General features: G+C 71.1%; 805 protein-coding genes, 8 tRNA genes, 6 rRNA genes, 15 pseudogenes and 3 riboswitches (2 of these 837 only partly in view). Of the genes and pseudogenes, 512 read left to right on the top strand and 322 right to left on the bottom strand.

The genetic code is table 11. The features are described from left to right. Both GTY58_RS32415 and GTY58_RS32420 read right to left on the bottom strand, forming a co-directional pair. On the bottom strand, positions 1–2,129 hold the 5' portion of the coding sequence (locus GTY58_RS32415) for an ATP-dependent helicase C-terminal domain-containing protein (RefSeq protein WP_010987632.1). The gene continues 505 nt to the left of window position 1, outside the view; 2,129 of the gene's 2,634 nt are visible here — the first part of the coding sequence; its start codon is at positions 2,127–2,129; its stop codon lies beyond the left edge, outside the window. 4 nt (positions 2,130–2,133) lie between these two features. Next, a complete protein-coding gene (locus GTY58_RS32420; protein WP_010987633.1) occupies positions 2,134–3,003 on the bottom strand; it encodes a class I SAM-dependent methyltransferase in 870 nt (289 codons plus the stop codon). Positions 3,004–3,319: 316 nt separating this feature from the next. Here GTY58_RS32420 and rpsA point away from each other — a divergent pair, with 316 nt between their 5' ends. The 4 genes from rpsA (at position 3,320) to GTY58_RS32440 (ending at position 7,192) form a co-directional block, all read left to right on the top strand. Then, positions 3,320–4,825 carry a 30S ribosomal protein S1 gene (gene rpsA / locus GTY58_RS32425; RefSeq protein ID WP_010987634.1) on the top strand — a complete coding sequence of 502 codons (1,506 nt, stop codon included), beginning with the start codon at positions 3,320–3,322 and terminating at the stop codon, positions 4,823–4,825. A 324-nt stretch (positions 4,826–5,149) separates the two neighbouring features. Then, entirely contained in the window at positions 5,150–6,088 is a 939-nt protein-coding gene (locus tag GTY58_RS32430) for a PAC2 family protein (RefSeq protein ID WP_010987635.1), read from the top strand. Positions 6,089–6,143: 55 nt separating this feature from the next. Beyond that, a complete protein-coding gene (gene coaE / locus GTY58_RS32435; protein WP_037646939.1) occupies positions 6,144–6,761 on the top strand; it encodes a dephospho-CoA kinase in 618 nt (205 codons plus the stop codon). A gap of 50 nt (positions 6,762–6,811) precedes the next feature. Beyond that, positions 6,812–7,192 carry a tetratricopeptide repeat protein gene (locus GTY58_RS32440; RefSeq protein WP_010987637.1) on the top strand — a complete coding sequence of 127 codons (381 nt, stop codon included), beginning with the start codon at positions 6,812–6,814 and terminating at the stop codon, positions 7,190–7,192. Between the two features lie 45 nt (positions 7,193–7,237). Here GTY58_RS32440 and GTY58_RS32445 read toward each other — a convergent pair whose 3' ends face one another. After that, complete coding sequence (locus tag GTY58_RS32445) at positions 7,238–7,504, bottom strand: DUF6343 family protein (RefSeq protein ID WP_037646803.1); 267 nt, start codon at positions 7,502–7,504, stop codon at positions 7,238–7,240. Between the two features lie 86 nt (positions 7,505–7,590). On the opposite strand from GTY58_RS32445, the gene GTY58_RS32450 reads away from it, so the two are divergent. From GTY58_RS32450 to GTY58_RS32460, 3 genes are all read left to right on the top strand, one after another. Beyond that, positions 7,591–8,577: an acyltransferase domain-containing protein gene (locus GTY58_RS32450; RefSeq protein ID WP_037646804.1), complete on the top strand. Its 987-nt coding sequence runs from the start codon at positions 7,591–7,593 to the stop codon at positions 8,575–8,577. Positions 8,578–8,652: 75 nt separating this feature from the next. Further along, entirely contained in the window at positions 8,653–9,336 is a 684-nt protein-coding gene (locus GTY58_RS32455; protein ID WP_010987640.1) for a class I SAM-dependent methyltransferase, read from the top strand. 141 nt (positions 9,337–9,477) lie between these two features. After that, positions 9,478–9,939: a DoxX family protein gene (locus GTY58_RS32460; protein WP_037646806.1), complete on the top strand. Its 462-nt coding sequence runs from the start codon at positions 9,478–9,480 to the stop codon at positions 9,937–9,939. Positions 9,940–10,198: 259 nt separating this feature from the next. Here the strand turns inward: GTY58_RS32460 and GTY58_RS32465 are convergent, their stop codons facing one another. Further along, complete coding sequence (locus GTY58_RS32465; RefSeq protein WP_010987642.1) at positions 10,199–10,837, bottom strand: RNA-binding S4 domain-containing protein; 639 nt, start codon at positions 10,835–10,837, stop codon at positions 10,199–10,201. A gap of 120 nt (positions 10,838–10,957) precedes the next feature. Between GTY58_RS32465 and GTY58_RS32470 the strand changes: the two genes are divergently transcribed. After that, positions 10,958–11,752, top strand: a complete 795-nt coding sequence (locus tag GTY58_RS32470; protein WP_010987643.1) for a uracil-DNA glycosylase — start codon at positions 10,958–10,960, stop codon at positions 11,750–11,752. On the opposite strand, the gene GTY58_RS32475 is transcribed toward GTY58_RS32470, so the two are convergent. Next, positions 11,749–12,156 (bottom strand): hypothetical protein, encoded by a 408-nt coding sequence (locus GTY58_RS32475; RefSeq protein ID WP_010987644.1) that lies wholly within the window; start codon positions 12,154–12,156, stop codon positions 11,749–11,751. The two genes, GTY58_RS32470 and GTY58_RS32475, sit on opposite strands and share 4 nt — an antisense overlap. Before the next feature lie 148 nt (positions 12,157–12,304). Further along, a complete protein-coding gene (locus GTY58_RS32480; protein WP_042493816.1) occupies positions 12,305–12,766 on the bottom strand; it encodes a RidA family protein in 462 nt (153 codons plus the stop codon). 227 nt (positions 12,767–12,993) lie between these two features. On the opposite strand from GTY58_RS32480, the gene GTY58_RS32485 reads away from it, so the two are divergent. The 3 genes from GTY58_RS32485 to GTY58_RS32495 all read left to right on the top strand — a co-directional run bounded on the left by GTY58_RS32485 (position 12,994) and on the right by GTY58_RS32495 (position 15,556). After that, entirely contained in the window at positions 12,994–13,371 is a 378-nt protein-coding gene (locus tag GTY58_RS32485; RefSeq protein WP_010987646.1) for a hypothetical protein, read from the top strand. Positions 13,372–13,859: 488 nt separating this feature from the next. Then, positions 13,860–15,050, top strand: a complete 1,191-nt coding sequence (locus GTY58_RS32490; protein ID WP_010987647.1) for an amidase domain-containing protein — start codon at positions 13,860–13,862, stop codon at positions 15,048–15,050. Between the two features lie 50 nt (positions 15,051–15,100). Continuing rightward, positions 15,101–15,556, top strand: coding sequence for a hypothetical protein (locus GTY58_RS32495; protein ID WP_137865163.1), 456 nt, complete (start codon positions 15,101–15,103; stop codon positions 15,554–15,556). Positions 15,557–15,649: 93 nt separating this feature from the next. On the opposite strand, the pseudogene GTY58_RS41035 reads toward GTY58_RS32495, so the two are convergent. Continuing rightward, a pseudogene (locus GTY58_RS41035) lies at positions 15,650–15,836 on the bottom strand (ATP-binding protein); the annotation flags it as partial. 585 nt (positions 15,837–16,421) lie between these two features. On the opposite strand from GTY58_RS41035, the gene GTY58_RS32500 reads away from it, so the two are divergent. The 3 genes from GTY58_RS32500 (at position 16,422) to GTY58_RS39875 (ending at position 20,129) form a co-directional block, all read left to right on the top strand. Next, positions 16,422–18,284, top strand: coding sequence for an FUSC family protein (locus tag GTY58_RS32500; protein WP_010987649.1), 1,863 nt, complete (start codon positions 16,422–16,424; stop codon positions 18,282–18,284). A 247-nt stretch (positions 18,285–18,531) separates the two neighbouring features. Continuing rightward, positions 18,532–19,698 carry a cytochrome P450 gene (locus GTY58_RS32505; RefSeq protein ID WP_010987650.1) on the top strand — a complete coding sequence of 389 codons (1,167 nt, stop codon included), beginning with the start codon at positions 18,532–18,534 and terminating at the stop codon, positions 19,696–19,698. A 257-nt stretch (positions 19,699–19,955) separates the two neighbouring features. Continuing rightward, entirely contained in the window at positions 19,956–20,129 is a 174-nt protein-coding gene (locus tag GTY58_RS39875) for a hypothetical protein (RefSeq protein WP_010987651.1), read from the top strand. Between the two features lie 62 nt (positions 20,130–20,191). Here GTY58_RS39875 and GTY58_RS32510 read toward each other — a convergent pair whose 3' ends face one another. Beyond that, positions 20,192–20,647, bottom strand: a complete 456-nt coding sequence (locus GTY58_RS32510) for a hypothetical protein (RefSeq protein ID WP_010987652.1) — start codon at positions 20,645–20,647, stop codon at positions 20,192–20,194. Next, entirely contained in the window at positions 20,638–21,342 is a 705-nt protein-coding gene (locus tag GTY58_RS32515; protein ID WP_010987653.1) for an ATP-binding protein, read from the bottom strand. The genes GTY58_RS32510 and GTY58_RS32515 overlap by 10 nt, the downstream gene beginning before the upstream one ends. Before the next feature lie 178 nt (positions 21,343–21,520). Between GTY58_RS32515 and GTY58_RS32520 the strand changes: the two genes are divergently transcribed. The 3 genes from GTY58_RS32520 (at position 21,521) to GTY58_RS32530 (ending at position 23,730) form a co-directional block, all read left to right on the top strand. Beyond that, positions 21,521–22,381 (top strand): helix-turn-helix transcriptional regulator, encoded by an 861-nt coding sequence (locus GTY58_RS32520; protein WP_010987654.1) that lies wholly within the window; start codon positions 21,521–21,523, stop codon positions 22,379–22,381. A gap of 78 nt (positions 22,382–22,459) precedes the next feature. Beyond that, positions 22,460–22,675, top strand: a complete 216-nt coding sequence (locus GTY58_RS32525) for a DUF397 domain-containing protein (protein ID WP_237529654.1) — start codon at positions 22,460–22,462, stop codon at positions 22,673–22,675. Positions 22,676–22,914: 239 nt separating this feature from the next. Continuing rightward, a complete protein-coding gene (locus tag GTY58_RS32530) occupies positions 22,915–23,730 on the top strand; it encodes an SAM-dependent methyltransferase (protein ID WP_010987656.1) in 816 nt (271 codons plus the stop codon). Between the two features lie 258 nt (positions 23,731–23,988). Here the strand turns inward: GTY58_RS32530 and GTY58_RS32535 are convergent, their stop codons facing one another. Beyond that, the gene (locus tag GTY58_RS32535; RefSeq protein WP_010987657.1) at positions 23,989–25,401 is read right to left on the bottom strand and encodes a PLP-dependent aminotransferase family protein; all 1,413 of its coding nucleotides are present in this window, start codon (positions 25,399–25,401) and stop codon (positions 23,989–23,991) included. A gap of 41 nt (positions 25,402–25,442) precedes the next feature. On the opposite strand from GTY58_RS32535, the gene GTY58_RS32540 reads away from it, so the two are divergent. After that, entirely contained in the window at positions 25,443–25,958 is a 516-nt protein-coding gene (locus tag GTY58_RS32540; RefSeq protein ID WP_010987658.1) for a carboxymuconolactone decarboxylase family protein, read from the top strand. A 72-nt stretch (positions 25,959–26,030) separates the two neighbouring features. Here the strand turns inward: GTY58_RS32540 and GTY58_RS32545 are convergent, their stop codons facing one another. The 3 genes from GTY58_RS32545 to GTY58_RS32555 form a co-directional block, all read right to left on the bottom strand. After that, entirely contained in the window at positions 26,031–27,521 is a 1,491-nt protein-coding gene (locus tag GTY58_RS32545) for a glutamate synthase subunit beta (protein ID WP_010987659.1), read from the bottom strand. 187 nt (positions 27,522–27,708) lie between these two features. Beyond that, on the bottom strand, positions 27,709–28,188 hold the full coding sequence (locus GTY58_RS32550) for an anthrone oxygenase family protein (protein ID WP_010987660.1): 480 nt from the start codon (positions 28,186–28,188) through the stop codon (positions 27,709–27,711). A gap of 298 nt (positions 28,189–28,486) precedes the next feature. Next, positions 28,487–29,158, bottom strand: a complete 672-nt coding sequence (locus GTY58_RS32555) for a DUF2293 domain-containing protein (RefSeq protein WP_237529656.1) — start codon at positions 29,156–29,158, stop codon at positions 28,487–28,489. Positions 29,159–29,367: 209 nt separating this feature from the next. On the opposite strand from GTY58_RS32555, the gene GTY58_RS32560 reads away from it, so the two are divergent. The 3 genes from GTY58_RS32560 (at position 29,368) to GTY58_RS32570 (ending at position 31,051) form a co-directional block, all read left to right on the top strand. Beyond that, entirely contained in the window at positions 29,368–30,009 is a 642-nt protein-coding gene (locus GTY58_RS32560; protein ID WP_171033214.1) for a uridine kinase, read from the top strand. 80 nt (positions 30,010–30,089) lie between these two features. Beyond that, complete coding sequence (locus tag GTY58_RS32565) at positions 30,090–30,485, top strand: PPOX class F420-dependent oxidoreductase (RefSeq protein ID WP_037646815.1); 396 nt, start codon at positions 30,090–30,092, stop codon at positions 30,483–30,485. A 137-nt stretch (positions 30,486–30,622) separates the two neighbouring features. Further along, positions 30,623–31,051 (top strand): CBS domain-containing protein, encoded by a 429-nt coding sequence (locus GTY58_RS32570; protein ID WP_037646817.1) that lies wholly within the window; start codon positions 30,623–30,625, stop codon positions 31,049–31,051. Between the two features lie 44 nt (positions 31,052–31,095). On the opposite strand, the gene corA (GTY58_RS32575) is transcribed toward GTY58_RS32570, so the two are convergent. Next, positions 31,096–32,223 carry a magnesium/cobalt transporter CorA gene (gene corA, locus GTY58_RS32575; RefSeq protein WP_037646819.1) on the bottom strand — a complete coding sequence of 376 codons (1,128 nt, stop codon included), beginning with the start codon at positions 32,221–32,223 and terminating at the stop codon, positions 31,096–31,098. 211 nt (positions 32,224–32,434) lie between these two features. Between corA (GTY58_RS32575) and GTY58_RS32580 the strand changes: the two genes are divergently transcribed. Beyond that, positions 32,435–33,229 (top strand): methyltransferase domain-containing protein, encoded by a 795-nt coding sequence (locus GTY58_RS32580; protein WP_010987666.1) that lies wholly within the window; start codon positions 32,435–32,437, stop codon positions 33,227–33,229. 42 nt (positions 33,230–33,271) lie between these two features. Here GTY58_RS32580 and GTY58_RS32585 read toward each other — a convergent pair whose 3' ends face one another. Together GTY58_RS32585 and GTY58_RS32590 are read right to left on the bottom strand one after the other, a co-directional pair. After that, positions 33,272–34,216 carry a sugar kinase gene (locus GTY58_RS32585; RefSeq protein WP_010987667.1) on the bottom strand — a complete coding sequence of 315 codons (945 nt, stop codon included), beginning with the start codon at positions 34,214–34,216 and terminating at the stop codon, positions 33,272–33,274. Next, positions 34,213–35,118: a pseudouridine-5'-phosphate glycosidase gene (locus GTY58_RS32590; protein WP_010987668.1), complete on the bottom strand. Its 906-nt coding sequence runs from the start codon at positions 35,116–35,118 to the stop codon at positions 34,213–34,215. Before GTY58_RS32590 ends, GTY58_RS32585 begins: the two co-directional genes overlap by 4 nt. Positions 35,119–35,215: 97 nt before the next feature. Between GTY58_RS32590 and GTY58_RS32595 the strand changes: the two genes are divergently transcribed. After that, positions 35,216–35,644, top strand: coding sequence for a VOC family protein (locus tag GTY58_RS32595; RefSeq protein WP_037646822.1), 429 nt, complete (start codon positions 35,216–35,218; stop codon positions 35,642–35,644). A 102-nt stretch (positions 35,645–35,746) separates the two neighbouring features. Further along, complete coding sequence (locus GTY58_RS32600) at positions 35,747–36,109, top strand: cupin domain-containing protein (protein ID WP_010987670.1); 363 nt, start codon at positions 35,747–35,749, stop codon at positions 36,107–36,109. 21 nt (positions 36,110–36,130) lie between these two features. Here the strand turns inward: GTY58_RS32600 and GTY58_RS32605 are convergent, their stop codons facing one another. Both GTY58_RS32605 and GTY58_RS32610 read right to left on the bottom strand, forming a co-directional pair. Then, a complete protein-coding gene (locus GTY58_RS32605) occupies positions 36,131–36,685 on the bottom strand; it encodes a methylated-DNA--[protein]-cysteine S-methyltransferase (protein ID WP_010987671.1) in 555 nt (184 codons plus the stop codon). Positions 36,686–36,791: 106 nt separating this feature from the next. Continuing rightward, positions 36,792–37,664 (bottom strand): glycerophosphodiester phosphodiesterase family protein, encoded by an 873-nt coding sequence (locus GTY58_RS32610; RefSeq protein WP_010987672.1) that lies wholly within the window; start codon positions 37,662–37,664, stop codon positions 36,792–36,794. Positions 37,665–37,944: 280 nt separating this feature from the next. On the opposite strand from GTY58_RS32610, the gene GTY58_RS32615 reads away from it, so the two are divergent. From GTY58_RS32615 to GTY58_RS32640, 6 genes are all read left to right on the top strand, one after another. Then, the gene (locus GTY58_RS32615) at positions 37,945–38,811 is read left to right on the top strand and encodes an MHYT domain-containing protein (RefSeq protein ID WP_010987673.1); all 867 of its coding nucleotides are present in this window, start codon (positions 37,945–37,947) and stop codon (positions 38,809–38,811) included. A gap of 40 nt (positions 38,812–38,851) precedes the next feature. After that, positions 38,852–40,993 carry an excinuclease ABC subunit UvrB gene (uvrB, locus tag GTY58_RS32620; RefSeq protein ID WP_010987674.1) on the top strand — a complete coding sequence of 714 codons (2,142 nt, stop codon included), beginning with the start codon at positions 38,852–38,854 and terminating at the stop codon, positions 40,991–40,993. A 255-nt stretch (positions 40,994–41,248) separates the two neighbouring features. Beyond that, a complete protein-coding gene (locus tag GTY58_RS32625) occupies positions 41,249–41,827 on the top strand; it encodes a TerD family protein (RefSeq protein WP_010987675.1) in 579 nt (192 codons plus the stop codon). Between the two features lie 80 nt (positions 41,828–41,907). Then, positions 41,908–43,995, top strand: a complete 2,088-nt coding sequence (locus tag GTY58_RS32630; protein ID WP_010987676.1) for a TerD family protein — start codon at positions 41,908–41,910, stop codon at positions 43,993–43,995. Positions 43,996–44,320: 325 nt separating this feature from the next. Next, positions 44,321–45,310, top strand: a complete 990-nt coding sequence (locus tag GTY58_RS32635; protein WP_010987677.1) for a TerC family protein — start codon at positions 44,321–44,323, stop codon at positions 45,308–45,310. Between the two features lie 207 nt (positions 45,311–45,517). Continuing rightward, positions 45,518–46,618: an ionic transporter y4hA gene (locus tag GTY58_RS32640; protein WP_010987678.1), complete on the top strand. Its 1,101-nt coding sequence runs from the start codon at positions 45,518–45,520 to the stop codon at positions 46,616–46,618. A gap of 59 nt (positions 46,619–46,677) precedes the next feature. On the opposite strand, the gene GTY58_RS32645 is transcribed toward GTY58_RS32640, so the two are convergent. After that, positions 46,678–47,982, bottom strand: a complete 1,305-nt coding sequence (locus GTY58_RS32645; RefSeq protein ID WP_010987679.1) for an MFS transporter — start codon at positions 47,980–47,982, stop codon at positions 46,678–46,680. An 81-nt stretch (positions 47,983–48,063) separates the two neighbouring features. Next, positions 48,064–49,110 carry a S66 peptidase family protein gene (locus GTY58_RS32650; protein WP_037646825.1) on the bottom strand — a complete coding sequence of 349 codons (1,047 nt, stop codon included), beginning with the start codon at positions 49,108–49,110 and terminating at the stop codon, positions 48,064–48,066. 137 nt (positions 49,111–49,247) lie between these two features. Here GTY58_RS32650 and aroQ point away from each other — a divergent pair, with 137 nt between their 5' ends. Continuing rightward, a complete protein-coding gene (gene aroQ / locus GTY58_RS32655; protein WP_037646950.1) occupies positions 49,248–49,691 on the top strand; it encodes a type II 3-dehydroquinate dehydratase in 444 nt (147 codons plus the stop codon). Between the two features lie 45 nt (positions 49,692–49,736). Here aroQ and GTY58_RS32660 read toward each other — a convergent pair whose 3' ends face one another. The 5 genes from GTY58_RS32660 to GTY58_RS32680 form a co-directional block, all read right to left on the bottom strand. Next, positions 49,737–50,513 (bottom strand): amino acid ABC transporter ATP-binding protein, encoded by a 777-nt coding sequence (locus GTY58_RS32660; RefSeq protein ID WP_010987682.1) that lies wholly within the window; start codon positions 50,511–50,513, stop codon positions 49,737–49,739. Beyond that, positions 50,510–51,427, bottom strand: a complete 918-nt coding sequence (locus tag GTY58_RS32665) for an amino acid ABC transporter permease (protein ID WP_037646827.1) — start codon at positions 51,425–51,427, stop codon at positions 50,510–50,512. The genes GTY58_RS32660 and GTY58_RS32665 overlap by 4 nt, the downstream gene beginning before the upstream one ends. Next, positions 51,424–52,302 (bottom strand): ABC transporter substrate-binding protein, encoded by an 879-nt coding sequence (locus GTY58_RS32670; RefSeq protein WP_037646829.1) that lies wholly within the window; start codon positions 52,300–52,302, stop codon positions 51,424–51,426. Before GTY58_RS32670 ends, GTY58_RS32665 begins: the two co-directional genes overlap by 4 nt. Positions 52,303–52,658: 356 nt before the next feature. Further along, positions 52,659–53,315 (bottom strand): MBL fold metallo-hydrolase, encoded by a 657-nt coding sequence (locus GTY58_RS32675; protein ID WP_010987685.1) that lies wholly within the window; start codon positions 53,313–53,315, stop codon positions 52,659–52,661. A gap of 10 nt (positions 53,316–53,325) precedes the next feature. Continuing rightward, a complete protein-coding gene (locus tag GTY58_RS32680; RefSeq protein WP_037646831.1) occupies positions 53,326–54,012 on the bottom strand; it encodes a maleylpyruvate isomerase family mycothiol-dependent enzyme in 687 nt (228 codons plus the stop codon). Positions 54,013–54,236: 224 nt separating this feature from the next. On the opposite strand from GTY58_RS32680, the gene uvrA reads away from it, so the two are divergent. After that, the gene (gene uvrA / locus GTY58_RS32685; RefSeq protein ID WP_010987687.1) at positions 54,237–57,266 is read left to right on the top strand and encodes an excinuclease ABC subunit UvrA; all 3,030 of its coding nucleotides are present in this window, start codon (positions 54,237–54,239) and stop codon (positions 57,264–57,266) included. A gap of 396 nt (positions 57,267–57,662) precedes the next feature. On the opposite strand, the gene GTY58_RS32690 is transcribed toward uvrA, so the two are convergent. Then, positions 57,663–58,574, bottom strand: coding sequence for a carbohydrate kinase (locus GTY58_RS32690; protein WP_010987688.1), 912 nt, complete (start codon positions 58,572–58,574; stop codon positions 57,663–57,665). After that, on the bottom strand, positions 58,571–59,620 hold the full coding sequence (locus GTY58_RS32695; protein WP_010987689.1) for a LacI family DNA-binding transcriptional regulator: 1,050 nt from the start codon (positions 59,618–59,620) through the stop codon (positions 58,571–58,573). The genes GTY58_RS32690 and GTY58_RS32695 overlap by 4 nt, the downstream gene beginning before the upstream one ends. A gap of 217 nt (positions 59,621–59,837) precedes the next feature. On the opposite strand from GTY58_RS32695, the gene GTY58_RS32700 reads away from it, so the two are divergent. After that, positions 59,838–60,263: a Rieske (2Fe-2S) protein gene (locus tag GTY58_RS32700; RefSeq protein ID WP_010987690.1), complete on the top strand. Its 426-nt coding sequence runs from the start codon at positions 59,838–59,840 to the stop codon at positions 60,261–60,263. A gap of 57 nt (positions 60,264–60,320) precedes the next feature. Here GTY58_RS32700 and GTY58_RS32705 read toward each other — a convergent pair whose 3' ends face one another. Then, on the bottom strand, positions 60,321–61,268 hold the full coding sequence (locus tag GTY58_RS32705; protein ID WP_010987691.1) for a hypothetical protein: 948 nt from the start codon (positions 61,266–61,268) through the stop codon (positions 60,321–60,323). A 414-nt stretch (positions 61,269–61,682) separates the two neighbouring features. Here GTY58_RS32705 and uvrC point away from each other — a divergent pair, with 414 nt between their 5' ends. From uvrC to pgi, 12 genes are all read left to right on the top strand, one after another. Next, positions 61,683–63,728 (top strand): excinuclease ABC subunit UvrC, encoded by a 2,046-nt coding sequence (gene uvrC / locus GTY58_RS32710; protein ID WP_010987692.1) that lies wholly within the window; start codon positions 61,683–61,685, stop codon positions 63,726–63,728. Next, positions 63,725–64,738, top strand: a complete 1,014-nt coding sequence (gene rapZ / locus GTY58_RS32715) for an RNase adapter RapZ (protein ID WP_010987693.1) — start codon at positions 63,725–63,727, stop codon at positions 64,736–64,738. Before uvrC ends, rapZ begins: the two co-directional genes overlap by 4 nt. Beyond that, positions 64,735–65,802 (top strand): uridine diphosphate-N-acetylglucosamine-binding protein YvcK, encoded by a 1,068-nt coding sequence (gene yvcK / locus GTY58_RS32720; protein ID WP_010987694.1) that lies wholly within the window; start codon positions 64,735–64,737, stop codon positions 65,800–65,802. Before rapZ ends, yvcK begins: the two co-directional genes overlap by 4 nt. After that, the gene (gene whiA, locus GTY58_RS32725) at positions 65,793–66,782 is read left to right on the top strand and encodes a DNA-binding protein WhiA (protein ID WP_010987695.1); all 990 of its coding nucleotides are present in this window, start codon (positions 65,793–65,795) and stop codon (positions 66,780–66,782) included. The genes yvcK and whiA overlap by 10 nt, the downstream gene beginning before the upstream one ends. 167 nt (positions 66,783–66,949) lie before the next feature. Then, a complete protein-coding gene (locus GTY58_RS32730) occupies positions 66,950–69,904 on the top strand; it encodes a M14 family metallopeptidase (RefSeq protein ID WP_010987696.1) in 2,955 nt (984 codons plus the stop codon). A 227-nt stretch (positions 69,905–70,131) separates the two neighbouring features. Beyond that, the gene (gene gap / locus GTY58_RS32735) at positions 70,132–71,139 is read left to right on the top strand and encodes a type I glyceraldehyde-3-phosphate dehydrogenase (protein WP_010987697.1); all 1,008 of its coding nucleotides are present in this window, start codon (positions 70,132–70,134) and stop codon (positions 71,137–71,139) included. A 127-nt stretch (positions 71,140–71,266) separates the two neighbouring features. Continuing rightward, on the top strand, positions 71,267–72,478 hold the full coding sequence (locus GTY58_RS32740; RefSeq protein WP_010987698.1) for a phosphoglycerate kinase: 1,212 nt from the start codon (positions 71,267–71,269) through the stop codon (positions 72,476–72,478). 5 nt (positions 72,479–72,483) lie between these two features. Further along, positions 72,484–73,260: a triose-phosphate isomerase gene (gene tpiA / locus GTY58_RS32745; protein ID WP_010987699.1), complete on the top strand. Its 777-nt coding sequence runs from the start codon at positions 72,484–72,486 to the stop codon at positions 73,258–73,260. A gap of 131 nt (positions 73,261–73,391) precedes the next feature. Continuing rightward, a complete protein-coding gene (gene secG, locus GTY58_RS32750; protein ID WP_078234928.1) occupies positions 73,392–73,628 on the top strand; it encodes a preprotein translocase subunit SecG in 237 nt (78 codons plus the stop codon). Between the two features lie 219 nt (positions 73,629–73,847). Then, positions 73,848–74,183: an RNA polymerase-binding protein RbpA gene (locus tag GTY58_RS32755; protein ID WP_006349936.1), complete on the top strand. Its 336-nt coding sequence runs from the start codon at positions 73,848–73,850 to the stop codon at positions 74,181–74,183. Between the two features lie 154 nt (positions 74,184–74,337). Next, the gene (locus tag GTY58_RS32760) at positions 74,338–75,582 is read left to right on the top strand and encodes an MFS transporter (RefSeq protein ID WP_242432299.1); all 1,245 of its coding nucleotides are present in this window, start codon (positions 74,338–74,340) and stop codon (positions 75,580–75,582) included. 72 nt (positions 75,583–75,654) lie between these two features. Continuing rightward, the gene (pgi, locus tag GTY58_RS32765; protein ID WP_010987702.1) at positions 75,655–77,307 is read left to right on the top strand and encodes a glucose-6-phosphate isomerase; all 1,653 of its coding nucleotides are present in this window, start codon (positions 75,655–75,657) and stop codon (positions 77,305–77,307) included. Positions 77,308–77,485: 178 nt separating this feature from the next. Here the strand turns inward: pgi and GTY58_RS32770 are convergent, their stop codons facing one another. From GTY58_RS32770 to GTY58_RS32780, 3 genes are all read right to left on the bottom strand, one after another. Next, a complete protein-coding gene (locus GTY58_RS32770; RefSeq protein WP_010987703.1) occupies positions 77,486–79,792 on the bottom strand; it encodes an ABC transporter permease in 2,307 nt (768 codons plus the stop codon). A 270-nt stretch (positions 79,793–80,062) separates the two neighbouring features. Next, positions 80,063–80,809, bottom strand: a complete 747-nt coding sequence (locus tag GTY58_RS32775) for an ABC transporter ATP-binding protein (protein WP_010987704.1) — start codon at positions 80,807–80,809, stop codon at positions 80,063–80,065. Continuing rightward, a complete protein-coding gene (locus GTY58_RS32780) occupies positions 80,806–81,321 on the bottom strand; it encodes a PadR family transcriptional regulator (RefSeq protein ID WP_010987705.1) in 516 nt (171 codons plus the stop codon). The genes GTY58_RS32775 and GTY58_RS32780 overlap by 4 nt, the downstream gene beginning before the upstream one ends. A gap of 154 nt (positions 81,322–81,475) precedes the next feature. On the opposite strand from GTY58_RS32780, the gene GTY58_RS32785 reads away from it, so the two are divergent. The 5 genes from GTY58_RS32785 to GTY58_RS32805 all read left to right on the top strand — a co-directional run bounded on the left by GTY58_RS32785 (position 81,476) and on the right by GTY58_RS32805 (position 88,170). Then, a complete protein-coding gene (locus GTY58_RS32785; RefSeq protein ID WP_037646843.1) occupies positions 81,476–82,750 on the top strand; it encodes an ABC transporter substrate-binding protein in 1,275 nt (424 codons plus the stop codon). Positions 82,751–82,947: 197 nt separating this feature from the next. Further along, a complete protein-coding gene (locus tag GTY58_RS32790) occupies positions 82,948–84,585 on the top strand; it encodes a glycoside hydrolase family 13 protein (RefSeq protein ID WP_037646844.1) in 1,638 nt (545 codons plus the stop codon). 59 nt (positions 84,586–84,644) lie between these two features. Beyond that, positions 84,645–85,970, top strand: a complete 1,326-nt coding sequence (locus GTY58_RS32795) for an ABC transporter substrate-binding protein (protein WP_037646845.1) — start codon at positions 84,645–84,647, stop codon at positions 85,968–85,970. 5 nt (positions 85,971–85,975) lie between these two features. Beyond that, entirely contained in the window at positions 85,976–87,334 is a 1,359-nt protein-coding gene (locus GTY58_RS32800) for a sugar ABC transporter permease (protein WP_010987709.1), read from the top strand. After that, positions 87,331–88,170, top strand: coding sequence for a carbohydrate ABC transporter permease (locus tag GTY58_RS32805; protein ID WP_010987710.1), 840 nt, complete (start codon positions 87,331–87,333; stop codon positions 88,168–88,170). The genes GTY58_RS32800 and GTY58_RS32805 overlap by 4 nt, the downstream gene beginning before the upstream one ends. 75 nt (positions 88,171–88,245) lie before the next feature. Here the strand turns inward: GTY58_RS32805 and pgl are convergent, their stop codons facing one another. Genes pgl through tkt form a run of 5 tightly spaced genes read right to left on the bottom strand, consistent with a single transcriptional unit; the run spans position 88,246 to position 94,911 of the window. Beyond that, complete coding sequence (gene pgl / locus GTY58_RS32810; RefSeq protein ID WP_010987711.1) at positions 88,246–89,028, bottom strand: 6-phosphogluconolactonase; 783 nt, start codon at positions 89,026–89,028, stop codon at positions 88,246–88,248. Continuing rightward, the gene (gene opcA, locus GTY58_RS32815) at positions 89,025–90,146 is read right to left on the bottom strand and encodes a glucose-6-phosphate dehydrogenase assembly protein OpcA (protein ID WP_010987712.1); all 1,122 of its coding nucleotides are present in this window, start codon (positions 90,144–90,146) and stop codon (positions 89,025–89,027) included. Before opcA ends, pgl begins: the two co-directional genes overlap by 4 nt. Beyond that, on the bottom strand, positions 90,143–91,666 hold the full coding sequence (zwf, locus tag GTY58_RS32820) for a glucose-6-phosphate dehydrogenase (RefSeq protein WP_010987713.1): 1,524 nt from the start codon (positions 91,664–91,666) through the stop codon (positions 90,143–90,145). Before zwf ends, opcA begins: the two co-directional genes overlap by 4 nt. A 4-nt stretch (positions 91,667–91,670) precedes the next feature. Continuing rightward, positions 91,671–92,789 carry a transaldolase gene (tal, locus tag GTY58_RS32825; RefSeq protein ID WP_010987714.1) on the bottom strand — a complete coding sequence of 373 codons (1,119 nt, stop codon included), beginning with the start codon at positions 92,787–92,789 and terminating at the stop codon, positions 91,671–91,673. A 34-nt stretch (positions 92,790–92,823) separates the two neighbouring features. Then, entirely contained in the window at positions 92,824–94,911 is a 2,088-nt protein-coding gene (tkt, locus tag GTY58_RS32830; RefSeq protein WP_010987715.1) for a transketolase, read from the bottom strand. A 412-nt stretch (positions 94,912–95,323) separates the two neighbouring features. Here tkt and GTY58_RS32835 point away from each other — a divergent pair, with 412 nt between their 5' ends. The 4 genes from GTY58_RS32835 (at position 95,324) to GTY58_RS32850 (ending at position 98,817) form a co-directional block, all read left to right on the top strand. After that, positions 95,324–96,277, top strand: coding sequence for a heme o synthase (locus tag GTY58_RS32835; RefSeq protein ID WP_037646846.1), 954 nt, complete (start codon positions 95,324–95,326; stop codon positions 96,275–96,277). A gap of 98 nt (positions 96,278–96,375) precedes the next feature. After that, positions 96,376–96,732 (top strand): hypothetical protein, encoded by a 357-nt coding sequence (locus GTY58_RS32840; protein WP_010987717.1) that lies wholly within the window; start codon positions 96,376–96,378, stop codon positions 96,730–96,732. 172 nt (positions 96,733–96,904) lie between these two features. Continuing rightward, complete coding sequence (locus GTY58_RS32845; RefSeq protein ID WP_010987718.1) at positions 96,905–98,011, top strand: amidohydrolase family protein; 1,107 nt, start codon at positions 96,905–96,907, stop codon at positions 98,009–98,011. A 41-nt stretch (positions 98,012–98,052) separates the two neighbouring features. Further along, positions 98,053–98,817: a nucleotidyltransferase domain-containing protein gene (locus GTY58_RS32850; protein WP_037646847.1), complete on the top strand. Its 765-nt coding sequence runs from the start codon at positions 98,053–98,055 to the stop codon at positions 98,815–98,817. Here the strand turns inward: GTY58_RS32850 and GTY58_RS32855 are convergent. The 4 genes and pseudogenes from GTY58_RS32855 to GTY58_RS32870 form a co-directional block, all read right to left on the bottom strand. Continuing rightward, positions 98,804–99,811 carry a COX15/CtaA family protein gene (locus tag GTY58_RS32855; protein ID WP_037646848.1) on the bottom strand — a complete coding sequence of 336 codons (1,008 nt, stop codon included), beginning with the start codon at positions 99,809–99,811 and terminating at the stop codon, positions 98,804–98,806. The two genes, GTY58_RS32850 and GTY58_RS32855, sit on opposite strands and share 14 nt — an antisense overlap. 67 nt (positions 99,812–99,878) lie before the next feature. Further along, a complete protein-coding gene (locus GTY58_RS32860; protein WP_042494602.1) occupies positions 99,879–100,595 on the bottom strand; it encodes an ABC transporter permease in 717 nt (238 codons plus the stop codon). Positions 100,596–100,645: 50 nt separating this feature from the next. Beyond that, positions 100,646–101,569, bottom strand: a complete 924-nt coding sequence (locus tag GTY58_RS32865) for an ABC transporter ATP-binding protein (protein ID WP_037646954.1) — start codon at positions 101,567–101,569, stop codon at positions 100,646–100,648. Between the two features lie 11 nt (positions 101,570–101,580). Beyond that, positions 101,581–101,892: pseudogene (locus GTY58_RS32870) on the bottom strand (AAC(3) family N-acetyltransferase); the annotation flags it as partial. A 189-nt stretch (positions 101,893–102,081) separates the two neighbouring features. On the opposite strand from GTY58_RS32870, the gene GTY58_RS32875 reads away from it, so the two are divergent. From GTY58_RS32875 to GTY58_RS32910, 8 genes are all read left to right on the top strand, one after another. After that, positions 102,082–102,831 (top strand): ArsR family transcriptional regulator, encoded by a 750-nt coding sequence (locus GTY58_RS32875; protein WP_010987724.1) that lies wholly within the window; start codon positions 102,082–102,084, stop codon positions 102,829–102,831. Beyond that, the gene (sufB, locus tag GTY58_RS32880) at positions 102,828–104,252 is read left to right on the top strand and encodes a Fe-S cluster assembly protein SufB (RefSeq protein ID WP_010987725.1); all 1,425 of its coding nucleotides are present in this window, start codon (positions 102,828–102,830) and stop codon (positions 104,250–104,252) included. The genes GTY58_RS32875 and sufB overlap by 4 nt, the downstream gene beginning before the upstream one ends. Positions 104,253–104,339: 87 nt before the next feature. Further along, entirely contained in the window at positions 104,340–105,521 is a 1,182-nt protein-coding gene (gene sufD, locus GTY58_RS32885; protein WP_010987726.1) for a Fe-S cluster assembly protein SufD, read from the top strand. Continuing rightward, positions 105,521–105,841: a bifunctional 3-phenylpropionate/cinnamic acid dioxygenase ferredoxin subunit gene (locus GTY58_RS32890; RefSeq protein WP_010987727.1), complete on the top strand. Its 321-nt coding sequence runs from the start codon at positions 105,521–105,523 to the stop codon at positions 105,839–105,841. Before sufD ends, GTY58_RS32890 begins: the two co-directional genes overlap by 1 nt. Before the next feature lie 7 nt (positions 105,842–105,848). After that, entirely contained in the window at positions 105,849–106,631 is a 783-nt protein-coding gene (sufC, locus tag GTY58_RS32895; protein ID WP_010987728.1) for a Fe-S cluster assembly ATPase SufC, read from the top strand. Then, positions 106,628–107,884 (top strand): cysteine desulfurase, encoded by a 1,257-nt coding sequence (locus GTY58_RS32900; protein WP_010987729.1) that lies wholly within the window; start codon positions 106,628–106,630, stop codon positions 107,882–107,884. Before sufC ends, GTY58_RS32900 begins: the two co-directional genes overlap by 4 nt. A gap of 16 nt (positions 107,885–107,900) precedes the next feature. Continuing rightward, entirely contained in the window at positions 107,901–108,368 is a 468-nt protein-coding gene (gene sufU / locus GTY58_RS32905) for a Fe-S cluster assembly sulfur transfer protein SufU (protein WP_010987730.1), read from the top strand. Continuing rightward, positions 108,365–108,697 (top strand): metal-sulfur cluster assembly factor, encoded by a 333-nt coding sequence (locus tag GTY58_RS32910; protein ID WP_010987731.1) that lies wholly within the window; start codon positions 108,365–108,367, stop codon positions 108,695–108,697. The genes sufU and GTY58_RS32910 overlap by 4 nt, the downstream gene beginning before the upstream one ends. Before the next feature lie 100 nt (positions 108,698–108,797). Here the strand turns inward: GTY58_RS32910 and GTY58_RS32915 are convergent, their stop codons facing one another. After that, positions 108,798–109,748, bottom strand: a complete 951-nt coding sequence (locus GTY58_RS32915; protein ID WP_010987732.1) for an AbfB domain-containing protein — start codon at positions 109,746–109,748, stop codon at positions 108,798–108,800. 387 nt (positions 109,749–110,135) lie between these two features. On the opposite strand from GTY58_RS32915, the pseudogene GTY58_RS32920 reads away from it, so the two are divergent. Then, a pseudogene (locus GTY58_RS32920) lies at positions 110,136–110,441 on the top strand (VOC family protein); the annotation flags it as partial. Positions 110,442–110,507: 66 nt separating this feature from the next. Here the strand turns inward: GTY58_RS32920 and GTY58_RS32925 are convergent. Further along, entirely contained in the window at positions 110,508–111,584 is a 1,077-nt protein-coding gene (locus GTY58_RS32925; protein ID WP_010987734.1) for a hypothetical protein, read from the bottom strand. A 205-nt stretch (positions 111,585–111,789) separates the two neighbouring features. On the opposite strand from GTY58_RS32925, the gene GTY58_RS32930 reads away from it, so the two are divergent. The 7 genes and pseudogenes from GTY58_RS32930 to GTY58_RS41040 all read left to right on the top strand — a co-directional run. Next, the gene (locus GTY58_RS32930; protein WP_010987735.1) at positions 111,790–112,110 is read left to right on the top strand and encodes a multidrug efflux SMR transporter; all 321 of its coding nucleotides are present in this window, start codon (positions 111,790–111,792) and stop codon (positions 112,108–112,110) included. Between the two features lie 22 nt (positions 112,111–112,132). Further along, complete coding sequence (locus tag GTY58_RS32935; protein ID WP_010987736.1) at positions 112,133–112,669, top strand: TetR family transcriptional regulator; 537 nt, start codon at positions 112,133–112,135, stop codon at positions 112,667–112,669. 247 nt (positions 112,670–112,916) lie between these two features. Next, the gene (locus GTY58_RS32940; RefSeq protein ID WP_010987737.1) at positions 112,917–113,510 is read left to right on the top strand and encodes a sigma-70 family RNA polymerase sigma factor; all 594 of its coding nucleotides are present in this window, start codon (positions 112,917–112,919) and stop codon (positions 113,508–113,510) included. A gap of 2 nt (positions 113,511–113,512) precedes the next feature. Further along, positions 113,513–114,505, top strand: coding sequence for a CU044_5270 family protein (locus GTY58_RS32945; protein WP_010987738.1), 993 nt, complete (start codon positions 113,513–113,515; stop codon positions 114,503–114,505). Between the two features lie 120 nt (positions 114,506–114,625). Continuing rightward, on the top strand, positions 114,626–115,615 hold the full coding sequence (dapD, locus tag GTY58_RS32950) for a 2,3,4,5-tetrahydropyridine-2,6-dicarboxylate N-succinyltransferase (protein WP_010987739.1): 990 nt from the start codon (positions 114,626–114,628) through the stop codon (positions 115,613–115,615). 362 nt (positions 115,616–115,977) lie between these two features. After that, entirely contained in the window at positions 115,978–116,523 is a 546-nt protein-coding gene (locus GTY58_RS32955; RefSeq protein WP_137951731.1) for a hypothetical protein, read from the top strand. 91 nt (positions 116,524–116,614) lie between these two features. Then, positions 116,615–116,779 (top strand): annotated as a pseudogene (locus GTY58_RS41040) (site-specific integrase); the annotation flags it as partial. A 147-nt stretch (positions 116,780–116,926) separates the two neighbouring features. Here GTY58_RS41040 and GTY58_RS32960 read toward each other — a convergent pair. Next, entirely contained in the window at positions 116,927–117,430 is a 504-nt protein-coding gene (locus GTY58_RS32960; RefSeq protein WP_037646851.1) for a hypothetical protein, read from the bottom strand. A 135-nt stretch (positions 117,431–117,565) separates the two neighbouring features. Here GTY58_RS32960 and GTY58_RS32965 point away from each other — a divergent pair, with 135 nt between their 5' ends. Both GTY58_RS32965 and GTY58_RS32970 read left to right on the top strand, forming a co-directional pair. Then, positions 117,566–118,123, top strand: a complete 558-nt coding sequence (locus GTY58_RS32965; RefSeq protein WP_037646960.1) for a SigE family RNA polymerase sigma factor — start codon at positions 117,566–117,568, stop codon at positions 118,121–118,123. Beyond that, positions 118,120–119,340, top strand: a complete 1,221-nt coding sequence (locus GTY58_RS32970; RefSeq protein WP_010987742.1) for a hypothetical protein — start codon at positions 118,120–118,122, stop codon at positions 119,338–119,340. The genes GTY58_RS32965 and GTY58_RS32970 overlap by 4 nt, the downstream gene beginning before the upstream one ends. Here the strand turns inward: GTY58_RS32970 and dapA are convergent. Next, positions 119,327–120,238 (bottom strand): 4-hydroxy-tetrahydrodipicolinate synthase, encoded by a 912-nt coding sequence (dapA, locus tag GTY58_RS32975; RefSeq protein ID WP_042493831.1) that lies wholly within the window; start codon positions 120,236–120,238, stop codon positions 119,327–119,329. The two genes, GTY58_RS32970 and dapA, sit on opposite strands and share 14 nt — an antisense overlap. Positions 120,239–120,460: 222 nt before the next feature. Between dapA and GTY58_RS39880 the strand changes: the two genes are divergently transcribed. From GTY58_RS39880 to GTY58_RS39885, 4 genes are all read left to right on the top strand, one after another. Continuing rightward, the gene (locus tag GTY58_RS39880) at positions 120,461–120,601 is read left to right on the top strand and encodes a hypothetical protein (RefSeq protein WP_167544205.1); all 141 of its coding nucleotides are present in this window, start codon (positions 120,461–120,463) and stop codon (positions 120,599–120,601) included. After that, positions 120,598–121,260, top strand: a complete 663-nt coding sequence (locus GTY58_RS32980; protein WP_037646852.1) for a hypothetical protein — start codon at positions 120,598–120,600, stop codon at positions 121,258–121,260. Before GTY58_RS39880 ends, GTY58_RS32980 begins: the two co-directional genes overlap by 4 nt. A gap of 53 nt (positions 121,261–121,313) precedes the next feature. After that, positions 121,314–121,736, top strand: coding sequence for a phage holin family protein (locus tag GTY58_RS32985; RefSeq protein WP_037646854.1), 423 nt, complete (start codon positions 121,314–121,316; stop codon positions 121,734–121,736). Positions 121,737–122,086: 350 nt separating this feature from the next. Further along, complete coding sequence (locus GTY58_RS39885) at positions 122,087–122,479, top strand: DUF3618 domain-containing protein (protein WP_202498571.1); 393 nt, start codon at positions 122,087–122,089, stop codon at positions 122,477–122,479. 217 nt (positions 122,480–122,696) lie between these two features. Here GTY58_RS39885 and GTY58_RS32995 read toward each other — a convergent pair whose 3' ends face one another. Beyond that, the gene (locus tag GTY58_RS32995; RefSeq protein WP_010987747.1) at positions 122,697–124,523 is read right to left on the bottom strand and encodes an endonuclease/exonuclease/phosphatase family protein; all 1,827 of its coding nucleotides are present in this window, start codon (positions 124,521–124,523) and stop codon (positions 122,697–122,699) included. 358 nt (positions 124,524–124,881) lie between these two features. Between GTY58_RS32995 and GTY58_RS33000 the strand changes: the two genes are divergently transcribed. From GTY58_RS33000 to GTY58_RS33010, 3 genes are all read left to right on the top strand, one after another. Continuing rightward, on the top strand, positions 124,882–126,327 hold the full coding sequence (locus GTY58_RS33000) for a hypothetical protein (RefSeq protein ID WP_010987748.1): 1,446 nt from the start codon (positions 124,882–124,884) through the stop codon (positions 126,325–126,327). Positions 126,328–126,898: 571 nt separating this feature from the next. After that, a complete protein-coding gene (locus GTY58_RS33005; protein ID WP_010987749.1) occupies positions 126,899–128,368 on the top strand; it encodes an alkaline phosphatase PhoX in 1,470 nt (489 codons plus the stop codon). A 495-nt stretch (positions 128,369–128,863) separates the two neighbouring features. Next, on the top strand, positions 128,864–130,447 hold the full coding sequence (locus tag GTY58_RS33010; protein WP_010987750.1) for a TROVE domain-containing protein: 1,584 nt from the start codon (positions 128,864–128,866) through the stop codon (positions 130,445–130,447). An 81-nt stretch (positions 130,448–130,528) separates the two neighbouring features. Here the strand turns inward: GTY58_RS33010 and GTY58_RS33015 are convergent, their stop codons facing one another. Continuing rightward, the gene (locus GTY58_RS33015) at positions 130,529–131,983 is read right to left on the bottom strand and encodes an MFS transporter (RefSeq protein WP_010987751.1); all 1,455 of its coding nucleotides are present in this window, start codon (positions 131,981–131,983) and stop codon (positions 130,529–130,531) included. Positions 131,984–132,120: 137 nt separating this feature from the next. On the opposite strand from GTY58_RS33015, the gene GTY58_RS33020 reads away from it, so the two are divergent. Then, a complete protein-coding gene (locus GTY58_RS33020; protein ID WP_010987752.1) occupies positions 132,121–132,726 on the top strand; it encodes a TetR/AcrR family transcriptional regulator in 606 nt (201 codons plus the stop codon). 62 nt (positions 132,727–132,788) lie between these two features. On the opposite strand, the gene GTY58_RS33025 is transcribed toward GTY58_RS33020, so the two are convergent. The 7 genes from GTY58_RS33025 to GTY58_RS33055 form a co-directional block, all read right to left on the bottom strand. Continuing rightward, a complete protein-coding gene (locus tag GTY58_RS33025) occupies positions 132,789–133,988 on the bottom strand; it encodes a TerD family protein (RefSeq protein WP_174514638.1) in 1,200 nt (399 codons plus the stop codon). 158 nt (positions 133,989–134,146) lie between these two features. After that, positions 134,147–135,136: a zinc-dependent alcohol dehydrogenase family protein gene (locus GTY58_RS33030; RefSeq protein ID WP_010987754.1), complete on the bottom strand. Its 990-nt coding sequence runs from the start codon at positions 135,134–135,136 to the stop codon at positions 134,147–134,149. Continuing rightward, the gene (locus GTY58_RS33035; protein ID WP_010987755.1) at positions 135,133–136,002 is read right to left on the bottom strand and encodes a carbohydrate ABC transporter permease; all 870 of its coding nucleotides are present in this window, start codon (positions 136,000–136,002) and stop codon (positions 135,133–135,135) included. The genes GTY58_RS33030 and GTY58_RS33035 overlap by 4 nt, the downstream gene beginning before the upstream one ends. Continuing rightward, complete coding sequence (locus tag GTY58_RS33040; protein WP_010987756.1) at positions 135,999–136,937, bottom strand: sugar ABC transporter permease; 939 nt, start codon at positions 136,935–136,937, stop codon at positions 135,999–136,001. The genes GTY58_RS33035 and GTY58_RS33040 overlap by 4 nt, the downstream gene beginning before the upstream one ends. Continuing rightward, a complete protein-coding gene (locus tag GTY58_RS33045; RefSeq protein ID WP_010987757.1) occupies positions 136,934–138,304 on the bottom strand; it encodes a sugar ABC transporter substrate-binding protein in 1,371 nt (456 codons plus the stop codon). The genes GTY58_RS33040 and GTY58_RS33045 overlap by 4 nt, the downstream gene beginning before the upstream one ends. 110 nt (positions 138,305–138,414) lie before the next feature. Continuing rightward, on the bottom strand, positions 138,415–139,194 hold the full coding sequence (locus tag GTY58_RS33050) for a DeoR/GlpR family DNA-binding transcription regulator (protein ID WP_037646858.1): 780 nt from the start codon (positions 139,192–139,194) through the stop codon (positions 138,415–138,417). Between the two features lie 266 nt (positions 139,195–139,460). Then, complete coding sequence (locus GTY58_RS33055; RefSeq protein WP_010987759.1) at positions 139,461–140,270, bottom strand: NAD(P)-dependent oxidoreductase; 810 nt, start codon at positions 140,268–140,270, stop codon at positions 139,461–139,463. A 275-nt stretch (positions 140,271–140,545) separates the two neighbouring features. Between GTY58_RS33055 and GTY58_RS33060 the strand changes: the two genes are divergently transcribed. Both GTY58_RS33060 and GTY58_RS33065 read left to right on the top strand, forming a co-directional pair. Further along, positions 140,546–141,487, top strand: a complete 942-nt coding sequence (locus GTY58_RS33060; RefSeq protein WP_010987760.1) for a 5-dehydro-4-deoxyglucarate dehydratase — start codon at positions 140,546–140,548, stop codon at positions 141,485–141,487. After that, complete coding sequence (locus GTY58_RS33065) at positions 141,484–142,716, top strand: hypothetical protein (protein WP_010987761.1); 1,233 nt, start codon at positions 141,484–141,486, stop codon at positions 142,714–142,716. The genes GTY58_RS33060 and GTY58_RS33065 overlap by 4 nt, the downstream gene beginning before the upstream one ends. On the opposite strand, the gene GTY58_RS33070 is transcribed toward GTY58_RS33065, so the two are convergent. Beyond that, entirely contained in the window at positions 142,620–143,810 is a 1,191-nt protein-coding gene (locus GTY58_RS33070) for an MFS transporter (RefSeq protein ID WP_237528931.1), read from the bottom strand. The genes GTY58_RS33065 and GTY58_RS33070 overlap by 97 nt on opposite strands. Positions 143,811–143,987: 177 nt before the next feature. On the opposite strand from GTY58_RS33070, the gene GTY58_RS33075 reads away from it, so the two are divergent. The 16 genes from GTY58_RS33075 to GTY58_RS33150 all read left to right on the top strand — a co-directional run bounded on the left by GTY58_RS33075 (position 143,988) and on the right by GTY58_RS33150 (position 161,456). Then, the gene (locus GTY58_RS33075; RefSeq protein WP_010987763.1) at positions 143,988–144,578 is read left to right on the top strand and encodes a TIGR03086 family metal-binding protein; all 591 of its coding nucleotides are present in this window, start codon (positions 143,988–143,990) and stop codon (positions 144,576–144,578) included. 114 nt (positions 144,579–144,692) lie between these two features. Continuing rightward, positions 144,693–145,445 (top strand): MBL fold metallo-hydrolase, encoded by a 753-nt coding sequence (locus GTY58_RS33080; RefSeq protein WP_010987764.1) that lies wholly within the window; start codon positions 144,693–144,695, stop codon positions 145,443–145,445. 119 nt (positions 145,446–145,564) lie between these two features. Then, positions 145,565–146,221 (top strand): GntR family transcriptional regulator, encoded by a 657-nt coding sequence (locus GTY58_RS33085; RefSeq protein WP_010987765.1) that lies wholly within the window; start codon positions 145,565–145,567, stop codon positions 146,219–146,221. After that, positions 146,218–147,126 carry a dihydrodipicolinate synthase family protein gene (locus GTY58_RS33090; RefSeq protein WP_010987766.1) on the top strand — a complete coding sequence of 303 codons (909 nt, stop codon included), beginning with the start codon at positions 146,218–146,220 and terminating at the stop codon, positions 147,124–147,126. The genes GTY58_RS33085 and GTY58_RS33090 overlap by 4 nt, the downstream gene beginning before the upstream one ends. Further along, positions 147,114–148,853 carry an L-arabinonate dehydratase gene (gene araD / locus GTY58_RS33095; protein ID WP_010987767.1) on the top strand — a complete coding sequence of 580 codons (1,740 nt, stop codon included), beginning with the start codon at positions 147,114–147,116 and terminating at the stop codon, positions 148,851–148,853. Before GTY58_RS33090 ends, araD begins: the two co-directional genes overlap by 13 nt. A gap of 148 nt (positions 148,854–149,001) precedes the next feature. Then, positions 149,002–149,946, top strand: coding sequence for a sugar ABC transporter permease (locus GTY58_RS33100; protein ID WP_010987768.1), 945 nt, complete (start codon positions 149,002–149,004; stop codon positions 149,944–149,946). Next, complete coding sequence (locus GTY58_RS33105; RefSeq protein WP_010987769.1) at positions 149,943–150,845, top strand: carbohydrate ABC transporter permease; 903 nt, start codon at positions 149,943–149,945, stop codon at positions 150,843–150,845. The genes GTY58_RS33100 and GTY58_RS33105 overlap by 4 nt, the downstream gene beginning before the upstream one ends. A gap of 95 nt (positions 150,846–150,940) precedes the next feature. After that, positions 150,941–152,125: a Gfo/Idh/MocA family oxidoreductase gene (locus GTY58_RS33110; RefSeq protein WP_010987770.1), complete on the top strand. Its 1,185-nt coding sequence runs from the start codon at positions 150,941–150,943 to the stop codon at positions 152,123–152,125. Continuing rightward, complete coding sequence (locus GTY58_RS33115; protein WP_010987771.1) at positions 152,122–152,988, top strand: PmoA family protein; 867 nt, start codon at positions 152,122–152,124, stop codon at positions 152,986–152,988. Before GTY58_RS33110 ends, GTY58_RS33115 begins: the two co-directional genes overlap by 4 nt. A 14-nt stretch (positions 152,989–153,002) precedes the next feature. Further along, complete coding sequence (locus tag GTY58_RS33120) at positions 153,003–154,295, top strand: family 43 glycosylhydrolase (protein ID WP_107083257.1); 1,293 nt, start codon at positions 153,003–153,005, stop codon at positions 154,293–154,295. A 108-nt stretch (positions 154,296–154,403) separates the two neighbouring features. Continuing rightward, positions 154,404–155,741 carry a sugar ABC transporter substrate-binding protein gene (locus tag GTY58_RS33125; RefSeq protein ID WP_010987773.1) on the top strand — a complete coding sequence of 446 codons (1,338 nt, stop codon included), beginning with the start codon at positions 154,404–154,406 and terminating at the stop codon, positions 155,739–155,741. Between the two features lie 164 nt (positions 155,742–155,905). Further along, entirely contained in the window at positions 155,906–156,706 is an 801-nt protein-coding gene (locus GTY58_RS33130; protein ID WP_010987774.1) for a rhamnogalacturonan acetylesterase, read from the top strand. A 74-nt stretch (positions 156,707–156,780) separates the two neighbouring features. After that, the gene (locus tag GTY58_RS33135) at positions 156,781–158,112 is read left to right on the top strand and encodes a pectate lyase (protein ID WP_010987775.1); all 1,332 of its coding nucleotides are present in this window, start codon (positions 156,781–156,783) and stop codon (positions 158,110–158,112) included. Between the two features lie 2 nt (positions 158,113–158,114). After that, entirely contained in the window at positions 158,115–159,254 is a 1,140-nt protein-coding gene (locus GTY58_RS33140) for a pectinesterase family protein (protein ID WP_010987776.1), read from the top strand. Between the two features lies 1 nt (position 159,255). Beyond that, positions 159,256–160,281: a pectinesterase family protein gene (locus GTY58_RS33145; RefSeq protein ID WP_037646860.1), complete on the top strand. Its 1,026-nt coding sequence runs from the start codon at positions 159,256–159,258 to the stop codon at positions 160,279–160,281. A 62-nt stretch (positions 160,282–160,343) separates the two neighbouring features. After that, on the top strand, positions 160,344–161,456 hold the full coding sequence (locus GTY58_RS33150; protein WP_010987778.1) for a chondroitinase-B domain-containing protein: 1,113 nt from the start codon (positions 160,344–160,346) through the stop codon (positions 161,454–161,456). A 91-nt stretch (positions 161,457–161,547) separates the two neighbouring features. Here the strand turns inward: GTY58_RS33150 and GTY58_RS33155 are convergent, their stop codons facing one another. Beyond that, complete coding sequence (locus GTY58_RS33155; RefSeq protein WP_107083256.1) at positions 161,548–161,859, bottom strand: hypothetical protein; 312 nt, start codon at positions 161,857–161,859, stop codon at positions 161,548–161,550. 284 nt (positions 161,860–162,143) lie between these two features. Between GTY58_RS33155 and GTY58_RS33160 the strand changes: the two genes are divergently transcribed. After that, on the top strand, positions 162,144–162,938 hold the full coding sequence (locus GTY58_RS33160; RefSeq protein ID WP_010987780.1) for an HAD family acid phosphatase: 795 nt from the start codon (positions 162,144–162,146) through the stop codon (positions 162,936–162,938). A gap of 203 nt (positions 162,939–163,141) precedes the next feature. Here GTY58_RS33160 and GTY58_RS33165 read toward each other — a convergent pair whose 3' ends face one another. Then, complete coding sequence (locus GTY58_RS33165; RefSeq protein WP_010987781.1) at positions 163,142–165,349, bottom strand: family 43 glycosylhydrolase; 2,208 nt, start codon at positions 165,347–165,349, stop codon at positions 163,142–163,144. 241 nt (positions 165,350–165,590) lie between these two features. Here GTY58_RS33165 and GTY58_RS33170 point away from each other — a divergent pair, with 241 nt between their 5' ends. Further along, positions 165,591–166,748, top strand: a complete 1,158-nt coding sequence (locus tag GTY58_RS33170) for a right-handed parallel beta-helix repeat-containing protein (protein ID WP_010987782.1) — start codon at positions 165,591–165,593, stop codon at positions 166,746–166,748. Positions 166,749–166,916: 168 nt separating this feature from the next. On the opposite strand, the gene GTY58_RS33175 is transcribed toward GTY58_RS33170, so the two are convergent. The 3 genes from GTY58_RS33175 to GTY58_RS33185 form a co-directional block, all read right to left on the bottom strand. Then, positions 166,917–167,747, bottom strand: coding sequence for a pectate lyase (locus tag GTY58_RS33175; protein ID WP_010987783.1), 831 nt, complete (start codon positions 167,745–167,747; stop codon positions 166,917–166,919). Positions 167,748–167,846: 99 nt separating this feature from the next. Then, complete coding sequence (locus GTY58_RS33180; protein ID WP_010987784.1) at positions 167,847–168,713, bottom strand: hypothetical protein; 867 nt, start codon at positions 168,711–168,713, stop codon at positions 167,847–167,849. After that, positions 168,710–169,276, bottom strand: coding sequence for a SigE family RNA polymerase sigma factor (locus tag GTY58_RS33185; protein ID WP_010987785.1), 567 nt, complete (start codon positions 169,274–169,276; stop codon positions 168,710–168,712). Before GTY58_RS33185 ends, GTY58_RS33180 begins: the two co-directional genes overlap by 4 nt. Positions 169,277–169,533: 257 nt before the next feature. Between GTY58_RS33185 and GTY58_RS33190 the strand changes: the two genes are divergently transcribed. After that, positions 169,534–170,985: an NCS2 family permease gene (locus GTY58_RS33190; protein ID WP_010987786.1), complete on the top strand. Its 1,452-nt coding sequence runs from the start codon at positions 169,534–169,536 to the stop codon at positions 170,983–170,985. Positions 170,986–171,052: 67 nt separating this feature from the next. On the opposite strand, the gene GTY58_RS33195 is transcribed toward GTY58_RS33190, so the two are convergent. Beyond that, positions 171,053–172,504, bottom strand: a complete 1,452-nt coding sequence (locus GTY58_RS33195) for a penicillin-binding transpeptidase domain-containing protein (protein WP_010987787.1) — start codon at positions 172,502–172,504, stop codon at positions 171,053–171,055. Positions 172,505–172,625: 121 nt separating this feature from the next. After that, positions 172,626–173,399: an IclR family transcriptional regulator gene (locus GTY58_RS33200; protein WP_010987788.1), complete on the bottom strand. Its 774-nt coding sequence runs from the start codon at positions 173,397–173,399 to the stop codon at positions 172,626–172,628. A gap of 130 nt (positions 173,400–173,529) precedes the next feature. On the opposite strand from GTY58_RS33200, the gene GTY58_RS33205 reads away from it, so the two are divergent. After that, positions 173,530–175,059 (top strand): aldehyde dehydrogenase (NADP(+)), encoded by a 1,530-nt coding sequence (locus GTY58_RS33205; protein WP_010987789.1) that lies wholly within the window; start codon positions 173,530–173,532, stop codon positions 175,057–175,059. Between the two features lie 146 nt (positions 175,060–175,205). Continuing rightward, positions 175,206–175,814 carry a DUF1349 domain-containing protein gene (locus tag GTY58_RS33210; RefSeq protein ID WP_010987790.1) on the top strand — a complete coding sequence of 203 codons (609 nt, stop codon included), beginning with the start codon at positions 175,206–175,208 and terminating at the stop codon, positions 175,812–175,814. Here GTY58_RS33210 and GTY58_RS33215 read toward each other — a convergent pair. Further along, positions 175,797–177,191, bottom strand: a complete 1,395-nt coding sequence (locus GTY58_RS33215; protein ID WP_037646966.1) for an MFS transporter — start codon at positions 177,189–177,191, stop codon at positions 175,797–175,799. The genes GTY58_RS33210 and GTY58_RS33215 overlap by 18 nt on opposite strands. A 71-nt stretch (positions 177,192–177,262) precedes the next feature. Here GTY58_RS33215 and GTY58_RS33220 point away from each other — a divergent pair, with 71 nt between their 5' ends. The 4 genes and pseudogenes from GTY58_RS33220 to GTY58_RS33235 form a co-directional block, all read left to right on the top strand. Next, positions 177,263–178,270, top strand: a complete 1,008-nt coding sequence (locus GTY58_RS33220; RefSeq protein ID WP_010987792.1) for a helix-turn-helix domain-containing protein — start codon at positions 177,263–177,265, stop codon at positions 178,268–178,270. Between the two features lie 62 nt (positions 178,271–178,332). Further along, a complete protein-coding gene (locus GTY58_RS33225) occupies positions 178,333–179,049 on the top strand; it encodes a DsbA family oxidoreductase (protein WP_010987793.1) in 717 nt (238 codons plus the stop codon). Between the two features lie 106 nt (positions 179,050–179,155). Then, positions 179,156–180,226, top strand: a complete 1,071-nt coding sequence (locus GTY58_RS33230) for an aminotransferase class V-fold PLP-dependent enzyme (protein WP_037646865.1) — start codon at positions 179,156–179,158, stop codon at positions 180,224–180,226. A gap of 44 nt (positions 180,227–180,270) precedes the next feature. Then, positions 180,271–180,522 (top strand): annotated as a pseudogene (locus GTY58_RS33235) (sigma factor); the annotation flags it as partial. Between the two features lie 134 nt (positions 180,523–180,656). On the opposite strand, the gene thpD reads toward GTY58_RS33235, so the two are convergent. From thpD to GTY58_RS33260, 5 genes are all read right to left on the bottom strand, one after another. Continuing rightward, positions 180,657–181,544 (bottom strand): ectoine hydroxylase, encoded by an 888-nt coding sequence (thpD, locus tag GTY58_RS33240; RefSeq protein WP_037646868.1) that lies wholly within the window; start codon positions 181,542–181,544, stop codon positions 180,657–180,659. Between the two features lie 5 nt (positions 181,545–181,549). Then, positions 181,550–181,954 carry an ectoine synthase gene (locus GTY58_RS33245; RefSeq protein WP_010987796.1) on the bottom strand — a complete coding sequence of 135 codons (405 nt, stop codon included), beginning with the start codon at positions 181,952–181,954 and terminating at the stop codon, positions 181,550–181,552. A 57-nt stretch (positions 181,955–182,011) separates the two neighbouring features. Beyond that, complete coding sequence (gene ectB, locus GTY58_RS33250; RefSeq protein WP_010987797.1) at positions 182,012–183,283, bottom strand: diaminobutyrate--2-oxoglutarate transaminase; 1,272 nt, start codon at positions 183,281–183,283, stop codon at positions 182,012–182,014. Between the two features lie 29 nt (positions 183,284–183,312). Then, entirely contained in the window at positions 183,313–183,852 is a 540-nt protein-coding gene (gene ectA / locus GTY58_RS33255) for a diaminobutyrate acetyltransferase (RefSeq protein WP_010987798.1), read from the bottom strand. Between the two features lie 365 nt (positions 183,853–184,217). Beyond that, positions 184,218–185,339 (bottom strand): aminotransferase class V-fold PLP-dependent enzyme, encoded by a 1,122-nt coding sequence (locus tag GTY58_RS33260; protein WP_242432298.1) that lies wholly within the window; start codon positions 185,337–185,339, stop codon positions 184,218–184,220. Between the two features lie 198 nt (positions 185,340–185,537). Between GTY58_RS33260 and GTY58_RS33265 the strand changes: the two genes are divergently transcribed. The 4 genes from GTY58_RS33265 to GTY58_RS33280 are packed head-to-tail and all read left to right on the top strand — an operon-like array spanning position 185,538 to position 189,118. Then, positions 185,538–186,386, top strand: a complete 849-nt coding sequence (locus GTY58_RS33265) for a transporter substrate-binding domain-containing protein (RefSeq protein ID WP_010987800.1) — start codon at positions 185,538–185,540, stop codon at positions 186,384–186,386. Next, complete coding sequence (locus tag GTY58_RS33270; protein WP_010987801.1) at positions 186,383–187,216, top strand: amino acid ABC transporter permease; 834 nt, start codon at positions 186,383–186,385, stop codon at positions 187,214–187,216. Before GTY58_RS33265 ends, GTY58_RS33270 begins: the two co-directional genes overlap by 4 nt. Further along, positions 187,213–188,016, top strand: coding sequence for an amino acid ABC transporter ATP-binding protein (locus GTY58_RS33275; RefSeq protein ID WP_010987802.1), 804 nt, complete (start codon positions 187,213–187,215; stop codon positions 188,014–188,016). The genes GTY58_RS33270 and GTY58_RS33275 overlap by 4 nt, the downstream gene beginning before the upstream one ends. Before the next feature lie 10 nt (positions 188,017–188,026). Next, positions 188,027–189,118, top strand: coding sequence for an amidohydrolase family protein (locus GTY58_RS33280; RefSeq protein WP_010987803.1), 1,092 nt, complete (start codon positions 188,027–188,029; stop codon positions 189,116–189,118). A gap of 96 nt (positions 189,119–189,214) precedes the next feature. On the opposite strand, the gene cobC is transcribed toward GTY58_RS33280, so the two are convergent. From cobC to cobM, 6 genes are read right to left on the bottom strand one after another with little or no spacing between them, the layout of a single operon-like run. Next, entirely contained in the window at positions 189,215–190,297 is a 1,083-nt protein-coding gene (gene cobC / locus GTY58_RS33285; RefSeq protein ID WP_037646872.1) for an Rv2231c family pyridoxal phosphate-dependent protein CobC, read from the bottom strand. Then, complete coding sequence (locus GTY58_RS33290; RefSeq protein WP_010987805.1) at positions 190,275–191,213, bottom strand: sirohydrochlorin chelatase; 939 nt, start codon at positions 191,211–191,213, stop codon at positions 190,275–190,277. The genes cobC and GTY58_RS33290 overlap by 23 nt, the downstream gene beginning before the upstream one ends. Next, the gene (locus GTY58_RS33295) at positions 191,210–191,824 is read right to left on the bottom strand and encodes a precorrin-8X methylmutase (protein ID WP_010987806.1); all 615 of its coding nucleotides are present in this window, start codon (positions 191,822–191,824) and stop codon (positions 191,210–191,212) included. Before GTY58_RS33295 ends, GTY58_RS33290 begins: the two co-directional genes overlap by 4 nt. Next, positions 191,821–193,503, bottom strand: a complete 1,683-nt coding sequence (gene cobJ / locus GTY58_RS33300; RefSeq protein WP_037646874.1) for a precorrin-3B C(17)-methyltransferase — start codon at positions 193,501–193,503, stop codon at positions 191,821–191,823. Before cobJ ends, GTY58_RS33295 begins: the two co-directional genes overlap by 4 nt. Further along, positions 193,500–194,750, bottom strand: coding sequence for a bifunctional cobalt-precorrin-7 (C(5))-methyltransferase/cobalt-precorrin-6B (C(15))-methyltransferase (locus GTY58_RS33305; protein WP_010987808.1), 1,251 nt, complete (start codon positions 194,748–194,750; stop codon positions 193,500–193,502). The genes cobJ and GTY58_RS33305 overlap by 4 nt, the downstream gene beginning before the upstream one ends. After that, positions 194,747–195,571, bottom strand: a complete 825-nt coding sequence (cobM, locus tag GTY58_RS33310; protein WP_010987809.1) for a precorrin-4 C(11)-methyltransferase — start codon at positions 195,569–195,571, stop codon at positions 194,747–194,749. Before cobM ends, GTY58_RS33305 begins: the two co-directional genes overlap by 4 nt. Positions 195,572–195,675: 104 nt before the next feature. On the opposite strand from cobM, the gene GTY58_RS33315 reads away from it, so the two are divergent. Continuing rightward, positions 195,676–196,404 (top strand): ZIP family metal transporter, encoded by a 729-nt coding sequence (locus GTY58_RS33315; RefSeq protein ID WP_010987810.1) that lies wholly within the window; start codon positions 195,676–195,678, stop codon positions 196,402–196,404. A gap of 23 nt (positions 196,405–196,427) precedes the next feature. Here GTY58_RS33315 and cobI read toward each other — a convergent pair whose 3' ends face one another. The 10 genes from cobI to GTY58_RS33365 form a co-directional block, all read right to left on the bottom strand. Continuing rightward, entirely contained in the window at positions 196,428–197,177 is a 750-nt protein-coding gene (gene cobI / locus GTY58_RS33320) for a precorrin-2 C(20)-methyltransferase (protein ID WP_010987811.1), read from the bottom strand. Further along, positions 197,174–198,532, bottom strand: a complete 1,359-nt coding sequence (locus tag GTY58_RS33325) for a cobyrinate a,c-diamide synthase (protein ID WP_171033151.1) — start codon at positions 198,530–198,532, stop codon at positions 197,174–197,176. Before GTY58_RS33325 ends, cobI begins: the two co-directional genes overlap by 4 nt. Continuing rightward, positions 198,532–199,131, bottom strand: coding sequence for a cob(I)yrinic acid a,c-diamide adenosyltransferase (gene cobO, locus GTY58_RS33330; protein ID WP_010987813.1), 600 nt, complete (start codon positions 199,129–199,131; stop codon positions 198,532–198,534). The genes GTY58_RS33325 and cobO overlap by 1 nt, the downstream gene beginning before the upstream one ends. Further along, complete coding sequence (locus GTY58_RS33335) at positions 199,131–201,200, bottom strand: putative cobaltochelatase (RefSeq protein WP_010987814.1); 2,070 nt, start codon at positions 201,198–201,200, stop codon at positions 199,131–199,133. Before GTY58_RS33335 ends, cobO begins: the two co-directional genes overlap by 1 nt. Then, entirely contained in the window at positions 201,197–204,850 is a 3,654-nt protein-coding gene (cobN, locus tag GTY58_RS33340) for a cobaltochelatase subunit CobN (protein WP_010987815.1), read from the bottom strand. Before cobN ends, GTY58_RS33335 begins: the two co-directional genes overlap by 4 nt. After that, positions 204,847–206,355, bottom strand: coding sequence for a cobyric acid synthase (locus GTY58_RS33345; protein WP_010987816.1), 1,509 nt, complete (start codon positions 206,353–206,355; stop codon positions 204,847–204,849). The genes cobN and GTY58_RS33345 overlap by 4 nt, the downstream gene beginning before the upstream one ends. Beyond that, a complete protein-coding gene (locus GTY58_RS33350) occupies positions 206,352–207,293 on the bottom strand; it encodes a cobalamin biosynthesis protein (RefSeq protein WP_010987817.1) in 942 nt (313 codons plus the stop codon). The genes GTY58_RS33345 and GTY58_RS33350 overlap by 4 nt, the downstream gene beginning before the upstream one ends. A gap of 117 nt (positions 207,294–207,410) precedes the next feature. Continuing rightward, positions 207,411–207,554: riboswitch (cobalamin riboswitch) on the bottom strand. Between the two features lie 197 nt (positions 207,555–207,751). Beyond that, positions 207,752–207,967, bottom strand: a complete 216-nt coding sequence (locus tag GTY58_RS33355) for a hypothetical protein (protein ID WP_010987818.1) — start codon at positions 207,965–207,967, stop codon at positions 207,752–207,754. Between the two features lie 12 nt (positions 207,968–207,979). Continuing rightward, positions 207,980–209,233, bottom strand: a complete 1,254-nt coding sequence (locus GTY58_RS33360; RefSeq protein ID WP_010987819.1) for an inorganic phosphate transporter — start codon at positions 209,231–209,233, stop codon at positions 207,980–207,982. Positions 209,234–209,423: 190 nt separating this feature from the next. Further along, positions 209,424–210,167, bottom strand: coding sequence for a lysozyme (locus GTY58_RS33365; RefSeq protein ID WP_010987820.1), 744 nt, complete (start codon positions 210,165–210,167; stop codon positions 209,424–209,426). 196 nt (positions 210,168–210,363) lie between these two features. On the opposite strand from GTY58_RS33365, the gene GTY58_RS33370 reads away from it, so the two are divergent. The 3 genes from GTY58_RS33370 to GTY58_RS33380 all read left to right on the top strand — a co-directional run bounded on the left by GTY58_RS33370 (position 210,364) and on the right by GTY58_RS33380 (position 214,028). Continuing rightward, entirely contained in the window at positions 210,364–211,089 is a 726-nt protein-coding gene (locus tag GTY58_RS33370; protein ID WP_010987821.1) for a class II aldolase/adducin family protein, read from the top strand. A gap of 196 nt (positions 211,090–211,285) precedes the next feature. Next, complete coding sequence (locus tag GTY58_RS33375; protein ID WP_010987822.1) at positions 211,286–212,413, top strand: alpha/beta fold hydrolase; 1,128 nt, start codon at positions 211,286–211,288, stop codon at positions 212,411–212,413. 172 nt (positions 212,414–212,585) lie between these two features. Then, entirely contained in the window at positions 212,586–214,028 is a 1,443-nt protein-coding gene (locus tag GTY58_RS33380) for a hypothetical protein (protein ID WP_078234931.1), read from the top strand. A 51-nt stretch (positions 214,029–214,079) separates the two neighbouring features. Here GTY58_RS33380 and GTY58_RS33385 read toward each other — a convergent pair whose 3' ends face one another. Further along, complete coding sequence (locus GTY58_RS33385) at positions 214,080–214,493, bottom strand: VOC family protein (RefSeq protein WP_037646969.1); 414 nt, start codon at positions 214,491–214,493, stop codon at positions 214,080–214,082. Positions 214,494–214,949: 456 nt separating this feature from the next. Here GTY58_RS33385 and GTY58_RS33390 point away from each other — a divergent pair, with 456 nt between their 5' ends. The 4 genes from GTY58_RS33390 (at position 214,950) to GTY58_RS33405 (ending at position 218,988) form a co-directional block, all read left to right on the top strand. Further along, the gene (locus GTY58_RS33390; RefSeq protein ID WP_174514637.1) at positions 214,950–215,723 is read left to right on the top strand and encodes a hypothetical protein; all 774 of its coding nucleotides are present in this window, start codon (positions 214,950–214,952) and stop codon (positions 215,721–215,723) included. Positions 215,724–215,814: 91 nt separating this feature from the next. Then, entirely contained in the window at positions 215,815–217,413 is a 1,599-nt protein-coding gene (locus GTY58_RS33395) for an ABC-F family ATP-binding cassette domain-containing protein (protein ID WP_010987826.1), read from the top strand. A gap of 376 nt (positions 217,414–217,789) precedes the next feature. Then, positions 217,790–218,011: a helix-turn-helix domain-containing protein gene (locus GTY58_RS33400; RefSeq protein ID WP_010987827.1), complete on the top strand. Its 222-nt coding sequence runs from the start codon at positions 217,790–217,792 to the stop codon at positions 218,009–218,011. Between the two features lie 143 nt (positions 218,012–218,154). After that, positions 218,155–218,988: an enoyl-CoA hydratase/isomerase family protein gene (locus tag GTY58_RS33405; RefSeq protein ID WP_010987828.1), complete on the top strand. Its 834-nt coding sequence runs from the start codon at positions 218,155–218,157 to the stop codon at positions 218,986–218,988. On the opposite strand, the gene GTY58_RS33410 is transcribed toward GTY58_RS33405, so the two are convergent. Beyond that, positions 218,985–219,725: a hypothetical protein gene (locus GTY58_RS33410; RefSeq protein ID WP_010987829.1), complete on the bottom strand. Its 741-nt coding sequence runs from the start codon at positions 219,723–219,725 to the stop codon at positions 218,985–218,987. The two genes, GTY58_RS33405 and GTY58_RS33410, sit on opposite strands and share 4 nt — an antisense overlap. A gap of 85 nt (positions 219,726–219,810) precedes the next feature. On the opposite strand from GTY58_RS33410, the gene GTY58_RS33415 reads away from it, so the two are divergent. The 5 genes from GTY58_RS33415 to amaP are packed head-to-tail and all read left to right on the top strand — an operon-like array spanning position 219,811 to position 222,184. After that, positions 219,811–220,293, top strand: a complete 483-nt coding sequence (locus GTY58_RS33415; RefSeq protein ID WP_010987830.1) for an Asp23/Gls24 family envelope stress response protein — start codon at positions 219,811–219,813, stop codon at positions 220,291–220,293. Between the two features lie 33 nt (positions 220,294–220,326). Further along, the gene (locus GTY58_RS33420) at positions 220,327–220,512 is read left to right on the top strand and encodes a hypothetical protein (protein ID WP_010987831.1); all 186 of its coding nucleotides are present in this window, start codon (positions 220,327–220,329) and stop codon (positions 220,510–220,512) included. A 3-nt stretch (positions 220,513–220,515) separates the two neighbouring features. Then, on the top strand, positions 220,516–220,917 hold the full coding sequence (locus GTY58_RS33425; protein WP_010987832.1) for an Asp23/Gls24 family envelope stress response protein: 402 nt from the start codon (positions 220,516–220,518) through the stop codon (positions 220,915–220,917). Further along, on the top strand, positions 220,914–221,600 hold the full coding sequence (locus GTY58_RS33430) for a DUF6286 domain-containing protein (RefSeq protein ID WP_010987833.1): 687 nt from the start codon (positions 220,914–220,916) through the stop codon (positions 221,598–221,600). Before GTY58_RS33425 ends, GTY58_RS33430 begins: the two co-directional genes overlap by 4 nt. Further along, positions 221,597–222,184, top strand: coding sequence for an alkaline shock response membrane anchor protein AmaP (amaP, locus tag GTY58_RS33435; protein ID WP_010987834.1), 588 nt, complete (start codon positions 221,597–221,599; stop codon positions 222,182–222,184). The genes GTY58_RS33430 and amaP overlap by 4 nt, the downstream gene beginning before the upstream one ends. 66 nt (positions 222,185–222,250) lie before the next feature. Here amaP and GTY58_RS33440 read toward each other — a convergent pair whose 3' ends face one another. The 6 genes from GTY58_RS33440 to GTY58_RS33465 form a co-directional block, all read right to left on the bottom strand. Further along, positions 222,251–223,006: an SDR family oxidoreductase gene (locus tag GTY58_RS33440; RefSeq protein ID WP_010987835.1), complete on the bottom strand. Its 756-nt coding sequence runs from the start codon at positions 223,004–223,006 to the stop codon at positions 222,251–222,253. A 5-nt stretch (positions 223,007–223,011) separates the two neighbouring features. Continuing rightward, entirely contained in the window at positions 223,012–224,823 is a 1,812-nt protein-coding gene (locus GTY58_RS33445) for a glycoside hydrolase family 15 protein (RefSeq protein ID WP_010987836.1), read from the bottom strand. A 172-nt stretch (positions 224,824–224,995) separates the two neighbouring features. Continuing rightward, positions 224,996–225,793, bottom strand: a complete 798-nt coding sequence (locus GTY58_RS33450; protein WP_010987837.1) for an SURF1 family protein — start codon at positions 225,791–225,793, stop codon at positions 224,996–224,998. A gap of 68 nt (positions 225,794–225,861) precedes the next feature. Continuing rightward, positions 225,862–226,095, bottom strand: coding sequence for a hypothetical protein (locus GTY58_RS33455; protein WP_010987838.1), 234 nt, complete (start codon positions 226,093–226,095; stop codon positions 225,862–225,864). A 105-nt stretch (positions 226,096–226,200) separates the two neighbouring features. After that, entirely contained in the window at positions 226,201–227,178 is a 978-nt protein-coding gene (locus GTY58_RS33460) for a DEDDh family exonuclease (protein ID WP_010987839.1), read from the bottom strand. 54 nt (positions 227,179–227,232) lie between these two features. Continuing rightward, positions 227,233–227,883 carry a TetR/AcrR family transcriptional regulator gene (locus GTY58_RS33465; RefSeq protein ID WP_037646881.1) on the bottom strand — a complete coding sequence of 217 codons (651 nt, stop codon included), beginning with the start codon at positions 227,881–227,883 and terminating at the stop codon, positions 227,233–227,235. Between the two features lie 99 nt (positions 227,884–227,982). Between GTY58_RS33465 and GTY58_RS33470 the strand changes: the two genes are divergently transcribed. The 8 genes from GTY58_RS33470 (at position 227,983) to GTY58_RS33505 (ending at position 235,719) form a co-directional block, all read left to right on the top strand. Beyond that, on the top strand, positions 227,983–228,780 hold the full coding sequence (locus GTY58_RS33470; RefSeq protein WP_010987841.1) for an acetoacetate decarboxylase family protein: 798 nt from the start codon (positions 227,983–227,985) through the stop codon (positions 228,778–228,780). Then, positions 228,780–229,664: an SDR family oxidoreductase gene (locus GTY58_RS33475; RefSeq protein WP_010987842.1), complete on the top strand. Its 885-nt coding sequence runs from the start codon at positions 228,780–228,782 to the stop codon at positions 229,662–229,664. The genes GTY58_RS33470 and GTY58_RS33475 overlap by 1 nt, the downstream gene beginning before the upstream one ends. A 40-nt stretch (positions 229,665–229,704) precedes the next feature. Next, complete coding sequence (locus tag GTY58_RS33480; RefSeq protein ID WP_037646973.1) at positions 229,705–230,988, top strand: amidohydrolase family protein; 1,284 nt, start codon at positions 229,705–229,707, stop codon at positions 230,986–230,988. Continuing rightward, on the top strand, positions 230,985–232,214 hold the full coding sequence (locus GTY58_RS33485) for an amidohydrolase family protein (protein ID WP_010987844.1): 1,230 nt from the start codon (positions 230,985–230,987) through the stop codon (positions 232,212–232,214). Before GTY58_RS33480 ends, GTY58_RS33485 begins: the two co-directional genes overlap by 4 nt. 24 nt (positions 232,215–232,238) lie before the next feature. After that, positions 232,239–232,949, top strand: a complete 711-nt coding sequence (locus GTY58_RS33490; RefSeq protein WP_010987845.1) for a VIT family protein — start codon at positions 232,239–232,241, stop codon at positions 232,947–232,949. Between the two features lie 143 nt (positions 232,950–233,092). Beyond that, positions 233,093–233,962, top strand: a complete 870-nt coding sequence (locus GTY58_RS33495; protein ID WP_010987846.1) for a sterol desaturase family protein — start codon at positions 233,093–233,095, stop codon at positions 233,960–233,962. Further along, positions 233,959–234,636: a lysoplasmalogenase gene (locus tag GTY58_RS33500; protein WP_010987847.1), complete on the top strand. Its 678-nt coding sequence runs from the start codon at positions 233,959–233,961 to the stop codon at positions 234,634–234,636. The genes GTY58_RS33495 and GTY58_RS33500 overlap by 4 nt, the downstream gene beginning before the upstream one ends. 39 nt (positions 234,637–234,675) lie before the next feature. Further along, positions 234,676–235,719 (top strand): zinc-dependent alcohol dehydrogenase family protein, encoded by a 1,044-nt coding sequence (locus GTY58_RS33505; protein ID WP_010987848.1) that lies wholly within the window; start codon positions 234,676–234,678, stop codon positions 235,717–235,719. A 3-nt stretch (positions 235,720–235,722) separates the two neighbouring features. On the opposite strand, the pseudogene GTY58_RS33510 reads toward GTY58_RS33505, so the two are convergent. The 4 genes and pseudogenes from GTY58_RS33510 to GTY58_RS33525 all read right to left on the bottom strand — a co-directional run bounded on the left by GTY58_RS33510 (position 235,723) and on the right by GTY58_RS33525 (position 241,718). Beyond that, positions 235,723–236,691, bottom strand: a pseudogene (locus GTY58_RS33510) (CopD family protein). A 227-nt stretch (positions 236,692–236,918) separates the two neighbouring features. Then, the gene (locus GTY58_RS33515; RefSeq protein WP_037646885.1) at positions 236,919–238,361 is read right to left on the bottom strand and encodes a CoA transferase; all 1,443 of its coding nucleotides are present in this window, start codon (positions 238,359–238,361) and stop codon (positions 236,919–236,921) included. 171 nt (positions 238,362–238,532) lie between these two features. After that, on the bottom strand, positions 238,533–240,056 hold the full coding sequence (locus GTY58_RS33520; RefSeq protein ID WP_010987851.1) for a S8 family serine peptidase: 1,524 nt from the start codon (positions 240,054–240,056) through the stop codon (positions 238,533–238,535). Positions 240,057–240,182: 126 nt separating this feature from the next. Beyond that, positions 240,183–241,718, bottom strand: a complete 1,536-nt coding sequence (locus tag GTY58_RS33525; RefSeq protein WP_010987852.1) for a S8 family serine peptidase — start codon at positions 241,716–241,718, stop codon at positions 240,183–240,185. 377 nt (positions 241,719–242,095) lie between these two features. Between GTY58_RS33525 and GTY58_RS33530 the strand changes: the two genes are divergently transcribed. The 3 genes from GTY58_RS33530 to moaA all read left to right on the top strand — a co-directional run bounded on the left by GTY58_RS33530 (position 242,096) and on the right by moaA (position 245,234). Further along, entirely contained in the window at positions 242,096–242,452 is a 357-nt protein-coding gene (locus tag GTY58_RS33530) for a DUF485 domain-containing protein (protein ID WP_010987853.1), read from the top strand. Then, positions 242,449–244,098 carry a cation acetate symporter gene (locus GTY58_RS33535; RefSeq protein ID WP_010987854.1) on the top strand — a complete coding sequence of 550 codons (1,650 nt, stop codon included), beginning with the start codon at positions 242,449–242,451 and terminating at the stop codon, positions 244,096–244,098. Before GTY58_RS33530 ends, GTY58_RS33535 begins: the two co-directional genes overlap by 4 nt. Positions 244,099–244,244: 146 nt before the next feature. Then, complete coding sequence (gene moaA, locus GTY58_RS33540) at positions 244,245–245,234, top strand: GTP 3',8-cyclase MoaA (RefSeq protein ID WP_037646886.1); 990 nt, start codon at positions 244,245–244,247, stop codon at positions 245,232–245,234. Between the two features lie 27 nt (positions 245,235–245,261). Here the strand turns inward: moaA and GTY58_RS33545 are convergent, their stop codons facing one another. Then, a complete protein-coding gene (locus GTY58_RS33545; protein WP_042494607.1) occupies positions 245,262–245,459 on the bottom strand; it encodes a hypothetical protein in 198 nt (65 codons plus the stop codon). Between the two features lie 329 nt (positions 245,460–245,788). Next, the gene (locus tag GTY58_RS33550) at positions 245,789–246,184 is read right to left on the bottom strand and encodes a DUF3099 domain-containing protein (protein ID WP_161271978.1); all 396 of its coding nucleotides are present in this window, start codon (positions 246,182–246,184) and stop codon (positions 245,789–245,791) included. A gap of 246 nt (positions 246,185–246,430) precedes the next feature. On the opposite strand from GTY58_RS33550, the gene GTY58_RS33555 reads away from it, so the two are divergent. After that, positions 246,431–246,706: a GlsB/YeaQ/YmgE family stress response membrane protein gene (locus GTY58_RS33555; protein ID WP_010987858.1), complete on the top strand. Its 276-nt coding sequence runs from the start codon at positions 246,431–246,433 to the stop codon at positions 246,704–246,706. 75 nt (positions 246,707–246,781) lie between these two features. Here GTY58_RS33555 and tyrS read toward each other — a convergent pair whose 3' ends face one another. The 3 genes from tyrS to GTY58_RS33570 are packed head-to-tail and all read right to left on the bottom strand — an operon-like array spanning position 246,782 to position 251,009. After that, positions 246,782–248,050 carry a tyrosine--tRNA ligase gene (tyrS, locus tag GTY58_RS33560; protein WP_010987859.1) on the bottom strand — a complete coding sequence of 423 codons (1,269 nt, stop codon included), beginning with the start codon at positions 248,048–248,050 and terminating at the stop codon, positions 246,782–246,784. Between the two features lie 44 nt (positions 248,051–248,094). Next, positions 248,095–249,489 carry a metallopeptidase TldD-related protein gene (locus GTY58_RS33565; protein WP_010987860.1) on the bottom strand — a complete coding sequence of 465 codons (1,395 nt, stop codon included), beginning with the start codon at positions 249,487–249,489 and terminating at the stop codon, positions 248,095–248,097. Beyond that, positions 249,486–251,009, bottom strand: coding sequence for a TldD/PmbA family protein (locus GTY58_RS33570; protein ID WP_010987861.1), 1,524 nt, complete (start codon positions 251,007–251,009; stop codon positions 249,486–249,488). Before GTY58_RS33570 ends, GTY58_RS33565 begins: the two co-directional genes overlap by 4 nt. A gap of 270 nt (positions 251,010–251,279) precedes the next feature. Between GTY58_RS33570 and fabG (GTY58_RS33575) the strand changes: the two genes are divergently transcribed. From fabG (GTY58_RS33575) to GTY58_RS33585, 3 genes are all read left to right on the top strand, one after another. Then, on the top strand, positions 251,280–251,999 hold the full coding sequence (gene fabG, locus GTY58_RS33575; RefSeq protein WP_010987862.1) for a 3-oxoacyl-[acyl-carrier-protein] reductase: 720 nt from the start codon (positions 251,280–251,282) through the stop codon (positions 251,997–251,999). A gap of 5 nt (positions 252,000–252,004) precedes the next feature. Then, positions 252,005–252,772 carry an enoyl-ACP reductase FabI gene (fabI, locus tag GTY58_RS33580; RefSeq protein ID WP_010987863.1) on the top strand — a complete coding sequence of 256 codons (768 nt, stop codon included), beginning with the start codon at positions 252,005–252,007 and terminating at the stop codon, positions 252,770–252,772. 187 nt (positions 252,773–252,959) lie between these two features. Continuing rightward, positions 252,960–253,304, top strand: a complete 345-nt coding sequence (locus tag GTY58_RS33585) for a hypothetical protein (RefSeq protein ID WP_037646887.1) — start codon at positions 252,960–252,962, stop codon at positions 253,302–253,304. A 9-nt stretch (positions 253,305–253,313) separates the two neighbouring features. Here the strand turns inward: GTY58_RS33585 and GTY58_RS33590 are convergent, their stop codons facing one another. Then, positions 253,314–254,009: a FadR/GntR family transcriptional regulator gene (locus tag GTY58_RS33590; protein WP_010987865.1), complete on the bottom strand. Its 696-nt coding sequence runs from the start codon at positions 254,007–254,009 to the stop codon at positions 253,314–253,316. 100 nt (positions 254,010–254,109) lie between these two features. Here GTY58_RS33590 and GTY58_RS33595 point away from each other — a divergent pair, with 100 nt between their 5' ends. The 4 genes from GTY58_RS33595 to GTY58_RS33605 all read left to right on the top strand — a co-directional run bounded on the left by GTY58_RS33595 (position 254,110) and on the right by GTY58_RS33605 (position 256,779). Beyond that, positions 254,110–255,462, top strand: a complete 1,353-nt coding sequence (locus GTY58_RS33595) for a CynX/NimT family MFS transporter (protein ID WP_037646889.1) — start codon at positions 254,110–254,112, stop codon at positions 255,460–255,462. Between the two features lie 115 nt (positions 255,463–255,577). Further along, a complete protein-coding gene (locus GTY58_RS41410; protein WP_107083244.1) occupies positions 255,578–255,694 on the top strand; it encodes an SGM_5486 family transporter-associated protein in 117 nt (38 codons plus the stop codon). A gap of 265 nt (positions 255,695–255,959) precedes the next feature. Further along, complete coding sequence (locus GTY58_RS33600) at positions 255,960–256,172, top strand: hypothetical protein (RefSeq protein WP_010987868.1); 213 nt, start codon at positions 255,960–255,962, stop codon at positions 256,170–256,172. A gap of 88 nt (positions 256,173–256,260) precedes the next feature. After that, a complete protein-coding gene (locus GTY58_RS33605) occupies positions 256,261–256,779 on the top strand; it encodes a histidine phosphatase family protein (RefSeq protein ID WP_010987869.1) in 519 nt (172 codons plus the stop codon). Between the two features lie 94 nt (positions 256,780–256,873). On the opposite strand, the gene serB is transcribed toward GTY58_RS33605, so the two are convergent. Together serB and GTY58_RS33615 are read right to left on the bottom strand one after the other, a co-directional pair. Next, a complete protein-coding gene (gene serB / locus GTY58_RS33610) occupies positions 256,874–258,088 on the bottom strand; it encodes a phosphoserine phosphatase SerB (RefSeq protein WP_010987870.1) in 1,215 nt (404 codons plus the stop codon). Between the two features lie 400 nt (positions 258,089–258,488). Further along, entirely contained in the window at positions 258,489–260,504 is a 2,016-nt protein-coding gene (locus tag GTY58_RS33615) for a streptophobe family protein (RefSeq protein ID WP_010987871.1), read from the bottom strand. A gap of 239 nt (positions 260,505–260,743) precedes the next feature. Between GTY58_RS33615 and GTY58_RS33620 the strand changes: the two genes are divergently transcribed. Then, a complete protein-coding gene (locus GTY58_RS33620) occupies positions 260,744–263,275 on the top strand; it encodes an FHA domain-containing protein (RefSeq protein ID WP_010987872.1) in 2,532 nt (843 codons plus the stop codon). A gap of 97 nt (positions 263,276–263,372) precedes the next feature. Here GTY58_RS33620 and GTY58_RS33625 read toward each other — a convergent pair whose 3' ends face one another. The 3 genes from GTY58_RS33625 to GTY58_RS33635 form a co-directional block, all read right to left on the bottom strand. Then, positions 263,373–264,116: a transglycosylase SLT domain-containing protein gene (locus GTY58_RS33625; RefSeq protein WP_010987873.1), complete on the bottom strand. Its 744-nt coding sequence runs from the start codon at positions 264,114–264,116 to the stop codon at positions 263,373–263,375. Positions 264,117–264,353: 237 nt separating this feature from the next. Then, a complete protein-coding gene (locus GTY58_RS33630) occupies positions 264,354–265,586 on the bottom strand; it encodes an S-adenosylmethionine:tRNA ribosyltransferase-isomerase (RefSeq protein WP_010987874.1) in 1,233 nt (410 codons plus the stop codon). 8 nt (positions 265,587–265,594) lie between these two features. Then, positions 265,595–266,299, bottom strand: coding sequence for an SDR family NAD(P)-dependent oxidoreductase (locus GTY58_RS33635; RefSeq protein WP_010987875.1), 705 nt, complete (start codon positions 266,297–266,299; stop codon positions 265,595–265,597). A 188-nt stretch (positions 266,300–266,487) separates the two neighbouring features. Between GTY58_RS33635 and GTY58_RS33640 the strand changes: the two genes are divergently transcribed. The 3 genes from GTY58_RS33640 (at position 266,488) to chpE (ending at position 268,740) form a co-directional block, all read left to right on the top strand. Next, positions 266,488–267,633 (top strand): GAF domain-containing sensor histidine kinase, encoded by a 1,146-nt coding sequence (locus tag GTY58_RS33640; RefSeq protein WP_010987876.1) that lies wholly within the window; start codon positions 266,488–266,490, stop codon positions 267,631–267,633. Next, positions 267,626–268,267 carry a response regulator transcription factor gene (locus tag GTY58_RS33645; protein WP_010987877.1) on the top strand — a complete coding sequence of 214 codons (642 nt, stop codon included), beginning with the start codon at positions 267,626–267,628 and terminating at the stop codon, positions 268,265–268,267. The genes GTY58_RS33640 and GTY58_RS33645 overlap by 8 nt, the downstream gene beginning before the upstream one ends. A 227-nt stretch (positions 268,268–268,494) precedes the next feature. After that, a complete protein-coding gene (chpE, locus tag GTY58_RS33650) occupies positions 268,495–268,740 on the top strand; it encodes a chaplin ChpE (RefSeq protein ID WP_010987878.1) in 246 nt (81 codons plus the stop codon). A 256-nt stretch (positions 268,741–268,996) separates the two neighbouring features. Here chpE and GTY58_RS33655 read toward each other — a convergent pair whose 3' ends face one another. Then, the gene (locus GTY58_RS33655) at positions 268,997–269,785 is read right to left on the bottom strand and encodes a hypothetical protein (RefSeq protein WP_010987879.1); all 789 of its coding nucleotides are present in this window, start codon (positions 269,783–269,785) and stop codon (positions 268,997–268,999) included. Between the two features lie 130 nt (positions 269,786–269,915). Here GTY58_RS33655 and GTY58_RS33660 point away from each other — a divergent pair, with 130 nt between their 5' ends. The 3 genes from GTY58_RS33660 to GTY58_RS33670 all read left to right on the top strand — a co-directional run bounded on the left by GTY58_RS33660 (position 269,916) and on the right by GTY58_RS33670 (position 272,313). After that, complete coding sequence (locus GTY58_RS33660; RefSeq protein WP_010987880.1) at positions 269,916–270,707, top strand: ABC transporter ATP-binding protein; 792 nt, start codon at positions 269,916–269,918, stop codon at positions 270,705–270,707. Positions 270,708–270,800: 93 nt separating this feature from the next. Beyond that, on the top strand, positions 270,801–271,232 hold the full coding sequence (locus tag GTY58_RS33665) for an NfeD family protein (RefSeq protein ID WP_010987881.1): 432 nt from the start codon (positions 270,801–270,803) through the stop codon (positions 271,230–271,232). A 130-nt stretch (positions 271,233–271,362) separates the two neighbouring features. Beyond that, entirely contained in the window at positions 271,363–272,313 is a 951-nt protein-coding gene (locus GTY58_RS33670) for an SPFH domain-containing protein (RefSeq protein WP_010987882.1), read from the top strand. A gap of 106 nt (positions 272,314–272,419) precedes the next feature. On the opposite strand, the gene GTY58_RS33675 is transcribed toward GTY58_RS33670, so the two are convergent. From GTY58_RS33675 to GTY58_RS33685, 3 genes are all read right to left on the bottom strand, one after another. Continuing rightward, the gene (locus GTY58_RS33675; protein ID WP_010987883.1) at positions 272,420–272,926 is read right to left on the bottom strand and encodes an HNH endonuclease; all 507 of its coding nucleotides are present in this window, start codon (positions 272,924–272,926) and stop codon (positions 272,420–272,422) included. A 144-nt stretch (positions 272,927–273,070) separates the two neighbouring features. After that, the gene (locus GTY58_RS33680) at positions 273,071–273,610 is read right to left on the bottom strand and encodes a YbhB/YbcL family Raf kinase inhibitor-like protein (protein ID WP_010987884.1); all 540 of its coding nucleotides are present in this window, start codon (positions 273,608–273,610) and stop codon (positions 273,071–273,073) included. 60 nt (positions 273,611–273,670) lie between these two features. Further along, complete coding sequence (locus GTY58_RS33685) at positions 273,671–274,456, bottom strand: sporulation protein (protein WP_010987885.1); 786 nt, start codon at positions 274,454–274,456, stop codon at positions 273,671–273,673. Positions 274,457–274,652: 196 nt separating this feature from the next. Here GTY58_RS33685 and GTY58_RS33690 point away from each other — a divergent pair, with 196 nt between their 5' ends. The 6 genes from GTY58_RS33690 to GTY58_RS33710 all read left to right on the top strand — a co-directional run bounded on the left by GTY58_RS33690 (position 274,653) and on the right by GTY58_RS33710 (position 283,505). Then, complete coding sequence (locus GTY58_RS33690) at positions 274,653–275,294, top strand: DNA-3-methyladenine glycosylase (protein ID WP_010987886.1); 642 nt, start codon at positions 274,653–274,655, stop codon at positions 275,292–275,294. A 641-nt stretch (positions 275,295–275,935) separates the two neighbouring features. Continuing rightward, positions 275,936–277,461 (top strand): 16S ribosomal RNA (locus GTY58_RS33695). 308 nt (positions 277,462–277,769) lie between these two features. Then, positions 277,770–280,893 (top strand): 23S ribosomal RNA (locus GTY58_RS33700). 138 nt (positions 280,894–281,031) lie between these two features. Then, a 5S ribosomal RNA gene (gene rrf, locus GTY58_RS33705) occupies positions 281,032–281,148 on the top strand. Together the 16S, 23S and 5S rRNA genes form the textbook arrangement of a ribosomal RNA operon. 144 nt (positions 281,149–281,292) lie before the next feature. Beyond that, positions 281,293–282,684 (top strand): hypothetical protein, encoded by a 1,392-nt coding sequence (locus GTY58_RS39890; RefSeq protein WP_010987887.1) that lies wholly within the window; start codon positions 281,293–281,295, stop codon positions 282,682–282,684. After that, positions 282,621–283,505, top strand: coding sequence for a tetratricopeptide repeat protein (locus tag GTY58_RS33710; protein WP_237529698.1), 885 nt, complete (start codon positions 282,621–282,623; stop codon positions 283,503–283,505). The genes GTY58_RS39890 and GTY58_RS33710 overlap by 64 nt, the downstream gene beginning before the upstream one ends. Before the next feature lie 64 nt (positions 283,506–283,569). Here GTY58_RS33710 and GTY58_RS33715 read toward each other — a convergent pair whose 3' ends face one another. Beyond that, a complete protein-coding gene (locus GTY58_RS33715) occupies positions 283,570–284,862 on the bottom strand; it encodes a DUF1015 domain-containing protein (protein WP_010987889.1) in 1,293 nt (430 codons plus the stop codon). 80 nt (positions 284,863–284,942) lie between these two features. On the opposite strand from GTY58_RS33715, the gene GTY58_RS33720 reads away from it, so the two are divergent. From GTY58_RS33720 to GTY58_RS33735, 4 genes are all read left to right on the top strand, one after another. After that, entirely contained in the window at positions 284,943–285,971 is a 1,029-nt protein-coding gene (locus tag GTY58_RS33720; protein ID WP_010987890.1) for an HAD hydrolase-like protein, read from the top strand. Positions 285,972–286,140: 169 nt separating this feature from the next. Continuing rightward, on the top strand, positions 286,141–287,184 hold the full coding sequence (locus GTY58_RS33725; protein ID WP_010987891.1) for an iron chelate uptake ABC transporter family permease subunit: 1,044 nt from the start codon (positions 286,141–286,143) through the stop codon (positions 287,182–287,184). Beyond that, positions 287,181–288,239 (top strand): iron chelate uptake ABC transporter family permease subunit, encoded by a 1,059-nt coding sequence (locus tag GTY58_RS33730; RefSeq protein WP_010987892.1) that lies wholly within the window; start codon positions 287,181–287,183, stop codon positions 288,237–288,239. The genes GTY58_RS33725 and GTY58_RS33730 overlap by 4 nt, the downstream gene beginning before the upstream one ends. Continuing rightward, positions 288,236–289,123, top strand: a complete 888-nt coding sequence (locus tag GTY58_RS33735) for an ABC transporter ATP-binding protein (protein WP_010987893.1) — start codon at positions 288,236–288,238, stop codon at positions 289,121–289,123. Before GTY58_RS33730 ends, GTY58_RS33735 begins: the two co-directional genes overlap by 4 nt. Before the next feature lie 209 nt (positions 289,124–289,332). Here the strand turns inward: GTY58_RS33735 and GTY58_RS33740 are convergent, their stop codons facing one another. Next, positions 289,333–289,680, bottom strand: a complete 348-nt coding sequence (locus tag GTY58_RS33740) for an SCP2 sterol-binding domain-containing protein (protein ID WP_010987894.1) — start codon at positions 289,678–289,680, stop codon at positions 289,333–289,335. Positions 289,681–289,722: 42 nt separating this feature from the next. Here GTY58_RS33740 and GTY58_RS33745 point away from each other — a divergent pair, with 42 nt between their 5' ends. The 3 genes from GTY58_RS33745 to GTY58_RS33755 are packed head-to-tail and all read left to right on the top strand — an operon-like array spanning position 289,723 to position 291,753. After that, entirely contained in the window at positions 289,723–290,028 is a 306-nt protein-coding gene (locus GTY58_RS33745; protein WP_010987895.1) for a hypothetical protein, read from the top strand. 7 nt (positions 290,029–290,035) lie between these two features. Next, positions 290,036–290,851, top strand: coding sequence for a TlyA family RNA methyltransferase (locus tag GTY58_RS33750; RefSeq protein ID WP_010987896.1), 816 nt, complete (start codon positions 290,036–290,038; stop codon positions 290,849–290,851). Continuing rightward, positions 290,848–291,753, top strand: a complete 906-nt coding sequence (locus GTY58_RS33755; protein ID WP_010987897.1) for an NAD kinase — start codon at positions 290,848–290,850, stop codon at positions 291,751–291,753. Before GTY58_RS33750 ends, GTY58_RS33755 begins: the two co-directional genes overlap by 4 nt. Before the next feature lie 88 nt (positions 291,754–291,841). Here the strand turns inward: GTY58_RS33755 and GTY58_RS33760 are convergent, their stop codons facing one another. Next, entirely contained in the window at positions 291,842–293,191 is a 1,350-nt protein-coding gene (locus tag GTY58_RS33760) for an FtsX-like permease family protein (RefSeq protein WP_107083119.1), read from the bottom strand. Positions 293,192–293,431: 240 nt separating this feature from the next. Here GTY58_RS33760 and recN point away from each other — a divergent pair, with 240 nt between their 5' ends. From recN to GTY58_RS33775, 3 genes are all read left to right on the top strand, one after another. Continuing rightward, positions 293,432–295,150, top strand: coding sequence for a DNA repair protein RecN (recN, locus tag GTY58_RS33765; protein ID WP_037646353.1), 1,719 nt, complete (start codon positions 293,432–293,434; stop codon positions 295,148–295,150). Between the two features lie 213 nt (positions 295,151–295,363). Then, positions 295,364–296,125: a hypothetical protein gene (locus tag GTY58_RS33770; RefSeq protein WP_037646354.1), complete on the top strand. Its 762-nt coding sequence runs from the start codon at positions 295,364–295,366 to the stop codon at positions 296,123–296,125. 307 nt (positions 296,126–296,432) lie between these two features. Then, a complete protein-coding gene (locus GTY58_RS33775; RefSeq protein ID WP_037646356.1) occupies positions 296,433–297,569 on the top strand; it encodes a glycosyltransferase family 4 protein in 1,137 nt (378 codons plus the stop codon). Between the two features lie 21 nt (positions 297,570–297,590). Here GTY58_RS33775 and GTY58_RS33780 read toward each other — a convergent pair whose 3' ends face one another. Together GTY58_RS33780 and GTY58_RS33785 are read right to left on the bottom strand one after the other, a co-directional pair. Beyond that, complete coding sequence (locus tag GTY58_RS33780) at positions 297,591–299,240, bottom strand: PucR family transcriptional regulator (protein WP_010987902.1); 1,650 nt, start codon at positions 299,238–299,240, stop codon at positions 297,591–297,593. A 76-nt stretch (positions 299,241–299,316) separates the two neighbouring features. Then, positions 299,317–301,119, bottom strand: coding sequence for a glycoside hydrolase family 15 protein (locus GTY58_RS33785; protein WP_042493852.1), 1,803 nt, complete (start codon positions 301,117–301,119; stop codon positions 299,317–299,319). A 499-nt stretch (positions 301,120–301,618) separates the two neighbouring features. Between GTY58_RS33785 and GTY58_RS33790 the strand changes: the two genes are divergently transcribed. The 12 genes from GTY58_RS33790 (at position 301,619) to GTY58_RS33845 (ending at position 315,398) form a co-directional block, all read left to right on the top strand. Then, positions 301,619–303,268 (top strand): CTP synthase, encoded by a 1,650-nt coding sequence (locus tag GTY58_RS33790; RefSeq protein WP_010987904.1) that lies wholly within the window; start codon positions 301,619–301,621, stop codon positions 303,266–303,268. 84 nt (positions 303,269–303,352) lie between these two features. After that, the gene (locus GTY58_RS33795; RefSeq protein WP_037646361.1) at positions 303,353–303,979 is read left to right on the top strand and encodes an NUDIX hydrolase; all 627 of its coding nucleotides are present in this window, start codon (positions 303,353–303,355) and stop codon (positions 303,977–303,979) included. Positions 303,980–304,139: 160 nt separating this feature from the next. Next, the gene (locus GTY58_RS33800) at positions 304,140–306,221 is read left to right on the top strand and encodes a tetratricopeptide repeat protein (RefSeq protein WP_010987906.1); all 2,082 of its coding nucleotides are present in this window, start codon (positions 304,140–304,142) and stop codon (positions 306,219–306,221) included. A gap of 144 nt (positions 306,222–306,365) precedes the next feature. Then, positions 306,366–307,481 carry an alanine dehydrogenase gene (gene ald, locus GTY58_RS33805; protein WP_010987907.1) on the top strand — a complete coding sequence of 372 codons (1,116 nt, stop codon included), beginning with the start codon at positions 306,366–306,368 and terminating at the stop codon, positions 307,479–307,481. 443 nt (positions 307,482–307,924) lie between these two features. Beyond that, a complete protein-coding gene (locus GTY58_RS33810; protein WP_078234541.1) occupies positions 307,925–309,052 on the top strand; it encodes a ParA family protein in 1,128 nt (375 codons plus the stop codon). Further along, positions 309,037–309,621 (top strand): hypothetical protein, encoded by a 585-nt coding sequence (locus GTY58_RS33815; RefSeq protein WP_010987909.1) that lies wholly within the window; start codon positions 309,037–309,039, stop codon positions 309,619–309,621. Before GTY58_RS33810 ends, GTY58_RS33815 begins: the two co-directional genes overlap by 16 nt. Before the next feature lie 19 nt (positions 309,622–309,640). Further along, the gene (locus tag GTY58_RS33820; protein WP_078936611.1) at positions 309,641–310,975 is read left to right on the top strand and encodes a segregation/condensation protein A; all 1,335 of its coding nucleotides are present in this window, start codon (positions 309,641–309,643) and stop codon (positions 310,973–310,975) included. After that, complete coding sequence (scpB, locus tag GTY58_RS33825; protein WP_010987911.1) at positions 310,972–311,622, top strand: SMC-Scp complex subunit ScpB; 651 nt, start codon at positions 310,972–310,974, stop codon at positions 311,620–311,622. Before GTY58_RS33820 ends, scpB begins: the two co-directional genes overlap by 4 nt. Continuing rightward, positions 311,622–312,692, top strand: a complete 1,071-nt coding sequence (locus GTY58_RS33830) for a pseudouridine synthase (RefSeq protein WP_010987912.1) — start codon at positions 311,622–311,624, stop codon at positions 312,690–312,692. Before scpB ends, GTY58_RS33830 begins: the two co-directional genes overlap by 1 nt. A 169-nt stretch (positions 312,693–312,861) precedes the next feature. After that, positions 312,862–313,623, top strand: a complete 762-nt coding sequence (locus GTY58_RS33835) for an NUDIX domain-containing protein (RefSeq protein ID WP_010987913.1) — start codon at positions 312,862–312,864, stop codon at positions 313,621–313,623. Beyond that, a complete protein-coding gene (locus GTY58_RS33840; RefSeq protein WP_010987914.1) occupies positions 313,623–314,645 on the top strand; it encodes an ADP-ribosylglycohydrolase family protein in 1,023 nt (340 codons plus the stop codon). Before GTY58_RS33835 ends, GTY58_RS33840 begins: the two co-directional genes overlap by 1 nt. A 3-nt stretch (positions 314,646–314,648) precedes the next feature. Then, positions 314,649–315,398 (top strand): nucleotidyltransferase domain-containing protein, encoded by a 750-nt coding sequence (locus GTY58_RS33845; protein ID WP_010987915.1) that lies wholly within the window; start codon positions 314,649–314,651, stop codon positions 315,396–315,398. Here GTY58_RS33845 and GTY58_RS33850 read toward each other — a convergent pair. The 4 genes from GTY58_RS33850 to GTY58_RS33865 are packed head-to-tail and all read right to left on the bottom strand — an operon-like array spanning position 315,324 to position 317,853. Next, a complete protein-coding gene (locus GTY58_RS33850) occupies positions 315,324–316,085 on the bottom strand; it encodes a nucleotidyltransferase domain-containing protein (RefSeq protein WP_010987916.1) in 762 nt (253 codons plus the stop codon). The two genes, GTY58_RS33845 and GTY58_RS33850, sit on opposite strands and share 75 nt — an antisense overlap. 21 nt (positions 316,086–316,106) lie before the next feature. After that, positions 316,107–316,571, bottom strand: a complete 465-nt coding sequence (locus GTY58_RS33855; protein ID WP_010987917.1) for a Rieske (2Fe-2S) protein — start codon at positions 316,569–316,571, stop codon at positions 316,107–316,109. Continuing rightward, entirely contained in the window at positions 316,568–317,152 is a 585-nt protein-coding gene (locus GTY58_RS33860; protein ID WP_010987918.1) for a DUF6529 family protein, read from the bottom strand. Before GTY58_RS33860 ends, GTY58_RS33855 begins: the two co-directional genes overlap by 4 nt. Positions 317,153–317,190: 38 nt before the next feature. Further along, positions 317,191–317,853, bottom strand: a complete 663-nt coding sequence (locus tag GTY58_RS33865) for a hypothetical protein (protein ID WP_037646368.1) — start codon at positions 317,851–317,853, stop codon at positions 317,191–317,193. A 243-nt stretch (positions 317,854–318,096) separates the two neighbouring features. On the opposite strand from GTY58_RS33865, the gene aroH reads away from it, so the two are divergent. From aroH to der, 5 genes are all read left to right on the top strand, one after another. Further along, on the top strand, positions 318,097–318,459 hold the full coding sequence (aroH, locus tag GTY58_RS33870; RefSeq protein WP_010987920.1) for a chorismate mutase: 363 nt from the start codon (positions 318,097–318,099) through the stop codon (positions 318,457–318,459). Further along, a complete protein-coding gene (locus GTY58_RS33875) occupies positions 318,456–319,550 on the top strand; it encodes a prephenate dehydrogenase (RefSeq protein WP_010987921.1) in 1,095 nt (364 codons plus the stop codon). The genes aroH and GTY58_RS33875 overlap by 4 nt, the downstream gene beginning before the upstream one ends. Before the next feature lie 125 nt (positions 319,551–319,675). Then, complete coding sequence (gene cmk, locus GTY58_RS33880) at positions 319,676–320,371, top strand: (d)CMP kinase (RefSeq protein ID WP_010987922.1); 696 nt, start codon at positions 319,676–319,678, stop codon at positions 320,369–320,371. Next, the gene (locus tag GTY58_RS33885; protein ID WP_037646370.1) at positions 320,368–321,045 is read left to right on the top strand and encodes a lysophospholipid acyltransferase family protein; all 678 of its coding nucleotides are present in this window, start codon (positions 320,368–320,370) and stop codon (positions 321,043–321,045) included. The genes cmk and GTY58_RS33885 overlap by 4 nt, the downstream gene beginning before the upstream one ends. A gap of 78 nt (positions 321,046–321,123) precedes the next feature. Beyond that, on the top strand, positions 321,124–322,599 hold the full coding sequence (der, locus tag GTY58_RS33890; protein ID WP_010987924.1) for a ribosome biogenesis GTPase Der: 1,476 nt from the start codon (positions 321,124–321,126) through the stop codon (positions 322,597–322,599). A 70-nt stretch (positions 322,600–322,669) separates the two neighbouring features. Here the strand turns inward: der and GTY58_RS33895 are convergent, their stop codons facing one another. Both GTY58_RS33895 and GTY58_RS33900 read right to left on the bottom strand, forming a co-directional pair. Further along, the gene (locus GTY58_RS33895; protein WP_010987925.1) at positions 322,670–323,059 is read right to left on the bottom strand and encodes a hypothetical protein; all 390 of its coding nucleotides are present in this window, start codon (positions 323,057–323,059) and stop codon (positions 322,670–322,672) included. A 170-nt stretch (positions 323,060–323,229) separates the two neighbouring features. Then, a complete protein-coding gene (locus GTY58_RS33900) occupies positions 323,230–324,003 on the bottom strand; it encodes a hypothetical protein (protein WP_037646372.1) in 774 nt (257 codons plus the stop codon). Positions 324,004–324,541: 538 nt separating this feature from the next. Here GTY58_RS33900 and GTY58_RS33905 point away from each other — a divergent pair. Beyond that, a complete protein-coding gene (locus tag GTY58_RS33905; RefSeq protein ID WP_010987927.1) occupies positions 324,542–325,216 on the top strand; it encodes a transglycosylase family protein in 675 nt (224 codons plus the stop codon). A gap of 138 nt (positions 325,217–325,354) precedes the next feature. Then, positions 325,355–325,945, top strand: a complete 591-nt coding sequence (locus GTY58_RS33910) for a transglycosylase family protein (RefSeq protein ID WP_010987928.1) — start codon at positions 325,355–325,357, stop codon at positions 325,943–325,945. Positions 325,946–326,023: 78 nt separating this feature from the next. On the opposite strand, the gene GTY58_RS33915 is transcribed toward GTY58_RS33910, so the two are convergent. The 3 genes and pseudogenes from GTY58_RS33915 to GTY58_RS33925 all read right to left on the bottom strand — a co-directional run bounded on the left by GTY58_RS33915 (position 326,024) and on the right by GTY58_RS33925 (position 330,089). Continuing rightward, positions 326,024–326,674 (bottom strand): ATP-binding cassette domain-containing protein, encoded by a 651-nt coding sequence (locus tag GTY58_RS33915; protein ID WP_010987929.1) that lies wholly within the window; start codon positions 326,672–326,674, stop codon positions 326,024–326,026. After that, positions 326,671–329,607 (bottom strand): annotated as a pseudogene (locus GTY58_RS33920) (ATP-binding cassette domain-containing protein). Before GTY58_RS33920 ends, GTY58_RS33915 begins: the two are co-directional and overlap by 4 nt. Beyond that, complete coding sequence (locus GTY58_RS33925) at positions 329,607–330,089, bottom strand: hypothetical protein (RefSeq protein WP_010987932.1); 483 nt, start codon at positions 330,087–330,089, stop codon at positions 329,607–329,609. Before GTY58_RS33925 ends, GTY58_RS33920 begins: the two are co-directional and overlap by 1 nt. A 152-nt stretch (positions 330,090–330,241) precedes the next feature. Here GTY58_RS33925 and GTY58_RS33930 point away from each other — a divergent pair, with 152 nt between their 5' ends. From GTY58_RS33930 to GTY58_RS33950, 5 genes are all read left to right on the top strand, one after another. Further along, entirely contained in the window at positions 330,242–330,811 is a 570-nt protein-coding gene (locus GTY58_RS33930) for a hypothetical protein (protein WP_010987933.1), read from the top strand. Continuing rightward, entirely contained in the window at positions 330,780–332,069 is a 1,290-nt protein-coding gene (locus GTY58_RS33935) for an ABC transporter substrate-binding protein (RefSeq protein ID WP_010987934.1), read from the top strand. The genes GTY58_RS33930 and GTY58_RS33935 overlap by 32 nt, the downstream gene beginning before the upstream one ends. Before the next feature lie 153 nt (positions 332,070–332,222). After that, entirely contained in the window at positions 332,223–333,485 is a 1,263-nt protein-coding gene (locus GTY58_RS33940) for a glycosyltransferase family 4 protein (protein ID WP_010987935.1), read from the top strand. Then, positions 333,485–334,318, top strand: coding sequence for a hypothetical protein (locus GTY58_RS33945; protein ID WP_042493856.1), 834 nt, complete (start codon positions 333,485–333,487; stop codon positions 334,316–334,318). Before GTY58_RS33940 ends, GTY58_RS33945 begins: the two co-directional genes overlap by 1 nt. Before the next feature lie 66 nt (positions 334,319–334,384). Then, positions 334,385–335,422, top strand: coding sequence for a YafY family protein (locus tag GTY58_RS33950; protein WP_078936614.1), 1,038 nt, complete (start codon positions 334,385–334,387; stop codon positions 335,420–335,422). Here the strand turns inward: GTY58_RS33950 and ctaD are convergent. Next, the gene (gene ctaD, locus GTY58_RS33955) at positions 335,304–336,995 is read right to left on the bottom strand and encodes a cytochrome c oxidase subunit I (protein ID WP_010987938.1); all 1,692 of its coding nucleotides are present in this window, start codon (positions 336,993–336,995) and stop codon (positions 335,304–335,306) included. The genes GTY58_RS33950 and ctaD overlap by 119 nt on opposite strands. A 433-nt stretch (positions 336,996–337,428) precedes the next feature. On the opposite strand from ctaD, the gene GTY58_RS33960 reads away from it, so the two are divergent. Further along, the gene (locus tag GTY58_RS33960) at positions 337,429–337,644 is read left to right on the top strand and encodes an I78 family peptidase inhibitor (RefSeq protein WP_010987939.1); all 216 of its coding nucleotides are present in this window, start codon (positions 337,429–337,431) and stop codon (positions 337,642–337,644) included. A gap of 122 nt (positions 337,645–337,766) precedes the next feature. On the opposite strand, the gene GTY58_RS33965 is transcribed toward GTY58_RS33960, so the two are convergent. Together GTY58_RS33965 and GTY58_RS33970 are read right to left on the bottom strand one after the other, a co-directional pair. After that, positions 337,767–338,783: a phosphatase PAP2 family protein gene (locus tag GTY58_RS33965; protein ID WP_010987940.1), complete on the bottom strand. Its 1,017-nt coding sequence runs from the start codon at positions 338,781–338,783 to the stop codon at positions 337,767–337,769. A 238-nt stretch (positions 338,784–339,021) separates the two neighbouring features. Then, a complete protein-coding gene (locus GTY58_RS33970) occupies positions 339,022–340,188 on the bottom strand; it encodes a glycosyltransferase family 39 protein (protein WP_010987941.1) in 1,167 nt (388 codons plus the stop codon). A 261-nt stretch (positions 340,189–340,449) separates the two neighbouring features. Between GTY58_RS33970 and GTY58_RS33975 the strand changes: the two genes are divergently transcribed. Beyond that, entirely contained in the window at positions 340,450–342,057 is a 1,608-nt protein-coding gene (locus tag GTY58_RS33975) for an MFS transporter (protein ID WP_010987942.1), read from the top strand. Between the two features lie 126 nt (positions 342,058–342,183). Then, positions 342,184–343,359 (top strand): acyl-CoA dehydrogenase family protein, encoded by a 1,176-nt coding sequence (locus tag GTY58_RS33980; RefSeq protein WP_010987943.1) that lies wholly within the window; start codon positions 342,184–342,186, stop codon positions 343,357–343,359. 33 nt (positions 343,360–343,392) lie between these two features. Here the strand turns inward: GTY58_RS33980 and sepF are convergent, their stop codons facing one another. Continuing rightward, positions 343,393–343,830 (bottom strand): cell division protein SepF, encoded by a 438-nt coding sequence (gene sepF / locus GTY58_RS33985; RefSeq protein ID WP_010987944.1) that lies wholly within the window; start codon positions 343,828–343,830, stop codon positions 343,393–343,395. 292 nt (positions 343,831–344,122) lie between these two features. Between sepF and GTY58_RS33990 the strand changes: the two genes are divergently transcribed. Further along, positions 344,123–345,331, top strand: coding sequence for a DUF5685 family protein (locus tag GTY58_RS33990; protein ID WP_037646378.1), 1,209 nt, complete (start codon positions 344,123–344,125; stop codon positions 345,329–345,331). A gap of 88 nt (positions 345,332–345,419) precedes the next feature. Here GTY58_RS33990 and GTY58_RS33995 read toward each other — a convergent pair whose 3' ends face one another. After that, entirely contained in the window at positions 345,420–346,376 is a 957-nt protein-coding gene (locus GTY58_RS33995) for an ABC transporter substrate-binding protein (RefSeq protein WP_010987946.1), read from the bottom strand. A gap of 441 nt (positions 346,377–346,817) precedes the next feature. Between GTY58_RS33995 and GTY58_RS34000 the strand changes: the two genes are divergently transcribed. The 11 genes and pseudogenes from GTY58_RS34000 (at position 346,818) to GTY58_RS34050 (ending at position 361,917) form a co-directional block, all read left to right on the top strand. Further along, positions 346,818–347,663 (top strand): amino acid ABC transporter permease, encoded by an 846-nt coding sequence (locus GTY58_RS34000; RefSeq protein ID WP_010987947.1) that lies wholly within the window; start codon positions 346,818–346,820, stop codon positions 347,661–347,663. Continuing rightward, the gene (locus GTY58_RS34005) at positions 347,660–349,420 is read left to right on the top strand and encodes an FAD/NAD(P)-binding protein (protein ID WP_010987948.1); all 1,761 of its coding nucleotides are present in this window, start codon (positions 347,660–347,662) and stop codon (positions 349,418–349,420) included. The genes GTY58_RS34000 and GTY58_RS34005 overlap by 4 nt, the downstream gene beginning before the upstream one ends. After that, positions 349,417–350,205, top strand: a complete 789-nt coding sequence (locus tag GTY58_RS34010; RefSeq protein ID WP_010987949.1) for an amino acid ABC transporter ATP-binding protein — start codon at positions 349,417–349,419, stop codon at positions 350,203–350,205. The genes GTY58_RS34005 and GTY58_RS34010 overlap by 4 nt, the downstream gene beginning before the upstream one ends. 15 nt (positions 350,206–350,220) lie before the next feature. Continuing rightward, positions 350,221–351,339 (top strand): LLM class flavin-dependent oxidoreductase, encoded by a 1,119-nt coding sequence (locus tag GTY58_RS34015; RefSeq protein WP_010987950.1) that lies wholly within the window; start codon positions 350,221–350,223, stop codon positions 351,337–351,339. Beyond that, the gene (locus tag GTY58_RS34020; protein WP_010987951.1) at positions 351,336–352,721 is read left to right on the top strand and encodes an NtaA/DmoA family FMN-dependent monooxygenase; all 1,386 of its coding nucleotides are present in this window, start codon (positions 351,336–351,338) and stop codon (positions 352,719–352,721) included. The genes GTY58_RS34015 and GTY58_RS34020 overlap by 4 nt, the downstream gene beginning before the upstream one ends. Continuing rightward, positions 352,718–353,334: pseudogene (locus GTY58_RS41045) on the top strand (DUF1684 domain-containing protein); the annotation flags it as partial. The gene GTY58_RS34020 and the pseudogene GTY58_RS41045, both read left to right, overlap by 4 nt. A 216-nt stretch (positions 353,335–353,550) precedes the next feature. Beyond that, the gene (locus tag GTY58_RS34030; RefSeq protein WP_037646629.1) at positions 353,551–354,450 is read left to right on the top strand and encodes a S1 family peptidase; all 900 of its coding nucleotides are present in this window, start codon (positions 353,551–353,553) and stop codon (positions 354,448–354,450) included. A 502-nt stretch (positions 354,451–354,952) separates the two neighbouring features. Then, positions 354,953–356,035 carry a S1 family peptidase gene (locus GTY58_RS34035; RefSeq protein ID WP_078234562.1) on the top strand — a complete coding sequence of 361 codons (1,083 nt, stop codon included), beginning with the start codon at positions 354,953–354,955 and terminating at the stop codon, positions 356,033–356,035. A gap of 682 nt (positions 356,036–356,717) precedes the next feature. Beyond that, positions 356,718–357,248, top strand: coding sequence for a hypothetical protein (locus GTY58_RS41050; protein ID WP_010987955.1), 531 nt, complete (start codon positions 356,718–356,720; stop codon positions 357,246–357,248). Positions 357,249–357,460: 212 nt separating this feature from the next. Continuing rightward, a complete protein-coding gene (dnaE, locus tag GTY58_RS34045; protein WP_010987956.1) occupies positions 357,461–360,946 on the top strand; it encodes a DNA polymerase III subunit alpha in 3,486 nt (1,161 codons plus the stop codon). Next, entirely contained in the window at positions 360,943–361,917 is a 975-nt protein-coding gene (locus GTY58_RS34050) for a hypothetical protein (RefSeq protein WP_010987957.1), read from the top strand. Before dnaE ends, GTY58_RS34050 begins: the two co-directional genes overlap by 4 nt. A gap of 28 nt (positions 361,918–361,945) precedes the next feature. On the opposite strand, the gene GTY58_RS34055 is transcribed toward GTY58_RS34050, so the two are convergent. Further along, positions 361,946–362,320 carry a cupin domain-containing protein gene (locus GTY58_RS34055; protein WP_037646631.1) on the bottom strand — a complete coding sequence of 125 codons (375 nt, stop codon included), beginning with the start codon at positions 362,318–362,320 and terminating at the stop codon, positions 361,946–361,948. Positions 362,321–362,402: 82 nt separating this feature from the next. Between GTY58_RS34055 and GTY58_RS34060 the strand changes: the two genes are divergently transcribed. Next, positions 362,403–362,849: a MarR family transcriptional regulator gene (locus GTY58_RS34060; RefSeq protein ID WP_010987959.1), complete on the top strand. Its 447-nt coding sequence runs from the start codon at positions 362,403–362,405 to the stop codon at positions 362,847–362,849. A gap of 162 nt (positions 362,850–363,011) precedes the next feature. Next, positions 363,012–363,872: an alpha/beta fold hydrolase gene (locus GTY58_RS34065; RefSeq protein ID WP_010987960.1), complete on the top strand. Its 861-nt coding sequence runs from the start codon at positions 363,012–363,014 to the stop codon at positions 363,870–363,872. 87 nt (positions 363,873–363,959) lie between these two features. Here the strand turns inward: GTY58_RS34065 and GTY58_RS34070 are convergent, their stop codons facing one another. Next, a complete protein-coding gene (locus GTY58_RS34070) occupies positions 363,960–364,991 on the bottom strand; it encodes a lytic polysaccharide monooxygenase (RefSeq protein WP_010987961.1) in 1,032 nt (343 codons plus the stop codon). A 167-nt stretch (positions 364,992–365,158) separates the two neighbouring features. Between GTY58_RS34070 and GTY58_RS34075 the strand changes: the two genes are divergently transcribed. Further along, complete coding sequence (locus GTY58_RS34075) at positions 365,159–365,620, top strand: GNAT family N-acetyltransferase (RefSeq protein WP_037646381.1); 462 nt, start codon at positions 365,159–365,161, stop codon at positions 365,618–365,620. A 41-nt stretch (positions 365,621–365,661) separates the two neighbouring features. Here the strand turns inward: GTY58_RS34075 and GTY58_RS41415 are convergent, their stop codons facing one another. Next, positions 365,662–365,796, bottom strand: coding sequence for a hypothetical protein (locus GTY58_RS41415; RefSeq protein WP_255222049.1), 135 nt, complete (start codon positions 365,794–365,796; stop codon positions 365,662–365,664). Positions 365,797–365,933: 137 nt separating this feature from the next. Here GTY58_RS41415 and GTY58_RS34080 point away from each other — a divergent pair, with 137 nt between their 5' ends. Then, complete coding sequence (locus tag GTY58_RS34080; protein WP_037646382.1) at positions 365,934–366,557, top strand: class I SAM-dependent methyltransferase; 624 nt, start codon at positions 365,934–365,936, stop codon at positions 366,555–366,557. Between the two features lie 10 nt (positions 366,558–366,567). On the opposite strand, the gene GTY58_RS34085 is transcribed toward GTY58_RS34080, so the two are convergent. Both GTY58_RS34085 and GTY58_RS34090 read right to left on the bottom strand, forming a co-directional pair. Beyond that, complete coding sequence (locus GTY58_RS34085) at positions 366,568–367,068, bottom strand: DUF402 domain-containing protein (RefSeq protein ID WP_037646384.1); 501 nt, start codon at positions 367,066–367,068, stop codon at positions 366,568–366,570. After that, the gene (locus GTY58_RS34090; RefSeq protein ID WP_037646385.1) at positions 367,049–367,978 is read right to left on the bottom strand and encodes a GNAT family N-acetyltransferase; all 930 of its coding nucleotides are present in this window, start codon (positions 367,976–367,978) and stop codon (positions 367,049–367,051) included. The genes GTY58_RS34085 and GTY58_RS34090 overlap by 20 nt, the downstream gene beginning before the upstream one ends. A gap of 102 nt (positions 367,979–368,080) precedes the next feature. Between GTY58_RS34090 and GTY58_RS34095 the strand changes: the two genes are divergently transcribed. Further along, on the top strand, positions 368,081–368,449 hold the full coding sequence (locus GTY58_RS34095) for a GntR family transcriptional regulator (RefSeq protein ID WP_037646632.1): 369 nt from the start codon (positions 368,081–368,083) through the stop codon (positions 368,447–368,449). Between the two features lie 36 nt (positions 368,450–368,485). Here the strand turns inward: GTY58_RS34095 and GTY58_RS34100 are convergent, their stop codons facing one another. Beyond that, positions 368,486–369,250, bottom strand: a complete 765-nt coding sequence (locus GTY58_RS34100; protein WP_010987968.1) for a DUF72 domain-containing protein — start codon at positions 369,248–369,250, stop codon at positions 368,486–368,488. Between the two features lie 36 nt (positions 369,251–369,286). Then, the gene (locus tag GTY58_RS34105; protein ID WP_010987969.1) at positions 369,287–370,381 is read right to left on the bottom strand and encodes a DUF5925 domain-containing protein; all 1,095 of its coding nucleotides are present in this window, start codon (positions 370,379–370,381) and stop codon (positions 369,287–369,289) included. Positions 370,382–370,567: 186 nt separating this feature from the next. On the opposite strand from GTY58_RS34105, the gene GTY58_RS34110 reads away from it, so the two are divergent. Beyond that, complete coding sequence (locus GTY58_RS34110; protein ID WP_037646633.1) at positions 370,568–371,989, top strand: xylan 1,4-beta-xylosidase; 1,422 nt, start codon at positions 370,568–370,570, stop codon at positions 371,987–371,989. Positions 371,990–372,057: 68 nt separating this feature from the next. On the opposite strand, the gene GTY58_RS34115 is transcribed toward GTY58_RS34110, so the two are convergent. The 7 genes from GTY58_RS34115 to GTY58_RS34145 form a co-directional block, all read right to left on the bottom strand. Beyond that, entirely contained in the window at positions 372,058–375,891 is a 3,834-nt protein-coding gene (locus GTY58_RS34115) for a membrane protein (RefSeq protein ID WP_037646388.1), read from the bottom strand. Next, positions 375,884–376,684, bottom strand: a complete 801-nt coding sequence (locus GTY58_RS34120) for a polysaccharide deacetylase family protein (RefSeq protein ID WP_010987972.1) — start codon at positions 376,682–376,684, stop codon at positions 375,884–375,886. The genes GTY58_RS34115 and GTY58_RS34120 overlap by 8 nt, the downstream gene beginning before the upstream one ends. Further along, positions 376,681–377,676, bottom strand: coding sequence for a glycosyltransferase family 2 protein (locus GTY58_RS34125; protein ID WP_037646390.1), 996 nt, complete (start codon positions 377,674–377,676; stop codon positions 376,681–376,683). The genes GTY58_RS34120 and GTY58_RS34125 overlap by 4 nt, the downstream gene beginning before the upstream one ends. After that, complete coding sequence (locus tag GTY58_RS34130; protein ID WP_010987974.1) at positions 377,673–378,491, bottom strand: glycosyltransferase family 2 protein; 819 nt, start codon at positions 378,489–378,491, stop codon at positions 377,673–377,675. The genes GTY58_RS34125 and GTY58_RS34130 overlap by 4 nt, the downstream gene beginning before the upstream one ends. Before the next feature lie 375 nt (positions 378,492–378,866). Next, on the bottom strand, positions 378,867–379,961 hold the full coding sequence (locus tag GTY58_RS34135; RefSeq protein WP_010987975.1) for a GNAT family N-acetyltransferase: 1,095 nt from the start codon (positions 379,959–379,961) through the stop codon (positions 378,867–378,869). A 4-nt stretch (positions 379,962–379,965) separates the two neighbouring features. Beyond that, positions 379,966–380,388: a hypothetical protein gene (locus GTY58_RS34140; RefSeq protein ID WP_202497554.1), complete on the bottom strand. Its 423-nt coding sequence runs from the start codon at positions 380,386–380,388 to the stop codon at positions 379,966–379,968. 175 nt (positions 380,389–380,563) lie between these two features. Beyond that, a complete protein-coding gene (locus GTY58_RS34145; protein WP_037646393.1) occupies positions 380,564–381,772 on the bottom strand; it encodes a S8 family peptidase in 1,209 nt (402 codons plus the stop codon). Positions 381,773–382,086: 314 nt separating this feature from the next. Here GTY58_RS34145 and GTY58_RS34150 point away from each other — a divergent pair, with 314 nt between their 5' ends. After that, positions 382,087–382,896 carry an SGNH/GDSL hydrolase family protein gene (locus GTY58_RS34150; protein ID WP_010987978.1) on the top strand — a complete coding sequence of 270 codons (810 nt, stop codon included), beginning with the start codon at positions 382,087–382,089 and terminating at the stop codon, positions 382,894–382,896. A gap of 34 nt (positions 382,897–382,930) precedes the next feature. On the opposite strand, the gene GTY58_RS34155 is transcribed toward GTY58_RS34150, so the two are convergent. The 4 genes from GTY58_RS34155 to GTY58_RS34170 all read right to left on the bottom strand — a co-directional run bounded on the left by GTY58_RS34155 (position 382,931) and on the right by GTY58_RS34170 (position 389,912). Further along, entirely contained in the window at positions 382,931–384,547 is a 1,617-nt protein-coding gene (locus GTY58_RS34155) for a serine/threonine-protein kinase (RefSeq protein ID WP_037646397.1), read from the bottom strand. 63 nt (positions 384,548–384,610) lie between these two features. Beyond that, positions 384,611–386,335 carry a sulfite exporter TauE/SafE family protein gene (locus GTY58_RS34160; RefSeq protein WP_010987980.1) on the bottom strand — a complete coding sequence of 575 codons (1,725 nt, stop codon included), beginning with the start codon at positions 386,333–386,335 and terminating at the stop codon, positions 384,611–384,613. Continuing rightward, entirely contained in the window at positions 386,332–388,281 is a 1,950-nt protein-coding gene (locus GTY58_RS34165; protein WP_037646399.1) for a tetratricopeptide repeat protein, read from the bottom strand. The genes GTY58_RS34160 and GTY58_RS34165 overlap by 4 nt, the downstream gene beginning before the upstream one ends. 110 nt (positions 388,282–388,391) lie before the next feature. Further along, positions 388,392–389,912, bottom strand: a complete 1,521-nt coding sequence (locus GTY58_RS34170; RefSeq protein ID WP_010987982.1) for a DUF4331 domain-containing protein — start codon at positions 389,910–389,912, stop codon at positions 388,392–388,394. Positions 389,913–390,150: 238 nt separating this feature from the next. Between GTY58_RS34170 and GTY58_RS34175 the strand changes: the two genes are divergently transcribed. From GTY58_RS34175 to GTY58_RS34185, 3 genes are all read left to right on the top strand, one after another. Continuing rightward, positions 390,151–390,693 (top strand): sigma-70 family RNA polymerase sigma factor, encoded by a 543-nt coding sequence (locus GTY58_RS34175; protein WP_037646638.1) that lies wholly within the window; start codon positions 390,151–390,153, stop codon positions 390,691–390,693. After that, positions 390,690–391,505 carry an anti-sigma factor gene (locus tag GTY58_RS34180; protein ID WP_010987984.1) on the top strand — a complete coding sequence of 272 codons (816 nt, stop codon included), beginning with the start codon at positions 390,690–390,692 and terminating at the stop codon, positions 391,503–391,505. The genes GTY58_RS34175 and GTY58_RS34180 overlap by 4 nt, the downstream gene beginning before the upstream one ends. Positions 391,506–391,620: 115 nt before the next feature. Then, entirely contained in the window at positions 391,621–391,890 is a 270-nt protein-coding gene (locus GTY58_RS34185) for a hypothetical protein (protein ID WP_010987985.1), read from the top strand. Positions 391,891–392,077: 187 nt separating this feature from the next. On the opposite strand, the gene GTY58_RS34190 is transcribed toward GTY58_RS34185, so the two are convergent. From GTY58_RS34190 to hmgA, 3 genes are read right to left on the bottom strand one after another with little or no spacing between them, the layout of a single operon-like run. After that, positions 392,078–393,265, bottom strand: a complete 1,188-nt coding sequence (locus GTY58_RS34190) for a type ISP restriction/modification enzyme (protein ID WP_010987986.1) — start codon at positions 393,263–393,265, stop codon at positions 392,078–392,080. A 48-nt stretch (positions 393,266–393,313) separates the two neighbouring features. Then, a complete protein-coding gene (locus tag GTY58_RS34195) occupies positions 393,314–394,063 on the bottom strand; it encodes a GntR family transcriptional regulator (RefSeq protein WP_010987987.1) in 750 nt (249 codons plus the stop codon). A 50-nt stretch (positions 394,064–394,113) separates the two neighbouring features. Further along, positions 394,114–395,430 (bottom strand): homogentisate 1,2-dioxygenase, encoded by a 1,317-nt coding sequence (gene hmgA, locus GTY58_RS34200; RefSeq protein ID WP_010987988.1) that lies wholly within the window; start codon positions 395,428–395,430, stop codon positions 394,114–394,116. 166 nt (positions 395,431–395,596) lie between these two features. Here hmgA and GTY58_RS34205 point away from each other — a divergent pair, with 166 nt between their 5' ends. The 9 genes from GTY58_RS34205 to GTY58_RS34245 all read left to right on the top strand — a co-directional run bounded on the left by GTY58_RS34205 (position 395,597) and on the right by GTY58_RS34245 (position 406,356). Next, positions 395,597–396,262 carry a hypothetical protein gene (locus GTY58_RS34205; RefSeq protein WP_010987989.1) on the top strand — a complete coding sequence of 222 codons (666 nt, stop codon included), beginning with the start codon at positions 395,597–395,599 and terminating at the stop codon, positions 396,260–396,262. Continuing rightward, positions 396,259–396,879 carry a TetR/AcrR family transcriptional regulator gene (locus GTY58_RS34210; RefSeq protein ID WP_010987990.1) on the top strand — a complete coding sequence of 207 codons (621 nt, stop codon included), beginning with the start codon at positions 396,259–396,261 and terminating at the stop codon, positions 396,877–396,879. Before GTY58_RS34205 ends, GTY58_RS34210 begins: the two co-directional genes overlap by 4 nt. A 189-nt stretch (positions 396,880–397,068) precedes the next feature. Further along, positions 397,069–399,300, top strand: coding sequence for a molybdopterin oxidoreductase family protein (locus GTY58_RS34215; protein WP_010987991.1), 2,232 nt, complete (start codon positions 397,069–397,071; stop codon positions 399,298–399,300). A gap of 122 nt (positions 399,301–399,422) precedes the next feature. Next, positions 399,423–400,829 (top strand): citrate:proton symporter, encoded by a 1,407-nt coding sequence (locus GTY58_RS34220; protein WP_010987992.1) that lies wholly within the window; start codon positions 399,423–399,425, stop codon positions 400,827–400,829. Next, positions 400,829–402,079, top strand: coding sequence for an MFS transporter (locus GTY58_RS34225; RefSeq protein ID WP_037646401.1), 1,251 nt, complete (start codon positions 400,829–400,831; stop codon positions 402,077–402,079). Before GTY58_RS34220 ends, GTY58_RS34225 begins: the two co-directional genes overlap by 1 nt. Before the next feature lie 103 nt (positions 402,080–402,182). Next, complete coding sequence (locus GTY58_RS34230; protein ID WP_010987994.1) at positions 402,183–402,944, top strand: hypothetical protein; 762 nt, start codon at positions 402,183–402,185, stop codon at positions 402,942–402,944. Next, positions 402,931–403,662 carry a class F sortase gene (locus tag GTY58_RS34235; protein ID WP_010987995.1) on the top strand — a complete coding sequence of 244 codons (732 nt, stop codon included), beginning with the start codon at positions 402,931–402,933 and terminating at the stop codon, positions 403,660–403,662. Before GTY58_RS34230 ends, GTY58_RS34235 begins: the two co-directional genes overlap by 14 nt. Before the next feature lie 211 nt (positions 403,663–403,873). Beyond that, positions 403,874–405,262 (top strand): aldehyde dehydrogenase family protein, encoded by a 1,389-nt coding sequence (locus GTY58_RS34240; protein ID WP_010987996.1) that lies wholly within the window; start codon positions 403,874–403,876, stop codon positions 405,260–405,262. A 14-nt stretch (positions 405,263–405,276) separates the two neighbouring features. Continuing rightward, positions 405,277–406,356, top strand: a complete 1,080-nt coding sequence (locus GTY58_RS34245; RefSeq protein WP_010987997.1) for a Zn-dependent alcohol dehydrogenase — start codon at positions 405,277–405,279, stop codon at positions 406,354–406,356. Between the two features lie 6 nt (positions 406,357–406,362). Here GTY58_RS34245 and GTY58_RS34250 read toward each other — a convergent pair whose 3' ends face one another. The 3 genes from GTY58_RS34250 to GTY58_RS34260 form a co-directional block, all read right to left on the bottom strand. Then, positions 406,363–407,376 (bottom strand): DMT family transporter, encoded by a 1,014-nt coding sequence (locus GTY58_RS34250; RefSeq protein WP_042493865.1) that lies wholly within the window; start codon positions 407,374–407,376, stop codon positions 406,363–406,365. A 148-nt stretch (positions 407,377–407,524) separates the two neighbouring features. Continuing rightward, the gene (locus GTY58_RS34255; RefSeq protein ID WP_161271983.1) at positions 407,525–408,259 is read right to left on the bottom strand and encodes a winged helix-turn-helix domain-containing protein; all 735 of its coding nucleotides are present in this window, start codon (positions 408,257–408,259) and stop codon (positions 407,525–407,527) included. A gap of 114 nt (positions 408,260–408,373) precedes the next feature. Continuing rightward, complete coding sequence (locus tag GTY58_RS34260) at positions 408,374–409,015, bottom strand: TetR/AcrR family transcriptional regulator (RefSeq protein WP_010988000.1); 642 nt, start codon at positions 409,013–409,015, stop codon at positions 408,374–408,376. Between the two features lie 77 nt (positions 409,016–409,092). Between GTY58_RS34260 and GTY58_RS34265 the strand changes: the two genes are divergently transcribed. The 3 genes from GTY58_RS34265 (at position 409,093) to GTY58_RS34275 (ending at position 411,360) form a co-directional block, all read left to right on the top strand. Then, on the top strand, positions 409,093–410,244 hold the full coding sequence (locus GTY58_RS34265; RefSeq protein WP_010988001.1) for an acyl-CoA dehydrogenase family protein: 1,152 nt from the start codon (positions 409,093–409,095) through the stop codon (positions 410,242–410,244). A 110-nt stretch (positions 410,245–410,354) separates the two neighbouring features. Beyond that, positions 410,355–410,609 (top strand): YiaA/YiaB family inner membrane protein, encoded by a 255-nt coding sequence (locus tag GTY58_RS34270; protein ID WP_037646403.1) that lies wholly within the window; start codon positions 410,355–410,357, stop codon positions 410,607–410,609. A 124-nt stretch (positions 410,610–410,733) separates the two neighbouring features. After that, positions 410,734–411,360, top strand: a complete 627-nt coding sequence (locus GTY58_RS34275) for a TetR/AcrR family transcriptional regulator (protein WP_037646404.1) — start codon at positions 410,734–410,736, stop codon at positions 411,358–411,360. A gap of 46 nt (positions 411,361–411,406) precedes the next feature. Here the strand turns inward: GTY58_RS34275 and GTY58_RS34280 are convergent, their stop codons facing one another. After that, a complete protein-coding gene (locus GTY58_RS34280; protein WP_010988004.1) occupies positions 411,407–411,868 on the bottom strand; it encodes a MaoC family dehydratase in 462 nt (153 codons plus the stop codon). Positions 411,869–411,930: 62 nt separating this feature from the next. Between GTY58_RS34280 and soxR the strand changes: the two genes are divergently transcribed. Next, a complete protein-coding gene (soxR, locus tag GTY58_RS34285; RefSeq protein WP_078234563.1) occupies positions 411,931–412,485 on the top strand; it encodes a redox-sensitive transcriptional activator SoxR in 555 nt (184 codons plus the stop codon). 40 nt (positions 412,486–412,525) lie between these two features. Here soxR and GTY58_RS34290 read toward each other — a convergent pair whose 3' ends face one another. Both GTY58_RS34290 and GTY58_RS41055 read right to left on the bottom strand, forming a co-directional pair. Further along, complete coding sequence (locus GTY58_RS34290; protein ID WP_010988006.1) at positions 412,526–413,593, bottom strand: RNA ligase (ATP); 1,068 nt, start codon at positions 413,591–413,593, stop codon at positions 412,526–412,528. Between the two features lie 173 nt (positions 413,594–413,766). Continuing rightward, positions 413,767–414,033, bottom strand: a pseudogene (locus GTY58_RS41055) (hypothetical protein); the annotation flags it as partial. 94 nt (positions 414,034–414,127) lie between these two features. Here GTY58_RS41055 and GTY58_RS34295 point away from each other — a divergent pair. Next, positions 414,128–414,649: a hypothetical protein gene (locus GTY58_RS34295; protein WP_010988007.1), complete on the top strand. Its 522-nt coding sequence runs from the start codon at positions 414,128–414,130 to the stop codon at positions 414,647–414,649. Between the two features lie 85 nt (positions 414,650–414,734). Here GTY58_RS34295 and GTY58_RS34300 read toward each other — a convergent pair whose 3' ends face one another. Further along, the gene (locus GTY58_RS34300) at positions 414,735–415,337 is read right to left on the bottom strand and encodes a hypothetical protein (protein WP_010988008.1); all 603 of its coding nucleotides are present in this window, start codon (positions 415,335–415,337) and stop codon (positions 414,735–414,737) included. Positions 415,338–415,621: 284 nt separating this feature from the next. On the opposite strand from GTY58_RS34300, the gene GTY58_RS34305 reads away from it, so the two are divergent. Next, positions 415,622–418,411 (top strand): penicillin acylase family protein, encoded by a 2,790-nt coding sequence (locus GTY58_RS34305; RefSeq protein ID WP_010988009.1) that lies wholly within the window; start codon positions 415,622–415,624, stop codon positions 418,409–418,411. A 36-nt stretch (positions 418,412–418,447) separates the two neighbouring features. Here the strand turns inward: GTY58_RS34305 and GTY58_RS34310 are convergent, their stop codons facing one another. Next, a complete protein-coding gene (locus GTY58_RS34310; RefSeq protein ID WP_010988010.1) occupies positions 418,448–419,809 on the bottom strand; it encodes a hypothetical protein in 1,362 nt (453 codons plus the stop codon). A 125-nt stretch (positions 419,810–419,934) separates the two neighbouring features. Next, positions 419,935–421,200: a DUF1343 domain-containing protein gene (locus tag GTY58_RS34315; protein WP_037646408.1), complete on the bottom strand. Its 1,266-nt coding sequence runs from the start codon at positions 421,198–421,200 to the stop codon at positions 419,935–419,937. A gap of 187 nt (positions 421,201–421,387) precedes the next feature. Here GTY58_RS34315 and GTY58_RS34320 point away from each other — a divergent pair, with 187 nt between their 5' ends. From GTY58_RS34320 to GTY58_RS34330, 3 genes are read left to right on the top strand one after another with little or no spacing between them, the layout of a single operon-like run. Further along, complete coding sequence (locus tag GTY58_RS34320; RefSeq protein ID WP_010988012.1) at positions 421,388–422,152, top strand: SDR family oxidoreductase; 765 nt, start codon at positions 421,388–421,390, stop codon at positions 422,150–422,152. Further along, positions 422,149–423,816 (top strand): AMP-binding protein, encoded by a 1,668-nt coding sequence (locus GTY58_RS34325; protein WP_010988013.1) that lies wholly within the window; start codon positions 422,149–422,151, stop codon positions 423,814–423,816. Before GTY58_RS34320 ends, GTY58_RS34325 begins: the two co-directional genes overlap by 4 nt. 27 nt (positions 423,817–423,843) lie before the next feature. Then, positions 423,844–424,437 carry a TetR/AcrR family transcriptional regulator gene (locus GTY58_RS34330; RefSeq protein ID WP_037646409.1) on the top strand — a complete coding sequence of 198 codons (594 nt, stop codon included), beginning with the start codon at positions 423,844–423,846 and terminating at the stop codon, positions 424,435–424,437. A gap of 86 nt (positions 424,438–424,523) precedes the next feature. On the opposite strand, the gene GTY58_RS34335 is transcribed toward GTY58_RS34330, so the two are convergent. The 7 genes from GTY58_RS34335 to GTY58_RS34365 all read right to left on the bottom strand — a co-directional run bounded on the left by GTY58_RS34335 (position 424,524) and on the right by GTY58_RS34365 (position 430,397). Beyond that, positions 424,524–425,747, bottom strand: a complete 1,224-nt coding sequence (locus tag GTY58_RS34335) for an acyl-CoA dehydrogenase family protein (protein ID WP_010988015.1) — start codon at positions 425,745–425,747, stop codon at positions 424,524–424,526. Positions 425,748–425,753: 6 nt separating this feature from the next. Then, positions 425,754–426,776, bottom strand: a complete 1,023-nt coding sequence (locus GTY58_RS34340; RefSeq protein ID WP_010988016.1) for a phosphotransferase family protein — start codon at positions 426,774–426,776, stop codon at positions 425,754–425,756. 181 nt (positions 426,777–426,957) lie between these two features. Continuing rightward, a complete protein-coding gene (locus GTY58_RS34345; RefSeq protein ID WP_010988017.1) occupies positions 426,958–427,869 on the bottom strand; it encodes an MBL fold metallo-hydrolase in 912 nt (303 codons plus the stop codon). A gap of 184 nt (positions 427,870–428,053) precedes the next feature. Then, a complete protein-coding gene (locus GTY58_RS34350) occupies positions 428,054–428,377 on the bottom strand; it encodes a DUF202 domain-containing protein (RefSeq protein ID WP_010988018.1) in 324 nt (107 codons plus the stop codon). Continuing rightward, complete coding sequence (locus GTY58_RS34355) at positions 428,374–428,766, bottom strand: DUF202 domain-containing protein (protein ID WP_010988019.1); 393 nt, start codon at positions 428,764–428,766, stop codon at positions 428,374–428,376. Before GTY58_RS34355 ends, GTY58_RS34350 begins: the two co-directional genes overlap by 4 nt. A gap of 98 nt (positions 428,767–428,864) precedes the next feature. Beyond that, positions 428,865–429,455: an NUDIX domain-containing protein gene (locus GTY58_RS34360; protein ID WP_078234564.1), complete on the bottom strand. Its 591-nt coding sequence runs from the start codon at positions 429,453–429,455 to the stop codon at positions 428,865–428,867. 48 nt (positions 429,456–429,503) lie between these two features. Beyond that, entirely contained in the window at positions 429,504–430,397 is an 894-nt protein-coding gene (locus tag GTY58_RS34365; RefSeq protein WP_037646648.1) for a DMT family transporter, read from the bottom strand. Positions 430,398–430,608: 211 nt separating this feature from the next. On the opposite strand from GTY58_RS34365, the gene GTY58_RS34370 reads away from it, so the two are divergent. The 5 genes from GTY58_RS34370 to GTY58_RS34390 all read left to right on the top strand — a co-directional run bounded on the left by GTY58_RS34370 (position 430,609) and on the right by GTY58_RS34390 (position 436,911). Next, positions 430,609–432,264, top strand: a complete 1,656-nt coding sequence (locus GTY58_RS34370) for an FAD-binding dehydrogenase (protein WP_010988022.1) — start codon at positions 430,609–430,611, stop codon at positions 432,262–432,264. A 469-nt stretch (positions 432,265–432,733) separates the two neighbouring features. Next, positions 432,734–433,684: a hypothetical protein gene (locus GTY58_RS34375; protein ID WP_010988023.1), complete on the top strand. Its 951-nt coding sequence runs from the start codon at positions 432,734–432,736 to the stop codon at positions 433,682–433,684. Between the two features lie 114 nt (positions 433,685–433,798). After that, on the top strand, positions 433,799–435,361 hold the full coding sequence (locus GTY58_RS34380; RefSeq protein WP_010988024.1) for an APC family permease: 1,563 nt from the start codon (positions 433,799–433,801) through the stop codon (positions 435,359–435,361). Between the two features lie 136 nt (positions 435,362–435,497). Continuing rightward, complete coding sequence (locus GTY58_RS34385; protein ID WP_037646419.1) at positions 435,498–436,271, top strand: molybdopterin-dependent oxidoreductase; 774 nt, start codon at positions 435,498–435,500, stop codon at positions 436,269–436,271. Then, entirely contained in the window at positions 436,255–436,911 is a 657-nt protein-coding gene (locus GTY58_RS34390) for a cytochrome b/b6 domain-containing protein (protein ID WP_010988026.1), read from the top strand. Before GTY58_RS34385 ends, GTY58_RS34390 begins: the two co-directional genes overlap by 17 nt. Positions 436,912–437,183: 272 nt before the next feature. Here the strand turns inward: GTY58_RS34390 and GTY58_RS34395 are convergent, their stop codons facing one another. The 4 genes from GTY58_RS34395 to GTY58_RS34410 all read right to left on the bottom strand — a co-directional run bounded on the left by GTY58_RS34395 (position 437,184) and on the right by GTY58_RS34410 (position 441,026). Beyond that, positions 437,184–438,209: an L-idonate 5-dehydrogenase gene (locus GTY58_RS34395; RefSeq protein ID WP_010988027.1), complete on the bottom strand. Its 1,026-nt coding sequence runs from the start codon at positions 438,207–438,209 to the stop codon at positions 437,184–437,186. A 12-nt stretch (positions 438,210–438,221) separates the two neighbouring features. Further along, a complete protein-coding gene (locus tag GTY58_RS34400; RefSeq protein WP_010988028.1) occupies positions 438,222–438,980 on the bottom strand; it encodes an SDR family oxidoreductase in 759 nt (252 codons plus the stop codon). 10 nt (positions 438,981–438,990) lie between these two features. After that, a complete protein-coding gene (locus tag GTY58_RS34405) occupies positions 438,991–440,388 on the bottom strand; it encodes a gluconate:H+ symporter (RefSeq protein ID WP_010988029.1) in 1,398 nt (465 codons plus the stop codon). A gap of 101 nt (positions 440,389–440,489) precedes the next feature. Next, a complete protein-coding gene (locus GTY58_RS34410; protein WP_010988030.1) occupies positions 440,490–441,026 on the bottom strand; it encodes a gluconokinase in 537 nt (178 codons plus the stop codon). Positions 441,027–441,157: 131 nt separating this feature from the next. Here GTY58_RS34410 and GTY58_RS34415 point away from each other — a divergent pair, with 131 nt between their 5' ends. Next, positions 441,158–441,859, top strand: a complete 702-nt coding sequence (locus GTY58_RS34415) for an FCD domain-containing protein (protein ID WP_010988031.1) — start codon at positions 441,158–441,160, stop codon at positions 441,857–441,859. Between the two features lie 11 nt (positions 441,860–441,870). Here GTY58_RS34415 and GTY58_RS34420 read toward each other — a convergent pair whose 3' ends face one another. The 4 genes from GTY58_RS34420 to GTY58_RS34435 form a co-directional block, all read right to left on the bottom strand. After that, positions 441,871–442,293: a YchJ family metal-binding protein gene (locus tag GTY58_RS34420; protein WP_010988032.1), complete on the bottom strand. Its 423-nt coding sequence runs from the start codon at positions 442,291–442,293 to the stop codon at positions 441,871–441,873. Then, positions 442,290–443,669: a M1 family metallopeptidase gene (locus tag GTY58_RS34425; RefSeq protein WP_037646421.1), complete on the bottom strand. Its 1,380-nt coding sequence runs from the start codon at positions 443,667–443,669 to the stop codon at positions 442,290–442,292. The genes GTY58_RS34420 and GTY58_RS34425 overlap by 4 nt, the downstream gene beginning before the upstream one ends. A 77-nt stretch (positions 443,670–443,746) precedes the next feature. Further along, positions 443,747–447,622 carry a Pls/PosA family non-ribosomal peptide synthetase gene (locus GTY58_RS34430; protein WP_010988034.1) on the bottom strand — a complete coding sequence of 1,292 codons (3,876 nt, stop codon included), beginning with the start codon at positions 447,620–447,622 and terminating at the stop codon, positions 443,747–443,749. A gap of 261 nt (positions 447,623–447,883) precedes the next feature. Beyond that, positions 447,884–447,971 (bottom strand) — tRNA-Leu (locus GTY58_RS34435). A gap of 187 nt (positions 447,972–448,158) precedes the next feature. On the opposite strand from GTY58_RS34435, the gene GTY58_RS34440 reads away from it, so the two are divergent. The 3 genes from GTY58_RS34440 to GTY58_RS41420 all read left to right on the top strand — a co-directional run bounded on the left by GTY58_RS34440 (position 448,159) and on the right by GTY58_RS41420 (position 450,891). Then, the gene (locus GTY58_RS34440) at positions 448,159–449,484 is read left to right on the top strand and encodes a M20/M25/M40 family metallo-hydrolase (protein WP_010988035.1); all 1,326 of its coding nucleotides are present in this window, start codon (positions 448,159–448,161) and stop codon (positions 449,482–449,484) included. Positions 449,485–449,650: 166 nt separating this feature from the next. Then, entirely contained in the window at positions 449,651–449,884 is a 234-nt protein-coding gene (gene chpH / locus GTY58_RS34445) for a chaplin ChpH (RefSeq protein WP_010988036.1), read from the top strand. Positions 449,885–449,979: 95 nt separating this feature from the next. Then, entirely contained in the window at positions 449,980–450,891 is a 912-nt protein-coding gene (locus GTY58_RS41420; RefSeq protein WP_010988037.1) for a chaplin, read from the top strand. Positions 450,892–450,996: 105 nt separating this feature from the next. Here the strand turns inward: GTY58_RS41420 and GTY58_RS34455 are convergent, their stop codons facing one another. After that, a complete protein-coding gene (locus GTY58_RS34455) occupies positions 450,997–451,185 on the bottom strand; it encodes a DUF5703 family protein (RefSeq protein WP_005319466.1) in 189 nt (62 codons plus the stop codon). 47 nt (positions 451,186–451,232) lie between these two features. Here GTY58_RS34455 and GTY58_RS34460 point away from each other — a divergent pair, with 47 nt between their 5' ends. Next, on the top strand, positions 451,233–451,943 hold the full coding sequence (locus GTY58_RS34460) for a hypothetical protein (protein WP_010988038.1): 711 nt from the start codon (positions 451,233–451,235) through the stop codon (positions 451,941–451,943). 132 nt (positions 451,944–452,075) lie between these two features. Here GTY58_RS34460 and GTY58_RS34465 read toward each other — a convergent pair whose 3' ends face one another. Further along, positions 452,076–454,376: a helix-hairpin-helix domain-containing protein gene (locus tag GTY58_RS34465; protein WP_042493873.1), complete on the bottom strand. Its 2,301-nt coding sequence runs from the start codon at positions 454,374–454,376 to the stop codon at positions 452,076–452,078. Further along, entirely contained in the window at positions 454,373–455,356 is a 984-nt protein-coding gene (locus GTY58_RS34470; RefSeq protein ID WP_010988040.1) for an aldo/keto reductase, read from the bottom strand. The genes GTY58_RS34465 and GTY58_RS34470 overlap by 4 nt, the downstream gene beginning before the upstream one ends. A gap of 153 nt (positions 455,357–455,509) precedes the next feature. On the opposite strand from GTY58_RS34470, the gene GTY58_RS34475 reads away from it, so the two are divergent. Both GTY58_RS34475 and GTY58_RS34480 read left to right on the top strand, forming a co-directional pair. Beyond that, positions 455,510–456,565 carry an LLM class F420-dependent oxidoreductase gene (locus GTY58_RS34475; protein WP_010988041.1) on the top strand — a complete coding sequence of 352 codons (1,056 nt, stop codon included), beginning with the start codon at positions 455,510–455,512 and terminating at the stop codon, positions 456,563–456,565. 225 nt (positions 456,566–456,790) lie between these two features. Then, positions 456,791–457,579 carry a ferritin-like domain-containing protein gene (locus GTY58_RS34480; protein WP_010988042.1) on the top strand — a complete coding sequence of 263 codons (789 nt, stop codon included), beginning with the start codon at positions 456,791–456,793 and terminating at the stop codon, positions 457,577–457,579. A gap of 187 nt (positions 457,580–457,766) precedes the next feature. Here the strand turns inward: GTY58_RS34480 and corA (GTY58_RS34485) are convergent, their stop codons facing one another. Next, positions 457,767–458,762 carry a magnesium/cobalt transporter CorA gene (gene corA / locus GTY58_RS34485; protein WP_037646435.1) on the bottom strand — a complete coding sequence of 332 codons (996 nt, stop codon included), beginning with the start codon at positions 458,760–458,762 and terminating at the stop codon, positions 457,767–457,769. Between the two features lie 98 nt (positions 458,763–458,860). Here corA (GTY58_RS34485) and GTY58_RS34490 point away from each other — a divergent pair, with 98 nt between their 5' ends. The 4 genes from GTY58_RS34490 to mshC all read left to right on the top strand — a co-directional run bounded on the left by GTY58_RS34490 (position 458,861) and on the right by mshC (position 462,412). Continuing rightward, positions 458,861–459,547, top strand: coding sequence for a histidine phosphatase family protein (locus tag GTY58_RS34490; protein ID WP_037646439.1), 687 nt, complete (start codon positions 458,861–458,863; stop codon positions 459,545–459,547). A 110-nt stretch (positions 459,548–459,657) separates the two neighbouring features. Then, a complete protein-coding gene (locus GTY58_RS34495) occupies positions 459,658–460,248 on the top strand; it encodes a DUF3090 domain-containing protein (protein ID WP_010988045.1) in 591 nt (196 codons plus the stop codon). Then, on the top strand, positions 460,212–461,030 hold the full coding sequence (locus GTY58_RS34500; RefSeq protein WP_171033150.1) for an SCO1664 family protein: 819 nt from the start codon (positions 460,212–460,214) through the stop codon (positions 461,028–461,030). The genes GTY58_RS34495 and GTY58_RS34500 overlap by 37 nt, the downstream gene beginning before the upstream one ends. A gap of 152 nt (positions 461,031–461,182) precedes the next feature. Beyond that, the gene (gene mshC, locus GTY58_RS34505; RefSeq protein WP_010988047.1) at positions 461,183–462,412 is read left to right on the top strand and encodes a cysteine--1-D-myo-inosityl 2-amino-2-deoxy-alpha-D-glucopyranoside ligase; all 1,230 of its coding nucleotides are present in this window, start codon (positions 461,183–461,185) and stop codon (positions 462,410–462,412) included. A gap of 102 nt (positions 462,413–462,514) precedes the next feature. On the opposite strand, the gene GTY58_RS34510 is transcribed toward mshC, so the two are convergent. From GTY58_RS34510 to GTY58_RS34555, 10 genes are all read right to left on the bottom strand, one after another. Further along, positions 462,515–463,177, bottom strand: coding sequence for a hypothetical protein (locus GTY58_RS34510; protein ID WP_107083122.1), 663 nt, complete (start codon positions 463,175–463,177; stop codon positions 462,515–462,517). Positions 463,178–463,237: 60 nt separating this feature from the next. Continuing rightward, on the bottom strand, positions 463,238–464,986 hold the full coding sequence (locus GTY58_RS34515; protein WP_037646441.1) for a S8 family peptidase: 1,749 nt from the start codon (positions 464,984–464,986) through the stop codon (positions 463,238–463,240). Positions 464,987–465,421: 435 nt separating this feature from the next. Continuing rightward, a complete protein-coding gene (locus tag GTY58_RS34520; RefSeq protein ID WP_010988050.1) occupies positions 465,422–466,426 on the bottom strand; it encodes a PAC2 family protein in 1,005 nt (334 codons plus the stop codon). A 337-nt stretch (positions 466,427–466,763) separates the two neighbouring features. Continuing rightward, positions 466,764–467,435: a FadR/GntR family transcriptional regulator gene (locus GTY58_RS34525; protein ID WP_037646442.1), complete on the bottom strand. Its 672-nt coding sequence runs from the start codon at positions 467,433–467,435 to the stop codon at positions 466,764–466,766. 86 nt (positions 467,436–467,521) lie between these two features. After that, positions 467,522–468,820: an amidohydrolase gene (locus GTY58_RS34530; protein WP_010988052.1), complete on the bottom strand. Its 1,299-nt coding sequence runs from the start codon at positions 468,818–468,820 to the stop codon at positions 467,522–467,524. Beyond that, the gene (locus tag GTY58_RS34535; RefSeq protein ID WP_010988053.1) at positions 468,817–469,605 is read right to left on the bottom strand and encodes a nucleoside phosphorylase; all 789 of its coding nucleotides are present in this window, start codon (positions 469,603–469,605) and stop codon (positions 468,817–468,819) included. Before GTY58_RS34535 ends, GTY58_RS34530 begins: the two co-directional genes overlap by 4 nt. Further along, positions 469,602–470,468, bottom strand: coding sequence for an ABC transporter permease (locus GTY58_RS34540; protein WP_010988054.1), 867 nt, complete (start codon positions 470,466–470,468; stop codon positions 469,602–469,604). Before GTY58_RS34540 ends, GTY58_RS34535 begins: the two co-directional genes overlap by 4 nt. After that, positions 470,468–471,529, bottom strand: coding sequence for an ABC transporter permease (locus GTY58_RS34545; RefSeq protein ID WP_010988055.1), 1,062 nt, complete (start codon positions 471,527–471,529; stop codon positions 470,468–470,470). Before GTY58_RS34545 ends, GTY58_RS34540 begins: the two co-directional genes overlap by 1 nt. Before the next feature lies 1 nt (position 471,530). After that, on the bottom strand, positions 471,531–473,060 hold the full coding sequence (locus tag GTY58_RS34550) for an ABC transporter ATP-binding protein (RefSeq protein WP_010988056.1): 1,530 nt from the start codon (positions 473,058–473,060) through the stop codon (positions 471,531–471,533). Beyond that, positions 473,041–474,090, bottom strand: a complete 1,050-nt coding sequence (locus tag GTY58_RS34555; RefSeq protein WP_010988057.1) for a BMP family ABC transporter substrate-binding protein — start codon at positions 474,088–474,090, stop codon at positions 473,041–473,043. The genes GTY58_RS34550 and GTY58_RS34555 overlap by 20 nt, the downstream gene beginning before the upstream one ends. A 307-nt stretch (positions 474,091–474,397) precedes the next feature. On the opposite strand from GTY58_RS34555, the gene mtnA reads away from it, so the two are divergent. Continuing rightward, positions 474,398–475,429, top strand: a complete 1,032-nt coding sequence (gene mtnA / locus GTY58_RS34560) for an S-methyl-5-thioribose-1-phosphate isomerase (RefSeq protein WP_037646444.1) — start codon at positions 474,398–474,400, stop codon at positions 475,427–475,429. Between the two features lie 84 nt (positions 475,430–475,513). Here the strand turns inward: mtnA and mtnB are convergent, their stop codons facing one another. Genes mtnB through GTY58_RS34575 form a run of 3 tightly spaced genes read right to left on the bottom strand, consistent with a single transcriptional unit; the run spans position 475,514 to position 477,428 of the window. After that, the gene (mtnB, locus tag GTY58_RS34565; RefSeq protein ID WP_010988059.1) at positions 475,514–476,122 is read right to left on the bottom strand and encodes a methylthioribulose 1-phosphate dehydratase; all 609 of its coding nucleotides are present in this window, start codon (positions 476,120–476,122) and stop codon (positions 475,514–475,516) included. Further along, complete coding sequence (mtnC, locus tag GTY58_RS34570) at positions 476,119–476,838, bottom strand: acireductone synthase (protein ID WP_010988060.1); 720 nt, start codon at positions 476,836–476,838, stop codon at positions 476,119–476,121. Before mtnC ends, mtnB begins: the two co-directional genes overlap by 4 nt. Further along, a complete protein-coding gene (locus GTY58_RS34575) occupies positions 476,835–477,428 on the bottom strand; it encodes a cupin domain-containing protein (RefSeq protein WP_010988061.1) in 594 nt (197 codons plus the stop codon). Before GTY58_RS34575 ends, mtnC begins: the two co-directional genes overlap by 4 nt. A 626-nt stretch (positions 477,429–478,054) precedes the next feature. On the opposite strand from GTY58_RS34575, the pseudogene mtnK reads away from it, so the two are divergent. Further along, positions 478,055–479,065: pseudogene (mtnK, locus tag GTY58_RS34580) on the top strand (S-methyl-5-thioribose kinase); the annotation flags it as partial. 89 nt (positions 479,066–479,154) lie between these two features. On the opposite strand, the gene GTY58_RS34585 reads toward mtnK, so the two are convergent. The 4 genes from GTY58_RS34585 to GTY58_RS34600 all read right to left on the bottom strand — a co-directional run bounded on the left by GTY58_RS34585 (position 479,155) and on the right by GTY58_RS34600 (position 484,336). Beyond that, positions 479,155–480,771 (bottom strand): glycerol-3-phosphate dehydrogenase/oxidase, encoded by a 1,617-nt coding sequence (locus GTY58_RS34585; RefSeq protein WP_010988063.1) that lies wholly within the window; start codon positions 480,769–480,771, stop codon positions 479,155–479,157. Between the two features lie 8 nt (positions 480,772–480,779). Continuing rightward, the gene (gene glpK, locus GTY58_RS34590) at positions 480,780–482,318 is read right to left on the bottom strand and encodes a glycerol kinase GlpK (RefSeq protein WP_010988064.1); all 1,539 of its coding nucleotides are present in this window, start codon (positions 482,316–482,318) and stop codon (positions 480,780–480,782) included. A gap of 107 nt (positions 482,319–482,425) precedes the next feature. Further along, positions 482,426–483,220: an MIP/aquaporin family protein gene (locus GTY58_RS34595; protein WP_010988065.1), complete on the bottom strand. Its 795-nt coding sequence runs from the start codon at positions 483,218–483,220 to the stop codon at positions 482,426–482,428. 351 nt (positions 483,221–483,571) lie between these two features. Then, positions 483,572–484,336, bottom strand: coding sequence for an IclR family transcriptional regulator (locus GTY58_RS34600; RefSeq protein WP_010988066.1), 765 nt, complete (start codon positions 484,334–484,336; stop codon positions 483,572–483,574). A 272-nt stretch (positions 484,337–484,608) separates the two neighbouring features. Between GTY58_RS34600 and metH the strand changes: the two genes are divergently transcribed. The 4 genes from metH (at position 484,609) to GTY58_RS34620 (ending at position 492,744) form a co-directional block, all read left to right on the top strand. Then, positions 484,609–488,133, top strand: coding sequence for a methionine synthase (gene metH / locus GTY58_RS34605; RefSeq protein ID WP_037646447.1), 3,525 nt, complete (start codon positions 484,609–484,611; stop codon positions 488,131–488,133). A gap of 215 nt (positions 488,134–488,348) precedes the next feature. Then, positions 488,349–489,050 carry an HAD family phosphatase gene (locus GTY58_RS34610; RefSeq protein ID WP_037646449.1) on the top strand — a complete coding sequence of 234 codons (702 nt, stop codon included), beginning with the start codon at positions 488,349–488,351 and terminating at the stop codon, positions 489,048–489,050. Positions 489,051–489,470: 420 nt separating this feature from the next. Further along, positions 489,471–491,075, top strand: coding sequence for an ABC transporter substrate-binding protein (locus GTY58_RS34615; RefSeq protein WP_010988069.1), 1,605 nt, complete (start codon positions 489,471–489,473; stop codon positions 491,073–491,075). Positions 491,076–491,160: 85 nt separating this feature from the next. Beyond that, a complete protein-coding gene (locus tag GTY58_RS34620; protein ID WP_010988070.1) occupies positions 491,161–492,744 on the top strand; it encodes an ABC transporter substrate-binding protein in 1,584 nt (527 codons plus the stop codon). Positions 492,745–492,833: 89 nt separating this feature from the next. Here GTY58_RS34620 and GTY58_RS34625 read toward each other — a convergent pair whose 3' ends face one another. Together GTY58_RS34625 and GTY58_RS34630 are read right to left on the bottom strand one after the other, a co-directional pair. Next, positions 492,834–493,505 (bottom strand): response regulator transcription factor, encoded by a 672-nt coding sequence (locus tag GTY58_RS34625; RefSeq protein ID WP_010988071.1) that lies wholly within the window; start codon positions 493,503–493,505, stop codon positions 492,834–492,836. Between the two features lie 16 nt (positions 493,506–493,521). Beyond that, entirely contained in the window at positions 493,522–494,604 is a 1,083-nt protein-coding gene (locus tag GTY58_RS34630) for a RecB family exonuclease (RefSeq protein WP_078234565.1), read from the bottom strand. A gap of 247 nt (positions 494,605–494,851) precedes the next feature. On the opposite strand from GTY58_RS34630, the gene GTY58_RS34635 reads away from it, so the two are divergent. The 3 genes from GTY58_RS34635 to GTY58_RS34645 all read left to right on the top strand — a co-directional run bounded on the left by GTY58_RS34635 (position 494,852) and on the right by GTY58_RS34645 (position 498,209). Beyond that, positions 494,852–496,501: a site-2 protease family protein gene (locus GTY58_RS34635; RefSeq protein ID WP_079121374.1), complete on the top strand. Its 1,650-nt coding sequence runs from the start codon at positions 494,852–494,854 to the stop codon at positions 496,499–496,501. Between the two features lie 40 nt (positions 496,502–496,541). Continuing rightward, positions 496,542–497,444 (top strand): tRNA (adenine-N1)-methyltransferase, encoded by a 903-nt coding sequence (locus GTY58_RS34640; RefSeq protein WP_010988074.1) that lies wholly within the window; start codon positions 496,542–496,544, stop codon positions 497,442–497,444. 189 nt (positions 497,445–497,633) lie between these two features. Beyond that, positions 497,634–498,209 carry a hypothetical protein gene (locus GTY58_RS34645; RefSeq protein ID WP_010988075.1) on the top strand — a complete coding sequence of 192 codons (576 nt, stop codon included), beginning with the start codon at positions 497,634–497,636 and terminating at the stop codon, positions 498,207–498,209. A gap of 79 nt (positions 498,210–498,288) precedes the next feature. Here GTY58_RS34645 and GTY58_RS34650 read toward each other — a convergent pair whose 3' ends face one another. Next, a complete protein-coding gene (locus tag GTY58_RS34650; RefSeq protein ID WP_010988076.1) occupies positions 498,289–498,594 on the bottom strand; it encodes a ferredoxin in 306 nt (101 codons plus the stop codon). 254 nt (positions 498,595–498,848) lie between these two features. On the opposite strand from GTY58_RS34650, the gene arc reads away from it, so the two are divergent. The 6 genes from arc (at position 498,849) to prcA (ending at position 504,989) form a co-directional block, all read left to right on the top strand. Continuing rightward, positions 498,849–500,615, top strand: a complete 1,767-nt coding sequence (gene arc / locus GTY58_RS34660) for a proteasome ATPase (protein WP_010988077.1) — start codon at positions 498,849–498,851, stop codon at positions 500,613–500,615. Between the two features lie 235 nt (positions 500,616–500,850). Next, positions 500,851–502,362, top strand: coding sequence for a depupylase/deamidase Dop (gene dop, locus GTY58_RS34665; RefSeq protein WP_010988078.1), 1,512 nt, complete (start codon positions 500,851–500,853; stop codon positions 502,360–502,362). A gap of 155 nt (positions 502,363–502,517) precedes the next feature. Next, entirely contained in the window at positions 502,518–502,736 is a 219-nt protein-coding gene (locus tag GTY58_RS34670; protein ID WP_010988079.1) for a ubiquitin-like protein Pup, read from the top strand. Positions 502,737–502,769: 33 nt separating this feature from the next. Then, positions 502,770–503,363: an endonuclease VII domain-containing protein gene (locus GTY58_RS34675; RefSeq protein WP_107083127.1), complete on the top strand. Its 594-nt coding sequence runs from the start codon at positions 502,770–502,772 to the stop codon at positions 503,361–503,363. Beyond that, positions 503,315–504,160 carry a proteasome subunit beta gene (prcB, locus tag GTY58_RS34680; RefSeq protein ID WP_010988081.1) on the top strand — a complete coding sequence of 282 codons (846 nt, stop codon included), beginning with the start codon at positions 503,315–503,317 and terminating at the stop codon, positions 504,158–504,160. The genes GTY58_RS34675 and prcB overlap by 49 nt, the downstream gene beginning before the upstream one ends. 67 nt (positions 504,161–504,227) lie before the next feature. Beyond that, complete coding sequence (prcA, locus tag GTY58_RS34685) at positions 504,228–504,989, top strand: proteasome subunit alpha (RefSeq protein WP_010988082.1); 762 nt, start codon at positions 504,228–504,230, stop codon at positions 504,987–504,989. 56 nt (positions 504,990–505,045) lie between these two features. Here prcA and GTY58_RS34690 read toward each other — a convergent pair whose 3' ends face one another. After that, complete coding sequence (locus tag GTY58_RS34690) at positions 505,046–506,062, bottom strand: LacI family DNA-binding transcriptional regulator (RefSeq protein ID WP_010988083.1); 1,017 nt, start codon at positions 506,060–506,062, stop codon at positions 505,046–505,048. Positions 506,063–506,183: 121 nt separating this feature from the next. On the opposite strand from GTY58_RS34690, the gene GTY58_RS34695 reads away from it, so the two are divergent. The 12 genes from GTY58_RS34695 to GTY58_RS34750 all read left to right on the top strand — a co-directional run bounded on the left by GTY58_RS34695 (position 506,184) and on the right by GTY58_RS34750 (position 518,665). Further along, positions 506,184–507,443, top strand: coding sequence for an MFS transporter (locus GTY58_RS34695; RefSeq protein WP_010988084.1), 1,260 nt, complete (start codon positions 506,184–506,186; stop codon positions 507,441–507,443). A gap of 9 nt (positions 507,444–507,452) precedes the next feature. Continuing rightward, a complete protein-coding gene (pafA, locus tag GTY58_RS34700; protein ID WP_010988085.1) occupies positions 507,453–508,814 on the top strand; it encodes a Pup--protein ligase in 1,362 nt (453 codons plus the stop codon). Between the two features lie 129 nt (positions 508,815–508,943). Beyond that, a complete protein-coding gene (locus GTY58_RS34705) occupies positions 508,944–509,948 on the top strand; it encodes an FKBP-type peptidyl-prolyl cis-trans isomerase (protein WP_010988086.1) in 1,005 nt (334 codons plus the stop codon). A 71-nt stretch (positions 509,949–510,019) separates the two neighbouring features. Beyond that, entirely contained in the window at positions 510,020–510,394 is a 375-nt protein-coding gene (locus tag GTY58_RS34710) for an FKBP-type peptidyl-prolyl cis-trans isomerase (RefSeq protein WP_010988087.1), read from the top strand. 219 nt (positions 510,395–510,613) lie between these two features. Beyond that, positions 510,614–511,591 carry a WYL domain-containing protein gene (locus GTY58_RS34715; RefSeq protein ID WP_010988088.1) on the top strand — a complete coding sequence of 326 codons (978 nt, stop codon included), beginning with the start codon at positions 510,614–510,616 and terminating at the stop codon, positions 511,589–511,591. Positions 511,592–511,607: 16 nt separating this feature from the next. Beyond that, entirely contained in the window at positions 511,608–512,648 is a 1,041-nt protein-coding gene (locus tag GTY58_RS34720) for a WYL domain-containing protein (protein ID WP_010988089.1), read from the top strand. Between the two features lie 116 nt (positions 512,649–512,764). Further along, positions 512,765–513,025, top strand: coding sequence for a hypothetical protein (locus GTY58_RS34725; RefSeq protein WP_037646654.1), 261 nt, complete (start codon positions 512,765–512,767; stop codon positions 513,023–513,025). Between the two features lie 10 nt (positions 513,026–513,035). Beyond that, the gene (locus tag GTY58_RS34730; protein WP_010988091.1) at positions 513,036–513,230 is read left to right on the top strand and encodes a hypothetical protein; all 195 of its coding nucleotides are present in this window, start codon (positions 513,036–513,038) and stop codon (positions 513,228–513,230) included. Positions 513,231–513,564: 334 nt separating this feature from the next. After that, a complete protein-coding gene (gene tatA, locus GTY58_RS34735) occupies positions 513,565–513,849 on the top strand; it encodes a Sec-independent protein translocase subunit TatA (RefSeq protein ID WP_010988092.1) in 285 nt (94 codons plus the stop codon). A gap of 47 nt (positions 513,850–513,896) precedes the next feature. Then, on the top strand, positions 513,897–514,844 hold the full coding sequence (tatC, locus tag GTY58_RS34740) for a twin-arginine translocase subunit TatC (protein ID WP_010988093.1): 948 nt from the start codon (positions 513,897–513,899) through the stop codon (positions 514,842–514,844). Positions 514,845–514,875: 31 nt separating this feature from the next. After that, a complete protein-coding gene (locus tag GTY58_RS34745; RefSeq protein WP_010988094.1) occupies positions 514,876–515,766 on the top strand; it encodes a diacylglycerol kinase in 891 nt (296 codons plus the stop codon). 40 nt (positions 515,767–515,806) lie between these two features. Continuing rightward, positions 515,807–518,665 (top strand): DEAD/DEAH box helicase, encoded by a 2,859-nt coding sequence (locus tag GTY58_RS34750; protein ID WP_037646460.1) that lies wholly within the window; start codon positions 515,807–515,809, stop codon positions 518,663–518,665. An 88-nt stretch (positions 518,666–518,753) separates the two neighbouring features. On the opposite strand, the gene GTY58_RS34755 is transcribed toward GTY58_RS34750, so the two are convergent. From GTY58_RS34755 to GTY58_RS34775, 5 genes are all read right to left on the bottom strand, one after another. Continuing rightward, the gene (locus GTY58_RS34755; RefSeq protein WP_010988096.1) at positions 518,754–519,854 is read right to left on the bottom strand and encodes an LLM class flavin-dependent oxidoreductase; all 1,101 of its coding nucleotides are present in this window, start codon (positions 519,852–519,854) and stop codon (positions 518,754–518,756) included. 191 nt (positions 519,855–520,045) lie between these two features. Continuing rightward, positions 520,046–521,698 carry an allophanate hydrolase gene (atzF, locus tag GTY58_RS34760; protein ID WP_010988097.1) on the bottom strand — a complete coding sequence of 551 codons (1,653 nt, stop codon included), beginning with the start codon at positions 521,696–521,698 and terminating at the stop codon, positions 520,046–520,048. 16 nt (positions 521,699–521,714) lie between these two features. Continuing rightward, positions 521,715–525,230 carry a 5-oxoprolinase/urea amidolyase family protein gene (locus GTY58_RS34765; protein WP_010988098.1) on the bottom strand — a complete coding sequence of 1,172 codons (3,516 nt, stop codon included), beginning with the start codon at positions 525,228–525,230 and terminating at the stop codon, positions 521,715–521,717. Continuing rightward, positions 525,227–525,862 (bottom strand): urea amidolyase associated protein UAAP2, encoded by a 636-nt coding sequence (locus tag GTY58_RS34770; protein ID WP_010988099.1) that lies wholly within the window; start codon positions 525,860–525,862, stop codon positions 525,227–525,229. The genes GTY58_RS34765 and GTY58_RS34770 overlap by 4 nt, the downstream gene beginning before the upstream one ends. Beyond that, complete coding sequence (locus GTY58_RS34775) at positions 525,859–526,683, bottom strand: urea amidolyase associated protein UAAP1 (protein ID WP_010988100.1); 825 nt, start codon at positions 526,681–526,683, stop codon at positions 525,859–525,861. The genes GTY58_RS34770 and GTY58_RS34775 overlap by 4 nt, the downstream gene beginning before the upstream one ends. A 185-nt stretch (positions 526,684–526,868) precedes the next feature. Between GTY58_RS34775 and GTY58_RS34780 the strand changes: the two genes are divergently transcribed. The 6 genes from GTY58_RS34780 to GTY58_RS34805 all read left to right on the top strand — a co-directional run bounded on the left by GTY58_RS34780 (position 526,869) and on the right by GTY58_RS34805 (position 532,354). Continuing rightward, complete coding sequence (locus tag GTY58_RS34780) at positions 526,869–527,492, top strand: TetR/AcrR family transcriptional regulator (protein WP_010988101.1); 624 nt, start codon at positions 526,869–526,871, stop codon at positions 527,490–527,492. A gap of 323 nt (positions 527,493–527,815) precedes the next feature. Next, a complete protein-coding gene (locus GTY58_RS34785) occupies positions 527,816–529,399 on the top strand; it encodes an ATP-binding protein (protein ID WP_010988102.1) in 1,584 nt (527 codons plus the stop codon). Beyond that, positions 529,396–529,803: a roadblock/LC7 domain-containing protein gene (locus GTY58_RS34790; protein ID WP_010988103.1), complete on the top strand. Its 408-nt coding sequence runs from the start codon at positions 529,396–529,398 to the stop codon at positions 529,801–529,803. Before GTY58_RS34785 ends, GTY58_RS34790 begins: the two co-directional genes overlap by 4 nt. Next, the gene (locus tag GTY58_RS34795; RefSeq protein WP_010988104.1) at positions 529,800–530,225 is read left to right on the top strand and encodes a DUF742 domain-containing protein; all 426 of its coding nucleotides are present in this window, start codon (positions 529,800–529,802) and stop codon (positions 530,223–530,225) included. Before GTY58_RS34790 ends, GTY58_RS34795 begins: the two co-directional genes overlap by 4 nt. Beyond that, positions 530,206–530,826: an ATP/GTP-binding protein gene (locus GTY58_RS34800; RefSeq protein WP_010988105.1), complete on the top strand. Its 621-nt coding sequence runs from the start codon at positions 530,206–530,208 to the stop codon at positions 530,824–530,826. Before GTY58_RS34795 ends, GTY58_RS34800 begins: the two co-directional genes overlap by 20 nt. Positions 530,827–530,893: 67 nt before the next feature. Next, positions 530,894–532,354, top strand: coding sequence for a cytochrome P450 (locus GTY58_RS34805; protein ID WP_010988106.1), 1,461 nt, complete (start codon positions 530,894–530,896; stop codon positions 532,352–532,354). 70 nt (positions 532,355–532,424) lie between these two features. Here the strand turns inward: GTY58_RS34805 and GTY58_RS34810 are convergent, their stop codons facing one another. Beyond that, on the bottom strand, positions 532,425–533,366 hold the full coding sequence (locus GTY58_RS34810; RefSeq protein WP_042493887.1) for an RluA family pseudouridine synthase: 942 nt from the start codon (positions 533,364–533,366) through the stop codon (positions 532,425–532,427). A gap of 158 nt (positions 533,367–533,524) precedes the next feature. Here GTY58_RS34810 and GTY58_RS34815 point away from each other — a divergent pair, with 158 nt between their 5' ends. Beyond that, entirely contained in the window at positions 533,525–534,127 is a 603-nt protein-coding gene (locus GTY58_RS34815; protein WP_010988108.1) for a GNAT family N-acetyltransferase, read from the top strand. A gap of 15 nt (positions 534,128–534,142) precedes the next feature. On the opposite strand, the gene GTY58_RS34820 is transcribed toward GTY58_RS34815, so the two are convergent. Next, positions 534,143–535,702, bottom strand: a complete 1,560-nt coding sequence (locus GTY58_RS34820; protein ID WP_037646465.1) for an amino acid permease — start codon at positions 535,700–535,702, stop codon at positions 534,143–534,145. A gap of 307 nt (positions 535,703–536,009) precedes the next feature. On the opposite strand from GTY58_RS34820, the gene GTY58_RS34825 reads away from it, so the two are divergent. The 3 genes from GTY58_RS34825 to GTY58_RS34835 all read left to right on the top strand — a co-directional run bounded on the left by GTY58_RS34825 (position 536,010) and on the right by GTY58_RS34835 (position 538,711). Continuing rightward, positions 536,010–536,657, top strand: a complete 648-nt coding sequence (locus GTY58_RS34825) for a PadR family transcriptional regulator (RefSeq protein WP_010988110.1) — start codon at positions 536,010–536,012, stop codon at positions 536,655–536,657. A 249-nt stretch (positions 536,658–536,906) separates the two neighbouring features. Beyond that, positions 536,907–537,938, top strand: coding sequence for a daunorubicin resistance protein DrrA family ABC transporter ATP-binding protein (locus GTY58_RS34830; RefSeq protein ID WP_010988111.1), 1,032 nt, complete (start codon positions 536,907–536,909; stop codon positions 537,936–537,938). Beyond that, on the top strand, positions 537,935–538,711 hold the full coding sequence (locus GTY58_RS34835) for an ABC transporter permease (RefSeq protein ID WP_010988112.1): 777 nt from the start codon (positions 537,935–537,937) through the stop codon (positions 538,709–538,711). The genes GTY58_RS34830 and GTY58_RS34835 overlap by 4 nt, the downstream gene beginning before the upstream one ends. Positions 538,712–538,731: 20 nt before the next feature. On the opposite strand, the gene GTY58_RS34840 is transcribed toward GTY58_RS34835, so the two are convergent. Next, the gene (locus tag GTY58_RS34840) at positions 538,732–539,580 is read right to left on the bottom strand and encodes a siderophore-interacting protein (protein WP_010988113.1); all 849 of its coding nucleotides are present in this window, start codon (positions 539,578–539,580) and stop codon (positions 538,732–538,734) included. A gap of 62 nt (positions 539,581–539,642) precedes the next feature. Continuing rightward, entirely contained in the window at positions 539,643–540,581 is a 939-nt protein-coding gene (locus GTY58_RS34845) for a 5'-3' exonuclease (protein WP_037646657.1), read from the bottom strand. A 204-nt stretch (positions 540,582–540,785) separates the two neighbouring features. Here GTY58_RS34845 and GTY58_RS34850 point away from each other — a divergent pair, with 204 nt between their 5' ends. The 6 genes from GTY58_RS34850 (at position 540,786) to GTY58_RS34875 (ending at position 547,666) form a co-directional block, all read left to right on the top strand. Further along, positions 540,786–541,865: a glycine betaine/L-proline ABC transporter ATP-binding protein gene (locus GTY58_RS34850; protein ID WP_010988115.1), complete on the top strand. Its 1,080-nt coding sequence runs from the start codon at positions 540,786–540,788 to the stop codon at positions 541,863–541,865. Next, positions 541,858–544,473: an ABC transporter permease/substrate binding protein gene (locus GTY58_RS34855; RefSeq protein ID WP_010988116.1), complete on the top strand. Its 2,616-nt coding sequence runs from the start codon at positions 541,858–541,860 to the stop codon at positions 544,471–544,473. The genes GTY58_RS34850 and GTY58_RS34855 overlap by 8 nt, the downstream gene beginning before the upstream one ends. 102 nt (positions 544,474–544,575) lie before the next feature. Beyond that, entirely contained in the window at positions 544,576–545,256 is a 681-nt protein-coding gene (locus tag GTY58_RS34860; RefSeq protein ID WP_010988117.1) for a hypothetical protein, read from the top strand. Between the two features lie 179 nt (positions 545,257–545,435). Beyond that, positions 545,436–546,011 (top strand): XRE family transcriptional regulator, encoded by a 576-nt coding sequence (locus GTY58_RS34865; protein ID WP_010988118.1) that lies wholly within the window; start codon positions 545,436–545,438, stop codon positions 546,009–546,011. A gap of 94 nt (positions 546,012–546,105) precedes the next feature. Next, positions 546,106–546,903, top strand: a complete 798-nt coding sequence (locus GTY58_RS34870; protein ID WP_010988119.1) for a class I SAM-dependent methyltransferase — start codon at positions 546,106–546,108, stop codon at positions 546,901–546,903. 31 nt (positions 546,904–546,934) lie between these two features. Beyond that, on the top strand, positions 546,935–547,666 hold the full coding sequence (locus tag GTY58_RS34875) for a helical backbone metal receptor (RefSeq protein WP_037646470.1): 732 nt from the start codon (positions 546,935–546,937) through the stop codon (positions 547,664–547,666). On the opposite strand, the gene GTY58_RS34880 is transcribed toward GTY58_RS34875, so the two are convergent. Then, positions 547,632–548,792: a TDT family transporter gene (locus tag GTY58_RS34880; RefSeq protein WP_010988121.1), complete on the bottom strand. Its 1,161-nt coding sequence runs from the start codon at positions 548,790–548,792 to the stop codon at positions 547,632–547,634. The genes GTY58_RS34875 and GTY58_RS34880 overlap by 35 nt on opposite strands. A 70-nt stretch (positions 548,793–548,862) precedes the next feature. On the opposite strand from GTY58_RS34880, the gene GTY58_RS34885 reads away from it, so the two are divergent. Continuing rightward, positions 548,863–549,783: a LysR family transcriptional regulator gene (locus tag GTY58_RS34885; RefSeq protein ID WP_010988122.1), complete on the top strand. Its 921-nt coding sequence runs from the start codon at positions 548,863–548,865 to the stop codon at positions 549,781–549,783. 31 nt (positions 549,784–549,814) lie between these two features. Here GTY58_RS34885 and GTY58_RS34890 read toward each other — a convergent pair whose 3' ends face one another. After that, the gene (locus tag GTY58_RS34890) at positions 549,815–550,498 is read right to left on the bottom strand and encodes a gamma-glutamyl-gamma-aminobutyrate hydrolase family protein (protein WP_037646474.1); all 684 of its coding nucleotides are present in this window, start codon (positions 550,496–550,498) and stop codon (positions 549,815–549,817) included. A 127-nt stretch (positions 550,499–550,625) separates the two neighbouring features. After that, a complete protein-coding gene (locus GTY58_RS34895; protein WP_037646477.1) occupies positions 550,626–551,381 on the bottom strand; it encodes an FCD domain-containing protein in 756 nt (251 codons plus the stop codon). A 75-nt stretch (positions 551,382–551,456) separates the two neighbouring features. On the opposite strand from GTY58_RS34895, the gene GTY58_RS34900 reads away from it, so the two are divergent. The 5 genes from GTY58_RS34900 to GTY58_RS34920 are packed head-to-tail and all read left to right on the top strand — an operon-like array spanning position 551,457 to position 557,254. Further along, positions 551,457–552,821, top strand: a complete 1,365-nt coding sequence (locus GTY58_RS34900) for a glutamine synthetase family protein (protein WP_010988125.1) — start codon at positions 551,457–551,459, stop codon at positions 552,819–552,821. Positions 552,822–552,829: 8 nt separating this feature from the next. Next, positions 552,830–554,209 (top strand): aldehyde dehydrogenase family protein, encoded by a 1,380-nt coding sequence (locus tag GTY58_RS34905; protein WP_037646481.1) that lies wholly within the window; start codon positions 552,830–552,832, stop codon positions 554,207–554,209. Further along, positions 554,206–554,997 (top strand): 3-oxoacyl-ACP reductase, encoded by a 792-nt coding sequence (locus GTY58_RS34910; RefSeq protein ID WP_010988127.1) that lies wholly within the window; start codon positions 554,206–554,208, stop codon positions 554,995–554,997. Before GTY58_RS34905 ends, GTY58_RS34910 begins: the two co-directional genes overlap by 4 nt. Positions 554,998–555,021: 24 nt before the next feature. Next, entirely contained in the window at positions 555,022–556,287 is a 1,266-nt protein-coding gene (locus GTY58_RS34915) for a lipoprotein (RefSeq protein WP_037646484.1), read from the top strand. A gap of 34 nt (positions 556,288–556,321) precedes the next feature. Next, positions 556,322–557,254 (top strand): DUF2510 domain-containing protein, encoded by a 933-nt coding sequence (locus GTY58_RS34920; RefSeq protein WP_010988129.1) that lies wholly within the window; start codon positions 556,322–556,324, stop codon positions 557,252–557,254. 115 nt (positions 557,255–557,369) lie between these two features. On the opposite strand, the gene GTY58_RS34925 is transcribed toward GTY58_RS34920, so the two are convergent. After that, the gene (locus GTY58_RS34925) at positions 557,370–558,572 is read right to left on the bottom strand and encodes an amino acid deaminase/aldolase (protein WP_010988130.1); all 1,203 of its coding nucleotides are present in this window, start codon (positions 558,570–558,572) and stop codon (positions 557,370–557,372) included. Between the two features lie 989 nt (positions 558,573–559,561). Here GTY58_RS34925 and GTY58_RS34930 point away from each other — a divergent pair. Next, entirely contained in the window at positions 559,562–560,662 is a 1,101-nt protein-coding gene (locus GTY58_RS34930) for a hypothetical protein (RefSeq protein ID WP_107083129.1), read from the top strand. After that, the gene (gene mycP, locus GTY58_RS34935; RefSeq protein WP_010988133.1) at positions 560,659–561,879 is read left to right on the top strand and encodes a type VII secretion-associated serine protease mycosin; all 1,221 of its coding nucleotides are present in this window, start codon (positions 560,659–560,661) and stop codon (positions 561,877–561,879) included. Before GTY58_RS34930 ends, mycP begins: the two co-directional genes overlap by 4 nt. 45 nt (positions 561,880–561,924) lie before the next feature. Here the strand turns inward: mycP and GTY58_RS34940 are convergent, their stop codons facing one another. Further along, complete coding sequence (locus GTY58_RS34940; RefSeq protein ID WP_010988134.1) at positions 561,925–562,875, bottom strand: serine hydrolase; 951 nt, start codon at positions 562,873–562,875, stop codon at positions 561,925–561,927. Between the two features lie 150 nt (positions 562,876–563,025). Here GTY58_RS34940 and GTY58_RS34945 point away from each other — a divergent pair, with 150 nt between their 5' ends. After that, on the top strand, positions 563,026–563,757 hold the full coding sequence (locus GTY58_RS34945; protein ID WP_010988135.1) for an SseB family protein: 732 nt from the start codon (positions 563,026–563,028) through the stop codon (positions 563,755–563,757). Positions 563,758–563,909: 152 nt separating this feature from the next. On the opposite strand, the gene GTY58_RS34950 is transcribed toward GTY58_RS34945, so the two are convergent. Then, positions 563,910–564,266, bottom strand: coding sequence for a DUF1844 domain-containing protein (locus GTY58_RS34950; RefSeq protein ID WP_010988136.1), 357 nt, complete (start codon positions 564,264–564,266; stop codon positions 563,910–563,912). 387 nt (positions 564,267–564,653) lie between these two features. On the opposite strand from GTY58_RS34950, the gene infC reads away from it, so the two are divergent. The 10 genes from infC (at position 564,654) to GTY58_RS35005 (ending at position 576,050) form a co-directional block, all read left to right on the top strand. Continuing rightward, positions 564,654–565,379 carry a translation initiation factor IF-3 gene (gene infC / locus GTY58_RS34960; protein WP_010988137.1) on the top strand — a complete coding sequence of 242 codons (726 nt, stop codon included), beginning with the start codon at positions 564,654–564,656 and terminating at the stop codon, positions 565,377–565,379. A 106-nt stretch (positions 565,380–565,485) separates the two neighbouring features. Further along, positions 565,486–565,680, top strand: a complete 195-nt coding sequence (gene rpmI / locus GTY58_RS34965) for a 50S ribosomal protein L35 (protein ID WP_007829094.1) — start codon at positions 565,486–565,488, stop codon at positions 565,678–565,680. A gap of 95 nt (positions 565,681–565,775) precedes the next feature. Beyond that, complete coding sequence (gene rplT / locus GTY58_RS34970; RefSeq protein ID WP_010988138.1) at positions 565,776–566,159, top strand: 50S ribosomal protein L20; 384 nt, start codon at positions 565,776–565,778, stop codon at positions 566,157–566,159. Positions 566,160–566,285: 126 nt separating this feature from the next. After that, on the top strand, positions 566,286–567,143 hold the full coding sequence (locus GTY58_RS34975) for an RNA methyltransferase (RefSeq protein WP_037646493.1): 858 nt from the start codon (positions 566,286–566,288) through the stop codon (positions 567,141–567,143). A 93-nt stretch (positions 567,144–567,236) separates the two neighbouring features. Further along, positions 567,237–568,400: an ATP-binding protein gene (locus GTY58_RS34980; RefSeq protein WP_010988140.1), complete on the top strand. Its 1,164-nt coding sequence runs from the start codon at positions 567,237–567,239 to the stop codon at positions 568,398–568,400. 181 nt (positions 568,401–568,581) lie between these two features. After that, positions 568,582–569,709, top strand: a complete 1,128-nt coding sequence (pheS, locus tag GTY58_RS34985) for a phenylalanine--tRNA ligase subunit alpha (protein WP_037646496.1) — start codon at positions 568,582–568,584, stop codon at positions 569,707–569,709. Next, a complete protein-coding gene (gene pheT, locus GTY58_RS34990; RefSeq protein ID WP_010988142.1) occupies positions 569,709–572,210 on the top strand; it encodes a phenylalanine--tRNA ligase subunit beta in 2,502 nt (833 codons plus the stop codon). The genes pheS and pheT overlap by 1 nt, the downstream gene beginning before the upstream one ends. Before the next feature lie 410 nt (positions 572,211–572,620). Beyond that, positions 572,621–573,673 (top strand): PP2C family protein-serine/threonine phosphatase, encoded by a 1,053-nt coding sequence (locus GTY58_RS34995; protein ID WP_042493899.1) that lies wholly within the window; start codon positions 572,621–572,623, stop codon positions 573,671–573,673. Positions 573,674–574,009: 336 nt separating this feature from the next. Further along, positions 574,010–575,350, top strand: coding sequence for a hypothetical protein (locus tag GTY58_RS35000; protein WP_010988144.1), 1,341 nt, complete (start codon positions 574,010–574,012; stop codon positions 575,348–575,350). Positions 575,351–575,504: 154 nt separating this feature from the next. After that, a complete protein-coding gene (locus GTY58_RS35005) occupies positions 575,505–576,050 on the top strand; it encodes an NUDIX hydrolase (protein WP_010988145.1) in 546 nt (181 codons plus the stop codon). A 20-nt stretch (positions 576,051–576,070) separates the two neighbouring features. On the opposite strand, the gene GTY58_RS35010 is transcribed toward GTY58_RS35005, so the two are convergent. Together GTY58_RS35010 and GTY58_RS35015 are read right to left on the bottom strand one after the other, a co-directional pair. Then, entirely contained in the window at positions 576,071–576,328 is a 258-nt protein-coding gene (locus GTY58_RS35010) for a hypothetical protein (protein WP_037646499.1), read from the bottom strand. Between the two features lie 221 nt (positions 576,329–576,549). Then, positions 576,550–577,410: a 3-hydroxybutyryl-CoA dehydrogenase gene (locus tag GTY58_RS35015; RefSeq protein WP_037646663.1), complete on the bottom strand. Its 861-nt coding sequence runs from the start codon at positions 577,408–577,410 to the stop codon at positions 576,550–576,552. A gap of 186 nt (positions 577,411–577,596) precedes the next feature. Here GTY58_RS35015 and GTY58_RS35020 point away from each other — a divergent pair, with 186 nt between their 5' ends. After that, positions 577,597–578,844: a family 10 glycosylhydrolase gene (locus tag GTY58_RS35020; RefSeq protein WP_037646501.1), complete on the top strand. Its 1,248-nt coding sequence runs from the start codon at positions 577,597–577,599 to the stop codon at positions 578,842–578,844. A gap of 1 nt (position 578,845) precedes the next feature. Here GTY58_RS35020 and GTY58_RS35025 read toward each other — a convergent pair whose 3' ends face one another. Next, positions 578,846–579,046, bottom strand: a complete 201-nt coding sequence (locus GTY58_RS35025; RefSeq protein ID WP_010988149.1) for a DUF1918 domain-containing protein — start codon at positions 579,044–579,046, stop codon at positions 578,846–578,848. Between the two features lie 104 nt (positions 579,047–579,150). After that, positions 579,151–580,170, bottom strand: a complete 1,020-nt coding sequence (locus GTY58_RS35030) for a DMT family transporter (RefSeq protein WP_010988150.1) — start codon at positions 580,168–580,170, stop codon at positions 579,151–579,153. Between GTY58_RS35030 and GTY58_RS35035 the strand changes: the two genes are divergently transcribed. From GTY58_RS35035 to GTY58_RS35045, 3 genes are all read left to right on the top strand, one after another. Continuing rightward, positions 580,169–581,602 (top strand): PLP-dependent aminotransferase family protein, encoded by a 1,434-nt coding sequence (locus GTY58_RS35035; protein WP_037646504.1) that lies wholly within the window; start codon positions 580,169–580,171, stop codon positions 581,600–581,602. The two genes, GTY58_RS35030 and GTY58_RS35035, sit on opposite strands and share 2 nt — an antisense overlap. A gap of 104 nt (positions 581,603–581,706) precedes the next feature. Further along, entirely contained in the window at positions 581,707–582,147 is a 441-nt protein-coding gene (locus GTY58_RS35040) for a GNAT family N-acetyltransferase (protein ID WP_010988152.1), read from the top strand. A gap of 91 nt (positions 582,148–582,238) precedes the next feature. Next, a complete protein-coding gene (locus GTY58_RS35045) occupies positions 582,239–582,823 on the top strand; it encodes a histidine phosphatase family protein (RefSeq protein WP_010988153.1) in 585 nt (194 codons plus the stop codon). Here GTY58_RS35045 and GTY58_RS35050 read toward each other — a convergent pair. Beyond that, on the bottom strand, positions 582,820–583,290 hold the full coding sequence (locus GTY58_RS35050; RefSeq protein ID WP_010988154.1) for a DUF6314 family protein: 471 nt from the start codon (positions 583,288–583,290) through the stop codon (positions 582,820–582,822). The two genes, GTY58_RS35045 and GTY58_RS35050, sit on opposite strands and share 4 nt — an antisense overlap. 317 nt (positions 583,291–583,607) lie before the next feature. Here GTY58_RS35050 and GTY58_RS35055 point away from each other — a divergent pair, with 317 nt between their 5' ends. Beyond that, positions 583,608–585,740: an alpha-L-arabinofuranosidase C-terminal domain-containing protein gene (locus GTY58_RS35055; RefSeq protein WP_010988155.1), complete on the top strand. Its 2,133-nt coding sequence runs from the start codon at positions 583,608–583,610 to the stop codon at positions 585,738–585,740. On the opposite strand, the gene GTY58_RS35060 is transcribed toward GTY58_RS35055, so the two are convergent. From GTY58_RS35060 to GTY58_RS35085, 6 genes and pseudogenes are all read right to left on the bottom strand, one after another. After that, positions 585,727–586,164, bottom strand: coding sequence for a carboxymuconolactone decarboxylase family protein (locus tag GTY58_RS35060; RefSeq protein ID WP_010988156.1), 438 nt, complete (start codon positions 586,162–586,164; stop codon positions 585,727–585,729). The genes GTY58_RS35055 and GTY58_RS35060 overlap by 14 nt on opposite strands. Next, on the bottom strand, positions 586,161–586,580 hold the full coding sequence (locus GTY58_RS35065; protein WP_010988157.1) for a MerR family transcriptional regulator: 420 nt from the start codon (positions 586,578–586,580) through the stop codon (positions 586,161–586,163). Before GTY58_RS35065 ends, GTY58_RS35060 begins: the two co-directional genes overlap by 4 nt. A 190-nt stretch (positions 586,581–586,770) precedes the next feature. After that, positions 586,771–587,409 carry a hypothetical protein gene (locus tag GTY58_RS35070; protein WP_010988158.1) on the bottom strand — a complete coding sequence of 213 codons (639 nt, stop codon included), beginning with the start codon at positions 587,407–587,409 and terminating at the stop codon, positions 586,771–586,773. Between the two features lie 62 nt (positions 587,410–587,471). Next, positions 587,472–588,671 (bottom strand): SMI1/KNR4 family protein, encoded by a 1,200-nt coding sequence (locus GTY58_RS35075; RefSeq protein WP_010988159.1) that lies wholly within the window; start codon positions 588,669–588,671, stop codon positions 587,472–587,474. 179 nt (positions 588,672–588,850) lie between these two features. Next, a pseudogene (locus tag GTY58_RS35080) lies at positions 588,851–589,060 on the bottom strand (SAM-dependent methyltransferase); the annotation flags it as partial. A 114-nt stretch (positions 589,061–589,174) separates the two neighbouring features. Continuing rightward, positions 589,175–590,170 (bottom strand): NAD(P)H-binding protein, encoded by a 996-nt coding sequence (locus tag GTY58_RS35085; RefSeq protein WP_248844751.1) that lies wholly within the window; start codon positions 590,168–590,170, stop codon positions 589,175–589,177. A gap of 125 nt (positions 590,171–590,295) precedes the next feature. Here GTY58_RS35085 and argC point away from each other — a divergent pair, with 125 nt between their 5' ends. Genes argC through GTY58_RS35110 form a run of 5 tightly spaced genes read left to right on the top strand, consistent with a single transcriptional unit; the run spans position 590,296 to position 595,135 of the window. Next, complete coding sequence (gene argC / locus GTY58_RS35090) at positions 590,296–591,324, top strand: N-acetyl-gamma-glutamyl-phosphate reductase (RefSeq protein ID WP_010988162.1); 1,029 nt, start codon at positions 590,296–590,298, stop codon at positions 591,322–591,324. Then, positions 591,321–592,472: a bifunctional glutamate N-acetyltransferase/amino-acid acetyltransferase ArgJ gene (gene argJ / locus GTY58_RS35095; RefSeq protein WP_010988163.1), complete on the top strand. Its 1,152-nt coding sequence runs from the start codon at positions 591,321–591,323 to the stop codon at positions 592,470–592,472. The genes argC and argJ overlap by 4 nt, the downstream gene beginning before the upstream one ends. Continuing rightward, positions 592,469–593,383 (top strand): acetylglutamate kinase, encoded by a 915-nt coding sequence (gene argB / locus GTY58_RS35100; RefSeq protein ID WP_010988164.1) that lies wholly within the window; start codon positions 592,469–592,471, stop codon positions 593,381–593,383. Before argJ ends, argB begins: the two co-directional genes overlap by 4 nt. Then, positions 593,380–594,591: an acetylornithine transaminase gene (locus tag GTY58_RS35105; RefSeq protein WP_010988165.1), complete on the top strand. Its 1,212-nt coding sequence runs from the start codon at positions 593,380–593,382 to the stop codon at positions 594,589–594,591. The genes argB and GTY58_RS35105 overlap by 4 nt, the downstream gene beginning before the upstream one ends. A 7-nt stretch (positions 594,592–594,598) precedes the next feature. Continuing rightward, positions 594,599–595,135 carry an arginine repressor gene (locus GTY58_RS35110; RefSeq protein WP_010988166.1) on the top strand — a complete coding sequence of 179 codons (537 nt, stop codon included), beginning with the start codon at positions 594,599–594,601 and terminating at the stop codon, positions 595,133–595,135. Between the two features lie 126 nt (positions 595,136–595,261). Here the strand turns inward: GTY58_RS35110 and GTY58_RS35115 are convergent, their stop codons facing one another. The 5 genes from GTY58_RS35115 to GTY58_RS35135 form a co-directional block, all read right to left on the bottom strand. Continuing rightward, a complete protein-coding gene (locus GTY58_RS35115; protein WP_010988167.1) occupies positions 595,262–595,999 on the bottom strand; it encodes an FAD:protein FMN transferase in 738 nt (245 codons plus the stop codon). A 55-nt stretch (positions 596,000–596,054) separates the two neighbouring features. Next, the gene (locus tag GTY58_RS35120) at positions 596,055–596,843 is read right to left on the bottom strand and encodes an FMN-binding protein (RefSeq protein WP_010988168.1); all 789 of its coding nucleotides are present in this window, start codon (positions 596,841–596,843) and stop codon (positions 596,055–596,057) included. A 19-nt stretch (positions 596,844–596,862) separates the two neighbouring features. Next, the gene (locus GTY58_RS35125) at positions 596,863–598,200 is read right to left on the bottom strand and encodes a ferredoxin reductase family protein (protein ID WP_042494615.1); all 1,338 of its coding nucleotides are present in this window, start codon (positions 598,198–598,200) and stop codon (positions 596,863–596,865) included. 125 nt (positions 598,201–598,325) lie between these two features. Further along, the gene (locus GTY58_RS35130; protein WP_010988170.1) at positions 598,326–598,823 is read right to left on the bottom strand and encodes an FMN-binding protein; all 498 of its coding nucleotides are present in this window, start codon (positions 598,821–598,823) and stop codon (positions 598,326–598,328) included. A 7-nt stretch (positions 598,824–598,830) separates the two neighbouring features. After that, positions 598,831–600,192 (bottom strand): ferredoxin reductase family protein, encoded by a 1,362-nt coding sequence (locus GTY58_RS35135; protein ID WP_010988171.1) that lies wholly within the window; start codon positions 600,190–600,192, stop codon positions 598,831–598,833. A 184-nt stretch (positions 600,193–600,376) separates the two neighbouring features. Here GTY58_RS35135 and GTY58_RS35140 point away from each other — a divergent pair, with 184 nt between their 5' ends. After that, positions 600,377–601,129 (top strand): response regulator transcription factor, encoded by a 753-nt coding sequence (locus GTY58_RS35140; protein WP_037646669.1) that lies wholly within the window; start codon positions 600,377–600,379, stop codon positions 601,127–601,129. A 77-nt stretch (positions 601,130–601,206) separates the two neighbouring features. After that, complete coding sequence (locus GTY58_RS35145; RefSeq protein WP_237529736.1) at positions 601,207–602,640, top strand: HAMP domain-containing sensor histidine kinase; 1,434 nt, start codon at positions 601,207–601,209, stop codon at positions 602,638–602,640. A 52-nt stretch (positions 602,641–602,692) separates the two neighbouring features. Here the strand turns inward: GTY58_RS35145 and GTY58_RS35150 are convergent, their stop codons facing one another. The 3 genes from GTY58_RS35150 to GTY58_RS35160 form a co-directional block, all read right to left on the bottom strand. Further along, positions 602,693–603,394 (bottom strand): L,D-transpeptidase family protein, encoded by a 702-nt coding sequence (locus tag GTY58_RS35150; RefSeq protein WP_010988174.1) that lies wholly within the window; start codon positions 603,392–603,394, stop codon positions 602,693–602,695. Between the two features lie 3 nt (positions 603,395–603,397). Next, complete coding sequence (locus tag GTY58_RS35155) at positions 603,398–603,985, bottom strand: pyridoxamine 5'-phosphate oxidase family protein (protein WP_010988175.1); 588 nt, start codon at positions 603,983–603,985, stop codon at positions 603,398–603,400. A gap of 238 nt (positions 603,986–604,223) precedes the next feature. Then, positions 604,224–605,129, bottom strand: a complete 906-nt coding sequence (locus tag GTY58_RS35160; protein WP_010988176.1) for a hypothetical protein — start codon at positions 605,127–605,129, stop codon at positions 604,224–604,226. Between the two features lie 191 nt (positions 605,130–605,320). Between GTY58_RS35160 and GTY58_RS35165 the strand changes: the two genes are divergently transcribed. The 5 genes from GTY58_RS35165 (at position 605,321) to GTY58_RS35185 (ending at position 611,247) form a co-directional block, all read left to right on the top strand. After that, positions 605,321–606,514 (top strand): argininosuccinate synthase, encoded by a 1,194-nt coding sequence (locus GTY58_RS35165; protein WP_037646511.1) that lies wholly within the window; start codon positions 605,321–605,323, stop codon positions 606,512–606,514. Between the two features lie 100 nt (positions 606,515–606,614). Further along, on the top strand, positions 606,615–608,048 hold the full coding sequence (gene argH / locus GTY58_RS35170) for an argininosuccinate lyase (RefSeq protein ID WP_010988178.1): 1,434 nt from the start codon (positions 606,615–606,617) through the stop codon (positions 608,046–608,048). A 76-nt stretch (positions 608,049–608,124) separates the two neighbouring features. Then, positions 608,125–609,096, top strand: coding sequence for an aldo/keto reductase (locus GTY58_RS35175; RefSeq protein ID WP_037646512.1), 972 nt, complete (start codon positions 608,125–608,127; stop codon positions 609,094–609,096). Positions 609,097–609,181: 85 nt separating this feature from the next. Continuing rightward, positions 609,182–609,733 carry a TetR/AcrR family transcriptional regulator gene (locus tag GTY58_RS35180; RefSeq protein ID WP_037646515.1) on the top strand — a complete coding sequence of 184 codons (552 nt, stop codon included), beginning with the start codon at positions 609,182–609,184 and terminating at the stop codon, positions 609,731–609,733. After that, positions 609,730–611,247 (top strand): MFS transporter, encoded by a 1,518-nt coding sequence (locus tag GTY58_RS35185; RefSeq protein ID WP_010988181.1) that lies wholly within the window; start codon positions 609,730–609,732, stop codon positions 611,245–611,247. The genes GTY58_RS35180 and GTY58_RS35185 overlap by 4 nt, the downstream gene beginning before the upstream one ends. Before the next feature lie 68 nt (positions 611,248–611,315). On the opposite strand, the gene GTY58_RS35190 is transcribed toward GTY58_RS35185, so the two are convergent. Then, complete coding sequence (locus tag GTY58_RS35190; RefSeq protein ID WP_078234579.1) at positions 611,316–612,065, bottom strand: lysophospholipid acyltransferase family protein; 750 nt, start codon at positions 612,063–612,065, stop codon at positions 611,316–611,318. A 308-nt stretch (positions 612,066–612,373) separates the two neighbouring features. On the opposite strand from GTY58_RS35190, the gene GTY58_RS35195 reads away from it, so the two are divergent. The 3 genes from GTY58_RS35195 to GTY58_RS35205 all read left to right on the top strand — a co-directional run bounded on the left by GTY58_RS35195 (position 612,374) and on the right by GTY58_RS35205 (position 614,724). Then, on the top strand, positions 612,374–613,555 hold the full coding sequence (locus GTY58_RS35195; RefSeq protein ID WP_010988183.1) for a glycerophosphodiester phosphodiesterase: 1,182 nt from the start codon (positions 612,374–612,376) through the stop codon (positions 613,553–613,555). 119 nt (positions 613,556–613,674) lie between these two features. Continuing rightward, positions 613,675–614,181: a sigma-70 family RNA polymerase sigma factor gene (locus GTY58_RS35200; RefSeq protein ID WP_010988184.1), complete on the top strand. Its 507-nt coding sequence runs from the start codon at positions 613,675–613,677 to the stop codon at positions 614,179–614,181. A 45-nt stretch (positions 614,182–614,226) separates the two neighbouring features. Beyond that, positions 614,227–614,724 carry a GNAT family N-acetyltransferase gene (locus tag GTY58_RS35205; RefSeq protein WP_037646517.1) on the top strand — a complete coding sequence of 166 codons (498 nt, stop codon included), beginning with the start codon at positions 614,227–614,229 and terminating at the stop codon, positions 614,722–614,724. Between the two features lie 225 nt (positions 614,725–614,949). On the opposite strand, the gene GTY58_RS35210 is transcribed toward GTY58_RS35205, so the two are convergent. Together GTY58_RS35210 and GTY58_RS35215 are read right to left on the bottom strand one after the other, a co-directional pair. Beyond that, positions 614,950–615,381: a hypothetical protein gene (locus GTY58_RS35210; RefSeq protein WP_037646520.1), complete on the bottom strand. Its 432-nt coding sequence runs from the start codon at positions 615,379–615,381 to the stop codon at positions 614,950–614,952. Between the two features lies 1 nt (position 615,382). After that, the gene (locus tag GTY58_RS35215) at positions 615,383–615,742 is read right to left on the bottom strand and encodes a hypothetical protein (protein WP_010988187.1); all 360 of its coding nucleotides are present in this window, start codon (positions 615,740–615,742) and stop codon (positions 615,383–615,385) included. 617 nt (positions 615,743–616,359) lie between these two features. Here GTY58_RS35215 and GTY58_RS35220 point away from each other — a divergent pair. From GTY58_RS35220 to GTY58_RS35265, 10 genes are all read left to right on the top strand, one after another. Then, a complete protein-coding gene (locus GTY58_RS35220; RefSeq protein ID WP_037646523.1) occupies positions 616,360–617,403 on the top strand; it encodes an ATP-binding cassette domain-containing protein in 1,044 nt (347 codons plus the stop codon). Next, the gene (locus GTY58_RS35225) at positions 617,400–618,179 is read left to right on the top strand and encodes a methionine ABC transporter permease (protein WP_010988189.1); all 780 of its coding nucleotides are present in this window, start codon (positions 617,400–617,402) and stop codon (positions 618,177–618,179) included. The genes GTY58_RS35220 and GTY58_RS35225 overlap by 4 nt, the downstream gene beginning before the upstream one ends. 71 nt (positions 618,180–618,250) lie before the next feature. Beyond that, entirely contained in the window at positions 618,251–619,078 is an 828-nt protein-coding gene (locus GTY58_RS35230) for a MetQ/NlpA family ABC transporter substrate-binding protein (protein ID WP_010988190.1), read from the top strand. A gap of 13 nt (positions 619,079–619,091) precedes the next feature. Further along, positions 619,092–619,931, top strand: coding sequence for a MetQ/NlpA family ABC transporter substrate-binding protein (locus GTY58_RS35235; protein WP_010988191.1), 840 nt, complete (start codon positions 619,092–619,094; stop codon positions 619,929–619,931). Positions 619,932–620,063: 132 nt separating this feature from the next. Beyond that, positions 620,064–620,702, top strand: a complete 639-nt coding sequence (locus GTY58_RS35240) for a GNAT family N-acetyltransferase (protein ID WP_010988192.1) — start codon at positions 620,064–620,066, stop codon at positions 620,700–620,702. A 130-nt stretch (positions 620,703–620,832) separates the two neighbouring features. Further along, positions 620,833–622,044, top strand: a complete 1,212-nt coding sequence (gene cbiE, locus GTY58_RS35245) for a precorrin-6y C5,15-methyltransferase (decarboxylating) subunit CbiE (RefSeq protein WP_010988193.1) — start codon at positions 620,833–620,835, stop codon at positions 622,042–622,044. A gap of 345 nt (positions 622,045–622,389) precedes the next feature. Beyond that, positions 622,390–626,250: a nicotinate-nucleotide--dimethylbenzimidazole phosphoribosyltransferase gene (cobT, locus tag GTY58_RS35250; RefSeq protein ID WP_010988194.1), complete on the top strand. Its 3,861-nt coding sequence runs from the start codon at positions 622,390–622,392 to the stop codon at positions 626,248–626,250. Positions 626,251–626,397: 147 nt separating this feature from the next. Next, positions 626,398–627,630 carry a uroporphyrinogen-III C-methyltransferase gene (gene cobA / locus GTY58_RS35255; RefSeq protein WP_010988195.1) on the top strand — a complete coding sequence of 411 codons (1,233 nt, stop codon included), beginning with the start codon at positions 626,398–626,400 and terminating at the stop codon, positions 627,628–627,630. A gap of 64 nt (positions 627,631–627,694) precedes the next feature. Then, positions 627,695–628,513 carry an RNA methyltransferase gene (locus tag GTY58_RS35260; RefSeq protein WP_010988196.1) on the top strand — a complete coding sequence of 273 codons (819 nt, stop codon included), beginning with the start codon at positions 627,695–627,697 and terminating at the stop codon, positions 628,511–628,513. A gap of 15 nt (positions 628,514–628,528) precedes the next feature. Beyond that, positions 628,529–628,924, top strand: a complete 396-nt coding sequence (locus GTY58_RS35265; protein WP_010988197.1) for an NUDIX domain-containing protein — start codon at positions 628,529–628,531, stop codon at positions 628,922–628,924. Positions 628,925–629,007: 83 nt separating this feature from the next. Here the strand turns inward: GTY58_RS35265 and GTY58_RS35270 are convergent, their stop codons facing one another. Then, entirely contained in the window at positions 629,008–630,279 is a 1,272-nt protein-coding gene (locus tag GTY58_RS35270) for a serine/threonine-protein kinase (protein WP_042493905.1), read from the bottom strand. A gap of 196 nt (positions 630,280–630,475) precedes the next feature. Here GTY58_RS35270 and GTY58_RS35275 point away from each other — a divergent pair, with 196 nt between their 5' ends. The 4 genes from GTY58_RS35275 to GTY58_RS35290 all read left to right on the top strand — a co-directional run bounded on the left by GTY58_RS35275 (position 630,476) and on the right by GTY58_RS35290 (position 632,645). Further along, on the top strand, positions 630,476–630,709 hold the full coding sequence (locus GTY58_RS35275) for a hypothetical protein (RefSeq protein WP_037646528.1): 234 nt from the start codon (positions 630,476–630,478) through the stop codon (positions 630,707–630,709). A gap of 241 nt (positions 630,710–630,950) precedes the next feature. Continuing rightward, complete coding sequence (locus GTY58_RS35280; RefSeq protein ID WP_010988199.1) at positions 630,951–631,160, top strand: hypothetical protein; 210 nt, start codon at positions 630,951–630,953, stop codon at positions 631,158–631,160. Positions 631,161–631,341: 181 nt separating this feature from the next. Beyond that, the gene (locus GTY58_RS35285; RefSeq protein WP_010988200.1) at positions 631,342–632,277 is read left to right on the top strand and encodes an aminoglycoside phosphotransferase family protein; all 936 of its coding nucleotides are present in this window, start codon (positions 631,342–631,344) and stop codon (positions 632,275–632,277) included. A 74-nt stretch (positions 632,278–632,351) separates the two neighbouring features. Beyond that, positions 632,352–632,645, top strand: a complete 294-nt coding sequence (locus GTY58_RS35290; RefSeq protein ID WP_078234571.1) for a zf-TFIIB domain-containing protein — start codon at positions 632,352–632,354, stop codon at positions 632,643–632,645. A 127-nt stretch (positions 632,646–632,772) separates the two neighbouring features. Here GTY58_RS35290 and GTY58_RS35295 read toward each other — a convergent pair. The 5 genes from GTY58_RS35295 to GTY58_RS35315 all read right to left on the bottom strand — a co-directional run bounded on the left by GTY58_RS35295 (position 632,773) and on the right by GTY58_RS35315 (position 633,236). Then, positions 632,773–632,847 (bottom strand) — tRNA-Val (locus GTY58_RS35295). Positions 632,848–632,887: 40 nt separating this feature from the next. Continuing rightward, positions 632,888–632,959 (bottom strand) — tRNA-Val (locus GTY58_RS35300). A 19-nt stretch (positions 632,960–632,978) separates the two neighbouring features. Continuing rightward, positions 632,979–633,050: transfer RNA gene (locus GTY58_RS35305), tRNA-Val, on the bottom strand. 1 nt (position 633,051) lies between these two features. After that, positions 633,052–633,125: transfer RNA gene (locus GTY58_RS35310), tRNA-Cys, on the bottom strand. 38 nt (positions 633,126–633,163) lie between these two features. Continuing rightward, positions 633,164–633,236, bottom strand: a tRNA-Gly gene (locus GTY58_RS35315). Between the two features lie 155 nt (positions 633,237–633,391). On the opposite strand from GTY58_RS35315, the gene GTY58_RS35320 reads away from it, so the two are divergent. The 3 genes from GTY58_RS35320 (at position 633,392) to GTY58_RS35330 (ending at position 636,134) form a co-directional block, all read left to right on the top strand. After that, positions 633,392–634,435, top strand: coding sequence for a chorismate-binding protein (locus GTY58_RS35320; protein ID WP_037646532.1), 1,044 nt, complete (start codon positions 633,392–633,394; stop codon positions 634,433–634,435). Continuing rightward, positions 634,432–635,253: an aminodeoxychorismate lyase gene (locus GTY58_RS35325; protein WP_010988203.1), complete on the top strand. Its 822-nt coding sequence runs from the start codon at positions 634,432–634,434 to the stop codon at positions 635,251–635,253. Before GTY58_RS35320 ends, GTY58_RS35325 begins: the two co-directional genes overlap by 4 nt. Before the next feature lie 62 nt (positions 635,254–635,315). Then, a complete protein-coding gene (locus tag GTY58_RS35330) occupies positions 635,316–636,134 on the top strand; it encodes a GNAT family N-acetyltransferase (protein ID WP_037646534.1) in 819 nt (272 codons plus the stop codon). A 106-nt stretch (positions 636,135–636,240) separates the two neighbouring features. On the opposite strand, the gene GTY58_RS35335 is transcribed toward GTY58_RS35330, so the two are convergent. After that, entirely contained in the window at positions 636,241–636,771 is a 531-nt protein-coding gene (locus GTY58_RS35335) for a DsbA family protein (protein ID WP_010988205.1), read from the bottom strand. Positions 636,772–636,976: 205 nt separating this feature from the next. Here GTY58_RS35335 and GTY58_RS35340 point away from each other — a divergent pair, with 205 nt between their 5' ends. Together GTY58_RS35340 and GTY58_RS39905 are read left to right on the top strand one after the other, a co-directional pair. After that, positions 636,977–637,420 (top strand): hypothetical protein, encoded by a 444-nt coding sequence (locus tag GTY58_RS35340; protein ID WP_010988206.1) that lies wholly within the window; start codon positions 636,977–636,979, stop codon positions 637,418–637,420. Between the two features lie 180 nt (positions 637,421–637,600). Further along, on the top strand, positions 637,601–637,753 hold the full coding sequence (locus GTY58_RS39905; protein ID WP_010988207.1) for a hypothetical protein: 153 nt from the start codon (positions 637,601–637,603) through the stop codon (positions 637,751–637,753). 215 nt (positions 637,754–637,968) lie between these two features. Here GTY58_RS39905 and GTY58_RS35345 read toward each other — a convergent pair whose 3' ends face one another. Both GTY58_RS35345 and GTY58_RS35350 read right to left on the bottom strand, forming a co-directional pair. Beyond that, positions 637,969–638,529: a CGNR zinc finger domain-containing protein gene (locus GTY58_RS35345; protein ID WP_010988208.1), complete on the bottom strand. Its 561-nt coding sequence runs from the start codon at positions 638,527–638,529 to the stop codon at positions 637,969–637,971. 311 nt (positions 638,530–638,840) lie between these two features. After that, positions 638,841–639,254: an SsgA family sporulation/cell division regulator gene (locus tag GTY58_RS35350; protein WP_003959770.1), complete on the bottom strand. Its 414-nt coding sequence runs from the start codon at positions 639,252–639,254 to the stop codon at positions 638,841–638,843. A 190-nt stretch (positions 639,255–639,444) separates the two neighbouring features. On the opposite strand from GTY58_RS35350, the gene GTY58_RS35355 reads away from it, so the two are divergent. The 7 genes from GTY58_RS35355 to GTY58_RS35385 all read left to right on the top strand — a co-directional run bounded on the left by GTY58_RS35355 (position 639,445) and on the right by GTY58_RS35385 (position 647,349). Next, complete coding sequence (locus tag GTY58_RS35355; protein WP_010988209.1) at positions 639,445–639,879, top strand: TIGR02611 family protein; 435 nt, start codon at positions 639,445–639,447, stop codon at positions 639,877–639,879. A 105-nt stretch (positions 639,880–639,984) separates the two neighbouring features. After that, positions 639,985–640,056: transfer RNA gene (locus tag GTY58_RS35360), tRNA-Val, on the top strand. Positions 640,057–640,600: 544 nt separating this feature from the next. After that, the gene (locus GTY58_RS35365) at positions 640,601–641,887 is read left to right on the top strand and encodes a sugar ABC transporter substrate-binding protein (RefSeq protein WP_010988210.1); all 1,287 of its coding nucleotides are present in this window, start codon (positions 640,601–640,603) and stop codon (positions 641,885–641,887) included. 11 nt (positions 641,888–641,898) lie between these two features. Then, positions 641,899–642,855 (top strand): sugar ABC transporter permease, encoded by a 957-nt coding sequence (locus GTY58_RS35370; RefSeq protein ID WP_037646539.1) that lies wholly within the window; start codon positions 641,899–641,901, stop codon positions 642,853–642,855. Then, positions 642,852–643,733 carry a carbohydrate ABC transporter permease gene (locus tag GTY58_RS35375; RefSeq protein ID WP_037646541.1) on the top strand — a complete coding sequence of 294 codons (882 nt, stop codon included), beginning with the start codon at positions 642,852–642,854 and terminating at the stop codon, positions 643,731–643,733. Before GTY58_RS35370 ends, GTY58_RS35375 begins: the two co-directional genes overlap by 4 nt. A 7-nt stretch (positions 643,734–643,740) precedes the next feature. Then, positions 643,741–644,382: a hypothetical protein gene (locus GTY58_RS35380; protein WP_042494616.1), complete on the top strand. Its 642-nt coding sequence runs from the start codon at positions 643,741–643,743 to the stop codon at positions 644,380–644,382. A gap of 228 nt (positions 644,383–644,610) precedes the next feature. Then, on the top strand, positions 644,611–647,349 hold the full coding sequence (locus tag GTY58_RS35385) for a hypothetical protein (protein ID WP_037646545.1): 2,739 nt from the start codon (positions 644,611–644,613) through the stop codon (positions 647,347–647,349). A gap of 18 nt (positions 647,350–647,367) precedes the next feature. Here the strand turns inward: GTY58_RS35385 and GTY58_RS35390 are convergent, their stop codons facing one another. Next, on the bottom strand, positions 647,368–649,794 hold the full coding sequence (locus GTY58_RS35390) for a hypothetical protein (RefSeq protein WP_037646548.1): 2,427 nt from the start codon (positions 649,792–649,794) through the stop codon (positions 647,368–647,370). Between the two features lie 66 nt (positions 649,795–649,860). Between GTY58_RS35390 and GTY58_RS35395 the strand changes: the two genes are divergently transcribed. Both GTY58_RS35395 and GTY58_RS35400 read left to right on the top strand, forming a co-directional pair. Next, positions 649,861–650,319, top strand: coding sequence for an SRPBCC family protein (locus GTY58_RS35395; protein WP_010988216.1), 459 nt, complete (start codon positions 649,861–649,863; stop codon positions 650,317–650,319). 39 nt (positions 650,320–650,358) lie between these two features. Further along, a tRNA-Val gene (locus GTY58_RS35400) sits at positions 650,359–650,430 on the top strand. 76 nt (positions 650,431–650,506) lie between these two features. Here the strand turns inward: GTY58_RS35400 and GTY58_RS35405 are convergent. After that, on the bottom strand, positions 650,507–651,232 hold the full coding sequence (locus GTY58_RS35405; protein ID WP_010988217.1) for a 3'-5' exonuclease: 726 nt from the start codon (positions 651,230–651,232) through the stop codon (positions 650,507–650,509). A gap of 168 nt (positions 651,233–651,400) precedes the next feature. Between GTY58_RS35405 and GTY58_RS35410 the strand changes: the two genes are divergently transcribed. The 4 genes from GTY58_RS35410 to GTY58_RS35425 all read left to right on the top strand — a co-directional run bounded on the left by GTY58_RS35410 (position 651,401) and on the right by GTY58_RS35425 (position 656,183). Beyond that, positions 651,401–651,967, top strand: coding sequence for a DUF4365 domain-containing protein (locus GTY58_RS35410; RefSeq protein ID WP_010988218.1), 567 nt, complete (start codon positions 651,401–651,403; stop codon positions 651,965–651,967). After that, the gene (locus GTY58_RS35415) at positions 651,964–653,184 is read left to right on the top strand and encodes a hypothetical protein (protein WP_010988219.1); all 1,221 of its coding nucleotides are present in this window, start codon (positions 651,964–651,966) and stop codon (positions 653,182–653,184) included. Before GTY58_RS35410 ends, GTY58_RS35415 begins: the two co-directional genes overlap by 4 nt. 100 nt (positions 653,185–653,284) lie before the next feature. Beyond that, positions 653,285–655,261 (top strand): threonine--tRNA ligase, encoded by a 1,977-nt coding sequence (thrS, locus tag GTY58_RS35420; RefSeq protein ID WP_010988220.1) that lies wholly within the window; start codon positions 653,285–653,287, stop codon positions 655,259–655,261. 358 nt (positions 655,262–655,619) lie between these two features. After that, the gene (locus GTY58_RS35425; RefSeq protein ID WP_010988221.1) at positions 655,620–656,183 is read left to right on the top strand and encodes an HIT domain-containing protein; all 564 of its coding nucleotides are present in this window, start codon (positions 655,620–655,622) and stop codon (positions 656,181–656,183) included. Between the two features lie 119 nt (positions 656,184–656,302). Here GTY58_RS35425 and GTY58_RS35430 read toward each other — a convergent pair whose 3' ends face one another. Together GTY58_RS35430 and GTY58_RS35435 are read right to left on the bottom strand one after the other, a co-directional pair. Then, a complete protein-coding gene (locus GTY58_RS35430; protein WP_042493912.1) occupies positions 656,303–657,976 on the bottom strand; it encodes a hypothetical protein in 1,674 nt (557 codons plus the stop codon). Positions 657,977–658,192: 216 nt separating this feature from the next. Beyond that, positions 658,193–660,391, bottom strand: coding sequence for an elongation factor G-like protein EF-G2 (locus GTY58_RS35435; RefSeq protein WP_010988223.1), 2,199 nt, complete (start codon positions 660,389–660,391; stop codon positions 658,193–658,195). A gap of 218 nt (positions 660,392–660,609) precedes the next feature. On the opposite strand from GTY58_RS35435, the gene pgsA reads away from it, so the two are divergent. The 16 genes and pseudogenes from pgsA to GTY58_RS35515 all read left to right on the top strand — a co-directional run bounded on the left by pgsA (position 660,610) and on the right by GTY58_RS35515 (position 676,963). Then, a complete protein-coding gene (gene pgsA, locus GTY58_RS35440; protein WP_010988224.1) occupies positions 660,610–661,344 on the top strand; it encodes a phosphatidylinositol phosphate synthase in 735 nt (244 codons plus the stop codon). Continuing rightward, complete coding sequence (locus tag GTY58_RS35445) at positions 661,341–662,267, top strand: phosphatidylinositol mannoside acyltransferase (RefSeq protein WP_010988225.1); 927 nt, start codon at positions 661,341–661,343, stop codon at positions 662,265–662,267. The genes pgsA and GTY58_RS35445 overlap by 4 nt, the downstream gene beginning before the upstream one ends. Then, the gene (locus GTY58_RS35450; protein WP_010988226.1) at positions 662,264–663,424 is read left to right on the top strand and encodes a glycosyltransferase family 4 protein; all 1,161 of its coding nucleotides are present in this window, start codon (positions 662,264–662,266) and stop codon (positions 663,422–663,424) included. Before GTY58_RS35445 ends, GTY58_RS35450 begins: the two co-directional genes overlap by 4 nt. Positions 663,425–663,656: 232 nt before the next feature. Next, positions 663,657–663,767: pseudogene (locus GTY58_RS35455) on the top strand (formylglycine-generating enzyme family protein); the annotation flags it as partial. 60 nt (positions 663,768–663,827) lie between these two features. Beyond that, on the top strand, positions 663,828–664,373 hold the full coding sequence (locus GTY58_RS35460; protein WP_037646559.1) for a hypothetical protein: 546 nt from the start codon (positions 663,828–663,830) through the stop codon (positions 664,371–664,373). Positions 664,374–664,507: 134 nt separating this feature from the next. Beyond that, complete coding sequence (gene pdxS / locus GTY58_RS35465) at positions 664,508–665,422, top strand: pyridoxal 5'-phosphate synthase lyase subunit PdxS (protein ID WP_010988228.1); 915 nt, start codon at positions 664,508–664,510, stop codon at positions 665,420–665,422. Between the two features lie 13 nt (positions 665,423–665,435). Continuing rightward, positions 665,436–666,041 carry a pyridoxal 5'-phosphate synthase glutaminase subunit PdxT gene (gene pdxT, locus GTY58_RS35470; RefSeq protein ID WP_010988229.1) on the top strand — a complete coding sequence of 202 codons (606 nt, stop codon included), beginning with the start codon at positions 665,436–665,438 and terminating at the stop codon, positions 666,039–666,041. Positions 666,042–666,118: 77 nt separating this feature from the next. Then, a complete protein-coding gene (locus tag GTY58_RS35475; protein WP_010988230.1) occupies positions 666,119–666,871 on the top strand; it encodes a YebC/PmpR family DNA-binding transcriptional regulator in 753 nt (250 codons plus the stop codon). 198 nt (positions 666,872–667,069) lie between these two features. Then, positions 667,070–667,600, top strand: a complete 531-nt coding sequence (gene ruvC / locus GTY58_RS35480) for a crossover junction endodeoxyribonuclease RuvC (protein ID WP_010988231.1) — start codon at positions 667,070–667,072, stop codon at positions 667,598–667,600. Continuing rightward, positions 667,597–668,208 carry a Holliday junction branch migration protein RuvA gene (gene ruvA, locus GTY58_RS35485; protein WP_010988232.1) on the top strand — a complete coding sequence of 204 codons (612 nt, stop codon included), beginning with the start codon at positions 667,597–667,599 and terminating at the stop codon, positions 668,206–668,208. The genes ruvC and ruvA overlap by 4 nt, the downstream gene beginning before the upstream one ends. 171 nt (positions 668,209–668,379) lie before the next feature. Continuing rightward, complete coding sequence (gene ruvB, locus GTY58_RS35490) at positions 668,380–669,450, top strand: Holliday junction branch migration DNA helicase RuvB (RefSeq protein ID WP_010988233.1); 1,071 nt, start codon at positions 668,380–668,382, stop codon at positions 669,448–669,450. 163 nt (positions 669,451–669,613) lie between these two features. Continuing rightward, positions 669,614–670,117 (top strand): preprotein translocase subunit YajC, encoded by a 504-nt coding sequence (gene yajC, locus GTY58_RS35495; RefSeq protein ID WP_010988234.1) that lies wholly within the window; start codon positions 669,614–669,616, stop codon positions 670,115–670,117. 142 nt (positions 670,118–670,259) lie between these two features. Continuing rightward, positions 670,260–672,014 (top strand): protein translocase subunit SecD, encoded by a 1,755-nt coding sequence (secD, locus tag GTY58_RS35500; protein WP_010988235.1) that lies wholly within the window; start codon positions 670,260–670,262, stop codon positions 672,012–672,014. Position 672,015: 1 nt separating this feature from the next. Then, positions 672,016–673,122, top strand: coding sequence for a protein translocase subunit SecF (gene secF / locus GTY58_RS35505; RefSeq protein WP_010988236.1), 1,107 nt, complete (start codon positions 672,016–672,018; stop codon positions 673,120–673,122). Beyond that, entirely contained in the window at positions 673,119–673,667 is a 549-nt protein-coding gene (locus tag GTY58_RS35510; RefSeq protein ID WP_010988237.1) for an adenine phosphoribosyltransferase, read from the top strand. The genes secF and GTY58_RS35510 overlap by 4 nt, the downstream gene beginning before the upstream one ends. A gap of 758 nt (positions 673,668–674,425) precedes the next feature. Continuing rightward, entirely contained in the window at positions 674,426–676,963 is a 2,538-nt protein-coding gene (locus GTY58_RS35515; RefSeq protein WP_010988238.1) for a bifunctional (p)ppGpp synthetase/guanosine-3',5'-bis(diphosphate) 3'-pyrophosphohydrolase, read from the top strand. A gap of 134 nt (positions 676,964–677,097) precedes the next feature. Here the strand turns inward: GTY58_RS35515 and GTY58_RS35520 are convergent, their stop codons facing one another. Together GTY58_RS35520 and GTY58_RS35525 are read right to left on the bottom strand one after the other, a co-directional pair. Continuing rightward, positions 677,098–678,327, bottom strand: coding sequence for a DUF349 domain-containing protein (locus tag GTY58_RS35520; RefSeq protein WP_010988239.1), 1,230 nt, complete (start codon positions 678,325–678,327; stop codon positions 677,098–677,100). Between the two features lie 135 nt (positions 678,328–678,462). Further along, positions 678,463–679,281, bottom strand: coding sequence for a peptidylprolyl isomerase (locus tag GTY58_RS35525; RefSeq protein WP_037646565.1), 819 nt, complete (start codon positions 679,279–679,281; stop codon positions 678,463–678,465). 181 nt (positions 679,282–679,462) lie between these two features. Here GTY58_RS35525 and GTY58_RS35530 point away from each other — a divergent pair, with 181 nt between their 5' ends. From GTY58_RS35530 to nusB, 18 genes are all read left to right on the top strand, one after another. Then, positions 679,463–680,170: an MBL fold metallo-hydrolase gene (locus GTY58_RS35530; protein WP_010988241.1), complete on the top strand. Its 708-nt coding sequence runs from the start codon at positions 679,463–679,465 to the stop codon at positions 680,168–680,170. A gap of 13 nt (positions 680,171–680,183) precedes the next feature. Continuing rightward, the gene (gene hisS, locus GTY58_RS35535; RefSeq protein WP_010988242.1) at positions 680,184–681,446 is read left to right on the top strand and encodes a histidine--tRNA ligase; all 1,263 of its coding nucleotides are present in this window, start codon (positions 680,184–680,186) and stop codon (positions 681,444–681,446) included. 570 nt (positions 681,447–682,016) lie between these two features. After that, positions 682,017–682,652, top strand: a complete 636-nt coding sequence (locus GTY58_RS35540; RefSeq protein WP_037646568.1) for a vitamin K epoxide reductase family protein — start codon at positions 682,017–682,019, stop codon at positions 682,650–682,652. 69 nt (positions 682,653–682,721) lie between these two features. Next, the gene (locus GTY58_RS35545; RefSeq protein ID WP_037646572.1) at positions 682,722–684,077 is read left to right on the top strand and encodes a replication-associated recombination protein A; all 1,356 of its coding nucleotides are present in this window, start codon (positions 682,722–682,724) and stop codon (positions 684,075–684,077) included. Between the two features lie 314 nt (positions 684,078–684,391). Further along, positions 684,392–685,006, top strand: a complete 615-nt coding sequence (gene rpsD / locus GTY58_RS35550) for a 30S ribosomal protein S4 (RefSeq protein ID WP_010988245.1) — start codon at positions 684,392–684,394, stop codon at positions 685,004–685,006. Between the two features lie 184 nt (positions 685,007–685,190). Further along, the gene (locus GTY58_RS35555) at positions 685,191–685,637 is read left to right on the top strand and encodes a DUF948 domain-containing protein (protein WP_037646574.1); all 447 of its coding nucleotides are present in this window, start codon (positions 685,191–685,193) and stop codon (positions 685,635–685,637) included. A 7-nt stretch (positions 685,638–685,644) separates the two neighbouring features. Beyond that, the gene (locus GTY58_RS35560; protein WP_010988247.1) at positions 685,645–685,995 is read left to right on the top strand and encodes a DUF6167 family protein; all 351 of its coding nucleotides are present in this window, start codon (positions 685,645–685,647) and stop codon (positions 685,993–685,995) included. Further along, entirely contained in the window at positions 685,995–688,667 is a 2,673-nt protein-coding gene (gene alaS, locus GTY58_RS35565; RefSeq protein ID WP_010988248.1) for an alanine--tRNA ligase, read from the top strand. The genes GTY58_RS35560 and alaS overlap by 1 nt, the downstream gene beginning before the upstream one ends. A gap of 15 nt (positions 688,668–688,682) precedes the next feature. Further along, positions 688,683–689,147 (top strand): Holliday junction resolvase RuvX, encoded by a 465-nt coding sequence (gene ruvX / locus GTY58_RS35570; protein ID WP_037646577.1) that lies wholly within the window; start codon positions 688,683–688,685, stop codon positions 689,145–689,147. A 125-nt stretch (positions 689,148–689,272) separates the two neighbouring features. Then, positions 689,273–691,090, top strand: a complete 1,818-nt coding sequence (mltG, locus tag GTY58_RS35575; RefSeq protein ID WP_010988250.1) for an endolytic transglycosylase MltG — start codon at positions 689,273–689,275, stop codon at positions 691,088–691,090. Further along, positions 691,087–691,923, top strand: a complete 837-nt coding sequence (locus GTY58_RS35580; RefSeq protein ID WP_010988251.1) for a shikimate dehydrogenase — start codon at positions 691,087–691,089, stop codon at positions 691,921–691,923. Before mltG ends, GTY58_RS35580 begins: the two co-directional genes overlap by 4 nt. A 389-nt stretch (positions 691,924–692,312) precedes the next feature. Continuing rightward, positions 692,313–693,497, top strand: coding sequence for a chorismate synthase (aroC, locus tag GTY58_RS35585; protein ID WP_010988252.1), 1,185 nt, complete (start codon positions 692,313–692,315; stop codon positions 693,495–693,497). Next, a complete protein-coding gene (locus GTY58_RS35590) occupies positions 693,494–694,009 on the top strand; it encodes a shikimate kinase (protein WP_010988253.1) in 516 nt (171 codons plus the stop codon). The genes aroC and GTY58_RS35590 overlap by 4 nt, the downstream gene beginning before the upstream one ends. Further along, positions 694,006–695,097, top strand: coding sequence for a 3-dehydroquinate synthase (gene aroB / locus GTY58_RS35595; RefSeq protein ID WP_010988254.1), 1,092 nt, complete (start codon positions 694,006–694,008; stop codon positions 695,095–695,097). Before GTY58_RS35590 ends, aroB begins: the two co-directional genes overlap by 4 nt. A gap of 166 nt (positions 695,098–695,263) precedes the next feature. Then, the gene (locus GTY58_RS35600; RefSeq protein ID WP_010988255.1) at positions 695,264–696,154 is read left to right on the top strand and encodes a Pro-rich N-terminal domain-containing protein; all 891 of its coding nucleotides are present in this window, start codon (positions 695,264–695,266) and stop codon (positions 696,152–696,154) included. Between the two features lie 135 nt (positions 696,155–696,289). Continuing rightward, positions 696,290–697,396: an aminopeptidase P family protein gene (locus GTY58_RS35605; RefSeq protein WP_010988256.1), complete on the top strand. Its 1,107-nt coding sequence runs from the start codon at positions 696,290–696,292 to the stop codon at positions 697,394–697,396. A gap of 59 nt (positions 697,397–697,455) precedes the next feature. Then, positions 697,456–698,022, top strand: coding sequence for an elongation factor P (gene efp, locus GTY58_RS35610; RefSeq protein WP_010988257.1), 567 nt, complete (start codon positions 697,456–697,458; stop codon positions 698,020–698,022). 2 nt (positions 698,023–698,024) lie between these two features. Continuing rightward, a complete protein-coding gene (gene nusB / locus GTY58_RS35615; protein WP_010988258.1) occupies positions 698,025–698,459 on the top strand; it encodes a transcription antitermination factor NusB in 435 nt (144 codons plus the stop codon). 769 nt (positions 698,460–699,228) lie between these two features. Here the strand turns inward: nusB and bldD are convergent. Then, positions 699,229–699,729: a transcriptional regulator BldD gene (gene bldD, locus GTY58_RS35620; RefSeq protein ID WP_006379429.1), complete on the bottom strand. Its 501-nt coding sequence runs from the start codon at positions 699,727–699,729 to the stop codon at positions 699,229–699,231. Positions 699,730–699,994: 265 nt separating this feature from the next. Here bldD and pyrR point away from each other — a divergent pair, with 265 nt between their 5' ends. The 14 genes from pyrR (at position 699,995) to GTY58_RS35690 (ending at position 716,911) form a co-directional block, all read left to right on the top strand. Beyond that, positions 699,995–700,573 carry a bifunctional pyr operon transcriptional regulator/uracil phosphoribosyltransferase PyrR gene (pyrR, locus tag GTY58_RS35625; RefSeq protein WP_010988260.1) on the top strand — a complete coding sequence of 193 codons (579 nt, stop codon included), beginning with the start codon at positions 699,995–699,997 and terminating at the stop codon, positions 700,571–700,573. Between the two features lie 86 nt (positions 700,574–700,659). Next, a complete protein-coding gene (locus GTY58_RS35630; RefSeq protein WP_010988261.1) occupies positions 700,660–701,637 on the top strand; it encodes an aspartate carbamoyltransferase catalytic subunit in 978 nt (325 codons plus the stop codon). 5 nt (positions 701,638–701,642) lie between these two features. Next, complete coding sequence (locus GTY58_RS35635) at positions 701,643–702,929, top strand: dihydroorotase (protein WP_010988262.1); 1,287 nt, start codon at positions 701,643–701,645, stop codon at positions 702,927–702,929. Beyond that, entirely contained in the window at positions 702,926–703,546 is a 621-nt protein-coding gene (locus GTY58_RS35640; RefSeq protein WP_010988263.1) for a hypothetical protein, read from the top strand. The genes GTY58_RS35635 and GTY58_RS35640 overlap by 4 nt, the downstream gene beginning before the upstream one ends. Beyond that, entirely contained in the window at positions 703,543–704,685 is a 1,143-nt protein-coding gene (gene carA / locus GTY58_RS35645) for a glutamine-hydrolyzing carbamoyl-phosphate synthase small subunit (protein ID WP_010988264.1), read from the top strand. The genes GTY58_RS35640 and carA overlap by 4 nt, the downstream gene beginning before the upstream one ends. Beyond that, positions 704,678–707,986 (top strand): carbamoyl-phosphate synthase large subunit, encoded by a 3,309-nt coding sequence (gene carB / locus GTY58_RS35650; RefSeq protein WP_010988265.1) that lies wholly within the window; start codon positions 704,678–704,680, stop codon positions 707,984–707,986. The genes carA and carB overlap by 8 nt, the downstream gene beginning before the upstream one ends. A 75-nt stretch (positions 707,987–708,061) precedes the next feature. Beyond that, entirely contained in the window at positions 708,062–709,168 is a 1,107-nt protein-coding gene (locus GTY58_RS35655; RefSeq protein ID WP_010988266.1) for a quinone-dependent dihydroorotate dehydrogenase, read from the top strand. Beyond that, the gene (gene pyrF, locus GTY58_RS35660; protein ID WP_010988267.1) at positions 709,165–710,007 is read left to right on the top strand and encodes an orotidine-5'-phosphate decarboxylase; all 843 of its coding nucleotides are present in this window, start codon (positions 709,165–709,167) and stop codon (positions 710,005–710,007) included. Before GTY58_RS35655 ends, pyrF begins: the two co-directional genes overlap by 4 nt. Positions 710,008–710,262: 255 nt before the next feature. After that, positions 710,263–710,586 (top strand): integration host factor, encoded by a 324-nt coding sequence (locus GTY58_RS35665; RefSeq protein ID WP_010988268.1) that lies wholly within the window; start codon positions 710,263–710,265, stop codon positions 710,584–710,586. Between the two features lie 37 nt (positions 710,587–710,623). Continuing rightward, a complete protein-coding gene (gmk, locus tag GTY58_RS35670) occupies positions 710,624–711,217 on the top strand; it encodes a guanylate kinase (RefSeq protein ID WP_010988269.1) in 594 nt (197 codons plus the stop codon). A gap of 40 nt (positions 711,218–711,257) precedes the next feature. Then, entirely contained in the window at positions 711,258–711,530 is a 273-nt protein-coding gene (gene rpoZ, locus GTY58_RS35675; RefSeq protein ID WP_010988270.1) for a DNA-directed RNA polymerase subunit omega, read from the top strand. A 138-nt stretch (positions 711,531–711,668) separates the two neighbouring features. Then, on the top strand, positions 711,669–712,871 hold the full coding sequence (gene coaBC, locus GTY58_RS35680) for a bifunctional phosphopantothenoylcysteine decarboxylase/phosphopantothenate--cysteine ligase CoaBC (RefSeq protein ID WP_037646585.1): 1,203 nt from the start codon (positions 711,669–711,671) through the stop codon (positions 712,869–712,871). A gap of 240 nt (positions 712,872–713,111) precedes the next feature. Next, entirely contained in the window at positions 713,112–714,320 is a 1,209-nt protein-coding gene (gene metK, locus GTY58_RS35685; protein ID WP_010988272.1) for a methionine adenosyltransferase, read from the top strand. 428 nt (positions 714,321–714,748) lie between these two features. Continuing rightward, complete coding sequence (locus GTY58_RS35690; RefSeq protein WP_010988273.1) at positions 714,749–716,911, top strand: primosomal protein N'; 2,163 nt, start codon at positions 714,749–714,751, stop codon at positions 716,909–716,911. A 192-nt stretch (positions 716,912–717,103) separates the two neighbouring features. Here the strand turns inward: GTY58_RS35690 and GTY58_RS35695 are convergent, their stop codons facing one another. Next, on the bottom strand, positions 717,104–717,646 hold the full coding sequence (locus GTY58_RS35695) for a hypothetical protein (protein ID WP_010988274.1): 543 nt from the start codon (positions 717,644–717,646) through the stop codon (positions 717,104–717,106). A gap of 359 nt (positions 717,647–718,005) precedes the next feature. On the opposite strand from GTY58_RS35695, the gene fmt reads away from it, so the two are divergent. Continuing rightward, a complete protein-coding gene (gene fmt, locus GTY58_RS35700; protein WP_010988275.1) occupies positions 718,006–718,938 on the top strand; it encodes a methionyl-tRNA formyltransferase in 933 nt (310 codons plus the stop codon). A gap of 842 nt (positions 718,939–719,780) precedes the next feature. Next, positions 719,781–721,211 carry a transcription antitermination factor NusB gene (locus GTY58_RS35705; RefSeq protein WP_010988276.1) on the top strand — a complete coding sequence of 477 codons (1,431 nt, stop codon included), beginning with the start codon at positions 719,781–719,783 and terminating at the stop codon, positions 721,209–721,211. On the opposite strand, the gene GTY58_RS35710 is transcribed toward GTY58_RS35705, so the two are convergent. Beyond that, positions 721,192–723,396 carry an MMPL family transporter gene (locus tag GTY58_RS35710; RefSeq protein WP_042493930.1) on the bottom strand — a complete coding sequence of 735 codons (2,205 nt, stop codon included), beginning with the start codon at positions 723,394–723,396 and terminating at the stop codon, positions 721,192–721,194. The two genes, GTY58_RS35705 and GTY58_RS35710, sit on opposite strands and share 20 nt — an antisense overlap. A gap of 135 nt (positions 723,397–723,531) precedes the next feature. On the opposite strand from GTY58_RS35710, the gene rpe reads away from it, so the two are divergent. From rpe to GTY58_RS35750, 8 genes are all read left to right on the top strand, one after another. After that, a complete protein-coding gene (gene rpe, locus GTY58_RS35715; protein ID WP_010988278.1) occupies positions 723,532–724,218 on the top strand; it encodes a ribulose-phosphate 3-epimerase in 687 nt (228 codons plus the stop codon). 78 nt (positions 724,219–724,296) lie between these two features. Further along, positions 724,297–725,340: a sugar-binding domain-containing protein gene (locus GTY58_RS35720; protein ID WP_010988279.1), complete on the top strand. Its 1,044-nt coding sequence runs from the start codon at positions 724,297–724,299 to the stop codon at positions 725,338–725,340. Positions 725,341–725,381: 41 nt separating this feature from the next. Then, on the top strand, positions 725,382–725,789 hold the full coding sequence (locus tag GTY58_RS35725; protein ID WP_010988280.1) for a ribonuclease domain-containing protein: 408 nt from the start codon (positions 725,382–725,384) through the stop codon (positions 725,787–725,789). Further along, a complete protein-coding gene (locus GTY58_RS35730; RefSeq protein WP_010988281.1) occupies positions 725,786–726,163 on the top strand; it encodes a barstar family protein in 378 nt (125 codons plus the stop codon). The genes GTY58_RS35725 and GTY58_RS35730 overlap by 4 nt, the downstream gene beginning before the upstream one ends. A gap of 107 nt (positions 726,164–726,270) precedes the next feature. Then, positions 726,271–727,713 carry a GuaB1 family IMP dehydrogenase-related protein gene (locus GTY58_RS35735; protein ID WP_042494618.1) on the top strand — a complete coding sequence of 481 codons (1,443 nt, stop codon included), beginning with the start codon at positions 726,271–726,273 and terminating at the stop codon, positions 727,711–727,713. 86 nt (positions 727,714–727,799) lie between these two features. Continuing rightward, positions 727,800–728,300 (top strand): GNAT family N-acetyltransferase, encoded by a 501-nt coding sequence (locus tag GTY58_RS35740; protein ID WP_010988283.1) that lies wholly within the window; start codon positions 727,800–727,802, stop codon positions 728,298–728,300. A 251-nt stretch (positions 728,301–728,551) separates the two neighbouring features. Continuing rightward, positions 728,552–730,030 carry an amino acid permease gene (locus tag GTY58_RS35745; RefSeq protein WP_010988284.1) on the top strand — a complete coding sequence of 493 codons (1,479 nt, stop codon included), beginning with the start codon at positions 728,552–728,554 and terminating at the stop codon, positions 730,028–730,030. Positions 730,031–730,040: 10 nt separating this feature from the next. After that, entirely contained in the window at positions 730,041–730,493 is a 453-nt protein-coding gene (locus GTY58_RS35750) for an Lrp/AsnC family transcriptional regulator (protein ID WP_010988285.1), read from the top strand. On the opposite strand, the pseudogene GTY58_RS35755 reads toward GTY58_RS35750, so the two are convergent. Then, a pseudogene (locus GTY58_RS35755) lies at positions 730,490–730,699 on the bottom strand (UTRA domain-containing protein); the annotation flags it as partial. The gene GTY58_RS35750 and the pseudogene GTY58_RS35755 sit on opposite strands and share 4 nt — an antisense overlap. Positions 730,700–730,948: 249 nt before the next feature. Here GTY58_RS35755 and GTY58_RS35760 point away from each other — a divergent pair. The 5 genes from GTY58_RS35760 (at position 730,949) to GTY58_RS35780 (ending at position 737,242) form a co-directional block, all read left to right on the top strand. Next, positions 730,949–733,360: a nitrate- and nitrite sensing domain-containing protein gene (locus GTY58_RS35760; protein ID WP_037646587.1), complete on the top strand. Its 2,412-nt coding sequence runs from the start codon at positions 730,949–730,951 to the stop codon at positions 733,358–733,360. Beyond that, on the top strand, positions 733,350–733,889 hold the full coding sequence (locus GTY58_RS35765; RefSeq protein WP_010988288.1) for a roadblock/LC7 domain-containing protein: 540 nt from the start codon (positions 733,350–733,352) through the stop codon (positions 733,887–733,889). Before GTY58_RS35760 ends, GTY58_RS35765 begins: the two co-directional genes overlap by 11 nt. Before the next feature lie 7 nt (positions 733,890–733,896). Further along, positions 733,897–734,274: a DUF742 domain-containing protein gene (locus GTY58_RS35770; RefSeq protein ID WP_010988289.1), complete on the top strand. Its 378-nt coding sequence runs from the start codon at positions 733,897–733,899 to the stop codon at positions 734,272–734,274. A gap of 434 nt (positions 734,275–734,708) precedes the next feature. Next, positions 734,709–735,497, top strand: coding sequence for a carbon-nitrogen hydrolase family protein (locus tag GTY58_RS35775; protein ID WP_010988290.1), 789 nt, complete (start codon positions 734,709–734,711; stop codon positions 735,495–735,497). Between the two features lie 47 nt (positions 735,498–735,544). Further along, the gene (locus tag GTY58_RS35780; protein WP_010988291.1) at positions 735,545–737,242 is read left to right on the top strand and encodes an NAD(P)/FAD-dependent oxidoreductase; all 1,698 of its coding nucleotides are present in this window, start codon (positions 735,545–735,547) and stop codon (positions 737,240–737,242) included. A gap of 15 nt (positions 737,243–737,257) precedes the next feature. Here the strand turns inward: GTY58_RS35780 and GTY58_RS35785 are convergent, their stop codons facing one another. Beyond that, positions 737,258–738,187 carry an LLM class F420-dependent oxidoreductase gene (locus tag GTY58_RS35785; RefSeq protein WP_010988292.1) on the bottom strand — a complete coding sequence of 310 codons (930 nt, stop codon included), beginning with the start codon at positions 738,185–738,187 and terminating at the stop codon, positions 737,258–737,260. Positions 738,188–738,290: 103 nt separating this feature from the next. Continuing rightward, a complete protein-coding gene (locus GTY58_RS35790) occupies positions 738,291–738,965 on the bottom strand; it encodes a DUF5995 family protein (RefSeq protein WP_010988293.1) in 675 nt (224 codons plus the stop codon). A gap of 172 nt (positions 738,966–739,137) precedes the next feature. Here GTY58_RS35790 and GTY58_RS35795 point away from each other — a divergent pair, with 172 nt between their 5' ends. Next, positions 739,138–740,250: a glycoside hydrolase family 6 protein gene (locus tag GTY58_RS35795; RefSeq protein ID WP_010988294.1), complete on the top strand. Its 1,113-nt coding sequence runs from the start codon at positions 739,138–739,140 to the stop codon at positions 740,248–740,250. Here GTY58_RS35795 and GTY58_RS35800 read toward each other — a convergent pair. Next, positions 740,232–741,671 carry a solute carrier family 23 protein gene (locus GTY58_RS35800; RefSeq protein ID WP_010988295.1) on the bottom strand — a complete coding sequence of 480 codons (1,440 nt, stop codon included), beginning with the start codon at positions 741,669–741,671 and terminating at the stop codon, positions 740,232–740,234. The two genes, GTY58_RS35795 and GTY58_RS35800, sit on opposite strands and share 19 nt — an antisense overlap. A gap of 121 nt (positions 741,672–741,792) precedes the next feature. On the opposite strand from GTY58_RS35800, the gene GTY58_RS35805 reads away from it, so the two are divergent. Beyond that, positions 741,793–743,058, top strand: a complete 1,266-nt coding sequence (locus GTY58_RS35805) for an alginate lyase family protein (protein ID WP_010988296.1) — start codon at positions 741,793–741,795, stop codon at positions 743,056–743,058. 97 nt (positions 743,059–743,155) lie between these two features. Then, positions 743,156–743,626 (top strand): thioesterase family protein, encoded by a 471-nt coding sequence (locus tag GTY58_RS35810; RefSeq protein ID WP_010988297.1) that lies wholly within the window; start codon positions 743,156–743,158, stop codon positions 743,624–743,626. Here GTY58_RS35810 and GTY58_RS35815 read toward each other — a convergent pair. Beyond that, on the bottom strand, positions 743,586–744,797 hold the full coding sequence (locus tag GTY58_RS35815; protein ID WP_010988298.1) for an MFS transporter: 1,212 nt from the start codon (positions 744,795–744,797) through the stop codon (positions 743,586–743,588). The genes GTY58_RS35810 and GTY58_RS35815 overlap by 41 nt on opposite strands. Before the next feature lie 125 nt (positions 744,798–744,922). On the opposite strand from GTY58_RS35815, the gene GTY58_RS35820 reads away from it, so the two are divergent. The 10 genes from GTY58_RS35820 to GTY58_RS35865 all read left to right on the top strand — a co-directional run bounded on the left by GTY58_RS35820 (position 744,923) and on the right by GTY58_RS35865 (position 754,379). Then, the gene (locus GTY58_RS35820; RefSeq protein ID WP_010988299.1) at positions 744,923–746,110 is read left to right on the top strand and encodes an ROK family transcriptional regulator; all 1,188 of its coding nucleotides are present in this window, start codon (positions 744,923–744,925) and stop codon (positions 746,108–746,110) included. A gap of 516 nt (positions 746,111–746,626) precedes the next feature. Beyond that, a riboswitch (FMN riboswitch) is annotated at positions 746,627–746,756 on the top strand. Between the two features lie 150 nt (positions 746,757–746,906). Next, the gene (locus GTY58_RS35825; RefSeq protein ID WP_010988300.1) at positions 746,907–747,515 is read left to right on the top strand and encodes a riboflavin synthase; all 609 of its coding nucleotides are present in this window, start codon (positions 746,907–746,909) and stop codon (positions 747,513–747,515) included. A 56-nt stretch (positions 747,516–747,571) separates the two neighbouring features. Continuing rightward, positions 747,572–748,156 (top strand): nicotinamide mononucleotide transporter family protein, encoded by a 585-nt coding sequence (locus tag GTY58_RS35830; protein WP_078234580.1) that lies wholly within the window; start codon positions 747,572–747,574, stop codon positions 748,154–748,156. Further along, a complete protein-coding gene (locus GTY58_RS35835) occupies positions 748,153–749,442 on the top strand; it encodes a bifunctional 3,4-dihydroxy-2-butanone-4-phosphate synthase/GTP cyclohydrolase II (RefSeq protein WP_010988302.1) in 1,290 nt (429 codons plus the stop codon). The genes GTY58_RS35830 and GTY58_RS35835 overlap by 4 nt, the downstream gene beginning before the upstream one ends. 19 nt (positions 749,443–749,461) lie before the next feature. Next, positions 749,462–749,947: a 6,7-dimethyl-8-ribityllumazine synthase gene (ribH, locus tag GTY58_RS35840; RefSeq protein ID WP_010988303.1), complete on the top strand. Its 486-nt coding sequence runs from the start codon at positions 749,462–749,464 to the stop codon at positions 749,945–749,947. Positions 749,948–749,981: 34 nt separating this feature from the next. Continuing rightward, complete coding sequence (locus GTY58_RS35845; RefSeq protein WP_010988304.1) at positions 749,982–750,254, top strand: phosphoribosyl-ATP diphosphatase; 273 nt, start codon at positions 749,982–749,984, stop codon at positions 750,252–750,254. A gap of 49 nt (positions 750,255–750,303) precedes the next feature. Then, positions 750,304–751,161, top strand: a complete 858-nt coding sequence (hisG, locus tag GTY58_RS35850; RefSeq protein ID WP_010988305.1) for an ATP phosphoribosyltransferase — start codon at positions 750,304–750,306, stop codon at positions 751,159–751,161. Positions 751,162–751,175: 14 nt separating this feature from the next. Continuing rightward, positions 751,176–751,640, top strand: a complete 465-nt coding sequence (locus GTY58_RS35855) for a PH domain-containing protein (RefSeq protein ID WP_010988306.1) — start codon at positions 751,176–751,178, stop codon at positions 751,638–751,640. A gap of 226 nt (positions 751,641–751,866) precedes the next feature. Then, complete coding sequence (locus tag GTY58_RS35860; protein ID WP_010988307.1) at positions 751,867–753,288, top strand: hemolysin family protein; 1,422 nt, start codon at positions 751,867–751,869, stop codon at positions 753,286–753,288. After that, positions 753,285–754,379 (top strand): hemolysin family protein, encoded by a 1,095-nt coding sequence (locus tag GTY58_RS35865; protein WP_010988308.1) that lies wholly within the window; start codon positions 753,285–753,287, stop codon positions 754,377–754,379. The genes GTY58_RS35860 and GTY58_RS35865 overlap by 4 nt, the downstream gene beginning before the upstream one ends. A 46-nt stretch (positions 754,380–754,425) precedes the next feature. On the opposite strand, the gene GTY58_RS35870 is transcribed toward GTY58_RS35865, so the two are convergent. Beyond that, the gene (locus GTY58_RS35870; RefSeq protein ID WP_010988309.1) at positions 754,426–756,288 is read right to left on the bottom strand and encodes an AAA family ATPase; all 1,863 of its coding nucleotides are present in this window, start codon (positions 756,286–756,288) and stop codon (positions 754,426–754,428) included. Between the two features lie 431 nt (positions 756,289–756,719). Next, positions 756,720–757,373 carry a hypothetical protein gene (locus GTY58_RS35875; protein WP_010988310.1) on the bottom strand — a complete coding sequence of 218 codons (654 nt, stop codon included), beginning with the start codon at positions 757,371–757,373 and terminating at the stop codon, positions 756,720–756,722. A gap of 255 nt (positions 757,374–757,628) precedes the next feature. Here GTY58_RS35875 and GTY58_RS35880 point away from each other — a divergent pair, with 255 nt between their 5' ends. The 5 genes from GTY58_RS35880 to GTY58_RS35900 all read left to right on the top strand — a co-directional run bounded on the left by GTY58_RS35880 (position 757,629) and on the right by GTY58_RS35900 (position 762,801). Further along, the gene (locus GTY58_RS35880) at positions 757,629–758,585 is read left to right on the top strand and encodes a hypothetical protein (RefSeq protein WP_037646592.1); all 957 of its coding nucleotides are present in this window, start codon (positions 757,629–757,631) and stop codon (positions 758,583–758,585) included. Positions 758,586–758,729: 144 nt separating this feature from the next. Beyond that, positions 758,730–760,184 (top strand): amino acid permease, encoded by a 1,455-nt coding sequence (locus tag GTY58_RS35885; protein ID WP_037646595.1) that lies wholly within the window; start codon positions 758,730–758,732, stop codon positions 760,182–760,184. A 198-nt stretch (positions 760,185–760,382) separates the two neighbouring features. Then, on the top strand, positions 760,383–761,735 hold the full coding sequence (locus GTY58_RS35890) for a peptidase C39 family protein (protein WP_010988313.1): 1,353 nt from the start codon (positions 760,383–760,385) through the stop codon (positions 761,733–761,735). A gap of 138 nt (positions 761,736–761,873) precedes the next feature. After that, on the top strand, positions 761,874–762,014 hold the full coding sequence (locus GTY58_RS35895; RefSeq protein ID WP_010988314.1) for an SCO1431 family membrane protein: 141 nt from the start codon (positions 761,874–761,876) through the stop codon (positions 762,012–762,014). 127 nt (positions 762,015–762,141) lie between these two features. Beyond that, on the top strand, positions 762,142–762,801 hold the full coding sequence (locus GTY58_RS35900) for a TetR/AcrR family transcriptional regulator (RefSeq protein WP_010988315.1): 660 nt from the start codon (positions 762,142–762,144) through the stop codon (positions 762,799–762,801). 52 nt (positions 762,802–762,853) lie between these two features. Here the strand turns inward: GTY58_RS35900 and GTY58_RS35905 are convergent, their stop codons facing one another. After that, positions 762,854–764,137: a glycoside hydrolase family 18 protein gene (locus GTY58_RS35905; protein ID WP_010988316.1), complete on the bottom strand. Its 1,284-nt coding sequence runs from the start codon at positions 764,135–764,137 to the stop codon at positions 762,854–762,856. Between the two features lie 355 nt (positions 764,138–764,492). Here GTY58_RS35905 and GTY58_RS35910 point away from each other — a divergent pair, with 355 nt between their 5' ends. Beyond that, the gene (locus tag GTY58_RS35910; protein ID WP_010988317.1) at positions 764,493–765,665 is read left to right on the top strand and encodes an acyl-CoA dehydrogenase family protein; all 1,173 of its coding nucleotides are present in this window, start codon (positions 764,493–764,495) and stop codon (positions 765,663–765,665) included. 1,075 nt (positions 765,666–766,740) lie between these two features. On the opposite strand, the gene GTY58_RS35920 is transcribed toward GTY58_RS35910, so the two are convergent. Next, the gene (locus GTY58_RS35920) at positions 766,741–767,169 is read right to left on the bottom strand and encodes a hypothetical protein (RefSeq protein ID WP_010988318.1); all 429 of its coding nucleotides are present in this window, start codon (positions 767,167–767,169) and stop codon (positions 766,741–766,743) included. 268 nt (positions 767,170–767,437) lie between these two features. On the opposite strand from GTY58_RS35920, the gene GTY58_RS35925 reads away from it, so the two are divergent. The 4 genes from GTY58_RS35925 to fxsA all read left to right on the top strand — a co-directional run bounded on the left by GTY58_RS35925 (position 767,438) and on the right by fxsA (position 771,615). Further along, positions 767,438–767,878 carry an Lrp/AsnC family transcriptional regulator gene (locus tag GTY58_RS35925; RefSeq protein WP_037646600.1) on the top strand — a complete coding sequence of 147 codons (441 nt, stop codon included), beginning with the start codon at positions 767,438–767,440 and terminating at the stop codon, positions 767,876–767,878. Between the two features lie 47 nt (positions 767,879–767,925). Further along, positions 767,926–769,548 carry an amidohydrolase gene (locus GTY58_RS35930; RefSeq protein WP_010988320.1) on the top strand — a complete coding sequence of 541 codons (1,623 nt, stop codon included), beginning with the start codon at positions 767,926–767,928 and terminating at the stop codon, positions 769,546–769,548. Positions 769,549–770,157: 609 nt separating this feature from the next. Next, positions 770,158–770,955: a polyprenol monophosphomannose synthase gene (locus tag GTY58_RS35935; RefSeq protein ID WP_010988321.1), complete on the top strand. Its 798-nt coding sequence runs from the start codon at positions 770,158–770,160 to the stop codon at positions 770,953–770,955. A gap of 87 nt (positions 770,956–771,042) precedes the next feature. Next, a complete protein-coding gene (gene fxsA, locus GTY58_RS35940) occupies positions 771,043–771,615 on the top strand; it encodes an FxsA family membrane protein (protein WP_010988322.1) in 573 nt (190 codons plus the stop codon). A 177-nt stretch (positions 771,616–771,792) separates the two neighbouring features. On the opposite strand, the gene GTY58_RS35945 is transcribed toward fxsA, so the two are convergent. The 4 genes from GTY58_RS35945 to GTY58_RS35960 all read right to left on the bottom strand — a co-directional run bounded on the left by GTY58_RS35945 (position 771,793) and on the right by GTY58_RS35960 (position 775,239). Continuing rightward, entirely contained in the window at positions 771,793–772,167 is a 375-nt protein-coding gene (locus GTY58_RS35945; protein ID WP_003977404.1) for an RNA polymerase-binding protein RbpA, read from the bottom strand. Positions 772,168–772,434: 267 nt separating this feature from the next. Continuing rightward, positions 772,435–773,781 (bottom strand): MFS transporter, encoded by a 1,347-nt coding sequence (locus GTY58_RS35950; protein WP_010988323.1) that lies wholly within the window; start codon positions 773,779–773,781, stop codon positions 772,435–772,437. Between the two features lie 40 nt (positions 773,782–773,821). Then, positions 773,822–774,589 carry a glycerophosphodiester phosphodiesterase gene (locus tag GTY58_RS35955; RefSeq protein WP_010988324.1) on the bottom strand — a complete coding sequence of 256 codons (768 nt, stop codon included), beginning with the start codon at positions 774,587–774,589 and terminating at the stop codon, positions 773,822–773,824. Continuing rightward, positions 774,586–775,239 carry a membrane protein gene (locus tag GTY58_RS35960; protein ID WP_037646682.1) on the bottom strand — a complete coding sequence of 218 codons (654 nt, stop codon included), beginning with the start codon at positions 775,237–775,239 and terminating at the stop codon, positions 774,586–774,588. The genes GTY58_RS35955 and GTY58_RS35960 overlap by 4 nt, the downstream gene beginning before the upstream one ends. 112 nt (positions 775,240–775,351) lie before the next feature. Here GTY58_RS35960 and GTY58_RS35965 point away from each other — a divergent pair, with 112 nt between their 5' ends. Continuing rightward, on the top strand, positions 775,352–776,851 hold the full coding sequence (locus GTY58_RS35965) for a PLP-dependent aminotransferase family protein (RefSeq protein ID WP_010988326.1): 1,500 nt from the start codon (positions 775,352–775,354) through the stop codon (positions 776,849–776,851). A gap of 17 nt (positions 776,852–776,868) precedes the next feature. Here the strand turns inward: GTY58_RS35965 and GTY58_RS35970 are convergent, their stop codons facing one another. After that, positions 776,869–778,536 carry an ATP-binding protein gene (locus tag GTY58_RS35970; protein WP_010988327.1) on the bottom strand — a complete coding sequence of 556 codons (1,668 nt, stop codon included), beginning with the start codon at positions 778,534–778,536 and terminating at the stop codon, positions 776,869–776,871. A gap of 37 nt (positions 778,537–778,573) precedes the next feature. Continuing rightward, entirely contained in the window at positions 778,574–778,768 is a 195-nt protein-coding gene (locus GTY58_RS35975; RefSeq protein WP_010988328.1) for a hypothetical protein, read from the bottom strand. A gap of 304 nt (positions 778,769–779,072) precedes the next feature. On the opposite strand from GTY58_RS35975, the gene GTY58_RS35980 reads away from it, so the two are divergent. The 5 genes from GTY58_RS35980 to GTY58_RS36000 all read left to right on the top strand — a co-directional run bounded on the left by GTY58_RS35980 (position 779,073) and on the right by GTY58_RS36000 (position 784,584). Continuing rightward, on the top strand, positions 779,073–779,465 hold the full coding sequence (locus GTY58_RS35980) for an ankyrin repeat domain-containing protein (RefSeq protein ID WP_037646603.1): 393 nt from the start codon (positions 779,073–779,075) through the stop codon (positions 779,463–779,465). A 301-nt stretch (positions 779,466–779,766) separates the two neighbouring features. After that, entirely contained in the window at positions 779,767–781,185 is a 1,419-nt protein-coding gene (locus GTY58_RS35985) for a hypothetical protein (RefSeq protein ID WP_010988330.1), read from the top strand. Between the two features lie 179 nt (positions 781,186–781,364). Then, complete coding sequence (locus GTY58_RS35990) at positions 781,365–782,528, top strand: glycosyltransferase family 1 protein (RefSeq protein WP_010988331.1); 1,164 nt, start codon at positions 781,365–781,367, stop codon at positions 782,526–782,528. Next, the gene (locus tag GTY58_RS35995) at positions 782,525–783,733 is read left to right on the top strand and encodes a glycosyltransferase (protein WP_010988332.1); all 1,209 of its coding nucleotides are present in this window, start codon (positions 782,525–782,527) and stop codon (positions 783,731–783,733) included. Before GTY58_RS35990 ends, GTY58_RS35995 begins: the two co-directional genes overlap by 4 nt. Then, positions 783,730–784,584 (top strand): SGNH/GDSL hydrolase family protein, encoded by an 855-nt coding sequence (locus tag GTY58_RS36000; RefSeq protein ID WP_010988333.1) that lies wholly within the window; start codon positions 783,730–783,732, stop codon positions 784,582–784,584. Before GTY58_RS35995 ends, GTY58_RS36000 begins: the two co-directional genes overlap by 4 nt. Positions 784,585–784,588: 4 nt before the next feature. Here GTY58_RS36000 and GTY58_RS36005 read toward each other — a convergent pair whose 3' ends face one another. From GTY58_RS36005 to GTY58_RS36025, 5 genes are read right to left on the bottom strand one after another with little or no spacing between them, the layout of a single operon-like run. Next, positions 784,589–785,458 carry a biotin-dependent carboxyltransferase family protein gene (locus GTY58_RS36005; protein WP_010988334.1) on the bottom strand — a complete coding sequence of 290 codons (870 nt, stop codon included), beginning with the start codon at positions 785,456–785,458 and terminating at the stop codon, positions 784,589–784,591. Next, on the bottom strand, positions 785,455–786,072 hold the full coding sequence (locus GTY58_RS36010) for an allophanate hydrolase subunit 1 (RefSeq protein ID WP_010988335.1): 618 nt from the start codon (positions 786,070–786,072) through the stop codon (positions 785,455–785,457). Before GTY58_RS36010 ends, GTY58_RS36005 begins: the two co-directional genes overlap by 4 nt. After that, positions 786,069–786,821 (bottom strand): 5-oxoprolinase subunit PxpA, encoded by a 753-nt coding sequence (locus tag GTY58_RS36015; protein ID WP_010988336.1) that lies wholly within the window; start codon positions 786,819–786,821, stop codon positions 786,069–786,071. Before GTY58_RS36015 ends, GTY58_RS36010 begins: the two co-directional genes overlap by 4 nt. A gap of 12 nt (positions 786,822–786,833) precedes the next feature. Next, positions 786,834–787,658 carry a putative hydro-lyase gene (locus GTY58_RS36020; RefSeq protein WP_010988337.1) on the bottom strand — a complete coding sequence of 275 codons (825 nt, stop codon included), beginning with the start codon at positions 787,656–787,658 and terminating at the stop codon, positions 786,834–786,836. Beyond that, complete coding sequence (locus GTY58_RS36025; RefSeq protein ID WP_010988338.1) at positions 787,655–788,974, bottom strand: MFS transporter; 1,320 nt, start codon at positions 788,972–788,974, stop codon at positions 787,655–787,657. The genes GTY58_RS36020 and GTY58_RS36025 overlap by 4 nt, the downstream gene beginning before the upstream one ends. 255 nt (positions 788,975–789,229) lie before the next feature. On the opposite strand from GTY58_RS36025, the gene GTY58_RS36030 reads away from it, so the two are divergent. The 4 genes from GTY58_RS36030 to GTY58_RS36045 all read left to right on the top strand — a co-directional run bounded on the left by GTY58_RS36030 (position 789,230) and on the right by GTY58_RS36045 (position 797,324). Continuing rightward, on the top strand, positions 789,230–789,931 hold the full coding sequence (locus GTY58_RS36030; protein ID WP_010988339.1) for a GntR family transcriptional regulator: 702 nt from the start codon (positions 789,230–789,232) through the stop codon (positions 789,929–789,931). Positions 789,932–790,063: 132 nt separating this feature from the next. Further along, positions 790,064–791,581 (top strand): hypothetical protein, encoded by a 1,518-nt coding sequence (locus GTY58_RS36035; protein WP_010988340.1) that lies wholly within the window; start codon positions 790,064–790,066, stop codon positions 791,579–791,581. A 94-nt stretch (positions 791,582–791,675) separates the two neighbouring features. After that, positions 791,676–792,554, top strand: coding sequence for a hypothetical protein (locus GTY58_RS36040; RefSeq protein ID WP_010988341.1), 879 nt, complete (start codon positions 791,676–791,678; stop codon positions 792,552–792,554). Between the two features lie 69 nt (positions 792,555–792,623). Continuing rightward, positions 792,624–797,324 carry a hypothetical protein gene (locus GTY58_RS36045; protein ID WP_010988342.1) on the top strand — a complete coding sequence of 1,567 codons (4,701 nt, stop codon included), beginning with the start codon at positions 792,624–792,626 and terminating at the stop codon, positions 797,322–797,324. A gap of 86 nt (positions 797,325–797,410) precedes the next feature. Here the strand turns inward: GTY58_RS36045 and GTY58_RS36050 are convergent, their stop codons facing one another. The 9 genes from GTY58_RS36050 to GTY58_RS36090 all read right to left on the bottom strand — a co-directional run bounded on the left by GTY58_RS36050 (position 797,411) and on the right by GTY58_RS36090 (position 809,869). Then, positions 797,411–798,961 carry a GMC family oxidoreductase N-terminal domain-containing protein gene (locus tag GTY58_RS36050; RefSeq protein WP_010988343.1) on the bottom strand — a complete coding sequence of 517 codons (1,551 nt, stop codon included), beginning with the start codon at positions 798,959–798,961 and terminating at the stop codon, positions 797,411–797,413. A 103-nt stretch (positions 798,962–799,064) separates the two neighbouring features. Next, positions 799,065–800,633, bottom strand: a complete 1,569-nt coding sequence (locus GTY58_RS36055) for an amino acid permease (protein ID WP_010988344.1) — start codon at positions 800,631–800,633, stop codon at positions 799,065–799,067. A 96-nt stretch (positions 800,634–800,729) separates the two neighbouring features. Next, positions 800,730–802,190 carry an aldehyde dehydrogenase family protein gene (locus GTY58_RS36060; RefSeq protein WP_037646607.1) on the bottom strand — a complete coding sequence of 487 codons (1,461 nt, stop codon included), beginning with the start codon at positions 802,188–802,190 and terminating at the stop codon, positions 800,730–800,732. A 26-nt stretch (positions 802,191–802,216) separates the two neighbouring features. Next, positions 802,217–803,365, bottom strand: a complete 1,149-nt coding sequence (locus GTY58_RS36065; RefSeq protein ID WP_010988346.1) for an aromatic ring-hydroxylating dioxygenase subunit alpha — start codon at positions 803,363–803,365, stop codon at positions 802,217–802,219. 11 nt (positions 803,366–803,376) lie between these two features. Beyond that, complete coding sequence (gene solA / locus GTY58_RS36070; protein ID WP_010988347.1) at positions 803,377–804,531, bottom strand: N-methyl-L-tryptophan oxidase; 1,155 nt, start codon at positions 804,529–804,531, stop codon at positions 803,377–803,379. A 9-nt stretch (positions 804,532–804,540) separates the two neighbouring features. Next, the gene (locus GTY58_RS36075; protein WP_010988348.1) at positions 804,541–806,997 is read right to left on the bottom strand and encodes an FAD-dependent oxidoreductase; all 2,457 of its coding nucleotides are present in this window, start codon (positions 806,995–806,997) and stop codon (positions 804,541–804,543) included. A 46-nt stretch (positions 806,998–807,043) separates the two neighbouring features. Beyond that, positions 807,044–807,670, bottom strand: a complete 627-nt coding sequence (locus tag GTY58_RS36080; protein WP_010988349.1) for an MBL fold metallo-hydrolase — start codon at positions 807,668–807,670, stop codon at positions 807,044–807,046. Next, the gene (locus GTY58_RS36085) at positions 807,667–808,752 is read right to left on the bottom strand and encodes an S-(hydroxymethyl)mycothiol dehydrogenase (RefSeq protein ID WP_037646610.1); all 1,086 of its coding nucleotides are present in this window, start codon (positions 808,750–808,752) and stop codon (positions 807,667–807,669) included. The genes GTY58_RS36080 and GTY58_RS36085 overlap by 4 nt, the downstream gene beginning before the upstream one ends. Before the next feature lie 286 nt (positions 808,753–809,038). After that, positions 809,039–809,869, bottom strand: coding sequence for an IclR family transcriptional regulator (locus GTY58_RS36090; protein ID WP_010988351.1), 831 nt, complete (start codon positions 809,867–809,869; stop codon positions 809,039–809,041). A 263-nt stretch (positions 809,870–810,132) separates the two neighbouring features. Here GTY58_RS36090 and GTY58_RS36095 point away from each other — a divergent pair, with 263 nt between their 5' ends. From GTY58_RS36095 to GTY58_RS36105, 3 genes are read left to right on the top strand one after another with little or no spacing between them, the layout of a single operon-like run. After that, positions 810,133–810,453, top strand: a complete 321-nt coding sequence (locus tag GTY58_RS36095; protein WP_010988352.1) for a bifunctional 3-phenylpropionate/cinnamic acid dioxygenase ferredoxin subunit — start codon at positions 810,133–810,135, stop codon at positions 810,451–810,453. Between the two features lie 8 nt (positions 810,454–810,461). Then, on the top strand, positions 810,462–810,608 hold the full coding sequence (locus tag GTY58_RS36100) for a hypothetical protein (RefSeq protein ID WP_154696741.1): 147 nt from the start codon (positions 810,462–810,464) through the stop codon (positions 810,606–810,608). Beyond that, positions 810,605–811,846: an FAD-dependent oxidoreductase gene (locus GTY58_RS36105; RefSeq protein WP_010988353.1), complete on the top strand. Its 1,242-nt coding sequence runs from the start codon at positions 810,605–810,607 to the stop codon at positions 811,844–811,846. The genes GTY58_RS36100 and GTY58_RS36105 overlap by 4 nt, the downstream gene beginning before the upstream one ends. A gap of 145 nt (positions 811,847–811,991) precedes the next feature. Here the strand turns inward: GTY58_RS36105 and GTY58_RS36110 are convergent, their stop codons facing one another. Beyond that, positions 811,992–812,609, bottom strand: a complete 618-nt coding sequence (locus GTY58_RS36110) for a hypothetical protein (protein WP_010988354.1) — start codon at positions 812,607–812,609, stop codon at positions 811,992–811,994. A gap of 420 nt (positions 812,610–813,029) precedes the next feature. Here GTY58_RS36110 and GTY58_RS36115 point away from each other — a divergent pair, with 420 nt between their 5' ends. The 5 genes from GTY58_RS36115 to GTY58_RS36135 are packed head-to-tail and all read left to right on the top strand — an operon-like array spanning position 813,030 to position 820,937. After that, positions 813,030–815,870 (top strand): nitrate- and nitrite sensing domain-containing protein, encoded by a 2,841-nt coding sequence (locus GTY58_RS36115; RefSeq protein ID WP_010988355.1) that lies wholly within the window; start codon positions 813,030–813,032, stop codon positions 815,868–815,870. Further along, positions 815,867–816,307, top strand: coding sequence for a roadblock/LC7 domain-containing protein (locus GTY58_RS36120; protein ID WP_010988356.1), 441 nt, complete (start codon positions 815,867–815,869; stop codon positions 816,305–816,307). The genes GTY58_RS36115 and GTY58_RS36120 overlap by 4 nt, the downstream gene beginning before the upstream one ends. 9 nt (positions 816,308–816,316) lie before the next feature. Continuing rightward, on the top strand, positions 816,317–816,712 hold the full coding sequence (locus tag GTY58_RS36125) for a DUF742 domain-containing protein (protein WP_010988357.1): 396 nt from the start codon (positions 816,317–816,319) through the stop codon (positions 816,710–816,712). Positions 816,713–816,736: 24 nt separating this feature from the next. Further along, entirely contained in the window at positions 816,737–820,351 is a 3,615-nt protein-coding gene (locus tag GTY58_RS36130; RefSeq protein ID WP_010988358.1) for a hydantoinase B/oxoprolinase family protein, read from the top strand. Continuing rightward, on the top strand, positions 820,332–820,937 hold the full coding sequence (locus GTY58_RS36135; RefSeq protein ID WP_010988359.1) for an ATP/GTP-binding protein: 606 nt from the start codon (positions 820,332–820,334) through the stop codon (positions 820,935–820,937). Before GTY58_RS36130 ends, GTY58_RS36135 begins: the two co-directional genes overlap by 20 nt. 129 nt (positions 820,938–821,066) lie before the next feature. Here GTY58_RS36135 and glpK (GTY58_RS36140) read toward each other — a convergent pair whose 3' ends face one another. The 5 genes from glpK (GTY58_RS36140) to GTY58_RS36160 all read right to left on the bottom strand — a co-directional run bounded on the left by glpK (GTY58_RS36140) (position 821,067) and on the right by GTY58_RS36160 (position 827,129). Next, positions 821,067–822,590 (bottom strand): glycerol kinase GlpK, encoded by a 1,524-nt coding sequence (gene glpK, locus GTY58_RS36140; protein WP_010988360.1) that lies wholly within the window; start codon positions 822,588–822,590, stop codon positions 821,067–821,069. Positions 822,591–822,608: 18 nt separating this feature from the next. Next, the gene (locus GTY58_RS36145; protein WP_010988361.1) at positions 822,609–823,358 is read right to left on the bottom strand and encodes an MIP/aquaporin family protein; all 750 of its coding nucleotides are present in this window, start codon (positions 823,356–823,358) and stop codon (positions 822,609–822,611) included. A gap of 406 nt (positions 823,359–823,764) precedes the next feature. Next, on the bottom strand, positions 823,765–825,390 hold the full coding sequence (locus tag GTY58_RS36150) for a GGDEF domain-containing protein (protein ID WP_010988362.1): 1,626 nt from the start codon (positions 825,388–825,390) through the stop codon (positions 823,765–823,767). Positions 825,391–825,516: 126 nt separating this feature from the next. Further along, positions 825,517–826,707: a lipid-transfer protein gene (locus GTY58_RS36155; RefSeq protein WP_010988363.1), complete on the bottom strand. Its 1,191-nt coding sequence runs from the start codon at positions 826,705–826,707 to the stop codon at positions 825,517–825,519. Then, a complete protein-coding gene (locus GTY58_RS36160; RefSeq protein ID WP_037646615.1) occupies positions 826,704–827,129 on the bottom strand; it encodes a zinc ribbon domain-containing protein in 426 nt (141 codons plus the stop codon). The genes GTY58_RS36155 and GTY58_RS36160 overlap by 4 nt, the downstream gene beginning before the upstream one ends. A 250-nt stretch (positions 827,130–827,379) precedes the next feature. On the opposite strand from GTY58_RS36160, the gene GTY58_RS36165 reads away from it, so the two are divergent. Beyond that, complete coding sequence (locus tag GTY58_RS36165; protein WP_010988365.1) at positions 827,380–827,916, top strand: NUDIX domain-containing protein; 537 nt, start codon at positions 827,380–827,382, stop codon at positions 827,914–827,916. 39 nt (positions 827,917–827,955) lie between these two features. On the opposite strand, the gene GTY58_RS36170 is transcribed toward GTY58_RS36165, so the two are convergent. Continuing rightward, entirely contained in the window at positions 827,956–830,322 is a 2,367-nt protein-coding gene (locus GTY58_RS36170; protein ID WP_010988366.1) for a TIM-barrel domain-containing protein, read from the bottom strand. Between the two features lie 213 nt (positions 830,323–830,535). On the opposite strand from GTY58_RS36170, the gene GTY58_RS36175 reads away from it, so the two are divergent. After that, on the top strand, positions 830,536–832,503 hold the full coding sequence (locus GTY58_RS36175; RefSeq protein ID WP_010988367.1) for an acetoacetate--CoA ligase: 1,968 nt from the start codon (positions 830,536–830,538) through the stop codon (positions 832,501–832,503). Here the strand turns inward: GTY58_RS36175 and GTY58_RS36180 are convergent, their stop codons facing one another. Then, the gene (locus tag GTY58_RS36180; protein ID WP_010988368.1) at positions 832,504–833,823 is read right to left on the bottom strand and encodes an aminotransferase class I/II-fold pyridoxal phosphate-dependent enzyme; all 1,320 of its coding nucleotides are present in this window, start codon (positions 833,821–833,823) and stop codon (positions 832,504–832,506) included. A 111-nt stretch (positions 833,824–833,934) separates the two neighbouring features. On the opposite strand from GTY58_RS36180, the gene GTY58_RS36185 reads away from it, so the two are divergent. Both GTY58_RS36185 and GTY58_RS36190 read left to right on the top strand, forming a co-directional pair. Continuing rightward, positions 833,935–835,143, top strand: a complete 1,209-nt coding sequence (locus GTY58_RS36185) for an MFS transporter (protein ID WP_037646617.1) — start codon at positions 833,935–833,937, stop codon at positions 835,141–835,143. 22 nt (positions 835,144–835,165) lie between these two features. Then, positions 835,166–836,059, top strand: a complete 894-nt coding sequence (locus GTY58_RS36190; protein WP_010988370.1) for a hypothetical protein — start codon at positions 835,166–835,168, stop codon at positions 836,057–836,059. Between the two features lie 87 nt (positions 836,060–836,146). Here GTY58_RS36190 and ptsP read toward each other — a convergent pair whose 3' ends face one another. Both ptsP and GTY58_RS36200 read right to left on the bottom strand, forming a co-directional pair. Next, positions 836,147–837,817 (bottom strand): phosphoenolpyruvate--protein phosphotransferase, encoded by a 1,671-nt coding sequence (gene ptsP / locus GTY58_RS36195; protein ID WP_010988371.1) that lies wholly within the window; start codon positions 837,815–837,817, stop codon positions 836,147–836,149. Positions 837,818–837,893: 76 nt separating this feature from the next. Then, on the bottom strand, positions 837,894–838,343 hold the full coding sequence (locus tag GTY58_RS36200; protein WP_010988372.1) for a PTS glucose transporter subunit IIA: 450 nt from the start codon (positions 838,341–838,343) through the stop codon (positions 837,894–837,896). Positions 838,344–839,018: 675 nt separating this feature from the next. Here GTY58_RS36200 and GTY58_RS36205 point away from each other — a divergent pair. The 13 genes and pseudogenes from GTY58_RS36205 to GTY58_RS36265 all read left to right on the top strand — a co-directional run. Then, positions 839,019–840,544: ribosomal RNA gene (locus tag GTY58_RS36205) — 16S ribosomal RNA — on the top strand. Between the two features lie 312 nt (positions 840,545–840,856). Beyond that, a 23S ribosomal RNA gene (locus GTY58_RS36210) occupies positions 840,857–843,979 on the top strand. 89 nt (positions 843,980–844,068) lie between these two features. After that, a 5S ribosomal RNA gene (gene rrf, locus GTY58_RS36215) occupies positions 844,069–844,185 on the top strand. Positions 844,186–844,335: 150 nt separating this feature from the next. After that, positions 844,336–844,944, top strand: coding sequence for a CDP-alcohol phosphatidyltransferase family protein (locus GTY58_RS36220; protein WP_010988373.1), 609 nt, complete (start codon positions 844,336–844,338; stop codon positions 844,942–844,944). A 115-nt stretch (positions 844,945–845,059) separates the two neighbouring features. Next, positions 845,060–847,555: a mannose-1-phosphate guanyltransferase gene (locus GTY58_RS36225; RefSeq protein ID WP_010988374.1), complete on the top strand. Its 2,496-nt coding sequence runs from the start codon at positions 845,060–845,062 to the stop codon at positions 847,553–847,555. A 159-nt stretch (positions 847,556–847,714) separates the two neighbouring features. Next, a complete protein-coding gene (locus GTY58_RS36230; RefSeq protein WP_037646985.1) occupies positions 847,715–848,551 on the top strand; it encodes a DUF881 domain-containing protein in 837 nt (278 codons plus the stop codon). Then, positions 848,548–848,880, top strand: coding sequence for a small basic family protein (locus tag GTY58_RS36235; protein ID WP_003988855.1), 333 nt, complete (start codon positions 848,548–848,550; stop codon positions 848,878–848,880). Before GTY58_RS36230 ends, GTY58_RS36235 begins: the two co-directional genes overlap by 4 nt. A 5-nt stretch (positions 848,881–848,885) precedes the next feature. Next, a complete protein-coding gene (locus GTY58_RS36240; RefSeq protein ID WP_037646987.1) occupies positions 848,886–849,752 on the top strand; it encodes a DUF881 domain-containing protein in 867 nt (288 codons plus the stop codon). A 61-nt stretch (positions 849,753–849,813) separates the two neighbouring features. Then, positions 849,814–850,788, top strand: a complete 975-nt coding sequence (locus GTY58_RS36245) for an FHA domain-containing protein (RefSeq protein ID WP_010988377.1) — start codon at positions 849,814–849,816, stop codon at positions 850,786–850,788. A gap of 18 nt (positions 850,789–850,806) precedes the next feature. Further along, complete coding sequence (locus GTY58_RS36250) at positions 850,807–851,562, top strand: MerR family transcriptional regulator (RefSeq protein WP_010988378.1); 756 nt, start codon at positions 850,807–850,809, stop codon at positions 851,560–851,562. An 86-nt stretch (positions 851,563–851,648) separates the two neighbouring features. Next, on the top strand, positions 851,649–852,122 hold the full coding sequence (locus GTY58_RS36255) for a bifunctional nuclease family protein (protein WP_006123076.1): 474 nt from the start codon (positions 851,649–851,651) through the stop codon (positions 852,120–852,122). A 284-nt stretch (positions 852,123–852,406) separates the two neighbouring features. Next, positions 852,407–853,042, top strand: a complete 636-nt coding sequence (locus GTY58_RS36260; RefSeq protein WP_010988379.1) for a MerR family transcriptional regulator — start codon at positions 852,407–852,409, stop codon at positions 853,040–853,042. 220 nt (positions 853,043–853,262) lie between these two features. Then, a pseudogene (locus GTY58_RS36265) lies at positions 853,263–854,612 on the top strand (DNA polymerase IV); the annotation flags it as partial. Positions 854,613–854,893: 281 nt separating this feature from the next. On the opposite strand, the gene GTY58_RS36270 reads toward GTY58_RS36265, so the two are convergent. Further along, positions 854,894–855,265 carry a PRC-barrel domain-containing protein gene (locus GTY58_RS36270; protein ID WP_037646991.1) on the bottom strand — a complete coding sequence of 124 codons (372 nt, stop codon included), beginning with the start codon at positions 855,263–855,265 and terminating at the stop codon, positions 854,894–854,896. Between the two features lie 114 nt (positions 855,266–855,379). Further along, positions 855,380–855,475: riboswitch (glycine riboswitch) on the top strand. Positions 855,476–855,652: 177 nt separating this feature from the next. On the opposite strand from GTY58_RS36270, the gene gcvP reads away from it, so the two are divergent. Further along, a complete protein-coding gene (gene gcvP, locus GTY58_RS36275) occupies positions 855,653–858,538 on the top strand; it encodes an aminomethyl-transferring glycine dehydrogenase (protein WP_037646993.1) in 2,886 nt (961 codons plus the stop codon). A gap of 170 nt (positions 858,539–858,708) precedes the next feature. Here gcvP and GTY58_RS36280 read toward each other — a convergent pair whose 3' ends face one another. Together GTY58_RS36280 and GTY58_RS36285 are read right to left on the bottom strand one after the other, a co-directional pair. After that, positions 858,709–858,915, bottom strand: coding sequence for a DUF5999 family protein (locus GTY58_RS36280; protein WP_010988383.1), 207 nt, complete (start codon positions 858,913–858,915; stop codon positions 858,709–858,711). 387 nt (positions 858,916–859,302) lie between these two features. After that, positions 859,303–859,887, bottom strand: coding sequence for a hypothetical protein (locus GTY58_RS36285; protein ID WP_010988384.1), 585 nt, complete (start codon positions 859,885–859,887; stop codon positions 859,303–859,305). A 538-nt stretch (positions 859,888–860,425) separates the two neighbouring features. Here GTY58_RS36285 and GTY58_RS36290 point away from each other — a divergent pair. Further along, positions 860,426–861,943: a glutamate--cysteine ligase gene (locus GTY58_RS36290; protein WP_037646995.1), complete on the top strand. Its 1,518-nt coding sequence runs from the start codon at positions 860,426–860,428 to the stop codon at positions 861,941–861,943. Between the two features lie 107 nt (positions 861,944–862,050). Here the strand turns inward: GTY58_RS36290 and GTY58_RS36295 are convergent, their stop codons facing one another. Further along, the gene (locus GTY58_RS36295) at positions 862,051–863,814 is read right to left on the bottom strand and encodes a VWA domain-containing protein (protein WP_037646997.1); all 1,764 of its coding nucleotides are present in this window, start codon (positions 863,812–863,814) and stop codon (positions 862,051–862,053) included. 205 nt (positions 863,815–864,019) lie between these two features. Here GTY58_RS36295 and GTY58_RS36300 point away from each other — a divergent pair, with 205 nt between their 5' ends. Beyond that, positions 864,020–864,799 (top strand): type II CAAX endopeptidase family protein, encoded by a 780-nt coding sequence (locus GTY58_RS36300; protein ID WP_107083159.1) that lies wholly within the window; start codon positions 864,020–864,022, stop codon positions 864,797–864,799. On the opposite strand, the gene GTY58_RS36305 is transcribed toward GTY58_RS36300, so the two are convergent. Further along, on the bottom strand, positions 864,789–865,607 hold the full coding sequence (locus GTY58_RS36305; RefSeq protein ID WP_010988388.1) for a PhzF family phenazine biosynthesis protein: 819 nt from the start codon (positions 865,605–865,607) through the stop codon (positions 864,789–864,791). The two genes, GTY58_RS36300 and GTY58_RS36305, sit on opposite strands and share 11 nt — an antisense overlap. A gap of 416 nt (positions 865,608–866,023) precedes the next feature. Between GTY58_RS36305 and GTY58_RS36310 the strand changes: the two genes are divergently transcribed. Continuing rightward, positions 866,024–866,668 (top strand): PadR family transcriptional regulator, encoded by a 645-nt coding sequence (locus tag GTY58_RS36310; RefSeq protein ID WP_078234942.1) that lies wholly within the window; start codon positions 866,024–866,026, stop codon positions 866,666–866,668. 75 nt (positions 866,669–866,743) lie between these two features. Here the strand turns inward: GTY58_RS36310 and GTY58_RS36315 are convergent, their stop codons facing one another. After that, entirely contained in the window at positions 866,744–867,172 is a 429-nt protein-coding gene (locus tag GTY58_RS36315; protein WP_037647000.1) for an SRPBCC family protein, read from the bottom strand. 349 nt (positions 867,173–867,521) lie between these two features. On the opposite strand from GTY58_RS36315, the gene GTY58_RS36320 reads away from it, so the two are divergent. The 3 genes from GTY58_RS36320 (at position 867,522) to GTY58_RS36330 (ending at position 870,417) form a co-directional block, all read left to right on the top strand. Beyond that, complete coding sequence (locus GTY58_RS36320; protein ID WP_037647136.1) at positions 867,522–868,079, top strand: Clp protease N-terminal domain-containing protein; 558 nt, start codon at positions 867,522–867,524, stop codon at positions 868,077–868,079. 116 nt (positions 868,080–868,195) lie between these two features. Beyond that, positions 868,196–869,203, top strand: coding sequence for an EamA family transporter (locus GTY58_RS36325; protein WP_010988392.1), 1,008 nt, complete (start codon positions 868,196–868,198; stop codon positions 869,201–869,203). Between the two features lie 221 nt (positions 869,204–869,424). Beyond that, entirely contained in the window at positions 869,425–870,417 is a 993-nt protein-coding gene (locus GTY58_RS36330) for an EamA family transporter (protein ID WP_010988393.1), read from the top strand. Positions 870,418–870,576: 159 nt separating this feature from the next. Here GTY58_RS36330 and GTY58_RS36335 read toward each other — a convergent pair whose 3' ends face one another. Further along, positions 870,577–870,717: a hypothetical protein gene (locus GTY58_RS36335; RefSeq protein WP_154696742.1), complete on the bottom strand. Its 141-nt coding sequence runs from the start codon at positions 870,715–870,717 to the stop codon at positions 870,577–870,579. Positions 870,718–870,808: 91 nt separating this feature from the next. Then, the gene (locus tag GTY58_RS36340) at positions 870,809–871,498 is read right to left on the bottom strand and encodes a pyridoxamine 5'-phosphate oxidase family protein (protein WP_037647001.1); all 690 of its coding nucleotides are present in this window, start codon (positions 871,496–871,498) and stop codon (positions 870,809–870,811) included. Positions 871,499–871,533: 35 nt separating this feature from the next. On the opposite strand from GTY58_RS36340, the gene GTY58_RS36345 reads away from it, so the two are divergent. Further along, positions 871,534–872,865, top strand: coding sequence for an aminotransferase class I/II-fold pyridoxal phosphate-dependent enzyme (locus GTY58_RS36345; protein WP_010988395.1), 1,332 nt, complete (start codon positions 871,534–871,536; stop codon positions 872,863–872,865). 1 nt (position 872,866) lies between these two features. Here the strand turns inward: GTY58_RS36345 and GTY58_RS36350 are convergent, their stop codons facing one another. After that, positions 872,867–873,802: a DMT family transporter gene (locus GTY58_RS36350; RefSeq protein WP_010988396.1), complete on the bottom strand. Its 936-nt coding sequence runs from the start codon at positions 873,800–873,802 to the stop codon at positions 872,867–872,869. Between the two features lie 75 nt (positions 873,803–873,877). On the opposite strand from GTY58_RS36350, the gene GTY58_RS36355 reads away from it, so the two are divergent. Beyond that, on the top strand, positions 873,878–874,780 hold the full coding sequence (locus tag GTY58_RS36355) for a LysR family transcriptional regulator (protein WP_037647002.1): 903 nt from the start codon (positions 873,878–873,880) through the stop codon (positions 874,778–874,780). Positions 874,781–874,926: 146 nt separating this feature from the next. Here GTY58_RS36355 and GTY58_RS36360 read toward each other — a convergent pair whose 3' ends face one another. After that, the gene (locus GTY58_RS36360) at positions 874,927–875,394 is read right to left on the bottom strand and encodes a pyridoxamine 5'-phosphate oxidase family protein (RefSeq protein WP_010988398.1); all 468 of its coding nucleotides are present in this window, start codon (positions 875,392–875,394) and stop codon (positions 874,927–874,929) included. Positions 875,395–875,522: 128 nt separating this feature from the next. Here GTY58_RS36360 and GTY58_RS36365 point away from each other — a divergent pair, with 128 nt between their 5' ends. Next, a complete protein-coding gene (locus tag GTY58_RS36365) occupies positions 875,523–876,173 on the top strand; it encodes a cysteine hydrolase (RefSeq protein WP_037647003.1) in 651 nt (216 codons plus the stop codon). Between the two features lie 80 nt (positions 876,174–876,253). On the opposite strand, the gene GTY58_RS36370 is transcribed toward GTY58_RS36365, so the two are convergent. Then, complete coding sequence (locus tag GTY58_RS36370; RefSeq protein WP_010988400.1) at positions 876,254–876,745, bottom strand: Rieske (2Fe-2S) protein; 492 nt, start codon at positions 876,743–876,745, stop codon at positions 876,254–876,256. 163 nt (positions 876,746–876,908) lie between these two features. Between GTY58_RS36370 and GTY58_RS36375 the strand changes: the two genes are divergently transcribed. The 7 genes from GTY58_RS36375 to GTY58_RS36405 all read left to right on the top strand — a co-directional run bounded on the left by GTY58_RS36375 (position 876,909) and on the right by GTY58_RS36405 (position 883,051). Continuing rightward, complete coding sequence (locus GTY58_RS36375) at positions 876,909–877,664, top strand: HipA family kinase (protein ID WP_010988401.1); 756 nt, start codon at positions 876,909–876,911, stop codon at positions 877,662–877,664. Continuing rightward, positions 877,661–878,044 (top strand): DUF3037 domain-containing protein, encoded by a 384-nt coding sequence (locus GTY58_RS36380; RefSeq protein ID WP_010988402.1) that lies wholly within the window; start codon positions 877,661–877,663, stop codon positions 878,042–878,044. Before GTY58_RS36375 ends, GTY58_RS36380 begins: the two co-directional genes overlap by 4 nt. Positions 878,045–878,194: 150 nt before the next feature. Continuing rightward, the gene (fabG, locus tag GTY58_RS36385) at positions 878,195–878,956 is read left to right on the top strand and encodes a 3-oxoacyl-ACP reductase FabG (RefSeq protein WP_010988403.1); all 762 of its coding nucleotides are present in this window, start codon (positions 878,195–878,197) and stop codon (positions 878,954–878,956) included. Between the two features lie 17 nt (positions 878,957–878,973). Then, entirely contained in the window at positions 878,974–879,735 is a 762-nt protein-coding gene (locus GTY58_RS36390) for an SDR family oxidoreductase (RefSeq protein ID WP_010988404.1), read from the top strand. A gap of 189 nt (positions 879,736–879,924) precedes the next feature. Further along, complete coding sequence (locus GTY58_RS36395; protein ID WP_037647004.1) at positions 879,925–881,505, top strand: ABC transporter substrate-binding protein; 1,581 nt, start codon at positions 879,925–879,927, stop codon at positions 881,503–881,505. A gap of 80 nt (positions 881,506–881,585) precedes the next feature. Next, on the top strand, positions 881,586–882,269 hold the full coding sequence (locus tag GTY58_RS36400) for a uracil-DNA glycosylase (protein ID WP_010988406.1): 684 nt from the start codon (positions 881,586–881,588) through the stop codon (positions 882,267–882,269). A gap of 188 nt (positions 882,270–882,457) precedes the next feature. Continuing rightward, on the top strand, positions 882,458–883,051 hold the full coding sequence (locus tag GTY58_RS36405; RefSeq protein WP_078234937.1) for a tetratricopeptide repeat protein: 594 nt from the start codon (positions 882,458–882,460) through the stop codon (positions 883,049–883,051). A gap of 370 nt (positions 883,052–883,421) precedes the next feature. Here the strand turns inward: GTY58_RS36405 and GTY58_RS36410 are convergent, their stop codons facing one another. After that, entirely contained in the window at positions 883,422–883,886 is a 465-nt protein-coding gene (locus GTY58_RS36410; RefSeq protein ID WP_010988408.1) for a hypothetical protein, read from the bottom strand. A gap of 122 nt (positions 883,887–884,008) precedes the next feature. Continuing rightward, on the bottom strand, positions 884,009–884,521 hold the full coding sequence (locus tag GTY58_RS36415; RefSeq protein ID WP_010988409.1) for a DinB family protein: 513 nt from the start codon (positions 884,519–884,521) through the stop codon (positions 884,009–884,011). Between the two features lie 109 nt (positions 884,522–884,630). Between GTY58_RS36415 and GTY58_RS36420 the strand changes: the two genes are divergently transcribed. Next, positions 884,631–885,536 carry a Gfo/Idh/MocA family oxidoreductase gene (locus GTY58_RS36420; protein ID WP_010988410.1) on the top strand — a complete coding sequence of 302 codons (906 nt, stop codon included), beginning with the start codon at positions 884,631–884,633 and terminating at the stop codon, positions 885,534–885,536. Here GTY58_RS36420 and lnt read toward each other — a convergent pair. Together lnt and GTY58_RS36430 are read right to left on the bottom strand one after the other, a co-directional pair. Beyond that, a complete protein-coding gene (gene lnt, locus GTY58_RS36425; RefSeq protein WP_010988411.1) occupies positions 885,460–887,034 on the bottom strand; it encodes an apolipoprotein N-acyltransferase in 1,575 nt (524 codons plus the stop codon). The genes GTY58_RS36420 and lnt overlap by 77 nt on opposite strands. A gap of 88 nt (positions 887,035–887,122) precedes the next feature. Continuing rightward, positions 887,123–887,620 carry a nuclear transport factor 2 family protein gene (locus GTY58_RS36430; RefSeq protein ID WP_037647005.1) on the bottom strand — a complete coding sequence of 166 codons (498 nt, stop codon included), beginning with the start codon at positions 887,618–887,620 and terminating at the stop codon, positions 887,123–887,125. Positions 887,621–887,788: 168 nt separating this feature from the next. Here GTY58_RS36430 and GTY58_RS36435 point away from each other — a divergent pair, with 168 nt between their 5' ends. Next, positions 887,789–888,781, top strand: a complete 993-nt coding sequence (locus GTY58_RS36435) for an LLM class flavin-dependent oxidoreductase (protein WP_037647006.1) — start codon at positions 887,789–887,791, stop codon at positions 888,779–888,781. A 70-nt stretch (positions 888,782–888,851) separates the two neighbouring features. On the opposite strand, the gene GTY58_RS36440 is transcribed toward GTY58_RS36435, so the two are convergent. The 4 genes and pseudogenes from GTY58_RS36440 to GTY58_RS36455 all read right to left on the bottom strand — a co-directional run bounded on the left by GTY58_RS36440 (position 888,852) and on the right by GTY58_RS36455 (position 891,869). Next, positions 888,852–889,694 carry a hypothetical protein gene (locus GTY58_RS36440; protein ID WP_063774022.1) on the bottom strand — a complete coding sequence of 281 codons (843 nt, stop codon included), beginning with the start codon at positions 889,692–889,694 and terminating at the stop codon, positions 888,852–888,854. A 469-nt stretch (positions 889,695–890,163) separates the two neighbouring features. Beyond that, a pseudogene (locus GTY58_RS36445) lies at positions 890,164–890,466 on the bottom strand (DUF5829 family protein); the annotation flags it as partial. A 188-nt stretch (positions 890,467–890,654) separates the two neighbouring features. After that, positions 890,655–890,834, bottom strand: coding sequence for a hypothetical protein (locus tag GTY58_RS36450; RefSeq protein ID WP_048894395.1), 180 nt, complete (start codon positions 890,832–890,834; stop codon positions 890,655–890,657). Positions 890,835–890,993: 159 nt separating this feature from the next. Further along, a complete protein-coding gene (locus GTY58_RS36455; protein WP_010988416.1) occupies positions 890,994–891,869 on the bottom strand; it encodes an undecaprenyl-diphosphate phosphatase in 876 nt (291 codons plus the stop codon). Positions 891,870–892,203: 334 nt separating this feature from the next. Here GTY58_RS36455 and GTY58_RS36460 point away from each other — a divergent pair, with 334 nt between their 5' ends. The 3 genes from GTY58_RS36460 (at position 892,204) to GTY58_RS36470 (ending at position 895,321) form a co-directional block, all read left to right on the top strand. After that, the gene (locus GTY58_RS36460; RefSeq protein ID WP_202497563.1) at positions 892,204–893,631 is read left to right on the top strand and encodes a Gfo/Idh/MocA family oxidoreductase; all 1,428 of its coding nucleotides are present in this window, start codon (positions 892,204–892,206) and stop codon (positions 893,629–893,631) included. Further along, a complete protein-coding gene (locus GTY58_RS36465; protein WP_010988418.1) occupies positions 893,628–894,563 on the top strand; it encodes a PmoA family protein in 936 nt (311 codons plus the stop codon). The genes GTY58_RS36460 and GTY58_RS36465 overlap by 4 nt, the downstream gene beginning before the upstream one ends. 143 nt (positions 894,564–894,706) lie before the next feature. Then, positions 894,707–895,321, top strand: coding sequence for a cupin (locus tag GTY58_RS36470; RefSeq protein ID WP_237529769.1), 615 nt, complete (start codon positions 894,707–894,709; stop codon positions 895,319–895,321). Between the two features lie 76 nt (positions 895,322–895,397). On the opposite strand, the gene GTY58_RS36475 is transcribed toward GTY58_RS36470, so the two are convergent. Then, positions 895,398–895,868, bottom strand: coding sequence for a helix-turn-helix domain-containing protein (locus tag GTY58_RS36475; RefSeq protein WP_010988420.1), 471 nt, complete (start codon positions 895,866–895,868; stop codon positions 895,398–895,400). Positions 895,869–896,058: 190 nt separating this feature from the next. On the opposite strand from GTY58_RS36475, the gene GTY58_RS36480 reads away from it, so the two are divergent. Next, on the top strand, positions 896,059–897,228 hold the full coding sequence (locus GTY58_RS36480; protein ID WP_010988421.1) for a thiolase family protein: 1,170 nt from the start codon (positions 896,059–896,061) through the stop codon (positions 897,226–897,228). 4 nt (positions 897,229–897,232) lie between these two features. On the opposite strand, the gene GTY58_RS36485 is transcribed toward GTY58_RS36480, so the two are convergent. Then, positions 897,233–898,042, bottom strand: a complete 810-nt coding sequence (locus GTY58_RS36485; RefSeq protein ID WP_010988422.1) for a VTT domain-containing protein — start codon at positions 898,040–898,042, stop codon at positions 897,233–897,235. A gap of 484 nt (positions 898,043–898,526) precedes the next feature. On the opposite strand from GTY58_RS36485, the gene tuf reads away from it, so the two are divergent. Continuing rightward, positions 898,527–899,699: an elongation factor Tu gene (gene tuf, locus GTY58_RS36490; protein ID WP_010988423.1), complete on the top strand. Its 1,173-nt coding sequence runs from the start codon at positions 898,527–898,529 to the stop codon at positions 899,697–899,699. 157 nt (positions 899,700–899,856) lie between these two features. Next, positions 899,857–900,702 carry a fused MFS/spermidine synthase gene (locus tag GTY58_RS36495; RefSeq protein WP_010988424.1) on the top strand — a complete coding sequence of 282 codons (846 nt, stop codon included), beginning with the start codon at positions 899,857–899,859 and terminating at the stop codon, positions 900,700–900,702. On the opposite strand, the gene GTY58_RS36500 is transcribed toward GTY58_RS36495, so the two are convergent. The 3 genes from GTY58_RS36500 to GTY58_RS36510 all read right to left on the bottom strand — a co-directional run bounded on the left by GTY58_RS36500 (position 900,664) and on the right by GTY58_RS36510 (position 904,264). Then, positions 900,664–902,007 (bottom strand): MFS transporter, encoded by a 1,344-nt coding sequence (locus GTY58_RS36500; protein WP_010988425.1) that lies wholly within the window; start codon positions 902,005–902,007, stop codon positions 900,664–900,666. The genes GTY58_RS36495 and GTY58_RS36500 overlap by 39 nt on opposite strands. Before the next feature lie 181 nt (positions 902,008–902,188). After that, entirely contained in the window at positions 902,189–903,229 is a 1,041-nt protein-coding gene (locus tag GTY58_RS36505) for a membrane protein (protein ID WP_010988426.1), read from the bottom strand. Between the two features lie 66 nt (positions 903,230–903,295). After that, positions 903,296–904,264, bottom strand: coding sequence for a hypothetical protein (locus GTY58_RS36510; RefSeq protein ID WP_010988427.1), 969 nt, complete (start codon positions 904,262–904,264; stop codon positions 903,296–903,298). Between the two features lie 86 nt (positions 904,265–904,350). Between GTY58_RS36510 and GTY58_RS36515 the strand changes: the two genes are divergently transcribed. Continuing rightward, positions 904,351–904,788, top strand: a complete 438-nt coding sequence (locus GTY58_RS36515) for a DUF4442 domain-containing protein (protein ID WP_010988428.1) — start codon at positions 904,351–904,353, stop codon at positions 904,786–904,788. An 81-nt stretch (positions 904,789–904,869) separates the two neighbouring features. Here the strand turns inward: GTY58_RS36515 and GTY58_RS36520 are convergent, their stop codons facing one another. The 3 genes from GTY58_RS36520 to GTY58_RS36530 are packed head-to-tail and all read right to left on the bottom strand — an operon-like array spanning position 904,870 to position 907,487. Next, positions 904,870–905,415, bottom strand: coding sequence for a CHAP domain-containing protein (locus GTY58_RS36520; protein WP_010988429.1), 546 nt, complete (start codon positions 905,413–905,415; stop codon positions 904,870–904,872). 33 nt (positions 905,416–905,448) lie between these two features. Then, positions 905,449–907,083, bottom strand: a complete 1,635-nt coding sequence (locus GTY58_RS36525; protein WP_179121686.1) for a cation acetate symporter — start codon at positions 907,081–907,083, stop codon at positions 905,449–905,451. Beyond that, a complete protein-coding gene (locus GTY58_RS36530; protein WP_010988431.1) occupies positions 907,077–907,487 on the bottom strand; it encodes a DUF485 domain-containing protein in 411 nt (136 codons plus the stop codon). The genes GTY58_RS36525 and GTY58_RS36530 overlap by 7 nt, the downstream gene beginning before the upstream one ends. 632 nt (positions 907,488–908,119) lie before the next feature. Here GTY58_RS36530 and GTY58_RS36535 point away from each other — a divergent pair. After that, positions 908,120–908,770: a DedA family protein gene (locus GTY58_RS36535; protein WP_010988432.1), complete on the top strand. Its 651-nt coding sequence runs from the start codon at positions 908,120–908,122 to the stop codon at positions 908,768–908,770. A 3-nt stretch (positions 908,771–908,773) separates the two neighbouring features. Here GTY58_RS36535 and GTY58_RS41430 read toward each other — a convergent pair whose 3' ends face one another. Beyond that, positions 908,774–909,310: a gamma carbonic anhydrase family protein gene (locus GTY58_RS41430; RefSeq protein ID WP_010988433.1), complete on the bottom strand. Its 537-nt coding sequence runs from the start codon at positions 909,308–909,310 to the stop codon at positions 908,774–908,776. A gap of 166 nt (positions 909,311–909,476) precedes the next feature. Between GTY58_RS41430 and GTY58_RS36545 the strand changes: the two genes are divergently transcribed. Then, on the top strand, positions 909,477–910,241 hold the full coding sequence (locus GTY58_RS36545; RefSeq protein ID WP_010988434.1) for an acyltransferase: 765 nt from the start codon (positions 909,477–909,479) through the stop codon (positions 910,239–910,241). Between the two features lie 13 nt (positions 910,242–910,254). On the opposite strand, the gene GTY58_RS36550 is transcribed toward GTY58_RS36545, so the two are convergent. Then, a protein-coding gene (locus GTY58_RS36550) for a DMT family transporter (protein ID WP_037647145.1) crosses the window boundary here: on the bottom strand, positions 910,255–910,923 show its 3' portion. It continues 189 nt past the right edge of the window; only the last 669 of its 858 coding nucleotides appear in the window; the start codon falls outside the window, past its right edge — the gene reads right to left on this strand; the stop codon is at positions 910,255–910,257.

Below are 910,923 nucleotides of genomic sequence, written 5' to 3' on the forward strand. Positions count from 1 at the left end.
TGCAGGTGCAGAAAGGCGAGCCGCCGCCGCAGCACCTCGGCGTCAGCGGACCACCGCACCAGGCCGAGCCCTTCCTCCCGCAGCCCTTCGAGGAGCGCGTCCCGTACGAGACCGGGGTCGGCGTCACGCAGCGGCCGCACCGCCAACTCCACGGCCCCCAGTCGCTCGACCCGCCGCGCGACGACATCCCCGTCGGCCCAGTGGACCTCGGCGCCCGCGGAACGCAGGGGCGCCGCGGCCCGCCGCGCCGTGTCCTCGTCGACCACGGCGGCGAGCCGCACGCGCGCGTGCCCCGCGCCGACGGGACGGTCGGCGACCGCCACGGCGAGCCAGGGGGCGCCGCGCAGCGCGGAGCCGTCGCCGATGTCGGCGCGGGTCCCGCTGACCATGAGGCAGGAGCCGCCCTGTGCCCGCGCGAGCCGCTCCGGGAAGGCGAGGGCGGCCACGAGCCCGGCGATCCGATCGTCCCCCGAGCCCGCTCGCCCGGCCGCCCCGGATCCGGTGGGCTCGGACCCGGTGGGGCCGGGCGCCGAGCCCTGCCCACCCGTCCCGGCCGGAGCCCCGGCGTCCCGCTCTCGCGGAGCGGAGTCACGGTCACGGGCGGGCGGGCGCGCACGATCTGTCGCCCCGGCCCGCAGCCGCCGCGCCTCCGCACGCCAGCGCCCCGCGTACGCGTCGCCCCCACGCCGGGCAGCCCGCCAGGCCGCCGCCAGGTCGTCGCCGTACTCCCGCGGCGGCTCCTCGCTCAGCAGCGCGACCACCTCCGCGGCCCGGTCCGCGCCGACCTCCGGCGCCGCGTCCAGCAGAGCCCGCGCCAGTCGCGGGTGCAGGCCGAGCCGGGACATGCGCACCCCTCGCTCCGTGGCCCGCCCCGCGGAATCCACCGCACCGATCGCGGCGAGAACGGACCGCGCCGCCGCCATCGCCCCGCCCGGCGGCGCGTCCAGCAGGGCGAGCCCGGACGCCTCCGGATCGCCCCAGCACGCCGCCTGCAACGCGAACGCCGTCAGGTCGGCCACCTTGATCTCGGGGGAGGGGAAGCGCGGCAGACGGGCGTCCTCCGCCTCCGCCCAGCAGCGGTACACCGTCCCCGGCGCCTCGCGCCCGGCCCGGCCCGCCCGCTGCCGCCCCGCCGCCTGCGAGGCCCGTACCGTCGTCAGGGCGCTCAGCCCGCGCGCGTGATCCACACGTGGCTCCCGCGCCAGTCCGCAGTCCACGACGACCCGCACACCCGGCACCGTCAGCGAGGACTCGGCCACGGACGTCGCGAGGACCACCCGGCGCCCCGCACCGGGAGACAGCACCGCGTCCTGTACCGCCGCCGGCGCCCGCCCGTGCACCTGGAGCACCTCGACCCCGTCCAGGTCCCCCAGCTGCCCCGCCACGCGCGCGATCTCCCCGACCCCGGGAAGGAAGCAGAGGACATCCCCCTCGCGTTCCGCGAGCGCCCGCCGCACCACCGATGCCACATGCGTCAGCAGTACGGGGTCCACCCGCATCCCGTGCGGCGGCCGGACGGGCCGCACCGGAGGCGTCCACACGACCTCCACCGGGTACGACACACCCGCCGCCTCGACCACCGGCGCCCCGCCGAGCAGCCGGGCCCACCCCGCGGCGTCGGTCGTCGCCGAGGCCGCCACCAGCCGCAGCTCGGGCCGCAGCGCCTCCCGCACGTCCAGGAGGAAGGCCGCCGCCGTGTCCGCGTCCAGATGACGCTCGTGGCACTCGTCGAGCACCACCACGTCGACGCCCGCCAACTCCTGATCCCGCTGAAGTCGTTGCAGCAGCACACCGGTCGTGACGACCTCCACGCGCGTGTGGCGCCCCACCACGCGCTCCCCGCGCACGGTGTAGCCGACGCTGTCGCCGGCCTTCTCGCCGAGCAGCCACGCCATCCGGCGCGCCGCGGCCCGGGCGGCGATGCGCCGCGGCTCCGCGACGACGACACGGCGTACCGGCCCCTTCGCGGCCCCCTCCCCGAGCAGACCGGCCAGGGCCAGCGGCACGAGCGTGGTCTTGCCCGTCCCGGGCGGCGCCACGAGGACCGCGGCGCCTCCCGCGTCCAGGGCGTCGTTCAGGCCGGGCAGCGCGCTGCGTACCGGCAGGTCCAGGGCGTCGTAGCGGATCACCCGCTCAGTCTCGTACGCACACGAAGATCGCCGTGCCCGGGATCAGGTTCCCGCGCAGCGGGGACCAGCCGCCCCACTCCTGGGTGTTCCAGGCGGGCCACTCCGGCTCGACCACATCGAGCAGCCGGAAGCCGCCCGCCACCACGTCGCGCACCCGGTCGCCGATCGTCCGGTGGTGCTCGACGTAGACCGCCCCGCCCTCCTCGTCCTGCTCCACGTACGGCGTGCGGTCGAAGTAGGAGGCGGAGACCGACAGGCCCTCGGGCCCGGGCTCGTCGGGGAAGGCCCAGCGGATCGGGTGCGTCACGGAGAAGACGAAGCGGCCGCCCGGGCGCAGCACCCGGTGGACCTCGCGCAGGACGCGCACCGGGTCGGCGACGAAGGGCAGCGCGCCGTACGCCGAGCAGGCGAGGTCGAAGGAAGCGTCCGCGAACGGCAGGGCGCCCGCGTCGGCCTCCACCAGAGGCACGTCCCCGCCGATGCGCAGCGCGTGCTGGAGCTGGCGGTGGGAGAGGTCCAGGGCCACCGGGCGCGCGCCCTGGCCGGCCAGCCAGCGCGAGCACTGGGCCGCGCCGGCGCCGATCTCCAGGACGTCCTTGCCCTTGAGGTCCTCCGCCGGGCCGAGCAGCTCGGCCTCCACTTCGTCGAGCCCCTCGGGGCACCACACGAACCGGTCGTCGCCGAGGAACGTGCCGTGCTCGACCTGGTAGTCGTCCGCGTTCCGGTCCCACCAGCCACGGTTGGCGCGGGAACTCTCCGTGGCGCCGGCGTCACGTCGGGTGGCTTCGGGTTCGAACGTATCGGGCTCTTGGATGATCGGCTCCCTCGTATTAGTCTGCGGGCACTTCCGTCGAACCCGTTCCGGTGGTGTCACGGAAGGGGTCCTGCGGCCCTGTGTGGCCTCGGAAGACAGTTCTTGTGCCGGGTATGCGGTGTTCTGCCCCGGGTGTGCGGCTTCGCGCATTGACCCTGCCCGGCTGCCCCCGTATGCTACAAGTTGCGCTGCGGGCCTGCGCTCCTCAGACGTAGCAGGCTGCGCTCGCATCTGTATGTATGTCCCCTCGGTTGTCGAGGCGCTCACCGGAACACTGGTGGCGCTTCCTTGGCTGTCCGGCCTTCTGCAGAGCGAAACGGGCTCCCGGCGTAAGCAGTACCTACGACTCACTGTCCGTACCGGAGCCCTTTCCCACATGACGAGCAGCACCGAGACCACCTCTACCACTCCGCAGGTAGCGGTCAACGATATCGGTAACGAGGAAGCCTTCCTCGCCGCGATCGACGAGACGATCAAGTACTTCAACGACGGCGACATCGTCGACGGCGTCATCGTGAAGGTCGACCGGGACGAGGTCCTGCTCGACATCGGTTACAAGACCGAAGGTGTCATCCCGAGCCGCGAGCTCTCGATCAAGCACGACGTCGACCCGAACGAGGTCGTCAAGGTCGGCGACGAGATCGAAGCCCTTGTTCTCCAGAAGGAGGACAAGGAAGGCCGCCTGATCCTCTCGAAGAAGCGCGCCCAGTACGAGCGCGCCTGGGGCACCATCGAGAAGATCAAGGAAGAGGACGGCATCGTCACCGGCACCGTCATCGAGGTGGTCAAGGGTGGTCTCATCCTCGACATCGGCCTCCGTGGCTTCCTGCCGGCTTCCCTCGTCGAGATGCGCCGCGTCCGCGACCTCCAGCCCTACGTGGGCAAGGAGCTCGAGGCGAAGATCATCGAGCTGGACAAGAACCGCAACAACGTGGTCCTGTCCCGCCGCGCCTGGCTCGAGCAGACCCAGTCCGAGGTTCGCCAGACGTTCCTCACGACCCTCCAGAAGGGTCAGGTCCGCTCCGGCGTCGTCTCCTCGATCGTCAACTTCGGTGCCTTCGTGGACCTGGGTGGCGTCGACGGTCTGGTCCACGTCTCCGAGCTTTCCTGGAAGCACATCGACCACCCGTCCGAGGTTGTCGAGGTCGGCCAGGAAGTCACCGTCGAGGTCCTCGACGTCGACATGGACCGCGAGCGTGTCTCCCTGTCGCTGAAGGCGACGCAGGAAGACCCGTGGCAGCAGTTCGCCCGCACGCACCAGATCGGTCAGGTCGTGCCCGGCAAGGTCACGAAGCTGGTTCCGTTCGGTGCGTTCGTCCGCGTGGACGAGGGCATCGAGGGTCTGGTCCACATCTCCGAGCTGGCCGAGCGCCACGTGGAGATCCCGGAGCAGGTCGTCCAGGTCAACGACGAGATCTTCGTCAAGGTCATCGACATCGACCTCGAGCGCCGTCGCATCAGCCTCTCGCTGAAGCAGGCCAACGAGGCCTTCGGTGGCGACCCGGCTTCGGTCGAGTTCGACCCGACCCTGTACGGCATGGCCGCGTCGTACGACGACCAGGGCAACTACATCTACCCCGAGGGCTTCGACCCCGAGACCAACGACTGGCTCGAGGGCTTCGAGTCCCAGCGTGAGGTGTGGGAGACCCAGTACGCCGAGGCGCAGCAGCGCTTCGAGCAGCACCAGGCGCAGGTCATCAAGTCCCGCGAGGCCGACGCTCAGGCCGAGGCCGAGGGTGCTGCCGCTCCCGCCGCCGGCGGTTCCGGCGCGGGTGTCTCGGGTGGTTCGTACTCCTCGGAGTCGGACGACAACTCCGGCGCCCTGGCGTCGGACGAGGCCCTGGCTGCCCTCCGCGAGAAGCTCGCCGGCGGCCAGAGCTGATCACAGCTCACCGCTAGGCAGTAGTTCGTGACTGCGGGCCCGCACCCATCTGGGTGCGGGCCCGCAGTGCGTTTTCCGAGGCCCGGGCAGCCCGGCGCGAACAGCCCTTCCGTGCCCTCGGAGCAGGCGACTTCACGCTCACCGGACACGGCGCCGCCAAGGGCCCGCCCGCGTTCCGCAGTGGATGGCCACCCTCGACCACTTCCGTGAACTCGGCGTTCCCGTCGAGGTGTTCACCAAAGAGGCGCCGGTGCGGGGCGGGAGCGGGAATGCCCGCGCCCCGGACGGCGTTGTGGCCTAGGAACACGAGGAGGAGCGGTCACTGTGCTTGATCCGCAGGGTTTGTACGCCTGGGAGCCGAAGGGCCTGGCAGTCGTCGACATGGCGCTGGCCCAGGAGTCGGCCGGTCTTGTCATGCTCTACCACTTCGACGGATACATCGACGCGGGCGAGACCGGCGACCAGATCGTCGACCGGCTTCTCGACTCGCTGCCCCACCAGGTCGTGGCCCGTTTCGACCACGACCGGCTGGTGGACTACCGTGCCCGGCGTCCGCTGCTCACCTTCAAGCGTGACCGCTGGACCGAATACGAGGAGCCCACGCTCGACGTACGGCTGGTCCAGGACACCACCGGTGCCCCCTTCCTGCTGCTGTCCGGTCCCGAGCCGGATGTCGAGTGGGAGCGCTTCGCGGCGGCCGTCCAGCAGATCGTGGAGCGGCTCGGCGTCCGCCTGTCCGTGAACTTCCACGGCATTCCGATGGGCGTCCCGCACACCCGCCCCGTCGGCCTCACCCCGCACGGCAACCGCAACGACCTGGTGCCCGGCCACCGCAGCCCCTTCGAGGAGGCGCAGGTCCCCGGCAGCGCCGAGTCCCTCGTCGAGTACCGCCTCATGGAGGCCGGACACGACGTCCTGGGAGTCGCCGCGCACGTGCCGCACTACATCGCCCGTTCTCCGTATCCGGACGCCGCGCTGACCGTCCTGGAGGCCATCACGGCCGCTACGGGACTGGTCCTGCCGGGCCTCGCGCACTCCCTGCGCACGGAGGCGCACCGCACGCAGACGGAGATCGACCGGCAGATCCAGGAGGGCGACGAGGAACTGGTCGCCCTCGTGCAGGGTCTCGAGCACCAGTACGACGCGGCGGCGGGCGCCGAGACCCGGGGGAACATGCTGGCCGAGCCCGTCGAGATCCCGTCCGCGGACGAGATCGGGCAGGAGTTCGAGCGGTTCCTGGCGGAGCGGGAAGGCGAGGGCTGAGCGAGCCTCGGGCCTGCCGAGGGGCCTGTCAGTGGCAAGCCCTAGGCTGGTGGGCATGCTGAAGGTGGGCCTGACCGGCGGTATCGGCGCCGGCAAGAGCGAGGTGTCGCGGCTGCTCGTCGAGCACGGAGCCGTGCTGATCGACGCGGACCGCATCGCGCGTGAGGTCGTCGCGCCCGGAACTCCCGGGCTCGCCGCGGTCGTCGAGGCCTTCGGGACGGACGTACTCGCGCCGGACGGCAGTCTGGACCGCCCGAAGCTGGGCTCCATCGTCTTCGCCGACCCGGACAAGCTCGCCGTGCTGAACGCGATCGTGCACCCCTTGGTGGGCGCCCGCTCCCGCGAACTGGAAACGGCCGCCGCCGCGGATGCCGTAGTGATCCACGACGTCCCGCTCCTCGCCGAGAACGGCCTCGCGCCGCTGTACGACCTCGTGGTCGTCGTCGACGCGAGCCCCGAGACCCAGCTCGACCGGCTCGTCCGGCTGCGCGGCATGACCGAGCAGGACGCACGCGCGCGCATGGCCGCCCAGGCGACGCGCGAGAAGCGCCTGGCCATCGCCGACATCGTCATGGACAACGACGTACCCCTGGAGGAGCTGGAGCGGCGCGTGGGGGACGTATGGGCAGATCTCGTGCACAGGGCGCACCAGCCAGGGGAGTCACAGGAATAGCGGTCGCCGCCGGGGGCGTTGAACCGGTGCAGTGAGGGAAGGACTCAGCCGTGCCCGAGACCAGCGGTTGGACCGGACGTACTCCGGAGACGCATGTCATCGACTTCCGCGCCGCCGAGCAGTTGCTCGCCGCGCGCGACCCGCGGGGCGCGGTGAAGCTGCTCGATCCGGTGATAGCCGCGCACCCCGAGAACACGGCCGCACGGCTGCTGCGCGCGCGTGCCTTCTTCGCCGCCGCGCAACTGCGTCCCGCCGAGCTCGAGTTCACCATCGTGCTGGAGCGCGAGCCGGACAACGCGTTCGCGCACTTCGCGCTCGCCCGCACCTATGAGCGCCAGCTGCGGCCGGATCAGGCCAAGAGGCACTTCCGCCTCGCGGCGGCGCTCGACCCGAACCCGCAGTACTTGAAGGCGGCACGCTTCGACTCGTAGGCGGCCGGGGTTCCTGGGGACTGGGGCTGTCCGGCGGGTCAGGGCCTAGGGGTGGCGGTGTTCCGGCGGTCGGTACGGTGGGACGTCGCGGCCCGGCTGCCAGTGCGGCCCCTGGTGGATGTGCCGCAGGATCATGGTCATGTCCGCGGTGACGATCAGCCACAGGACACCGCAGGCGGCCGCCCATCCGGGCCTCCCGGCGAGGGCGAACGCGGCCGTTCCGGCGATCGCCCAGATCAGGCCCCACACGCTCAGCCAGAAGCGCAGCCGCAGGGCACTGCGCGCTGTCGTCGGTTCACTGCCTGTACGCATCGGGACCACCGCTCCTCCTACGAAAAGTACTCTTCGTGGTGCACGTTCACCATGGGACGGTGGACGGATCCACGGGGGAGGCGACGATGCTGCTGGATGCGCTGCGGGCGGACGCGAGGCTCGCCGAGTGGCTGCGGGACCTGGAGAGCGAGGGCGATCCGCGGGTGGAGGTCGCGCTGCCCGGCGCGGACGAACTCCCGGACGTACTGCTGGACCTGTCCGTGCCGCACGAGGACATCAACGAGTTCGTCGCGCTGCGCGCCCGGCTGGCGGACGACGCGGAGGCGATGACCCTCCTCGCCCGGTGTGTCGCCCGCTTCGTACGGGACATGGGGGAGATCGGGAAGGGCTGGGAGCCGCCGCCGTTCCCGACGTCGACGGGGGACCTCGGACGCTGCTTCCCTCTGTACGTCTTCGTCGGCGCGCTGCCGCACGTACGCGCGTACCACCACCGGCGCGGGGTCCCGGCCGAGGTGTCCCGGCGCACGCTCGCCGATCTGGGGCGGCATGTGGCGGTGCACCGTCGGCGGCTCGGCACGGGCGGGCTGCTGTTCCCGTGGTGGATCGCGCTCCCCTTCCACGGGGAGTTGTTCCAGCTGGGCCGGCTGCAGTTCCAGCGCGCGCGGCTGGGGCAGCGCACGGGGCGGGCCGTCGCGGGGGCCGGCCTGGGCCTGGGGCCGGGCGACCCCTGTCTGAGCCTGCACATACCCGACTTCCGCGGACCGCTGTCGCCGTCCGCCTGTGAGCGGTCGCTGGCGCTGGCACGGGAGTTCTTCGCCCGCCACTATCCCGACGAGCGGTACGAGGTGGCCGTGTGCCACTCCTGGCTCCTCGACCCGCAGCTGAAGCGGTACCTGTCGGCGGAGTCCAACATCGTCCGCTTCCAGGAGCGCTTCGAGATCGCGTACGCGCAGACGGCGCCGGAGGACGGGGTGCCGGTCGGGTTCGTCTTCGGCGATCCGGAGCTGCCGGTGGCGGACCTGCCGCGGCGGAACAGCGTGGAGCGGGCGATCGGGGACCACTTGCGGGCGGGCGGCCACTGGTACGGCGGGCATGGGTGGGCTCCGCTGTAGCTGTCACCCTATCGAGTGACCCGGTCGGGGAACGGGCGTGCGGGCGCGGTCCGTTGGACGGGTATGAGGCTGGAAATGCGTGAGGGATACGAGGGAACGGGACCCGGGGCGATCACCCCGGACGGCTGCGCGGTCGAGCTCTACTCGCGGCTGCCCGTCGGGGAGGAACCGGACATCATCGCCGCGGCAGTGCCCACGGGGGCCCGCATTCTGGAACTGGGCAGCGGGGTGGGCCGCATGACCCATCCGCTCCTGGATCGCGGGTTCGAGGTCACGGCCGTGGACGAGTCGTCGGAGATGCTGGCGCGCGTCCGTGGGGCGCGCACGATATGCAGCCCGATCGAGGGACTCGACCTGGGTGAGACGTTCGACGTGGTGATGCTCGCGTCGTTCCTCGTCCACGCGGGCGACGTCGAGGTGCGGCGGGGGATGCTGCGGGCGTGCGCGCGGCATGTCGCGGAGGGCGGGTGCGTGCTGATCCAGCGCGAAGGGGAGGACTATCACTCGAATGTGCCCCGTGAGCGGGTCGATCCCAGCGGCTTCACGCTACGGATCCTGTCGGCGGAGCCGGCGGGTGACGGGGTCAACTCGGTCAGCGCGGAGTACGTGTTCCCGGACGCGACGTGGACCCATACGTTCCTGGCGCGGCCGCTGACCAAGGAGCAGTTCGAGGAGGCGCTCGCCGAGGCGGGGCTGAGGGTGGACCGGTATCTGACGGAGGACGGCGTGTGGGTGAGGGCGGTGCCGGCTGAGGAGTAAACCGCACCCGTGGAGGAGAAGACCGCACCCGTGGAGGAGGAAACCGCATAGGAAAGTGCGGTGCGCGGCGATGAGTTGCGGGCGTCGGCCCGGTCTACCTCTGTGACAGCGATACGGAACTGCTTCACAGAGGAGACCCCCATGTCCCAGACCACCGCTCCCGTCACCCGCGCCGCCTCGGCTGCCTCCGCCTCCGGTGGCACCCGCAGTCGTCGTGCCGAGATTTCCCTGCGTGCGCTTCAGATCGTGCTCGCGCTCTTCTACGGGGTGGCGAGCGCGCTGCCGAAGCTGATCGCGCACCCCTCGGCCGTCGAGTCCTTCGACAAGATCGGCTGGGGCAGCGCGGGGATGTACACCATCGGCGCGCTCGAACTGGCCGGAGCTGTCGCACTGTTGATACCGGCGCTCATGTCGGTGGCGGCGGTGGCACTCAGTGCGCTGATGGTGGGTGCGTTCATCACGCAGCTCACCGTCTTCGACGGGCAGTACGCAGCGACACCGCTGATCCTGATCGTGCCGCTCGCCCTGATCGCGTGGGCGCGCCGGAAGGGGACGGCGGACGGGCTGGGGCGGCTGGTGCGGCTGGTGCGACGAGGGGCGTGACCTTGGGCGACGGACGGCGCGGAAGGCTCCCCGCTGCTGGTGGGGAGCCCTCGACCTGTGAGGGCTTGCTTCGGGTTTGCTTGCGTTGGGTTTGCCTGCGGCGGGATTGGTTGCGCCGGGTTTGCTGCTCAGCGCTCGCGAGGGTGCCCGGGTGCACCTCGGCTTCCCGGGGCAGCCTGGATTTCGGGTCAGTCCGGCCTTCCGGGGCCACCCGGTCTTCGGGTCTGCCCTGCATTCAGGGTCAGCCGCGTGTCCCGGGTCAGCCTCGTGTCCTGGGTCCGCTCTGCTTTCCGGAGCTGCTCCGCTTTCCAGAGCTGCTCTGCTTTTCGGAGCTGCTCTGCTTTCCGGGCCTGTTCTGCTTTCCGGGATCGTCCGGGGCCGCGGTCCCGCCGTGTTCCCCGTCCGGCGGGTCGCCGAAGCCCCTGAGGCGTTCCAGTTCGCGGCGGTCCCGTTTGGTGGGGCGGCCCGTGCCGCGGTCGCGGATGCCGATCGGGGCGACGGCCTCGCGGGGCGGGGGCGGCGGGCTGTTGTCGACGTAGCACTCGACCGCGACCGGCGCGCCGACCCGTTTGCGGATCACGCGCTTCACGACGAGGATCCGCTCCCGGCCCGCGTGCCGCAGCCGTACCTCGTCGCCGACCCGTACCGCGTACGCGGGCTTGACGCGTTCGCCGTTCACCCGGACGTGCCCGCCCCGGCAGGCGGTGGCGCCCATCGAGCGGGTCTTGACGAGACGGACGGACCAGATCCAACTGTCGATGCGCACGGTCTCGCCGTTCGCCGGCCCGGCCGCGTCGGCGGCCACCGTTGCGTCCGTGTCCAACTCGTCCGTGGCCGCCGCGCCCGTGTCCACCGCGTCCGCGCCCACCGTCTCCTCATCCGCACTCTCGGAAGCCATGCCTCGACTTTAGGCCCTGCCGTCAGGCGAGGGCGGTCGCCCGGAAACTCCGTCGCACGGTTCACCCCGGACGCGGCCGCCCCCGAGAGGGCGGCGATCAGCTGGTCGTACCGTGGGGGTATGGAGGGCACGGAGGGCAGGGACAGCAGCTTGGCGGAGGGCGGCCGCCTGGCGGAGGGCAGCAGCCTGAGTGACCTGGACGAGCACATCACGGGGTGCCGTGCCTGCCCGCGGCTGGTCGAGTGGCGCGAAGAGGTGGCCCGTACCAAGCGCGCCGCTTTCGCCGACTGGACGTACTGGGGACGTCCGGTCCCGGGTTTCGGGCCCGTGGACGCCTCGCTCCTCGTCGTCGGGCTCGCACCCGCCGCGCACGGGGCCAACCGGACCGGGCGGATGTTCACCGGGGACAGGTCGGGGGACGTTCTGTACGCGGCACTGCACGACGTGGGTCTCGCCTCGCGGGCCACCGCCGTGTCCGCCGATGACGGCCTTGAGCTGTACGGGGTGCGGATCACCTCGCCCGTGCACTGCGCGCCGCCCGCCAACAAGCCGACGCCGGAGGAGCGGGACACCTGTCGGCCCTGGCTGGTGCGTGAACTCGAGCTGCTGCGGCCGACGTTGCGGGCCGTCGTGGTGCTCGGCGCCTTCGGCTGGCAGGCCGCGCTGCCCGCCCTCGCCGAGGCGGGGTGGGCGGTGCCACGGCCCCGGCCGGCCTTCGCGCACGGGGTGCGGGTGACGCTCCGGCCCTCAGCAGGGCCGCCCGCCAAGTCGCTCGACGTCCTCGGGTGTTTCCACGTCAGCCAGCGCAACACCTTCACCGGACGGCTGACGCCCGCCATGCTGCGGGACGTGCTGCGTACGGCGGCGGAGGCGGCGGGGCTGCCGACACTGCCGGATGCGGGGCAGTACGCCTAACGGCGGGCCCGGGACCGTTCTCCCGCCGACGATACGAACTGGAGTTCCAGCGTGGCTGGGGGAGGGGCGATGCCCGGGCCCCCCGCCTCGGCCCAGCGCACTATCTCGTCCGTGCAGTCGTCGCCCATCGACCAGCCGATCCAGGTTGCCCGGCCGCCGCGTCTGCGGCCCTCCCCGGAGGGCTGTACGACGATGATGTTCGCCTGGTCGCAGGGCCCGAGGCAGTCCGTCGTGCGGACCGTGATCCGCCCGCCGGAGGCCGCGGCCGCCGCCCGCAGGCGCTCCAGTTGCCAGTCGTGGTCGTAGCCGGGGTACTTGCGCGGGTCACCGCAGCAGCAGCCGCGGCAGACGACGAGCGTGCAGGGACGGGTCCGGGCGGCGCCGATTGCCGTACGGGTGGTCACAGTTCTCCCTTGTTGCCGGCCGCACCGAAGAGGTGACGGACCGTCGAGCGGTGGTTGGCCCGGACGTGGGACAGGGCGTGCGCGGGCGCGATCCGGGTCGCATGAAGTCATCTTCGCCGACTCGGGTCCGGGTCCGGGCCGGCGCTGGTTACGCCGACTCGGGTCCGGGTCCGGGTCCGGGCTCGGAGGCAGACGCGGACTCTGCTCCGGGCTCCGGAACCACCGCGGTCGCCGTGATCTCCACGAGCTGGCCCGTGTACCCAAGACAGGCCACGCCGATCAGGGTCGAGGAGTGCGGCCCGATACTGAGCCCCGATGCCTCGACGACGTCCCAGACCGCGGAGAGCACGGCAGGCTCGCCGCTGACGACATACACGTCCGTCGAAACGACATGCGCCAGGTCGCTGCCGACCGCGCGCAGTTGCTCGGCGAGGTTGGCGAGCACCTGCGCGGCCTGGCGTACGGGGTCGCCCTCGCCGACGATCTTGCCGTCGGCGTCGAGCGGCACGGACCCGGCGAGGAAGGCCAGGCGGGTCCCCGCCTCGACGACGGAGGCGTGGGAGTAGACGGGGGGCGGGCAGAGGGTGGGGACGGTGACGCGGTTGATCACGGGGTCTCCAGGGATTCGGGCGGGCCGACGGTTGAGGGACAACCTGCCGGCGGAGGGACAACCTGCCGAGCATGCGCGACGTGGGGAGGCGGGCGCATTCGAATTTGCGGAGCGAAGTGCCACCACGCCATCCTCATCCCATGCGCACCACGTACCTGGGACGTTTCACCGGGGCGGACTTCTAGCGGGCCACGCCGGAAGTCCCGGCGGGCCCTCGGAGGTCTGCCATGTCACGCACCGTCCATCACGTCCCCACGAGACACCGCACCCGCCCCGCCTACTGGCCCACCGGTACGGCGGGCCCGTGCACCGCGCACGCCCTCACCGACCACCGCTACAGCCGCCAGGAGCTGGCCCGAGCCCGCCGCGCGGGCCGTCGCCCCGTACCGACGCGTGTCGACCGTTCCTTCGCCGCCTACGTGTTTCCGCGTGCCCTGGGTGCCCACTTCTGGAGCCCGTACGAGTCCGCCGCCCGTGCTGACCTGCGCACTTTCCGCACGGCCGCCTGCAAGCTCCTCCGTGCCGCACCGCCGGGCGCCCTCCTCGCGGCGGCCGAGGACCTGGACCATCCGCCGACCCGCCACCGCCACCGCGACCTGTGGTGACTGACGTACCGCCCCCGCGGGCCACGGCAGGCGCCCGCAACGCGACGAGGGAGCCCGGCGGACGCGGCCGCCCGGCCTGGGCTGGAACCGCGCATAGAGGCTGAACGGCTGCTTGGTGCCGTCCAGGTCCGTGAAGTCGCAGAGTCCGAGCTGGTGCGGGTGCCGCTCTCGGGTACGGCCCGGCCCTCACGGCCCGGGCCGGCTCCGGGGCGCCAGGAGTCGGCTGCGGCGTTGAGGTGCAGGAGCTCTTCGCGTACAGAAGGTACGGCCATGCTCCGTACCCCCGCTTTCGATTCTGCCTGATCAGGGCGCGAGGGCCGGACACGCGCCACTCGATGCCCATCCGGAACCTCGGACCGTGGAGGTGCGGCTACGAGGAACCGGACATTCCGGGATCAAGAACCCGCCACACGGGAACGCCACGTTCGCATCGGATCTCTTGCTTCGCAGGCTGAACACGACCACTCAGCTCGTAATCAGGGGGTTCCATGCGCATCGCGCACCACAGATACGTCGTCGTCGCGGCCACAGCCGCGGCGATTCTCGCACTCGCCGACATACCGGCCGAGGCCCAGACCGGTCCGGCCGCCGCTGCCCTGCCGTCCTCGGTGAGTGCCGACACCACGGGACTTGCCGGGCTCGCCGAGAGCTACCTGCAGCAGCGGGCCGACATGCTGACGACATCTCCTCCCACGGCGAAAGCCGCCATCGCCCATGTCCGGGCCACGCGTTCCATGGCCGCCCAGACGCAGGACGACCTTGCCGCGCTCGCGGAGAAGGGCAAGCGGTACAAGGAGGTCGACGGCGGCTATACGCGGGCGCAGGTCGACGTGAAAGTCGACGACACGACCGTCGACGGCGGGACGGCGACGCTTCAGCTGACCGAACACACCCGCCTCCGGCTGCCGTTCACGCCGCAGGAGGTCGAGGAAGGCGCGCCGGAGTTCGAGGAACTCTCGCTCCCGCACACCGTGAAGTTCACCCAGGGATCCGACAGCGCGTGGCTGCTGTCGTCGGACAAGGCCGACACCGCGGGCGGGCCGACCCCGACGACACAGGTGTCCGACACGGACGCCGAGGCCACCACCGACGATGGGGGCGGCGCACCGGACGAGGACGAGGGCGGCAAGGACGACGCGGCCGACACCACCCCGCTGCCCGACAGCGGCGCGTCCGACACCGTCAAGCCGGGGGTCTCGGCCGCCTACAGCTACAACAAGATGGTGGCCTACGCCGACAGGTACTGGGACCACCACAACGGCGCGTACCGGACCTACGGCAACGACTGCACCAACTTCATCTCCCAGGCGATGCTGGCCGGCGGTTGGGGTCCCAAGGGCGGCGCCCTCATCCAGCGGACCAGCAACAAGTACTGGTTCTACGGGCCGACGAAGTGGACCACGAGCTACACCTGGGCGGGCGCCGAGAACTGGTACTGGTTCGCGAAGAAGCACGCGAAGAGGACCAAGATCCTGGGCAACGTGTGGCAACTGGCCAAGTCGGACGTGCTCCAGGCGGACTGGACCCGCAACAACAACATCGACCACTCGATGATCGTCACGAAGAAGTACCGGGGCACGCCATACCTGACCTACCACACCGGCGACACCCACAACAAAAGCCTCAGCAAGCTCCTGTCCGACCACCCTCGTGCCTGGTGGTACGCGCACCGCACCTGACAGGCTGCCACCCCCCACAGGAGAACCCGCAGATGAACAAGGAGCGCGCTGTGGAACGTCGACGTCTCTTGGCCGTGCTGGCCGCCCTGGCCGTCGCCACCGGCTGCTCGACCCATGATGACAAGGCCGAGCCCTCCCGTTCGGCATCCTCCGACGGGGCACGCCACGCCGTCGAGGCCTACGTGGACGCCCTCAACTCCCGCAGTGCCACCGGCCTGATCAAGGTCGGCGGCGTCAAGGACGAGAGCTGGTCGCGACAGGAGGCCGCGCGGATGCTGGCGGACAGGGGCGGGCGGGAGTGGAAGATCAAGGATGTCCGGATCGACCACGACATGGGTCCTGACACCGGATCGGCCCGCCTCCTCGCCAAGGACAAGGCGGGCAAGTCCCTGCGTGACACCTTCACCGTGACACGCGAGAAGGGGGTGTGGCATCTGGCCGTCTTCACCCACCAGCCGGACGGGAAGGGGAAGGAGTCCTCCTCGACCGACAAGCCCGCTTCCTGACACCACGGAAGCAGCCTCCCCGCGCCGCGTTCAGGGCGCGCCCGCAGGCGTAGGGAGGCGTAGCTCGGCCCATACGGTCTTGCCGGGTGTGGCGAGGCGGAGGTGGAAGTCGCGGCCGGGGACGTGGCCGTGCCGGACGGCGTTCGCGGTGAGCCCTGCCGCGATCAGGGTGACGGTCTCGTTGGCGGCTGACGTGTACGGGGTGGCCCCACTCGTTCAGGCGGTGCGAGATGAGACGACGGGCGAGTCGTGCGCCGCACGGGGTCGAAGTGAACCGCATGGCGAACTCGTCTACGACCACTGGGCGTTGCGGCATATGCCTGTGTGTGGGGGGGAATTACCGGCTTCATGGGGAGAACGGCCCCGGCCCGTCCGTAGCTTTGAACAGGCGTGACGCGCTGACCGGTGCCGGTTGTACGCGGCTGGAGTGCGGTGTACACGCGGTGAGGCGTGACCGGCCTTCCGTGCGGCGTGTTGGTCGCGGGAGCGGTGGATGTTGCGGTTGCGGGGTGTTCGGTGGCGGCGGTGGAACGTACGGGACGTTCGTGACTCGAAGGATGAGCGGGCCTCATAGTGAGCCTTACGGCGAACGCCCGGACCGACTTCGTCGGGTTTGCCGCCCGGCGACGGCGACCCGCGTAAGCCAGGCGCGACTTTGCCGTGCCCCGTGACCTTCCGCGAGCGGTTACGGGGCACTGGTACGGGGCCTCGATTGCGTTCATAAAGAAACCGGCATCCCGGCCAACCGTCACTTCCCCGAAATCCCCGCGCCCCACTCTCGCTGGATCTCCCCTCTACCGTGGGCACCACATCCCGGCCGACGTCGCCCGAGAGCACACCCCCGCCCTCGCCCGTCAGGAGCCCTGTGACCCGCCTCAGTGCCGCCGTACCGCCCTGGCTCGCTCATGCCCTGCGTGCCCAGCGGGGGCCGATCCCCTGGAGTGCGGTCCTGCGTGGGGCGCTGGCCGGCGGGCCCCTCCTGCTCGCGGCCGTGCTGAGCGGGCGCAGCTCCATAGGTGTCGTCGCAGCGCTCGGCGCCATGCTCGCCGGGATCAACGACCGCCCCGGCAGCCGGCGGACCTCCGTCAAACGGCTCGGTGTGCCCGCCCTCGCAGGTGCCGCCGGACTGCTCGTCGGCTCGTACGCCGGTCAGCACGCCTCGGCCGCCCCGCTGACCCTCCTCCTCACCTGCCTCGGGTTCTTCGCCGGCGCCGTCAGCGCCATCGGGCCCGTCGCCTCCGGGGCCGGGACGCAGCTCCTCGTCGCCTCCGCCATCGGGGCCGGCATGCCGCTGCCCGAGCCCGGCTGGCAGCGCGCCCTCTTCTTCCTCGCCGGGGCCGGGTGGCTGCTCGCCCTGCGGCTCGTGCTGCCCACGCCCGGGGCCACCTCCGGCGACTACCGCTTCGACGGGGAACGGACCGCCGTCGCCGCCGTCTACGACGCTGTCGCACAGTTGCTCGACGCCGTGGGCGCGGTCGACGCGGGCACCCGTCGCGCCGGGCTCACCGCCGCCCTCGACCACGCGGAGGACGCCCTCGCCGGGCCCCGGCTGCGCCGCCGCGCCGGCTCCGCGACCGAGCGGCGCCTGCACGCCCAGTACGCCGTCGCACTGCCCCTCGCCGAAGCCGCGACCGCGCTCGCCTGGGCGGGGGACGCGGTGCCCGCGCGGGCCGCCGAAGGGCCGCGCCGGCTCGCCGCCGCCGTGCGCGACAGCACCCACACCGGACCGCTGCCGGCACCCGCCCGCTCCGCACCCGCGCTGCGCGCCCTCGACGACGCCCTCCTGCACGCCGCCGAGGCCTTCGACCGGGGCGCCGGAGGCAACCTGCACACCCGGCGCCGTACCGCCGCATCCCTGGTCCGCACCGCACTCGACTCCGGCGGGCGCGAGTACGGCCTCCGGGTCGCCCTCTCCTTCGGCGCCGGCGTCGCCGTCGCGCAGGCCCTGAACCACGCGCGCTGGTACGGGCTCCACACCCACTGGTACTGGCTGCCCGCCACCGCCGTCTTCCTGGTCAAGCCCGACCTGGGACCGCTCGCGTCGCGCGTACTGTGCCGGGCGGCGGGGACCGTCCTGGGCGCCGTCCTCTTCGCCGGACTGGCCGCCCTGCTGCCGCGGCCCGAGGGCCTGGTCGCCCTGGTGGTGATCAGCGGTGCGCTCATCCCCGTGGCCACCCGGCACTTCGCCGCGCAGACCGCCGTCGTCACCGTTCTCGTCCTCGCCCTCGTCATGGTGGGCGGGGAGCCGCAGGCCTCCTGGAACCGGATCGGTGAGACCGCGCTGGCCTGCGCGATCGTGCTGCTCGTGGGGCATCTGCCCACGCCGGGGCAGCGTGGCGGTGGCGTACGGGCCCGGCTCGCGCGCGCCCACGACGCCGCGCACGCGTACCTCGCCCACGTCCTGAGCGGCTCCGGCGACCGCACCGGCCGCTGGGTGCTGCGCCGCGAGGCCTATCGGGCGCTCGCCGAGGCCCGCGCCGCCATCGACCTCGCCGCGGCCGAACTCCCGGCCCTGGCGCGGCACACGGAGGGCACGGAGGAGGTCGCGGCCGTCCTCGAACGGCTGGTGGACACGACGACCGCCTGCGCCGTGCACCTCGACGACGCGGGGCGGCTGCCCGCCCGGCACCGTGAGCGGATCGCCGAGTTGCTCGCCGAACTCACGGACGCCCACGAACACGCGGGCCTAGACACACCCGAGGCGCCCCGCCTGCCCGTCGCCGTCTGAGTCTCGAGGACGGCGCGGACAGCGGACGGCGGTCGGCGCTCGGAGGACGCCCTCGGGGCGGGGCGACTCCTTCTGCCGTGGCGCGCCCGGCGGTCCGCGGACCGGACGGCGCACGAGGACGACCCGCGGCGACTGACGGCACGTCAAGTTTCGGACCACCGGCTCAGCTTGTGACCGAGCACGCCGGAGTCACGGCACGCGGATCCGGGAGTACGGCACCTGATCCCCTCTGCATAGGCTGAATCCCATGGATCCCGCCGAAGGCCTCCTCGCCGACCCCTACGCCGTCTACGACCGGCTGCGCGACACCGCCCCCGTACACCGCATCGCCGGCACCGACGGCAAGCCCGCCTGGCTGGTCACGCGGTACGACGACGTACGTGAAGGACTCGCGAACCCGCTGCTCTCGCTCGACAAGAAGCACGCGCTGCCCGGGAATTACCGCGGACTCGCGCTCCCGCCCGCCCTGGACGCGAACCTGCTCAACATGGACGCGCCGGACCACACCCGCATCCGGCGCCTGGTCGGCCGGGCCTTCACCCTGCGTCGCGTCGAACAACTCCGCGAGCCCGTACGGGAGACCGCCCACCGGCTTCTCGACGCACTCGGGACGCACGGCAGCACCGACCTCATCGCCTCGTACGCCGCGCCCCTGCCGATCACCGTCATCTGCGACCTGCTCGGCGTGCCGGACGAACACCGGCGGGACTTCCGGGCCTGGACCGACCCGCTCGTCACCCCGGACCCGGCCCGCCCGGACGTCGCCAGGGAATCCGTCGTCTCGTTGCTCGGCTTCTTCACCGGGCTCCTCGCCGACAAGCGCAAGAACCCCGCGGACGACCTGCTCTCCGACCTCATCGCCGTGCAGGAAGAGGGGGACCGGCTCACCGAGGACGAGCTGATGTCCCTCGCCTTCCTCATCCTCTTCGCCGGCTACGAGAACACCGTGCACCTCATCGGGAACGCCGTACTGGCGCTGCTGCGCCATCCGGAGCAGCTCGCCGCGCTCCGCGAGGACCCGGCACGGCTGCCGGACGCCGTCGGGGAGTTCGCCCGCTACGAAGGGCCCGCCCTGCTCGCCATCCGCCGCTTCCCGGTGCGGGACGTGACGATCGGCGGGGTCACCGTGCCCGCGGGGGAGACCGTGCTGCTGTCGCTGTCCGCCGCCAACCGTGACCCGAGCCGGTTCCCCGACCCCGACCGCCTCGATCTCGGCCGCGACGCCGCAGGCCACCTCGCGCTCGGCCACGGCGTCCACTACTGCCTGGGCGCGCCGCTGGCCCGGCTGGAGACGGAGGTCGCCCTCGCCGCGCTCCTCGAACGGTTCCCGGACCTCGCCCTCGCGGAAACCGAACCGCGCCGACGGCCCTCGCTGCGCGCCCGCGGCCTGCTCGCGCTTCCGGTGACGTACTGACTCCGTGGCTCCGTGGCTCCGTGGCTCCGTGGCTCCGTGGCTCCGTAGCTCCGTGATCCCGTGACTCTGGGGCTCCGTGATCCCGTGACCTGGTGAAGGGCCAGGGCTGGTGACATGGAGCGGGAGAGGGGCGAGAGACCCCTCACAGTGAATCCGTGAAGAAGTGTCGGCTACGTCTCAGTACGGTCACTCAGCGAGCCGTTCACGCCATGTCGGGCGTTTAACTCTACGAGTACAGCGCGACATGGAGGTGCAGGGTGAACGGGCGAACGGTGCTGGAGCGCTTTCCCGCCGGTGGACCCCGCGGGTCGTGGCCCGCGGAGGAGTTCGCACAGGCGTGCCGCCTGGAGGGCCAGGCCGCGGAGGTCGTCATGGACCTCTCCACGGACGCGTTTCTGGTGATCGTCAGGGGCGCGGACCGCATCGAGTGAGGTCGACCCCGGCTTTCCCCCTCAGCCCGCCGCCACGAGCCGGGCAGGGGCCACTTACGGGTTCACGCGCTGATCGGCCGCGACCACGCCGGAATCGTGTCCATGACCCGGCACAAGGCCAGGTAGAGGGGGATCGGCGGGGTGTAAGGAAGGATGCCGTCCGGCCGGTGGACGAGCGCGGGGACGCAAGGCGTGACCGGGACCACCGCACCGGTGGCGTAGTGCGCGGGCGCCGGCCATTCCAGCGCGACGTCGGAGTCGGCGGGCACGATCCACCACCAGTACGCGCTGTCGGCGTACACACAGCCCACCCGCGGCAGGCGCGGCATCAGCAGCGGTCCCAGGTGCGCGGGCACGGCCACCGCGTCGCAGCCCAGCGGCAGCGTCATGCCCTCGGGTATGGGGAGTCGACCGGACGACGCGGGGCCCTGCTGTCCGCGCCTGAGGCGGACCAAGGTGTCCAGGTTCAGGACCTGGGCGGCCCCTGACCCACTCGCCGACGTGTCCCTCACACCCATCCGGCCTCCGCTCCCCAGGACGCCTCCGCCCCGGTTCCCCGGCTTTCGGCCGGCGTCTTCTTCGCACTCCACCCCAGGTCCGACCTGGCCTCGGTGTTCTCCGCCGGGGAGCGGGAGGCGTCGTCGGAATCGGCCGCGAGACAGTACGAAGCGGCCGTCGTAGAGCGGGACCTGTCGCCGGAACGCGACAGGTCCCGTGGAGCCGGGGGTGCCGCCCGGCGGGGCAGATCCGCCCAGACCAGCAGCCCCGGCCCCGTCTCCAGGGCACCCCATGCCCTGCACAGAGACGCGATGAGGAGCAACCCCCTCCCGTGCTCCTCCTCGGGTCGCTGTGGCGAGGGATGCGGCTCCCCCGGCGCACACCCCTCGTCGCGTACGGCTATGCGCACGAGCTCGTCACCGTCGTGCAGCTCGCACACGACGTGTTCGCTCGCGGTGTGGACGATCGCGTTGGTGACCAGCTCGGAGACGACCAGGGCGGCCGAGTCACAGGTGTCCTCGCAGACTTGCCAGCGGGTCAGCCGAGCACGCGTCAGACGCCGGGCCTGGGCCACGGATCCCGGGTGTGCGGCCAGCTCGAAGCGGAACCGGCGCTCGGCGGCCGCGTGGGGGCGCACCCCAGCGGCGTCGCGGAGACCGGATCGGTCTTCGGCGGCGTCTGTTCCTAACGGCGCGGACGGAGTCACGCTTGCCACTATCGCCCCCGCCGCGAACACTTGGCAAGAGTCACTCTGAAAATTGCAGAGTGCAGTGTGACTCCGAGAAGGGGCGTGGCACACTGCTCGCAACAGCACGCCGAGTTGCGCCAGTTGGGACTGGAAAGGGCTTTCGGGTAAAGCCGCCCGGGCTGTCAGGACTAGGTGGAGGTGCTAGGTGAGCGAACCGCGGTCCGCGCCGACGGTCGGCCAGGTCGTCCTCGGCCGGCGCCTGCTGGACCTGCGGGAACGCGCGGGTCTCAAGCGCGAGGAGGCCGCGCGCATCCTGCGTGTCGCGCCCGCCACCGTCCGCCGGATGGAGATGGCCGAGGTCTCCCTCAAGATCCCGTACCTCCAACTGCTCCTGAAGGCGTACGGAGTGGGCGAGGAGGAGGCCGAGGCCTTCGTACTGCTGGCCGAAGAGGCCAACAAACCCGGCTGGTGGCAGCGGTTCCACGACATCCTGCCCGGCTGGTTCTCGATGCACGTCAGCCTGGAGGGCGCGGCGGCCCTGATCCGCTCGTACGAACCCCACTTCGTGCCCGGACTGATGCAGACCGAGGAATACGCCCGTGTCGTTCTGAAATCGGGGGCCATCGGCCAGACCAGGCCCGAGGACGTCGACCGCTATGTGGCGCTGCGCATGCAGCGCCAGGAGCTGCTGACACGTGAGGACGCGCCCCGGATCTGGGCCGTGATGGACGAGACCGCCCTGCGTCGCCCCGTCGGCGGCCCCGAGGTGATGCGGGCCCAGATCGACAAGCTGCTCGAGGTCACGAAGCTGGCCCATGTGACGCTCCAGGTGATCCCGTTCTCCTCGGGACCGCACCCCGGCACGTACGGGCCCTTCGTACTGTTCCGATTTGCCATGCCGGAACTGCCGGACATGGTCTACAGCGAGTACCTGACCGGTGCCGTCTACCTGGACGCGCGAGCCGAGGTGGCAACCCACCTCGAGGTCATGGACCGCATGGCGGCGCAGGCCGCTACGGCACATCGCACGAAGGAGATCCTGATGGATCTCCGCAAGGAGCTGTGAATGGAACGCGCCAAGCCGCGCATACGCAACGAGCGCCCGTACAGCGAGCGCATCTCCAGCGAGCGGATCTACAACGGCATGCCCGCCCGTGAGCTGGGAAGCGAGGGCTGGCACAAGCCGTGGAGCGGAGGCAACGGCGGCAACTGCCTGGAGGCGATGAAGCTCGCCGACGGCCGGATCGCCGTACGCCAGTCCACCGACCCGGACGGGCCCGCCCTGATCTACACCCCGGACGAGATGACGGCGTTCATCCAGGGGGCGAAGGCGGGTGAGGCGGACTTCCTTCTCTCGTAAGGCTCTTGAGACCGCTCACCGGGTCTCCGAGACTTGTTGCTCAGCGCACTTCGCTACTTTTCAGTCCACTGCTTCAGTCCGCCGCTTCACTCCACGGCTTCACTCCACGGCTTCACTCCACGGCTTCATCCATTGCTTCACTTCACCGCTTCACTTCACTGGTTCAGTTCGCTGCGTCCACTTCATCACCTTGGCGTTCAGTTGATCACTAACTGTCTTAGACACTTACGGAGTTCGTCATGACCGGGCAGAACCCCGCACCGGACGAGATCGTCATCGACACCGGCAATCCGCACCCCGCACGCATGTACGACTGGTTCCTCGGCGGCAAGGACAACTACCCCGTCGACGAGGAGATGGGCCGACAACTGCTCGCCCTGGACCCCCGGGTCCCGGTGATGGCAAAGGTCAACCGCGCGTTCATGCACCGCGCCACGCGCTGGCTGGCCATGAACGGCGTACGCCAGTTCCTGGACATCGGCACCGGGATACCCACCGAGCCCAACCTCCACCAGATCGCGCAGCAGGTCGCGCCCGAGTCGCGCGTCGTCTACTGCGACAACGACCCGATCGTGCTGGCACACGCGGCAGCCCTGCTGCGCAGCACGCCCGAGGGGGTGACCGAGTACGTACAGGCCGACGTGCGGGACCCCGACACCATCGTCGAGCAGGCCGGCAAGGTCCTGGACTTCAGCAAGCCGGTGGCACTCTCGCTCGTCGCGCTGCTGCACTTCGTCTCCGACGAGGACGGCGCGTACGAACTCGTCGACCGCCTGCTGGCCGAGGTGCCCTCCGGCAGCTACCTGATGCTGTCCCACGCGACGGCGGACTTCACCCCGAAGAAGTCCGAGGAGGCGGGGGAGCTGTACAAGGCCCGCAGTCTGACGCTGGCACTGCGCAGCCGCGACGAGGTGGCCCGCTTCTTCCGCGACCTCGAACTCGTCGAGCCCGGTGTCGAGGTGCCCGACAAGTGGCGTCCCGAACTGGGCGAACCGGTGCCCGGCCAGGACGACGAGCCGATCCCCGGCTACGCGGCGGTGGGGCGTAAGCCGTGACGCTCGTACGTGGTGGTGGGGCGTAAGCCGTGACGCTCGTACGTGGTGGTGGGGCGCAAGCCGTGACGCTCGTACGTGGTGGTGGGGCGCAAGCCGTGAGGCTCGTACGTGGTGGTGGGCTGTAAGCCGTGACGCTGAGGGCGGTCCCGTGCCGGCCGTCCCGGCCGCCCGCAGGCGGACCGCCTTCGGTGAACTGCACCCCCGCTTCCCGGCAGGGCAGCGGGGGTGCAGCCACGAACGGCATCGCACAGCCGCCGCTCACCCCGGCGGCAGCGCCCCGCACAACGCCTCGACCGCCGCCCCGTACGCATGCTCCGCCGGTGTCGCGTACCCCACGACCAGCCCGTCCGTCACCGCCATCGTCGCCTCCGGGTGCCGGAACTCCGCGAGCCCGTCCAGCGCGACGCCCTGCCATGTCGCCGCCTTCACCGCGGACCGCTCCGTCCCCGGCGGCAGCCGCAGCACCGCGTGCAGCCCCGCCGCGATCCCCGTCACCTCGATGTGCGGCGCCCGCTCGGCGAGCGCGGCGACGAGCCGGTCGCGCCGCCCCCGGTACCGCTGCCGCATACGCCGCACATGACGGTCGTACGACCCGGAGACGACGAAGTCCGCGAGCGCCAGCTGGTCCAGGACGCTCACCCACGCCTCCCGCTCGCCCTTGACCGCGAGCACCGCGTCGACGTACCGCTCCGGAAGGACCATCCACCCCAGCCGCAGCGCGGGCGACAGGCTCTTGCTGACCGAGCCGATGTGGATCACCCGTTCGGGGTCGAGCCCCTGAACGGCGCCGACCGGCTTGCGGTCGTAACGGAACTCACCGTCGTAGTCGTCCTCCAGAATCACCCCGCCACGCGCGCGTGCCCAGTCGACGACCGCGGCCCGCCGCGCCGGATGCAGCGGTCCGCCGGTCGGGAACTGGTGTGCGGGCGTGAGCAGTACGGCCCGTTCCCGGCCCAACCCGCCCACCCGCGCGCCGTCTTCGTCCAACGGCAGCGGCACGGTCCGTACGGACGCGGCGGCCAGCAGCTCACGGTGGAAGCCGAGGCCGTACGACTCGACCGCCAGCGGGCCCTTGAGCACGCCGGGGAAGAGCAGCCGCAGTGCGTGCGCGAAGCCGGAGCAGATCACGATCCGGTCAGGCTCCGTCCGCACCCCACGCGCGCGTGCCAGGTACGCGGCGAGCGCCTGCCGCAGCTCGATCCGGCCCGCGGGATCGCCCGGCCCGAAGACCTCGTTGGGGGCCTGCTGGAGCGCCCGCCGGTACGACGCGAGCCACGCCGCGCGCGGGAACGACGACGCGTCCGGCGTGCCCTGCCGCAGATCGTGCCGTGGCCCACGCGCGCGCGGCGGCAGCTTTTTCGGTACGCGCGCGTGGGCACCGCCGAGCGGCGCGGCGCGGTCGGCGACACGCGTGCCCGAGCCCTGACGTGCGGTCAGCCAGCCCTCGGCGACGAGTTCGGCGTACGCGTCGGCGACCGTGTTGCGGGCCACGCCCAGGTCGGCGGCGAGCGAACGGTAGGGCGGCAGGCGAGTGCCCGGCGCGAGCCTCCCGCTGCGCACCGCCTCACGCAGCGCCCGAATCAGCGAAGCCCGGCGCCCGCCCGCCGCCGACAGCTCAAGATGCAGGTCGGCGCCGATGCGCTCCGCCGAATTGACCCATGATTCCGCCATAGAAATGAACCATACGGCAGGTCTTTGGCCGCCGTAGATTCATGGTCATGACGACGAACACGACCCACACGACCCACACGACGAACACGACCGACACGGTGGACACGACCGGCTCTCGCCTCAACTTCGCGAAGGCCGCCCCGAAGGTCTTCCGCGCGCTCATCGGCTTCGACGCGGCGGCCCGCGAGGGAATCGACCCGGCCCTCGTCGAACTCATCCAGATCCGCGCCTCGCACCTCAACCACTGCGCGTACTGCCTCCACATGCACACCAACGACGCACGCAAGGCCGGGGAGAGCGAGGATCGGCTGCACATGGTGGCGGTGTGGCGCGAGGCCCGCCACTTCTTCACCCCGAAGGAGCAGGCGGCCCTCGCCCTGACGGAGGCGGTGACCCTGGTCGCCGACGCGGGCGTCCCCGCCGACGTCTACGCCGAAGCCGCCGCCCACTTCCCCGAGGAGGAACTGGCCCACGTCCTCGCCCTGATCCTCACGATCAACACATGGAACCGGGTCGCCCTGTCGACGGGAAAGGTGGCCGGCACGGACGAACGCTGACGGACGAACGCTGACGGAGAACGCCGACGGACGAACGCCGATGGCTGTGGCGAGGTGGGTGGCCGACGTGGGCTACGCCCTCATCGGCCGGTCGTACGGCCCTATCGGCGCCGGCAGCTTCGACGCGGCGCCCGTCAGCCGGCGGTCCACCGCCGCCGCCACCGCTCGCCCCTCCGCGATCGCCCACACGATCAGCGACTGTCCGCGCGCCGCGTCCCCGGCCGCGAACACCCCGGGGACATTGGTCGCGAAGTCCGCGTCCCGAGTGATCGTGCCGCGCGGGTCGAGTGCGAGACCGAGCTGGTCGACCAGCCCGTCGTCCCGGTCGGGACCGGAGAAACCGAGAGCGAGCAGAACGAGGTCGGCGGGCAGCGTACGCCCGGAGCCGGGCAGCGGCCGACGCCGCGCGTCGACCTCGACCAGGTGCAAGGCCCGCACATGCCCCGCCGCGTCCCCGGCGAAGCGGAGCGTGGACGCCGCGAACAGTCGTGCGTCCGCGTCCGCCGCGGGCGCCGTCTTCAGGTCACGGGCTTCCTCGTGCGCGGGCGACATCCGGTAGATCTTCGGATACACCGGCCACGGCTCGATGTCCTCGTCCCGCTCCGCCTCGGGCAGCGGATAGATGTCGAGCTGGGTCACGGACGCCGCGCCCTCGCGCACCGCGGTTCCCAGGCAGTCCGCGCCGGTGTCGCCTCCGCCCACGATGATGACGTGCTTGCCGGCCGCAGACAGCGGCGAGACCTCCAGATCCCCCTCGCACACCCGGTCGGCCAGCGGCAGATACTCCATCGCCTGATGAATGCCGGCCAACTCCCGTCCGGGTACGTCCAGTTCCCTCCAGGCCGTCGCGCCCACGGCAAGGACCACGGCGTCGTACCGCGCCCGCAGCTCCTCCGCCCCGATGTCCCGCCCGATCGCCGTCGACGTGCGGAACTTCGTTCCCTCGTCCCGCATTTGTTCGAGCCGTTGGTTCAGATGCCGCTTCTCCATCTTGAAGGCCGGTATCCCGTACCGCAGCAGCCCGCCGATCCGGTCGGCCCGCTCGAACACCGCGACCGTGTGCCCGGCCCGCGTCAACTGCTGCGCCGCGGCAAGGCCAGTGGGGCCCGAGCCGACGACCGCGACCGTCCTCCCGGACAGCCGCTCCGGCGGACACGGCGGCGTGAACCCGTCCGCCCACGCCCGATCCGCGATGGCGACCTCGACGTTCTTGATGGTGACCGCGGGCTGGTTGATGGCCAGCACACACCCCGCCTCGCACGGCGCGGGACACAACCGCCCGGTGAACTCGGGAAAGTTGTTCGTGGCATGCAGCCGGTCGCTCGCGGCACGCCAGTCCTCCCGCGAGACCAGGTCGTTCCACTCGGGAATCAGATTGCCCAGCGGACAGGCCTCATGACAGAAGGGGACCCCGCAGTCCATGCAGCGGTCGGCCTGCCGACTGATGATCGGCAGCAGCGCGCCGGGGACGTACACCTCGTCCCAGTCCCGCACCCGTTCCTCGACGGGCCGGCGGGGCCATTCCTCGCGCGGTGTGGTGAGAAAACCCTTGGGATCGGCCATGGCCGTCTCCCTTGTGCACACATAAAGGGGCGTTTCGTATGGCCACGATACGACTCCGCCGCCCGGCCCGCCGCTCGGCACCGACCGGGAACCGTGCCAGGCGGCACCGGCCGAGAACCTGGTGAGACCTGGTGGGCCCTGGTGAGACGCACCCGGCCGAGAGCCTCGTGGCGCGGTGCCGGCCGGCTCAGGTGAGCGCGAGGACGTACGACACGGCGGCGCCGGCCGACGCGACCGCACGGATGTGGTTCCAGATCGTCCACTCGCGCACGTACGAACGCCAGTACGTGGCGGTCTCCGGGGCGCCCGGATCCATCTTGAGGAGCGCGTCATTGCGGGGCACATTCGCGACGGCCGTCACTCCGAACGTACCGAACAGATACAGCCCGCTGCCCACCAGCAGTTCCACCGTGCCCGCGTCGGGCCACAGCACGAACGTGACCACGGCGAGCACGGCACACAGCACCGCCGAGCCGACGAACACGATCATGAAGGCGGGGGTCAGCGCGGCGACGTTGATCGCGTTCATCGCGGCGACGCCCTGCGCGGGCGGCAGCGAGGCAAGCCCCTTCATCACGAACGTCGAGAACCCGCAGAACACCCCGGCCACCAGCCCGGTCCCGAGCACCCCGAGCACCGTCAGTACGAAGTACGGCCCGTCGATCATGTCAACTCCCGCATAGTTCCCCCGAGCCCCAAGATCCTGCCCACCCGACCGCCCGGTCACTGCCGGCGAATCCACCGCTGGCGAATCCACTGCCGGCGAATCCACTGCCGGCGAATCCGCTGCAGGCGCATCCATCACCAGTGAATCTCCGCAGGAGCCTCACCGACCATGGCCGTATCTCGCGAAGCCATACGCGAGCGTCCAGGGAGGAGGACATGGGGGGAGAGGGGGGCGCGGGGGAGGAGGGGGGCACGGGGGAAAGGAGGGGACGCGGGGAGAAGTACGCCGGGGAACGGGCTCAAGGTGGCGCCCCGCCCCACTCCCGTAACGTCGCCTCCACCACCCCCGCGATCCGTCGCCGCGCCTCATGCCGCGGCACCCCGCTCATCAGCAGCCGGTCGTACGGCGTCTCCTTGTGCCGCACGGACGCCCGCACCGCCGAGGCCACCGCCGTCCCCGACAACGCACGCCCCGCAGCGCTGCGCCCGACCCGCCCACTTCCCCGCAGTGACGCATGCGCGGCGATCGCCAACGCCCGCTCGGCCGGACAGCGGGGATACAGCCGCCGGATCTCCCGCGCGAAGGCGTCCGTGAACCGTACGTCCTCCGCTGCCCGCCGCCGAGCGTCCCGCACCCGGCGCCGCCGCCGCGCCTCCGCGTCGGCCAGACACCGCTCCTCGGCCAGCGCCAGCGCCGCCTCCTCGACTAGCACCCCCTGCCGCTCGTACCGACTCTTTCGCCGGTTGAACCGAACCACCACCGCCGACAGCCCACTCTCCTCCCGCGACCGCCGAGTCAGCGCGGAGTGCCCCCGCGGCAGAAACACCAGATGCCCGAGGTCGGCACAGTCCAGACACCGAGGTGCGCCCTCCTCCCACACCAACAGCGAACGCGGCCCGCTCCGACACTCGGCACAGAGGCGTCGCGTGATCGGCTGAATGACCAGAAGTACCGGCGCGGAACGGCGCAGCCCGCCGTCCCCCCACCCCTCCGCCCCCCACCCCGCCCCCGCCCTCTGTCCCCTCGTCTCGTCGGCCGTCATGCCCGCGGCCGGGCCGTCATGTCCGCAACCGGACCGGACCGTCATACCCGCGACCGGGCCGCTCCCCCCGCCCACGGACGCACTCCGCGCCGGGCTCAGCGCAACGGTCGGCCGGCTCCCTGTCGGCGCGCGGCATGATGGGCGGTGTGCGACTCGAAGCGATCACCTGGGAACGGCTCGGCGACCTCCTCGCCGACCGTCTGCTCGACCTGAAACCGGACGACGGCAGCCCCTGGCCGCGCATCGCCTTCGACGGAGCCCCGGCCGCCCGCCCCGGCGACCTCGCTCAGCGGGTGTCCGAGGCGCTGCGCATACGCGGCCGTCCTTCGCTCGTCGTCGGCGCGGCCGACTTCCTGCGCCCCGCCTCGCTGCGGTTCGAGTACGGCCACCGGGACATCGAGGCCTACTACGACGGCTGGCTCGACACCGGCGCCCTGTGGCGTGAGGTGTTCGGTCCCCTGGAAGCCGGCGGCAGCGGCCGCGTCCTGCCCGACCTCTGGGACCCGCTCACCGACCGCGCCACCCGCAGCCCCTACGCCCAACTACCGCCCGGCGGTGCCCTGTTGCTGCACGGCCCCCTCCTTCTCCGGCACTGGTTCCCCTTCGATCTGACCGTCCACCTACTCCTTTCCCCGGGTGCCCTGCGCCGCCGTACCCCCGAATCCGAGCACTGGACCCTCCCCGCCTACGAGCGCTACGAGGCCGAGGTGGACCCGGTCGCCGCGGTCGACATCCTGGTACGCGCGGACGACCCCCGGCACCCGGCGTGGCGCGGCTGACCGAGCGGATATGGCGTGGTCGGCCGAGCCTGTACCCCCAAGACCTTTTGCATGCATGTGCATGTAGTTACTCTGGTCCCATGACACTCTCCTTCGACGACTCGGTCCGCACCCTCCTCGACGGCAAGAACTTCGCCGGCGTCGCCACCCTCGGTCCCGACGGCGCTCCCCAGAACTCGGTGGTCTGGATCAAGCGCGAGGGCGACACCGTCCTCTTCTCCTCGACCGCAGGCCGCCAGAAAGTGCGCAACCTGCGACGGGATCCCCGCATCAGCCTCTCGGTCTTCGACCTCGCCAACCCCTATACCTCGGTCGAGATCCGCGGCACCGCCGAGATCCTTCCCGACGAGAACAAGCGCCTCCCGTACGAGCTCTCGCACAAATACCTCGGCATCGATCCGCCGGCGGAGAAGGACGACGAGGTGCGTGTGATCATCCGCGTCGTCCCGCAGAAGATCGTGGGCTTCTCGGCGTAGGGCCCGGCCCCACCGACGGCCACCCGGAACCACGAACCTCCGGGTGCGTACCGCTGCGGACACGGCGAGAATGAAAGGCGCCGGGACTAGCGGTGTGTCCCGCGCCGCGCCGGCCGTCCGGCACCGGGAGGTACTTCATGACCACCGCCGGAGAAATCATGCACCGTGGTGCCCAGTGGATTCCCGCCCACGAAACCCTGGACCGCGCCGCCCAGCTGATGCGCGAGCTCAACGTCGGAGCCCTGCCCATCAGCGACGAGAACGAACGGCTCTGCGGCATCCTCACCGACCGCGACATCGTCGTCGGCTGCGTGGCCATGGGGCGCGACCCGGCACGGGTGACCGCGGGCGAGATGGCCCAGGGCACCCCGCGCTGGATCGATGCGAGTGCCGACGTCACTGAAGTGCTCGACGAGATGCAGGGGCACCAGATCCGCCGGCTTCCCGTCATCGAGGACAAGCGCCTCGTCGGCATGATCAGCGAGGCCGACCTGGCCCAGCATCTGACGGACGACCAGATCGCCGTGTGGGTCGAGAGCGTCTACGCGAGGAGCGTGACGCACTGACCCGGCTGGTCTTCCGGTCCCCAGCCGCCCACTGCCTCGCCGCGTCACAGCCAGTCGTTGCGCTTGAAGCCCCGGTACAGAGTGACGCAGCCCACGGCTATGACGGCCATGACCATCGGGTAGCCGAACCTCCAGTGCAGCTCGGGCATGAACTCGAAGTTCATGCCGTACACACCGCACACCATCGTCGGCACCGCGATGAGCGAGGCCCACGCGGTGATCTTCCGCATGTCCTCGTTCTGCGCGACGCTGACCTGCGCGAGATGCGCTTGCAGGATCGAGTTGAGCAGTTCGTCGAACGCGGCGATCTGCTCGGACACCCGCAGCAGGTGGTCGGAGACGTCCCGGAAGTACGCCTGTATCTCCTGGTCGATCACTCGGATCGGCCGGGTGGCCAGCTCCTGTACGGGGCGGCTGAGTGGCATCACCGCTCGCTTCAGTTCCAGGAGTTCGCGCTTGAGCTGGTAGATGCGTCCCGCGTCGACCCGCGCACCGCTCGCCGCGAACACATCCGTCTCGACCTGGTCGATGTCCTCCTGCACCGCGTCCGTGACGCTCAGATAGTCGTCGACGACATGGTCCGCGATCGCATGCAGCACCGCGGCCGGCCCCTTGGCGAGCTGCTGCGGTGTGGCCTCCAGCTCCTCGCGCAGGGGGCCGAGAGAACCATGCCGGCCGTGCCGCACCGTGATCACGAAGGCGGGGCCGATGAACACCATGATCTCGCCCGTGTTCACCACCTCACTCGTCGCGGTCAGCTCCGTGTGCTCGACGTAGCAGACCGTCTTGAAGACCGCGAACAGCGTCTCCCCGTACCGCTCCAGCTTCGGGCGCTGATGAGCCTCCACCGCGTCCTCGACCGCCAGCGGATGCAGGTCGAACAGCTCGGCGATGCCCGCGAACTCCTGGTCCGTCGGCTCGTGCAGCCCGAGCCAGACGAAGCCGTCGTCCTTCTTGCGGACCCGCTCCACGGCCTCGACCAGATCGTGACCGCCCGGCATCCGTACGCCGTCCTGATACATCACGCAGTTCACCACCGCGGAGCCCAGGGGCGACCTGGCGGGGTGACTCAGGTCGACCCGCGCACGGCGTTGCGCCAGCCGTGCCACCTTGCGAAGGCCCCCGACCCTGTCGAGGCCTGTGACCTTCCGCAGATTCCCTGCCATGGACATCCGGATCTCCTTGCGTGGATCTCTCCGCGCCGCACCTTGCGCCTTCGCGGGCCAGTCTGCCAGTCCGGTTCGAGCGCCGGAAAAGCCTGTGGGAACGGAATGTTCCGCTTCGGTATGGCGGTTGTGAGACGACCGTGTGCCGCGATTGTGCGCAGAAGGGCGCGGAGCGTCGCCCCGCACGGACAAGTCGGTCAACTGGGATGATCTCGTCATGACGCGAACCGACGGGTATCTCCTCGACAACCGGCAGCCCGAGGCGGGGCAGAGTTACGACGCCGTCGCCGCCGTCTTCGACCCCACGACGTTCCGGCACATCGAGGGCTTCGGCATCGGGTCCGGCTGGCGCTGCTGGGAAGTCGGCGCAAGCGGCACGTCCGTGATCTCCTGGCTGGCCAAGAAGGTCGGACCGACGGGGAAGGTTGTCGCGACGGACACCGACACCTCGTGCGCGGCGTCGGCCGCGCGCCATCCGGTCGAGGTGCGCACGCACGACGTGGGGGTGGAGGAGCCGCCGGGGGAGGGCTTCGACCTCGTGCACGCCCGCCTCGTACTGGTCCATGTTCCGGACCAGGAGCGGGCGTTGCGGTCGATGGTCAAGGCGCTCCGGCCGGGCGGACGGCTGCTGCTCGAGGACGCCGACCCGGCGCTCCAGCCGCTGCTGTGCCCCGACGAGCACGGCCCCGAGCAGCAGCTGGCGAACCGCCTGCGCGACGGATTCCGCTTGCTGCTGGCCGAGCGCGGCGTCGACCTCTCGTACGGTCGTAAGCTCCCTCGCCTGCTCCGTGCGGCAGGTCTGCGCCGAGTGGAGGCCGACGCGCACTTCCCCGTCACCTCGCCCGCCTGCGCCACCCTCGAGGCCGCGACGATCCGTCAGATCCGGGACCAGCTGGTCTCCTCAGGCCATGCCACGAACGCGGACATCGACCTCCACCTGGCCAATGTGGCGGCCGGCGCCATGGACCTGGCCACGGCCCCGATGATCTCGGCGTGGGGCCGCAAGGCGTGAGGGGCGGGGGGAAGCGTTCCCGGTTCTTCGTCATGCCGCACCTCAATCGAGTTTGACCGCACCCCTGTTCTGGCGCGTGCCGCTCGGCGGTCTCCCGCCCACCCCTGCCACCGCGGCAGCACCCGCCCGGCACCCTTCCGCCGCGGCCTGGGCGGGTTCCACGCCGACCAGGAGGGCCGCGAGGAAGGCGCCCGTGAAGGCGTCGCCCGCGCCTGTCGTGTCCCGAGGCGTCGCGGGCGTTGCCGGTACCCGCGCCCGGACGGCGCCCGCCTCTGCCACCAGCGCTCCCTCCGCGCCCTGCTTGGCGACCACCAGGGGAACGTGGCGGCTCAACTTGGCCGCCGCGTCCGCCGGATCGGGCAACCCGGTCAGCAGACAGGCCTCGTCGCGGCTGGGCAGCAGGACGTCCACCCCCTCGATGAGGGCCAGGAAGCGGTCCACTCCAAGCTCCGCCAGGAACCCCGCCGACGCCGGATCAAGACTCACCGGCACCCCACGCGCGCGTGCCGATTCCAACGCCGCCGCCACCAGCGCCCGACTCTGCTCCGAGAACAGCAGATAACCCGACAGATGCAGTCGTACGACACCGTCGAGCAGCGCGTTCGACCAGTCCCCGGGCGCCAGCCGCAGCGAGGCCCCGCTGTCCGTCAGGAAGGTGCGCTCGGCCGAAGCGCCCGTGTCCACCAGACAGATCACCGTTCCTGTCGGCACGTCGGGATCGACGACCAGACGAGGACGTACCCCCGAAGCCGTCAGCTCCCGCTCGTGCCAGGCGGCCCCGTCGGCCCCCACCCGCCCGAGCAGCCGTACGTCCGCCCAGCCCCAATGAGCCGCCCAGCAGGCAACGTTGGCGCCCGCGCCACCCGGCACCGTCCGGATGGCGGCGGCCGTGTCGGTGCCCGACGCGAGCGGCCCCCGGTGCCGCGCGACGACATCAGTGACGACGTCACCGACGACGAGCAGCGCCCCGGCGCCGGGAGCGTTCATGCCCCGGCCCAGGCCGCCGCGATCCGCCCCGCGAGGCGTACGTTGCCCCGTACCGCCGCCAGGTTGGCGCTCAGCGAGGCACCCTCGGTGTGGCGTACCAGGTAGTCGAGGAGGAACGGGGTGACCGCCTGGCCCGTGACGCCCTCCGCCTCGCACGCGTGCAGCGCGTCGGCGAGTACGCGCGCGTGGAGCTCGGGATCGAGCTGTTCGTCCTCGGGGACGGGATGGGCGACGATGAGCGCCGACTCCGGGCCGTCGAGCGCGTCCTGCGCGCGCATGACATCCGCGACCTGCCGCGGCGACCGAAGCGTCCAGTCCACCGGATACCCGGAGTCGGACAGATAGAAGCCGGGAAAGCGCGCCGTGCCGTACCCGGCCACCGCGACTCCCAGGGTCTCCAGCCGCTGCAGCGTCGCGGGCACGTCCAGGATGGACTTCACGCCCGCGCACACCACCGTGATCCGGGTGCGTGCCAGCAGTCCCAGGTCGGCCGACTCGTCCTGCGTCACCGTCCACTCGCGGTGCACCCCGCCGAGACCGCCCGTCGCGAACACCCGTACGCCCGCGAGGGCCGCCAGCAGAGCAGTCGCCGACACCGTGGTCGCGCCGCTCGCGCCCGCCGCCACCGCGAGCGGCAGATCGCGATGCCCCAGCTTGCGGATCCCGTCCTCGTTGGCGACCCGCTCCAGCTGTTCCTTGTCCAGGCCGACACGGGGATGCCCGTCGAGCACGGCGATCGTCGCGGGCACGGCACCCTCCTGCCGTACGACGTCCTCCAGCTCCAGAGCGACCTGGAGATTGCGCGGACGCGGCAGCCCGTGCGCGATGATCGTGGACTCCAGAGCCACCACCGGCCGGTGCGCGGCGAGCGCCTCCCGTACCTCTTCGGACACCACCAGCACGCGCGCCTCCTGTCTGTCGGTCTTTCCTCATCTCTGGCGGGCGGCGCGCCCGGCCAAACCCTTGCGAGCTGTGGGGGACGGCACCAGCCTGAGGGGTATGACGGACAACTCGCCACGTCTCGACCATGTCGTCCTCTGGGTACGGGACCCGGTGGCCGCGGCCGACTTCTACGAGAAGACGGTCGGCCTCGAACCCCTTCGGGTCCCCGGTTTCGCCGCGGGGAAGGACCCGTTCCCCTCGGTGCGCCTCAACGAGGAGACGATCTTCGACCTCGCCCCGCTCTCCCTGGTGGAGCACATGAACATGCTCCCTGGGGCCGCCGACAGCGCCGGGCACCCCGTCAACCATGTGTGCCTGTCCCTTCAGAGGGACGATTTCGACGCCCTACGGGCGCGCCTGGAGGATCGGACGGTCCCGGTCTCGGACTTCTCGTACGACTCCTTCGGCGCCCGGGGAAAGGCCAAGCGCAGCTTCTACTTCCGTGACCCGGACGGCAACGTCTTCGAGGCACGACACTACGAGTAGGCGCCGGGGGCACCGCATCACCGGGGCCGCCCCGACGCACGGGCAGGGCATGGGTGCGGCCGGTCGCCGGAGGCAGCGGCCGTCCGGCTAGGGTGACCGGCCATGACCACGAACGCCCAGTCCACCCCGTCCTTCGCCGTCCACATCCCCGACGCGGAACTCGAAGCGGAGCCGCTCGACCCGGCCCAGATCGTCTCCGGCGCCCCGGTCGTGACGGGCAAGGTGCTGTGGGAATCCGCCGACGGCAAGCAGGTGCGGGGCATCTGGCAGATCACGCCGGGCGTGGTGACCGACACCGAGGCGAACGAACTCTTCGTGGTCGTGAGCGGCCGCGCCACGATCGAGGTCGAGGGCGGCGCCGTCATCGAGGTCGGACCGGGCGACGCGGCGGTCCTGCGCGAGGGTGACCGGACGACCTGGACCGTGCACGAGACGCTCCGCAAGGCGTACCACATCAGCCTCTGACGCCCTTCCCCGTAGAGCTCCTCAGAACAGCGGTTCCGGCAGCACCCCTTCGAGCGCCAGCAGCTTCCGCTTGGCCTCCAGCCCGCCGCCGAACCCCCCGATGCCACCGTCGCTCTCGACCACCCGGTGACACGGGACGACCACCGGCAGCGGATTCGAGCCCATGGCCATGCCCACTGCCTGCGCCGCGCCCGGCTGACCGACCCGCCGGGCCAGGTCGCCGTACCCCACGACCGCGCCGTACGGCACGCCGGACGCCAGCTCGCGCAGCACCTGGCGGTTGAAGCCGGAGATCAGGGACCAGTCCAAGGGCAGCTCGAAGTCGCGCCGCTCACCCGCGAAGTACGCCGTCACCTGGCGTATCGCCTCGGCCAGGAACGGGGAGCCGGGATCCTCGACGGGCTCTGAACCGAGCCGGGACGCGAGCCGCTCCAGCGCCTTGTCGCGCACCGCGTCCGTCGCGTGGAACACCACGTTCACCAGGCCGTCGCCGGTCGCGGCGAGCAGCAGCGGACCGATGTCCGTGCCGACGACGGCCCACACGACCTGCTGCTCGCTGCGCTCAACACTCTTCATGCGCCCACCGTACGGCGCGCCACTGACAACCCCCGGGGGTGCGGACACGGCCCATGTCCGCACCCCCGGGTGAAGGAACGGTTCCACAGGAGGGTGGACGGCCGGTTCAGTACGCGGTCACCGCCCGCCGGACCACGTCGGGAGTGTTCGTGATGATGCCGTCCACGCCGTAGCGGGTGACACGGCGCGCCGTGTCACCGCTGTTCACGGTCCAGGTGAGGATCTCCAGCGGCTTGCCGTGCGGTCCGTCGAACGAGTGGAGCGCGGAGACGTAACCGGCCGAGATCGAGGTGTACGAGGCGTTGATCTGGTCGGCGAACTCCGCGTACGCGGGCAGGGCCGCGATCGACGGCGTGCCCAGGTAACCGGTCTTGATGCCGGGGCGCAGCCGGTGGACCGTGCGCAGGCTCCCGATGCTGAAGCTCTGCACGATCAGCCGCCTCTTGAGGCGACCGGGCTTGAGCCACCCCTCGTTGCCGAGCAGCCTGAGGGTCTGACGCTCGATGCCCGGATAGAGCTCCGGGTTCTTGATCTCCAAAACGAGTTTTTGATGGTTGCGCGAGACGCGGTTCATGTACTGCTTCAGCGTCGGCACGCGTGTGCCCTTGTACCGGGAGCCGAACCAACTGCCCGCATCGAGACGCGAGATCTCCTCGGCGGTGAAGTCCTTCACCTTCCAGGGTGCCCGGTTCGGATACACCTGTTCGACGTCGGTTGTGCGCGCAAGAGTGTCGTCGTGGATGACGACGAGTTCACCGTCCCTGGTGCGCTGTACGTCGTTCTCGACCCAGCTGAAGCCCATGGCGGCCGCTTTGTCGATCGAGGCCAGGGTGTTCTCGGGCGCGTACGCGGAGGCCCCGCGGTGGGAGACGATCACCGGGCCGTCGCCGGCCGCGGCCCCGGCGTGAGGCGTGGGGAGTATGGCGACGGTGGCCCCGATAAGCGCGGTGGTCGTGGCGGCGGCAACGCGCGCGTGCATGCGTACTCCTCGCGTCGAGCAATCACGGACAGCACAAGAGTGACAGCAGACGGTCATCGGAAGCGGAGTGCAGGATGGGCACAGATTGAATGGTGTTGCCCAAATCCGTTCACAGGCGCCACACAACCGGGGTAGGCGCGTGTTTCTTTGCCGGAAAATCGTTCGACCATTCCGGTGGGGGTCATACTCTCTGCGTCAACCCTGGCCGTTGTGGCGGTACTGGGGGCGGAGGTATTCACCGGGATTTCAGGACGCGACAGGGTGGGGAGGACGGCCGCGCATGCAGGGCACCGTCGACGGCTTCAGCTACGGACTCGTCACACCGCTGGTGGCGTACCTCATGGCCTTCCTGGGCGGTGCGCTCGGGCTGCGCTGCACCACCCGGTCGATGCTGGTCGCCCGGTCCTGGCGGGCCGGCTGGCTCGCCCTAGGGTCGGCCGCGATCGGCTCCGGCATATGGACGATGCACTTCATCGCGATGATGGGGTTCAGCGTCAAGGAAACCCCCATCCACTACGACCAGGCGACCACGTTCGCGAGCCTGGGCGTCGCCATCCTCATGGTCGGCGTAGGGATCTTCATAGTCGGATACCGGGGGGCTTCCGGAGCGGCTCTTTTCACCGGGGGCACGATCACCGGTCTGGGAGTCGCCTCGATGCACTACCTGGGCATGGCCGGGATGCGCCTCAACGGAAAGCTCGAGTACAACACCCTCACCGTCTCCGCCTCCGTGGTGATAGCGGTCGTGGCCGCGATCGCCGCGCTCTGGGCGGCCGGACAGGTGCGCGGCTTCATGTGGAGTGTGGGCGCCAGTCTCGTCATGGGGCTCGCCGTCAGCGGTATGCACTACACCGGCATGGCCGCCCTCAGCGTCCATCTGCACGGCTCGGCCGGCGCACCGGCGGGCGACTCGCCCGCCGCCCTGCTCGCCCCATTGATGATCGGTCCGCTCGTCTTCCTGTGTCTGGCCGGCGTCGTCGTACTGTTCGACCCGATGATGGTCATGGGCAAGCCCGACTGGACCCCCACCGAGAACAGGCCGGGCGTCCCCGCCCACCCCACCGTCACCCACACCGGCCGGCGCCCCGCGTCCCGCCCCGGCGAGCGCCATGGACACCGCGGCCCCCGCACCCCGCAGCGCTGGTGATCGGACCCCGTTGTCAGTGCGGGGTCGTACGGTGGATTGCATGCGGCCCGTTTCCAAGATCGAACGCACGGTGGCGCCCTTCGAGGTCGTCAGTCCCTACCAGCCCAGCGGCGACCAGCCGGCGGCCATCGCTGAGCTCGACCGACGTATCCGTGCAGGTGAGAAGGACGTCGTCCTGCTCGGCGCGACCGGCACCGGCAAGTCCGCCACCACCGCGTGGATGATCGAGAAGCTCCAGCGCCCCACCCTCGTGATGGCGCCGAACAAGACACTGGCCGCCCAGCTGGCCAACGAGTTCCGCGAGCTGCTGCCGAACAACGCCGTCGAATACTTCGTCTCGTACTACGACTACTACCAGCCCGAGGCGTACGTCCCGCAGTCGGACACCTACATCGAGAAGGACTCCTCGATCAACGAGGAGGTCGAGCGCCTGCGCCACTCCGCGACCAACTCGCTGCTCACCCGCCGCGATGTCGTCGTGGTCGCCTCGGTCTCCTGCATCTACGGCCTGGGTACTCCGCAGGAGTACGTGGACCGGATGGTCCCGCTCAGGGTCGGCGACGAGGTCGACCGCGACGACCTGCTGCGCCGCTTCGTCGACATCCAGTACACGCGCAACGACCTGGCCTTCACCCGGGGCACCTTCCGGGTCCGCGGCGACACCATCGAGATCTTCCCGGTCTACGAGGAGCTGGCCGTCCGCATCGAGATGTTCGGCGACGAGATCGAGGCGCTCTCCACCCTGCACCCGCTCACCGGCGAGATCATCAGCGACGACCAGCATCTGTACGTCTTCCCGGCCTCCCACTACGTCGCGGGCCCCGAACGCCTGGAGCGGGCCGCCAACGACATCGAGAAGGAGCTGGGGGAGCGCCTCACCGAGCTGGAGAAGCAGGGCAAGCTCCTGGAGGCCCAGCGCTTGAGGATGCGGACGACGTACGACCTCGAGATGCTCCGCCAGATCGGGTCCTGCTCCGGCGTCGAGAACTACTCGATGCACTTCGACGGCCGCGAGCCCGGCTCCCCGCCGAACACGCTGCTCGACTACTTCCCGGACGACTTCCTGCTCGTCATCGACGAGTCGCACGTCACCGTGCCGCAGATCGGCGCCATGTACGAAGGAGACGCCTCCCGCAAGCGCACCCTCGTCGACCACGGCTTCCGCCTGCCTTCCGCCCTGGACAACCGCCCCCTGAAGTGGGAGGAGTTCCAGGAGCGCATCGGCCAGGCCGTCTATCTGTCGGCGACGCCGGGCAAGTACGAGCTCTCGCGCGGGGACGGTTTCGTCGAGCAGATCATCCGCCCCACCGGCCTCATCGACCCCGAGGTCGTGGTCAAGCCCACCGAGGGCCAGATCGACGATCTGGTGCACGAGATCCGCAAGCGCACCGAGAAGGACGAGCGCGTCCTGGTCACCACGCTCACCAAGAAGATGGCCGAGGACCTCACCGACTACTTCCTCGAACTGGGCATTCAGGTCCGCTACCTGCACAGCGACGTCGACACCCTGCGCCGCGTCGAGCTGCTGCGCGAACTGCGCGCCGGTGAGTACGACGTACTGGTCGGCATCAACCTGCTGCGTGAGGGCCTCGACCTGCCCGAGGTCTCCCTGGTGGCGATCCTCGACGCCGACAAGGAGGGCTTCCTGCGCTCCGGAACGTCGCTGATCCAGACCATCGGCCGCGCGGCGCGCAATGTGTCCGGCCAGGTCCACATGTACGCCGACAAGATCACCCCGGCGATGGAGAAGGCGATCGACGAGACCAATCGCCGCCGGGAGAAGCAGGTCGCGTACAACAAGGAGAAGGGCATCGACCCGCAGCCACTCCGCAAGAAGATCAACGACATCGTGGCGCAGATCGCCCGCGAGGACATCGACACGGAGCAACTGCTCGGCTCGGGCTATCGCCAGGCGAAGGACGGCAAGGGCGCGAAGGCACCGGTGCCGTCACTCGGCGGAAAGGCGGCGGCCAAGGGCGCCAAGTCCGCCAAGGGCAAGGCCAAGGAGACGGTGCCGACCGACCGTCCGGCGGCGAAACTCGCCGAGGAGATCGAGGAACTGACCAACCGCATGCGCGCCGCCGCGGCCGACCTTCAGTTCGAGATCGCGGCCCGGCTGCGTGACGAGGTCTCCGAGATGAAGAAGGAGCTGCGGCAGATGAAGGAGGCGGGCCTGGCCTGACGGGCACGCACGGGTGCCGGCCACGCCCGGGCCGGCACCCCGAACCGCCCCGTCCGACCGCCCCCCGATCCGCTGCCCTGCACCGTTCCCCGTCGTACCGCGGCTCCGCTGTCCGCGGTGCTCGCGCACACCGCTGTGTTGCAAGACCGACACAAACGGCGGCCCGGGGTTCGGCACTGTCAGTGGCGCTGCGTAGGGTTTTGGTTATCCGCGGGCTCCGCGGCAACAGGGGACAGTTCGAGAGGGGATCAGCGCGTGACGGTCAACATGACCAAGGGTCAGGCCATCAGTCTGCAGAAGAATGACGGGGGCACCCTGACCGCGGTGCGCATGGGGCTCGGCTGGCAGGCGGCCCCCCGGCGCGGCCTGTTCGGCTCGCGCACCCGGGAGATCGACCTCGACGCGTCCGCCGTGCTGTTCGCGGACAAGCAGCCGGTCGACGTGGTGTTCTTCCGCCACCTCGTCAGCGACGACGGCTCCGTGCGACACACCGGCGACAACCTGGTCGGTGGTGTCGGCCAGGGCGGCGACGACGAGGCGATCCTCGTCGACCTGCAGCGCCTCCCGGTCCACATCGACCAGATCGTCTTCACCGTGAACTCGTTCACCGGCCAGACCTTCCAGGAGGTGCAGAACGCGTTCTGCCGTCTGGTCGACGAAACCAACGGCGAGGAGCTCGCGCGGTACACGCTGGCGGGCGGCGGCCAGTACACGGCCCAGATCATGGCGAAGGTGCACCGGGCGGGTGCGGGCTGGCAGATGACCGCCCTGGGCACGCCCAGCAACGGCCGTACTTTCCAGGACCTGATGCCGGCGATCCTGCCGCACCTGTAAGGGGTTCGGCGCGGCAGACGGACACGACGAGCAGCGGCGCGGCGCGCAGCGGACGCGGTGACAGCAGGGGGACGAAGGCGATGACGGCCGAGCTGGTCCGGGGGCAGAACCATCCGCTCCCCCAGGCCCGACTTGAGGTCCGGGTATCTGCCGGCACACCGATCGTGGCCGGGGCCACGCTCGGCGACGAGCAGGGCAAGGTCCGCGGCGTCGAGTGGGTGGCCCATCCGGGTGCGCCCACGCTGCCCGGCCTCGAGGTCTCCAAGCAGGCGGCGGCCGACCACCGCCTCGCCTTCGACCTGGACGCCCTGCCAGGGACCGTGCACCGCGTGCATGTACTGCTCGCCCTGCCGACGGGAGGCGGTGGCCCGGCCCGGTTCGGCGCCGTCGCGGCCCCCTTCGTCGCGGTCACCGGACTCGACGGCGCCGAGATCGCCAGCTACACGATCACCGGACTGAATGCCGAGTCGGCGGTGGTGGCTCTGGAGCTCTACCGCAGACAGGACGCCTGGAAGGTGCGCGCGGTCGGTCAGGGATACGCGGGCGGTCTCGCCGAGCTCTTCGCCGACCAGGGACTGCCGCAGGCACAGCAGCTCGCGGCCGGCATCAACGAAGCAGTGGCCCAAGGTCTGGCGCGTTCGGTGGCGGCACCGCCACGCCTGCCGGACGGGGAGCGCACGCCCCCCGCCGCCTCCGCCCCGGGCTCGGACCAGACGCACGCCCGACCGGTATCGCAGGGCGCAGCGCAGGTCGCCGCCGACCACGTACAGCCGCACCAGGGGACCCCCGGCAGGCCCCAGCCCGGCTCGCCGTACGACGGCGCGGGCCCGCAGAGCGGTGCGGCACCGCAGCCAGATCACGCCGCCGGCCGTTCGGTGCCGCAGGAAGGGCACCCCGGCGCTCCCGTCCGGCCGGACTCCGCCGCCGCCCGGCCCGCAACGCCCGGCGCGGGCGGCCCGATCGACTACAGCCACCCCGCCCGGCAGAACGTCGCGCCCCCGCCGCCCCCGCCGCCGGCCGCGCCGGGGCATTCCGCACAGCCCGTCGCGGGAGACGCGACCGGCTGGACCATGGAGGAGCGGCTCTACAACCAGGTGTGGGGCATGTTCGAGGACCTGGCGCGCGCCACGGCCGCGTACCGCAGCGCCGTCGACTTCGCGGACTCCCGCAGGGAACAGGAGCTCGACAAGGCCCTGTCGGATCCGCGCAGCCGCATCGGCGGGCAGGGCGACGCCGTGCGGGAGGCGGCCCAGGCCAAGCACGCCCAACTCGTCGACCAGGCCCGCGCGGCACTCGACCGCGACCTCGCCCAGCTCATGGCCGAGTCGGACGTCGTCGAGCCCGCGCTGCCCCCGGCTTACGCGCGCTGGGACAATCCGGTCTGGCACGGCTACCGGGTGCCGATGGAGACCCCCATGGCCGTGCGCCTGGGCGATCTCCACCTCCCGGAGAGCGAAGGACTGCGCATCCCCATGCTGGTCAGGCTGCCGTTGGAGCGCGGTCTGTGGATCGACAGCGGCCGCGCCGGATCCCGTGACGGCTCGCTCGCCGACGCCGACGAGCTGCGCCGCCTCGCCATGGACACGGCGGTGGCGCATGCCGCGCGGCTGCTCGCCGTCCATCCGGCGGGCGAGTTCACCGTGCACGTCATCGACCCGGCCGGCTCGGGCGCCTCCGCGCTCGCGCCCCTGACACAGTCCGGGGTGCTCGCCGACCCGCCCGCTGTCGGTGCCGCGGGCGTGGCGGACATGCTGGCCCGGCTCATCCAGCGCGTCGACCTGGTGCAGATGGCGGTGCGCGGCGGCGCGGCCGACTCGCTGCCCCCCGACCTGGACACGGCCGAACAGCTACTGATCGTCAACGACTTTCCGCACGGCTTCGACGACCGTGCCGTGACCCAGCTGCGCTATCTCGCGGACGAGGGCCCGGCCGTCGGCGTCCATCTGATGATGGTCGCCGACCGGGAGGACGCCGCCGCCTACGGGCCGCTGCTCGACCCGCTCTGGCGCTCGCTGCTACGCCTCACTCCCGTCCCCGACGAACACCTCGCCGACCCGTGGGTGGGCCATGCCTGGACGTACGAGCCTGTGACGGTGCCGCCGGGCAGCCAGGTACTGCACCAGGTGCTCGCGCACATCGCGGCGGCTCGCCGCGCATGGAACCGCTGACGACAGGCTGGACGCGTCGAGCACTGGCCGAGGCTCCCTCCTCCAAGACCCAAGCCCCAAGAGCGGGTAAAGATGCCCTGACCAGGCAACTTGGGATTTTCTTTGCTAATTCCTTTACCTTTCCTTGGTGATTCGGGTACTGTCTTTCGTACGGAGGGGAGTACTCCCTACCTGCTGCGGCGTACCCGTCAATACGGATCAGGCCAGATCCCGGGGCGTCGGCCCGCAGGCGCTGGGCGCATCAAGCGTCCCGGCCGTCTCGGGTGGAAGAGACCTCCGGTAGCGACGACGCTGAAATCTGCCGTTACGTACTGCCGGAGGCGCAGTGGATGTTTCCCTGACCCTGTGGGTCCTGACAATCGTGGGCCTTGGCGCCCTCATCGCGGTCGACTTCTTCATCGGCCGTAAACCGCACGACGTGTCGATCAAGGAAGCCGGCACCTGGACCATCGTCTGGATCGTCCTCGCCGGACTCTTCGGCCTGGGACTGCTCGTCTTCTCCGGCGGTCAGCCGGCCGGAGAGTTCTTCGCCGGCTTCATCACCGAGAAGTCTCTGAGCGTCGACAACCTCTTCGTCTTCGTCCTGATCATGGCGAAGTTCGCGGTGCCCTCGCAGTACCAGCAGCGAGTGCTTCTCATCGGTGTCCTCATAGCCCTCGTCCTGCGGGCGATCTTCATCGCCGCGGGTGCCGCGATCATCTCCAGCTTCGCGTGGGTCTTCTACATATTCGGCGCGTTCCTGATCTACACCGCCTGGAAGCTCATCCAGGAGGCCAGGGCTGACGAGCCGGAGGAGGAGTTCGAGGAGAACAGGCTGCTCAAGGCCGCGGAGAAGCGCTTCGGCGTGGCCGACCGCTATCACGGCACGAAGCTGTGGATCGAGCAGAACGGCAAGCGGGTCATGACACCGATGCTGGTCGTCGTGCTCGCGATCGGCACCACGGACGTGCTCTTCGCGCTCGACTCGATCCCCGCGATCTTCGGCCTGACGCAGGATCCGTACATCGTGTTCACCGCCAACGCGTTCGCGCTGATGGGCCTGAGGCAGCTGTACTTCCTGATCGGCGGGCTGCTCAGGAAGCTGGTCCACCTCTCCTACGGTCTGTCCGTCATCCTCGGCTTCATCGGCATCAAACTGGTGCTGCACGCGCTGCACGAGTCCGGCGTCCACGTACCCGAGATCTCCGTCCCGGCCTCCCTCGGTGTGATCTGCTCGGTCCTCGTCATCACCACGATCACCAGCCTGATCGCCTCCAGGAAGCAGGCGGCGCAGAAGCAGACCGAAGGCGCTCCGAAGGACAGCATCGACGTCTGACCGCGTCGAGGACAGGAACACCAGGGCGGCCGGGCAGTCGGCCTCTCAGTGGACGAGGCCGCCGTTCATCGACGGCGACGTGCGTGAGATGACCGACCCGAAGAAGTGCCCGGCCCGCTGCCCTCAACCCGGCCCGGGCCCCGCGCGGTCGGCGTGCGGGGCCCGGGCCGGAGTGCGGGGTCCGGGCGGGCCTGGGACGATCGCCGCATGATCGTTCGGCTCCGGTCCCTTGTGATGCAGTGGACGGCCGTCGTGCCCGTGGCCGCGATCGTCCTGCTTGCCCTCACCTGGGGCCGCGACCTGCCCGGCGCGGTCGTCGCACTGGTGACGCTGGTACTGGCCGGAGCCGTGCTGGCCGCCGTGCATCACGCCGAGGTCGTCGCGCACCGGGTCGGTGAACCCTTCGGCTCACTCGTCCTCGCCGTCGCCGTGACGATCATCGAGGTCGCGCTGATCGTCACCCTGATGGCGGACGGCGGCGGCAAGAGCGCGACCCTGGCGCGCGACACGGTGTTCGCCGCCGTGATGATCACCTGCAACGGCATCGTGGGGATCTGCCTGCTGGTCGCCTCGCTGCGCCACGGGCTCGCGGTCTTCAACGCGGAGGGCACCGGAGCCGCCCTGGCGACGGTCGCGACGCTGGCCACGCTCAGCCTGGTGTTCCCGACCTTCACGACCAGCAAGCCGGGCCCGGAGTTCTCCACGACCCAGCTCACCTTCGCCGCGCTCGCCTCACTGATCCTGTACGGACTGTTCGTGACGACGCAGACCGTGCGCCACCGCGACTACTTCCTGCCGATCACCCGGCACGGCGAGGTGATCGACGCGGAGACCCACGCCGACGCGCCCACCGCCCGAACCGCAGGCATCAGCCTCGGACTGCTCGGCCTCGCCCTGGTAGGTGTCGTCGGCCTCGCCAAGGGGGTGTCGCCCACCATCGAATCCGGCGTGGAGGCGGCCGGAATGCCGCAGTCCGTGGTCGGCGTGATCATCGCGCTGCTCGTGCTGCTCCCCGAGACCATCGCTGCGCTGAGGTCCGCCCGCCGCGACCGGGTACAGACCAGCCTGAACCTCGCCCTCGGCTCGGCGATGGCCAGCATCGGCCTGACGATCCCCGCCGTCGCCCTCGCATCCGTCTGGCTCTCCGGCCCCCTGGTGCTCGGCCTCGGCTCCACGCACATGGTGCTGCTCCTGCTGACCGTGGTAGTGAGCTCCCTGACCGTGGTACCGGGCCGCGCCACACCGCTCCAGGGCGGTGTGCACCTGGTGGTGTTCGCCGCGTACTTGGAGCTGGCGGTCAATCCGTAGGCCGCGCTCGGGCGAGATGCGGCGGGCGCCCCCGGGTCCCGGCGTTCGGGTCCCGGCGTTCACTCCGTCGCCTGCACCGCCGTCATGCGCGGCACCGGCCGCGTCTCCGGAAGCAGCGCGAAGCAGCCCAGGCTGAGCAGCGCGATGGCCGTCAGATAGGCGCCGACGCCCCAGGGCACCCGCCCCTCGTGTTGCGCCAGCGCCGTGGCGACGATCGGCGTGAGCGCGCCGCCGAGCACTCCGCCCAGGTTGTAGCCCACGGCGGCGCCCGTGCAGCGCACCCGGGGCTCGTACAACTCCGGCAGATACGCGGCGATCACGGCGAACATCGTGATGAAGGCGATCAACGCCCCCAGGATGCCGAGGAACATCAGCACAGGCTCGCCGGTCGACAGCAGCGCGACCATCGGGAACATCCACAGCACGGCGCCCGCACAACCCGCGAGGCACAACGGCCGCCGCCCGTAACGGTCGCTCAGGTGGGCGGCCAGCGGCGTCAGGGAGCCCTTCACCACGACCGCGGCCATGATGCAGGCCAGCATGACGGTACGACTCACCCCCAGATGCTCGGTCGCGTAGGAGAGGGACCAGGTCGTCACCGCGTAGAACACCGCGTACCCGACTGCCAGCGCGCCGGCCGTCAGCAGCACCAGCCGCCAGTGTCCACGGACGACCTCGGCGAACGGCACGCGCGCGTGGTCGTCGATTTCGAGGAATCGAGGACTCTCCACCAGCGAACCGCGCAGCCACAGCCCGGCCGCCGCGAGCACCCCCGCCGCCCAGAACGGCACCCGCCACCCCCATGCCGCGAACTGGTCCTCGGACAGCGTCGCCGACAGGATCAGCAGACCGCCGTTGGCCAGCACGAACCCCAGGGACGGCCCGATCTGAGGGAAGCTCGACCACAGCCCACGCCGCCCCGCGGGCGCGTGCTCCGCGGTCAGCAGCACCGCCCCGCCCCACTCCCCGCCGAGCCCGAGGCCCTGGAGGAAACGCAGCACGAGGAGGAGCACGGGAGCTGCCGTACCGATCCTGTCGTACGTCGGTACGCAGCCGACAGCGACGGTGGCCGCGCCGGTCAGCAGCAGGGAGCCGACGAGGACCGGCCGCCGCCCGCGCCGGTCCCCGATGTGCCCGAACAGCACCGAACCGAGCGGCCGTGCCACGAAGCCGGCCCCGAACGTGACGAACGCCGCGAGCGTCCCCGCCACCGGTGAGAACGTCGGGAAGAACAGCGGCCCCAGTACCAGGGCGGCAGCGGTCCCGTAGACGAAGAAGTCGTAGAACTCGATGGCCGTCCCGGCGAGCGAGGCGGCCGCGAGCCGGAGCATGGAGGGCGCCTTCACGGTGCGTACGTCGTGCATGCCGCGTCAACTACCCACGGTGACGGACGGTTACGGGGGCGCGCGGGAGCGCCCTCAGCGTCAGCGGGAGCGCCCGCGGCGTCAGTACGTCACGGTGATGCGCCGGGCGGGCCCGTCGACCCGTACGACACCGCCGTACGGGATGACCACCTGGGGATCCGTGTGTCCGAGATCCACATCGAAGACGGCCATGGTGTCGGGGGCATATATCTTCAGGGCGCGCAGTACGCTCTCGCGCTGCTCGGCGGCGTAACGTGCGCCTTCCTCCGGGCTGTTGGGGCGTTCGAAGGACCACGTCCTGGCGCGGCCCATCAGCAACGCCGGGAAGCGTCGCAGCAGTCCGCGCTCGCCCATGTTCCGGAGGATGATGAAGACCTCCTCCCCGCTGGGCATGTCCTCCGAGGTCTCCAGGAAGAGCACTCCGCCGTCGTACACAGCGAGGTCCCGCGAGATCTCACGGTCGGCCATCAGCAGCCAGGAGACGATCTCCAGACAGCCGCCCCAACTGCGTCCCTCGACCACACGGTCGGCGTTCACCCAGGACCAGCCGTACCCGGGCCGGGTCTCCGGCTCCGACTCGAAGGTCGCCGGATCCGCCCAGTCCCGGCTGACGTCGCCCCACCGAGGGGCGGGCTTCAGCTCGTACTCGCCGGAGGTGAAGAGGGCGGCCCGCAGGGAGTCGGCGGAGATCGAGGCCATCGCGCCGGGCCGGCCGAACTCGACCATCACCGTGCCGCCGTGATAGCTCACGATCCCCGTGTTCCACAGGAACGCGTGCAGGTTGGTGTTGTCGCTGTACCCGAAGAACGGCTTCGGGTTCGCGCGGATCAACTCCCGGTCCAACAGCGGCAGCACGGTGATCTGGTCCTCGCCGCCGATCGACGCGATGACCGCCTTGACGGTCGGGTCGGCGAACGCCGCGTGGATGTCGTCCGCCCTCTCCCGCGGGGTGGAGCCCATCCTGCGGGTCGCCGGATACTCGACGGGCACCAGCCCGAACTCCTCGCGCAGCCGCTTCAGGCCCAGTTCGTGGGGGAGCGGGAGAAGCCCCGGCAGCCCCGAGGACGGCGAGATCACGGCTATGCGGTCGCCCCGTACGGGCTTGGGAGGGTACGACGGTGCGGTCATGGGGGGAGGGTACGGGCGGTCAGCTGTTTGACGCACCGTGATAAACCGGGACCGAGCAGCGGTCCTCAAGGGCCGGCAGACCCGAACGGACCGGAGGAACCGTGCCCCGCACCCGAACCCTCGCCAACGCCCCGATCATGATCCTCAACGGGCCCAACCTGAACCTCCTCGGGCAGCGCCAGCCGGAGATCTACGGCTCCGACACGCTGGCCGACGTGGAGGCCCTGTGCGCCAAGGCGGCGGCCGCGCACGGCGGTACGGTGGACTTCCGGCAGTCCAACCACGAGGGCGAGCTGGTGGACTGGATCCACGAGGCACGGCTGCACCACGTCGGGATCGTGATCAACCCGGCCGCCTACTCGCACACCTCCGTGGCGATCCTGGATGCGCTCAACACCTGTGACGGGCTGCCGGTGGTGGAGGTCCACATCTCCAACATCCACCAGCGCGAGGAGTTCCGGCACCACTCGTACGTCTCCCTGCGCGCCGACGGGGTGATCGCGGGCTGCGGGGTGCAGGGCTACGCGTTCGCCGTGGAGCGGGTCGCGGCGCTGGCGGAGACGGGCCGGGCGGACGCCTAGAGCGGGGGCCGCGGGCGGGAGCCGGCGCTGTTGCCCGTCATGGCCCTAGCCCTCCTGAAGCCGCCCCGCCTCCACGATCCGGTGCAGAAAGCGCCGCGTGCGCTCCTGCTGCGGGTCGCCGAACACCTGCTCGGCCGTGCCGCGCTCCAGCACCACACCGCCGTCCAGGAAGCACACCTGGTCGGCGACCTCGCGGGCGAAGCCCATCTCGTGCGTGGCCAGCACCATGGTCATCCCGTCGTCCTTCAGGTCCCGGACGACGGCCAGGACCTCTCCCACGAGCTCCGGGTCGAGCGCGGCGGTGATCTCGTCGAGGAGCAGCAGCCGGGGTCGTACGGCCAGGGCCCGGACGATCGCGGCGCGCTGCTGCTGGCCGCCGCTGAGCCGGTCCGGGTACTCGGTCGCCTTGGCGCCCAGCCCGAGCCGGTCGAGCAGCTCGCGCGCGTGCTCCTCGGCCGCCGCGCGCCCCACGCCGTGCACCCGGCGCGGCGCGAGGGTGATGTTCTCCAGCACGGTCATGTGCGGAAAGAGGTTGTACGCCTGGAAGACCACGCCGATCCGGCGGCGCACCGCGTCCTGGTCGGCACGCGGATCGGTGATCTCCTCGTCGTCCAGCCAGATCGCGCCGTCGTCGATCTCCTCCAGCAGATTGGCGCAGCGCAGCAGCGTCGACTTGCCGGACCCCGACGCGCCGATCAGAGCGGTCACCGTGTGCGGGGCGACCTCCAGATCGACGTCCCGCAGCACGACGGAACCGCCGAAGGTCTTGCGGACGGACTCCATGCGCAGGACCGGGGACCCGTCCGTGGACGTGGTGCTCATAGGGTTCCTCCCTGCGCCCGCTGCCGGTCCATCCGGGCCGTGACCCAGTCCGTGAAGCGGGTCATCGGAATGGTCAGCGCGACGAAGAGCAGTCCCGCGACGATGTACGGCGTGTAGTTGAGGCTGCGGCCCACGATGATGTCGGCGGCCCGCACCGCGTCCACCGCGCCACCGATCGAGACGAGCCCGGTGTCCTTCTGGAGGGACACCAGGTCGTTGAGCAGCGGCGGCACCTGGCGGCGTACGGCCTGGGGGAGCACCACGTGGCGCAGCGCCTGCCGGTTGGTGAGCCCGAGCGAGCGGGCCGCGGCGCGCTGCGAGGGGTGGACGGACTCGATGCCGGCGCGGAACACCTCGGCGACGTACGCCGAGTACGTCAGCGTGAGCGCCGTACCGCCGAGGAGCACCGGGTCCACGGTGACCCCTTGCAGCCGCAGTGCGGGGACGCCCAGGACCACGATCATCAGGTTGATGATCAGTGGGAGCCCGCGGAAGAAGTCGGTGTACGCGGCGGCGAGCGCCCGCAGCGGGAAGAACACCGGGCCGCGCAGGGTGCGGGCGATGGCGATGAGCATGCCCAGGACGAGCACGGCGGCGCCGCACACCAGCAGCAGCCGGACGTTGAGCCACAGCCCTTCGAGGACCTTGGGGAGCGCCTCGCGCGCGTACTGCGCGTCGAAGAAGGTTTCCTTGGTGCGTGGCCAGCCGGGTGCGCCGACAACGACGAAGTAGAGGACGACGCCGGTGATCAGGGTCGAGAGCGCGGCGATCGCGGTGGCGCGGCGGGCGCGGGTGCGCTTGTAGCGCTCGCGTTCGATGCGCCGTGGCGAGGGGACGTACGCGTCGCCCCCGCCGGACATGTCACCCCTGTCGTCCGCGTCCTCCTGGCCGGACTCCTCCTTGGTGACGGTCACTTGAGCACCGGGGCGTCGACGGCCTCGGAGAGCCACTGCTTCTCGATCTTCGCCAGCGTGCCGTCCTTGCGCAGGGCGTCCACCGCGGAGGTCACGCACGAGGTGAGGGCGCTGCCCTTGTCGAGGACGAGTCCGAACTGCTCGGGCGTGCCGCCCTGGTTCTCGAACTGCCCGACGATCTTCGCGTCGGTCACCTCGGCGGCGGTGATGTAGAACGCCGTCGGCAGGTCGACCACGATGGCGTCGACCTGACCGTTCTTCAGCGCGGACTTGGCCTGGTCGTTCTTGGCGTACGCGGCCGGCTCCTGGGTCGGCTTCACGACGTCGTTGATGTAGTCGAGGCTCGTGGTGCCGACCTGAGCGCCCAGCTTCAGGCCCTTCAGGTCCGCGACGCTCTTCGCCTTGGCGGCCTTGGAGCTCTTCAGTGCGATGACGGCCTGGCGCACGTCGTAGTAGCCGGAGGAGAAGTCCACGGCCTTCTTGCGCTCGGTGCTGATCGAGACCTGGTTGATGTCGAAGTCGAACGTCTTCTCACCGGGTGCGAAGGCCTTGTTGAAGGGGACGCTCTGCCACACCACGTTCCCCTTGGCGTAGCCGAGCTGCTTCGCCACGGCGTACGCGACCGCAGACTCGAAGCCCTTGCCGCTGGCGGGCTTGTCGTCCTTGAACCAGGGCTCGTACGCGGGCTCGTCGGTCGCGATCGTCAGCTTGCCGGAGGTCTTGGTCTGCAACGTGCTCTTCGCGCAGCTCTCCGCGCTCGTTCCGGAGGCCGTGGCTTTGTCCTCCGGCTGCGGGGCACAGCCCACGGCGACGGCGAGCAGGGCGACAGTGGCGGCGGACGCGGTGCGACGCAGGGCGCGTTGGGCGAGATGCATGGCGGGAGAGTGGCAGTGCGGCGTCCTGTTTGTCGAGGTCACGGGGGCAACTGTCCGCATAGTGGGAACGCGTGTTGCATTTTTGTGAACGCTCGTGGGATCGGGACCGGGGGCGGACGCGCACGCCGGGGCCGCCGGCCGAGGGCGGGGGTCGAAAGGCCGGCGGCCCGTTCCGCGCAGGAGCCGTCATCCTGTGCGGGGCTGTCTCCAGTGGACTACGCCAGTGTGCGCGCCGGGAGCGCGCGCGTGACACCGGCGCGTGCGCTCGGTTCACACGGGGCGCGTGACGGCGTGCGCGGTGGCGAGCCCTCGCGCGAGGCCGAGGGCTCGTCGACTCCTGCTGGGCGGCGGGTGGTTCACCAGCCCCGCGCGTGCCACTCCGGCAGGTGCGGCCGCTCCGCGCCCAGCGTGGTGTCGTTGCCGTGGCCGGGGTAGACCCACGACTCGTCCGGGAGCACGTCGAAGATCTTCGTCTCGACGTCGCGGATGAGGCTGGCGAAGGCCTTCGGGTCCTTACGTGTGTTGCCCACACCGCCCGGGAAGAGACAGTCCCCGGTGAACACATGAGGGTGCCCGTGCGGGTCGTCGTAGACGAGGGCGATCGAGCCCGGTGTGTGGCCCACCAGATGGCGTGCGGTCAGCTCCACGCGCCCCACTCGGATGGTGTCGCCGTCGTCGACCGGGACGTCCGTCGGGACGGGGATGCCTTCGGCGTCGTCCCGGCCCGCGTACGTACGCGCGCGCGTGACCGCCACGACCTCGGCGAGCGCCTGCCAGTGGTCGCCGTGCTGATGGGTGGTGACGACGGACGCGATGCCGTCGTCACCGATCATCCCGAGCAGCGTCCCGGCCTCGTTGGCCGCGTCGATCAGCAACTGCTCGTCGGTGGCCCGGCAGCGCAGCAGATAGGCGTTGTTGTCCATCGGACCCACCGCGATCTTCGTGATCATCAGGTCCTGCAGCTCGTGCACATCGGCAGGGCCGCCGACCTTCACCGCTCCGCTGTACGTCATGACGATCAGCCTATAGCGGGGGGAGGGCGGGGAGTGGTCCGCCGTCGACGGTCAGTGCCGATCCGTCGCGACGACCGGCGAGCCAGCCGAGCAGATCGGCCTGACGGCCGGTGACGACGAGCGGTTCTCCCTCGCGGCGGCCGGAGGAGATCATGCGGCCGTCGTCCTGCTTGACCAGGAGGGCGGGTACGTCGGGGTGCCCCCGGAACCGTTCGGCGAGGAAGTTGATCTCGCGCTGGGTGAACCCCTCCGGAAGATCTTCGAGCTCGTACCCGATGCCCAGGTCCACATGGTGCAGCTCGACCTCCACCCACCGCCGGAACGGCACCCGGGACGCGGAATCGGTGACCCCGTTCCGCAGCTCCACCGTGCGGGACCAGTCCGCGGGTACGGCCGCCTCGTCCTGGAAGCGGGCCCCGCTCTCGCGTACATCGGTGACCTGGACGTCCAGGGGGCGCGGTGCGTCCCGCTCGATGTCGGCGTCCCGGACATCGGCGGAGGCGTACATCGGACGTCCGGCGAGGACGTTCGTGAGCGCGTCCGCGTTGCGGGCGAGATGGGCGAGGACGTGACCGCGGCTCCAGCCGGGCAGCCGTGACGGCTCGGTCACACGGGCGTTGTCCAGTTTGGTGGCTGCGGTGAGCAGCCGTTCGGTCGCGTCACGTACAGACGCCAGGTCGCGCACATGATCGTTCATGGGGCCGACGATAGCGGCGCCACACGTTTGGGTGAAGGTGGCTGAGCGGACCCGTAAATCGAATGCGCGTGCTATATGGTCGAGAGTGGCGTCGGGCATGCTGGAAGGTCCGGGATTGTTACCAACCAGGTAAACCGAACCGGCGCTGTCAGTGGCTCCCCCTAGTCTGAGAAAGACGGGGGCCTCGGCCCCTGTCACTTCTCTCAAGAAAGGTGCGGACCGGCGTGGCCGACCGTCTCATCGTCCGTGGCGCGCGCGAGCACAACCTCAAGAATGTCTCGCTCGACCTGCCACGCGACTCGCTCATCGTCTTCACGGGCCTGTCTGGGTCGGGCAAGTCCTCGCTGGCCTTCGACACGATCTTCGCCGAGGGGCAGCGCCGCTACGTCGAGTCGCTCTCGTCGTACGCCCGGCAGTTCCTCGGCCAGATGGACAAGCCGGACGTGGACTTCATCGAGGGCCTCTCCCCGGCGGTCTCCATCGACCAGAAGTCGACCTCGCGCAACCCGCGCTCGACGGTCGGCACCATCACAGAGGTTTACGACTATCTGCGTCTGCTGTTCGCGCGCATCGGCAAGCCGCACTGCCCCGAGTGCGGCCGCCCGATCTCGCGCCAGTCGCCGCAGGCCATCGTCGACAAGGTCCTGGAGCTGCCGGAGGGCAGCCGCTTCCAGGTCCTGTCGCCCCTGGTGCGCGAACGCAAGGGAGAGTTCGTCGACCTGTTCGCCGATCTCCAGACCAAGGGATACAGCCGTGCCCGGGTCGACGGCCAGACGATCCAGCTCAGCGACCCGCCCACGCTGAAGAAGCAGGAGAAGCACACCATCGAGGTGGTCATCGACCGCCTCACGGTGAAGGAAGGCGCCAAGCGCCGCCTCACGGACTCCGTGGAGACCGCCCTCGGCCTGGCCGGTGGCATGGTCGTGCTCGACTTCGTCGACCTCCCCGAGGACGACCCCGAGCGCGAGCGCATGTACTCGGAGCACCTGTACTGCCCGTACGACGACCTGTCCTTCGAGGAGCTGGAGCCCCGCTCCTTCTCCTTCAACTCGCCGTTCGGCGCCTGCCCCGACTGCTCCGGCATCGGTACGCGCATGGAGGTCGACGCCGAGCTGATCGTCCCGGACGAGGAGAAGTCCCTCGACGAGGGCGCCATCCACCCCTGGTCGCACGGACACACCAAGGACTACTTCGGCCGGCTGATCGGGGCCCTCGCGGACGCGTTGGGATTCCGGACCGACATCCCCTTCGCCGGTCTCCCGCAGCGCGCCAAGAAGGCACTGCTTTACGGCCACAAGACCCAGATCGAGGTCCGCTACCGCAACCGGTACGGGCGCGAGCGTGTGTACACCACGCCCTTCGAAGGGGCCGTCCCCTTCGTCAAGCGGCGGCACAGCGAGGCCGAGAGCGACGCGAGCCGCGAGCGCTTCGAGGGCTATATGCGCGAGGTCCCCTGTCCCACCTGCCAGGGCACGCGTCTGAAGCCGCTCGTCCTCGCGGTCACGGTCATGGAGAAGTCGATCGCCGAGGTCGCGGCGATGTCCATCAGCGACTGCGCGGACTTCCTGGGCAAGCTGAAGCTCAACGCCCGCGACAAGAAGATCGCCGAACGCGTCCTGAAGGAGGTCAACGAGCGGCTGCGCTTCCTGGTCGACGTCGGCCTCGACTACCTGTCGCTGAACCGCGCGGCCGGCACCCTGTCCGGCGGCGAGGCCCAGCGCATCCGCCTGGCCACGCAGATCGGCTCCGGCCTCGTCGGCGTCCTGTACGTCCTCGACGAGCCGTCCATCGGTCTGCACCAGCGCGACAACCACCGGCTGATCGAGACCCTGGTCCGGCTGCGCGACATGGGCAACACGCTCATCGTCGTGGAGCACGACGAGGACACCATCAAGGTCGCCGACTGGATCGTCGACATCGGCCCCGGTGCGGGCGAGCACGGCGGCAAGGTCGTGCACAGTGGCTCCCTGAAGGAGCTGCTGGCCAACGCCGAGTCGCAGACCGGCCAGTACCTGTCCGGCAAGAAGTCCATCCCCCTGCCCGACATCCGACGCCCGCGCGACCCGTCCCGGCAGCTCACGGTGCACGGCGCCCGTGAGAACAACCTCCAGGACATCGACGTGTCGTTCCCGCTGGGCGTCCTCACTGCCGTCACGGGCGTGTCCGGCTCCGGCAAGTCGACGCTGGTCAACGACATCCTGTACACACACCTGGCCCGCGAGCTGAACGGCGCGAGGAGCGTCCCCGGCCGACACACGCGCGTGGACGGCGACGACCTCGTCGACAAGGTGGTGCACGTCGACCAGTCGCCCATCGGCCGCACCCCCCGGTCCAACCCGGCCACGTACACCGGAGTCTTCGACCACGTCCGCAAGCTGTTCGCGGAGACGACCGAGGCGAAGGTGCGCGGCTATCTGCCCGGACGCTTCTCCTTCAACGTCAAGGGCGGTCGCTGTGAGAACTGCTCCGGTGACGGCACCATCAAGATCGAGATGAACTTCCTGCCGGACGTGTACGTCCCGTGCGAGGTCTGCCACGGAGCGCGCTACAACCGGGAGACCCTGGAGGTCCACTACAAGGGCAAGTCCATCGCCGACGTCCTGAACATGCCGATCGAGGAGGCCATGCACTTCTTCGAGGCCGTCCCGGCGATCGCCCGCCATCTGAACACGCTGAACGACGTCGGCCTCGGCTACGTCCGCCTCGGCCAGTCCGCGACGACCCTGTCCGGCGGCGAGGCGCAGCGCGTGAAGCTGGCCAGCGAGCTCCAGCGGAGGTCCACCGGAAGAACGGTGTACGTCCTCGACGAGCCGACCACCGGTCTCCACTTCGAGGACATCAGCAAGCTCCTCGTCGTGCTCTCCGGGCTGGTCGACAAGGGCAACACGGTCATCGTCATCGAGCACAACCTCGACGTCATCAAGACCGCGGACTGGGTCGTCGACATGGGCCCCGAGGGCGGCGCCGGCGGCGGTCTCGTCGTCGCCGAGGGCACGCCGGAGGAGGTCGCCGGGGTGCCGACGAGCCACACCGGCAAGTTCCTGCGCGAGATTCTCGACGCCGATCGCATCAGCGACGCGGCGTCCGTGAAGGCCCCGCGCAAGACGGCCGCCAGGAAGACGGCAGCGGCCAAGTCGACGACGAAGAAGACGGCGACGGTCAGGACCACCAACAACACGGCCACCAAGAAGGCGGCCGCCGTGACGAAGAAGACCGCCCCCGCGAAGAAGACCACGCGGGCGCGCAAGGCCTGAGGCACACTGGCGAACAAGGCCTGACAAGTCCGGAAAACGCGGCGCCCCACGGGAACTCCCCGTGGGGCGCCGTGCGTTGTACGGTCAGCCGCCCTGACCCTGGGCTCGACGAACCGCATGTCCGACTGGACCCTGCACCCTGCAGCTTGACAACATCACCTAGCGGCCCGGCCTCGAAGTCAAGACTGAAGTGACCGCGCCGGATCTCACCCGTCGCCTCGAACCCGGCGAGCCTCCGCCCGTCCGCCAAGAAGGATCTGCGCGTCGCCAGGATGCCCACGTCACCAGGGACTGTTCCGGAGTGCCGTGCTCCCGCCGGCCCGGCCTGACCCGGTCTGGCCCGGATCCGCGGACCGCCCCGCCGATCCGGCCCACCGACCCGCCGCCGGACCGGCTCTAGAACGCGCCCAGTTCAGAGGCGTACGGAGGTTCCGCACCCGCCCGTGAGCAGGTGATCGCCGCCGCCCGGGCGGCGAACCGGAGCAGTTCGGTCCAGCCCTCCGCGTCCAAGCCCGCGAGCCCTTCCGGAGACAGGGCGTCGCGGGCGGCCAGGCCGTGCAGCAGGGCCGCGTTGACGGTGTCGCCGGCACCGATCGTGTCCACCACGTCGACCGGTTCACCCGGCACGGAGTGCTCCGCGCCGTCCCGGGTGAAGACGGTCAGTCCGTCGCCGCCCCGGGTGAGCACCACGGCCGAGGGGCCCGAGGCCAGCCACTCGCGCGGGCTGCCGCCCAGCCACGTGGCGTCGTCCTCGGAGAGCTTGAGCAGCGTCACCGACGCCAGCCAGCTCTTGAAACGCGCCCGATAGGCGTCCGGGTCGGGGATCAGTCCCGCCCGGATGTTCGGATCGAGCGTGGTGAACAGGCCCTGCGCGGCGGCGCTCCGCAGCAGTTCCTCGTAGGCGCTCGCGCCCGGCTCCAGGACCAGTGAGCAGGTACCGAAGGACACCGCCCGCGTGGCGCCCGGCAGCCGGTCCGGTGCCGCGAACTGCCGGTCCGCCGTGCCGTCGACGTAGAAGGAGTACGCGGCCGAGCCGTGCTCGTCGATCGTGGCGACCGCGAGGGTGGTCGGCTCGGCCCCGCGCTGCACCGCCGACACATCGACGCCCGCTGTGCGCAGCCCGTCGAGCAGGGCCTCACCGAAGGCGTCCCGCGAGGTGCGGGAGCAGAAGGCCGTGGGGGAGCCGAGCCGGCCGAGGGCGACGGCCGTGTTGTAGGGGCCGCCGCCGAGTGCCGGCTTGAGGCCGGCGAGCGCGCCCGCGCCCTGCGGTACCAGGTCGATCAGGGCCTCACCGGCGACGACGATCACGAGACGGGTCCCTTCTCGGAGCTGTGGGGGTGGTCGGGGCAGCCGCACGAGGTGCGGTGGACGAACGTGCTGGGCAACCGCAGGGTGCGGGAGGGCCGGTCCGGCGCGGCCAGCCGGTCCAGGAGCAGGCGTACGGCCTGTGCCCCGATCTCCTTGCTGGGCTGGGAGATCACGGTGAGCCGGGGTGCGAACAGGTCCGCCCAGGCGAAGTCGTCGAAGCAGCACAGCGCCAGATCGTCCGGCACCGACAGGCCGCGCCCGCGCAGCGCGCGCAGGGCGCCGATGGTCATCGCGTTGTTGGCGGTGACGAGCGCCGTGGGGGGAGCCGCGAGCGACAGCAGGGCGGTGGTGGCGCGCTCGGCGCCCGCCGCCTCGGAGTCGCCCCGCGCCACGAGCCGCTCGTCGTGGGGGAGCCCGGCGGCCGCCAGGCCGTGCCGGTAACCGGAGAGCCGCTCGTTCGTGGTGCTCAGCCCGGGCAGCCCGGCGACCAGACCGATGCGCCGGTGGCCGAGGTCGGCGAGATGCGTGACCAGCCGGGCCATCGGCTCGGCGTTCTCGGCGCCGACCTGGTCGAAGCGGGCGGTGCCGTCCGAGGGGACGTCGACCAGCCGGTCGAGGAACACGGTCGGTACGTCGTGCCGCCCGAGGTAGGCGACGAGGTCGCCCGGGTCCGCCGACGGCGCGACGATCATGCCGTCCACGCGTCGTTCGTGCAGGAGCCGGACGACCCGCTGCTCGTGCTTCGGGTCGTCGTGCGGATCGGCGATGAGCAGGCTGTACCCGTGCTCCAGCGCACCTGCCTCGACGCCCTGGAGGATCTCCGTGAAGTACGGGTTGCTGATCGCCGACACCGCGAGTCCGATCGACCTGGTGCGCGAGGTGACGAGGGAGCGGGCGAGGGTGTTCGGCGTGTAGCCCAGTTCGTCGACGGCGTCCAGGACCGCCTGCCGGGTGTGGGGCAGTACCGGGCGGGTGTCGTTCAGCACGTGCGAGACGGTGGCCACGGACACCCCCGCGCTTCGCGCCACGTCGGCCATGGTCGCCATCGTGTCCCCCTCCCTGGGCCCTGCGGCAAGGCTCCTCGGGCCTCATGGCCGGGAACGTATCTCATTCGGCGGCCGGGCGTAAACGCTTGCGCAAGCGTTTACGCCGACTCTGGCCGGCCCGGGGCGCAGTGATCCATGCCGGTATCGTCGACGGCACGTGCCGACCCCTGGTCACCCCCGGTCGGCATGCACCGCCCCCTGACCAGTGGAGATCCTCATGCCCGGCCGTCCCGCCGCGAGCCGTCGTACCGTCCTTCGAGGAGCGGCGCTCACCCCGGTCGCCGGGCTCGGCCTCGCGGCCTGTTCGTCGGGAGCGGACGGCGGTTGGCCGGCCACGCCCACCGCGCCGGTCGAGCTGGGCGCGGAGAGCGAGATCCCCAAGGGCGCCGCGAAGCTGTACCGGGACGCGAACGTCGTGGTGAGCCGGGCCGGGGACGGGTCCCTGAAGGCGTACAGCACGATCTGCACGCACGCGGGGTGCGCCATCAACAAGCTGGCGGGGACGACCCTCACCTGCCCCTGTCACGGCAGCGAGTTCGATGCCACGAACGGCAAGGTGCTGCAGGCCCCGGCGACCGAGCCGCTGCACGAGCTGTCCGTCGAGGCCAGGAACGGCAAGATCGTCGCGGGCTCGGGCGCCTAGGTCATTCCGCCGAGGGCCCCCGGCCCTGGGACGGAGACCCCGCGGACACGCCTCAGCTCACTCCCAGTCCCACCCGATCCCCACGATCCCCGACCGCACCCTCGGCTCGACCAGGTGGACCGAGCGGTGTTGTCCGCTCAGCGACAGCTCCTGGCGGCCGCTGCGCGGGGCGGCGGCCGAGTGCTGGGTGAACCGGTGGCAGCGCACCGGCAGCGCCGCTTCGTCGAACCGCACCTGAAGCGCGTACTGCCCGCCGGGGAAGCCGAACCCGCGAACGTACTCGCTGGACGGGCCGGCCGTGCCGTCGTCGAAGCCGTAGCGGAAGAGGAACGTATCTCCTGAGCGCAGCCGGGTGTCGAAGAGCAGCTCGGCCACCAGCACCCCCGTCTCGGGGTGCCGGCGCACCCGCCCCGTACGGCAGTTCTCCAGCGCGCGCACCGCCATCCGCTCCGGAGCGCACCCCGGGTCACCGTGGTGGACGGCCACATAGCGGTCCACGCCATCCTTGTGCGCACGCACTATGTGGTGCGAATCGCGGCCCAGCAGCTCGCGGTGGGCCCCGATCCGTACGCGTTCGTGGTGGCCGAGGGTGTGCAGTCCGCCGTCGAGCGGCGACCCCAACTCGGCGAACAGTCGCTCCAGCACCCCCGAAGCCTCCACCAGGGAGCGGTACGAACGGCTCCCGGGACGGTCGGCGCCGGGTTGCTCGTCGGCCGTGGCGAGCAGCCGGATCAGCGACTCGTCCGGCAGCTGGAGGATCTCCTCCAGCGCGCGTACGGCCCGCAGCGACTCGGGGCGCTGCGGCCGCCGGGCGCCCTGCTGCCAGTAGCTCAGGCTCGTCACGCCGACCTTGACCCCGTACCGCGACAGATGGTGCTGCACGCGCTGCAAGGGCAGCCCGCGGGCGGCGATCGCGGTGCGCAGCGCCACATGGAAGGGTCCGCCGCGCAGCGCCGTCTCCAACTCGTCCGTGGCGAGGTCCGCGTGCTGTGTGCCGTGCCGCATGCAGGGGGCCTTTCTGTGAGTGTTCACGACGGCTGGTCGGGCCGTTCGCGTACGGGGTCGTCGGGGCCGCCCGGTGGGCGTGCGGGGCGTGCTCGCAGGTGGGCGCGGTGTGCGGACCCCGAGTTCCACCGCATTGAAGCGTGTTGCCCAAGCTCCGACAACACCTGATGCGCAACCTGCTGAACTGCGGCGTCCGGATGCGCTCCCTCCTTCGCCGGCGCCCTCGTGGCCGTCACCTCGCACGTCTTTCACCTCGACGACGTCCTCGCATCGTTGCCCAGCACCTCCCGAATGGCCCGAGCCGACCCCGGCATCGGCCGCCGCCCGTGGGCCACGGCGACGGTCCGCCGGGCAGGCCCCGGCCTTGTCCACAGGGTCGCCGCGCTGTCAGCCCCCGCCAGTAGGGTGTGAGACATGGCCGACCCCTCCAGCTACCGCCCCAAGCCGGGAGAGATCCCGGACTCACCCGGGGTCTACAAATTCCGCGACGAGCACCACCGGGTGATCTACGTCGGGAAGGCGAAGAGCCTGCGCCAGCGCCTGGCGAGCTACTTCCAGGACCTGGCGGGCCTCCACCCGCGCACCCGCACCATGGTCACCACAGCGGCGTCCGTGGAGTGGACGGTGGTGTCCACGGAGGTCGAGGCGCTGCAGCTGGAGTACTCCTGGATCAAGGAGTACGACCCCCGGTTCAACGTCAAGTACCGCGACGACAAGAGCTACCCGTACCTCGCCGTGACGATGAACGAGGAGTTCCCGCGGGTGCAGGTGATGCGCGGCCACAAGCGCAAGGGCGTGCGGTACTTCGGGCCGTACGGGCACGCGTGGGCGATCCGCGACACCGTCGACCTGCTGCTGCGCGTCTTCCCCGTCCGTACCTGCTCGGCCGGCGTCTTCAAGAACGCCGCCCGCACCGGCCGCCCCTGCCTCCTCGGCTACATCGGCAAGTGCTCGGCGCCCTGCGTGGAGCGCGTCTCCGCCGAGGAGCACCGTGAACTCGCCGAGGAGTTCTGCGACTTCATGGCAGGCCGCACGGGTACGTACATCCGCCGCCTGGAGCGGCAGATGACGGACGCGGCCGAGGAGATGGAGTACGAGAAGGCCGCTCGGCTGCGCGACGACATCGGGGCCCTGAAGAAGGCCATGGAGAAGAACGCGGTCGTGCTCGCCGACGCGACCGACGCGGACCTGATAGCGGTCGCCGAGGACGAGCTGGAAGCGGCCGTGCAGATCTTCCACGTACGCGGCGGACGCGTACGCGGCCAGCGCGGCTGGGTCACCGACAAGGTCGAGGCCGTCACCACCGCGGATCTCGTCGAGCACGCCCTCCAGCAGCTCTACGGCGAGGAGACCGGCGACTCCGTGCCCAAGGAGGTTCTCGTCCCCGCGCTGCCCGACCCCGTGGAGCCCGTCCAGGAATGGCTCACCGGGCGCCGCGGATCGATCGTGTCGCTGCGCATTCCGCAGCGCGGCGACAAGAAGTCCCTGATGGAGACCGTGCAGCGCAACGCCCAGCAGTCGCTCGCGCTGCACAAGACCAAGCGCGCCTCCGACCTGACCACCCGCTCGCGCGCCCTGGAGGAGATCGCCGAGGCGCTCGACCTGGACAGCGCGCCCCTCAGGATCGAGTGCTACGACATCTCGCATCTCCAGGGCGACGACGTCGTGGCCTCCATGGTGGTCTTCGAGGACGGACTCCAGCGCAAGAGCGAGTACCGGCGCTTCCAGATCAAGAGCTTCGAAGGCCAGGACGACGTCCGCTCCATGCACGAGGTGATCACCCGCCGCTTCAGGCGCTACCTCTCCGAGAAGGAGAGGACCGGCGAGTGGGCCGACGGTGACCTGAAGGACGGTGAGCTGAAGGACGACGAGGGCCGCCCCAAGCGCTTCGCCTACCCGCCGCAGCTGGTCGTCGTCGACGGCGGCCAGCCCCAGGTCGCGGCCGCCAAGAGGGCGCTCGACGAGCTCGGCATCGACGACATCGCCGTCTGCGGCCTCGCCAAGCGTCTGGAGGAGGTCTGGCTGCCGGACGACGGCGACCCGGTCGTCCTGCCCCGCACCAGCGAGGGCCTCTACCTGCTCCAGCGCGTCCGTGACGAGGCGCACCGCTTCGCGATCACCTACCAGCGCACCAAACGCGCCAAGCGTTTCCGGGCGAGCCCCCTGGATGACGTGGCGGGTCTCGGCGAGACTCGCAAACAGGCGCTGATCAAGCATTTCGGCTCAGTGAAGAAGCTGCGATCCGCGACCATCGACCAGATCTGTGAGGTTCCGGGCATCGGCCGCAAGACGGCCGAGACGATCGCCGTGGCCTTCGCCCAGGCGGCCCCGGCCGTCCCCGCCGTGAACACGGCGACTGGAGAGATCATGGAAGACGAGGAACCCGGGACGACGGCGGGTTCCTCCCAGGAGCCCGTGTCCGCGGGCACCTCGGACGAGCGACGGGGGCAGGAGACATGACCGAGCACGAAGAGCGCCAAGAAGAACGCTCAGCGCAGGGCCAGGAAGCGCACAAGGAATCAGGCGAGGATCAGGCCCCGCAGCAAGCGGCACAGGAAAACGGAGCACAGGTGAGTACGGGCATCGAAACAGCCGGGGTCCCCGACGCGGTCATCCCCGAGCTGGTGATCATCTCCGGCATGTCCGGAGCCGGCCGGTCGACGGCCGCCAAGTGTCTCGAGGACCTCGGCTGGTTCGTCGTCGACAACCTCCCGCCCGCGCTGATCCCCACCATGGTGGAGCTCGGCGCCCGCTCCCAGGGCAACGTGGCCAGGATCGCGGTCGTCGTCGACGTACGCGGCCGACGCTTCTTCGACAACCTCCGCGAGTCCCTCGCCGACCTGGAGTCGAAGAACGTCACCCGGCGGATCGTCTTCCTGGAGTCCTCCGACGAGGCCCTGGTCCGCCGCTTCGAGTCCGTGCGCCGCCCGCACCCCCTTCAGGGCGACGGCCGCATCGTCGACGGCATCGACGCCGAGCGCGAGCTCCTGCGCGAGCTGCGCGGCGACGCCGACCTGGTGATCGACACCTCCAGCCTGAACGTGCACGAGCTGCGCGCCAAGATGGACGCCCAGTTCGCGGGAGACGAGGAGCCCGAGCTGCGGGCCACCGTCATGTCCTTCGGCTTCAAGTACGGCCTCCCGGTCGACGCCGACCTGGTCGTGGACATGCGGTTCCTGCCCAACCCGCACTGGGTCCCGGAGCTGCGCCCCTTCACCGGCCTCAACGAGGAGGTCTCGGCGTACGTCTTCAACCAGCCCGGCGCCAAGGAGTTCCTCGACCGCTACGCCGAGCTGCTCCGGCTCATCGCCGCCGGCTACCGGCGCGAGGGCAAGCGCTATGTGACCATCGCCGTCGGCTGCACCGGTGGCAAGCACCGCTCGGTCGCCACGTCCGAGAAGCTCGCCGCCCGGCTGGCCGCCGAGGGAGTGGAGACGGTCGTCGTCCACCGGGACATGGGCCGAGAATGACCGGACGTGCTCTGCGGCTGAGCAGGCTGCGCCGCATGGCCCCCGAGGAGCGCGGCGGCAAGGCCCCCGAGGCGCGCGGCGGCAAGCCGCGCCGCCGGGGCGCCCAGCCCAAGGTCGTCGCCCTCGGCGGCGGCATGGGCCTGTCCGCCTCGCTCGCCGCCCTGCGCCGGATCACCGGCGACCTCACCGCCGTCGTCACGGTGGCCGACGACGGCGGCTCCAGCGGGCGCCTGCGCGACGAGCTGGGCGTGCTCCCGCCCGGCGACCTGCGCAAGGCCCTCGCGGCGCTGTGCGGCGACGACGACTGGGGCCAGACCTGGGCCCGCGTCATCCAGCACCGCTTCCAGTCCCAGGGAGACCTGCACGAGCACGCCGTCGGCAATCTGCTGATCGTCGCCCTGTGGGAGCAGCTCGGGGATCACGTCCAGGCCCTCGACCTGGTCGGCAAGCTGCTGGGCGCGCACGGCCGGGTGCTGCCCATGTCCGCCGTGCCCCTGGAGCTCCAGGCGCTGGTCAAGGGACATGACCCGGACCGGCCCGAGGACATCGACACCGTCCGGGGCCAGGCGACCGTCGCGCTCACGCCCGGCGAGGTGCAGTCCGTGCACGTCGTGCCGCACGACCCGCCGGCCGTGCCCGAGGCCGTCGCGGCGGTCCTCGACGCGGACTGGGTGGTGCTCGGACCCGGCTCCTGGTTCTCCTCGGTGATCCCGCACCTCCTGGTGCCCGAACTCCTGGACGCCCTCTCGCAGACGAAGGCGCGCCGGGTACTCTCGCTGAACCTCGCCCCGCAGCCCGGAGAAACCGATGGCTTCTCCCCGCAGCGTCATTTGGAGGTTTTGGGACGACACGCCCCTAAACTCGCCCTGGACGTGGTGCTGGCCGACGAGGCCGCCGTGCCCGACCGAGAGTCGCTCACCGATGCCGCCAAGCGGTTCGGGGCAGCGGTCGAGCTGGCGCCGGTGGCCCGGACCGACGGTTCTCCTCGGCACGACCCGGAGCTGTTGGCCGCCGCGTACGACCGTATTTTTCGGATGCATGGAAGGATCGGCCCATGGCGATGACGGCAGCGGTGAAGGACGAGATTTCCCGGCTTCCCGTCACCCGGACCTGCTGCAGAAAGGCAGAGGTCTCGGCGATCCTGCGGTTTGCGGGCGGCCTGCACCTGGTGAGCGGCCGGATCGTGATCGAGGCGGAGCTGGACACCGCGATGGCGGCCCGCCGCCTCAAACGGGACATCCTGGAGATCTTCGGCCACAGCTCCGAACTGATCGTGATGGCGCCCGGCGGACTGCGCCGCGGCTCCCGCTATGTCGTCCGCGTGGTCGCGGGCGGCGACCAGCTGGCCCGCCAGACCGGCCTCGTCGACGGCCGTGGCCGTCCGATCCGCGGGCTGCCCCCGCAGGTGGTCTCGGGGGCCACCTGCGACGCCGAGGCGGCCTGGCGCGGCGCGTTCCTGGCCCACGGCTCGCTGACCGAGCCCGGCCGCTCCTCCTCCCTGGAGGTGACCTGCCCGGGCCCGGAGGCCGCCCTCGCCCTCGTCGGCGCCGCCCGCCGCCTGTCGATCGCGGCGAAGGCCCGCGAGGTGCGGGGCGTGGACCGCGTGGTCGTACGGGACGGTGACGCCATCGGCGCCCTCCTCACCCGCCTCGGCGCGCACGAGTCCGTGCTGGCCTGGGAGGAGCGGCGGATGCGCCGCGAGGTCCGCGCCACGGCGAACCGTCTCGCCAACTTCGACGACGCCAACCTGCGCCGCTCGGCCCGCGCCGCCGTCGCCGCCGGTGCCCGGGTGCAGCGCGCGCTGGAGATCCTCGCCGACGAGGTGCCGGAGCACCTCGCGGCCGCAGGGCGGCTGCGCATGGAGCACAAACAGGCCTCCCTGGAGGAGCTGGGCGCGCTCGCCGACCCGCCGTTGACCAAGGACGCCGTCGCCGGCCGTATCCGCCGTCTGCTGGCCATGGCCGACAAGCGCGCGCAGGACCTCGGCATCCCGGGCACGGAGTCCAACCTCACCGAGGAGATGGCAGACAACCTCGCAGGCTGACGCGCGAGGAACGACGCAGGCCGAGAGTCCAACACGCCGGTGCCGACACCCACTTGGGTGGTCGGCACCGGCGTTTCGCTGTCTTTGAGGCGCCCTTGACTCGATCATGGAGTGTCATGAGCCTGGCATCTGTTCGCTGCTGTGGCGAACCACTGCAAGGGGGGCTCATGAGACGAAGAGCGAGATCGATCCTCGCTGCCGGCGCGCTGCTGCTCGGGGGAGCGGGCATGGCGCCCATCGCCCAGGCGGACAGCGGCAGTTCGCCCAAGCCGGATGCGGACGCCGTGAAGGTGTTCCGCGCCGAGGTCACGAAGCAGCAGGTACCCCTGCTGCTCGCGGCCGGGCAGGACGGCCATGAACTCGGTGCACAGGCGCCGGAGAAGGGCACGGCCACGGTCGAGGTCTACCTCACCGACAAGCAGGCCCGGAAGCTGGAGAAGCAGGGTGTGGAGCTCACCGAGCACACACTTTCGGCCAAGGCCGAGGCGCGTGTCGAGGACGCGGCGCAGGGCGTGTTCCGCCCGTACAGCGGAAAGGGCGGTCTCGAGGAGGAGATCGTCAGGACGGGCGCGGCCCACCCCGACCTCACCAAGGTCGTCTCCATCGGCAAGACCCTGAACGGCCAGGACATCCTCGCGCTCAAACTGACCAAGGGCGCGAAGAAGACCAAGGACGGCGCCAAGCCCTCCGCGCTGTACATGTCCAACCAGCACGCGCGCGAGTGGATCACGCCCGAGATGACCCGGCGGCTGATGCACTACTACTTGGACAACTACTCCAAGGACAAGCGCATCAAGAAGATCGTCGACTCGACGGAACTGTGGTTCGTCCTCTCGGCCAACCCCGACGGCTACGACTACACGTTCCAGAACTCCGACACGCGTCTGTGGCGCAAGAACCTGCGGGACGTCAACGGCGACGGCACGATCAGCACCGGCGACGGCGTCGACCTCAACCGCAACTTCTCCTACAAGTGGGGCTACGACGACGAGGGTTCGTCCCCCAACCCCACCAGCCAGACCTACCGCGGCGCGAGCCCCGGCTCCGAGCCCGAGACCAAGGCCCTGGACGCCTTCGAGAAGCGCATCGGCTTCACGTACGGCATCAACTACCACTCCGCCGCCGAACTGCTCCTCTACGGAGTGGACTGGCAGGTGGCGACGCCGAGCCCGGACGACATCGCCTACAAGTCCCTCGCCGGTACGCCGGACAACTCCGCGGTCCCGGGCTACCGCCCGCAGGTTTCCTCGGAGCTGTACACCACCAACGGCGAGGCGGACGGCCACGCCTCGAACGTCAACGGCATGGCGATGTTCACGCCCGAGATGTCGACGTGCCAGACCGCGTCGGACATCGACCCGAACGACACCTGGAACGCGGCCGACTGCCAGTCGGTCTTCAACTTCCCGGACGACGAGAAGCTGATCAAGCAGGAGTTCGAGAAGAACATCCCGTTCGCGCTCTCCGTCGCCGAGACCGCCGCCCATCCCGACAAGCCGTCCTCCACGGTGGGCATCGACGCGCCCGACTTCACCCCGGCGACGTTCTCCACGTCGTACTCCCGCGGCGCCGACCAGGAGGTCTCCGTCGTCGTACGCAAGTCCGTGCGCGACAAGGAGCTCAAGTACCGCGTCAACGCCGGCCGCACCGAGGACATGGCGCTCAAGGCCTGGAAGGGCGGCGAGACGTACGGGGGCGACGACAACCTGTACTTCGACGAGTACCGCACCAAGGTCCAGGACGGCGAGCCGGGCGACAAGGTCGAGGTCTGGTTCACCGGCGAGACCAGGAGCGGCAAGAAGACGTCCAGTGCGCACTTCACGTACACCGTGGCCGAGCGGCCGAAGGCGGACACCCTCGTGGTCGCCGAGGAGGGCGCGACCGCCACACAGGCCCAGAAGTACGTCGACGCCCTGAAGGCCAACGGCCACAAGGCGCTCGTCTGGGACGTCGCCACCCAGGGCGCGCCCGACGCGCTCGGCGTGCTCGACCACTTCAAGACCGTCGTCCACTACACGGGCGCGGCCCGGCCGGGCAACCCCACCCAGCTCCAGCTGCGCGCCTTCCTCAACGAGGGCGGCAAGCTGATCGAGGCGGGCGAGCTGGCGGGCGGCAGCGTCGACCTCGGCGACGGCACCCTGTCGAACGACTTCAGCCAGTACTACCTGGGCGCCTATTCGCGTACGTCGACTCCGGGGGCCAACGGCTTCACCGGCTCCGGCAAGCTCGACGGGTCCACGGGCGCCCTGGGCGACGCGCCGGGCAACCCGCTGAACGCGGCGGGCACCTACGGCGTCACCTCGGACGAGCTGTCCGTCGCCACGTATCCGCAGTTCGCGAGCGCCGGTGCGGGCCAGTTCGCCGGGACCGTCAACCCGTACGGACCGCACGGGGGCTCCTCCATGGCGGCCGCCGTCCACACCGACGACGCCTACAAGCGACTCACCCGCACCATCGATCTCACCGGGGTGGGCGCGGCCGACAAGCCGACCCTGCGCACCCAGCTCCTGTGGGACACGGAGCCCGGCTACGACCACGCGGTGCTGGAGATCCACACCACCGGCGCCGACGACTGGACGACCCTCCCCGAGGCGGGCGGCGCCACCGGAGCCACCGTCCCGGCGGACTGTGAGGCAGGGTTCCTCGTCGCCGAGCACCCCTGGCTCAAGCACTACCTGACCGTGGCGGCCGGCGGCTGCACCGCGACCGGCACCAGCGGCTCCTGGAACAGCTTCACCGGCGCCTCCACCGGATGGCAGCAGGTCGGCTTCGACCTGAGCGCGTACGCCGGCAAGTCGGTCGAGGTCTCGCTGAGCTACATCACCGACCCGAGCTCCGGCGGTCACGGTGTCCTCGCCGACGACGCCTCCCTCGTCGTCGGTGGCACCGCCACCCAGGCGGAGGGCTTCGAGACCTCGCTCGGGGCCTGGAGCGTGCCCGGACCGCCCGCGGGCAGCCCGGCCGTCCTCAAGGACTGGGCGCGCTCCGGAGCGCTCTTCAAGACCTACGGAGCGGTCACCACGCGTGACACCGTGCTGTTCGGCTTCGGCCTGGAGCACGTCACCGCGGCGGCCGACCGTACGGCGCTGATCGGGAAGGCGCTGACGGCGCTGGGTGGCTGACTCCGGTCGGTCAACGGCAGTTGGTGTCGTGTAACCGAAACGAGTGGTCAGGCCTCAAGGACGGGGCGGTCCGTACCCCTACTGGTGGGTACGGACCGCCTCGCCGTGTATGGGGCATCTCGATGTCACCACAGGGGCTTCAGGGAGGTAGGGTCGTAGGCGGTCGGGGACATCCCATACAACTCGCCGGCGTCGAATGCCGGCGTACCTAACGAGGAGATCGGTTCGTGACGATCCGCGTAGGCATCAACGGCTTTGGCCGCATCGGTCGTAACTACTTCCGCGCGCTGCTGGAGCAGGGTGCAGACATCGAGATCGTGGCTGTCAACGACCTGGGTGACACCGCGACCACCGCTCACCTGCTGAAGTACGACACGATTCTGGGCCGTCTCAAGGCCGAGGTGACGCACACCGCCGACACGATCACCGTGGACGGCAAGACCATCAAGGTGTTCTCCGAGCGCAACCCCGCCGACATCCCGTGGGGCGAGCTGAACGTCGACATCGTCATCGAGTCGACCGGCATCTTCACCAAGAAGGCCGACGCCGAGAAGCACATCGCCGGCGGCGCCAAGAAGGTCCTCATCTCGGCTCCGGCCTCCGACGAGGACATCACCATCGTCCTCGGCGTCAACGAGGACAAGTACGACCCGGCGAAGCACAACGTCATCTCGAACGCGTCCTGCACCACCAACTGTGTGGCGCCGATGGCCAAGGTTCTCGACGAGAACTTCGGCATCGTCAAGGGCCTGATGACCACCATCCACGCGTACACGAACGACCAGCGCATCCTTGACTTCCCGCACAAGGACCTGCGCCGCGCCCGTGCCGCCGCCGAGAACATCATCCCGACCACCACGGGTGCCGCCAAGGCCACCGCGCTGGTCCTCCCGCAGCTCAAGGGCAAGATGGACGGCATCTCCATGCGCGTCCCGGTCCCCACGGGCTCGGCCACCGACCTGGTCGTCGAGGTCTCCCGTGAGGTCACCAAGGACGAGGTCAACGCCGCGTTCAAGAAGGCCGCCGAGGGCGAGCTGCAGGGCTACCTGTCGTACACCGAGGACCCGATCGTCTCCTCGGACATCGTCGGCGACCCGTCGTCCTGCACCTTCGACTCGGCCATGACCATGGTCATGGAGGGCACCTCGGTGAAGATCCTCGGCTGGTACGACAACGAGTGGGGCTACTCCAACCGCCTCGTCGACCTCACGGTCTTCGTCGGCAACCAGCTCTAAGTCCCGGAGCAGGCACCTCGATGTAGAGCAGGGCTCGGGCAGCGCAAAGCCGCGCTGTCCGAGCCCTGTCTCACGTACTGATCGATCAGCCCTCCCGGATCACCAGAGCCTTCCTAGGAGTCCCTTCATGAAGACGATCGACGAACTTCTCGCCGAAGGCGTGGACGGCAAGCGGGTCTTCGTCCGCGCCGACCTGAACGTGCCGCTGGCCGACGGCCTCATCACCGACGACGGCCGCATCCGCGCCGTCCTGCCGACGGTCAAGGCGCTGGCCGAGGCCGGTGCCAAGGTGGTCGTCGCCTCGCACCTGGGCCGCCCCAAGGGCGCCCCGGACCCGGCCTTCTCCCTGCTGCCCGCGGCGGAGCGGCTCGGTGAACTCCTCGGCGCGCCCGTCGCGTTCGCCCAGGACACCGTGGGCCCCGCCGCCCACGACGCCGTGAACGGCCTCCAGCCCGGCCAGGTAGCGGTCATCGAGAACCTGCGCTTCAACGCGGGCGAGACGTCCAAGGACGACGCCGAGCGCGGCGCGTTCGCCGACCGGCTGGCGGCCCTGGCCGACATCTACGTGGGCGACGGTTTCGGCGCCGTGCACCGCAAGCACGCCTCCGTGTACGACCTCCCGGCACGCCTGCCGCACTACGCGGGCTACCTCATCGCCACCGAGGTCAACGTCCTGAAGAAGCTCACCGAGGACGTCAAGCGCCCCTACGTGGTCGCACTCGGCGGCGCCAAGGTCTCCGACAAGCTCGCCGTCATCGACCAGCTGCTCGGCAAGGCCGACCGCCTGCTGATCGGCGGCGGCATGGCCTACACCTTCCTCAAGGCCAAGGGCTACGAGGTCGGCATCTCCCTCCTCCAGGAGGACCAGATCCCGACCGTCAAGGAGTACATGGAGCGCGCGGAGAAGAACGGCGTCGAGCTGGTCCTCCCCGTCGACGTGCTGGTCTCCACGGAGTTCCCGGACCTCAAGACGAAGGCCCCGGCCAACCCCACCACCGTCGCCGCGGACGCCATCCCGGCCGACCAGGAGGGTCTCGACATCGGTCCTGAGACCCGCAAGCTGTACGCATCGAAGCTCGCCGACGCGGCCACCGTCTTCTGGAACGGCCCCATGGGCGTCTTCGAGCACCCCGACTACGCCGAGGGCACCAAGGCGGTCGCCCAGGCCCTCGTCGACTCCCAGGCCTTCACGGTCGTCGGCGGTGGCGACTCCGCCGCGGCCGTCCGCATCCTGGGCTTCGACGAGACGGCATTCGGCCACATCTCGACCGGCGGCGGCGCCTCCCTCGAATACCTCGAGGGCAAGACGCTCCCCGGCCTTGCCGCACTGGAGGACTGAACACCGTGACTTCGCGCATGCCGCTGATGGCGGGCAACTGGAAGATGAACCTCAACCACCTCGAGGCCATCGCCCACGTCCAGAAGCTCGCCTTCGCCCTGGCCGACAAGGACTACGAGGCCTGCGAGGTCGCCGTCCTGCCGCCCTACACCGACCTGCGCTCCGTGCAGACCCTGGTCGACGGCGACAAGCTCAAGATCAAGTACGGCGCCCAGGACGTCTCGGCGCACGACTCCGGCGCCTACACCGGCGAGATCTCCGGCTCGATGCTGGCCAAGCTCAAGTGCACGTACGTGGCGGTCGGCCACTCCGAGCGCCGGCAGTACCACCACGAGACCGACGAGATCGTCAACGCCAAGGTCAAGGCCTCCTTCAGGCACGGCCTGATCCCGATCCTGTGCGTCGGCGAGGAGCTGGAGGTGCGCGAGGCGGGCAACCACGTCACGCACACGCTCACCCAGGTCGAGGGCGGCCTCAAGGACGTCCCGGCCGAGCAGGCCGAGACCATCGTGATCGCGTACGAGCCCGTCTGGGCCATCGGCACCGGCAAGGTCTGCGGCGCCGACGACGCCCAGGAAGTCTGCGCGGCCATCCGCGCCAAGCTCGCCGAGCTGTACTCCCAGGAGCTGGCCGACCAGGTCCGCATCCAGTACGGCGGCTCCGTGAAGTCCGGGAACGTCGCGGAGATCATGGCGAAGCCCGACATCGACGGCGCCCTGGTCGGCGGTGCCTCGCTCGACGCCGACGAGTTCGTCAAGATCGCGCGCTTCCGCGACCAGTGAGTATGCGGTAGCGGCGATCCGTCGTACCCTTGCGGGGGCCGAGGGCTCTGAAAGTGAGCACGCACAGAGCTCACCGGAAAAGCTTCGGCCCCCGTTGTCGTCCATCCAGTTCCGAGGAAGTTGGTCCAGCCGTGGTTTTGGGGTTCTCGATCGCCCTGATCGTCTTCAGCCTGCTGCTGATGCTGCTGGTGCTGATGCACAAGGGGAAGGGCGGCGGCCTCTCCGACATGTTCGGTGGCGGCATGCAGTCGTCCGTCGGCGGCTCCTCGGTCGCCGAGCGCAACCTCGACCGGATCACCGTGGTGATCGGTCTGTTGTGGTTCGCGTCCATTGTCGTGCTCGGCATCCTGATGAAGGTCAACAGGTAGGTAGTCGTGGGCTGACGCCGGCACGACCACGCATATCGCACGTAACGCCCCATGTTCGGTACGAGTCTTCGGACGCGGCCTATCATGGGGCTTGCGTCTGGAGGGCGGGGTGTAACTCCAATCACTGGACGCGCGTTGGGCCTTACGTAGACTGAGGCGCTCGCAGCGAAGCGTCACGCCGACTCGCTTCGCGGCACCATCACGCAGGGAGTTACGACCGTGGCAAGTGGCAACGCGATCCGAGGAAGCCGGGTCGGGGCGGGGCCGATGGGCGAGGCCGAGCGCGGCGAGTCCGCGCCGCGGCTGCGCATCTCCTTCTGGTGCTCCAACGGGCACGAGACGCAGCCCAGCTTCGCCAGCGACGCGCAGGTTCCCGATACCTGGGACTGCCCGCGCTGCGGCTTTCCCGCCGGACAGGACCAGGACAACCCGCCGGACCCGCCGCGCACCGAGCCGTACAAGACGCACCTCGCGTATGTACGGGAGCGGCGCAGTGACGCGGACGGCGAGGCGATCCTCGCCGAGGCGCTCGCCAAACTGCGGGGCGAAATCTAGGAATTGAGAACCGGCCGGGCACTGAGGAGTGCCTGGCCGGACGTGTTTCGCACGGCCTCGCCGCTCGCTGCGCGGTCGACTGTCAGTGGTGCCCGTTACGGTTCGCAGGAGTGGACCGGGAGGGGGCGCTGTGACGACGGCCGAGGCGAGTGGTGTGGCAGCACCCGCATGGCGCGGGGGCTTCGGGCGGCTGTGGAGCGCGGCAGTGGTGTCGCGGTTCGGAGACGCGCTGCGGACCGCCGCGTTACCCCTGATTGCCGTGCGGCTCACCGACGATCCCCTCGTCATCGCCTCCGTGACCGCCTGCGGCTACGTTCCGTGGCTGCTCTTCGGTCTGCTCGGCGGCGCCGTCGCGGACCGGGTGGACCAGCGCCGGGCCATGTGGGCCGTGGACACGGTACGCGGGGCACTGGTGGCGTCCTTCGCGCTCGCCGTCGGGCTCGGACACGCGTCGATCCCGCTGCTGTTCGTGCTCGCCTTCTCGCTGACCACCCTCCAGACGCTCTTCGACAACGCCTCCACGGCCCTGCTGCCGTCCCTCGTGGATCCCGAGGCCCTGGGCAGCGCCAACGCGAGGCTGATGACGGGCCAGCAGCTCGCGGGCGGCCTGCTCGCGAGCCCCTTCGTGCCGCTGTTGCTGGCCGCCGGGGCCGCCGTGCCGTTCGCCGCGGACGCGGTCACCTATCTGCTGGCCGCCGCCCTCGTGGCCTTCCTGCGGATCCGGGCGCCCGAGCGGGCGCCACGCCCGGCCGGCAGCACCCTGCGGGCGGAGATGGCCGACGGCCTGCGCGCACTCCGGCGTGACCGGCCGCTGCGCGCGATCTGCGCGGCCACCCTGCTGTGCAACATCGGCATGGGCGCCCTGATCGCCACCGTGGTGCTGCACGTGACGCGCTGGCTGCACACGGGGAACGCGGGATACGCGGCCGTGATGACGGCGTACTCGGCCGGAAGCCTCGCCGGTGGCTTCGTCGCCCAGCGGATCGCGAACCGCGTGGGGAGAGTCCGCGCCCTGCTCCTGTGCGTCGGCGTCCAGACCTCGTCCTTGGTGCTCATCGGCACCGTCCGCCAGCTCGCCGCCCTGATCGTCGGCATGGCGCTGCTCGGCGCCATGGGCATGGTGTGGAACGTCAACCAGGTCACGCTGATGCAGCAGCGCAGCGAGCCGTCCATGGTCGGCCGCATCGCCGCGGCCTTCCGCACGGCCTCGACGTCCGGCGCCCCGCTCGGCGCCCTGCTGGGCGGCGCCGTGGCACAGGTGTACGGGCTGAACGGGCCCGCGCTGTTCGCGGCCGTCCTGTTCGCGCTGGCCGGCACCGCGTTGATACCCGCGCTCACGCCGGACGTACCTGTTGTCGAGCCGGACGACGGCGCGACGACAGCTCACGTCACGCCCTGATCAATTAGGTTGGGACCGGCAGCGGGGCAAGGGACGCAGCAGCACACGCAGGAAAGAAGGCGGAAGTCCGAGATGAACGCAGACAGCCGTACCAGGCTCAACCAGAGGCCTGAGTGGACCGCTCTGGCCAAGCACCGCGAAGAACTCGCGGGCACCCATCTGCGGGACCTGTTCGCGGCCGACCCCGGGCGCGGTGCCGGATACACCCTCGAGGTCGGCGATCTGCACGTCGACTACTCCAAGCACCTCGTCACCGACGAGACGCTGCGGCTGCTGCGCGAGCTGGCCGCCGCGACCGATGTGTTCGGGCTGCGGGACGCCATGTTCCGCGGCGAGAAGATCAACGTCACCGAGGACCGCGCCGTCCTGCACACGGCGCTGCGCGCCCCGCGGGACGCGGTCGTCGAGGTCGACGGCGAGAACGTGGTGCCGGCCGTGCACGCCGTGCTCGACAAGATGAGCACCTTCGCGGAGCGCGTCCGTACGGGGGAGTGGACCGGGCACACCGGAAAGCCCATCAAGAACATCGTCAACGTCGGCATCGGCGGCTCGGACCTCGGCCCGGCCATGGCGTACGAGGTGCTGCGCTCCTTCACCGACCGTTCGCTGACCGTCCGGTTCGTGTCGAACGTGGACGGTGCCGACCTGCACGAGGCCGTCCGCGACCTGGACCCGGCCGAGACGCTGTTCGTGATCGCCTCGAAGACGTTCACCACGATCGAGACGATCACCAATGCCACCTCGGCCCGCGACTGGCTGCTGACCGAGCTGAAGGCCGGTCAGGAAGCCGTCGCCAAGCACTTCGTGGCGCTGTCGACGAATGCCGAGAAGGTGTCGGAGTTCGGCATCGACACGGCGAACATGTTCGAGTTCTGGGACTGGGTCGGCGGCCGCTACTCGTTCGACTCGGCGATCGGCCTGTCGCTGATGATCGCGATCGGGCCGGAGCGGTTCCGCGAGATGCTCGACGGGTTCAGGATCGTCGACGAGCACTTCGAGAGCGCCCCCGCCGAGGACAATGTGCCGCTGCTGCTGGGCCTGTTGGGCATCTGGTACGGCAACTTCCACGATGCCCAGTCGCACGCGGTGCTGCCCTACAGCCACTACCTGTCCAAGTTCACCGCCTACTTGCAGCAGCTCGACATGGAGTCGAACGGCAAGTCGGTACAGCGGGACGGCAACCCGGTGGAGTGGGAGACCGGGCCCGTCGTGTGGGGCACTCCGGGCACCAACGGGCAGCACGCCTACTACCAGCTCATCCACCAGGGCACGAAGCTGATCCCGGCCGACTTCATCGGCTTCGCCGAGCCGGTCGCCGATCTGCTGCCCGGCCTGGTCGCCCAGCACGACCTGCTGATGGCCAACTTCTTCGCCCAGACGCAGGCGCTGGCCTTCGGCAAGACGCCGGACGAGGTGCGGGCCGAGGGCGTGCCCGAGCAGCTGGTGCCGCACAAGACGTTCAAGGGCAACCACCCGACGACCACGATCCTCGCGAAGGAACTGACTCCGTCGGTGCTCGGCCAGCTGATCGCGCTCTACGAGCACAAGGTGTTCGTCCAGGGCGCGGTCTGGAACATCGACTCCTTCGACCAGTGGGGCGTCGAACTCGGCAAGGTCCTCGCCAAGCGCGTCGAACCGGCACTGACCGAGGGCGCGGACGTGCCGGGTCTGGACGAGTCGACGAAGGCGCTGGTCGCCAAGTACCGGCAGCTGCGGGGCCGGTAGGCGGGCGGGGAGCGGGCGGCAGGAGGCCGCCCGCTCCCGGAGACCCCTCTGCGGCCACCCGCCCCACCCGCTCCACCGGCTCCACCCCCCCCCACGCGCACCACCTGCACCACGCGCGCACCACCTGCACCACTCGCCCCCTCGTGCTCCGGACAACGGGCGAGGTGCCGTGTGGTGGTCAGGCCACCGCGCTCAACGTGTCCGCCAGCCTGCGGCGGCCCGACCGTGCCGCGGGCAGTGCGGCGAGCGCGGCGGCACCCAGCACCGCGGCCGTGCCGAAGAGCAGCAGGAGCACCGGGGACGGCCCCTGGGCGACCCCGGCGCCGATGCCGCTCGACCTCCCCTGGACATCGATCAGCCAGTGCGCGAGGGGCATTCCGAGCGTGCTGCCGACGAGGACCGCGGCCAAGGCGGTGCAGCCTGTGGCGGTGACGGTGACCGCGGTGATCTGCCGCGGGGACAGCCCGATCGCCTTCAACGCCAGCAGATCCCGCTCGCCCTCGCGTATGGTGCCGCCGATCGCGGTGAGCAGTTCGATGAGCCCGATCAGGGCCAGTACGGCGATCAGCCCGACCACGACGCCGCGCAGGGGAGAGAGCCCGTCGGCCGGATTCGTCACGGGGTGGACGTCGAAGCGCCCGTGCGCGGACGCGGTCAGCTCGGCGGCGACCCGGTGCGGGTCGGCGTGGGGGCGCAGCTGGAGCTGGTAGAGGGTCGGCCGGAGCCCCGGGTCGTTCTCGCGGAGCGTGTCGAGCGAGGTGGAGATGACCCGTCCGCCGTTCTCCGGCTCGATGCTGCGTCCCACGATGTGCAGGATCTGCGGCTGCGCCCCCACGGTCATCCGGACCCAGTCCCCGATGCGCACGTCCAGCAGGTCGAGCAGCCCCTGACCGGCCACCGCCTCGTCGGGGCCGCGGGCGGGGCGGCCCTCGGCCAGTGAGAACGGGTACGGGTCCCGGCGCGTGCCGAGCCCGCGCAGCGCGATCGTGCCGGTCTGCCCCGGGACCAGGGCCGCGACCTCGACGCCCGGATGGACGGCGGCGACCCGCGGGTTCTGGGCCAGCAGGGTCCGCGCGTCCGGGTCGCTCAGACTCTCGTCCGCCCGGACGGTGAGCGCGGCGGCGAGACCGATCTGTTCGGGCCTGCTGTGGAAGCGGTCGATGGTGGTCCACGCGCTCAGCGCCACCACGATCAGCAGCAGCGGCAGGGCGAGCCGGGAGACGGTCGCCAGCGAACGCGGCCGCCGCGTGAACGCCTTGTGCCAGCCCAGGACCAGCGCGGGCGGCAGCCGCAGCCCCAGCACCCGGAGCCCGAGCGCCCCGCGCGCGACACCCGACAGGCGCCCGCCGAGCGGAGCCGCGGCCCGCAGTACCGGCACCGGAGGGACCCGGCCGGCCCGCCATGCCGCGAGGCCGGTCGTCGCACCGATGAAGAGGACCGCCGCCACGGGCACCGCGAAGAGCGCCGCGGTATGTCCCGGCAGCCCCTGCCACACGCCCACGGCGTCTCCGAGCCGGCCCGGGATCAGCCGGCCCAGCGCCTGGGTGAGTGCCGCGGCGACCACCGCGCCGAGCAACGCGAACGCCAGGTGCTGGAGCAGGAAGATGCGCACCACCTGGCCCGGCGTGAAACCGATCGCCTTCAGCACGGAGATGTCGCGCAGATGACCGCGGATACGGGTACCGATCGCGCCGTGGACGGCCAGGGCGGCGGCGACCAGCGCGCCGAGCCCGAACAGGCCGAGCACCTGCCCGAGCAGCCGGTTGTCGCCCTGGGCCGCGGCGCGTGCCTGGCGCCAGTCGGACACCTCGCTGACGGCTCCGGAACCGAGGACGGTGACGGCCCGCTGGACGGCGTAGTCCGTGTCCTCGGGATCGTCCAGGCGCAGGCCGATGACCTGGCCGCCGCGCCCGTCGGCGCGCCGCACGGTGGACGGCAGCGACCATACGAGGCCCGGCTGCTCCCCGGGGCGGTAACGAGGCTCGGCGCTGTCGGCGACGCCCAGCACGGTCAGCGTGCGGACGGTGCCCGGCAGCGTGAGGATGTCTCCCGGCTCGGCCCACAGCGACCGGGCGAGGCTGCTCTCCAGGACGACGCCGTCCGGCTCGGCGGGGTCCAGCCAGCGGCCGGCGGTGAGCAGCGGGCGGCCGCTGCCGGGCGGCTCGACCGTGCCCCGCAGCTCGACGGTGGCGCGGGTACCGCGCGACTCGACGGTCGTGGCGGCGGTGGGATACGGGCCCGACACCGCCGCGACGCCGTCCAGCTCGGCGAGCCGCGCGGCGTCGGCCGACGGGCCGGTGTGGATCCACACATGGGCACCGTGCGACTGCGTGAACACCCGCTGCCAGGGGTTGGTGGCGTAGCCGAACAGCGCCGCGGCAAGCAGCAGCGAGGCGACGATGCCGGCGGTGGCGAGCACGATGAACAGCGCCTCGCCGCGATGCGTGCGCAGATCGGCTTGCGCCCAGCGCAGAGTGGCCCGCACGCCGCCTCAGCCTCTCGGCCCGGGCCGGTGCCGCGGCGCGTGCACGCCGGGCCGGCTCAGCGGACCGGGTGTGGTGGGGCGGTGCGATCCGGCCACGCCGGGCCGGTGCATCAGTCCGCCCGCGCCACGGCGGCCGTACCGACCGGGCACCGGCCACGGGCTCGGCTCGTGTGCGCTCGGCCGGTGTGCGCTCGGCCCGTGTGCGCTCGGCTCGCCCCAGGGCTCACGTACGACGGAGCGGTCCCGCTGCGGATGGTCGTGCACGGCTGATCAGTCCCTCAGTTCCAGCACGCCGGATATCCCGGCGCCGCGCGACGGGGTGCCGTCGAGTTCCGCGTCGTCGGCGATGCGCCCGTCGAAGAAGCTGATCACCCGGTCCGCGGCGCTCGCGAGCCGGGCGTCATGGGTGACGAGCACGATGGTCTGGCCGCGCTGGTGGAAGCGGGTCAGCAGCCGCATGACCTCGCGCGTGCCCTTGCTGTCGAGGCTGCCCGCCGGCTCGTCGGCCAGCAGCAGGGGCGGGTGGTTGACCAGGGCCCGGGCCAGCGCCACCCGCTGCTGCTCGCCACCGGACAGCTCGCCCGGCATGCTGCGCTCCTTGCCCTCGAGGCCCAGCTCGGCGAGGAGCTGCTCGCGCTCGGCGCGCGCCCGCTTGGGAGAGACCCCGGCGAGCAGGGCCGGCAGCTCGACGTTGTCGGCGACCGACAGGTTCGACACCAGGTTGAAGAACTGGAAGACGATGCCGATACGGCGCCTGCGCTCCACCGCCCAGCGGGCCTCGCCGTACGCGTCGGTGCACTCGCCGTCCAGCCAGAGGGAGCCGCTGTCCGGCCGCTGGAGCCCGCCGAGCAGATGCAGCAAGGTCGACTTCCCGGCACCGGACGGGCCGGTGACGGCCACGAACTCGCCCTGCCGCACGGCGAGGTCCACCCCGCGCACGGCGTACGCGGGCGCACCCTCGCCGAAGTGGGTCTTGACCAGACCCTCGGCGCGCACCAAAGGAGCGGTGTGGCTCACTCCAGCTCCTCCAACTCCTCCTGGCAGCGCTCCAGCCAGTCGAGGTCGGCCTGGAGATGCAGCATGGCGCCCTCGACGAGCAACTGGGCGATGCGGTTGTCCCGGTTCTCGGCCGCGGCGAGCTTCGACAGACTGCGCATGGTGTTCAGGTATTGGCGCCGCTGTTTGTTGATCAGGGCGATCCGGTCGGCGAGACCGGTCGTCGGGGCGAGCGCGAGTTTCATGAAGAACTCGTCCCGCACCCGCGGCTCGTCCGCCGTCTCCTCGTACCAGGCGCGCAGCGCCTCCCGCCCGGCATCGGTGAGGTGGTAGATCTTCTTGTTGGGCCGGCTCGACTGCTCGACTTCCTCGCCCTCGATCAGCCCGGACTTCTCCAGGCGGCCGAGCGTCACATATATCTGGCCGACGTTCGGCTGAGGGTACGCGGCACCCAGCATCTGCTCAAGGTCCTGCTTGAGCTCGTAGCCATGGGCCGGGCCACGCGCAAGCAGCGCCAGGAGGGGCAGCCGCACTCCCGCTCTCCTCCTCGCGTTCTTGTTCTGTGCCGCAGGCCGGTGTGCCGGGGGCCAATGTGTCGCAGGCCCTAGTATCGCCCATACCTAACAGGTATACATGGCCTCTGACTCCGGGCGACGGTGCCCGGCGCCGGTGTACAGGGAGGAACCTATGCGGTGGATACACGCCGCCGGTAGGGGCCTCCTGGTCGCGGCGGTGATCCTGACCGGTTACGTGGCCTCGGGCACGCAGTCCGACGGGCCCCGCGAAGGCGGTCGCGGCCCGCTCACACTGGCCACCGCGGGCGACCTCACCAACTATCTGGGACCCCTGCTCGACGGCTGGAACCGCACCCACCCCGGCGAGCGGGTCACCCTCGTCGAACTGCCGGACTCCGCCGACGAGACCCACGCGCAGATGACGACCGACCTGCGCGGCGGCGACCGGAGCCGCTTCGACGTCCTCAACATCGACGTCGCCTGGACCTCGGAGTTCGCCGCCGCCGGCTGGATCGCGCCGCTGGAGCGGTCGCGTTTCCCGCTCGGGAGTTTCCTGCCGCCGGTCGTGGACACGGCGACGTACGACGGAAGGCTGTACGCCGTCCCGTACGTCACCAACGCCGGGCTCCTCCTGTACCGCAAGGACGTCCTCGCCAAGGAGGGTGTCCCGCCGCCGCGCACCTGGGCCGAGCTGGAGCGGCAGGCCAGGGACATCGCCCCCAAGTACGGGCTCGACGGCTACGCCGGCCAGTTCCTGCCGTACGAGGGGCTCACCGTGAACGCCGCCGAGGCGGTCTACTCGGCGGGCGGCACGATCCTCGGTGACGAGGGCGAACGCGTCACCGTGAACTCCGCCGCGGCCCGTGAGGGCATCGGGTTCCTCGCCCGCGGCGTGCGCGACGGCTGGATCCCGAAGACGGCGCTCGCGTACAAGGAAGAAGAGTCCAAGCAGGCCTTCCAGGACGGACATCTGCTCTTCCTGCGCAACTGGCCGTACGCCTACGTCGGCGCGTCGGGCAAGGGCTCCGCGGTCGCCGGGAAGATCGGTGCGGTGCCGCTGCCCGGACCCGACGGCCCGGGCGCGAGTGTGCTCGGCGGCTCCAATCTCGCGGTCAACGCGCATGCCCGGCATCCCGGGTCGGCCGCCCGCCTGATCGCGTACCTCACCAGCGAGCCGGTGCAGCGGCAGGTCCTCACCAGGGGTGCGCTGCCGCCCGTACGGGCGGCGCTCTACCGGGACCCGGCGCTGATCCGGAAGTTCCCCTATCTGCCGACGCTGCGCGCGAGCGTGCTCGCCGCCGCCCCGCGTCCCAAGAGTCCCCGTTACGACCAGGTCAGCCTGGCCGTGCAGGCCGTGGTGCGCGACGCGATGACGGGGCACGAGACGCCGACAACGGCGGTACGGCGACTGGCGCGGGAGCTGGCGGACATCTCGCACCGCGGCTGACCCTTCACGCGGTCGTCTCAGCTCTTCTTAGTTACATGTTAGGTATCGCGCTGATCTCGCTGCGGCCTCAAAGGCGTCCATAAAATGGGGCGTAAGGGACCAACTTTCCGCTGTTTCCTGCCTACTCGTTGACACCTCTTCGACATGCCTACTTAACATGCATGCATAACCGCTGGCACGAACAGACAGGTCGACGGGTGTCCCTCAACACGCACCACTGGTGGCGCGACGCAGTGATCTACCAGGTGTACGTCCGCAGCTTCCTGGACAGCACCGGGGACGGGATCGGCGATCTCGCCGGGGTCCGGGCCGGACTGCCGTACCTGAAGAAGCTCGGCGTCGACGGCATCTGGCTGAGCCCCTTCTACCCCTCCCCGCAGCACGACCACGGCTACGACGTGGCCGACTACTGCGACGTGGACCCGCTCTTCGGCGATCTCGCGGAGTTCGACCTGCTGATGACGGACGCCCGGCGGCTCGGCATCAAGGTGCTCCTCGACATCGTCCCCAACCACTGCTCCAGCGAGCACCCGTGGTTCTCCCAGGCGCTGGACTCGGCGCCCGGCAGCGCGGCCCGCGCCCGCTTCCACATCGCCGACGGCCGCGGCCCGGACGGGGCCGAGCCGCCCAACAACTGGCACGCCATGTTCGGCGGCCCCGCATGGTCCCGCATCACCGAGCCGGACGGCACGCCCGGCCAGTGGTACCTGCACATGTTCACGCCCGAGCAGCCCGATCTGAACTGGCGCAACCCCGAGGTCGGCGCCCACTTCGACCACGCGCTGCGCTTCTGGCTGGACCGGGGCGTCGACGGCTTCCGCATCGATGTCGCGGCCGGCCTCTTCAAGCACCCCGACCTGCCCGACTCGCCCGACCCCGAGGCCGACGCCCGCACCCGCGACTCGGTCAACCCGCTGGCCTGGAACCAGCCCGAGGTGCACGACGTCTGGCGGCACTGGCGCACGGTCTGCGAGGAGTACACCGCCCGCGACGGCCGCGAGCGGCTGCTCGTCGGCGAGGTCTCCGTGCCCACCGCGCGCGAACACGCCCAGTACGTACGCCACGACGAACTCCACCAGGCATTCTTCTTCGACCTGCTGAGCGCGCCCTGGAACGACGACGCCTTCCGCAAGGTCATCTCCGAGGCCATGCAGGACATCGCCGGCACCGGCTCCACCGTCACCTGGGTGCTCAACAACCACGACCAGGTCCGCACGGTCACCCGCTACGGCGAACTCGGCACCGAGGGCAGCGGTCTGGGCGCCGCCCGGGCCCGCGCCGCCGCACTGCTGATGCTGGCGCTGCCCGGAGCCGCGTACATCTACCAGGGCGAGGAGCTCGGCCTTCCCGAGGTCGTCGACCTGCCCGATGACGTGCTGACCGACCCGATCTTCCACCGGACCGGCAGCCGTGCCCGGATCCGCGACGGCTGCCGGGTGCCGCTGCCGTGGTCGGGGCACGCCTCGCCGTTCGGCTTCACCCCCGGCGTCGAGAGCGCCAAGCCGTGGCTGCCGCAGCCCGCCTACTTCGCCGAGTACGCCACCGACCGCGCCCTCGCCGACACCCGCTCCTTCTGGCACCTCTACCGCGACGGGCTCCACCTGCGCGCCGGACTGCCCCAGCTGGGCGAAGGGACGCTGCGCTGGCTGGACACCCCGCCCGGCGTCCTCGGCTTCGTCCGCGGCGACGGCCTGGTGTGCGCCGTCAACTTCGGTACGGCCCCCACGCCCGCGCCCGTCTCCGGCACCCCCCTGCTGTCCAGCGGCCCCTGCGCGCCCGGCGTCCTGCCCGGCTCGACGGCCGCCTGGTGGATCAGCGACTCCACCAACCCCTGAGTGACTCCCGGGCCCTCCGGATCTCCGTCAGTTCTTCACCCCTCGAAGGGACATCAACGATGATGCGACGACGTACGACCCTGCTCGCCAGCTGCACCGCCCTCGCCCTGGCCCTGGGCGCCACCGCCTGCGGAGGCGGCCCCGTCGCCGCGGGTGGCGGCGGCAAGTCGCTCAGCGGGCAGACGATCACCGTGGCCGGTGTCTGGTCCGGGAGCGAGCAGAAGAACTTCCAGAAGGTCCTGGACGCCTTCACCGAGAAGACCGGCGCGTCGGCCCGGTTCACCTCTACCGGCGACAACGTCTCCACGGTCGTCGGCAGCAAGATCGAGGGCGGCAACGCTCCCGACGTGGTGATGGTCCCGCAGGTCGGCGTGCTCCAGCAGTTCGCGAAGAAGGGCTGGCTCAAGCCGCTCTCCCGGACCGCCCAGCAGTCCGTCGACGCCAACTACGCGAGTGTCTGGAAGAAGTACGGCAGCGTCGACGGCACCCTGTACGGCCTGTACTTCAAGGCCGCCCACAAGTCGACCGTCTGGTACAGCCCCGACGCCCTCGACCAGGCGGGCGTCAAGCCGCCGAAGACGTACGACGCGATGCTGAAGGCCGGGCACACCGTGTCCGACTCCGGCCTCGCGGCCTTCTCCGTCGCCGGACAGGACGGCTGGACCCTCACCGACTGGTTCGAGAACATCTACCTCTCCCAGGCCGGACCCGAGAAGTACGACGCCCTGGCCGCCCACAAGATCAAGTGGACCGACCCGAGCGTGGTCGAGGCCCTCACCACCCTCGGCAGGCTCTTCAAGGACAAGCAGCTGATAGCCGGCGGCCAGAAGGGCGCCCTGAACACCGACTTCCCCGGCTCCGTCGAGAAGGTCTTCGGACCCGAGGCACAGGCGGGCATGGTCTACGAGGGCGACTTCGTCGCCGGCGTCGCCAAGGACCAGTTCGACAAGAAGATCGGCCAGGACGCCGACTTCTTCCCCTTCCCCGCGGTGGACGGCGGCAAGGCACCCGTGGTCAGCGGCGGCGACGCGGCGGTCGTCCTGAAGGACGGCAAGAACCAGAAGGCCGCCACCCGGTTCCTGGAGTACCTCGCCACCCCCGAGGCGTCCGCCGTCTGGGCCGGGGCCGGCGGCTTCCTCTCCCCGAACAAGAAGGTCGACCTCGCCTCCTACGGCGACGACGTCACCCGCGAGACGGCCAAGTCCCTGATCGCCGCCGGGGACTCGGTCCGCTTCGACATGTCCGACCAGGCCCCGGCCGCGTTCGGCGGCACCAAGGGCACCGGCGAGTGGAAGCTCCTCCAGGACTTCCTGCGCGACCCGTCCGACCCCAAGGCGACCGCCGCCGAGCTGGAGCGCGCGGCGGCCAAGGCCTACCAGGACTGATCGCCATGACCGCCACCCTCGTGAAAGAGACGAGCCCCCCGGCCGCCCCCCGGGCCGACGGCAGGCGCCGGGCCAGGCGCCGCGGCCGGATCATCGCCCTCGTCTTCGTCTTCCCCGCCCTGCTCCTGCTCGGCGCGCTCGTCGTCTATCCCGTGCTGTTCACCGTCGGGCGCAGCTTCTTCGACGCCTCCGGCACCCGGTTCGTGGGCGGCGACAACTACGCCGAGATGTTCCGCGACCCCGCCACGCTCAAGGCCATCCGCAACACCACCATCTGGGTGGTCGTCGCCCCGACCCTGCTCACCGGGCTCGGCCTGGTCCTCGCCGTGCTCGTCGAGAAGATCCGCTGGGCGACGGCGTTCAAGCTGCTGCTGTTCATGCCGATGGCGGTCTCCTTCCTCGCCGCGGGCATCATCTTCCGGCTCGCCTACGACGAGGACCCCGACAAGGGCGTGCTGAACGCCGCCGTGGTCGGCGTCCACGACGCCTTCGCGGGCACGTCCTCCTACCCGACCGCCCGTGCCCGCGACGGCCAGGGCCTGACCAGGGCAGGCGACGGCTCGTACGGTACGGCCGACGGCGTGTCCCCCGGCCGCACCGTCAGCCTCGGACTGGTCGGTGTACGCCCCGACGACCTGCCCAAGGACGCGAGGCCGGCGTACACGGCCGCCGGGCGCACGTCCGCCCCGGACGAACTGCGCGGTGTCGTCTACCTGGACTTCACCCCCGGCGGGGGAGGCCGGCAGGGCAAGGCCGACAAGGCGGAGAGCGGGCTGCCGGGGATGCGGGTCGAGGCGGTGCGCGACGGGAAGACGGCCGCGCGCGCCACGACCGCCGCCGACGGCTCCTTCCGCTTCGGGGACCTGGGCTCCGGCTCGTACACGCTCCGGCTGCCCGCGTCGAACTTCGCGCCGCCCTACGAAGGCGTCTCCTGGCTCGGCCCGGCGCTCGTCACGCCGGCCGTCATCGGGGCGTACCTGTGGATCTGGACCGGCTTCGCCATGGTCCTGATCGGTGCCGGACTGGCCGCGCTGCCCCGGGACGCGCTGGAGGCGGCCCGGATGGACGGGGCGGGGGAGTGGCAGATCTTCCGCCGGATCACCGTGCCGCTGCTGGGACCCGTACTCACGGTGGTCTTCGTGACCCTGGTGATCAACGTGATGAAGGTCTTCGACCTCGTCTACATCATCGCGCCGGGACCGGTGCAGGAGGACGCCACCGTGCTCGCCACCCAGATGTGGCTCGTGTCCTTCGGCGGCGGCAACAACCAGGGCCTGGGCAGCGCGCTCGGAGTGCTGCTCCTGCTGCTGGTCATCCCGGCCATGGTCTTCAACGTCCGCCGTTTCCGAGGGAGTCAGCGATGAACGCGCTCAGGCGAGGGCTCGGCAACAGCCTGATACAGGCCTTCCTCGTGCTGGTCGGGCTGATCTGGCTCACCCCGCTCGCCGGACTGTTCCTGTCGTCGTTGCGGTCCGCGCAGGACCAGGCGCGCGGCGGCTGGTGGACGGCTCTGACCAGTCCCGCACAGCTGTCCTTCGACAACTACTCGGCGCTGCTGGGCAATGCGGGGATGACGCAGGCGTTCTGGAACACCGTGCTGATCTCCGTCCCGGCGACCACACTCGTCGTCGTCATCGCGGCGCTCGCCGGATACGCGTTCGCCTGGCTGGAGTTCCCCGGCCGGGAGGCGCTCTTCCTGCTCGTCGTGGCCCTGTTGGTGGTGCCCGTCCAGATCGGGCTGCTGCCGGTGGCCAAACTCTTCGGCCAGCTGGGCCTGTTCGGCACGATCCCGGGCGTCGTGCTCTTCCACGTCTCCTACGGGCTGCCCTTCGCGATCTTCCTGCTGCGCAACTACTTCGCCGAGATGCCGCGGGAGATGCTGGAGGCCGCCCGCATGGACGGCGGCAGCGAGTGGCGCATCTTCACCCGGCTCGTCCTTCCGGTCGGCCGCCCGGCCATCGCGAGCCTCGCGATCTTCCAGTTCCTCTGGGTCTGGAACGACATGCTCGTCGCCCTGCTCTTCGCCGACAGCTCCGCACAGCCGCTGACGGTGGAACTCCAGTCGCAGATACGGCAGTTCGGCAGCAACATCGACGTACTCGCGCCGGGGGCGTTCCTGTCCCTGGTGGTGCCGGTGGTCGTCTTCTTCGCCTTCCAGCGGCACTTTGTGCAGGGGGTGATGGCGGGCTCCGTCAAGTAGCGCGGGACGAAGACGAAGGGGGCGGCGAGGCGGAAGAACCGCCCCACCGCCCCCTCGTCGTGCCGCAGCCAGCCGTCAGGCCAGAGCCGGCGGATACAGCGAGCGCGGCAGCTGCGAGGCCGCCGCCGCGTCCAGCAGCCACAGGGTGCGGGAGCGGCCGTGGGCGCCGGCCGCCGGGGCCTGGAGCTCGCCCGCGCCCGACAGGGCGATGGCCGCCGCCTCCGCCTTGTCCTCGCCCGCCGCCAGCAGCCACACCTCACGCGCGGCCCGGATCGCCGGCAGCGTGAGCGTGATCCGGGTCGGCGGGGGCTTCGGCGCTCCGTGCACACCGACCACCGTCCGCTCCGTCTCCCGCACCGCCGGGTGCTCCGGGAAGAGCGACGCGACATGCGTGTCCGGGCCGACGCCCAGCATCAGGACGTCGAAGGTCGGGACCGCGCCATGGTTCTCGGGCCCGGCCGCCCTGGCCAGCTCCTCCGCGTACGCGGCCGCCGCCGCGTCCGCGTCGGAGCCGTGCGGGCCGTCCGACGCGGGCATGGCGTGCACCCGCTTGGGGTCCAGCGGCACCGCGTTCAGCAGCGCCTCACGGGCCTGGGTGTCATTGCGTTCCGGGTCGCCCTCGGGCAGGAACCGCTCGTCGCCCCACCACAGGTCGAGCCGGCCCCAGTCGATGGCGTCCCGGGCGGGCTCGGCGGCCAGCGCGGCCAGCAGGCCGTTGCCGTTGCGGCCGCCCGTGAGCACGACCGAGGCGTAGCCGCGGGAGGCCTGCGCGTCCACGATCTTCGTGATCAGCCGGGCCGCGGCGGCCTGCGCCATCAGCTCCTTGTCGCGATGCACGACCAGTTGGGGAGTACTCACTGCGGGTCTGCCTTCTTGACCGGGGGCATCTGGGCCGGAGACGGACGGCCGACCTCGCTGTCGCCCGCCGGGGAGGCCGGCGCGGGAGCCGACGCGGCCGTCCGGCTGGGCTCAGCCGATTCCTGCACCGGCCGGACCGGGAGTGGCGTCGTGGCCTGTGCGGGAGCCTCGGACCTTCGCGAGGCCGAGTGGGTCCCGCCGAGCCGGTCCACCCCGAACCGGAGCGCCGACGCGTAGGTGTCGTCCGGATCGAGCCTGCGCAGCTCCTCCGCGAGCAACCCGGACGTTTCGCGGCGCTTGAGCGCCACCGCGCGGTCCGGCTGCCCCGGCAGCGCCAGCGTGGCCATCGTTCCGTCCGACCGGTGCAGCGTGATGGGGCCACCGGTCGTTTCCATCCGGACCTGGGTCAGGCCGGGACCGGCGGAGATCACGCGCCGGACGTGCACATGGAGCCGGTCGGCGAGCCACATGGCCAGCAGTTCGACGCTCGGGTTGAACTCCTCGCCCGCCACCTCGGCGGAGATGACCTCGCAGTTGATCTGGTCGAGGGCGGCGGCCAGCATCGAGCGCCACGGGGTGATCCGGGCCCACGCCAGGTCGGTGTCCCCCGGCTCGTAGCTCTCGGCGCGGGCCCGCAGCTCGTCGACGGGCTTCTCCGCCGCGTAGCTGTCGGTGACCCGGCGCTGGCCCAGGGCGCCGAGGGGGTCGCTGGCCGGGTCACGCGGGGCGTCCACCGACCACCAGACCACCACGGGCGCGTCCGGCAGCAGCAGCGGCAGGACGACGGACTGGGCGTGGTTCGCGACCTCGCCGTACAGGCGAAGGACGACCGTCTCGCCGGTGCCGGCGTCCGCGCCGACCCGTACCTCGGCGTCCAGACGCGACTTCGTGCGGTCCCGGGGCGAGCGCGAGACCCGCTTGACGACCACGAGCGTGCGCGAGGGGTGCGCGCGCGAGGCGTCGTTGGCGGCCTTCAGGGCGTCGTAGGCGTTCTCCTCGTCGGTGACGATGACCAGGGTGAGCACCATGCCGACGGCGGGCGTGCCGATGGCGCGGCGGGCCTGCACGAGCCCCTTGTTGATCTTGCTGGCAGTGGTGTCCGTGAGGTCGATCTTCATGGGCGACGCCAGCTCCGTCCGTCTCGTTCGAGCATTTCGTCCGCCTCGACGGGACCCCACGTGCCCGCGGGGTACTGCGCGGGCTTGCCGTGCTTGTCCCAGTGCTCCTCGATCGGGTCGAGGATCTTCCAGGACAGCTCGACCTCCTCGGTGCGCGGGAAGAGGTTCGAGTCGCCGAGCAGCACGTCCAGAATCAGCCGCTCGTACGCCTCCGGGCTGGACTCGGTGAACGACTCGCCGTACGCGAAGTCCATCGAGACGTCCCGGATCTCCATCGAGGTGCCGGGCACCTTGGAGCCGAAGCGGACGGTGATGCCCTCGTCGGGCTGGACGCGGATGACGATCGCGTTCTGGCCGAGCTCCTCCGTCGCCGTGTGGTCGAAGGGGGAGTGCGGGGCGCGCTGGAAGACGACCGCGATCTCGGTGACGCGGCGGCCCAGGCGCTTGCCGGTACGGAGATAGAAGGGGACGCCCGCCCAGCGGCGGTTGTCCACCTCGAGCTTGACGGCCGCGTAGGTGTCGGTCTTCGACTTGGGGTCGATGCCGTCTTCCTGGAGATAGCCGACGACCTTCTCGCCGCCCTGCCAGCCGGCCGCGTACTGTCCGCGGACGGTGTTCTTGCTCAGGTCCTTCGGCAGCTTGGCGGCGCCGAGCACCTTGGTCTTCTCGGCGGCGAGCGCGTCCGCGTCGAAGGAGGCGGGCTCCTCCATGGCGGTCAGTGCCATCAGCTGGAGCAGGTGGTTCTGGATGACGTCACGGGCGGCGCCGATGCCGTCGTAGTAGCCGGCGCGGCCGCCGATACCGATGTCCTCGGCCATGGTGATCTGCACATGGTCCACGAAGGACCGGTTCCAGATCGGCTCGAACATCGTGTTGGCGAAGCGCAGCGCCAGGATGTTCTGGACGGTCTCCTTGCCCAGGTAGTGGTCGATGCGGAAGACCTGGTCCGAGCCGAAGACCTCGTGGACGATCGCGTTGAGCTCCTCGGCCGACTTGAGGTCGTGTCCGAAGGGCTTCTCGATGACCGCGCGGCGCCAGGAGCCGTCCGACTGGTCGGCCAGGCCGTGCTTCTTGAGCTGCTGGATGACCACCGGGAAGGCGGACGGCGGCACGGACAGGTAGAAGGCGAAGTTGCCGCCCGTGCCCTGTGCCTTGTCCAGTTCCCCGATGGTGTCGCGCAGCCGCTCGAAGGCGTCGTCGTCGTCGAAGGTGCCCTGGACGAAGCGCATCCCCTGGATGAGCTGCTGCCAGACCTCCTCGCGGAACTCCGTACGGGCGTGTTCCTTGACGGCGTCGTGGACGACCTGGGCGAAGTCCTCGTGCTCCCAGTCGCGGCGGGCGAAGCCGACGAGCGAGAAGCCCGGCGGCAGCAGCCCGCGGTTGGCGAGATCGTACACGGCTGGCATCAGCTTTTTACGTGACAAATCGCCCGTGACGCCGAAGATGACCAGGCCCGACGGCCCCGCGATACGCGGGAGCCGTCGGTCTGCGGGGTCACGCAGCGGGTTGCTGCTCGACAAGGTTTCAGCCCTCCGAGGGGGCGAGGCGCTGGAGCTCCGCCTCGGTCGACTTGAGCAGGTCGTTCCAGGACGCCTCGAACTTGTCGACGCCCTCTTCCTCCAGGAGCTGGACCACGTCGTCGTACGCGATCCCGAGCTTCTCGACGGCGTCGAGGTCGGCGCGGGCCTGCTCGTACGTGCCGGCGATGGTGTTGCCCCGGATCTCGCCGTGGTCCGCGGTGGCCTCCAAAGTGGCCTCCGGCATGGTGTTCACGGTGTTCGGCGCGACCAGTTCCTCGACGTACATGGTGTCCTTGTACGCCGGGTCCTTGACGCCGGTGGAGGCCCACAGCGGGCGCTGCTTGTTGGCCTGCGCCTTGTCGAGGGCGAGCCAGCGGTCGGTGGAGAAGACCGCCTCGTACGCCTCGTAGGCGAGCCGGGCGTTGGCGAGGCCCGCCTTGCCGCGCGCGGCCTTGGCCTCCGGCGTGCCGAGGGCGTCGATCCGCTTGTCGATCTCGGTGTCCACGCGGGACACGAAGAAGGACGCCACCGAGTGGATCTTCGACAGGTCCAGGCCGCGCTCCTTGGCCTTCTCCAGGCCGGCGAGGTAGGCGTCCATGACCATGCGGTAGCGCTCGAGCGAGAAGATCAGCGTCACGTTGACGCTGATGCCGAGGCCGATGACCTCCGTGATCGCCGGGATGCCCGCCTTGGTGGCCGGGATCTTGATGAGCGTGTTGGGGCGGTCGACCAGCCAGGCCAGCTGCTTGGCCTCGGCGACCGTCGCCTTGGTGTTGTGGGCCAGGCGCGGGTCGACCTCGATCGAGACCCGGCCGTCCTGGCCGTCGGTGGCGTCGAAGACCGGGCGCAGGATGTCGGCGGCGTCGCGGACGTCCGCCGTGGTGATCATGCGGATGGCTTCTTCGACGGTGACCCGGCGGGCGGCGAGGTCGGAGACCTGCTGGTCGTAACCGTCGCCCTGAGAGATGGCCTTCTGGAAGATCGACGGGTTGGTGGTGACGCCCACGACGTGCTGCTGGTCGATCAGTTCGGCGAGGTTGCCGGACGTGATCCGCTTGCGCGACAGGTCGTCCAGCCAGATCGCGACGCCTTCCTTGGAGAGGCGCTTGAGTGCGTCTGTCATGGAAAATGCATCTCCTACGTGTCGTATATCAGCGTCAGCGCTGGGCTGCGGCGATCGATTCCCGGGCGGCGTCGGCGACGTTCTCGGGAGTGAAACCGAACTCCCGGAAGAGCACCTTGCCATCGGCCGAAGCACCGAAGTGCTCCAGCGAAACAATGCGTCCGGCGTCTCCGACGAACCGGTGCCAGGTAAGACCGATACCTGCCTCGACCGCGACCCGCGCCCTCACCGACGGCGGCAGGACGCTGTCCCGGTACCCCTGGTCCTGCTCCTCGAACCACTCCACGGACGGCATGGACACCACCCGGGTCGGCACGCCCGCGGCCTGGAGCTGCTCGCGCGCCTCGACGGCGACGTGCACCTCGGAGCCGGTGCCGATGAGAATGACCTCGGGAGCGCCGCCCTCGGCCTCGAAGAGCACGTAACCGCCCTTGGCCGCGTCCTCGTTGGGCTCGTACGTCGGTACGCCCTGACGGGTCAGCGCGAGGCCGTGCGGGGCGCCCTTGCCGAACACCTTGGTGTAGCGCTTGAGGATCTCGCGCCAGGCGATCGCCGTCTCGTTGGCGTCCGCGGGACGCACGACGTTGAGGCCGGGGATGGCGCGCAGCGAGGCGAGGTGCTCGACGGGCTGGTGGGTGGGGCCGTCCTCGCCGAGACCGATGGAGTCGTGGGTCCACACGTACGTCACCGGCAGGTGCATCAGCGCGGAGAGGCGGACGGCGTTGCGCATGTAGTCGGAGAACACCAGGAAGGTGCCGCCGTAGATACGGGTGTTGCCGTGCAGCGCGATGCCGTTCATCTCCGCGGCCATGGAGTGCTCGCGGATGCCGAAGTGGATCGTGCGGCCGTACGGGTCGGCCTCCGGCAGCGGGTTGTCCGCCGGCAGGAACGAGGAGTTCTTGTCGATCGTGGTGTTGTTCGAGCCGGCCAGGTCGGCGGAGCCGCCCCACAGCTCGGGGATGACCGCGCCGAGTGCCTGGAGGACCTTGCCGGACGCGGCACGCGTCGCGATGCCCTTGCCCACCTCGAAGACCGGGAGCTTCTCCTCCCAGCCGGCCGGCAGCTCGGTCGCGGCGATGCGCTCGTACTCGGCGGCGCGCTCCGGCTGGGCGGTGCGCCAGGCGGCGAAGCCCTTCTCCCACTCGGCCTTGGCCTCGCGGCCGCGGTCGAGGGCCTCACGGGTGTGGGCGAGGACCTCCTCGGCGACCTCGAAGCTCTTCTCCGGGTCGAAGCCGAGGACGCGCTTGGTGGCCGCGACCTCGTCCTCGCCGAGCGCCGAGCCGTGCGCGGCCTCGGTGTTCTGCGCGTGCGGCGCGGGCCAGGCGATGATCGAGCGCATCGCGATGAACGACGGCTTGTCCGTGACCGCCTTGGCGGCCTGGATCGCGTCGTAGAGGGCGTGCGGGTCGAGGTCGCCGTCCGGCTTCGGGGCCACGCGCTGCACATGCCAGCCGTACGCCTCGTAGCGCTTCACCGTGTCTTCGGAGACGGCCGTCTCGGTGTCGCCCTCGATCGAGATGTGGTTGTCGTCCCACAGCAGGACCAGGTTGCCGAGCTTCTGGTGGCCGGCCAGCGAGGACGCCTCGTGGGAGATGCCCTCCTGGAGGCAGCCGTCACCGGCGATCGCGTAGATGAAGTGGTCGAACGGGGAGGTGCCGGGTGCGGCGTCCGGGTCGAACAGACCGCGCTCGTAGCGGGAGGCCATGGCCATGCCCACCGCGTTGGCGACACCCTGGCCCAGCGGGCCGGTCGTCGTCTCCACGCCGGGCGTGTGCCCGTACTCGGGGTGGCCGGGAGTCCGGCTGCCCCAGGTCCTGAAGGACTTGAGGTCGTCCAGCTCCAGGCCGAACCCGGCCAGGTAGAGCTCGGTGTAGAGGGTCAGGGACGAGTGGCCCGCGGAAAGGACGAAACGATCGCGCCCGACCCAGTCGGGATCCGCCGGGTCGTGCCGCATCACCTTCTGGAAGAGGGTGTACGCGGCAGGCGCGAGGCTCATCGCCGTACCGGGATGGCCGTTGCCGACCTTCTGTACGGCATCGGCGGCCAGGACGCGGGCGGTGTCCACGGCCCGCTGGTCCAACTCGGTCCACTCGAGGTCTGTGGTGGTCGGCTTGGTGCTCACCCTGAGTCAGGGCTCCTCTCCACATGTTCCACATGTCATGCCGATGTGCTTGGCGCCCACCGGCCGCTGTCGAGCCTACCCCCGTAAGTACGTGCGTTTTTTCGAGTCATTCCAGACTGCCGGGACTCTCCGGGATCCGCCTCCCGACCGGTCCATTCCGCATTCGGCAGGTGAATACGGAGCCGCTCGTCCGAGTGCTCAATTGAGTGGTGATCGGCTCTTCGGAAGATGTCGTACCGAGCGGCCTCGGACGCCTCGGCCGACCTCCGGATCAGCCCTCCGCGCGGTGCCTCCCAACACGAGCCCACCCCCGCGAAGGCCGGGGTCTGGGCAACGTCTACAGTGGCGTGGTACGCGCGAGCCTTTACCGGGAGTTCACACCCGGAGGCTTGCTGGGATGTCTCTGTCAGGGGTGTACGTGACGGCCGTCGAATCCCGTCCACCGGGAGTGCTCACCACGAGCAGCAGCCGGGGCCAGCGGCCGTTTGGGGCCCGTGTAAAGGCGTTCGTGGCGCTGACCAAGCCGCGGATCATCGAGCTGTTGCTGATCACCACCGTTCCGGTGATGTTCCTGGCGGAGCAAGGGGTTCCGAGCCTGCGCCTCGTCCTGCTGACCTGCCTCGGCGGCTACCTCTCCGCGGGCGGCGCCAACGCGCTGAACATGTACATCGACCGTGACATCGACGCCCTCATGGAGCGCACCTCGCAGCGGCCGCTGGTGACCGGCATGGTCAGCCCGCGTGAGTGCCTGGCCTTCGGCATCACGCTGGCGGTCGTCTCCACGCTGCTGTTCGGTCTGACCGTCAACTGGCTGTCCGCCTGGCTGTCGCTCGGAGCGCTCCTCTTCTACGTCGTCGTCTACACGATGATCCTCAAACGGCGTACGTCGCAGAACATCGTGTGGGGCGGCATCGCGGGCTGCCTCCCGGTGCTCATCGGCTGGTCCTCGGTCACCGACTCGATGTCCTGGGCGCCGGTCATCCTCTTCCTCGTCATGTTCTTCTGGACGCCGCCGCACTACTGGCCGCTGTCCATGAAGGTGAAGGACGACTACGCGCGCGTGGGCGTGCCGATGCTGCCGGTCGTCGCCTCCAACAAGGTGGTCGCCCGCCAGATCGTGATCTACAGCTGGGTGATGGTCGGCGTCTCGCTGCTGCTCACCCCGCTCGGCTACACGGGCTGGTTCTACACCCTGGTCGCCCTGCTGGCCGGCGGTTTCTGGCTGTGGGAGGCGCACGGGCTGCAGAACCGCGCCAAGGCCGAGGTGACGGGCGGCAAGCTCAAGGAGATGCGCCTGTTCCACTGGTCCATCACCTATGTGTCGATCCTCTTCGTCGCCGTCGCGGTGGACCCCTTCCTCCGCTAGGACCCCTTCCTCCGCTAGGACACCTTCTGAGGGAGCGTGGTCAAGGCCACGCACCCCTCCCGTCGCCGTTCGATCTACCCGTCGGTAGCATCCTGGCCATGGCAGACACGCAGCAGGTTGACGAGGGCACCGACGCCAAGCAGGCCGCCAGGGCCGAGCGCAAGGCGGCCAAGCTCGCCAAGGAGATCAACGCCTTCGCCAAGACGCACGGCGGGGCCGAGGCGCATGTGGCGTACATCGGGCAGGCCGGCACCCGGATCGTGCTCGTCGGCGAGGACGACGCCTGGGGCGACCTCGTCGCACCCACGTACGCCGTCGCCGAGCAGGCGGTGGAGAAGGCCGGCGTCACGGTTCACGAGGCGTTCGACGGCGAATTCGCGGCCAAGGTGAAGACCGGGCCGTACGAGTGGACGCGCATGGCGGGGATCCAGGTGGGCGGCCCGAGCAACGGCTGACACCGCGACCGCCGCACGGTCGCGGCCGCACGGCCGGCACGCGTCGGCCGGACCCCGCGGTGTCCGGCCGACAACCATCGGACGTTCGCACGGGGTGTGCATGACCAACACCTGACGCCCGGTTCACCCGTTAGGACCTGAAGAGGCACGGTCCAGTCGCGGGGGAGTTGGGATGATCGAAACGCCGTCCCTGGTGGACCAGTACTGCCACGGCGTACTGCGTACGGAGCTGGGTCTCGGCACCTTCGAGGCCCACCTCGCCCGTACCGAGGGCCCGCCCGCCCCCGGCACCACCCTGTTCGACACCCAGACGGGTTTCGCGGTACGCCGCTGGTGTCCGCCGCTGCTCGGTCTGGAGCCGCACTGCCCGCCGGCCCGCTATCTGGCCCGACGCCGTGAACTCGGCGTTCTGGAATCGGGCCGCAGGCTGCTGCGCGGCAGCGGCATCACCACGTATCTCGTCGACACCGGGCTGCCCGGCGATCTCACCGGACCCGGCGAGATGGCCTCGGCCGGGGCCGCCGACGCGCACGAGATCGTCCGCCTCGAACTGCTCGCCGAACAGGTCGCCGACACCTCCGGCACCGTCGAGTCGTTTCTCGCCAATCTCGCCGAGTCCGTCCACGGGACCGCCGCCGACGCCGTGGCGTTCACCTCGGTCGCGGGCGTACGGCACGGACTGGCGCTCGCGCCCGAGCCGCCGGGGCCGGGGGAGGTGCGGGGCGCGGCGGGGCGCTGGCTCGCGGGCCGGAGGGTCGGCGGCCCGCTGTCGGACCCGGTCCTGCTGAGGCATCTGCTGTGGATCGCGGTGGCCTCGGGCCGGCCCCTGCAACTGCACTCCGGGCTCGGCGAACCAGGGCTGCGCATCGACCGCACCGACCCGGTCCTGCTCACCGACTTCGTCCGGGCCACCGCCGGGCTCGGCACGGACCTCGTCCTGCTGCACGGCTATCCGTACCACCGGCACGCGGCACATCTGGCCGGCGTCTTCCCGCATGTGTACGCGGACCTGGGCGCGGCGCTGGTGCGGACGGGGGCGGGGGCGGCGGCCGTGCTCTCGGAGATCCTGGAGCTGGCGCCCTTCGGCAAGATTCTCTTCTCCAGCGGGGCACATGGTCTGCCGGAACTCCATGTGGTGGGCGCACATCTCTTCCGTGCGGCGCTCGCACGGGTGCTCGGCGCCTGGGTCGCCGAGGGGGCCTGGTCGCTGGCGGACGCACAGCGGGTGGCAGGGCTCATCGCGGCGGGAAACGCGCGGCGGGTCTACGGGGTGGAGTGAACCCTCTTCACCGGAACACCAGCTGACTTCAGACTGTGCGGATGACCGATGACGCCACGGCTCGTCTCCTCGACCGCTTCCTCGCCGATCTGCGCGCCCTCGCCCCGGTCGCCGTGTGGGCGCACGGTTCGCTCGCCGGCGGCGACTACCAGGAGGGCCGCAGCGACCTCGACCTGATCGCAGTCCTGGAGGGTCCGGTCCCGCTCGGCACCGTGCGCGAGGTGGCGCGGCTGCACCGGCGGCTGCGCGCCGACGAGGCGCTCGCCGAGAAGCTGCACTGCAGCTATCTGACGCCGGACACCGTGGCCGGCGCGGAGCGGTCGCATCTCACCTGGGCGCACGACCGCCTGATGAAGCGCCCGGTCACTCCGGTCACCCGCCGGGAACTGCACGCCTTCGGCCTGGTCCTGCACGGCGAACCGCCGAAGGACCTGCTCCCGCCCACCCCGGACCGCGAACTCGACGCCTTCGTCGTACGGGACCAGAAGGAGTTCTGGCGGCCCGCGGTGCGCAAGGCCCGGCTGTGGAAGCAGTCCGTCTGGGTCGACCTGGGGATGGTCACCTTCGCCCGTGCGACCGTCACCCTGCGGGAGGGCCGCCTGATCTCCAAGAAGGAGGCCTTGGCGGCACTTCCCGGACTGGGGGCGCCCGCCGACGTGGTCGAGGACATCGGGCGGCGGAGATACGCGGACCCCGCGCCGCCCACGGAGGAGTGGACGGCACGCCGGGCCGAGCTCACGAGGGCCTACCTGGGCCCCGCCATCGACGGCCTTGTCGCCACCTACGAACCGCTCACGCGCGCGTGAGCGCCGACTCCGTCGAAGGACCCGGCAGGTCCGCCACGGCCTCGGGACGTTCGCGCAGCGACAGCAGCACCCGGAGCACGCCGATCCAGACCAGGCAGGAGCCGAGCATGTGCAGGGCGACCAGGGCCTCGGGGAGGTCCGTGAAGTACTGGACGTAACCGATGACGCCCTGCGCGAGGAGGATCAGGAACAGGTCGCGGGTGCGGTGCAGCGGGCCCTTGGGGGCGTCGACCGCCTTGAGCACGAACCACAGGGCGAAGGTCAGCGTCACCACGATCCAGGCCAGGACGGCGTGCAGCTTGCTGACGGTCTCCCAGTCCAGCGGCATGCGCTCGACGTCGCTCGAGTCACCCGCGTGCGGACCCGCACCGGTGACCACCGTGCCGACCGCGATCAGCAGCACGGAGGCGGTGACCAGGAACCACACCAGCTGCTGGACGGCCTTGCCGACCAGCGGGCGCGGTGCCCCGTCGCCCTCGCAGGCGCGCTGCCACATGAGCGTGGCGACGGCGATGAGCGCCGTGGAGAGCAGGAAGTGGGCCGCGACCGTGTAGGGGTTGAGGCCGACCAGGACCACGATGCCGCCGAGGATCGCGTTGCTCATGACGATCCAGAACTGCGCCCAGCCAAGCCGGGTGAGAGAGCGCCGCCACGGCTTCTGCGAGCGCGCCGCGATGATCGCCCAGCCGACCGCCGCGCACAGCACGTACGTCAGCATGCGGTTGCCGAACTCGATGACGCCGTGGAAGCCCATCGCGCTGGTGGTGGTCAGCGAGTCGTCGGTGCACTTGGGCCAGGTCGGGCAGCCGAGCCCGGACCCGGTCAGCCGCACGGCACCGCCGGTGACCACGATGACCACCGCCATGACGAGCGCGGCGAGGGCCGCGCGCCGAACCGTCCGGGGGGCCGGAGTCCAGCGTTCGGCGATGAGGGCGAGGGGGTTGCGCGCGGCGGCGAGGGCATCGGCACGGGTCACGTTTGGCACGCGCACCATCGTAGGCGGGACGCTTGTGCACGGTTTCACGAGGGTCCGCTCCGCCACGCCGGGTGCTCCTGGGGAGCTACTCCCAGCGGAAGAACTTCCCGGCCGCCGCCAGCCCCACGACTCCCCACACGGCGAGGATCCCCAGATCCCCCCACGGCATCCCCGCCCCGTGTTGCAGCACGTCCCGCAGCCCGTCCGAAAGGGCCGAGATCGGCAGCAGGCCGAGGACGTCCTGCGCCGCGTCCGGGAACTTGTCCAGCGGGACGATCACACCGCCGCCCACCAGAAGGAGCAGAAAGACCAGGTTCGCCGCCGCGAGTGTCGCCTCCGCCTTCAGCGTGCCCGCCATCAGCAGACCGAGGCCCGAGAAGGCGGCTGTGCCGAGGATCAGCAGCAGCAGGACGGCCAGCGGGTTGCCGTGCGGTGACCAGCCCAGGGAGAAGGCGATCGCCGTCAGCAGGATCACCTGGAGGAGCTCTGTGACGAGCACCGACGCCGTCTTCGCGGCCATCAGGCCCCAGCGGGGGAGGGGGGAGGCGGCGAGGCGCTTGAGGACCCCGTAGCGGCGCTCGAAGCCCGTCGCGATCGCCTGGCCCGTGAACGCCGTCGACATCACGGCGAGGGCGAGGATGCCAGGGGCGAGGAAGTCGACGGACCTGCCCTTGCCGGTGTCGACGATGTCCACCGAGCTGAAGAGGACCAGCAGCAGCGTCGGGATGACCACCGTCAGCAGCAGCTGCTCGCCGTTGCGCAGCAGCATCTTCGTCTCCAGCGCCGCCTGCGCCGCGATCATGCGGGGCAGCGGGGCGGCGCCGGGCTTCGGCGTGTACGTACCGGCGATGGTCACGAACGCAGCTCCTTGCCGGTCAGTTCGAGGAAGACGTCTTCGAGAGTGTGCCGCTCCACCGAGATCTTCTCCGGCATCACCCCGTGCTGCGCGCACCAGGAGGTGACGGTAGCCAGGAGCTGGGGGTCGACCTTGCCGCCCACCCGGTACGCGCCCGGTGTCAGCTCCGCGGCCGTGCAGTCCGCCGGGAGCGCCTTGAGCAGCGAGCCGACGTCGAGCCCGGGGCGGCCCATGAAGCGCAGCGTGTTCTCGGCGCCACCGCGGCACAGCTCCTCGGGAGAGCCCTGGGCGACGACCCGGCCCCCGTCGATGATCGCCACGTCGTCGGCGAGCTGCTCCGCCTCGTCCATGTGGTGGGTCGTGAGGACGACCGAGACGCCGTCCGCACGCAGGTCGCGTACGAGGTCCCAGGTCGCCCGGCGCGCCTGCGGGTCCAGGCCCGCCGTCGGCTCGTCCAGGAAGACCAGTTCCGGACGCCCCACCACGGCCATCGCCAGCGCGAGCCGCTGCTGCTGGCCGCCCGACAGACGCCGGTACGCCGTCCGGCCGCAGCTGCCGAGGCCGAGACGCTCGATCAGCGCGTCCACGTCCAGGGGGCGGGCGTGCAGCTTGGCGACATGGCGCAGCATCTCGTCCGCCCGCGCGCCGGAGTAGACCCCGCCGGACTGGAGCATCACCCCGATGCGCGGCCGCAGCGCGGAGGCTTCGCGCACCGGGTCCAGGCCCAGGACGCGCACCGTGCCGGAGTCCGGCCTCCGGTACCCCTCGCAGGTCTCGACCGTGGTGGTCTTGCCCGCACCGTTGGGGCCGAGCACGGCGGTGACACCGGCCCCGGCCACCAGGTCGAGGCTGTTCACCGCGGTCTTGTCGCCGTACCGCTTCACCAGGGCCTGGACCTGGACGACGGGGTCACTCTGCATGAGCGCCAAGTCTAGGGACGCGGCCGACGGCCTCGGTGGGCGGGGCCCCGCAGCCCCTCGTCACCCGGACGGTGCAGTGCCGGCCACCGTTTCGCGTCCGCCACGGGGAACAGGCGTACGTCCGCCGCGCCGCGTACGACGGAACGGTCCCGTTCGACGTCATGGCCCAGCCAGATGGAAGCTCGCGCACGTGTCGTAGCCCGCGCCGAGGAGCAGCACCCGGGCCCCCAACTTCGCCAGTCCGGCCGACGGGCTGCGCTCGCCGAGCCGGCAGTCGGGCGCGTGGCCGTCGAGCTGGGTGGCGACCGTGTTCCGAGTGACGAGTGGGCCGGTCGGAGGGGGTGCGGACATGGCCGGGGAGTCTTCCCGACAGCCTCCTCCGCCGCCGCCGGATTGATCGATCAGAGATCGTTTTCGCAGGTCAGTTTAGGTATGCCTAAGTGACGCAGCGCACCGCCCGGCCGGACGGGCGCGGGTTGTCAGGCCCTGAGGAATTACGCAACAATGGCGTTGTGAAAAACGTCGGCGAGGCACGGGAGACCCCCACGGGGGCCCCTCAGGAGGAACTCGCGACCGGTGAGCGCTCCACGCGCAACCGTGTCGTGCGCTCCATCCTGGACCACGGGCCGTCGACCGTCGCCGAGCTGGCCGGACGTCTCGGTCTCACCCAGGCCGCCGTCCGCCGCCATCTCGACGCACTGGTCACCGACGACATCGTGCAGCCGCGCGAGCAGCGGGTCTACGGGGCGCGTACGCGCGGCCGTCCGGCCAAGGTCTTCGCCCTGACCGACTGCGGCCGGGACGCCTTCGACCAGTCCTACGACAAGCTCGCCGCGGACGCCCTGCGCTGGATCGCCGAGCGCGAGGGCGGGGAGGAGGCGGTCGCCGCCTTCGCCCGCGCCCGGATCGCCGCCCAGGCCGCCGCGTACCGCGCGGCCGTCGAGGCCGCCGCGCCCGAGGAGCGCACCGAAGCGCTGGCCAAGGCCTTGAGCGCGGACGGGTACGCTGCTACGGCGCGCAGCGCACCGGTCGGTGAGCAGCTCTGCCAGCACCACTGCCCGGTCGCGCATGTGGCCGAGCAGTTCCCGCAGCTGTGCGAGGCGGAGACCGAGATCTTCTCCCAGCTGCTCGGTACACATGTCCAGCGGCTGGCGACCATCGCGCACGGTGACGGCGTCTGCACGACGTTCATCCCCAAGATTTCCAAGACCGATCACGGCCACAACGCATCCGCAAGCACCGCCGGGAGGAACCCCGCATGACGCTCCCCATCGAGGAGACCGCCCACCCCGAGCTCGAGGGTCTGGGCACGTACGAATACGGCTGGGCCGACTCCGACGTGGCCGGTGCCTCTGCCAAGCGCGGCATCAACGAGGACGTCGTCCGCGACATCTCCGCGAAGAAGAACGAGCCGGAGTGGATGACCAAGCTCCGCCTCAAGGGCCTGCGCCTGTTCGAGAAGAAGCCCATGCCGAACTGGGGCTCGGACCTCTCGGGCATCGACTTCGACAACATCAAGTACTTCGTGCGTTCCACGGAGAAGCAGGCGGAGTCCTGGGAGGACCTGCCCGAGGACATCAAGAACACGTACGACAAGCTCGGCATCCCGGAGGCGGAGAAGCAGCGCCTCGTCGCCGGTGTCGCGGCCCAGTACGAGTCCGAGGTCGTCTACCACCAGATCCGCGAGGACCTGGAGGAGCAGGGCGTCATCTTCCTCGACACCGACACCGCCCTGAAGGAGCACCCGGAGCTCTTCAAGGAGTACTTCGGCACGGTCATCCCGGTCGGCGACAACAAGTTCGCGTCGCTGAACACCGCGGTGTGGTCCGGCGGCTCCTTCATCTACGTGCCGAAGGGCGTGCACGTCGAGATCCCGCTCCAGGCCTACTTCCGTATCAACACGGAGAACATGGGCCAGTTCGAGCGGACCCTGATCATCGTCGACGAGGACGCCTACGTCCACTACGTCGAAGGTTGTACGGCGCCGATCTACAAGTCGGACTCCCTGCACTCCGCGGTGGTCGAGATCATCGTGAAGAAGGGCGCCCGCTGCCGTTACACGACCATCCAGAACTGGTCGAACAACGTCTACAACCTGGTCACCAAGCGCGCCGTGGCGTACGAGGGCGCGACCATGGAGTGGATCGACGGCAACATCGGCTCCAAGGTCACCATGAAGTACCCGGCCGTCTACCTGATGGGCGAGCACGCCAAGGGCGAGACCCTGTCCATCGCCTTCGCGGGCGAGGGGCAGCACCAGGACGCCGGCTCCAAGATGGTCCACATGGCGCCGAACACCTCCTCCAACATCGTCTCCAAGTCGGTGGCGCGCGGCGGTGGCCGTACCTCGTACCGCGGTCTGGTGGAGATCGGCGAGGGCGCGGCCGGATCGAAGTCCAACGTGCTGTGCGACGCGCTGCTCGTCGACACGATCTCCCGCTCCGACACGTACCCCTACGTGGACGTCCGTGAGGACGACGTGTCCATGGGCCACGAGGCGACCGTCTCCAAGGTCAGCGACGACCAGCTCTTCTACCTGATGAGCCGGGGCATGACCGAGTTCGAGGCGATGGCGATGATCGTCCGCGGCTTTGTCGAGCCGATCGCCAAGGAGCTGCCCATGGAGTACGCGCTGGAGCTCAACCGGCTGATCGAGCTGCAGATGGAAGGCGCGGTCGGTTAGGACCCGCAGTCCCCGGCAGCTTACGGCCCGCCTCTTTCGGCGGGCCGAGGATCGCAACTGACGTAGGAAGAGAGCAGACCGACAGCCATGGCTGAGGCTCAGAACATCCCCGTGGGCTCCACCACCGCGGGCCAGATCGCGGTGGCCGCCGAGTCGACCGTCGCCACGCGCATGAGCGCGCCCCCGTCCTTCGACGTGGCGGACTTCCCGGTCCCCCACGGCCGCGAGGAGGAGTGGCGGTTCACCCCGCTGGAGCGCCTGCGCGGGCTGCACGACGGCACCGCGGTCGCCACCGGCGACGGCGTGAAGGTCGACGTGAGCGCCCCCGAGGGCGTCACCGTCGAGACCGTCGGCCGTGACGACGCCCGGATCGGCAGGGCGGGCACCCCGGTGGACCGCGTCGCCGCCCAGGCGTACTCCGCGTTCGAGAAGGCCGGTGTCGTCACCGTCCCCAAGGAGACGGTGCTCACCGAGCCGATCCGCATCGCCGTGCACGGCGAGGGCGGGGTCGCCTACGGCCATCAGGTCATCGAGCTGGGAGCCTTCGCCGAGGCTGTCGTCGTCATCGACCACACCGGTGACGCCGTCCTCGCCGCCAACGTCGACTACATCCTGGGCGACGGCGCCAAGCTCACCGTCGTCTCCGTCCAGGACTGGGACGACAAGGCCGTGCACGTGGGCCAGCACAACGCGCTGATCGGCCGGGACGCCACGTTCAAGTCGTTCGTGGTCACCTTCGGCGGCGACCTCGTACGCCTGCACCCGCGCGTCGCGTACGCCGGCACGGGCGGCGAGGCCGAGCTCTTCGGTCTGTACTTCACGGACGCCGGTCAGCACCAGGAGCACCGCCTCCTGGTCGACCACAACACCCCGCACTGCAAGTCGAACGTCGCCTACAAGGGCGCGCTCCAGGGCGACGGCGCGCACGCGGTGTGGATCGGCGACGTCCTCATCGAGGCCAAGGCCGAGGGCACGGACACGTACGAGATGAACCGCAACCTGGTTCTGACCGACGGCGCCCGCGTCGACTCCGTGCCGAACCTGGAGATCGAGACCGGCGAGATCGTCGGCGCGGGCCACGCCTCGGCGACCGGCCGCTTCGACGACGAGCAGCTCTTCTACCTGATGGCCCGCGGCATCCCCGCCGACGAGGCCCGCCGACTGGTGGTCCGCGGCTTCTTCGCCGAGCTGGTCCAGCAGATCGGTGTCGCCGACATCCAGGAGCGCCTCCTCGTCAGGATCGACGAGGAGCTGGAGGCGTCGGTCTGATGACGACCTTCGTACGCGCCTGCGGGCTGAGCGAGCTGGAGGAGGACACCCCGAAGCGGGTGGAACTCGACGGCACGCCGGTCTCGGTCGTGAAGACCGAGGGGGAGGTGTTCGCGATCAACGACATCTGCTCGCACGCGAACGTCTCGCTCTCCGAGGGCGAGGTGGAGGACTGTCAGATCGAGTGCTGGCTGCACGGCTCCGCGTTCGACCTCCGCACCGGCAAGCCGTCCGGTCTTCCCGCGACGCGCCCCGTCCCCGTATATCCCGTAAAGATCGAAGGGGACGATGTGCTCGTCTCCCTCACCCAGGAGTCCTGAGGAACCCATGGCAACGCTTGAAATCCACGACCTGCACGTCACCGTCGAGGCCGACAACGCCACGAAGGAGATCCTCAAGGGCGTCGACCTCACCGTGAAGCAGGGCGAGACGCACGCCATCATGGGCCCCAACGGCTCGGGCAAGTCGACCCTCGCCTACTCGCTCGCGGGACACCCCAAGTACACGATCACCGGCGGCACCGTCACCCTCGACGGCGAGGACGTCCTGGAGATGTCCGTCGACGAGCGCGCCCGCGCGGGCCTGTTCCTGGCGATGCAGTACCCGGTCGAGGTCCCCGGCGTCTCGGTCTCCAACTTCCTCCGTACGTCCGCCACGGCCATCCGCGGCGAGGCCCCCAAGCTGCGCACCTGGGTGAAGGAGGTCAAGGAGGCCATGGAGCGCCTCAACATGGACCCGGCCTTCGCCGAGCGCAACGTGAACGAGGGCTTCTCCGGCGGTGAGAAGAAGCGCCACGAGATCCTCCAGCTCGAGCTGCTCAAGCCGAAGATCGCGATCCTCGACGAGACCGACTCCGGCCTGGACGTCGACGCCCTGCGCATCGTCTCCGAGGGCGTCAACCGAGTCCGCGAGACCGGCGAGGTGGGCACCCTCCTCATCACGCACTACACGCGCATCCTGCGCTACATCAAGCCCGACTTCGTCCACGTCTTCTCCGGCGGCCGCATCGTGGAGTCCGGCGGCGCCGAGCTCGCCGACAAGCTGGAGAACGAGGGCTACGAGGCTTACGCGAAGCACGAAGTCGACACGAAGGGTGGCGTATCCGCGTGACGCAGCTGCCGGGCCTCCTCGACACCGAGGCGATCCGCAAGGACTTCCCCATCCTGGACCGTCAGGTCCACGACGGTAAGAAGCTCGTGTACCTGGACAACGCGGCGACGTCGCAGAAGCCCCGCCAGGTGCTGGACGCTCTCAGTGGCTACTACGAGCGCTACAACGCCAACGTCCACCGCGGTGTGCATGTGCTCGCCGAGGAGGCCACGGCGCTGTACGAGGGCGCGCGCGACAAGGTCGCCGCGTTCATCAACGCGCCGAGCCGCGACGAGGTGATCTTCACCAAGAACGCCTCCGAGTCGCTCAACCTCGTGGCCAACATGCTGGGCTGGGCCGACGAGCCCTACCGCGTGGACCACGAGACCGAGATCGTCATCACCGAGATGGAGCACCACTCCAACATCGTTCCGTGGCAGCTGCTGGCGCAGCGCACGGGCGCGAAGCTGAAGTGGTTCGGCCTCACGGACGACGGCCGGCTCGACCTGTCGAACATCGACGAGATCATCACGGAGAAGACGAAGATCGTCTCCTTCGTGCTGGTGTCGAACATCCTGGGCACCGTGAACCCGGTCGAGGCGATAGTGCGCCGCGCCCAGGAGGTCGGCGCTCTGGTCTGCATCGACGCCTCGCAGGCCGCCCCGCACATGCCGATGGACGTCCAGGCCCTCCAGGCCGACTTCGTGGCCTTCACCGGCCACAAGATGTGCGGTCCGACGGGCATCGGTGTCCTCTGGGGCCGCCAGGAGCTGCTGGAGGACCTCCCGCCGTTCCTCGGCGGCGGCGAGATGATCGAGACCGTGTCGATGCACTCGTCGACGTACGCTCCCGCCCCGCACAAGTTCGAGGCGGGCACGCCTCCGATCGCGCAGGCGGTCGGTCTGGGCGCGGCGATCGACTACCTCGACTCCATCGGCATGGACAAGATCCTCGCCCATGAGCACGCGCTCACCGAGTACGCGGTCAAGCGCCTCATGGAGGTCCCGGACCTCAGGATCATCGGCCCGACGACGGCCGAGGACCGCGGCGCGGCGATCTCGTTCACGCTGGGTGACATCCACCCGCACGACGTGGGCCAGGTCCTGGACGAGCAGGGCATCGCGGTCCGGGTCGGCCACCACTGCGCCCGCCCGGTCTGCCTGCGCTACGGAATTCCTGCGACCACGCGAGCGTCGTTCTATCTGTACTCCACGCCGACCGAGATCGACGCACTGGTCGACGGCCTGGAGCACGTACGGAACTTCTTCGGCTGAGGGGCTGGCTGAGAACGTGAAGCTGGATTCGATGTACCAGGAAGTCATCCTGGACCACTACAAGCACCCGCACGGGCGCGGTCTTCGGGATGGCGACGCCGAGGTGCACCACGTCAACCCGACGTGCGGCGACGAGATCACGCTGCGCGTGAAGTACGACGGCGAAACGATCAGCGACATCTCGTACGAGGGTCAGGGCTGCTCGATCAGCCAGGCCTCCGCCTCCGTGCTGAACGAACTCCTCGTCGGCAAGGAGCTGGCCGAGGCGCAGAAGGTCCAGGAGACCTTCCTGGAGCTGATGCAGTCCAAGGGCCGGATCGAGCCGGACGACGCAATGGAGGAGGTGCTGGAGGACGCGGTCGCGTTCGCCGGTGTCTCCAAGTATCCGGCGCGGGTGAAGTGCGCCCTCCTGAGCTGGATGGCGTGGAAGGACGCGACGGCCCAGGCGCTGGGCGAGGCCGACGCCGAAAGGAAGACGGCATGAGCGAGACCATTGAGACGAAGCCGGCCTCGGAGGAAGAAGTCCGTGAGGCGCTGTACGACGTCGTCGACCCCGAGCTGGGCATCGACGTCGTCAATCTCGGCCTGATCTACGGCATTCACGTCGACGACGCGAACATCGCGACGATCGACATGACCCTGACGTCGGCGGCCTGCCCGCTCACCGACGTCATCGAGGACCAGGCCAAGTCCGCCACGGACGGCATCGTCAACGAGCTGCGTATCAACTGGGTCTGGATGCCGCCGTGGGGCCCGGACAAGATCACGGACGATGGCCGCGATCAGCTTCGGGCGCTCGGGTTCAACGTCTGACCCCGTGTGCTGACGCGCGAGGCCCCGGTGCTGATGCACCGGGGCCTCGCGCGTTTGCCGCCGCCCCCCTCGCGCGCGGGTCCGTACGGTCCGAAGAGCCTCAGTCCCAGCCCTTCACCAGCTGGAACGCGGAGTCGGCCCGGTACTGGCCGGTGTTCTCGTACGGGTCGAGGCGGAGCAGGAAGTCCTTGTGGCGCAGATAGCGGCCGGGGTAGTTCACCGACTCCAGCATGACGGCGCCGGAGTACGACGACGTGCGGGGGCAGAAGGTGGCGTCCTTCTTGAAGAGCGCGGTGCCGTCGTTGCGGTCGGCGCGCAGGCGGAACCGGGAGTGGCGCAGGTAGGTGCCGTCCGCGGTGGCGAACGAGTAGCAGGACGCGTCGGCGAGCCCCTTGACCAGTTTGAAGGTGGCGTCCTGCCTGGTCGTGGCCGAGCTGCCGGAGCTCACGGGGTCGAGCCGGCCGGTGTCACCGCCGAGATGCCAGTAGCGGTCGGGGTAGTTGACCGACCGGACGGACTTCCACACGGCGGAGGGCTTCGAGCCCGAGGACGTGCCGGTGGACGAGGCCGGCTTCGACCGCTCGGCCGCGGGCTTCGACGCGGAGCCGTGCCGGGCGGGGTCGGCCGAGGCGGAGCCGTCGGGAGTGGTCTGCGCGGCTCGCTCGCTCGACCGGCCGCTCTTGGCGCCGGGGTAGGTACTCGGCCCCGCGGAGGGGGAGGCGAACGTGAGGAGACCGGGGTCGGCCGAGTCCAGCTTGGTGTCGGCTTCCTTCGCGGCCGAGGTGTCGGCCGCGTGGTCCGTCGTGGTGAGCGCGGTCACGCAGGCGACGACGGTGGCCAGGGCGAGGGCGCCGGCCAGCCAGAGCCGTCGGGTCCCGGGTACGCGGGAGGTGTCCGGCGTACCGCCCGGCTGCCACGGCGTCGGCGGCTCCTCCGTCGGCAGCGGCAGATGCCCGGGGTGGGACGGTTCGGACGCCGGCGAACTCGCGAAGGGGCTCCACGGGCGGGGGGCGGACTCGTCCGGAGTGGGCTCGGACTGCCTTTCTGGCATGCGCTGTTCCTCCGGCGTCGCTCAGGGCGAACGCACACTTGTCGGCTGTCTTCGGCATAAGAGGAATACGAAGTCGCGGGTCCACGGAGCGGGAGGGGCTGTGAAGACCGGGTGGGCGACTGGTTGAAACAGTAACGGAAGTGGGGCTTCCGGGGCAGCCGTTTCCTTCGGTCATCTGCAGGCGGTCCGCGGGAACCGGCCGTCCCGTGACCGCTACGCGGTGATCCGTACGATCTGTGCGTCGGGGCCGCTCGCTGCCCTCCAACGCCCCTGCCGCGATGGAGAATTGAGGGACACTCAGATGGCCTGGCCTGATCACGCGAGCGTCCGAAGCGGGTGCCCGGTGACGAGGGGTGGCGAGGGGCGCACGCGGGTGCACGCGGGGGCGAGGTCGAAATCACCATCGGCGCCGACGAACACGCGCTGCCGGGACTGTGCTTCGTGTCCGTCGGCGAGTGAAAGGCCGTCAAGAACCGGCTCCACCTCGACCTCGCGCCCGACGACCAGGACGCTGAGGTCGAGCGGATCCTTGCGCTCGGGGCGCGCCGCGTCGACGCCGGGAAGGGCGAGGACGTCACCTGGGTCGCCCTCGCCGACCCCGAGGGCAACGAGTTCTGCGTGCTGCGGCCGAAGACTTCACTGCCGGGTCGATCGAGTCACCGGTCGGCTGGGCCGGTCACTGCGGGGCTGTGAGCGAGTCACCGGTCGGCTGGGCGAGTCATCGCGGGGCTGTGAGCGGTCCACGGTCGGCCGGGCGGGTCACTGTTGAGCCGAGGCCGCCCGTAGCAGTGTGTCGGCCAGGCCCTCCCTGCGGATGCGCTGGTCGATGTAGAGGAGTGACGTGATCAGCGGCACGAACACCGCGGCGAACAGCTGGACCAGGAGAGTGCCGGCCGCCGATATCGCCAGGGAGACGCCCAGGTCGGGCAGCATCTGCTCGAACACGGCCCGGGCGCTCTCGGGCTGCCCGGACGACGTGTCGTACGGCTGCATGGTCGGCGTGAAGAACATGAGCGGAAGCCGGACCATGTACGACATGGCGGCCGCCATCAGGCTGGCGAGCAGCGTGATCCCGAAGACCCGCCACCAGGCGCCGCGGACCAGCCGCGCAGAGCGGCGCAGCGCCGTCACCGGGGCCGCCGCCTCCAGTACGGCGGCCGCCGGCGCGAAGGAGAACAGGGTGTAGAGCCAGACCGCCACCGGCGCCGCGCCCAGGAGGAGCAGGAAGGCGATCCCGGCCGGCAGCGCCGACCAGGAGCTCAGCGCCAGGAGGGTGAGCGACACGAACACCGCCGCCACCAGCAGCATCGGCACCACCGCCACCAGGCCCTGCAACAGGGCCACACCGATGACCGAGGGAGTGCGGGGCCAGGCCCGCCGCCACACCGAACGGAACGTGGCGCGCCGGCCGAGTACCGCGTCGTGCACCGTCGCCACACAGGACGCCTGGACGAGGGCGGAGGCGACCATCAGGGCCAGCATGGCGAACACCCATACGGCGAGGAACGCGAACACCAGTGGCTGGACGTCGGCCCAGTGCACATCGCGGTGGTGGTCGATGAGCGCTTCCAGCCGGTCCCGTACGGCCGCGTAGGCGATGACTGCCGCGCCGGCGACCAGGGCGCCCAGCACGGCGTACGCGAGAGCGGCGAGGCCGAAGAGCGGCGCGGCGTAGCGGCGCATGGTGGCGAAGGCGCCGCCGAGGATGGACTCCACGCCGAGCGGCGCCAGGGGTATCACGCCCGGCTTGGGCGGGGGCGGCGGCGGTGCCCAGCCCCAGCCGCCCGGAGAGCCCCCGTACGGGCCCGATGGTCCCCACCCCGCTGTGTTCGACATCGCTTCCGCGCTCCGATGCTCCGGGAGTCCCAGGACTCCGCGCCCCCACTGTGATCGCGAACGATATCCCGTGCCGGGGCTTCGTCGCGCGGGGGTTCTCCGCACGGATGTGCGCGGTGCCGCGCACGGTGGCAGGACGTGTGCGGCGCACGACGGCGGGCCGTGATGTGTACGACCGTACGCATCGCTGTGTACACTCGTACGCATGGGATATGTCCTGCTGGCCGGCGCCATCACCGCGGAAGTGGCCGCCACGACGGCCATGAAGTACAGCGACGGCTTCAGCAGGCTGTGGCCCTCGCTGCTCACCGCCCTCGGTTACCTCGTCGCCTTCGCGCTGCTCGCCCAGACCCTGAAGACCGTCTCCGTCGGCACGGCGTACGCGATCTGGGCCGGGGCCGGCACCGCCGCCATCGCAGCGATCGGGATGGTGTTCCTGGGTGAGGGCATGAACCCCGCTAAGCTCGCCGGGATCGCGCTGATCATCTGCGGGGTCGTGGTGCTGAACATGGGCGGTGCGCACTGATGGCTGCGGGAGGCGGACGCTGATGCCTCGTCGTTACGACCCCGACCGGCGGCAGCGGATCATCGACGCGGCGATCCGCGTCGTGGGCGACAAGGGCATCGCCGGGCTCAGCCACCGTTCCGTCGCGGCCGAGGCCGATGTGCCGCTCGGCTCCACCACGTACCACTTCAAGACCCTCGACGACCTGATGGTCGCCGCGCTGCGCCAGGCCAACGAGGGCTTCGCCAAGGTGGTGGCCGCCCGCGGTCATCTGGAGGACCCGCGGGCCGACCTCGCCGGGGACATCGCCGCACTCATCGGCGACTGGCTGGCCGGGGACCGCACGGGGGTGGAGCTGGAGTACGAGCTCTACCTCGCCGCCCTGCGCCGCCCCGCTCTGCGCCCCGTCGCGGCCGAGTGCATCGACGGTTTCGCGGAAGCCGTCGCCCGCCGCACCGACCCGGTCACCGCGCGGGCGCTCGTCGCGCTCGTCGACGGGATCTGTCTACAGGTGCTGTTGACGGGGGCGCCGTACGACGAGGCGTACGCGCGCGAGCTGCTGGCGCGGCTCATTCCCTGAGCCGGATGTCCGGGGCGGGCCGTTGAGCCGGATGTCCGGGGCGGGCCCCTGAGCCGGATGTCCGGGTCCGGAGCGGCTGTTGGTGCCCCGTGCCTCCTTGCCGCCGTCGATCCGTTCCACGCCGCTGGTCCGTCCTGCGCCGTCGATCCGTCTAGTTGCCGTCGATCCGTGGAAACCGTGAACTCTTCGCCGCGCAGCGGGGAATAGGGGGTGACACGCTCGGCACGACACAACAGGGGGAGGCCTTGTGAGCGGACCACCGCCGTCCACGGCACGAGTGGACGACGATGCGGAGGTCGTCGCCCAGTCGCTGGAGCAACCGGAGCTGTTCGCCCGGCTCTACGACAGGTACGCACCCGACATCCACCGGTACGCGGCCCGGCGCCTGGGTGACGGCGCGGCGGACGACATCACCGCCGACACCTTCCTGACCGCCTTCCGCATCCGCTCCCGTTACGACCTGACGCGCACCAACGCGCGCCCCTGGCTGTACGGCATCGCGGGCAACCTCATCGGCAAGCAGCGGCGCGCCGAGGTGCGCGCGCTCAAGGCGCTGGCCCGCACCGGGCACGACCCCGTCGCCGCGTCCTGGGTCGAGGACACCGAGAGCAGGATCGCCGCACAGGGCCCGCTCGCCGGCGCCCTCGCCGCCCTGCCCGCCGGTGACCGGCATGTGCTGCTGCTCGTCGCCTGGGCCGACCTCACCTATCAGGAGGTCGCCCAGGCGCTGGACATCCCGGTGGGAACCGTCCGCTCCCGGCTCAACAGGGCGCGGCGCAAGGTACGTACGGCGCTGGGCGCGGACCCGGCGTTCGTGAGCGACGCGGCGGAGGTGGCATAGCCATGGACGAGATGACCCGGGTGCGCGAGCTGCGCGCCGACGCACCCACACCCGATCGCGGCCGGCTCGCGCCGGGGCGCATGCGGCTGGTCGAGGCGGCACGGACGGGGGAGAGGCGGCGCGCGGTCTGGGCACGGCGGGAGTTCGTGATCGCGGGAGTGGTCGCCGCGGTGACCGCCGTCGCCGTCACCGCGTCCGTGCTGGCCGACGGGGGCGACCAGGGGCGGAAGGCGTCGCCCGCGGTCTCCCCGAACCTGAACCTGAAGGGGCTGAGCGCCAGGGAGCTGCTGGAACGGGCGGCGACGGTGCTGGAGACACAACCGCCGGTGACCGTGCCGAAGGCCAAGCAGTGGATCTACACGAAGTCGATGTCCGAGGGGCAGGACCCCAAGCTCCTGAAGGAGATGGGCGAGGAGGCGTTCGTCCAGGAGAGCTGGATCCGGTACGACGGCAGCGCCTCCGCCCACCAGTTGCCCGGCAGGCACTCCGAGCTTCAGATCACCAAGATGCACTTGGAGAACGGCGGCGAGGGCGACGACCGCTCGCCGCGGGAGATGTACCGCTTCCTGTCCACCCTGCCGACCGACGGAGAGGGGGCGCTGAAGACCCTGCGGGAGAAGAACGCCATCGCCGACGGGAAGGAGTCCCAGGCGGCGGCGGACCGTACTGAGATCTTCGTGCTGCTCAGCGCCGACGTCATGCCGCCCAAGGGGCTGGCAGGGCTCTATCGCGCGCTGGCGACGCTGCCGGGCGGGAAGGTGACCGACCATCTCGTGAAGAACGCGGCCGGGCGCCGGGTGATCGCTCTGCACTACGGCGGGGACGGCATCGGGAGCGACGGCCAGGACTGGCTGCTCGACCCGCAGACGTTCCAGGTCGTCGGCCAGCGGCTGTACGCCCCCAAGGGCGGGGCGGACGGCGGCAAGGGCGAGGTGGCCGGCGGCAACTCGCTGATCACCAAGGCCGTGGTGGACAAGGCGGGCCGGCGCGGCTGACCCGCCGAGCACGGGCGGCCCGCGTCACGGGGGTGCGTGGGCCGCCCGGGTACGCCCGTTCCCTGAGACGCCCCGCGGACGAGTTCGCCCGCACGCCCCCCGGCCGGTTAGGTTTCCCTCATGACCGACACGACTGCTCCTCGTACCACCGGTGCCGCGGCCGCCGGGCTCGCCACCCTCGCCGCCGACGGAACCGTCCTCGACACCTGGTTCCCCGCTCCCGAACTCACCGCAGAGCCCGGCCCGGCCGGCACCGAACGGCTGTCCGCCGAGCGTGCCGTGGAGCTGCTCGGCGAGGGCGCCGCCAAGGCGCTCGGCCCGGACGCCCGCCGGGGCGTCGAGGTGGTCGCGGTCCGCACGGTCATCGCCTCGCTCGACGAGAAGCCGATCGACGCGCACGACGTCTACCTGCGTCTGCACCTGCTTTCCCACCGTCTGGTGCAGCCGCACGGCCAGAGCCTGGACGGCATGTTCGGCTTCCTCGCCAACGTCGCCTGGACCTCGCTCGGCCCGGTCGCCGTCGACGACGTCGAGAAGGTCCGCCTGAACGCGCGCGCCGAGGGCCTGCACCTCCAGGTGACGTCGATCGACAAGTTCCCGCGCATGACGGACTACGTCGCGCCGAAGGGCGTACGCATCGCGGACGCGGACCGGGTCCGCCTCGGCGCGCACCTCGCCGAGGGCACGACCGTCATGCACGAGGGCTTCGTGAACTTCAACGCGGGCACGCTCGGCACGTCGATGGTCGAGGGCCGTATCTCGGCCGGTGTCGTGGTCGGCGACGGCTCGGACATCGGCGGCGGCGCCTCCACCATGGGCACGCTCTCCGGCGGCGGAAACGTGCGCATCACGATCGGCGAGCGCTGCCTGGTCGGCGCCGAGGCCGGCGTCGGCATCGCGCTCGGCGACGAGTGCGTCGTCGAAGCCGGCCTGTACGTCACCGCGGGCACCCGCGTCACCATGCCCGACGGCCAGATCGTCAAGGCCCGCGAACTCTCCGGCGCCTCGAACATCCTCTTCCGCCGCAACTCGGTCACGGGCGCGGTCGAGGCCCGCCCGAACAACGCGGTCTGGGGCGGCCTGAACGAGATCCTGCACAGCCACAACTGATCACCGGCGGCCGTGACCCGCGGCCGCCTGATTGATCAACGCTCTGACCTGCTGCTGAGCTGTCGGCAGTGGTCGACGTTGGTCATCGTTGAGCGCCCTTCCACGGCCCTAGGACGGCCAGGGAGGGCGCTCGTGCGTTGGGGAGAGGCTCCTGCCTTGTAAGGGCGGGTGTGCGAGGTGGCGATGGAGCGCAGGCCACTCCGGGTTCGGCAAGCCCCCAGCTCGGCGGAGTCTCTGGACTGCCGCGAACCGTCGTTGACCGTGGTTGACCGCCCGATGTGGCACGGCTGTGGCACGCGCCGCCTCGGTCTTGGAGCCCAAGTAAGGTCTCCCCTGGAACGACCTGAACGGCAGGGGGGGCTATGTCGGGACAACTGTTCACCTTGGTAGGTGTGCTTGTCGGCGCGGCAGCGTCTTACGCAGGCGGAGCTCTGATGGAGAGATTGCGATGGCACCGCCAGCTCTCGACGCGATGGGACGAACGCCGTCTGGAGTCCTATCTTCGGTACGCCGACGCGATCAAGAGATTCACCTCCTTGGCAGGGCGTCTGGCGGCAGGCAAGGGGCTGTTCGATCTCCCTCAGCCACTCGCACAGGAAACTGGGTTGGAGATGCTGGCGGACGCCGAACTTGAACGCGGTTACGCGTTCGAGGCTGTTCTTCTCATGGGAGACTCCGGAACCATTGCGGCGGCCAGGGCACTACAGCGCCAGGCTTGGGTGCTGGAGCACTTCGCTCGTGACCAGCGCTCGGGAACATCAGAGGACTGGGCGCAGGCACTCAGGCAATTTCAGGAGAAGCGTGATGCGTTCTACCTCGCCGCGCGCAAGAGCTTGGGCGTATCCGCAGAGTTTCGACTGCGGACTGAGGACCCAGCCATCCTGGGGCCAGACCCGCGGCAAATGTAGAGGTCGGCGGAGCGGCTTTGGGCGGGAGCTGCCATGGGGCGAGTGATCATGGTCCCTTGAGCTTCCGGCGAGGCGGGCAGTCTGTGGACCTGCCCTGAGCGAGTACCTCGGCCACCATGGCCCGGCCTTCACGCTCCGCACCTACACGCGTCTGATGCCGTCGAGCGAGGCTCGGACTCGGGTCGCCGTGGATCGCGTGTTCCGCGGGCAGGACGTAACCTACGACGGCCCCGCGACGGCCCAGGGCGCAGGCTGACGGCCTGACCTGCTGCGACATCAGAACAGCCACAACTGAACCGGCGTACCGGCACGAGCGACGCCGGCGTATCGAGCGCCCTCCCGCGGCATTCCGTCCGCGGGAGGGCGTTTCGCTGTGCGCTTCCGGTCGCGCGCCGGTGTGCGGTCAGCGGCGGATCGTCGCCGCGAACTCCGCCAGTACCGTGAAGTCGGGCTCGCGCAGCCCGAGCCGCGGGCTGACGTGGCGCAGCAGCGCGGGGCCGGGATGGTGCGCGGCCACATACGCCTCGTCCGCCGGGCTGTGTTCGTCGTCCACCCAGGCGAAGGGCCGCTCGCCGGCGTGGGCGACCAGCGCCTCGGTCTTCCAGTGGACCCCGTCGGGGCGCTGCGAGAAGAGGCCGGTGCCGAAGTCGACGTAGGGCAGGTCGGGAAGGCCGATGACCGGCCCGATCCAGCGGTTCGCGGCGTCCATCCACGTGGTGGCCCAGCACAGTTCGTAGTCGAGGGCGAGCAGTGCCCGGCCGTGGTCGGGATGGAGCCAGACCCGTAGCGGGCGCCCGGGGGTCAGGGCCACCCGGATCGTCGTGTAGCCGTCGGGCCGGCGTTCCGGCTGGGCCGCGTACGGGTTGAGGGGGCCGTCGACGTCCAGGTACAGCAGCGGTCGGCTCACCTCGCCAACGTACGCCAGGAGCGGGCGGGGCCGGGGGGAATTTCTGCGGGTGAGAGGCATAGCGGCAGGCCTGTGCACGCGTCACAAGGAGCACAGGGGCCGGGCACAGAGTCCGCCGGGGAAGAGAAGGTGACGATGGATGCCGCAGGGCAGGAGAGTTTCCGGGAGTTCGTGGCGAACCGGTCGTCCGCGCTGCTGAAGACGGCCGTGCTCCTCAGCGGCGGGGACCGGCACGCCGCCGAGGACCTGCTGCAGAACGCGCTGATCAAGGCGGCCGACCGGTGGAGCCGGATCGACGAACCGGAGGCGTACGTCCGGCAGGTCCTCTACCGGCAGCAGGTCAGCCGCTGGCGGCTGAAGTGGCGGCGCAGGGAGCTGAGCGTCGCCGAGCCGCCGGAGGCGAGTACGGGCCCGGACGCCGCCTCCGCCGCCGAGCTGCGGCTCGTGATGCGCGGCGCGCTCGCCCGGCTGACCGCCCGGCAGCGCACCGTGCTCGTCCTGCGCTACTTCGAGGATTTGCCGGAGGCCGACGTGGCCCGGATCCTGGGGTGCTCCGTGGGGACCGTACGGTCCACGACGCACCGCTCGCTGGCCCGGCTGCGCACCCTCGCGCCCGAACTGGCGGCACTGGGCCCGGCCGACGCCGAGCAGGAGCCGTCCCGTGACTACTCGCCCGTGGAGGTGCGTCCGTGAACGTCGATGAACTGGTGCGGGACGCCTTCCGTGAGCAGGCCGCGGACCACATGCCCGCGCCCCCCTACTTCGCCGAACGGGTGCTGGCCGTCCGGCGCCGCCGCCGCACCCGCAGGCTCGCGTCCGTCGCCGTGGCCACCGCCGCCGCGGTCGCCGTCGGAGTGGCCGTCCCCCTCCTGGGCGGCGGCGGGGACGATGTGCGGCCCGCGAGCGAGATCAACCAGAGCGACATCATCGGGCACCCGGACCAGTCCCCGCCGAAGGGCATGATCGCGGCGGGTGACACGGTGCTGGCCGCGTTCTACGTCTACAAGAACGTCAAGCAGCCGAACGGCGACAGCGTCACCACGCGGGTGTACGGACTCCTCGACCAGAACACGGGCACGTACCGGAAGACCAAGTGGGCCTTCCTGGATGTCGCGCCCGGCACCCGTACCGCCGCCGTGCTGGAGGGCGAGTTGCCCGCGAAGCGCATCGGGCTGCTCGACATGATCACCGGCAAGGTGGACCGCTGGATTCCGATGGACCGGGGCGTCGGGGGTGTCTCCTTCTCGCCGGACGGCAAGAAGCTCGTCGCCACGACGTACAGCAAGAACCCCGACCGCAACTTCGCCGACCACAAGCAGAACGTCAACGGCAAGGAGGTACCGGGGCCCGTGCAGAGCCGGACCGGGTTCGCCGTCGTGGACGTGGCCTCGGGCAAGTCCGACTGGCACAAGGCATCGGACAAGCCGGACGAGATGGGCTGGTTCGGCAACTCCCGCGAGGACTTCGACTGGAGCCATGACGGCACGCTGGTCTACGCGAACAGGGCGATGAAGCCGTACCGCGAGTACTACGGTCTGGACGGGGCCGAGGCCAAGTGGCCGGCCGACGAGAAGTACCTCACCTACGTCGAGGCGGGCCTCTCGCCCGACGGGAAACTGGCGGCGGGGGATTTCGCCGGCGACGGCAAGGAGATCGCCGCCGCGATCGACGACCCGAAGACCGGCAAGCGCGTCGCCAAGGTTCCGGGGCAGCAGCTCCTCGCCTGGGCCGACAACAAGCGCCTCATCGCCTGGGGCTGCGACCCCAAGAAGTGCTCCGGCAAGGGCGAGTTCCGCAACCAGCTGCTCCTGGTGACCATCGGCACCGACAAGGTCGTACCGCTGAGCGACTTCCGCAAGGCGAGCGACGACTACCCCGGCCGGTGGACCCCGCTGTTCAGCTCACGCTGACCAACTCCTCGTACAGCGCCAGCAGCCCGTCGGCCGTCTCCCGGCCGGCGGGCCGCAGCGGTGCCCGGACCGGGCCCGAGGGCAGGCCGAGCCGGCCGAGCAGGGCCTTCGACGTGACCGTGCCCGGCAGGCCGGCCGCCATCATCGACTCGATGAGCGGAACGGCCCGTTGCTGGAGACGGGCCGCGAGAGCCGGGTCGCCCGCGTCGAACGCGTCGAGAATCGACCGGAAGTGGCCGGGCGCCACATTCGCCACCGTGCTCACATATCCGGCCCCGCCGCTCGCGTACAGCGCGAGGACGTACTCGTCGCAGCCCGTGTAGTACGCCAACTCCGTGCGGGCCAGCACCTTCTGGGTGCCGAGGAGGTCGTACGCGCAGTCCTTGACCGCCACGATCCGGGGATGTTCCGCGAGCCGGATCATCGTGGCCGGCTCGATGCGTGTGCCGGTGCGGCCGGGGATGTCGTACAGGACGAGCGGCAGCCCGGAGGCGTCGGCGATGTCCCGGAAGTGTGCCTCGACCGCCTCCTGCGGGGGCCGGCTGTAGTACGGGGTGACCACCAGCAGGCCGTCCGCGCCCGCCTTCTCGGCCTCCAGGGCCAGCTCCACGGTGTGCCGTGTGTCGGCCGTGCCGACGCCCGCCACGATCGACGCCCGGTCGCCGACCGCCTCGCGCACCGCCCGCACCAGCGCGGACTTCTCGGCGTCCGTCGTGGTCGGCGACTCGCCCGTGGTGCCGGACAGGACCAGCCCGTCACAGCCCTCGGAGACCAGCCGGTCGGCGAGCCGCCGCGCGCCGTCGAGGTCGAGCGTGCCCGCCGCGGTGAAGGGCGTGATCATCGCGCAGAGCGCACGGCCGAAGGGAGCGGTTCCCTGTGCGGTTCCTTGTGTGGTCATACGGTCAGTCTCGGCAGCCCGACCGTGAAGCTCCACTTAATTCTGCTACGGGATAGGGGAGAGGAACGCTACGAGAACCTCCGGGAACCCACGGGAACCTACGGGGACCTACGGGAACCTCAGCGGGAGTCCGGGACCACGGTCCCGCGAGGAATGCCCTAGTGCCAAACGGGACTTCATGGGTCACCATGGCCGGGACGGTCACCAACAGCGGGAGGCGTCATGAAGTTGGGCAAGGCAGTCGCGACCGGGGTCGCCCAGGAGCGGCCGGGCGCGCACGAAGAGGAGACGGAACTCCAAGTCGCCGAAGCCGTCGAGGAGTTGGAGGCATCCGCTCCCGAAGAGGTCCCGGTCGCGCGATGAGACTGCGGCTCCCCGAGGAACGCCCGACGGAGCCGCCGACCGGATACAAGATCGCCCACCCGGTGCTGTCCCAGGACGGCACCCGGGTCGGGTTCACCGGCGTCTCGCTGGGCGGCGCACTGCCGTACGGGGTCCTCGACGAGGCCCGCTGCGTCTACGGGCTGCGGCACCGGGCGCCGCACCGCCGCTGTGACTGCGGCTTCCACTGCGTTCACGACCGCACGGAGGCCGAGGCACTGCTGTGCACCGCCGAGCACCGGGCGGCCGTCCTGCTCGAGGTCTCCGTGCTCGGCGCCTACATCCGCTTCGAACGCGGCTTCCGGTACGCCCGCCAGCGGGTGCGCACCGCGACCCTCGGGCCCTGCGGCTGCGGGGCGGTGGCGGCGGCACTGGCCGACGCCGGCTGGGGGCGGCCGGGCTGGCGCGCACTGACCGCCGCGTGCGCGGGGTGCGTACGCGGTCGTACGTCCCTGTCGCCCGCCGCCTTCGCCCGACTGGCCGGAGAGGGGCTGCGGGTGCGGGCCGGCAGCGGTGTCGCCGAGCAGCCCGCCGGCCTCGGAGTCTCCGAACTCGTCGCCGAGGCCGCGCTGCTCCAGGCGCGACTCGACTGGTTCCAGACCCAGTTGGCGCAGCTCGACGAACGGGGTTCGCAGGGGTAGGCGGCGCCGGTCCGGGTACCCGGGTGTCCCGAAGAGAGAGGAGGCGGGACACCGTGACCGGGACCATGGACACCAGGCCGCCCGTGTCCGGCGAGCACCACTCCGTGGGCGAACTCGTCGGACAGGCCGCGGAACAGCTCTCCCTGCTGGTACGGCAGGAAGTGAGCCTGGCCAAGGAGGAGCTGGCCGAGAAGGGGCGCCGGGCCGGGCGCGGCGGCGGGCTGCTCGGCGCGGCGGGTGCCGTCGCGTACGTCGGGGTGATGGCCCTGGCCGCCACGGGCGTCGCCGCGCTCTCACTGACGCTGCCGGTCTGGGCCGCGGCGCTCATCGTCACGGCGGTGCTCTTCGCCGTCGCGAGCGTCCTGGCCGCGGTCGGCCGCGGCCAGTTGCGCCGCGCCGCGCCGCCCACTCCCGAGCAGACGCTCGACAGCGTCAGGGCCGACGTCGACGAGATCAAGGAAAGGGCGCACCGATGACGGACGACAGCACGGGAGCGGAGACCGCGAAGGCGACGGGCGCGGAGACGACGCCCGGAGCGGGCGCTGCGGGCGTGGCGGGCGAGAAGGCCGCGAACGCCAAGAAGGCGGGAGCCGGGGCGGCGCAGACCGGGACGAGCGCGGGCGCCGCGAAGGTGCCGGGCGCGGCTGCGGCCGGTGAGAAGGCCGTGGGGCGGAAGAAGGCGGCAGCCGGGGACGCCGGGGCGGCCGCGGCCGAGAAGGCCGCGGACACCGTGAGCGGTGCCGGCGCGGCGCGCGCCGGGGCCGGGCCGGGCGCTGGTGACGGTGCCGATGCCGCACGGGCCGCCGGGGCCGAGGGGCCGCAGGAGCTGCGGCGGCAGATCGCCGAGACGCGGAGCCAACTCGGCGACACCGTCGAGGAACTGGCGGCGAAGGCGGATGTGAAGGGCCGGGCCCGGGCGCGCGCCGCGGACCTCAGGGACCGGGCGGGCGCGCTGACGGTCCAGTTGCGCAGTACGGCCGCGCACGCCGGTCACATCGCCCAGGACAGGGCGGTCCGGGCCGGGCACACCGTGCAGGGCACCGCGGGCCGGGCCGGGGGTGCCGTACGGGACACCGTGCCGGGGCCCGTGAAGACGGCCGCCACCGCGGTCGTCCAGGCCGGTCTGCGCCATCGCCGGCCGGTGCTGATCGCCGGCGCCGGCGCGGGCGCGCTGGTCGCGGCCGGCCTGCTGCGACGGCGGCAGGGCGGACGCCACTGACCCGACAGGGCGCCCGGCGGGGCGGACACCCGAACGCGCCGTCGGTGGCGGGACCGGAAACCGGTTCCGCCACCGACGGCGTCCGCGCTCGGTGGACGAAGAGCCCGGCCCCCCGGACGACGGGGCCGGGCTCTTCCGCGTGCAGTCCGCGTGGTGTCCGTCTGGTGTCCGCCTGGGGTCCGTGTCGGGCGACTACGGACCCGGGGCGACTACGCGGCTACGGACGGAACCGCAGGACCTGCGGGTCGTGGTCGCTGACCTGGTCGGAGAACTCCGAGTTGAGGTGGACGCTGTCGTAGTCGACGTCGCAGCCACGCCGGATCGACGGGCTGACCAGGATCTGGTCGAGGACCTGGCTGTTGCCCTGGTAGTCGTACGTGTAACGCTCGCTCTTCGGCAGCGACTTGATCGCCGACCAGAGCTCGCCGTCGCCCTCGAGGATCTTCGCCGTGTCGGAGAACTCGAAGTCGTTCATGTCGCCGAGGGCTATGACGTCCGCGTTCTTCTGCGTGTCGAGGACGTCCTTGACGAACGCGTTCACCGCGGTCGCCTGCAAGTGGCGCTGCGTCTCCGAGCTGCGCGCCGGCGGCTGGTACTGCGCGGCCAGCCCCTGGTCGCCGCCCTTCGAGGCGAAGTGGTTGGCGATCACGAAGACCGTCCTGCCGCGGAAGACGAACTCGCCCGCGAGCGGCTTGCGGCTGCTGTTCCAGGCCGCGTCGGACGGGTCGATCCGGCCCGGGGACACGGTCAGCTGCGCCTTGCCGCGCACCTTCGTCACGCCGACGGCGGTCGTCGAGTCGCCGCCCGCGCGGTCGGTGAAGGACACCCGGTCCGGGTTGAAGAGGAAGACCTGGCGGATGTTGCCGCCCGGCTCGCCGCCGTCCTTGTCGTTGACCGGGTCTATGGAGCGCCATTCGTACGCCGGGCCGCCCGCCGCCACGATCGCGTCGATCAGCTTCCGCACCGTCTGGTCGGCGGCGACCGTGCCGTCGTCCGTCGCGCCGTTGTTGTCCTGGATCTCCTCCAGGGACACGATGTCGGGCGACTGGAGGTTGTTCACGATCGCGGCGGCGTGGTCCGCGAAGGTGGCGTCGGACGGGTCCAGGTTCTCCACGTTGTACGTCGCCACGGCCAGCTCGCCGCGCGACTGCTTACGGGTCGTCTCCCGGGCCAGGCCGCCCTTCTCCAGGGTGCCGAGCTGGTTGGCGACGAGCGTGTAGCCGCCGTACTGGTTGAAGTCCAGCGGGCCCGCGGTGGTGCCCTTGAGCTCGTCACCCACGTTCGCGGTCGGGAAGTCCGCGGTCGAGCCCAGCGACTGGATCTGGAGCCGGCCGGTGTTCTGCGACTCGTACGAGCCGTAGACCGTGCCCCCGCGGCGGTTGGCGTGCTCGCGCGGCTTCACCGTGACCCACAGCTCGGAGTACGGGTCGGTGGCCGTGACCACGCGGGCGTCGGCGACCTGGACGTTCATGCCCTCAAGGGACTCGTAGTAGTCCAGGGCGTACTTGGCCGGCTCCAGGGTGAGGCCGTTGATCGAGCCGCCCGCGGCCGTGTCACCGGCGGCGGTGTACCGGCTCGGCACCGACCCCGCGTCGACGACGGCGGGGGCCGGAACGGTGTTGCCGCCGGAGAGCACCGTCACCGTCGGCTTCGTGATCTCCGTCAGCGACTGGTTGCCGCTCGCGGCGCCGCCCGGGACGTACTCCGAGACCGTGCCCGACACCGTGACCGAGTCGCCGACGGCGACCTTCGGGGCGGAACTGGTGAAGACCAGGACGCCCTCACTGGTGGCCGGGTCGGCGTCCGGGGCCGGGTCCTGGATCCAGAACCCCTTCGAGGAACCGTAGGTCCGCACACCCGTGACGATGCCCGCCACGTCGGTGACCTTCTGCCCGGCGAGCGGGGAAAGCCGGGTGGTGCCCTGGATGTCGTGGATGTGCACACTGTCCGCCTGGGCGGGCGATGTGAGAACCACCGCGGAGACCGTGGAACAGACGGCTGCGACGGTGAGCGCGGCGAGGCGCGCGGAAGACTTGCTCGGCAACGGGATCCCTCCGGGGACATGCGTGGGTGCCGGGACGAGGGTGGGTGGTGCGGTGGGGGGAGCGCGACCGGTGGGGCGGTCGGTGACGCGCGTAGAAGAACAGGTGCACGACTGTCCACTCGTTTCTACGCGCGTCAATCTCGTGTGTGGGAAGGCCACTTGTCAAGGTTTCAGCCAGGTGCGGCCTCCGGGGGAGAGAGGAACCGGGCGGCATGGGTGGAAATCCGTCTAGGCTGAGACCGCGTTCTCCGGGGCACCCCCTTGGCCCCGCGGGCACGCCCGGGGCGTCCCCCCGGTCCGCAGGTATGTCCGGGGATGTCCCCTCGGCCCACAGGTACGTCCCAAGGAGATCCCCCCGATGTCAGACAGCTCCTCCTTGCCGCCGGTTCGGCTGCACTCCGAAGCGGAGCTCGCGCGGGACGCGCTCGCCACCCCGTTGTTCTCCCGCGCCGCGCGCCTGGCCCGCTGGGCCGGTCCGGACACCCGCGTCGGCGTCGGCGGTGAACTCGAGGAGGAGCAGCTTCCCGGGGCGGCCGAAGCGCTCGGGCTCGCGGGCGACGACGCGGCGGCCCTCGCGAGCGAGGCCTGGCGGGTCGCTGTCGACACGGGGCTCGTCGTGATCGTGGACGAGGAGGAGGGCACGGTCGCCGCGGCACCGGACCTCGCGCTGCTCACCTCCGGAAGCCCGCACGACGTGCTCGGGTTGTGGCTCGGGGCGCTGGAGACGGTGCTGGCCGACGCGAGCGTGCCCGATCTCGACGACCTCGGCGACGCGATGGACGAGGACGGCACGATCGACTTCTCCGAACTCGACTGGGATCTCGAGGCGGAGGCGGAGTTCCTCGACGGAGTGCTGGGGAACCTCTATCTGCTGACGGTCGGCGAGGAGGGCCCCGGCGACCATCCCGTGCCGCTGCCGGCCCTCGCCGCGTCGATGATCGTGCCCGACGACATGGGGGAGCCCACCAACGACGTCCTGGAGCAGGTCTCGGACGCGATGATGCGGCTCGACGACCAGTTCCGGCTGCTGGAGCCGATCGGGCTCGTCGAGTTCCGGCCGGTCGACGAGGCGCTGATGGCGGACGCCGAGGACGGCGAGGACGCCGCGGACGAGCCGGCCGCGCCGGTCGACGACACGGACGTCAGCCGGTACGGGATGGTGCGGCTGACACCGCTCGGGCTGTACGGGCTGCGGGCACGGCTGCTCGAGGCCGGGATCAGCGCGCCCGCGGTGGGGGATCTGGTCGACAAGGGTGCGGACGCGCTGCTCGACGGCACGTCCACGTTCCCGCCGATGGCGGCGCAGGCGGAGACCGAGCAGTGGCTGGCGCGGCGCGAACCGCTCACGGCGGCACGGGAGTTGCTGGCGGCGGCGCGGGGCGGGGACACGGGTGCGCCACTGCGCCGGCTGCGCTGCCAGCAGGCGCTGTCACTGGTCGGTACGGAGGCGGAGCCGGCGCTTCGGGAGGTGCTGGACGACGCGGAGCTGGGCGGCCTCGCCCGGGTCTGGCTCGCGGAGCGGGGAGCGGCCGACGTGCCCGCGCCCCCGGAGTCGATGGTGTTCTGGCTGACCATCGACACGGTGGCCGCGCAGCTGGCGGCCGAGGGGAACTCGACGGAACTCCAGGCGCTGGTGGAGGGGCTGGCCCAGCAGCACAGCGGCTTCTTCGCGACGGCGTGGCGAGTGGACCACCCGGCCACGCCGGACGTCTTGGAGGCGATGGGCCGACTGCACCCGGACAAGAAGGTGGCGAAGGCGGCCCGGAAGGCGGCGTTCAAGGCGCGGTCGCAGCAAGGGGGTTGAGGCTGCGGGGTCGGTGCGGGCCGGGGTTGGTGCGGGCCGGGGTCGGGGCTGGTGCTTGCCGGGGCTGACCCTTTCCGTGCGACGGTGCCCCCACCGCGACCGCGGTGTTCATCGGCGTCGGCACGGTGATTCGCCACGTCCGCGGTGTTTTTTCCCCCCGGGCCTCCGGCCCCGCGCACGCTGCGCGGGGATCGCGGCCGGTCCGACGCCGTCACGCACGGCTGCCGTGTACCGCCGTCGGGCGGCTCGCGTCACGCACCGCCGTCGCACACCGCCGTCGGGCCGTTCGCCGTCACGGCGGGGAGGCTGGTGGGGGCTTTGCCCGGCGGCGGGGAGGCCGGGGGTGCCCGGTGTGGCGGGGAAGCCGGTGGGGGCTTGTCCGGTGTGGGGGAGGGGGCTGCGGGACCTCGCCGGCGGCGTCGGTCGCGTGGGCGCTCAGGTGGATTCACGGAACGCGGTCCCCTTACGTCGGCCCGTGTTCAACTGCCGTTCAGGCGCGGGCGGGACGGTGTGGCCGCAACGAGGTGCGCCACCCCCTTCGACGTCCCACTCCACCGTCACAGGAGACAGCATGTCGCTCACCCGCAGGGACTTCGCCAGACGATCCGCGCTCACCGGCGCCGGCGTCGCCCTGGCCGGCAGCGTCGGCGCCCTCGCCACCGCGCCGAACGCCCTCGCGTCCACCGACACCGAGAGCGCGGGCGAGGAATCCGCGGACCGGCACGGCAGCGTCGGTTACGGCCCGCTGATCCCCGACCCGAAGGGCATCCTCGCGCTGCCCGCCGGGTTCTCGTACCGCGTCATCACCTACAGCGGAAAGACCAAGCTGGAGTCGGGCGAGTTCACCCCGTCCAACCACGACGGCACGGCCACCTTCGACGGCCCCCGGGGCGCCACCCTCCTCGTCAACAACCACGAGCTCAAGGGCCCCCGCGCCAACTGGAAGTACCCGGTCCCCCTCACCGAGGGCCTCGTCTACGACCCGGCCGCGGCCGGCGGCTGCACGGTCGTCGAGGTCCGCCGCGACAAGGTCGCCGAGTGGGTCGGCATCGCCGGCACCTCCACCAACTGCGCGGGCGGCAGCACCCCCTGGGGCACCTGGCTCACCGGCGAGGAGACCGAGGACAGGGCCGGCCAGAACGGCATGACCAAGGACCACGGCTACATCTTCGAGGTGGATCCGGAAGACCGCCGCCGCAACCGGGACCCCAAGCCCGTCAAGGCTCTCGGCCGTTACGCCCACGAGGCCGTCGTCGTCGACCCCAAGCGCGGCCGGCTGTACCTGACGGAGGACGCGTCCACTCCCAACGGCCTCCTGTACCGCTGGACCCCGCCGCAGGGCTTCGAGCACGGCCACGGCCGGCTGCGCACCCTCGCCGACGACGCGGGCGCCCTCCAGGCCTTCAAGTGCTTCGACTCCGGCGGCCGGTTCGTCGACGACCTCTCCCGTGCCACCAGGATCGGCACCGTGTACGGCGTCGACTGGGTGGACGTACCGGACCGGGACGCCAAGACGGTGTCCGTCCGCAAGCAGTTCGCCGCCGGAGAGGTCACCCGCGCCCGCAAACTCGAAGGCATGTGGTGGGGCGACGGCGGCGTGTACATCGTCTCCTCGTACGCCCGCGAGGAGAGCCCCGTCCAGCACGACGGCCAGGTCTGGTTCTACGACCCCAAGCGCCGCACGCTCACCCTGAAGGTGCTCCTCGGGGTGAACCGGGACCCGTCCGCCGACGGCGCCTTCGACGGGCCCGACAACATCACCGTCTCCCCCTACGGCGGCCTCGTCATCGCCGAGGACGGCGAGGGCGTCCAGCACCTGTTCGGCGCCACCGACAGCGGCCGTACGTACCCGATCGCCCGCAACGACCTCGCATTGACACCAGCCGCTGCCGCAGCGGGCGGCACCGAAGCGGAGCCGTCGTACAGCGAGTTCACCGGCGTCACCTTCTCGCCCGACGGCAGGACCCTGTTCGCCAACATCCAGGATCCGGGCATCATGCTCGCCATCACCGGCCCCTGGAAGCGCCAGAAGCGCGGGTAGTTAATTCACTGGCTCACCCCGCGGCCCGCCTCCTAGAGTGATGAACGTCCAGGTGCGAAGGCAGGACCTACTTCCACTGATAATGGGGCGGCCGCGGGTTCGAGTCCCGCCACCGGTACAACGCGCCGGTGTAGCTCAGGGGTTAGAGCACCTAATGTCGGTTCCGCCGACCTGAACTCTGGACAGCACAATTTCATGCACCTCCCGGTGCGCAGGCTGCGGCTACTTCTTTGCAACAGAATCCGATGCCGCCGCCGTTTTTGATCTCGGGAGGCGCAGCACATGGTGTGTGCCCGGTGCGCAGGCAACGGTTACTTCATTGGATCGGACGGTTGCGGGTTCAAGTCCCGTCATCGACTTCGGGTCGGTGTAGCTCAATCGGTAGAGCATCTGGCTAGTCCGTCGCCGACTCCTGATCTCGGGCACGCTCCATTTGCTGCGCCTCCCCTCGAAAGCACGGCCCAGAAGCCGTAAAGGAATTCGGGGGAATTCACCATGGCGCGATTCAACAAGAAGACGGCGAAGGCGCAGCCCACCTCGCGCGTGACGTCGACGGGGCAGGTGCTCCGTACCCACCAGGGCGGCCGCGGCCAGGAGCGCGACGTGCGCTCGGAGCTGTTCCTGCTCGCCCTCGCCAACTTCGTCTCGCAGCAGACCTTCTACGAGACCGGCGCGGCCCGCGACGACCGGTTCGCCGCACTCGTGCGCGAGCTGGCCGTGGCCGACCCGTCGTGGACGGCCGCGCTGCTCGGCTGGCTGCGCGGCGAGGGCAACCTCCGTACGGCCTCCCTCGTCGGCGCCGCCGAGTACGTCAAGGCGCGCCTCGACGCGGGCGTGACCGACGGCCCGTCGAACCGCGAGGTCGTCGCCTCCGTACTGCGACGCCCGGACGAGCCCGGCGAACTGCTCGGGTACTGGACCTCGCAGTACGGCCGCGCGGTTCCCAAGCCCGTGAAGCGGGGCATCGCCGACGCCGTACGGCGTCTGTACCACGCGAAGTCGCTGCTCAAGTACGACACCGCGTCCAAGGGCTACCGCTTCGGCGACGTCCTCAACCTGGTGCACGCGGCGCCGGACCCGGACAAGCCGTGGCAGGGCGACCTGTTCCAGTACGCCCTCGACCGGCGGCACCACCCGGACACGGCCGTGGTCCCGAAGACGCTGCCCGTGCTCGTCGCCCACCGTGACCTGATGGAGCTGCGGCCCGCCAAGCGGCGCAAGGTCGTGACCGGAGCGCACGGCGCGCAGCGCCTGGCGGACGCCGGCATGACCTGGGAGGCGCTGGCCGGCTGGTTGCAGGGCCCGATGGACAAGGCGGCCTGGGAGGCGGTCATCCCGTCCATGGGCGCGATGGCGCTGGTCCGGAACCTGCGCAACTTCGACGAGGCGGGCGTCTCGGACGAGGTGGCGGCCCAGGTCGCCGCGAAGATCAGCGACCCGGCGGAGGTGGCGCGCTCGCGGCAGTTCCCCTTCCGGTACCTCGCCGCGTACCAGCACGCGCCGTCGCTGCGCTGGTCGTACCCGCTGGAGCAGGCGCTCGCCCACTCGCTGGGCAACGTGCCCGCGCTGCCGGGCCGGACGCTGGTGCTCGTGGACCGTTCGGGTTCGATGTTCTACTCGCGTCTTTCGGACCGTTCGGAGCTCAACCGGGCCGACGCCGCGGCGATCTTCGGTACGGCGCTCGCGCTGCGGGCGGCGGACGCGGATCTGGTGGAGTTCGGCACGAGCAGCAACGCCGTGAAGTTCCGCAAGGGCGAGTCGGTGCTCAAGGTGCTCGACCGCTTCGGCGACCTCGGCGGGACGAACACCAGCGAGGCCGTGCGCCGGCACTACCGGAAGCACGACCGGGTGCTCATCGTCACCGACGAGCAGGCGGCGTACAGCCATCACGGCGACCCGACCGAGCAGGTACCGGCCGACGTCCCGGTCTACACCTGGAACCTGGCGGGCCACCGCGCGGGCCACGGCCCGTCCGGGACGGCGAACCGGCACACCTTCGGAGGGCTCTCGGACGCGGCCTTCCGGATGGTGCCGCTGCTCGAGGGAGCGCGGGACGCCGACTGGCCGTGGGCGGCCTGAGCCGAACCCCGGGTGGGCGCGGGCTCGCCGCCGAGGTGCTGTACGCCCACCTCGGCGGCGAGCCCGCGCGCCTGTCGACCCCTACCGGGCGCCGTGCTGATCCTTCGGCCGGCGTCCGGTGATGACCACCGCCACGACCAGCAGCGCGGTCACCGCTACCAGCGAGCCCACCCCGAACGCCCGGGACGCACCCTCGGTGAGGATCGCCGACGGGGAGCCGGTCGCGTGCCGGGTCGCCGTGCCGTACACCGTGACCAGGACGGACAGGCCGAGGGTGCCGCCGAGCCATTGCAGGGTCTGCAACAGGCCGGAGGCCGCGCCCGCGTCGCGTGGTTCGATGCCCGCGAGGATCGTGGCGTTGAGCGGCATGAAACTCATGCCGACGCCCATGCCCATCAGGATCAGCGGCCCGAGCAGCCCGGTGACATAGCCGTCGCCGGGCTCGAGCCGCCACAGCCAGCCGGCCGCGGCCACGAGCAGCGTCGTGCCGATGAGCAGCAGCGGCTTGGCGCCGTGGCGCTGGAGGAGACGCGGCACGAAGCGCACGGTGGCGAACAGTGCGAGCGTCATCGGCAGGAACGCGAACCCCGCGCGCAACGGGCCGTATCCCAGGACCTGTTGGGTGAACAGCGTGAGGAAGTAGAAGGCGCCGAACATGCCGGCCGGCAGCAGCAGTACGCCCGCGTAGCCGCCCGCGCGGTTGCGGTCGCGGAAGAGACGCAGCGGCATGATCGGCTGGCCGGCGCGGGATTCGACCCGTGCGAAGCCCGCGAGCAGCGCGGCCGCGGTCGTGAAGCCGAGCAGGGCCCGGGTGTCGCTCCAGCCCCGCTCCGAGACCCGGATGAACGCGTAGACCAGCGAGGTCGTGCCCGCCGTGCCGGTCAGTGCGCCCGCCGCGTCGAAGCGGCCCGCGTGGCGCGGGGTCTCGGCGACGAAGCGGGGGAGGGCGAGGGCCACTCCGATGCCGATCGGTACGTTGATCAGCAGGGCCCAGCGCCAGGAGGCCCAGGAGGTGAGCATGCCGCCCAGGATCAGCCCGATGGAGGCGCCGATGCTCGCCATCGAGGTGTAGACGCCGAGGGCGTGGTGGCGGCGCGGGCCGTCGGGGAAGTTGGTGGTGATCAGGGCGAGGGTGCTGGGGGCGGTGAGGGCGGCGCCGATGCCCTGGAGGGCGCGGGCCGCGAGCAGCCAGCCGCTCTCGCCCGCGAGACCGCCGAGCAGCGAGGAGAGGGCGAAGAGCAGGACACCGCAGGTGAGGGTGCGGCGGCGGCCCGCGATGTCGCCGATCCGGCCGCCGAGCAGCAGGAGGCCGCCGAAGGCGAGCGTGTAGGCGTTCAGGACCCAGGACAGACCGGTGGGCGAGAAGCGCAGGTCCCGCTGGATGTCGGGCAGCGCGACGTTGACGACGGTGGAGTCGACGCCGACCATCAAGTAGGCGGTGACGATGACGAAGAGGACGGCACCGAGCCTGGCGGGGTGCGGGTCCGCCCGCGGTGGGCCGGTGGTGGACGCGGGCGGGGTGGACGGGGTGGACATGGGATGCTCCCTGTCTGATGTCCCCGGTCGACATGGGTACGGGCAGCACGGACTGCCCGCAGAGATAAGCGGGGACTGTCTCCGTTTAATGCTCGATAAGATACGGAGACGGTCCCCGGTTCGCAAGGAGTATCTGGATGGCGCAGGTCAAGCCCATGCGTGCCGATGCGCGGCGCAACTATGAGCGGCTGATCGAGGAAGCGGCGGTCGCCTTCGCCGAGCATGGGGAAGGGGCGTCGCTCGACGACATCGCCAAGCGGGCCGGGGTCGGCTCGGGCACGCTGTACCGGCACTTCCCGAACCGGCAGGCGCTGCTGGAGGCCGTGTACGTCGACGCCATCGAGGCGATCGCGATGCGGGCGGACGAGATCGCGGCCCGGCTGCCCCCGGGTGAAGCGCTGGTGGAGTGGCTGAACGAGCTGAGCGAGCGGATGATCCAGGTCCGGGGGCTCAAGACGCTGCTGGGCTCGGCCGTGACGGACGGGAGTTCCGCCGTGCTCACCGCCTGCGGCAGCTCCGTGAAGGGCGCCGCGACCCGGCTGGTCGAGGCGGCCCAGCGGGAGGGGACCGTCCGGCCGGACGTCGAGCCGATCGAGATTCTGCGGCTGGCGCACGGAGTGGCCACGGCGTCGGAACTGGCGAACGGGGAGGGGAAGCACATCCGGCGGTATCTGTCGCTGCTCACGGAGGGGCTGCGGCCGGAACGCCGACGGGCGGACGGCGGGCCGGGGCCGGAGAACTGACGGCGGGGCGCCCTCTTCCGAAGAGGGCGCCCCGGACTGCGTACGGGCTGTTGTCCGGCCCCTTACAGCGCCTGCGCCGAAGGCTTCACCATGCCGCGGACCGTGCGGGACTTCACGAAGTCGCCCAGGGCCGTCATCTCCCACTCGCCGGAGAACTGCTTGATCAGCTTGGCCATCATGACGCCGGTCTGCGGCTCGGCGCTGGTGAGGTCGAAGCGGACCAGCTCCTCGTCCGTGGCGGCGTCCACGAGGCGGCAGTAGGCCTTGGCGACCTCGGTGAACTTCTGGCCGGAGAAGGAGTTCACCGTGAAGACCAGGCCGGTGACCTCCTGGGGGAGACGGCCGAGGTCGACGACGATGACCTCGTCGTCGCCTCCGCCCTCACCCGTGAGGTTGTCCCCGGAGTGCTTGATCGCGCCGTTCACGATCGACAGCTTGCCGAAGTAGCAGCTGTCGATGTGGTTGCGCTGCGGGCCGTACGCGATGACCGACGCGTCCAGGTCGATGTCCTTGCCGCGGTACGCGGGCTCCCAGCCGAGGCCCATCTTGACCTGGGTGAGCAAGGGACGGCCGCCCTTGACCAGGGAGACGGTCTGGTTCTTCTGGAGGCTGACCCGGCCCTTGTCCAGGTTGATCTTGCCGGCGCCGGGGGCGGGCGCGGGGGGTGCCGGCGGGGCGGCCGGGACCGGGGGTGCGGAGACGCGCGGGTCCAGGGGCGGGGCCGGCGCAGTCACCGGGGGCTGGACGGCGGGCGCCGGCGCGGCGGCCGGTTCCTCCACGGTGACGCCGAAGTCCGTGGCGATGCCCGCCAAGCCGTTCGCATACCCCTGGCCCACCGCGCGGGCCTTCCACGCTCCGTTGCGCTGGTAGATCTCCACGACCACCAGTGCCGTCTCCGTGCCGAGCTGCGGGGGCGTGAACGTGGCCAGTACGGAGTTGTCGTCCGCGTTGCGGAGCGTGGCCGTGGGTTCGATGCCCTGGAAGGTCTGGCCGGCGGCGTCCGGGCTCGCGGTCACGACGATCTTCTCGATGCCCGGGGGGACGGCGGTGGTGTCGACCGTGATCGCGTCCGGGGAGGTGCCGCCACCCGAGCGGTAGGTCACGCCCGGGCCGGTGGGCTGGTTGTAGAAGATGAAGTCGTCGTCGGAGCGCACCTTGCCGTCGGCGGTGAGCAGCAGGCCCGAAACGTCGAGCCGCACGGGGGCGGCGACGTCCACCGTCACGCGGGTGACGGGGAGAGGGATGTTCGAGCCGGGGGTCATAGCTGTCATGACTGGGGTAACGAGCGAGGGCGCTTTGCCGTTCCCTTACCTACGGGTTTTGCTGCCCGGAGGATTCCGCCCCCGCCGCCCCGCTCATTTCCGTCGCGAGGGATGGGAATGAGCAGGGGGCGCCGGGGGCGGAAACCCGCGCCGCGGTGCTACGGCACCACCACGATCTTCCTCCCCACCCCCGACGCGAACTGCTCCAGCGCCTGGGGATACCGCGCCAGCGGGATGCGGTCGCTGATGAAGACGTCCGGATCGAGGACGCCTCCGGCGAACAGCTCCGCCGCCCGTTCGAAGCTGTGCAGCACGGCCATCGAACCGGTGATCGTGATCTCCTGGTTGTAGATGCGGTACGGGTCGATCGTCACGCGCGTCGCGTAGTCCGCGACCCCGAACTGGAGGAACGTACCCGCCTTCGCCACCCGGCCGAGGCCGTCCTGGATCGCCGCCGCGTTGCCCGTCGCGTCCACCACGACGTCCCACCCCTGCGGCCGGTCCAGTTCGTCGGCGTTCGCGGCGGAGCCGGAGACACCCAGCTGCCGGGCCGTCGTCAGGCGTGCCGGGTTCACGTCCACCACGTCCACGCTCGCCGCGCCCGTCCGCTTGGCCAGCTCCAGCATCATCAGCCCCATCGTTCCGGAGCCGTAGACCAGGACGTGCGCGCCGAGCCGGGACCGCAGGACGTCGTAGCCGCGGACCGCGCAGGACAGCGGCTCGATCAGGGCCGCGTCCTGGGTGCGGACGTGTTCGGGGAGCTTGACGCAGTTGGCGACCGGAGCCACCGCGTACCGCGCCGCGCCGCCCGCCGTCGTCACCCCGATCGCCGCCCAGCGCTCGCAGAGGTTGTTGTGGCCCGTACGGCAGTACCGGCACTCGTAGCAGTAGAGGGACGGGTCCACCGCCACCCGGTCGCCGACCGACACCTCGGTGACCTGGGTGCCCAGCCCGACCACCTCGCCCGCGAACTCGTGCCCCGGCACGATCGGCAGCTTGGGCGCGAACTCGCCCTGGAGGATGTGCAGATCGGTGCCGCACAGCCCGCAGGCCGCGACCTCGACGACGACCTCCCGGGGCCCTGGCGTCGGGTCCGGGACCTCGGCGACGACGGCCTTGCCCACGGACTCGATGACGGCGGCCTTCATTTCACGGCTCCCAGTGACAGGCCCTGGACCAGTTTGTCCTGGGCGGCGAACCCCGCGGCGAGCACCGGCAGGGAGATGACGAGCGACGCGGCGCACACCTTGGCCAGGAACAGGCCCTGGCTGGTGATGAAGCCGGTCAGGAAGACCGGGGCGGTCTCGGCGACCACACCGGTGAGCACCCGGGCGAACAGCAGCTCGTTCCAGCTGAAGATGAAGCAGATCAGGGCCGTGGCGGCGATGCCGGGGAGGGCTATGGGGGCTACGACCCGGGCCAGGATCGTCGGCAGTTTCGCGCCGTCGATCTGCGCCGCCTCGATCACCGCCACCGGCACCTCGGCGAGGAACGACTGCATCATCCACACCGCGATCGGCAGGTTCATGGAGGTGTAGAGGATGACCAGGAGCCAGATGTTGTCCAGCATTCCGGTGTTCTTCGCGAACAGGTAGATCGGGAGCAGGCCCGCCACGACCGGCAGCATCTTCGTCGACAGGAAGAAGAACAGGACGTCCGTCCACTTCTTCACCGGGCGGATCGAGAGCGCGTACGCCGCCGGGAAGGCCAGCAGCAGCACGCAGAGCGTCGAGACCAGCGACGCCACCAGGGAGTTGACCAGCGCCGGCCAGGGGCTCGCGCCGCCTCCCGTGCCGAAGAAGTCGCGGTAGCCGTCGAGGGTGAGGGCGGCGCCGAACGAGGGGGGATTGGTCGCCGCGTCCGACTCCGAGTGGAAGGACGTCAGCGCCATCCAGGCGATGGGCAGGAAGAACAGCAGACCGAGCAGCCAGGCCACCAGGCCCAGGCCCGCTCCCCGGGTGAGACGGGTGCGTACGGGGCGTACGGGTCGTACGCGTGGCGCGGTGGCACTCATGCGCGGGACACCTCCTCGCGGAACAGGGACGACACCACGCGCAGCGCGAAGGTGGCGATGATGATCGAGCCGATGACGACCAGGACGCCGGCGGCCGAGGCGAGGCCGTTCTCGTGGGCCTGGTAGAAGCTCTGGTAGACGGTGTAGGGCAGGTTCGCGGTGCCCAGGCCGCCCGAGGTGATGGTGAAGACCGCGTCGAAGTTCTGCACGATGTAGATCGAGCCGAGCAGCGCGCCCAGTTCGAGGTAGCGGCGCAGATGCGGGAGCGTCAGGTGGCGGAAGATCTGCCAGTCGCTCGCCCCGTCGACCCGCGCCGCCTCGATCTGCTGCTGGTCGCGGCTCTGCAGACCCGCCAGCAGGATCAGCATCATGAAGGGCGTCCACTGCCACACCAGGGAGGCCTCGACCGCGAGCAGCGGGGTGTTGGAGATCCAGTCCGGCTGGGGACCGCCCACGTAGTGCAGCAGGCCGTTGAGAAGGCCGTACTCGGGGTTGTAGAGCACGTGCTTCCACAGGAGGGCCGCCGCCACCGGGACCACCAGGAAGGGCGCGATCAGGAGCGTACGGACGACGCCCCGGCCCCGGAACCTGCGGTCCAGGAGGAGGGCGAGGCCCAGGCCCAGGACCAGGCAGGCGAGCACCACGGTGACCGTCAGCAGGATCGTCGTCCACACCGAGTGGCGCAGGTCCGGGTCGGCCAGGACCTGGTGGTAGTTGTCGACGCCCGTGAAGTGGCGGGCCTTCGGGTAGAGCGCGTTCCAGTCGAAGAAGGAGATCACCAGCGTGGCCACGAACGGCAGCTGGGTCACGGCGATCATGAAGATCAGGGCGGGCAGGAGCGGGGCCCGGGTGGCCCAGGCGCGCAGCCGGGTGGAGGGCTGCCGCGTCGTGCGGACGGGAGCGGCGGCCACGGGGGCCGTTGTCGTGGCGGTCATCGTCCCTCGTACTCCTTCGAGATCTGCTCGGCGAGCTTCTGGGACTTCTTCAGGGCCGAGTCGACGGACTGGCGTCCGGCGATGGCCGCGCTGATCTCCTGGGAGACCTTGGTGCCGAGGTCGGTGAACTCGGGGATGCCGACGAACTGGATGCCGGGCGCGGGGCGGGGCTGCACACCGGGGTCGGTGGGCCGGGCGCCCTCGATGGCCTCGCGGGTCATCTCCTGGAAGGCGCCGGCCTCCTTGCGGTAGTCGGGGTTCGTGTACGTCGACGCCCGCTTGCCCGCGGGGACGTCCGACCAGCCGACCGTGTCGCCGACGAGCTGCTCGTACTCCTTGCTCGACGCCCAGGAGACGAACTTCCAGGCCTTGTCCGGGTTGCGGGACGCCTTCTGCATGCCCCAGGCCCAGGTGTAGAGCCAGCCGGACGACCTGGTCTTCTCGACCGGTGCGGGTACGTAGCCGATCTTGCCCTTGACCGGTGACTTGGCCGACTCCAGGGAACCCGCCGCGGACGTGGCGTCGTACCACATGGCGACCTTGCCCTGCGTCATGTTGTTGAGGCACTCGGCGAAGCCGGACTGGGCCGCGCCGGACTCGCCGTGGGCGCGGACGAGGTCCACGTAGAACCGCGTCGCCTTCTCGAACTCGGGGGAGTCCAGGCGCGCCTTCCAGTTCTTGTCGAACCAGGTGCCGCCGAAGGTGTTCACGACCGTGGTCAGCGGTGCCATGACCTCGCCCCAGCCGGGCAGTCCGCGCAGACAGATGCCCTTCATGCCGGACTGGGCGCCGTCCACGTCCGTGGCCAGCTTGTTCACCTGCTCCCAGGTCGGGTGCGCGGGCATTTTCAGCCCCTTCTCGGCGAACACGTCCTTGCGGTACATCAGGAAGGACGACTCGCCGTAGAAGGGCTGCCCGTAGAGCCGGCCGTCGTCGCCGGTCAGCGACTGGCGCATCGGCTTGAGGATGTCCTGCTGGTCGAACGCGGTGTCGCCCCGGACGTAGCCGTCCATGGAGTGCAGCCAGCCGTTCCTGGCGTAGATCGGGATCTCGTAGTTGCTGAGGGTGGCGACGTCGTACTGGCCCGCCTGGTTGGCGAAATCCTGGCTGATCTTGTCGCGGACGTCGTTCTCCGGCAGGACGGTGAAGTTCACCCTGATGCCGGTCTTCTTGGTGAAGTTCGTGGCGGTGAGCTTTTGCAGCTCCACCATCTGCGGGTTGTTGACCATCAACACGTTGATGGAGTCACCGCCGGAACCGGACCCGCCTGCTCCGACCCAACAGCCGGAAAGCAGCGGGGCGAGCAGCGTCCCTGCGGCGGCCATGGCGAGCGTGGCTCGCGGCCTCCGTCGGCTCTGGGTTCGCATGGATCGCTCCTGGACGTATGGGGAGTTATGGGGTGCTTGCCGGCATGGGGGTGCCCTGAAGACCGAGTGAGTCGGGTTTTCGTACGCGCTCGTGCGGGTCGGTGGGAATGTCAGACGCGGATGACCTGGGGTCCCCGCAGTGAGTAGCGGTGTGCCTCGGACGTCGGCAGCAGGGTGCTCGTGACGATCGCCTCCAGGTCGCCGACCTCCGCGAACCGGCAGAAGCTGACCGCCCCGAACTTGGTGTGCACGCCCGCGAAGACCGTACGCCGGGACGCCCGGATCGCCTGGGCCTTCACCTCGCTGACCGCCGGGTCGGGGGTGGTCAGTCCGTGTTCGCGCGAGATGCCGTTCGCGCCGATGTACGCCAGATCGATGACGAACCCGGCCAGCATTTTCGTCGTCCAGTGGTCGACGGTCGCGAGCGTGCCCGGCCTGACCCGGCCGCCCAGCAGCAGCACGCTGGTGTTCTCGGCCTCCGCGAGCGCTCCCGCGGTGGCCAGTGACGCGGTGACCACGGTCAGCGGCCGGTCCCTGGGCAGCGCCTCGGCGATCAGCTGGGGGGTGAAGCCCTCGTCGACGAAGACGGTCTCGGCGTCCCCGAGGAGCTCGGCCGCGGCGGCCGCGATCCGGCGCTTCTCGGGTACGTGACTGGTGGCGCGGAAGGCGAGCGTCGTCTCGAAGCCGGCGCTCTCGACGGGGTAGGCGCCGCCGTGGGTGCGGCGGAGCAGGCCGTGGTCCTCCAGTGCGCGCAGATCCCGGCGTACGGTCTCCTTGGCCACGCCCAGTTCGGCGGCGAGCGCGGTGACGTCGACCGAACCCGTGACCCGGGCGGCCCGGACGATCTCGCGCTGCCGTTCCTCCGCGGTCCGCGTCGTCTTCGCCGCCATGGCCGCCACCTGCTCCCTGTGCGCACTGCCCGTTCGGGCCCGGTGGGGCCCATGGGGGAAGTTCTACAGCGGGTGCGCGGCACTGACCAGGCCTGTTGCAGGTCCGACCGCGCCCGAATGTGCCTGCTTGGCGAAACCGCCGCCCGTCGCGGACCTGGGGTGGAGCCGGGTGGGGAGTGGGATCGGGCAGCTTCCGTGCCCGAACAGCACGGCGGGCGGGCCCGTTCGGTGCCCGCCCGCCTCTGTGTGCCCGTGTTCCGGCCGCGTCAGTACGGCCAGACCGGCGGGTCGGTGGTGAAGTGGCCGCCCAGGTGGTCGTGGGCCGGGTTGTCCGGGTCCAGCTCGCCCTGTTCGGCGATGAGCTTCTCGGCGTACGGCTCGGAGTCGTCCTGCGGCTGGTAGCCGAGCGCGCGGGCGGTCGAGAGGTCCCACCACAGGCGGGTGTTCGCGGACGAGCCGTGGACGACGGTGTGCCGTACGTCCTCGGCGGTCAGGGCCGCGTGGAAGAGGCGGGCGCCGTCCTCGGGGCTCATCCAGACCGAGAGCATGCGCACGCTCGTGGGCTCGGCGAAGCAGGAGCCGATGCGCACGGAGACCGTCTCCAGGCCGTGCTTGTCCCAGTAGAACTGGGCCAGGTCCTCGCCGAACGACTTGGACAGGCCGTAGAACGTGTCCGGGCGGCGCGGGGTGTCGACCGGGATCAGGGGGTCGTCGCCCCGGGGCCGGGGAGTGAAGCCGATCGCGTGGTTGGAGGAGGCGAAGACGATCCGGCGTACGCCTTCCTCGCGCGCGGCCTCGTACAGGTTGTACGTGCCCTCGATGTTCGCCTTCAGGATCTTGTCGAAGGAGGACTCCAGGGAGATGCCCGCGAGGTGGATGACCGCGTCGACGCCCCGTACGGCCTCGCGCAGCGCCTCCTTGTCCCCGAGGTCCGCGGTGATCGCGTCCGGCTCGCCCTCGATCGGCAGCAGGTCGAGGAGACGCAGTTCGTAGCCGTACCGCGGCAGCAGTCCCCGCATCAGGGTGCCGAGTCCGCCGGCGGCGCCGGTGAGCAGAACGGTGCGGGGAGCGGGCATCCTCGGGTCTCCTTGGATCGGCAGCCGTATGTCCAGCCACATGGTCAGCCGTATGTATGTACGAAATTCACATGCGTGGACACGCTATGGAGGGGTGACAGGTGCCGTCAAGTGTCGCGCGGACGTGGGCAATCCGCTCCCGTGACCCGGGCGTGTGTGCTTGACCGCCCCTGAGGGAGCGCTTTAGCGTAGGCGCGTTCAGAAATATAGACATGGATCAGAAACGTGCACCGGTGTGGGTGCCGGCCTGAGCGCCTGTTTCAAGGGAGAGCCCCGTGACGTCAGCACCTCTCGCCGCTCGACTCAGCATCCCCAGTGGCCCGCTGTTCTTCCCCGTCACCGCCTACCGTCCGGACGGCGCGCTGAACCTCGACGTCTACCGCGAGCACGTGCGCCGGGGTGTCGAGGCGGGCGCCGCCGCCGTCTTCGCGTGCTGCGGCACCGGGGAGTTCCACGCGCTGGCGCCCGAGGAGTTCGAGCGATGCGTCGGCGCGGCCGTCGAGGAGACCGCGGGACGCGTACCCGTGGTGGCGGGCGCGGGCTACGGGACGGCCCTCGCCGTGCGGTTCGCGCGGCTCGCCCAGGACGCCGGGGCCGACGGGCTGCTCGCCATGCCGCCCTATCTCGTCGTCGCGGGGCAGGAGGGGCTGCTGCGGCACTACCGGGAGCTGGCCGCGGCGACCTCCCTGGAGACGATCGTCTACCAGCGCGACAACGCCGTCTTCACCCCCGAGGCCGTGGTCGAGCTGGCCCGCACGGACGGGATCATCGGCTTCAAGGACGGGCTCGGCGACCTGGACCTGATGCAGCGCGTCGTGAGTGCCGTGCGCACCGAAGTCCCGGGCGACTTCCTGTACTTCAACGGGCTGCCGACCGCCGAGCTGACCGGCCTGGCCTATCGGGGCATCGGCATCACGCTCTACTCTTCTGCCGTGTTCTGCTTCGCGCCGGAGATCGCCCTGGCCTTCCACAAGGCGCTGAACTCCGGTGACGACGCCACCGTCAACCGGCTGCTCGACGGCTTCTACCGGCCCTTCGTCGATCTGCGCGCGCAGGGCCGCGGCTATGCCGTCTCGCTGGTCAAGGCGGGGGTACGGCTGCGCGGCCTCGACGTCGGCGAGGTGCGCCCGCCGCTGCACGAGCCGACCGAGGACCACGTCAAACAGCTGGCGCAGCTCGTCGACCGCGGGTACGCGCTGCTTCAGGAGGGCATGTGAAGGCATCCGCATTCGTCTATCCCTGGGATGTCAACGGGGATCCGGCGGCGGCCGAGCGGATCGCCGGGCTCGGCGTACCCCAGGTGACGCTCGCGTCCGCGTACCACTCCACGCGCGCGCTGACCCCCCGCCACCCCCGCCACCGGATCGTCACCGCCGAACACGCCGCCGTGCTCTACCCGCCGGGCAAGCGGTGGAAGGGCCGGACTCTGCGGCCGTACGCCGCCGGGGACTGGGCGCTGGGCGACGCGTACGGGGAGGCCGCCGAGGCGCTGGCCGGGGCCGGACTCGACGTGCACACCTGGGTCGTGCTCGCGCACAACTCCCGTCTGGGCGAGGAGTTTCCGTGCACCAACGTGGTCAACGCCTACGGGGACCGTTATCCCTGGGCGCCCTGCATCGCACAGCCCACCACGCGCGCGTACCTGGTCGACCTCGCGGCGGAGGCGGCGGTACGGCCCGGTGCGCGCGGTACGGAACTGGAGTCGCTCGGCTGGTACGGACTGGCGCATCTGCACGCCCACGACAAGATCGGCGGGACGGGGCTCGGGGACGCCGGGCAGTACCTCATGTCGCTCTGCTTCTGCTCGGCCTGCCGGCAGGGGTACGCGGGTCGGGAACTCGACGCGGGCGCGCTCGCGGTGGCCGTACGGGCGGCCCTGGAGCCCGTGTGGCGCGGCGCCCCGTCCGACGGGGGCTGGACGACGGTCGAGAAGCTCCTGGGCAGTGAACTCGCGACGGCCACGCGCGCGTGGCGCGAGGAAACGGCGCGCACGCTCCAGGAGGCGGCCGTCACGGCGGTCCGCGCGGCCGCCCCGGACGGCTTCCAGGTCCTGCTGCACGCGGACCCGGTGGCGTACCACTGCGGGGCGAACGCCGGGGTCGACCCGGCGCACATCCTGTCCGTCGCGGACGGTGTGGTCGTGCCGTGCACGGGCGGCGCGGCCCTGCTCACCCCGTTCGCCGAGCAGGGCACCGGCGCCGTGCTCGCGGCCAACCTCACCGTCGTCTCGGGGATGGGCGGCAGCCCGGGCACACTGGCCGAGGACGCGGACCGGGCCGCTCGTCTGGGCGCCACGGAACTGCGGCTCTACCACGCGGGGCTCGCCTCGGACGCCGACCTGGCCACGGTTCAGGAGGCGCTGGCACGGCTCGGCCGGGCACCCGCGCGCAGCGGCACCGACGCTGTCGCCAGCAGGGCGAGACCCAGCAGCACCAACAGCGTCTGACGGTCGACGAGTCCGACCAGACCTGCCCCGACGGCGAGTCCCACCGCGTTCGGCGCGAACATCAGCGTGTGGGCGGTGGCCGTGACCCGGCCGAGCAGGGCGCCGGGCGTCTCGCGCTGCACGGCGGTGAACGCGGCGATCAGCACACAGGGAAGGCCGGCGCCCACCGCCGCCGCGGACGTCAGGGCGGCCGCGTCGGACGGGACCGCGCGCAGCGCCAGGGCCGCCGCGGTGAGCGCGATCCCGGACGAGGCGAAGCGGCGTTCGCCGAGCCGGCGCAGGAGGGGACCCGCGGCCAGGCCGGTCGTCACCGAGCCGGCGCCCTGGACGACGTACAGCAGGCCGACGTACGCGGGGGAGCGCCCCAGGCCGTCGACGACCGCGTAGATCAGGGCGCCGTTGACACCCGCGAAGAGCATCGTCGCGCCGCCCGCCAGGACGAGCGGGCGCAACTCCCCCCGGCCCCACAGATGGCGCACGCCCTCGGCGACCCGCGCCCGCAGGCCGTCGGGCGGCGGCTCCGGCCCGTCCTCGCGCACCCGCAGCAGCGCGTACAGGCCGGCCGCCAGCACGAAGGTGACCGCGTCCAGAAGGGCGACCATCGCGCCGCCGTACGCCGCGTACAGGCCCGCCCCGGCGAGCGGTGCCACGAGCTTCATGCCCTCGTTGGCCGTCATCCGCAGGCCGTTGAAGTCGCCCAGCAGGGAGCTGTCGACGGCGGCGGCCACCAGGGCCGACTCCGCCGCGTCGTGGACCACGCCGGCCGCGCCGTACACCAGCAGGACCGCGAACAGCAGCCACAGACTGCCCGGCGAGTCCACGGTGAAGAGGGCGAGCAGCAGGGCCGCCACGCCCAGGTTCGTGCCGATCAGGAGCGGGCGGCGGCGGGTGCGGTCGGCGAGTGTGCCCAGCACGGGGCCGACGAGTGTGGGTGCCCAGAGGGCGAAGACGCACAGTGCGGCCAGGCCGTTCGAACCGGTCAGGTCCTTGACCCAGATGCCCGAGGCCAGCCACATCGCCGACGATCCGAAGCCGGAGACCACCACCCCGGCCAGGTACAACCCCGCGTTGCGGTCCCTCAGGACACGCGTCATCGTCCATGTCATGCCTGGTCATGCTGGCTCTGAGGCCCCACCGTGCGGATCGGGCAGATGCCCTATGACCAGGACGTGTGGTGGGCGGGCGATGAGTTCCGCCTACGCCGCCGGTCTACCCCTGGAGTGGAACAGAACTCAGAGCAGACCCCAGAGCAGACCCCGGAGGAGAAGCGGATGACTGACCACACGACCCTCGACCTCGGCCCGCAGGCCCGCATCGTGGCGCGTCTCGCGGAGGCGGTGCGTGAGGAGCAGCTCACGGCCGTCACTCCGTGTCCCGGCTACGCGGTGCACCACATGCTGGGCCATCTGCTCGGCCTCACCGTCGCCTTCCGGGACGCCGGCCGCAAGGACCTGGGCGCCACGACGGACACCAGCCCTGAAGCCGCCGTGCCGGACATCGGACCGGGCTGGCGCGAGGAGCTGCCCAAAGTGCTCGACGAACTCGCCGAGACCTGGCGCGACCCGGCCGCCTGGACCGGTGAGACCCGGGCCGGCGGCGTGACCCTGCCGGGCGCGGTCGCCGGGGCGGTGGTGGCCGACGAACTGGTGATCCACGGCTGGGACCTGGCGCGGGCCACCGGCCAGGAGTACACGCCGGACCAGGGCGCGCTGCGGGCCGCGTACGGCTTCCTGGTCGCCGCGGCCGAGGACCCGAGCCGCGGCGGCGGCATCTTCGGCCCCGTCGTGCCCGTACCGCGGGACGCGCCGCTGCTGGACCGCGCGATCGGCCTGAGCGGCCGGGACCCCGGCTGGAAGCCCTAGCCCTAGCCCTTGCCCCAGCCGGAGCGAGAGCGCGGCGCGGCTGGAGGGTCGGGCCTGCCTGCCAACACACGCAAACCGGCGGATCGCGTGGCCGGAGAACCGTACGCTCCGGGCATGCCCCTCGCCCTCACCGTCCTCGGCACCGCTTCCCCGCACCCGGCGCCGGGCCGCCCCTCCTCCGGTTATCTGTTGCGCGGCGGGGGCGCCGAGGTGTGGGTGGACGCCGGGTTCGGAACCTTCGCGGAGTTGCAGCGGCACACGGATCCCGCGCGGCTCACGGCCATCTGGATCTCCCATCTGCACGCGGACCACAGCGCCGATCTGCTGGCGGCGGTGTACGGACTCGCGTACGGAGGGCTCACCCCGCCGGCGCCGATTCCCCTCTACGCGCCGCGCGCCTGCGGGCAGCGGCTCGCCGGGTTCTTCGGGCGGCCCAACGAGCGGTTCCTCAGCGGGGTCTTCGACTTCCGTCCCTTGTACGACGGGCACACCGTCCGGCACTGGAACCTCCGTCTCACCGCCCGCGCCGTCGCGCACGACATCGAGGCGTACGGGCTGCGCGCCGAGTGCCAGGGGCGCGTCCTCGCGTACTCGGGGGACAGCGGCCCGTGCGGGACGCTCACCGAACTCGCCCGCGGTGCCGATGTGTTCCTCTGTGAGGCCGACATCGACCGGCATCGCGAAGGCGAACAGGTCCATCTGACCCCCGAGGACGCGGGGGCGGCGGCCCGGGAGGCACGGGTGGGTGAGCTGCTCGTGACCCACGTGGGACCCACGCTCACCCCGGAGGCGGCGGCCGGACGCGCCGCCGCGGTCTTCGGCCGTCCTGCCGTCACCGCCCGCGAAGGCACCACCACAATCGTCTGACGTCATCGCGACCTCCTTTGTCAGAAGCGTTGACGAACCGCCTGCGCGCTCCTACCTTCAACGCGTCGTACTTCGTACGTCATATATGAGACGCGATATGTGAGATCCGAGAGGCGCGCATGACCTCTGTGCCCACCCCGATCCCGTCCCGCACGCAGTACGTGCTGGAGGGGATCAAACACCGCATCCTCACCGGGCAGCTGACGCCCGGCCAGGCCCTGGTCGAGACCGAACTGGCCGCACAGTTCGGGGTGTCCAAGACGCCTGTGCGGGAGGCGCTCAAGACCCTGGCCGGGACCGGGCTCGTCGTGATGAACCAGTACAAGGGCGTCACGGTGCGCATGGTGGACGCGGACATGGCGCGCGAGGTGTACGACGTGCGGCTGCTCCTGGAGCCCGAGGCGCTGCGGCGCGCGGTGCGGCGCGGCGCCTCCCTGGCCGCGGCCCGTGACGCGCTCACCCGCTCCGACCGGGCCGCCGACACCGCCGAACGCTCCCTCGCCAACCGGGAGTTCCACCGCGCCCTCTATGTGTGCTGCGGCAACCCGCTGCTCGGCCGGATGCTCGACGAGGTCCGCGACCAGGCCGCGCTCGTCTCCGCCGTGGCCTGGGCCGCCGACCCCTCCTGGGAGCGCGAGGCCGACGAGCACCGGGAGATCCTGCGGCTCGCCCTGGACGGGGACGCCGACGGCGCGGCGAGCGCCCTCCACGCGCACATCGCGTCGTTCGTGCAACGGGCCTTTCCCGAGGCCCAGGGAGAGGACGGTCAGGAATGACAGCGACGTACGAGGCCCAGCGGACGGCGCTCGCCGAGGTCGTGGCGATCCCCGTGACCCCGTTCGCCGAGGACGGGTCGGTCGACCGCGACACCCACCGGGCTCTGCTGCGTCGACTGCTCGACGGTGGCGTCAAGACCCTCACCCCGAACGGCAACACCGGTGAGTTCTACGCCCTCACCCCCGAAGAGCGGCAGCTCGTCACCGAGTTGACCATCGAGGAGACGGGGGACCGGGGGGCCGTTCTGGTCGGCGTCGGGCACGACGTGCCGACCGCCGTGGCCTCGGCCCGGCACGCCCGGGCGCACGGAGCGCAGATGGTGATGATCCATCAGCCCGTGCATCCGTACGTCTCGGACGCCGGCTGGGTCGACTACCACCGGGCCGTCGCCGAGGCCGTGCCCGAGCTGGGCGTCGTGCCCTACCTCCGCAATCCGCTGCTGCCCGGTGCCCGGCTGGCCGAACTCGCCGACCACTGCCCCAATGTCGTCGGCGTGAAGTACGCGGTGCCGGACGCCGCCCGCTTCGCCGCCTTCGCACGGGACGCCGGCCTCGAACGGTTCGTATGGGTGGCCGGACTGGCCGAGCCGTACGCCCCCTCGTACTTCTCGGCCGGTGCCACCGGCTTCACCTCGGGGCTGGTGAACGTCGCCCCGTCCGTCTCGCTGAACATGATCGAAGCGCTTCGATCGGGCGACTACCAGGCCGCGATGAAGGTCTGGGAGCAGATCCGCCGCTTCGAGGAACTGCGCGCCGCGGGCGGCTCCGCGAACAACGTGAGCGTCGTCAAGGAGGCCCTCGCCTCACTCGGCCTGTGCCGCCGTGACGTCCGCGCCCCCAGCAAGCCGCTGCCCGAGGACGAGCGGGCGGAAGTCGCCGCCATCGCGGCGGGGTGGTCCCTGTGAAGCGCCCGGAGGAGTTCAGAAGCCACCAGTGGTACGGGAGCGGCGTCTCGTCGGGTCTGCGCTCCTTCAGCCACCGGGCGCGCACCCGCCAACTCGGCTACCTGCCCGAGGAGCACCTGGGCAAGCCGGTCATCGCGATCCTCAACACCTGGAGCGACATCAACCCGTGCCATGTGCATCTGCGGGACCGTGCGCAGGCGGTCAAGCGGGGTGTGTGGCAGGCGGGCGGCTTCCCGCTGGAGTTCCCGGTGTCGACGCTGAGCGAGACCTTCCAGAAGCCGACCCCGATGCTCTACCGCAACCTGCTCGCGATGGAGACCGAGGAGCTGCTGCGCTCGTACCCGGTCGACGGCGCCGTGCTCATGGGCGGCTGCGACAAGTCCACGCCGGCCCTGCTGATGGGCGCCGCCTCCGTCGACCTGCCGGCCGTGTTCGTGCCCGCCGGGCCGATGCTGCCGGGCCACTGGCGCAACGAGGTCCTCGGCTCCGGCACCGACATGTGGAAGTACTGGGACGACAAGCGGGCCGGCCTCATCGGCGACTGCGAGATGTCCGAACTGGAGAGCGGCCTCGCCCGTTCGCCCGGCCACTGCATGACCATGGGTACGGCGTCCACGCTGACGGCCGCGGCCGAGGCCCTCGGGGTGACGGTGCCGGGCGCCTCCAGCATCCCCGCCGTCGACTCCGGGCACGACCGGATGGCCGCGGCCGCGGGGCTCAGGATCGTCGAACTGGTCCGCGGCGACCGGAAACTGTCCGACATCCTCACCGAGGAGGCCTTCGCGGACGCCGTGACGACCGTCCTCGGCCTCGGCGGCTCGACCAACGCCGTCATCCATCTGATCGCGATGGCCGGACGGGCCGGGGTCTCCCTCACGCTCGACGACTTCGACCGCATCGCCCGGACCGTGCCGGTGCTCGCCAACGTCCGGCCGGGCGGCGGCCCGTACCTCATGGAGGACTTCCACTTCGCGGGCGGACTGCCCGGATTCCTCTCCCGGATCACCGATCTGCTGCATCTGGACCGGCCGACCGTCTCGTACGACACCCTGCGCGAGCAGCTCGCCTCCGCCCAGGTGCACGACGACGACGTCATCCGCACCCGCGCGAACCCGGTCGCGGACGAAGGCGGAGTCGCCGTCCTGCGCGGCAACCTCTGTCCCGACGGCGCCGTCATCAAGCACATCGCCGCCGAGCCGCGGCTGCTCAAGCACACCGGGCCCGCGGTCGTCTTCGACGACTACCGGACGATGCAGCGGACCATCAACGACCCCGGGTTGGGCATCACCGCCGACAGCGTGCTGGTGCTGCGAGGCGCCGGCCCCAAGGGCGGCCCCGGCATGCCCGAGTACGGCATGCTGCCGATCCCGGACCACCTGCTGAAGCAGGGCGTACGGGACATGGTGCGGATCTCCGACGCCCGGATGAGCGGCACGAGTTACGGCACCTGTGTGCTGCACGTGGCGCCCGAGTCGTACGTCGGCGGGCCGCTCGCCCTGGTGCGGACCGGGGACACGATCACCCTCGACGTCGAGGCGCGGAGTCTGCGGCTCCACGTGGACGACGCGGAGCTGGAGCGGCGCGGGGCCCGGTGGACGCCGCCGCCCGAGCGGTACGAGCGCGGCTACGGCGCGCTCTACAACGAACAGATCACCCAGGCGGACACCGGCTGCGACTTCGCGTTCCTGGCCCGGCCGGGCAAGGTGCAGGACCCGTACGCGGGCTGAGGAGAGGCCGTACCGGCCGCACTCCGCATGACCGACATACCGAACGCCGTACGCGAAGCGCTTCACCACAAGACCGCGCACCACAAGACCGCGCACCGCAAGCGCAGCGCTTCCCCGCACAGGACATGCACAAGAACGGAGACCAGTCATGGCCCAAGCCGCAGCCGTGGCGAAACAGCCCGCGCCACCCCGGCGGCGCCGTGGCTCGGCGACGCCCCGCACACTGCCGTATTTGCCGTATCTGCTGATCGCGCCGGCGGGCCTGCTGATGCTGGGCTTCATCGCCTACCCGGTGCTCAGCGTCTTCTACTACAGCCTGCGGAACTTCAACCCGACCAAGCCGTGGCGCAACGGCTACGCGGGCTTCGACAACTTCGTCCAGATCTTCACCAAGGACACCCAGTTCTGGGACACGCTGACCTTCAGCGCCAAGTGGGTCGTCGTGGAGGTCGGACTGCAACTGCTGTTCGGCCTGGCGCTGGCGCTCATCGTCAACCAGACCTTCGTGGGCCGGGCGCTGGGCCGCGCGCTCGTCTTCTCGCCGTGGGCCGTCTCCGGTGTGCTGACCTCCGCGATCTGGGTGCTGCTCTACAACTCCCAGACCGGCATCACCCGTTACCTCGCCGACATGGGTGTCGGTGAGTACGGCACCAGCTGGCTGTCGGACACCTCGACCGTCTTCCCGGCGGCGGTGATCGCCGACCTGTGGCGGGGCGTCCCCTTCTTCGCGATCCTCATCCTCGCCGACCTCCAGTCCGTCTCGAAGGACCTGTACGAGGCCGCCGAGGTCGACGGCGCCGGCCGGCTGCGCCAGTTCTTCCACATCACGCTGCCGCACCTGAAGGACGCGATCGTCCTGTCCACGCTGCTGCGCGCGGTCTGGGAGTTCAACAACGTCGATCTGCTCTACACGCTCACCGGCGGTGGCCCCGCGGGCGAGACGACCACGCTGCCGCTCTACATCGCCAACACCAGTGTCGACGCGCACAACTTCGGTTACGCGTCCGCCCTGACCACGGTCGCGTTCACGATCCTGCTCTTCTTCTCGATCGTCTATCTGCGGCTGAGCAAGTTCGGAGGTGGAGACAAGTGATCACCAAGGACGCCGAGATCAGCGCCCCGGTGGTGCCCGCGCCCGAGCCCGCGGCGCCGCAGCAGTGGCCGCGGAAGACCCGGCGCGCCTGGGACGAGGCCCCTCGCTGGCAGATCTACCTCCCCCTCGGCAGCTACCTGCTCTTCACCCTGATCCCCTTCTACTGGATCCTGCTCTTCGCCCTGCGCCCGGCCGGCTCCACGTCGCTCGTGCCGTGGCCGATGACCTTCGAGCACTTCGAGAAGGTGTGGACCGAGCGCAGCTTCGGCACGTACTTCCAGAACAGCGTCCTCATCGGCGTCGCCACGCTCGTCATGACCACCGTCATCGCGCTCGCCGGCGGCTACGCCCTCGCCCGCTTCGACTTCAGGGTCAAGCGGGGTTTCCTGCTGGCCCTGCTCTGTTCCCAGTTCGTGCCCGGCGCGCTGCTGCTCGTCCCCCTCTTCCAGATCTTCGCCAAGCTCCAGATGATCAACTCGCTCGGCAGCGTCGTCATCGCCGAGACCGTCTTCCAGCTGCCGCTGTCGATGATCCTGATCAGCGGCTTCATCAGGAATGTGCCGTACTCCCTGGAAGAGGCCGCCTGGGTCGACGGCTGCAACCGGTTCACGGCCTTCCGGATCGTCGTCCTCCCGCTGCTGCGGCCCGGACTGATAGCCGTCGGCTCCTTCGCCTTCGTGCACGCCTGGAACCACTTCCTGTTCGCCCTGATGTTCCTCAGCAACCAGGACAAGCAGACCATCCCCGTCGGCCTCAACACCCTGATGAGCGCGGACAGCGTCGACCTCGGCGCGCTCGCCGCGGGCGGCATCATCGCCGCCGTACCCGTGGTCGTCGTCTTCGCGTTCATCCAGAAGTGGCTGATCACCGGCTTCAGCGCGGGGGCGGTGAAGGGGTGAGGCGGATTCCGCGACCGACCTCCGTGGCCGACCCGGTGGGCGCGCTGCTCAGCACTCCGGCCGACCCCGACGACACTGCTCCTGGGGCCGCTTCCATGACTGCTTCCGTGACCGCTTCCGTGACTGCTCCTGAGACCGCTCCTGTGCCGATCGTTCTCGCGGGCGCCCGTGGCCACGGCCGCTGGCATCTGGACAACATCCGCCGGCTCCAGGACCGGGGGCTCGTCCGGCTCGCGGGCATCTGCGAGCTGACCCCGCTGGCCGAGGAGGAGCTGGACGGGCTCGGCGTGCCCGAGCAGTCCGCCGACTTCGGCTCTCTCCTCGACGCCACCGGCGCCGCGATCGCCGTGATCTGCACCCCGATCCCCACCCACACCGACCTGGCGCTGACAGCCGCGGAGCGGGGTGTGCATCTCCTCCTGGAGAAGCCGCCCGCCCCCTCGTTCGCCGAGTTCCGGCGGATGGCCGACGGGGTCGCCGCGGCCGGAGTCGTCTGCCAGATCGGCTTCCAGTCGCTGGGCTCGGGCGCCGTGCCCGGCATCCGGAAGCTGATCGCCGAGGGCGCGCTCGGCACGGTGGCCGGCATCGGGGCGGCCGGGGCCTGGGCCCGCGACGAGGCGTACTACCGGCGTGCGCCCTGGGCGGGCAAGCGCCGGCTGAACGGCGTCGACGTGATCGACGGCGTCCTCACCAATCCGCTCGCGCACGCCGTCGCCACCGCCCTCGCGCTCGACGGCTCCACCCGCGCCGAGGACGTCACCGACATCGAGACCGAGCTGCTGCGGGCCAACGACATCGAGTCCGACGACACCTCCTGTGTGCGGGTGACGACGAAGTCCGGCGGCCGGATCACCGTCGCCGCCACCCTGTGCGCCGAGGAGCCCGACGAGCCGTACGTCCTGGTGCACGGCGACCGCGGCCGGATCACCTTCTGGTACAAGCAGGACCGGGTGCTGGTGCAGCGCTCGGGACACGGCCCGCAGGAGATCGAGTACGACCGCACCGACCTGCTGGAGAACCTCGTCGGGCATCTGACGCACGGGGCCGAGCTGCTGGTCACGCCCGAGTCGACGGGCGCCTTCATGAAGGTCGTCGAGGCGATCCGGCAGGCACCCGATCCCGTCGCGCTGCCGGGCGATGCCTGGGAGCTGATTCCCGGTGAGAACCGCCGGGTCGTCCGCGGCGTCGACGGGCTGGTCGCCGCCGCCGCCGACACCCTCGCCCTCTACTCCGAACTGGGCGCCTCCTGGGCCCTTCCGAACGAGGTGAGCAGCCGATGACCCCTTTGACGAACAGGACGAACAGCGGCGACTGTCCGGTCCTGCGGATCGCGGGCCGCCCCGTCGGCCGCTACATCACGCGGCCCGAACTGCCCGGCCGGATGTCCCCGCGCCCCTATCTGCACCCGGTCACCACCCTGGCCGGCACGGCTGTCACCGAACGCGGCCCCGCCGACCACACACACCACCTCGGCGTCGGTGTCGCCGTTCCCGACGTCGAGGGGTTCAACTTCTGGGGCGGCCGCACCTTCGTCCGCGACCAGGGCCCCACCGAGCTGGACAACCACGGCGCCCAGCGCCACGCCGGCTTCCAGCTGCGCGACCCCGACGGGTTCGTCGAGGAGTTGCGCTGGGTGGCCGCGGGCAACGAACTGCTGCGGGAGCGCCGTACCGTCGCCGCCACCGCGCTCACCGACTCCGCCTGGGCCCTGGACTTCACCTTCTCGCTCACCAACATCACCCCCGGCCCGCTCTCGATCGGCAGCCCCGCCACCAACGGGCGCCCCGGCGCGGCCTACGGCGGCTTCTTCTGGCGGGCCCGCAAGGAGGCCGGCGCGCCCCGCGTCTTCACCGCCGCTGCCGAGGGCGAGGAAGAGATCCACGGCACCCGCGCCGACTGGCTCGCCCTGGCCGGCGCCACCTGGACGCTGGTCTTCGCCGGGGCGACCGAGCGGACCCGCCGGGATCCGTGGTTCGTGCGCGCCGCCGAGTACCCGGGCGTGGGCTCGTCCCTGGCGCACGAGGAACGGCTGCCCGTCGCGGCCGGGGAGACCGTCGTACGCCGCATCGTCACGGTCGTCGCCGACGGCAGCCTGGGCCGGGGCGAGGCCGCCGCCCTCGCCCGGACGGCGGTGAGCCCGTGATCCTCACCTCCGACCTGGGCGACGGCACCTACCGCACCCCCGTCCTGAACGCCGACTGGTCCGACCCCGACCTTCTCCGCGTCGGTGACGACTTCTACCTCACCGCCTCCAGCTTCGGCCGGGCCCCGGGCCTGCCCCTGCCGCACTCCCGCGACCTCGTCAACTGGAGGCTCGTCGGCCATGCGCTCCCGCGCCTCGAACCGGCGCACGAGTTCCGGACCCCGCGTCACGACTGCGGAGTGTGGGCGCCCTCCCTGCGCCACCACTACGGCTGGCTCTGGATCTCCGCGCCCGCCGGGGGAGTGCAGACCGGCTGGCAGGGCGCCTTCCGCTCGCCCGGCTTCTTCGGGCCGTACGAGGAGCGGATCGTGCTGGAGCAGGGCGACACCGACGTCGACGGACCGCACCAGGGCGGCTGGGTGCGCACCCCGGCCGGCGAGGACTGGTTCGCGCACTTCCAGGCGCGGGGCGCGTACGGGCGGGTCGTCCACCTCCAGCTGATGCGCCGGGGCTCGGACGGCTGGCCGGTGATCGGGAATGAGGGCGTCCCCGTGGCCGTACACAGGAAGCCGGACCTGCCGCGGCAGCCGCCCTCCGCGCCCGCCACCGACGACGACTTCCCCGGCGGCCGGTTCGGGCGTCAGTGGCAGTGGACCGCCAACCCTCTCCCCAGCTCTCGGCTGCGCTCGAGCAGGGGTGACCCCCATGACGGCTGGGCCACCCAGCTCTCCGGCGACGGGCTGCGACTGACCTGCGTGCGCACCGCCGACGCGCACGACCTGCGCAAGCTCCCGAACGTGCTCACCCAGCGGCTGCCCGGCGCGCCCGCCACCGTCGAGGTGGAGCTGCGGCTGGACAGCGAGGAACCCGGGGCCCGGGCCGGACTGGCGGTGCTGGGCGACGCGTTCAGCTGGATCGGGCTCCAACGCGGCAGGGACGGCTCGGTCCAGCTGGTGCACCGGTTCGACGAATCCGTCGCCATGGGGGCACCCCCCACACCTTCGGGGCAGTGGGGGAAGGAGCGGGACGCCGCGCACGCGCGGCTCGCGCCCGGCGGGCGGGCCCGGCTGTGGATCGAGATCGGCAGGGGAGCGCGCTGCCGCTTCTCGTACGACACCGGGGACGGCCGTCGGCCCTCCGGCCCGGTCTTCGCCGCCACCCCCTGGCGCTGGGTCGGCGCCCTGATCGGGCTCGTCGCGCTCGCGCCCGTCGGCGCGGGCCACGCCGGCGCGGCCACGTTCACCCGGTTCCGCGGCACCGCCGCCGGCTCCGCCTCCCTCTCTGCCCCCGCCTCCACCTCGGCCTGAAGTCGCCCCACCGTTCGCCTGTTGGGAGCCGCAATGTCGCACCTCCGTAGCAAGCGCTTGCCGCAAGACCCCGCAACCCCGTTGGATCCAGAAGAAGAGAGCCGGCCAATGAAGATCAGCATCCACAGAAGCAGGCGCGCCGCCACGGCCGTCGCCCTGGGCTCCGTGCTCGCGCTCACCGCCACCGCCTGCGGCGACGACGGCAGCGGCGCCGCGGGCGACAAGGGCACCGAGGGCTCCGGCAAGGGCGAGATCACCTTCTGGGACAACAACGGCGGTGTCCGCACCGACATCTGGAAGCAGATCATCGCCGACTTCGAGAAGAAGTACCCGGACATCAAGGTCAACTACGTCGGGATACCCGCCGCGAGCGCCCAGTCCAAGTACGACACCGCCATCCAGGGCGGTGGCCTGCCCGATGTCGGCGGTGTGGGGACCGCGATGCTCGCCGAGGTCGCGGTCCAGGGGGCACTGGAGCCGCTGGACAGCCGGCTCAAGAAGAGCTCGCTGAACGGCGAGCTGAGCCAGAACCTGCTCGACAGCAGCCGGGCCGCGGGCGGCGGGGACACGCTGTACCAGGTGCCGACCTCCGCCAACAACGGCACGCTGTGGTACCGCACCGACCTGTTCAAGAGCGCGGGCCTGGACGCGCCGACCACCTGGTCGACGTTCTACGAGGCCGCCGACAAGCTCACCGACAAGGGCAAGAACAAGTTCGGCTTCACCATCCGGGGCGGCGAAGGGTCCATCGCGCCGGCCCTGGACGCGGTGTACGGGCAGACCGGCATCACCGAGTTCTGGAACGGCGAGAAGACCACCGTCAACGACCCGAAGAACGTCGCCGCCCTCGAGAAGTACATCGCCCTGTACAAGAAGGACACCCCGTCCGCGGACGTCAACAACGACTTCACCAAGATGGTCGCCCAGTGGGACAGCGGCACCATCGGCATGCTGAGCCACAACCTCGGTTCCTACCAGGACCACCTGAAGGCACTGGGCGCGGGCAAGTTCAAGGGCATCCCCAACCCGACGCGGGACGACGGCACACGCGTGCAGATCTCCAACCCGGTCGACGGGATGAGCGTGTTCAAGTCCAGCAAGAACAAGGCGGCCGCCTGGAAGTTCATCGAGTTCGCCGTCTCCTCCGCGGAGAACTCCAAGTTCAACGAGTCCGCGGGCCAGGTCCCGGCGAACACCGAGGCCGCCAAGGACACCTGGGTCCAGCAGGCCGAGCCCACCAAGCTGGCCGCGGAGGCGCTCAACGGCGCCGACACCAAGATCGTGCAGCTGCCGTACTACCTGCCGGACTGGAACACGATCTCCAAGGCCGACAACGAGCCGAACTTCCAGAAGCTGCTGCTCGGGAAGATGTCGGCGAAGGAGTTCCTGGACACGTTGGCCGATCAGCTGAACAAGGCGCAGGCGGACTGGAAGGCGAACCACTAACTCCGTTGGTCGGGCCGGGTGCGGTCGGTTCGGGGTCGTTCGGTTCGATGTGCGACCTCGGGCCGGTCGTGGCTGGTCGCGCCCACGCGGCGGAGCCGCGCATTGTCACAGCCCCGCGCCCCTTCGGGGCGCGTCACCTCACCCCTGCTGAAAGGCACATCCCTGTGTCGCTCACCCGCAGACAAGTCGCCTCGGTGGCCCTCGCCGCCTTACCCGTCGCCGTCGTCGCGACGGGGCCCGCGTCCGCCCATACGAACCGTCGGGCACGCACCCTCTACATCGCCGGTGACTCCACCGCCGCCCAGAAGTACGCCGACGCCGCTCCCGAGACCGGGTGGGGCATGGCGCTTCCGTTCTTTCTCCGGGAGGACCTGACGGTCTCCAACCACGCGGTGAACGGGCGCAGTTCGAAGAGTTTCATCGACGAGGGGCGTCTCGACGCGATCCTTGAAGTGATCGCACCCGGCGACTTCCTCCTCATCCAGTTCGGTCACAACGACGAGAAGAGCGCCGACCCGACGCGCTACACCGAGCCCTGGACGACCTACCAGGACTGTCTCCGTCAGTACGTGGACGGGGCGCGGGCCCGGGGTGCGCGGCCGGTGCTCGCCACCCCGGTCGAGCGCAGAAAGTTCGACGCGGACGGCAACGCCGTGCCGACCCACGGCGACTACCCGGCGGCGATGCGCGCCCTCGCCGAGGACGAGCTCGTGGCGCTGCTCGACATCCAGGCCCTGTCGATCGCCCTGTGGCAGAAGCTCGGCGTCGAGGAGACGAAGAAGTACTTCAACTGGACCGCGACCGAGCAGGACAACACGCACTTCGACCCGCCGGGCGCGATCGCCGTGGCCCGGCTCGTCGCGGCCGGGCTGCTGCACCGCCGGGTGCTGGCGCCCCGGGACGTGCGCCGGCTCGACGCGGAAGTCCCCGAGTCCTGGATCACCTGGCCACAGGCCACCGCGTAACCCCTCCCGAATCGCTCCCACAGCCTTTCCCACAGCCTCTCCCGCAGCCTCTTCCGAAGAATGCGAGCCGCACAATGAACGCACAGACATGGCATGGGCACGTCACCACGACGGTGCTGGTCGGCTGCACCGCCCTGGCCCTCGCCGTCACCGGTACCACCGCCACGGCCACCGCCCAGGCCCAGGCGCAGCCCCGTGACCTGGGCCGCCAGACCCTCGCCGCCGGTGACGGCTGGGCCTCCGACGGCACCGGCACCACCGGGGGCGCGGCCGCCGACGCCGCGCACGTCTACACCGTCACCACCTGGGCCGGGTTCAAGGCCGCGCTGAAGGACGGCGGCACCGCGCCGAAGATCATCAAGGTGAAGGGCACGATCGACGCCAACGCCGAGGGCTGCGACTCCTTCGCCGCCGCCGGCTACGACTTCGACGCCTATCTGCGGAAGTATTCGCCGGAGAACTGGGGTTACGGCGCCAACCTGGACGCCGAGCCGGACGACAGCCCCGAGGGTCTGCGGCGCGTCTCCGCCGACACCCAGGCCAAGGCCATCAAGGCGAGCGTCCCCGCCAACACCACGATCGTCGGCCTCGGCAAGAACGCCGGCTTCGAGGGAGCCAGCCTCCAGATCACGGCCGTCGACAACGTGATCATCCGCAACGTCGCCTTCGAGAGCCCCCTCGACTGCTTCCCGCAGTGGGACCCGACCGACACCTCCGTCGGCAACTGGAACTCCGAGTACGACAGCGCGGTGGTCTACGGGGCCACGCACATCTGGCTGGACCACAACACGTTCACCGACGGGGAGCACCCCGACAGCTCGCTGCCCACCTACTTCGGGCGGATCTACCAGCAGCACGACGGCGAGCTGGACATCGTCAAGGGCGCGGACCACGTGACCGCCTCCTGGAACGTCTTCACCGACCACGACAAGACGATCCTGATCGGCAACAGCGACAGCGCGTCCACCGCGGCGGTCGACCGCGGGCACCTGAGGGTCACCTTCCACCACAACCTGTTCTCGGGCCTCGTCGAGCGCGCGCCCCGCGTCCGCTTCGGGCAGGTCGACTCGTACAACAACCACTTCGTGGCCGGCTCCGCCTACTCCTACAGCTTCGGCATCGGCATGGAGTCACAACTCGTCGCCGAGCACAACGCGTTCACGCTGCCCGAGGGGATCAGCGCGGCGACGGTCCTGAAGAAGTGGAAGGAGGCGCCGGTCACCGCCGCCGACAACTACGTCAACGGGGCGCCGACGGACCTGATCGCCGTGCACAACGCGGAGATCCCCGCGGAGACCCTTCAGTCCGGCGCCGGATGGACGCCGACCCTGCGCACGAAGGTCGACCCGCCGAGGGCGGTGCCGGGGATCGTGGATCACCGCGCGGGCGCCGGCAAGGTCTGCTGACCATGGCCGGACTCCCGCTCAGCAGACGGGCGTTCGTCGCCGCGTGCACCGGAGCCGCGCTGGCTCCGGTACTCGCGGCCCCCGCCCATGCGACCACGAGGGCGCCTTTCGGACGCTACGGTTCGCCCGCCGCCCGCCTCACCGAGCAGACCCTGTACGTCCATCCCGGCGGGCTCGGCGACCACACCACCGTCCAGGCCGCGGTGACCGCGGCTGGGGGTACCTCCCAGGCGTTCAGCACTGGGGGAGGCAGCGGCCGCACGCTCGTCCTCGCGCCCGGCATCTACCGCGAGACGGTCGCCGTCGGCGTCGCCCGTACGGAGATGACCTGGATCGGCGCCTCCGGAGACCCGCGTGACGTCGTCGTCGTGTACGACAACGCGGCCGGCACGCCCAGGCCCGGCGGCGGCACCTACGGCACGACCGGCTCGGCCACCACCACCGTGCAGGCCGACGGCTTCACCGCCCGCTCGATCACCTTCGCCAACGACTTCCTGCGCGCCGACCACCCCGAGATCACCGGCACCCAGGCCGTCGCGATCAAGGTCCAGGGCGACCGGTCGGCCTTCCTGGGGTGCCGGTTCCTCGGCCACCAGGACACGCTGTACGCCGACTCGATCGCGCTCGGCACGTTCGCCCGCCAGTACTACCGCGACTGCTACGTCGAGGGTGATGTGGACTTCGTCTTCGGCCGGGCGACGGCCGTGTACGAGCGCTGCCACTTCCACACCCTGAACCGCACGGACCTGGCCGGGGCCCCGTACGGCTTCGTGTTCGCGCCGTCCACCGCCGCCGCCGACCCGCGCGGCTACCTGGTCACCCGCGGCCGTGTCACGAGCGGGGCCCCGGACGCGTACTACAAGCTCGCCCGCCCCTGGGTGCCCAGCTCGGACCCCACCGCCCGGCCGATGCTGACGGTCCGTGACACCCGCCTCGCCGCCGGGATCGACGCGGTCGCGCCCTACACCAACATGTCGGACAGCTATCCGTGGCAGAGCCAGCGCTTCGCCGAGTACCGGAACTCCGGTCCGGGCGCCGAGGTCACGGTCCCCGGGAACCGGCCCCAGCTCACCCGCGGGGAAGCCGGGTCGGCGACCCGCGAGGCGTATCTGGGTGACTGGACGCCATGGAGGGGGTGTTGAGATGCGCCGACGTGCGTTCCTCGCCAGTGCGGCCGGGGCGGCCGGTGCGCTGACGGCCCTCGGTTCGACGCCCGCCCCGGCTTCCTCGTGCCGGACGCTGCACGTCCGCCCCGGCGACTCCGTCCAGGCCGCGGTCGACGCGGTGACCGGGCCCGGCCGGACGATCGTCGTGCACCCGGGCACGTACCGCGAAGTCGTCACGATCCCCGCCGACAAAGCCGGCCTGACGCTGAGGGGTGCCACACGCGACCCGCGCGACACCGTCATCGTCCACGACAACGCCAACGGGACGGTGAAGCCCGACGGGACCACCTACGGCACCGCGGGCTCGGCCACCTTCACCTCGGCGGCGCCCGGGCTGACCGTCCACGGGCTGACGCTCGCCAACGACTGGCTGCGCGCGGACCACCCGGAGATCACGGGGACGCAGGCGGTGGCGGCGTACGTCACGGGAGACCGTTCGTCCTTCTCGCGCGTGCGGCTGCTGGCGCACCAGGACACCCTGTTCGCGGACACCACCGCGCTCACCGCCTTCGACCGCCACCACTACCGCGACTGCTACATCGAGGGCGACGTCGACTTCGTCTTCGGGCGGGCCACCGCCGTCTTCGAGCGCTGCCACTTCCACACCCTCGACCGGGACGTCGCCTTCAAGCCCGAGGGGATGGTCTTCGCACCGTCCACGGCCCGCGCGAATCCGCACGGCTTCCTGGCGGTACGCAGCCGGGTCACCTCCGGCGCCGAGGACGGGGCGTACAAGATCGCGCGGCCGTGGGTGCCCACGTACGAGACGACGGCCTGGCCGTCCCTGGTCGTACGGGAGACGGAGCTGGGCCCCGGCATCGACGCGGTGGCGCCGTACACCGACATGCGCGAGGCCTACCCCTGGCAGTCCATGCGCTTTCGCGAGTACCGCAACACGGGCCCCGGCGCGGAGATCACCGCGCCGGAGAACCGTCCCCAGCTCACGGACGCGGAAGCCGCGTCGCACACGCGTGCGGCGTATCTCGGCGACTGGCGCCCGTGATGTCCCCGCACCGACCACCGCTGTAGCTCCACCAACCCGCATCGACGAAAGGACCGCACTCCATGTCTCGTCGAACCGCTCTCGCCCTGGGCGCCACCCTGGCGCTCGGCGCCGGACTCGCCGTCCTCCCCACCCAGGCCCAGGCGGCGACCGTCGTCGTCAGCACCACGGCTGATCTCACCAGCGCCATCAAGAACGCCACCGCCGGTACCGTCATCCAGGTGCGCGGCGGCACGTACTACCCGACGGCGACCCTCCAGTCGACCGCCAACGGCACCTCGTCGAGCCCGGTCACCCTCCAGGCGTACGGCTCGGAGACGGTGAAGATCGACGGGTCGTCGCTGCCCGCCGGCGACTGGATCTTCAAGCTGACCGCCGACTACTGGAACGTCTCCAACATCACCTTCCAGAACTCCCCGGACAGCGCCGTCGTCTGCCAGTCCTGCACCGGCACGAACTGGAACAACATCAAGACCATCAACGGCGGCGACTCCGGCTTCACCCTCACCGGCGACGGCACCGTCAACAACACGGTCAGGAACATCGACTCGTACGGCCACTACGACGCCGCCACCCATGGCGAGAACGCGGACGGCGTGGCCGTGAAGTTCGGCTCCGGCACCGGCAACCTGATCACCGGCGCCCGCCTGTACAACAACTCGGACGACGGCATCGACTTCTGGTCCTTCTCCTCGACCGTCACCATCGAGCACACCTGGTCCTTCGGCAACGGCAAGAACCGCTGGGGCGACTCGGCCTTCGCGGGCGACGGCAACGGCTACAAGCTGGGCGGCGACGGCGAGGTCGTCGCGCATGTCGTCAACAACTCCGCCGCCTGGGACGACGCCGGCAGCGGCTTCACCGAGAACTCCAACACCGGCGCGATCGTCATCAACCGCACCACCGCCTACGCCAACGGCAAGTACGGCTACTACTTCGCCACCAGCTCCGCGAAGCTCGGCAAGAACCTGGCGGTGAGCAACGGGTCCGCGGCGGTCTCCAAGGGCTCCTCGGTCACGTCCTCCGGCAACAACTGGGACTCGGGCATCGCCACGCCGTCCTTCATCTCCACGGACGCGACGACGACGTACAACTCCCGCCAGTCGAACGGCGCGCTGCCGACGACGACGTTCCTGACGACGGGGAGCACGACGATCGGGGCGACGATGAACTAGGTGAACTAGGTGAACTAGGTGAACTGGTCGTCAGCAACCGCTCCGTGCGGGAAGCGGCACGGCCGGCCGCTTCCCGCACGCCGACGGACGCTCAGCCCAAGTGCCACAGGGCGTACGCCACCACGCACAGGATCACACCCGCGAACGCCATCAGCGCGCCCAGGAACCGGAGATAGCCGGGAGTCGCGAAAACAGTGGGCGACCCGCCCAGGCGACCCATCGCCGCCCAGCTCTCCTCATTCCTACGGCGAATCCGCTCGGCGCGCCGGGTGGTGATCCCGCGCACGTCGAACGCCCAACTCACCCCGCACCAGAAGGCGACCAGGCCGCCCGACAGGAAGACGGCGAGGACGACCGGCGAGGGGCCGTTCGATCCCGCGGCGAGGTGGAGTCCCTCAGTCAATTTTCCGTTCCCTTCGTGCAGGACCATGCCGTCGCCGAGGTCATCGCCCCTGCGGTGCAACCCGCCTGACGCATCGTTCGCATGTGCGTTCCGACCCTAGGAGAACCGGTTCAAGAGAAGGTCAAGACGGCGTCAGTCGCGGGCAATGCGTCCCAGGAGGTGCTTCCTGTGCGTGAGATATCGATCGGATAAAGCCTCTCGCGCCGCGTGCGTGATGCGCGTAGACAGTCTCTGACCTGGTGCGGAATGACCTGGTTACCAACCCTCCCAGATCCGGAGAACCCATGCGGAAGTCCCTCAGAGCGGCTGCCATCGGCGCCGCTTGTGCCGTCGCCGGTGCCGCCCTGTACGGCACCGGCGTCGCCACCGCCGGCCAGTCGACGGCGAACTCGACCCATGAGCCCTACAACATCGGGCTCCTGGTCAAGGACATCGACACCTACTACGGCGCCACGCTCGACAGCAACGGCGTGTACCAGGCGTCCAAGGACAGCCAGTACGCCAAGGACCTGGCGCGCCTGGAGTCGGGCGCCAAGCGCTACATCGACAAGGCGGCGCACAAGGCGAAGCGCCACGGAGACAAGCCCGCGGTCGTCTTCGACATCGACGACACGCTGCTGCTCTCCCTCGACTACGAGAAGAAGACCAACTACACGTACAACTCGACCACGTGGGCCGACTACGTGGCCAAGGCCGACCGCCCGGCCGTCTTCGGCACCCCCGAACTCGTCGCGTACGCCAAGTCCAAGGGCGTCGAGGTCTTCTACAACTCGGGCCTGAAGGAGTCGCAGCGCGTCTCCGCGGTCGCGAACCTGAAGAAGGTCGGCGCCGACATCAACCTCGACGCCGACCACATGTTCCTCAAGGACGCGGCCAACCCGCCGGCGTACCTGAGCGCCTGCGCCACCGCCGCCGCCTGGAACTGCACGACCGTGCAGTACAAGTCCGGCACCCGCAAGCACATCGAGTCCCTCGGGTACGACATCGTCGCCAACTTCGGCGACCAGTACTCGGACCTCGAGGGCGGCTACGCCGACAAGACGTACAAGCTCCCGAACCCGACGTACTTCGTGAGCTGAGGTCCGTCTCCGGACCGGTCCTGCTCACAGGAACGACGCCAGGCCGACCGCCGCTTCGCAGGAAGCGGCGGTCTTGTCGTACCTGGGCTCTCATGATCACCTTCGATGGGACACATGTTCTAATGGACCGGTTTTCGGCATGAACGCACCGGCCCGGCGCAGGAGTCGCTCGCTCCGCTCCTGCCCCGGGCCGTGACCGGCCGCTAGTTTGCGCGCACGGGCCTGACCGACTCCAGCGTCGGTGTCACCGGCTCGATCGTTCCGTCGGCCGCGAAGGTCATCCGGTCGATGGTCGTCTCCCGGTGCGTGCCGTCCCCGCCCGCCTTCCCGGGACCGCTCAGGGCGAACCGGTGGTAGACGATGTACCAGTCGTCCGTGCCGGGCACGTTCACCACCGAGTGGTGACCGGTCCCCTTGATGCCGTACTCGGGGCGCTTGGACAGGATCGTGCCCCGCTTGGTCCACGGGCCGAGCGGGGACGGTCCGGTCGCGTAGGAGACGTGGTAGTTCTCGCTGCCGGTGTCGTCCTCGGACCACATGAAGTAGTACGTCCCCTGCCGCTCGACCACGAAGGATCCCTCGCGGAAGTCCGGCTGGGTGATGTCCTTCACCTTCGTCGCGTCGTACGACACCATGTCGTCGTTCAGCGGCACGACGTACCCGTGTCCGTTGCCCCAGTAGAGATACGACGTGCCGTCGTCGTCCGTGAACACCGCCGGGTCGATCATCTGGCCCGCCAACTTCCCCTTGGCGACCAGGGGCTTGCCCAGTGCGTCCTTGAAGGGGCCCGCCGGGGAGTCGGCCACCGCCACGCCGATCTGCTGCTCCGCGCAGAAGTAGAAGTAGTACTTCCCGTCGCGCTCGGCGATCGCCGGGGCCCAGGCGTTCTTGTCCGCCCACGTCACATCAGGCCCCAGGTCGAGGATCACGCCGTGGTCCTTCCAGTGGACCAGGTCCTTCGACGAGAACGCCTTGAACCGTGTGCCGCTCCAGCCGGGGAAGCCGTCCGTGGTCGGGTAGATCCAGTAACGGCCGTCCAGGTACTGGATGTCGGGGTCCGCGTACAGCCCGGGCAGGACCGGGCTGCGGGTCGGTACCGCCTCGACGGTCCAGGTGCGCCTCGTGCCGTCCGCCGCCGTCACCGTGTACGTCTGCGGCCTGCGGAAATCGCGCCGCGTACCGGAGCGCGGGCTCAGGGTCGCGCCCGCGCCGACGGCCAGGGCCGGGGCCAGTCTCCGCAGGTCCGCGTCCGGCTTCATCGGCAGCACGACCTTCGCGGTGTCCTCGGAGACGACCGCGTACCCCTTCTGCCCCTTCGCCGTCGCGTCCACCACCGAGGTGCCGCTCACCGGGTACGCGGCCAGGAGCCGGTCGTACTCGGCCCGCGTCACGGGCATGACCGTCCCGTGCCGCGGGCTCGCGGGCAGCTGGTAGTCCGTCGACATGGTCCACTCGCCCGAGTCGAGGTCGGTCGTCTCGAAGGGGACGTAACCGCGGCCGCCGTACTCGTCGATGAACAGGTACCACTTGTTCTCGGTGTTGGACTTGAAGACCGTGGGGCCCTCACCCCGGTCGATCGAACCGCTGCCGATGCAGTCGGAGACGAAGTCGTACGTCGGGTCCGTGAGCGACGTCGACTTCTCGCCGGTGATGAACTTCGAACAGGGGCTGGACGAGCTCGGGTCGCGCTCGTCCTTGGTGTAGCGGTAGTAACTGCCCTTGTGCTTGATGACGGTCGAGTCGATCACCGAGTAGCCCGGGTCGTCCCAGACCTTCGGCTCGCTGAAGGTGCGGAAGTCCTTCGTGGTCGCGTACAGCATCTTGTTGTACGTCGAGCCCGTGTGGTCGGGGTCGTCGTCCGCGTAGAGCTTCGACGCCCAGAAGACGACGTACGCGCCCAGCGTGTCGTCCCAATAGGCCTCCGGCGCCCAGGTGTTGCCCGCGTTGCCGGGGGCGACCCGCACCAGCCGCTGGTCGGTCCAGTGGACCAGATCGGTGGACTCCCAGATCATGATGGACCTGCTGCCGTGCCGCTGGACCTGGTCCCAGCTGCCGCTGCTGTTCCGGTACATCTTCAGGTCGGTCGCGATCAGGAAGAACTTGTCACCCTTGGGGGAGCGGATCACGAACGGGTCGCGCAGCCCCTTCTCGCCCAGGTCCGAGGTGAGGACGGGCTTTCCCGCGTTCAACTCCCGCCAGTGCAACGGGTCGTTGCCGCGGCTGAGGGCGTAGCGGATCTGCTCGCCGTCGGCGGTGCCCTCCCCGGTGAAGTAGGCGAAGAGATAGCCGGCGTACTTGGCGGCGTTCACGTGGGGTGCTCCGGACTGTGCGGCGGGGCTGGGCGGCGCGGCGAGCAGGCCCAGCAGCAGAGCGAGGAGAGGCACCAGGAGTGTGCGGGCGGTGCGGCGCATGAAACATCCTGTGGGGGTCTGGTGGATTCTGTTGGATGAGCTGTCCTCGGAGTGTCACCAGTGGGGGACGGTGCGTCAATCGGTGTGCGTGGGGCGCCCCGGAGCGAAAATTTCGATCGCTTTCGTCCGGACCACGGCAACCCTTTCCGGCAGTGGCGGCGACCAGGAGTCAGAAGCGGGCCGGGGCGGCCCCTCCGGCCCGTTTCGCTTCCCCTGTCTCCCCCGGAAAGGAACCACCCCTGTGCGCCAGAGCACCGGACGCCACCGCAGAACCCGCACGCTCTCGATCGCCGCCGCGGTGGCCGTCGCCGCGGGGGCGGGTGGCGTCTGCCTCGGCCTGTCGGACAACGGATCGGCGCAGGCCGCCTCCACCACGGTCACGGTCTCCACCACCGCCCAGCTCCAGTCGGCCGTCGCGAACGCCGCCGCAGGCACCGTCATCCAGGTGCGCGCCGGCACCTACTACCCGACGGCCACCCTCAAGTCCACGGCCGACGGCACCAGTTCGGCGCGGATCACCCTCCAGGCGTACGGCAGTGAGAAGGTGAAGATCGACGGCTCCAAGCTCCCCGCCGGCTCCTGGCTCGCCGGTGTCTACGGCGACTACTGGACCGTCCAGAACATCACCTGGCAGAACTCGCCCGCCCAGGGCTTCGTCGTCACCTCGTCGGCCGGCGGCGTCTTCAAGAACCTCGTCACCGCGAACAACGGCGACTCCGGCTTCACCCTCCGCGGCGACGGCACGACGAACAACCTCGTGCAGAACCTGGACAGTTACGGCAACTACGATGCCGCCGGGCACGGACAGAACGCCGACGGCATCGCCATCAAGTTCGGCTCCGGCACCGGCAACAAGGTCACCGGGGCGCGCCTGTACAACAACTCGGACGACGGCCTCGACCTCTGGCAGTTCTCCTCGCCCGTCACCATCGAGCACTCCTGGTCCTACGGCAACGGCAAGAACCGCTGGAGCGACTCGGCCTTCGAGGGCAACGGCAACGGCTTCAAGCTGGGCGGCGGAGGCGTCACCGTCGCCCACGTCGTGAACAACAACGCGGCCTGGGACAACACCCTGAACGGCTTCACCGAGAACTCCAACACCGGTGCCGTCCTGCTCAACCGCAACACCGCGTACGCCAACACCGAGGTCGGCTTCTACTTCGCCACCGGCAAGGCGCGGCTCGCCAAGAACCTCGCGGTGAGCAACAAGGGCGGCCTGGACAAGCTCGGCTCGTCCACGGTGTCCGCGGGCAACAACTGGGACAGCGGCGTCTCCACGCCGTCCCTCAAGTCCACGGACGCGTCGACGGCGTACGGGGCCCGCTCGTCGAGCGGCTCGCTGCCCTCGACGACGTTTCTCACGACCGGCTCCACGACGATCGGCTCCACGATGAACTAGCCCGGCCGAAGAGCGCGAACGCCCCCGCCGGTCGTCACCGGCGGGGGCGTTCCTCTGACTGGCCGAGGGGGGCTCAGGCCAGCAGATCCATGGTGTCCGTCTTCCGCACACTGGAAGGGACGTCGAAAACGAACATGTGGTTGTTTCCCCGGTACGAATCCGTCGGTGTCACTCGTAGCTGACGTCGGACGTCTTGAACTTGCAGCTGGTGCCGTCCGGGCCGCTGCCCAGCTCGGTCGGCTCCTTGCCGGTGTTGTTGCCCTTGAAGCGGACGCACGGCTTGATCTTCTTCTTGGTGTCGCCGTGGATGCGGATCCTGGACAGCGTCGCCGTGTCCCCGTAGTTGGAGTTGATGCCGACGAGCGCCTTGCCCGGCGCGGTCGCGTCGATGTCGCTGAGCACGACCGTGCGCTTGTACTGCGTCTTGCAGTTGCCGCAGGAGCGCACCAGCTTGCCGAAGTTCTCCACCTGGAAGCCGGTCACGGTCAGCGTGCCGGCCCCGTTGAACTGGAGCACCTTGTCGGAGGCCGACTTCGCGCCGCCGCCGATCACCTTGTACGTCGCCGACGAGGACTTGCTCTTGAAGCTCGCCGCGTCCTCGCCGACGTCCAGCCACCACACGTTCTGCAGCGTGCAACTGCCCAGGCAGTGGACGCCGTCCGCGGCCGGGGTACCGATGATCACGTTCTTCAGGACCGCACCGTCCTCGAGCTCGAAGAGCGGGCCCTGGTCCTCGGACTGGTCGGCCGTCCCGAGGTCCCCGCTCCCGGAGAACTTCTTCAGCTTGCCGTCGTACGTGCCCGACACCTCGATCGTCGACGACACGGCCTTGCTGCCCGTGGCCTCGGGCCAGGACGTCGCGGCGCCCGCGGAGGACAGCAGCGACGTCGTGACGAGCGCCCCCGCGGTGAGGCCGAGGGCGGCGGCCGAACCGATCACCGCCCGCCGCTTGGTGACCCGGCGGCGGTGGCGGACGCGCTGTTCAGATGGTGCAGTCATGTACCGATTCCTTGTGTGGCAGGACGTTCTTGCGTCTTCTGGTCGCCACTGGTGAGGAAAGGGTTGCCGGGTCCGCGGATCTTTCTTCACGGACGTTCGCTACGAGTCGCCGTCGTCGGTGACCCGGGCCGCGAAGTCACCACGCACGGCGGACCGTCCGCCGTCCTTGGCGGTGGCCGTCGCCGAGTAGCTGTCGTCCTTCGCGTCCCGGCCGCCGCGGTCGTGGTCGTACTGGCCCGCGAACACCCACTCGCCCGGCCAGACCGTGTGGTCCGGCTTGAGCACCCAGGTGTAGACGAGGAAGCCGCCCTTCTCGACGACCGTCGTCGTGAAGTCGTCCTCGGGCAGCGAACGCCAGGCACCCGCGTCGGTGACCCCGCCGGACTGCCTGATCTTCAACCGGACGGTGAGCGACGTGAGTTGCTCGCTCGTCTTCAGGGTCACATTGCTCTGTGCCCAGAAGTCGTTGCTGTGCGGGTCGACCGAGCCGTCGGACCAGACAGGGCCGTCCGTGTCGCCCTTGGCGGGCGGCCGGTCGGTGGCGGCGGAGCTCTCGGACGTCGGGGTCCCCGAGGGCGGCGAACTCGGCTTCCCGGACGGCTTCGACGTACCGGATCGGTGGGTGGGGTCCGGGGCGAGAGGCGCCCGGCTCGTCGCGTCCGGCGTCGGATCGGGGGTCGGCGAGACCGCGACGGTCTGCTGCGGCGGGGTGTCGTCCTTCACCGCCGAGGCGACCGCGTAGCCGCCCACCGCGAGAACACCCGCGACCGCGGCGGTGGCACCCACGACCCGTGCCCAGCCGAGCAGGGGCGGGCGCGCCGCGCGCGGCGCGGGCCGCCGCTCGCCGGCTCCCGCCATCCCGCGCTCCACCCGGGCCAGGATGCGTGCGCGGTCGGGCTCGTGCGCCTCGGCCGCCTCACGCAGCCCGGCGCGCAGCTCGTCGTGCACGTCCTGCCCCTTCCTCATCGGTCCCTTCCTCCGGCTCCACCCGTGGGCAGCACTCCCGCGTGCACCCGGATCGGGGCCTCGTCGGTGCCGAGAAGCCGCTTCAACTCCGCCATGCCCTTCGACGTCTGGCTCTTCACCGTACCCACGGAAACACCGAGGGCGAGAGCCGTGTCCTTCTCCGAGAGGTCGAAAGCATGCCGCAGAACCACACACGCGCGCTTGCGGAACGGCAGTCTGCGCAGCGCCTCCTGGACATCGACCGTGCCCGGTATATCGGGGTTCTCGGTCTTGTCCTCGCGCTGCGACCAGAAGAGCGTGATCCGCCGGCGCTCGCGCACCGCGCTGCGGATCCGGGTGCGGGCGAGATTGGCGACCACGCCGCGCGCGTACGCCACCGGGTGGTCCGCCGCGCGCACCCGGTCCCAGCGGTGCCACAGGGCGAGCAGCGCATCGGCCGCCAGATCGTCGGCGGCGTCCGGTTCGCCTGTCAACAGGGCTGCCAGACGCGCCAGTTCGGCATAGTGCCGTTCGAAGAAGGCGTGGAATTCCACGGAGGCGGCGTCGTCGACGACCGTGCCCACGGGCGACCTCTCCTCGCTGCGACTCCAGGCACCGGTACAGGTGCCCGCGTATACGGCCCCCGTGTGTCACCCGTGAAGAAACGGTGTCCCCGCGGGGCGAGATCGGGAAGCGTACCAGCGTTCGTACGGGGTCTCGAACGCCGTATGGCCTGCCGAACTCGATTCCGTAACACGGGGAAAACCTGAAAGCGGTTCAACGCGGGAACAATCCAGCCAGCATCCGCACACCAGCACCGCCGGGTACGAGGAGTCTCGCCATGTCCGAAACGCAGCAGGTGACCGACCTGCCAAGTGCCGTGCCCCCAGGGGGGAACGGCATCGACCGGTTCTTCAAGATCTCGGCCCGGGGCTCCACCTTCGGCCGGGAGATACGCGGCGGCTTCGCCACGTTCTTCACCATGGCCTACATCCTTGTCCTGAACCCCATCATCCTGGGCAGCGCCAAGGACAAGTTCGGGCACCAGCTCGACCACGTCCAACTCACCACCGCCACCGCGCTGGTGGCCGCGGTGATGACGGTCGTCATGGGCGTCGGCGGCAACCTCCCGCTCGCGCTCGCCGCGGGCCTCGGCCTCAACGCGGTCGTCGCCTTCCAGATCGCCCCGCTGATGAGCTGGGACGACGCGATGGGCCTGGTCGTCCTCGAAGGTCTGCTGATCTGTGTGCTGGTGGTGACGGGTCTGCGCGAGGCCGTCATGCACGCGATCCCGCAGCCGCTCAAGCAGGCCATCAGCGTCGGTATCGGCCTGTTCATCGCGTTCATCGGCTTCGTCGACGCCGGCTTCGTCAGCCGTGTCCCGGACGTCGCGGGCACCACCGTGCCGGTGCAGCTGGGCGGCACCGGCACGCTGACCGGCTGGCCGGTCCTGGTCTTCTGCCTCGGCGTCCTGCTCACCATCGGGCTGCTCGCGCGCAGGGTCAGGGGCGCCATCCTGATCAGCATCGTGACGATGACGATCGTGGCGATCGTCATCAACTCCGTCGCCGACGTCAAGAACTGGGGACTGACCGTACCGAAGGTCCCCGACGACGTCGTGGCCTCCCCGGACTTCGGCCTGCTCGGCCACTTCAGCCTGTTCGGCGCCTTCGGCGAGACCGGCGCGATCACCGTCGTCCTGCTGGTCTTCACCCTCGTCCTGTCGGACTTCTTCGACACCATGGGCACGGTCGTCGGCATCAGCGCCGAGGCGGGCCTGCTCGACGAGGAGGGCAAGGTGCCGGATCTCGGCCGCGTGCTGCTCATCGACGGCGCGGCGGCGGTCGCGGGCGGCGCCGCCTCCGCCTCCTCCGCGACCTCGTACATCGAGTCGGCGGCGGGCGTCGGCGAGGGCTCACGCACCGGCTTCTCGAACCTGGTCACGGGCGGGCTGTTCGCGTTCGCCCTCTTCCTGACCCCGCTGCTGACGATCGTGCCGATGCAGGCGGCGGCCCCGGCCCTCGTCGCGGTCGGCTTCCTGATGATGACCCAGGTCAAGCACATCGACTGGGACAGGTACGAGATCGCCATCCCCGCGTTCCTGACGATCGCCGTGATGCCGTTCACCTACTCCATCACCAACGGCATCGGCGCCGGCTTCCTCGCCTATGTGCTGATCAAGGCGGTGCTCGGCAAGGCGAAGGAGATCCACTGGCTGCTGTGGGCGACCTCCGCGCTGTTCCTGGTGTACTTCGCGATCGACCCGGTCGAGCAGATCCTCGGCGTGAAGTAGTCCGAGGTGTGCGAAGGGCCGCCCTCCAGGGGAGCGAGGGCGGCCCTTCCGTCTGTGCGCGGCGGTGTCAGTTCTTCAGTGCCGCCCGCATCATCGCCTTCGCGACCGGCGCCGCCAGCCCGTTGCCGCTGACCTCGGAGCGGGCCGCGCCGGACTGCTCCACCATGACCGCGACGGCGACCTCCTTGCTGCTGGAGTCGGACTTCGCGTACGAGGTGAACCAGGCGTACGGCGTCTTGCTGTTGTTCTCGCCGTGCTGGGCCGTGCCCGTCTTGCCGCCCACGGTCGCGCCGGGGATCCGCGCGTTGGTGCCGGTGCCTTCCTCGACGACGGTCTGCATCGCGGACCGCAACTGCTCGGCGGTCGACGAGCCGACGATCTCCTTGGTCTCCGTGCTGTCGTCGTAGTCCTTCAGCACCGTGCCGTCGGCGTCGCTGGTCTGCGACACCATGTGCGGTGAGACCAGCTTGCCGTCGTTCGCTATCGCCGCGGACACCATGGCCATCTGGAGCGGGGTCGCGGTCACATCGAACTGGCCGATGCCCGACAGACCGGTCTGCGCCTTGTCCATGTCCGAGGGATAGACACTCGGGTACGCCCGCACCGGCACGTCCTGCGACGTGTCGTTGAAGCCGAACTTCTCCGCCATCGCCCTGACCTTGTCCTGGCCCAGGTCGACGGCCATCTTCGCGAAGACGTTGTTGCACGAGTACTGGAGCGCGACACGGATCGAGGCGTTCTCGCAGGGCGCCGAGGCGTTCTCGTTCGCCAGGACCTGGGTCGTGCCCGGCAGCGTGTACGGGTTCGGACTGTCCGTGTCCTTGTCCACCGACGAGTAGAGCCCGTCCTCCAGGGCGGCGGCCGCGACGACCAGCTTGAAGGTCGAACCCGGCGGCAGCGGCTGGCGCAGTGCCCGGTTCGTCATCGGCTTGTCGGCGTCCTCGGTCAGCTTCTTCCACGCGGCGGAGTTGCCGGCGCTGAACGTCGAGGGGTCGTACGACGGGGTGGAGACGGCCGCGAGGATCTTGCCGGTCTTCGGATCGATCGCGACGGCGGCACCCTTGTTGTCACCGAGTGCCCGATATGCGGCCTTCTGTACGTCCGGGTCGATCGTGGTGACCACGTCGCCCGGGTCGGCGCGCTTGTTGGTGATCGTGTCGAGCGGGTTCTTCAGCTGGTTGTCCGTGCCGTCGAGCAGGTTCTGGTAGATGCCTTCGAGCTGGGTCGCCCCGAACACCTGCGAGCTGTAGCCCGTCACGGCCGCGTACAGACTGCCGTCCGTGTACGTCCGCTTGTACGCGAGGTCGCTGCCCTTCGTCCGTGCGGAACCGGTGATCGCGTCGCCGGCCACGATGATGTTCCCGAGCGGGTTCGCGTACAGCTCGATCGCGTTCCGCCGGTTGTCCTTGTTGTCCGCGAGTGCCTTGCCGTCGTAGAACTGCACCCAGGTGGCCCTGACCAGCAGGGCCAGCACGAGCAGCAGTGTGAAGACGGCGGCACGCCTGATCGTCTTGTTCATCCCGCTCAGAAGGACGAGCGGGACGGGGTCGATCGTTCCCTTCCGCCCGGTTTTCTCATGTGCCGTTCATGAAGCCGGGCGCACGCGCGTGTGCCGTTCGTGAAGCCGGGCGCACGCGCGGTCACAGCCTGCGCGTCGCCAGTGTCAGCCGGTCCCGCGCGTCGAACAGCGCGTCCTTCACCATCTGCTCGTGCGCCGGGGTCAGCCGCGCCACCGGCACCGAGCAGCTGATCGCGTCGCGGGCCGGGGTGCGGTACGGGATCGCCACGCCGAAGCAGCGCAGGCCCAGCGTGTTCTCCTCGCGGTCCACCGCGAAGCCCTGGTCGCGGACCTGGCGCAGCTCCTCGATGAGCTTCTCGCGGTCCGTGATCGTGTGCTCGGTGAGGGCCGGGAGCGTCTCCGGGAGCATCTTGCGGACCTGCTCGTCGGTGTGCGTGGCCAGCAGCGCCTTGCCGAGCGAGGTGGAGTGCGCGGGCAGGCGGCGGCCCACCCGGGTGAACGGGCGCAGATAGTGCTGCGACTGGCGCGTGGCCAGGTAGACGACGTTCGTGCCGTCCAGGCGCGCCAGGTGGATCGTCTCCGTCGTGTCGTCGGAGAGGCGGTCCAGCGTCGGACGCGCCGCCGCGACGACCTCGTCGCCGTCGATGTACGACGTGCCGACCAGCAGCGCCCGTACGCCGATGCCGTACCGCGTGCCCGTCGCGTCCGTCTCCACCCAGCCCAGCTCCACGAGCGTGCGCAGCAGCATGTACAGGCTCGACTTGGGGTAGCCCACCGCCTCCTGCACGGCGGCCAGGGAGTGCATGCCGGGGCGTCCGGCGAAGTACTCGAGCAACTCAACCGTCCGTACCGCGGACTTGACCTGCGCCCCGCCGCCCGTCTCGCCTGCCGACATCGCCCTTGACCCCTTCGTTGGACGGGAAATAGTCTCGCATCAATTCATCATCCGAGACAGCGTTCAGTATATCGAACGTCTCCGCTGGATGACGTAAGAACTGCGGCATGAACATCTGGAGGGACCCGCGGTGGCAGCAGCACCAGTCTGGAGTGTCGACCCCCGAACCGGGAAGCAGCGTGAACAGGTTGCGGTGGAGGCCACGGCCCAGGAGGTGGACCAGGTGGTCCGCGCCGCACACGCCGCGCGCCCGTCCCTCGCCGACCGCACCGTCCGCGCCGCGTTCCTGCGCACCGCCGCGGACCAGCTGGAGGCCGCCAAGGACCAGCTCGTCGAGGCCGCCGACGCGGAGACCGCGCTCGGCCCGGTCCGGCTCACCGGTGAACTCGCCCGCACCTGCTACCAGCTGCGCGCGTTCGCGGACATCGTCGACGAGGGCGCCTTCCTCGACATCGTGATCAACCACCCGGACGACACCGCGACCCCGCCGATCCCCGACCTGCGCCGCTACAAGGTGCCGCTCGGCGTCGTCGCCGTCTACGCCGCCTCCAACTTCCCCTTCGCCTTCTCGGTCCCCGGCGGCGACACGGCGAGCGCGCTCGCGGCCGGCTGCCCGGTCGTCGTCAAGGCCCACCCCGACCACCCGGGGCTGTCCGAGCTGGTCGCGTCCGTCCTGCGCCGGGCCGCCGCCGAGCACGGCATCCCGGCCGGTGTCCTCGGCCTCCTGCACGGCTTCGAGGCGGGCGTCGAGCTGGTCAAGCACCCGCTGGTCGCCGCGGCCGGCTTCACCGGTTCCGTACGCGGCGGCCGGGCCCTCTTCGACGCGGCGGCGGCGCGCCCCACGCCGATCCCCTTCCACGGCGAGCTCGGCTCCCTGAACCCGGTGGTGATCACCGAGGCGGCGGCGGCCGAGCGGGCCGAGGCGATCGGCGCGGGGCTCGCGGGTTCGATGACGCTGGGCGTCGGCCAGTTCTGCGTCAAGCCGGGCCTGGTCCTCGCGCCCGCGGGAGCGGCGGGCGACCGCCTGGTGAAGTCCCTCACGGACGCCGTCAGCGACACCGACGCCGGGGTCCTCCTGGACCACCGCATGCGCGACAACTTCATCGCCGGTGTCGCCGAGCGCGCCGGACTCCCCGGCGTGGAGGCCCCCGTGACGCCGGGCTCGGGCGGCGAGCACTCGGTGAGCCCGGGCTTCCTGACGGTGCCGGCCGAGAAGCTGGCGGCACCGGGCGCGCACGACCTGCTCCTGGAGGAGTGCTTCGGTCCGCTGACGGTCGTCGTCCGCTACGAGGACGACGCCGAGGCGGGCGCGGTGCTGTCCCGGCTGCCGGGCAACCTCACGGCGACGGTCCATCTCTCCGAAGAGGAGTCGGCGGGCGAGGGCCGCGGCGCGGAGATCCTGGCGGAACTGACGCCGCTCGCGGGGCGCGTGCTGGTCAACGGCTGGCCGACGGGGGTCGCGGTGGCCCCGGCCCAGCACCACGGCGGTCCGTACCCGGCGACGACGTCCACGTCGACTTCGGTGGGCGGGACGGCGATCGAGCGGTGGCTGCGGCCGGTGGCGTACCAGGGGGTGCCGGAGGCGCTGCTGCCGGTGGAGCTCCGCGACGGGAATCAGCTGGGGTTGCCGCGACGCATTGACGGCCGTCCGGAACGCTGAGAGCTCTTCGCGAAGCGCCGTTGGGCGTGGGGGCGTTCGCGGACTGCGGGTCCGTTGTGGCTGGTCGCGCCCACGCGGCGGAGCCGCACGAGCACAGCCCCGCGCCCCTTTCAGGGGCGCTTCAGTGGGCCTGGGACAATCATCGGATGGACGTGGAACTTCCCGAACTCCCTTTCCCCCTGCGCACTTACGGGCCGGACGGTAACTGGTCCTACGAGGACGGTGTGCTCACCGGCTGGGCGGGCGCACGTCAGGACCGTTTCGTGCCGCCCACCGGTGAGGCACTCGACCCCGCCGCCGACGCGCCCCGGCTGCTGGGGGCGCCGGAGGGCGACTTCCAGCTGATCGCCCGGGTCACGGTGGGCTTCGCCGCCTCCTTCGACGCGGGAGTGCTCTACGTGCACGTGGGCGAGCGGGCCTGGGCGAAGCTCTGCCTGGAGTACTCCCCGGACGTGCCCACGGTCTGCACGGTCGTCACCCGTGGACACTCCGACGACGCGAACTCCTTCACCGTGGAGGGCAGTTCGGTCTGGCTGCGGATCAGCCGCACGGGCCGGGCCTTCGCCTTCCACGCCTCCCGCGACGGCGAGCACTGGACGTTCGTCCGCCTCTTCACGCTCGCCGACGAGGGACCGGCCTCGGCGGCACTGGTCGGCTTCATGGCGCAGTCCCCGGTCGGCGAGGGCTGCGTGGTCACCTTCGACCACCTCGCCTACCGGGACTCCTGGCCGCAGGGGCTAAGAGACGGCAGCTGAGCCGCGCAGCCGGAAGGTCGCCGTCGCGGTCAGGGCGAGCAGGGCGGCGGCGAGCGCGAGACTCACCCGGAGGCCCGAGCCGAAGCCGCCGGAGACCAGGGAGCCGAACGCCGCGATGGCCAGGCCGCCGGCCACCTGGCGGGCCGAGTTGAGGACGCCGGCCGCCAGCCCCGCCCGGTCCGCGGGCACCGCGTCCATCATCGTCGCCGTCAGCGGCGGGATGGTGAGCGCGCAGCCCAGGGCCATCGGGACGAGCAGTACGGCCACCAGCGCCGGGGGAGTCGACGCGTCGACGAACAGCAGGACCAGCAGGCCCGCTGCCGCCAGCGACTGCCCCAGCAGCATCGGCAGCCGGGCTCCGTAGCGGCCCGACAGCTTCCCCGCCGCGATGTTCGTCACCGCGATCAGCCCCGTCATCGGCAGGAACATCAGCCCCGCGGACAGCGCGGACCGCCCCTGCGCCTGCTGGAAGAAGAGCGAGAACAGGAACACCACCCCGTAGAAGGCCACGCTGCACGCCGCGCCGGCGGCGACCGCCACCGACACCGTCCGGCTGCGGAACAGACCGAGCGGGACGACCGGGTACGCCTGCCGGGCCTCGATCCGGACGAAGAGGACGGCCGCCGTCACCGCCACGGCCAGCGCGATCAGCCCCCCGGCGCCGCCCTCGATCACCGCGAACGTCAGCGCCGTGAGCGCCACGACCGCCGTCAGCTGGCCCGGCAGATCCAACGGCGCGGGCCGGCGCTCCGAGCGCGGCGCCCGCAGCAGGAGGACGAGCGCCAGCGCACCCAGGGGCAGGTTGATGAAGAAGATGCCCCGCCAGTCCCACGCCGTCGTCAGCGCGCCGCCCGCCACCGGACCCAGCGCCACCGCCACCGAGCCGCCCGCCGCCCACAGCGCCACCGCTCGCGCCCGGCGTGCCGCGTCCGGGTACGCCTGCCGCACCAGCGCCAGCGAGGCCGGCAGCACCACGGCCGCCGCCACCCCCTGCGCCACCCGGGCGCCGATCAGCACCGGCAGGCCGGGCGCGAGCCCGCACGCCGCCGAGGCCAGGGTGAACACGGCGATCCCGATCCCGTAGGCCCGGCTCGCCCCGGCCCGGTCCGCGAACGCTCCGGTGGACAGCATCAGCGCCGCGAAGGCGAGGGTGTACGCGTCCACGACCCACTGGAGCCCGGACATCCCGCCCCCGAACGCCGAGCCGATCGACGGAAGGGCCACGTTCACGACGGACGCGTCGAGGGTGATCAGCGCGAAGCCGAGGAGTGCGGCGGCGAGGGTGAGCGAGGGAGAGGTGTGGTGCTCCAACTCGCTTGTGGCAGAGGTGAGTCGGGGGTCCGTCGGGGGAGTTTCCGTGGTCGGGTTCGTAGCCATGCCCTCCATGCTGCTGATCTCCGGCGGCGTACAGTAGTGGCCGGAATGACATATGACCGGAGGTTCTGGCCATGGCCCGATCCACGTCCCCGGCCCGGGGTGTCCGCCGGATCGCCGTCGTCGCGGCGTCCCCCGTCTCGATGTTCAACCTCGCCATCCCCGAGCTGCTGTTCGAGAAGGTCGAGATCGACGGCGCTCCGGGCTACGAGGTGACCATCTGCGCCCCGGAGCCGGGCCCGGTGCCCACCACCGGCGGCCTCGACCTGTACGTCCGGCACGGGCTCGACGCCGTACGGGACGCGGACACGGTGCTCGTCGCGGGCACCGGGCTGCGCTACACGCCCGACCCGCGCACGGTGGACGCCGTCCGCGAGGCCGCCGCCGACGGCAAGCGGATCGCGTCCATCTGCAGCGGCGCCTTCGCACTCGCCGAGGCGGGGCTGCTCGCGGGCCGCCGGGCCACCACCTACTGGGGACAGGCCGAGGAACTGCGCAAGCGGTACCCGTCCGTCGACCTCAAGGGCGATGTCCTGTACGTGCAGGACGGCCCGATCATGACCTCCTCCGGGTACGCCGCCGGAATCGACCTGTGCCTCCACATCATCCGCACCGACTACGGCGCCGCCGCCGCGAACCGGGTGGCCCGGCTCGCCCTCGTCGCGCCCGTGCGCCCCGGCGGCCAGACCCAGTTCACCCAGACCCCGCTGCCGCCCGAGCGCGGCACCGCCTGCGCCGACACCCGCGGCTGGGCCATGCGTCACCTCGACAGTCCGCTCACGCTCACCGACCTGGCCCGGCACGCGGGCGTCAGCGTGCGTACCCTCACCCGGCGCTTCCACGCGGAGAGCGGGGTCAGCCCCCTTCAGTGGCTGCTCCACCAGCGCATCGAGCGGGCCAAGGAACTCCTGGAGACGACCACGCTCCCGATGGACCAGGTGGCCCGCGCCTCGGGCCTGGGCACCGCCGACTCGCTCCGCGGCCATCTGGTGCGCCGCACGGGACTGACCCCGAGCGCCTACCGCACCCAGTTCAGCCGCCTGGGAAGCGGACCGGGACCGGGAATGGAACAAGCCGCTTGAACGTTCACGCAAGCGGCGGAGGGAGGCTCCGTCACCCTTCCGACCTGGAGAGAAGCCGAAGAATGCGCGTCGAGATCTGGAGCGACATCGCCTGCCCCTGGTGCTACGTGGGCAAGGCCCGCTTCGAGAAGGCGCTCGAAGCCTTTCCGCACCGCGACGACGTCGAGGTGGTGCACCGCTCCTTCGAGCTCGACCCGAACCGCGCCAAGGGCGACATCCAGCCCGTCCTCACGATGCTGACCAAGAAGTACGGCATGAGCGAGGCGCAGGCCCAGGCCGGCGAGGACAACCTGGGCGCGCAGGCCGCCGCCGAGGGACTGGACTACCGCACCCGGGACCGCGACCACGGCAACACCTTCGACATGCACCGCCTGCTGCACTTCGCCAAGGAGCAGGGCAGGCAGGACGAGCTGATCGGGCTCCTGTACCGGGCGAACTTCGCCGAGGAGCGCTCCGTCTTCGACGACGACGAGCGGCTCGTCGAGCTGGCCGTCGCCGCCGGTCTCGACGCGGAGGCCGCCCGCACGGTCCTCGCCGACCCGGCCGCGTACGCCGACGAGGTCCGCGCCGACGAGCGGGAGGCCGCGGAGCTGGGGGCGAGCGGTGTCCCCTTCTTCGTCCTCGACCGCGCCTACGGTGTCTCCGGCGCCCAGCCCGCAGAGGTCTTCGCCCAGGCCCTGAAGCAGGCGTGGGGGGACCGGCCGCCGCTCACGCTCATCCAGGACAGTGGTGACGCCCAGGCGTGCGGTCCCGACGGCTGCGCCGTGCCGCAGGGCTGAGGACCCCGGGAAACCGCAGGTCGGAGCGGACCTGTAAGCGATCCTTGGGGGAACCACGTAAAACTCCGCAATGGACGGGGGGTTCGCGGGGCCGCAGAGTGGTCCCATGGAGACCTTCGAGCCCCTCGTCCGTGCCGAGTTCGCCCCGAAGAACACCTACCTGAACACCGCGAGCACCGGCCTCGTACCGGCCCGCACAGTGGCGGCCATGCGCGTCGCCGTGGAGTCGGCCGCCGCCGGGCAGCCGACCGACATGTTCGCGGACGTCGAGGCGGCACGCGCCTCCTTCGCCCGGCTGACCGGGGTACCCGTCCGCCGGGTGGCGGCCGGGGCCTCGGTCGCGGTCTACAGCGGGCTGATCGCCGCCTCGCTGCCGGAGGGCGCCGAAGTCCTCACCGCCGAGGCCGACTTCAGCTCCGTCGTGAACCCCTTCCACATCCGCCGCGACCTCAAGGTGCGCGCCGTCCCGCTGGAGGGCCTCGCCGAGTCGGTGCGCCCCGGCACGGCGCTCGTCGCGGTCAGCGCCGCCCAGTCCGCCGACGGCCGGGTCGCCGACCTGCCGGCCGTCCGCGCGGCCGCCCGCGCGCACGGCGCCCGTACGTACATCGACGCATCCCAGGCCACCGGCTGGCTGCAGATCGACGCGGACGCCTACGACTACGTCTCCTCCGTCGCCTTCAAGTGGCTCGTCTGTCCGCGCGGCGTGGCCTTCCTGGTCGTCCCGGAGGACCTCGGCGGCCTCACCCCGCTGTTCGCCGGCTGGGTCGCGGGACAGGCGCCGTGGGACAGCTGTTACGGGCCCGTCGAGGAACTCGCCCACTCCGCACGGCGGTTCGACGAGAGCCCCGCCCTCTTCTCGTACGCGGGCGCCCGCCACTCCCTCGCGCTGATCGAGGAACTGGGCGTGGAGAACGTACGGGCCCATGACCTCGCACTCGCCGACCGCTTCCGTACCGGCCTCGCGTCCCTCGGCCACGAACCGGTCCCCGCACCACACGCGCCGATCGTGTCCGTGCCCGGCCTCGGCGACCGGCAGCCGGCCCTCAGCCGCGCCGGAGTCGAAGTCTCCGACCGCGCGGGCAACCTGAGGGCGGCCTTCCACCTCTACAACACGCCCGCCGACGTCGACCGGCTCCTTGATGTCCTGTCGGGCCTGTCCGGCCGCCCCCTGGCGTAGCGCCCCCGGGGACGCCAGGAAGGCACCACGAGGCGGTGGTGCCCGTGGAGTCGACGGCCGACACAGCCGCAGGACCGCCCGCCGACGCGGAACTGCGTCGGCGGCTGGTGTACGGGGACGAGTCCGCGCTGGGCGAGGCGTACGCCGCGTACGGGGCGCTCGTCCGGCGGGTGGCCCGGCGCGTCACCCGCAGCCCGGCCGCCGCCGAGGACGTGGCGCAGGAGGTCTTCGCCCAGCTGTGGAGCAGGCCGTACGCGTTCGACGCGCGCCGCGGCTCGCTGCGCACCTGGCTGTCCGGGGGACACGGGAGCCGCGGCCGGCGTACTGGCGCGGGCGGCTTCGCTGGGCTGGCTGTAGAGCCTGGCTGCAGACACAGCACGGCCCGGGTTCTCCCGCCCCATGGGAGAACCCGGGCCGTGCCGGGCGGCGGTCACCGCACCGGCGTGAAGTCCCGCGCCCCGATGAACTCCGGACGCCGTACCGGCGCCGAGAACGGCTCCACCGCCGTGTTCTCCACGCTGTTGAACACGATGAACACATTGCTGCGCGGGAAGGGTGTGATGTTGTCCCCGGAGCCGTGCAGGCAGTTGCAGTCGAACCAGGTCGCCGAACCGGCCCGGCCCGTGAAGAGCCGGATGCCGTGCCGGTCCGCGAACTTGGTCAGCGCCTCGTCGGAGGGCGTGCCCGCGTCCTGCATCTGGAGCGACTTCTTGTAGTTGTCCTTCGGGGTGGCCCCGGCACACCCGAGGAACGTCTTGTGCGACCCCGGCATGATCATGAGGCCGCCGTTGGTGTCGTAGTTCTCGGTCAGCGCGATCGAGACGGACACCGTGCGCATGTTGGGCAGGCCGTCCTCGGCGTGCCAGGTCTCGAAGTCCGAGTGCCAGTAGAAGCCGCTGGCCCCGAAGCCGGGCTTGACGTTGATCCGGGACTGGTGGACGTACACGTCCGAGCCGAGGATCTGCCGTGCCCGCCCCACCACGCGCTCGTCGCGCACGAGCTGGGCGAAGATCTCGCTGATCTTGTGCACCTCGAAGACCGACCGGATCTCCTGCGACTGCGGTTCCACGATGGAGCGCTCGTCGGCGCGCACCGCGGGGTCGTGGATCAGGCGTTCCAACTCGGCGTGGTAGAGCGCGACTTCGTCATCACCGATGAGCTGCGGGACGGCGAGGAAGCCGTCGTGCTCGTACGACTGGAGGTCGGCCGCCGTGATGGGGCCCGGTGTGTCCGGCGTGCCCCACAGGACCGGGTCCTGGCGGGGGACCGACACCTCGGCGGCGCCGCGGCTCGGGTACAGGTCGGTGATCGTGGTCATGGGGCTCAGACCTCCTCGGGTTCGGTCAGCAGCGGGTAGACGCCGTTCTCGTCGTGGTCCTCCCGTCCGGTGACGGGAGGGTTGAAGACGCAGACGCACCGGAAGTCGGTCTTGGGGCGCATGGTGTGGCGCTCGTGGCCGTCCAGCAGGTACATCGTCCCCGGCGTGATCCAGTGCTTCTCGCCGGTCTCGTCATCGGTCAGTTCGGCCTCGCCCTCCACGCAGAGCACGGCCTCGATGTGGTTCGCGTACCACATCGACGTCTCGGTACCCGCGTACAGGACGGTCTCGTGCAGCGAGAAGCCGACCTTCTCCTTGGCGAGGACGATGCGCTTGCTCTCCCAGGTGCCGGACGCGGCCTTCACATGCCGGTCGGTGCCTTCGATGTCCTTGAACGAACGGACTATCACGGTGGTGCGATGCCTCTCTCTCGTGCTCTCGGGTGTGGTGCGGGTCTCTGGTGCCGGTCAGGCGGTTTCCCGTACGGCGCGGGCGAGGGTACGCAGCCCCTCGTCGAGCTCCTCGGGCGTGATCGTCAGGGCCGGAAGCAGCTTGACGACCTCGCTCTCCGGGCCCGACGTCTCGATGAGCAGCCCGAGCTCGAAGGCGCGCTGTGCGATGCGCCCGGCGCGGTCCTTGTCCTTGAACTCGATGCCCCAGACGAGGCCCCGCCCGCGGTACTCCTTGACGTCGGCGAGGTTCTCCTCGGTGATGGAGATCAGCGCCTGCTCGACCTGCTCACCGCGGGCGAGGGTCTGCTTCTCCATGGCGGATCCGTCGGCCCAGTACGTCTGGAGGGCCGCGGCGGCCGTGACGAACGCGGGGTTGTTGCCGCGGAACGTGCCGTTGTGCTCGCCCGGCTCCCAGATGTCCAGCTCGGGCTTGAACAGGCACAGGGACATGGGGAGCCCGTACCCGCTGATGGACTTGGAAACCGTGACGATGTCCGGTGTGACGCCCGCCTCCTCGAAGGAGAAGAACGCGCCCGTACGGCCGCAGCCCATCTGGATGTCGTCGACGATGAGCAGCATGTCCTGCCGCTTGCACAGCTCGGCCAGGGCGCGCAGCCACTCGGGACGCGCGACGTTGATGCCGCCCTCGCCCTGCACGGTCTCGACGATCACGGCCGCGGGCTTGTTGAGGCCGGAGCCCTGGTCCTCCAGGAGCCGCTCGAACCAGAGGAAGTCCGGGACCTTGCCGTCGAAGTAGTTGTCGAACGGCATGGGCGTGCCGTGCACGAGGGGTATCCCGGCGCCGGCGCGCTTGAAGGCGTTGCCGGTCACGGCGAGCGAGCCCAGCGACATGCCGTGGAAGGCGTTGGTGAAGGACACGATGGCCTCGCGCCCCTTCACCTTCCGCGCCAGCTTGAGCGCGGACTCCACGGCGTTGGTGCCCGTCGGGCCCGGGAACATGACCTTGTACGGCAGGTCACGCGGGCGCAGGATCAGGTTCTGGAAGGACTCCAGGAAGGCGCGCTTGGCGGCCGTCGACATGTCGAGCCCGTGCGTGACGCCGTCCCGCTCCAGATAGTCGATCAACGCCCGTTTGAGTACGGGGTTGTTGTGGCCGTAGTTGAGTGAGCCGGCGCCGGCGAAGAAGTCCAGGTACGCGTGGCCGTCCTCGTCGTACATGCGGCTGCCCTGCGCCCGGTCGAAGACGGTGGGCCAGCCGCGGCAGTAGCTGCGCACCTCCGACTCGACGGTCTCGAAGACGCTCAGGTCGGGCTGGGTGATGGTCACGGCGAAATCGCTCCTCGGTGCGTGGGGGGTCAGTGGGAGAGGGGGCCGATGCGGTACAGGACCTCGGGGTCGTGCGGGGCGTCGGGGAACAGCCCTGCCTCGAACAGGACCTCACGCTCGAGGTCCGCGCCGTGGCGCTGCGCATACGAGGTGAACAGGCGTTCGGAGGCGGTGTTGCCGGGGGAGATCGTCGTCTCGATGCCGGTCACCCCGTACTCGTCCGTGACGCGTGCGGTCAGTCCGTCGAGCATGCGCGCGGCCAGCCCGCGCCCGCGGTACGCCGCGTCGACGGCCACCTGCCAGACGAGGAGGGTGTGCGGGCGCTCGGGCCGCACGTACGCGGTGATGAAGCCGACGGGCGTCCCGTCGGCGGCTCGTGCCACCGCCGTGGTGCCGGCGAAGTCACGGCACCACAGCAGATAGCTGTACGAGGAGTTCAGGTCGAGGGTCTTGGAGTCCTTGGCGATGCGCCAGAGTGCGGACCCGTCCGCCACGTCCGGGCGGTCGATCCGCAGTCCCTCGGGCATTTCCAGGAATTCCGCTTGCAGGTCTGCGTGTGCGGCGGTCATGCCGACTGAATTTACCGAGGGAAATTCGAAATTGCATCGTCGGATGGGGTTACGAAATGAGCCGTCATGTGTTATCACGCGGGCGCGGGTGATCGCGCAAGACGGCGTCGATAACCCCCATTTTGTCCGGAAAATACGGGAGGAAAGGGGTGCGATGTGGAGTCGATCACAAGTGGACGACCCGTGCGGGACCTGCCCGAATTAAGCCGGTTGGTGTTCGCGAAATCTTTGCGTTTAGCACGAAAGAAAGCGGGCAGAAGAATGCGGGAAGCTGTTCTGAATTAATAACGGGATAAGTGTGTGGGGAATCTCTGCAATTCACGGCGAGAAGCGATGGAAAGTGCCGGGGGAAGTGGCGGGAGGGGTCAGGCCCAGGCCTCGGCCACCGCGCGCCGGGCCCCCTCCAGGTCCACCGGCACGCCGAACTCGGCCAGCGCGGCCCCCAGCGCACCCAGGCAGGACTGCACCACACCCCGCGTCGCGCCGGGTCCGTAGTGGTTGACCCGGACCATCTCGCGGGCGAGCGCGCCCCCGCCCGCGACGAGCGGCAGCACCGGATCCGAGGCCAGCGCCTTGGCGACCAGCTCCGAGGCGTCGATCCCGGCCGGCGTCCGCAGCGTCGTGGCGACGGGCGCCGCGTCCGCGGCCTCGTGCACATACGGTTCGAGCCCGCCACCCAGGGCGACCGCCCCGGCCCGCGTGGCCGCCGCGGCCGAGGCGTGCCGGGCCATCACGGCCTCCAGCCCCTCGGCCTCGATCCGCTCCACGCACGCCTCGAGCGCCAGCATCTCCAGCTGCGCCGGCGCGTGCAGCAGCGCCTTGCGGCCGCCGTCGACCCACCGCTCCTTCCAGTCCAGGAGCGACAGGTACGACCGCCGGGGCGCCGCCGGGTTGGCCGCCATCCGCGCCCACGCCCGCTCGCTCACCGACACCGCCGACACCCCGGCCGGCCCGCCCATCGCCTTCTGCGCCCCGATCACGCACAGGTCGACGCCCCACGCGTCCGGCAGCACCGGCTCGGCGCCGATCGACGCGACGGCGTCCAGATAGAACAGCGCACCGTGCTCCCGTACGGCCGCGCCGATCTCCGCGACCGGATTCGTGTTGCCCGTGGCCGCCTCCGCGTGCACCAGCGACACGAAGTCGATCTCCGGGTGCGCCGCGAACGCCTCCCGGATCCGCGCGGCCGTCACCGCCGTGTGGAACGGCACGGCCAGATCGATCACCGTCGCGCCGCAGTCCCGCAGCCAGTTCCCGAAGGTCTGGCCGTAGGGGCCGGTGATGACGTTGAGCGCGGTCGTGCCGGGGCCCGCGGCCGCGCGAATGGCACCCTCCAGCGGGAGCAGCGCCTCGCCCTGCATGATCACGACGTCCTGCTCGGTGGCGAGCAGCCGGGCCACCCGGTCCTCGATCGAGGCGAAGTGCGCGGCGCTCAGGGGTGCCAGGTCCAGGAAGGGGTGGGTCACGGCGATGCTCTCTTCGCTCACGGGTTCCATTACGCGAGATCGAGGGTATCCGCCGGGTGCTCCGCCGATCCCGCCGCCGCGGCCTCGGTCATACGGTCCGGATGCCCTGCCGAGGCAGGACATCTGAGGCCATACGGCCCAACAGCCATGGGATTGATTTGAGTGAGTCAAACCTTTCCTTATAATCGGAACCCACAGTTCCCTCATAGGAGGTCCCCCGTGAAGACGGTCCTCGGACGCCGGTCCCGCATTCTGGCCGCCACCACCGCGACGGCCGGGCTGCTGCTCGTGGCCGGCTGCTCCTCGGACAACGGGGGAGGCAAGACCACCGTGAAGGGCGTCCCGCTCGTCAAGGCGGGGCAGATCACCACCTGTACCCACCTCCCGTACCCGCCGTTCCAGTCGGAGATCGACGGCAAGGTGCAGGGCTTCGACGTGTCGCTCATCGACCTGGTCGCCAAGGACCTCGGCGTGAAGCAGGCCATCGTCGACACGCCCTTCGAGAACTTCAAGACGGGCGCCTTCCTCAACTCCGGCCAGTGCGACGTCGCCGCGGCCGGCATGACCATCACCGAGGAGCGCAAGAAGAACGTCGACTTCTCCGACCCGTACTTCGAGGCCACCCAGGCCGTGCTGGTCGACAAGAAGAGCGGCGTCGACTCCCTCGCCGACGTGAAGGCCAAGGGCAAGAAGCTCGGCGCCCAGGCGCAGACCACCGGCGAGGAGTACGCGAAGAGCAAGGGCTTCGACGCGGTCTCCTTCGAGTCCTCCGACGCGGTCCTCAACGGCCTGCGCACCGGCCAGGTCCAGGCCGTCATCATCGACTACCCGGTGGTCCAGGGCTGGCTGAAGGACAAGGCCAACGCCGACGCCTTCAAGGTCGTCGACAACCTCAACACCGGTGAGGAGTACGGCTTCACGGTGAAGAAGGGCAACACCAAGCTCCTCGCCGAGATCAACAAAACAATCAAGCAGGCGAAGGCCGACGGCACGTACAAGAAGATCTACGAGAAGTGGATCGGCCCGTACACCGCGTCCGCGGCCACCGCCTCCCCGTCCGCCTCATGAGTGATGCCGACGCACAGCTCCAGCCCCGCAGGTCCGGTCTGAGCAGACGGCAGAAGCGTGCCGTCTCGCGCGGCGTGCAGTACGTCGTCTTCGTCGCGGCCGTCATCGCCTTCGCGGTGCTGGCCGACTGGGGACAGCTGAAGAACCAGTTCGCGCAGTGGGACCTGGTCAAGCAGATGTTCCCGGACGTCATCACACTGGCGCTGAAGAACACCGTGCTCTACACGATGTCCGGCTTCGTCGTCGGACTCGTACTCGGCATGGTCATCGCCCTGATGCGGCTGTCCTCGGTGGGCCCCTACCGCTGGCTCGCCGGCATCTACATCGAGATCTTCCGCGGCCTGCCCGCCCTGCTGATCTTCGTCTTCGTGGGCGTCGCCGTGCCGCTGGCGTTCCCGGGTACGGAGATCCCCGGCGGCACCTACGGCAAGGTGGCACTCGCGCTCGGCCTGGTCTCGGCCGCCTACATGGCCGAGACGATCCGCGCGGGCATCCAGGCGGTGCCCAAGGGACAGATGGAGGCCGCCCGTTCACTGGGCTTCTCGCACGCGCGGGCCATGGTCTCGATCATCATCCCGCAGGCGTTCCGCATCGTGATCCCGCCGCTCACCAACGAACTCGTCCTGCTCTTCAAGGACTCCTCGCTGGTGCTGTTCCTCGGCGTCACCCTGGAGGAGCGCGAACTGACGAAGTTCGGCCGCGACCTGGCGAGCCAGACCGCCAACTCCACGCCGATCCTGGTCGCGGGCCTGTGCTATCTGCTGGTCACCGTGCCGCTCGGATTCGTCGTTCGCCGCCTGGAGGCCAAGGCCGGGGAGGCCACCAAGTGAGTACGCCAGAGATCGACGTCCGGGGCCTGCACAAGTCCTTCGGCGACAACGAGGTGCTGCGCGGCATCGACCTGGAGATCGGCTCCGGAGAGGTCGTCTGCGTCATCGGCCCGTCCGGCTCCGGCAAGTCCACCCTGCTGCGCTGCGTGAACCTCCTGGAGGAGCCCACCAAGGGGCAGGTCTTCGTCGCCGGTGCGGAGGTCACGGACCCCGACGTCGACATCGACGCCGTACGCCGCCGTATCGGCATGGTCTTCCAGCAGTTCAACCTCTTCCCGCATCTGTCGGTGACCGACAACCTCACGCTGCCGCAGCGCCGCGTCCTCGGGCGCGACAAGGCGCAGGCGGCCGAGGTGGCCGCCGACAACCTCAGGCGCGTGGGCCTGTCGGAGAAGGCGGAGGCGTACCCCGCCTCCCTCTCCGGCGGCCAGCAGCAGCGCGTGGCGATCGCCCGCGCGCTCGCCATGGGTCCCCAGGTGATGCTGTTCGACGAGCCGACCTCGGCGCTGGACCCCGAGCTCGTCGGCGATGTGCTCGCGGTGATGCGCAGGCTCGCCGACGAGGGCATGACGATGATGGTCGTCACCCACGAGATGACGTTCGCACGCGAGGTCGCCGACCGGGTCGTCTTCATGGACGGCGGCGTGATCGTCGAGGACGGCACGCCCGAGCAGGTCATCGGCAACCCGCGACACGAACGGACCCGGCACTTCCTGTCCCGGCTCCTCGACCCCGCGATGGCGGACGTGGAGGAGGAGATCTCGGACCAGGTGGGGAAGAGCGAGCAGCCGCCGAACTAGGGTGCCGTCCATGAGCGATCACGCGGTGCTGCACGTGAAGGGGCGGGTGCTCGTCGGACCCGACGACGTCCGCGACGAACTCTGGGTGGTCGGCGGGAGAATCGCCTACGCGCCTCCCGCCGGCGCCCGGGACATCCGTACCGTCGAGGGCTGGGCGCTGCCCGGTCTGGTGGACGCGCACTGCCATGTCGGGCTCGACCGGCACGGGCCGGTCCCCGACGACGTCTCCGAGAAGCAGGCGCTCGCCGACCGCGAGGCCGGCACCCTCCTCGTCCGCGACGCGGGCTCCCCGTCCGACACCCGCTGGATCGACGGCCGCGACGACCTCCCGAAGATCATCCGGGCGGGCCGCCACATCGCCCGCACACGGCGCTACATCCGTAACTACGCCCACGAGATCGAGCCCGAGGACCTGGTCGCGTACGTCGCGCAGGAGGCCCGGCGCGGCGACGGCTGGGTGAAGCTGGTGGGCGACTGGATCGACCGCGGCACGGGCGACCTGAGCGCCTGCTGGCCGCCGGACGCCGTCCGGGCCGCGATCGCGGAGGCCCACCGCCTGGGGGCGCGCGTCACCGCGCACTGCTTCGCCGAGGATTCCCTGCGGGACCTGGTCGAGGCGGGCATCGACTGCGTGGAGCACGCGACCGGGCTGACCGAGGACACCATCCCGCTGTTCGCCGAGCGGGGCGTCGCCATCGTACCGACGCTCGTGAACATCGCGCTGTTCCCGCAGTTCGCGGCCGACGGCGAGGCCAAGTTCCCGCGCTGGTCCGCGCATATGCGGCGACTGCACGAGCGGCGCTACGACACCGTGCGCGCGGCGTACGACGCGGGGGTCCCGGTGTACGTCGGGACCGACGCGGGCGGTTCGCTGGCGCACGGACTCGTGGCGGGCGAAGTGGCCGAGCTGGTGACCGCGGGCATCCCGCCCCTCGATGCGCTGTCGGCCACGACGTGGGGTGCGCGGCGGTGGCTGGGGCGCCCCGGACTCGACGAAGGGGCGCCAGCGGACCTCGTCGTGTACGAGGGTGACCCGCGCGCGGACGTCCGTGTGCTCGCGGCGCCGCGGCGGGTCGTGCTGAACGGGCGGGTCATCGGCTAGCCGGGGTCGGGGCTGGGGCCGGGGTCGTGGCCGTGGCCGGACAGGGTCGTGGTGGGCGAGATCCCCTCGCCCACCACGACCCGCCCCCGCCTCACCTCAGCGGTCCGCCAACGTGACCGCCCGGTCCAACGCCTGGAGAAACCGGTTCACCGTCGCCCGGTCCCGCACCGCCAGCCGCAGCCACTCCTCGCCCAGCCCCGGAAACGTGTCCCCCCGACGCACGGCGAAGCCCAGCCCGCGCAAGTGACCCCGCACCGCGGCCGCCCGCGGAAGCCGCACCAGGACGAAAGGACCCTCGGCCGGCTCCGCCACGCACAGCCCGTCGGAGGCGAACTCCCGCAGCCCCGCGACCAGATGCGCCCGGTCCGCCGCGATACGGTGCGCCGCGTGCGCGGCCTCCGCCAGTGCCCGCGGCGACACGCACACCTCCGCCGCCGCCAGCGCGGGCGTGGACACCGGCCACAGCGGCTGCGCCCGCTCCAGCTCGGCGACCGTCTCGGGCGCGGCGAGCACGTAGCCGATGCGCAGCCCCGCCAGCCCCCATGTCTTGGTGAGACTGCGCAGCACCACCAGACCGGGGACGTCCGTCCGCCCGGAGAGCGCCTCCCGCTCACCCGGCACCGCGTCCATGAACGCCTCGTCCACCACCAACGTCCGCCCGGGCCGGGCCAGTTCGGCGATCGACGCGGCCGGGTGCAGTACCGACGTCGGGTTGGTCGGATTGCCGATCACGACCAGATCCGCGTCCTCGGGCACGGCCCCCGCGTCCAGCCGGAAGCCGTCCTCCTCCCGCAGCAGCACCCGGTCCACCGTGTGCCCCGCGTCCCGCAGAGCCGCCTCCGGCTCCGTGAACTGCGGGTGCACGACCACCGGCCGGCGCACCTTCAGAGCCCGCGCGAGCAGCACGAACGCCTCGGCGGCGCCCGCCGTGAGCAGCACCCGCTCCACGGGCAGCGCGTGCCGCTGTGCCACCGCGGCCCGCGCCGCACGCCCGTCCGGGTATGCCGCGAGCCCGCCCAGCGACTCGGCGATCCGCTCGCGCAGCCAGGCCGGGGGCGTGTCGGCCCGCACGTTCACGGCGAGATCGGTGAGCGCCGACCCCTCGTCACGGACCTCGGCGTCACCGTGATGACGAAGGTCGTGCGGGCCGTCGCCCTCAGTGGGCGTGTGAAGGCGCATGACCGTGGTGTCCGTGTCCGTGTGGCCCGTGGTGGTGGTGACCGTCGTCGTCCGGGTGGAAGTGCGGCTGCTGCGGCAGCCCCACCTTGTCCTCGAAGCCGGGCAGCGCGATGCGGTACACGCACGAGTCGCAGTTCATCCGCAGATCGCCCTGCACCGCCTCCCGGTACCGCTCCATCACCAGATCGAGCAACTCCGGCTCCGGACCGATGACATCGGCGGACCGCACCTCGACCTCGGGGTGCGCGGCCGCCCAGCCCTCGGTCTGCTGCCGCACCCGGTCCGGGAGGATGCCGGTGAACAGGAAGTAGGGCAGGACCACGATCCGGCGGGCGCCCAGCTTCACGCACCGGTCGAGACCCGAGGGCACGTCCGGCGCCGCCAGCGACACGAACGCCGTCTCCACGCCCGCGTAACCCCGCCCCTCCCACAGCAGCCGCGCCGCCTTGTGCACCTCGGCGTTGGCATCCGGGTCCGTCGAGCCCCGCCCGACGAGCAGCACGGTCACATCGGCCCGGTCCTGCGGCGTACGGGGGCCGCCGCCGAGCGCGTCGTCGAGCCGCCGCTCCAGGACGTTCAGCAGCGACGGGTGCGGGCCGAGCGGACGGCCGTACGTGTACGAGATCCCCGGGTGCCGCTCCTTCTCGCGGGCCAGAGCCGCCGGGATGTCCCCCTTGGCGTGTCCGGCGGACACCAGCATCAGCGGAACGGCGGCGAACCGGCGCACCCCCCGCTCCACCAGCTCGCCCACCGCCTCGGTGAGCGGGGGCGGGGACAGCTCGATGAAGCCGCCCGCGACGGGCAGTTCGGGGTGGCGGCGGCCCAGTTCGCGGACGAAGTCGCGGAACGCCTCGGCTCCGGCCTCGTCCCGGGTGCCGTGACCGGCGATGAGCAGGGCAGGGGCAGGGGTGGTCACGATTTCTCCTTCGAAGCGGGTGCGGCGAGGTGGTACAGCAGGGCGTTGAGCGCGGCCGCGGCGACCGCCGAACCGCCCTTCATGGACACGTTGCTGACAGCGGGCAGCCCGCTCTCGCGCAACGCGGCCTTCGACTCGGCCGCGCCGACGAACCCGACGGGCAGACCGATGACGAGCGCCGGGGAGGCGTCCAGGGTGAGCAGTTCCTCCAGCGCGGTCGGGGCGCAGCCGATCACCCACAGCGCGCCGGGGCCGACCTCCTCGTACGCGAGCCGGACCGCGTGCGCCGAACGGGTCAGCCCCGGACCGGACCTGGCGTCCTTGAGACGGCAGACCGTCCCGCGCCGGGTGATGCCGGCCGCGACCATCTCCACGTCCACCACCACCGGCGCCCCCGCGTGCAGCGCGGCGTGTGCCCGCTCCAGCGTGCCCTCGTCCATGACGAGGTCCTCGGCGTAGTCGAGATCGGCCGCGGAGTGGATGACCCGCTCCACGACCGCCCGGGTCAGCGGCGGGAAGTGCGAGGTGTCCAGACGGGCGCGCAGCCGCCGGAACGACTCCTGCTCGATGGGGTGGACGACACGGTCCTCGGGTACGAACGCCCGGTTCACTCGGACTCCTCCTGCCAGCGGTAGCCGCGCGGCGTCACCATGCGCCCGGCGATCTCACGGGTCGCCGTGTTCCCCACGGTCACGACCGTCATCATGTCCACCGTCGCCGGATCCAGTCCCGCGAGCGTGGTGAGGCGGCTGGACTCGTCCGTCCGCGAGGCGTTGCGTACGACACCGACGGGCGTCGTCGGCTCCCGGTGTCCGGCGAGGATCGCGAGCGCCTCGGGCAGCTGCCAGCCCCGGCCCCGGCTGCGCGGGTTGTAGAACGTCACCACGATGTCCGCCTCGGCGGCGGCCCGTACCCGCCGCTCGATGACCTCCCACGGCGTGTGCAGGTCGGAAAGGCTGATCGACACATGGTCGTGGCCCAGCGGCGCCCCGAGGATCGCCCCGGCCGCCAGCGCCGCCGTGACGCCCGGCACGCCGACCACGTCGATGTCGTCGGACGCCTCGGCCAGCGCGGGCGACGCCATCGCGTACACACCGGCGTCCCCGCTGCCGATCAGCGCGACGGCGTGCCCGCGCCGGGCCTCGGCCACCGCCGTGCGGGCCCGCTCCTCCTCGGCGCCGAGCCCCGACTCCAGGACCCGGGTACCGGGGCGCAGCAGGTCGCGGATCTGGTCGACGTACTGGTCGAGCCCCACGAGCACGGAGGCGCGGCGGAGTTCGTCCCTGGCGCGGGGCGTGAGCAGATCCCGGGCGCCGGGTCCCAGTCCCACGACGGCGAGGCGCCCGCGGGCCGGCCGCCGTACGACGGCACAGGTCGCCATCGCCGGCTGTGCGGCCGACTTGCGCTTCGGCACGAGGAGTTCACCCCCGCGTACGAGGGCGGCGGCCTCCGCGACGGAGGGCGTACCGACGGCGGCGAGCGGCGCGTCGGACGGGTTCGGCACCTCGACCGCCGCCAGTTCCCCGGCGGAGTACGTCACCAGGGGCACCCCGAGCCGCGCGGCCGCCTCGACGATGCCGGGCTCGTCGGCCTTGGCGTCGACGGTGGCGAGCTCGGCGAGGGACTTCACGGACAGCCCCGCGTCACGCAGGGCGCCTTGGACCAGGCCGAGGACCTCCTCGACGGGTGCGTTCCTGGAGGCCCCGACGCCGACGACGAGGGAGGGCGGCCGGAGCACGACCTCGCGTTCGCCGGGCTCGACGAGACGATCGGTGAGCCGGATCGCGTACCGGCCCTCGGCGGCGACCGGGAGCGGCGGCAGCGGCCAGCTCACCTCCGCGTCCAGCGCCACGGCCTCGCCGTCCAGCAGGGCCCGGGAGACCCCGGAGACATCGCCCTCCACGGGGAAGCCGAGCGTGTCGAGGCCGGGCAGCCCCACGGCGTCCGTCGCCGTCGTCACGACGGGCTCGGCCCCCAGCAACTCGCCCACCTCACGGGCGAGTTCATTGGCGCCGCCGCCATGGCCGCCGACCAGGGACACGGCGAACCGGCCGGCCTCGTCGACGCACACGACGCCCGGGTCGGACGTCTTGTCGCCGAGGAGCGGCGCCACCAGACGCACCACCGCGCCCGTCGCCAGGAAACACACGAGCTGCTCGCACTCCGCGAAGGCCCGCCGCACGGCCTCGCCGACGGGCCCGTCGTACACACGCGTCCGCGCGGGCCAGGCCGCGACCAACCGGTCGCGGGCCGCGGCGCCCGCCGCCGTCGCGGAAATCAGGCCGATCACTGGAGTGCTCCTTCGGTACGGGCCGGAGGCCGGGCGCCCCACAGCAGAAAAACGGGATTGGTCGCCGCGAGCCGGGTGACGTCCCCGGGCAGCGGGGCGAGCCGGGACGACTGCAACAGCACACCGTCGCAGCCGAACCCGGCCCCGGTGAGCGCCTCGCGCACGGCCGGCACCCGGTCGAGCGCGGCCATCGCCACGACGACCGTCCGCCGGGCGCGCCGCGCGCACGCGGTGACGAGGGCGGGCAGTTCGCGCCCGCCGCCGCCGATGAACACGGCGTCCGGGTCGGGGAGAGCGGTCAGCGCGTCCGGCGCGGCCCCGTGCACGACGTGGACGTCCACGCCGTGCGCCCGCGCGTTGGCGTGGATCCGCTCCACCCCGTCGAGCGTCTTCTCGACCGCCGTGACGGCGGCACCGAGGCGCGCGCACTCGACGGCCACCGACCCGGAGCCCGCGCCGACGTCCCAGACGAGGTCCCCGAGCCGCGGGCCGAGCCGGGCCAGCGCCAGGGCGCGCACCTCGAACTTGGTGATCATCGAATCGCGGTGGGCGAAGTCGCCCTCTTCCAGGGCCCAGCGGGCGGGACCGGCCGGCGGGCCCGCGACCGTGCGCACGGGAGCGAGGGCCCGGGAGGCGTCCAGGCACAGCACCACGCTGACCGCCGTACCCCAGTCGCGGGCCGCGGCCTCGGCCGGCGTCACCCGCTCCACGCGTTCGTGCTCGGGGTCGCCGAGCGCGCTCGCCACCACGAGGACCCGCGCGCCGAACCCGTGGGCGAGCGCGGCCCCCAGCTCGGCGGGCCCGGCGCCGGGCCCGGTCAGCACCGCCACCTTGGGACGCGACCGGCAGACGTTCAGGGCGGTGCGCAGATCACGTCCGTGCGCGCTCACCACCACCGCGTCGTCCCAGGGCAGCCCGAGCCGCGCGAAGGCGGTCGCCACGGACGAGACACCCGGACGCACATCCAGCCGCTCGGCGCCGAACCGCTCGGCCAGTGCCCGTACGATCCCGAAGAACCCCGGGTCGCCGGAGGCCAGCACCACCACCCGCCGTTGCTTCTCCAGAGCCGCCTCGATCGCGTCGAGAGCGGGCGCCAGCGGCCCCAGGACGATCCGCTCGGCCCCGTCCGGCAGCGCGGCCGCCGCCAGATGCCGTCGGCCGCCCACCACGAGCCCCGCCCCGGCCAGGGCGCGCGCGGCGTCCGCGGACAGGGGCGCCCCCGTTCCCGTACCGACGACGGTGATCACGACGGACTTCCCTTGCGGGCCGCCCGCAGCTCCGCCCGCGCCTGCGGGTCGGCCTTGCGGAACCCGTGGAAGTGGCCCGGGTGGTAGAGGTGCGAGCGGGTGCCGTGCGCGCCGAGGGCCGGGCCGACCAGGAAGAGCGTGTGCTTCCAGAGCTTGTGCTCCTTGACCGTCTCCTCCAGCGTCTCGATCGTGCACGTCACGATCAGCTCCTCCGGCCAGGTCGCCTGGTACGCGACCACGACCGGCGTGGACGTCGGGTAGCCGCCCTCCAGCAGCTCCCGTACCAGCTGACCGCTGCGGGCGGCCGACAGGAACAGGGCCATCGTCGTACCGTGGCGGGCGAACTCGCGGACCTCCTCCCCGGGCGGCATCGGCGTCTTGCCGCCGCCGAGCCGGGTGAGGATCACGGACTGCGCGACCTCGGGGATGGTCAGCTCGCGCCCGGCGAGCGCCGCGACCGCGGAGAAGGAGGAGACGCCGGGCACGATCTCGGTCTCGATGCCGATCTCCGCACACCGGTCGGCCTGTTCCTGCGTACCGCCCCACAGGGCCGGGTCGCCGGAGTGGATGCGGGCCACCTTCAGGCCCTCCGCGTGCGCCCGCCGGTACACGGCGACGACGTCCTCCAGGGACATCGTCGCGGAATCCAGGATGTCCGCGCCCGCGCGCGCGTGGTCGAGCACCTCGGCCTGGACCAGGCTGGCCGCCCAGATCACGACGTCGGCCTCGGCGATGGCGCGCGCGGCACGGAACGTCAGCAGGTCGGCGGCGCCGGGGCCGGCCCCGACGAAGGTCACCTTGCCGGTGGGGGCATCGGCCATGGGAATCGGTCCTCTCCTACAAAAAACTCGGGTCGTGCGAAAAGTCAGTGCGTACGTGGCCGTCGGGCATGCGCGAACGGGGGTCGATCGGATAGCAAGGGCGTATGGCGGTCTTCGTCGCGCTCGGCGCGTTCCTGATGACGCTGGCCGGCGGCTGGACGGCACAGCGGGTGACCGACCGTCGCCACCTGGTGCTGGGCCTGGCCGGCGGGCTGATGCTCGGCGTGGTCGGTATGGACCTGCTGCCGGAGGCGCTCGACGCGGCGGGCGGCAAGGTGTTCGGCGTACCGGCCGCACTGCTGCTGTTCGTGGCCGGCTTCCTGCTGGCCCACCTGGTGGAACGCCTGCTGGCGCACCGGCAGGCCGCCCACGGCGGCGCGGAGAGCAACGGCCGGGCGCCCGAGGTGGGCCTGACGGCCGCCGCCGCGATGGTCGGACACAGCGCCATGGACGGCGTCGCGATCGGCGCCGCCTTCCAGGTGGGCGGCGGCATGGGCCTGGCGGTGGCCGTCGCGGTCATCGCGCACGACTTCGCGGACGGCTTCAACACGTACACGCTCACGGCCCTGTACGGCAACGCGCGCCGCAAGGCGGTCATCATGCTCGTCGCGGACGCGGTGGCCCCCGTGCTGGGCGCGGCGTCCACCCTGGCGTTCACCATCCCGGAGCGCCTGCTCGGCGGCTACCTCGCCCTCTTCGGCGGCGCGCTGCTCTATCTCGCCGCCGCCGAGATCCTCCCGGAGGCACACCACGAGCACCCCGCCCGCTCCACCCTGCTGTGCACCGTGGCGGGCGTGGGCTTCATCTGGCTGGTGGTGGGCCTCGCGGGCTGATCTCCCGCCGTCTCTTCCGTCGGTCACAGCTTCCCGCCGCGTCCGCCCTCGCGCCGCGCGGGGGCGATCAGCGTGGAGAGGTAGGGCAGCGGCCCGCCGTCGAGGTCCGCGGCGGGCCGGATGGACTCCTCCGCCAGCCCCAGCGCCGAGCCCCACACGGCGTCGTCGATCCGGCCGGTCTCGCGCAGCGCCTCGGCCACCTCGTGCGCCTGCCGCCCGAACTTGTACGCGACGACCGTGCCGGGCCCGTTCAGCGCCTCCTTGAGCACGGCCGCCCCGGCGGTCACCGGGACGAGGGTCAGGGGTTCGGTCCCCTCGGTGAGGACGGCCCCCGACCGGGCGGCGAGGTCCTGCATGGCGGTGATGCCGGGCACGGTCTCGACGACGGTCCCCGGGACCAGGTCCTGGATCGTGTGCGCGAGATAGGTGAAGGTCGAGTACACGTTGGGGTCGCCGATCGTGGCGAAGGCGACGGTGCCGTGCGCCGTGAGCAGCTCGGCCACCCGCCCGCCCGCGGCGTCCCAGGCGGCCTCGCGCCGGCCGCGGTCGGCACGCTCGTTGAGCGCGAACACGACCCGCAGGACCTTCTCCTCGGGCACGTAGTGCAGGACGGTCGCCTCGGCGCGCCCCCGCTCGCCGCCGTCCGTCCCGTCCGGTGCGGCCATCACCGGTACGACCACGACGTCGGCGGCCCGCAGAGCGTTGACGCCCTTGACGGTCACCAGCTCGGGGTCGCCGGGTCCGACCCCGACTCCGATCAGCTTGCTGCTCATGACGTCCGGCACCTCTCGACGAACCTGTGGGCGACACCGGGCGCGGCGGCCCAGTGCGTGTGCAGATAACTCGCGTGCACACCGTGTTGTACGAAACCTTCGACCCGCCGAACCGGGGCGCGTACCCCCCAGGCGGGAGCCGCCCCCGCGCCCGGCTCGACGACGGTCCGGTGGAACTCGTGGCCGCGCATCCGGGTCCCGGCCGCGGCGAGCACGCTGTCGCCGACGGCGACGGCGTCGCGGTAGCCGAGCGTGAGCCTGCCGGACATCCGCGCCTCGGCGTCGAGCACACCGCACATGGGCTGCCCGTCGAGTTCACGGCAGAGATACAGCAGCCCGGCGCACTCCGCGGCGACGGGCGCGCCCGCGAGCGCCAGCTCCGCGACGGCCTTCCGCAGCGGCTCGTTGGCGGACAGCTCCGGCGCGTACACCTCGGGGAAGCCGCCCCCGATCACCAACCCGGCACTCCCGTCGGGCAGTCGCTCGTCGCGGAGGGGGTCGAAGGTGACGACCTCGGCCCCGGCGGCGGCCAGCAGCTCGGCGTGTTCGGCGTAGGAGAAGGTGAAGGCGGGGCCGCCGGCGACGGCGACGACCGGACGTTCCGTCGGACGTTCCGTCGCGGAGAGCACCGGTGGCTCCCACGGGTCATCCGACAGTGCACCCGCACCGCGCGCCAGCGCGAACAGCGCGTCGAGGTCGCAGCCCTCGCGCACCTGCGCGGCCATCGCGGCCACCGCCGCCACGGCCGCCGCCAGCCGCTCGGCGACCGGCACCAGCCCGAGATGCCGCGACGGCGTGTCCACCTGCTCGGCCCGCCGCAGCACCCCGAGAACCGGTACTCCCGCCGAGTCCAGCGCCTCCCGCAACAGCTCCTCGTGCCGATCCGAAGCGACCTTGTTCAGGATCACGCCCCCGACCCGCACCCGCGGATCCCAGGAGGCGAACCCGTGCACCAGCGCCGCCACCGACCGCGACTGCGACGACGCGTCGACGACCAGCACCACCGGCGCCCGCAGCAGCTTCGCCACGTGGGCGGTGGAGGCCAGCTCGCCCTCCCCGGCGGCCCCGTCGAACATCCCCATCACACCCTCGACGACGGCGAGATCGCAGCCCCGCGCCCCGTGCGCGAACAGCGGCGCGATCAGCTCCGCCCCGCACAGATACGCGTCGAGGTTCCGTCCCACCCGCCCGGTGGCGAGCGCGTGATACCCGGGGTCGATGTAGTCGGGCCCCACCTTGTGCGGGGACACGGCGAGCCCCCGCGCGGTGAACGCGGCCATCAACCCCGTGGCAACGGTGGTCTTGCCGCTGCCCGAGGAGGGCGCGGCAATGACCAGCCGAGGGACGGACGACATCACCACTCGATGCCCCTCTGCCCCTTCTGACCGGCGTCCATCGGGTGCTTCACCTTGGACATGTCGGTCACGAGGTCGGCGAGGCCGACGAGCTTCTCGGGCGCGTTGCGGCCGGTGATGACGACGTGCTGGGTACCGGGCCGCTCCCGCAGCACGGAGACCACCTCGTCGGTGTCGACCCACCCCCAGTGCATCGGGTAGGCGAACTCGTCGAGCACGTACAGCTTGTACGTCTCGGCCGCCAGGTCCCGCTTGACCTGCTCCCAGCCCTCGCGGGCCTTCTCCTCGTTGTCCATCTGGGCATCCCGCTGGACCCAGGACCAGCCCTCGCCCATCTTGTGCCAGTCGACGGACCCGCCCTCACCGCTGGCGCCGAGCACCCGCAGCGCGTTCTCCTCGCCGACCTTCCACTTCGCCGACTTCACGAACTGGAACACGCCGATCGGCCAGCCCTGATTCCAGGCGCGCAGCGCCAGCCCGAAGGCGGCGGTCGACTTGCCCTTCCCGATGCCCGTGTGCACGATCACGAGCGGCCGGTTGCGGCGCTGGCGGGTGGTCAGTCCATCGTCCGGTACGACACTCGGCTGCCCCTGCGGCATTACGCGGCCCTCCTGTTGCTTGACTGAACGTCTCGTACGAGCCCGGCGATCGAGTCGGCCCGCAACTCGTCCAGCGTGACGGGCGTCCCGCCCAGCTCCCCGGCGAGCTGCCCGGCCAGCCCGAGCCGCACCGGCCCCGACTCGCAGTCGACGACCACGGACGCGACCCCGTCGGCCGCGAACAGCCGCGCCGCCCGGCCCGCGAGCGCCACCGGCTCGGGGCCGCCCGTCGCCCGCCCGTCCGTCACCACGACGACCAGCGGCCGGCGTGCCGCATCCCGCAGCCGCTCCACCCGCAGCACGTCGTGCGCCTTGAGCAACCCCGTGGCCAGCGGCGTCCGCCCGCCCGTGGGCAGCGACTCCAGCCGCACCGCGGCCGCGTCCACCGAAGAGGTGGGCGGCAGCGCCACCTCGGCCGCGGACCCGCGGAAGGTCACCAGCCCCACCTTGTCCCGCCGCTGATACGCGTCGAGCAGCAGCGACAGCACCGCGCCCTTGACGGCGCTCATCCGCTGCCGGGCCGCCATCGACCCGGAGGCGTCGACCACGAAGAGCACGAGGTTGCCCTCACGCCCCTCACGGGTGGCCTGCCGCAGATCGTCCCGCCGTACGACGAGCCCACGCCCCGACCGGCCGCGCGCCCGCTGATGGGGTGCCGCGGCCTGCACGGTCGCCGCCAGGTGCAGCTTGGTGAGCGTCCCCCGGGGCCGCCGGGCCCCGGTCGTGCGCCCGTGCTCGGTCCGCGCGCGCGAACGCCGGCCCGCCGCGCCCTCGCCGAGACCGGGCACGCTCAGCACCTTCGTACGGAACGGCTCACCGGCCCGCACGGCCTGCTGCTCACCGGCACCGGACGCCCCCGGCTGCCCCGACTCACCGGCCTGAGGCCGCGCGGCCTCGTCACCACCCGGTTCCGAGCTGTCGGCCCCGTCCTGAGGCCCTTCCTGAGATCCGTCCTGAGGGCCGTCCTGAGGTCCGCCCTCGGGGCCGTTCTCCGGTGGCTGCCCGCCACCGCCCGGCCCGTCCGGATCCGGATCGTCGTCGCCTTCGTCCTCGTTTTGGCCGCCGAACTCCTCCAGCGTCTCGTCGAGCTTGTTCTCGTCGAGCCCCGGCGCGTCGAACGGATTCCGGCGCCGCCGGTGCGGCAGCGCGAGCAGCGCCGCCTGCCGTACGTCCTCGGCGAGCACATCGGAGCGCCCGTCCCACGCGGCCAGCGCGGTCGCCGTCCGCGCCATCACGATGTCGGCCCGCATCCCGTCGACCTCGAAGGCCGCGCAGGTCGCCGCGATCTGCCGCAGCGCCCCGTCGCCGAGCCGCACGGACGGCAACAGCTCCCGCGCGGCCACGATCCGGGCCCGCACGGCGGACTCCTCGTCGGCCCAGCGCGCGGCGAAGGCCTCCGGATCGTCGTCGTACGCGAGCCTGCGCCGGACGACCTCGACCCGCTGATCGGGCTCCCGCGAGGCCGCGACCTCGACGGTGAGCCCGAACCGGTCGAGCAACTGCGGCCGCAGCTCGCCCTCTTCGGGATTCATGGTCCCGACGAGCAGGAAGCGGGCGGCATGCCGTACGGAGACGCCCTCGCGTTCCACGTACGAGGCACCCATCGCGGCCGCGTCCAGGAGCAGGTCGACCAGGTGGTCGTGGAGGAGGTTGACCTCGTCGACGTACAGGATCCCGCGGTGCGCGTCGGCCAGCAGGCCGGGCTCGAAGGCCTTCACACCCTCCGCGAGCGCCCGCTCGATGTCGAGCGCGCCCACGAGCCGGTCCTCGGAGGCGCCGACGGGCAGTTCGACCATGCGCGCGGGACGCCGAACGCCCGGCCCGACCTCGTGCGGTCCGTCCGGGCACGCCGGGTCGGGGGAGCCGGGCGCACACGAGAAGCGGCAGCCCGCGACGACGTCCACCTCGGGCATGAGGGCCGAAAGCGCGCGTACGGCCGTGGACTTGGCCGTGCCCTTCTCGCCGCGGACCAGCACGCCGCCCACCGCGGGCGACACGGCGTTCAGCAGCAGCGCGAGCCGCAGATCGTCCTGGCCGACCACGGCCGTGAACGGAAACGGGGTACTCACTGGTCGTCGCCCTCCAAATCGCCTTCGAGCTCCAGATAGGTGGCGCGCAGCCGCTCCAGCGTCTGTGCGTCCGGCTCGGCCCACAGCCCGCGCTCGGCCGCTTCGAGCAGCCGTTCCGTGATCCCGCGCAGCGCCCACGGGTTGGACTTCTTCATGAAGTCCCGGTTCTCCGCGTCGAAGACGTACTCCGCGCTGAGCTTCTCGTACATCCAGTCGTCGACCACGCCGGCCGTGGCGTCGTACCCGAAGAGGTAGTCGACGGTCGCCGCCATCTCGAAGGCGCCCTTGTAGCCGTGGCGCCGCATCGCCGCCATCCAGCGCGGGTTGACGACCCGCGCGCGGAACACGCGGTGCGTCTCCTCGCCGAGGGTCCGGGTCTTCACCTGGTCCGGTACGGCGCTGTCACCGACGTAGGCCTCCGGACTCGCGCCCGTCAGATGCCGGACCATGGCGACCATGCCGCCGTGGTACTGGAAGTAGTCGTCTGCGTCGACGAGGTCGTGCTCGCGGGTGTCGACGTTCTTCGCGGCGACGGCGATGCGCTTGAACGCCGTCTCCATGTCCCCGCGCGCCGCCCGCCCGTCCAGCCCGCGCCCGTACGCGTATCCGCCCCACACCGCGTACACCTCGGCGAGGTCCGCGTCGGAGCGCCAGTTGCGCGCGTCGATGAGCGGGAGCAGACCGGCGCCGTACGCACCCGGCTTGGAGCCGAAGACACGGGCCGTGGCGCGTCGCCGGTCACCGTGCTCGGCGGTGTCCTCGTCGGCGTGCTTGCGGACGTAGTTCAGGTCCACGGGCTCGTCCAGTTCGGCCACCGCCCGCACCGCGTCGTCGATCAGCCCGACCACGTGCGGGAACGCGTCCCGGAAGAAGCCGGAGATCCGGACCGTGACGTCGATGCGGGGGCGCCCGAGTTCGTCCAGGGGCACGACCTCGAAGCCGGTCACCCGGCGCGAGGCGTCGTCCCAGACGGGACGGCAGCCCAGCAGCGCGAGGATCTCGGCGATGTCGTCGCCCTGCGTACGCATGGCGGACGTGCCCCAGACCGTGAGGCCCACCGACTTCGGGTACTCGCCGGTGTCCTGGAGATACCGCTGGATCAGCGAGTCCGCGAGCGACTGCCCGACCTCCCAGCTCAGCCTGGACGGGATGGCCTTGGGGTCGACGGAGTAGAAGTTGCGGCCGGTCGGCAGGACGTTGACGAGTCCGCGCGTCGGCGAACCCGAGGGGCCCGCCGGGACATAACCGCCGTTCAGCGCGCGGAGGATGTGGTCGATCTCGTCCGTGGTCCGGGCGAGCCGCGGCACGACCTCACGGCACGCGAACTCCAGCACCGCCACGGCGTCCGGGAGTTCGCTGCCCAGGACCTCGCGGACGAGTGCGGGGACGGCGGCGACGTCCCAGCCGCGCTCCTCCATGCCCTCGGCGGCCCGTCGGCACAGCTGCTCCAGCAGGTCGATCGCGTCGGCCGCCGACCGGGACGGCCCCTCGACGAGGTCGCTCAGCTCGGCCGGCACCTTCACCGGCGCACCCGGCTCGCCCAGCAACTCCTTCTCGACCAGGCCGAAATGGGCCGCCAGCGCCGCCCTCAGGCCCGGCAGGGCGTTGGCCTGACCGCCCCACACCTGCGAGGCCCGCAGCACGGCCAGCACGAGGTTCACGCGCGGCTCGGCCTCCGGCCCGCCGCCGAGAATGTGCAGGCCATCCCTGATCTGCACATCCTTGATCTCGCACAGATAGCCGTCGATGTGCATGACGAACTCGTCGAACGCGTCGTCGTCCGGCTGATCGTCCACGTGCAGGTCGTGGTGCAGCTCGGCCGCCTTGACCAGCGTCCAGATCTGGGCGCGCACGGCCGGTGCCTTCGTCGGGTCCAGGTCGGACACGAGCGCGTACTCGTCGAGGAGCTGCTCCAGCTTGGCGAGGTCGCCGTACGTGTCCGCGCGCGCCATCGGCGGTACGAGGTGGTCGACGACGGTGGCGTGCCCGCGGCGCTTGGCCTGGGTGCCCTCGCCGGGGTCGTTGACGATGAACGGGTAGACCAGGGGGAGTTCGCCGAGTACGGCGTCGGGGGCGCAGCCACCGCTGAGCCCGAGCCCCTTGCCCGGCAGCCATTCCATCGTGCCGTGCTTGCCCATGTGTACGACGGCGTCGGCGCCGAAACTGTTCTCCAGCCACCGGTAGGCCGCCATGTAGTGGTGCGACGGAGGCATGTCCGGGTCGTGGTAGATCGCGATCGGGTTCTCGCCGAAGCCGCGCGGCGGCTGGATCATCACGACGACGTTCCCGAACTGGAGGCAGGCCAGCACGATGTCGTCGCCGTCGACGTAGAGGGAGCCCGGCGGCTCGCCCCAGGCCTCCAGCATGCCCTCGCGCAGAGCGGGGTCGAGCGTCTCGAACCACGCCCGGTAGTCCGCGAGCGGCACGCGCGCCGGAGCGGCGGCGAGCTGCTCCTCGGTCAGCCACTCGACGTCGTGGCCGCCGGCCGCGATGAGCCGGTGGATCAACTCGTCGCCGTTGTCGGGGTATTCGGTGAGGCCGTAGCCCGCGTCCCGGAGCGCGTCGAGGACCCGTACCGCGGAGGCGGGCGTGTCGAGACCGACCGCGTTGCCGACCCGCGAGTGCTTGGTCGGATAGGCGGTGAAGACGATCCCGAGCTTTTTCTCCGCGTTCGGCTTGTGCTTCAACAGGGCGTGCCGCAGGGCGATTCCGGCGACCCGCGCGGCCCGCTCGGGGTCGGCGACATACACCGGGACGTCGTCGGGGCCCTGCTCCTTGAAGGAGAAGGGGACCGTGATGAGGCGGCCGTCGAACTCCGGGATCGCGACCTGCATCGCCGCGTCCATGGGGGACAGGGCGGCGTCCGACCCCTCCCAGGCGGCGTGCGAGGAGGTGAGACAGAGGCCTTGCAGCACCGGGATGTCGAGATCGGTGAGCGCGCCGATGTCCCACGCCTCCTCGTCGCCGCCGGCGGATGCCTGGGAGGCGTGGGTGCCGCCCGCGGCGAGGACGGTGGCGACGAGCGCGTCGGCCTTGCCGAGGATCTCGTACAGCCCGGTGTCCGCGCCGCGCAGCGAACCGCAGTACACGGGCAGGGCGTTGGCGCCCCGCGCCTCGACGGCATCGCACAGCGTGTCCACGAAGGCGGTGTTGCCGCTCAGCTCGTGGGCCCGGTAGAAGAGCACGCCGACGGTCGGACGGCCCTGCGTGTACGGACGCTCGCCGTGGACGCCGTACTCCGGCATCTGCTGCGGCTCGACGAAGCCCTCGCCGGTCAGCAGCACGGTGTCCGACAGGAAGCGGGCCAGCTCGACGAGGTTGGCGGAACCGCCCTCGACCAGATACCGCAGCGCCTCGGCGACCACCCCGGCGGGCACGGACGACTCGGCCATCAGCTCCGCGTCCGGGACGGTCTCGCCGCCGAGGAGCACGGTCGGAATCCCGGACGCCTTGAGCGCCGCCAGCCCGTCCTCCCAGGCGCGCTTGCCGCCGAGGAGCCGTACGACGGCGATGTCCGAGCCCGCGACGAGCGCGGGCAGCTCTTCGGACACGTCGACCCGGGTCGGATTGCCGATCCGGTACGGGGCGCCGGAGGCGCGGGCCGCCAGCAGATCGGTGTCGGCGGTCGACAACAACAACACTGTGCTCATGCGGGCGCTCCCGGTGGAATGAAAGGCAGTCCTGACGGTGCGCCCGACTCGATGAGCCGCCACAGCGCGTCCGTGTCCGCGTGTTCCTCGATCAGATCGCCGAGCCGGTCCAGCTGCTCCTCGCGCAGCCCGGCGAACGACGTGCCGGCGGCCGGTACGAAGCGGCGGCCCGCGGCGGCCGCCACCTCGCGCAGGAAGGCCCGGCGGAAACCGTCCGACTCCAGCGAGCCGTGCCAGTGCGTACCCCACACGGCGCCGACCCGGCAGCCGTCCAGGAAGGGGTCGCCGCCCGTGACGTCGGCGACGCCGTGGTGGATCTCGTACCCCTCGACGTGCTCGCCGAGGGCCTCGCCGACGGGCCGGGTGAGGGTCTTCTCCCGGGCGAACCGGACGCGCACGGGGAGGAGTCCGAGCCCCTCCACATGGCCCCGACGGCTCTCGACGTCGTCCTCGATGTGCTCGCCGAGGACCTGGAAACCGCCGCAGATCCCGAGCACGGGCCGTCCGGCCGCGGCTCTGCGCCGCAGCGCTTCGGCAAGTCCCCGCTCCCGCAGCCACTCCAGCGCCTTGACCGTCCCGCGGGTCCCCGGAATCACCACGAGGTCGGCGTCCGCCAGCTCCTCGGGCCGGTCCACGAACCGCACGACGACGCCCGGTTCGGCGGCCAGCGCGTCCACGTCCGTGAAGTTGGACATGAGGGGGATCGCGCAGACGGCGACGCGGAGGATGTCCTCGCCGACGGGGGAGGACACCGCCGACTCCCGTACGGATCCCCGCAACGACACCCGCAGTCCGTCCTCCTCGTCGATGCCGAGGCCGTGCTGGAAGGGGAGGACGCCGTACGAGGGCCGCCCGGTGAGGTTCCGGAGCATGTCGAGGCCCGGCTCCAGCAGGGACACGTCCCCGCGGAACTTGTTGACGAGGAACCCGGCGACGAGTTCCTGGTCCTCGCGCGACAGCAGGGCGACGGTTCCGAAGAAGGAGGCGAAGACGCCGCCGCGGTCGATGTCGCCGACGACGAGCACGGGCAGCCGCGCGTTGCGTGCGATCCCCATGTTCACGATGTCGGTCCGCCGCAGATTGATCTCGGCAGGACTGCCGGCCCCCTCACAGATCACCGCGTCATACGTGCCCCGCAACTCGGCGAGACAGTCCAGGACGGTCCCGAGCAGCGCCTCCTGCCGCCCGCCGTGGTAGCCGCGCGCGCTCATCTCGCCCACGGGCCTGCCCATCAGGACGACCTGGCTGCTTCTGTCGCTCCCGGGCTTGAGCAGCACGGGGTTCATCAGCGCGGTGGGCTCGACCCGGGCGGCCTGTGCCTGCATGGCCTGCGCGCGCCCGATCTCGGCACCTTCGCGCGTGACGAAGGAGTTCAGGGACATGTTCTGCGCCTTGAAGGGCGCGACCTTGACGCCCTGGCGCACCAGCCACCGGCAGATCCCGGCGGTCACGACGCTCTTGCCCGCGTCGGAGGTGGTACCGGCGATCAGCAGTCCGCCGCTCATGACGTCCCTCCCCGTTTCCACAGCCGCCCGGCGGCGGCCACGCCCAGGGCGAGCCAGCCCACCCGCCGCGACAGGCGTACGGCCCGCTCGATGTCCTTGCTGTCCACGGCCCGTCCGCCGCCGTTGAGCACGGGCCGGTGTTCGACCCTGCCCCCGTACGAGAGCGTTCCGCCCAGCCGTACCCCGAGAGCCCCCGCGAAGGAGGCCTCCACCGGGCCGGCGTTGGGGCTCGGATGCCGGGCGGCGTCCGAGCGCCAGGCGCGCAGGGCGCCGCGCGGATCGTGTCCGGCGAGGGCGGCGAGTACGGCCGTCAGCCGGGCGCCCGGCCACCCCATGACGTCGTCGAGCCGGGCCGAGGCCCACCCGTACCGCAGATACCGGGGAGACCGGTGCCCGACCATGGCGTCGAGCGTGTTGACGGCCCGGAAACCGACGAGCCCCGGCACGCCGCCGACAGCCCCCCACACCAGCGCCCCCACGACCGCGTCGGAGGTGTTCTCGGCGACGGACTCGACGACGGCGCGGGCGATCCCGTCGGCGTCGAGGGCCCCCGGGTCGCGCCCGCACAGATGGGGGAGCCGCTCCCGGGCCCCCTCGATGTCCCCCGCGTCCAGGGCCTGCCCGATGGCCCGCGCCTCGCGCCCGAGGGAGGTCCCGCCGACCACGGCCCAGGTGGCGGCGGCGGTCAGCGCGACGGAAGCGGTACGGGAGGTGCGTACGGAACGGGCGGCGACGGCGGCGAGGCCCACGGCCCCACCGGCACAGACGACGGTGTGCAGCGCGCCCCACCCGCGGTGGTCCCGCCACAGCACCCGCTCCACGACGCCCGCGGCCCGCCCGAACGCGGCGACCGGATGCCCGCGGCGGGGATCGCCCAGGAGCAGGTCGCCGATGAGCCCGGCGGCGGCGCCGTACGCGAAGACGCGATCGGCACGCATGGGGTCAGCCCGCCGTCGGGGGGAGGAGAGGCCGCGTGCTGAACGTACTGGTGAGCAAGACCCGCAACGGGCAGCCGCGCATGGCGATATGTCCTCACTCAGGGTGTCCACGCCCTGGTTCGACGAGACCGGCGGTGAGAGTTCCTGGCTCCCGGGGACTTACTTCCCCGGTGACAGTGGCGGGACCGCGCCGGACTCACACCGGCTTCCTCTTCTGCCGCCGTACTTGGCTCCGGCAGTCCACCATGGCTCCCGAACACCCGTCAACTTGCTGTTGACCTGGGACGGAGGAGTGTGCTGAGGCCCACACGCACACGGCGTGCGGGGCGCGTTCGGGCGTGGGGCGGGGCGCACGCGCATGGAGCACGGGGTGCTTATGCGTGGGGTGCGGGACGCATACGCGTGGGGTGCGGGACGGATGGTCCGTCCCGCACCCCAGGTGCGTGTACCGCCGTGCGTCAGGCGACGATCAGATAGATCCCGTACGCCACCGCCGCCGCGCACGCCGCGAAGCAGGCGTAGGCGCCGGTGGTCGCCAGTGCGGCCGACCCGCCCTCGGCCGACTCCTTCTTGGTGAGGCCGACGATGCCCAGGGTGAAGAGGCCCACCAGGCCGACGGTGACCACGAGGCTGACTCCGAAGACGGAGCCCAGTGCTGCCCAGTCGATGCTCATGCTGTTCGTTCCTTACACCGTGGCCGGACGGGTGGGCTCCGCGCCCGGGGACGGGGCCGGGATGGTGGTCTTCAGGTCGGCGGTGGCGTCGACCACGGAGACCGGGCCCGCCGGCGGCGGGGTGACCGCGGCGATCGCGGTGGTGACGACACCCGCGGGCTCGGCCGCGATGTCGTTGACGTTGTCGACGGTCACCGGCTGGCGGCGGGACAGGGCCCAGATGGCACCCGCACCGGCGACCAGCAGCACGCCGGTGGCGATGGTGCCCCAGGTGCCCTGCTTGGTGAGGAGTTCGGCGCCCGCGCCGACCAGGCCGGCGGCCGGCAGGGTCAGACCCCAGGCGGCGAACATCCGGGTCGCGGTGGACCAGCGGACCACCCCGCCCTTGCGGCCGATGCCCGCACCGAGGACGGAGCCGGAGCAGACCTGGGTGGTGGAGAGCGAGAAGCCGATGTGCGAGGAGGCCAGGATGGCCGTCGCGGCGCTGGTCTGGGCGGCGAAGCCCTGCGGCGGGGCCAGGTCGGTCAGGCCCTTGCCCATGGTGCGGATGATCCGCCAGCCGCCGAGGTAGGTGCCCAGCGCGATGGCCGTGCCGGCCGAGACGATGACCCACATCGGGGGGTTCGAGCCGGGGGCGACGACACCGCCGGTCACCAGCGCGAGGGTGATGATGCCCATCGTCTTCTGCGCGTCGTTCGTGCCGTGGGCGAGGGAGACCAGGCCGGCCGAGGCGATCTGCCCGGCGCGGTAGCCCTTCTTGGTCGCCTTCTCGTCGGCGCGGGCGCCGATCCGGTAGGTGAGGCGGGTCGCCAGCATCGCGGCGATTCCGGCCACGACCGGCGCGGCGACGGCGGGGATCAGGATCTTGGTGACGATGGTCGGGCCGTTCACCGACGACCAGCCGGCCGACATGACCGCGGCGCCTATCAGGCCGCCGAACAGTGCGTGGGAGGAGCTGGAGGGCAGACCCAGGAGCCAGGTCAGCAGATTCCAGAGGATGGCGCCGACGAGCGCCGCGAAGATCACTTCGACGCGGATGCCCTCTTCGTTGATGATGCCGCCGGAGATCGTCTTGGCGACCTCCACGGAGAGGAAAGCGCCGACGAGATTCAGCACGGCGGACATGGCCACCGCCGTCTTGGGTTTCAGAGCGCCGGTCGAGATGGTCGTCGCCATCGCGTTGGCAGTGTCGTGGAAACCGTTCGTGAAATCGAACACGAGAGCGGTAACGATCACGATCCCGAGGAGAAGCGTGATGTGTTCCATTTACCCAGGCTTCTGTTGGACGTCAGTGGCAGGTGGACCGTAAGCAACCTGGGTGAACGGAAGATGAACTGAGGCGGGCTGTGGGGTGTCTCTATCGGAGTCCCGTCGCTCCGCTTGTGACGAAGCGACGGTATCTCCCTTTCGAACGGAGGCGGAATTCCGGCCTCCGGAGGCTTGTGGCGGGGTCGGGTCAGCCCTTGGCGAAGCGCTTCAGTCCGGTCATGGACCCGTTGAAGAGATTCTGGTCACCCGGCAGGCTGCCGCTGTTGTCGTACTGCCAGAACGTCCAGAACGACCAGCCCGCCGGAAGCGCCCCCGCGTTCGCGGAGTCGTAGCGGGCCAGCCACAGCGCGTGGTCGGCGGCGAAGGCGGCGCTGCCGCCGGTGCACTTGTTCCACCAGTGCGTGGTCGTGTAGATCACCGGGCGGCGGCCGGTCTGCCGTTTCACCTCGTCGCTGAACGACTGGATCCAGCCGACCATCCTGGCCTTGCTCAGGCCGTAGCACTTCTTCTTGCTGTACGGGTTGTACTCGATGTCGAGTGCGGGCGGCAGCGTCCAGCCGTCGGCGCGCCAGCCGCCGCCGTTGCGCACGAAGTACGCGGCCTGGGCGGCGCCGGACGACTTGTCCGGCAGTGCGAAGTGGTACGCGCCACGGAGCAGGCCGGCGTTGCGCGAACCGTTGTACTGCCGGCCGAAGAAGGGGTTGCGGTAGTCGGTGGACTCGGTCGCCTTGATGTAGACGAACCTGGCGCCCTTCGCCTGCGCGCCCGACCAGTTGACATCCTTTTGGTGGGACGAGACGTCGTGGCCCAGCGGCTTGCCCGCCGCCGAGGCGGGAAGCCCGGCGAAGACGGTCCCCCCGATGGCGAACACCGCCGCGGACGCGGCGAGGACGCGGGCGCGGCGACGGGACGGTTTGTGATCACGGGCCATATTTCCCCCCGGAATGGCGACGTGTGCGGCAAATCTCCCAGAGGTTACTGGGAGATCGGCCCAAGTCCGTCGACCACCGGCCAATCATCGCGAGCAGGCGATATGTATCGGTATGCGCCCTTACGGACGTATGGCTTCCGCCCTAAAGTGCCCAGGTCCACCGGCGGCCCCGGCCCTCGCCTGGCAGGATCGCGGCATGGCTGAGCAGCGGCGCGACGGGCGGGATGCGGGGGGCGTGCGGGAGCACCCCCAGGAGCGGCGCGAGGAGGGGCAGCGGGACGAGGTGGCCCGGGCCTGGGACGACCTCGTGGCCACCGCCCGCCGCACGGTGTCCGACGGTCTGGTCGTCGGCACGTCGGGCAATGTCTCCGTGCGCGTGGGGGACACCGTCCTGGTCACACCCACGGGAGTGCCCTACGAGCGGCTGACGCCCGCCGATGTCGTGGGCGTCGGCCTCGACGGCCGGCAGGTGCTCGGTTCGCTGGTCCCGACGAGCGAACTGCCCATGCATCTGGCGGTCTACCGCACCACCGACGCGCGCGCCGTCGTCCACACGCACGCCGTGCACGCCACGGCCGTGTCGACGCTCGTACCGGAGCTGCCGCTGATCCACTACATGGCGGGCGCGCTCGGCGGGCCGGTCCGGGTCGCCCCCTACGCGACGTACGGCACGCCACAGTTGGCCGAAAACATGCGACGGGCCCTCGAGGACCGCACGGCCTGCCTCCTCCAGAACCACGGCACGATCGCCTACGGCGCGACCCTGCCCCAGGCGTACGACCGCACGGCCCAACTCGAGTGGATGTGCCGCGTATGGCTGACGGCGTCCTCGATACCGGGCCTGACCCCGACGCTCCTCACGGAGGAACAGGTGGCGGAGGCGGGGGAGCGCCTGCGGGGGTACGGGCAGCCGGGGCGGTAGCGCGGGCGCCGGGATCGCACCGCGGGGACGGCGCGGTCCTGGCCGGGCGGCGCCGCGGACCCCGCCGGCGCATGCCGGTTCGGTGGCGGGGTACCCGGCGCGGCACGGGAAACAACACCTCCGAACCCGGCAGGGAGCCTCGCCCCGAGCCGTCCTCCGGCTGGCCGGTGGCGGACTCCGCAAGGAGACTGAATCCGTGCGCACAGTCAAAGCGACGGCCGCCGCCGTCACCGTAGCCATAGCAGCCGGCGCGGCCGGTGTCGCCGCCGGCCGGTTCGCCAGCGACGCCGCGCTCAAGGCGCCGCCGGGCAGACCGCTGCCCACCGAACCCCGCCTCACCGTGCACTCCACGGCCGCGGGCCAGATCACGCTCACCCGCGCCCTGGCCTCCCAACGGCCCGGCACCTACGGCATCTCCGGCGACGGCTCCCACGCGGTCGTCGGTCCGGTCCTCGCCGCCGCTCCCCACTCCGCCGACACGGTCGTACGCCGCCTGGAACGCGTCACCCACGGCACCCTGGAGCCCGGCGACAAGGTCTGGCTGACACCGAACGTGCACATCGGCAACCCCAGCTCCGCCCTCGGCCTCGAGCACGCCGACGTCGACATCCCCGGCGAGCTCGGCCCCTTGCCCGCCTGGTTCGTACCCGGCGTCCGCGACACCTGGGTGATCACCGTGCACGGCCTCGGCGCCACCCGCGAACACCCCATGAACGTCATGGGGTTCCTGAACCGCCACCACTTCCCGGTGCTCGACCTCGCCTACCGCGGCGACCTCGGCGCGCCCCGCCCCCAGGACGGCCTGAACCACCTCGGCGAGACCGAGTGGCGCGACCTGGACGCGGCCATCCGCTACGCCGTGCGCTACGGCGCCGAGCGGGTCGTCCTGCACGGCTGGTCCACCGGCGCCACCATGGCCCTGCGCGCCGCCGCGCACTCCGGGCTGCGCGAGCGGATCTCCGGGCTCATGCTGGACTCGCCCGTACTCAGCTGGGAGACCACCGTGCGCACCCTCGCCGCGGCCCGTCGCACCCCCGGCGCGCTGCTGCCGCTCGCCGTCCGCGCCGCCCAGGGCCGCACCGGGCTGCACGGCGACCGCATCCAGGTGGCCGCCGACCCCCAGCACCTCCAGGCGCCGGTGCTGATCTTCCACGGTCCGGGCGACACCGTCGCCCCCTGGGGCCTCTCGCGCCGTCTGGCCGACAGCCGCCCCAATCTGGTCACCCTCCACACGGTCACCAACGCCCCGCACGGAGCCATGTGGAACGCCGACCCCGGAGTGTACGAAGAGGCCATGCGCCGCTTCCTCACCCCCTTGATGTAGGCACACCTCCGACAGCCCCTCGCAAAGGGGCAAAGCCGCTTCCGGTTCGGGTTTCACCAAGTGCTCCCTCACCCGTCTCGAGCGCCTGCCCAGACCTGTCCATTGGCCACCCCTGTCGCCCCCCGTGACATTCCGTTTGGGTTTTCGGACCGTCAACCGGAAGACTGCACCCGTGACGTCCCGTAACCCGCGCGACTCCAGGCTCCGACTCGTCCGCCCGCGGCCCCTGGCCGCAGCCTCCCGAGCGGTGACCCAGCGCCGCACGCGCCGCCCGGCACCCCGGCCGCCGGAGGGCACCCCTCCGCCCGCGGAACTGGCCCGCATGGCACGCACCGGCCTCGCCGACGCGGCCCGTGTCGCCCGCTGGGCCGACGCCGCGCTCCGCCCGGGGCACGGCGTAGGGCCCTCCGACGGCAGGGGCACCCTCTCCGACACCACCGCCGAACGGGCCGCCGCCGATCTGGGCCTGACCCCGGCTCAGGTCCGTGCCGACTGGGACACCGCACGCCTCGCGGGCCTCGTCGAGGTGCACGGCGACAGTGCCCGCCCCGGCTGGCGGCTGCGCGCGTGGAACCGCGACGACAGCGCCGTACTGCGCGGCTGGGTCGCCCTTTTCGACGCCTGGTCGCTCGCCTACCCGGAACCCGAGGAGCACGAGCACGCCGCCGTCGCCGAGGTCGTCTCCGCGATGCCGCAGGTGCTCTCCTTCCTCCAGCTGTCGGCGGGCCCCGTCCCCTTCGAGCAACTCCTCGACCTGCTCGACCAGCGGGTCACCGAGCTGCGCACGGAACGCTGCGAGGTCCCGTACGGCCCCCAGGCGGAGCCCGTCGAGGTCCCCGCGGGGCGTTCCGGCGGTGTCTTCGGCATCCCCGGTGAGCGCCTCGCCGAGGACACCCCGCTCTCCCCCCTCCTCGACTGGGCCCTGCACGCCCTCGCCTCCGTGGGCGCGCTCACCTGCGCCGACGGGCAGGCCACGCTCACCCCGCTCGGCAGTTGGGCGGTGTGGGTCAAGCTGGAGCAGATCTGCGTGGCCGCGCAGAGCCCCGCCGGGAACATCGAGCAGAACGCGGAGGACATGCTCCGCGGCTGTGCCCAGCTGCGCCCGAACGCCGCCCGTGCCGAGTACCGCGCCTGGCTCGCCGCCCGCACCGTCGGCAGCGCCGTCACCGAGCTCCTCGACGCGGCCCGCGGCGACGACGCCCTCCTGCGCGGCCTCGCCTTCGAGGCGCTGCGCGTGGTCGGCGCTCCCGCCGAGCCCGATGTGCGCGCCGTGGCCGAGGCCACCCCGCTGCGCCCGTACGCCCTGCTGTGGCTCGCGGAGCACGACGGTCACGACCCCGAGGACGCCCACGAGGTGCTCACCCGCGAGGAGTCCACCTGGCTGTGGGTGGACACCGCGGCGGCCGTCGCCGACCACGGCGAAGCCCCGCTCCTCGTGCGCCACCTGGAGTCCGCGGTACAGCCCACCGTGCCGGCGCTCCTCGACGAGGTACGCGCGGTCGGGCACCCCCGCACCGTGCAGGTCCTGGTCGCGCTCGCCGCCGCCCACCCCGATCCGGCACTCGCCAGGGCAGTCCGCCGTGCGGCCTTCCAGGTGCACACGGGCGGGAGCTAGCCCAGGATCCGGCCTGGTCCCCAAGACGCGCCCTGGTCGCCCGGGGGAGCGTCAGCCCTGTATCTCGGGGGCGTACGTGCCGAAGCTCCAGATGTTGCCCTCGGCGTCCCGGGCCATGTAGTCCCGCGAGCCGTAGTCCTGGTCCGTCGGGGGCATCAGGATCTCCGCGCCGTGGTCCACGGCGCGCCGGTGGTGGGCGTCGACGTCGTCCACCACGACGTACACCCCGCAGGGGCCCGCGTTCTTCATCGCCTCGTCGAAGCGGCCGCCGCGGCCCTTCGAGCCGAGCATGACCGCGCCGTTGCCCTGCACCAGCTCGGCGTGCATCACCGAGCCGTCCTCGCCCTCGTACACCGACAGCTCCGTGAAGCCGAAGGCCTCCGTGAGCTGCTTGATCGCCGCCTTCGCGTCCGCGTACAGCAACGACGGACAGATACTCGGACGCCCGCTGTCCATGCCTGCCATGCCGATCACCCCTTATCGCCTCGTCGCCGGAATGTGACCCGCCACACAGTGTGGCATCGGGCACTGACAACGCGGCCCCGGGCGAAGGACCGAAGGACCGAAGGACCGAAGGGTCGAAGGACCGAACGGCCGAACGGAGGACGCACCCGGGCCCGCCCGCCGTGTCACGGCAGCCGTCCGCCGTACCCGCGCCTACGCTCCGCCTGGTCCGTGGGCAGCGCTTTGAGGGGGCGAGGTGGTCGCTTTGCCGACCGGGACGACGGGGGAGGGCCCCGGCGACCAGCGCTACGCGGCCCTCACCGACGGCCGGCCCGCAGCGTCCCGCGCCGACAGCCGGCCCACCGCCCCCACCGCCCACGCGCGCACGCCGGCCCCGCGCGCCCCGCGAACCCGCAGGCCGAGCACCCCGCGACCCGCACAGCCGAGCGCCCCGCGAACACCGAAGCCGCGTGGACTGTGAACGCCTCTCCCCGCCCCCGCCTCCCCACCGACCCCCTGCCCCCGCCCCACTTCCGCCGTCTCCACCGCCTCCTGCCCACCGCCCTCGCGCTCCTGCTCGGCGCCTCCCTCCTCGCCGCGGTCCACCACGCCCGCCCCGCCCCCTACGGAGATCGCCTCACCGTCCACGCGCGCGTGGCGCCCGCCGTGGAGCCCAGGTTGCGTATGCGAGGGGCCGCCGTCGAGGCGTACGGCGGCCGCGGCGGCTCGGTTCACTGGACCTACGCGCGGGCGGGGCGTCGACCGCTCGCCGTGCTCCCCGCGCGCGGGGACGCCATCGCACTGTGGGACGACGGCCTGGTGACCGCCACCGACGCCACCGGCGTCCGCTGGCACCGCGCCCTGCCCGCGGCCGCGGACTGGCTGGCGGCCCACGGCGGAGCCGGGGTCCTGCGGATGCTCGATCCGGGCACCCGCATGCTCGCCGTCGTCACCCCGCACCGCATCGCCGCGTACCGTCTCGCCGACGGCGATCTGCGCTGGGTGCTGCCCGCCCGCCAGGGCTGCGCCTTCGCCCCCGCGCGCGCGGTGCACCGCGGCGGCGCCATCCTGATCGCGCAGCCCTGCCTCGCGGCAGACTCCTGGAGCGGCGAGATCGTCGCCGTGGACGACCTCGGCCCGATCGCCCCGCGCCGCACACCGCTGGGCAACGAATGGCAGGGCGAACGGCGGGGCGAGCATCACAGTGCCGAACACCCGCACACAGGAAATCTGGTTGCACGGCCCCGTTAGACTTGGCCCATGGCCATTCTCCTCGCGCATTAGACGGCGGGAACGCCCTCAGCTGCCCACCCCGCCAATACTTCCGCCCTGGAGTCTGTCCGTGATCTCCGCCTCCGGTATCGAGCTGCGCGCCGGCGCCCGCATCCTCATCGAGTCCGCCACCTTCCGCATCGCCAAGGGCGACCGCATCGGCCTGGTCGGCCGCAACGGCGCGGGCAAGACCACCCTCACCAAGGTCCTCGCCGGCGAGGGAGTCCCCGCCGGCGGCAACGTCACCCGCTCCGGCGAGGTCGGCTACCTCCCGCAGGACCCGCGCACCGGCGACCTGGACGTACTCGCCCGCGACCGCATCCTCTCCGCACGCGGCCTGGACACCCTGATCCGCAAGATGCGCGAGAACGAGCAGCGCATCGCGAACGGCTCGGGTGCCACGCGGGAGAAGGCGCTGCGGCAGTACGAGCGCCAGGAGACGGAGTTCCTCACCAAGGGCGGGTACTCCGCCGAGGCGGAGGCCGCCACCATCGCCGCCGCGCTCAACCTGCCCGACCGCGTGCTCGGCCAGCCCCTGCACACGCTCTCCGGTGGTCAGCGCCGCCGTGTCGAGCTGGCCCGCATTCTTTTCTCCGACGCGGACACGCTCCTCCTGGACGAGCCGACGAACCACCTCGACGCCGACTCGATCGTCTGGCTGCGCGACTACCTGAAGACCTACCGTGGCGGCTTCATCGTGATCTCCCACGACGTCGACCTCGTCGAGACGGTCGTCAACAAGGTCTTCTACCTGGACGCCAACCGCTCCCAGATCGACGTCTACAACATGGGCTGGAAGCTCTACCAGCAGCAGCGCGAGGCCGACGAGAAGCGCCGCAAGCGCGAGCGGCAGAACGCCGAGAAGAAGGCCGCCGCACTCCACTCCCAGGCCGACAAGATGCGCGCCAAGGCCACCAAGACGGTCGCCGCGCAGAACATGGCCCGCCGCGCGGACAAGCTCCTCGCGGGCCTCGAGGCGGTGCGCCAGCAGGACAAGGTCGCCAAGCTCCGCTTCCCCGAGCCGTCGCCGTGCGGCAAGACCCCGCTCACGGCGGAGGGTCTGTCGAAGTCGTACGGATCGCTGGAGATCTTCACCGACGTCGACCTGGCCATCGACAAGGGCTCCCGCGTCGTCATCCTCGGCCTCAACGGCGCCGGAAAGACGACGTTGCTCCGGCTCCTCGGCGGCGTGGAGACGCCCGACACCGGCGAGGTGGTCGAGGGACACGGCCTCAAGCTCGGCTACTACGCGCAGGAGCACGAGACCCTCGACCCCGAGCGCACGGTCCTCGAGAACATGCGCTCCGCCGCCCCCGACCTCGACCTGGTCGAGGTCCGCAAGACGCTCGGCTCGTTCCTCTTCTCCGGCGACGACGTCGACAAGCCGGCCGGCGTGCTGTCCGGCGGCGAGAAGACCCGCCTCGCACTCGCGACCCTGGTCGTCTCCTCGGCGAACGTCCTGCTCCTCGACGAGCCGACCAACAACCTCGACCCGGCCAGCCGCGAGGAGATCCTCGGCGCGCTGCGCACCTACAAGGGCGCGGTCGTCCTCGTCACCCACGACGAGGGCGCCGTCGAGGCGCTCCAACCCGAGCGCATCATCCTGCTGCCCGACGGCGTCGAGGACCTCTGGGGCGCCGACTACGCCGACCTCGTGGCCCTCGCCTGACCGACCTGTAAGGGGTCACCCCACGGGTCACCCCCGCTTGATCGAATGAGTGATCCACTGCGTATGGATCATTCGGCCGATCCGTGATCCATCATCTGTGTGAGATCTCCTCGTACCGAGGTGTGCCCTACATCGATTTCGCGGCCGAGTCCTTTCATCCCGAGGGCTCGGCCGTCGCGCGTCGCTGACCTGGTGATTCACGGATGAACCCGTTCGGCCGTACGGATGCCACCGGGCGGAACACCGGATTCCGCTCGTGGGGATGTGCTCCTGTCGTCAAAACCTTGTCTTACGGACCTTGCCGAATGGGTGGCCATGAAGCCCCCGAGGGGTGATCATGAGGAGACCAGAGCGCACTTCCCTTGAGGAGGCACGGGTGGCCGAGACTCTGAAGAAGGGCAGCCGGGTGACCGGCGCCGCGCGCGACAAGCTCGCGGCAGACCTGAAGAAGAAGTACGACTCCGGTGCGAGCATCCGAGCGCTGGCCGAAGAAACCGGCCGCTCGTATGGCTTCGTGCACCGGATGCTCAGCGAGTCGGGCGTCACGCTTCGTGGGCGTGGCGGTGCGACGCGGGGCAAGAAGGCCACTACGGCCTGAGGCCGGCGCGGTCCATCGGCTTCGGTGGTGCCACCCGGTCGGTCGAGTGATCGACCGGGTGGTTACTGTGCAGTCACTTACGGATGCGTGCTACTTCTCCGTGGCACCGCATCCACGATGACCGCACCCATCGGAGGCGCCCCATGGCTTCGCATGAGCACGAGACGGACGTCGACAAGGACCCCGGCAAGGTCCTCGATCCCGTACTCGACAAGGACGGCGTACGGCTCACCGTCGACGAGGCTGTCGCCACGGTGACGCTGACCAACCCGGCCAAGCGCAACGCCCAGAGTCCCGCGCTGTGGCGGGCGTTGGCAGAGGCCGGGCGGGTACTGCCGGGCTCCGTCCGTGTCGTTGTGCTGCGCGCCGAGGGCCCGTCGTTCTCGGCGGGGCTCGACCGGCAGGCGTTCACGCCCGAGGGGTTCGACGGCGAGCCGTCGTTCATCGAGCTCGCGCGCAGTTCGGACGCCGAGCTGGACGGAACCATCGCCGAGTACCAGGAGGGTTTCACCTGGTGGCGGCGGAGCGACATCGTGTCCATCGCCGCGGTGCAGGGGCACGCCGTCGGCGCGGGTTTCCAGCTGGCCCTCGCCTGTGACCTGCGCGTCGTCGCGGACGACGTGCAGTTCGCCATGCGCGAGACCAGCCTGGGCCTCGTCCCCGACCTCACGGGTACGCATCCGCTGGTGAGCCTGGTGGGTTACGCCCGCGCGCTCGAAATCTGCGCGACGGGCCGTTTTGTGCTGGCCGAAGAGGCCGAACGCACCGGCCTCGCCAACCTCGCCGTGCCCGCCGAGCAGCTCGACGGCGCGGTACGGGATCTCGCCGGCGCGCTGCTCGCCGCTCCGCGTGACGCCGTCATCGAGACGAAGGCGTTGCTGCGTGGGGCGCAGGAGCGGACGTACGAGGACCAGCGCGCAGCCGAGCGTGCCGCCCAGGCTCGCCGCCTGCGGGATCTGGCCGGGGTCGGCGACTAGGGCCGGCCCACCGCCGTGACCACCACGGCGACCGACGGGTGGTCCGGCAGGGCCTCCGTCACCGCCGAGCGGACCGCCCTGGCCACATCGGCGGTCCGCCGTTCCGCCGTCACCGCCAGTTCGACGCGAACGTGACGGTGCGGCAGGGTGGTCTTCCCGCCGACGTCCTCGATGTGGACCGGGCGGCCCAGGGCGTCCGTCAGACGGGCGACGCCCGGGACGGACAGCGCGGCCGAGGCCGCCCGGAGCTCGTCGGCACCGGTCGGCTGGGCAGTCGGCCGCTCGTCGTCAGGGCGTACGGCGACGGGCGCCTCGTCCGCCCCGTTCGACAACTCTGTCACCAGCAGATCCACCTCCGTGACCGTCAGACCGAGCCGCTCCTCCGCGGCCGCGGCCAGGGCCAGGCGCAGGCGGTCGGCCGTCGTGGGGAGCGGGTCGACGCCCGGCGCCGTGGGGTCCGCCGAGACGGTGAACTCCGCGATGATGCGGAGGGGGCCGGGCGGCAGCGCGCTCGGCGGGGGCGGCACGACCGGCTCGTGCACCTGCTGCTCCGGGTCGGCGAGGGAGATCCGGAGCGTGCCGAGGCGGACCTCGCGCACGGGATCCGCCGCGCGCCGCAGCACCGAGCCGGCCGCGCTCTCCGTGATCCACGAGCCGTCGTGGGGGAGGCCGAGGGGCAGCAGCCTGCCGAGCCTGAGCAGATGCCGTACTTCCTGAGTCCACCGGTCTGCCGTCATTGTTCCAGCCTGCCGCACCCCAGGCGCGAGAGGCCGCAACCCGGCCTACTGTGGGTTGGGGGACGACCGAAAGGGAGGTGCGGCGATGACCGACATGACGGAGCGGAACCGGCCGGAGACCCCCGAGGGCGCGGTGGAGTCGCCGCAGGCACGCAGGGCCACCAAGCGAGGCGGCGGCGACCCCGCGACCCGAGGCCGCACCACCATCGCCGACGGCGTGGTGGAGAAGATCGCCGGGCTGGCCGCCCGTGACGTACTCGGCGTGAACGCCATGGGCAGCGGACTCAGCCGTTCCTTCGGGGCCATGCGCGACCGGGTGCCCGGCGGCACCAAGTCCGTCGCCCGCGGGGTGAAGGCGGAGGTGGGCGAGCTCCAGACCGCGCTCGACCTGGAGATCGTCGTCGACTACGGCGTGTCCATCACCGATGTCGCCCGCGCCGTGCGCGAGAACGTCATCGCGGCCGTCGAGCGCATGACCGGACTCGAGGTCGTCGAGGTCAACATCGCCGTCAGCGATGTGAAGCTGCCGGACGAAGAGGAAGAGGAGCCGGAGACACGGCTTCAGTAGTCACGGGGTGACCGCACAGCTGAGGAGCGCACCATGAGCTTGGCCGTGATCGGCATGATTGCCGGAATGGCGCTGGGCTTCGCCGGGTACTTCGGCGGATTCGGCGCGTTTCTGCTGGTGGCCGCCCTGGGCGCCGTCGGCCTCGTCGTCGGCCGGGTCATCGAGGGGGACCTGGAGTTCGGCGACTTCTTCCGCCCCCGCGACGACCGGCGGCGATGACGGGTGCCCGGCCAGGCCGGTGAGCTCGAACAGCGCTACGGGCCCCAGGCGGTCCGGCGGCCCCCGACGGCCGTGGCGCCGGCCGAGCGCGGGGCCACCAGGATCGCCGACCGGGTCGTCGCGAAGATCGCCGCGCAGGCGGCGCGCGAGGCAGTGCTGCCGCTGACCAGGGGCGCCGAGTCGCCGCACGCCACGGTCGTCGTGCACCACGGCACCGCCCGCGTCCGCATCAGTCTCGAACTCGACTATCCCTCCGACATCGGTGGCCGGTGCCGTGCGGTGCGTCGTCAGGTCGCCGAGCGGGTAGGCGCTTTGACGGGGATGGAGGTGCACGAGGTGGCCGTCCAGGTGGAGCGGCTGCACCGGGCACCGGCACCCGGCGCGGCACACGGGAGGACGCAGTGAGCGAGCCCCAGGGACACGAGGGACACGAGAGCACGCAGCGGCTGCCGGTCATCGAGAAGACCGACGACACGGACCCCGGCCGGTCCGCCTCCCCGGAGGCCTACGAACCGGGCCCGGTCCCGGCCGCCGACGAGGGCGCCCGCGACGGCCGCTTCTGGTCGGCCCGCCGTGTCCCGGCGGGCCTCCTCGCCCTGATCGTCCTCCTCGGCGCCGGCCTCCTCCTGTACGACGTCGTGGCCGTACGCGCCCACCGGCCCGCCATGCACTGGCGCAGATTCCTGGCCCGTCAGCTCGCCGAGCGGCCCCTCGACGACACCTGGGTGCTCGTCGGCGCGGGTCTCGCCGCCGCCCTCGGCGTCTGGCTGCTCGTGCTCGCCACGACTCCCGGTCTGCGCGGCTTCCTGCCGATGCGCCGCGCACACCCCGACGTACGGGCCGGACTGCACCGGAAAGCCGCCGCGCTGGCGCTGCGCGACCGGGCCATGGAGGTGTCCGGCGTGCAGTCCGTGCGCGTCCGTGTGCGGCGCAGGAAGGCGGACGTCCGCGCGGTGTCGCACTTCCGTGAACTCGACGACGTACGCGCCGACCTGGACGCCACGCTCGCCGACGGCGTCCGGGGGCTGGGGCTGGTCCGGCCGCCCGCGCTGTCGGTGCGCGTGGGGCGTCCCCGGCGGAAGGGGTGAGGACGGTGCTGAGGACCGTCAACCGTGTGCTGCTCGGACTCGCCGGGCTGATCCTGGTCGCCCTCGGCGGCTCCGTGCTGGCCGTCGGACTCGGCGTCCGGCCACCCTCGTGGTGGATCCACGACGGACGGCGCGACGTGCTCCTCAGCTACGCCGAGCGGACGCGGTGGCGGGACGAGGGCTGGTGGTGGCCGACCGTCATCGCCGTGCTAGCCGTTCTCGTCCTGCTCGCCCTGTGGTGGCTGTCCGCCGTACTGCGCAGGCGGCGGCTCGCGGAGGTGCTCGTCGACACCGGCGACGGCGAGGGCGCGATGCTGCGCGGACGGGCCCTGGAGGACGTACTCGCCGCTGACGCGGAGCAGTTGGACGGCGTCGGGCGCGCACACGTCCTGCTGACCGGCCGGCGCGCCGCCCCCGAGGCCCGGGTGCGGCTCCTGCTGGAACCGCACGTGGATCCGGGGACCGCGCTGCACGGCCTGACCACTCGGTCGCTCGCCCACGCCCGGGACTCCGCGGCCCTCGCGGCACTGCCCGCGGAGGTCCGGCTGCGCGCGGTCAAACACCGGGCGGAGCGGGTGAGTTGAGGGACACCGCGGACAACGGCGGGCGGGTTCCGCTGCTTCCCGCGGCCCCGGTCCACCGGACCGGCCCTAGAACCCGTGCCGCATCCCGCCGTCCACCGGCAGCATGATGCCCGTCAGATACGACGCCGCCGGCGACAGCAGGAACGCGGCCGCGCGGCCGAACTCCTCCGGTGTGCCGTAGCGGCGCAGCGGGATGCGGGACTCGTTGGCCACGCGGGTGGCCTCCGGGTCGGCGGAGAGCCCGTCGAGTTCACGGACACGGTCCGTGTCGATGCGGGACGGGAGCAGGCCGACGACGCGGATGCCGCGCGGGCCCAGCTCGTCCGCGAGGGACTTGGCGAAGCCGGCGAGGCCCGGGCGCAGCCCGTTGGAGATGGTCAGGCCCGGGATGGGCTCGTGCACCGAGCCGGACAGCACGAAGCCGATGACCCCGCCCTCGGCCAGCTCGGCCGCCGCCGCACGGGCCAGCCGGACCGCACCGAGGAACACCGACTCGAACGCGGCCGTCCACTGCTCGTCCGTGTTGTCGGCGACGAACCCGGGCGGTGGTCCGCCGACGCTGATGAGGATGCCGTCGAAGCCGCCGAAGTGCGCACGCGCGGCCGCGACGAGGCGGGCCGGCGCCTCGGGGTCCGCGTTGTCCACGGCCACCCCGACCGCGTTCGGGCCGAGCGCGGACGCGGCGTCGGCGACACTCTTGTCGTCCCGGCCCGTGACGACCACCTTCGCCCCGTCGGCGACGAGTTCCCGCGCCGCCGCGTTGCCGAGCCCACGGGTCGCCCCGGTGACGACGTACACACGATCCTCAAGTCCAAGATCCATGCCCCCTATCCTGCCTCCTGGTCACCGAAGAGGGCGAGGGCGGTGCTCACCAGGCCGAGGTGGCTGAAGGCCTGGGGGTAGTTGCCGAGGAAGCGGTCCGACGCCGGGTCGTACTCCTCGGCGAGCAGACCCACGTCGTTGCAGAGCCCGACCAGCCGTTCGAACAGGGCGCGGGCCTCCTCGGTGCGGCCCAGCCGGTGCAGGGCGTCCGCGAGCCAGAACGAACAGACCAGGAACGTGCCCTCGTCGCCGGGCAGCCCGTCCACCTCTGCCACGTCGGTGCTGTAACGGCGTACGAAGCCGTCTCGGCCCAGCTCCTCGCGCACCGCGTCGACCGTGCCGATCACCCGCGGATCGTCGGGCGGCAGAAAACCGACCCGGGGGATGAGCAGCAGCGAGGCGTCGAGTCCACGTGAGCCGTAGAACTGTGTGAAGGTGTTCCGCTCGGCGTCGTAGCCGCGCTCGCACACCTCGCGGTGCACCTCGTCGCGCATGGCCCGCCAGCCCGCCAGATCGCCGCCGAGCTGCGGCTCGTTCTCCAGGGTGCGTACGGCGCGGTCGGCGGCCACCCAGGCCATCACCTTCGAGTACACGAAATGGCGACGCCCGCCGCGCACCTCCCACAGCCCCTCGTCCGGCTGCCGCCAGGCCGAGCACAGGAAATCCATCAGGGCGCGCTGCACCTGCCACATGTGCGGTTTGGCCGGCAGACCCGAACACCGGGCCAGCGACAGCGAGTCGATGACCTCGCCGTAGACGTCCAGTTGCAACTGCTTCGCGGCGTCGTTGCCGATCCGGACCGGGACCGAGTCCCCGAATCCCGGCAGCCAGGGCAGCTCGAACTCGGGCAGCCGCCGCTCTCCCGACAGCCCGTACATGATCTGCAGATCCGCCGGATCGCCCGCGACCGCGCGCAGCAGCCAGTCGCGCCAGTCCGCGGCCTCCTCGTGGTACCCGGCCGACAGCAGCGCGTCCAGGGTGAGCGTGGAGTCGCGCAGCCAGCAGTAGCGGTAGTCCCAGTTGCGGATGCCGCCGAGCTGTTCGGGCAGTGAGGTGGTGGGGGCGGCCACGATGCCGCCGGTCGGGGCGTAGGTGAGGGCCTTGAGAGTGATCAGGGAACGCACCACGGCATCCCGGAACGGTCCGTCGTAACGGCACTGCGACACCCACTCCCGCCACTGCGCGAGACTGCCGTGCAGCGACTCGTACGGGTCCACGAGCGGCGGGCGCGGCTGGTGCGAGGGATGCCAGGTGAGGACGAAGGCGACCTTCTCGCCCTCCCCGACGGTGAACTCGGAGTGCGTGCAGAAGTCCTCGCCCCAGGTGTGCACCGCGGGCTCGCTGCGCAGCCACACGGCGTCGGGGCCGGCCACCGCCACGCGATGCCCCTCGGCCCTGCGCATCCACGGCACGATCGAGCCGTAGTCGAAGCGCAGCCGGATCGCGCTGCGTACGGTGACGCGGCCGCGCAGCCCCTCCACGATGCGTACGAGGTCGGGGGCGCTGTCGCGCTGGGGCATCAGGTCGGTGACGCGCAGCGTGCCCTCGGGGGTGTCCCACTCGGAGTCGAGGACGAGGGAGTCGGTGCGGTAGGCGCGACGGGTGCAGGGGCCCGCGCCCTTGGGGGCGATACGCCACTTGCCGTTGTGCTCGTCGCCGAGCAGCGCGGCGAAGCAGGCCGGCGAGTCGAAGCGGGGGAGGCAGAGCCAGTCGATGGATCCGTCGCGGGCGACAAGGGCGGCGCTCTGCTGGTCCCCGATGAGGGCGTAGTCCTCAATGGATGCGCTGAATGCTGGGGACTCGACAGATTTGTGCACAATTGCCGGGTTCCCGCTGGGGGGTGGGGGCAATCCGGGGGTGGGCCCGGGCGGGTGATGCGCGGGCGGAAGGGCGGCCGGTGGGGTGCGGTGGGGGCCGGACCGTCGTGGGGGCGCTGGGGCGCTGGGGCGCGGGACTGCCGGGCTCCGTGCGGCGGGTCGGGCCCTGGCTCTAGACGGCCGCCGGGGCCGTCTCCTTGGTCTCCGTCTCCTTCGCCGCTGCCGCCTCCGCGCGGTCGCGGCGTTCGCGCCGGGCCAGGACGACCCAGCCGACGGGGACGCCCGCCGCGAACAGCCACCACTGGACGGCGTACGCCATGTGGGGGCCGATGTCGCTGTGGTCGGGGGCCGGAATCAGCTCGGGGCTGTCCCCCTTGGGCCGGGGCGAGGTCAGCTCGACATAGCCGCCGAGGACCTGCTTGCCGAGGGCCTTCGCCTGCTGTCCGCTGCTGATCAGCATGATCTGGCGGGCCGGCAGCCCCTGGACGTTCTTGATGCCGCTCTCGGCGGTCGTCTCGTCGGGCATCAGCCGCCCGGTGACGGTGATCTCACCGTTCGCGGGGGCGGGGATCTTCGGGAACTCGGTCTGCACGCCGTTCGCCGGGATCCAGCCCCGGTTGACCAGGATCACCTTGCCGTCGTCCAGCACGAACGGGGTCAGGACGTGGAAACCGACCTCGCCGTCCACGTTCGTACGGCGGCGTGCGACGACCTCGTGCGCGGTGTCGAAGGTGCCCTTCGCGGTCACCCGGTGGTACAGGTCGTCGTGCTTGACGGTCGCGCCGGGCGAGGTGAGCGACTCCGCCGGCACCGGCGTGGCGGCCAGCGAGTTGCCGATCACCGTGTTGAGCGCGACGCGGTGCTCGTGGCGGTGCAGCTGCCAGAAGCCCAGCTCAATCATCGTCGGGATGAGCGCGAGCGTCACAAGGGTGAGGATCACCCACTGCCGGGACAACAGGAAGCGGTACACCCCACGACCGTACAACTCGGTCGTGGGGCGTTGGGAGGGGGGTGGGCGGTGGACGGCGGGCAGGGGGCTCAGACCTTGTCGACGATTCCCGCCCTCCCCTCCGCGCGAGAGCAGTGCGCACCGCAGAACCAGCGGCCCCCGACCTCGACTCCCTGGCCGATGATCTGGACGCGACAGTGCTCGCAGATCGGTGCCATGCGGTGGATCGCGCAGGAGAAGCAGTCGAAGACGTGCACCGCGCCCTGCGCGTGCACCTCGAACGTCATGCCGTAGTCGTTTCCACAGACTTCGCAACGTGCCATGCGCCACAGGGTGCGGCGCCGACCCGGGACGGGCGAGCGGCCGCCGGGCGAGTCGTCCGCCAATCACCCGTCTGACGCCTCACCACCGGTTCGAGCCGCCGCGGGTCACCCCTGCGAGGCCGGCTCCACGTCCCGCAGCAGCTGGCCGAACGCCGCCTCGTCGATCACCGGTGTCCCGTACTGCCGCGCCTTGGCCGTCTTGGACGTACCCGAGCCGGGGTCGTTGGTGACGAGCAGGCTGGTGAGCCGGGACAGGCTCGTCGCCACATGCAGGCCCGCCTCGACGGCGCGGTCCTCGAGGAGCTCGCGGTCGACCGAGGTGTCCCCGGAGAACGCCACCCGCATGCCTTGCTTGAGCGGTTTGCCCTCTTCGTAGCGACCCGGGTTGGGATAGGGGCATACGGGGCGTTTGCGGGAGGGGCGCCAACTGCCGGACGGATAGCCGCCGGAGGGCTGCCGGCCGATCCGCGGGGTGGCGTTCCACTCGGTGAGCGGCAGGCACTCCAGCAGCGGCAGCCGGACGCCGTCCCGCGCCGCCGCGTGCAGACTCGGCCGGAACGCCTCGGCCAGCACGCGCGCGTCGTCCAGGGCGTGGTGGGCCCGCTGCTGTACGACGCCGAAGTGCGCGGCCAGCGACTCCAGCTTGTGGTTGGGCAGCGGCAGGCCCAGCTCCTTGGAGAGCGCGATGGTGCACAGCCGCTGCCGCACCGGCGCCTGGCTCTTCGCGCGCGCGTACTCCCGGGCGATCATCGACCAGTCGAAGACCGCGTTGTGCGCGACGAGCACGCGGTCGGCGAGCCGGGACGCGAACTCCGCCGCGATGTCCTCGAAGAGCGGTGCCCCTTCGAGGACATCGCTCGTCAGCCCGTGGATCCACACCGGGCCCGGGTCCCGCTCCGGGTTGACCATCGTGTACCAGTGGTCCTCGACCTCGCCGCGCGCGTCCAGCCGGTAGACGGCGGCCGAGATGATCCGGTCGTCCCGGGCCAGGCCGGTGGTCTCCACGTCGACGACCGCGTACCCCTGTGGATACGCGGCCGGCCAGGGGGCTGGGGTCGCTGCGGTCGTACGGTCTTCGAGCATGGTCAATGAGGATAAGGGCCGCCACTGACAGCTCTGTCCCCGGACTCCGCCCTCTCAGGACGGGCCCGGGCCGCGGGCGGTCTCAGGCGCCGCCTCCAACAGCCCGGCGACCAGGGCCTTCACGGATGCCGTGAACACCTTCTCCGGATCGACGGGCCAGGCGAGTGTTCGTGCGAGCGCCGGGTCCCCGTCCGCCGTACGTGCCCCCCACAGCTCCTGCTCGCCGGGGCGCTGCGCCGGGGCACGCTCGCGGTTGCGCTCGACCAGGACGTGCCCGACGACCAGGAACTGCACGGCCCGTACGACCTCGGCGGCCCGCGCGCCGCGCAGTCCCGCCGCGTGCGCCTCACGCACCAGCGCCTGCTGTGCGGGCAGGAACATGCGTTCTGTCAGACCGCGTTCGTGCACCATCGCGACGAGATGTGGATGGTCGCGCAACTGCCGGCGCAGGGCGCGGGCGACGGAGGCGATGCGGCGCGCGGGCGTGCGCCCCACCGGGCGGATCTCGCCGAGATCGGCGACGGTCCGCTCGACCAGCGCGTCGAGCAGGGACTCGCGGTTGCCGACATGCCAGTAGATCGAGGTGACCGCGGTGCCCAGCTCGGCGGCGAGCCCCCGCATCGTCAGCGCCGCCGGGCCGTGCCGCTTCACCAGATCCGCCGCGGAGTCCAGGACCTCGTCGCGGGTGAGTGCCGGTCTCGCCATCCCGCCCCCGTCCATGTTCGTGCACACGTATTTACCCGGCACGAGGTCTGCTGTAACTGTGTTACAGGTGACGGCCCATCAGAAGAAGGGCGGTACGACATGGCACGAGTGCGCTATGGCGCGCGGACCGACGCGGAGATCGCGGCCGCGCGCTCCGCGAGCTCCCGGCTCCCCGACATCTGGTCCACCGGTGTGGTGGCCGTCTGGGAGACCGACCCGGACGCGGTCGCGGCGGTGCTGCCGCCCCCGCTCAAACCCACCGGGCGGCCCCTGGCCCGGGTCAACATCAGCAAGGTCGACCTGCCCGGATACCGGCTGGGCGCGGGCTCGTTCGCGGTCGCCGCCGCGCACGACGGCGTCGAGGGCTGGTACCCGCTCGTCATGCCGATGACCCATGAGCGGGCCCTCATCGGCGGCCGTGAGGTGTTCGGGGAGCCGAAGAAGCTGGGCGAGGTCACGGTCGAACGGGACGGCCTCGTCGTACGCGCGGCGCTGGCCCGGCACGGCATCGCGTTCGTGGAGGTGCGCGGAGCGGTCAGCGGTGATCTGCCGCTTCCGGAGCCCGTCCGGAAGACCGACTTCTACTTCAAGTTCCTGCCCTCGGTGGACGGTCCGGGTTTCGACACCGCCCCGGTCCTGGTGCACTGCCTGCGCAACGAGAAGGTGCGCAGGCTGGAGCGGATCACCGGTGACGTCGTCCTGCGCGAGTCGATGTACGACCCGGTCGCCGACCTGCCCGTACGCCGGCTCGTCGAGATCACCATCGGTGAGAAGACCACCGACCAGAAGGGCAAGGTCGTCGAACAGGTCAGTGCCCAGGCCCTGTTGCCGTACATCCACCAGCGCTACGACGATCCGCAGCAGTTGCTCGACGGTCCGCCGCAGGGGAGTGTCTGATGGATCTCCGGGCGGGACAGGTCGCCGTCGTCACCGGCGCGGCGAGCGGCATCGGGCTCGCGATGGCACGGCGGTTCGCGGCCGAGGGACTGAAGGTGGTCCTCGCGGATGTCGAGGAGGGGGCCCTGGAGAAGGCCGCTTCCGCGCTGCGGGAGGACGGGGCCGAGGTGCACGCGCGCGTGGTCGACGTCGGGGAGCGTGATCAGGTCGAGGCGCTGGCGGCCGGGACGTGGGAGAGGTTCGGCGCCGTGCACGTGCTGTGCAACAACGCGGGCGTCGGCTCCGGAGCCGAGGGCCGGATGTGGGAGCACGACCCGAACGACTGGAAGTGGGCCTTCGCGGTCAACGTGTGGGGCGTCTTCCACGGCGTCCAGGCCTTCGTGCCCCGGATGATCGCGGGGGGTGAGCCCGGCCATGTGGTCAACACCTCGTCGGGGGACGGCGGCATCGCGCCCCTGCCCACCGCCTCCGTGTACGCCGTCACCAAGGCGGCCGTCGTGACGATGACGGAGTCCCTGTACGCGCACTTGAGGGCGGAGCACGCGCGCGTGGGCGCCTCCGTGCTGTTCCCGGGGCCGCACATGCTCCGTACCGGCCTGTGGGAGTCGCACCGCAACCGGCCCTCGCGCTACGCGAAGCACAAGCCGAGGAAGACCCCCTACCGCAGCCTCGACCAGTGGGAGGCCGCGATGCGGGAGGCGGGCCGGGAAGTGCGCTTCACGCCGGTCGAGGAGGTCGCCGAGCTGGTGGTGGACGGCATCCGGGCGGACCGCTTCTGGCTGCTGCCCGAGAGCGAGCACAGCGACCGGCAGATCAGGGCGAGGTCGCGGTCGATGCTCGAGCGGACCGACCCGTCGTACTTGGAAAGCTTCATCCTCGACTGAGGAGACCGTGGTGACCGACAAGGACGCGACCGGCAGGGACGTGACGGACCAGGATCCCTACCTGATCATCTCCTCCGACTGCCACGCCGGGCTGCCCACCGAGGAGTACCGGCCCTACCTGGACTCCCGTTTCCACCGGGACTTCGACGAATTCCTCGCCGGGCGCGACCGGCGCCGCGAGGAGATGACGCGGCTCGGCATCCGCAACGAGGCGTTCGCGGACAAGTGGTTCCAGGACAACGAGGAGGGCCTGCGCGGCGGCTGGGACACCGCCCAGCGTCTCAAGGAGCTGGACGGCGACGGGGTGGCCGCCGAGGTCGTCTTCCCGGACGCCGACGCCGTGGACAGCCGGACCGCCGCCCCCTTCGGCGTGGGCCTCGGCCTCTCCGGCGACCAGGATCCGGAGCTGGGCATGGCGGGCGCGCAGGCGCACAACCGCTGGCTCGCGGACTTCGTCTCCGGACACCCCGAACGGCACTGCGGGGTGGCCCTGTTGCCCGTCACGGCCGAGCCCGGCCGCGTGGTCGCGGAGGTGTACCGGGCCAAGGAGTCGGGCCTCGGCGCGCTGATGATCCCCTCCATGTGGGTCGACAAGGAGCCCTACCACGACCGCCGTTACGACCCGGTGTGGACCGCGGCGGCCGAGTGCGGCATGCCGGTCCTCACGCACTCGGGGGCGGCGCCCCGGCACGAGTACGGCGACCATCTGGGCATCTATGTGAGCGAGGTGACCTGGTGGCCGGCCCGGCCGCTCTGGTTCCTGCTGTGGTCGGGCGTCTTCGAGCGGCACCCGGGGCTGCGGTTCGGCGTGGCGGAGTCGGGCTGCTGGTGGCTCCCCAATCTCCTCTGGTTCATGGACCGCCTCTACCTCGGCGCGCACGGCGGCAAGAAGCTGTCGCCCTTCGCCGAACTGACGCGCCCGCCACACGCGTACCTGGACCGGCAGGTCTTCATCTGCGCGACGAACACCAAGCGCCGCGAACTGGCCCAGCGGTACGAGATCGGCGTCGACAACATCCTCTGGGGCAGCGATTTCCCGCACCCCGAGGGCACCTGGCCCGACACGCGCGCGTGGCTGTCGAAAACCTTCCATGACATCCCGGTCGGGGAGACGCGCCGGATGCTCGGCCTGGCGGCCGCGGAGGTCTTCGGCTTCGACGTCGAGAAGCTGGCCCCCCTCGCCCGGCGGATCGGGCCGACCCCGGCCGACCTCGGCCAGTCCGACGACCGGGCGGCCGTCGAGGCGTCCTGGGCGCGCTCGCGCGAGGTGGGCCGCCACTGGCTGACCGGCCACGACTTCCCGGCCCTGGGGACGACCCCATGACCGACGACCGGTACACGGTGATCTCCGCCGACTGCCACGCGGGCGCCGATCTCCTCGACTACAGGCCGTACTTGGCGAAGCGGCACCACGACGCGTTCGACGCGTGGGCGGCCACCTACGTCAATCCGTACGAGGACCTGCTCGCCGACACCGCGGACCGGAACTGGAACTCCGAGCGGCGCCTGGCGGAGCTGGCGGCGGACGGGATCGTCGCGGAGGTGGTGTTCCCGAACACGATCCCGCCGTTCTTCCCGTCGGCGTCGCTGATGGCGCCCGCGCCGACGGCGGCGGAGTTCGAGCAGCGGTGGGCCGGCCTGCGGGCCCACAACCGCTGGCTGGCGGACTTCTGCGCGGCGGCACCCGGCCGCCGGGCGGGCGTCTTCCAGATCCTCCTGAACGACGTGGAGGAGGCGGTGAAGGAGATCAGCTGGGCGGCCGGCGCGGGCCTGCGGGGCGGCCTCCTGCTCCCCGGCACCCCACCGGGCTCGGGCCTGCCGGAGCTGTACTCGAAAGCGTACGACCCGATCTGGGCGGTGTGCGAGGAGCTGGACGTGCCCGTGAACCACCACGCGGGCTCGGCGTCCCCGCCGCTGGGCGACGAACCGGCCGCGCGGGCGGTCTTCATGGTGGAGACGACGTGGTTCTCGCACCGGGCGCTGTGGCACCTGGTGTTCGGCGGAGCGTTCCGCCGTCACCCGGGCCTGCGGCTGGTGCTCACGGAACAGGGTTCGGGCTGGATCCCCGGGGTCCTGGACATGCTGGACTACTACCACGGCCGTCTGGTCGCGGCCGGCCCGAAGTCGGCGACGGCGGAGGCCAAGTTCGGCGCCGGCCTGGACCGGGCCATGGGCAAGGGGCCGTCGGAGGTCTGGCGGGACAACTGTTTCGTCGGCGCGAGCTTCATGCGCCCGCACGAGGTGCCGCTGCGGGACCGCATCGGCCTCGACAAGATCATGTGGGGCAGCGACTACCCGCACGACGAGGGGACGTACCCGTACTCGCGCGAAGGCCTGCGGATCGCCTACGCGGGGCTGCCGCGCACGGAGATCGCGGCGATGGCCGGCGGCAACGCGGCACGGGTGTACGGCTTCGACCTCTCCCTGCTCGACCCGATCGCGGCGAAGGTGGGACCGACGGTGGCGGAGCTGGCGCGGCCGCTGGAAGAGCCACCGGCGGACGCGACGAGTCCCGTCTTCGCGCGGGGAGGGTCGGTACGCGTCTGGTGACACCGTGGGTGGCATCCTCCCCTCGTGACGGAACCCACGCACGACGAGGCACACGGGGGCGCGCTCGGCTCCCGCCTGAACTGGCTGCGGGCGGCGGTCCTCGGCGCGAACGACGGCATCGTCTCCACCGCGGGCCTCGTCGTCGGCGTGGCGGGCGCGACGGGCGCCCGCTCCGCACTGCTGACGGCGGGTCTGGCGGGGCTGCTGGCCGGTTCGATGTCGATGGCGGCGGGGGAGTACGTGTCCGTCTCCACGCAGCGGGACTCCGAGAAGGCGGCACTGGCGCTGGAGAAACGGGAACTGACGGAGCAGCCCGAGGCGGAGCTGGAGGAGCTGACGGAGCTGCTGGAGGAGCGGGGGCTGTCCCGGGACGTGGCGAGGGAGGCGGCGCAGCAGCTGACGGAGCGGGACGCGCTGCGCGCCCACGCGCGCGTGGAGCTCGGCATCGACCCGGACGAGCTGGCGAACCCGTGGCACGCGGCGTGGGCGAGCTTCCTGGCGTTCACGGTGGGGGCGCTGCTGCCCCTGCTGGCGATCGTGCTGCCACCGGCCGACTGGCGCCTGCCCGTCACCGTGCTCTCCGTCCTCGCCGCGCTGGTCGTCACCGGGTGGGTGAGCGCGCGGCTGGGGGCGGCGCGGCCGGGGCGGGCGGTGCTGCGCAACGTGGGCGGCGGCGCGCTGGCGATGGGGGTCACCTATGCGGCGGGCGCGCTGCTGGGGGCGGCCGGGGTGTGAGCCGGGGACAGGACGCGTGGGCCGGGAGACCGACCGTGCGCGCCCCCTTGGTGGAGATCACCAAGAAGCAAGCGCATACCGCCGGTAATACTTGTCAGTAACAACGTCTGGCGGCAGCGCGCGGACAGTCCTACGGTGCACCCATGCCGAACCTGCCCGATGTCGTGCTGTGGTCGATACCCGCCTTTGTGCTGCTCACCGTGATCGAGATCGTGAGCGTACGGATCCATCCCGAGGAGGACGCGGAAGGGTACGAGACGAAGGACGCGGCGACGAGCGTCGGCATGGGCCTCGGCAGTCTCGTCTTCGACCTCCTGTGGAAGATCCCGATCGTCGCGGTCTACACGGCGATCTACGAACTCACGCCCCTGCGCGTCCCCGTCCTGTGGTGGACCGTCCCGCTGATGCTGCTCGCGCAGGACTTCTTCTACTACTGGTCCCACCGCGGCCACCACGTCATCCGCATCCTCTGGGCCTGCCACGTCGTCCACCACTCCAGCCGGAAGTTCAACCTCACCACCGCCCTGCGCCAGCCCTGGACCTCGCTCACCGTCTGGCCCTTCTACGTTCCGCTCATCGCCCTCGGCGTCCATCCGGCCGCGCTCGCGTTCTGTTCCTCCGTGAACCTCGTGTACCAGTTCTGGATCCACACCGAGCGCATCGACAAGCTGCCCCGGGCGTTCGAGTTCGTCTTCAACACGCCCTCGCACCACCGGGTGCACCACGCCTCCCAAGGCGGGTACCTCGACCGCAACTTCGGCGGGATCCTCATCGTCTGGGACCGGATCTTCGGCTCCTTCGTCCCCGAGACCGAGCGGCCCGTCTACGGACTCACCAAGAACATCGCCACCTACAACCCCCTGCGCGTCGCCACCCATGAGTACGTCGCCATCGCCAAGGACCTGCGGGCGGCGCGCGGTTGGCGTGAGCGGGCGGGCAGGGTGTTCCGCGGGCCCGGCTGGCAGCCCGTGCGGCCGGCGGCTGAGCAGCCGGTCACGGAGCCCGTCGCGTGAGGCCGGCCGCCGCGCGCGTGCTGCTCGGGGCCTTCGCCTTCGCCGTCGTCGCCGACCTCGCCTCCCAGGCCCTCGGGTCCGACACCGGACACCTGCTCGCCAAGCCCCTCCTGATGCCGCTGCTCGCCGCCTACGCGGCCGTACGCGGCGGACCCCGCCTCCTCGTCGTCGCGCTGCTCCTCGGCTGGGCGGGCGACGTCCTCCTGCTGTCCGACGCCGACCCGGCCTTCCTCGCCGGGATGAGTTCCTTCGCCGCCGGGCACGTCTGCTATCTCGTGCTCTTCGCGCGGCACGGCCGGACGCGCGCGCGTGGCGCCCTGCTCGCCGGCGGTTACGGGCTCGTCCTCGTCACCACCGTCGCCCTCCTGTGGCCCGGCCTTCCCGCCGGGCTGCGCGTCCCCGTCGTCGGCTACAGCCTGCTGCTGACCGCGATGGCGTACGGGGCCACCCGGCTCGGGCCCGTCGCAGGGCTCGGCGGTGCCCTCTTCCTGCTCTCCGACACGCTCATCGCCACCGGCGTCGCCGACTGGCCACAGCTCCCACGACCCGACTTCTGGATCATGCTCACCTATGCGGCGGGCCAGTATCTGCTGGTCCGCGGCGTGACGGACACCCTCGGCGCGCCAACCGCGCCGGCGGCGGCGTACGGTGAGGTGCGCTCGACCACCCCCTGAGCGCACGCACCGGAACATCGCACGAGAAGGACCCTCGCCATGCGCGCCACCACCATCCACGCCCCGTACGACATGCGCGTGGAGGACGTGCCCGAACCCGTGGTGCGGCAGCCCACCGACGCGGTCGTACGGGTGCTGCGCGCCTGCATCTGCGGCAGCGACCTGTGGGCGTACCGCGGCGAGGCGGCCCGGCAGCCGGGGCAGCGCATCGGGCACGAGTTCCTCGGCATCGTCGAGGAGACCGGCTCCGAGGTGACCGGCGTCCGGCGCGGCGACCTCGTCGTGGCGCCCTTCATGTGGTCCGACGGCGTGTGCGACTACTGCCGCGAGGGTCTCACCACGTCGTGCGAGCACGGCGGATTCTGGGGCTCCGTGGGCCACGACGGCGGCCAGGGCGAGGCCGTGCGCGTGCCCTACGCCGATGGCACCCTCGTCCAGCTGCCCAAGGACGCGGCCTCCGACGAACACCTGCTGTCCGCGCTGCTGACGCTCTCCGACGTCATGGGCACCGGGCACCACGCCGCCCTCGGCGCCGGAGCCCGTCCCGGGGCGACCGTCGCCGTCGTCGGGGACGGCGCCGTCGGGCTGTGCGCGGTACTCGCCGCCAAGCGGCTCGGCGCCGAGCGGATCATCGCGCTCGGACGCCACGAGGTGCGTACGGACATCGCGCGCCGCTTCGGTGCCACGGACGTCGTCGCCGAGCGCGGGGAGGCGGCCGTCGAGGCCGTCCGCGAGCTCACCCGGGGGCAGGGCGCGCACTGTGTCGTGGAGGCGGTCGGCACCGAGCAGTCGATGCGGACGGCCGTGGACATCACCCGGGACGGCGGCGCCATCGGCTTCGTCGGCGTGCCGCACGGCAGCGGGACCGGGCTCGACCTGGGGGTCATGTTCGACCGGAACATCGCCCTGCGCGGCGGGGTCGCCCCCGTACGCGCCTACATTCCGGAGCTGCTCCCCGACATCCTCGCCGGCAGGATCGACCCCTCGCCCGTCTTCGACAGGACCGTCGACCTGGAAGGCGTGCCCGAGGGCTACAAGGCGATGGACGAGCGCACCGCCCTCAAGGTGCTCGTCACCAACTGACGCTCACCAGCGGATCGGCAGCGGCAGCGCCGTCAGCAGCGCCGACACCGCCACGACCACGCCCAGCGCCACCACCTCCGCACGCGCGGGCACACAGGCGCCGAGCGGGTCGTCGGCACGGCGCAGCCGACGGCGGGCCCACAGGGCGAGCACGGCGACGGCGGCCACGAGGAACACCTTGGCGACCAGGGTGCGCCCGTACGCCGTCGCCGTCAGCTGGTGCGGGATCGTGCCCGCAGGCATGCGGCGCAGCGAGCTCCACACCCCCGTCGCGGTGATCGCGGCCAGCAGGACGGCCGCCACGCGCGCGTAGAGGCCCAGCAGAGCCGCGCCGGGTCCAGGGGCGCGCCACCGCCGCACCGTGCGCAGCACATGCGGCAGCCCGCCCGCCCACAGGACCGCGCACGTCAGGTGAACGAGCGTCAGGCCCGAGCCGACCGACGGGCTGTGCTCCGTGGTGGGGTGGACGCGCAGTGCCTCGGCGACCACCACCGCGGCCGACGGCCACACCCGGCCGGCCGGGCGGCGCGACAGCGCGCACAGGCCGGCCACGGCGAACGCGTTGACCTCCAGCAGGGCGAGGGCGCCGTCCCGGGTCCGGTACAGCCCGCCGACGTCGATCTCGGCGAGGCGAATCCGGTACGAGTTTCCCGGTGGCCACGACCGAGGGGGAGCCCCAGGCGCGGCGACGGAAACCGGCGCCGGCCGCGAACCAGGCGCCCAGCCGCGCGGCGCGTCCGACGCGTCTGCCAAGGGCGCGCCCGGCACGCGGCGGGCCAGGCGGCCCGCGAACCACTCGCCCGCGGGCATGCACACCGCCGCGAACAGGACCGTACGCAGGAGGGCGATGCCACCGGCTCCGGGCGCGGCCGCCTCGCCGGTGCCGTGCAGCGCGGCGGCGGGGCCGAGGAGCGGGATCAGCGCGGCGACCGCCACCAGGGCGAGCACGGCGACGGCCCGGCCGGGGGACAGGCGCCGGGCCGGAGCGGCGGCGGGGACGGGCGAAGGGGCCGCGTCACCGCCGTTCGGGCCGGCCGGCGGTCGTATCAGGCTCACCCCAAGACCTTCACCAGTCGGCACAGACCGGGGCAAGCGCATCAGAAGAACTGGGGGAACGGCATTCCGCCCATAGGTATGTTTTCGGCAGGTACGGCTCGGCAGGTACGTTTCGGCAGTACGCGTCCGGCCCGACGGGCGACTCAGGCCCAGCGCGCGCCATCCGTCCCCCAAGGGCTCGGCGGCCGGGCCCAGTCGACCGGTCCGCCGGCGAAGGAGACGGGCGGCAGGGCGTACCGCAGCCGCCCCAGCTCACTGTCCCGCTCGGCGAGCCAGGCATCCGGCCCGTCGTAGGCGGCAGCCCCCGCGCCGGCGTACGCAGCCCCCGCCTCGGCGTACGCGGCAGCCCCCGCGCCGGCGTGTACGGCGTTCCCCGCCTCGCCCGCGGCGCGCCCCTCCAGCAGCCAGCCCGCGGTCCGCGCCAGCGCCAGTCGTACGAACCGGGCCCCGCCGTCCGTCAGTTGCTCGGTGAGCGAGCGCAGCACGGCCGCCGCCAGCAGATACCCCGTGCCGTGATCGAGAGCCTGGGCGGGCAGCGCGCCCGGCTCCTGCCGCCCGGACCCCTCGACCGCCGCGATGCCCGTGGCGACCTGCACCAGGCTGTCGAAGCCACGCCGCTCGGCCCACGGCCCGTACGCGCCCCACGCCGAGAGCTGCGCCACCACCAGCCCGGGCCGGCGCTCGGCCAGCGCCTCGGGCGAGAGCCCGAACCGGTCGAGGGCGCCCGGCCGGTAGCCGGTGACGACGACGTCCGCCGCCGCGAGCAGCTCCTCGAAGGTGCGCCTGTCCGTGCCGAGGCCGACCTTGGCGGACCGTTTGCCGAAGCCCGTGTCGGCGTGCTGGTCCACGAGTTCGGGCAGCTGCGGGGAGTCGACGCGCAGCACGTCCGCGCCGAGCAGGGCGAGCGTACGGGTGGCGACCGGGCCCGCGATGACCCTGGTCAGGTCGAGCACCCGCAGCCCGGCGGCGGGCAGCAGCGGACTGCCGAAGAGCGCCGCCGGCCGACGGGCCCGGCCCCCGCCCGGCCGCCGCCGTTCGACCAGGGGGCGGGCGGCGACCTCGACGGCCTGCTCGTGCCGCGCCCACTCCTCGGGGGTGCGCAGCGCGACGGCGAGGCCTCCGGCCCCGTACACGGCGTCCTCGATCTCCCTGGAGGAGCGCTCGGCGAGGGCCGCGGCGACGGACGCGGGGTCCTCCGGAAGTTTCAGTGCGGAGAGCAGCCGCTCCCGGTGATGCGGATAGTTCGCGTGCGTCCGCACCCATCCGTCCGCCGTGCGCCAGAAGCGGGACAGCGGCGCGAAGGTGACCGGCGCCCGCCCGTCGACGCGCAGCTGCCGCTCGCTCACGAACGCCGTGGCCACCGCCCCGTCGTCGACCCGCACCCCGGGCACGTCCGCGCGTCCGGCCCGCCGCGCGCCCAGTTCGGCGGCGGCCAGCGCGCAGGTCGCCACGCAGGCCCGCGCGAGCTCCCGTACCGGCAGCCGCGCCTTCAGCGCCCCGTCCCGTACGACGGTCGAGACCCGCTCGGTCAGTGCGGGATCGCCGCCCAGCGCGGCCCAGGCGAACTCCGTGTTCACAGCAGTCATGACGGCACTATGCAGGGTGTACTGAATCAACATGTGGACCAGGGGCGGGGATACGGCACCGCACGGCACGGCACAGGGGCCGGCCGGCAGACGCCGACCGGCCCGACCACCCGCGCGGGAGCCCTGCTTCGCGGAAGCCCCGCTTCGCGTGGGTCCTGCTCGGCGTGGGTCCTACTTCGTGACCGCGGCCAGCGCGTTCACGGTGCCCCAGCCGTAGAAGCCGTTGCGGTTCTTCGTGCCCTCGCACACCGCGTCGATCTTGCCGTCGGAGTCGATGTCGTACGGGTCCGTGCACGGCGTGGCGTCGGCCTCGGCGTACAGCAGCGCCTTCACCAGGGCGGCGGGGGCGTGCGGATGCGTCGACTTGATGAGCGCGGCGACGCCGGCGACGTGCGGGGTCGCCATCGACGTACCGGCCATGTAGCCCCACGTGCCGCCGGGCAGCGGGCCGAGGATCAGACCGCTGGTGGCCGGCGGGGCCGGGGTCTGGTAGCGGGTCGAGTCGCCGCCGGGCGCGGCCACGTCGATGACACCGAGTCCGTAGTTGGAGAAGGAGGACTTGATGCCCTTCGCGCCGGTCGACGCGACGGTCACCACCCCCGGCAACTGGGTCGGGATGTCATAGCACTTGGACGGGTCGATCACCCGGTCCGACGGCGTGCCGTCGTTCGGGGAGACCGGGTCGGTGATCGAGTCGGCGGCGAGGTCGTAGCTCTCGTTGCCCGCCGCCGCGACATTGACCGTGCCCTTCTTCTCCGCGTACCGCGAGGCCCGGGTGATGGCGTCGACGAGCGCCTTCTGGTCCGGGTCGTCGGCGCAGTTGAAGTACCAGGGGTCGGTGTAATAGCTGTTGTTGGTGATGTCGACGTGGTGCTCGGCCGCCCACACGAACCCGCAGACGACGGACTCGGTGTAGAAGTAGCCGCCCGTGGTCGACACCTTGATGCCGGCGACCTTCACGCCCGGCGCGACACCGGTGATGCCGACGCCGTTCTTGGCGCCCGCGATCTCACCCGCGACATGGGTGCCGTGCGGGCTTTCCGCGGCGCTCGGGCGCCAGGCCCCGTCGGTCGTGTCGGGCTTGCCGGTCACACAGTTGACCGAGGCGTCGCGGTCGAAGTTCGGCGCGATGTCGGGGTGGGTGTCGTCGACGCCGGTGTCGATCACGGCGACCGTGACCTTCGAGCTGCCGAGCGTCTTCTCGTGCGCCTTGTCCGCCTGGATGGCCGGCAGATCCCACTGCAGCGGCTCCAACGGGTCCTGCCCGTCGACCGCCTGAGCGCTCGCCACCTCCTCGGAGGTGAGCGCCTTCGGCGTCCCCACGTCGGTCGTCGACTGGGCGGGCAGCGGCGCGTTGCGGGTGGCACCCGCCGAGTCCACCCCGCGCACACGGCGGACGGTCTTGGCGAAGTCGGCGTTCGACGAGTGGACGACGATCACGCCGATCTGGTCGTACGACGTCACGATCGTGCCGCCGGCCTGGGCGATGGCCTTCTTCACGACGGACGAAGTGCCGTGGCCGGGACGGACGTTGACGACGTAGCTCAGCGAGGTCGCGTCCGCCGTCACGGTCCCCGGGGCGGCCGTCTCGGCCGCCGAGGCGCTGACATTGGGCAGAAAGGCGAGAGCCGTGACCGTGGCCATTCCCAGCGGAATGGCCACGGCCCGACGGGAGCGCTTACGGGGCGCTGTCATGGTGTCTCCAGTTCGTTCGCGATATCCAGTTCGTTTTCGCGATACCAGCCGTGCGAGCTGTATGAGCCGTACGGGCCGTATGAGCCGTACGGGCTGTGCGGATGCTCGAGCGACCTACAGGCGGGGTCACTTCACCGCGCGCAGCGCGTTGACGATGCCGAAGCCGTAGAAGCCGTTCACCCGCTTGCCGCCCACGCAGGTCGCGTCCACGACACCGTCGCCGTCCCCGTCGTACGGGTCCGTCGGGCAGCCAGGGTTGTCCGCCTGCGCCTTGAGCAGCGCCTGGAGCTTTGCCGGGGTCGCCGACGGGTGGGCCGACTTCAGCAGTGCGGCCACGCCCGCGGCGTGCGGCGACGCCATCGACGTGCCCTGGAGGAACGCGTACTCGTTGTTCGGCATCGTGGAGAGGATGCGGCCGTTCTTCGACGGCGTGTCCGGGAGCTGGAACTTGTCACCGCCCGGGGCCGCGATGTCGATGACGCCGTCGCCGTAGCTGGAGTAGTACGACTTGGTGCTCGCGACACCGGTCGCGCTGACCGTGACCACGCCCGGCAGCTGGGTCGGCACGTCGAAGCACTTGTGGGGGTCGACCGTGCGGGGCACCGCGGTCGAGTCGTCGGGACTGGAGTCGTCGACGAGGGCGTGCGAGTCGAGGTCGTCGTTGGAGTTGCCCGCCGAGGCGAGGTTGAGGGTGCCCTTGTGCTGGGCGTACAGCTGGGCCCGGTTGACCGCGTCGACGATCGCCCGCTGGTCGGGGTCGTCCATGCAGTTGTACAGCCACGGGTCCACGTAGTAGCTGTTGTTCGTGACCTCCACACCGTGGTCGGCGGCGAACACGAAGGCGCAGACGACACTCTCGGGGTAGAAGAGCTCGCTGACCGGGTCGGCCACCTTGATGCCGGCGACCTTGACGTTCGGGGCGACCCCGGCGACACCGATGCCGTTGCGGGCGGCGGCGATCTCGCCGGCCACATGCGTGCCGTGGTAGTGGTCGGCGTTGGCCGGGCGCCAGGCGCCGTACGACGTGTCCGCCTTGCCGCCGACGCAGTTGGCGGACTGCGCGGCGGAGAAGTTCGGGGCGAGGTCCGGGTGGGTGTCGTCGACGCCGGTGTCGATCACGGCGACCGTCACGTTCCTGCTGCCCGGGTTGATCTTCGCGGCCTTGTCGGCGCCGATCGCCCGCAGGTCCCACTGGTCGGCCTCGAGGGGCTCCTCACCCGAAGCCGTGCTCCGCGCGGCGATCTTCGCGGCCTGAGTCTTCGTCAGGTACTGCGCGGCGCCCTCGTCGGTCGTCCCGGCGGCGGTCAGCGGCGCGGTCCGGGTCGCGCCCGCGGACTGCACCCCGCGCACCGCCCGGAGCTGCTTGCCGAAGTCGGGGTTGGCCGAGTGGGCGACGATCACACCGATCTTGTCGTACGTCACGACGACGGTGCCGTCGGCCCGGGCGATGGCCCGCTTCACCGACTCGATCGTGTGACGGTCCGTCTTGGTGTTGACGACGTAGGCCAGTTCGGTGCCGTCGGCGGGGGAGGCGGAGGCCGAGGCGGGCGTGCTGAGCGGGGCCGCGGCCGCCGCGCCCGGCAGGAAGCCCAGGGACGCGGTGAGGGACAGGGCGACGGGCACGGCGAGGGCGAGCCGGCGTCTGGAACGCAGATGAGCCATGGGATCTCCACATCATCCGGAAACGCAGTCGGCCCGAGACACAGGTGGTGCTCGGGCAGGTACATGGCGGGTGGTGCAGGCTGAAGTTATCTCCCGTCCTCGCTGGCCAGCAATGACTTCCGGCGACGACTTCGGAAAGAACCCGACCGAGTTGAACCGCCCCACGCGTGGCGCCGTGACCTTGGACAGGGAGCGCTAGGACGATCGTGCCCCCTTTCGGATCACACCCCGGGGGCCTACCATCACCACCCGGTTTCTGTGATCCACATCACTGTGAGGTCAGAGCCGCCATGTCCGTGCCCAGCCCGTCCCCGTCGGCGAACCCCCACTCGCCCCCGTCCACCGTCGTCACCGCATCCGCAACGCGAGGAGACTCCGTGGCTACCGACGCACCGCCCCCCTCGAAGGTCCATCCCCGATACCCCTCCACGGAGGAGTTCGTCGCGGAGCAGGAGAGCGCCGAGTTCGGTGAACTGCGCCGCTCCTACCGCTCGTTCGCCTTTCCCCTGACCATCGCGTTCATCGCCTGGTACCTGCTCTACGTCCTGCTGTCGAACTACGCCGGCGGCTTCATGGGCACCAAGCTCTTCGGCAATGTCAACGTCGCCCTGGTGCTCGGTCTCGCCCAGTTCCTGACCACGTTCCTCATTGCCTGGTGGTACTCGCGGCACGCCGCCGCCGAGCTCGATCCCAAGGCCGAGGCGATCAAGTCCCGGATGGAGGGCGGCGCATGAGCCCCGCGATCACCCTGGCCGCCGACGCGGCCGGCCCACGTCTTCTCGCCGCCGGTGAGGCGAGCGAGCACCGGCCGCTGATCATCACCCTGTTCGCGGTGTTCGTCGCCGCGACCCTCGTCATCACCGTCTGGGCGGGCCGGCAGACCAAGGACGCCGCCGACTTCTACGCGGGCGGCCGCCAGTTCACCGCCTTCCAGAACGGCCTCGCGGTCTCCGGTGACTACATGTCCGCCGCGTCCTTCCTCGGCATCGCGGGCGCCATCGCCCTCTTCGGGTACGACGGCTTCCTGTACTCCATCGGATTCCTCGTCGCCTGGCTGGTCGCCCTGCTCCTGGTCGCCGAGCCGCTGCGCAACTCCGGCCGCTACACCATGGGCGACGTCCTCGCGTTCCGCATGCGCCAGCGCCCCGTCCGCACGGCCGCCGGCACCTCCACGATCGTCGTCTCGATCTTCTACCTGCTGGCCCAGATGGCGGGCGCGGGCGTCCTCGTCTCGCTGCTGCTCGGTATCACCAGCGACGGCGGCAAGATCGGCATCGTCGCCCTGGTCGGCGTGCTGATGATCGTGTACGTCACCATCGGCGGCATGAAGGGCACCACCTGGGTCCAGATGGTCAAGGCCGTGCTGCTGATCGCCGGCGCCCTGCTGCTCACCTTCCTGGTGCTGCTGAAGTTCAACTTCAACATCTCCGACCTGCTCGGCAAGGCCGCCTCCAACAGCGGCAAGGGCAGCGCCTTCCTCGAGCCCGGCCTCAAGTACGGCGCCACCTCGACGACCAAGCTGGACTTCATCTCCCTGGGCATCGCCCTGGTCCTGGGCACCGCGGGCCTGCCGCACATCCTGATCCGCTTCTACACGGTGCCCACCGCCAAGGCCGCGCGGAAGTCAGTGAACTGGGCTATCGGCCTCATCGGCGGCTTCTACCTGATGACCCTCGCGCTCGGCTTCGGCGCGGCCGCGCTCATCAAGCCGGACGAGATCATCGCCTCCAACAAGGCGGGCAACACGGCCGCACCCCTGCTCGCCCTGCACCTGGGAGGCGTCGACTCCAACTGGGGTGCCATCCTGCTCGCCACCATCTCGGCGGTCGCCTTCGCCACGATCCTCGCGGTCGTCGCGGGCCTGACCCTGGCCTCCTCCTCGTCGTTCGCGCACGACATCTACGCGAACGTCATCAAGAAGGGGCAGGCCAGCGAGAAGGACGAGGTACGGGCCGCCCGGTACGCGACGATCGCCATCGGCGTCGTGTCCATCGGCCTCGGCGCCCTCGCCCGCGACTTGAACGTCGCAGGCCTCGTCGCCCTCGCCTTCGCCGTCGCCGCCTCCGCCAACCTGCCGACGATCCTCTACAGCCTCTTCTGGAAGCGGTTCACCACCCCGGGAGCGCTCTGGTCGATCTACGGCGGCCTGATCACGGCGGTCGGCCTGGTGCTGTTCTCGCCGGTGGTCTCGGGCAAGCCCACGTCGATGTTCCCGGGCGTCGACTTCCACTGGTTCCCGCTGGAGAACCCCGGCATCGTCTCCATCCCGGTCGGCTTCCTGCTGGGCTGGCTCGGCACGATCCTGTCGAAGGAGGAGCCGGACACCGCCAAGTACGCGGAGCTGGAGGTGCGGTCCCTGTCGGGCACCGGAGCGCACTGAGGTCCCACGCCCACGGCCGCGTCGTAGATCCCTACGACGCGGCCGCGTCGTACCTCGTGGGATCGGGCCGCTCTCGATGTCAGTCCTGTCACGTAGGCTCACAGGTGTCCGAGGAATGTGATCCGCATCGAGGGGAGGGGGCCCGCGTGCTCATCGACACCTACGGCCGGGTGGCAACCGACCTGCGCGTCTCACTGACCGACCGCTGCAATCTGCGGTGCACGTACTGCATGCCCGAAGAAGGCCTGCAGTGGCTGGCCAAGCCCGATCTGCTCACGGACGACGAGATCGTCCGTCTGATAGACATCGCCGTCACCCGGCTCGGCATCACCGAGGTCCGCTTCACCGGCGGCGAGCCCCTGCTGCGCCCCGGCCTGGTCGGCATCGTGGAGCGGGTCGCCGCCCTCGCCTCACGCCCCCAGACGTCCCTGACCACCAACGGCATCGGCCTCAGCCGCACCGCGACCGCCCTGAAGGCGGCGGGCCTGGACCGCGTCAATGTCTCCCTCGACACCCTCCGCCCCGACGTCTTCAAGACCCTCACCCGCCGTGACCGTCACAAGGACGTCATCGCGGGCCTCGAAGCGGCCCGCGACGCCGGCCTGACCCCCGTCAAGGTCAACACGGTCCTGATGCCGGGACTGAACGCGGACGAGGCCCCCGACCTGCTGGCCTGGGCCGTGGCGCACGACTACGAGCTGCGTTTCATCGAGCAGATGCCCCTGGACGCCCAGCACGGCTGGAAGCGCGAGGGCATGGTCACCGCGGGCGACATCCTCGCCTCGCTGCGTACGCGTTTCGAGCTCTCGGAGGAGGGCGCCGACGAGCGCGGCTCCGCCCCGGCCGAGCGCTGGCTCGTCGACGGCGGCCCGCACCGCGTGGGCGTGATCGCCTCGGTCACCCGCCCGTTCTGCGCGGCCTGCGACCGTACGCGCCTGACGGCCGACGGCCAGATACGCACATGTCTGTTCGCCACCGAGGAGACCGACCTGCGCGCGGCCCTGCGCTCGGACGCCCCCGACGAGGAGATCGCCCGTATCTGGCGGCTCGCGATGTGGGGCAAGAAGGCGGGCTCGGGCCTGGACGATCCCTCGTTCCTCCAGCCGGAGCGGCCGATGTCGGCGATCGGCGGCTGATCGGCGGCCGCACCCGCGGCGGCTTCGTCAGTTCTGCGCGGCTTCCCAGTCCTCGAGCCTGACGACGTCCTTGAGGAATCCACGGACGCCGAGGAACTGGGAGAGGTGCTCGCGGTGTTCCTCGCACGCGAGCCAAGTCTTGCGGCGCTCGGGAGTGTGCAGCTTCGGGTTGTTCCAGGCGAGCACCCACACGGCTTCGGCGCGACAGCCCTTTGCGGAGCACATCGGGGAGGACGGATCGGAGCCGGCGCCGGGGGCGTTGAAAATCACGCTCCGACCCTAACCCGCGCACGGGGCCGCGATCCCGGCACCCCGTAGCAACCGGTCGACACGAACAGGCGACACGTGACAACGCGACACATCACAAAAGGCGACGCCGAGCAGCCACGGGGGGAGCTGCCCGGCGTCGGTCTGTCGCTCCGACGGGGGATGCGGAGCGCGTACGAAGTATGTCACGCGTGACCCGGTGCCCGGCACCGGAACAACATGATTGATCTGAGCTTTTCTTGAGCTTGATGCGGAGTGCGATTCCGGTTTTGGCGCATCCGCCGTGGTCAGGCCCGCTCGTGCGGCTCGCTGCGCACCTGGGCTCCGGGCTCGGCCGACACGCCCTCGGGGTCGGGTTCCGCGGAGTCGTCCGCCCGTGGCGGCGCGATCATCGGACGCATCGGGGTGGTGACGAACGTCGAGGGGAGCGAGGGCGCGTTCTCCCGGCCCGCGTTGGCGATCACCACGGCGATGTAGGGGAGAAGGGCGCCGAGCACCAGCGCAACCACGGCGACGTGCCGTTCCACGTTCCAGAGGGTGGCCGCGAGGATCACCGAGACCGTGCGCACGGCCATCGAGATGACATAGCGCCGCTGCCGCCCGCGTACGTCGTCGGCGAGACCCTGCCGGGCGCCGGTGATCCGGAACACCTCAGCGTTGCCGCCGTTGCCCTGCTTCCGCATCACGTTCCACCATCCGCCTTGTATCGGACTCGCCCCCGCCCCGTACCCGGCTCGAACCCGGTCAGGGACCAGGCCCGAACACATCCCACGTTACGCCGCCTCTGCGCCGCCTACGAGACCGGGGCACCCCCTGCCTGGGCGGACCGGCTGCGCCGTACCGCGTACGGCTCTGCCCGACATGCGCCGTATGGCACACCGGCCGAAACTGGGCGTAATGCTCACGTCGAGCCGTACGAGGAGGCAGCCATGGGCTGGTTGTGGGCGATCATCGTCGGATTTGTGCTGGGTCTGCTCGCCAAACTGATCCTGCCGGGCAAGCAGCACAGCCCGCTCTGGCTGACCACCATCATGGGCATCATCGGCGCCATCGTCGGCAACGCGATCGCACAGGGCCTCGGCATCGCGGAGACCAAGGGCATCGACTGGGGCCGACACGGCCTCCAGCTGGCGGCAGCGGTCGTCCTGGTGTTCCTCGGCGACATGCTGTACATGGCGATGCGGGGCAGCAAACAGCGGGCCTGACGGCATGGCGAAGGGGGCGGTCCGTGACGGGACCGCCCCCTTCGTACGTCCTCGGCCCGGGCCGAGCCAGGATGCTCAGCCGCCCGTGACCTCCACCGCCGCCAGGTTCTTCTTGCCGCGGCGCAGCACCAGCCAGCGCCCGTGCAGCAGGTCCTCCTTGGCGGGGACGGCGTCCTCGGCGGCGACCTTGACGTTGTTCACGTACGCGCCGCCCTCCTTGATCGTGCGCCGCGCGGCCGACTTGCTGGCCACCAGAGCGACCTCGGCGAAGAGGTCCACGACCGGGGCCGGCTCGGCGACCTTGACGTGCGGCAGCTCGGAGAGCGCCGCGGCCAGCGTCGCCTCGTCCAGCTCGGTCAGCTCGCCCTGGCCGAAGAGGGCCTTGGACGCGGCGATCACGGCGGCCGTCTGGTCCGCGCCGTGCACCAGCGTCGTCAGCTCCTCGGCGAGCGCGCGCTGCGCGGCGCGGGCCTGGGGGCGCTCCTCGGTCTGCTTCTCCAGCTCCTCGATCTCCTCATGGGACTTGAAGCTGAAGATGCGCAGGAACTTGGAGACGTCACGGTCGTCCGCGTTCAGCCAGAACTGGTAGAAGGCGTACGGCGTGGTCATCTCGGGATCGAGCCAGATCGTGCCGGACTCCGTCTTGCCGAACTTGGTGCCGTCCGCCTTGGTGATCAGCGGGGTGCCCAGCGCGTGCACCACGGCGTCCGGTTCGGCCCGGTGGATCAGGTCGGTGCCCGAGGTGAGGTTGCCCCACTGGTCGCTACCGCCGGTCTGCAGCGTGCAGCCGTACCTGCGGTACAGCTCCAGGAAGTCCATGCCCTGGAGGATCTGGTAGCTGAACTCGGTGTAGCTGATGCCCGCGTCGGAGTTGAGCCGCCGGGAGACGGCCTCCTTCGCGATCATCTTGTTGACCCGGAAGTACTTGCCGACGTCGCGCAGGAACTCGATGGCCGACAGTCCCTGGGTCCAGTCCAGGTTGTTGACCATGATCGCGGCGTTCGGACCCTCGAAGTCGAGCAGCGGCGCGATCTGCGCGCGCAGCCGCTCCACCCACTCGGCGACGACCTCGCGGGAGTTCAGCGTGCGCTCGGAGTTCGGCTTCGGGTCACCGATCAGACCGGTGGCACCGCCGACCAGGCCCAGCGGACGGTTGCCCGCCTGCTGGATCCTGCGCATCGTCAGGATCTGCACGAGGTTGCCGAGGTGCAGACTGGGCGCCGTCGGGTCGAATCCGCAATAGAACGTGACGGGACCGTCCGCGAACGCCTTGCGCAATGCGTCCTCGTCGGTGGAGAGGGCGACCAGCCCCCGCCACTTCAGCTCATCGACGATGTCCGTCACGGTTCTCGTATCTCCTTGAGTGGTCTCGTAATGCAGGTACGAGGTTATACGCCCTGGCTGACCGAGCTCATATTGAAGTCCGGGATGCGCAGAGCGGGCATCGCGGCCCGAGTGAACCAATCGCTCCACTCACGCGGCAAAGTCTTCTCCGTGCGCCCCGCCTCCGTCGCCCGGCCCAGCAGACCGACCGGCGACTCGTTGAACCGGAAGTTGTTCACCTCGCCGACGACCGCCCCGTTCTCCACCAGGTAGACGCCGTCCCGGGTCAGCCCGGTCAGCAGCAGCGTCGCCGGGTCGACCTCGCGGATGTACCAGAGGCAGGTCAGCAGCAGCCCGCGCTCGGTGGCGGCGACCATCTCCTCCAGGGAACGGTCCTCACCGCCTTCCAGGATCAGGTTCCCGATGGCCGGCGCGACCGGCAGCCCGGTCAGGGCCGCGCTGTGCCGGGTGGTCGTCAGATGCCTCAGCTCGCCCTCGCTCACCCACTCGGTGGCCTTGAGCGGCAGCCCGTTGTCGAACACCGAGGCGTCGTCGCCCGAGGAGTGCGCGAGCACGAAGGGCGCGGATTCCAGCCCCGGCTCGTTCGGATCGCTGCGCAGCGTCAGGGGCAGCTCGGAGAGTTTGTCGCCGATGCGCGTGCCCCCGCCGGGCTTGCTGAACACCGTCCGGCCCTCGGCCGCGTCCCGGGCCGCCGCCGACCACATCTGGTAGATCAGCAGGTCCGCGACCGCGGTCGGCGGCAGCAGCGTCTCGTAGCGTCCGGCGGGCAGCTCGATACGCCGCTCCGCCCACGCCAGGCGCTGCGCCAGCTCCGCGTCCAGCGCCGCCGGGTCGACGTCCTTGAAGTCGCGCGTCGAGCGCCCGGCCCACGCCGAGCGCGTCCGGTCCGGCGACTTGGCGTTGAGCTCCAGGGTGCCGTTGGGCTGGTCGTGGCGCAGCCGCAGACCCGTCGACGTACCGAGATAGCTGGAGACGAGTTCGTGGTTGGCGAAGCCGTACAGCTCCCGGCCACCCGCACGCGCGCGTGCGAACGATTCACCGAGCGCCGGCGCGAAGTCCGTGAAGACGGCGGACGAGGTCTCGGCCGGCGCGTCCGTGAAGTCGGGTGCCTGGGGGACGCCCGTGACCAGCGGCTGGGCGTCCTCGGCGGGAGCGGCACCGCGCGCCGCGGCCTCGGCCGCCCGCACCAGGGGCTCCAGTTCCTGTGCCGTCACGGCCGAGCGCGAGACGACACCGGAGGCGGTGCCCTCACGGCCGTCGACGGTCGCGATGACGGTGAGCGTACGTCCGCGCGTGACGCCGTTCGTCGTCAGCGCGTTGCCCGCCCAGCGCAGGTTGGCGGTGGAGTGCTCGTCGGCGATCACGACGCAGCCGTCGGCCCGGGACAGTTCGAGGGCGCGCTCGACGATCTCGTGCGGCTTGTTCGTACGAGCGGTCATCGGCCGGCCTCCTGCGTGGTGTTCAGAATGTTGACGCCCTTGAAGAGGGCCGACGGGCAGCCGTGCGAGACGGCCGCGACCTGACCCGGCTGGGCCTTGCCGCAGTTGAAGGCGCCGCCCAGGACATACGTCTGCGGACCGCCGACGGCCGCCATGGAGCCCCAGAAGTCGGTGGTCGTCGCCTGGTACGCGACATCGCGCAGCTGGCCCGTGATCCGCCCGTTCTCGATCTTGAAGAAGCGCTGCCCGGTGAACTGGAAGTTGTAGCGCTGCATGTCGATGGACCAGGAGCGGTCACCGACGACGTAGATCCCGCGGTCGACGCCGCCGATCAGTCCCTCGGTCGACAGACCGGCCGGATCCGGCTGGAGCGACACGTTCGCCATGCGCTGCACCGGCACATGCCCGGGGGAGTCGGCGTACGCGCAGCCGTTGGACCGCTCGAAGCCGGTCAGCTTCGCGATGCGCCGGTCGAGCTGGTAGCCGACGAGCGTCCCGTCCTTCACGAGGTCCCAGGACTGGCCCTCGACACCCTCGTCGTCGTACCCGATGGTCGCGAGCCCGTGCTCGGCGGTGCGGTCACCCGTCACGTTCATCAGCTCGGAGCCGTACTTCAGCTTGCCGAGCTGGTCGAAGGTGGCGAAGGAGGTGCCCGCGTACGCGGCCTCGTAGCCCAGCGCGCGGTCCAGCTCGGTGGCGTGGCCGATGGACTCGTGGATGGTCAGCCACAGATTGGACGGATCGACGACGAGGTCGTAGATGCCCGCCTCGACGCTCGGCGCGCGCATCTTCTCGGCGAGCAGCTCGGGGATCTGCCCGAGTTCGGACTCCCAGTCCCAGCCGGTGCCCGTCAGATACTCCCAGCCGCGCCCGGCCGGCGGAGCGATGGTCCGCATCGAGTCGAACTCGCCCGTGGACTCGTCGACCGCGACCGCGGTGAGCTGCGGATGCAGCCGCACCCGCTGCTGTGTGGTCACCGTGCCGGCCGTGTCCGCATAGAACTTGTTCTCGTGCACGGTGAGCAGCGAGGCGTCGACGTGACTGACCCCGTCCGCCGCGAGCAGCCGCCCGCTCCAGTCGGCCAGCAGCCCCGACTTCTCCTCGTCGGGCACGGTGAAGGGATCGATCTCGTACGACGAGATCCAGGTCCGCTCGGCGTGCACCGGCTCGTCCGCCAGCTCCACGCGCTCGTCGGAACCCGCCGCCTTGATCACCTGCGCCGACAGCTTCGCCATCGCCACCGCCTGCGACGCGACACGCGCGGCGGCGTCCATCGTGAGATCCACCCCCGAGGCGAAGCCCCAGGTGCCGCCGTGCACCACCCGCACCGCGTACCCGAGGTCGGTCGTGTCCGACGACCCGGCGGGCTTGGCGTCCCGCAGCCGCCAGGCGGCACTGCGCACCCGCTCGAAGCGGAAGTCCGCGTGCTCGGCCCCCAGCGCACGGGCTCGCGCGAGCGCCGCGTCGGCCAGGGCCCGCAGCGGCAGTGCCGTGAAGGCTTCGTCGATGGAATGAGGCACGGAGGTCTCCCTGCTGTCGTGGCCTGTCGGGTCCGATCATGTCGCGCGAGCCGGGGCGGCCACCACATCTTTCCGCCCGACGACCGCACCGATGTGCCCGGGGCCCTCCTCGGCGCACGGCTTTCTGTAGGGATCCGACAGGGAGTCCCCCGCGCCACTGTCGGTGCCCGATTGCCCGTGGGCCGGACCGGACCGATAGGTTTTCGACTACGGCGCCTGTCTTGCAGGGGCTTGCAGGGGGTTCAGACCGCTAATCGAAAGGGTGATCCGTTGAGCCGCTCGGTTCTCGTCACCGGAGGCAACCGGGGCATCGGCCTCGCCATCGCCCGCGCGTTCGCCGAGGCCGGCGACAAGGTCGCGATCACATACCGGTCGGGTGAGCCGCCGGCCACCCTCACGGACTTGGGCTGTCTCGCCGTCAAGTGCGACATCACGGACACCGAGCAGGTGGAGCAGGCCTACAAGGAGATCGAGGACCAGCACGGCCCCGTCGAGGTCCTCGTCGCCAACGCCGGCGTCACCAAGGACCAGCTCCTGATGCGCATGTCCGAGGAGGACTTCACGTCCGTCCTCGACACCAACCTCACCGGCACCTTCCGCGTGGTCAAGCGTGCCAACCGCGGCATGCTGCGCGCCAAGAAGGGCCGCGTCGTGCTCATCTCGTCGGTCGTCGGCCTCCTCGGCTCCGCGGGCCAGGCGAACTACGCCGCGTCCAAGGCCGGCCTGGTCGGCTTCGCGCGCTCCCTCGCCCGCGAGCTGGGCTCACGCAACATCACCTTCAACGTCGTCGCGCCCGGTTTCGTCGACACCGACATGACCAAGGTGCTCACCGAGGAGCAGCGCAAGGGCATCGTCGGCCAGGTGCCGCTCGGCCGGTACGCGCAGCCCGAGGAGATCGCCGCGGCGGTGCGGTTCCTCGCCTCCGACGACGCCTCGTACATCACTGGAGCCGTCATTCCCGTTGACGGCGGACTGGGAATGGGTCACTGATCACCATGAGCGGAATTCTCGAGGGCAAGCGCGTCCTGATCACCGGTGTGCTGATGGAGTCCTCCATCGCCTTCCACACCGCGAAGCTGGCCCAGGAGCAGGGCGCCGAGATCATCCTGACCGCCTTCCCGCGGCCCACGCTGACCGAGCGCATCGCCCGGAAGCTCCCCAAGCCCACCAAGGTCATCGAGCTCGACGTCACCAACGACGAGCACCTCGGCCGCCTGGCCGACATCGTCGGTGAGGAGCTGGGCGGCCTGGACGGCGTCGTGCACTCCATCGGTTTCGCGCCCCAGGACGCCCTCGGCGGCAACTTCCTGAACACGCCGTTCGAGTCGGTCGCCACGGCCATGCACGTCTCGGCGTTCTCCCTGAAGTCGCTGACCATGGCCTGTCTGCCGCTGATGCAAAGCGGCGGCTCGGTCGTCGGTCTCACCTTCGACGCGCAGTACGCCTGGCCGCAGTACGACTGGATGGGCCCGGCCAAGGCCGCCCTGGAGGCCACCAACCGCTATCTCGCCCGCGACCTGGGCAAGCAGAACGTGCGCTCCAACCTCATCTCGGCCGGCCCGATCGGCTCCATGGCCGCCAAGTCCATCCCGGGCTTCAGCGAGCTGGCAGCCGTCTGGGACTCCCGCGCCCCCCTGGAGTGGGACCTCAAGGACCCGGAGCCGGCCGGTCGCGGTGTCGTCGCCCTGCTGAGCGACTGGTTCCCGAAGACCACGGGCGAGATCATCCACGTGGACGGCGGTCTGCACGCGATCGGCGCGTAAGCGTTTGCGCAATCGCTTACGCGCGACCGCCCGGTCGCTTTCGTACGAGGCCGACGCCCCGTTTCCCGCACCGCGGGGAGCGGGGCGTCGCCCGTTCGGCCCAACTGGCCGGGCAGCCGGGACCGGGCAGCACGCACGCTGGGACTACGCACCGCCCCGCAGCCGAACGGCCGAGGAGGTCCCCCTTGTGCGCCTGTCCCGCCGCTTCGCCCCGGTGATCCTCGCCGTCACTCTGGTGATGGTCCTGCCGTCCGACGCCATGCCCCACGCGCGCGTGGCGGACCGAAAACCCGCTGACCCGCAGCCTTTCGGCGCCGAGTGCCGTACCAGCGTCACCGGCTCCCACGCGGTCGCGTACTGCCACAACCCCTACGTGGACACGGATCGCGTACGCCTGCACATCGAATGCGACCGCTGGTGGGATCTCGACACCGACAGCGCGCCGGTCGACACCGGACCGGCGATGACCGTCCGGCTGAGCGGGCGGTGCTGGGAGGAGATCCGCTCGGTGTGGGTCAGCCACGAGAAGTGACGGCTCTCGTCAGCCGTCCGCGGGGGCGGACTTCCGCCGCCCGGGCCGGCACAGGAACGGATACCCGGCGGCCTCCGTCGCCGCCGCCTCCGCGTCGCCCGTACGGATCGCGTCGACCAGGCGGGCGTGGTCCATGTACGTCTCCGGAGTCAGCTCCTCGCCGACGTCCTCGCGCAGCCAGTCGCGCAGCACCTCGCCCAGGTCCGCGTACATCGCCGTCATGACGTCGTTGTGGGACGCGGCCACCACCGCCATGTGGAAGGTCGCGTCGGCCGTCACGAAGGCCTCGGCGTTGCCCGACTCCCAGGCCTCCTCGCGGCGTACGAGGAGCGTGTCCAGCTGCTTCAGATCGCGCTCGGTGCGCCGCCTCGCGGCCAGCTTCGCGGCACCCGACTCCAGCGTGGAACGCAGCTCGGCGATGTGCCGGGGGTCCGCGTCCGCGAAACGGCGGTGCATCACACCCGCCAGCTCACTGGTCGCCGCGACGTAGGTGCCGGAACCCTGGCGGATGTCGAGCAGACCGTTGTGCGCGAGGGCCCGGACGGCCTCGCGGACCGTGTTCCGGGCGACGCCCAGCTGCTCGACCAGCTCGGGCTCGGTGGGGATGCGCGAACCGACCGGCCACTCGCCCGAGGTGATCTGATTCCGCAGCTCGGCGATGACCTGCTCGGACAGTGCCGAACGGCGGGGGTGGCTCAGCGGCATGACGGTCCTTCGTACGGGCCCGTGTGCGGTTCTGCGCGCGTGGCCGGGGGCTCCGGAGCGTAGCGCAAGAGGATTGGACAGCCATTCATCCCATGATTCTATGATGGGCGACATGGCAAGCGAGGAGATCCGGACGGCGACGTCCACACCGATACGCAGCTCCGCAGGTACGGGGGCCGACAGCGAAACGCCGTCCACGCGCGCGTGGAGGACGCGTCTGGTGGTCGTGGGCATCGTCCTCACCGCGCTCAATCTGCGTCCGGCCATCACCAGCCTCGGCGCCCTCCTCGAAGAGGTGCGCGACGGGCTCGGCATGAGCGGCAGCGTCGCCGGACTGCTCACCTCGGTGCCGCCGCTCTGCTTCGCGGTCTTCGGCGTGATGGCACCGCGGCTGGCCCGCCGCTTCGGGGCCGCCGCCGTCGTGGGCGCCGGAATGGTCGCGATCACCGCGGGCCTGGTGATCCGGCCGTACGCCGGGGGCACGGCGGGATTCCTCGCCGCCAGCGCGCTGGCACTCATGGGCATCGCCGTGAGCAACGTCCTGATGCCGGTGATCGTCAAGCGCTGGTTCCCGGACCGGGTCGGCTCCATGACCGGCCTGTACTCGATGGCGCTCGCGCTGGGCACCTCCGCCGCGGCCGCCGTGACGGTGCCCCTGACCGACGCACTGGGCGGCAGCTGGCAGTCCGGGCTGGCCGTCTGGGCGGGACTCGCGGCGGCGGCCGTCCTGCCCTGGATTCCGCTGGTACGCGCGCGGGGAGGGGCCGGAGGCTCGCACGGGTTCGGCTCGTCGGAAGCGGCCGGAGGGTCGCACGGGCTCGGCTCGTCGGAAGCGGCGGCCGCCGCGGCCCCTCAGGAGGCCGACGGGCTGCGGATCACCCGGAGCCGTACGGCCTGGGCGCTGGCCGTCTTCTTCGGACTCCAGGCCACCGCCGCGTACATCACGATGGGGTGGATGGCGCAGATCTTCCGCGACGCAGGTGTCGCCGCGGGCACGGCCGGACTCCTGCTGGCCGTCACCATGGTGATGGGCGTCCCGCTGGCCTTCGTCATCCCCCGGCTGGCCACGCGCCTGCCGCACCAGGGGCCGATCGCGGTGGTTCTCGGGGCGTGCGGACTCGCCGGGTACGCGGGCCTCTACTTCGCCCCTGCGGCCGGCGCCTGGGCCTGGGCGCTGCTGCTCGGCGTCTCCAACTGCGCCTTCCCCCTCGCTCTGACGATGGTGGGCATGCGGGCCCGGACGGGTGCGGGCGTGGCCAAGCTGTCCGCCTTCGCGCAGAGCACGGGCTATCTGATCTCCATCCCCGGCCCGCTCCTGGTGGGGGTGCTGTACCAGCACAGCGGCGGCTGGGGGCTGCCGATCGCGCTGATGGCGGGGCTGATGATCCCGCAGATCGTGGTGGGGATCGTCGCCGGGCGCAATCGGACGGTGGAGGAGGAGGCGGCTCGCTGAGCCGGGCCGACGCGCACACGGGAAGGCGTTTGTGCCGCGAGTACCTCCGTGTCACGACGCGGCCGGTCGCGACCCCGGGGGAGTCCGGGCGGGCGATGGGTGCGAGACTGGCCGTATGCCCGTGCTCGACCCGAATCCCCAGAACGGCCAGAAGAAGATGCTGCTCGTCTTCGGCGCGTTCCTCGCCATCTTCGTGATCATCGGCATCATCGCGTCGATCGCGTCCCCCTGACCAACGCGCGTCGGTCGCCTTCCCGTGACCATCGCGTCGGTGGTCTTCCCGTGACCATCGCGTCGGTCACCTCCCCGTGACGACCGGCCCGAGGGCCGACCGGGCCCACCGCCGAGGGTGGGGTTAGCCCCCCATCCCCTAGGGGGTGAGTGTCAGGGTCAAGTGGGTGGACCACCGGATGGGTTGACGGCTCCGGACTCCGTAACTTCGAAGTGTGACCGCGAGGGCGCGGACCACGGACCACCCGAAGACCCACGGAGGCATCATGTCGGCCTGCACCCCCACCCGGCCCCACCCGGCGACCTCGGGCGGCGTCGACATCCGGCTGCCCTGGTGGGCGCTCGCCCTGCCCGCCCTCGCCTTCGTCGCCCTCCTCGCGCTGATCATCAACCCGTCGGACGCGAGTGCGGCCGCCGGGGAGCCCGCGATCACGCATCTTCTCGAGCGCGTCCGGACGGTGCTGGGCCAGGCCCTTTAGCAGCCCCGGCGGAGGCCGCACAGCCGGACGCGGATGCGGCTGCCAACTCCCTGCGCCCGTTGGCGTGTTTCATGCGAAGCTGGGACTCATGAGCGTCGCAGAACCCCGCAGGATTGTCCTCTTCCGGCATGCGAAGGCCGACTGGCCGCAGGTGTCCGACCACGAGCGGCCGCTCGCCGACCGGGGGCGCACGGACGCCGCCGTCGCCGGACGCAAGCTGGCCGACACCGGCATCCCCGTCGATCTGGCCCTCTGCTCCACCGCGACCCGGACCCGCGAGACCTGGAAGCTCGCCGTCCACGAGCTCCCGCACCGGCCGAAAACCGTCTATGAGGAGCGGCTCTACGAGGCCTCGCCCGGGGAGATCATCGCCGTGCTCAACGAGACCCCGGACGACGTGCAGAACGTGGTCCTGATCGGTCACAACCCCGGTGTGCAGGGCCTGGCCGACATCCTCGCCGGCTCGGCCGAGGGCGATACCCGCACCCGGATGGCCGACCGCGACTTCCCGACCGCCGCCTTCGCCGTGCTCTCCTTCGACGGCCCCTGGAAGTCCCTGGAGCCGGGTGTGGCCACACTGCTCGACTACTGGGCCCCGACCGAGTAACCCACCGCCGCCATGGAAGGGGCCCGGCACCTGCGCGGTGCCGGGCCCCTCGACGTATGTCCCCGCGCGCCGCGCGGGCGCCCTGACGCGGTGGTCAGCCGGCGTCGTCGTCGTGCGTGTCCGCCGCCTCGACCTCTTCCCGGGTGACACCGAGCAGATACAGGACCGTGTCCAGGAAGGGGAAGTTCACCGCGGTGTGCGCGGCCTCGCGGACGACGGGCTTGGCGTTGAAGGCGACACCCAGCCCCGCCGCGTTGAGCATGTCGAGGTCGTTCGCGCCGTCACCGATCGCCACGGTCTGGGCCAGCGGCACCCCGGCCTCCGCCGCGAACCGGCGCAGCAGCCGAGCCTTGCCCGCGCGGTCCACGATCTCCCCGGTGACCTTGCCCGTCAGCTTCCCGTCGACGATCTCCAGGGTGTTGGCCTGAGCGAAGTCGAGGCCGAGCCGCTCCTTCAGATCGTCGGTGACCTGGGTGAACCCGCCGGACACGACACCGACTTGGAAGCCGAGCCGCTTCAGCGTACGGATCAGGGTGCGCGCGCCGGGAGTGAGCCGGACCTCGCTGCGCACCTTGTCGATCACCGAGGCGTCCAGCCCCTTCAGCAGCGCCACGCGCGCGTGCAGCGACTGTTCGAAGTCCAGCTCGCCGCGCATCGCGGCCGCCGTCACCTCGGCGACCTGCTCCTCGCAGCCGGCATGCGCGGCGAAGAGCTCGATCACCTCGTCCTGGATGAGCGTCGAGTCCACGTCCATGACGACCAGCCGCTGGGCCCGTCGGTGCAGCCCGGCCGCGACGACGGCGACATCGACACCGAGTGCCGCCGCCTCGGTCGCCAGGGCGGTGCGCAGCGTCTCGGTCTCCGTGCCGGACACGGCGAACTCGACCGCCGTCACCGGGTACTTGGCGAGCCGGAAAATACGGTCGATGTTGCCGCCGGTCGAGGTGATCCGCGCGGCGATGGCGGCCGTGGACTCCGCGGTGAGGGGGTGGCCGAGCACGGTGACCAGCGAGCGGCCGAGTCCGCGCGGCCGGTTGTCGCCCAGGCCGGAGATGATCTCCGCCTGCATCTTCATGGACTCCGCCCAGCTGTGGACGGTGGACCGCAGATCACCCTCGAGCCCGGCCGGCGGCTCGGTCACGAGCGCGCACAGCACCATCCGGCCACGGGTGACGACCTGCTCGATGTCGACCACGTCGACGGAGAAGGCGGCGAGGGTGTCGAACAGGCCGGCGGTCAGGCCTGGCCGGTCCTTGCCGAAGATCTTGACGAGAAGGGTGCGGGCGTCGGAGGTCTGCGAAGCACTCATGGTGTTCCCACCGTATCCGGCACCCAGTGCCTTTCGCGCCTGAGGTCCGTCTGGCGGACAGGGAACAGTGGATGGCGGACTGATGGCGCACGCCTTGATCACAGGCGAAGCGACGACGCCGCGCCCGCCGCGCCAGCCGGGTCGGCCCTCGGCGGGGACGGCAGGTCAGCCGCGCCCGCGGACCGGGCCGGCCCCCACCGGCGAGGACGGCACGTCAGCCGTGCCCGCCGGGTCGGCCCCCAGCGGCGGCGCCGCGTCAGCCGCGCCCGCGAGCCGGATCGGCCTCCGGCGACCTCCGGCGAGGTACGTGCGTCAGTCGCGCCCGCCGGGTGGGCCCTCTGCCGAGGACCGTGCGTCAGCCGCGCCCCCGGACCGGATCGGCCCCGGCGACGACCTCGCGTCAGCCCCGCCCGCCGCGCCCACCGCCCCCCTGAGGCCTCCCAGGCGGCGGAGGCGGCGGAGGCGGGGGAGGTGGCGGGGGAGGCGGCGGCCCCTCCTCCGGCGAAGCCCCAGGCGCAGCCGGCCTGGACCGTCGCCCCGGCGACCGGGGCGGTGGCGTGATCGGCCCGATCACGGTGGGCGCCCCGTACACGTCGTCGGGCGGCCTCACGCCCTGCGAGGGCGCGGCCCCCTCCGGCCTCCGCACATCCCTGTCTCCCGGCCGCACATCCCTGTCTCCCGGCGCCGCACCTCCCGCCGGCCGCCGGGCCTCCGGGGCCCGCCCGTCCTCCGGGGCCCGCCGCCCCTCCGCCGCCCGCAGTTCCTCCGGCACCCTCAGATAGGGGTTCGTGTCAGGATTCGCAGGCCGGTACGGCCTGCTCGGCGCGTACGGTCCCGCATGCTTCGGACTCTCCGTCCGCTGCGGCACATCCGTCCGCTGCGGCACATCCGTCCCCAGCGACACATCCGTCCGCTGCGGCCCGACCGGCCCCGGTGCCCCCACGTCACCCAGTGCCAGCGGCGCCGCCCGCCGCCCGGCCGCTCCGCTCACGTACGCGAGCAACGCCCCGGCCGCCCCCGCGCCCGCACCCCACACCGCGCCCAGCACCAGCGCCATCCCCAGGTGCCCGTGCAGTCGGATCCCCGCGCCGAACGCGTCGAAGCCGAGCACCGACAGCGACGCGTCCACGGACACATCCGTCAGCCAGACCAGCAACGGCAGTGCCAGCGCGGTCACCACGCCGAGCCGAAGAGCGCAGTGCCCCGCGAAGCCGAGGGCACCCCCACCTCGTACAGCCGCAGTGCCCGGCACCGGTCCGGAAGCCGCACTCCCGCCTCGTACGTCCGCACGGCCCTTCCTCGGCCGCGAGGCGGCACCCGGCCCCCGTACAAAAGGCGTACGCGCTGCCGTCAGCACCCCCGCGAACAGCATCATGAGCGCGGCCGCGACCCCCAACAGCCAGACTCTGCCGTCCAGTTCGGCCAGGCGCCCCAGCGTGACGGGCTGGTCGGACCGCACGCTCAGCAGCTCGTCCAGGGGGTGGGGCAGCAGCGTGGCCAGTGCGCCCGAGGCCTTGCCGTCCCATGGCACGAACAGGCCGACCGGGATGCCCAGCCACACCCCGTTGGGCGCGCCGAGCAGGGCCGCGCCGGCGATCCGCCGGGGATGGTCGTCGCCGATCGCCGCGTACGCCGCCGCCGAGAGTCCTGCCACGACCGCCACCAGCAGTACGGTCACCAGCGCGGACACGGCCGGCCGCACCACCCGGTGCACCGCCTCCCAGCCGCGCGGCAGGGGCGTACGGCGCGACGCCAGCAGCGCGATCACCAGCACTCCGACCGCCCAGACCGCGCCGCCGAGCAGCGTGGGCACCGTGTCGACCGAGAAGCCGACCGCCGCCTTCGCCTTCACCAGATCGCCGATCCGGTCCGGCAGCAGCCCGCCGATGTCCCCGAGCCCGGGAATGTCGATCTTGCCGCTCCCGCCGCCTCCGGGCAGTCTGCCGAGCCCGAGCCGTTCGCCGTCGATGGTGATGACGTCGTGACCGGCCCAGGCGAGCCCGCCCAGCATCGCCACGAACAGGACGACCACCGCTGCCGCGCGCGCGAGGAGTTCGGACGGCGCGACCACAACTCCCGCCGCGCGCAGGGACCGTAAGAAGAACCAGCACAGCAGCAGCGCGCCCACCAGCCCCACGCCAAGTGGCGTGATCTGGATGGCGGTCGTCGCCTCCGCTCCCTTCAGGCCGAACGCCGACACATCGCCGGACGGCGTCACCGAACCACCCGCCCCAAGCGCCACAACGGCGGCGGTCATCGGGCCGAGCGAGCCCTCCGCGTCCGCGTCCAGCAGATGCAGCCCGAGCGCGGCCGTCCCCGCCATCCCGATCAACGCCCAGCTCACGGAGGCGATCGCGGACAGCAGGACGTCTCCCCACGGCACCCTCCTGCCGTGGTCCGCGGTCTCGATGCTCATCGTCAGCCCCCCGATCCGCGCCGCGGCGATCCACCGCGGATGTCCCCCTCGCGTGGGATTACCCCTCTCCGGGCCGGTTTCAACCCCGTCAACGGAAACGGACAAGCCGCCCGTACTTGGTCTTCACAAGGTCCGACTTTCGGTCAGGGGGCTCCTACTGAAATAGTTCCCCACGATGTTCGACATCCCTAGACTCCCTGTGATGGGGGTAGCTCGGGGGACAACTCAGTGGGGCTGGAGTGCCGGAACTCGTACTGGAATTGAATGGACGGACCTGGACGCTCGACGCGTCCCGGCCCTACACCCTCGGACGTGATCCGCAGGGAGACATCACGCTCGACGACGCCAGGGTGTCCTGGCGGCACGCCACGATCAGCTGGAACGGCCGCAGTTGGGTCATCGAGGACCACGGCAGCACCAACGGCACGTTCGTGCAGGGCCAGCGGATCCATCAGATGGAGATCGGCCCGGGTTCGGCCGTGCATCTGGGCAACGCGACCGACGGACCGCGTCTGAACCTGTCCGGCGCGGCGGCGGCCGTCGCCGCGCCGCAGCAAGCGCAGCCCCAGCAGCAGCCGTACGTGGCCAAGGGCGCGAGCCCCGGCTGGGCCCAGCAGGCCCCGCCGCAGCAGCAGGCCCCGCAGCAGCAGGCACCCCAGCAGGGCTGGCAGCAGCCTCAGCAGAGTGCGGCCGTTCCGCAGCAGCAGGGACCCGGTGGTGGCGCGGGGGCGCCACCGGTCTACGGCGACCGCAGCCCGACCACGTTCCACCAGTTCTCGCTCGGCCGCGTGATGCGCATCGGTCGTGCCCTGGAGAACGAGCTGGTCGTCTCCGACCTTCAGGTCTCGCGGAACCACGCCGAGTTCCACGCGACGCCCGACGGCCGCTTCGAGATCCGCGACCTCGGCTCGCACAACGGCACGTACGTCAACGGTATGCCGATCGCCAAGGGCGGCTCGGCGCTCCTCGGCCCGAACGACATCGTCGGTGTCGGCCACTCGACGTTCCGCCTCATCGGCGACCGCCTCGAGGAGTTCGTCGACACCGGTGAGGTCTCCTTCTCGGCCCGCCATCTGACCGTCACGGTCGACGGCGGCAAGCAGATCCTCAAGGACGTCTCCTTCGGCGTCCCGGAGAAGTCGCTCATCGCGGTCATCGGCCCGTCGGGCTCCGGCAAGTCGACGCTGCTCAAGGCGCTCACGGGCTACCGCCCGGCCAACCAGGGCGATGTCCTCTACGACAACCGGAACCTGTACAAGCAGTTCGCCGAGCTGCGTCAGCGCATCGGTCTGGTCCCGCAGGACGACATCCTGCACAAGGAGCTGACCGTCAAGAAGGCCCTCAAGTACGCGGCCAAGCTGCGCTTCCCCGCGGACACCACGGGGCAGGAGCGCGAGGCCCGCATCGACGAGGTGCTGCGCGAGCTGAAGCTGGACATCCACAAGGAGAAGAAGGTCACCTCCCTCTCCGGTGGCCAGCGCAAGCGGGTCTCCGTGGCCCTGGAGCTGCTGACCAAGCCGTCGCTGATCTTCCTGGACGAGCCGACCTCCGGCCTCGACCCGGGCATGGACCGTGACGTCATGCAGCTGCTGCGCGGTCTCGCCGACGACGGCCGTACGGTCCTCGTCGTCACGCACTCCGTGGCCGAGCTGGCGATCTGCGACAAGCTCCTGGTCATGGCGCCCGGCGGTTCGGTGGCCTACTTCGGCCCGCCGGAGGAGGCGCTGAACTTCTTCGGCTACGACACCTGGGCCGACGTCTTCTCCGCCTTCGAGAACTACCGCGACTACGACTGGGCGGGCCGCTGGAAGGGCTCGCAGCACTACCAGATGTACGCCGCGGACATCGACGCCGTCGCTCCGCAATCCGTACACATGCCTCCGCCGCAGCAGATGCGCCCGCCCAAGCCACAGGGCTGGGGCTCGCAGTTGATGACCCTGATCCGCCGCTATGTGTCGGTGATCGTGTCCGACAAGGGCTTCCTGGCGCTGACGGTGATCCTGCCGGCGGTACTCGGCGCGGTGAGCCTGCTCATCGACTCGGACAAGGGTCTGCTGGTCAACCCGGCGAACCCGAAGACCGGGGTGCACATCCCGAACGGCACGGCCACCACGGTCCTGCTGATCCTCGCGGTCGGCGCGTGCTTCGCGGGCGCCGCGAACTCCGTGCGCGAGCTGATCAAGGAACGGGTCATCTACGAGCGGGAGCGGGCGACCGGCCTGTCACGCTCCGCGTATCTGATGTCGAAGGTGATCGTCCTCGGCACCATCACCGTGCTCCAGGGCGCGATGGTCGGCGCGATCGGCTTCTCCAGCCGCGAGATCCCCGACAAGGGCCTCGTCCTGGGCAACGCGGTGCTGCTCGAGCTGTCCATCCCGATCATGGCGCTCGGTTTCACCTCGATGATGTTCGGCCTGATCATTTCCTCGCTGGTGAAGACCGCCGAGAAGACCATGCCGCTGCTGGTGATGTTCGCGATCATCCAGGTCGTGTTCACGGGCTGCCTGTTCACGCTGCACGGCGCGGTCGGCGTCAACGAGTTCTCGTACCTGATGCCCTCGCGCTGGGCCGTCGCCGCCGCCGGTACGACGCTCGACTTCAACAACATCGCCCCGAACACCGACGACCCGACCAGCACGGACCCGCTGTGGGACCACGCGGCGGGCGCCTGGACCATGGACATGGCCGCACTGATCGTCCTCGGTGTCATCTGCGGCTTCTTCGTGGCCCGCTTCCTGCGCCGCCACGAGCCGGAGGTCATGCGGAAGTAGGCGCTTTCGGCAACCACCTTCGTACGATGCCGAAGGGCGGCACCCCCGTATCGGGGTGCCGCCCTTCGGCGTACGTAGAAGAGGTCCGCGCCAGGCCTCAGTACGCGCTGTTGACGTTGTCCATCGAGCCGTACTTGTCGGCCGCGTAGTTGGCGGCGGCCGTGATGTTGGCGACCGGGTCGTAGATGTTCCACGAGGTGCCGGGCACGTGGTACGCGTTGAAGGTCGGCGGGATGACCTGGAGCAGGCCCTTCGACGGGATGCCGTTGATCGCGTTGACGTCCCAGCCGTTGATGGCCTTCGGGTTGCCGGACGACTCCCGCATGATGTTGCGGTACAGGCCGTTGTACGAGCCGGGGATCTTGTGCTTCGCCATGATGTCGAGCGACTCGTGGATCCAGCCGTCGAGGTTGTTGGCGTACGTCTTCGCGGCGACCGGCTTGACCTCGACGCGCTGGGCGGACCGGCTCGCGGCCGCCTTCGCCTTGCGCACCTGCGCGGCCTTCGCCACGGCCTGCTTCTTGGCGGCGGCCACGGCGGCCAGCTTCTTGGCGGCGGCCGCGTCGGCGGCCTGCTTCTTCGCCGCGATCGCCTCGGCCTTGACGGTGGCGCCGGCCAGCTGGTCGGTGATGCTGGCCTTGACGTCCTTGATCTGCTCCTGGCTGTACACCACCGGAGCGGACGACACGGCGGCGGTCTCCTGCGTCGGGGTCTGTGCGCTGCTCGGCACCGCGGAGAACGCGAGGGCGGCGGCGCCGAGGGCGGCCACACCGGCGACCGAGAGCTTGTGGGTCTTGGTCAGCTTCGGACGATGACCAGGAGTGTTGATGTTCTTGGGCATGACTGATGGACCTCTTCGAATAGCGCGGAGGTCGCTCTCGAGCCGGATGGGGACTCAGGGTTTCCAGCACAAGCGCCGTGGGTACAGGACCCCGGTGCCGAGCGACGAGAGCCATTGTTAGCGGCCGCAAAATCGCCTGGCAAAGGTGTGACGTACGATCCGGGGTAGTGGACACAGGAAGGGCAAAACGGGACAGACTGGCACGTCTGTCCCGCTCATAACGGACTTACTTATCTCCTATCCTTCTTCGTACGTGATGTGCGCCCTATGTGCGGGGTCACATCGACCGAGCGGCAGTCTCACATTAGGTTGCGGAAGCAATGCACTGTGTGAGGACTCTCCGTCCGGAAGGATGAGATGTAGATCCCCGAACTCGTGCCACAGGTAGAGCCCGGCCAGCGCCTCCTCATAACTGCGGTCGATCGCGGTCCGTCCCGCCAGCGCCTCCAGCATCAGCAGATGCGAGGCCTCCGGCTCGTGCAGCCCGGTCAGCAGCCCGTCGACCGCCCGCACCCCGCGCTCCGGGGTCACCACGAGGTCGGTCCAGCCCTCCGCCGGCCGGACCACTCCGTCGGTGCCGGTCGCCGACTCGACGGCCCGCACGGCCGTCGTACCGACCGCGATCACCCGGCCGCCCTCCCGGCTCCCGTCCCCACCCCTCGAAGAGGACGCCTCGCGTGGTGTCCGATGCGCCCGCGCCGCGTTGATCAGCCGCGCCGACGCCTCCGGAACCGCGAAGCGCTCCGGATACGGCGGCTCGTGCGCCTCCGCCGACGCCACCCCCGTGTGCAGCGTGATCGGTGCGAACTGCACACCACGGCTCACCAGCTCCGCCACCAGCCGCGCGGTGAAGGGCCGCGCGGCACTCGGCATCTCCGCACTGCCCGCTCCGTCGGCGGACGGCAGGGCGAACACCGTCTGATAGACGGAGAGGGGCTGATCCCTTTCTGTATAGGAGTAACGGATGGGGCGCCCGTGCCCGCGCAGCAGCACCGTCACGTCCGCGTCCCCGGGGGCCGACACCCGCGCCCACCACAGGCGCTCGCTCCGCCCGGCCAGCGGCTCCTCGAGTACGAGGCGTACGCCGTCCGGGAGACGCACCTCTGTGCCCGCGGGCCCGCCCGTACGCGCGCGTGTAGTGCCCCTTCCGTCGGGATCCCGCAGCTCGACGGCCCATCGTCCGTCCTCGCCCCGCGTGGAGAAATGCACCACCACGCGCGCGTGCCCGATCCGCCCGTCCACGGCGGCGGCCAGCGTGGGGGACGTGTTGACGACGAGCAGATCCCCGGCCCGCAGCTGCCGCGGCAGCTCCACGAAGTCGTGGTGCGACACCTCGGTCCCGCGCGAGACCAGCAGCCGTACGGAATCCCGGTCGAGGCCGGGCCCGCGCTGCTCGGCCGGCACCCGCGCCGACAACTCCTCCGGCACCTTCCCCCACGCGCGACCGCGCCCGACCGGGGGGACCCCCATCGCGGTCGTCATCGCCCCGCCGGCAGCGCCGACAGCGCCGACGCGCCGTAGCGGCCGCTCGCCGGGCGCTCGTCCAGCAGTCCGATGAAGGCGGGCACCACACTCGCCGGAGCCGGGCGCGGATCGTCGTCGTCCGGTACGGCCGCCGTGTACAGGTCCGTGCCCATGTCCCCGGGGTCCACGGCCCACACCCGCAACCCGGGCTCCTCCTCGCCGAGCACCGCCGACAGATGGTCGAGCGCCGCCTTGGACGCCCCGTAGCCACCCCACGTCTCGTACGCCTCGGCCGCCGCGTCCGAGCTGATGTCGATCACCGTGCCCGCCCGCGACGCCCGCAGTAGCGGCAGCGCCTCCTGGATCAGGCCCAGCGCGGCGACCACGTTGACCTCCAGGGCGTGCCGCAGCCCCTCCAGCGTCAGCGCTTCCAGTCGTACGAGCGGCTCGGCACCCAGAGCGCTCGCGTTGTTCACCAGGAGGTCGAGCCCGCCCAGTTCCCGGGCCGCCGTCACCAGCCCGGCCCGGTGCCCGGCATCCGTGACGTCCCCGGGCAGCGCCCGCACCCGCGTTCCGTACGCGGACAGGGCCGCCGCCGTCTCCTCCAGCACCTCACCGGTTCTGGCGTCGAGCACCAGATCCCAGCCGCGCTCCGCCAGGGCCGCGCCGAGTGCCCGCCCCAGCCCCTTCGAAGCCCCCGTGATGATCGCTACCGGCATGACAACCGTCCCCTCGTTCCACCACCGCCGCTCCGGGCGGCTGTCCTCAACCTAGGAACCGGGCCGACCCCGCCGCCTCGTGCGCGAGCCGCAAAGAACCAGGGCCCTTCGGCCTAGGCCCACCGGCCCGGGCCGGGACCGCCACAGGTCGGATACGCCCTGTCACACCTCGCCGGTACGGTGAGGTCATGAGTCATGGACCCCGGTCCGGCCTGTCCGCGGTGAGTTCCGCGCTGCTGGCCATGAGCAGGCATCTCGAGGTGCGCGACGTCCTCAAGACGATCGTCGCCTCGGCCCGCGAGCTGCTCGACGCCGAGTACGCGGCGCTCGGGGTCCCCGACGACCACGGAGGCTTCGCCCAGTTCGTCGTCGACGGCGTCAGCGACGCCCAGTGGAAGGCCATCGGCCCGCTCCCACGCCAGCACGGCATCCTCGCCGCGATGCTGCACGAGGCGAAGCCCGAGCGCCTCGCCGACGTGCGCGAGGACCCCCGCTTCGAGGGCTGGCCCGCGGCCCACCCCGACATGTCCGACTTCCTGGGCCTGCCGATCCGTGACGGCGACGAGATCATCGGCGCGCTGTTCCTCGCCAACAAGAGGTGCCCCAAACCGGAGGGCGGCTGCGGCTTCACCCCTGAGGACGAGGAACTCCTGACGATCCTCGCCCAGCACGCGGCGATCGCCCTCACCAACGCCCGCCTCTACGAGCGCAGCCGCGAACTCACCATCGCCGAGGAGCGCTCCCGGCTCGCCCACGAACTGCACGACGCCGTCAGCCAGAAGCTCTTCTCGCTGCGCCTCACCGCGCAGGCCGCCGCCGCCCTCGTCGACCGCGACCCCTCGCGCGCGAAGGGCGAACTCCAGCAGGTGGCCGCGCTCGCCGCCGAGGCCGCCGACGAACTGCGCGCCGCCGTCGTCGAGTTGCGTCCCGCGGCCCTCGACGAGGACGGTCTGGTCGCCACCCTGCGCACCCACATACAGGTCCTCGACCGAGCCCACACCGCGCGCGTGACCTTCGACAGCCGCGGTGTGCGCGCGCTGCCCGCCGCCCAGGAGGAGGCCATGCTGCGCGTCGCCCAGGAGGCCCTGCACAACGCCCTGCGCCACTCGGGAGGGTCGCGTGTCGACGTGACCCTCGTGAAGCGCGGACCGGGCGTCGTCCTGCGCGTCACGGACGACGGCAGCGGCTTCGACCCCGCCTCGACCCGCCGTGCGGGACGCCACCTCGGGCTGGTCTCCATGCGGGACCGGACGAGCGGGGTCGGCGGCACACTGACCGTGGATTCGGCGCCCGGCAAGGGCACCACGATCGATATGGAGGTCCCTGGTGGCTGATGCAATCAAGGTGCTGCTCGTCGACGACCACCAGGTGGTCCGCCGCGGCCTGCGCACCTTCCTCGAAGTGCAGGACGACATCGAGGTGGTGGGAGAGGCGTCCGACGGCGCCGAAGGGGTCGCCCGCGCCGAGGAGTTGAAGCCCGACGTCGTCCTCATGGACGTCAAGATGCCGGGCATGGACGGCATCGACGCGCTGCGCAGACTCCGCGAACTCGCCAACCCCGCACGCGTGCTGATCGTCACCAGCTTCACCGAGCAGCGCACGGTGGTCCCGGCCCTGCGCGCGGGCGCCGCCGGGTACGTGTACAAGGACGTGGACCCCGACGCCCTCGCCGGCGCCATCCGCTCCGTGCACGCCGGACACATCCTGCTCCAGCCCGAGGTCGCGGGCGCGCTCCTGTCCCAGGAGGAGGCCAACTCGGGCCAGGGCAGGGGAGGTTCACTCACCGAGCGGGAGCGCGAGGTGCTCGGCCTGATCGCGGACGGCCGCTCCAACAGGGAGATCGCACGCGCGCTCGTACTCTCCGAGAAGACCGTCAAGACACACGTCTCGAACATCCTGATGAAACTGGACCTCGCCGACCGCACCCAGGCCGCACTGTGGGCCGTACGCCATGGAGCGGCGGGCTGACCGCGGCACGAGAACGGTGCTCCACCCCAGGGGTGCTCCGGCGCCCGCCCGGGCGACCGGCCGACGCTGATACTGCCGACCGACAGTAATACGGACGGATCCACTCCAGTCTGAGATTCATACCGTCGTGTGTATGTCCCCCGGACGGCGCATCCTCGGCGGCTCCCGGCCGTTCTCCAGTGCGTGCTGCGGCGCCTGCCGCAGTGATCGCCAGGGAGGGCTCAGAAGTGAAGAACCTGAAGAAGGTAGCCGCTGTCACGATGGTCGCCGGTGGGCTTGTCGCCGCGGGCGCCGGTATGGCCTCGGCCACCGACGGCGCGTGGGCGGGCGGCAAGGCCGTGGGCTCCCCGGGTGTCGGCTCGGGCAACGTGGTCCAGGCCCCGGTCCACATCCCCGTGAACGCGGTCGGCAACACCGTGAACGTCATCGGCGCCCTGAACCCGGCCTTCGGGAACCTGGGAGTCAACCACTGAGATTCCGCTCCGGAACCCTCGTGACCACCGGCCTCCCAGGCGCTCCTGGGGGGCCGGTCAGGCGTCCGGGGGCGAGGCGGGGAGACCGTCGCCAAGAAGGCTGTCCGGCGGGCGTCGCGGGCGGCGGCGTCGACAGCAACGGCGCCCTGAACCGGCCGCCGTCAACCAGGGCGTCAGCGCAGGCCGATCGCGGGGCCCCGGGTGCGGCAGCCCCCAGGGACGCCCGCACCCACACCGGCCACCAGAAGGCCGACGGTCACCGCACCCCCCGCTCCCGCTCCTCCACAAACGCGTTGTAGGCGGCCACCTGCGCCCGACGGGCAGTTCGCTCGACCGGCCTGAGCGCCAGCGACCTCGCCGCGATCTCCGACGCGCTCACCGCCCCGCCGTGCCCGTTCTCGTACGCCACCGAAATCAGCAGCCCCACCCGCTGGGCCAGCTCCAACACGCGAACCGCACGCGGCGGATACCCCGGCGCCAGCACCTCGCGCCCCCGCTCGGCCCGGGCCCGATACGCGTCGACGGCCGCCTCCGCCACCGGCCCGGAGCCCGCCACATCGAGCCGCGACAACACCTCGGTGGCCTCGCGCAGCGCCTCCGCCAGCTCCCGCTCGGCCTCCCCGAGGGAAGGCACATCGGCGGGCGGCGCCTCCCGCACGGCAAGGCAGTGCCACACGACCTCCACATGCACATCGCCGTCGGGCCCGGCCTCGTACACCTCGGGGACCAGCCCGAGCGCGGCCCCGAAACAGATCGCGGCCTCCTCGGCGTCCAGCGCCCGCGCATTGAATTCCGGCGGCCCGCTCAGCCCGAGCGGATGCCCCGGCGCGGGCAGGGCGACCCGCAGCCCGGTCACCCCCAGCGCGCGCATCCGGCCAAGGGCGAGCGTGAGGCCGACGGGCCCGGACTCACCGGGCAGCCCCTCGACCCGGTGCACCGCGTCCTCCCCGACGATGGCGAGCACGGCGTCGTCCGGTGAAACAAATCCGGCCAAAAGGGCATTTCCCCATGCGGCCAGCCGTCCTGAGCGTGGTTCCGAGAGCATGCCTCCACCCTAAGGACCGACCGATGGATGGGACCGCCCGACCGGTGGCGTAGATTTCTTCGGGGGCTGCGCCCACAGGCGTACGCGACTGCCGAGACTGGTCGACACTGCAATGGGAGACAACGCGCTCATGAGCGATGTTCTGGAGCTGGAGGACGTATCCGTGGTCCGCGAGGGCCGGGCTCTGGTGGACCAGGTCTCCTGGTCGGTCAAGGAGGGCGAGCGCTGGGTCATCCTCGGCCCCAACGGCGCCGGGAAGACGACCCTCCTGAACCTCGCTTCCAGCTACCTGTTCCCCAGCAGCGGCACCGCCACCATCCTCGGCGAGACCCTCGGCCAGGTCGACGTCTTCGAACTGCGCCCGCGCATCGGCGTGGCGGGCATCGCCATGGCCGAGAAGCTCCCCAAGCGCCAGACCGTCCTCCAGACCGTGCTCACCGCCGCGTACGGCATGACGGCCGGCTGGCAGGAGGAGTACGAGGACATCGACGAGCAGCGCGCCCGCGCCTTCCTCGACCGCCTCGGCATGAGCGACTACCTGGACCGCAGGTTCGGCACGCTCTCCGAGGGCGAGCGCAAGCGCACCCTCATCGCCCGCGCCCTGATGACCGACCCCGAGCTGCTGCTCCTCGACGAGCCCGCCGCCGGCCTCGACCTCGGCGGCCGTGAGGACCTCGTACGCCGCCTCGGCCGCCTCGCCCGCGACCCGGTCGCCCCTTCGATGATCATGGTCACGCACCACGTCGAGGAGATCGCGCCGGGCTTCACGCACGTGCTGATGATCCGCCAGGGCAAGGTGCTCGCCGCCGGCCCGCTGGAGCTCGAACTCACCTCACGCAACCTGTCCCTCTGCTTCGGCCTCCCACTCGTCGTGGAACAGATCGGCGACCGCTGGACCGCCCAGGGCCTGCCCCTGTCCTGACCGGGCACCGGCACTCGCGAGAATCACCGGCCGGCCACTTCGACCGGATCGGCGCCCTGTCCGAGGCAGGACCCGCGGACCTACCATGACCATGTGAACGACATCGAGGCATGGGTGTGGTGGCTCGTCGGCGCGGTCGCGCTGGGAATTCCGCTCGTGGTGACCGCCATGCCGGAGTTCGGCATGCTCGCGCTGGGAGCAGCCGCCGCCGCGGTCACGGCGGGTGTCGGCGGCGGCGTCGTCCTCCAGGTCCTCGTCTTCGCCGTCGTCTCGGTCGCCCTTCTCGCCGTCGTACGCCCCATCGCGGCCCGGCACCGGGCCCAGCGGCCCCAACTCGCCACGGGTATAGACGCGTTGAAGGGCAAGCAGGCCGTCGTACTGGAACGGGTCGACGGCGCGGGCGGCCGGATCAAGCTCGCCGGGGAAGTCTGGTCCGCGCGATCCCTCGACTCCGGACGCGCCTACGAGGTAGGCCAGGAAGTGGACGTCGTGGACATCGAAGGGGCCACGGCGATCGTCATATGACCTCGTAAGACGCAAGTGAACCGAACGCCCCACGGGACAGCCGACGGTCTGTCAGACTCGTCCAGCAAGATCTTCAACAAGCATAAGATCTTCCGGAAAACCGAGGCGGAGAAGGGTACGGGGAGCAACGATGGAACCGATCATCATCGTCCTGATCATTCTGGTGGTGTTGGTCTTCATCGCCCTGATCAAGACCATCCAGGTCATCCCGCAAGCGAGCGCGGCCATCGTCGAGCGCTTCGGCCGCTACACGCGGACACTCAACGCGGGCCTGAACATCGTGGTTCCGTTCATCGACTCGATCCGCAACCGCATCGACCTGCGTGAACAGGTCGTTCCGTTCCCCCCGCAGCCGGTGATCACCCAGGACAACCTGGTCGTGAACATCGACACCGTCATCTATTACCAGGTGACCGACGCGCGTGCGGCCACGTACGAGGTCGCCAGCTACATCCAGGCCATCGAGCAGCTCACCGTCACCACGCTCCGCAACATCATCGGCGGCATGGACCTGGAGCGCACCCTCACCTCCCGCGAGGAGATCAACGCGGCCCTGCGCGGTGTCCTCGACGAGGCCACCGGCAAGTGGGGCATCCGCGTCAACCGCGTCGAGCTCAAGGCGATCGAGCCGCCGACCTCCATCCAGGACTCGATGGAGAAGCAGATGCGCGCCGACCGTGACAAGCGCGCCGCGATCCTCACCGCCGAGGGCACGCGCCAGGCCGCCATCCTCACCGCCGAAGGTGAGAAGCAGTCCCAGATCCTGCGCGCCGAAGGTGAGGCCAAGGCCGCGGCCCTGCGCGCCGAGGGCGAAGCGCAGGCGATCCGTACGGTCTTCGAGTCCATCCACGCCGGCGACGCGGACCAGAAGCTCCTCGCCTACCAGTACCTCCAGATGCTCCCCAAGATCGCCGAGGGCGACGCCAACAAGCTCTGGATCGTGCCCAGTGAGATCGGCGACGCCCTCAAGGGGCTGAGCGGCGCCATGGGCAACTTCGGCCCGATGGGCGGCGGTTCGGGCAGCGGGAACTCAGGCGGCTCCGGCTCGGAGCGCCGCGAGAAGCCGCCGATCACGGACTGACGCAAAACCCGCGCCCCGAAAAGGGGCGCGGGGAACCGCGCGACCGGCCAGGATCTCCCCGCGGCTCACGAACCGCCCACGGTCTTCCGGCTCACTGGGGGAGCGTCTAGGCGGCCGGCTGTGCCAGCCACTCCGGCAGCGACTCGAAGTCGTCCTGCCCCAGCGCCAGCAGCATCGCGTCCGCCGGTGTCGGCTCGAACGGCTGCCGCAGCAGCGGCATCCCCGCCTGCTCCGGCGTACGGGCCGCCTTGCGGTGATTGTCCTCCGCGCACGACGCCACCGTGTTCAGCCAGGAGTCCTGGCCCCCCTGCGCCCTCGGCACCACGTGGTCCACGGTCGTCGCACGCCTGCCGCAGTACGCGCACCTGTGCCTGTCCCGTACCAGGACACCTCGCCTCGACCATGGCGCTTGTCTTCGGAAAGGCACCCGGACATAGCGGCAGAGCCTGATCACCCGGGGCACCGGTATGTCCAGCGCGGCTCCGCGCATACGGAGTTCGGGGTGGGCCTGCTCGACGACGGCCTTGTCCTGCAGCACCAGAATGACGGCTCGGTTCAACGTCACCGTCGACAGCGGCTCAAAGCTCGCGTTCAGCACCAGCGTGTCCCGCATCCAGCCCACCTCCCGTGTGCACCGGCCCACCCCCTGGCGGGCTTGGATCAACTCTGGCCGGGCGCGCCGAGATGGACAACGCAATAAAAACTGCCCGCCTCTGATCACTTCCAAGACCAGAGACGGGCAAACGTTCAATGAACGTCAGTCTTCAGCGGGAACCTCGTACTCACCGATGAGCTGGGCGCGCGCCAACGCGTGGAACCGCAGGTTGAAGCCCACCACGGCGGGCGATGCGTCCGCGTCCGGACCGAGCTTCTCCTGGTCCACGGCGTAGACCGTGAACACGTACCGGTGCGGCCCGTCCCCGGGCGGCGGCGCGGCACCACCGAAGTCCTTCGACCCGTAGTCGTTGCGCACCTGGATCGCGCTGTCGGGCAGGCCCTCGAACTTGCCGCTCCCCGCACCCGTGGGCAGCTCGGTCACCGAGGCCGGGATGTCGAACGCGACCCAGTGCCAGAACCCGCTCCCCGTGGGTGCGTCCGGGTCGTAGCAGGTCACGGCGAAGCTCTTGGTCTCCGGCGGGAAGCCTTCCCAGCGCAGCTGCGGCGAGGTGTTCCCCGCCGCGTAGACCTGAGCGTCCTTGAGCGTCGCACCCGGCTCGACATCCTCACTCGTGACCGTGAAGGACGGCACGGGCGGATGGAAGTCGTGGGGGAGCGGCGGCCTCTTGAGCTCGGTCACCTCGGTACCTCCTGATGGGTTTCCGGAAAGCCGGAAAGACGGAATCTCTCGGTCCCGAGCCTAGAACCAGCTGCGCTTGCTGCCGACCTCCGACAGCCACTGGTGGAGATACGCGGTCCAGTCGGTGCCCTGGAAGTCGTTGAGACCGACCTGGAAGGAGCGGTACGAGTCGCTGCCCTCGCTGAACAGACCCGGCTTCTTGTCCATCTCCAGGATCACGTCCATCTCCCGGTCGTCCGCGACGAAGCTCAGCTCGACCTGGTTGAGACCGCGGTACTGCGACGGCGGGAAGAACTCGATCTCCTGGTAGAACGGCAGCCGCTGGCGGGTCCCCCGGATGTGGCCGCGCTCCATGTCCGCGTTCTTGAAGCGGAAGCCCAGCTGGACGAAGGCGTCCAGAATCGCCTTCTGCGCCGGCAGCGGGTGCACGTTGACCGGGTCCAGGTCACCGGAGTCCACGGCGCGCGCGATCTCCAGCTCGGTCGTCACACCGATGTTCATGCCGCGCAGGGCCTGCCCGTCGATCATCGTGATCGGCGTCTCCCACGGGATCTCGAGCCCGAACGGCACCGCGTGCACCGCTCCGGCCTGGAGCTCGAAGGCACCACCGAGGCTCAGCTTGGCGAACTCGATGTCCTGCTTGTACTCCTGGTCGTCGTGGCCCTCGACCTCGACCTTGGCCTGGAGGCCGACGCTCAGCCCCTCGATCGCCTGGTTCACGGACCCGCCCTGGATCCGTACCTCACCCTGGACCACACCGCCCGGAACGACGTTGACCTCGGTCAGTACCGTCTCGACCGAAGCCCCACCGGCCCCCAGGCTCGCAAGCAGCCGCTTGAACCCCATGTCTCCACCCTCCCAGGCAATGCCTGTTCCGTGTCCGCGCCCGGACCCCCGTCGGGTCCCGTGTATGACGACGACTATTCCTTGATCTCTATCAACGCGATCCGGCGACGGCCGGTTCCGCGCCCTCACCCTTCCAAGGGGAACGCCTCCTGGCCACCCCGATGGCACACACCTGAGTGGACTACGCTCGTACGCCATGATCGCGGCCCCTGACCGTACGCCCCTCACCCGGGAGTTCTTCGCCCGACCCGTCCTTGACGTCGCCCCGGACCTCCTCGGACGCGTCCTCGTCCGCACGACCCCGGACGGTCCGATCGAACTGCGCGTAACCGAGGTCGAGGCATACGACGGCCCGAGCGATCCCGGCTCCCACGCATATCGCGGCCGCACGGCCCGCAACGGCGTGATGTTCGGTCCGCCCGGCCATGTGTACGTCTACTTCACCTACGGCATGTGGCACTGCATGAACCTGGTGTGCGGTCCGGAGGGCCGAGCGAGCGCGGTCCTGCTGCGGGCCGGCGAGATCATCGAGGGCGCGGAGCTCGCGCGCACACGTCGACTCTCGGCCCGCAACGACAAGGAACTGGCCAAAGGACCGGCACGTCTGGCCACGGCGCTGGAGGTGGACCGCGCACTCGACGGCACCGACGCATGCGCCCCGGAGGGCGGGCCGCTGACCCTGCTGTCGGGCACGCCCGTGCCCCCCGACCAGGTGCGCAACGGTCCGCGCACCGGAGTGTCCGGTGACGGAGGGGTCCACCCGTGGCGCTTCTGGATCGACAACGACCCCACGGTGAGCCCCTATCGGGCCCATACGCCCCGACGCCGACGAACTTGACGCGTCCCTGGGGGCTCCGTAATGTAGTCCGAGCCGCTTGAACCGGGTACTGCGTTCAGCCAGCAGCCGGGAGCGGCCAACCCACTACCTACGACTCCCCTCAGCGGGGGCCAATTCGGCGTGCCTGCATGCCTGAATTCGAGCTTGCGGAACTCGATTATGAGTTGCAGCGGGAATCGGCTAGCGTAGTGAATGTCGAAAGGCACGGGACGGAAAGTCCCAGACCCAAGGCAAAACCCCCCGACAGGGAATCGGACACGAAAGAGTCTGATAGAGTCGGAATCGCCGGAAAGGGAAACGCGAAAGCGGAAACCTGGAAAGCACCGAGGAAATCGGATCGGAAAACGGTCTGATAGAGTCGGAAACGCAAGACCGAAGGGAAGCGCCCGGAGGAAAGCCTGAGAGAGTCTCTCGGGTGAGTACAAAGGAAGCGTCCGTTCCTTGAGAACTCAACAGCGTGCCAAAAATCAACGCCAGATATGTTGATACCCCGTCTCCGGCCGATCGGCTGGGACGAGGTTCCTTTGAAAAAGTCCTGCCGACGTTGTTCGGTAGGCGCACAGCGAGGACGCTGTGAACGGCTGGGCTTATTCCGCCCGGCTGTTCCGCTCTCGTGGTGTCGTCCCGATTACGGGAAAACATTCACGGAGAGTTTGATCCTGGCTCAGGACGAACGCTGGCGGCGTGCTTAACACATGCAAGTCGAACGATGAAGCCCTTCGGGGTGGATTAGTGGCGAACGGGTGAGTAACACGTGGGCAATCTGCCCTGCACTCTGGGACAAGCCCTGGAAACGGGGTCTAATACCGGATAATACTCTCGCAGGCATCTGTGAGGGTTAAAAGCTCCGGCGGTGCAGGATGAGCCCGCGGCCTATCAGCTTGTTGGTGAGGTAGTGGCTCACCAAGGCGACGACGGGTAGCCGGCCTGAGAGGGCGACCGGCCACACTGGGACTGAGACACGGCCCAGACTCCTACGGGAGGCAGCAGTGGGGAATATTGCACAATGGGCGAAAGCCTGATGCAGCGACGCCGCGTGAGGGATGACGGCCTTCGGGTTGTAAACCTCTTTCAGCAGGGAAGAAGCGAAAGTGACGGTACCTGCAGAAGAAGCGCCGGCTAACTACGTGCCAGCAGCCGCGGTAATACGTAGGGCGCAAGCGTTGTCCGGAATTATTGGGCGTAAAGAGCTCGTAGGCGGCTTGTCACGTCGGGTGTGAAAGCCCGGGGCTTAACCCCGGGTCTGCATTCGATACGGGCTAGCTAGAGTGTGGTAGGGGAGATCGGAATTCCTGGTGTAGCGGTGAAATGCGCAGATATCAGGAGGAACACCGGTGGCGAAGGCGGATCTCTGGGCCATTACTGACGCTGAGGAGCGAAAGCGTGGGGAGCGAACAGGATTAGATACCCTGGTAGTCCACGCCGTAAACGGTGGGAACTAGGTGTTGGCGACATTCCACGTCGTCGGTGCCGCAGCTAACGCATTAAGTTCCCCGCCTGGGGAGTACGGCCGCAAGGCTAAAACTCAAAGGAATTGACGGGGGCCCGCACAAGCAGCGGAGCATGTGGCTTAATTCGACGCAACGCGAAGAACCTTACCAAGGCTTGACATACACCGGAAAGCATTAGAGATAGTGCCCCCCTTGTGGTCGGTGTACAGGTGGTGCATGGCTGTCGTCAGCTCGTGTCGTGAGATGTTGGGTTAAGTCCCGCAACGAGCGCAACCCTTGTTCTGTGTTGCCAGCATGCCCTTCGGGGTGATGGGGACTCACAGGAGACCGCCGGGGTCAACTCGGAGGAAGGTGGGGACGACGTCAAGTCATCATGCCCCTTATGTCTTGGGCTGCACACGTGCTACAATGGCCGATACAATGAGCTGCGATACCGCAAGGTGGAGCGAATCTCAAAAAGTCGGTCTCAGTTCGGATTGGGGTCTGCAACTCGACCCCATGAAGTTGGAGTTGCTAGTAATCGCAGATCAGCATTGCTGCGGTGAATACGTTCCCGGGCCTTGTACACACCGCCCGTCACGTCACGAAAGTCGGTAACACCCGAAGCCGGTGGCCCAACCCCTTGTGGGAGGGAGCTGTCGAAGGTGGGACTGGCGATTGGGACGAAGTCGTAACAAGGTAGCCGTACCGGAAGGTGCGGCTGGATCACCTCCTTTCTAAGGAGCACTTCTAAGCCGGGCTTGCCCGGTTCAGAGGCCAGTACATCAGCGACTGTCTGATGCTGGTTGCTCAAGGGTGGAACGTTGATTATTCGGCACACTCGACCTGCTCAGGTTGGCAAGTACTGCTTCGGCGTGGAAAGCGAACATGGGAGGGCGAGGGTGTCGGGCACGCTGTTGGGTGTCTGAGGGTACGGCCGATCATGGCTGCCTTCAGTGCCGGCCCCGGTAAAGATCTGCTTCGGCGGGTTGTGACGGGTGGTTGGTCGTTGTTTGAGAACTGCACAGTGGACGCGAGCATCTGTGGCCAAGTTTTTAAGGGCGCACGGTGGATGCCTTGGCACCAGGAACCGATGAAGGACGTGGGAGGCCACGATAGTCCCCGGGGAGCCGTCAACCAGGCTTTGATCCGGGGGTTTCCGAATGGGGAAACCCGGCAGTCGTCATGGGCTGTCACCCATACCTGAACACATAGGGTATGTGGAGGGAACGCGGGGAAGTGAAACATCTCAGTACCCGCAGGAAGAGAAAACAACCGTGATTCCGGGAGTAGTGGCGAGCGAAACTGGATGAGGCCAAACCGTATGCGTGTGAGACCCGGCAGGGGTTGCGTATACGGGGTTGTGGGATCTCTCTTTTACGGTCTGCCGGCCGTGAGACGAGTCAGAAACCGTTGATGTAGGCGAAGGACATGCGAAAGGTCCGGCGTAGAGGGTAAGACCCCCGTAGTCGAAACATCAGCGGCTCGTTTGAGAGACACCCAAGTAGCACGGGGCCCGAGAAATCCCGTGTGAATCTGGCGGGACCACCCGCTAAGCCTAAATATTCCCTGGTGACCGATAGCGGATAGTACCGTGAGGGAATGGTGAAAAGTACCGCGGGAGCGGAGTGAAATAGTACCTGAAACCGTGTGCCTACAAGCCGTGGGAGCGTCGCGTTGCATGCTTGCATGCAACGTCGTGACTGCGTGCCTTTTGAAGAATGAGCCTGCGAGTTTGCGGTGTGTTGCGAGGTTAACCCGTGTGGGGAAGCCGTAGCGAAAGCGAGTCCGAATAGGGCGATTTAGTAGCGCGCTCAAGACCCGAAGCGGAGTGATCTAGCCATGGGCAGGTTGAAGCGGAGGTAAGACTTCGTGGAGGACCGAACCCACCAGGGTTGAAAACCTGGGGGATGACCTGTGGTTAGGGGTGAAAGGCCAATCAAACTCCGTGATAGCTGGTTCTCCCCGAAATGCATTTAGGTGCAGCGTCGTGTGTTTCTTGCCGGAGGTAGAGCACTGGATAGGCGATGGGCCCTACCGGGTTACTGACCTTAGCCAAACTCCGAATGCCGGTAAGTGAGAGCGCGGCAGTGAGACTGTGGGGGATAAGCTCCATGGTCGAGAGGGAAACAGCCCAGAGCATCGACTAAGGCCCCTAAGCGTACGCTAAGTGGGAAAGGATGTGGAGTCGCACAGACAACCAGGAGGTTGGCTTAGAAGCAGCCACCCTTGAAAGAGTGCGTAATAGCTCACTGGTCTAGTGATTCCGCGCCGACAATGTAGCGGGGCTCAAGCGTACCGCCGAAGTCGTGTCATTGCAGCGTATAGCCCCAACGGGTGCTGTGATGGGTAGGGGAGCGTCGTGTGCCGGGTGAAGCCGCGCCGGAAGGCAGTGGTGGACGGTTCACGAGTGAGAATGCAGGCATGAGTAGCGATACACACGTGAGAAACGTGTGCGCCGATTGACTAAGGGTTCCTGGGTCAAGCTGATCTGCCCAGGGTAAGTCGGGACCTAAGGCGAGGCCGACAGGCGTAGTCGATGGATAACCGGTTGATATTCCGGTACCCGCTGTGAAGCGTCAAACATCGAGCCCATTAATGCTAAGGCCGTGAAGCCGCCCTGGAGCCTTCGGGCAAAGGGGAGTGGTGGAGCCGCTGACCCAAGGTGGTAGTAGGTGAGTGATGGGGTGACGCAGGAAGGTAGTCCATCCCGGGCGGTGGTTGTCCCGGGGTAAGGGTGTAGGCCGTGCGATAGGTAAATCCGTCGCGCATTAAGGCTGAGACCTGATGCCGAGCCGATTGTGGTGAAGTGGATGATCCTATGCTGTCGAGAAAAGCCTCTAGCGAGTTTCATGGCGGCCCGTACCCTAAACCGACTCAGGTGGTCAGGTAGAGAATACCGAGGCGTTCGGGTGAACTATGGTTAAGGAACTCGGCAAAATGCCCCCGTAACTTCGGGAGAAGGGGGGCCATCACTGGTGATCCAATTTACTTGGTGAGCTGGGGGTGGCCGCAGAGACCAGCGAGAAGCGACTGTTTACTAAAAACACAGGTCCGTGCGAAGCCGTAAGGCGATGTATACGGACTGACGCCTGCCCGGTGCTGGAACGTTAAGGGGACCGGTTAGTCAAACTTCGGTTTGGCGAAGCTGAGAACTTAAGCGCCAGTAAACGGCGGTGGTAACTATAACCATCCTAAGGTAGCGAAATTCCTTGTCGGGTAAGTTCCGACCTGCACGAATGGCGTAACGACTTCTCGACTGTCTCAACCATAGGCCCGGTGAAATTGCACTACGAGTAAAGATGCTCGTTTCGCGCAGCAGGACGGAAAGACCCCGGGACCTTTACTACAGTTTGATATTGGTGTTCGGTTCGGCTTGTGTAGGATAGCTGGGAGACTTTGAAGCCCGCACGCCAGTGTGGGTGGAGTCGTCGTTGAAATACCAGTCTGGTCGTGCTGGATGTCTAACCTGGGTCCGTGATCCGGATCAGGGACAGTGTCTGATGGGTAGTTTAACTGGGGCGGTTGCCTCCTAAAGAGTAACGGAGGCGCCCAAAGGTTCCCTCAGCCTGGTTGGCAATCAGGTGTTGAGTGTAAGTGCACAAGGGAGCTTGACTGTGAGACCGACGGGTCGAGCAGGGACGAAAGTCGGGACTAGTGATCCGGCGGTGGCTTGTGGAAGCGCCGTCGCTCAACGGATAAAAGGTACCCCGGGGATAACAGGCTGATCTTCCCCAAGAGTCCATATCGACGGGATGGTTTGGCACCTCGATGTCGGCTCGTCGCATCCTGGGGCTGGAGTCGGTCCCAAGGGTTGGGCTGTTCGCCCATTAAAGCGGTACGCGAGCTGGGTTTAGAACGTCGTGAGACAGTTCGGTCCCTATCCGCTGCGCGCGCAGGAATATTGAGAAGGGCTGTCCCTAGTACGAGAGGACCGGGACGGACGAACCTCTGGTGTGCCAGTTGTCCTGCCAAGGGCATGGCTGGTTGGCTACGTTCGGGAGGGATAACCGCTGAAAGCATCTAAGCGGGAAGCCTGCTTCGAGATGAGTATTCCCACCTCCTTGAGAGGGTAAGGCTCCCAGTAGACGACTGGGTTGATAGGCCAGATCTGGAAGGCGGGTAACCGCTGGAGGTGACTGGTACTAATAGGCCGAGGGCTTGTCCTCAGTTGCTCGCGTCCACTGTGTAGTTCCCAGACAACGAACGGTTGTGCTGGCTGAACAGTTCCACTTACTTAATTGAAAAGTGTGCTTGTTCGCTGCCCTGTTCATGGCCTCGTACATATACGAGGTGTCTGAAAGGGTTTCGGTGATCATAGCGTGAGGGAAACGCCCGGTTACATTCCGAACCCGGAAGCTAAGCCTTACAGCGCCGATGGTACTGCAGGGGGGACCCTGTGGGAGAGTAGGACGTCGCCGAACAATCTTTGGAGGACCTTTGGTCCCAGCGACTCGCTGGGACCAAAGGTCCTTTTTTTGTTTTCCCAAAGCGCGCCGGGTACTCGGCTGCGCGAGAATGACTTGCGGTACCGAAGACAGGAGTCACCATGTCCACCAACTCTCCCGATGAGCGACCGGAGCGCGACGAGCGCCGCCGGGACAGTGGTGACCGCGGCGGCTACCGCGGGGGCCCGCGCCGGGACAACGACCGCGCTGGCTCCGGCGACCGCGGTGGTTACGGCCGGCGTGACGACCGCCGTGATGGTGACCGGGGCGGAGATCGCGGTAGTGACCGCGGCGGAGACCGGGGTGGTTTCCGCCGTGACGATCGCCGCGATGACCGTCGTGGGGATGACCGCGGCGGCCGACCCGGCGGCTTCCGGGGCCGGGACGACCGGCGCGATGACCGGCGTGACGACCGCGGTGGCGACCGTGGCGGAGACCGTGGTGGCTTCCGTCGCGACGACAACCGTGGTGGCGGCGGCTTCCGCGGAGGGGACGACCGCGACCGTGGTGGACGCCCGGCGTTCCGCCGCGACGACCGCGCCGCCGGACCGCGCCGCGATGACCGGGGTGCTGGACCGCGTCGCGACGACCGCGCTGCTGGACCGCGTCGCGACGACCGCGCTGCTGGACCGCGCCGCGACGACCGCGACCGTGATCGTGGGTTCCGCCGCGACGGTGATCGCCCCGCGGTCCGTCGCGATGACGACCGTGGTGGCTTCCGTCGCGATGACCGACGTGATGGCGACCGTGGCGGCTTCGCCCGTCGCGATGACCGTCGTGGGGATGACCGTGGCGGCCGACCCGGCGGCTTCCGGGGCCGGGACGACCGGCGCGATGACCGGCGTGACGACCGCGGTGGCGACCGAGGCGGAGACCGTGGTGGCTTCCGTCGCGACGACAACCGTGGTGGTGGCGACCGGGACCGTGGATTCCGTCGCGACGGTGACCGTCCGGCCTTCCGTCGCGATGACGACCGTGGCGGCTTCCGCCGTGACGATCGTCGTGGCGACGACCGTGGCGATCGTGGCGGCTTCCGCCGCGATGACCGGCGTGACGACCGTGGCGGCGACCGTGGTGGCTTCCGTCGCGATGACCGCGGTGACGACCGTGGCGGAGACCGTGGTGGCTTCCGTCGCGACGACAACCGCGGTGGCGATCGCGGTGGTGACCGTGGTGGGTTCCGTCGTGATGACCGGCGTGATGACCGCGGCGGCGACCGTGGCGGAGACCGTGGTGGGTTCCGGCGTGATGACCGGCGTGATGACCGTGGCGGCGATCGTGGGGGCTTCCGTGGGCGTGATGACCGCGGTTCGCGTGGCCCGCGTAGTGATGACCGTGGCGGCCGCCCCGGCGGCTTCCGGGGCCGGGACGACCGGCAGGGCGACGACCGGCGCGGTGGCGGCCGGTTCCGCGACGAGCGGGACCGCGACCGTGAGCCGATCAAGCGGCTGCCGATCCCGGACGACGTCACGGGCGAGGAGATCGACAAGGACGTACGGCAGGAGCTGCTGAGCCTGCCCAAGGGGCTTGCCGAGGACGTCGCCAGGAACCTGGTGATGGTCGCGCGGCTCATCGACGAGGACCCGGAGAGCGCCTACGGGTACTCCAAGGTGGCCCTGAGGCTGGCGTCCCGCGTCGCCGCCGTGCGCGAGGCGGCCGGCTTCGCCGCGTACGCGAACCAGAAGTACAGCGAGGCCCTCGGCGAGTTCCGTGCGGCCCGCCGTATGACCGGCGGCGTCGAGCTGTGGCCCGTCATGGCGGACTGCGAGCGCGGTCTCGGCCGGCCCGAGAAGGCGCTGGAGATGGCCGGTGCGCCCGAGGTGCACAAGCTCGACAAGGCCGATCAGGTCGAGATGCGGCTCGTCGCCGCCGGAGCGCGTCGTGACATGGGGCAGCTCGATGCCGCCATCGTGACGCTGCAGAGCCCCGAGCTGGCCTCCAACTCGGTGCAGCCCTGGACCGCGCGACTGCGGTACGCGTACGCCGACGCGCTCCTCGCCGCGGGCCGCGAGAGCGAGGCGCGCGAGTGGTTCGCCAAGGCCGCCGAGTCCGACAAGGACGGCAGCACGGACGCCTCGGACCGCCTTGCCGAGATGGACGGTGTCGAGTTCGTCGACGCGCTCGTCGAGGACGAGGAGAGCGACGAGGGCACGCGGGGCGAGACCGAGGCCCCAGTGGCAGCCGCCGAGGGCGACGCGGACGCGGACGTGGACGAGGAGCAGGTCGACGTCGTACGCGAGGTCGTAGAAGCCGGCGTTGAAGACGGCGACGGACACGGTGACGACAAGAGCGACAACAACGACAACAACGACGGCGACGGCGACAAGAGCTGACGTCATCTCATGATTGGGCGGGACTCCGGAAGGAGGCCCGCCCTTCGTGTTTGAGGGGCGGTTCTCAGACCGTCAGCGCGCGCAGCACCAGCCCCGACGCGGGTTTCGGGCCGAACGACGTCGACTTGCGGGGCATCGTCACGCCCTGGCGGGCGAGGTCCCGTACGACCTCCTCGCGGACCGGGTGCAACAGCACGGCCGTACCGCCGTCGCGCTCCGCCTTCTCGACCGTGGCGGCCGTGTCGTGGATGTAGGCGATGTCCGTGGGGGAGTCCTCGGGGATGTTCCAGACGTGGTCCAGGAGCGTGGCGTGCAGGACCGTCGCGTCGAGAGTGCGCCAGGCTTCCGGGTGGTCCGCCGGGATCGTACGCGCCAGGAGGTCCGGGGACGGGTGGTCAACCAGATGGAAGGCGCCATCACCCGCGAGGAGGAAGGCGTTGCCCGCGCAGGCGGAGTCGGCCAGCGCGGCCAGGGCGTCCGCGAGCGGCAGGTCGAGGCGGCGGACGCGGAACAGGCCCGTGAGAGCGGCCAGGGCGTCCGCCACCGGCAGCCGGTGCAGCAGACGGTGGATGGCGCGTACGCGCAGCGGATAGCGGGCCGTGTCGACCAGCAGGACGAGCCCGTAGTCCCAGGGGCTCGGCGAAGGGTGCTCCGCGCGTAGACGCAGATACGTCGCCCAGCGGTGGTGGCCATCGGCGATGAGTGCCTGGTGGCTGCCCAGATCGGTCTGGATCTCGGCCAGCTCGGCGGGGTCCGTCACCGCCCACAGCCGATGGCTGAAACCGTCCTCCGTGGTCGTCGAGAGCAGCGGAGTGCTCTCGACGGTACGTTCGATGACGGCCGTCGTGCCGGCCTCGGAGCCGTTGCCGCGGTAGGTCAGCAGCAGGGGTTCGAGGTTGGCGGAGGTCGCGCGCATCAGGGCCGCGCGGTCCGCGATGACGTGCGGCATGACGTCCTCGTGGGGGAGGACCACGCCGTCCGACGGCTCCGACAGGCGCAGGGCGCCGATGATGCCGCGTTGCAGCATGCTGCCGTCGCTTTGTTCGTAGACGTACAGACCCGGCTCGCTGTCGGTGGTGAGGACGCCCTTGGTGAGCCAGTGCTCCAGGGTGTCCGCCGCCTGTTCGTTGCGGGCGGTGGGCGTGACGGCCTGGGGGAGGATCAGCCGGACGATGTTGTACGGGTCCGCCGATTCGAGGTGGAGCAGCCCGTCCGGCCGGACGACGACGTCGTACGGCGGCGATGTCACGGCGGCCAGGCTGCCGACCCGGTCGGGGTCGTAGCGCAGGCCCCGGAACGGTGTCAGGTCGAGGCCACTGCGCGCCGGGGTTTCCTCCGCGGGACCTGCATAGTTCATTGAGGCATCCTAAGTGTGTCGGTGTGTCGGTGGCATGCGCGATGATCAGGGGAAAGGGATCGAACGAGGAGCGATGTGCAATGAGCCAGACCGTCAGGACGCGGCCCGAGGGCAGTACGCAGGCCCTGAGTGAGGCGTACGACACGGCGCTGCTCGACCTCGACGGGGTGGTGTACGCGGGGGGAAACGCGATCGCTCATGCCGTTGAGTCGCTCGGCACGGCCCGCGCGGGCGGGATGCACCTCGCATACGTTACGAACAACGCGCTGCGGACGCCCGACGCCGTGGCCGATCACCTCACGGAACTGGGGATACCGACCGGGCCCTCCGACGTCATCACGTCGGCGCAGGCCGTCGCCCGGCTGATCAGCGAGCAGGTGCCCGCGGGCGCGCGTGTGCTGGTGATCGGTGGCGAGGGACTGCGGGTGGCGCTGCGGGAGCGCGGGCTGGAGCCGGTCGATTCGGCCGAGGACGACCCGGCGGCCGTCGTACAGGGCTACGGCGGTCCCGAGCTGCCCTGGGGACGTTTCGCGGAGGCGTCCTACGCCATCGCGCGCGGGGTGCCGTGGTTCGCGTCCAACACCGATCTGACGATTCCGAGTGCGCGTGGGATCGCTCCGGGCAACGGGGCGGCGGTGGAGGTCGTACGGATAGCGACCGGCGCCGAGCCGCAGGTGGCGGGCAAGCCGCTGCCCCCGATGCACCGCGAGACGATTCTGCGCACCGGCGCCGAGCGGCCGCTGGTGGTCGGGGACCGGCTGGACACGGACATCGAGGGCGCGTTCAACGGCGAGGTGGACTCGCTGCTCGTCCTGACCGGCGTGACCGACGGCGCCCAGCTCCTGGCGGCGCCGCCGCGGCACCGGCCGACGTATGTCGACGCGGACCTGCGCGGACTGCTGACCGGGCAGCCGGAGGTCGTCGAGGCCGGCGACGGGTTTCGCTGCGGTGGCTGGACCGCGACAGCCGGAAGTGAACGGCTGGAGCTCGCGGGCGAGGGAGAGGCCATGGACGGGCTGCGGGCGCTGTGCGCGGCGGCCTGGACGGCTGCGGGCGAGGGCTCGTGCGAGCTGGACGGGGGGAAGGCGCTGGCGCGGCTGGGGCTTTGAGGCCGCCGTGAGCGCGTGGAAGAGGACACGGCTCCCGGGGGAGAGCTCCAGTCGCACGGGCGCGACGCCGGCAGGCGGCTTCACCGGGTCCGGCGCGGAGGGACTCCACGGATGCGGCGTGGTCCGGCGGGATCGAGTTCCGCAGCGAGGGTAGGCTAACCTAACCCCCGTGTTGGTCGACAGTCCCCCCGAACAGCGCGCGGAGACCGCCCCCGCGCCCCCAACCCGCCGGGCGATACGTGCCGTTGGGCTCCTTGTGTCCGTTGTGATCCTGGTGCTCGTCGCCCTGGCGAGCATCGCGATCGGCGCGAAAGAGCTGCCCCTGGACCAGGTCTGGCACGGCCTGTTCCACGACTCGGGGACGTATGCCGACGTCGTGGTCGGTGAGCGGCGGTCGCGCACCGTTCTCGGACTGCTCGTCGGCGCCGCGCTCGGGCTCTCCGGAGCCGTCCTCCAGGCGCTCACCCGCAATCCGCTGGCCGACCCGGGACTGCTCGGGATCAACGCGGGTGCGTCCGCGGCCGTCGTCACCGCCATCACCTATTTCGGCGTCACGACGCTGAGCGGCTATGTGTGGTTCGCCTTCTTCGGAGCCGCCGCGGTGGGGGCCCTGGTGTGGTTCCTCGGTGGCAGCCGGGGCGCCACCCCCGTGCGGCTCGCCCTCGCGGGCACCGCGATCAGCGCCGCGCTCTACGGCTACCTCCAGGCCGTGATGATCATGGATGACGCCGCGCTCGGCAAGATGCGCTTCTGGACGGTCGGTTCGCTGGCCTCGGCGACGGACTCGATGATCATGCAGGTCCTGCCGTTCCTGGTGATCGGCACGGTCCTCGCGCTGGCCCTCGCCCGGCCGCTGAACGCCATGGCCATGGGCGACGACACCGCCCGTGCGCTCGGCGCCAACCTCAACCGCACCCGTGCCCTGTCCATGGCCGCCGCCACCGTCCTGTGCGGCGCCGCGACCGCCGCCTGCGGGCCGATCGTCTTCGTCGGGCTGATGGTCCCGCACGTCGTACGGTCCTTCACCGGGCCCGACCTGCGCTGGATCCTGCCGTACGCGACCGTCCTGTCGCCCGTCCTGCTGCTCGGCGCCGACGTCGTCGGGCGGATCGTGGCGCGGCCCGCGGAACTCCAGGTCGGCATCGTCACCGCGATCATCGGCGGCCCGGTCTTCATCTATCTCGTACGACGGCGGAGGACGGCTCAGCTGTGAAGACCACCCGTAAGCCGGCGCTGCCCACGCGGACCGTGCGCACGCCCGGCGGTCTGTCCCTACGGCTCGACGTCCGCGCCGTCACCGTCGTCGTCCTGCTCCTGGTCGCCGCGCTCGCCGCGAGTGTCGTGCTGATCGGCACCGGCGACTTCCCGATTCCGGCCGCCGACGTCCTGAGGACGCTGGTCGGCAACGGCAACGCCGGCCAGGAGTTCATCGTCAACGAGCTGCGGCTGCCGCGGGTTCTCGTCGGGCTCCTGGTCGGTGCCTCGCTCGGGCTCGGCGGCGCGCTGTTCCAGTCCATCTCCCGCAATCCGCTGGGCAGCCCGGACGTCCTCGGCGTCGGCCAGGGCTCGACGGCCGGTGCGCTCGTCATGATCGTGCTGTTCTCGGGCAGCGCCGCCCAGGTCGCCCTCGGCGCGCTCGTCGGCGGACTCGCGACCGGACTGGCCATCTATCTGCTCGCCTGGAAGCGGGGTGTGCACGGTTATCGACTGGTCCTGGTCGGTATCGGCATCTCGGCGATGGTCACGGCGGTCAACGGCTACCTGATGACCAAGGCCGACATCGTCGACGCGGCCCGTGCGGTGGTGTGGATGACCGGATCGCTCAACGGCCGTGGGTGGGAGCAGGTCTGGCCGCTGGTCTGGCTGTGCGCCGTCCTCGTACCGCTCGTCCTGGCGAACGCGCGCGGCCTGCGGATGACCGAGATGGGCGACGACGTGTCGTACGCCCTCGGAGTGCGCGTCGAGCGCGTACGGCTGCTGCTGTTGCTGTCCGCCGTGCTGCTCACCGCCGGGGCCACCGCCGCCGCCGGCCCGGTCGGCTTCGTGGCGCTCACCGCGCCGCAGCTGGCCCGGCGACTGACCCGCTCGCCGGGCCCGAACCTGATTCCCTCCATGTGCATGGGCGCGACCCTGCTGATCGTCGCGGACTGGGCCTCGCAGCGGGCCTTCGGCGCCGACCAGCTGCCGGTCGGCGTCGTGACCGGAGTGCTCGGCGGGGTCTACCTGCTGTGGCTGCTCGTCACCGAGCGCAAGGCGGGCCGGATATGAGCGGCCGAGCGAACAAGAACACCCGAAGGAGCACTGTGAACCGCCTGTCCGCCGACAACGTCACCCTCGCCTACGACCAGCGCGTCATCGCCGAGCAGCTGTCGGTGGAGATTCCCGACAACTCCTTCACGGTGATCGTCGGCCCCAACGCGTGCGGCAAGTCCACGTTGCTGCGTGCCCTTTCGCGGATGCTCAAGCCGGCCGAGGGGCGCGTCCTGCTCGACGGACAGGTCATCCAGTCGATGCCCGCGAAGAAGGTCGCGCGGACGCTCGGGCTGCTCCCGCAGTCGTCGATCGCGCCCGACGGCATCACCGTCGGCGACCTCGTGGGGCGCGGCCGCTATCCGCACCAGGGACTTCTGCGGCAGTGGTCGTCCGAGGACGAGCGGGTCGTGCGGGAGTCCATGGAGTCGACCGGGGTCGCCGAGCTGGCCGACCGCTATGTCGACGAGCTCTCCGGCGGCCAGCGCCAGCGCGTGTGGATCGCCATGGCGCTCGCGCAGCAGACGCCGCTGCTGCTGCTCGACGAGCCGACGACCTACCTCGACATCCAGCACCAGATCGACGTGCTCGACCTGTGCGCCGAACTCCACGAGGAGCAGGGCCGCACGCTCGTCGCCGTACTGCACGACCTCAACCACGCGGCCCGGTACGCCACCCATCTGATCGCCCTGCGCGACGGCCGGGCCGTCGCCGAGGGGGCGCCGAACGACATCGTCACGGCCGAGCTGGTCGAGGAGGTCTTCGGCCTGCGCTGCCAGGTCATCGACGACCCGGAGACGGGCACACCGCTGGTGGTGCCGGCGGCCCGCAGGGCGCGGGTGGCAGCCGCGGCGGCCGGACCGGCCGCGGAGGCCGCAACGGTGGCTACGGGGGGCTCCTGAGACGGACGCGGGGCTGCGGGCTGCAGAAGAGGCTCCAAAGAGGCTCCTGAGCCGGTCGCGGGGCTGCGGCGGCCACAGAAAGGCCGCTGTGGCCACCGCGGCCCGTGGCGGTCACGGAAGGCGCCGCGGCCCGTGGCGGTCACGGAAGGCGCCGCGGCCCGTGGCGGTCACGGAACACCGCACCCCGCGGCGGCCACAGCACAGACCGGCTACAGAAGACTTCTGAGCCGGAGGAGATCGCGCAGGCCCGCTTCCAGCTTCACCCGGCCGGAACCCCAGGCCTTCGCGAAGTTCAGCTCGCCGTCGACCATCGCGACCAGGTCGTCGCCGGTCATCGTGAGCCGTATCTGGGCCTTCTCGCGGGGCGGACCCTCATACGTGTCCACCACTTCGATCCGGCCGTCCTTGAGCCGGCCGGCGAAGGTGATGTCCAGGTCGGTGATACGGCAGCTCAGCGAGCGGTCCAGGGCCGCCGCGCCGCGTACTTCCCCTTCGGAGGCCGCCATGTTGTCCGAGAGCTTGTCGAGTGCCGCACGGCACTCCTCGATCGTCGCCATCGTGATCGACGGTACCCCAGTGCTTCGGGGTAGCGTCGAGGCATGAGCGACTCAGTGTCAGAGGCCGAGGTCCCGCCACAGGCGTCGGCCACAGAGCCTGCGCGGGAGGCGGCGGCACCCGAGGACGACCCGGCCGCGCCCGCGCCCCTGTACGTGGCCCGCACCTCCACCGGCAACGCCGAGGTCGACGCCCAGCTCGACCGGCTGGCCGACGCCGACCACCTCGCCACGGACGGACACGTCGAGGTGTACGAGGATGTACACCGGGGGCTGCGTGACGCGCTCACCGCGCTCGACGCCCGCCCGGGACCTCCGGCGCCCCCCACCTCGTACGACCGCAGGAGCTGAACCGAACGTGGCAGGAGTGGCACGCCGACGCCTCGACGCCGAGCTGGTCCGTCGGAAGCTGGCGCGCTCGCGCGAGCATGCCGGCCAGCTGATCGCCGCGGGCCGGGTCACCGTCGGTAAGACCCTCGCGACCAAATCCGCCACCCAGGTGGAGACCGCGGCCGCGATCCTGGTCACCCAGGACGACAGCGACCCCGACTACGTCTCGCGCGGCGGGCACAAGCTCGCCGGCGCGCTCGCCGCCTTCGTACCGCAGGGGCTGACGGTCGAGGGACGGCGGGCGCTGGACGCCGGCGCGTCCACGGGCGGCTTCACCGACGTACTGCTGCGGGCGGGGGTCGCGCACGTCGTCGCCGTCGACGTCGGTTACGGACAACTCGCGTGGTCTCTGCAGAGCGATGAACGCGTCACCGTCAAGGACCGTACGAACGTACGCGAGTTGACGTTGGAGGCGATCGATGGGGAGCCCGTGGATCTTGTTGTCGGGGATCTGTCCTTTATCCCACTGGGCCTGGTGCTGCCCGCCCTCGTGCGGTGCACGGCCCCCGGGGCCGATCTGGTGATGATGGTCAAGCCGCAGTTCGAGGTGGGGAAGGAGCGGCTGGGCAGTGGTGGTGTCGTGCGCAGCCCCGAGTTGCGCGCCGAGGCCGTGCGCGGTGTGGCCGGGCGCGCCTGGGAACTGGGCCTCGGGGTGAAGGGCGTGACGGCCAGCCCGCTGCCCGGACCCTCGGGCAATGTCGAGTACTTTCTGTGGCTGCGGGCCGGAGCAGCCGAACTGGACCCGGCCGACGTTGACCGTGCAGTGGCGGAGGGGCCGCGTTGACTCAGACCCGAGCTCGTACTGTTTTCCTGCTCGCCCACACCGGGCGGCCCGCTGCGATCCGCAGCGCCGAACTCGTCGTACAGGGGCTGCTGAGATCAGGCCTCGGTGTACGCGTCCTCGAGGCGGAGGCGGCCGACCTGCCGCTGCCGGACGAGGTGGAGCTGGTCAAGGAGGCGACTCCGCAGTGCCTCGACGGCTGTGAACTGCTCATCGTTCTCGGCGGTGACGGCACGCTGCTGCGCGGCGCCGAGTTCGCCCGCGCCTCCGGCGTGCCGATGCTCGGCGTCAACCTCGGCCGCGTCGGTTTCCTCGCGGAGGCCGAGCGCGACGATCTCGACAAGGTTGTCGACCGGGTGGTGACGAAGGCGTACGAGGTCGAGGAGCGCATGACCGTCGACGTCGTCGTGCACAAGAACGGCGACATCGTGCACACCGACTGGGCGCTCAACGAGGCCGCCGTGCAGAAGGTCTCCGCCGAGCGGCTCCTCGAAGTCGTGCTGGAGATCGACGGGCGGCCGGTGACCGGGTTCGGCTGCGATGGCATCGTCTGCGCGACCCCGACCGGGTCGACGGCGTACGCCTTCTCCGCGGGCGGACCCGTGGTGTGGCCGGAGGTCGAGGCGCTGCTCATGGTGCCGATCAGCGCGCACGCCCTGTTCGCCAAGCCGCTGGTGACCTCGCCGAACTCGGTCCTCGCGGTCGAGGTCCAGCCGGACACGCCGCACGGGGTGCTGTGGTGCGACGGGCGGCGGACGGTCGAACTGCCGCAGGGCGCGCGGGTCGAGGTGCGCCGGGGCGCCGTGCCGGTACGGCTGGCGCGGCTGCACCATGCGTCGTTCACCGACCGGCTGGTGGCCAAGTTCGCGCTGCCGGTGGCGGGGTGGCGGGGGGCGCCGCACTAAGGCCGGTCCGGCGGATCAGGCCGGCCCTGCCGTACGAGGCCTCCCGCGAGGCCTCTCACGACGCCTCTCACGAGGTCTCATGCGGCTCTCACGCGGCGCCGACGACCGTGATCGCTCGGCGCCGCATCACCGCACGTACCGGCAGTCCGGTGGCCGACAGGGTGAGCAGCAGCGTGCCCGCGCCGATCCCGGCCAGGACGGTCCACGGGACGTACGGGACCGGGGAGCCGAAGGCCGTGTCGAGGATCGGTGCGAGGGTGCCGAGGGCGATCGCGGCGCCCAGCAGCAGGGCCGTACCGGCGACCACGACCGCCTCCCAGGCCGCCATGGCGCGTATCTGGCGGGTCTGCGTGCCGATGACGCGCAGGAGGGCGATGTCACGGCGGCGCTCGAAGGAGATCATGCAGAGGGTGTTCGCGGCGGCGATCGCGGCGAACCCCGCGTACAGCGCCGTCCCCGCGTAGTCGAGCCAGACCTCGCCCGGGCTGCCCGGCGAACCCGTGCGGTGCTCGGCGGTGGTGTGCAGCGCGATCTTCGTCAGGCCGAAGCCGACGACGAGGACGAGCGGCACGACCGCGGCCGAGAAACGCCTCGGCTGGGACCGGACGTTGAGCATCGCGAGCCGGGCGCTCGGGCCGAGGCGGCCGACGAGCGCGGAGACCAGGCGGGCCGCGGGACCCACGATGCGCGGGCCCAGCAGGCCCACCCCGGCGCAGCAGAGGATGAGGACCAGGAACGCGCCCTGCCCGGCCTTCTCCGCGGGCTGGTGGGAGAGCAGGACGGAGAGGGCGCACGCGCCCGCGAGCGCCGTGAGGCCGAGCGGAGCCCGGAGGACGCCCAGGTGCCGGCGGCCGGCCGCGGCCTCGGCCAGGGCCCTGGCCGGGCGCAGCAGCGAGAAGCGCAGGGAGGACAGCAGGGCCGCGAGCGTCGAGGTCACCACCGCCACCCCCAGGCACACCGGCAGGGCGAGCCACGCGGGGTGGAAGACGACCTCCCGGGGCAGCAGACCGTGCTCCTTCATGCCCGCGCACCACGCCCGGGCCAGGAAGCCGCCCAGGAGGCATCCGAGCAGTGCGGCCGGGACCGAGGCGGCCAGTGCCTGTCCGGCGACGGCGCGGCGCACCTGGCGGGGCCTCGCGCCGATCGCGCGGACCATGGCCAGCTCGCGGTACTGCTGCGCCACGGCCGTGCCCATCGTCGAGGCGATCACGAAAATCGACATGTAGATCGAGCCGATCAGCAGGACGGCCGCCATGCCGCCGACCTCGCTCTCGGCGAGCTGTGCGCGGGCCCGTGCGGGCAGCCCGTCGGCGCTCGTCGCCAGGAGTACCGACGTGGCCGCGCTCACCACGGTCGACGCGAACAGCGCCGCGACCGCCGTCCCGGCGAAGGCGGGTCGGTGCGCACGAAGGGCCGCTCGGGCCAGGCCGGTGGTCATGGGTCCAGGCTGGCGCGACGAGTGGATCTTGCGCCATGGGGAGCGCCCCAGGGCCGACAGGGGGGCCGCGCCAGCACCGGGCTGGGGAAAACCCCACCTCCGCGGCCTTTCCGCGGGCCACCCCCGCGGGTGACACGGCTCCGGATCGTGCTCCCGCCACCTGCGCCTTCGCACCAGCGGGGCGGGGCCCGTCGCACTTCCGCTCCCTGACCTCGTAAGGTCGTGTCCGTGTTGGAGGAGATGCGGATACGGTCGCTCGGAGTCATCGACGACGCAGTCGTCGAGCTGTCGCCCGGCTTCACCGCCGTGACCGGTGAGACCGGTGCGGGCAAGACGATGGTGGTCACCAGCCTCGGGCTGCTGCTCGGCGGCCGCGCGGACCCGGCCCTCGTGCGGATCGGCGCGAAGAACGCGGTCGTGGAGGGGCGGATCACCGTACCCACGGGCGGGTCGGCGGTCGTACGGGCCGAGGAGGCGGGCGCCGAACTCGACGACGGTGCGCTGCTCATCAGCCGTACCGTTTCCGCCGAGGGGCGCTCCCGGGCGCACCTGGGCGGGCGGTCCGTGCCGGTGGGCGTGCTCGCGGAGCTCGCCGACGAACTCGTCGCCGTGCACGGGCAGACCGACCAGCAGGGGCTGCTCAAGCTGTCCCGGCAGCGGCAGGCGCTCGACCGGTACGCGGGCGACGCGGTCGCCGCGCCGCTCGCCAAGTACGCGGGGGCGTACCGGAGGCTGCGCGCGATCTCGGCGGAGCTGGAGGAGATCACCACGCGCGCGCGAGAGCGCGCCCAGGAAGCCGACATGCTGCGCTTCGGGCTCGACGAGATCGCGGCCGTCGAACCGCGCGCGGGCGAGGACGTGGAGCTGGCCGCGGAGGCCGAGCGGCTCGGCCACGCGGAGGCGCTGGCGTCGGCCGCCACGGCCGCGCATGCCGCGCTCGCGGGCAATCCGGAGGACCCCGAGGGCATCGACGCGGCGACGCTCGTCGCGGGCGCGCACCGGGCGCTGGACGCCGTACGGTCCCATGACGCGGCCCTTGGCGCGCTCGCCGGGCGGATCGGCGAGATCGGGATCCTGCTGGGCGATGTGGCGGGGGAGCTCGCGGGCTACGCCGACGACCTGGACGCCGATCCGCTGCGGCTGGCGGCCGTCGAGGAGCGCCGGGCCGCCCTCACCCAGCTGACCCGCAAGTACGGCCAGGACATCGACGGCGTGCTGGACTGGGCCGAGCAGAGCGCCGCGCGGCTCACCGAACTCGACGGCGACGACGAGCGGATCGGGGAGCTGACCGCCGAGCGGGACGCGCTGCGGACCGAACTGGGCGGGCTCGCACAGGCGTTGACGGACGCGCGGACGGAGGCCGCCGAACGGTTCGCCGCCGCCGTGACCGCGGAGCTGGCGTCGCTCGCCATGCCGCACGCGCGCGTGTCGTTCGACATCCGGCAGACCGAGGACCCGGAGGGCGCGGAGGTGGGCGGGCGCACGGTCGCCTACGGCCCGGCGGGTGTCGACGAGGTCGAACTGCTGCTGGCCCCGCACCCCGGAGCGCCGCCGCGGCCCATCGCCAAGGGGGCGTCCGGTGGTGAGCTGTCGCGGGTGATGCTCGCGGTGGAGGTCGTCTTCGCGGGCACGGATCCCGTGCCGACGTATCTGTTCGACGAGGTCGACGCGGGGGTCGGCGGCAAGGCCGCGGTCGAGATCGGCCGGCGTCTCGCCCGGCTCGCGAAGAGCGCGCAGGTCGTGGTCGTCACACACCTTCCCCAGGTGGCGGCCTTCGCCGACCGGCAGTTGCTGGTCGAGAAGACGAACGACGGGACCGTCACCCGCTCCGGCGTGAAGGTCCTGGAGGGCGAGGACCGCATCCGCGAACTCTCCCGCATGCTCGCGGGCCAGGAGGACTCCCAGACGGCCCGGGCCCACGCGGAGGAACTGCTGGCGACGGCCCGGGCGGACGGATAGCGGTCCGGGCGGACGGATAGCCGCCCGGCTGACGGCCGGGGCGGACGCCCGGGGCGGACGGATAGCGGGTCCGCGGTGACGGCCGGGGCGGACGGTTACCGGGCTGCCTGTCAGCTGGGGCGGACGGGGGAGCGGTCTGCCCGACGGCTCGGGCGGCGGACGGGTGGCGGGCCCCGGGAGGGCCCGCGGATTTCGGTCCCTAGGGTGGTTCATATGATCACACGAAGAGGCGGCTCGTTCGGGCTCGCCGCGGCGGCCACGCGCGCGGGAATCGCCGCCCTGCGCGCCAACGCGCCCGGCGGACGGGGGCGTTGGGAGCGGCAGAACTACGCCGGGCGGACCGTCGAGTTGTACGCCGGGCCCGCCGCCGTCGCCGGTGCCGCGCTCGGGGCCGGGCGGGTCCGGCCGGCCGCGGGGTTCGTGGTCCTTGCCGCCGGGGCGTGCGGTGCGTACGACGACGTCGCGGGGGCCGGGGATCCGCGGCGCGGGTTCCGGGAGCATCTCGCCGCGCTGCGGAAGGGCGAAGTCACCAGCGGTGCGGTGAAGTTGTTCGGGATCTCCGCCGCCGGGCTCGTCGCGGGGGCGCTCCTCGAGGAGCGGCTCCCGGACAAGGCGCTGGCGGGAGTCGTCATCGCCGGGACCGCGCACTTCGTCAACCTCGTGGACGTACGCCCCGGGCGGGCCGCCGGGGCCGTACTGGCCCTGGGAGCCCCCGGGTTGCTACGGCAGGGAGCCGCGGGTGAGCTGGCCGCGGCCGCCATGGGCGCAGCTGCCGCCGTCCTGCCCGACGACCTCGGCGAGCGCGCGATGATCGGCGACAGCGGGGCGCACGCCCTCGGTGCCGCGCTGGGCGCCGCGATCGTCGCGGGCAACGGACGGGCCGGACTCCTCGCCCACGCCGCCGCGTTGGTGGCCGCGACGGTGTACGGGGAGAGGGTGAGCGAGCTGGCACGCTCGATCGGCGCGCGGAAGTGAGCGTGCGCCCCTCTGAGTGGGTGCGCACCGCGTGTACGCGCCTTGGAGACCCGGCAGGGGTGGGGCCTGGCGTCCCACCCCGCGCGCAGCGCTCGCACTCGGTACGCTTCTCACTCATGTGAGTGACCGCGTCCGCCCTGAGGTGCCCGGACCACCGTCGCAGCGCGCGCCCGCCGGTCCCGCAACACCCCCGCGCCCTGGCATCCTTGACGGGAACCGGAGCACTTCGCGCGGTCCACCCCTGCCGCACGATCCTTCTGTACGTTTCTTCGTGACCGTCCGACGCCGAACCAGGAGCCCCGGCCACGTGAGCCTCGTGAGCAGCCACTCACCGCACGGCCAGTCGCCGCTGCGCACCGTGCAGGTGCTCGGCGGCGGCAGCGCGGGCAGCAGCGCGCATGTGCGATCGCTGGCCTCGGGCCTGGTCGCCCGCGGTGTGCGGGTCACCGTGTGCGCTCCCGCCGAGGCCGATCGCACCTATGACTTCGCAGGCGTCGGTGCCGAACACGTCCCCGTGCCCCGCAGCGGCGACCCCGCCTCCGTCGCCGCGCTCCGGGCCGCCTGCGCGGACGCCGACCTGGTGCACGCGCACGGACTGCACGCCTCCTTGCGCGCCGCCCTCGCGCTCAGCGGGCGCCGCACTCCGCTCGTCGTCACCTGGCACACCCGCGCGGAGGCCGAGGGCACCCGGGCCCATCTGCTGCGGCTGCTCGAACGGCGGGTCGCCAAGGCCGCCGCGGTCGTGCTCGGCACCTCCTCCGACCTGGTCGACCGGGCCCGCAGCCGGGGCGCCCGGGACGCACGGCTCGCCGCGGTCGCCCTCCCGGTGCTCCGCAAGCCCGTCGACCGGGACGACCCCGACCGGCTGCGCCCCAAGGCCCGTGCCGAACTCGGCGCCACGGGACGGCCGTTGCTCATGTCCGTCGGCTCCCTGGACCGGCAGCGCGGATACGAGGTCCTGCTCGACGCGGCGCGCGCATGGCGTCGGCTCGAACCGGTGCCGCTGCTGGTGATCGCGGGGGAGGGGCCGCTGCGTACGGTCCTGCAACGGCGGATCGAGGACGAGGAGCTGCCGGTGCGGCTCGTCGGGCGGCGCGACGACGTGGGCGAGCTGCTCGCGGCCGCCGATCTCGCCCTCCTGACCAGCAGTTGGGAGTCCCGCTCCGTCCTGGCCCAGGAGGCCCTCCACGCGCGCGTGCCACTCGTCGCGACGGCGGTCGGCGGCATCCCCGAACTGGTCGGCGACGCCGCCGAACTCGTGCCGTACGGCGATGCCGAAGCGCTCGCCGTGGCCGTCGTACGCCTGCTGGACGATCCCGGCCGCCGCGAGCTGCTCGGCGAGAAGGGCGTACGGCAGGCGGCCGGCTGGCCCACGGAGGACGAGACGGTCACCCAAGTGCTCAGTGTGTACGACGAGTTGACCCAGCCGACACCGCTCCCCTGAGCTGCCCCGATCCCTAGGGGACTAGGGGACGTGTCTGCGGGCCCGCAGCGCCAGGCTCAACGCCAGGACCGTCTGCGGGTCGTCCAGGTCCGTGCCCAGCAACTCGCCGATCCGGGCGAGGCGGTTGTAGAGCGTCTGCCGGTTGAGGTGGAGTTCGCGGGCCGTCTCCGCCTTGCGGCCCGCGTGCGCCAGATACGTCTGCAGGGTCGGCAGCAGCGGCGGTTTGGAACGGTTGTCGTGGTCGCGCAGGGGCCCGATCGCGCGGTCCACGAACGCCGCCAGGTCCGGATCGTCGCGCAGCCGCCACAGCAGCAGGTCGATGTCGAGACGCCGGGCGTCGTACCAGGGGCGGTCGGACAGCCCCTGGGCCGCCGTCGCCGTCTGCGCGGCGTGCCGCAGCCCCGCCGACGCGGCCGCCCAGCCGCCCGCGACCCCGACCACCACGACCGGCGGCTGCGCCCCCGGCCGCTGCATACCGGCCCGCTCGACACCCGCCCGCAGGGCCGCCGCGACGCGGTCCGCCACGGCCGACCGCTCGGACTCCGAGCGCAGCCCGAGCAGCAGCGGGACACGGCCCTCGACGGGACGTACGCCGAGCAGCACCGGTACCCCGATCGACGCGAGCTCCTCCGCGACCGCGCGCGCCAGCACCGCCCAGCCGCCGCCCGGGGAGAGCCCGTCGGCGAGCCGCATGACCACCGGCAGGAGCGGACCGGCGCCCGGCTTGAAGCCGAGGACCCGGGCCTGCGCGGGGGCGTCCGCGGCGTCGATACGGCCCTCCGCGAGGTCGGTGAGGAAGTCGCCGCGTCCGCGTGCCGCCAGCTCCTCCTCCTGGCGGGCCTGCATCAGGACCACGGCAAGGCTGCCCGCGGCCCGCTCGGCCGCGATCCGGTGCACCGGCGCCACCGGGTTGCCGACCGGCAGCAGGACCAGCCGGGCCCGGACCGAGCCGGCGCCAGGTCCGCCGCCGGGCACGTCCACGATCGTCGTCCCGGCCGGCGGCGCGTCCTTGTGCTGCCCGCGCAGCCCCTCCCACACCTGGAGCGGATCCGTGTCCGCGGGTCCGGCCCCGGCGGCGTACAGGAGCCGGCCGTCCGCGGTCTCCAGGAAGACGGGGTTGCCGCTGAAGTCCGCCAGGATGCGAAGCACCTGGGGCACTCCGCCGCCGCCAAGCAGGGCCTCCGTGCAGCGGCGGTGGACCTCCTCGGCACGCTGGAGCAGCGCGTAGTGGCCGTTGACGATCTCGGTGTGCACCTCCTCCGTGACCGTCACGAAGGGCACCTCCCGGTGCAGCTGGACCAGCGGGAGCCCGGCGGTCCTGGCCGTCTCCACGAGGGCCGCGGGCAGCCGGGTGAAGCGGGGGCCCAGTTCGACCACGAGGGCCGCGATACCGCGCTCGGCCAGGGTGCGGACGAACGCGCGCTGGTCGGCGGGGCGGGTGCCCAGGCCGTAGCCGGTGGTCAGGAGCAGCTCGCCGCCCTTGAGGAGCGAGGCGATGTTCGGCACCTCGCCCGCGTGCACCCAGCGCACCGTGCGGTGCAGCCGGTCGGCCCCCGCGAGCACCTCCGGCAGGCCGCTGCGCAGCCCGGGCAGCTCCAGGGCCCGCTGCACGGTGATCCCGGCGCCCTGGGTGTTCTGGCTGTCGAAACGGCTGTCGGAACGGCTGTCCATGCGGTGACGCTACCCCGACGGGCGGGCCCCGGCCGGGCCCCGCCCGTCGGCAGTCCCCGGGGGGCCCGGCCGAGCCTCAGCCGCCGTACGCGCCCGAAGCCGTCAGCCGGAGAGCCGTGTCGATCAGCGGCACGTGGCTGAACGCCTGCGGGAAGTTGCCCACCTGGCGCTGGAGGGTCGGGTCCCACTCCTCGGCGAGCAGCCCCAGATCGTTGCGCAGGGCCAGCAGCTTCTCGAAGAGCTTGCGGGCCTCGTCCACGCGGCCGATCATCGCCAGGTCGTCCGCCATCCAGAACGAGCAGGCCAGGAAGGCGCCCTCGTCGCCCGGCAGCCCGTCCACGCCCTCTTCCTCGCCCGAGGTCGGGTAGCGCAGGATGAAGCCGTCCGGCGTCGACAGCTCCCGCTGGATCGCCTCGATCGTGCCGATCACGCGCTTGTCGTCGGGCGGCAGGAAGCCCATCTGCGGGATGAGCAGCAGCGAGGCGTCCAGCTCCTTGGAGCCGTACGACTGCGTGAACGTGTTGCGCTCCTTGTCGTAGCCCCGCTCGCACACGTCCCGGTGGATGTCGTCGCGCAGCTCGCGCCACTTCTCCAGCGGGCCGTCCGCGTCACCGGACTCGATCAGCTTGATCGTGCGGTCGACCGCGACCCAGGCCATCACCTTGGAGTGCACGAAGTGGCGGCGCGGACCGCGCACCTCCCAGATGCCCTCGTCCGGCTCGTCCCAGTGCTTCTCCAGGTAGCGGATCAGCTTCAGCTGGAGGAGCGAGGCGTAGTCGTTGCGCGCCAGGCCCGTCATGTGGGCCAGGTGCAGGGCTTCGATGACCTCGCCGTACACATCGAGCTGGAGCTGGTGCGCCGCGCCGTTGCCGACGCGCACCGGCGCCGAGCTTTCGTATCCCGGCAGCCAGTCCAACTCGGCCTCGCCCAGCTCCCGTTCGCCCGCGATGCCGTACATGATCTGGAGGTTCTCCGGATCGCCGGCGACCGCGCGCAGCAGCCACTCGCGCCAGGCGCGGGCCTCCTCGCGGTAGCCGGTGCGCAGCAGCGAGGAGAGGGTGATGGCCGCGTCGCGCAGCCAGGTGTAGCGGTAGTCCCAGTTGCGTACGCCGCCGACGTGCTCCGGCAGGGAGGTCGTCGGGGCGGCGACGATGCCGCCCGTGGGCGCGTACGTCAGGGCCTTCAGCGTGATCAGCGAGCGGACCACTGCCTCACGGTAGGGGCCGTGGTACGTACAGTGCTCGACCCACTCCCGCCAGAACTCCTCGGTCGCCTCCAGCGCCTGCTCCGGCTCCGGCAGCGCGGGCGGCTGCTTGTGCGAGGGCTCCCACGAGATGGCGAACGCGATCCGGTCGCCCGGGGCCACCGTGAAGTCCGCGTACGTGGTCAGACCCTTGCCGTAGGTCTCGCAGGCGGTGTCGAACCACACCGAGTCGGGGCCGGCGACGGCCACCGTGCGCCCCTCGTGCCTGTGCACCCAGGGCACCACACGCCCGTACGAGAAACGCATCCGCAGGGCCGAGCGCATCGGCACCCGGCCGGTGACGCCCTCGACGATCCGGATCAGCTGCGGGGCGCCGTCACGCGGCGGCATGAAATCGGTCACCCGGACCGTGCCGCGCGGGGTGTCCCACTCGGACTCCAGGATCAGCGAGTCGCCGCGGTAGGTGCGCCGGGACGCTCTGGGCGGCTCGGCGTCGGAGGCGTGGGCCGGACCGAGGCGCCAGAAACCGTGCTCCTCCGTGCCGAGGAGTCCCGCGAAGACGGCATGGGAGTCGAATCGGGGCAGGCACAGCCAGTCCACTGTGCCGTCCTGGCAGACCAGTGCGGCGATCTGCATGTCTCCAATGAGTGCGTAGTCTTCGATGCGCCCGGCCACGTGCAACTCCAGTCGAACGGCCACGTCGCCCCTCAAAAAGGGGCGGTCGCTCTTTGCGGTCAAGGGGTCGGTGTGAAAAGTCGTCGTTCACCGACCCAACGGAAATGGTGCAGTCGATGTTCAACGAACTGACGAGCTCTTGTTGTTCCGGAGACGGGCGGGGGTGTTGCCGTTTCCCGGGGTGCTCGGCAGCGAGTGTCCGAGCAGGATACGTCGCACCTCGATGATCCGCGTGCCGCTCCCGGCAACGCGACTGCGCCGAACGAGTGAGCAACGGGTGAGTGTCACGTGACGGTCGTACGTCCGTGTCGACGTATGTGCAGAGCGTGGCCGGAAGCAGCCTCCCCGCGTCGCTGATACCCTGGTAGCCCGTGGACCGGTGGGCGCCCCAACGAGAATAAGGGTCCCCCGTACCGCAGCGACGGCACCTCCGGAAACCTCCGGTTCTGGCAGCCGCACCGCACCTCAAGACCGCGACCACGGGAGCCCCCTCTTGGCCATGCCGCCCAAATCCACGACGACCAAGCACATCTTCGTCACCGGGGGTGTCGCCTCCTCGCTCGGCAAGGGCCTCACCGCCTCCAGCCTGGGCATGCTGCTCAAAGCGCGGGGGCTGCGGGTCGTGATGCAGAAGCTCGACCCCTACCTGAACGTCGACCCGGGCACGATGAACCCGTTCCAGCACGGTGAGGTGTTCGTCACCAACGACGGCGCCGAGACCGACCTGGACATCGGCCACTACGAGCGCTTCCTCGACCGTGACCTGGACGGTTCGGCCAACGTGACCACCGGGCAGGTGTACTCGACGGTCATCGCCAAGGAGCGGCGCGGCGAGTACCTGGGCGACACCGTGCAGGTCATCCCGCACATCACCAACGAGATCAAGCACCGCATCCGCCGCATGGCGACGGACGAGGTGGATGTCGTCATCACCGAGGTCGGCGGCACGGTCGGCGACATCGAGTCGCTGCCGTTCCTGGAGACCGTCCGCCAGGTCCGTCACGAGGTCGGCCGGGACAACGTCTTCGTGGTCCACATCTCGCTCCTCCCGTACATCGGCCCCTCGGGTGAGCTGAAGACGAAGCCGACCCAGCACTCGGTCGCCGCCCTCAGGAACATCGGTATTCAGCCAGACGCGATCGTTCTGCGCTGCGACCGCGAGGTCCCCACCGCGATCAAGCGCAAGATCTCGCTGATGTGCGACGTCGACGAGGCCGCCGTGGTCGCCTGCCCCGACGCCCGCTCGATCTACGACATTCCGAAGACCGTGCACGGCGAGGGCCTGGACGCCTATGTCGTCCGCAAGCTGGACCTCCCGTTCCGCGACGTGGACTGGACCACCTGGGACGACCTGCTCGACCGCGTCCACAAGCCGGACCACGAGATCAACCTCGCGCTGGTCGGCAAGTACATCGACCTGCCCGACGCCTACCTCTCGGTCACCGAGGCGCTGCGCGCGGGCGGCTTCGCCAATCGCGCCCGCGTGAAGATCAAGTGGGTCACCTCGGACGACTGCAAGACCCCGGCCGGCGCCGCGGGGCAGCTCGGTGACGTCGACGCGATCTGCATCCCGGGCGGCTTCGGCGACCGCGGTGTGTCCGGCAAGGTGGGCGCGATCCAGTACGCCCGCGAGCACCGGATTCCGCTGCTCGGCCTCTGCCTGGGCCTGCAGTGCATCGTGATCGAGGCGGCCCGGAACCTGGCCGACATCCCCGACGCGAACTCGACGGAGTTCGACTCCGCCACCGGCCACCCCGTCATCTCCACCATGGCCGAGCAGCTCGACATCGTGGCGGGCGAGGGCGACATGGGCGGGACGATGCGCCTGGGCATGTACCCGGCCAAGCTCGCCGAGGGCTCCATCGTGCGCGAGGTGTACGACGGCAAGGAGTACGTCGAGGAGCGCCACCGCCACCGCTACGAGGTGAACAACGCCTACCGCGCGGAGCTGGAGAAGAAGGCCGGTCTGCAGTTCTCCGGCACGTCCCCGGACGGCAAGCTCGTCGAGTACGTCGAGTACCCGCGCGAGGTGCACCCCTACCTGGTGGCGACGCAGGCGCACCCGGAGCTGCGCTCGCGCCCGACCCGCCCGCATCCGCTCTTCGCGGGCCTGGTGAAGGCCGCTGTGGAGCGCAAGACGGGCAAGTAGCACAAGGTTGTACGGTTGCCGGGGTGCGTGTCTTTCGGGACGCGTGCCCCGGCTTTCGTACGTGCGTGGGAGGAACAGGGCGACATGACCATCAAGGACACCCCCGAGGAGTGGGAGGTCAGGGCGACCGAGACCCCCTTCAAGGGCAACAAGACCTCCGTCCGCACCGATGACGTGGTCATGCCCGACGGCTCGGTCGCCCGCCGGGACTACCAGGTCCACCCCGGCTCGGTGGCCGTGGTCGCCGTCGACGACGAGGGCCGCGTGCTGGTCATCCGCCAGTACCGCCACCCGGTGCGCCACAAGCTCTGGGAGATCCCGGCGGGCCTGCTCGACATCCCCGGCGAGAACCCGCTGCACGCGGCCCAGCGCGAGCTCTACGAGGAGGCGCACGTCAAGGCCGAGGACTGGCGCGTTCTCGTCGACCTCTACACGACGCCCGGCGGCTGCGACGAGGCCGTGCGCATCTTCCTCGCCCGCGATCTGTCCGAGGCCGAGGGGCGGCGCTTCGAGGTCGAGGACGAGGAGGCCGACATGGAGCTGTCGCGCGTCCCGGTCGACGAGCTGCTGCGCGGTGTGCTCGCCGGCGACCTGCACAACAACTGCCTCGTGACGGGCGTCCTGTCACTGATCGCGGCCCAGAACGGCGAGGGACTCGACGCGCTGCGCCCGGCCGACGCGCCGTGGCCCGCGCGCCCCTTCGAGGCCTGACCCCCCGCCGACGGCATTCGTCCTACGATCGCCTGATCCGATCGGGGGACGTGCCCGCCGTGCTCCGCCGGAATCGTCGCAGAGCGTGAACTAGGCTCTGAAAACGACCCGACCGGAGTCCCGGCGGGCCCGTGTGCGCAGTGGGACGGGAGCGTGACCCGTGACGGATCAGGCGGTGGACACAGGCGGCTCTCAGCTGCCGGGAAACGAGCAGCGGCCCGCTGCCGCCCCCGCTCCCACGGTCAGTCAGTTCCTCGGCCGCACAAGAGAGTTGAAGGAACTCCGCGCCGACATCGAGCGCGCGGGTCTCGACACCCTCTCCGGCCGCAAGGCCCCCCGCGCGCGGGTGCTGCTCATCGCGGGCCGGCCCGGCTCCGGCCGCACCGCGCTCGCCGAGGAGCTCGTACGACAGGTTGCGGACCGTTACCGGGACGGGGTGCTGCGCGCCCGGCTCACCGAGCCCGACGGCACGCCCGTCCCGACCGAGCGCACGGCGCGCGAGCTGCTGGCGGCCCTGGAGGTGGCCACGCCCCCCGGCGCCGCCGAGGACGACCTCACCGAGGCGCTGCGCGAGGCCCTCGCCGACCGCCGGACGCTGCTCCTGCTCGACGACGTGGCCGCCGCCGAGCAGGTCGACGCCTTGCTGCCCGGCACCCCCGACTGCCTGGTCGTGGCCGTCTCCGAGGGCCCCCTGACCGGCATCGCGGACGTCCGGCCGTGCACCCTGGGCGGCCTCGACACGAAGTCCGCGCTGGAGCTGCTGGGCCGCCTCACCGGGGCGGTGCGCATCACCGTCGACCCGCGAGCCGCCGAAGGGCTCGTCGAGGAGTGCGCCGGCCAGCCCCTCGCCCTGGTCCTCGCGGGGAGCTGGCTGGCCGCCCGCCCCCAGGCCGCCGTCGCCGACCTCGCCAAGCAGCTGCGCTCCGAGGGCGACGAGGGCCCGCCGACGGCACGCCTCTTCCGGCTCGCCTACGCCGGGCTGCCGGCCACCGCCCAGCGGATACTGCGCCTGCTCTCCCTCGCCCCCGCGGGCCTCGTCGACCCGCACACCGCCTCCGCGCTCGCCGGCTGCTCGGTGAGCGCGGCCCACACGACCCTCGACGACTTCGCCGCGCTCGGCCTCGTGCGGCTGCTGGAATCCCCCCTGCCACAGTACGAGGTGCCCGGCTCCCTGCTGCCGCTGCTGCGCGCCCTCGCCGAGTCACGGGAGCGTCCCGCCGAGCTTCAGCTGGCCCGCGCCCGGATGCTCGAGCGGACCGTGCGGCTGCTGCAGTCCTGCCGGGCCATCACCGAGACGGACAGCATCGAGGCGCGCGAGAAGCTCCTCGGGATGCCCCGCACGCTGCGCTTCCCGAACCCCCGGGCGGCCGCCGACTGGCTGCGCGTGCGGCAGCCCGCGCTGTTGGCCGCCGCTCGCAGCGCGGTCGCCGACGGGGAGCTGGACACCCTGGCCCGGCGGCTCATGTCCCAGCTGGTGCGCGCGATGGTCGCCCACTTCGGCACGCAGGCGTCGGCGCCGGAGCTGTACGGCATCCACCGCCTGGTCCTCGACGTCGCCGAGCGCCGGAACCTGCCCCGTGAGCAGGCCGCGGCCCTGCTGAACCTCGCCGACCTGGACACGCGGACCGGCCGCACGACCGAGGCCCTCGCCCGCTACCGGGCCGCGCTGGACGCCGGCCGCGAGGCGAACGATCCGTATGCGACCGGCCGCGCGATGGAATCCGTAGGCGGCGCCCACCAGGAACTCGGGGACTACGACCGGGCCGCCGACTGGTACGGCCGGGCGCTGGCCCAGCGGCTGGCGCGCGACGAGCGCGTGGACGCGGCGCGGCTGTACGGCCGTATCGCCACCGCGCACACCTATGCGGGCCGCTACGGCGAGGCGCTGCGCAACTGGCGCTCGGCGGTCGCCGGGCACCGCAAGAACGGCGATGTGGCGGCCCAGGCGCGGGCGTTGAGCGAGCTGGCCCGGGTCCAGGAGTACGCGGGCCGCCCCGAGGAGTCGCTGCGCACCTGCCAGGAGGCCGTGGAGTGGGCGCGCCGGGCCGACGACGTACGTCTGCAGGCCGCGCTCCAGCTCCGGCTGGCCGACACCCTGGAGCACCTCGGCGACCCCGCGGCGGCCAAGCTGCACCGCGGCGCGGCCGAGCGGATGCTGGGAGAAGAGCTCCTGGAGAGCGACTCAGGTGCGGAACAAGCCCCTAACGCCTGCGAAATCCGCAGTGCATCCAGCAAAGATTGATGCATTGAAAGGCTAGACAGCGGGAACACCTTCATTAGACTGGCTCTGCCGCACCTTCTCCTGCGGTGTCTCCCGGTGTGCCCCCATGCATCCGGGTATGTCATGCAATACCCCACACCCCCTGAGCCAAGGACCGTGATCGACGTGAAGGTCGGCATCCCCCGCGAGGTCAAGAACAACGAGTTCCGGGTGGCCATCACCCCCGCAGGCGTGCACGAGCTGGTGCGCTACGGCCACCAGGTCTTCATCGAGCAGAACGCCGGCGTCGGCTCCTCGATCACGGACGACGAGTACGTCTCCGCCGGCGCGCAGATCCTTCCGACCGCCGACGAGGTCTGGGCCATCGCCGACCTGCTGCTCAAGGTCAAGGAGCCCATCGCCGAGGAGTACCACCGCCTCCGCAAGGACCAGACGCTCTTCACCTACCTGCACCTGGCCGCCTCCCAGGAGTGCACGGACGCCCTCCTGGAGTCCGGCACCACGGCGATCGCGTACGAGACCGTCGAGCTGCCCAGCCGCGCCCTGCCGCTGCTGGCCCCGATGTCCGAGGTCGCGGGCCGGCTCGCCCCGCAGGTCGGCGCCTACCACCTGATGCGCGCCAACGGCGGCCGTGGTGTCCTGCCGGGCGGTGTCCCGGGTGTGCTCCCCGCCAAGGCGGTCGTCATCGGCGGCGGCGTCTCCGGCTGGAACGCCGCGCAGATCGCCATCGGCATGGGCTTCCAGGTGACCCTGCTCGACCGTGACATCAACAAGCTCAAGGAGGCGGACAAGATCTTCGGTACGAAGATCCAGACCGTCGTCTCCAACGCCTTCGAGCTGGAGAAGGCCTGCCTCGAGGCCGACCTCGTCATCGGCGCGGTGCTGATCCCGGGTGCGAAGGCCCCGAAGCTGGTCACCAACGAGCTGGTCTCGCGGATGAAGCCCGGAAGTGTCCTTGTCGACATCGCGATCGACCAGGGCGGCTGCTTCGAGGACTCCCGTCCGACCACGCACGCCGAGCCGACCTTCCGGGTCCACAACTCGGTCTTCTACTGCGTCGCCAACATGCCCGGCGCCGTCCCCAACACCTCGACGTACGCGCTGACCAACGCCACGCTGCCGTACATCCTGGAACTGGCGAACCGCGGCTGGGCCGAGGCGCTGCGCCGTGACCCCGCGCTCGCCAAGGGCCTCAACACCCATGACGGCAAGGTCGTTTACCGCGAGGTCGCGGAGTCGCTCGGCCTGGAGTACGTCGAGATCGAGTCCCTGCTCGGCTGAGTCCCGGCGTGGCGAGGAGTCGACTTCTCGGCTCCTGAGTCGACCTGGGAGTCGACTTCCGAGCTGACAAAAGGCGATACGTCAACACAGGTCGTCAACACCGCGCACCCGGCCGGACCTTGCTCGACAAGGCCCGGCCGGGTGTGTGTCGGGTCACTTTGCGACACTCGATCAACTCGCCGCGAACGTAACTCTTCGACCGATTCGCACACCCGTGAAACCTGCCGTGCGACGCCCTTACGCCCTTGACAGAGGGATGTTCGGTCGCCGACACATCGGGTCGGGTCCGGCGGATTGTGTTGCTGCGGACCGGTGACACGCCATAGAGTCGCCAATCGTCGGCATGGTGCCACGCTGACCTATCTAGAAGTTTCCTGGTCACCAAGGAGGTAAGACGACTTGTGAATGAGTCGACATTTACTCCCGGGGGTGGTCAACCAGGAATGCCGGCGCGGGGCCAGGGCCCCACGGGGCTCGAGGCTGTCGGCTCCGTCGCTGTCCGAACCTTCGCAGCCCACAAGAGTCCCCGGATGACTCAGACAGCACACCCGAGCATGGATGGCCATCACGTGAACGCCATGGCCGGCAACGGAAGTGGCGAGAACCGCACCCACTTCGCCGACTACGACGAACTGCCCGAGGGGCACTTCTACGACCCCGACGCCGAGTACGAGCCCGACCCCGAGTACGCGGCCACGCTCGCGCCCGACGCTGCCCGCCAGCGCCGTGAGCGCGTCGGCCCGACCGGCCGCCCGCTGCCGTACTTCCCGATCCCGGGCCCGCTGACCGACCACGGTCCCGCGAAGATCATCGCGATGTGCAACCAGAAGGGCGGCGTCGGCAAGACGACGTCGACCATCAACCTGGGTGCCGCCCTCGCGGAGTACGGCCGCCGGGTCCTGCTCGTCGACTTCGACCCGCAGGGCGCGCTGTCCGTGGGTCTCGGCGTCAACCCGATGGAGCTCGACCTCACCGTCTACAACCTGCTCATGGAGCGGGGTATGGCGGCCGACGAGGTGCTCCTGAAGACAGCGGTCCCGAACATGGACCTGCTGCCCAGCAACATCGACCTGTCCGCCGCCGAAGTGCAGCTCGTCTCCGAGGTCGCGCGCGAGTCCACGCTCCAGCGTGCGCTCAAGCCCCTGATGGCCGACTACGACTACATCGTGATCGACTGTCAGCCCTCGCTCGGTCTGCTCACCGTCAACGCCCTGACGGCCGCTCACAAGGTGATAGTGCCGCTCGAGTGCGAGTTCTTCGCGCTGCGCGGTGTCGCGCTGCTCACCGAGACCATCGAGAAGGTCCAGGAGCGGCTCAACCCCGAGCTGGAGCTCGACGGCATCCTCGCCACGATGTACGACTCCCGGACCGTGCACAGCCGTGAGGTCCTCGCGCGCGTGGTCGAGGCGTTCGACGATCACGTCTACCACACGGTGATCGGCCGGACCGTGCGCTTCCCGGAGACCACGGTCGCCGGTGAGCCGATCACGACGTACGCCTCCAACTCCGTCGGCGCCGCCGCCTATCGCCAGCTTGCCAGGGAGGTGCTCGCCCGGTGTCACGCCGAGTGAGTCTGCCGGGGGCCGACGAACTGTTCCGTACCACCGGGGGAATGGGGCTCCAGGCGTCCACCCCCAGGCGCCAGGCCAACGGCGAGGCCCGAGTGCCGGCTCCGGCGGGCGAGAGCGACGCCGCCGCCGCCGCGGAGAACACGCCGGTCTCGGTGCCCGTGCAGGGCGGCGACGGCGAGGGTGACGAACACGTCGCGGCGGACACCGCCGAGGCGGAGGCGGGGGAGTCCCGTACGCGGTCCGGCGGCGCGGAGCGCTCCGGGCGGCGTCAGCCGCCGCAGGAAGGTTCTGCCTCGCCCTCGTCGCAGCCGCAGGCCCAGCCGCGCAAGCGCGGGCGGTCCGGCGGACGGCGGCCCAGCGGACGGGAGCGGCACGACGAGAAGATCACGGTGTACGTGTCCGCCGAGGAACTGATGGATCTCGAGCACGCACGTCTGGTGCTCCGGGGTGAGCACGGGCTCGCGGTCGACCGCGGGCGGATCGTCCGCGAGGCGGTCGCCGTGGTGCTCGCGGATCTGGAGTCCCGCGGGGACGCGAGCATTCTGGTACGCCGGCTGCGTGGGCGGTAGGCGGTAGCCTGCGAGGGCTATGACCTCGTACGACCCCTCGGTCCCCGCTTCCGGCCCTGCCGGTCGTCGGCGTGTGCTGGGACGGGGGCCCGGGGCCGTCGAACGGCCCGCGGAACCGCCCGTGGCGCCGTCCGCGGAACCACCCGTGGAGGCGCCGCCCGCGCCTGCGCCGACGGTGGAGCAGATCGAACCGGAGGCGGAGCCTGCGGAGGCGGCCCCGCCTCCGGCTCCACCCGAGCCCCAAGCCGATCCCCCCGCGCCGCCGGCCCCTCGGGGGCCTGAGGCCGGTCGTCCCGCGTCGTCGGCGCTCCGGGAGCCCGAGGCCGAGCAACCCGCGCCGTCGGCCCCTCGGGAGTCTGAGGCCGAGCAACCCGCGCCGTCGGCTCCTCGGGAGTCTGAGGCCGGTCGTCCCGCGTCGTCGGCGCTCCGGGAGCCCGAGGCCGAGCACCCCGCGTCGTCGGCTCCGCGCGAGCCCCAAGCCGAGCACCCCGCGTCTCCCGCCCTCCCGGCGTCCCCGCCGGGGTCGGGCGGGCCCGAGGAGGCCGGTGACGGTGTCTTCAAGGTGCGGCTCGCGAACTTCGAGGGCCCCTTCGATCTGCTGCTCCAGCTGATCTCGAAGCACAAGCTCGACGTCACCGAGGTCGCGCTCTCCAAGGTGACCGACGAGTTCATGGCGCACATCCGGGCCATGGGACCGGACTGGGACCTCGATCAGACGACCGAGTTCCTGGTCGTCGCCGCCACGCTGCTCGACCTCAAGGCCGCCCGCCTCCTGCCCACGGCCGAGGTCGAGGACGAGGCCGACCTCGCGCTGCTCGAAGCGCGGGACCTGCTGTTCGCGCGACTGCTCCAGTACCGCGCGTACAAACAGATCGCCGACATCTTCAACCGCAGGGTGGAGGAGGAGGCCCGCCGGTATCCACGTACCGTCGGACTCGAACCGCACCACGCCGAGCTCCTGCCCGAGGTCGTCATCAGCATCGGGGCGGAAGGCTTCGCCAAGCTCGCCGTGAAGGCGATGCAGCCGAAGCCCAGGCCGCAGGTGTACGTCGACCACATCCACGCCCCGCTGGTCAGCGTGCAGGAGCAGGCCGGGATCGTGGTGGCCCGGTTGCGGGAGCTGGGCGAGGCCAGTTTCCGCACACTCGTCGAGGACACGGACGACACGCTCACCGTCGTCGCCCGGTTCCTCGCGCTGCTGGAGCTGTACCGCGAGAAGGCCGTCGCCCTCGACCAGGAGACCGCGCTCGGCGACCTGATGGTGCGCTGGACCGGCGGCGAGGACGGCGAGCAGCCGAAAGTCACCGACGAGTTCGACCGACCGCCCCAGGAAGCCAAGGAGGACCAGGCGTGAGCGAGGAGATCACCGAAGTCGCGGCGGACCTCGACAGCGTCGCGGGGCTCGATCTGAAGCCCGCGCTGGAGGCCGTCCTCATGGTCGTGGACGAGCCCGCCACCGTGGAGCACCTCGCGAAGATCCTGGAGCGGCCCAAGCGGCAGATCGCGGATGCGCTGCGCGAGCTGGCCGACGAATACACCGGGCAGGGGCGCGGCTTCGAGCTGCGGCTGATCGCGGGTGGGTGGCGGTTCTACACCAGGCCAAAGTACGCGACGGCCGTGGAGCGCTTCGTGCTGGACGGCCAGCAGGCCCGGCTCACCCAGGCGGCGCTGGAGACGCTCGCCGTGGTCGCGTACCGTCAACCGGTCAGCCGTTCGAGGGTCTCCGCCGTGCGTGGAGTGAACTGTGACGGGGTGATGCGCACCCTCCTGCAACGCGGTCTGGTCGAGGAGGCGGGCGCGGAACCCGAAACAGGTGCGATCCTGTACAGGACGACGAACTACTTCCTGGAGCGAATGGGCCTGCGTGGCCTGGACGAGCTCCCGGAGCTCGCGCCCTTCCTCCCCGAGGCGGACGCGATCGAGGCCGAGACGCAGGAAGGTGTGCCGTCGTTCGATCCGGACGCACCGGAGACAGACGACCCGACGACGACGGAACTTTGATGCGAAGCAGTGGCAGCGGCAAGAGCGGCGGACGCGGTAACTACCGTGGCGCCGGCAACGACAGGGACCAGAAGCAGGGGCAGGGGCAGGGTCGCCCCAGCAAGCCCCGCCCCGAGGAGCGCCGCTACGACGTGGGCCCCGGCGCCACCCAGGACGGCCCGAAGGCCGGGCGCGGCAACGCGGCGCGTGGCGGTGCCAAGGGCGGCCCCAAGCAGAGCCGGCAGCGCGGCGGCCGTACGGAGCCCGCGCGCTCCCGTGAGTACGAGACGCGGGCCGAGGAGCGCAACCGGGACCGGTACGCGGGCAAGCCGGAGGTCAAGACGCCCAAGACCTTCCCGGGCGCCGAGCAGGAGGGTGAGCGCCTGCAGAAGGTGCTCGCGCGCGCGGGCTACGGTTCGCGGCGTTCCTGTGAGGAGCTGATCGAGCAGGCCCGGGTCGAGGTCAACGGCGAGATCGTCCTGGAGCAGGGGCTGCGCGTCGACCCGGAGAAGGACGAGATCAAGGTCGACGGGCTGACCGTGGCCACGCAGTCGTACCAGTTCTTCTCGCTGAACAAGCCCGCCGGTGTCGTCTCGACCATGGAGGACACGGAGGGCCGGCAGTGCCTCGGTGACTATGTGACGAACCGCGAGACGCGGCTCTTCCACGTGGGGCGGCTCGACACCGAGACCGAGGGCGTCATCCTGCTCACCAACCACGGCGAGCTGGCGCACCGGCTGACCCACCCCAAGTACGGCGTGAAGAAGGTCTACCTCGCGCACATCGTGGGCCCGATCCCGCGCGACCTGGGCAAGCGGCTCAAGGACGGCATCCAGCTGGAGGACGGGTACGCGAAGGCGGACCACTTCCGGGTCGTCGAGCAGACCGGCAAGAACTACCTCGTGGAGGTCACCCTGCACGAGGGGCGCAAGCACATCGTGCGCCGCATGCTCGCCGAGGCCGGCTTCCCCGTCGACAAGCTGGTGCGCGTCGCCTTCGGGCCGATCACCCTGGGCGACCAGAAGTCGGGCTGGCTGCGCCGTCTGTCCAACACCGAGGTCGGCATGCTGATGGGCGAGGTCGACCTGTAGCCCCGCTGTTCTCATCACGTCTGCCGAGCCGCGGGCGTCCGGATTTTCCGGGCGCCCGCGGCTTGTCATATCCCGCCCGGCCTCTTTATAGTCGAGATGACTATTGGTCGAAGTGACTATTAAGCCGTGGCTGTCAAGGCGCGGCTGTCAACGGGGGCGGGGGGCGGGCATGTGCGCATCGGAGAACACTCCACGCGCACCCGGCGGCCGTGCCCCCGAGGGCTACGACAAGCACGCGTTCGAGCCCTTCGCTGTCACCGTCGACCTGGCCGTCCTCACGATCCGCGCGGGCGTGCTCCAGGTGCTGCTCGTGGAACGGGGACAGGAGCCGTACGCGGGCCGCTGGGCGCTGCCCGGCGGGTTCGTGCTGCCGCACGAGTCCGCGGAGGCCGCGGCCCGGCGCGAGCTGGCCGAGGAGACGGGCCTGGCGGATCTGACCGGGCTCCATCTGGAGCAGCTGCGGACCTACAGCGAACCGGACCGGGACCCGAGGATGCGGGTCGTCTCCGTCGCGTACACCGCGCTGCTCCCGGACCCTCCCGAGCCGCACGGCGGAGGGGACGCGGCGCAGGCCCAGTGGCTGCGCTACAACGCCCTCGGCCCGCTCGCCTTCGACCACGACCGGATCCTCGCCGACGCCCACGAACGCGTCGGCGCCAAGCTCGAGTACACGTGTCTCGCCACGTCCTTCTGTCCGCCCGAGTTCACGCTCGGCGAGTTGCAGCAGGTCTACGAGACCGTGTGGGGCACCGCGCTCGACCGGCCCAACTTCCGGCGCAAGGTCCTTGCCACGCCGGGCTTCGTCGAACAGATCCCGGGCGCCGCCCGCCTGACCGGCGGCCGCGGAAAGCCCGCCGCGCTCTATCGCGCAGGCGGTGCGACCACCCTGCACCCGCCCCTGCTGCGACCCACTTCGGAAGGACGGCCCTGATGACCACCACGACCCTCACGAAACGCGCCGCCACCGGTTCCCTGCTGGGGCTCGCCCTCGGAGACGCGCTCGGCTTCCCGACCGAGTTCAACGACGTGCCGTCGATCCTCGCCAAGTGCGGCCCGTGGCGGGAGATGGAGCTGCCGAGCCCGGCGATCGTCACGGACGACACACAGATGACGCTGGCGCTGGGGCGGGGACTGCGGTCGGCGATGGACCGCGGGCTGCTCGAGCCGCAGCGGATGGAACGGCCGGTGCGCGAGGAGTTCGTGGCCTGGTACGAGTCGCCCGAGAACAACCGCGCCCCGGGCCGCACCTGCCTGGTCGCCTGCAACCTGCTGAAGACCGAGGGGCGTCCCTGGCAGCTGGCCAGCCAGATCGGTTCCAAGGGGTGCGGGGCCAACATGCGCGTGGCGCCCGTCGGTCTCGTCCGCGGCCTGAGCGACGAACAGCGGGCCGGTGCCGCGCAGTTGCAGGCCGCGCTCACCCACGGCCATCCCACGGCGCTCGCCGCGTCGGACCTGACCGCCCACGCGGTCCGCCTGCTCGTCCAGGGAGTCGAGCCGACCGGACTGGTGGGGCTGCTGCGCTCGTACGCGTACGAGAACCGCACCCGCTACCACCGGCGCTGGCTCGGCGACCTGTGGACCTTCAGCCAGGACCCCACGCCGGAGCACTTCATCGCGCGTGGCTGGGACGAGTGCCTGGAGATACTCGGCCGACTCCAGCAGGCCGTGTGCACCGTGTCGCCCGAGGTCGACCCCTGCCTGGCCACCGGGGAGGGCTGGATCGCGGAGGAGGCCCTGGCCACCGGTCTGCTGTGCTTCCTCCTCTTCCCCGAGGAGCCGCTGACCGCCCTGCGCCGGGCCGCCTGCACCTCCGGCGACTCGGACTCCATCGCCTGCCTCACGGGCGCGTTCGCCGGCGCCCACCTCGGCGTCGACGCCTGGCCGACCGAATGGGCCGACCGCATCGAGTACCGGGGTGATCTGCAGACGCTCGGAGCGCTCTGGGACGCTTGACGGATGCTTGACGCCCTCGACATCGACCTGGCGCCCGTGGTGGCGGCGCAGCCCGACCCGGTGCTGTTCGCCACCGTCTCCGGAGCGCACCTGTACGGTTTCCCCTCGCGCGACTCGGACATCGATCTGCGCGGCGCCCATCTGCTGCCGGCGGCCGAGCTGGTCGGGCTGCGGGAGCCGACGGAGACCCGGTCGCGCATGTGGGACCGGGACGGCGTCGAGATGGACCTGGTGACGCACGATCTGCGCAAGTTCGTCCGGTTGATGCTGCGGCGCAACGGCTATGTGCTGGAGCAGCTGCTGTCGCCGCTCGTCGTGCACACCAGCGACGCGCATCGGGAGCTGGCCGAGCTGGCTCCCGGGGTGCTGACCCGTCACCACGCCCACCACTACCGGGGCTTCGCGACGACGCAGTGGCGGCTGTTCAAGAAGACCGGTGAACTCAAGCCGCTGCTCTACACCTTCCGCGTGCTGCTCACCGGCATCCACCTCATGCGCAGCGGTGAGGTGCAGGCCCACCTGCCCACGCTCGTCGGGCAGGTCGACGCTCCCGGCTGGCTGCCGGAGCTCATCGCGGCCAAGGCGGAACGGGAGCACGGCGCCGCCGATGTCGACCAGGCGCGCGTACGGCTCGATGTGGAGCGGTTGCACGGGCTGCTGGACGAGGCGGAGGGCGCCTCACGGCTGCCCGACGCCCCGACCGCGTACGACGCCCTGCACGACCTCGTCGTCCGGGTGCGCCTGGAGGGCTGAGGCGTGGCGGGTGCGGATCAGGAAGTCCTCGACGCGGCGTCGGTCCGGTTCCGCGGGCAGCGGGGTGTGCCGGGCCGCCTCGTCCGTCTCCGCCGCCAGGCGGGTCATCCGGGACTCGACCTCGGGCCACGGGACCTCGCCCCGCTTCACCGCGAGGAGGGGCTCGCGCCGGTCGCCCACGTCGATCGTCAGCGAGCCCGTGCGCAGCAGGTCCCGGCAGCTCGTCAGGAGGCGCAGCAGGTGCATGGCGTGCTTCCAGCGCGGGGCGCCGTGGGCACGCACGTCGGCCTCCAGCTTCTTGCGCTGGCTCAGGGCGTAGCGCGCGAACGTCTCGTGCGTCTGGCGGGAGAGGAACGCCTCGCGCAGGGCGAGGAGTTCACGGCCCGTCGCGTCGGCCTGCTCCACCAGCGGTGAGTGCAGGCACTCCAGGATGTTCGGGTTCGCCCGCAGCGCCAGCTCGCAGAAGCGCTCCAGCTCCCAGCTGAACTGTTCCTCCGCCGGGCCCTCGACGTGCGAGGGCGGCTTGGCGAAGCTCCAGAACAGGGGAGTGGGGGCGAGGAACACGCCTCGGCGGTCCGTGTCGCTGCCGTCCGTCGCCAGACCGAAGGCGCGCGAGCCCATCACGCAGGAGTAGATCGTGTGGTGGCGGACCAGGCGCGCGCCCAGGTCCGGGTCTGTCTCGGGCATGGACGGAGCGTACGTGTCCGTTCACGTCAGGCGGATCGAATTTCCCTCCACCGTGATCTTCTCGGCAGGCAGCGGACGCGGCGCGGGGCCGGCCGCCACGGAGGCGTCGGTGATGCGGAACTTGCTGCCGTGACAGGGACAGTTGATGGTGCCGTCCGAGACGGTGCTCACCGTGCAGCCCTGGTGCGTGCAGACCGCCGAGAAGGCCTTGAACTCGCCCTGCTCGGGCTGGGTCACCACGACCTTCTCGTCCTTGAAGATCGTGCCGCCGCCGACCGGGATGTCGGAGGTCTTGGCCAGTTCCGGCCCGGCGGCCGCGCCGCCGGACGCCGTGGCGGACGCCGTGCCGGACGGGCTGCCGGACGGGGTACCGGACGTCGACTGGCTGGAGCTGTTGTTGCTGTCGCCGTACTTGCTGCACCCGGCGAGAAGCGCGACCGCGCCGCCCGTCCCGAGAAGGGTGCGCCGTGTCGGGCGGATCGTCATGTCGTCACTCCGAACGTACGGAAGAACCAGAGGGCGGAGGTCAGCCAGATGCCTGTGAGCACCGCGAAGACGAGTCCGCCGACGATCGGCAGCAGCCAGCCAGGCAGTCGCTCCGCACGAAGCAAGAGCATTTTGGCACTAAATGCACCAAAGAAGAAGCAACCCAGGAGCGAGTGCCACAGCACGCGCGGTTCGTACGTCTGATAGCCCAGCGCGTACAGGCAGTGCACCGCGACCGGCACCGCCACCAGGAACGCCACCCGCCCCGACCAGCGGTGCAGCACCGGCGCCCAGCTCGGGCCCGGCAGCTTGCCGTACATCATGAGTGCGGAGACGAGCTGCACGAGTGCGAAGAAGAACGCCGTGGTCGCCAGCCACGACTTCACCGCGCCCGTACTGCTGAAGCCCGCCAGGTTGAAGGCGGTCCCGGCCGGGTCGTGCACCTTTCCGTACGCTCCGAGGCCCACCGCGACCACGGCCGCGACCAGTGCGGGGACGAGGAAGCGGGCGGCGCCCGGGCCGCGGTGGGCGGGCTGGGACGGAGGGAAGCTCTGAGTGGCGGCGTTCGGATCCACGGGCATGTCCGGCTCCCTGGGCAGGGGGATGTCGAAGGACGGGGTCAGGGGGTGACGGGGCGGGCCGTGAGCTGCTGGCCGTCGACCGTCACCGCACCGGTTTCCGGGTCGATCCGGGGGGCGGCCTGCGGCTTGCCGTCCCGGTTGAGGATGCCGACCTGCTTGCCGCCCGGCAGCACGATCCAGCCGCCGTCGATCTTGGCGCCGCGCACGCTGGCCGTCGCGCGGTACAGCCCGGACGGCTTGAGCGCCTTGTCGGCGGTGAAGCCGTAGCGGGTGCCGCCCAGGTCGACGGTGCCGCGGATCCGCTTGCCCTCCTTGAGCTTGCCGTTCAGCTCGGCGCCCTGCTTGCCGGTGAGCTTCATCGTGCCGTCGTCCTTGACGTCACCCTTGAGCCACGACTCCTTGTTCCGGCCGTCGCAGAAGTACGCGATCGCCTTGCCGTCGCGCAGGGACACGGCGACCGCCGAGGAGTTGTCGTCGGTACGGCCCGCGTAGTCGGCGTTCGGCAGGGGGCTGGTGGACGGCGACGGGCTGGGTGGCGGAGTCGACCGCTCGGGCCGCGGGCTCGGTGAGACCGTGGCGGCGGGCGGCTCCTCCTGGTAGGACGACGTGCTCTTCGTCCCCGTCATCGCGTTCAACGACAGCATGAACACGGCGAGCAGCAGTCCCGCGAGAAGGGTGAAAAGGGGTCCGGAGCGCTTCATTACGGGCCTCCCCCGAGGCGAGTTTCCTGCCATGAGAGCGGACTCGCGGCCCCCGCGTCCAGAGGCGCACCGGGGCGTTCTCGTCCGAACTGGTGGAACAGGGCGAATCGGGTGACACGGGAAGGGTGAGGCCGGGCCCGGTGACGGCGTCTCGGCAGACGGGCGCCACGCACCCGTGCGTGGCGGGCTGACTAGGCTTGTGGTGAAAGAGCCGTAGTACGTACATCAGCGAGGAGCAGCACTGTGGCGGTACGAGCGGTCCGGGGCGCCGTCCAACTGGAGCGGGACGCGGCCGATCACATGGACGAGCAGGTCAGCGAGCTGCTCACCGCCATTTTGGAGCGGAACGGGCTGACCGCGGACGACCTGATCAGCATCTGGTTCACCGCGACGCCCGATCTGCACAGCGACTTCCCGGCGGCCGCCGCCCGCAAGCTCGGCATCGTCGACGTGCCGCTGATCTGCGCGCAGGAGCTGGACATCAAGGGCGCGATGCCGCGTGTCGTGCGGGTCCTCGCGCACATCGAGTCCGACAAGCCGCGGGCCGAGATCGCCCACGTCTACCTGGGTGCCGCGGGCGCACTCCGCAAGGACATCGCCCAGTGAGGACCGCACTCGTCATCGGGACCGGGCTGATCGGTACGTCGGCGGCCCTGGCGCTGGCCGGGCGCGGCGTCGTCGTGCACCTCGCCGACCACGACCCGGAACAGGCGCGTACGGCGGCGGCGCTCGGCGCCGGCACGGACGAGGCGCCCGAAAAGCCCGTCGACCTCGTCATCGTGGCGGCCCCGCCCGCGCACGTGGCGGCCACCCTCGCCGACGCCATGCGGCGTGGCCTGGGGCGCGGCTACCTCGACGTGGCCAGTGTCAAGGGCGGTCCGCGCCGCGAGCTGGAGGCGCTCGGCCTCGACCGGTCCGTCATGTCGACGTACATCGGTTCGCACCCCATGTCGGGCCGCGAGAAGTCGGGCCCCCTCGCCGCGACCGGCGACCTCTTCGAGGGGCGCCCCTGGGTCCTGACGCCGACCCGGGACACGGACACCGAGGTGCTGAACCTGGCCCTGGAGCTGGTGTCGCACTGCCGTGCCGTGCCGGTCGTCATGGACGCCGACGCCCACGACCGGGCCGTGGCGCTCGTCTCGCACATGCCGCACCTGGTGTCCAGCATGGTCGCCGCCCGGCTGGAGAACGCCGAGGAGACGGCCGTACGCCTGTGCGGCCAGGGCATCCGGGACGTGACCCGCATCGCCGCGTCCGACCCCCGGATGTGGATCGACATCCTGTCCGCGAACCCGGGCCCGGTCGCCGACCTGCTCACCGACGTGTCCGCCGACCTCGACGAGACGGTGCGGGCCCTGCGCTCCCTCCAGTCCTCCGACGAGGCGAAGCGGCGTGCGGGCGCCACCGGCATCGAGGACGTCCTGCGCCGGGGCAACGCGGGGCAGGTCCGGGTGCCCGGCAAGCACGGCAGCGCGCCGCGGACCTACGAGACCGTGGCCGTCCTCATCGACGACCAGCCGGGCCAGCTGGCCCGTATCTTCGCGGACGCGGGGCTGGCCGGGGTCAACATCGAGGACGTACGCATCGAGCACGCGACCGGGCAGCAGGCGGGTCTGGTCCAGCTGATGGTGGAGCCGAAGGAGGCGCCGGTACTGAGCGCGGCGCTGCGGGAACGAGGCTGGGCGTTGCGGCAGTAGGGGCCGCCGCGCGACGGGCCCGGGAAGGGCCAGTAATACGGGGTCCGTGGAGCCAGTAACCTTGTGCGGGGCGCGCTCGCGTCCCGCACACATCCACCACCCCGCACCAGGAAGGTGTCCCCACCGTGGAAAACGGCGCCGCCCGGACCGTACCGGCAGTGATTGTCGCCATCGACGGCCCCTCCGGCACGGGCAAGTCGAGCACCTCGAAGGCCGTGGCCGCGAAGCTCGGGCTGAGCTACCTGGACACCGGTGCCCAGTACCGGGCGATCACGTGGTGGATGGTGAGCAACGGCATAGACATCACGGACCCGACCGCGATCGCCGCCGTGGCCGGGAAGCCGGAGATCATCTCCGGCACCGACCCGTCCGCGCCGACCATCACCGTCGACGGGACCGACGTCGCCGCCCCGATCCGCACGCAGGAGGTCACCTCCAAGGTGAGCGCGGTCAGCGCGGTGCCCGAGGTACGCACCCGGATCACCGAGCTGCAGCGCTCGCTCGCCACGTCCGCCGAGAACGGCATAGTGGTGGAGGGCCGTGACATCGGCACCACCGTGCTGCCCGACGCCGACCTGAAGATCTTCCTCACCGCCTCCCCGGAGGCGCGTGCCGCCCGCCGCAGCGGTGAGCTGAAGGGCGCCGACGTCAACAGCACGCGCGAGGCCCTGCTCAAGCGGGACGCGGCCGACTCCAGCCGCAAGACCTCCCCGCTCGCGAAGGCGGACGACGCGGTCGAGGTGGACACCTCCGACCTCACGCTCCAGCAGGTCATCGAGTGCGTCGTCACCCTCGTCGAGGAGAAGCGGGCCGCGAAGTGACCGAGGCACCATCGGTACGCGGCGCCGAGGTCGGGCGGCGCATCGGCGTCGGCCTGATGTACGGGCTGTTCAAGCCGCGCGTCCTCGGGGCCTGGAAGGTCCCCGCGACCGGCCCGGTGATCCTCGCCGTGAACCACTCGCACAACATCGACGGCCCGATGGTCATGGGCGTGGCACCCCGGCCGACCCACTTCCTGATCAAGAAGGAAGCGTTCGTCGGCCCGCTCGACCCCTTCCTGCTCGGCATCGGCCAGCTGAAGGTGGACCGCGAGACCACCGACCGCTCGGCGGTCACCCGCGCTGTCGGCGTCCTCGACAACGGCGGCGTCCTCGGCATCTTCCCGGAGGGCACCCGGGGCGAGGGCGACTTCGCCTCGCTGCGCGCCGGGCTCGCCTACTTCGCGGTCCGTGGCGGCGCCCCGATCGTCCCGGTCGCCGTCCTGGGAAGCACCGAGCGGCGCGGACGGTTGATCAAGGCGCTGCCCCCGCTGCGCAGCCGGGTGGACGTCGTCTTCGGCGACCCCTTCGAGGCGGGCGACGGCAGCGGGCGACGTACGCGCAAGGCGCTCGACGAGGCGACCGTGCGCATCCAGAAGCAGCTGAGCGCACACCTGGAAAACGCCAGGCGTCTGACCGGACGCCGGGAAAACGCCGGGCGCCCCACCGGGCACTAGGCGACACTTGAGTAGTGGATCTCCCGATCTGCGGGCGGTCCACCGATCACCACGAATGAACGACGAGGTACGGACTTCATGAACGACCACATCCAGCCCGAGGGCTCGGCCGAGCACGAGCACGGGGCGCTTGGCGATGCCGAGTACGCGGAGTTCATGGAGCTCGCCGCGGAAGAGGGCTTCGACATCGAGGACGTCGAGGGCGCGATCGACGAGGCCGGTCACGGCCCGCTCCCGGTCCTCGCCGTCGTCGGCCGCCCGAACGTCGGCAAGTCGACCCTGGTGAACCGCATCATCGGCCGCCGTGAGGCCGTCGTCGAGGACAAGCCGGGCGTCACCCGCGACCGCGTCACCTACGAGGCCGAGTGGGCGGGCCGCCGCTTCAAGCTCGTCGACACCGGCGGCTGGGAGCAGGACGTCCTCGGCATCGACGCCTCCGTGGCCGCGCAGGCCGAGTACGCGATCGAGGCGGCCGACGCGGTCGTCTTCGTCGTCGACGCCAAGGTCGGCGCCACCGACACCGACGAGGCGGTCGTACGGCTGCTGCGCAAGGCCGGCAAGCCCGTGGTCCTGTGCGCCAACAAGGTCGACGGCCAGAGCGGCGAGGCCGACGCCTCGTACCTCTGGGCCCTCGGCCTCGGTGAGCCGCACCCCGTCTCCGCGCTGCACGGCCGCGGCACCGGCGACATGCTGGACGCCGTGCTGGAGGCGCTGCCCGAGGCCCCGGCGCAGAGCTTCGGCGCCGCGATCGGCGGCCCCCGCCGCATCGCCCTCATCGGCCGCCCGAACGTCGGGAAGTCGTCGCTGCTGAACAAGGTGGCGGGCGAGGACCGCGTGGTCGTCAACGAGATCGCGGGCACCACCCGTGACCCGGTCGACGAGCTGATCGAGCTCGGCGGCGTCACCTGGAAGTTCGTCGACACGGCGGGCATCCGTAAGCGCGTCCACCTCCAGCAGGGCGCCGACTACTACGCCTCGCTGCGCACCGCGGCCGCCGTCGAGAAGGCCGAGGTCGCCGTCATCCTCATCGACGCGTCCGAGTCCATCTCCGTCCAGGACCAGCGCATCGTCACGATGGCCGTCGACGCGGGCCGCGCGATCGTCCTGGCGTTCAACAAGTGGGACACCCTCGACGAGGAGCGCCGCTACTACCTGGAGCGGGAGATCGAGACCGAGCTCCTCCAGGTGGCGTGGGCGCCGCGGGTGAATGTCTCGGCGCGTACCGGACGTCACATGGAGAAGCTCGTCCCGGCGATCGAGACGGCCCTGGACGGCTGGGAGACCCGGGTCCCGACCGGCCGCCTGAACGCCTTCCTGGGCGAGCTGGTCGCCGCCCACCCGCACCCGGTCCGCGGCGGCAAGCAGCCCCGCATCCTCTTCGGTACGCAGGCGGGCACCAAGCCCCCGCGCTTCGTGCTCTTCGCCTCCGGCTTCATCGAGCACGGCTACCGGCGCTTCATCGAGCGCCGGCTCCGCGAGGAGTTCGGCTTCGAGGGCACGCCGATCCACATCTCGGTACGGGTGCGCGAGAAGCGCGGCAACAAGAAGAAGTAGCGGCTACGGCGGCACGCAGAAGGGGCGGTCCCTCCCGGGGCCGCCCCTTGTTCGGTATGGGGGTCATCGGTCACATGCCCCTGCGCGGGGCGGGCGGCAGCGCCGCCGGGACGTGATGCATCCCCGTGGCGTGCTGGCGCGTGCCCGGCTGCCAGATGGCGGTCGTGGCGAGATGCCCGGTCGCGTGCTGGGGGGTGCCGTGGCGCGCGCCGTACCCGACCGCGCCGTACGAGCCCGTGGTGTACGAGCCAGTGCCCCTCGGAGTGTTGGCGAAGGCGGTGAAGCCCAGATCCTCCTCGCCGCTGCGGTCTCCGGGCAGCGATCGGAACGATCTGACGTACTCGGCGTAGAGCGCGTCGTAGATCGGGGTGGCCGAGGAACCGTTCGCCAGGTCCTGGGCCGGTCGCGCGGCCGGAACCGGCTGGAACGACGGGCGGCGGGGGGGATCGTATGCGTGCACGTATGTGCCAACGACCCCACCGCCCAACAGATGCGGCCACCGCGCCGATTGAGCAGGTCACCCGGAGTGGGGCACGCTCCGACGGGGGCGCGGGGAACTGCGTGACCTGCCACGGCGGACCCGCGGCCGACGGACCGCCCCTGGTTCCCCGGCCTCGTCCGGCGCAGCGCTCAGGTGCCGGCGAGCGGCAGCGCCGCCGCCACCAGCTTGCCGCCTGCCGCCGCCTTGTCGAGCGCGTCGCGCAGCAGGTCCTCGCGGGGCTGGCGGCCGATCGAGCCGACCGGGGCCGCGAACATGATCACCTGCTGGTGCTTGTTGGCGGCTGCGCGCCAGTTCTCGGCGACCTGGAGCGCCTGGTGCGCCTGCCACCAGGCGACCGGTGAGCCGCCGCCGGTGCCCGGCTGGAGCACGGCGTGCAGCTGGCCCATGGCGAGCAGCACGGACCAGCCGTGCAGCACGGACGGCACCGACTCGATCCGGGTCAGCGGCATGAAGCCCTGCTCGATGAGCAGCGGCAGGAAGTCGTCGCCGGCGGCGGTCGAGCCCGGGCGCACGATGGGTCCGGTCGGCTCGACGACGAGCGCCGGGTGCAACTCGCCGCTGATCAGGACCAGTCCGCTGGTGACACCGAGCACGGCCTGCTCGGGCACCGGAGTGCCGGGCCCTTCCTCGGCGGCGATGGAGCGGACTGCGCCCTGGAGCTGCTCCTCGGTGACCTGGACGACCTGCGAGGGCAGGCAGGTGGCGTGGGCGAAGGCGAGGACGGCGGTCTCGTCGCCGATGAACAGGACGGTGCTGGTGTGCTCCTGCTCGGAGTCGCCCGGGGTACGGCAGGACGTGCAGTCGTAACTGCCCGGGGCGTTCTCTCCGGCGAGCAGCCGGTCGGCTTCTTCGTCGCCGATCTCGGCGCGTACGTCGTCGCTGACGTCGAGCATGCGCGGCACGGGTGGCTCCCTCGGGATGCGGTGCGTGGCGATGCCGGGTGGCTCCCGGCTCACGGGCTCGGGGGGTCCCCGGGCTCACGAAGAAGACAACGGGCGATCTGTGGCCGGAGTCACGCCCGGAAGCGAACGGAATCGAACCAACCGGCGCGCAGCGTGAAGCCGTGTGCGGAATGCGTTACTCCACGCCAACTTCCCGGGGCCTCAAGGAAGTTGGGTCGGTGAGGTGGGTCACAGATCATCAGACCGGCAGGTCGACAAATCCGGAAATCGGCGAATGAAGTGGGTGGCTGAAAGTCGCCGATACCTCGGGTAACGGCGAACTGGCCTGGAGTGACGAGGAGTTGGTTGATATCGCGTCACCGCCCTCTCTAGATTGCTCCGCCGTGTGCAACGAGCACCGCTCGGGTACGTCCGCCGGCCGCACGACAGCCAGTCCAGCACCACCTCCGGCGGACGGGGCGAGCACGGCGACCGCGTCCTACGCGCAGGGAGCCGTGCCCCGCCTTGGGGGATCCCGGGTGATTCGAGAGGGAAATACATGTCCGAATGTGCCGATAGCACTCGTAAGGTTCGTACGACTCGTACGACGGCGGTCCTCGCCGGGGCAGCGCTCCTCGCCCCGCTCGGACTGCTCGCCGCGACCGGCGAAGCCGCCGCGGCCGACAGCGGAGTGTGGGACCGCATCGCACAGTGCGAGAGCGGCGGAAACTGGCACATCAACACCGGCAACGGCTACTACGGGGGACTGCAGTTCTCCGCCGGCACCTGGCGCGCGTACGGCGGCACGGCCTACGCGGCGACCGCCGACCAGGCGTCCAGGGGCCAGCAGATCGCCGTCGCCACCAAGGTCCAGCGTGCGCAGGGCTGGGGTGCCTGGCCCACCTGCTCGGCACGCGCCGGAGCAGGCGGAAGCGCGCCCGCCGCATCGGGCACCGGGGCGAGCGGCGGGTCGTCCTCCGCCGGTTCGGCCACCACCGAGTCGGCCGCATCGGCCAAGCAGGCCCCGTCGAAGCAGTCGAAGGCGCCGACGCGCGCGCCGGAACACACCAACCGCAACTCCTCCCGCGGCGACTACACCGTCCGCGACGGTGACACGCTCAGCGGCATCGCGTCCCGGCACGGGACCACCTGGCAGAAGCTGTACGCCGCCAACAAGACGGTGCTCGGCGGTGACCCCGACCTGATCATGCCCGGACAGCGGCTCGCGCTCTGAGCGGCGCTCCCCCTTCGGTCCCGGACGGCCCCTGCGACGGCACGGGCGTCCGGGCACGGGTCCCACCCGGTCGGCCGACCGGGTGGGACCCCGGCGCGGCTCAAGGGGCGGGCCGGGGCAGCTGCTTAGCGTGACGCGATGCGCCCCGTGTCCCGCCGCCGCGACCGTGACCGCCTTTCTGTGCGGGTGCGTGCCCGCGTCGGCTTCCCGTACCTGGTGGTGGCCGCGCTGGCCGTCGTACTCGCCCCCGCGGGGGCGGTCGCCGCGCCACCGCCCCCGCTTCCCGGCCCCCAGGCGGCACCGGTGTCGTACGAGTGCGCCAAGGACGAGTGGCCCTGGGACTGCCTCGCCGACTGCGAGAGCAGCGGGCGCTGGGACGCGAACACCGGGAACGACTTCTACGGGGGGCTGCAGTTCCGGCAGCCCACGTGGGAGGAGTTCGGCGGACTGACGTACGCCCCGCGCGCTGACCTGGCCACGCGCAAGCAGCAGATCGCGGTCGCGGAGCGGGTGCTGGCCACCCAGGGGTGGCAGGCGTGGCCCGCCTGCGCCAAGAGGTACGGGCTCGAGGGCCGCGCGCACGTGGTGAAGGCCGGCGAGACGCTCGCCTCGATCGCCCGCGCGTACGACGTCAAGGGCGGCTGGACGGCGCTCTACCAGGCCAACAAGGAAGTGGTCGGGGCACGGCCGGACCGGCTGAAGACCGGGACGGTGCTGCTGATCCCGTAGCGTTCCGGCCGCGCGCGGCCCCTCGGGCGGGGTGCTGTGCGGGCCGCCTCCGCCGTCCGGGGGTGTCCGCCTCGTCCGTCACGGCCGGGCGAGTTCGGCCGCCTCTCCGCTGAAGGCGACGGCGCCGCGCCGCAGTTCGTGGACGAGGACGGTACGGCCCGCCGGTCCGGCCAGACCGTGCGGCAGGCGCTGCTCGGCGACGATCACACAGGCGTCGAGGCCGCTCAGCAGCCGGTAGGTACGGGCCGCGACCTCCGGTGACATGCCCTGTGCCGGTTCGTCGACGAGCACCACGCGCGCGGGTGCCGCCAGCGCCCGGGAGAGGGCGAGCATGCGCTGCTCGCCGCCGGAGAGGGTGCCGGCGCGGTGCGGGAGCAGCGGCTCGAGCTGCGGGTAGGCGTCGAGGGCGGGCGCGAGGTCCCCGGCCGTCAGCTCCAGGTTCTCCCGGACCGTGAGGGAGGCGAACACGGCCCGCCGCTCCGGGACGAGGCACAGCCCGCGCCGGGCCCGCTCGTACGCGGGCAGGCGGGTCACGTCGGCGCCGTCCCAGACCACCGCGCCGCCGGACAGCGGGACGCCGCCGGCGAGGGCGCGCAGTACGGTCGTACGGCCCGAGCCGTTGCGGCCGAGCAGCACGGTGAGGCCCGGGCCCGGCGCGACCAGGGACACGCCGTGCAAGGCCTCCAGGGGGCCGTAGCGCACGCGCGCGTGGCGCAGGGCGATGCTCATGCTCCGCCTCCGCCCCCGCCTTCGGCTCCGCCGTCCAGGACACGGTCGGCGGGCCCTGAGGCGACGATCCGGCCGGCGGTCATCACATGCACGATGTCGGCGAGGTCGGCGACCAGGTCGAGATCGTGTTCGACGACGAGCAGGGCGGTGCCGTCCGCGGCGAGGGCCCGCAGCACGCGGGCCAGCGCGGTCACCTCGGCGGTGTCGAGACCTGCGGCGGGTTCGTCGAGCAGCAGGACGCGCGGGCTGCCGGCCAGGGCCCGCGCCAGTTCGACCCGTCTGAGGGTTCCGGTCGGCAGCCCGGCGGTGGGCAGCGCACGTACGGGCCCGTCGAGTCCGAGCAGCCGCAGGGACCGTGCCACGGCCGCCGGATCGGGGAGGCGTCCCTGCTCGGCGCCGATCCGCACGTTCTCGGCCACGGTCAACGAGGGGAAGACGGCCAACTGCTGAAAGGTCCGCGCGATACCGAGCCGGGTCCGGGCGTGCGCGGCCAGCCGGGTGACGTCGCGGTCGCCGAACAGCACCTGCCCGCGCGCGGGGCGCAGGGTCCCGGCGAGGCAGTGGAACAGGGTGCTCTTTCCGGCGCCGTTGGGGCCCACGACGGCGGTGACACGGCCGGGCGGCAGCTCGAGGTCGACGCCGTCGAGGGCGGTGCAGTCACCGTAGGCGGCGTGCAGCCGGCGGGCCCGCAGGGTGTGCGGGGCGACGGGGGAGGGGCGGGGAGCCGCGGCGCGAGGCGCGTTCCGGGAGCGTGACCGCGGGCCATGGGACGCACCGGGGCCCTGGCCGGCTGCCGGGCGGGACACGGCCCCCGGCACACCGGCGGCCCCGTCGGCGTCCGGCCGGGACGCGGGCCCCGGCCGCTCCACCGGACTGCTTCCCGTCGGGCGTTCGGCCGGACTGCCTGCCGTCGGGCGTCCGGCCGGACTGCCTGCCGTCGGGCGTCCGGCCGGACTGCCTGCCGTCGGGCGTCCGGCCGGACTGCTTCCCGTCGGGCGTTCCGCCGGAGCGCCTCCCGTCGGGCGTTCCGCGGTCCTCTAGCCCGCCGCCGCCGTGGCCTCCGGGAGCACGGGCCCCCCGGCCGGCCGCACCCTCCGCCGTATCCGCGCCCCCAGCGGTGTCAGGCTCGGCCGGCGGTGCGGCGGACGTCGTGCGGCCGTGGCGCGCAGGGCCTCGTACGGGCCGCCGGGGAAGCGGCCGACGAGGACCGCCAGGACGCCGATCAGGGCCGCCGCCACCCCGCCCCGCGCCCCCGCGTCGAGGCCCACCAGCAGGGCCGCGGCAGCCAGTGCGCCCAGCACGCTGTCCGCGCCGAGGACCACGACGGCCGCGAACCACAGCAGCCCGCGCACCGGGTCGTACGCCGTCGCGTCGAAGGCCCGCAGACCCATGCCGAGCATCCCGCCGCCCAGCGCGGCCAGGGCGGCGCCCGCCACGAACGCCGTCAGTTTCAGGGCCGCGACGTGGACGCCCGCGGCGGCCGCGCCCGGCTCGTGGTCGCGCATCGCCGCGAGGGCCCGGCCCGTGCGGCCCCGGCGCAGGGCGCTCGCCGCCCACAACGCGCCCGCCAGGAGCACGAGTTCGAGTACGTAGTAGGCGCGGTCCCCCGCGAAGCCCGCCGGGCGGTCCAGGGACAGGCCCGACGTCGCGTACGGCTGGGTGAAGACGAAGCGGCTCACCCCGACGCCCACCGCGAAGGTCGCGAGCGCGAGCGCGAGGCCGTGGCGGCCGATCGCGGGCCGGCCGGTGAGCAGGCCGAGCGGGGCCACCAGGAGGACGGCCAGGGCGAGGGCCGCCAGTTCGGGCACCCGGGGCAGGCCCGGGAAGCGGCCCGCCGCCAGCAGCGCGGTGAACAGGGCGCCCAGACCCGCGTACGCCGCCTGCCCGAGCGAGATCTGGCCGCCGCGGCCCGTCACCACGACCAGGGACAGCAGCACCACGCCCAGCGCGGGCACCTGGACCGAGGTGTGCAGGTCCGAGCCCGCGAAACCGAGGGGCAGGAGGAAGAGGACCACGGCCACGATCCACGCGCCCGGCGGGGTCGGCACCCGGGCCGTCGCCGTGCGGGGGAGCGCGTCGCGGCCGCCGACGCCGGGCAGGACGAGCGCCGCGACCAGCAGCGCCACGACGAACAGGTTCGCGCCGACCGCCTGGAGCAACGGCTCCGCCCAGCCCGACGGATGCAGCCGCGTCAACTGGCTCTGGGCCACGCCGATGCCGAGCGCCACCACCACGGCCACCGGCAGGCTCCGCATCCGCGCGGCGACCGCGACCGCGACCACCTCCATGACGAGGAGCGGCATCCCGTACGGGTCGAGGCGCACCACGGGAGCCAGGAGTACGCCCGTCAGACCCGCCGTGAAGGAGCCGAACGCCCAGCCCGCCGCCGCCACCCGGTCGGCGTCGATGCCGCCGAGCACGGCCAGCGCACGGTCGTCGACCACCGCCCGCAGCTCCCGGCCGAAGCGCGTCCGGCGCGTCACCGCCCCCACCCCGGCGGCCAGCACCAGCGCCACCGCCAACTGCCCCCAGGGGTCGGCCGACACGAGCGTCGGCGCGTCCGCGCGGGCCCCGGAACCCCATACCAGCGTGGCCCCGCCGACCAGCAGCACGAACACCCCGATGGACGCGACCAGCGTCCGTACCGGATCACCGCCCGGCACGGACAGCGGACGGAAGACGAAGCGCTCCAGGACGATGCCGATCCCCGGAGCCACCACCAGCAGGGTGACCGCCGCACCGGCCGCGAGGGGCCAGCCCCACTCGACCGTGAACTGCCGCAGCAGATACGCGCACACCATCGCGACCGCCCCGTGCGCGAAGTTGAGCACGCCGGTCGCCCGGTGGGTGACGACCAGCCCGACGCCGGTGAGAGCGGCGGCGCTGCCGACCGAGAGCCCGGCGAGGGCCAGGTCGTACGTGAGCGAGGCCATCAGCCGACCGGACCGGGGGGCGGCGGCTCACAGATCGGGCACGGGCCGAGTTCCCCGCTCGCCCACAGCCGTGAATCCGCCGGTACCGCCTCGGACTTGCCGGCGACCAGCGGGCAGTCGGCCCGGTGCCACAGCGTGCCGCCCGGCACCCTCAGCAGCTCCCCGCTGGTGGCGACGGGGGCGGCCGCCGCCTGCCCCGGCTCCGCCACGCCGGCGGGCTCGGCCGCGACCAGCAGCCCGTACAGCTCCTCCACACGCGCCGCCGCCGACGCGGGCCCGCCGTGCGTGAGCAGCACCGCTCCCGCGATGATCAGCGCGGCGCCGGGCACCGTGCAGGACGCCAGATACGGCAACTGCCGCTCCGCGTACCGCTCGCCGGAGACGCCGTACCAGCCGAGGACGCAGAACACCGCGCCGGCGGCGAGCGCGGCCCAGCCGGCCCAGAGGACGAGGTGCGCGGTCCGCAGTCGCCGTGTCCGCATCCGGGCTCCCACACGTCGTGTGTCCGTCGGTGTCTGTCCGCGCCTGCCTGCGTCTGTCCAAGTGAGCCGATGGCTTGCACTATGCCTTCTGGAAGCTGACCCTGAAAGCTCCGGGCGCACCCCGCCCGGACCGACACCCGGTGGTGAGCCAGATGGTTCTCGGGAGCGACCTCAGGCGGGCAGACACACAGCGGGGGCGCGGCCCCGGACGGGCGACGGCCTGGGCGGCCGTCGCCGTTCTGCTACTCGGCCCGGCTCTCGCCGCGTGCAGCGACGAAAGCGGCGGCGAGAACACCACTCCGCCGACCCCCTCGGTCGAGAAGCCGACCGGCGCGCAGCCGAGTCCGACGGCCCCGGCGGACCCCGCCGCGGCCAAGAAGGAGATCAAGAAGAACTGGGAGAAGTTCTTCGACCCGGCCGTCCCCACCAAGGACAAGCAGGCCGTCCTGGAGAACGGCGACAGGATGACCGCGGTCCTGCGGAGCTTCAACGGCGACAAACGCGGCGGGCAGGTCGCGGCACACGTCGAGAAGGTCGCGTTCACCTCGCCGACCGAGGCGGACGTGACGTACTCGCTGACCCTGAAAGGCCAGACCGTCCTGCCCGGTGCCGCCGGGACCGCGGTGGAGCAGCACGGCACCTGGAAGGTGTCCGTGAACACCCTCTGCGCGCTCGTCCAGTTGAGCGGCGATGCGTCGGCGAGCCCGGCTCAGGGCTGCTGAGACGGCCGCCGCGGTCCTGCTGCTCCTGGTGGGCGCGGGCTGCGGCAGCCGCCTGCCGGAGAGCGACTTCGCACACCGGTCCGCGCCGCCCGCGTCGCGGCGCACCGAGCCGGTCCGTGTCGGCATCCTCACCAGCGCCACCAGCCCGGTCGGCGGCTCCGCCTTCACCGGCCCGCGCGACGGCGCACGCGCCTACTTCGACCGCCTCAACGCGCGCGGGGGCATCGACGGGCGGAAGGTCGACGTGCGGACCTGCGACGACGGCGGCAGCGGCGTCGGCAACAACGAGTGCGTGCACAGGCTGATCGACGAGGACAAGGTCGTCGCGCTCGTCGCCACCACCGCCCTCACCTACGCGGGCGCCTCCCGGGTGTCCGCCGCGGGCGTGCCCGACATCGGCGGCCAGCCCATCGGGGCCGCGTACGACACCTATCCGCACCTGTACGGGATCTACGGCAGCCTCGCGCCCCGCACCGGCACACCCGGCTGGGGCGGGAAGGTGTACGGCGGCACCGAGGTCTACCGCTACTTCAAGCGGGAGCACGGCGCCCGTACGGCCGCCGTCGTCTCGTACAACCAGTCCGCGTCGGCCGCGTACGCCTCACTCGTCGCGCGGGGCCTGAAAGCCGAGGGCTACAAGGTGGTCACCGAGCAGGTCGACTTCGCGCTGCCCAACTTCCGTGCCGCGGCGGCCGACCTGAAGGACCAGGGCGCCGATCTGGTCTTCGACGCCATCGACACGCACGGCAACGCCCAGCTGTGCAGGGCGATGGACGAGGTCGGCGCCGACGTCATCGCCAAGGTCACCAACGTGCAGAACTGGACGTCGTCGGTCCCCGAGGACTACAAGGACTCCCCGCGATGCCGCAACGTCCTGTGGGCGACCGGGTCGAGCCGCAACGCCGACGACACGGCCGACCCGGCCGTACAGGAGTTCCGCGCCGCGACCAGGGGGCTGAAGACGCACTCCCAGTGGCAGTTGGAGGGGTGGGCGGCCGCGATGTGGTTCACGGACGCCGCCAGGTCCTGCGCGACGGACCTCACGCGCGCGTGCGTCGACCGCTTCATGAGCCGCGGCACGCCGTATACGGCCGACGGGCTGCTGATCCCCGTCGGCTACGAGCGGCTGGCCGAGCCGCCCAGGACCCGCAGGACCTGCCTCTCGGTCGCACGCTGGAAGGACGCCGAGGGGTGGGTCGCCCAGGGGGACATGAACGCCACCTGCTTCGTCGTACCGCAACTCCCTTACCAGCCCTGATGCATTACACGACGGAAAGGTTCCTGAAACCGGTTACCGATGGGGCAACTGTTCGGGAACGAAATGATGAGGGAACCCAACCAACCTCCAACCTCCCCGGTCTAACCATCCGGTAGGCGGACGAGACAGGGAAACACGGGGATTCGGGGACGCATGCATATCTCTTTCTTAATACACAATGCGTACGGAATCGGAGGGACGATTCGGACCACGTACAACCTGGCGAACACCCTGGCCGAGCAGCACGACGTGGAGATCGTCTCGGTCTTCCGCCACCGCGAGCAGCCCGTCTTCGCGCCCGACCCGCGCGTGCGGGTGCGGCACCTCGTCGACCTGCGCGAGGGCGCCCCTGACGCGGGCCACCCCGACCTGGGCCGTCCGGCCAGGGTCTTCCCGCGCGCGGAGGGCCGCTACCAGCAGTACAGCGCCCTCAGCGACCGGCGCATCGCCGGCCACCTCGCCTCCGTCGAGGCCGATGTCGTGGTCGGCACCCGCCCCGGCCTGAACGTGCACCTCGCCCGCGAGACCCGGCGCGGCCCGCTGCGCGTCGGCCAGGAGCACCTGACGCTCGACAGCCACTCCAGGGCCCTGCGTGCCACCCTGCGCGGCGCCTACCCCCGCCTCGACGCGCTGACCACGACCACCGAGGCCGACGCCCACGCCTACCGCGGCACGATGCGGCTGCCCGGCGTCCAGGTGCACGCGGTGCCCAACCCGGTGCCCGCGCCGGGCATCGAGCCCGCGGACGGCACCGGCAAGTGGGTCGTCGCGGCCGGGCGGCTCGCGCCGGTCAAGCGCTACGACCTCCTCATCAAGGCCTTCGCGCGGGTGCGCGCCCAGCGGCCCGACTGGCGTCTGAGGATCTACGGCGGCGGCAAGCAGAAGGACACGCTGCGCGCCCTCATCGACGAGCTCGGCCTCTACAACCACGTGTATCTGATGGGCCCCGCCAACCCCATCGAGCCCGAGTGGGCCAAGGGCTCCATCGCCGCCGTGACCTCCAGCCTGGAGTCCTTCGGCATGACGATCGTCGAGGCCATGCGCTGTGGCCTCCCGGTGGTCTCCACCGACTGCCCGCACGGGCCGGGCGAGATCATCGACAACGGCGTCGACGGCCGGCTCGTCGAGGTCGGCAACGTCGAGGCCATCGCCGAGGGACTGCTCGAACTGATCAACGACGACGCGCTGAGACAGCGGATGTCCGTCGCCGCCCTCAAGGACTCCGAGCGCTTCGACCCGTCCCGGATCGCCGAACGCTACGAAAGCCTGTTCACCGGCCTGGCCCCGCGCGGCGGCGCCACGCTCGGCGGGAAGGTGCGCGGCTCCCTGCACCGCACCCGCGGAGCGCTGCTCGGTGGGGCGTACGCGGTTCGCGATGTCGGACGTACCGCACTCAAGAAAGGGCGCGCCGCGTGATGACGCTGGCTGAGCGGACCACCGGCCGGCACCCCGACGAGGAGACCGCCCCGCCCCCGCGCGCCGACTGCATCGCCGACTCCGCGGGCGGACTGACCTTCGACATCGGCGGGAGCGACGAAGCGGGCCTCGCCCACCTGGTGCTGCGCCGCCGCGAGGACGACGCGGAGGTCCGGCTCCCGCTGACCCCGAGCGCCGAGGGCCGGCTGCGCGCCGCCCTGCCCAGCAGCGTCGAACTGCCCGAGGGCCGCTGGGACGCGTACGCCCAGACCGCGGACGGCGAGCCACAGCGGCTGGTGCCCGGCGTCAGCGACCTGCGCTCCCTCGTGGACCGTGGGCCGGGCGCGGCGGGCCACGTCGCCGTCCGCATCCCGTACGCCACCAAGCACGGCAACCTCACCGTCCGCAGCTGGCTGCGCGCCCCGCACGCCGAGGCGGGCGAACTGCGCATCGGCGACGGCGGGCTACAGGTGAGCGGCCGGGTGCACGGGGCCGCGCTCGCGCCGGGCGCGCACGCCGAGCTGTGCCGCCGCGGCGAGCCCGCGTCGGTCCTGACCGCCGAAGTCGCCCCGCGGCAGGGTGAGTTCCGGTTCACGGTGGACTACGGCGCCATGGCGGAAGGTGTCTGGGACCTGTGGCTTCGCCCGGCGGGGGAGGACGGACCGCGGGTGCGGATCGCCCGGCTCCTCGACGACATCGCGGACAAGAAGCCGATCTTCACCTACCCGAAGCTCACGCTGGAGACGAAGCACGGGCCGGTGCAGGCCGGGCCGTACTACACGGCGGACAACGAGCTGTCCGTGACGGTCACTTCAGCACCGCCACCCCAGTGAATCGAAGGCGCTCACTTCCGCGCTCGCGGACAGCCGCTGTCCGCAAGCGCTGGCAGACTCGGAACCATGTTGGAGACATCGGCACGACTGCTGCGCCTGCTCTCACTGCTCCAGGCCCACCGTGAATGGTCCGGTGCCGGCCTGGCCGAACGCCTCGGTGTCACCCCGCGCACCGTCCGCCGGGACGTGGACCGGCTGCGCGAGCTGGGCTACCCCGTCAACGCCAGCCCCGGTACCGGCGGCGGCTATCAGCTCGGCGCGGGGGCGGAGCTGCCGCCGCTGCTCCTGGACGACGACGAGGCGATCGCCGTCGCGGTCGGGCTGCGCACGGCCGCGGGGCAGGGCATCGAGGGCATCGGCGAGAGCTCCGTACGCGCCCTCGCGAAGCTCGAACAGGTGCTGCCGAACCGGCTGCGCCGCCGCGTGAGCGCCCTCAACGCCTTCACCGTGCCGATGCTGCGCGGCCCCCAGCCCTCCGCCGTCGACCCCGCCGTCCTCACCGAACTCGCCCACCTCTGCCGGGACGCGGAACGCCTGCGCTTCAGGTATCGCGGCAACGACGGCGCCTCCACCCGCCGCACCGTCGAACCGCACCGGCTGGTGTGCTCCGAGCGCCGCTGGTACCTGGTCGCCTGGGACGTCGACCGTGACGACTGGCGTACGTTCCGCGTCGACCGCATCACGCCCAGGCCGCCGCACGGCCCGCGCTTCGCGCCCCGCACGCCACCGGCCGACGACCTGGCCGCCTACGTCTCCAGAGGGGTCTCCACGCGCGCGTACGCCGCGCAAGCCGTCGTCCGGCTGCTCGTGCCGATCGAGGAAGCGGCCGCACGCGTCTCGCCGTCCGCCGGGACGCTGGAGGCCGAGACCCCCGGAAGCTGCGTCCTGCGCACCGGGGCCGCGAGCCTCGACGTGATGGTGATCCACGTGATGATGATGGGCTTCGAGTTCGAGGTGCTGGAGCCCGCCGAACTCACCGAGGCGGTCAGGACGGCTCGCGATCGGCTTGCTCGTGCTTCGGCTCGGGCTGCGGAGCCTCCCCGGCGTGCGCCGGATGGTGCAGGTCGAACGCCGGGGACTCCGAGCGGACCCGGGGCAGCGTGACGAAGTTGTGCCGCGGCGGCGGGCACGAGGTCGTCCACTCCAGGGAGCGGCCGAAGCCCCACGGGTCGTCGACCTCGACCTTCCGGCCGTACCTGGCGGTCTTCCAGACGTTGTAGAGGAACGGCAGCGTCGACATGCCCAGCAGGAACGCGCCGATCGTCGAGAGGGTGTTGAGCGCGGTGAAACCGTCGGCGGCCAGATAGTCCGCGTACCGGCGTGGCATGCCCTCGGCGCCGAGCCAGTGCTGCACCAGGAACGTGGTGTGGAAGCCGACGAACAGCGTCCAGAAATGGATCTTGCCGAGCCGTTCGTCGAGCATCTTGCCGGTGAACTTGGGCCACCAGAAGTAGAAGCCGCCGAAGGTCGCGAAGACGACGGTGCCGAAGACCACGTAGTGGAAGTGGGCGACCACGAAGTACGAGTCGGTGACGTGGAAGTCGAGGGGCGGCGAGGCCAGGATGACGCCGGTGAGGCCGCCGAACAGGAACGACACCAGGAATCCGGTCGCCCACAGCATCGGTGTCTCGAAGGACAGCGACCCCTTGAGCATCGTGCCGGTCCAGTTGAAGAACTTCACGCCCGTCGGCACCGCGATCAGGAACGACATGAACGAGAAGAACGGCAGCAGCACCGCGCCGGTCGCGAACATGTGGTGCGCCCACACGACCACCGACAGACCGGTGATCGCCGCCGTGGCGCCGATCAGCGTCAGATAGCCGAAGATCGGCTTCCGGCTGAAGACCGGGATGATCTCCGTGATGATCCCGAAGAACGGCAGCGCGATGATGTAGACCTCGGGATGCCCGAAGAACCAGAACAGGTGCTGCCACAGCAGCGCCCCGCCGTTGGCCGCGTCGAACACCTGCGAGCCGAACCGCCGGTCCGCCTCCAGGACCAGCAGGGCCGCCGCGAGCACCGGGAACGCCATCAGCACGAGAATCGACGTGAACAGGGTGTTCCAGGTGAAGATCGGCATCCGGAACATCGTCATGCCGGGCGCGCGCATCCCGATGATGGTCGTCAGGAAGTTCACCGAGCCGAGGATCGTGCCGAAGCCGGCCAGCGCGAGGCCCATGATCCACATGTCGGCGCCGATCCCCGGCGAGCGCTCCAGGCTGTTGAGCGGCGCGTACGCGAACCAGCCGAAGGCGGCGGGCCCCGACGGCACCGCGAGCGAGCCGAGGACGATCAGGCCGCCGAAGAGGAACAGCCAGTACGACAGCATGTTCAGGCGCGGGAAGGCCACGTCCGGGGAGCCGATCTGGAGCGGCATGATCTCGTTGGCGAAGCCCGCGAAGGTCGGAGTCGCGAACAGCAGCAGCATGATCGTGCCGTGCAGGGTGAACAGCTGGTTGAACTGGTTGTTGTCCACGATCTGCATGCCGGGCCGCGCGAGTTCCGCCCGCATCACCAGCGCCATGACGCCGCCGATCAGGAAGAACGCGAACGACGTGATCAGATAGAGGTGGCCGATCTTCTTGTGGTCGGTGGTGGTCAGCCAGTCGACGATCAGCCGCCCCGGCTGCTGTGTCCGTACGGGTCGCGCCGTCGCCTGCGCGGTGTCCGTCCCCATCGCCTGCCCCTTCGCCGATCGGGTCCTGGGCTTGCAGCCCGCGCCACGGGTGTCCGCGAGCTCACGCCATGATGCTCGCGCCGCCCCGGGCTCCGACAGGGGGCGTGCGGGGGATCTGTGCCGGAACCGTGCATTTCTTATGCGGTGTCTGCTTCGGCGGAGCATCTCGGAATCGGAATGGAAAACGTCGGCAGCGCACTGCGCGCCGTGCTTTCCCGCGGTTATTCACGACCGCTTCCGACGGCCGCCAAGGTAGTCCCGAATTTCGTTCGAAGGTGGGCGCAACGCATACGGAACCGCTCGTACGTGTGACGGCATTGGGCCGAAACGCATGTCGTGGTCCTGTGACAGAAGTGTGACGGGGGAGGTACGGGTGACGCGGGGTGGCGGCCCCGGGCTTCCCCGGCCCCGGCTCGCGGCCTAACGTGGCGGCATGGCACCGACTCCCGCTCCGCCCGCAGAACCCGAGGACTCCCCCCAGGCATACGTCGGCCTGCCGGCCCGGCGTGCCGAGCAACTGGCCGGTGAACGCGGCTGGAGTTCGGTGCGCTCGCTGCCGCCGGGCGCGATCATCACCATGGAGTACCGGGTGGGACGGCTGAACTTCGAGGTCGCCGACGGCACGGTCGTCCGCTGCTGGAAGGGCTGACGAAGGGCCCCTGGATGCCCGCGAGGTCTCGGGCACACACGAAGGCCCCCGGTTCCGCTGGAGCCGGGGGCCTTCGTGGTGCGGCGGGGAGGGGTGTGCGTACCGGACCCGCCGCCGGTGTCTCAGCCGCCCGCCACCGGGCGGGCCGAAGTGGTGGTGGTGCGCGCGACTCGGTCCGAGTGCGGCGGACGACGGCTGCCGACCGGTGTCACCGGGGTGCGCTCCGAGCGGGCGGTGTGCGGCCCGGGGGCCAGGTAGAGGGGCGGACGGGAGGTCCGGGCTGGGCCGGCCGGCTCGCGGACGGGAGTCTCCTCGTCCGGGGCCGAGCGGGCGATCGGCACGGGCGCGCCGACCGGGGCCGGAGCGGGCGCCGTGCGTCCGGGGCGGGACCGCAAGGAGTCGCGCAGCCTGAAGATCCCGGCTTCGGCGAGGGCGATCAGCGGCTCGAACCAGGGCAGCGCCAGCAGGATCAGCAGCCCCGCGGCCCAGCCGAGCACGACATCGCTCAGCCAGTGCGTGCCGAGGTAGACGGTGGTGAGACCGACGCCGAGCGAGGTCACCGCGGACAGCGCCGACAGCCAGCGCCTGGCCCTCGGGGTCGAGGCCAGATAGGCCAGGATGCCCCAGGTCACCACCGCGTTCGCGGTGTGGCCGGAGGGAAATATATCGCCGCCGCCCCACATCTCGTTCGACCCGATCGTGACCGCGTAGTGCGGTCCGAGGCGGCCCATGCCGTACTTGGCGGCACCGACCGTGATGTTGAGCAGCAGCAGCGCGGCGCCCAGGGTCAGCAGCGGGCGCAGGGTGTGCTGCCGCCAGGAGCGCCAGCCCAGCCAGGACGCGACCATCACGGCGGTGGGGCCGCGCTGGCCCAGCACCACGTAGTAGTCGAGGAACGCGTGGATCTCGGGCCACTGCTGGTACGGCCGGAAGAACATGACCTGCCAGTCGAGCCGGACCAGCCACGAGGTGACGACCACGGCCCACACGATGGCCAGGTAGAAGGCAAGGGTCGCCGAGAAGAGGACCACCCGGTGCCGGCTCATCCTGGGCACGTCGATATGGGCCGGTCGTTCCGGCTCACGGTCCAGCCGGGCGAAGACCCGGTCCAGACGAGTCAGCTTTAGTTCGGTACGCACGTCGATCGACGTTACAGCGAGTGAGCTGTACTCCCGCCCGAAACACTGGCTTTGTGATGACGATGTGATGTGGGATTCCTCTCAGGGCGAGGTTTATCTCTGTGGATTCCCTAATCACGGACGCATCCGGCCTTCAATTCCATTGATCGCTCCGGGTGCCGGTTATATGGCCCTTATAAATTCGTTCACCGAATGCTGGGGCGGAATTGTCCGGCCGCTCACCCGGCCCCGAAGTGGATCATGGCGGACCCGAGCCGTTCAGCCAGAACGCCCCGTACACGGCCGACGCCACCGCGACACCGCCGAGAACCGCCGCCGACCTGGGGGTACGCAGCCGGGCCAGGGCCCGCGCGAGGGGCAGCAGCAGGGGGAACGCGGGCAGCAGGAGGCGCGGTTTCGAGCCGAAGTAACTCGACGCGCACAGGGCGAGCGCGGTCACCACACCCGCGTACACCAGGAGCGGCAGCGGCTGCCCCTGCCGTACGCACACCACGTACAGCCAGACGACCAGCGCCACCCCGACGATCAGCCCGACGCCGGCCAGGGCCGAGGGGAACGACGTGAACTTGTCGCCGACGAAGCGCGCGAAGGCGTAGCCGCCGTCGAAGCCGTTGCGCCAGCCCGCCTGGACGTCGAGATAGCCCAGCGGGCCCTTCCCGGTGCGGTGGCCGACCCACAGGACGTAGCCGGCGGCGCCGAGCGGCGCGAGGAGCATGCCGAGGGCGCGCCGCCACGCCGACGCGCCGTCCGCCGCCGGCGCGCGTCGGTCGTGCACGAACGAGGCGATCGCCGCCACCCACACGGCAGCGACCACCGCCGCGCCCACCGGACGGGTCAGCCCCGCCAGCGAGGCGAGGGCGCCCGCCGTCACCCAGCGGCCGGTCAGGACCGCGTACAGCGACCAGGCGGCGAGCGCCGTGAACAGGGACTCGCTGTACGCCATCGACTGCACGATCCCGACCGGCAGCACGGCCCACACGAGTACGGCGCACACGCCCGCCCGGCGCCCGTGGACGTGCTCCGTGACGGCGAAGATCCCCCAGGCCGCGGCGAGCGAGGCGAGCGTGGCGACGACCAGACCCGCATCCGCGTACGACAGCGGCGTCACCGCTGCCCCCAGCCGCTCCAGCCAGGGCAGCAGGGGGAAGAACGCGAGGTTCGAGTGCACGTCCCCGTTGGGCAGGCGCACCTCGTAGCCGTATCCGAGGCCGGCGACCCGGGTGTACCAGAGCGCGTCCCAGCGGGCGGTGAGCAGGGTGTGCGCGCTCGAGCCGCGCGCCGCGCTCCACAGTGCGAGCGCGACGAGGCCCAGGGCGCGTACGGCCGCGAACCCGAGGAGGGCGGGCGCGGCCCGGCGCAGAGCGCCCGCGTGGGGCGGCGCCGGGCGCGTTTCAAGATCGGTCACGCGCTCGATTATCGACGGGGCACGGAACCGGGTGTCCCTTTTGGGCGTGATGGACCAGGAAGAGCGTGGCGTACACCACACGTTCCCTGAGAGAAAGGTGAGAGGTCCGCCACGTGCCATCGACGGGAACTCGCGTACGCTGGCCGCTCACTCGCATCGTTGCGTGGGTCCGGGAGCACCGCTCCTCCCAGGGCCACCACCGCGGGGAAGTCCCCACCCCGTGGATCCGCCGAAGCGAGGGATCATCTGGGAGGTACATACATGTCCGGCACGACCACGGCCGCTGCGCGATGCCGTCGGGAGACCGGGCCCGGTGCCAACCGCTGGGTCGTACTCGTCGTCCTCTGCGTCAGTCTGCTGCTCGTCGCGCTCGACGCCACCGTGCTGCACGTCGCGGTGCCCGCCGTCACCGAGGACCTCAAGCCCGGCGCGATAGAGCTGCTCTGGATCGTCGACATCTATCCGCTCGTCTGCGCCTCACTGCTCATCCTCTTCGGCACGCTGGGCGACCGCGTCGGCCGCAGACGGATCCTTCTTCTCGGATACGGCCTCTTCGGCGTCGCCTCGGGGATCGCCGCCCTTGCCGACAGCGCACAGGTCCTGATCGGCGCCCGCGCCCTGCTCGGCGTCGGCGGCGCGATGATCATGCCCGCGACGCTGTCCATCCTGCGGCAGGTCTTCCCCGACCGGCGCGAGCGGGCGCTCGCGATCGGCATCTGGAGCGCCGTGGCCGCCGTCGGCGCGGCGGTGGGGCCGCTGCTGGGCGGGTTCCTCCTCGAGCACTTCTGGTGGGGTTCGGTCTTCCTGATCAACATCCCGCTGATGCTGATCAGCCTGCCGGTGGGACGGCTGCTGCTCCCGGAGTCGAAGGGGGACCGCGACGGCCCCTGGGACGTCGTCGGAGCGCTGATGGCCGCCGCCGGCCTCTTCGGCGCCGTCCTCGGCGTGAAGCGGCTCGGGGGCGGGGAGCCGCCGCTCAGCCCGTTCACCGTGGTGCCGTTGGTGGTGGGCGCGGCGCTGCTGGTCGCTTTCGTACGGCGGCAGCGGCGGCGGGCCCACCCGCTCGTCGATCTCCGGATGTTCGCGCGGCCCGCGTTCAGTACGTCGGTGGGATGCATCGTCCTGGCGATGCTCGCGCTGGTCGGCCTCGAGCTGATCGCCGCGCAGTACTTGCAGCTGGTCCTCGGTCTGTCGCCGCTGGAGACGGGACTGCGGCTGCTGCCGCTCACGATCGCGGCGATGGCGGCGGGACTCGTCGGGTCGAACATGCTGCACCGGTTCGGGCCGCGGCGCATGGTCGTCTTCGGCTTCTGTCTCACCGCGGGCTCGGTCGTCACGCTCACCGCGATGGGCGCGGAGGACAACACCGGGCTGCTGCTCTTCGGGTTCCTCCTGCTGGGGTTCGGCCTGGAGACCACGCTCTTCGGGGCGTACGAGTCGATGCTGAGCGAGGCGCCGCAGGAACAGGCGGGCGGGGCGGCCGCGATAGGGGAAACGTCGTACCAGCTGGGGGCCGGTATCGGCATCGCCCTGCTGGGCAGCGTGATGAACGCTGCGTACGCGCCCGGACTGTCGTCGGTGCCGGGGGTTCCGGCGTCGGCTTCGGGGGCGGCGGGGCATTCGCTGGGGGAGGCGTACGAGGTCGCCGCGCGCCTCGGCGGGGCGCCCGGCGCTGCCCTGCGGCACGCCGCGCGGGACTCCTTCGTGCACGGGCTCCATGTGACGCTGCTGGTCAGCGCGGGGTTGTTGATGCTGGGGGCGGTGATGGCGCTGCGTCTGCCGCGGGTGATGGAGTGCGAGGAGCCCGCGACGGGCTTCGCGGAGGTGCCGGCGCCGCGGGAGGCCGCGGAGTCGCGCGTCTCGGCTTAGCCACCGCTGTCCCGCCCACTGGACGTGCACGACTGTCCGGCCCACTGGACGTGCGCGACACTGCGTCGTAACGTCGGCGTCCCCGTCGTAATTAGCGTTGCTAGTTTTAGCGTGCCGGAGGCTGCCATGACCGCGTTCGATCCCGCCGACTTCCTTGGCATCGACGACCTCCTGGACGCCGAGGACCTCGCGATCCGCGACACCGTGCGGACCTGGGCGGCGCAGCGCGTGCTGCCGTACGTCGCCGAGTGGTACGAGAACGGCGAGCTGCCCGGAATCCGGGATCTGGCGCGGGAGTTGGGGGCCATCGGCGCCCTCGGGATGTCGCTCACCGGCTACGGCTGCGCCGGCGCCTCCGCCGTGCAGTACGGACTCGCCTGCCTGGAACTCGAAGCCGCCGACTCCGGCATTCGCTCCCTCGTCTCCGTCCAGGGCTCGCTGGCCATGTACGCCCTGCACCGCTTCGGGTCCGAGGAGCAGAAGCAGGAGTGGCTGCCCCGGATGGCCTCCGGCGACGTCATCGGATGCTTCGGACTCACCGAGCCCGACCACGGCTCCGACCCGGCGTCGATGCGCACGTACGCCAAGCGCGAGAGCGGCGGTGACTGGGTCCTCAACGGGCGCAAGATGTGGATCACCAACGGGTCCGTCGCCGGTGTGGCCGTCGTGTGGGCGCAGTCCGACGACGGGATCCGCGGCTTCGTCGTGCCCACGGACGCCCCCGGATTCTCCGCGCCCGAGATCAAGCACAAGTGGTCCCTGCGCGCCTCGGTCACCAGCGAACTCGTTCTCGACGACGTACGGCTGCCCGCGGCCGCCGTCCTGCCCGAGGTCACCGGACTGAAGGGCCCCCTCAGCTGTCTCTCCCACGCGCGCTACGGCATCGTGTGGGGCGCGATGGGGGCCGCGCGCGCCAGCTTCGAGGCCGCCGTCGAGTACGCGAAGACGCGGGAGCAGTTCGGCAGGCCCATCGGCGGGTTCCAGCTCACCCAGGCCAAGCTCGCCGACATGGCGGTCGAGCTGCACAAGGGGATCCTGCTCGCCCATCACCTGGGGCGGCGCATGGACGCGGGACGGCTGCGTCCCGAACAGGTCAGCTTCGGCAAGCTCAACAACGTACGGGAGGCCATCGAGATCTGCCGGACCGCTCGCACCATCCTCGGCGCCAACGGGATCTCCCTCGAGTACCCCGTGATGCGGCACGCGACCAACCTGGAGTCCGTGCTCACCTACGAAGGCACCGTCGAGATGCATCAACTCGTGCTGGGCAAGGCGCTCACCGGTCTCGACGCCTTCCGGTGACCCGCTCGGGCGGGGCCGGTGAGCGGCCTTGCCTCAGCTCTGGTTGAAGAAACCGTCCGTCGGCCGGCCGGCCGCCTCGCCGCTGACGATCTCCGTGTTGGCGGGGGTCAGCAGGAAGACCCGGGTCGCGACCCGCTCGATCGTGCCGCGCAGACCGAAGGTCAGGCCGGCCGCGAAGTCCACCACGCGCTTGGCGTCGGTGGGCTCCATGGCCGTGAGGTTGATGATGACCGGGACCCCGTCCCGGAAGAGCTCGCCGATGCCGCGGGCGTCCCGGAAGCTGTCCGGGGTGACCGTGCCGATCCGGCGGCCCTTCTCCTCGGCCGTCTCCGAAGCGACCTTCACGCGCGGGTCGGTGACCCAGGCCTCGCCGGATTCCTGTCCTTCGGCGTAGTCGTCGTCGTAGTAACGCTCGTCATCGTTGTCGTCGACGAGGCCAAGCCAGGCACTCGCCTTGCGCACCGATCCCATGGACGCCTCCTCTCACAGCGGTCTTGTCTTGCTTTCCGCATTCCCCATGGTCGTCCATGATGCGGATGTCGCGCCAAGTGGATAGACGCCGCGCGGGGGTTTCGTGACGGTACTGGTGCACAGCGAATCCGTCGAGAGCCCGCGTGCCCCAAGGGTCTTGCTCTATGCGGCTGCTGACTGAGAGTGAAATATGATTTCTCCCGGCGTTCGGGTGATGGGCGGTGCGTACGGGTGAACGGCGCGGTCGATACGATGCCGCAGCTCAACAACGTACGAGGCACGGGGGAGTGTCGTGTTCGGGATGGTCCGGCCCTGCCGTCATCGGCTCAGTGAGGGACTCAAGGCCCAGTGGATGGCGCATTTGTGCGGGCTGTGCCTCGCACTGCGCAAAGACCACGGGCAGTTCGCCAGACTGGTCACGAATTATGACGGTCTGCTGATATCGGTTTTGACGGAGGCTCAGGCAGAGCGGACGACGGGCGGACGCCGGACCGCCGGTCCCTGCCCGCTGCGTGGCATGCGGACCGCCTCCGTCGCGCAGGGCGAGGGCGCGCGCCTCGCCGCCGCCGTCTCGCTGGTGCTCGCCGCCGCCAAGGTGCGCGACCACATGGCCGACGGTGACGGGCTGTTGGCCCGCAGGCCGGTGGCGCTCGCGGCGCGCAGGGTCGCCGCGAGCTGGGGCAGGGCCGGCGCCCGTAGCGGCTCCGGCGTCGGCTTCGACACCGCCGTGCTCGTCGACGCCGTGGACCGGCAGGTGGGCCTCGAGGCGCTCGCCGGACCCGGCACCCCGATCCTGACGGTCACCGAGCCGACCGAGACCGCCACCGCCGCGGCGTTCGCGCACACCGCGATACTCGCCGGGCGGCCCGGCAACGCCGAGCCGCTCGCCGAGGCCGGCCGGCTCTTCGGCCGGCTCGCCCACCTCCTGGACGCCGTGGAGGACCGGGAAACTGACGCCGCGTCGGGTGCGTGGAACCCCCTGACAGCCACCGGAACACCCCTGGCCGAGGCCCGGCGCCTCGCCGACGACGCGCTGCACGGGATACGGCTCGCGCTGCGCGAGGCGGACTTCGTGGACGCCGGGCTGACGCACGTCCTGCTCGCCCACGAGCTGCGCAACTCGGTCGACCGCGCCTTCGGCGGCACCGCCTGCTCGCACCGGCCCGAACTGCACGGGCCGTCGGCCTCCGGTCCGTACGCGCCCGGTCCGGGGCCGTACGCACCCGGTGGTCCGGGTGGGCCCGGGGGTCCGCCGCTGCCGCCCGAGCCGCCGCGGGGCAACCGCCGGGGTCTGCTCGCGGGGTGTGCCGTGTGGGCGGGGCTGGCCTGCACCTGCCAGCTGTGCTGCGGCACGTACGACGATCCCTGGACCCGGGAGCGCAAGGACGGGCTCTGCCACGACTGCGACTGCGGCGACTGCGGGGAGTGCTGCGACTGCTGTCAGTGCTGCGGGAGTTGCTGCGACGGCTGCGACGGGTGTGACTGCGGCTGCGACTGCTGACGCGCGCCGGCCGACGGGTCGGGTGTGGAGCCGCAGGACGGCACGGCCCCGCGCTCCGGTCAGGGGCGCGGGGAACGCACCGGATATCTCAGTCCTTCAGTTCCGGCGGCGAGACCTGGGACTTCTCGATCGCCGAGCCCGTCGTGCCCCACTTCTTCAGGATCTTCTCGTAGGTGCCGTCGGCGATCAGCTCGTTCACCGCGGCCTGGAAGGCCGGTGCCAGCTTCGTGCCCTTCTTGAAGGCGAAGCCGACATCGAGGCGGTGGAACTCGTTGAGGAACTTCAGGCCCTGCTGCTGGGCCACGGCGTAGCGCAGGCCGTTGATCGTGGACATCACGATGTCGCTGCGGCCCTGCTGGAGCGAGGACCAGATCGCGCCGGACTCGTTGTACGTCTGCACCTCGTACGCCTTCTTGCCGGCGTCCGTGCAGACCTTCTTGTTCTCCTCCAGCGTCGCCTCGAAGGTCGTGCCCGCGCCGGTCGCCACGTTCAGGCCGCACAGCTGCTTCAGGTCGGTGATCTTCTGCAGCTTGCTGTCCTCGCGGGTGGCGAAGCCCTGGCCGTCGTTGATGTAGGTGACGAAGTCGATGGTCTTGCGCCGCTCGTCGGTCACGCCGAAGTTGCTGGCCCCGAAGTCGTACTTGCCGCTGTCGAGGGCCGGCAGGATCGCCTCGAAACTGGCCGACTCGGTCTTGAGTTTGATGCCCAGCACCTTGCCGACCGCGTTCGCGAAGTCGACGTCCTGCCCGGCCAGCGTCTTGCCGTCGTCCAGATAGCTGGTGCCGGGCGGAGTGCCGCCGACGCTGATCGCGACCGTGAGGCTCCGGGTGCCCGAGGGCAGCAGCTTGGCCGCGGCCTCGTTCTTCCGGACGGCCGAGACCACGTCCGCCGTCGGGATGCCGCCGGTCTTCGCCGCGGCCTGGGCGTCGCTTTTGCCCGCGCCCTCCGAGTCGCCGGAGCCGCAGGCCGTCAGCAGCACCGCGGCGGACGTGATCAGGGCAAAGGGGATGAAAATGCGGCGACGGGGCCGCGAGGACGTACTCATGGCGTACGAATCTCCTGGGCAGGCGGAGTGAGCTGAAAAGGGTCCTGGGCAAGGCGAATGCGAGGGGAGGGGGGAACGCGGCGTGGCGTGTGAAGGCCTGGGTGACGGCGGGCGAGGCCGGAGAACGCAAAGAAAGGCGCCCCGAAGAGGGCGCGCAGGGGGTCAGCTCAACAGGACGACGACCACACTCGACCGAAGTCGATGTGGGAGCGCGTGACCAGCCACTGCTGCGAATGCATGGGCACAAGTGGAACAGGCATCCGTTTCCCCGTCAACTGACTTGAGACGTACGGCTCACAGTGTGGACACCCTTGACAGTGAGGGGAAACACGAACGTACTCTCGACGTACGGCCCTGCTGAGGGGCTCGGCCGTACAGCGCCCGCGCGGCGCCCCGTGTGAAGGCACCCGTGTTCGATCCGACGCATCACGGAGCCTTCGCATGTCCTCCGACACCCTCGCCAAACCCGCCGCGGCAGCAGAAGCCGCACCCGTGCGCATCGTCGCCCAGCGCCGGCTCGGCCAGTGGACCGCGGCCGCCGTCGTTCTGGTCCTGCTCGGGCTCGCCGTCAACTCCGTCGTGCGCAACGACGCGTTCCAGTGGGACGTCGTCGCCGACTACTTCACCTCGGCCTCCGTGCTGCGGGGCCTGTGGCTCACGCTCTGGCTGACCGCGGTCGTGATGGTGTTGGGCTTCGCGCTCGGCACCCTGCTCGCCGCGGGCCGGCTGTCCGCCAACCCGGTTCTCAGATCGGTGAGTTGGGGATACGTCTGGCTGTTCAGGTCGATGCCGATCCTGGTGCAGCTGCTGCTCTGGTTCAACATCGGGGCGCTGTATCCGCAGATCCTCGGCGTGAAGACGGTGAACCTGCTCGGCCCGGTCACCGTCGCCATCGTCGGACTGACGCTCCACGAGGCCGCGTACGCCGCCGAGGTCGTGCGCGGGGGCATCCTCTCCGTCGACCGCGGCCAGATCGAGGCCGCTCAGGCACTCGGCCTGAGCCGGTGGCGCCGCTGGTGGAGGATCGTGCTGCCGCAGGCGATGCGGTCCATCGTGCCGCCGGCCGGCAACATGCTGATCGGCACCCTCAAGGGCACCTCCATCGTCAGCGTCATCGCCGTACAGGACCTGCTCTACTCGGTGCAGCTCGTCTACCACCGCACCTACCAGGTCATCCCGCTGCTGATGGTGGCCACCGTCTGGTACGTCGTGGTCACCTCGGTGCTCAGCGTCGGCCAGTACTACGTCGAGAAGTACTACGCGCGTGGTTCGGAGCGGACCCGATGACGCCCACTCTGGTGATCGTGGGGGCGGGGCCGCGGGGCACCGGACTCCTGGAACGGATCGCCGCCAACGCGCCCGAGCTGTACGCCGGTTCGGAGCTGGACGTGCACCTGGTGGACCCCTACCCGCCCGGTGGCGGGCGCATCTGGCGTGAGGCCCAGTCGCCGCTGCTGTGGATGAACTCCGAGGCACAGGACGTCACCATGTTCACCGACGAGACGGTGGCCATGGCGGGGCCCGTACGAAAAGGCCCCACCCTGCACGAGTGGGCGGCCCTCGACGGCCGCGCCTTCACCGGCCGGCGGCGCCAGGGCGCATATCTGCGCTGGGTGTACGAGAGCACGGTGGCCGCGCTGCCGCCGGGCATCCGCGTCCACCACCACGCCCGCCGCGCCCTGCGCGTCAGCGGACCGCCCGAGGGGCGCCAGCAGGTGTGGCTGGAAGGGCGGCCCGAGCCGCTCCTGGCCGACCTCGTCGTCCTCACACTCGGCCATCTCGACGCCGAACTCGACGACGAGCAGCGGAGGCTGGCCGCCCATGCCCGCGCGCACGGCCTCGTCCATCTGCCGCCGGACTTCACCGCCGACACCGACCTGGCCGCCCTCGCCCCCGGTGAACCGGTCCTCGTGCGCGGCTTCGGGCTCGCCTTCGTCGACCTGATGGTCCTGCTGACCGAGGGGCGCGGCGGGCGCTACGAGGGAGCGGAGTACGTGCCGTCCGGTCGCGAGCCGGTCCTCCATGTCGGCTCCCGGCGCGGCGTTCCCTACCATTCCAAGATCGGCTACGACTGGACGGGCGACCGGCCGCCGCTGCCCCGGTTCTTCGGGCCCGCCGAGGTCGACGAACTGCTCGCACGCCCCGAGGGGATCGACTTCCGACGGGACGTCTGGCCGCTGGTGGAGAAGGAGCTGGGGTTCGCGCACTACCACCGCCTGTTCACGGCGCACCCCGAACGCACCACCGTCGCCTGGGCGGACTTCGAGGAGAAGTACGCGGCGGGAGTCGGACCCGAGCTCCGGGCGCTGGCCGCCTCGGCCGTCCCCGACCCCGCGGACCGGCTCGACCTCGACGCCCTCGACCGACCGCTGGAGGGGGTGAGCCACACCTCGTACGAGGAACTCCAGGACGGTCTGCGCGCGTACATACAGGACGACCTGACGCGCCGTCATGACCCCTCGTTCAGCCCGGACTCGGCGGTGTTCTTCGGGCTGCTCTCCGTCTACGGGCAGCTCGTGCGGCTCGGGGACATCGGCTCGTGGTGGCACGGCTTCTTCAGCTATCTGGCGTCCGGGCCGCCGGGGCCGCGGCTGCGGCAGATGCTCGCGCTGTCCCGGGCGGGCGTACTGAAGTTCCTGGGCGCCGACATGACCGTCAGTGCCGGGGACGGCGTCTTCCGGGCGGCGAGCGCCACCGTTCCCGGAACCTTCGTCGAGGCCCGTGCCCTCGTCGAGGCGCGGTTGCCGCATCCCACGGTCGAGCGCACCCGCGACGCGCTGCTGCGCGGGCTGTACGCCGACGGGGCCGCCGCGACCCCCGAGGGGCTGCTCGCCGTGGACCCCGCCGACGGCCGGGTCCTGGACGGCTCCGGCACCCCGCATCCGCGGCGCTTCGCGCTCGGCCCGCACACCGACGCCCGGGGCTCCGGCGCGTTCACCCGGCCGCGCACCGGCGGGCCGGCCTTCCGGCAGAACGACGCGACGGCACGCGCCGCGCTGACGTTCCTGCACGCACACCACCACGCCGAGGGAGCAGTGCGATGAGCACCACCACCCCCGCGACCCCCGCCCCCGCGATGGTCGACATCAGGTCCGTCCACAAGAGCTTCGGCCCGCTGGACGTGCTCAAGGGCATCGACCTCGAAGTGCGCGCCGGGGAGGTCACCGTCGTCCTCGGCCCCTCCGGCTCCGGCAAGTCGACGCTGCTGCGCACCATCAACCACCTGGAGAAGGTCGACCAGGGCACGATCAGTGTCGACGGCCGGCTGGTGGGCTACCGGCGCTCCGGCGACAAGCTGTACGAGCTGCCCGAGCGCGAGATCCTCAAGCAGCGCACCCGTATCGGGTTCGTCTTCCAGAACTTCAACCTCTTCCCGCACCTCACCGTCCTCGACAACCTCGTCGAGGCCCCGGTCTCCGTGCTGAAGCGGCCCCGCAAGGCCGCCGTGGAGAGCGCGCGCCGGCTGCTCGGCCGGGTCGGGCTCGCCGACAAGGCGGACGCCTACCCGGGGCAGCTCTCCGGTGGCCAGCAGCAGCGTGTCGCCATCGCCCGCGCGCTCGCCCTGGAGCCGGCGCTGCTGCTCTTCGACGAACCGACGTCCGCGCTCGACCCCGAGCTGGTGGGCGAAGTCCTCGATGTCATCAGGGATCTGGCGCACCAGGGCACCACGATGATCGTCGTCACGCACGAGATCGGCTTCGCCCGCGAGGTCGCCGACACGGTCGTGTTCATGGACGACGGCCGCATCGTCGAGCAGGGCACCCCGGGTGAGGTACTCGACCGTCCTCGGCATGAACGTACGCGGGCGTTCCTCTCCAAAGTCCTCTGAGAAGGGTTCATCCACATGACCTCATCGACCGGCCGGGGGTTGCTGCACCTGGCCGCCGCCGTCGATCAGCCGACGGTGTTCGACGCCGGCTCGTACGTCGAGCTGGTGCGGCTCGCGGAGCGTGGCGTACTCGACTTCGTCACCCTCGGCGACACCTTCGCGCGTCCCGGACCCGACGCGCTCGCCGTGCTCTCGCGGGTGGCGCCCGCCACCCGGCGGATCGGTCTGGTGCCGACCGTGACCACCACGCACACCGAGCCCTTCCATGTGCAGGCGGCCGTCGCGACCCTCGACTGGGTCAGCCGCGGCCGCGCCGGCTGGCACCTCGACGTGTCCACCACCGAGGGCGAGGCCCGCCTCTTCGGCCGCCGCCATGCCGCGCCCGCCGACACCCTGTGGCAGGAGGCGGGCGAAGTCGCCGACGTGGCCGCCCGGTTGTGGGACAGCTGGGAGGACGGCGCCGAGATACGCGACGTGGCGACCGGCCGCTTCGTCGACCGGGACAAGCTGCACCACACCGATTTCGAGGGGGCCGCCTTCTCCGTGAAGGGACCCTCGATCGTGCCGCGGCCCCCGCAGGGACACCCCGTACGGGTCGTCGACGCCACCGAGGGACAGGCGAGGAGAACAGCCGCCCGGTACGCCGACGTGGCGCTCCTCCGTGTCACCTCTCCCGCCCAGGCCGCCGCCGTACGGACCGAACTGCGGGGCACGGCGGAGGAGTTCGGGCGCGATCCCGACACCCTGCGGATCCTCGCGTGTCTGGTCGTCGACCTCGGGGACGGCGAGCACGCGGCCGAGCCCGGATGGGGGTCCCCGCTGTTCGGGCGAAGACGAGAACTCGGGGGAGGCGGGGGCGGACCCCTGGGGACCGCGCAGGGCCCGCGGTATCGCGGCGGCCCCGTCGACCTGGCCGACCTGATCGCCGTCTGGCACCAGGCCGGCGCCGTCGACGGCTTCCACCTCACCCCGGTCGAGCCGCGCCGTGACCTGGAGCGGCTCGTCAACGGCACAGTGGCGCTGCTCCAGCACCGCGGCCTGTTCCGCACCTTCTATCCGGGCAGCACGCTCAGGGAGCACCTGGGGCTGGGCCGGCCCGCCAACCAGTACGCCGTGACCGGGGGAACGTCATGACCGTACGCAAGCCCGCCGTCAAACAGATCCACCTGGCCGCCCTCCCCCACTCCCACTCCCACTCCCGATCTCGCTCGAGCGGGGAGAGCCCCGTCCCAGGGGTCGACAACACGACCGTCTGGGCCGACCCGCGCGCGAAGTCGCAGATCGAGTTCGCCTCCTTCGAGCATCTGGCGCGCACCGCCGAACGCGGTCTGTTCGACTTCTTCCTCCTCGCCGGAGGGCTGCGGCTGCGCGAACACAAGGGACGCATCCATGACCTGGACGTCGTGGGGCACCCCGAGGCGATCACCGTGCTCAACGCGCTGGCCGCCGTCACCGAGCGGCTCGGGCTCGCCGCCACGGTCGACGCGACCTTCAACGAGCCGTACGAAACCGCCCGCAGGCTCGCCACGCTGGACCACCTCAGCGGGGGCCGGGCCGCCTGGAACGTGGTGACCTCCGCCGACGCGTTCACCGGGGCGAACTTCCGGCGCGGCGGCTTCCTCGACCGGGCCGACCGGCATGCCCGTACCGCCGAATTCGTGGCGGCGGCAAGGGAGTTGTGGGACTCCTGGACGCCCGAGGGGGTGTCGCGGCCGTTCGCCCACCGTGGGCGGCACTTCGACATCGCGGGTGAGTTCACCGTGCCGCGCTCGCCGCAGGGGCACCCCGTCGTCATCCAGGCCGGCGACTCGGCCGAGGCCCGGGAGTTCGCCGCATCCTCGGCGGACGTGGTCTTCGCCAGGCACGGGACGCTGGAGGCGGGGCGCGCGTTCTACGCTGATGTGAAGAGACGGCTCGCGGCGTACGGACGCGAGCCCGAGGACCTGAAGATCATGCCCGGGGTCACCTTCGTGCTCGGCGACACCGCCGCCGAGGCGCAGGAACGGGCCGCCGAGATCCGGTGGCAGCAGATCTCGCCGCAGAACGCGATCCTCACGCTGGAGCAGATCTGGGGCGTCGACCTGTCCGACCACGACCCCGACGGTCCGCTGCCCGCCTTCGACCCGGACCCGGACCCCCACCCGGACCCGGAGCCGGGCCTGATGCAGGGCGGGGTGGAGGTCGCCGATCCGCGGGCGATCGCCGAGAAATGGCGCGCCCTGTCCCACGAGAAGGGGCTGTCCATCCGGCAGACCGTGATCGAGGCGACCGGACGGCAGTCCTTCGTCGGTACGCCGGAGGCGGTCGCCGCCGAACTCGAGGAGTTCGTACGGACCGACGCCGCCGACGGCTTCATCCTCGCACCGCATCTCACCCCGGGCGGGCTCGACGAGTTCGTGGACCGGGTGGTGCCGCTGCTCCAGGAGCGCGGCGCCTACCGCACGCACTACCCGGGAACCACACTGCGCTCGCATCTCGGGTTGGCGGATCCCCCTACGGAAGCGCTGATCCCATGACGACGGACGCATCCGAGGACCGGAAGCGCCGGGACGAGCACCGCACCGAGACGGTGTCGGCGCCCTACGGGCCGCTCGCGCTGACCGGCACGCACCGGCTGGAGGACTATCCGGAGGGTCGACTTCCGGACATCCCCGGGTGCTGGACCCGGGAGGGGGTACGACCGTCCTGACCACGGTGGCCGAAGACGGGCTGACCGTCGACGGCGAGCCCTTCACCGGCGAGCTCAGGCTCCCGCCCGACCCGGGCCCGTGACCGCGGCCCCGGTCGCGCACGGTGAGCGCCGGCTCGTCGTTCTCGTCCGCGAAGGGGTCTGGGGCGTACGCGACTTCGACCCCGCCTCGGCCGCCCGCCGGGCGTTCAAGGGCATCGAGGCGAGCTCGTACGATCCGCGCTGGTCGGTGCCGGGGCGCTTCACCTCGTACGGCGAGAACCGCACCGTACGCGTCGAGAACGCCGACGGCCGCGAGCGCGGGCTGGTCTCGGCGGCGAACTCGTCCTCACCCTGGCCGGACAGGAGCTGACCCTGCGGGTGAGCGTCGAGGGGACGGCTCGCTGTGGGCCGTCTTCGCCGACGCCACCAGCGGGGAGAGCAGCCACCGCTTCCGGTTCCCAGGGGTTCGGTCGGCGTTGTTGAGGGGTCCGCAAGTTGAACGCTGCACGGCCGAAAGGCGCCCTTGCGCCTTGCGGTCGCGCGGCCGAATACTCCCCCACAGCGCTTGTCAGGGGCACGGCTTGTCCGGAAACCGGACAACGGGCTCTTGGCTGCGCCTCACGGGCCCCATCCCCCACGTGGGCCCCCCGACTTCCCCTGGGAGGGAACGAAAAGTGAGGATCAAGCGCACCAACCCCCGCAGCGGTGTGGCGAGACGGACCCGGCTGATCGCCGTGGCCACCGGTTTCCTGGCCGCTGCCGCGTTCGCCGTCCCCACCGCGAACGCGAGCGACGCACAGACGTTCAGCGCCACCCAGCTCACCACGGTCGCCAAGTCGGTGCTCAAGTCCGATGTAGCGGGCACCGCCTGGGCCGTCGACCCCAAGACGAACCGCGTCGTCGTCACGGTCGACAGTACGGTCTCCAAGGCCGAGATCGCCCAGATCAAGAAGGACGCGGGCAGTAACGCCGGCGCCCTCACCGTCAAGCACACCCCGGGCACGTTCAAGAAGCTGATCACCGGCGGCGACGCCATCTACGGCGGTGGCTACCGCTGTTCGCTCGGCTTCAACGTGCACAGTGGGAGCACCTATTACTTCCTGACCGCCGGCCACTGCGGTGAGGTCGCCTCGACCTGGTACTCCAACTCCGGCCAGACCACGACGCTGGGCACGAACGTCAGCTACAGCTTCCCGACCAACGACTTCGCCCTGGTGCGCTACACGAACACCTCGGTCGCCCACCCGAGCGCGGTCGGCAGCCAGACCATCAGCAGCGCCGCCACGCCGAGCGTGGGTACGACCGTCTACCGCCGTGGGTCCACCACCGGCACGCACAGCGGCCGGGTCACCGCGCTGAACGCCACGGTCAACTACGGCAGTGGTGACGTCGTCTACGGCATGATCCAGACCACGGTCTGCGCCGAGGGCGGCGACAGCGGTGGTCCGCTGTACGGCGGATCCGTCGCCTACGGTCTGACCTCCGGCGGCAGCGGCAACTGCACCTCCGGCGGTACGACCTTCTTCCAGCCGGTCACCGAGGCGCTCAGCTACTACGGCGTGAGCGTCGGCTAGTCGTCCACCCCGGTTCCCGGTCTCCGGCCGGCAGCGGGCGAGCCCCCGTACGCACAGGGCGTACGGGGGCTCGCCCATGTTCGCGGTAGGACACGGCAATCGGCGCGGCAATCGATGCGGCAATGGGCGCGGCAATCGGCGTGGCAATCGATGCAGGAGCAACTCCCGTCCCTCGCGCCTCCGTCGGATCCGGACATCAGAGGGTCGAAATCAAGACAGGACTAGACCTCGCAGGCTGCCGAGAACTCACTCGCACTCAGTGTTTGCAACGGGAATTCACGTGGCAAGACCACGGAGCGTCAGGGTGCAGGGGGCGCACACCTGTTGCATATGCGCGTCCTGAAGTCGACCTTGTGTGCTCCCTGTGCCCCTCGGAATAGTGGACGGCGCACAGTGGGCGCGGACGTGGCATTTTGCGGTGCGCCGCCTCCGTGCCCGTACGCCTTCCGGTCGTCGAGGTCCCCACAACCTCGTTGACCGACCCCCCACAGGAGGACGTAAGTTGAAGCACCGACGCATATCCAGGCGGCGCGCAGCCGTGGCCGGAGCCGGCATCGCCGCGCTCGTCGCCGCGGGTGTCACCTTCCAGACTGCGAACGCGAGCGAGGCCCCGAAGACCGAAGCGCCCCACACCCTCTCCCTCTCGGCGGCCGGAAAGCTCGCCTCGACCCTGGGCAAGGACCTGGGCACCGACGCGGCGGGAACGTATTACGACGCGAAGGCGAAGCACCTCGTCGTCAACGTGCTCGACGAGACGGCGGCGAAGACCGTCGAGGCGGCCGGCGCCAAGGCCAGAGTCGTGCGGAACTCCCTGGCCGAGTTGACGAGCGCGCGTACGACGCTCAAGCAGGACGCGACCATCCCCGGCACCTCGTGGGCGACCGACCCGGAGACCAACAAGGTCGTCGTCACCGCGGACCGCACGGTCTCCAAGGCCGAGTGGGCCACGCTGACCAAGGTCGTCGACGGCCTCGGTCAGCGAGCCGAACTCCAGCGCACGAAGGGGGAGTACAAGCCCTTCATCGCGGGCGGCGACGCGATCACCGGCGGCGGCGGGCGCTGCTCGCTCGGCTTCAACGTGGTCAAGGGCGGCCAGCCGTACTTCATCACCGCCGGGCACTGCACCGAGTCGATCTCGACCTGGTCGGACTCCAGCGGCAGCCAGATCGGCACGAACGAGCAGTCCAGCTTCCCGGGCAACGACTTCGGCCTGGTCAAGTACACCTCGAACGCCGACCACCCGAGCGAGGTCGACCTCTACAACGGCTCCACGCAGCCCATCACCAAGGCGGGCGATGCGACCGTCGGCCAGAAGGTCACCCGCAGCGGCTCCACGACCCAGGTGCACAGCGGCACGGTCACCGGTCTGGACGCCACCGTGAACTACGGCAACGGCGACATCGTCAACGGCCTCATCCAGACCGACGTCTGCGCCGAGCCCGGCGACAGCGGCGGCTCGCTCTTCGCGGCCGACACCGCCATCGGCCTCACCTCGGGCGGCAGCGGTGACTGCACGTCCGGCGGCGAGACGTTCTTCCAGCCGGTGACCGAGGCGCTGTCGACGTTCGGCGCGCAGATCGGCTGACGCGACGACGGGCCTCACCGGTCCGGACGTACGCGGTGGTCCTGCCGCGCGAGCGGGACCTGGACGGGCGTGATCCTGAAGGACGCACCGGCCTCCACCGCGTACGGGCGCGCCCCTGAGGGGCACACCGGGCCCGGCAACGGCACGGCATGGCACGGCACGGCAACAACGCAACAACGGCGACAGCCAAGGCGGCGCGAGCGGCTCCCGTGAGACACGGCGGGGCGCTCGCGCCGTCGGCGTCGGCCCCCGGCCCCGCGCGGGCCGGCCCGGCGCGGCGCAGGCCTCGCACCCGATCGGGCCCCGATCGGGCGGCGCGGCCTGTCTCGCCCTCCTCGCCCGGAACGCCCTGGTCTCCGGCGGTGTCTGCGTCACGCCGGCCCTCGGCACCACCCGCACCACCCCGGTCACCCTCACGGTCACCGAGGAGGGCGGCACCGGCGGGGGTGACGACCCCGGTCCGTCCGGGCCGTCGGGCACGAAGACGGTCACCGGCCCCGAGAACCAGAAGCTCACCGTCACCCCGGTCAACAACCTGGCCACCGAGGACCAGACCCTGAAGATCACGGGGTCCGGCTACAACGAGGACAAGGGCATCTATGTCGCCCTGTGCGTCGACGTCGCCCTGTGCGTCGACAACGGCGACGGCGAACTGCCCACCCCGTGCATCGGTGGCGTCGACATGACCGGGACCTCGCACTCCTCGGCGTGGATCTCCTCCGATCCGCCCGACTACGGCGAGGAGCCGGCGATCCCGTACGGCGACGGCGGCACCTTCGAGATCGAGCTCACCGTCGACGCGAAGGACGAGTACACCGACTGCTTCAAGGCGACCTGCGTACTGGCCACCCGCGCCGACCACACCCTCTCCGGCGACCGTTCCCAGGACGTGAAGGTCCCGGTCAGCTTTGTCGGCCAGGACCCGGTGGACACGGACGACGGGACGGGCGGTACGGGCGGCGGCACCGGCGGCACCGGCGGTACCGGCGATTCGGGCTCGGCCTCGGCCTCCGGCGGCTCCGGAACCTCCACGAACACGGCCGGCACGTCCGCCGGCAGCCTCGCCTCCACGGGCGTCGCCGCCCTGACCCTGTCCTTTCTGGCCGCGCTGCTCACGGCGGCGGGCTGGTTCGCGTACCGACGCGGCCACCAGGACAACGGACACCCCCGCCACTTCCGGACCGGCGGACCGGCCGACGGACCGACCGACTGACGTCGATCACTCGGCCACCGGATCACTGCTCGAACGTTCGACCGTTCGGCTTCGGCCAGGAGGCGAACGGTGGCGTTTGCGCAGGTGGGGCGGGCCCGAACAGCTGTCGTACAGCAGTTCGAAAATTGGTCTATGGTGGAGGCGCGGGACTTGAACAGATGTTCGATAGCCCGGGTGAGGGTGCCCGGGTGCGACAGGTGCGGGAGGTGTGTGTGCCGGGATTCACGCATCTGCACACCGTCTCCGGGTTCTCCCCGCGCTACGGCGCCTCGCACCCGGAGCGGCTCGCCGAGCGCGCCTCCGAGCGGGGCATGGACGCCCTCGCGCTCACCGACCGGGACACCCTCGCCGGCACGGTCCGGTTCGCCAAGGCCTGCGCCGCGGCGGGCGTCCGGCCGCTGTTCGGAGCGGAGCTCATGGTGGCTTCGGCGGGGGAGCGCGAGCACGGAGGCAAGCGGCGCGCCCCGGTCCGCGGCGGTGCCTTCATCGACGAGTCGACACCCCGTGTGACCTTCCTCGCCCGGGAGGGCGCGGCCGGCTGGGCCGACCTCTGCAGAATCGTCACCGCGTCGCATACGGGGGAGGGGCAGCCGCTGCTCCCCTGGCCCGACAACCACGCCGAGGGCCTGACCGTACTGCTCGGCCCCGCCTCCGACGTCGGCCGCGCGCTCGCCGCCGGGCGCCCCGACCGGGCCGCGAGGCTGCTCGCGCCCTGGCGGGAGGTCTACGGCGACGCGCTGCGCCTCGAAGCCGTGTGGCACGGCCGCAAGGGCACCGGACCCGGCTCGCTGCGCCTGGCCGCCCGTACCGTCGGCTTCGCCGCCGAGCAGCGCGTCCGCCCGGTGCTCAGCAACGCCGTCCGGTACGCCGACCCCGGCATGGGCCCGGTCGCCGACGTCCTGGACGCCGCCCGTCGGCTCGTCCCCGTCGACCCCACCAAGGAGCTGGACTCCGGCGAGGCCTGGCTCAAGGACGCGGACGCCATGCTGGGCGCCGCCGAGCGGATCGTCGAGGCCGCGGGCTACCGCCGGGACACCGCGTACCGCCTGCTCGAACAGACCCAGGCCACCGCCGCCGAGTGTCTCGTCGACCCCGAGGACGACCTCGGCATCGGGACCGTCCACTTCCCCGAGCCGCACCTCGTCGGCGCCGGCCGCCGCACCGCGCAGCGTGTGCTGACCTCACGGGCGGCGGCGGGGATGGTGCGGCACGGCTACGCGGACCGGCGCGACTACTGGGAGCGGATGCACCGGGAGCTGGACATCATCGCCCACCACGGCTTCGCGTCCTACTTCCTGACGGTCGCTCAAGTCGTGGACGACGTACGGGATATGGGGATTCGGGTCGCGGCACGCGGCTCCGGTGCGGGCTCGCTGGTGAACCACCTCCTCGGCATCGCGCACGCCGACCCCGTCGAACACGGCCTGCTGATGGAGCGCTTCCTGTCCAAGCGGCGCGCGGTCCTGCCCGACATCGACATCGACGTGGAGTCCGCGCGCCGCATCGAGGTCTACCGCGCGATCATCGGCCGGTTCGGCACCGAGCGGGTCGCGACCGTCGCGATGCCCGAGACGTATCGCGTACGGCATGCCATCCGCGACGTGGGCGCCGCCCTCTCCATGGACCCGGCCGACATCGACCGGATCGCCAAGTCCTTCCCGCACATCCGGGCGCGTGACGCCCGCGCGGCCCTGGCCGAGCTGCCCGAACTGCGGGAACTGGCGGGCGAGTTCCGGCGGGAAGGGGGGCGGTACGGGAAGCTGTGGGAGCTGGTCGAGGCCCTCGACGCCCTGCCGCGCGGAGTCGCCATGCACCCGTGCGGGGTCCTGCTCTCCGACGCCTCGCTGCTCGCCCGTACGCCGGTCGTGCCGACCAGCGGCGAGGGGCTGCCCATGTCGCAGTTCGACAAGGAGGACGTCGAGGACCTCGGGCTGCTCAAGCTCGATGTGCTCGGCGTGCGGATGCAGTCCGCGATGGCGCACGCGGTGGCCGAGGTGGAGCGGGCGACGGGGACTTCCGTGGACCTGGACGCCGTACCGCCGGGCGACCCGGCGACGTACCGGCTCATCCGGTCCGCCGAGACGCTGGGCTGCTTCCAGATCGAGTCGCCGGGGCAGCGGGACCTGGTGGGGCGGTTGCAACCCGCCACCTTCCATGACCTGGTGGTCGACATCTCCCTCTTCCGGCCCGGACCGGTCGCCGCCGACATGGTGCGGCCGTTCATCGAGGCGCGGCACGGGCGGGCGCCGGTCCGCTGTCCGCACCCGGACCTGGAGGGGCCGCTGAAGGAGACGTACGGGGTCGTGGTCTTCCACGAGCAGATCATCGACATCGTGGACATCATGACCGGCTGCGGGCGCGCCGAGGCGGACCGGGTGCGGCGGGGGCTGTCCGATCCCGAGTCGCAGGGGCGGATCCGCTTCTGGTTCGCCCAGCACGCGGCCGTGCGCGGGTACGACGCGGAGACGATCCAGCGCACCTGGGAGATCGTCGAGGCCTTCGGTTCGTACGGCTTCTGCAAGGCGCACGCGGTCGCCTTCGCCGTACCGACGTACCAGTCGGCGTGGCTGAAGGCCCATCACCCGGCCGCGTTCTACGCCGGTCTGCTCACGCACGACCCCGGGATGTACCCGAAACGGCTGCTGCTCGCGGACGCGCGGCGGCGCGGGGTGCCGGTCCTGCCGTTGGACGTGAACCGGTCGGCGGTCGCCCACCGTATCGAACTGGTGTCTGAATCCGGCGACCCTTCCGGTGGTTCTTCCGGCGGTCCTTCCGGTGGTTCTCCCGGCCGATGGGGTGTGCGGCTGGCCCTCTCCGACGTGCACGGCATCAGCGAGGCCGAGGCGGCACGGATCGCGGACGGGCAGCCGTACGCCTCGCTGCTCGACTTCTGGGAGCGGGCCCGGCCGAGCCGGCCGCTCGCCCAGCGGCTCGCGCAGGTCGGCGCGCTGGACGCGTTCGGCGCCAACCGCCGTGATCTGCAACTGCACCTGACCGAGCTGCACCGGGGCGCGCGAGGCGGGGGCGGGGGCCAGCTCCCGCTGACCGGAGGGCGCGGGACCGCGTCCGCGGGGCTGCCCGACCTCTCGTCGGCGGAGCGGCTCAGCGCCGAACTGGGCGTGCTCTCCATGGACGCCTCGCGCCATCTGATGGACGACCACCGGGAGTTCCTCGACGAACTGCGCGTGGTGTCGGCGCGTCGGCTGCGCGAGGCGAGGCACGGCGAGACGGTCCTGGTCGCGGGCGCCAAGGCGGCCACCCAGACCCCGCCCGTCCGCTCCGGCAAGCGGGTCATCTTCACCACCCTGGACGACGGCACGGGCCTGGTCGACCTCGCCTTCTTCGACGACTCCCACGACGCCTGCGCGCACACCGTCTTCCACTCCTGGCTGCTGCTCGTCCGTGGGGTCGTACAGCGGCGCGGGCCACGCAGCCTCAGCGTGGTGGGCGCCGCCGCCTGGAACCTCGCCGAGCTGGTCGAGCTGCGCGCCGAGGGCGGCCTCGACGTGGTGGCGGCGCGACTGGCGGAGCCCGTACCGGCGGCGGAGAGGTCCGGTGACGACGATCCGGCCGAGGGCGGGAAGATCCGCATGCCCACGGGGTACGAGATGCACCCCTGGGCCGATCTGCGTCCCGCGGGCGAAGGCCCGGCGGGTGGAAAGAAGTTGTGGCACCAGAGTCCGGGGAGTGCGGGATGACCATCCTCTGTATACGTTTCCAGCTGCCGCCGATGTACGAGGCCGCCCTGCCGGGGCTCCTCGGGCTGCTCGAGGAGTTCACGCCGGTGGTGGAGGCGCTGCCGCCCGACGGGGCACTGGTGGATCTGCGGGGCGCCGAGCGGTACTTCGGGCGGGGGACCGTGGAGTTCGCCTCGCTGATCCGGGTGCGGGCGCTCGCGCACTACGGGATCGACTGCGCGATCGGCGCCGGGCCGGGGCCCATGCTCGCGCGGATGGCCCTGCGGGACGCCGTACCCGGGGTGACCCGCGTGGTGCCCGAAGAGCCGGACGCCGTCGCGGAGTTCCTGGCGGAGCGGCCCGTCGTCGCGCTGCCCGGCGTCGGCCACGCCACCGCCCGCACCCTGTGCGAGTACGGGCTCGACACCCTCGGCAAGGTCGCCGCCGCGCCCCTGTCCACGCTGCAACGCCTCACCGGTGCCCGCACCGGCCGCGAGCTGCGCGAGAAGGCGTCCGGCATCGACCGCGGCCGGGTCGTGCCGAACGCCGTATCGCGCTCCCTCACCGCCGAACGCCCCTTCCCGCGCGACGAGGTGGACCCGTCCCGGCACCGCCGCGCCCTGCTCTCGGTCACCGAGGAGCTGGGCACCCGGCTGCGCACCCTGGAACAGGTCTGCCGCACGCTCACCCTCACCGTGCGCTACGCCGACCGGTCCTCGACGACCCGCAGCCGTACGCTCGCCGAGCCGACCGCGCACTCCGCGGCGCTCACCGCGACGGCGTACCGCATGTACGAGGCGCTCGGCCTCCAGCGGGCCCGGGTCCGCGCGATCGCCCTGCGTGCCGAGGGGCTGAGCCCCGCCGAGGACGCCGCCCATCAGCTCACCTTCGACCCGGTCGACGAGAAGGTCCGCCGGATCGAAGAGGTCGCGGACCGGGCGCGGGCGAAGTTCGGCCCGCGCGCGATCGTGCCGGGGGCGCTGGCCGCCTGAGCCGTCCGCCGAGGATTCAGCCGAGAATTCAGTTGGCCCACGGCGGCACGATCCGGCTGCCGTCGGCCAGCTCCGCCTCGAGGCCGATGGACGTGGTGACCCAGGAGACCGCGGTCCGATCGGTCGGGTTCTCGACGCCCAGGGTCGCGCCGGGATTGATGATCACCGTGTCGCCGGCGGTGATCCGCTCGGTGCGCCCGTCGAGGGTGATCACCAGTTCGCCGGACAGCAGATGGAAGATCTCCTCACGGTTGACGGTGTGCACGGGGGCCTTCGTCCCCGCGGGAATCTCGCCCCGCCAGGCGCACAGCTCCTTGCTGCCGCTGAGCGGAGTGGCGTACGAGACGAAACGGGCGCCGTGGATCTCGTGGACCACGGCCTCGGACGGGCGGACGACGGGCATGGAGACCTCCATAAGTAGTCAAGCGGATTGACCATATAGTCAAGCTGCTTGACCAATATGTCAAGGGTGTTTCAATGCCCCCGTGCAGAACTCCGAAGCCATGGCCTTCTCCGCCGCCCTGCTCGCCGCCGCGGGTGAGCTGACACAACGCATTCACGACGGCGTGGTCGCCCGCGGCTTCGAGGGGTTGCGGCCCGCGCACGGCTTCGCCTTCTCGCGGCTCGCCCCCGGCGGGGCGACGGTCACCGACCTCGCCGCCCACCTGGGGGTCACCAAGCAGGCGGCGAGCCAGCTCGTCGACGAGATGGTGCGCAAGGGGTACGTCGAGCGGCGGCCGCACCCCGGTGACGCCCGGGCCCGCCTCGTCGTGCTGACCGAGCGCGGCTGGGCCTGTACGCGGGCCGCGGAAGAGGCGGCGGCGGAGGCCGTGCGGCCATGGGTCGAGCTGCTCGGCGAGGGGGAAGTCGGCCTTCTGCGGGCGCGGTTGTCGCGCATCGCGCCCTCCGGCCCCATCAGGCCCACCTGGTGACGCGGTACCGGCCGCGCCGGTTACCACTGGAAGTTTTTACTGACGCGTAACTTCACACTTGCACTACTCGTCCGTAACTTGACGAGTGAACAGCATCCTCGTGATCCGGATCACAGGGCGTAAGGCCGTCGCAACTCCCTTGAGCCGCAAGGAGATCACTCGATGCTGCCCTGGAAACGAGTTCTCAGACCTCTGACCGCGCTGCTGCTGACCGTCGCGGTCGCCCTCGTCCCCGCCGCCACCGCCCACGCCGACTCCGCCCCGAGCAGCGGCTGGAACGACTACTCCTGCAAGCCGTCCGCCGCCCATCCCCGCCCCGTCGTCCTCGTCCACGGAACCCTCGGGAACTCCGTCGACAACTGGCTGGGCCTCGCGCCCTACCTGGAGCACCGCGGCTACTGCGTCTTCTCGCTCGACTACGGCCAGCTGTCGGGTGTTCCCTTCTTCCACGGCCTCGGCCCCATCGACAAGTCGGCCGAACAGCTCCAGGTCTTCGTGGACAAGGTGCTCACCGCGACCGGCGCCACCAAGGCGGACCTCGTCGGCCACTCGCAGGGCGGCATGATGCCCCGCTACTACCTCAAGTTCCTCGGCGGAGCCGGCAAGGTGAACGCCCTCGTCGGCATCGCACCCAACAACCACGGCACCACCCTGTCCGGCCTCACCAACCTGCTGCCGTACTTCCCCGGCGCCGAGGACCTGCTCTCCACGGCCACACCCGGGCTCGCCGACCAGGTCGTAGGTTCCGCGTTCATGGCCAAACTCAACGCGGGCGGCGACACCGTGGCGGGCGTCCACTACACGGTCATCGCCACCCAGTACGACGAGGTGGTCACCCCGTACCGGACGGCGTTCCTGAGCGGTTCCGACGTCCACAACGTCCTGTTGCAGGACCTGTGCCCACTCGACCTCTCGGAGCACGTGGCGATCGGACTGATCGACCGGATCGCGTTCCACGAGGTGACGAACGCGCTCGACCCGGCGCACGCCACCAGGACCACCTGCGCGTCCGTGTTCAGCTGATCCCCCTTCCGGCCCCCCTCCGCGGTCGGGCCGGAGATCGCCGCCGGGGCCTGTCCGGCCTGAGCCGCCGGACAGGCCCCGGAGTCCTCAGCGGTGGTGCCGGCCGCCGCTCGTCGCACGGCGGCGGACCGAGGCGAACAGGGCGGCGGCGCCGAACGCCAGCGCCGCCGCCCCGCCGATCGCGAGGTACGGGGCGCTGCCGTCGCCACCGGTCTCGGCGAGGTTCTCCGCGGCACCGGCGGCGGCCGGTTCGTCGGCGCTCTTCGCCGGGCTCTTCGCCGCGCTCCCGGTCGTCCGCGCGGCGCCGCCGGCGGCGGTGGGCTTCGCCGACGTACTCGCGTCGGAGTCGCCGTGGCCGTGGTGCTCGACGGTCGACTTGTCGGCACCGTTCTCGATCTGCCGGTCGGAGGGCGCGGAGGCGGTCGGCGCGGGCGAGGAGCCGCTCGCCGTACCGCCGCTGCCACGGTCGCCGCCGCCGTTGCTCGCGCCGTACGTGACGTCCGAGCAGGAGTAGAAGGCCTCCGGGCTGTCCGAGCGCTGCCAGACCGCGTACAGGAGCTGCTTGCCGGAGCGCTGCGGGAGGGTGCCGGAGAACGTGTAGAAGCCGCCCGACGCGGCCGGGTCGGTGGCCGTCGCCACCGGGTGGCCGAGGTCCAGGTCGTCCCAGGCGAGCGGCTTGGACGGGTCGTAACCGGCCTTCGTGATGTACACCTTGAAGGTGCCCTTGTGCGGGGCGGTCACCCGGTACTTGAAGGTGTACGACCCGCCGCTGACGCCGGTCGCGGGCCAGTCGGCGCGGGGCAGGTCGAGCCCCTTGAACTCGTCGTTGTCCGCGCTGCACAGCCTGCCGTCCGGGATCAGCCGCTGATGCCGCCCGTTCGCGTCACCGATCCGGATGCCGTTCCAGTCGTACAGCGCCTGTGTGCCGCCGGCCGCGACCGCCGCCCCGCACGCCGCCGACCCGGGGCTCTCGGGACCCTCCGCGTAGCACTGGGACACCCGGCTGACCGGGTCGCCCATCGAGCCGTGCGCGGACGCGGGCGCGGCGGCGAGCGCGGTCAGGGCGAGCGGGGCGGCACCGGCGGCGGCGACGGCGGCCGCCTTGCGGCGAGCAGACATGGCGGAGCTCCTCGAAACGGTCCCGGGGGCGTGGGGCGATCAGGTGGTTGATCAGCAAGCTATCCCCAAGAAACCGTGAAATCGCCTGCTGGAGGCGGGTGATGGAGATCCTTATGGCCCCGTTAAGGGAGTGCTGAGGCTCCGCTCAGGTAAGTACCGTGTCGGCCATGACAGATGCCTGGAACGACGCCGAGACACGGCCCGCCGTCGCCGCCGACGTGGACGCCGTGAAGGCCGTGACCGATGCCGCGTACCACCACTACGTCGAACGCATCGGGCGCGTGCCGCAGCCCATGGAGGCGGACCACGCGGCGAACGTGGCCGCGGGGCGGGTGTTCGTCCTGGGCGAGCCGGTGACGGGCCTCGTGGTGATCGAGGCGTTCGAGGACCATCTCTTCCTCGACAGCATCGCCGTCCGCCCCGACGCCCATGGGCAGGGCGTGGGGCGACGGCTGCTCGCCTTCGTGGACGCACGCGCGCGTGCGCTCGGGCTCGACGAGGTCAGGCTCTACACGAACGCCAAGATGTGGGAGAACCAGAAGATCTACCCGAAGTACGGATACGAGTTCGTGGAGCGCCGGGTGGACGGGCCGTACGACCGGATCCATTACCGCAAGCGGCTCGCCTGACGTTCCCCCGACCGCAAGCGGTGGCCGGCGGACGGCCCGGCTCAGCCGTCCGGCCACCAGGTGCGTGCGATGTCCTTTCGGACCTCCGGGCGCTCGGCGGGGCGTTCCTCGGCCTCCTCCCGCACCCGGCGGGAGACAGACTTCCTCAGGGGCTTCTGCAAGGTCACACGGCGCATGGCTGCCTCCTTGTGCCTACCGGGTTCCGCGATGTTCACGGAGGTAGACCCTTTCCGGGAGCGTTCCTCATCGGACGCGGTCTGTCAGTGGCGGTTCTCACGATCGACTGTCAGTGGCGGGTGCCACTCTTGGCGGCATGACCATTAACGGGGGCCCCGAAACCTCGGCGATCTCGGCGGACGTGGATTGGGACGCCGAGTCCGCCACGTTCGACGACGAGCCGGACCACGGGCTGCGCGACGCGGTGGTGCGGGAGGCCTGGGCGGCCCGGCTGCGGGACTGGCTGCCGGGCAAGGCCTGCGACGTGCTGGATCTGGGCTGCGGCACCGGCAGTCTGTCGCTCCTCGCGGCCGAGCGGGGGCACCGGGTGACGGGCGTGGATCTGTCCCCGGCCATGGTCGGCCTGGCCCGCGCCAAGACGGCCGGACGTGACGCGGCGTTCCTGGTCGGTGACGCGGCGGCGCCACCGGTCGGCGAGCAGCGGTTCGACGTCGTGCTCGTCCGCCATGTGCTGTGGACGCTGCCCGACCCGGGCCGCGCCCTGCGGCGGTGGTGCGGACTGCTGAGGCCCGGCGGGCGGCTGGTGCTGGTCGAGGGGGTGTGGGGGACGGTGAGTCCGGTCGGCCTGTCCGCCGACCGGCTGACCGGGCTGCTCGCTCCCCTCGCGAAGAGCGTGCGCGTGGAGCGGCTCTCGGACGATTCCCGGCTGTGGGGCAAAGAGGTGGCCGACGAGAGATACGCGGTGGTGGCCACCCCTTGACCGCCCGGGCTCAGGCCAGCAGCGCCTCGAAGTCGCCCTCCCGGGCGAGGCGTTCGAGCGTGTCGAGGGCGTTCTCGGCGGCGGCCGCGGCCCGCGGGTCCGACACCGCCAGACCGCTCGCGGCGAACTCGTCCTCGTCGAGACGGAGCACGGCCGTGCCGTCGGCGGAGCGCCACAGGTCCAGGTCGAGATCCTCGACGACGAGTTCGGTGCCCACGAGCGTGGCCGGGCGGGTGATGTCGCAGTACCAGCCCTTCAGGGTGCCCCGGCCGTCACGGACCTCCTTCACCGCGTACCAGCGGTCACGCCAGTAGTACTCGGTGAAGACATCACCCGGCTCGAAGCGTACGAAGCCGAAGTCGCGGACACCGTCACCCGCCCAGGGGGCGCGTACGGCCACCCGGGTGCCGTCGTCATGGAGCAGCTCGGCGGGGTAACGGATCTTCGTCCGGCCGGACTTGACCAGCACGACCTCCACCTGGCCGACTGCCTCAGCCGAGTTCGCGGACATAGCGCACCTCCGTCGCACAGATCTCGTAGCCGAACCACTTGTTGATCGCCAGCATCGGCTCGTTGCCGGCGTCGTTGCCCGTGAACGCCTCGGTGAAGCCGGCGGCGCGGGCCCGGTGCAGCGAGTCGTTCTTGGCGAGCTTGGCGAGGCCGCGGCCGCGGAAGGCGCGGGCGGTGCCCGTCATACCGGTGTGGTAGCGGGTGGCGCCGTCGGTACGGGCCGCGCTGAACGCCGCGGGGCGGCCGTCGACGAGGGCGACCGAGGTCAGCTCGTGGCTGAGGAGGGGATGCCGCCAGGTCTCCTCCAGCCAGGCCTCGTAGTCCGTGAACTCGTGATCGACGTCGCCCGGTTCGTCCCCGCTCGTCTCCGCGTCGAGTTCGAACAGCGGGCGCGGGTCGTCGGCGAAGTCCGCGGCGGTGCGCAGTTCCACGCCGGGGGGCGGGGACTGGAGCGGGGGGAGGGTGCCGTGCGCCAGGTCGAGGCGGAGGAAGTGGCCGGAGCGACTGGCGCGATAGCCCCGCCGCTCGGCGAACGCCCGGTTCGCGGGCTCGTCCAGCACCCATGCGAACAGCTTCGTCGCGCCCAGGGCGCGGAGGCGTTCCTCGGCTGTGCGTACCAGCAGGGAGCCCGCGCCGCCGCCCAGCCGCTCGGGGTGCACATAGACGTTGAGGTACGCCTGTCCGGGCTCGGGGCTGTCGTGCACCAGGCCGACCTGGGCCGTGCCGACGAGCTCACCGTCCGCCTCGGCCAGCAGGGGCTGGTAGTGGGCGTCGGGGTGCGTGTGCCGCCGGTCGTAGGCGATGGACTCGGGGGTGACGATGAAGAAGGGGAGGGCCAGGCGCCGGATGTGGGCGAAGCCCTCGGCGTCTGGCCGGCTGTCCTGGCGCAGCTCGCGAACGATCAAGGTCATGGGCTCGCACGCTACGCGGGGACCACGGGCGGGGGCCTCCGATTTTCCGGGGGCGCGGGACGAGCGCTCCGCGCCGGGCGGCCGGTGCGGGACAATCACTCGGTGACCTTGAAGATCGTCATCGAAGCAGGCGGCGCGCCCTACGAACAGGTACGTGCCCAGATCGCCGAGCAGGCGCGTTCGGGGGAGCTGCCGGTGGGATACCGGCTGCCGACCGTGCGGGGGCTGGCCGAGTCGCTCGGCCTCGCGGCCAACACGGTCGCCAAGGCGTACCGGGCGCTGGAGTCGGACGGGGTGATCGAGACGCGGGGGCGCAACGGAACGTTCGTCGCCGCAGCGGGCTCGGCCGCGGAACGGGAGGCGGCGTCGGCGGCGCAGGCGTACGCCGAGCGCGTTCGGCGGCTCGGGTTGAGCGAGGGGGACGCGTCGGCGGCCGTACGCGACGCCTTGCGGGCGGCCTACGGAGACTGACGTCCGTGGCCGGGACGGGCCCGGGACGGGCCGCGCTCATTCGTCACCGCCCGGAGTACGGGTGACCGTCAGGCCCGTCGCCTTCGCCACCCGGGCGAACACCGCCGCGTCCTCGACCGCCGCCGCATGCGGGTCGTTGTTGAAGTACGCGTAGACCTCGTGATCGTCGGGCCAGGTCTCGGCGATGCGCCGCGCCCAGGTCACCAGGGCCTGGCGGCCGTAGCGCGGCCACCTGCGGGCGCGGCCCTCGTGGAAGCGGACGTACCCCCAGTCGGCGGTGCGCCACAGCGGGGTGGCGGGCCGGGACAGGACATCGGCCCAGCACAGGGCGGCGCCCCGCGCTTCGAGCACCTCGCGCACCGCCGGTGCCCACCAGGAGTCGTGGCGCGGTTCGACCGCGATCCGGGTGCCGGACGGGAAACAGGCGAGACAGGCGTCCAGCAGACCGGGGTCGGCACGCAGCGTGGGCGGAAGCTGGACAAGTACCGGGCCCAGGCGGTCGCCGAGGCCGGCGGCGTGGGTCATCAGGCGGTGGACCGGCTCCTCGGGGTCCCGCAGCCGCTTGATGTGGGTCAGATACCGGCTCGCCTTCACGGCGACCACGAAGTCCGGCGGGGTGCGCTCCCGCCAGGTCTCGAAGGTGCCCCGCGACGGCAGCCGGTAGAAGGCGTTGTTGATCTCGACCGTGGCGAAACGGGTCGCGTACTCCTCCAGCCAGAGCCGCGTGGGACACCCGGGCGGGTACAAGGCGCCCAGCCAGTCCTTGTACTGCCACCCCGAGGTGCCGACGAACAGGGTCATACGTCCATCAAAGCACCGCCCGAGGTGGCCGGGCGCCTACAGGTAGAGCCCCGCGTCCGCCCCCTCCCGCGGCTCCGGCAGCGAGGTCGGGGACGTGCCCCGGCGCAGTGCGTACAGCTCCGCCAGGGTCGCACCCTCGCGGCCCACCCCCTCCTCCGTGCCGAGCCAGTTCACCGCCTCGCGGCGGGTCAGCGGGCCCACCTCGATGCGGGCCAGGCAGCGGCCGGGGCGGACGACCGCCGGGTGGAGGCGTTCCAGGTCCTCGTTGGTCGTGACGCCCACCAGGACGTTGCGCCCCTGGCCCAGCAGGCCGTCGGTGAGGTTCAGCAGCCGCGACAGCGCCTGGCCCGCCGTGTGTTTCGCCTCGCCCCGGATCAGCTCGTCGCAGTCCTCGAGGAGCAGCAGCCGCCAGCGGCCCTTGCCCGTCCCGTCCTCCTCGCCGATCGCGATGTCCATCAGATAGCCGACGTCCGAGAACAGCCGCTCGGGGTCGAGGACGCAGTCCACCTGGCACCAGTCCCGCCAGGAGCGGGCGAGGGTGCGCAGCGCCGACGTCTTCCCGGTGCCCGGCGGTCCGTGGAGCAGCAGCAGCCGGCCCGCGATGTCCTCCGGGGTGGTCTTCATCAGACGGTCCATCGCGTCCGCGACGGGCGTCGTGTAGTTGGGGCGGACCTCCTCCCACGTGCCCGCCGAGATCTGGCGCGTCGTACGGTGCGGGCCGCGCCTCGGGGACACGTACCAGAACCCCATCGTCACGTTCTCCGGCTGCGGCTCCGGCTCGTCCGCCGCGCCGTCCGTCGCCTGCCCGAGCACCTTCTCCGCCAGCTCGGCGCTGGTCGCGGTGACCGTGACGTCGGCGCCCCGGTTCCAGCGGGACACCAGGAGCGTCCAGCCGTCACCCTCCGCCAGCGTCGCGCTGCGGTCGTCGTCGCGCGCCGAACGCAGCACCCGGGCGCCCGGCGGCAGCAGCGTCGCCCCGGTGCGCACCCGGTCGATGTTCGCCGCGTGCGAGTGCGGCTGCTCGCCCGTCGCGAAGCGGCCGAGGAACAGCGCGTCGACGACATCGGACGGGGAGTCGCTGTCGTCGACGTTGAGCCGGATCGGCAGAGCGTCGTGTGGGTTCGCAGACATGTCGCCATGATCTGTCACGGGCGCGCCCCGTGCACCCGGTTTCCGCAGCGCCCCAGGTGTGTCGCGGGTACCCCGTGCCCGCGGAGCGCGTGCCGTGCTCCCGGTGCGTCTCCTTCGTCCTGTTACCGGGCTGTGCGCCGACGAGCCCTGTCCCACGGCCGATTCCCGCCGATACTGTTGCCCATGATGGGACGTCATGGGTGGAATTCGGGGGCACGGCGGTGGCGCCTCACCGCACTGCTCGGCGTGGGTGTGGCCGCTCTGGCCCTGGTGGTGACCCTGATCAACACGCTGCCCTCGGGCGGCGGCAGCACCGAGGGCACCTCCCGGGACGGCGACAAGGTGCACGGCACGCCCGCCGTCCCGCCCAAGAACACCGGACCGGAAGTGGGCTGGGGCTTCACCCACACCCAGTTCAGCGCCGACGAGGGCAGCGGCGACGCCACCCAGCGCGTCGAGGGGCTGCTCGCGCAGCGGGCGGTGCCCCAGATCCAGCACATCATGGGCTGGGGGGCCGGCAACCCCGAGCCCGTCAAGGGGCGTTACGACTTCGCGGAGATGGACCGCCGCATCGACTTCATCCGCGAGTCCGGCGGCACGCCGGTGGTCACCCTGTGCTGCGCCCCGGACTGGATGAAGGGCGGCAAGTCCGGTGCGGACAACACCGACTGGAGCCGGTCCGCCCTGGAGACCGCACCGGATCCCGACCACTACAAGGACTTCGCGGCGCTCGCCGTGACGGTCGCCAAGCGCTATCCGGACGTACGCCACTTCATCGTCTGGAACGAGTTCAAGGGCTTCTGGAACGACTCCAGGGCCCGCTGGGACTACGAGGGCTACACCGAGCTGTACAACCTGGTCTACAAGGCCCTGAAGAAGGTCGACGAGAAGAACATGGTGGGCGGGCCCTACCTGGTCATGGACAGCGTCGACCCGCGCCAGCAGGAGAACGCCTCGACGGCCGTGAAGGGCCCGTGGGGTGCCATGGACCAGCGCGTCCTCGACGCCTTCGACTACTGGAACAGGAACAAGGCCGGCGCCGACTTCGTCGTCGTGGACGGCTCCAGCTACACCAAGGACGACGACCTCCTGCCGAACGAGTTCGCGGCCACGGACAAGCTCACGGCCGTCGGCGAGTGGGTGCGTGCGCGGACCCGCGGCCTGCCGCTGTGGTGGGCCGAGTACTACGTCGAGCCCGCCGACGGCAACGACGACCGCACGGGCTGGTCCGAGACCCGGCGCGTCGCCGTCCAGGCCACCGGAATGATCGCGATGGCCAGGGGCGGTGCCTCCTCCGGCTTCTACTGGAACCCGGAGGAGGAGCGGGGCTCCGACTGCGCGGGTTGCCTGTGGACCCCGACCTCCGGCGGCGACGGCGGCACGAAACTGCCCATGTACGACCTGGTCTCGCGGTTCGGCAAGGAGTTCCCGCCGGGGACGACGTACGAAACGGTGCCGGTCGCCAAGGACGACGTGCCCAATGTCCGCGTCCTCGCCGACGACAAGGCCGTCCTCGTGGTCAACACCCTCGACCGGGCGATCAGCGCGAAGGTCGACGGAAAGCGGTTCGAGTTGCCGGCGTACGGGGTGAAGTGGCTGCGGCGCTGAGCCACTTCACCCCGTGATCCGCCGCCCTGCCGCCCGGTCAGGAACCGGGGCATGAACCGCTGGACGGGCTACTTCATGGTCATGAACCGCTGCACGAGTGACGCCAGCAGCACGGCGAGCAGCGGTAGCGAGAACCAGAAGCTGCTCTGGAGCCATTGCAGCTGCCGTACGCCCGGCCGCACCGCGACCCGTACGACCTCGCGCGCGGTCAGCATCAGCACCAGCGCCACGGCCGCCAGGCCGCCGACGACGGACCACGGAGTCCAGGTCACCTGCGGTCCGATCGGCCCCGGATCGGGCTTCGGGACCTTGCCCGCCGGCTGCTTGCGCAGCGTGTACATGGTCACGTCGTCGTTGACGAGGACCTTCTTCAGTTCCTGCCGGTCGTCCAGGTTGCGGACGAGCCGGGATTCCCAGGTCGTGGAATAGCCCACGTCCAGCTGAAGGTAGGTGACCTGGCTGCGGTTGATCATCAGATACGAGTTCGGGCCCGCGTCCTTGAGCGACTTGACCAGACCCGACACGAGGACCGGATCGCTGGGCGCGAGCGTCGGCACGTACTCCACCTTCTCCATGTCCCGGGCGCCCCACGGCATCGCGGGCGTCACATTGTCGACGGTGTCGTTGCTGAGCCACAGCAGCCGCACGCTCGGCTTGTCGTGCTCGTACACGTAGTTCATGGCCGCGACCTCGCCGGGGCGGATCCGCTCGAACGGCTCGTTGCCCCAGCGGGCCACCAGGAAGCCGCCCATGAGCAGCAGGCCCGCCAGCAGGGCCGCGACCGGAGCGAGGCTCACCCGGTCCTTGTCCCGTTCCTCGGCCGTGACGCCGGTGCGCGGGAACAGGGCGAGCCCGGCGAGCAGGGCCGCGCCCGGCAGGGCGAACATGAAGACGCGCAGCGCCATTTCGCCGCCGTACGACTGCATGCCGAAGCCCAGGAACGGCACGAAGGTCAGCACCAGCAGCGAGCGCTCCCGGTACTTGTGGTCGCGCCGCCGCCACCAGCCCCAGCAGGCCAGGGCCAGCACGCCGCCGGCGAGCAGCACGCGGGTGTAGAGGACGAGTTTGTGGGTGGAACTGCCGCCCTGGATACGTCCGGAGACGGAGGTCGACACATTGCTGCCGACGCCGCCGACCCCGCCGAAGAGGTCGTCGAAGTGCCCGGACCAGTACGGCTCGGCCATGAAGCCTATCCAGACGGCGACGACGACCGCGAACAGGATGGGCAGACCGCGCAGCTCGGAGCGGCCCACCAGGACCAGCACCGCCAGCACGCCCAGCATCACGAACGGTGTGAGCTGGTGGGCCGGGACGGTCGCGGCGAACAGGCCGATCAGGACCATCAGCAGAACCGCCTGCTGACGCCGGCCGGCGGGTTCGACCTCCGCCTCGCCGGGACGCCGTGTGCTCCACAGCACGCGCGGCGCCCGGAACCACACCAGCAGGATGGCCACGAAGGCCAGGTAGAGCAGATAGGTGAAGCCCTGCGGCGAGAAGTAGTCCTGGCCGACCCAGCCGCTGAGCACGAAGATCCAGATGCCGGTCCACTTGGCGCGCCAGCCCGCCCGCAGCGAGCGTACGAGCAGGAACAGCGGTGCCAGATAGAGGAGTTGGACGGTCATCGGCCACCAGCGGATGACCTCGGTGAGATCGGTGACCCCGCAGGCCTTGGCGACGAACGCGGCCACCGCGAAGAAGCCGGGCCAGCTCCAGCGCGCGTCCAGGTCGGGCACGGCCGACCCGGTCCGGTCGATGTAGTCGAGGAACCCGAGGTGCTGCCAGGCCGTCGCGAACCGCGGCTCGGTCTCGATCACCGCGGGCAGCGCGTGCAGCGACACCACGGTGGCGAGCAGGGTGAACAGCAGCAGCCCCTGGTGCTCGCGGGTCCGCCAGAGCAGCGAGGCGAAGACCACGACCAGCAGCGCGGCACCGACGAGGGTCGGCATCGGCAGGACCGAGATCAGTCCGAGGCCGCCCATCCGGTCGAGCGCGGCTTCGTCGAGGCCCAGCGCGGGCACCCAGTACAGCAGCAGCGCCGAGACCAGCAGACAGCCCAGGACGACCCCGGGACGGGACGGCCGCAGCCGGTCCCGCAGGGACAGGGGAGTGTCCGGCGGCGCTCCCGGAGACGGAGCCTCCGGCTCCCGTACGGCCCCCGACTCCCCTACGGACGCCCGCGCCTGTACGGCCTCCCCCGTGAACGGCGCGTCCACCTCGGGCACCTCGGCGGGCCCGAGCGACGCCTCGGAGCCCGGCTCCCGTTCCTCCACGGGCAGGCCCACGTGCGGCTCGGGCTCCCTGGCCGACTGCACCCGCAGGGCCCAGGTCGGCCGGCGGTCCGGCCGGACCGCGGGCGACCCGGTGGGCGGTGTGCCCGGGCCCGGACGCACATCCGGCCGGCGTTCCAGGTGGTCGAAGTCGACGTGGAGGCCGAGCGCCAGGGTGTCGGCGTCCAGTTTCCTCGCCCAGGAAGGACCACTCCCCGCCCCGGCGGCCTCGCGCGCCCCCAGATCGGCGAGGTCGCCGTCCGGCGCCGCGTCCTCGGGCACGGCGGGCGACGGCGCGGTCCGCACGATCTTGAACAGCTTGGGCGCGGCGATCGCCACGATCACGGCGAGGCTGGAGATCTCCGCGACGCCCGCGCCGGTCAGGCCCATACGGGGGAGCAGGATCAGCGTCAGCCCGAGCACCAGGACGCACAGCAGGCCCTGGAGATAGGCGAGTCCGGAGGTGCGGCTCTGGGCGCGCAGGACCGCGAAGTACGTCTCCATGACGACGCGCAGCAGCGCTCCGACGGCGAACCAGCGCAGCAGCGGGGTCGCCGCGTGTGCGTAGCCCTCACCGAAGACGCGCAGGATGAACGGCGCCCCGACGAACAGGATCCCGCACACCGGCAGCATGAGGCGGGCCATCCGCCTGAGCGCCGCCCGGGTGTTCGCGGCGAGCCGCGCCGGGTCGTGCGAGCCCTCGACGGTGAGCGAGGCGCCCATGTTGATGGCCAGCAGGTTGACCGTTCCGCCGATGGTCGTGGTGATGTAGAAGTACGCGTTGTTCTCGGAGCTGACCTGCGAGGCGACGATCACGGGTACGAGGTAGACCACCGCGAGCGAGAACAGCGAGCCGGTGTAGTCGCCGGCCAGGAACCGTCCGACCTCCTTGAGTGTCGGCGGCCGCGTGTGGTCCTTGGTCGCCTTCACATGCCGGGGCACCAGGCGCCGGAAGACCAGCCAGCCCAGTGGCACCACGGACGTGGCGATCGCCGCGACCCAGGACACGAAGACGCCGCTGGCCGGGATCGCCACCGCGAAGGCGACGAGCAGGGCCAGCTTCACCGCGGAGAACACGGTGTTGCCCACGGGCACCCACAGCGCGCTGCGCAGCCCGGTCAGCACCCCGTCCTGAAGGGTCAGCAGCGACCAGGCGACGACCGCGACGATGAAGCCGAGCCCGTTGAGCGGTCCGTGCAGGAAGCGGTACGAGGGCCCCCATGCGTTGAGCGTCAGCAGGAAGACCACCGCGGCGAGTGCGACGACGACCGAGCTGCCCGCGTACGTACGGAAGATGAGGCGGCCGGTGGCGCGTCCGGAGACCGGGATGAAGCGGGCGAGCGCGCCCGTGAGTGTCACCGCGGTCAGGCCCGCGAGGAGCTTCATCGCGGCGATCGCCGCGGAGCCCTGGCCCACCGCCGACTCGTCGTAGTACCGGGCCGCGGCCAGCCAGAAGCCCAGGCCGAGCACCGCGGAGATACCGGTGTTGAGCATCAGGGCGTAGGCGTTGCGGAACAGTTGGCTGCCGCCGCCCGCGCCCTTGCCCCGGCCGGGCAGGCGAAGGCGGCGGCCGGACTGCTGCGCGGCCGCCTCGGTGGTGGGTGTCTCGGCCTGGGTGGTGGTCGTGTCAGACACGGGAACGGATGGCCTTCCGGCGGACCTGTCGTGCTCTGCGGACCATGGCATACCCCTTGGTGAGGGCGCGGTCCCTGGCGAAGTCGAGGGCGATCGCACGGCCCTCGACGAGCCGCGTGAACTCCTCGACACCGGTACTGCGGCGCACGGTGACGCGCCGCAGGGCGTACGGGCCCTGGCGGCGGCGTGCCAGCGCGTTGCCGACGGCGAGCGACTGAGCGAAACCCGCCTCGCGCACCGCCTCGCGCACCCGGCGGCTGGAGTAGCCGTAGGGGTACGCGAACGACACCGGGCGGGCGCCCAGTTCGTCGGCGACGATCTCCTTGCAGCGCAGCAGCTCGAACCGGAGAGCGTCGTCGTCGATCTCGTCGAGCTGCGGATGCGTGTGGCTGTGGCCGCCTATCTCCACCTGCGCGTCCGCGAGTTCGCGGACCTGGTCCCAGTCGAGCATGGTGTCCAGGCCGCCACCGGTGTCGTACGCGCCCCGGATCCAGCCCGTCGAGACGAACAGGGTGGACGCGAAACCGTGCTCGGCGAGCACCGGCAGCGCGTGCCGGTGCACTCCCTCGTAGCCGTCGTCGAAGGTGATGAGGACGGGGCGCTCGGGCAGCGGACCGCCCGAGCGCCAGCTCTCGGCGAGCTGCGCGGTGCTGACCGGAGTGATCTTCAGGTCGCCGAGCAGCGCCATCTGCTCGGCGAACGCCTCGGGGGCGACGGACAGGGCGCGGGTCGCGTCGTTCGGCGCCGTCGCGATCGAGTGGTACATGAGAATCGGCACGGCCGGTTCCCTCATGCTGCTTCCCCCTCGCTGTCCGGGGGCTCCACCACCGAGAAGGTGGCGCCGCCCCTACGGGCCCGGACACTGCCGAGCACATACCCGCCGGCCGCCGTGAGCACCCCGGCGACGATGGCGCCCGCACGGCCCGCGCCGCCCGGGCGGGCCAGCGCCGCGTCGCGCAGACCGCGGGCGACCCCGGCGGGCAGGACCCGGGTCGTGTACCGGCGCTCGGACTCGAGTCCCTTGCCGGCGCCGACACTTCGCGCCACCAGGGCCTTGGAGAGACCCTCGGCGTAGGTACGGGTGCGGAAGTAGGCGAAGTGCTCGCGCGGCTCCGGCACCCGGTGATGGATCACGGCACGGTCGTCGATCAGCAGGATCGCGTCCGGTCTGGCCCGGGTGAGGCGGATGCACAGCTCCGTCTCCTCGCAGCCCAGCGGACGCTTGTCGCCGTCGCGCCCGATGCCCGTCGCGAAACCGCCCGCCGCGTCGAACGCCGTCCGGCGGAACGAGGCGTTGCCCCCGAGGACGTTGCGCACCCGCACGCGGCCGGGCGGCAGGCCCTTGTACGTGCAGCCCACCACCCAGTCGAACTCCTCGGGGAACCAGGCCGGGCGGCGGCCCGACGCCCAGATGGGCATCGTACGGCCGCCGACGGCCATGACCCGCGGGTCCTCGTACCCCTCGGCGAAGTGCCGCAGCCAGTCCCGTTCGGCGACGGCGTCGTCGTCCAGGAACGCGATGATCTCGCCGTGCGAGGCCGCGATCCCGGTGTTGCGGCCCGCGGACAGGCCGCGGGGGCCCGCGTTGGCGAGCACCCGCACCTCGGGAACCTCCTTGTACTCCCGGGACAATCGTTCCAGCAGTGTCTGGTGGTGATCCACGACCAGCAGCGTCTCGCGCGCCGGGCGGGACTGCGCCCGCACCGAGGCGACCGCCGCGAGGATGTCCGCCCAGCGGTCCTCGGTGTAGACGCAGATCACCACCGAGATGTCCGGACTGCTCAAGACACCTCTCCCTGACCCGAGTTGAGCTGCATGGCGTGCGGCCTGCTGCGCAGCGCGCGCCGGTTGGAGCGCTCCTTGAGGATCACCTTGAGTACCCGCAACCCGTCCCGCACGGCCCGCAGATTGCTCGCGCCGTGGATGCGGAGGTACTCGTGGCTCGGTATCTCCTGCACCTTGAGACCGGCCTTGACCACCCGGATGTTCATCAGGGTCTCGACCTCGAAGCCGGTGCAGTCGAGGTCGATCTGGTCCAGGCAGTGCCGCCAGAACGCGTTGTAGCCGTAGCAGAGATCGGTGTAGCGGGCGCCGAACTTGGCGTTGACGGCCGCGCACAGCACCCGGTTGCCGAGCTTGCGGATCGGCGTCATGTCGGAGGTGCCGCCCCCGTTGGCGAACCGCGAACCCTTCGCGAAGTCGGCCCCCGACACCAGCGCCGAGACATAGCTGACGATCTCCTGGCCGTCGGCCGAGCCGTCCGCGTCGACCATCACGATGATGTCGCCGGTGCAGGCCTCGAACCCGGTGATCAGCGCATCGCCCTTGCCTTTGCCCCGCTGCTCGACGACCTTGACGTCGGGCCACAGCTCGCGGGCCACCTCGACGGTGCCGTCGGTGGAATTGCCGTCGACCAGAACCACTTCGTGTATCCAGTCGGGAAGGGACTTGAAGACGTAGGGAAGATTCTCCGCCTCGTTCATGGCGGGAATCACGACACTCACCGGAGGCGTGATCGCCAGGTGAGATGAGATGGCCCGGTAATTACCGGTCGTAAATGGATCTTGGCCCGAAACCGCCGGGCGCAGGAATGAGCTCACGAGTCTGGTCCCTCTCGTCCGGTGGACCGCCCGCCCCTGGGCGGTCCGGCTCTGTGTCCGGTTCGAAAGGGGGGTTGTGTTCCCACTTACGGCATGACGAAATGGATCTCCGTGCATGCCGGGTGAGCTGGCAAAGCCGGCCGTCTGTCGTGAGAACGGCAGTCGGTCGCGCGGCACGACTCGGCACAGTTGCGGTCACCGAGCACGGCACCCCCCTACCGCGCCCCGCGCCGGGACCATCGCGGTACCTGAGCCCTCCCCTGGAGCCGCGTGATGATGGACCGATGCGGGTGAGATGTACGACGGTATTGATGATTGAGCCTTTATGGCAAGACCTGGAACGAGGCCTCACGTTTTTGTTGGTTTGGCCGTTACCTAACGACTCGAACGGATTTTCCCCATCCGTTTGAGTATCCTGTCGGCCGACTCGAAAAGCTCCGGCCGGGACAGCACCGCATTGCGCAGTGCCCGGACCGGGGCGCGATGCGCCCTGTGCCCGAACGCGATCGGGTGACGGCGCGTCACCCACCCCTCGGACACGGCGATTTCCCGTGTCTTGAGGGAATCCTTGTAATCCTTCTGACCCCGGCCGAGATCCAGATGGGCGATGCCGTCCGCCGCCGCGGCCTCGGCCATGCGCAGATGCAGGATCAGCCCGGGCGAGTACTTCGCGTACGCCGGGTCGTACGCCGGGAACCAGCACGCCAGCACCCGCTCACTGCGCAGTCCGAAGTGAGCGGCGACCGGCCTGTCGTCCGCGTAGAGCACCGAGAGGATGCCCGCGAACGGCTCGGAGCGGGAGTGGAAGAGCTGCTGCACCAGGTGGGTGATCCAGGCGTGCGCGAAGCGGTCGCTGCGCCCGGTCCTGCGGTACTGCGCGGACTTCCAGGTCATCAGTGTGCGCAGCGCGGCCGGATCGCGCTCGTCGTGGACGTAGCGCACGCCGCCGGTGTCCCGGCCGAGCTTGCGCTCCTTGGCGAGCGTGGTCCTGGTGAACTTCGGCGACCGGGCGCGCAGTCCGCGCAGATACGCCTCGTAGCCCTGGTCGACCTCCATCACCGGGGACGGGAAGGTGCCGGCGGCTCCCGCCTCGAACGGCGCCTGGCCTGCCACCAGGTGGTCGAACTCCCACAGGGCGAGCCCGCAGGCCTGGAGCAGCTCCTGGGCGTCCCAGGTGAAGCCGGCCCTGTGCACGAGGCCCTGGCAGTCGGAGACACCGAGACCGACGGCCCGGCCCACGCCGGTGGCCGTCCTCTGGAACGGGAAGAACGCGGCGGGCTCCCCGTCCTCGCGGGCGACCGCGATACGTACGCCGCGTCTGCAGCGGCCCACCGCGAGTGTGAACTCGGGGGACAGGAACGGGTTCGCCAGCTCGGGCGAGCCGTCCAGATGGGCCTTCGACTGCAAGGCCGTCCAGGCCGCCCGGTCGGCGGCGCTCAGTTCGCCGGGGCGGTACACGCTGATGTCCACGTCGTCAGGCCCGTCTTCTTGCCGTACGGCCGCGCAGCCGCCGTACGAGTACCAGCAGGAGAACGAGGGAGCTGATCGCGGTGACGGCCGCGATGCCGCCGTGGACCGACCAGCGGTGCACGGCCAGCATGCCCTGGGCCACCAGCATGTCGACGGCGACGGCTCCCGCAACCGAGACCAGGACGCGACCGAAGGGTTCCAGCCCGCGCAGCACGGCGCCGATGGCGACGGACGGCGCCGCGAGCAGGAAGAACAGCGTGAACGGGCCGCGCAGGGGTGAGTCCACGTCGGCGAGCGCGAGGACCGCGCCGACTCCTCCGATCGCGGTCGCTGCGCCCGCGAGCAGCGGCGACAGGTCCCTCCCCGGACCCTGCCCCGACCGCTGTGCGCTGTCTGTTGAAGGTGTCTTGATGCGTATGGTCTGCATTGGCGACTTTGCCCCCCGAAGCGCCGGATGCCGGGCTTCAATGTCGCGCAGCGGACGGGGGGCCGTCAAGATGCGGACGGCGCTCGCGCGGGTTCCGGGGCCGCTTTAAACATGCGTTCCCCGAAGGCGCGGGACGCCTCCGGGGAACGGTGGTGCGGGTCGACGGGACCGGTGGTTACGGGACGATCTTCAGGAGCCTGTTCGGCGATCCGGTGCCCGCGCTGGTGACCTTGCCGGTGGTGGCGCCGCCGGTCAGGGCCGAGGCGACCTGTGCCGGGGTGGCCGAGGTGTGGCCGGCCAGATAGACGGCGGCCGCGCCCGCGACGTGCGGGGTCGCCATCGACGTACCGGAGATGGTGTTCGTGGCCGTGTCGCTGGTGTTCCAGCCCGCCGTGATCGAGGAGCCGGGCGCGAAGATGTCCAGGACCGAGCCGTAGTTGGAGTAGCTGGCCTTGGCGTCGGTGCTGGTGGTGGCGCCGACCGTGATCGCCGCGGCGACCCGGGCGGGGGAGTACGAGGAGGCGTTGGCGCTGCTGTTGCCCGCCGCGACCGCGTAGGTCACACCGCTGGCGATGGAGTTCGACACCGCCGTGTCCAGCGAGGTGGAGGCGCCGCCGCCGAGCGAGAGGTTGGCGACGGAGGGGCCGCTGTGGTTGTTGGTCACCCAGTCGATGCCCGCGATCACGCCCGCGGTGGTGCCGGAGCCGGCGTCGTCGAGCACCCGGACCGCCACGATCTTCGCCTTCTTGGCGACGCCGTAGGTCGAGCCCGCGATGGTGGTGGCCACATGGGTGCCGTGGCCGTTGCCGTCGGAGGCGGTGGTGTCGCCGTCCACGGCGTCATAGCCGTACGAGGCCCGGCCGCTGATCTGCGCGTGCGTGATGCGTACGCCGGTGTCGATGACGTACGCCGTCACACCGCTGCCCGCCGTGTCCGGGTAGGTGTAGGTGGTGGAGAGCGGGAGCGAGGTCTGGTCGACGCGGTCGAGGCCCCAAGGGGCGCTGGACTGCGTGGTGTCGGTCAGGTGCACCGTCTGGTTCTGCTCGACCGTGGCCACCGCCGGGTCGGCGGCGAGTCTCCTGGCCTCGGTCGCGGAGAGGTTGGCCGTGTAGCCGTTCAGCGCGGCGCCGAACGTCTTCTTCACCGTGCCGCCGTACTCGTTGATCAGGCCCTTGCCCTTGCTCGACGCGGCCTTGAAGCCGGTGCCCTTCTTGAGCGTGACGATGTAGCTGCCCTTGATCGCGGTGGGGGAGCCGGCGGCGAGCACCGTGCCCTCGGCCGGGGTGGCCTGGGCGGGCAGTGCGGTGAATCCGCCCACGAGGGCGCCGGTCGCCACGGCGGTTATCGCGGCGATCCGGATCTTCTTGCTACGCAGCTGTGCCATACGAGGGAGTCCTCCTCTGGGCAGCGGCGCGCCTGGGTGGGGCGCACGGCTGTGGGGGGTGCGCGCGTCATCACGCACACGGCCCTGGAGCGTCGTGTTCCGCCCTGGGTTGAGTAAAGCCTCGGCCATCTACGGGGGTGGCTCAAGGGAGTTGAGACCCTGTCATGAGTCTGACATGAGCACGCAATCAACGGGGCCGTGAGCACCCCGGGGCGACCCCGGAAAGTGCCGAGAAGTCTTGGCATGGACACTTCCTGTCAACACGCGTAGCTGGTACGACGGTTACGGCAGAGATCCTGCTAAAGGGAGGTTCCATGAGACGTTCCCGAATTACGGCATACGTGACCTCACTCCTCCTCGCCGTCGGCTGCGCCCTCACCGGGGCAGCGACGGCGCAGGCGTCCCCAGCCGCCGCGGCCACGGGCTATGTGGCCCTCGGCGACTCGTACTCGTCCGGTGTCGGCGCCGGCAGCTACCTCAGCTCCAGCGGCGACTGCAAGCGCAGTTCGAAGGCCTATCCGTACCTCTGGCAGGCCGCGCATTCACCCTCGTCGTTCAGTTTCATGGCTTGCTCGGGCGCTCGTACGGGTGATGTCCTGGCCAATCAGCTCGGCACCCTGAACTCGTCCACCGGCCTGGTCTCCCTCACCATCGGAGGCAACGACGCGGGCTTCTCCGACGTCATGACGACCTGTGTGCTCCAGTCCGACAGCGCCTGCCTCTCCCGCATCAACACGGCGAAGGCGTACGTCGACTCCACCCTGCCCGGCCAACTCGACAGCGTGTACACGGCGATCAGCACGAAGGCCCCGTCGGCCCATGTGGCCGTGCTGGGCTACCCCCGCTTCTACAAACTGGGCGGCTCCTGCCTCGCGGGCCTCTCGGAGACCAAGCGGTCCGCCATCAACGACGCGGCCGACTATCTGAACAGCGCCATCGCCAAGCGCGCCGCCGACCACGGCTTCACCTTCGGCGACGTCAAGAGCACCTTCACCGGCCATGAGATCTGCTCCAGCAGCACCTGGCTGCACAGTCTCGACCTGCTGAACATCGGCCAGTCCTACCACCCGACCGCGGCCGGCCAGTCCGGCGGCTATCTGCCGGTCATGAACAGCGTGGCCTGAGCTCCCACGGCCTGAATTTTTAAGGCCTGAATTTTTAAGGCGAAGGTGAACCGGAAGCGGAGGCCCCGTCCGTCGGGGTCTCCGTCGCACAGGTCACCGAGAACGGCACGGAGTTGGACGTCGTGCGCACCGGGTCGCGCACCTCGACGGCGATCTCGTTCGAGATCGTTCCGCTCGTGTCGTACGTGGTGACGAACACCTGCTTCTGCTGGGTCTTTCCGCCGCTCGCCGGGAAGGACAGCGTCTTCCAGCCCGGATCCGGGACCTCGCCCTTCTTGGTCACCCAGCGGTACTCCACCTCGACCGGCACCCGGCCCACCGTGAAGGTCGCCGTGAACGTGGGCGCCTGGGCGGTGGGCGGCGGGCAGGCACCGGAGTAGTCGGTGTGCACGCCGGTGACCGTCACCTTCACGGACTGGGCCGGCGGGGTCGTCGTACCGCCGCCGCCACCGCCGCCTCCCGGAGTGGAGCCCGAGCTGTGGTCGCCCCCGCCGTCGGCGTTGTCGTCCTCGGGGGTTTTCGAACTCCCGCCTCCGGCACTCCCGTTCGAGCTGCTGCTCGTCGTGCCTGCCGTGCCGCCGCCGTTGTCACGGGTCAGCAGGGCGTACGTCAGTCCCGCCAGGGCGAGGGCCAGCGCGGCCAGTCCCGCGATGACGGCGACGGCCGCGCGTCGGTTGCGGGCGGGTTCGGGGGAGGCCGCCTCCGCGCGCGCCGCCGAGGGCCGTGTGGCTGCCGAGGCGGGGACCGGGCGCGGAGGAGTGTCCGACGGGCCCGGGAAGGCGGTGACCGTGGGCGAGTAGGCCGACGTGCCGGTGCGCGGGGTGCCGCCCGCGCCGATCAGCCGCAGGTCCTGCTCGGCCTGTTCGGCGGGGACGCGGTCCGCCGGGTCCTTGCGCAGCAGCCCCTCGATGACCGGGGCCAGCGGGCCCGCCCGGAACGGCGGCGGCAACTCCTCGTCCACGACCGCGCGGAGCGTGCTCAGCGGGGTGTCGTGGCGGAACGGAGAGTTGCCCTCCACGGCCGCGTAGAGCAGGACGCCGAGCGACCACAGGTCGGACTCGGGTCCCGGCGTACGCCCCAGTGCCCGCTCGGGGGCGAGGAACTCGGGCGAGCCGATGACCTCGCCGGTCATGGTCAGCGCCGAGCTGCCCTCGACCGTGGCGATGCCGAAGTCGGTGAGCACCACCCGGCCGTCGTTCGCCATCAGGACGTTGCCCGGCTTGACGTCGCGGTGCAGCACCCCCGCCGTGTGCGCGGCGCGCAGGGCGGCGAGCACCTCGGCGCCGATGTGCGCGGCCCGCTGCGGCGAGAGCGGGCCCTCGGCGTCCAGCAGGTCGGACAGCGCGATCCCGCGGATCAACTCCATGACGATCCAGGGGCGGCCGTCCTCGTGGGCGACGTCGTAGACCGTCACGACGTTCCGGTTCGCGACGCGGGCGGCGGCCCACGCCTCACGCTCCAGCCGGGTGTACATCCGCTCGATCTCGGCGGCCGGGAGCCCCGCCGGGGCGCGCACCTCCTTGACCGCGACCTCGCGGTGCAGGACCTCGTCGTGGGCGCGCCACACGGTGCCCATGCCGCCCTCGCCGAGGGGGGACAGCAGGCGGTAGCGTCCCGCGATCACACGTTCACTGCCCGGTTCTTCGGACACGGGCGTCCCCCCATCGCATCCGCGCGATTGCTCCACTCCGCGTGATTTCTCCCCAAAAGTAGCTCACCCGAGTGCGGATGCCGCCCCCTTGAGCACCAATCCGGCCCCGAGAGCTACGACGACGAACGCGGACCCCAGGGGCACGGTCCTGCGCACCAGCGCGGCCATCGGCCCGTCGGTCCAGCGGGGACGCCGGTTCAGCACACGTGTCATCCCGCTGCCCAGCTTGACCACGGCGAACCCGGCCGCGGTCAGTGTGAGGGCGAGTCCGACGCCGTATGCCACGACGAGCAGCAGCCCGAACCACGCCTTCCCCAGCGCCGCGGCGCCCACCAGGACGACGACGGCCGAGGGGCTGGGCACCAGCCCGCCGGCGAAGCCGAGCAGGATCGTGCCGCGGAGGGTGGGGGCGATCTCGTGGGTGTGGGTGAAGCCGCCGTGGGTGTGTTCGAGGGTGGGGGAGTGGGGGTGCTTGTGGTCGTGGTCGTGGTCGTGCTTGTGGCCGTGGCCGTGGCCGTGGTTCTCGTTGTGCTTGTGGCTGTTGCTGTGGTTGTGGTTCTGGTCGTGCGGGTGGGTGTGGGGTGCGTCGTGCGCGTGGGTCTCGCCGTGCGCGTGTGCGAGGACCAGGGGCCGCTCGTGCGCGTGTTCCCTGTGGTCCGCGTGATCGTGATGCACGTGATCGCCGTGGTCGTGGCTGTGGTCGTGGTCGTGGCTGTGGTCGTGCTTGTGCCCGTGGTCGTGGCCGTGCGCAGGCACCCGGTTCCGCCAAGCCCGTCGTACGAGGGTCATGCCCGCCGTCGTCACCAGAACCCCGCTCGCGATGCCCAGCCAGGCGATCACCGAGGGCGCGGCCGCCGAACCGGCGGTGACCAGGAGGCCAAGGGCCACCACGCCCAAGGTGTGGGTGACCGTCACCGACGCGGCCAGCGGCAGGACGTCCCGAAGCGTGGCGCGGCCGCCGCGGGCCGCCGCCGTCGCGGCCATCAGCGTCTTGCCGTGCCCCGGCGCGAGCGCGTGCAGCGCGCCGAGGCCGACCGCGATGAGCAGCGCCAGCGCGGCGAAGCCGGCCGTCAGATCGTGGCGGGCCACCAGACCGTCCAGCGCCCGGGTCCAGCGGTCGGCGCCGCGCGGGAGCACGGAGGCGGCGGGTGCGTCCCGCTGCTCCTCGACGAGCGCGGGGCCGCCGGGGCGTACCCGCAGGGACGCGGCCGCGGTGTCGGCCGGGGACGACAGCAACTGCTTGGGGTAGCTGGTCAGTTCCTGTGACACCGACTTCTTCGGTACGTCCGACGCGGTGAGCGTCATACGGTCGCCGCGCGCGGTGATCTCCCGCCAGCCGGGGCCGGACGTGGCGCCCGCGCTGTGGAAGCCGAGGGTGACCGAGTCGCCCTTGGGCAGGGGTGCCGTCAGCCGGCACTCCACCCGTAGGGTGTTCAGCCCCGCCTGGCCGGGCCGCACGCGCGCGTGGCTGGTGCCGGCGGAGAGCGCGACCTGGCGGCCGCCGACGGTCACCTTGCTGTCGTGCGCGGCCGTCTCGCACCGCTGCCGCGCCCAGTCGGTCATGCCGAGCTTCTTGATCTCCGGCTTGGCCTGGGTCGCCGGGATCTCCGCGAGGTCTTCGACGTGGTCGACCCGGAGCTGTCCTGGGGCGGCGACGAGACCGTCGTACCGGTTGACGGTGAAGTTGCCGAGCGGATGCGCGCTCGCCGGCCCGGACGGGACGAGGACGAGGGCGCAGGCGGCCGTGAGTACGGCGGCGCAGGAGGCGAACGCGCGGCGGGGGTTCACTTCGCCGCCCCCAGTGCCGTGCGGGCCTCGCGGGCGCCGAGCGGTGAGAAGCCCGGGTTCAGGTCGAGGGCCGACTTCAGGGAGGCGCGGGCGTCCTTCGCGTCGCCGGCGGCGCGCTCGATGATGCCGCGGTGGTAGAGGAAGGACGCGTTGTGGTAGCCCGTGGCGGTGGCCCGACGGGCGTACGGCAGGGCGTCCTTGTCGCGGCCGTTGACGTGCAGGGCCCAGGCGAGCGCGTCCGCGGTGTGCACGGTGTGGCGGCGGGCCCATTCGGCGCGGGCCGCCTTCAGCGCGGCCTTGGCGTCACCGTGGTCGGCGGCGGCCAGGGCCGTGTCGAGGTCGGCGTTGACGCCGTTGGCGCGGGCCAGCGCGACCCAGGCGTCGACCAGCGCGTACTGGTCGCGGGCCTTCTGCGGATTGCCCTTCTTGCCGCGCGCCTCGTACAACTCACCCAGTTCCACCAGTGGTTGGGGCAGCGGGAAGCGCTCCACGACCTGCTCCATACCGCGGATCGCCGCTGCGCTGTCGCCCTGCGCGGCCTGGGCGCGGGCCCGGCCCTCGAGAGCCGGGAGGTAGCTGTCGTCGGCGGCGAGGGCGCGCGCGTAGTAGGTGAGGGCCGCCTTGTACTCACCCTGGTTCCAGGCGAGTTGGCCCAGCGCCGACGCGACGTACGAGATGTCGCCGCGGCTCGTGGCGGTGCTCAGCGCCTGCTCCAGGACGCGGCGGGCGGTTTTCACGTCCCCCCGCAGTTCCCGGACGTAGGCGTACCGCGTGAAGACCGGGACGCCGGGGCGCCGTTGGTCGGCCACGTCGGCGGCCTTCGACGCGTCGTCGTAGCGGCCGAGTTCGACGAGGGCGTCGATACGGGAGGACAGGGCGCGCTCGCTGTACGGGTTCTGCTTCAGCGCCCGGTCCGCGTAGGTCAGGGCGCCGTGGAAGTCGTGCCGGGCGGCGGCGAGGGCGGCGCGTCCGGCGAGCGCCGGGTCGTTGTCGGGCCGCAGTCGCAGGGAGCGGTCCAGTGCGCGCTGCGCCTGCGGGTAGCGGGAGGGGTCGCCCTTGGTGCGGGCCTGCTCGATGTACGCGAGGCCGAGCGTCGCCCAGCCGCCGAAGTCCTTGGGCTGGGCCCGGAGGTGAGCCTGGAGGGAGGTGATGCTCGCGTCCAGGTCGCCACTGGCGAGCAGTTGCGGGGACACGGCGACCGGCGCGGCGGCGGCATTGGCGGTTCCGCCGTCCCGGACGGCGCCGAGCACCACGGCCCCGGCGGTGAGTGCGACCGCCAACGCGGCCGCACAGAAGCCGAGTTGGGCCGCGCGCCAACGACGCCCGGACACGGACAGCCGGCGGACGGCGGCGACACGCTCGTCGCGCACGCCATCGGCCCCGGACCCCGGGGCCTGCGCCAGGGCCTTCGGCGCCACGGCCTCCTGCGCCGGGGCCTCCTGGGCCACGGCACCGGCCTGGAGCTCCTTGGCCGTAGTTCCCGCTGCGGGCTCTTCGGCCGTGGTGTCGGCCGGGGACTTCTTGGCCGTGGCGCCGGCGGGCTTCTCGGGCGCGGCGCCGGTCGGCGGTTCCTTGACCGCAGCTCCCGCTGCGGGCTCCTCGGCCCTGGCGTCGGCCGGTGACTCCTTGGCCGTAGCCGCCGCTGCGGACTCCTCGGCCGGGGCGGCGGCCGCGGATTGCTGAGCCACGGCGTCGGCGGGCGATTCCTCGGTCGTAGCGCCCGCCGAGGGGTCCTCGGTCGTGGCGCCCGCCGAGGGCTTCTCGGTCGTGGCGCCCACCGAGGGTTCCTCGGTCGTGGCGCCCCCCGCGGATTCCTCGGGCATGGCCCCGGCCGTACCGGTCGCCGAAGCCGGTGTGCCGGTCTCGGCGGTCCCGGCCTCCGGCCCGGCGGGCGGCTGCTCGCCGCCGTCGCTCTCCGGCGCGCTGTCGTTCGTACGCGGGGACATGCCCTCTCCTCGATGTCCTTGAGGGAAACGGTCGTTGTGGCGGATGAGCGGCGCGGCCCGCACCGTGGGGGATGGGTTACGTGCGGGCCGCGCCAGTCAGTGGGCCGGGACTAGTACGCCCGGTTGCGCCGACGCCACCACGCCAGACCGGTGGCGATCAGCAGGAACCCGGCCGCGCCCGCCGCCGCGGAGGCCGCGATCAGCGTGGTGTTGGAACCGTCCGTGGCGTTCGCGATCAGACCGTCGCCCAGCTGGTTGCGCACGCTGTTGCCGGTGCCGCCGGCGGTCTTCCCGCGCGAACCGGCCGTCGGCTCGGCCACGTACGGGAAGGAGTGCTCGAACTTCTTGTCGTTCTTGTTGACCGCGTCACCCAAGTCGTTCTTGGAGCCGACCAGTTCGCCCTCCACGACCTGGAGCGCCTCGTCGATCACGTCGTCGGTGAGCCGGCGTCCGTTCGGGAAGCCCGCGTTGTCGCCGTCGAGCACACCGAGCCGCTTGGGCTTGGCGGTGGGCTCGATCGAGGTGTTGAGCCGCAGTTCCTCGGCCGGTGTCACGTGCGGCGGCTGGTTGAGGCCCTTCACGCCCTTCAGGAACACGTCGACCAGGTCGTTGCGCGGCTCGGCGGGCGCCTTGATCTTGTAGATCGCCTCGATGAGCTTCGGCAGCTCCGGGTTGGTCACGTTCTTCAGGAACTGCGCGTCCTCCCAGGGCGAGGACGCGTTGAACTTGTCCTTGTCCTTCTGCGGGTTGACGACCTCGTTGACCAGCGGGTTGCCGAGGCGCGAGACCTGCGTGTAGTGACCGCGGGCGTCCTTGCGCTGGGTCGTGGACCAGATGCCGACGATCGGCTGGTCCTTCGACTCGGTGATCATGTCGGTCGGCAGCTGAAGGGCGATCGAGTTGACGTTGTAGCCCTTGAGGGTGTCGCGCCCGACCTCCGACAGGTCTCCGCCGTACAGCAGGTCGAAGACCCGCAGATCCAGGAAGAACGGGTCGTCCGCCTGGCCGGCGAACGTCGTGGAGTCGCCCGCGAGCTTGTACACGGCCTGGTTGCGCAGCTTGGTGTAGTCCGGCATCGACGCCTTGCCGACGTTCGACGGCGCCACGGGGATGTCGTCCGCGACCTTCGTGCGGGAGACCAGCTTCTGGTCGTGCAGCCTGAGCAGATCGATGTCGTACGTCTGCGTGATGTTCAGGTCGGGGTCGTCGAGGCTGTCCACCGGACCCGTGTTGTACAGGAACGTGTCGCCGTTCTTGCGGTGCGTCTTGAACGTGTAGCGGTAGATCAACTCGCCCTGGGCGTCACCGTTGTTGTCGATGTGGATGTCGTACTGGGCGTCCTCCGCGAACGTGTAGAAGTTCGGACCGCCCGCCGGATCCTCGAACGGGATCCAGTTCGCGATGACCGTCGTCGTGTCCGGCTTGTCCGGGCTCACGAACGCGTACACGTCGGTGTTGTCGTACTGGGGAGTGCCCGAGATCAGCGGGGCCTCCCGGTGACTGGAGGCGGAGGCCGCCCCCGGTTCCAGCGCGGTGACGCCGGCGGCCGCGAGCCCCCCGGCGGCCAGCGCACCACTTATGAGGGTCGCAAGGCTCCTGCGTCCCGCACCGCTCCTGGAGATAGGTGTCATGCCGTCCGTCCTCAGTGCCAACTTGCCTGACGAACCGCATTCGGAGCGGTCGCCGGGGTGGATTGGTCGAATCCCAAACGTTCTTACGGTGACTTTCGCCAGTTGTTTCATCGGCGCGGGACCCGCGTTTTCGCTTCCCCCATCCGTAACCCCATCCGAAGACGTGATCGCTGCGAATACTTCAGTGAGGCGGGACGGGCCGGAGACGGCCGGAGAGGGGGGACTGGTGGGGGTGCTGGTGCATGCGGACGAGCTCCTGGTGCTCGTGGCCGAAGGTGACCAACGGGCATTCGAAGAGCTGTACGGACTGGTGTCCGGGCCGGTGTTCGGTCTGGTGCGCCGGGTCGTGCGGGATCCGGCGCAGTCGGAGGAGGTGGCTCAGGAGGTGCTGCTCGAACTGTGGCGCTCCGCCGCCCGCTTCGACCCCGGCCGGGGCAGCGCCCTCTCCTGGATCCTCACCCTCGCGCACCGCCGCGCGGTCGACCGGGTGCGCAGCGCCCGCGCGGCCGGCGAACGCGAGCAGCGCGAGGCGCTCCGCGCCCACCACCCCGCCTTCGACCAGGTCGCCGAGGAAGTCGAGGCCGGCCTCGAACGCGAGTGGGTACGCCGCTGCCTGGACCGCCTGACCGCCCTGCAACGCCAGTCCGTCACCCTCGCCTACTACGACGGCTACACGTACCGTGAAGTGGCCGAGCGGCTCTCGCTGCCCCTCGGCACGGTCAAGACGCGAATGCGCGACGGACTCACGCGGCTGCGCAACTGCCTGGGAGGAGCCGCATGAGCGCCCTCGACCGTCTGCTGCGCCGCGATCTGCACTCGCTTGCCGCGCCCTACGCCCTCGACGCCCTCGAGCCCGACGAACGCCGTCGCTTCGAGAGACACCTCAAGGGCTGCGACCGCTGTGCGGCGGAGGTGCGGGACCTGTACGAGGACGCGGTGCGGCTCGCCTGGTCCACGGCGGCCCCGCCGCCGGCGGCGCTGCGGGACCGGGTCCTCAGCGCCGTACGCAGCACACCCCAGGAAGCTCCCCAGGGTGCGTCGCGTGCGCGGGAGCCGCATCTGCCGGCCCATGTCTGGGGAACCGCGCCGCCCCCGGCACGCGCCCGCGCCCGCCGCACGCGCCCCCTCTTCGTCCCGCTCGCCACCGCCACGGCCGCCGCCGCCCTCGTCGTGGCGTCACTGTTCGCCGTGCAGGCCGGCCGAACCCAGGACCAACTCGCCGAGCAGCAGGCCCAGGCACGTGAGATCGCCCACGTTCTGGCCGCTCCCGACGCCCGGGCGACCAGTGACCGGGACGCGAAGGGCCGTGGTATCGGAGTGATCGCCTCCGCATCTGAGGGGCGCGCGGTCGTCACCCTGAGCGGGTTCCGGGCGCCGTCCGGCGGCCGCGTGCATCAGCTGTGGCTCATGCGCCCCAACGGCCAACCGCGCTCCCTCGGGCTCTTCGACGGCGACGCGCCCTTGGTCGCGAGCGGGCTGAACACCAAGGCGACGTCACTTGCTGTGACCGTCGAGCCCGACGGAGGCTCAGCGCAGCCCACCAGCCAGCCAGTTGTCCAACTCGCCCTGGAATCGGTCGGATTCGGAGAGTAACCGTCAACACCCTTACCGGCAAGGTGAATCCTGCGCCCGCGATACCCGAGTGCCACGAGGGGGCGATAGGGTTAGCCTGCCCGGGCCGGGTGGACTCGTACGGGTGGGGAGTGACATGGAACAGATAACAGTGCGCAGCAGGGCACGGGTCCCTGCGATCACCTGCGGGAGCAGCGCGACCAGCTCGCGCCTCGACCGCCATCTCGCAGTGCTGGGCGGCCCCGCCATCCCGCAGCGCGAGACGGCCGAGGCCACGTCGCTGATGCGTGAGCTCACCGCGCGTGACACCGCGCACGACCGCAGCGGCAGGGGCGCGCGAGTGAGGCGAGTCTCGCTCTTCGCACCACTGCGCCGACTGCGCCGTTCGCTGTTCGGCGGGCGCTGAACAAACCGGCGTTCCACAAGGGCCCGCGCTCACGCCACACCGACCCGGCACGCGCTGCGATCTCGTCGTCCATCATCCCCACGGCACGCAGCGGCGCCCCGGTGTACCGCATGAGTGCGGGCCCTTTCCCTTCTCCCCCCGACGCCCCACCACCCCCGGCACCCCCCTCGCGCGTCACCCGCGCGGTCTAGATCAGCGCGAACTGGCCTTCCGGACCCTCTTCGTGGTGGTCGAGCACCGAAGCGGGCCGACGTGCCGCATCCGGTACCGGGAGCACACCGGCCCGGTACAGCTCGGCCGCGGTGACCGGTGCCCCCGCCGCCGACTCGCCGTGGCGCGGGCCGATCTCGCCCAGCAGGGCGAGCACGGTGATGAGTTCCAGCAGTTCGGACGTCCACGCCTGCGGCCAGGCCGCGGGGCGCACCGCCTCCAGCGTGCCCGGCTCGGCGGGCTCCGTGCGGCGGGCGAACCACGCCTCGAGGACCCGGACCCCGCCGACGTGGAAATCCCAGGCGCCGCCCGGCACCGGTGAGATCCGGCCCTCGCCGATGTGCAGGGCCTCCTCCGCGCGGTCGTAGAGGAGTTCCAGGGGGCGGGCGGGGAGCGGAGCGCGGACGTAGGGGCGGCGCCCGCCCGGCAGCTTGGGGCGCTCGCCGGTGCGGCACATCAGCCACAGCGTCCGGTGGCCCGACTCCGTGCCCCGGGACCAGAGGCCGGGGTCCGCGGTGAGCGGCACCTCGATGCCCTCGGGGCCCGGCCGCGCGGCCGCCAGAATCCAGGCCAGGGCGTCGACGGGTGACACGGGGCGGCCCAGGCGTCCGGCGAGATGCTCCACCAGGCCCGGTGCCAGGTTCGGTTCGAGACGTCCCGGGCGCCGGTACAGCGGGCGGACGGGACCTGAGCGGACGGCCGGCGACTTCACCGGCAGCAGCGGCGAAGCCAGCAGCAGGGGGCCGGTGGACCCGGGCGCGACCGTCTGCTCGGCCACGAACACCTGGCCCTCGTCCGCCACCCGCCACAGCTCGGGCCGTGCCGCGTCGAGGAGCCGGTGGTCCGGGATCAGCCACTGTTCGTCGAACGGGTCGCCGAGCACACGCACGGGCTCCGGGCACGGGCCCGTCGCACGGGCGAGCCGCCCCGTCCCGCTGGACTGGCCCGGCAGCTGGGCCACCGCGGAGTGCAGGGTGCGTGCGCGGGTCGGCTCGAACAAGGCCTCGCGGTCCGGCCCCTCGGCCTTCAGCAGGGCGTCCCAGCGCGCCTTCAGCGAGGCCACGTCGGGCGCCATCGGCCAGCCACGGCCCAGCCGCAGAGGTGCGACCGACCACGGCATGAGGTCCGCGAGCAGCGGAGCGTCGTCGTGCGTCACGCTGGGCATCGTACGACGTGGCCGGCCGACCTCAAGGGGGTCATGAGGGAACGGGGATCAGTCGGCGTCGAGGGTGACCGTGAACGAGAAGCGGTCGCCGCGGTAGTGGATGACCGCCACGTCCAGGACCTGTCCGTCCTCGTCGTACGTCACGCCCGTGTAGTGCAGGATCGGGCTGAGCAGCGGCACTTGGAGCAGCCGCGCCGTCTCCGGATCCGCCAGCCGCGCCTCCACGGTGTCGGTGATACGGCCGATGCGTACGCCCACGACGTCCCGCAGCACCTTGGTCATCGGCCAGCGGGCCAGGTCGTCCAGGCCGATGCGCTCGGCCAGTTCGGGCCGCACGTAGTTGCGGGCGTGGTTCGTCGGCTCGCCGGTCCGCTCGTCGGCGCGCAGCCGGTGGTACGTCGCCACCTCGTCCACATCCGGGAAATACTCGGCGAGTTCCCCCGAAACGGGTGATCTGCCGTGCTCCAGCAGCTCCGCCACCATGCCCGACTGCTGCGCCACGATCGCGTCCACCGAGCCGAGCAGCCGCACCGGGGCGCCCCGCTGGACGCCCGGCTCGATGAACGTGCCCCGTCGGCGATGGCGGGTGATCAGCCCCTCGTCCTCCAGCTCCTTGAGCGCCTGCCGCATGGTCAGCACGCTCACTCCGTAGTGCCCCGCCAACTGTTCCTCGGTCGGCAGGCGCAGCGGGTCCTGGGGCGACCGGCCGAGTATCGAGGCGCGCAGGGACTGCGATACCTGATACCAGAGCGGCAGTTTGCGGTTCAGAACGATCGAGTCCGGGGCGAAAGAGGTCACGAGGGCTATCCGTACCGGTCGCGGGCGTGCAGTGCAACGGGCGGTGGCGCTCAGTCCGACGGACGGAAGTGGCGCTGGAGCCCCTGCCACACGTCGTCGTACGCGGGTTGGAGGTGCTCGGCGCGGGCCGCCTGGGCCGTCGCGGTCACCGGCCAGCGCGTCTCGAACATGAACGCGAGACCGTCGTCGATCTTCTGCGGCCGCAGCTCGGCGGCGCTCGCCCGGTCGAAGGTCTCCCGGTCGGGCCCGTGCGCCGACATCATGTTGTGCAGCGACCCCCCACCGGGAACGAAACCGGCCGCCTTGGCGTCGTAGGCGCCCTCGATGAGCCCCATGTACTCGCTCATCACGTTCCGGTGGAAGTACGGCGGCCGGAACGTGTCCTCACCCACCAGCCAGCGCGGCGCGAACACCACGAAGTCGACGCCGGCGAGCCCCGGGGTGTCGGACGGTGAGGTCAGCACCGTGAAGATCGACGGGTCCGGGTGGTCGTAGCTGATGGTGCCCAGCACATTGAAACGGCGCAGGTCGTAGGTGTACGGCACGTGGTTGCCGTGCCAGGCGACCACATCCAGGGGCGAGTGGTCGTATGTCGCCGTCCAGAGGTTGCCGCAGAACTTGTTCACCACCTCGACGGGGCCCTCGACGTCCTCGTACGCGGCCACGGGAGCCTTGAAGTCCCGGGCGGCCGCGAGTCCGTTGGCGCCGATCGGGCCGAGGTCGGGGAGCTGGAAGGGGGCGCCGTAGTTCTCGCAGACGTAGCCCCGGGCGGACTCGTCGAGGAGGTCCACGCGGAAGCGGACGCCGCGGGGGACCAGCGCGACCTGGCCCGGCTCCGCGTGCAGCAGCCCGAACTCGGTGCGCAGGAGCAGTCCGCCGCGCTCCGGCACGATCAGCAGCTCCCCGTCGGCGTCGCTGAAGACGCGGTCCATCGAGGAGTTGGCGTGATACAGGTGCACGGCCATGCCGGTGCGCTGGGTGGCGTCGCCGTTGCCGCCGAGGGTCCACAGGCCGCCGACGAAGTCCGTCCCGGCGGGGGGCTCGGGCAGCGGGTTCCAGCGCAGCCGGTTCGGGTCGGGCGCCGTCTCCGTGAAGGGGGCGGTGCGGATCGCGCCGTTGTCCGCGCGGGTGAACGGGGGGTGCGCGGCCGAGGGGCGGATCCGGTACAGCCACGAGCGCCGGTTGTGTGCCCTGGGCTCGGTGAACGCCGAGCCGCTGAGCTGCTCCGCGTACAGGCCGAGCGGGGCGCGCTGCGGGGAGTTGCGGCCCTCGGGGAGGGCGCCGGGGACCGCTTCCGAGGCGTGTTCGTTGCCGAACCCGGTGAGATGGGCCAGTCCTTCGGCGGTCTTCCGTGCGTCCCCGCTCATGATCGCTCCCTCGTTCCTGATTCCTATGCATCACCGTAGGATTCGGGTGCGGTGTGCGCAAGGGGGATGGTGGGGAAGCAGGCCGGGGCAGGACCCGCCTTCCGGACGCGCAAGACCCGACTTCAGGAGGATCCGGCTGTCGGAGGGGTGCTCTACTCTCCCCGGCATGTCGTGGACGCGCGGACCGCTCGCGGCGCTCGCGGTGTGCGCCCTGCTCGGCGGCGCGGCGGGCTGTGGCGCCGACGGCGCGCACGGGCGGCGGGGCGGGGCGACGGCCTCGCCGGTGGGCAAGCTGCTGGACGACACGGACGAGAGGGGACGGCACTACCGTGAAGTCGACGAGAAGGGCGCACCCGAGGTCTCCGTCGAGGTCCAGCCGGACTCCGACGACAGCTGGGACGTCCTGCTGACCGTCCACAACTTCCGCTTCTCGCCGCCCGGCGCGCGAGCGGTGCCGGTGGCCGGACGCGGTGTCGCCCTGCTCTCGCTGGACGGCCGCGCCCTCGCGCGGCTGCGCACCCCGGACCATCACCTCCCCGGCAAGCTGGTCCCGCGCGGCACGCATCACGTCACGGTGCGTCTGTACGCGGACGACGGCACGGTGTGGGCCGTGGACGGCCGGCCCGTCCAGAGCACGGCGGACATCACGGCGTCGGGGACGGGGCCGACGAGGCCGCACTCGACGCCGAGCGGGGCCGGGGGCGGGGCGGAGGGGGCGAGCGGGACGCCCACCCAGGGCACCGGCGACTCCGCGGCCGGGATGAGTGTGGGGCGCACCCATCTCCGTACAGACGGGCGAGGTTCACCGGACTCCCGCGGAAAGGCATCATGAAGCCCGTGCCCCAAGCGACATCGCTGCGCCGCGCGCCCGTCCAACGACGGAGCGCCGAACGGCTGACCAGGATCCTCGACGCCTGCGCCGACCTCCTCGACGAGGTCGGCTACGACGCCCTGAGCACCCGGGCCGTGGCCCTGCGTGCCGGCGTGCCCATCGGCTCCGTGTACCGCTTCTTCGGCAACAAGCGCGCGATGGCCGACGCGCTCGCCGAACGCAACTTCGAGCGCTACACCGACCGCGTCACCCACCGCCTCGAGCAGTCGGACGGCGAGGGTGACTGGCGCGCGGCGATGGACGCGGTCCTCGACGAGTACCTGGACATGAAGCGCACGGCGCCCGGCTTCTCCCTCGTCGACTTCGGCAACCAGATCCCGGTCGGCGCCCGCTACGCCGAACCCAACCACCGCGTCGCCGACCGTCTGACGGAACTCCTGTCGGCGTACCTCGGCCGCACCCCCGACGACGACCTCCGCCGCACGTTCCTGATCGCGGTCGAAACCGCCGACACCCTGGTCCACCTGGCCTTCCGGATGTCCCCCGAGGGAGACGAGGACATCATCGCGGAGACCCGGGCACTGCTGAGGGCCTATCTGGGGCGCGTACTGGACTGAGCGGAGCCCGGGCGGCGGCGAAGGGGCCGGCGGCACTCGCGACGGGCCGCTCCGCGGCGACCGGCCGGCGGTCGGCCGTGCGCGGGTTTCCGACGAGGTCCCCGGCAGCCCCTCCCCTCCTGCCATACCGCTCGGTATGCTCGGCTCGATCCGTGCGTCACCGTTGCCGCCACCCCTCTGGGAGGACCCGTGTCCCGCACCGCCCTGCGTATCTGCCCCTTGTGCGAGGCCACCTGCGGGCTGACGCTCACCATCGAGGGGACCCGGGTGACCAAGGCCCGCGGCGACCGCGACGACGTGTTCAGCAAGGGGTTCATCTGCCCGAAGGGCGCGTCCTTCGGGGCGGCCGACGGAGACCCGGACCGGCTGCGGACGCCGCTCGTCCGCGAGGACGGGGAGCTGCGCGAGGCCACCTGGGAGGAGGCGTTCGACGCCGTCGCCGCCGGACTGCGGCCCGTCGTCGAGGAGCACGGACCGCACGCCGTCGGTGTCGTCCTCGGCAACCCGAACGTCCACACCATGGCCGGCGCCCTCTACCCGCCCGTCCTGCTCGCCGGTCTGCGCACCCACAGCCTCTTCACCGCCTCCACCGTCGACCAGATGCCCAAGCACGTCTCCAGCGGTCTGCTGTACGGCGACGCGGTGGCCATCCCCGTGCCCGACCTCGACCGCACCGACCATCTGCTGCTGCTCGGCGCCAACCCCCTCGAATCCAACGGAAGTCTCTGCACCGCCCCCGACTTCCCCGGCAAGCTCAAGGCCCTCAAGGCCCGCGGCGGCACCCTCACCGTCGTCGACCCGCGCCGCACCCGCACCGCCAAGCTCGCCGACCGGCACGTCGCCATCCGCCCCGGCACCGACGCACTGCTGCTCGCGGCGATGGCGTACGTGCTCTTCGAGGAGCGGCTCGTCGACCTCGGGGAGCTCGCCCCGCATGTCCAGGGCGTCGACGAACTCGCCGACGCGCTGAGGGACTTCACCCCCGAAGCGGCGAGCCCGTCGTGCGACGTACCGGCCGACGTGATCCGGGAGCTCGCCCGTGAACTGGCCGCCGCCCCGACCGCCGCCGTCTACGGCCGCATCGGCAGCTGCACCGTCCCGCACGGCACGCTCGCCAGCTGGCTCGTCGACGTGCTCAACATCCTCACCGGCAACCTCGACCGGCCCGGCGGCGCCCTGTTCCCGCTGTCCGCCACCGACAAGGCGCCCCGGCCCGCCGGACCCGGCCGTGGCTTCGCGCTCGGGCGGTGGCACAGCCGGGTGAGCGGACACCCGGAGGCCAAGGGCGAGCTGCCGCTGTCCGCGCTCGCCGAGGAGATCGACACCGCCACCGGCGAGGGCAGCCCGGTCCGCGCCCTCATCGCAGTCGCCACCAACCCGGTACTCTCCGCGCCCGACGGCGACCGCCTCGACAAGGCCCTCGGCTCGCTCGACTTCATGGTCAGTGTCGACCCGTACCTCAACGAGACCTCGCGCCACGCCCATGTCGTCCTGCCGCCGCCCCCGCCCTCCCAGGCGCCGCACTTCGACTTCGCGTTCAACGCCTTCGCCGTGCACAACCAGGTCCGCTACACCCGCGCCGCCGTCCCCCTGGAACCCGGCCGGATGGCGGAGACCGAGATCCTCGCACGGCTCGTGCTCGCCGCCACGGGCATGCACGGCGCCGCCCCCGACGCCGTGGACGCCCTGGTCATCGACCAGACACTGGGCAAGGCCGTCACGGACCCGCACGCGCCCGTGCACGGCCGCGACCCGGGCGAACTCGCCGCCGTGCTCACCGGGGACAGCGGCCCCGAGCGGCGGCTCGACATGATGCTGCGCCTCGGCCCGTACGGCGACGGATTCGGCGCCCGGCCGGACGGGCTCACCCTGGAGAAGGTGCTCGCCCACCCGCACGGCATCGACCTCGGGCCGCTCACGCCGCGCCTGCCGCAGCCCCTGAAGACACGCAGCGGCAAGGTCGAGCTGCTGCCCGGACCCATCGCCGGCGACCTGCCGAGGCTGCGCGAGGCGCTGCGGGAGCGGTCCGAGGGGCTCGTGCTCATCGGGCGGCGGCATCTGCGGTCCAACAACAGCTGGCTGCACAACGTGCCCGCCCTCACCGGCGGCACCAACCGCTGCACCCTGCACATCCACCCCGAGGACGCCGAGCGCCTCGGCCTCACCGACGGGGCGCCGGTCCGGGTCAGGGGCGCCGGGGGAGCGGTCACGGCCCCCGTCGAGGTCACCGACGGCATCCGGCGCGGGGTCGTCAGCCTCCCGCACGGCTGGGGCCACGACCGGCCCGGCACCCGGATGAGCCATGCCGCGCTGGACCCCGGCGTCAACGTCAACCAGCTCCTCGATGGCAGCCTGCTCGACCCGCTCTCGGGCAACGCCGTGCTCAACGGCGTACCCGTCGAGCTGACACGCACATCCTGACCTGGAGTTTTGCGCTTATTGCTCCCATGTCAACGTCTTGTTAACAGTTCTCGACCCGACTTAACGTCATCGCCACCGCCGGCCCTGGTGGGAGTTCAAGGGCGAACGTTAGGTATCCATTCATGCTGACCATCCTCGGCTTCACCATGATCGCGACCTTCTTGGTCCTGATCATGCTGAAGAAGATGTCGCCGATCGCGGCGCTCGTGCTGATCCCGGCGCTCTTCTGCGTCTTCGTCGGAAAGGGCGCCAAGCTCGGTGACTACGTCATCGACGGCGTCACCAGCCTCGCGCCCACCGCGGCGATGCTGATGTTCGCGATCGTCTACTTCGGTGTGATGATCGACGTCGGCCTCTTCGACCCGATCGTGCGGGGCATCCTGCGGTTCTGCAAGGCGGACCCGCTGCGGATCGTCGTCGGCACGGCCCTGCTCGCCGCGATCGTCTCGCTCGACGGCGACGGCTCGACCACCTTCATGATCACGGTCTCGGCGATGTACCCGCTGTACAAGCGCCTGAAGATGAGCCTCGTCGTGATGACCGGTGTCGCCGCGATGGCCAACGGCGTGATGAACACGCTCCCCTGGGGCGGCCCGACCGCCCGCGCCGCGACCGCGCTGAAGCTGGACGCCAGCGACATCTTCGTGCCGATGATTCCGGCCCTCGCCGTGGGTCTCCTCGGTGTCTTCGCCCTCGCCTACGTCCTCGGGCGCCGCGAGCGCACGCGGCTCGGCGTGCTGACGCTGGACGAGGCACTGGAGCCGCAGGAGGCCGAGACGGTGCTGGTGGGTGCGGGCGGTTCCGAGGAGAAGTCCCCGCGCGCCACCGGCGGTTCCGGCTCCGGCACCGACGCGGACGCCCCCGAGTCCGCCACCGCCGACGACGGATTCCAGGGCCTCGACCCCCACCGCGCCACCCTGCGCCCCAAGTTGTACTGGTTCAACGCGCTGCTCACGGTCACGCTACTCACCGCCATGATCATGGAGTGGCTGCCGATCCCGGTCCTGTTCCTGCTCGGCGCCGCGCTCGCGCTCACCGTCAACTTCCCGCACATGCCCGACCAGAAGGCCCGCCTCGGCGCCCACGCCGAGAACGTCCTCAACGTCTCCGGAATGGTCTTCGCCGCCGCCGTCTTCACCGGCGTCCTCCAGGGCACCGGCATGGTCGACCACATGGCCGAGTGGCTGGTCTCCAACATCCCGGACGGCATGGGCCCGCACATGGCCTTCGTCACCGGTGTCCTGAGCATCCCGCTCACGTACTTCATGTCGAACGACGGCTTCTACTTCGGCATCCTCCCGGTCCTCGCCGAGGCGGGCCAGGCGCACGGCGTCTCGTCCCTGGAGATCGCCCGCGCTTCGCTGGTCGGCCAGCCGCTGCACATGTCGAGCCCGCTGGTGCCCGCCGTGTACGTCCTCGTCGGCATGGCCAAGGTCGAGTTCGGCGACCACACGAGGTTCGTGGTCAAGTGGGCCGCGCTCACCTCGCTGGTGGTGCTCGGGGCCGGGATCCTCTTCGGCATCATCTGATGCCCGGCGCCTCTCCCACCGAACGGCCCGGCAGGGGCTGGCTGCTGCGCCTCGTCATCGCCTTCTGCTTCGCGCAGGGGGCGGTGTCGATGGCGCGGCCCGCCGTCTCCTACCGGGCCCTCGCGCTGGGCGCCGACGAGCGCGCGGTCGGTGTGATCGCGGGCGTGTACGCGCTGCTTCCGCTGTTCGCCGCCGTGCCGCTCGGCCGCCGTACGGACCACGGCCGGTGTGCGCCCCTGCTGCCGCTGGGCGTTGTCCTGATCGCGGGCGGCTGTGCCCTGAGCGGCGCGGCCGACTCCCTCGCCGCGATGGCCGCCTGGAGCGGGGTGATGGGTCTCGGCCACCTCTGCTTCGTCATCGGCGCGCAGTCGATCGTCGCCCGCCAGTCCGCGCCCCACGAACAGGACCGCAACTTCGGCCACTTCACGATCGGCGCCTCGCTCGGCCAGCTGATCGGCCCGGTCGTCGCGGGTGCCCTGATCGGCGGCCCGGACCGGGCGGGCAGCAGCGCGCTGGCGCTGCTGGTGGCGGGCGCGGTCGCCGCGGTGTCCTGCGCGTCGCTGTGGCGCATCGAACACCGTACGACGGCCAACTCCCGTACCGAGCGCGGCGATCGCATCCCCGTCCACCGCATCCTGCGTACCCGGGGGGTGCCCGCGGGCATCTTCGTCAGCCTCGCCGTGCTGTCGGCGACGGACATCCTCACCGCGTATCTTCCGGTGGTCGGTGAACACCGGGGCATCGCTCCGTCGGTGGTCGGTCTGCTGCTGAGCCTGCGCGCCGCGGCGACCATCGCCTGCCGGCTGGTGATGACACCGATGCTGCGGTGGCTGGGCCGGGCCGCCCTGCTCACCGTGACCTGTCTCGCGGCGGCGCTGCTGTGCGCGGGCATCGCGCTCCCGGTGCCGGTGTGGGCGCTGGCCGTGATGCTCGCGGCGCTCGGGTTCTGCCTCGGCGTCGGGCAGCCGCTGTCCATGACGACCGTGGTGCAGGCAGCGCCGGACGACGCGCGCTCCACCGCCCTCGCGCTGCGCCTGACCGGCAACCGGCTCGGCCAGGTCGCCGCGCCCGCCGCGGCCGGTCTGATCGCCGGAGTCGCGGGCGTGGCGGCGCCGTTCGTGATGCTCGGCGCGCTGCTGCTGATCTCCTCGGGAATCGCGCTGCGCGCGCCGGGGAAGCAGGTGGTGCGACAGCGGACCGGTGGCCCGCGGCGGTCCGGTGCGCCATTGGGCCGGACGAGGGATTCCTGACAGGGTGTCGGGCGCAGCTCCCGCATCCGCCGCGGCGAATGTGAAAGAGAGTCAGGTGAAAGAGCGATTTGTATGAAAATCGTCTGACTCGGAGGACATACGCATGACCACCTCGCCACTCTCCCGCCGCGCCGGAGCAGCCCGCACCGGTGCCGCCGCCGCCCTGGCGGTTCTCGCCACCGCCACGACCGCCTCGATCGGGGCGCCGGTCGCCTTCGCCGCCCCGGGGGACGAAGGCGAACTCAGGATCCACAGAGTGGGTGCGCCCCTGGGCGTGCCCAAGGACGACTCCAAGGTCTGCCGGTTCTACCTCGACGCGACCAACTTCGACGGGGCGACGACCGTCACCTACACCATCGAGGCGCAGCCGCCGCTGCCCAACACCGCGACGCTCACCGGCGCCATCATCCTCGCGGCGGGTGTCGGCCGCACGGAACCCCTCGCCCTGCCCGACGGGCAGTACAAGCTGACCTGGCCCGTCCCCCCGAGCGCCACCGCCCCCCAGAAGGAGAAGATCTTCCGGGTCGACTGCCGCGAAGAGAACGAGCACGGCGAAAAGGAGTACAACGGCGCGTCGGGCCCGCAGGGCGGCGGCTACCAGGGCGGCGACAGCCAGGGCGGCGCCGGCCAGGGCGGCGACAGCTCCTCGCAGGGCGGCGGACACGAGAGCCAGGGCGGCGGGAACAGCTCCTCGCAGGGCGGCGAGGACGGCCCGAAGGGCGGCGTCCACGCGGGCGGCGGCGGGCTCGCCGACATGACCGAGGCGGTCTCGCCGGTCGCCGCGACGGCGGCCGTCGGGCTGGTCGTGGCCGGAGGCGTCACGTACTTCCGGCTGATCCGCCGTCGGCCCCATGGCGCCGCGTAGGCGGCTCCGCAGGCCCTGGTACCGGACTCGCGCCTACCGCCTCACCAGGACGGCCGCGCTCGTGGCCGTCCTGGTGACGGTGGGCAACCGGTGCGGACAGGACGACGAGCCGGGCGGGCCGGCCGTCCTCGCCGGGCCCGAGCGGCCCGCGGTGGCGGCCGACGCCGCCGGCCCCGGCACCGACGCGCGCGGTCCCGGGACCGGAGCGGAGCGGACCGGCCGGTCGGCCCGGTCCGCTCCGCCGCCCACCCCGCTGCCGCGCTCCCGGGCCACCGTGCTGCGCATCCCGCATCTGGGCATCGAGGCGCCGGTCATCGGCCTCCGGCTCGACCGTGACCGGCAGCTCGCCACGCCGCCGGTGGACAAACCCAAGCTCGTAGGCTGGTACGAGGGCGGACCGGCGCCGGGCGAGAAGGGCACGGCCGTCGTCGTCGGCCACCGCGACACCAGGACCGGCCCCGCCGTCTTCGCCGCGCTCGGCCAACTGCCGCCGGGACGGCTGGTCGAGGCCCGGCGCGCGGACGGACGCACCGCCGTCTACACCGTGGACCGGGTGCAGACGTACGAGAAGTCGCACTTTCCCGACAAGGAGGTGTACGGCACCAGGAAGCGCCCCGAGCTGCGTCTGATCACCTGCGGCGGCACGTACGACCGCAAGAAGGGCTACGCCAGCAACATCGTGGTCTTCGCCCACCTCACGGCGACCCGGAAGGGCTGAACCCCGGCGGAACGCCCGCGGGGGCTGAACCCCGGCGGGGACGCCCGCGAGGCTCTTCCGGAACGTCGCCCCAGGTCCTCGTCCCCCCGGTATCGCGCTCCGCCGCGGCGCGCGGGCCCCGCTCCATCGTGACCCGGAACCCTCTGGCGTCCCAAAACTAACATCGCTAGTTTGGGGCGCGGACGACGCTGCCCGACTCCGGAGGAAGACGATGAAGGCACAGGACGGCATGTACATCGACGGCGCCTGGCGGCCCGCCGCGGGGCCGGACATGATCGAGGTCGTGAACCCGGCCGACGAGCAGGTGATCGGCCGGGTGCCGGCGGGCACTCCCGAGGACGTGGACGCGGCCGTACGTGCCGCGCGTGCCGCCCTGACCGCCTGGGCCGCGACCCCGCCCGCCGAGCGGGCCGCGCGGATCTCCGCCCTCCGGGACGTCCTGGTGGCCCGCCAGGACGAGATCGCCGAGACCGTCACGGCCGAACTCGGCTCACCGCTGTCGTTCTCGCAGAGCGTGCAGGTGGGCCTGCCGATCCTGGTCGCGGGTTCGTACGCCGAACTCGCGGCGACGTACGCCTTCGAGGAGAGGGTGGGCAACTCGACCGTCCACCACGAGCCGGTCGGCGTGGTCGGCGCCATCACCCCCTGGAACTACCCCCTGCACCAGATCGTCGCCAAGGTCGCCCCGGCACTCGCGGCGGGCTGCACGATCGTACTGAAGCCCGCCGAGGACACCCCGCTGACCGCCCAGCTCTTCGCGGAGGCGGTCCACGAGGCCGGTGTCCCGGCGGGTGTGTTCAACCTCGTCACCGGCCTCGGCCCGGTCGCGGGACAGGCGCTCGCCGAGCACGAGGACGTCGACCTGGTCTCGTTCACCGGCTCGACGGCGGTCGGCAGGCAGATCGGTGCCACGGCCGGTGCGGCCGTCAAGCGGGTCGCCCTCGAACTCGGCGGCAAGTCCGCCAACGTCATCCTGCCGAGCGCCGACCTCGCCAAGGCGGTGAACGTGGGCGTCGCCAACGTGATGGCCAACTCCGGCCAGACGTGCAGCGCCTGGACGCGCATGCTGGTGCACGCGGAGCGGTACGAGGAGGCGGTCGAGCTGGCCGCGGCCGCCGCGGTGAAGTACGCGGACCGCATCGGCCCGCTGGTGAACGCCAAGCAGCGCGCCCGGGTGCGCGGTTACATCGACAAGGGTGTCGCCGAGGGCGCACGGCTCGTCGCGGGCGGCCCCGAATCCACCGAGCCGCAGGGCTACTTCGTCAGCCCCACCGTCTTCGCCGACGTCACGCCCGAGATGACGATCGCGAAGGAGGAGATCTTCGGCCCGGTCCTCTCGGTCATCCGGTACGAGGACGAGGAGGAGGCCCTGCGGATCGCCAACGGCACGGTGTACGGCCTCGCCGGCGCCGTCTGGGCGGGCGACGAGGCGGAGGCGGTCGCCTTCGCCCGCAGGCTCGACACCGGGCAGGTCGACATCAACGGCGGCCGCTTCAACCCCCTTGCGCCCTTCGGGGGTTACAAGCAGTCGGGCGTGGGCCGTGAGCTCGGCGCGCACGGCCTCGCCGAGTACCTCCAGACCAAGTCCCTCCAGTTCTAGGAGCGTCGCCCACCATGGTCCGCGCAGCTGTACTGCCCGCCGTCGGTGCTCCGCTGGAGATCACCGGGATCGAACTGCCCGAGCCCGGTCCCGGCCAGGTCCGGGTCCGGCTCGCCGCCGCCGGGGTCTGCCACTCCGACCTGTCCCTGTCCGACGGCACCATGCGGGTGCCGGTCCCGGCCGTCCTCGGCCATGAGGGCGCGGGCACCGTCGTCTCCGTGGGGGAGGGCGTCACCCAGGTGTCGCCCGGCGCGGGCGTCGTCCTCAACTGGGCGCCGTCCTGCGGAAGGTGCCACGCCTGCTCGCTGGGCGAGGTCTGGCTGTGCGCCGACGCGCTGACCGGCGCCGGGACCGTGTACGCGCGGCGCACCGACGGCTCCGACCTGTACCCCGGGCTGAACGTCGCCGCGTTCGCCGAGGAGACGGTCGTCCCGGCCGCCTGCGTACTGCCCGTGCCCGACGGCGTGCCGCTCACCGACGCGGCGCTGCTCGGCTGTGCCGTGCTCACCGGCTACGGAGCCGTCCATCACTCGGCGAAGGTCCAGCCGGGCGAGACGGTCGCCGTGTTCGGGGTCGGCGGGGTCGGCCTCGCGACGCTCCAGGCCGCCCGGATCGCGGGCGCGTCGAAGATCGTCGCGGTGGACGTCTCGCCGGAGAAGGAGTCGCTCGCCCGCCGGGCCGGGGCCACCGACTACCTCGTCGCCTCCGAGAACACGGCCCGCGAGATCCGCGGGCTCACCGACAAGCAGGGGGTGGACGTCGCCGTCGAGTGCGTGGGCCGCGCCGTGACCATCCGCACCGCCTGGGACTCGACGCGGCGTGGCGGCCGCACCACGGTCGTCGGCATCGGCGGCAAGGACCAGCAGGTCGTGTTCAACGCGCTGGAGATCTTCCACTGGGGCCGCACCCTGTCGGGCTGCGTGTACGGCAACTCGGACCCGGCGAAGGACCTGCCGGTCCTGGCCGAGCACGTACGGGCGGGGCGCCTGGACCTCGGCGCGCTGGTGACGGAGCGGATCGCCCTCGACGGCATCCCGGCGGCGTTCGACAACATGCTGGCCGGCAAGGGCGGCCGGGCGCTGGTGGTGTTCTAGGCGCGCCTAGGCGCGCGGCTCCGGGGCCGGTCGAGGAACTGGATCCGGAGCCGGTCGAGGAGCTGGTTCCGGGGCCGGCGCCGGGGCCGTGTCCTCGGGCACAGGCGCGGTCGTCCGGCCGCGCGGCCGGGAACGCGACACCGCCACCCCGGCGAGACACAGCAGGCCACCGGCCAGCGTCAGCGGTCCCGGCACTTCGTCGAGCACCAGCCAGGACATCAGTACGACGAGGGCGGGCACGGCGTACGTGGTCGCGCCCATGCGGCTCGCGGTCGTACGGGCGAGGGCGTACGCCCAGGTCGTGAACGCCAGCGCGGTCGGGAAGACGCCCAGGTAGAGCATGTTGAGGGTCGCGGAGACGGGCGCGGCGGCCGCCTCGTGGACGAGCTGCCCGGCGAAGGGCAGACACCCGACCGCGCCGACCAGGCAGCCGAAGGTCGTCGCCTGGAGCGCACTGGCACTGCCCAGCGCCGGCTTCTGCGCGACGACTCCGCCCGCGTATCCGGCGGCGGCGAGCAGACACAGCACCACCCCGAGAACCGAGGATCCGCCCTCCCCGGACAGGGAGAGACCCACGGCGACCGCACCCGCGAAGGACACCGCCATCCCCGCGAGCAACCGCGGCGACAGGGCGTCGCCGAGCAGCCGGGCACCGAGCAGGGCGATGAGGATCGGGCCGATGTTCACGACCAGGGCCGCCGTGCCCGCGTCCACCTGCTGCTCGCCCCAGTTGAGCACGACCATGTAGCAGCCGAACCAGAGCAGCCCGGACATGACGATCCCCGGCCAGGCCGCGCGCGGCGGCAGACCCTCCCCGCGGACGAGACAGATGACACCGAGCGCGAGGACGCCCGCCAGCAGCCGGCCGAGCGCCAGCGCGCCCGGCGAGTAGGCGGCACCCGCACTGCGGATCGACACGAAGGCGGAGGCCCACAGGACGACGGTGACGGCCGCCGCGCCCGCGGCGAGCAGCTCCGCGCGGCGGCGGGGTGCGGGGGTGAACGGGGGAGTGCTCATCATGCTCCCGAGGCTAGGAGGGGGACAGACAGGGGGCACGCGGATTTCGGACGTCGTACTGCGGCTGCCGCTGTGGGTGTGGCTGTGCGTGCGGGTCCGGCTGCGGCCGCTCTTGAGGCAGCGCCGCTCATGTGGTCGCTGCCGCTCCCGCTCAGCGCAGCGCACCCGTCGCGATGCCCAGCAGCGCCGCGAGCGCCCGCTCCCCTTGGTCCGTGACCTTCACGGCCCGCTCGGAGCCGATGCGTACGCACCACCCCGCGTCCAGAGCGTGCCGGCACAGGGCCGCGCCCGCGACGCCCGCGAGATGGGGCCGGCGTTCGGTCCAGTCGAGGCAGGCCCGGGCCAGCGGGCGTCGGCCGGTGGGTTCGAGACCGATACCGGCGTCCGCGAACCACTTCAGCCCGTCGTCCGTGAGCGCGAACCCGGTGTCCTGGCGCAGCAGCCCACGTCCGGTCAGCGCGTCGGTGAGGGCGATGCCGAGCCGCCCGGCGAGGTGGTCGTAGCAGGTGCGCCCGCGGGCCATCGCGGTGCCGGCGCTGGACTCCCGCAGCGTGCGCGGTTGTTCGAGGGCGCCGGGCGCGACCTGGGCCGCGAGATCCTCGACGAGCTGCGCGGTCCGCCCGTCGGCCAGCCGTACGTACCGGTGCCGCCCCTGCCGCTCCTCGGCGAGCAGCCCGCCCGCGACCAGCTTGCCCAGATGCTCGCTGGCGGTGGAGGCCGCGACTCCCGCGTGCCGCGCCAGCTCGCCGGCCGTCCACGCCCGCCCGTCCAGCAGCGCCAGCAGAAACGCGGCCCGCGTCTCGTCGGCGATCAGCCCGGCGAGCCGGGCCAGCCGCGGCGCCTGGGCATCCCGGGACCTGTGTCGGCTCGTCATGCGTTCCAGCATGCGGTACGGACACTTCGGCACCCGCCGAAGTGTCCGTGGCGGGTGCCGATCGCGAAGAGGCGCGCGCCCCCGGTCGCCGGGCGGCGGGAACTCGGCGCCAGGGCCAGGGGCGGCCTAGAGGGCCCGCCGTACCTGCTCGTACTGCTGCGCGAGCCCGTCCAGCAACGCCGTGAGCCCCGTCTCGAACGCCCGCTCGTCGATCTTCTCCTGCTGCTCGGCAAGCAGGTGGGCCTGCCCGAGGTGGGGATAGTCGGCGGGGTCGTACGCCGTCTCGTCGTCGACGAACCCGCCCGCGAACGAGCCCAGCGCGGAGCCCATGATGAAGTACCGCATCAGCGCGCCGATGGACGTGGCCTGCGCGGGCGGCCAGCCGGCGCGGACCATCGCCCCGAAGACGGCGTCGGCGAGGCGGAGGCCGGCCGGGCGTCGCCCGGGGCCCCGGGCGAGCACCGGGACGATGTTCGGGTGGTCGCGCAGCGCGGCGCGGTAGGAGAAGGCCCAGTCGTGCAGCGCCGTCCGCCAGTTCCGGCCGTCCTCGAACATCGACAGGTCGACCTGCGCGCTCACCGAGTCCGCGACCGCCTCGAGGATCTGGTCCTTGGTGCGGAAGTGGTTGTAGAGCGAGGGCCCGCTGACCCCGAGTTCGGCGGCGAGCCGGCGGGTGGAAACGGCCGCCAGGCCCTCGGCGTCCACCAGCGCCCGTGCCGCGTCGACGATGCGGTCGGTGCTGAGGAGGGGCTTGCGCGGTCGGGCCATGGCGCACATAGTAGGGCTGCGCACGTAAACTAGCAGTGCTAATTTAAATGTACGGCTTTCAAATGGGGTGACGCGCCATGAACCTGGAGCTCAGCGAGGAGCAGACCGCCGTCCGGCAGCTCGCCAAGGACTTCGTGGACCGCGAGGTCGCCCCGAACGTCATCGCCTGGGACCGCGCAGAGGAGGTCGACCGCTCCCTCGTCAAGAAGCTGGGCGAGGTCGGCTTCCTCGGGCTGACCGTCGACGAGGAGTACGGCGGCTCCGGCGGCGACCACCTCGCGTACTGCCTGGTGACGGAGGAGCTGGGCCGGGGTGACTCCTCGGTGCGGGGCATCGTGTCGGTCTCCCTCGGGCTCGTCGCCAAGACGATCGCGTACTGGGGGAGCGAGGAGCAGAAGCGGCAGTGGCTGCCGGGGCTCACCTCCGGCGCGTACGTCGGCTGCTTCGGCCTCACCGAGCCCGGCACCGGCTCCGACGCGGGCAATCTGACGACGAGGGCCGTACGCGACGGCGACGACTACGTCGTCAACGGCACCAAGATGTTCATCACCAACGGCACCTGGGCCGACGTCGTGCTCCTCTTCGCCCGCTCCACGGACGCACCCGGACACAAGGGCGTCTCCGCCTTCCTCGTCCCCACCGACACCCCCGGCCTGACCCGCCGCCCCATCCACGGCAAGCTCGGCCTGCGCGGCCAGGCCACCGCCGAGCTGGTCCTCGAGGACGTCCGCGTGCCCGCCTCGGCGATGCTGGCGCCCGAGGGCAAGGGCTTCTCCGTGGCCATGTCGGCGCTGGCCAAGGGGCGGATGTCGGTCGCGGCGGGCTGTGTCGGCATAGCCCAGGCCGCGCTGGACGTGGCGGTGAAGTACGCCACCGAGCGCGAACAGTTCGGGAAGACGATCGCCCACCACCAGCTCGTACAGGAGCTGATCAGTGACATCGCCGTGGACGTGGACGCCGCCCGGCTGCTGACCTGGCGGGTCGCCGACCTCGTCGACCGGGGGCAGCCGTTCGCCACCGCGTCCTCCCAGGCCAAGCTCTTCGCCTCCGAGGCCGCCGTGCGCGCCGCGAACAACGCCCTCCAGGTCTTCGGCGGCTACGGCTACATCGACGAGTACCCGGCGGGCAAGCTGCTGCGCGACGCCCGCGTGATGACGCTCTACGAGGGCACGAGCCAGATCCAGAAGCTGCTGATCGGGCGGGCGCTGACGGGGGTCTCGGCGTTCTGAGGAACCTCGTTCCGAGTTCCGCGGGACCTGGTTCCGGCCGGCCTCGTCTGAGTACGTCCTGAGTACGGCGGCGGATGTGGTTCCGGCCGTGGCCGCCGACCCTTGTCCGTATGAGCGAGACACCGGTCAAGCAGCAGAACACGGCAGCCTTCTACGGTCAGGCCGTCGCCTCTTTCTCCGTCGCCATGGCGGCCACCGCCATCGGCATCTTCAAACTGCACGCCGACGCCTGGGTGCGGGGCTTCCTGGCCATCGCCGTCCTGTACCTGGTGACCTCGGCCTTCACCTTGGCCAAGGTGATCCGGGACCGGCAGGAGGGCGCGCACCCCGCGGGGCGCGCGTACGGCCCCTTCGAAAAGCTGTGATCCGTTCGCCCACCCGTTTGCCGACTCGTTCATCCACCCGTTCGCACCGCGCTGAACGGGCACTCTAAGCGCTCGCTCACCTTCAGAGGTATGGTGTTCGTCCTGCCACTGGAAGGGGCGAGTGATGAGTACGGCGGAGGAGACGGCCGGCGGCGAGATCCAGCCGTGGGCCGAGGTCACCCCTGACGCGGCCCGGCGGTTGCTGGTCGCCGCCGTGGAGGCCTTCGCCGAGCGCGGCTACCACGCGACGACCACCCGCGACATCGCGGGCCGGGCCGGCATGAGCCCCGCCGCGCTCTACATCCACTACAAGACCAAGGAAGAGCTGCTCCACCGCATCAGCAGGATCGGGCACGAGAAGGCGCTGGAGATCCTGCGGCCGGCGGTGGAGGGCGAGGGCAGCGCCGCCGAGCGGCTCTCCGAGGCCGTACGGTCGTTCGTGCGCTGGCACGCCGGGCAGCACACCACCGCACGGGTCGTGCAGTACGAACTGGAGGCGCTCGGCCCCGACGCGCGCGCCGAGATCATCGCGCTGCGCCGGCAGACCGACGCGGCCGTGCGCGGGATCATCCAGGACGGCGTGGCGGCGGGCGACTTCGACGTCCCGGACGTGCCCGGCACCACCGTGGCGGTGCTCTCGCTCTGCATCGACGTGGCCCGCTGGTTCAACGTCAACGGCCCCCGTACGCCCGACGAGGTCGGCGCGCTCTACGCCGACCTCGTGCTGCGGATGGTGAGGGCGAAGGTCTAGAGGGTGGATCCGAAGGACACCCCCTGGCCCGCTCCCGCCGGCGGCCTCAGAAGTAGTAGCGCGACACCGACTCCGCCACGCAGACCGGCTTGTCGCCGCCCTCACGCTCGACCGTCACCGCGGCCGTGACCTGGACGCCCTCGCCCGCCTCCGTGACCTCCTGGAGGACGGCGGTGGCGCGCAGCCGTGAGCCCACCGGCACCGGCGCGGGGAAACGCACCTTGTTCGAGCCGTAGTTGACGCCCATCTTCATGCCCTCGACCCGCATCACCTGCGGCACCAGCGCGGGCAGCAGCGACAGCGTCAGATAGCCGTGCGCGATGGTCGTGCCGAACGGACCCGCGGCGGCCTTCTCGGGGTCCACATGGATCCACTGGTGGTCGCCCGTGGCGTCGGCGAACAGATCGATCCGCTTCTGGTCGACCTCCAGCCAGTCGCTGTACCCCAGCTGCTCGCCCACCGCCGCCTTCAGCTCGTCGGCGGATGTGAAGATCCTCGGCTCTGCCATGTCCCTGGCCTCCTGTGTCGCCATGTCTAAGCAACTGCTTAGCATGGTCGGGCGGGGGGCCCATGTCAACGGGCCGCGAGTGTGACGAGGTAGGTAGGCTTCGAGGGGTGCCCCAGATTCCCGAGAAGATCCATGAGCTCACGGTCGGCCAGCTGTCGGCCCGCAGTGGCGCCGCCGTCTCCGCCCTGCATTTCTACGAGTCCAAGGGCCTGATCAGCAGCCGCCGCACCGCGGGCAACCAGCGCCGCTACCACCGCGACGCGCTGCGCCGGGTCGCTTTCGTCCGCGCCGCGCAGCGCGTCGGCATCCCGCTGGCCACGATCCGCGAGGCGCTCGCCGAACTCCCCGAGGAGCGGACCCCGACGCACGAGGACTGGGCGCGCCTCTCCGAGGCCTGGCGCGCCGAACTCGACGAGCGCATCACCCAGCTGGGCCGGCTGCGGGACCATCTGACGGACTGCATCGGGTGCGGATGCCTGTCGTTGGAGACCTGTGTGCTCTCCAACCCGGACGACGTCTTCGGCGAACGGCGGACGGGCTCGCGGCTCATGGTGGACCGCGCCGCGAGCCGGCCGCGGCGCACACCGGGTCAGCAGCAGCCCGAGGACTGCTGCTGACCAGTCCTGACCAGTCCCCGGCCTGCTGCGGCCGGTCCGGTCACTCGTACTCCGTGCCGCCCTTGCGGGTCAGATACGCCGGACTGACCGCCTTCGCGATCGCCCGGCCGCCGGTCACCGGGCTGCGCCGCTCGGTGGCGGACCGGATCACGACGCCCTCCCGCAGATGCAGCCCGTGCCCGGAGACCGTCTCCCGTCCGGAGGCGGTCTCCAGGACCCGCTCGATGTCGTACGGGCCCTCGTACAGCCTGGGTACGAGGGGCAGTTCGCCGTCCAGCCGATCCGCCGCGTCCAGCCAGCGGACCTCGCCGTCGATGTCCGCGGACACGTCGAACACGGCGTACCCGAGGGTGTCGCGGCGGCCGTCCGCGCCGTACGTCAGGTCCTGTACGCCGGCCCCGTACACCTCGCCGAAGATCCCGACCCGGCGTGCCCCGAGCCGTTCGGCGAGGCGGGCCGCGGCCTGGGCCACGCCGTGGCCGTGCACGGCGCGCCAGTACAGATTGCGCGGATCCTCCTTCAGGGCGAGGGACTTGGCGCCGAAGCCCTTCGAGGAGACATGCACACGGTCCTCGTCGGCGAGGTACGTCACCAGGCATGCCGTGCCGTGCAGCTTCTCCGTCAGGACGACGGGTTCGCCGGGCGTGAAGATGTCCGGGTAGCGCTGGATGTTCTCGATGTCGACCCAGCGCAGCAGATCGGGCACGGACTCGATCTCGCCGCTCATCGTGGGCGGGATCGGCGGCACCCACTTGGTGATGCCGAGCAGCTCCGCGAAGTCGGTTCCGTCCGCCACCGTCCGCGCGAGGTCGACGTCCGCCAGCGCCTTCGGCCGGCAGACGATCCCCTGCGACAGCTCACCGCGCAGCCGTACGGCCTTGACCCGGTCGGAGCCGCTGCCCGCGAGGCGTCCGGTCAGCCCCAGCTCCTCGATCAGCCCGGCCGGCAGCACGGACTGCTCCGGGATGTAGACGGCGGTCTCGCCGGTGCGATACGCGCCCTTGGCGACGACGGCCCGGTACAGGCCCACCTGGGCCAGTTCGAGGGCGTCGGCGTTCGGGTGGGGGTGGATGGTCAGCACTTCGGCGGTGACGCGCAGCGTCGACATGTCAGGGCTCCTCGGGTTCCTCAGCCGGGTTTCATCGCCCCCAACTGTCCCTACGGGAAAGGGGTGGAGCGAGCCGATTTGGTGCTGGTAGCGTCGGGCTCTTCGGCCGGCGGCGAGGTCGTGCGCGGAGTCCTGACCGGAACATCTCCCACGCCCTCACCAGCCCTCGACGCCGCCTCCACCGCCACTTTGCGCTCCAGGAGCGCCCCCGCGACGCCCTCCGCGCCGGGCTCGTGCCGGTTGACCGAGGCGTGATCGGGTAGGACGGTCCATTCACGGACGCGCGCCACCCGGGCCGCGGGATCCGGTTCCCCCCATGCGCCCGTGGTCGCCCCGATCGGAACGCGAACCTGTGAACGTATCTCTTCGAGTGCCGTCGCAAGCGCTTTCGCCGACAATGTGTGCTGTCCGCAAGGGGACTTGGGATGCACGTGGACGTCCACCGGCACCATGCCCCCGATGGTGCCCCCCGCCACTGACAACCAGCCTCGACCCGGGGCGAACCGGTGTTCAGGAGACGGAGAAGGAGGAGAAATGAGCGTCGTCATCAGCTCGTTGAAGTACGAGGCCGCGCACTCGGGGGCGCAGAAGATCACATACGACAACGACGGCTACCACCTGGTCCGCTTCCCGTACGAGGTGAGCGAGGAGTCGTACGACCCCTGGAAGATGCACGATCCGGCCCGGGGCGGTGGCCAGGCGTCGACGTACCCGGACACCCGCTCCGGGCTGATCTGGCCCAGCCACGACGGCTGGGCCGTGCTGTCCGCGATGGTCTTCTGGGAGGCCGACGCCCGCGCGCTGGAGTACCGGGCGCGCTTCGTGCGCGACCCGCTGGGTGTCTCCACGGGGTACGACTCGACGGCCACGAACGACACGACGCTCACCCGCGGCGGCCAGTACCGCACTTATCTCTGGCAGATGTTCGTGCATCCGGGGACCCCCGTCGGCCTGAAGATCTCGGCGCGCGGTGTCGGTGACGCGAAGATCGCCGTACCGATCACCCTCGCCGAGTTCAAGCTCGCCATCCACACGGACGTCAAGACGCCTTCGTAGGCAGCGCCTTTCGGGCGCTCGTCCGATCAGGACACCCCGGGCACGCGCACGGGGGCGCGGCCTTCTGTGCGCACCCCCGTCGTGCTCACGCCGACACCAGCAGCCGTCCGCGCCTGGCCTCCACCAGGGCTTCGGGTGTCAGAACGGGCCGCGGCACCACTATTCCGCAGCCCGTGCAGACCGGGCCCGACGACGGTTCGTGGGCCAGGTCGTACTTCCATGTGAGGCGCTCCCCGGCGCACACGGGGCAGGCCTCGCCCGGCTCGCGCTCCAGTGCGGCGATGAGCCGGCGCAGCACCTCGGCCAGTGCTTCATGGGGATGGACCCGTGGGTCGTCGCACCAGGCGACGCCGAAACCGCCCCAGGTCAGCCGGTGCCAGTCGTCCACGCTGCCCGGCCTGCGCAGCCCGTCGTGCTTCTCCTTCTTGCGGCGCTGCGCGAACTCGACCTCGTAGGCGAGCCAGACGGAGCGGGCCTCCTCCAGCTCGTCCAGCGCGGCCACGAGCCGCGCCGGATCGGGCGAACGGTCCTCAGGACCGAACCCGGCCCGGGAGCACAGATGGTCCCAGGTCGCCCGATGCCCGTAGGGGGCGAACCTCTCAAGGCACTTGCGCAGTGAGTACCGCCGCAGTGCCAGATCGCACCTCGGATCTCGCACCTGTCTCGCCAGACTCCGGAAACCGGCCATCGCCTTGCACCTCCGTCACACCTGCACCTGAACTTCGGTCACTTCGGCGTCGTCGAACGGACGTCGCCGAATAGACGTATCGACAAGCAATTCGGCTCCATCCGATTTTCGATGACCGCCATAAGCCACCCGCCGAGTCGTCCCGGCTTACCTCCCGCCGCTGTCAGCCGCCTGTCGGCGGCACTGTCCGACTGCGATGAATCCCAAAAACTGACGCATGTTCATCTTCAATCTCGGGGATACCGGCGGTAACGTCCGGCCCACCCCCGTCGGTAGGAGCTGCCATGTCACGGCGCACCCCACGCATCGCCCTCGACAGACTGAGAACTCCTCGCAGAATCCCCAAGTTCCTCAAGGCCGCTTCGATATGCGTCCTCGTCGCCGGTCTTTTGTCCCCCGTCACCCAGGTGGCCGCCGCCGACACCTCGGCCGCGGCCGCCGGTGACTACTGCGGCGGCCAGTGTTCCGACATCCTCCCGCCCGGCGAGAACGGCAACGCCACCCTCGCCCAGATCCTCCTCAACCAGGCCTTCGGCACCCAGCCCGACCACGCCGAGGACCAGCTCGCGCCGTACGGCAATCTGCCCTCCGGCTACTCCGCGCTCACCGACGCGAAGATCAACAACTTCTTCAACGACGCCTCCTTCGGGGTCGCCTCCGACCAGGTCGCCTCCACCACCAAGCCCGGCGGGCGCAGCGACGTGACGATCGTCCGCGACAAGAAGACGGGCGTCCCGCACATCACGGGCACGACCCGTTACGGCACTGAGTACGGAGCCGGGTACGCCGCTGCTCAGGACCGGCTCTGGCTGATGGACGTCTTCCGGCACGTCGGACGGGGCCAGCTGACCTCCTTCGCGGGTGGCGCCCCCTCCAACCAGGGCCTGGAGCAGGAGTTCTGGCGCAACGCCCCCTACACCGAGGCCGATCTGCAGGCCCAGATCGACAGCGCCATCGCGAACAACGGCGCCCGCGGCCAGCAGGCCCTGGCCGACGCCAACGCCTACATCGAGGGCATCAACGCCTACATCGACGCCTCCGACAGCGGCCGCTACTTCCCCGGCGAGTACGTCCTGACCGGCCACAAGGACTCCATCACCAACGCCGGCACCATCGACCACTTCAAGCTCACCGACCTGGTCGCGCTGGCCTCCGTCATCGGCGCGCTCTTCGGCTCCGGAGGCGGCGGCGAGGTCAACAACGCCCTCTCGCTGATCGCCGCCCAGTCCAAGTACGGCGTGACCGAGGGCACCAAGGTCTGGGAGTCCTTCCGCGAGCGCAACGACCCCGAGGCGGTCCTCACCGTCCACAACGGCGAGAGCTTCCCGTACGCGTCGAAGCCCGACTCCCCGCAGGGCGCGGCCCTGCCCGACGCGGGCTCGGTGACCCAGGAGCCGCTGGTCTACGACCGCACCGGCAGCGCGGCCACCGCCGGTGCCACCGGCGCCTCGGCCACGGCGGCCGCCACCACCCTCACCTCAGCCAAGCGCGGCATGTCCAACGCCCTCGTGGTCAGCGGCAAGCACACCGCGAGCGGTCACCCGATCGCCGTGTTCGGCCCGCAGACCGGCTACTTCGCACCGCAGCTGCTGATGCTCCAGGAGATCCAGGGACCCGGCCTGAGCGCCCGTGGCGCCTCCTTCGCGGGCCTGAGCATGTACGTGGAACTCGGCCGCGGCCAGGACTACTCCTGGAGTGCCACCACCTCCGGCCAGGACATCATCGACACCTACGCGGTCGAGCTGTGTCAGGACGACTACCACTACCTCTACCACGGCACCTGCACGGCCATGGACAAGGTCGAGCGGACCAACTCCTGGAAGCCGACCACCGCCGACTCCACCGCGGCCGGCTCCTACCGCATGCAGGTCTACCGCACCAAGTACGGCCCCGTGGAATACCGGGCGACGGCCGGCGGCAAGAAGGTCGCGTACACCACCCTGCGCTCCTCCTTCCTGCACGAGGCCGACTCGATCATCGGCTTCCAGATGCTGAACGACCCGGACTACGTCAAGAGTCCGCAGACGTTCCAGAGCGCCGTGCAGCACATCAACTACACCTTCAACTGGTTCTACGCCGACTCCACGCACACCGCGTACTACAACAGTGGCGACAACCCGGTACGCGCCACGGGCGTCGACGCCGAGTTCCCGGTCTGGGCGCAGGCGGCGTACGAGTGGCGGAACTGGAACCCGGCGACGAACACCGCCGACTACACGGCGGCGTCCGCGCACCCCAACTCCGTCGACCAGGACTACTACATCTCCTGGAACAACAAGCAGGCCAAGGACTACACCACGGCCTCCTGGGGTGACGGCTCCGTGCACCGCGGCAACCTCCTGGAGGACCGGGTGAAGAAGCTGGTGGCCGCGGGCGGGGTGACCAGGGCCTCGCTCGTGAAGGCGATGGCCGACGCCGCCCTCGCCGATCTGCGGGCCGAGGACGTGCTGCCGAAGCTCCTGAGGGTCATCAACAGCTCGACGGTCACGGACACCACGGCCGCGGCGGCGGTCGGCAAGCTGTCCGCGTGGGTGACGGCCGGCGCCAAGCGCACGGAGACCTCGGCCGGCTCGAAGGCCTACGCCAACGCCGACGCGATCCGCATCCTGGACGCCTGGTGGCCGCTGCTGGTGAAGGCCGAGTTCGAACCGGGTCTCGGCAGCGACCTGTTCACCGCCTTCACCAGCAACCTGCCGACCGACGAGCCCCCGTCGTCCGCGCACGGCCCGACCGGCGCGCACGCCGGAAGCTCCTTCCAGTACGGATGGTGGAGCTACGTCGACAAGGACATCCGGGCGGTGCTCGGCGAGCCGGTGCAGGGCGGACTGGAGAAGTCGTACTGCGGCTCCGGCAGCCTCAGTGCCTGCCGGGACACCCTGATCAGCACCCTCAAGGAGGCGGCAGGCAAGACCGCGGCCCAGGTCTACCCGGGTGACGACCAGTGCTCGGCGGGCGACCAGTGGTGCGCCGACTCGATCGTCCAGCGGACGCTCGGCGGCATCAAGCACGGCAAGATCACCTGGCAGAACCGGCCGACGTACCAGCAGGTGGTGGAGTACACGTCGCACCGGTGACACCGGGCGCACCGACAACTCCCCAGCGGCGGCGGGTCAGCGTATGCGGCCCGCCGCCAGCACCACCTGCGCCAGCTCCCGGTGCACGATGTCACTGTGCGCGCCGGTCGGCGGGCCGCCGCGCTTGACGACCGCGGCGGCGTCGACGTTCACACAGCCCGACGCCGGCAGCTCGGCCCGCAGCGCCTCGGCGAGGGTGAACGCGCGCGTGCCGTCCACCGCCTGCACCCCGTCGTGGCCCATCGCACCCCACCGGGGGCCCAGCGTCCGCCCGATGTCGAAGTCGGCCCCGAGCTCCCCGGCGGCCGACCGCGCGTCACCGGCCATGCGCGACGCCAGCGGATACATCGTTCCGAGCGCCGAGTCGAAGTGGGAGTAGCAGCACACCAGCGGACCGTCGATGCGGCTCTGGAGACCGTGCAGCGCCCCGCTCGCGTGCGTGTCGTGCGGCAGACGCGCCGCGAACGCGTAGTGCGAGAAGGCCCCCTGGAGCAGCGTCACGGACTTCACCGTGCGCACCCCCGCCGGCAGTCCGCGCAGCGCGAACGACACCAGCCGTCCCCCGAAACTGTGCCCGACCAGATGCACGCGTACGTCCGGCGCCGCCTGTGCGAGCCGGCCGAGGACGCGCCCGAGTCCCCGTTCGCCGACCGTCCCCGCGCGCCGCTTCATCGCGTAGTACGTGGCCTGCCGCAGCAGCTCGTGCGCCCCGTCCCACAGCCCCGCCGGCGTGAAGGAGAAGTCGACCGCGCCGGACGCCGCGCTCGTACCGTGTAACGACGCGACCCGGTCGAGCGCCCGCGCGAAGTCGCGGCACACCAGCGCCGTGTCCCCCGAGAGCATCTCGGGGCCGCTCACCGGCCCGCCCGTCGCCAGGGTGTCCGCGGCGCACGCGTCCTGCGGATCCTGCGGCCGCGCCTCGACCAGCAGCCGTACGAGCTGTCCGAACGTCTCCAGCGAGGCCTCCTCGTCCGGATGCCGCTCCAGCAGCCGCGCGATCTGCTCGACGAGCGTGGCCCGGTCGGGGAACACCTCCACCAGCGCCTGCCTGGCCCCCTTGGCGAGGGCCGGGCGCGCGACCGCCGTGACCTCGGCCGGCACGGACGCCGGGAAGTCGGGGATCGGCTCGTCCGGGAAGATCATCGAGGGCCACACCACACCCACGTACCCGAGACGCGCCCGCGGTGCGAGCGCCGGGACCGGCTGGAAGAAGCGGCTGTAGAGCCGGGTGGCCCCCGAGCGTTCGTTGTTCCAGCCGTGGGCGAAGACGACCAGGTCATGGACCTTGCGCTGCGCCACCTGCGCGAGCAGCCGATCCCGTTCCCGGCCGTCCACGTCCCCGTCCGCGTCGAACGTCAGCTCCCAGTAGGGAGTCACACTCATTGCCCGTTCCGCCATGACAGGCCCCCTTGGCCCCTGTGGTCCCACGATGTGGGCGTATCGTCCTGCCGGCGGGGGAGGTTGGCCAGATGTCACGTGCGGTCCGGTGCGACCGAACCGAAGTGCCGGGTGCGGTCGCCGCTTCAGCGGTAGACGAGGTACTCCTTGCGTACGCGGCGGAACGCGGCCAGCTCGTCCTGCCAGGCGGCCACCACCTCGTCGGCGGTCGCCCCCGCGTCGATCATGGTGCGCACCCGCGCGGAGCCCGTCAGCTTGTCGATCCAGTTGTCGGAGCGCCAGGTGAAGCCGCTCCAGACCTTCTTGGCGGTCACCAGCAGCGCGACTCCGGTGCGTACGGGGTCGTAGGCGGCCCGGTCGTGCACATGGATCTGCACACCCCCGACGGTCTTGCCCTGGAACTTGGAGAAGGTGGGCGCGAAGTACGCCTCCCTGAAGCGCACGCCGGGCAGGCCGAGCCGCTCGGCCTCGCGAGCCCACCGGCCGTCGATCCCGTCCGCGCCGAGCAGCTCGAACGGGCGTGTCGTCCCGCGCCCCTCCGACAGGTTCGTCCCCTCGAAGAGACACGTTCCCGCGTACACGAGAGCGGTGTCGGGGGTCGGCATGTTCGGGCTCGGCGGCACCCAGGGGAGGCCGGAGGCGTCGTAGAACTCCGACCGTTTCCAGCCGGACACGAGGACGGTGTCCAGCGGTACCGGCGTCGTCAGGAACTCCCCGTTGAACAGCCGTGCCAGCTCCGCGGCCGTCATCCCGTGCGCCTGCGCGATCGGCTGCCGGCCGACGAACGTCGCGAACTCCTTGTGCAGCACCGGGCCTTGGGCCGTCCGCCCGGTCACCGGGTTCGGCCGGTCGAGCACCACGAAGCGCTTGCCCGCGAGCCCGGCGGCCTCCATGCAGTCGTACAGCGTCCAGATGTACGTGTAGAAGCGGGCGCCCACGTCCTGGATGTCGAACACGACGGTGTCGACGCCGGACGCGGTGAAGACGTCGGCGAGCGGCCGGCCGCTCTTCAGATACGTGTCGTAGACGGGCAGGCCGGTCGCCGGGTCGTCGTAGCGGCCCTCCGAACCGCCCGCCTGCGCGGTGCCGCGGAAGCCGTGCTCCGGACCGAAGACCGCGGTGAGGTGCACCCGGTCGTCCGCGTGCATCACGTCGACGATGTGGCGCACTCCCCCACTCTCGGCTTCGCTCGAGCGGGAGGGGCCCCCACTGGTGACGCCGGTGGGGTTCGTGACGATGCCGACCCGCTGCCCGTCGAGCAGCCCGTAGCCGTCCGCGGCGAGCCGCTCGAAGCCCGTGCGCAGCCGGCCGCCGTCCGCCGCGGCCGGGGGCGCGGTCAGCGACACGGCCGCCGTGGTCGCGGCGAGCAGCCCTCGTCTGGACAGTTTCATGCGGTGACCTCCGTGATCGACGGAACTGTCATGGCCACGCACGCTAGTGCGCACACCGGCCCCGAGGAACGCACCGCACCGGCCTTGTCACCGGGACCCCTTCCCTCGCTACATACCGACTGGTTAGTCTGATGAGGCAGCAGAGCCGACTGCCGCAGAACCATGCGCGTCGCGTCGAAGGAGACCGATGGTGGAAGCCGTGCAGGATGCCGGAGTGGTCGTCACCGGAGCGGGAGGCGGCATCGGTGCCGCACTGGCCCGCCGCTTCGCCGCCGAGGGGGCCAGGGTCGTCGTCAACGACCTGGACGCCGTTCGGGCGAAGGCCGTGGCCGACGAGATCGGCGGCATCGCGGTCCCGGGCGACGCCTCCGCGATCGTGGCCGAGGCACGGGACGCCCTCGGCGGCACGGTCGACGTGTACTGCGCCAACGCGGGCCTCGCCTCCGGCGGCACCGAAGCCGCCGACGAGAAGGTCTGGGCGCTCGCCTGGGACGTGAACGTGATGGCGCACGTCCGGGCGGCCCAGGAACTGCTCCCCGGCTGGCTGGAGCGCGGCAGCGGCCGTTTCGTCTCCACCGTCTCGGCCGCCGGCCTGCTCACCATGATCGGCGCGGCGCCCTACAGCGTCACCAAGCACGGCGCGTACGCCTTCGCCGAGTGGCTCTCGCTGACGTACCGGCACCGGGGCGTGCAGGTCCACGCGATCTGTCCGCAGGGCGTGCGGACCGACATGCTGACCGCGTCCGGCAGCGCGGGCGACCTGGTGCTCGCGCCGACCGCGATCGAGCCCGACGACGTCGCCGACGCCCTGTTCAAGGGGATCGAGGAGGACCGCTTCCTGATCCTGCCGCACCCCGAGGTCGCCGAGTACTACCAGGCGCGGGCCACCACGCCCGACCGCTGGCTGGCGAACATGAACCACATCCAGCAGAAGTGGGAGGCGGCCCGATGACCGGATCCCCCTACGCGGCGAAGCCCTGGACCGCCCTGCTCAACGATGCCCAGGGCGCCCCCGTCGCCCCCGTCGCCTCCCTGGTGCACGCCGTACGCAGGGCCGCCGCCGACACCCCGGAGCGCACCGCCCTCGCCTACTTCGACGGGCGGATCACCTATCGCGCGCTCGACGAGCTGAGCGACTCCGTCGCCGGGCACCTCGCCGCGCGCGGTCTGGAGCGCGGCGACCGGGTGGCGATCCTGCTCCAGAACTCCCCGCACTTCGTGCTCGCCCTGCTCGGCGCCTGGAAGGCGGGCGCGATCGTCGTGCCCGTCAACCCGATGTACAAGTCGGGCGAGGTCACCCATGTCCTGAAGGACGGCGAAGTGGCCGCCCTCGTGTGCTCCGACCGCGCGTGGGACTCGTACCTGCGGGAGACGGCCGCCGGTACGCCGGTACGGATCGTGCTCACCGCCTGCGAGCTGGACCTCCAGACCCGTAACGACGCGCGCGTGCTGAACTTCGAGCGCCTTCCGCAGGCTGCGGACGCCGACGACCTGATCGCGGTCGCCCGGCGAGGGCACAAGGCGCCCGCCGACCGCGCGGCCGTCCCCTCCGACATCGCGCTGATCAGCTACACCTCGGGCACCAGCGGTGCTCCCAAGGGCGCCACCAACACCCACGGCAACATCATGTACAACGCCGAGCGGCAGCGCACCGGGCTCGCCCTGCCCGGGACGCCCGTCTACTTCGCGATGGCGCCGCTGTTCCACATCACCGGCATGGTCGCCCAGCTCGCCGGATGCCTCAACAGCGCGGGCACGCTTGTGCTCGCGTACCGCTTCGAGGCCGGGGTCGTGCTCGACGCGTTCGCCGAGCACCGGCCGGTCTACACGGTCGGCCCCTCGACCGCCTTCATGGCGCTGGCCGCGCACCCGGACGTCACCCGCGACCACTTCTCCTCGTTCCGGATGATCTCCTCGGGCGGCGCGCCGCTGCCGCCCGCCCTGGTGGAGAAGTTCCGCGCCGGCTTCGGCCCTTACATCCACAACGGCTACGGGCTCACCGAGTGCACCGCGCCCTGCGCCTCCGTACCGCCCGGCCTGGAAGCCCCCGTGGACCCGGTCTCGGGGACGCTGGCCGTCGGCGCACCCGGTCCCGACACCGTCGTACGCATCGTCGACGACCAGGGCGAGGAGGTGCCCTTCGGGGAGCAGGGCGAGATCCTCGTCCGCGGCCCGCAGGTCGTGCCCGGCTACTGGCGCCTCCCCGAGGCCACCGCCGAGACCTTCCCCGAAGGCGAGCTGCGCACCGGCGACATCGGCTTCATGGACCCCCAGGGCTGGCTCTACGTCGTCGACCGCAAGAAGGACATGATCAACGCGTCCGGCTTCAAGGTGTGGCCGCGCGAGGTCGAGGACGTCCTGTACACGCATCCGGCGGTGCGCGAGGCGGCCGTCGTCGGGGTGCCGGACGGGTACCGCGGGGAGACCGTCAAGGCGTACATCAGCCTGCGTCCGGGGGCCGACGAGGACCCGGCTGCGTTCGCCGCGTACTGCAAGGAGAGACTGGCCGCCTACAAGTATCCGCGTCAGGTGGAGATCCTGCCCGACCTGCCGAAGACGGCGAGTGGGAAGATCCTCCGTCGGGAACTGCGTTCCCGGTCCGGCGAAACCCAGTAGACAACACTCGGAAGGCAGGTGGCGGCAGTGCCCAGGACGACGGACGGTGACGGCACGCCCGTCCCGCAGCGGCTCCTCGCCGCCGCCACCCGGCTCTTCGCCGACCGTGGCTACGACCGCACGTCGGTCCAGGAGATCGTCGAGGCGGCGGGCGTCACCAAGGGCGCCCTGTACCACTACTTCGGCTCCAAGGACGACCTCCTGCACGAGGTGTACGCGCGAGTGCTGCGCGTCCAGCAGGAGCGTCTCGACGCGTTCGCGGACGCCGACGCGCCGATCGAGGAGCGGCTGCGGGCGGCGGCGGCCGACGTGGTCGTCACCACCATCGACAACCTCGACGACGCGATGATCTTCTTCCGCTCCATGCACCATCTGAGCCCCGAGAAGAACAAGCAGGTACGCGCGGAGCGGCGCCGCTACCACGAGCGCTTCCGCGCGCTGATCGAGGAGGGCCAGAAGGAGGGCGTCTTCTCCACCAGGACGCCCGCCGACCTGGTGGTCGACTACCACTTCGGCTCCGTGCACCACCTGTCGACCTGGTACCGCCCGGGCGGCCCGCTCACCCCGCAGCAGGTCGCCGACCAACTGGCGGACCTGCTGCTGCGGGCGCTGCGGCCGTAGTTCTCCTCCGGCGCATGGGTAAGGGGCGGTCGCCATGGCGACCGCCCCTTACCCATGGCTCACAGGTACTTCGCCCGTGGCTCGGCTCAGACGTACTTCTTCAGCTCCCGCCGCGCCAGCGAGCGCTGGTGCACCTCGTCGGGGCCGTCCGCGAGCTTCAGCGTGCGGGCGCTCGCCCAGAGTTCGGCCAGCGGGAAGTCCTGGCTGACGCCGCCCGCGCCGTGCAGCTGGACCGCCTTGTCGATGATGTCGACAACCGTACGGGGCGTGGCGATCTTGATGGCCTGGATCTCGGCGTGGGCCCCCTTGTTGCCGACCGTGTCCATCATCCAGGCCGTCTTCAGCACCAGCAGCCGCAGCTGTTCGACGGCCACGCGGGCGTCGGCGATCCAGTTGTGCACCACGCCCTGCTGGGCCAGCGGCTTGCCGAAGGCCGTGCGGGAGACGGCCCGCCTGCACATCAGCTCGATCGCCCGCTCCGCCATGCCGATCAGCCGCATGCAGTGGTGGATGCGGCCCGGACCCAGCCGGGCCTGGGCGATGGCGAAGCCGCCGCCCTCCTCGCCGATCAGGTTCGACACCGGCACGCGCGCGTGGTCGAAGATCACCTCGGCGTGGCCGCCGTGGGAGTGGTCCTCGTAGCCGTACACCTGCATCGCCCGCTTGACCTGGACACCCGGGGTGTCGCGGGGGACCAGGATCATGGACTGCTGACGCCGGATGTCCGCGCCGCCCGGGTCCGTCTTGCCCATCACGATGAAGATCTTGCAGTCCGGGTTCATCGCCCCGGAGATGTACCACTTGCGGCCGGTGATGACGTACTCGTCCGTGCCGTCGGAGGCGCGCTCGATCAGCGTGGTGATGTTGGTGGCGTCGGAGGAGGCCACCTCGGGCTCGGTCATCGCGAACGCCGAACGGATCTCACCGGCGAGCAGCGGCTCCAGCCACTGCTTGCGCTGGCGCTCGTCGCCGAACTGCGCAAGCACCTCCATGTTGCCGGTGTCCGGCGCCGCGCAGTTCAGCGCGGTCGGCGCCAGCTGCGGGGAGCGGCCGGTGATCTCGGCGAGCGGCGCGTACTGGAGGTTGGTGAGTCCGGCGCCGTACTCGGAGTCCGGCAGGAAGAGGTTCCACAGGCCCTGGCGGCGGGCCTCGGCCTTCAGCTCCTCGACGATCACGGGCGTGTCCCACGGCGAGGCGAGCCGCTCGCGCTGCTCGTGGGCGACGGCCTCCGCCGGATAGACGTGCTCGTCCATGAAGGCGAGGAGCTTCTGGCGCAGTTCCTCGGTGCGCGCGTCGAACGCGAAGTCCATGGCGGTTCAGCCTTCCTGAAGAGTGGTCAGGCCGTGCTCGATGAAGACGGGGACCAGTTCACCGATGCGGTCGAAGCCGCCGCCGACCGTCTGGCCGAGCGTGTAGCGGTAGTGGATGCCCTCGAGGATCACGGCGAGTTTGAACCAGGCGAACGCCGTGTACCAGGAGACGGCGGACACGTCGCGCCCCGAGCGCGCGGCGTACCGCTCGATCAGCTCGGCCGGGTCCGGGTGTCCGGCGGCCGCGGCGGTGGTGCTGATGGGCGAGTCCGGCAGCGCCAGCGGCACGCTGTACATCGCCACCAGGCCCAGGTCGGTCAGCGGGTCGCCGAGCGTGGACATCTCCCAGTCGAGGATGGCGGTGATCCGGTCGTCCGCGCCGAGCAGCACGTTGTCGAGCCGGTAGTCACCGTGTACGACCGTGGGCGCGGGGGAGTGGGGCAGCTCGCGGCCGAGTGCGGCGTGCAGCTCGTCGATGCCGGCCAGTTCCCGGTTGCGGGAGGCGTCCAGTTGCTTGCCCCAGCGGCGCAGCTGCCGGTCCAGGAAGCCCTCGGGGCGCCCGAAGTCCACGAGGCCCACCTCGGCGGGGTCCACCGCGTGCAGCTCGACCAGCGTGTCGACCAGGCCGAGCAGCGCGCCCCGGGTCCGCTCCGGGCCGAGCGGGGCGAGCTGTTCGGCGGTGCGGTACGGGGTGCCCTCCACGAAGTCCATCACGTAGAAGGGCGAGCCCAGCACCGAGTCGTCCTCGCACAGCAGCACCGGGCGCGGCACCGGCACGGCCGTCGGGTGCAGCGCGCTGATCACCCGGTGCTCGCGCTTCATGTCGTGCGCGGTGGCGAGCACATGGCCCAGCGGCGGCCGCCGTACGACCCACTTCCCGGTGCCGTCCGTGACCACGTACGTGAGATTCGACCGTCCGCCCTCGATCAGCCGGCCGGTCAGCGGGCCGGTCACCAGGCCGGGCCGCTCGGCGTCGAGCAGGCCGCGCAGCCGGTCGAGATCGAGTCCTGGCGGGTGGTCTGGGCTCATCATTGCTCCTCCGTGCGCGGTAACGGGACCTGACACATGATGCCGACCGGTCGGTATGTCGTCCAGTGCCCGGAGCAAACGTGATCGGCGCCACGGCCGCACGGCGCCGCCGCACGCCGGTCCCGCCGTGTCATCGCTGCCCCGGTCGCCGGTCGCCGGTCGCCGGTCGCCGGTCGCCGCTTCACGCGTGGCAGGCGACCATCCGTCCGCCGTTCATGGCCGCGATGTCGCGGACGGCGGCGGGCACGTCCAGCGGTGCGCCTTCCGGCGCCCCGTCCAGCTCGGCGTACGCGCGATGCAGATTGGCCACGAACCGCTCGCTCTCCGGCAGCGCTGCGAACTCCCCGAGGTCCGTCTCCCGGGCCGCCTCCAGGGGAGTGCGGCCCGCCGCGTGGCTCTTGTGCGCGATGTCGGCGACGAAGCGCAGATAGCGCTCCGTACGGTCGAACGCCGACGGGTCGGTGACCGGGCCGTGTCCCGGTACGACCGTCTCGGCGCCCAGCTGGCGCAGCACGTCCAGGGCCCGCAGCGAGCCACTGAGCGAGCCCATCAGAATGAACGGCGTACCGCCCTCGAAGACCAGGTCGCCGGTGAACAGCACCCGCCGGTGCGGCAACCACACCACCGAGTCGCTCACGGTGTGCGCCACCCCGGGGTGGATCACCTCGGCGTCCACCGCGCCGACATGGACCGTCGTGTGGCCGGTGTACGTCAGGTCGGCGGCCTGGATCCGGATGTCCCCGAAGTCGTTCTCCGGCCAGAGCAGATGCAGCTGCCGCCCGTTGGCCAGTGTCTCCCGGCGGCATTCGGCGTGCGAGACGATCGTCGCGGTGGGCGCGAAGTGGCTGTTGCCGTAGGTGTGGTCGCCGTGATGGTGCGTGTTGACGACGAAGCGCGGAGCGGGGACGCCCGCGGCGGCGATCGCCGCGCTCAGGGCCCGGGTCCGCCGCTCGGTGGCCGCCGTGTCCACGAGCAGGGTGGTCGTGCCGTCGCTCACGAACCCGGCGTTGTTCAGGCACCAGCCGCCGTCCGGCTGCACATAGGCGTGCACGTCGGCGGCGAGCTCGACCGTGTAAGGCTCCGCTGCGGTCATCAGACCCCCTGGATGTCGTCGACTGATGTGTCAGAGCCTGTCAGTCGGCGGCGTCGGATGGGAATCCGGCGGGCCGTCCGGAGATCGTCCGGGGAGCGCAGGCTGTGCTCGGATCACCGTACTCTTCGCATTCGGGGTTGTTCCGGCGCGCGCGGTGCTTGTGCGGGGCGGGCGGCCGGCGCGCCTAGAGCACCAGCGCCGCCGCGCACAGGGCCAGGGCGACCGTGCAGAAGGCCGCCGCGGCCGCGTGCCGTGGGGCGAGCGCGGGCGGGCGGTGCGCTCCGGCCGTCGACAGGTCGCGGATGCGGTGGTGGGCGACGGCGAGGAAGCCGACCCAGAGCGCGCAGCACAGCGCGCAGACGATCAGTCCCGCCGCCGTGCCACTGTGCAGCGTCGTCTTCACGGCGAGTACGGCGGCCACGGTGCCCGACAGGGTCGTACGCCGCCACGCGAGCCGAGTGCGCTCGGGTTGCAGCCCCGGGTCGCGCTCCTGGGCGGGCGCGGTCATCCTTCCCAGCCGACGAGTACGACGAGGACCATCGCGATCGCGACGACGGCCACGGCGATGCTCAGCAGCGCGGGGAAGCGGGACACCGGAAGGTCCTCGCCCCGCCGCATCGCCTGCTCGCACCGCACCCAGTGGTTGACGGCGCGCAGCGAGCACAGCACACCGGCGGCGAGCAGCGCGAGGGCCAGTCCGACGCGCCAGCCCCACCTCAGATCCGGCAGGAACTGGTCGACGGCGAATCCTCCGCCGATCAGTGCCAGTGCGGTGCGCAGCCACGCCAGGAAGGTGCGCTCGTTGGCCAGCGAGAACCGGTAGTCGGGCGTGCCGCCGACCTTTCGTACCTCCTGGGGCGCGAACCACAGCCGGACGTTCCGTGCGAATTCGATCACGCGCTGGACCCTACGGTATGACCGCGCCGCCACGTCCGGCACGGCGGTCGTCCGTCCGGGCCCGCCCCCACCTGGCCGGACGCGCTCGCCCGACGACGTCAGCCCGTGGCGCGATGCGCCTTGAGCCGCTCGTACGCCGCGAGCCCGTCCGGGACCCACTCCCAGTCGGCCAGCCGGCGCTCCACCTCGTCCTGGGGCAGGAAGTCGTGCCAGGCGACCTCCTCCACCTGGGGGCTGACCGGGAGGTCGCAGCGGACCTCGTAGACCGACGACCACCAGGTCTGGCCGGCGCCGTTGTCGTACAGGAACTTGAAGAGGGGGGCCGGGCGGGGCAGACCGCAGACGCCGAGTTCCTCCTCGGCCTCGCGCAGGGCCGCGTCGTCGTACGTCTCGCCCGCGCCGACGACTCCGCCGACGAACATGTCGTACAAGGAGGGGAAGACCAGCTTGGTGGGCGTCCGGCGGTGGACGAAGATCCGCCCCTCGCCGTCCCGGGCCAGGATGAACACGCACCGGTGGCGCAGCCCCCGCGCGTACGCCTCCCCGCGCGCCGACTGCCCGACGACCCTGTCGTTCTCGTCCACGATGTCGAGGAGTTCATCGGCGGGGTCGACGGGGCCACCCGTCGGTCCGCTCGTCGCTCCGCTCACGGCTGCTTCGGTCACGGCTTCGCTCACGGGTTCGCTCATGGGCCCATCCAAGCAGGGCCGGGCCCGGGTCCTCGGGGGCCCGGCTCCTCAATGCGGCTGGAGATCCCGCTGCCGCTCCGCCTCCGCGGAGCCCCGCGGCATCGCCGGGTGCAGTCCGAGGAGGACGATGCCCAGCACGACCGCCGCGAGCCCCGCCGCCTCCCAGGCGAGCGCCCCGGTGTCCGTGCGCAGCTGGTCGCCGAGGAAGCCCACCCCGCAGACGATTCCGGCCAGCGGCTGGGCCGCGGTGAGGGCCGGCAGGGACATCCGCAGCGGCGCCGTCTCGAACGCGCTCTGCACCAGCACCAGCCCGGTCACACCGAGGGCCAGCACCGCGTACGGCTGCCAGCCGGTGACCAGCTCCGGCCAGCCGCCCTCGCTGAACCGCTGCCCGCTGACCCGGGTGAGCGCGTCCTGCACGCCGTACAGCAGGCCCGCCGCGAGCGACAGGAGCACGGGGGCGGCGCTCAGCCGCGACTGCTTCGCGTAGGTCGTCAGCAGCAGCGCGAACCCGACCATCACGCCGATGATCACCCAGTGCCGTAGGGGATTCGTGACCGCGTCGCCGCCGGTCGGCTGGCCGGCGACGATGAACGCCGTGACGCCGCCCGCGAGCAGCGCGAGCCCCGCCCAGCCCTGGCGTCCCAGCGGCTGCTTGGTCTGCCGGCGGGAGAGGCCCAGCGCGAAGAGCAGGTTCGTGGCGAGCAGCGGCTCGACCAGCGACAGCTCGCCATGGGCCAGGGCGACCGCACCGAGCACCATGCCGACCACCATGAACCCGATGCCGCCGAGCCAGCGCCGCACATGCATCAGGTCCAGGAGCAGTCTGGGCGAGAGGAAGTCGCTCAGCGGAGCATGCTGGGCCGCGTTCTGCTGGAGCACGAACCCGATGCCCAGGCAGAAGGCCGCGCTCACGGCGAGAACCAGAACCAGTACCGACACGCTGCGTACCTCGAAACTCAGCGGGGCCACGGGATGCGCCGACTGTAGCGCTCCCCGCTGTGAGTTGCCGTGAGAGTACCCACAACCCGGCAGTTGACTCGCTCACTCTTGTACCGAAGGATCTGACCGATCAGTAACAACGTACCGACTGGTGGTCATGCCGGACCGGCTCGCGGTCGTGGCTGCTCGGTCATGTCGAGAGGACGGGCGAATGGCCCACGACGCAGACGTCATCGTGATCGGCGCCGGCCTGGCAGGGCTCGCGGCGACCGCGGAGCTGGTGGACGCGGGCCGCAAGGTGATCCTTCTCGACCAGGAGCCGGAGCAGTCGATGGGCGGCCAGGCCTTCTGGTCGTTCGGCGGGCTCTTCTTCGTCGACTCGCCCGAGCAGCGCCGTCTGCGGATCAAGGACAGCCACGCGCTCGCCCTCCAGGACTGGATGGGAACGGCCGGTTTCGACCGTCCCGAGGACCACTGGCCGCGCAAGTGGGCCGAGGCGTACGTCGACTTCGCGGCCGGTGAGAAGCGGGCCTGGCTGCACCGGCAGGGGGTGCGCTTCTTCCCGGTGGTCGGCTGGGCGGAGCGCGGCGGCTACGACGCCAACGGACACGGCAACTCGGTGCCGCGCTTCCACATCACCTGGGGGACCGGACCCGGGCTGATCGAGCCGTTCGTGCGGCGGGTGCGGGCGGGGGTCGCGCGGGGACTGGTCGAGCTGAGGTTCCGCCACCGGGTCACCGGTCTGTCGCGCAGCGCGGGCGCCGTGGACACCGTCACGGGTGAGGTGCTGGAGGCGTCGGACATCCAGCGGGGCCGGGCCAGCAGCCGCGAGGTCACCGGAGCCTTCGAGCTCACGGCCCAGGCGGTGATCGTCACCTCGGGCGGCATCGGCGGCAACCACGACCTCGTCCGCGCGAACTGGCCGGAGCGGCTGGGCAGGGCCCCGGAGAAGATGATCTCGGGTGTGCCCGCGCACGTCGACGGCAGGATGCTCGCCATCGCGGAGGGGGCGGGTGCGCGTCTGATCAACCGCGACCGCATGTGGCACTACACCGAGGGCATCCAGAACTGGAACCCGATCTGGCACAACCACGGCATCCGCGTCCTGCCCGGCCCGTCCTCCCTGTGGTTCGACGCCCGCGGCAACCGGCTGCCCGTGCCGCTCTTCCCCGGCTTCGACACGCTCGGCACGCTCGAACACATCATGAAGACCGGGTACGACTACACGTGGTTCGTGCTCGACCAGAAGATCATCGGCAAGGAGTTCGCCCTCTCGGGGTCCGAGCAGAACCCCGATCTGACGGGCAAGTCGATCAAGGACGTGATCGGGCGGGCGCGGGCCGAGGTGCCGGGGCCGGTGAAGGCGTTCATGGACCACGGTGTGGACTTCGTCGTGGAGAAGGACCTGGGCGCGCTGGTGCGCGGCATGAACGCGCTGACCAAGGAACCGCTCATCGACGAGGCCGCGCTGCGCCGTGAGATCGTCGCGCGCGACCGGGAGATAGCGAACCCCTTCACCAAGGACCTCCAGGTGACGGCGATGCGCGGGGCCCGCAGGTTCCTCGGCGACAAGCTGATCCGCACGGCCGCCCCGCACCGCATCCTCGACCCCAAGGCGGGTCCGCTGATCGCCGTGCGCCTCAACATCCTCACCCGCAAGACGCTCGGCGGCCTGGAGACGGACCTCTCGTCGCGGGTGCTGACCGAGGGCGGCGCCCCGCTGGAGGGCGTGTACGCGGCCGGCGAGGCCGCCGGGTTCGGCGGCGGCGGCGTCCACGGCTACCGGTCTCTGGAGGGCACGTTCCTGGGCGGCTGGCTGTTCTCGGGCCGCACGGTGGGCCGGGCGGCGGCACAGGCCGTGGGCTGAGACGCGGGCCAGGGTGCGGGCGGTGGACTGAGGCGGGCCGGACCTGGGTCGTGGGCCGGGTCCGAGGGGCTTCGGCAGCACCTCCCGCGCCCGCCTGCCCGCGACCGCCGCGCCCGCCTGCCCGCGACCGACGGCACGCGGAACTCAGGCGGTGGCCGGTGTCCGGTGTCCGGTGGCGTGCGCCCCGCGCTCGCGGCGTGTGGCGGCCCGGTGTCCGAAAGGAGCGCCGGACGCCGCCAGACGCACGGTGTACTGACGGTGGCCGTATGCCAAGCGCTCTCGGCGCACGGCGACCGTCTACCGCCCGACTGCCGTCCGCAGCACAGTGCCCCGCACCCGTCAAGTCGCCTGCACCAAAGGCACGTTGACACGTGTAGGCCCCTGGGTGCCCTTGACTGGAAGCGTTGGCTGAGGGTTTGCTGTCCGTGATCAGTTACTGACAAACCGCGCCCTGTGAGGAACCCCCGCGGTGCCCCCACCCCCACCCCCACTCGGCCGTGGTCGCAAGCGTGCGGCCCATGCCTTCGACGCGGCGCTCGACGACGCCGAACTCGTCGCCTCCCGCGCCTCGTTGACCCAGGGGCGATGGGCCCCCGTGCGCGCGCTGCTCGCCGCGACCCGCGACGACTGGGACCGTCGGGGACACCGCGTCACCGTCCTGGCGCAGGAGTCCGCCGCCCTTCCCTGGGCGCGCGAATGGCAGCTCGCCGAACCCGAGTCCCCCTGCGCCGCCGTACTGCTCGCCTGCGCCACCGTCCACCGCGCCCTGAACGGCAAGGAGCGCCCGCAGACGGCACGCGAGGCCTGCCACGCCGCGGCCGCCCTCGCCCCCGACGACCCCACACCGTGGCTCGGCCTGCTGATACTGGAGCGCTCACTCGGCACCGACGAGGACGTGGTCCGCCTCTTCGACGAGGTCCGCCACCGCTGCCCCGACCACCACCACGCCCACCAGCTCATCGTCGCCCGGCTCGCCGAACGCCGCGCGGACGCCGGACGGGACCCGCTGCACGAGGTCTACGACTTCGCCAACTGGGCCGCCGAACAGGCCCCCGCCGACTCGCCGCTCGCGATCCTCCCGGTCGTCGCGCACGCCGAGCGCTACCGCGTCCTCGCCGCCGCCGGTGCCGAGCCCGCCGACCCGGTCGCCTCCGGGCACTGGGTGGGGCGGCGGGCCCGCCAGGTGATGAAGGCCGCCTTCGACTGGTGGCTGGAGTGGGAGCGCGACGACCATCCGCGCCGCTTCGTCGACCTCAACTTCCTGGCCCACGCCAAGTTCTGCGAGGGCCGTGGCGCCGAGGCCGCCGCCCTGTTCCACCGCATCGGAGAACACGCCACCCCGGCGCCGTGGTCGTACCCGGACCGCGACCCGTACCAAGCCTTCAGCGCCGCACGCGCCAGCGCGCTCGGCGCCCCCTGAACGGCCGCCGGCCGTCGGCCCCCGACCGCCGGCCCCCGAGACATCACCTCGCACCCCAGCCGAGACATCAGCCGAGACATCGGCCGAGACACCAGTGGAGAGGACAACCCCGCCATGACGACGGGCAGTTCGAGCACGAGTGAGAGCAGACCAGCGAACAGGTCCGCCGTCGCGGACGACATCAGCACCTTCAAGGGACAGGAACGCGCTCTGCGCGCCGACCGGCTCGGCACGGCGGGCCTGTTGCTGTCCGTGCTCGCCGCGACCGCCCCTCTCATGGTGGTCGCGGGTGTCATGCCCACTACATTCGGGGTCATGGGCATCGTCGGCCAGCCCCTGCTCTTCGTCGTCCTCGGCGCGGTGCTGGCCCTCTTCTCCCTGGGGTACGCGGAGATGAGCCGCCACGTCCACAACGCGGGCGCCTTCTACGCCTACATCTCGCGCGGCCTCGGCGGCACGGCGGGCGCGGGTGCCGCGGCGGTCGCACTCGTCGCCTACAGCGCGCTCCAGTTCGCCATCTACGGCATCTTCGGCTTCGAGGTCTCGGGTCTGTGCGCCACCTACCTCGAACTCCAGGTCGCCTGGTGGATCCCGGCGCTGGCGGCCGTCCTCGCCGTCGGCGCGCTCGGCCTGCTGAAGATCGACGTCAACGCGCGCGTGCTCGGCGTGCTGCTGCTCATCGAGGTCGTCCTCGTCGTCGTGTTCGACATCGCGGCGGTCGCCGACCCCGCCAAGGAAGGCCTGTCGCTGCACGCCTTCAACCCGGACACCCTCACCGGTGCGGGCGTCGGCACCGCGCTCTGCTTCTGCGTCGCCGCCTTCCTCGGCTTCGAACAGGCCCCCGTCTACGCCGAGGAGACCAGCCGCCCGGACGTCCTCGTGCCGCGCGTGATGTTCCTCGCGATCGGCTTCGTCGCCGTCTTCTTCGCGGTCAGCTGCTGGGCGTTCACGGTCGCCGCCGGTCCCTCCACCATCGTGGCCGCCGCCCAGAAACAGAGCGCGGGCCTGCTCTTCCAGCTGACGGAGTCCCGGCTCGGCGGCACCTTCACCGACGTACTGCACGTGCTCTTCGTGACCGGCATGTTCGCGGCGATGCTCAGCTTCCACAACGTGGTCGCGCGGTACGCCTTCGCGATGGGCCGCGAGGGACTCCTGCCCGCCGCCTTCGGCCGTACGACGGGCGCGAGCGGCGCCCCCGGTACGGGCTCGCTCCTTCAGACGGCCGTGTCGGCGGTGATCGTCATCGCCTTCGCGATGGCCGACGACAAGCCGGCCGGCGACCCGACCGCGCCCGTGCTGCACCTGTTCACCTGGTTCGGCAGCGTCGGGGCGCTCGGCGTCACCCTGCTGATGGTGGCGGCCTCCCTGTCCGTGATCGTCTTCTTCGCCCGCCGCGGCGCCGCCCGCGCACAGGCCTGGCGGCTGGCCACGTCCGCGGTGTCGGGGGCCGCGCTGCTCGTGATCGTGGGCTACACGGTCAAGGACTTCGGCGTACTGGTCGGAACGGGACCGGACTCCGCGCTCGGCTGGGTGCTCCCGGCGATCATCGGGGTGGCCCTGGTCCTCGGCCTGGCGCAGGGACTGGTCCTGCGCTCCCGTAAGCCCCAGGCGCATGCCCGTATCGGGCTGGACAACGAGGCGTTCCAGCTGGACAAGGCGGCGGAGTCGGCGACCTGAACCGCGCCCCCGCGCCGCGATCCCGCTTCCCGCGCACCCGGCGATCCCTGAAATCCCGGTGAGAAGTGGTTACGGAATTCTGACGAGCACCCGTCTGCCCTGGCCTCAAGGGGGTGGCGGGTGCTCGAATCATGGTGTGAACCCTGAACATCCCGAAGAGCGGGAAGCACCGGAGCCCGAGAAGCGGGAGGCACCGGAGCCCGAGGGGCGGGGCACCCCGATCGGGCGCCGGGTCCTCCTCGGCACCCTCGGCCTCGGCGCGCTCGGTGTCGTCGCCGCGCCCGTGCTCCAGCGAGGAATGGAGTCCGTCCTCGCCGGAGCGGCCGAGAAGGACCCGACGGGCCTGACCGGTCTGCTGCCCAACGGCGGGGGCTTTCGCTACTACTCGGTGACGTCGTCGGTCCCGCACAAGGGGGAGGCGAACTACCGCCTCACGATCGACGGCCTGGTCGACCACCCGACGTCGTTCACCCTGGCCGATCTGCGGGCCCTGCCGCAGACCCGGCTCGTGCGCGACGTCCAGTGCGTCACCGGCTGGCGGGTGCCGGGGACGCCGTTCGAGGGCGTACGTCTGTCCCGGCTGCTGGACGCGGCGGGCGTCCGCTCCTCCGCCAGGGCGGTCCGCTTCACCTGCTTCGACGGGGCGTACACCGAGAGCCTGACGCTCGCGCAGGCCCGCCGCGCGGACGTCCTGGTCGCCCTGCGCATGCAGGACAAGCCCCTGGGCCACAACCACGGCGGCCCCGTCCGCCTGTACGTCGCCCCCATGTACTTCTACAAGTCCGCCAAGTGGCTCTCCGGCATCACCGTCACCGAGGACGTCCGTCCCGGGTACTGGGAGGACCGGGGATACGACGTGGACGCCTGGGTGGGCAAGTCGAACGGGCGGGACGATGACCCTACGAGCTGACGCCCCCGCCCCCGCCGTGTCCTCACGGGTACGGCGCTTCACGCGCGCGGAGCGCTGGGTGCACCGGGTGACGGCCGCGCTGATGGGCGTGTGCGTGGTGACGGCCGCCTGCCTGTACATCCCCGTTTTCGCGGAACTGGTGGGGCGCCGGGACCTGGTCGTACGGGTCCACGAGTGGGCGGGGCTGCTGCTGCCGGCCCCGGTGCTCGCGGGGCTGGCGTCGCGCGCGTTCCGGTCGGACCTGGGTCACCTCAACCGCTGGGGCCCGCACGACCGGGTCTGGCTGCGGGCGGTCCTGCGCCGCGACGCCCGGCCCTCGTCCCGTCCGGCGGCGAAGTTCAATGCGGGCCAGAAGACGTATGCGGCGTGGATCGCGGGAGCGTCCCTGGTGATGGTGGGCACGGGGCTGCTGATGTGGTTCACCCACCTCACGCCGCTGATGTGGCGCACGTCGGCGACGTTCGTCCACGACTGGCTGGCCCTGACGATCGGCGTCGTCCTCGCGGGCCACATCGGCATGGCCCTGGCCGACCCGGAGGCCCGCCGCGGCCTGCGCACGGGCTCGGTGAGCCGGGAGTGGGCCAGCCAGGAACACCCCCTGTGGCGCGAAGGCCCTCCGGGCGGGGACCGGCGGGGGTGACGCTGCGGCGTCCTGTTCGTGGCCGCACCGCCGAAGAACGCGCGGAACGTCCCGCCGCGAGGGGTCCCGCCGCGACAGGTATCGCCGCGACAGGTACTGCCACGGCGGGTACTGCCGCGAGGGGTATCGCCGCGACAGGTATCGCCACGGCGGGTACCGCCCACGGCGGGTATCGCCGCGACAGGTACTCCACGGCGGGTACCGCCACGCTGGCCGTACCCGGCGGCGCCGAACCCGCCGCGCGCCGGCGGCGGGGACCCGGTCCCGGCCCCTCAGACCCCGAAGTCCAGCAGCACCTTGCACGCCTCACCGCGGTCCGCGGCCAGCGCGAACGCCGACTCCGCCTCCTCGAGCGGAACCACCGCGCTGATCAGGGAGTCGAACGCCGGCTCACGCGCCAGCAGGGTCAGCGCCTCGTCGAACTCGTCGGCGAAGCGGAACGCTCCCCGCAGTTCGATCTCCCGGCTGACCACCAGGTTCCCGGCGAACGGCGTCTGTCCGGGCGGCAGCATGCCCAGCTGGACGACCACCCCACCACGCCGCACCAGGCGCAGGCAGGTGTCAAGACCCGCGGCAACCCCGGACGCCTCGACGGCCACGTCGACCGAGTCCGGCCACCCGGCGTCGGCCGGATCGTCGGCGCGTACGACGTCGTCCGCGCCCACCCCGGCGGCGTACGACAGCGCCCGCGGCAGCAGATCCGTCACCGTCACCCGCCCCGCTCCGGCGGCCTTCGCCGCGGCCACCACCAGGCACCCGATCGGCCCGGCCCCCGTCACGAGCACCGGCCGGCCGGCCACCGGCCCCGCCCGCCGTACCGCGTGCAACGCCACCGACAGCGGCTCCGCGAGCGCGGCCCGCCGCAGATCCAGCCCCTCCGGCAGCGCCCTCACCTGCGCGGCGGGTACCACGACCCGCGCGGCGAACCCGCCCTGGACGTGCGGCATACGGGCCGCGCTGCCCAGATAGCGGGTGTCCCGGCACACGTTCGCCCGGCCGTCCGCGCACTCCGGACACACCCCGCACGGCGTCGCCGGGTGCACGGCCACGGCCGTACCCGGCGCGGGACCGGCGGCCCCGGGCCCGTACGAGAGGACCGTCCCCACCACCTCGTGCCCGAGCACCATCGGCTCCCGCAGCCGGAAGTCCCCGACTCCGCCGTGCCGCCAGTAGTGCAGGTCGGAGCCGCATACGCCGCCGTAACGGACGGCGACCAGCGCCTGCCCCGGTCCGGCGGCCGGCTCGGGCAGTTCGTCGACCCGCAGGTCGCCCCGACCGTGGATCACACAACCGAGCATCGTCCGGCCTCTCTAGAGCACACTCGTCATGCCGCCGTCGACGTACAGCACCTGCCCGCTGACGAAGTCCGCCGCGGGAGAGGCGAGGAAGAGCACCCCGCCGACCAGGTCCTCCGTACGTCCCCAGCGCCCGGCCGGGGTGCGGTGCCGCACCCACGCGCTGAACTCCTCGTCCTCGACGAGCGGGCGGGTCAACTCGGTCTCTATGTAGCCGGGGCCGAGCCCGTTGACCTGCACCCCGTACGGGCCCCAGTCCGCGCACATGCCCTTGGTGAGCATCTTCAGCGCGCCCTTGGTCGCCGCGTACGGGGCGATGCCGGGGCGGACGACCTCGCTCTGGAGGGAACAGATGTTGACGATCTTGCCGTGGCCGCGTTCCGTCATACGGCGGGCCGCCTCGCGGCCCACCAGGAACGCGCTCGTCAGATTGGTGTTCAGGATCCGGTGCCAGTCGGAGTCCGTGAACTCCAGGAGCGGGGCGCGCAGTTGTATGCCCGCGTTGTTGACCAGGATGTCGAGCGGACCCACCCGCTCCTCGACCTCCGCGATGCCGGCGGCCACCGACGGACCGTCGGTCACGTCGAACGCGGCCGTACGGACGTCGCCCGGCAGTTCGGCGGCCGCCGCGGTGAGCCGGTCGCCGTCCCGTCCGTTCAGGACGACCGTGCAGCCCGCCTCCAGGAGGCCGCGGGCGAGCGCGCGCCCGATGCCGCGGCTGGAGCCGGTGACCAGGGCCGTACGGCCGGCGATGTCGAAGAGCGGATGGCTCATTCCCGTACTCCTAGATCACGAGGGACAGCAGCAGGACCAGTCCGCCGGCGACCACCGAGATGATGGTCTCCATGATCGACCAGGTCTTGACCGTCTGGCCGACGCTCAGACCGAAGTACTCCTTGACCAGCCAGAACCCGGCATCGTTCACATGGCTGAAGAAGAGCGAGCCCGCCCCGATCGCCAGCACGAGGAGCGAGGTGTGCGCGGTCGACATGTCGGCCGCGAGGGGCGCGACGAGACCGGCCGCGGAGATGGTCGCGACCGTCGCCGAACCGGTCGCGAGCCGGATCGCCACCGCGATCAGCCAGGCCAGCAGCAGCGCCGGGATCGACCAGTCCTTGGAGATCTCCAGGATCATCTGGCCCACACCGGAGTCGATCAGCGTCTGCTTGAAGCCACCGCCCGCGCCGACGATCAGCAGGATGCCCGCGATCGGGGCGAGGGACTTCTCGACGGTCGTCGAGAGGCGCTCCTTGGTGAAGCCGGCCGCGCGGCCCAGCGTGAACATACCGACGATCACGGCCGCGAGCAGCGCGATCAGCGGTGCGCCGATGACGTCGAAGACGCGCTGCACCTGGTGCGTGGGGTCGTCGACGATGATGTCGACCAGGGCCTTTGCCAGCATCAGCACGACCGGCAGCAGCATGGTGGCGAGGGTGGCGCCGAAGCCGGGGCGCTTGTCCAGGTCCTCGGAAGCGCGGGTGGGGATCATGCGGTCGGGAGCCGGAACGTCCACCCAGCGGGCTGCGTATTTCGAGAACACCGGGCCCGCGATGATCACCGTCGGGATGGCGACGAGGACACCGAGCGCCAGCGTGAGGCCGAGGTTCGCCTTGACCGCGTCGATCGCGACCAGCGGGCCGGGGTGCGGCGGGATCAGCCCGTGCATCACGGACAGGCCCGCGAGCGCCGGGATGCCGATCCGCATCAGCGAGTAGTTGCCGCGCTTGGCGACCATCAGCACGACCGGGATGAGCAGCACGATGCCCACCTCGAAGAACAGCGGCAGGCCGATCACGGAGGCGATCAGCACCATCGCCCACGGCATGGCCCGCCCGCCCGCCTTCGCGAGGATCGTGTCGACGATCTGGTCGGCGCCGCCGGAGTCGGCGAGCAGCTTGCCGAGGATGGCGCCCAGCGCGATCAGGACGCCCACACCGGCGACGGTCGAGCCGAGCCCGGCCGTGAAGCTGACGATGGTCTTGTCGAGCGGCGCCCCGGCGAACGCGCCGAGCGCGAGCGAACCGATGGTCAGGGCGAGGAACGCGTGAAGCTTGAACTTGGTGATGAGCAGCACGATGACGGCGATGCCCGCCAGTACCGCGATGCCGAGTTGAGCGTGGCCCGCCGAGGTGATCGGTTCGACGGTGTCCGCTGCCAGCTTCTCGACGCTGAGTCTGGTCACGGGTGGGTCCCTTGTGTGTGAAGAGTGGGGAGAAGAGGGGGATGAGAGGAACTGCGGAGAGTAAGTACTGAGCGGAAGTACCGAGCGGAAGCGCCGGGGGCTTACTTCGCCGGCTGAGAGGCCGGTTCGAGGGCCCGCAGCGCCGTCACGGCCCGCTCGCTGATCTCCTCGGGACCGCCGGTGACATCCACGGCGACCCCGGCCTCGTCCGCCGCCAGCGGCTGAAGCGTGGCGAACTGCGAGTCCAGCAGCGCCGTCGGCATGAAGTGCCCCTGCCGGTGCGACATCCGGTCCTCGATCAGCTCGCGGTCGCCGGTGAGATGCACGAAGACGACGCCGGGCGCCGCGGCCCGCAGCCGGTCGCGGTACGACCGCTTCAGCGCGGAGCTGCTGACCACTCCGCCGAGCCCCGCCCGGCTGTGCGCCCAGGCGCCGATCGCGTCCAGCCAGGGCAGGCGGTCCACGTCGTCCAGCGGCACTCCGGCCGACATCTTGGCGATGTTGGCCGGGGGGTGGAAGTCGTCACCCTCGGCGTAGGGAACGCCGAGCCGGGCGGCGAGCAGCGGACCGATCGTGGTCTTGCCCGTCCCCGCGACGCCCATCACCACGACTACGTGGGGGGTGTGCACCTGTTCCATCACTGCTCTCGCTGTCTTCGTCGACATCTGATGTCGACCACACTGAAACCGATTAGGTACGACGAATTCAAGAGTCTGTGACAAATAAGTCTGACTTTTTGTGCCAGTGATCCACCTCGTACTCTGAGTGCATGACCACACCGGGCCGGGGGCTGCACGGCCATGTACTGGAGACCCTCGGGCCCGCCATCGCCGCGGGCACCTACCCACCGGGAAGCGTGCTGCGCACGGACGAGCTCGCCCAGCGCTTCGAGGTCTCACGCTCCGTGATGCGCGAGGCGGTCCGCGTACTGGAGTCGATGCACCTGGTGGAGTCCCGCCGCCGCGTCGGCGTGACGGTCCGTCCCAAGGCCGAGTGGAACGTGTACGACCCCCAGGTCATCCGCTGGCGACTGGCCGGCGCCGACCGCCCGCACCAGCTGCGCTCGCTGACCGTGCTGCGTTCGGCGGTCGAACCGGCCGCCGCGGGCCTGGCCGCACGGCACGCCACCGCCGATCAGTGCGCGGACCTCACCGAGTGCGCGCTGGGCATGGTCGCCACGTCCCGCGGCCATCAGCTGGAGGCCTATCTGGTCCACGACGTGGCCTTCCACCGGGTGATCCTCAACGCGTCGGGCAACGAGATGTTCGCCCGCCTGGGTGACGTCGTCGCGGAGGTCCTGGCGGGCCGCACCCACCACGAGGTCATGTTCGAGGACCCCGACCCGGCCGCCGTCACGCTCCACGTCCAGGTGGCGGAGGCGGTACGCGAGGGCGACGCCCTCCGCGCCGAGCAGCTCACCCGTGAGATCACGGTCGGCGCCCTCCAGGAACTGGACATCCTGGCGCCGTAGCCACCCGGCGGTTACTCGAAGAACTCCCCGTCGACGTACACCCACGCCCCGCCGATCCGCTCGAACCGGCTCCGCTCCTGGAGCGCACCGCCCCGGTAGGACGCCCGGAACGTGACCGTCCCGGCCGAGTGGAACGCGGACCCCTCCGTCGTCCCCAGGATCTCCAGGCCGGTCCACCGCATCCGCGGGTCGAAGTCGACCTCGGCGGGCCGCGTCCGCGGATGCCAGGTCCGCAGCAGATACGCCTCGTCCCGCCGCACGAAGGCGCAGTACCGCGACCGCATCAGCAACGCGGCGGTGGGTGCGTCGGCGGCACCGGAGTGGAACCGCCCGCAGCACGCCTCGTACACCTCGGGAAGCCCGCACGGACACGAAGCCGGCTGCGGGCGCGACGTGGGGCGCGAAGTGGAACGCGTACGACGGGACTTGCTCATGCGGACCCCGTAATGTGCGGCGGATACGGCGGACGCGCCGGTACCGGCGCGGCGAGGACGGGCAGCGACGGCAGGGCGGTCTCCTCCAGCCACGCGGTGAACAGCTCGTCCAGCGGCTGGGCGGAGAAGCGCGCGGCATGCGTGGTGAACGCGGCGGTGGTCACCACCCCGCCCCGGTGCACACCCGCCCACCCGCGCAGCATCCGGAAGAACGCCTCGTCGCCCAGCGCACAGCGCACCGCGTGCAGCACGAGACCGCCGCGCTCGTAGAGCCGGTCGTCGAACATCAGCTTGCGGCCCGGATCGGCCAGCCGCAGATCCTGCGGCAGCGAGGACAGCTTCCGGTGCGCGAGCGTGGCGAGTTGCTGTGCCGTACGGCCGCCGGAGCGCTCCGACCACAGCCACTCGGCATACTTCGCGAACCCCTCGTTGAGCCAGATGTGCCGCCAGTCGGCGATGGTCACGCTGTTGCCGAACCACTGGTGCGCCAGCTCGTGCGCGACAAGCCGCTCCGAACCCCGCTTCCCGTCCACGTGGTTGGCGCCGAACAACGACAACCCCTGTGCCTCGACGGGGACATCCAGCTCCTCCTCCGTCACGACCACCGCGTACTCGCCGAACGGATACGGCCCGAAGAGCTCCTCGAACAGCTCCGTCATCGCGGGCTGGCGCGCGAAGTCCCGGGAGAACTCGGTCAGCAGATGAGCCGGGATGTGCCCCGTCTGCGGGACACCGCCCAGCCCCGGATCGCCGAGCAGCACCGTCTGGTACTTGCCGATCGACAGCCCGACCAGATAGCTGGACGTCGGCGCCGGCTGCTCGTACACCCAGGTGGTCGTGGACGCCTTCGTCGTACGAGTGAGCAGGCGCCCGCCCGCCACCACCGAGTACGCCGACGGCGTCGTGACCGAGAGCTGGTACGCGGCCTTGTCGGCGGGGCGGTCGTTGCACGGGTACCAGGACGGCGCGCCCACCGGCTGGCTCGCCACCAGCGCACCGTCCTCCAGCTCCTCCCAGCCGAGACCGCCCCAGGCGCTGTTGACCGGCTGGGGATTGCCCGACCAGTGCACCTCCACGGTGAACGCCGCGCCGGCCCGGACCGGCTTCGGCGGACGGATGCGCAGCCGGCCGCCGCGGTGCGTGTAGTGCGGCGCCTTGCCGTCGACCCGGACCCGGCCGATCCGGAAGTCGGCCAGGTTCAGCTGGAACTCGGCGAGCGGAGCCCGGCCCGCTATGGCGTTGAGCCGCGCGGTGCCGGCGAGCCGGTTCGGGCCGGGACGGTAGTCCAGCGTGAGCTCGTAGCGGTGCACCCGGTAGCGGGCATCACCGTTCGTGGGGAAGTACGGATCGGCTTCCGCCTTCTGCCGAGGGCTCACTGCTGCGTCTGCTCCCTGCGCTGGGCTCGTACGTCGTGCCGGTGCACCGTCCTTCGGCCCGGAGCGAGTCACCTCGGTCACGCCCGGGGACGCCACGCCTCGATCGGGTTGCCCAGCCAGCGGGTGTCGTCGGGGACGGATTCCGCCGCCATGACGAGCGACGCGGGTCCCAGCGTGCTGCGCGCCCCGACTGTGCTGCCGGGAAGGACGATTCCGCCCGGGCCCAGAGTGGCGCCCTCACGGAGGACAACAGTATCCGTCCGCAAGATCCGGTCGTGGAAGAGGTGGGTCTGCAGGACACAGCCCCGGTTGACCGTGGTCGCGTCCTCCAGGGTCACCAGGTCCGTCTCGGGCAGCCAGTAACTCTCGATCCACGCGCCCTTGCCGATACGGGCGCCGAGGCCGCGCAGCCACGCCGTCATCAGCGGCGTCCCGGGCACGGATCCCGCCAGCCACGGCACCGCGACGACCTCGACGAAGGTGTCAGCCAGCTCATTGCGCCACACGAAACCGCTCCACAGCGGGTGCTCGCCCGCCCGGTGCCGGCCCACCAGCAGCCACTTCGCCACGACGGACGTCAGGCAGGCGAGCACGCCGGCGCCCAGGAACACGAGTCCGGCCAGCAGCGGCGCCCAGCCGCCCAGCGCGCTCAGCGCGGCGACGGTCAGCACCACCAGCGCCGCCGAGCAGAACACCGGCACGATCCGGCACAGCTCCACGAGCGCCCGTCCCCACAGCAGCCGCGCGGGCGGGTCGTAGGTACGGCTCTGATCGCCGTCCCGCGTCGAACGCGGCAGCTTCACCGGCGGCAGCCCCAGGTACGAGCTGCCCTTCTTCGCCTTCTTCGGGGTCGCCGACAGCACCCCGACCAGCCCACCGTCCGGCACGCTGCGCCCCGGCGCGGTCATCCCGGAGTTCCCGAGGAACGCCCGGCGCCCGATCTGCGCGCGCCCGATCCGCATCCAGCCGCCGCCCAGCTCGTACGGAGCGGTCAGGGTGTCGTCGGCGAGGAACGCGCCCTCGCCGACCGTGGTGAGACTCGGCAGCGCGAGCACGGTGGACACCTCGGCGCCCCGCCCGATCCGCATGCCGAGCAACCGCAGCCACACCGGCGTGATCAGCCCGGCGTACAGCGGGAACAGCGTCTCGCGCGAGCGGTCCATCAGCTGCGTGACCGTCCACGCCTGCCAGCCGGTCCGGCTGTGCGTGGGGTGCGTGCCCTCGCGCAGCCCCAGGCTGAGCAGACGTACGGCGAGCAGAAGCAGCAGGGCGTACGCGCACCCGAAGGCGAGCGTCGCCGGCACCAGGGCGATCGCGGCACCCCGCAGGGCGGCGCCGAGCCCGGCGTCCGGCGCCACGAACACCCCGGCCACCAGCAGGGCGGCCAGCCCCGCGAGCACCGGCAGCGCACTCAGCGCGAACCCGGCCGCGCCGTACATCGCCCGCCAGTACGTGCCACGCCGCGGCCGCTCCTCGGGCCACGCGCGCTTCGCCTTGCCGAGCTTGCCCGCCGGCGCCCCCGCCCAGCGCTGACCGGTGGGAATCTGCCCGGCGACGGCGGAACCGGGCGCCACCTCGGCCCGCTTGCCGACCCGCGCACCCGGAAAGAGGATGCTGCGCGTACCGACCACGGCATGCGCACCGACCCTGACCGGGCCGATCTCGAGGCGGTCGCCGTCCAGCCAGTGGCCCGACAGATCCACCTCGGACTCGACGGCCGCGCCCCGGCCCAGCTTGAGCATCCCGGTCACCGGCGGCAACGAGTGCAGATCCACGTCCGCGCCGACCTTGGCGCCCAGGGCCCGCGCGTACCGCTCCAGCCAGGACCCGGTCAGCGAGGTCGCCCCGCTGAACTCGGCCAGCCGCTCCGCCGTCCACAGCCGCAGATGCACACTGCCGCCGCGCGGGTACCGGCCCGGCCTGAGCCCCCGCAGCAGCAGCCGGGCCCCGCCCGCCGCGATGGCGAGCCGCCCGGGTGGACTGAAGAACAGCACCGCTCCGGCGGTCACCACCCACCAGGAGGCGGACGGCGCCCACGGATACGGGCCGAACCGGTGCAGTACGTTCCCCAGCGCGGCCAGTGCCACCGTCCAGCGCAGCCCGAGCAGCGTGAACAGCGGGATCAGCAGGAGAAGCTGAAGGGCCTTGGCACGCGGCGGGACCGGGGCGATCACGCGGGCCGCTCCGTCGTCCCGCGTGGACCTCTCCAGCCGGCGGGCCAGCTTGCGCAGCACCGGCTGCTGGTAGACGTCGAGGACGGCCGCGCCCGGGTAGCGGGTGCGCAGCCTGGTGGTGAGCTGGGCTGCGGCCAGGCTGCCGCCGCCGATCGCGAAGAAGTCGTCACCGGCGCCGCCGACCGGGATGCCGAGCACTTCGGTCCACTGCTCGGCGAGCCAGGCCTCGGTGCCGTAGAGCTCGGCGGTGGGGGCCTCCACCCCTTCCAGCGGCCAGGGCAGCGCAGTGCGGTCGACCTTGCCGGACGTGCGCGTCGGCAGGTCGGCGACGGGCGCGAGCAGCGGTACGAGGGCGGCCGGCAGCTCGGCGCGCAGCTTCTCGACGGCCGCTGCCTGGTCCCAGCCGTCCTGGGTGACGACATAGCCGACGAGAAGCTGGTTGCCGCTGCGGGCGGTGCGCACGGCGGCGGCCGCGCCCGCGACCCCCGGCAGCGCCTGGAGCGCGGCGTCCACCTCGCCCAGCTCGATCCGACGGCCGCCGAGCTTGATCTGCTCATCGGCCCGCCCGAGGAAGACCAGCCCCTCGGGCTCGGCCCTGACGAGGTCACCGCTGCGGTACGCGCGCGCCCAGCCGAGCGACGCCAGCGGCGCGTACTTCTCCGCGTCCTTCTCGGCGTCGAGATAGCGCGCGAGGCCCACGCCGCCGATCACCAGCTGCCCGCTGCCGCCCATCGGCACCGGCTCCCCGGCCTCGTCGACGACGGCCAGCTCCCAGCCGCCCAGGGGCAGCCCGATCCGGATGGGCTCGTTCCCGGTCAGGAGAGAGGCACAGGCCACGACGGTCGCCTCGGTCGGGCCATAGGTGTTCCAGACCTCGCGCCCCTCGGTGACCAGCCGCTCCGCCAGCTCGGGCGGGCAGGCCTCACCGCCGAAGATCAGCAGCCGTACGTCGCTCAGGGCCTCGGGCTCCCAGAGGGCGGCCAGTGTGGGCACGGTGGAGACGACGGTGATCTCCTGCTCGACTAGCCAGGGCCCGAGGTCGGCGCCACCGCGGACCTGCGAGCGCGGCACGGGCACCAGACAGGCCCCGTACCGCCAGGCCAGCCACATCTCCTCGCAGGAGGCGTCGAAGGCGACGGACAGCCCGGCCATGACCCGGTCACCGGGGCCGATCGGCTCCTCGGTGAGGAAGAGGTCGGCCTCGGCGTCCACGAAGGCGGCGGCGCTGCGGTGACTGACGGCGACCCCCTTGGGCCTGCCGGTGGAGCCGGAGGTGAAGATGATCCAGGCGTCGTGCCCGGTACCGGGCCGCGCGGCGGGGACCCCGGCCGTCCCGTCGACGGTCAGGTGGTGCCCGGCCCCGACGACCGCCCGCACCTCTGCCTCCCCGAAGACCAGTTCGGCGCGCTCGTCGGGGTCCTCGGCGTCCACCGGTACGTAGGCGGCGCCGGCGGCCAGAACGGCCAGGACCGCGATGTACAGATCGTTGGTCCCGGACGGGACACGGACGCCGACCCGGTCGCCGAGGCCGACTCCGGCGGCCGCGAGCCGCCGCCGCAGGGCCTCGATCTCGACGGCGAGCGCACGGTAGGTGAGGCAGCGCCGGCCGTCGTCGAGGGCGGGCTCGTCGGGGTACGCCCGGACGGAGGCGTCGAGAATGTCCACAAGGGTCCGAGGCGAGGCGGGGGAGCCGGCGGAGAAGCGTGCCCGGTCACCGAACTCCGCCCGCACCTCGTCGTCGGACAGCGCGAGTGCGGGGCCTTGCTGGAGGGCAGCCATCGAGTCCTCACGTGTCGTTCCCGGAGCGATCGGGAGCGCTGGTGGGCCCGCAGGGATGCCTGGGGATGTTCCGGTCCAGCGCCGAACAAGCTGGAAACTGTAGTCCGACGCTAGCCGCCGACCAGCACGTCAGCCATGCGAGGAGGCCCTCGACGGACTGCGGAGGCTCTGATTCCGGAGTCCTGCCATGGTCACGGGCGCGTACTCCGCAAAAAACGGTGCCGACTCGATCAGAGTCAGCACCGTTCTGGGATCCTGCTGTGGTGTCCGAGGGGGGACTTGAACCCCCACGCCCGATAAAGGGCACTAGCACCTCAAGCTAGCGCGTCTGCCATTCCGCCACCCGGACAAGGTGTCTGTCGCGCGGGGTTTCCCTCGCGGCGACAGAGGAAACATTACCAGGCTTTCGAGAGCCCCTGATCACCCCCCGTCCCCGCGTGAACGGCGTGTGACGGGCCGGGTCCCGCCTTGGGCGGCGCGGGCCGGCGGAGGGAGGATGAGGGGGACCACCAGCAGCGACAGTGGGAGGAAGCAGCGTGAGCGAGTCGAACACGGCCAGGGGCATCTCTGGCGAGGACGAGGTCGTGGACCTCTGTCGCGAGCTGATCCGGATCGACACCAGCAACTACGGGGACCACTCGGGGCCGGGCGAGCGGAAGGCCGCCGAGTACGTCGCCGAGAAGCTCGCCGAGGTCGGGCTCGAACCGCAGATCTTCGAGTCCCACCAGGGACGCGCCTCCACGGTCGCCCGCATCGAGGGCGAGGACCCGTCCCGGCCCGCGCTGCTCATCCACGGCCACACCGACGTCGTACCGGCCAATGCGGCGGACTGGACCCACCACCCCTTCTCCGGCGAGATCGCGGACGGCTGTGTCTGGGGCCGCGGTGCCGTCGACATGAAGGACATGGACGCGATGACCCTGGCGGTCGTACGCGACCGGCTGCGCACCGGGCGCAGGCCCCCGCGCGACATCGTGCTCGCCTTCCTCGCCGACGAGGAGGCGGGCGGGACGTACGGCGCCAAGTACCTCGTCCAGAAGCACCCCGACCTCTTCGAGGGCGTGACCGAGGCGATCGGTGAGGTCGGCGGGTTCTCCTTCACCGTCAACGAGAAGCTGCGGCTCTACCTCGTCGAGACGGCCCAGAAGGGCATGCACTGGATGCGCCTCACCGTCGACGGCACGGCAGGCCACGGCTCGATGACCAACGACGACAACGCGATCACCGAGCTGTGCGAGGCCGTCGGGCGGCTCGGCCGGCACACCTGGCCGGTGCGGGTCACCAAGACCGTGCGGTCCTTCCTCGACGAGCTCTCCGACGCGCTCGGCACCGAGCTCGACCCGGAGAACATGGACGAGACCCTCGCCAAGCTCGGCGGCATCGCCAAGATGGTGGGCGCCACGCTGCGCAACTCCGCGGCGCCCACCATGCTGGGCGCCGGCTACAAGGTCAACGTCATCCCCGGCCAGGCCACCGCGCACGTCGACGGGCGGTTCCTGCCCGGTCACGAGGAGGAGTTCCTCGCCGACCTCGACCGGATTCTCGGCCCCCGCGTGAAGCGCGAGGACGTGCACGGGGACAAGGCGCTGGAGACCGACTTCGACGGCAGGCTCGTCGACGCGATGCAGAGCGCCCTGAGCGCCGAGGACCCGATCGCCAAGGCCGTGCCCTACATGCTCTCCGGCGGCACCGACGCCAAGTCTTTCGACGACCTCGGCATCCGCTGCTTCGGCTTCGCCCCCCTGAAACTGCCGCCGGAGCTGGATTTCGCGGGCATGTTCCACGGGATCGACGAGCGTGTGCCGGTCGACGGGCTCAAGTTCGGCGTTCGCGTACTCGACCGGTTCATCGACGCGTCCTGACCATTGAGCGAGGCGCCCTCTGAAACGATTACTCAATAATCGGCCGCCCGTGCGGAGTTGACTGAGAAGAGTGAATGCGACCATAAGCTCGTAGCTCCATTACTCCCTCCTCGTTACAGGTAGTGCGATCAGCTACTTGGGATCGCATTGCCAACAAGGAGGAATAATGATCAAGAAGGTCGTCGCCGCTGCGGCTGCCACTGGTGGCCTGGTTCTCGCGGGTGCGGGCCTGGCCGTCGCCGACTCGGGTGCCCAGGGTGCCGCGGTGCACTCCCCGGGTGTCGTTTCCGGCAACGTCATCCAGGTGCCGGTTCACGTCCCGGTGAACGTCTGCGGCAACACGGTCTCCGTGATCGGGCTGCTGAACCCCGCCTTCGGCAACACCTGCATCAACAAGTGACGTTGTGAGCCCGTCGGCCCCGGAGCGCGCGCCATGCGCTCCGGGGCCGACCGGTCTTTTCGGTTCGAGACAAGGTCGAAGGCAGGGATTCAGCAATGCGACAGGTCACCCGCAAGGGCCTGATGACCGTGGCGGCGGCGACCGGCGTGCTCGCCGCCACCGGCGGCTACGCACACGCCGACTCGGGTGCGTACGGCTCCGCGTCACATTCGCCCGGCGTGCTGTCGGGCAACTCGGTCCAGGTGCCGGTGCACGTGCCGGTGAACGTCTGCGGTAACACCGTGAACGTGGTCGGGCTGTTCAATCCGGCGGTGGGCAACCAATGCGCCAATGGGGGCGGCGGCGGTCACCACGATGGCGGCGGTCACCACGGAGGCGGCGGTCACCACGGTGGCGGCTACGGCGACAGTCCGTCCGGTGGTGGCGGTCATCACGGTGGCGGCGGTCACCAGGGCGGCGGCTACGGCGACGGCCCGTCCGGCGGCGGTGGCGGCGGTGGTGGGTCGCAGGCCGGCGGGCACACCGGCGACTCGCCGGGCGTGGGCTCCGGCAACCACGTCCAGGTCCCGGTGGACGTGCCGGTGAACGTCTGCGGGAACAACGTCACCGTGGGCGGGCTCGGCAACGCGGCAGGCGGCGACGCCTGCGCCGACACCCCGGGCGGCGGCCACGCGACGACCCCGCCCGGCGGCGGTGGCGGGACGACACCTCCGGGCGGCGGCGGCGGTGGCACGACGCCTCCGGGCGGTGGCGGTGGCGGGACCACGCCTCCGGGCGGTGGCGGTGGGACGACGCCTCCGGGCACACCCGGACACCCCGGGCAGCCGGGCGGCGACAGCTCGGCGCACCCCAACCACCCCGGTGGACAGTCCGTCACCCAGCCCGAGGGCACCGCGCAGCTTGCCCACACCGGCAGCGACATGCCGCTCGGCCTGCTGGTACCGGCGGGCGCGGGCGCACTGCTCGGCGGCGCGCTGCTCTACCGCAGGGCGCGATCGGCAGCGTAAAAAAACAGCAAAGGCCACCGTATGGGGCCGTGGACTTCCCCGGTGATGTGGAGAACGGAGCGGGCCCCGTGAGTGCGGGGCCCGCTCCGTTTCGGCCGCCTTTTCTCACCATGTGGCGCGCACCTGGCGGATGATCCGTCGGCGCAACCGCACCCTGCGGCTGCCGTCGCGGTGCAGGCTGAGGCGGTCCAACTCCCAGTGGCCGTACTCGGCATGGTCGGTCAGCAGGCGTGTGGCTTCCTTGCGGGACACCCCGCGAGGCACGTACACGTCGACAAATTCGTATTCCGGCATCGCATCTATTGTGCGGGCAGAGGCCGTGTACGGATAGCGTCTGCACTATGTCTGATGCTGCGCAGTCCACCGCTGCCGAGGTACGTGCCGCCGCGGAGGCGGTCAAGACCGCGCTCGACCGCCACCTGGCCGCGGTCGAGCGCAGGTCGGGCGAGGACGACCCGGCCGTCTATGAGGCGTTCAACGAGCTGGCCGCGGCGGCCGAGGAGTACGACGAACTGCTCTACGACCGCTATGACGAGGTCACGCCGTTCGAGATCCCCGGCACGGACGATTCGCTGCCCCCGTACACGGGACCCGAGGAGCCCAGCGCGGTGAGTGTGCTGATCCGCCGGGACTACGCGGTGGTGGAGCCGCAACGACTGCTGGCGCAGGCTCAGCGGGTCGAGGCCGCGGAGGAGCCCGCCGACGAGGTGGCCGGCACGGTCCACGGGGCGCTCGGTGTGCTGTTCGAGGAGTACGAGCCGGACGAGATCGCCTCCCGGCACAAGGAGTTCGGCCTGGAGGAGGGCGACTCCACACTCTGGGTGACGGCCGAGGAGGAGCGGCCGGAGCCGGGGGAGTGGCTGGAGGCCCCCTTCGAGCAGATCGACCCGCAGCACATCGTGTGCCGCTTCGATGCCAGCGCCGTCTACGACGAGGAGTCGGACGGCGAGGAGTCGGACGGCGAGGTTCCGGAGGACGACCTCGGCCCGGACTCCGAGCTCGACGGGGAGCTGGACGAAGACGACCTGGAACCGCTGGACGCGGATCGCTGAGCATCTGCCGAGGGCGGCGGTCACCGGAATCCCGGTGACCGCCGCCCTCGCGTTGGCCCCCCGCCCTCGTTCGTTCGCCCGCCCTCGCGTTCGCCTGCCGTGGTCCGTTCGCCCGCCGGCCGCGCGGCCGGCTCAGTCGGCGGCCGGAACCTGGGGCCTGAGCAGGGCGGGCAGGCGCGTGGTGCGCGGCTTGGCGGTGACCTCGGCCACGGCCCGGGGCAGTGCCTGCTCCACTCCGTGCACGACGGACAGATGGCGCTCGGCCAGGCCGAACGCCGTGTACACCCAGGGGCGGGTCAGGGACTGCGCCGCGTCGCCGGGCAGGACCACGACCGCGGCGGGCCACCGGCTCCCCACCGCCTGGTGCGCGGTCAGCGCCCAGCCGTGCCGCACGCACTGCTCCACCCGCTCCTTCGGTACGACGACGGGGGCGCCCGGGATCTCCAGGTGCAGCCCGTCGGCGTCGGCCTTCACGACGCGGCCCGGCAGCGTACGGCCCGGGGCGGGGGAGTACGCGATCCGGTCACCGGGATCGAATCCGCCGAAGCGCCCGGGGCCCGGGTTGAGCCGCTCCTTGAGCGCGGCGTTCAACGCGCGCGTGCCGGCCGCGCCACCGTGCCCCGGAGTGATCACCTGCGTCTGCTCGGCCGGGACGCCGAGCGCCCGCGGCACCGAGTCCGCGACCAGCTGCACGGTGCGGTGCACCGCTTCACCGGCGTCCCGCACCGGCACGATCACGACCTCCTTGCCGGGCGCCTCGACCTGGTTCAGCTCGCCGACGCCGATGCCGGAGATCAGCTCGCCGATCGGTCCGGGATCGGGGGTGCGCGAGGCGATCCCCGGGCAGACGCGTGCGGCGAGCAGATCCGCGAACACCCGTCCCGGACCGGCCGACCACAACACCCCCGGGTCGCCGCTCAGCACCAGCCGGGCCCCGTCGGGCAGCGACTCGGCGAGCATGGCGGCGGTCTCGACGTCGAGCTGGGGAGCGTCCAGGACGACCAGGAGGTCGAGGACCAGGGCGCCGTCCGCGTCCCGGCCGGGACCCTCCGCGCCGGACAGCAGACCCGCCACGGTGGAGACACCGGTGCCCGGGCCCTGCTGCGGCCCGCCCGGCAGGTCCGACGGGGCGAGCCGAGCCGTGAAGCGGTCGCAGCCGATCCGGCTGTGCGCGGCGGCCCAGGTCCGCAGCCCCAGCCCGCGGGCGGCGGACAGCAGCGCCGCGGCCTCCGCACCGGAGGCGTCGCCGCCGGTGTGGAGGACCAGGCCGTGGCCCGCGACCGCGCGGATCAGCTCCGCGGCGGAGCCGCCCGCCGATGCGGCGGCCCGCTCCCAGTCGGCGGCCGAGCCGTCCTCCTTCGGCACGGAGTTCATCACCCGGCCGAGCGCGTCGGCGAGGCTCTCCTCCGCGAGGGCGTACCGCTCCAGGCCGATCAGGACGCGGACCGGACGCTCCGCTCCCTCCTCCTCGGCCTCCGCCTCCGCGGCGGGCGCGGCCGCGTCGAGGGCGTCCTGGAACACCAGCACCTCGCCCTCGGCGAGCGCGCTCTGCACCGCTGTGTCCGGGTCCGGCACGGCCCGCTGCGCGAGCGCCGTGGTGAGGGCCGCCACCTCCAGCGCCGTATGCCCCGCGAGGGCCGCCTGCTCCAGCAGCCACACCGTGACCGCCCGGCCCCGCCGCTCGTCGTCCGGGCCGCACTCCGCGCCGAGCAGCGCCCGGGCGAAGCCGTCGGCCTGCTCGGGACGCACTCCGGAGACCCGCAGCAACTGCCAGGGGTCCTCGCGCAGTTGCAGGTCGGCTCCGTCGCCCAGGAGGGCGGCGAGCTGCGGCGCGAGCGCCTCGGGGGCGCCGCCCTCGGTCAGTACGGCACGCACACCGGCAACGGCTTGTGCCGCGGGGACCGCCGGCCCGGCCGGGGCCGCCACGGGCTCCGGGCGCCGCTCGGGCTCGGGGGCCGGCCTGCGCGGCGCCGGCGGCTCGCTGAAAGCGCTGGCCACCGGCTTCGCACCGCTCTCCACGACCCGCACCGCCGCGAGCAGATCGGCGGCCGTGCCGCTCAGCTTCGTGCCGGCCTCGATCGGCGCCTGCTTCTCCGCCTTCCGCCGCTCGATCCGCTCCCGCTCGACCCGCTGGGCCGCCAACTCGGCCTCGGCCTCGGTGGGCTTGGCCGCGTCGCCCGAGCCCTCGGCAGTGCCCGCCGCCTCACTCCCGGCTGTGCCTTCGGAGCTCTCGGTAGCGCCCGCCGCCTCACTCCCGGCTGTGCCTTCCGCGGAGCTCTCGGCGTCGCCCGCCGCCCCGCTGCCGGGCGTGCCCTCGGTCTCCGGGACGCCGTCCACCGCACCGGCGCCGGGCTGTCCCGGTTCGACTTCGCCCGCACCCGCGCCCGGCTGCCCCGGCTCGGCTTCGTCCGTGGTCTCCGGCTCCGTGGTCACAGCGTGCTCCAGTCCTGGTCGGGATAGTGGTGCACCGGGGCCGACACGTCGTCCAGCGCCCGGCAGATCTCGTCAGGAAGACTAAGGGTCTCCACTGACAACGCCGCCGTGAGCTGCTGCGCGTTGCGCGCGCCGACGATCGGCGCGGCCACGCCGGGCCGGTCGCGGACCCACGCGAGCGCCACCTGGAGCGGGGTGACCGCGAGACCGTCGGCCGCGGTCTGTACCGCGTCCACGATGCCGCTCGCCGTGTCGTCGAGATAGGGAGCGACGAACGGAGCCAGATGCTCCGAGGCGCCCCGGGAGCCGGCGGGCGTCCCGCCCCGGTACTTGCCCGTCAAGACGCCCCGGCCGAGCGGAGAGGACGGCAGCAGCCCGACCCCCAGGTCCAGGGCGGCCGGCAGCACCTCCCGCTCCACGCCGCGCTGGAGCAGGGAGTACTCCATCTGTGTACTGGCGATCCGGGTCCGCGGGCCCGGCGCCGAGAGCTGCCAGGTGGCCGCCTTGGCGAGCTGCCAGCCGCAGAAGTTGGACACGCCCGCATACCGCGCCCGTCCGGTGCTGACCGCGAGGTCGAGCGCCTGGAGGGTCTCCTCCAGCGGGGTGTGCGGGTCGAAGGCGTGGACCTGCCACAGATCGACGTAGTCCGTGCCGAGCCGGGCGAGCGAGGCGTCCAGCGCGGAGAGCAGATGCCCGCGCGAACCGTCGAACCGCCGGTCCGGGTCCGCTACGCTCCCCGCCTTCGTCGAGATGACCAGGTCCCGGCGCGGCACGAGCCCTTCTATGAGCTGTCCGAGTACGTACTCGGCTTCTCCGTCGCCGTACACGTCCGCGGTGTCGACGAGGGTCCCGCCCGCCTCCCAGAACACCTTCAACAGCTCCGCGGCGTCATGCTCGTCCGTGTCGCGCCCCCACGTCAGGGTGCCGAGCCCGATCCGGGACACACGCAGGCCGGTACGGCCGAGATGCCTCTGCTCCATGGACGCCGAGATTACTGGCCAGAACTCGATACGTGGTGGCCCTGTGGACAACCGGGATCACCCCAGCTCGAACCCCGTCCCTGCCCCTGCGTCCGCCGGCGCGCTAGTGTCTCCGGAACAAGGGACGTTACTGATCGGTAAGGGGAATCGGCCATGCAGCTCGGGATCAACCTCGGCTACTGGGGCGCCGGAATGGACGCGGACAATCTCGCCGTCGCCCAAGAGGCCGACCGGCTCGGATACGGCGTCTGCTGGGCCGCCGAGGCCTACGGCTCGGACGCCGCCACCGTACTCACCTGGGTCGCCGCCCAGACCGAACGCATCGACGTCGGCTCGGCCATCTTCCAGATCCCGGCCCGCCAGCCCGCGATGACCGCGATGACCGCCGCCACCCTCGACTCGCTTTCCGGCGGCCGCTTCCGCCTCGGCCTCGGCGTCTCCGGCCCGCAGGTCTCCGAGGGCTGGTACGGCGTCAAGTTCGACAAGCCGCTGGCCCGCACCCGTGAGTACGTCGAGATCGTCCGCAAGGCGATGACCCGCGAGCGCCTGTCGTACCAGGGCGAGCACTGGACCCTGCCCCTGCCCGACGGCCCGGGCAAGCCGATCAAGCTGACCGTCCACCCCGAGCGTGAGTACATCCCGGTCTACATCGCCGCGATCGGCCCGAAGAACCTGGAGCAGACCGGCGAGATCGCCGACGGTGCGCTGCTCATCTTCCCCTCGGCCGACCACCTCGAGGACACCGCGATCAAGCACCTGCGGGCAGGCCGGGAGAAGGCCGGCAAGACCATGGACGGCTTCGACGTCTGCCCGACCCTCCCGCTCGCGCTCGGCGACGACAAGAACGTGACCGCGCTCGCCGACACGTTCCGCCCCTACACCGCGCTGTACGTCGGCGGCATGGGCAGCCGCAAGCAGAACTTCTACAACCAGCTCGCCCAGCGCATGGGGTACGAGAAGGAGGCCGCCGAGATCCAGGACAAGTACCTGTCCGGCGACAAGGAGGGCGCCGCGGCCGCCATCCCGCACGAGCTGATCGACCAGACCACGCTGCTCGGTTCCGTGGACCGCATCGCGGACCGGATGAAGGCCTACGCGGCCGCCGGGGTCACCACGCTCACCCTGGCGCCCGCGGGCTTCACGCTGGAGGAGCGGATCGCCGCGCTGCGGGCGGGGACCGACGCCCTGGAGCGGGCGGGCCTCGCATAACGCGGCGGACCACGCCGAGAAGTTTCCGCGGCCGTGGTGGGGGCTCGGGGGTCTTCCCCGCCACGGCCGTCTTCGGGCACAACGCCTCGGACGCCTTCCGGGTTACGCGTCGAGGTGTTCCACGCCGTCCGTCGTTCGGCGGAGCGGTCCGACACATCTGTTGCCGTACTTCTGACATCCCATTTGACTCGGTTTCTGCGGAAACTTTGCATGGAGGTGGCAGTGATGCTTTCGGTCAGGAGTCTGTTCCAGGAGATCCTCGACAACGACGAGTCGTTCCGGCTCTTCTGCTCCATCGCTGCCAGCGGCGAGTCCCAGGGCGGCTGGGAGAACGGGCGGATCGCCGCGCTCGTCCCGCACAGCCAGCGTGACCTCGCCCCCAAGATCACCCGGCACGGCGCCGACGAGGACAAACACGGGCGGATCTTCCACGCCCTCATGAAGAAGCGCGGCCTGGACCCCGTAGCGATCCCGCCCGACACCGACTACACGATGCTCCTGGAACGGCACGGCATCGGTCTCGCCCACGAGAAGCTCAAGGGCGACGAGCCGCTCACCGTGCAGGACATCGTCACCTACCTCGCGCACAGCAGGGTCACCGAGCAGCGCGCCGCCGAGCAGATGGAGCTGCTCCGCAGGCACTTCGCCGACCATCCCGACATCGGCCGCGCGGTCAGGATGATCTCCCACGACGAGGACAACCACCTCGCGTACTGCCACGAAGAGCTGTTGCGCTTCGCGTACACCGGACACGGCCGCGCCATCCAGCGGACGCTGCGGCAGTGCGCGCTCGCCGAGATCCGCGTCTACCGGGACGTCAGCCTCGCCGTGATGGCCCACATGGGCCGCCTCCTCGGCTGGCCGAAGGCCAGGGCGGCGGCGCTCGCGGCCGGTATCCACGCGGTGTACGCCTACGAGCGCGCCGTCGGCTGGCGCCGCATGGTCTCCCTGAGGATGCCGGAGCGCCGCGACGCGCTGGGCGGACCGGCGACCACCGCCGCCGAGTACGCGTAGGGGCGGGTCCTTCGGATCTCCCAGGGTCCGCGACGCCGCGGTGACATCAGCCGCTCCACGGCGGGCGGCACCTCGCCGTGTGGTCGCACGCCGTTGTCGCACGACCCGCGCACGCCCCGTGGGTCGTGCCCCGCCCTGTGACGCACGCGCCCCGGACCACCGCGTACGCCCGCGTCGCCGCCCGCGCCTACAGCCACCCCCGCTGCTTGAACAGCCGGTACAGCAGAACCTCGAGCACCACCATCGCCGCGATCACCGCCGGATACGACCACGTCCAGTGCAGCTCCGGCATGTGCTCGAAGTTCATGCCGTAGATCCCCGCGATCATCGTGGGGATCGCCGCCATGGCCGCCCACGCGGAGATCTTCCGCATGTCGTCGTTCTGACGCACGCTCATCTGCGCGAGATGCGCCGAGAGGATGTCGGAGACCAGCCGGTCCAGGCCCTCCACGGATTCGTTGACGCGCGTCAGGTGGTCGTTGACGTCGCGGAAGAAGGGCCGCGCCTCCTCCTTCACGAACGGCACCGCCGCGAGGTTGGGCCCCAGGCCGGCGAGCCGGGTCAGCGGCGGCGTGAGCGGAACCGTGGCCCGGCGGAACTCCTGGATCTGGCGCTTGAACGAGTAGATCCGCGACGCCGTGTTCCGCGCCCCGCCGCTGGGCGAGAAGACCTCCGCCTCCAGCTCCTCCAGATCGGTCCCCAGCTCCGTGGCCACGTCCAGATAGTGGTCGACGACGGAGTCCGCGATCGCGTGCAGCACCCCGGTGGGACCGTGCCGGAGCATGTCCGGCCGGCGCTCCAGTTCGTGCCGGATGCTCGACAGCGGCGCACCCTCCCCGTGGCGCACGGTCACCACGAAGGAGTCACCGACGAAGACCATGACCTCGCCCGAGGAGACGGTGTCGCTGTACGGCTCGTACGTCACCGGCTTGAGGACCACGAACAGCGAGTCGTCGTACACCTCCAGCTTGGGCCGCTGGTGCGCCTTCAGGGCGTCCTCGACGGCCAGCGGATGGAGTCCGAACTCATGGGTGACCAGGTCGAACTCCTTCTCCGTCGGCTCGTGGAGGCCGATCCAGAGGAAGCTGTCACCCTGTGCACGCGCCTCGTCAAGGGCGTCGGAGAGGTCCTCCGGGCCCTCCGTGCGGCGGCCGTCACGGTAGATGGCGCAATCGACGATCACTGAGCGTATTCTTCCGTCGCGCGGACAGGTGCGCACTCCGGACGTCGCCGGGAGCCGGCCCGGTGAGGACCGCCGGGGGCCCCTTTAGGCTGGGCCGCATGCCCACGTTGATCCTCGTCCGGCACGGACGTTCCACCGCGAACACCGCGGGACTGCTCGCCGGGTGGACGCCCGGCGTCGCCCTCGACGAGCGGGGCGCCGCCCAGGCCGCCGCCCTCCCGGGCCGCCTCGCCGAGGTGCCGGTCTCCGAGATCGTCACCAGCCCGCTCCAGCGCTGCCGGGAAACGGTTCAGCCGCTGCTCGACGCCCGCCCCGGGCTGCGCGCGCACACCGAGGAACGCATCGGGGAGTGCCACTACGGCGACTGGTCGGGCCGCAAGCTCGCCGAGCTGAAGGACGAGCCGCTGATGGAGGTCGTCCAGTCGCACCCGTCGGCGGCCGCGTTCCCCGGCGGCGAATCCATGCGCGCCATGCAGACCCGCGCCGCCGAGGCGGTGCGGGAGTGGAACGCGCGCGTGGAGCGCGATCACGGCTCCGATGCCGTCTACCTCATGTGCTCGCACGGCGACATCATCAAGTCGCTTGTCGCGGACGCCCTTGGACTCCATCTGGACCTCTTTCAACGAATCTCCGTAGAACCGTGTTCCATCACCGCGATCCGTTACACCCGACTGCGGCCTTTTCTCGTTCGCCTCGGGGACACCGGCGATTTCGCGTCCCTTGCCCCGCGCGAGGAACCCTCCGGTGGCGACGCTCCGGTCGGGGGCGGTGCGGGCGCACCGTGATCGTCGACCGCAGTAGGGTGAAGCGGTCGAAACAGAGCAGACGTTGTCAGCAGCCGATGGGGACCGACGCGGTCGGTCGTCCCACATGCCGAATCCAATGGAGACAGGACGTGTCGCGTCAGGTGTTCCTCTACGACCCCCCGGACCGTTTCGTGGCCGGTACGGTCGGGCTGCCCGGGCGCCGTACCTTCTTCCTCCAGGCCTCCTCGGGACCCCGTGTGACCAGCGTGGCCCTGGAGAAGACCCAGGTCGCCGCGCTCGCCGAGCGCATGGACGAGCTTCTCGACGAGGTCGTACGGCGCAGCGGGGGCAGCGCCCCGGTCCCCGCCATGGCCCCCACCGAGATCTCCGACAACGCCCCCCTCGAGGCTCCCGTGGAGGAGGAGTTCCGGGTCGGCACCATGGCGCTGGCCTGGGACGGTGACGAGCAGCGCATGATCGTCGAGGCGCAGGCCCTCGTGGAGCTCGACGCCGAATCCGACGAGGACCTCGCCGAGGCGGAGGAGCGGCTTCTCCAGGACGAGGAGAACGGTCCGCCGATGCTCCGCGTCCGGCTCACCGGCCTACAGGCCAGGGCCTTCGCCAAACGGGCCCTCGACGTCGTCAACGCCGGCCGGCCGCCCTGCCCGCTGTGCAGCCTCCCGCTCGACCCGGAAGGACACGTATGTCCGCGCCAGAACGGATACCGCCGCGGAGCGTGACCACGGCCGAACTGCTCGCCGAGGGTGAGCTGAAAGTACGTGGCCGCATCCGCGAGGCGTCCAACGCGGCGCTGTACTGCACGGTCTCGCACGACGGGCAGGAGGCGTTCTGCATCTACAAGCCCGTCGCCGGCGAGCGGCCCCTGTGGGACTTCCCCGACGGGACGCTCGCCCAGCGCGAGGTCGCCGCGTACGAGGTCTCCGAGGCGACCGGCTGGGGGCTCGTGCCGACCACCGTGCTGCGCGACGGGCCCTACGGCGAGGGCATGTGCCAGCTGTGGATCGAGGGACAGCCGGACGTCGAGCTGCTGGCCCTGGTGGACGGCGAGGAGCCCGAGGCCGGCTGGAAGGCGATCGGGTTCGCGGACGTCGGGGAGGGGCGTACGGCGCTTCTCGTGCACGCCGACGACGAACGCCTGCGGCGGCTGGCCGTCCTCGACGCCGTCATCAACAACGCCGACCGCAAGGGCGGCCATCTGCTGCCCACCGACGAGGGCCGCCTGTACGGCATCGACCACGGGGTGACTTTCAACACCGAGAACAAGTTGCGGACGCTGCTGTGGGGGTGGGCGGGGGAGCCGCTCACGGCCGACGCTGCCGAGGCCCTCGGCACCTTGAAGGACGGCCTGACGGCGGGAGGCGCCCTCGCCACCCGTCTGGCGGAGCTGATCACACCGGCCGAACTCGACGCCACGCGCGCGCGGGTCGACGCCATGCTCACCTCGGGAAAGCACCCGGAGCCGAGCGGTGAGTGGCCGGCGATTCCATGGCCGCCGGTCTAGGGCCCGATGTCGTGGTCGTGAGCACGATTTCGGGGCCGCCGGTGTCGCGGAGCGCCGAACGCATGCCGGGCGGCATTGCGCAAGAGGGCCTTCTCGGTCATCAGGCCTGGTCCGGTTCGTATACGGAACATCCGTCCGGTTAGGCTCATGACATGCATGCCTGGCCCGCTTCTGAGGTCCCCGCCCTGCCTGGTGAGGGCCGCGACCTCCGGATCCACGACACCGCGACCGGCGGGGTAATACCCCTGCACCCCGGTCCCGTCGCCCGTATCTACGTCTGCGGCATCACGCCGTACGACGCGACCCACATGGGTCACGCGGCGACCTACAACGCGTTCGACCTTGTGCAGCGCGTGTGGCTCGACACCAAGCGGCAGGTTCACTACGTCCAGAACGTGACCGACGTCGACGATCCGCTCCTGGAGCGCGCGGAGCGCGACGGCGTCGACTGGGTCGGGCTCGCCGAGAAGGAGACCGCCCTCTTCCGCGAGGACATGACGGCGCTGCGGATGCTGCCCCCGCAGCACTACATCGGCGCCGTCGAGGCGATACCCGGCATCGTCCCGCTCGTCGAGCGGCTGCGGGACGCGGGCGCCGCGTACGAACTGGACGGGGACGTCTACTTCTCCGTCGAGGCCGACCCGCACTTCGGCAAGGTCTCGAACCTCGACGCCGCCGCCATGCGTCTGCTCTCCGCCGAACGCGGCGGCGACCCGGACCGTCCTGGCAAGAAGAACCCCCTCGACCCGATGCTCTGGATGGCCGCCCGGGAGGGCGAGCCGAGCTGGGACGGCGCCTCACTGGGCCGCGGCAGGCCCGGCTGGCACATCGAGTGCGTGGCCATCGCCCTGGACCACCTCGGCATGGGCTTCGACGTACAGGGCGGTGGCTCCGACCTCGCCTTCCCGCACCACGAGATGGGCGCCTCGCACGCCCAGGCGCTGACCGGCGAGTTCCCCATGGCCAAGGCGTACGTCCACGCCGGCATGGTCGCGCTCAACGGCGAGAAGATGTCGAAGTCCAAGGGCAACCTGGTCTTCGTGTCGAAGCTGCGGCGTGACGGCGTGGACCCGGCGGCCATCCGCCTGGCGCTGCTCGCCCACCACTACCGGTCCGACTGGGAGTGGACGGACGCCGTCCTCGAAGAGGCCCTCGCGCGCCTCGGCACCTGGCGCGCGGCCGTCTCCCGCCCCGACGGTCCGCCCGCCGAGGCGCTCGTCGAGGAGATCCGCGACGCCCTCGCGAACGACCTGGACGCGCCGGCCGCGCTCGCCGCGGTCGACCGCTGGGCCGCGCTCCAGCACGAGCGGGGCGGTACCGACGAGGGCGCGCCCGGCGTGGTGTCGCGGGCCGTCGACGCGCTGCTGGGCGTGGCGCTGTAACCGGCCGGGTACGCGGCCGGGCGCCGGGCGGGTTCTCACCCGCCCGGCGCCCTCCGCGCCGGGAGCATGCGCTCCTACGTCATCCAGGTGCCGCCACCCGGGCTACTTCGTCACGATGACGGACTGCAGGACGCCGGTCGCGGTGTCGTAGATCCCGTAGACCGGCTGCCCGTAGGCGAAGGCCTCCTGGACCGCGTCGTGCGTCACCTGGTTCGGGTTGATGAGTCGGCGCCATCCGTTGCTGATGAACAGGTAGAGCACCTGGGGCTGGCCCGGGAGCGGTGTCACGACGTCCTGGAAGTGCTGGGCCACGCCGATGGAGAGCGCCGCGGTCGAGACGGCGCTCGGCAGCACCAGGGCCTGGCCGTGCTGGACGTCCTGTTGCTGCTGTTGCTGTTGCTGTTGTTGCTGCTGGCCGCCGATGTCCTGCGGCTGAGCGAGCTGCTGGAGCAGATGCTGGAACGGCTGCTGCTGGCCGAGGTGCTGGAGCTGCTGCTGAAGGTGCTGCGGAATCTGCTGCTGGTGCTGCCCGAAGGGCTGCTGCTGGCCGATGCCCTGCTGCCCGATGTTCTGCTGGCCCATGCCCTGCTGCCCCATGCCCTGCTGGCCGAAGGGCTGCTGCATCTGCGGCCCGTACGGCTGCTGCTGCCCGTACGGCTGCTGCTGGCCGAACTGCGGCGGTGCCGTGCTCGGGCCCTGCTGGCCCTGTCGGCCCTGCTGGTCCTGCTGCTGTCCCATGGAGCTGAGTTGCGGGGTGGTGCTCATTCGGGTGCCACCTTCCCTCAATGGTTGGTTGCGGTCCGTCGGTCCGTGACGACCAGGTCCTCAGCCCGTGACGACCAGGCCGATGATCTCGTCGTCCGAGAACCAGACACGGATGTCGGGCCGTCCGCCCGCGAAGGCGGTGTGCACCGCCTGACGGATCTCGGGGGACGGGTTGTTCAGGTTGCGCCAGGCGCCGGCCGCGAACAGCCGGAGCCTGGGCGGGAGTTCACGCGGATACGGCAGCAGCTCGTCCCAGTACCGCTCGGCCTGGGCCGAGCCGACCGCCTCGGGCAGCAGATGAGTGACCGCCGCCTTGATGTCGGGCCGGTTGCCGATCCGCTGCGAGGCGGGCCGGCCCGGCGCGTCCTGCTGCGGGGAACCCGTGGCCCGCAGCAGGACGCGGGCACGTTCCGGGGACATCGGCTCCTGGTCGGCCGCCTTCAGCATGCCTTGCAGCGCGGCCAGGGCGCCGACCACCATCGGGGAGGCGGAAGAGGTCCCGGAGAACGTGTCCGTGTACCAGACGATTTCCTCGGCACCGCCCTGGAGATCGCCGGGCCGGTCCCAGAAGCCGCCGGTCGTCGTGACCTCGCGTCCCCAGCCCTGCGCGTCCACACGGGCCCCGTAGTTGGAGAACGCGAGCCGGGAGCGGTCCGGGCCGTGATCACGGCCGTGGGTGCCGGGCGGAGGGGCGCCCGCGCCGACCAGGACCGCGCCGGAGGACCGGTGGGAGGGGTTGAACGGGTTGCGCCACCACGTGGGGAACTCGTCGGGGCGGCGCTCGTACGCCGCGTCGTCGAGGGACTCGCCACCGTTGCCGGCGGCCTCCACCACGATGACGCCCTTCGCGGTCGCGTACCGGATGGCCGCGAAGTCGTCCGGCCACCACTCGAGCGCGAGGTAGCCCCGCTGGTCGTCGCGCTGTTCGTAGTCGAACCGCGGTCCCGGGCGATGGAGTTCGACCAGGACGACGTCGCCGGGGCCGAGCCGGTCGGCCGCCGCGTGGATCGCGGCAGCCGTACCGATGCCCTGGAAGGACGCGGCGGCGGTCACGGCGTCCGGCACGATGCCGGTGACGCCCCGCTCATTGCGGTCGCCGCCGATCACTCCGATGACGGCCGTGCCGTGGTTGCGCCAGGCGAGGTCGGTCAGCGGGGTGCCGACGACGACACCGGCGAGCTTGGCGGCCAGATCCTCGTGCCCCAACTGCCAGGCGCCCTCGACGTCGATCACCGTCACGTCCTGCCCCGAGCCGCCGGGCCGCTGCCATGCCCAGTGGGCGTCGATCCCCTCGGGCGCGGGCCGCAGATAGCCCTGGCGGCTGCCGAAGTCGGGGGTGACGGGCGTGCCTTCCTTCAGCCGCCGGCTGTCGTCGGCGCTCTCTCCGGTCGGCCTGCCGGAGCCGGTGGAGGCGGGCACGGCGCCCGGTTTCACATACGCCGTGTCGACCTCCGGAAGTGCGGCGATGCGTGCGCGCAGTTCCTGGGCGCGGCTCCGCACACCGCGCACCCGGTAGAAGAGTCCGAGGTCGGGCACGTTCTCGACGCCCGTGGTCATGGACTGCTGGAGTCGCTCCTCGCTGCCGAACAGCGGTTCGAGCGCGAGCTGTTCGTCACTGAGGAACATGTTGAGGGCCGATACGTCGGCGCCCACCGCCGAGCGGACGCCGTCGGCCCGGGCGCGCAGCCGCGCCTCCGGACGGGCGACGACGATCAGCTCGTGCTCGGCTCCTCGATAGGTGAATCCCGCTCCGTCGGGCCCCGGCCCGGACGCTCCCGGGCCCTGCGCCGGCTGTCCCTGGTCGGTCATCGCGTGTGCCGCTCCCTTCGGTCCGTGCTGCGGGTGCCAAGTAGCGGACGGCGCGGATGACTTGCCCCCTTCCGGGGCGCCGCGGCCGGCTTTCGTGGTCCGGCCCGGAACCGCGCCTTCGACGCACAACCTGGCACGCCCGTGCCGTCCAGTCCAGCCCGATTTCGCCAACTTGGTTTGGAAACAAGTTGAATGGGGAAACCTGTGCAATCCGACTGGAAAGAGGTGTCACGCAGCAATCCGGCCGAATGCTGCCGAGATGCGTGTCATATGACGGTGCCCGAGCGGCCGTTGGCGCGACGGGGCGGTTGCAGCCGAAGCGGCGGTTGCGGGCGAAGTGGCGGATGCGTGCGAAGGAGCGATCGCATGCGAAGGGGTGATCGCATGCGAAGGGGCGGTGCGCCGTGTGCGCACCGCCCCCTCGGTGGTCGTGGTTCAGTCCTCCGACGAGTCGTCGGACCCCTCGTCGGCCGGGCCGTCGTCCTCGGCCTCCGGCTTCGGCGGCTTCGGTGGCCGCGTACGGCCGCCGGGGGCGTCCCGCAGATACGAGGTGCCGTCGCTGCCGTCCGCCGTGGCGTGTCCGCCGGCCGCCGGTCCGCCGCCGTCCCTGCGCCGCAGGTATCGCTCGAACTCGCGGGCGATCGCCTCGCCCGACGCCTCGGGCAGCTCGGCGGTGTCCCGGGCCTCCTCCAGCGACTGCACGTACTCGGCGACCTCGCTGTCCTCGGCGGCCAGCTGGTCCACGCCCACCTGCCACGCACGCGCGTCCTCGGGCAGCTCGCCCAGCGGAATGCGTACGTCGATCAGGTCCTCCAGGCGGTTGAGGAGGGCCAGTGTCGCCTTCGGGTTCGGTGGCTGCGACACGTAGTGCGGCACGGCCGCCCACAGCGACACGGCCGGGACGCCCGCGTGGGTGCACGCCTCCTGGAGGATGCCGACGATGCCCGTGGGGCCCTCGTACTTGGTCTCCTCCAGGTCCATCGTGCGGGCCAGGTCCGGGTCGGACGTGACGCCGCTGACCGGGACCGGGCGGGTGTGCGGGGTGTCGCCGAGCAGGGCGCCCAGGACGACGACCAGCTCCACGCCCAGTTCGTGGGCGAACGCCAGCAGCTCGTTGCAGAACGAGCGCCAGCGCATCGACGGCTCGATGCCCCGCACCAGCACCAGGTCACGCGGCTTCTCCCCGCCGACGCGCACCACCGAGAGGCGGGTCGTCGGCCAGGTGATCTTGCGCACGCCGCCGTCCAGCCACACGGTGGGGCGGTTGACCTGGAAGTCGTAGTAGTCCTCGGCGTCGAGCGCCGCGAACACCTCGCCCTTCCACTCCCTGTCCAGATGTGCGACCGCGGTGGAGGCGGCGTCGCCGGCGTCGTTCCAGCCCTCGAACGCGGCCACCATGACCGGGTCGATCAGCTCGGGAACCCCCTCGAGCTCGATCACCCAGTGCCTCCTTCCGACGTGCCCTCGCGTACGTCCCAACCTTACGGCGTGCGGCGGGGGCGTCCGCAGCCCCCTTGCACGGGGGAGTGAACGGATCACTGCCCCGATAGCCACCCAGGAACACCCCTCATTCATCCGAGCTGTCAGAGATCGAATTCGCTGCCGGCCTGGGCGCCGTTCTGGGGCGACACGGGCCTCGGAAGCCCGTCGGAGGTCCGATGTCCGGCCCGGGGCGGGGCTGTGAGCTGGTGGTACCTCCGCTGTTATGCCGCCTGCCGGTGCCCGAGACCTCCGATGGATCCGGAGGGCCGGTGTGCACTCGGCTCGAGGAGGCCGCCTACAGGGTGCTGCGCAGCCACTGCTCCACGCTCGCGATGTGCACCGTCGCCCACGACCGCGCCGCCTCCGCGTCCCGGTCGCGCAGGGCGGTCAGGATCGCGCGGTGCTCGTGCAGGGTCCGGCTGACCGCGTCCTCCTGCGTCAGGCCGCGCCAGATCCTGGCCCGGGTGGTGGGCCCGGACAGCCCGTCGAGCAGCGAGCACAGCACCGAGTTCCCGGAACTCTGCACGATGCCCCGGTGGAACTCGAGGTCGCAGGCGACGAGTTCCTCCACGGAGGGTGCCGCGCCCAGCGCGTCCAACTGGGAGGTGAGCGCGTCCAGTTGCCGCTCGCTGATGCGCGACGCGGCCATCGCCGTCGCCGCCGGCTCCAGGATGCGGCGCACGGCGAGGAACTCCAGGACCGTGTCGTCGCGGTGGAAGTCGACGACGAAACTCAGCGCCTCGAGCAGGAGTTGGGGATCCAGGCTCGTCACATACGTGCCGTCGCCCTGCCGCACGTCCAGGATGCGGATCAGCGACAGGGCGCGCACCGCCTCGCGCAAGGAGTTGCGGGACAGCCCGAGTTCGGCGGCGAGTTCGCTCTCCTTGGGCAACCGGTCGCCGGGACGCAGCGCGCCGGAGACGATCATTCCCTTGATCTTCTCGATCGCCTCATCGGTGACTGCCATGGCGGGGCCTCCCTGTCGCTCAGACATCCGATGACTCGGCCCATTATGGGGGTTCAGCAGGCTGAACGGGACGGGAAGTCCTCAGCTCAGGCAAGCGCGCCGAGTTCGGCCAGCGCGGCCGCCTCGTCGAGCGAGGTGAGTGTACGGCCGCGCATCAGGATCCTGCCGTCGACCACGGTGTCCCGTACGTCCGGCGCATGCGCGGCGTACGCGAGCAGGGACCACGGGTCGTGCGGTGGGCACAGATGCGGCCGGCCGAGGTCGAGCACGATGAGGTCGGCGCGCTTGCCCGCCTCCAGCGAGCCCAGGTGATCACCGAGCCCCAGCGCGCGGGCCCCCTCGATGGTGGCCATCCGTACGGCCTGCTCGGCGCCCACCGCGGTGGGGTCGCCGCCCGCCTTGTGCACCAGGGCGGCCTGCCGCAAAGCACCCAGCACGTCCAGCGTGTTGGAGCTGACGGCTCCGTCCGTGCCCAGCCCGACGGTGACACCCGCGCTGAGCAGCCGCGGCACCGGTGCGATCCCGCAGCCCAGCTTGAGGTTCGACACCGGACAGTGCGCGACCGAGGTGCCGGTGCGGGCCAGCGCCGCGATCTCGGGACCCGTCAGATCGACGGCGTGCGCGAGCAGCACATCGGGCCCGAGCAGCCCGAGCGAGTCGAGCAGTTCCACCGGACGCTTGCCGTGACGCACCTCGACGGTGGCGACCTCGGTCGCGTTCTCGGCCGCGTGAAGGTGCAGCAGCGCCCCGAACTCCCGGGCCAGCGCGGCGATGTCGAGGAGCTGCCCGGGAGAGAGGGTGTAGGTCGAGTGGGCGAAGAGGACCGGGCGCGTGCCGGGCCGGTGCGCGCGGTCGGCCAGGTCGCGCCGCGCCCACGCCAGTCGGTCCTCGTACGCGATGCCGTCGGCCGGATCCGGTACGTCCATGAAGGTGGGGCCGGTGTGCAGCCGCCAGCCCGACTCCCGCGCCGCACGCTCGGCCGCCTCGTGGAACCAGTACATGTCCAGCGCGGACGTCACCCCGGCCCGTACGCTCTCGGCGACCGCGACCCGTACGGCCGCCGCCACGTTCTTCGGCGACAGCAGCTCGGCCTCCCACTTCAGCATCCGCTCCAGGAAGCGCTGGAGCGTGACGTCGTCCGCGCGGCCGCGCAGCAGCGTCATCGCCAGATGCGTATGGGTGTTGACGAGGCCGGGCAGCACGAGACAGCCCTCGGCGTCGATGTCCTCGGCCGCCGCGTACCGCGTCCGCAGCTCCTGGGCGGGCCCCACCGCGAGGATCTCCCCGGCGCGGACGGCGACCGCCCCGTCCCGTACGAGGGTTCCGGCCTCGTCCACGGTCAGCACGTCACCGCCGTGCACCAGCAGATCGACGGTCTCGCTCATGCGGTGTACTCCTCGGTCCCCTCGGTCCCGGCGGCACCCTGCGCCAGCAGCCGCAGCGCCTCCAGCGACACGACCGCGCCGCGTTCCACGCCCGCCGCCACCACGTCCCGGTGCGGGTCGTAGGCGCCCGTCGTCAGCAGTGCGTCCTCGTCGACCAGTTCGTCGGCGTTCGCGCCGTCCACCACGAGCACCCCGCCCGCGACGAGACCGCGCAGCGAGGCCGTCACGAGCAGCGCGGACAGCTCCATCTCGATCGCGGCGAGCCCGGCCCGGGCGTAGCCGTCGAGCGGGATGAGGCCGGGCTGGAAGGCGGCCCGGGTCCACACGATGCCCCGGTGGTGCGGGGCACCCGTCTCGCGGGCGGCGCGCTGGAGGGCGAGTACCGCCTCCGGCGCGGACACGGCCGGGTACGCGGCCGGCAGCAGCTGCTGTGTCACGCCGTCGTCGCGCACGGCCGCCTCGGCGATGACGAGGTCGCCGTCGCCGATCCCGGGCTTCATCGCGCCCGCCGTGCCGAACCGCACAAACGTGCGGACCCCCGCGTCCGCCAGCTCCTGGAACAGCAGGATCGCGCCGGGACCGCCCACCCCGTGCGAGGCGACCGTGACCGGCAGACCCTTCCAGGCCCCGCGGAACACCCGGTACTCGCGGTGGTACGAGACCTCTTCGGCACCGTCGAGCAGTGCGGCGACGGCCGCGGCGCGCGCCGGGTCGCCGACGACCACGGCGTACGGGGGCAGCCCGGTGCGGGGTATGCGGGTGACGGGCAGCAGGTCCTGCGTCATGAGGTGGCTCCAGTGGCACGGATACGGCGACGGCGGCGGGCCGTCGTGAGGAAGAGGGCGCCGAGGGTGACGACGTACGGCGCGGCGTCGGTCGCCTGCTGCGGCAGGCCGAGGCCCTGAAGGCGGAAGCCGGCCGCCTCGGCGACGCCGAACAGCAGTGCGGCGAGCAGGACCCCGAGCGGCAGCGCACGGCCCAGCATGACCGCGACGACCGCGATCCAGCCGCGTCCCGCCGTCATGTTCTCGGAGAACAACGTCACGTTGCCGAGGGCGAGTTGGGCCCCGGCGAGCCCGCACAGCACACCCGACACGAGCACGGCCGCGTACTGGTACTTCGCCGGGCTCACCCCGAGTGTGGCCGCCGCGTCCGGAGCCTCGCCGACTCCGCGCAGCCGCAGACCCCACCCATGCCGGGACAGCATCAGCGCGGCCACGCCGACCGCCGCCCAGGCGAGGTAGGCGAGCGGCGAGAAGCCGCCGACCAGCGGCAGCCCGGCCAGTGACGGATCGTCGAAAGTGCCCTGCACACCGAAGACCGTACGCAGCAGGAAGCCGGTCAGACCCACGGCCAGGAGATTCATGGCGATGCCGAGGACCACCGCGTCCCCGCGCAGCGTCACCGCGCCGACGGCGAGGATCAGGGAGTATCCGGCGGCGGCGAGTGCCGCGGCCAGGACGCCGAGCCAGGGGCTGCCGGTGAACCAGCTGGTGGCGACGGACGTGAAGCAGCCCATCAGCATCATGCCCTCGAGGCCGATGTTGAAGACGCCCGCGCGCTCGCACAGGGCCCCGCCGAGCGCGGCCAGCAGGATGGGCGTGAGCGCGCGCAGCGCCGACATGAGGAGGTCGGAGTCGAAGAACATCAGGCGAACTCCCCTTGTGCGGACGGCTTCTCGCGCCCTCGCCGGAACCGCGAGAACCGCGGGAACCGCAGCCGGGCCGCCAGGAACACGATGACGATGGCCTGGAGGACCTGGGTCAGCTCGCGCGGCACCTCGGTCGTCCGTTCCATCGAGAGCCCGCCGACCTGGAGGACGGCGAAGAAGAACGACGCGACCACCGTGCCCAGCGGGGCCGCCCCCGCCAGCAGCGCGGCGGTCAGGCCCGTCCAGGTGTGGCCGGGAGCGGTGAGCGAGCCGTCGACGAAGCGGTACGGGAAGCTCAGCACGCCGATCGAGCCGACGAGTCCGGCCAGCGCGCCCGAGACCGCCATCAGACGGAGCGTCAGACCCTTCCGCTCGATGCCCGCATACGCGGCGAAGCGGGAGTTCAGGCCGGTCATCCGGACCTCGTAGCCGATCGCCGTGCGCCGGTCCGCGAACCAGTACGCGGCCGCCGCGAGCGCCACCAGGACCAGCCCGACGGTCACGGTCGACCCGCCGAAGGCGGGCAGCGCGACCCCGTCGGGCAGCTGACGGGTCTGGGGGAGGCTGGAGCCGGGTTCCTTGAGCGGATAACGGGCCAGGTACGAGGCGAACGACGCCGCCGGATAGCTCAGAAGCAGGCTGCTGACCAGGAGCGGAACCCCGAGGTGGTTCTCGCACAGGGCGGCCAGGGCCGCGTAGCCGGCGCCTGCCGCCATGCCGGCGAAGAGGGCGAGCACGACGGTGAGCGGGGCGGGCAGCGGCGCGTACAGGCCGGTGACCGCCGCGGCGATCCCGCCGAGCACCAGCTGGCCGTCCCCGCCCAGGTTGATGAGCCCGGCACGCAGCGGGATCGCCAGCGCGAGCGCCATGCCGAGGACGCTGGTGCCGGTGCTCAGGGTCGAGCCGATGCCGTCCGCGCCGAGCGAGCCGCCGATGACCGCGCCGTAGGCGGCGACCGGGTCGGCGCCCGTGCCCACGAGGAACAGCGCGCCGATGACGACTCCGGCGAGAATCGAGAAGGCGACGGGGGAGCGCAGGGCCCCGGTGATGCGGTTCATGTCAGTCTCCGACCTCTGCCGGTGCGGCGGCTCCCGCCATCGCGAGCCCCAGCGTCCGCTCGTCCGCCTCGTCCTTCGGGTACGTCGCCGTCACCCGGCCCTCGTACATGACGAGCACCCGGTCGGCGAGCCCGCGGATCTCGCTCAGCTCGGCCGAGACCAGGAGTACGGCGTGACCGGCGTCGCGGTAGGCGATCAGCTGGTCGTGGATGTTCTGGACGGCGCCGATGTCGACGCCGCGCGTGGGCTGTTCGACCAGCAGCAGCGGTGCCTCGTGGGCGAGCTCGCGGCCGATCAGCAGCTTCTGGAGATTGCCGCCGGACAGGGCGGACGCGGGCACCTCGGGGGTGGCCGCCTTGATACCGAAGCGCTCGACGAGCCCCAGCGCGTGGGCGCGGACGGCCGCGGCTGACAGCAGTCCCCGGGACGACAGCGACGTTCGGTGGTGCCCCATCGCGAGGTTGTCCGCGACGGACGCGGCGGGCGCGGTGCCGACCGCGTGCCGGTCCTCGGGCACATACGCGAGGCCCCTGGCGCGCCGCTCGGTCGCCGAGGCGTGCGTGATGTCCTCGCCCCGCAGCGTGACCTGCCCGGCGGCGGTCGGCCGCAGCCCGGCCAGTGCCTCGACCAGCTCGCTCTGCCCGTTGCCGGCGACGCCCGCGATACCGACGATCTCGCCCGCGCGGACCGTCAGTTCGACCTCGCGCACGGCGTCCGTGGTGAGCCCCCGCACGCCCAGGACCACGTCGGCCGGTGTGCCCGGCGCGTGGACGCGGTCCAGTTCCACCGCGCGGCCGGTCATCGCGGCCGCGATCTCGTCGGCCGTGGTCCCGGCGGTGCGCAGCCGGGCGACGACCCTGCCGTCCCGCAGCACCGTCACACGGTCGCTGCCTTCGAGGACCTCGCGCAGCTTGTGCGTGACCAGGATGACCGTACGGCCCTCGGCGGCCAGCGACTTGAGCACCGCGAACAGCGCGTCGGCCTCGGCGGGCGTGAGCACCGCGGTCGGCTCGTCGAGGATGAGCGTCCGGGCGCCGCGGTGCAGCAGCTTCAGGATCTCCACCCGCTGGCGCAGACCGACCGGCAGCTCACCGACGCGGGCGTCCGGGTCCACGGCGAGGCCGTGCACCTCGGCGAGTTCGCGCACCCGCCGACGGGCCGCGGACCGGTCCACCAGACCGAAGCGGCGCGGCTCGGCGGCGTACACGACGTTCTCGGCGACCGTCAGCGAGTCGAACAGCTTGAAGCTCTGGTGCACCATGCCGAGCCCGGCGGCCATCGCGGCACCGGGATCGGCGAAGGACACCTCGCGCCCGTCGATCCGGATCGAACCGGCGTCGGGCCGCTCCATGCCGTACAGGACCGACATCAGGGTGGACTTGCCCGCGCCGTTCTCGCCCATCAGGGCGTGGATCTCGCCGCGGCGGACCGTCAGGTCGACGGCGTCGTTGGCGAGGGTGCCGGGGAAACGCTTGGTGATCCCGCGGAGTTCGACGGCCGCCGGGGGAGCGTCACTCGGCGGCGGGGTCATCGACCTTCAGCTCTCCGGCGACGATCCGGTCGCGCAGCGCGGTGACCTTCTTCAGGACGTCCTTGTGCTGGGCGATGACGCACTTGGAGGTGGCCACGCCGTCCTCGAGCCCCGTGAGGCTGATGCCGCCCTCCTTCAGGCCGTACGAGACGGTGGTCCCCGCCTTGCCGCCCAGGACCTGGTCGATGCCCTTCCGCACGGCGACATCGGTCCGCTTGATGACGTTGTCGACGACCGTGCCGGGCGCCGCGACGCACTGGTTGACGTCGACGCCGTACGCGTACGCGCCCTTGGCCTTCGCCGCCTCGAAGACGCCGTAGTTGCCGGCCGCGGCCGCCGCCATGATCTGGTCGTAGCCCTTGGCGAGCAGGGAGTTCGCCTGCTCCTTCGCGCGGGCCGAGTCGTCGAACGGGGACTGGCCGCCGACGAAGCGGGTGGAGGCGGACGTCTTCGCGGCCACCTCCTTGGCGCCGGCCGCGAACGGGTCGCTGTAGCGGCGGAACTGGGGGGTGTCGAGCACGTCCACCGCGCCGACCTTGCCGCTCCTGCTCAGCAGCCCGGCCTCGGCGCCCGCCAGGTACACGCCCTCGTGCTCGCGGAAGACCGCGCAGCTGACGTTCCGATACGTCTTGGTGGTGCACGCGTCGACGATCAGGAACTGCTGCTCGGGGTGCGCCTTCGCCTGCTGCGCGACCACGTCGGCGAACTCGAAGCCGACCAGCACGATCACGTCCGGCTCGGCGTCCACGGCCGCCTGCACGTTCTGCTGCTGCGAGGAGGTGTCGGTGGACTGGTAGACCTTCTGCGTCCCGTCGTGCGCCTCGGCCGCGGCCTTCACCCCGTCGACGGCGAGCTTGAGGAACTCGTTCTGGCCGACGCCGTCGGGAGTGACCAGGGTGAAGGACTTGCCGCCGCTCTTCGCGGTGCCGGAGGCGTCGTTCTTCGCGGCGGCGTTGCAGGCGGTGAGGCCGGTCACGAGGAGCGTGGTGGCAGCGGCGAGCTGGAGGGTACGACGGGATCTGCGGTGCATCGGAGGACCTTCCGGGGGTACGGCAAGGCGCGCTCCGGTGGAGCGCGGGGCGGGGGAGAGCGAGCAGGAGGGCGAACGTCGGCGCTGACGGGTGCGGGTCAGCCGCGACAGAGGTCGCCGGCGCACCGGCCGTGATCGAGGAAGCGGCGCATCGTGAGCAGCACACGTCCTCCTTCGCATCGGCCTTCGGGCTGCGGGTGCTGGACTGTAACACCGGTTTCCGGACACGCGTGCGACTGTCTCGAACTGTGGTTCTTCGAGGTCATGTACGGTTGCGCGCATCTTCGGAACATCAGGAGTGTCTGTTATGTCCCAGAAACTGCGCGCCGTCGACTGGACCGGAAACAGCCTCGCGCTCATCGACCAGACCGTGCTTCCGCACCGTACCGAAACCATCCAAGTCCGTGATGTGGACGGCCTGGTGGACGCGATCCAGCGACTCGTGGTGCGCGGCGCGCCCGCGATCGGGGCGGCGGGCGCGTACGGGGTCGCGCTGGCCGTGCTGGAGGGCGAGCGCGAGGGCTGGGACCGTACGCAGGTCCTTGCGGCGGTCGCCCGGATCCGCGCGGCACGCCCCACCGCGGTGAACCTCATGGTGTGCGTGGACCGCGTGCTGACCCGCTTCGACGAGGGCCTCGACGCGGTGCTCGCGGAGGCCGCGGCGGTGCAGCGCGAGGACGTCGGGGCGAACCGGGCGATGGGGGCGTACGGGGCGGACTGGCTGCTGAAGCGGGTGGCCGCCGACCGTCCGCTCCGCGTCCTGACGCACTGCAACACGGGTGCGCTGGCGACGGCGGGCTGGGGTACGGCGCTCGGTGTGATCCGCGAACTGCACGCGCGCGGACAGCTGGAAGTGGTCTACGCGGACGAGACGCGCCCGCTGCTCCAGGGCTCCCGCCTGACCGCCTGGGAACTCGTCCAGGAGGGCATACCGCACTACGTCCAGGCGGACGGGGCGGCCGCGGGCACGATCCTGCGGGGCGAGGTGGACGCGGCGATCGTCGGCGCGGACCGCATCGCGGCCAACGGCGACACGGCGAACAAGGTGGGCACGGTGGGGGTCGCGCTGGCCTGCGCGTACGCGGGGATCCCGTTCCTCGTGGCCGCTCCCACCACGACGGTGGACCTGTCGACGGCGACGGGCGACGGCATCCACATCGAACTGCGCGGCGAGGCCGAGGTGTTGGAGTGGTCGGGCATCCGGACGGCTCCCGCCGGGTCGCGCGGCCACAACCCGGCGTTCGACGTGACGCCGGGGCGGCTGGTGACGGGGCTGGTGACGGAGCGGGGCGTGCTCGAGGTCTCGGCGGGAGAACTGCCGGGGGAGCACCTGCGGTAGCCGGACCCCCGCCCGCCGCGACGAGGTGTCACCGAGGCGGTGAGGGGCCGGCGGACCGCGCACGGACCCTCGCGGCCGGCCGGGTCACCGCTGCGTGAGCTCCAACTCGAGCAGCCATTCCACGACCTCGGTGTGATGCCGGGCCTGACGAGGGTTCTCGCCCCACACATACAGCCCGTGCCCCGCCACGACCACCGCCGGCATCCGGGGATCGCGCGCCTCCTCGAGACGGTCGCCGAGCACCTTCATGTCCTGGCTGTTGGCGATGACGGGCAGCGTGACCTCGACGTCATGGGCGGGCAGGCCGACGCCCTTCAGCATCTCCAGGTCCCGGAACGCGATGCCGCCCGGCTCGCGGCGGCCCATGGCCACGGAGGCGACCGTGTGCACATGCACGACGGCCCCCGCACCGGTCAGCGCGGCCACGCGCGCGTGCAGCGCGGCCTCCGCGGAGGGCCTGCCCCCGGCGACGGCCGCACCGTCGCCGTCCACCAGGACCACGTCCGCGGGCGTCAGTTCACCCTTGTCGTGGCCGCTCGCCGTGACCGCGAGCCGCAGCGGGTCACGGGACAGGACCACGGACAGGTTGCCCGACGTGCCGCGCATCCAGCCGAAGGAGGCGAAGCGGGCGGACTCGGCGGCCAGGACCGCGCCCGCCCCCTCCAGGTCCGGAACTGACGTGTCGACGGTCATGCGGTGCTCCTTGCGATGGTGATCCCGCCGAACGACCCCGCCTGCGCGTGGTCCCCGACGCCCTGCTCGTAGTACGGCTCTCCGGGCCGCCGGACACCGACGGTCCGCCAGCCCGCGGCGCGGGCCGCGTCCAGCTCGCCCGGCCGGTCGGAGAGGAAGAGGATCCGGTCGGCCCCGGTGCCCAGCGCCGCCGCGATCGTCCGGTACGACTCCGGCTCCTGCTTCGGCCCCGCGTTCTCGGTGTCGTACAACCCCTCGACCAGCGGCAGCAGATCGCCCTCGGGGCTCGACCTGAACCACGCGCGCTGCGCGGCCACCGAACCCGACGAGTACACATGCAGGCGCACTCCCGCCGCGTGCCACGCGCGCAGCGCCGGCACCACGTCGTCGTAGAAGTGCGACACCAGCTCGCCCCGGGCGAAGCCCTCGGACCAGACGAGGCCCTGAAGGGTCTTCAGCGGCGTGGCCTTGCGGTCGTCGTCGAGCCACTCGTTCAGCGCCTTCTCGACGCGTACGGCATCGGCGTCCGGCTCGCCGAGCAACTCCCGTACCTGCGCCACCGCCCGCGCCACCTCCGGATCACCGCTCCGCTCGGTGAGCAGTGCTCCGAAACGAGAGCGCGAGTACGGGTAGAGCACGTCCACGACGAACCCCGTGGCGCTCGTGGTGCCCTCGATGTCGAGCACCACGGAGTCGATGTCGAAGACCGAACTCATGCGGCAGAACCCACGTGACCGGCGTGGATCGTGTCGTAGTCCGGGAACCGGGACGCGATGGTGGAGCCGGTGAAGCTGCCGATCCAGCCGTCCTCCTCGTGGAAGAAGCGGATCGCGGTGAAGGCGGGCCGCGTCCCCATGTCGAACCAGTGCGTCGTACCGCGCGGCACGCCCAGCAGGTCGCCCTTCTCGCAGTACACGGCGTGGACCTCGCCGTTCACATGCAGATAGAAGATCCCGGAGCCCGAGACGAAGAAGCGGACCTCGTCATCGTCGTCGTGCGTGTGCTCCTGGAGGAACTTCGCGCGCGCGGCCTTCGCCTTCACCGGGTACTCCGGGTCGTCGCTCGGGTGCAGCCCGAGCACATCGACCGTGGTGAAGCCCTCCTCGGCGTTCAACCGGTCGATCTCCGGGCCGTACGCGGCGAACACCGTGTCGCTGTCCGCGTCCGCCGGCACGTCCGCGCGGACCGGCCACTGCTCGTAGCGGACCCCGAGCGGCGCGAGCGCGGCGGCGATCTCGGCGGGGTCGGAGGTGCGGCGCACCACGGTCTCCGGTCCGGACTCGGGCCAGGTCGTCAGCAGGGTCATGGGAGCAACTCCAGGGTGCTGGAAGGGATGTCCGAATGCCGAGACGGGCATCCGGGCGCAAGCGAGGGGGAAGGGGGCGGCGCCGCGCCCCGCGCGGGAGGCGAAAAGCCGGAGATCGGGTGGCCGGAAAGCCTGTGATCAGCCGCGACACACCGCGCCGGTACAGCGTCGCATCGCTGTCGCGCCTGGTGTTGTCGTCATCGGAGCCTCACTGTCCCGGGTCGGGTGCCGGTCCCGTGATGGTAACTCCCGGCGGCCGGACGGCCGAGTGTGACGAAGTTGTTGTCTCAACTACTGAGAAACCGGGTCTCGATCTTTGACGCGTGGCTGGAAACGTTCTCATGATCTGGGTATGAAGGCGCTGCTGCTCGTGCGGCGGCTGTACGTGGACTTGCTCCGGTCAACCACAGCCCGCTGTCGCTGACCTGACCCGGAGCGCCCGAAAGCGCCCGCGCCCGCCGTGAGTTCCCCGTGTACCGGCGAGGCCCTGCCGCGTACGCCTCGCACGCGGCCCTGGCGTGATTCCTCCCCTGCCGCTCCGGACCGGCACTCCCTCTTCATCCTCTTCGCCCCGCCCTGGAGCGCCTCATGTCCCGTACCCGCCTGCCCGTCGCCGCGCTCTCACTAAGCAGGCCCTGCCCTGGGTGCGGGTGGCGGGCCCCTCCTGGCCGATGAGCCCCGAGCGCGCCGACGCCGAGGCCCGGGCCTACGAGCAGGTCGCCGGGGTCGCACCGGACAAGATCCCGGCGATCCACGGCTACGACGGCGAGAACCACGCCCTCGTCATGGAGGACATGTCCGACCTGGAGGTCCTGCGCACGGTCCTCAACGAGGGCGCCGCGTACGGCCCCGACACCTCGCGCCGCATCGGCGAGTTCGTCGCCCAGCTCTCCTTCGCGACCAGCGGCTTCGGCATGCCGTCAGCCGAGCGCAAGGCGCTGATCGCGGCCTGTGTCAGCCCCGAGCTGTGCAAGATCACCGAGGACGTGGTCCTCTCCGAGCCGTACATCGAACACGAGCACAACCACTGGCACCCCGGACTCGACGACCTGGCGGCCGCGTTCCGCGCCGACCCGCGCCTGCGCACCGAGGTCGCCGACCTCCGCCACGTCTTCATGACGAGCGCGCAGGCCCCGCTCCACGGTGACCTCCACACGGGCAGCGTCATGGTGGGCGAGCGCGACGGCGCCCCGGTCGTCCGGGTCTTCGACCCCGAGTTCTCCTTCGTCGGCCCGATCGGCTTCGACCTCGGGCTGTACTGGGCGAACACCCTGGTGTCGCAGGAGCGGGCGCGGGCCCTCGGCACGCTCACCGATCACGGTGAGCAACTCCGGCTGTCCTGGGAAGCGTTCGCGGCTCAGTTCCGCCGGCTGTGGCCGACCCGCGTCGACACCTTCTTCGACGACGCCTATCTCGACCGCTTCCTCGACCGCGTGTGGGCCGAGTCGCTGGGCTTCGCCGGTACGGAGATCGTCCGCCGCGTCATCGGCTTCGCCCACCTCACCGACCTGACAACGCTCCCGGACCCGGTACCGGCGTCCCGCCGGGCGCTGCTCCTGGGCCGGGAACTGATCGTGCGACGTGCCGAGTTGACGGGACCGGACGACGTACGGGCCGTGGTGGCGTCGCTGTCCTGAAGCAGCCGGCGGGCTACGCGAGTCCGAGACGTCCGCGATACGGGCAGGGGCGGCCCCGTAGGAGCCGCCCCTGCCCGTATCGCGGGTGGTTACTTCTTGTCGAGCAGGTCCTGCACCTTGCCCCGGACCTCGTCCGTGGCGAGGCCGCGGATCGTCAGCGTCGTACGGCGGCGCAGCACGTCGTCCGCCGTCTCGGCCCACTCGTTGTCCCGGGCGTAGACGACCTGCGCCCAGATCTCCGGGGCGTCCTGGTGGACGCGCTCGCCGAGCTCCGGGTTGTCGTTCGCCAGGCGCGCGATGTCGAAGGCGAGCGAACCGTAGTGCGTGGCCAGGTGCTTGGCCGTGTCGGCGGCCATGCGCGGGCCGGGCGCCGGGCCGTCGACCAGCAGCCGGTGGGCGACCGCGCGCGGGTTGGCGACACCCGGCAGCGGCAGCTTCTTCGGCAGCTCGTTGATCGGCTCGAAGTCCTCACCGAGCGGATGGCCCGGCAGCGACTCCAGCTTCTTCATGACCGTACGGCCGATGTGGCGGAAGGTGGTCCACTTGCCGCCCGCGACGGACAGCATCCCGCCGCGGCCCTCGGTGACGACCGTCTCGCGCTTGGCCTTCGAGGTGTCGCCGGGACCGCCGGGCAGCACCCGCAGACCGGCGAAGGAGTACGTGATCAGGTCACGGGAGAGCTGCTGGTCGCGGATCGAGAACGCGGCCTCGTCCAGTATCTGGGCGATGTCCTTCTCGTTGACCGCGACGTCGCCCGGCTCGCCCTCGTACTCCTCGTCGGTCGTGCCGAGCAGCAGCATGTCCTCCCAGGGGAGGGCGAAGGTGATCCGGTACTTGTCGATCGGGGTGGCCAGCGCCGCCTTCCAGGGCGAGGTGCGCTTCAGCACCAGGTGCGCGCCCTTGGAGAGGCGGATGGACGGAGCCGCGTCCGGGTTCTCCATCCTGCGCAGGTGGTCGACCCACGGGCCGGTCGCGTTGAGGACGAGGCGCGCGTTGACGCCGAACTCCTCGCCGTTCGTCCGGTCCTTGAGCTCCGCGCCCGTGACCCGGCCCCTGGTGAAGCGCAGGCCGGTGACCTCGGCGTGGTTGAGGACGACGGCGCCCGACTCGACGGCCGCGCGGACCGTCATCAGGGCCATCCGCGAGTCGTTCATCTGGTCGTCGCCGTACACGGCCACGGCCTTCAGGTTCTCGGTGCGTAGCTCCGGCACGTCCTGCGCGGCCTTCGAGGGGCCGAGCAGGTGCCCCACGCCGTCGCCGAACGCCGACAGCGCGGAGTACGCGAAGACGCCTGCCCCGAGCTTCGCCGCGCCGTGCGGCCCGCCCTTGTACACGGGGAGGTAGAACGTGAGCGGGTTCGCCAGGTGGGGGGCCACCTGGCGGGAGACCGCACGGCGCTCGAAGTGGTTCTCCGCCACCAGCTTCACCGCGCCGGTCTGCAGGTAGCGCAGACCGCCGTGGAGAAGCTTGGAGGAGGCGGAGGAGGTGGCGCCGGCGAAGTCGCCGGCGTCGACCAGGGCCACCCTCAGCCCGGACTGCGCGGCATGCCAGGCGGTGGAGATGCCGAGGATGCCGCCGCCGATGACGAGGAGGTCGTACGTCGCCTTGGAAAGCTGCTCCCGGGTCTCGGCGCGGCTCGGGTTGGAGCCGGAGGCCGGGTGCGTACCGAGGGCAGGCACGGACTGAAGGGTGGGCTGACTGGTCATGCGGGTTCTTACTCCTCGTCCTCGATCCAGCCCATGGTCCGCTCGACGGCCTTGAGCCAGCTCTTGTACTCACGGTCGCGGGTCTCCGCGGCCATGTTCGGGGTCCACTCCGCGGCCCTGCGCCAGTTGGCCCGCAGGTCCTCGGTGTTGGTCCAGAAGCCGACGGCGAGACCGGCGGCGTAGGCGGCGCCGAGGCAGGTGGTCTCGGCGACCATCGGACGCACCACCGGCGCGTCCAGGAAGTCCGAGAGCGTCTGCATCAGCAGGTTGTTGGAGGTCATGCCGCCGTCGACCTTGAGGGCCGCGAGCTCGACGCCGGAGTCCTTCGTCATGGCGTCGGTGATCTCGCGGGTCTGCCAGGCCGTGGCCTCCAGGACGGCGCGCGCGATGTGCGCCTTGGTGACGTACCGGGTGAGACCGGCGATCACACCGCGGGCGTCGGAGCGCCAGTACGGGGCGAACAGACCGGAGAAGGCCGGCACGAAGTAGGCGCCGCCGTTGTCCTCGACCGACGACGCGAGCGTCTCGATCTCGGCGGCGGACTTGATCAGGCCCATCTGGTCGCGCATCCACTGCACGAGCGAACCGGTGACGGCGATGGAACCCTCGAGGGCGTAGACCGGCTTCTGGTCGCCGATCTGGTAGCCCACGGTGGTCAGCAGCCCGCTGTACGAGTTGATGATCTTGTCACCGGTGTTCATCAGCATGAACGTGCCGGTGCCGTACGTGGACTTGGCCTCGCCCTCGGAGAAACAGGTCTGGCCGAACAGGGCCGCCTGCTGGTCGCCGAGCGCGGAGGCGACGGGGATGCCGCCGAGCAGGTCGCCGAGCTTGCCGCCGGTGATCTCGCCGTACACCTCGGCGGAGGAGCGGATCTCGGGCAGCATCGCCAGCGGGACACCGATGGACTCGGCGATCTTGTCGTCCCACTGCATGGTGTGCAGGTTCATCAGCATGGTGCGGGAGGCGTTGGTGACGTCGGTGACGTGCTTGCCGCCGTTGACACCACCCGTCAGGTTCCAGATGACCCAGGTGTCCATGGTGCCGAAGAGGATGTCGCCGGCTTCGGCGCGCTCGCGCAGGCCCTCGACGTTGTCCAGCAGCCAGCGGGCCTTCGGGCCGGCGAAGTACGACGCGAGCGGCAGGCCGGTCTCGCGGCGGAAGCGGTCCTGGCCGACGTTGCGGCCGAGTTCCTTGCAGAGCGCGTCGGTGCGGGTGTCCTGCCAGACGAGGGCGTTGTGGACGGGCTCACCGGTGTTCTTGTCCCAGAGCAGCGTGGTCTCGCGCTGGTTGGTGATGCCGATGGCCTTGATGTCGTCGCGGGTGATGCCGGCCTTCTCGACGGCTCCGGCGACGACCTCCTGGACGTTGGTCCAGATCTCGGCGGCGTTGTGCTCGACCCAGCCCGGCTTCGGGAAGATCTGCTCGTGCTCCTTCTGGTCGACGGAGACGATACGGCCGTCCCGGTCGAAGACGATGCAACGGCTGGACGTGGTGCCCTGGTCGATCGCGGCGATGAAGGGGCCGGCGGTGTGTGCGTCGGTCACGGTGTGCTCCTGAAAGGTCCGTATGAAAGGGGCTGTATCTACGGCGCGGTGCTTCGAGCGGTGCTGTGGTGCGAGCGGCTCTCGAGCGAGTGCTTCCAGCGGTGCTGTTATGCGAAGGCGACGTTGTATATGCCTGCGGCTATCGCGGCGCCGATCAGCGGGCCGACAACCGGGATCCAGGCGTAGCTCCAGTCGGAACCACCCTTGTTGGGCAGGGGGAGCAGGGCGTGCACGATACGCGGACCGAGGTCACGGGCCGGGTTGATCGCGTAGCCGGTCGGGCCACCGAGGGAGAGGCCGATGCTGACGACCACGAGCGAGGTGATCAGGGCGCCGATGGTGCCGAGGCCGTTGCCGTTGTCGTTCAGGCCCTGCGTGAGGATCGCGAGCACGAGGACGACGGTGCCGATGATCTCGGTGGCGAGGTTCTGCACCACGTTCCGGACCTCGGGGCCGGTGGAGAAGACGCCGAGCACGGGGCCGGCTCCCGTCTCCTGGGCCTCTACGGCCTTGGTCTTGGTGGCCTGTGCGCCCGGACCGCCGACGATCTCGTGGTCGGTGAGGTGCGCGTGGAACTGGCCGTAGTAGGCGACCCAGACCAGGGCGGCACCGATCATGGCGCCCAGCAGCTGTCCCGCCCAGTAGGTGGGGACGTTGCTCCAGTCGTTGTCCTTGATCGCGAGCGCGAGCGTCACGGCCGGATTGAGGTGGGCACCGGAAAGCGGCGCCGAGATGTAGACCGCGGTCAGAACCGCGAAGCCCCACCCGAAGGTGATGGCGAGCCAGCCGGCGTTGCGCGCCTTGGAGGCCTTCAGCGTGACGGCGGCGCACACGCCACCACCCAGCAGGATGAGTACGGCGGTACCGATGGTCTCGCCGATGAAGATGTCGGAGCTGGACACCCGCGACTCCTTTGTCCTTCGTCCAGGGGAAGCCGAACCCCGGGTCCCTCCGGTGGTTCGTGCTCTCAGGGAGAGAGAGCGATACGGCCCTTGGCGTTGCCACACTCTAACGCGTATTGCCGGTAGGTGTTCGACAATGCCGACCGATGGACGGGAGTCTTGCTTCCGCGTTACCAGCACGTCAAGAGCTCTGTTATCGAAAGCACGATCGTTATTGATCGCCACGAGTTATCGATCTTGAGGTGGCACGACGAAGGCCGGGACGCCCTTGGCATCCCGGCCTTTTCCTGTACGAACCTCAGAACCGCGCGGGGTCCCGCACGAACCGCGGAGCCGCGCGGCGTACGGACCTCAGAACCGCCCCGCGCCCAGATCCCGTGACACCGCCCGGGCGCAGTCCCGGACCGCCGCGATCAGGTCCGGACGCAGCTGCCCGTCCTTGCAGACCCGCTCCACGGCCCCGGTGATGCCCACCGCGCCGACCGGCATCCGCCGCCGGTTGTGGATCGGTGCGGAGACCGAGGCGACCCCCGTCCAGGTCTCCTCGACATCGTCCGCGTACCCGCGCGCGCGGGTCAGGTCGAGCACGCCCTCGAACTGGTCCAGCTCACTGATCGTGCGCGGCGTGAACACCTTGCGCTCGGCCTCCAGGACCTCGCTGTGCGCCACCGGGTCGTAGGCCGAGAGGACCTTGCCGAGCGCCGTGGAGTGCAGCGGCTGCATGGCCCCGACCTCCAGCACCTGCCGGCTGTCGTCGGGCCGGAAGACGTGGTGCACGATCAGTACGCCCTGCTGGTGCAGCACGCCCAGATAGACGCTCTCGCCGCTGGAGCGGGCCAGGTCGTCCGTCCACACCAGGGCGCGCGCCCGCAGCTCGTGCACATCGAGATACGTGGTGCCGAGGCGCAGCAGCTCGGCGCCCAGCTGGTAGCGCCCCGAGGCCGCCTCCTGCTCGACGAACCCCTCCTGCTGCAGCGTGCGCAGTATGCCGTGGGCCGTGCCCTTGGCGAGGCCCAGCGACGAGGCGATGTCCGAGAGGCCGAGCCGTCGCTCGCCGCCCGCGAGCAGCCGCAGCATCGCGGCCGCCCGTTCGAGCGACTGGATGTTCCGTGCCATCCCCGTCCTGCCCTCCGTCCCCTCGGCCGTCGGTCGGCGTTCGTATACCGCCCCGTTCGGCAATGTCGAACACTACCGTCCGCTGTCGACCTCTCGCCAATGGCTCGGCGCCGGCTGTTTCGCCTGAACCCCCACATGGCACACATACGGCACACCCGTCCGGCCCGTGGACGCCCCTGACCGTACGGCCCTGCCCCGGGCTACCCTGGCCGGGTGCGCCTTCCATGGGAAGCGCAAAGCCGACAGCCGTCGCACTCCAGGGAGCATCTTCCATGGCCTCGTTGCCGAATCCGTCCCCTTCGTCCGCCTCCGCCGCGAGCCGGAGCCGAACCGACGCCCTACGCGAAGCCCTCGCCACCCGTGTGGTGGTGGCCGACGGCGCGATGGGCACGATGCTCCAGGCACAGGACCCGACGCTCGAGGACTTCGAGAATCTCGAGGGCTGCAACGAGATCCTGAACCTGACCCGCCCCGACATCGTGCGCTCCGTCCACGAGGCCTACTTCGCGGTGGGCGTCGACTGTGTGGAGACCAACACCTTCGGAGCCAACCACTCGGCGCTCGCCGAGTACGACATCGCCGACCGTGTCTTCGAGCTGTCCGAGGCCGGGGCCCGGCTGGCCCGCGAGGTGGCCGACGAGTTCGGCACCGGCGACGGCCGCCAGCGCTGGGTCCTCGGCTCGATCGGCCCCGGTACGAAGCTGCCGACGCTCGGCCATGTGGGATACGGCACCCTGCGCGACGGCTTCCAGGCGAACGCCGAGGGCCTGATCGCGGGCGGCGCGGACGCCCTGATCGTGGAGACCACGCAGGACCTGCTCCAGACGAAGACCTCCGTGCTGGGCGCCCGGCGGGCGATGGACGCGACCGGCGTGGACCTGCCCCTGCTGGTCTCGATGGCGTTCGAGACGACCGGCACCATGCTGCTGGGCTCCGAGATCGGCGCCGCGCTCACGGCGCTCGAGCCGCTCGGCATCGACATGATCGGCCTGAACTGCTCGACCGGCCCCGCGGAGATGAGCGAGCACCTGCGCTATCTCACCCGCCACTCCCGCATCCCGCTGCTCTGCATGCCGAACGCCGGTCTGCCGGTGCTGACCAAGGACGGCGCGCACTTCCCGCTCGGCCCCGAGGGACTGGCCGACGCCCAGGAGAACTTCGTACGCGACTACGGCCTGTCCCTGGTCGGCGGCTGCTGCGGTACGACACCCGAACACCTGCGCCAGCTCGTGGAGCGGGTGCGGGGGGTCGAGCCCACCGAGCGGCGCCCCCAGCCCGAGCCGGGCGCCGCCTCCCTCTACCAGACCGTCCCGTTCCGCCAGGACACCGCGTACATGGCGATCGGTGAGCGCACCAACGCCAACGGCTCCAAGAAGTTCCGCGAGGCCATGCTGGACGCCCGCTGGGACGACTGCGTGGAGATGGCCCGCGACCAGATCCGCGAGGGCGCGCACATGCTCGACCTGTGCGTCGACTACGTGGGCCGCGACGGCGTCGCCGACATGGAGGAACTGGCCGGCCGCTTCGCCACCGCCTCCACGCTGCCGATCGTGCTGGACTCCACCGAGGTCGACGTCCTGCGCGCCGGACTGGAGAAGCTCGGCGGCCGGGCCGTCATCAACTCCGTCAACTACGAGGACGGGGACGGCCCCGAGTCGCGGTTCGCGAAGGTCACCCGGCTCGCCCAGGAACACGGCGCCGCGCTGATCGCGCTGACCATCGACGAGGAGGGCCAGGCCCGCACCGTCGAGACCAAGGTCGCCATCGCCGAGCGGCTCATCGAGGACCTGACGACGAACTGGGGCATCCACGAGTCGGACATCCTCATGGACTGTCTGACCTTCACCATCTGCACCGGTCAGGAGGAGTCCCGGGGGGACGGCATCGCCACGATCGAGGCGATCCGCGAGCTGAAGCGCCGCCGCCCGGACGTCCAGACCACGCTGGGCCTGTCGAACATCTCCTTCGGCCTCAACCCGGCGGCCCGCATCCTGCTCAACTCGGTCTTCCTCGACGAGTGCGTGAAGGCGGGCCTGGACTCGGCGATCGTGCACGCGAGCAAGATCCTGCCGATCGCGCGCTTCGACGAGGAGCAGGTCACCACCGCGCTCGACCTGATCTACGACCGGCGCTCCGAGGGGTACGACCCGCTCCAGAAGCTGATGGCGCTGTTCGAGGGAGCCACCACCAAGTCCCTCAAGGCGGGCAAGGCCGAGGAACTGGCCGCCCTGCCCCTGGACGAGCGGCTCAAGCGGCGCATCATCGACGGTGAGAAGAACGGCCTGGAGGCCGACCTCGACGCGGCACTCCAGGACCGGCCGGCCCTCGACATCGTCAACGAGACACTCCTCGACGGCATGAAGGTCGTCGGCGAACTGTTCGGGTCCGGCCAGATGCAGCTGCCGTTCGTCCTCCAGTCCGCCGAGGTCATGAAGACGGCGGTGGCCCACCTGGAACCGCACATGGAGAAGTCGGACGCCGAGGGCAAGGGCACCATCGTCCTCGCCACCGTCCGCGGCGACGTGCACGACATCGGCAAGAACCTCGTCGACATCATCCTGTCCAACAACGGCTACAACGTCGTCAACCTCGGCATCAAGCAGCCGGTCTCCGCGATCCTGGACGCCGCCGAGGAGCACCGGGCCGACGTCATCGGCATGTCCGGGCTGCTGGTCAAGTCCACGGTGATCATGAAGGAGAACCTGGAGGAGCTGAACCAGCGCGGGCTGTCGGCCGACTACCCGGTCATCCTCGGCGGCGCGGCGCTGACCCGCGCGTATGTCGAGCAGGACCTGCACGAGATCTACCAGGGCGAAGTCCGCTACGCCCGGGACGCGTTCGAGGGCCTGCGCCTGATGGACGCGCTGATCGGCGTGAAGCGGGGCGTGCCCGGTGCGGCGCTGCCCGAGCTGAAGCAGCGCCGGGTGCGCGCGGCCGCGGTCGAGGTCGAGGAGCGGCCGGAGGAGGGCGCGGTCCGCTCCGACGTCGCCACCGACAACCCCGTCCCCGCGCCGCCGTTCCGGGGCACCCGCGTCATCAAGGGCATCCAGCTCAAGGAGTACGCCTCCTGGCTGGACGAGGGCGCCCTGTTCAAGGGCCAGTGGGGCCTCAAGCAGGCGCGCACGGGCGACGGGCCGACCTACGAGGAACTGGTGGAGAGCGAGGGCCGGCCCCGGCTGCGCGGACTGCTCGACAAGCTCCAGACCGAGAACCTGCTCGAAGCGGCCGTCGTCTACGGCTACTTCCCGTGTGTGTCCAAGGACGACGACCTGATCATCCTGGACGAGCAGGGCAACGAGCGCACCCGCTTCACGTTCCCGCGCCAGCGCCGCGGCCGCAGGCTGTGCCTGGCCGACTTCTTCCGCCCGGAGGAGTCCGGCGAGAGGGATGTCGTCGGGCTCCAGGTCGTCACCGTCGGCTCGCGGATCGGCACGGAGACCGCCAAGCTCTTCGAGGCGAACTCCTACCGCGACTACCTCGAACTGCACGGCCTGTCCGTGCAGTTGGCGGAGGCGCTGGCCGAGTACTGGCACGCCCGGGTCCGTTCCGAGCTGGGCTTCGCCGGCGAGGACCCGGACCGGATGGAGGACATGTTCGCCCTCCAGTACCGGGGCGCCCGCTTCTCCCTCGGCTACGGCGCCTGCCCCAACCTGGAGGACCGCGCCAAGATCGCCGCTCTGCTCGAGCCGGAGCGCATCGGCGTACACCTGTCCGAGGAGTTCCAGCTGCACCCGGAGCAGTCCACGGACGCGATCGTGATCCACCACCCGGAGGCGAAGTACTTCAACGCGCGATGAAACGCGCGACGAGCCGGGCGGCGAGGTGCCGGGCTGCGACAAGCCGTGTGGCGCCGCGCGCCGCGAGGCTCGGTGACGCGCGCCGGGACGTACGTCCACGCATGCTGAGCATGCTGATCGGATAAGTCGTACACTGGTCGGTCCACTGCAGGCCGGTTGCCCTTTTGCCAAAAAAGGGCAGCCGGCCTGATCGTCCCTCAAGGAGGTGCGCCCGGATGACCAGTACGGTCCCCGCGCTCGGTACCCGTTCGGCCGAAGGCTCCGCTCTGCAGGCCGTGCTCCTCGACATGGACGGCACCCTGGTGGACACCGAGGGCTTCTGGTGGGACGTCGAGGCCGAGGTCTTCGCCGCCCTCGGGCACCCGCTCGACGAGTCCTGGCGCCATGTCGTGGTCGGCGGCCCCATGGCGCGCAGCGCGGGCTTCCTCATCGAGGCCACCGGTGCCGACATCACCCTCGCCGAACTCACGGTGCTGCTCAACGACGGGTTCGAGGCACGTATCGGCCGTACGCTGCCGCTGATGCCGGGCGCCGCACGGCTGCTGGCCGAACTCGCGGCGCACGAGATCCCCACCGCCCTGGTCTCCGCCTCGCACCGGCGCATCATCGACCGGGTCCTGACCTCCCTCGGCTCCCAGCACTTCGCGCTGACCGTGGCGGGCGACGAGGTGGCGCGCACCAAGCCGTTCCCCGACCCGTATCTGCTGGCGGCCTCCGGACTCGGCGCCGAGCCGGCGAGATGCGCGGTCATCGAGGACACGGCGACCGGTGTCGCGGCCGCGGAGGCCGCCGGCTGCCGGGTGGTCGCCGTCCCGTCGGTGGCCCCCATCGCACCCGCCGCCCGGCGCACTGTCGTGACCTCTCTCGAAGAGGTCGACCTGCCATTTCTCCGCGGCTTGATGACGGAAATGCGCTAAGCGTTCACCGAGCGTACGGAGCCGAATACGGGGAATTTCCAAGACGTCGCAGGGAGTAATTCAAGGTCGCCGGATGGCCGAATTCCGGTACCCCCCCACCGAGTTGCGAGTGTGACGTTCGCCACTCACCAGGGGGTCGACAGCGGGGGCGACATGTGCAGCTCTCCCCTTTTCGGGGGGCGGTGACGTGCCCTTGTGTCCCAATTAGTGGAACACTGTACTAATCCTTCCCGCAGCGGGTTTCCCGTGCGTCCGCAGCCGGTCTCACTGCGTGATGGGAACTCAACTCCGGTTGCTGCGAGCCGTCGTGCTGGTGCGGACTAATCTCGTCGCGAGAACATCGCCACAACCCCCCGTGATCCGCCGCGCCACCCCTGCATGCCGGGTACACGGACTCGACAGCTCTGGAGAAAATCGAGCATGAACCGCAAGACTTTGGTGCTGCCGGCGGTCGTCGGCCTGCTCGCCCCGGTGCTCGCCGCCTGCGGCGGATCCGACAGCGGGAGCAGTGGCGGCGGTTCGGTCGTCGTCGGCACCACTGACCGGTTCACCGCCTCCAGCGACGCCCCCGCGCCCGTCGACCCGGCGTACGCGTACGACGTGGGCACCTGGAACATCCTGCGCCAGACGGTGCAGACCCTGATGGTCCAGCCCCGCGGCGACGGCGAGCCGGAGCCCGAGGCCGCCGAGAGCTGCGGCTTCACCGACACCGGCAACGAGCGCTACGCCTGCAAGCTGCGCAAGGACCTGAAGTTCTCCAGCGGCAAGGCCGTCACGGCGGCCGATGTGAAGTTCTCCATCGACCGCGCCCGCTCGATCAAGGCCGACAGCGGTGTGTTCGCCCTGCTGTCGACCGTCGACACCGTCGAGACGCAGGGCGACCGTGAGGTGATCTTCCACCTCAAGACCGCGGACGCCACCTTCCCGTTCAAGCTGTCGACCCCGGTCGCCGGCATCGTCAACCCTGACGACTACGAGAAGGACAAGCTGCGCGACGGCTTCAAGATCGACGGCTCCGGGCCTTACACGATGGAGGCCGAGGAGAAGGACAACGAGCTGGTCAAGGCCGTCTTCACCAAGAACCCCAACTACAAGGGTGCGCTGAAGGTGAAGAACGACGAGGTCGAGATGAGGTCGTTCGAGGACGCCTCGGCGATGGGCGCCGCCCTCAGCAAGGGCGACATCGACCTGATGACCCGCACGATGACGCCGGACCAGATCCAGAAGCTCTCCACCGACTCGAAGGGCGACGTCAACCTCGTCGAGATGCCCGGCCTGGAGATCCGCTACCTGGCCTTCAACACCGACGCCACGACCGTCAAGACCAAGGCGGTCCGCCAGGCGGTGGCCCAGCTCGTCAACCGCGGCGAGCTGGTCTCCAAGGTGTACGGCTCCACGGCCGAGCCCCTCTTCTCGCTGGTCCCGGCCACCATCACCGGACACTCCAACTCGTTCTTCAACAAGTACGGGGACGCGAGCGTCGCCAAGGCCAAGTCGCTGCTCGCCAGGGCGAGCATCACCACCCCGGTGAAGCTGACGCTGCACTACACGACCGACCACTACGGCTCGGCCACCAAGACCGAGTTCCAGCAGCTGCAGCAGCAGCTGAACAACAGCGGTCTGTTCGACGTCCGCATCAAGGGCGAGCCCTGGTCGACCTTCCGCCCGGCCGAGCAGAAGGGCAAGTACGACGTCTACGGAATGGGCTGGTTCCCCGACTTCCCCGACGCCGACAACTACATCGCGCCGTTCCTCGACAAGGACAACTTCCTCGGCTCGCCCTACGCGAACAGCGAGATCATCGGCAACCTGATCCCGCAGTCCCGTCGTGAGGCCGACCGTCTGACCGCGTCGAAGTCCATCACTGACATCCAGGACATCGTTGCCAACGACGTACCGGTGCTGCCGCTGTGGCAGGGCAAGCAGTACATCGCCGCCCAGGACGACATCACCGGCGCCGAGTGGGCGCTCAACTCCTCGTCCACGCTTCAGCTCTGGGAGCTCGGACGCGGTGTGAGCGACTGACGCGGCACTGCCTAGACTCAAGGGGTACCGACCCCGGGCCTCGTGGAGCCCGGGGCTCTCGAGACCTGACGAGAAGGCACCTGTAGTGAACATGCGCAACCAGTGGCCGGTCCTGTCTGTCGCGACGGGGCTGGCCGCCGGCCTGCTCACCGGATGCGGGTCGGACACGGGCGACTCCGGAGGCACCGGCTCCGAGGTCGTGATGGGGATGTCCGACGACGTCCTGGCGACCGACCCCGCCTCCGGCTACGACCCGGGGTCCTGGCTGCTGTTCAACAACGTCTTCCAGTCGCTGCTGAGCTTCCCCAAGGGCGGTACGGAACCCGAGCCCGAGGCCGCCAGGGAGTGCAAGTTCACGGACACGGAGACGAAGGTCTACTCGTGCACCCTGAGGGACGGACTGAAGTTCAGCAACGGTGACGCGCTCACCTCGAAGGACGTCAAGTTCTCCTTCGACCGCATGCTGAAGATCAACGACGCCTCCGGCCCCGCGATCATGTTCCCCATGCTGGACAGGGTCGAGACGCCCGACGCGAAGACCGTCACCTTCCGCCTCAAGACCCCCGACGCCACCTTCCCCAGCAAGATAGCCTCCGGCGCCGGCTCGATCGTGGACCACAACTCCTACTCCGCGACGGGACTGCGCAAGGACGGCGGCGCGGTCGGCTCCGGTCCCTACAAGCTGGACTCCTTCGACGACGACAAGGCCGTCTTCTCCGTCAACGACAGCTACAAGGGCACCGCCAAGGTGAACAACTCCGGCGTGACCCTCACGTTCTTCCACGGCAACCAGACCGCCCTGAAGAACGCGCTGCTGAACAACGAGATCGACGCCGCCTACCGGGGCCTGGCCGCCGCCGACGTCGCCGACATCGACAACGACACGTCCACCGGCAAGGGCATCAACGTCGTCGAGGGCACCAGCGCCGAAGTCCAGCACATGGTCTTCAACATGGACGACCCGGTGGCGGGCAAGCTCGGAGTCCGCAAGGCCATCGCCTACCTCCTCGACCGCGACGCCCTCGTCAACAAGGTCTACGACAACACGGCGACGCCGCTCTACTCGATCATCCCGGCCGGGATCGCCGGCCACGACACGTCCTTCTTCGACACCTACGGCGCCCGCCCCTCGAAGGCGAAGGCGGCGGCCGCGCTGCTGGCCGAGGGCATCACCGGCAAGGTGAAGCTGACCCTCTGGTCCACGCCGTCGCGCTACGGCCCGGCCACCGACGAGGAGTTCCGGACCATCGCCGGACAGCTCAACGCCAGCGGGCTGTTCGACGCGACCGTGAAGTCCGTCGCCTACAGCCAGTACGAGAAGGACATCGCCCAGGGCAAGTACGGCGTGTACGTGAAGGGCTGGGTGCCCGACTACCCGGACCCCGACAACTTCACCGCGCCGTTCTTCGGCAAGGGCAATGTGCTGAGCAACAACTACTCCAACAGCACGATCACCGGTCAGCTCATCCCGAAGACCGCCGCCCAGAGCGACCGCGCCTCCACCGACGCGGAGTACGGCAGGCTCCAGGACATCGTCGCCGAGGACCTCCCCGTCATCCCGGTCTGGCAGGCCAAGCAGTACGCGGTCGTCCGGGACAACGTCTACGGCCTCGAGTACTGCCTCGACGCGTCGACGGTGTTCCGGTTCTGGGAGATCAGCAAGGGCTGATCCCGCGGTCGTACCTACACCGAGGGCGCCCCCTTCTCGCGGAAGGGGGCGCCCTCGACGTACACCCCGTACGGGCGCGGGGGACCCGGCTACTGCGCGCCGGGGCGCACCAACCCGCTCTCGTACGCGTACACCGCGGCCTGCACCCGGTCGCGCAGCCCCAGCTTGGTGAGGACGTGACCGACGTGCGTCTTGACCGTGGTCTCGCTGACGAACAGGTCGGCGGCGATCTCCGCGTTGGACAGCCCGCGGGCCACCAGCTTCAGCACCTCGACCTCGCGTTCGGTCAGTGTGTGCAGCGTGTCCGGGACGGGCTCGTCACCGGACGGGAGGTGCCCGGCGTACTTGTCGAGGAGCCGGCGCGTGATGCTCGGCGCGAGCATCGCCTCGCCGGCCGCGACCACCCGGATCGCCTGCACCAGCTCATTGGCCGGGGCGTCCTTGAGCAGAAACCCGCTGGCCCCGGCCCGCAGCGCCTCCACCACGTACTCGTCGAGGTCGAAGGTGGTCAGCACGAGCACCTTGGCCGGGCCGTCCCGCCCGGGACCGGTGATCTGCCGGGTCGCTTCCACTCCGTCCATCCGGGGCATACGGATGTCCATCAGAACCACATCGGGCTGCAGCGCACGCACCTGGTCGAGCGCCTGGAGTCCGTCTCCGGCCTCGCCGACGACCGCGAGGTCCTGCTCCGCCTCCAGAATCATCCGGAAGCCGGTACGCAGCAGCGGCTGGTCGTCGACCAGTAGGACGCGGATGGCCACGGTGAGTCTCCTTCAGCTAGTCCGGCCCCATTCTGCCCTGCTCCCTGCCGCCGGACTCGGGCGGCCCGATCTGGAGCGGATACGGCGGCGGAGTACCGCCGAACTCCGGGCACACGGCCTGGTGGTCGCACCAGCCGCACAGCTTGGTGGGCCGCGGCCGCCAGTTGCCCGTCTCCGTGGCCAACTGGATCGCGTCCCACAGCGCGTGCAGTTTGCGCTCGACGCGCTCCAGGTCGGCGACGACCGGGTCGTACGTCAGGACGTCGCCGCTGCCGAGATAGACGAGCTGAAGCCGCCGCGGCACCACGTTCTTCAGCCGCCACACCACGAGGGCGTAGAACTTCATCTGGAACAACGCGCCTTCGGCGTACTCCGGCCGCGGGGCCTTGCCGGTCTTGTAGTCGACGATCCGCACCTCGCCGCTCGGCGCGACGTCGACGCGGTCGATGATCCCGCGCAGCCTGAGCCCGGAATCCAGCTCGGCCTCGACGAACAGCTCGCGCTCGGCGGGCTCGAGCCGCGTCGGGTCCTCCAGGGAGAACCACCGCTCCACGAGCTGCTCCGCCTCACCCAGCCAGCGCGCCAGCCGCTCACCCTCCGGATCGTCGGCGAACAGCTCGACGACCTCGGGCCTGCTCTCGCGCAGCCGGTCCCACTGGCCGGGGACGAGGGACCTGGCACGCGGCGCGGTCCGCTCGGCGGCGGGCGCGTCGAAGAGCCGCTCGAGCACCGCGTGCACGAGCGTCCCCCGCGTCGCCGCCTCACTGGGCTTCTCGGGCAACTTGTCGATCACCCGGAACCGGTAGAGCAAAGGGCACTGCATGAAGTCACTGGCACGCGAGGGAGACAACGAGCGGGGCGGCACGGCGACGGTCACGGCGGCCGTGCCCTCGGAGGCCGCCGGAGCCGCCGACGAGGCGGCCTCGGCCGACGCCGGCGGCGCGCCCGCTCCGCTGGACGCCCCCGCCGGGCCCGGCCCGAGCCACGCGGCCGCCGGGGCCGACGCGGGGGGCCCGACCGCCGGGGACGGCGGCGCTGGCGCGGCCGGCGCGCCGTCGCCCGCAGGGTCCGGTGCTGTGCCCTCGGTGCTCGTTTCCATGACCACAGACCATACGGCCCACCACTGACAGTGACCCAGCCGCGGGCCCCGCCGCCCTCCCGCGGGCCCGCCGCTGTCCGGGCGCCGCACACGACGGCGCCGCTCTCCTTTCCGCGCCGCACGCGACGGCGCGGAAAACAGAGGGGGTGCCGGGGCGGAACGCGCCGCAACGGCCGCATACCATCGACCAGAGACCCTCCCGCCCTGCATGATCGGGACAGGGAGACGCTTCGATCGAGGGGACATCGTGGACGAGAGCGGCGGGAGCGGGCAGCCGCGCTCCGGCAACGACCGGGCGACCGACCGCCACCCAGGGCCGTCGGCCCCGGCCACCGACACCCCACACCCCGACCCGGAGCCCCACGAGAACCAGACCCCGCCGACGCCCCCGCAAACACCGCCCGGCGAACCGGCCACCCCCGCCTCCGACGGGCCGTCGGCATCCGAGGCAGCCGTCGTCCGAGCAGCCGGTCGCCCGAGACCGACCCGGCGAACACCGGACAGGGCACACCGTCCGACGAGAAAGCGGACCCAGGCACCCACCGGTCCGGCAACCCCCGCGGAGCCGCACCCCCACCACCCCGGCACCCCCGAAGCAGACCAGGCACCCGCCGCCCCCCGAGCCGACGAAGCCCCCCACCCGGCCGACGAACACGCCACAGCCCCCCGCACCCTCGCCCACTCCGACACGGGCACGGGCAGCGGCAGCGGCACCGGCAAGGGCCGCCCGCCCCGGCGACCCAAAGAGCCCGGCGGCGGACTGCTCATGGGCCGCCCCTTCGGCGTCCCCGTGTACGTCGCCCCCAGCTGGTTCCTCGTCGCCGCCCTCATCACCTGGGTGTTCGGCGGCCAGCTGGATCGCGTACTGCCCGAACTCGGCGCCGCCCGCTACCTCGTCTCCCTCTTCTTCGCGGTCGCCTTCTACGCCTCCGTCCTCATCCACGAACTCGCCCACACCGTCGCCGCCCTGCGCTTCAAGCTGCCCGTGCGCCGGATCCAGCTCCAGTTCTTCGGCGGAGTCTCCGAGATCGAGAAGGAGACCGAAACCCCCGGCCGCGAGTTCGTGCTGGCCTTCGTCGGCCCCCTGCTCTCCCTGATCCTCGCGGGGATCTTCTACCTCGCCATGCAGACCGTGGACCGGGGCACCGTCCCCGGCGTCCTGATCGCGGGCCTGATGATCTCCAACCTCATCGTCGCCGCGTTCAACCTGCTGCCCGGCCTGCCCCTCGACGGCGGCCGCATGCTCCGCGCCGTCGTCTGGAAGATCACCGGCAAGCCCATGAGCGGCACCATCGCCGCCGCCTGGGTCGGCCGCGCCCTCGCCGTCGCCGTCCTGATCGGCCTCCCCCTGCTCACCCAGACCGGCGCACTCGGCTCGAACGCCGAGGACGTCGGCGGCATGGACACCGTCACGGACGCCCTGCTCGCCGCCATCCTCGCCGCGATCATCTGGACCGGCGCCGGCAACAGCCTCCGCATGGCCCGTCTGCGCGAACACCTCCCCGAGCTGCGCGCCCGCAACCTCACCCGCCGCGCGGTCCCCGTGGAGACCGACACCCCGCTCTCCGAAGCCCTGCGCCGCGCCAACGACGCCGGCGCCCGCGCCCTGGTCGTGGTCGACGCCGACGGCGAACCCCTCTCGCTCGTACGCGAGGCCGCCATCGTCGGCGTACCGGAACACCGCCGCCCCTGGGTCGACGTCAGCGGCCTCGCCCAGGACCTCACCGACGGCATGCGCATCTCCGCCGAGCTCGCCGGCGAGGACCTCCTCGACGTCCTGCGCGCGACCCCCGCCACCGAATACCTGGTGGTGGAGGAGTCCGGCGAGATCTACGGCGTCCTGTCCGCCGCGGACGTGGAACGCGCCTTCGTGAAGGCCATGGCCAGGCCGAACTGAGATGGTCGGCGGCCCCTCGAACGACCGGTAGGCTGGTCACATGTCCGAACCGACCGGTGCCGCCCGCAGGCGCGGGCCCTTCAAGGTCGGGGACCAGGTTCAGCTGACCGACCCCAAGGGCCGCCACTACACGTTCACGCTCGAAGCGGGGAAGAACTTCCACACCCACAAGGGTTCCTTCCCGCACGACGAGCTGATCGGCTCCCCCGAGGGCAGCGTTGTCCGCACCACGGGGAACGTCGCCTATCTCGCGCTGCGCCCCCTGCTCCCCGACTACGTCCTGTCCATGCCCCGCGGCGCCGCCGTGGTCTACCCCAAGGACGCGGGGCAGATCCTCGCCTTCGCCGACATCTTCCCCGGCGCGCGCGTCGTGGAGGCGGGCGTGGGCTCCGGATCGCTCAGCAGCTTCCTGCTGCGCGCCATCGGCGACCAGGGCATGCTGCACTCGTACGAGCGCCGCGAGGACTTCGCCGAGATCGCCCAGCAGAACGTGGAGCGCTACTTCGGCGGCCCGCACCCCGCCTGGCAGCTCACCGTCGGTGACCTCCAGGACAACCTGAGCGACACGGACGTCGACCGCGTCATCCTCGACATGCTCGCCCCCTGGGAGTGCCTGGAGGCCGTCTCCAAGGCGCTCGTCCCCGGCGGCATCCTGTGCTGCTACGTCGCCACCACCACCCAGCTCGCCCGGACCGTCGAGTCCATCCGTGAGATCGGCTGCTTCAACGAGCCGACCTCCTGGGAGTCGATGATCCGCAACTGGCACGTCGAGGGCCTCGCCGTCCGCCCCGACCACCGGATGATCGGCCACACCGGCTTCCTGCTCACCGCCCGCCGCCTCGCCGACGGCGTCGAGCCGCCCATGCGCCGCCGCCGCCCCGCCAAGGGCGCCTACGGCGAGGACTACACCGGCCCCAACGCCGACGGAGGCGCCGGCCGCTGAGGCGGCCCCGTGCCGCGTTCAACGTACAAGTGCCGTGGCCGAGTTCCCGACAAGCGTCCGGGAACTCGGCCACGGCTCCTTTTGGTTGACGCGGCACCAGAACCTTCGACCCCGCCGTTCCCCCGCACTGTGACGTGTGGCACCATGCGGGACACCCCACCGGCACAGCCCACAGGAGACGCTTCTCTCGTGCAGCAATCCGCCGTCCCGGAACTGGCACACACCACCACCCGCCCCATCCACTGGGTCGCCACGGCCACCGCCCTCGCCGGGGTCGTCGCGCTCTCCTCCGTACTGCAGCCCGGCTCCGCGACAGCGGCCCAGCCCGGCCCCGGAACGAAGGCGGCCAAGGTCGCGACAGCGCCCCCCGATCCCGCGAAGGCCGACTTCCCGCTCGACTGCGGCCCCACGAAGCTCCTCGTCCAGAAGAAGGCCTCCGGGGACCTCGACGGCGACGGACAGCCGGAGACCGTGGCCGTGGTCCGCTGCGACGCGAGCATGGGCACCCCGCCCGACGGCGTCTACGTCCTCACCCGGGCCGCGGACGCCAAGAAGCCCCGCGTGGTGGCCACACTCGTGGACCCGAAGGACCGGCTGACCGTCACCGACTTCGCGGTGCGCGACGGAGCGGTCACCGCCACGTTCCTCGGCTACTCGTCGTCCGACGTGCCGAGTTGCTGCCCCGACGTGAAGGACCGCGCCAAGTGGCAGTGGAAGGGCGGAGCGTTCGTCCGCTCGACACCGTCCGCAGCACAGAGCGTGTGAGAAACACCCCGCCCGGCCCGACGGGTGTGAGAAACCAGACAGGAAAGTGACGAGGAGTGGCCGTCAGGTCACTTCTTGTTCACTCCGCGTCCGGCCCGTAGACCTCGACGCTGTCCGAAACCCGACGCACGTGGATGCAGTCGCCAGGACACTCCTTCGCGGAGTCGGCGACATCCCGCAGAAGCGTCAGGGGTACGGGCGTTGTGGCGCCCTTGGCCTGCAACAGCTCGTCGTCCGCGCTCTTGACGTAGGCCAGGCCGTCGATGTCCAGCTCAAAGACCTCGGGGGCGTACTGGACACAGATGCCGTCGCCCGTACAGAGATCCTGGTCGATCCAGACCTCCAGCGCCTCACCGTCGACTGCGGCCTCCTGCTGCACGGTCATTTCTCCTGCCGTTTCCTGCGTCGAGCGACCCGATTCGTCAGCAAGTCGGGCCAGCTCTGACGGGTGTTGAACACTTCGACCCTACCTCCGTCCGCTTCCCAATCATGTTGGGTGGGTATTCCCCTGGCGTGAGGGAGAGCGCAAGGGTGAAGATCGGACACACCTCGACAGTCTTTGTGATCTAGGGGTTTCAATCGACACCCACCCAGGTAGGGTCTGGAAGCGTCCAGCTCCCCTTGGAGGAGGTGAGGACCGTGGCAGCCCACGACGACGACATGAACCGCGGCATCCGCCCGGGAAGAGGGTCCGACGACCCCGCCGGGCAGATTGCCTACCTTGAGCAGGAGATCGCCGTCCTGCGACGCAAGCTCGCCGACTCTCCGCGACACACGAGGATTCTCGAAGAGCGGATCGTCGAGCTGCAGACCAATCTGGCCGGCGTGTCCGCACAGAACGAGCGGCTCGCCAACACGCTCCGTGAGGCCCGCGACCAGATCGTGGCCCTCAAGGAAGAGGTCGACCGGCTCGCACAGCCACCGGCCGGCTTCGGTGTCTTCCTCACGGCGAACGAGGACGGCACGGCGGACATCTTCACCGGGGGCCGCAAACTCCGGGTGAACGTCAGCCCCAGCGTGGAGCTCGAAGAGCTCAGGCGCGGCCAGGAACTGATGCTCAACGAAGCCCTCAACGTGGTCGAGGCCATGGAGTACGAGAGCGTCGGCGACATCGTCACCCTCAAGGAGATCCTCGAGGACGGCGAGCGCGCCCTCGTGGTGGGGCACACCGACGAGGAACGGGTGGTACGGCTCGCCGAGCCGCTGCTGGACGTCACCATCCGCCCCGGCGACGCCCTGCTGCTCGAACCCCGCTCCGGCTACGTCTACGAAGTCGTACCGAAGAGCGAGGTCGAGGAACTCGTCCTCGAAGAGGTCCCGGACATCGGCTACGAGCAGATCGGCGGTCTGGGCAACCAGATCGAGATGATCCGCGACGCGGTCGAGCTCCCCTACCTCTACCCCGACCTCTTCAAGGAGCACGAACTGCGGCCACCCAAGGGTGTCCTGCTGTACGGGCCTCCAGGATGCGGAAAGACGCTCATCGCCAAGGCCGTCGCCAACTCGCTGGCCAAGAAGGTCGCCGAGGTCACCGGACAGGCCACGGGCAAGAGCTTCTTCCTCAACATCAAGGGCCCCGAGCTCCTGAACAAGTACGTCGGCGAGACCGAGCGGCAGATCCGCCTCGTCTTCCAGCGTGCTCGTGAGAAGGCCAGCGAGGGCACACCGGTCATCGTCTTCTTCGACGAGATGGAGTCCCTCTTCCGCACCCGCGGCTCGGGCGTCAGCTCGGACGTGGAGAACACCATCGTCCCGCAGCTCCTCGCCGAGATCGACGGTGTGGAAGGCCTGCAGAACGTGGTCGTGATCGGCGCCTCCAACCGAGAGGACATGATCGACCCCGCCATCCTGCGCCCCGGACGTCTCGATGTGAAGATCAAGATCGAGCGGCCGGACGCCGAGGCGGCGAAGGACATCTTCGGCAAGTACCTCACCGAGCGTCTCCCCCTGCACACCGAGGACGTGGGAGAGCACGGCGGGGACCGGTCGGCCACCGTCCACGGCATGATCCAGACCGCCGTGGAACAGATGTACGCCGAATCCGAGGAGAACCGCTTCCTGGAGGTCACCTACGCCAACGGAGACAAGGAAGTCCTCTACTTCAAGGACTTCAACTCCGGCGCCATGATCGAAAACATCGTCGGGCGCGCCAAGAAGATGGCGATCAAGGACTTCCTCGAGCACAGCCAGAAGGGCCTGAGGGTCTCCCACCTCCTCCAAGCGTGCGTGGACGAGTTCAAGGAGAACGAGGACCTGCCAAACACCACGAACCCGGACGACTGGGCCCGAATCTCCGGAAAGAAGGGCGAACGGATCGTATACATCCGTACCCTCATCACCGGAAAGCAGGGCGCGGACACAGGGCGCTCCATCGACACAGTGGCCAACACCGGTCAGTACCTGTAGAAGGACAGGGCGGCTGCGGGTGCCCACACCGGGTACCCGCAGCCGACTGTTTTTCAGGCCACGGTTGGAGCAAGGCAATGACGCAAATGATCTCCCCACCAGCGCAAAGGCGTTCTAGGCTCTTTCGTACCGCCGAGTCGCGCAGTGCGGGGACGGGCACCGCACACGCACCGGAGCGCCAGCGGTACTTGAGCAGCGTCCCCGACCGAGGGCGCCGCCGGGCAAGGAGGGCCGCATGACCGTACGGCGAGTAATGGGCATTGAGACGGAGTACGGGATCTCCGTCCCTGGCCACCCCAACGCCAATGCCATGCTCACCTCATCCCAGATCGTCAACGCATACGCGGCGGCGATGCACCGGGCGCGCCGCGCCCGGTGGGACTTCGAGGAGGAGAACCCGCTGCGGGACGCGCGAGGCTTCGACCTCGCCCGCGAGGCCGCCGACTCCAGCCAGCTCACCGACGAGGACATCGGCCTGGCCAATGTCATCCTCACCAATGGGGCACGGCTGTACGTGGACCACGCGCACCCCGAGTACAGCGCCCCGGAGGTCACCAACCCGCGGGACGCCGTCCTGTGGGACAAGGCCGGCGAGCGCATCATGGCGGAGGCCGCGGAGCGCGCGGCCCAGCTCCCCGGCGCCCAGCCGATCCACCTCTACAAGAACAACACCGACAACAAGGGCGCCTCCTACGGCACGCACGAGAACTACCTGATGAAGCGGGAGACCCCCTTCTCGGACATCGTGCGCCACCTCACGCCGTTCTTCGTCTCCCGTCAGGTCGTCACCGGAGCGGGCCGCGTCGGCATCGGTCAGGACGGGCACGAGCACGGCTTCCAGCTCAGTCAGCGCGCCGACTACTTCGAGGTCGAGGTGGGCCTGGAGACCACCCTGAAGCGCCCCATCATCAACACCCGGGACGAGCCGCACGCGGACGCCGAGAAGTACCGCAGGCTGCACGTGATCATCGGCGACGCGAACCTGTCGGAGATCTCGACGTATCTCAAGCTGGGCACGACGGCCCTGGTGCTGTCCATGATCGAGGACGGCTTCATCGCCGTCGATCTGGCGGTCGACCAGCCCGTACGCACCCTGCACCAGGTCTCGCACGACCCCACGCTGAAGCGGCTCGTCACGCTTCGTAGCGGGCGCACGCTGACCGCCGTGCAGCTGCAGATGGAGTACTTCGAGCTGTCGCGCAAATACGTGGAGGAACGGTTCGGGGCCGACGCGGACGAGCAGACCAAGGACGTCCTGGTCCGCTGGGAGGACACCCTGAACCGCCTGGAGAACGACCCGATGAGCCTCGCCGGGGAGCTGGACTGGGTCGCCAAGCGGGAGCTCATGGAGGGCTACCGGCGCCGGGACGACCTCGACTGGGACGCGGCCCGGCTGCACCTGGTCGACCTCCAGTACGCCGACGTACGCGCCGAGAAGGGCCTCTACAACCGTCTGGCGGCCCGCGGCCGGATGAAGCGCCTGCTGGACGAGAACGACGTCGAGCGGGCCCGCACCAAGCCCCCTGAGGACACGCGCGCGTACTTCCGCGGACGCTGCCTGGAGCAGTACGCGGACGACGTGGCGGCGGCCTCCTGGGACTCGGTGATCTTCGACCTGCCAGGGCGGGACTCACTGCAACGCGTTCCAACCCTGGAGCCGCTTCGCGGAACGCGTAATCACGTCAAGGAGCTCCTCGACCGCTGTCGTACGGCGGAGGACCTGGTCAGGGTCCTGTCAGGCGCCTGAGCGGGCCGTCGGGGCGATTCGTCCCGACGGGGTGGAAACGGTGGCGTCCGGGAATCATCGAGGTGGCTCCCGGACGTTGCAGCAACTGCAGGGCCGATGTCGGACCCGGCCAGTAGGGTCTGATCAAGAACGTCGAACCGAGCGGGGTGAGGTAGATGGCGACCAAGGACACCGGCGGCGGACAGCAGAAGGCGACGCGCAACACCGAGGAGGTCGAGGAGCAGGCGCAGGACGCGCAGGCTTCCGAGGACCTCAAGGAGCGCCAGGAGAAGCTGAGCGACGATGTCGACTCGGTTCTGGACGAAATCGATGATGTCTTGGAAGAGAACGCCGAGGATTTCGTTCGATCATTCGTTCAGAAAGGCGGCGAGTAGCCTTCGAATTGAAGGCCGATGGGGGCGTCGGGGTTGGTAAACGAAGAGGGCGTGAAGCGCTGTGTGCGGTGTGGCGAGTGCCGGCCGCGCGCAGCCTTCGCTCGCAGGCGGTCGAACCTCGACGGCCTGCAGCGACATTGCCGAGAGTGCGCATCGGACTATCACCGAGCGCGTCAGGAAAGCCTGGGCAAGAAGGTCCGTCCCAAGGTCGAGGTGCCCGAAGGGCACAAGCTTTGCCTGAAGTGCGGCGAGGTCAAGCCGTGGAGCGCGTGGCACCGTAACGCCACGGCTTCGGACGGGCTGTCGACACGCTGCAAGGCGTGCCGAGCCGTCGAGGGGCGTGCGGGCCACCTCAAGCGCCACTACGGCCTCACGGAAGCCGAGCGGGACGAGATGGTCGCGTCCCAGATGGGGATCTGTGTGATCTGCCTGAAAGCCCCGGCAGCTCATGTGGATCACTGCCACAGGACGGGTAGTGTCCGTGGCGTACTGTGCTTCAACTGCAATTCGGCCATCGGCAAGTTGGGAGACGATCCCGACGCTGTTCGTCGGGCTGCCGCCTACCTGGAAGGAACCCCGTGGAAGCCAACACTCGTAGCACCGGGCGTCTACCGGCTGCCTTCCTGACACCTGGGTCGTCGTCCTTCATGGACTTCCTGTCCGAGCACCAGCCGGAGATCCTCCCGGGCAACCGGCAGCTGCCGCCCACCCAGGGCGTGATCGAGGCCCCGCACGGCACGACCATCGTCGCCACCACGTTCCCGGGCGGGGTGGTCCTCGCCGGTGACCGGCGGGCCACCATGGGCAATGTCATCGCACAGCGCGACATCGAGAAGGTCTTCCCGGCCGACGAGTACTCGGCGGTGGGCATCGCCGGTACGGCGGGTCTGGCCGTCGAGATGGTGAAGCTGTTCCAGCTGGAGCTGGAGCACTTCGAGAAGGTCGAGGGTGCCACGCTCTCCCTGGAGGGCAAGGCGAACCGCCTCTCCACGATGATCCGTTCCAACCTCGCCATGGCCATGCAGGGCCTGGCCGTGGTACCCCTCTTCGCGGGCTACGACGTGGACCGCGAAAAGGGCCGCATCTTCTCCTACGACGTCACCGGCGGCCGCTCCGAGGAGCACGGCTACGCCTCCACCGGCTCCGGCTCGATCTTCGCGCGCGGTGCCATGAAGAAGCTCTACCGCGACGACCTGACCGAGCAGCAGGCCACGACGCTCGTCATCCAGGCCCTGTACGACGCGGCCGACGACGACTCGGCGACAGGCGGTCCCGATGTCGCCCGCCGGATCTACCCGATCGTCACCGTGATCACCGAAGACGGATTCCGCCGGCTCACCGACGAGGAGTCCTCCGAGATCGCCCGCGCGATCCTGGAGCGGCGCCTGGAGCAGCCCGACGGCCCGCGGGCCGCGCTGCTCTGAGCCGCTTCTCCTGTCAGGTGACCCAGTGAATTCGACGGAATTGCGGAAAGAAAGGGACGGATAACCGGTGTCGACGCCGTTCTATGTCTCCCCCCAGCAGGCCATGGCCGACCGGGCGGAGTACGCCCGCAAGGGCATCGCCCGTGGTCGCAGCCTTGTCGTGCTGCAGTTCGCCGACGGCATCGTGTTCGTCGGCGAGAACCCGTCCCGCGCGCTGCACAAGTTCAGCGAGATCTACGACCGGATCGGCTTCGCGGCCGCCGGCAAGTACAACGAGTACGAGAACCTCCGGATCGGCGGCGTCCGCTACGCCGATCTGCGCGGTTACACCTACGACCGGGACGACGTGACCGCTCGCGGTCTCGCCAACGTCTACGCCCAGACGCTGGGCACGATCTTCTCCAGCGCGGCCGAGAAGCCGTACGAGGTGGAGCTGGTGGTCGCCGAGGTGGGGGAGACCCCGGAGGGTGACCAGATCTACCGGCTGCCGCACGACGGCTCGATCGTGGACGAGCACGGCTCGGTCGCGGTCGGCGGCAACGCCGAGCAGATCAGCACCTACCTGGATCAGCGCCACCAGGACGGTATGACGCTCGCCGAGGCGCTCAAGCTGGCCGTCCAGTCCCTGTCCCGCGACACGAACGGCAGCGAGCGGGAGATCCCCGCCGAGCGCCTGGAGGTCGCGGTCCTGGACCGTACGCGCCCGCAGCAGCGCAAGTTCAAGCGGATCGTGGGCCGTGAGCTCTCTCGTCTGCTGGAGGCGGCCGGAGCGAGCACCGCGGGCGAGGCCGGGAGTGCCGAGGACGAGGGCTCCGACGACGAGAAGTAGCGGCTTATTTCGCCCTTCGACGCCCCGGCCGGGTTTCCGGCCGGGGCGTCGGGCGTTCAGGACGTGCGTGGCGGCGCCGTGGAGCCCCGTATGACGAGTTGCACGGGGATGTCGCCCTCCTCGGGGGTGCGGCCCTCCAGGACGGCCAGGAGGGCCGCCATGCCCCGCTCGCCGAAGCGCTCCGCGTCGAGGCGGACGGTGGTCAGCTCCGGGTCGATGGCCGTGGCGAGGGCCAGGTCGTCGAGACCGGTGACGGAGATGTCGTCGGGGACGCGCAGCCCGAGGCGCCGGGCCGCCTTGTAGGCGCCGGCCGCCAGCTTGTCGTCGTCGCAGACCAGCGCGGTGGGCCGGGGGCCGGGGGCCGCGAGCGCGGCCTCCGCGGCGGCGACGGCGCCCTCGATGGAGATGGGCGCGCGGGTCGTGCGTACCTCGGTGCCCGGGATCGTGCCCACGCGCGCGGCGAGTTCCCGGGCGCGCACCTCGAACGTCCAGGACGGGATGTCCGCCGCCAGATGCAGGAAGCGGCGGTGCCCCAGGGCGAGCAGATGTTCCGCCACCTGACGCACGCCGTCCGCGATGTCCAGGTTCACGGTCGCCGCGCCCAGGCTGCCCTCCGGGTCGCTGTCCAGCATCACCAGCGGCAGCTGGTCGCCCCGGATGGCCGTGAGCGCGTCCGCGGCCATCGAGGAGGCGATCACGCCGTCCAGGGCGGCCTGCGCCGAGCCGAAGGGGTCCCGGGCCGGGCCGATGCCTTCGGGGGAGGGGTAGAGCACCACGCCGAAGCCGTGTTCCGCGGCGAGGCGGGCGGCGCCCGTGTAGACGCCGGCGAAGAACTCCGTGGTCAGGGCCGGCACCACGAGGAGCACGGTCCGGGTGCGGCCGAGGCGCAGATTGCGGGCGGCCAGGTTCGGTCGGTAGCCCAGCTCCCGCGCGGCCTCCCGTACCCGTTCCGCCGTCGCCTCCGAGACCCGTCCGCGCCATTTCTCGCCGAGTACCAGTGACACCGCGGCCTGGGAGACTCCGGCGGCCTGGGCGACGTCCCGGCTCGTGGGGTGCGTGCTGGCTCGTGCCACCGTCGGACCTGCTCCTTCGTCTGGACTCGCGGACAGCGCACATGGTACGTATGACCGACGAAGTTATACGTAAAACCTCAGGCGTCGGGCCGCTCCGGGCGCCGCGGAGAGAAGGCGGGACATGGCCGCGGGATACCTGGAGATCCTCCGAGCGAGGCACGCCGCGCGGCTGCTCACCGGCACGCTGGTGGGCCGGCTGCCGAATGCCACCGCCGCGATCGCCGTCGTGCTGTTCATCCGTGCCGAGGGCGGCACTTACAGCCTCGCCGGGGCGCTCGCCGCCGTGTACGGGGTCGCCAACGCGGTGGGCCAGCCGCTGCTCGGCCGCCTCGTGGACCTGTACGGGCAGCCGCGCGTGCAGCTGCCCGCGGCGCTCGTCTCCGCCCTCGCCATGACCGCCTTCGCCCTCAGCGGCACCAACCCGCTGCCGCCCGCGTATGTCTCCATGGCCGTCGCCGGACTCTTCACCCCGCCGCTGGAGGGCGGACTGCGGGCCCTGTGGCCCTCCGTCCTGCGCCGGGAGGACCAGGTGCACACGGCGTACGCGATGGACGCGGTGGCCCAGGAAGTCATGTTCACCGTCGGCCCCTTGCTGGTGACCCTGTGCGTGGCGTTGTGGTCCGCCCAGGCCGCGCTCGTGGTGCTGAACGTCATCGGTGTCCTGGGCGCCCTCTCCGTGGTCGTCTCGCCCCCCTCGCGCGCGTGGCGTTCGGCGCCGCGCGAGGCACACTGGCTGGGTGCTCTGCGCTCGCCCGGACTGCTCGCGCTGCTCGGCGCGTTCCTGTTCGTGGGGCTCGCGCTCGGCTCCATCACCGTCGCGGGCGTGTCGTACGCGGACGACAACGGCGGCGACGCGGTCTACGGCTGGCTGATGGCGGCGCTCGGACTCGGCGCCCTCGTCGGCGGCACGGTGTACGGGGCGCGGCAGTGGGGCGGTGCCCCGGAGCGGCGACTGCGGGGGCTCGTCGCCCTGCTGGCGGTCTGTTACCTGCCGCTGGTGCTGGTGCCCGGCCCGGTCGCCATGACGGCCCTGACGGCGCTCGCCGGGGTCTTCCTCGCCCCCTGTATCGCCTGCGCCTTCATCATCGTCGACCGGCACGCGCCGAGTGGAACCGTCACCGAGGCGTTCTCCTGGCTTGTGACGACGTTCACCGTGGGCGCCTCGGTCGGAACGGGCCTGGCGGGCCCGGTCGTCGAGTGGGGCGGAACCCTGTGGGGGTTCGCCGTACCGGGGGTCGCCGGGGCCGTCTCCCTGCTGGTTCTGCTGGCCACGGGGCGGGTCCTCGCAGCTCCCGCCGGGGGGCCGGTGGTTGCGGCCTCGTCGGAAAATGATCCAAACCGTGCTGTCGAACCCCGTTTCAGCTCAGGGGATCGGGCGTAATGTTCAGTCATGGACCGCCGCATTTTCGGGCTGGAGAACGAGTACGGCGTCACGTGTACGTTCAGGGGACAGCGCCGCCTGTCTCCCGACGAGGTGGCGCGGTACCTCTTCCGCCGTGTCGTGTCATGGGGCCGCAGCAGCAATGTCTTTCTGCGGAACGGTGCCCGCCTCTATCTCGACGTGGGATCACATCCGGAATACGCGACACCCGAATGTGACAACGTGACCGAACTGGTCACCCACGACAAGGCCGGCGAGCGCATTCTCGAGGGACTGCTCGTAGACGCCGAACGACGCCTGCACGAGGAGGGAATCGCGGGCGACGTCTACCTCTTCAAGAACAACACCGACTCGGCGGGCAACTCGTACGGGTGTCACGAGAACTATCTGGTGGCACGGCACGGGGAGTTCTCCCGGCTCGCGGACATCCTCATTCCGTTCCTGGTGACCAGGCAGCTTCTGTGCGGTGCCGGCAAGGTGCTGCAGACTCCGCGAGGCGCCGTCTACTGCGTCAGCCAGCGCGCCGAGCACATCTGGGAGGGTGTCAGCTCCGCGACGACCCGCTCCCGGCCGATCATCAACACCCGCGACGAGCCGCACGCGGACGCCGAGCGCTACCGCCGGCTGCACGTCATCGTGGGCGACTCGAACATGTCCGAGACGACCATGCTCCTCAAGGTCGGCGCCACCGACCTCGTGCTGCGCATGATCGAGGCGGGCACGGTGATGCGCGACCTGACCCTGGAGAACCCGATCCGGGCGATCCGCGAGGTCAGCCACGACATCACGGGCCGCCGCAAGGTGCGCCTGGCCAGCGGCCGCGAGGCCTCCGCCCTGGAGGTGCAGCGCGAGTACTACGAGAAGGCCGTGGACTTCTGCGAGCGCCGCGGCATCCGTACCGGCACCGTCGAGCAGGTCCTCGAACTGTGGGGCCGCACGCTCGACGCGATCGAGGCCGAGGACCTCGACCGGATCGGCACCGAAATCGACTGGGTGATGAAGTACAAGCTCATCGAGCGGTACCGGGCCAAGCACAACATGACGATGTCGCACCCGCGCGTCGCCCAGATAGACCTCGCCTACCACGACATCCACCGCCGTCGTGGTCTCTACTACCTGCTGGAGAAGCGGGGACAAGCCACCCGGATCTGCAATGACTTGAAGATCTTCGAGGGCAAGTCCGTTCCTCCGCAGACCACTCGGGCCCGGCTGCGCGGCGACTTCATCCGGCGCGCCCAGGAACAGCGCCGCGATTTCACCGTCGACTGGGTTCATCTCAAGCTCAACGACCAGGCGCAGCGCACCGTGTTGTGCAAGGACCCGTTCCGTTCCGTCGACGACCGGGTGGAGAAGCTGATCGCCGGAATGTGAGCCGCTCGTCCCGGAGCGTGTTTCCGGTACGCAACGCGGGGCGCCGTACGTTTCTCGTACGGCGCCCTTCTCACGTCGTAGAGTTGCGCGCACTCCACCAACAAGATCGACCGATACGAGGCCCCCACAGTGCGCCGACGCTCAGTTCTTCTCGCCGTGCCGGCCGGACTGGTCACGCTCGCCGGATGCGGTGACGAAAAGTCCGACACGGCCAAGACCAAGCCCAGCACCAGCCCGTCTCCGTCGGCCTCCGCATCGTCGGCCCCGCCCCCCAAGATCGTCGACGGCCCGCTGCCGGCCATCACCGCCGGTACCAAGTTCGACGAGAAGCCGACCGTGGCCAAGGGCAGCGGCGACCCCTCGAAGGACGTGGCGGTCAAGACGGTCATCGCGGGCAGCGGCAAGACGGTCGCGGAGAACGACTACATCCAGGCGAACTACCTGGGCCAGGTCTGGGACACGGCGAAGGTCTTCGACAACTCCTACGACCGCAAGACGCCGCTGGTCATCCAGCTCGCCCAGGGAAGCATCATCGACGGCTGGCGCTATGCGCTGGCGGGCAAGAAGGCCGGCAGCCGGGTCCTGATGTCCGTGCCGCCCACCTGGGGCTACGGCAAGCAGGGCAACTCGCAGGCGGGCATCAAGGGCACCGACACCCTGGTGTTCGTGGTCGACATCCAGAACACGTTCAACGCGAAGAGCTCCGCCCAGGGCAAGGACGTCGCACAGGGCGACGCCAAGCTGCCGAAGGTCGGCACCAACACCGACGGCAAGGCCCCCTCCATCGACGTACCGAAGACGGCCGCCCCGACGAAGCTCGTGGCGAACTACGTCATCGAGGGCGACGGCGACGTGGTCAAGGCGGACAGCAGCGTCCTCGTGCAGTACAAGGGCGTGCTCTGGGACACCGGCAAGGAGTTCGACTCCACGTACAGCCGCTCGGCGCTGACGTCCTTCTCGCTGCAGCAGGTCGTCAAGGGCTGGTCCCAGGGTCTGACCGGCAAGAAGGTGGGCAGCCGCGTACTCATCGTGGTGCCGCCGAAGCTGGGTTACGGCGACAGCCCGCCGAGCGGGAGCGGCATCGAGAAGGACTCCACCCTGGTCTTCTCCGTCGACATCCTGGCGAAGATGTAACCCCTCCGGGGATGTGAGAGTGTCGGTCTTGCCGTAATGGCCTTTATCGCAGACAAGCAGGAGCTTTAGACGTGAGCATCGAGAAGCCCGAGATCGACTTCCCGGGCGGCGAGCCCCCGGCGGACCTCGAGATCAAGGACATCTGGGAGGGCGACGGACCGGTCGCCAAGGCGGGCAACACCGTCTCCGTGCACTACGTGGGTGTGGCCTTCTCCACCGGCGAGGAGTTCGACGCGTCCTGGAACCGCGGCACCCCGCTGCAGTTCCAGCTCGGTGCCGGCCAGGTCATCAAGGGCTGGGACCAGGGCGTGCAGGGCATGAAGGTCGGCGGCCGCCGCCAGCTGACCATCCCGGCGCACCTCGCGTACGGCGACCGCGGCGCCGGTGGCGGCCGTATCGCCCCCGGCGAGACGCTGATCTTCGTCTGCGACCTGGTCGCGGTCTGATCCTCACGGGGTTTTGGCCGCGGTCCGGTCGTCGTGCTGATCCGTCCGATCAGCCGTACGCTCTCGCCGCGGCCCGATCGTCGTACGCCGAATGATCGAGGTCCGACCGGACCCGATCATCTGGGGCCCATGCCTGTCCGGGCGTGGGCCCTCGGCTTTTGCCGCGACACTCCGGAGCGGTACGGTCAACGGTCGGAAGCACCATAGGGAAGGGCGTCGATGGCCATTGCCAAGGCCGAGCGGCTGATGAACCTGGCGCTGTGTCTGCTCGGGACACGACGGCCGCTCAGCAAGCGCGAGCTGCGTGACTCCATCGAGGCATACGTCGAGGCTTTTGGGCCGGGCAAGGGTGCGGCGAGTTCGGACGACTCCTTCAACCGGATGTTCGAGCGCGACAAGGACGATCTGCGCGAGCTCGGCCTGGTCATCGAGACGGTGGAGAACCTCGACGGCGAGGTCGGCTACCTCGCGCGCCGCGACAGCAACCGCCTGCCGGCCATCACCTTGGACGCCGAGGAGGCCGCCGCCCTCGGTCTCGCCGCGAAGGTCTGGCAGCAGGCCCGTCTCGCCGGTGCCGCGAGCGGCGCCCTGCAGAAGCTGCGCGCCGCGGGGCTTCCCGAGGATGTCGACCCGTACGAGGCCCACGGCGCCCTGGAACCGCGCATCCCCGTGCACGAGGCCGCTTTCGAACCTCTGATGCTCGCCTGCCGTGACCGGCGCCCCGCTTCCTTCGACTACCGCAAGGCGAACGCGGCCCGTCCCGAGCCGCGCACCGTGGAGCCCTGGGCCCTCGAGTGCTGGCGCGGCCACTGGTATCTGGCCGGCTGGGACCGTGACCGCGGCGCCGAGCGGGTCTTTCGGCTCTCCCGGATCACCGGCAAGGTCCGTACGCGCAGCGGAAGGTACACCGCCGAGGTGCCCGATGTCGTCACCGTGCGCGAGACGGTGGCGAGCTGGGCGGGGGAGACCGCCGACCGTTCCGCTCTGATCCGGCTGCGTACCGGTGCCGGCTATCCGCTGCGGGCCAAGGCCGTCTCGGTACGGGAACTGGGCGACGGCTGGGACGAGTTGGAGATTCCGTACGGGCACGGTCTGGACGCGTGGCTCGTCGAGTTCGGGCCCGATGTGGTGGTCCTGGAGCCGGCCGAGCTGCGGGCCGACGTGGTGGACCGGCTGCGTGCCGTGGCCAAGGGCTGAGGGGGAACACAAGAACGTGGCAGGCAAACCGGCCAGGCCCGCGAACGCGATCGACCAGACCCGGCGGATGCTGTCCCTGGTGACGTATCTGCGCGAGCGTCCCGGCGCGCGCGTCGAGGACGTCGCCCGCGCCTTCGGGATCACCGAGGACGAGCTGATCTCCGACCTCGACGTGCTGCCGCTGTGCGGGACGAGTTTCCGCGGTGGCGACCTCCTCGACATCGACACCGACGGCGACCGGATCTGGTGGCACAATCCGGCCGCTCTCGGCGCGGACGCGGCCGAGCCCCTGCGGCTCGCCGCCGACGAGGCGACCGCCCTGCTGGTGGCCGCCCGCGCCGTGTCCACGCTGCCGGGCCTGCGGGAGGGCGACCGGCAGGCGCTGCTGCGGGCCACCGCCAAGGTGGAGACCGCGGCGGGCGAGGCGGCCGGGGCCAGCTCCCGGCTCTCGGTGACCTTCGAGTCGGAGGGCGGTGTCTTCGCGGACGTCGACCGGGCGATCTCGGAGCGCCGCCGACTGTGGATCCGCTACTACTCGCCCGCCCGCGACGAGCTCACCGAACGCGAGATCGACCCGATCCGGCTGGTCAGCGTCGGCCACACCTATGTGGAGGCGTGGTGCCGCCGCTCCGAGGCGCGGCGCACCTTCCGGCTGGACCGGGTGGCCGAGATCCGCATTCTGGACGAGCCTTCCGCGCCGCCCGAGGTCGAGCTGCGGGACCTCTCCGAAGGGCTGGTACAGCCCGCGGCCGAGGACCCCGAGGTGGTGGTCGAGGTCGGTCCCGGCGGCCGCTGGGTGGCCGAGTACTACCCGCACGACAGCGCGGATGAGCTTCCGGACGGCGGGCTGCGTATCACTCTGCGGACCCCCGAGCCCGCGTCGTTGCGGAGGCTCGCGCTGCGCCTCGGCCGCGACGGGCGGATCGTCTCGCCGCAGGACCTGGCGGACAGCGCCCGCCGCGCCGCCCAGGAGGCGCTCGCCGCGTACGACGACGCACCGCGGGGTGCCGACGGAGTTCAGGACGGGCCGTACGACAGGCAGGAGCAGGGGCTGTGAGCACGTCGTCGATGTCTGGTGCGCCGGAGCAGTCGGATACGGCGCGGAGGGTCGTCGTCCCGGGGCCGGCGTCGGGTACGGCGGACAGGGCCGTCGTCCCGGTCGAGGCGCCGGAGATGTCGGTGGGGGCGGCGTTCGCGGGGATGCGGAGAGTGGCCCATGTGGTCTTCAGGGCGGGCTGCCCCGACTGCCGGGCCCGCTTCGAGCTGGGGGCGAACGCCCTGCGCCTGGCCATCGGCGCCACCAGCAGGACCACCTTCTACTCCTTCACCTGCCCCGAGTGCGGAGTCCCCGTCCGCAAGCCGGCCGGGGAGCGGATCGTCGCGCTCCTCACCGGGGGCGGGGTGCGCACCCTGCGCCTGCACTCGACGGTCTAGGCTCGGCGTCATGTTCTGGCCGATGCTCGCGATTGCCGTGGGGTTCCTGGGTCTTGCCGTGCTCGGCGTGCTCGCCGTCCGCGTTTTTCTGGCGGCCGAGCGGCTGGGCAGGCAGGTCACGGACTCCGCGCGCCGGATCAATCGCGCCGCCGACGACCTGGAGCGGGCGACCGTGGCGGCGGCACGATCCGCGGATCCGGTATGAGCCGGCTTCTGCGGATCCGGTACGGGCCGGCTTCTGCGGATCCGGTACGGGCCGGCTTCTGCGGATCCGGTACGGGCCGGCTTCTATGGATTCGGTATGAGTCGCCTTAGGGATGCGCAATGAGTCACTTCAGCCTGTCACCTTCGCGCTGAGGACAGGTACGCTGCTGATCGCGGCCCGGATAACGAGGCGCGAGCCGCGAACCGGGAGTACGCACAGGGATTGCCCCGCGTTCACCCCTGAGCGTTACGATCGCTGCACGACAGCCGGACATTTGTCCGACCGATCGGACAGCACCCCCGCCCATGCCGCCTCGGTGAGAAGGTAAAGACTTATGTTCGGAAGGCTCGGAGCTCCCGAGATCATTCTCATCCTCGTCGTCATCATCCTGCTGTTCGGCGCGAAGAAGCTTCCGGACATGGCGCGTTCCCTCGGTAAGTCCGCGCGCATCCTCAAGAGCGAGGCGAAGGCGATGAAGTCGGAGGGCCAGGAGTCCACTCCCGCGGGCCCGCCGAACACCGACGAGCAGCCCCCGGCTCAGCGCACGATCCAGGCCGCGCCCGGCGACGTGACCAGCTCCCGTCCGGTCAGCGAGCCCACGGACACGACCAAGCGCTGACGCAGGGCCGGTGACTTCCGGCCCGCCGCACGAGATGGGAACGTGGGTTGCTCAAGCCTGCCCGCAACAAGGAGAAGGATCCCGAGGGGCGGATGCCCCTCGCGGAGCACCTTCGTGAGCTCAGAAACCGGCTCGCGAAGGCGATGCTGGCCATCGTCGTGGTCACGGCCGTCGCAGCCTTCTACTACAACGACATCATCAACTTCTTCACCAAGCCGGTCCTGGAATCCGTCGGGTGCCCGAAGACCTTCGCCGAGGTGGCGAAGATGCCCGAGGGCAAGCAGTGCGCGCAGATCACGATCAACGGTCTGCTCGCCCCCTTCACCCTGGCGCTGAAGGTCTCCTTGATGGCGGGCGTCGCGCTCGCCTCGCCGGTCTGGCTCTACCAGCTCTGGGCGTTCGTCGCGCCGGGCCTGCACAGGAGCGAGAAGAAGTACGCGTACGCGTTCGTCGGGACGGGTGTTCCGCTCTTCATGGGTGGCGCCTTCTTCGCCTACAAGGTGCTGCCGACCACCGCCAAGGTACTGATGGAGTTCACGCCGAACGGCGTCAGCAATCTGCTGCCGCTGGACGATCTCCTCGACCTCGTCACGCGCATGGTGGTCGTCTTCGGCCTCTCCTTCGAGCTTCCGCTGCTGCTGGTCATGCTCAACCTCACTGGGATCCTCACCGGCAAGCGCATGCTCGGCTGGTGGCGCGGCATGATCATGGGCATCACGGTCTTCGCGGCCCTCGCCACGCCCAGCACCGACCCGCTGACCATGCTGGCGCTCGCCGGCCCCATCTGGATCCTGTACTTCGGAGCGGTCGCCTTCTCGCTCGTCAACGACCGGCGCAAGCGCCGGCGTGAGGCCGAGGGGCCGGACGACGACGAGGCCTCCGAGCTGGACCTCACCCCCGAGGACATCGGTGAGATCGAGACCGTGTCGGCGAACCGGGCGTTGCCGGAGCAGTCGGTCACGGACCGGGTCAACGGTTATGACGACGTGACCTGACGGAGCCCGTGGATCTCGTAGGGTCAGGGCCGTGACCAGCGAGATCACCCTCTTCGTCAACCCCACCGCGGGACGCGGCCGGGGCGCCCACGCGGCGCAGCCGGCCGCTTCGGCTTTGCGGGCGGCGGGATTCTCCGTCCGTACGATCCTCGGGGAGAACGCCGAGGACGCTCTGGCCCGCGCGCGCGAAGCCGTCGCGGGTGGAACGGGCGCCTTGGTGGCCGTCGGCGGGGACGGCATGGCGCATCTGGCCCTTCAGGCCGTCGGCGGCACGCGCACCCCGCTCGGCCTGGTCGCCGTCGGCACCGGGAACGACTTCGCGCGGGCCCTGGGGCTCCCGGTGCGCGACCCGGCGGCCGCGGGGCGGGTGATCGCGGAGGCTCTGAAGGGGGCGCGGCTGCGTGACGTCGATCTGGGGCGTGTCGACGGAACCTGGTTCGGCACCGTCCTCGCCTCCGGCTTCGACTCCCGGGTCAACGACCGCGGCAACCGTATGCGCTGGCCCACCGGCCGCTTCAAGTACGACCTGGCGATGCTCGCCGAACTGGCCGCCTTCACGCCCGTCCCGTACCGGATGACGCTCGACGACGGAGCGGTCCGGGAGATCGAGGCGACCCTCGTGGCAGTCGGCAACGGGTCGTCGTACGGCGGCGGCATGAAGATCTGCGCGGACGCCGACCTCGACGACGGGCTGTTCGACATCACGGTCGTCGGGGACTGCAGCCGTACGACGCTGCTCAAGGTGTTCCCCAAGGTGTACAAGGGCACCCACCTCGACCATCCCAAGGTCACCGTGCACCGGGCCGCGAAGGTCGAACTCGTCGCTCAGGGCATCACGGGGTACGCGGACGGTGAGCCGCTGGGCCCGCTGCCGCTCACGGCGGAGTGCATACCCGGGGCGGCGCGGGTCGCTGTGCCCTGAGCTGCGTGAACCCTGGGTTTCACAGGCTTGGATCCGGATATTGATCGTCCTGTTGTCAGTGGCTCCCGGTAGTCTCGAAAGCACGATGACAGAGGACCTCTCACCGGCCGAGCGGTACGCGGCAGCTCGTCAGCGCGCTGCCGAGCAGGCCACCGCGCTCGCCCCCTTCCGCGAGATGTACGACTTCGGCCTCGACCCCTTCCAGATCGAGGCCTGTCAGGCACTCGAGGCGGGCAAGGGGGTGCTGGTGGCCGCGCCCACCGGCTCGGGCAAGACGATCGTCGGCGAGTTCGCCGTCCACCTCGCCCTCCAGCAGGGCAAGAAATGCTTCTACACCACCCCCATCAAGGCGCTCTCCAACCAGAAGTACGCCGATCTGGCCCGCCGTTACGGCGCGGACAAGGTCGGCCTCCTCACCGGCGACAACAGCGTCAACTCCGACGCCCCGGTGGTCGTGATGACCACCGAGGTCCTGCGGAACATGCTGTACGCGGGTTCCCAGACCCTCCTGGGTCTCGGCTATGTGGTCATGGACGAGGTGCACTACCTCTCCGACCGTTTCCGCGGCGCCGTCTGGGAGGAAGTGATCATCCATCTCCCCGAGTCGGTGACCCTGGTGTCACTTTCGGCGACCGTGTCGAACGCGGAGGAGTTCGGCGACTGGCTGGACACGGTGCGCGGCGACACCCAGGTGATCGTGTCCGAGCACCGGCCCGTGCCGCTGTTCCAGCATGTGCTGGCCGGACGCCGGATGTACGACCTGTTCGAGGAGGGCGAGGGCCACAAGAAGGCCGTCAACCCCGACCTCACGCGGCTGGCCCGCATGGAGGCCAGCCGCCCGTCGTACCAGGACCGCAAACGCGGCCGCGCCATGCGCGAGGCCGACCGCGAGCGTGAGCGCCGGCAGCGGTCGCGGGTGTGGACGCCGGGCCGGCCCGAGGTGATCGAGCGGCTGGACGCCGAAGGGCTGCTGCCCGCCATCACGTTCATCTTCAGCCGCGCCGCCTGCGAGGCCGCCGTCCAGCAGTGCCTGTACGCGGGCCTCAGGCTGAACGACGAGGCCGCGCGCGACAAGGTGCGCGCCCTCGTGGAGGAGCGCACGGCATCCATCCCGACCGAGGATCTGCACGTCCTCGGCTACTACGAGTGGCTGGAGGGACTGGAGCGCGGCATCGCGGCCCATCACGCGGGCATGCTGCCGACGTTCAAGGAGGTCGTCGAGGAGCTCTTCGTACGCGGCCTGGTCAAGGCCGTGTTCGCCACCGAGACCCTGGCGCTCGGCATCAACATGCCCGCCCGCTCGGTGGTGTTGGAGAAGCTCGTCAAGTGGAACGGCGAGCAGCACGCCGACATCACCCCCGGCGAGTACACCCAGTTGACGGGCCGGGCGGGTCGCCGTGGGATCGATGTCGAGGGCCACGCGGTCGTGTTGTGGCAGCGCGGCTTCAGCCCCGAGCACCTGGCAGGCCTCGCTGGCACCCGTACGTACCCGCTGCGCTCCAGCTTCAAGCCGTCGTACAACATGGCGGTGAACCTGGTCGACCAGTTCGGCCGGCACCGCTCACGCGAGCTGCTCGAGACGTCCTTCGCGCAGTTCCAGGCCGACAAGTCGGTCGTCGGGATCTCCCGGCAGGTGCAGCGCAACGAGGAGGGGCTCGAGGGCTACAAGGAGTCCATGACCTGCCACCTCGGGGACTTCGAGGAGTACGCGCGGCTGCGCCGCGAACTCAAGGACCGCGAGACCGAGCTGGCCAAGCAGGGCGCGGCGCAGCGGCGGGCCGAAGCGGCGGTGGCGCTGGAGAAGCTCAAGCCGGGCGATGTCATCCACGTCCCGACCGGCAAGTACGCCGGACTGGCGCTCGTGCTCGACCCGGGCCTGCCCGCGGGCCGCTCCAACGGCCATCGTGGCTTCGAGCAGCACGACGGCCCGCGGCCGCTGGTGCTGACCGCCGAGCGCCAGGTGAAGCGGCTCGCCTCGATGGACTTCCCGGTGCCGGTCGAGGCGCTGGAGCGGATGCGGATCCCCAAGTCCTTCAATCCGCGCTCGCCGCAGTCCCGTCGGGATCTCGCCTCCGCGCTGCGGACGAAGGCCGGGCACATCGTCCCGGACCGGCATCGCAAGGGCCGTTCCGCGGCCGCCGACGACCGTGAGATCGCCCGGCTGCGGGCGGAGTTGCGCGCGCACCCCTGCCACGGGTGCAACGACCGGGAGGACCACGCCCGTTGGGCCGAGCGCTACTACCGGCTGATGCGTGACACCTCGCAGCTGGAGCGGCGCATCGAGGGCCGTACGAACACGATCGCCCGCACCTTCGACCGGATCGTCGCGCTCCTGACCGAGCTGGACTATCTGCGCGGCGACGAGGTCACCGCGCACGGCAAGCGGCTCGCCCGTCTCTACGGCGAACTCGACCTGCTGGCCAGCGAGTGCCTGCGTGCCGGGGTCTGGGAAGGCCTCGATCCGGCCGAACTCGCCGCGTGCGTCTCGGCGTTGGTGTACGAGTCGCGGGTCGGTGACGACGCGATGGCGCCCAAGCTGCCGTCCGGCAAGGCCAAGGCGGCGCTGGGCGAGATGGTCCGGATCTGGGGGCGCCTCGACGCCCTGGAGGAAGACTTCCGGATCACCCAGACGGAGGGTGTCGGACAGCGCGAGCCGGACCTCGGCTTCGCCTGGGCCGCGTACATGTGGGCCTCCGGCAAGGGCCTGGACGAGGTGCTGCGCGAGGCGGAGATGCCGGCCGGTGACTTCGTCCGCTGGTGCAAGCAGGTCATCGACGTGCTGGGCCAGATCTCCGCCGCCGCACCCGTCAGGGGCGAGGGCTCCACGGTCGCGAAGAACGCCCGCAAGGCGGTCGACGAACTGCTGCGCGGGGTGGTCGCCTACTCGTCGGTGGGCTGAGCCGGCGCCGCGCCCGCTTCGCCGCCCCTTACCTTTCCGGAGGGGCGGCGATTCTTCGCGGAGGGGCCGACGAAGCGGGGCGCGGGTGCTAGGCCGCCACCCGCGCCGCGTCCCGCTTCGCGACTTCTTCGCGGACGATCGGGATCACGTGCCGGCCGAAGTCGATCGCGTCGTCGAGGAGGTCGTAGCCGCGGGCCGAGAGGATGTCGACTCCGAGGTCGTAGTAGTCGAGGAGGGCCTCGGCCACCGTCTCGGGGGTGCCGACCAGTGCCGTGGAGTTGCCGGCGCCGCCCGTCTCCGCCGCCGTCGGGGTCCACAGGGCGCGGTCGTGGCGGTCGCCCCGGGCGGCCACCGCCAGCAGCCGCTGGGAGCCCGAGTTCTCCGGATTCTTCAGCGGATGGCGGCGGCTGAGCGGAGCCCCGGCCGTGCGCGCCTTGATCCGGGCCAGCGTCCGGTGCGCCTTCTCCCAGGCCAGTTCCTCCGTCGGCGCGATGATCGGGCGGAACGCGACCTGGATCCTTGGGATGTCCGTGCGGCCCGCCGCCTTCGCCGCGGCCTTCACCGACTCGATCTGCTCGGCGGTCTGCGCCAGCGGCTCGCCCCACAGGCAGTAGATGTCCGCCTCGGCGCCCCCGGCCGCGTACGCGGCGGCCGATGAGCCGCCGAAGGAGACGGGCGGATGCGGCTGCTGGACGGGAAAGGTGTCGCTGACGAAGTCGTGGAAGCGGTAGTGCGTGCCCTCGTGGTCGAACGGCTCGTGCGTCGTCCACGCCTTCTTGATGATCTGGATGGCTTCCCGGGTGCGCGCGTACCGTTCGTCCTTGGTCAGGAAGTCGCCCTCGCGCTGCTGCTCGTGGTCGTTGCCGCCGGTGATGAAGTGGACGGCCAGCCGGCCGTCGCTGATGCGGTCGAGGGTCGCGAAGGTCTTGGCCGCGAACGTCGGGTACGAGACGTTCGGGCGGTGCGCCACCAGGATCTGGATCTTCTCCGTGCGGGCCGCGATGTAGGCGGCCGCGGGCGACGGATCGGGGGAGCCGGACCCGTACGCGAACAGGATCCGGTCCCAGCCGTACTCCTCGTGGGCGCGGGCCAGCCTGAGCGTGTACTCCTTGTCGAAGGACGGCCCGGAGCGGGCGGTCACTTCGGAGCCTTCGTTGGTTGCGGCGATGCCGAGGAACTCTACGGGCATGGTGGTGCGGCCTCGATTCGGTGCTGCGGTGCGCTGACGGTGGCGGAGGGCGTCGTCAGGCGCGACACGCCGCCGACCACACTCGACAGAAGTCGATGTGGTCGCGGGTGACCAGCAGCAGCCGGGGTCGCATGGGCTCAGTTGAACAGGCGGGTACGTGTCGCGTCAACGGCGCGTGTGAACGGCGTGTGTCAACGGTCCAGGTACGCCCGCCAGCCCCCGTACTCCGTGATGTCCGCCGCGTCCGTGAGCGCGTCCGGCTCGCACAGGAAGCCCGGGACGCGGCTGCCGTCGGCCAGTTCGACCTGGCCGAGCGTCATCGGGCGGGGGAGTGAGGCGAGCAGCCGGCCGAGGCCTTCGGCGGGCAGCCGCCAGACCTCCGTCTCGATCGCGGCGCCGCCCTGACGCACGTGCACGAGGCCCGGCTTGGGCGGGGTGGTCGGCAGGGCGTGCAGCCGGTAGGCGGGTGCGGTGGTGGTCGTACGCTCCCGTCGCGCGCCCAGGGCCAGGAGCTGCGGGTTGAGCGGCTGGCCCGACAGATGCGCGCCGATCACCGCCACGCTCAGCTGTGGCTGAAGCAGGGCGGCGATCCGGGCGAGCCGCCCGTCGGTGAACGCCGGGCCGATCAGCATCACCCCGAAGGGCAGTTGGGCGGGCGTGAGACCGGCGGGGGCGGCGACCGCGGCCAGGTCGAAGAGGTTCGTGGAGTTGGTGAAGCGCCCGAGGCGGGCGTTGGCGCCCAGCGGGTCGGCGGCGACCTCGGCGAGTGTGGGGTGACCGGGGGTGGTGGGCAGCAGCAGGGCGTCGGCATCACCGAGTTCGGCGAGCGCCCGGGTGCGCAGGGTGGCCAGACGTTCCTGGTCGGCGAAGAGCCGGTGGGCCGGGATGTCCCGGGCGCGGGTGATGATGCCGGCGACGGTGGGGTCGAGCCCCGCACCGCCCTCGCTGATCAACTTGTCGACAAAGCTCCCCACCGCGGTGTAGCGCTCGGCCACGAACGCACCCTCGTAGAGCATCGCCGCGGCCTCGGTGAACGGGCTGAGATCGATCGTGCGGACCGAGACGCCCGCCGCCACGAGGTGCTCCACCGCGGCCTCGTACGCCTCGCCCCAGCCCTCGTCCAGCTCGCCGAGCTGCGGCAGCGGCGGGACCGCGACGCGCCACGGGCCGGGGGCGCGCTGGGGGAGCGGAGGGAGGTCCCGGCCGGGCGGCGACGCCAGGTGCGCGAGGGCCTGCTCGGCCTCCGGGAGCGTACGGGCGAAGACGGTGACGCAGTCGAGGGAGGCGCAGGCGGGGACGGTGCCCGTCGTGGGGACGAGGCCGCGGGTGGGCTTGAGGCCGACGATGCCGTTGAAGGCGGCGGGGACACGGCCGGAGCCCGCGGTGTCCGTACCGAGGGCGAAGTCCACGATGCCCAGGGCCACGGCCACGGCCGAGCCCGCGCTGGAGCCGCCGCTGATCCTCGCCGGGTCGTACGCGCCGCGCACCGCCCCGTACGGGGAACGGGTGCCGACCAGGCCGGTGGCGAACTGGTCCAGGTTCGTCGTGCCGAGCACGATCGCGCCGGCCGCCCGGAGCCGGGCGACGGCCGGGGCGTCGGCCTCGGGCAGGTAGGCGTACGCGGGGCAGCCCGCGGTGGTCGCCAGGCCGTGGACGTCGATGTTGCCCTTGACGGCGAACAGGCGTCCGGCGAGCGGGAGCCGCTGACCCGCCGCGACGCGCTCGTCGGTCACCGCCGCCTCGGCCTCGACGTCCGCCCGGGATCGGAGATCGATCCAGATCTCCGGACGGTCGACGGCCGCCACACGGGCGTACGCGGCACGGACACGGGACAGAGTGGACATGCGTGCTCCTCGAAGTTCAGCTCGTGGCCGGTGCGAGCACGACCAGCGCCGTGCCCGCCGCCACCTGATCGCCCGGCCTGGCCAGGATCTCCGTCACCACACCGGCCATCGGCGCGGGCACCCTGGACTCCATCTTCATCGCCTCCAGGGTGAGCAGCGGCTGGCCGGCCGTCACCGCGTCGCCCGGTCCCACGTTCAGCTGCCAGACCGACGCGGCGAACTCGGCCTCCACCAGAGCGCCGCCCACCGGAACGGTCACCTCGGCCGGCGGGGCCTCGGGCGCCGTCGCCGCCTCGGCCCGCGCGAACTCGCCCGCCGCCTCCCACGCGTCCCGCTCCGCCGCGAAGGCCGCGCCCTGGCGGGCCCGGAAGGCGGCGATGGAGCCGGCGTTCGCGGCGAGGAAGGACTCGTACCCGGCCAGCGAGAACTCGCCCTCCTCGACGCGCGGCACGAAGCGGCCCGAGGCGATGTCGGCGCGCAGGTCGAGGAGTTCGTCGGGCCCGACGGCGTACCACTTGATCCGGTCGAAGAAGCGCAGCAGCCACGGCGAGCCCGGTTCGAACGCGCCGCGCTGCTGCCAGCCCGACCAGACCTGGGTCGTGCGGCCCACGAACTGGTAGCCGCCGGGGCCCTCCATCCCGTAGACGCACAGGTACGCGCCGCCGATGCCGACCGAGTTCTCGGCGGTCCAGGTGCGCGCCGGGTTGTACTTGGTGGTGACCAGGCGGTGGCGCGGGTCGAGCGGTGTGGCCACCGGCGCTCCCAAGTACACGTCGCCCAGGCCGAGTACGAGGTACTCCGCGTCGAAGACCGTGTCGTACACGTCCGCCACCGACTCCAGGCCGTTGACGCGGCGGATGAACTCGATGTTCCACGGGCACCAGGGCGCGTCGTCGCGCACGCCCGCCATGTAGCGCTCGATCGCCTCGCGGGTGGCCGGGTCGTCCCAGGAGAGGGGGAGGTGGACCGTGCGGGACGGGACGACGAGCTGGTCGGTGGGCGGGAGCGCGCTCACCGTCTCCCGTACGACCGCGAGGAGTTCGCGTAGCGGCAGGCGGCGCGGGTCCGTCCGGATCTGGAGCGAGCGAATGCCCGGGGTGAGGTCCGTGACGCCGTCCAGCCCGGCTTCGGCCACCGCTTCCATCAGCGCGTGCACCCGCATGCGCAGGGCCAGGTCGAGCTGCATCGGGCCGAATTCGACCAGCAGGTTGTCGTCGCCGCTGCGCCGGTAGGTCACGTCGCCGTCCCGTGCGAGCACCCCGCCGTCCACGATCGCGGGCCGCGTCGAGCCGTCCTCGGCCAGCGGTGTGAAGCGGACCGTGTCGCCGGGGCGCAGCTGCCCGAGCTTCCAGCGCTCCGCCGTGGCGACCGTCGCCGGGCAGACGAAACCGCCGAGCGAGGGCCCGTCCGGGCCGAGCAGTACCGGCATGTCGCCCGTGTAGTCGACGGCACCGACCGAGTACGGGGTGTCGTGGATGTTGGACGGGTGCAGCCCCGCCTCTCCGCCGTCCGAGCGCGCCCAGCGGGGCTTGGGTCCGACCAGTCGTACGCCCGTCCGGGCCGAGTTGAAGTGGACCTTCCAGCCGGCCGCGTAGAAGTCGCGGATGTCGTCCTCGGTGAAGAACTCCGGTGCGGCGTGCGGTCCTTCCAGGGCGCCGACGTGCCACTCCGTAGCGAACACCGGCCGGTCCCCGGCGGGCACGGGAGCGCCCCGGTCCGTGACCGACCCGCCGTGCAGCACGTCCCCCGTGCGCAGCGCCCGCCCGCCGTGCCCGCCGAACCGGCCCAGTGTGAAGGTGGCCGCGCTGCCGAGGAACGCGGGGACGTCCAGGCCGCCCGCGAACAGCACATAGGTCCGCAGGCCGGGCTCGGCGGGGGCGCCGACCTCCAGGAGGGCCCCGGCGGGCACCGTCACCGGCTCCCACTGGGCGACCGGCGTTCCGTCCACGGTGACCGGTGCCGGGGCGCCCGTGACGCACACCGTCGTGGCGTGGGTGAAGCGCAGCGCCGGTCCCCGCAGGGTGCACTCCAGACCCGGCGCTCCCTCCTCGTTCCCGAGCGCCCGGTTGCCGAGCCGGAAGGAGCGGTCGTCCATCGGGCCGCACGGCGGCACGCCCACCTGCCAGTAGCCGGTGCGGCCCGGCCAGTCCTGGACGGTGGTGAGCGTGCCGGCCGCGACCACCTCGACGCGCGGAGTGGGGTCGGTGATCTTGGCCAGTGTCGCCGTCGTGTGGGTGGCGGTGCGCAAGCCGTGGTCGGCGAGCGCCGCCCGGACGAGCCCCAGATTCGTCTCGATGCCGTCGACCCGCGTCCGGGCCAGCGCCTCGTCGAGGCGGGCCAGCGCGTGCGCCCGGTCGGACCCGTACGCCACGACCTTGGCGAGCATGGGGTCGTACGACGTCGTGACCTCCGTCCCCGTCTCCACCCAGCCGTCCACCCGTACGCCCTGCGGGAACTCCACCCGCGTCAGCAGGCCCGCGCTGGGCCGGTGCTCGCGGGAGGGGTCCTCCGCGTACACCCGGGCCTCCACGGCGTGGCCGCGGGGCGGCCCCGGATCGCGTACGACGTCGGCGTCGCCGCCCGCGAGCCGCAGCATCCAGGCGACCAGGTCGACCCCGTAGATCTCCTCGGTGACCGGATGCTCCACCTGGAGACGGGTGTTGACCTCGAGGAAGTACGCCTCCTCGCGGGCGGCGTCGTACACGAACTCGACGGTTCCGGCGGAGCGGTAGCCGACCGCGGCGCACAAGTCCCGTGCCGCCGAGGCGAGGTGGTCGCGCACGTGTGAGGGGAGTCCCGGCGCGGGGGCCTCCTCGACCACCTTCTGGTTGCGGCGTTGGAGCGAGCAGTCCCGGTCGCCGAGGGTGACGACCCGGCCCCGGCCGTCGCCGAAGACCTGTACCTCGACATGGCGGGCGTGCTCGACCAGGCGTTCCAGGAAGATCCCCGCCGAGGAGAACGAGGCCGCGGTGACGCGCCGCACCCGCTCCCACGACTCGGCCAGTTCGGCGGCGGAACGGCAGGCCGACATGCCGATGCCGCCCCCGCCGCCGGTGGCCTTGAGCATGACGGGATAGCCGATGCGGGAGGCCGCGTCGAGCGCTTCGTCGAGCGAGGCGAGCAGCCCCGTGCCGGGTGCGAGCGGCACCCCGGCCGCCTCGGCCGCGGCCCGCGCCGTGTGCTTCGCGCCGAAGAGTTCCAGCTGCTCGGGCGTCGGTCCGACGAACACGATCCCGGCGTCCTCGCAGCGGCGCGCGAACGCCGCGTCCTCGGAGAGGAAGCCGTAGCCGGGGTGGATCGCGCCGGCGCCGGTGTCCTTGGCGGCCTTCAGTACGAGATCCGCGTCGAGGTACGACTCCTTCGCGGGCGCGGGGCCCAGGCGTACGGCCTCGTCGGCGAGCCGGACATGGGGCGCCGAGCGGTCCGGGTCGGAGTACACCGCGACGGTGCGCAGGCCGAGTTCACGCGCCGTGCGGATGACGCGGACGGCTATCTCGCCCCGGTTGGCGACGAGCAGGGTGTCGAAGGTCATGACGCGTCCCCCTGGACCTGGACGGCGGCCCCGATCGTCATCCGCACCGCCGTCGGCTCGAAGCCGTTGCAGGGGTTGTTGATCTGCGGGCAGTTGGAGACCAGCACGAGCACGTCGCGCTCGGCGCGCAGGGTCAGGGCCAGACCCGGGGCGGAGATGCCGTCGACGATGCCCAGCGTGCCGTCCTTCTCGACCGGCACGTTCATGTACCAGTTGATGTTCGAGACGAGATCGCGCTTGCCGAGGCCGTACTTGGCGCCCTCCGCGAGGAAGTTGTCCACGCACGCGTGCTGCGACCAGGTGTGGTGGCCGTACCGCAGTGTGTTCGACTCTTTGGAGCAGGCGCCGCCGACCGTGTCGTGGCGCCCCACCTCGTCCGCGACGACCGTCATCAGCGGGGTGTGCTCGTTGGACAGGAGCACACTGCCGGTGGTGAGGAAGACGCTGCCCTGGGCGTGGATCGTGTCGGGCGCGCTGTAGCGGACCGCGGTGTCGTGGGCGTCGTACACGAGGAAGTCCACGGCCTGGTTGCCGTGCAGGTCGGTGAGGGTGAGCGTCTCGCCCGCGCGGACGACGGCGGACCAGGCGGCCCGGGCGGGAACGACGGTCTCCGTGACGGCTGTCCGGGTCATGCGAGCCCCCTCGCGGCAAGGAATTCGGCGGTGTTCAGCAACGCGCGGCGGCCTTCGGGGGTCGCCTCCCACAGCGGGTCGCCGGGGCGGGTGGCGTCCGCGCGCCAGGCGAGCACCTCCAGCGGGGTGCTGACGTAGTCCGTACGCGGATCGGCGGGGTGCGGCACGTTCGCGATCAGCACCGTGAGGTCCTGCTCGGCGCGCAGGGTCACGCTGCCGCCGGGGCCGGCGGAGCCGGTGAAGTCGAGGGTGCCGTCGTCACGTACCTCCACGCCCTGGAAGAAGGAGAGCGAGGGCGGCAGGTCGCGCGGCTCCAGACCGTTCTTGGCCGCGGCCAGTTTGAACAGCTCGCGCCCCGCCGGGGAGGCGGACTGCGGGGTGCCGTCCCCGTACCGCTCCGTGTTGCGTACGAGCGTGGAGGTGCCGCACAGCGCGTCGTGCCGTCCCGAGGTGTCGGCGACCACCGAGGCGAGGACCCGGCCCTGGTCGGACAGGAGCAGCCGGTCCTCGCCGAGGTAGGCGTTCCACTGCACCTTGACCGTGTCGGCTACGTTCAGCCGCTCCCACGGACGGTCGGCGACGTACAGGAGGAGATGCGCACAGGCGTCGCCCCGCAGGTCGGTCAGGCGCAGCTCGGTGCCGCGGGCCAGCACCCGGTGCGTGTAGTTGCCGCCCGCGACCGTCTCCGCCCACACCAGGTGGCCCGCCGCGCAGGGCGGCGCGGGCCAGGCGCTCGCCGGTACGACGGGCATGGCCTCGGTCCGGGCGCCCTCCTGCGCCCGGGCGTGGGCGCGTGCCCCGTAGGTGGTCGCTGTCGCCATCGCGGACCTCCGCTGTTCGGCTCTTCGGGTGATTTCTGTCGCCCGACAGAAATTAGGGGCGGGTCGGGTCGGTGCCGTTGCCCTCGCATTGCCGGTCGGTTACCGATCCCTCACGGAAACCGTCCGGAGAGCGTCCGGCATCGCCCGAAGATCGCGTGGCGGTGCCGTGTGCGAGGATCGAACGCATGGGGACCAGTGGACGGCGGGTGGGCAGACCGCGCGCCGCGCAGCGGCCGGACAGCGGTCTGTCGCCGCGCGACGAACTCCTCACGGCCGCCGCCGAGTTGTTCACGACCCGTGGCTACGCCGCCACGACCACCCGTGCCGTCGCCGAGCGGGCCGGCATGCGGCAGGCGTCCATGTACCACTACGTCTCCGGCAAGGAGGAATTGCTCGCCGCGCTCCTGGAGTCCACGGTCACGCCCTCGCTCGCCCTGGCCCGGCACCTGCTCGCCGAGGACGCCGCCCCGGCCGAGAGCCGGCTGTGGGAGCTGTGCCGCACGGACGTGGAACTGCTCTGCGGCGGCCCGCACAACCTCGGCGGCCTGTACCTGCTGCCCGAGGTGCACACCGAACGCTTCGCCGGTTTCCATGCCGTACGGGCCGAACTGAAGGACACCTACCGGCAGTTGCTGGCCGCGACGGCCGTGGGCGGCGCACTCGCCAAGAGTGAGCTGGATCTGCGTACGGATCTGGTCTTCGGGCTGATCGAAGGTGTCATCCTCGTTCACCGCTCCGATCCGGAGCGCCCGGTCTCGGCTTTCGCCGAGGCGACCGCGGACGCCGCGCTGCGCATCGTCGGCGTCTGACGGACGTCCCGCCCCGGTGCCGGAAGCCGGGGGTCACCCCCGTGGGCGACAGTTTTCGCATGCCTGTGCCTCGTGACGCAGTGTGTGCGAATGGAGGCGCAGCGTGCAAATGGGGCCGAGCGTACTCCTGGCGCAGGAGTCATTTCAGGTGCTTGCTGAATATGACATAGCGATGATCCGGTCGGACTAAGCTCGCCCGCAGCGCACCAGGTTGAGATGAATTCGTGCGCCTGTTCCCAAAAATACCGAAGATCCAGATCCGTACCCCACGTACCTCAGCACAACACCCCCCAACCCCAGCCGATTTGTCTCAGAGGGCATACATGGTGAGTGTTCAATCGCCTCCCGGTGGCCGTGAACTTCCCTACGCGCGCGTGCTGTTGCTGCCGGCCATACTGATGGCCGCGGCGACCGGGGCCGCCGTCGCCTTGGTGGCGGAGCCGGCCCGGATCGCCGTCGGCTGGTGCGGAGCCGTCGCGACGCTCCTCGTCATCGCCGCCGCGGCCGAAGCGGTACGCCGCGGCCGCACCGTCCGTGAGCTGCGCGCCGAGGTCGCGCGCCGGACCGCCGACCTGGAAGAACGCGTCGCCGCCCACGACGCGGAGTTCGTGCGCCTGGGTCAGGAAATCCTGCCCGCGGCACTGGAGTTGGTGCGGGTCGGCGAGTCCCCGTCGGAGGTGATCCGCAAAACCGTCGACGCGGAGCCCGAGTGGCGCGACCTTCCCCCACCGCAGCGCAGTCTGCTGACCACCGTCGTCAGGGTCGTGGACCGCCAGTTCGCCCTGCGCGACTCCTCGCAGCGCACCTTCGTCAACATCGCCCGTCGCGTCCAGGCGATCGTCCACCAGCAGAACAAGGAACTGCGGGAGATGGAGGAGGACCACGGCCGTAACCCCGAGGTCTTCGACGACCTGCTCCGCATCGACCACGGCACCGCGCTGATCGGCCGTCTCGCCGACTCCATCGCCGTCCTCGGCGGCGGCCGGCCCGGCCGCCAGTGGCCCCTGCCCGTACCGCTGTACAGCGTGCTGCGCGGCGCGATGTCCCGCATCCTGGAGTACCGCCGCGTCGAACTGCACTCCATCGCCAAGGTCAATGTCGCCGGCGTCTCCGTGGAACCGCTCATCCACGCCGCGGCCGAACTCCTCGACAACGCCACCCGCTACTCGCCGCCGCAGACCAAGGTGCACGTCACCGCGATCGAGGTGCAGACCGGCGTCGCCATCGAGATCGAGGACGCCGGCGTCAGCCTCAGCGAGGAGGCCCTCGCCCGCACCGAGGGCATGATCGAGCGCGCCAAGATGAGCATGGACCTCCAGGACATCGGCGAGACCCCGCGTCTGGGCATGGCCGTCGTCGGCCGCCTCTCGACGATGTACAACATGCAGATCTCGCTGCGGCAGTCCGCGTACGGCGGCGTCCGCGCCGTCCTCGTCGTGCCGCGCGACATGCTCACCGACGACCCCGCCCCCGGCTTCGCCCACGGCATCGGCGCCGCCTCCGCACCGATCATGGACACCGACGCGGTCGAGGCACCCGACCGCAAGGCCAAGAAGCGCCGCCCCACCACCGGACCCCGGATCCCGAGCCAGTACGCGGACATGGAGGACGACGTCCCCGAGGTCACCGAGTGGACGGCCAACGGACTGCCGCAGCGGCGCCGCCGCGTGCAGATGTCGCTCACCGAGCGATACGCCGAGCAGGCGCGGATCGAGGCCGAGGCGAAGGCCACCGGGGTCAACATCTGGGAACCCGAGCCCGCCCCGGAGGAGCCGAAGGAGCCCGAGCCCGAACCCGGACTGTGGGTCGAGGCGTTCATGAACGGTCTCAAGGGCGACCCGGATCCGACCGCTTTCACCAAGAACCCGGCCCTTGCGGAGGCCGATGACGAGGGGGACCTCAAGTGATCCAGCAGCGAGCCAACTTCGACTGGATGCTCAAGGAACTCGCCGACGGGGTACCCGGCGTCCACCAGATCGTGGTGCTCTCGGCCGATGGACTGCGCATCGCGCGCTACGGCGGTGACCCGGACGCCGCCGACCGCGTCGCCGCGGCCTGCGCCGGACTGCAGAGCCTGGCCGGTGCCGTCGCCACCGAGATCCCGCACAGCGACGGCAAGATGCGCATGGTCATCATCGAGATGGACGGCGCCTACTTCTACATGATGGCGGCAGGGCCCAACGCCTACCTCGCGGTGCTCTCCGACGTGACGGCGGAGGCCGGGCTGATGAGCAACCGCATGCGCGACCTCGTCGTGCGCATCGGCGCCCACCTGACCAGCCCGCCGCGGCGCAACGGGCAGACCGTATGACTCCTCCGCAACGCCGACGGCGCTCCCCCGAGCCACAGCCTCCGCCCCGGCCCCCTCAGCCGAACGACGGGAACGACGGGAAGGACGGCGACGCGAGCAACCCGGAACGGCTGTTCATCCTCACCGGCCTGGCCGACGGGGGCGAACGGGCGGCCCTCGACCTGGTCACGCTGATCGTGGCGGGCGCCGACCCGCCGCCGACCGCCCCGCCGGAGCAGTCGGCGCTCCTGCGGCTCTGCCAGGCCCCCCTGTCCGTGGCCGAGATCTCGGCCTATCTCAGGCTGCCGTTCAGCGTGGTGACCGTCCTGCTCACCGAGCTGCTGGCGGCCGAACTGGTAACGGCACGCGCCCCCATCTCGCGAGAGGCGCTGCCCGACCGTTCCCTCCTCGAAGCGGTGATGCATGGACTTCAAAAGCTCTGACGCCATCAGGGGCCCCCGGACCGAGGACCATCTGCCGCACACGGCCCAGGCCGCCGTGAAGATCGTCATCGTCGGCGGCTTCGGCGTCGGCAAGACGACCATGGTCGGTTCCGTCAGCGAGATCAGGCCGCTGACCACCGAGGAGACCATGACACAGATGGGCATCGGCGTCGACGACAACTACGGCTCGGAGAGCAAGACGGCCACCACCGTCGCGATGGACTTCGGCCGTATCAGCATCACCGAGCAACTGGTGCTGTACCTGTTCGGGACGCCCGGCCAGGAGCGCTTCTGGTTCCTGTGGAACGGCCTGTTCGAAGGCGCCCTCGGCGCGGTCGTCCTGATCGACACCCGCCGCCTCGAGGTCAGCTTCGACGTCATCGGCCGGCTGGAGGAACGCGGGGTGCCCTTCGTCATCGCCGTGAACGACTTCCCGGACGCGCCCCGCTACCCCGTCGAGGATCTGCGCGGCGCACTCGACCTGACCGAGGACATCCCCATCGTGAAGTGCGACGCGCGGCGCCGGGCCTCCAGCCGGGAGGTCCTGATGACGCTGATGCACTTCCTGCACTCGCTGGCCGTGTCCAAGACGTCCGTCTGAACCGGCCACGCCCCCACCCGCCGACTCCGCGGAGTCCTCATCCACTTCAGTCTTCGGAGCGACCATCGTGACGCCTGAACCCCACCCCTCGACCGGCACGGACGACCCGACGTTCGGCCCGCCCCCCGGCTGCCCCGCCCACGACCCCGGCCTCGGCGGGGTGCGCAGGCTGTACGGGCCCGAGGCGGAGGACCTGGGAGACCTGTACGAGAAACTCCGCGCCGAACACGGTGCGGTGGCCCCTGTGCTGCTCCACAACGACGTACCGATGTGGGTCGTGCTGGGCCACACCGAGAACCTGCACATGGTGCGCAGCCCCTCGCAGTACACCCGTGACAGCCGCGTCTGGACCCCCGTCCTGGACGGCACCGCGGGCCCCGACCACCCGCTGATGCCGCACATCGCCTGGCAGCCCATCTGCTCGCACGCGGAGGGCGACGAGCATCTGCGGCTGCGCGGGGCGGTCAGCGGTGCCATCTCGACCATCGACCACCGAGGCATCCGCCGCTACATCAACCGGTCGTCGCAGGCTCTCGTCAACCGGTTCTGCGAGGAGGGCAGAGCCGACCTGGTCGGCCAGTTCGCCGAGCATCTGCCGATGGCGGTGATGTGCGAGATCCTCGGCATGCCCGACGAGTACAACGACCGCATGGTGCAGGCCGCCCGCGACATGCTCAAGGGCACCGAGACCGCGATCGCCAGCAACGCGTACGTCATGGACGCCCTGATGCGGCTCACCGCCCGCCGCCGGGCCCACCCCGAGGGGGACTTCACCAGCCACCTCATCAACCACCCGGCGCAGCTCAGCGACGACGAGGTCGGCCAGCATCTGCGGCTCGTACTGATCGCCGCGTACGAGGCCACCACCAACCTCCTCGCCAACGTGCTGCGCATGGTCCTCACCGACCCGCGCTTCCGTGCCCAGCTCAACGGCGGCCAGATGACGGTGCCCGAGGCGGTCGAGCAGTCCCTGTGGGACGAACCGCCGTTCAGCACCGTTCTCGGCTACTTCGCCAAGCAGGAGACCGAGCTCGGCGGCCAGCTCATCCGCAAGGGCGACGGTCTGCTCCTCGGGATCGCGCCGGGCAACGTCGACCCGCACGTACGCCCGGACCTGTCGGCCAACATGCAGGGCAACCGGTCCCACCTCGCCTTCGGCGGCGGCCCGCACGAGTGCCCGGGCCAGGACGTCGGGCGCGCCATCGCCGACGTCGGCGTCGACGCCCTGCTCATGCGGCTGCCGGACGTCCAGCTCGACTGCGCGGAGGACGAGTTGCGCTGGACGGCGTCCATCTCGTCGCGGCACCTGGTGGAGCTGCCGGTACGGTTCGCGCCGAAGGAACCGCAGGACGTGTCGCAGCGGCCCAGCCTCCGTCCGCTGCCGCAGCCGGTCCCGAGCCGGCCGGTCCGGACGCAGCAGCCGCAGGCCACGACACCGCCCCCGGCGCCCCCGGCCCCGCCCGCCGCCGCGCCGGAACGCGGTCCTGGCGCCTGGCAGCGGTTCCTGCGCTGGTGGCGCGGCTACTGAGCCTTCTTCCTGTACCGGGCGTGCGGGTACCGGGTGTCCGGTCGCCGATCCTCCTGTGCCGGTGGCGTGGCTACCGGACCCAGTCCTCGTACGCCGACCAGGCGGTGAGTACCCGCTCGCTCAGGAACCGGTGCTCGTGCCCCGTGACCGGATCGGTGAACTCCAGGACCCGCGCGAGCAGTTGGAGCGGGCGCCGGAAGTCACCGGCCGGCCCGGGGTCGGTCACCACCGGGTAGAGGGGGTCGCCGAGGATCGGCAGGCCCAACGCGTTCATGTGCACCCGGAGTTGATGGGTCTGGCCGGTGCGGGGGAGGAGCCGGTACCGCCCCCGGCCGTCCCGGTGCTCCGTCAGCTCGATCCGGCTCACCGCGTTGGGCTCCCCGGCGACCTCCCGGGCGGCCAGTAGGCCCCGCTCCTTCAGGATCCGGCTGCGCACGGTACGCGGAAGGGCGACCTCCGGGTCGTACGTGGCGACGGCCTCGTACTCCTTGTGCACGAGCTTGTCGCGGAACAGCGACTGGTACGCGCCGCGCTCCCCGGGCCGTACGGTGAACAGCACAAGGCCGGCCGTGAGCCGGTCGAGCCGGTGCGCGGCCCCGAGCTCCGGGATGCCGAGGTCCCGCCGCAGCCGTGCGAGAACGGTCTCGGCGACATGGCTGCCGCGCGGGGTGGTGGCGAGGAAGTGCGGCTTGTCGGCGACGACGATGTGCTCGTCGCGGTACACCACGTCGAGCGCGAACGGCACGCGCTCCTCGTCGGGCAGTTCGCGGTGGAACCACACGAACATCCCCGGCACATACGCCGTGTCGCGCTCGACGGGCCGCCCGTCCGCCCCGACGATCAGACCGGCGTCGAGCATCCCGTCGACCACTCCGTCCCCGGCCGCGAGCCGGGCCACGAGATGGTCGCGGACGGTGCCCCAGGCCCCGCCCTGCGGCAGCTTCACCCGCACCGGGTCGACCCCCTCGCGCTGGGGGAGGGGAGAGGGCGGGATGCGGGGTTTGCGTCTCATTGCGATCAGCGTACGAGGGGCCACCGACAGCGGAGGTACGGGGGCGCGGGCCAGGGCGCCGGGTCCGGACGGGGCGAGGCGCGGGGTGCGGACGGGGCGAGGCGCGGGGTGCGGAAATCCACTGGGACCGCGGAGCGCACCTTGGCAGGATGCGGATCATGCCCTACCTCACCGGCCCGGTGCTCCCCGCCGGCACCCTCGCCCGCTCCGAGCAGCCCACGATCCCCACCGGCGACGGCCTGGTCCTGCGGCCCTGGACGGCCGAGGACGCGCCCGCTGTCCACGAGGCCTTCCAGGACCCCGTCATGCATCAATGGCACATCCGCGCCGCAGACTCGACGGACGAGGTCGCCGGCTGGATCGAGGAGTGGCGGACGGCCTGGGCGGGAGAACGGAACGTGCAGTGGGCCGTGGCCGACGCGGACACCGACCGGCTGCGAGGACGCGTCGCGCTGCGGGACGTCCTGCTCGGCGACGGGGTGGCCGAGGTCGCGTACTGGACCGTGGCGGGCGCCCGCGGACAGGGCGTCGCCGCGCGTGCCACCTCGGCCCTCGCGTCCTGGGCGCTCGACGAGGTCGGCTTCCACCGCCTGGAGCTGAGCCACGCCACGGCCAACGAGGCCTCCTGCCGTGTCGCCGCCAAGGCCGGCTTCACCCTGGAGGGCACCAGGCGCAGCGCCCTCCTCCACCAGGACGGCTGGCACGACATGCATCTGCACGCGCGCGTACAGGGCGATCCGAGCCAGGGCCCCACGGCCTAGGCCTGCCCTGGGTTCCTAGGCGGTCGCCTCCTGGACCGTCGCCTCCGGCGCGGGAGCCGGGGCCGACGTCCGCCCGCGGTACGCCCGGTAGGCCGCGCCCGCCGCGAGGGTCACCGCCAGGAACAGCACGGTGAACCACTGGAAGTACCAGTGCCCGCCCGCGGGGTCGTACACCTCCGCCCGCGGCCAGGCGAGGTCGACGGTCATGAGGAGGCCGTAGAGGAGGGCGAGCGTGTTGACGGGTACGCCCCAGCGGCCCAGGGAGAAGAGCGGGGCGCCCGTCTCGTCCGTGCCCTCGGTGGTGAACTCGCCGCGCAGCCGCCGTACCAGCAGCGGCCCGGTCACCATCGCGTACGCCAGGTACAGCATCACGATGCAGGTCGTACCGATGGCCAGGAAGGCCTCCGGGGAGGCGAAGTTGAGGAGCAGCAGCGCGGCCGCCAGGACGCCGACCACCAGGGCGGGGGCGCTGGGCATGCCGGTGCGCGGGTTGACCCGGGCCAGGCGCCGGGCGAAGGGGAGCCGGCCGTCGCGGGCCATGGAGAAGAGCATGCGGCAGGCCGCCGTCTGGATGGCGAGGGTCGCCACGGAGATCGCCACCACCACGTCGGCGAGCAGAACCCGGCCGACACCGTCGCCGAGGCTGCTGGTCAGGACGTAGCTCAGACCGTCGACCCCGAGGCGGCCGTCCGTCAGGCTGGGGGCCGCGAGCAGTCCGCCGAGGACGATCAGCCCGCCCAGCAGGCCGGCCGCGCCGAGCGCGGTGAGGATCGTGCGGGGCGCGACGCGGCGCGGGTTGTGGGTCTCCTCGCTCATCTCGCCCGCGCTGTCGAAGCCGATCATCACGTACGCCGCCGTGAACGACCCCACCGCCAGCGCCCCGAACAGGCCCGCTTGAGCCCCGCCGCCGGTGTGGAAGGTGATGCCGGGCGAGCGCTCGGAGTGGGTGAGCAGCAGCACGATGATGAGGACGGCCCCGATGATCTCGGCGGTCACGCCGACGCGGTTGATCACGGACATCACGCGGTTGTCGATGACGTTCACGAACGTGGTGAGCACCAGCAGGATGACGCCCAGCACCGCCGCGTTCGCCGCGCCGCTCGCGCTGGTGGGCGCCGGATCGCCGCCCACCAGCTGGAAGCCCGACCAGATCGGCGGCATCACCATCTGGAGCGCGAGTGCCGCCGCCGCGACCACCACGATCTGGCCGATCACCATGATCCAGCCGGCGAACCAGCCGAAGGTGAGGTTCGACAGGCGCGAGGACCACTGGTAGATCGCGCCCGAGATCGGATAGCGCGCGGCCAGCTCGGCGAAGCACGCGGCCACCAGCAGCTGGCCCACCAGCACGGCAGGCCAGGCCCAGAAGAAGACGGGGCCCCCGAAGGCGTACCCGAAGGCGAAGAACTGGAAGACCGTCGTCAGGACGGAGATGAAGGAGAACCCGGCGGCGAAGGAGGCGTACCGTCCCAGGCTGCGGTGCAGCTCCTGGCGGTAGCCGAACTCCGCGAGATCGGCGGCACTTTCGGGCCGTGGCGGGTCGGGGCGGACATCGGCGGGGGCGGTGCTCGTCATGGCGGCAACCTGCTTTCGCACAGCGGCGCGAGAGTTCCTGTCGGGCGACAGAAATTAGGGAGGCCCTGTTTCATGGGCGTCACGCGGCCGTGTCCGGGGCGGGCCTAAGTCCTCACGGGGTTGCGGAGGTATCTCAGACGCGATACATCGTGTGTATTGACCGGGCTTTTCGAAACGCGATATGTTCGGTCACGAATATTCGGTGCCGATGCGATGTCGATGCGCACGTCGACGTCGATGAACACGTCGACGCGATGTTGACGGGATGTCGACGGGATGCCGAGGGGATGGAAGGGGGGATTTCGTGATGGGGACCAAGCGCCGCAAGCTCGGCAATCCGCTGGCGCTGGCCGTGATGGTGCTGCTCATGGAGAAGCCCATGCATCCGTACGAGATCGCGCAGACCCTCTGCCGCCGCGGCAAGGACACCACCACGAAGATCAACTACGGCTCGCTCTACACGGTCGTCCAGAACCTGGAGAAGCACGGTTTCGTGGAGGTCGCCGAGGTGCAGCGACAGGGCAACCGCCCCGAGCGCACGCTGTACGGCATCACGGACGCCGGGCGCGAAGAGGCGACGGAGTGGCTGTCCGATCTGCTGGCGGTCCCGGCCCGGGAGTACCCGATCTTCGAGACCGCGCTCTCCTTGCTGGGTGTGCTCCACCCCGACGAGGTGACGCGTCTGCTCGAGGAGCGGCTCACCCAGCTGGAAGTGCAGGTGGCGAGCGCGCGAGGCGGCCTGGAGAAGCTGTACGAGACGCTGCCGCGCCTCTTCCTGGTGGAGACCGAGTACCAACTGCACATGGTCGAGGCGCAGGCCGAGTGGGTCCGCGGCTTCCTGCGGGAGCTGCACGACGGCTCGCTGGCCGGCGTCGAGGCATGGCGGCGTTTCCACGAGACGGGGGAGATCCCGCCCGAGTTCAAGGACTTGGAGGAGCGCCACTTCGAGAAGTGACCCCACAGAGAACAGACCCCGGCAGGACTGTTGCAGCAGTCCCGCCAGGGTCTCGAACCCCGAACCGGATCCGCCGTGAGGCAGACCGGGCGACCGAGGTGCGGCACACCCAGGATAGCCCGGCGCTCTTCACCCGGATCGATCGTCATCCGCTTGCACGGATCACGTCACGCCCGCCCATCGCGGACCTGCCGTCGTCCACCGCACAGCGGCCCCCTGGTCATCCGCTCACACAGGAGAGCAGTCGTCATGAACACCCGTGCGCCCGCGGTAGAGGCGCGTCAGCTGATCAAGACCTATCCCGGTGATGTCACCGCCCTGAGCGGCATGGACATCACCGTCGAGCCGGGCACCGTCTTCGGCCTCCTCGGGCCCAACGGCGCGGGCAAGTCCACCACCGTCAAGATCCTCACCACCCTGGCCCGCCCCGACTCGGGCACGGCCACCGTCGCGGGCCACGATGTGCTGCGCCACCCCGACCGGGTGCGCCGCGCGATCGGCGTGGTCGCCCAGAGCTCCGGCGCCGACCCGGTCGCCACCGGCCGGGAGAACCTCCGACTCCAGGGCAGGCTCCATGGGTTGAAGGGCGCCGGGCTGAGCCGCCGGGTGGCCGAGCTGCTGGACCGCTTCAAGCTGGCCGACGCCGCCGGGCGTCAGGTCAAGGGCTACTCCGGCGGTATGCGGCGTCGGCTCGATGTCGCGCTCGGGCTGGTCCACCGGCCCGAGGTGCTCTTCCTCGACGAGCCCACCACCGGCCTCGACCCCGAGGCGCGCACCGCCATGTGGGACGAGATCGCCCGGCTCGCCGGCGACGAGGGCCTGACCATCCTGCTCACCACCCACTACCTCGAAGAGGCCGACCGGCTCGCCGAACGTATCGCCATCGTCGACCGCGGCCGTGTGGTCGTCGAAGGCACACCGGACGGGCTGAAGGGGGAACTGCGAGGTGACGCCATCCACTTGGAGCTGCGCGAAGCGGTCGGCCAGGCCGGTCGTACGCTGCTGAAGGGCTCCCTCGGCGGGGTGCCCGGAGTGCACGAGGTGCTCTTCGACGACGCGCAGGGCCGCCGCGTCAGCGTCCGCGCGGACGACGGAGCCGCCGCGATGCCCGCCCTGCTCGGCGCTCTGGAGCGAGCCGGTGTCGGGGTGGCCGCGGCGACCGTGGCCCGTCCCTCGCTCGACGACGTCTATCTCCGTCACGCGGGGCGCCGTTACTCCGAGGCGGAGGCGGAAGGCGCCGACAGCCTCGCCCTCGCGGGAGCCACGGGAGGTACCCGATGAGCACGGCCGTCTCCCAGACCTGGTACATGACACAGCGTCAACTCATGGTGTTCGTACGGCAGCCCGCGTATCTGCTGATCACGTTGATCCAGCCGGTGGTCTGGCTGTTCCTGTTCGGCAACCTCTTCAAGAAGGTCGTCGAACTCGGCGGCTTCGGCACGACCTCCTACCTGGACTACCTCGTCCCGGGCGTGGTGGTGATGAGCGCGCTCAGCTCCAACATGTGGGCGGGCATGAGCACGCTCGACGAGATCCAGCGGGGCACGCTCGACAGGTTCCTCACCACACCGGTCAGCCGGGCGGCCCTGATGAACGGCAATGTCGTCAACAACGGCCTGGTCACCGCACTCCAGTCGGTGATCATCGTGCTGCTCGGCCTGCTGGGCGGCGCGGACTATCCGGGCGGGTTCGGCGGGGTAGCCGTTCTGATCGTCGCCTCGGTGCTGCTCGGCACGGTCTTCGGAGCACTGTCCAACGCGCTGGGCATGCTGGTCCGGGAGCGGGAGTCCATCATCGGCATCAACACGTTCCTGCTGCTGCCGCTGACCTTCCTGTCCAGTGCCTTCATGGCCACGTCCCAGATGCCCGGCTGGATGCGGCGCACAGCCGACTTCAACCCGCTCGACTGGGCGATGGTGGCGGGTCGTTCGGCCATGTCCGAGCATCCGGACTGGGGCGGCGTGCTCGGCCGGGGCGGGGCGCTGCTGGCCTTGGCGGTCGCGGCGGTGTGGCTCTCGATCCGGACGTTCAGGTCGTACCAGCGGTCGGTGTGACGGACGCGCTCAGGAGTCGCTCAGGAGGCGGCCGGTTCGGCCGTCTCCTGCTCCGCCTCCACCTGCGCGTTCCACTCCCGCTTCGCCGCCTGCCAGCCGTCCTCGTTGTGGCCGAGGCGCCAGTAGCCGGAGATGGAGAGGTCCTCGCGCGGGATCTCGCGCTCGACGCGCAGCAGCTTGCGCAGCTCCTTCACGAAGCCCGCCTCGCCGTGGACGAACGCGTGCACCCGCCCCGCCGGGAACTCCAGCGCACGGACGGCCTCGACCAGGGCCTCGCCGACCGGCCGGTCTCCGCGGTGCAGCCAGACGACATCCACGTCGGAGGCGATCTTCTGCTCCTCTTCCGGGCCGGAGACCTCGATGAAGGCACGCACGTCGGCGCCGTCGGGCAGCGACTCCAAGGCCGCGGCGATCGCGGGCAGTGCGCTCTCATCACCCGCCAGCAGATGCCAGTCGGCGCTCGTGTCCGGCGCGTACGCACCGCCGGGGCCCATGAACCGCACGAGTTCGCCCGACTGGACGCGGGTGGCCCACGGCCCGGCGAGCCCCTCGTCGCCATGCACCACGAAGTCGAGGGTCAGCTCGCGCAGTTCGGGATCCCAGGCGCGCACCGTGTACGTCCGCGTCACGGGCCACTGGTCGCGCGGGAACTCCTCGCGGACGCGCTGCATGTCGAAGGGCTCGGGGTAAGTGACTCCCTCGGCACCGAACAGCAGCTTCACATAGTGGTCGGTGCGGGTGCCCACGGTGAACTCGGCGAGGCCGTCGCCGCCGAGCACCACACGCTGCATGTGCGGGGTGAGCCGCTCGGTGCGGATGACCCGCGCCGAGTGGGGCTTAGGGGTCCTGCGTTCCGGACGCTCTGCCATGACGGCCTCCCAGATCTGCATGCTTAGGCTTACCTAAGTTAGCACCTTCTCCTGGGCAACATCTATGCCTGCAGCGTCGAGAGCAACCTGTGCAACGAGCCGCCGAGCCCCCAGCGGGCGGCGAGTTCGTCCAGGGCCGCCGGATCGCGCGGGGCGCCCGGCAGCGTGATGTCGACGTCCGGCAGCGGCACGTCACCGGCCACCCGCACGACCTTGGGCGCGACCGCGAGGTACGGCCGGGACTCGTCGAGGCGCTTGCGCTGCGACGGCGTCAGCTTCGCCTTCGGGTCGTCGACCGCGGCCATGATGCCGGCCAGGTCGCCGAACTCGGCGAGCAGCTTGGCGGCCGTCTTCTCGCCGATCCCGGGCACGCCCGGCAGACCGTCGCTCGGGTCACCGCGCAGCAGTGCCAGATCCGCGTACCCCCCTCCGTCGACTCCGTACTTCTCACGCAGCCACGCCTCGTCGGTGAGCTGGAGCAGGCCGACGCCCTTGAGCGGATAGAGGACCCGGATCCCGCGCTCGTCGTCCACCAGTTGGTACAGGTCGCGGTCGCCGGTGACGATGTCGACGGGGCCCTTCGCGCGGGCCGTGAACGTGCCGATCACGTCGTCCGCCTCGTACCCCTCGACGCCCACGCGCGCGATGCCGAGCGCGTCGAGCACGTTCTCGATGACGGGCACCTGCGGAGAGAGGGTGTCGGGGACCTCCTCCTCGTCCGGCCCCGACTCGCGCTCCTCGGCCACGCGGTGCGCCTTGTAGGAGGGGATCAGGTCGACCCGCCACTGCGGACGCCAGTCCGCGTCCATGCAGGCCACCAGTTCGTCGGGACGGTGGTCCTTGACCAGGCGGTCGATGAATTCGAGCAGTCCGCGCACGGCGTTCACCGGGGTGCCGTCCGGGGCCTTCACGGAGTCCGGGACGCCGAAATAGGCGCGGAAATAGAGCGAGGCGGTGTCGAGAAGCATGAGTCGTCGAGTTGGCTGCGTCACCTTTCGCATCATGCCGTACGGCACCGACAGGCACCCCGCCGACGCAGACGTGGCAGTTCAGAGTGCCCTTACGTAACAGAAGTAAACGGATTGTGAACTGGAGCACTCCTGAGTTTGACCCCTTCAAGAGGGGGCAGGCGCCGCGTCGGAGCAGAGCCCGTTGCATTTTCAATCGTCCGAGGGCCTCGCGACGCTCCAGGACGAGAGGTACACGTGTCATCCAGGCTGCAGGCCGAGAGCCTGTACAAGGTCTTCGGCAGACGACCCGGCGAGGCCGTGGAGCGGCTCCGCTCGGGAGCCGACCGCGAGGAGCTGCGCGCCGACGGCACCACCGCCGCCGTGATCGACGCCTCCTTCACGGTGGAGCCGGGTGAGATCTTCGTCGTCATGGGCCTGTCCGGCTCCGGCAAGTCCACACTGCTGCGCATGCTCAACGGACTCCTCGAGCCGACCGCCGGGCACGTCCGCTTCGACGACCAGGACCTGACCGCGCTCGGCGACCGCGCACTGCGCGAGGTCCGCTCCAAGAAGATCAGCATGGTCTTCCAGCACTTCGCGCTCTTCCCGCACCGCAGCGTCCGCGAGAACGCCGCCTACGGTCTCGAGGTGCAGGGCGTGCCCCGCGCCGAGCGCGAGCGGCGCGCCGACGAGGCGCTCGCCCTGTGCGGCCTCGGCGGCTGGGAGAAGTCCTGGCCCGACGAGCTCTCCGGCGGCATGCAGCAGCGGGTGGGCCTGGCCAGGGCGCTCGCCACCGACGCCGAACTGCTGCTGATGGACGAGTCGTTCAGCGCTCTCGACCCGCTGATCCGGCGCGATATGCAGGACCAGCTCCTGGAACTCCAGAAGACCCTCAAGAAGACCATCGTCTTCATCACCCACGACCTGAACGAGGCCATGCGCCTGGGCGACCGGATCGCCGTCATGCGCGACGGCCGCATCGTCCAGGTCGGCACCGCCGAGGACATCCTGGTACGTCCCGCCGACGACTACGTCGCCTCCTTCACCCAGGACGTCGACCGCTCCCGCGTCCTGACCGCGGGCGCCGTCATGGACCCGGACGTACGCGGCGACGAGGCGGACTGCGCCTGTGAGACCGCCACGCCCGACACGCCGTTCAACGAACTCTGCGCCATCAGCGCGCGTCTCTCGCATCCCGTCGCGGTGCTGGACAAGAAACGGAAACTCCTCGGTGTGGTGCCCCGGCAACGGCTCGTCGGCTTCCTCGGTGACGAGCGGGGCGAACCCGCCGCGTGTGCGACGCCGCGCGCGAAGGCGGTGACGACCGATGCCTAGGATCCCCTTCGGCGACTGGGTCAACGACACCGTCGACTGGCTGCTGAACCACATGTCGTGGCTCTTCGACTTCTTCAAGACGGTCTTCCTGGGTGCCTTCGACGGCATCGACGCGGTCCTCCAGGCTCCGCAGCCGCTCCTCCTCGCCGGAATCCTCGCGGTGATCGCGTTCTGGCTGCGCGGCACGTCAGCGGGTGTCCTCACCTTCGTGGGATTCGCGTTCATCGACTCCCTCGAACTGTGGGAGGACGCGATGGTGACCCTGTCGCTCGTCCTCGTGGCCACGGTCATCGCGCTCGTGGTCTCCGTGCCCGTGGGTATCTGGGCGGCGCGTTCGGACCGGGTCAGCAGCATCGTGCGCCCCGTGCTCGACTTCATGCAGACGCTGCCCGCGATGATCTACCTCATCCCGGCGATCCTGTTCTTCGGCACCGGCGCCCCCGCGGGCATCGTGGCGACCCTGATCTTCGCGCTGGCACCCGGCGTCCGGATGACCGAGCTGGGCATCCGTCAGGTCGACAAGGAACTGGTCGAGGCCGCCGACGCGTTCGGCACCACCCCCCGCAACATCCTGCTGCGCGTCCAGCTCCCGCTGGCGCTGCCGACGGTCATGGCCGGTGTCAACCAGGTCATCATGCTGGGTCTGTCCATGGCCGCCATCGCGGGCATGGTCGGCACCGGCGGCCTCGGCGGCGACGTCAACGAGGCCATCGGCCAGCTCAACGTCGGCCTCGGCTCGGAGGCCGGTGTCGCCATCGTCATCCTGGCCATCTACCTGGACCGCATGACCAGTGCCCTGGGCACCCAGGTCTCGCCGCTCGGCCGCCGCGCCGCCGCCAAGCTGCGCGCCGCGCAGGGCCTGAAGATCTGGTCCTACCGCCCCCGGGCCGCCGTGGCCGTGGTCGGTGTGGTCGTCCTCGCGCTGGTCGCGGGCGGCATGGGCATCTTCGGCGGTACGACGTCGTCGACCGCCGCGTCCGACGCCGAGAACGTCGGCCAGGGCAAGAAGGTCACCATCGGCTACATCCCGTGGGACGAGGGCGTCGCCTCCACCTTCCTGTGGCAGGAGGTGCTGGAACAGCGCGGCTTCCAGGTCGACACCAAGCAGTTCGACGCGGGCCCGCTCTACACCTCGCTCGGGCAGGGAGACATCGACTTCCAGACCGACTCCTGGCTGCCGACCACGCACGCGCAGTACTGGAAGAAGTACGGCAAGCAACTCGACGACCTGGGTTCCTGGTACGGCCCGACGTCGCTGGAGCTGAGCGTGCCCTCGTACATGAAGGGCGTCGACTCCCTGGCGGACCTCAAGGGCCAGGCCTCGAAGTTCGGCGGCAAGATCACCGGCATCGAGTCCAGCGCCGGCATGATGGGCCTGCTCAAGACCAAGGTCCTGAAGGAGTACGGGCTCGACAAGGAGTACAAGGTCGTCGACAGCTCCACGCCCGCCATGCTGGCCGAGCTGAAGCGCGCGTACGCCAAGAAGGACCCCGTCGTCGTCACGCTCTGGTCGCCGCACTGGGCGTACAGCGACTACGACCTGAAGAAGCTCAAGGACCCCAAGGGCGCCTGGGGCAAGGGCGACGGGGTGCACACCCTCGCCCGCAAGGGCTTCGCCCAGGACAACCCGGTCGTCGGCCGGTGGCTCAAGAACTTCAAGATGACCGAGAAGCAGCTCACCGGTCTCGAGGCGGAGATCAACAAGGCGGGCAAGGGCAAGCAGCAGGACGCCGTGCGCTCCTGGCTGAAGCGGAACCCGGGTGTCGTCGACAAGCTGGCGCCGGTCAAGAGCGCCACGTCCGGCGCCGCCGGCGAGACGAAGCGTCCGCTGGACGTAGCCTGGTTCCCCTGGGACGAGGACGTCGCCGTCACCTACCTGTGGAAGAACGTCCTGGCGCGGCGCGGCTACACGCTGAATCTCAAGCAGATGGACGTCGGCCCCGTCTACACGGGCCTGGCCTCCGGAGATCTCGACCTCAACTTCGACGCGTGGCTGCCGTACGCCCAGAAGAACTACTGGGACCAGCACAAGAACGACCTGAGAGACCTGGGCACCTGGTACAAACCCACGTCACTCGAAATCGCCGTGCCCTCCTACGTGAAGGACGTCAAGTCCCTCGCGGACCTCAAGGGCAAGGGCGGCACCTTCGACGGGAAGATCATCGGAATCGAGCCGGGCACCGGCGAGATGAACCTGCTCAAGACGAAGGTGCTTCCGGGGTACGGCCTGGACAAGGAGTACAAGGTCGTCGACGGCTCCACGCCCGCGATGCTCGCCGAGCTGAAGCGCGCGTACGCCAAGAAGGAGCCGGTCGCCGTCGTCCTCTGGTCGCCGCACTGGGCCTACAGCGAGTACAAGCTCACCAAGCTGGCGGACGACAAGAAGCTGTTCGGCGAGGGCAACACGATCCGGACCATCTCCAGCAAGCAGTTCCCGGAGCGGTATCCGCAGCTCACCAAGTGGATCAAGGACTTCCGGATGAGCGAGGCCGAACTCGGCAGCCTGGAGAGCGAGATCAAGAAGCGTGGGCAGGGGCATGAGCAGGACGCCGTCGCCGCGTGGCTGAAGGAGCACCCGGACATGGTGGGCCGGATGACTCCGCAGTAGTCCTGACGGCTCCGTGGAGTCCTGACGGCTCCGTGGAGTCCTGACGGCTCCGTGGAGTCCTGACGGCCCGAGGGGTGGGCTTCGCCGATACGCCGTCCGTGCGTGTGGCGTAGCCCACCCCTCGCGGCATGTCCGCGGGGCGCCCGTCGGCCCGCGCTCGGCGCCGACGGCAAGTGCGGCTCCGTACTGGCGTACGAGAAGGATCCGGACAACCGCATCGCGGTCCGCGGCCGTGCCGGCCCCGACGCCCCGCCGGCCGGGCGAGTCGAACGCGGCTTCGAGGTACCCCGCACCCTGTCGCGCGGTGCCGAGGGCACCCCGGACCCCGTCTCCGTGCACGACGGCACGCAGGTGAGGTCCGGCCCCTACCGGGGGGCCTGCGGCTCCGACCGCCGGCTCCGGCTGTCCGGCGGGACTTCAGGACCTGGCGGACCCGCCCTGACCAGCGGCTCGACCGTGCCCTGGAGGCGTGCGGGACCGGCGGCGACATCGGTGACCGCTCGCCGCTCCGCCTCGGCGCGGGGCCGCTCGTCCCGAAAACGGGGGCAGGGCCGATGCGACGACTTCGGGAGCCGGCGGACGTACGCCCATGATCGGGCCACCGGCGGGGCCGAACGGCTCGCCGTCCGCACCCACGGTGGCAACAGGGCCTTGGCCCACCCGCCGGCGACCCTCCTCGCCGGCCGGGACGGGCGTCCCGCGCTTCTGGTCAGCCGCTTCGTCCCGCGCGAGGGCTCGGCGCCCGGCGAGACGGGCGGGCCGTTCCACTGGCGCGAACTGTGAGCCTCGCCCTCCTCGGACATGACAGCGATGTGACGGGTGCATGAAACGGTTTGCCGAACATGCGTAGGGTGCAGAGAACTCATCAGGACTGGTTCGGACGCAGTGCAGGGAACAGGCGGCCACGGGTGGCCGGAAGCCGCGGGGCAGCGGACCGACGAGCGAAGGAGGGAGCCGGAGCGATGGGCGACCACAAAGAACAGCCCCTTCGGGTGGGCGCGGCCGTACGGCGTCGGCGCCGGGCACTGGAGCTCACCCTCGCCGTCGTGGCCGAGCGCAGCGGCCTGTCGGTCCCCTTCCTGAGCCAGGTCGAGAACGAACGGGCCCGCCCCAGCAGGCCCTCCCTGGAGCGCATCGCGGACGCCCTCGGCACCACCGCGGTCGAACTGCTCGCCGCGGCCGACCCGGCACGCAGCGTCGACGTCGTGCGCGCGGACGACACCGGGCTCACGCCCACCCGGGCGCGCGTGCGCCCCCTGGTGCGCGGTCACCACCAGTTGCACGCCATGGAGTTCACCGGCGACCACGACGAGGGCCGCGAATTCCAGCACCGCAACGACGAGTTGATGTACGTCGCCGACGGTGCCGTCGAGATCGAGGCGGAGGGCCGCGCCCACCGGCTCGGGCGCGGCGACACCCTGTATCTGACGGGCGGGGTGCGCCACCGGTGGCGGGCGACCGTACCGGACACCCGGGTGATCGTGGTCGCGGTCGCCGACCACATCGAGGCGGCCGAGGATCCCTCGGGCCGGCGCTGACCCGGCCTGCCGTCAGCCTGCCGTCAGTCCGCCGACCGCACGCTGACCGGATCGGGTGACACCGGTCACGGAGCGTGGCTGGAATACTGGCGGCATGCCCGACACCTCCGGATATGCCTTCGACAACACATCCGAAAGAGCAGGCAGCCGCTATGACGTGCTGGAGTCCACCTACGACCCCGTGACCTTCGCGCGGCTCGCCGAATTGGGTGTGGCGCCGGGAATGCGCTGCCTGGAGGTCGGCGCCGGTGCGGGCTCGGTCGCCGCATGGCTCGCCGAGCGCGTCGGACCGGACGGCTCCGTGCTCGCCACGGACATCGAACCGCGCTGGCTGGGCGAGCTCCCGGCGGCCGGCAACGTACGCGTCGTACGCCATGACATCACCCAGGAGGATCTGCCCGAGGGGCGGTTCGACCTGATCCACGCCCGTCTCGTGCTGCTGCACCTGCCCGAGCGGCAGGCCGCGCTCGACCGGATGGTGCGGGCGCTGCGCCCCGGCGGGCGGCTGGTCCTCGACGAGTTCGACTGCGGCTGGGTGCCGGTGCTGTCGGCGCCCTCGCCCGAATCCGCGGAGCTCTTCGAGCGGATGCACGACGCGGTGATGGGCGTGCTCACCCGGGCCGGCGCCGACATCCGCTGGGGACTGCACGCCTACGGGGCGCTGCGCGCGACCGGGCTGGCCGAGGTGGCGTCCGCCACCTGGGCCGAGGCGTGGGTGGGCGGTTCGCGCGGCATTCGGCTGCACCAGGTCAACATCCGGGATGTGGGCGGGCAGTTGACCGGGGACGGGCTGACGGACGACGATCTGGAGCGTTGTCTGCGGCTGCTCGACGACCCGTCGTTCGCCGTCAACTCCTATCCACTGATCACCACTTGGGGCAGGCGCCGGTGAGGACTTCGTGGGGCAGGCGCACTCGGGGCGGGTGTCCGTGACGCGTGTGGTCTCGCTCGTGCCCTCGCTCACCGAGGCCGTGGCCCGGTCCGCGCCCGGTGTCCTGGTCGGCGCCACCGACTGGTGCAGTCAGCCGGCGGACCTCGACGTCGTGCGGATCGGCGGGACCAAGAACCCCGATGTCGAGCGGATCGTCCGGCTCGGCCCCGATCTGGTGATCGCCAACGAGGAGGAGAACCGCGCGCCCGACCTGGCCGCTCTGCGCGAGGCCGGGGTCGAGGCCCTGGTCACCGAGGTGCGGGAGGTGCCGCAGGCCTTCCGCGAGCTGGAGCGGGTGCTGCACGCGTGCGGAGTGCCGGGCGGCCGGCCGCGCTGGCTGGACGAGGCGGAGGCGGCCTGGTCCCGGCTGCCGGCGCCGGGGCGTCGTACGACCGCCGTCGTGCCGATCTGGCGGCGGCCCTGGATGGTGCTCGGCCGGGACACGTTCGCCGGGGACCTGCTGGCCCGGCTGGGCGTCGACAACGTGTACGCGGCGCACGCGGAGCGCTATCCGCGCGTGCCGGTCGAGGAGCTGCGAGCCGCCGCTCCCGAGATCGTGGTCCTGCCGGACGAGCCGTACCGCTTCACCGCCGACGACGGCCCCGAGGCCTTCGCGGGCACGGCCTGCGCGCTGGTCAGCGGGCGCCACCTCACCTGGTACGGGCCGTCGCTGCGGGAGGCCCCGCAGGTCATCGTCGAGGCGGTGCGAGCAGCTCGCCGGTGACCAGCCCGCGGGCGGTACGGGCCGCGGTGACGGCCCAGGCGGCGACCAGCCCGGCGTACAGCGCGACGGCGAGTCCGTCGAACGCGGCGAGCCCGGTGTGCCGGGCCAGGGCCTCCGCGCCGGTGACACATGTACCGACCGGGAAGGTGAACGCCCACCAGGTCAGCGCGAAGCCCATGCCCCGCCGCCGGGCCCGCACCACCAGCGCGACCGCAAGGCCCAGCCACAGCAGGGCGAAGCCCATCACCGGGACGCCGTAGAGGACGGCGAGGACGCCGAAGCCCTGGTCGTACGGGGCGGGGACGACCCCCGGGGCGAAGTCCGCGAACTTGCCGACGGCGGTGGTGGACTGGCCGAGCGGGCCGAGGACCAGGAGAAGCGTCGGGGTGAGGACGAGGGGCAGGGGGCCCGTGGTGATGAGCCGGGCGAAAATCATCGGCAGCATCATGAGCGTGCCCAGCAGGCTGAGGCCGAACATCGCGACGCAGGCGAGCAGCAGGGTCTCCCGCGGCTGACCGGCCGGGAGATGCGGGACGAGCAGGGGGCCGAGGGCCGCCGAGACCATCGGGGCGACCAGGGGGAGCAGCCAGACGGGGGTGGCCCGGCCCGGCTCGATGCGGTGGCGGGTCACCATCAGGTAGGGCACCGCGACGGCCGCGGCGAGGCCGACGGCGGTGCCGGCGGTGAAGAGTACGGCGTCCAGGACGACGGCCGCGGTGGTGCCGAGCCAGTCCCGGCCGACGGTCAGGGTGGCGCCGCCGACGGCCAGCAGCGCCATGGCGAGGCAGCCGTAGAAGGGGGCCGTGGTGGGGCCCGTCGTGGGGTCGAGGAGGTGGGCGCGGGCCTGGTCGCGGTGGTGGATCCAGTGCAGGGCGCGGGCGCCGAGGAGGGTCACGAGCATGATCAGGGAGAGCGCCCAGAAGGCCGTGCAGGCGGTGCGCAGGCCCGGGAGGTCACCGGGGAGGCCCGCGGCGGAGCCCGAGGGAAGGCCCGCTCCCGCTGTGGCCACGATCGCGGTGCCCATCACCGAGGCGTACCAGTTGGGGCCGAGGTGGCGGAAGGCGGCGGCCCGGGGACGCGACGTGCGGACGCTGGGCGGGGCGAGGGGCTGGGCTGCGGTGACCATGGCTCCACGGTCCCTCCGTCCCGGGGACCTCACCAGGGAGTATGCCTCTATGGGGGCATAAGCTGGATTTATGAGCGAGGGTGTTGATGGTGGGTTGTCGGCCGGTCTTGCGCATCGGGTGCCGGAGTTGGGTGCGCTGGAGCTGCTGCTTGCCGTGGCACGGCTCGGAAGCCTCGGGCGGGCGGCGCGTGAGCTGGGGATCACCCAACCGGCGGCCAGCAGCCGGATTCGCTCGATGGAGCGGCAGCTGGGCGTGGCGCTGGTGGACCGGTCACCGCGGGGCTCCCGGCTGACCGAGGCGGGGGCGCTGGTCACGGACTGGGCGCGGCGGATCGTGGAGGCGGCGGAGGCGTTCGACGCGGGGGCCCAGGCGTTGCGGGGGCGGCGGGACTCGCGGCTGCGGGTCGCCGCGAGCATGACGATCGCGGAGTATCTGCTGCCGGGGTGGCTGATCGCACTGCGGGCGCAGCGGCCGGACACGGCGGTGTCGCTGCTGGCGGGGAACTCGGCGGTGGTCGCGGAGCGGTTGCTGGCGGACGAGGCGGACCTCGGGTTCGTGGAGGGGCTGTCGGTGCCGGCGGGGCTGGACTCGACGGTCATCGCGCACGACCGGCTGATCGTGGTGACGGCGCCGGGGCATCCATGGGCGCGGCGCCGGCGGCCGTTGTCGGCGGCGGAGCTGGCGGCGACGCCGTTGATCCTGCGGGAGGAGGGGTCGGGGACGCGGCAGGTGCTGGACGCCGCGCTGGGCGGACTGGCGCGGCCGCTGATCGAACTGTCGTCCACCACCGCGGTGAAGGCGTCCGCGGTGAGCGGGGCGGGGCCCGCGGTGCTGAGCGAACTGGCGTTGGGGGAGGAGCTGTCGGCGCGTCGGCTGGTGAGCATTCCGGTGGCCGAGGTGCGGTTGGGGCGGGCGTTGCGGGCGGTGTGGCGGTCGGGGCATCGGCCGACGGGGCCGGCGCGGGATCTGCTGGGGTTGACGCGGGGGTAGCGGGGGGAGGGAGGGGGCGGTGCGGCGCGGCTCAGGAAGCAGCTGCCACCAGGGCCCGCATGACCCGCAGGTCCTCGCCCATCTCCGGGTGCCACTGGACACCCAGGGCCCAAGCGGGTGCGGGGAGTTCGATCGCCTCCACGGTGCCGTCCGCCGCGTGGGCGCAGGGCAGCAGATCCGTGCCCAGGCGGTCCACCGACTGGTGGTGGTAGGTGGGGACCGCGGTCTCCTCCGGCGCCAGGTCTCCGTAGCGGGTGCCGGGTACCGGCTTGACCGGGTGGTGGCCGAAGGCGCCCACCTGCTCGACGTGCCCGTCGATGTGCTGCACGAGTGTGCCGCCCAGCGCGACGTTGAGCAGCTGCATGCCCCGGCAGATGCCCAGGAGGGGGGTGCCGGACGCCAGCGCGGCCCGGATCAGGGCCAGTTCCCAGGCGTCGCGCTCGGGAGCCGGCGGGCCCGTGCGCGGGGAGCGGGCCGCGCCGTAGTGGGACGGGTCGACGTCGGGACCGCCCGCGATCACCAGGCCGTCCAGGCGGCCCACGGCCGCGGTGGCGTGCGCCGGATCGTCCGGCGGGAGCATCGCGGCGAGTCCGCCCGCCCGCTGCACGAGCCGCGGATATCCGGCCGGGAGCAGCGCCGCCTCCAGCTCCCACACGCCCCAGCGCGCGCCGGACTCCAGATACGTACTCACGCCGATCAGCGGTCGTCCGGTCACGTGGCCGCCTCCCTTACTCCCAATGGCCCTTGCCCATACCTTTGCGGGTGGTCCAGGGCAAAGCAAGCCCCCCTGGCTGGAGGCGCGTGGCGCGTGGCGCACGGCCGACCACACGCGACGCCCCCGCTCAGGCCAGGAAGCCCCGCAGCAGTGCCGCCGTCCCCCCGCAGTGCTCCCGCATCATCTCCCGGGCGCCGTCCGCGTCCCCGTCCAGCACCGCCTCCACCAGTGCGGCGTGCTGCCGCTGCGAGTGCTCCAGGTTGCGCACCAGGAGGGGGATGCAGTCCAGCAGGTCGTTGACCGTCGCGCGTACGGCCGCGTACTGCGCGGTGAGGGACGGGGAACCGCCCAGTTCGGCGAGCGTGAGGTGGAGGAGCGTGTCCAGGCGGCGGTAGTCGGCGAGCGGTGCGTCCTGGGTGCGGGCGAGGGCCTCGCGCAGCCGGTCCTCCTGCTCCGCCGTGAGGCCGTGGGCCGCGCACAGGCCCGCCGCGCCGACCTCCAGCACCTCACGGAAGCGCAGTACGTCCTCCATGTCCACCTTCTCGATGCGGCGGCGCAGCTCGTCCTCGCCGCCCGCATCGGCCCTCGGCAGGACGAACGTGCCGCCGTACCGGCCGCGCCGCGACTCCACCAGACCCTGGTCCTGGAGCACCTTGAGGACCTCGCGCAGCGTCACCCGGCTGATACCGAGACGTTCCGCCAGCTCCCGCTCCGAGGGCAGCCGTTCGCCCCCCGGCACCAGTCCGAGCCGGACGACCTGGAGGATCTGCTCCAGCGCCTCCTCGAAGCCGTTGCCCGCCCGCACCGGACGCAGTACCGGCGCCAGCCGGTCCCCCCGGCCGCCGAGGCCGCCGAGGTCATCATCGGAATCCGCCTGTGGCATCTGGCCGTGCCCCCTTCCCAAGCAATGGTTCTCGGCAATACCTTATGGCTCTCGGCTGACCGAAGGAGCCCTCCCGTGGCAGACCGCACACCACCGCTCGGTGTCGAGGAGCTGCACGCCCTCGTCGCGGGCGGCGAGATCGACACTGTCGTCCTCGCGTTCCCCGATATGCAAGGGCGCCTCCAGGGCAAGCGGTTCGCCGCGCGCTTCTTCCTCGACGAGGTGCTGGAGCACGGCACGGAGGGATGCAACTACCTGCTCGCCGTCGACACCGACATGAACACCGTCGACGGCTATGACATGTCCTCCTGGGACCGCGGGTACGGCGACTTCGCCATGCATCCCGACCTGAGCACGCTGCGCCAGGTGCCGTGGAACGCGGGCACGGCGCTGCTGATCGCCGACCTCGCCTGGAACGACGGATCGCCGGTGGTCGCCGCCCCCCGCCAGATCCTGCGTCGCCAGCTCGACCGGCTCGCCGCCCTCGGCTACACCGCCCAGGTCGGCACCGAGCTGGAGTTCATCGTCTTCAAGGACACCTACGAGCAGGCCTGGGACGCCGGATACAAGGGGCTCACACCGGCCAACCAGTACAACATCGACTACTCGGTGCTCGGGACGGGACGGATCGAACCCCTGCTGCGCCGCATCCGCAACGAGATGCAGGCCGCGGGCCTCACCGTCGAGTCGGCCAAGGGCGAGTGCAACCCCGGCCAGCACGAGATCGTGTTCCGGTACGACGAGGCCCTGGTCACCTGCGACCAGCACGCCGTCTACAAGACCGGCGCCAAGGAGATCGCCGCCCAGGAGGGCGTGTCGATCACCTTCATGGCCAAGTACAACGAGCGCGAGGGCAACTCCTGCCACATCCACCTGTCGCTGGCGGACGCGGACGGCACCAACGCCATGGCCGGCGACGGACCCGGCGGCATGTCGGACGTCATGCGCCACTTCCTCGCCGGGCAGCTCGCCGCGCTGCGCGACTTCTCACTTCTGTACGCGCCCAACATCAACTCGTACAAGCGGTTCCAGCCGGGCTCCTTCGCGCCGACCGCCGTGGCCTGGGGCTACGACAACCGCACCTGCGCGCTGCGGGTGGTCGGCCACGGCCGCTCGATGCGCTTCGAGAACCGGCTCCCCGGCGGTGACGTCAACCCGCACCTCGCCGTCGCCGGACTCGTCGCGGCCGGCCTGTACGGCATCGAGCACAAGCTGGAGCTGCCCGAGGCCTGCGCGGGCAACGCCTACGCCGCCGAGTACGAGCACGTCCCCACCACCCTGCGCGAGGCGGCCGAACTCTGGGAGAACAGCCCCATCGCCAAGGCCGCCTTCGGCGACGACGTGGTCGCCCACTACCGCAACATGGCGCGCGTCGAACTGAAGGCCTTCGACGCCGCGGTGACCGACTGGGAGCTGCGCCGCTCCTTCGAACGCCTGTGAGGCCCCACGTGTCGCACCCGCACGAACTCGTCGTCCTCGACCCGGCGACCGAGGAGGTCGTCGCCACCGTCCCGGCCGCGACGCCGCAGGACGTCGACGCGGCCGTCGTACGCGCCTCGAAGGCGCAGGTACGGTGGGCCGCCCTCGCTCCGGGCGAGCGCGCCCGGCTGCTGCGCCGCTTCGCCGTCGTCGTCGACGAACACCTGGAGGAGCTCGCCCGGCTGGAGGTCCGCGAGGCCGGTCACGTCATCGGCAACGCCCGCTGGGAGGCGGGCAACGTCCGGGATCTGCTCGACTACGCGGCCGGGGGAGTGGAGCGGCTGACCGGCCGTCAGATCCCGGTGCCGGGCGGCCTCGACATCACGATCCTCGAACCGCTCGGCGTGGTGGGTGTCATCGCGCCCTGGAACTTCCCGATGCCGATCGCGGCCTGGGGCACCGCCCCGGCGCTCGCCGCCGGCAACGCCGTCATCCTCAAGCCCGCCGAGACCACACCGCTGACCGCCCTGCGGCTCGCCGAACTCGCCCTGGAGGCGGGGCTTCCCGAGCACCTCTTCCAGGTCCTGCCGGGTGCGGGGCCCGTCGCGGGCAACGCGCTGGTCGAGCACCCGGGGGTCGCGAAGATCGTCTTCACCGGGTCGACGGCCGTGGGCAAACAGGTGTGGGCGAAGGGTTCGGCCCTTCTCAAGCGCGTCACCCTCGAACTCGGCGGCAAGAGCCCGAACATCGTCTTCGCCGACGCGGATGTCGAGGCCGCGGCCGCCGCGGCTCCCATGGCCTTCCTCGACAACTCCGGCCAGGACTGCTGCGCCCGCACCCGCATCCTCGTCCAGCGTTCCGTGTACGACCGCTTCCTCGCACTGCTCGCCCCGGCCGTCGAGTCCGTCGCCGTCGGCGACCCCTTGGACGAGCGGACCGCGATGGGCCCGCTGATCTCCAAGGTCCAGCTGGAGCGCGTACGGTCGTACGTCCCGGCCGGCGCCCCCGCCCTGCGCGGCAAGGCGCCCGAAGGCCCCGGCTTCTGGTTCCCGCCCACCGTCCTGACCGACGTCGACCCCCACGCGCCCGTAGCCGTCGAGGAGGTCTTCGGACCCGTCGCCGTCGTGCTGCCGTTCGAGGACGAGGCGGACGCCGTCCGGCTCGCCAACGCCACCGAGTACGGCCTCGCCGGTTCGATCTGGACCCGGGACGTCGGCCGCGCCCTGCGCGTCTCGGGGGCCGTCCGGGCCGGCAACCTGTCCGTCAACTCCCACTCCAGCGTCCGCTACTGGACACCGTTCGGCGGCTTCAAGCAGTCGGGCATCGGCCGCGAACTCGGCCCGGACGCCCTCACCGCCTTCACCGAAACCAAGAACGTCTTCATCAGTACGGAGGGCCCCGCACAGTGACCGAAGCGACCGAACAGACCAGCTGCCGCCGCCTCGTCGGACGGACCGCCGTCATCACCGGGGCCGGCAGCGGCATCGGCCTCGCCACCGCGCGCCGGCTCGCCTCCGAGGGCGCCCATGTCGTCTGCGGCGACATCGACGAGGTCAGCGGCAAGGCGGCCGCCGACGAGGTCGGCGGCACCTTCGTGCAGGTCGACGTGACCGACGCCGAACAGGTCGAGGCGCTCTTCAGGACCGCGTACGACACCTACGGCTCCGTCGACATCGCCTTCAACAACGCGGGCATCTCACCTCCCGACGACGACTCCATCCTGGAGACCGGCCTGGAGGCCTGGAAGCGGGTCCAGGAGGTCAACCTCACCTCCGTCTACCTGTGCTGCAAGGCCGCCATCCCCTACATGCGACGCCAGGGCCGGGGCTCCATCATCAACACCGCGTCGTTCGTGGCCCGGATGGGCGCGGCGACCTCGCAGATCTCGTACACGGCCTCCAAGGGCGGTGTGCTCGCCATGTCCCGCGAACTGGGTGTGCAGTTCGCCCGCGAGGGCATCCGGGTCAACGCCCTGTGCCCCGGCCCGGTGAACACCCCCCTCCTCCAGGAACTCTTCGCCAAGGACCCGGAACGGGCCGCGCGCCGGCTCGTGCACATCCCGGTCGGGCGGTTCGCCGAGGCCGACGAGATCGCCGCCGCCGTGGCCTTCCTCGCCAGCGATGACTCGTCGTTCGTGAACGCGACCGATTTCCTGGTGGACGGCGGGATCTCCGGCGCGTACGTCACACCCCTGTAGGCCAGTTCGGTGTATGCACCTTCCATGCGATACCGAGAGATCTTCGCGTGGATCCTGGTCGCGGCCGCCACGGTGGTGGCCGCACCAGCCGCCTCGGCCACCACCACCGGCCCTCGCAACTGCCCTCGCCTGTCAGGAAGTTGGTACGGCGACAACCGCGCCCGCCTCCAGCAGGTCATCGACGAGCGCGGCACCTGTGCCGGCCACCCCGGCAGCCACCCGGTCGCCGCGTTCGACTGGGACAACACGGTCACCAAGAACGACGTCACCGACGCCACCCTCGCCTGGGCCCTCCAGCACGACAGGATCCGGCGCCCGGCGCGCTGGAAGGACACCAGTAAGTGGCTCACGGACGCGGCGGACGCGGCCCTGACCGAGGCCTGCGGCACCGCCGTCCCCGCGGGCGCGCCCCTGCCGACCTCGACGAACACCCGCTGCACCGACGAGATCCTCGAGATCCGCGAGAACGCGAAGACCATGAGCGGGGCCGCCGCCTTCACCGGTGACTTCGATCACCGGCGCACGGTCCCGCAGTACGCCTGGGTGCCCCAGCTGTTCGCCGGGCACACGGTCGCGGAACTCTCGTCGTACGCGAGCAGGGCGCGTGAGGAGGCACTCGCGGCCCCCGTCGGCGCCACCCGGACCCTCGGCACCCACACGATCGCGGCCTACGTGCGCTACTACGACCAGCAGCGCGACCTGGTCCATGCCCTCCAGAAGGCCGGATTCGACGTCTACATCGTCTCCGCGGGCTCCGAGCCCGTCACCGAGGTCTGGTCGCGGGGCATCGGCATCGACGCGCGGCACACGATCGCGATCCGGTCGGTCCTCGACCGGCACGGGCGGATCACCACCTGGAACCAGGGCTGCGGCGACGTACCCGTCAGCCAGGGCGAGGCGATCCCGTACATCGACGGCAAGCGGTGCTGGATCAACCAGGAGATCTACGGCGTACGCGGCAAGGCGGCCTGGCAGCGCCAGAACCGGCCGCACCGGCCCGCCATCGCCGGCGGTGACGCGGACACCGACGTCACCTTCGTCGGGGACGCCACCGGCGCCCACCTCGTGCTCAACCGGAACAAGAGCGAGCTGATGTGCCGGGCGTACGACGACGCCGACGGGCACTGGCTGATCAACCCCATGTTCATCGAGCCACTGCCGCGCAGGCCCGCCCCCTACCCGTGCTCGACCGCCGCCTACAACGAACCCGACGGCGGCAAGGGGCCGGTCCGGCGGGAGGACGGTTCGGTGGTGCCGGACCAGGAGGACACCGTGTTCCGCATCCCGTAAGGGGCGCGGGGCGGCGGCATCGTAAGGTGCGGGGATGAGCAGTACGCCTCCGCCCGGCTGGTACCGAGACCCGTCGTACCCGCTCGTCGAGCGCTGGTGGGACGGGTCCGCGTGGACCGACCACCGGCGTCAGCCCGAGACACCCCAGGAGCCCCTGGTGGGCCCGCGGCCGGCCGGCCGCGGGCCCGGCCGCGCCAAGGTGATCGCGCTCACCGCGGCCGGGGCCGTCCTGGTCGCCGCCGTCGTCACGGGGGTGGTGGTCCTGGCCCGCGACGCCGGCGGCAGCGGGAGCGGCGCCGAGGCGAAGACCACCGCCGGCTCCTCGGTGACCACCACGCCCTCCGCGTCCGCGTCCGCGACCTGGCCCTCCGCCTCCGCCTCCGAACCGTCGGCCGACGACCCGTCCGTCGTCGAGGACGAACTCAACGGCATCACAATGCCGTTGCCCGACGGCTGGGTCAGGGCCGAGAACGTGGCGGAGGACGACGTCGTCATGACCACGCCGGGTACGTACGACTGCCCCGGCGACCCCGGCCTGTGCCGTCACGGCCAGGTCCTGTCACGTACCGCCACGGCGAGCGACGCATCGCCGAAGGCGCTCGCCCGGGGCGACATCGCGGATGCCATGGACACGGCGTTCGACCGCGACGGCCTCGGCAGCCGGCCCTTCGGCGGCGTGACGTCGCACCGTGAGGTCAAGGCCGGCACGGTCGCCGTCGGCGGCCGCGCGGGGTACTTCGTGCGCTGGCGCGTCACCACCGCGAAGGGGCCCGGCGGTTACGTCCAGTCGCTGGCCTTCCCGTCCAGCGTGGGCTCCGAGGCGCCGGTCATCGTCCGCTTCGCCTTCGACGCGGGCGCCGACGGGCCGCCGCTCACCGACATGGACAAGATCACCAAGGGGATCAGGCCGATCGGCGACCCGGCGACCGGCGGGGGCGTGGGCAGCAGCATCGGCGCGTCGAGGTAGCCGCGCGCAGACACGTCGAGGCGGCGGGACATGGACGCGTCGAGGCAGCCGGCACGGACGCGTCGAGGCAGCCCGCTACGGAAACGTGTGCCCCGCTACAGAAACGTGTGCCCTTCTACAGAAACGTGTGCCCCTCGCCCCGGTACGTCGGCACGGTCGCCGTCACCTCGTCGCCCTCGACGAGATGGAGCACGTCGAACCGCTCGCACAGCTCGCCCGCCTTGGCGTGCCGGAACCACACCTTGTCGCCGATGAGCAGATCGTCGGCGGGGGAGCCCAGCAGAGGCGTCTGCACCTCGCCGGGTCCCTCCTGGGGGTCGTACTTCAGTCCCTCCGGGAGGCAGGGGACCGGCAGCCGGTCGGCGCCAGCCGCGCCGGACGCGGGGTAGCCGCCGCCCAGCACGGTCACCACCCCGACCCCGGGCCTGCGCACGACGGGCTGCGCGAAGAGGGCGGCCGGACGCCCGCTGAACGAGGTGTAGTTGTCGAACAGCCGCGGCACGTACAGCCCGGAGCCGGCCGCGATCTCGGTCACCGCGTCCTCGGCGGCCGTGTGCTGCACGCTGCCGGTGCCGCCGCCGTTGACGAACTCCAGGTCGGGCGCCACGGCGCGGACCGCACGCACGACGTCGGCACGCCGCTGGGCCAGCTCCTTGCGCGCCGCGGCCTGCATCAGCCGGACGGCACGCGAGCGCACCGGCCGGCCGGCCACCGCGTCGCCGACGCCGGCGATGTGTCCCTCGTACGCCATGATCCCGACGAGCCGGAAGCCGGGCGTCCGCGCCACCGCGCGGGCCAGGTCGGCGACTTGGGCGGCGGAGTGCAGGGGGGAGCGGCGGGCGCCGACGCGGACGCGGCCCCCGAGGAGTTTGAGCGAGGTGTCCAACTCCAGGCAGACACGCACGACTTCGGTGCCGCCCTGGCGTGCCTCGTCGATCAGACGCAGCTGCGCGGGGTCGTCCACCATGACGGTGACGGCGGCGGCGAGCTTGGGGTCGCCCGCCAGCTCGGAGAAGGCCTTGCGGTCCGCCGACGGGTAGGCGAGCAGGACGTCGTCGAACCCGGAGCGGGCGAGCCACAGGGACTCGGCGAGCGTGAACGACATGATGCCCGCGAAGCCGTCCCGGGCCAGCACGCGTTCGAGCAGGGCACGGCAGCGTACGGACTTGCTGGCGACGCGGACCGGCTTGCCGCCGGCCCGGCGGACCAGGTCGTCGGCGTTGGCGTCGAAAGCCTCCAGGTCCACGATCGCGACAGGGGCGTCGAGCTGAGCGGTGGCCCGATCGTAGCGGGCCCGGTCTGCGGCGCGGGCAGTCATGACCGAAGCCTGCCAGATGCGATTACCGCAGGGTAGGGGGACGTTCCGGGCAGATGCCCCGGGGGTGCGGACTGGTTCCCGTTACGGGCGTGTCAACCCGTAGAGTGACGCGCACGCGGCGAGGGGAACGACCTTGCCCGGGCGGGTGCGCCCGGGATGGCGGACCGGCCGGGCGGGTATGTCTGCCCGTGGCGGGCGATCCTGCGAGGTGTTTCCCGTACCCCGCGTGCAGACCGCTCCGCACAGGCGGTCGAACGCCCCCGGCAGGCCCCGGGGCGGCCCGGCCACAACGAAACGGGGGGTGCATGAGCACCGAAGCGCGCCGCGCCTCCATTCCCCCGCGCCCTGCGGTCCCGCCCCGCCCGACGACACCGCCGCCCACCGGGCCGGCCTCGCGGGACGGGCAGGCGACTTCGCGGGACACGGACGGGGCGGTGCCTCCGGTACCGCAGGATCCGCCCTCCGCGGTCCCGCGTCTCGCGGTACCGCGTCCGGCCGCGCGGAACCCGCGGCCCGGAATGCCTCCGTCGTACGAACGCCCTTTCGCGAGCCGCATACCGAACGTGCCTCCGTCCACGCCCGGGGGACGCCCCACCACGGGCGGCGCACCGACCGCACCGCCGCCCGCACCGCAACGGCCCCCGGCCGTCGGGGCCGGGCCCACGGTGCCGCCGACCGCAGGGCGACAGGCCGCCTCCGCCGCGTCCCCACCGACGGCGCCCCCGCCCCGGCCCACCCGCCCGCCGGCGCAGGACAGCGCGCCCGTACCGTCCGGCTCCGCGTCCGTACCGGCGCAGGGCAGCGCGCCCGTACCGTCCGGCTCCGCGGCCGATCCGACCGTCCGCAACGGCAACTCCGGTGTGCTCCCGCGTTCCGTCACCCCGGACGCGCCCTCGTCCGCCGTGTCGTCCCGGCGGGCCGCCGAGTCCCCACGGTTCCCCAACCTCCGTCTCGACCGGAACTCCGCACCCGACTCCCCGCCCCCGCCCGTGGCTTCGGCGCGGTTCCCGGACGCGCCGCCCGTGTCGCCCGCCGACCCCGCACGGGACGCCAGGTCCTCGGCGGCCCCCGCCGACCTCGGCCCGACCGCCGCGCCGCCGAGGCCCGCCGTTCCGCCGAGCACGGACGGCATCGTGGAGACAACCGCGCGCCTGAGGCCCGCACGGGAGGAGAAGGCGGCCGCCCCGGCCCCACCAGTCTCTCCAGCACCAGCCCCAGCCCCTGCGTCACCGGCCGGCTCCGTCCCACCCCCCGCCACGGACCGTCCCTTCGTCTCCTTCGGCCGGCCCGAGACGTACGACGACCACACCGCCCGGCCACGCTTCCTCGGCGCGCGCGTGCGGCCCCGCGTCGCCGCGGCCGCCGCCTGCGTCGTACTCGGCCTCGGGCTCATCGGCGGTGCGGTGACCGGGAGTTGGCTCACCGGGGACGACTCGGCGCCGTCCGGTTCGCCCAGCGCCTTCGTCGCGGCCGGCGGCCTGTGGCACAGCGTCCCCGTGGACAAGCTGTTCCCGGCCACCGTCGACGGGACGGGCGCGGGCCCCGGCGGCGCCGACCGGACCTGGACACGTATAGCCGTCGCCCCCGACAGCGGCTGCAAGGACGCCTTCGACCCGCTGCTGCGCAAAGCCCTCGCGCCCGTCGGCTGCCTGCGCCTGCTGCGCGCCACCTACATGGACGCGACCCGCAGCCATGTCACCACCGTCGGCCTGCTGTTCACCAAGGCGGACACCACCGCCATGAGCGCTCTGAAAACCCGCTTCAAGACGGAGGACCTCGGCCGGCGCACGGACCTGATGCCCCGGCCGTACGCCGCCAAGGGCACCGTCGCGGCCGGTTTCGGCGACGACCAGCGCGCCTCCTGGACGCTGTCGGTCCTCACGGACGCTCCCGTCGTCGTCTACGCCGTCTCCGGCTTCGCCGACGGCCGCAGCGTCACCGACCCGCAGCCCGCCGCGGAGGCCATACAGGCCGGCGCCACCACCGCCCCCGCCCAGGCCGGCCTCGGCCACGAGGCGCAGGGCCTCGCCGACCGCATCGAGCGCGGCCTCCGCAAGACCGTCACCTCGGCCACGGAGAAGCCTTCATGACGCGCCGGCCCACAGATGTCCGCAAGCCGTCCAAAGACCGCGCCCCGCGCCGGACCGGTGCGCGCCTGCTCACGCTCCTCCTCGCCGGCTCCCTGGCGCTGCTGCCCGCCACCACGGCCCACGCCGACGGCATACGCGCCAAGCAGTGGGCCCTGGACGCCATGCACACCCAGCAGGCCTGGAGCACGACCAAGGGCAAGGGCATCACCGTCGCCGTCCTCGACACGGGCGTCGACGACGAACACCCCGACCTCGCGGGCAACGTCCTCACCGGCACGGACATGGTCGGCTTCGGCGCCCGGCGCGGCGACCGTGCCTGGGCCCGGCACGGCACGGCCATGGCCGGCATCATCGCCGGCCACGGGCACGGCGTCGGCGACGCCGACGGTGTCATGGGCATCGCCCCCGAGGCCAGGATCCTGCCCGTCCGCGTGATCCTCGAAGACGGCGACAACGCCCGTGCGAAGGCCCGCAACACCCGTGGCAACGCGCTGGCCGAAGGCATCCGCTGGGCCGCCGACCACGGCGCCGACGTCATCAACCTCTCCCTCGGCGACGACTCCAAGTCCGCCCACCCCGAACCCGCCGAGGACGAGGCCGTCCAGTACGCCCTGAAGAAGGGCGCGGTCGTCGTCGCGTCGGCCGGCAACGGCGGCGAGAAGGGCGACCACATCTCGTACCCGGCCGCGTACCCGGGAGTGATCGCCGCGACCGCCGTCGACCGCTACGGCACCCGAGCCTCCTTCTCCACCCGCCGCTGGTACGCCACCGTCAGCGCACCCGGCGTCGACGTCGTCATCGCCGACCCGGACCACAAGTACTACGAAGGGTGGGGCACGAGCGCCGCGTCCGCCTTCGTCTCCGGCGCGGTGGCGCTCATCAGGGCCGCCGATCCGGGCCTGACCCCGGCACAGATCAAGCAGCTCCTGGAGGACACGGCCCGCAACGCCCCCACCGGCGGCCGTGACGACTCCCGCGGCTTCGGTTTCATCGACCCCGCCGCCGCCATCGAGGCCGGCGCCCGGCTCAAGACCGAGGGGCTGCACTCGACGGCATACGGCAAGCGGTACTTCGGTTCCGGTCCCGACACCGCGGAGGACTCCGGCGATTCCCCCGGCTGGGCGGGTCCGCTGGCGGGCGGCCTGGGCGCGGCACTGCTGATCGCGGCGGTGGCCCTGTGGCGCGGCCGCAACAGGCGCCGCCCCCACGGTTTCTGACGGTTTCCGGACGCGGCCGGTTTCCGGACACGGCCCGGGTACGGGCTACCCGGCGCTGTCCTCGAACGCCGACAGGGCCGCCTGCGCCGCCGCCTCCACCAGCGAAATCCCCTTCGCCTTCGTGGTGTTGCCGTTCGACAGCACCGCCATCAGGTACGCGTGTCCGTTCACCGTGACCCGGCCGATGCTGTTGATGTCCCACAGGCCGGTCGTGCTCCGCGCCAGCCACCCGTTCTTCAGGGCCCACTTGGTGCCGTCCGCCGCAGCCGACACACCCCAGTGCTGGTCCGTCGCTATCTCGCCCATGAGCCCCTGAAGATACGTCCGCGAGGCCTCGCTCAGCTCGGAGTCGTCCCCGAACACCTGCTGGAGCAGGGCGAGTTGATCGGCCGCCGTGGTCTGCGTCAGCCCCCACAGCTCGCCGTCCCCGCCCTCGGTCCCCTCGAGCCCGAAGCGCTGGTTCGCGGATCCCAGCCCGTCCGCCCGGCCGATCGCGGCCCACAGCGCCGACGCGGACGTGTTGTCGCTGTTCTCGATCATCTCGGTGGCGTACGTCTTCTCCCGCGCCGTCAGCTGCCGGTTCGCGTCCTGCGCCTGGAGCAACAGCGTCGCCAGGATGTCGACCTTGACGATGCTCGCCGTGTCGAAGGTGCCGTCGCCGTACGAGGCGCTGTCGCCGGAGTCCGGGTCGAGCACGGCCACGGACACGTCCGCGCCGTCCTCCACGGTCACCGACTTCATGGCCTTGGCCAGCAGCGCGTTCCGGTCCACGGACGGGTCAGCCGCGGGTTCCACCGATGCCTCCTCGCTCGCCGGGGCCGAAGCCGAGGGTGTCGCCGACGACGATACGGTGCCCGCGTCGGCGTGCGCCTGTGCCTTCACGTACGCGGTCCCCGCGGCCGTACCGCCCACGATGACGGCGGTGGCGAGAACGGTGTAGAGCAGCGGACGGCGACGGGGCGGACGAGCGCGGCGGTGAGCTCTGTGAGACTCCATGCCCGCGAGCCTGGAGCCCGGTCCTGTGCGCGCCGTTAGACGAAAGTTAGAGGCGTGTCAGGGAAATCTGAGAAACCCGTGAAAGGCGTGAACCCCGCGTTTCAGGGTCGGCACAAGCGCAGCAGAGACCCCCCGATAGGGTCGGTGACCGTGGCGAACAAGAACATTCCCGACTCCGGCTTCTCCGACGACGACGGCTCCGCCGACCCCCGGCTGAGCGCGGCGCTCGCCGCCTGGGCCGAGGACCGCACGGCCGTCGGCCCGGTCCTGGACGCGCTCAAGGGCGCCCGCCTGCTCGTGCCCGTGGTGGCCGTGCTCGGCGAGGTCGAGGAGGACGAGAACGGGCTGCGCCGCGAGAAGACCAGCGACATGGCGGTGCCGACCCTGAAGGCCGGGAACCGCACCGCACTGCCGGCCTTCACCTCCACCGAGTCGCTGGCCCGCTGGGACCCGCAGGCCCGCCCCGTCGCCGTCCCCCTGCACCAGGCGCTGCAGGCCGCCGTGCACGAGAAGGCGGACACGATCGTGCTCGACCTGGCCGGCCCCGTCGCGTACGAGCTGACGGGCCCCGCACTGCTCGCCCTCGCCGAGGGACGGACGACGACGGACCCGCTCGCGGACCCCGCCGTGGTCGACGCCGTACGCACCGCCGTCGCCGCCGTGCCCGCGGTCCGGCGTGCCCACCTCGGTCCCGGGCAGGCGGACGGCACCCTGGCTCTCGTACTGGATCCGGCCGCGGCGCCGGCCGAGGCAGCCCGCGCGGTCGCCGAGCGGCTGGCGGCCGACACAACGCTGAGGGCCCGCCTGGTGCGCGGGCTCGACCTGGCACTTCTGCCGGCCGAGGCCACGCCGCCGGGCGAGCCCCTCTTCGTGCGGAGCTAACGAACGTTCGTTAGCCAAAAGACTGTGGAAGCGGCGGAGGCTGCGACGAACGTTCGTTAGCTAAACGGCGCAGCCGCAACCGCAAGCCGTCGCAACGAACGTTCGTAAGGCAAAAGCTCCGTCAGCCAAAAGCGCCGTCAGTCGAAGCGCAGTCAGCCGTAGACCGCGCCCGTGTACTTCTCGCCCGGCCCCTGGCCCGGCTCGTCCGGGACGAGCGACGCCTCGCGGAACGCCAGCTGCAGCGACTTCAGGCCGTCCCGCAGCGGCGCCGCGTGGAAGGAGCTGATCTCCGTCGTGCTCGCGTCGAGCAGACCGGCCAGGGCGTGCACCAGCTTGCGGGCCTCGTCCAGGTCCTTGTGCTCGTCGCCCTCCTCGGTCAGACCGAGCTTCACGGCGGCGGCGCTCATCAGGTTCACTGCGACCGTCACGATCACCTCGACCGCGGGGACCTCGGCGATGTCGCGGGTCATGGTGTCGAAGTCGGGAGTCTGGGGAGGGGTGTCACTCATGTCCCACACGATAGGCCCCGGCGCGCCCGCCCCCGACTGCGGGACCCGGCCCCGACCGCGGGAGCCGGGCGACACCTGGTTAGCGCACGCATCGCGGAACTGCTAACCTTGTGTAACGACCGGTCGGACACGCATGTGCCCGACCCACAAGTGGAGGCTCCGATCTCCCACCTGACTGTCCTCCGGGACGGCGGGTCACCCGGTCAGGCGGTCACCATCGTTCCGTACGGACGATGGAATCGCCCGAAAGCGCGCCCCGCGGTTGACCGCGGCGGTGCTCCGGTAGTTCTTGGAGCCCCGCCTGTGTCCCGTCCGGGGCATTTTTCATGCCCCTCGACAGTTGGTCCAAATGTCGTCAGGACATACGCGGCTGTCCGCCAGACCGCCGTGTGGTGCTACCGAGGAGGATCCATCAGCACAGAGCCCCGCATCAACGACCGGATTCGCGTTCCCGAGGTGCGACTTGTCGGTCCCAGCGGTGAGCAGGTCGGGATTGTTCCGCTTGCCAAGGCCCTGGAGCTTGCGCAGGAGTACGACCTTGACCTGGTCGAGGTGGCCGCGAGCGCGCGCCCGCCGGTCTGCAAGCTCATGGACTACGGGAAGTTCAAGTACGAGTCGGCCATGAAGGCCCGTGAGGCGCGCAAGAACCAGGCGCACACGGTCATCAAGGAGATGAAGCTCCGGCCGAAGATCGACCCGCACGACTATGACACCAAGAAGGGTCACGTCGTCCGGTTCCTCAAGCAGGGCGACAAGGTCAAGATCACGATCATGTTCCGTGGTCGCGAGCAGTCCCGGCCGGAACTCGGCTACCGACTGCTGCAGCGTCTCGCCACGGACGTCGAGGACCTCGGATTCGTCGAGTCGAGTCCGAAGCAGGACGGCCGAAACATGATCATGGTTCTCGGTCCGCACAAGAAGAAGACCGAGGCGATGGCCGAGGCCCGTGAGGCCCAGGCGGCTCGCAAGGCCGAAGCGAAGGCCAACCCCGGCCGCTCGCAGAACGCCGCCGACGAAGACATCCCCGAGGGCGAGCTTCCCGAGGGCGAGGTCCCCGAGGCCGAGACCACCGAGGCCGCCGAGGCCCCGGCCGAGGCTTCCACCGAGGCCTGATCCCAGGGCGAAGGCCCCGGGATGCCAACCGATACACATGACGTTCCACTGTGCCCGGTTTCACGACCGGGCATCGGAACGCCACTGACGAGGAGAGAACGGCGCTATGCCGAAGAACAAGTCGCACAGCGGTGCCAGCAAGCGCTTCAAGGTCACCGGCTCCGGCAAGGTGCTCCGTGAGCGCGCCGGCAAGCGCCACCTGCTCGAGCACAAGTCGTCGCGCCTGACGCGCCGCCTCACCGGCAACGCCGAGATGGCCCCGGGCGACGCCAAGAAGATCAAGAAGCTTCTCGGCAAGTGACGCATCGGCGCCTAGGCGCCGTACGTCAGGACCGGGACCCAATCGATTTCGGGCCGTGTGACCACACCCACGGCCCCGCTACAAGGAGTTAACAAGTGGCACGCGTCAAGCGGGCAGTCAACGCCCACAAGAAGCGCCGGGCGATCCTCGAGGCGGCCTCCGGCTACCGCGGTCAGCGTTCGCGCCTGTACCGCAAGGCCAAGGAGCAGGTCACCCACTCGCTGGTCTACAACTACAACGACCGCAAGAAGCGCAAGGGCGACTTCCGTCAGCTGTGGATCCAGCGCATCAACGCCGCTGCCCGCGCCAACGGCATGACGTACAACCGCCTCATCCAGGGTCTGAAGGCCGCCAACATCGAGGTGGACCGCAAGATCCTCGCGGAGCTGGCTGTCAACGACGCGGGCGCGTTCGCCGCGCTCGTCGAGGTCGCGCAGAAGGCCCTGCCGTCGGACGTGAACGCGCCGAAGGCTGCGTGACGCCGGCGTCGGCTCGAGCCTGAATCGGACCCGCAGGCCTTCGAGGCCTGCGGGTCCGTGTGCGTTCCCCCGCCGCCGCGGACAGCAGACCCCCACCCCCATAAACCCGAAGGTGACGTAACCCCCATGTCGGCCGCCCCCGAGCTGATCTCCCCGCGCTCTCCTCGTGTCTCCGCCGCGCGGCGGCTCGCCAAGCGGAACTTCCGGGGGAAGGAACAGCTGTTTCTCGCCGAGGGCCCGCAGGCCGTGCGGGAGGCGGCGGCGCACCGCGCCGCGGACGCCGCCACGCTCGTCGAGCTCTTCGCGACCGCCGAGGCGGCGGAGCGGTACGCCGACATCATCGGGGAGGCCCGGGACGCCGGGGCGCGCGTGCACCTCGCGGACGAGGCGGTGATCGCCGACATCTCGACCACCGTGACCCCCCAGGGGCTCGTCGGGATCTGCCGCTTCCTGGACACCCCCTTCGAGGAGATCCTCGCGGCCCGGCCGAGGCTCGTCGCCGTACTCGCCCATGTGCGCGACCCGGGGAACGCCGGCACCGTGCTGCGCTGCGCCGACGCCGCCGGCGCCGAGGCCGTCGTACTGACCGACGCCTCCGTGGACCTCTACAACCCCAAGTCGGTGCGCGCCTCCGTCGGCTCGCTGTTCCACCTGCCCGTCGCCGTCGGCGTGCCCGTCGACCAGGCCGTCGCCGGACTCAAGGACGCAGGCGTGCGGATCCTGGCCGCGGACGGCGCGGGCGACGACGACCTCGACGACGAACTCGACAAGGGCACCATGGGCGGGCCCACCGCCTGGGTGTTCGGGAACGAGGCCTGGGGGCTCCCGGAGGAGACGCGTGCGCTGGCCGACGCCGTCGTGCGCGTTCCCATCCACGGAAAAGCCGAGAGCCTGAACCTCGCCACGGCCGCCGCCGTATGTCTCTACGCGTCCGCCCGTGCACAGCGCGCCTCCGGAGGGTGCCGCTCCGTCACGGACAGCTAGTAGGGTGACGGGCTCGGGAGCCCTCCCCCAAGCTCTCGGCTGCGCTGGAGCAGGGAGGTACCCCCAACGCCGGACGAGAGGTGGGGTAAGGGGATGAGTGTCGGCACGAGCGGTGCACAGAAGGCGCCGCGAGCACAGGACGTGCGCGGCACACCCGCGTCCCGGCGCGGTGATCTGGCCGAACTCGGCATCGACCCCGACGAACTGCCCGACGGACTGGTCGTGGCGGACGAACACGGGCGGGTGATCTGCTTCAACGCCGCGGCGGCCCGTATCACCGCCGTGTCCGCCGCCGACGCCCTCGGGCAGCGGCTGGAGCGCGCCCTGCCGTTGGAGGACCTCGAAGGCCGCCGCTGGTGGCAGCTGACCGACCCCTACGGCGGCCTCGCGATCCGCGTCGCACAGCCCGAGCGCAACCTGCTGCTCCCCGGCGGCCGGGAAGTCCTCGTGTCGGTGCGCTACGTGCGGACGAGGCCCACCGGGCCGGTCCGCCGCCTCGTCGTCTCCCTGCGGGACACCGAAGCCCGTCGTCGCACCGAGCGCAGCCACGCCGAGCTGATCGCCACCGTCGCCCACGAACTGCGCTCCCCGCTCACCTCGGTCAAGGGCTTCACCGCCACGCTGCTCGCCAAGTGGGAGCGCTTCACCGACGACCAGAAGAAACTCATGCTGGAGACCGTCGACGCCGACGCGAACCGTGTGACGCGGCTCATCGCCGAGCTGCTCGACATCTCCCGCATCGACTCCGGACGCCTCGAGGTGCGCCGTCAGCCCGTCGACATCGGCGCGGCCGTCGGGCGGCACATCCAGGCGTACGTCGCCGCGGGGCAGCCCGCCGACCGGTTCCTGCTCCGCATAGAGCAGCCCCTGCCCGCCCTGTGGGCCGACCCCGACAAGATCGACCAGGTGCTCAGCAACCTCCTCGAAAATGCGGTGCGGCACGGCGAGGGAACCGTCACGATCGACGTAACGCCCTCGGCGTCCCCGCGCGAGCGGACGGACGACGAGGGCACTGCGCACGCTGCCACGTCGGTCACGGTGAGCGACGAGGGTCCCGGCATCCCGGAGGAGTCCATGAACCGCGTCTTCACCCGCTTCTGGCGGGGCAGCAAGCGCGGCGGCACGGGCCTCGGGCTCTACATCGTCAAGGGCATCGTCGAGGCCCACGGCGGCGGCATCACGGTCGGCCGCGCCCCCGGCGGCGGCGCCGAATTCCGATTTACGTTGCCCGTGGCCACCCCGGCGTATCTGCTGTAGCGCCGCAGAGGCCCACGGGCGCACGTCGTACCGGAGCCACCCCTCGGACTGCGCGTCCGAGGCAGGCTCCCACCCCGTTAGACTCGGCCTTTGGCACCTTTGCGTCCTCTCATCTGTGGACGATTCGTCTCCGAGTCGTGGACGGGGACCATCCGCCAGCCAACCGGAAGCACGGGAAGAGATGTCGGCACCGAATAAGTCGTACGACCCTGTAGAGGTCGAGGCCTTGAAACCGGAAGAGATCGAGCGCATGCGGGACGAGGCGCTCGCCGCCTTCGCGGCCGCCGGCGACCTCGACGCGCTCCAGGAGGCCAAGGTCGCCCACACCGGCGGCACCTCGCCGCTGGCCCTCGCCAACCGCGAGATCGGCGCCCTGCCCCCGCATGCCAAGGCCGCGGCCGGCAAGCTGGTCGGCCAGGCCCGTGGCGCCGTGAACAAGGCCCTCGGCGCCCGCCAGGCCGAGCTGGAGGCCGAGCGCGACGCCCGCGTGCTGGTCGAGGAGGCGGTGGACGTCACACTGCCGTACGACCGCGTACCGGCCGGCGCCCGCCACCCGCTGACCACGTTCATGGAGCGCGTCGCGGATGTCTTCGTGGCCATGGGCTACGAGATCGCGGAAGGCCCCGAGGTCGAGGCGGAGTGGTTCAACTTCGACGCCCTCAACTTCACCCCGGACCACCCGGCCCGGCAGATGCAGGACACCTTCTTCGTCGAGGGCCCGAAGGGCACCGAAGGAGACGAGTCCGGTGTCGTGCTGCGCACCCACACCTCGCCCGTGCAGGCCCGCGCCATGCTCGACCGCGAGCCGCCCGTCTACATCGTCTGCCCCGGCCGCGTCTACCGCACCGACGAGCTGGACGCCACGCACACCCCGGTCTTCCACCAGATCGAGCTGCTCGCCATCGACGAGGGCCTGACCATGGCCGACCTCAAGGGCACCCTGGACCACATGGTCCAGACGCTCTTCGGCGCGGACATGAAGACGCGGCTGCGGCCGAACTACTTCCCGTTCACCGAGCCGTCCGCCGAGATGGACATGCTCTGCTACGTCTGCAAGGGCGAGTCCGTCGGCAACCCCGACCGTCCCTGCCGCACCTGCTCCAGCGAGGGCTGGATCGAGCTCGGCGGCTGCGGCATGGTCAACCCCCGTGTCCTCACCGCCTGCGGGGTGGACCCGGAGAAGTACAGCGGATTCGCCTTCGGGTTCGGCATCGAGCGGATGCTGATGTTCCGCCACAACGTCGAAGACATGCGAGACATGGTCGAGGGTGACGTCCGGTTCACCCGGCCGTTCGGGATGGAGATCTGATGCGGGTCCCGCTTTCCTGGCTGCGGGAGTACGTCGACCTCCCCGCCACCGAGACCGGCCGCGATGTGCAGGCCAAGCTCGTTTCCGCCGGCCTCGAGGTCGAGAGGGTCGAGCAGCTCGGCGCCGACCTCAAGGGCCCCCTGGCCGTCGGCCAGGTGCTGACCATCGAGGAGCTGGAGGGCTTCAAGAAGCCGATCCGCTTCTGCACCGTCGACGTCGGCCAGGCCAACGGCACCGGTGAGCCCCAGGAGATCGTCTGCGGCGCCCGCAACTTCTCCGTCGGCGACAAGGTCGTCGTGGTCCTGCCCGGCGCCGTCCTGCCCGGCAACTTCGCGATCGCCGCGCGCAAGACGTACGGCAGGACCTCGCACGGCATGATCTGCTCCGGCGACGAGCTGGGCATGGGCGACGACGGCTCCGGCGGCATCATCGTGCTCCCGCCGGAGTACGAGGTCGGCACCGACGCCATCGAGCTGCTCGAGCTGGTCGACGAGGTCCTCGACATCGCCGTCACGCCCGACCGCGGCTACTGCCTGTCGCTGCGCGGCATCGCCCGCGAGACCGCCATCGCGTACGGCCTGCCGCTGCGCGACCCGGCGCTGCTCGACGTGCCGGCCCCGAACGCGTTCGGCCACCCGGTGAAGATCTCCGAGCCGCTGGGCTGCGACCGCTTCACCGCGCGCACGGTGACCGGCCTCGACCCCGAGGCGCGCTCCCCGATCTGGCTCCAGCGTCGGCTCCAGAAGGCCGGCATGCGCTCGATCTCGCTGGCCGTCGACATCACCAACTACGTGATGCTGGAGCTGGGCCAGCCCCTGCACGCCTACGACCGCTCCCGCATCCAGGGCGCGATCGGCGTGCGCCGGGCGGAGCAGGGCGAGAAGCTCACCACCCTCGACGGCACCCAGCGCACGCTGGACGCCGAGGACCTGGTCATCACCGACGACCGCGGGCCCATCGGGCTCGCGGGCGTCATGGGCGGCGCCCACACCGAGATCGACGACACCGAGGGCACGACCACCGAGGTCGTCATCGAGGCCGCGCACTTCGACCCGATCTCCGTCGCCCGCACGGCCCGCCGCCACAAGCTGGCCTCCGAGGCGTCCAAGCGCTTCGAGCGCGGCGTCGACCCGCTGGCCGCCTCCGCCGCCGCCCAGCGCACGGTCGACCTGCTGGTGCTCCTCGCCGGCGGCAGCGCCGACGCGGGCGTCACGGAGGTCATCACGCCCTCCGCGCCGCACACCATCACCATCCCGGCGAACCACCCGGACCGGGTGGCAGGAGTCGAGTACGGCCGCGAGACCGTCGTACGCCGTCTCCAGGAGGTCGGCTGCGACGTCTACGGGCAGGACGAGCTGCTCGTCACCGTGCCGTCCTGGCGGCCCGACCTGACCGACCCGAACGACCTGGCCGAGGAGGTCATCCGGCTCGAGGGCTACGAGAACCTGCCCTCGACCCTGCCCAAGCCCCCCGCGGGCCGGGGCCTGACCGAGCGGCAGCGGCTGCACCGCCGCGTCGGCCGCGCGCTGGCCGGCGCCGGATACGTCGAGGCGCCGAACTACCCCTTCATCGGGGAGCACGTCTTCGACCAGTTCGGCCTCGCCGCCGACGACCCGAAGCGCCGGGTCGTCAAGCTGGTCAACCCGCTCTCCGAGGAGGAGCCCGCGCTCCGCACGACGCTGCTGCCGGGCCTGCTCGGCGCGCTGCGCCGCAACGACGGGCGCGGTTCGCACGACCTGGCGCTCTTCGAGACCGGGCTGGTCTTCCACCCGCGCGCGGAGCAGCGCATCGCGGTCCGGCTGCCCGTCGACCGCCGTCCCACGGACGAGGAGATCGCCTCCCTCACCGCCGCGCTGCCCGAGCAGCCCCGGCACGCCGCCGTCGTCCTCGCGGGCGCCCGCGAGCAGGCCGGCTGGTGGGGCAAGGGCCGCCCGGCCGACTGGGCCGACGCGGTCGAGGCCGCACGCACCCTGGCCCGCGAGGCGGGGACCGAACTCCTCGTGCGCGCCGGCCAGTACGGGCCGTGGCACCCGGGCCGCTGCGCCGAGCTCGCCGTCGTCCTCGACGGCGAGGAGAAGGTCATCGGGTACGCCGGCGAGCTGCACCCCGGTGTCCTGAAGACGCTGGGTCTGCCCGCGCGCACCAGCGCGATGGAGCTGAACCTGGACGCGCTGGAGCAGGCGAGCGCGGGCGTCGTGAAGGGGCCCCGGATCTCCACGTTCCCGGTCGCCACCCAGGACGTCGCGCTGGTCGTCGACAAGACGGTTCCGCACGCGGACGTCGAGGCGGCACTGCGCGAGGGTGCGGGTGAACTCCTGGAGTCCATCCGGCTGTTCGACGTGTACGAGAGCGAGCAGCTCGGCGCGGGCAAGAAGTCCCTCGCCTACGCGCTGCGCTTCCGTGCCGCCGACCGCACCCTGACCGTCGAGGAGGCCTCCACGGCCCGCGACGCGGCGGTGGCGCTGGCCGCCGAGCGCACAGGGGCGGCACTGCGGAGCTAGCTTCGCCGGAAGTGCCGGGGAACTGCTGGGCGTCGGCCGGCTGCGGGTTGTCCGTGGCCGGCCGCGCCCATGCGGCGGAGTCGCACGATGTCGTGGCTCAGTGGCTCAGTGGCTCAGTGGCTCAGCGGCTCGGTGGCCCCGCGGCCCCCGACGGGCCCCTCGGCCACCTCACTCATTCGAGTGACGATTCCGGGCGATCTGGCCCGATCGGGGCATGCGGTCGAAAGAATCGGACCGGCCCCGGGGGACGAGGTGGAGCTCCGCGGGCCGCTTCTGCGCAGCTCAGGGCCTGATGGGGGGCCATCGGCATGATCCGTATCAAGGCTGGGGTTCCCTGCGGACCACGGCCCCGCGCTCGTCCCGGCGAAGGATTCAGGGCGGTCGTCGCCCGCGGGATCCCGCGTGACCGCATGCTCCGGCGCCGCTCGCGCCGGGAGTCCCGGCGTTTCCGGCGGGCGCTGTCGATAGCGCTGCCCACCGTCTGGGGCACGACGGCGATCACCTACAAACTGGCCTGCCCGCTCGCGCAGCAGAACGGGCTCGGCGCGCGGATCGTCACCAGCGCCGTGTTCTTCGCCGTCGGCACCGGGCTGATCCTTCAGGTCCGACACACACTGCTGCGGGAGTTGCGACAGGCCCGCAAGGTCGCGGGCGCCGCCCAGAGCGTGCTGCTGCGGCCGCTGCCGTCGCGGATCGGCGGGCTGAACATCGCGGCGGCCCAGCTCTCCGCCGACCGCGGCGCCACCGTCGGCGGCGATCTGTACGAGGTGATCGCCACCGAGCACGGCGTACGCGTGGTGATAGGCGATGTACGGGGGCACGGGCTGGCGGCCATCGGGACGGTCGCCGCCGTCCTCGGCAGCTTCCGCGAGGCGGTGCACGACGAGGCCGAACTCGCCGGTGTCCTCCAACGGCTCGAACGGGCCATGGTCCGGCATCTGCGGGAGCGGGCCAGAGCCGAGCCCCCCTCGGCGGGCCCGGATCCGGACAGCCTGGTCGCCGAGGAGTTCGTCACCGTGCTGCTGCTGGAGATCCGCCACGACGGGGAGGTGTACGCCCTCAACTGCGGGCACCCCTGGCCGTATCTCCTCAGCGGCAGCCGGGTGGAACTGCTCGCGCGCGCCGAACCCCTGCCCCCGCTCGGACCGTTCCCGCTGCCCGCCGAGCTGCCGTCCACCAGCTGTGGCCCGCTTCAGCCCGGGGAGGCGCTGTTCCTGCACACCGACGGCGCCGAGGACGCGCGCGATGCCCGTGGCCGGTTCTTTCCGCTGGCCGCCGTCCTCGGCGAGGTCGTGCGGATCCCGGCGGTGTCGCCGCAGGCCGTCCTGAAGGCCGTCTTCGCCGGGCTTCTGCGCCACACCGGCGGCAGACCGTCGGACGACGTGGCCCTGCTGGTCCTGCACAACGACCCGCACCGCACCTCCACGACGGCGAACCACCCGATGGCTCACCACGTGCAGTAGGAACGCGACGTACCCGCACCCGCAGCCGACCCGCCCGACCGACGCCCCAGCCGACGACCCGCAGTTCCCCGGCTCCCCCGGCGGAGCCCGCCGGGGGAGCCGTCCGCCCCGCCACGGAGTGTCGGGCAGGCAGCCGGGCGGACGGCGCGGTATCGGGCCGCCGCACTGTACGAGGGGGAGCCGGCGGCCCGGCCGGCCTCTTACGAGGCATTTCAGTCAAGCGGTCGGAAACTCTCCGCAACAGCGCGCGCACAGCCCGGATTCGAGCACTCCGTTCACACCCCGTGCGAAGGCGGACGCACTACTCTGTCGGCACCGAGCCACCGGAGGGCATTCATGCAGCCCAACACTCTGCTCGACGCGATCCTCGACGAGGCCGGGATCTCCCACGCGGGACTCGCCGCGCACGTCAACCAGGTGGGGAGGGCGCGTGGTGTTGCCCTCAGGTACGAACACACCGCCGTGGCACGGTGGTTGAAGGGCCAGCGGCCGCGCGGCCAGGTGCCCGACCTGATCTGCGAAGTGCTCGCGGCCAGGCTGCACCGCCCGGTGACGCTCGACGACATCGGCCTCGGCGTTCCCGGTGAACCGTCCGCCCCCCACGCTTCCACGCTCTCCGGCTTCGTCGAGCGGGCCACCGCCCTGTGGCGCTCCGACGAACAGCAGCGCCCGCACATCCTCGGCGCCCCCGCCGTCACCGGAACGCCTGCCGTGATGCCGGTCTGGGAGTGGGAGAACCCGCCCGAGGACGTGGACGTCTCGCGCGGCGGCCGGCACCGGGTCAGGATGGCCGACATCGAGATGCTGCGCGCGGCCCGCGCCCACTACGAGCAGATGTACCGCAAGGCGGGCGGCATAGCGACCCGCACCCGCATCGTCGGCTTCCTCAACTCCGAGACGGCACCCTTACTGCGCGGCAGTTACACCGACGCCACCGGCCGTCAACTGCACCGGGCCACCGGCGGCCTGGTGGCCATCGCGGGCATCTGCGCGTACGACTCCGACGCCCACGGCCTCGCCCAGCGCTACTTCCACCAGGCACTCCGGCTGGCGAAGGCCAGCGGGGACCGGGGACTCGGCGCCTATGTCATAGCCCTGCTGGTCAACCAGTCGCTGTTCATGCGCGAACACCGGCAGGCCGTCGCCTTCGCCGAGGCCGCGCTGCGCGCCGCGGGCAAGCACATCACTCCCGCGCTCGCCTCCGACCTCTACGCGATGCAGGCCAAGGCGTACGCGCACCTCGGCGACGGTACGAGCGCGCTGTCCTGCATCCGGCGGGCCGAGCAGGCGGCCGAGCGCATCCGGCGCGGCTACGAGCCCGACGAGACCGGTTATGTCCAGCCCGGCCTGGTCAACGTCCAGGTGGCGGAGGCGCTGCTCAGCCTCGGCGACCTGGTGGCGGCGGGCGAGCACGCGGCGGCCGCCGTCGACACCCCCGCCCATGACCGGGGGCGGGTGCACCGGCTCGCGATGCTCAGTCAGATCGAGCTCCGCCAGGGCAACGCCGACAAGGCGGTCGCCACGGCGGTCGAAATGGCGGAACAGGCGCGCGGGATGGAGTCCCAGCGCCTGCGCGACAGACTGCGGGCGGTACGCGAACATCTGGCGCGCAGCGGCTGCGCGGGCACGGCCGAGGCCGCCGAACTGATCGACGGGGCACTGCGCGTACCGCTGTAGACGAACCGGCCCCACCCCCTGCGGGGGAACCCCGCCCCCCTCGGGGCGCGGGCGACTGCGCCTGCCGCTGCGCTGCGAGCGCGCCGCTGTGAGCCTGCTGAGTGGACGCTCCTGCTGCGATATTGCCACTTACTCGGCGGAAGGTGGCAGAACCGTGCAGTGGACGAAACAGAACGAACAAACTGTGTATGAAAACCGCTGGTTCAGCGTCAATCTCGCGGATGTCGAGCTGCCGGACGGCCGGCACCTCGATCACTTCTTGATACGGCTGCGGCCCGTCGCCGTGGCCACCGTCGTGAATGAGGCCAACGAAGTGCTGCTCCTGTGGCGGCACCGCTTCATCACCGACAGCTGGGGGTGGGAGCTCGCGGCGGGCGTCGTCGAGGACGGCGAGGACATCGCCGTGGCGGCGGCCCGTGAACTCGAGGAGGAGACCGGCTGGCGACCGGGACCCCTGCGCCATCTGATGAGCGTCGAGCCCTCCAACGGGCTCACCGACGCCCGGCACCACATCTTCTGGGCCGACGAAGGCGTGTACACCGGGCACCCTGTGGACGACTTCGAGTCGGACCGTCGGGAGTGGGTTCCCCTCAAGCTCGTACCCGACATGGTCGCCCGGGGCGAGGTCCCGGCCGCCAATATGGCGGCCGCGCTGCTCCTCCTGCATCATCTGAGGCTCGGGCAGGACGCTTTGCCCTGATATCACCGCGTCCTCGGGCCTCAGTGGCCCAGAGCCTGCCAGACCGCCACGGCGAGCGCGCCCACGGCCGTGATGGCCGCGACCGCGGGCAGTGGCCAGCGGGTGTGTTCCAGTGTGACGACCCGTGTGCTCAGGTCGTCGACATCCTTGGCGGTCTGTTCCGCGCGATGGCTGAGCAGAGCCAGCCCTCCCTCGACGCGGGCATGTGCCACATCGAGGCGACGGCGTAACTCTGCGACTTCTCCGTGGACCACGGGATGCTCGGGGTCGGCGGTCACGTGTCCGCTCCTTTCCGTAGTCGTCACATCCCTTGTGTACGCACGGAAAGTCAACTCGCCTGGTGGACGTGTGGGGAGCGTGTGCGAGCGGCATATGCGGGCCCGGCGCGCACACGGTGTGTGAATGGCGCGGGCCCGGCACCACTTTTCGGTGCCGGGCCCGTGGCGGCCTGGGCCTCACGCTGCGCAGTCGGGCGCGGGTCGTCCCGGCGCGTACGGGGTCAGGCGTAGGAGTAGAAGCCCGAGCCCGACTTCCGGCCCAGCCGGCCCGCGTCCACCATGCGCTGGAGCAGCGGGGGAGCGGCGTACAGCGGTTCCTTGTACTCCTCGTACATCGACGACGCGACCGAGGCCACCGTGTCCAGGCCGATCAGGTCGGACAGCTTGAGCGGGCCCATCGGATGGGCGCAGCCCAGCTCCATGCCGTTGTCGATGTCCTCACGGCTGGCGATGCCCGACTCGAACATCCGGATCGCGGAGAGCAGATACGGGATGAGGAGGGCGTTGACCACGAAGCCGGAGCGGTCCTGGGCGCGGATCGCGTGCTTGCCGAGGATCTTCTCGACGAGCCCCTGCGCGCGGCTGAGGGTGCCCTCGGAGGTGGTGAGGGCCGGGATCAGCTCGACGAGCTTCTGCACCGGGGCCGGGTTGAAGAAGTGGATGCCGATGACCTGGTCGGGGCGCGAGGTGGCGACGGCGAGCTTCACCAGCGGGATCGAGGAGGTGTTGGAGGCGAGGATCGCGTCTGGCCGGGTCACCACCTGGTCGAGCACCTGGAAGATCTCCGTCTTCACCTGCTCGTTCTCGACGACGGCCTCGATCACCAGATCGCGGTCCGCGAACTCGCCGAGGTCGGTGGTGAAGCTGAGCCGGGCCTGCGTCGCGTCCCGCTCCTCCTCGGAGATCTTGCCGCGCTCGGCCGCCTTGGACAGCGAGTTGAACAGACGGGTCCGGCCGATCTCCAGGGCCTCGCCGGTGGTCTCGGCGACCTTGACGTCAAGACCGGCGCGGGCGCACACCTCGGCGATGCCCGCTCCCATCTGGCCGCAGCCGACCACTCCGACGCGTTCGATGTCGGTCACATCGTCCCTTTCGCTGATCATCGGGCTGGCAGGGCCCCCGTTGTTCGGTGCCTGCCCCGATCGTGCACGTTACCCCCGAAGGGACGGTGATCGATCACCCGGGGCGGGCATGCTGGACAGGGAGACGATCCGTGACCGCGCGGATCCGCACGGTGGCGCGGGGCCGCGGCGGGGAGGGGTGTGCAGATGGGGCGACTGTCACGTCGGGCGTTCGCGATGGCCGCGCTGACGACTCTCGGGACGGCGGGCGACCTGGCGGCCGCGCCACGGGGCGGCCCGGCGGCCCCGCCGGGCCGGCGGCGCGCGGCCGGCGAGCTGCGGGGCATGTGGCTGGCGACCGTCGCGAACCGCGACTGGCCCTCCCGCACCGGGCTCACCCCGGCCGAGCAGCGCGCCGAACTGCTGGCCCACCTCGACACCGCGGTCCGTCGCCGGCTGAACGCGGTGTTCTTCCAGGTCCGCCCCACCGCCGACGCGCTGTGGCCCTCGCCGTACGAGCCCTGGTCCCAGTACCTGACCGGCACCCAGGGAAAGGACCCCGGCTGGGACCCGCTCGGCACGGCCGTCGCGGAGGCCCATGCGCGGGGCCTGGAGCTGCACGCCTGGTTCAACCCGTACCGGATCGCCAACCACACGGACCCGGCCAGGCTGGTCGCCTCGCACCCCGCCCGGCTGCACCCCGACTGGGCCGTGCCGTACGGCGGGAAGCTCTACTACAACCCCGGGCTGCCCGAGGTCCGCGCCTTCGTCCAGGACGCGATGCTCGACGCGGTGCGTCGATACCGGGTCGACGGCGTGCACTTCGACGACTACTTCTACCCGTATCCGGTCGCGGGCCAGACCTTCGACGACGACGCGGCGTACGCGGCCCACGGCGCGGACTTCCCGGACCGGGCCTCCTGGCGGCGCCACAACATCGACCGGCTCGTGAGCGAGACCGCGGCCCTGATCCGGAAGGTGCGGCCCGCCGCACGGTTCGGGATCAGCCCCTTCGGGGTGTGGCGCAACGCCGCGACGGACCCCCTGGGCTCGGACACACGGGCGGGCGTGCAGACGTACGACGATCTGTACGCCGACACCCGCACCTGGGTACGGGAGTGCTGGATCGACTACATCTGCCCGCAGGTCTACTGGAACATCGGCTTCGCCGCGGCCGACTACGCGAAGCTCGTGCCCTGGTGGGCGGCGGTCGCCAAGGGCACCGGCGTACGGCTGTACGTCGGCGAGGCCCTGTACAAGGCCGGGGACCCGGCGCAGCCCGCCGCCTGGCAGGACCCGGTCGAACTCTCCCGGCACCTCACCCTCGCCAAGGGTTACCCGCAGGTGCGCGGGCATGTCTTCTTCTCGGCCAAGGAGGTCGCGGCGGACCGGATCGGCGCGCTGGCACGCGTGGTCGCCGACCACTATCAGCAGCCGGCGAAACCTCCACGCTGAACTAGAGCGACCCGAGGGGCTTGGGGTGACGGATTTCGGAGTCCGGGCCCGGTGAACACACTGCCTCGTGCCCGTCCTGGAAGCGGACGCGGTACGGGGGAGTGCCCTCGGCGCCCATTACTTCGACGATCTCTGCGATCTTGTCGTGCTGCCCGACGACCCTGCCGTGCTGCACGAGCTGGTCGCCCTCAGTCGCATGCATCTGAAGGGCCTCCTCGTCATGTGCCTCGTCATGTGCGGGAGTAGCGGTCAGTCACCGCCAGTCTACGGCTGCCCGCCTCGGTTGCCCCGGGCCGTGCATGCCGCTCAGCCTCGCGCTCGCTGGGTGACCGCGATGCAGACCAGTACGGCCGCGGCCGTCAGCGGGGCGGCCGGTGTGAGGTGCTCGCCGAGGAGCAGTACCGACCACACCAGTGTGAGCAGCGGCTGGGCCAACTGCAACTGGCTGGCCTTCGGAATGCCGATCGCGGCCATACCGCGGTACCAGACGACCAGCCCCAAAAACTGCGAACCCGCCGCCACCCACAGCAGCCCGGCGACACTGTGTGCCGCCAGCTGTACCGGCTCGTACGCCAGGGCGACCAGCGCGCCCGGCACCGAGAGCGGCAGGCACAGCACCAGGGCCCAGCCGATGACCTGCCAGCCGGGCATCACCCGGGCGAGCCGGCCGCCCTCGGTGTAGCCCGCCGCGCAGACCAGCAGCGCCCCGAAGAGGTAGGCGTCCGCGCTGGTCAGGGCGCCGCCGCTCTGCTGCACGGTGAACGCGATGACGGCGGCGGCGCCGGAGAGGGCCGCGATCCAGAAGGTGCGGGAAGGGCGTGCGCCGGTGCGCAGCGCCGAGAACAAGGCAGTCGTCAAAGGCAGCAGCCCGACGACCACGGCCGCGTGCGAGGTGGTGGCCGTCTCCAACGCGAGCGTCGTCAGCAGCGGGAAGCCGAGCACGACGCCCGCGGCGACGACGGCGAGGCCCGCCCAGTGCCGCCGGGCGGGCAGCGGTACGCGCAGCGCCAGCAGACAGCCACCCGCGATGACCGCGGCCAGCAGGCTGCGCACGGTGACGAGCGACCAGGGGCCGAAGCCCTCCAGGCCCCAGGCGGTGGCGGGAAAGGTGAGGGAGAAGGCGGTGACTCCGAGAGCGGCCTGGAGCGTGCCGGAGCGGTGGGGGAGGGAAGCGGGGCCCGCGCCGGTGGTGTCCCGTGGGAGGGAAGCGGGATCCACGCCGGTGGTGTCCCGCGGAAGGGCCGCGGGGTGCGTGTGCGCCGTGCTCCTGGGCTGGGTGGGCACCGCTATCGGGGTATCGGCAGTAGCGCTATCCTGTGCTCTCATGCAAGAGCGTAGCAGCGTCGGTGATCTGGCAAATCGTCTGCGGACGGACCTGAACCGCTACTCTCCCGGTGAGAAGCTGCCGTCGAGCCGGGCGCTCGTCGAGCGATTCCGGGTGAGTCCCGTGACCGTCTCGCGGGCCCTGGCGCAACTGGTCGCCGAGGGCTTGGTGATCACGCGGCCGGGCGCCGGGGCCTTCCGGGCCGAGCCGCGGCGGGCCCCCGCCACCGTGGGGGACACCGCCTGGCAGGAGGTCGCCCTCAGCGCCGACGCCGCCGCCGAACTCGTGCCGCGCACCGTCGACGCCTCCGGCGTGCTCGTCTCGCTCGCCGCACCACCGGCCGGGGTCGTCGAGTTCAACGGCGGCTATCTGCACCCCTCCCTCCAGCCCGAGCGGGCGATGGGCGCGGCGCTGTCCCGGGCCGGGCGGCGCCCCGGGGTGTGGGCGCGGCCGCCCGTGGAGGGGCTCGGGGACCTGCGCGAGTGGTTCGCGCGGGGCATCGGCGGCGCGATCACCGCGGCCGAGGTACTGATCGCGGCGGGCGGTCAGTCGGCGCTGACCACCGCCCTGCGCGCACTGGCCCCGCCCGGCGCCCCGGTCCTGGTCGAATCACCCACGTACCCCGGCATGCTGGCGATCGCCCGCGCGGCCGGGCAGCGGCCGGTGCCCGTCCCCGTGGACGCCGACGGGGTGAAACCCGCCCTGCTCGCCGACGCGTTCCGGGCGACGGGTGCGCGCGTCTTCGTCTGCCAGCCGCTGTTCCAGAATCCGACGGGCGCCGTCCTCGCACCCGAGCGCCGTGGTGAGGTGCTGCGGATCGCGCGCGACGCCGGGGCGTTCGTGGTCGAGGACGACTTCGTACGACACCTGGTGCACGAGGACGCCGGGCCGCTGCCGCCGCCGCTGGCCGCGGAGGACCCCGACGGGGTTGTCGTACACGTCCGTTCGCTGACCAAGGTGACCTCGCCCAGCTTCCGGGTGAGCGCGCTGGCCGCGCGCGGACCGGTCCTCGAGCGGCTGCGCGCCATCCAGGTCGTCGACACCTTCTTCGTGCCGCGCCCGCTCCAGGAGGCCGCGCTCGAACTCGTCGGATCCCCGGCCTGGCCCCGCCATCTGCGCTCCGTCGGCGTCGAGTTGAGGAACCGTCGGGACACGATGACCGCCGCACTGCGCCTGCACCTGCCCGAACTCGCCCTGCCGCACATCCCGTCCGGCGGCTACCACCTGTGGCTGCGGCTGCCCGACGGCGCGGACGAGCCCTCCGTGGTCGCGGGGGCCCTGCGCGCGGGCGTGGCGGTCACGCCCGGCCGCCCCTACTTCAGCGCCGAACCCCCCGCCGCCCACCTGCGGTTGAGCTTCGCGGGGGTCGCGGGAACGGGAGAGATCACGGAGGGGGTGCGCAGGCTGCGTACCGCGTGTGACGCGGTCCTCTGAGGCAGCGGCACCAGCCGCGGCATCGCACCCGCCCCCGACGACGGCCCCGTCCACCAGGCGAAAACCGATCGACGCACCGCACGTCCGCCTGCGAACCTCCCGGCATGACTGACGCACAACGCCTGCCCGGCGGCTACGAACTCTCCACCGACCCCGCCCGGATCGACCTCGACCGTGTCCACGGCTGGCTGTCGGCCGACGCGTACTGGGCGATCGGGCGGCCCCGCGAGAAGCAGGAGCGCGCGGTGGCCGGCTCGCTCAACTTCGGGGTGTACGCGGCGGCTTCGGGCGAACAGGTGGCGTACGCGCGCGTGGTGACCGACCGGGCGACGTTCGCGTGGCTCTGCGACGTCTACGTCGACCCCTCGGTACGCGGCAAGGGGATCGGCACCGCGCTGGTCGGCGGCGTACGCGCACACCTCGAACCCCTCGGGCTGCGGCGCGTCCTGCTCGCCACCGAGGACGCGCACGGCGTCTACGCGAAGCTCGGCTTCAAGCCGCTCGACACGCCGGGCCACTGGATGGCGCTCGCGTTCGAACAGTAGACCGGGCGAGCCGTGTGACCTCGTGGATACCCTTGGTAACTCCTGAGTAACACCTCTTGACCTGCGCACTTGTGAGCATCACGATCGCCGCATGCATCTTCGGGTCACATTCGTCGCCACCGCGCGCAGCTCCTCGCTGCTCGCGGAGCGCTTCGAGGAGGACCGGCCGCTGGACCAGGCCGGCTGGGACGCGGTGCAGCGGGCCGCCGCTGAGCTGGTGCCGCTGGCGGCCGCCGAGCTGCGCTACTGCTCGCCGTCCCCGGGCAGCCGGGCGACCGGTGACGCGCTCGGCTATGCCCCGCTCGCCCAGCTCGCGCTGCGCGACTGCGACATGGGCCGGTGGCGCGGTCTGACGCTGGGCGAGGCGATGGCCCGTGAGCCGTCGGCGGTCGACGCCTGGCTCGCGGATCCGCGCTCCGCTCCGCACGGCGGTGAGCCGCTGATGTCCTTCGTCTCCCGGGTGGGGCAGTGGCTCGACACCCGGCCCGCGGACGACGGCAGCCAGATCGTCGCCGTGGCGGAGCCGTCGGTGGTGCGGGCGGCCCTGGTCCACGCGCTGCGGGCCCATCCGTCGACGTACTGGAACATCGACGTCCGCCCGTTGTCGACGGTCACGCTCATCGGCGCCAACGGGCGCTGGAACCTCCGGCTGGAGGCCGGACTCCAGCGCGTCTAGACGGTCGCGCGCCCAGTCGGTTCTTCGCGCGCGTAGTCGGTCGTGAGGATCAGGTCCTTGGCCGGTCCGCCGACCCGCCACACCGTCCGCCAGCGGTCCTCGGCGTACACGGTGAACTCGCCGCGGTAGAGGTCCGCGGCGCACGGGTGGTCGGCGACATGGTGCCCGGTGGTCAGGTCGAGGACGTGGAAGGGGCGCCCGTCACCGAACCGTACGTCCGACATGCCGAGGGTCTCCCCGGGCAGGAACCACAGCGTTCGCTCGGCCGGTCTCGCGGCGCCCTGCCACACGAACGTCCCGGACTCCTGATGCAGCAGCCCGCCGCCGCCGTCCTCCAGGGGTGAGAAGACGGTCGTCCCGGTGAAGTGCCCTTCGGCCCCGCCCGCGAGATCCCGCACGGTGCGCTCCACGCGCCAGCTTCCCGTCAGATACCCCAGGGCATCGGCCACCGGCCAGAACTCACCCATCGGCTCCCTTCCTTCGTACGGCGGTTTGACCCTACCGGGCCGGGTGCGAGCGCCGACGGCGCAGGCGGCGCCGGGGCCTTGGGCCCGGCCGGGCGCTGTGCCCGTGGCTCGGCCGCCACATGCCGTCCGGCGACTCGACGGGGGCCGACCACGGCCAGACAGCCGGCGAAGGCCAGGTACGGCGGCAGCGCATCCACGGGGAGGGCCCTGTGTCCGACCCATTGACGCACTCCAGCCCCCTGCCTATCTTGCCGTTCGATGTACTGATCGCAGTTCGAAATATCGAACCTCAGACCCTACAGAGCCGCGGAGTATCCATGTCACCCACCCGCACCCGCTGGAGACTCGGACTCACAGCCGCCGCGTTACTGGTGGCCTCGGTCGGCGTTCCCGCGCCCGCCCACGCCGAAGACATCACCGACTACGCGATCGCCGTCGATCCCAAGGGATCGGGGGCGAAGATCGACGACACCATGTACGGGGTGTTCTTCGAGGACATCAACAGGGCCGCCGACGGCGGGCTCTACGCGGAACTCGTGCAGAACAGGTCGTTCGAGTACGCGACCGCCGACAACACGTCGTACACCCCGCTCACCTCCTGGAACACCTCCGGTACCGCGGACGTCGTCAGCGACGACGGACGGCTCAATGCCCGCAACCGCAGCTATCTGGCCCTCGGCGGCGACTCCTCGGTCACCAACTCCGGCTACAACACCGGCATCGCGGTCGAGAGCGGCAAGGTCTACGACTTCTCCGTCTGGGCCCGCGCCGACCAGGCCGACCCCCTCAGCGTGACCCTGCACGACACGGACGGTGACTTGGCCCGGGCCCGCCGCGTCACCGTGCGCGGCGGCTGGGCCAAGTACACGGCCAGGTTCACCGCCGGCCGCACCAGCACCACCGGCCGGCTCACCGTCGCCGCCGCCGGCGCCGTCGCGCTCGACATGGTCTCGCTCATCCCTCATGACACCTACATGGGGCACGGGCTGCGCAAGGACCTCGCCGAGAAGATCGCCGCCCTGCACCCCGGCTTCGTCCGCTTCCCCGGCGGCTGTCTCGTCAACACCGGTTCGATGAGGGGATACGACGAGGCGTCGGGGTACGAGCGCAAGCGGTCGTACCAGTGGAAGGACACCATCGGACCCGTCGAGCAGCGCGCCACCAACGCCAACTTCTGGGGCTACAACCAGAGTTACGGGCTCGGCTACTACGAGTACTTCCAGTTCGCCGAGGACACGGGCGCGATGCCGCTGCCCGTGGTGCCCGCCCTCGTCACCGGCTGCGGCCAGAACAAGGCCGTCGACGACGACGCTCTCCTCGAGCGCCACATCCAGGACACGCTGGACCTCATCGAGTTCGCCAACGGCCCGGTGACCAGCGAATGGGGCAGGAAGCGCGCCAGGATGGGCCATCCCGAGCCCTTCCACCTCACCCACCTCGAGGTGGGCAACGAGGAGAACCTCCCCGACGAGTTCTTCGCCCGCTTCACGCGGTTCCGGGCCGCCATCGAGGCGAAGTACCCCGACGTCACGGTCATCTCCAACGCCGGCCCGGACGACAGCGGTCCGACCTTCGACACCGCCTGGAAGCTCAACCGTGACGCGGACGTCGACATGGTCGACGAGCACTACTACAACAGCCCCCAGTGGTTCCTCCAGAACAACGACCGCTACGACGCGTACGACAGGAACGGCCCCAAGGTGTTTCTCGGCGAGTACGCGTCGGGCGGCAACACCTTCAAGAACGCCCTGGCCGAAGCCGCGTACATGACCGGTCTGGAGCGCAACGCGGACGTCGTCAAGCTGGCCTCGTACGCACCGCTGCTCGCCAACGAGGACTATGTGCAGTGGCGCCCCGACATGATCTGGTTCGACAACCACGCCTCCTGGGGCTCCGCCGACTACGAGGTCCAGAAGCTCTTCATGACGAATACCGGCGACCGGGTCGTGCCCAGCACCGCGAGCGGCACGCCCGCCCTGAGCGGGCCGATCTCCGGTGCGGTCGGCCTGTCGACGTGGGCGACCACCGCCGCGTACGACGATGTGCGGGTCACCGGCGAGGACGGGACCACGCTGCTCGGCGACGACTTCAGCGGTGACGCCTCGCGGTGGACGCACACGGGCGGCGGAAGCTGGAGCGTCGAGGACGGGCAGTACGTGCAGAGCGACGTGGCCGCCGAGAACACCATGGTCTCGGCGGGCGACCCGGCCTGGCACGACTACGACCTGCGGGTGAAGGCCACCAAGAAGTCCGGCAAGGAGGGCTTCCTCGTCGCGTTCGGCGTCAAGGACACCGGCACCTACACGCTCGTCGCCGCGCCCGACGCGGTGAACTCGCGGACGGCGACGCCTGTCGCACCGGTGACGTCCGTCTTGGAGGGGGTGGCCGACAGGTTCACGTATACCTTCCCGGCCAACTCCGTGACGTTCCTGCGGATCAGGCAGAGGTAGCCGCGGCGGCCGTGGGCTGCTGTCCGGCGGGCGGCAGCCCACGCTCGGCGAAGACCTTCTTCGCGACGAGGGAGGCGTTCATCGCCTTGGGTATGCCGCAGTACACCGCCGAGTGCAGCAGCGCCTCGACGATCTCGTCCGGCGAAAGGCCCACGTTCAGCGCCGCGTTGACGTGCACCTCCAGCTGAACCTCACAGCCGCCGAGCGCGGTGAGCATGCCGAGCGTCACCAACTGGCGGTCGCGCGGGGCGAGTCCGGGGCGGTCGTAGATGTCGCCGAAGGCCCAGGAGACGATCTGGTGGCCCAGTTCGGGATTGATGTCGCCCAAGGCGGCGACGACGCGCTCCCCGGCCTCGCCGTCGACCTGCTTCAGGACCCGCAGGCCGTGCTCGAAGCGCTCTTCGCGGGTGGTGGCGTCGCTCATGTCGGTTCTCCTGGTTCCGGCTGGCCGAGCAGCCGTTCATAGTGGTCGATCTTGTCGTCGAGGGCGGCCGCGTTGCGGCGCAGGGCGCGGATGCGCTCCGCCAGCTCGGCGCGGTGCTCGCGGAGCATCACGAGCCGGTCCGGGACCGTGGCGTCGCCCCGCGAGCGCAGCAGCGCGAACCGCTGCATGTCCGCGATCGACATGCCCGTCTCGCGCAGCCGGAGCAGAAACTCCAGCCAGGCCAGGTCCGCCGCCTCGTAACGGCGTTGGTTGCCGGTGGTCCGGCCGACCCGTTCGATCAGACCGGCCTTCTCGTAGTAGCGCAGTGTGTCGTGCGACAGGCCGGTGCGCTCGACGACCTGAGCGATCGTGAGGGTCGGTTCCCGGTGGAGCGGGAGGGGCTGTCCGCTGGTCATGACAACAACGGTAGAACCTGGAGCGCACTCCAGGTCAAGCGCGGACGGCGACCACTTCCGAAGTGGCCCTGAGCTGCGCGGACCGCACCGCCGCGGCGAACCGGCGTGCCGGTGGGCGCGGGTGCCGTGGCGGAGGCCGCCCTGTGATCGACGACCGGTCCACTGATCGCCGACTGACGCCGGACAGGCCCTAGAGCGCCGGCGGTGCCGGCGGCATCGGCGGTGCCCAGGCCGGCTGCGCCCCGAAGGGCGGCAGGGACGTGAACCGCGGGTCGAACGTCACGGTGGGCGTGATCCGGCGCAGCGCGTCGCGCACCAGTGTGAGCGGATGGTCCGGGAAGTGCGCGTCCCACTCCTCGTGGTCGGCGACGTGGTACGGCAGGGCGCCCTGGAGGTCGTACGCGTACGGATGGGGCCTGAAGTAGGCGGCCGGGCCGACCTGGTTCAGCACGACGGCCTCGCGCATCCCGGTCGTGGCCCCCTCCCCGGCCTGCACCTTGACGACCGTGCTGCAACCAGCCTTCGGTATCGTCCAGGAGCCGAGGAAGACCTGGCCGTGACCGTCCGGCCGGCGCACCTTGATCAGCTGCCGGACGGCCGGCACACCGGCCACGTCGCCGGTCACCGCTTCGATCAGACCGGCACCGGCCCGTGCGGCGCCCTCCGCGAGGCCGCGCCGCAGCCGGTCCGGTTCGTGGAGCGGGGCCGGCAGGTCCGGGACGAGGGGGAAGAAGTGCAGCGACAGGACGAGTCCCCGCTCGTCGGTCCAGAGATCCGCCTCCCGCTGGGTGAAGCCCGCCGTATTGATGCCTGTGATCGGTGTGCCCATGGGCTCATCATCGCGTCCGGCCAACGGAGTTCGGCACGCGGGGGAGCGCTGCACGGGGCTCCTCACCAGTAGGCCCGGTCGTCCCAGGACTCGAAGCGGGCGAACTCGACCGGGTCGTCGTCCTCGTCCAGACCGGCCAGGCCCGGCGCGGTGAGCAGACCGCGCTGCCAGGCGACCAGGGTGTCGACCAGGCCGCTCTCCAGGCGCGGCCCCTGCGGCGCGTGGCGCGGCCAGACGATCAGGGGCCAGGTGTCCGGGTCCGGGCCCTCGGCCAGCCAGCCGAGGTAGTCGCCGTCGATGGAACAGGCGAACGGGAGGAAACCGCCCGGCTCGGGCCAAGCGGGCAGCGGATACTGCTCCGGGTAGCTCTCCCTGTGCTTCCGATACCCGCCCGTGGTCTGCTCGATGTGCGTGCGAAAGCGCCGCTCGCCGGTCCGCAGCGGGGTGAGGAAGCGCAGCCACTCGCTCCAGCAGCCCGCGCCGTACTCGTCCATCAGCGTCACGTACTCCCGCGGCAGCCGTGTGCCCAGCTCCGCGAAGAGGGACGCCCACCGACCGCCGCCGAGATACGGCGTCGCGGGCGGCGGGCAGAGCAGCCGCAGCGCAGCGAGGCCGGCGCCGGTCTCCAGCGCGACACGGCGCTGCGTCTCGGTGAGGCGGGGCGCGGTCCGCGCGGGCGGGGTCCAAGGCGCGGCCGTCGGCAGGAACGCGGTGCGGGCGACGGATCCGGGCAGAGGGCCGATCAAGGGGCCCGGCGGCGAAGGGAGTTCCCAGGTGTCGCGGACCGTGTGCCGCAGATAGGCGCCGAGGGTGAGGTCGTACGGGTGCCAGTTCCGCAGTCCGCTGCCCGGCACGGACCCGGAGTGCCGGACGACCACGGTCCACCGGTCGGGGTCGTCGGAACTCGACGTGTCCCAGAAGAAGACGTCGCTGCCCCGGCTGCACCCCCAGGCGAGCAGCCCGCCGGGCGCGGGATGGACGGCGTACCGCTCGTCTTCCGGGAGGTCGCGCAACTCGATGCGCGCCGCGCGGTGCTTCTCGCGCAGCCAGTCCCCGTAGTCGAACCGTCCTTCCTCGGCACAGGGACCGTGGATCCACACGTACTCACCGAAGTCCATGGGCCCGTGGCGGTCGATCAGCCGCTTGTACTCGCCCGGCAGGCGCAGCCCGAGCCACTTCTCGACCGCCGCCCAGTCGACGGCGAGGGGCACCGGCGGCCGCTCGGCGTGCGGTGCGGTGAAGTCGGCCAGGTCCTGGGTCACGGGTGGTCCTCCGGGGGTGAGCGGGCGGGGCGCACGACGATTGTCCCGCCGGCCCGCGTCCGGAGCGTGCGGCCGTCGTTGCCGCATCCCGCTACCAGCTCCGCCGCCGAATCCCGTTGAGATGCCGCCGTACGTCGGGGAGAGTCTGTGGGCATGGAGTGTCGGTGGCGATCACCGTCCGAGGGGCCGAACCGCTCGGCCGGCCCGAGGGGTACGGACGGACCACCGGCGCCGATCTTCCGGCACCGCATGCCGGCACCGATCCCGAGCTGGTCGACGTGCCGGAAAGTCACCGGATCGAACAACTCGCTGAGGGCGTCGAACCGGATCCCCGCCTCCGCGTGCCGGTTGTCCAGCAGGCAGCCCTGATCCGCGCCGTGCTCGGGCATCTGGCGATTCTGCTTGGCCAAGGGCTTGCCGGGTGCCCTCCGCGACGACATCCGCCTGCAATGGTCAGGCCACGGCGCAGGACACGCTGGACAGCGCTCGGAGAGGGAAGGGCTTCAGGGGCTGAAGAGGCTGAGGTTGTCCCGGACGTAATCGGCCACCCCTGAAGGAGGCCGCCCGGTGACCTGCTCGACCCCTTCCGCCTTGCGGTCGTATCGATTCTCCGCATGAAGGCGAGCCATGGTGGAGATGTGCTGGAAGACGTGATCGGGCAGCCCCAGCGGCCTGAGATCGTCGTCGATCCATTCCTGCAAGGGGATGTCGGCGTACCTGACCGGTCGGCCCAGAACTGTGGAGACCTCCGCCGCCATGGCGGCGATGTCCTCCGAGCGCGGGCCGGTCAGCTCATAGATCCTGCCGATGTGCGGGGCCGGGTCGGCCAGGATCTCCTCCACGACCGCGGCGACGTCGCCGGCCGCCACAGGGGAGGACTTCGCCCGGCCGAAGGGCAATCTGATGGTTCCGTACTTCGCGATCGAGGAGAAGCCGACACGGAACAGCGGGTTTTCCATGAACACGGTGGGCCTGACCTGGACAACGGGCAGGCCCGACCAGTCGAGGACCTGCTCCGCCAGCCACTGCTGCCGTTGCTGCACGGACTCGGAGGTGCTGGTGAGGTCCATCTCGGAGACAGTCAGCTGCGACATGTTCACGAACACTTCCAGGCGCCCGTACGCACGCGCGACGGCCGCCGCCGTCACGGCAGCCTCCAGATACTGCGCCGAGACACTCATGCCGAAGTACATGCGTGCGCAGCCGGCCAGGGCGTCGGCGACATCGCCTGCGCGCGTCAGGTCTCCGATGACGACCTCGGCGCCGGTCGCGCGCAGCGCCTGTGCCCGCTCGTCGTCGCGACGCACCATGGCCCGGACGGGCAGGTCCCGTTGTCGAAGGCCTTCGACAACGGATCGTCCGACGGCACCGACGCTGCCCGCCGCGCCCGTCACCAGAACGGGCGGCACACCGGCTCCGGGATGTGGTTCACATGGGCAGCCTGCGGTGCGCACAGCCAGGGCGCAACCGGAACCAGACGAGCGCCGGCGCAGCGCCACCCCCGCGCCCGCCGCGAGCGCGGGGGTGGCGCTGCGCCGGCACTCGGTCGTTCCGCATACCGATCCATGGGATTGCATAAACGTGCAGCGAAACGTATAGTCATGCCATCCAAGAGGAGGGTTCCATGGCGGTACGAGTGGCAGTGGCCGGAGCAAGTGGGTACGCGGGCGGAGAAGCGCTGCGGCTGCTCCTCGCGCACCCCGAGGTCGAGATCGGCGCCCTGACCGGAAACTCCAACGCCGGCCAGAAGCTCGGCGCGCTGCAGCCGCACCTGCTGCCGCTCGCCGACCGGGTGCTCCAGGAGACCTCCCCCGACGTGCTCGCCGGGCACGACGTCGTCTTCCTCGCGCTGCCGCACGGCCAGTCCGCCGCCGTCGCCGAACAGCTCGGCCCGGACGTCCTCGTCGTGGACATGGGTGCCGACTTCCGGCTCAGGAACCCCGCCGACTGGGAGAAGTTCTACGGCTCCCCGCACGCCGGGACCTGGCCCTACGGGCTCCCGGAGCTGCCGGGCGGCCGCGCCGCGCTGGAGGGGTCCAAGCGCATCGCGGTGCCCGGCTGCTACCCGACGGCCGTCTCGCTCGCGCTCTTCCCCGCGTACGCGGCCGCACTCGCCGAACCGGAGGCCGTGATCGTCGCCGCCTCCGGCACCTCCGGCGCGGGCAAGGCGGCCAAGCCGCACCTGCTGGGCAGCGAGGTCATGGGCTCCATGTCCCCGTACGGCGTCGGCGGCGTCCACCGCCACACCCCCGAGATGATCCAGAACCTCGGCGCGGCCGCCGGCGAGCCCGTCTCCGTCTCCTTCACGCCGACCCTCGCGCCGATGCCCCGCGGCATCCTCGCCACCTGCACCGCGAAGGCCAGGGCCGGCGTCACCGCCGAGTCCGTACGGGCCGCGTACGAGAAGGCCTTCGCCGACGAACCGTTTGTGCACCTGCTCCCCGAGGGGCAGTGGCCCGCCACGGCGTCCGTCTACGGTTCCAACGCCGTTCAGGTCCAGGTCGCGTACGACGCGGCCGCACAGCGGATCATCGCGATCAGCGCCATCGACAACCTCACCAAGGGCACCGCGGGCGGCGCCCTCCAGAGCATGAACATAGCCCTCGGGCTCCCCGAGGAGCTGGGCCTTTCCACGATCGGAGTCGCACCGTGAGCGTCACCGCTGCCCAGGGCTTCACCGCCTCCGGCATCGCAGCAGGCATCAAGGAGAACGGCAATCCCGACCTGGCCCTCGTGGTCAACAACGGGCCCCGTCTCGCCGCCGCGGGCGTCTTCACCTCCAACCGTGTGAAGGCCGCGCCGGTCCTGTGGTCCGAGCAGGTGCTGAAGGGCGGCGTCGTCTCCGCCGTCGTCCTCAACTCCGGTGGCGCCAACGCCTGTACGGGCCCCAAGGGCTTCCAGGACACGCACGCCACCGCCGAGAAGGTCGCCGAGACGCTGGACCTGAACGCCGGTGAGGTCGCCGTCGCTTCCACCGGGCTCATCGGCGTACTCCTGCCGATGGACAAGCTCCTGCCGGGAGTCGAGCGGGCCGTCGCCGGGCTGTCCGAGCACGGTGGCGAGAAGGCGGCCATCGCCATCAAGACCACCGACACCGTGCACAAGACGTCCGTCGTGACGAAGGACGGCTGGACCGTCGGCGGCATGGCCAAGGGCGCCGGCATGCTCGCCCCCGGCCTCGCCACCATGCTCGTCGTCCTCACCACGGACGCCGACCTCGACCGCGACGCACTCGACCGGGCCCTGCGCGCCGCCACCCGCACCACCTTCGACCGCGTCGACTCCGACGGCTGCATGTCCACCAACGACACCGTTCTGCTGCTCGCCTCCGGGGCCTCCGAAGTCACCCCGAAGCAGGAGGAGTTCGCGGAGGCCGTCCGTGCGGTCTGCGACGACCTCGGCCAGCAGCTCATCCAGGACGCCGAGGGCGCCAGCAAGGACATCAAGGTCGAGGTCGTGGGCGCCGCGACGGAGGACGACGCCGTCGAGGTGGGCCGCTCCATCGCCCGCAACAACCTCCTGAAGTGCGCCATCCACGGCGAGGACCCCAACTGGGGACGCGTCCTCTCTGCGATCGGCACGACCCGGGCCGCCTTCGAGCCCGACCAGCTGAACGTCGCCATCAACGGCGTCTGGGTCTGCAAGAAGGGCGGCGTCGGCGAGGACCGCGACCTCGTCGACATGCGCTACCGCGAGGTCCACATCGTCGCCGACCTCGCCGCCGGCACCGAGACCGCCACCATCTGGACCAACGACCTCACCGCGGACTACGTCCACGAGAACAGCGCCTACTCCTCATGAGCCACGGACCCACGCGGAAACACACCGCCCTTCCCAAAGCCCAGATCCTCATCGAAGCGCTGCCCTGGCTGACCCGGCACAACGGCAAGACCGTCGTCGTCAAGTTCGGCGGCAACGCGATGATCGACGAGGAGCTGAAGGCGGCGTTCGCGCAGGACATCGTGTTCCTGCACCACGCCGGTCTGAAGCCCGTCGTCGTGCACGGCGGGGGCCCGCAGATCAGCGCGGCCCTGGACCGGCACGGCATCGTCAGCGAGTTCAAGGCGGGCCTCAGGGTGACCACCGAGGACGCCATGGACGTCGTACGCATGGTGCTCGCCGGGCAGGTGCAGCGCGAGCTGGTCGGGCTGCTCAACCAGCACGGACCGCTCGCCGTCGGACTCACCGGCGAGGACGCGCACACCATCACCGCCACCAAGCACCAGCCCGAGATCGACGGGGAACTCGTCGACATCGGGCGGGTGGGCGAGATCACCGAGATCGACACGGGCGCGATCGAGGCACTGCTCGCCGACGGCCGGATCCCGGTCGTCTCCTCGATCGCCCGCTCCCAGGACGACGGACATGTCTACAACGTCAATGCTGATACGGCGGCTGCGGCACTCGCTGCGGCATTGGGCGCCGAAACCCTCATGGTCCTCACGGACGTCGAGGGCCTCTACGAGGACTGGCCCGACAGCGACGAGGTGATCAGTCGCCTCACCGCCTCCGAACTGGAGAAGCTGCTGCCCGAGCTGGCCAGCGGCATGGTGCCGAAGATGGAGGGCTGTCTGCACGCCGTACGCAACGGCGTCACCACGGCCCGCGTCATCGACGGCCGGGTCCAGCACTCGATCCTGCTGGAGATCTTCACCGACGAAGGCATCGGCACGATGGTCGTGCCGGACGAGGAAGAGGGGGATGCCGTATGACCGGCACCGCGACCAACGCCGAGCTGACCGAGCGGTGGCAGGGCGCCCTCATGAACAACTACGGCACCCCGCGCCTGCCCCTCGTCCGCGGCGCGGGCACCAGGCTGTGGGACGCCGACGGCAAGGAGTACCTGGACTTCGTCGGCGGCATCGCGGTCAACGCCCTCGGCCACGCCCACCCCGCGATCGTCGAAGCGGTCAGCACGCAGATCGCCTCGCTCGGCCATGTCTCCAACCTCTTCGTCGCCGAGCCGCCCGTCGCGCTCGCCGAACGGCTGCTCCAGCTCTTCGGGCGCGACGGCCGGGTCTACTTCTGCAACTCCGGGGCCGAGGCCAACGAGGCCGCCTTCAAGATCGGGCGGCTGACCGGGCGGTCCCACATGGTCGCCACCCAGGGCGGCTTCCACGGCCGCACCATGGGCGCGCTCGCCCTCACGGGCCAGCCCGGCAAGCAGGAGCCGTTCCTGCCGTTGCCCGGCGACGTCACGCACGTCCCGTACGGCGACGCGCAGGCCCTGGCCGCCGCGGTCACCGAGGAGACGGCCCTGGTCGTCATCGAACCGATCCAGGGCGAGAACGGGGTCGTGGTCCCGCCCGCCGGCTATCTGAAGGCCGCCCGGGCGATCACCGCCGCCACCGGGTCCCTCCTCGTCCTCGACGAGGTGCAGACCGGCATCGGCCGTACCGGGCACTGGTTCGAGTACCAGGCCCACGAGGGCGTCCTGCCCGACGTCGTCACGCTCGCGAAGGGACTCGGCGGCGGGCTGCCGCTCGGCGCGACCGTCGCCTTCGGACGCGCCGCCGAGCTGCTTCAGCCGGGCCACCACGGCACCACCTTCGGCGGCAACCCGATCGCCTGCGCGGCCGGACTCGCCGTCCTCGAGACCATCCAGGCCGAGGGCCTGCTGGAGAACGTGAAGTCCGCGAGCGAGAAGCTGCGCGACGGAATCGAGTCGCTGGGCCACCCGTTGATCGCCCACGTCCGGGGCTCGGGCCTCCTCCTGGGTATCGTGCTCACCGAGCCGCTCGCGCCCCAGGCGCAGCAGGCGGCTCAGGACGCCGGTTTCCTGGTGAACGCGCCCGCCCCCGATGTCGTACGGCTGATGCCGCCGCTGAACCTCGGCGACGACGAGGTGGACGCTTTCCTCCGGGCGCTTCCCGGCGTCCTCGACGCGGTCACCAACGGGGACGGACGAGCCAAAGAATGAGACGACGATGAGTCAGGCGCAGGAGAACGAGCACGCAGGGCCTGCCGTGCCGCAGACCCGCACCGCACGCCACCGCCGGATCGTGGACATCCTCAACCGGCAACCGGTGCGTTCCCAGAGCCAGTTGGCGAAGCTCCTCGCCGACGACGGGCTGAGCGTCACCCAGGCGACGCTCTCCCGGGACCTGGACGAGCTGAACGCGGTGAAGATCCGCAACAACGACGGCGACCTCATCTACGCGGTACCGAGCGAGGGCGGCTTCCGCACCCCGCGGGTGCCGCTGGGGGAGTCGGCGAAGGAAGAGCGGATGCGGAGGCTCTCCGCGGAGCTGCTGATCTCCGCGGAGGCCTCGGCCAACCTCGTCGTTCTGCGTACTCCGCCGGGGGCCGCGCAGTTCCTCGCCTCGGCGATCGACCAGGCCGAGCTGCACGACATCCTCGGGACGATCGCCGGGGACGACACGTTGCTGCTGATCAGCCGTGAACCGACGGGTGGGCAGGCGTTGGCCGATCACCTGTTGCGGTTGGCTCAGAACCATCATTGAGGTGGACGACGGTGGAGGCGCGACCCCGGTCGGGGTCGCGCCTCCACCGATGTACGTCGCGTTCTGGCCGCGGGCCGGATGTGGCCGGTCGCGTGGTTCCCCGCGCCCCCGGAAGGGACGCTCCGGTCAGCCGAGCCGTTGAGCGAGGCCCCCGGTGCACCGCACCTCGTCGCCCGCCGTGATGAGCAGTGCCTCCACGTCCGGCAGCGACTCCAGCCAGGCCAGCGCCTCCCGCGAGCCCATCGCGAAGGCAGCCGTCGCCCAGGAGTCCGCCCAGGTCAGCCGGGGTCCCACCACGGTCACGGCGACCAGGTCGGTGACCGCGGACCGCCCGGTGCGCGGATCCACGATGTGCGCACCGCGCTCGGCGGTCCCGGAGGTGGCCACGGCCAGCTCCGGGACCCCGGCGGCGGAGACCACGGCGGCCAGTGCTCCCGGGCGCAGCGGGTCCGACACGCCGACCCGCCACGGCCGGTGCGGCCCGGGGACGCCGTACAGCTGGACGTCACCGCCGCCGTTGACGCTCACTCCGCTCGCCCCGGCCGCCACGAGGTGCCGGGCCGCCCGCTCGACCGCCCAGCCCTTCACGATCCCGGTCGGATCGAGACGTCCTTCGTACCTCGTACTGAACCAGCCCTCGCTGACCCGCTCCGCCTCGGCGCCCAGACCGAGCACCTCGGCGACCTCCGGATCGCACTCCTCGACGGTCAGCTCACCGCGGGCGAGCCGGGAGATCTGGCTCTGCTCGCGATAGGTGCTGAACACCTCGTCCACCCGGTGGAGCCCGGCGACCGCCTCCTCCAGCGCGGTCCCCACGGCCTGGGGGTCGCCGCCGCGCACGTCGAAGGAGACGACGGTGCCCATGACCTCCTCGGCGTGACGCAGGGCGGGCGGGCCCTGAGCCGGCCCGTCGGCCGGCTCAGCCACCGGCCTTGTCCAGGGCCGACTGCAGGGACTGCTTGTAGCCGTCGCTGGTGTAGGTGGCGCCCGAGACGGTGTCGATGTCGGCGCTGCCGGCCGCGACCGCTTCCTGGTTGAGCCTGGGCACGGCCAGCTCGGTCTTCTGGCTGCTGGTCCCGCCGCTGGGCGCCTGCACGGCCTCGGCCTTGCTGATCTTCCCGCCGCTCACGGTGACACGCACCTGGACGGGCCCGTACTGGGTCTTGACCACACTCCCGGTGACCGTCTTGGCCTGGGTGGACGATCCGCCGCCCGTCGGGGAGGGCGACGCGGACGACGCCCCGCCGCCGGTGGCCTTGGCCTTGTCCAGCGCGGACTGCAGGGACTGCTTGTAGCCGTCGCTGGTGTAGGTGGCGCCCGAGACGGCGTCGATGTCGGCGCTGCCGGCCGCGACCGCTTCCTGGTTGAGCCTGGGCACGGCCAGCTCGGTCTTCTGGCTGCTGGTCCCGCCGCTGGGCGCCTGCACGGCCTCGGCCTTGCTGATCTTCCCGCCGCTCATGGTCAGGCGCACCTGGACGGGCCCGTACTGGGTCTTGACCACGTCTCCGGTGACCGTGCCGGACTGAGCGGCCGCGGCACCGCCCTGGGCCGATTCCTGGGCCGCGGCCGTCTGCTGCGGTGCCGCGCCGCCCGCCGCCGACGCGGACGCCGGATCGGACGCCGGCTTCAGCGACAGCAGCAGCACGATCCCGGACACGGTGGCGGCGGTGGCGAGCATGACACGCCGAATGGGGTGGCTCTTCTTCATCGCTCCTGACTCCCGTCGCTCACATCTCGAACGACTCGTGATGGATGCGGCGGGCGGGGACCCCCGCGCCGCGCAGTGCTTCGAACACCTGCTGCGCGAAGCCGGGCGGCCCGCACATGAAGACGTCGTGATCGTCGATGTCCGGCAGCTTCCGGGTCAGGGTCTCCGCCGAGATGTCCGGGCGCTCCCCTTCCGGGCTGTTGACCGCGTACATCAGCCGGGCGCCGCGCTCCTCGGCGATCGTCGCCAGCTCGTCCCACAGGGCCAGGTCCTGGGTGGTGTTGGCCCGGTAGAGCAGCGTGAGGTCGCCGGCCGCGCCGGGCAGTGTCTCGAACAGCGCCCGCATCGGCGTGATGCCGACGCCGCCGGCCACCAGCAGCACCTTGCCGCGGCTGCGCTTGTCCGCGGTCAACGCGCCGTAGGGGCCCTCGGCCCACACGCGGGTGCCGGGCTCCAGTTCGCGCAGCGCGGAGCTGTGGTCGCCGATCGCCTTCACCGTGATGCGCAGCATGTTGGGGCGGGGCGCCGCCGACAGCGAGTACGGGTGCGAGCTGAACCGCATGCCCGGCGCGAGGAAGCGCCAGCGGAAGAACTGCCCGGCCTCCGCGCCCATGCGGTGCAGCTTCCGCCCGCTGATCAGCACCGACACGACGCCGGGCGTCTCCTCGATCACGGCCTCGACCCGCATGCGGTGACGCAGGTTCAGCCGGATCGGCGCGAGGATGCGGTACCAGATCACCAGCGCGGTCACCGACCCGTACAGCGCGTACCAGGCGGTCTTCGCGGCCGGCTGGACGGCGAAGTCGTTGCCGGTGGACAGCTGGTGCCAGAACGTCAGGAACACGGCCGCGTAGGTGAGCAGGTGGATGTGGTACCAGGCGTCGTACGGCATCCTGCGGCGGATCCCGCCGATCGAGATCAGCCCGATGAACACCAGCAGACCGGTGCCGATCGCGGCCTGGCCCATGTCCGGCAGTTGGTTGATGGAGTCGATGGTCTGCTGGACGATGTCGTTGAACGTCTTGCCGGCCTGGAGCGCGTACCCCCACATCGTCAGGACGAGGTGGGCGAGGACCAGGCAGAGCGTGTACCGGCCGCTCATGGCGTGCCAGCGCGCGACCCGGTCGGAGCCGACCCGGCGCTCCAGCGCGGGCACCCGCGCCATCTGGAGCACGACGAGGGCCATCAGATAGCCGGCGAGCAGACCGGTGATCCGTCCCGCGTTGAGGATCTTGCTGTTGTCGTCCGCGATGGACGGGGTGTTGCTCCACCACAGCCAGATGACCCCGGCCGCGCCCGCCCAGACGGCGAGCAGCAGCGGGACGGCGGGTGAGCGGCGCGGGCGGATGCGGCGCATGGTCTGGCGCCGCGCGGCGCGACCACCGGCGATCGTGGACACGGTTTCCTCCGTGGTCGTCCGTGGGGACGGGGCGAGGGGAGTGGCCCCCTGGCCCAGAGATACGGTCCACGACGCCCGTGCGTTCAGAGGCCCGCCGAGTCCAGTGCCGACTGGAGTGATTGCCTGTATCCGTCGCTCGTGTACGTGGCACCGGAGACGGAGTCGATCTGCGCGCTCTGCGCGGCCAGCGCCTCACGCCTGAGCTGGGGGATCGCGTAGCTGTTGATCTCCCGGTCCTTCGGGTTCTCCTGGGGACAGGCGACCGCGGTCACCTCGGTGATCACGCCGTTCCGCACCGTGACACGCACCTGGACGGGGCCCCAGCGGGTCTGGACCGTGTCACCGGTCACGGTCCTGGTGCCCGTGCTCTTCGTGCCGCCGGAGGAGCCTCCGGAGGAACCGCCGGGAGAGCTGCCGGAGGACTGGGACTGGGACTGGGACTGGCCGGACGGCGAGGACGCCTGGGCCACGGCCGGTGGCGTGTGCGGCTTCAGCGAGAGCAGCAGGACGACACCGGTGACCGTACCGGCGGCCGCCAGCGTCACCCGGCGCAGCGGACGGTTCTTCTTCAGGGCGTGCACGACGGCCTCACAGTTCGAACGACTCGTGGTGGATACGGCGGTCCGGGACCCCCGCCGCGCTCAGCGCCGCGTAGAGGTCCCGCGCCATCGCGGGCGGCCCGCACAGGTAGACGTCGTGCTCGGCGAGGTCCGGCACGGTCTCCCGCAGGGACTCGGCGGTGAACCGCGGACGCGTTCCGTCGGCGCCGTTGACCGCGTACAGGAGGCGCGCCCCACGCCACTTCGCGATGGCCTCCAGCTCACCGCCGAGTGCCAGGTCCTCGGCCGTGCGCGCCCGGTAGACCAGGGTGACCTGGCCGGGCAGGGTCTCGAACAGGGCGCGCAGCGGGGTGATGCCGACGCCCCCCGCGATCAGCAGCGCCTTGGACGCCGTGCTCCGGTCGGCGGTCAGCGAGCCGTACGGGCCCTCGGCCCACACCCGGGTGCCGGGCCGCAGCAGCCCCACGGCGGCACTGTGGTCGCCGAGCGCCTTCACGGTGATCCGCATCAGGCCGGCCCGGGGCGGCGCCGACAGTGAGTACGGCGTGGAGGTCCACCGCATCCCGTCCGCGAGGAACCGCCAGCGGAAGAACTGCCCGGGCCGGGCGTCCAGTTCGTCCAGCCGTTCCCCGCGCACGACGATGGAGAAGACGCCGGGCGCCTCCCGGTGCACGGACTCCACGCGCAGCCTGTGACGCAGGTTGAGCCGCACCGGCGCGAGCAGCCGGAACCACCCGACCAGCGCGGCCGTACCCAGGTAGAGCACGTACCAGGCGGCCCGGGCCGCGGAGTTCCCGACGAGGTCGGAGCCCAGCGCGAGCTGGTGGAAGAAGGCGAGGAACACGGCCACGTACGTGAGCAGGTGCACGTAGTACCAGAACTCGTGGCTGATCCGGCGGCGCGCCGCACGCGCCGAGGTGATCCCGACGGCGACGAGGACGATCGTGCCGATCGTGGCCTCGAGCATGTCCGGATAGTCGAACACCACGCTCAGCGTCTCGCGCACGATGCCCGCCCCGTCCTGGGCGGCGTACCCGAAGAGGATCAGCGTGACGTGCGCGGCCAGCAGACAGACCGTGTACCGGCCGGCCATCGCGTGCCAGCGGGCCACCCGGTCGGAGCCTGTGCGCCGCTCCAGAAACGGGACCCGCGCCATCAGCGCCACCAGCACCGCGCAGCTGTAGCCGCACAGCAGCCCGGTGATCCGCCCGGCGTCCGTGAGCCATCCGGAGAGGCCCACCACCGACCGCGTGTCGTACCACCACAGGGCGACGACCGCGGCGGCTCCCGCCCAGAGCAGGGCGAGCGGCGGCCCCGCGGGCGAGGGCCGGGGGCGCTTTCGCCCTTGTGTCGGGCGCGGGAGAGCGGCCCGCTCGTACACCGTGGTCATCTGTCCGTCCTTCCGGCTGTCCGGGCTGAAACTGTGCGTCCAAAACTTCTGAGGAAGCTCTGAACAGGCGCGTTCAGCGGGGACTCAGAGGAAACCGAGAGGGACGAGGAGGGCGGACTCAGAGGAAACTCAGAGGCCGCGGGCGGGGGTGCGGGCTCCGCGAGGGGTGATGCTGGAGGACGACATGAACATTCCCCGCTCCCGAGGCAACGGCCGGCCCGCGCTCACCCGGCCCGACGGCACCCCTGTACGCGTCCTCGTCGTCGACGACGACCCGGACCTGGCCGAGGTCCTCTCCGGGGCCCTGCGCTACGAAGGCTGGGAGGTCCGCGCGGCGGGCGACGGCGCCCGCGCGGTCGACGAGGCGCGGGACCTGCTGCCCGACGCCGTCGTCCTCGACGTGATGCTCCCGGACACCGACGGCTTCGCCGTGCTGCGCGAGCTGCGCACCGTGAGGCCGGACGTCTGCGTCCTCTTCCTCACCGCGCGCGACGCCGTCGAGGACCGCATCGCGGGCATCACCGCGGGCGGCGACGACTATGTCACCAAGCCGTTCAGCCTGGAGGAGGTCGTCGCCCGGCTGCGCGGACTGCTGCGCCGCGCCGGCATGGCCCGGCAGCTGGACGAAGGGCCGCGGCTGATCGTCGGCGACCTCGTCATGGACGAGGAGGCCCGCGAGGTGACCCGCGGCGGCGAGCTGATCGAGCTGTCGCCGACCGAGTTCGAACTCCTGCGGTTCCTGCTGCGCAACCCGCGCCGCGTGCTCAGCAAGGCGCAGATCCTCGACCGCGTCTGGTCGTACGACTTCGGCGGGCAGGCCCATGTCGTGGAGCTCTACATCTCCTACCTGCGCAAGAAGGTGGACGCGGGCCGCGAACCCATGATCCACACGGTGCGGGGCGCCGGGTACGTGATCAAGCCGGTGGCGGGGCGATGAGGTCACGGTGGCGGTCCTGGGCGGGGCGATGGCCACGGGTGCGGGCAGTCGTGCGCGGGCTGCCGCGTCCGCGCACGATGCGGGCGCGGCTCACCGCCGGACTGGTGGTGCTGCTCGCCGTCAGCTGCGCCGCCGTCGGCGTCGCCGCCGTGTACGAGCTGAACGGCTTCCTCACCGGCCGCCTCGACCAGCAGCTCCACGACGTGGGAGTGCGGTTCCCCGCGAGCCTGGAGCACGGGGGCGACGCACCCAGGTCGGACCACGACGGAGACGAACACGGCGACACACGCCGGCAGAGCACCGGCACCTTCGGCGCGCGGCTGGTCGGCCGGGACGTCACCAACGCGGCGGTCGTCCCCTCCGGCGCGGACACCACCGACCTCAACGTGACCCTGACCACCGCCGACGCGAAAGCCCTGGCCCATGTCCCGGCCGACGGCCGGGGACACTCCGTCTGCCTGTCGGCCCTCGGCGACTACCGGGTGATGGCGGCGCGCGGACTGGACCGGGACGTCCTGATCACCGGGCTGCCCATGGAGCCGGTCGACGCCGCCGTGCACCGCCTGGAACTGGTCGCCTCCGGCGTGCTCGCCGTGGCCCTCGCGGTCGCCGGGGTCGCCGGGGCCCTGTGGGTGCGCTGGTCGCTGCGCCCGCTGAACAGGGTCGCCGCGACCGCCACGACGGTCAGCGAACTCCCGCTCGCCAGCGGCGAGGTCGCCCTGCCGCCGCGCGCTCCCGAATCCGACCCGCGCAGCGAGGTGGGCCGCGTCGCGTCCGCCTTCAACCGCATGCTCGGCCATGTCGAGGACGCGCTGACCAAACGGCACGCGAGCGAGGAGCGGCTGCGCACCTTCGCCGCCGACGCCAGCCATGAGCTGCGCACTCCAGTGGCCTCGGTGCGCGGTCACGCGGAACTGGCGCTGCTGCATCCCGGCCCGGTCCCGCCGAAGGTGACCCGCGCCCTCGAACGCATCGCCGCCGAGTCCGCCCGCATGGGCGAGATGGTCGACGACCTGCTGCTCCTCGCCCGGCTGGACGCGGGCCGCCCGCTGGAGCGGCTTCCCGTCGACCTCACCCGTCTGGTCCTCGACTCGGTCACGGACGCCCGGGCCGCGGGCCCCGGCCACCGCTGGGCGCTGCGACTGCCCGAGGAACCGGTGACGGTGCCGGGCGACGCCCACCGCCTCCACCAGGTGGGGGCCAACCTGTTGGCCAACGCGCGTCTGCACACGCCTGTCGGCACCAAGGTGACGGTGGCGCTGGAGTCCGACGGCCGGACGGCGGTCCTGACGGTGCACGACGACGGCCCCGGCGTCCCCGAGGACATCCAGCCGGGCGTCTTCGAACGCTTCACCCGCGCGGACCGCCGCCGCACGGACGGCACGGGCGGCGGCGCCGGGCTGGGCCTGTCGATCGTGGCGGCGGTGGTGGAGGCCCACGGCGGAAGCGTCGCACTGGAGAGCCGCCCCGGCACCACGACCTTCACGGTCCGGCTGCCCGCCCGGTACTAGGCCGGCCCGCCGGACAGGCTCTGGTCCGGACAGGCTCTGGTCCGGACCGGACCTAGTACCGGGTGAGCGCGGTCGTCCCGCTCGCCGTCCCGATGGCGATGTGCGGCAGCCTCGGGGGTTCGGCCCAGGTGAGGATCTGCCGCATCGCCTCCGCGGGCACCGACACACAACCGGCCGTGGCTCCGCTCCCGTTGACGTGCAGGAAGATCCCCGCGCCGCGCCCCCGCACCGGCCGCGCGTAGTTGAAGCCGATGACGAAGGCGTGCGCGTACTGCGCCTCGTAGGAGACGAGGTGCTCGGACTCGGCGGGGCGGCAGTCGGCGGGGCGCGGCTCGGTCCAGCGGTTGTACGACAGGGAGTCGTTGTCCTGGCACCACCAGGAGTCCTGGTGCACCCGGCGGTACGTGGCCGTCGTACCGCTCGGCGCCGCCTTGATGCCGAAGGCGTACGGCAGGTCGTACAGGCCGGTCGGTGTGGTGTTCGTGCCCTGCTTGCGGGCGGTGCCCTCGACGAGGCCCTTCGCGCCGAAGCGGGCGGCCGCCGAGCCGCGCTTCACCCAGTGTCCGTCCTGCCGGTCCCACCAGGTGACCGTGCCGGTGGTCGCGTCCGCGCGGAGCGCCTGCGCGGTGATCAGCTGGGTGCCGCCGCCGGTGTCGGCCATCAGCTCGGGCAGGGTGGCCCGGGCGGTGCCCGGCGCGCCACCGAGGGTGAGGAGGGAGACGGACGCGAGGGCGGCGACGACACCAGGGCGCATGGCTCAGACCGTAGTGGGCGGCAGCGGCAACGGCAGCCCGGGTAGGCCATCCAGGCTGGTCGCCACGTGCTCCTTCTTCCGGAAGTAGGCGCTCAGCGAGTCGTCGTCCTCGCGCGCGAAGCGCTTTCCGTGCAGATCGCGGTCCTCGTCGTACGACATGAAGGGCACCGCGTAGCCGCAGGTGTCCCGGACGAGTTCCGCCGTCACCACGATGATCGCGCGCAGGCCGTGCGGGGCGGGGTCGATGCGGGGGAAGTGGGTGAGCAGCTGCCCGAAGCGCGGGTCGTCGCGGAAGACGGGCTCGCCGCGGCCGTGCACCCGGACGATGTTCGGCGGGCCCTGGAAGGCGCACCACATGAGGGTGATCCGGCCGTTCTCGCGCAGGTGCGCGATGGTCTCGGCGTTGCTGCCGGCGAAGTCCAGATAGGCCACGGTCAGTTCGTCGATGACGGCGAAGGAGCCCGTGAGCCCCTTGGGGGAGAGGTTGACCGTGCCGTCGCCGGACAGGGGCGCGGTCGCGGTGAAGAAGAGGTGCTGCGCCTCGATGAACGTACGCAGCCGGCCGTCTATGCGCTCATAAGTCTTTCCCATGTCTAACGATTATCGGGGAAGATCTTTCGCCTGTCTAAGGAATGGCGGGATCGGGTCGTGCGGGTCGTACGGGTCGTACGGGTACCGGCGGTACCGGCGGTACCGGAATCCGTGCGGGTACCGGCAGTACCGGAATCCGTGCGGGTGCTTGCAGTACCGGCAGTACCGGCAGTACTGCCCGTACCGAAACCGTGGCCGCCCCGGCCGGCGCTTCGCGGGGCGGCCACAGCGCCGTGCACTACTCGTTGAGCGTGCAGGCGGCCAGGGAGTCGAGGCCCTGCGGCTTCTCCGCGGTGCGGCCGATGGCCGTGGCGATGCGGTTGACGGTGGCGATCCGCTTGTCCTCCAGCGGGCCCAGGATGGCGTTCTGGACGAAGTTGGCGCCGCCCTGGCCGACGGTGTCGACGAGCCGCTTGTTGGCCTCGGCGATCTGGGTGTCCAGGAGCGCCAGGTTGCGGTCGACCTCGGCCTGCGCGGTGGCGGGGATCGCGGGGAGCTGCGAGGCCACGTCGGGGCAGCTGATGGTCCCGACGCCGGTCGCGTCGTCGCCGGTGTCGCCCGCCTCGCCCGCGCCGTCGTCCGCCGCGTCCGTGGCCGTCGCGCTCGGCGCCGCCGTGGCCTCTTCGCCGGCCCCGGCCTCCTCGCCCGCGCCCGCCTCGTCGCCGGCACCCGCCTCGTCGCCCGTACCGGCCGCGCCGTCCGTGCTCAGCGCGCACTCGGCGAGCGCGTCGAGGCCCTGGGGCTTCTCGGCGGTGCGGCCGATGGAGATGGCGATGCGGTCGATCGTGGACTTCCGCTTGTCGGCGAGCGGGCCGAGGATGGCGTTCTGGACGAAGTTGGCGCCGCCCTGGCCGACGGTGTCGACGAGCCGCTTGTTGGCCTCGGCGAGCTGGGTGTCCAGGAGCGCCAGGTTGCGGTCGACCTCGGCCTGCGCGGAGGCCGGGACGCTGGGCAGCTGCGACTTGACGTCCGGGCACGCGATCGTGCCGGTGTCGGCCAGCGTCCTGGCGCTCGTGCCGTTGCTCTTGGATGTTTCCCCGGCGAGGGCGGAGCCGGCGATCACCGCACCGGACAGCACCACGGCGGCGGCGCCGCCGATGAGCGCGACGCGACGCTTGTTGTACTTCGGAAGAGCCCTGGACATGCGGATGCCTCACTCGGATCGGGGGTGACTTGACTGACGAACGCGGCGCCTGCGTTCGGCGAGAAGTACGGGAAAGCGGTTTCTTGCGTTCAAGGCTTCCTGAGATTTCGATCGGACGGCCCGAGATTGACGAATCATGCAGAGCCCTGCATACTCATGCATGTCAGTGATTGCAGTGTGAGGAGAAGCCCGTGACCGAGCGCGTCGTACTCGCCTACTCGGGTGGTCTGGACACCTCCGTCGCCATCGGCTGGATCGCCGAGGAGACGGGCGCCGAGGTCATCGCCGTCGCGGTCGACGTCGGCCAGGGCGGCGAGGACCTGGACGTCATCCGCAAGCGCGCGCTCGCCTGCGGTGCCGTCGAGGCCGAGGTCGCGGACGCCAAGGACGAGTTCGCCGACGAGTACTGCCTCCCGGCGGTCAAGGCCAACGCCCTCTACATGGACCGCTACCCGCTGGTCTCCGCCCTCTCCCGGCCGACCATCGTCAAGCACCTCGTCGCCGCCGCCCAGAAGCACGGCGCCACCACGGTCGCCCACGGCTGCACCGGCAAGGGCAACGACCAGGTGCGGTTCGAGGCCGGCATCGTCGCCCTCGCCCCCGGCCTCAAGTGCATCGCCCCGGTCCGTGACTACGCGATGACCCGGGACAAGGCGATCGCCTTCTGCGAGGAGAAGCGGCTCCCGATCGCCACCACCAAGAAGTCCCCGTACTCCATCGACCAGAACGTCTTCGGGCGCGCGGTCGAGACGGGCTTCCTGGAGGACATCTGGAACGCGCCGATCGAGGACATCTACGAGTACACCTCGAACCCGGCCGAGCCCCGCGAGGCCGACGAGGTCGTCATCTCCTTCAAGGAGGGCGTCCCGGTCGCCATCGACGGCCGGCCCGTCACCGTGCTCCAGGCGATCCAGCAGCTCAACGAGCGCGCCGGCGCCCAGGGCGTCGGCCGGATCGACATGGTCGAGGACCGGCTCGTGGGCATCAAGTCCCGCGAGGTGTACGAGGCTCCGGGCGCGATCGCTCTCATCACGGCCCACCAGGAGCTGGAGAACGTCACCGTCGAGCGTGAACTCGCCCGCTACAAGCGGCAGGTCGAGCAGCGCTGGGGCGAGCTGGTCTACGACGGCCAGTGGTTCTCCCCGCTCAAGCGCGCCCTGGAGGGCTTCATCGACGAGGCCAACCAGCACGTCAACGGCGACATCCGGATGACCCTGCACGGCGGCCGCGCCGTCGTCACCGGCCGGCGCTCCGAGACGTCGCTCTACGACTTCAACCTCGCCACGTACGACACGGGCGACAGCTTCGACCAGGCCGCGGCCAAGGGCTTCATCGACATCTACAGCCTGTCGTCGAAGATCGCCGCCAAGCGCGACCTGGCGTAAGCGGTAGCGATCTTCCCGAAGCAGTAGCGTGATGGCCGCCTCCTCACTCGACAAGTGGGGAGGCGGCCGCACAACCACCACCCTCCGAGGAGCACAGCAAGTGAGCAGCAACAGCGGTGACGTACGGCTCTGGGGCGGCCGTTTCGCCGACGGTCCCGCCGAGGCCCTGGCGAAGCTGTCCGCGTCCGTCCACTTCGACTGGCGGCTCGCGCCCTACGACATCGCAGGTTCGCGTGCCCACGCGCGCGTGCTGCACAAGGCGAACCTCCTCACGGACGACGAGCTGGACCGTATGCTCGCGGGCCTCGACCGGCTCGAAGCCGATGTCGCGGACGGCACCTTCGTGGGCACCATCGCCGACGAGGACGTCCACACCGCCCTGGAGCGCGGCCTGCTGGAGCGCCTCGGCCCCGACCTCGGCGGCAAGCTCCGCGCCGGCCGCTCCCGGAACGACCAGGTCGCGACCCTCTTCCGCATGTACCTGCGCGACCACGCCCGCGTCATCGGCGGCCTCCTCGCCGACCTCCAGGACGCGCTGATCGGACTGGCGGAGGCCCACCCGGACGTGGCGATGCCCGGCCGCACGCACCTCCAGCACGCCCAGCCGGTGCTCTTCGCCCACCACGTCCTCGCGCACGTCCAGGCGCTGTCCCGGGACGCCGAGCGGCTGCGCCAGTGGGACGAGCGCACGGCCGTGTCGCCGTACGGCTCGGGTGCCCTCGCCGGTTCCTCCCTCGGCCTCGACCCGGAGTCGGTCGCGAAGGACCTCGGCTTCGAGCACGGCTCGGTCGCCAACTCCATCGACGGCACGGCCTCCCGTGACTTCGTCGCCGAGTTCGCCTTCATCACCGCGATGATTGGGGTGAACCTCTCCCGGATCGCCGAGGAGGTCATCATCTGGAACACGAAGGAGTTCTCCTTCGTCACCCTCCACGACGCCTTCTCCACCGGCTCGTCGATCATGCCGCAGAAGAAGAACCCGGACATCGCCGAGCTGGCGCGCGGCAAGTCGGGCCGCCTGATCGGCAATCTGACCGGCCTGATGGCGACGCTCAAGGCCCTCCCGCTCGCGTACAACCGCGACCTCCAGGAGGACAAGGAGCCGGTCTTCGACTCCTGCGACCAGCTCGAAGTCCTGCTCCCCGCCTTCACCGGCATGATGGCGACGCTGACCGTCCACCGTGAGCGCATGGAGGAGCTGGCCCCGGCCGGGTTCTCGCTCGCCACCGACATCGCCGAGTGGCTGGTCAAGCAGGGCGTGCCGTTCCGGGTCGCGCACGAGGTCGCGGGCGAGTGCGTGAAGGTCGCCGAGGGCGAGGGCATCGAGCTGGACGGCCTCACCGACGAGCAGTTCGCGAAGATCTCGTCCCACCTCACCCCCGAGGTGCGCGGCGTCCTCAACGTCCCGGGCGCCCTGGCCTCCCGCGACGGCCGCGGCGGTACGGCACCCAGCGCGGTCGCCGTCCAGCTCGCCGAGGTCAGGACGGACGTGGCGGCACAGCACGCCTGGGCCACCGCGAAGCAGAAGAACTAGCAGGTCGGGTGTAGCGAGGGAATCGCGGGATAGGTTGGTCCGGAGCCGTAGAGGAGCCGACCGAACGGAGCCCGCGATGCCCTTCGCCCGCCTGAGCGCAGCGACGACTCCCACCGCCCACATCGGCCTCGGCCTGGCCGCCGTCGGCCGCCCCGGCTACATCAACCTCGGCCGCGAGGACGACCTTCCCGCCGTACGCAGCGTCGAGGCCCTGCGCGCCCGCACCCACGAACTGCTCGACGCCGCCTATGCCCAGGGCGTCCGTTACTTCGACGTGGCGCGCTCCTACGGCCGCTCGGAGGAGTTCCTCGCGGACTGGCTGAACGCCCGGCCGGGCATCGACGACATCGTCGTCGGCAGCAAATGGGGCTACACCTACACGGCGGACTGGACCACGGACGCCGAGCAGCACGAGGTCAAGGACCACAGTGCCGCCACCTATGAACGGCAGCGCGCCGAGACCGCCGGGCTGCTCGGCGAGCGGCTCGACCTCTACCAGATCCACTCGGTGACCCCGGACAGTCCGGCCCTCACCGACAAGGAACTCCACGCCGAGCTGGCCGAGGCCGCGGCCGAGGGACTCACCGTCGGGTTCTCCACCAGCGGCCCCGCCCAGGCCGACGCCATCCGTGCCGCGCTCGCCGTGACGGTCGACGGCGCACCCCTCTTCCGCACCGTCCAGTCCACGTACAACGTCCTCGAGACCTCGGCCGGACCCGCGCTCGCCGAAGCCCAGGACGCCGGGCTCACGGTGATCGTGAAGGAGGGCATGGCCAACGGCCGTCTGGCGGGCGGGCACGCGCCCGGCCCGGTGCGGGAGATCGCCGAGCAGGCGGGCCTCGGCGCCGACGCCGTCGCCCTCGCGTTCGTCCTGCGGCAGCCCTGGGCCGGAGTCGTCCTCTCCGGTGCGGCCACCACCAACCAGCTCGCCTCGAACCTGCACGCGGCCGTCGTCGACCTCGACGACGAGCAGGTCGCCCGCCTCGACGCCCTCGCCGAGGACCCGCGCACGTACTGGGAGCGGCGCGGGCAGCTGCCCTGGCACTGAGCACTCACCCCCGTGAACGACACGAAGGTGAGACGCATACGCTCCTCATGAGACAAAGATGTCTCACTTGGTCTATGCTTGTCTCATGGCTGTCGATCGCGAACACGTGCTGCGCAGCGCAGCGGACCTGCTCACCCGGAAGTCCACCGCCACCATGGACGAGGTCGCCAAGGCGGCCGGGATCAGCCGGGCCACGCTGCACCGCCAGTTCGCGGGGCGGGACGCCCTCGTCCGGGCGCTCGAAGAGCTGGGCATCCGGGAGTGCGAGGCGGCGCTGGACGCGGCCCGGCTGGAAGCGGGCACCGCGAACGAGGCCGTACGCCGGCTGGTGAGCGAGATCGAGCCCGCCGCCCGGCTGCTCGCCTTCCTCTACACCGAGAACCAGCTTTTCGAGGGCGACGCCCAGCACGAGGGCTGGGCCCGGCTGGACGCGCGCATCGCCGCGCTGTTCCGGCGCGGCCAGGAGAGCGGCGAGTTCCGCATCGACCTCAGCCCGGCCTGGCTCACCGAGGCGCTCTACGGCCTGATGGCCTCGGGCGCCTGGGCCGTGCTGGACGGCCGCGTGGCCGCCAAGGACTTTTCCTATATGACCGTCGAACTGCTGCTCGGCGGTGCGCTACGGAGAGAGGAATCATGACCAGCACCCTGCGGCCGGCGTCCGTGGCGGAGGTGGAGCAGCGCCCGGGCCGGTGGCTCGCGCTCTCCGTCCTCGTCCTCGCCGTGCTGCTCGTGGCCGTCGACGCGACCGTCCTCGGCCTCGCGACCCCGTACATCAGCGAGGACCTGAAGCCCTCCGGCACCCAGCTCCTGTGGATCGGTGACGTCTACTCCTTCGTCATCGCCGGCCTGCTCGTCTCCATGGGCAGCCTCGGCGACCGCATCGGCCGCAAGAAGCTGCTGCTCATCGGCTCCACGGCGTTCGGCGCGATATCCGTGCTCAACGCCTATGCCACCACACCGGAGCTGATGATCCTGGCGCGGGCGCTGCTCGGCGTCGCGGGCGCGACCCTGATGCCCGCCACCCTCGCCCTCATCCGCAACCTCTTCCACGACCCGCGCGAACGCAGCTTCGCCATCGGCGTCTGGGGCGCGACCGCCTCCGCCGGCACCGCGGTCGGTCCGGTCGTCGGCGGTTTCCTGCTCGGGCACTTCTGGTGGGGCTCGGTCTTCCTGATCAACCTCCCCGTGATGATCGTCCTCGTCCTCGTCGGCATCAGACTCCTGCCCGAGTCGCGGAATCCGGATCCCGGACCCTGGGACCTGAGCAGTGTCGTCCTCTCGCTCGTCGGCATGATCGGCATCGTGTACGCGGTGAAGGAGGCCGCTTCGCACGGGCCTTCCCTGGACGCGCTGGCCGCCGGAGCGCTCGGCGCCGCCGCCCTCTTCGGCTTCGTACGACGCCAACTCGTCATGCCCAAGCCCCTGCTGGACATGCGGCTGTTCCGCAACCGCGGTTTCTCCGCGGCCGTGCTCGCCGATCTGCTGACCGTGCTCGGCATGTCCGGACTCATCTTCTTCCTGTCTCAGTACCTGCAACTCGTCCAGGGCAGGCCCCCGTTCGAGGCCGGCCTCGCCGAAGTCCCCGCCGCCGTCGGCGCGGTGGCGGCCGGCCTGGCCGCGGGGCGGGCCGCCCGCCGGTACTCGGTGCGGGCCGTGGTCTCGGGCGGTCTCGCCGCCGTCGGCCTGGCACTCGCCGCGCTCACCCTGCTGAGCGAGTCGACCGGCTACCCGCTGCTCGGGACCGCGCTGCTCGTGGTCGGCGTGGGCGCCGGCTTCTCGTTCACCGTGACCGCCGACGTGATCCTCTCCAGCGTGCCCAAGGACCAGGCGGGCGCCGCCGCCGCGGTCTCCGAGACGGCGTACGAACTCGGCGCCGCCCTCGGCATCGCACTGCTCGGCTCGATCGTCACCGGCGTCTACCGGGACTTCCACGGCCCGGCGGGCACCCCGGCACAGGCCCACGAATCCCTCGGTGGTGCCGTCGAGTCGACGGCGGGGCTGCCCGCGCACACCGCGGAGGCCGTGCTGTCCTCGGCCCGCGCCGCCTTCGTCGACGGGCTGGCGCTCGCGGCGGGCGCCGGCGCGGCGGTACTGCTCGCGACGGCGGTCGCGGCCTGGTTCCTGCTGCGCGGCCAGAAACTCGAGGCGTAGGGGTACGAACGGGTGAGGCCCGCCCCGGCGACAGCCGGGACGGGCCTTTCACGGTGTGGGCGGAGCCGCTACGCCGCCTTCGCCTTGGTGGCGTACATGTCCACGTACTCCTGACCCGAAAGGCGCATGACCTCGGCCATCACGGAGTCGGTCACGGCGCGCAGCACATAGCGGTCGCGGTCCATGCCCTCGTAGCGGGAGAACTCCATCGCCTCGCCGAAGCGGACCGTCACCCGGCCGGGGCGCGGGAAACCGGCGCCGCCCGGCTGGAGCTTGTCGGTGCCGATCATCGCGAACGGGACGACCGGGGCGCCGGTCATCAGGGTGAGGCGGGCGATACCGGTACGACCGCGGTAGAGCCGGCCGTCGGGGGAGCGGGTGCCCTCCGGGTAGATGCTGAAGACCTTGCCCTCCTCCAGCACCCGGCGGCCGGTCATCAGCGCCGCGACACCGCCGCGGCCGCCGTCACGGTCGACGGGGATCATCCCGGTGCCGGTGAAGAACCAGGCCATCAGCCGACCCTTGATGCCCTTGCCGGTGACGTACTCGTCCTTGCCGATGAAGAAGACCTGGCGGTCGCAGAAGAGCGGCATGATCATCGAGTCGATGAACGTGAGGTGGTTGCCGGCCAGGATGACCGGACCTTCGCCCGGGATGTGCTCCGCACCTTCCACCCGTGGGCGGAACATCAGGCGCATGATCGGTCCGAGCACTGCCTTGATGAGCACGAAGCGGGACAACGGGCCCTCCGGTGTCAACGAACGGTATGAGTATGTGCAGGTGAGGACGATACTCGCGCCCCCCGGGTGATTGCACATCGGGTTCACCGACTGGATACGCACTGTTGACGCACGTTTACCTGCGGTGGCGCCCCGCTGCGGGGTCCTCACGCGGACGACACGGTGTGACGGAGATCGCGCCGTCGGGCGCGGCCCGTCCCTCCCGCGGGTGCCCCCTGCCGCGCCCCCGAACCCGGCGAGCCGTCAACTGTCCGAACCCGTACGGCATCTCGTGCGACATCCAGCGTCACCCGTGTGTTCTGCCGCAGGTCTCCCCTCCGTCACTCGAGCACACCTACGATCGACCAGATTTGACAGGTGCAGGGCGGTGTGGCGGAGGAGCGCTCATGGGGACGCAGGAAACACGACGGACACAGCGGTCGGACGAGCCGGGGCGGGGGACCGGGCGGCGGGCGCTGCTGGGGGCCGCGGTGCTCGGCGCGGGCGGAGCGGTCCTCGGACTGCCCGCCGCGGCGAGAGCGGACGAGCGGCACGGGGGCGGCGGCTACCGGAGTCTGCCGAAGCCGACCGTCATCGGTCACCGCGGGGCCAGCGGCTACCGGCCGGAACACACCTTCGGCTCCTACGAGCTGGCCCTCGACCTGGGTGCGCACGTCGTCGAGGCCGGCGATCTGGTGCCCACCAAGGACGGCCATCTCGTATGCCGTCACGAGCCGGAAATCGGCGGGACCACCGATGTCTCGGCGCACCCCGAGTTCGCCGACCGCAGGACCACCAAGACCCTCGACGGGGTCGCCACCACCGGCTGGTTCACCGAGGACTTCACGCTCGCCGAGCTGAAGACCCTGCGCGCCGTCGAGCGCATCCCCGCCACCCGCCAGCGCAACACGATCTACAACGGCCGCTGGGAGATCCCCACCTTCGAAGAGGTGCTCCGGTGGCAGGACGAGCAGACCCGCAAGCGCGGCAGGCAGGTGTGGATCTACCCCGAGACCAAGCACCCCACCTACTTCCGCAAGCTGGGCCTCGGCCTGGAGGAGCGGGTCGCCAAGCTGCTGCGCAAGTACGGCAAGGACAAGAAGAACTCGCCCGTCATCATCCAGTCCTTCGAGCCGAGCAGCATCCAGCGTCTGAACAAACTGGTCGGCAACCCGCTCGTCGTGCTGCTGTCCGCCGCGAACACCCGCCCCTGGGACTTCGTCGAGGCGGGCGACCCGCGCACCGTCGCCGACCTCGTCAAGCCCGAGGGCCTGGCGTGGATCGCCTCGTACGCGCAGGGCATCGGGCCGACGCTCGACCTGGTCATCCCGAAGGACGCGAGCGGCAACCTCACCACGCCGACCACGCTCGTCGCCGACGCGCACGACGCGGGCCTGATCCTGCACCCGTACACCATGCGCAACGAGAACACCTTCCTGCCGACCAACTTCAAGAAGGGCACCGACGCGAACGCCTACGGCGATGTCTTCGGCGCCTTCAAGACGTACTTCGGGACGGGCATCGACGGGGTCTTCTCGGACAACGCGGACACCGCGCTCCTGGCCCGCGCGGACTTCCTGAACGGCTGAGCGGGGGCCTTTCCCGAGGGCTGAGGTCCCGCGGTCAACCCATCGCTCCGCGCCCCCGGTTGGAGTGACAGTCGGCCGCCCCGGCAACCTCCCGCCGGGGCGGCGGCGTCCCGCCGCATATGACCCACGACATGGTTGCCACCCTGCGCCCGCTGCTCGCCGCCGAGGCCTCGGCGGAGGCATATGCGGCCGGTACCGACCAGAGCGACCTGGAACAAGCCGTCTGGCTGCGTCTCCTCGAGCGCCTCGAATCCGACGGCCCCCTCGTCGATCCGCAAGGCTGGGTACGCCGCGCCGTCCGCTCGGAGGTGCGCCGCAGCCGCCGCACCGCCCGTCTCGAGCTGCCGTACGGCTCCGAACCCGCCGACGACGGCGCGGCCGGCCCCGAACAGCAGGCGCTGACCGCCGCTCGCCATCGTGCCCTGCACGCCGCCGTGCGTCGGCTGCCCGGCCGCTGCCCACGCCTCATGGCCGCACTGCTGTCTCCCCAGGACCTCACGTATCGCGAAATCGCAGGCGAGTTGGGTATCTCACAGGGCAGTCTGGGCCCGGAACGTTCCAGATGCCTGGGATGTCTGCGCAGATTGCTGTCCGCGGAGGTTGCGGCCCGTGAACCGCGGGGATAGGAGTGAGGGACAACTGGCGAGCAGGTGAGCGGGAGGCGTGCACACATGGGCATGAGCGTGACCATCTCTGTGGCGACCGAGCGGGACGCCGAGCAGATCTTCCGGCTGCAGTACCTCTGCTTCCAGAGCGAGGCCGCCCTGTACGGCAACTACCGCATCGACCCGCTCGTCCAGTCCCTCGAATCGGTCCGCGCGGAGGTCGCGGGCGACTGCGTGTTCGTGGCGCGGCTGGGCGACGAGGTGGTCGGTTCGGTGCGCGGCACCGTGACCGAGGACGGCGCGGCGTCCATCGGCAAACTCTGTGTGCACCCCCGTCTCCAGGGGCACGGCATCGGCGCCCGGCTGCTGCGCGCGGCCGAGGCGGCCCTGGCCGGGGAGCGCGGCGCCACCCGCTTCCGCCTCCACACGGGCCACCGCAGTGAGGGCAACCTCCGCCTCTACCGGCGCGTGGGCTACGAGACGGTGGGCACGTCGAAGGGCGCCGACGGAGTCCCGATGATCGTCCTGGAGAAGCCGGCGGGCACCTACGCGACAACGGCGTAGACATGTCGCCGCTCCCGAAGGGGCGCGGCGACTACGTATTCAGGGGCGCGGCGACGCGAACCCGACACGCCGCCTCCCGAGGGCCGGCCGTGTCCCAGCGGGCGCTTCCACGTCCGCGCCCCCGAAGGGGCGCGGGGAACTGCGCGACCAGCCACAGACGTCCCGCAGCTTCGCAACGGACGGACCGCGGTCTCCTTCCGGCTCCCGGGGACGGACCGCCGTCTCCTACCGGCTCCCGGCGGAGCGCTCCCGCTTCCGGAGCCAGTACATGGCCGACAACGGCAGCAGCACGGGAATGAACAGATACCCCATGCCGTAGTCGGACCACACGGTCGCGTCCGGGAACGCGGACGGCTCGACCAGCGTCCACGTCCCGACCGTCAGTACGCCCACGAGCTCGGCGGCGCAGCACACCAGCGCCGCCCGGCGGGCCGTCTCGCCGCCGCGCACCAGCGAGTACGTGATGAAGCCGTAGACGACGCCCGCCACCGCGGAGAGCGAGTAGGCGAGCGGCGCCTTGTCGAACTCCGTCGAGATCTGCACCGCGGAGCGCGAGACGGCGCCGACCACCATGACGCCGTACAGCCACACGAGCAGCATGCCCGGGCCGCCGATCAGCCGGGTCCTGGCCGGCTTCGTCTCTTGCGTGGCCGTCATCTCAGCTTCCCCAGATGTCATAGAGCCGCACCTCCAGCACGGCGAGGACCACGCCACCGGCGGCGACGGTGATCGAACCCCACCGCGTGCGCTCCGCCAGCGACATGAAGCCCGCCGCCGGAACGCAGGCGAAGGCGCCCAGCAGATACGCCACGAAGATCGTCGTGCCCTGCTCCGGCTGCTGGCCGCGCGCCAGCTGGACGACGCCGACGACCAGCTGGACCACGGCGAGCAGCGACACCACGGCCATGCCGATGAAGTGCCAGTCCTTGGTCGGCTGATCGCGGTAGGCGGCCCAGCCGCACCAGGCGGTGAGCAGCAGCGCGGCGACGGCGGTCACCACGGTCAGGGCATCAAGCATGCCGTGACCCTATTACGGGCCAAAAGGCCCCACGCGCGCGGGCCCGACCGCCGAGCCGTCCCGGCCTCGGGGGCAGGTCCGCCGCACCCGGTCCGCCGCCGGCCTGCGCCGGCCGCACCGCCGGGGCGGCCACCGTGGCCTTGGCCACAACCCATGAGGCGGCCGAGCCGGACGCCGACCCGTAGGGAGGGACCCCATGCCCTGTCCGCACTGGTCACCAGCGGCGGGTGAGGATCTCCGGCCGAGGCCGAAAGCTGTCCACGGCTGTCCGCTATTCGGACAGCACTGGCGGGCCTCCGCTGTGCGTCTGCTTTACTTGATCCCATGACCACGACGAGCAGCCGCACCCTTGCGACCGAGGCGACCATGACGCCCGGTGCTCGCTGTATGTGTCGAATGTGCGCCTTCTAGAGGGCCCCCGCACCACCGCCTGGTCTCGCGCCCCGAAGCGAGACCGCCGCCCCATGTCCGTACCCCGTACGTGACCCGGGCTGCCCGCGCACACGTTCTCCCCCCCGGTTCCATCGCCATCGCGAGAACCGTGCCGCGTTCCCGACCGAATGCATCCGTGCCCGGCGCACACCCACGCCCTGCACTCGACAGTGACGGAAACCCCAGTGATCACGACAACGGGCCTCACCAAGGTCTACCGCTCGCGCGGCCGCGAGGTCACCGCCCTCGACGGCGTCGATCTGCACGTCCGCGAAGGCGAGGTCTACGGCGTCATCGGCCAGTCCGGCGCCGGCAAGTCCTCGCTCATCCGCTGCGTCAACCTCCTGGAGCGTCCCACCTCCGGCACGGTCACCGTCGCCGGACAGGACCTCACCGCCCTCGCCGGCCGCGGCCCGCGCGCGGGCAAGGAGCTCCGCACGGCGCGCAGCCACATCGGGATGGTCTTCCAGCACTTCAACCTGCTGTCCTCGCGCACCGTCCAGGACAACGTCGAGCTGCCGCTCGAAATCCTCGGCGTCTCCGGCCGGGAGCGCGGCCGCAAGGCCCTCGAACTCCTCGACCTGGTCGGCCTCACCGACAAGGCCAAGGCCTACCCCGCCCAGCTCTCCGGCGGCCAGAAGCAGCGCGTCGGCATCGCCCGCGCCCTGGCCGGCGACCCGAAGGTGCTGCTCTCCGACGAGGCCACCAGCGCCCTCGACCCCGAGACCACCCGCTCCATCCTCCAGCTGCTGCGCGACCTGAACCGGCAGCTGGGCCTGACCGTCCTGCTCATCACCCATGAGATGAACGTCGTCAAGAGCATCTGCGACTCGGCCGCCCTGATGGAGAAGGGCCGCATCGTCGAGTCCGGCACCGTCAGCGAACTCCTCGGTACCCCCGGTTCCGAACTGGCGTCGGCGCTCTTCCCGGTGACCGGCGACGCCTCCGGCGACGACCGCACCGTCGTCGACGTCACCTTCCACGGCGAGGCCGCGACCCAGCCCGTCATCTCGCAGCTCTCGCGCACGTACAACATCGACATCTCGATCCTCGGCGCCGCGATCGACACCGTCGGCGGCCTCCAGGTCGGCCGGATGCGCATCGAACTGCCCGGCCGTTACGAGGACAACGTGGTGCCGATCGGCTTCCTGCGCGAACAGGGTCTGCAGATCGACGTCGTCGACAAGTCGGACCAGGAGTCCGTACTGGTGAAGGAAGGTGCCAAGTGACCTGGTCCGAGATGCAGCCGCTGCTGTCCCAGGCGTGTTGGGACACGCTCTACATGGTCGGCTGGTCCACGCTCATAGCGATCGTCGGCGGACTCCCGCTCGGCCTCCTGCTCGTCCTGACCGACCGCGGCGGACTCCTCCAGAACGTCGTGGCGAACAAGGTCGTCGGGCAGATCGTGAACGTCGCCCGCTCACTGCCGTTCATCATCCTGATGGTGGCGTTGATGAACTTCACCCGCACCATCACGGGGACGACCATCGGCCGTGAGGCGGCGATCGTGCCGCTCGCGATCGGCGCGATCCCGTTCTTCGCGCGTCTGGTCGAGACGGCTGTCCGCGAAGTGGACGGCGGACTCGTCGAGGCCGTGCAGTCCATGGGCGGCAACACCTGGACCGTCGTCCGCAGGGTCCTCGTGCCGGAGTCCCTGCCCTCGCTGATCTCGTCGGCGACCACCACCATCGTCGCGCTCATCGGCTACTCCGCGATGGCCGGCACCGTCGGCGCCGGCGGCCTCGGCGACATCGCCATCCGCTACGGCTACCAGCGCTTCGAGACCGGCCTGATGTGGATCACCGTGGCGATCCTCGCCGTCGTCATCTCCCTCATCCAGTTCGCCGGCGACTACGCGGCCCGCGGACTGCACCGACGCGGCGGCCGGTCCGGTGTCGCGCCGAAGCTCAGGCTGCTGAAGGACAAGGCGCCCGCGGACAGGACGCCCGCGGCCGACGCCCCCACCGGCGAGGCGGCCACGGCCGACGTCGGCAAGGTCGCCTGAGTCACCCCCTCCCCGAACTCCCCGTACCACCCAAGACGGGGTCGCTCCACCCATCAGGAAAGGCACTTTTCGTGCGTAACACCGCCAAGATCACCACCGCTGTCCTCGCCGCCGGAGCCCTCACCCTCGGGCTCTCGGCCTGCGGCTCGGACAAGGACTCCGCCTCCGACACCAGTGGCCCGCTGATCGTCGCCGCGAGTCCCACCCCGCACGCCGAGATACTCGACTTCGTCAAGAAGAACCTGGCGAAGAAGGCGGGCCTGGACCTGGAGGTCAAGGAGGTCACCGACTACGTCACGCCGAACACGGCGACCGAGGACGGCTCCGTCGGCGCCAACTACTTCCAGAACCAGCCCTACCTCGACGACTTCAACAAGAAGAAGGGCACCCACATCGTGCCCGTCGTCACGGTGCACCTGGAACCGCTCGGCCTCTACTCCCACAAGGTCAAGAAGGCCGACGACCTCAAGAGCGGTGCGACCGTCGCCATCCCGAACGACACGGTCAACGAGGCGCGGGCGCTCAAGCTGCTCGACGCCAACGGGATCATCACGCTGAAGAGCGGCGTGGGCAACGAAGCGACCCCGGGGGACATCACCAAGAACCCCAAGAACCTCAAGTTCAAGGAGCTGGAGGCGGCCCAGACCCCGCGCTCCCTGGACGACGTGGACGCCGCGGTGGTCAACGGCAACTACGCCATCTCCTCGGGCCTCAAGCCGGCCAAGGACGCCGTCGTCCTGGAGTCCCCGAAGGACAACCCCTACGGCAACTTCCTCGCGGTCAAGAAGGGCAACGAGAAGGACCCGCGCGTCAAGAAGCTCGCGAAGCTCCTCACCTCGCCCGAGGTGAAGAAGTTCATCGAGGACAAGTACGCCGGCTCCGTCATCCCGTCCTTCTGAGGAGCTCTCAGCAATGCGTAAGCCCGTCATTTCCGCGGCGGCGGCCGCACTCGCCCTCGGACTCGGCCTGACCGCCTGCGGCTCGGGCTCCGACTCCGACTCCGCGAAGAGCGGTGGCGACGGCGACGCACTCGTCGTCGGCGCCACCGCCGTCCCCGCCGGCGAGGTCCTCGCGTACATCAAGAAGGACCTCGCCGAGAAGGCGGGCCTCGACCTGGAGATCAAGGAGTTCACGGACTACGTCCTGCCGAACACCGCCCTCCAGGAAGGCGAACTGGACGCGAACCTCTACCAGAACCAGCCCTACCTCGACGACTTCAACAAGGCCAAGGGCACCGACCTGGTCCCCGTCGTCAAGGCGTACCTGCCGCCCATGGGCGTGTACTCGAAGAAGGTCACCGACGTCACGAAGCTCGCCGACGGAGCCACCGTCGCCGTACCCAACGACACGACCAACGAGGGCCGCGCCCTCAAGCTCCTCGCGTCCAAGGGCGTCATCGCGCTCAAGGCGGGCGCCGGCACGGACGCGTCCCCCGCGGACATCACGTCCAACCCCAAGCACCTGACGTTCAAGGAGCTGGAACCCGCCCAGCTGCCGCGCTCGCTCGACGACCTGGCCGCCGCGGTGATCAACAACAACTACGCCCAGGACGCGGGTCTCAGCCCGACGAAGGACGCCATCCTTCTGGAGTCGGCGGAGAACAACCCGTACGCCAACCTCCTGGCCGTGAAGAAGGGCAACGAGGACGACCCGCGGGTCGAGAAACTCGCCAAGCTCCTCACCTCGCCCGAGGTGAAGAAGTTCATCGAGGACAAGTACCGCGGCTCGGTCCTGCCGGTCGTCTCCGGCTGACGCCGGACACCGCAACGCACGGGGTCCACTCCTTCACCGGGAGTGGACCCCGTGGTGCGATTCGGTACCTCGATACTGCATGCTGGGCAGTTCAGCAGGCCCTGAAGGTTTCCGAAGGTTACGGAGCGGCGCATGACTAGCACCTTCCCCAACATCTCCATCAGCACGGAGCGGTTGGTACTGCGCCCCCTCGACGAGGACGACGTCCCCGCCCTGGCCGAGATGATGAACGACGAGCAGGTAGGGGCCTGGACCGACGTGCCCCAGCCCTACACCGAGGACCGGGCCCGCCGCTGGATCACCGAGTACGCGCCCGCCCAACGCACCGCGGGCCGCGGCCTCGACCTCGCCGTCACCGAGTTCCTCACCCAGCGACTGGTCGGCATCGTCCAGCTCGACAAGACGAACTGGCACATCCGGTCCACCGAAATCTCGTACGTCATCGCCCCCTGGGCCCGCGGCGAGGGCTATGCCTCCGAGGCGGCGCTCGCCACCGCCCAATGGCTCTTCGGGGACCAGAAGTTCGAGCGGATCGAGCTGCGCACGGCGGCCGACAACACCGCCTCCCAGCAGGTCGCCCAGAAGATCGGCTGCATCAGCGAGGGCGTCCTGCGCAACGCCTGCATAGCCCACGTCCGGACCGAGGACGGCACGTGGACCGACGTGCGCACCGACTTCATCGTCTGGAGCCTCCTCCCGGAGGACCTCGACGGAGTCGGCGAGGAACTCGCGGACACCGGCGGTTTCACGTCGTTCTCCGACTGGAACTGAGACCACGGGGCCGCCGGAACCCGGCCCGGCCCCCGTACGCCGCACCATTCAGCTCCACCAGGTACGCTCACGGAGCGCCATGCACGGGCTGCCCTGACGACCTGCGAAGACCCCCTGGAGACTGACGACGATGGCCGACCGGGTCACGGTGATCGGCTGGGACGGCTCGCCCCTGACCGCGGCCGCGCGTTCCGCCCTCGGCGCCGCCACCCTCGTCGCCGGCGCGGCCCACCACCTGACACTGGCGGAGGTCCCCCCGGCCGCCGAGCGCATCCGCCTGGGCAGCGTCGCCCTCGCCGCCCGCCGTATCGCCGCCCACCGCGGCACCGCCGTCGTCCTCGCCGACGGCGACCCGGGCTTCTTCGGTGTCGTACGCACGCTGCGCGCCCCCGAGTTCGGCCTGGAGGTCGAGGTCGTGCCCGCGGTCTCGTCCGTCGCCACCGCCTTCGCCCGCGCCGGAATGCCCTGGGACGACGCCCAAGTGGTCGTCGCACACCGCCGCACCCTGCGACGGGCGGTGAATGTATGCCGCGCCCACACCAAAGTCGCCGTCCTCACCTCACCCGGCGCCGGACCCGCCGAACTCGGCCTGCTGCTCGAAGGAGTCCACCGCACCTTCGTCATCTGCGAGGAACTCGGCACCGAACGCGAACAGGTCACCGTCCTGACCTCCGACAAGGCGGCCGACCACACCTGGCGCGACCCGAACGTCGTCATCGTCATCGGCGGTCCCGTGACCGCGGTCGAGGGCGGCGGCTGGATCGCCGGACGCGAACCGGGCGCGGAACCGCGCGGCTGGGCGCTGCCCGCCGAGGCGTACGGCGGCGCACTCGGCGAAGGCGAAACGGATCTGCTGCGCGCCGCCCAGCTCGCCCGCCTGGGGCCGCGCGCGGGCGACCTCGTCTGGGACATCGGTTCCGGCAGCGGGGCGTTCGCCGCAGAGGCGGCGCGCTGCGGCGCCGCCGTCATCGCCGTCGACCGGGACCAGGACGCCTGCGGCCGTACGACGGTCTCCGCGCGCCGCTTCGGCGTCCAGCTCCAGGTCGTGCACGGCGCCGCGCCGCACATACTGGAGAACCTCCCCGAACCCGATGTCGTACGGGTCGGGGGCGGGGGAGCCGCGGTGGTCTCGGCCGTCGCCGACCGCCGCCCGCAGGGCATCGTCACGCATGCCGCGACCCGCGACGCGGCGGAACTCATCGGCAGGGGTCTGACGGAGCACGGCTACCTGGTCGAGTGCGCCCTCCTGCAGTCCGTCGAGCTGGACACGAGGGCCTGGACGGAGAAGGAGCGGAGCGTCGCGTTCCTGCTCAGCGGCCGATTGCCCGACCGCTCCCCGTGATCCTGTTGTCGTACCGGCGCGGTAGGCTGGCCGATCGTTGTACCGCACTCCGGTCACCCGGCACCTCGTCGGTCAATGTCCGGAAAACGCGCCTCTTTTGGGATGTGTGTGGTACGGCGGAGCCGGAGGGCGCGCAACGTGGCGCAGTCCACAGCGGGCTGTCGCGGATCAAGCTGTCGCGACGGCGGGACGACCGGGACAATGCCAGTTAATGGCTTTGTCGCCTTTGCTGGCGGGTCGTTCGTGCCGCTGGGCACGCACGCTCGTTCTTCACTGCGGGGCGGTCGGTGCGCCGTTCCGGGCCAGCTGGCGAAGAAGCACTAAACCGATGGGCGAGGGGTACGCATGACCGACACCGGCCAGGTCCCGGGCGAGGGACTGCCGGAGAACGCAGGCATGGTGGAGCAGCCGGGCGTCCCCGCGCCGGGCGCGTACACCTACCTCGACCCCTCCGACACCGCCGCCGATGACGACGACCTGCTCCTGATGCCCGGCCAGCAGGGTGCCTGGGGCAATGAGATGCCGCAGGCGATGCCGGCCCCGGCGCCCGTCGTCCACGAGCCAGGACCGCACGAGACGGACGGACGCGACAGCGGCTCCGTGGACCTGAGCGCCGTCCGTACGCTGTCCCAGGCAGCCGCGCCGCAGGCGACCCCGCCGCGCCGCCCGCTGCACCTCGGCCCGCCGACCCCGGACATCTCGTCGAGCCCGGTGCGTTCGCTGGCGGACCGCGGCCCGGCGGACGCCCCGCTGCGCCAGGTGGGACCGCCCACGACCGGACCCGAGTACCTCGACGCGCCGCCGCAGCTCGCGGAGACCCCTCCCCAGGGCGCGGTGCCCTGGGGCGCTCCGCCGCAGACACAGGCGGTGCCACCGGTGAGCCCCGAGGGGCCCCCCGCAGAAACGGTCGTCCCGGAGGCCGCCCCGGCCGCCCCGGTCGTCCCGGAGGCCGCGCCGGGTCTCGGGACCGTGCCGGCCGACGAGCCGGCGCCGTTCGTCGAGCCCGAGCAGGCGTCCGAGATGCCGCCCTTCGCCGAGGCCGAGACGCCGGACGCACCGGCCTTCGTGGAGGCGCCGCAGCCCCCGCAGACGCCGGACGCACCCGCGTTCACCGAGGTGCCGCACGCCTCGGACGAGCCGCCGGCCGCGGACGCGCAGCACGCCGGGGCCGCCGCACCCACGGACGTTCCTCCGGCCGCGGAGACGCCGTTCGCCGCTCCCGAGGCCGAGGCGCTCTACGCGGTGGACGGCTCACCGGACGGTGTCACCCACCCGCAGGTGCAGTACGCCGACGGGACCGGCCCCGTCCCGGACGGCTCGCCCGAACCGCAGGCCCCGGACACCACGCCCTTCCCCGCGGCTCCCGACCCCGCGCAGCCGACGGGCGACACCGGACACATCGCCGTGCCGCCGGCCGCTCCGGACACCGCAGTGCCCGCGCCGGCCGCCGACTTCCCCGTACCCCCGTATGACGCCGCCCCGGATCCGGCCCAGGCCGCCGCCGCGGAGGCGGTGCCGCAGGCCGGGACCGAGCAGCCCGGGCCCGCGCAGGACCCGCACCAGGCGCCGGAAATCTCCCTCGACCTGCATGCGGCGCCGGACCCGGCCCTCGACCCCCAGCAGGCGCCGGACCCGGCCCTCGACCCCCAGGCCGCGCACGTGCCCGAGCCGCAGCTCGCCGCCCCGGCCGTCCACATCACGGACACCGCGGTCCAGTTCGCGGACACGGCACTCCCCGACGAGGACGCGCGGCCTGTCGCCGACGAGGTCCAGCCGCAACTCGTCGCCGAAGCAGGGGCCCAGGGCCACGCGGAGGCCGAGCCGGAGCCGCAGTACGCGGAGCACGCCGCCGCGGCCCTGCACGGTGTGCCCGTCGGAGTCGGCGCTCACGCCGTGGCGCCCCAGGCGTCCGCGGGGCAGGCGCAGCACGGCGAGCAGCCCGCGCACGGTGACCCGGCAGGCCCGCCGGGCTTCTCCCCGGAGCCCCACGCCGACCAGTCCCTCGGGCAGTTCGTGCCGGTGGAGGGCGCGGTGCCCACCACCCCGCACCTGGCCCCGACCCCGTCGCACGCCATGACGGTGCCGCCCCTCCCCGCGGAGGAGCAGCCGGTCGCCGAGGAGGCCGCCCCGGCCGTCGTGGAGCCGTCCGAGGCGCCGCACGAGCTGTCGGAAGAGGCGCCGCACGAGCTGTCGGAAGAGGCGCCGCACGAGCTGCCGGCCGAGGTGCCGACCGAGGCGGAAGCCCCGGCTCCGGTGATGGCCGCGCAGGAGACGCCCGCCGTGACGGTGCCCGCCCCCCGCGAGGCCGAGGCACCCGTCGCGGCGCAGCCCCCCGTATCGCAACTCCCCACCCCGGAGCCGCCCTTGGCGGACCCCGAGCCCGTAGTCGCACAGCACGCGGATGACCTGGACACCCAGGTCGCCGACCAGGAAGAGAGCACGGCCGCAGTGGAAGACGTACGAGAGTCCACCGGCCCGGCGGCCCCCGGCTACGACGAGGCCGAGCGCGAGGCCGTACTGCGTGTGATGCGCGAGCGCCGGGACATCCGCAACGGCTTCCGCAGCGACCCGATCCCGCACGAGGTACTGCTGCGCGTCCTCGAAGCGGCCCACACGGCGCCGTCCGTCGGCCACTCCCAGCCCTGGGACTTCGTCGTCATCCGCTCCGCCGACACCCGGCGCTCGATGCACGAACTGGCCATGCGTCAGCGCGACGCCTACGCGAAGTCGCTGCCCAAGGGCCGGGCCAAGCAGTTCAAGGAACTCAAGATCGAGGCCATCCTCGACACCCCGGTGAACATCGTCGTCACCGCCGACCCGACCCGCGGCGGCCGCCACACCCTCGGCCGGCACACCCAGCCGCAGATGGCCCCGTACTCCTCCGCGCTCGCGGTCGAGAACCTGTGGCTCGCGGCCCGCGCGGAAGGCCTCGGCGTCGGCTGGGTCAGCTTCTTCGACGAGCGCGAGATGGTGCGCGAGCTGGGCCTGCCCGAGCACCTCGAAGTCGTCGCCTACCTCTGCGTGGGCTACGTCGACGAGTTCCCGGACGAGCCCGAGCTGATGCAGGCGGGCTGGTCCAAGCGCCGCCCGCTGTCGTGGGTCGTCCACGAGGAGACGTACGGCCGCCGCGCCCTGCCCGGCGAGGAGCCGCACGACCTGCTCGCCGAGACCGTCTCCAACATCCGCCCGCTCGACGCCAAGGCGCTCGGCGAGGCGTGGGAGCGGCAGAAGCGGATGACCAAGCCCGCCGGCGCGCTCGGCATGCTGGAGATCATCTCCGCGCAGCTGTCCGGCCTGTCCCGCCAGTGCCCGCCGCCGATCCCGGAGCCCGCGGCCGTCGCGATCTTCGCGGGCGACCACGGCGTGCACGCCCAGGGCGTCACCCCGTGGCCGCAGGAGGTCACGGCCCAGATGGTGGCCAACTTCCTCGGCGGCGGCGCGGTCTGCAACGCGTTCGCCAACCAGGTCGGCGCCGAGGTCTGCGTCATCGACGTCGGCGTCGCCTCCGACCTCCCGGCGACCCCCGGCCTGCTGCCCCGCAAGGTCCGCGCCGGTACGGCCGACATGACGACCGGTCCCGCGCTGACCCGCGAGGAGGTCAAGGCGGCCATCGAGGTGGGCATCGAGACCGCCCGCGACCTCGTCTCGGCAGGCAACAAGGCCCTGCTCACCGGTGAGATGGGCATCGCCAACACCACGGCCTCTGCGGCCCTGATCTCGGTCTACACCGGGGCGGACCCGGCCGAGGTGACGGGCCGGGGCACCGGCATCAACGACGAGACCCTCGCCCGCAAGACCGAGGTCGTCCGCCGAGCCCTCGAACTCCACCAGCCGGACCCGGCCGACCCGATCGGCGTCCTCGCCGCGATCGGCGGCCTCGAACACGCGGCGATGGTCGGCCTGCTGCTCGGCGGCGCGTCCCTGCGGACGCCGGTGATCCTGGACGGCGTGAGCGCCGGCGCCGCGGCCCTGGTGGCCCGCGCCATCGCCCCCGAGGTCCTGGCCGCCTGCATCGCGGGCCACCGCAGCGCGGAACCGGGCCACGTGGCCGCGCTGAACAAGCTCGGACTGCGCCCCCTGGTCGACCTGGACCTTCGCCTGGGCGAGGGCACGGGCGCGCTGCTGGCGCTGCCCGTGGTCCAGAGCGCCGCGCGAGCGATGCACGAGGTGGCGACGTTCGACTCGGCGGGAGTCACCGAGAAGTAGTACGCCGGGGCGGTGGGCGGGCGATCGCGCCTGCCCACCCCCCACCCCGCCGTACTCTGGACGCGCATCTTAAAATCCGCACGTCAAGGGCTTCTCCACCGCCGCAGGGGCCCCTCTCGCACCGCCCGTACGAGGAGCCGCACCTCCATGGCCGAACACCCCGCCTACCCCGTGGGCCTGCGCCTCACCGGCCGCCGCGTAGTCGTCCTCGGCGGCGGCCAGGTCGCCCAGCGCCGCCTCCCCGCGCTCATCGCGGCGGGCGCGAAGGTCCACCTCGTGTCTCCCGAGGCGACCCCGTCGGTCGAAGCCATGGCCGACACGGGCGAGATCACCTGGTCGAGGCGCCGGTACGAGGACGGTGACCTCGCGGAGGCCTGGTACGCCCTGATCGCCACCAGCGACGCGGCGGCGAACGTCGCGGCCTCCGCCGAAGCGGAGCGCCTCCGTGTCTGGTGCGTCCGCTCCGACGACGCCGACGCGGCCACCGCCTGGACCCCGGCCACCGGGCACAGCGAGGGCGTCACGGTCGCCGTCCTCACCACGAACGCCAAGGGCCGCGACCCGCGCCACACGGCGGCGATCCGGGATGCCGTGGTCGAGGGCCTGCGCGACGGCACCCTCGTCGCCCCCCACCATCGCGTCCGCACCCCCGGCGTCGCCCTGGTCGGCGGCGGCCCCGGCGACCCCGACCTCATCACGGTGCGCGGCCGCCGCCTGCTCGCCGAGGCCGACGTGGTCATCGCGGACCGCCTCGGCCCGCGCGATCTGCTCGCCGAACTCCCGCCGCACGTCGAGGTGATCGACGCGGCGAAGATCCCGTACGGCCGTTTCATGGCCCAGGAGGCCATCAACAACGCGCTGATCGAGCACGCCCGGCAGGGCAAGTCGGTCGTACGGCTGAAGGGCGGCGACCCCTTCGTCTTCGGCCGTGGCATGGAGGAGGCCCAGGCGCTCGCCGAGGTGGGCATCCCCTGCACGGTCGTCCCCGGTATCTCCAGCTCGATCTCGGTTCCCGGCGCGGCCGGCATCCCGGTCACCCACCGGGGTGTCGCACACGAGTTCACGGTGGTCAGCGGCCATGTGGCCCCTGACGACGAGCGCTCGCTGGTCGACTGGCCGGCCCTCGCGAAGCTGCGCGGCACGCTCGTGATCCTGATGGGCGTCGACAAGATCGGAAAGATCGCCGACACGCTCGTGGCCCACGGCAAGCCGGCCGGCACACCCGTCGCCCTCGTCCAGGAAGGCACGACGGCCGCCCAGCGCCGTGTCGACGCCACGCTCGCGACGGTCGCGGAGACCGTACGCGCCCAGGACGTGAAGCCCCCGGCCGTCATCGTCATCGGCGCGGTCGTGGACGTGGGCCCGCAGACTTTCGAGTAACCCCGGGTAACCCAACCCGTTCCCAGCCGTTGGCACCGCACCCAGGACAAGGCAGTATCACCCTGTGGCCGATCTCATCACCGTTGAGGACCCCGCCGACCCGCGTCTGCGCGACTACACGGGCCTGACCGACGTGGAGCTGCGCCGTAAGCGCGAACCCGCCGAGGGCCTGTTCATCGCCGAGGGCGAGAAGGTCATCAGACGGGCCAAGGACGCAGGCTACGAGATGCGCTCCATGCTGCTGTCCGCCAAGTGGGTCGACGTCATGCGCGACGTCATCGACGAACTTCCGGCCCCGGTGTACGCGGTCAGCCCGGAGCTCGCCGAGCAGGTCACCGGCTATCACGTGCACCGCGGCGCGCTCGCCTCGATGCAGCGCAAGCCGCTGCCGACGGCGGACGAACTCCTGGCGACCGCCCGCCGGGTCGTGATCATGGAATCCGTGAACGACCACACCAACATCGGCGCCATATTCCGTTCCGCCGCCGCCCTCGGCATGGACGCCGTACTGCTCTCCCCGGACTGTGCCGACCCGCTCTACCGACGCAGCGTCAAGGTCTCCATGGGCGCGGTCTTCTCGGTGCCGTACGCACGTCTGGACACCTGGCCCAAGGGGCTGGAGTCGGTCCGCGAGGCCGGCTTCAACCTGCTCGCGCTCACCCCCGACGAGAAGGCGAAGACCCTCGACGAGACGGCACCGCACAAGATGGACCGGGTCGCGCTGATGCTCGGCGCGGAGGGCGACGGCCTGTCCACGCAGGCACTGGTCGCGGCGGACGAATGGGTCCGCATCCCCATGGCCCACGGCGTCGACTCCCTCAACGTGGGCGCCGCGGCCGCGGTCGCCTTCTACGCGGTGGCCACCGGCCGGCCCCAGTCATAGACAGGGCCCGGGAGAGTGAGGGACCAGCGTGAGGCGATCGTCGCGGTGCTGCGCCGCGGCGAGCGGGTGCTCGTCATCAAGCGCGGTCCGCAGGCGGCCCGCCCGGGCTACTGGGCACCCCTCAGCGGCAAGCTCGAACCAGGCGAGACCCAGGAGGAAGCGCTGGTCAGAGAGGTGCGCGAGGAGGTCGGCCTGGACGTCTCGCCGCTGCGGAAGGTCTGGGAGTGCCCGACCGACGACGGACACTTCCGCCTCCACTGGTGGACGGCGGAGTCCGGCACGGGTGAGGTGGTCCCCGACCCGGGCGAGGTGGCCGAGGCGCGCTGGGTCACCCCGGGCGAATTCCTGGCGATGGAACCCGTCTTCGACGGCGACCGGGAGTTCTTCGAGCGCGTACTGCCGGAACTCTGACCTGCCGGCTCCGGCCGCCCGGGGGCCCGTCCGCCCGGCGCGCCATCGGACCGGGCTGATCCCGCTCCGGTACCGCTGATCCGTCAGATCCCCCGCCACGGCTCGTACGACTGCTCCTGTCGTACGTCCTTGCGTACGCCGCCGTCGTCGAGCCCGCGCGCCGGCCCCTGGCAGCCCTGGGCCGCCGCGATGCCCAGCGCCACCAGCAGGGTCACGACGACGAACACGAAGAGCCGCTGGCGCAGCAGCCGCGGATTGGCCGGCCGCCGTCCGGTCCCGGTGGTCCGCGGCGAGGAGCGCCCGGCGCCGCTGCGCGGTGCGGGCCGGCTGCCGGAGCGGGTGGAGTTGCGCGGGGCCGGCGTCGGCCGCGAGCCGGAGCGCGGCCCGCCCCCGGTCCGGGGCGGGGGAGTCCCGGGCGCACCCTGCGGCCGGCGCTGGGTCCGCTGCTCGGCGTACTGCTCCGCGAGCCGCCCCGAGGGCCGGTCCGGTTCACCGCGCTGGGCCGGCGGCCGTACGTCCGCGATGCCCTGAGCCTCACGGGCCGCGATCTCCTTGAGCCGCAGCGAGAGTTGGAGCGTGCTGGGCCGCTCCTCCGGGTCCTTGGCGAGGCACGCGCGCACCAGTGGCGCCAGCGCGTCCGGCACACCGTTCAGATGCGCCTCCTCGTGCACCACCCGGTAGAGCATCACTTCGGAACTGCCGTGCCCGAACGGGGAGTCGGCGGTCGCCGCGTACGCGAGCGTGGCGCCGAGGGAGAACACGTCCGTGGCCGGCGTGACGGCGGCGCCGCGCACCTGCTCGGGCGCGAGGAAGCCGGGCGACCCGACGGCCGTACCGACGTGCGTGAGCGTCGAGGCCCCCGTCGCCCAGGCGATGCCGAAGTCGATGATCCGCGGCCCCTTCGGGGACAACAGGATGTTGGACGGCTTCAGATCGCGGTGTACGACACCGGCCTCGTGCACGGCGACGAGCCCCTCGGAGAGGGCGGCGCCCACGGCGGCCACGTCGGCGGCCGACAGCGGCCCCTCCTCGGCGACCTTGTCGTGCAGGGAGGGCCCGGGCACGTACTGCGTGGCGAACCACGGCCGGTCCGCGTCCAGGTCGGCGGCCACCAGCCGGGCCGTGCACCCGCCCCTGATCCGCCGTGCCGCCGAGACCTCGCGGGCGAACCGGAACCGGAACTCCTGATCCTCCGCCAGGTCCGGCCGGATCACCTTCAGCGCGACCCGCTGGCCACGCCGGTCGGAGCCCAGGTAGACAACGCCCATCCCGCCCGCGCCGAGCCGTCGGTGAAGCCTGAACGAGCCGACGACACGCGGGTCCTCGCGCCTCAGGCGCATCATCGCCATGTCCATCCCCGCTGCCCGGTCCGTTTGACGAGCCACAGCTTACGTTTCCCCGGCCGGGTGCGCGCAGAGGCCGCGCCCTCTGGTCCCCATCGATTGTCAGTGCCTGGTGGGAAACTTGAAAGGTGGTCAGGGAGCCTGTGAACAGGCTGGTTTTGAGCTGCCTGTGCTCCCAACCACCCGTCACAGAAGGGGGATTGAACCCGTGAAGGGTGATCGCGTGGAGATAGTCGTGGATGCCGGGGACACGACGCGTACCTACGAGGTGGTGGCGAGCAGGGCGGGCCGCCGGGTGGAGACGGCGGTGCGCAGGGGGGTCGTGGAAGTGAGCGAAGTCACCCGAAGCGGATCAGTGGTGCGCACGGCGCGCTTCATGGCGAACCGGGTGCTGGCGCTGGTCGAGCAGCCCGTGCCCAGGGAGGACGCCTCGGAACAGTAGGGGCACTCCGGGCGTCCCCTCCGGGAAGACCCTGAGACCTAGGACCTCGTCTCCACCCAGGGGAGTACGCCGCAGGTCATCGCTCATCCTCGGGGAGGCCCGTCAAGCGGTACGAGGGCATGACGACCGGCAGCCGCCGGGCGCCTAGATTTGAGGTCAAGCGGCGGGTGCAGCACTCGTCCCCCGAGGTCAGACACTCGCCGCTGCCAACCACAACAGAAGCTCGGTCAGGAGAGGGACCATGGCCCACACGGCACCGCGGACGGCGATCCGCACGCAGGGACGCAGGGCGTACACCGCCGCGTTCGGCACCCGCCGCACGGGCCGTCGCCACCCCTTGGTGGCGACCGCGATGGCCCTTCCCCTGGCGGCCCTGCTCCTGCTCGTCTTCGACGGCTGGGAAACAGTGGTCACACAAGCGTCGTCCGTGGGTGTGATGTTGGGGCGCTGAGCGGCGCCCCAAGCCCGGAAGAGCGGTCCGGGCGGGGACATCCGGCCATGAAACCCCGTGGGGACGGGGGTGCGGCGGACGGCACAAATGCCCGCGCAGCTGGGGAGCTGCGCGGGCATTGTTTTTTCCGGGCCGGCCGGGTCCGTACGCTCACGGGTGAACCGACCACCCTGGGGGACTCATGACCGCAGACCTGCTGCCCGGGCTGACCGCGCGGGTGAGAGCCATGGCCCACCCGGAAGCGGGGCCCTGCGGCTGCGACGCCGCCGGCACGCTGGCGGACCGCGCGGACGGCACCGTCGTCCGGCATGCCGACACGGTGGCGAAGGCGCACGCCCCGGACACCGATCCCGCCGAGCTGGCCCTGCGCCTGGAGATCGCCTCGCGGCTCGCCGGCATCCTGCTGCCCCCGTTGAGTCCGACCCCGGCCGACCTGCACGGCCGCCCGGTGACCTTCTGGCCGTACGGCAGCCCCGTGAACCCCGACTGTCCGCGGGCCGCCCCCTGGGAGGCGGCCGCCACCCTCCTCGCCCGGCTGCACAAGGCGCCCGCGCCAAAGGGTCTGCCGCCGATGCGCGGTCCCGCCAAGGCGGCCCGCGCGCTCGCCCGCCTCCACGCGGCCGGCCCGCACCCCGCCGCCGCCCCGATCCTGCGGGCCTGGGCCGGTCTGCCCGCCTGGGCCCGCGCCGAAGCGCCCATGCCGTCCTCGAAGACCCTGTGCCACGGCGACCTCCACCTCGGCCAGCTCGTCCGCCATCCCGCGACGACCGGTCCCTGGCTCCTCATCGACGTGGACGACCTCGGCGTGGGCGAGCCGGCCTGGGACCTGGCCCGCCCGGCCGCCTGGTACGCCTGCGGGCTGCTCCCGCCGGACGAGTGGACCCGATTCCTCGCCGCGTACCGCGCCGAGGGCGGCCCGGCGGTTCCCGCCGACGGCGACCCCTGGCCCGTGCTGGATGTCGCCGCCCGCGCCCTCACCGTGCAGACGGCGGCTGTGGCCGTCGCCAAGGCCGTGACCGCCGACCGTCCCTTGGACGAGGTGGAGCAGGCGGTGATCGACGCCTGCGACCGAATGGGCGGAGTCCCGCCGGAGTTCATCCACGGAAGTGCCACGTAAGGTGCAACCGACCACCGCCGGGCAGTGTCTCTACCTGGCGAAGCACCACCGACCGGCGAGGAGTTGAGCCGACCATGCAGTGTCCGAAGTGCCATGCGCCGATGCACACATACAACCGCAATGGCGTCCAGATCGAGCAGTGCAGCGGCTGCCGCGGGATATTCCTGGACTACGGCGAGCTGGAGTCGCTGACCCAGCTGGAGTCCCAGTGGTCGCAGCCCGCACCGCCGCCCCCGGCCGCCCCGCAGGCCTACCCGGCCGCTCCCGCCTGGGGTGCCCCGCACGGTGGGCACGGCGGCGGTCACTACGGCGGCCACGGCGGCCACCAGCGGCACAAGAGCTTCGGTCACATGCTCTTCTCGTCCTGACTGAAAAAGGGCTCCTCCCGAGTGGAGGAGCCCTTTTCCGTGCCGCCGGGACGGCGTGCATCCATGCCGCTGCGGACGGCGGGAACGACGAAGCCCCCGACCGTACGAGACGGCCGGGGGCTTCGGCTGGTGCGCGATACTGGGATTGAACCAGTGACCTCTTCCGTGTCAGGGAAGCGCTCTCCCGCTGAGCTAATCGCGCGGGACGGGCCCTCGAGCTACAGGGACCAGGTGGTGCTGCGTGCGCGATACTGGGATTGAACCAGTGACCTCTTCCGTGTCAGGGAAGCGCTCTCCCGCTGAGCTAATCGCGCGGGGATCCTTGCGGACCAGTGGACGATACTGGGATTGAACCAGTGACCTCTTCCGTGTCAGGGAAGCGCTCTCCCGCTGAGCTAATCGTCCATGGAGGTGGAGACGGGATTTGAACCCGTGTAGACGGCTTTGCAGGCCGTTGCCTCGCCTCTCGGCCACTCCACCAGGAGTGCAGGGATTCGGGAAGATCCCCTGTTCTTCCGAGCGGACGACGAGGCTCGAACTCGCGACCTCAACCTTGGCAAGGTTGCGCTCTACCAACTGAGCTACGTCCGCTTGTCGTTTCGGTCCGCTCTCGCGTCCCGGCGACGTGTTGAACTCTAGCGGATTCCCGGGCCAGCACAAAAACGCGTTTGTGCAGCGTGCTGCGGTGCGCCTGCTCGAAGACATGGTCAGGGCATCCTCAGGTCACCCGCCATAGACTCGACGGCGTGCTCGACCTCCCTCCTCTCGCCCGCTTCGGCGGCCTCGTCGCGACCGGTCTCCTCGACGTCACCAGCGACCCCGCGGCCCTCGACTCCACCGGTTTCTGGGCCGTTTGCGCCGACTTCGAGGGCCGTCTGACCTGCGCCCGCTTCCGGAACGTACAAGAGGAAGCGGTGCGAGCGCCCGAGCCGGGGCGGTGGCGAGGCCCCGCGGCCGGTGACTGGACGTCGTCCCTCGACCGCACCGCGTACACGGCGGGGGTACGCCGCATCCGCGAGCACATCGCGGCCGGCGAGGTCTACCAGGCGAACCTCTGCCGGGTGCTCTCCGCGCCCATCGCCCCCGACGCCGACGTGGACGCGCTCACCGCCCTGCTGGCCCGCGGCAACCCGGCGCCGTATGCCGGAACGATTCGCCTGCCGGGGCACGGCGTCGAGATCGCGACCGCGTCTCCCGAACTCTTCCTGCGCCGCACCGGCGCCGCCGTCGAGTCGGGACCGATCAAGGGCACCGGGCGCACCGAGGCGGACCTCCTGACGAAGGACTACGCCGAGAACGTGATGATCGTGGACCTCGTCCGCAACGACATAGGACGCGTCTGCGCCACGGGGACGGTGACCGTCCCGGACCTCTGCGTCGTCGAGAAGCATCCGGGCCTGGTCCACCTCGTCTCCACCGTCCACGGCGAACTGCGCGCGGACGTCGGCTGGCCGGAACTCCTCGCCGCCTCCTTCCCGCCCGGCTCCGTGACCGGCGCACCCAAGTCGAGTGCGCTGCGGATCATCGAGGCCCTGGAGACGGCGCCCCGCGGTCCGTACTGCGGCGGCATCGGCTGGGTCGACGCGGACCGGCGGACCGCGGAGCTCGCCGTCGGCATCCGCACCTTCTGGATCGACCGCCCCGCCGGCCTGCTGCGCTTCGGCACGGGCGCGGGCATCACCTGGGGCTCCGACCCCGAGGGTGAGTGGCGGGAGACCGAGCTGAAGGCCGCCCGGCTGCTCGCGGTAGCGTCGGGGGAGTACGAGGAAAGTGGAAGGACCCTGACGTGAAGATCTGGCTCGACGGCGGGCTGCAGGACTCCGAGACCGCCCGCGTCTCCGTCTTCGACCACGGGCTGACCGTGGGTGACGGCATCTTCGAGACCGTCAAGGCGGCCGAGGGGCGGCCGTTCGCGCTGACCCGCCACCTCGACCGGCTGGCGCGTTCGGCGCGGGGCCTCGGGCTGCCCGAGCCCGACCTGGACGAGGTACGCCGCGCCTGCGCCGCCGTCCTGGACGCCAATCCGATGCCGCTCGGCCGGCTGCGCATCACGTACACCGGCGGCTACGGTCCGCTCGGCTCCGACCGCGGCGAGAAGGGGCCGACCCTGGTCGTCGCCGTCGGCGAGTCCGCCCGCCGCCCCGATTCCACCGCCGTGATCACCGTGCCGTGGACGCGCAACGAGCGCGGCGCGCTCACCGGTCTCAAGACCACCTCGTACGCCGAGAACGTCGTCGCCCTCGCCCGCGCGCGCGAACAGGGCGCGTCCGAGGCGCTGTTCGCCAACACGGTCGGCCGGCTGTGCGAGGGCACCGGGTCGAACGTCTTCGTCGTGCTCGACGGCGAGATCCACACCCCGCCGGTCGACTCCGGCTGCCTCGCGGGCATCACCCGCGCGCTCACCGTCGAGTGGACCGGCGCCAAGGAGACCGACCTGCCCCTCGACGTCCTGGACAGCGCCGAGGAGGTGTTCCTCACGTCCACGCTGCGCGATGTGCAGGGCGTGCACCGGGTCGACTCCCGCGAACTCCCGGGCGCGCCGGGCCCGGTGACCGCCAAGGCCATGCGGCTCTTCGACGAGCAGGCCGGGGACGACCTCGACCCGTAGGACGGCCAGGGCACTCGGATATCCGGATGACGGAGGGCCGCAGGGCGGGTAGAACTCCCGTGATGACCACCACCCTGCGGCCGGTCGAGCCGCTTCAGCATGCCGCCGACGGGACGCGTTCGCGCCGCTACCACGTGTGCGTGAACAGCCGCCCCGTAGGCGTGATCCACCTCGCGACGCACCCTGTTTTCGGGCCGTCCGTCGCCCGGATCGACGAGCTGCGCATCGAGGAGCCGGACCGGCGGCGCGGCCGCGGCACGGTCGCCGCGCTCGCCGCGGAGGAGGTGGTGCGCGGCTGGGGCTGCAAGCGGATCGAGGTCCAGGTGCCCGGCGAGGCCGGCCTGCGGCTGGCCGGCGCGCTCGGCTACGTCCTGCGCAACCGCGGCATGGAGAAGCGGCTCGGCACCACCGCCCCGGGACTTCCCGAGGGCAGCCGGGGGCGGCCCATGACGGCTGCCGAGTTCGGTCCGTGGGAGGAGCGTGGCAGGGCGCACTACGCGCAGAGCTGGATCGACCGGGGCGTTCCCGAGGCCGAGGCACGGGAGAAGGCGGAGAAGGACCACGCCAGGCATCTCCCCGACGGCGTGGACAGTCCCGGAACACTGCTCACCGTCCTGGAGCACGAAGGGGTGCCCGTCGGAACGCTGTGGCTGGCGCTGTCCGAGGGCAGCACGTTCGTCTTCGACGTCGAGGCCGACGCACGCCACCGCGGCCAGGGCCACGGACGTTCGCTGATGCTGCTGGCCGAGGCCCAGTCGGTGGCCGCCGGAAAGAGCCGGATCGGCCTCAACGTCTTCGCCGGCAACACCCCCGCGGAGCGCCTCTACGAGTCACTGGGCTACGAGCCGACGCAGTACGTCCTGTACAAGGAGCTGCTCTGAACCTGGGCCGACGTGTACGACGAGCCCCCTCCGGCCTCCACGGGCAGGCTCCCTCCGCCGGACCTCAGGCTTCCCCTCAGCCTTCCCGTTCTCAGCCTTCCTGGTCTCAGCCTTCCTGTTCACGCTCCGCCAGGAGGCGGTCCGCGATTTCCTCGACGCGCTCGCGCAGCCCCTTCTGGCTCTTGTTGCCGTCGAGGCGCTCGCCGCCGATGACATAGGTGGGGGTGCCGGTCACGCCGATCGCCTTGCCCTCGGCCTGGTCCGCGTCGACGATCAGGATGTGCCGGCCGTCGATCAGCGCCGTGTCGAACTCCTCTGCGTCCAGACCGAGTTCGCGGGCCACCTCGACCAGGAAGGGTTCTCCCTTACGGTCCAGCTCCTCGACCCGGCCGAGCACCGCCTCGACGTACGGCCAGCCCTGCCCCTGCTCCGCGGCCTCCTCGGCGGCCTGGGCCGCGGCGAAGGCGTGCTTGTGCTTCTCCAGCGGGAAGTGCCGCAGCCGCAGCTCGAGACGATCGCCGTAGCGGGCGCGCAGCGCGCGCAGGTCGTCGAGGGCGCTGCGGCAGTCGGGGCACTGGAGTTCGCACCAGACGTCCAGCACGGGGACGGCGAGAGGCGCGGGGGAGGAGTCGTTCATGGTCCACAGTCTTCCAGGAGCAGAGGTGACGACCCAACCGGGACCTCCCGAGCGGTCCCGGGGCGGAGCCTGGAACGGGCCCTGGGGAGGAGACGACCCGGAGATGTCCCTGAGGTCCGGTCGGACCATGGCATACCGGGCGCGGGGCGGTGCAGGATGGGAGGGAGAGCCTCCCCTGCCCGATCGAGCCCGCCTGGAGGACCGGATGATTGCCGAGACCGTCTGTTCCGCCGTCTCCGCGGCCGGCCTGGGCATAGCCGTGGTCACGGCCTACCGCAAGCGCTTCCTCGCGGCCGCCCGCATCGCCGCGTACTCGCTGGTGCCCGTAGGCCTGGTGATGACGGGGGTCGTCGGCTGGGCGGCCGACACCACTTTCAGCCCGACGGCATGGGCGGGCTTCGCCTTGCTCGGCGGTGCCTGGCTGCTGTTCGCGACCACGCGTGCCGTGGAGCGCCGCAGCGGCGGTACACGCAAGGAACGCAAGGCGGCCAAGGCCGCCCAGCGTGAAGCAGTGGCCCCCGCGGCCTCCGCGCCCTCACTGGGGGAGGGCGCCCGCCCGGCGGCCCGGCCCGCGACCACCCCCCGGGCGACCGGCGCCTCGGACGACTTCAGCGACATCGAGGCCATCCTCAAGAAGCACGGCATATGAGGAAGCCCGGCAGGCAGATGAAGCGGGCGGCCTGACGGGCTGAAACGACACAGAAGATCACCCGACCCGCGCCCAAGTGATCACGTTCGCTCCGCGCCCTCACGGATATTGGCGAACTCCCGGTCATCCCGGGCGTGTTGATCCCGGGGCGGGTGTCGGCTGCGCCATCATCGCGACGAGATGCTGGACACAACCCAGAGCGACACCGCGGCTCCTCCCGAGGAGCGGCGAGGTTGTCTCTTCGCGCTTTCCCAGCCACCGCTGATGATCTTCCTTGCGGTGATCGGCTGCCTTCTGCTCATGGCATCGCTGCACGACCTGCTGCTGCTCTGAGCCGTACGCGGAGCCCCTGGCGCCACCCGCCGAGGGCTCCGTCAGCCCGGCGCGTTCCTGGTGCCCAGCTCCGCCGTCCTCCCTGCCCCCGGTATGGCTCCACCCCCCGTCACGGCTCCTTTGCCGTTACGGCTCCGGTGCTGTCGCCGCTCCCGGCCGGGTCGGATTCTGCCTCGCCGCCCGTGGCCGACGCGGGAACGGGCGGACGCTGCCGGTCAGCCCGCCGCTTCCTTGCGGCGCGCCCGGTAGGCGGCCACGTGGAGGCGGTTGCCGCAGGTGCGACTGTCGCAGTAGCGGCGGGAGCGGTTGCGGGAGAGGTCGACGAAGGCGCGTCGGCAGTCCGGCGCCTCGCACCGGCGCAGCCGCTCCTGCTCCCCGGCCACCACGAAGAAGGCCAGTGCCATCCCGCAGTCGGCCGCGAGGTGGTCGGCGACGGAGGCGCCCGGCGCGAAGTAGTGGACATGCCAGTCGTAGCCGTCGTGATCGGTGAGCCGGGGGGTGGTTCCGGCGGCGGCGACCAGTTCGTTGATCAGGCCGGCCGCGATCCGGGCGTCCGCGGCGGCGAAAACCCCGGCGAACCGGTCGCGGATCTTGCGCACCGCCGAGAGATCGAACTCCGACAGGACGCCGACATCGCTGATCTCGTGCTTTCCTACGAAATCTGCGAGCGACGCGACATCCGAGAGACCGTCCCTCGCGTCGTCGTCCTCCGGTGCGGTGTTCACCAGATCGACCACGGCGTCGAGCGCGCACCGGGTGTCGTGGGTGATCAGCACGTTTCGCTCCCTGGCCTGGGGGTCGGGCGGGCGCCCGCCGATGCTGGCCGAGCCTAGCGGCTCGACGCGGCCGGGGAACCGTCGCGGGCCATGCCTGAGGCGCCGGCGTTACGGCCGACACGTTTCCGGTACACGCGGCGCCTTCGGCGGCCGGGCGTCGGCCGTGCGGCCGACGAGTCGGCTCCTGCGGACATGCCGACGCCGCCCCCGCGTGTATACGCGGTGGCGGCGCCGGTGTGTACCCGATCGGGACGTTTTGGCCCGAGCCGTCTCCCCGAGTGGACGGCGCCGGGCGGCTTTGTGGGTTCTCTCTAGCTCTCGGCCAGGATGTGTGAGAGCTCCGTGTCGAGATCGAAATGGCGATGCTCCGTGCCGGGGGGCACGGCGGCGTCCGTTCGCTTCAGGAACGACTCCAGGGCCCGCGCCGGGGCCTCGAGCAGAGCTTCGCCCTCCGGAGAGCTCAGGGCGATGCAGACGACGCCCTGACCATGGCTGCGGGACGGCCAGACGCGGACGTCGCCGGTGCCGGTGGGCCGGTGCAGGCCCTCGGCGAGGAGGTCGCGGGCGAAGACCCACTCGACGGTTTCCTCGGCTCCGGTGTGGAAGGTGGCGTGCACGGCGTAGGGATCGGCCGTGTCATACCGCAGTCCTGCGGGTACAGGCAGTGAGGACTCGCTCGACACAACGAGGCGCAGGTGCAGCTCGCAGCTGACCGTGGTGTTCATAAGCGCCAGGGCCTTTCGCTCAGTGTGCGCTCGGGGATTCGCACGTCGGCGAAATCGACATGCCACCTACGGTGCCGTTGTAAACCCCTCTGAGTGTTTTGCGTGTCTTTAGGTACCTCATCCGGCCGAGAGATCGTTCGCGAGGTACGACCATTCCGGTGACTGGTTTCCCTCCGGTAGGGTTTGTTGTATGAATACGGGGAGTGACGAGCCGGGCGAGGTCGCCGTGGCCGCTGACGAAACGAACGCCGAGCGGGGGCTCGGCTCGAGGGCGCCGAAATTCATCAAGGCGCGTCGCGCGCTGCACCTGAGCTGGCAGGTGGGCGTTTTCATCGTGGGGCTCGCGGTCGTCGTCGCGGGCGTGATCATGCTTCCGCTGCCCGGTCCGGGCTGGCTGGTGATCTTCGGAGGCATGGCGATCTGGGCGACGGAGTTCGTCTGGGCCCAGCTGGTGCTCCGCTGGACGAAGCGCAAGGTCACCGAGGCGACCCAGCGTGCGCTCGACCCCAGGGTGCGGCGCCGCAACATCATCCTCACCACCGTCGGGCTCGTGATCATCGCCGCTCTTATGGCCGTCTACGTCTGGAAGTTCGGCTTCGCGATGCCCTGGAACATCAAGGAGTAGCGGGTCGGCGCGGTGGCGGTCCAAGGGTGACCGCCGGACCTCCCCGCACGCTCGCCGGACGGTCGGGGGCACCCCCTGACATGGGGTAATGTTCTTCCTGCGCCCGGGCGATTAGCTCAGCGGGAGAGCGCTTCGTTCACACCGAAGAGGTCACTGGTTCGAACCCAGTATCGCCCACGTATGCGAGAGGCGGCCTTGTCCACGGATTCCGTGGCGGGCCGCCTTCGTCGTGTCTGCGCTGTGGTTGTGGCTCGGTGGTCGTGGTTGTGGCCTGGGCAGTTGGAAGCGGCAGTGGAGAGCAGGGGTGCAATCGGGGGCTGCGCGTCTGCGCGGCTACACGGCTGCACGGCTGGAGTTGGCGTCGCTCTCCGTATCCGGCGCAACGGATCCTTGCCGTAGCGCCGTAGCGCCGTAGCGCCGTAGCGCCGTAGCGCCGTAGCGCCGTAGGCCGCGCGTCGCGAGTCCCGTTTCGGTCCTGGTGCGTTCGCTCTCAACTCCCCTCCCGGCGTTCGGCATTTCGGCCGTGCGCCTCCCACCTGCGTACTCGCCGGCCCTCCGTCGCCCCGCCCCGCCGCCGCTCCCGCCGCGTCCTCCAACCGCGTCCCAGCAATTCCTGTCCGAATCATTGACGTGCCCGGAGGGCCTCCGTACCTTGTGCCAGCAAGCGCTTACTTGAAACGATTCATGACAGTGGACGCAATGTCGCGGGGAGGGCCCGACCATGCAGAAAAACGGGAATGTTGAGAGGCGGACGATCCTCAAGGCGGCCGGTGCGTCGGCGGCCGTGCTGGGGCTGGCCGCGACGACCGGCTGTGGGGGCGACAGTGACTCGGGGGACGGGACGGTCACGATCCGCTACGCCTGGTGGGGTGCCGAAGAGCGCGCCAAGCGTATCAACCAGACCATCGCGCTCTTCGAGAAGAAGTACCCGAAGATCAAGGTGAAGACCGACTTCCAGGACTACGTGGCCTTTTGGGAGAAATTCCAGACGCAGGCCGCAGGTGGAAATCCCCCGGACGTTTTCCAGAATGCGGTGGCCTATCTGCGCAAGTATGACAAGCGGGGCATCCTGCTCGATCTCAAGTCGCAGATAGACGCCGGGAATCTGAGCCTGGACGGATTCCGGGCGGGGGTCGAGAAGGTCGGGCAGGTCGACGGAAAGCAGCTCGGAATTCCGGTCGGCTCCAACACCATGTCCCTCGTCATCGACCAGAAGGTCTTCGACAAGGCCGGCATCAAGCCGGAGCAGGGCTGGACCTGGGACGAGTACTTCAAGGCCCTGAAGAAGATCCACGACACCGAGAAGATCTCGGGGGACACCGGCTACTTCGGTGTGATGTACCTCTACGACCTCTACCTCCGCCAGAACGGCAAGGCCTTCTTCACCGAGGACGGACTCGGCTTCGACGAGGCCGACCTGACGGAGTGGTGGGCCGACGGCTACAACCGCCTCAAGGCCGGCATCATCACCGACCCCAAGAAGATCCAACAGCTCAGGCCCAAGTCGGCGCTCGCGTCCGGCGACGCCGCCTCGGAGTTCACCTGGGACAACTTCGCGGTCCGGTACAGCACCGAGGGCGACAGCACGTACGCACTCGCCCCGATCCCCACCACCGACGGCAAGCAGACCGGCCAGTACCTCGCCTCACTCATGCTGAGTGCCTCCGCCCGCACCGAACATCCGAAGGAAGTGGCCCAGTTCATCGACTTCATGGTCCATGACCCGGAGGCCGCCAAGATCATGGGCTACGACCGCGGCATCCTCGCGACCACCGAGCAGTTCGACGCCTTCAAGCCGACCGACCCGGTCAGCAAGGAGATCGCCCAGTACGAGGAGGACACCTCCGCGGCAGGCGTCCTTGGTGCCATCACTCCGCACCCGTCCGGCGCCGACACCGTCGAGGCCACCTTCCTGCGCATCGCCGACGACATGTCCCAGGGCAAGACGAAGGTCGCCGACGCGGTCAAACAATTCTTCTCCGAAGCGAAGGCCGCCCTCGCCGCTTGATGGGAACAGCAGTGACGCTCGTCAAGGACTCACCGCCCCAGGTACCTGCCGAACGCCCCGCCCGCCCCGCCGTCGTCAAGCGTCGGGGCCGCCGGGAGAATCTGGCCGGCTACCTCTTCATGTCGCCGTGGATCGCCGGTTTCCTGCTGCTGACGGCAGGCCCGATGGTCGCCTCGCTCTATTTCGCGTTCACCGACTACAACCTCTTCAATTCACCGAAGTGGATCGGTCTCGACAACTTCACCAAGATGTTCGACGACCCCCGCTGGCAGAAGTCGGTGGAGGTGACGGCCAAGTACGTGATCATCGGCACCCCGCTGAAGCTGCTGCTCGCCCTCGGCGTCGCCCTGCTGCTCGCGCAGAGCCGCCGCGGCCAGGCCTTCTACCGGGCCGCGTTCTACGCACCCTCGCTGATCGGCGCCAGCGTCTCCGTGGGCTTCGTCTGGCGGGCGCTCTTCTCCGACGACGCCGTCGTGGACAAAGCGCAGACCTTCCTCGGCTTCCACACCGGCGGCTGGGTCGGCGACGCCGACTGGGTTCTCTACAGCCTGGTCGCGCTCACCGTCTGGCAGTTCGGCGCCCCCATGGTCATCTTCCTGGCCGGACTAAAGCAGGTGCCGCGTGAGCTGTACGAAGCGGCGGAGGTCGATGGCGCCGGACCGTTCCGGCGGTTCTGGAACATCACGCTGCCGGTGATTTCTCCGGTGCTGTTCTTCAACGTCCTGCTGGAGACCATCCACTCCTTCCAGATCTTCGGCTCGGCGTATGTCGTCTCCAACGGGTACTGCGGTCCCGCCGACGCCACGCTGGTCTACACCTGCTACCTGTACCAGAAGGGCTTCAAGGAGGCCCAAATGGGCTTTGCCTCCGCGATGGCCTGGATGCTGCTGCTCGCCGTGGCGCTGGTGACGGCCGTCCTCTTCTGGTCCCAGAAACGGTGGGTGCACTACGAGGAGGACGCTCGATGAGCGCTACCGCAACCACCGCTCGCAAGCCGCGCGCGCTCGGGCGGCGCCGGAAGGGTTCGCTCGCCTGGCACCTCGGCGCCCTGCTGGTCCTCGCGGTCGTGCTCTACCCGGTCGTCTGGGTCATCGGCGCGTCCTTCAAGCCCAGCAAAGAGATCATCGGCAGCCTGGAGCTGTTCCCGACGGAACCGATCATCTCCAATTTCAAGGGGCTGGCGGACGGTATCGCCGACGTCTCGATCGCCACGTTCTTCCAGAACTCCCTCGTCTACGCGCTCGGTTCCGTCGTCGGCATCCTGGTCTCCTGCTCACTGACCGCGTACGCCTTCGCCCGGATCCGGTTCGCCGGCCGGAACCTGATGTTCTCGCTGATGATCGGCACGCTGCTGCTGCCGTATCACGTGCTGCTGATCCCGCAGTACGTGATGTTCCAGAAGCTGGAGCTGATCAACACCTACGTACCGTTGCTGATCGGCAAATACCTGGCCACCGAGGCGTTCTTCGTCTTCCTGATGGTGCAGTTCATGCGGAACCTGCCCAGGGAACTGGACGAGGCGGCCCGTCTCGACGGCTGCGGGCATCTGCGGATCTACTGGTCGATCGTGCTGCCGCTGTGCCGGTCCGCGCTCATCACCAGCGCGATCTTCACCTTCATCAACGCCTGGAACGACTTCATGGGGCCGCTGATCTACCTGAACGAGCCCGGCAATTACACCGTCTCGCTCGGCCTGATGCTCTTCCGCGACTCGGACGGCGTCACCTCCAACTACGGCGGCATGATCGCGATGTCGCTGGTGGCGCTGCTGCCCGTCCTGCTCTTCTTCCTCGCCTTCCAGCGGCACTTGATCGACGGTATGGCGACCTCCGGGCTGAAGGGCTGACGTGCCGATGACTCGTACGGCCGAAGCCCGTCGTGCCCGGCCGTGGGCGAAAGCCCGCAAGCCGCCCCGCAAGCCGCCCCGCGAATCGGCCCTCGCCGAGCGCTTCGGTCTCTTCGCCGAGTGTCTGCTCACGGGGGTGTGGATCGCGGTGGCCTCGCTGCCGCTGCTCACCTACCCCGCGGCCTTCGCCGCCGGGGCACGGCATCTGCGCCGGCGCACGGCTCACGAGGGCGGCGGCGGACGGGAGTTCGTCGCCGACTTCCGTGCGGCCGTGCGCGGCGGGTGGATCGCGGGGCTCGCCGGCTGGGCCGCGGCGGCCGCGGTCTGGGTGGATGTGCAGGCCGCGCGTGCGGGAATGCCGGGCGGCCCCCTCGTGGGTGCCGTCGGCCTCTTCGCGCTCATCGGACTGGTCGTCGCCGGGCTGCGGGCGGCGGCGGTCTGGGAGCCGGGCGTGCCATGGCGGGTGCTGCTCGCGGGCGCCGGACGCCGTACGGTCCTGGATCCCGCCGGGTCCTTCCTGCTCATCGGCGGACTGGCGGTGGTGGTCTGCTCGGGCCTGTTCATCGCACCGCTCGCGGTTCCCGTGCTCGGAGCCGTCGCGGCGGCGGCCGTCGCCGTGGAGGAGAGGTATCGGCGGCGCGCTCGCTAATAGCTTACGAACGTTCGTATGCGTCGCGGATAGCTCACGAACGTTCGTACGCGCTGCGGGATGGCTCACGAACGTTCGTACGCCAATTCCGGCGCCCTGCCTGGCTGCCCTGCCCGCACCCCCGCCACCCCCACCAGCGCCCCCCACCCACACCACCCCCATCCCCACCCACACACCCAACCCTCCCCCTGTCATGCCCCTGACTTCCCCGCACGGAAAGGAAAGGCCATGTCTCCCATCCCCCGTAGGTCCCTCCTCAAGGCAGCCGCCGTCGCCGGAGCCGCCGCCCAGTTCAGCTGGGCCCTGGGTGCCAGGAACGCGCAGGCCGCGCCGAGAGCCGAGGCCGCCGACGCGGACCCGGTGACCCTGGACTGGCTGGAGGACGGCGGCCTCGGTGCCGCGCCCGGCTCCACCGTCGGTGTGCCCTGGCCGAAGGGCGCGTACGAGGAGGACCAGGCGTTCGCGCTCACGGACGCGGACGGCAAGGCCGTACCCGTGCAGTCCTGGCCGATCGCCTACTGGCCGGACGGCTCCCTGAAGTGGACCGCGCACGCCGTCGGCACGGGAGCCGGCGCCGGGAAGCTCACGCTCGCCGCCGGTTCGCCCGCCGCGCCCGACAAGAAGGTGACCGTCGACAAGCGCGGCGGCACGATCGACGTGTCGACCGGCGTCATCACGGCGAAGCTCGGCAAGTCCGGCTCCACGCTGGTCAAGTCGGTCACACGCGGTTCCACCGAGATCGCCAAGAACGGCCGGCTCGTGCTGATCCGCCAGCCCGAGCTCGAGGACGGCGACCAGGGCACGGAAAAGTACGAACGCTTCGAGAGCGCCATCTCCGACGTCACCGTCGAACAGGACGGCCCGGTCCGTGCCGTCGTCCGCATCGACGGCAAGCACCGCAAGGGCGACCGCAGTTGGCTGCCCTTCTCCGTCCGGCTCTATTTCTACGCGGGCGCCGAGTCCTTCCGCATGGTGCACACGATCACGTTCGACGGGAAGCAGGAGCCCGGCAAGGCGAGCGGCGACTTCATCCGCGGGCTCGGTGTGCGCTTCACCGTGCCGATGCGCGATGCCGCGTACGACCGGCACATCCGCATCGGCGGTGACGACACCGGTCTGCTGCGCGAGGCCGTCAAGGGCATCACCGGACTGCGCCGCGACCCGGGCGCGGCCGTGCAGGCGGCCCAGTTCGCGGGCGAGAGGCTGCCCGACCCGGCCACCTGGGACCAGCGGGTCACCACCCGTCTCCAGTACATCCCCGAGTGGGGCGACTACACCCTCGCCCAGCTCTCCGCCGACGGCTTCACCCTGCGCAAGCGCACCAGGAAGGGGTACGGCTGGATCGCCGCGGGCGGCGGCCGCAGGGCGAGCGGCTTCGGATACGTCGGCGGACCCAGCGGCGGATTCTCCTTCGGCCTGCGGGACTTCTGGGAGAAACACCCCGCCCAGCTCGACATCCGCGACGCCCACACCGACGAGGCCGAGGTCACCCTCTGGCTCTGGTCGCCCGAGGCGCAGCCCATGGACCTGCGCTTCTACCACGACGGCATGGACCAGGACACCTACGCCGAACAGCTCGAAGGCCTCAACATCACCTACGAGGACTACGAACCGGAGTTCGGCACCCCCTACGGCATCGCCCGCACCTCCGAACTCCTCTTCTGGGCCAACGAGTCGACGCCCACCCCCGAGAAGCTCGCCGAACAGGTCGAGGCCGTCCGGGTGCTCCCGCAGCTCGCCGCCCCGCCCAAGCACCTCATCAAGGCCAAGGTCTTCGGCGGCCTGTTCTCCGAGCCCGACCGCTCCACCACCGCGAAGGCCAAGATCGAGGACCATCTCGACTTCCTCTTCACGTACTACAAGGACCAGGTGGAGATGCGGCGTTGGTACGGCTTCTGGGACTACGGCGACTTCATGCACTCGTACGACACCGTGCGCCACCAGTGGCGGTACGACGTCGGCGGCTACGCCTGGGACAACTCCGAGCTGTCGCCGGACCTGTGGCTGTGGTTCGCCTATCTGCGCTCAGGACGCTCGGACATCTTCCGCTTCGCCGAGGCGCTCACCCGGCACACCGGCGAGGTCGACGTCTACCACCTCGGCCAGTGGGCGGGTCTCGGCACCCGGCACGGCGTGCAGCACTTCGCCGACAGCGCCAAGCAGCAGCGCATCGCCAACACCAACTACCGGCGGTACTACTACTACCTCACCGCGGACGAGCGCGTCGGTGACCTCATGCACGCCAACGTCGACTCCGACGAGACGTTCCTCGTCCTCGACCCGATCCGCAAGATCCGCACCGAGCCGTACACGCCCGACCGGCACGCCCTGTCCATCGGCTTCGGCACGGACTGGAGCGGGCTCGTCTCCGCGTGGCTGACCGAGTGGGAGCGCAAGGGCCCCAAGTGGGCGAAGGCCAAGGCCCGCGTGCTGTCGACGATGGAGACCATCGCCGCCCAGCCCAACGGCTTCGTCCAGGGCAATGGCCTCTACGACCTCGACACGGGCAAGTTCGCCATCGCCCCCGCGCCCGTCGTGTCCGTCTCGCACCTCTCCGCGGTGTTCGGCCTCAACGAGCTGTGCGCCGAGCTGATCGACCTGGTCGACATGCCGAAGTTCAAGGAGGTCTACCTCGACTACTGCCGCTACTTCAACGCCAGCAAGACCGAACAGGCGGCACGGTACGGTTCCAACTTCGGCTCCCTGCTGCTGTTCCAGGGCCACTCGCGCCTCGACGCGTACGCCGCCGTACAGACCGGCGACGCGACACTCGCCAAGCGCGCCTGGACGAAGTTCTACAGCTCCGACGGCTACATGGAGTCCTCGCCCTGGAAGACGGAGAAGCTGAGCGGCCCCGTCACCCTGGTGGCGGGCAGCGAGGCCAACTGGGTCAGCTCGAACGACACCGCGCTGTACGGCCTCGCCGCCATCGAGAACCTGGCGCTGCTGGGCGACAAGATGCCCTGAGCGGCCGGTCGACCGCGCTCAGTACATCCTCCCCAGCACCTCCCGCACCCGTCGGGCGTCCCGGATCCGCTGCTCGTACGTCGCCCCGACCGCGAGCAGCACCAGCCCGGCGAGGGCGGGAGGCAGCCAGCGCGGGAGCACACCGGCCAACTGCACCAGATACGGGGCGAGTTCGTGCAGCGCGTCCAGCGCCAGCACGGCCCCGCCGAGCAGCAGGGGCGCCCGGAGGCGGTGGCGGGCGCCCAGCAGGGTGACGAGGAGCGCCGCCGCCCCGAGCAGCAGCGGGCGTAGCCAGTGCGCGTCGCCCCATGCCGTCAGCAGACTCGGCACGAGCGTCGCCGCGAGGCCGGGGCCGTACGCCGTCCAGGACGAGGCGAGCGGATCCCGGCGCCGCCGGACGACCCCCACGAGCAGCGCGGGGACGGTCACCGGCAAGGTGTACGCCTCCGGGGCGCCGACGCCCCAGGACCCCAGGCGCACCCACGTCGCCAGCACGAACAGGGCCGTGGCCGCGTAGCCGACGCTCCTGCGGTCCGCCCGGACGGCGGTGCCGGCGGCGATCACCCCGCACAGGGCGAGGACGAGCGCCAGCAGCGGGGGATCGGTGACGGCGAGACCGACCGCCACCAGGCCCGCGACGGAGCCGGTGACTTCCACGGCGGTGGTGGTCCCGGGCTCGTCGAGCCGCGCCGCAAGCAGGGCCGCCCCGCACGGGACGACCAGGACGAGCAGCGCGGTGTGCGCCGGCGCCCACCCGGCGGCGGCTCCCGCGGCACAGGCCAGCGCGGTGGCACCGGCGAGGGACGTGCTCGCCCAGACGGAGGCCGGCCGCACCTTCACGGCGGCGACCGCGAACAGGGCGGTCAGGGCGGCCAGTACGCCGAGGGTCGCGGGCCGGGAGGTCAGCGAGAGGAAGGAGAGGCTGACGGACGTGATCAGGGCGAGCGCGGTGGCCGTGTAAGCCGTCGGCGCCCGACGTGCGTACGCCGCCACGGCCACCGCCGTCGCCGCGGTCAGCCCCAGCGCGAACAGCCCCACGACGTAGGGGAGTTCCAGCGTCGCGGGGAGGACGAGCGCCGTCGCCCATCCCAGCACCAGGGCGCCGGTCATGGCCTGCGGCCGCCACTGTGTGGTGCGCAGCGCCCAGACCGAGACACCGGCGACGACGGCCAGTACGAGCGGTGCCGTCGCCGCGTCCGGCGGCCAGGGCGTGCCGGCGGTCACCGCGGCCCGGATGTCCGACGGGGCGCCCGACCAGATCCGCCCCGCCCAGCCCGCCGGACCCAGCAGCGCGACGGCGACCGGGGGCAGCGCCGAGACCACGGCGAGCGCCTGGACGGAGCCGGAGGCCCAGGCGAGACCGAGGCGTACGGGCTCGGGAAGCGGGCCGCGTACGACCGTCAGCAGGGCGACGGCGCACACCAGATACCCGACCACCGTCCAGTCGGCCGGCAGCGACACACGCAGGATGCCGCCGAGGCCCGCGACCAGCAGGAGGCCGCCGGTCACCGCGGTGCCGACGGCGAGGTCCACCCTCGGTGCCCGCCAGGCCGTGCCCAGTGCGATCACCGCCGCGAAGGCGAGGAGCGCCGCCGCACGGGCGGCGGCGCTCGGACCGGTGGCCTCGAAGGAGAGCCGGCCGGCCGCCAGCACGCCCCAGCCGCCCATGCCGTACGCGCCGACGGCGGCGACGAGACGTACGGATCTCACGGACACCCGGAGCGCGACAACCGTGTCGAACGCGGCCGTCGTCAACAGCGCGCCCGTGAGCGTGTGCGGACCCGCACCCGCTGCGATCGCCCAGAGCAGGAGCGGGAATTGGACGGCGACCAGCGCGGCCGGAAGAGGCAGCCGCAGCGGGAGACGAGCGGCGGCCCGCTCGGGCCGGCCGAGCAGCGCGCCGAGGCCCTGGCCGTACGCAGCCCAGACCCCCGCCAGGACGGCCGAGGCGAGCGCCGCGTAAGCCGTGCCGTTCGCCCCGGGGAGCGCCGCCTCGTGCAGGGCGTAGGCGTCGAGCACCGTCAGCGCGAGGCCGAGGCCCGCCACCGACTCGGCGGTCGAGCGCAGCCCGCGCCTGAGCAGCGCGACGGGAGTGGCGAGTGCCGCCAGCGTCACCGCCGCGAGCACCACGGCCCGCCCGGTGATCCCCAGATGCCCCCAGCTGACCAGCGTGAACGCGATCGCGGCGACGGTCAGCAGGATGCCGCCGAGCACCAGGAGCACGTTCTGCACGCTCGGGGCGGTCGTCTCGGGCCGCCGCGGGGGAGGCGGGGGCGGTACGGGGGCCGAGTGGAGAACGCCGATCAGCCAGGCGCGGCGGGTCAGCAGCAGGGCGCGGCGGGCGTCGAGTTGCCGCAGCTCCCCGTCGAGGATCCGCAACTCCTCGGCCGGGGGCGGGATATGGGTCATGCCTTGGAGTGTGGTCCGCGTCACGGCGCACGGCATGAGCGCACATACTCAGTCCGTACTCAGATCTCCCACGGCAGGCCTCCCCACCGGCAGACTCGGGGCATGGACTGGAGTCACTACCGCTTCCGCAGCCTGTGGGCGCTGCCGGCACCGCCCGCCCGCGTGTATGCCGCGCTCGAGCGGGTCGAGGACTACCCGCGCTGGTGGCCGCAGGTGCGCGAGGTGACGCGGCTCGACGAGGACTGCGGAGTGATCAGGATCCGCTCCCTGCTTCCGTACGACATGACGTTCACCGCGCGGGACGTGCGGCACGACACGGCGGCCGGGATCCTGGAGATCACCATGACCGGTGACATCGACGGCTGGGCACGCTGGACCGTCACCGCCGGCGGACCGGGCACCCTCGCCCGCTACGACCAGGAAGTCGACGTGCGCAAGCCGCTGCTGAGGCGGTTCGCCGTGCCGGGACGGCCCGTCTTCCGCGCCAACCACGCCCTGATGATGCGGGCCGGACAACGCGGACTCCTCGCCCACCTGGACGGCGGCCGGCAAGCGGTTTGAACGAAACCCGAGGGGACCTGTATTGTTCAGTGCGTTCCCGGGCGATTAGCTCAGTGGGAGAGCGCTTCGTTCACACCGAAGAGGTCACTGGTTCGAACCCAGTATCGCCCACCGGGAGAAACCGGTCCGTCGCAGACGGACCGGTTTTTTTGTGCTCACACCGTGTTTTGTGCTCACGCTTTTGTGCTCACGCCGCCGCCGGCAGCTCCGGACGCAGCGGCCACGCCGGGTCCACCGCCTCCGGCGTACCGCTGCGCGCGAACCACGCCTGAAGCCCGCGCGCCTGTGCCGCGTGCCACACCGCCTGCAAGGTGTGCAGCTCGGCCGGCGAGAGCCGCTCCAGCCGGGTAGCGAAACGGCGCCCCACCGCCCGTACGACCTCCATCGCGGCCAGCGCGTCGGCCGCCGCGTCGTGCGCGCCCTCAAGGGCGACGTCGTAGTGGGCGCACAGATCGGTGAGCGTGCGGCGGCCCTTGCGGTAGCGGTCCAGATGCTTGTCGAGTACCCGGGGATCGAGCACGCGCAGCGGCGCCGACTCGAACCAGTGGTCGAGGCAGGAGGCGCGATGACGGCGCAACTCCCGGTCCAGGAGCGTGAGATCGAACGGCGCGTTCATCACCACGAGCGGCCGGCCCGCGGTGGCCTGTTCTCCCAGCTCCCTGGCTATCTCGTCCATCACCGGCGACGGCCAGCGGCCGTTGCGCTGAAGATGCTCGTCGGTCAGTCCGTGCACCGCCGTCGCACCGGCCGGCACCGGCACTCCGGGGTTCACCAGCCACCGGGACACCCGCGGACGGGCCCCCGGGGCGTCCTGGACGACGACGGCGGCCGACACGATCCGGTCGGTCTCGACGTCCACGCCCGTGGTCTCCGTGTCGAACGCGGCCAAGGGGCCTTCGTACCAGCACGTCATACGAACACAACTCCTCGTTCACCCGCGGTGGCTGACGCTCCGTCTTCTGCCTGTTTGGTGATACCCGGGCTGTTTGCGCCGTACGCCGGAAGGAGACAACAGGGGTACGGGTCTTTGCAGTTCAGCGACCCGGCACGGGGATTCACTTGGTCTGGAAGGCTGTTGGTCATGGCGATAGCGCAGCCCGAACGGGGCGGGCTGCTGCCCCAGCGCACGGCACCCCCTCGCGGCACCCTCGCCACCACCGCCTGCATGGAGACACTGCAGGTGGGCTACCTGCACGCGGTCGCGGCGGCCGCGGGCTGCTCGCTGTCCCAGCCCTTTCCGGACAACGGCATCGACTGGCACGTCAGCCACAGCGCCCCCGGGCACACGGTCGACGACGAAGTCACCATCAAGGTGCAGCTCAAGTGCACGTACCAGATCCCGCCGAATCCGCCGGGCCCCGCCTTCTCCTTCACGCTCGACAACGCGCACCTGGCGAAGCTCGCCCGCACCCCGGTCTCGGTGCACAAGATCCTGGTCGTGATGCTCGTGCCCCGGGCCCAGGACGACTGGCTGCGCGCCAGCCACGACCGCCTCGACCTGCGGCACTGCTGCTACTGGATCAACCTCGCCGGACATGCCGTCACCGGCCGGCGCAGGACCACCGTGCGCATACCGACCTCGCGCATCTTCGACGACCGAGCGCTCTGCGAGATCATGACGCGGGTCGGAACGGGAGGCAGACCGTGACGCACCGCCCGACCCACGAACCCCTACGCCCCGTGCGGCCCCACCCGGTCGAGGCCCTCCCGGAGAACCAGCCGCCCGACCCGGGCCAGGTCGACCCCGCCGTCCTCAGCGCCCTCCTGCACCGCCACGGCTGGCAGCGGCGCGGCGGACCCGCCGGACGCTACGGCCGCTGGACCCCACCGGGACCCGGCAGCGGCGGCACAAGCCTGCTGGTGCCCGAGAGCCGGGCCTTCCCCGACAGCGACGACCTGCTCGGCGAAGCCCTCGTCGCGCTCTCCCGCAGCGGATCCCCCTCAGCCCGGGACGTCCTGATCGCGCTCGCCGTGCCCAGCGACGAGATCCACTGGTGGCGGGACGTCCCGGCCGGGCCCGCGGGCGCCGCGCCCTGGCCCGTCGAGGACCAGCTGCGCACCGCCGCCCGGCAGATGCTGCTCGCGGGCGCACTCGCCACGCGCGGGCGGGCCGGCTACCACGGCGCCCGGCACCGGCGGCCCGCCGCCGCGTCCCTGGAGAGCGTCCTGGTCGGCGCCGCCCCCGGGGGACACCGGCTCACCGCGTTCGTGCCCGTCGAGACGGAGCGCCCCCTCGCCGTACGACTGCACCAGGCCCTGTACTCGGTCCGCGAGGCCGTCGACTACCGGCGGGCCACCGGCGGCATGGAAGCCTTCGACGCGGCCGTCCAGGCCGGCGTCAGCCATGAGCTCACCGAGGCGCTGGTCGCCCTCGTCCGCGGCACGGAGGGCGCCCGGATCGCCGTCGAGTGGGCGCCCGCCGCCGGTGTCCCCGAAGGCTGCGCGGCGCCCGCCGAAGCCGTCGAGTTCTCGCCCGGCGACCTGCCCTTCCTGCGCGAGGCGGGCGCCCGCTATCTGCGCGAGGAGCCCTCCGTGCCGGTGCGGATCACCGGCACGGTCGTACGGATGCGCAGGTCGGGGCCGCGCGGCGCGGGCGCCGTACGGCTGCGGGTCCTGGCGGGGGCCGAGGTGCCGCACGTACGGATGACGCTGGACGAGGAGTCGTACCGGACAGCGGGCCACGCCCACCTCGTCGGGCTGCCCGTGCTGGTGCACGGGCGGCTGGAGAGCCGGGGCGGTTTCCGGCGGCTCACGGACGTGTCCGAGGTGGCGCCGGTGCAGGTCGACGAGGCGGAGCGGGACCGGCTGATGAAGTCGCTCCAGGAGAACCTGGACTTCTTCGAGGAGGCGTGCAGCGGGGACTGACATAACCGTTTCGCGAGGGGCACCCCGGTCTCGGTACGATCGCCTTTGTATTGCGCGCGCAATAGAAGATGCGAGCGTGCCCCGTAGGTAGGAGAGACCGGTGTCAGACGTCCGTGTGATCATCCAACGCGATTCCGAGCGGGAAGAGCGCGTGGTGACGACGGGCACTACGGCCGCCGACCTCTTCCCCGGCGAGCGCACCGTCGTCGCGGCCCGTGTGGGCGGCGAGCTGAAGGACCTGGCCTACGAGGTGAAGGACGGCGAGGAGGTCGAGCCCGTCCAGATCTCCTCCGAGGACGGCCTCAACATCCTGCGCCACTCCACCGCGCACGTCATGGCCCAGGCCGTGCAGGAGCTGTTCCCCGAGGCCAAGCTGGGCATCGGCCCGCCGGTCAAGGACGGCTTCTACTACGACTTCGACGTCGCGAAGCCGTTCACGCCCGAGGATCTCAAGGCCATCGAGAAGAAGATGCAGGAGATCCAGAAGCGCGGCCAGCGCTTCTCGCGCCGCGTCGTCACCGATGAGGCGGCCCGTGAGGAGCTGGCGGACGAGCCGTACAAGCTGGAACTGATCGGCATCAAGGGCTCCGCCTCCAACGACGACGGGGCGAATGTCGAGGTCGGCTCCGGCGAGCTGACCATCTACGACAACCTCGACGCCAAGACCGGTGACCTGTGTTGGAAGGACCTCTGCCGCGGTCCCCACCTGCCCACCACCCGGAACATCCCGGCGTTCAAGCTGATGCGCAACGCCGCCGCGTACTGGCGCGGCAGCGAGAAGAACCCGATGCTCCAGCGCATCTACGGCACCGCCTGGCCGTCGAAGGACGAGCTGAAGGCGCACCTCGACTTCCTCGCCGAGGCGGAGAAGCGCGACCACCGCAAGCTGGGCAACGAGCTGGACCTGTTCTCCATCCCGGACCAGATCGGCTCCGGCCTCGCCGTCTTCCACCCCAAGGGCGGCATCGTCCGCCGGGTGATGGAGGACTACTCGCGGCGCCGCCACGAGGAAGAGGGCTACGAGTTCGTCTACACCCCGCACGCCACCAAGGGGAAGCTCTTCGAGACCTCGGGCCACCTGGACTGGTACGCCGACGGCATGTACCCGCCCATGCAGCTCGACGAGGGCGTGGACTACTACCTCAAGCCCATGAACTGCCCGATGCACAACCTGATCTTCGACGCGCGCGGCCGCTCGTACCGTGAACTGCCGCTGCGCCTCTTCGAGTTCGGGACCGTGTACCGGTACGAGAAGTCGGGCGTCGTGCACGGCCTCACCCGGGCCCGCGGCTTCACCCAGGACGACGCGCACATCTACTGCACGCGCGAGAAGATGGCCGACGAGCTTGACAAGACGCTCACCTTCGTGCTGAACCTGCTGCGCGACTACGGCCTGACCGACTTCTACCTGGAGCTGTCCACCAAGGACCCGGAGAAGTTCGTCGGCTCGGACGAGGTCTGGGAGGAGGCCACCGAGACGCTGCGGCAGGTGGCCGAGAAGCAGGGCCTGCCGCTGGTCCCGGACCCGGGCGGCGCCGCGTTCTACGGCCCGAAGATCTCCGTCCAGGCCAAGGACGCCATCGGCCGCACCTGGCAGATGTCGACCGTGCAGCTCGACTTCAACCTGCCGGAGCGCTTCGACCTGGAGTACACGGGCCCCGACGGCTCCAAGCAGCGTCCGGTCATGATCCACCGCGCCCTGTTCGGCTCCATCGAGCGGTTCTTCGCGGTGCTCCTCGAGCACTACGCGGGCGCGTTCCCGGCGTGGCTGGCGCCCGTCCAGGCGGTCGGCATCCCGATCGGCGACGCGCACGTCGAGTACCTGCAGAAGTTTGCCGCCGAGGCGAAGAAGAAGGGCCTGCGGGTCGAGGTCGACTCGTCCTCGGACCGTATGCAGAAGAAGATCCGCAACGCGCAGAAGCAGAAGGTGCCCTTCATGGTCATCGCGGGCGACGAGGACATGACGGCCGGCGCCGTCTCCTTCCGCTACCGCGACGGCTCGCAGGAGAACGGCATCCCGCTCGACGAGGCCATCGCCAAGATCGCGAAGGTCGTCGAGGAGCGGACACAGGTCTGACGCGTACGTCGCACGTGAGGGGGAGGCCCCCGGGGAGCCGTCAGCTCCCCGGGGGCCTCCTCTCGTCCTCCTCCTCGTCGTGGCTGCCGCAGAGGTTCGCCTACGGGGATCGTGCGGGGCCGTGTGCCCTTTCCGGCGCACGTCACCGGGAAAGCAGAGGTCGCGCCCGGCCTCGGGCAGACCGTGCCCCAGGACCTGCACCGCGTACGAGCTCGGACAGAGGAGCGACGCCACCCCCAGCGGGATCTCGGCGCACCGCTCCCAGCGGTCGTAGCGGCTCTGGTCGTCCATCGGCCCAGCTTGGTCCCGGACGATTCTGCCGGAGCCCCGCCGACACGCCGCGAACGGGCGAAGCAATATGCTGCACCTCATGACGAGTGAGCCGGAGCAGCAGATCGGAGTGGGAACGCAGGACGCGTTCCAGCGCCTGTGGACGCCTCATCGGATGGCGTACATCCAGGGCGAGAACAAGCCCACCGGTCCGGGGGCCGACGACGGCTGTCCCTTCTGCTCGATCCCGGCCAAGTCCGACGAGGACGGGCTCATCGTCCGGCGCGGCGAGCAGGTGTACGCGGTGCTCAACCTGTACCCGTACAACGGCGGCCATCTGATGGTCGTGCCCTACCGCCATGTCGCCGACTACACGGACCTCACCGAGTCGGAGACCGCCGAACTCGCCGAGCTGACCAAGCAGGCGATGACCGCGCTGCGTACGGCGTCGGGAGCGCACGGCTTCAACATCGGCATGAACCAGGGCACGGTGGCGGGTGCGGGCATCGCCGCCCACCTCCACCAGCACATCGTGCCGCGCTGGGGCGGCGACACCAACTTCATGCCGGTCGTCGGCCACACCAAGGTGCTGCCGCAGCTCCTCGCGGACACCCGGAAGATGCTGGCGGAGGCCTGGCCCACGGCTGCCTAGCCAGGGCGTGTCCGGCGGATCACGCCGGATACCCGGGGCCTGGCACGACCTGATCAGCCGGACGGGCCCTGGGGCGGTGCCGCGCGGGCCCGCCCGAGTGGGCCCGCGCGCCGGAGGCGCTACGCGTCGTACACGTCCGCCTTCCTCGGTGTCGGGTCCTGGACCGCGGTGCTGAGGAAGGACGAGCGGTTGCCGAACTTCTCCGTGTCCACGCCGTTCTCCTCCAGCACCCTGATCGCCGCCGCGTGCACCACGCGCAGCACGGGCGTCGCGGCCCGCAGCGCGTCGTCGGCCATGAAGCGGTGCCGCCACGGCTGGTCCGCCCAGGCGTGCCGCAGCCCGAAGGGCTCGGGGAGCGTCAGCGAGCCGCCGAGCCAGTTGAGCAGCGGCGGATACCAGGTGAGGGGCGCGCGGACCGCGAGGCGTACCACCTCGTCGGCGTCGACCAGCGGGAGCTTGACCGTGCGGGTCTCCCAGAACCTGACCGACTTGGCGACCTGCTTCGAGGGGGCCTCCGGCTTCGTGGTGAACAGGGAGTTCACCGGGCCCAGGGCGTGGCCGGTGACCTCGATGCGCAGTGTCTCGTGCAGCACGGTCACGGTGATCAGCATGGTGATGATCAGCTGGCCGTCCCAGAGCGTCCACTGGACCCCGAGGTAGTGCCGGTCGCCGCTGCCGAACTGCTGCTTGTTGCAGATGTCCTGTATCGCGTGGTTCTTGACCTGGTACGCGTCGACGTCCGTGCCGCCCGGACGGGAGACCGCCTTGGCGTTCTCACCGATCGGTGTGACGACCCAGTGCTTGATCGACGGCTTGGGGAAACCGCCGGTGTTGAGGGGGCCGCGCTCCAGCATGCGCAGCTGGTCGTGGATGGACCGTATGACGTCCCAGCTGCGGAAGGGGTGGATCTCCTTGCCCGCCTCGCGCGGCACCAGGTCCTCGGCGAGCTGCCAGCTGCCCCAGCGCGTGCCCATGCCGAGTATGCCCTTGGGGCCCGCGTAGAAGACGGAGTTGGACTGCTGCTCGGCGCTGAGCCGGGCGAGGGACTGGCGCAGCTGCTCGGCCGCGGTCTCGCCGGGGCTGCCGGGCACGGCCTCCGGGACCTTGGCGCCGATGGCGCCGCCGGCCAGCAGGCTGTCCCAGCGCTCCCGCAGATCCTTGGCCGTGCGTTCGCAGATCTGCTTGGCCCACAGCCAGCCGACGACCGGGACGACGACCGCCGCGCGCGCGTACCAGCCCCAGAAGCCCGTGAAGGGCATACGGATCAGGAAGATCACGGCGAGGGCGCCCACGGCGACCAGCAGGGTGGTGCCGAGGGCGGAGGCGCGCTTGTCCTCGCGCCGGGCGATGGCCGTCCGGATCTGGAAGACCAGCAGCCAGACGATGAGGCCCGGCAGGAAGATCAGGCCGCACAGCACTATCACCGCCGTGAGCCAGTTGTCCCGCTCCCGGCGGATGTTGTGCGCCGCCAGGCAGTGCTCGACGATGACCTGCGGCTCCGTGCCGAAGGACTGGATGAGCGGGTTGCGGCCGACTCCGAGCATGCGGTCGATCACCGCTCGGGAGAAGGCCTCGCCGAGGTTGGGCCGCAGGATCTTCGCACCTCTGCGGGGGCCCTTGACCGTCGACTGGTGCCACTCGTTGTCGGCCTTGAGGATCTCCTCGACCGGGTTGTCCCGGTAGGCCGCCGAAGCCAGGGCGAAGGTCGCCGCCGTCTGGCCCGCGGAGCCCGACAGGGGCACCTGCGCCCCCGGGCTGAAATCGAATCCGTCGTCCGCCACTGCCGCCCCCATCGCCGCCGATCCCGCTTCTGCGGCCTTCCCGACTTCCTTGCCCCGCACACCTGTTGAACAGGTCATCGTGCTGATGCAGTCACAACTTGATCAGGTCATCAGCGTATCCGCCGCCACCGACATTCGTCGGCGGACGGCCGAGAAGCCGTCCGCCGACGGGAGACGGGCGTCACCGGTTCGGTCCTCAGTCCGGTCCTGCGCGGTGACGCGTTCCAACTACGAGGCCTGCCGCGTCTGTTCGCGGAGCCGCTCCGCAACCTGAGGGGGCATCGGTTCGTGCCGTGCGTAGGCGCGGCTGAAACGGGCGGTGCCGTGCGAGAGGGAGCGCAGATCGACGGCGTACCGGCCGATCTCGATCTCCGGCACCTCGGCCCGTACGAGCGTGCGCCCGCCGCCCGCCTGCTCGGTGCCGACCACGCGCCCGCGCCGCCCGGACAGATCGCTCATCACGGTGCCCACGTAGTCGTCGCCGACCAGGACGGTCACCTCGGCCACCGGCTCCAGGAGATGGATCCTGGCGTCGGCCGCCGCCTCGCGCAGGGCCAGCGCGCCCGCCGTCTGGAAGGCCGCGTCGGAGGAGTCCACGGAGTGCGCCTTGCCGTCGAGCAGCGTGACCCGTACGTCGATGAGCGGATAGCCGGCCGCGACACCCCTGGCCGCCTGGGCCCGTACACCCTTCTCCACGGACGGGATGAACTGCCGGGGCACGGCACCGCCGACGACCTTGTCCACGAACTCGATGCCGGCGCCGCCTGGCAGCGGCTCGACCTCGATCTCGCAGATCGCGTACTGCCCGTGGCCGCCGGACTGTTTCACATGGCGGCCGCGCCCGGCGGCCCTGCCCGCGAACGTCTCCCGCAGGGCGACCTTGTGCGGGATCACGTCGACCTGGACGCCGTACCGGTTGCGCAGCCGCTCCAGTGCGACGTCCGCGTGTGCCTCGCCCAGGCACCAGAGCACCACCTGGTGGGTGTGCTGGTTCTGTTCCAGGCGCATGGTCGGATCCTCGGCCACCAGCCTGCCCAGACCCTGGCTGAGTTTGTCCTCGTCCGCCTTGCTGTGCGCCTGGATGGCCAGCGGCAGCAGCGGATCGGGCATCTCCCACGGCGCCATCAGCAGCGGGTCGTCCTTGGCGGAGAGGGTGTCGCCGGTCTCCGCGCGATTCAGCTTCGCCACGCAGGCCAGATCGCCCGCGATGCAGTGCGTGAGGGAGCGCTGCTGCTTTCCGAACGGCGTGGACAGGGCGCCGATGCGCTCGTCGACATCGTGGTCCTCGTGCCCGCGGTCGGCCAGGCCGTGCCCGGAGACGTGCACCGTGTCGTCGGCGCGCAGGGTTCCGGAGAAGACGCGGACGAGGGAGACCCGGCCCACATAGGGATCGCTGGCGGTCTTCACGACCTCCGCCACCAGCGGTCCGCCCGGGTCGCAGGCCGTGACCTCGCGCGCCGTGCCGTCGGGCGTGGTGACCTTGGGCGCGGCGCGCTCCAGCGGGGTCGGGAAGCCGCCCGTGATCAGCTCGAGGAGCTCGACCGTGCCGAGGCCCTGACGGGCGCCCTCGGCGGCGGGCGCGGCGGCCAGCACCGGGAAGAAGGTCCCGCGCGCCACGGCCCGCTCCAGGTCCTGCACGAGCGTCTTGACGTCGATCTCCTCGCCGCCGAGATAGCGGTCCATGAGGGTCTCGTCCTCGCTCTCGGCGATGATTCCCTCGATCAGCCGGTTGCGGGCCTGCGCCAGGAGCGGCAGCTGGTCCGGGCCGGGCTCCGACTCCTTGCGCTCCCCGGTGGAGTAGTCGAACAGCCGCTGGGAGAGCAGTCCGGTCAGGCCGGTCACGGGCGCGTGCCCGTCGGGCCCCTGCTCGCCGTGGAGCGGCAGATACAGCGGCAGTACGGCGTCGGGGTCGTCGGCGCCGAAGGCCTCCGCGCAGGTCCGGGTCATCTCGTCGAAGTCCGCCCGGGCCGCCTCCAGATGCGTGACGACGATGGCGCGCGGCATGCCGACCGCCGCGCACTCCTCCCACACCATGCGGGTCGAGCCGTCCACGCCGTCCGAGGCGGAGACCACGAAAAGGGCCGCGTCCGCAGCTCGCAGACCGGCCCTGAGTTCACCGACGAAGTCGGCGTATCCGGGGGTGTCCAAGATGTTGATCTTGTACCCGTCCCAGTCGACGGGGACGAGCGAGAGCTGCACCGAGCGCTTCTGGCGGTGCTCGATGTCGTCGTAGTCGGAGACGGTGCCGCCGTCCTCGACGCGGCCCGCCCGGTTCACTGCTCCCGCCGTCAGCGCGAGAGCTTCCACCAAAGTCGTCTTGCCCGATCCGCTGTGGCCGACCAGCACCACATTCCGTACGGACGCGGGGTGGTCGGCCGCCGTAGCCCTGCCGGCGGCTCCGGGGTGTGCGTTCGCCTTGTCGCCCATGGCCTTGCCTCCCGTGCACGGTGAGGTCACTGTGGGCGCGGACGTGCGGATCCGCGTGCGGTGGCGGCTCCGATGACGCCCGCGGTGTCTTCGAGCTTTGCACTCCCGTCACGGTGCGTCCATACGACGGACGCGATCGCGGCGTGACACGGACGCATCAGGCCATGACACGGAGGGTGCGGGTGCCCGACCGTCGCACAAGCGCGCGCGTGGCTACGATGGGCCAGCCGGTGGCCAGCAGGGGCCGCGCGGCGACACCGACCATCGGGAAGGCCATGCTGAACAAGTACGCGCGTGCATTCTTCACGCGTGTCCTCACACCGTTCGCCGCGTTTCTCATCCGCCGGGGCGTGAGCCCCGACACGGTCACGCTCCTCGGCACCGCCGGAGTGATCGCGGGCGCGCTGGTCTTCTACCCCCGGGGGGAGTTCTTCTGGGGCACGATCGTCATCACGCTGTTCGTCTTCTCGGACCTCGTCGACGGCAACATGGCCCGCCAGCTCGGCCGCACCAGCCGCTGGGGCGCGTTCCTGGACTCCACCCTGGACCGGGTCGCCGACGGCGCGATCTTCGGCGGCTTCGCCCTCTGGTACGCGGGCGGCGGTGACAACAACGTGCTGTGCGCCGTCTCGATCTTCTGTCTGGCCAGTGGCCAGGTGGTCTCGTACACCAAGGCGCGTGGCGAGTCGATCGGTCTGCCGGTCGCCGTCAACGGTCTGGTCGAGCGCGCCGAACGCCTGGTGATCTCGCTGGTCGCGGCCGGTTTCGCCGGGCTGCACAAGTTCGGCGTGCCCGGCATCCAGGTGCTGCTGCCGATCGCTCTGTGGATCGTCGCCGTCGGCAGCCTGGTCACGCTGATCCAGCGTGTCGTCACGGTCCGCCGCGAGTCCGCGGAGGCGGACGCCGCGACCGCCGCCGAGAACGCCTCGCAGGGGAGCGGAGCCGCGTCGTGAGCAGTCTGCAGGAGCGGCTGACGGACGGGGCCTACGCGCTCGGCTGGAGCACCGTCAGGAAGCTCCCCGAGCCGGTCGCCGCGCGGCTCGGACAAACCGTCGCGGACCTCACCTGGAAGCGGCGCGGCAAGGGCGTACGACGTCTGGAGAGCAACTACGCGCGCGTGGTGCCCGACGCGACCCCCGAGCGGCTCGCCGAGCTGTCCAGGGCGGGGATGCGTTCCTATCTGCGTTACTGGATGGAGTCCTTCCGGCTGCCCGCGTGGAGCGCGGAGCGGGTGAAGAACGGCTTCGACCCGAAGGACCTGCACCACCTCACCGACGGGCTGGCCTCCGGCCGGGGCGTCGTCCTCGCGCTGCCGCACCTGGGCAACTGGGACCTGGCCGGCGCCTGGGTCACCACCAAGCTGGAGACGCCGTTCACGACGGTCGCGGAGCGCCTCAGGCCCGAGTCCCTGTACGACCGGTTCGTCGCCTACCGCGAGGGCCTCGGCATGGAGGTGCTGCCGCACAGCGGGGGCTCCGCTTTCGGCACGCTGGCGCGCCGGCTGCGCGACGGCGGCCTCGTCTGTCTGGTCGCGGACCGTGACCTGTCCGCGTCGGGCGTCGAGGTCGACTTCTTCGGCGCGACCACCCGGATGCCGGCCGGACCGGCGCTGCTCGCCCAGCAGACCGGCGCCGTCCTGCTGGCGGCGACGCTCTGGTACGACGAGTCACCCGTGATGAAGGGCCGGCTTCATCCGCCGGTCGAGGTGCCCGAGACAGGTACGCGGGCCGAGAAGACGTCTGTCATGACACAGGCGCTGGCCGATGCCTTCGCCACGGGGATCGCCGACCATCCGGAGGACTGGCACATGCTGCAACGGCTGTGGCTCGCCGACCTGGAACCTCGCACGGAGTCCACCGACGGGGGACGGCTGTGAGGATCGGCATCGTCTGCCCGTACTCCTGGGACGTGCCGGGCGGCGTCCAGTTCCACATCCGGGATCTGGCCGAGCACCTCATCCGTCTCGGGCACGAGGTGTCCGTCCTCGCTCCGGCGGACGACGACACCCCCCTGCCGCCGTACGTCGTCTCGGCGGGCCGCGCGGTTCCGGTGCCCTACAACGGCTCGGTGGCCCGCCTGAACTTCGGGTTCCTGTCCGCGGCCCGGGTGCGGCGCTGGCTGCACGACGGCGAGTTCGACGTGATCCACATCCACGAGCCGACCTCGCCGTCGCTCGGCCTGCTGACGTGCTGGGCGGCGCAGGGCCCGATCGTGGCCACCTTCCACACGTCCAACCCGCGCTCCCGGGCGATGATCGCCGCGTACCCGATCCTGCAGCCCGCGCTGGAGAAGATCAGCGCGCGCATCGCGGTGAGCGAGTACGCGCGTCGCACCCTGGTCGAACACCTGGGCGGGGACGCCGTCGTCATCCCGAACGGCGTGGACGTGGACTTCTTCGCGCGGGCCAAGCCCGACCCCGAGTGGCAGGGGGACACGCTCGGCTTCATCGGCCGTATCGACGAGCCCCGCAAGGGCCTGCCGGTGCTCATGAAGGCCCTGCCGAAGATCCTCGCCGAGCGCCCGGGAACCCGGCTCCTGGTCGCCGGGCGCGGCGACGAGGAGGAGGCCGTGGAGACGCTGCCCAAGGAGATGCGCGAGCACGTCCGGTTCCTCGGCATGGTCAGCGACGAGGACAAGGCGCGCTTCCTGCGCAGCGTCGACGTGTACGTGGCCCCCAACACCGGCGGCGAGAGCTTCGGGATCATCCTGGTCGAGGCGATGTCGGCGGGCGCTCCGGTGCTCGCGTCGGACCTGGACGCCTTCGCCCAGGTGCTCGACCAGGGGGCGGCGGGGGAACTGTTCGCCAACGAGGACGCCGACGCGCTGGCCGAGTCGGCGCTGCGACTGCTCGGCGACCCAGGGCGCCGGGCCGAGCTGCGCGAGCGGGGGAGCGCCCATGTGCGGCGCTTCGACTGGTCGACCGTGGGCGCCGACATCCTGTCCGTGTACGAGACGGTGACGGACGGAGCGGCCGCCGTGGCCGCCGACGAACGGACCGGGCTGCGGGCGCGGTTCGGACTGGCACGGGACTGAGACGACCTCTCCGGCGCGCGGGGCGCCGTGCTGTGCACCGCGCGCGGGGAGGACAGTCCGCTTTTCCAACCTTCGGTACCCGCTCCGCGAAGCGGCGACCGAGCGGCCCTCGACGCCTGCGCGGTCACCCTCCCCGGCGGTGAGTTCCGCATGTGGTGACGCCTTCGGCGAGGGGTATCCGGACGACGCCGAGGGATGCGTCCGTACGGTGACCGTGGAGCCGTTCCGGATCTCCTGCCTGTGCCACGCCTCGTACCGCGACCGGTACCGCGTCGCCGCCCGCTCCAGGAACACCCCCGACTCGTCGACCGGGCGCCGCGTCCGGTGCCTCGCGGACCGGTGACCGCGTGCTCCGTCCGGCGCCGCGCGGAGCCGCGGCCGGGCCCCGGTAGCCTTGCCGCCCGTGACCGCAACCCTCATCTGGATCCTCGTCGGCCTCTTCGCGATCGGCCTCTACCTCAGCTGGACCGCGGGGCGGCTCGACCGGCTGCACGCCCGGATCGACGCCGCCCGCGCCGCGTTGGACGCCCAACTGTTGCGCCGTGCCTCCGTCGCCCAGGAACTGGCGACTGCCGGGGTGCTCGATCCGGCCGCCTCGATCGTGCTGTACGAGGCGGCCCACGCGGCCCGGCAGGCCGAGGAGGAGCAGCGCGAGGTCGCCGAGAGCGAGCTGAGCCAGGCGTTGCGGGCCGTCTTCGGGGAGCAGCAGCAGGTGGAGGTGGTCCGGGAGGCCCCGGGGGGCGAGGAGGCGGCGAACGAGCTGGCGCAGGCGGTGCGGCGGGTGCCGATGGCCCGGCGCTTCCACAACGACTCCGTACGCGCCGCTCGTGCGCTGCGCCGCCATCGCAAGGTGCGGTGGTTCCGGCTGGCCGGGCACGCGCCGTTCCCGATGGCCTTCGAAATGGACGACGAGCCGCCGGTGGCCCTGGCCGACCGCCCGACGACATAGCGCCTGACCAGCATCTTCACCAGGTGTGCCGGGAAAATGAGCCACCGCCTCCTCATTGGCCCTTGCTGTGGCCTGGTCCACTCGCGTTTCCTCGGGGCTGCAGAACCCCCCCTTTCACCGAGTGAGGTCAACCCGTGTCCAGCACGCTCTCCGTCCCCGCACAGGCCCCCGAGACCGGCACCGCCCGAGTGAAGCGCGGCATGGCCGAGCAGCTCAAGGGCGGCGTGATCATGGACGTTGTCACGCCCGAGCAGGCGAAGATCGCCGAGGATGCGGGCGCCGTCGCCGTCATGGCCCTGGAGCGGGTCCCGGCCGACATCCGCAAGGACGGCGGCGTGGCCCGCATGTCCGACCCCGACATGATCGAGGGCATCATCAGCGCGGTGTCCATCCCGGTCATGGCCAAGTCCCGCATCGGCCACTTCGTCGAGGCCCAGGTGCTCCAGTCCCTCGGCGTCGACTACATCGACGAGTCCGAGGTCCTCACCCCGGCCGACGAGGTCAACCACTCCGACAAGTGGGCGTTCACCACGCCGTTCGTGTGTGGTGCCACCAACCTCGGTGAGGCCCTGCGCCGCATCGCCGAGGGTGCCGCCATGATCCGCTCCAAGGGCGAGGCCGGCACCGGCAACGTCGTCGAGGCCGTGCGCCACCTGCGCCAGATCAAGAACGAGATCGCCAGGCTGCGCGGCTACGACAACAACGAGCTGTACGCCGCCGCCAAGGAGCTGCGCGCCCCGTACGAGATCGTCAAGGAGGTCGCCGAGCTCGGCAAGCTGCCGGTCGTGCTGTTCTCCGCCGGTGGCGTCGCCACCCCGGCCGACGCCGCGCTGATGCGCCAGCTCGGTGCCGAGGGCGTCTTCGTCGGCTCCGGCATCTTCAAGTCCGGCGACCCGGCCAAGCGCGCCGCCGCCATCGTGAAGGCCACCACCTTCTACGACGACCCCAAGATCATCGCGGACGCGTCGCGCAACCTGGGCGAGGCCATGGTCGGCATCAACTGCGACACCCTCCCCGAGGCCGAGCGCTACGCCAACCGCGGCTGGTAAGGCACCCACACCGATGAACACCCCCGTGATAGGCGTCCTGGCTCTGCAGGGCGACGTACGGGAGCACCTGATCGCCCTGGCCGCGGCCGACGCCGTGGCCAGGGAGGTGAGGCGCCCCGAGGAACTCGCCGAGGTCGACGGCCTCGTCATACCCGGCGGCGAGTCCACCACCATCTCCAAGCTGGCCCATCTCTTCGGCATGATGGAACCCCTCCGCGCGCGCGTGCGCGGCGGCATGCCCGTCTACGGCACCTGCGCCGGCATGATCATGCTCGCCGACAAGATCCTCGACCCGCGCTCGGGTCAGGAGACCATCGGCGGCATCGACATGATCGTGCGCCGCAACGCCTTCGGACGTCAGAACGAGTCCTTCGAGGCGACGGTCGACGTCAAGGGCGTCGGGGGCGATCCTGTCGAGGGCGTCTTCATCCGCGCCCCCTGGGTCGAGTCCGTGGGTGCCGAGGCCGAGGTGCTCGCCGAGCACGGCGGCCACATCGTCGCCGTACGCCAGGGCAACGCGCTCGCCACGTCGTTCCACCCGGAACTGACCGGCGACCACCGCGTGCACGGCCTCTTCGTCGACATGGTGCGCGCGAACCGGACACCGGAGTCCTTGTAGGATCTCCGGGGGTCCTCCCGGGCGTTTAAGGTCTGGGGGAGTTCGTACAGGATGGGTTACGCGAAGGAGACAGGCAGATGTCCGGCCACTCTAAATGGGCTACGACGAAGCACAAGAAGGCCGTGATCGACGCCAAGCGCGGCAAGCTCTTCGCGAAGATGATCAAGAACATCGAGGTCGCGGCCCGTACGGGCGGCGCCGACCCGGCCGGCAATCCGACGCTGTTCGACGCCATTCAGAAGGCCAAGAAGAGCTCGGTCCCGAACAAGAACATCGACTCCGCGGTCAAGCGTGGTGCCGGTCTCGAGGCCGGCGGCGCCGACTACGAGACGATCATGTACGAGGGTTACGGCCCGAACGGTGTCGCGGTGCTCATCGAGTGTCTCACCGACAACCGCAACCGCGCCGCCTCGGACGTCCGCGTCGCCATGACCCGCAACGGCGGCAACATGGCCGACCCGGGCTCCGTCTCGTACCTCTTCAACCGCAAGGGCGTCGTGATCGTCCCCAAGGGCGAGCTGAGCGAGGACGACGTCCTGGGTGCCGTGCTCGACGCGGGCGCCGAGGAGGTCAACGACCTCGGTGAGTCCTTCGAGGTCGTCTCCGAGGCCACCGACCTGGTCGCGGTCCGCACCGCCCTCCAGGACGCCGGGATCGACTACGACTCGGCGGACGCCAACTTCGTCCCGACCATGCAGGTCGAGCTCGACGAGGAGGGCGCCCGGAAGATCTTCAAGCTGATCGACGCGCTCGAGGACAGCGACGACGTGCAGAACGTCTTCGCCAACTTCGATGTCAGCGACGAGGTCATGGAGAAGGTCGACGCCTGAGCGGCGGGAGTTTCCTTTCGGTGGGCCGGCAGGACATGTCCTGCCGGCCCACCGTCGTTGTCGGTGGCAACGGATAGCCTGGCGAGGACAGATGATGATCGCTGTCCGTGGATCGCCGTCATCGATCGACGAACGACGGCGATCAGCCACCTCCGCGCGAGCGGCGGCGGCTCAGGCGCAGGAAAAGGGGGGGCTGGGGTGCGGGTACTGGGCGTTGACCCCGGGTTGACCCGGTGCGGTGTCGGCGTGGTCGAAGGAGTCGCCGGCCGGCCCCTGACCATGCGCGGTGTCGGCGTCGTACGGACCCCGGCGGACGCCGAGTTGGGCCTGCGGCTCGTGGCCATCGAGCAGGGCATCGAGCAGTGGCTCGACGAGTACCGGCCCGAATGCGTCGCCGTGGAGCGGGTGTTCAGCCAGCACAACGTGCGTACGGTGATGGGCACGGCCCAGGCCAGCGCGGTCGCCATGCTCTGCGCGGCCCGCCGCGGCATCCCCGTCGCCCTGCACACCCCCAGCGAGGTCAAGGCCGCCGTCACCGGCAGCGGACGCGCCGACAAGGCCCAGGTCGGCGCGATGGTGACCCGCCTGCTGCGGCTCGACGCGCCGCCCAAGCCCGCCGACGCCGCCGACGCCCTCGCGCTCGCCATCTGCCACATCTGGCGAGCCCCCGCCCAGAACAGACTTCAGCAGGCCGTCGCCCTGCACGCATCGAAAGGGCGTACCGCATGATCGCCTTCGTCAGCGGCCCGGTCGCCGCCCTCGCCCCCGACTCCGCCGTGGTCGAGGTCGGCGGCATCGGCATCGCCGTCCAGTGCACCCCCAACACGCTCTCCGGGCTGCGCATGGGCCGGGAGGCCAAGCTCGCCACCTCCCTCGTCGTACGCGAGGACTCACTGACCCTGTACGGCTTCGTGGACGACGACGAGCGCCAGGTCTTCGAACTGCTGCAGACCGCGAGCGGTGTCGGACCGCGTCTCGCCCAGGCGATGCTCGCCGTGCACACGCCTGACGCGCTGCGCCGAGCCGTCTCCACCGGCGACGAGAAGGCCCTCGTCGCCGTTCCCGGCATCGGCAAGAAGGGCGCCCAGAAGCTGCTGCTGGAGCTGAAGGACCGGCTCGGCGAGCCCCTCGGCACCGGTGGCCCGGCGATCGGCAGGGCCGTCACCACCGGCTGGCGCGAGCAGCTGCACGCCGCGCTGATCGGCCTCGGGTACGCGACCCGGGAGGCCGACGAGGCGGTCGCCGCGGTCGCCCCCCAGGCCGAGGCCGCCGGGGGCACACCCCAGGTGGGACAGCTGCTGAAGGCCGCCCTGCAGACCCTGAACCGGACCCGCTGACCGTCGGTCGGACCACGGGGCCGCGGACCACGGGACCGCAAGGCACCGGCACGCGAGGCACAAGCAATGCGGTGTCCTACCGGGGGGCGCGGCATCCCATCAGCGGCTCCGCCGCGGGCCGGACCCCCGGCCGGCAGAATCACCCGGCACGCCACGGCGAGGAGAACTTCAGTGAACTGGGACGACACGACCGACGCGACCGCCGACGAGCGGCTCGTCGGCGCGTCCGCCGACCGTGAGGACCAGGCCGTCGAGGCCGCCCTGCGGCCCAAGGACCTGGACGAGTTCATCGGCCAGGAGAAGGTCCGCGAGCAACTCGACCTCGTCCTGCGGGCCGCACGCGCGCGTGGCGCGACCTCCGACCACGTACTGCTCTCCGGCGCTCCCGGCCTCGGCAAGACCACCCTCTCCATGATCATCGCGGCCGAGATGGGCGCCCCGATCCGCATCACCAGCGGCCCCGCCATCCAGCACGCCGGCGACCTCGCGGCGATCCTCTCCTCCCTCCAGGAGGGCGAGGTCCTCTTCCTCGACGAGATCCACCGCATGTCCCGGCCCGCCGAGGAGATGCTGTACATGGCCATGGAGGACTTCCGCGTCGACGTCATCGTCGGCAAGGGCCCCGGCGCCACCGCCATCCCCCTCGAACTGCCCCCGTTCACCCTGGTCGGCGCCACCACGCGCGCGGGTCTGCTGCCGCCCCCGCTGCGTGACCGCTTCGGCTTCACGGCACACATGGAGTTCTACGAGCCCCACGAGCTGGAGCGCGTGATCCACCGCTCGGCCGGCCTGCTCGACGTCGAGATCGACTCTCGTGGCGCGGCCGAGATCGCGGGCCGCTCCCGGGGCACGCCCCGTATCGCCAACCGTCTGCTGCGCCGCGTACGGGACTACGCCCAGGTCAAGGCGGACGGCGTCATCACCCGTGAGATCGCGGCGGCCGCGCTGAAGGTCTACGAGGTGGACGCCCGCGGCCTCGACCGCCTGGACCGCGGCGTCCTCGAAGCCCTGCTGAAGCTGTTCGGCGGCGGCCCGGTCGGCCTGTCCACGCTCGCCGTCGCGGTGGGGGAGGAGCGCGAGACCGTCGAGGAGGTCGCCGAGCCCTTCCTGGTACGGGAGGGACTGCTCGCCCGCACACCCCGTGGCCGGGTCGCGACACCGGCCGCCTGGGCCCACCTCGGCCTCACCCCGCCCCCTCGGGCTACCGGGGGAAACGGACAAGGGGACCTGTTCGGGGCGTGACGGCGCGGGACTCGCACCGGCAGGAACCCCGGTGCCATGCTGAGCGTTGTTCCTTGCGTGCGGACTCGCTTAGACTCCGCCGATGCCGCCGTTGTGGGCGGCGCTGACAACCCCCATCCACCAGGCCGCCCATCGCGCGGTCGTGCGAAGGAAACTCCGTCCCGTGAATACCTTGACCCTCCTCCCGTTCATCGTGCTTATCGGGGCCATGTTCCTGATGACCCGCTCGGCCAAGCGCAAGCAGCAGCAGGCCGCGTCGATGCGTAATGAGATGCAGCCCGGCGCCGGCGTCCGCACGATCGGGGGCCTGTACGCGACGGTGAAGGAGGTCAACGAGGACACGGTCCTCCTTGACGCCGCCCCGGGCGTCGACCTGCTCTTCGCGAAGAACTCCATCGGCGCCGTCCTGACCGACGACGAGTACAACCGCATCGTCCACGGCATCGAGCACGACCTGAAGACCGACGGCACGGTCGTGCCGGACGACGCCTCCTCCCTCACCGAGACCGACGAGCCCGCCGCCGACGCCTCTTCCGACGCCTCCGACGACAAGCCCATCGACCTCGGCAAGAAGGACGCGGCGGACGACACCGCCGACGAGCCGGGCAAGGCGAAGTCCGACGAAGCAGAGCCGAAGAAGACCGACGGCGAGACCGACGCGAAGTAGTCACGCCCCGGGACCGCGACGCGAGCCACTCGCGCACCGTGCGGCCCGGGATGCGCGGTCTCTCGCACGGAATCCCGACACCATGGCATGGCCGCCCCCGCGCTGACCCCGCGCGCGGCGGCCCGAGAGGGAGTACGAGAAGGTGGCAGCACCGAAGAAGGGCCGGAGCGCGAGCGCCCAGAGCAGGCCGGGGCGCTCGCTGGCCCTCATCCTGATCGCCATCGCGGCGCTCACCGGGGGAATGTTCGCCTCCGGAAACACCACTCCGCGTCTCGGCATCGACCTCGCCGGCGGAACGAGCATCACGCTCGAGGCGAAGAGCGGCCAGGAATCCGCGATCAACAAGACCAACATGAACACCGCGGTCGACATCATGAACCGCCGTGTCAACGGTCTTGGCGTTTCGGAGGCGGAGGTCCAGACCCAGGGCGATCGCAACATCATCGTCAACATCCCCAAGGGCACGAACTCCGAGCAGGCCCGGAAGCAGGTCGGCACCACCGCCAAGCTCTACTTCCGCCCCGTCCTCGCGACCGAGGTCTCCGGTGCGGCCGCGGCCAGCCCGACGCCCAGCGCCTCCAACAGCTCCTCCAAGAAGGCCACCGACAAGGCCACCGAGAAGGCGACGTCCTCCGGCACCCCGTCGGCCACCGCCACCTCGCAGGGCCGCGCGGTCACCGACGCGCTGAAGGACGACCCCACGCCGTCCGCGAGCAACTCGGCGTCCGCCTCCGCCAAGGCATCCTCCAGCCCCTCCCCGTCCGCGAGCAGTGGCGCCGAGGCCGAGGCCGCCAAGCTCCAGGCCGCGTACACCGCGCTCGACTGCCGCAAGGAGGGGCAGCGCGCCAAGGCCGGTGAGGGCGCCAAGCCCACCGACACCACCCTGGCCTGCGGCACGAACTCGGGGGGCCAGTGGCAGAAGTACGTGCTCGGCCCGGCCGAGGTCGCCGGCACCGACGTGAAGAAGGCCTCGGCGGTCTACGACACCCAAAGTGGCGCGGGCTGGAAGGTCACCATGGACTTCACGTCCGGGGGGTCCAAGAAGTTCGCGAGCATCACGGGCAAGCTGGCGAAGAACCAGGAACCGCAGAACCAGTTCGCCATCGTCCTCGACGGCTCGGTCGTCTCCGACCCGCGTGTCAGCGAGGCGCTGACCGGCGGTAACGCGGAGATCTCCGGCAGCTTCGACCAGACGGAGGCCAAGGACCTGGCCAACGTGCTGTCCTACGGCGCGCTCCCGCTCTCGTTCCGGGAGCAGAGCGTCACCACCGTCACCGCCGCGCTCGGCGGCGAGCAGCTGCACGCCGGCCTGATCGCGGGCGCGATCGGCCTGGCCCTGGTCGTCATCTACCTGGTGCTCTACTACCGGGGCCTGTCGCTCATCGCCATCGCCTCGCTGCTGGTCTCCGCGGCCCTGACCTACGCGATCATGACCCTGCTCGGCCCGACGATCCACTTCGCGCTGAACCTGCCGGCGGTCTGCGGTGCGATCGTCGCCATCGGTATCACAGCGGACTCGTTCATCGTGTTCTTCGAACGCATCAGGGACGAGATCCGTGAGGGCCGTACGCTGCGGCCCGCCGTCGAGCGAGCCTGGCCGCGTGCCCGGCGCACCATCCTGGTCTCCGACTTCGTGTCGTTCCTCGCCGCCGCGGTGCTGTTCATCGTGACCGTCGGCAAGGTCCAGGGCTTCGCGTTCACGCTGGGTCTGACCACCGTGCTCGACGTGGTCGTCGTCTTCCTCTTCACCAAGCCGCTGATGACGATCCTCGCCCGCAAGCAGTTCTTCGCGAACGGTCACAGCTGGTCCGGCCTCGACCCGAAGCGCCTCGGTGCCCAGCCGCCATTGCGGCGCACCCGACGTCCTTCCGCCCCCGCCGACCCGAAGGAGGCGTGAGATGTCGAAGCTCGGCAACCTCGGCGCCCGGCTCCACCGAGGCGAGGTCGGCTACGACTTCGTCGGCAACCGCAAGATCTGGTACGGCATCTCGATCCTGATCACCATCACGGCCATCCTCGGCCTGACGGTGCGCGGCCTGAACATGGGCATCGAGTTCCAGGGCGGAGCGGTCTTCACCACCCCCAAGACCAGCGTCTCCGTGTCGCAGGCCGAGAGGTACGCGGAGGAGGCGTCCGGCCACGACGCGATCGTGCAGAAGCTCGGCTCGGGCGGTCTGCGCGTGCAGATCGCCGGTGTGGACACCGGCAAGTCCGACCAGATCAAGGCCGAGCTCTCCCAGAACCTGAAGGTCGACTCGGAGAAGATCAACGCCGACCTGGTCGGCCCCAGCTGGGGTGAGCAGATCGCCAACAAGGCCTGGCAAGGCCTGGTGATCTTCATGATCCTGGTCGTGATCTACCTGGCGATCGCCTTCGAGTGGCGGATGGCGGTCGCGGCCCTGGTCGCGCTGATCCACGACATCACCATCACGGTCGGCATCTACGCCCTCGTCGGCTTCGAGGTGACGCCCGGTACGGTCATCGGTCTGCTCACGATCCTCGGTTACTCGCTCTATGACACGGTCGTCGTCTTCGACAGCCTCAAGGAGCAGACGAAGGACCTCACCAAGCAGACTCGCTGGACCTACAGCGATGTCGCCAACCGCTCGATCAACAGCACTCTGGTCCGCTCCATCAACACCACGGTGGTCGCGCTTCTGCCGGTCGCGGGCCTGCTGTTCATCGGCGGTGGCGTGCTCGGCGCGGGCACGCTCAACGACATCTCGCTGTCGCTGTTCGTCGGTCTCGCGGCCGGCGCGTACTCCTCGATCTTCATCGCCACGCCGCTCGTCGCCGACCTCAAGGAGCGCGAGCCGCAGATGAAGGCCCTCAGGAAGCGCGTCCTGGCCAAGCGGGCCCAGGCCGCCGCCAAGGGCGAGGACGCCGAGGTCGTCGGTCAGTCCTGCGACGAGCCGGACGACGCCGCCCCCGCGGTCGTGGGTCCGCGCAACCAGCCCGCGTCCCGCAACCGGGGCCGCGGCCGACCCTCGGGGAAGCGCCGATGACCGAGCTCGTCAACATCACGGAGCTGCTGCTCAGCCGTATCCGTGACGTTCGTGACTACCCGGAGCCGGGCGTGGTGTTCAAGGACATCACGCCGCTGCTGGCCGACCCGGCGGCGTTCACCGCGCTGACCGGTGCGCTGGCCGAGCTCACCGTGCGGCACGGCGCCACGAAGATCGTCGGCCTGGAGGCCCGCGGCTTCATTCTGGGCGCCCCGGCCGCCGTTCAGGCGGGTGTCGGCTTCATCCCCGTACGCAAGGCGGGCAAGCTCCCCGGAGCGACCCTCAGCCAGTCGTACGACCTGGAGTACGGCTCCGCCGAGATCGAGGTGCACGCCGAGGACCTGGTCGCGGGCGACCGCGTCATGGTCGTCGACGACGTCCTCGCCACCGGCGGCACCGCCGAGGCCTCGCTCCAGCTCATCCGCCGGGCGGGCGCCGAGGTCGCGGGCGTCTCCGTGCTCATGGAGCTGGGCTTCCTGGGCGGCCGGGCACGGCTGGAGCCGGCCCTGGCCGGCGCCCCGCTGGAAGCACTGCTCCAGATCTGAGGCAGCACGCGGAAAACCGCACGCAGGACCTTGCCCGGCCGCAGAACACCGCCGGGCAAGGCCTGGGACGGCCCCAGGACACCACCGGGCAGAGCCTGGAGGTATGGCTCAGACGACACACTGCTGGTCAGGCCTGGGAGGGCCGCGGTAGCCCCGGGACAGGCCGCGGGGGCCGTAGGGCGCCAGCGGGCGTCTGTGATGGCCGGCAGGAGGCCGTGGGGCATGGCTCGGGGCGCCTGTGTAGGACGTGCCGGGGGAGGGCCGCAGTTGGCCCTCCCGGACAAGCCACTGGGGGCCGTAGGGCGCCGGTGGGCGTCTGTGATGGCCGGCAGGAGGCCGCCGGGCATGGCCCAGGACACCTGGTAGGAGGCGCCTGGGCAAGGCATGGGAGGGCCGCAGTGGCCCTCCCGGACAGGCCACCGGGGTCGCAGGGCGCCAGCGGGCAGCTGTGGACGGCCGGCAGAAGGCCGCCGGGCATGGCCCAGGGCACCCGTAGGACGCCCCTGGGCGAGGCCTGGGACGGTTCGTAGGACGCTCCGGGCAAGGGCCTGGGGCAGTCCGTGGAGCGCCGCCGGGCACGGCCTGGGACGGCCGCAGCGCACCGCGAGGCGGGCCCGGAGGAATCCGGCGCCCGCCTCTTGCGTTTCTTCTGTTGACGGCCGTCCCAGCGGCCTGAAGGCGAGCCCGGAGCCCGGGATCGCTACCATGGGATCTCCGGAGCCTGACCGGGGGACCCGGAACGCGCACGAGGAGCCCTCTTGCCAGACGAGGCCCAGCCACTCACCGCCGCCAAGCCCGACCAGACTTCGGGCCCCGCGGCCACGCCCGCGAAGAACGCCGCGCAGGGGCCGGTCGAGCGTGCCCCGTCCGCGCCCGGCGACAAGGCGGCAGAGCAGCCCCGCCCCAAGTCCGCCACCCCCGCTCCTCCCGAGCGCCCCGCAGCCACGCCCGCGGCGCGTGCCACCACAGGCCAGCCGGCCCGCTCCGGCGGCTCCTCCAACCGCGTACGCGCCCGCCTCGCCCGTCTCGGCGTCCAGCGCTCCAACCCGTACAACCCGGTTCTGGAGCCGTTGCTGCGGATAGTGCGCAGCAACGACCCGAAGATCGAGACGTCGACGCTGCGCCAGATCGAGCGCGCCTACCAGGTCGCCGAGCGCTGGCACCGCGGCCAGAAGCGCAAGAGCGGCGACCCGTACATCACGCACCCGCTCGCCGTCACCACCATCCTCGCCGAGCTGGGCATGGACCCGGCGACCCTCATGGCGGGCCTGCTGCACGACACCGTCGAGGACACCGAGTACGGCCTCGACACCCTCCGCCGTGACTTCGGCGACCAGGTCGCCCTCCTGGTCGACGGCGTCACCAAGCTGGACAAGGTCAAGTTCGGCGAGGCCGCGCAGGCCGAGACCGTGCGCAAGATGGTCGTCGCCATGGCCAAGGACCCGCGCGTCCTGGTCATCAAGCTCGCCGACCGCCTGCACAACATGCGCACCATGCGCTACCTCAAGCGCGAGAAGCAGGAGAAGAAGGCGCGCGAGACCCTCGAGATCTACGCGCCGCTCGCCCACCGCCTGGGCATGAACACCATCAAGTGGGAGCTGGAGGACCTCGCCTTCGCGATCCTCTACCCCAAGATGTACGACGAGATCGTCCGCCTGGTCGCCGAGCGCGCCCCCAAGCGCGACGAGTACCTCGCCATAGTGACCGACGAGGTCCAGTCCGACCTGCGCGCGGCCCGCATCAAGGCGACGGTCACCGGCCGCCCGAAGCACTACTACAGCGTCTACCAGAAGATGATCGTCCGCGGCCGTGACTTCGCGGAGATCTACGACCTGGTGGGCATCCGCGTCCTCGTGGACACCGTCCGCGACTGCTACGCGGCGCTCGGCACGGTGCACGCGCGATGGAACCCGGTCCCCGGCCGGTTCAAGGACTACATCGCGATGCCCAAGTTCAACATGTACCAGTCGCTGCACACGACGGTCATCGGGCCCAACGGCAAGCCCGTCGAACTCCAGATCCGTACGTTCGACATGCACCGCCGCGCCGAGTACGGCATCGCCGCGCACTGGAAGTACAAGCAGGAGCCCTCCGCCGGCGCCTCCAAGGTGCGCACGGACGCCCCGAAGAGCGTGGGCAAGGACAAGGACGCCGTCAACGACATGGCGTGGCTGCGCCAGTTGCTCGACTGGCAGAAGGAGACCGAGGACCCGAGCGAGTTCCTGGAGTCCCTGCGCTTCGACCTGTCGCGCAACGAGGTCTTCGTCTTCACCCCGAAGGGCGACGTCATAGCGCTGCCGGCCGGAGCGACGCCGGTTGACTTCGCGTACGCCGTCCATACGGAGGTCGGCCACCGGACCATAGGAGCGAGGGTCAACGGACGCCTCGTACCCCTCGAGTCCACCCTGGACAACGGCGACCTGGTGGAGGTCTTCACCTCGAAGGCGGCCGGAGCGGGCCCGTCCCGCGACTGGCTGGGCTTCGTGAAGTCGCCGCGCGCCCGCAACAAGATCCGCGCCTGGTTCTCCAAGGAGCGGCGCGACGAGGCGATCGAGCAGGGCAAGGACGCGATCGCGCGGGCGATGCGCAAGCAGAACCTGCCGATCCAGCGCATCCTCACCGGGGACTCGCTGGTGACGCTCGCGCACGAGATGCGCTACCCCGACATCTCGTCCCTCTACGCGGCCATCGGCGAGGGCCACGTCGCCGCGCAGAGCGTCGTGCAGAAGCTGGTGCAGGCGCTCGGCGGCGAGGAAGCGGCCACCGAGGAGATCGACGAGAGCGTCCCGCCGGCCCGTGGCCGCGGCCGCAAGCGCCGCTCCAACGCCGACCCGGGTGTCGTCGTCAAGGGCGTCGACGACGTGTGGGTCAAGCTGGCCCGCTGTTGCACGCCCGTCCCCGGCGACCCCATCATCGGCTTCGTCACCCGCGGTAGCGGCGTATCGGTTCACCGCAACGACTGCGTGAACATTGAGTCACTGTCCCGCGAGCCCGAGCGCATCCTCGAGGTCGAGTGGGCGCCGACCCAGTCCTCGGTCTTCCTGGTCGCCATCCAGGTGGAGGCGCTGGACCGCTCCCGGCTCCTGTCGGACGTCACCCGCGTCCTGTCCGACCAGCACGTCAACATCCTGTCGGCGGCCGTTCAGACGTCCCGCGACCGGGTCGCCACGTCCCGCTTCACCTTCGAGATGGGCGACCCGAAGCACCTGGGACACGTCCTGAAGGCGGTCAGGGGCGTGGAGGGCGTGTACGACGTGTACCGGGTGACCTCGGCCCGGAGGCCCTCCGACGCCTGAGTCGCGCCATCGGCGCGCCGCCGTCGGCCAGCCACTGCCGACCAGTCACTGCCGACCGGCACCGATCGGCCACTACGTAGAGGGGCTCCCGTACACGCCGTACGGGAGCCCCTCTACGTAGCAGCGTCAGAAACTCAGCCGCCGAACTCGTGCAGACCCTTCAGCGCCTGGTCCAGCAGCGCCTGGCGGCCGTCCAGCTCCTTCTGGAGCTTGTCGGCCTTGGCGTTGTTGCCCGCGGAGCGCGCCGCCTCGATCTGGCCCTGGAGCTTGTCCACGGCGGCCTGGAGCTGACCGGTCAGACCCTCGGCACGCGCGCGTGCCTCCGGGTTCGTCCGGCGCCACTCCACCTCCTCGGACTCCTGGAGGGCACGCTCCACCGCATGCATCCGGCCCTCCACCTTCGGGCGGGCGTCCCGCGGCACATGGCCGATGGCCTCCCACCGCTCGTTGAGGGAGCGGAAGGCCGCGCGGGCCGCCTTCAGGTCCGAGATCGGCAGCAACTTCTCCGCCTCCTCGGCCAGCTCCTCCTTGAGCTTCAGGTTCTCGGACTGCTCGGCGTCCCGCTCCGCGAAGACCGAGCTACGAGCCGCGAAGAACACGTCCTGGGCACCGCGGAAGCGGTTCCACAGGTCGTCCTCGTGCTCGCGCTGGGCCCGGCCCGCGGCCTTCCAGTCGCCCATCAGCTCGCGGTAGCGTGCCGCCGTCGGACCCCAGTCCGTCGAGCCGGACAGCGCCTCGGCCTCCGCGACCAGCTTCTCCTTGGCCTTGCGGGCGTCCTCCCGCTGCGCGTCCAGCGAGGCGAAGTGCGCCTTGCGGCGCTTGGAGAACGCCGAGCGGGCGTGCGAGAAGCGGTGCCACAACTCGTCGTCCGACTTGCGATCGAGCCGCGGCAGCCCCTTCCAGGTGTCCACCAGCGAACGCAGCCGCTCACCGGCGGCCCGCCACTGGTCGGACTGGGCCAGCTCCTCCGCCTCGACGACCAGCGACTCCTTGGCGTGCCGCGCCTCGTCGGACTGCTTCGCCCGCTGCGCCTTGCGCTCCTCACGGCGTGCCGCGACGGTCTCGACGAGCTTGTCCAGCCGCTTGCGCAGTACGTCCAGATCGCCGACCGCGTGGTGGGCGTCCACCTGTTCGCGAATATGGTCGATGGCGGTCTGGGCGTCCTTCGCCGACAGGTCGGTGGTCTTCACTCGCTTTTCGAGGAGGCCGATCTCGACAACCAAGCCCTCGTACTTGCGCTCGAAGTAGGCCAGTGCCTCATCAGGGGAGCCGGCCTGCCAGGAACCGACGACCTGCTCGCCGTCGGCCGTACGCACGTACACGGTCCCCGTCTCGTCGACGCGGCCCCACGGGTCGCTGCTCACAGCGCCTCCTCCACATGATGCCTGCGGGGGGCCTCAGCACCCCCGGGCATCGTCCACAGTTTCGTCACGGCCAACATAGGCGACCAGCACGGCGGCTGTCCGCATCCAGCGCGACCGAAGTTTCGCAGTTGACGGTCAGGATTTCGTCACGGTCGCCCTGTTGACCACGACCGTCGCGTTGGGCGCCCCGTCGCCCTGGCCAGTGCTCTCACCGGCCGCGGCGATCTTCTTCAGCACCTTCATGCCCGACGTGGAGATCGTCCCGAAGGGGGTGTAGCTGGCCGGCAGCTGACTGTCCTGGTAGACGAGGAAGAACTGGCTGCCGCCCGTGTGCTTCTGGCCGGTGTTGGCCATGGCCACCGTGCCCGCCGGGTACATGCCGCCCTTCAGGGTTTTGTCCTTGAGGTTCTCGTCCGGGATCGTGTAGCCGGGGCCGCCGCTTCCGGTGCCCTTCGGGTCACCGCACTGCAGCACGTAGATGCCGTTCGTGGTGAGCCGGTGGCACTTGGTGTGGTCGAAGAACCCCTTGCCCGCGAGGAAGCTGAAGGAGTTCACCGTGTGCGGGGCCTGCGCCGTCTTCAGGGCGATGTCTATGTCGCCGCAGGTCGTCGCCATCTTCATCGTGTAGTCGGCGGACTTGTCGATGGTGACCGCCGGCTCCTTCTTCCAGCTCAGCGACTTCACCTTGCCCGCGGCGGCCTTCTCGCACGGGTCCGGCGCCTTGCTCGGCGAGGGGCTCGGGGACACCTCCGCGCCCGCGTTGGCCTTTTTGCCGTCGTCCTTGAAGACCCCGGTCGCGTACGACACCACGCTGCCCACCACGACGACGCCCAGGACCGAGGCGACCACCGTGTTGCGCATCCGTGTCTTGCGCCGCGCGGCCGTACGCCGCTGCTGCTGCCGCAAGAACTTCTCCCGGGCGAGCTGACGTCGCCGCTGTTCCTGGGTGACCACCGGGTTTCTCCTCATGCGTCTCGTACGTCAAGTGGGACGCGTGCGTCTTGTGAGCCGACCGCCTGCGTGTGCCCCGTACCGTATATGGGTTCGCTGAGGAATCGGCAGCGCCGGTAGGCTCTGAGCCACAGCCACCCACCGCTGTACGACACAACCTCGTACGACACCACGAAGGACGATCGTGCTCATTGCCGGGTTCCCCGCCGGGGCCTGGGGGACCAACTGTTATCTGGTCGCCCCCGCCGCGGGTGAGGAGTGCGTGATCATCGACCCGGGCCATCAGGCCGCCCAGGGAGTCGAGGACGCGCTCAAGAAGCATCGGCTCAAGCCCGTCGCCGTCGTCCTCACCCATGGCCACATCGACCATGTGGCCTCGGTCGTCCCGGTGTGCGGCGCGCACGACGTACCGGCCTGGATCCATCCCGCGGACCGGTACATGATGAGCGACCCCGAGAAGGCGCTCGGCCGTTCCATCGGCATGCCGCTCATGGGCGAACTGACCGTGGGGGAGCCGGACGACGTGCGGGAACTGGCCGACGGCGCCGGGCTGAAGCTCGCGGGCCTCGACCTCTCCGTCGCGCACGCGCCCGGCCATACCAAGGGGTCGGTGACCTTCACGATGCCCGAGAGCGCGGACATTCCGTCCGTGTTCTTCTCCGGGGATCTGCTGTTCGCCGGCTCCATCGGACGCACCGACCTGCCCGGCGGCGACATGGACGACATGCTCGGCTCGCTGACCCGCGTGTGCCTGCCGCTCGACGACTCGACCGTGGTGCTGTCCGGCCACGGCCCCCAGACGACCATCGGCCAGGAGCGCGCCACCAACCCCTATCTGCGGCAGGTGGCCGCCGGCCTCGGGAGCGTGGACGCTCCCCGACGAGGAATGTGACGAGAGACTTTCCGTGAGCACCTTCAAGGCCCCCAAGGGCACGTACGACCTGATTCCTCCGGACAGCGCGAAGTACCTCGCCGTGCGCGAGGCCATCGCCGCCCCGCTGCGCAACTCCGGTTACGGCTACATCGAGACGCCCGGCTTCGAGAACGTCGAGCTGTTCGCGCGCGGTGTCGGTGAGTCCACCGACATCGTGACCAAGGAGATGTACGCCTTCGAGACCAAGGGCGGCGACAGGCTGGCCCTGCGCCCCGAGGGCACCGCCTCCGTGCTGCGCGCGGCCCTGGAGGCCAACCTGCACAAGGCGGGCAACCTGCCGGTCAAGCTCTGGTACTCGGGTTCGTACTACCGCTACGAGCGCCCCCAGAAGGGCCGCTACAGGCACTTCTCGCAGGTCGGCGCCGAGGCGATCGGCGCCGAGGACCCGGCGCTCGACGCCGAACTGATCATCCTGGCGGACCAGTCGTACCGCTCGCTGGGTCTGCGCAACTTCCGGATCCTCCTCAACTCCCTGGGCGACAAGGAGTGCCGCCCGGTCTACCGGGCCGCGCTGCAGGACTTCCTGCGCGGCCTCGACCTGGACGAGGACACCCTCCGCCGCGCCGAGATCAACCCGCTGCGGGTCCTCGACGACAAGCGGGAGGACGTCCAGAAGCAGCTCGGGGGCGCTCCGCTGCTGCGGGACTACCTGTGCGACGCGTGCAAGGCGTACCACGAGGAGGTGCGCGAGCTGATCACTGCGGCGGGTGTCTCCTTCGAGGACGACGCGAAGCTGGTGCGCGGTCTGGACTACTACACGCGTACGACCTTCGAGTTCGTCCACGACGGTCTGGGCTCCCAGTCCGCGGTGGGCGGCGGCGGCCGCTACGACGGACTGTCGGAGATGATCGGCGGCCCCGCGCTGCCGTCCGTCGGCTGGGCGCTGGGCGTCGACCGCACGGTCCTCGCCCTGGAGGCGGAGGGCGTCGAGCTCGAACTCCCCTCGTCCACCAGCGTGTTCGCGGTGCCGCTCGGGGAGGAGGCCCGGCGGATCCTGTTCGCCAAGGTCACCGAGCTGCGGAAGGTGGGCATCGCGGCGGACTTCGCGTACGGCGGGAAGGGCCTGAAGGGCGCGATGAAGAACGCGAACCGGAGCGGGGCGCGGTACACGGTCGTGGCGGGGGAGCGGGATCTCGCCGAGGGTGTCGTGCAGCTCAAGGACATGGAGTCCGGCGAGCAGACGGCGGTCGGGGTGAACGAGATCGTGGCGGAGCTCGAGGCACGGCTCGGCTGACCACCGGCTGCACGGGCCCCAGGTGCCAACGGCGCCTGGGGCCTTCGTCATCGGCGACCTGCCCGAACGACCGCAGCGGAGGGTTCCCCACGGTCGGCTGTCCGACGCACAGCCACCGGGCTCCTCGTCGACCGGGTCCCGTGGCCTCGGGCAGGAGGGGGCGAAAGGCCGTACGGTCTCGCGGGCCGTCAACCCCGCGGGCGCGGATTCGTCCTGCCGGACGATTTCGACGCCTGAGAGCCACCCCGCACATCCCCTGCCGCGGGCCGGTGCCGGGCACGGACACCTCGCCCGCGTCCCGGCCGCGGCTGCCCCGGACGGTTCCCACCGTGCCGCTCCGGCCCACGCCACCGGGTCCGAGCAGGCCGAATGCCTCGCCCGGCCGGATCCCGAGGTCGATGCCGTCCACCGCGGCCACGTCGCCGCACCGCTTGCTAAGCCTCCGTGGAACCGAACGCTCCGGGCCGATCGCGCGTACCTCCTTATGTCCATCGAACGGTGGACACGCGTGCGCGTGCGGCACAATGACCATGCCCGCAGGCCCAACTCTCAAGTGACGGAATCGGCGTGATGAGCAAGACGCGAGTCAAGAACGTCTCCACCGAGCCGGAAGCTGCCGACACACCACGGACGGTGGGCGGCAGTCGCGCGTTCGGTCTGCTGCTGGTGATCACCGGTGCGGCCGGGCTGCTCGCCGCATGGGTCATCACGATCGACAAGTTCAAGCTGCTGGAGAACCCGAACTTCGTTCCCGGCTGCAGCCTGAACCCGGTCGTCTCCTGCGGCAACATCATGAAGAGCGAGCAGGCCTCCGCCTTCGGGTTCCCCAACCCGATGCTGGGGCTCGTCGCCTACGGCATGGTGATCTGCGTCGGTGTGAGCCTGCTCGCGCGGGCCACCTTCCCGCGCTGGTACTGGCTGACCTTCAACGCCGGCACGCTGTTCGGCGTCGGCTTCTGCACCTGGCTGCAGTTCCAGTCGCTGTACCGGATCAACTCGCTGTGCCTGTGGTGCTCGCTGGCGTGGGTCGCCACGATCCTCATGTTCTGGTACGTGACCTCGTTCAACGTCCGCAACGACTTCCTGCCCGCGCCCCGCTGGCTGAAGAGCTTCTTCGGCGAGTTCACCTGGGTGCTGCCGGTCATGCACATCGGGATCATCGGCATGCTGATCCTGACGCGCTGGTGGGACTTCTGGACCGGCTGACCCCCGCCGGATCCCCGGGGCTTCCCGGCCCCGGCGGGATTGTCAGTGGCGTGACATAGGGTTTTGCGAGTGGAGCCCGACCTGTTTACCGCCGCAGCAGAAGAACGCCAGGAGAAGGACCCGTCCAGCAGCCCCCTGGCGGTGCGGATGCGCCCGCGCACCCTCGACGAGGTCGTGGGTCAGCAGCATCTGCTGAAGCCGGGCTCACCCCTGCGCAGACTGGTCGGGGAAGGCAGTGGAGGCCCGGCCGGACCGTCCTCGGTGATCCTCTGGGGCCCGCCCGGCACCGGCAAGACGACCTTGGCGTACGTGGTCTCCAAGGCCACCAACAAGCGCTTCGTGGAGCTGTCGGCGATCACCGCGGGCGTGAAGGAGGTGCGCGCGGTCATCGACGGCGCCCGCCGCGCCACCGGCGGCTTCGGCAAGGAGACCGTCCTCTTCCTCGACGAGATCCACCGCTTCAGCAAGGCCCAGCAGGACTCCCTGCTCCCGGCCGTCGAGAACCGCTGGGTGACGCTGATCGCCGCGACCACGGAGAACCCGTACTTCTCGGTGATCTCCCCGCTCCTGTCCCGCTCCCTGCTCCTCACCCTCGAACCGCTCACCGACGACGACCTGCGCGGACTGCTGCGCCGGGCGCTCACCGACGAGCGCGGTCTCAAGGAGGCCGTCACCCTCCCCGCCGACACCGAGGAACACCTGCTCCGGATCGCCGGCGGAGACGCCCGCCGCGCGTTGACCGCCCTGGAGGCCGCGGCCGGCGCGGCACTCGACAAGGGCGAGCCGGAGATCGGCCTCCAGACCCTGGAGGAGACCGTCGACCGCGCCGCCGTGAAGTACGACCGCGACGGCGACCAGCACTACGACGTGGCGAGCGCGCTGATCAAGTCCATCCGCGGCTCGGACGTGGACGCCGCGCTGCATTATCTGGCCCGGATGATCGAGGCCGGCGAGGACCCCCGCTTCATCGCCCGGCGCCTGATGATCTCCGCCAGTGAGGACATCGGCCTGACCGATCCCCACGCGCTGCCGACGGCGGTCGCCGCCGCCCAGGCCGTCGCCATGATCGGCTTCCCGGAGGCCGCCCTCACCCTCAGCCACGCGACGATCGCCCTCGCCCTGGCGCCGAAGTCCAACGCCGCGACCATGGCGATCGGCGCCGCCATGGAGGACGTACGCAAGGGCCATGCGGGACCCGTGCCGCTCCACCTGCGGGACGGGCACTACAAGGGCGCGGCCAAGCTCGGGCACGCCCAGGGGTACGTGTACCCGCACGACCTGCCCGAGGGCATCGCCGCCCAGCAGTACGCCCCGGAGGAGCTCAAGGACCGGGAGTACTACACACCCACCCGGCACGGCGCCGAGGCGCGCTACGCGGACGCGGTGGAGTGGACCAGGAAGCACCTCGGTCGAGGACGGCCCTGATCGCCCTGTACGATGGCTCGCAGCGCTGAGTCCCGTGTCCGACTCCGGTCGACATCACCAAACGGGACATCCAGCCGGAGCCCCCGCCTCACCGCGGGGATTCCAGGAGCGTCGCGCACCGTCGAAGGTGTCGCGGGCAGCCCACCACCACCCGGTACCGGGATCGGTCGGTGGGCCACTCGCGTGCTGCACGTATGTGCCCAGACCAGGGAGCGGCTGCCCGGCAGGTCCGCAAGGACCCGCGGGGTTTCCCAGGCTGCGGATGCGACCTCCTTTAACTCTGGTGAGCCGAATCCAGGAAAGAGAAAAAGACAGTGGCGAATCAGTCCCGCCCCAAGGTCAAGAAGTCGCGTGCCCTCGGCATCGCGCTGACCCCGAAGGCCGTCAAGTACTTCGAGGCCCGCCCCTACCCGCCGGGCGAGCACGGCCGCGGCCGCAAGCAGAACTCGGACTACAAGGTCCGTCTGCTCGAGAAGCAGCGTCTGCGCGCGCAGTACGACGTGTCCGAGCGCCAGCTCGTCCGCGCCTACGAGCGTGCCGCCAAGACGCAGGGCAAGACCGGTGAGGCCCTGGTCATCGAGCTCGAGCGCCGTCTCGACGCGCTGGTCCTGCGTTCGGGCATCGCCCGCACGATCTACCAGGCCCGCCAGATGGTCGTCCACGGCCACATCGAGGTCAACGGCCAGAAGGTCGACAAGCCGTCCTTCCGCGTCAAGCCGGACGACGTCGTCATGGTGCGTGAGCGCAGCCGTCAGAAGCCGCTGTTCGAGGTTGCCCGTGAGGGTGGCTTCGCCCCCGACGGCGAGACCCCGCGCTACCTCCAGGTGAACCTCCGCGCCCTGGCCTTCCGCCTGGACCGCGAGCCGAACCGCAAGGAGATCCCGGTGATCTGCGACGAGCAGCTCGTCGTCGAGTACTACGCCCGCTGATTCTTCGGCGGACGCAGCACCACCTTCGCGTCAGCCCGTCGTCTCCCCGCCCTTCGTGGTGGGCGAGCCGGCGGGCTGACGCATGTCCGGGACCGTAATGCGGTACGGAGCGGCCGCCCCGGCGCGATAGGCTCGGGCAACGACTTTCGATGTTCAGGCATGATCCAGGGAGCGGGTGCACACAGTGTCCGGTGGAGAGGTGGCCGGGATCCTGGTGGCCGTCTTCTGGGCGATCCTGGTCTCCTTCCTCGCCGTCGCGCTGGCGAGGCTGGCCCAGACGCTCAAGGCGACCACCAAACTCGTCGCGGACGTGACCGACCAGGCGGTGCCGCTCCTCGCGGACGCCTCGACGGCCGTGCGCTCCGCCCAGACCCAGATCGAGCGGGTCGACGCCATCGCCTCGGACGTCCAGGAGGTCACGTCGAACGCGTCGGCGCTGTCGACCACCGTCGCCTCCACCTTCGGCGGCCCCCTGGTCAAGGTCGCGGCGTTCGGCTACGGCGTGCGCCGGGCGCTCGGCAGCCGCCGCGAGAACGTGCCCCCCAAGACGCCCCGGCGTACCGTGATCGTGGGCCGCCCCGTCCCGTCCGCGCGACGCGAGAAGCGGGACAACCGGAATAAGAGGGACTGACGCAGCGATGTTCCGCCGTACGTTCTGGTTCACCGCGGGCGCTGCCGCCGGTGTGTGGGCCACCACCAAGGTCAACCGCAAGCTCAAGCAGCTGACGCCCGAGAGCCTCGCCGCGCAGGCCGCGAACAAGGCGATCGAGGCGGGCCACAAACTCAGGGACTTCGCACTCGACGTCCGCGACGGCATGGCCCAGCGGGAGGCCGAGCTCGGCGAGGTGCTCGGGATCGACGCGGACCCCGAACTCCCGGGCCCGCGGCGCATCGCCGCCATCGAGAACAGCAACAACCCGAAGTACAGCAAGGACCCGAGGTACGTCGAGAGGTCGACGTACTCGCACAACCGGAATGAGGACCACTGATGGAGTCGGCCGAGATTCGCCGCCGCTGGTTGAGCTTCTACGAGGAGCGCGGTCACACCGTCGTCCCCTCGGCGTCGCTCATCGCGGACGACCCGACTCTGCTCCTGGTTCCCGCGGGCATGGTCCCCTTCAAGCCGTATTTCCTCGGTGAGGTCAAGCCGCCGTGGCCGCGCGCCACCAGCGTGCAGAAGTGCGTGCGCACGCCCGACATCGAAGAGGTCGGCAAGACCACGCGCCACGGCACGTTCTTCCAGATGTGCGGCAACTTCTCCTTCGGCGACTACTTCAAGGAAGGCGCCATCACCTACGCCTGGGAGCTGCTCACCACGCCCCAGGACAAGGGTGGTTACGGGCTCGACCCGGAGCGCCTGTGGATCACGGTCTACCTCGACGACGACGAGGCCGAGACCATCTGGCGCGACAAGATCGGCGTCCCGGCCGAGCGCATCCAGCGCCTCGGCAAGAAGGACAACTACTGGTCCATGGGCGTCCCCGGCCCCTGCGGCCCGTGCTCCGAGATCAACTACGACCGCGGCCCCGAGTTCGGCGTCGAGGGCGGCCCGGCCGTCAACGACGAGCGGTACGTGGAGATCTGGAACCTGGTCTTCATGCAGTACGAGCGCGGCGAGGGCACCTCGAAGGACGACTTCGAGATCCTCGGCGACCTGCCGCAGAAGAACATCGACACCGGCCTCGGCATGGAACGCCTCGCCATGATTCTGCAGGGTGTGCAGAACATGTACGAGATCGACACCTCCATGGCCGTCATCCAGAAGGCCACCGAGCTGACCGGCGTCGAGTACGGTGCCGCCCACGGCTCCGACGTCTCGCTGCGCGTGGTCACCGACCACATGCGTACGTCCGTGATGCTCATCGGTGACGGCGTCACGCCGGGCAACGAGGGCCGTGGTTACGTGCTGCGCCGCATCATGCGCCGCGCCATCCGCAACATGCGTCTGCTCGGCGCCACCGGTCCGGTCGTCAAGGACCTCGTCGACGTCGTGATCGCGATGATGGGCCAGCAGTACCCGGAGCTCATCTCCGACCGTCAGCGCATCGAGACGGTGGCCCTCGCCGAGGAGGCCGCCTTCCTCAAGACGCTGAAGGCCGGCACGAACATCCTCGACACCGCCGTCACGGAGACCAAGGCCTCCGGCGGCCAGGTCCTGCCCGGCGACAAGGCCTTCCTGCTCCACGACACCTGGGGCTTCCCGATCGACCTCACCCTCGAAATGGCCGCCGAACAGGGCCTTTCCGTGGACGAGGACGGCTTCCGCCGCCTGATGAAGGAGCAGCGGGAGCGCGCCAAGGCCGACGCCCAGTCCAAGAAGACCGGCCACGCCGACCTCGGTGCCTACCGCGAGATCGCCGACGCCGCCGGCGAGACCGACTTCATCGGCTACACGCAGACCGAGGGCGAGTCCACGATCGTCGGCATCCTCGTCGACGGTGTCTCCTCGCCCGCCGCCACCGAGGGCGACGAGGTCGAGATCGTCCTGGACCGCACCCCGTTCTACGCCGAGGGCGGTGGCCAGATCGGCGACACCGGCCGCATCAAGGTGGAGAGCGGCGCGATCATCGAGGTCCGCGACTGCCAGAAGCCGGTCCCGGGCGTGTACGTCCACAAGGGCGTCGTCCAGGTCGGCGAAGTCACCGTCGGAGCCAAGGCCCAGGTCTCCATCGACGTCCGCCGTCGCAAGGCCATCGCCCGCGCCCACTCGGCCACGCACCTCACGCACCAGGCCCTGCGCGACGCCCTCGGCCCGACGGCCGCCCAGGCCGGTTCCGAGAACCAGCCCGGCCGCTTCCGCTTCGACTTCGGCTCCCCGTCGGCGGTACCCACGACCGTGATGACCGACGTCGAGCAGCAGATCAACGAGGTGCTCGCCCGCGACCTGGACGTCCAGGCCGAGGTCATGAGCATCGACGAGGCCAAGAAGCAGGGCGCCATCGCCGAGTTCGGCGAGAAGTACGGCGAGCGCGTGCGGGTCGTCACCATCGGCGACTTCTCCAAGGAGCTGTGCGGCGGTACGCACGTCCACAACACCGCTCAGCTGGGCCTGGTGAAGCTGCTCGGCGAATCCTCCATCGGCTCCGGTGTGCGCCGTATCGAAGCCCTGGTCGGCGTCGACGCGTACAACTTCCTCGCCCGGGAGCACACGGTCGTCGCCCAGATCCAGGAGCTGGTCAAGGGCCGTCCGGAGGAGCTGCCGGAGAAGGTCTCCGCCATGCTCGGCAAGCTGAAGGACGCCGAGAAGGAGATCGAGAGGTTCCGCGCGGAGAAGGTGCTCCAGGCCGCCGCCGGTCTCGTCGACTCCGCCAAGGACGTCCGCGGAATCGCGCTGGTCACCGGCCAGGTCCCGGACGGCACGACCGCCGACGACCTGCGCAGGCTGGTCCTCGACGTGCGCGGCCGCATCCAGGGCGGACGGCCCGCCGTGGTCGCCCTGTTCACCACGGTGGGCGGGAAGCCGCTGACGGTCATCGCCACCAACGAGGCCGCCCGTGAGCGCGGTCTCAAGGCCGGCGACCTGGTCCGTGCGGCCGCCAAGACCCTTGGCGGCGGCGGTGGCGGCAAGCCGGACGTAGCCCAGGGCGGCGGCCAGAACCCCGCCGCCATCGGGGAGGCCATCGACGCCGTCGAGCGCCTGGTCACCGAGACCGCCAAGTAAGAGACGGTAGTGGGTATGCGCAGAGGACGTCGGCTCGCGGTCGACGTCGGGGACGCCCGCATCGGGGTCGCCTCGTGCGACCCCGACGGGATCCTCGCGACGCCGGTGGAGACGGTCCCGGGGCGTGACGTTCCGGCCGCTCATCGCCGGTTGAAGCAACTCGTCGAGGAGTACGAACCGATCGAGGTCGTCCTCGGGCTCCCTCGCTCCCTCAAGGGGGGCGAGGGCCCGGCCGCGGTCAAGGTCCGCGCCTTCGCCCAGGAGCTCGCCCGCGTGATCGCACCGGTCCCGGTGCGGCTCATGGACGAGAGGATGACCACAGTGACGGCCAGTCAGGGACTGCGCGCCTCGGGCGTGAAGTCCAAGAAGGGCAGGTCCGTCATCGATCAGGCGGCCGCTGTGATCATTCTTCAGCAGGCGTTGGAATCCGAACGGGTGTCAGGTAAAGCTCCCGGTGAGGGCGTCGAAGTGGTCATCTGATCGCGATACGGTAACGTTCCGCGCGATGCGGCGGTGTTCGAACAGTCGCCGCACAGCAGAAGAGGCGGAACGGAGGCGGTGCCACAAGCGCCGTACGACCGCCGCCTCGCGGCTCTAGGGGATCGATGACTGAGTATGGCCGGGGCCCAGGCTCCGAACCGTGGCATCCGGAGGACCCGTTGTACGGGGACGGCGGATGGGGAGGACAGGAGCCCCACGCGGCCCAGTCCGCCTACGGCGGCCAGCCGCAGCACTATCCGCAGCAGCCGCAGCAGCAGTACGGCGACTGGGGCAACGGCCAGCAGGCCGGGTACGACCAGGGCGGGCAGCAGTACGAGCAGCAGTACGCGGACCAGGGGCAGCAGTACCCCCAGCAGAACGCGGCCCAGCAGCAGTACCAGCAGCACGCCGCCCAGGGGCAGCAGCACAACCCCCAGAATCACCAGCAGCACGACCCTCAAGGTCAGCAGCAGCACAACCCCCAAGGTCAGCAGCAGTATGCCGACCAGACTCATCAGCAGTACGGCAACGGCGGCTGGGAGACCGGGGCGCACCCCCAGGTCCCGTATGCCGCCGATCCGGCCGACCCGTACGGGGGGCAGCCCGCCGCGTACAGCGGTGAGCAGCCCGACTTCTACGGCACGCCCGACGCCTACCCGCCCCCGGAGCCGCCCGGTCGGCGCCGCGCCGAGCCCAAGCCCGAGCCCGAGCCGGAGACCGACTGGGACCCGGGCCCCGATGAGGGAGAACACGCCTTCTTCGCGGGCGGCGGCGACGATGACGACGACCTCGACGACGAGGCCAAGGGCCGCGGCGGACGAGGTGACCGCCGTGGCCGTGGCGATGGCAAGGCAAAGAAGCGCCGCAACGGATGCGCCTGCCTGGTGGTCGTGCTGGTGTTCGGCGGTGGCCTCGGCGGTGTCGGGTACTACGGCTGGCAGTTCTACCAAAATCGTTTCGGCGCGGCACCCGACTACGCGGGGGACGGGACGGGCGAGCAGGTGACCGTCGTCATCCCGAAGGGTGCCTTCGGGTCGGTGATCGGCCAGAAGCTGGAGGAGGCCGGGGTCGTCAAGAGCGCCGGGGCCTTCGTCTCCGCTCAGGCGACGAATCCCGACGGGGACAAGATCCAGCCGGGCGCGTACACGCTCAAGAAGGAAATGTCCGCGAAGAGCGCCGTCGAGCTCATGCTCAGCCCCAAGAGCAAGAACAACCTGACGGTCTACGAGGGCCAGCGCAACGCGCGGGTCTACACCGCGATCGACACGCGTCTCGGAGTCAAAAAGGGAACCACCAAGGGCGTCGCCGAGAAGGAATGGTCGACCCTCGGGCTCCCGGACTGGGCGAACACCGACAAGGACATCAAGGACCCGCTGGAGGGATTCCTCTACCCGTCCACCTATCCGGTCTCCAAGGGCATGAAGCCCAAGGACGTCCTGAAGGAAATGGTCAACCTGGCCAAGGACAAGTACGCCGCACTGGGCATCCAGGCGAAGGCCAAGGACCTGAACCTGAAGAATCCGCTCCAGGTCCTGACGGTCGCGAGCCTCGTCCAGTCCGAAGGAAACTCCAAGAACGACTTCGAAAAGGTCGCGCGGGTCGTCTACAACCGTCTGAAGCCGGACAACACCGAGACCTACGGCCTCCTCGACTTCGACTCCACGGTGAATTACCTGCGCGGCGAATCCAAGCTCGCCACCGGTTCGGTCAACGACCTGCGGAAGATCAACGACCCGTACAACACCTACAAGATCAAGGGTCTGCCGCCCGGACCGATCAGCAACCCCGGTGATGTGGCGATCAACGCGGCCCTCAATCCGGCCAAGGGCAACTGGTACTACTTCGTTTCGATCAGCGCGGACAAGACGCTTTTCGCCGAGACCAACGAAGAGCAGAACCGCAATCGCGAGAAGTACCTCGAAGAGCAGAAGAACGGACAATGACGGGCACCGACAGCAAGCGCCGAGCCGCCGTACTCGGGTCCCCCATCGCCCACTCCCTCTCCCCGGTGCTGCACCGCGCCGCGTACGCCGAGTTGAGGCTGAGCGACTGGTCGTACGACCGGTTCGACGTGGACGAGGAGGCGCTGCCCGCCTTCTTCGGGAAGCTCGGGCCCGAGTGGGCGGGGCTGTCGCTGACCATGCCGCTGAAGCGGGCCGTCATCCCGCTGCTCGACGAGATCACCGAGACCGCCGCGTCGGTGGAGGCCGTGAACACCGTGGTGTGCACGCGGGACGGGCGGCGCGTCGGCGACAACACCGACATCCCGGGGATGGTTGCGGCCCTGCGTGAGCGGGGCATCGAGCAGGTCGACTCCGCCGCGATCCTCGGCGCGGGCGCCACCGCCTCGTCCGCGCTGGCCGCGCTCGCCCGGATCTGCACCGGTGAGGTCGTCGCGTACGTCCGCAGCGAGGCGCGCGCCGCCGAGATGCGGCAGTGGGGCGAACGGCTCGACGTCGAGGTGCGTACCGAGGACTGGGCGCAGGCGGCCGAGGCACTGCGGGCCCCGCTGGTCGTCGCCACCACCCCGGCCGGTGCGACGGACGCGCTGGCCGCCGCCGTTCCGGAGCGGCCCGCCACGCTGTTCGACGTGCTGTACGACCCCTGGCCCACCGACCTGGCCGCGCGCTGGTCCGCGTACGGCGGCGCCGTCGTCAGCGGGCTGGACCTCCTGGTCCACCAGGCGGTGCTCCAGGTCGAGCAGATGACGGGGCGCTCGCCGGCTCCGCTGGACGCCATGCGGCGGGCGGGGGAGCACGCGCTGGCGGCCCGGTAGCCGGTCCGTCAGCCTGCGCGGCGGCTGCGGCGGCTTGGGCAGGTATTTGGCCACCGCGCCTTCTCGAACGACAGCGTCCGCGCGAAGCTGAAGACGGCGACTCCCTCGCTCGACGTGCTCGGCGCGATGGGACAGAAGTCCGGGGCAGAAGACCGGGCCGCTGCGGCACGTACGTCCGTATCCGGGAGGCGATGGGGCGCGGCGGCCCGGACGGAGTGAGCCGGCCGTCCGTCGCAGCGTCCGCCAGATGGACCTGGGGCCGGTTCTCGCCACCGGACGTGGGAGGATCGGACCTGGCGGGCCAGGGCCGCGCACCCGGTCGCGCCGTCGCCGTACGCGAGGACGCGCGTACGCAGGGCAGTACCAGGGCGCGAGTATGAGGAGCACCGTTGAGCAGGTTGCGCTGGCTGACCGCGGGGGAGTCCCACGGTCCCGCACTTGTCGCGACGCTGGAGGGCCTTCCCGCCGGCGTGCCTATCACCACGGACATGGTGGCGGACCACCTGGCCCGGCGGCGCCTGGGCTACGGGCGCGGTGCCCGCATGAAGTTCGAGCGCGACGAGGTCACCTTCCTGGGCGGCGTCCGTCACGGTCTCACCCTCGGCTCGCCGGTCGCGATCATGGTCGGCAACACCGAGTGGCCCAAGTGGGAACAGGTCATGGCGGCCGACCCGGTGGATCCGGCCATCCTCGCCGACCTCGCGCGCAACGCGCCGCTGACCCGGCCCCGGCCCGGTCACGCCGACCTCGCCGGCATGCAGAAGTACGGCTTCGACGAGGCCCGCCCGATCCTGGAGCGCGCCTCCGCCCGCGAGACCGCGGCCCGTGTCGCGCTCGGCGCGGTGGCCCGGTCGTACCTGAAGGAGACGGCCGGGATCGAGATCGTCTCGCACGTGGTCGAGCTGGCCGCCGCCAAGGCCCCGTACGGCGTCTACCCGACCCCCGCCGACGTCGAGAAGCTCGACGCCGACCCGGTGCGCTGCCTCGACGCCGACGCGTCGAAGGCGATGGTCGCGGAGATCGACCAGGCCCACAAGGACGGCGACACCCTCGGCGGTGTGGTCGAGGTCCTCGCGTACGACGTACCGGTGGGCCTCGGCTCGCACGTGCACTGGGACCGGCGTCTGGACGCCCGGCTCGCGGCCGCGCTCATGGGCATCCAGGCGATCAAGGGCGTCGAGGTCGGCGACGGCTTCGAGCTGGCCCGGGTGCCGGGCTCCAAGGCGCACGACGAGATCGTGCAGACCGCCGACGGCGTCAGGCGTACCACCGGCCGCTCCGGCGGCACCGAGGGCGGGCTGACCACCGGTGAGCTGCTGCGGGTGCGCGCCGCGATGAAGCCGATCGCGACCGTGCCGCGCGCGCTGGCCACCATCGACGTGGCCACCGGCGAGGCCACCAAGGCCCACCACCAGCGCTCCGACGTGTGCGCGGTCCCGGCCGCCGGCATCGTCGCCGAAGCCATGGTGGCGCTGGTCCTGGCCGACGCGGTGGCCGAGAAGTTCGGCGGCGACAGCGTCCCGGAGACCCGGCGCAACGTCCGCTCGTACCTCGACAACCTGGTCGTGCGGTGACCGTTCCGCGCGTCGTCCTCGTCGGCCCCATGGGCGTCGGCAAGTCCACGGTGGGCGCGCTCGTCGCCGAGCGGCTCGGCTGCGCCTACCGGGACACGGACGACGACATCGTGACCGCCGAGGGCCGCACCATCGCCGACATCTTCGTCGACGAGGGCGAGCCGGTCTTCCGTGCCATCGAGAAGCGGGCGGTGCACACGGCGCTCGCCGAGCACGACGGCGTACTGGCGCTCGGCGGCGGCGCGATCCTCGACGCGGACACCCGCGCGCTGCTCGCCGGGCACCGTGTCGTCTACCTCTCGATGGAGGTCGACGAGGCCGTCAAGCGCACCGGCCTCAACGCGGCCCGGCCGCTGCTCGCCGTCAACCCGCGCCGGCAGTGGCGGGAGCTGATGGAGGCGCGCCGCCACCTGTACACCGAAGTCGCCCGCGCGGTGGTCGCCACCGACGGCCGCGGCCCCGAAGAGGTCGCCCAAGCCGTCCTCGACGCACTGGAGTTGAAGGAAGCATGAGCGAGGCAGTCACCCGGATCCACGTCGGCGGTACCGCGGGGACGGACCCGTACGAGGTGCTGGTCGGCCGACAGCTCCTGGGCGAACTCGCCGGTCTGATCGGGGACAGGGTCAAGCGCGTCGCCGTCGTCCACCCCGAGGCGCTCGCCGAGACCGGTGAGGCGCTGCGGGCCGACCTGGCCGAGCAGGGGTACGAGGCCGTCGCCATCCAGGTGCCGAACGCGGAGGAGGCCAAGACCGTCGAGGTCGCCGCCTACTGCTGGAAGGCGCTCGGCCAGTCCGGGTTCACGCGCACCGACGTGATCGTCGGCGTGGGCGGCGGCGCCACCACCGACCTCGCCGGATTCGTCGCCGCCACCTGGCTGCGCGGCGTGCGCTGGATCGCCGTCCCCACCACCGTCCTCGGCATGGTCGACGCGGCCGTCGGCGGCAAGACCGGTATCAACACCGCCGAGGGCAAGAACCTCGTCGGCGCGTTCCACCCGCCCGCGGGCGTCCTGTGCGACCTCGCGGCGCTGGACTCGCTGCCGGTCAACGACTACGTCTCCGGGCTCGCCGAGATCATCAAGGCCGGCTTCATCGCCGACCCGGCGATCCTGGAGCTCATCGAGGCCGACCCGCAAGCGGCCCGCACTCCCGCGGGACCGCACACCGCCGAGCTGATCGAGCGCTCCATCAAGGTCAAGGCCGAGGTCGTCTCCGGCGACCTCAAGGAGTCGGGCCTGCGCGAGATCCTCAACTACGGCCACACCCTCGCGCACGCCATCGAGAAGAACGAGCGCTACAAGTGGCGGCACGGCGCGGCCGTCTCCGTAGGCATGCACTTCGCCGCCGAACTCGGCCGTCTGGCAGGCCGGTTGGACGACGCGACGGCGGACCGGCACCGCACGGTCCTGGAATCGGTCGGGCTGCCGCTGCACTACCGCTACGACCAGTGGCCCAAGCTGCTCGAGACCATGAAGGTCGACAAGAAGTCACGCGGCGACCTGCTCCGCTTCATCGTCCTCGACGGGCTCGCCAAGCCCACCGTCCTCGAGGGCCCGGACCCGGCCGTCCTGCTCGCCGCGTACGGCGAAGTGGGGGAGTAACTCCCGCTCGGGCCCGGCCCGCCCGATGTGCCTCTGCCGACGGGCACTTCGGCCCTTCCCCGGCCGTTCACACAACGGCGGTCGGGGACGGTACCGTTCGGTGGCGAGCGGGGGTTCGAGCCCCGCTGCCAGCGTCAATTGCCTGTACGAGACGGAGTGGCACCGGATGCAGCACGCAGTGGGAGGTCCGCTGCCGCCGCCCCACCACGCGGGGCACCAACCGGCGACCGGTTGGTTGTCGGCCGCACATCACCCGGGCGCGCACCCGGGTCCCGCGCCGGCGCCCCCGCCAGGTCCGGCACCGGCGCCCCCGCCCGGTTTCGCGGGCGCGCCGGTGCCTCCGGGGCCGCCGCACACGCAGGTCCCGCAGCATCACGCGCCCCCGCAGCACGTCCCCGTGCCGCCCGCGCCGGACACCACGGGCCATGTGCAGCTACCGCCCGGCGGCCCGGTCCCCATGCCGAGCACCCCGCCCGCCGTGGGTCCGGCCGACGCCACGTCCACCACACTCGCCGTGCTGCTCATCGGCCCCGCGGGCGCCGGAAAGACGAGCGTCGCCAAGTACTGGGCGGACCACCGCCGGGTCCCCACCGCGCACATCAGCCTCGACGACGTACGCGAATGGGTGCGCTCGGGCTTCGCCGACCCGCAGTCCGGGTGGAACGACCATTCGGAGGCGCAGTATCGTCTCGCCCGCCGCACCTGCGGCTTCGCGGCCCGCAACTTCCTGGCCAACGGCATCTCGTGCATCCTCGACGACGCGGTGTTCCCGGACCGCCCGGTCGTCGGCCTCGGTGGCTGGAAGCGACATGTCGGTCCGGGGCTGCTGCCCGTGGTGCTCCTCCCGGGCCTCGAGATAGTCCTGGAGCGCAACGCCGAGCGCTCCGGAAACCGCCGTCTCACCGACGAAGAGGTCGCCCGTATCCACGGCCGGATGGCCGGCTGGTACGGATCCGGGCTGCCGATCATCGACAATTCCCAGCTCGACGTACCGGCGACGGCCCGTGTCCTCGACGAGGTGCTGGCCCGCTCCATCGCGAGCCCGCCGCAGTGGTGAGGCACCGCTGAGCGGGCGTCGGTGACGACGCCCGCAGGCGGCCGGCCCCGGCCGCCGCACCCGGACGGAGGTCCCCGCCGCCCGTCCGGACCCGTTGGACCGGCGGTATCCGGTCGGCGCTCGTAGGCTCGGGTCATGTCAGAGGTGTACGCGGCCCGCCGGGAGCGGCTACGGGAACGGTGTACGGCGGGTGGCAGCGCGGCGGCGTTGATCTCCCGTCCCGCCAATGTCCGCTATCTCGCGGGCGCCGCGCCGCAGGGCGCCGTACTGCTGCTGGGCAAGGGCGAGGACCTGCTGCTGTGCACGGGTCCGCCCGGCGACCAGCCCGCCCAGGGCCGGCTCGACGAGGCGCTGCGGGTGCAGCTGCTGGAGCGGCCCGGCGGTGATCCGGCGGTCGCGGCGGCGGACTGCGCCGGTGCGCAGGGCGCCGAGTCGCTGGCGGTCGAGGAGCACCACCTCACCGTCGCCCGGCACCGGGCCATCAGATCGGTGGCGCCCCGGCTGCGCCTTGCCGATGTCGGGGGCGCGGTCGAGCAGCTGCGCGTGGTGAAGGACGAGGAGGAGATCTCCTTCCTGCGGATCGGCGCGGAGATCGCCGACCAGGCCCTCGGTGAACTGCTCGAATCGATCCTCGTCGGCCGCACCGAGCGCCATCTCGCTCTCGAACTGGAACGCCGGCTCGTGGACCACGGGGCCGACGGGCCCGCCTTCCCGACCTCCGTCGCCACCGGCCCGAACTCCGGCCGGCGCGGTCACCGGCCCACCGACCGGCGGGTGGAGGAGGGCGACTTCCTCTCCGTCTGCCTCGGCGCGACGTACCACGGCTACCGCTGTGAGATCGGCCGGACCTTCGTCATCGGCACCTCGCCCGCCGAATGGCAGATCGAGCTGTACGACCTGGTCTTCGCCGCCCAGCGGGCCGGACGTGAGGCGCTGGCACCCGGCGCCGCCTACCGTGATGTGGACCGCGCGGCCCGCCAGGCGCTGGAGTCCACGGGCCATGCGGAAGGCCTTCCGCCGCTGACCGGACACGGTGTGGGGCTCGAAATCGACGAGGACCCGCAGCTGGCCCCCGCGGCCATGGGTAAACTGGACGCTTGCGTGCCGGTCACCGTCGAACCGGGGGTCCACCTCCCGGGCCGGGGCGGTGTCAGGATCGATGACACGCTCGTCGTACGCCCCGAGGCGGACGGCGGACCCGAGCTACTCACCATCACGACCAAGGAACTGCTCGCGCTCTAGCCCTCGAGCTACGCGCGTGTCCCGGGGTCGTCCACGTCAGTCCAGGAGATTCCGCAACCGTGGCTTCCACGAACGACCTCAAGAACGGCCTGGTGCTCAAGCTCGACGGAGGCCAGCTCTGGTCCGTCGTCGAGTTCCAGCACGTCAAGCCCGGCAAGGGCCCGGCCTTCGTGCGCACCAAGCTGAAGAACGTGCTCTCCGGCAAGGTCGTCGACAAGACGTTCAACGCCGGCGTCAAGGTCGAGACGGCCACGATCGACAAGCGCGACATGCAGTTCTCGTACATGGACGGCGAGTACTTCGTCTTCATGGACATGGACACGTACGACCAGCTGATGGTCGACCGCAAGTCCGTCGGCGACGCCGCCAACTTCCTGATCGAGGGCTTCACGGCCACCGTCGCGCAGCACGAGGGCGAGGTGCTCTTCGTCGAGCTGCCGGCCGCCGTCGAGCTCGTCATCCAGGAGACCGAGCCGGGCGTCCAGGGCGACCGCTCCACCGGCGGCACCAAGCCCGCCACGCTGGAGACCGGTCACCAGATCCAGGTCCCGCTCTTCATCACCACCGGTGAGAAGATCAAGGTCGACACCCGCACGAGCGACTACCTCGGCCGGGTGAACAGCTAACCGTGGCTGCCCGCAACACGGCCCGCAAGCGCGCCTTCCAGATCCTCTTCGAGGGCGACCAGCGCGGCGTGGACGTCCTGACGGTCCTGGCGGACTGGATCCGGCACTCCCGGACCGACACCAGGCAGCCGCCGGTGAGCGAGTACACGATGCAGCTGGTCGAGGGTTACGCCAAAAAGGTGAACCGGATCGACGAGCTCATCTCGCAGTACGCCGTCGGCTGGACGCTCGACCGCATGCCGGTCGTCGACCGCAACATTCTGCGTCTCGGCACCTACGAGCTGCTCTGGGTCGACGAGACGCCGGACGCCGTGGTGCTCGACGAGGCGGTCCAGCTCGCCAAGGAGTTCTCCACGGACGACTCCCCGGCCTTCGTGAACGGCCTGCTGGGCCGTCTGAAGGAGCTGAAGCCGTCGCTTCGCCGCGAGGAGGCGTAGCGCATCACCGCGCAGGACGGCAGGACCGGGTCGGACCCGGGAACGGTCGCCGTCCGTTCAAGCCGCACGGAGGGGCCCGCAGCAGACGCTGCGGGCCCCTCCGGCGGTTACGGCGCCGCCGACGGGCCTTGGCGGCCTGTCGTTGGCGTGCCGTGCCGCTGTCGCGGGAGGAGCCGTGCATGACGCGCTGCAGGGCGTAGATGCCCACCGAGCACGACCTGCGCGAGTTCCTGGACGCGATCCTGGACGGGCCCTCACTGCCGCTGCTGCTGCCGGTGAGGGCCTGCTCCTGCGGGCTGCGGCTGGCCCCCCCGGGGGACTTGAGGGGCGTCGTTTTGGCCTTTCCGAGCTCCGGGACTTGTAGGGGCGCAGTGCGCTGCCGAGAGCCCGGGGAGCTATGAGCGGGCCGACGGCTGCCACGGGTTTCCGGAGGCCGGGAGTGAGCCGTCGGCCGTTGTCGGGACCCTGGGGGCGGGAGTGGTCCCCTCGGCCGTTCCGGGTCCCGGGGGCCGGGGGATCCCTTCGGCCGCTTCAGTCTCCGGGGGCGGGAGTAGGCCCCCTCGGCCGCATCGGGTCCCCGGCGGCATGAGAGTGACCCCTCGACCGCTACGGGCCCCCGGCGGCGAGAGTGGCCCCTCGGCAGGCCACAGGTGCCCGCGGCTCGGAGAGCGCGCCGTACGCCCCGCAGCCGTACGAAAAACCGCCGGGGTGGCCGGAAACCTCTCGGTTCCGGCCACCCCGGCGGCACGTTTCTGCAGCGTCCTGCCCGTCAGCCCTCTTCGTGGGAGACGGCGCGGCGCGCGTCCGCGTCCAGGACGCCCCAGCTGATCAGCTGCTCGGTGAGGACCGAGGGCGACTGGTCGTAAATGACGGCGAGTGTGCGCAGGTCGTCCTGGCGGATCGACAGCACCTTGCCGTTGTAGTCGCCGCGCTGGGACTGGATCGTCGCGGCGTACCGCTGGAGGGGGCCCGCCTTCTCGGCCGGGACGTGGGCCAGGCGCTCCAAGTCCAGGACCAGCTTCGGCGGCGGCTCGGCGGCCCCGCCCGGTGTGGTGCCCGGCAGCAGCTCCTGCACCGGAACCCCGTAGAAATCCGCCAGCTCGGCAAGACGCTGTACGGTGACGGCGCGGTCGCCGCGCTCGTACGAACCGACCACGACCGCCTTCCAGCGTCCCTGGGACTTCTCCTCGACACCGTGGAGGGAAAGGCCCTGCTGGGTGCGGATCGCCCGGAGCTTGGCCCCGAGCTGTTTGGCGTATTCGCTGGACATATAGCTCCCCGGACGCTGGAACATGTGCGGCTCCGCCGCGTGGCTGGTAACTCACTGTGAGGTTACGCAGCGTTACTCTTCCCCGTCAAGCCGAATGGTCCGGACCGACCCCTCCGTGGTAGACGACGTGCAGTGACGCCATTGGAGTGACCCGCGGCGCCAGGGGGGTGATCAGGCCCCTTGCGGGGGCTGGTAGCGTTGGTGGCGCAATTCCGACGTCCTTTAATGATCCGTCCCGTGAGGCGGAGAAGGAGGTCCGTTTCATATGGACACCCAGCAGTACGAGTCCGATGCGCGGCCCGTTCTCGAAGGCTCCGACATCGCGCGGGTACTGACCCGCATCGCCCACGAGATCGTCGAGCGCGCCAAGGGCGCCGACGACGTGGTGCTCCTCGGCATTCCGACCCGAGGCGTCTTCCTCGCCCAGCGGCTCGCCGCCAAGCTCGAGGAGATCACCGACCGCAAAGTGCCGGTCGGCTCGCTCGACATCACCATGTACCGCGACGACCTGCGCATGCATCCGCCGCGTGCGCTGGCCCGCACGGACATCCCCGGTGACGGCATCGACGGCCGCCTGGTCGTCCTCGTCGACGACGTCCTCTTCTCCGGCCGCACCATCCGCGCCGCCCTCGACGCGCTGAACGACATCGGCCGCCCGCGCGCCGTACAGCTCGCGGTCCTCGTCGACCGCGGTCACCGCGAACTGCCCATCCGCGCCGACTACGTCGGCAAGAACCTCCCCACGTCGTTGCGGGAGACGGTCAAGGTCCTGCTCGCCGAGGAGGACGGTCGCGACACCGTGCTGCTCGGTGCGAAGCGGACCTCCTCGGGCGCGCAGCAGTAGCACTCGGCCGTACGCCCCTGAGTGCGCCCCTGCGCGCACGCATGCCCGAATCCTCCCGAACTGAACTGCCTTACGGAGCCTGACAGATGCAGCGTCATCTCATCTCGGCCGCCGACCTCACCCGCGACGACGCCGTCCATCTCCTCGACACCGCCGAGGAGATGGCCCGGGTGGCGGACCGGCCGATCAAGAAACTGCCGACCCTGCGCGGCCGCACCGTCGTCAACCTCTTCTTCGAGGACTCCACCCGCACCCGGATCTCCTTCGAGGCCGCCGAGAAGCGCCTCTCCGCGGACGTCATCAACTTCACCGCCAAGGGATCCAGCGTCTCCAAGGGCGAGTCGCTCAAGGACACCGCCCAGACCCTGGAGGCGATGGGCGTCGACGCCGTCGTCATCCGGCACGGCGCTTCCGGAGCCCCGTACCGGCTCGCCACCTCCGGCTGGATCGACGCGGTCGTCATCAACGCCGGCGACGGCACCCATCAGCACCCCACGCAGGCCCTGCTCGACGCCTTCACCATGCGCCGCCGGCTCGTCGGCCGGGACGCCGGGCTCGGCCGGGACCTGGCCGGCAAGCGCATCACGCTCGTCGGTGACATCCTGCACAGCCGCGTCGCCCGCTCGAACGTGGACCTGCTGCACACCCTCGGCGCCGAGGTCACCCTGGTCGCCCCGCCCACCCTGCTGCCGGTCGGCATCGAGTCCTGGCCCTGCGAGGTCGCGTACGACCTCGACAGCACGCTGCCCAAGTCCGACGCGGTGATGATGCTCCGCGTCCAGCGCGAGCGGATGAACGCCGCGTTCTTCCCGACCGAGCGCGAGTACTCCCGGCGCTACGGCCTCAACGGCGACCGCATGGCGAAGATGCCCGAGCACGCCATCGTGATGCACCCCGGTCCCATGGTCCGCGGCATGGAGATCACCGCCGAGGTCGCCGACTCCGACCGCTGCACCGCGATCGAACAGGTCACCAACGGCGTCTCGATCCGGATGGCCGTTCTGTATCTGCTCCTTGGCGGCAACGAACCCGCCGTCAGCCACACCCGTATCGAGGAGAAGTAAGACAGATGAGCAAGATCCTGATCCGTGGTGCGAAGGTACTCGGCGGCGAGCCGCAGGACGTCCTGATCGACGGCGACACGATCGCCGAGGTGGGCACGGGGCTCAGCGCGGAAGGCGCCGAGGTCGTCGACGCCGCCGGCAAGGTGCTCCTGCCGGGGCTCGTCGACCTGCACACCCATCTGCGCGAGCCCGGCCGCGAGGACTCCGAGACCGTGCTGACCGGTACGCGGGCCGCCGCGAGCGGCGGCTACACGGCCGTGTTCGCCATGGCCAACACCTTCCCGGTCGCCGACACCGCCGGTGTCGTCGAGCAGGTCTACCGGCTCGGCCAGGAGCACGGCTACTGCGACGTGCAGCCCATCGGCGCCGTCACCGTCGGCCTCGAGGGCAAGAAGCTCGCCGAGCTCGGCGCCATGCACGAGTCCGCGGCCGGCGTCACCGTCTTCTCGGACGACGGCAAGTGCGTCGACGACGCCGTGATCATGCGCCGCGCGCTGGAGTACGTGAAGGCCTTCGGCGGAGTCGTCGCCCAGCACGCGCAGGAGCCCCGGCTGACCGAGGGCGCCCAGATGAACGAGGGCGTCGTCTCCGCAGAGCTTGGACTCGGCGGCTGGCCCGCGGTGGCCGAGGAATCGATCATCGCCCGGGACGTCCTGCTCGCCGAGCACGTCGGCTCCCGCGTCCACATCTGCCACCTGTCGACCGCCGGCTCGGTCGAGATCGTGCGCTGGGCCAAGTCCCGCGGCATCGACGTCACCGCCGAGGTCACCCCGCACCACCTGCTCCTCACCGACGAGCTGGTGCGGTCGTACAACCCGGTCTACAAGGTCAACCCGCCGCTGCGCACCGAGCGCGACGTCATGGCCCTGCGCGAGGCGCTCGCCGACGGCACGATCGACATCGTCGCCACCGACCATGCCCCGCACCCGCACGAGGACAAGGACTGCGAGTGGGCCGCCGCCGCCATGGGCATGGTGGGCCTGGAGACCGCGCTGTCCGTCGTGCAGCAGACCATGGTCGAGACCGGGCTGCTCGACTGGGCCGGCGTCGCCGACCGCATGTCCGTGAAGCCCGCGCGGATCGGCCGCGCCACCGGCCACGGCCGCCCCGTCTCGGCAGGTGAGCCCGCCAACCTCACGCTCGTCGACACGGCATACCGTGGGGCGGTGGACCCCGCGGGCTTCGCCTCGCGCAGCCGCAACACCCCGTACGAGGGCCGTGAGCTGCCGGGCCGTGTCACGCACACCTGGCTGCGGGGCAAGGCCACGCTCGTCGACGGGAAGCTCGCGTGACATCACTGCATCAGACGTACCTTGCCGCCGGACAGAAGTCGGCGGAGGTGACCGACTGGTCCGCCCGCATCGGCTGGCTCGTGGGCCTCGCCCTGTTCATCGCGCTCGTCTACTGGCTGATGCGCGAGGGCTGGAAGTGGCGCGGCACCCTTCAGAGCGACCTGCCCGAGCTGCCCGCCCGCCCGTCTCCCACCACCACCCTCAACGGAGGCGGCAAGCCGCCGCCGGCTGGAATGCCGGACGAGCCGGACCGGGTGAAACTGACGATGAGCGGCCGCTACCACGGCTCCACCACCGCCGGGCAGTGGCTGGACCGCATCGTCGCGCACGGCCTGGGCACCCGTAGCCGGGTCGAGCTCACGCTGACGGACGCGGGACTGGACGTCGTACGCCCCGGTGCGGCCGACTTCTTCGTCCCGGCCGCACAGCTGCGTGAGGCCCGGCTCGACAAGGGCATCGCGGGCAAGGTCCTCACCGAGGGCGGTCTGCTCGTCGTCACCTGGGCACACGGCGACAAGCTGATCGACTCCGGCTTCCGCTCCGACGTCTCGGCCGAGCACAACGAGTGGGCCTACACCCTGAACAACATGATCAACAACACGGAAGGCGCACGATGACGACCTCCACCAGGGGAGCTGCCAAGGTTCCCGCCGTACTCGTCCTGGAGGACGGCCGGACGTTCCGCGGCCGCGCCTACGGGGCCGTGGGGGTGACCTTCGGCGAGGCCGTGTTCTCCACCGGGATGACCGGCTACCAGGAGACCCTCACCGACCCGTCGTACCACCGCCAGGTCGTCGTGATGACCGCCCCGCACGTCGGCAACACCGGCGTCAACGACGAGGACCCCGAGTCGAAGCGGATCTGGGTCTCCGGCTACGTCGTACGCGACCCCGCGCGCGTGCCCTCCAACTGGCGCTCCCGGCGCTCGCTGGACGAGGAGCTGCGCCACCAGGGTGTCGTCGGCATCAGCGGCATCGACACCCGTGCGCTCACCCGCCACCTGCGCGAGAGCGGCGCCATGCGCGTCGGCATCTTCTCCGGCAGCGCGCTGCCGGACGAGGGCACGATGCTCGCCGAGGTGCGCCAGGCGCCCGAGATGAAGGGCGCGAACCTCGCCGCCGAGGTCGCCACCAAGGAGACGTACGTCGTCCCCGCGATCGGCGCGAAGCGCTTCACCGTCGCCGCCGTCGACCTGGGCATCAAGGGCATGACCCCGCACCGCATGGCCGAGCGCGGCATCGAGGTGCACGTCCTGCCCGCGACGGCCACGGCCGAGGACGTGTACGCCGTGAACCCCGACGGCGTGTTCTTCTCCAACGGCCCCGGCGACCCGGCGACCGCAGACGGCCCGGTGGCCGTCATGCGGGAAGTGCTCGCCCGTAAGACCCCCCTCTTCGGCATCTGCTTCGGCAACCAGATCCTGGGCCGCGCGCTCGGCTTCGGCACCTACAAGCTGAAGTACGGCCACCGCGGGATCAACCAGCCGGTGCAGGACCGTACGACCGGCAAGGTCGAGGTCACCGCGCACAACCACGGCTTCGCCGTCGACGCCCCGCTCGACCAGGTGTCCGACACCCCCTACGGCCGCGCCGAGGTCTCCCACGTCTGCCTCAATGACAACGTGGTGGAGGGCCTCCAGCTGCTCGACCAGCCGGCCTTCAGCGTCCAGTACCACCCCGAAGCGGCAGCGGGCCCGCACGACGCCGCCTACCTGTTCGACCGCTTCGTATCCCTGATGGAGGGCCAGCGTGCCTAAGCGCACCGATATCCAGTCCGTCCTGGTCATCGGCTCCGGCCCGATCGTCATCGGCCAGGCCGCCGAGTTCGACTACTCCGGCACCCAGGCGTGCCGCATCCTGCGCGCCGAGGGCCTCAGGGTCATCCTGGTCAACTCCAACCCGGCGACGATCATGACCGACCCGGAGATCGCCGACGCCACCTACGTCGAGCCGATCACCCCGGAGTTCGTCGAGAAGATCATCGCCAAGGAGCGGCCGGACGCGCTGCTGCCCACCCTCGGTGGTCAGACGGCCCTGAACACCGCCATCTCCATGCACGAGCAGGGTGTGCTGGAGAAGTACGGTGTCGAGCTGATCGGCGCCAACGTCGAGGCGATCAACAAGGGCGAGGACCGCGACCTGTTCAAGGGCGTCGTCGAGGCCGTCCGCGCGAAGATCGGGCACGGCGAATCCGCCCGCTCGGTCATCTGCCACTCCATGGACGACGTGCTCGAGGGCGTCGAGACCCTCGGCGGTTACCCCGTCGTCGTCCGTCCCTCCTTCACCATGGGCGGCGCCGGCTCCGGCTTCGCGCACGACGAGGAGGAGCTGCGCCGCATCGCGGGTCAGGGCCTGACGCTCTCCCCGACCACCGAGGTGCTCCTGGAGGAGTCCATCCTCGGCTGGAAGGAGTACGAGCTGGAGCTGATGCGCGACAAGAACGACAACGTCGTGGTCGTCTGCTCCATCGAGAACTTCGACCCGATGGGCGTGCACACCGGTGACTCGATCACCGTCGCGCCCTCGATGACGCTGACCGACCGCGAGTACCAGCGCCTGCGCGACATCGGTATCGCGATCATCCGTGAGGTCGGTGTCGACACCGGCGGCTGCAACATCCAGTTCGCGGTGAACCCCGACGACGGCCGGATCATCGTCATCGAGATGAACCCGCGCGTGTCCCGGTCGTCCGCGCTCGCCTCCAAGGCGACCGGCTTCCCGATCGCGAAGATCGCCGCGAAGCTCGCCGTCGGCTACACGCTCGACGAGATCCCCAACGACATCACCGAGAAGACCCCGGCCTCCTTCGAGCCGACGCTCGACTACGTGGTCGTGAAGGCCCCGCGCTTCGCCTTCGAGAAGTTCCCGAGCGCCGACTCGACCCTCACCACCACCATGAAGTCGGTCGGCGAGGCCATGGCGATCGGCCGGAACTTCACCGAGGCGCTGCAGAAGGCGCTGCGGTCCCTGGAGAAGAAGGGCTCGCAGTTCACGTTCGTCGGCGAGCCGGGCGACAAGGCCCTCCTCCTGGAGGAGGCCGTCCGTCCCACCGACGGGCGCATCAACTCGGTCATGCAGGCCATCCGCGCGGGCGCGACGCCCGAGGAGGTCTTCGAGGCGACGAAGATCGACCCCTGGTTCGTCGACCAGCTCTTCCTGATCAAGGAACTCGCGGACGAGCTGGCCGCCGCCGACAAGCTGGACCCGGAGCTGCTCGCCGAGGCCAAGCGGCACGGCTTCTCCGACGTCCAGATCGCCGAGATCCGCGGGCTGCGCGAGGACGTCGTGCGCGAGGTGCGGCACGCGCTGGGCGTGCGCCCGGTGTACAAGACGGTCGACACCTGCGCCGCCGAGTTCGCGGCGAAGACGCCGTACTTCTACTCCTCCTACGACGAGGAGAGCGAGGTCGCGCCCCGCGAGAAGCCCGCGGTCATCATCCTGGGCTCCGGTCCCAACCGCATCGGCCAGGGCATCGAGTTCGACTACTCCTGCGTCCACGCCTCCTTCGCGCTGAGCGAGGCGGGCTACGAGACCGTGATGGTCAACTGCAACCCGGAGACCGTCTCCACGGACTACGACACCTCCGACCGCCTGTACTTCGAGCCGCTGACGCTCGAGGACGTGCTGGAGATCGTCCACGCGGAGACGCTGGCGGGCCCGGTCGCGGGCGTGATCGTGCAGCTCGGCGGACAGACGCCGCTGGGTCTGTCGCAGGCGCTCAAGGACAACGGCGTACCGGTCGTGGGCACGCCCCCGGAGGCGATCCACGCCGCCGAGGACCGCGGCGCCTTCGGCCAGGTCCTCGCGGAAGCGGGCCTGCCCGCCCCGAAGCACGGCACCGCGACCACCTTCGCGGGCGCCAAGGCCATCGCCGACGAGATCGGCTACCCGGTCCTCGTCCGGCCGTCGTACGTCCTCGGCGGCCGCGGCATGGAGATCGTGTACGACGAGACGCGCCTGGAGTCGTACATCGCCGAGTCCACCGAGATCAGCCCCTCCCGGCCGGTCCTGGTCGACCGTTTCCTCGACGACGCGATCGAGATCGACGTCGACGCCCTCTACGACGGCGAGGAGCTGTACCTCGGCGGCGTCATGGAGCACATCGAGGAGGCCGGCATCCACTCCGGCGACTCGGCGTGCGCCCTGCCGCCGATCACGCTCGGCGGCTTCGACATCAAGCGCCTGCGCGCCTCGACCGAGGCCATCGCCAAGGGCGTCGGCGTCCGCGGACTGATCAACATCCAGTTCGCCATGGCCGGGGACATCCTGTACGTCCTCGAAGCCAACCCGCGCGCCTCCCGCACCGTCCCCTTCACCTCGAAGGCGACCGCGGTGCCGCTCGCCAAGGCCGCCGCCCGGATCTCGCTCGGCGCGACCATCGCCGAACTGCGGGCCGAGAGGCTGCTGCCCGCGAACGGCGACGGGGGCACGCTCCCGCTCGACGCGCCGATCTCCGTGAAGGAGGCGGTCATGCCGTGGTCGCGGTTCCGCGACATCCACGGACGCGGCGTCGACACGGTCCTCGGCCCGGAGATGCGCTCCACCGGCGAGGTCATGGGCATCGACTCCGTCTTCGGCACGGCGTACGCCAAGTCGCAGGCGGGCGCGTACGGACCGCTGCCCACCAAGGGCCGCGCCTTCATCTCCGTCGCCAACCGCGACAAGCGCTCGATGATCTTCCCGGCGCGCGAGCTGGTGGCCCACGGCTTCGAGCTGCTCGCCACGTCCGGCACGGCCGAGGTGCTCAAGCGCAACGGCATCAACGCCACCGTCGTCCGCAAGCAGAGCGAGGGCGAGGGCCCGGGCGGCGAGAAGACCATCGTCCAGCTCATCCACGACGGCCAGGTCGACCTCATCGTCAACACGCCCTACGGCACCGGAGGCCGCCTCGACGGCTACGAGATCCGTACGGCGGCGGTGGCCCGGTCCGTTCCCTGCCTGACGACGGTCCAGGCGCTCGCCGCCGCCGTCCAGGGCATCGACGCGCTCACCCACGGAGACGTGGGCGTGCGCTCGCTCCAGGAACACGCCGAGCATCTGACCGCGGCCCGCGACTAGCAGCCCTGAGGGGGACATCGGAAACGGTGTCCCCCTCTTCGTGAGGCTCAACAGGCTTCAAGAGGACACTGAGACATGTACAAGCTTTTCTTCCGGCTGGTGTTCAAGCGGATGGACCCGGAGCAGGCGCACTACCTGGCCTTCCGGTGGATCCGCCTCGCCGCCCGTATCCCCGTGCTGCGCACGTTCGTCGCCGCCGCGCTCGCACCCCGCTTCAAGGAGCTGCGTACCGAGGCGTTCGGGCTGCGCATGCACGGCCCGTTCGGGCTCGCGGCCGGCTTCGACAAGAACGCCGTCGCCGTCGACGGGATGTCGATGCTCGGCTTCGACCACGTGGAGATCGGCACGGTCACGGGGGAGCCGCAGCCGGGCAACCCCAAAAAGCGGCTGTTCCGCCTTGTGCCGGACCGGGCGCTGATCAACCGCATGGGCTTCAACAACGAGGGCTCGGCGGCCGTGGCGGCCCGCCTGGCCGCTCGTGAGGCGGTCTTCAGGACGGTCGTGGGCGTCAACATCGGCAAGACCAAGGTCGTACCGGAGGAGGAGGCCGCCGACGACTACGTGAAGTCGACCGAGCGGCTCGCCCGGCACGCCGACTACCTGGTCGTGAACGTCTCCTCGCCGAACACCCCCGGTCTGCGCAACCTCCAGGCCACCGAGGCGCTGCGCCCCCTGCTGAGCGCCGTCCGCGAGGCCGCCGACCGCACCGTGACGGAGCGCCGCGTCCCGCTGCTGGTGAAGATCGCGCCGGACCTCGCCGACGACGACATCGACGCGGTCGCCGACCTCGCCGTGGAGCTGGGCCTGGACGGGATCATCGCCACGAACACCACCATCGCGCGCGAGGGGCTCGGCCTGAAGTCCGAACCCACCCTCGTCAAGGAGACCGGCGGCCTGTCCGGCGCGCCGCTGAAGGCACGCTCCCTGGAGGTCCTGAGCCGCCTCTACGCGCGCGTGGGCGACCGGATCACCCTGGTGGGCGTGGGCGGCATCGAGAACGCCGAGGACGCCTGGCAGCGCATCCTGGCCGGCGCCACGCTGGTCCAGGGCTACAGCGCCTTCATTTACGAGGGCCCCTTCTGGGGCCGCGCCATCCACAAGGGGCTCGCCGCACGTCTGCGGACGAGCCCGTACGCCACCCTTGCCGACGCGGTCGGCGCCGACGTGAGGAAGTCCGCATGAGTCTGGAACCCTTCGGCGCGCGCCTGAGCCGGGCCATGGACGACCGAGGCCCCCTGTGCGTCGGTATCGACCCGCACGCCTCCCTGCTGGCCGACTGGGGCCTGAGCGACGACGTGGCGGGCCTGGAGCGGTTCAGCCGCACCGTCGTCGAGGCGCTGGGCGAGCACGTCGCGGTCTTCAAGCCGCAGAGCGCGTTCTTCGAGCGCTTCGGGTCCCGGGGTGTCGCCGTCCTGGAGAAGACGGTCGCGGAGGCGCGGGCGGCCGGTGCCCTGGTCGTGATGGACGCCAAGCGCGGCGACATCGGCTCGACGATGGCCGCGTACGCGGAAGCCTTCCTCCGGAAGGACTCCCCGCTGTTCTCGGACGCGCTGACCGTGTCGCCGTATCTGGGCTACGGATCGCTGCGGCCGGCCGTGGAGCTGGCGCGCGAGAGCGGGGCCGGACTGTTCGTGCTGGCGCTGACCTCCAACCCGGAGGGCGGCGAGGTGCAGCACGCGGTGCGTACGGACGGCCGTGACGTCGCGGCGACCATGCTGGCGCACCTGGCGGCCGAGAACGCGGGGGAGGAGCCCCTGGGGTCCTTCGGGGCGGTCGTCGGCGCCACGCTGGGCGACCTGTCCTCGTACGACCTGGACATCAACGGACCGCTCCTCGCGCCCGGCATCGGCGCCCAGGGGGCCGCACCGGCCGATCTCCCCGGGGTCTTCGGGGCGGCGGTGCGCAATGTCGTGCCGAACGTCAGCCGGGGTGTTCTGCGTCACGGTCCCGATGTCCGCGCCCTGCGGACGGCCGCGGACCGTTTCGCGGAGGAGATCAGGGCCGCCGTGGCCGCCGTCTGAGTCCTCCGACGAGTGCCTCGGGAGCGGCCCGAGTCCGAATACATCCTCAAATCCGGGGCAGTATGTCGGAAATGTCTGGCTCGACGGAGGCTGACCAGGACTTTTCCGCTGTTCTCGCTGACTCCGGCGGACTTGCCCGCTAGTCTCCGTCGAGAGCGAAGGGGCAAGCGTGTTGCTCGTAGCTCACCAGGTGAGGGGCGATTAGGTTCCTCACCGGTCCGTATCCGACAGTTCGACATCCGAGGTGACGTAGGCGTGGCTCTTCCGCCCCTTACCCCTGAACAGCGCGCAGCCGCGCTCGAAAAGGCCGCCGCGGCTCGCCGGGAGCGGGCCGAGGTCAAAAATCGACTCAAGCACTCCGGCGCCTCCCTTCACGAGGTCATCAAGCAGGGTCAGGAGAACGACGTCATCGGCAAGATGAAGGTCTCCGCTCTCCTCGAGTCCCTGCCGGGCGTGGGCAAGGTCCGCGCCAAGCAGATCATGGAGCGACTCGGGATCTCCGAGAGCCGTCGCGTACGCGGCCTCGGTTCGAACCAGATCGCCTCCCTGGAGCGTGAGTTCGGCAGCACCGCCGGCTGAGTCCTGGGCACTCCGGGATTGCTGGAATAATCGCTGCATGGCAGTAACACCCCGGGGGACGTCCCCCGTACCCCCGGACGCACGTCCGCGGCTGACCGTGCTCTCCGGCCCCTCCGGGGTCGGCAAGAGCACGGTCGTCGCCCATATGCGCAAGGAACACCCCGAGGTCTGGCTCTCGGTGTCGGCGACGACCCGCAAGCCGCGCCCCGGTGAGAAGCACGGAGTCCACTACTTCTTCGTCTCCGACGACGAGATGGACAAGCTGATCGCCAACGGCGAGCTGCTCGAGTGGGCCGAGTTCGCCGGCAACCGCTACGGGACGCCGCGCCAGGCCGTGCTGGAGCGGCTGGAGCGGGGTGAGCCGGTCCTCCTGGAGATCGACCTCCAGGGCGCCCGGCAGGTCCGCGAGTCCATGCCCGAGGCCCTGCTGGTGTTCCTGGCCCCTCCCTCCTGGGAGGAGCTGGTACGCAGGCTCACCGGACGGGGCACCGAGCCGCCCGAGGTGATCGAGCGCCGCCTGGACGCGGCCAAGGTCGAACTGGCGGCGGAGCCCGAGTTCGATGTGACCCTTGTCAACACCTCCGTCGAGGACGTAGCGCGCGAGCTGCTAGCCTTGGTGGACGTTGTGTGATCGTTTTTTCGATCTCATCCCATCTTTCGGAAGGTAGAGCGTGTCCTCTTCCATCACCGCGCCCGAGGGCATCATCAACCCCCCGATCGACGAGCTCCTCGAGGCCACTGACTCGAAGTACAGCCTCGTGATCTACGCGGCCAAGCGGGCCCGTCAGATCAACGCGTACTACTCGCAGCTCGGTGAGGGCCTCCTCGAGTACGTCGGTCCCCTCGTCGACACCCACGTCCACGAGAAGCCGCTCTCGATCGCCCTGCGCGAGATCAACGCCGGTCTGCTGACCTCCGAGCCCGTCGAGGGCCCGGCGCAGTAGGCGTTCGTTCGCTCATTGTTCGCTCATCTCAGGCCCGGCAGCCGACTGTCGGGCCTGTGGTGTGCCGGGGGCGCGGTGGGTCGCCCCTCGCGATGTTGCAGCATGGAGCCGTAGATTTCACGAGTGTGGGGAGACCCGGTGGACAAGCCGAAGGTCGTGCTGGGAGTCAGTGGCGGCATCGCCGCCTACAAGGCCTGTGAGCTGCTGCGGAGGCTGACGGAGTCGGGACACGACGTCCGCGTCGTGCCCACCGGCTCGGCGCTGCACTTCGTCGGCGCCGCCACCTGGTCCGCGCTCTCCGGCAACCCGGTCTCCACCGAGGTCTGGGACGACGTCCACGAGGTGCCGCACGTCCGCATCGGCCAGCACGCCGACCTGGTCGTCGTCGCCCCCGCCACCGCCGACATGCTCGCCAAGGCGGCCCACGGCCTCGCCGACGACCTGCTCACGAACACGCTGCTGACCGCACGCTGTCCGGTCGTCTTCGCACCCGCCATGCACACCGAGATGTGGGAACACCCGGCCACCCAGGAGAACGTCGCGACGCTGCGCCGCCGCGGCGCCCTCGTCATCGAGCCCGCGGTGGGCCGGCTGACCGGCGTCGACACCGGCAAGGGCCGCCTGCCCGACCCCACGGAGATCTTCGAGGTCTGCCGCCGGGTGCTCGCGCGCGGCGCCGCACGGCCGGACCTCGCCGGCCGGCACGTGGTCGTCAGCGCCGGCGGTACGCGCGAGCCGCTCGACCCGGTCCGCTTCCTCGGCAACCGCTCCTCCGGCAAGCAGGGGTACGCCCTCGCCCGCACCGCCGCCGCGCGCGGCGCCCGGGTCACCCTGGTCGCCGCGAACACCGGGCTGCCCGACCTGGCGGGTGTCGACGTCGTCCAGGTCGGGACGGCCGTGCAACTGCGCGAGGCGGTGCTGAAGGCGGCCTCGGACGCCGACGCCGTGGTGATGGCGGCGGCCGTGGCGGACTTCCGTCCGGCGACGTACGCGACCGGAAAGATCAAGAAGAAGGACGGCCAGGAGCCGGAAGCGATCGTTCTGGTCCGTAATCCGGACATTCTCGCGGAGATCTCGGCCGACCGGCCGCGCCCCGGTCAGGTGGTCGTCGGCTTCGCCGCCGAGACGGACGACGTCCTGGCCAACGGCCGTACGAAGCTGGCACGCAAGGGCTGCGACCTCCTCGTGGTGAACGAGGTGGGGGAGCGCAGGACGTTCGGCTCGGAGGAGAACGAGGCCGTGGTGCTCGGCGCGGACGGAAGCGAGATCCCGGTGCCGTACGGGCCCAAGGAGGCCTTGGCCGAGACCGTGTGGGATCTGGTCGTGCCCCGGCTCGGGTGACGGTCCCATTCGCCCAAAGGGCCGTCTCGAATCGCTCGAAAGCGGGTGTGGTGAGGCTGGCGGAGACCCCGTGGCATTGGGCAGAATGCCCGTGCCGCAGGTCACAGCGCTCCCGAGAGGCGAGACAGGGGGGCGGATGGCCGAGTGCGACCGATAAACTGTTCTCGGACGACGCCGGGCGCAGCCTCCGTCCCGTCCGCCAATGATCAGCCAGCAGCCGCTGCAACCCCAGGGAGCGTTGTGTCCCGTCGCCTGTTCACCTCGGAGTCCGTGACCGAGGGCCACCCCGACAAGATCGCTGACCAGATCAGCGACACCATTCTTGATGCGCTTCTGCGTGAGGACCCGACATCCCGGGTCGCCGTGGAGACGTTGATCACGACCGGCCTGGTGCACGTGGCCGGCGAGGTCACCACCAAGGCGTACGCACCGATCGCCCAGCTGGTCCGCGACAAGATCCTGGAGATCGGCTACGACTCGTCGAAGAAGGGCTTCGACGGAGCTTCCTGCGGCGTGTCGGTGTCGATCGGCTCGCAGTCCCCGGACATCGCGCAGGGTGTCGACACGGCGTACGAGAACCGGGTCGAGGGCGACGAGGACGAGCTGGACCGGCAGGGCGCGGGCGACCAGGGCCTGATGTTCGGCTACGCGACGGACGAGACGCCGACGCTGATGCCGCTGCCGATCCACCTCGCGCACCGTCTGTCGCACCGCCTGTCCGAGGTCCGCAAGAACGGCACGATCCCGTACCTGCGTCCCGACGGAAAGACCCAGGTCACCATCGAGTACGACGGCGACAAGGCGGTCCGTCTGGACACCGTGGTCGTCTCCTCGCAGCACGCCTCGGACATCGACCTGGACTCGCTCCTCGCCCCCGACATCCGCGAGTTCGTGGTGGAGCCGGAGCTGAAGGCGCTCCTCGACGACGGCATCAAGCTGGAGACCGAGGGCTACCGCCTCCTGGTCAACCCCACCGGCCGCTTCGAGATCGGCGGCCCGATGGGTGACGCCGGTCTCACCGGCCGCAAGATCATCATCGACACGTACGGCGGCATGGCCCGCCACGGCGGCGGTGCCTTCTCCGGCAAGGACCCGTCCAAGGTCGACCGCTCCGCCGCGTACGCGATGCGCTGGGTCGCGAAGAACGTGGTCGCCGCGGGTCTGGCGTCCCGCTGCGAGGTCCAGGTGGCGTACGCGATCGGCAAGGCCGAGCCGGTGGGCCTGTTCGTCGAGACCTTCGGCACCGCCAAGGTCGAGGCCGACAAGATCGAGCAGGCCATCGCGACGGTCTTCGACCTGCGCCCGGCCGCGATCATCCGCGACCTCGACCTGCTCCGCCCGATCTACTCCCAGACGGCGGCGTACGGCCACTTCGGCCGCGAGCTCCCCGACTTCACGTGGGAGCGGACGGACCGGGTGGACGCGCTGCGGACGGCTGTGGGGCTGTAACGGCCTGACGTTCTGTTTCGGAGCCCGGCATTCCCTCGGGGTGCCGGGCTCCGCCGTGTCGAGCGCCGGGTGCCGCGGCGGCCCGGATCGGGTACGCAAATGGCTGGCGGACCAAAGTGGCGTCTTCGTACGCTGGTGATCTCCCGGTGCGGAGGCCTCGGATACTTCGGTGGAGCGTGCTTCGGCGTGCTGTGAAACTTGGGACGAGCCGTGGCCGGATCGATCTCGGGAGGCCGACGACGCGGCCCGGTGCGACGGGTGCGGGTACTTCTGGGGTGTCTCCCTCGCAGGTTCGAATCCTGCTGCCGGTCCTGGACCGGTATGGCCGAGCGGTCCATGGCGGAAGCGCCCTTCGGGCGTGCGTGATCCGCAGCCGGACTGATCTCGGGCGCGCGTCGGTGTCAGTGGGGTTTGGTAAGAATGCTGGTGTGAGCAGCGAGAACGGGCAGGGGGGCGGCGGTGGCGAAGAGGCGCCGCCGGAGCAGCTTGCGTTGATCCGTGAGGCCGTGCGGAAGGCCAAGGTGCCCAAGGCCAAGCCGCGGACGTGGCGGGGAGCCGCGCTGGCCAAGGAGTTGCCCGTCGCGCGTGTGCTGGTCGACAAGGGCGTACTTCATCTTGATCGGTACTTCGACTATGCCGTGCCCGAGGAACTGGCTGCCGTCGCTCAGCCGGGAGTGCGCGTCCGTGTGCGGTTCGGAGCCGGCGGGCGCACCGTGCGGGACGGCAGGCGGGAGGGCGGCTCACTGATCGACGGCTTCCTCGTCGAGCGGGTCGCCGAGTCCGACTACGGCGGGCCGCTGGCCGCGCTCGCGCAGGTCGTGTCCCCCGAGCCCGTGCTCGGCCCTGAGCTGCTCGGGCTCGCCCGGGCCGTCGCCGACCGGTACGCCGGGAGCCTCGCCGATGTGCTCCAGCTGGCCGTTCCGCCCAGGCACGGGCGGGCCGAGGCCGGCAAGACGGCCGAGCCGCTGCCGGCTCCTCCCGCGCCCGAACCCGGCTCCTGGCGGCGGTACGCGCGCGGGGCGGAGTTTGTGAAGTCCCTCGCCGCCGGGGGTTCGCCCCGGGCCGTGTGGACCGCGTTGCCGGGGCCCGACTGGGCCGAGGAGATCGCCCGGGCCGTGCAGGCCACGCTCGCCTCGGGGCGCGGCGCGCTCGTCGTCGTGCCGGCCGGACGGCCCGCCGCGCGCGTCGACGCGGCGCTCCGCGCGCTGATGGGTGAGGGGCGGCATGCACTGCTGACCGCCGACGCGGGGCAGGAGCGGCGCTACCGGGAGTGGCTGGCCGTGCGGCGGGGGGCCGTGCAGGCGGTGGTCGGGACGCGGGCCGCGATGTTCGCGCCCGTGCGGAATCTCGGGCTCGTTGTCGTGTGGGACGACGGGGATGCTTCCCACAGCGACGACAACGCGCCGTTTCCCCATGTGCGGGAGGTGCTGGAGCTTCGGGCGACCCGGGACAAGTGCGGGTTTCTGCTGGGGAGCTGGAGCTGCACGGTGGAGGCCGCGCAGCTTGTCGAGAGCGGGTGGGCGGCACCGCTCGTGGCCGAGCGGGAACAGGTACGGGCGGCTGCTCCTCTCGTGCGCACCGTGGGGGACGGGGATCTCGCGCGGGACGAGGCGGCCCGGGCCGCGCGGCTGCCGACCCTCGCCTGGCAGGCCGTGCGGGAGGGGCTGCGCCACGGACCCGTGCTGGTGCAGGTGCCCCGGCGGGGTTACGTGCCCCGGATGGCCTGCGCGCAGTGCCGGGCGCCCGCGCGGTGCCGGCACTGCGCGGGGCCGCTGGAGGCGCACGACGCCGGGGCGCTGCGGTGCGGTTGGTGCGGACGGGAGGACGCGGCTTGGCACTGTCCGGAGTGCGGTGGGTTCCGGTTGCGGGCGCAGGTCGTGGGGGCGCGGCGGACCGCCGAGGAGCTGGGTCGTGCGTTCCCGGCCGTGCCGGTGCGCACCTCCGGGCGTGAGCAGGTGCTCGACACCGTCTCGGGGGCGCCCGCGCTCGTGGTGAGTACGCCGGGGGCCGAGCCGGTCGCCGAGGGCGGGTACGCGGCTGCCCTGCTCCTCGACGGGTGGGCCATGCTCGGCCGGCCGGATCTGCGGGCCGGGGAGGAGGCGCTGCGGAGGTGGATCGGGGCGGCCGCGCTCGTCCGGGGGCAGGCGGCCGGCGGGACCGTGGTCGTGGTCGCCGAGCCGACGTTGCGGCCTGTGCAGGCGCTGGTGCGCTGGGATCCCGTCGGACACGCGGTGCGCGAACTCGCCGAGCGGGCCGAGCTGGGGTTTCCACCGGTGTCGCGGATGGCCGCCGTGTCGGGGACGGCCGAGGCGGTCGCGGGGTTTCTGAGCGGGGTCGAACTACCCTCGGACGCCGAGGTGTTGGGGCCGGTGCCGTTGCCGGTCACGGAGGCCGGACGGCCTCGGCGCGTGGGCGGGCCGCCGCCGGGGGAGCGGTGGGAGCGAGCGCTCGTCCGGGTGCCGCCGGGGAGCGGGGCCGCGCTGGCCGGCGCGTTGAAGACCGCGCAGGCGGCTCGGATGGCGCGTGGGGGCGGGGGGAACGGGAGCGAGGCCCCGGTGCGGATTCGGATCGATCCGCCGGACATCGGGTGACGTGAGTGACTCGGGTTGCTCGCCGTGGCTCGGGTGGCTCGGGCGTGGGGGGACGTACGTGCGGCGGTGCGGTGGTGCGAGCGTGTGCCCGGGCGGGTCCCGGCATACGGCTGCCTCCCGGTCGTACACCGGGAGGCAGACAAGGGGAGGGGGCCGTCGGGTGTCGGCCGTCGTGCGTTCCGCGTGTGCTGGTCAGCCGTTGCGCGGGCCCGGGAAGGCCGTCGGCCTGGCCTCGTCGCGGAGCGTGGGGCTGCCCGCCGTCGGCTGGGTCGGCATGGAGCGGGCCGCGGGGACCGTCGGCACCGTGGGGATGCCGGTGTTGACGCTCACCGTACGAGCGGCCGTCGGCTCGGTCGCGCGCTCGGCGTCCGCGGCTGCCTGGGCGGCGGCGCGCCGCGCGCCGTAACGGCGGTGCACCGCCTGCTTGGTGACTCCGAGCGCGGAGCCCACCGCGTCCCACGAGAAGCCCAGGGAGCGGTCGAAGTCCACGGCGGCCGTGACCAGGGTCTCGACACTGTCGCGCAGTTCCTGGGCGAGGCGGACGGTCGGAGCGGGAGCGCGTCCGTAGACGACGAAGCCCGTGGACGGGCCGGAGCGGCGTGGGCGGTAGACGTTGCCCAACTGGGCGGTGAGCGTGCGCAGTGCGTCCACCTGCCGGCGGACCCGCTCGATGTCCCGCACCAGCAAGTGCAGGCTGGCCCGAGCCTGGGCGTCGTGGGTTGCGTGGTCGGCCATGAACAAGCCTCTCGAACCGGCGTTGAAAAGGATCGGGCCGCGATTGCGGCCCGTTGTGGTCAACTCTCTCTTGACCAACGCGCTTCGGGGATTGTGGTCACGGTGCGGGGGCGTATGAGCATGTACACAGGGCGCGCGCACGCCCGTACGCCCCGGCCCCGATGACTCGCCGGGGTATCTCCAAAGAGGCGTCAGGGGAGTTGTCAGGGACGGCGTCGAGGGGCGTACGGCTCCGTTCCACAGCCATACGCCCCCTCAAACTCCTGCTCCCATAGACTGGTGCGCTGCCCCGCACGGCTTTGCGCAGCCGGATCGCGCGGGGCTGACAGAACTCCCGCCCGAGAGGCCGACATCCACCCATGAAGCTCGTCTTTGCAGGTACTCCCGAGGTCGCCGTTCCCGCCCTGGACGCTCTGATCGCCTCCGGGCGGCATGAGGTGGCCGCCGTCGTGACGCGGCCCGACGCCCCGGCCGGGCGGGGACGGCGGCTGGTCGCGAGTCCCGTTGCCCAGCGGGCGGAGGAGGCCGGGATCGAGGTGCTCAAGCCGGTCAAGCCGCGGGACGAGGAGTTCCTGGCGCGGCTGCGGGAGATCGCGCCGGACTGCTGTCCCGTCGTCGCCTACGGCGCGCTGCTGCCGCGGGTCGCCCTCGACATTCCGGCGCACGGCTGGGTCAATCTGCACTTCTCGCTGCTGCCCGCCTGGCGCGGTGCCGCTCCCGTGCAGCACTCCATCATGGCCGGGGACGAGATCACCGGAGCGTCCACCTTCCTCATCGAGGAGGGACTCGACTCCGGGCCCGTCTTCGGCACCGTCACCGAGGAGATCCGGCCCACCGACACCAGCGGCGACCTGCTCACACGGCTCGCCTTCGCCGGTTCCGGGCTGCTCGTCGCGACCATGGACGGTGTCGAGGAGGGCAAGCTGAAGGCCGTGCCGCAGCCCGCCGACGGCATCACTCTCGCGCCGAAGATCACCGTCGAGAACGCGCACGTCGACTGGTCTACGCCGGCGCTGCGGGTCGACCGGGTGGTGCGCGGGTGCACGCCCGCGCCCGGTGCCTGGACCGTGTTCCGCGGCGAGCGGCTCAAGCTCATCCAGGTCGTCCCGGTGCCCGAGCGGACCGATCTCGCCCCGGGCGCGCTGTCCGTCGGCAAGAACAACGTGTACGTCGGCACCGGTTCGTACGCCGTCGAGCTGCTGTGGGTGCAGGCCCAGGGCAAGAAGCCGATGCGGGCCGCCGACTGGGCACGCGGCGTACGCATCACGGACGGCGAGCCCCTCGGCGCGTGACCCGCGCTCCCGCGCCGCGGGGGCGCGGCCGCTGGGCTACGACGCGCGTCCGACGGGGGCACCGGGCGCCGGCTACCGGCTACCGGTCACCGGGGCGCCGGCTACGAGGGCGCCCGTCCTTGGCCACCGGGGCATCGGGCACGGGCTGTGGGGGCACCTGTCCCTGGCCGCCGGGGCATCGGCCACCGGCTGCGGGGGCCTCTGCCCCCGGCCGCGAGCGACCGGGGCACCGGCTGTGGGGGCGCCTGTCCCTGGCCACCGGGGCATCGGCCACCGGCCACGGGCCACCAGGAAGCGGCTCCCGTCCGGTGGGGCAGCCGCGGTATGCCCAGCCGTCCCTTGCGGGACCGGTAGCGCGTGGCTCCGCCAGGCGGCCCCGTCGACGCACGCCCCGCCTCGGGTCGGCCCCCGAGCCAATGGCACCGCCGAGCCGGGCCGTGTGCCCGCGGAGGTGTGATCGCCGAGTTGGGTGGCGCGGCTTACGGACGTACGACCGCTGAGCCGGGTCGTGTGCCGGTGGGGGTGTGATCGCCGAGTTGGGCGGCGCGCTCACGGACGTATGACCGCTGAGCCGGGTCGTGTGCCCGCGGATGTAGGCCGCCGAGCCCGGGTCGTGTGCCTGCGAAGACGTGACCGCCGAGCTGGGCGGCGCGCTCACGGACGTATGGCGTGTGCCTGCGCAGACGTGACCGTCCAGCTGGGCCCCGTGGCTCACGGACGTGTGACCGTCCAGGTGGGCCCCGCGTCCGCGGACGGATCGTCGCCCGGGGCGGCTGCGCCCCGTAGCCCCCACGACGTAGGCTGAAAGGCGCACTTCTCCCCAGATCCGGAGCACCTTTTTCGTGAGCGAGCAGTCCCGTCAGCCCCGTAAGCCGGGCAAGCCCCACCGTCGTCCCCAGAAGGACCCCGTCCGCTTCCTCGCCTTCGAGGCGCTGAGGGCGGTGGACGAGCGGGACGCGTACGCGAACCTCGTCCTGCCGCCGCTGCTGCGGAAGGCGCGCCAGAAGGGCGACTTCGACGGGCGGGACGCGGCGCTCGCGACCGAGCTGGTGTACGGGACGCTGCGCCGGCAGGGGACGTACGACGCGGTGATCGCGGCCTGTGTCGACCGGCCGCTGCGCGAGGTCGATCCGCCGGTGCTCGATGTACTGAGCCTCGGTGTGCATCAGCTGCTCGGCACCCGGATTCCCACCCACGCCGCGGTGTCCGCCTCCGTCGAGCTCGCCCGCGTGGTGCTCGGCGACGGGCGCGCCAAGTTCGTCAACGCCGTACTGCGCAAGGTCGCCCAGCACGACCTCGACGGCTGGCTGGAGCAGATCGCGCCGCCGTACGACGACGACGCCGAGGACCATCTCGCCGTCGTGCACTCGCATCCGCGGTGGGTCGTCTCCGCGCTGTGGGACGCGCTGGGCGGCGGGCGCGCCGGGATCGAGGACCTGCTGGAGGCCGACAACGAGCGGCCCGAGGTGACCCTCGTCGCCCGCCCGGGGCGCTCCACCGCCGGTGAACTCCTCGGCGTACTCGGCGAGGAGTCCGCGCTGCCGGGCCGCTGGTCGCCCTACGCCGTCCGCCTCACGGAGGGCGGCGAGCCCGGTGCCATCGACGCCGTGCGGGAAGGCCGTGCCGGCGTACAGGACGAGGGCAGCCAACTCGTCGCGCTGGCGCTCGCCAACGCCCCCCTCGACGGGCCCGACCAGGCCTGGCTGGACGGCTGCGCCGGGCCCGGCGGCAAGGCGGCCATGCTCGCCGGTCTCGCCGCCGAGCGCGGTGCCGTGCTGCTCGCCTCCGAGAAGCAGCCGCACCGGGCCGGGCTGGTGGCGAAGGCCCTCGCCGGGAACCCGGGGCCGTATCAGGTGATCGCGGCCGACGGCATCCGTCCGCCGTGGCGGCCCGGCACCTTCGACCGGGTGCTGATGGACGTGCCCTGCACGGGGCTCGGCGCCCTGCGCCGTCGGCCCGAGGCCCGCTGGCGGCGGCGGCCCGAGGACCTGGACGGCTTCGCGCCGCTGCAGCGCGGCCTGCTGCGCACCGCCCTCGACTCCGTGCGGGTCGGCGGTGTCGTCGGCTATGCCACCTGCTCGCCGCACCTCGCCGAGACCCGCGCGGTCGTCGACGACGTCCTCAAGCACCACACGGTCGCGGCCGAGCTGATCGACGCCCGCCCGCTGCTGCCGGGCGTACCGGCGCTGGGCGAGGGCCCCGACGTACAGCTCTGGCCGCACCTGCACGGCACCGACGCCATGTATCTGGCGCTCATCCGCCGGACTGCCTGACCTCCGCGTCGGGCGCCGCCACGGTGGCGGCGGCGCCGGCGTCGCCGCCGTCCTCGTGCGACAACCGGTGCGGCCACCACACCTTGGGGCCCCCGTCCAGGAACAGCGCCGTGACCAGCACCGACCGCACGACGAACGTGTCCAGGAGCACGCCCAGCGCCACCGCGAAGCCGATCTCCGCGAAGGCGACCATCGGGAGTGTGCCGAGAGCGGCGAACGTGCCGGCCAGCACCAGCCCCGCCGAGGTGATCACCGCGCCGGTCGCGGCGAGGCCCGTCACGACGCCGGGCCGGGTGCCCCGGCGGGCCGCCTCCTCGCGGATGCGGGTGGTCAGGAAGATGTTGTAGTCGATGCCGAGGGCCACCAGGAACACGAAGACGAACAGCGGGAAGTCCGTCTGCTCGCCGGCGTAGTCGAAGAGGTGCCGGAAGGCGAGCGCGCTCGCGCCCAGCGCCGCCGCGAAGGACAGCACGACCGTCCCGATCAGCAGCAGCGGTGCCACCAGGGCACGCAGCAGCAACCCCAGGATCAGCAGGACGACCACCAGGACCGCCGGGATGACCACCAGGTTGTCGTGCGTCGTCGCCGCGTCCATGTCGAGCAGCGCCGCGCTGCCGCCGCCCACCCGCGCCCGGGCGTCGGGCACGGCGTGCACGGCGTCGCGCACCCGCTCCACGGTCCGTTTCGCGGCGTCGCTGTCGGACGGGTCGGTGAGGGTCGCCTCGAACAGCACCTTGCCCCCGGACGACGGTTTCGTCCCCGGCGGCACGGTGACGCTGTCCGCCACCACGCCCTTCGTCCCCGCGACCGCCTTCCGTACCTGGTCGCCCCGCGCCTGATCCGCGACGACGACCAGCGGATCGCCGGTGCCCGCCGGGAAGTACCGCGCCGACACCTCCTGGCCGACGATGGAGTCGGGCCTGCCGGTGAAGGCGTCCGCGTTGCCGATGCCGCTCGCGCGGAGCTGGAGCAGGCCCAGGGAGAGCGCCGCGAGGACGAGCGCCGTGCCGCTCCACACGAGGCGCGGACGGTGGGCGATACGGCGGCCCATGCGCGCCCACAGGCCCCGTTCCGTGGGGTCGGCCGCGCCGAAGTGCGGGATCGCGGGCCAGAAGATCCAGCGGCCGAAGACCAACAGCAGGGCGGGGAAGAGCGTCAGCATCGCCAGCAGCGCGATCGCCACCCCGATGGCGGCCACCGGACCCAGGCCGCGCGTCGAGTTCATCTCGGCGGCGAGCAGCACCAGCATGCTCAGGACGACGGTCGCGCCGGAAGCGAGCACGGCCGGGCCCGCCCGGTTCAGGGCGAGTGCCATCGCCTCGTGGCGGTCCTCGTGGCGGCGCAGCCCCTCCCGGTAGCGGGCGACCAGCAGCAGCGCGTAGTCCGTGCCCGCGCCGAAGACGAGCACGGTGAGGATGCCCGCGCTCTGCCCGTTGACGGTCAGACCCGTGTGTTCGGCGAGGAGATAGATCAGCGCCTGGGCGGTGAACAGCGCGGCGACCACACCGGTCAGCGGGACGAAGATCAGGGTGATGCTGCGGTAGGTGACCAGCAGCATCACGATCACGACGCCCATCGCGGAGAGCAGCAGCGTCGAGTCGATGCCCTCGAAGGCCTTGGAGAAGTCCGCCGAGGTGCCCCCGGGCCCCGTGATGTGCACGGCGAGCCCGCCGCCGCCCCCGCCCACCTGGTCGCGGAGGGAGTCGACGGCCGGGGCGAGCTCCTGCCAGCCCTTCTCGTCCATGGTGATGGGCACGTGGATCTGGGCGGCCTCGGGCGCCGACGGGGTGTCGTAGGCGGGCCCGCGGCTCTCGTCGCCGCGTACCCCGTGCGCCGTGAGTCCCTTGATCCGGTCGGCGTCCCGGGCGATCCGCCGCTTGTCCTGCGCGGTCAGCCCGCCCTCGCGCGCGTACACGACGACCGCGGGGATCTGCTCCGGCCTGAACGTGCCGGACGTGACCAGGACTTGGGTGGACTCGGCCGAGCCCGGCAGCCAGGACGCCGCGTCGTTGTCCTGGGCGCCGGTGAGCTTCGACGCGAGCGGTGCCGCGACCACCAGCAGCACCAGCCACAGCGCGACGATCAGCCACTTGCCGCGCCGTCCGCACACGCATCCGACGAGTCCCCGGGGCAGCACGGATCCGCTGAGTCCCCGGCGCGCACGGCGCCCTTCTCCGACCGTCATGGCGCCCCCCGTGGCCGCTTGTGGAGCCGGTGGCCCGGCCAGCATGGCACGCGGGGCCCCGGCGCGACATCCGCATGACGGGACCGGCTTTGGACCGGGGAGAGCAACCGGCCCGGGGCATGGCAGGCTTGGGGCATGGCCGTGCAGATCAACCCCAGCATCCTGTCCGCCGATTTCGCCCGTCTCGCCGAGGAGGCCAAGGCGGTCGAAGGCGCCGACTGGCTCCATGTCGACGTGATGGACAACCATTTCGTACCGAACCTCACGCTCGGCGTGCCGATCGTAGAGGCGCTGGCGCGGGCGACGGACACTCCGCTGGACTGCCATCTGATGATCGAGGACGCCGATCGGTGGGCGCCGCAGTACGTGGAAGCGGGTGCCGGTTCCGTCACCTTCCACGCCGAGGCGGCCGCCGCGCCGGTGCGGCTCGCCCGCGAGATCCGGGCCAAGGGGGCCCGTGCCTCCATGGCGCTCAAGCCCGCGACGCCCATCGAGCCGTACGAGGACCTGCTGCCCGAGCTCGACATGCTGCTGATCATGACGGTCGAGCCGGGCTTCGGTGGCCAGGCGTTTCTTGACATCATGCTTCCGAAGATCCGCCGCACCCGTGAGCTGATCAGCAAGCACGGGCTCGAACTCTGGCTCCAGGTCGACGGCGGAGTCTCGGCTTCCACCATCGAGCGGTGTGCGGAGGCGGGCGCGGACGTCTTCGTCGCGGGGTCGGCGGTGTACGGGGCGGCGGACCCCGCAGACGCGGTACGTGCATTGCGCACCCAAGCCGAGGGGGCGACGGCCCTCGCCTCCTGGGCGTGCGACCACTGAACCAACGGAACCTGAACGACGACCGTCCGGGCTGATCAAGTACGCGGGATCTGCGAGGATGAACGGCGAATCCAGAGTGTGAACAGCAGTGAGGAGATGGCCGTGTCTGGTATGTCGGCGGGCCGGTCAGCGATGCGGATGGGACCCGCTGAGCTGGTGCAGGCGGCGGCCATGGCCCGCCGCTTCTACCTCGAGGGCAAGTCCAAGATCCAGATCGCCGAGGAGTTCGGCGTCAGCCGCTTCAAGGTGGCAAGGGTCCTGGAGACCGCTCTCGAACGGGATCTCGTGCGTATCGAGATCCGCGTGCCCGCCGAGCTGGACGCGGAGCGCTCCGACGCGCTGCGCGCCCGCTACGGCCTCAGGCACGCCGTTGTGGTCGAGTCCCCGGCCGAGGCCGAGGAGTCGCCCGACCCGGAGAACCTCGGTGAGGTGGCCGCTGACCTGCTCGGCGAGCTGGTCACCGAGGGCGATGTGCTGGGTCTGGCCTGGGGCCGGTCCACCATCCACATGGCGGCGGCCCTCGACCGGCTGCCACCCTGCACGGTGGTGCAGCTGACGGGCGTGTACGACGCCGGGACCGCCGAGCGCGGCTCGGTGGAAGCGGTGCGACGTGCCGCGCAGGTGTCCGGCGGGGACGCCCACCCCATCTACGCGCCGATGCTGCTGCCGGACGTGGCCACCACCGCGGCACTGCGCAACCAGACGGGGATCGCGCGGGCCTTCGAGTACTTCGACAAGGTCACGGTCGCCTGTGTCTCCATCGGCTCCTGGGAGCCCGGCATCTCGACGGTGCACGACATGCTCAGCGACGAGGAGCGCGCCCACTACGCGTCCCTCGGGGTCGCCGCCGAGATGTCCGCGCACCTCTTCGACGCCGACGGCCGCCGGGTCGGGCGGGACCTGGGGGAGCGGTGCATCACCGTCAAGGCGGACCAGCTGCGCCGTGTCCCCGAGGTCGTCGCGATCGCGGGCGGACAGCGCAAGGCGGCGGCGATCGACGCGGTGCTGCGGTCCGGTCTGGTCACCAGCCTGGTCACGGACACATCGGCGGCGGACTACCTGATGGCGGCGGGTCCCACGCCCAGGCCCGCACTCAACCGGGCGGACCCGGACGGCCCCTGACCGCGCGCCCGCGGAGGGACGGCTGTGACAGCATCGGCGGCATGCTGCTGCGGTCCGTCCCCCGTGTGCTCGCGGGGCTGTTCGTCTGTCTGGCCGTTCTGCTCACCGGCTGTTCGCCGACCGGGCCGACCAAGGCGCCCGCCTCGTCCGCGCGTCCTTCATGGGCCGCCGGCATGGCCACGGTCAAGGAGTCCCAGCTCCCCGCCGAGGCCCGGCAGACCCTCGCCCGCATCGACCGGGGCGGCCCCTTCCCGTACGCCATGGACGGCGCGGTCTTCGGGAACTTCGAGCGGCTGCTGCCCCGGCACCAGCGGGGTTACTACCACGAGTACACGGTGAAGACGCCCGGCTCGCGCGATCGCGGGGCCCGGCGCATTGTCACGGGGCAGAGCGACGAGATCTACTACACCGATGATCACTACAAATCGTTCAGGGCGGTGCTGAGATGACCGACGGCACGCTCGCCGACGTACTGCGCGCCTGCGGCTGGACCCCTATCGAGCTGGACCTCGGCGGGGTCACCACCAAGCCCGCCTTCATGGACCGTGTCGCCCTCGCCCTCGGCCTGCCCGACTGGTTCGGGCGCAACTGGGACGCCCTCGCCGACTGCCTCGCCGACCTGTCGTGGGCACCGCCCGCCCGGGGACGGCTGCTCGTCATCACCGGATGGCAGGAGTACGCGCTGGCGGCGCCGCACGACTGGGGTATCGCCCAGGAAGTGTTCGGCGAGGCCAGTGACCGCGGGCGTGGCACCGGCACCGAACTCCATGTCGTACTGGCTCTCGGAGGATCCTCCCAAGGCACCTCTGACCAGCCTGGATGATCTGTCCGGGCCCCGCACACCCGGTGTCATGGGAGAATGAAGTACGTGCTCTTCCCCCTGGCTGACCTGTCCGGGGGCCACCTCTGATCGACTGGGATGTGCAGCACGTGCGTTTCCTCAACGACATCAAGCCCCCGTACGACCTGACGTACGACGACGTCTTCATGGTGCCGAGCCGCTCCGCGGTCGGCTCCCGGCAGGGCGTGGACCTCACCTCCCCGGACGGCACGGGCACCACCATCCCGCTGGTCGTCGCCAACATGACCGCGATCGCCGGCCGCCGCATGGCCGAGACCGTGGCCCGCCGCGGCGGCCTCGTCGTCATTCCGCAGGACATCCCGATCGAGGTCGTCACCGAGGTCGTCTCCTGGGTCAAGGGGCGTCATCTGGTCCTGGACACGCCGATCGTGCTCGTCCCGCACCAGACCGTCGCGGACGCGCTGGCCCTGCTGCCGAAGCGGGCGCACAACGCGGGTGTCGTAGTGGACGAGGACGGCCGCCCGGTCGGTGTGGTCACCGACACCGACCTGACCGGCGTCGACCGCTTCACTCAGCTGTCCGAGGTCATGTCGAGGGATCTGCTGCTGCTCGACGCGGACATCGAACCGCGCGAGGCCTTCAACAAGCTCGACGGCGCCAACCGCCGCTACGCGCCCGCCGTCGACCGCGACGGCAGGCTGGCGGGCATCCTGACCCGCAAGGGCGCCCTGCGCGCCACGCTGTACACGCCCGCCACCGACGCCGACGGCAGGCTGCGCATCGCCGCCGCGGTCGGTATCAACGGCGATGTCGCGGGCAAGGCCAAGCAGCTGCTCGACGCGGGTGTCGACACGCTCGTCATCGACACGGCGCACGGCCACCAGGAGTCGATGATCAGCGCGATCAGGACCGTGCGCGCGCTCGACCCCCAGGTGCCGATCGCCGCAGGCAACATCGTCGCCGCCGATGGTGTGAAGGACCTGGTCGAGGCGGGCGCGGACATCATCAAGGTCGGGGTCGGCCCCGGCGCCATGTGCACCACCCGCATGATGACGGGTGTGGGCCGGCCGCAGTTCTCGGCCGTCATGGAGTGCGCCGCCGAGGCGAAGAAGTACGGCAAGCACGTGTGGGCCGACGGCGGTGTCCGTCACCCGCGCGACGTCGCGATGGCGCTCGCCGCCGGCGCGTCCAACGTGATGATCGGCTCCTGGTTCGCAGGCACGTACGAGTCGCCGGGCGACCTTCAGCAGGATGCCGACGGGCGCCTGTACAAGGAGTCGTTCGGCATGGCGTCGGCGCGTGCGGTGCGCAATCGCACGTCGGAGGAGTCGGCGTACGACCGCGCCCGCAAGGGCCTGTTCGAGGAGGGCATCTCCACCTCGCGCATGTTCCTCGACCCGGGCCGCCCGGGCGTCGAGGACCTGATCGACTCGATCATCGCGGGCGTCCGCTCCTCGTGCACCTACGCCGGCGCCAACTCCCTGGAGGAGTTCACCGAGAAGGCCGTGGTCGGCATCCAGAGCGCGGCCGGCTACGCCGAGGGCAAGCCGCTGCACGCCAGCTGGAGCTGACCCGCGACGCCCCTTCGAACGGCCCCCGTGGTACGCCCGCGGGGGCCGTCGGCGTACCGCCGCCGCCAGGGCCTAGCGTTGGCCGGATGAAGATCGCCATGTGCAGGGCCGCCGATGTCGCGCTCCTCGACCAGTACATCGGCTCCGCCGGCGTCACGTCCTCCCACGCCCGCCGTTTTGCCTGCCAGGAGGCGGGAGAGAGCACCTACCTCGTCGCCTGGCTCGACGACCGGCCCGTCGGGCACGCGGAGGTGCGCTGGACCGGCTGCGCCGCTGCCGAGGTGCGGGCCGCCCGCCCCGGGTGTCCCGAGATCAACGGGCTGGGCGTCTGGCCCGGGGAACTGCGTTCGCGCGGCATCGGGAGCGCCTTGATCCGCGCGGCTGAGGAGCTGACCCGGGAGCGCGGCCTCGACGTCATCGGTCTGGGGGTGGGTACGGACAATCCGCGCGCGGCCGAGCTGTACGCGCGGCTCGGGTACCGGCCCCTGACCGGGTACGTCGACCGCTGGTCGTACGAGGGCGGGGACGGGACGACCCACGAGTGCGCCGACCCGTGCACCTTCCTGGTCAAGGAGCTGCCGCGCTGACCGCGAGACGGCACCGCGGGGCCGTTGCGCAACCATCGAAAGGGCTTGCGCAACGAACACGCGCCTGGCTGCGATGAACGCAACGATCTTGCGGAGATGCGCAAGGTTGCTGCATTACGCCCGTGAAGCCCGGCCTCGTAGGGTCAAGCGCTGTACGTGGCGTGGCGAGGACCCCGCTCGGTGGGTCCCCGTTGCCAGGGGGTGCCGCCGGTCCCCGCCGCCCTGACCGGCAGCGATGAAGGAGCCGATGCGTGCTCGACCAAGGCGCACCCCCGCAGTCCCGCAGTCATCCCTCGGCCCCGGGCCTCGGCGCCCGCCTGATGCGCCGTAAGCCGGTGGAAAACCTGGTCGCCGAGGGCGGCCAGGGCGAGGGTGGCACTTTGCGCCGCTCCCTCGGCCTCTGGCAGCTGACCATGATCAGCATCGGTGCCACCCTCGGCACCGGAATCTTCGTGGTGCTCGGCGAGGCGGTGCCGAAGGCGGGCCCCGCCGTGACCCTGTCCTTCGTGATCGCCGGTCTCACCGCGCTCTTCTCGGCCCTCTCCTACGCCGAGCTCGCGGGCACCATCCCGGTCTCCGGGTCCTCGTACTCGTATGCGTACGCAACGATGGGTGAGCTGATCGCCTGGATCTGCGGCTGGTGTCTCGTCCTGGAGTACGGCGTCTCGGTCGCCGCCGTCGCGGTCGGCTGGGGCGAGTACCTCAACGAACTCCTCGACGGCACCATCGGCGTCACCATCCCGGACGCGCTCTCCGCGCCGCCCGGCGACGGCGGCATCTTCAATCTGCCCGCGCTGATCGTCGTCCTGCTCGCGATGGCGTTCCTGCTGGGCGGCGCGAAGGAGTCCGCGCGCGCCAACACGATCATGGTGATCGTGAAGATCGCCGCGCTGCTGATGTTCTGCGCGATCGGCATCCAGGGCTTCAAGTCCGGCAACTACGAGAACTTCATGCCGCTGGGCATGGCGGGCGTCAGCGCCGCCGGGGCCACGCTCTTCTTCTCGTACATCGGCTTCGACGCGGCCTCCACGGCCGGCGAGGAGGCGAAGAACGCGCAGCGCGACCTGCCGCGCGCGATCATGCTCTCGCTCGTCATCGTGACCGCGCTGTACGTGCTCGTCGCCGCCGTCGCCGTGGGTGCCAAGCCCTGGAAGGGGTTCAACGACTCCGAGGCCGCGCTCGCCGGGATCATGAAGGACGTCACCGGACAGACCTTCTGGGGCACCCTGCTCGCCGCCTGTGCCGTCATCGCCATCGCCAGTGTCGTCCTGACCGTGCTCTACGGACAGACCCGCATCCTCTTCGCGATGGCCCGGGACGGCCTCGTGCCCAAGGTGTTCGCGCGCGTCCACCCCAAGACGGGGGCGCCCCGCGCCAACACCGTCATCGTGTCGCTCTTCTGTGGTGTCCTCGCCGCCGCGATCCCGCTCGGGCAGCTCGCCGACGCCACCAGCATCGGCACCCTCTTCGCCTTCGGGCTGGTCAACATCGCGGTCGTGGTGCTGCGCCGGACCCGCCCGGACATGCGGCGCACCTTCCGGGTGCCGCTGTCCCCGGTGCTGCCGGCGATCGGCTTCGCGCTCTGCGTCTGGATGATGGGCAGTCTCTCGGCCGTCACCTGGGTGGTCTTCGGAGTCTGGATGGCCGTCGGGCTCGTGTTCTACTTCAGTTACGGCCACCGCCGTTCCCGGCTGGCCACGGCAGACACCGCAGTATCCGCACAGAAGTGAACCACCCACCTTGCTGAACGATCTCGACGAACGCATCGTGCACGCCCTCGCCGAGGATGCCCGCCGCTCCTATGCCGACATCGGCCAGGAGGTCGGTCTGTCCGCGCCCGCCGTGAAGCGGCGCGTGGACCGGCTGCGCGCGACCGGCGCCATCACCGGATTCACCGTACGGGTGGACCCGGCGGCGCTCGGCTGGGAGACCGAGGGGTTCGTCGAGATCTACTGCCGCCGCAACACCTCGCCGGAGACCATCCAGCGGGGTCTGGAGCGCTACCAGGAGGTCGTGGCCGCCTCCACCGTCACCGGTGAGGCGGACGCGGTCGTCCAGGTCTTCGCCTCCGACATGCGCCACTTCGAGCGAGTCCTGGAGCGGATCGCCGGGGAGTCGTTCGTGGAGCGTACGAAGTCCGTGCTGGTGCTCTCTCCCCTGCTGCGACGGTTCTCCTCGGGGTCGCCCACCTAGCCCGCGGGCTTGCGGGCCAGCGCGTTGTTCCCCGTCGAGTGGTGCGCGCCGAAGCTCACGGCGTCCGAGCGGTAGTGGTCGTCCGACCGCTCCGCCGGGCGCCCTTCGCGTGCCGTGGTGACCCGGCGGACGCGCAGCGGCGGGCTGGTGCGGCGCACGCCGAGCGGTCCGGCGTCCCGCGCACTTGCCGCCACCGCGTCGAGGACGCCCCTGGCCGGACATCGCCGGCGACGACCGGCCCTCGGACCACGCGGCGGTCATCACCACCTGCGCCGTGCGCAGCCATGCCGACCGAGCCGGTGTTACCCCAGGCAACCATTGCGGTCCGGGCGGGCCATCCCGTAGGTTGAGCGCTCGCTACCGGCGGGTAACACCGGTGGGTAACGCCGGTGGGCAACGCCGGGGGGACCGACCAACGCCCGGCCACCCGACCGTTCCGCCGTCCTGGGGAGACCATGCGCTGGCCCATCGGCCGTCCCACCACGGTCCGTGCGCGGATCGTGGCGCTGGCGCTCGCGCCGGTGATCGCCCTGATGGCGCTGTGGAGCTTCGCCATGGTGTCCGTCACCGGCGAACTGCGCGCGCTCGTCCGGGTCCAGGGTGTGTACGAGGACTTCGGCACACCCGTCGACACGGCGATCGGGCAGATCCAGATCGAACGGCGGCTCTCGGCCGGGTACCTGGGCGCCGACCACCGTACGGCGCGGGCCCCCGACCTGATGGAACAGCAGCACCGCACCGACCTGGCCCTGACCGCCCTGCGCGACGCGGTCCGGGACGGGGACCGGGGCCGGCTCTCCGACCGGCAGCGGCATGCCCTCGACGCCATGCTCGACTCCACCGGCCGGCTGGAGAAGCTGCGCGATCGCGTGCTGTCCCGGGACATCACCTGGGACCGCGCGGTGGCCGAGTACAGCGGCCTGGTGGAGCCGGGCTTCGACGTCCAGTCCACCCTCACCGCGCTCCAGGCCGGGCAGCTGGCACGCGAGGCGCAGGTCGTCATCGAGCTGGTGCGGGTGCGGGAGTTCGTGTCGCGCGAGGACGCGCTCGTCGCCGGGGCGCGGGCCGCCGGAACGCTCACCGACCGCCAGTACGACGCGCTCACCGCGACGATCGAGGACCGCCGGGTCTTCGAGCGGACGTATGTGCCGGACCTTCCTTCCGACTCGCGGGCGCTGTTCGAGGAGTTCCAGCGCGGCGCCGTCCACCGCGCGTTGACGAGGGGCGAGGACGCCCTGCTGCGGGCGGGGGCGGACCGGGCGGGCGAGGCCGTGGCGGCCGACTCCTGGCGCACTACCACCGACCGTGCCGTCAAGCGCTACATGCGGCTGTGTACGCGGTCGGCCGTCAACTCCGCCGACCGGGGACGGGCGTTCGCCTACCGGGAGCTGGCCAAGGCCGCGGTCGTCGGGGTCCTCGGGCTGGCCGCCGTGGGCCTGTCCCTGTGGTTCGCGGTGCGCGGCGCCCGGCGCATCTCGCGCCGGCTGGAGCTGCTGCGGGACGCCGCCGATCTGCTGACCAACCACCAACTGCCCGACGTGATGACGCGGTTGAGCGCGGGCGAGGACGTGGACGCGGTGGCCGAGGCGCCGCCGCTCGCCGATGGGGAGCTGCGGCCCGACGAGATCGGCCAGGTCGGCCGCTCCTTCAACACCGCACGCCTCGCGGCCGTCGAGGCCGCCGTCAAGCAGGCCGGCCTGCGGCGCGGGCTCTTCGCGGTGCTCCTCAACATCGCCCGCCGCAACCAGGCGCTCGTGCACCGTCAGCTGAAGCTCGTCGACACGCTGGAGCGGCGTACGGACGACCCGGACGTCCTGGAAGAGCTGTTCCGGATCGACCATCTGACCACCCGGATGCGGCGCCACGCGGAGAGCCTGATCATCCTCTCCGGCGCGGCGCCCGGCCGCAGATGGCGGCGGCCCGTGCCCGTCGCGGACGTCGTGGCCTCCGCGGTGGGCGAGATCGAGGACTACGCCCGCGTGGTGGTTCCGCCGATGCCGGAGGTGGGCGTCGCGGCGGACGCCGTCGCGGACGTCGTCCATCTGATCGCCGAACTCGCCGAGAACGCCACCGTGTTCTCGCCGCCCCACACCCGGGTCACCATGCGCTGCGGCCGGGCGCAGGGCGGCTTCGTCCTGGAGATCGACGACCGGGGCCTCGGCCTCGGACCCGACCAGATCGAAGAGGCCCACCGCACCCTCACCGGGCCCGACGACTTCGACCCCACCCAGCACGACCGGCTCGGGTTCTACGTGGTGGGGCGACTCGCCGCGCGGCACGGCATCGAGGTCACGCTGTGCCGGTCGCCGTACGGCGGCACGACCGCCGTCGTGCTGCTGCCGGAGGCGGTGCTCGCGACCGTGGAGCCCGCGGCGGCGGACGCGGAGCCTCGCGCCGCGCGGCGGGAGCCGGCCTCGCGGAGCGGCACCGCGCCGGCCGCCCGCGAGCAGGCGTCGGACGGTCCTCGCGAGCCGGCGTCGGAGCGTCCTCGTGAGCCGGCGTCGCAGCGTCCCCCTGAGCAGGCGCTGGACCGTCCTCGTGAGCAGGCGCTGGACCGTCCTCGTGAGGTGAGCGTGGAGCGCGACCGAGAGTGGCTGCGGCGCCGTACGGCGGACACCGGCCCGGACCCGGGCGCGCCCGCCCTGCCCACCCGCACACGTCAGTCCTCGCTCGCCCCCGGCCTGCGCACCGAAGGCCCGGCCGCCGACGAGACGCCGGAACGTGCGGTGACCCCCGAGGAGGTGCGCGCGGTGTTCGGGGCCTTCCAGCGCGGCCTCGACCGTGGCCGTAAGGGGATCCCGGCGCAGGCCGGCCCCCAGGAGCGAACCGACACCGAGGAAGGAACGGACCCCGACGATGCACCGTGAGCAGGCCCCCGAGCACCGTGATCGAACCTCCGAGCACCGCGATCGGACCCCCGAGCGCCGTGACCGGACCCCCGAACCGCCCGGCCGGGCTTCCGGGCCGGCCGCCCCCGCCCCCGCTTCCGAGCCGCCCGGCACGGACCTCGGCTGGCTGCTCGAGGACCTCGTGGCCAGAACCGACCATGTCCGCCAGGCCGTCCTCCTCACCGCGGACGGCCTCCCGCTCAGTGCCTCGGACGGCATGCGCGCCCGGGACATCGAGCACCTCGCCGCCGTCTGCTCCGGTTTCCACAGCCTGGCCCGGTCGGCGGGGGAGCGGTTCGCCGCCGGCGACGTACGGCAGACCATGGTGATGCTCGACGACGCCTACCTCTTCATCACCCCGGCGGGCGACGGCTCCCGGCTGGCAGTGCTGAGCGAGGTGCAGACGGACGTCGGTCAGCTGGCCCACGAGATGGCGCTGCTGGTCCGCCGGGTCGGGCGCCACATGGACGCCGCCGTGCGGTCGGCCGTCCACAGCGCCGGTTCCTGAACCGGCTGTGACCGACGACCACTGGTACGAGGACGAGACCGGGCCGATGGTGCGCCCCTACACCGTGACGCGGGGCCGGACCCGGCCCTCCGACCGGCACACCATCGACCTGATGTCCCAGGTCACAGCCCTGGAGACGGATCAGGGGCGGCCAGGCGTCGATCACGCCCGCGCGTCCCTGCTCGACCTGGTGCGCCGCGGGCCGCGGCCGGTCGTCGAGCTGGCCGCGGACGCCGACCTGCCCCTGACCGTCGTACGCGTGCTGCTCGGCGACCTCGCCGAGGCCGGTCTGCTGCGCATCGACGCGCCGCGGCGGATGGTGCCGGGCGGCACCGTCGACCCGGAGCTGCTGCGCGAGATCGTGGAGAGGCTGCGCGAGCTGTGACGACAGGGCCTGGAAGGCGAGCCGGGTCCACCCGGCGCCGCGCTGTCGTCTCGGACCGCGGCGGATCCGGCCGCCCCGGTGGTGAACAGCCCGGCGACACCGACCACGACGAGCCCCGTACGACGCGCGGGGCGCGCCACGGCGGTCCTTTCCGCAGGTGAAGCGGCCTGCCACACGGTTCCGCCGCCGCGCCCGCGCCCCATCGTGCCGCGGCCGCCGCCATGCCCCTGCCGTCCGGTGGGGGCACGGCTGTGATCTGCCTCTCGCGGAGGGCGGGGCCCACGTCTCGGGACGCGCAACGAATCGCCGCCGGACCGGTGACCTACGCAACGATTCGTTCACTGGCACGCAACGGCTCCTCCTTGTCCGGCCGAGCCCGCCGACCGTACGGTCTATCTGGCCCCCAAACCCCCTCCGTCCGGTGGAGAACACGCATGCGCACAGCCCTGCTCCAGAGCTCCGGCCGCCCCGGCTCGATCGCCGAGAACCTCAAGGTCCTCGACGAGGCCGCGGGCCGTGCCGCGGCCGCCGGTGCCGGGCTCGTGGTCGCGCCGGAGATGTTCCTCACCGGGTACGCGATCGGCGACGACGTCCCGCGCCTCGCCGAGCCCGCCGACGGAGACTCCGCCGACGCGGTCGCCGAGACCGCCTCCCGCCACGGTGTCGCGATCGCCTACGGCTACCCCGAGCGCGCGGGCGAGCAGGTCTTCAACTCCGCCCAGCTGATCTCGGCCGACGGCACCCGGCTCGCCAACTACCGCAAGACCCACCTCTTCGGCTGCTTCGAGCGCGACCACTTCACGCCGGGCGACCAGCCGGTGGTGCAGACGGAGCTGAACGGCCTCCGCGTCGGCCTCATGATCTGCTACGACGTCGAGTTCCCGGAGAACGTCCGCGCGCACGCCCTGGCCGGCACCGACCTCCTCGTGGTGCCCACGGCCCAGATGCACCCGTTCCAGTTCGTCGCCCAGTCCGTCATCCCGGTGCGCGCCTTCGAGAACCAGATGTACGTGGCGTACGTGAACCGGGTCGGCCAGGAAGGGGAGTTCGAGTTCGTCGGACTGTCCACGCTGGCCGGACCCGACGGAGTGGCGCGCGCCCGGGCCGGACACGGCGAGGAACTGGTCTTCGCCGACGCCGACCCCGCCGCCCTCGCCGCCTCGCGCGAGGCGAACCCGTATCTGAAGGACCGCCGCCCGGACCTCTACGGGTCCCTCGTCTGAACCCCCAGCCTTCCCCCCGAAGCTTTCGTGCAAGGAGTCCGTACCCCATGACGTCCACGGTGCCCAACGCCGTCCAGCACGCCGACGCGCAGCAGCCGCCGATCACCATGTTCGGCCCGGACTTCCCGTACGCGTACGACGACTTCCTCGCCCACCCGGCGGGCCTCGGCCAGATACCCGCGACCGAGCACGGCACGGAGGTCGCCGTCATCGGCGGCGGTCTGTCCGGCATCGTGGCCGCGTACGAGCTGATGAAGATGGGCCTCAAGCCCGTCGTCTACGAGGCCGACCAGATCGGCGGCCGGCTGCGGACCGTCGGCTTCGACGGCTGCGACCCCGCGCTGAGCGCCGAGATGGGCGCGATGCGCTTCCCGCCGTCCTCCACGGCCCTCCAGCACTACATCGACCTGGTGGGACTGGAGACCCGGCCGTTCCCCAACCCCCTCGCCGAGACGACGCCTTCGACGGTCGTCGACCTCAAGGGCGAGTCGCACTACGCGACCACCGTCGACGACCTGCCGCAGGTCTACCGCGACGTGATGAACGCCTGGAACGCCTGTCTCGAAGAGGGCGCCGACTTCTCCGACATGAACCGGGCGATGCGTGAGCGCGACGTCCCGCGCATCCGCGAGATCTGGGCGAAGCTCGTCGAGAAGCTCGACAACCAGACCTTCTACGGCTTCCTCTGCGAGTCGGAGTCCTTCAAGTCCTTCCGGCACCGCGAGATCTTCGGCCAGGTCGGCTTCGGAACGGGCGGCTGGGACACGGACTTCCCGAACTCCATCCTCGAAATCCTCCGCGTCGTCTACACCGAGGCCGACGACCACCACCGCGGCATCGTCGGCGGCTCCCAGCAGCTGCCGCTGCGGCTGTGGGAGCGCGAGCCGGAGAAGATCGTTCACTGGCCGTACGGCACGTCGCTGAAGTCGCTCCACGTGAACGGCGAGCCGCGCCCCGCCGTGACCCGCCTCAACCGGACCTCGGGCAACCGGATCACGGTGACCGACGCCAACGGCGACATCCGTACGTACCGGTCGGCGATCTTCACCGCCCAGTCCTGGATGCTGCTCTCGAAGATCGCCTGCGACGACTCGCTCTTCCCGATCGACCACTGGACGGCGATCGAGCGGACCCACTACATGGAGTCGAGCAAGCTCTTCGTGCCCGTCGACCGGCCGTTCTGGCTGGACAAGGACGAGCAGACGGGCCGGGACGTCATGTCGATGACGCTCACCGACTGCATGACCCGCGGGACCTACCTCCTGGACGACGGCCCGGACAAGCCCGCCGTCATCTGCCTCTCGTACACCTGGTGCGACGACAGCCTGAAGTGGCTGCCGCTGTCCGCGAGCGAGCGGATGGAGGTCATGCTGAAGTCGCTCGGCGAGATCTACCCGAACGTCGACATCAGGAAGCACATCATCGGCAACCCGGTGACCGTCTCCTGGGAGAACGAGCCCTACTTCATGGGCGCGTTCAAGGCGAACCTGCCGGGCCACTACCGCTACCAGCGGCGCCTGTTCACGCACTTCGTGCAGGACCGGCTGCCCGAGGACAAGCGGGGCATCTTCCTCGCGGGCGACGACATCTCCTGGACGGCCGGCTGGGCCGAGGGCGCCGTCCAGACCGCACTGAACGCGGTCTGGGGCGTCATGCACCAGCTCGGCGGCACGACCGACGCGACCAACCCGGGCCCCGGTGACGTCTACGACGAGATCGCCCCCGTGGAACTCCCGGAGGACTGAGCCTCGTAGCGGGGCTCAGATCCCGGCCGCGCGCGCCTTCTCGTACACCTCGGCGGCGACCTCCTTGAGCTCCTGCGCGTCCCGCGTGCCGGACTGAAGGTCGACGAGGATCTCGTCGAGACCGACCTCGGCGTGCGCGGCGAGGTCCTCGACGATCTGGTCGGCGCTGCCCTCGAAGGGGGACCGGCCGGCCCCGGCGTGGCCCTTGGCCAGGTACTGGGCGTTGGTGCGCAGCACCGTCCGGATCGGTTCCGTGCGCCCGCGTTCGGCGGCCAGTTCCCGGAGCCCGCGCCACTGTGCGGCGAGCGCCTCGGCGCCCATGCCCACCGGCAGCCAGCCGTCGGCGTGGTCGACCAGGCGGCGCTGGGCCTTCCCGGAGCCCGCCGCCAGGAGGATGGGGATCGGCCGGGCGGGCTTGGGGCCGACGACCGCCGGGGCGATCTTCGTGACCCGCCCGTCGTACGACACCGGGTCCGGGCCCCAGACCGCGCGGCACACGCCGATCAGCTCGTCCAGTCCCGCGCCGCGCTCCTCGAACGGGCGCACCGACGCGGCCGCGTACTCGTCGTGCGACCAGCCCGTGCCGAAGCCCGCGATCACCCGGCCGCCGCTCGCCGCGTCCAGCGTGGCAAGGGCCTTGGCGAGCTGGAACGGCACGTGCAGCGGTGCGACCAGCACGCTGCTGCCCAGCCGGACCCGCTCGGTGGCCGCGGCGGCGAGCGTGAGCGTGACGAGCGGCTCGGCCACCCCGCGGTACCCGTCCGGCCAGGGGAGGCCCTCGATGCCGTACAGACCCTGGGTGGCGGGGTCGGGGACGAGGAGCCGCTCGTACACCCAGAGGCTCTCGTAACCGATCTCCTCGGCGGTGCGTGCCACGTCGGGCACGTCCCGACCGAGGTCGTACTGCTTGTTCTGGGGAAGGCCGAGTCCGAGCTTCGTCGCCATGCCCACTGCTCCTTCGACATGTGGTGCGGTTCTGTCGAACGTACAACGTTCACAAAGGTGTTGGGGCGGACGGCGACGCCAATCAGCCATCCGGTCGGCCGGATCAGTCCGGCAGCGGGGTCAGCAGCATGCGACCCGCGCATCCGACCGCCGCGTCCAGGCGCTCGGTGAACTCCCCGGCCAGGTCCGGCAGCCGGCGCAGCGCCCACAGCGCCCGCGCCGCCGACCAGGCGGCGTCCCGGGCCCGCTCCAGGCTCCAGGAGCCCAGCAGATGCGTGAGCGGGTCGGCGATCTGGAGCAGGTCGGGGCCCGGCATCAGATCTTCGCGGATCCGCTCCTCCAGCGTGATGAGGAGATCACCCACACGCTCGAACTCGTCTTCCAGATCGGCGGGTTCGCAGCCGAGCGTACGGCAGGCGTCCACGACCGCCAGCGCGAGATCGTGCCCGATGTGCGCATTGATGCCCGAGAGCGCGAACTGCAACGGCCGTACTCCCGGATGCCGCCGGAACTGCAGCAGCGGCCGCCAGCACGCGGGCCCGGGCCCGTCCTCCGCCACCGTCAGATAGCGCTCGGCGAACCGCACGTCCAGCGTGATCGCGGCCTGCGGGTCCGGGAACCCCCCGGCGTCCAGCCGCCGGTCGAACTCCTCGGTGACAGCGAGGTAGACACGGTTGAAGACCGCTACGCCGTCGCGCTCCGGCAAGACCTCGCACAGCGCGCGCATGCGGGAGACGACCGTGTCGACGGGAGTCGTGAACTGTTCCGACCGCACCATGAGGGCAGGGTCCCAGCCCTAGGCTTTTGCGAGTGCCGCCGGGCCGGACGCTTCCCCAGAACGGGGGAACCCGCCGGTGTCGCGGGAGGGGGAGCACGACGTGTCAGGCTTACGCGCCCAGCGGCTGGCCGCCCGCAGGGCCGAGCGCAGGCGCGCCGTCCGGCGGAGCGCGATGGTGGCGGTGGCCTCGTTCGTGGTCGCCGTCGGCACCGCGACGGGGATGATGTCGGCGTTCGACGACGGCCGTACGCCCGACCAGGCCCGCCCGCAAGTGACCGGCCCGCCCAGCCGCCGGCCGCTGCCCGCCGTCCCGTCCCCGTCGCCCGCCACGACGTCCGCGAGGCCGAGTCCGGCCACCCCGTCGGCCGGGCCCGGCCCGAAGTCCTCCCCGAGCAAGAGGGAGCCGACCACTGCGGCCGCCCCCGCCCAGCTCTATCGCCACCCCGAATCCCAGGTCCTCGACTGGGTCGGCGCGCATCCGGACGACGCCCGGCGCGCGGTCATCGAGTCCCGCATCGCCGACCGGCCCGCCGCGGTCTGGTTCGCCGACTTCGCTCCGTCGACCATCACCGCCCGGGTCAGGGCGGTCACGGCGGCCGCCGCCGCGCAGGACCGGGTCCCGGTCGTCGTGCCGTACACGATCCCGGACCGCGACTGCGGCGGGGCGTCGCAGGGCGGCGCGCCCGATCTCGCCGCTTACGACGCCTGGATCGACAAGTTCGCCGCCGGGCTCGGCTCCGGCGAGGTCATCGTCATACTGGAGCCCGACTCGGTCGCCCAGTCCGACTGTCTGTCCGAGGGGCGGCAGGCCGACCGCTTCGCCTCGCTGGCTCGCGCGGGCCGGGTCCTCAAGGCCGCGAACCCCGGGGTCCGGGTCTACTTCGACGGCGGGCACTCCGAGTGGAATCCGGCCGCCAAACAGGCCTCGCTGCTCGACCAGGCGGGCGCCGCCTCGCCCGCCGCCTCCGACGGCATCTTCACGAACGTGTCCAACTTCCACCGTACGAGCGACGAGATCGCGTACGCCCGGCAGGTGCTGGCCGGCCTCGGCGGCCCCGCGAGCCTGGGCGCCGTCATCGACACCAGCCGCAACGGCAACGGCGCGCCGGCCGGCGGCGAGTGGTGCGATCCGGCGGGCCGGAAGATCGGCCGGGCGCCGACCCTGACGACCGGGGAGGCCGGGATCGACGCCTACCTGTGGGTGAAGCTGCCGGGCGAGTCCGACGGGTGCAAGGGCACGCCCGGGACCTTCTCGCCCGCCTACGCCTATGAACTGGCGCGCTGATCCTCGGCCTTGTCGTCCCCGGCCTCGCTGACCCCGGCCTTGTCGCCCTCGGCCTCGTCGTACGACGAGGTGCCCGAATCCAGCAGCGGCTCCTGCGTCTTGAGGTGCGCCGGAGCCATCGCTCGCAGCCCGTGGTACCCGATGATCACGACGAGCGTGCCGAGCGCGATGCCGCTCAGCGAGAAGTTGTCCGTGAACTTCAGGCTGACGCCGCCGACGCCGATGATGATGCCCGCGGCGGCCGGCACCAGGTTCAGCGGGTTGCGCAGGTCGACCCTGGCGTTGAGCCAGATCTGGGCGCCGAGCAGCCCGATCATGCCGTACAGGATGACGGTGATGCCGCCGAGCACGCCGCCCGGGATCGCCGCCACGACCGCGCCGAACTTGGGGGAGAGGCCGAAGAGGAGCGCGAAACCGGCGGCGGCCCAGTAGGCGGCCGTGGAGTAGACGCGGGTCGCGGCCATCACACCGATGTTCTCGGAGTACGTGGTGTTGGGCGGGCCGCCGACCGCCGTGGAGAGCATCGAGGCGACGCCGTCCGCGGAGATCGCGGTGCCCAGCTTGTCGTCCAGCGGATCACCCGTCATCTCGCCGACGGCCTTGACGTGACCCGCGTTCTCGGCGACCAGCGCGATCACGACCGGCAGCGCCACGAGAATCGCCGACCACTGGAAGGACGGGCCGTGGAAGGACGGCAGGCCGATCCAGTCCGCCTTGCCGACGCCGGACAGATCGAGTCGCCAGTGGTCGGTGAGCTTGCCGCTCGCGTCCACCGAGTGGATCTTGCCGAAGATCCGGTCGGAGGCCCACGAGATCCCGTACCCGAAGACCAGCCCCAGGAAGATCGCGATCCGTGACCAGAATCCGCGCAGGCACACCACGGCCAGACCGGTGAACGCCATCACCAGCAGCGCCGTCCACTGGTCCTGCGGCCAGTACGTGGACGCGGTCACCGGCGCGAGGTTGAAGCCGATCAGCATGACGACCGCGCCGGTGACGATCGGCGGCATCGCGGCATGGATGATCCGCGCCCCGAACCGCTGCACCGCGAGCCCCACCAAAAACAGCGCGACGCCGACCACGAAGACCGCGCCCGTCACCGTCGCGCTGGTACCGCCCTGCGCGCGGATCACCGCGGCGACGCCCACGAAGGAGAGCGAGCAGCCGAGGTAGCTCGGGACGCGGCCGCGGGTGGCGAGCAGGAAGATGACCGTCGCGACGCCGGACATCATGATGGCGAGATTCGGGTCCAGGCCCATCAGAACGGGTGCGACGAACGATGCCCCGAACATGGCCACCACGTGCTGGGCGCCGAGCCCGACCGTGCGGGGCCAGGACAGCCGTTCGTCGGGGCGGACTACCGCTCCTGGCGCGGGCGTCCGCCCGTCGCCGTGCAGTTTCCAGCGCACGCCGAGGTCCATGGTGAGTTTCGCTTTCTTCGTACGTGAAAGTTCGTCCGGACCATTGTCACGGGTACCTGGCGGTCCTACGCTCGCACGGTCTTACTCATGAACTGTGTTCACAAGTATGATCGGAGCCTTGATGAGTGCACGCCCCCGTCTGGCTGTCCTCCTCGCGGCCGCGGCCACGCTCGCCGCGGTCGTCGTTCCCTCCGCCTCGGCCCATACGCCCCCGAAGGCTCCCCGGACCGCCGTTCTCGACGGCACCCGGCTCCAGCAGACCCGACTGCGACTCGACCGCGGCGACCCCCGACTCCGGCGCACGCTCGAGGACTTGACCGCCCGCGCCGACAACTGGCTGAACCAGGGCCCCTGGACGGTCGTCGACAAGCCGAAGCCCGCCCCCGGCGGCGACGTCCACGACTACCTCAGCCAGGCCCCGTACTGGTGGCCCTCGCAGCCCAAGTCCGCCGACAATCCCTGGGGTTGCCCCTACGTCCAGCGCGACGGCCAACGCAATCCCGAGGTCGACACCGGCACCGACCGCCAGGACGTCGAGAAGGTCTTCGACTCGGCGTACGACCTCTCGCTGGCCTGGTACTACACGGGCAGGAAGCAGTACGCCGAGAAGGCCGCCACCGTCCTGCGCACCTGGTTCCTCGCGCCGGCCACCCGGATGAACCCCCACCTGAACCACGGGCAGTTCATCCCCTGCAAGTACGACGGCCGGGCCATCGGCATCATCGACTTCTCGCAGTCCTACACGAGCGTCCTGGACGCGCTCGCGATCCTGGACACGGGCGCCCCCGGTTGGTCCAGGGCCGACCGCACCGCGATGCGCGCGTGGAACGTCGACTACCGCGACTGGCTGGTGAACAGCGCCTTCGGTGCCGAGGAGGGCGCCGCCAAGAACAACCACGGCACCTTCTACGACATGCAGCTCGCCGCCCTGGCGTACGCGACCGGCGACACGGACCTCGCCCGGCGGACCGTCCTCGGCGCGCGGGCGGGGCGCATAGCCCCGCAGATCGCCGCCGACGGCAGCCAGCCCCAGGAGCTCACCCGCACCCGCAGCTGGCACTACTCGACCTTCGACCTGGTCGCCTACACGCGCCTCGCGGCCATCGGCAGGCACGTCGGCGTGGACCTGTGGGCGTACGAGGGACCGGACGGTCAGAGCCTGTTCAAGGCGGTCGACTATCTGCTGCCCGCGGCGACGGGGGCCGCGCCCTGGCCGCACCCGGAGCTGGAGTTCCACCGGTTCGCGGCGAGCGACGTCGTGCACGCGGCGGCCGATGCGGGGGACCGGGCGGCGCGGGCGGCGGTCCCGAAGCTGGAGGCGCCGCCCGGCGGCGACCTGTGGGCGCTGCGGCCCGCCGCCGAGCAACTGGACTCGATCGCGGGCTGAGCGCCTGACCTGCACCTCCCGTGCGGGACCTGCTGAGCGTTTGCTTAGGATGGGGTGTCCCCGCCACCCCGCACCGCACCGCCCAGGAGCCCCGCCCGTGACCGCCGAAGCCGCCGAAGCCCCGACCGCGCCCGCTCCGTCCTACGGCCGGCTGATCCCCGTCACCGTCCACTTCGACGACCTGGACGCGCTCGGACTCCTCCACAACGCCCGCTACCTGGTCATGGCCGAGCGCGCCTGGACCAGCCTGTGGAACGAGCGCGGCTTCGGCGGCTTCGAGGGTGACTGGGAGGCGGCCGGCGACTTCTGCAACGCCGTCAAGGAGCAGCGGATCAGCTACGAGGCCCCGGTCACCCGGCCGGGCGCGTACGCCGTGCACCTGTGGCTGGAGCGGCTCGGGAACACCGGACTGACGTTCGGCTTCCGGTTCTGCTCGGCGGACGGCGCGCTGACGTACGCGCACGGCACGCGGGTCCTCGTCCGGCTCGACGCCGGCACCCTGCGTCCCGCGCCGTGGAGCGAGCCGTTCAGGGTCGTGGGGCGGGAGCTGCTGCGCTCGGCGGACTGACCGTCGGACGGCTTCGGTCGCCCGCGCGCAGCACGCCCGCGAAGACCACGAGCCCGCAGGCCAGCACGGTCACCAGGCCGAAGGAGACCATCAGGCTGGTGGCCTGCGCCAGCGTGCCGATCGCGCTCGGGGCGACCAGCCCCGAGGTGTACGTGATGGTGGCGACGCCCGCGATGGCCTGGCTCGGGTTGGGCCCGCTGCGGCCGGCCGCAGCGAACGCCAGCGGGACGACCACCGCGATGCCGAGGCCCATCAGCGCGAACCCGACCATCGCCACCGCCGGGTGCCAGGCGCTCACGACGAGCAGCCCGCCGAGCGTGGCGAGCACCCCGCCGACGCGTACGGTGCGCACCGCGCCGAAGCGGTCCACCACCGCGTCGCCCGCGATCCGCGCGACGGCCATGGTGAGCGTGAAGGCCGTGGTGGACGCCGCCGCCAGGCCGGCCGAGCTGTCCAGCCGGTCGCGCAGATAGACCGCCGACCAGTCCAGGCTCGCGCCCTCCGCGAACACCGCGCAGAAGCCGACCGCGCCGATCAGCAGCGCCGACCTGGGCGGCAGCGCGAACCGCGGGGGCGGCTCCTCGTCCTCGGTGGGCTTCAGGTCGAGCACCCATCGGCAGGCGACCAGGCCGAGAACCGTCAGGACCCCGGCCGCCAGCACATGGTGCATCCGCGCGTCGGAGCCCAGGTGGGCGGCGAGGGTGCCGGCCGCCGAGCCGACCAGGGCGCCCGCGCTCCACATGCCGTGCAGCCCGGACATGATCGACTTGTCGAGGCGGTTCTCGACCTCGACGCCGAGCGCGTTCATCGCCACGTCCGCCATGCCCGCCGTGGCGCCGTACGTGAACAGCGCCAGGCAGAGCGTGTACAGGTTCGGCGCGAGCGAGGGCAGGACCAGCGCCAGCGTCCACAGGCTGATCAGCCCGCGCAGCGCGGTGCGGGAACCGAAACGGTGGCTGATCCGGCCCGCGAGCGGCATCGCCACGGACGCGCCGATCGCCGGGAAGGCGAGCGCGAGCCCGAGCTGTCCCGCGCCGATCGAGGCATGGTCCTGGATCCACGGGACCCGCGTGGCGAACGAACCGGTCACCGCGCCGTGCACCGCGAACACGGCGGCCACGGCATACCGGGCGCGCTTCAACTCACGCACGTCGTCAACCACTTCACCCATGGTGCCGCTGCCCCTCCCGGACGTCCTCCCCGCTGTCGCCGTAAACTATCAGGAACCCTGCCTGATAAATAGATGAGGCAGGGGCGAGGCCGCTGTGCCGCCTCCTGATCTGGAAGAATCCCGGCATGCCCGCATCTCCGAGCACCGCCAGGGCCATCAACGACCGGCTCGCGCTGCGCCTGCTGCAACAGGAAGGCCCCCTGACGGCGGGGCAGCTGAAGCAGCTCACCGGACTGTCCCGGCCGACCGTGGCCGACCTCGTCGAACGCCTCACCGCCGCCGGGCTGATCGCGGTCGTGGGGGAGTCGGGCGAGCAGCGGCGCGGCCCGAACGCACGGCTGTACGGGATCGTCGCCGACCGCGCGCACCTCGCGGCCCTCGACGTACGCACCGAGGGCGTCTCCGTCGTCGTGTCCGACCTGCTGGGCGCGGAACTCGCCCGGGCGTCGGTCCCGATCGCCGACGACACGGGGACGGGACCGGCCGTCGAGCAGGCGGTGGCGCTGGTGGAGCGCGCCGCGAAGGAGGCCGGAGCCGAGCGCCTGCACACGGTCGGGATCGGCGCGCCCGGCCTGATCGACCCCGCCACCGGCGAACTCCGCGACTCCTCCGGTCTGCCGGAGTGGCACCGCCGCCTGGTCGCCGCCCTCCAGGAGCGGCTCCCGGCCCGGGTGACCGTCGAGAACGAGACCAACCTCGCCGCCCTGGCCGAACAGCGCGAGGGCGCCGCCCGCGACCGGGACACGTTCGTGCTGCTGTGGCTGGGCCACGGCACCGGCGCGGCCGTCGTCCTCGACGGCAGACTCCGCCGTGGCGCCTCGGGCGGCACCGGCGAGATCGGCTTCCTGCCGGTACCGGGTACGGGCGCACTGCCCTCGGCGACGGACTGCGAGGGCGGCTTCCACTCACTGGCGGGGTCGGCGGCGATCGCCCGGCTGGCGAGGGAGCACGGGCTCGTGGCGGCCGGGCCGGCCCATGAGCCGCAGGCGGCGGCGCTGGTGCGGGCGGCGGCCGCGACCCCGAGCTCCCCGCGTTCCGCCCGCTTCCTCGACGTCCTCGCCGACCGCCTCGCCATCGGCGCCGCCGCCGTCGTGGCCGTCCTGGACCCCGGCTGTGTGGTCCTGGCCGGCGAGGTCGGGCAGGCCGGCGGGGACGTCCTCGCCGCACGGGTCGAGGAGCGGCTCGTCCGGATGTCACCGCTGCCGGCCGAGGTGCGGGCGAGCACCCTGGGCGGCGACGCGGTGCTGCGCGGCGCCCTGCTGACCGCGCGGGACGGCGCACAGGACGAACTGTTCGGGCCCTCGCCCCGGTAGCCCGCCGGCCCGGCCTTGTGGCCCCTGGGTGTCACCGCCGGCCGTCAGGGCGACGGGCGCCACGCCGGCCCCCTCGGCAGCACCATGTCCCGGCTCGCTCACCGCCCCCGCCGAACCGCGCCGCCACGTACGCCTCGAACCTGCCCTCGCGCACCGCCCGCCTCGGTGTCAGATGCCCACCGTCCCGCAGCGCGCCGTAGGCCCCGCCCGTGAGGCGCACGTTCACCCGCGGACGCCGCATTCACCGTCGGCCGGGCAGAGGCCCGTCAGGAGGCCCGGCGGCGGGGCAAGGGCCTCCGTCACCGCCGCCGGGCCGTTCTTGGGACGGCGCAACGCCGGGAACGCAGACGCTAAGAGGACTAGACCAGGTCAGTCAATAGGTATGGACCAATTATCAAGATCGCGCCGGTTTCCGGGGAGGGTGAGAAGTCCAGCATGTGAACATGTGAGCCACCCCACAGTCGTTCCCTTGCATGGCCGCCGATCGGCCGTGGCAAACTGGCCATGTACCAGAAGCAGCGCACTCCGGGGTCGGTGAAAGTCCGAACCGGCGGTTATAGTCCGCGACCCGCTCGCCTCGGCGATCGGTTGACCAGGTGGAATTCCTGGACCGACGGTTAAAGTCCGGATGGGAGGCAGTGCGCGGCGGGCAGGCATTCGTGCGTGCCGCCGTCTGTTTCGACCTGTCCGCAGGACAGGTCTCATTCGGCGACGCTCCCGGTGCCCTCGCCCGTATGTTCTGTCGTCATCGACAGGCCCCGGAGTCCGTGCCCGAAATGGCAGGAGGACCCGGGAAGTGTTCACCGGAATCGTCGAAGAGCTGGGTGAAGTCACCGCCGTCGAGAACCTCGGCGACGCCTCCCGCTTCCGTCTCCGTGGACCCGTCGTCACCGAGAACGCGCAGCACGGCGACTCCATCGCCGTCAACGGCGTCTGTCTCACGGTCGTCGAGCACGAGGGCGACGAATTCACCGCCGACGTCATGGCGGAGACCCTCGACCGCTCCAGCCTCGGCGCTCTCGCCGTCGGCTCCCGCGTCAACCTGGAACGTCCCATGGCCGTGGGCGCGCGCCTCGGCGGGCACATCGTGCAGGGACACGTCGACGGCACGGGCGCGGTCATCGAGCGCAGGCCGTCGGAGAACTGGGAGATCGTCAAGGTCTCGCTCCCGGCCGACCTCTCCCGGTACGTCGTGGAGAAGGGCTCCATCACCGTCGACGGCATCAGCCTCACGGTCGTCGACGCGGGCCCGGACTACTTCACCGTCAGCCTCATCCCGACCACCCTCGCGCTGACCACCCTGGGCCGCAAGCAGCCCGGGGACCCGGTCAACCTCGAGGTCGACGTCGTCGCCAAGTACGTCGAGCGCCTCCTCGGCGACCGCACCAGGGAGACCGCGAAGTGAACTGGCTCAACTCCGAAGCCTTCACGGTCCTCGACCAGCACATCATCTGGTCCGACATGATCGGCAACACCGTCGGTCTGATCGCCCTGGCCCTCGGCTGGCTGCGCAACATAGGAACCTGGCCCGCCCAACTCCTGTCCGGTGCCGTCCTCGTGGCCGCCAACCTCTCCGTGCACCAGGGCGGCGGCGTCGGCAAGCAACTCGTCGTCATCGTCGTGGCCCTCTACGGCTGGTACGCCTGGACCCGCGGCAGGCAGCAGGCCCAGGACGGCACCATCGCCGTACGGTTCGCCACCTGGCGGGAGCGCGCCTACCTCGTCGGCGGCGCCGCGATCGGCACCCTCGCCGTCGGCGGCCTGTTCACCGCCTACCCCTCGCTCTCCTGGAGCCCGTGGGCCGACGCGTACATCTTCGTCGGCACCCTCGCCGCGATGTACGCCCAGGCGCGCGGCATGGTCGAGTTCTGGTTCGCCTGGCTGCTGGTCGACCTGGTCGGCGTACCGCTCAACTTCCGCAGTGGGCTCGCCTTCTCGGGCCTCATCTACATCGTGTACGGCGCACTCGTCCTGTGGGGCATGCGCGACTGGTGGCTGCGCTCCCGCAAGGCCGGGCAGCCCGTTCTGGAAGGAGCCCCGGCATGACCACGGCGCCGATCCTGTACAGCACGGACAACATCGAGGACTTCGCGCTCGACCCGGTCGAGCGGGCCATCGCCGACATCGCGGCCGGCCGCCCGGTCGTGGTCGTCGACGACGAGGACCGGGAGAACGAGGGCGACCTCGTCATCGCCGCCGAGAAGGCGACCCCCGAAATCGTCGCCTTCATGATGAGCGAGTGCCGCGGCCTGATCTGCGCGCCCATGGAGGGCGGCGAACTGGACCGCCTCCAGCTGCCGCAGATGGTCGACCACAACACCGAGTCGATGCGGACGGCGTTCACCGTGTCGGTCGACGCGAGCGGCGCGCACGGGGTCACCACCGGGATCTCCGCCGCCGACCGCGCGACCACGCTCCGGCTGCTCGCCCAGGGAGAGGCGGGGGCCGCCGACTTCGTCCGCCCCGGCCACATCTTCCCGCTGCGCGCCAAGCCCGGCGGGGTCCTCGTCCGCAACGGCCACACCGAGGCCGCCGTCGACCTCGCCCGCCTCGCGGGTCTGCGACCGGCCGGCGCGATCGTCGAGATCGCCGGCGAGGACGGCCACATGCTGCGGCTGCCGGAGCTGATCCCGTTCGCCCGCAAGCACGGCCTGACGATCATCTCCATCGAGGACCTGATCGCCTACCGCCAGAGCTCCGAGCCCACCGTCCGGCGCGAGGCCGAGGTCCATCTGCCCACCGCCTTCGGCGAGTTCACGGCCTACGGCTACCGCTCCACCGTCGACGGCGTCGAACACGTCGCCCTGGTCCACGGCGAGATCGGCGACGGCGAGGGCGTACTCGTCCGCGTCCACTCCGAATGCCTCACCGGCGACGTCTTCCACTCGCTGCGCTGCGACTGCGGCCCCCAGCTGGAGGCCTCCCTGGAGCGCATCCGCAGCGAGGGCCGCGGCGTCGTGGTCTACCTCCGCGGACACGAGGGACGCGGCATCGGGCTGGTGTCCAAGCTGCGCGCGTACGAGCTCCAGGAGCGCGGCCGCGACACCCTCGACGCCAACCTGGAACTCGGCCTGCCCGCCGACGCCCGCGACTACGCGGCCGGTGCGCAGATCCTGGAGGACCTCGGCGTCCGCAGCCTGCGGCTGATGACCAACAACCCCGACAAGACCGACGCGCTCCTGAGGCACGGCCTCAAGGTCACCGGGCGCGAGCCGATGCCCGTACAGGCGGGCGAGCACAACCTCCGGTACCTGACCACCAAGCGGGACCGGATGGGCCACGATCTGCCCTGGCTGGACACGGTCCCCGTGTCCACCTGCGGCAACCAGTAAGAGAGCACTGAGGAGAGACGTGAGCGGCAAGGGTGCACCCGAACTGTCCGTACGCAACTGCGGCGACCTGCGCGTCGCGGTCATCGCGGCACAGTGGCACGAAAAGGTGATGGACGGTCTGGTGGACGGCGCGCTGCGCGCCCTGCACGAACTGGGAATCGACGAGCCGACCCTCCTCAGGGTCCCCGGGAGCTTCGAGCTGCCGGTCGTCGCCAAGGTCCTCGCGGGCCGGGGTTACGACGCGATCGTCGCCCTCGGCGTCGTCATCCGCGGCGGCACCCCCCACTTCGACTTCGTGTGCCAGGGCGTCACCCAGGGCCTCACCCAGGTCTCCGTGGACACCGGCGTCCCCGTCGGCTTCGGCGTACTGACGTGCGACACCGAGGAGCAGGCCCTGGACCGCGCGGGCATCGAGGGCTCCCACGAGGACAAGGGGCACGAGGCGGTGACCGCCGCCGTGGCGACCGCGGCCACGCTGCGCTCAGTATCCGAACCCTGGCGCTGAGGCACGGCCGGCTCGGCGTAGGGTAGGCAGCACCATGTCCAAGAAGACGTTCGAGGAGCTCTTCACCGAGCTCCAGCACAAGGCCGCCAACGGCGACCCCTCCACTTCGCGCACCGCCGAGCTGGTCGGCAAGGGCGTCCATGCCATCGGCAAGAAAGTCGTCGAGGAGGCCGCCGAAGTCTGGATGGCCGCCGAGTACGAGGGCAAGGACGCCGCCGCCGAGGAGATCTCGCAGCTCCTGTACCACGTCCAGGTGATGATGGTCGCCCGCGGAATCTCCCTCGACGACGTGTACGCCCACCTGTAGATCCCCCTGTTTCCCAGCCCCACCCCTTCACGCAAAGGAAGCCGACCTCATGCTGCGCATCGCCGTCCCCAACAAGGGTTCCCTGTCAGGCCCTGCGGCGGAGATGCTCCATGAGGCCGGCTACCAGCAGCGGCGGGAGTCCAAGGAACTGCGGATCGTCGACCCGGAGAACGAGGTGGAGTTCTTCTACCTCCGCCCCCGCGACATCGCGATCTATGTCTCCTCCGGGCGCCTCGACATCGGCCTCACGGGCCGCGACCTGCTCATCGACTCCGGGGCCAACGCGGAGGAGATCCTCCCGCTCGGCTTCGCCCGCTCCACCTTCCGTTTCGCCGGCAAGCCCGGCACCGCCAAGGGCATCGAGGACCTCGCGGGTCTCACTGTCGCCACCTCGTACGAGGGCATCGTCGCCAAGCACCTCGCCGACAGCGGCATCGACGCCTCCGTCGTGCACCTCGACGGCGCCGTCGAGACCGCCATCGAACTCGGTGTCGCCGAGGTCATCGCGGACGTCGTCGAGACCGGCACCTCGCTGCGCAACGCGGGCCTGGAAGTGTTCGGCGAGCCGATCATGAAGTCCGAGGCCGTCGTCATCCGCCGCGTCGGAGCCGGCACCGACGAGGCCGCCGAGTCGAAGGTGCAGCAGTTCCTGCGCCGCCTCCAGGGCGTCCTGGTCGCGCGGACGTACGTGATGATGGACTACGACTGCCGCGCCGAGCACCTGGAGAAGGCCGTCGCGCTCACCCCGGGCCTGGAGTCGCCGACCATCTCGCCGCTGCACAACGAGGGCTGGGTCGCCGTACGGGCGATGGTTCCGGCCAAGGAGGCCCAGCGAATCATGGACGACCTGTACGCGCTCGGCGCACGGGCCATCCTGACCACGGCCATCCACGCCTGCCGCCTCTGAGGGACCGTACGTCGATGCCCGATCTGTCTGCTTTGCCTGCCCTGCCTGTCACCTTCCGGCCGGGCCGTACCCGTGCCGTCCTGCTGACCGCCGGCGTCACCATCTTTGTGGTTCTCACCACGGTCGTGATGCTCCTCGAAACCCTCACCCCGGCGGAACGCCTCAGCTTCGTCTTCACCGCGGCGCTGCTCTGCGGCGTGCTCGTCCTCCTCTCCCGGCCCAAGGTCGTCGCCGACGAGAGTGGCGTCACCGTCGTCAACATCACCAGCAGGCGGCACCTGGCCTGGGCGGAAATCCTCCAGGTCAACCTGCGTCCCGGTGATCCCTGGGTGTTCCTCGACCTCAGCGACGGCACCAGCCTGCCCGCGCTCGGCATCCAGCCGGGCATCGCCAAACAGCGTGCGATCGCCGACGCGCGGACGCTGCGGGCGCTCGCCGAGGCGCGTTCCGCACGGGACCCCGAGGAACATCAGGGCTGACTCGGGGCCGTCCACCCTGCCGTATCGGCGGGTGTCTTGATTAATCTGGTGGCGGAGGCGTTCTTCCTTGCGCCTCCGCCCTGCTGCTCCGTCCGGTGCGGCAGGGGTACCTGCTACCCGAGGAGTGATTCCCTCCAGCGATGGACGGATCGTCCTGTAGTACCTGCGCCGCCCCCTCTCGACATACCGCGGACCGTGTCCGCGTCCCTGCGGAGGCGGCGGCATCATGACCGACTCTCTGCTGCTCCTCGGGGCGGCATTCCTGCTCATTCTGGCCAACGGCTTCTTCGTGGCCGCCGAGTTCGGACTCGTCACGGTCGAACGGCCGGAGGCCGAGAAGGCCGCGGCCGAGGGCGACCGACGGGCCGGTACGGTCGTCGAGTCGCTGAAGGAGCTGTCCTTCCAGCTCTCCGGCACCCAGCTCGGCATCACCATCACCTCGCTGGTCGTCGGCATGCTCGCCGAACCGGCGCTCGCCGACCTGCTGCACGGCCCGTTCACCGCCATCGGCCTCCCCGAAGGAGCCGTCCCCGGGATCGCCGTGGTCGTCGGCATGCTGCTGGCCTCGGCCGTGCAGATGGTGATCGGCGAACTCGTGCCCAAGAACTGGGCGATCTCCAAGCCCTTGCAGGTGGCCCGCTTCGTCGCGGGCCCGCAGCATGTGTTCTCGCGTCTGTTCCGGCCGGTGATCGCGGCACTCAACACGGTCGCCAACCGGCTGGTGCGCGCCCTGGGCGTGGAGCCCGCCGAGGAGATGGCCTCCGCCCGCACCCCCGGCGAACTCGTCTCCCTCGCCCGGCACTCGGCCCAGGCCGGCGCGCTGGAGCAGGACACGGCCGATCTGTTCGTACGGACGCTGTCGCTCGGCGAGCTGACCGCACAGCACGTCATGACCCCGCGCGTGCGGGTCAGCGCGCTCCAGTCCTCGGCGACCGCCGAGGACGTGGTCAACCTCACCCGTGCCACCGGCCTGTCCCGCTTCCCCGTCTACCGGGACCGGATCGACGAGATCGTCGGCATGGTCCACCTCAAGGACGCCCTCGCGATCCCCTCCCGCGACCGGCTGCGCACCCCCGTCGGCCGGATCGCCCAGCCGCCGCTGCTCGTCCCGGAGACGCTGCCCGTGCAGCCCCTCCTGGCGCGGCTGCGCAGCGAGCAGCCCATCGCCGTCGTCGTCGACGAGTACGGCGGTACGGCGGGCGTCGTCACCCTGGAGGACATCGTCGAGGAACTCGTCGGCGAGGTCCGCGACGAGCACGACGGGCAGGACCTGCCCGAACTCGCCGTCGCACCGCCCGAGGACGGGCGGCCCGCATGGGACGCGGACGGCAGCTGCCGCGTCGACATCCTCCAGCGCATAGGCCTCGACGTGCCCGAGGGGCCCTACGAGACCGTGGCCGGCCTCGTCGCCGATCTGCTCGGCCGCATCCCCGCCCCCGGGGACCGGGCCGAGCTCCCCGGCTGGCGGCTGTCGGTGCGCCAGGTCGGGCACTACCGCGCCGAGCGGGTCCGTCTGGTGAAGACCGCGGACACCACAGACACCACAGACACCACAGGCATTGCGGACATCGCGGATGCCTCGGTCACAGCGGGCGCGGGCACCAGGGACACCGCGGCTTCCGCGCCTGCCGCGGAGGCTGTCCGATGACCCTGCTCCAGCTACTGTTGGCCGCCCTGCTGGTGCTCGCCAACGGCTTCTTCGTCGGCGCCGAGTTCGCGCTCGTCTCCGTACGGCGCAGCCAGATCGAGCCACTGGGGACGGCACGGGCCCGCCAGGTGCTGTACGGCCTGGAGCGGCTGCCGCAGATGATGGCCGCGGCCCAGTTCGGCATCACCATCTGCTCGCTGACGCTGGGCGCGGTCGCCGAACCGACGGTCGCGCATCTGCTCGAGCCCGGCTTCGAGGCGGCCCGTCTGCCCGACGGGATGATCCACCCCCTCGGATACGTCATCGCGCTGGCCCTCGTCGTCTTCTTCCACCTGGTCATCGGCGAGATGGTGCCGAAGAACCTGGCGATGGCCGCGCCCGAGAGGACGGCGCTGTGGCTCAGCCCGGGCCTGGTCGCCTTCGCCCGGCTGTGCCGGCCGGTCACGGTCGCGCTGAGCGCCTGCGCACGGGTGATCCTGATGCTCTTCCGGGTGGAGCCCAAGGACGAGGTCGAGGCGGTCTTCACCAGCGAGCAGCTCAACCAGCTGGTGGAGGACTCCGGCCAGGCCGGTCTCCTCGACCCGGAGGAGCAGGAGCGCCTGGAGGACGCGCTGGAACTGGGCTCGCGCCCGGTCACGGACGTCCTGCTGGACCGCGACTCACTGGTGACCGTGGGCCCCTCGGTCACGCCCGGCGAGGTGGTGGCGCTGACCGCGCGCACCGGGTACTCCCGCTTTCCCGTCGCCGCGGAGACCGGCGCCTTCATGGGCTATCTCCATGTGAAGGACGTACTCGATCTGGAGGAGTCCGAGCGGGCGGTGCCGCAGCAGATCTGGCGGCCGATGACCACGCTCGGCGCGGAGCTGCCGCTGGACGACGCGCTGACCGTGATGCGCCGGGCCGCCACGCACCTCGCGCAGGTCGCCGACGGGTCCGGGCGGGTGCTCGGCCTGGTCACCATGGAGGACGTCCTGGAGCTGCTGGTGGGCGAGGTCAGGGACCCGGCCCACCGGGACGCGCAGCCGCCGAGCCGGGTGACGGAACAACGCGCCGAGACGCCCGGCGAGGCACTGGCGAGCCAGCTTCGGTGAGCCGGCCGCGCGTGGCCCTGGGACCGTCGGGTTCCAGGGCCACCGCTCACAGTGCCGAAGGATCCTGCGGTCCCCGCCCCGACAGCACCTCGCCGTACGCCTGCATCAGATCCGGCAGCCGCAGCGTGGAGAGATCGTCCCGCGACGGGGTCCTCGGATAGCCCGTCAGCCGCAGATCCCGGTACGCGCAGCTCTTCTCGTACAGGGTGCGCAGGAAGCGGCCGTTGCCGAGCTCGTCGATCCAGCCCTGGTCGATGACGTGCCCGCTGATGGAGCGCAGCTCGTCGAGCGCCTCCTCGTCCCACACGTCGCCGTTCTCCGCGGCCAGCACCTCGCCGATCGAGGTGAGTTCGAGCGGGCGGTACGAGGGGAAGTCCACGCGGGTGGTGAAGCGGGAGGAGAGACCGGGGTTCGCGGCCAGCAGGCGGTCCATGCCCTCCGGGTAGCCCGCGAGGATCACCACCAGGTGGTCCCGGTTGTCCTCGGCCCGTTTCAGCAGCACCTGGAGCGCCTCGTCGCCGTACGCGTCGCCCTTGCCGTAGCCGGAGTTCGACAGCGCGTACGCCTCGTCCACGAACAGGACGCCACCGATCGCCGAGTCGATCAGCTCGTTGGCCTTCACGGCCGTCTGGCCCAGGTACTCGCCGACCAGGTCCGCCCGCTGGGCCTCCACCAGATGGTCGCCGCCGAGCAGCCCGAGCGCGTAGAAGACCCGGCCCAGGATCCGCGCCACCGTGGTCTTGCCGGTGCCGGAGGGTCCGGAGAAGACGAAGTGGCGTTTGGGAGGCTGTACGGGTAAGCCCTGGCCGGCCCGCAGCCGCGCCATGTTCAACTGCGCCGACAGCGCCTTGACCTGGCGCTTCACCGGTTCGAGCCCGACCATCCGCTCCAGCTCCGCCAGCGCCTCCTCGAGGAGCTCGGGGTCCGTGGGCCCGGCCGGCAGCGGCTGCACCGGCACCACGGTCTTCTCCCGTACCGCGTCGGCCTCCTGTGGCAGGGCGCCGGGCGGTGCCGGTTCGGGCTCGGAGAGCTTCAGCTCCCGCCCCTCGCCGCCGAAGAGGGGATCCACCCCGTCCGGCCCGTCGATCAGGTCCTGTCCGATCCCGGTGAGCGTGATCGCCGCGAGGTCGACCGCCTCGTCGTACCCGTCGCCGTCGGAGATCGCCGCGAGCCGTGCGGAGGTGTCCATGAAGGCGGGGTCCACCCGGTGCACCGCCCGGTACAGGGGCAGGGCGGCGGCGCTGCGGCCCGTGCCCTCGTGCGCCCGTGCCAGCCAGTAGCGCAGCTCCTTGCGCTGCGGCTGCTCGCTGCGGCAGCGCATCAGCGCGGCGGACAGCAGGGGCTCGGCCTGTCCGAACATCTCCAGCCGGACCCGGGCCATGCCGCCGAACAGCCCGGCCTCGATACCCAGCATGGCGTCGTCGATCAGCGGATCCGTGTGCCGGACCAGCTGCTCCCAGTCCTTGACCAGATAGGCCCGGCAGGCGTGCAGGAAGCGCACCTGCGGGTCCGTGTCCACCGGCGGCAGGCTCGCGAGCGCCCGGTCCAGGTCGGGGACATGGCGTCCGTCCAGCCAGTGGGAGGCGTGCGCGAGCAGCAGATCGCGCGGACTCTCCAGCACCGGCTGCACCCACCAGCCCAGCCAGTACCAGGAGTTGAGGGTGCGCCGGTGCCGGGTGCGCTGCTCCCCGAAGCGGTCCCGGTGCCGGAACATCCGGAGCAGCGCGGTCGTCGTGTCGACGCGCAGCGCGTGCAGTCCGAGCCAGCCGTCGGCCATGCCCGGATCCATCCGCACCGCGGTGCGGAACTCCTCCTCCGCCTGCGGATAGGCGCCCATCGTGTAGGCATCCACACCTCGCAGCCAGGCGAGGTCGGCCGGAGCCTCGGGGCCCCGCGTGCCGAAGTCCATCACGTCCCCCACAGACCGTGCCCCCGTTGGTTCACCGCCGGGCCGGTGCCCGTCGGCAGTCGTCGAACCGCTGTGCCGCGGACGGGAGTTGCATGGGTGCGCAGAGCAGCCGTCCGAAGGTCGCACCGAGAGGCATGGTACCTGCGGGGCCGTCGCCTGCCGAAGGGTGCCGCACAGGCCGTTTGACGAGGTGGGAGCAGATGGGGCGCACTGCGCATGGTGACCGAGGGTGAGCGAATCACGTCTCCCGGCGCCCGAAATGAGGTGCTCAGGGCAAAACGAAGCCCCCGATCACGGGGGAACAATCGGGGGCTTCGCGTCTGGCGGCGGCCTCGAAAGGCCGCTCATTCAGAACGTAAGTCCTGTACGGCCCCCCGGTCAAGACGAGTTGGAGCACTTGGAGAAGTTCTCCGGCGGGGGTCTTCACAAGTTCAGCACATTGCGGATGGTCCCTCACTGTGCGTGAGATCCTGGTCCGGTCCTGGCGTCCCAGCAGGCCCCGGCAGCACCTCGTACCCCTCCGGACACTGCTGTACCAGAAGGTCGGCGAAGGGCCTGGACGGGTCCCCGGCGAAGTGCCGGCGCTCCGCCTCGACCCACCCGGCCCAGAACTCGCGCTGCGCCTCGCCGTCCCTCTCCCGCCCGCGCGTCCAGGACGCCTCGTGCGGCAGCTCCATCCACAGCAGCCGCGCGAGATACGGACGCAGCGCCCGGCGGCCCGCGCCGACGCCCTCGACGAGGACCACGGGCGCGGGCGGCAGGGCGCGGGCCGGGTCGAAGTCGCGGGTGTGCCAGTTGTAGGGGCGGTAGTGCGCGGGCTCGCCGCGGCCGAGCGGTGCCACCACCTCGCGCAGCAGACGGTCCGTCCACGCGAACAGCTCCTCGTGCGTGGCGATGTCGTCGAGGTGCAGCACGGGCGCGCCGTCGAGTGCCGCGGCCAACCGCCCGGCGAACGTGGACTTTCCGGAGCCCGCGTGCCCGTCGACGCCGACGAGCCGGACGGGGCCGCACGAGGGCGGCAGTCGTCGCAGGCGGGAGGCGAGGTCGTGAATGGTCGTTCCTCGGGGTCGGCGGGGTGTGGGCATATTTCAAACGAACATTCTATAGCGGGTGCGAGAAGGCGGATCCGGGTGTGGCGGCGCGGGGGGATCCGGGGCACGAAATTAGTGTCGCGTTGAACTATGTAGGAAAAGCCTCAACCATTTTTTCTCAGGCTCGCGGTCAAAGGCCCCCACGTGTCGGACCAGGCATTCGGCAATCGGCATTCCGCTTCCCCCGCATGCTGAGTAGGGTGCCTGGTGCGCAACGGCGTGGCATCGGACGGGGATGGACAGGGGAGCATGGCCGCGGGGTTATTCGAGGGGCAGTACGTATGGCATCCGGCGGCCGACGACCGCACGCTCGCGAGCGTATGCGTGGATGTGCGCGCCGGGCGTTATCGGAGCGCGCGCGAAGCGCTCGCCGACACGCGCGACGATTTCGGACTGCGTGCCCATCGCTCGCTGGTCCTCGCCTCGGAGGCGGCCGACTCCGACCTCGCGGAGCGCTGGCTGGCCGAGGAGCCCACTCCCGAGGCCGCACTGCTGTGGGCGCGGGTCGCGGTGCTGCGGACGCTGCGTGCCGCCGCCGCCCACGACGAGCGCGCCGAGGCGCTGGAGCGCATCGCGCTCACCGCGTGCGAGCGGGCCTCGACGGCGGCCCCGCACGATCCCACGCCCTGGGTGGCCAAGCTGACGATGGCCCGGCTGCACGACATCCGCGAGCCGGCCCCGCAGGGGCTGCTCACCGCGCCGGCCGGCCCCTGGCGGCTGTTCTCGCACGTCCTGCGGCTCGACCCGTGGAACCGTGAGGCCCACCACCGCTTCCTCGCCTGCTTCTTCACGCGGTACGGCGGCTCGGTGAACGCGGCCTGGGACGTCGCCGCCTTTCTGGGCCAGCGGGCCCCCGCCACCTCACCGCTGCGCCTGCTGCCCCTGGTCGCCCTCGTGGAGAGCTACAACCCCGCGCAACTGCTGGCCGACCGGGTCTGGGAGCAGCCCCAGTGGCGCGCCACCGCCCTCGCCATCTACCAGAACTGGCTGCCCGAGACCGCGGGCTACCGCTTCACGCCGGTGCTCGACCTCGCGTATCTCGCGCACGCCCTGTTGATGGCCCAGCGCGAGTTCGAGGCGCGCGCCGTCTTCATGGCCATGGGGCCCTACGCCTCCCGTATGCCCTGGAGCGTCTTCGGCGACCCCGAGGAGCAGCTCTCCCGCGCCCGCCGTTCCTGCGGACTGCCCGTACCCGGAGCCGCCTGACCCCGCTCACCCCGGTCTCCGGCACCCCCCCCACAGAAAGGTCAGGTTGTGTCAGAACGGATATCAGCGCCCGGTACGTCACATGCGAGAGGACGTGCGGGTGCGGATCCCGGCGCACTCGACGACGATGCGACGCTGCATGCGATGGGCTATCCGCGCAAGCTCACCCGACGATTTCAGGCGTTCGACAATTTCGCCATCTCCTTCACCATCATCAACATCATCTCGGGCATCTTCTCGTCCTTCGGATTCGGTATGAACGCGGGCGGGCCGCGCATTCTCGTCTTCGGCTGGATCGGCGTTTCCGTCATGGTGCTGTTCATCGGGGCCGCGATGGCCGAGGTCGCCTCCGCATATCCGACGAGCGGGGCGCTCTATTTCTCCGCCGGAAAGCTCGCCAAGCGGCACAAGGGCGCCTGGTCCTGGTACACGGGCTGGCTCAATTTCGTGGGGCAGGTGGGCGGTACGGCCGCCACCGGATACGCGGCCGCCACCTTCATCCAGGCGTTCATCGCCCTGCAATGGTCCTCGTACGAGCCGACCGCTCACCAGACGGTCCTGATCACGGCGCTGATCATCGCGCTCCAGGGGCTGGCCAACACCTACACCGTGCAGCTCGTCGCCGTCCTCAACCGGATCTCCGTGTGGTGGCTCCTGATCGGGCTCGTGGTGATCGTGAGCACCTTGACCGTCATGCCCGACGACCATCAGTCGGCCTCGTTCGTGACGCATTTCGCGAACAACACCGGTTTCACGAACGGGATTTACGGCGGGATGCTCGGTCTGCTGGTCACCAGTTGGACCTTCACCGGCTTCGACGGCAGTTTCCACATGTCCGAGGAAACGGTCCGGGCCACGGTCAACGCCCCCAAGGGCATCACACGTGCCATCGGCTATTCGGCGATCACCGGACTGATCCTCATGCTCGCCCTCGTCTACAGCATTCACGACTATGACCAGGTGGCCGGCTCCTCGGCGCCGCCCGTGCAGATTCTCATCGATGGGCTTGGCATGGGCACTGCAAAGGTGCTGTTGCTGATCGTCATCGGCGCCATGCTCTTCTGCGGACTGGCCAATCTGACCAGCAACACCCGGCAGATCTTCGCCTTCTCCCGGGACGGCGCGATGCCCGGCTCCCGCTGGTGGCACACGGTCTCGCCGCGCACCCGTACGCCCGTCAAGGCCGTCTGGCTGGCGGTCGGCTGCTCGCTCGCGCTGGTGCTGCCGGGCTGGTGGTCCCACACCGCCTTCACCGCCATCGTCAGCGTCAACGTCGTAGGCCTCTTCCTCGCCTACGCCGTGCCGATCTTCCTCAGGCTGCGGCTCGGCGACGAGTTCCGGGCCGGCCCGTGGAACCTGGGCCGCTGGAGCAGGCCCGTCGGCATCCTCGCCGTGACCTGGATCCTGCTCAGCAGCGTCCTGTTCATGCTGCCGCAGGCCTCGCCGATCACCGTCGACTCCTTCAACTACGCCCCGATCGCGCTGGCCGTGGTGCTGGTCGTCGCCACGGTGTGGTGGTTCGCCACCGCGCGGCGCCGCTTCCAGGGGCCGGTCAGCTACGGCCGGCCGGACGAGGTCGCGGCGATGGACCTCGTCTGACGCACCCGCCCCGGGCTCCGGCGTACGGCCTGCCCGTACGCCGGAGTGGCGGCCCCCAGGCAGTGCCAGTGGTCGGGACCAATATTGGTGACGCGCCGCGTGCCGAAGTGCTGGCAGAAGTCTGCGTCCGGCGGCCATAGTTGGCCCACAGCCGCGCGTCTGAGCTGCCGCTTCCGGACAACTGGGGGTCACCCACCGATGACCAGAGCTTCAGAGCCGTCCCGCAGAACCGTCATCGCCGCGGCGGTCGCCGTGGCAGCGGTCGGCGCCGCGGGCCCGGCGGCCGCGGCGCCGACCGCCCGGCCGACGAAAGCATCCCCGAACCTCGTGGACAACCGCGCCTGGACCTCGTACTCCGACTGGCGCGGGGGCACCGCGAAGGGCACCCGGGCCGTCGCGGGCGCCCGCCCCGGCCTGGCGATCGCCACCCCCGCGGGCCGCACCGACTACACCGACCCGCACACCGGCAGGACCGCCACCTGGGAGTACGCGACCTGGACGTCCCCGGTGCACCGGCTCGCCGTCCCCTCCACCGAGGTGATCGCCTCCTGGAACGCGCACACCCCGGCCGGCACCTGGCTCCAGGTCGAGCTGACGGGCACCTACTCCGACGGCACCGCCACGCCCTGGTACGTGATGGGCCGCTGGGCGGCCGGCGACCAGGACATCCGGCGGACCTCGGTCGACGGCCAGAGCGACGGCAAGAGCAGCATCTGGACGGACACCTTCGCCATCGACGACACCGCCTCGGGCCTGCGCCTGGTCTCCTACCGGCTGCGGCTCACGCTGTACCGCACCCCGGGCGGCGGGATCACGCCGACCGTGTGGCGCCTCGGCGCCATGGGCTCCGACATCCCGGACCGCTTCACCGTGCCCGCCTCGGCGCCGGGGCTCGCCCAGGAGCTGAGGGTCCCGCGCTACTCGCAGGAGATCCACGCCGGCCAGTACCCCGAGTACGACAACGGCGGCGAGGCCTGGTGCAGCCCCACCTCCTCACAGATGATCATCGAGTACTGGGGCCGCCGGCCCACACCCGGGCAGCTGGCCTGGGTCGACCCCTCGTACGCCGACCCGCAGGTGTGCCACGCGGCCCGCTTCACCTACGACTACCAGTACGCGGGCTGCGGCAACTGGCCCTTCAACGCGGCCTACGCCGCGACGTACAAGGACCTCCAGGGCGTGGTGACCCGGCTCGGCTCCCTCGGTGATCTGGAGACGCTGATCGCGGCGGGCATCCCGGTCATCACGTCCCAGTCGTTCCTCAAGACGGAGCTGACGGGGGCGGGCTACGGCACCTCGGGCCACCTGATGACCGTGATCGGCTTCACCGCCGACGGCGACGTGATCGCCAACGACCCCGCGTCGCCCGGCGACGACGCGGTCCGGCGGGTCTACCAGCGGCGCGAGTTCGAGAACATCTGGCTGCGCACCAAGCGGTACAACGCCTCCGGCAAGGTCGTCTCCGGCACGGGCGGCGTCTGCTACCTGTACTTCCCGGCCCATCCCTCCGCGCGCCGGCGCAAGGCGCTCGCGGCGGTGGGCGTCCGCTGACGAGGGGCGGCCCCCGGGAGAGTACCGGGGGCCGCCGCCCCGTGTGACCAAGGTCTCCGCCGCAAAAGCCCTTTCCGGTGGCAAGGTGGACAGACCGGTGGGGGGGAGTCCATTGCAAGACGACGTCAGCGAGAAGCCATGACCGCAACCTCTGCCACCGCACCCCGCGTCCGCACGGGCGGCCCCAAGGAAGACGGCCCGAAGATCCTGGAGCACGTCATGGGCTGGACCCTCGTGGTGGTCCTCGCGATGCTCGTCACCCAGCTCGGCCTGCTGTGACCTGAGTGGCCCGCCCCGCGGGGCGTCCCGAACCGCGTCCGGTTCGCCGATCGGAGTCGAACATCCTGGTGATGATGTTCTGACATACTGCCGATGTCCCGCTGGCAGTTGGAGACTTGGGCCGGAATTGAACAACAGTCAACAGCGCGGCGTGGTGCGCCCCGGGGCACGGGGCACGGACCGCTCTGCCGCGCGTCGCGCCGAACTCATCGCCATCGGACGGAAGCTGTTCGCCGACACGTCGTACGACGCGTTGTCGATGGACGACATCGCCCGCCAGGCGCACGTCGCCAAAGGGCTGATCTACTACTACTTCAAGTCGAAACGCGGCTACTACCTGGCGATCATCGAGGACTCGGTGACCGGCCTGGTCACCCGCGCCGCCGAGGGGCTGGAGCTGCCGCCCGACCAGCGGGTGCACCGCACCATCGACGGTTACCTCCGCTACGCCGAGCACAACCAGGCGGCGTACCGCGCGATCATCAGCGGTGGCGTCGGCTTCGACGCCGAGGTGCAGGCCATACGGGACGGCGTGCGGCAGGCGATGGTCGACGCGATCGCCGAAGGCGCTTACGGGCGCCACGAGATCGCGCCGCTCGCCCGCATGGGCCTGCTCGGCTGGCTGTGCAGCGTCGAGGGTGCCACCCTCGACTGGACCGGCCGCCCGGAGCTGCCCCGCGACATCATGCGCAAACTGCTGGTCAAGATGCTCGGCGGCACCCTGCGCGCCATCGAGGAGCTCGACCCGGCGTATCCGGCACCGCCGGCCGCCCGCCGGGACACCTGAGCGAGAGGCGGGGGCCGTTCGGACCCCCACCTCAAGTGACCTGCTTCGACGGCTAGTTGATCGCCTTGATCAGTTCACCGTTCGAGGTGTCGCCGCTCAGCTCCCAGAAGAAGGTGCCTCCCAAACCCTGCGCGTTCTTGTACGTCATCTTCCCGGCGATGGTCGACGGGGTGTCGTAACTCCACCAGTTGCTGCCGCACTTGGCGTAGGCGGTGCCGCCGACCGTGCCGGTCGCCGGGCACTTCGTCTTGAGGACCTTGTAGTCGTCGATGCCCTGCTCGTACGTGCCCGCCGCCGGGCCCGTGGCGCTGCCGCCCGGCGCCGCCTGCGTGACGCCCGTCCAGCCGCGGCCGTAGAACCCGATGCCGAGCAGCAGCTTCGAGGCCGGGACGCCGAGGCCCCTGAGCTTCGCGATGGTCGCCGAGGTGTGGTAACCCGCCTTGGGAATGCCGGAGTACGAGTTCAGCGGCGAGTGCGGAGCCGTGGGGCCGGTCGCGTCCCAGGCGCCGAAGAAGTCGTACGTCATCGGGTTGTACCAGTCGACGTACTGCGCGGCCCCCGCGTAGTCGGCCGCGTCGATCTTGCCGCCGCTGGTGGCGTCCGCGGTGATCGCCGAGGTGACGAGGTTGCCGCTGCCGAACTTCGAACGCAGCGCTCCCATCAGGTTCTTGTACGCCGCCTTGCCGCTGGTGTCGCAGGTGTTGCCGCAGGCGTTGGGGTACTCCCAGTCGATGTCGATGCCGTCGAAGACGTCCGCCCACTTGGAGTTCTCGACCAGGTCGTAGCAGGACTGGGCGAACGCGGCCGGGTTCTTGGCGGCCTCGCCGAAACCGCTCGACCAGGTCCAGCCGCCGAAGGACCAGAGGACCTTGAGGTTCGGGTGGAGCTTCTTGAGCTTGCGCAGCTGGTTGAAGTTGCCCCTCAGCGGCTGGTCCCAGGTGTCGGCGACGCCGTCCACGGATTCGGCCGCGGTGTACGCCCGGTCGGTCGCCGCGTACGCGTCGCCCATCGCGCACTTGCCGCCCGTGACGTTGCCGAAGGCGTAGTTGATGTGCGTGAGCTTGGCGCCCGAGCCGGAGGTCTCGATGTTCTTGACGTAGTACTTGCGGTCGTAGGTGCCCCATTCGGTGAAGTACCCGACGACCTTGGAGCCGGCGGCGGCCGCCCTGGCGGGGGCCTGGGCCTCCGTGGCGGTCGCGGTGCCCGCGCCGGCGAGCAGCCCCGCGCCGAGGACGGCGCAACATGCGGCGGACAGGAGCGCCCGCAGGGAGGCGCCCCCTGTTCGAACAGGTTTGCGGGTTTGGGGGAGGACGCGGGGGCGGTGCGGACTGAGCATCGTGTCTCCTCGTGGGGGAGAGGGGAGCGTGCGTCGGTTGGCATGAACGCGTAGACGCGCTGGGGACGAAACAGTAGGAGGACTAGACCAGTTGGGTCAATGGTTCGGACCAATTTCGCGTCGGAGGCGGCGCGGGGGCCGCTCCCTGGGGCAGGGTGGCTTCTTTTTTGAGTGAGCGCTCGTTAACTGGTGACGCGATGCCTCCGATCGGGCATACTCACAGCGCACAGCCGCTGGTCAGCAGCCTCCGTGACCCGGAGGCGGCAGCATCGGCAGTGTCCAGTGAGACCCGGCGGGGCCGCCCCACCCCAGGTGAGCGTTCGCCGATGTGCCCGACAGGGAGGAGAGCGTCGCCATGCCCGACCGCGCCCCGCAGCCGGTGGACCGTCAGCTGCCCACGGATGAGGCCCGGGATCTGATCTCGCTCGTCCGCGACATCGCGCAGCGTGAGATCGCCCCCGAGGCGGCCGAGGGGGAGGACGCCGGGCACTTCCCGCGCGAAGTCTTCGGACTGCTCTCGGAATCAGGACTCCTCGGCCTGCCCTACGACTCCGAGTACGGAGGCGGCGACCAGCCGTACGAGGTCTACCTCCAGGCCCTCGAAGAGCTCGCTGCGGCCCGCCTCACCGTCGGCCTCGGTGTCAGCGTCCACACCCTCGCCTGCCATGCGCTCGCCCAGTACGGCACCAAGGAACAGCAGGTCGAGCACCTGCCCGCGATGCTCGGTGGCGGACTGCTCGGCGCCTACTGTCTCTCCGAGCCGTCATCGGGATCGGACGCGGCCTCGCTTCGCACGAAGGCGGTGCGGGACGGCGACGACTGGGTGATCACCGGCACCAAGGCGTGGATCACACACGGCGGCATCGCCGACTTCTACACCGTCATGGCGCGTACCGGCGGCGAGGGTGCCCGCGGCATCACGGCCTTCCTGGTGCCGGGCGACGCCGAGGGCCTGCACGCGGCGCTGCCCGAGAAGAAGATGGGCATGAAGGGCTCCCCCACCGCGCAGGTCCACTTCGACGGCGTGCGGGTGTCCGACGAGCGGCGCATCGGCGACGAGGGGCAGGGCTTCGCGATCGCCCTGTCCGCGCTCGACTCCGGGCGGCTCGGCATCGCGGCCTGCGCCGTCGGCGTCGCCCAGGCGGCCCTCGACGAGGCGGTCGCGTACGCCACCGGGCGGCAGCAGTTCGGGCGGCCGATCGCCGACTTCCAGGGGCTGCGCTTCATGCTCGCCGACATGGCCACGCAGATCGAGGCGGGCCGGGCGCTCTACCTGGCCGCCGCCCGGCTGCGCGACGCGGGCCGACCGTTCTCCAAGCAGGCGGCCATGGCCAAGCTGCTGTGCACGGACGCGGCCATGAAGGTGACCACGGACGCGGTCCAGGTGCTCGGCGGCTATGGCTACACCGCGGACTTCCCGGTCGAGCGCTATATGCGTGAGGCCAAGGTCCTGCAGATCGTCGAGGGGACGAATCAGATCCAGCGGATGGTCATCGCCCGGCACGTCGCGGGTCCCGACTCGCGCTGAGGCGCGTCGCGGTCGTGCGCCGCGCTCTGCGGGCCGTGGGGCGCGCCGAGGCGCCCCGCGGGCCTGAAGTGCGCTGAGGGGCGGTGTGCGGGGCCGGGACCGGCCGGGGCTCAGGCGTCCGCCGGAGGGGTCCGGCCGGCGCCGAACTGGCCCAGCCCGACCGGGGGTGCCGCCAGGCGGACCCACTCCGGGTCGTGACGGCCCGGGAGCGTGCGCCCTCCGTCGGCCCATGTCCGCATCAGGGCGCGGTAGATGGGCGGGTCGACGGGCTGCGGCGGCCGCAGCGGAACCGATTCTGCCGGTGCCGGAACGAGTACCCGACGCCGACGCCCGGTCGCTGGATAGGTGGAAGTCATACCCGGGCAACGCGCGGGCGGCGGCCGGGTCACCGGTGCCTGGAATAGAGCGTGAGTTCATGACGGGCCCGGTAAGGGGTACCGCGGGCCCCTCTCGGCCCTTGGGCGGCGCGCGCGGCTGGAGGTGTCCTGCGCGGCGCTGTGCCGGCCGAGGAAGCCGCGTCCCTCGCCCCCCTCGGCGAGGCAAGCCTCTTGCGTCGCCACGTCACGACTCAACGTACCCACGGCACATGGGCAGTTGACGGGCCGTCACGCCCGCCGCCCATCGAGGACGTCGTCGACCGGTCGACGACCTCCGGCCACGCGAAGAGGGCGGGGCGCTGCTCGGTCGGCCGACGCGCGCACCGAGAACGTCGTCGCGGGAGTCGGGCTTCGGCTGGACGGTCTCCCCGTACCGCTTCTTCCCGGGCCCGGCCGTGAGCATCGGTCGACGCGGGCTGCTGCCCGGCTTCCCGCGGCGCGACGATGCCGAGCGACGCTGTGCGCGGCTCACCGGCCACACCCCGCGGGACACGGCTCTCCCCACCCGGCACGCGGGCCCGCGGCAGGCGATCGTCATGCCGCGCGTCGCCCACCGTCACGTGCGCTGCGGCGAGGTGGCCCTTACGGCGGATCCGGACGCACTGAACCTGCACCACGGCGACCTGCGAGCCGTGGTGCAGGGCAGCTACGGGGATCGAGGGACCACGCGCGGGCCGCGCGCCGCCTCGTGCCGTGGGTCAGGCGGCCTCGCGCCGCATGTCCGGCACCCGCATCGGGCGCGAACCGGGGCCGCCGACGTGCGAGAACGGCTGCGTCCGCCAGTCGAGGCCCTGAGGGAGCGTCAACAGCAGGGCGGTGTCCTGCTCCTGGGGTTCGACGGACTCGTCCGCCGGCCGGGCGTCGGCGGCCTGGCGGCCCGTACCGGCGCAGACCGTCAGCCCGAACGGGTTCCACGGGGTCGCGCACAGCGCGTGCTCGGGCAGGACCTCCTCGTCCGCCAGGAGCGCGATCGGTTGCGCGCAGTCCGGGCAGACGACCCGGTACATCTCGAAGGTGTCGTAGGCGTCGAACTCGTCCTCGCCGGGTTCGACACCCTCCGGCTCGGGCTCGATGACGAGCTGCTGCCGCTTGGGTGCGGTACGACCTGGGCGCTTAAGACTCTGCATGGGATTCTCCCCCTCGGGCTGGGCCGACAAGGCACTGCGGCCTCGACCACAGCAAGCACTTCCCGCCCCGTCTCGGCGGTAATCACGAGAACATCACGGAGCCTGTTCGGGCACTGTGTCGTTCGTCACATGCCGCGCGCAGATGCCCGACGCGGTGGATTTGTCCCACGGGCGGCCGGCAGCCGGCCGTCGGCCACATCACGAACCGGGTATGACCTGCGCGGCTCAGGTATCCGAGGAGATCAGACGCACTGTAGGTTCTTGCGCCATGGAGGAGCTCGACCGACAGATCGTGCAGCTGCTCGTCGCCGATGGGCGGATGAGCTACACCGACCTGGGCAAGGCCACCGGCCTGTCCACGTCGGCCGTGCACCAGCGGGTACGTCGCCTGGAACAGCGCGGCGTCATCCGCGGCTACGCCGCGGTCGTGGACTCGGAGGCCGTCGGGTTGCCCCTGACCGCCTTCATCTCGGTGAAACCGTTCGACCCGAGCGCCCCCGACGACATCGCGGAACGCCTGGCCGGCGTCCCGGAGATCGAGGCGTGCCACAGCGTGGCCGGCGACGAGAACTACATCCTCAAGGTCCGCGTCTCGACCCCGCACGAGCTGGAGGAGCTCCTCGCCCGGGTGCGGACGCTCGCGGGCGTCTCGACGCGTACGACGGTGGTGCTGTCGACGCCGTACGAGGCACGCCCGCCGCGGATCTGACGGCCCCGGCCGCCACGGGAGCGCACGCAGGCGCGAGACTGTTCCCCATGAGTGAGAGCACCGCCCCGTCGGACACCGTGCTGCTGCGCGGTGGAGAAGTCCACAGCCCCGCCGACCCCTTCGCGACCGCGATGGTCGTGGAACGCGGACAGGTCGCCTGGGTCGGCTCGGAAGGCGCCGCGGACGCCTTCTCGGCCGGTGTCGACGAGGTCGTGGACCTCGAAGGCGCCCTGGTCACCCCCGCATTCACCGACGCGCATGTGCACACCACCTCCACCGGGCTCGCGCTCACCGGCCTCGACCTGTCCGGCGCACCCTCCCTGGAGGCGGCCCTCGCCCTCGTACGCGACTTCGCCGCGGCCCGCCCGGACGACCGGGTCCTGCTCGGCCACGGCTGGGACACGGCCCGCTGGCCCGGCGGACGCCCCCCGACACGCGCCGAACTCGACGAGGCGGCCGACGGGCGTCCGCTGTACCTCTCCCGGATCGACGTCCACTCGGCGGTCGTCAGCACCGCCCTGCTCGACCTGGTGCCCGGCATCACCGGCCGCGCCGGATACCTGGACGGCCCGCTGACCCGCGACGCCCATCACGCCGTCCGCGGCGCCGCGCTCGGCGCCGTCTCCCCGGCCCAGCGCACCGAGGCCCAGCGTGCCGCCCTCGCGCACGCCGCCTCGCTCGGCATCGGTTCCGTCCACGAGTGCGCGGGCCCCGAGATCTCCTCCGAGGACGACTTCACCGGCCTGCTGCGCCTCGCCGCCGAGGAGACGGGCCCCCGGGTCGTCGGCTACTGGGCCGAGTGGGGCGAAGAGGGCATCGACAGGGCGCGTGCCCTCGGAGCGGTCGGCGCCGCCGGTGACCTCTTCGTCGACGGCGCGCTCGGCTCGCACACCGCCTGCCTGCACCAGCCGTACAGCGACGCCGGGCACACGGGTACGGCCTATCTGGACGACGACGCCGTCGCCGCCCACGTGATCGCCTGCACCGAGGCGGGCCTCCAGGCGGGCTTCCACGCCATCGGCGACGCCGCCGTGACCTCCGTGGTCGAGGGCGTGCGCGCCGCCGCCGAGAAGGTCGGCCTCGCCCGCGTCCGCGCCGCCCGGCACCGCGTCGAACACGCCGAGATGCTCACCCCCGAGACCATCGCGGCCTTCGCGGAACTCGGCCTCACCGCCTCCGTGCAGCCCGCCTTCGACGCGCTGTGGGGCGGCGCGGACGGCATGTACGCGCAGCGCCTGGGCGCCGAGCGGGCCCGTACGCTCAACCCCTTCGCCGCCCTCCTGCGGGCCGGCGTACCCCTTGCCTTCGGCTCCGACAGTCCCGTCACCCCGCTCGACCCGTGGGGCACCGTCCGCGCGGCGGCCTTCCACCGCACGCCGGAGCACCGTGTCTCCGTGCGCGCCGCGTTCACGGCGCATACGCGTGGCGGATGGCGGGCGATCGGACGGGACGACGCGGGGGTCCTGGTGCCGGGCGCGCCCGCCGACTATGCCGTGTGGCGCACCGAGGAACTGGTCGTGCAGGCCCCCGACGACCGCGTCGCCCGCTGGTCCACCGACCCGCGCTCGGGCACCCCGGGACTGCCCGACCTGACCCCCGGCGGAGACCTGCCCGTCTGCCTGCGGACCGTGGTGGGCGGGCGGACGGTATTCGTACGGCCCAACGAGTGATGTCCGGGGACGGCGCGGCGGCGATCACCACCGGCCGCCCGGCGCGCGACCTGCGCATCCTCCGCACTGCCCGGTCGGATGAGGGAATCGTCGCAGCTCGAACGGCTGTTGACAGCCGACCTCGGGGGGCCGGTAGGTTCGGCCGGGTCCACCACCGGACGTCCGACCGGGGAACTTCCGCGCACTCGCCGGAGCGTCGCTGGGCCAGGGGTGGTGCGCCGCACCGGCGCACCGCCACTGGGAGCCAGGCCCAGCACCCGCGCCACGACGAGGGATCGTTCCGCACGCCGGACGGAGGTCCCTCCCTGCTCGAGCGGAACCGAGAGTCTGGGGGGAAGGGTGTGACCCGGGTGGGGCCCGGACGCTCAGTAGACAACGGCTCTCGGTCGACCCGCAGCCAGCGGGCCCCAGGTCGGCCCGAAGGGCGCCGGGCCCCGATTCCGTGGCGTGCACGCGGACGGGCGGCGGAATCGGATGCGCGCACTGGCGCAAAAGTGCCTCTTACCCGACTCTTGTGTAATCGACACCCCCCATACGAACGTGCTGACACGTCGGTGCAGGCCGCGGCCACTATGGTGGACCCCTGCGTACGGACTTGAAGGGGCAGCAGTGAACGACGGCGACGAGACCCTCACGGCAGGAGCTCAGGGGAGACAGTTCGGCCCGCTCGGCACCGCCTTGGTGATCATTCCGACCTACAACGAGGCGGAGAACATCAAGTCGATCGTCGGCCGGGTACGGGCCTCCGTGCCCGAGGCGCACGTCCTCGTGGCCGACGACAACAGCCCCGACGGCACGGGCAAGCTCGCGGACGAGCTGGCCGTCGAGGACGACCAGGTGCATGTGCTGCACCGCAAGGGCAAGGAAGGGCTCGGCGCCGCGTACCTCGCGGGCTTCCGCTGGGGCCTGGACAACGGCTACGGCGTACTGGTCGAGATGGATGCCGACGGCTCGCACCGGCCGGAGGAGCTGCCCCGGCTGCTCACCGCGCTCAAGGGCGCCGACCTCGTGCTCGGGTCCCGCTGGGTGCCGGGCGGCCGGGTCGTGAACTGGCCGAAGTCCCGCGAGTTCATCTCCCGCGGCGGCAGCCTCTACTCGCGCCTCGCCCTCGACCTGCCGCAGCGCGACATCACGGGCGGCTACCGGGCCTTCCGCCGCGAGACCCTGGAAGGGCTCGGCCTCGACGAGGTCGCCTCCCAGGGGTACTGCTTCCAGGTGGACCTGGCACGCCGCACCGTCAAGGCCGGCTACCACGTCGTCGAGGTGCCCATCACCTTCGTCGAGCGGGAGTTCGGCGACTCCAAGATGAGCCGCGACATCCTCGTCGAGGCGCTGTGGCGCGTCACGACGTGGGGCGTCGGGGAACGGGTCGGACGGATCACGGGCCGGGGGCCCAAGTCCTCGTGAACCGCCGCCTGCGGACCGTACGGGTTCACGGGCGGCGTTGATCATTCCCTTATCCCGCACTGAGCCGGGGCCAGGCACACTGGACGCATGACGACTGGCGCTCCGACTCCGACGTACCCCGCCCGCCCCCGGCGCTCTCGGCTGCGCACGTTCCTGCCGCTGGGTGTGGCCGCATGGCTGGTGCTGGAGATCTGGCTGCTCACGCTGGTCGCCGGTGCGGCCGGCGGGTTCACGGTCTTCCTGCTGCTGGTCGCCGGGTTCGTCCTCGGCTCCGTGGTGATCAAGCGTGCCGGGCGCCGGGCCTTCCGCAACCTCAGCGAGACGCTGCAACAGCAGCAGTCGGACGCGCCGGTGACCCGCGGCAGAAGCGACGGCAACGGGCTGATGATGCTCGGCGGGCTGCTGCTGATGCTGCCGGGCCTGATCTCCGACGCCCTGGGCCTCCTGCTCCTGATCCCGCCGGTCCAGAAGGCCGTGAGCCGGTACGCGGAGCGCACCTTCGACCGCAAGATCCGCGAGGCGACCCCCGGCACGCTGGGCGACGCCTTCCAGCAGGTCCGCATCCACCGCCCCGACGGCAAGGTGGTCCAGGGCGAGGTCATCAGGCAGGACGGCCCCCAGGACCCGGAGCCGGGCCCGCGCCCGCCGCTGAACCGCTAGGGCGGCCCGTCCGGCCGATCATGCAAACGGCACGGCACGGCACGGCACGGCACGGCACGGCACGGCACGGCAGACGTCCGTAGGTGTTACGGACAGCACAAAACCGCAGGCGCCGTACATTCGTACGGCACCCACGGTCACGTGCGTGCGTTGTATGCCGCTCTGCCCCCGGAGGGACTACGCGGACTTGCGGCTGTCCCGGGGATGAACCGCGATGTTCATCGCGCCGGATCGCAGAACCGCCAGGCGCTCCTCGAGGACCTCTTCGAGCTCCTCACGGGTGCGCCGCTCCATCAGCATGTCCCAATGCGTACGCGCGGGCTTGGCCTTCTTTTCCTCAGGGCCGTCGCCGTCCACCAGGAGTGCCTGGGCCCCGCAGACCTTGCACTCCCACTCCGGCGGGATCTCCGCCTCGACCGAGAAGGGCATCTCAAACCGGTGCCCCTTCTCGCATGCGTACTCCACGGCCTGGCGCGGGGCCAGGTCGATGCCGCGGTCCGTCTCGTAGCTGGTCACCACGAGGCGCGTGCCGCGAAGAGCTCGCTCACTCATGAATCGTGCCTCCCGGGCTTGTCGCCCACAGGACAGGTGTCGCTGTCGTCGTCATCCGGTCAACGTCCGGTCGGCGGTAAAGATTCCCGTTCCGGGTCCCGTTCCGGGTTGTGCGTCGCCGTCGTAGCCGCCCCTTGTTGTACCCACCGGCGCCCGGTTTGTCACATCTGCTAGCAGATGTCACCCAGCGTTTCGGCTTCTTTGACGCGCAGTAACGGTACGCCTGGCAGGCCAAACGCGTACACTACCGCCCTTTGGCCCTGGGCGCTAAATCCTTTCGGGAACGGAGTTCCCCGCGTCGCGCACCGCCTGCCGTACCGGAACCCTGGCGAGCAGCACGAATCCGACCACGAAGAAGGCCACCAGCGAGATGATCGCGTCCCGGTAGCTTCCGGTCAGCTGGTAGGTCAGGCCGAACAGGAGCGGGCCCAGCCAGCTCATGCCGCGGTCGCTCATCTCGTACGCCGAGAAGTACTCGGCCTCCTTGCCGGCGGGCACCAGATGCGAGAAGAGGGAGCGGGACAGGGCCTGGCTGCCGCCGAGGACGAGACCGATCCCGGACGCCAGGACGAAGAACCAGAAGGGCGCGCCGGCCGGCAGGAAGTAGCCGGCGCCCAGCGTGACCGTCCAGGCCACCAGTGAGCCGAGGATCGTGCGCCGGGCGCCGTACGTCCGGGCCAGCCGCCCCATGCCCAGGGCGCCGCCCACCGCGAGCACCTGGACGAGCAGCACGGCGACGATGAGCGTGGACTGGCTCAGGCCCAGTTCCTCGGAGCCGTACACCGACGCCTGGGAGATCACCGTCTGGATGCCGTCGTTGTAGATCAGGTAGGCGAGCAGGAACGAGAGCGTGAGCGGGTGGCGGCGCATGTCGCGGACGGTCGCCGCGAGCCGGCGCGGTCCGGGGGCGGTGATCTCCTTGACGGGCGACCCGCGGTCGCGCAGCCGCTTCAGCGGTATGAGGGTGAAGGCGCCCCACCACAGACCCGCCGAGGCCAGACAGATCCGGACCGCGGTGCTCTCCGAGACACCGAAGGAGTCGTGGGCGAGGAACAGCACCAGGTTCGCGATGAGGACGAGGGCTCCCGCCGCGTACCCGAACGCCCAGCCGCGGGACGAGACGGCGTCGCGCTCCTCGGGCGGGGCGATCTGTGGCAGATAGGAGTTGTAGAGCATCATCGAGACGGCCTGCGCGGCGTTGGCGACCAACAGGAGCACGCCGCCCAGCAGATAGCGGTCGCCGTCCAGGAAGAACATGCCCGCCGTCGCCGCAGCGCCCACGTAGGCCGTCACCGCGAGCAGCGGCTTCTTACGGCCCGTGCGGTCGGCGGCCGCGCCCACCAGGGGCATCACCACGACGGCGACGATCACGGACAGGGACACGGAGTACGCGAAGAACGACCCGGCGCGCACCGGGACGCCCAGCGGATGCACATAGCCGTCCGCGTCCGCCGCCGACTTCGCGACCGACGTCAGATAGGGGCCGAGGAACACGGTCAGCACGCTCGTCGAGTAGACGGAGCAGGCCCAGTCGTAGAAGTACCAGCCGCGTTGTTCGCGCCGTCGCTCGGCGGCCTCGTCGGTCGGCCGTGCCTGCGCGGTGTCGGTGCCCACCCGTGTCCTCGCTTCCCCGTGGTAGGGGCCGCGCGAGGGTTCAGATCCAGGTGCCCCGGTCTTCCAGGACCTTGCGCAGCGTGTCGATGTGATCGGTCATGATGCCATCGACGCCCAGGTCCAGGAGCTGGTGCATCTGGTGCGGATCGTTCACGGTCCACACATGCACCTGGAGTCCGCGGGCGTGGGCGGCGCGCACGAACCGGTGGTCGGCCACGGGAACGCCCGACTGGGACATGGGCACCTGGGCGGCGATCGCCGAGCGGCGCAGCGCGGCCGGTATGCCCCAGGAGCGCAGCCGCAGGCTCAGGACACCGCGGATGCCGTACGACGTCGCCAGCCGCGGTCCGGCCAGGCGCTGGGCGCGAACCACCCGCGCCTCGGAGAACGAACCGACGCAGACGCGGTCCCAGGCGTCCGTGCGCTCGATCAGGTCGAGCAGCGGGCGCAGGGCCGGCTCGGCCTTGACGTCGACGTTCCAGCGCACCCCGGGGAAGGTTTCGAGCAGTTCCTCGAAGAGGGGCACCGGCTCGCTGCCCGCCACGCGCGCGTGGCGCACGTCCGCCCAGGGGAGATCGGCGATCCGGCCCGCTCCGTCGGTGACCCGGTCGAGGGTCGAGTCGTGGAAGGCGACGAGTTTCCCGTCGGACGTCGTGTGCACGTCCGTCTCGATGTAGCGGTAGCCCGCCGCCACCGCGCGCCGGAACTGGACCATGGTGTTCTCCAGGCCGTCCGCCGCCCCGCCCCGGTGGGCGAAGGCGATCGGGCCCGGATGGTCGAGGTAGGGGTGGCGTATGTGCGCGGTCACCGTCGAAGTATCGCCCGCGGGGGTGGCCCCTCGGCAACGACCGTGCTGCCGCCCGACGCCCCGGAGGGGGCGAACAAACGCAGGAAGAGCTGGGCGAGGGGGCCGATCGCCACCGCGTACAGGACGGTCCCGGCGCCCACGGTCCCGCCGAGCGCGAAGCCCGTCGCCACGACCGCCACTTCGATGACCGTGCGCACCAGCCGGATCGAGCGTCCGGTGCGCCGGTGCAGGCCCGTCATGAGGCCGTCGCGTGGACCCGGTCCGAAGCCGGCCGCGATGTAGAGGCCGGTCGCCACTCCGTTGAGCACGATGCCCGCCGCGAGCAGGGGGATGCGGACGGACAGGGTGTGTGCCCCGGGAAGCAGGGCGAGCGTGCCGTCCATGGCGATGCCGACGACGAAGACGTTGGAGACGGTGCCGAGTCCGGGGCGCTGGCGCAGCGGGATCCACAGGAGCAGGACCGCCGCGCCCACGATGATGGACACCACACCGATCGTCAGACCGGTCAGCTCCGCGAGTCCCTGGTGCAGCACGTTCCAGGGCTCGAGCCCGAGTCCCGACTCGACGAGGAGCGCGGAGCTCGCGCCGTACAGCGCCAGGCCGACGTACAACTGGATCAACCGTCGCCCGCGACGGTTCTGTGTGGACAGGACGCCGGACAAGACGTGCCCCCCTGTGGTGGTTGTGGACTGACCCGTGTCACTCTGTGGCTTGGAAAGAGAAGCCATCCATGGCCAATTCCGGGAAGGTGGACTGGCAACCATGGCTCAGTGGACTTCGGCAGTGGGCGCCGCGCAGCTCGCCCGGCTGCTCAACTCCCAGCAGGAACGCCCCGCGGGCCCCGGCACCCGCCGCCCCCCGGCCTATCGCGCACTCGCCGACGGTATCCGGCTGCTGGTCCTGGAAGGACGCGTGCCCGTCGCCGCCCGGCTGCCCGCCGAGCGGGAACTGGCGCTGTCCCTGTCCGTCAGCCGTACGACGGTCGCCGCCGCCTATGAAGCGCTGCGTGCCGAGGGCTTCCTGGAGTCCCGCCGCGGAGCGGGCAGCTGGACCGCCGTGCCGGCCGGGAACCCGCTGCCCGCGCGCGGCCTGGAGCCGCTGCCGCCCGAGTCGCTCGGTTCGATGATCGATCTGGGCACCGCGGCGCTGCCCGCCCCCGAGCCGTGGCTCACCCGCGCCGTTCAAGGAGCCCTGGAGGAGCTGCCGCCGTACGCGCACACGCACGGCGACTACCCGGCCGGGCTGCCCGCGCTGCGCTCGATGCTCGCCGACCGGTACACCGCGCGCGGCATCCCGACCATGCCCGAGCAGATCATGGTGACGACCGGCGCGATGGGCGCGATGGACGCCATCTGCCATCTCTTCGCGGGGCGCGGCGAGCGCATCGCCGTCGAGTCGCCCTCCTACGCCAACATCCTCCAGCTGATGCGCGAGGCGGGGGCCCGGCTGGTGCCGGTCGCGATGGCCGAGGGGCTCATGGGCTGGGACATGGACCGTTGGCGGCAGGTGCTGCGGGACGCGGCGCCACGCCTGGCGTACGTCGTGGCCGACTTCCACAATCCGACCGGTGCGCTGGCCGACGAGGACCAGCGGCGCCGGCTGGTGGACGCGGCCCGATCGGCCGGGACCGTGCTGGTCGTCGACGAGACGATGACCGAGCTGCACCTCGACGACGGTGTGGAGATGCCGCGCCCGGTGTGCGGCTTCGACCCCGGCGGGTCGACGGTGATCACGGTCGGGTCCGCGAGCAAGGCCTTCTGGGCGGGCATGCGCATCGGCTGGGTGCGGGCGGCTCCCGACGTGATCCGCAGCCTGGTCTCGGCCCGTGCCTACGCGGACCTGGGCACACCGGTGGTGGAACAGCTGGCCGTGAACTGGCTGCTCAGCACGGGGGGATGGGAGCAGGCGGTGGAGGTGCGCCGGGCCCAGGCCCGCGAGAACCGTGACGCGCTGGTCGCCGCCGTGCGCCGGGAGCTGCCCTCCTGGGAGTTCTCGGTACCGCAGGGCGGGCTGACGCTGTGGGTGCGTACCGGCGGTCTGTCCGGCTCCCGCCTCGCCGAGGCGGGGGAGCGGGTCGGGGTACGCGTCCCCTCCGGACCCCGCTTCGGGGTGGACGGCGCGTTCGAGGGGTATGTGCGGCTGCCGTTCACGGTCGGCGGCGCGGTGGCGGAGGAGGCGGCGGCACGGCTGGCGGCCGCGGCGCGGCTCGTGGAGACGGGCGCGTCGGGAGCCGGGGAGTCGCCGCGGACCTTCGTGGCCTGAGCCCGGCCCGAGCGGGTTCAGCCCTCCGCGGGCACGGCTTCCGCGGCCACGGCCTCTGTGACCACGGCCTTCGTGGCCACGGTTTCCGGGACGACGGCCTCAGCGGTCACGGCCTCAGCGGGCACGGTCTTCGCGGCCACGGTCACCGTGGGGACCGGCTCCGCCGCGTCCGCCGGAGTGCTCCGCCCCGGCAGCAGGTCGAGCACCGCCCGCCGGTGGGTCTCGCTCGTCGCGTCGTCGTACGGGTCCGGGGTCGCCGGCACCTGGAGCCGGTGCACCGGCCCGCCGCCGAGCCGGGCGTAACCCCGCCCCGGAGGTACGTCCTTCGCGGGCGTCGTGTGCGGCGGCGCCCCCAGGATCTCCGCCAGCCGGTCCGGAGTCGCGGGGCCGAGCACCACGCGCGCGCGTGTGTGCTGACGTACCGCCTCGGACAGGCCGTCGAGGCCGTCGAACTGCTCCGCCACGACGACCGTGACGTTCGCCGCGCGACCGTGCCGCAGCGGCACCTGGAGCAGCGACTGGGGATCCTTGCGCCCCTCCGCCGCCGCGAGGTGGCCCAGTGCGCTCGGCCGGTCGAGAAGGAGCCAGAGCGGACGCTTGATGTCCTCCGGCGCCGGATACCCCTCCTGGCGGGCACGGTTCGCCGCGATCAGGCGCCGTTCCGTCTCGTGGGTGGCCCACTCCAGGCTCGCCACCGCGCCCGCCGGCCCGCATTCGACCGCCAGCACGCCGTCCCGGCCGGTCAGGCACGCGTACTCGCCGGTGCCGCCGCCCTCGACGATCACGACGTCGCCGTGCTGGAGGGCCTGGAGCGCGATGGAGCGCACCAGGGTCGTCGTACCGCTGCCGGGCTCGCCCACGACCAGCAGGTGCGGTTCCGTGGAACGGACGCCCGTGCGCCAGACCACCGGAGGCACGTCCCGCTGTTCCTCGCCGTAGGTCAGGGGGAGCGTGCGCTGGACGCCGGTCGGGTCGGTGAAGCCGAGGACCGTCTCGCCGGGTGCCGTCACGAAGCGCTGGGCGGCGATGTCGGTGGGCAGCGGGCCGAGAACGGTGACCGTGAGCTCGTTGCCCTCCTCGTCCCAGGTGAAGTGGTACTCGCGGCCCCGGCCCGACTTGGCGTGCAGGAGCTGCTCGATCCGGGCACGGGACTCCGCCTCGCCGTCCGTGAAGTAGGCCGGGTAGCGGATGAGCAGGCGCGAGATGCGGCCCGTGCCGTCGAAGTCGTACGCGGGGAACGCCTCCTCCCACTCGCCGCCGTGGGCGTACAGGGGAGCCGGGTCCTCGGCGGTCGAGAAGTACGGGACCAGCGCCTCGTACAGCGACCGCAGGCGCTTGGTCTGCGACTCGTCGGGGCCGGCGGGTCGCTTCGCCCCGGGGTCGCGGCCCATCCAGGCTGCCGCCGCCATCAGGGCCACGGCGGCGAGCAGTGGTCCGTACGGTGCCAGGGCGACGACCAGGATCACCGAGGAGAGGAGAAAGAGGAGCGGCCCGCGCCGGTCCTTCGGTGTGTCGGCCCACCTGCGCCGTCCGGCCGCCGCCAGCCGGCGCAGTCCACGGGTGATCGTGATCAGCGGATGGAGGACGTCGGTGGCGCTGTCGGCCGCCGTCCGGGCCAGCTCCCGGCTCCGGGCGAGCTGCGCGCTGCCGTTGCTCAGAATGCGGGGGAGGGGGCGCCGGGCCACGTCGTTCTCCTGAGGGTGCGTGCGAAGGGAAGGGCGGTCAGAACCTGATCCCGCCGAGGAGACTCGCCAGGCTCGCGCCGCCGGCCTTGATGCTCGGGGCGATGGCGGTGCTGGAGAGGTAGAAGCCGAACAGCGCGCACGTGCACGCGTGCGTGCCCTTGAGGCCGTCCTTGCGGAAGAAGAGGAAGACGACGATGCCGAGCAGGACGACGCCTGACATGGACAGAATCATTTCGGTTCTCCTGGTTGGTGGGGACAGTCACCATGAGTTCTTCCAGGCTCACAGGATGTATCCATACGATAAAAGGTGCAAATGGATGGAATTAGACTGATTTCATCCGGCTGGCGGAGCCGTTCTGGGCCGCCCGGACAGGCCGGTTGCGCCGAGCGGGGCGTGCGGTGATCTTTGCCTCGGGCGGTGCCGGTCATGTACCCCGGAAGCCAGTACGCTGGCGATTCACCCGTACGGCTGCACCGCTCGCCGTCGTACGCTCCCCAGTCCCCAGAAGCAGTCGTAGTGAGAGGTGGTCCGGCCGATGAGCGAAGCCCCCGACCCCGAGGTCGTGGAGCTGGCGACCAAGATCTTCGATCTGGCGCGCCGTGGCGAGACCGAGCCGCTTGTGGCGTATGTCGACGCGGGGGTTCCGGCCAACCTCACCAACGACCGGGGCGACACCCTGGTGATGCTGGCCGCATATCACGGCCATGCCGAAGCGGTGCGCGCCCTGCTGGAGCGTGGCGCCGAGGCCGACCGGGTCAACGACCGAGGCCAGACACCGCTCGCGGGGGCGGTTTTCAAGGGCGAGGAAGCGGTGATCCGGGTCCTTCTGGACGGCGGTGCCGACCCGGCCGCGGGCACGCCCTCGGCCGTCGACACGGCCCGGATGTTCGGCAAGGCGAACCTGCTCGAACTGTTCGGCGCACGCTGATCCGAATGCCCTGACCAGGCACGACACAGAAAACGGGGGAGGCGGGACGGGGCCGCCGGAAATACGGTCGCGGCAGGAAGAACCGCCGGGTCATCATGACGTCGTGATTCACGGACGCGATGGCTGGGCAGTTGTTGCCGCACCGCGCGGGCCGTGACGCGGCCCGCATGGGCCACCGACGAGAGGCAGAGGAAGATGGTCTACAGCAAGCAGGAAACGGCGGGCGCCCCGACGTGTTGTCACGCGGCCAGGTAAAGCAGGACCCCCGGTTGCGTCGACGCTTGATGTGAGGCTGTTTCCCATGTTCGATCCGGTCATAGCGCCCAGCGGTACGCTGCTCGGCCTGCTCCAGCGGGGCCGCGGCGACGGCACACTCCACGCGCTCACCGCACCGCGGGCCGAGGCGCTCGCGGCCCTGAATCACTGTGTGCTGCGTGACCCCCGCCACGACTGGCAGGTGGAGAACCGCTCCCTGTACTACGCCCGTCTCTACCTCGACCTGAGCGGTGAGCTCGACGAGATCGAGCGGCACCTCTTCGACGCCGAGGACGTTCTCGACACGGACGAGTCCCGCACGGGGCTCGCCCTCGCGGTCCTCGGGCACCTCGCCTCGTACGGCAGGCTCGACGCGCTCGCGCTGCTGCGCAGGTACGCGGCCGTCGGCACCAACTGGGCCTGGGCCCTCGACGAGCTGGCGCTGCGCGACGACGACGCGGGCCTGCGCGCCCTCGCCGCTCCCGTGCTGGCCCGCTTCCCGGTCGATGCCGAGGGCGAGGCCGAGCTCGCCGCCGCCGTGCGCGACGCCTTCGAACCCCGGCCCTGGCGGCTGTGGGCCGAGGATCCGCGCGAATCCATCGGCACGCGCGTGCGCGGCGCCCAGGAGACCGGCTCCTTCGACCGCTGGCAGCGCCAGATGCGACCGGCCGGGCCCCGGCCCGGGTGGAGCGTGCAGGCCGTCTTCGACTGGGCCCAGCAGGGACTCGAACGCGGAGCGCTGCTCCACGTTCCGGCCGCCCGCTGCCTCACGGCCGTCGCGGGCCCCGAGGACCGGCCCGAGATCGTCGAGGCCGCCCGTTCCGGCGGCGACGGCGCCCGCTGCACCGCCCTGCGCTATCTCACCGACGGCAACGATCCGGACGCCCTCGACCTCGTCGAGGGGGCCGTGGCCACCGGGTCCGCGGTCGTCGTGGAGGCCGCGCTGGACGCCTTCGAACGTATGTGCAGTGTCGCCGCCGTGGACCGCGCGCGTGGCTGGGCCCACCGGCCCGACCCTCTGGGCGCCGCCGCCGGGCGCATGCTCGCCTGCCGGGGCGGTGCGCAGGACAGCGAACTGGTGCTGGGCGCCCTGCGGGAGGCCGTACGCGGAGAGGGCCCCGACGCGCCCACGCTGTGGACGCTCGTCGACGGCACCGGGCGGCTCGGCATCGCGTGCGCGGCGCCCGTGCTGCGTCATATCTACCGCGAGACCGCGTCATCCCATCTCCGCGGCCGGGCCGCCCGCGCCCTGGCCGCCACCGATCCCTCCTTCGCCGCCGGTTTCGCCGTCGAATGCCTGTGGGACTGCGAGGAGTTCACTCGCGAAGTCGCCGCCCGGCACGCCGAGACCGGCGACGCGCGCGTGGTCGACCAGCTCCGCCGCCTGGCCGCGGACCCGGCCGAGGAGGCAGAGGTCCAGACGGCCGTACGCAGCCGGATCGGGCCCGACATGCCCGCCGTATGAACAGCGTGCCCGCCGTATGAACGACATGCCCGCCGTATGAACGAGGGGTGACCCGCGCGGCGGTCGGGCATGGACGTGGGCCGACCTGCCCGGGTGTGCAGCGCAACGCTCATGGGACGTTCCTCGTCCGGAAAGATCCACGTTGACGCGGCCACGTCCAGCACGACGACAACACCGGTATGCGTGTCGTCATCGTGACCGAGTCCTTTCCCCCCGATGTGAACGGCGTGGCCCACTGCGCCCTCCAGACCGCCCGGCACCTTGTCGAGCGCGGTCACGCCCCCCTCGTCGTCGCCCCCGCCTCCCCCAAGTCCCCGACATCGCTCGGGCAGGGCGGTGCCCCCTTCGCCGGGCAGGGGCCCGACGCCCTCGCGCCGTGCCGCGTCATCCGGGTGCCCTCCCTCCCGCTCCCCGGCTACCCCCAGGTCCGCGTCGCCCTCCCCAGCCGCCGCGTCGCCGCGGCGATCACCGAACACCGCGCCGACATCGTCCACCTGGCCGGCCCCTTCGTCCTCGGTGTCCGCGGCATGGCGGCCGCCGCCCGGCTCGGCATCCCCGCCGTCGCCGTCTACCAGACCGACCTCGCCGGATACGCCCGCACGTACATGGGTGCGGGCGAGGCCACGGCCTGGCGGCGCATACGCTCCGTCCACGCCGCCGCCGACCGCACCCTCGCCCCGTCCACCGCGGCCCTGCACGACCTGGAGGCACACGGGGTGCCCCGGGTGCGGCTGTGGCCGCGCGGTGTCGACACCGTCCGTTTCCGCCCCGAGCACCGGGACGAGTCGCTGCGCCGCGAACTCGCCCCGAACGGCGAACCGATCGTCGGCTACGTCGGCCGGCTCGCCCCCGAGAAGCAGGTCGAACTCCTCGCCGGAGCCTGCGGTCTGAGGGGCGTGCGGGTCGTCGTCGTGGGCGACGGCCCGAGCGAGGTGACGCTGCGGGGCGCGCTGCCCGGCGCCGTCTTCCTGGGGCGCCGCACGGGTGACGAACTCGCCCGGATCTTCGCCTCGCTGGACGTCTTCGTGCACACCGGCCCCTTCGAAACCTTCTGCCAGACCGTCCAGGAGGCCATGGCGAGCGGTGTGCCGGTCGTCGCGCCCGCCGCGGGCGGCCCGCTGGACCTGGTGGCGCACGGCCGTACGGGGCTGCTGGTCCCGCCGCGTGACGCCGGCGCCGTGCGCGACGCGGTGTGGTCCCTGGCCGCCGACCCCGCGCTGCGGGCCGCGTACGGAGCGGCCGGGCGGGCCACCGTCGAGGGCCGTACCTGGGCGGCCGTCGGCGACCAGCTCATCGGGCACTACGCCGAGGTGCTGTCCGCGCGGACGGCGGTGGCGGCATGAGCCCGCGAAGCGACGAGGGCGGCGTGCACGAGCCGCCGCGGACCGGCGGGCCGGCCGGGGCGCTGCGGATCGTCCGGCTCGCCAACTTCGTGGCCCCCGCCTCCGGGGGACTGCGTACCGCCCTGCGCGAGCTGGGCAAGGGCTTCAAGGAGGCCGGGCACGAGCCCGTGCTCATCGTGCCCGGCGAGCGCCACACCGACCGCGAGACCGGGCAGGGCCGCGTGATCACCCTGCCCGGGCCGCTGCTGCCCGGCACCGGCGGCTACCGCGTGCTCACCGACAAGCGGCGCGTCGCCGCCCTCCTGGCCGAGCTGGCCCCCGACCGTCTGGAGGTCTCCGACCGTACGACGCTGCGGTGGACCGGCAAGTGGGCGCGGCGCGCCCGCGTCCCCGCCGTGATGGTCTCCCACGAGACCGCGGACGGCGTCCTGCGCACCTGGGGCCTGTCGGAGAACGTGTCCCGGCGCGCCGCCGACGCCCTCAACACCCGTACGGCACACACCTATGCGCGCGTGGTGTGCACCACGGAGTTCGCGGAGCGGGAGTTCGTCCGCATCGGGGCCCGCAATGTCGTACGCGCTCCCCTGGGCGTCGACCTGGAGCAGCGCCGCCCCGCGCTGCGGGACCCGGGGCTGCGCGAGCGCCACGCGCGCGTGGACGAGACGCTGCTCGTCATGTGCTCCCGGCTGTCCGTCGAGAAGCGGCCCGGCACCGCCCTGGACGCGCTGGAGGCGCTGGTGCGGCGCGGGCGGCGCGCGGTGCTCGTCGTCGCCGGGGACGGCCCGCTGCGGGCCCGGCTCGAACAGCGGGCGCGGGAGCGGAGGCTGCCCGTGACCTTCCTCGGCCATGTCGGCGACCGGGCGCTGCTCGGCGCGTTGCAGGCCTCCGCCGATGTGTGCCTGGCTCCTGGGCCGGCCGAGACGTTCGGGCTCGCCGCCCTGGAGGCGATGGCCTGCGGTACGCCCGTGGTCGCCAGTGCCTCGTCCGCGCTGTCGGAGGTCGTCGGCTCCGCCGGAGTCACAGCCGCGGATCACGGCGACGCCTTCGCGGACGCCGTCGCATCGCTCCTGGAACGCCCCGAGTACGAGCGCCGGCAGACCGCACGCGCGCGTGCGGAGTGTTTCGGTTGGAAGACCGCGGTCGACGCGTTCCTCGCCGCGCACGACGCGGGGGCGCCGGCTCCCGCTCGGGAGGGCGTCCGATGAGACCGCCGCGCTTCGTGGCGCTCGGCGACTCGCTGACCGAAGGCGTGGGCGACCCCGTCGGGGACACCTGGCGGGGGTGGGCCGCACTCCTCGCCGCCGGGCTCGCCCCCGCGGACGCGCCCGCCGAGTTCACCAACCTCGCCGTCAGCGGCGCCCAGACGCGCGACGTCCTGGAACGGCAGACCCCGGCCGGGCTCACCCTGCGCCCGGACATCGTGTCGGTCGTCATCGGCGTCAACGACACACTGCGGTGCACCTTCGACATCCACGCCGTCGCCGCACGGCTCGACCAGGTGTACGCGGCGTTCCGGGCGCGGGACGCGGTGCTGGTCACGGCGTGCCTGCCCGACCCCGGGGCGATGTTCGGGCTGCCCGGGGCGCTGGCCCGTCCGCTGGCCCGCCGGCAGCGGGCTGTGAACACGGTCGTGCACGCCCTGTCCGAGAGGTACGGGGCGGTGCATCTGCACGCGGCGGAAGAGGAGTGGCTGACCGATCGCGCGCTGTGGAGCGCGGACCGGCTGCACCCGGGGGAGCGAGGCCACCGGCAGCTGGCGGTCCGCTTCCACGCGCTGCTCGCTCAGGAGGGCCTCGTGACCGGGACCGCGCCCGCGGCCGAGCCCGAGTTCCCCGCGCCCACCCGGTCGGCGAGCCTCTGGTGGCTGGCCACCGCGGGGACCGGCTGGGTGGCCCGGCGGTGCACCGACCTGCTGCCGCAGCTGCTCACCCTGGCCGCCTCCGAGGTACGCCACCGGGCACGCGGCACCAGCGCCCGGCTCGACCTGAGCGCCTCGCACGCGGCGGCGTCCGCGCTGGCCGCCCTGTCGGGGACGGAGCAGCCGGACGCGGCCTGAGCCGTCAGCGGCGGCGTACGGCCACGAAGCGGACGGGGGTGCCGGGAACCGCCTGGGCGGCCGCCGGGAGGTCGGCGGGCCGGACGACCGCGATCACCGGGTAGCCCCCGGTGGTCGGGTGGTCGGCGAGAAAGACGACCGGCCGGCCGTCGGGCGGCACCTGCACCGCCCCCCACACCATGCCCTCACTGGGCAGTTCGCCCGTCCGGGACCGTTCCAGCGCGGGCCCTTCCGTACGCAGTCCGATGCGGTTGCTCGCGGTGGACACGCGGTACGCGCGGGTGACGAGCGTGCGGACGGCCGTCGCCGTGAACCAGTCGTCGCGGGGGCCCGGCGTCACCCGCAGCACCAGTTCGGCCGGCGGGCCCGGCTGGGGAACGGCGTCCACGCGCGCGTGGGGGCCGACCGGGTGCCCCAGGGGGAGCACCGTCCCGTCGGTGAGGGGTGCGGGACCGAGCCCGGACAGCAGATCCGTGGAGCGGCTGCCGAGCACCGGTTCGACGGCGACTCCGCCGGAGACGGCCACGTAACCGCGTACTCCGGACTGCGCGGGTCCGATGTCGAGCAAGGTGCCGCCGGGGACGCGTACGGGCGCTCCCCAGGGCGCGGGGCGGCCGCCCACGGTCACCGCGCAGGGCGCGCCTCCCACCGCCACGGTGACCGCCGAACGGGGGCGCAGAGCACAGCCGTTGAGCGTCGTCTCCAGGACGGCCGCTTCCGGCGGATTGCCGACCAGCCGGTTGACCAGCGCCGCCGCGGGCGGGTCCAGCGCACCGGAGCGCGGCACTCCGAGGTGGGCGTACCCGGGGCGCCCCAGGTCCTGCACGGTGGTCAGCGCCCCGGCCCGTACGACGGCGAGCGCCCGATCCGTCATACGGACCCCACCGCGACGAAGCGGACGCGGGCGCCGGGCGCGAGCAGGGCGGCCGGTACGCGCGCGTGGTCCCACAGGACGCGGTCCGTGGTGCCGATCAGCTGCCACCCGCCCGGCGACGCACGCGGGTACACCCCGGTGTACGGGCCCGCGAGCGCCACGGAGCCCGCCGGAACGGACGTGCGCGGGGTCGCCCGGCGCGCCACGTCGTAGCGCGCGGGAAGCCCGGTGAGATAGCCGAACCCGGGCGCGAACCCGCAGAACGCGACCCGGAATTCGGCCGCCGAGTGGATGCGCGCCACCTCGTCCTCCGGTACGCCCCACAGGGCGGCGACCTCGGCCAGGTCGGGGCCGTCGTACCGTACGGGGATCTCGATGGCCTCCTCCGCGCGCGGGGGTACCGGCGGCACTGTCCAGTCCGCGAGCTGGGCCGCGAGCCGGGAGGGCTCCTCCAGGCCGTCCAGGAGGACCGTGCGGGCCGCGGGCACGACCTCCCGTACCGTCAGGGTTCCGGCCGCCCTGCGGCGCAGCAGCTCGGCGTGCAGGGCCTGCGCCTCGTCACCCGAGGCGAGTTCGACGAGCAGGGCCCGGTCGCCGACCGGCAGTGCCCTCATGCGAAGGCCGCCACGCGGACGCCCGAGGCCTCCAGCCGCGACCTGACCCGGCGGGCCAGCTCCACCGCGCCGGGCGTGTCGCCGTGCAGGCACAAGGAGCGTGCCCGTACCGGGATCCGGCGCCCGGAGTGCGCGTCGACCACCCCGAGGCGGGCGAGGTTCACCGAGCGTTCGACGACCGCGTCGGGGTCGGTGACCACCGCTCCGTCCTCGCCCCGCGGCACCAGCGTGCCCTCCTCGGTGTACGCGCGGTCCGCGAACGCCTCCGTGACGACCGGCAGCCCGGCCTTCTCGGCCACCTCCAGCAAGCGCGAGCCGGGCAGCCCGAGCACCGGGAGCGAGGCGTCGGCGAGCCGCACCCCGTCGACCACGGCGCCGGCCTGCCCTTCGTCGTGCACCACCCGGTTGTAGAGCGCGCCGTGCGGCTTCACGTACGACACGCGCGTGCCCGCCGCGCGGGCGAACACCTCCAGGGCGCCGATCTGGTACGCCACTTCGGCCGCCAGTTCCGCGGGCGGCACGTCCATCGCGCGTCGCCCGAACCCGGCCAGGTCCCGGTAGGAGACCTGGGCGCCGATCCGTACGCCGCGCTCGGCCGCCAGCTCGCACACCCGCCGCATGGTGGCCGCGTCCCCGGCGTGGAAGCCGCAGGCCACGTTGGCGCTGGTGACGACGGACAGCAGCCGTTCGTCGTCGGTGAGCTCCCAGCGGCCGAAGCCCTCGCCGAGGTCGGCGTTCAGATCGATCATGGTGTCTCCTGGTCAGGCCACGCGGTACTGCTCGTCGCGGGCGTCGGTGAGGAACATCTGGCCCGGGGCGTGGGTGATGGCGAACGGCGGACGGGACGCCATCACCGCGGCCTGCGGGGTCACGCCGCAGGCCCAGAACACCGGGATGTCGTCCGGTTCGGCGTCCACCGGATCACCGAAGTCGGGGCGGCCGAGGTCATCGATGCCGAGGCCCGACGGATCGCCGCAGTGTACGGGGCTGCCGTGCACCGCCGGGAGCATCGTGCTCTCCCGGATCGCCGCCGCCAGGTGCTCGGGCGGAACGGGACGCATCGACACCACCATGGGGCCGTGCAGCCGGCCTGCCGGGCGGCAGGCGCGGCTGGTGACGTACATGGAGACGTTGCGGCCCTGCTCGATGTGGCGCATCGGGACGCCCGCCTCGCTCAGTGCCCACTCGAAGGTGAAGCTGCACCCGATGAGGAACGACACCAGATCGTCCCTCCAGTACGCGACGACATCCGTGGGCTCGGCCACCAGCTCGCCGTTCTCCCACACCCGGTAGCGCGGCAGATCCGTGCGCAGATCCGCTCCCTCCGCGAGCGGAGTGGTCCAGGAACCGGCGTCGGTGACGTCGAGGACCGGACACGGCTTGGGGTTGCGCTGGCAGAACAGCAGCATGTCGTACGCCCAGTCGGCGGGGAGCGAGATCAGGTTCGCCTGGGTGTGTCCCGCGGCGACCCCGGCCGTGGGTCCGAAGACGCCCCAGCGGAAGCGGGCCCGCGCCTTGCGGGGGGTCCACGCGTGCGCGTGGCCGTCGATCCGGCTCAGGGGGCGGTCCGGGGTGACGCGGTTCACCGGAGCTCCTTCCCGCGGGTCTCCGGAAGCCCGAGCAGCGCCAGCGCCGCCAGGGCGTAGCCGATCGCACCGAAGACCAGCGCGCCGCCCACACCCCAGCTGTCGGCCAGGAAGCCGACCAGGGTGGGGAAGACGGCGCCGACGGCGCGTCCGGTGTTGTAGGTGAAGCCCTGTCCGGTGCCGCGCACGGCCGTCGGGTACAGCTCGCTCAGGAACGAGCCGAAGCCGCTGAAGATCGCCGACATGCAGAAGCCGAGCGGGAAACCGAGCACCAGGAGGAGGGTGTCGGCGCCGCTCGGGATGTTGGCGTACACCAGGACACAGATCGCGGAGAGCACCGCGAAGAGCAGGATGTTGCGCTTGCGGCCCAGTTTGTCGGTCAGGTAGCCGCCGGTGAGGTAGCCGATGAAGGCACCGGAGATCAGGAACGTGAGATAGCCGCCGGTGCCGACGACGGACAGTCCGCGCTCCGTCTTGAGGTACGTCGGCACCCAGGTGGCCAGCGTGTAGTAGCCGCCCTGGACGCCGGTCGAGAGCAGGCCCGCGAAGACCGTGATCCGCAGCAGACCGGGCGCGTCGGCCGTCCCGGGCCTGAAGATCGCCGTGAACGAACCCTTGTGAGCGCTCTTCTGGCGCTCGACGGCCGCCTCCGGGGCGTCGTGCACCCTGCGTCGCACCCACACGACCAGCAGCGCGGGCAGCGCGCCGGTCCAGAACATCACACGCCATGCGAGGTCGTCGCCCACGAAGGAGAAGACCAGCGTGTAGACGACGGCGGCCAGCGCCCAGCCGACGGCCCAGGAACTCTGGATCGCGCCGAGCGTCCGGCCCCGGTGCCGGGCGCTCGCGTACTCGGCGACCAGGATCGCGCCGACCGCCCACTCGCCGCCGAAACCGAGCCCTTGAAGGGCGCGGAAGACCAGCAGGGTCTCGTAGTTGGGCGCGAAGCCGCAGGCCACCGTGAAGACGGCGTAGGTGATCACGGTGATCATCAGGGCCTTGACGCGCCCGATGCGGTCCGCGACCACACCCGCGACGGCGCCGCCGATCGCCGAGACGACCAGGGTGACCGTCGTGAACAGTCCGGTCTGACCGCTGTCCAGGCCGAAGTAGGCCGCGAGCGCGACCATGCTCAGCGGCAGCGTGAAGTAGTCGTACGAGTCCAGGGCATAGCCGCCGAACGCGCCGGCGAAGGCACGCCGGCCGCGCGGACCGAGCGCGCGCAGGAAGCCGAAGGCGCCGTCTTCGGAGGCGGGTTCACCCGCGCCGGGCGCGGTGGCGGCGGTCAGTTGTGGAGAGGGAGGGGTCGTGCTCATGGGCACCTCGCTAAGAGGGACGGAGGGTGCTTGAGGGACGAGCCGTGCCGTGCGGGGGTGCGTGGAGCGGGTGGCGCTGTTCGGGGGGCGTGGAGCGGGTGGTGCCGTGCGGGGGTGCGGAGGAGGCCGTGCCGTGCGCAAGCCGCGGCGCCGTCGTGCGAGCGGGCGGCGCCTGTCAAGCAAGGTAGGGGATCGTTGAACGATCCTTCAATACCCACGTTGTTTCGTTGTTGTATCTGCGATTGAATTCCGGGCATGGCAGATCAGCTGACGGGACTGGCCGACGACCGCGCTCTGCTGGGGCGCACCAGCACCGCCGAGCGGGTCTCGGACATCCTCAGGGGCCGTATCGCCGAGGGCTACTTCCCGCCCGGCACCCGGCTGTCGGAGGACAGCATCGGCGGCGCGCTCGGGGTCTCCCGCAACACGCTGCGCGAGGCGTTCCGGCTGCTCACCCATGAACGGCTGCTCGTCCACGAGCTGAACCGCGGGGTCTTCGTACGGGTGCTGACCGTCGAGGACGTGCAGGACATCTACCGCACCCGCTCCCTCGTCGAGTGCGCCGTCGTACGCGGTCTCGGTGAGCCGCCGTACGCCCTGGAGGGCCTCGCGGAAGCCGTCGCGGAGGGGCAGCGGACGGTGCGCGAAGGTGACTGGAAAGGACTGGGCACGGCCAACATCCACTTCCACCGGGAACTGGTCGCGCTCGCCGGCAGCGCCCGCACCGACGAACTGATGCGCAGCGTCTTCGCCGAACTCCGCCTCGCCTTCCACGTCGTGGACGACCCGCGGCGGCTGCACGAGCCGTATCTCGCGCGCAACCGGCAGATCCTCCAGGCCCTGGAGACGGGCGACCGCGACAAGGCGGAGGGACTGCTCGCGGTCTATCTCGACGACTCGCTGGAGCGGGTCGTGGAGGTCTACCGGCGGCGCGTGGGCGACGACGGGCAACTGTGACCACGGGGGTGACGACGGGCAGCTGTGCCCCCGGCTGTCATGCACTGTGACCCCGGCTGTCATGCACTGTGACCACGGGTCTCATCTGCGTCGTTTCGACCGCTGTCAGACCGAGGACCTAGTCTGTGCACCGTGACTTCGCCTGCATCGACGGACAGCGTTCCGCCCCAGCTCAGCGCGGGGCCGCGCCCTTCTCCGGGCCCGGCCGCCGACGAGGGACTGGCGCGGCGGCTGCGCGCGCTCGCCTGCACGGCGCCGCTGCACGACCTCGATGCGCGCAAGGCCAACCTCGCCGGTGAGTACGCGGTGTACGGGATGGCGGAGGTGGCCCTCGCCGCCATCGACCTGGTCACACTGAACATGGACTTCGACACGGGCGCGGACCACGACCAGATAGTGGCCCGCCTCATCCCGCGCATCGCCGCCCAGGCCCCCCGGCGGCCCGTCGCCGAGCACGAGCGGGTGGCCCGCTGGGTCCTGGAGAACCTGATCAACGTCGGCAGCGTCGACCGAGGTTTCCGCGCCGTCTACGGCACGTTCGCGCCCGACGGCTCCTATGTGCGCCGCGACTACGACTTCAAGCTGATCGAGGAGGTCCCCGGGTACGGAGGAAGCGTCTACCTCCGTACGACGGACGAGGCGGTCAACGTCCTCGTGGGCGCCCTCGACACCGATGTCACCAGCGCGCAGATCGCCGCCGAGGTCAAGCTGGAGGTGCTGATCAGCCGCGGTCGGCTCGCGGACGCGCAGCTCGCCGCCGAGCAGGCGCGCTACCGGACCGTCCAGTACTCGGAGACGTTGCGCAAGGCACTGGACGCGACCCGGCGCAATGTGCGGGCCGTCGACTGGCTGAACTCGGTGCCGGACATGATCGCCGAGGCCCTCGACCACGTCGCCGACCGCTACCGGCACGAGAACGCGATCCTGACCAACATCCGCAAGGCACGCGACGAGTCCGAGGACCCCGAGCAGAAGCGGCGCGCCGCCGAGCTGGTCGACATCGTCAAGGACTGCATCCGCCGGCACACGCTGCTCCAGTCCCGGCTCCTGGAGGCGGGCCCGCTGTTCCGCGCCGAGCAGGACCGGCAGGCCTTCGCGACCCCCATGACGACGTCCGGGATCGATCTCTACGGGCATCTCGTCGCCCCCGTGCTGCCGCTGCCCGTGGAGCAGGCCCTGCGCGTCACGGACGCCTTCTTCGCGCGCGGCACCGGGCTGCGCACACCCGCGTCCGTGCGGGTCGGGGACCTCGTCGACCTGCTGCTGACACCGCCCGTGGAGCGGGAGCACCTCGGCGCGGAGATGCCGGAGCCAGACCTGATCGCCACTCCCGACGACAGCCGGTTCAGCGAGGAGCAGCTGGCCGCCGCCATGGAGCTGCTCGACCTGCCGGCGGACGCGCCGCGGCGGTTGTCGGGACTGCTCGCGGAAGCGCGCCGCCAGGATTCCGAACTGCCGTACCTTGTCGCCCTGCTGGCCGTGCACGCGGCCAGCCCGCCGGTGGGCACCGCCTACCGGCAGGGGGAGGAGAAGCTGCTGTTCGCCGTGGACGACGGGGTCGAACTGGACGACGACGAGTTCGGCGGGGCCGATCTCATCGTGGGCATGGCGATGCTCGACGCGATGGGGATGGCGGCGGACCGGAAGTGAACGCCTCGTCGGCGGAGCCGCACATGCCACAGCCCCGCGCCCATGAGGGGGCGCCCGACCGCACCATCGCTTTTGAGATCAAGGAGCCCCAACCGTGACCGAGCACGTCGAGTGGAGTGAGCCGGAAGTCGCCGCCACGCCGGTGAACGCCGCCGTCACCCCCGCCGACGCCGCCGACGCGGCGCGGCTCGTGGCCTTCGGGCTCCAGCCCAAGCTCCAGCCCGCCCGCGACCAGGAGTACACGGAGTTGCTGCGCCGCTACCGCGAGGACCCGCCCTTCGCGCGGCTCGCGGACGCCGTGGCCACCGGGCTCGGCCTGGTCGTCCTGGAGGTGTCCCCGCGTGCCGGTATGGCCGTCACCGCCGCCGAGGACTCCGTGTTCGCCGTCCGCATGGGCGACTACGCGCGGCGCACGGCGGCCGACTCCGGCGACCGCTTCCTGCATGGGCTCGCCCATCTCGCCGTCGCCGCCATGGCGTTCCCGCGCCCCGAGGACCTCGCGGACGACGGCTACATCGGGCGCGTCTCGGTCAACGGCGTCGACGCCTTCGTACGCCAGGCCTGCCGCCGCCTGGAGGAGCGGGCCGAGGAGCAGGGCGAGAACACCGACCCGGCCACGGACGCGCCCGGCCTGGAGGCGGCCTGGCGGATCTGGGCCAGACGCAGCGCCGCCGGGGCCACCAAGGACGCGCGCCGGCTCGCCGGTTCGACCACCGGGATCGTCGGCAAGGCCGTCGTCTTCCTCACCGACTCCGGCTTTCTCCAGCGGACCGGCGACGACTCCGGCGGCACCTACCGCACCACCGCCCGCTATCAGCTCCAGGTGCGCGACATGGCCGGCAGCGCCGCCCTGGCCGAGCTGCTCGAGCTGGGCATCGTCCCGGTGACCGACGGCACCGCGAGCCTGCTGCCCCCCGAGGACACCGACGACCTGGAACTGGTCGCCGACGCCGGACTGCCGTTCCACTCCTGACCCGGCCTCCCCGGCCCCTTCACCCGACCTCCGCCCCCGAACTCCCCTGACGACTACGAGAGTCCGCACATGTACGAGCTGTCCCGGGTCCGCCTCTACTCCATCGGGCCGGCCGGTGCGCGCTACGCCGACACCGTGCTGGACCTGCGGGGTGTCGGCGCGCCCGTGCCCGACCCCGCGCCCACCCAGGCGGAGTTCTTCGAGGACGAGCCCGTCGGCCCGCCGCGCCGGCCCGCGCCCGCCGGCGTGCTCTTCCTGGAGAACGGCGGCGGCAAGTCCGTACTGCTCAAGCTGATCTTCTCGGTGATGCTGCCGGGCCACCGGAACACGCTCGGCGGCGCCAGCTCCGGTGTGCTGCGGAAGTTCCTGCTCGCCGACGACTGCGGGCATGTGGCGCTGGAGTGGCAGCACACGCTGACCGGCGAGTGCGTCGTGGTCGGCAAGGTGAGCGAGTGGCGGGGGCGGCAGGTCTCCAACGACCCGCGGAAGTTCGCCGAGGCCTGGTACTCCTTCCGGCCCGGCCCCGGACTCAGCCTCGACAACCTGCCCGTCGCCGAGGCCACCTCCGTACGGCCGCAGGCCGAGGGCGTGTCCGGTGCGCAGGGGCGGCGCCGCACCATGAAGGGCTTCCGGGACGCCCTCACCGACGCGGGCAAGGCGTATCCGCACCTCGAAGTGCACTGGGAGGAGATCCACGACCGCTGGAACGAGCACCTCGGGGACCTCGGTCTGGACCCCGAACTCTTCCGCTACCAGCGGGAGATGAACGCCGACGAGGGCGAGGCCGCCGGTCTCTTCGCGGTCAAGAAGGACTCCGACTTCACGGATCTGCTGCTGCGCGCCGTCACCGACACCCGCGACACGGACGGCCTCGCCGACCTGGTCGGAGGCTTCGGCAACAAGCTGGGGCGGCGCGCCGAGCTGATGGCCGAGCGGGACTTCACGGCCGGATCCGTGGACCTGCTGGGCCGGATCGTCGACGCCGCCGACGCTCGGGCACGCGCGCGTGACATCCACGCCGCCGCCGAGCGGCGCACCCGGACGCTGGCCCGCCGGCTGTCCGCGCGCGGCGTGCGGGAGCGCGTGCGGGCCGCCGACCTCGCGCAGCGGGTGACCGCCGCAGCGTACGCCGTCACGCACGCCGAGGGCGCCCGCGAGCGCAGCGCCCTGATCGCGGCCGAACTCGCCTACCGGCACGCCTCGTTGGCGCTCGCCGGAGCCGAGAAGTCCGCGGCCGCGCAGAAGCGCGAGCTGGCCGACGCGCGCACGCTGCACTCCGCCTGGCAGGCTGCCGAGGCCGTGCTGCGGCACCGGGCCGCCGCCGACCGCTCCGCGCGCGTGGCCGTCGCGATCCGCGAGGCCGAGCGGGACGCCGCGCCGGCGCTCGCCGCCCGCGCCAAGGCCGCCGTCGACCTCGTACGTGCCCTGCACGGTGCCGCCGAGAGCGCGGAGAACCTCGCCAACGAGGAGGAGGAGCGGTCCGCAGGGCTCCAGGACGTGGGCGAGAGGGCGTACCGGGACTCGACCTCCGCCGCCACGGAGGCGCAGCGCGCCCGCAGCGAGGCCGGGCATCTGCGCCAGCGGCTCAGCGAGGTAGCGCAGGAGACCGCCGAGGCGGTGCGCGCGGGGTGGCTGGACGACAGCGCGCCCGACGCGGACCCCGCACGCGCGGCGCTGGCCGCGAGCGACGCCGAGAAGACGGCCGTCGCCGCCTGGGACACCGCGCGTGAGGCGTCCGGCCGGGCCTCCGAGCACGCCAGGGAGGCGGCGTCCACCGAGTCCCGCGCGGAGCTGACGGCGGCCCGCGCGGCGGACGCGGCGACGGCGGCCGAGCGCGCGTACGAGGCGGAGTTCCGTACCGCCGAGTCCCTGGCGGGGGAGGAGCGTTTGGCGGACCTGCTGAGCCTGCCGGCCTCCAGCAGGCAGGGGGCGGTACCGACGCCCCGGCGCGAGGGCACAGCGGGTGCGACGGCCGACCGCCAGGGCGGTGCGCACAGCGCGGCCGAGGGTTTTGCCGCGCCCCGCCCTGGCGCCCCGCGGCCCGCGAGCGAAGGCCCCCTCACCCCCGAGGAGCTGGACCGCTTCGCCGACGAACTGCGTGAGCTGCTCGACGACTCGGTCGGCTCCGCCGAGCGGCAGCTGTTCGAGTTGCAGACCGGCGCCGCCGACGACTCCCGGATCCTCGGCGCCCTCGGCGACGGCGGCCTGCTGCCGCCCGGCCCGGACGTGCTGTCCACCGTCGAGTACCTGGGCGAGCACGGCATTCCCGCCCTCCCCGGCTGGCGCTACCTCGCGCAGGCCGTCGACCCCGCCGATCACGCGCGCGTGCTGGCGGCCCGCCCCGAGCTGGTCGACGGTGTCATCATCACGGACCCCGACACGCACACGCGGGCCCGCGAAGCCCTGAGCGAGGCCGCGCTGCTGCCCCGCTCCGCGGTCGCCGTCGGTACGGCCGCCGCGCTCCTCGCCCCCACGCCGGCGCCCGAGGCGGGCGACAGCGGCGTGTTCCTCGTACCGCCGAACCCGGCCATGCACGACGAACACGCCGCCGACGAGGAACGGCAGGCCCTGCGCGCGCGAGCGGCCCGGCGGGACGAGGAGATCCGGGCCCTCGCGGCCCGGCTCGGCAAGGACCGGGAGCTGGCCGCACGGCTCTCGTCCTGGCGCACCGGATGCCCGGCGGGGCGGCTCGTCGAACTCGCCACCGCCGCACGGGACGCGCGCGGTTTCGCCGAGGAAACCGAGGCCGAGCTGGCCGAGGCGCGGACCGTCCGGGCGGAGGCCGACGAAGCCGCCGCCGAGGCCGCGCACGTACGGGACGAGCGGCAGGAGGCCGCCCAGAAGGCGCGCCGCGCCGCCGACGCGCTCGCCGGACTCGCCTTCCGGCTGCGTGAGCGTGCCGGCTGGCAGGTCAAGCTCCGCGAACTCGCCGACGAGGCGGCCGAGTCGGAGGCCCGCGCCCAGACCTGCCTGGAGCGCGCCCGCGCCGCCGACGAGGACCGGCGCGCCGCCCAGCGCGCCGCCGACGACGCCCGCCGCACGGCCCGCGCGCTGCGCGCCGAGCGCGCGGAGATCGCGGGCGCCCCCGACGACGTACCCGAGGACGAGCCCGGAGCGGCGAAGTCGTCCCTGCCCGCCCTCCGCGAGGCCTACCGGGCCGCCTCCCAGCTGTACGAGAAGGTCGGCGTCGGCGCCGATCTGCGGGCCGAACAGGCGCGCGCCGAGAGCGACGAGAGCGCCGCGCTCACCGAGCTGAACCGGCTCAGCAACAAGGTGCGGACCCGCGCGGCCCAGCTCCTGGAGTCCCCGGACGGCTCCGACGGGCCGTCCCGGCAGGCCGCGGCCGCCCGTGTCGAGGAGCTGGTGCAGCTCCTGGAGACCCGGATGTCCACCGCGAGCGAGCAGCTCGGCCGGCTGCGCGGCGAGGCCGAGCGGCACGCGCCCGAGAACGGCGAGGCCCACACCGAGCTGTCCGACGAGCTGGTCCCCGAGAACGCCGAGCACGCGCAGACCCTGCTGCGCACCGCGACCGGTGAACTGGCCGCCCGCGCCGATGCGCTGGGCCAGGCGCGCGAGGCCCACGCGGAGCTGCTCGACGCGCACCGGGCCGCCGAGGACGCGGCCGGCGGCTTCGACGAGACCGCCGCGCTGCTCCGTGACCTCCTGCGTGAGCAGCAGGCCGAGGACGAGCAGGAGGAATCCGAGGCCTACCCCGGTACCCTGGAGGAGGCCCGGCACTCCGCCGCCGAGGCCCGCCGGTCCCTGCGCGGCTGCGCCGCCGACCTGTCCGCCGCCGAGGCGGCCGTGCGCGAGGCGAGCGACATCCTCGTCCGGCACGCCAACTCCACCCGCTACGAGCAGGTGCGCACCCCCGCCCGGCAGCAGATCCGCGAGCTGCCCGCGTCCGCGCTGCCCGAGCACGCCCAGAAGTGGGCGGACGCCTTCGCCCCCCGGCTCCGCGTCCTCACCGACGAGTTGGCGCAGCTGGAGCGCAACCGGGACTCGATCGTGGACCGGCTGCGCGGGCTCGTGGAGTCGGCGCTGGCCACCCTGCGGGCCGCGCAGCGGCTGTCCCGGCTGCCGGAAGGGCTCGGCGAGTGGTCCGGGCAGGAGTTCCTGCGCATCCGCTTCGAGGAGCCCGACCAGGCCACGCTCACCGAGCGGCTCGGCGAGGTCGTCGACGAGGCCACCCGGGCGGCCGTCAAGAAGAACTCCGACCTGCGGCGCGACGGCATGTCCCTGCTGCTGCGCGGAGTCGGTGCCGCACTCGAGCCGAAGGGCGTCGCCGTCGAGATCCTCAAGCCGGACGCCGTACTGCGCGCCGAGCGCGTGCCCGTCGGACAGATGGGCGACGTGTTCTCCGGTGGTCAGCTGCTCACCGCGGCCATCGCCCTGTACTGCACCATGGCCGCGCTGCGCAGCAACGACCGGGGCCGGGACAGGCACCGGCACGCGGGCACGCTGTTCCTGGACAACCCCATCGGGCGCGCCAACGCGACGTATCTGCTGGAGCTCCAGCGGGCCGTCTCGGACGCGCTCGGCGTCCAGCTCCTCTACACCACCGGCCTGTTCGACACCACGGCGCTCGCCGAGTTCCCCCTGGTCATCAGGTTGCGCAACGACGCCGACCTGCGCGCCGGACTGAAGTACATCAGCGTGGAGGAACACCTCCGGCCGGGACTGCCGCGTGAGGCTCCCGCCGGGGAGGCCGGGTACAGCGAGATCACGGCGACACGGATGTACAAGCGCCCGGCGCCGAGCGCCTCATAGGGGTGGGGGCGTGACATCATGCGGCTCCGCCGCGTGGGCGCGACCCGCCCCATACGGACAGGGCCCGCAGTTCTCCGCCCCACCCCCTACGCGTCCTCCTTCAGGAGATCGGCGCACTTCTCGCCGATCATCATCGTCGTGATGCACGGATTGACGGAGATCAGCTCCGGCATCACCGAGCCGTCCGCGACCCGCAGACCCTCGACCCCCTTGACCCGCAGCCGCGCGTCGAGCGGGGCCGAGGCGTCGTCGTCCGCGCCCATCTTCACGGTGCAGGACGGGTGGTAGACGGTGTTGTGGGTCTTGTGGATGTAGTCGAGCAGCTCGTCGTCGGTCCGGATGTCCGGTCCGGGGGAGAGCTCCGCCCCCGCCCAGCCGCTCAGTGCGGGCTGTGACGCGATCCTCCGCGCCAGCTTCAGGCCGTACGTCATCACGCGCACGTCGTGCTCGTGCGTGAAGTAGCGCGGATCGACCCTGGGCTTGTCGCGGTAGTCGCGGGTACGCAGCCGCACCGTGCCGCGGGACTTGGCGCGGGTCACGTTCGGCGTGAGGCAGAAGGCGTTCTCGGAGGTCGGGAAGCCGTGGCGGGCGGTGTTCATGTCGAACGGCACCGAGCCGTAGTGGAACATCAGGTCCGGCCGGTCCAGGCCCGGTTCGGTGTCGTAGAAGATGCCCGCCTCCCACCACTGGCTGGACGTGGTGGTCATCGGCTGCCTGGCCTCCCACATGATGACGCCCTCGGGGTGGTCCTGGAGGTTCTCGCCGACGCCTGCCGAGTCCACGACCACGTCGACCCCGACCTCGCGCAGCTGCTCGGCGGGCCCGATGCCCGACAGCATCAGGAGCTTGGGCGTGTCGATGGAGCCACAGGACACGATCACCTCGCGGCGGGCGAGTACCGTCCGCGTGTGGATCAGGTCCGGGTCCAGGTACTCGGCGCCCACGCACCGCCGCCCGTCGAGCACGAGCTTCTTGGCCCGTACGCCCGTGCGTACCTCCAGATTGGGCCGCTTGCCGATGATCGGGTGGAGGTACGCCACCGACGAGGACTGCCGGATGTTGTTCTCGTCGGAGTTGATCTGGAACCAGTTGGCGCCCCGGACCACGGTCTTCCCGGTGTTGAAGGCCGTGGTGGGGATCCCGGCCTGGGCGCACGCCTCCAACAGGGCCGTGCCGCAGGGGTCCTCGCCCTTGAGCGTGCGCAGCTTCACCGGGCCGGTGCGGCCGTGGTGGTCGCCGGGCGCGTCGTTGGACTCCAACCGCCGGTAGAGCGGGAAGAGTTCGGCCGCGCTCCAGCCGGTACAGCCCGCCGCCGCCCAGTCGTCCAGGTCCTCGGCCGGGGCCCAGAAGGCGATACAGGAGTTGTGCGAGGAACAGCCGCCGAGGACCTTGGCGCGGGCGTGCCGCATGAAGCTGTTGCCCAAGGCCTGCGGTTCGACCGGGTAGTCCCAGTCGTAGCCGGACTCCAGCAGACCCATCCAGCGGTCCAGTCTGAGGACGTCGTCGTCGCCGACGTCGCTGGGCCCCGCCTCCAGGACGCACACCGTGACGGACGGGTTCTCGGAAAGCCGGGCGGCGACCACGTTGCCCGCGGTGCCGCCGCCGACCACGACATAGTCGAACTCGTCGATACTCATGGGAAGTTGACCTCCTTGAACAGTTCTTCAGTCGGTCTTCAGCCGGTCTTCGGGCGGACTTCAGCCGGTCTTCGCACGCCCTCGGCCGGTCTGCGGGCGGTCCTCAGTCGGCCGTGGGAGCGGCGAGGGGAGCGGGCGCGGCGGTGGTCTGGAGGCGGTGTTCGGCGAGCACGCCGGTCTTGTGCCGCTGGATGAACCAGTAGTAGGCGAAGCCGCCGCCGGCGATGACCGCGACGAACAGGACCGCACCCCAGCGCAGGTACCAGTGGAACGGGGCGGCGGCGTTGTAGACCTCGGACCGCGGCCAGATCAGGTTGAGCGTCATGGCCGCGCCCCACAGCACGGCGACGATGTTGACCAGCAGCCCCCAGCGGCCCAGTGAGAATCTGCCGTCGCCCGCGGGCTGCCACTTCCCACGCAGCCGGGCCACCAGCATCGGGCCGGTGACGCCGAGATAGGCGAGGTAGATCATGATGATGCCGATGCTGGTGACGACGGTGAAGATCTGCGGCTGGCGGATGTTGACGACGAGGATCGCCACGGCGAGGACGCCGATGATCACCGCGGGGAGCACCGGGGTCTGGAAGCGCGGGCTGACCCGGGCGATCAGGGAGGACGCGGGCAGGTTGTTGTCGCGGGCCATCGCGAAGGCCAGCCGGATCGCCGCCGTGTGCACGGCGAGCGCGCAGACGGTGACCGCGATGAGCACGCACCACAGCATCGCCTTGCCGGCCGTCGGGCCGAGCACGTCGAGCACGATGTACTGGAGGCCGTCCGTGGACAGCTTGTCGCCCTTCAGGCTGGAGACGCTCATCAGGGCGAGCAGCAGCACGAGCCCGCCGAGGACGAACGAGGCGACGATCGCGCGGATGATCGCCCGCGGTGCGTTGCGGGACGGGTCCAGGGACTCCTCACCCAGCGAGGCGGCCGTGTCGAAGCCGTACATGACGTACGCCGACGCCAGCGAGGCCACGAGGAACGCGCCCAGGTAGCCGGTCGTGTGCCCGGCGCCGGTGCCGGCGGTCTCGGTGACGACCTGCGGTCCCCGCGTGATGTGGACGGCGAACAGCACGATGAGGACGACGGTCGCGACCAGCTCGATGAACACGCCCGCGCTGTTGATGGTCGCCATCAGCTTCACGCCGAAGGCGTTCACCAGGGTCGTGAACAGGATCAGCACCGCGGCCAGGACGACCGCGTTCGTCGCCACGTCGTACTTCCCGGTGCCGTCCCCGATGAACTGGAACGTCGACGAGATCTGCGGCAGCGTGAGCTGGTAGGCGAGCGCCACAGCCGAGATCGACACGATGGAGGCGATGAGCATCATCCAGCCGGCGAGCCAGCCGAGGTGCGGATTGCCTATCTTCTTGGACCAGTTGTACACGGAGCCCGCGACGGGATAGCGGGCGGCCAGCTCCGCGAAGCACAGGGCGACCATGAACTGGCCGACGAAGACCATCGGCCACGACCACCAGTACGCGGGGCCGCCGCTGCCGTAGCCGAAGTAGAACAGCTGGAAGGTGCCGGTCAGGATCGAGATGTAGCTGATCCCGGCCGCGAAGGTGTGGAAGTTGCCGAGGGTGCGCTTGAGTTCGGGCTTGTAGCCGAACTCGGCGAGTTCGGTGTCGTCGTGGTGACTCTGTGGGCCGGACGGTTGCTCGGTTGTCGTCATGTGCGACTCCTGGTGCGCCGGGGGGAGGGGAAGGGGAGGGAAGGAGATGGGAGGGGTGGGATCAGACGGCTGAACAACGGGGGTATCAAGGGCGTGTTACGCGAACCAGCCCTGTGGTGACGGATCCGTGTTACGCCAGATGTGCTTCGCCTCCCGGTACTCGGCGAGCCCCGAGGGCCCCAGCTCGCGCCCGAAGCCGGACTGCTTGTAGCCGCCCCACTCGGCCTGCGGTACGTACGGGTGGTAGTCGTTGATCCACACCGTGCCGATCCGCAGCCGGGACACCACCCGCTGGGCCTTGGCCTCGTCGGTGGTCCAGACGGCGCCGGCGAGCCCGTAGACGGTGTCGTTGGCCAGGCGCACGGCCTCGGCCTCGCCGGTGAAGCGCTCGACGGTCAGCACCGGTCCGAAGGACTCGTCCTGGATCACGGACATCCCGCTGGTGCACTCGTCGAGGACGGTGGGCAGGTAGAAGAAGCCCTCGTCCAGCCCCTCAGGACGCCTGCCGCCGCAGCGCAGCACCGCGCCCTCGTCCAGCCCCTTCGCGACGTAGGCCTCGACCTTCGCCCGGTGCGCGGCCGAGATCAGCGCCCCGGTCTGCGCCCGCTCGTCGAACGGCCCCCCGAGCCGGATCTCCGCGGCCCGCCGCACCACCTCGTCGACGAACCGGTCGTGCAGCGAGTCCTCGACCAGCAGCCGCGCCCCCGCCGAGCAGACCTGCCCGGAGTGCAGGAACACGGCGGTCAGCGCCATGTCGACCGCCGTGTCGAAGTCGGCGTCGGCGAAGACGATATTGGGATTCTTGCCGCCGAGTTCGAGTGCCACCTTCTTCACCGTGCCGGCCGCGGCGGCCATCAGCCGCCTGCCTGTGTGCAGACCGCCGGTGAAGGAGACGAGGTCGACGTCCGGATGGTCGGCGAGCGGCGCGCCCGCCTCCGGGCCGGCGCCCAGGACCAGGTTGGCGACGCCCGGCGGGAGTTCGGCCTCTTGGAGGAGCCGCATCAGATGGATCGCGGTGTGCGGGGTCAGCTCGCTCGGCTTGAGGACGAAGGTGTTGCCCGCCGCGAGCGCCGGGGCGACCTTCCAAGCCGTCTGGAGGAGCGGATAGTTCCAGGGCGTGATCAGCGCGCAGACCCCGACCGGCTCGTACACGACCCGGCTGTCCGTACTCGCCGATCCGGTGTCGATCACCCGGCCGGACTCGGCCGCGGCCAGGCGGCCGAAGTAGCGGAAACAGTTCACGATGTCGTCGATGTCGTACTCGCTCTCGACGAACCGCTTGCCGGTGTCGAGCGACTCGGCGCGGGCCAGCTTCGCCCTGTCGCGTACGAGGAGATCGGCGACGCGCAGCAGCAGGTCACCGCGGTCGGCGGCGGGCAGCCAGGGCCACGGGCCCTCGTCGAAGGCGCGGCGCGCCGCGGCGATCGCCTCGGCGGTGTCCTTGCCGCCCGCCTCGTCGACGACTCCGACGAGGGAGCCGTCGGCGGGGCAGCGGATCTCCCGCGTGCGCCCGTCGAGCGCGGCTCTCCACTCGCCGTCAATGAACAGGTCGGGCACGATGGCCTCCTGGGGTGTCGTACGGGTCAGGCATGGTCGCCTCCCAGCTGCCCGAGCAGCCACTCGTGGAAGATCCCGATGTGGTGCTCGGTGGGCACCAGCACACCACCCTTCCGGTACGCCCGCGACGCCATGGCCGGCTGCGTCCGTTCACAGGCGTCGAAGTCCTGCACGTTCACCCGGTGGAACAGCTCGACCGACTTGGACACGTCGGCGCCGGACTCGACGACCTCCGGAGCGTACAGCCAGTCGCACTCGACGATCGTGCGGTCCTCGGCGAGCGGGAACATGCGGTGCAGGATCACATGGTCCGGGACGAGATTGATGAACACCGTCGGCTTCACGGTGATCGCGTAGTAGCGGCGGTCCTGGTCGTCGTCGACGGCGGGCAGCTTCGCGAAGCCCTCGCTGCCGTCGACCGTGAACCCCTTGACGTCCTGGCCGAACTCGGCACCGTGCCCGACGTAGTACTGCGCGGCGTAGCCCTCGGCGAACTCCGGGAGGACGTCGGTGAGTTCGGGGTGGATCGTCGCGCAGTGATAGCACTCCATGAAGTTCTCGACGATCAGCTTCCAGTTCGCTCGCACGTCGTAGGTGATGCGCTTGCCGAGGGCGAGGTTCTCGGTGCCGTAGTGCTCGATGGCCGCCGCGTCGCCGAGCCGTTCCACGGCCGCGCCCATCACCGTCTCCTCGAAGGAGGGCGGCTCGTCGGCCAGGCACACCCAGGCGTAGCCGAGCCACTCGCGCAGCGCGACCTTGACCAGGCCGTACTCGACCCGGTCCACGTCCGGCATCCGGACCAGGTTGGGCGCGGCGACCAGCTTGCCGTCCAGGTCGTAGGTCCAGGCGTGATACGGGCACTGGAGGTTGCGGCGGACCTCGCCGGACTCCTCCGTGCACAGCCGGGCGCCGCGGTGGCGGCAGATGTTGAGGAAGGCGCGCAGCTCACCGGTGCGCGAGCGGGTGATCAGGACGTTCTCCCGGCCGACCTGGACGGTGCGGAAGGCGCCGGGCCTGCCCAGGTCGGCGCCGCGGACCGCGCAGAACCACATCGACTCGAACAGGTCGGCCTGCTCCTGCCGGAAGATCTCCGGGTCGGTGTAGTAGTGCCCCGGCAGCGTCGCCAGGAGGCTCGGCGGGAGGGCGGAGAGGGGGGAGACGGGGGTCGTCGTCACGTGCGTACTCCTCAGGCGGGCGCGGCGGCGAGGCGGCGGGGGTCGAACAGCCCGATCGGATGGGCGGTGGTGCCGGTCAGGGCGAGGTCGGCGACGATCTCTCCGACCACCGGCACGAATTTGAAGCCGTGCCCGGAGAACCCGCAGGCCACGGTCACGGAGTCCGGGTGCGCGGGGTGGCGGGCGATGACGAAGTGCTCGTCGGGGGTGTTGGAGTACATGCAGGTGGCGGCCTTGAGGAAGGTGCCGGGCAGATCCGGGATGCAGCGGGACATATGGTCCGCCATGGCCTGGACCTCGTGGTCGTGCACGGTCCGGTCGATCGTCTCCGGAGTGCAGACCACGCCCTTGCGGAAGAAGGCGACCTTGGCGCCGAGGTCCGGCCCGTCGATCGACGGGAAGCCGTAGACCTGGACTCCTTCGGCGTCCTCCCAGATGTAGATCGGGTGGTTCTCGGGGCGGAAGGGCCCCACGCCGTGCCTCGGCTGGAACCAGTACATGACCTGCCGCTCGATGGTGAACGGCACTCCGAGATCCGTGAGCAGCTGCGGCGCCCACGCACCCGGGCAGATCACCAACTGGCCCGCCGTGTAGGTGTTCTCGGCCGTGTGGACGCGTACGCCGTCCCGGTACGGCTCCCAGCGCGTCATCGGCTCCTCGAAGTGCAGCTCCGCACCCTGCCGGGTGGCCAGCTGGAGGTGCGCGGCGACCATGTTCTCGGGGCGGACCAGGCCGGCCTTCTTCTCGTAGAGCGCCACCTCGTCGTTGCTCGGGTTCAGCGTCGGGAAGCGGCGGCGGATCTCCTTCGCGTCGAGCATCTCGTGGGGCAGGTCCCACTGGGTGGCCGAGCGCAGTGAACCGGCGACGGTCAGCGAGTCGGGGCGGCCGACCATCACGCCGCCGCTGAGGGTGGCGACCTCGCGCCCGGTCGACCGCTCCACCTCCTCGTACAACTCGTACGAGCGCAGCAGCAGCGGTACGTACGCCGGGTCCTCGAAGTACGACTGCCGGGTGATGCGCGAACCGCCGTGGCTGGAGCCGCGGTTGTGGACCGGGCCGAACTTCTCCAGGCCGAGCACGCGGGCGCCGCGCGCGGACAGATGATGGGCGGCGGCGCTGCCCATGCCGCCGAGACCGATCACGATCACGTCATACGTGGGGGACACGGGCGTCTCCTATCGGCGGATGCGGGTCATCTTGGGGTCGAAGAGCGGCTCTTCGGCGACGGTCGCGGGGACCTTCTCGCCGAAGTACTCGATGTGCACGCCCGTGCCGGTCGCGAGCGGCGGCAGCCAGGCGTACGCGACGCAGCGGCCCAGCGTGTAGCCGTACGAGGCGCTGGTGACATAGCCGGACGGGACGCCGTCGACGTACACCGGCTCCTTGCCGAGGACGTTGGCGGCGGGGTCGTCGAGGAGGAGCGGGGTCAGCCTGCGCGTCGGGGGCGCGGCCGCGTCGAGCGCCTCCCGGCCCACGAACTCCTTGTCCATGCGCACCGCGAAGCCGACGCCCGCCTCGAAAGGGTCGTGCTCGTCGGTCATGTCGGTGCCCCAGGCGCGGTACCCCTTCTCCAGACGGAGGGAGTTGAAGGCCGAGCGCCCGGCCGCGATCACGCCGTGCTTCCGGCCCGCCTCCCACAGCGTGTCCCAGAGCCGCAGGCCCAGGTCGGCCGTGGTGTACAGCTCCCAGCCCAGCTCACCGACGTAACTCAGCCGCATCGCGGTCACCGGGACGTGCCCGAGGTACGTCTCCTTCGCGCGGAAGTAGCCGAAGCCCTCGTGCGAGAAGTCGTCGCGGGTCAGCGGCTGGACCAGGTCGCGGGCGAGCGGGCCCCAGACGCCGATGCAGCAGGTGCCGGACGTGATGTCCCGGATGTGCACGCCGTCGGGGGCATGCCGGGTCAGCCAGTCCAGGTCGGCGGGGGAGTTGGCGCCGACCTGGAAGCGGTCGGGGCCGAGGCGCGCGACGGTGAGGTCGGAGCGTATGCCGCCCGTGTGGTCCAGGAGCAGGGTGTAGGTGACCGCGCCGGGCTTCTTGCGGAGGTTGTTGGTGGTCATGCGGTGCAGGAAGTCGAGGGCGCCGGGGCCGCTGACCTCGAGCCTGCGCAGCGGGGTCATGTCGTACAGGGCGACCTTCTCGCGGGTCGCCCGCGCCTCGGCCGCCGCGATCGGCGACCAGTAGCGGGCCGACCAGGCGTCGCGCTCGGGGAGCGGGCCGAGGGCGTCGACGAGCGGGGCGTTCGCCTCGTACCAGTGCGGGCGCTCCCAGCCGCCGCCCTCCAGGAAGCAGGCGCCGAGGGCCTGCTGGCGGGCGTGGAAGGGGCTGACGCGCAGCGGGCGCGGCCGCTCCATCGGCTGGAGGGGGTGCAGGATGTCGTACACCTCGACGAACTGTTGCGCACCGCGCTCCCTGACGTACGACGGCGAGCGCTGTGCGTCCTCGAAGCGGGTGAGGTCGGCCTCGTGGACGTCGATGGACGGCCGCCCGTCGACCATCCACTCGGCGACCGCCTTGGCGACACCGGCGGAGTGCGTCACCCAGACCGCCTCGGCCAGCCAGAAGCCCCTGAGGGCCCGCGACTCGCCGAGTACCGGCATGCCGTCCGGGGTGAAGGAGAAGACGCCGTTGAAACCCTCCTCGATCTCCGTGTCACGCAGGGCCGGGAACAGGCGGCGGCAGTCCTCCCAGCTCGGCGCCCAGTCCTCCGCGGTGAAGGGGTACGAGGACGGCATCTCCATGTCGTTCGCGCGCGCCTCGTCGTAGGCGGGGATCGCGAACGCGTCGACGGTGAGCGGCCGGTGGGCGTAGCTGCCGATGCCGATACGGTCGGTGTGCTCGCGGAAGTAGAGGTCGCGGTCCTGGAAGCGGAGGATGGGCTTCGAGGCTTCGGCCGTGGCGCCGGCCAGTTCGGGGAGCTTCGGAGTCTTCGCGTACTGGTGTGCGAGCGGCTGGAGGGGGACGTCGATTCCGGCCATGCGGCCGATGACGGGGCCCCAGAAGCCGGCGGCGGACACGACGTGGTGGGCGGCGAAGGTGCCCCGGTCGGTGACGACCGCGGTGACCCTGCCGTCCTGCCGCTCGATGCCCGTGACGGTGTGGCGGTCCAGGAAGACGGCGCCGCGGCTGGTGGCCCGCTCCATCTGGGCGCGGGCGGCGAGCAGGGCGCGGGCCAGACCGTCGTCGGGGGTGTGGAAGCCGCCGAGGACGACCGACTCGTCGATGAGGGGCCAGAGTTCCTTGCAGCGGGCGGTGCTCACGATCTCGCCGCGTACGCCCCAGGAGGCGGCGTAGCCGGCCTTGCGGTGCAGGTCGGCGAGGCGCTCGGGGGTGGTCGCGAGCTCCAGACCGCCGACCGGGTCGAAGCAGGGCACTCCGTCCGCCTCGAGGGAGTTGAACTTCTCCACCGTGTACTGGGCGAACGACGTGAGCATCCTGGAGGGGCCGGTCTGGAACACCAGGCCCGGCGCGTGCGAGGTGGAGCCGCCCGGAGCGGGCAGGGGTCCCTGCTCGAGGACGGTGACGTCGGTCCAGCCGCGGGCGGTCAGCTCGTCGGCCAGGGAGCAGCCGACGATGCCGGCGCCGATGATGACGACCTGAGGACCGCGCGGGCGGGTTTCGGGCGTGCTGGACATGCCCCTCCTTGTGGTGGCGGGGATGGCAGGGGTTGGGGGAAGCGGCCTACACGGCAGGGACGTTGAGCCGTTCGGCGGCGATCGTCGTGTCCTCGCCGTGCCCGGTGTGTACGACGGTGCCGCCGGGCAGCGTGAGGATCCGGTTGCGCAGGGAGGCCTCGATGGTGGGCCGGTCCGAGTACGAGCGGCCGGTGGCGCCGGGGCCGCCGTGGAAGAGGGTGTCGCCGGTGAAGACGGCGTTCAGGAACGGGGCGTGGAGCGAGCAACTGCCCCAGGTGTGACCGGGGCTGTGGATCACCTGGAGCTCGATGCCGGCGACCGTCAGGACTCGGCCGTCGCTCAGCTCGCCGTCCGGCTTGCGACCGGGGTGGGTGAGCGACCACAGCTCGTTGTCGCCGGGGTGCAGGAGTACGGGGGCGCCGGTCAGGACGGAGAGCTCGGCCGCCGCGTCGATGTGGTCGTCGTGTGCGTGGGTGCAGACGATCGCCGTGACATGACGGCCGGCGACGGCCTCGTGGATCGTACGGGCGTCGTGGGCGGCGTCGACGATCAGAACCTCCTCGTCGTCGCCGATCAGCCAGACGTTGTTGTCGACGTCGAAGGTGTCGCCGTCGAGGCTGAAGGTGCCGGAGGTGACGACGCGTTCGACCCGTACGGTGCCCCGCGCGGTCACAGGACCACCACCGACCGAAGTACCTCCCCGCGGTGCATCTTCGCGAACGCCTCCTCGACCTGTTCGAGGGAGATGGTCTCACTGACGAAGGCGTTGAGGTCCAGCAGACCGTACAGGTACTGGTCGATGAGGAACGGGAAGTCGCGGCTCGGCAGGCAGTCCCCGTACCAGGACGACTTGAGGGCGCCGCCGCGCGAGAACAGGTCGATGAGGGGAAGGTCGATCTTCATCTCGGGGTCGGGGACCCCGACCTGGACCAGCGTGCCGGCGTGGTCGCGCATGTAGAAGGCCTGCTTGTACGTCTCCGGGCGGCCCACCGCGTCGATGGCGATGTCGACCCCGAACCCGTCGGTGAGCGCGCGGACCGCCTCGACCGGGTCCGTACCACGGGAGTTGACGGTGTGGGTCGCGCCGAACTTCTCCGCCTGATCGAGCTTCTTGTCGTCGATGTCGACGGCGATCACCTTCATGGCGCCGTTGAGGCACGCGCCCGCGATCGCCGCGTTGCCGACGCCGCCGCAGCCGATCACGGCGACCGTGTCGCCGCGGCCGACCTTGCCGGTGTTGACGGCGGCGCCGTATCCGGCCATGACCCCGCAGCCGATCAGGCCCGCGGCCTCCGGGCGGGCGGCCGGGTCGATCTTCACCGCCTGTCCCGCGGCGACCAGGGTCTTCTCGGCGAAGGCCCCGATGCCGAGGGCGTTGCTGAGCGGGGTGCCGTCGAGCAGCGTCATCGGCTGGGTGGCGTTGCGGGAGTCGAAGCAGTACCAGGGGCGGCCGCGGCGACAGGAACGACAGGAGCCGCAGGGCGCGCGCCAGGCGAGGACCACGTAGTCGCCGGGGGCCAGGTCGGTGACGCCCGCGCCGACCGCCTCGACCGTGCCGGCCGCCTCATGCCCCAGAAGGAACGGGAAGTCGTCGGTGATCGCGCCCTCCCGGTAGTGCAGATCCGTGTGGCAGACCCCGCAGGCCTGGACGGCGACGAGCACCTCGCCCGGGCCGGGATCGGGGACGACGATCGTCTGCACCTCGACGGGTGCGCCCTTTTTGACAGCGACTACGGCACGGACCTCGTGTGGCACGACCAAGCTCCTCTGCTGTTGCGCAATGCACGATGGGTTGCGCGATGAGGAACATATTGAGAACGCCGTCGCGGAGCCGTCAAGAGGTGCGCGTTAACCCTTGGCAAAAGGAACGGGCGGGCCGAAATCTCGCCGACACACAGCGGCGCGGGGCCAGGAACCTCCTGGCCCCGCGCCGTGTTGCGGGTAGACCCGGCCTGTATGGCCAGGCCTGTATGGCTCGGTCTGTATGGCCAGGCCTGTATGGCCCGGCCTGTATGACCCGAACCGTATGACCCGGACTGCCTCAGAAGCCGTAGCCCATCCGCCGGGACAGCTCGGCGCCGGCCGCCACCGTCCGCTTGGTCAGCTCGGGCAGCCGGTCCGGGCCCATCCGGTACACCGGCCCCGAGACGCTGATCGCCGCGATCACCTTGCCGTCGTGGGCGCGGACCGGGGCGGCCACGGCGGCAAGGCCCAGCTCCAGCTCCTCGATGGTGACTCCGCAGCCCTGCTCGATCACCGCCTCCAGTTCGCCGCGCAACACCGTCGCGCCGGTGATCGTGCGCTCCGTGAAGCGCGGCAGCGAGCGCGCGAGCAGGCCCTCGCGCAGGGTGGGCGGCAGATGGGCGAGCAGCACCTTGCCGCTGGAGGTGGCGTGCAGCGGGGTGCGTCTGCCCAGCCAGTTCTGCGCCGTCACGGAGGCGGTGCCGCGGGCCTGCATGATGTTGACCGCCGCGTCGTCGTCGAAGACCGCGATGTTGACGGTCTCGCCCAGCTCGTCGGCGAGTTCACGGCAGACCGGCACGCCCTCCTGCGAGATGTCCAGCCGTACTGCCGCCGCCCCCGCCAGGCGTAGTACGCCGGCGCCCAGGTAGTACTTCCCGCGGTCCTTGGCCTGGGCCACCAGGCCGCGGTTCTCCAGGACGCCGAGCAGCCGGAAGGCGGTGGACTTGTGCACGTCCAGTTCCTCGGCGATCTCGGTGACGCCCGCCTCACCGTGCCGGGCGAGGATCTCCAGGACGCTCACGGCGCGGTCGACCGACTGGACCGCACTGGCCGTGCCCCTGCCGTTCTGCTTCGCTGAGTTTCCGGAGTGCTCGTCGCTGCGCTCAGCCTGCTTCTGCGTGCGGGTCATAGCTCAACTCTCACCACCTGACGGCCCGGTTTGGGCCGCATCTGCGGGAACCCCTTGACGCGACGGTCGTCCCGCCCGGATTCTGTTGCGCATAGCGCTCCCTCGTGCGCCATACGAAACATCATGTTACCGAAGCGTCCGGAACCCGAAAGGTCTCGGACAGCGTGGACCGAAGAAGGTCCCGGTACTCCCTGACCGCACGTCCCTGACTGCCTGGACCAAGTAGGTCCCGGACCGCGCGTCCCGGACCGAGAGGGGGGCCCGTGATTCCCGTCTGCCGCCTTGAAGACCTCCCCGCGGGCGAGTCCGTCCGTGTCGACACCACACCACCCATCGCCGTCTTCAACGCCGACGGCGAGCTGTACGCCATTGACGACACCTGCACCCACCAGGACGCGTCTCTGTCCGAGGGCTGGCTGGAGGGCTGTCTGGTCGAATGCCCGCTCCACGCGGCCTCATTCGATCTCCGCACCGGCCTGCCGACCTGTCTCCCGGCCCGCCGCGCCGTCCGCACCCACCGCGTCACGGTCGACGACGGCGTGATCCACGTGCATCTCGCGCTGGAGGAGGGGAACGCCGCATGAAGCGCCGCATGACGACGGCAACCGCCACCCGCACCACGGGCACCTGCACCACGGGCTCCCGCACCACGCCCCGCGCCCTGTGCGGCCACGCCCCGTGCACCCTTGCCTCTGCCGTCCGCCCCGGGGGCGCCCGCGCGGGGGAGGGTGCCGTATGAGGACCGTGACCGTCGTCGGGGCCTCGCTGGCCGGGTTGTACGCGGCCCGGGAACTGCGTGCCCAGGGCTTCGACGGACGACTCGTGATCGTCGGGGAGGAACCCCACCCGCCGTACGACCGCCCGCCCTTGTCCAAGGACTTCCTGACCGGCCGGGCCGACCAGGACCGACTCGCGCTCGCCGACGCCGAGGAGACCGCCGAACTGGGCGCCGAGTGGCTGCTCGGCGTGCGCGCCCGCGGCCTCGACCCCCGCGGCCGCACCGTGCTGCTCGACGACGGCCGCACGGTGTCCACGGACGGCGTGGTCATCGCCACCGGCGCCTCGGCCCGGCGCCTTCCGGGCGACGACCTCTCCGGCGTGCACACCCTGCGCACCCTCGACGACGCCCGCGCCCTGCGCGACGAACTCTCCCGGGGAGCACGCCGGGTCGTCGTCATCGGCGGCGGTTTCATCGGCGCCGAGACCGCGTCCTCCTGCGCGGCACTCGGCCACGACGTCACGGTCGTCGAGGCCGCCCCGCTGCCCCTCGTCCCCCAACTCGGGGCAGAGATGGCCGCCGTGTGTGCCGCGCTGCACCGCCGAGGCGGTGCCGGCCTCGTCACCGGCACGGGGGTCGCCGGGCTGCGCGGCCGGGCGGGCGCCGGGGCGGAGAGGAGCGGCCACCAGGGGGCGGGCGCCGCCGGTCCGCGTCGTAGCGTCACGGCCGTCGAACTCTCCGACGGTCGCCTCCTGCCCGCCGACGGCGTCATCGTCGGCATAGGAGCCACCCCCAACACAGGCTGGCTCGCGGGCTCCACGCTCGCCCTGCACGACGGCGTGCTGTGCGACGACGGCTGTGCGACCGCCCTGCCGCAGGTGGTCGCCGTCGGAGATGTCGCACGCGTCGGCGGCACCCGCGCCGAGCACTGGACCTCGGCCACCGAGCAGCCCCGGGTGGCCGTGCGCAACCTGCTGGCCGGACGCACCACGGAGACCGTCCGCTCGGTGCCCTACTTCTGGTCCGACCAGTACGGCGCGCGTATCCAGTTCGCGGGGCGTCGGCACGACGGCGACACCGTACGGATCACCGAGGGCGCGATCGAGCGCGGCGGGCCCGCGGAGGGCGGACTCCTCGCCCTGTACGAACGCGACGGCCGCACCACCGCGGTGCTCTCCGTCGACCGCCCGCGCCCCTTCATGCGGGCCCGACGCGAACTCTCCCGCGCTGCCGACCCGGTGGAGCCGGCGGCGCTGTGACGACCGCATCACCAGGAGGCGGGGCCCGCGCGGGGTCTCCCTCCTGGCAGTGCACCAGGGAGTGGTGTCTCTGCCAGGAGAGGTGCCCTGCCAGTGGGTGGTGCCTCTGCCAGTGGGTGGTGCCCTGCCCGGGAGCGGTGCCCTGCTAGGGGTGCGACAACTGCCCGCTGCCGCCCCGCCGGCGTATCCGCTCCTGCGCCCGCTCCGCCACCCGCGTCTGCCGGCGTATCCGGCGCCGCTCGCGCCGCAGTGCCCGTGCCGTGCTGCTGGGGGCCGACACCACCCCGTTCCGCTGGTTCCACACCTGGTGTGTCACCCATACGTCCAGCACGCCCCAGGTCGCCACGACCGTACTCACCAGGCTGCTCAGCACCATGGGGAAGGCCAGCCAGGAACCGGCCATCGTGCACAGGAACGCCACCACCGCCTGGATCAGCGTCACGGCGATGATGAGCACCGCCCGCACGGCCGCCGTACGCACCGGATCCGGCAGCCTGCGTCGGCGCGCGGGCTCCTCGACCCACAACGCCCGGTAATACGCCCCCTGTTCCTCCTCGGTCTCGGCCGCCGCGGCGCGCCGCTCGGCGCCCGCGTCATGCCCACCGGATGGAACGCGCCGCCCGTCCGCCGCCTCGGACTTCTGTGCCGGCAACCGGCGTCCGGACGCCGGAACGTCGCGATCCGGTGCCTGGGCGTCCGGTCGCGCCACCGTGGGCGCCGCGACGCCGTTCCCGGTCGTCGCGCGCAACTCCGCCGTGCCCATCAACTCGATCTCCCCACCGCCGACAGACCCTTCAACCCGGTGTCCCCAGACCCCGGTTCCCCAGTGGCTGCCCGGCTTGCGCTGTTTTACGCCGCCTGGGCGCGGCATACGGCACCTCTGGCCGTTTCCGCCCCCCATTCCCGTACAGAAAGACGATCGACGCACTGCAAAGATTCCCGCAGAACGAAAAATTCCGGCCAAGAGCCCGGGTTCCCGGCCAGATGCGATCCGAACCCAAGTGCCGGAATCCGGGAGGCAATCTCCCGTAATGACGGGACAACTCCCCATGCCCCGTTCGCCGTACGCGGGGCGTGCGCCCGGCCGGCTCTTCGAGATACCTGTGCGTCGGTAGTAGGCTCACGCCGTTTGTTGACGCACATGTGTGCCCCCGGGCCGGCGGGGGTCGAGCTGGGGGAGGCCATGCGCTTTCGCGGGAAGTCCATCCGCCGGAAGATCGTGGCGCTGCTCCTCGTGCCGCTGTTGTCCCTCACCGCCATCTGGTGCTTTGCGACCGTACTCACGGGCCGGGCGGCCCAGTCGCTGTTCAGCGTGTCGTACATCGTGGAGAAGGCCGCCTACCCCACCGAGGACACCGTCCACGTCCTCCAGCAGGAGCGCCGCCAGACCCTCGTCTACCTCGCCGATCCCCGCGCCTCCGACGCGCTCTCCGCCCTCAGGCGCAGCCGTGCCGCCACCGACAAGGCCGTGGCGAAGATCCGCAAGAACGCCAAGGACGAGAAGTTGCGCGAGGAGACGGGCGAGGCCACCGCCGAGCGCCTCACCTCCATCCTGGACGCCCTGGACGGAATCGATTCGCTGCGCCGCAGCGTCGGCGACGGCACCGTCAACCGCTCCCAGGCCCTCGACCTCTACAACCGCCTGGTCGACCCCTGCTACGCGCTGCTGGCCAACCTCCACGTCCTCGACAACGTGGAAATGGACAAGCAGAGCCGTGCCCTCGTCAACGTCTCCCGCGCGCATGAGCTGCTCTCCCGCGAGGACGCCCTGCTGGGTTCCGCACTCGTCGCCGGGCGGATCACCCGCGACGAGATCCGTGACGTCTCCGACCTCGTCGCCCAGCGCAGCCTGATGTACGACGTCAGCCTGCCGCTGCTGCCCTCCTCCGAGCGGGAACGCTTCACGCGCTTCTGGAAGAACGCCGACACGGCGCCGCTGCGCGTCGCCGAACAGTCCGTCATCAATGCCTCCCCCGGCACCCCCAGCGGTGTGAGCGCCAAGCACTGGGACAGCGCGGCCGGTCAAGTCCTCGACCGGCTCGGCGAGATGTCCACCCAGGCGGGCGACCGCTACCAGGACCGCGTCCGCCCCGTCGCCGTCGGCGTCATCGCCAAGGCGGCCGTCGCGGGCGTTCTCGGCCTGATCGCCCTGCTCGTCTCCCTGATCATGTCCGTACGCATCGGCCGCAGCCTCATCCGCGACTTGCGCCGGCTGCGTCTGGACGCCCACGAGGCATCCGGAGTGCGGCTGCCCAGCGTCATGCGACGTCTGTCCGCGGGCGAACAGGTCGACGTCGAGACCGAAGTCCCGCGCCTCGAGTACGACAAGAACGAGATCGGCGAGGTCGGCCAGGCCCTCAACACCCTCCAGCGCGCCGCCGTCGAAGCCGCCGTCAAACAGGCCGAGCTGCGCGAAGGCGTCTCCGAGGTCTTCGTCAACCTCGCCCGCCGCAGCCAGGTCCTGCTGCACAAGCAGCTCACCCTGCTCGACACCATGGAGCGCAGGACCGAGGACACCGACGAACTCGCCGACCTGTTCCGCCTCGACCACCTGACCACGCGCATGCGCCGGCACGCCGAGGGCCTGGTCATCCTGTCCGGCGCCGCCCCCTCCCGGCAGTGGCGCAAACCCATCCAGCTCATGGACGTCGTCCGCGCCGCCGTCGCCGAGGTCGAGGACTACGAGCGCATCGAGGTACGCCGGCTGCCCCGCGTCGCCATCACCGGCCCCGCGGTCGCCGACCTGACCCACCTCGTGGCCGAACTCCTGGAGAACGCCACGGTGTTCTCGCCCCCGCACACCGCCGTCCAGGTCATCGGCGAGCGCGTCGCCAACGGCTTCACCCTGGAGATCCACGACCGCGGACTCGGTATGGCGGCCGAGGCCCTCCTCGACGCCAACCTGCGGCTCGCCGAGACCCCGGAGTTCGAACTCTCCGACACCGACCGGCTCGGCCTCTTCGTGGTCAGCCGGCTCGCCCAGCGGCAGAACGTCCGGGTCTCACTGCAACCCTCCCCCTACGGCGGCACCACCGCCGTCGTCTTCATCCCCGACGCGCTGCTCACCGACGACGTGCCCGACACCAACGGCATCGGATTCCGCCTCGACCGCGCGCTCCCCGCCAAGGAGCCGGCGCTGGACGAGGACCGCACGGCGGCGCTCTCCCAGGTGCCCGTGCAGTTCCTCGGCCTGCCCACGTCGATCCTGGACGGGCCCGTCGAGCTGGAGGCACCGGTCGACCTGGACGCCCTCGACGACTTCCCCGGCGCCCTGAGCGACGAGGACAGCGAACGCGGCGGCCTGTTCCGGCCCCGGCCCTCCATCGCCGGCGTCCCCGGCCCGCAGCATCAGCAGCCCCGCGACGGCCGCGGCGAGCCGGGCCGCTCGGGCGACACCGACCACCCCGATGCCCCGGTTCCGCTGCCCCGACGCCGGACCCCCAAGCTCGTCAGCTCGCACGGCCGCCCGGTCACGGGGACACGGTCCAGGAGCGCGGGAGCGGACGAGGGGCCCGTGGAGGGCATGGACCCGATGGAACCGGGCGTGGCCGCGTTCGACGAACGCAGGTCGAAGCCGTCGGCAGCCCGCCTGGCCGACCGGCGTGAGTCCTCGAAACGCCCGCGCGGCGACCGCGAGATCCCGAACCGCCCGCAGGGCGAGCGCAGCGACGCTCCCGCCCTCCCCCAGCGACGCCGAAGCCGCCCCTCCGCCGGCACGGAGGAGACCACCCCGCGTCTCGGGGCCGCGGCAGGGAAGGCAGAATCGGGTGCGGGGCCGCTGCCCCGGCGCGTACGACAGGCCAGCCTGGCCCCGCAGCTGAAGGACGGCCCCGAGCGGCGCGCCGAACGCGACAAGGCCCGCACCGCGAGCCGGGCGGACCTCGCCGAGCGCGACGCCGACGAGGTACGCAGCCGGATGGCCTCGCTCCAGCGGGGCTGGCAGCGCGGCCGCGAGGAGAACGCCGTGGGCGACGATGCCCAGGACGGCTCAGTACGAGGAACGACAAGGGGGGACGGTCGATGACCGCACCGAAGGCCGCAGGGCCCACCGCGAGCAGCACGGCGTCGGGGGAGCTGAACTGGCTCCTCGACGACCTGGTGGAGCGCGTCGCCAGCATCCACAAGGCGCTCGTGCTCTCCGGCGACGGCTTGCCCACCGGCGTCTCCAAGGACCTGAGCCGCGAGGACAGCGAGCACCTCGCCGCCGTTGCCTCCGGATTCCACAGTCTCGCCAAGGGCGTCGGCCGCCACTTCGAGGCGGGCAGCGTCCGCCAGACCGTCGTCGAACTCGACGAGGCCTTCCTGTTCGTCACGGCCGCCGGCGACGGCAGTTGCCTCGCCGTGCTGGCGGACGCGGATGCCGACATCGGTCAGGTCGCGTACGAGATGACGCTCCTGGTCAAGCGGGTCGGCGTACATCTGGGGTCCGCTCCGCGCACCGATCTGCCCTCGGGCGGGTAGTGGGACAGCATGAGCGGAGACGGTCAGGGAAGAAGCCACTGGTTCGACGACGACGCCGGACCGGTGGTCCGTCCGTACGCCATGACGCGGGGCCGCACCAGCCATGCGGCCCAGCACCGCCTCGACCTGATCGCGGTGGTCGTCGCGGAATCGCACGCGGACGAACCCGAGGCGGACCACATGCTGTCCCCGGAGCATGTGGACATCGTCGGACTCTGCCGTCACACCCCCCAGTCGGTCGCCGAGCTCGCCGCGGAACTCGATCTCCCCATCGGAGTGGTACGTGTCCTCATCGGGGACCTCGTGGACGAGGAACTCGTCCATGTGACACGTCCCGTACCCCCGGCCGAGCTCGTCGACGAGAGTATTCTGCGCGACGTGATCAGCGGCCTCCGGGCGCTCTGAACAGCGCGGAAGCGGGGAACAGACGTGACAGGCTGGCAGTTCTGGGTCGACCGAGGCGGCACCTTCACCGACATCGTCGCGCGGCGCCCGGACGGCCGCCTGCTCACGCACAAGCTCCTCTCGGACAACCCGGCGAGATACGCGGACGCGGCCGTCGCGGGCGTGCGGGAACTCCTCGAGGACGGCGCGCGGATCGATGCCGTCCGCATGGGCACGACCGTCGCCACCAACGCCCTCCTGGAGCGCAAGGGCGAACGCACCCTCCTGGTCGTCACCCGCGGCTTCCGCGACGCCCTGCGCATCGCCTACCAGAACCGCCCGCACATCTTCGCCCGCCAAATCGAACTGCCCGAACTGTTGTACGAGTGCGTCGTCGAGGCGGACGAACGGATCGCCGCCGACGGCACGGTCCTGCGCGCCCCCGACCTGGACGCCCTGGCCGGGCCGCTCCAGCAGGCGTACGACGACGGGATCCGCGCGATCGCCGTGGTCTGTATGCACAGTCACCTCCACCCCGCCCACGAACAGGCCATCGGCACGCTCGCCGCCCGCGTCGGCTTCCCGCAGATCTCGCTCTCCAGCGAGGTCAGCCCCCTGATGAAGCTGATCCCGCGCGGGGACACGGCCGTCGTCGACGCCTACCTCTCGCCCGTGCTGCGCCGCTACGTCCAGCACGTCGCCGGCGAACTCCACGGCGTGCGGCTGATGTTCATGCAGTCCAACGGAGGCCTCGCCGAAGCCGGTCAGTTCCGCGGCAAGGACGCCATCCTGTCCGGGCCCGCGGGCGGCATCGTCGGCATGGCCCGTATGTCGCAGCTCGCCGGCTTCGAACGGGTCATCGGGTTCGACATGGGCGGCACCTCCACCGACGTCTCGCACTTCGCGGGCGAGTACGAACGGGTCTTCACCACGCAGCTCGCCGGGGTCCGGCTGCGTGCACCCATGCTGGACATCCACACGGTGGCGGCCGGCGGCGGTTCCGTCCTCCACTTCGACGGCTCCCGCTACCGCGTCGGCCCCGACTCCGCGGGTGCCGCCCCGGGCCCCGCCTGCTACCGGGGCGGCGGTCCGCTCACCGTCACCGACGCCAACGTGGCGCTCGGCCGCATCCAACCCGCCCATTTCCCGCGTGTGTTCGGACCCCGGGGCGACCAGCCCCTGGACGCCGGACTGGTCCGCGAGCGCTTCGCCGCCCTCGCGCGCGACATCCGCGACAGGACGGGCGACGACCGCACACCCGAGCAGGTCGCCGAGGGCTACCTGCAGATCGCCGTCGCCAACATCGCCAACGCCGTGAAGCGGATCTCCGTCCAGAAGGGCCATGACGTCACCCGGTACGCGCTCACCACCTTCGGTGGAGCGGGCGGCCAGCACGCGTGCAGGGTGGCCGACTCGCTCGGCATCCACACGGTCCTCGTACCGCCCATGGCAGGCGTCCTCTCCGCCCTCGGCATCGGGCTCGCCGACACCACGGCCATGCGTGAGCAGTCCGTGGAGGCGCCCCTGGAGCGGGCCTCGATGCCGCACATCCTGAAGACAGCCGACGACCTGGAGGGCGCCACCCGGGCCGAACTCCTCGCCGAGGACGTCCCCGAGGACCGCATCCGGGTCACCCGCAGGGCACAGCTCCGCTACGACGGTACGGACACCGCACTCACCGTCGAGCTGACCGAGCCCGACACCATGATCCGCGCCTTCGAAGAACGCCATCGCGCCACCTACTCCTTCACCCTCGACCGCCCGGTCGTCGTCGAAGCCCTCTCCGTGGAAGCCACCGGTCTCACCGAACCCCCCGATCTCTCCGCCCTCGCCGCATTCGAGGGCCGCTCCGCCACCCCTGAGACGGTCAGCCTGCACACCGGCGGCGCCTGGCGCGACGTGCCCCTGCACCGCCGTGAGGCACTGCCGCCGAGCGAGACCGTGACCGGACCGGCGGTCATCGCCGAGGCCGGCGCCACCACAGTCGTCGACGACGGCTGGCAGGCGGTCATCACGGGCGACGGCCACCTGATCATGGAACGGGTGGCGGTTACGGAGAGTTCCGATCTCGGCACGGAGGCGGACCCGGTTCTCCTGGAGGTCTTCAACAACCTCTTCATGTCCATCGCCGAACAGATGGGCGCGCGCCTGGAGTCCACCGCCCAGTCGGTGAACATCAAGGAGCGCCTGGACTTCTCCTGCGCGCTCTTCGACCCGGACGGCAGCCTGGTCGCCAACGCCCCGCACATCCCGGTCCACCTGGGCTCGATGGGCACCAGCGTCAAGGAGGTCATCCGACGGCGCGGCGACGGCATGCGTCCCGGGGACACCTACGCGGTCAACGACCCGTACCACGGCGGCACCCACCTGCCCGACGTCACCGTCATCACTCCGGTGTTCGACACGGAGGGCGAGCGGGTGCTCTTCTACGTCGCTTCGCGCGGCCACCACGCGGAGATCGGCGGCATCGCGCCCGGCTCCATGCCCGCGAACAGCCGCACCCTCGAGGAGGAGGGCATCCTCTTCGACGACTGGCTGCTCGCCGAGGACGGCCGCTTCCGCGAGGCGGAGACCCTCAGCCTGCTCACCGAAGCGCGCTACCCGTCCCGTAATCCGAACACCAACCTCGCCGACCTGCGCGCCCAGATCGCCGCCAACCAGAAGGGCGTCGGCGAAGTCGCCCGCATGATCGAGAACTTCGGCCTCGACGTCGTCCAGGCGTATATGAAGCACGTCCAGGACAACGCCGAAGACAGCGTACGACGGGTCATCGACACCCTTGAAGACGGTGAGTTCGCCTACGAGACCGACTCCGGCGCGGTGATCCGGGTGCGGGTCCTGGTGGACCGCGAGAAACGCTCCGCGACCGTCGACTTCACCGGGACGTCGCCGCAGCTCCCCACCAACTTCAACGCTCCCTTCTCGGTCGTCAACGCCGCGGTCCTGTACGTCTTCCGCACGCTGGTCGCCGACGACATCCCGCTCAACGACGGCTGTCTGCGCCCCCTCGACATCGTCGTACCGCCCGGCTCGATGCTCGCCCCCGAGCCGCCGGCCGCGGTCGTCGCGGGCAACGTCGAGACCTCCCAGGCGATCACCGGGGCCCTGTACGCGGCTCTCGGCGTGCAGGCCGAGGGCTCCGGCACGATGAACAACGTCACCTTCGGCAACGAGAAGTACCAGTACTACGAGACCGTGGCCTCCGGCTCCGGCGCGGGCGACGGCTTCCCGGGCGCATCCGTCGTGCAGACCCACATGACCAACTCGCGGCTCACCGACCCCGAGGTCCTGGAGTGGCGCCTGCCCGTCGAACTCGACGAGTTCGCGGTGCGGCACGGAAGCGGCGGCGCGGGGCGCTGGCGTGGCGGAGACGGCGCCGTACGCCGCATCCGGTTCCGTGAGCCCATGACCGTCTCCACGCTCTCCCAGCACCGCAGGGTCCCGCCCTACGGCATGGCGGGCGGCGAGCCGGGAGCGCTCGGCGCCAACCGTGTGGAGCGGGCCGACGGCACGGTCACCGAACTTGGCGGAAGTGATACGGCCGATGTCGGCCCCGGCGACGTACTGGTCGTCGAAACCCCCGGCGGCGGGGGCTACGGCCCACCGCCGCGCGACAACGATCAAGCAGGAGAAGAGACCGATGATCTTCGGGCGCACTGAGCGCGGCAAGCCCCCGGTCGAGCCCGTCACGCTCAAGATCCTTGTGGCCGGCGGCTTCGGCGTGGGCAAGACGACCCTTGTCGGCGCGGTCAGCGAGATCAGGCCACTGCGCACCGAGGAGGTCCTCACCGAGGCCGGCCGCCCGGTCGACGACATCAGCGGCGTGGAGGGCAAGCACACCACCACCGTCGCCATGGACTTCGGCCGCATCACGCTCCGCGAGGACCTGGTGCTGTACCTCTTCGGGACGCCGGGACAGGACCGCTTCTGGTTCCTGTGGGACGAACTCGCCACCGGTGCCCTGGGTGCAGTCGTCCTCGCCGACACCCGCCGGCTGGAGGACTGCTTCGCCGCCGTCGACTACTTCGAACGCCGCTCCATCCCCTTCGTGATGGGCGTCAACTGCTTTGAAGAGGCCGCCCGTTACCCGGTGGAGGACGTCCGCCGGGCCCTCGACCTCGACGACGACGTGCCCGTCGTGCTGTGCGACGCCCGGGACCGCGAGTCGGTCAAGGAGGTCCTGATCGACGTCGTCCGGCACGCGATGGCCCACGCGGCCGAGCGCCGCGAGACCGTGAGCGGCTGACGCGCGCATACGGCCCGTACCCCCGCCGACCGGGGTACGGGCCGCAGCCGTGCACGCGCGCGTGGCTCACGAAGGACGCACGCGCGTGTGCACGTCCCTTTCCGCCGGGGCCCTGTCGGCGGGCCCCTCTCAGTTCACGCCGTCCTCCTCGTGCCAGCCGAAGCTCTTCTCCACCGCCTTGCGCCAGTTGTGGTACTCGCGGTCGCGCTCCGACGCCTCCATGGAGGGCGTCCACTCGACGTCCTTCTGCCAGTGCGACTTCAGCTCGTCGAGGTCGTTCCACACGCCGGTCGCGAGCCCGGCCGCGTAGGCGGCGCCCAGGCAGGTGGTCTCGGAGACCCTGGGGCGGATGACCGGCACGCCGAGCACATCCGCCTGGTGCTGCATCAGCAGATTGTTCTTGGTCATGCCGCCGTCGACCTTCAGGGTGGTGATCCGCACCCCGGAGTCCTGGTACATGGCGTCGACGACCTCACGCGTCTGCCAGCTCGTGGCCTCCAGTACCGCGCGCGCCAGGTGTGCCTTCGTGACGTACCGGGTGAGGCCGGTGACGACACCGCGTGCGTCGGAGCGCCAGTACGGCGCGAACAGGCCGGAGAACGCGGGCACGATGTACGCCCCGCCGTTGTCGTCGACGCTCGCCGCAAGGGTCTCGATCTCGTCCGCCGTACGGATGATGCCGAGTTGGTCGCGGAACCACTGCACCAGCGCGCCCGTGATCGCGATCGACCCTTCGAGGCAGTAGACCGGCGCCTCGCCACCGATCTTGTAGCCCATGGTCGTCAGCAGGCCGTTCTTCGACGGCACGGGCCGGTTGCCGGTGTTGAGCAGCAGGAAGCTGCCCGTGCCGTAGGTGTTCTTCGCCGTACCCACGTCGTAGCAGGCCTGTCCGAACACGGCCGCCTGCTGGTCGCCGAGCGCCGACGCGACGGGCACGCCCGAAAGCTGGCCCACGGCCGTCCCGTACACCTCGGACGAGGACCTGATCTCGGGGAGGACCGCCTCGGGGACGTTCATCGCGGACAGGATGGAACGGTCCCACTGGAGCGTCTCCAGGTTCATCAGCATCGTGCGGCCTGCGTTGGTCACATCGGTGACGTGCCGGCCGCCGTCCGTGCCGCCCGTGAGGTTCCAGATGAGCCAGGAGTCGATGGTGCCGAAGGCGATCTCGCCGCGCTCGGCACGGGCCCTGAGCCCAGGCACGTTGTCGAGCAGCCAGGCCGCCTTGGGCCCGGAGAAGTAGCTGGCCAGCGGCAGCCCGGTCTGCTCGCGGAAACGGTCCTGCCCGTCCGAGCCGCCCAATTCGTGGCAGAGCGCGGACGTACGCGTGTCCTGCCACACGATCGCGTTGTGCACGGGCTTGCCGGTGGCGCGGTCCCACAGGACCGTCGTCTCGCGCTGGTTGGTGATGCCGAGCGCGCTGAGCTGGTCGGCGCGCAGTCCGGCCTTGGCGATCGCCCCCGCGACCACCGCCTGCACCTTGGACCAGATCTCGGTGGCGTCGTGCTCCACCCAGCCGGGCTTGGGGAAGATCTGGCGGTGTTCACGCTGGTCGACGGCGACGATCGCGCCGCCGTGGTCGAAGATGATGCAGCGGCTCGAGGTGGTGCCCTGGTCGATGGCGGCGACGTACTTCTGGGCGTTGTCCGGCATGGCTACCCCTTGGTCGCTTCAGAAGGCTACGTGGTAGATGAGGCCTGCGAGCGCTCCTCCGATCAGCGGGCCGACGACCGGGATCCAGGCGTAACCCCAGTCGGAGGTGCCCTTGTTCGGGATCGGCAGGAAGGTGTGCACGATACGGGGGCCGAGGTCACGCGCCGGGTTGATGGCGTAACCCGTCGGCCCGCCGAGGGAGAGACCGATGCCGACGACGAGCAGCGAGACGATCAGCACCGTGATACCGGACTCACCGAGCCCCTTGGTGAGTCCGAAAGCGAGGATCGGCAGGACGAGAGCGATCGTCGCGATGATCTCCGTGATCAGGTTGGCGACCGGATTCCGGATCTCCGGGATGGTGGAGAAGATGCCGAGCGTAGGCACCGGCTCGTCCGCCGTGCCCTCCGTGGTGCCCTCCTTGCGCACGTTCGCCTGGAACTGGGCGAGGTACACGAGGTACGCGAGGACGGCACCCAGCACGGCGCCGACGAGCTGGCCCAGCAGATAGATCCAGACCTTGCCCCAGGTGCCCGTGTCGATGGCGATCCCGATGGTCACGGCCGGGTTGAGGTGCCCACCGGAGAGCGGTGCGGCGGTGTACGCGCCCGCCAGCACTCCGAAACCCCAGCCGAACGCGATGACGACCCAGCCCGAGGCACGTGCTTTCGAGTATCTGAGTGTGACGGCGGCGCAGACTCCCGCGCCGAAGAGAATGAGGATCGCGGTGCCGATGATCTCACCGACGAATATGTCTCCGTTGCTCATGGCGACTCCTAGGCCCTCGCCCGGGGCGATCCCCGGTTGACCGTGCAGGGTGCGTTTCCCATGGCTACGTCAGCCGAAGGCAGGGAGTGTCCCGCGCCCCGCCCGGCGTCCGTGATGAGCGTGCCGTCGCAGTGGAATCGCCCGTGGGGGATGGCCCTTCGAACAGGCGTGGGCCCGAGCGGCGCGGTGCCTGGAGACGCCCGAATGCGGCGATGCCGACCGACAACCGGAAGTGTTCACCGGCACCCAGGGAGCGTCAAGGTCGTGGACAGCAACGGTTGGGCGCCGCAAAAGAGGACACGCTCGGCGGCCCCGGTGACCGACGGCTGTGCCCGTCGTCCGGCCGGCCTCGGTATGCCGGGTTCCGGTCGTCCGTTCGGGACCGCCGGGCTCCACGGTCTTCTTGCTACCCCGCATGGGCCGCGGCCGCGCCCGAGCCGCGACGGATCTCATGGCCCGGCAGGCCCGCGCGGCCGAGTACCCAACTGGCGCCGCTGAGCGCCTTCGCCGCCTGCTTGAGGGGTGCGAGACAGGCCGCCGCCTGCCGGTGGTCGGTCACACTGCCCGGCGGGCACAGGACGGTGGCCAGGGACAGCGTGACGGTGCGTCCACCCGCCGACCAGGGAGCGTCGAGCACCGAAGCCGCCACCGGATCGAGTGCGTCCGCATCGGCCAGGACCAGGAAGTCGTCGCCGCCGATGTGCCCCACCCGCGTGGCTCCGGACGCCGCGCGCTGCAACGCCCGCCCCACGGCCCGGATCAGCTCGTCGCCCGCGGCGAACCCGGCACCGTCGTTGACCTGCTTGAAGCGGTCGACGTCCAGCCAGCTCAGCGCGAACATCCGGCCGTCCGCGATCCACCGGTCCACCTCTCCGGTGATCGCGTCCGAACCGGGCAGCCGCGTCAGCGGATTGAGCCCCGCGGCCTCTTCGACCCGGCTCTCGGCCAGCGCCCGTACGAGATCCGCGAGCCGTACGACCCCCACGCACCGGCCGTGCCGGTCGACGACCGCGACGTCGTCGGAGGTGCGGTCCGGGCCCCCGACCGCCACCACGTCGAGCACCTCCCACGCCGTGGCGTCGACCCCGACCGTTCGCGGCGGATCACTGAGCTTCGCCGCCGGCCGGTCGGCATACAGCGCATGTCCGTAGCGCCCGGACATCGACAGCAGGAAGCGCGACCGGTGCACCGAACGGACCGGCACCCCGCCCGCGTCCACCAGCAGCACCCCGGACACGTCGGGCGATCCGGTGAGCAGCGCCCGCACCTGTGCCGCCGAGGCCATGGCGGGCAGCAGGGCGGCAGGCCGTACGAACTGCCGTACCGGCGGTCCGGTGCGCGGGGCCGGCACGGCGGCGGGGGAGAGCGTCGGAAGGTATACATCCGCCACAGGCAGCCGCGAGGGCGGCGCGAACAACTCGCCCTGCGCCAGCTGGGCCCCCGCCGCGAGGGCCGCCGCGCACTGCGACTCCGTCTCGACGCCCTCGACGGAGAGCAGCGCGCCCAACTGCTCGCACAGTGTCCGCATCGCCCGCACCGCGGCCGGCCGCGTCAGCAGCGACACGTCCAGCTTCAGCAGATCCGGCGCCATGTCCGTGAGCAGCCGCAGCGGTACGTCGCCGTCGCCGATGCCGTCCGCGCAGATCCGGAAACCCTCGCTCCTGATTGCGGCGACCGCCTCCAGCAGCGCCTGGTGCGGGACGTGTGTGTACGGCGGGCAGATGTCGACCGTCACCTCCCAGGGCAGTCGCCCCGCCTCGCGCACGGCGTCCCGCAGCGCGGCGAGACCGCCGAGGTCGGCCGGCGTTCCCGCGAACACGTTCACATGCAGTGGCAGCAGCGTCTCCTTGAGCGCTGCGGCACGGATCCCCGACGCGGCCAGCCTGCCGTCGAGTTCCGGGTCCCGGCGGGCCTGTGCCAGCACGTCGCCGGTCTCCGGGCGAGCGAGTATCTCCAGCGCCGCGACCCCTCCGGTCGTCAGATTGACCACCGGTTGGAAAGCGAAGCGGAGAGTATCCATCCAGGAGGGCACGGCAGCATGATGGCGCCGCCCGCACCCGCTGAGGCCCAGTTCATGAGCTGTTCACACAGCATTCCAGGGTGATCACAGAGCGTGTCGGCACCCCGCGCGCCGGCTCATCTCACTCTCATCTCACCCTCATCGGACCGCGATCACCGACGACCCGTGCCCGAACAGCCCCTGGTTCGCGGTGATCCCCACCCGCGCCCCCGGGACCTGCCGATCACCCGCATCACCCCGCAGCTGCCATGTCAGCTCGCACACCTGGGCGATGGCCTGTGCCGGAACCGCCTCTCCGAAGGAGGCCAGGCCACCGCTGACGTTCACAGGTATGCGCCCGCCGGGCGCCGTCGCGCCCTCCCGCAGGAGCTTGGCCGCCTCGCCCTCGCTGCACAGCCCCAGGTCCTCGTACCACTGCAACTCCAGGGCGGTGGACAGGTCGTACACCTCGGCCAGGGAGAGGTCCTCAGGCCCGACCCCGGCCTCCTCGTACGCGACCCGCGCGATCGACGTACGGAACGTCTCGGCCGGGGGCTCGACCGCCACCGCCGAGTCCGTCGCGATGTCCGGCAGGTCGAGCACGGTCCGGGGATAGCGCGGGCTCACGGTGGACACCGCCCGGATCCGCACCGGGTCCGGTGCTCCGCGGCGCCGCGCGAACTCCATGCTGGACAGCACGAGCGCCGCGCCGCCGTCCGAGGTCGCGCAGATGTCGAGCAGCCGCAGCGGATCGGCGACCACCGCGGAGGCGGCGACCTCCTCGGCGGTGACGCGCTTGCGGTAGCGGGCGTTCGGATTCAACGCCCCCGAGGCGGCGTTCTTCACCTTGACCTGCGCGAAATCCTCCACAGTGTCTCCGTGGACGGCCATCCTCCGGCGCGCGTACAGCCCGAAGTACGTCGGATTGGTCGCCCCGAGGACCCGGAACCGCAGCCAGTCCGGGTCGTCGGGCCGGTCGCCGCCCGCCGGGCGGAAGAACCCCTTGGGCGCCGAGTCGGCGCCCACCACGAGCACCACGTCGGCGAGCCCCGACAGGATCTGCGCCCGCGCCGCGCTGACGGCCTGCGCGCCCGATGCGCAAGCCGCGTACACGCTCGTCACCCGCGCGCCCTGCCACCCGAGGGCCTTCGCGAACGTCGCCCCGGCCACGTAGCCCGGGTAGCCGCCGCGCACGGTGTCCGCGCCGACGATCGAGCCGACCTCCCGCCAGTCCACCCCGGCATCGGCCAAGGCGGCGCGCGCCGCCGCGACCCCGTACTCGACGAAGCCGCGCCCCCACTTGCCCCACGGGTGCATCCCCGCGCCGAGCACCGCCACATCGTCCGTCATGCCGTCACCCCCGTCGGCCGCCAGTGCCAGGTCGTCCAGGTCGTCCCCGCGTCCTCGTTCAGCACGCCGGGGACGACCTCCACCTCCATGCCCACCGTCAGATCGGCGACGGTGACCCCGGGAACCGACTGTCCGAGCACCACGATCCGCTCCGCTGCGAGCTCCACAGCGATCAACGCGCGAGGCTCCCACGAGAGTTCCGGATCCGTCACATACGGTGACGGCGGTCGGTACCGGCTGTCCGTGTACGACCAGACGCGCCCACGCCCGGACAGGGCGACCTCGGCCAGTTCGCCGCCGGGGCAGCCCGGATTGCGGCAGTGGGCGTCCTCGCGAGGGAAGAAGACGGAAGCGCACGCCGAGCAGCGTGTGCCGAGGAGCCGGAAGTCGTTCCCGTCCCCGGCGAACCATCCGGAGACCACAGGAGTGCGGGTACGCGACAAAACTCCTCCACGGCACTCGACCTGATCCGACCTGACCTGACGGACCGTCAGAAGTGTGCCATGGGCAACGGAAAATGGGCAGTGCGTCGCGCAGAACGGGTCGACGCCGCCCTGCGCCGGAGTATCGGTCGAGGACGGGCGGGCCCATGAGGGTGGTTCCGGCCGCCCCTCGCCCGATCAGGCGGGGACGGTATGGGGATCGCTCGCTTGATCGGATACAGTCCGCCGGGTGTCCGCATCCCGTCACCCCACCGCCAACTGCGTGCCGGACTCCCACTGTTCGAGCTGCGGAGCGCCCTACGGAGAGGGCGTCTCCGGCTGGCCCCGCAGCTGCCCCGTGTGCGGCACGGTGGCCTACCGCAATCCGCTGCCCGTCGCGGTGGCCCTGCTGCCCGTGTACGACGCCAGAGGCACCGCCCTGGTCGTCATCACCCGAACCATCCCTCCCGCGCGCGGGGCCGTCGCGCTGCCCGGAGGGTTCATCGACCATCGGGAGGACTGGCGGCACGCCGTCGTCCGTGAACTCAAGGAGGAGACGGGCATCGACGCCGCGAGCCGCGATGTACGGCTCGCCGACGCCATGAGCTCGCCCGACGGCCATCTGCTGCTGTTCGGACTCCTCCCGGAGCGCCCGGCCGCCGACCTTCCGCCGTCGACGGGCACGGACGAGACCGAGGGCTGGCAGCTGCTGCGCCGGCCGGCCGAGCTCGCCTTCCCCCTGCACACCCTGGCGGTACGGGGATGGTTCGAGGGCCGGTACGTCTGACGGCCGACCGCACGGCAGGCGGGCGTCGGCACGTGGGCATCACGCCTGGGGCAGTCCTCGCACACGCACCGGATACGAGGGCTCGCCCGGGCCCTCGTCGCCGTCCCGCTCGACGACCACCCGCTGCCCCCGCAGGCGTGTCACATACTGCTCGATCTCCGGCTCGTCCCAGCCGTCCCCCGAGTCCGGCACGACGAGTCCGCCCCCGGTGCGCCCGCGCGCCGGCCTCCACACCTCCAACTCCAGACGGCCACCGTCGCCCCGCACCGGCAGGACGGCACCCGCGCGCGCGAGCACCGGAATCCGCGACAGGGGGGCGCCGATCAGCACCTGGCCCGGTCCGTCGTACGCCTTCTCGGTGACCGTGTCGTACCAGCGCCCGCGCGGCAGCTGCACCGCACGCCGGTCCGCCCCCGGGTCCAGGACCGGTGCCACCAGGAGGCTGTCACCGAGCAGGAAGGCGTCCTCGCAGTCGCGCAGCGCCCGGTCCTCGGGCGCGCCCCACCACACGGGCCGCACATAGGGCGCTCCCGTACGGCGCGCCAGATGCGCCAGCGTCATGAAGTACGGCAGCAGCCGCCGCCGTTCGACGAGCGCCACGCGCGCGTGCTCGAGGACGTCCTCGCCGAACTCCCAGAGCTCCCTGCGCCCCGCCCGCAGGCCCGCACGGGTACGGAACAGGGGAAGGTACGAACCGAGCTGGAACCACCGCAGATACAGCTCCGGCGACGGACTCCCGTCGAAACCGCCCACATCCGGTCCGGAGTAGGGCACCCCGCACAGACCCAGGCCTATCACCAGCGACAGGGACGCGCGCAGACCGGGCCAGCCGGTGGTCACGTCGCCGGACCACGCCCCTCCGTAGCGCTGCATTCCGCTCCAGCCGGAGCGCGAGAAGATGAAGGGCCTCTCCTGGGGGGACAGTTCCCGCAGCCCCTCGTACCCGGCGCGGGCCATGCCCAGGGCGTACACGTTGTGGGCCTCCCGGTGGTCGCCGCCGCGGCCCTCCAAAAGGTGCCGGGCCGACCGGGGGAGGGTGTTCTCCCCGAAGGCCGTGAACGACACCGGCTCGTTCAGGTCGTGCCAGAAGCCCGCGAAGCCCTGAGCCAGCCGCTCCTCGTAGAGGCCGCCCCACCACTTGCGCACGCGCGCGTGCGTGAAGTCCGGATAGACCGACTCGCCGGGCCACACGACTCCCTCCACGACCCGCCCGGCGGCGTCCCGTACGAAGGCGTCCTGCGCACTCCCGGCGTCGTACACGGCGTTACCCGGCTCGGCCCTGACCGCCGGGTCGACGACCGACACCAGACGTATCCCGTCGCGGCGCAGCTCCTCTGCGAGCACCGGCAGCTTCGGGAAGCGGTCCCGGTCCACCGTGAACACCTGGTGCGCGTCGTAGTGATCGTTGTCCAGATGGACCGCGTCGAGCGGAAGCCCGCGCTCCTGATAACCCGAGACGACCCCCCGCACCTCCTGCTCGCTGCCGGATCCCCGGCGCGCGTGATGGTGTCCCAGCGCCCACGCCGGCGGCAGCGCGGGCGCCCCGGTCAGCGACGCCCAGGTGTGCAGCACGCGCGCGGGGGTGCCCATCATCACCCAGCAGCGCAGCGGACCACCGTCCATCCGCAGCTCGCTCGTCCCCGCCCGGTCGTGCCCCGAGCCCGCCCCCTCCTCGCCTTCGCGCAGCGTCACCGTGCCGTCCCACGAGGTGTCGTGGAACACGAGATGCGTGGCCGCGTCGGCGACCACCAGCTGCACCGGCATCGTGAGGTACAGCGGGTCGTCGCCCGGTCCGACAGCGTGACCGGGATCCGTGTTCCACAGCCGGTAGGTCCCGCCGCGCAGCCGCGGCCCGGCGGCGCGGCCGCCCAGACCGAAGAACCGCGCGTCAGCCGCGACTTCCGACCGCTGCATCCAGTGGGCGGCGCCACCGTCGGCCGGCTCCCACCAGCGGGGCGGCAGATCCCGGCGCAGCGTCACTCCGCCGGGCGTACGCACCTCGACCGCGCCGTGCCGCGACACCATGACCGTGCCGCGCTCGGCCACGACCTGCCAGCCACCGTCCTTGTCGGGCTCCAGAACGGCCCGGGGGTCGGGTTCGGGACAGCGGCCCGCGAGGGCGTACGACGGCTCCGGCCCGGCCCCGTCCCAGCCCCAGAACACGGCGCCGTTCACGGCGACCGTGATGCGCAGCTCGGACCGCGCGAACCGGATGACGCCACCGCCCGGGCCGGGCACCACGCCCTGCACCGGGCCGGGCACCCGGGCGCGCTCGGCACCGCGCCTCGGCAGCCCGGAGGCGTCGGCACGCCTCCTGCGCCACGCGGCCCGTACCGTGCGCAACCCGCCCGCCGCACCCCCCGAGCCGACCGCTTTCACCGAACGCACCAGGTCACGACCGTCCATGCTGCTCACCCTGCCATTGACACCCCCGTACAGGGGTGTCGTTCAACTGTCGTTCACCCGTGGCAGGAGCACATCTTCATGTCGCCGACTATGTGTGGCACACCCTGGTGCAGAAGTCGATCACATGGCATCGTCCGTGTCAGCCGCGTGCCGCGCACACCCCAGCCCGTGCGCGACCTACGCACACGAAGCGCACAGTCCGGGAGCCGCCCCATGACCCCAGCGAACCCCTCGCCGCTCTGGCGACCCGACGAGGAACGCATCGCCCAGGCACAGATCACCAGGTTCCAGTCCTGGGCGGCCGAACACCACGGAGCACCCGCCGACGGCGGCTACGCGGCATTGCACCGCTGGTCCGTCGACGAGCTGGACACCTTCTGGAAAGCCGTCACCGAATGGTTCGACGTACGGTTTTCCACCCCCTACGCGCGCGTGCTCGGCGACCGCTCCATGCCCGGTGCCGCATGGTTCCCCGGAGCGACCCTGAACTACGCCGAACACGCCCTGCGCGCCGCCGACACGCGCGCGGACGAACCGGCTCTCCTGCACGTCGACGAGACCCACGAGCCCCGCCCGGTCACCTGGTCCGAACTGCGCCGCCAGGTCGGCTCCCTGGCCGCCGAACTGCGCTCCCTCGGCGTACGCCCCGGAGACCGCGTCAGCGGCTATCTCCCCAACATTCCGCAGGCCGTGGTCGCCCTCCTCGCCACGGCCGCGGTGGGCGGCGTCTGGACGTCCTGCGCCCCCGACTTCGGCGCCCGCAGCGTCCTCGACCGCTTCCAGCAGGTCGAGCCGGTCGTGCTGTTCACGGTCGACGGCTACCGGTACGGAGGCAAGGAGCACGACCGCCGTGAAACGGTCGCCGAGCTGCGCCGCGAACTGCCCACCCTGCGTGCCGTCGTCCATATCCCCGTGCTCGGCACCGAGGCCCCCGAGGGCGCCCTGGAGTGGTCCGCCCTGACCTCCTCCGACGTGGCGCCCGAGTTCGAGCAGGTCCCGTTCGACCACCCCCTGTGGGTCCTGTACTCCTCCGGCACGACCGGCCTGCCAAAGGCCATCGTCCAGTCCCAGGGCGGCATCCTCGTCGAGCACCTCAAGCAGCTCGGCCTGCACTGCGACCTCGGCCCCGAGGACCGGTTCTTCTGGTACACGTCCACGGGCTGGATGATGTGGAACTTCCTCGTCTCCGGCCTCCTCACCGGCACCACGATCGTCCTGTACGACGGCAGCCCGGGCTTTCCGGACACCGCCGCCCAGTGGCGCATCGCCGAACGCACCGGCGCGACCCTCTACGGCACCTCCGCCGCGTACGTCATGGCCTGCCGCAAGGCGGGCGTGCACCCCTCGCGCGACTTCGACCTCGCGCGCGTGCGGTGCGTGGCGACAACCGGCTCGCCGCTGCCGCCGGACGGCTTCAGCTGGCTGCACGACGAGGTCCGCGCCGACCTCTGGATCGCCTCGGTCAGCGGGGGCACCGACGTGTGCTCCTGCTTCGCGGGAGCCGTTCCCACCCTGCCGGTGTACATCGGCGAACTCCAGGCCCCGGGCCTCGGCACCGACCTCCAGTCCTGGGACCCGAGCGGCAAGCCCCTGGTCGACGAGGTCGGCGAGCTGGTGGTCACCAATCCGATGCCCTCCATGCCGATCCGCTTCTGGAACGACCCGGACGGCAGCCGCTACCACGGCAGTTACTTCGACACGTATCCGGGAGTGTGGCGCCACGGCGACTGGATCACCGTCACCTCCCGCGGCTCCGTGGTCATCCACGGCCGCTCCGACTCCACGCTCAACCGCCAGGGCGTCCGCATGGGCTCGGCCGACATCTACGAAGCGGTCGAACGCCTTCCGGAGATCAAGGAATCCCTCGTCATCGGCGTCGAACAGCCCGACGGCGGCTACTGGATGCCTCTCTTCGTCCACCTCGCCCCGGGAGCCACCCTCGACGACGCCCTCCTGGGCCGCATCAAGCAGACCATCCGCGAACAGCTTTCGCCCCGGCACGTCCCCGACGAGATCATCGAGGTCCCGGCCATCCCGCACACGCTCACCGGCAAACGCATCGAGGTCCCGGTCAAACGCCTGCTCCAGGGCACCCCGCTGGAGAAGGCGGTCAATCCGGGCTCCATCGACAACCTCGACCTGCTGGGCTTCTACGAGGACCTGGCCCGCAAGCGCGCCTGATCAACCTCCGTAGGTGGCCTCGGACTCACCCAGCACGACCGCGAAGTCCGAGGCCAGCCGCGCCGCGTCGACAGGTTCGAGCTCGGCGACCGAGATCCGCACACCGGGCCCGGCGACGAGCCGGAACCGGGCCCCCGCCGCGACCCACCACCCGTACGACCGCAGCCCGTTCACCACGGCCGACTCGTCCCGCACGGGCACCCACACGTTCATCCCACTCGTCGCGTGACCCTCGAGTCCGTGCTTTTCGAGCTCTTGGAGGAGAGCACCGCGCCGCAGCGCGTACGTCTCCCGCGCCCGTGTCACCAACGCGCGCGTGCCGTCGTCCGTCAGCAGCCCGTACACGGTCTCCTGAAGGAGATGGCTGACCCACCCCGACGTGAGCAGCAGCCGTCCGTCGTGCCGTGCCAGCGTGGTCGGATCACAGGCCGCGGCAGCCCAGCGCAGGTCCGTCCCGAGGAACTTGCTCACCGTCCGCACATGCACCCAGCGGGTCAGTCCGCCCGCGGTCAGCGTGTGTAGGGGCGCATCCGCGACGGCGGACGCATGGTCGTTCTCCACGACCAACACCTCGGGCTCCTCCCGGAGCACCTCGACCAGCGCGTCCCGGCGCTCCGTGGAGAAGCGCCCGCCGTACGGGTTCTGTGCCCGCGGACTGCACACGACCGCCCGTACGCCGGCCCGCAACGCACCCCGCAGGGCGTCCGGACGTACCCCTTCGTCGTCCACGGCCACCGAAACCGTACGCAACCCCAGCGCCGTGACCAGGTCGAGCAGATGGTGGTAGCCGGGATCCTCCATCGCGACGGCGTCACCCGGCCGCAGCTCCACCGAGAGCAGCCGCCCGATCAGATCCAGCGCCCCGTGTGCGAAGGTCACGTACTCCGTGGGCACGCCGTCGGGCCGCAACCAGTCGCGCACCGCGTCCTCGAGCCGCGCCAGCCGGGGCGTCGACCGATGGGACCGCGCACCGGGGGACAGGTGCGAGGGCGGCACCAGACGGGGGAGCAGTGCGGGATCCGGGTGACCGCCCGCCAGGTCGCGCAGCCCGTCCGGAACTCTGGGCGGCCGTCGTGAGGCCACTGCCGGGGCCGCCGCGACCACGGTTCCGCCACGCCCGCGCGTGACGACGATGCCGCGCCGCCGCAGCTCCTTGTAGGCCGTCGCCACGGTCCCCGGGCTCACCCCGAGCTCATCGGCGAGCCGACGCACCGGAGGCAGCGCCGCCCCCGGGCCCAACGCGCCTTCACTCACGCCTCGTTCGACGGACGAGGCAATCCCCTTGGCCGTCGTACCACTGATCCCATATTGTGTTGCCACGTAACCAAGTATGTATCAATACATAACTGGAAACAAGGGGGAGCAGTGAATCCGAAGCGCCGCGCAGCCGCCTGGTCGACCCGTATTCCAGGAGGTCGCGACGGGCGCAGAATGCTCTGGATCGCCCTCGTCGACCGGATCGGCAGCGGCCTGTGGGCATCCGTCTCCGTCCTGTACTTCACCTACGTCACCGGCCTCTCCGCTGCCCAGGTCGGCACCCTGGCCGCCGTCTCCGGAGCCATCGGCATCGCCGGCGCCCCCCTCGGCGGCCGCATCGCCGACCGCCTGCCCCTCACCCGCGTCCTGATCGCCCTGCAACTCCTGCGCGCCCTGGCCTCCTTCGCCCTCCTCACCACCGGCAACTACGCCCTGCTGCTGGCCTTCTCTGCCGTCGGCAGCCTCGGCGACCGGGCCGCGAACGTGCTGACCAAGCTCTACGCGACGCGGGTCTCCGGCCCCGACCGGGTCCGCTACCAGGCCGTCAACCGGACCGTCGCCAACGCCGGCTGGGCCGTCGGCGGACTCGCCGCCGCCGCGGCCCTCGGCCTCGGCACCTCCACCGCCTACCAGGCGCTGCTGGCCGGCGACGCCCTCTCCTTCCTCGGCGCCGCGCTCCTCACCGTCCGCTGCGGCGAACCACCCTCGCCGACCCGCACCGTGGTCACATCGAAGGACCCGCTCCCCACGACGAAGCCGGCGAAACCCTGGCGCGACCGCACCTACCTCGCATACGTCGCCACCGAGACCGCCCTCTGCCTCCACGACGCGGTGTTCAAAGTCGGCCTGCCCCTGTGGATCGTCCACGGAAGCAACGCACCCCACGGCCTCGCGCCGCTGCTCCTGGTCCTCAACAACGTGCTCGTGGTGGCCCTCCAGGTACCCCTGGCCCGATTCGGCGCCACCACGACCGCGGCACGCGCCCTGTTGCTGCCCCTCGCTGCCTTCTTCGCGCTGGGCGGCGTGGCCATGGCCCTTTCGTCCGCCGGCGGCACCCCTATCGCGACCGGTTGCCTCACCGCCGCAGCCGTCTCCTTCACGATGGCCGAGATGCTCTACGCCACCGTCTCCTGGGAACTCTCCGTCGCACTGGCACCGGCCACCGCGCAGGGCGCCTACCTCGGCGTCCACGGCCTCGCCCAGTCCGTCCAGCGCAGCGTCGGGCCACTCGCCGTCACAGCGGCCATCGCGACCGGACCGGCCGGCTGGACCGTCTTCGGCGCCACCATCGCCGTGACCTGCCTGATCCAGCACCGGCTGGTGCGCGACCGCCTGGCCGGACCGTCGTTGTCAGTGCCGCCAGTTACTGTGAGTGAGCATTGATCGACTGCGCACAGGGGGAAACATGGCGCACACCGAGCACCAGACCATGCGACGCGTACTGCGCCGCGAAATCGCCGGCACCATCGGCTTGTTGACCGACGAACACGACTTCACTGCGATGCTGCGCTACCGCACCTTCGCCTTCGACGACCACGCGACCTACCTCCAGCAGGTGGAAGCCCTGCTGAGGACCCTCGCCGCCCAGGGCGGCCACACCACGGTGGCCCTCTTCGACCCCGAGGAGTACGCGGAGTTCTGCGCCGAGACAGGCCTGGAACCGGACGCGCCGTCCAGCCGCACCCGCTTCACCGCGGAACTCGCCGCGACCGGCCCGACCGTCCCGTACGAGGGCCAACCGCTGGCCGACCTGGTCCCGAACCTCATCGACGAAGCGGTCCGACGAGCCACCTGGCAGTACGCGACGACCGTCCTCACCCGCATCGGCTCCTGCGCCTCCTGCGGCGAGGACATCGGCCGGGCCGCCTTCGCCCGCGCGTCCCACCTCCTCGCCCGCGTCCTCGACACCGCGGACCCGGGCCACCGCCACCTCGTGTGCAGTGTCTCCACCACCCCTGAAGGAGTCATCGCGGTGCTCCACGCCGATGACGACGCGGACGGCACAGCCCGCCTCGACGAGACCGAGGCCCTCGAGTTCACGACGGTCCTCGCCCTCGGCATCGCGACCCGGAGCGCGGGCGGCCTCGTCATGCGCACCAGCGCCCCCGGCAGGACCGACCGTGTCTACGGCTGGCGCCTGCGCGGCGAAGGCCTGCACCCCCTCACCGCGGGGGAGGTCTTCGACGCCTACTGCACCGACATCGCATCCGGAGAGATCGTCTCGCCGGAATCCGGCGTCGACTACAGCGAACCGCCCGACCTCGGCGACGCGGAACACCCCACAGGCCACACCCACTGACCGAGCGAAGGGCGCCTGAACGAACGAGGGGCGCCCCACCGACAGGTGAAGCGCCCCTCGACAAACCGCTACGACGTCCGGTGCCGTCTATTCGCCGGACAGCACCGCCTGAGCCGCGTTGCGCGCCTCTTCGGCCGTGTCCGCGGCACGTGCGGCGGCCGCGGCCCGCTCGCACTGGGCCAGCGTGTACTTCGCCAGCGTCGCCCGTACATAAGGAATCGACGCCGCACCCATCGACAGGGAGGTGACACCCAGACCGGTCAGCACACACGCGAGCAGCGGGTCCGACGCGGCCTCGCCACAGACGCCACAGCTCTTGCCCTCGGCCTTCGCCGCCTCGGCGGACAGCGCGACCAGGTCGAGCAGAGCGGGCTGCCACGGGTCCTGCAGCCGCGACACGGCACCCACCTGCCGGTCGGCGGCGAAGGTGTACTGGGCGAGGTCGTTGGTCCCCAGCGAAAGGAACTCGACCTCCTGGAGGATCGAGCGCGCCCGCAGCGCGGCCGACGGAATCTCCACCATCGCGCCGAACTTCGCCTGCAGCCCGGCCTCCCGGCACGCGTCCGCGAACGCCTTGGCGTCGGTACGGTCCGCCACCATCGGAGCCATGACCTCGAGGTAGACGGGCAGTCCCTCCGCCGCCTTGGCCAGTGCGGTCAGCTGCGTGCGCAGCACGTCGGGGTGTTCGAGCAGAATCCGCAGACCGCGCACGCCCAGCGCCGGGTTCGGCTCGTCCGCCGGAGTCAGGAACTCCAGCGGCTTGTCCGCGCCCGCGTCGAGCACTCGCACGACGACACGGCCCTCGGGGAACGCCTCGAGAACCTGGCGGTACGCCTCGACCTGCTTCTCCTCGCTCGGCGCGTTCTTGCTGTCATCGAGGAAGAGGAACTCGGTACGGAACAGACCGACACCCTCGGCCCCCGCCTCGACGGCGGCAGGCACGTCAGCGGGACCGCCGACATTGGCCAGCAGCGGCACCTTGTGCCCGTCGGAGGTGGCGCCCGGCCCGGTGGACGCGGACAGCGCGGCCTTGCGCTCGGCGGCCGCGGCCTCCAGCTGTTCCTTCTTCTCCGGACTCGGATTCACGAAGATCTCACCGGTGCTGCCGTCCACGGCGATCACTATGCCTTCGCCGATCTCACCCGCACCCGGCAGCGCAACCACGGCGGGCACACCCAACGCCCGCGCCAGAATCGCGCTGTGGCTGGTCGGCCCGCCCTCCTCGGTCACGAAACCGAGAACCAGGGTCGGGTCCAGCAGAGCGGTGTCGGCGGGCGCGAGGTCACGCGCGATGAGGACGTAGGGCTCGTCGCTGTCCGGGACACCCGGCATGGGCACCCCCAACAGCCGGGCGACGATACGGTTCCGCACGTCGTCGAGGTCGGCCACACGCCCGGCCAGGTACTCACCCGCGCCGGCCAGCAGGGCACGGTACGAGGCGAAGGCGTCGTACACCGCGCGCTCCGCGGTGCTGCCGACGGCGATGCGACGCTCCACGTCCGCCATCAACTCGGGGTCCTGGGCCATCAGTGCCTGAGCCTCGAGCACCGCCTGTGCTTCGCCCCCCGCCAGGTTGCCGCGCGCAATCAGGTCGGCCGCCACAGCGTCCACGGCCTTGTGGGCGCGCCCCTGTTCGCGCTCCGCGTCCTCCGCCGGAATCTGCTTGGCAGGCGGTTCCAGCACCGCCGTCCCCATGTGCCGAACCTCGCCGATCGCCACACCGTGGCTCACGCCGACGCCTCGCAGCGTTGTCTCCATCTCACCCGTCTCCGATAGTGCGGCGACTCCCGCCGCCGTGATGATTGTCTGCCTGCCGTCTAATACGGCGTTGATGTCACTGCCAGGAGAAGAGCGGGTCGCCGGCCTTCACGTCGCCCTCGTCACGGACATCGCCCAGCGAATCGACCGTGGCCTCGAGTGCCACGACCGGGCACACCGGGGACTTGCCGGCTTCCTCGACGGCGGCCGGGTTCCAACGGACCACGGCCTGCCCGCGCGTCACGGTGTCACCCTTGTTGACGAGCAGCTCGAAGCCCTCGCCGTTGAGCTGGACGGTGTCGATGCCGAGGTGCGTCAGCACCCCGTGTCCCTCACCGTCGACGACCACGAAGGCGTGCGGATGAAGCGAGACGATGACTCCGTCCACAGGGGCGACAGCCTCCGAGGGCTCGCGCACGGGGTCGATCGCCGTGCCGGGGCCGACCATCGCCCCGGAGAAGACGGGGTCCGGCACTGCGGCGAGTCCGATGGCGCGTCCTGCAAGAGGGGACGTCACGGTGGTCATGGGAAGCCTCCCAGGGGTGGAGATTCAAATGGGCCGTCACTGCCTGTCCCGGACGGCGCACTGTTGAGCAGCGTATGTCATATGAAGTGCCGGTTCCCCGCGAGACGGACCGGTTGACAGCCCTAGGAGCAGAGCGCAAACGATTTGCGCCCACTCGACGCCCCAGGTACAGTCGTACTCCTGCTTGAGGCTGAGCGACGCGACCAAGTGTCCCCGCCGGGCAGCATCCAACTTGTCAGATCCTATCTCGGGGTCTCGTTCTGCATGTCCGCAGGACGGTGGTCAGAGAGACGGAAAAACGCTGATAGAGTCGGAACCGCCGGAAAGGGAAACGCGAAAGCGGAAACCTGGAAAGCGCCGAGGAAATCGGATCGGAAAACGATCTGATAGAGTCGGAAACGCAAGACCGAAGGGAAGCGCCCGGAGGAAAGCCTGAGAGAGTCTCTCGGGTGAGTACAAAGGAAGCGTCCGTTCCTTGAGAACTCAACAGCGTGCCAAAAATCAACGCCAGATATGTTGATACCCCGTCTCCGGCCGATCGGCTGGGACGAGGTTCCTTTGAAAAAGTCCTGCCGACGTTGTTCGGTAGGCGCACAGCGAGGACGCTGTGAACGGCTGGGCTTATTCCGCCCGGCTGTTCCGCTCTCGTGGTGTCGTCCCGATTACGGGAAAACATTCACGGAGAGTTTGATCCTGGCTCAGGACGAACGCTGGCGGCGTGCTTAACACATGCAAGTCGAACGATGAAGCCCTTCGGGGTGGATTAGTGGCGAACGGGTGAGTAACACGTGGGCAATCTGCCCTGCACTCTGGGACAAGCCCTGGAAACGGGGTCTAATACCGGATAATACTCTCGCAGGCATCTGTGAGGGTTAAAAGCTCCGGCGGTGCAGGATGAGCCCGCGGCCTATCAGCTTGTTGGTGAGGTAGTGGCTCACCAAGGCGACGACGGGTAGCCGGCCTGAGAGGGCGACCGGCCACACTGGGACTGAGACACGGCCCAGACTCCTACGGGAGGCAGCAGTGGGGAATATTGCACAATGGGCGAAAGCCTGATGCAGCGACGCCGCGTGAGGGATGACGGCCTTCGGGTTGTAAACCTCTTTCAGCAGGGAAGAAGCGAAAGTGACGGTACCTGCAGAAGAAGCGCCGGCTAACTACGTGCCAGCAGCCGCGGTAATACGTAGGGCGCAAGCGTTGTCCGGAATTATTGGGCGTAAAGAGCTCGTAGGCGGCTTGTCACGTCGGGTGTGAAAGCCCGGGGCTTAACCCCGGGTCTGCATTCGATACGGGCTAGCTAGAGTGTGGTAGGGGAGATCGGAATTCCTGGTGTAGCGGTGAAATGCGCAGATATCAGGAGGAACACCGGTGGCGAAGGCGGATCTCTGGGCCATTACTGACGCTGAGGAGCGAAAGCGTGGGGAGCGAACAGGATTAGATACCCTGGTAGTCCACGCCGTAAACGGTGGGAACTAGGTGTTGGCGACATTCCACGTCGTCGGTGCCGCAGCTAACGCATTAAGTTCCCCGCCTGGGGAGTACGGCCGCAAGGCTAAAACTCAAAGGAATTGACGGGGGCCCGCACAAGCAGCGGAGCATGTGGCTTAATTCGACGCAACGCGAAGAACCTTACCAAGGCTTGACATACACCGGAAAGCATTAGAGATAGTGCCCCCCTTGTGGTCGGTGTACAGGTGGTGCATGGCTGTCGTCAGCTCGTGTCGTGAGATGTTGGGTTAAGTCCCGCAACGAGCGCAACCCTTGTTCTGTGTTGCCAGCATGCCCTTCGGGGTGATGGGGACTCACAGGAGACCGCCGGGGTCAACTCGGAGGAAGGTGGGGACGACGTCAAGTCATCATGCCCCTTATGTCTTGGGCTGCACACGTGCTACAATGGCCGATACAATGAGCTGCGATACCGCAAGGTGGAGCGAATCTCAAAAAGTCGGTCTCAGTTCGGATTGGGGTCTGCAACTCGACCCCATGAAGTTGGAGTTGCTAGTAATCGCAGATCAGCATTGCTGCGGTGAATACGTTCCCGGGCCTTGTACACACCGCCCGTCACGTCACGAAAGTCGGTAACACCCGAAGCCGGTGGCCCAACCCCTTGTGGGAGGGAGCTGTCGAAGGTGGGACTGGCGATTGGGACGAAGTCGTAACAAGGTAGCCGTACCGGAAGGTGCGGCTGGATCACCTCCTTTCTAAGGAGCACTTCTTACCGATCCCTTCGGGGTGAGGTCAGAGGCCAGTACATCAGCGACTGTCTGATGCTGGTTGCTCAAGGGTGGAACGTTGATTATTCGGCACACTCGACCTGCTCAGGTTGGCAAGTACTGCTTCGGCGTGGAAAGCGAACATGGGAGGGCGAGGGTGTCGGGCACGCTGTTGGGTGTCTGAGGGTACGGCCGATTGTGGCTGCCTTCAGTGCCGGCCCCGGTAAAGATCTGCTTCGGCGGGTTGTGACGGGTGGTTGGTCGTTGTTTGAGAACTGCACAGTGGACGCGAGCATCTGTGGCCAAGTTTTTAAGGGCGCACGGTGGATGCCTTGGCACCAGGAACCGATGAAGGACGTGGGAGGCCACGATAGTCCCCGGGGAGCCGTCAACCAGGCTTTGATCCGGGGGTTTCCGAATGGGGAAACCCGGCAGTCGTCATGGGCTGTCACCCATACCTGAACACATAGGGTATGTGGAGGGAACGCGGGGAAGTGAAACATCTCAGTACCCGCAGGAAGAGAAAACAACCGTGATTCCGGGAGTAGTGGCGAGCGAAACTGGATGAGGCCAAACCGTATGCGTGTGAGACCCGGCAGGGGTTGCGTATACGGGGTTGTGGGATCTCTCTTTTACGGTCTGCCGGCCGTGAGACGAGTCAGAAACCGTTGATGTAGGCGAAGGACATGCGAAAGGTCCGGCGTAGAGGGTAAGACCCCCGTAGTCGAAACATCAGCGGCTCGTTTGAGAGACACCCAAGTAGCACGGGGCCCGAGAAATCCCGTGTGAATCTGGCGGGACCACCCGCTAAGCCTAAATATTCCCTGGTGACCGATAGCGGATAGTACCGTGAGGGAATGGTGAAAAGTACCGCGGGAGCGGAGTGAAATAGTACCTGAAACCGTGTGCCTACAAGCCGTGGGAGCGTCGCGCATCGAGTTTACTCGGTGCGTCGTGACTGCGTGCCTTTTGAAGAATGAGCCTGCGAGTTTGCGGTGTGTTGCGAGGTTAACCCGTGTGGGGAAGCCGTAGCGAAAGCGAGTCCGAATAGGGCGATTTAGTAGCGCGCTCAAGACCCGAAGCGGAGTGATCTAGCCATGGGCAGGTTGAAGCGGAGGTAAGACTTCGTGGAGGACCGAACCCACCAGGGTTGAAAACCTGGGGGATGACCTGTGGTTAGGGGTGAAAGGCCAATCAAACTCCGTGATAGCTGGTTCTCCCCGAAATGCATTTAGGTGCAGCGTCGTGTGTTTCTTGCCGGAGGTAGAGCACTGGATAGGCGATGGGCCCTACCGGGTTACTGACCTTAGCCAAACTCCGAATGCCGGTAAGTGAGAGCGCGGCAGTGAGACTGTGGGGGATAAGCTCCATGGTCGAGAGGGAAACAGCCCAGAGCATCGACTAAGGCCCCTAAGCGTACGCTAAGTGGGAAAGGATGTGGAGTCGCACAGACAACCAGGAGGTTGGCTTAGAAGCAGCCACCCTTGAAAGAGTGCGTAATAGCTCACTGGTCTAGTGATTCCGCGCCGACAATGTAGCGGGGCTCAAGCGTACCGCCGAAGTCGTGTCATTCATACAATAGGGCCAACGCCTGTATGGATGGGTAGGGGAGCGTCGTGTGCCGGGTGAAGCCGCGCCGGAAGGCAGTGGTGGACGGTTCACGAGTGAGAATGCAGGCATGAGTAGCGATACACACGTGAGAAACGTGTGCGCCGATTGACTAAGGGTTCCTGGGTCAAGCTGATCTGCCCAGGGTAAGTCGGGACCTAAGGCGAGGCCGACAGGCGTAGTCGATGGATAACCGGTTGATATTCCGGTACCCGCTGTGAAGCGTCAAACATCGAGCCCATTAATGCTAAGGCCGTGAAGCCGCCCTGGAGCCTTCGGGCAAAGGGGAGTGGTGGAGCCGCTGACCCAAGGTGGTAGTAGGTGAGTGATGGGGTGACGCAGGAAGGTAGTCCATCCCGGGCGGTGGTTGTCCCGGGGTAAGGGTGTAGGCCGTGCGATAGGTAAATCCGTCGCGCATTAAGGCTGAGACCTGATGCCGAGCCGATTGTGGTGAAGTGGATGATCCTATGCTGTCGAGAAAAGCCTCTAGCGAGTTTCATGGCGGCCCGTACCCTAAACCGACTCAGGTGGTCAGGTAGAGAATACCGAGGCGTTCGGGTGAACTATGGTTAAGGAACTCGGCAAAATGCCCCCGTAACTTCGGGAGAAGGGGGGCCATCACTGGTGATCCAATTTACTTGGTGAGCTGGGGGTGGCCGCAGAGACCAGCGAGAAGCGACTGTTTACTAAAAACACAGGTCCGTGCGAAGCCGTAAGGCGATGTATACGGACTGACGCCTGCCCGGTGCTGGAACGTTAAGGGGACCGGTTAGTCAAACTTCGGTTTGGCGAAGCTGAGAACTTAAGCGCCAGTAAACGGCGGTGGTAACTATAACCATCCTAAGGTAGCGAAATTCCTTGTCGGGTAAGTTCCGACCTGCACGAATGGCGTAACGACTTCTCGACTGTCTCAACCATAGGCCCGGTGAAATTGCACTACGAGTAAAGATGCTCGTTTCGCGCAGCAGGACGGAAAGACCCCGGGACCTTTACTACAGTTTGATATTGGTGTTCGGTTCGGCTTGTGTAGGATAGCTGGGAGACTTTGAAGCCCGCACGCCAGTGTGGGTGGAGTCGTCGTTGAAATACCAGTCTGGTCGTGCTGGATGTCTAACCTGGGTCCGTGATCCGGATCAGGGACAGTGTCTGATGGGTAGTTTAACTGGGGCGGTTGCCTCCTAAAGAGTAACGGAGGCGCCCAAAGGTTCCCTCAGCCTGGTTGGCAATCAGGTGTTGAGTGTAAGTGCACAAGGGAGCTTGACTGTGAGACCGACGGGTCGAGCAGGGACGAAAGTCGGGACTAGTGATCCGACGGTGGCTTGTGGAAGCGCCGTCGCTCAACGGATAAAAGGTACCCCGGGGATAACAGGCTGATCTTCCCCAAGAGTCCATATCGACGGGATGGTTTGGCACCTCGATGTCGGCTCGTCGCATCCTGGGGCTGGAGTCGGTCCCAAGGGTTGGGCTGTTCGCCCATTAAAGCGGTACGCGAGCTGGGTTTAGAACGTCGTGAGACAGTTCGGTCCCTATCCGCTGCGCGCGCAGGAATATTGAGAAGGGCTGTCCCTAGTACGAGAGGACCGGGACGGACGAACCTCTGGTGTGCCAGTTGTCCTGCCAAGGGCATGGCTGGTTGGCTACGTTCGGGAGGGATAACCGCTGAAAGCATCTAAGCGGGAAGCCTGCTTCGAGATGAGTATTCCCACCTCCTTGAGAGGGTAAGGCTCCCAGTAGACGACTGGGTTGATAGGCCAGATCTGGAAGGCGGGTAACCGCTGGAGGTGACTGGTACTAATAGGCCGAGGGCTTGTCCTCAGTTGCTCGCGTCCACTGTGTTGGTTCTGAAACCACGAACAACCCCATTCCATGGTCACGGGATGGTGCGGTTGACAGTTTCATAGTGTTTCGGTGGTCATAGCGTGAGGGAAACGCCCGGTTACATTCCGAACCCGGAAGCTAAGCCTTACAGCGCCGATGGTACTGCAGGGGGGACCCTGTGGGAGAGTAGGACGCCGCCGAACTTCTTTTAGAGCTCCGGCTCTTGGGCAATATGCCCAAGAGCCGGAGCTTTTTTGTTTTCCGGGGCGTCGCCACCCCTCTGCACCCGGGTCTGACGGCTGCGGGTAGGGTCAGGGGGCATCGTTGGCTCGTTTCCCACAGGAGGCCCCCGGGTGGAGGTCCAGGAGACCCGCGTCCAGACAGACCGGGTCCTCACCATCCCGAACATCCTCAGCATGGCGCGGCTCGTCGGCGTACCCGTCTTCCTGTGGCTGATCCTCCGGCCCGAGTTCGGCGGCCCGAAGAGCGATGGCTGGGCGCTTCTGGTCCTGGCGCTGAGCGGCATCAGTGACTACCTGGACGGCAAGCTCGCCCGGCGCTGGAACCAGATCAGCAGCCTCGGCCGGCTCCTCGACCCCGCGGCTGACCGGCTCTACATTCTCTCGACTTTGGTGGGTCTCACCTGGCGCGAGATTCTGCCAATCTGGTTGACCGCCGCACTGCTGGCGCGAGAGCTGGTTCTGCTGGTGATGGTGGGTATCCTCAGGCGCCACGGCTATCCGCCACCCCAGGTGAACTTCCTCGGGAAGGCCGCCACCTTCAACCTGATGTACGCCTTCCCCTTGCTGCTTCTGAGTGACTCAAGTGGATGGATCGGGTCACTCGCTGCTATTTTCGGATGGGCGTTCGCCGGATGGGGTACAACGCTGTATTGGTGGGCAGGAGTCCTCTACATGGTTCAGGTCCGCCGACTTGTCAGGGCGGACGCCGTAGCCGATTGATCCCGCCTGATTGGGCGGCCGTAGTGGCGCGATGGCCCGCGCGGGAAAACTGCGGGACAATCTAGATGGGTGAAGTCGGCTAGACCGTCGTCTCTCAGAGGAGGACGCTTCCGACATGAAGGCCGTCGTGATGGCCGGAGGCGAAGGCACACGCCTTCGCCCGATGACCTCGAGTATGCCCAAGCCGCTCCTGCCGGTGGTAAACCGGCCGATCATGGAGCATGTCCTGCGGCTACTCAAAAGGCATGGGCTCAACGAGACCGTCGTAACTGTGCAGTTCTTGGCGTCTCTCGTCAAGAACTACTTCGGTGACGGCGAAGAGCTCGGCATGGAGCTCACTTATGCCAATGAGGAGAAGCCACTCGGTACCGCCGGGAGCGTCAAGAACGCCGAGGAAGCGCTGAAGGACGACACTTTCCTCGTCATCTCCGGTGATGCCCTGACCGACTTCGATCTCACCGAGCTGATCAATTTCCACAAGGAAAAGGGTGCGCTGGTCACCGTCTGTCTGACGCGCGTGCCCAATCCTCTGGAATTCGGCATCACCATCGTCGACGAAGAAGGCAAGGTCGAGCGCTTCCTCGAGAAGCCCACCTGGGGACAGGTCTTCTCGGACACCGTGAACACGGGCATCTATGTCATGGAGCCCGAAGTCTTCAACTACGTCGAGGCCGACGTCTCCGTCGACTGGTCCGGCGATGTCTTCCCGCAGCTGATGAAGGACGGCAAGCCGGTCTACGGCTATGTCGCCGAGGGCTACTGGGAGGACGTGGGCACCCACGAGAGCTATGTGAAGGCCCAAGCCGACGTCCTGGAGGGCAAGGTCGACGTCGAGATCGACGGCTTCGAGATCTCCCCGGGCGTATGGGTCGCGGAGGGTGCCGAAGTGCACCCCGACGCCGTGCTGCGCGGGCCGCTCTACATCGGTGACTACGCCAAGGTCGAGGCTGACGTCGAAATCCGCGAGCACACCGTCGTCGGGTCGAATGTCGTCGTGAAGAGCGGGGCCTTTCTGCACAGGGCCGTGGTCCACGACAACGTGTACATCGGGCAGCACAGCAATCTGCGTGGTTGCGTCATCGGCAAGAACACCGACATCATGCGGGCCGCCCGGATCGAGGACGGCGCCGTCATCGGCGACGAGTGTCTCGTCGGTGAAGAATCGATCATCCAGGGGAATGTGCGGGTCTACCCGTTCAAGACCATCGAGGCCGGCGCGTTCGTCAACACCTCGGTGATCTGGGAGTCGCGGGGGCAGGCGCATCTGTTCGGCGCCCGTGGCGTGACCGGGATCCTGAACGTGGAGATCACGCCGGAACTCGTCGTGCGGCTCGCGGGAGCGTATGCGACCACGCTCAAGAAGGGCTCGACCGTCACCACGGCCCGTGACCACTCCCGAGGCGCGCGTGCGCTGAAGCGGGCGGTCATCTCGGCGCTGCAGACCAGCGCCATCGACGTACGCGACCTGGAGAACGTACCGCTGCCCGTCGCGCGACAGCAGACCGCGAGAGGCAGCGCCGGCGGGATCATGATCCGTACGACGCCCGGGGTGCCGGACTCCGTGGACATCATGTTCTTCGACGGGCAGGGTGCCGACCTCTCGCAGGGCAGTCAGCGGAAGCTGGACCGAGTGTTCGCGCGGCAGGAGTACCGGCGAGCCTTCCCGGGAGAGATCGGGGACCTGCACTTCCCGGCGAGCGTCTTCGACTCGTACACCGGGTCGCTGCTGCGGAACGTCGACACGACCGGTATCTCCGAGTCGGGGCTCAAGGTCGTCGTGGACGCGTCGAACGGCAGTGCGGGGCTTGTGCTGCCCAGTCTGCTCGGCAAGCTGGGTGTCGACGCGCTCACCATCAACCCCGGCCTCGACGAGTCCCGGCCCACGGAGACGGCCGATGCGCGGCGCTCCGGGCTGGTGCGGCTCGGTGAGATCGTCGCATCCGCGAGGGCCGCGTTCGGCGTGCGCTTCGACCCCGTCGGTGAGCGACTGTCGCTCGTCGACGAGAAGGGGCGGATCGTCGAGGACGACCGGGCACTGCTCGTCATGCTCGACCTGGTGGCCGCGGAGCGACGCAGCGGCCGCGTGGCGCTGCCGGTGACGACGACCAGGATCGCTGAGCAGGTGGCGGCTTATCACGGGACGCAGGTCGAGTGGACGACCACGTCGCCCGATGATCTGACGCGGGTGGGAGGCGACGAATCGACCATCTTCGGTGGTGACGGGCGCGGCGGGTTCATCATCCCCGAGTTCAGCAGTGTCTTCGACGGTACGGCGGCCTTCGTGCGGCTGATCGGTCTGGTGGCGCGGACACAGCTCACGCTCAGCCAGATCGATGCGCGGATCCCGCGGGCCCACGTGCTGAAGCGTGACCTGGCGACTCCTTGGGCCGTCAAGGGGCTGGTGATGCGGCGGGTCGTCGAGGCGGCCGGCGATCGCTTTGTCGACACGACGGACGGCGTGCGGGTCGTCGAGTCCGACGGGCGTTGGGTGATGGTGCTGCCCGATCCCGCCGAGGCGGTCACACATCTGTGGGCCGAGGGGCCCGACGACGCCTCCGCGGAGGCCCTGCTCGACGAATGGGCGGCGGTCGTGGACAGCGCCGGCCGCTGAGCACACGCGCGTGCCGGACAAGTGTCCCCAAGGGGGCCTGTCCGGCACGCCGGTGGGGCCATTCGGAGGTAGTACTCGCGACGTGCGACGATGTGCGGCATGCCGCAGCCGCCCCCCGTTCGGAGCACCCCTACGCGCCCCCCGCGCCCGGACGCCTCCATGTCGCTGCTCACCAACGTCATGGATCACAGCCTCGACGACGGATATGCCGAGGCCGCCGCCCGGAAGAAGGCCGAGGGCACCGGCGGCATGCCGAAGACCGTGCGGGCCAAGCTAGGTCTCGCGGCCGGACTGGTCCTGGCGGCGCTGGTGGTGACCGTGGGTGCGGCGCAGGCGCGGATAGCGGCCCCGACGATCGCCAAGGAGCGTCAGGAGCTCGTCGACCGCATCGGGCGTGAGACCACGGTCGCGGACAAGCTCGAGAGCAGCGTCGACACTTTGCGGGACGACGTGAGCGCGCGGCAGCGCGAGGCACTGAAGAAGTACGGCGGCGGCGACCAGGCCGACGTAGTGGGCATCCTGTCGGGTGCCGTCGCAGTCCACGGCCCCGGGGTGAAGCTCGTCGTGGACGACGCCAAGGAAGCCAGCACCGGCGGCAACGGTGATCCGCGAGAGACCTCCGGGTTCTCCGACACCGGACGCGTCCGGGACCGCGACATGCAGCGTGTGGTGAACGGACTGTGGGAGTCCGGCGCCGAAGCCGTTGCGATCAACGGGCAGCGGTTGACGGCCCTGTCGGCCATCCGGGCCGCGGGTGACGCGATACTGGTCGACAACAAGCCGCTCGTACCGCCGTACACGGTGCTCGCGGTGGGGGACGGCAAGCACCTCAGCACCGGGTTCCAGAACAGCCCCGACGGGCTGTATCTGCACGCGTTGCAGGAGAACTACGGCATCCGGACCGGCATCTCCGTCCAGGGTGACGTCCGGCTGCCCGCCGCACCGAGTGTGATCGTACGTACAGCACAGCCGAGCACAGAGAAGGGCACATCGTGATCGCCGTACTGGGCCTCGTCGTGGGAGTCGTGGCTGGATTGTTGGTCCGGCCCGAGGTTCCGGCGGTCGTGGAGCCTTACCTTCCCATTGCCGTCGTGGCCGCACTCGATGCCGTGTTCGGCGGTCTGCGTGCCATGCTCGACGGCATCTTCGACGACAAGGTCTTCGTGGTGTCGTTCCTGTCGAACGTCGTCGTCGCCGCGCTGATCGTCTTCCTGGGCGACAAGCTGGGTGTCGGCGCCCAGCTGTCCACCGGTGTCGTGGTCGTCCTCGGCATCCGCATCTTCTCCAACGCCGCGGCGATCCGTCGGCACGTCTTCAGGGCGTGAGACAGATGAGCCATGAGGACGAGACGCCCAAGGGACCGGACACGCCGGAGGCCGCCGAGCACCGGCTGCGCAGAGAGCTGCCGGAAGAGGTGCCCGAGACGGCCGCGGAGACCGCGAACGAGGACGCCACCAAGGGCTCCGGGCCTGGGTTGACCGGCCGTCAGCGCCTGGTGCAGGGACTGTGGCCGCCGCGCGTCAGCCGTGCGCAACTCATTGTCGCGCTGCTGCTGTTCGGCCTCGGCTTCGGTCTGGCCGTGCAGGTGGCGTCCAACAGTGACAGCGGCAACGCCTTGCGCGGGGCGCGCCAGGAGGATCTCGTACGCATCCTCGATGAACTCGACAACCGCACACAGCGTCTTGCGGACGAGAAGCAAGGTCTCGAGGACCAGCGGTCCGAGCTGGAGAACAGCTCGAACCAGGCCGAGGAGGCCCGTAAGCAGACGGTCGAGAAGGAGAAGCAACTCGGCATTCTGGCGGGCACGGTCGCGGCACAGGGACCTGGCATCACGATGACCATCGACGACCCGAAGGGGACGGTCCGGGCGGACATGCTGCTCGACGCGGTCCAGGAGTTGCGCGCGGCCGGCGCGGAGGCGATCCAGGTGAACGGTGTGAGGGTCGTCGCCAACACCTATCTGACGGACTCCGGCAAGAGTGTGAGTGTCGACGGGAACAAGATCAGCCAGCCGTATCGTTTCAAGGTCATCGGCAAGTCGCAGGACCTCGAGCCGGCGCTCAACATCCCGGGTGGCGTGGTGCAGACTCTTGAGAAGGAGCAGGCCACCGTCGCGGTGGAGCGTTCGACGAAGATCATTGTGGACGCCTTGCGAGCGGCGAAGCGGCCTGACTACGCTCGGTCGTCCTCCGAGTGAACGCGAGGTGCATGGGGGTCGCCCGGCGAGGGCATGAGGTTGCGGGGGGTCGGCGCACCGAATGGGTGGTGCGTGGTGGAAACTGTCTGGTGGATACGGACGTTGTGAGGATGTCCGGGTCGACCGGTGTGTTCAATCAGGGTTCGTCCTGCCCCACGGGCGGGTCTGTTTCGGTCAAGGGGAATCGCCCGTGAAGTTGTTTGCGAAGTTGTTCGGCAAGAGCTCTCGAGAGGGCAGCGACAACGCCACTGCCCGCCATCGCGCGCCGCGCTCCGGGGATGCGGAGGCACAGGGCGGCGAGCGCCCGCTGTTCCGCGATCAGGTCGGTGGACCCGGTGGCGACATTTCCGGTGGTCAGGGCGCGTCGTCTGTTGACCCTGCCCAGTCCGGCCGCATAGGTTTCGGGGATCCGTCAACCTCAGGTGCGGGTGGAGGGTTCGGCTCCGACCCGTATGCGTCCAATGCCCCGGCGGGGCAGCCGCGGCAGGAGGATCCGTCGATGTCGGCCCTGGTGTGTACGAGGTGCGGTAACCGCAACGCGGAAAACAGCCGTTTCTGCTCCAACTGCGGTGCTCCGCTGCGGGGCGGGGCGGCTCCGGAGCGGCCGTCCGAGACGACCTCCACGATCTCCATCTCGGGTCTCGAGGCCTACGATGCCGAGGTCACCGGCCAGACGGCGATGCCCACGCTGTCCCCCGAGGCGCAGGCGGCCGTCGACGCGTTGCCGCTCGGCTCGGCGCTCCTGGTGGTGCGCCGCGGCCCCAACTCGGGCAGCCGCTTCCTGCTGGACGGTGAGCTGACCACGGCGGGGCGCCACCCGCAGAGCGACATCTTCTTGGACGACGTGACCGTGTCACGCCGCCATGTCGAGTTCCGTCGCGGTGCGGACGGCACGTTCACGGTGGCCGACGTCGGCAGCCTGAACGGCACCTATGTCAACCGGGAGCGCATCGACCAGGTCGCTCTCTCCAACGGTGACGAGGTGCAGATCGGCAAGTACCGGCTGGTCTTCTACGCGAGCCAGCGGGGCATCTGACCCGACAGGGAAGGGCCCATGCTTCACACACCGAGCGGCGGTGCCGGCAGTGGCACCGCCGCCACGGACGGCGAGCTGATGAGCATCGGCACGGTGCTCAACGCTCTGCGTGACGAGTTCCCCGACATCACGATCTCCAAGATCAGATTTCTGGAGTCGGAGGGCCTCATCGAGCCGCAGCGGACCCCCTCGGGGTATCGCAAGTTCAGCGCCGGCGACATCGAGCGTCTCGGTCACGTGCTCCGGATGCAGCGGGACCACTATCTGCCCCTGAAGGTCATCCGAGAGCATCTGGACGCCCTGGAGCGCGGTGAGGAAGTGCGGCTGCCCTCCATGGGGCGCCAACGCGACCCGGGCGAGGGAGAAAGCCTGGTCGACCTCTTCGGGGAGCCCGAGGCGCCCACGGCGGCCCGGGTGGGGCGCGCCGAGCTGCTGGCCGCCGCCGAGATCGGGGAGCAGGAGCTCGAGGAGTGGGAGTCGTACGGGCTCATCGCACCGCTGCCGGACGGGGCGTACGACGCGGAGACGGTCACTGTCGCCACCCTCGTGGTCGAGCTGGGGCGCTTCGGGATCGAGCCGAGGCATCTGCGTGTGATGAAGGCCGCCGCGGACCGTGAGGCGGGGCTGGTGGACCAGGTGGTGGCTCCGCTGAGGCGGCACCGCAATCCGCAGACCAGGGCCCACGCGGAGGCTCGTACGAAGGAACTGGCGGGGCTCGCGGTGAAGCTGCACGCCGCGCTGGTGCAGACCGCGCTGGGCGTACGCCTGCCCTGAGTCGGGGCGTGTTCGCCGGTGGCGGATCGTCCACCCGTTCTGTGCTCGACTACCCAAACGTCCCGGGCACGGCCTAGGGTTACTGTGTGAACGAGCTCGATGTCGTAGGTGTCCGGGTGGAAATGCCCTCCAACCAACCGATCGTGCTCCTGCGTGAAGTGGGAGGCGACCGTTACCTCCCTATCTGGATCGGGCCCGGGGAGGCGACGGCGATCGCCTTCGCCCAGCAGGGCATGGCCCCCGCACGACCGCTGACCCACGACCTGTTCAAGGACGTGCTGGAGGCCGTCGGCCAGGAGCTCACGGAAGTGCGCATCACGGATCTGCGTGAAGGCGTCTTCTACGCGGAGCTGGTGTTCGCCAGCGGCGTCGAGGTGAGCGCGCGGCCGTCCGACGCCATAGCGCTGGCACTGCGTACCGGAACGCCGATCTATGGCAGCGACGGGGTCCTCGACGACGCAGGTATCGCGATCCCCGACGAGCAGGAGGACGAGGTCGAGAAGTTCCGCGAGTTCCTCGACCAGATCTCGCCCGAGGACTTCGGTACGAACAGCCAGTGACGCCCGCCCGTGCGGGGCTGATGACCGGGAGGGCCCGCTGCCGTGGTGATTGCGGCGGCGGCGCCCCGCCTCTTCGCCCACGGTCGGCGGGGCGCGGCACATGCCGGTGGCCAGGGGGCGTCACGCGGCTCGCCCCGAAAGCATTCGGCTAGCCTTTCCCCGCGGGAGGGCACGGGAAACCACTCCTAGGGTGATTATCACTCGGCGTGCCGAGTGTGGCGATCGTTGACGCACCCCTGGTGACTGCCTACCGTCGAGGAGGCAGGTCAAGGACGGAGGTCGGCGTGAGAAGCAGCGGCGACGGTACGGCTGGGGGTGCCCCCGGACGCAGTCTGGGGGAGAGCGGCCCGTACCCGCTTCACGGCAGCGCGGCCGGCCCCGCTCATCAGCGGCCGACGGCAGTAGCGGGCGACGAAGAGGCGGCTTCCGAGGAAGTCGGCTATCGCGGTCCCACGGCATGCGCTGCCGCGGGCATCACCTACCGGCAGCTTGACTACTGGGCCAGGACCGGCCTCGTCGAGCCGAGCGTGCGGCCCGCCTACGGGTCGGGGACGCAGCGCCTCTACAGCTTCCGGGACGTGGTCGTCCTGAAGATCGTCAAGCGGTTCCTCGACACCGGAGTGTCGCTGCAGAACATCCGCACCACCGTCCAGCACCTCAGGGAGCGCGGCTTCCGGGACCTGGAACGGATGACGTTGATGAGCGACGGAGCGACGGTCTACGAGTGCACGTCCCCCGACGAGGTCCATGCCCTGCTCCAGGGCGGCCAGGGCATCTTCGGCATCGCCGTGGGCGTGGTCTGGCGGGACGTGGAGAGCGCGCTTTCGCAACTGCACGGGGAGCGGGTCGACACGGGGGAGACCCTGGTAGGCCACAACCCCACCGACGAACTGGCGCGACGGCGCAACCGGGCGGTCTGAAGCCAACCGGGCGGTCTGAAGCACGGAGCGACCGGGCGGTCTGAGGTACGGGGCGCACGGCGGTCTGAGGTACGGGGCGCACGGCGGTCTGAGGTACGGGGCGCACGGCGCGACGCGCTGGGACGGAGCGGCGGGCAAGACGCCGCGAAAGCGTCGCGATCGACAGGTGATGCCCCGGGGAGCCGGGGCATTGTCAGTGGCGTAGGGCAGCATCGGAGATGTGAGAAACGCGCCCACGATCCTGCATCTCGACATGGATGCCTTCTACGCCTCGGCGGAGCAGGCAGCCAAGCCGAGCCTGCGCGGGAAGGCCGTCGTCGTGGGTGGGCTCGGACCACGCGGGGTGGTGGCCACGGCCTCGTACGAGGCACGGGTTTTCGGGGTGCACTCGGCGATGCCCATGGCCCAGGCGCGACGGCTGGCGCCGAACGCCGCGTATCTCGTGCCGCGCTTCGGTCTGTACCGGGAGGTCAGTGAGCAGGTGATGGGGCTGCTGCGGGGCCTGTCGCCGCTGGTGGAGCCGCTGAGCCTGGACGAGGCGTTCGTGGATCTGGAGGCCGGAGGAGTGGCCTGGGACGCGGAGTCGGCGCGGCTGGTCGGGGTGAAGCTGCGCGCGGACATCAGGACCGTCACCGGGCTGACGGGGTCGGTGGGGCTCGCCGCCTCCAAGATGCTCGCGAAGATCGCCTCCGAGGAGGCGAAGCCCGATGGGCTGGTGCTGATAGAGCCGGGCACGGAGCGGGCCATGCTCGGGCCGATGTCCGTGCGGACGCTGCCCGGCGTGGGGCCCGCCACGGGGGACCATCTGCGCCGGGCCGGGATCACCACGGTCGAGGAGCTCGCCGAGGCGGGCGAGGACGAGCTCGTACGGCTGCTGGGCAAGGCTCACGGGCATGCGCTGTACGCCATGGCGCTGGCGCGCGACGAGCGGCCGGTGGTGGCCGAGCGGGAGGCCAAGTCGGTGTCGGTCGAGGACACCTACGACGTGGACATCCATGACAGGACCCGGGTCGGGATGGAGGTGCAGCGGCTCGCGGATCGGTGTGTGCAGCGGCTGCGCGGTGCGGGGCTGTCCGGGCGGACCATCGTCCTCAAAGTGCGGCGGTACGACTTCTCCACGCTGACCCGCTCCGAGACGCTCAGGGGGCCCACGGACGACCCCGCGGTGGTACGGGAGGCGGCGGCCCGGCTGCTGGACTCCGTGGACACCACGGGCGGCGTACGGCTGCTCGGGGTGGGTGTCAGCGGGCTCGCCGACTACACACAGGAGGATCTGTTCGCGCAGGCGCATGTGGGGGCGGCCGAGTCGGTGGCGCAGGAGCAGCCGGAGACGGTGGGGGCCGTGGTGTCGGACGAGCCGGCAGGGGAGGAACCGGCTGTGGCCGAGCGGCACTGGCGTGCCGGGCACGACGTACGGCATGCCGAGTACGGGCACGGGTGGGTGCAGGGCAGCGGCCTCGGCCGGGTGACGGTGCGGTTCGAGACGCCCGACTCGGAGCCTGGACGGGTACGCACGTTCCGGACCGACGATCCGAATCTGGAACCGGTGGATCCGCTGCCGTTGGTGGCGCGAAGACCGGAGGCCGCCGGGGCCGGGGCCTCCGGGGCGGAGGAAACCGGGCCCGAGGTCGGTGTGGCCGGCTCTTCGGGTGGGGCGGGCGAGTGTTCGGCCGGGAGGGAGGGGTCTGAGGGTGGGACGGAGGAGTCTTCGGCGGTGAGGGACGGTGCTTCGAGTGGGACGGGCGGCCCTGCGGCCCGGGCGGCCGGTTCCGTGGCGGTGCCGGCAGGTTCTGGGGTAGGCGGGGCCGGCGTGGCCGACGGGGTCGACTCCGAGGGCGCGGGGCCGGGGGGTCAGGCTTCGTCCGTTCCCGCCAGGCGGCCGAAGTCGTGGTCCGGCAGCGGGGGGAGGGGGGCCACGTCGAGGCCGTAGTGGTGGTAGAGCTGCAATTCCTGTTCCGGGGAAAGGTGTCGCCCCACGCCGAAGTCGGGGGCGTCCTTGATCAGGGCGCGGTCGAAGGGGATCCGGAGGGTGCCCTCGACCAGCTCGCTGGGCTCCAAGGGCACGAAGGCGTCCCTGCTGAACAGGCCCGTGCGTATGGCCGCCCACTCCGCCACTCCGGTCGCGTCGTCGAGGTAGATCTCGTCGATCGTGCCGATCTTCGCGCCATGGCAGTCGAACGCCTTGCGGCCGATCAGGTTGCGCGGATCGATGTCGGTCTGCACGGGCCCTCCTCTTGGTCGCAACTCATCCGTAAGCACTACGAAAGAGCACATTCAGCAAGGCGGCCACTCGAAAGCTCGTGCAATGTCCTCGCTGGTAGGCTGGCAAATGGCTGCTGACCCCGTGCGGGAGAGTCCTCCGGAAGTCGTCGGAGGCGCCGAAGGAGCAAATCCTCCCCGGAATCTCTCAGGCACACGTACCGCACGGACGAGGTCACTCTGGAAAGCAGGGCGGATGTCTATGGCTTCCGCTCTCACCGACGGTGAAAGCCGGAGCGCCCTCGGGCGGACCGGCGAAGCTCTCAGGTTGAGATGACAGAGGGGGAGGCCGTCGGGGTACCCGCGCAGGGGTGCCCCTCGAAGGTCGCGTCAGACCAGGAGGCCTCCGCAATGACCGCCCATCGCATTCCGCTCTCCGATCTCGAACAGGGAATCCCCTTCGAGCAGCGCCACATCGGCCCCGATTCCGAAGCCCGGGCCAAGATGCTCGCCCAGGTCGGCTACGGGTCGCTCGACGAGCTGACCGCGACCGCCGTCCCGGACGTCATCAAGAACGCCGAGGCGCTGGAGCTGCCGGGCGCGCGCACCGAGGCCGAGGTGCTTGCCGAACTGCGCTCCCTCGCCGACCGCAACCAGGTCCTCGGTTCCATGATCGGCCTCGGCTACTACGGCACCTTCACACCGCCGGTGATCCTCCGGAACGTGATGGAGAACCCGGCCTGGTACACCGCGTACACGCCGTACCAGCCGGAGATCTCGCAGGGCCGGCTGGAGGCGCTGCTGAACTTCCAGACCGTCGTCGCCGAGCTGACCGGGCTGCCGACCTCCGGCGCCTCGCTGCTCGACGAGGGCACCGCGGCCGCGGAGGCCATGGCGCTGTCCCGGCGGATGGGCAAGAACAAGAAGGGCCTGTTCCTGGTCGACGCGGACGCGCTGCCGCAGACCATCGCCGTCATCGAGACCCGTGCCGAGCCGACCGGCGTCGAGGTCGTCGTCGCCGACCTGAGCGAAGGCATCCCCGCCGGGATCGCCGAGCGCGAGATCAACGGCGTGCTGATCCAGTACCCGGGCGCCTCCGGTGCCGTACGCGACATCAAGCCGCTCGTCGAGCAGGCGCACGAGCTGGGCGCGGTCGTCACCGTCGCCGCCGATCTGCTCGCGCTCACGCTGCTCACCTCGCCGGGTGAGCTGGGTGCCGACATCGCGGTCGGTACGACGCAGCGGTTCGGTGTGCCGATGGGCTTCGGCGGGCCGCACGCCGGTTACATGGCCGTGCGTGAGAAGTTCGCGCGCAGCCTGCCCGGCCGGCTCGTGGGCGTGTCCGTGGACGCCGACGGGCACAAGGCGTACCGGCTCGCCCTGCAGACGCGGGAGCAGCACATCCGCCGCGAGAAGGCGACCAGCAACATCTGTACGGCCCAGGTGCTGCTCGCCGTGATGGCCGGCATGTACGCCGTGTACCACGGGCCCGACGGACTGAGGACGATCGCGCGGCGTACGCACCGGTACGCCACGATCCTCGCCGAAGGGCTGAAGGCCGGCGGCGTCGAGGTCGTGCACGGCGCGTACTTCGACACGCTGACCGCGCGGGTGCCGGGCCGGGCCGCCGAGATCGTCGCCGCCGCGCGTGAGGGCGGGGTCAACCTGCACCTCGTCGACGCGGACCTCGTGTCGATCTCCTGTGACGAGACCACCACGCGGGCCCAACTGGGCGCCGTCTGGACCGCGTTCGGCGTCGAGGGCGACATCGAGGCGTTGGACGCGGCGGCCGAGGACACACTGCCGGCCGCGCTCCTGCGTACCGACGACTACCTGACCCACCCGGTCTTCCACCAGTACCGTTCCGAGACCGCGATGCTGCGCTACCTGCGCAGGCTCTCCGACCGCGACTACGCGCTCGACCGCGGCATGATCCCGCTGGGCTCCTGCACCATGAAGCTCAACGCGACCACCGAGATGGAGCCGGTCACCTGGCCCGAGTTCGGGCAGCTGCACCCCTTCGCGCCCGCCGAGCAGGCGCAGGGCTACCTCACGCTCATCCGGGAACTGGAGGAGCGGCTCGCCGAGGTCACCGGCTACGACAAGGTGTCGCTCCAGCCGAACGCCGGCTCCCAGGGCGAGCTGGCCGGGCTGCTCGCCGTACGTGGGTACCACCGCGCCAATGGCGACGAGCAGCGCACGGTCTGCCTGATCCCGTCCTCCGCGCACGGCACGAACGCGGCGAGCGCCGTGATGGCCGGCATGAAGGTCGTCGTGGTGAAGACGGCCGACGACGGTGAGATCGACGTCGAGGACCTGCGCGCCAAGATCGAGCAGTACCGCGACGAGCTGTCGGTGCTGATGATCACGTACCCCTCGACGCACGGTGTGTTCGAGGAGCACGTCGCCGACATCTGCGCCCAGGTGCACGAGGCGGGCGGCCAGGTGTACGTCGACGGAGCCAACCTCAACGCGCTGGTCGGGCTCGCCAAGCCGGGCCACTTCGGCGGTGACGTCTCGCACCTCAACCTGCACAAGACGTTCTGCATCCCGCACGGCGGGGGCGGTCCGGGCGTCGGGCCGGTCGGTGTGCGCGCCCACCTGGCGCCGTATCTGCCGAACCACCCGCTCCAGCCCGAGGCCGGCCCCGCGACGGGCGTCGGCCCGATCTCGGCCGCGCCCTGGGGCTCCGCGGGCATCCTGCCCATCTCCTGGTCGTACGTCCGGCTGATGGGCGGCGAGGGCCTCAAGCGCGCCACGCAGGTGGCGGTGCTGTCCGCCAACTACATCGCCAAGCGGCTGGAGCCGCACTACCCGGTGCTCTACACCGGTCCTGGCGGGCTCGTCGCGCACGAGTGCATCATCGATCTGCGTCCGCTGACCAAGGCGACCGGCGTGAGTGTCGACGACATCGCCAAGCGGCTGATCGACTACGGCTTCCACGCGCCGACGATGTCGTTCCCGGTGGCGGGGACGCTGATGATCGAGCCGACCGAGTCCGAGGACCTGGGCGAGCTCGACCGGTTCTGCGAGGCCATGATCGCCATTCGTGCGGAGGTCGAGAAGGTCGGCTCGGGCGAGTGGCCGGCGGAGGACAACCCGCTGCGGAACGCGCCGCACACCGCGGCCGCGCTCGGCGGAGAGTGGGAGCACGCCTACAGCCGTGAGGAGGCCGTCTTCCCGGCGGGTGTCTCGGCCGCGGACAAGTACTGGCCGCCGGTGCGCCGTATCGACCAGGCCTTCGGCGACCGCAACCTGGTCTGCTCCTGCCCGCCGCTGGACGCTTACGACGACTGATGCGCGCGATCGCCCGGTGTCCGCGTGCTCGCGGTGCACCGGGCGGCCCTGGATTCTGACCGCTCTCGCAGAGAGTGGTGACGGGGAGTAGCCGCCCGTGGATACGCGTCGGGGCCGGTTCGGGAGGTGTCTCCCGGCCGGCCCCTCTTGTGTCTGGGCGGGTGTGCGGCTCAGGCGGCCGTCATCACCTGGTCGGTGCCCAGTGGGCGGTGCGGGGCGATGATCCGGCCGTCCGGCAGCAGCTCACCGGTGTCCTCGAAGAGCAGAACGCCGTTGCAGAGCAGGCTCCATCCCTGCTCCGGGTGGTGCGCCATGAGACGGGCGGACTCCCGGTCGGCGGATGCGGCTGTCGGACAGAGTGGCTGGTGCTGGCACATGGTGGAGGGGATCTTTCGCTCTGTTGTGAGGTCTGAGATGGCTGTTGTGTCTGTCTTGCGGCTCGAAGCGTTGTTCATGGCCGCCCCCCGTTTTTGACAAGTCGGATTTTGACAAGTCGGTCTGAGACCCAGTGTTGCCCTACGGGCGTCAATCCGCAGGGATTTCGCAGCACCGCTTCTCACAGGTTGATGACGCATCACCCGGCCGGACGGTTCATCCCAACTGCACTGTCACTTTGGGTGGTTCGGAGTGACCGGATAGGGCTAGTCCGGACGGGGAGTGGGCTTTTTCCGGCTCTTACGAGCGTATTGACGCCCGTAAGAGCGACGTACCCCGCCACCGGGAATTCGGCGACGGGGTACGCGGAGTCGTGCGGGTGCGCTCGGTCAGGCGGGTGAGCCGAGCAGGGGTGCGGGAGTCACCCGGGTGGTCAGGACCGGAAGCAGTTCCGCGACCCGGTGCGGGCGGTGTGCCGCGATGCCGGGCGGCGCCGGAGCCAGCGGGACGAGCAGGTCGGTGGCGGCCGGGTGGCCCGTCGCGCCGTCGGCCGTGGAGTCGCCGTGCAGCCAGAGGGTGAGCATGTATAGCTCGGGCACGGACAGCAGCCGGGCCTGGTAGGGCTGTTTCATGGTCTCCGCCTGGCGCAGGGCGCGCTCCGTGGCGGTGATGTACGGGCCTTCGAAGAAGTGGGAGAAAGCCCAGCCGTCGGGGGTCAGCATCGTCTCGGCGGCGGCCACCGCGCGATCGCCGCAGCGGATGAGGAAGCGCCATCCGGCGAGCCGGGTGGCAGAGGCGCCCGCGGGGGTGATCCGGTCCAGGACGTGTACGGGTAGCGGGAGTTCGGGAGTGACGGGTCCCTGGGCGTTGCGCAGGGACGGGGTACGAGCCTCGCGGACCGCGGTGGGGGAACCGAGTGCCGTGAGAACGGTGCGCAGGGCGGGCGCGGGAGCCGGGGGGACATGCAGCGGCATGGTGGGTCGCCTCTCTCATTCGACAGGCACGGTGAAGCGAGGGGTGGGGCGGGCGGACGGCGCTGTCAGCTCTCGGGGTCAGAGGGGCGGGGGCTCCGTACCCGGACGGATGACGGCGCTTTGTCGACAGGGCCCAGAACCGCGAGTGCCAACTCTCTGCCTCGTTCGCAGAGTTTATACGACACGTGTTCACGCGGTGTTTCGGCTAGCTGTTTCGGGCATCACGGGCAAGGGGGCATTCGGTCGGTGATAAGGGGGGTTCGTCCCGGTACTACATGGGTACCCGACCGGTGACCTCGTAATACGTCGCCGAAGCGGTCGGCCGATTCTCGTCGGCGATTATCACGAGATCATTGCGCCGTGAAACTGCGTGCTGCTCCATGCCCGGCGAATGTGCCGCATGGCAGTTGCATTCAGCGTAGCGGGCGCCGGGTCGACGCGGGGCGTTATGGATCGCGTTGCCTGGGCATCATCACCCGTGACCCGGGGACACCAGCGGCCGGATCGTCGGCCTGCCCATCCGAGGAGGGACACGTCGATGGGGGAGAAGGTCGTGGCGGGGTCGTTCGACCTGTCCGATCGCCAGCGCTACCGCGGCAAGCTCCGGCAGTGCCTGGCGGGGCTGGCGCGACTGTTGGAGGAGAAGCGGTTCGATCGCCCCAAGAACCTCATGGGTCTGGAGATCGAGCTGAATCTCGCAGGTGCGGACGGCCTGCCAAAAATGATGAATGAGCAAGTACTCGAAAGGATTGCGAGCCGCGATTTCCAAACAGAACTCGCCATGTTCAATCTGGAAGTCAACATTGCCCCACATCGATTGGGCGGCCGGGTATTCGACCGGCTCGCCGAGGAGCTGCGCACCTCACTCGCCTACGCGCACCGCAAGGCGAACGAGGTCGACGCCGGAATCGTGATGATCGGCATCCTGCCGACGCTCGGCCGCGACGACCTGATCTCCTCGAATCTCTCCGGCGGCGACCGCTACACCCTGCTCAACGAGCAGATCGTGGCCGCGCGCGGCGAGGACTTCGTGCTGGACATCGACGGCATCGACCGGCTCGTGTGCACCTCGAAGTCGATCGTGCCCGAAGCGGCCTGTACGTCCGTGCAGTTGCATCTCCAGGTCACGCCGGGCCGCTTCGCCGACGTGTGGAACGCGGCGCAGGCGGTGGCCGCCGCGCAGGTCGCCATCGGCGCCAACTCGCCGTTCCTGTTCGGTCATGAGCTGTGGCGTGAGTCGCGGCCCCCGCTGTTCCAGCAGTCCACCGACACCAGGCCGCCGGAGCTGCAGGCCCAGGGCGTGCGGCCGCGCACGTGGTTCGGCGAACGGTGGATCTCCTCCGCGTACGACCTGTTCGAGGAGAACCTGCGCTACTTCCCGGCGCTGCTGCCGATCTGCGACGACGAGGATCCGCTGCGGGTCCTCGACGACGGAGGCATACCGAAGCTCGCCGAACTCGTCCTGCACAACGGCACCGTGTACCGCTGGAACCGGCCCGTCTACGGCATCGCCGACGGCGTCCCGCATCTGCGCGTCGAGAACCGTGTGCTGCCGGCCGGGCCCACCGTCAGTGACGTGATCGCCAACGCGGCCTTCTACTACGGTGTCGTACGCGCGCTCGCCGAGGAACCGCGGCCCGTGTGGACGCGGCTGCCGTTCGAGTCGGCGGCCGCCAACTTCGACGCCGCGTGCCGGGACGGCATCGACGCCCGCCTGGAGTGGCCGCGGCGCGGGCGGTACGGCGGGACCACGCAGGTCGATGCCGTGCACCTCGTACGCGACGAACTGCTGCCGCTCGCCGAGGCGGGCCTCGACGCGTGGGGTGTCGAACCCGCGGACCGGGACTTCTACCTCGGCATCATCGAGGAGCGGTGCAGGCGCCGGGTCAACGGTGCGAGCTGGCAGGCCGCCACCTTCCACCGGGCGCTGGAGGCGGGGCTGGACCGGGACGCCGCGCTGGCCGCGACGACGCGGCGGTACAGCGAGCTGATGCACGTCGGGGAGCCGGTGCACACCTGGCCGGTGGGGCTGCCGGAGCCGGTGCCGCTGGGGTGAGACCGGGCGCGTCGACAGGCCACAGGGTCTGTCCGGCGGATCGGGCCGGAGGAAAGCGGCGGTACCTGTCAGCCCCCGCGTCTACGGCCTGCTCCGCCGGGCAGGACCTAGCTCTGGTTGCCGGCCTCCATGATCGCTTTGAGGATCACCGAGTGGATCTGGGCGGGGCTGTCGACCTGGTGGCCCGAGCCGCCGGTCGCCCCGGCGATCCGCTCGGCCTCCTGCCGGTGGGCCTCCGGTCCCACGGCGATCATGATCAGCGGCACCGGGTGTCGCGGGTCGGCCAGTTTCCGCAGTTGGGTGAGCAGGGTGGAGCGGGAGATGCTTCCCGGGTCCTCGTTGACGCCGTCGGTCAGGATGACCAGTGCGTTGAACTTCCCCTTCACATATGAGGCGGTGGCCGCCTTGTACGCGGCGAGCGTCGTGTCGTACAGACCGGTGGCACCGCCCCGCACCGGCTCCAGCGCGCTGAACGCCGCCGACAGTCTGTCCCGCTGCGTGTCGCGGCCCCCGCGGTCTCCGAGCCGCCCGGTCGGTACGAGCACGCGGTAGTCCTTGTCCCCGTCGAGCTTCGCGGAGAAGTTCCACAGCCCGATCTCGTCATCCGGCGTGAACGTGGTGAGGGTCTGGAGCAGCGACGCCTTGGTGACGTCCATTCGCGACCGGCTGCTGCCCGGCACGGCCTCGGACATCGAGGCCGAGATGTCCACGACGGTGGTGATCCGGGCGCTCTGCACCGTGATCGTCCACGTGCCGAGCGACTCCTGGAGCGTCTTCTCGGAGGCCGGTTCGGGTGCGGGCTCCTCGTACGGCTGCGGGGAGCGGCCGCCCGCCGCCGTCACGACCGTGGCGGAGACGTCCTCGTCGTCGATGCGGAAGCCGTGCTTCTGAAGGATCCTGGTGCCCTTCGGCTGCTCCAGCAGCGTCATGAACCGGAGGGCGGCGCGGCTCTCGTCGGTGGACAGTCGCGGCTGGTCGACGAGTGTGAACGGGTAGTCGAGCCGCGGTGATCCGTCCTTGGGGTAGAAGAGGTCGAGCTTCAGGTCGCTGTCGGCCGAGGTGTTGTGCGTGAACGCCGCCTGCTCGGAGAGGATCAGCGCCTGGTTGCGCTTCGGGTCGCCCTGCTCGGTGCCCGAGGAGTCGCGCGGCAGCGTCTCCAGGACCTGGCTGTCGCTGTCGGCTGTGCGCTGGGAGAGCGCCTTCGCCATGGCCGCCGTCCGGGTGTCGCCTTCCTTCACCTTGGCGGTGGCGCCGGTCAGCCGGGTGAGGGCGAGCAGCCCGGTCGCGCTGCGCGAGGGGTCGGCCGTGCCGAGTTTCGGCCGGTCCTCCCGCAGGGTCGCGCCGGCCAGTTCGGTCCAGGTGTACGTCTTGTCCGGCCACCCCAGGGACTTCGCCGCCGTCGGAACCACGGCCATCCCGACGGGGGACGAGGCGATGTTGCCGGCCTGGGTGACCTGGGTCGCCCTGGCATCGGCGGTGACGCGCCGCACCCACAGGTCCGCGTCCGGTACCCACGCCTGGATGTCGGACTTCCGGCCCGACAGCAGCGATTCGGTGACCTGGTAGGCATCGCGTGCGGTCACGTGTATGTCCAGGCAGTGGCCGTCGGAGGTGATGTTCTTCCTACGGGCCTCGTCGGCCGCCGCACGGAGGGCGGGGGCCACGTCCGGGGAGGCGGCGATCTTGAGGCGTACGGCGTGGTCCTGGCAGGAGGAGCCGAAGGACAGCAGTCCGCCGCGGACCGCCGCCGCGGTGCCGGCCGCGACGGTGAGTACGAGAGCCGTCGCGATGGCCACGGTGCGGCGACGCGCCCGCGTACGGGGGTCGACGCCGCCCGCCCCGTAGCCGTCGGGCAAGCTGTGACGTCCCATGACGGTGGCCCTCCCTGTTGAGCCGTGAGCCGTGAGGCGGACGTATGGCAGAACGCGAGGGGGAGGTACGCCCGTACGGCGTCCGTCCCCCAGCGGCCTGTCGCGCACGATCTTCGCAAGTTCTTTCGAGACCCTAGCGGGGCGAAGATGGGGACGAGGCGGGATTACTCAACTGGAGGCGGGAGTGCAGGTGGAGGCGGGGTCGATGGCCGATTCTTTTCCGAAGGAGCGGCTGACACGACGGATTCTCCGGGACGAGACGCTGCTCGTCCTGGGGCTCTCACTCGGTGCGAGCGGGGTGTCCGCGCTGATCAGCTTTGTCGGCTCGGTCACCAAACCCGGGGGTCTCAAGGACCAGGCGGCCACCCTCAATGCCTCGGCCGCGCCCGGTCGTCCCTGGCTCGATCTGGCGTGGCAGCTGTTCGGTATCGCGTCCGCGCTGGTGCCGGTCGCGCTCGTGGCGCATTTTCTGCTGCGTGAGGGGGAGGGGCTGAGGACGCTCGGCTTCGACCGCACGCGGCCGTGGCCGGACCTCGGGCGCGGCGCGGCGATCGCGGCGGTGATCGGCAGTACGGGGATCGCCTTCTACCTGGCGGCCCGAGGGCTGGGCTTCAACCTCACCGTGGTGCCCGAGGCGTTGCCCGACGTGTGGTGGAAGTACCCCGTACTGATCCTTTCGGCGGTGCAGAACGCCGTCCTGGAGGAGGTCATCGTCGTCGGCTATCTGCTGCGGCGCCTGGGCCAGTTGGGGTGGACGCCGGGCACGGCGCTGGTGGCCAGCTCCGTGCTGCGTGGCTCGTACCACCTCTATCAGGGCATCGGCGGGTTCATCGGCAACATGGTGATGGGCGTGGCCTTCGTCTACCTGTACCGGCGCTGGGGACGGGTGGGCCCCCTGGTGGTGGCCCACTCGCTGCTCGACATCGGGGCGTTCGTGGGGTACGCGCTGCTGGCGGGGAAGGTGGGCTGGCTGCCTACGGCGTGAGCAGCTCGCCGTCGATGACGGTGACCGCGCGGCCGGTAAGCAGCGTGCGGTCGTCGCGGAGTTCCGTACGGACGTGGCCGGAGCGGGGCGAGGCCTGGAGGCCGGTGAGGTCGGGGCGGCCGAGGCGCTGCGACCAGAAGGGCGCGAGGGCCGTGTGGGCGCTGCCGGTGACCGGGTCCTCGTCGATGCCGACGTTCGGGAAGAAGCAGCGGGACACGAAGTCGTGGCCCTGGGCGGGGTCTTCGGCCCGGGCGGTGGCGATGATGCCGCGCTCGGAGTAGCGGGCGAGGGCCCTGAGGTCGGGGGCGAGGCCCCGGACCGTCTTCTCGTCGGCCAGTTCGATCAGCAGGTCGCCGACGTTCGGGCCGGTGTCGCAGGCCGTGAGCGGCTCGGCGCCGAGGGCCTCGGCGACGCCCTCGGGGATCTCGACCGGGGTGAGCGGGGCGGTCGGGAAGTCCAGTGTGATCGAGCCGTCCTCGCGGGGCGTCGCGATGAGGACGCCGCTGCGGGTGGCGAACCGTACCGGGCCCTCGTGGGTACCCGAGGTGTGCAGCACGTGCGCGGTGGCCAGGGTCGCGTGACCGCACATCGCGACCTCGGTGGCGGGCGTGAACCAGCGCAGCGCCCAGTCCGCCTCGCCGCCCTCGCCCCTGGGCAGGCGATGGGCGAACGCCGTCTCGGCGTGATTGACCTCGCGGGCCACGTCCTGGAGCCAGGCGTCGTCCGGGAAGGCGTCGAGGAGGAGGACCCCGGCCGGGTTGCCGGCGAAGGGGCGGTCGGTGAAGGCGTCGACGATTCGAATCCGCATGCCCTGACGCTAGACGGTGGTGGAGGCCGGGGGACAAGGCCAATCGGGGTGAGCTGGACCGGAACAGGAGTCTCTCCCGGCCTCAGAAGCCTTTCCCGTGACACCGCCGGCGACCGCGGGCGGCTCCTGGGGCTCGGCGGCACGTCGACGGCACTCCTGCCGGTTCGCCGGACACGATCCAAGGCGCCGAGACGCGGGGGCACGCGGCTTCGGTGAACTTCGTACGGTGTGCGCGCACTCCGGCGGGCGGTAGTTCGGACGTGGCCCGAGCCAGGGCGGTGTGTGCCTCCGCGAGGGCTGACAGGCGGTCGTCGCCGTCCCGCTACCGGCCCGGAAAGAAGAGCCTTGTCATGCGAGCTGTTCCGATATATCGTTGAGGCATCGCGACCGATCAACGATGGAATGGAGTGATGGCGATGCGTTCCCGTGGAGAAGACTTCGGATACGAACACGGACATGGACACCACGGCGGCCCCGGCCCTCGGGGTCGGGGCGGCTTCGAGGGGCGGCGCGGGGCCTTCGGGCCCTTCGGGCCGGGGGGTCCCGGTGGGCCCGGCTTCGGCGGACCGGGCTTCGGGCCGGGCCCCTGGGGCGGGCGCGGCCGGGGCGGACCGCGGGGCAGGGCGCGGCGCGGCGACGTACGCGCGTCGATCCTGGCCCTGCTCAAGGACCGTCCCATGCACGGCTACGAGATGATCCAGGAGATCGCCGAGCGCAGCGGCGGGGCATGGAAGCCCAGCCCGGGTTCGGTCTACCCCACCCTTCAGCTGCTGGAGGACGAGGGGCTGATCGCCAACGAGTCCGAGGGCGGCAAGAAGCTGTTCTCGCTCACCGAGTCGGGTCGCGCGGCAGCCGCCGAGGGTCCCGAGGCGCCTTGGGAAGAGGCCTCGCGCGGGGTCGACTGGGAGGCGCTGAGCGAGATCCGGCAGGCCGGCTTCGGTCTCATGGAGGCGTTCGGCCAGGTCTGGAAGACCGGCAGCAAGGAGCAGCGCGACAAGGCGCTGACGGTCATCAACGAAGCCCGCAAGAAGCTGTATCTGATCCTCGCCGACGAGGGCTGACGGCATGCTGTGGTTCGCGCCGGCGCCTCGCGGAAGCTTTTCCGCGGGGCGCCTGTCCGTCTACGGCTGCTGGTGTCAGGCCACCAGTGCGCTCAGCTTGCGCAGCGACTCGTTGAGGGCGGCCGTCGCCGAGTCCTTCAGCTTGCCCGCCATGATGGACACGGCGGCACCGGTGAACTCGCCGTCGATGCGCAACGTCGTCGCGTCCCCGTCCGGGGTGAGCGTGTAGCGCGTGGCGACGTTCACCGCCATCGGGCCCTTGCCGCTGATGGCGAGGACGCGGACGGGCTCCAGTTGGTCGATGGTCCAGTCGACCTCGGCCGGGAAGCCCATGAGCTTCATGTTCTCCGCGAAGGTCCCGCCCACCTCCAGGGTCTCGGGGCCGCCCTTCGGGAAACCGGTGTGGGTCGCGTTCCACTCGCCGTACGCGGACCAGTCGGTGAGCTGGGCCCAGACCTTCTCGGCGGGCGCCTCGATGCGCGCTTCCGCGCTGACTTCGGCCATGCGACCACCCCTTCGTGTCGGGTGCTGCGCCCGGCGCAGCCACGGTGTCGCGGAACGTAGCCGCAGCGCCTGCAACATTCAATACTGATGAACCGTCAGAAAATGTGGAGAGAGGGCGCTCTGGCGCTCCCGGCCGACCCGCCGCGGCACCGCCGTGCCGTGTCGCTCACCGCCGGAGCGCCGGGGGTGCCTGCGGCGTGAGGCAAGGCGGCGCGCATCCCATCGGGGAAACGGCGCGATGTCATTCGTAAGGAGGAGGGGCCGTGTACGCCTCCCCAACCTGCGCCGGACGCGGGAATGGTTCCCGGCGGGGATGACCTCCGTGGACGAGGCTGATGAGGTGGGGGATGTGCCATCCCGTACTCCCCGACAGCCGGCCGCCGAATCCGGCTCGCGCCGCGCCGAACTCGACGCCGGGCTCACCGCAGAGCTGGCCTCGGCGGTGGCCGGTGCGCGCAGACGGGCGGTGCGGGACGGGGACCGGCAGGTCGACACGGCCCATCTGCTGCACACGCTCCTCGAGACGGACCCCCAGGTGCATGCCGTCTTCGACGGCGGCCCGCAGGTCGCCCGGCTGCTCGGCTATCTCGTGCAGCGCAGCATCGGCTACGGGCTGCGCTGGCGGAGCCGCGTCGAGGACTCCGCCGCCGGGCCGACCGTGGGGGAGCCGGAGGGCTGGTCGCCGGTGGCGGCCGGCGCCATGGGGGCCGCCCATGAGCGGGCGGCGCGCCGCGGCGAGGACCGGGCGCGCGGTGTGGATCTGCTGGCCGCGATCGCCGCGGACCCCGAGTCCCGGGCCGTGGAGGTGCTCGGGCGGGCGGGAGTCGACGTCCGTGTGCTGCTGACGCGCATCGAGGCGTGGCTCGAGTTCGAGGACCTGGTCGGGGGTGGCGAGGTCGCGCCCTGAGACCCGTCCCGGCGCCTTTGGCCGAGCCCGGCCGGGGTCCCTCGGCCCTGTCGTCACGTCCAGTCGCTGAGACAGGTGTCATTTGGGGTGACGCTCATGTCATCGCCTGGCATCATGTGCCGGTGCGTACGTCTCAGGCCAGTCAGGGCAATCGTGGAAAAGGCGTCGGCCTGGGGCTTGCCCTGGCGTCGGCGGTCGCCTTCGGTGGATCAGGTGTCGCGGCCAAGCCGCTGATCGAGGCAGGGCTCGACCCGCTTCACGTGGTGTGGCTGCGCGTCTCGGGCGCCGCCCTGGTGATGCTGCCGCTCGCCGTACGCCACCGCGCCCTGCTGCGCCGGCGGCCCGCGCTGCTCATCGGGTTCGGGCTGCTCGCCGTGGCCGGTGTCCAGGCCTGCTACTTCGCCGCGATCTCGCGGATCCCCGTCGGGGTCGCCCTGCTCGTCGAATATCTCGCCCCCGCGCTGGTCCTGGGCTGGGTCAGGTTCGTCCAGCGGCGGCCGGTGACACGTGCCGCGGCTCTCGGAGTCGTCCTCGCGGTCGGCGGCCTCGCCTGCGTCGTCGAGGTGTGGTCGGGGCTCGGCTTCGACGCCCTCGGGCTGCTGCTCGCGCTCGCCGCCGCCTGCTGCCAGGTCGGCTACTTCGTTCTGTCCGACCAGGGCAGCGAGACGGGGGAGGACGCCCCCGACCCGCTGGGCGTCATCGCGTTCGGCCTGCTCATAGGCGCCCTCGTGCTCACCGTCGTGGCGCGGCCCTGGACCATGGACTGGTCGGTGCTCGGGGGCCGCGCGGACATGAACGGGGACTCGGTCCCCGCCGCACTGCTCCTCGGCTGGATCGTGCTGATCGCAACCGTTGTCGCGTACGTGACCGGAGTGCTCTCCGTGCGCCGGCTCTCCCCGCAGGTCGCGGGCGTGGTGGCTTGTCTCGAAGCGGTCATCGCGACCGTGCTCGCCTGGGTGCTGCTCGGCGAGCACCTGTCGGCGCCGCAGATCATCGGCGGCGCGGTGGTGCTGGTGGGCGCGTTCATCGCGCAGTCGTCGGCGCCCGCGAAACCGTCGGACGGGCCCGTCACCGGTGGGGGCGGGGCCGAAAGGCAGTTGTCGGCCCGTGGCACCGCCGCATAGGGTGACGATCATGCCTTTGACGCTCGTTCTTCCGCCTCCGGCCGCCTGAGGCGGGCCTTCCCGAACGCCCGGCGCATGACCGGGCCGAGCGGTGCTGCCCGCAGAAGAAGTCCGAGGACCTTTCCGTGAGCCGGTGACCCGCGCGCGTATCTCCGTGACGCGTGCACACCGGCGGCGACGTGGTCCCTTCCTGAACTTCTGCTGACCTGCGGAGAGAACACGTGTCGAATGCTGTTTCCGGCCTGCCCATCGGGCGAGGCCTGCTCTATCTGACCGTCGCCGGTGCCGCCTGGGGCACCGCGGGCGCGGCCGCGTCGCTCGTCTACCGCGCCGGCGACATGGGGCCGGTCGCCCTGTCGTTCTGGCGCTGCGCCGGCGGGCTCGTCCTGCTGCTCGGTGCCCGGCTGCTGCGCTCGCGGGGCCGGCGGGCCGCGCTCCGGCCGCTGGGCCGGTGCGAGCCGACCGAGCCGCGTGAGTCACCGGCGCGCAAGGCGCTGCGGATCGGCGCCACGGGCCTCGGGCTCGCCGTCTTCCAGACCGCGTACTTCGCCGCCGTCGAGGCGACCGGCCTGGCGGTGGCCACCGTCGTCACGCTGGGCGCCGGGCCCGTGATCATCGCGCTCGGGGCGCGGTTGACCCTGGGGGAGCGGCTCGGGCGGGGCGGGATCACCGCCGTCGCCGGAGCGCTCGCCGGGCTGGCCGTCCTGGTGCTCGGCAGTGGGGGCGCGACGGTGCGTCCCTGGGGCGTGCTGCTCGCGGTCGTCTCCGCGGCCGGGTACTCCGCGATGACCCTGCTCACCCGGTGGTGGGGGCGCGACGGCAGGGCCGACGCGTCCGCCACGACGGTGGGGGCGTTCGCGGTGACCACGCTCTGTCTGTTGCCGGCGGCCCTGGCCGAAGGGCTGCTGCCGTACACGGCTGAACCGGTCCACGTCCTGGGCCTGCTGGTGTACATCGCCGCCGTCCCCACGGCCCTCGCGTACGCCCTGTACTTCGCGGGTGCGGCCGTGGTCCGGTCGGCCACCGTGTCGGTGATCATGCTCCTCGAGCCGGTGAGCGCGGCGGTCCTGGCCGTGGGCCTGCTCGGTGAGCGCCTGACGGCGGCAACGCTGGTGGGCACGCTGCTGATGCTCGGTTCCGTCGCGGGGCTTGCGGCGGCGGAGACACGGGCCGCGGCGGCGGGCGTTCCGCAGGGGGAGCCGACGCTCGTCTGATCCGGGGCATCGGGTGCGGGCAACTACGGGGGCCGGGGGCCGGTATCTCGGGTGCGGGGTGCGGGGTGCGGGGTGCGGGGTGCGGGGTGCGGGGTGCCGGGTGTCGGGTGCCGCGTGCGGGTAAGGCCGGGCCCGCACCCGGCCTTACCCGGCGGCGGGCTAGGCCGGGTCGTCCTCGACGTCCTCGACGTCCACGTGGTCCACGACGTCCGCCCGACGTGCGCGGTGCAGGACGGCCGCATGGAAGCGCGCCCGGCGGAGCCCGCCGGGCGCCCGGTCGTCGACGGCCCTCAGCAGCACGTCCGGGGACGCTCGGACGGCGGCCCGCAGCGGGTCCGGGCGGATCGGCGGGGCGAGTGCCTCGCCGACCCGCCCGGCGTCGTACGCGCCATCACAGAGCCGCGAGATAGTCGGGCAGTTCGATCCCGGGTGCCAGGTCGGCGGCCGGGACCGGGGCGCCGTAGCCCCGGGTCAGCGGCAGGACGCCGGTCCAGTGGGGGAGCGTCAGGTCCTCGGGCTCGTCGTTGGGGCCGCCGGTGCGGAGCTTGGCGGAGACCTCGTCCAGGTCGAGGCTGATCACGGCGGTCGCGGCCAGTTCCTTGGCGTTGGCCGGCCGGGAGTCGTACGAGCGGCCGGGTACGACGTGGTCGACCAGGGCGTCCAGGGCCTCCCGCTTCTCATCGGGGTCGGTCACCTGGTGGGCGATGCCGTGCACCACCACCGAACGGTAGTTGAGCGAGTGGTGGAAGGCGGACCGGGCCAGCACCAGACCGTCGACGTGGGTGACGGTCAGGCACACCGGGAGTCCCGGATCGGCCTGACCGGTCATCCGCAAGGGGCGTGAGCCGGTCGAACCGTGGACGTAGAGGCGCCTGCCGACCCGCCCGTACAGCGTGGGCAGTACCACCGGGGCGCCGTCGCGGACGAAGCCGAGGTGGCAGACGTATCCCTCGTCGAGGATCGCGTGCACCAGCTCGTGGTCGTACGCGGCACGCTCACGGGAACGGGTGGGGACGGTGCGGTCGGTCGGGGTGTAGGCAGCGGGCTGCGTCGTCCCTGGCTGGGTGCTCGTCTCCGGCATTGCGCTCTCCATTGTATTAGTGCATAATCTGCTTTGTGCTAGGAGAGTATCGGATCGAAGGGCGTCGTGCGGCGGAGATTGCCGCCAGTGTCGAGCGCGCGGTGGGCTCGGGGGAGCTGGAGCCGGGTCAACTGCTCCCGCCGATGCGGGAGTTGGCGCTCGACCTCGGGGTGAATCCCAATACCGTCGCGGCCGCCTACCGGACCCTGCGCGAGCGCGGAGTCATCGAGACCTCCGGCCGCCGGGGCAGTCGTGTGCGCCCCAAGCCGGCCACGACGGGACGCGAGGACATCCGGGTCGAGGTGCCGGCCGGCGTACGGGACGTCGCCGACGGCAACCCGGACCCGGCACTGCTTCCGGGCCTCGCCGAGGCGTTCGCGGGGGCCGCCGGGGAGGCGGACCGGGCGCCGGTGATGTACGGAGAGGACGCCGTCGAACCGGAGCTGGCACGGCTGGCGCGCGCGGCCCTGGACGCCGACGGTGTGCCGGACGGGCCCCTCGTCGTCACCTCCGGGTCGCTCGACGCCATCGAGCGTGTCCTGGCGGCCCATCTGAAGCCGGGGGACGCGGTCGCCGTCGAGGACCCCGGCTGGGGCAGCCTGCTCGACCTCGTGCCGGCGCTCGGGCTGCGCACCGTCCCGGTTCGGGTCGACGGCGAAGGACCGCTCCCCGACGACGTGCGAAGCGCCCTGGAGGCCGGCGCGCGCGCCCTCGTCGTCACCGACCGGGCGCAGAACCCCACGGGCGGCGCGGTGAGCGCCCCACGCGCGCGTGCCCTGCGCGCGGTGCTCGCCCAGCACCCCCAGACGCTGCTCATCGAGGACGACCACGGCCACGCGATCGTCGACCTGCCCCTGCATCCCCTGAGCGGTACGACCCGGCACTGGGCCTTCGTCCGCTCCGTGGCCAAGGCCTACGGGCCCGACCTGCGGCTCGCCGTCCTCGCCGGGGACCCGGTCACGGTCGACCGCGTGCACGGGCGGCAGCGGCTCGGCCCCGGGTGGGTGAGCCGGCTGGTGCAGCGGGCCGTCGTGCGGCTGTGGGTGAGCGACGCGGTGGACGTACCGGCCGTGTCGGCGGCGTACGGGCGGCGCCGGGACGCGCTCATCGGCGCCCTTGCGGAGCGGGGCGTGGAGGCGTCCGGGCGCAGCGGGCTGAACGTGTGGGTGCCCGTCCCGGACGAGACCGGGGCGGTGGCGCGGCTGCTGCACGCCGGGTGGGCCGTCGCGCCCGGGTCCCGTTTCCGGATGAGCGCGCCGCCGGGCATCCGGATCACCGTCTCCACCCTCACCCCCGACGACGTCGGGCCGTTGGCGGACGCCGTCGCCTCCGCCGTCCGCCCCGCGCCCGCGCGCCGGTACGTGTGAGTCAGCGCCGCGCCCTGGCCTGAGTGAGCGCCGCACCCGCCAGAACGATCGCCGCGCCGACCGGGGTCGACCAGGTGAGCGACTCGCCGAGGATGGCGACGCCCGCCGCGGTGGCGATGACCGGGATGAAGTACGTGACCATCTGGGCCGTGGTCGGACCGACCTCGGCGACCAGGCCGTACTGGAGGAGGACGGCGAGCCCGGTGCCGAGGGCGCCCAGGGCGGCTATGGCGAGCAGCGGGACGACCGGGAAGTGGCTCGGCAGGGTGGTGAACAGCGGGGTGACGAAGGCGAGTTGCGCGGTGGCCAGGAGCAACTGGGCGCCGGTCATCGACAGGTGCGAGTGGCTGGAGCCGGCCAGGGTGCGGCGGACGTAGATCCAGCCGATCGGGTAGCTGAGGGAAGCGAGCAGGGCCATGGCCGTGCCCGTCGCGTCCAGGCCGTGGAAGCCCTGCCAGGCGCCGAGCACCGTCAGCACGCCCAGGAAGCCGATGCCCAGACCGGCCACCCTGCGCCGGGTCGGCCGGTCCTCGGAGAGGGCGACCAGGGAGAGGGCCATGCCCCACAGAGGTGAGGTCGCGTTGCAGATACCCGCGAGCGTCGACGGAATCGTCAGCTCCGAGTAGGCGAAGAGCGAGAACGGCAGGGCGTTGAGGAAGAACGCCGCGACCGCCAGATGCCCCCAGGTGCGCGCGCCGCGCGGCAGACGCTCCCGCTTCACGGCCATCGCCACAGCGAGCACCGCGGTCCCGAACACCAGCCGCCCGAGCGTGACGTGGAACGGTGCGTACCCCGCCGTGCCGACCTTGATGAGCAGGAAGCTGAAGCCCCAGATCAGGGAGAGGACACCGAAGCGGATCCGCCAGTCGAGGGCGGTGCGGCGGCGGGGCGTGGACCCGGTCGGGGTGACGGGTCGAGAAGTGGCGACGGTGCTCATGGAGACAACGATGCGGCAGAACAATCTCGTAGCACAATCGAGATTTCTCATCCGATATCTCGTAGCATTGCTTACATGTTGAACCTGGAGCGCCTGCGCACGCTCGACGCCCTCGCCCGCCATGGCTCCGTCAGCGGTGCCGCCGAGGGGCTGCACGTCACGACATCGGCCGTGTCCCAGCAGATGTCGAAGCTGGAGCGCGAGGTCGGACAGCGACTCCTCGCGAGGAACGGACGCGGGGTGCGTCTCACCGACGCGGGGCGGCTGCTCGCCGACCATGCCGCGCGCATCCTGTCGCAGGTCGAGCTGGCCCAGTCCGACCTGGAGGCGCAGCGCGGTCAGGTGGTGGGGGAGCTGCGCCTGTCCGCGTTCCCGACGGCCGCGCGCGGGCTGTTCCCGACCGCACTCGCCGCCCTGCGCGCCGAGCACCCGGCGCTGCGCGTGCGCTCCAGCGAGCTGGAGCCCGAGGCCGGGGTCGCCGGAGTGGTGCGCGGTGATCTCGACCTCGCGGTGGTGCTCGACTGGTACAACAAGCCGATGCCGTTGCCCGACGGCCTGGTCAAGGCGGCGATCCTCGACGACCCCGCCGACGTCGCCCTGCCGGCGGACCACCGGCTGGCCGGCAGGGCGGAGGTGGACCTCGGCGAGTTCGCCGACGACGAGTGGATCACCTGGGGCGAGGGCGAGTTCTGTCATGAGTGGCTGATGTTCACGCTGCGCTCCAAGGGCGTGGAGCCGTGCGTCGGCCACCGCGCGGCGGAGACCCATACCCAGCTCGGGCTGGTCGCCGCGGGGCTGGGGGTGTGCATCGTGCCGCTGCTGGGGCGCCATCCGATGCCCGCCGGAGTCGTCACCGTGCCGGTGCGGCAGCGTGTGCGGCGGCATGTGTACGTCGTCTGGCGGGCGGACGCCGACCGCCGCCCGTCGATCCGGGCGGCGGTGGGGGCGCTGCGGGCGGCCGGCGAGGCCATCGGCTGAGCGCATGGGTTGCGGCGCGTGCGCCGGGCGGCCTCGCTTGCTTTGCCCGAGCCCGAGCCCGGCCAGGGCGACGGGACACGTCCCGGGCGCCGACGGAGCGAACGCGGCCGCGGCGACCGGGGCAACCTCCGCCCGCCGACCGCCCCCTACATCGGCCCCAGCTTGCGGAAGTCCCACGAGGCGATCGCCGTCGGTGTCAGCCGGGCCCAGGCGTGGCGGCCGTCGTGCGGCATCTCCTCCAGGCCGAAGTTCTTGCGCGCGAACAAGGTCTCCGGGGCGTCGAGTTCGGCACACAGTTCCCCGGTGCGGGGAACCTCGCCCACGAATTCCACCGTGCCGGACAGCTCCACGCCCCGCAGCTCCCCGTACTCCTCGCCGGTGTCGATCACCACGGCGATCCGCGGGTCCCGGCGCAGCTCCGTCCAGCGCTTGCTGCGCACCACCGAGTACAGCCACAGCGACGTGCTGTCCCAGACGAACCAGAGGGTGCTCACATGCGGGGCGCCGTCCTTCGCGACGGTGGCCACGCGGCAGGTGCGCTGGGTCGTGAGGAACTCGTCCAGCTCGCCGGGCGTCATCATGATCTTCCGACCCCTGCGCTGAGTGACGGCCATGAGGTCCCCTCTTCTTATGTGTCATCAGAGATTTTCTGACACTCCGTCAGAAAAGCATGCGCCGTCTTCCGTCCCCACGCAATGCTCGTTACTCTCGCCCGCTCCGGCTTCGACGACAAGGGGACACCGTGGCGTCGTACGAACAGCTCAGCGAACTCCTCGACCCCGCGACCACCGTGCTGCTCACCGTCGAGTGCCAGCAGGGCGTCGTCGGCCCGGACAGCGCGCTGCCCGAACTCGCCAAGGAGGCGCGCTCGTCGGGAGCGCTCGCCAACGTGGCCAGGCTGGTGGCGGCCGCGCACGAGAGCGGGCTCCAGGTGATCCACGCGATCGCCGAGCGGCGCCCGGACGGCCGGGGTGCCGGCCGTAACGCCCGTCTTTTCCGCGCCGCCGAGCGGCTGCCCGTGCAGCAGTTGTCGGGGACCACGGCGGTACGCGTCGCGGCCCCGATCGAGGTGGCGGAGCAGGACCTCGTCGTACGGCGACTGCACGGCCTGTCGCCGATCACGGGCACCGACGTCGACGCGCTGCTGCGCAATCTCGGCTGCCGCACACTGATCGTCACCGGAGTCTCCGCCAACGTGGCCATCCCGAACACCGTGTTCGACGCCGTCAACCGGGGCTACACGGCCGTCGTGCCCGCCGATGCCATCGCGGGAGTGCCCTCCGACTACACCCCCGTGATGATCCGCAACACCCTCGCCCTGGTCGCCACCATCGCGACCACGGACGAGGTGCTGGCCTGCGTCACGCGTCCGCGCAGGGCGGGGCGGCCCTGATCCCCGGCTCAGGGCGGTCACCGGTCCCGTCCTTGCTCCGGGCGGTCACCGGTCCCATCCTGGTTCCGGGCGGGCCCCGGTCACGCGAGCTTGATCGAGTCCCCGTCGACGGTGATCTTGGCCGCGGCCAGGGCCTGCGTCGCCGGCCCCTTCTTCACGCTGCCGTCGGTGGCGGAGAACTGGCTGTTGTGGCAGGGACAGGTGATGACGCCGTCGGCGATGCCCTTCACCGCACACCCCTGGTGGGTGCACTTGGACGAGAAGGCCTTGTACGTGCCCGCGGTCGGCTGGGTCACGACGACGCCCTGGTCCGCGAAGACCTTGCCGCCGCCCTCGGGAATGTCGGCGGTCTTGGCCAGCACGGTGCCGTCCGAGCCGGCCGCCGCGCTGTCGCCGCCGGCCGTACCGCCGCCGCTCGCACTGCTGTTGTCCTGCACATCGGAGGAGCCGGACGACTTGTCGTCCGAACCCCCGCAGGCGGTCAGCGCGACGGCGAGTCCCGCCGCGCCGACCGCCGCTACGACCGTGCGGCGAGCCGGTGCCGAGACGGGGTGAAGCGATTCGCTGGTCATGCTGACGTTCCCTTCCACGGATGTTTCGTAGATCCGCCCAGAGGTACGGTGCTCGGGTGTCGGCTGTTCAGACGGAGTCGGCATCGACCTGATCGGGATCAGGCGGACACAAGGGCCCACGGGCCGCGTCCACCGCCCGTCAACACCCCAGTAGCCTGGGGCGATGCTCAAGGAAGTCATCGCGACGCGCTACATCGCGCCGCTGCGTGAGGGCGGCTCGCTGCCGGGGCTCGTCGAGGCCGACGATCTCGGTACGTACGTCATGAAGTTCACCGGCGCCGGACAGGGCCGCAAGACGCTCGTCGCGGAGGTCGTCTGCGGCGGACTCGCGCGCCGGCTCGGTCTGCGGGTGCCCGGCCTGGTGACGATCGCCCTCGACCCGGTGCTGGGGCTCGGTGAGCCGGACCAGGAGGTGCAGGAGCTGCTCAAGTCGAGCGGTGGCCTGAACCTCGGAATGGACTTCCTCTCACGCGCGCTCGGCTTCGACTCCCTCGCCTTCGGGGTGAGCCGCGAGGAGGCCGGCCGGGTCGTCTGGTTCGACGCGCTGGTCAACAACGTGGACCGCTCCTGGCGCAACCCCAACCTGCTCGTGCGGCAGGGCGAACTGTGGCTCATCGACCACGGCGCCACGATGATCTGGCACCACAACTGGCCCGGCGCACAGGCCTCGGCCGCGAAGCCGTACGACGCCTCCGACCACGCCCTCGCACCCTTCGGGCCGGACGTCGCGGGCGCCGCCGCCGAGCTCGCGCCCCGGGTCACCGAGGAACTGCTGGCCGAGGTGACCGCCGAGATCCCCGACGAGTGGCTGACGGACGAGCCCGGCTTCGAGTCGCCGGACGAGCTCCGGCGGGCCTACGCGGAGCCGCTGCTCGCGCGCGCCGCCGTCATCCACGAGCGCATCAAGGGGGCACAGTGACCGAGCGGGACGTCTTCGAGTACGCGCTGCTGCGGGTCGTACCGCGAGCGGAGCGCGGTGAGTGCTTCAACGCGGGCGTTCTGGTGTACTGCCGCGCCAAGTCCTTCGTGGCCGCCCGGACGTATCTGGACGAGACCAAGTTGCTGGCCCTCGACCCGGAGGCGGACGTGGCGGGTGTACGGGCCGCGCTGCGGGCCGTGGAGGGGGTCTGCACGGGTGGAGAAGCCGCAGGTCAGGCCGCGCAGGACGACGCCGGACGGCGTTTTCGCTGGCTGATCGCTCCCCGCTCGACGGTGGTGCGGCCGGGTCCCGTGCACACGGGACTCACCACGGATCCGGAAGCCGAGGCGGAGCGGCTGCTCGGCCTGCTGGTGAGGTAATCGATCACACACGCGCGGTGTGCCGTTGACACCGAGTGCCAGGACTTCTAGCGTCACGTGTACTGAAGGTACTAAGCGGTCGCTCACCTGAGGGCGTACCGTGTGAGCCGCAGGCTTTTCAGGGCTTTTCAAAGGCGAGGAGAACCAGCAATGTCCACCACTGAGCAGCGCGTCGCGGTCGTCACCGGTGCCGCGCGCGGCATCGGCGCCGCCACTGCCGTACGACTGGCCGCCGAGGGCCGCGCCGTCGCGGTGATCGACCTCGACGAGGCCGCGTGCAAGGACACCGTGGAGAAGATCACCGCCGCCGGTGGCAAGGCCATCGCGGTCGGCTGTGACGTGTCCGACGAGGCCCAGGTCGAGGCCGCGGTCGCGCGGATCGCCGAGGAGCTCGGGGCGCCGACGATCCTGGTGAACAACGCGGGCGTGCTCCGCGACAACCTGCTGTTCAAGATGAGCGCGTCCGACTGGGACACGGTCATGAACGTGCATCTGCGCGGCGCCTTCCTGATGGCCAAGGCCTGTCAGAAGCACATGGTGGACGCGAAGTTCGGCCGGATCGTCAACCTGTCCTCCTCCTCCGCGCTGGGCAACCGCGGCCAGGCCAACTACTCCACCGCCAAGGCCGGTCTCCAGGGCCTCACCAAGACCCTCGCCATCGAGCTCGGCAAGTTCGGCGTCACCGCGAACGCCGTCGCGCCCGGCTTCATCGTCACCGACATGACCGCCGCCACCGCCGCCCGCGTCGGCATGGGCTTCGAGGAGTTCCAGGCCGCGGCCGCCACCCAGATCCCGGTGCAGCGTGTGGGCCAGCCGGCGGACATCGCCAACGCCATCGCCTTCTTCACGGGCGAGGAGGCCGGGTTCGTCTCCGGCCAGGTGATGTACGTCGCCGGCGGACCGCTCAACTAGGGCCGGGGGACACGGACATGACTGCACTTCCCGAACTTTCCGGCAAGGTCGCGCTCATCACGGGCGCGAGCCGCGGCATCGGCTACGGCGTCGCGGAGGCCCTGGTCGCCCGCGGTGACCGCGTCTGCATCACCGGCCGCAACGAGGACGCCCTCAAGGAGGCCGTCGAGGCGCTCGGTGCCGAGCGCGTCATCGGCGTCGCCGGCAAGGCCCACGACGAGGCCCACCAGGCCGCCGCCGTCGAGCGCACCATGGAGGCCTTCGGCCGCGTCGACTACCTGGTCAACAACGCTGGTACGAACCCGGTGTTCGGGCCGATCGCCGATCTCGACCTCAATGTGGCGCGCAAGGTGTTCGAGACCAACGTCGTCTCGGCCCTCGGCTTCGCCCAGCAGACCTGGAAGGCCTGGCAGGGCGAGAACGGCGGCGCGATCGTCAACATCGCCTCCGTCGCCGGCGTCTCCGCCTCGCCGTTCATCGGCGCGTACGGCATCAGCAAGGCCGCGATGATCAACCTGACCCTCCAGCTGGCGCACGAGTTCGCGCCCAAGGTGCGGGTCAACGCGATCGCGCCCGCCGTCGTCAAGACCAAGTTCGCGCAGGCCCTGTACGAGGGCCGGGAGGCGGAGGCCGCCGCGTCCTACCCGCTCGGCCGGCTCGGGGTGCCCTCCGACATCGGTGGCGCCGCCGCGTTCCTGACCTCGGCGCAGTCCGACTGGATCACGGGCCAGACGCTCGTGGTCGACGGCGGCATCTTCCTGAACGCCGGGGTCGGCTGACCGAACCTCGCGGCGGCACGGGCGCCCCTGGACAGAATGGGCGCTCGTGTCGACGTGAGAGAGACGCTCTGACGGATGACAACGTCGTCATATACGCGCTGATCAACAGCCCTGCCGGAACATGGTTCAGTCGCGGGGCACTGCGGTATGGTCTGCCGACCTTGGTACGGCAGATCGAGGAGCGAGCGCGTGTCCAACCGGTACAGAGCCCTGCGTCAGGTGGCGGCGGTCACGTCCATATCCCTGGTGGCCGGCTGCGGTGTCCTCGGCTCCGGCTCCGCCGACGACGAGGGACCGATTGTCGTGGGCACCACCAGCGCGCCCAGCACACTGGATCCGGCCGCTTCCTGGGACGGTTCCTGGGAGCTGTTCCGCAACATCTACCAGACCCTGCTGAGCTACCCCTCCGGTGCGGCCGCGCCCGAGCCCGACGCCGCGGAGAGCTGCGGGTTCACCAACAGCTCGAATCTCGCGTACCGCTGTGTGCTGCGCACCGGCATGAAGTTCTCCGACGGGGACACGCTCGACGCGCGGGCCGTGAAGTACTCCATCGACCGGATCAGGAGGATCGACCTGTCCGGTGGCCCCGCCGGCCTGCTGGGCAGCCTCGACCGGATCTCGACGCGAGGCGACCGCGAGATCGTCTTCCATCTCAACAAGCCCGACGCCACCTTCCCGTTCGTGCTGGCCACCCCCGCCATGTCGATCGTCGACCCCGACGACTACCCGGCCCGCTCCCTGCGCAAGGACGGCAAGGTCTTCGGGTCCGGTCCCTACAGCCTGCGCTCGTACGAGGACGGCAAACAGGCCGAACTCGTCAAGAACGATCACTACAAGGGCTTCGCCGAGCGCAAGAACGACGCGGTCACCATCCGGTACTTCCAGAACTCCGCCGCCATGGTCAAAGCCCTCAGGGACAAGAAGATCGACGCCACCTACCGTGGACTGGCCGCCTCCGACATCGTCTCCCTGCAGAGCAAGCAGTCCGAGGAGGACCTCCAGCTCGTCGAGGGCGCGGGCACCGAGATCAGCTACCTGGTGTTCAACCCGAAGGACCCGTGGGCCGGCAAGGCCGCGGTCCGCAAGGCCGTCGCGCAGATCGTCGATCGCGCGGCGATCGCGCACAAGGTCTACAAGGACACCGTCGACCCGCTGTACTCCATGGTTCCCAAGGGGCTGACGGGGCACACCACGGGCTTCTTCGACGACTTCGGCGAACCCAGTTCGTCCAAGGCCCGCAAGATCCTTCTGGAGGCGGGCATCTCTCAGCGCGTCCCGCTCACCCTCTGGTACACGACCGACCGCTACGGATCCGAGACCGCACCCGAGTTCGAGGAGCTCAAGAGCCAGCTCAACGACTCCGGGCTCTTCAGCGTCAAGATCGAGGGCCGCCCCTGGAAGACGTTCGAAGCGGGCTACCGCAAGGGCGAGTACCCCGCGTTCGGGCGCGGCTGGTTCCCCGACTTCCCGGACGCCGAGAACTTCATCGCGCCCTTCGTCGGTGAGCAGAACGCCCTCGGTACGCCCTACCCGACGCGGGAGATCACCGGCGTGCTGCTGCCCCAGTCGCGGCGGCAGAGCGACCGCGGGGCCGTGGTGAAGGAGTTCGAGCAGGCCCAGCAGATCCTCGTCGACGACGCACGGCTGCTGCCGCTGTGGCAGGGCAAGCAGTTCGTCGCGGCGAGCGAGGACATCTCGGGCGGCGAGCGGGCCCTGGACCCCTCGACGATCATGATGATGTGGGAGCTGTATCGGAAAACCAGCTGGTAGCAAGGGGTGCGGGGCCGATTGTCAGTGGTCGCCTGTAGGTTCTGTCCTCAGGAAGTGACCGCACATCGGAGGAAGTTGACGTGACCGACACCGCCATGCTGCCCGAGTCCTGGCGCGGCGTCCTGGGCGACGAGCTGCAGCAGCCCTACTTCAAGGAACTCACCGAGTTCGTCGAGGAGGAGCGCGCCAGGGGTCCTGTCTACCCTCCGCGTGAGGAGGTCTTCGCCGCGCTCGCGGCGACGCCGTACGAGCGGGTGAAGGTGCTGGTCCTCGGCCAGGACCCGTATCACGGCGAGGGCCAGGGGCACGGTCTGTGCTTCTCCGTCCGGCCGGGCGTGAAGACGCCGCCCTCGCTCCGCAACATCTACAAGGAGATGAAGGAGGAGCTGGGCACCCCGATCCCGGACAACGGCTATCTGATGCCGTGGGCCGAGCAGGGTGTGCTGCTGCTCAACGCGGTGCTGACGGTGCGCTCCGGCGAGGCGAACTCGCACAAGGGCAAGGGCTGGGAGAAGTTCACGGACGCCGTGATCCGCGCGGTCGCGGACCGGCCCGACCCGGCGGTCTTCGTGCTGTGGGGCAACTACGCGCAGAAGAAGCTGCCGCTCATCGACGAGGAGCGGCACGTGGTGGTGAAGGGCGCGCATCCCTCTCCGCTGTCCGCGAAGAAGTTCTTCGGTTCGCGTCCCTTCACGCAGATCAACGAGGCGGTCGCGGAGCAGGGGCACACCCCGATCGACTGGACGATTCCCAACCTCGGCTGACGGCGAACGGCGAACGGCGAACGGCGAACGGCGGGTGGCGGAGAGAGGACGGACGGGTTCTGTGGTCTCCGGCCCGGGGGCCCCGCCGTCACCGGCCTGGCCCAGTGGCGTACGGAGCCGCCTGACCGTGAATGTCAGTGGCTGCGGTTAGCGTCGTGGGGGGATGGGCGACGACCTTGGAGGACGTGGTGGCGGAGCGACAGGAGCAGGTGGCGCCGGACGCCATGATGACCCGCATCGGGCAGGTCGCGATGTTGCACCACGCCGGTGACCGCGAGGAGGCCCGGGGCCGCTTCCTGGGCCTGTGGGCGGAGATCGGCGACGGCGGCGACCCCCTCCACCGCTGCACCCTGGCCCACTACCTGGCGGACACACAGGACGACCCGGTGGATGAACTCGCCTGGGATCTGCGGGCGTTGTCGGCGGCCGAGGAGCTCACCGACGAGCGCGTCGCCGAGCACGAGCACGAGGACGCGCTCGCGGTGCGTGCGTTCTACCCGTCCCTGCACCTCAATCTCGCCGCGGACTATGTGAAGCTCGGTCGCTCCGACGCCGCCCGCAGTCATCTGCGCCGGGCCCGCGGCGCGGTGGGCGTGCTCGGCGACGACAGCTACGGGGACGGCGTCCGGGCGGCGATCGGACGCCTGGAGCTGAGGCTCGACGGCGACGGGCCGGCGGGCGGCGGATCGGACCCCGCGGGCGGCGCCGGGCCGTTCGGGGGTCCGGGCCCGTTCGACGGCCCCGGAGGGGAGAGGCCGGGGCCGCCCAGACAGCGGCCGTAGGGGGCGGGGTGGGGGAGGGCAGGCGGGGGACGGACGGAGAGTACCGACGGGGCCCGGGACGCGGCAGCGCCCGGCAGGGGCACGACGGCACCGGCCGGTCCGCGAAGTGACGTCGGCCGGTCCGCGAGGTGACGCGGCCGGTCCGCGGTGCGGCGAAGTGGCGCCGGCCAGGCTGTGTGCGGCGGAGTCCGGACCGTTGACGGCGGAGGTTCTACGCGGGGTGGGACGGGCGGGTGTGACCCGGTCCCCTGCCGCGGACGTGCGGGCGCGCTGCACCTAGGCCGCTAGGCCGCATCGGCCGCATCGGCCGCATCGGCCGCGCCGCGCGCCGTCGCCTGCCGGGGCCGGTGGCCGCCTCGTACGGTCCGTCTCAACGCCCGTACGCGTTTTTGCAGATGGTCGCCTCAGGGCTGTCCGGCTGCCATCCCCCGTACTTGCGCCCGAGCGCGCACACGTCCCCGTCCTTCGGGACCAGCTTGGACACGGACGTCGGTACCGCGTCCCGGGGTTCGGGATGCGCCGGCTTCGCGGGCGGGTCCGCGTGCGGACGGCGCGGAACCGTCACCGGTGCGGCGGCGCGCGCCGGAGGAGGCGTCCGGTGCGGCGCGGCGGCGGTCGGCGACGGGCGGTGGGAGGGCTCGATGAGCTCCAGTGCCTCCCGCGCCGGAGCCTGGACGACTTGGGGATCCCCGCTGCCGTCCGGACGTGGCACCGACGGGTGGGGCGGTGCCACCGAGGGAGCCGGGGCAGGCAGCCGCTGGACGGTCACACAGCCGGAGAGGACGGTGACAGCCGCGGTGACCAGGAGCGTCGCGGTGGTCGTGGTTCGATGCACCCGCGCAACTCTGCTGCGTCCGGCCCGATTTGGGGAGCGGACAGGCGGAGGTTGCCCCGCACGGGTGATCCTTCCGCCTCGTCCGGACGGAGCCACGGCACGAGCGTGACGCACCGAGGGCGTCACTCTCCGGTCGTGCCGTCGACGCGCTCCCTGATCAGGTCGGCGTGACCGTTGTGACGGGCGTACTCCTCGATCATGTGGGTGTAGATCCACCGCAGGTTGATGGGGCTGTCGGTGAACTTGCTCGTGCCCTCGCAGACGTCGTCCAGGCCGAAGCGTGCCGCGTTGTGCCGGGCGATCCCGATCTCCGCCTGCCAGGTGCCGTAGGCCTCCGCCCAGGTGTCGGCCTCGGTGAGGTGGAACTCGCCGTCGCGGTCCTCGTCGCTGTAGTAGATCGGCCCAGGATCGTCGTTCGCCAACACCTTGCGGAACCAGCCCCGTTCCACCTCCGCCATGTGCCGCACCAGGCCGAGCAGGGAGAGTTCGGAGGGCGGCACCGAGGCGGTTCTGAGCTGAGCGTCGTCGAGCCCCTCGCACTTCACCTCAAGCGTCCGGCGGTGGTAGTCGAGCCACCCCTCCAGCATGGATCGCTCGTCGGCGTCGGTCGCGGGTTCGGTGCGCTGTGTCGTCATGCCCCGAATCCTGCCGCACCGGAACCGGCCGTCACCACCGACTTACGGCCACCGCGACGGCCGTATGCTTCCGACGAGCCACGCGTCGCCAATCCCTAGGAGAACCCCCGTGAAGGTCGGCTGCATCGGACTCGGTGACATCGCGCAGAAGGCGTACCTTCCGGTGCTCGGTGTCCAGCCGGGAGTCGAACTGCACCTCCAGACACGGACTCCCGCCACCCTCGCCCGGGTGGCCGACAGCCTCCGTCTGCCACCGGCGCAACGTCACACCGACCTGTCGGAGCTGCTGGCCCAGGACCTCGACGCCGCCTTCGTGCATGCGCCCACCGCCGTGCACCCCGAGATCGTCGAGCGGCTCCTCGCGGCCGGCGTACCGACGTACGTCGACAAGCCCCTCGCGTACGAACTCGCCGACTCGGAGCGGCTGGTACGGCTCGCCGAGGAGCGGGGCGTCAGCCTGGCCGTCGGCTTCAACAGGCGTTACGCGCCCGGGTACGCCCAGTGCGCCGACCATCCGCGTGAGCTGATCCTGATGCAGAAGAACCGGGTCGGGCTGCCCGAGGAGCCCCGCACGATGATCCTCGACGACTTCATCCATGTCGTGGACACCCTGCGGTTCCTGGTGCCGGGGCCGGTCGACGACGTGACGGTACGCGCCCGCACCGGGGGCGGTCTGCTGCACCACGTGGTGCTCCAGCTGTCCGGTGAGGGCTTCACCGCGCTGGGCGTCATGAACCGGCTGAGCGGCTCCGCCGAGGAGATCCTCGAAGTCTCCGGGCAGGACACCAAGCGCCAGGTGCTCAACCTCGCCGAGGTCGTCGACCACAAGGGGCAGCCGACCGTACGGCGACGCGGCGACTGGGTGCCGGTGGCCCGGCAGCGCGGCATCGAGCAGGCGGTCCTCGTCTTCCTGGACGCCGTACGCGCGGGCAAGGTGCTCAGCGCCCGGGACGCGCTGGCGACTCACGAACTGTGCGAGCGGGTGGTACGCGCGGTGACGGAACGGTCCGCCTGAGCCGGAACTCCCGTACGCCCTCAGCGGTGCACAGCGCCGCGAGGATCAGCAGCGCCGCGTGCACCGGCCAGTCGCCGAAGCGGACGTACGGAGTGACACCGCGGGCCAACGGCACGTCGTACACCGCTGACGTGCTCTTCCCGGTGCCGAGCCAGGAGCCGACGCGCTCGCCGCTCGGGCCGTAGACGGCGGAGACGCCGGTGAGTGTCGCGTGCACCATCGGGCGGCCGGTCTCCGCGGCCCGCAGCGCGGCGAGCGAGGCGTGCTGTTCCGGGGCCCAGCTCTGCTGGAAGGTCGAGGTCGACGACTGCGCGAGCAGCACCTCGGCGCCGTCCTCGGCGAGATGGCGGCTCATGTCGGGGAACGCGGTCTCGAAGCACACCATCGGGCCGATGCGCAGCCCGTGCCCGGCGTTCATCACCACCTGCTCGCTGCCGCGCCTGCGGTCCTCGCCGGCCGCCTTGCCGACGGAGGTGGCCCAGCCGAGCAGGGAGCGCGCCGGTATGTACTCGCCGAACGGCACGAGCCGCATCTTGTCGTAGCGGTCCCCGGTCGGGCCGTGCGGGCCGACGAGCACGGAACTCTTGTAGATGCCGGGCCGGTCGGAGCGGCGGGCGTCGACGTTGACGAGGATGTCCGCGCCGACCCGCTCCGAGAGACCGGCGATCCGCCGGGCCAGGTCGGGACGGTCCGCGAGGTCGAAGCCGACGCTGCTCTCGCCCCAGACCACCAGGTCGACGTTCTGCCCGGCGAGTTCCCGGGTCAGCTGCTCCTCGCGGTCGAACCGCCTGTCAGCGCTGCCGGTTCCGTCGATCACGCCCGGCTGGACGATGGCGATCCGCATGTCCCCGTCATGGTCGGGGCGCGGTGACCACGCCCAGGCCGCCGAGGTCGCGGCGGCCGTGGCGACCAGTCCGGCGAGGGCAGGCATACGGGACGCGCGCACCGAGACGAGCACCGCGACCGCGATGTTGACCGTCACCACCAGGAAGCTCAGCAGCCACACCCCGCCGACCGAGGCCAGCCGCAGCGCGGGTTCCACCTGCCACTGGCTGGACCCGAGCAGCCCCCAGGGGCCGCCCAGCCCCTGCCAGGAACGGACGAGTTCGACCATGAGCCAGCCCGACGGCAGGACGAGCATCGCCGCCGCGACCCGCCCCGGCGAGGGCACCCCGGCCAGGAAGCGGCGCACCAGCCAGCCCCACGGCGCCCACAGCGCGCCGAGCAGCGCGGCTATCAGGACCGTGAACACATGCAGGCTCGGCAGCAGCCAGTGGTGCACGGCCAGCATGAAGCCGAGCCCGCCCAGCCAGCCGTCGTACGCGGCGCGTCCGCCGGTCGGGGCGGTGCGGGCGAGCAGGATCCAGGGGACCAGGGCGACGTACGCGAACCACCACCAGGACGGTGCCGGGAAGGCGAGCATGGGCAGGGCACCGGCCAGCACGGCCGCCGCGCCGCGCCACCAGCGGGAGCCCAGCCAGTCCTCGGGCATCCTCATCCGGCATCTCCTTCCCCAGGGAGTGCCTCCAGTGTGCTCGCCGGGGACGATCTCCGACAGGGGGCGTCGGAGCGTGGCGAGGGGGCGCTCAGGGGGTCGCGTTCCCCTCGCGCGCCGGTTGCATGCGGCGCCACTTCTCCTGGACGACCACCTCGCGCAGCCGCCAGCCGTCATACGTGCGCGCGAACGCGAACGCGTACCGGCCCCCGCAGACGAAGTCCGGTTCGCCCGAGCCGCCGTCCGGGCCGCCGTCGGATCCGGCGAAGCGCATCGGATTGACGTAGTCGGCCTGGACCCGCGCCGTGTCGCCGATGTCCTGTTCCCGTACGCCGAACCGCACCCGTCGGTTCACGATCAGGTGCTGCCGCATCGGGAACAGCCGCATGTTCTCGGCGAGCCACGCGGCGACCTGCCGGGCGTCGCCCTCGATCCCGCCGGCCGAGCGGTAGTCGGCGCGCCCGTCCGCCGTGAACAGCCCTCGGTACGCCTCCCAGTCGCCGTCGTCCACGGCCACCGCGTATTCGGTGATCAGTTCGTCGATGCCGAGGCGGTCCATCACGGTTGCGAGCTCCACGCGCTGCGTCATCGGCTCAGTGTTGGCGACGGAGGGTGTCCAGCCAAGGGGTGTGCCGTGACAATCGGCCGCGGGGACGACGAGTCGCTGGCGGACCCGGCGTTCGTGGCCCGCGTAGCGGCCGGTCCGCCTTGCGCGCAGCGGGGGTTGGCACTGGTGGACGATTCCTATACTGACCGGATGATCACCGTTCCGCTCAGCGCGCTCGAAGTGGCCATGGTCCAAGCGGGCGCCCGAGCCGCAGACACGTTACGAGACACCACCGAGTTCGCCCTGCGCCTCGAAGACCTCGGCTACCTGCGACTCTGGTACGCCGAGCATCACCATTCCCCGGCCATCGGAGCGTTCCCGCCCGTCGTCCTGACCGCCCACGCGGCCGCGTTGACGTCGTCCATCCGGCTCGGCTCCGGGGGCGTTCTCGCTCCCAACCACGCTCCGATCATGCTGGCGGAGCAGTTCGGCACGCTGTCCGCACTGCACGCGGGCCGGATCGACCTGGGCATGGGCCGTGGGCCGGGTACCTTCGACGATTCCACGGCGCGGGCCCTGCGCCGTGGGGCCGGTCCGACAACGGACGTCGAGTACCGCGACGATGTGTCATCGACTCTGGGTTTCTTGGTGGACGAGGTCGCGCTCGGCCCGCTCCCGGAGCCATGGCTGCTGTCCTCGAGCACGGCCGGTGCCGCGCTCGCTGCGGAACTCGGACTGCCGATCGCCTTCGCCCATCACATTCGCCCTGACAACACCCTGGCCGCGCTCAGCCACTACCGAGAGCGTTTCTCCCCCTCCCGTTGGTGCGAGCGCCCGCGCGTGCTGATCTGCGTGGAAACGGTATGCGCCGAGACGCAGGAGGAGGCGGCCCGGCTCGCCGGTCCGATGGATGTCGTCAAGGCCGGACTCCTCAAGGGGCGAGGCGACATCCCCTTCCCCACGCCCGAAGAGGCGGCGACCCACTCGTTCACCGCGGAAGAGGCGCAGGCGCTGACGGCCTTCCGTGCCCAACAGGCACACGGCTCACCCGAGACCGTGGCGAAGCACCTGACGGACCTGGTGGACCTGACGGGTGCGGACGAACTCATGCTGGTGACGCCCATCTACGCGCTGGCCGACCGGTTGAGGTCGTACGAGCTCGTCAGGCAGCACGTCATGATGCCGACGGCGTCCTGGCAATGATCACCACGTGAACTCAGTTCAGTTCAGTCCAGCTCGGCGCTGGCGGCCGGCGCGGGTCGAGCGGGGGCGTCTATGCCTTGGAACGGTCGCGACGGTTCGCGTCCTTGGGGCGGCGGTGAGAGACCTGTTCCCGTGCGGTACGCCAACGTGACCGCGTCTGTTCGACCACGCTGTCCCATTGGCGGCGGACGTCATGGTCGGACGGGCGGTGGCCGTGGCGGATCCGGGTGAGCTCGTCGCGTACCTCTCGGCCCAGTGCCGCCGACGCGACGATGACGAGCATCCCCCCGAAGAGGGCCGAGATCATCGCGAAGACGGCACCGAGCGCTCCGTATCGTGCGGCGTAGGAGTTGAAGAGGCGCGGTAGGTAGACGGTCGTGCCCACGGAGTAGGCCGCCTCCAGGAGGGCCGCTGCGATGCCGAAGGGGAGCAGGTCCGGCCGGTTGATCCGCTTCGCGGACAGGATCCAGCCGCTCCAGACGAGGAAAGCGGCGGTCACCGGTACGTCGCACACCAGGGCCGCCAGACCCAGCCGGCCCCCGCCCAAGACGGCGGAGAGCCACCCGGTGACCACCGTGTAGCCGCCGAGTGTGAGGATCCACCACAACCCGTTGCGCGTATTGCGCATGCTGAGCGGCTTGAGCTCCCATGTCTGCTCGAAGAGCCGCTGCGTGGCTCGCGCGAAGCTCAGTACCGAGATGGTCAGGAAGACGACTCCGAAGATGCCCACGCTCGCGCTTGTGTGCTGGGCGGGGGAGAAGAGGGACTCGACTGCCTCGGCGCCTGCTCCGGTCAGGCCGTAGCGCTTGATGACCCGCTCCGCCGCGTCGTAGTGCGCGAAACTGCTCACGACGGTGCCGCCGAGGACTGCGAGCGGGAGCAGGGTGGTGAGAGCACTGGATGCCAGAGCCATCGAGCGGTCGAAACCCACGATCTTCTGAAACCGGTTGATGACCCGCAGTGCGAAGGCAGGGCGCAGCCAGAACGTCAGTGTCCTGACCAGGCGCTCGCGATTGATCCTCGCTGTCCTGCCCTCCGTGAAGATCGGAACTTGTGTGGCGGCGCGAGCTTAACGGGCCGTCGTCGGCTCGATGAGCGGCGACACGAATGCTTCGCTCGAAGGGCGGAGAGCGGCGGTTGTCATGGGTCTGACCGGCGTGTGCCGCGCCGTTCCGGGCAGTTCCGGGCAGTTCCGGACAGGGAGTGCGTGTCACGACGTGACGTTCACGAGTTTCTCCGGCAAGCGGGATGCCTCGTCGCACACCTCCCGCTGGATGTCGGCGTCTCGGCCGGGCGACGGGGACCGCACTGTCGGTCCGGGCAACGTCGTCCGGTGCAGCACCGACATTCCGCCGACCTGAAGGATGGCAGCCGCAAGTCCGTTACTCCGCGGTGCCGAAAGTCCACACGGCGCGGGCGCCCGGGCCGACGACGAGGGTCGACCGGCCGAGCCGTTCCTCGTGCCGGTACTCCACGGGCCGGTTGAGCGACAGCTCGACCTGCCGCAAGCCCACCTGGTCGCGCGGAACGGCGTCGAATCGGATCGTGGTGCCCCCGCGCCGCGCAACGATGCCACCGTCCGCCACGGCCTGGGTGACGAACCCACCGGCCGGCAGCAGCGGCACCGTGTTCGCGAGGTCACGCGCGGAGACCGCGAGGCGGACAGAGGTCACGTCGCGCATCAGTCAGCAGGATCTGCTCAGCCGCCTGCCACAAGGGTTCGGCGCTGCCGCACGCTGGGCGCGCACGGCGGTTGGAGCGGGTGTATGCCACGCGGGATCCGGTGGAGGCCTGTGCGGGATGTGTGCGTCCGCTGTCCCCGTCGGTCGGCGTCGTGCGTCCACTGTCCCTGTGGATCGTCGCCGCCCGGGGCTCAGGCCGCCTCGATGACCTCTCCGCGTATCGCCTCGGCCCATTCCACGACCAACAGCTCGTACTCCGCCCGCTCCTGCGCCGACAGTGAGCCGCCCGCGCGCATCCACAGCGCGCGGATCTGCTCGTTTAACGCGGCCGCAGACCGCACGGAACCAGGGGTCATGGAGTCGGGGGACATGCGCACAAGCCTAGGGGCAAGGACTGACACTGCGCTACCGGTCGGCTACTCGCACCGTATGTGGTTGGTCACGGTGGGTCCTGAACCCACCGGCACGAGTGATCACGTGGTGATCGCGGGGGCGGCAGCCGTCCGTGGCCTCCGTGCGGCTCTCCCGCGTCAGCCCGCCGACTCCGCCGCGTGCGGGCTGAGCGCACCCGTCGCGACCAGCGCGATGATGGCGATGCCGAGCGCGATGCGATACCAGACGAACGGCATGAAGCTCTTGTTGGAGATGAACTTCATGAACCACGCGATGACGGCGTAACCGGACACGAACGCGATGACCGTGGCGAAGACCGTCGGTCCCCACGCGACATGTCCGCTCGCGGCCGCGTCCTTGAGCTCGAACACGCCGGAGGCGAGGACGGCGGGGATGGCGAGGAGGAACGAGTAACGGGCCGCGGACTCACGGGTGTAGCCGATGAGCAGACCGCCGCTGATCGTGGCGCCCGAGCGGGAGACGCCCGGGATCAGGGCCATCGCCTGGCAGGCGCCGAAGACCAGACCGTCCCTGATGTTCAGGTCCTGGAGCTTCTTGCGCTCCTTCGCCGCGCGGTGCTTGCCGCCCGTCTCGTCACGCGCCGCGAGCCGGTCGGCTATGCCCAGGATCACGCCCATGACGATCAGCATGGTCGCGGTGATCCGCAGATCGCGGAACGGGCCCTCGATCTGGTCCTTGAGCGTCACGCCGAGCACGCCGATCGGGATCGAGCCGACGATCACCAGCCAGCCCATCTGCGCGTCGTGGTCGTGCCGCATCTCCTTGTTCACCAGGGAGCGGAACCACGCCGAGATGATGCGCGCGATGTCCTTGCGGAAGTAGATCAGCACCGCGGCTTCCGTGCCGATCTGGGTGATCGCGGTGAAAGCCGCTCCCGGGTCCTCCCAGCCGGCGAAGGCCGCCGTCAGCCGCAGATGCGCGCTGGAGGAGACGGGAAGGAACTCGGTCAGCCCCTGGACGAGTCCGAGGATGAGGGATTCAAACCAAGACATGGAGTTATGTGGTCCAAGCGCTGATCGAGGAGGGGCGACGGACACGCCGCGCCGACGCGGGCGGTGATCAAGTGTGTTGTGGGGCAGCGTAGCGTCCCCGGATGACAGCCCGGCCACAGGGGTTTGGCGGTTGGCCGCCGGGCAGGGCGATCCGGTGCCGGCGGCCGACGTTGTCCGGACCGTGGAACGCCCGCGTCCGCGGTGTTGACCGGCCGCTCGAACGACACATACGTTGCAGCGAGGAGAGAAAGCGCTTGCTGTCTCCGGGTGCCCCGGAGCCGACAGGCCCTTGGCCAGCGTCTGACGTCACGTCGATGGAGTGCTGATCACGTCCATGCCCACAGCCCGCACCGCGTCCACGTCCACAGCCAACACCGCGTCCGCGTCCACAGCCCGCACCGCGCCCACGTCCACGGCTCACGACACGTCCACGTCCACGGCTCACGACACGTCCACGCCCACAGCACGCGACGCAACCAGCCCGGAACCCTCCTCGCCCCCGGACTCGAGGCCGAACCCCACCCCGTACCCGAACCGCCCGGCGGCCCCGCTCGCCGGCCGCCGGATCAGGGCCGCCCTCATCGGCACGGGTGCCATCGGGGGCGGCAGCCATCTGCCCGCGCTCGCCACGCTCGCCGAGGAGGGCGAGACGGAGATCGTCGCCGCGGTCGACATCAACGCCGACGCGATCACCGCGTTCTGCGCGGAGCACGGCATCCCGCACGCGTACACCGACCTCGACCGGATGCTCCAGGAGCAGCGGCCCGACCTGGTCTCCATCTGCACCCCGCCCACCCTGCACCGCGAACAGACCCTCGCCGCGCTGCGGGCCGGTGCCTGGGTGTGGTGCGAGAAGCCGCCCGTCCCGACGCTGGCGGACTTCGACGCCATCGAGTCGCAGGAGGGCACGGACGGCGGTCCGTACGCCGCGATCGTGTTCCAGCACCGCTTCGGCTCGGGCGCCCGGCACGTCCGGCGGCTGCTCGCCGAACAGGCCCTGGGGCGGCCGCTCGTGGCGCACTGCCAGACCACCTGGTACCGCAACACCGCCTACTACGCCGTGCCGTGGCGCGGACGCTGGCAGACCGAGGGCGGCGGCCCCGCGATGGGGCACGGCATCCACCAGATGGATCTCCTCCTCGATCTGCTCGGGCCGTGGAGCGAAGTGCGGGCGATGGCCGGACGCCTGGTCCACGACGTGGAGACGGAGGACGTCTCGACCGCCCTCGTACGCTTCGAGAACGGCGCGATGGCCACCGTGGTCAACAGCGTTCTGAGTCCGGACGAGGTCAGCCGGATCCGCATCGACTGCGAGCGCGCCACCGTCGAGCTGACCCACCTCTACGGCCACAGCAACGCCAACTGGCGCATCACGCCCGCTCCCGACGTGCCGGAGGAGGAGGCCGCGGCCTGGCGTGACTTCGGCGCGGACGTGCCGAGCTCACACCTGGCGCAACTGCGGGAACTGGTCGCGAGCATGCGGGCCCAGGCGCGTCCGCGCAGCAGCGGCGCGGACGGGCGGACCAGCCTCGAGCTGATCACCGCCCTGTACAAGTCGGCGTTCACCGATACGACCGTGCGGGCCGGGGCGATCGGCCCGGGAGACCCCTATTACACGGCTCTGCACGGGGGCGCGCCGGGCTGGGCGCCCGTCGGGTTCACCGGCAGCCAGTCTGCCGACAGCCAGTCCGCCGGAAGCCGGCCCGCTGGAACCGGATCCACCGTGAACGACTCCGCATCGAGCAAGGAGGTGCCGGCATGAGCGAGGCCACCGGTCTGCGCATCGTGCACGCCCACGGTGACCGCATCACGATCACCGAACGGTCCACCGGCGTCGATCTGCTGAGCTATGTCTACGCTCCCGAGGCGGCCTGGGAGGCTCCGAAGCCGTATCTGCATCCCCTCCGGACGCTCGCCGGTGACGTCGTCACCGACTACCGGCCCAACGACCACCGCTGGCACAAGGGCCTCCAGATGACGGCCTCGCATCTGTCCGGGCAGAACCTGTGGGGCGGCAACACATACGTTCATGGAAAGGGGTATCTCGCGCTCCCGGAGCGGGTCGGGTCGATGGCGCACGTCGGCTTTGACGCGGTCGACGCCGACGGTGCCCGTGCCGTGATCGCCGAGCGGCTCACCTGGCACCCGTACAGCGGCGAGCTGTGGGCCGAGGAGGAGCGTCGTGTGGAGGTGCACGACGTCGACCCCGAGTCCGGTTCGTGGGCGCTGACCTGGACCAGCGCCGTCACCAACCGGCGGGACGAACCGCTGCTCTTCGGCAGCCCGACCACCGCCGGGCGTGAACTGGCGGGATACACGGGCCTCTTCTGGCGCGGCCCGCGAGCCTTCCGGGACGGCCGGATCATCGGACCCGACTCCGAAGGGCACGAGCTGATGGGGCGGCAGGCGCCCTGGCTCGCGTACTCGGGCGAACACGATGGCGCCGACGGACACGCCACGCTCGTGTTCGCGCATGCCCCCGAGAACGACCATGACGGCTCCCAAGGAGCGCACCCCGCCCACTGGTTCGTGCGCAACGAGCCCTTCGCGGCTGTCGCTCCCTCGTGGGCGTTCCACGACGAGCTGGAGCTGGGGCCCGGCGATACGCTCACCCGTCGCTACCGGGTCGTCGTGGCCGACGGCGCCTGGGAGCGCGAGGAGGTCGCCAAGTACCTTCAGGAGCACCCGTGGTGAGCCCGGGGGAATTCGCCGGACTGCCGGGGGAATTCGCCGGACTGCCGGGAGTGTTCACCGGGCTGCCCGGGGCGGTCGCCGTCTCGCACCTGTCCGTCTACGACTGGCCCGCGGTCGACGGAGTGTGCGGCGGAACTCCCCATATGCATCTGACCTGTTCGGAGGCGTACGTCGTCACCGGCGGCCGCGGCGCGGTGCAGACGCTGACGACGTCCGGGTACGAGGTCACACCCCTCGCGCCCGGAACGGTCGCGTGGTTCACGCCCGGCACCATCCACCGGCTCGTCAACGAGGACGATCTGCGCATCACCGTCCTCATGCAGAACAACGGCTTGCCGGAGGCCGGAGACGCGGTGCTCACGCTGCCTCCGGAGTACCTCACCGATCCCGGGACGTACGCCGCCGCGACCGTCATCCCGGCCGACGCGTCCGAAGAGGAGCAGGCGCGGGTCGCCCTGGCCCGGCGCGACCTCGCCGTGCGCGGCTACCGCGCGCTGCGCGACGCCGACGGGCCCGAGCCGCTCGCCGCGTTCCACCGGGCCGCGGCCGCTCTGGTGCGGCCGCGTGTCGCCGCGTGGCGCGAGCGGTGGCGGCGCGGGGCCGAGGCTGCCACCGCGGCCACCGGGGACCAGCTGGACCGGTTGGAGCACGGCGACGCGTCCCATCTCGCGGACGCCCTCGTACGCGCCGAACAGCCTTCCACGTACGGCAGGTTCGGGATGTGCGGGCGGCTCGACGTCTACCAGGGGACGTCCTAGTTCCAGAGCGGCTGTCGGGGAGCCCCCCTCCTTTTTTGGGGGCTCCCCGACAGCCGCTTCTCCTTACGCCTTTTCCTTACGCCGCCGCCGGCCCCTTCACCGTCCAGCCCGGCGCCTGCGGGTGCGCCGTCAGGTCCTCGTGGTGGACCTCCTCACCGCAGACCGAGCAGGTCACGAGCGGAATCAGTTCATTGCCGCAGATGTGCTCGATCACCATGGGGCGGTCGTCGTCCTTGCGCAGATGCCGGTCGCCCCAGGCCATGAGCGTCATCAGGACCGGTTCCAGTTCCAGACCCGCCTCGGTGGGCCGGTACTCGAAGCGCTGCGGGCGCTCGCTGTAGACGGTCTTCTTCAGCATGCCCGCGTCGACCAGCCGCCTCAGACGCGTGGCCAGGATGTCGCGCGGGGCGCCGATGTTGCGTACGAGCTGGTCGAAGCGCCCGTTGCCGAGGCACACCTCGCGCAGGACGAGCAGCGAGTACTTCTCGCCCACGAGCGCCAGGGTGTCGGCGATCGAGCAGGGGCGCGGGTCTTTGGTGGCGGCCATGAACCCAGTCTAGGGGAGGGTTTGTTTTTCCAACCCTCGGCGCTATGGTGGGTCCAGATTTCCTACTCACTGGTAGCCGGGACATATAGCCCAGGGCCCGACAGCCGGGGACCAAGTAGCCAGGACCAAGTAGCCAGGACCAATCGGTCATCGCCCGTAGGGACCATGGCCGGCCAAGGAGGCCCGCACCATGCGTGATGCCGTCATCGTCGAAGCCGTACGCACCCCCATCGGCAAGGGCAAGCCGAACGGCTCCCTTGCCCACGTCCACCCCGTCGAACTGCTCGCGCACACGCTGCGCACCCTCGTCGAGCGCTCCGGAGTCGACCCGGCACTGATCGACGACGTCATCGGCGGCACCGTCGACCAGGTCGGCGAGCAGGCCATGAACACCACCCGCTACGCCGTCCTGTCGGCGGGCTTCCCGGAGACGGTGCCCGCGACCACGGTGGACCGCCAGTGCGGCTCCTCGCAGCAGGCCGTGCACTTCGCGGCGCAGGGCGTCATGTCCGGGGCGTACGACCTGGTGGTCGCCTGCGGTGTCGAGTCCATGAGCCGCGTCCCGATGTGGTCGAACGTGCCGGCCGGCCAGGACCCCTTCGGGCCCGGAGTCGCCCGGCGCTATCCCGAGGGCCTGGTCCCGCAGGGCATCAGCGCCGAACTGATCGCCGCCAAGTGGTCCATCACCCGGGACCAGATGGACGCCTTCGCGGTGTCCTCGCACCAGAAGGCGGCCGCGGCCTGGGCGGGCGGTCTGTTCGACGCCGAGGTCACGCCGCTGGAGGGGGTGAGGCGCGACGAGTGCGTACGGCCCGCCAGCACCACCGAGATCCTCGCCGGACTCAAACCCGCCTACTACGACCCGAACTTCGCCGAGCGCTTCCCGGGCATCGAGTGGAACGTCACCGCGGGCAACGCGAGCCCCGTCAACGACGGCGCGTCGGCCGTGCTCATCACCTCGAGCGAGACCGCGGCCCGCCTCGGGCTGCGCCCGATCGCCCGTCTGCACAGCTTCGCCGTCACCGGCTCCGACCCGCTGCTGATGCTCACGGGAGTCGTCCCGGCCACCGAGAAGGTGCTCCGCAAGGCGGGACTCACGATCGACGACATCGACCTCTTCGAGGTCAACGAGGCCTTCTCCAGTGTCGTCCTGGCCTGGCGGCAGGAGACGGGAGCCGACCTGAGCCGGGTGAACGTCCACGGTGGCGCGATCGCGATCGGGCACCCGCTGGGTGCGAGCGGTACGCGTCTGACGACCACGCTGGTGCACGCCATGCGCGCGCGTGGAGCCCGCTACGCCCTCCAGACGATGTGCGAGGCGGGCGGGCTCGCGAACGCGATGGTGCTGGAGACCGTCTGACCGGTCAGTTGCCGCGCAGGTGGTGGCGCTTGCGCCAGGCCACCACCGCCCCGACCAGGGCCGGCACGGCGATGAAGCCCATCGCGATCAGGAAGGCGGGCGAGGTCGGCCTCGAGGCACGGGCGCCGGCGACGGCGTACGCGGCGGTATTCGGAATGGAGCCGAGCGCCGTCGCGACGAGGAACGGGACCCAGCGCATCCGGGAGACGGCGGCGCAGTAGTTGGCCGCCCAGAACGGCACGCCGGGAAACAGCCGGGCCGCCATCATCGAGCGGAAGGCGTGCCTGCTCAGCTGTCCGTCCACCGCCTTCAGCCAGCGCCCCCGCAGCAGCGGGCGGAGCGCGTCCTGCCCGAGCATCCGGCCGAGGCCGAAGGCGACCCCGGCGCCGAGCACCGTACCCGCGAGTGCGGTACCCGTGCCCCACTGCGAGCCGAAGAGGGCGCCCGCCGCGAGGTTGAGCAGCGGCCGTGGCACGAACGCGACCGTGCACAGCCCGTACGCCACCGCGAACACCACGGCCGCCGCGGCGCCGCCGAGCTGGGGCGGCCAGCCATGGGCCAGCAGCTTCTGCGGCTCGAACAGCAGCACGCTCGACGCGGCCGCCGCGAGCAGCGCCACCAGCAGGGACAGCCGCGACCACGGCGAGAGGAGCACTCTCGTGCAGCGGGCGGTGAAGCCCGTCGGTACGGCGACGGCGGCCCCAGGGGCCGTGACGCCGGCCGCGGCGGCGGCCGTGGCGACGGTGAGGTCTGTGGCGGTGGCCCGGGGAGTGGCCGTGGCGGTGCCCCCAGAGCGGGTGGTGGCATCGAGCATTCGGTGACACTAACCGACCCATGTGTGTGATCGCCGTATGGTTCGTCTCACGGGCGTCACAGGATGGGGAACGTTGGGTGCGCGACGTGCGCGCCGGCCGCGCGTACCCCTTACGTCGGCGCCGCCTTTCCGGGCTGCCGTGGGGGTGTCTCGCACATCTCCGGCCCCGTCCGCCCCTCTGGGTATCCCTGAACTCACCCCGTACAAAAACCATTCGACGCGGCCGGATCCGTCGACGATGATCTACAACATGTTCCGGTACGCCTTCCTCCTCGCAGCATCCGCAGTCGCGGATGCGCCGAAGGCTGCCGTCCCGATCATCGCGGCCGCTGTCGACGGCGCCCGAAGCTGACCCTTCCCGGATCGTCCGGCGGACCCCGCAGGGGGAGGGTCGGCAGGTCCTTGGGGTCCCCGTCCCGGCCGCTCTCCGCGCCGGGGCCATCACTCAGCTCCGCTGACACTGAAGAGGCTTCGAGGTACAGCCATGCCCAAGACGGCTTACGTGCGCACCAAACCGCACCTGAACATCGGCACCATGGGTCACGTCGACCACGGCAAGACCACCCTGACCGCCGCCATCACCAAGGTCCTCGCCGAGCGCGGCTCCGGCACGTTCGTCCCGTTCGACCGCATCGACCGGGCGCCGGAGGAGGCGGCCCGCGGCATCACCATCAACATCGCGCACGTCGAGTACGAGACGGACACCCGGCACTACGCGCACGTGGACATGCCGGGCCATGCCGACTACGTCAAGAACATGGTCACCGGCGCCGCGCAGCTCGACGGGGCGATCCTCGTCGTCTCCGCGCTCGACGGGATCATGCCGCAGACCGCCGAACACGTGCTGCTCGCCCGGCAGGTGGGCGTCGACCACATCGTCGTCGCCCTGAACAAGGCCGACGCGGGCGACGAGGAGCTGACCGACCTGGTCGAGCTGGAGGTCCGCGAACTGCTCACCGCGCACGGCTACGGGGGCGACTCCGTACCGGTCGTACGCGTCTCCGGGCTGAAGGCCCTCGAGGGGGACCCCCGGTGGACGGCGGCGATCGACGCACTGCTGGACGCCGTGGACACCTATGTGCCCATGCCCGAGCGGTACGTCGACGCGCCGTTCCTGTTGCCGGTCGAGAACGTGCTCACGATCACCGGCCGGGGAACGGTCGTCACGGGAGCCGTCGAGCGCGGCACGATCCGTGTCGGCGACCGCGTCGACGTGCTCGGCGCCTCCGTGGAGACGGTGGTGACCGGCCTGGAGACCTTCGGCAAGCCCATGGAGGAGGCGCAGGCCGGGGACAACGTGGCGCTGCTGCTGCGCGGGGTGCCGCGTGACGCGGTGCGCCGCGGGCACATCGTGGCGGCGCCCGGCAGCGTCGTACCCAGCCGCCGCTTCTCCGCCCGGGTGTACGTCCTGTCGACGCGCGAGGGCGGTCGTACGACCCCGGTCGCCACCGGCTACCGGCCGCAGTTCTACATCCGCACCGCGGACGTGGTCGGCGACGTCGACCTCGGCGAGACGGCGGTCGCCCGGCCCGGCGACACGGTCACGATGACGGTCTCCCTGGGGCGTGACGTCCCGCTGGAGCCCGGCCTCGGCTTCGCGATCCGTGAGGGCGGCCGGACGGTCGGTGCCGGCACGGTGACGACCGTGGAGGACTGACCGTGGACTGACCGGGGGTGTCGGCGACGGGCGGTGGCGCGCGGGCCGCCGCCCGTTCCGTTCGGCCGCCCGTTCCGCTCGGTCGCCCGTTCCGTTCGGCCGGCCGTCCGGAGGTCCGCCCGGACGGCCGGCGCCCGCGGCCCGGCACAATGGACCCGTGGACGAGCCGATACCCGTGACACGGGACGTGGATCACGGGACCGCCAAGCTGATGCCCGACGTCGACCGGCGGCGGGCCTGGCTGCTGACCGTCGACGGGGCCCCGCAGTCGTATGTCGATCTGGACGCGCCGACGCATCTGGAGTTCGAGTACGCGCGGCGGCTCGGCCATGCGCTGGACACGGTCGCCGAGCCGGGGCGGGCCCTGGACGTGCTGCATCTCGGCGGGGGCGCGCTCACCCTGCCGCGCTATCTCGCCGCCACCCGGCCGGGATCGCGGCAGGACGTGATCGAGGCCGACCACGGCCTGCTGGACCTCGTCGTCGAGCAGCTGCCCCTGCCCGCCGACGCCGGGATCGCGCTGCACCGCGCCGACGCCCGCGCCTGGCTGGAAGCAGCCGTGCCCGACTCCGCCGATGTCGTGATCGCCGACGTCTTCGGCGGCTCACGCGTCCCGGCGCACCTGACGTCGGTGGCGTACGCGCGCGCCGCCGAGCGGGCACTGCGCGACGGCGGCGTCTACCTCGCCAACCTCGCCGACGCGGCGCCCTTCGCCTTTCTGCGGTCCCAACTGGCCACGTTCGCGACGGTCTTCGGGGAGCTCGCCGTCATCGCCGAACCCGCCGTCCTGCGCGGCCGCCGCTTCGGCAACGCCGTGCTCCTCGCCTCCCACCGTCCGCTCGACACGGCCACCCTCGCCCGCCGCACCGCCTCCGACGCCTTCCCCGCCCGGGTCGAACACGGCGCCGCGCTCCGGGACTTCATGGGCGCCGCCGAGCCCGTGCACGACGAGAACGCCGTACCGTCACCCGAGCCGCCCGACGGAGCCTTCGGCATCGGCTGACCCGCGCCCGGCGTCGGCCGCCCCGCTCTCCGGCACTTCCTGCGCCACCGCCTTCGTCCGGCGCGTCAGATTCCGTACGTCCGGCACGAACAGCACCGCCACGGTGACCACCACGACCAGCGTCGCGCAGCCCCACAGCGCGGTCGTACGCCCGACGGCCCGTTCCGCCGGTCCCGCCAGCGCCGTGGCGAGGGGGACCATGGCGACGGAGCCGAACCAGTCGTACGCGGAGACGCGGGAGAGCTTCTCCTCGGGGATCTCCTGATGGAGCGCGGTCATCCAGGAAACGCCGAAGACCTCGATGGCCACGCCGGTCACGAACATGACCGCGCACAGGCCGCCCACCGGCAGGGGCACCGCCAGCGCGGCGGAGGGCGCGGCCAGTGGGAAGACGCAGAGGGTGCCCGCGAGCAGCAGCCGGCGGGGTTTCCAGCGCGTCATCAGCAGCGCGCCGCCGACCGTGCCCGCCCCGAAAGCACCCAGGGCCAGACCCCAGGGCCCCGCGCCGCCCAGGCTGTCGCGGGCGACCAGCGGGCCGTACACCGACTCGGCGGCGCCGACCACCGCGACCACCACGGAGAACTGCGCGACGATCGTCCACAGCCAGGGCCGGCCGGTGAACTCCCGTCGGCCGTCGCGCAGATCGGCCAGCAGTCCGCCGCCCGGCTCGCGCGGCGGAATGTGGCTCACATCGAGGAAGGACCGCAGCGAGCCGGCGACCGCGAACGCCACCGCGTCCACGGCGAGCACCCAGCCGGGACCGATCGCGGCGACCATCGCCCCGCCGAGGGCCGCGCCGCCGAGAGCCGCTCCCTGCATCGCCATCCGGAAGAGGGCGAAGGCCCTGCTCGCCTGCTCGCCGCTGACCGAGGACATCAGCATGCCCTCGGCCGCCGGGCTGAAGAACGCCTGTCCGGTGCCGCCGAGCGCGGCCAGCAGCATCATCTGCCACAGGCGCGGTTCGCCGCCGAGGACGAGTGCCGCGAAGGCGCCCTGCGAGAGGAAGTTGAGGGCGTTGGCCGCGACCATCACGCGGTGTCGCGGCAGCCGGTCGGCGACCGCGCCCCCGATCAGCAGGAAGAGCACCAGGGGCAGCGTGCGCGCCGCCGCCACCAGTCCGACGTCGCCTCCGTCGCCGCCCGTGTCGAGCACCGCGAACGCGGCCGCGATCAGGGCGCCGTGGCTGCCCAGGTTCGTGACGACCGCGGCGGCGGCCAGCAGGGTGTAGTTGCGGTCCGCCCAGTCGGGGCGGCGAGGGCGGCGTGTGCGGCGAGGGCGTCCGGCGGAGTCGGCGGCAGAGGTCACCGGCCGACTATCGCCGGACCGCACCGGGCCTGCCAAACCAATTGCCCGGCCGGGTGCCGAACCACCTGCCCGGCCGGGTGCCACGGCATCTGCCCGGCCGGGTGCCACGGCATCTGCCCGGCCGGGTGCCACGGCCGTTCGCGCAGTGCGAAGGACAGGGCACCCGGCAACGGCACGCGGCTCAGCTCTCCGACGGGTCGCCGTGCAGTCGCACGGTGCTGAGGACCTTCATGATCGTCGCGTCGGGGACTTCCTCGTTCACGCCCGTGGCTCCGAAGAAGTTCCACGCGACGTAGTCACCCGCGGAGTTCTTGAACCCGAAGGTGATGGCCTTGCCGTCGCTCGCGCACTTCCCCTTCCGGGGCGTGTTCTTGGAACGGGCCCAGGCGATGCTGCCCTCGATGCCCGCCGCCGTCTTGTACGGCTTCGCCTTCTCGTCGAAGGTCAGGCTCTTCTTGTCGGGCTGCGTGTAACCGCCGTACACCCACCAGGCCACCTGGTTCACGGCGACCTCGTCGGTGTTCTTGGCGCCGTTGGCGCCCTTGGTGCCCGCCGCCGCAAGGGACGTGTCCTCGGTCCTGCCGTCCTTGTCCTCGTCGGACGAGCACCACTGCTCTTTGAGGACGGCGGTACCGGTCATGGTGACGAGGGGCTTGGTGCTCTCGCCCGACTCGTCCTCGAAGGCGATGAACACGCCGGGCGACTGCACTTCCCAGTCCGCCGGCACGTCGAACGCCGTGCCCCACTTGGGGTTGACGACGACCTTCCAGCCCTTGATGGTCGGCTTCTCGTCGTCGCCGCCGCGCGGGTTGTCGGCGGAGACGGACGGACTCGGGTCCTTGGACGCGCTCCCCGAGGCCTTCGCGTCCTTGCCGCCGTCAGCCTTGTCGTCCTTCTTGTTGCCCAGGACCAGGAAACCGGTGACACCAGCGGCCACGACCACGGCCGTGGCCGCGACGATCGCGACGACCTTGGTCCGGTTTCCGCCACCGCCGCCACCGCCGCCGGGTGACTGCGGCGCGCCCGCGGGTGCCGGGGTGCCCCACCCCGGCTGCCCCGGCTGACCGGGCTGCTGCGGGTAGGCGTTCGGCTGCTGGAATCCGGGCGGCTGCTGGTATTCAGGCTGCTGGTACGGATTCGGCTGCTGGTACCCCGGCTGCTGGTAGGGGTTCTGGTCCTGCGGGTTCTGCTCGCCCCCGGGCGGCTGCTGTCCTGGCCACATGGGCAGTAACACTAGTGCCGTCTGTGACACGTTCAGGTCACTGCCCCTCGTCGGACAGGTACCGGATCAGGAGTCCGACGGGTCCTTGTAGAGGCGGACGGTGCCGAGGATCCGCTTCACCGTCGCGTCCGGTACCTCGTCGGATACGCCCCTGGCGCCGAAGAACGCCCACGACACGATGTCACCGGCGTCGTCCTTGAAGGCGAACACCGTGGCCTTGCCGTCGGTCCTGCATTTTTTCGATTTCTCCACACCCGACGACGACGCGGTGGCCAGACTGCCCGTGATGCCGGACTTGGTCGTGTACGACTCCACCGCACCGGACGTGACCAGCTTCTTGTCCGGCTGGGTATAGGCGCCGTAGACCCAGGTCGCCGCGTCGTCGCGGGCGGCTTCCGCGGGCGTCTTCGCGCCGTTGCTGCGGCGGCTCCCGGCGCCGGCGAGCGGTGCGTACTCCTTGGTGCCGTCCCTGTCGTCGTCGGAGCCGCACCACTGCTCCTCGAGGTACGCCGGAGCGGACATGCCGATGAGGGGCGTGTCGTCGGGGTCGTCGTTCTCCGACACGTACGTGACCCAGCTGCTCGCCTTGAGGGCCCACTGGGCCGGCACGTCGAACGCGATGTGCCGCTGCGGGTTCTTCACGACCTTCCAGCCCTTGATCGTGGCCCGGTCGGTGTCCGCGCCGCGCGGGTCGCTCGAACTGGGCCGCGGGGAACCGGACTTCGTGGGGTCGGGGTCCGCCCTGTCGTCCTTGCCTCCGCCGAGCAGGACGAATCCCGTGACCGCGGCGGCGATCACGACGGCCGCCGCCGCGACGATCGCGACGACCTTGGTCCGGTTCCCGCCGCCCGCAGGCGCAGGCACCGGCGCACCCGCCGGCTGCGTGGGGGCGTTCCACGGCTGCGGCTGCGGCTGTTGCTCATACGGATTCGTCTGGTGGTATCCGGGCTGCTGGTACGGATTCGGCTGCGCCGCGTCCGCCGGCGGCTGCTGCGGATTCTGCCCGCCCCCGGGCGGCTGCTCTCCTGGCCACATGGGCCGTAACGATACGGCGGCCCGCGACAGGACCTGGTCAAGGTTGGCTACTCGTGGGTAACATGCGGTTCATGAGCGCAGACCAGATGTCGATCGGCGAGATGCTCGCCGCCACCGTGCCGATGGCCAGGACCCTGAACCTCGAGTTCCTGGAGACCTCGCCGGAGAAGGCAGTGGTGGCCCTGCCGGACCAGAGCGACTATCACAACCACGTCGGCGGGCCGCACGCCGGAGCGATGTTCACGCTGGGCGAGTCGGCGAGCGGGGCGATCGTGCTGGCCGCGTTCGGGGAGCAGCTCGCGCGCGCCGTACCGCTCGCCGTCAGCGCCGAGATCGCGTACAAGAAGCTCGCGATGGGGCCGGTCACCGCCACCGCCACGCTCGGTCGCCCCGCCACCGAGGTGGTGGCCGAACTCGACGCCGGCCGGCGCCCCGAGTTCCCCGTCCACATCGCCATCCAGCGCGCGGACGGCGCCGTGACCGGCGAGATGACCGTCGTGTGGACCCTGCGCCCCAACGGCTGAGGCCGGTCCGCAGTCGAGCCGGGGGCCCGGCCGGGGGGTACGCCCCGGCCGGGCCCCTCGCCGTACCGCGGTCGTCCGCGTTCAGAACCGCAGATACCGGCTGGCGTCGGAAGCCGCGGCGGCGCGGACGCTGAGGACGTCGGGCCGCTGGTCGTTGAACTCGCTGCGGTAGTTGTACTCGTACAGCGTGACCCGGCCGTCGTCGCGCACCGCGGCGACGTACGCCACATGGCCCCGGCGGCCGGTGCCGTGCACGCCGGGGTCCCACTGCGCGATGTCGCCGACGTGGGGCACGGAGCTGGTGGCGGCGCCCCTCCAGTGCCCGGCGTCACCCAGAAAGTCGGGGGACTCGGTGTGGGGGTGGCCGTCGGCGCGGATCGCCCAGGCGGCGAAGGAGACGCAGGAGCGCTTGAAATAGCCGTGCCCGTCGAGTTCCCGGGTGCCGTGCGCGTTCTTCCACCGGTAGGCGGTGGGGTCCAGTGCGGTGGTGGCCGGGGCGGGCGCGGAGGAGACGGGCCCGGCGGTGGGCGTGGCGTGTCCGGTGGAGCCGAAGAGGACGAGGAAGGCCGTGGCGGTGACTCCCGCGGCCACGACGCGCGGCCACTTCTTCGACGTGCGCCTGTGCATGGGGGGTTGGTCCTTTCGCGGAGCGTCCTGCGGTCATTCGTGGTCGGTGCCGACGAGGGCGCGCACTTCGAAGTCGGCGTAGCGGGCGGAGTCCTGGTGCCGGCCCGGAACACTGCCCAGCCAGCCGAGGAGAAAGCCTGCCGGGATCGAGACGATGCCGGGGTTCTGCAGCGGGAACCAGGCGAAGTCCACATCGGGGTAGAGGGAGGCCGGTGTGGAGGACACCACGGGGGAGAACACCACCAGGAGCACGGAGCAGATCAGTCCGCCGTAGAGGCTGAGCAGCGCGCCCCGCCCGGTGAAGCGCCGCCAGAACAGGCTGTAGACCAGGACCGGCAGGATGGCCGAGGCGGCGATGGCGAAGGCGAGGAACGCCAGTGTGGCCGTGCTGATCTCCCAGGACACCAGGGCGAGCAGCATGCCGAGGACACCGACGACCACGCCGGACAGCCGGGCGACGCCCAGTTCCTCCGCCTGGGTGGCCCGGCCCTTGCGGATCACCTGGCCGTAGAGGTCGTGGGCGAGCGAGGAGGCCGCGGCGAGGGTGAGCCCGGCCGCGACCGCCAGCAGGGTGACGAAGGCCAGGCTGGAGATCAGCGCGGTCAGGACACCGCCGCCGAGGGACTGGGCGAGCAGCAGCACGGCCGCGTCGCCCTTCGGGTCGATCCTCGCGATGGCGTCCCGGCCCACGACGGCCGTGGCGCCCAGACCGAGTACGCCCGCCGCCAGGCAGACGAACCCGACCAGGCCCATGGCCCAGACGACCGAGGCGCGCAGGACCCGGCCGGTGCGCGGTGCCAGGAGCCGCATCGCCACGTGGGGGAGGGCGGCGAGGCCCAGCACGATCGCCAGTTGCAGGCTGAAGAAGTCCAGCTTGCTGGTCGTCCCGCCCCCGTAGCGCAGTCCCGACGCCAGGAAGCGCTCGCCGACTCCGCTGTTGTCCGCGGCGGCCGCGAGGAGCGCGTCGACGTTCCAGCGGTAGTGGTGCAGCACCATGAAGGCCGTGATCGCCACTCCGGACACGAGCATCACCGCCTTGACGACCTGGATGAAGGTCGCGCCGGGCATGCCGCCGAGGGAGGCGTACACCACGACGACGGTGCCGATGGCGACCACGCACAGGGTGCGGGTGGTGCCGCTGGGCTCGCCCACGAACTGTGTCAGCAGGGCGACGCTGCCGACGAGCTGGGCCACGAGGTAGAGGGTGGTGACGACGAGGGTGGTGACGGCCAGCGCCAGCCGGACCGGCCGCTGGTGGTGCGGCAGACGCAGGGCGAGGGTGTCGCCGAGCGTGAACCTGCCGGAGTTGCGCAGGGGTTCGGCGATCACCAGCAGGACCAGGACCCACGCGACGGTCGTCCCGCCGAGGTAGAGCAGGCCGTCGTAGCCGGTGAGGGCGACCAGGCCGGTGCTGCCCAGCAGGGTCGCGGCCGACACATAGTCCCCGCACATCGCGAGGCCGTTGCGCAGCGGGGACATGTTCCGGTTGCCCAGGTAGAACTCGCTGATCTCGTCGCGCTGTGGGGCCGTCAGCAGCGCCGCGAACAGCGTCACCACGACGACCGAGACGAAGAGTACGAGCGTGAGCCGCAGGGTGAACTCGTCGATCACACCGGAGGAGACGACGACACCGGAGGAGAAGACGGCAGCGGCGGAGTCGGTCACCACGAGCGGTACCGCCGCGGGCCGGGGAGAGGGGGCTGCTCGGCCCGGCGCCGGTCCAGCTGGGCGCGCAGGCCGCGCGCCACCGGGTCGACGCGCCTGCGCATGTGCACCGTGTGGCGCCATGCGACCAGGGCCAGGACGACGAACTGCACGAGGCCGAGAGCGAGGCCGACAGTCATACGGCCCGCCAGCGGCTGGTTCAGCGCACCGGGGGCGAAGCCGGACAGCAGGACGTACAGCAGATAGCCGCCCACGCCGAGCGTCGCCGCCCTGGCCCCGAAGCTTCGGTGAGCGCGGCGCATGGCACGGAATTCGGGGTGGTCGTGTATCGCCTGTGTGGGCAGGAGTTCCGGGTCGGCGGGGGGCGGTGGACGAAGACTGTCTTGTGGTACGGAGTGCCAGGACATGTCGCACCTTCTTCACTGCTTTATGCCGCACGCCCGGCTCTGTCGAGCCATGGCCATTCCCCTTCGGCGCGGAACAGAACAGAGATGAGCCGTGGTCATCTTTTTCCCGGGGGAAATGGCCGACGGACACTTCTGTTCGCCGAAGTCAGGCGCTTGTGCGGACTTTGTGGGGAGTTCGTGAATTCCGTCGGCCGGGCGGCTTTGTGGCGGCCGAGGCGGCCCTGTCCGGGGTGGAGACCAGGCCGAAAGCGGAGTATGGCAGCGGTGACATTGAATAATCAACTGCTCGTGTGAATTCTTCAGGGCGACTGCGCCATGCGCATATTCCCCGGCCCGTTCCGGGTGCTCTTCGGCCCGTCGGCGGCCGATACGGGGATTTTGAAGACGCCGGTTTTCTCTTTCGGTCGGCTCGAATGCGCCGCACGAATCGCCCGCGGCCGACGGGCGTGACCGGTCGGGTGAGGGGCGTCGAATCCACGGGAGCAGGGGGCGAGCCGCGGGACTCCGCCGTCGTACGCCGAGCGGGTAGGCTTCCCGGCGTGCGCACACATGCGCACCAGGGGGAGCGAACGCCGGGGGGTCACGCCCGGCCGGCACCAGACTCACGTACAGCGAAACGGGAGGAAGCGGCGTTGCACGTCCAGGAATGGCTCGAGACGGTGCCCGCGGTCAGCATCTACGCGCTGGTGGGCCTGGTCATCGGCCTGGAGAGCCTGGGCATCCCGCTGCCCGGCGAGATCGTCCTGATCTCGGCCGCGCTGCTGTCCTCGCAGCACGGCGGCATCAATCCGGTGATCCTCGGCATCTGCGCCACGGTTGGTGCCGTGGTCGGTGACTCCATCGGCTACGCCATCGGCCGCAAGGGCGGACGGCCGCTGCTCGCCTGGCTCGGCAACAAGTTCCCCAGGCACTTCGGCGAAGGGCATATCGCGACCGCCGAACGGTCCTTCGAGAAGTGGGGCATGTGGGCCGTCTTCTTCGGCCGCTTCGTCGCCCTGCTCCGGATCTTCGCGGGCCCGCTCGCCGGTGTGCTGCGGATGCCGTACTGGAAGTTCCTGATCGCCAACGTCCTCGGCGGCATCATCTGGGCCGGCGGCACCACCGCCGTCATCTACTACGTCGGTGTCGTCGCCGAGTCCTGGCTCAAGCGCTTCTCCTATCTCGGCCTGGTCGCGGCCGTGCTGATCGGCCTCGCCTCGATGCTCGTCATCAAGCGGAAGGCCAAGAAGGCCGCGGCCGAGCGGGAGGCGGCCGAGCCGGAGACCGTCCCGGCCGCGGACTGACGCTCAGTCCTCCTGCGCGTGCACCGCGCGGTGCGACTTCGCCAGTTCGACGTAGTACGTGCCGTTCAGCTTGATGCCCTCGCGCTCCTCGTCGGTCAGCGGCCGCTTGACCTTCGCGGGTACGCCCGCGACGAGCGAGCCCGGGGGCACCCGCATGCCCTGTGGGACCAGCGCCTGCGCCGCGACCAGGGAACCCGCGCCGATCACGGCCCCGTTGAGGACGGTGGCGCCCATCCCGACCAGACAGTCGTCCTCCACCGTGGCGCCGTGCACCACGGCGTTGTGTCCGACCGAGACCCGCTCGCCGATGGAGATCGGAAAGCCGGGGTCGACGTGGAGCGTGCAGTTGTCCTGGATGTTGCTGTCCGCGCCGACGACGATCGGACCGCAGTCGGCGCGCAGCACCGCGCCGTACCAGAGGCTCGCGCCCGCGTGCAGCGTCACCTCGCCGATCACCACGGACGTGGGCGCCGTGAACGCCTCCTGATCCACCTTCGGATCCTTGCCGCCGATGCCCGTGATCAGCGCCTTGTGCGTCATGGCCGTCCCCTCTTCCGTCGTCGGTACACCGGCACCGTATGTCATCGTCCGAGGTCCCGGCCGGGCCCGGTGGGGCTCCTCGGGGAGCTCCGGGGAAGCTCCGGTGGGGCGAAGATCACAGCCGTACGTCGTCATGGGCGCCCCGCGCGCTGAGTACCGTGAGCGGGTGCCCAGGAGCAAGAACACGTTCTCATCATGGCGGCGCCGCCTCGCGCAGCGCGCCGTCCACGCGGGCTGGGCCTGGGCACAACGAACAGGGGCCGTGAGCGCCGAGCACCCCGGACGGCTCCGTTTCGGCGCGATGGGAACAGCTACCAGACTCGCCTTCCCGCAGGGCACCGTCTTCGGTGAGCCCTGGATCCACCTCGGCTCGCACTGCATCATCGCCGAACAGGTCACCTTGACCGCCGGTCTGATGCCCGACCTCGACCTCGGCCCCGACCCGATCCTGCGCATCGGCGACGGGGTCGTCCTCGGTCGTGGCAGTCACGTCATCGCCGACACCACGGTCACGATCGGCAGCGACTGCTACTTCGGTCCCTACGTCTACGTGACCTCCACGAACCACTCGTACGACGATCCTCACGAGCCCATCGGCAAGCAGTGGCCCCGTATGGAACCCGTGTCGATCGGGTCCGGCTGCTGGATCGGGACGGGCGCGGTGATCCTGCCGGGCGCCCGGATCGGGCGGAACGTCGTGGTGGCCGCCGGAGCGGTGGTGCGCGGTGTGGTGCCCGACCACGCCGTGGTGGCCGGGGCGCCCGCGCGGGTCGTACGACGCTGGACCCCCGCCGACGGCTGGCAGCCGCCGCTGCGGACGCCGGCGCCGGTGCCGATCCCCGAAGGGGTCACCCCCGAGCAGTTGCTGGCGCTGTCCGAACTCGACGACGAGAGTGCCGCCCGGCTCGCGGAACTCGACGTCGAGTCCTGATCCGGGCCCGCGCTCAGCCCGTCGCGAGCAGCAGTGTGCCGACCAGTGCGAGGCCCGCGCCCGCCGCCTGCACGCCGCGCAGCCGTTCGCTGAGGAAGCCGCGTGCGGCCAGGGCCGTGATCACCGGGTAGAGCGAGGCGAGAACGGCGGCCACGGTGACCGGGCCGTGCTGGGCGGCGATCGAGTACGTGCCGTTGGCGGCGACATCGGCCAGGCCGACGAAGCCGAGCGCGGGCAGCGCACGCCAGGGGAAGCCGCTCTCAGGAAGGGCGGGGGCGCCGCGCCGCACGGCGATGAACAGCGCGGCGCCGCCCGCGGCCACATTGGTCACGCGCTGCACGAACAGCGCCAGGAAGAGACCGGTGACCGTCGTCGAGGCCTCCGAGATCAGCGACATGACCGCGCCGAAGCCCACCGCCGCCAGCAGGGTGAGGAAGACGGCCCGGCGCTGCACGGGCGCGCCCTTCAGCTGGGGCCCGCCCGCGAGCACGACACCGGTGACGGCGACCGCGACGCCCGCGAACTGCAACAGTCCCGGGCGCTCGCCGAGGACGAGACCGACGCCCACCGGCACGGCCACGCCGAGGGAGCCGAGCGGCGACACCACGCCCATCGGGCCGAGCGCCAGCGCCTTGTAGAAGGAGAGCATCGCGACCGGTCCGACCAGTCCGGCGGCGACGGC

Source organism: Streptomyces sp. SID5469 (assembly GCF_009862865.1).
GTDB lineage: Bacteria > Actinomycetota > Actinomycetes > Streptomycetales > Streptomycetaceae > Streptomyces > Streptomyces avermitilis.

What these genes read in the sequence shown, in the direction of transcription:
- GTY58_RS35180 (WP_037646515.1), top strand. Translation starts at nt 609,182, where the DNA reads ATGGCTGTCGATCGCGAACACGTGCTGCGCAGCGCAGCGGACCTGCTC.
- GTY58_RS39905 (WP_010988207.1), top strand. Translation starts at nt 637,601, where the DNA reads ATGCTGGACACAACCCAGAGCGACACCGCGGCTCCTCCCGAGGAGCGG.
- GTY58_RS33460 (WP_010987839.1), bottom strand. Translation starts at nt 227,178, where the DNA reads ATGCTCGAAGACCGTACGACCGCAGCGACCCCAGCCCCCTGGCCGGCC.
- corA (WP_037646819.1), bottom strand. Translation starts at nt 32,223, where the DNA reads ATGTCCATGGCAGGGAATCTGCGGAAGGTCACAGGCCTCGACAGGGTC.
- GTY58_RS35210 (WP_037646520.1), bottom strand. Translation starts at nt 615,381, where the DNA reads ATGACGGCCACGCAAGAGACGAAGCCGGCCAGGACCCGGCTGATCGGC.
- GTY58_RS33545 (WP_042494607.1), bottom strand. Translation starts at nt 245,459, where the DNA reads ATGTGCTCCGCAAAGGGCTGTCGCGCCGAAGCCGTGTGGGTGCTCGCC.
- rpmI (WP_007829094.1), top strand. Translation starts at nt 565,486, where the DNA reads ATGCCGAAGAACAAGTCGCACAGCGGTGCCAGCAAGCGCTTCAAGGTC.
- GTY58_RS33555 (WP_010987858.1), top strand. Translation starts at nt 246,431, where the DNA reads ATGGGCTGGTTGTGGGCGATCATCGTCGGATTTGTGCTGGGTCTGCTC.
- GTY58_RS35425 (WP_010988221.1), top strand. Translation starts at nt 655,620, where the DNA reads ATGCTGCACCTCATGACGAGTGAGCCGGAGCAGCAGATCGGAGTGGGA.
- GTY58_RS33845 (WP_010987915.1), top strand. Translation starts at nt 314,649, where the DNA reads ATGCTTGACGCCCTCGACATCGACCTGGCGCCCGTGGTGGCGGCGCAG.
- GTY58_RS36250 (WP_010988378.1), top strand. Translation starts at nt 850,807, where the DNA reads ATGCTTCACACACCGAGCGGCGGTGCCGGCAGTGGCACCGCCGCCACG.
- GTY58_RS32660 (WP_010987682.1), bottom strand. Translation starts at nt 50,513, where the DNA reads ATGAGCACCACGTCCACGGACGGGTCCCCGGTCCTGCGCATGGAGTCC.
- GTY58_RS32550 (WP_010987660.1), bottom strand. Translation starts at nt 28,188, where the DNA reads ATGATCGACGGGCCGTACTTCGTACTGACGGTGCTCGGGGTGCTCGGG.
- GTY58_RS35710 (WP_042493930.1), bottom strand. Translation starts at nt 723,396, where the DNA reads ATGACGGTCGGAGAAGGGCGCCGTGCGCGCCGGGGACTCAGCGGATCC.
- GTY58_RS35965 (WP_010988326.1), top strand. Translation starts at nt 775,352, where the DNA reads ATGGCTCAGTGGACTTCGGCAGTGGGCGCCGCGCAGCTCGCCCGGCTG.
- tatA (WP_010988092.1), top strand. Translation starts at nt 513,565, where the DNA reads ATGTTCGGAAGGCTCGGAGCTCCCGAGATCATTCTCATCCTCGTCGTC.
- ptsP (WP_010988371.1), bottom strand. Translation starts at nt 837,817, where the DNA reads ATGGAGACAACGCTGCGAGGCGTCGGCGTGAGCCACGGTGTGGCGATC.
- GTY58_RS36480 (WP_010988421.1), top strand. Translation starts at nt 896,059, where the DNA reads ATGCGTGATGCCGTCATCGTCGAAGCCGTACGCACCCCCATCGGCAAG.
- GTY58_RS35435 (WP_010988223.1), bottom strand. Translation starts at nt 660,391, where the DNA reads ATGGGCGACAAGGCGAACGCACACCCCGGAGCCGCCGGCAGGGCTACG.
- GTY58_RS34105 (WP_010987969.1), bottom strand. Translation starts at nt 370,381, where the DNA reads ATGTCTGCGAACCCACACGACGCTCTGCCGATCCGGCTCAACGTCGAC.
- uvrB (WP_010987674.1), top strand. Translation starts at nt 38,852, where the DNA reads ATGCGGCCCGTTTCCAAGATCGAACGCACGGTGGCGCCCTTCGAGGTC.
- GTY58_RS35410 (WP_010988218.1), top strand. Translation starts at nt 651,401, where the DNA reads ATGGCGATAGCGCAGCCCGAACGGGGCGGGCTGCTGCCCCAGCGCACG.
- GTY58_RS34275 (WP_037646404.1), top strand. Translation starts at nt 410,734, where the DNA reads ATGAGTACGGCGGAGGAGACGGCCGGCGGCGAGATCCAGCCGTGGGCC.
- GTY58_RS35945 (WP_003977404.1), bottom strand. Translation starts at nt 772,167, where the DNA reads ATGAGTGAGCGAGCTCTTCGCGGCACGCGCCTCGTGGTGACCAGCTAC.
- GTY58_RS36450 (WP_048894395.1), bottom strand. Translation starts at nt 890,834, where the DNA reads ATGTCCCCCGACTCCATGACCCCTGGTTCCGTGCGGTCTGCGGCCGCG.
- GTY58_RS32490 (WP_010987647.1), top strand. Translation starts at nt 13,860, where the DNA reads ATGCGCATCGCGCACCACAGATACGTCGTCGTCGCGGCCACAGCCGCG.
- GTY58_RS34225 (WP_037646401.1), top strand. Translation starts at nt 400,829, where the DNA reads ATGCCCGGCGCCTCTCCCACCGAACGGCCCGGCAGGGGCTGGCTGCTG.
- hmgA (WP_010987988.1), bottom strand. Translation starts at nt 395,430, where the DNA reads ATGAGCGGGGACGCACGGAAGACCGCCGAAGGACTGGCCCATCTCACC.
- GTY58_RS34420 (WP_010988032.1), bottom strand. Translation starts at nt 442,293, where the DNA reads ATGAGCAAGTCCCGTCGTACGCGTTCCACTTCGCGCCCCACGTCGCGC.
- GTY58_RS36285 (WP_010988384.1), bottom strand. Translation starts at nt 859,887, where the DNA reads ATGCCGCTGCATGTCCCCCCGGCTCCCGCGCCCGCCCTGCGCACCGTT.
- GTY58_RS41430 (WP_010988433.1), bottom strand. Translation starts at nt 909,310, where the DNA reads ATGACGCACAAGGCGCTGATCACGGGCATCGGCGGCAAGGATCCGAAG.
- fabI (WP_010987863.1), top strand. Translation starts at nt 252,005, where the DNA reads ATGAGCGGAATTCTCGAGGGCAAGCGCGTCCTGATCACCGGTGTGCTG.
- GTY58_RS35540 (WP_037646568.1), top strand. Translation starts at nt 682,017, where the DNA reads ATGAGCAAGACGCGAGTCAAGAACGTCTCCACCGAGCCGGAAGCTGCC.
- GTY58_RS36475 (WP_010988420.1), bottom strand. Translation starts at nt 895,868, where the DNA reads ATGGCCGCCACCAAAGACCCGCGCCCCTGCTCGATCGCCGACACCCTG.
- GTY58_RS36230 (WP_037646985.1), top strand. Translation starts at nt 847,715, where the DNA reads ATGTCGCTGCTCACCAACGTCATGGATCACAGCCTCGACGACGGATAT.
- GTY58_RS36415 (WP_010988409.1), bottom strand. Translation starts at nt 884,521, where the DNA reads ATGACGACACAGCGCACCGAACCCGCGACCGACGCCGACGAGCGATCC.
- GTY58_RS32465 (WP_010987642.1), bottom strand. Translation starts at nt 10,837, where the DNA reads ATGGCTTCCGAGAGTGCGGATGAGGAGACGGTGGGCGCGGACGCGGTG.
- GTY58_RS32650 (WP_037646825.1), bottom strand. Translation starts at nt 49,110, where the DNA reads ATGACCGCACCGTCGTACCCTCCCAAGCCCGTACGGGGCGACCGCATA.
- GTY58_RS33735 (WP_010987893.1), top strand. Translation starts at nt 288,236, where the DNA reads ATGAGCGGCCGAGCGAACAAGAACACCCGAAGGAGCACTGTGAACCGC.
- GTY58_RS32485 (WP_010987646.1), top strand. Translation starts at nt 12,994, where the DNA reads ATGTCACGCACCGTCCATCACGTCCCCACGAGACACCGCACCCGCCCC.
- GTY58_RS33470 (WP_010987841.1), top strand. Translation starts at nt 227,983, where the DNA reads ATGGCACGAGTGCGCTATGGCGCGCGGACCGACGCGGAGATCGCGGCC.
- GTY58_RS34070 (WP_010987961.1), bottom strand. Translation starts at nt 364,991, where the DNA reads ATGTCTGCTCGCCGCAAGGCGGCCGCCGTCGCCGCCGCCGGTGCCGCC.
- GTY58_RS36305 (WP_010988388.1), bottom strand. Translation starts at nt 865,607, where the DNA reads ATGCGGATTCGAATCGTCGACGCCTTCACCGACCGCCCCTTCGCCGGC.
- GTY58_RS32705 (WP_010987691.1), bottom strand. Translation starts at nt 61,268, where the DNA reads ATGCGGCACGGCACACAGCACGCGGACCTCGCCACGGACGAGTTGGAG.
- argC (WP_010988162.1), top strand. Translation starts at nt 590,296, where the DNA reads ATGGCGGTACGAGTGGCAGTGGCCGGAGCAAGTGGGTACGCGGGCGGA.
- GTY58_RS36110 (WP_010988354.1), bottom strand. Translation starts at nt 812,609, where the DNA reads ATGGGCACGGCGGAGTTGCGCGCGACGACCGGGAACGGCGTCGCGGCG.
- GTY58_RS34780 (WP_010988101.1), top strand. Translation starts at nt 526,869, where the DNA reads ATGGGGACCAGTGGACGGCGGGTGGGCAGACCGCGCGCCGCGCAGCGG.
- GTY58_RS34545 (WP_010988055.1), bottom strand. Translation starts at nt 471,529, where the DNA reads ATGAACCGCATCACCGGGGCCCTGCGCTCCCCCGTCGCCTTCTCGATT.
- GTY58_RS32505 (WP_010987650.1), top strand. Translation starts at nt 18,532, where the DNA reads ATGGATCCCGCCGAAGGCCTCCTCGCCGACCCCTACGCCGTCTACGAC.
- GTY58_RS34050 (WP_010987957.1), top strand. Translation starts at nt 360,943, where the DNA reads ATGACCATCCTCTGTATACGTTTCCAGCTGCCGCCGATGTACGAGGCC.
- GTY58_RS33905 (WP_010987927.1), top strand. Translation starts at nt 324,542, where the DNA reads ATGTCCGAATGTGCCGATAGCACTCGTAAGGTTCGTACGACTCGTACG.
- GTY58_RS41050 (WP_010987955.1), top strand. Translation starts at nt 356,718, where the DNA reads ATGACCGGGACCTCGCACTCCTCGGCGTGGATCTCCTCCGATCCGCCC.
- GTY58_RS34400 (WP_010988028.1), bottom strand. Translation starts at nt 438,980, where the DNA reads ATGAGCCATCCGCTCTTCGACATCGCCGGCCGTACGGCCCTGGTCACC.
- GTY58_RS35240 (WP_010988192.1), top strand. Translation starts at nt 620,064, where the DNA reads ATGACTAGCACCTTCCCCAACATCTCCATCAGCACGGAGCGGTTGGTA.
- GTY58_RS33565 (WP_010987860.1), bottom strand. Translation starts at nt 249,489, where the DNA reads ATGACCGCTCGTACGAACAAGCCGCACGAGATCGTCGAGCGCGCCCTC.
- GTY58_RS39890 (WP_010987887.1), top strand. Translation starts at nt 281,293, where the DNA reads ATGAGCGACCGGAGCGCGACGAGCGCCGCCGGGACAGTGGTGACCGCG.
- GTY58_RS34795 (WP_010988104.1), top strand. Translation starts at nt 529,800, where the DNA reads ATGACTCCTCCGCAACGCCGACGGCGCTCCCCCGAGCCACAGCCTCCG.
- GTY58_RS35160 (WP_010988176.1), bottom strand. Translation starts at nt 605,129, where the DNA reads ATGTCCAGGGCTCTTCCGAAGTACAACAAGCGTCGCGTCGCGCTCATC.
- GTY58_RS36340 (WP_037647001.1), bottom strand. Translation starts at nt 871,498, where the DNA reads ATGCCGGAGACGAGCACCCAGCCAGGGACGACGCAGCCCGCTGCCTAC.
- GTY58_RS33525 (WP_010987852.1), bottom strand. Translation starts at nt 241,718, where the DNA reads ATGGCTCATCTGCGTTCCAGACGCCGGCTCGCCCTCGCCGTGCCCGTC.
- GTY58_RS33980 (WP_010987943.1), top strand. Translation starts at nt 342,184, where the DNA reads ATGACCGCGTTCGATCCCGCCGACTTCCTTGGCATCGACGACCTCCTG.
- GTY58_RS32670 (WP_037646829.1), bottom strand. Translation starts at nt 52,302, where the DNA reads ATGCATCTCGCCCAACGCGCCCTGCGTCGCACCGCGTCCGCCGCCACT.
- cobA (WP_010988195.1), top strand. Translation starts at nt 626,398, where the DNA reads ATGGCCGAACACCCCGCCTACCCCGTGGGCCTGCGCCTCACCGGCCGC.
- ectA (WP_010987798.1), bottom strand. Translation starts at nt 183,852, where the DNA reads ATGACCGCCGCACACGCAGACCTGCAAGCGGAATTCCTGGAAATGCCC.
- pheS (WP_037646496.1), top strand. Translation starts at nt 568,582, where the DNA reads ATGTCGGCACCGAATAAGTCGTACGACCCTGTAGAGGTCGAGGCCTTG.
- GTY58_RS35000 (WP_010988144.1), top strand. Translation starts at nt 574,010, where the DNA reads ATGCAGCCCAACACTCTGCTCGACGCGATCCTCGACGAGGCCGGGATC.
- GTY58_RS33515 (WP_037646885.1), bottom strand. Translation starts at nt 238,361, where the DNA reads ATGACTGCTGTGAACACGGAGTTCGCCTGGGCCGCGCTGGGCGGCGAT.
- GTY58_RS32855 (WP_037646848.1), bottom strand. Translation starts at nt 99,811, where the DNA reads ATGGTGCGCGTGCCAAACGTGACCCGTGCCGATGCCCTCGCCGCCGCG.
- mtnA (WP_037646444.1), top strand. Translation starts at nt 474,398, where the DNA reads ATGTCCCAGAAACTGCGCGCCGTCGACTGGACCGGAAACAGCCTCGCG.
- GTY58_RS34020 (WP_010987951.1), top strand. Translation starts at nt 351,336, where the DNA reads ATGACCGTACGCAAGCCCGCCGTCAAACAGATCCACCTGGCCGCCCTC.
- ruvX (WP_037646577.1), top strand. Translation starts at nt 688,683, where the DNA reads ATGCGCAGAGGACGTCGGCTCGCGGTCGACGTCGGGGACGCCCGCATC.
- GTY58_RS34390 (WP_010988026.1), top strand. Translation starts at nt 436,255, where the DNA reads ATGACCCTACGAGCTGACGCCCCCGCCCCCGCCGTGTCCTCACGGGTA.
- GTY58_RS34345 (WP_010988017.1), bottom strand. Translation starts at nt 427,869, where the DNA reads ATGACCGCAGCGGAGCCTTACACGGTCGAGCTCGCCGCCGACGTGCAC.
- GTY58_RS34575 (WP_010988061.1), bottom strand. Translation starts at nt 477,428, where the DNA reads ATGACCCTGCTGACGACCTGGCCCGAGTCCGGACCGGAGACCGTGGTG.
- GTY58_RS33150 (WP_010987778.1), top strand. Translation starts at nt 160,344, where the DNA reads ATGTCTCGTCGAACCGCTCTCGCCCTGGGCGCCACCCTGGCGCTCGGC.
- GTY58_RS35920 (WP_010988318.1), bottom strand. Translation starts at nt 767,169, where the DNA reads ATGCAGAGTCTTAAGCGCCCAGGTCGTACCGCACCCAAGCGGCAGCAG.
- GTY58_RS32800 (WP_010987709.1), top strand. Translation starts at nt 85,976, where the DNA reads ATGACCGCCACCCTCGTGAAAGAGACGAGCCCCCCGGCCGCCCCCCGG.
- GTY58_RS35395 (WP_010988216.1), top strand. Translation starts at nt 649,861, where the DNA reads ATGGACTGGAGTCACTACCGCTTCCGCAGCCTGTGGGCGCTGCCGGCA.
- GTY58_RS33925 (WP_010987932.1), bottom strand. Translation starts at nt 330,089, where the DNA reads ATGCGGACACGGCGACTGCGGACCGCGCACCTCGTCCTCTGGGCCGGC.
- GTY58_RS33410 (WP_010987829.1), bottom strand. Translation starts at nt 219,725, where the DNA reads ATGACGGCAGACCGGTGGACTCAGGAAGTACGGCATCTGCTCAGGCTC.
- GTY58_RS41420 (WP_010988037.1), top strand. Translation starts at nt 449,980, where the DNA reads ATGCGACAGGTCACCCGCAAGGGCCTGATGACCGTGGCGGCGGCGACC.
- GTY58_RS33690 (WP_010987886.1), top strand. Translation starts at nt 274,653, where the DNA reads ATGATCGCGGCCCCTGACCGTACGCCCCTCACCCGGGAGTTCTTCGCC.
- GTY58_RS34615 (WP_010988069.1), top strand. Translation starts at nt 489,471, where the DNA reads ATGAACCGCAAGACTTTGGTGCTGCCGGCGGTCGTCGGCCTGCTCGCC.
- pgsA (WP_010988224.1), top strand. Translation starts at nt 660,610, where the DNA reads ATGGGCCAGCCGGTGGCCAGCAGGGGCCGCGCGGCGACACCGACCATC.
- mltG (WP_010988250.1), top strand. Translation starts at nt 689,273, where the DNA reads ATGACTGAGTATGGCCGGGGCCCAGGCTCCGAACCGTGGCATCCGGAG.
- GTY58_RS33070 (WP_237528931.1), bottom strand. Translation starts at nt 143,810, where the DNA reads ATGACGCGTGTCCTGAGGGACCGCAACGCGGGGTTGTACCTGGCCGGG.
- GTY58_RS35885 (WP_037646595.1), top strand. Translation starts at nt 758,730, where the DNA reads ATGGGCTATCCGCGCAAGCTCACCCGACGATTTCAGGCGTTCGACAAT.
- GTY58_RS36055 (WP_010988344.1), bottom strand. Translation starts at nt 800,633, where the DNA reads ATGACGACAACCGAGCAACCGTCCGGCCCACAGAGTCACCACGACGAC.
- GTY58_RS33315 (WP_010987810.1), top strand. Translation starts at nt 195,676, where the DNA reads ATGGCGGTCTTCGTCGCGCTCGGCGCGTTCCTGATGACGCTGGCCGGC.
- GTY58_RS35215 (WP_010988187.1), bottom strand. Translation starts at nt 615,742, where the DNA reads ATGCTTGATGCCCTGACCGTGGTGACCGCCGTCGCCGCGCTGCTGCTC.
- GTY58_RS32570 (WP_037646817.1), top strand. Translation starts at nt 30,623, where the DNA reads ATGACCACCGCCGGAGAAATCATGCACCGTGGTGCCCAGTGGATTCCC.
- mycP (WP_010988133.1), top strand. Translation starts at nt 560,659, where the DNA reads ATGACGCGCCGGCCCACAGATGTCCGCAAGCCGTCCAAAGACCGCGCC.
- GTY58_RS35330 (WP_037646534.1), top strand. Translation starts at nt 635,316, where the DNA reads ATGACCACCACCCTGCGGCCGGTCGAGCCGCTTCAGCATGCCGCCGAC.
- GTY58_RS35380 (WP_042494616.1), top strand. Translation starts at nt 643,741, where the DNA reads ATGACTCGTACGGCCGAAGCCCGTCGTGCCCGGCCGTGGGCGAAAGCC.
- GTY58_RS34835 (WP_010988112.1), top strand. Translation starts at nt 537,935, where the DNA reads ATGAGCACGGCCGTCTCCCAGACCTGGTACATGACACAGCGTCAACTC.
- GTY58_RS33635 (WP_010987875.1), bottom strand. Translation starts at nt 266,299, where the DNA reads ATGCCGGTAGCGATCATCACGGGGGCTTCGAAGGGGCTGGGGCGGGCA.
- GTY58_RS34265 (WP_010988001.1), top strand. Translation starts at nt 409,093, where the DNA reads ATGAACCTGGAGCTCAGCGAGGAGCAGACCGCCGTCCGGCAGCTCGCC.
- GTY58_RS35605 (WP_010988256.1), top strand. Translation starts at nt 696,290, where the DNA reads ATGTCAGAGGTGTACGCGGCCCGCCGGGAGCGGCTACGGGAACGGTGT.
- GTY58_RS34725 (WP_037646654.1), top strand. Translation starts at nt 512,765, where the DNA reads ATGTCGGTGGGGGCGGCGTTCGCGGGGATGCGGAGAGTGGCCCATGTG.
- GTY58_RS35795 (WP_010988294.1), top strand. Translation starts at nt 739,138, where the DNA reads ATGGTGGCGGTGGCCTCGTTCGTGGTCGCCGTCGGCACCGCGACGGGG.
- GTY58_RS34820 (WP_037646465.1), bottom strand. Translation starts at nt 535,702, where the DNA reads ATGACGAGCACCGCCCCCGCCGATGTCCGCCCCGACCCGCCACGGCCC.
- tal (WP_010987714.1), bottom strand. Translation starts at nt 92,789, where the DNA reads ATGACAGACGCACTCAAGCGCCTCTCCAAGGAAGGCGTCGCGATCTGG.
- GTY58_RS32935 (WP_010987736.1), top strand. Translation starts at nt 112,133, where the DNA reads ATGCCTCGTCGTTACGACCCCGACCGGCGGCAGCGGATCATCGACGCG.
- GTY58_RS33440 (WP_010987835.1), bottom strand. Translation starts at nt 223,006, where the DNA reads ATGGATCTTGGACTTGAGGATCGTGTGTACGTCGTCACCGGGGCGACC.
- gmk (WP_010988269.1), top strand. Translation starts at nt 710,624, where the DNA reads ATGGCAGTAACACCCCGGGGGACGTCCCCCGTACCCCCGGACGCACGT.
- GTY58_RS34270 (WP_037646403.1), top strand. Translation starts at nt 410,355, where the DNA reads ATGAGCGAGACACCGGTCAAGCAGCAGAACACGGCAGCCTTCTACGGT.
- GTY58_RS33945 (WP_042493856.1), top strand. Translation starts at nt 333,485, where the DNA reads ATGACGCTGGCTGAGCGGACCACCGGCCGGCACCCCGACGAGGAGACC.
- GTY58_RS34880 (WP_010988121.1), bottom strand. Translation starts at nt 548,792, where the DNA reads ATGGTCACCGCAGCCCAGCCCCTCGCCCCGCCCAGCGTCCGCACGTCG.
- cobO (WP_010987813.1), bottom strand. Translation starts at nt 199,131, where the DNA reads ATGCCGCAGGGGCAGCCGAGTGTCGTACCGGACGATGGACTGACCACC.
- GTY58_RS33350 (WP_010987817.1), bottom strand. Translation starts at nt 207,293, where the DNA reads ATGCGTGCCGATCGCGTCTTCGCGTACGGCGCCGCCGCCGGGCTCATC.
- GTY58_RS32565 (WP_037646815.1), top strand. Translation starts at nt 30,090, where the DNA reads ATGACACTCTCCTTCGACGACTCGGTCCGCACCCTCCTCGACGGCAAG.
- GTY58_RS34290 (WP_010988006.1), bottom strand. Translation starts at nt 413,593, where the DNA reads ATGTCGACGCTGCGCGTCACCGCCGAAGTGCTGACCATCCACCCCCAC.
- GTY58_RS36460 (WP_202497563.1), top strand. Translation starts at nt 892,204, where the DNA reads ATGCCCACAGCCCGCACCGCGTCCACGTCCACAGCCAACACCGCGTCC.
- GTY58_RS36175 (WP_010988367.1), top strand. Translation starts at nt 830,536, where the DNA reads ATGACCCCAGCGAACCCCTCGCCGCTCTGGCGACCCGACGAGGAACGC.
- aroB (WP_010988254.1), top strand. Translation starts at nt 694,006, where the DNA reads ATGAGCGAGGCAGTCACCCGGATCCACGTCGGCGGTACCGCGGGGACG.
- GTY58_RS35185 (WP_010988181.1), top strand. Translation starts at nt 609,730, where the DNA reads ATGACCAGCACCCTGCGGCCGGCGTCCGTGGCGGAGGTGGAGCAGCGC.
- der (WP_010987924.1), top strand. Translation starts at nt 321,124, where the DNA reads ATGAACGACCACATCCAGCCCGAGGGCTCGGCCGAGCACGAGCACGGG.
- GTY58_RS34535 (WP_010988053.1), bottom strand. Translation starts at nt 469,605, where the DNA reads ATGACGCAGGACCTGCTGCCCGTCACCCGCATACCCCGCACCGGGCTG.
- GTY58_RS35270 (WP_042493905.1), bottom strand. Translation starts at nt 630,279, where the DNA reads ATGGACATGGCGATGATGCGCCTGAGGCGCGAGGACCCGCGTGTCGTC.
- thpD (WP_037646868.1), bottom strand. Translation starts at nt 181,544, where the DNA reads ATGACCACGATCACCGACCTGTACCCGAGCCGCGGCGCCGCCGAGGTG.
- GTY58_RS32610 (WP_010987672.1), bottom strand. Translation starts at nt 37,664, where the DNA reads ATGCACGCGCGCGTTGCCGCCGCCACGACCACCGCGCTTATCGGGGCC.
- GTY58_RS33780 (WP_010987902.1), bottom strand. Translation starts at nt 299,240, where the DNA reads ATGGACAGCCGTTCCGACAGCCGTTTCGACAGCCAGAACACCCAGGGC.
- GTY58_RS34360 (WP_078234564.1), bottom strand. Translation starts at nt 429,455, where the DNA reads ATGAGCGAACCCGTGAGCGAAGCCGTGACCGAAGCAGCCGTGAGCGGA.
- GTY58_RS36010 (WP_010988335.1), bottom strand. Translation starts at nt 786,072, where the DNA reads ATGAGGGCACTGCCGGTCGGCGACCGGGCCCTGCTCGTCGAACTCGCC.
- GTY58_RS34670 (WP_010988079.1), top strand. Translation starts at nt 502,518, where the DNA reads ATGGCGACCAAGGACACCGGCGGCGGACAGCAGAAGGCGACGCGCAAC.
- GTY58_RS33115 (WP_010987771.1), top strand. Translation starts at nt 152,122, where the DNA reads ATGACCCCTTTGACGAACAGGACGAACAGCGGCGACTGTCCGGTCCTG.
- GTY58_RS36135 (WP_010988359.1), top strand. Translation starts at nt 820,332, where the DNA reads ATGATCTTCGGGCGCACTGAGCGCGGCAAGCCCCCGGTCGAGCCCGTC.
- GTY58_RS35805 (WP_010988296.1), top strand. Translation starts at nt 741,793, where the DNA reads ATGAGTGCACGCCCCCGTCTGGCTGTCCTCCTCGCGGCCGCGGCCACG.
- GTY58_RS35740 (WP_010988283.1), top strand. Translation starts at nt 727,800, where the DNA reads ATGAAGATCGCCATGTGCAGGGCCGCCGATGTCGCGCTCCTCGACCAG.
- GTY58_RS35475 (WP_010988230.1), top strand. Translation starts at nt 666,119, where the DNA reads ATGTCCGGCCACTCTAAATGGGCTACGACGAAGCACAAGAAGGCCGTG.
- GTY58_RS33010 (WP_010987750.1), top strand. Translation starts at nt 128,864, where the DNA reads ATGGCGCGATTCAACAAGAAGACGGCGAAGGCGCAGCCCACCTCGCGC.
- GTY58_RS36120 (WP_010988356.1), top strand. Translation starts at nt 815,867, where the DNA reads ATGACCGCACCGAAGGCCGCAGGGCCCACCGCGAGCAGCACGGCGTCG.
- GTY58_RS35060 (WP_010988156.1), bottom strand. Translation starts at nt 586,164, where the DNA reads ATGAGCGACGCCACCACCCGCGAAGAGCGCTTCGAGCACGGCCTGCGG.
- GTY58_RS34185 (WP_010987985.1), top strand. Translation starts at nt 391,621, where the DNA reads ATGGAACAGATAACAGTGCGCAGCAGGGCACGGGTCCCTGCGATCACC.
- dapA (WP_042493831.1), bottom strand. Translation starts at nt 120,238, where the DNA reads ATGACCACACAAGGAACCGCACAGGGAACCGCTCCCTTCGGCCGTGCG.
- GTY58_RS33005 (WP_010987749.1), top strand. Translation starts at nt 126,899, where the DNA reads ATGTCGCTCACCCGCAGGGACTTCGCCAGACGATCCGCGCTCACCGGC.
- GTY58_RS34380 (WP_010988024.1), top strand. Translation starts at nt 433,799, where the DNA reads ATGACGACGGGCAGTTCGAGCACGAGTGAGAGCAGACCAGCGAACAGG.
- GTY58_RS34765 (WP_010988098.1), bottom strand. Translation starts at nt 525,230, where the DNA reads ATGACCTTCGACACCCTGCTCGTCGCCAACCGGGGCGAGATAGCCGTC.
- GTY58_RS35280 (WP_010988199.1), top strand. Translation starts at nt 630,951, where the DNA reads ATGGCCCACACGGCACCGCGGACGGCGATCCGCACGCAGGGACGCAGG.
- GTY58_RS36430 (WP_037647005.1), bottom strand. Translation starts at nt 887,620, where the DNA reads ATGACGCAGCGCGTGGAGCTCGCAACCGTGATGGACCGCCTCGGCATC.
- GTY58_RS36510 (WP_010988427.1), bottom strand. Translation starts at nt 904,264, where the DNA reads ATGTGGCCAGGAGAGCAGCCGCCCGGGGGCGGGCAGAATCCGCAGCAG.
- GTY58_RS33670 (WP_010987882.1), top strand. Translation starts at nt 271,363, where the DNA reads ATGGAACCGATCATCATCGTCCTGATCATTCTGGTGGTGTTGGTCTTC.
- GTY58_RS33830 (WP_010987912.1), top strand. Translation starts at nt 311,622, where the DNA reads ATGCGAAGCAGTGGCAGCGGCAAGAGCGGCGGACGCGGTAACTACCGT.
- GTY58_RS33615 (WP_010987871.1), bottom strand. Translation starts at nt 260,504, where the DNA reads ATGAGCATCGAGACCGCGGACCACGGCAGGAGGGTGCCGTGGGGAGAC.
- argB (WP_010988164.1), top strand. Translation starts at nt 592,469, where the DNA reads ATGAGCCACGGACCCACGCGGAAACACACCGCCCTTCCCAAAGCCCAG.
- GTY58_RS33860 (WP_010987918.1), bottom strand. Translation starts at nt 317,152, where the DNA reads ATGCCCGTGGATCCGAACGCCGCCACTCAGAGCTTCCCTCCGTCCCAG.
- GTY58_RS33050 (WP_037646858.1), bottom strand. Translation starts at nt 139,194, where the DNA reads ATGGCGGCGAAGACGACGCGGACCGCGGAGGAACGGCAGCGCGAGATC.
- GTY58_RS32535 (WP_010987657.1), bottom strand. Translation starts at nt 25,401, where the DNA reads ATGGCGGAATCATGGGTCAATTCGGCGGAGCGCATCGGCGCCGACCTG.
- GTY58_RS35195 (WP_010988183.1), top strand. Translation starts at nt 612,374, where the DNA reads ATGGGGACGCAGGAAACACGACGGACACAGCGGTCGGACGAGCCGGGG.
- GTY58_RS36310 (WP_078234942.1), top strand. Translation starts at nt 866,024, where the DNA reads ATGCGTTCCCGTGGAGAAGACTTCGGATACGAACACGGACATGGACAC.
- GTY58_RS33720 (WP_010987890.1), top strand. Translation starts at nt 284,943, where the DNA reads ATGAGCCAGACCGTCAGGACGCGGCCCGAGGGCAGTACGCAGGCCCTG.
- GTY58_RS32955 (WP_137951731.1), top strand. Translation starts at nt 115,978, where the DNA reads ATGTCGGGACAACTGTTCACCTTGGTAGGTGTGCTTGTCGGCGCGGCA.
- GTY58_RS35335 (WP_010988205.1), bottom strand. Translation starts at nt 636,771, where the DNA reads ATGAACGACTCCTCCCCCGCGCCTCTCGCCGTCCCCGTGCTGGACGTC.
- GTY58_RS35785 (WP_010988292.1), bottom strand. Translation starts at nt 738,187, where the DNA reads ATGGCGACGAAGCTCGGACTCGGCCTTCCCCAGAACAAGCAGTACGAC.
- GTY58_RS34785 (WP_010988102.1), top strand. Translation starts at nt 527,816, where the DNA reads ATGGTGAGTGTTCAATCGCCTCCCGGTGGCCGTGAACTTCCCTACGCG.
- GTY58_RS34000 (WP_010987947.1), top strand. Translation starts at nt 346,818, where the DNA reads ATGTCCTCCGACACCCTCGCCAAACCCGCCGCGGCAGCAGAAGCCGCA.
- GTY58_RS32450 (WP_037646804.1), top strand. Translation starts at nt 7,591, where the DNA reads ATGCTGCTGGATGCGCTGCGGGCGGACGCGAGGCTCGCCGAGTGGCTG.
- mtnB (WP_010988059.1), bottom strand. Translation starts at nt 476,122, where the DNA reads ATGACCGTCGACACGTCAGTTCCGGACCTGGAGGGGGCGGGCGCGGTC.
- GTY58_RS34840 (WP_010988113.1), bottom strand. Translation starts at nt 539,580, where the DNA reads ATGGCAGAGCGTCCGGAACGCAGGACCCCTAAGCCCCACTCGGCGCGG.
- yvcK (WP_010987694.1), top strand. Translation starts at nt 64,735, where the DNA reads ATGACCGGACGTGCTCTGCGGCTGAGCAGGCTGCGCCGCATGGCCCCC.
- GTY58_RS33015 (WP_010987751.1), bottom strand. Translation starts at nt 131,983, where the DNA reads ATGTCCACCCCGTCCACCCCGCCCGCGTCCACCACCGGCCCACCGCGG.
- GTY58_RS34925 (WP_010988130.1), bottom strand. Translation starts at nt 558,572, where the DNA reads ATGACTGCCCGCGCCGCAGACCGGGCCCGCTACGATCGGGCCACCGCT.
- GTY58_RS32545 (WP_010987659.1), bottom strand. Translation starts at nt 27,521, where the DNA reads ATGGCCGATCCCAAGGGTTTTCTCACCACACCGCGCGAGGAATGGCCC.
- GTY58_RS34650 (WP_010988076.1), bottom strand. Translation starts at nt 498,594, where the DNA reads ATGACCGTGCAGCAGGAGGCCGCAGTCGACGGTGAGGCGCTGGAGGTC.
- GTY58_RS33455 (WP_010987838.1), bottom strand. Translation starts at nt 226,095, where the DNA reads ATGGCACGTTGCGAAGTCTGTGGAAACGACTACGGCATGACGTTCGAG.
- GTY58_RS34150 (WP_010987978.1), top strand. Translation starts at nt 382,087, where the DNA reads ATGAGACGTTCCCGAATTACGGCATACGTGACCTCACTCCTCCTCGCC.
- GTY58_RS35910 (WP_010988317.1), top strand. Translation starts at nt 764,493, where the DNA reads ATGCCCGACCGCGCCCCGCAGCCGGTGGACCGTCAGCTGCCCACGGAT.
- GTY58_RS32530 (WP_010987656.1), top strand. Translation starts at nt 22,915, where the DNA reads ATGACCGGGCAGAACCCCGCACCGGACGAGATCGTCATCGACACCGGC.
- GTY58_RS34825 (WP_010988110.1), top strand. Translation starts at nt 536,010, where the DNA reads ATGGGGACCAAGCGCCGCAAGCTCGGCAATCCGCTGGCGCTGGCCGTG.
- secF (WP_010988236.1), top strand. Translation starts at nt 672,016, where the DNA reads ATGTCGAAGCTCGGCAACCTCGGCGCCCGGCTCCACCGAGGCGAGGTC.
- pyrR (WP_010988260.1), top strand. Translation starts at nt 699,995, where the DNA reads ATGGACACCCAGCAGTACGAGTCCGATGCGCGGCCCGTTCTCGAAGGC.
- GTY58_RS34295 (WP_010988007.1), top strand. Translation starts at nt 414,128, where the DNA reads ATGAGCGTCGTCATCAGCTCGTTGAAGTACGAGGCCGCGCACTCGGGG.
- GTY58_RS32845 (WP_010987718.1), top strand. Translation starts at nt 96,905, where the DNA reads ATGATCGAAACGCCGTCCCTGGTGGACCAGTACTGCCACGGCGTACTG.
- GTY58_RS36125 (WP_010988357.1), top strand. Translation starts at nt 816,317, where the DNA reads ATGAGCGGAGACGGTCAGGGAAGAAGCCACTGGTTCGACGACGACGCC.
- tuf (WP_010988423.1), top strand. Translation starts at nt 898,527, where the DNA reads ATGCCCAAGACGGCTTACGTGCGCACCAAACCGCACCTGAACATCGGC.
- GTY58_RS34770 (WP_010988099.1), bottom strand. Translation starts at nt 525,862, where the DNA reads ATGACCCGGACAGCCGTCACGGAGACCGTCGTTCCCGCCCGGGCCGCC.
- recN (WP_037646353.1), top strand. Translation starts at nt 293,432, where the DNA reads ATGCGGATACGGTCGCTCGGAGTCATCGACGACGCAGTCGTCGAGCTG.
- GTY58_RS35375 (WP_037646541.1), top strand. Translation starts at nt 642,852, where the DNA reads ATGAGCGCTACCGCAACCACCGCTCGCAAGCCGCGCGCGCTCGGGCGG.
- GTY58_RS33660 (WP_010987880.1), top strand. Translation starts at nt 269,916, where the DNA reads ATGAGCGATGTTCTGGAGCTGGAGGACGTATCCGTGGTCCGCGAGGGC.
- GTY58_RS33075 (WP_010987763.1), top strand. Translation starts at nt 143,988, where the DNA reads ATGACTGACCACACGACCCTCGACCTCGGCCCGCAGGCCCGCATCGTG.
- GTY58_RS34010 (WP_010987949.1), top strand. Translation starts at nt 349,417, where the DNA reads ATGAGCACCACCACCCCCGCGACCCCCGCCCCCGCGATGGTCGACATC.
- GTY58_RS34480 (WP_010988042.1), top strand. Translation starts at nt 456,791, where the DNA reads ATGCTTTCGGTCAGGAGTCTGTTCCAGGAGATCCTCGACAACGACGAG.
- GTY58_RS34640 (WP_010988074.1), top strand. Translation starts at nt 496,542, where the DNA reads ATGTCCGAACCGACCGGTGCCGCCCGCAGGCGCGGGCCCTTCAAGGTC.
- GTY58_RS34995 (WP_042493899.1), top strand. Translation starts at nt 572,621, where the DNA reads ATGCTCCGGCGCCGCTCGCGCCGGGAGTCCCGGCGTTTCCGGCGGGCG.
- GTY58_RS33915 (WP_010987929.1), bottom strand. Translation starts at nt 326,674, where the DNA reads ATGAGCATCGCCCTGCGCCACGCGCGCGTGCGCTACGGCCCCCTGGAG.
- GTY58_RS33600 (WP_010987868.1), top strand. Translation starts at nt 255,960, where the DNA reads ATGTCGGCCTGCACCCCCACCCGGCCCCACCCGGCGACCTCGGGCGGC.
- GTY58_RS33930 (WP_010987933.1), top strand. Translation starts at nt 330,242, where the DNA reads ATGGTTCTCGGGAGCGACCTCAGGCGGGCAGACACACAGCGGGGGCGC.
- GTY58_RS36315 (WP_037647000.1), bottom strand. Translation starts at nt 867,172, where the DNA reads ATGGCCGAAGTCAGCGCGGAAGCGCGCATCGAGGCGCCCGCCGAGAAG.
- GTY58_RS34340 (WP_010988016.1), bottom strand. Translation starts at nt 426,776, where the DNA reads ATGAGCCCAGACCACCCGCCAGGACTCGATCTCGACCGGCTGCGCGGC.
- GTY58_RS35285 (WP_010988200.1), top strand. Translation starts at nt 631,342, where the DNA reads ATGACCGCAGACCTGCTGCCCGGGCTGACCGCGCGGGTGAGAGCCATG.
- GTY58_RS32695 (WP_010987689.1), bottom strand. Translation starts at nt 59,620, where the DNA reads ATGGCGACCATGGCCGACGTGGCGCGAAGCGCGGGGGTGTCCGTGGCC.
- GTY58_RS36280 (WP_010988383.1), bottom strand. Translation starts at nt 858,915, where the DNA reads ATGTGCCAGCACCAGCCACTCTGTCCGACAGCCGCATCCGCCGACCGG.
- GTY58_RS36200 (WP_010988372.1), bottom strand. Translation starts at nt 838,343, where the DNA reads ATGACCACCGTGACGTCCCCTCTTGCAGGACGCGCCATCGGACTCGCC.
- GTY58_RS34090 (WP_037646385.1), bottom strand. Translation starts at nt 367,978, where the DNA reads ATGACCTTGATCGTTCGCGAGCTGCGCCAGGACAGCCGGCCAGACGCC.
- fmt (WP_010988275.1), top strand. Translation starts at nt 718,006, where the DNA reads ATGAAGCTCGTCTTTGCAGGTACTCCCGAGGTCGCCGTTCCCGCCCTG.
- gcvP (WP_037646993.1), top strand. Translation starts at nt 855,653, where the DNA reads ATGACCGCCCATCGCATTCCGCTCTCCGATCTCGAACAGGGAATCCCC.
- GTY58_RS33020 (WP_010987752.1), top strand. Translation starts at nt 132,121, where the DNA reads ATGGCGCAGGTCAAGCCCATGCGTGCCGATGCGCGGCGCAACTATGAG.
- GTY58_RS32560 (WP_171033214.1), top strand. Translation starts at nt 29,368, where the DNA reads ATGGGCGGTGTGCGACTCGAAGCGATCACCTGGGAACGGCTCGGCGAC.
- whiA (WP_010987695.1), top strand. Translation starts at nt 65,793, where the DNA reads ATGGCGATGACGGCAGCGGTGAAGGACGAGATTTCCCGGCTTCCCGTC.
- GTY58_RS34530 (WP_010988052.1), bottom strand. Translation starts at nt 468,820, where the DNA reads ATGAGCGAGACCGTCGATCTGCTGGTGCACGGCGGTGACGTGCTGACC.
- coaE (WP_037646939.1), top strand. Translation starts at nt 6,144, where the DNA reads ATGCTGAAGGTGGGCCTGACCGGCGGTATCGGCGCCGGCAAGAGCGAG.
- GTY58_RS35340 (WP_010988206.1), top strand. Translation starts at nt 636,977, where the DNA reads ATGATTGCCGAGACCGTCTGTTCCGCCGTCTCCGCGGCCGGCCTGGGC.
- GTY58_RS34460 (WP_010988038.1), top strand. Translation starts at nt 451,233, where the DNA reads ATGTCTGATGCTGCGCAGTCCACCGCTGCCGAGGTACGTGCCGCCGCG.
- GTY58_RS34255 (WP_161271983.1), bottom strand. Translation starts at nt 408,259, where the DNA reads ATGCTGGAACGCATGACGAGCCGACACAGGTCCCGGGATGCCCAGGCG.
- dapD (WP_010987739.1), top strand. Translation starts at nt 114,626, where the DNA reads ATGACCGACACGACTGCTCCTCGTACCACCGGTGCCGCGGCCGCCGGG.
- alaS (WP_010988248.1), top strand. Translation starts at nt 685,995, where the DNA reads ATGGAGTCGGCCGAGATTCGCCGCCGCTGGTTGAGCTTCTACGAGGAG.
- GTY58_RS33745 (WP_010987895.1), top strand. Translation starts at nt 289,723, where the DNA reads ATGAGCGACTCAGTGTCAGAGGCCGAGGTCCCGCCACAGGCGTCGGCC.
- GTY58_RS34975 (WP_037646493.1), top strand. Translation starts at nt 566,286, where the DNA reads ATGTCGGCCGCCCCCGAGCTGATCTCCCCGCGCTCTCCTCGTGTCTCC.
- GTY58_RS33360 (WP_010987819.1), bottom strand. Translation starts at nt 209,233, where the DNA reads ATGGAACACATCACGCTTCTCCTCGGGATCGTGATCGTTACCGCTCTC.
- cbiE (WP_010988193.1), top strand. Translation starts at nt 620,833, where the DNA reads ATGGCCGACCGGGTCACGGTGATCGGCTGGGACGGCTCGCCCCTGACC.
- GTY58_RS35020 (WP_037646501.1), top strand. Translation starts at nt 577,597, where the DNA reads ATGGGGCGACTGTCACGTCGGGCGTTCGCGATGGCCGCGCTGACGACT.
- GTY58_RS35125 (WP_042494615.1), bottom strand. Translation starts at nt 598,200, where the DNA reads ATGCGCCGCATCCGCCCGCGCCGCTCACCCGCCGTCCCGCTGCTGCTC.
- GTY58_RS35110 (WP_010988166.1), top strand. Translation starts at nt 594,599, where the DNA reads ATGAGTCAGGCGCAGGAGAACGAGCACGCAGGGCCTGCCGTGCCGCAG.
- uvrC (WP_010987692.1), top strand. Translation starts at nt 61,683, where the DNA reads ATGGCCGACCCCTCCAGCTACCGCCCCAAGCCGGGAGAGATCCCGGAC.
- hisG (WP_010988305.1), top strand. Translation starts at nt 750,304, where the DNA reads ATGCTGCGCATCGCCGTCCCCAACAAGGGTTCCCTGTCAGGCCCTGCG.
- GTY58_RS32865 (WP_037646954.1), bottom strand. Translation starts at nt 101,569, where the DNA reads ATGCAGAGTGACCCCGTCGTCCAGGTCCAGGCCCTGGTGAAGCGGTAC.
- GTY58_RS35430 (WP_042493912.1), bottom strand. Translation starts at nt 657,976, where the DNA reads ATGGGGGCGGCAGTGGCGGACGACGGATTCGATTTCAGCCCGGGGGCG.
- GTY58_RS34845 (WP_037646657.1), bottom strand. Translation starts at nt 540,581, where the DNA reads ATGCGAAAGGTGACGCAGCCAACTCGACGACTCATGCTTCTCGACACC.
- GTY58_RS34555 (WP_010988057.1), bottom strand. Translation starts at nt 474,090, where the DNA reads ATGCACCGCAGATCCCGTCGTACCCTCCAGCTCGCCGCTGCCACCACG.
- GTY58_RS34525 (WP_037646442.1), bottom strand. Translation starts at nt 467,435, where the DNA reads ATGGCAGTCACCGATGAGGCGATCGAGAAGATCAAGGGAATGATCGTC.
- GTY58_RS35730 (WP_010988281.1), top strand. Translation starts at nt 725,786, where the DNA reads ATGACCGACGGCACGCTCGCCGACGTACTGCGCGCCTGCGGCTGGACC.
- cobT (WP_010988194.1), top strand. Translation starts at nt 622,390, where the DNA reads ATGACCGACACCGGCCAGGTCCCGGGCGAGGGACTGCCGGAGAACGCA.
- GTY58_RS33200 (WP_010987788.1), bottom strand. Translation starts at nt 173,399, where the DNA reads ATGTCGGCAGGCGAGACGGGCGGCGGGGCGCAGGTCAAGTCCGCGGTA.
- GTY58_RS32860 (WP_042494602.1), bottom strand. Translation starts at nt 100,595, where the DNA reads ATGATCGCGGCGCAGGCGGCGCTGGAGACGAAGATGCTGCTGCGCAAC.
- GTY58_RS33225 (WP_010987793.1), top strand. Translation starts at nt 178,333, where the DNA reads ATGCGCGTCGAGATCTGGAGCGACATCGCCTGCCCCTGGTGCTACGTG.
- GTY58_RS33370 (WP_010987821.1), top strand. Translation starts at nt 210,364, where the DNA reads ATGGCTGAGCAGCGGCGCGACGGGCGGGATGCGGGGGGCGTGCGGGAG.
- GTY58_RS33420 (WP_010987831.1), top strand. Translation starts at nt 220,327, where the DNA reads ATGAGCTTGGCCGTGATCGGCATGATTGCCGGAATGGCGCTGGGCTTC.
- GTY58_RS35855 (WP_010988306.1), top strand. Translation starts at nt 751,176, where the DNA reads ATGCCCGATCTGTCTGCTTTGCCTGCCCTGCCTGTCACCTTCCGGCCG.
- GTY58_RS33175 (WP_010987783.1), bottom strand. Translation starts at nt 167,747, where the DNA reads ATGACTGCACCATCTGAACAGCGCGTCCGCCACCGCCGCCGGGTCACC.
- GTY58_RS36300 (WP_107083159.1), top strand. Translation starts at nt 864,020, where the DNA reads ATGGCCGATTCTTTTCCGAAGGAGCGGCTGACACGACGGATTCTCCGG.
- GTY58_RS36440 (WP_063774022.1), bottom strand. Translation starts at nt 889,694, where the DNA reads ATGGCTCTGGCATCCAGTGCTCTCACCACCCTGCTCCCGCTCGCAGTC.
- GTY58_RS33135 (WP_010987775.1), top strand. Translation starts at nt 156,781, where the DNA reads ATGAACGCACAGACATGGCATGGGCACGTCACCACGACGGTGCTGGTC.
- GTY58_RS32730 (WP_010987696.1), top strand. Translation starts at nt 66,950, where the DNA reads ATGAGACGAAGAGCGAGATCGATCCTCGCTGCCGGCGCGCTGCTGCTC.
- GTY58_RS33485 (WP_010987844.1), top strand. Translation starts at nt 230,985, where the DNA reads ATGACCGACGACCGGTACACGGTGATCTCCGCCGACTGCCACGCGGGC.
- GTY58_RS33940 (WP_010987935.1), top strand. Translation starts at nt 332,223, where the DNA reads ATGCATATCTCTTTCTTAATACACAATGCGTACGGAATCGGAGGGACG.
- GTY58_RS35765 (WP_010988288.1), top strand. Translation starts at nt 733,350, where the DNA reads ATGCACCGTGAGCAGGCCCCCGAGCACCGTGATCGAACCTCCGAGCAC.
- GTY58_RS35190 (WP_078234579.1), bottom strand. Translation starts at nt 612,065, where the DNA reads ATGTGCAATCACCCGGGGGGCGCGAGTATCGTCCTCACCTGCACATAC.
- cobM (WP_010987809.1), bottom strand. Translation starts at nt 195,571, where the DNA reads ATGGCCGATGCCCCCACCGGCAAGGTGACCTTCGTCGGGGCCGGCCCC.
- GTY58_RS35030 (WP_010988150.1), bottom strand. Translation starts at nt 580,170, where the DNA reads ATGAGAGCACAGGATAGCGCTACTGCCGATACCCCGATAGCGGTGCCC.
- GTY58_RS34120 (WP_010987972.1), bottom strand. Translation starts at nt 376,684, where the DNA reads ATGAGGGAACCGGCCGTGCCGATTCTCATGTACCACTCGATCGCGACG.
- GTY58_RS33715 (WP_010987889.1), bottom strand. Translation starts at nt 284,862, where the DNA reads ATGAACTATGCAGGTCCCGCGGAGGAAACCCCGGCGCGCAGTGGCCTC.
- GTY58_RS35025 (WP_010988149.1), bottom strand. Translation starts at nt 579,046, where the DNA reads ATGCATGCGACTGAGGGCGACCAGCTCGTGCAGCACGGCAGGGTCGTC.
- GTY58_RS34165 (WP_037646399.1), bottom strand. Translation starts at nt 388,281, where the DNA reads ATGTCCCCGCGTACGAACGACAGCGCGCCGGAGAGCGACGGCGGCGAG.
- GTY58_RS33280 (WP_010987803.1), top strand. Translation starts at nt 188,027, where the DNA reads ATGAGCGATCACGCGGTGCTGCACGTGAAGGGGCGGGTGCTCGTCGGA.
- GTY58_RS36435 (WP_037647006.1), top strand. Translation starts at nt 887,789, where the DNA reads ATGATCACCGTTCCGCTCAGCGCGCTCGAAGTGGCCATGGTCCAAGCG.
- GTY58_RS36185 (WP_037646617.1), top strand. Translation starts at nt 833,935, where the DNA reads ATGCTCTGGATCGCCCTCGTCGACCGGATCGGCAGCGGCCTGTGGGCA.
- GTY58_RS35580 (WP_010988251.1), top strand. Translation starts at nt 691,087, where the DNA reads ATGACGGGCACCGACAGCAAGCGCCGAGCCGCCGTACTCGGGTCCCCC.
- GTY58_RS36355 (WP_037647002.1), top strand. Translation starts at nt 873,878, where the DNA reads ATGTTGAACCTGGAGCGCCTGCGCACGCTCGACGCCCTCGCCCGCCAT.
- GTY58_RS35815 (WP_010988298.1), bottom strand. Translation starts at nt 744,797, where the DNA reads ATGGGTGAAGTGGTTGACGACGTGCGTGAGTTGAAGCGCGCCCGGTAT.
- GTY58_RS34915 (WP_037646484.1), top strand. Translation starts at nt 555,022, where the DNA reads ATGCGATACCGAGAGATCTTCGCGTGGATCCTGGTCGCGGCCGCCACG.
- GTY58_RS35365 (WP_010988210.1), top strand. Translation starts at nt 640,601, where the DNA reads ATGCAGAAAAACGGGAATGTTGAGAGGCGGACGATCCTCAAGGCGGCC.
- GTY58_RS34775 (WP_010988100.1), bottom strand. Translation starts at nt 526,683, where the DNA reads ATGGCGACAGCGACCACCTACGGGGCACGCGCCCACGCCCGGGCGCAG.
- sufC (WP_010987728.1), top strand. Translation starts at nt 105,849, where the DNA reads ATGGCAACGCTTGAAATCCACGACCTGCACGTCACCGTCGAGGCCGAC.
- GTY58_RS33210 (WP_010987790.1), top strand. Translation starts at nt 175,206, where the DNA reads ATGGACGTGGAACTTCCCGAACTCCCTTTCCCCCTGCGCACTTACGGG.
- GTY58_RS34610 (WP_037646449.1), top strand. Translation starts at nt 488,349, where the DNA reads ATGACCAGTACGGTCCCCGCGCTCGGTACCCGTTCGGCCGAAGGCTCC.
- GTY58_RS33760 (WP_107083119.1), bottom strand. Translation starts at nt 293,191, where the DNA reads ATGACCACCGGCCTGGCCCGAGCGGCCCTTCGTGCGCACCGACCCGCC.
- GTY58_RS34065 (WP_010987960.1), top strand. Translation starts at nt 363,012, where the DNA reads ATGCTGCCCTGGAAACGAGTTCTCAGACCTCTGACCGCGCTGCTGCTG.
- GTY58_RS36045 (WP_010988342.1), top strand. Translation starts at nt 792,624, where the DNA reads ATGTACGAGCTGTCCCGGGTCCGCCTCTACTCCATCGGGCCGGCCGGT.
- GTY58_RS36520 (WP_010988429.1), bottom strand. Translation starts at nt 905,415, where the DNA reads ATGCACAGGCGCACGTCGAAGAAGTGGCCGCGCGTCGTGGCCGCGGGA.
- GTY58_RS35135 (WP_010988171.1), bottom strand. Translation starts at nt 600,192, where the DNA reads ATGACCACGGTGTACGAGCGGGCCGCTCTCCCGCGCCCGACACAAGGG.
- GTY58_RS33080 (WP_010987764.1), top strand. Translation starts at nt 144,693, where the DNA reads ATGCCCCTCGCCCTCACCGTCCTCGGCACCGCTTCCCCGCACCCGGCG.
- GTY58_RS35980 (WP_037646603.1), top strand. Translation starts at nt 779,073, where the DNA reads ATGAGCGAAGCCCCCGACCCCGAGGTCGTGGAGCTGGCGACCAAGATC.
- GTY58_RS33935 (WP_010987934.1), top strand. Translation starts at nt 330,780, where the DNA reads ATGCGTCGGCGAGCCCGGCTCAGGGCTGCTGAGACGGCCGCCGCGGTC.
- GTY58_RS34315 (WP_037646408.1), bottom strand. Translation starts at nt 421,200, where the DNA reads ATGAAACTGTCCAGACGAGGGCTGCTCGCCGCGACCACGGCGGCCGTG.
- GTY58_RS35895 (WP_010988314.1), top strand. Translation starts at nt 761,874, where the DNA reads ATGACCGCAACCTCTGCCACCGCACCCCGCGTCCGCACGGGCGGCCCC.
- GTY58_RS36360 (WP_010988398.1), bottom strand. Translation starts at nt 875,394, where the DNA reads ATGGCCGTCACTCAGCGCAGGGGTCGGAAGATCATGATGACGCCCGGC.
- GTY58_RS35780 (WP_010988291.1), top strand. Translation starts at nt 735,545, where the DNA reads ATGACGTCCACGGTGCCCAACGCCGTCCAGCACGCCGACGCGCAGCAG.
- GTY58_RS34170 (WP_010987982.1), bottom strand. Translation starts at nt 389,912, where the DNA reads ATGACACCTATCTCCAGGAGCGGTGCGGGACGCAGGAGCCTTGCGACC.
- GTY58_RS35235 (WP_010988191.1), top strand. Translation starts at nt 619,092, where the DNA reads ATGCGTAAGCCCGTCATTTCCGCGGCGGCGGCCGCACTCGCCCTCGGA.
- GTY58_RS34430 (WP_010988034.1), bottom strand. Translation starts at nt 447,622, where the DNA reads ATGGCTGCCCTCCAGCAAGGCCCCGCACTCGCGCTGTCCGACGACGAG.
- GTY58_RS33595 (WP_037646889.1), top strand. Translation starts at nt 254,110, where the DNA reads ATGATGGGCGACATGGCAAGCGAGGAGATCCGGACGGCGACGTCCACA.
- mtnC (WP_010988060.1), bottom strand. Translation starts at nt 476,838, where the DNA reads ATGAGTTCGGTCTTCGACATCGACTCCGTGGTGCTCGACATCGAGGGC.
- GTY58_RS33045 (WP_010987757.1), bottom strand. Translation starts at nt 138,304, where the DNA reads ATGCGAACCCAGAGCCGACGGAGGCCGCGAGCCACGCTCGCCATGGCC.
- pafA (WP_010988085.1), top strand. Translation starts at nt 507,453, where the DNA reads ATGGACCGCCGCATTTTCGGGCTGGAGAACGAGTACGGCGTCACGTGT.
- GTY58_RS35510 (WP_010988237.1), top strand. Translation starts at nt 673,119, where the DNA reads ATGACCGAGCTCGTCAACATCACGGAGCTGCTGCTCAGCCGTATCCGT.
- dop (WP_010988078.1), top strand. Translation starts at nt 500,851, where the DNA reads ATGACCGTACGGCGAGTAATGGGCATTGAGACGGAGTACGGGATCTCC.
- rpsA (WP_010987634.1), top strand. Translation starts at nt 3,320, where the DNA reads ATGACGAGCAGCACCGAGACCACCTCTACCACTCCGCAGGTAGCGGTC.
- GTY58_RS36225 (WP_010988374.1), top strand. Translation starts at nt 845,060, where the DNA reads ATGAAGGCCGTCGTGATGGCCGGAGGCGAAGGCACACGCCTTCGCCCG.
- opcA (WP_010987712.1), bottom strand. Translation starts at nt 90,146, where the DNA reads ATGAAGATCGACCTCACGGACACCACTGCCAGCAAGATCAACAAGGGG.
- GTY58_RS35600 (WP_010988255.1), top strand. Translation starts at nt 695,264, where the DNA reads ATGCAGCACGCAGTGGGAGGTCCGCTGCCGCCGCCCCACCACGCGGGG.
- GTY58_RS34075 (WP_037646381.1), top strand. Translation starts at nt 365,159, where the DNA reads ATGACAGATGCCTGGAACGACGCCGAGACACGGCCCGCCGTCGCCGCC.
- soxR (WP_078234563.1), top strand. Translation starts at nt 411,931, where the DNA reads ATGTCAACGGGCCGCGAGTGTGACGAGGTAGGTAGGCTTCGAGGGGTG.
- GTY58_RS35045 (WP_010988153.1), top strand. Translation starts at nt 582,239, where the DNA reads ATGCATCTTCGGGTCACATTCGTCGCCACCGCGCGCAGCTCCTCGCTG.
- GTY58_RS34940 (WP_010988134.1), bottom strand. Translation starts at nt 562,875, where the DNA reads ATGGAGTCTCACAGAGCTCACCGCCGCGCTCGTCCGCCCCGTCGCCGT.
- GTY58_RS36295 (WP_037646997.1), bottom strand. Translation starts at nt 863,814, where the DNA reads ATGGGACGTCACAGCTTGCCCGACGGCTACGGGGCGGGCGGCGTCGAC.
- pheT (WP_010988142.1), top strand. Translation starts at nt 569,709, where the DNA reads ATGCGGGTCCCGCTTTCCTGGCTGCGGGAGTACGTCGACCTCCCCGCC.
- GTY58_RS36470 (WP_237529769.1), top strand. Translation starts at nt 894,707, where the DNA reads ATGCATCTGACCTGTTCGGAGGCGTACGTCGTCACCGGCGGCCGCGGC.
- GTY58_RS36375 (WP_010988401.1), top strand. Translation starts at nt 876,909, where the DNA reads ATGCTCAAGGAAGTCATCGCGACGCGCTACATCGCGCCGCTGCGTGAG.
- carA (WP_010988264.1), top strand. Translation starts at nt 703,543, where the DNA reads ATGACGACCTCCACCAGGGGAGCTGCCAAGGTTCCCGCCGTACTCGTC.
- GTY58_RS35035 (WP_037646504.1), top strand. Translation starts at nt 580,169, where the DNA reads ATGCAAGAGCGTAGCAGCGTCGGTGATCTGGCAAATCGTCTGCGGACG.
- GTY58_RS33910 (WP_010987928.1), top strand. Translation starts at nt 325,355, where the DNA reads ATGCGCCCCGTGTCCCGCCGCCGCGACCGTGACCGCCTTTCTGTGCGG.
- GTY58_RS34470 (WP_010988040.1), bottom strand. Translation starts at nt 455,356, where the DNA reads ATGGAGCAGAGGCATCTCGGCCGTACCGGCCTGCGTGTGTCCCGGATC.
- GTY58_RS32795 (WP_037646845.1), top strand. Translation starts at nt 84,645, where the DNA reads ATGATGCGACGACGTACGACCCTGCTCGCCAGCTGCACCGCCCTCGCC.
- GTY58_RS32615 (WP_010987673.1), top strand. Translation starts at nt 37,945, where the DNA reads ATGCAGGGCACCGTCGACGGCTTCAGCTACGGACTCGTCACACCGCTG.
- GTY58_RS35865 (WP_010988308.1), top strand. Translation starts at nt 753,285, where the DNA reads ATGACCCTGCTCCAGCTACTGTTGGCCGCCCTGCTGGTGCTCGCCAAC.
- GTY58_RS34190 (WP_010987986.1), bottom strand. Translation starts at nt 393,265, where the DNA reads ATGCCCAGCGTGACGCACGACGACGCTCCGCTGCTCGCGGACCTCATG.
- GTY58_RS36455 (WP_010988416.1), bottom strand. Translation starts at nt 891,869, where the DNA reads ATGTCTTGGTTTGAATCCCTCATCCTCGGACTCGTCCAGGGGCTGACC.
- GTY58_RS41410 (WP_107083244.1), top strand. Translation starts at nt 255,578, where the DNA reads ATGCCCGTGCTCGACCCGAATCCCCAGAACGGCCAGAAGAAGATGCTG.
- GTY58_RS35175 (WP_037646512.1), top strand. Translation starts at nt 608,125, where the DNA reads ATGCCCTTCGCCCGCCTGAGCGCAGCGACGACTCCCACCGCCCACATC.
- GTY58_RS36485 (WP_010988422.1), bottom strand. Translation starts at nt 898,042, where the DNA reads ATGCTCGATGCCACCACCCGCTCTGGGGGCACCGCCACGGCCACTCCC.
- rpe (WP_010988278.1), top strand. Translation starts at nt 723,532, where the DNA reads ATGGCCGTGCAGATCAACCCCAGCATCCTGTCCGCCGATTTCGCCCGT.
- GTY58_RS34475 (WP_010988041.1), top strand. Translation starts at nt 455,510, where the DNA reads ATGCAGCTCGGGATCAACCTCGGCTACTGGGGCGCCGGAATGGACGCG.
- GTY58_RS34550 (WP_010988056.1), bottom strand. Translation starts at nt 473,060, where the DNA reads ATGACCCCGCCGCCGAGTGACGCTCCCCCGGCGGCCGTCGAACTCCGC.
- GTY58_RS34950 (WP_010988136.1), bottom strand. Translation starts at nt 564,266, where the DNA reads ATGAGTGACACCCCTCCCCAGACTCCCGACTTCGACACCATGACCCGC.
- GTY58_RS35205 (WP_037646517.1), top strand. Translation starts at nt 614,227, where the DNA reads ATGGGCATGAGCGTGACCATCTCTGTGGCGACCGAGCGGGACGCCGAG.
- GTY58_RS32470 (WP_010987643.1), top strand. Translation starts at nt 10,958, where the DNA reads ATGGAGGGCACGGAGGGCAGGGACAGCAGCTTGGCGGAGGGCGGCCGC.
- GTY58_RS33140 (WP_010987776.1), top strand. Translation starts at nt 158,115, where the DNA reads ATGGCCGGACTCCCGCTCAGCAGACGGGCGTTCGTCGCCGCGTGCACC.
- GTY58_RS34455 (WP_005319466.1), bottom strand. Translation starts at nt 451,185, where the DNA reads ATGCCGGAATACGAATTTGTCGACGTGTACGTGCCTCGCGGGGTGTCC.
- atzF (WP_010988097.1), bottom strand. Translation starts at nt 521,698, where the DNA reads ATGTCCACTCTGTCCCGTGTCCGTGCCGCGTACGCCCGTGTGGCGGCC.
- GTY58_RS35800 (WP_010988295.1), bottom strand. Translation starts at nt 741,671, where the DNA reads ATGGACCTCGGCGTGCGCTGGAAACTGCACGGCGACGGGCGGACGCCC.
- GTY58_RS33125 (WP_010987773.1), top strand. Translation starts at nt 154,404, where the DNA reads ATGAAGATCAGCATCCACAGAAGCAGGCGCGCCGCCACGGCCGTCGCC.
- GTY58_RS34600 (WP_010988066.1), bottom strand. Translation starts at nt 484,336, where the DNA reads ATGGCACGGAACATCCAGTCGCTCGAACGGGCGGCCGCGATGCTGCGG.
- GTY58_RS35875 (WP_010988310.1), bottom strand. Translation starts at nt 757,373, where the DNA reads ATGCCCACACCCCGCCGACCCCGAGGAACGACCATTCACGACCTCGCC.
- GTY58_RS36030 (WP_010988339.1), top strand. Translation starts at nt 789,230, where the DNA reads ATGGCAGATCAGCTGACGGGACTGGCCGACGACCGCGCTCTGCTGGGG.
- GTY58_RS34230 (WP_010987994.1), top strand. Translation starts at nt 402,183, where the DNA reads ATGACCACCTCGCCACTCTCCCGCCGCGCCGGAGCAGCCCGCACCGGT.
- GTY58_RS33025 (WP_174514638.1), bottom strand. Translation starts at nt 133,988, where the DNA reads ATGACCCCCGGCTCGAACATCCCTCTCCCCGTCACCCGCGTGACGGTG.
- GTY58_RS36000 (WP_010988333.1), top strand. Translation starts at nt 783,730, where the DNA reads ATGAGACCGCCGCGCTTCGTGGCGCTCGGCGACTCGCTGACCGAAGGC.
- GTY58_RS34730 (WP_010988091.1), top strand. Translation starts at nt 513,036, where the DNA reads ATGTTCTGGCCGATGCTCGCGATTGCCGTGGGGTTCCTGGGTCTTGCC.
- GTY58_RS34220 (WP_010987992.1), top strand. Translation starts at nt 399,423, where the DNA reads ATGCTGACCATCCTCGGCTTCACCATGATCGCGACCTTCTTGGTCCTG.
- GTY58_RS33220 (WP_010987792.1), top strand. Translation starts at nt 177,263, where the DNA reads ATGGCCCGATCCACGTCCCCGGCCCGGGGTGTCCGCCGGATCGCCGTC.
- GTY58_RS34870 (WP_010988119.1), top strand. Translation starts at nt 546,106, where the DNA reads ATGCCCGACACCTCCGGATATGCCTTCGACAACACATCCGAAAGAGCA.
- GTY58_RS32630 (WP_010987676.1), top strand. Translation starts at nt 41,908, where the DNA reads ATGACGGCCGAGCTGGTCCGGGGGCAGAACCATCCGCTCCCCCAGGCC.
- GTY58_RS35070 (WP_010988158.1), bottom strand. Translation starts at nt 587,409, where the DNA reads ATGGGCACACCGATCACAGGCATCAATACGGCGGGCTTCACCCAGCGG.
- GTY58_RS33030 (WP_010987754.1), bottom strand. Translation starts at nt 135,136, where the DNA reads ATGAAGGCCGCCGTCATCGAGTCCGTGGGCAAGGCCGTCGTCGCCGAG.
- GTY58_RS33355 (WP_010987818.1), bottom strand. Translation starts at nt 207,967, where the DNA reads ATGAGCATCGACTGGGCAGCACTGGGCTCCGTCTTCGGAGTCAGCCTC.
- GTY58_RS36465 (WP_010988418.1), top strand. Translation starts at nt 893,628, where the DNA reads ATGAGCGAGGCCACCGGTCTGCGCATCGTGCACGCCCACGGTGACCGC.
- GTY58_RS34280 (WP_010988004.1), bottom strand. Translation starts at nt 411,868, where the DNA reads ATGGCAGAGCCGAGGATCTTCACATCCGCCGACGAGCTGAAGGCGGCG.
- GTY58_RS36515 (WP_010988428.1), top strand. Translation starts at nt 904,351, where the DNA reads ATGTCGATCGGCGAGATGCTCGCCGCCACCGTGCCGATGGCCAGGACC.
- GTY58_RS34410 (WP_010988030.1), bottom strand. Translation starts at nt 441,026, where the DNA reads ATGGAACAGGTGCACACCCCCCACGTAGTCGTGGTGATGGGCGTCGCG.
- cobN (WP_010987815.1), bottom strand. Translation starts at nt 204,850, where the DNA reads ATGAGCACAGTGTTGTTGTTGTCGACCGCCGACACCGATCTGCTGGCG.
- GTY58_RS35115 (WP_010988167.1), bottom strand. Translation starts at nt 595,999, where the DNA reads ATGGGCACCGTCGTCTCCTTCGACGTGCGCGGCGGCGACCCCCAGGCC.
- GTY58_RS33630 (WP_010987874.1), bottom strand. Translation starts at nt 265,586, where the DNA reads ATGGGGGTCCCCCCGGTCGGGCGCGGTCGCGCGTGGGGGAAGGTGCCG.
- GTY58_RS34815 (WP_010988108.1), top strand. Translation starts at nt 533,525, where the DNA reads ATGCCCTACCTCACCGGCCCGGTGCTCCCCGCCGGCACCCTCGCCCGC.
- GTY58_RS34240 (WP_010987996.1), top strand. Translation starts at nt 403,874, where the DNA reads ATGAAGGCACAGGACGGCATGTACATCGACGGCGCCTGGCGGCCCGCC.
- GTY58_RS32580 (WP_010987666.1), top strand. Translation starts at nt 32,435, where the DNA reads ATGACGCGAACCGACGGGTATCTCCTCGACAACCGGCAGCCCGAGGCG.
- GTY58_RS35150 (WP_010988174.1), bottom strand. Translation starts at nt 603,394, where the DNA reads ATGCGCCCTGGTGTCGTCGCCGCCCTCGCGTCCGTCTCCCTCCTCACC.
- GTY58_RS35830 (WP_078234580.1), top strand. Translation starts at nt 747,572, where the DNA reads ATGATCGGCAACACCGTCGGTCTGATCGCCCTGGCCCTCGGCTGGCTG.
- GTY58_RS34865 (WP_010988118.1), top strand. Translation starts at nt 545,436, where the DNA reads ATGGGCGACCACAAAGAACAGCCCCTTCGGGTGGGCGCGGCCGTACGG.
- GTY58_RS33160 (WP_010987780.1), top strand. Translation starts at nt 162,144, where the DNA reads ATGCGGAAGTCCCTCAGAGCGGCTGCCATCGGCGCCGCTTGTGCCGTC.
- GTY58_RS34260 (WP_010988000.1), bottom strand. Translation starts at nt 409,015, where the DNA reads ATGGCCCGACCGCGCAAGCCCCTCCTCAGCACCGACCGCATCGTCGAC.
- GTY58_RS34630 (WP_078234565.1), bottom strand. Translation starts at nt 494,604, where the DNA reads ATGGAAACGAGCACCGAGGGCACAGCACCGGACCCTGCGGGCGACGGC.
- GTY58_RS32930 (WP_010987735.1), top strand. Translation starts at nt 111,790, where the DNA reads ATGGGATATGTCCTGCTGGCCGGCGCCATCACCGCGGAAGTGGCCGCC.
- GTY58_RS33190 (WP_010987786.1), top strand. Translation starts at nt 169,534, where the DNA reads ATGTCCGAAACGCAGCAGGTGACCGACCTGCCAAGTGCCGTGCCCCCA.
- GTY58_RS33495 (WP_010987846.1), top strand. Translation starts at nt 233,093, where the DNA reads ATGCCGAACCTGCCCGATGTCGTGCTGTGGTCGATACCCGCCTTTGTG.
- GTY58_RS35560 (WP_010988247.1), top strand. Translation starts at nt 685,645, where the DNA reads ATGTTCCGCCGTACGTTCTGGTTCACCGCGGGCGCTGCCGCCGGTGTG.
- GTY58_RS34310 (WP_010988010.1), bottom strand. Translation starts at nt 419,809, where the DNA reads ATGGCGGAACGGGCAATGAGTGTGACTCCCTACTGGGAGCTGACGTTC.
- GTY58_RS35775 (WP_010988290.1), top strand. Translation starts at nt 734,709, where the DNA reads ATGCGCACAGCCCTGCTCCAGAGCTCCGGCCGCCCCGGCTCGATCGCC.
- cobI (WP_010987811.1), bottom strand. Translation starts at nt 197,177, where the DNA reads ATGAGCAGCAAGCTGATCGGAGTCGGGGTCGGACCCGGCGACCCCGAG.
- GTY58_RS34500 (WP_171033150.1), top strand. Translation starts at nt 460,212, where the DNA reads ATGTCCGCGCCAGAACGGATACCGCCGCGGAGCGTGACCACGGCCGAA.
- GTY58_RS35760 (WP_037646587.1), top strand. Translation starts at nt 730,949, where the DNA reads ATGCGCTGGCCCATCGGCCGTCCCACCACGGTCCGTGCGCGGATCGTG.
- GTY58_RS34980 (WP_010988140.1), top strand. Translation starts at nt 567,237, where the DNA reads ATGAGTGTCGGCACGAGCGGTGCACAGAAGGCGCCGCGAGCACAGGAC.
- GTY58_RS33865 (WP_037646368.1), bottom strand. Translation starts at nt 317,853, where the DNA reads ATGAAGCGCTCCGGACCCCTTTTCACCCTTCTCGCGGGACTGCTGCTC.
- GTY58_RS36145 (WP_010988361.1), bottom strand. Translation starts at nt 823,358, where the DNA reads ATGAGCAACGGAGACATATTCGTCGGTGAGATCATCGGCACCGCGATC.
- GTY58_RS36505 (WP_010988426.1), bottom strand. Translation starts at nt 903,229, where the DNA reads ATGTGGCCAGGACAGCAGCCGCCCGGGGGCGAGCAGAACCCGCAGGAC.
- GTY58_RS35790 (WP_010988293.1), bottom strand. Translation starts at nt 738,965, where the DNA reads ATGGTGCGGTCGGAACAGTTCACGACTCCCGTCGACACGGTCGTCTCC.
- GTY58_RS33465 (WP_037646881.1), bottom strand. Translation starts at nt 227,883, where the DNA reads ATGGCGAGACCGGCACTCACCCGCGACGAGGTCCTGGACTCCGCGGCG.
- GTY58_RS35695 (WP_010988274.1), bottom strand. Translation starts at nt 717,646, where the DNA reads ATGGCCGACCACGCAACCCACGACGCCCAGGCTCGGGCCAGCCTGCAC.
- GTY58_RS36050 (WP_010988343.1), bottom strand. Translation starts at nt 798,961, where the DNA reads ATGAGTATCGACGAGTTCGACTATGTCGTGGTCGGCGGCGGCACCGCG.
- GTY58_RS33110 (WP_010987770.1), top strand. Translation starts at nt 150,941, where the DNA reads ATGACTGCTTCCGTGACCGCTTCCGTGACTGCTCCTGAGACCGCTCCT.
- GTY58_RS33165 (WP_010987781.1), bottom strand. Translation starts at nt 165,349, where the DNA reads ATGCGCCGCACCGCCCGCACACTCCTGGTGCCTCTCCTCGCTCTGCTG.
- GTY58_RS33085 (WP_010987765.1), top strand. Translation starts at nt 145,565, where the DNA reads ATGACCTCTGTGCCCACCCCGATCCCGTCCCGCACGCAGTACGTGCTG.
- GTY58_RS32460 (WP_037646806.1), top strand. Translation starts at nt 9,478, where the DNA reads ATGTCCCAGACCACCGCTCCCGTCACCCGCGCCGCCTCGGCTGCCTCC.
- GTY58_RS36105 (WP_010988353.1), top strand. Translation starts at nt 810,605, where the DNA reads ATGAGGACCGTGACCGTCGTCGGGGCCTCGCTGGCCGGGTTGTACGCG.
- GTY58_RS34300 (WP_010988008.1), bottom strand. Translation starts at nt 415,337, where the DNA reads ATGGCCGGTTTCCGGAGTCTGGCGAGACAGGTGCGAGATCCGAGGTGC.
- GTY58_RS34245 (WP_010987997.1), top strand. Translation starts at nt 405,277, where the DNA reads ATGGTCCGCGCAGCTGTACTGCCCGCCGTCGGTGCTCCGCTGGAGATC.
- ruvA (WP_010988232.1), top strand. Translation starts at nt 667,597, where the DNA reads ATGATCGCCTTCGTCAGCGGCCCGGTCGCCGCCCTCGCCCCCGACTCC.
- GTY58_RS33505 (WP_010987848.1), top strand. Translation starts at nt 234,676, where the DNA reads ATGCGCGCCACCACCATCCACGCCCCGTACGACATGCGCGTGGAGGAC.
- GTY58_RS33090 (WP_010987766.1), top strand. Translation starts at nt 146,218, where the DNA reads ATGACAGCGACGTACGAGGCCCAGCGGACGGCGCTCGCCGAGGTCGTG.
- GTY58_RS35200 (WP_010988184.1), top strand. Translation starts at nt 613,675, where the DNA reads ATGACCCACGACATGGTTGCCACCCTGCGCCCGCTGCTCGCCGCCGAG.
- GTY58_RS36530 (WP_010988431.1), bottom strand. Translation starts at nt 907,487, where the DNA reads ATGTCCTGGCACTCCGTACCACAAGACAGTCTTCGTCCACCGCCCCCC.
- GTY58_RS34335 (WP_010988015.1), bottom strand. Translation starts at nt 425,747, where the DNA reads ATGGACTTCGCGTTCGACGCGCGCACCGAGGAACTGCGCCAGAAGCTC.
- GTY58_RS32585 (WP_010987667.1), bottom strand. Translation starts at nt 34,216, where the DNA reads ATGAACGCTCCCGGCGCCGGGGCGCTGCTCGTCGTCGGTGACGTCGTC.
- pyrF (WP_010988267.1), top strand. Translation starts at nt 709,165, where the DNA reads ATGAGTCTGGAACCCTTCGGCGCGCGCCTGAGCCGGGCCATGGACGAC.
- GTY58_RS33810 (WP_078234541.1), top strand. Translation starts at nt 307,925, where the DNA reads ATGCCGGCGCGGGGCCAGGGCCCCACGGGGCTCGAGGCTGTCGGCTCC.
- GTY58_RS34490 (WP_037646439.1), top strand. Translation starts at nt 458,861, where the DNA reads ATGCCCACGTTGATCCTCGTCCGGCACGGACGTTCCACCGCGAACACC.
- metH (WP_037646447.1), top strand. Translation starts at nt 484,609, where the DNA reads ATGGCCTCGTTGCCGAATCCGTCCCCTTCGTCCGCCTCCGCCGCGAGC.
- GTY58_RS34305 (WP_010988009.1), top strand. Translation starts at nt 415,622, where the DNA reads ATGTCACGGCGCACCCCACGCATCGCCCTCGACAGACTGAGAACTCCT.
- GTY58_RS32600 (WP_010987670.1), top strand. Translation starts at nt 35,747, where the DNA reads ATGACCACGAACGCCCAGTCCACCCCGTCCTTCGCCGTCCACATCCCC.
- GTY58_RS33520 (WP_010987851.1), bottom strand. Translation starts at nt 240,056, where the DNA reads ATGACAGCGCCCCGTAAGCGCTCCCGTCGGGCCGTGGCCATTCCGCTG.
- GTY58_RS33685 (WP_010987885.1), bottom strand. Translation starts at nt 274,456, where the DNA reads ATGGGGTTCAAGCGGCTGCTTGCGAGCCTGGGGGCCGGTGGGGCTTCG.
- GTY58_RS33675 (WP_010987883.1), bottom strand. Translation starts at nt 272,926, where the DNA reads ATGCGGGACACGCTGGTGCTGAACGCGAGCTTTGAGCCGCTGTCGACG.
- GTY58_RS36190 (WP_010988370.1), top strand. Translation starts at nt 835,166, where the DNA reads ATGGCGCACACCGAGCACCAGACCATGCGACGCGTACTGCGCCGCGAA.
- GTY58_RS35630 (WP_010988261.1), top strand. Translation starts at nt 700,660, where the DNA reads ATGCAGCGTCATCTCATCTCGGCCGCCGACCTCACCCGCGACGACGCC.
- GTY58_RS33270 (WP_010987801.1), top strand. Translation starts at nt 186,383, where the DNA reads ATGAGTGATGCCGACGCACAGCTCCAGCCCCGCAGGTCCGGTCTGAGC.
- GTY58_RS33795 (WP_037646361.1), top strand. Translation starts at nt 303,353, where the DNA reads ATGACCATCAAGGACACCCCCGAGGAGTGGGAGGTCAGGGCGACCGAG.
- GTY58_RS34080 (WP_037646382.1), top strand. Translation starts at nt 365,934, where the DNA reads ATGACCATTAACGGGGGCCCCGAAACCTCGGCGATCTCGGCGGACGTG.
- GTY58_RS34100 (WP_010987968.1), bottom strand. Translation starts at nt 369,250, where the DNA reads ATGACCCTGTTCGTCGGCACCTCGGGGTGGCAGTACAAGGACTGGCTG.
- GTY58_RS33145 (WP_037646860.1), top strand. Translation starts at nt 159,256, where the DNA reads ATGCGCCGACGTGCGTTCCTCGCCAGTGCGGCCGGGGCGGCCGGTGCG.
- GTY58_RS36090 (WP_010988351.1), bottom strand. Translation starts at nt 809,869, where the DNA reads ATGACCCGCACGCAGAAGCAGGCTGAGCGCAGCGACGAGCACTCCGGA.
- GTY58_RS32645 (WP_010987679.1), bottom strand. Translation starts at nt 47,982, where the DNA reads ATGCACGACGTACGCACCGTGAAGGCGCCCTCCATGCTCCGGCTCGCG.
- GTY58_RS35975 (WP_010988328.1), bottom strand. Translation starts at nt 778,768, where the DNA reads ATGATTCTGTCCATGTCAGGCGTCGTCCTGCTCGGCATCGTCGTCTTC.
- GTY58_RS35835 (WP_010988302.1), top strand. Translation starts at nt 748,153, where the DNA reads ATGACCACGGCGCCGATCCTGTACAGCACGGACAACATCGAGGACTTC.
- GTY58_RS35140 (WP_037646669.1), top strand. Translation starts at nt 600,377, where the DNA reads ATGAACATTCCCCGCTCCCGAGGCAACGGCCGGCCCGCGCTCACCCGG.
- GTY58_RS32675 (WP_010987685.1), bottom strand. Translation starts at nt 53,315, where the DNA reads ATGACGTACAGCGGAGCGGTGAAGGTCGGCGGCCCTGCCGATGTGCAC.
- GTY58_RS34540 (WP_010988054.1), bottom strand. Translation starts at nt 470,468, where the DNA reads ATGTTCTTCGACTCCGACCTCCTCATGTCGGCGCTGCGCGCGCTCACG.
- GTY58_RS41415 (WP_255222049.1), bottom strand. Translation starts at nt 365,796, where the DNA reads ATGCGCCGTGTGACCTTGCAGAAGCCCCTGAGGAAGTCTGTCTCCCGC.
- GTY58_RS35105 (WP_010988165.1), top strand. Translation starts at nt 593,380, where the DNA reads ATGACCGGCACCGCGACCAACGCCGAGCTGACCGAGCGGTGGCAGGGC.
- GTY58_RS35655 (WP_010988266.1), top strand. Translation starts at nt 708,062, where the DNA reads ATGTACAAGCTTTTCTTCCGGCTGGTGTTCAAGCGGATGGACCCGGAG.
- GTY58_RS34885 (WP_010988122.1), top strand. Translation starts at nt 548,863, where the DNA reads ATGAGCGAGGGTGTTGATGGTGGGTTGTCGGCCGGTCTTGCGCATCGG.
- GTY58_RS32640 (WP_010987678.1), top strand. Translation starts at nt 45,518, where the DNA reads ATGATCGTTCGGCTCCGGTCCCTTGTGATGCAGTGGACGGCCGTCGTG.
- GTY58_RS34205 (WP_010987989.1), top strand. Translation starts at nt 395,597, where the DNA reads ATGTCGTGGACGCGCGGACCGCTCGCGGCGCTCGCGGTGTGCGCCCTG.
- GTY58_RS36025 (WP_010988338.1), bottom strand. Translation starts at nt 788,974, where the DNA reads ATGAGCACGACCCCTCCCTCTCCACAACTGACCGCCGCCACCGCGCCC.
- GTY58_RS35355 (WP_010988209.1), top strand. Translation starts at nt 639,445, where the DNA reads ATGAATACGGGGAGTGACGAGCCGGGCGAGGTCGCCGTGGCCGCTGAC.
- GTY58_RS32915 (WP_010987732.1), bottom strand. Translation starts at nt 109,748, where the DNA reads ATGCCAGAAAGGCAGTCCGAGCCCACTCCGGACGAGTCCGCCCCCCGC.
- GTY58_RS36115 (WP_010988355.1), top strand. Translation starts at nt 813,030, where the DNA reads ATGCGCTTTCGCGGGAAGTCCATCCGCCGGAAGATCGTGGCGCTGCTC.
- GTY58_RS33405 (WP_010987828.1), top strand. Translation starts at nt 218,155, where the DNA reads ATGGCTTCGCATGAGCACGAGACGGACGTCGACAAGGACCCCGGCAAG.
- GTY58_RS35390 (WP_037646548.1), bottom strand. Translation starts at nt 649,794, where the DNA reads ATGCCGTGCGCCGTGACGCGGACCACACTCCAAGGCATGACCCATATC.
- GTY58_RS33055 (WP_010987759.1), bottom strand. Translation starts at nt 140,270, where the DNA reads ATGCCCGCTCCCCGCACCGTTCTGCTCACCGGCGCCGCCGGCGGACTC.
- GTY58_RS35870 (WP_010988309.1), bottom strand. Translation starts at nt 756,288, where the DNA reads ATGGACTTCGGCACGCGGGGCCCCGAGGCTCCGGCCGACCTCGCCTGG.
- GTY58_RS34370 (WP_010988022.1), top strand. Translation starts at nt 430,609, where the DNA reads ATGGCCCACGACGCAGACGTCATCGTGATCGGCGCCGGCCTGGCAGGG.
- GTY58_RS35905 (WP_010988316.1), bottom strand. Translation starts at nt 764,137, where the DNA reads ATGCTCAGTCCGCACCGCCCCCGCGTCCTCCCCCAAACCCGCAAACCT.
- ctaD (WP_010987938.1), bottom strand. Translation starts at nt 336,995, where the DNA reads ATGGGGACGGACACCGCGCAGGCGACGGCGCGACCCGTACGGACACAG.
- GTY58_RS34110 (WP_037646633.1), top strand. Translation starts at nt 370,568, where the DNA reads ATGGGACGTCATGGGTGGAATTCGGGGGCACGGCGGTGGCGCCTCACC.
- GTY58_RS33195 (WP_010987787.1), bottom strand. Translation starts at nt 172,504, where the DNA reads ATGAACAAGACGATCAGGCGTGCCGCCGTCTTCACACTGCTGCTCGTG.
- GTY58_RS35145 (WP_237529736.1), top strand. Translation starts at nt 601,207, where the DNA reads ATGCGGGCGCGGCTCACCGCCGGACTGGTGGTGCTGCTCGCCGTCAGC.
- GTY58_RS34755 (WP_010988096.1), bottom strand. Translation starts at nt 519,854, where the DNA reads ATGCCCGTAGAGTTCCTCGGCATCGCCGCAACCAACGAAGGCTCCGAA.
- GTY58_RS33000 (WP_010987748.1), top strand. Translation starts at nt 124,882, where the DNA reads ATGTCAGACAGCTCCTCCTTGCCGCCGGTTCGGCTGCACTCCGAAGCG.
- bldD (WP_006379429.1), bottom strand. Translation starts at nt 699,729, where the DNA reads ATGTCCAGCGAATACGCCAAACAGCTCGGGGCCAAGCTCCGGGCGATC.
- GTY58_RS33385 (WP_037646969.1), bottom strand. Translation starts at nt 214,493, where the DNA reads ATGGCAGGCATGGACAGCGGGCGTCCGAGTATCTGTCCGTCGTTGCTG.
- GTY58_RS32700 (WP_010987690.1), top strand. Translation starts at nt 59,838, where the DNA reads ATGCCCGGCCGTCCCGCCGCGAGCCGTCGTACCGTCCTTCGAGGAGCG.
- GTY58_RS34920 (WP_010988129.1), top strand. Translation starts at nt 556,322, where the DNA reads ATGAGCAGTACGCCTCCGCCCGGCTGGTACCGAGACCCGTCGTACCCG.
- GTY58_RS33590 (WP_010987865.1), bottom strand. Translation starts at nt 254,009, where the DNA reads ATGCCGCTGAGCCACCCCCGCCGTTCGGCACTGTCCGAGCAGGTCATC.
- GTY58_RS34515 (WP_037646441.1), bottom strand. Translation starts at nt 464,986, where the DNA reads ATGACCGACCAGGGACAGCCGGCGCAGGGCCCGGGAGCGTCCGGGCCG.
- GTY58_RS34510 (WP_107083122.1), bottom strand. Translation starts at nt 463,177, where the DNA reads ATGAGCACCACCCCGCAACTCAGCTCCATGGGACAGCAGCAGGACCAG.
- GTY58_RS35985 (WP_010988330.1), top strand. Translation starts at nt 779,767, where the DNA reads ATGTTCGATCCGGTCATAGCGCCCAGCGGTACGCTGCTCGGCCTGCTC.
- sufD (WP_010987726.1), top strand. Translation starts at nt 104,340, where the DNA reads ATGGCTGAGGCTCAGAACATCCCCGTGGGCTCCACCACCGCGGGCCAG.
- GTY58_RS33550 (WP_161271978.1), bottom strand. Translation starts at nt 246,184, where the DNA reads ATGCGGAAGCAGGGCAACGGCGGCAACGCTGAGGTGTTCCGGATCACC.
- GTY58_RS33790 (WP_010987904.1), top strand. Translation starts at nt 301,619, where the DNA reads ATGCCGCCCAAATCCACGACGACCAAGCACATCTTCGTCACCGGGGGT.
- GTY58_RS35405 (WP_010988217.1), bottom strand. Translation starts at nt 651,232, where the DNA reads ATGACGTGCTGGTACGAAGGCCCCTTGGCCGCGTTCGACACGGAGACC.
- GTY58_RS32910 (WP_010987731.1), top strand. Translation starts at nt 108,365, where the DNA reads ATGAGCGAGACCATTGAGACGAAGCCGGCCTCGGAGGAAGAAGTCCGT.
- GTY58_RS33820 (WP_078936611.1), top strand. Translation starts at nt 309,641, where the DNA reads ATGACCTCGTACGACCCCTCGGTCCCCGCTTCCGGCCCTGCCGGTCGT.
- GTY58_RS32680 (WP_037646831.1), bottom strand. Translation starts at nt 54,012, where the DNA reads ATGAACGATCATGTGCGCGACCTGGCGTCTGTACGTGACGCGACCGAA.
- GTY58_RS35995 (WP_010988332.1), top strand. Translation starts at nt 782,525, where the DNA reads ATGAGCCCGCGAAGCGACGAGGGCGGCGTGCACGAGCCGCCGCGGACC.
- mshC (WP_010988047.1), top strand. Translation starts at nt 461,183, where the DNA reads ATGCATGCCTGGCCCGCTTCTGAGGTCCCCGCCCTGCCTGGTGAGGGC.
- GTY58_RS33365 (WP_010987820.1), bottom strand. Translation starts at nt 210,167, where the DNA reads ATGGCCCGTGATCACAAACCGTCCCGTCGCCGCGCCCGCGTCCTCGCC.
- GTY58_RS35055 (WP_010988155.1), top strand. Translation starts at nt 583,608, where the DNA reads ATGTCACCCACCCGCACCCGCTGGAGACTCGGACTCACAGCCGCCGCG.
- GTY58_RS32805 (WP_010987710.1), top strand. Translation starts at nt 87,331, where the DNA reads ATGAACGCGCTCAGGCGAGGGCTCGGCAACAGCCTGATACAGGCCTTC.
- GTY58_RS33035 (WP_010987755.1), bottom strand. Translation starts at nt 136,002, where the DNA reads ATGAGTGCCACCGCGCCACGCGTACGACCCGTACGCCCCGTACGCACC.
- cobC (WP_037646872.1), bottom strand. Translation starts at nt 190,297, where the DNA reads ATGCGCCTTCACACGCCCACTGAGGGCGACGGCCCGCACGACCTTCGT.
- GTY58_RS32540 (WP_010987658.1), top strand. Translation starts at nt 25,443, where the DNA reads ATGGTCATGACGACGAACACGACCCACACGACCCACACGACGAACACG.
- GTY58_RS36155 (WP_010988363.1), bottom strand. Translation starts at nt 826,707, where the DNA reads ATGACGGACGATGTGGCGGTGCTCGGCGCGGGGATGCACCCGTGGGGC.
- lnt (WP_010988411.1), bottom strand. Translation starts at nt 887,034, where the DNA reads ATGAGGATGCCCGAGGACTGGCTGGGCTCCCGCTGGTGGCGCGGCGCG.
- chpH (WP_010988036.1), top strand. Translation starts at nt 449,651, where the DNA reads ATGATCAAGAAGGTCGTCGCCGCTGCGGCTGCCACTGGTGGCCTGGTT.
- GTY58_RS34800 (WP_010988105.1), top strand. Translation starts at nt 530,206, where the DNA reads ATGGACTTCAAAAGCTCTGACGCCATCAGGGGCCCCCGGACCGAGGAC.
- GTY58_RS35350 (WP_003959770.1), bottom strand. Translation starts at nt 639,254, where the DNA reads ATGAACACCACGGTCAGCTGCGAGCTGCACCTGCGCCTCGTTGTGTCG.
- GTY58_RS33040 (WP_010987756.1), bottom strand. Translation starts at nt 136,937, where the DNA reads ATGACCGCCACGACAACGGCCCCCGTGGCCGCCGCTCCCGTCCGCACG.
- GTY58_RS35880 (WP_037646592.1), top strand. Translation starts at nt 757,629, where the DNA reads ATGGCCGCGGGGTTATTCGAGGGGCAGTACGTATGGCATCCGGCGGCC.
- GTY58_RS39880 (WP_167544205.1), top strand. Translation starts at nt 120,461, where the DNA reads ATGAAGTTGGGCAAGGCAGTCGCGACCGGGGTCGCCCAGGAGCGGCCG.
- GTY58_RS35155 (WP_010988175.1), bottom strand. Translation starts at nt 603,985, where the DNA reads ATGGGAAAGACTTATGAGCGCATAGACGGCCGGCTGCGTACGTTCATC.
- GTY58_RS34145 (WP_037646393.1), bottom strand. Translation starts at nt 381,772, where the DNA reads ATGGCACAGCTGCGTAGCAAGAAGATCCGGATCGCCGCGATAACCGCC.
- GTY58_RS34085 (WP_037646384.1), bottom strand. Translation starts at nt 367,068, where the DNA reads ATGTCCGCGAACTCGGCTGAGGCAGTCGGCCAGGTGGAGGTCGTGCTG.
- GTY58_RS35845 (WP_010988304.1), top strand. Translation starts at nt 749,982, where the DNA reads ATGTCCAAGAAGACGTTCGAGGAGCTCTTCACCGAGCTCCAGCACAAG.
- GTY58_RS32525 (WP_237529654.1), top strand. Translation starts at nt 22,460, where the DNA reads ATGCCCGCCCGTGAGCTGGGAAGCGAGGGCTGGCACAAGCCGTGGAGC.
- GTY58_RS32605 (WP_010987671.1), bottom strand. Translation starts at nt 36,685, where the DNA reads ATGAAGAGTGTTGAGCGCAGCGAGCAGCAGGTCGTGTGGGCCGTCGTC.
- fabG (WP_010988403.1), top strand. Translation starts at nt 878,195, where the DNA reads ATGTCCACCACTGAGCAGCGCGTCGCGGTCGTCACCGGTGCCGCGCGC.
- GTY58_RS35820 (WP_010988299.1), top strand. Translation starts at nt 744,923, where the DNA reads ATGCCCGCATCTCCGAGCACCGCCAGGGCCATCAACGACCGGCTCGCG.
- GTY58_RS33655 (WP_010987879.1), bottom strand. Translation starts at nt 269,785, where the DNA reads ATGCTCTCGGAACCACGCTCAGGACGGCTGGCCGCATGGGGAAATGCC.
- GTY58_RS32980 (WP_037646852.1), top strand. Translation starts at nt 120,598, where the DNA reads ATGAGACTGCGGCTCCCCGAGGAACGCCCGACGGAGCCGCCGACCGGA.
- GTY58_RS33180 (WP_010987784.1), bottom strand. Translation starts at nt 168,713, where the DNA reads ATGAGGAAGGGGCAGGACGTGCACGACGAGCTGCGCGCCGGGCTGCGT.
- GTY58_RS32445 (WP_037646803.1), bottom strand. Translation starts at nt 7,504, where the DNA reads ATGCGTACAGGCAGTGAACCGACGACAGCGCGCAGTGCCCTGCGGCTG.
- GTY58_RS33325 (WP_171033151.1), bottom strand. Translation starts at nt 198,532, where the DNA reads ATGTCGTCCGTCCCTCGGCTGGTCATTGCCGCGCCCTCCTCGGGCAGC.
- GTY58_RS34015 (WP_010987950.1), top strand. Translation starts at nt 350,221, where the DNA reads ATGACCTCATCGACCGGCCGGGGGTTGCTGCACCTGGCCGCCGCCGTC.
- GTY58_RS33740 (WP_010987894.1), bottom strand. Translation starts at nt 289,680, where the DNA reads ATGGCGACGATCGAGGAGTGCCGTGCGGCACTCGACAAGCTCTCGGAC.
- GTY58_RS33535 (WP_010987854.1), top strand. Translation starts at nt 242,449, where the DNA reads ATGAGCCCCGCGATCACCCTGGCCGCCGACGCGGCCGGCCCACGTCTT.
- GTY58_RS33640 (WP_010987876.1), top strand. Translation starts at nt 266,488, where the DNA reads ATGAGTCATGGACCCCGGTCCGGCCTGTCCGCGGTGAGTTCCGCGCTG.
- GTY58_RS36370 (WP_010988400.1), bottom strand. Translation starts at nt 876,745, where the DNA reads ATGACCAGCGAATCGCTTCACCCCGTCTCGGCACCGGCTCGCCGCACG.
- GTY58_RS33215 (WP_037646966.1), bottom strand. Translation starts at nt 177,191, where the DNA reads ATGGCTACGAACCCGACCACGGAAACTCCCCCGACGGACCCCCGACTC.
- GTY58_RS34415 (WP_010988031.1), top strand. Translation starts at nt 441,158, where the DNA reads ATGACCACACCGGGCCGGGGGCTGCACGGCCATGTACTGGAGACCCTC.
- GTY58_RS32740 (WP_010987698.1), top strand. Translation starts at nt 71,267, where the DNA reads ATGAAGACGATCGACGAACTTCTCGCCGAAGGCGTGGACGGCAAGCGG.
- pgi (WP_010987702.1), top strand. Translation starts at nt 75,655, where the DNA reads ATGAACGCAGACAGCCGTACCAGGCTCAACCAGAGGCCTGAGTGGACC.
- GTY58_RS33950 (WP_078936614.1), top strand. Translation starts at nt 334,385, where the DNA reads ATGTTGGAGACATCGGCACGACTGCTGCGCCTGCTCTCACTGCTCCAG.
- GTY58_RS36245 (WP_010988377.1), top strand. Translation starts at nt 849,814, where the DNA reads ATGGGTGGTGCGTGGTGGAAACTGTCTGGTGGATACGGACGTTGTGAG.
- sepF (WP_010987944.1), bottom strand. Translation starts at nt 343,830, where the DNA reads ATGGGATCGGTGCGCAAGGCGAGTGCCTGGCTTGGCCTCGTCGACGAC.
- GTY58_RS34695 (WP_010988084.1), top strand. Translation starts at nt 506,184, where the DNA reads ATGGCCGCGGGATACCTGGAGATCCTCCGAGCGAGGCACGCCGCGCGG.
- GTY58_RS35860 (WP_010988307.1), top strand. Translation starts at nt 751,867, where the DNA reads ATGACCGACTCTCTGCTGCTCCTCGGGGCGGCATTCCTGCTCATTCTG.
- GTY58_RS35290 (WP_078234571.1), top strand. Translation starts at nt 632,352, where the DNA reads ATGCAGTGTCCGAAGTGCCATGCGCCGATGCACACATACAACCGCAAT.
- GTY58_RS35120 (WP_010988168.1), bottom strand. Translation starts at nt 596,843, where the DNA reads ATGAAGAAGAGCCACCCCATTCGGCGTGTCATGCTCGCCACCGCCGCC.
- GTY58_RS36075 (WP_010988348.1), bottom strand. Translation starts at nt 806,997, where the DNA reads ATGTCCAGCACGCCCGAAACCCGCCCGCGCGGTCCTCAGGTCGTCATC.
- GTY58_RS32595 (WP_037646822.1), top strand. Translation starts at nt 35,216, where the DNA reads ATGACGGACAACTCGCCACGTCTCGACCATGTCGTCCTCTGGGTACGG.
- pdxT (WP_010988229.1), top strand. Translation starts at nt 665,436, where the DNA reads ATGAACACCCCCGTGATAGGCGTCCTGGCTCTGCAGGGCGACGTACGG.
- GTY58_RS36170 (WP_010988366.1), bottom strand. Translation starts at nt 830,322, where the DNA reads ATGGACGGTCGTGACCTGGTGCGTTCGGTGAAAGCGGTCGGCTCGGGG.
- GTY58_RS32890 (WP_010987727.1), top strand. Translation starts at nt 105,521, where the DNA reads ATGACGACCTTCGTACGCGCCTGCGGGCTGAGCGAGCTGGAGGAGGAC.
- GTY58_RS35725 (WP_010988280.1), top strand. Translation starts at nt 725,382, where the DNA reads ATGCTGCTGCGGTCCGTCCCCCGTGTGCTCGCGGGGCTGTTCGTCTGT.
- GTY58_RS35050 (WP_010988154.1), bottom strand. Translation starts at nt 583,290, where the DNA reads ATGGGTGAGTTCTGGCCGGTGGCCGATGCCCTGGGGTATCTGACGGGA.
- GTY58_RS33100 (WP_010987768.1), top strand. Translation starts at nt 149,002, where the DNA reads ATGGCCCAAGCCGCAGCCGTGGCGAAACAGCCCGCGCCACCCCGGCGG.
- GTY58_RS34350 (WP_010988018.1), bottom strand. Translation starts at nt 428,377, where the DNA reads ATGACCGCGCCCGCCCAGGAGCGCGACCCGGGGCTGCAACCCGAGCGC.
- GTY58_RS33230 (WP_037646865.1), top strand. Translation starts at nt 179,156, where the DNA reads ATGGAGACCTTCGAGCCCCTCGTCCGTGCCGAGTTCGCCCCGAAGAAC.
- GTY58_RS32945 (WP_010987738.1), top strand. Translation starts at nt 113,513, where the DNA reads ATGGACGAGATGACCCGGGTGCGCGAGCTGCGCGCCGACGCACCCACA.
- GTY58_RS33475 (WP_010987842.1), top strand. Translation starts at nt 228,780, where the DNA reads ATGGATCTCCGGGCGGGACAGGTCGCCGTCGTCACCGGCGCGGCGAGC.
- GTY58_RS33960 (WP_010987939.1), top strand. Translation starts at nt 337,429, where the DNA reads ATGGCACCGACTCCCGCTCCGCCCGCAGAACCCGAGGACTCCCCCCAG.
- GTY58_RS33605 (WP_010987869.1), top strand. Translation starts at nt 256,261, where the DNA reads ATGAGCGTCGCAGAACCCCGCAGGATTGTCCTCTTCCGGCATGCGAAG.
- GTY58_RS36350 (WP_010988396.1), bottom strand. Translation starts at nt 873,802, where the DNA reads ATGAGCACCGTCGCCACTTCTCGACCCGTCACCCCGACCGGGTCCACG.
- GTY58_RS33850 (WP_010987916.1), bottom strand. Translation starts at nt 316,085, where the DNA reads ATGCCCGAGACAGACCCGGACCTGGGCGCGCGCCTGGTCCGCCACCAC.
- GTY58_RS33835 (WP_010987913.1), top strand. Translation starts at nt 312,862, where the DNA reads ATGTGCGCATCGGAGAACACTCCACGCGCACCCGGCGGCCGTGCCCCC.
- GTY58_RS35990 (WP_010988331.1), top strand. Translation starts at nt 781,365, where the DNA reads ATGCGTGTCGTCATCGTGACCGAGTCCTTTCCCCCCGATGTGAACGGC.
- GTY58_RS35385 (WP_037646545.1), top strand. Translation starts at nt 644,611, where the DNA reads ATGTCTCCCATCCCCCGTAGGTCCCTCCTCAAGGCAGCCGCCGTCGCC.
- GTY58_RS34140 (WP_202497554.1), bottom strand. Translation starts at nt 380,388, where the DNA reads ATGCAGACCATACGCATCAAGACACCTTCAACAGACAGCGCACAGCGG.
- GTY58_RS35065 (WP_010988157.1), bottom strand. Translation starts at nt 586,580, where the DNA reads ATGACCAGCGGACAGCCCCTCCCGCTCCACCGGGAACCGACCCTCACG.
- GTY58_RS34325 (WP_010988013.1), top strand. Translation starts at nt 422,149, where the DNA reads ATGACCGGATCCCCCTACGCGGCGAAGCCCTGGACCGCCCTGCTCAAC.
- GTY58_RS34810 (WP_042493887.1), bottom strand. Translation starts at nt 533,366, where the DNA reads ATGAGACGCAAACCCCGCATCCCGCCCTCTCCCCTCCCCCAGCGCGAG.
- GTY58_RS32925 (WP_010987734.1), bottom strand. Translation starts at nt 111,584, where the DNA reads ATGTCGAACACAGCGGGGTGGGGACCATCGGGCCCGTACGGGGGCTCT.
- aroQ (WP_037646950.1), top strand. Translation starts at nt 49,248, where the DNA reads ATGATCCTCAACGGGCCCAACCTGAACCTCCTCGGGCAGCGCCAGCCG.
- GTY58_RS34250 (WP_042493865.1), bottom strand. Translation starts at nt 407,376, where the DNA reads ATGATGAGCACTCCCCCGTTCACCCCCGCACCCCGCCGCCGCGCGGAG.
- GTY58_RS32785 (WP_037646843.1), top strand. Translation starts at nt 81,476, where the DNA reads ATGCGGTGGATACACGCCGCCGGTAGGGGCCTCCTGGTCGCGGCGGTG.
- glpK (WP_010988360.1), bottom strand. Translation starts at nt 822,590, where the DNA reads ATGCCGGACAACGCCCAGAAGTACGTCGCCGCCATCGACCAGGGCACC.
- GTY58_RS33975 (WP_010987942.1), top strand. Translation starts at nt 340,450, where the DNA reads ATGTCCGGCACGACCACGGCCGCTGCGCGATGCCGTCGGGAGACCGGG.
- GTY58_RS33855 (WP_010987917.1), bottom strand. Translation starts at nt 316,571, where the DNA reads ATGACGATCCGCCCGACACGGCGCACCCTTCTCGGGACGGGCGGCGCG.
- GTY58_RS33770 (WP_037646354.1), top strand. Translation starts at nt 295,364, where the DNA reads ATGATCACACGAAGAGGCGGCTCGTTCGGGCTCGCCGCGGCGGCCACG.
- GTY58_RS32510 (WP_010987652.1), bottom strand. Translation starts at nt 20,647, where the DNA reads ATGGGTGTGAGGGACACGTCGGCGAGTGGGTCAGGGGCCGCCCAGGTC.
- GTY58_RS32455 (WP_010987640.1), top strand. Translation starts at nt 8,653, where the DNA reads ATGCGTGAGGGATACGAGGGAACGGGACCCGGGGCGATCACCCCGGAC.
- GTY58_RS33625 (WP_010987873.1), bottom strand. Translation starts at nt 264,116, where the DNA reads ATGCCCAAGAACATCAACACTCCTGGTCATCGTCCGAAGCTGACCAAG.
- GTY58_RS34210 (WP_010987990.1), top strand. Translation starts at nt 396,259, where the DNA reads ATGAAGCCCGTGCCCCAAGCGACATCGCTGCGCCGCGCGCCCGTCCAA.
- rapZ (WP_010987693.1), top strand. Translation starts at nt 63,725, where the DNA reads ATGACCGAGCACGAAGAGCGCCAAGAAGAACGCTCAGCGCAGGGCCAG.
- GTY58_RS36390 (WP_010988404.1), top strand. Translation starts at nt 878,974, where the DNA reads ATGACTGCACTTCCCGAACTTTCCGGCAAGGTCGCGCTCATCACGGGC.
- GTY58_RS33345 (WP_010987816.1), bottom strand. Translation starts at nt 206,355, where the DNA reads ATGAGCGGCGGACTGCTGATCGCCGGTACCACCTCCGACGCGGGCAAG.
- fxsA (WP_010988322.1), top strand. Translation starts at nt 771,043, where the DNA reads ATGACGACTGGCGCTCCGACTCCGACGTACCCCGCCCGCCCCCGGCGC.
- GTY58_RS36100 (WP_154696741.1), top strand. Translation starts at nt 810,462, where the DNA reads ATGACGACGGCAACCGCCACCCGCACCACGGGCACCTGCACCACGGGC.
- GTY58_RS32965 (WP_037646960.1), top strand. Translation starts at nt 117,566, where the DNA reads ATGGATGCCGCAGGGCAGGAGAGTTTCCGGGAGTTCGTGGCGAACCGG.
- GTY58_RS32850 (WP_037646847.1), top strand. Translation starts at nt 98,053, where the DNA reads ATGACCGATGACGCCACGGCTCGTCTCCTCGACCGCTTCCTCGCCGAT.
- GTY58_RS34830 (WP_010988111.1), top strand. Translation starts at nt 536,907, where the DNA reads ATGAACACCCGTGCGCCCGCGGTAGAGGCGCGTCAGCTGATCAAGACC.
- GTY58_RS34005 (WP_010987948.1), top strand. Translation starts at nt 347,660, where the DNA reads ATGACGCCCACTCTGGTGATCGTGGGGGCGGGGCCGCGGGGCACCGGA.
- GTY58_RS34235 (WP_010987995.1), top strand. Translation starts at nt 402,931, where the DNA reads ATGGCGCCGCGTAGGCGGCTCCGCAGGCCCTGGTACCGGACTCGCGCC.
- GTY58_RS34895 (WP_037646477.1), bottom strand. Translation starts at nt 551,381, where the DNA reads ATGCCACAGGCGGATTCCGATGATGACCTCGGCGGCCTCGGCGGCCGG.
- GTY58_RS33840 (WP_010987914.1), top strand. Translation starts at nt 313,623, where the DNA reads ATGACCACCACGACCCTCACGAAACGCGCCGCCACCGGTTCCCTGCTG.
- GTY58_RS34585 (WP_010988063.1), bottom strand. Translation starts at nt 480,771, where the DNA reads ATGACCAGTCAGCCCACCCTTCAGTCCGTGCCTGCCCTCGGTACGCAC.
- GTY58_RS35890 (WP_010988313.1), top strand. Translation starts at nt 760,383, where the DNA reads ATGACCAGAGCTTCAGAGCCGTCCCGCAGAACCGTCATCGCCGCGGCG.
- GTY58_RS36015 (WP_010988336.1), bottom strand. Translation starts at nt 786,821, where the DNA reads ATGATCGATCTGAACGCCGACCTCGGCGAGGGCTTCGGCCGCTGGGAG.
- GTY58_RS35040 (WP_010988152.1), top strand. Translation starts at nt 581,707, where the DNA reads ATGACTGACGCACAACGCCTGCCCGGCGGCTACGAACTCTCCACCGAC.
- GTY58_RS33415 (WP_010987830.1), top strand. Translation starts at nt 219,811, where the DNA reads ATGACCGACATGACGGAGCGGAACCGGCCGGAGACCCCCGAGGGCGCG.
- GTY58_RS32840 (WP_010987717.1), top strand. Translation starts at nt 96,376, where the DNA reads ATGGCAGACACGCAGCAGGTTGACGAGGGCACCGACGCCAAGCAGGCC.
- GTY58_RS34320 (WP_010988012.1), top strand. Translation starts at nt 421,388, where the DNA reads ATGGTGGAAGCCGTGCAGGATGCCGGAGTGGTCGTCACCGGAGCGGGA.
- GTY58_RS36290 (WP_037646995.1), top strand. Translation starts at nt 860,426, where the DNA reads ATGGGGGAGAAGGTCGTGGCGGGGTCGTTCGACCTGTCCGATCGCCAG.
- GTY58_RS35930 (WP_010988320.1), top strand. Translation starts at nt 767,926, where the DNA reads ATGAGTGAGAGCACCGCCCCGTCGGACACCGTGCTGCTGCGCGGTGGA.
- GTY58_RS35635 (WP_010988262.1), top strand. Translation starts at nt 701,643, where the DNA reads ATGAGCAAGATCCTGATCCGTGGTGCGAAGGTACTCGGCGGCGAGCCG.
- GTY58_RS34855 (WP_010988116.1), top strand. Translation starts at nt 541,858, where the DNA reads ATGCCTAGGATCCCCTTCGGCGACTGGGTCAACGACACCGTCGACTGG.
- GTY58_RS36240 (WP_037646987.1), top strand. Translation starts at nt 848,886, where the DNA reads ATGAGCCATGAGGACGAGACGCCCAAGGGACCGGACACGCCGGAGGCC.
- GTY58_RS35925 (WP_037646600.1), top strand. Translation starts at nt 767,438, where the DNA reads ATGGAGGAGCTCGACCGACAGATCGTGCAGCTGCTCGTCGCCGATGGG.
- GTY58_RS34180 (WP_010987984.1), top strand. Translation starts at nt 390,690, where the DNA reads ATGAGCGCCCTCGACCGTCTGCTGCGCCGCGATCTGCACTCGCTTGCC.
- GTY58_RS33995 (WP_010987946.1), bottom strand. Translation starts at nt 346,376, where the DNA reads ATGAGTACGTCCTCGCGGCCCCGTCGCCGCATTTTCATCCCCTTTGCC.
- sufB (WP_010987725.1), top strand. Translation starts at nt 102,828, where the DNA reads ATGACGCTCCCCATCGAGGAGACCGCCCACCCCGAGCTCGAGGGTCTG.
- GTY58_RS36005 (WP_010988334.1), bottom strand. Translation starts at nt 785,458, where the DNA reads ATGACGGATCGGGCGCTCGCCGTCGTACGGGCCGGGGCGCTGACCACC.
- GTY58_RS34715 (WP_010988088.1), top strand. Translation starts at nt 510,614, where the DNA reads ATGGCCATTGCCAAGGCCGAGCGGCTGATGAACCTGGCGCTGTGTCTG.
- serB (WP_010987870.1), bottom strand. Translation starts at nt 258,088, where the DNA reads ATGAGTGCTTCGCAGACCTCCGACGCCCGCACCCTTCTCGTCAAGATC.
- GTY58_RS34395 (WP_010988027.1), bottom strand. Translation starts at nt 438,209, where the DNA reads ATGCTCGGTTGTGTGATCCACGGTCGGGGCGACCTGCGGGTCGACGAA.
- GTY58_RS34055 (WP_037646631.1), bottom strand. Translation starts at nt 362,320, where the DNA reads ATGCCCGTCGTCCGCCCGTCCGAGGCCGTGGTCCACGAGATCCACGGC.